Annotated in this window: 833 protein-coding genes, 4 tRNA genes, 1 rRNA gene, 1 other RNA gene, 10 pseudogenes and 3 other annotated features (1 of these 852 only partly in view); of the genes and pseudogenes, 433 read left to right on the top strand and 416 right to left on the bottom strand. The window is 67.5% G+C overall.

What is annotated here, in order from left to right:
- Window positions 1–40 precede the first annotated feature (40 nt).
- From BOX37_RS27950 to BOX37_RS27940, 3 genes are read left to right on the top strand one after another with little or no spacing between them, the layout of a single operon-like run.
- Window positions 41–310: a metal-sensitive transcriptional regulator gene (locus BOX37_RS27950; protein WP_019050215.1), complete on the top strand. Its 270-nt coding sequence runs from the start codon at window positions 41–43 to the stop codon at window positions 308–310.
- Between the two features lie 48 nt (window positions 311–358).
- Window positions 359–598 (top strand): YgaP-like transmembrane domain, encoded by a 240-nt coding sequence (locus tag BOX37_RS27945; RefSeq protein WP_071930228.1) that lies wholly within the window; start codon window positions 359–361, stop codon window positions 596–598.
- 27 nt (window positions 599–625) lie between these two features.
- On the top strand, window positions 626–1,048 hold the full coding sequence (locus tag BOX37_RS27940; RefSeq protein WP_071930227.1) for a DUF302 domain-containing protein: 423 nt from the start codon (window positions 626–628) through the stop codon (window positions 1,046–1,048).
- Window positions 1,049–1,659: 611 nt separating this feature from the next.
- On the opposite strand, the gene BOX37_RS27935 is transcribed toward BOX37_RS27940, so the two are convergent.
- From BOX37_RS27935 to BOX37_RS27915, 5 genes are all read right to left on the bottom strand, one after another.
- The gene (locus BOX37_RS27935; protein WP_206045725.1) at window positions 1,660–2,394 is read right to left on the bottom strand and encodes a TetR/AcrR family transcriptional regulator; all 735 of its coding nucleotides are present in this window, start codon (window positions 2,392–2,394) and stop codon (window positions 1,660–1,662) included.
- 117 nt (window positions 2,395–2,511) lie between these two features.
- On the bottom strand, window positions 2,512–3,555 hold the full coding sequence (locus BOX37_RS27930) for a ferredoxin--NADP reductase (RefSeq protein WP_067645190.1): 1,044 nt from the start codon (window positions 3,553–3,555) through the stop codon (window positions 2,512–2,514).
- 61 nt (window positions 3,556–3,616) lie between these two features.
- Window positions 3,617–4,474, bottom strand: a complete 858-nt coding sequence (locus BOX37_RS27925; protein WP_071930225.1) for an SDR family NAD(P)-dependent oxidoreductase — start codon at window positions 4,472–4,474, stop codon at window positions 3,617–3,619.
- Complete coding sequence (locus BOX37_RS27920) at window positions 4,471–6,069, bottom strand: flavin-containing monooxygenase (RefSeq protein WP_071930224.1); 1,599 nt, start codon at window positions 6,067–6,069, stop codon at window positions 4,471–4,473. Before BOX37_RS27920 ends, BOX37_RS27925 begins: the two co-directional genes overlap by 4 nt.
- Window positions 6,070–6,177: 108 nt before the next feature.
- On the bottom strand, window positions 6,178–7,164 hold the full coding sequence (locus BOX37_RS27915; RefSeq protein WP_067645181.1) for an AurF N-oxygenase family protein: 987 nt from the start codon (window positions 7,162–7,164) through the stop codon (window positions 6,178–6,180).
- A gap of 205 nt (window positions 7,165–7,369) precedes the next feature.
- On the opposite strand from BOX37_RS27915, the gene BOX37_RS27910 reads away from it, so the two are divergent.
- Window positions 7,370–7,765 carry a DUF4873 domain-containing protein gene (locus BOX37_RS27910; protein ID WP_338039761.1) on the top strand — a complete coding sequence of 132 codons (396 nt, stop codon included), beginning with the start codon at window positions 7,370–7,372 and terminating at the stop codon, window positions 7,763–7,765.
- 61 nt (window positions 7,766–7,826) lie between these two features.
- Window positions 7,827–9,482: an MFS transporter gene (locus BOX37_RS27905; protein ID WP_071930223.1), complete on the top strand. Its 1,656-nt coding sequence runs from the start codon at window positions 7,827–7,829 to the stop codon at window positions 9,480–9,482.
- On the opposite strand, the gene BOX37_RS27900 is transcribed toward BOX37_RS27905, so the two are convergent.
- Both BOX37_RS27900 and BOX37_RS27895 read right to left on the bottom strand, forming a co-directional pair.
- Window positions 9,449–10,366: an IS3 family transposase gene (locus BOX37_RS27900; RefSeq protein ID WP_071928054.1), complete on the bottom strand. Its 918-nt coding sequence runs from the start codon at window positions 10,364–10,366 to the stop codon at window positions 9,449–9,451. The genes BOX37_RS27905 and BOX37_RS27900 overlap by 34 nt on opposite strands.
- Entirely contained in the window at window positions 10,366–10,689 is a 324-nt protein-coding gene (locus BOX37_RS27895) for a transposase (protein ID WP_071928053.1), read from the bottom strand. Before BOX37_RS27895 ends, BOX37_RS27900 begins: the two co-directional genes overlap by 1 nt.
- Window positions 10,690–11,521: 832 nt before the next feature.
- Between BOX37_RS27895 and BOX37_RS27890 the strand changes: the two genes are divergently transcribed.
- From BOX37_RS27890 to BOX37_RS35600, 3 genes and pseudogenes are all read left to right on the top strand, one after another.
- Window positions 11,522–11,818 (top strand): hypothetical protein, encoded by a 297-nt coding sequence (locus tag BOX37_RS27890; RefSeq protein ID WP_071930222.1) that lies wholly within the window; start codon window positions 11,522–11,524, stop codon window positions 11,816–11,818.
- 87 nt (window positions 11,819–11,905) lie between these two features.
- A pseudogene (locus BOX37_RS36315) lies at window positions 11,906–12,211 on the top strand (transposase); the annotation flags it as partial.
- A gap of 95 nt (window positions 12,212–12,306) precedes the next feature.
- Window positions 12,307–12,711: a hypothetical protein gene (locus tag BOX37_RS35600; RefSeq protein WP_240505078.1), complete on the top strand. Its 405-nt coding sequence runs from the start codon at window positions 12,307–12,309 to the stop codon at window positions 12,709–12,711.
- Window positions 12,712–12,724: 13 nt separating this feature from the next.
- Here the strand turns inward: BOX37_RS35600 and BOX37_RS27880 are convergent, their stop codons facing one another.
- The 13 genes from BOX37_RS27880 to BOX37_RS27820 form a co-directional block, all read right to left on the bottom strand.
- Entirely contained in the window at window positions 12,725–12,922 is a 198-nt protein-coding gene (locus BOX37_RS27880; RefSeq protein ID WP_067645175.1) for a hypothetical protein, read from the bottom strand.
- A 90-nt stretch (window positions 12,923–13,012) separates the two neighbouring features.
- The gene (locus BOX37_RS27875) at window positions 13,013–13,312 is read right to left on the bottom strand and encodes a hypothetical protein (protein ID WP_156910580.1); all 300 of its coding nucleotides are present in this window, start codon (window positions 13,310–13,312) and stop codon (window positions 13,013–13,015) included.
- 306 nt (window positions 13,313–13,618) lie between these two features.
- Window positions 13,619–14,833: a cytochrome P450 gene (locus BOX37_RS27870; RefSeq protein ID WP_071930219.1), complete on the bottom strand. Its 1,215-nt coding sequence runs from the start codon at window positions 14,831–14,833 to the stop codon at window positions 13,619–13,621.
- A complete protein-coding gene (locus BOX37_RS27865) occupies window positions 14,830–15,360 on the bottom strand; it encodes a PaaI family thioesterase (protein ID WP_071930218.1) in 531 nt (176 codons plus the stop codon). The genes BOX37_RS27870 and BOX37_RS27865 overlap by 4 nt, the downstream gene beginning before the upstream one ends.
- Before the next feature lie 282 nt (window positions 15,361–15,642).
- Window positions 15,643–17,274, bottom strand: coding sequence for a long-chain fatty acid--CoA ligase (locus BOX37_RS27860; protein ID WP_071930217.1), 1,632 nt, complete (start codon window positions 17,272–17,274; stop codon window positions 15,643–15,645).
- Between the two features lie 81 nt (window positions 17,275–17,355).
- A complete protein-coding gene (locus tag BOX37_RS27855; RefSeq protein WP_062984879.1) occupies window positions 17,356–18,423 on the bottom strand; it encodes a BtrH N-terminal domain-containing protein in 1,068 nt (355 codons plus the stop codon).
- 48 nt (window positions 18,424–18,471) lie between these two features.
- Window positions 18,472–19,308: an SDR family oxidoreductase gene (locus BOX37_RS27850; RefSeq protein ID WP_062984877.1), complete on the bottom strand. Its 837-nt coding sequence runs from the start codon at window positions 19,306–19,308 to the stop codon at window positions 18,472–18,474.
- Window positions 19,305–20,831 (bottom strand): aldehyde dehydrogenase family protein, encoded by a 1,527-nt coding sequence (locus BOX37_RS27845; RefSeq protein ID WP_071930216.1) that lies wholly within the window; start codon window positions 20,829–20,831, stop codon window positions 19,305–19,307. Before BOX37_RS27845 ends, BOX37_RS27850 begins: the two co-directional genes overlap by 4 nt.
- Window positions 20,828–21,553: a transglutaminase domain-containing protein gene (locus BOX37_RS27840; RefSeq protein WP_067488028.1), complete on the bottom strand. Its 726-nt coding sequence runs from the start codon at window positions 21,551–21,553 to the stop codon at window positions 20,828–20,830. Before BOX37_RS27840 ends, BOX37_RS27845 begins: the two co-directional genes overlap by 4 nt.
- Entirely contained in the window at window positions 21,550–23,010 is a 1,461-nt protein-coding gene (locus BOX37_RS27835) for a cytochrome P450 (protein ID WP_084761049.1), read from the bottom strand. The genes BOX37_RS27840 and BOX37_RS27835 overlap by 4 nt, the downstream gene beginning before the upstream one ends.
- Before the next feature lie 64 nt (window positions 23,011–23,074).
- Entirely contained in the window at window positions 23,075–24,277 is a 1,203-nt protein-coding gene (locus tag BOX37_RS27830) for an NAD(P)/FAD-dependent oxidoreductase (RefSeq protein ID WP_071930214.1), read from the bottom strand.
- Complete coding sequence (locus BOX37_RS27825; protein ID WP_071930213.1) at window positions 24,274–25,662, bottom strand: cytochrome P450; 1,389 nt, start codon at window positions 25,660–25,662, stop codon at window positions 24,274–24,276. The genes BOX37_RS27830 and BOX37_RS27825 overlap by 4 nt, the downstream gene beginning before the upstream one ends.
- Window positions 25,663–25,685: 23 nt before the next feature.
- Entirely contained in the window at window positions 25,686–26,006 is a 321-nt protein-coding gene (locus tag BOX37_RS27820) for a 2Fe-2S iron-sulfur cluster-binding protein (protein WP_019050196.1), read from the bottom strand.
- Between the two features lie 118 nt (window positions 26,007–26,124).
- Here BOX37_RS27820 and BOX37_RS27815 point away from each other — a divergent pair, with 118 nt between their 5' ends.
- Entirely contained in the window at window positions 26,125–27,126 is a 1,002-nt protein-coding gene (locus BOX37_RS27815) for a helix-turn-helix domain-containing protein (protein ID WP_067488327.1), read from the top strand.
- Between the two features lie 501 nt (window positions 27,127–27,627).
- Here BOX37_RS27815 and BOX37_RS27810 read toward each other — a convergent pair.
- Window positions 27,628–28,326, bottom strand: coding sequence for a TetR/AcrR family transcriptional regulator (locus tag BOX37_RS27810; protein WP_067645158.1), 699 nt, complete (start codon window positions 28,324–28,326; stop codon window positions 27,628–27,630).
- A gap of 128 nt (window positions 28,327–28,454) precedes the next feature.
- Between BOX37_RS27810 and BOX37_RS27805 the strand changes: the two genes are divergently transcribed.
- From BOX37_RS27805 to BOX37_RS27790, 4 genes are all read left to right on the top strand, one after another.
- The gene (locus BOX37_RS27805; RefSeq protein ID WP_071930212.1) at window positions 28,455–30,053 is read left to right on the top strand and encodes an MFS transporter; all 1,599 of its coding nucleotides are present in this window, start codon (window positions 28,455–28,457) and stop codon (window positions 30,051–30,053) included.
- Complete coding sequence (locus BOX37_RS27800; RefSeq protein ID WP_022565929.1) at window positions 30,050–30,499, top strand: universal stress protein; 450 nt, start codon at window positions 30,050–30,052, stop codon at window positions 30,497–30,499. The genes BOX37_RS27805 and BOX37_RS27800 overlap by 4 nt, the downstream gene beginning before the upstream one ends.
- A 22-nt stretch (window positions 30,500–30,521) precedes the next feature.
- Complete coding sequence (locus tag BOX37_RS27795) at window positions 30,522–31,064, top strand: PaaI family thioesterase (protein ID WP_071930211.1); 543 nt, start codon at window positions 30,522–30,524, stop codon at window positions 31,062–31,064.
- A 191-nt stretch (window positions 31,065–31,255) separates the two neighbouring features.
- Window positions 31,256–32,215: a protoglobin domain-containing protein gene (locus tag BOX37_RS27790; RefSeq protein ID WP_167660001.1), complete on the top strand. Its 960-nt coding sequence runs from the start codon at window positions 31,256–31,258 to the stop codon at window positions 32,213–32,215.
- A gap of 1,004 nt (window positions 32,216–33,219) precedes the next feature.
- Here the strand turns inward: BOX37_RS27790 and BOX37_RS27785 are convergent.
- Together BOX37_RS27785 and BOX37_RS27780 are read right to left on the bottom strand one after the other, a co-directional pair.
- Window positions 33,220–34,725, bottom strand: coding sequence for a flavin-containing monooxygenase (locus tag BOX37_RS27785; RefSeq protein WP_084760222.1), 1,506 nt, complete (start codon window positions 34,723–34,725; stop codon window positions 33,220–33,222).
- The gene (locus tag BOX37_RS27780) at window positions 34,722–35,651 is read right to left on the bottom strand and encodes a ferritin family protein (RefSeq protein ID WP_067488049.1); all 930 of its coding nucleotides are present in this window, start codon (window positions 35,649–35,651) and stop codon (window positions 34,722–34,724) included. Before BOX37_RS27780 ends, BOX37_RS27785 begins: the two co-directional genes overlap by 4 nt.
- A gap of 1,003 nt (window positions 35,652–36,654) precedes the next feature.
- Between BOX37_RS27780 and BOX37_RS27775 the strand changes: the two genes are divergently transcribed.
- From BOX37_RS27775 to BOX37_RS27755, 5 genes are all read left to right on the top strand, one after another.
- Window positions 36,655–37,299, top strand: a complete 645-nt coding sequence (locus BOX37_RS27775; protein WP_022565909.1) for a TetR/AcrR family transcriptional regulator — start codon at window positions 36,655–36,657, stop codon at window positions 37,297–37,299.
- A 97-nt stretch (window positions 37,300–37,396) separates the two neighbouring features.
- Entirely contained in the window at window positions 37,397–38,080 is a 684-nt protein-coding gene (locus BOX37_RS27770) for a TetR/AcrR family transcriptional regulator (RefSeq protein ID WP_084761047.1), read from the top strand.
- A 43-nt stretch (window positions 38,081–38,123) separates the two neighbouring features.
- The gene (locus BOX37_RS27765) at window positions 38,124–38,564 is read left to right on the top strand and encodes a PaaI family thioesterase (protein ID WP_030204326.1); all 441 of its coding nucleotides are present in this window, start codon (window positions 38,124–38,126) and stop codon (window positions 38,562–38,564) included.
- An 8-nt stretch (window positions 38,565–38,572) separates the two neighbouring features.
- Window positions 38,573–39,451 carry an alpha/beta fold hydrolase gene (locus tag BOX37_RS27760; protein WP_067488051.1) on the top strand — a complete coding sequence of 293 codons (879 nt, stop codon included), beginning with the start codon at window positions 38,573–38,575 and terminating at the stop codon, window positions 39,449–39,451.
- Between the two features lie 868 nt (window positions 39,452–40,319).
- Window positions 40,320–40,562 (top strand): helix-turn-helix domain-containing protein, encoded by a 243-nt coding sequence (locus BOX37_RS27755; protein WP_071930208.1) that lies wholly within the window; start codon window positions 40,320–40,322, stop codon window positions 40,560–40,562.
- Window positions 40,563–40,645: 83 nt separating this feature from the next.
- On the opposite strand, the gene BOX37_RS27750 is transcribed toward BOX37_RS27755, so the two are convergent.
- The 3 genes from BOX37_RS27750 to BOX37_RS33540 all read right to left on the bottom strand — a co-directional run bounded on the left by BOX37_RS27750 (window position 40,646) and on the right by BOX37_RS33540 (window position 41,749).
- A complete protein-coding gene (locus BOX37_RS27750; protein WP_167660000.1) occupies window positions 40,646–40,963 on the bottom strand; it encodes an IS30 family transposase in 318 nt (105 codons plus the stop codon).
- Window positions 40,964–41,177: 214 nt separating this feature from the next.
- Complete coding sequence (locus BOX37_RS34395; RefSeq protein WP_156910579.1) at window positions 41,178–41,348, bottom strand: hypothetical protein; 171 nt, start codon at window positions 41,346–41,348, stop codon at window positions 41,178–41,180.
- A gap of 140 nt (window positions 41,349–41,488) precedes the next feature.
- Window positions 41,489–41,749 (bottom strand): hypothetical protein, encoded by a 261-nt coding sequence (locus BOX37_RS33540; protein WP_084760220.1) that lies wholly within the window; start codon window positions 41,747–41,749, stop codon window positions 41,489–41,491.
- Between the two features lie 1,131 nt (window positions 41,750–42,880).
- Here BOX37_RS33540 and BOX37_RS27740 point away from each other — a divergent pair.
- From BOX37_RS27740 to BOX37_RS27695, 10 genes are all read left to right on the top strand, one after another.
- Window positions 42,881–43,615, top strand: coding sequence for an ABC transporter permease (locus tag BOX37_RS27740; protein WP_084760219.1), 735 nt, complete (start codon window positions 42,881–42,883; stop codon window positions 43,613–43,615).
- Entirely contained in the window at window positions 43,616–44,482 is an 867-nt protein-coding gene (locus BOX37_RS27735) for an ABC transporter permease (RefSeq protein WP_071930205.1), read from the top strand. It abuts the gene before it with no gap.
- Window positions 44,483–44,548: 66 nt separating this feature from the next.
- On the top strand, window positions 44,549–45,541 hold the full coding sequence (locus BOX37_RS27730) for an MlaD family protein (RefSeq protein WP_167659999.1): 993 nt from the start codon (window positions 44,549–44,551) through the stop codon (window positions 45,539–45,541).
- The gene (locus BOX37_RS27725) at window positions 45,538–46,554 is read left to right on the top strand and encodes an MCE family protein (protein WP_071930203.1); all 1,017 of its coding nucleotides are present in this window, start codon (window positions 45,538–45,540) and stop codon (window positions 46,552–46,554) included. Before BOX37_RS27730 ends, BOX37_RS27725 begins: the two co-directional genes overlap by 4 nt.
- Before the next feature lie 107 nt (window positions 46,555–46,661).
- Window positions 46,662–47,582 (top strand): MlaD family protein, encoded by a 921-nt coding sequence (locus BOX37_RS27720; RefSeq protein ID WP_167659998.1) that lies wholly within the window; start codon window positions 46,662–46,664, stop codon window positions 47,580–47,582.
- Between the two features lie 2 nt (window positions 47,583–47,584).
- Window positions 47,585–48,688 (top strand): MlaD family protein, encoded by a 1,104-nt coding sequence (locus BOX37_RS27715; RefSeq protein ID WP_084760217.1) that lies wholly within the window; start codon window positions 47,585–47,587, stop codon window positions 48,686–48,688.
- Entirely contained in the window at window positions 48,685–49,776 is a 1,092-nt protein-coding gene (locus BOX37_RS27710; protein WP_338039752.1) for an MlaD family protein, read from the top strand. Before BOX37_RS27715 ends, BOX37_RS27710 begins: the two co-directional genes overlap by 4 nt.
- Complete coding sequence (locus tag BOX37_RS27705) at window positions 49,773–50,729, top strand: MlaD family protein (RefSeq protein WP_071930200.1); 957 nt, start codon at window positions 49,773–49,775, stop codon at window positions 50,727–50,729. The genes BOX37_RS27710 and BOX37_RS27705 overlap by 4 nt, the downstream gene beginning before the upstream one ends.
- Window positions 50,730–50,759: 30 nt before the next feature.
- A complete protein-coding gene (locus BOX37_RS27700) occupies window positions 50,760–51,392 on the top strand; it encodes a hypothetical protein (RefSeq protein WP_084760215.1) in 633 nt (210 codons plus the stop codon).
- 139 nt (window positions 51,393–51,531) lie between these two features.
- The gene (locus BOX37_RS27695; RefSeq protein WP_167353358.1) at window positions 51,532–52,329 is read left to right on the top strand and encodes an alpha/beta fold hydrolase; all 798 of its coding nucleotides are present in this window, start codon (window positions 51,532–51,534) and stop codon (window positions 52,327–52,329) included.
- 54 nt (window positions 52,330–52,383) lie between these two features.
- Here BOX37_RS27695 and BOX37_RS27690 read toward each other — a convergent pair whose 3' ends face one another.
- The 3 genes from BOX37_RS27690 to BOX37_RS36305 form a co-directional block, all read right to left on the bottom strand.
- Window positions 52,384–52,587: a Rossmann-fold NAD(P)-binding domain-containing protein gene (locus BOX37_RS27690; protein WP_156910578.1), complete on the bottom strand. Its 204-nt coding sequence runs from the start codon at window positions 52,585–52,587 to the stop codon at window positions 52,384–52,386.
- A 152-nt stretch (window positions 52,588–52,739) separates the two neighbouring features.
- Complete coding sequence (locus tag BOX37_RS36310; protein ID WP_358108361.1) at window positions 52,740–52,865, bottom strand: hypothetical protein; 126 nt, start codon at window positions 52,863–52,865, stop codon at window positions 52,740–52,742.
- Window positions 52,862–53,338 (bottom strand): Rossmann-fold NAD(P)-binding domain-containing protein, encoded by a 477-nt coding sequence (locus BOX37_RS36305; RefSeq protein ID WP_071930197.1) that lies wholly within the window; start codon window positions 53,336–53,338, stop codon window positions 52,862–52,864. Before BOX37_RS36305 ends, BOX37_RS36310 begins: the two co-directional genes overlap by 4 nt.
- Here BOX37_RS36305 and BOX37_RS34390 point away from each other — a divergent pair.
- Both BOX37_RS34390 and BOX37_RS27670 read left to right on the top strand, forming a co-directional pair.
- Window positions 53,303–53,950: an ImmA/IrrE family metallo-endopeptidase gene (locus BOX37_RS34390; protein ID WP_240505075.1), complete on the top strand. Its 648-nt coding sequence runs from the start codon at window positions 53,303–53,305 to the stop codon at window positions 53,948–53,950. The two genes, BOX37_RS36305 and BOX37_RS34390, sit on opposite strands and share 36 nt — an antisense overlap.
- Before the next feature lie 1,350 nt (window positions 53,951–55,300).
- Window positions 55,301–56,878, top strand: coding sequence for an SLC13 family permease (locus BOX37_RS27670; protein WP_071930195.1), 1,578 nt, complete (start codon window positions 55,301–55,303; stop codon window positions 56,876–56,878).
- 64 nt (window positions 56,879–56,942) lie between these two features.
- On the opposite strand, the gene BOX37_RS27665 is transcribed toward BOX37_RS27670, so the two are convergent.
- Both BOX37_RS27665 and BOX37_RS27660 read right to left on the bottom strand, forming a co-directional pair.
- Entirely contained in the window at window positions 56,943–57,404 is a 462-nt protein-coding gene (locus BOX37_RS27665) for a hypothetical protein (protein WP_071930194.1), read from the bottom strand.
- Window positions 57,405–57,593: 189 nt separating this feature from the next.
- Window positions 57,594–59,006: a serine hydrolase domain-containing protein gene (locus BOX37_RS27660; RefSeq protein ID WP_167659997.1), complete on the bottom strand. Its 1,413-nt coding sequence runs from the start codon at window positions 59,004–59,006 to the stop codon at window positions 57,594–57,596.
- A gap of 62 nt (window positions 59,007–59,068) precedes the next feature.
- On the opposite strand from BOX37_RS27660, the gene BOX37_RS27655 reads away from it, so the two are divergent.
- Together BOX37_RS27655 and BOX37_RS27650 are read left to right on the top strand one after the other, a co-directional pair.
- Window positions 59,069–59,701: a TetR/AcrR family transcriptional regulator gene (locus tag BOX37_RS27655; protein WP_071930192.1), complete on the top strand. Its 633-nt coding sequence runs from the start codon at window positions 59,069–59,071 to the stop codon at window positions 59,699–59,701.
- Between the two features lie 109 nt (window positions 59,702–59,810).
- Complete coding sequence (locus BOX37_RS27650; RefSeq protein ID WP_071930191.1) at window positions 59,811–62,102, top strand: hypothetical protein; 2,292 nt, start codon at window positions 59,811–59,813, stop codon at window positions 62,100–62,102.
- Between the two features lie 42 nt (window positions 62,103–62,144).
- Here BOX37_RS27650 and BOX37_RS27645 read toward each other — a convergent pair whose 3' ends face one another.
- On the bottom strand, window positions 62,145–63,617 hold the full coding sequence (locus tag BOX37_RS27645) for an MDR family MFS transporter (RefSeq protein ID WP_071930190.1): 1,473 nt from the start codon (window positions 63,615–63,617) through the stop codon (window positions 62,145–62,147).
- Between the two features lie 326 nt (window positions 63,618–63,943).
- Here BOX37_RS27645 and BOX37_RS27640 point away from each other — a divergent pair, with 326 nt between their 5' ends.
- The 8 genes from BOX37_RS27640 (at window position 63,944) to BOX37_RS27605 (ending at window position 73,042) form a co-directional block, all read left to right on the top strand.
- A complete protein-coding gene (locus tag BOX37_RS27640; RefSeq protein ID WP_071930189.1) occupies window positions 63,944–64,873 on the top strand; it encodes an alpha/beta hydrolase in 930 nt (309 codons plus the stop codon).
- Between the two features lie 128 nt (window positions 64,874–65,001).
- Window positions 65,002–65,445 (top strand): GyrI-like domain-containing protein, encoded by a 444-nt coding sequence (locus BOX37_RS27635; RefSeq protein WP_071930188.1) that lies wholly within the window; start codon window positions 65,002–65,004, stop codon window positions 65,443–65,445.
- Complete coding sequence (locus BOX37_RS27630; protein ID WP_071930187.1) at window positions 65,442–65,876, top strand: AraC family transcriptional regulator; 435 nt, start codon at window positions 65,442–65,444, stop codon at window positions 65,874–65,876. Before BOX37_RS27635 ends, BOX37_RS27630 begins: the two co-directional genes overlap by 4 nt.
- A 217-nt stretch (window positions 65,877–66,093) precedes the next feature.
- The gene (locus tag BOX37_RS27625) at window positions 66,094–66,828 is read left to right on the top strand and encodes a hypothetical protein (RefSeq protein WP_156910576.1); all 735 of its coding nucleotides are present in this window, start codon (window positions 66,094–66,096) and stop codon (window positions 66,826–66,828) included.
- Entirely contained in the window at window positions 66,825–68,948 is a 2,124-nt protein-coding gene (locus BOX37_RS27620) for an Rv1355c family protein (RefSeq protein WP_071930185.1), read from the top strand. Before BOX37_RS27625 ends, BOX37_RS27620 begins: the two co-directional genes overlap by 4 nt.
- A 67-nt stretch (window positions 68,949–69,015) precedes the next feature.
- Window positions 69,016–70,833, top strand: coding sequence for a putative bifunctional diguanylate cyclase/phosphodiesterase (locus BOX37_RS27615; RefSeq protein ID WP_071931937.1), 1,818 nt, complete (start codon window positions 69,016–69,018; stop codon window positions 70,831–70,833).
- A gap of 4 nt (window positions 70,834–70,837) precedes the next feature.
- Window positions 70,838–71,836 (top strand): GAF domain-containing protein, encoded by a 999-nt coding sequence (locus tag BOX37_RS27610; protein ID WP_156910575.1) that lies wholly within the window; start codon window positions 70,838–70,840, stop codon window positions 71,834–71,836.
- A gap of 78 nt (window positions 71,837–71,914) precedes the next feature.
- Window positions 71,915–73,042 carry a glycosyltransferase gene (locus BOX37_RS27605; RefSeq protein ID WP_071930183.1) on the top strand — a complete coding sequence of 376 codons (1,128 nt, stop codon included), beginning with the start codon at window positions 71,915–71,917 and terminating at the stop codon, window positions 73,040–73,042.
- A 49-nt stretch (window positions 73,043–73,091) separates the two neighbouring features.
- Here BOX37_RS27605 and rsmI read toward each other — a convergent pair whose 3' ends face one another.
- Window positions 73,092–73,919 carry a 16S rRNA (cytidine(1402)-2'-O)-methyltransferase gene (gene rsmI, locus BOX37_RS27600; RefSeq protein WP_071930182.1) on the bottom strand — a complete coding sequence of 276 codons (828 nt, stop codon included), beginning with the start codon at window positions 73,917–73,919 and terminating at the stop codon, window positions 73,092–73,094.
- Between the two features lie 201 nt (window positions 73,920–74,120).
- Here rsmI and BOX37_RS27595 point away from each other — a divergent pair, with 201 nt between their 5' ends.
- Window positions 74,121–75,725, top strand: a complete 1,605-nt coding sequence (locus BOX37_RS27595) for a dolichyl-phosphate-mannose--protein mannosyltransferase (protein ID WP_206045724.1) — start codon at window positions 74,121–74,123, stop codon at window positions 75,723–75,725.
- A gap of 4 nt (window positions 75,726–75,729) precedes the next feature.
- Here the strand turns inward: BOX37_RS27595 and BOX37_RS27590 are convergent, their stop codons facing one another.
- Together BOX37_RS27590 and arcA are read right to left on the bottom strand one after the other, a co-directional pair.
- Window positions 75,730–76,086: a GntR family transcriptional regulator gene (locus tag BOX37_RS27590; RefSeq protein ID WP_071930181.1), complete on the bottom strand. Its 357-nt coding sequence runs from the start codon at window positions 76,084–76,086 to the stop codon at window positions 75,730–75,732.
- A 4-nt stretch (window positions 76,087–76,090) separates the two neighbouring features.
- Window positions 76,091–77,332 carry an arginine deiminase gene (arcA, locus tag BOX37_RS27585; RefSeq protein ID WP_071930180.1) on the bottom strand — a complete coding sequence of 414 codons (1,242 nt, stop codon included), beginning with the start codon at window positions 77,330–77,332 and terminating at the stop codon, window positions 76,091–76,093.
- A 114-nt stretch (window positions 77,333–77,446) separates the two neighbouring features.
- Between arcA and soxR the strand changes: the two genes are divergently transcribed.
- Window positions 77,447–77,932, top strand: a complete 486-nt coding sequence (gene soxR / locus BOX37_RS27580; protein WP_071930179.1) for a redox-sensitive transcriptional activator SoxR — start codon at window positions 77,447–77,449, stop codon at window positions 77,930–77,932.
- A 13-nt stretch (window positions 77,933–77,945) separates the two neighbouring features.
- Window positions 77,946–78,698, top strand: coding sequence for an isocitrate lyase/PEP mutase family protein (locus BOX37_RS27575; RefSeq protein ID WP_071930178.1), 753 nt, complete (start codon window positions 77,946–77,948; stop codon window positions 78,696–78,698).
- A gap of 48 nt (window positions 78,699–78,746) precedes the next feature.
- Here BOX37_RS27575 and metG read toward each other — a convergent pair whose 3' ends face one another.
- Window positions 78,747–80,336: a methionine--tRNA ligase gene (metG, locus tag BOX37_RS27570; protein ID WP_071930177.1), complete on the bottom strand. Its 1,590-nt coding sequence runs from the start codon at window positions 80,334–80,336 to the stop codon at window positions 78,747–78,749.
- 1 nt (window position 80,337) lies between these two features.
- Here metG and BOX37_RS27565 point away from each other — a divergent pair, with 1 nt between their 5' ends.
- The 4 genes from BOX37_RS27565 (at window position 80,338) to rsmA (ending at window position 85,234) form a co-directional block, all read left to right on the top strand.
- Window positions 80,338–81,192, top strand: coding sequence for a TatD family hydrolase (locus BOX37_RS27565; RefSeq protein ID WP_071930176.1), 855 nt, complete (start codon window positions 80,338–80,340; stop codon window positions 81,190–81,192).
- Window positions 81,193–81,366: 174 nt separating this feature from the next.
- Window positions 81,367–82,494, top strand: coding sequence for a resuscitation-promoting factor (locus BOX37_RS27560; protein ID WP_071930175.1), 1,128 nt, complete (start codon window positions 81,367–81,369; stop codon window positions 82,492–82,494).
- 669 nt (window positions 82,495–83,163) lie between these two features.
- On the top strand, window positions 83,164–84,318 hold the full coding sequence (locus tag BOX37_RS27555; RefSeq protein ID WP_084760207.1) for a lipase family protein: 1,155 nt from the start codon (window positions 83,164–83,166) through the stop codon (window positions 84,316–84,318).
- A gap of 34 nt (window positions 84,319–84,352) precedes the next feature.
- On the top strand, window positions 84,353–85,234 hold the full coding sequence (rsmA, locus tag BOX37_RS27550) for a 16S rRNA (adenine(1518)-N(6)/adenine(1519)-N(6))-dimethyltransferase RsmA (protein ID WP_071930174.1): 882 nt from the start codon (window positions 84,353–84,355) through the stop codon (window positions 85,232–85,234).
- Window positions 85,235–85,600: 366 nt separating this feature from the next.
- On the opposite strand, the gene BOX37_RS27545 is transcribed toward rsmA, so the two are convergent.
- A complete protein-coding gene (locus BOX37_RS27545; protein ID WP_071930173.1) occupies window positions 85,601–85,807 on the bottom strand; it encodes a cation transporter in 207 nt (68 codons plus the stop codon).
- A gap of 164 nt (window positions 85,808–85,971) precedes the next feature.
- Between BOX37_RS27545 and BOX37_RS27540 the strand changes: the two genes are divergently transcribed.
- Window positions 85,972–86,907: a 4-(cytidine 5'-diphospho)-2-C-methyl-D-erythritol kinase gene (locus tag BOX37_RS27540; protein ID WP_071931934.1), complete on the top strand. Its 936-nt coding sequence runs from the start codon at window positions 85,972–85,974 to the stop codon at window positions 86,905–86,907.
- Between the two features lie 219 nt (window positions 86,908–87,126).
- A complete protein-coding gene (locus BOX37_RS27535) occupies window positions 87,127–88,911 on the top strand; it encodes an ABC-F family ATP-binding cassette domain-containing protein (protein WP_071930172.1) in 1,785 nt (594 codons plus the stop codon).
- 54 nt (window positions 88,912–88,965) lie between these two features.
- Here BOX37_RS27535 and BOX37_RS27530 read toward each other — a convergent pair whose 3' ends face one another.
- Window positions 88,966–89,862 (bottom strand): Abi-alpha family protein, encoded by an 897-nt coding sequence (locus tag BOX37_RS27530; RefSeq protein ID WP_084760205.1) that lies wholly within the window; start codon window positions 89,860–89,862, stop codon window positions 88,966–88,968.
- Window positions 89,853–91,127: a DUF445 domain-containing protein gene (locus BOX37_RS27525; RefSeq protein WP_240505073.1), complete on the bottom strand. Its 1,275-nt coding sequence runs from the start codon at window positions 91,125–91,127 to the stop codon at window positions 89,853–89,855. Before BOX37_RS27525 ends, BOX37_RS27530 begins: the two co-directional genes overlap by 10 nt.
- Before the next feature lie 377 nt (window positions 91,128–91,504).
- Here BOX37_RS27525 and BOX37_RS35590 point away from each other — a divergent pair, with 377 nt between their 5' ends.
- Window positions 91,505–92,380: an Abi-alpha family protein gene (locus BOX37_RS35590; RefSeq protein WP_084760201.1), complete on the top strand. Its 876-nt coding sequence runs from the start codon at window positions 91,505–91,507 to the stop codon at window positions 92,378–92,380.
- A gap of 290 nt (window positions 92,381–92,670) precedes the next feature.
- A complete protein-coding gene (locus BOX37_RS27515; RefSeq protein ID WP_071931931.1) occupies window positions 92,671–93,195 on the top strand; it encodes a nuclear transport factor 2 family protein in 525 nt (174 codons plus the stop codon).
- A 33-nt stretch (window positions 93,196–93,228) separates the two neighbouring features.
- Here the strand turns inward: BOX37_RS27515 and BOX37_RS27510 are convergent, their stop codons facing one another.
- Complete coding sequence (locus BOX37_RS27510) at window positions 93,229–94,869, bottom strand: peptide chain release factor 3 (protein WP_071930171.1); 1,641 nt, start codon at window positions 94,867–94,869, stop codon at window positions 93,229–93,231.
- 281 nt (window positions 94,870–95,150) lie between these two features.
- Between BOX37_RS27510 and BOX37_RS27505 the strand changes: the two genes are divergently transcribed.
- Entirely contained in the window at window positions 95,151–95,774 is a 624-nt protein-coding gene (locus BOX37_RS27505) for a 50S ribosomal protein L25/general stress protein Ctc (RefSeq protein WP_071930170.1), read from the top strand.
- A gap of 22 nt (window positions 95,775–95,796) precedes the next feature.
- Window positions 95,797–96,375, top strand: coding sequence for an aminoacyl-tRNA hydrolase (gene pth / locus BOX37_RS27500; RefSeq protein WP_071930169.1), 579 nt, complete (start codon window positions 95,797–95,799; stop codon window positions 96,373–96,375).
- A 333-nt stretch (window positions 96,376–96,708) separates the two neighbouring features.
- On the opposite strand, the gene BOX37_RS27495 is transcribed toward pth, so the two are convergent.
- Window positions 96,709–98,352 (bottom strand): fatty acyl-AMP ligase, encoded by a 1,644-nt coding sequence (locus tag BOX37_RS27495; protein WP_071930168.1) that lies wholly within the window; start codon window positions 98,350–98,352, stop codon window positions 96,709–96,711.
- Between the two features lie 364 nt (window positions 98,353–98,716).
- Window positions 98,717–99,901: an aminotransferase class V-fold PLP-dependent enzyme gene (locus BOX37_RS27490; RefSeq protein ID WP_071930167.1), complete on the bottom strand. Its 1,185-nt coding sequence runs from the start codon at window positions 99,899–99,901 to the stop codon at window positions 98,717–98,719.
- A 155-nt stretch (window positions 99,902–100,056) separates the two neighbouring features.
- On the opposite strand from BOX37_RS27490, the gene egtA reads away from it, so the two are divergent.
- From egtA to egtD, 4 genes are all read left to right on the top strand, one after another.
- Window positions 100,057–101,343, top strand: a complete 1,287-nt coding sequence (egtA, locus tag BOX37_RS27485) for an ergothioneine biosynthesis glutamate--cysteine ligase EgtA (protein ID WP_084760198.1) — start codon at window positions 100,057–100,059, stop codon at window positions 101,341–101,343.
- Between the two features lie 106 nt (window positions 101,344–101,449).
- Window positions 101,450–102,742: an ergothioneine biosynthesis protein EgtB gene (gene egtB / locus BOX37_RS27480; protein ID WP_084760195.1), complete on the top strand. Its 1,293-nt coding sequence runs from the start codon at window positions 101,450–101,452 to the stop codon at window positions 102,740–102,742.
- Window positions 102,742–103,743: a class II glutamine amidotransferase gene (locus tag BOX37_RS35585; protein WP_240505072.1), complete on the top strand. Its 1,002-nt coding sequence runs from the start codon at window positions 102,742–102,744 to the stop codon at window positions 103,741–103,743. Before egtB ends, BOX37_RS35585 begins: the two co-directional genes overlap by 1 nt.
- Window positions 103,740–104,711 carry an L-histidine N(alpha)-methyltransferase gene (gene egtD / locus BOX37_RS27465; RefSeq protein ID WP_071930165.1) on the top strand — a complete coding sequence of 324 codons (972 nt, stop codon included), beginning with the start codon at window positions 103,740–103,742 and terminating at the stop codon, window positions 104,709–104,711. The genes BOX37_RS35585 and egtD overlap by 4 nt, the downstream gene beginning before the upstream one ends.
- A 7-nt stretch (window positions 104,712–104,718) precedes the next feature.
- On the opposite strand, the gene BOX37_RS33520 is transcribed toward egtD, so the two are convergent.
- The 6 genes from BOX37_RS33520 to BOX37_RS27435 form a co-directional block, all read right to left on the bottom strand.
- Window positions 104,719–105,090, bottom strand: a complete 372-nt coding sequence (locus tag BOX37_RS33520) for a hypothetical protein (protein ID WP_156910574.1) — start codon at window positions 105,088–105,090, stop codon at window positions 104,719–104,721.
- Window positions 105,091–105,146: 56 nt separating this feature from the next.
- Complete coding sequence (locus tag BOX37_RS27455; RefSeq protein ID WP_071930163.1) at window positions 105,147–105,800, bottom strand: DUF2461 domain-containing protein; 654 nt, start codon at window positions 105,798–105,800, stop codon at window positions 105,147–105,149.
- A complete protein-coding gene (locus tag BOX37_RS27450) occupies window positions 105,800–106,372 on the bottom strand; it encodes a hypothetical protein (protein ID WP_156910573.1) in 573 nt (190 codons plus the stop codon). Before BOX37_RS27450 ends, BOX37_RS27455 begins: the two co-directional genes overlap by 1 nt.
- 221 nt (window positions 106,373–106,593) lie before the next feature.
- Window positions 106,594–107,574 (bottom strand): ribose-phosphate diphosphokinase, encoded by a 981-nt coding sequence (locus BOX37_RS27445; protein ID WP_071930161.1) that lies wholly within the window; start codon window positions 107,572–107,574, stop codon window positions 106,594–106,596.
- Window positions 107,571–109,061, bottom strand: a complete 1,491-nt coding sequence (gene glmU / locus BOX37_RS27440; protein ID WP_071930160.1) for a bifunctional UDP-N-acetylglucosamine diphosphorylase/glucosamine-1-phosphate N-acetyltransferase GlmU — start codon at window positions 109,059–109,061, stop codon at window positions 107,571–107,573. The genes BOX37_RS27445 and glmU overlap by 4 nt, the downstream gene beginning before the upstream one ends.
- Before the next feature lie 96 nt (window positions 109,062–109,157).
- Window positions 109,158–109,228 (bottom strand) — tRNA-Gln (locus BOX37_RS27435).
- 367 nt (window positions 109,229–109,595) lie between these two features.
- Here BOX37_RS27435 and BOX37_RS27430 point away from each other — a divergent pair.
- Together BOX37_RS27430 and BOX37_RS27425 are read left to right on the top strand one after the other, a co-directional pair.
- Window positions 109,596–110,234: a TetR/AcrR family transcriptional regulator gene (locus BOX37_RS27430; RefSeq protein ID WP_071930159.1), complete on the top strand. Its 639-nt coding sequence runs from the start codon at window positions 109,596–109,598 to the stop codon at window positions 110,232–110,234.
- A 158-nt stretch (window positions 110,235–110,392) separates the two neighbouring features.
- Window positions 110,393–111,040: a TetR/AcrR family transcriptional regulator gene (locus tag BOX37_RS27425; protein ID WP_071930158.1), complete on the top strand. Its 648-nt coding sequence runs from the start codon at window positions 110,393–110,395 to the stop codon at window positions 111,038–111,040.
- Window position 111,041: 1 nt separating this feature from the next.
- Here BOX37_RS27425 and BOX37_RS27420 read toward each other — a convergent pair whose 3' ends face one another.
- On the bottom strand, window positions 111,042–111,665 hold the full coding sequence (locus BOX37_RS27420) for a TIGR03085 family metal-binding protein (protein ID WP_071930157.1): 624 nt from the start codon (window positions 111,663–111,665) through the stop codon (window positions 111,042–111,044).
- Window positions 111,666–111,828: 163 nt separating this feature from the next.
- Between BOX37_RS27420 and mfd the strand changes: the two genes are divergently transcribed.
- From mfd to BOX37_RS27400, 4 genes are all read left to right on the top strand, one after another.
- Window positions 111,829–115,443: a transcription-repair coupling factor gene (gene mfd / locus BOX37_RS27415; protein ID WP_071930156.1), complete on the top strand. Its 3,615-nt coding sequence runs from the start codon at window positions 111,829–111,831 to the stop codon at window positions 115,441–115,443.
- Window positions 115,440–116,147: a nucleoside triphosphate pyrophosphohydrolase gene (locus tag BOX37_RS27410; protein WP_071930155.1), complete on the top strand. Its 708-nt coding sequence runs from the start codon at window positions 115,440–115,442 to the stop codon at window positions 116,145–116,147. Before mfd ends, BOX37_RS27410 begins: the two co-directional genes overlap by 4 nt.
- Before the next feature lie 278 nt (window positions 116,148–116,425).
- Window positions 116,426–116,905, top strand: a complete 480-nt coding sequence (locus BOX37_RS27405; RefSeq protein ID WP_071931929.1) for a pyridoxamine 5'-phosphate oxidase family protein — start codon at window positions 116,426–116,428, stop codon at window positions 116,903–116,905.
- A 56-nt stretch (window positions 116,906–116,961) separates the two neighbouring features.
- Window positions 116,962–117,537, top strand: coding sequence for a TerD family protein (locus BOX37_RS27400; protein ID WP_071930154.1), 576 nt, complete (start codon window positions 116,962–116,964; stop codon window positions 117,535–117,537).
- A 40-nt stretch (window positions 117,538–117,577) separates the two neighbouring features.
- Here BOX37_RS27400 and BOX37_RS27395 read toward each other — a convergent pair whose 3' ends face one another.
- The 5 genes from BOX37_RS27395 to BOX37_RS27375 all read right to left on the bottom strand — a co-directional run bounded on the left by BOX37_RS27395 (window position 117,578) and on the right by BOX37_RS27375 (window position 123,791).
- Window positions 117,578–118,969, bottom strand: coding sequence for an MATE family efflux transporter (locus BOX37_RS27395; protein ID WP_071931928.1), 1,392 nt, complete (start codon window positions 118,967–118,969; stop codon window positions 117,578–117,580).
- 37 nt (window positions 118,970–119,006) lie between these two features.
- Window positions 119,007–120,041, bottom strand: a complete 1,035-nt coding sequence (locus tag BOX37_RS27390) for a PLP-dependent cysteine synthase family protein (RefSeq protein WP_071931927.1) — start codon at window positions 120,039–120,041, stop codon at window positions 119,007–119,009.
- A gap of 37 nt (window positions 120,042–120,078) precedes the next feature.
- Window positions 120,079–121,620: an alanine racemase gene (locus BOX37_RS27385; protein WP_338039749.1), complete on the bottom strand. Its 1,542-nt coding sequence runs from the start codon at window positions 121,618–121,620 to the stop codon at window positions 120,079–120,081.
- Window positions 121,621–121,729: 109 nt separating this feature from the next.
- A complete protein-coding gene (locus tag BOX37_RS27380; protein ID WP_206045722.1) occupies window positions 121,730–122,740 on the bottom strand; it encodes an ornithine cyclodeaminase family protein in 1,011 nt (336 codons plus the stop codon).
- Window positions 122,712–123,791: a TauD/TfdA family dioxygenase gene (locus BOX37_RS27375; RefSeq protein WP_084760192.1), complete on the bottom strand. Its 1,080-nt coding sequence runs from the start codon at window positions 123,789–123,791 to the stop codon at window positions 122,712–122,714. The genes BOX37_RS27380 and BOX37_RS27375 overlap by 29 nt, the downstream gene beginning before the upstream one ends.
- Window positions 123,792–124,123: 332 nt before the next feature.
- On the opposite strand from BOX37_RS27375, the gene BOX37_RS27370 reads away from it, so the two are divergent.
- The 12 genes from BOX37_RS27370 (at window position 124,124) to BOX37_RS27320 (ending at window position 136,282) form a co-directional block, all read left to right on the top strand.
- Window positions 124,124–125,632: an ABC transporter substrate-binding protein gene (locus BOX37_RS27370; protein ID WP_071930152.1), complete on the top strand. Its 1,509-nt coding sequence runs from the start codon at window positions 124,124–124,126 to the stop codon at window positions 125,630–125,632.
- Complete coding sequence (locus tag BOX37_RS27365) at window positions 125,629–126,567, top strand: ABC transporter permease (RefSeq protein WP_084760190.1); 939 nt, start codon at window positions 125,629–125,631, stop codon at window positions 126,565–126,567. Before BOX37_RS27370 ends, BOX37_RS27365 begins: the two co-directional genes overlap by 4 nt.
- Window positions 126,564–129,134 carry an ABC transporter ATP-binding protein/permease gene (locus BOX37_RS27360; protein WP_084760187.1) on the top strand — a complete coding sequence of 857 codons (2,571 nt, stop codon included), beginning with the start codon at window positions 126,564–126,566 and terminating at the stop codon, window positions 129,132–129,134. Before BOX37_RS27365 ends, BOX37_RS27360 begins: the two co-directional genes overlap by 4 nt.
- A 62-nt stretch (window positions 129,135–129,196) precedes the next feature.
- The gene (locus tag BOX37_RS27355; RefSeq protein ID WP_071930150.1) at window positions 129,197–129,925 is read left to right on the top strand and encodes a lytic transglycosylase domain-containing protein; all 729 of its coding nucleotides are present in this window, start codon (window positions 129,197–129,199) and stop codon (window positions 129,923–129,925) included.
- Window positions 129,926–130,039: 114 nt separating this feature from the next.
- Window positions 130,040–131,326, top strand: coding sequence for a phosphopyruvate hydratase (eno, locus tag BOX37_RS27350; RefSeq protein WP_071930149.1), 1,287 nt, complete (start codon window positions 130,040–130,042; stop codon window positions 131,324–131,326).
- Between the two features lie 23 nt (window positions 131,327–131,349).
- Window positions 131,350–131,952 (top strand): FtsB family cell division protein, encoded by a 603-nt coding sequence (locus tag BOX37_RS27345; RefSeq protein ID WP_071930148.1) that lies wholly within the window; start codon window positions 131,350–131,352, stop codon window positions 131,950–131,952.
- Complete coding sequence (locus tag BOX37_RS27340; protein WP_071930147.1) at window positions 131,949–132,470, top strand: DUF501 domain-containing protein; 522 nt, start codon at window positions 131,949–131,951, stop codon at window positions 132,468–132,470. Before BOX37_RS27345 ends, BOX37_RS27340 begins: the two co-directional genes overlap by 4 nt.
- Window positions 132,471–132,570: 100 nt before the next feature.
- Complete coding sequence (locus BOX37_RS27335) at window positions 132,571–133,527, top strand: Ppx/GppA phosphatase family protein (RefSeq protein ID WP_071930146.1); 957 nt, start codon at window positions 132,571–132,573, stop codon at window positions 133,525–133,527.
- 218 nt (window positions 133,528–133,745) lie between these two features.
- A complete protein-coding gene (locus tag BOX37_RS27330; RefSeq protein WP_071930145.1) occupies window positions 133,746–134,156 on the top strand; it encodes a hypothetical protein in 411 nt (136 codons plus the stop codon).
- A 21-nt stretch (window positions 134,157–134,177) separates the two neighbouring features.
- A complete protein-coding gene (locus BOX37_RS34385; RefSeq protein WP_156910572.1) occupies window positions 134,178–134,348 on the top strand; it encodes a hypothetical protein in 171 nt (56 codons plus the stop codon).
- A gap of 123 nt (window positions 134,349–134,471) precedes the next feature.
- Window positions 134,472–135,701: a cytochrome P450 gene (locus BOX37_RS27325; protein ID WP_071930144.1), complete on the top strand. Its 1,230-nt coding sequence runs from the start codon at window positions 134,472–134,474 to the stop codon at window positions 135,699–135,701.
- A complete protein-coding gene (locus tag BOX37_RS27320; protein WP_071930143.1) occupies window positions 135,698–136,282 on the top strand; it encodes a TetR/AcrR family transcriptional regulator in 585 nt (194 codons plus the stop codon). Before BOX37_RS27325 ends, BOX37_RS27320 begins: the two co-directional genes overlap by 4 nt.
- A gap of 17 nt (window positions 136,283–136,299) precedes the next feature.
- Here the strand turns inward: BOX37_RS27320 and BOX37_RS27315 are convergent, their stop codons facing one another.
- The 4 genes from BOX37_RS27315 to BOX37_RS27300 form a co-directional block, all read right to left on the bottom strand.
- A complete protein-coding gene (locus tag BOX37_RS27315) occupies window positions 136,300–136,509 on the bottom strand; it encodes an antitoxin (protein ID WP_071930142.1) in 210 nt (69 codons plus the stop codon).
- Window positions 136,510–136,551: 42 nt separating this feature from the next.
- Window positions 136,552–136,818 (bottom strand): YdeI/OmpD-associated family protein, encoded by a 267-nt coding sequence (locus tag BOX37_RS27310; protein ID WP_071930141.1) that lies wholly within the window; start codon window positions 136,816–136,818, stop codon window positions 136,552–136,554.
- 144 nt (window positions 136,819–136,962) lie between these two features.
- Complete coding sequence (locus tag BOX37_RS27305; RefSeq protein ID WP_084760185.1) at window positions 136,963–137,799, bottom strand: ABC transporter permease subunit; 837 nt, start codon at window positions 137,797–137,799, stop codon at window positions 136,963–136,965.
- Window positions 137,800–137,808: 9 nt separating this feature from the next.
- Window positions 137,809–138,726: an ABC transporter ATP-binding protein gene (locus BOX37_RS27300; RefSeq protein ID WP_071930140.1), complete on the bottom strand. Its 918-nt coding sequence runs from the start codon at window positions 138,724–138,726 to the stop codon at window positions 137,809–137,811.
- 73 nt (window positions 138,727–138,799) lie between these two features.
- Between BOX37_RS27300 and BOX37_RS27295 the strand changes: the two genes are divergently transcribed.
- Entirely contained in the window at window positions 138,800–139,267 is a 468-nt protein-coding gene (locus BOX37_RS27295) for a GbsR/MarR family transcriptional regulator (RefSeq protein WP_071930139.1), read from the top strand.
- A gap of 23 nt (window positions 139,268–139,290) precedes the next feature.
- Here BOX37_RS27295 and BOX37_RS27290 read toward each other — a convergent pair whose 3' ends face one another.
- From BOX37_RS27290 to BOX37_RS35575, 6 genes and pseudogenes are all read right to left on the bottom strand, one after another.
- Window positions 139,291–140,049, bottom strand: a complete 759-nt coding sequence (locus BOX37_RS27290; RefSeq protein ID WP_240505071.1) for an alpha/beta fold hydrolase — start codon at window positions 140,047–140,049, stop codon at window positions 139,291–139,293.
- A gap of 208 nt (window positions 140,050–140,257) precedes the next feature.
- Window positions 140,258–140,446, bottom strand: a pseudogene (locus BOX37_RS36295) (MerR family transcriptional regulator); the annotation flags it as partial.
- Between the two features lie 159 nt (window positions 140,447–140,605).
- The gene (locus BOX37_RS27285; RefSeq protein WP_071930138.1) at window positions 140,606–140,971 is read right to left on the bottom strand and encodes a DUF1048 domain-containing protein; all 366 of its coding nucleotides are present in this window, start codon (window positions 140,969–140,971) and stop codon (window positions 140,606–140,608) included.
- 2 nt (window positions 140,972–140,973) lie between these two features.
- Window positions 140,974–141,303, bottom strand: a complete 330-nt coding sequence (locus tag BOX37_RS27280; RefSeq protein WP_071930137.1) for a PadR family transcriptional regulator — start codon at window positions 141,301–141,303, stop codon at window positions 140,974–140,976.
- Between the two features lie 181 nt (window positions 141,304–141,484).
- On the bottom strand, window positions 141,485–141,766 hold the full coding sequence (locus tag BOX37_RS35580) for a TrkA C-terminal domain-containing protein (protein WP_240505070.1): 282 nt from the start codon (window positions 141,764–141,766) through the stop codon (window positions 141,485–141,487).
- On the bottom strand, window positions 141,759–142,745 hold the full coding sequence (locus BOX37_RS35575) for a potassium transporter TrkG (protein WP_071930135.1): 987 nt from the start codon (window positions 142,743–142,745) through the stop codon (window positions 141,759–141,761). Before BOX37_RS35575 ends, BOX37_RS35580 begins: the two co-directional genes overlap by 8 nt.
- Window positions 142,746–143,112: 367 nt before the next feature.
- Here BOX37_RS35575 and BOX37_RS27265 point away from each other — a divergent pair, with 367 nt between their 5' ends.
- Both BOX37_RS27265 and BOX37_RS27260 read left to right on the top strand, forming a co-directional pair.
- The gene (locus BOX37_RS27265; protein WP_071930134.1) at window positions 143,113–143,349 is read left to right on the top strand and encodes a hypothetical protein; all 237 of its coding nucleotides are present in this window, start codon (window positions 143,113–143,115) and stop codon (window positions 143,347–143,349) included.
- Complete coding sequence (locus BOX37_RS27260) at window positions 143,340–144,500, top strand: phage tail tip lysozyme (RefSeq protein WP_071930133.1); 1,161 nt, start codon at window positions 143,340–143,342, stop codon at window positions 144,498–144,500. The genes BOX37_RS27265 and BOX37_RS27260 overlap by 10 nt, the downstream gene beginning before the upstream one ends.
- A gap of 155 nt (window positions 144,501–144,655) precedes the next feature.
- Here the strand turns inward: BOX37_RS27260 and BOX37_RS27255 are convergent, their stop codons facing one another.
- The gene (locus BOX37_RS27255) at window positions 144,656–145,366 is read right to left on the bottom strand and encodes a MerR family transcriptional regulator (protein ID WP_071930132.1); all 711 of its coding nucleotides are present in this window, start codon (window positions 145,364–145,366) and stop codon (window positions 144,656–144,658) included.
- Between the two features lie 226 nt (window positions 145,367–145,592).
- Between BOX37_RS27255 and BOX37_RS34370 the strand changes: the two genes are divergently transcribed.
- The gene (locus BOX37_RS34370; RefSeq protein WP_156910571.1) at window positions 145,593–146,063 is read left to right on the top strand and encodes a hypothetical protein; all 471 of its coding nucleotides are present in this window, start codon (window positions 145,593–145,595) and stop codon (window positions 146,061–146,063) included.
- Between the two features lie 58 nt (window positions 146,064–146,121).
- On the opposite strand, the gene BOX37_RS27245 is transcribed toward BOX37_RS34370, so the two are convergent.
- Window positions 146,122–151,068, bottom strand: coding sequence for an NAD-glutamate dehydrogenase (locus BOX37_RS27245; RefSeq protein WP_084760180.1), 4,947 nt, complete (start codon window positions 151,066–151,068; stop codon window positions 146,122–146,124).
- A gap of 564 nt (window positions 151,069–151,632) precedes the next feature.
- Here BOX37_RS27245 and BOX37_RS27240 point away from each other — a divergent pair.
- From BOX37_RS27240 to BOX37_RS27200, 9 genes are all read left to right on the top strand, one after another.
- Window positions 151,633–152,775 (top strand): GAF domain-containing protein, encoded by a 1,143-nt coding sequence (locus tag BOX37_RS27240; RefSeq protein ID WP_071930130.1) that lies wholly within the window; start codon window positions 151,633–151,635, stop codon window positions 152,773–152,775.
- Between the two features lie 65 nt (window positions 152,776–152,840).
- Window positions 152,841–153,866 (top strand): conjugal transfer protein, encoded by a 1,026-nt coding sequence (locus BOX37_RS27235; RefSeq protein WP_240505068.1) that lies wholly within the window; start codon window positions 152,841–152,843, stop codon window positions 153,864–153,866.
- 11 nt (window positions 153,867–153,877) lie between these two features.
- The gene (locus BOX37_RS27230; protein WP_071930129.1) at window positions 153,878–154,138 is read left to right on the top strand and encodes a hypothetical protein; all 261 of its coding nucleotides are present in this window, start codon (window positions 153,878–153,880) and stop codon (window positions 154,136–154,138) included.
- Complete coding sequence (locus BOX37_RS27225) at window positions 154,138–154,635, top strand: hypothetical protein (RefSeq protein WP_071930128.1); 498 nt, start codon at window positions 154,138–154,140, stop codon at window positions 154,633–154,635. The genes BOX37_RS27230 and BOX37_RS27225 overlap by 1 nt, the downstream gene beginning before the upstream one ends.
- Entirely contained in the window at window positions 154,632–157,154 is a 2,523-nt protein-coding gene (locus BOX37_RS27220; RefSeq protein ID WP_071930127.1) for an ATP-binding protein, read from the top strand. The genes BOX37_RS27225 and BOX37_RS27220 overlap by 4 nt, the downstream gene beginning before the upstream one ends.
- A complete protein-coding gene (locus BOX37_RS27215) occupies window positions 157,151–159,487 on the top strand; it encodes a hypothetical protein (protein ID WP_071930126.1) in 2,337 nt (778 codons plus the stop codon). The genes BOX37_RS27220 and BOX37_RS27215 overlap by 4 nt, the downstream gene beginning before the upstream one ends.
- 367 nt (window positions 159,488–159,854) lie before the next feature.
- Window positions 159,855–160,346: an NlpC/P60 family protein gene (locus BOX37_RS34365; protein ID WP_156910570.1), complete on the top strand. Its 492-nt coding sequence runs from the start codon at window positions 159,855–159,857 to the stop codon at window positions 160,344–160,346.
- Between the two features lie 230 nt (window positions 160,347–160,576).
- Window positions 160,577–162,736: a hypothetical protein gene (locus BOX37_RS27205; RefSeq protein ID WP_071930124.1), complete on the top strand. Its 2,160-nt coding sequence runs from the start codon at window positions 160,577–160,579 to the stop codon at window positions 162,734–162,736.
- Between the two features lie 440 nt (window positions 162,737–163,176).
- Entirely contained in the window at window positions 163,177–164,577 is a 1,401-nt protein-coding gene (locus BOX37_RS27200; protein ID WP_240505067.1) for a sodium/glutamate symporter, read from the top strand.
- 70 nt (window positions 164,578–164,647) lie between these two features.
- On the opposite strand, the gene BOX37_RS27195 is transcribed toward BOX37_RS27200, so the two are convergent.
- The 4 genes from BOX37_RS27195 to BOX37_RS27175 all read right to left on the bottom strand — a co-directional run bounded on the left by BOX37_RS27195 (window position 164,648) and on the right by BOX37_RS27175 (window position 169,475).
- Window positions 164,648–165,967 (bottom strand): PucR family transcriptional regulator, encoded by a 1,320-nt coding sequence (locus BOX37_RS27195; RefSeq protein ID WP_084760176.1) that lies wholly within the window; start codon window positions 165,965–165,967, stop codon window positions 164,648–164,650.
- Between the two features lie 13 nt (window positions 165,968–165,980).
- Window positions 165,981–166,727 (bottom strand): AMP-binding protein, encoded by a 747-nt coding sequence (locus tag BOX37_RS36290; protein ID WP_071930121.1) that lies wholly within the window; start codon window positions 166,725–166,727, stop codon window positions 165,981–165,983.
- A gap of 159 nt (window positions 166,728–166,886) precedes the next feature.
- Window positions 166,887–168,140 carry a peptidoglycan DD-metalloendopeptidase family protein gene (locus tag BOX37_RS33515; protein WP_167659996.1) on the bottom strand — a complete coding sequence of 418 codons (1,254 nt, stop codon included), beginning with the start codon at window positions 168,138–168,140 and terminating at the stop codon, window positions 166,887–166,889.
- A 957-nt stretch (window positions 168,141–169,097) separates the two neighbouring features.
- Entirely contained in the window at window positions 169,098–169,475 is a 378-nt protein-coding gene (locus BOX37_RS27175; RefSeq protein ID WP_071930120.1) for a hypothetical protein, read from the bottom strand.
- A gap of 854 nt (window positions 169,476–170,329) precedes the next feature.
- Here BOX37_RS27175 and BOX37_RS27170 point away from each other — a divergent pair.
- Complete coding sequence (locus BOX37_RS27170; protein WP_084760171.1) at window positions 170,330–171,388, top strand: fatty acid desaturase family protein; 1,059 nt, start codon at window positions 170,330–170,332, stop codon at window positions 171,386–171,388.
- Between the two features lie 601 nt (window positions 171,389–171,989).
- Window positions 171,990–173,345, top strand: a complete 1,356-nt coding sequence (locus BOX37_RS27165; protein WP_240505066.1) for a PucR family transcriptional regulator — start codon at window positions 171,990–171,992, stop codon at window positions 173,343–173,345.
- An 874-nt stretch (window positions 173,346–174,219) separates the two neighbouring features.
- On the opposite strand, the gene BOX37_RS27160 is transcribed toward BOX37_RS27165, so the two are convergent.
- Complete coding sequence (locus BOX37_RS27160; protein ID WP_071930119.1) at window positions 174,220–175,230, bottom strand: hypothetical protein; 1,011 nt, start codon at window positions 175,228–175,230, stop codon at window positions 174,220–174,222.
- A 639-nt stretch (window positions 175,231–175,869) separates the two neighbouring features.
- Here BOX37_RS27160 and BOX37_RS27155 point away from each other — a divergent pair.
- The 3 genes from BOX37_RS27155 to BOX37_RS27145 all read left to right on the top strand — a co-directional run bounded on the left by BOX37_RS27155 (window position 175,870) and on the right by BOX37_RS27145 (window position 179,494).
- Window positions 175,870–177,312, top strand: a complete 1,443-nt coding sequence (locus BOX37_RS27155) for an NAD(P)/FAD-dependent oxidoreductase (RefSeq protein WP_084760169.1) — start codon at window positions 175,870–175,872, stop codon at window positions 177,310–177,312.
- Window positions 177,309–178,361, top strand: coding sequence for a polyprenyl synthetase family protein (locus BOX37_RS27150; protein ID WP_071930117.1), 1,053 nt, complete (start codon window positions 177,309–177,311; stop codon window positions 178,359–178,361). The genes BOX37_RS27155 and BOX37_RS27150 overlap by 4 nt, the downstream gene beginning before the upstream one ends.
- 197 nt (window positions 178,362–178,558) lie before the next feature.
- Window positions 178,559–179,494 carry a terpene synthase family protein gene (locus tag BOX37_RS27145; RefSeq protein WP_156910567.1) on the top strand — a complete coding sequence of 312 codons (936 nt, stop codon included), beginning with the start codon at window positions 178,559–178,561 and terminating at the stop codon, window positions 179,492–179,494.
- A 90-nt stretch (window positions 179,495–179,584) separates the two neighbouring features.
- Here BOX37_RS27145 and BOX37_RS27140 read toward each other — a convergent pair whose 3' ends face one another.
- Entirely contained in the window at window positions 179,585–180,487 is a 903-nt protein-coding gene (locus BOX37_RS27140) for an alpha/beta fold hydrolase (RefSeq protein WP_071930115.1), read from the bottom strand.
- A gap of 261 nt (window positions 180,488–180,748) precedes the next feature.
- Complete coding sequence (locus BOX37_RS27135) at window positions 180,749–181,729, bottom strand: YdcF family protein (protein WP_071930114.1); 981 nt, start codon at window positions 181,727–181,729, stop codon at window positions 180,749–180,751.
- Window positions 181,730–182,108: 379 nt separating this feature from the next.
- Here BOX37_RS27135 and BOX37_RS27130 point away from each other — a divergent pair, with 379 nt between their 5' ends.
- A complete protein-coding gene (locus tag BOX37_RS27130) occupies window positions 182,109–184,391 on the top strand; it encodes a hypothetical protein (RefSeq protein ID WP_071930113.1) in 2,283 nt (760 codons plus the stop codon).
- 9 nt (window positions 184,392–184,400) lie between these two features.
- On the top strand, window positions 184,401–186,863 hold the full coding sequence (locus BOX37_RS27125; RefSeq protein ID WP_156910566.1) for an HMG-box domain-containing protein: 2,463 nt from the start codon (window positions 184,401–184,403) through the stop codon (window positions 186,861–186,863).
- Between the two features lie 24 nt (window positions 186,864–186,887).
- Here BOX37_RS27125 and BOX37_RS27120 read toward each other — a convergent pair whose 3' ends face one another.
- Window positions 186,888–187,463 (bottom strand): DUF8176 domain-containing protein, encoded by a 576-nt coding sequence (locus BOX37_RS27120; protein WP_071930111.1) that lies wholly within the window; start codon window positions 187,461–187,463, stop codon window positions 186,888–186,890.
- Between the two features lie 448 nt (window positions 187,464–187,911).
- Here BOX37_RS27120 and BOX37_RS27115 point away from each other — a divergent pair, with 448 nt between their 5' ends.
- The 12 genes from BOX37_RS27115 (at window position 187,912) to BOX37_RS27055 (ending at window position 203,352) form a co-directional block, all read left to right on the top strand.
- Window positions 187,912–188,628: a hypothetical protein gene (locus tag BOX37_RS27115; RefSeq protein ID WP_156910565.1), complete on the top strand. Its 717-nt coding sequence runs from the start codon at window positions 187,912–187,914 to the stop codon at window positions 188,626–188,628.
- A 444-nt stretch (window positions 188,629–189,072) separates the two neighbouring features.
- Window positions 189,073–189,975, top strand: coding sequence for a hypothetical protein (locus tag BOX37_RS27110; RefSeq protein WP_156910564.1), 903 nt, complete (start codon window positions 189,073–189,075; stop codon window positions 189,973–189,975).
- Window positions 189,976–190,608: 633 nt separating this feature from the next.
- The gene (locus BOX37_RS27105; protein WP_071930108.1) at window positions 190,609–192,060 is read left to right on the top strand and encodes a PE family protein; all 1,452 of its coding nucleotides are present in this window, start codon (window positions 190,609–190,611) and stop codon (window positions 192,058–192,060) included.
- Window positions 192,057–192,416 carry a YbaB/EbfC family nucleoid-associated protein gene (locus tag BOX37_RS27100; protein ID WP_156910563.1) on the top strand — a complete coding sequence of 120 codons (360 nt, stop codon included), beginning with the start codon at window positions 192,057–192,059 and terminating at the stop codon, window positions 192,414–192,416. The genes BOX37_RS27105 and BOX37_RS27100 overlap by 4 nt, the downstream gene beginning before the upstream one ends.
- A gap of 58 nt (window positions 192,417–192,474) precedes the next feature.
- Window positions 192,475–193,155 carry a hypothetical protein gene (locus BOX37_RS27095; RefSeq protein WP_240505065.1) on the top strand — a complete coding sequence of 227 codons (681 nt, stop codon included), beginning with the start codon at window positions 192,475–192,477 and terminating at the stop codon, window positions 193,153–193,155.
- Window positions 193,155–193,505: a hypothetical protein gene (locus tag BOX37_RS27090; RefSeq protein ID WP_071930107.1), complete on the top strand. Its 351-nt coding sequence runs from the start codon at window positions 193,155–193,157 to the stop codon at window positions 193,503–193,505. The genes BOX37_RS27095 and BOX37_RS27090 overlap by 1 nt, the downstream gene beginning before the upstream one ends.
- 37 nt (window positions 193,506–193,542) lie before the next feature.
- Entirely contained in the window at window positions 193,543–193,869 is a 327-nt protein-coding gene (locus BOX37_RS27085; RefSeq protein ID WP_071930106.1) for a hypothetical protein, read from the top strand.
- Window positions 193,870–193,882: 13 nt separating this feature from the next.
- Window positions 193,883–196,426 (top strand): hypothetical protein, encoded by a 2,544-nt coding sequence (locus BOX37_RS27080; protein WP_071930105.1) that lies wholly within the window; start codon window positions 193,883–193,885, stop codon window positions 196,424–196,426.
- An 82-nt stretch (window positions 196,427–196,508) separates the two neighbouring features.
- Window positions 196,509–198,551, top strand: coding sequence for an ESX-1 secretion-associated protein (locus tag BOX37_RS27075; protein WP_071930104.1), 2,043 nt, complete (start codon window positions 196,509–196,511; stop codon window positions 198,549–198,551).
- Window positions 198,548–198,949 carry a YbaB/EbfC family nucleoid-associated protein gene (locus tag BOX37_RS34980; RefSeq protein WP_206045720.1) on the top strand — a complete coding sequence of 134 codons (402 nt, stop codon included), beginning with the start codon at window positions 198,548–198,550 and terminating at the stop codon, window positions 198,947–198,949. The genes BOX37_RS27075 and BOX37_RS34980 overlap by 4 nt, the downstream gene beginning before the upstream one ends.
- Before the next feature lie 33 nt (window positions 198,950–198,982).
- The gene (locus BOX37_RS27065) at window positions 198,983–200,875 is read left to right on the top strand and encodes an ESX-1 secretion-associated protein (protein WP_071930103.1); all 1,893 of its coding nucleotides are present in this window, start codon (window positions 198,983–198,985) and stop codon (window positions 200,873–200,875) included.
- A gap of 119 nt (window positions 200,876–200,994) precedes the next feature.
- Window positions 200,995–203,352, top strand: coding sequence for a hypothetical protein (locus tag BOX37_RS27055; RefSeq protein WP_156910562.1), 2,358 nt, complete (start codon window positions 200,995–200,997; stop codon window positions 203,350–203,352).
- A gap of 106 nt (window positions 203,353–203,458) precedes the next feature.
- On the opposite strand, the gene BOX37_RS27050 is transcribed toward BOX37_RS27055, so the two are convergent.
- The 3 genes from BOX37_RS27050 to BOX37_RS27040 form a co-directional block, all read right to left on the bottom strand.
- Window positions 203,459–204,616 (bottom strand): C40 family peptidase, encoded by a 1,158-nt coding sequence (locus BOX37_RS27050; protein WP_156910561.1) that lies wholly within the window; start codon window positions 204,614–204,616, stop codon window positions 203,459–203,461.
- Between the two features lie 176 nt (window positions 204,617–204,792).
- On the bottom strand, window positions 204,793–206,601 hold the full coding sequence (locus tag BOX37_RS27045; protein ID WP_071930099.1) for a WXG100-like domain-containing protein: 1,809 nt from the start codon (window positions 206,599–206,601) through the stop codon (window positions 204,793–204,795).
- Between the two features lie 24 nt (window positions 206,602–206,625).
- Entirely contained in the window at window positions 206,626–207,585 is a 960-nt protein-coding gene (locus tag BOX37_RS27040; RefSeq protein WP_240505064.1) for a C40 family peptidase, read from the bottom strand.
- A 130-nt stretch (window positions 207,586–207,715) separates the two neighbouring features.
- On the opposite strand from BOX37_RS27040, the gene BOX37_RS27035 reads away from it, so the two are divergent.
- The 9 genes from BOX37_RS27035 to BOX37_RS26990 all read left to right on the top strand — a co-directional run bounded on the left by BOX37_RS27035 (window position 207,716) and on the right by BOX37_RS26990 (window position 220,076).
- Window positions 207,716–208,852, top strand: a complete 1,137-nt coding sequence (locus BOX37_RS27035; protein WP_071930097.1) for a hypothetical protein — start codon at window positions 207,716–207,718, stop codon at window positions 208,850–208,852.
- A 396-nt stretch (window positions 208,853–209,248) separates the two neighbouring features.
- Window positions 209,249–211,009 (top strand): type VII secretion AAA-ATPase EccA, encoded by a 1,761-nt coding sequence (gene eccA, locus BOX37_RS27025; protein ID WP_071930095.1) that lies wholly within the window; start codon window positions 209,249–209,251, stop codon window positions 211,007–211,009.
- A gap of 4 nt (window positions 211,010–211,013) precedes the next feature.
- Window positions 211,014–212,573, top strand: a complete 1,560-nt coding sequence (eccB, locus tag BOX37_RS27020) for a type VII secretion protein EccB (protein ID WP_071930094.1) — start codon at window positions 211,014–211,016, stop codon at window positions 212,571–212,573.
- Complete coding sequence (gene eccCa / locus BOX37_RS27015; RefSeq protein ID WP_071930093.1) at window positions 212,570–216,589, top strand: type VII secretion protein EccCa; 4,020 nt, start codon at window positions 212,570–212,572, stop codon at window positions 216,587–216,589. Before eccB ends, eccCa begins: the two co-directional genes overlap by 4 nt.
- Window positions 216,590–216,700: 111 nt before the next feature.
- A complete protein-coding gene (locus BOX37_RS27010; protein ID WP_071930092.1) occupies window positions 216,701–217,021 on the top strand; it encodes a PE domain-containing protein in 321 nt (106 codons plus the stop codon).
- A gap of 9 nt (window positions 217,022–217,030) precedes the next feature.
- Window positions 217,031–218,419 (top strand): PPE family protein, encoded by a 1,389-nt coding sequence (locus tag BOX37_RS27005; RefSeq protein WP_071930091.1) that lies wholly within the window; start codon window positions 217,031–217,033, stop codon window positions 218,417–218,419.
- A 14-nt stretch (window positions 218,420–218,433) separates the two neighbouring features.
- Window positions 218,434–218,793, top strand: a complete 360-nt coding sequence (locus tag BOX37_RS27000; protein ID WP_156910559.1) for a hypothetical protein — start codon at window positions 218,434–218,436, stop codon at window positions 218,791–218,793.
- Window positions 218,794–218,858: 65 nt separating this feature from the next.
- Entirely contained in the window at window positions 218,859–219,161 is a 303-nt protein-coding gene (locus tag BOX37_RS26995) for a hypothetical protein (RefSeq protein WP_156910558.1), read from the top strand.
- A gap of 30 nt (window positions 219,162–219,191) precedes the next feature.
- Window positions 219,192–220,076 carry an ESX secretion-associated protein EspG gene (locus BOX37_RS26990; RefSeq protein WP_071930088.1) on the top strand — a complete coding sequence of 295 codons (885 nt, stop codon included), beginning with the start codon at window positions 219,192–219,194 and terminating at the stop codon, window positions 220,074–220,076.
- 345 nt (window positions 220,077–220,421) lie between these two features.
- Here the strand turns inward: BOX37_RS26990 and BOX37_RS35570 are convergent, their stop codons facing one another.
- Window positions 220,422–220,805, bottom strand: coding sequence for a hypothetical protein (locus BOX37_RS35570; protein ID WP_240505063.1), 384 nt, complete (start codon window positions 220,803–220,805; stop codon window positions 220,422–220,424).
- Window positions 220,806–220,980: 175 nt separating this feature from the next.
- Between BOX37_RS35570 and BOX37_RS26980 the strand changes: the two genes are divergently transcribed.
- From BOX37_RS26980 to BOX37_RS26950, 7 genes are all read left to right on the top strand, one after another.
- Window positions 220,981–221,922, top strand: a complete 942-nt coding sequence (locus tag BOX37_RS26980) for a MinD/ParA family ATP-binding protein (RefSeq protein WP_240505062.1) — start codon at window positions 220,981–220,983, stop codon at window positions 221,920–221,922.
- Window positions 221,919–223,427 (top strand): type VII secretion integral membrane protein EccD, encoded by a 1,509-nt coding sequence (gene eccD / locus BOX37_RS26975; protein WP_071930086.1) that lies wholly within the window; start codon window positions 221,919–221,921, stop codon window positions 223,425–223,427. Before BOX37_RS26980 ends, eccD begins: the two co-directional genes overlap by 4 nt.
- Window positions 223,427–224,809, top strand: a complete 1,383-nt coding sequence (gene mycP, locus BOX37_RS26970; protein ID WP_071930085.1) for a type VII secretion-associated serine protease mycosin — start codon at window positions 223,427–223,429, stop codon at window positions 224,807–224,809. The genes eccD and mycP overlap by 1 nt, the downstream gene beginning before the upstream one ends.
- The gene (eccE, locus tag BOX37_RS26965; RefSeq protein WP_071930084.1) at window positions 224,806–226,635 is read left to right on the top strand and encodes a type VII secretion protein EccE; all 1,830 of its coding nucleotides are present in this window, start codon (window positions 224,806–224,808) and stop codon (window positions 226,633–226,635) included. The genes mycP and eccE overlap by 4 nt, the downstream gene beginning before the upstream one ends.
- A 17-nt stretch (window positions 226,636–226,652) precedes the next feature.
- Window positions 226,653–226,979, top strand: coding sequence for a helix-turn-helix domain-containing protein (locus tag BOX37_RS26960; protein WP_240505061.1), 327 nt, complete (start codon window positions 226,653–226,655; stop codon window positions 226,977–226,979).
- Window positions 226,980–227,039: 60 nt separating this feature from the next.
- Entirely contained in the window at window positions 227,040–228,122 is a 1,083-nt protein-coding gene (locus BOX37_RS26955) for a discoidin domain-containing protein (protein ID WP_156910557.1), read from the top strand.
- Window positions 228,123–228,206: 84 nt separating this feature from the next.
- On the top strand, window positions 228,207–228,920 hold the full coding sequence (locus BOX37_RS26950; RefSeq protein ID WP_167659995.1) for a hypothetical protein: 714 nt from the start codon (window positions 228,207–228,209) through the stop codon (window positions 228,918–228,920).
- Here the strand turns inward: BOX37_RS26950 and BOX37_RS26945 are convergent.
- A complete protein-coding gene (locus BOX37_RS26945) occupies window positions 228,905–229,675 on the bottom strand; it encodes a MerR family transcriptional regulator (RefSeq protein WP_071930080.1) in 771 nt (256 codons plus the stop codon). The two genes, BOX37_RS26950 and BOX37_RS26945, sit on opposite strands and share 16 nt — an antisense overlap.
- A 97-nt stretch (window positions 229,676–229,772) precedes the next feature.
- Window positions 229,773–230,834, bottom strand: coding sequence for an SPFH domain-containing protein (locus tag BOX37_RS26940; protein WP_071930079.1), 1,062 nt, complete (start codon window positions 230,832–230,834; stop codon window positions 229,773–229,775).
- A 138-nt stretch (window positions 230,835–230,972) separates the two neighbouring features.
- Here BOX37_RS26940 and BOX37_RS26935 point away from each other — a divergent pair, with 138 nt between their 5' ends.
- The 8 genes from BOX37_RS26935 (at window position 230,973) to BOX37_RS34750 (ending at window position 239,526) form a co-directional block, all read left to right on the top strand.
- Window positions 230,973–233,213, top strand: a complete 2,241-nt coding sequence (locus tag BOX37_RS26935; protein WP_071930078.1) for a serine/threonine-protein kinase — start codon at window positions 230,973–230,975, stop codon at window positions 233,211–233,213.
- 156 nt (window positions 233,214–233,369) lie between these two features.
- Window positions 233,370–234,323 carry a hypothetical protein gene (locus BOX37_RS26930; protein ID WP_156910556.1) on the top strand — a complete coding sequence of 318 codons (954 nt, stop codon included), beginning with the start codon at window positions 233,370–233,372 and terminating at the stop codon, window positions 234,321–234,323.
- Window positions 234,324–234,356: 33 nt separating this feature from the next.
- Window positions 234,357–235,250, top strand: a complete 894-nt coding sequence (locus tag BOX37_RS26925; RefSeq protein WP_071930076.1) for an ROK family protein — start codon at window positions 234,357–234,359, stop codon at window positions 235,248–235,250.
- A 208-nt stretch (window positions 235,251–235,458) separates the two neighbouring features.
- On the top strand, window positions 235,459–236,481 hold the full coding sequence (locus tag BOX37_RS26920; RefSeq protein WP_206045719.1) for a hypothetical protein: 1,023 nt from the start codon (window positions 235,459–235,461) through the stop codon (window positions 236,479–236,481).
- Window positions 236,482–236,988: 507 nt separating this feature from the next.
- Window positions 236,989–237,714, top strand: coding sequence for a chymotrypsin family serine protease (locus BOX37_RS26910; protein WP_071930073.1), 726 nt, complete (start codon window positions 236,989–236,991; stop codon window positions 237,712–237,714).
- A 621-nt stretch (window positions 237,715–238,335) separates the two neighbouring features.
- Window positions 238,336–238,680: a DUF4254 domain-containing protein gene (locus BOX37_RS26905; protein ID WP_167659994.1), complete on the top strand. Its 345-nt coding sequence runs from the start codon at window positions 238,336–238,338 to the stop codon at window positions 238,678–238,680.
- Window positions 238,681–238,906: 226 nt separating this feature from the next.
- A complete protein-coding gene (locus BOX37_RS35885) occupies window positions 238,907–239,029 on the top strand; it encodes a hypothetical protein (RefSeq protein ID WP_276207221.1) in 123 nt (40 codons plus the stop codon).
- A gap of 131 nt (window positions 239,030–239,160) precedes the next feature.
- Complete coding sequence (locus BOX37_RS34750) at window positions 239,161–239,526, top strand: hypothetical protein (RefSeq protein WP_167659878.1); 366 nt, start codon at window positions 239,161–239,163, stop codon at window positions 239,524–239,526.
- A 986-nt stretch (window positions 239,527–240,512) separates the two neighbouring features.
- Here BOX37_RS34750 and BOX37_RS26890 read toward each other — a convergent pair.
- From BOX37_RS26890 to BOX37_RS26865, 6 genes are all read right to left on the bottom strand, one after another.
- Complete coding sequence (locus BOX37_RS26890; protein WP_276207271.1) at window positions 240,513–241,670, bottom strand: glycosyltransferase 87 family protein; 1,158 nt, start codon at window positions 241,668–241,670, stop codon at window positions 240,513–240,515.
- A gap of 568 nt (window positions 241,671–242,238) precedes the next feature.
- Window positions 242,239–243,555, bottom strand: a complete 1,317-nt coding sequence (locus BOX37_RS26885) for a glycosyltransferase family 87 protein (RefSeq protein WP_167659993.1) — start codon at window positions 243,553–243,555, stop codon at window positions 242,239–242,241.
- 96 nt (window positions 243,556–243,651) lie between these two features.
- On the bottom strand, window positions 243,652–245,811 hold the full coding sequence (locus BOX37_RS26880) for a HelD family protein (protein ID WP_071931915.1): 2,160 nt from the start codon (window positions 245,809–245,811) through the stop codon (window positions 243,652–243,654).
- A gap of 29 nt (window positions 245,812–245,840) precedes the next feature.
- Window positions 245,841–246,029 (bottom strand): DUF2795 domain-containing protein, encoded by a 189-nt coding sequence (locus BOX37_RS26875; RefSeq protein WP_071930068.1) that lies wholly within the window; start codon window positions 246,027–246,029, stop codon window positions 245,841–245,843.
- A 32-nt stretch (window positions 246,030–246,061) separates the two neighbouring features.
- Window positions 246,062–247,393 (bottom strand): glycosyltransferase 87 family protein, encoded by a 1,332-nt coding sequence (locus BOX37_RS26870; RefSeq protein WP_084760163.1) that lies wholly within the window; start codon window positions 247,391–247,393, stop codon window positions 246,062–246,064.
- Window positions 247,390–248,280 (bottom strand): FkbM family methyltransferase, encoded by an 891-nt coding sequence (locus tag BOX37_RS26865; protein WP_167659992.1) that lies wholly within the window; start codon window positions 248,278–248,280, stop codon window positions 247,390–247,392. Before BOX37_RS26865 ends, BOX37_RS26870 begins: the two co-directional genes overlap by 4 nt.
- A gap of 319 nt (window positions 248,281–248,599) precedes the next feature.
- Between BOX37_RS26865 and BOX37_RS26860 the strand changes: the two genes are divergently transcribed.
- A complete protein-coding gene (locus tag BOX37_RS26860; RefSeq protein WP_071930066.1) occupies window positions 248,600–249,496 on the top strand; it encodes a decaprenyl-phosphate phosphoribosyltransferase in 897 nt (298 codons plus the stop codon).
- Window positions 249,497–249,677: 181 nt separating this feature from the next.
- The gene (locus tag BOX37_RS26855) at window positions 249,678–250,268 is read left to right on the top strand and encodes a polyamine aminopropyltransferase (protein WP_240505463.1); all 591 of its coding nucleotides are present in this window, start codon (window positions 249,678–249,680) and stop codon (window positions 250,266–250,268) included.
- Between the two features lie 287 nt (window positions 250,269–250,555).
- On the opposite strand, the gene BOX37_RS26850 is transcribed toward BOX37_RS26855, so the two are convergent.
- On the bottom strand, window positions 250,556–252,076 hold the full coding sequence (locus BOX37_RS26850) for a SulP family inorganic anion transporter (protein WP_071931913.1): 1,521 nt from the start codon (window positions 252,074–252,076) through the stop codon (window positions 250,556–250,558).
- 525 nt (window positions 252,077–252,601) lie between these two features.
- On the opposite strand from BOX37_RS26850, the gene BOX37_RS26845 reads away from it, so the two are divergent.
- Both BOX37_RS26845 and BOX37_RS26840 read left to right on the top strand, forming a co-directional pair.
- A complete protein-coding gene (locus tag BOX37_RS26845) occupies window positions 252,602–254,122 on the top strand; it encodes a SulP family inorganic anion transporter (protein ID WP_071930064.1) in 1,521 nt (506 codons plus the stop codon).
- A 1-nt stretch (window position 254,123) separates the two neighbouring features.
- On the top strand, window positions 254,124–254,537 hold the full coding sequence (locus BOX37_RS26840) for a MerR family transcriptional regulator (protein WP_071930063.1): 414 nt from the start codon (window positions 254,124–254,126) through the stop codon (window positions 254,535–254,537).
- Here BOX37_RS26840 and BOX37_RS26835 read toward each other — a convergent pair.
- The gene (locus tag BOX37_RS26835) at window positions 254,477–254,941 is read right to left on the bottom strand and encodes a pyridoxamine 5'-phosphate oxidase family protein (RefSeq protein ID WP_084760158.1); all 465 of its coding nucleotides are present in this window, start codon (window positions 254,939–254,941) and stop codon (window positions 254,477–254,479) included. The genes BOX37_RS26840 and BOX37_RS26835 overlap by 61 nt on opposite strands.
- A 141-nt stretch (window positions 254,942–255,082) precedes the next feature.
- On the opposite strand from BOX37_RS26835, the gene BOX37_RS26830 reads away from it, so the two are divergent.
- The 3 genes from BOX37_RS26830 (at window position 255,083) to BOX37_RS26820 (ending at window position 257,707) form a co-directional block, all read left to right on the top strand.
- The gene (locus tag BOX37_RS26830) at window positions 255,083–256,711 is read left to right on the top strand and encodes a peptide chain release factor 3 (RefSeq protein WP_071930061.1); all 1,629 of its coding nucleotides are present in this window, start codon (window positions 255,083–255,085) and stop codon (window positions 256,709–256,711) included.
- Between the two features lie 27 nt (window positions 256,712–256,738).
- A complete protein-coding gene (locus tag BOX37_RS26825; RefSeq protein WP_206045718.1) occupies window positions 256,739–257,143 on the top strand; it encodes a hypothetical protein in 405 nt (134 codons plus the stop codon).
- Window positions 257,144–257,287: 144 nt separating this feature from the next.
- Window positions 257,288–257,707 carry a MerR family transcriptional regulator gene (locus BOX37_RS26820; protein ID WP_071930059.1) on the top strand — a complete coding sequence of 140 codons (420 nt, stop codon included), beginning with the start codon at window positions 257,288–257,290 and terminating at the stop codon, window positions 257,705–257,707.
- A 7-nt stretch (window positions 257,708–257,714) separates the two neighbouring features.
- Here BOX37_RS26820 and BOX37_RS26815 read toward each other — a convergent pair whose 3' ends face one another.
- Window positions 257,715–258,107 carry a hypothetical protein gene (locus BOX37_RS26815; RefSeq protein WP_071930058.1) on the bottom strand — a complete coding sequence of 131 codons (393 nt, stop codon included), beginning with the start codon at window positions 258,105–258,107 and terminating at the stop codon, window positions 257,715–257,717.
- Window positions 258,108–258,182: 75 nt separating this feature from the next.
- Complete coding sequence (locus BOX37_RS35565; RefSeq protein WP_240505059.1) at window positions 258,183–258,419, bottom strand: hypothetical protein; 237 nt, start codon at window positions 258,417–258,419, stop codon at window positions 258,183–258,185.
- On the opposite strand from BOX37_RS35565, the gene BOX37_RS36285 reads away from it, so the two are divergent.
- The gene (locus BOX37_RS36285; RefSeq protein WP_420811640.1) at window positions 258,321–258,614 is read left to right on the top strand and encodes a pyridoxamine 5'-phosphate oxidase family protein; all 294 of its coding nucleotides are present in this window, start codon (window positions 258,321–258,323) and stop codon (window positions 258,612–258,614) included. The two genes, BOX37_RS35565 and BOX37_RS36285, sit on opposite strands and share 99 nt — an antisense overlap.
- Here BOX37_RS36285 and BOX37_RS26805 read toward each other — a convergent pair.
- Entirely contained in the window at window positions 258,573–259,235 is a 663-nt protein-coding gene (locus tag BOX37_RS26805) for a TetR/AcrR family transcriptional regulator (RefSeq protein WP_276207220.1), read from the bottom strand. The two genes, BOX37_RS36285 and BOX37_RS26805, sit on opposite strands and share 42 nt — an antisense overlap.
- A gap of 66 nt (window positions 259,236–259,301) precedes the next feature.
- Here BOX37_RS26805 and BOX37_RS26800 point away from each other — a divergent pair, with 66 nt between their 5' ends.
- Window positions 259,302–260,693 (top strand): MFS transporter, encoded by a 1,392-nt coding sequence (locus BOX37_RS26800; protein WP_240505057.1) that lies wholly within the window; start codon window positions 259,302–259,304, stop codon window positions 260,691–260,693.
- Window positions 260,694–260,728: 35 nt separating this feature from the next.
- On the opposite strand, the gene BOX37_RS26795 is transcribed toward BOX37_RS26800, so the two are convergent.
- On the bottom strand, window positions 260,729–261,442 hold the full coding sequence (locus BOX37_RS26795) for a TetR family transcriptional regulator (RefSeq protein WP_071930056.1): 714 nt from the start codon (window positions 261,440–261,442) through the stop codon (window positions 260,729–260,731).
- Between the two features lie 95 nt (window positions 261,443–261,537).
- Here BOX37_RS26795 and BOX37_RS26790 point away from each other — a divergent pair, with 95 nt between their 5' ends.
- Window positions 261,538–262,752, top strand: a complete 1,215-nt coding sequence (locus BOX37_RS26790) for an MFS transporter (protein ID WP_084761034.1) — start codon at window positions 261,538–261,540, stop codon at window positions 262,750–262,752.
- 1,034 nt (window positions 262,753–263,786) lie between these two features.
- On the opposite strand, the gene BOX37_RS26785 is transcribed toward BOX37_RS26790, so the two are convergent.
- Complete coding sequence (locus tag BOX37_RS26785) at window positions 263,787–266,144, bottom strand: AAA family ATPase (protein ID WP_071930054.1); 2,358 nt, start codon at window positions 266,142–266,144, stop codon at window positions 263,787–263,789.
- A 376-nt stretch (window positions 266,145–266,520) separates the two neighbouring features.
- Here BOX37_RS26785 and BOX37_RS26780 point away from each other — a divergent pair, with 376 nt between their 5' ends.
- Window positions 266,521–267,510 (top strand): DUF3558 family protein, encoded by a 990-nt coding sequence (locus BOX37_RS26780; RefSeq protein ID WP_167659990.1) that lies wholly within the window; start codon window positions 266,521–266,523, stop codon window positions 267,508–267,510.
- A 170-nt stretch (window positions 267,511–267,680) separates the two neighbouring features.
- Here the strand turns inward: BOX37_RS26780 and BOX37_RS26775 are convergent, their stop codons facing one another.
- The 5 genes from BOX37_RS26775 to BOX37_RS26755 all read right to left on the bottom strand — a co-directional run bounded on the left by BOX37_RS26775 (window position 267,681) and on the right by BOX37_RS26755 (window position 276,724).
- The gene (locus tag BOX37_RS26775) at window positions 267,681–268,586 is read right to left on the bottom strand and encodes a hypothetical protein (RefSeq protein ID WP_071930052.1); all 906 of its coding nucleotides are present in this window, start codon (window positions 268,584–268,586) and stop codon (window positions 267,681–267,683) included.
- 90 nt (window positions 268,587–268,676) lie between these two features.
- Complete coding sequence (locus tag BOX37_RS26770) at window positions 268,677–271,886, bottom strand: type I restriction endonuclease subunit R (protein WP_071930051.1); 3,210 nt, start codon at window positions 271,884–271,886, stop codon at window positions 268,677–268,679.
- Window positions 271,886–273,127 (bottom strand): restriction endonuclease subunit S, encoded by a 1,242-nt coding sequence (locus BOX37_RS26765; RefSeq protein ID WP_071930050.1) that lies wholly within the window; start codon window positions 273,125–273,127, stop codon window positions 271,886–271,888. Before BOX37_RS26765 ends, BOX37_RS26770 begins: the two co-directional genes overlap by 1 nt.
- On the bottom strand, window positions 273,120–274,757 hold the full coding sequence (locus tag BOX37_RS26760) for a class I SAM-dependent DNA methyltransferase (RefSeq protein WP_071930049.1): 1,638 nt from the start codon (window positions 274,755–274,757) through the stop codon (window positions 273,120–273,122). Before BOX37_RS26760 ends, BOX37_RS26765 begins: the two co-directional genes overlap by 8 nt.
- A gap of 35 nt (window positions 274,758–274,792) precedes the next feature.
- The gene (locus tag BOX37_RS26755; RefSeq protein ID WP_071930048.1) at window positions 274,793–276,724 is read right to left on the bottom strand and encodes a hypothetical protein; all 1,932 of its coding nucleotides are present in this window, start codon (window positions 276,722–276,724) and stop codon (window positions 274,793–274,795) included.
- A 165-nt stretch (window positions 276,725–276,889) separates the two neighbouring features.
- Here BOX37_RS26755 and BOX37_RS26750 point away from each other — a divergent pair, with 165 nt between their 5' ends.
- The 6 genes from BOX37_RS26750 (at window position 276,890) to BOX37_RS26725 (ending at window position 281,620) form a co-directional block, all read left to right on the top strand.
- Entirely contained in the window at window positions 276,890–277,201 is a 312-nt protein-coding gene (locus tag BOX37_RS26750; RefSeq protein WP_156910553.1) for a hypothetical protein, read from the top strand.
- A gap of 107 nt (window positions 277,202–277,308) precedes the next feature.
- On the top strand, window positions 277,309–278,715 hold the full coding sequence (locus BOX37_RS26745; protein WP_071930046.1) for a hypothetical protein: 1,407 nt from the start codon (window positions 277,309–277,311) through the stop codon (window positions 278,713–278,715).
- Between the two features lie 43 nt (window positions 278,716–278,758).
- Window positions 278,759–279,157: a DUF4234 domain-containing protein gene (locus BOX37_RS35560; RefSeq protein WP_071930045.1), complete on the top strand. Its 399-nt coding sequence runs from the start codon at window positions 278,759–278,761 to the stop codon at window positions 279,155–279,157.
- 295 nt (window positions 279,158–279,452) lie between these two features.
- The gene (locus BOX37_RS26735) at window positions 279,453–280,169 is read left to right on the top strand and encodes a HalD/BesD family halogenase (RefSeq protein WP_071930044.1); all 717 of its coding nucleotides are present in this window, start codon (window positions 279,453–279,455) and stop codon (window positions 280,167–280,169) included.
- 12 nt (window positions 280,170–280,181) lie between these two features.
- Entirely contained in the window at window positions 280,182–280,973 is a 792-nt protein-coding gene (locus BOX37_RS26730; RefSeq protein WP_071930043.1) for an alpha/beta hydrolase, read from the top strand.
- A gap of 11 nt (window positions 280,974–280,984) precedes the next feature.
- Complete coding sequence (locus BOX37_RS26725) at window positions 280,985–281,620, top strand: DapH/DapD/GlmU-related protein (protein WP_156910796.1); 636 nt, start codon at window positions 280,985–280,987, stop codon at window positions 281,618–281,620.
- A 16-nt stretch (window positions 281,621–281,636) separates the two neighbouring features.
- Here the strand turns inward: BOX37_RS26725 and BOX37_RS26720 are convergent, their stop codons facing one another.
- Window positions 281,637–282,371: a glycosyltransferase family 25 protein gene (locus BOX37_RS26720; protein WP_071930041.1), complete on the bottom strand. Its 735-nt coding sequence runs from the start codon at window positions 282,369–282,371 to the stop codon at window positions 281,637–281,639.
- Window positions 282,368–283,576, bottom strand: a complete 1,209-nt coding sequence (locus tag BOX37_RS26715) for a hypothetical protein (protein WP_084760152.1) — start codon at window positions 283,574–283,576, stop codon at window positions 282,368–282,370. Before BOX37_RS26715 ends, BOX37_RS26720 begins: the two co-directional genes overlap by 4 nt.
- Window positions 283,577–283,897: 321 nt before the next feature.
- Between BOX37_RS26715 and BOX37_RS26710 the strand changes: the two genes are divergently transcribed.
- From BOX37_RS26710 to alaS, 6 genes are all read left to right on the top strand, one after another.
- The gene (locus BOX37_RS26710) at window positions 283,898–284,734 is read left to right on the top strand and encodes an aspartyl/asparaginyl beta-hydroxylase domain-containing protein (protein WP_071930040.1); all 837 of its coding nucleotides are present in this window, start codon (window positions 283,898–283,900) and stop codon (window positions 284,732–284,734) included.
- Entirely contained in the window at window positions 284,731–285,600 is an 870-nt protein-coding gene (locus BOX37_RS26705) for a nucleotidyltransferase domain-containing protein (RefSeq protein ID WP_071930039.1), read from the top strand. The genes BOX37_RS26710 and BOX37_RS26705 overlap by 4 nt, the downstream gene beginning before the upstream one ends.
- Window positions 285,597–286,196 (top strand): SLOG cluster 4 domain-containing protein, encoded by a 600-nt coding sequence (locus BOX37_RS26700; protein ID WP_071930038.1) that lies wholly within the window; start codon window positions 285,597–285,599, stop codon window positions 286,194–286,196. The genes BOX37_RS26705 and BOX37_RS26700 overlap by 4 nt, the downstream gene beginning before the upstream one ends.
- Entirely contained in the window at window positions 286,196–286,738 is a 543-nt protein-coding gene (pyrE, locus tag BOX37_RS26695; protein ID WP_071930037.1) for an orotate phosphoribosyltransferase, read from the top strand. Before BOX37_RS26700 ends, pyrE begins: the two co-directional genes overlap by 1 nt.
- Before the next feature lie 32 nt (window positions 286,739–286,770).
- A complete protein-coding gene (locus tag BOX37_RS26690; RefSeq protein ID WP_167659989.1) occupies window positions 286,771–287,415 on the top strand; it encodes an HAD family hydrolase in 645 nt (214 codons plus the stop codon).
- A 163-nt stretch (window positions 287,416–287,578) separates the two neighbouring features.
- A complete protein-coding gene (gene alaS / locus BOX37_RS26685; RefSeq protein ID WP_071930035.1) occupies window positions 287,579–290,251 on the top strand; it encodes an alanine--tRNA ligase in 2,673 nt (890 codons plus the stop codon).
- A gap of 193 nt (window positions 290,252–290,444) precedes the next feature.
- Here the strand turns inward: alaS and BOX37_RS26680 are convergent, their stop codons facing one another.
- The 10 genes from BOX37_RS26680 to BOX37_RS26635 form a co-directional block, all read right to left on the bottom strand.
- Window positions 290,445–291,242, bottom strand: a complete 798-nt coding sequence (locus BOX37_RS26680) for an SAM-dependent methyltransferase (RefSeq protein WP_071930034.1) — start codon at window positions 291,240–291,242, stop codon at window positions 290,445–290,447.
- A gap of 111 nt (window positions 291,243–291,353) precedes the next feature.
- On the bottom strand, window positions 291,354–291,737 hold the full coding sequence (locus BOX37_RS26675) for a Scr1 family TA system antitoxin-like transcriptional regulator (RefSeq protein WP_240505461.1): 384 nt from the start codon (window positions 291,735–291,737) through the stop codon (window positions 291,354–291,356).
- Between the two features lie 43 nt (window positions 291,738–291,780).
- The gene (locus BOX37_RS26670; RefSeq protein ID WP_240505056.1) at window positions 291,781–292,728 is read right to left on the bottom strand and encodes an integrase core domain-containing protein; all 948 of its coding nucleotides are present in this window, start codon (window positions 292,726–292,728) and stop codon (window positions 291,781–291,783) included.
- Window positions 292,725–293,042, bottom strand: coding sequence for a helix-turn-helix domain-containing protein (locus BOX37_RS26660; protein WP_071930032.1), 318 nt, complete (start codon window positions 293,040–293,042; stop codon window positions 292,725–292,727). Before BOX37_RS26660 ends, BOX37_RS26670 begins: the two co-directional genes overlap by 4 nt.
- Before the next feature lie 13 nt (window positions 293,043–293,055).
- A complete protein-coding gene (locus tag BOX37_RS26655) occupies window positions 293,056–293,298 on the bottom strand; it encodes a Scr1 family TA system antitoxin-like transcriptional regulator (RefSeq protein ID WP_071930031.1) in 243 nt (80 codons plus the stop codon).
- A 177-nt stretch (window positions 293,299–293,475) separates the two neighbouring features.
- Window positions 293,476–294,009 (bottom strand): DUF8176 domain-containing protein, encoded by a 534-nt coding sequence (locus tag BOX37_RS26650; protein WP_071930030.1) that lies wholly within the window; start codon window positions 294,007–294,009, stop codon window positions 293,476–293,478.
- A gap of 387 nt (window positions 294,010–294,396) precedes the next feature.
- Window positions 294,397–294,753: a hypothetical protein gene (locus tag BOX37_RS26645; RefSeq protein ID WP_084760148.1), complete on the bottom strand. Its 357-nt coding sequence runs from the start codon at window positions 294,751–294,753 to the stop codon at window positions 294,397–294,399.
- Window positions 294,754–294,869: 116 nt separating this feature from the next.
- The gene (locus tag BOX37_RS34350) at window positions 294,870–295,043 is read right to left on the bottom strand and encodes a hypothetical protein (RefSeq protein WP_156910551.1); all 174 of its coding nucleotides are present in this window, start codon (window positions 295,041–295,043) and stop codon (window positions 294,870–294,872) included.
- Window positions 295,044–295,476: 433 nt separating this feature from the next.
- On the bottom strand, window positions 295,477–295,734 hold the full coding sequence (locus BOX37_RS34345; protein WP_156910550.1) for a hypothetical protein: 258 nt from the start codon (window positions 295,732–295,734) through the stop codon (window positions 295,477–295,479).
- Window positions 295,735–296,179: 445 nt separating this feature from the next.
- A complete protein-coding gene (locus BOX37_RS26635) occupies window positions 296,180–296,518 on the bottom strand; it encodes a hypothetical protein (RefSeq protein WP_071930027.1) in 339 nt (112 codons plus the stop codon).
- A gap of 217 nt (window positions 296,519–296,735) precedes the next feature.
- On the opposite strand from BOX37_RS26635, the gene BOX37_RS26630 reads away from it, so the two are divergent.
- Window positions 296,736–297,572 carry a DUF1932 domain-containing protein gene (locus BOX37_RS26630; protein WP_071930026.1) on the top strand — a complete coding sequence of 279 codons (837 nt, stop codon included), beginning with the start codon at window positions 296,736–296,738 and terminating at the stop codon, window positions 297,570–297,572.
- 224 nt (window positions 297,573–297,796) lie between these two features.
- On the opposite strand, the gene BOX37_RS26625 is transcribed toward BOX37_RS26630, so the two are convergent.
- A complete protein-coding gene (locus BOX37_RS26625) occupies window positions 297,797–298,570 on the bottom strand; it encodes an MmyB family transcriptional regulator (protein ID WP_071930025.1) in 774 nt (257 codons plus the stop codon).
- Window positions 298,571–299,007: 437 nt separating this feature from the next.
- Here BOX37_RS26625 and BOX37_RS26620 point away from each other — a divergent pair, with 437 nt between their 5' ends.
- The 3 genes from BOX37_RS26620 to BOX37_RS26610 all read left to right on the top strand — a co-directional run bounded on the left by BOX37_RS26620 (window position 299,008) and on the right by BOX37_RS26610 (window position 303,424).
- Window positions 299,008–301,413, top strand: coding sequence for a VirB4 family type IV secretion system protein (locus tag BOX37_RS26620; RefSeq protein ID WP_071930024.1), 2,406 nt, complete (start codon window positions 299,008–299,010; stop codon window positions 301,411–301,413).
- Window positions 301,414–301,770: 357 nt separating this feature from the next.
- A complete protein-coding gene (locus BOX37_RS33505; RefSeq protein WP_084760146.1) occupies window positions 301,771–302,097 on the top strand; it encodes a helix-turn-helix transcriptional regulator in 327 nt (108 codons plus the stop codon).
- 31 nt (window positions 302,098–302,128) lie between these two features.
- On the top strand, window positions 302,129–303,424 hold the full coding sequence (locus BOX37_RS26610; protein WP_167659988.1) for a site-specific integrase: 1,296 nt from the start codon (window positions 302,129–302,131) through the stop codon (window positions 303,422–303,424).
- A gap of 160 nt (window positions 303,425–303,584) precedes the next feature.
- Here BOX37_RS26610 and BOX37_RS34745 read toward each other — a convergent pair whose 3' ends face one another.
- From BOX37_RS34745 to BOX37_RS26595, 3 genes are all read right to left on the bottom strand, one after another.
- Complete coding sequence (locus BOX37_RS34745; protein WP_276207218.1) at window positions 303,585–304,133, bottom strand: glycosyltransferase; 549 nt, start codon at window positions 304,131–304,133, stop codon at window positions 303,585–303,587.
- A gap of 524 nt (window positions 304,134–304,657) precedes the next feature.
- On the bottom strand, window positions 304,658–305,662 hold the full coding sequence (locus BOX37_RS26600; protein ID WP_084760139.1) for a glycosyltransferase: 1,005 nt from the start codon (window positions 305,660–305,662) through the stop codon (window positions 304,658–304,660).
- On the bottom strand, window positions 305,659–306,477 hold the full coding sequence (locus BOX37_RS26595; protein ID WP_156910549.1) for a hypothetical protein: 819 nt from the start codon (window positions 306,475–306,477) through the stop codon (window positions 305,659–305,661). Before BOX37_RS26595 ends, BOX37_RS26600 begins: the two co-directional genes overlap by 4 nt.
- A gap of 989 nt (window positions 306,478–307,466) precedes the next feature.
- On the opposite strand from BOX37_RS26595, the pseudogene BOX37_RS33495 reads away from it, so the two are divergent.
- A pseudogene (locus tag BOX37_RS33495) lies at window positions 307,467–308,265 on the top strand (IS5 family transposase).
- Window positions 308,266–308,587: 322 nt separating this feature from the next.
- Here BOX37_RS33495 and BOX37_RS26580 read toward each other — a convergent pair.
- The 7 genes from BOX37_RS26580 to BOX37_RS26550 all read right to left on the bottom strand — a co-directional run bounded on the left by BOX37_RS26580 (window position 308,588) and on the right by BOX37_RS26550 (window position 315,621).
- A tRNA-Leu gene (locus BOX37_RS26580) sits at window positions 308,588–308,661 on the bottom strand.
- A gap of 103 nt (window positions 308,662–308,764) precedes the next feature.
- Window positions 308,765–310,291, bottom strand: a complete 1,527-nt coding sequence (locus BOX37_RS26575; protein ID WP_071930020.1) for a molybdopterin-dependent oxidoreductase — start codon at window positions 310,289–310,291, stop codon at window positions 308,765–308,767.
- A 47-nt stretch (window positions 310,292–310,338) separates the two neighbouring features.
- Window positions 310,339–311,058, bottom strand: coding sequence for an anti-sigma factor (locus BOX37_RS26570; protein WP_071930019.1), 720 nt, complete (start codon window positions 311,056–311,058; stop codon window positions 310,339–310,341).
- Entirely contained in the window at window positions 311,055–311,696 is a 642-nt protein-coding gene (sigK, locus tag BOX37_RS26565) for an ECF RNA polymerase sigma factor SigK (RefSeq protein ID WP_071931907.1), read from the bottom strand. Before sigK ends, BOX37_RS26570 begins: the two co-directional genes overlap by 4 nt.
- 119 nt (window positions 311,697–311,815) lie before the next feature.
- Complete coding sequence (locus BOX37_RS26560) at window positions 311,816–312,472, bottom strand: fasciclin domain-containing protein (protein WP_071931906.1); 657 nt, start codon at window positions 312,470–312,472, stop codon at window positions 311,816–311,818.
- A gap of 112 nt (window positions 312,473–312,584) precedes the next feature.
- Window positions 312,585–314,090 carry an amino acid permease gene (locus BOX37_RS26555; RefSeq protein WP_071931905.1) on the bottom strand — a complete coding sequence of 502 codons (1,506 nt, stop codon included), beginning with the start codon at window positions 314,088–314,090 and terminating at the stop codon, window positions 312,585–312,587.
- A 49-nt stretch (window positions 314,091–314,139) separates the two neighbouring features.
- Window positions 314,140–315,621, bottom strand: coding sequence for a peptide MFS transporter (locus BOX37_RS26550; protein WP_071931904.1), 1,482 nt, complete (start codon window positions 315,619–315,621; stop codon window positions 314,140–314,142).
- Between the two features lie 168 nt (window positions 315,622–315,789).
- Between BOX37_RS26550 and BOX37_RS26545 the strand changes: the two genes are divergently transcribed.
- Entirely contained in the window at window positions 315,790–316,233 is a 444-nt protein-coding gene (locus BOX37_RS26545) for an SRPBCC family protein (RefSeq protein WP_071930018.1), read from the top strand.
- Window positions 316,234–316,235: 2 nt separating this feature from the next.
- Here BOX37_RS26545 and BOX37_RS26540 read toward each other — a convergent pair whose 3' ends face one another.
- The 3 genes from BOX37_RS26540 to BOX37_RS26535 all read right to left on the bottom strand — a co-directional run bounded on the left by BOX37_RS26540 (window position 316,236) and on the right by BOX37_RS26535 (window position 317,364).
- Complete coding sequence (locus BOX37_RS26540; RefSeq protein WP_071930017.1) at window positions 316,236–316,451, bottom strand: hypothetical protein; 216 nt, start codon at window positions 316,449–316,451, stop codon at window positions 316,236–316,238.
- A gap of 35 nt (window positions 316,452–316,486) precedes the next feature.
- A complete protein-coding gene (locus BOX37_RS34740) occupies window positions 316,487–316,642 on the bottom strand; it encodes a DUF6131 family protein (RefSeq protein WP_167659987.1) in 156 nt (51 codons plus the stop codon).
- 128 nt (window positions 316,643–316,770) lie between these two features.
- Entirely contained in the window at window positions 316,771–317,364 is a 594-nt protein-coding gene (locus tag BOX37_RS26535; RefSeq protein ID WP_084760135.1) for a TetR/AcrR family transcriptional regulator, read from the bottom strand.
- Window positions 317,365–317,459: 95 nt separating this feature from the next.
- Between BOX37_RS26535 and BOX37_RS26530 the strand changes: the two genes are divergently transcribed.
- From BOX37_RS26530 to BOX37_RS26515, 4 genes and pseudogenes are all read left to right on the top strand, one after another.
- On the top strand, window positions 317,460–319,052 hold the full coding sequence (locus BOX37_RS26530; RefSeq protein WP_071930016.1) for a GMC oxidoreductase: 1,593 nt from the start codon (window positions 317,460–317,462) through the stop codon (window positions 319,050–319,052).
- A 118-nt stretch (window positions 319,053–319,170) separates the two neighbouring features.
- Complete coding sequence (locus BOX37_RS26525; protein ID WP_071931902.1) at window positions 319,171–319,704, top strand: NUDIX hydrolase; 534 nt, start codon at window positions 319,171–319,173, stop codon at window positions 319,702–319,704.
- A 60-nt stretch (window positions 319,705–319,764) separates the two neighbouring features.
- Window positions 319,765–320,004 (top strand): annotated as a pseudogene (locus BOX37_RS26520) (transposase); the annotation flags it as partial.
- A gap of 158 nt (window positions 320,005–320,162) precedes the next feature.
- Window positions 320,163–320,369, top strand: coding sequence for a hypothetical protein (locus BOX37_RS26515; RefSeq protein WP_156910548.1), 207 nt, complete (start codon window positions 320,163–320,165; stop codon window positions 320,367–320,369).
- A gap of 735 nt (window positions 320,370–321,104) precedes the next feature.
- Here the strand turns inward: BOX37_RS26515 and BOX37_RS26510 are convergent.
- From BOX37_RS26510 to BOX37_RS26500, 3 genes are read right to left on the bottom strand one after another with little or no spacing between them, the layout of a single operon-like run.
- Window positions 321,105–322,325 carry an RNA polymerase sigma factor gene (locus BOX37_RS26510; protein WP_071930013.1) on the bottom strand — a complete coding sequence of 407 codons (1,221 nt, stop codon included), beginning with the start codon at window positions 322,323–322,325 and terminating at the stop codon, window positions 321,105–321,107.
- Window positions 322,322–322,693: a YciI family protein gene (locus BOX37_RS26505; protein WP_071930012.1), complete on the bottom strand. Its 372-nt coding sequence runs from the start codon at window positions 322,691–322,693 to the stop codon at window positions 322,322–322,324. Before BOX37_RS26505 ends, BOX37_RS26510 begins: the two co-directional genes overlap by 4 nt.
- A 50-nt stretch (window positions 322,694–322,743) precedes the next feature.
- Complete coding sequence (locus BOX37_RS26500) at window positions 322,744–323,394, bottom strand: DUF998 domain-containing protein (protein ID WP_071930011.1); 651 nt, start codon at window positions 323,392–323,394, stop codon at window positions 322,744–322,746.
- A 163-nt stretch (window positions 323,395–323,557) separates the two neighbouring features.
- On the opposite strand from BOX37_RS26500, the gene BOX37_RS26495 reads away from it, so the two are divergent.
- Window positions 323,558–323,986 carry a hypothetical protein gene (locus BOX37_RS26495; protein WP_071930010.1) on the top strand — a complete coding sequence of 143 codons (429 nt, stop codon included), beginning with the start codon at window positions 323,558–323,560 and terminating at the stop codon, window positions 323,984–323,986.
- 1,422 nt (window positions 323,987–325,408) lie between these two features.
- Here BOX37_RS26495 and BOX37_RS26485 read toward each other — a convergent pair.
- The 7 genes from BOX37_RS26485 to BOX37_RS26455 all read right to left on the bottom strand — a co-directional run bounded on the left by BOX37_RS26485 (window position 325,409) and on the right by BOX37_RS26455 (window position 330,601).
- A complete protein-coding gene (locus BOX37_RS26485) occupies window positions 325,409–325,699 on the bottom strand; it encodes a hypothetical protein (protein WP_071930008.1) in 291 nt (96 codons plus the stop codon).
- Window positions 325,700–325,782: 83 nt separating this feature from the next.
- Complete coding sequence (locus BOX37_RS26480) at window positions 325,783–326,520, bottom strand: GntR family transcriptional regulator (RefSeq protein WP_071930007.1); 738 nt, start codon at window positions 326,518–326,520, stop codon at window positions 325,783–325,785.
- A 102-nt stretch (window positions 326,521–326,622) separates the two neighbouring features.
- The gene (locus BOX37_RS26475; RefSeq protein WP_071930006.1) at window positions 326,623–327,930 is read right to left on the bottom strand and encodes a serine hydrolase domain-containing protein; all 1,308 of its coding nucleotides are present in this window, start codon (window positions 327,928–327,930) and stop codon (window positions 326,623–326,625) included.
- Window positions 327,931–328,014: 84 nt separating this feature from the next.
- The gene (locus BOX37_RS26470; RefSeq protein ID WP_071930005.1) at window positions 328,015–328,530 is read right to left on the bottom strand and encodes a hypothetical protein; all 516 of its coding nucleotides are present in this window, start codon (window positions 328,528–328,530) and stop codon (window positions 328,015–328,017) included.
- A 161-nt stretch (window positions 328,531–328,691) separates the two neighbouring features.
- The gene (locus tag BOX37_RS26465; protein WP_084760130.1) at window positions 328,692–329,309 is read right to left on the bottom strand and encodes a DUF305 domain-containing protein; all 618 of its coding nucleotides are present in this window, start codon (window positions 329,307–329,309) and stop codon (window positions 328,692–328,694) included.
- 61 nt (window positions 329,310–329,370) lie between these two features.
- The gene (locus tag BOX37_RS26460) at window positions 329,371–329,958 is read right to left on the bottom strand and encodes a hypothetical protein (RefSeq protein ID WP_071930004.1); all 588 of its coding nucleotides are present in this window, start codon (window positions 329,956–329,958) and stop codon (window positions 329,371–329,373) included.
- 61 nt (window positions 329,959–330,019) lie between these two features.
- Window positions 330,020–330,601, bottom strand: a complete 582-nt coding sequence (locus BOX37_RS26455) for an AMIN-like domain-containing (lipo)protein (protein WP_071930003.1) — start codon at window positions 330,599–330,601, stop codon at window positions 330,020–330,022.
- 402 nt (window positions 330,602–331,003) lie between these two features.
- Here BOX37_RS26455 and BOX37_RS26450 point away from each other — a divergent pair, with 402 nt between their 5' ends.
- Complete coding sequence (locus tag BOX37_RS26450) at window positions 331,004–332,152, top strand: class I SAM-dependent methyltransferase (protein WP_071930002.1); 1,149 nt, start codon at window positions 331,004–331,006, stop codon at window positions 332,150–332,152.
- A gap of 164 nt (window positions 332,153–332,316) precedes the next feature.
- The gene (locus BOX37_RS26445) at window positions 332,317–333,177 is read left to right on the top strand and encodes a Bax inhibitor-1/YccA family protein (RefSeq protein WP_071931900.1); all 861 of its coding nucleotides are present in this window, start codon (window positions 332,317–332,319) and stop codon (window positions 333,175–333,177) included.
- A 57-nt stretch (window positions 333,178–333,234) separates the two neighbouring features.
- On the opposite strand, the gene BOX37_RS26440 is transcribed toward BOX37_RS26445, so the two are convergent.
- Together BOX37_RS26440 and BOX37_RS26435 are read right to left on the bottom strand one after the other, a co-directional pair.
- Entirely contained in the window at window positions 333,235–334,452 is a 1,218-nt protein-coding gene (locus BOX37_RS26440; RefSeq protein ID WP_071930001.1) for an acetyl-CoA C-acetyltransferase, read from the bottom strand.
- A gap of 60 nt (window positions 334,453–334,512) precedes the next feature.
- Window positions 334,513–335,382 (bottom strand): SGNH/GDSL hydrolase family protein, encoded by an 870-nt coding sequence (locus tag BOX37_RS26435; protein ID WP_071930000.1) that lies wholly within the window; start codon window positions 335,380–335,382, stop codon window positions 334,513–334,515.
- 101 nt (window positions 335,383–335,483) lie between these two features.
- On the opposite strand from BOX37_RS26435, the gene BOX37_RS26430 reads away from it, so the two are divergent.
- The 3 genes from BOX37_RS26430 (at window position 335,484) to BOX37_RS26420 (ending at window position 338,857) form a co-directional block, all read left to right on the top strand.
- A complete protein-coding gene (locus BOX37_RS26430) occupies window positions 335,484–336,866 on the top strand; it encodes a cystathionine beta-synthase (protein WP_071929999.1) in 1,383 nt (460 codons plus the stop codon).
- 545 nt (window positions 336,867–337,411) lie between these two features.
- Complete coding sequence (locus BOX37_RS35555) at window positions 337,412–338,032, top strand: hypothetical protein (protein ID WP_240505054.1); 621 nt, start codon at window positions 337,412–337,414, stop codon at window positions 338,030–338,032.
- Window positions 338,033–338,359: 327 nt separating this feature from the next.
- The gene (locus BOX37_RS26420) at window positions 338,360–338,857 is read left to right on the top strand and encodes a MarR family winged helix-turn-helix transcriptional regulator (RefSeq protein ID WP_071929998.1); all 498 of its coding nucleotides are present in this window, start codon (window positions 338,360–338,362) and stop codon (window positions 338,855–338,857) included.
- 31 nt (window positions 338,858–338,888) lie between these two features.
- Here the strand turns inward: BOX37_RS26420 and BOX37_RS26415 are convergent, their stop codons facing one another.
- The 4 genes and pseudogenes from BOX37_RS26415 to BOX37_RS26400 all read right to left on the bottom strand — a co-directional run bounded on the left by BOX37_RS26415 (window position 338,889) and on the right by BOX37_RS26400 (window position 341,504).
- Entirely contained in the window at window positions 338,889–339,326 is a 438-nt protein-coding gene (locus BOX37_RS26415; RefSeq protein ID WP_071929997.1) for a type II toxin-antitoxin system VapC family toxin, read from the bottom strand.
- Window positions 339,314–339,592, bottom strand: a complete 279-nt coding sequence (locus tag BOX37_RS26410) for a hypothetical protein (protein ID WP_071929996.1) — start codon at window positions 339,590–339,592, stop codon at window positions 339,314–339,316. Before BOX37_RS26410 ends, BOX37_RS26415 begins: the two co-directional genes overlap by 13 nt.
- Before the next feature lie 115 nt (window positions 339,593–339,707).
- Window positions 339,708–340,475, bottom strand: a pseudogene (gene erm, locus BOX37_RS26405) (23S ribosomal RNA methyltransferase Erm); the annotation flags it as partial.
- 345 nt (window positions 340,476–340,820) lie between these two features.
- Window positions 340,821–341,504: a TetR/AcrR family transcriptional regulator gene (locus tag BOX37_RS26400; RefSeq protein WP_071929995.1), complete on the bottom strand. Its 684-nt coding sequence runs from the start codon at window positions 341,502–341,504 to the stop codon at window positions 340,821–340,823.
- Window positions 341,505–341,697: 193 nt separating this feature from the next.
- Here BOX37_RS26400 and BOX37_RS26395 point away from each other — a divergent pair, with 193 nt between their 5' ends.
- Window positions 341,698–342,513 carry a mechanosensitive ion channel family protein gene (locus BOX37_RS26395; protein ID WP_071929994.1) on the top strand — a complete coding sequence of 272 codons (816 nt, stop codon included), beginning with the start codon at window positions 341,698–341,700 and terminating at the stop codon, window positions 342,511–342,513.
- A 54-nt stretch (window positions 342,514–342,567) separates the two neighbouring features.
- Here BOX37_RS26395 and BOX37_RS26390 read toward each other — a convergent pair whose 3' ends face one another.
- Entirely contained in the window at window positions 342,568–342,915 is a 348-nt protein-coding gene (locus tag BOX37_RS26390; protein WP_071929993.1) for a DUF6401 family natural product biosynthesis protein, read from the bottom strand.
- 270 nt (window positions 342,916–343,185) lie between these two features.
- On the opposite strand from BOX37_RS26390, the gene BOX37_RS26385 reads away from it, so the two are divergent.
- Window positions 343,186–343,506 (top strand): hypothetical protein, encoded by a 321-nt coding sequence (locus BOX37_RS26385; RefSeq protein WP_071929992.1) that lies wholly within the window; start codon window positions 343,186–343,188, stop codon window positions 343,504–343,506.
- Window position 343,507: 1 nt separating this feature from the next.
- Here BOX37_RS26385 and BOX37_RS26380 read toward each other — a convergent pair whose 3' ends face one another.
- Window positions 343,508–344,689, bottom strand: a complete 1,182-nt coding sequence (locus BOX37_RS26380) for an acyl-CoA dehydrogenase family protein (RefSeq protein ID WP_071929991.1) — start codon at window positions 344,687–344,689, stop codon at window positions 343,508–343,510.
- A 99-nt stretch (window positions 344,690–344,788) separates the two neighbouring features.
- On the opposite strand from BOX37_RS26380, the gene BOX37_RS26375 reads away from it, so the two are divergent.
- Window positions 344,789–345,931, top strand: a complete 1,143-nt coding sequence (locus BOX37_RS26375) for a cystathionine gamma-synthase (protein WP_071929990.1) — start codon at window positions 344,789–344,791, stop codon at window positions 345,929–345,931.
- Between the two features lie 96 nt (window positions 345,932–346,027).
- Here the strand turns inward: BOX37_RS26375 and greA are convergent, their stop codons facing one another.
- Together greA and BOX37_RS26365 are read right to left on the bottom strand one after the other, a co-directional pair.
- A complete protein-coding gene (gene greA / locus BOX37_RS26370) occupies window positions 346,028–346,519 on the bottom strand; it encodes a transcription elongation factor GreA (protein ID WP_071929989.1) in 492 nt (163 codons plus the stop codon).
- A 239-nt stretch (window positions 346,520–346,758) separates the two neighbouring features.
- On the bottom strand, window positions 346,759–347,217 hold the full coding sequence (locus BOX37_RS26365) for a DUF4307 domain-containing protein (protein WP_071929988.1): 459 nt from the start codon (window positions 347,215–347,217) through the stop codon (window positions 346,759–346,761).
- Between the two features lie 120 nt (window positions 347,218–347,337).
- On the opposite strand from BOX37_RS26365, the gene mca reads away from it, so the two are divergent.
- Complete coding sequence (gene mca, locus BOX37_RS26360) at window positions 347,338–348,198, top strand: mycothiol conjugate amidase Mca (protein WP_156910794.1); 861 nt, start codon at window positions 347,338–347,340, stop codon at window positions 348,196–348,198.
- Window positions 348,198–348,449: a hypothetical protein gene (locus BOX37_RS26355; protein ID WP_071929987.1), complete on the top strand. Its 252-nt coding sequence runs from the start codon at window positions 348,198–348,200 to the stop codon at window positions 348,447–348,449. Before mca ends, BOX37_RS26355 begins: the two co-directional genes overlap by 1 nt.
- Here the strand turns inward: BOX37_RS26355 and BOX37_RS26350 are convergent.
- Entirely contained in the window at window positions 348,446–348,652 is a 207-nt protein-coding gene (locus BOX37_RS26350) for a hypothetical protein (RefSeq protein ID WP_071929986.1), read from the bottom strand. The two genes, BOX37_RS26355 and BOX37_RS26350, sit on opposite strands and share 4 nt — an antisense overlap.
- Window positions 348,653–349,031: 379 nt before the next feature.
- Between BOX37_RS26350 and BOX37_RS26345 the strand changes: the two genes are divergently transcribed.
- Entirely contained in the window at window positions 349,032–350,432 is a 1,401-nt protein-coding gene (locus tag BOX37_RS26345) for an AAA family ATPase (protein WP_071931897.1), read from the top strand.
- Complete coding sequence (locus BOX37_RS33490) at window positions 350,429–351,055, top strand: RloB family protein (protein ID WP_167659986.1); 627 nt, start codon at window positions 350,429–350,431, stop codon at window positions 351,053–351,055. Before BOX37_RS26345 ends, BOX37_RS33490 begins: the two co-directional genes overlap by 4 nt.
- Window positions 351,056–351,062: 7 nt before the next feature.
- On the opposite strand, the gene BOX37_RS26335 is transcribed toward BOX37_RS33490, so the two are convergent.
- From BOX37_RS26335 to adh, 6 genes are all read right to left on the bottom strand, one after another.
- Window positions 351,063–351,461, bottom strand: coding sequence for an NUDIX hydrolase (locus BOX37_RS26335; RefSeq protein ID WP_071929984.1), 399 nt, complete (start codon window positions 351,459–351,461; stop codon window positions 351,063–351,065).
- Window positions 351,462–351,575: 114 nt separating this feature from the next.
- Window positions 351,576–352,379 (bottom strand): ethanolamine ammonia-lyase subunit EutC, encoded by an 804-nt coding sequence (gene eutC, locus BOX37_RS26330; protein ID WP_071929983.1) that lies wholly within the window; start codon window positions 352,377–352,379, stop codon window positions 351,576–351,578.
- Complete coding sequence (locus BOX37_RS26325) at window positions 352,376–353,788, bottom strand: ethanolamine ammonia-lyase subunit EutB (RefSeq protein ID WP_071929982.1); 1,413 nt, start codon at window positions 353,786–353,788, stop codon at window positions 352,376–352,378. The genes eutC and BOX37_RS26325 overlap by 4 nt, the downstream gene beginning before the upstream one ends.
- Before the next feature lie 67 nt (window positions 353,789–353,855).
- A complete protein-coding gene (gene eat, locus BOX37_RS26320; protein ID WP_071929981.1) occupies window positions 353,856–355,298 on the bottom strand; it encodes an ethanolamine permease in 1,443 nt (480 codons plus the stop codon).
- 147 nt (window positions 355,299–355,445) lie between these two features.
- Window positions 355,446–355,841 (bottom strand): DUF779 domain-containing protein, encoded by a 396-nt coding sequence (locus BOX37_RS26315; protein WP_071929980.1) that lies wholly within the window; start codon window positions 355,839–355,841, stop codon window positions 355,446–355,448.
- Window positions 355,841–357,358 (bottom strand): aldehyde dehydrogenase, encoded by a 1,518-nt coding sequence (adh, locus tag BOX37_RS26310; protein ID WP_071929979.1) that lies wholly within the window; start codon window positions 357,356–357,358, stop codon window positions 355,841–355,843. The genes BOX37_RS26315 and adh overlap by 1 nt, the downstream gene beginning before the upstream one ends.
- Before the next feature lie 150 nt (window positions 357,359–357,508).
- Here adh and BOX37_RS26305 point away from each other — a divergent pair, with 150 nt between their 5' ends.
- Together BOX37_RS26305 and BOX37_RS26300 are read left to right on the top strand one after the other, a co-directional pair.
- Window positions 357,509–357,781 carry a type II toxin-antitoxin system Phd/YefM family antitoxin gene (locus BOX37_RS26305; protein ID WP_071929978.1) on the top strand — a complete coding sequence of 91 codons (273 nt, stop codon included), beginning with the start codon at window positions 357,509–357,511 and terminating at the stop codon, window positions 357,779–357,781.
- Window positions 357,778–358,182, top strand: a complete 405-nt coding sequence (locus BOX37_RS26300) for a type II toxin-antitoxin system VapC family toxin (RefSeq protein WP_071931896.1) — start codon at window positions 357,778–357,780, stop codon at window positions 358,180–358,182. The genes BOX37_RS26305 and BOX37_RS26300 overlap by 4 nt, the downstream gene beginning before the upstream one ends.
- Window positions 358,183–358,245: 63 nt before the next feature.
- Here the strand turns inward: BOX37_RS26300 and BOX37_RS26295 are convergent, their stop codons facing one another.
- Entirely contained in the window at window positions 358,246–359,466 is a 1,221-nt protein-coding gene (locus tag BOX37_RS26295) for a GAF domain-containing protein (RefSeq protein ID WP_071929977.1), read from the bottom strand.
- 141 nt (window positions 359,467–359,607) lie between these two features.
- On the opposite strand from BOX37_RS26295, the gene BOX37_RS26290 reads away from it, so the two are divergent.
- Window positions 359,608–361,659: a thioredoxin domain-containing protein gene (locus tag BOX37_RS26290; RefSeq protein ID WP_071929976.1), complete on the top strand. Its 2,052-nt coding sequence runs from the start codon at window positions 359,608–359,610 to the stop codon at window positions 361,657–361,659.
- A gap of 155 nt (window positions 361,660–361,814) precedes the next feature.
- Here the strand turns inward: BOX37_RS26290 and BOX37_RS26285 are convergent, their stop codons facing one another.
- A complete protein-coding gene (locus BOX37_RS26285) occupies window positions 361,815–363,296 on the bottom strand; it encodes an adenylate/guanylate cyclase domain-containing protein (RefSeq protein WP_071929975.1) in 1,482 nt (493 codons plus the stop codon).
- Between the two features lie 115 nt (window positions 363,297–363,411).
- Complete coding sequence (trhA, locus tag BOX37_RS26280) at window positions 363,412–364,083, bottom strand: PAQR family membrane homeostasis protein TrhA (protein WP_071929974.1); 672 nt, start codon at window positions 364,081–364,083, stop codon at window positions 363,412–363,414.
- A gap of 248 nt (window positions 364,084–364,331) precedes the next feature.
- Here trhA and BOX37_RS26275 point away from each other — a divergent pair, with 248 nt between their 5' ends.
- From BOX37_RS26275 to BOX37_RS26265, 3 genes are all read left to right on the top strand, one after another.
- The gene (locus BOX37_RS26275) at window positions 364,332–365,111 is read left to right on the top strand and encodes an isoprenyl transferase (RefSeq protein WP_071929973.1); all 780 of its coding nucleotides are present in this window, start codon (window positions 364,332–364,334) and stop codon (window positions 365,109–365,111) included.
- Between the two features lie 28 nt (window positions 365,112–365,139).
- Window positions 365,140–365,706 (top strand): hypothetical protein, encoded by a 567-nt coding sequence (locus BOX37_RS26270; protein WP_071929972.1) that lies wholly within the window; start codon window positions 365,140–365,142, stop codon window positions 365,704–365,706.
- A gap of 81 nt (window positions 365,707–365,787) precedes the next feature.
- Window positions 365,788–366,888, top strand: coding sequence for a hypothetical protein (locus BOX37_RS26265; protein ID WP_156910546.1), 1,101 nt, complete (start codon window positions 365,788–365,790; stop codon window positions 366,886–366,888).
- A gap of 73 nt (window positions 366,889–366,961) precedes the next feature.
- Here the strand turns inward: BOX37_RS26265 and coaA are convergent, their stop codons facing one another.
- Window positions 366,962–367,894: a type I pantothenate kinase gene (coaA, locus tag BOX37_RS26260; protein WP_071929970.1), complete on the bottom strand. Its 933-nt coding sequence runs from the start codon at window positions 367,892–367,894 to the stop codon at window positions 366,962–366,964.
- Between the two features lie 207 nt (window positions 367,895–368,101).
- Between coaA and BOX37_RS26255 the strand changes: the two genes are divergently transcribed.
- Complete coding sequence (locus BOX37_RS26255; RefSeq protein ID WP_071929969.1) at window positions 368,102–369,322, top strand: DUF885 domain-containing protein; 1,221 nt, start codon at window positions 368,102–368,104, stop codon at window positions 369,320–369,322.
- A 203-nt stretch (window positions 369,323–369,525) separates the two neighbouring features.
- The gene (gene glyA / locus BOX37_RS26250; protein WP_071929968.1) at window positions 369,526–370,821 is read left to right on the top strand and encodes a serine hydroxymethyltransferase; all 1,296 of its coding nucleotides are present in this window, start codon (window positions 369,526–369,528) and stop codon (window positions 370,819–370,821) included.
- 53 nt (window positions 370,822–370,874) lie between these two features.
- Here the strand turns inward: glyA and BOX37_RS26245 are convergent, their stop codons facing one another.
- A complete protein-coding gene (locus BOX37_RS26245; RefSeq protein WP_071929967.1) occupies window positions 370,875–371,249 on the bottom strand; it encodes a hypothetical protein in 375 nt (124 codons plus the stop codon).
- Window positions 371,250–371,371: 122 nt separating this feature from the next.
- On the opposite strand from BOX37_RS26245, the gene BOX37_RS26240 reads away from it, so the two are divergent.
- A complete protein-coding gene (locus BOX37_RS26240) occupies window positions 371,372–371,614 on the top strand; it encodes a cold-shock protein (RefSeq protein WP_071931895.1) in 243 nt (80 codons plus the stop codon).
- A gap of 148 nt (window positions 371,615–371,762) precedes the next feature.
- Window positions 371,763–372,722, top strand: a complete 960-nt coding sequence (locus BOX37_RS26235) for an alpha/beta hydrolase (protein WP_071929966.1) — start codon at window positions 371,763–371,765, stop codon at window positions 372,720–372,722.
- Window positions 372,723–372,748: 26 nt separating this feature from the next.
- Here the strand turns inward: BOX37_RS26235 and BOX37_RS26230 are convergent, their stop codons facing one another.
- Both BOX37_RS26230 and BOX37_RS26225 read right to left on the bottom strand, forming a co-directional pair.
- Window positions 372,749–372,973: a hypothetical protein gene (locus BOX37_RS26230; RefSeq protein ID WP_071929965.1), complete on the bottom strand. Its 225-nt coding sequence runs from the start codon at window positions 372,971–372,973 to the stop codon at window positions 372,749–372,751.
- A 55-nt stretch (window positions 372,974–373,028) separates the two neighbouring features.
- Window positions 373,029–374,024: an LLM class F420-dependent oxidoreductase gene (locus BOX37_RS26225; protein ID WP_071929964.1), complete on the bottom strand. Its 996-nt coding sequence runs from the start codon at window positions 374,022–374,024 to the stop codon at window positions 373,029–373,031.
- A gap of 152 nt (window positions 374,025–374,176) precedes the next feature.
- On the opposite strand from BOX37_RS26225, the gene BOX37_RS26220 reads away from it, so the two are divergent.
- Window positions 374,177–374,596 carry a limonene-1,2-epoxide hydrolase family protein gene (locus tag BOX37_RS26220; RefSeq protein ID WP_071929963.1) on the top strand — a complete coding sequence of 140 codons (420 nt, stop codon included), beginning with the start codon at window positions 374,177–374,179 and terminating at the stop codon, window positions 374,594–374,596.
- A gap of 1 nt (window position 374,597) precedes the next feature.
- Here the strand turns inward: BOX37_RS26220 and BOX37_RS26215 are convergent, their stop codons facing one another.
- Complete coding sequence (locus BOX37_RS26215) at window positions 374,598–374,870, bottom strand: hypothetical protein (RefSeq protein WP_071929962.1); 273 nt, start codon at window positions 374,868–374,870, stop codon at window positions 374,598–374,600.
- A 298-nt stretch (window positions 374,871–375,168) separates the two neighbouring features.
- Here BOX37_RS26215 and BOX37_RS26210 point away from each other — a divergent pair, with 298 nt between their 5' ends.
- The 3 genes from BOX37_RS26210 (at window position 375,169) to BOX37_RS26200 (ending at window position 378,274) form a co-directional block, all read left to right on the top strand.
- Complete coding sequence (locus BOX37_RS26210; protein WP_071929961.1) at window positions 375,169–376,554, top strand: PhoH family protein; 1,386 nt, start codon at window positions 375,169–375,171, stop codon at window positions 376,552–376,554.
- A gap of 181 nt (window positions 376,555–376,735) precedes the next feature.
- Window positions 376,736–377,341, top strand: a complete 606-nt coding sequence (locus BOX37_RS26205; protein ID WP_071931894.1) for an LGFP repeat-containing protein — start codon at window positions 376,736–376,738, stop codon at window positions 377,339–377,341.
- A gap of 78 nt (window positions 377,342–377,419) precedes the next feature.
- Entirely contained in the window at window positions 377,420–378,274 is an 855-nt protein-coding gene (locus BOX37_RS26200; protein ID WP_071929960.1) for an acyl-ACP desaturase, read from the top strand.
- A gap of 36 nt (window positions 378,275–378,310) precedes the next feature.
- Here the strand turns inward: BOX37_RS26200 and BOX37_RS26195 are convergent, their stop codons facing one another.
- Entirely contained in the window at window positions 378,311–379,717 is a 1,407-nt protein-coding gene (locus BOX37_RS26195) for a class II fumarate hydratase (protein WP_071929959.1), read from the bottom strand.
- A 250-nt stretch (window positions 379,718–379,967) separates the two neighbouring features.
- A complete protein-coding gene (gene glpX, locus BOX37_RS26190; RefSeq protein ID WP_071929958.1) occupies window positions 379,968–381,011 on the bottom strand; it encodes a class II fructose-bisphosphatase in 1,044 nt (347 codons plus the stop codon).
- A 128-nt stretch (window positions 381,012–381,139) separates the two neighbouring features.
- Here glpX and BOX37_RS26185 point away from each other — a divergent pair, with 128 nt between their 5' ends.
- Entirely contained in the window at window positions 381,140–381,709 is a 570-nt protein-coding gene (locus tag BOX37_RS26185; RefSeq protein WP_071929957.1) for a DUF4245 domain-containing protein, read from the top strand.
- Window positions 381,710–381,750: 41 nt separating this feature from the next.
- Here BOX37_RS26185 and BOX37_RS26180 read toward each other — a convergent pair whose 3' ends face one another.
- The 10 genes from BOX37_RS26180 to BOX37_RS26135 form a co-directional block, all read right to left on the bottom strand.
- Window positions 381,751–382,770: a LacI family DNA-binding transcriptional regulator gene (locus BOX37_RS26180; protein ID WP_071929956.1), complete on the bottom strand. Its 1,020-nt coding sequence runs from the start codon at window positions 382,768–382,770 to the stop codon at window positions 381,751–381,753.
- Window positions 382,770–383,549 carry an ABC transporter permease gene (locus tag BOX37_RS26175; protein WP_071929955.1) on the bottom strand — a complete coding sequence of 260 codons (780 nt, stop codon included), beginning with the start codon at window positions 383,547–383,549 and terminating at the stop codon, window positions 382,770–382,772. The genes BOX37_RS26180 and BOX37_RS26175 overlap by 1 nt, the downstream gene beginning before the upstream one ends.
- Complete coding sequence (locus tag BOX37_RS26170) at window positions 383,546–384,304, bottom strand: ABC transporter permease (RefSeq protein WP_240505051.1); 759 nt, start codon at window positions 384,302–384,304, stop codon at window positions 383,546–383,548. Before BOX37_RS26170 ends, BOX37_RS26175 begins: the two co-directional genes overlap by 4 nt.
- Window positions 384,301–385,068, bottom strand: a complete 768-nt coding sequence (locus BOX37_RS26165) for an ABC transporter ATP-binding protein (protein ID WP_071929954.1) — start codon at window positions 385,066–385,068, stop codon at window positions 384,301–384,303. Before BOX37_RS26165 ends, BOX37_RS26170 begins: the two co-directional genes overlap by 4 nt.
- Window positions 385,065–386,090, bottom strand: coding sequence for an ABC transporter substrate-binding protein (locus BOX37_RS26160; protein ID WP_071929953.1), 1,026 nt, complete (start codon window positions 386,088–386,090; stop codon window positions 385,065–385,067). The genes BOX37_RS26165 and BOX37_RS26160 overlap by 4 nt, the downstream gene beginning before the upstream one ends.
- A 15-nt stretch (window positions 386,091–386,105) precedes the next feature.
- Window positions 386,106–387,530 (bottom strand): FAD-binding oxidoreductase, encoded by a 1,425-nt coding sequence (locus BOX37_RS26155; protein ID WP_071929952.1) that lies wholly within the window; start codon window positions 387,528–387,530, stop codon window positions 386,106–386,108.
- Window positions 387,531–387,582: 52 nt separating this feature from the next.
- Window positions 387,583–388,857, bottom strand: coding sequence for an amidohydrolase family protein (locus BOX37_RS26150; protein WP_071929951.1), 1,275 nt, complete (start codon window positions 388,855–388,857; stop codon window positions 387,583–387,585).
- A 98-nt stretch (window positions 388,858–388,955) separates the two neighbouring features.
- Entirely contained in the window at window positions 388,956–389,171 is a 216-nt protein-coding gene (locus BOX37_RS26145; protein ID WP_071931892.1) for an exodeoxyribonuclease VII small subunit, read from the bottom strand.
- Between the two features lie 35 nt (window positions 389,172–389,206).
- Window positions 389,207–390,499, bottom strand: a complete 1,293-nt coding sequence (gene xseA / locus BOX37_RS26140) for an exodeoxyribonuclease VII large subunit (RefSeq protein WP_071929950.1) — start codon at window positions 390,497–390,499, stop codon at window positions 389,207–389,209.
- 178 nt (window positions 390,500–390,677) lie between these two features.
- Entirely contained in the window at window positions 390,678–391,292 is a 615-nt protein-coding gene (locus BOX37_RS26135) for a lipid droplet-associated protein (RefSeq protein ID WP_071929949.1), read from the bottom strand.
- A 114-nt stretch (window positions 391,293–391,406) separates the two neighbouring features.
- Here BOX37_RS26135 and BOX37_RS26130 point away from each other — a divergent pair, with 114 nt between their 5' ends.
- The gene (locus BOX37_RS26130) at window positions 391,407–392,426 is read left to right on the top strand and encodes a 4-hydroxy-3-methylbut-2-enyl diphosphate reductase (protein WP_071929948.1); all 1,020 of its coding nucleotides are present in this window, start codon (window positions 391,407–391,409) and stop codon (window positions 392,424–392,426) included.
- Between the two features lie 70 nt (window positions 392,427–392,496).
- Here the strand turns inward: BOX37_RS26130 and BOX37_RS26125 are convergent, their stop codons facing one another.
- Together BOX37_RS26125 and BOX37_RS26120 are read right to left on the bottom strand one after the other, a co-directional pair.
- Complete coding sequence (locus BOX37_RS26125) at window positions 392,497–393,345, bottom strand: DUF6542 domain-containing protein (protein WP_206045717.1); 849 nt, start codon at window positions 393,343–393,345, stop codon at window positions 392,497–392,499.
- A 51-nt stretch (window positions 393,346–393,396) separates the two neighbouring features.
- Entirely contained in the window at window positions 393,397–394,545 is a 1,149-nt protein-coding gene (locus BOX37_RS26120) for a DNA recombination protein RmuC (protein ID WP_071929946.1), read from the bottom strand.
- 225 nt (window positions 394,546–394,770) lie between these two features.
- Between BOX37_RS26120 and BOX37_RS26115 the strand changes: the two genes are divergently transcribed.
- Together BOX37_RS26115 and BOX37_RS35880 are read left to right on the top strand one after the other, a co-directional pair.
- Window positions 394,771–395,955 (top strand): exonuclease SbcCD subunit D, encoded by a 1,185-nt coding sequence (locus BOX37_RS26115; protein WP_071929945.1) that lies wholly within the window; start codon window positions 394,771–394,773, stop codon window positions 395,953–395,955.
- Window positions 395,956–395,986: 31 nt separating this feature from the next.
- A complete protein-coding gene (locus BOX37_RS35880; protein ID WP_071929944.1) occupies window positions 395,987–399,547 on the top strand; it encodes an AAA family ATPase in 3,561 nt (1,186 codons plus the stop codon).
- A gap of 61 nt (window positions 399,548–399,608) precedes the next feature.
- On the opposite strand, the gene yczE is transcribed toward BOX37_RS35880, so the two are convergent.
- The 7 genes from yczE to BOX37_RS26075 all read right to left on the bottom strand — a co-directional run bounded on the left by yczE (window position 399,609) and on the right by BOX37_RS26075 (window position 406,490).
- Complete coding sequence (gene yczE, locus BOX37_RS33485; protein ID WP_084760114.1) at window positions 399,609–400,229, bottom strand: membrane protein YczE; 621 nt, start codon at window positions 400,227–400,229, stop codon at window positions 399,609–399,611.
- Window positions 400,230–400,356: 127 nt separating this feature from the next.
- Window positions 400,357–400,869: a methylated-DNA--[protein]-cysteine S-methyltransferase gene (locus BOX37_RS26100; protein WP_071929943.1), complete on the bottom strand. Its 513-nt coding sequence runs from the start codon at window positions 400,867–400,869 to the stop codon at window positions 400,357–400,359.
- 24 nt (window positions 400,870–400,893) lie between these two features.
- Complete coding sequence (locus BOX37_RS26095; protein WP_071929942.1) at window positions 400,894–402,375, bottom strand: AlkA N-terminal domain-containing protein; 1,482 nt, start codon at window positions 402,373–402,375, stop codon at window positions 400,894–400,896.
- Window positions 402,376–402,498: 123 nt separating this feature from the next.
- Window positions 402,499–402,669, bottom strand: a complete 171-nt coding sequence (locus BOX37_RS35540; protein ID WP_240505050.1) for a YbdD/YjiX family protein — start codon at window positions 402,667–402,669, stop codon at window positions 402,499–402,501.
- Between the two features lie 177 nt (window positions 402,670–402,846).
- Entirely contained in the window at window positions 402,847–405,099 is a 2,253-nt protein-coding gene (locus BOX37_RS26085) for a carbon starvation CstA family protein (protein WP_071929940.1), read from the bottom strand.
- Between the two features lie 124 nt (window positions 405,100–405,223).
- The gene (locus BOX37_RS26080) at window positions 405,224–405,643 is read right to left on the bottom strand and encodes a VOC family protein (RefSeq protein WP_071929939.1); all 420 of its coding nucleotides are present in this window, start codon (window positions 405,641–405,643) and stop codon (window positions 405,224–405,226) included.
- 4 nt (window positions 405,644–405,647) lie between these two features.
- The gene (locus BOX37_RS26075; RefSeq protein WP_071929938.1) at window positions 405,648–406,490 is read right to left on the bottom strand and encodes a helix-turn-helix domain-containing protein; all 843 of its coding nucleotides are present in this window, start codon (window positions 406,488–406,490) and stop codon (window positions 405,648–405,650) included.
- A 318-nt stretch (window positions 406,491–406,808) separates the two neighbouring features.
- Between BOX37_RS26075 and BOX37_RS26070 the strand changes: the two genes are divergently transcribed.
- Both BOX37_RS26070 and ychF read left to right on the top strand, forming a co-directional pair.
- On the top strand, window positions 406,809–407,729 hold the full coding sequence (locus tag BOX37_RS26070; protein WP_071929937.1) for a quinone oxidoreductase family protein: 921 nt from the start codon (window positions 406,809–406,811) through the stop codon (window positions 407,727–407,729).
- Window positions 407,730–407,822: 93 nt separating this feature from the next.
- Window positions 407,823–408,902: a redox-regulated ATPase YchF gene (ychF, locus tag BOX37_RS26065; RefSeq protein ID WP_071931891.1), complete on the top strand. Its 1,080-nt coding sequence runs from the start codon at window positions 407,823–407,825 to the stop codon at window positions 408,900–408,902.
- A gap of 56 nt (window positions 408,903–408,958) precedes the next feature.
- Here ychF and BOX37_RS26060 read toward each other — a convergent pair whose 3' ends face one another.
- Entirely contained in the window at window positions 408,959–409,573 is a 615-nt protein-coding gene (locus BOX37_RS26060; protein WP_167659985.1) for a DNA alkylation repair protein, read from the bottom strand.
- A gap of 215 nt (window positions 409,574–409,788) precedes the next feature.
- On the opposite strand from BOX37_RS26060, the gene BOX37_RS26055 reads away from it, so the two are divergent.
- Window positions 409,789–410,745, top strand: a complete 957-nt coding sequence (locus BOX37_RS26055; protein WP_071929935.1) for an alpha/beta fold hydrolase — start codon at window positions 409,789–409,791, stop codon at window positions 410,743–410,745.
- Window positions 410,746–410,787: 42 nt separating this feature from the next.
- Here BOX37_RS26055 and BOX37_RS26050 read toward each other — a convergent pair whose 3' ends face one another.
- A complete protein-coding gene (locus tag BOX37_RS26050; RefSeq protein WP_071929934.1) occupies window positions 410,788–411,450 on the bottom strand; it encodes a class I SAM-dependent methyltransferase in 663 nt (220 codons plus the stop codon).
- A 132-nt stretch (window positions 411,451–411,582) separates the two neighbouring features.
- Here BOX37_RS26050 and BOX37_RS26045 point away from each other — a divergent pair, with 132 nt between their 5' ends.
- Together BOX37_RS26045 and BOX37_RS26040 are read left to right on the top strand one after the other, a co-directional pair.
- On the top strand, window positions 411,583–412,575 hold the full coding sequence (locus tag BOX37_RS26045; RefSeq protein WP_071929933.1) for a DoxX family protein: 993 nt from the start codon (window positions 411,583–411,585) through the stop codon (window positions 412,573–412,575).
- A gap of 525 nt (window positions 412,576–413,100) precedes the next feature.
- Window positions 413,101–413,382: a hypothetical protein gene (locus BOX37_RS26040; protein WP_156910545.1), complete on the top strand. Its 282-nt coding sequence runs from the start codon at window positions 413,101–413,103 to the stop codon at window positions 413,380–413,382.
- Window positions 413,383–413,385: 3 nt separating this feature from the next.
- Here BOX37_RS26040 and BOX37_RS26035 read toward each other — a convergent pair whose 3' ends face one another.
- Together BOX37_RS26035 and BOX37_RS26030 are read right to left on the bottom strand one after the other, a co-directional pair.
- Window positions 413,386–413,709: a hypothetical protein gene (locus tag BOX37_RS26035; RefSeq protein WP_071929931.1), complete on the bottom strand. Its 324-nt coding sequence runs from the start codon at window positions 413,707–413,709 to the stop codon at window positions 413,386–413,388.
- A 19-nt stretch (window positions 413,710–413,728) separates the two neighbouring features.
- Window positions 413,729–414,214: a MarR family winged helix-turn-helix transcriptional regulator gene (locus tag BOX37_RS26030; RefSeq protein WP_071929930.1), complete on the bottom strand. Its 486-nt coding sequence runs from the start codon at window positions 414,212–414,214 to the stop codon at window positions 413,729–413,731.
- A gap of 68 nt (window positions 414,215–414,282) precedes the next feature.
- On the opposite strand from BOX37_RS26030, the gene BOX37_RS26025 reads away from it, so the two are divergent.
- Window positions 414,283–415,710, top strand: a complete 1,428-nt coding sequence (locus BOX37_RS26025; protein ID WP_071931890.1) for an MFS transporter — start codon at window positions 414,283–414,285, stop codon at window positions 415,708–415,710.
- A gap of 1 nt (window position 415,711) precedes the next feature.
- Here BOX37_RS26025 and BOX37_RS26020 read toward each other — a convergent pair whose 3' ends face one another.
- Window positions 415,712–416,440: a helix-turn-helix domain-containing protein gene (locus BOX37_RS26020; protein ID WP_071929929.1), complete on the bottom strand. Its 729-nt coding sequence runs from the start codon at window positions 416,438–416,440 to the stop codon at window positions 415,712–415,714.
- A 396-nt stretch (window positions 416,441–416,836) separates the two neighbouring features.
- Here BOX37_RS26020 and BOX37_RS26015 point away from each other — a divergent pair, with 396 nt between their 5' ends.
- From BOX37_RS26015 to BOX37_RS26000, 4 genes are all read left to right on the top strand, one after another.
- Window positions 416,837–417,421 (top strand): CHAP domain-containing protein, encoded by a 585-nt coding sequence (locus tag BOX37_RS26015; protein WP_071929928.1) that lies wholly within the window; start codon window positions 416,837–416,839, stop codon window positions 417,419–417,421.
- A 188-nt stretch (window positions 417,422–417,609) separates the two neighbouring features.
- A complete protein-coding gene (locus tag BOX37_RS26010) occupies window positions 417,610–418,761 on the top strand; it encodes a hypothetical protein (RefSeq protein ID WP_240505049.1) in 1,152 nt (383 codons plus the stop codon).
- 203 nt (window positions 418,762–418,964) lie between these two features.
- On the top strand, window positions 418,965–419,675 hold the full coding sequence (locus BOX37_RS26005; protein WP_071929927.1) for a DUF1906 domain-containing protein: 711 nt from the start codon (window positions 418,965–418,967) through the stop codon (window positions 419,673–419,675).
- A 123-nt stretch (window positions 419,676–419,798) separates the two neighbouring features.
- Entirely contained in the window at window positions 419,799–420,800 is a 1,002-nt protein-coding gene (locus BOX37_RS26000; protein WP_071929607.1) for an IS481 family transposase, read from the top strand.
- Here the strand turns inward: BOX37_RS26000 and BOX37_RS25995 are convergent.
- Complete coding sequence (locus BOX37_RS25995; protein ID WP_071929926.1) at window positions 420,797–421,165, bottom strand: hypothetical protein; 369 nt, start codon at window positions 421,163–421,165, stop codon at window positions 420,797–420,799. The two genes, BOX37_RS26000 and BOX37_RS25995, sit on opposite strands and share 4 nt — an antisense overlap.
- Before the next feature lie 141 nt (window positions 421,166–421,306).
- Window positions 421,307–422,086, bottom strand: coding sequence for an Rv1157c family protein (locus tag BOX37_RS25990; RefSeq protein ID WP_071929925.1), 780 nt, complete (start codon window positions 422,084–422,086; stop codon window positions 421,307–421,309).
- A 305-nt stretch (window positions 422,087–422,391) separates the two neighbouring features.
- Here BOX37_RS25990 and BOX37_RS25985 point away from each other — a divergent pair, with 305 nt between their 5' ends.
- Window positions 422,392–423,618, top strand: coding sequence for a mannosyltransferase (locus tag BOX37_RS25985; protein ID WP_071929924.1), 1,227 nt, complete (start codon window positions 422,392–422,394; stop codon window positions 423,616–423,618).
- Window positions 423,619–423,622: 4 nt separating this feature from the next.
- Here the strand turns inward: BOX37_RS25985 and BOX37_RS25980 are convergent, their stop codons facing one another.
- Both BOX37_RS25980 and BOX37_RS34735 read right to left on the bottom strand, forming a co-directional pair.
- A complete protein-coding gene (locus BOX37_RS25980; RefSeq protein WP_071929923.1) occupies window positions 423,623–423,910 on the bottom strand; it encodes a 4a-hydroxytetrahydrobiopterin dehydratase in 288 nt (95 codons plus the stop codon).
- Window positions 423,911–423,963: 53 nt separating this feature from the next.
- Window positions 423,964–424,140, bottom strand: coding sequence for a hypothetical protein (locus BOX37_RS34735; protein WP_167659984.1), 177 nt, complete (start codon window positions 424,138–424,140; stop codon window positions 423,964–423,966).
- A 124-nt stretch (window positions 424,141–424,264) separates the two neighbouring features.
- Between BOX37_RS34735 and typA the strand changes: the two genes are divergently transcribed.
- The 4 genes from typA (at window position 424,265) to BOX37_RS25960 (ending at window position 429,476) form a co-directional block, all read left to right on the top strand.
- Complete coding sequence (gene typA / locus BOX37_RS25975) at window positions 424,265–426,169, top strand: translational GTPase TypA (RefSeq protein ID WP_071929922.1); 1,905 nt, start codon at window positions 424,265–424,267, stop codon at window positions 426,167–426,169.
- 142 nt (window positions 426,170–426,311) lie between these two features.
- Window positions 426,312–428,042, top strand: coding sequence for an ABC transporter family substrate-binding protein (locus tag BOX37_RS25970; RefSeq protein WP_071929921.1), 1,731 nt, complete (start codon window positions 426,312–426,314; stop codon window positions 428,040–428,042).
- Window positions 428,039–428,920, top strand: coding sequence for an N-acetyl-1-D-myo-inositol-2-amino-2-deoxy-alpha-D-glucopyranoside deacetylase (gene mshB / locus BOX37_RS25965; RefSeq protein ID WP_071929920.1), 882 nt, complete (start codon window positions 428,039–428,041; stop codon window positions 428,918–428,920). The genes BOX37_RS25970 and mshB overlap by 4 nt, the downstream gene beginning before the upstream one ends.
- A 142-nt stretch (window positions 428,921–429,062) precedes the next feature.
- The gene (locus tag BOX37_RS25960; protein WP_071929919.1) at window positions 429,063–429,476 is read left to right on the top strand and encodes a hypothetical protein; all 414 of its coding nucleotides are present in this window, start codon (window positions 429,063–429,065) and stop codon (window positions 429,474–429,476) included.
- Here BOX37_RS25960 and BOX37_RS25955 read toward each other — a convergent pair.
- The 4 genes from BOX37_RS25955 to BOX37_RS25935 form a co-directional block, all read right to left on the bottom strand.
- Entirely contained in the window at window positions 429,473–429,826 is a 354-nt protein-coding gene (locus BOX37_RS25955; RefSeq protein WP_071929918.1) for a DUF1622 domain-containing protein, read from the bottom strand. The genes BOX37_RS25960 and BOX37_RS25955 overlap by 4 nt on opposite strands.
- A 32-nt stretch (window positions 429,827–429,858) precedes the next feature.
- Window positions 429,859–430,575 (bottom strand): TetR/AcrR family transcriptional regulator, encoded by a 717-nt coding sequence (locus tag BOX37_RS25950; protein WP_071929917.1) that lies wholly within the window; start codon window positions 430,573–430,575, stop codon window positions 429,859–429,861.
- Between the two features lie 61 nt (window positions 430,576–430,636).
- On the bottom strand, window positions 430,637–432,499 hold the full coding sequence (locus tag BOX37_RS35535; protein ID WP_420811567.1) for a PH domain-containing protein: 1,863 nt from the start codon (window positions 432,497–432,499) through the stop codon (window positions 430,637–430,639).
- The gene (locus tag BOX37_RS25935) at window positions 432,496–432,996 is read right to left on the bottom strand and encodes a PH domain-containing protein (RefSeq protein ID WP_071929916.1); all 501 of its coding nucleotides are present in this window, start codon (window positions 432,994–432,996) and stop codon (window positions 432,496–432,498) included. Before BOX37_RS25935 ends, BOX37_RS35535 begins: the two co-directional genes overlap by 4 nt.
- A gap of 148 nt (window positions 432,997–433,144) precedes the next feature.
- Between BOX37_RS25935 and BOX37_RS25930 the strand changes: the two genes are divergently transcribed.
- The 6 genes from BOX37_RS25930 (at window position 433,145) to pruA (ending at window position 442,785) form a co-directional block, all read left to right on the top strand.
- Window positions 433,145–435,745 (top strand): bifunctional FO biosynthesis protein CofGH, encoded by a 2,601-nt coding sequence (locus tag BOX37_RS25930; RefSeq protein WP_071929915.1) that lies wholly within the window; start codon window positions 433,145–433,147, stop codon window positions 435,743–435,745.
- 108 nt (window positions 435,746–435,853) lie between these two features.
- A complete protein-coding gene (fdxA, locus tag BOX37_RS25925) occupies window positions 435,854–436,177 on the top strand; it encodes a ferredoxin (protein WP_071929914.1) in 324 nt (107 codons plus the stop codon).
- Complete coding sequence (gene dapC, locus BOX37_RS25920; RefSeq protein ID WP_071929913.1) at window positions 436,174–437,265, top strand: succinyldiaminopimelate transaminase; 1,092 nt, start codon at window positions 436,174–436,176, stop codon at window positions 437,263–437,265. Before fdxA ends, dapC begins: the two co-directional genes overlap by 4 nt.
- 215 nt (window positions 437,266–437,480) lie before the next feature.
- On the top strand, window positions 437,481–439,028 hold the full coding sequence (locus BOX37_RS25915) for a GMC oxidoreductase (protein ID WP_206045716.1): 1,548 nt from the start codon (window positions 437,481–437,483) through the stop codon (window positions 439,026–439,028).
- Window positions 439,029–439,220: 192 nt separating this feature from the next.
- Window positions 439,221–441,011, top strand: coding sequence for a serine/threonine-protein kinase (locus BOX37_RS35530; protein WP_276207217.1), 1,791 nt, complete (start codon window positions 439,221–439,223; stop codon window positions 441,009–441,011).
- A gap of 142 nt (window positions 441,012–441,153) precedes the next feature.
- On the top strand, window positions 441,154–442,785 hold the full coding sequence (gene pruA / locus BOX37_RS25905) for an L-glutamate gamma-semialdehyde dehydrogenase (RefSeq protein WP_071929910.1): 1,632 nt from the start codon (window positions 441,154–441,156) through the stop codon (window positions 442,783–442,785).
- Here the strand turns inward: pruA and BOX37_RS25900 are convergent.
- Window positions 442,782–443,633: an oxygenase MpaB family protein gene (locus tag BOX37_RS25900; RefSeq protein ID WP_071929909.1), complete on the bottom strand. Its 852-nt coding sequence runs from the start codon at window positions 443,631–443,633 to the stop codon at window positions 442,782–442,784. The two genes, pruA and BOX37_RS25900, sit on opposite strands and share 4 nt — an antisense overlap.
- A 115-nt stretch (window positions 443,634–443,748) precedes the next feature.
- Between BOX37_RS25900 and BOX37_RS25895 the strand changes: the two genes are divergently transcribed.
- The 4 genes from BOX37_RS25895 to BOX37_RS25880 all read left to right on the top strand — a co-directional run bounded on the left by BOX37_RS25895 (window position 443,749) and on the right by BOX37_RS25880 (window position 447,700).
- Window positions 443,749–445,182: an acyl-CoA synthetase gene (locus BOX37_RS25895; RefSeq protein ID WP_071929908.1), complete on the top strand. Its 1,434-nt coding sequence runs from the start codon at window positions 443,749–443,751 to the stop codon at window positions 445,180–445,182.
- A gap of 69 nt (window positions 445,183–445,251) precedes the next feature.
- Window positions 445,252–446,613 carry a sensor histidine kinase gene (locus tag BOX37_RS25890; protein ID WP_156910544.1) on the top strand — a complete coding sequence of 454 codons (1,362 nt, stop codon included), beginning with the start codon at window positions 445,252–445,254 and terminating at the stop codon, window positions 446,611–446,613.
- The gene (locus BOX37_RS25885) at window positions 446,610–447,269 is read left to right on the top strand and encodes a LuxR C-terminal-related transcriptional regulator (protein ID WP_167659983.1); all 660 of its coding nucleotides are present in this window, start codon (window positions 446,610–446,612) and stop codon (window positions 447,267–447,269) included. Before BOX37_RS25890 ends, BOX37_RS25885 begins: the two co-directional genes overlap by 4 nt.
- Before the next feature lie 41 nt (window positions 447,270–447,310).
- The gene (locus tag BOX37_RS25880) at window positions 447,311–447,700 is read left to right on the top strand and encodes a PPOX class F420-dependent oxidoreductase (RefSeq protein ID WP_071929905.1); all 390 of its coding nucleotides are present in this window, start codon (window positions 447,311–447,313) and stop codon (window positions 447,698–447,700) included.
- 65 nt (window positions 447,701–447,765) lie between these two features.
- Here the strand turns inward: BOX37_RS25880 and dapD are convergent, their stop codons facing one another.
- Window positions 447,766–448,716: a 2,3,4,5-tetrahydropyridine-2,6-dicarboxylate N-succinyltransferase gene (gene dapD, locus BOX37_RS25875; protein WP_071931888.1), complete on the bottom strand. Its 951-nt coding sequence runs from the start codon at window positions 448,714–448,716 to the stop codon at window positions 447,766–447,768.
- A gap of 79 nt (window positions 448,717–448,795) precedes the next feature.
- A pseudogene (locus BOX37_RS36380) lies at window positions 448,796–448,897 on the bottom strand (DUF8020 domain-containing protein); the annotation flags it as partial.
- 61 nt (window positions 448,898–448,958) lie between these two features.
- On the opposite strand from BOX37_RS36380, the gene dapE reads away from it, so the two are divergent.
- From dapE to BOX37_RS25845, 6 genes are read left to right on the top strand one after another with little or no spacing between them, the layout of a single operon-like run.
- Entirely contained in the window at window positions 448,959–450,053 is a 1,095-nt protein-coding gene (gene dapE / locus BOX37_RS25870) for a succinyl-diaminopimelate desuccinylase (RefSeq protein WP_071931887.1), read from the top strand.
- Window positions 450,054–450,073: 20 nt separating this feature from the next.
- Window positions 450,074–450,880 carry an LOG family protein gene (locus tag BOX37_RS25865; protein WP_071929904.1) on the top strand — a complete coding sequence of 269 codons (807 nt, stop codon included), beginning with the start codon at window positions 450,074–450,076 and terminating at the stop codon, window positions 450,878–450,880.
- The gene (locus BOX37_RS25860) at window positions 450,877–451,455 is read left to right on the top strand and encodes an LOG family protein (RefSeq protein WP_071931886.1); all 579 of its coding nucleotides are present in this window, start codon (window positions 450,877–450,879) and stop codon (window positions 451,453–451,455) included. The genes BOX37_RS25865 and BOX37_RS25860 overlap by 4 nt, the downstream gene beginning before the upstream one ends.
- Window positions 451,445–453,211 carry a long-chain-acyl-CoA synthetase gene (locus tag BOX37_RS25855; protein WP_071929903.1) on the top strand — a complete coding sequence of 589 codons (1,767 nt, stop codon included), beginning with the start codon at window positions 451,445–451,447 and terminating at the stop codon, window positions 453,209–453,211. The genes BOX37_RS25860 and BOX37_RS25855 overlap by 11 nt, the downstream gene beginning before the upstream one ends.
- Window positions 453,208–454,074, top strand: coding sequence for a dihydropteroate synthase (folP, locus tag BOX37_RS25850; RefSeq protein WP_071929902.1), 867 nt, complete (start codon window positions 453,208–453,210; stop codon window positions 454,072–454,074). Before BOX37_RS25855 ends, folP begins: the two co-directional genes overlap by 4 nt.
- On the top strand, window positions 454,071–455,009 hold the full coding sequence (locus tag BOX37_RS25845; RefSeq protein WP_071929901.1) for a glucosyl-3-phosphoglycerate synthase: 939 nt from the start codon (window positions 454,071–454,073) through the stop codon (window positions 455,007–455,009). Before folP ends, BOX37_RS25845 begins: the two co-directional genes overlap by 4 nt.
- 114 nt (window positions 455,010–455,123) lie before the next feature.
- Here BOX37_RS25845 and BOX37_RS25840 read toward each other — a convergent pair whose 3' ends face one another.
- The 7 genes from BOX37_RS25840 to sigE form a co-directional block, all read right to left on the bottom strand.
- The gene (locus BOX37_RS25840) at window positions 455,124–456,197 is read right to left on the bottom strand and encodes an XdhC family protein (RefSeq protein ID WP_071929900.1); all 1,074 of its coding nucleotides are present in this window, start codon (window positions 456,195–456,197) and stop codon (window positions 455,124–455,126) included.
- A gap of 93 nt (window positions 456,198–456,290) precedes the next feature.
- Window positions 456,291–456,863, bottom strand: coding sequence for a hypothetical protein (locus tag BOX37_RS25835; RefSeq protein ID WP_071929899.1), 573 nt, complete (start codon window positions 456,861–456,863; stop codon window positions 456,291–456,293).
- Between the two features lie 116 nt (window positions 456,864–456,979).
- Window positions 456,980–457,837, bottom strand: a complete 858-nt coding sequence (locus BOX37_RS25830; RefSeq protein WP_071929898.1) for a hypothetical protein — start codon at window positions 457,835–457,837, stop codon at window positions 456,980–456,982.
- 179 nt (window positions 457,838–458,016) lie between these two features.
- A complete protein-coding gene (gene tatB / locus BOX37_RS25825) occupies window positions 458,017–458,436 on the bottom strand; it encodes a Sec-independent protein translocase protein TatB (protein ID WP_071929897.1) in 420 nt (139 codons plus the stop codon).
- A 32-nt stretch (window positions 458,437–458,468) separates the two neighbouring features.
- Window positions 458,469–460,001: a S1C family serine protease gene (locus tag BOX37_RS25820; protein WP_071929896.1), complete on the bottom strand. Its 1,533-nt coding sequence runs from the start codon at window positions 459,999–460,001 to the stop codon at window positions 458,469–458,471.
- 10 nt (window positions 460,002–460,011) lie between these two features.
- Window positions 460,012–460,374, bottom strand: coding sequence for a hypothetical protein (locus BOX37_RS25815; RefSeq protein ID WP_071929895.1), 363 nt, complete (start codon window positions 460,372–460,374; stop codon window positions 460,012–460,014).
- A 137-nt stretch (window positions 460,375–460,511) separates the two neighbouring features.
- Window positions 460,512–461,168: an RNA polymerase sigma factor SigE gene (gene sigE, locus BOX37_RS25810; RefSeq protein WP_071929894.1), complete on the bottom strand. Its 657-nt coding sequence runs from the start codon at window positions 461,166–461,168 to the stop codon at window positions 460,512–460,514.
- Window positions 461,169–461,540: 372 nt separating this feature from the next.
- Between sigE and BOX37_RS25805 the strand changes: the two genes are divergently transcribed.
- A complete protein-coding gene (locus BOX37_RS25805; protein ID WP_420811566.1) occupies window positions 461,541–462,173 on the top strand; it encodes an O-methyltransferase in 633 nt (210 codons plus the stop codon).
- 23 nt (window positions 462,174–462,196) lie between these two features.
- Here the strand turns inward: BOX37_RS25805 and glgC are convergent, their stop codons facing one another.
- The gene (gene glgC, locus BOX37_RS25800; protein ID WP_071929892.1) at window positions 462,197–463,414 is read right to left on the bottom strand and encodes a glucose-1-phosphate adenylyltransferase; all 1,218 of its coding nucleotides are present in this window, start codon (window positions 463,412–463,414) and stop codon (window positions 462,197–462,199) included.
- A gap of 109 nt (window positions 463,415–463,523) precedes the next feature.
- Here glgC and glgA point away from each other — a divergent pair, with 109 nt between their 5' ends.
- On the top strand, window positions 463,524–464,690 hold the full coding sequence (gene glgA, locus BOX37_RS25795) for a glycogen synthase (protein ID WP_071931885.1): 1,167 nt from the start codon (window positions 463,524–463,526) through the stop codon (window positions 464,688–464,690).
- On the opposite strand, the gene glgB is transcribed toward glgA, so the two are convergent.
- From glgB to BOX37_RS25780, 3 genes are all read right to left on the bottom strand, one after another.
- A complete protein-coding gene (gene glgB / locus BOX37_RS25790; protein ID WP_071929891.1) occupies window positions 464,687–466,846 on the bottom strand; it encodes a 1,4-alpha-glucan branching protein GlgB in 2,160 nt (719 codons plus the stop codon). The two genes, glgA and glgB, sit on opposite strands and share 4 nt — an antisense overlap.
- Window positions 466,843–468,846 carry a maltotransferase domain-containing protein gene (locus BOX37_RS25785; RefSeq protein ID WP_071929890.1) on the bottom strand — a complete coding sequence of 668 codons (2,004 nt, stop codon included), beginning with the start codon at window positions 468,844–468,846 and terminating at the stop codon, window positions 466,843–466,845. Before BOX37_RS25785 ends, glgB begins: the two co-directional genes overlap by 4 nt.
- Before the next feature lie 110 nt (window positions 468,847–468,956).
- Complete coding sequence (locus BOX37_RS25780) at window positions 468,957–469,547, bottom strand: TetR/AcrR family transcriptional regulator (RefSeq protein WP_071929889.1); 591 nt, start codon at window positions 469,545–469,547, stop codon at window positions 468,957–468,959.
- An 80-nt stretch (window positions 469,548–469,627) separates the two neighbouring features.
- Here BOX37_RS25780 and BOX37_RS25775 point away from each other — a divergent pair, with 80 nt between their 5' ends.
- The 5 genes from BOX37_RS25775 to BOX37_RS25755 all read left to right on the top strand — a co-directional run bounded on the left by BOX37_RS25775 (window position 469,628) and on the right by BOX37_RS25755 (window position 476,195).
- Window positions 469,628–470,068 (top strand): VOC family protein, encoded by a 441-nt coding sequence (locus BOX37_RS25775; protein ID WP_071929888.1) that lies wholly within the window; start codon window positions 469,628–469,630, stop codon window positions 470,066–470,068.
- 133 nt (window positions 470,069–470,201) lie between these two features.
- The gene (glgP, locus tag BOX37_RS25770; RefSeq protein ID WP_071929887.1) at window positions 470,202–472,772 is read left to right on the top strand and encodes an alpha-glucan family phosphorylase; all 2,571 of its coding nucleotides are present in this window, start codon (window positions 470,202–470,204) and stop codon (window positions 472,770–472,772) included.
- 100 nt (window positions 472,773–472,872) lie between these two features.
- On the top strand, window positions 472,873–474,234 hold the full coding sequence (locus BOX37_RS25765; RefSeq protein WP_071929886.1) for an NCS2 family permease: 1,362 nt from the start codon (window positions 472,873–472,875) through the stop codon (window positions 474,232–474,234).
- A gap of 182 nt (window positions 474,235–474,416) precedes the next feature.
- The gene (locus BOX37_RS25760) at window positions 474,417–474,965 is read left to right on the top strand and encodes a DoxX family protein (protein ID WP_071929885.1); all 549 of its coding nucleotides are present in this window, start codon (window positions 474,417–474,419) and stop codon (window positions 474,963–474,965) included.
- Between the two features lie 417 nt (window positions 474,966–475,382).
- A complete protein-coding gene (locus BOX37_RS25755; RefSeq protein WP_071929884.1) occupies window positions 475,383–476,195 on the top strand; it encodes a hypothetical protein in 813 nt (270 codons plus the stop codon).
- On the opposite strand, the gene BOX37_RS25750 is transcribed toward BOX37_RS25755, so the two are convergent.
- The 6 genes from BOX37_RS25750 to BOX37_RS25725 form a co-directional block, all read right to left on the bottom strand.
- Complete coding sequence (locus BOX37_RS25750) at window positions 476,192–477,553, bottom strand: glycosyltransferase 87 family protein (RefSeq protein ID WP_240505048.1); 1,362 nt, start codon at window positions 477,551–477,553, stop codon at window positions 476,192–476,194. The two genes, BOX37_RS25755 and BOX37_RS25750, sit on opposite strands and share 4 nt — an antisense overlap.
- 161 nt (window positions 477,554–477,714) lie before the next feature.
- Window positions 477,715–478,419: a hypothetical protein gene (locus BOX37_RS25745; protein ID WP_071929883.1), complete on the bottom strand. Its 705-nt coding sequence runs from the start codon at window positions 478,417–478,419 to the stop codon at window positions 477,715–477,717.
- 93 nt (window positions 478,420–478,512) lie between these two features.
- On the bottom strand, window positions 478,513–480,555 hold the full coding sequence (locus BOX37_RS25740) for an ATP-dependent DNA helicase (protein ID WP_071929882.1): 2,043 nt from the start codon (window positions 480,553–480,555) through the stop codon (window positions 478,513–478,515).
- 55 nt (window positions 480,556–480,610) lie between these two features.
- Window positions 480,611–481,147 carry a DMP19 family protein gene (locus BOX37_RS25735; RefSeq protein WP_071929881.1) on the bottom strand — a complete coding sequence of 179 codons (537 nt, stop codon included), beginning with the start codon at window positions 481,145–481,147 and terminating at the stop codon, window positions 480,611–480,613.
- A gap of 112 nt (window positions 481,148–481,259) precedes the next feature.
- Window positions 481,260–481,811, bottom strand: coding sequence for an isochorismatase family protein (locus BOX37_RS25730; RefSeq protein WP_071929880.1), 552 nt, complete (start codon window positions 481,809–481,811; stop codon window positions 481,260–481,262).
- A gap of 61 nt (window positions 481,812–481,872) precedes the next feature.
- Complete coding sequence (locus tag BOX37_RS25725; RefSeq protein ID WP_156910542.1) at window positions 481,873–483,186, bottom strand: nicotinate phosphoribosyltransferase; 1,314 nt, start codon at window positions 483,184–483,186, stop codon at window positions 481,873–481,875.
- A gap of 61 nt (window positions 483,187–483,247) precedes the next feature.
- On the opposite strand from BOX37_RS25725, the gene clpS reads away from it, so the two are divergent.
- The 10 genes from clpS to rdgB all read left to right on the top strand — a co-directional run bounded on the left by clpS (window position 483,248) and on the right by rdgB (window position 490,428).
- Entirely contained in the window at window positions 483,248–483,598 is a 351-nt protein-coding gene (clpS, locus tag BOX37_RS25720; protein WP_071929878.1) for an ATP-dependent Clp protease adapter ClpS, read from the top strand.
- Window positions 483,599–483,619: 21 nt separating this feature from the next.
- Window positions 483,620–484,189 (top strand): oxidative stress transcriptional regulator AosR, encoded by a 570-nt coding sequence (gene aosR / locus BOX37_RS25715; protein ID WP_071929877.1) that lies wholly within the window; start codon window positions 483,620–483,622, stop codon window positions 484,187–484,189.
- A 33-nt stretch (window positions 484,190–484,222) separates the two neighbouring features.
- A complete protein-coding gene (locus BOX37_RS25710) occupies window positions 484,223–485,281 on the top strand; it encodes a P1 family peptidase (protein ID WP_071929876.1) in 1,059 nt (352 codons plus the stop codon).
- Between the two features lie 248 nt (window positions 485,282–485,529).
- Window positions 485,530–485,949: a M67 family metallopeptidase gene (locus BOX37_RS25705; protein ID WP_071929875.1), complete on the top strand. Its 420-nt coding sequence runs from the start codon at window positions 485,530–485,532 to the stop codon at window positions 485,947–485,949.
- Window positions 485,950–485,985: 36 nt separating this feature from the next.
- The gene (locus BOX37_RS25700; RefSeq protein ID WP_071929874.1) at window positions 485,986–486,261 is read left to right on the top strand and encodes a MoaD/ThiS family protein; all 276 of its coding nucleotides are present in this window, start codon (window positions 485,986–485,988) and stop codon (window positions 486,259–486,261) included.
- A gap of 4 nt (window positions 486,262–486,265) precedes the next feature.
- A complete protein-coding gene (locus BOX37_RS25695) occupies window positions 486,266–487,228 on the top strand; it encodes a PLP-dependent cysteine synthase family protein (protein WP_071929873.1) in 963 nt (320 codons plus the stop codon).
- Between the two features lie 68 nt (window positions 487,229–487,296).
- A complete protein-coding gene (locus tag BOX37_RS25690) occupies window positions 487,297–488,004 on the top strand; it encodes a rhomboid family intramembrane serine protease (RefSeq protein ID WP_084760109.1) in 708 nt (235 codons plus the stop codon).
- 69 nt (window positions 488,005–488,073) lie between these two features.
- Complete coding sequence (locus BOX37_RS25685; RefSeq protein ID WP_071929872.1) at window positions 488,074–488,838, top strand: cyclic nucleotide-degrading phosphodiesterase; 765 nt, start codon at window positions 488,074–488,076, stop codon at window positions 488,836–488,838.
- A 213-nt stretch (window positions 488,839–489,051) separates the two neighbouring features.
- On the top strand, window positions 489,052–489,816 hold the full coding sequence (gene rph / locus BOX37_RS25680; protein ID WP_071929871.1) for a ribonuclease PH: 765 nt from the start codon (window positions 489,052–489,054) through the stop codon (window positions 489,814–489,816).
- Window positions 489,817–489,819: 3 nt separating this feature from the next.
- The gene (rdgB, locus tag BOX37_RS25675; protein ID WP_071929870.1) at window positions 489,820–490,428 is read left to right on the top strand and encodes an RdgB/HAM1 family non-canonical purine NTP pyrophosphatase; all 609 of its coding nucleotides are present in this window, start codon (window positions 489,820–489,822) and stop codon (window positions 490,426–490,428) included.
- Between the two features lie 26 nt (window positions 490,429–490,454).
- On the opposite strand, the gene BOX37_RS25670 is transcribed toward rdgB, so the two are convergent.
- From BOX37_RS25670 to BOX37_RS25660, 3 genes are read right to left on the bottom strand one after another with little or no spacing between them, the layout of a single operon-like run.
- Window positions 490,455–490,823 (bottom strand): DUF3817 domain-containing protein, encoded by a 369-nt coding sequence (locus tag BOX37_RS25670; protein WP_071929869.1) that lies wholly within the window; start codon window positions 490,821–490,823, stop codon window positions 490,455–490,457.
- Entirely contained in the window at window positions 490,820–491,248 is a 429-nt protein-coding gene (locus BOX37_RS25665) for a transcriptional regulator (protein ID WP_071929868.1), read from the bottom strand. The genes BOX37_RS25670 and BOX37_RS25665 overlap by 4 nt, the downstream gene beginning before the upstream one ends.
- Window positions 491,249–491,299: 51 nt before the next feature.
- Window positions 491,300–492,175 carry an oxidoreductase gene (locus BOX37_RS25660; RefSeq protein WP_071929867.1) on the bottom strand — a complete coding sequence of 292 codons (876 nt, stop codon included), beginning with the start codon at window positions 492,173–492,175 and terminating at the stop codon, window positions 491,300–491,302.
- A gap of 68 nt (window positions 492,176–492,243) precedes the next feature.
- Window positions 492,244–492,711, top strand: a sequence feature (23S ribosomal RNA rRNA prediction is too short).
- Window positions 492,712–492,722: 11 nt separating this feature from the next.
- Window positions 492,723–493,578: a sequence feature (23S ribosomal RNA rRNA prediction is too short), on the top strand.
- 2 nt (window positions 493,579–493,580) lie between these two features.
- Window positions 493,581–494,448 (top strand) — a sequence feature (23S ribosomal RNA rRNA prediction is too short).
- 108 nt (window positions 494,449–494,556) lie between these two features.
- Between BOX37_RS25660 and rrf the strand changes: the two genes are divergently transcribed.
- The 3 genes from rrf to BOX37_RS25640 all read left to right on the top strand — a co-directional run bounded on the left by rrf (window position 494,557) and on the right by BOX37_RS25640 (window position 496,072).
- Window positions 494,557–494,673 (top strand): 5S ribosomal RNA (gene rrf, locus BOX37_RS25650).
- A gap of 351 nt (window positions 494,674–495,024) precedes the next feature.
- Window positions 495,025–495,768: an endonuclease NucS gene (nucS, locus tag BOX37_RS25645; RefSeq protein WP_071931882.1), complete on the top strand. Its 744-nt coding sequence runs from the start codon at window positions 495,025–495,027 to the stop codon at window positions 495,766–495,768.
- Between the two features lie 10 nt (window positions 495,769–495,778).
- Window positions 495,779–496,072 carry an ATP/GTP-binding protein gene (locus BOX37_RS25640; protein WP_071929866.1) on the top strand — a complete coding sequence of 98 codons (294 nt, stop codon included), beginning with the start codon at window positions 495,779–495,781 and terminating at the stop codon, window positions 496,070–496,072.
- A gap of 86 nt (window positions 496,073–496,158) precedes the next feature.
- Here BOX37_RS25640 and BOX37_RS25635 read toward each other — a convergent pair whose 3' ends face one another.
- Both BOX37_RS25635 and mce read right to left on the bottom strand, forming a co-directional pair.
- Window positions 496,159–497,166 carry a coiled-coil domain-containing protein gene (locus BOX37_RS25635; RefSeq protein ID WP_071929865.1) on the bottom strand — a complete coding sequence of 336 codons (1,008 nt, stop codon included), beginning with the start codon at window positions 497,164–497,166 and terminating at the stop codon, window positions 496,159–496,161.
- Window positions 497,167–497,252: 86 nt separating this feature from the next.
- Window positions 497,253–497,714 (bottom strand): methylmalonyl-CoA epimerase, encoded by a 462-nt coding sequence (gene mce, locus BOX37_RS25630; protein WP_071929864.1) that lies wholly within the window; start codon window positions 497,712–497,714, stop codon window positions 497,253–497,255.
- Window positions 497,715–497,845: 131 nt separating this feature from the next.
- Between mce and BOX37_RS25625 the strand changes: the two genes are divergently transcribed.
- The 4 genes from BOX37_RS25625 (at window position 497,846) to BOX37_RS25610 (ending at window position 501,639) form a co-directional block, all read left to right on the top strand.
- Window positions 497,846–499,027, top strand: coding sequence for an acetyl-CoA C-acetyltransferase (locus BOX37_RS25625; protein ID WP_071929863.1), 1,182 nt, complete (start codon window positions 497,846–497,848; stop codon window positions 499,025–499,027).
- Window positions 499,028–499,156: 129 nt separating this feature from the next.
- Window positions 499,157–499,525 (top strand): DUF3817 domain-containing protein, encoded by a 369-nt coding sequence (locus BOX37_RS25620; RefSeq protein WP_420811565.1) that lies wholly within the window; start codon window positions 499,157–499,159, stop codon window positions 499,523–499,525.
- 61 nt (window positions 499,526–499,586) lie between these two features.
- Window positions 499,587–500,447 (top strand): tetratricopeptide repeat protein, encoded by an 861-nt coding sequence (locus BOX37_RS25615; RefSeq protein WP_071929861.1) that lies wholly within the window; start codon window positions 499,587–499,589, stop codon window positions 500,445–500,447.
- 106 nt (window positions 500,448–500,553) lie between these two features.
- Window positions 500,554–501,639 (top strand): class I SAM-dependent methyltransferase, encoded by a 1,086-nt coding sequence (locus tag BOX37_RS25610; RefSeq protein ID WP_071931881.1) that lies wholly within the window; start codon window positions 500,554–500,556, stop codon window positions 501,637–501,639.
- A 21-nt stretch (window positions 501,640–501,660) separates the two neighbouring features.
- On the opposite strand, the gene BOX37_RS25605 is transcribed toward BOX37_RS25610, so the two are convergent.
- The 9 genes from BOX37_RS25605 to BOX37_RS25565 form a co-directional block, all read right to left on the bottom strand.
- Window positions 501,661–502,488 carry a putative RNA methyltransferase gene (locus tag BOX37_RS25605; RefSeq protein ID WP_084760107.1) on the bottom strand — a complete coding sequence of 276 codons (828 nt, stop codon included), beginning with the start codon at window positions 502,486–502,488 and terminating at the stop codon, window positions 501,661–501,663.
- A gap of 14 nt (window positions 502,489–502,502) precedes the next feature.
- Window positions 502,503–502,670 (bottom strand): DUF3117 domain-containing protein, encoded by a 168-nt coding sequence (locus tag BOX37_RS25600; RefSeq protein ID WP_011211259.1) that lies wholly within the window; start codon window positions 502,668–502,670, stop codon window positions 502,503–502,505.
- A gap of 80 nt (window positions 502,671–502,750) precedes the next feature.
- Entirely contained in the window at window positions 502,751–503,383 is a 633-nt protein-coding gene (locus BOX37_RS25595) for a DNA-3-methyladenine glycosylase I (protein ID WP_071931880.1), read from the bottom strand.
- Window positions 503,380–503,700 (bottom strand): DivIVA domain-containing protein, encoded by a 321-nt coding sequence (locus BOX37_RS25590; protein ID WP_071929859.1) that lies wholly within the window; start codon window positions 503,698–503,700, stop codon window positions 503,380–503,382. Before BOX37_RS25590 ends, BOX37_RS25595 begins: the two co-directional genes overlap by 4 nt.
- A gap of 37 nt (window positions 503,701–503,737) precedes the next feature.
- Window positions 503,738–504,874, bottom strand: a complete 1,137-nt coding sequence (locus BOX37_RS25585) for an Mrp/NBP35 family ATP-binding protein (RefSeq protein WP_071929858.1) — start codon at window positions 504,872–504,874, stop codon at window positions 503,738–503,740.
- Window positions 504,875–504,947: 73 nt separating this feature from the next.
- On the bottom strand, window positions 504,948–505,811 hold the full coding sequence (locus BOX37_RS25580; RefSeq protein ID WP_071929857.1) for a lytic transglycosylase domain-containing protein: 864 nt from the start codon (window positions 505,809–505,811) through the stop codon (window positions 504,948–504,950).
- A gap of 96 nt (window positions 505,812–505,907) precedes the next feature.
- Window positions 505,908–507,308, bottom strand: coding sequence for a lytic murein transglycosylase (locus tag BOX37_RS25575; RefSeq protein ID WP_071929856.1), 1,401 nt, complete (start codon window positions 507,306–507,308; stop codon window positions 505,908–505,910).
- Window positions 507,309–507,422: 114 nt separating this feature from the next.
- A complete protein-coding gene (locus BOX37_RS25570; protein ID WP_071929855.1) occupies window positions 507,423–508,013 on the bottom strand; it encodes a DUF1003 domain-containing protein in 591 nt (196 codons plus the stop codon).
- Window positions 508,010–509,320, bottom strand: coding sequence for a magnesium transporter MgtE N-terminal domain-containing protein (locus BOX37_RS25565; RefSeq protein WP_071929854.1), 1,311 nt, complete (start codon window positions 509,318–509,320; stop codon window positions 508,010–508,012). Before BOX37_RS25565 ends, BOX37_RS25570 begins: the two co-directional genes overlap by 4 nt.
- Window positions 509,321–509,398: 78 nt before the next feature.
- On the opposite strand from BOX37_RS25565, the gene BOX37_RS25560 reads away from it, so the two are divergent.
- From BOX37_RS25560 to BOX37_RS25550, 3 genes are read left to right on the top strand one after another with little or no spacing between them, the layout of a single operon-like run.
- The gene (locus BOX37_RS25560; RefSeq protein WP_071929853.1) at window positions 509,399–510,355 is read left to right on the top strand and encodes an HpcH/HpaI aldolase/citrate lyase family protein; all 957 of its coding nucleotides are present in this window, start codon (window positions 509,399–509,401) and stop codon (window positions 510,353–510,355) included.
- A 12-nt stretch (window positions 510,356–510,367) separates the two neighbouring features.
- Window positions 510,368–510,862 carry a YflT domain-containing protein gene (locus BOX37_RS25555; RefSeq protein WP_071929852.1) on the top strand — a complete coding sequence of 165 codons (495 nt, stop codon included), beginning with the start codon at window positions 510,368–510,370 and terminating at the stop codon, window positions 510,860–510,862.
- A gap of 4 nt (window positions 510,863–510,866) precedes the next feature.
- Entirely contained in the window at window positions 510,867–511,448 is a 582-nt protein-coding gene (locus BOX37_RS25550; RefSeq protein ID WP_084760105.1) for a suppressor of fused domain protein, read from the top strand.
- On the opposite strand, the gene BOX37_RS25545 is transcribed toward BOX37_RS25550, so the two are convergent.
- On the bottom strand, window positions 511,445–512,533 hold the full coding sequence (locus BOX37_RS25545; protein WP_071929851.1) for a magnesium and cobalt transport protein CorA: 1,089 nt from the start codon (window positions 512,531–512,533) through the stop codon (window positions 511,445–511,447). The genes BOX37_RS25550 and BOX37_RS25545 overlap by 4 nt on opposite strands.
- A gap of 76 nt (window positions 512,534–512,609) precedes the next feature.
- On the opposite strand from BOX37_RS25545, the gene BOX37_RS25540 reads away from it, so the two are divergent.
- The 4 genes from BOX37_RS25540 to BOX37_RS25525 all read left to right on the top strand — a co-directional run bounded on the left by BOX37_RS25540 (window position 512,610) and on the right by BOX37_RS25525 (window position 516,966).
- Complete coding sequence (locus BOX37_RS25540; RefSeq protein ID WP_071929850.1) at window positions 512,610–513,464, top strand: PHP domain-containing protein; 855 nt, start codon at window positions 512,610–512,612, stop codon at window positions 513,462–513,464.
- Window positions 513,461–513,727 (top strand): hypothetical protein, encoded by a 267-nt coding sequence (locus tag BOX37_RS25535; RefSeq protein WP_084760103.1) that lies wholly within the window; start codon window positions 513,461–513,463, stop codon window positions 513,725–513,727. The genes BOX37_RS25540 and BOX37_RS25535 overlap by 4 nt, the downstream gene beginning before the upstream one ends.
- Window positions 513,728–513,778: 51 nt before the next feature.
- Window positions 513,779–515,329: an FAD-dependent oxidoreductase gene (locus BOX37_RS25530; protein WP_071929849.1), complete on the top strand. Its 1,551-nt coding sequence runs from the start codon at window positions 513,779–513,781 to the stop codon at window positions 515,327–515,329.
- Between the two features lie 413 nt (window positions 515,330–515,742).
- Window positions 515,743–516,966, top strand: a complete 1,224-nt coding sequence (locus BOX37_RS25525; protein ID WP_071929848.1) for an NAD(P)-dependent malic enzyme — start codon at window positions 515,743–515,745, stop codon at window positions 516,964–516,966.
- An 86-nt stretch (window positions 516,967–517,052) separates the two neighbouring features.
- On the opposite strand, the gene BOX37_RS25520 is transcribed toward BOX37_RS25525, so the two are convergent.
- From BOX37_RS25520 to BOX37_RS25505, 4 genes are read right to left on the bottom strand one after another with little or no spacing between them, the layout of a single operon-like run.
- Window positions 517,053–517,763, bottom strand: coding sequence for an ABC transporter permease (locus BOX37_RS25520; protein ID WP_071929847.1), 711 nt, complete (start codon window positions 517,761–517,763; stop codon window positions 517,053–517,055).
- Window positions 517,760–518,467 (bottom strand): ABC transporter permease, encoded by a 708-nt coding sequence (locus BOX37_RS25515; protein WP_071929846.1) that lies wholly within the window; start codon window positions 518,465–518,467, stop codon window positions 517,760–517,762. The genes BOX37_RS25520 and BOX37_RS25515 overlap by 4 nt, the downstream gene beginning before the upstream one ends.
- A complete protein-coding gene (locus tag BOX37_RS25510; RefSeq protein WP_071929845.1) occupies window positions 518,464–519,612 on the bottom strand; it encodes an ABC transporter ATP-binding protein in 1,149 nt (382 codons plus the stop codon). The genes BOX37_RS25515 and BOX37_RS25510 overlap by 4 nt, the downstream gene beginning before the upstream one ends.
- Window positions 519,613–519,620: 8 nt before the next feature.
- Window positions 519,621–520,505 carry an ABC transporter substrate-binding protein gene (locus BOX37_RS25505; protein WP_156910789.1) on the bottom strand — a complete coding sequence of 295 codons (885 nt, stop codon included), beginning with the start codon at window positions 520,503–520,505 and terminating at the stop codon, window positions 519,621–519,623.
- 245 nt (window positions 520,506–520,750) lie between these two features.
- Between BOX37_RS25505 and BOX37_RS25500 the strand changes: the two genes are divergently transcribed.
- From BOX37_RS25500 to BOX37_RS25470, 7 genes are all read left to right on the top strand, one after another.
- The gene (locus BOX37_RS25500) at window positions 520,751–521,626 is read left to right on the top strand and encodes a glycine betaine ABC transporter substrate-binding protein (RefSeq protein ID WP_071929843.1); all 876 of its coding nucleotides are present in this window, start codon (window positions 520,751–520,753) and stop codon (window positions 521,624–521,626) included.
- A gap of 274 nt (window positions 521,627–521,900) precedes the next feature.
- A complete protein-coding gene (locus BOX37_RS25495) occupies window positions 521,901–522,995 on the top strand; it encodes an NAD(P)/FAD-dependent oxidoreductase (protein WP_071929842.1) in 1,095 nt (364 codons plus the stop codon).
- The gene (gene sigJ, locus BOX37_RS25490) at window positions 522,992–523,888 is read left to right on the top strand and encodes an RNA polymerase sigma factor SigJ (protein ID WP_071929841.1); all 897 of its coding nucleotides are present in this window, start codon (window positions 522,992–522,994) and stop codon (window positions 523,886–523,888) included. The genes BOX37_RS25495 and sigJ overlap by 4 nt, the downstream gene beginning before the upstream one ends.
- Before the next feature lie 146 nt (window positions 523,889–524,034).
- Entirely contained in the window at window positions 524,035–524,571 is a 537-nt protein-coding gene (locus BOX37_RS25485) for a hypothetical protein (protein WP_156910540.1), read from the top strand.
- Window positions 524,572–524,722: 151 nt separating this feature from the next.
- Window positions 524,723–526,198, top strand: coding sequence for a DHA2 family efflux MFS transporter permease subunit (locus BOX37_RS25480; protein ID WP_071929839.1), 1,476 nt, complete (start codon window positions 524,723–524,725; stop codon window positions 526,196–526,198).
- Between the two features lie 131 nt (window positions 526,199–526,329).
- Entirely contained in the window at window positions 526,330–527,040 is a 711-nt protein-coding gene (locus BOX37_RS25475) for a cutinase family protein (RefSeq protein WP_071929838.1), read from the top strand.
- Window positions 527,041–527,113: 73 nt separating this feature from the next.
- Window positions 527,114–527,497: a DoxX family protein gene (locus tag BOX37_RS25470; protein ID WP_071929837.1), complete on the top strand. Its 384-nt coding sequence runs from the start codon at window positions 527,114–527,116 to the stop codon at window positions 527,495–527,497.
- 6 nt (window positions 527,498–527,503) lie between these two features.
- On the opposite strand, the gene BOX37_RS25465 is transcribed toward BOX37_RS25470, so the two are convergent.
- On the bottom strand, window positions 527,504–529,198 hold the full coding sequence (locus tag BOX37_RS25465; RefSeq protein ID WP_071929836.1) for a molybdopterin-dependent oxidoreductase: 1,695 nt from the start codon (window positions 529,196–529,198) through the stop codon (window positions 527,504–527,506).
- A gap of 161 nt (window positions 529,199–529,359) precedes the next feature.
- On the opposite strand from BOX37_RS25465, the gene BOX37_RS25460 reads away from it, so the two are divergent.
- Complete coding sequence (locus BOX37_RS25460) at window positions 529,360–529,785, top strand: hypothetical protein (protein WP_071929835.1); 426 nt, start codon at window positions 529,360–529,362, stop codon at window positions 529,783–529,785.
- Window positions 529,786–530,038: 253 nt separating this feature from the next.
- Here BOX37_RS25460 and BOX37_RS25455 read toward each other — a convergent pair whose 3' ends face one another.
- The 4 genes from BOX37_RS25455 to BOX37_RS25440 all read right to left on the bottom strand — a co-directional run bounded on the left by BOX37_RS25455 (window position 530,039) and on the right by BOX37_RS25440 (window position 535,270).
- On the bottom strand, window positions 530,039–531,832 hold the full coding sequence (locus BOX37_RS25455) for an AMP-dependent synthetase/ligase (protein ID WP_071929834.1): 1,794 nt from the start codon (window positions 531,830–531,832) through the stop codon (window positions 530,039–530,041).
- A 92-nt stretch (window positions 531,833–531,924) separates the two neighbouring features.
- Window positions 531,925–532,878 (bottom strand): alpha/beta hydrolase, encoded by a 954-nt coding sequence (locus BOX37_RS25450; RefSeq protein ID WP_071929833.1) that lies wholly within the window; start codon window positions 532,876–532,878, stop codon window positions 531,925–531,927.
- A gap of 29 nt (window positions 532,879–532,907) precedes the next feature.
- Complete coding sequence (locus tag BOX37_RS25445; protein ID WP_071929832.1) at window positions 532,908–533,741, bottom strand: SDR family NAD(P)-dependent oxidoreductase; 834 nt, start codon at window positions 533,739–533,741, stop codon at window positions 532,908–532,910.
- Window positions 533,738–535,270 carry a flavin-containing monooxygenase gene (locus BOX37_RS25440; protein ID WP_071929831.1) on the bottom strand — a complete coding sequence of 511 codons (1,533 nt, stop codon included), beginning with the start codon at window positions 535,268–535,270 and terminating at the stop codon, window positions 533,738–533,740. Before BOX37_RS25440 ends, BOX37_RS25445 begins: the two co-directional genes overlap by 4 nt.
- A gap of 68 nt (window positions 535,271–535,338) precedes the next feature.
- On the opposite strand from BOX37_RS25440, the gene BOX37_RS25435 reads away from it, so the two are divergent.
- Window positions 535,339–535,974 carry a TetR/AcrR family transcriptional regulator gene (locus BOX37_RS25435; RefSeq protein WP_084760099.1) on the top strand — a complete coding sequence of 212 codons (636 nt, stop codon included), beginning with the start codon at window positions 535,339–535,341 and terminating at the stop codon, window positions 535,972–535,974.
- 1 nt (window position 535,975) lies between these two features.
- Here BOX37_RS25435 and BOX37_RS25430 read toward each other — a convergent pair whose 3' ends face one another.
- Window positions 535,976–537,187, bottom strand: a complete 1,212-nt coding sequence (locus tag BOX37_RS25430; RefSeq protein ID WP_156910539.1) for a hypothetical protein — start codon at window positions 537,185–537,187, stop codon at window positions 535,976–535,978.
- 237 nt (window positions 537,188–537,424) lie between these two features.
- On the opposite strand from BOX37_RS25430, the gene BOX37_RS25425 reads away from it, so the two are divergent.
- Window positions 537,425–537,913 (top strand): hypothetical protein, encoded by a 489-nt coding sequence (locus tag BOX37_RS25425; protein ID WP_240505047.1) that lies wholly within the window; start codon window positions 537,425–537,427, stop codon window positions 537,911–537,913.
- 137 nt (window positions 537,914–538,050) lie between these two features.
- Here the strand turns inward: BOX37_RS25425 and BOX37_RS25420 are convergent, their stop codons facing one another.
- The 7 genes from BOX37_RS25420 to BOX37_RS25390 form a co-directional block, all read right to left on the bottom strand.
- Window positions 538,051–538,860, bottom strand: coding sequence for a winged helix-turn-helix domain-containing protein (locus BOX37_RS25420; RefSeq protein WP_084760097.1), 810 nt, complete (start codon window positions 538,858–538,860; stop codon window positions 538,051–538,053).
- A gap of 7 nt (window positions 538,861–538,867) precedes the next feature.
- The gene (gene pstB, locus BOX37_RS25415; protein ID WP_071929828.1) at window positions 538,868–539,659 is read right to left on the bottom strand and encodes a phosphate ABC transporter ATP-binding protein PstB; all 792 of its coding nucleotides are present in this window, start codon (window positions 539,657–539,659) and stop codon (window positions 538,868–538,870) included.
- Window positions 539,660–539,671: 12 nt separating this feature from the next.
- Window positions 539,672–540,595, bottom strand: coding sequence for a phosphate ABC transporter ATP-binding protein PstB (pstB, locus tag BOX37_RS25410; protein WP_084760095.1), 924 nt, complete (start codon window positions 540,593–540,595; stop codon window positions 539,672–539,674).
- Window positions 540,596–540,604: 9 nt separating this feature from the next.
- A complete protein-coding gene (gene pstA / locus BOX37_RS25405; protein ID WP_071929827.1) occupies window positions 540,605–541,576 on the bottom strand; it encodes a phosphate ABC transporter permease PstA in 972 nt (323 codons plus the stop codon).
- Window positions 541,576–542,538: a phosphate ABC transporter permease subunit PstC gene (gene pstC, locus BOX37_RS25400; protein ID WP_071929826.1), complete on the bottom strand. Its 963-nt coding sequence runs from the start codon at window positions 542,536–542,538 to the stop codon at window positions 541,576–541,578. Before pstC ends, pstA begins: the two co-directional genes overlap by 1 nt.
- A gap of 33 nt (window positions 542,539–542,571) precedes the next feature.
- The gene (locus tag BOX37_RS25395) at window positions 542,572–543,525 is read right to left on the bottom strand and encodes a PstS family phosphate ABC transporter substrate-binding protein (RefSeq protein ID WP_071929825.1); all 954 of its coding nucleotides are present in this window, start codon (window positions 543,523–543,525) and stop codon (window positions 542,572–542,574) included.
- A 346-nt stretch (window positions 543,526–543,871) separates the two neighbouring features.
- Window positions 543,872–544,453 (bottom strand): helix-turn-helix domain-containing protein, encoded by a 582-nt coding sequence (locus tag BOX37_RS25390; protein WP_071931874.1) that lies wholly within the window; start codon window positions 544,451–544,453, stop codon window positions 543,872–543,874.
- A gap of 82 nt (window positions 544,454–544,535) precedes the next feature.
- Here BOX37_RS25390 and BOX37_RS25385 point away from each other — a divergent pair, with 82 nt between their 5' ends.
- Window positions 544,536–545,702: an NAD(P)/FAD-dependent oxidoreductase gene (locus BOX37_RS25385; protein WP_071929824.1), complete on the top strand. Its 1,167-nt coding sequence runs from the start codon at window positions 544,536–544,538 to the stop codon at window positions 545,700–545,702.
- Window positions 545,703–545,819: 117 nt separating this feature from the next.
- Complete coding sequence (locus BOX37_RS25380; RefSeq protein WP_156910538.1) at window positions 545,820–546,434, top strand: Uma2 family endonuclease; 615 nt, start codon at window positions 545,820–545,822, stop codon at window positions 546,432–546,434.
- Window positions 546,435–546,462: 28 nt separating this feature from the next.
- Here BOX37_RS25380 and BOX37_RS34725 read toward each other — a convergent pair whose 3' ends face one another.
- Complete coding sequence (locus BOX37_RS34725) at window positions 546,463–546,942, bottom strand: TetR family transcriptional regulator C-terminal domain-containing protein (RefSeq protein ID WP_167659982.1); 480 nt, start codon at window positions 546,940–546,942, stop codon at window positions 546,463–546,465.
- On the opposite strand from BOX37_RS34725, the gene BOX37_RS34720 reads away from it, so the two are divergent.
- Entirely contained in the window at window positions 546,929–547,546 is a 618-nt protein-coding gene (locus BOX37_RS34720) for a hypothetical protein (protein ID WP_167659981.1), read from the top strand. The genes BOX37_RS34725 and BOX37_RS34720 overlap by 14 nt on opposite strands.
- Window positions 547,547–547,694: 148 nt before the next feature.
- Here the strand turns inward: BOX37_RS34720 and BOX37_RS25365 are convergent, their stop codons facing one another.
- The 4 genes from BOX37_RS25365 to BOX37_RS25350 form a co-directional block, all read right to left on the bottom strand.
- Window positions 547,695–547,913, bottom strand: a complete 219-nt coding sequence (locus tag BOX37_RS25365; RefSeq protein ID WP_156910536.1) for a hypothetical protein — start codon at window positions 547,911–547,913, stop codon at window positions 547,695–547,697.
- Window positions 547,914–547,927: 14 nt separating this feature from the next.
- The gene (locus tag BOX37_RS25360) at window positions 547,928–548,236 is read right to left on the bottom strand and encodes a hypothetical protein (RefSeq protein WP_071929820.1); all 309 of its coding nucleotides are present in this window, start codon (window positions 548,234–548,236) and stop codon (window positions 547,928–547,930) included.
- 95 nt (window positions 548,237–548,331) lie between these two features.
- A complete protein-coding gene (locus BOX37_RS25355) occupies window positions 548,332–549,576 on the bottom strand; it encodes an oxygenase MpaB family protein (protein ID WP_071929819.1) in 1,245 nt (414 codons plus the stop codon).
- A 256-nt stretch (window positions 549,577–549,832) separates the two neighbouring features.
- The gene (locus tag BOX37_RS25350) at window positions 549,833–550,294 is read right to left on the bottom strand and encodes an RsbRD N-terminal domain-containing protein (RefSeq protein WP_156910535.1); all 462 of its coding nucleotides are present in this window, start codon (window positions 550,292–550,294) and stop codon (window positions 549,833–549,835) included.
- Window positions 550,295–550,708: 414 nt separating this feature from the next.
- Here BOX37_RS25350 and BOX37_RS25345 point away from each other — a divergent pair, with 414 nt between their 5' ends.
- Window positions 550,709–551,149 carry a DUF4189 domain-containing protein gene (locus BOX37_RS25345; RefSeq protein WP_071929817.1) on the top strand — a complete coding sequence of 147 codons (441 nt, stop codon included), beginning with the start codon at window positions 550,709–550,711 and terminating at the stop codon, window positions 551,147–551,149.
- Window positions 551,150–551,222: 73 nt separating this feature from the next.
- On the opposite strand, the gene BOX37_RS25340 is transcribed toward BOX37_RS25345, so the two are convergent.
- The 5 genes from BOX37_RS25340 to BOX37_RS25320 form a co-directional block, all read right to left on the bottom strand.
- Window positions 551,223–554,999, bottom strand: coding sequence for a multifunctional oxoglutarate decarboxylase/oxoglutarate dehydrogenase thiamine pyrophosphate-binding subunit/dihydrolipoyllysine-residue succinyltransferase subunit (locus BOX37_RS25340; protein ID WP_206045715.1), 3,777 nt, complete (start codon window positions 554,997–554,999; stop codon window positions 551,223–551,225).
- Between the two features lie 126 nt (window positions 555,000–555,125).
- Complete coding sequence (locus BOX37_RS25335) at window positions 555,126–558,737, bottom strand: ABC transporter ATP-binding protein (RefSeq protein WP_071929815.1); 3,612 nt, start codon at window positions 558,735–558,737, stop codon at window positions 555,126–555,128.
- Window positions 558,737–559,519 carry an ABC transporter permease gene (locus BOX37_RS25330; RefSeq protein WP_071929814.1) on the bottom strand — a complete coding sequence of 261 codons (783 nt, stop codon included), beginning with the start codon at window positions 559,517–559,519 and terminating at the stop codon, window positions 558,737–558,739. Before BOX37_RS25330 ends, BOX37_RS25335 begins: the two co-directional genes overlap by 1 nt.
- Complete coding sequence (locus BOX37_RS25325) at window positions 559,516–560,469, bottom strand: ATP-binding cassette domain-containing protein (protein WP_071929813.1); 954 nt, start codon at window positions 560,467–560,469, stop codon at window positions 559,516–559,518. Before BOX37_RS25325 ends, BOX37_RS25330 begins: the two co-directional genes overlap by 4 nt.
- Window positions 560,466–561,185 (bottom strand): hypothetical protein, encoded by a 720-nt coding sequence (locus BOX37_RS25320; RefSeq protein ID WP_071929812.1) that lies wholly within the window; start codon window positions 561,183–561,185, stop codon window positions 560,466–560,468. Before BOX37_RS25320 ends, BOX37_RS25325 begins: the two co-directional genes overlap by 4 nt.
- A 166-nt stretch (window positions 561,186–561,351) precedes the next feature.
- Between BOX37_RS25320 and BOX37_RS25315 the strand changes: the two genes are divergently transcribed.
- Complete coding sequence (locus tag BOX37_RS25315; protein ID WP_071929811.1) at window positions 561,352–562,146, top strand: enoyl-CoA hydratase/isomerase family protein; 795 nt, start codon at window positions 561,352–561,354, stop codon at window positions 562,144–562,146.
- 82 nt (window positions 562,147–562,228) lie between these two features.
- Window positions 562,229–563,479, top strand: a complete 1,251-nt coding sequence (locus tag BOX37_RS25310; protein ID WP_071931872.1) for a class I adenylate-forming enzyme family protein — start codon at window positions 562,229–562,231, stop codon at window positions 563,477–563,479.
- 3 nt (window positions 563,480–563,482) lie between these two features.
- On the opposite strand, the gene BOX37_RS25305 is transcribed toward BOX37_RS25310, so the two are convergent.
- Window positions 563,483–564,226 (bottom strand): tyrosine-protein phosphatase, encoded by a 744-nt coding sequence (locus tag BOX37_RS25305; protein WP_071929810.1) that lies wholly within the window; start codon window positions 564,224–564,226, stop codon window positions 563,483–563,485.
- A 401-nt stretch (window positions 564,227–564,627) separates the two neighbouring features.
- Here BOX37_RS25305 and BOX37_RS25300 point away from each other — a divergent pair, with 401 nt between their 5' ends.
- Window positions 564,628–565,110 carry a TetR family transcriptional regulator gene (locus tag BOX37_RS25300; RefSeq protein ID WP_071931871.1) on the top strand — a complete coding sequence of 161 codons (483 nt, stop codon included), beginning with the start codon at window positions 564,628–564,630 and terminating at the stop codon, window positions 565,108–565,110.
- Window positions 565,111–565,160: 50 nt separating this feature from the next.
- On the top strand, window positions 565,161–566,339 hold the full coding sequence (locus BOX37_RS25295) for an amino acid deaminase/aldolase (protein WP_084760088.1): 1,179 nt from the start codon (window positions 565,161–565,163) through the stop codon (window positions 566,337–566,339).
- A gap of 7 nt (window positions 566,340–566,346) precedes the next feature.
- Here the strand turns inward: BOX37_RS25295 and BOX37_RS25290 are convergent, their stop codons facing one another.
- Together BOX37_RS25290 and BOX37_RS25285 are read right to left on the bottom strand one after the other, a co-directional pair.
- The gene (locus BOX37_RS25290) at window positions 566,347–566,967 is read right to left on the bottom strand and encodes a phosphoribosyltransferase (protein ID WP_071929809.1); all 621 of its coding nucleotides are present in this window, start codon (window positions 566,965–566,967) and stop codon (window positions 566,347–566,349) included.
- Between the two features lie 55 nt (window positions 566,968–567,022).
- Window positions 567,023–567,868 carry a carbon-nitrogen hydrolase family protein gene (locus tag BOX37_RS25285; RefSeq protein ID WP_071929808.1) on the bottom strand — a complete coding sequence of 282 codons (846 nt, stop codon included), beginning with the start codon at window positions 567,866–567,868 and terminating at the stop codon, window positions 567,023–567,025.
- A 62-nt stretch (window positions 567,869–567,930) separates the two neighbouring features.
- Between BOX37_RS25285 and BOX37_RS25280 the strand changes: the two genes are divergently transcribed.
- Complete coding sequence (locus BOX37_RS25280; RefSeq protein WP_071929807.1) at window positions 567,931–569,733, top strand: DEAD/DEAH box helicase; 1,803 nt, start codon at window positions 567,931–567,933, stop codon at window positions 569,731–569,733.
- A 129-nt stretch (window positions 569,734–569,862) separates the two neighbouring features.
- Window positions 569,863–573,666, top strand: a complete 3,804-nt coding sequence (locus BOX37_RS35525; RefSeq protein ID WP_420811564.1) for a bifunctional RecB family nuclease/DEAD/DEAH box helicase — start codon at window positions 569,863–569,865, stop codon at window positions 573,664–573,666.
- 13 nt (window positions 573,667–573,679) lie between these two features.
- Here the strand turns inward: BOX37_RS35525 and BOX37_RS25270 are convergent, their stop codons facing one another.
- The 5 genes from BOX37_RS25270 to BOX37_RS25250 form a co-directional block, all read right to left on the bottom strand.
- On the bottom strand, window positions 573,680–574,336 hold the full coding sequence (locus tag BOX37_RS25270; protein WP_084760085.1) for a hypothetical protein: 657 nt from the start codon (window positions 574,334–574,336) through the stop codon (window positions 573,680–573,682).
- 98 nt (window positions 574,337–574,434) lie between these two features.
- Window positions 574,435–575,163, bottom strand: coding sequence for an ESX secretion-associated protein EspG (locus BOX37_RS25265; RefSeq protein ID WP_240505046.1), 729 nt, complete (start codon window positions 575,161–575,163; stop codon window positions 574,435–574,437).
- Window positions 575,145–576,485 carry a WXG100 family type VII secretion target gene (locus tag BOX37_RS25260; protein ID WP_167659980.1) on the bottom strand — a complete coding sequence of 447 codons (1,341 nt, stop codon included), beginning with the start codon at window positions 576,483–576,485 and terminating at the stop codon, window positions 575,145–575,147. Before BOX37_RS25260 ends, BOX37_RS25265 begins: the two co-directional genes overlap by 19 nt.
- Window positions 576,478–576,867 carry a hypothetical protein gene (locus BOX37_RS25255; RefSeq protein ID WP_071929803.1) on the bottom strand — a complete coding sequence of 130 codons (390 nt, stop codon included), beginning with the start codon at window positions 576,865–576,867 and terminating at the stop codon, window positions 576,478–576,480. The genes BOX37_RS25260 and BOX37_RS25255 overlap by 8 nt, the downstream gene beginning before the upstream one ends.
- A gap of 24 nt (window positions 576,868–576,891) precedes the next feature.
- Window positions 576,892–577,497 (bottom strand): alpha/beta hydrolase, encoded by a 606-nt coding sequence (locus BOX37_RS25250; RefSeq protein ID WP_071929802.1) that lies wholly within the window; start codon window positions 577,495–577,497, stop codon window positions 576,892–576,894.
- Between the two features lie 143 nt (window positions 577,498–577,640).
- Between BOX37_RS25250 and BOX37_RS25245 the strand changes: the two genes are divergently transcribed.
- Window positions 577,641–578,555: an SMP-30/gluconolactonase/LRE family protein gene (locus BOX37_RS25245; RefSeq protein WP_071929801.1), complete on the top strand. Its 915-nt coding sequence runs from the start codon at window positions 577,641–577,643 to the stop codon at window positions 578,553–578,555.
- Window positions 578,556–578,732: 177 nt separating this feature from the next.
- Here the strand turns inward: BOX37_RS25245 and BOX37_RS25240 are convergent, their stop codons facing one another.
- Entirely contained in the window at window positions 578,733–579,575 is an 843-nt protein-coding gene (locus BOX37_RS25240; protein WP_071929800.1) for a hypothetical protein, read from the bottom strand.
- Between the two features lie 186 nt (window positions 579,576–579,761).
- Here BOX37_RS25240 and BOX37_RS25235 point away from each other — a divergent pair, with 186 nt between their 5' ends.
- Window positions 579,762–580,934: an acyl-CoA dehydrogenase family protein gene (locus BOX37_RS25235; protein ID WP_071929799.1), complete on the top strand. Its 1,173-nt coding sequence runs from the start codon at window positions 579,762–579,764 to the stop codon at window positions 580,932–580,934.
- 9 nt (window positions 580,935–580,943) lie between these two features.
- Window positions 580,944–582,071, top strand: a complete 1,128-nt coding sequence (locus BOX37_RS25230) for an acyl-CoA dehydrogenase family protein (protein ID WP_071929798.1) — start codon at window positions 580,944–580,946, stop codon at window positions 582,069–582,071.
- Between the two features lie 94 nt (window positions 582,072–582,165).
- Here the strand turns inward: BOX37_RS25230 and BOX37_RS25225 are convergent, their stop codons facing one another.
- Entirely contained in the window at window positions 582,166–582,837 is a 672-nt protein-coding gene (locus BOX37_RS25225; RefSeq protein WP_071929797.1) for a hypothetical protein, read from the bottom strand.
- Window positions 582,838–583,089: 252 nt separating this feature from the next.
- Here BOX37_RS25225 and BOX37_RS25220 point away from each other — a divergent pair, with 252 nt between their 5' ends.
- Together BOX37_RS25220 and BOX37_RS25215 are read left to right on the top strand one after the other, a co-directional pair.
- Window positions 583,090–583,377 carry a hypothetical protein gene (locus BOX37_RS25220; protein WP_156910534.1) on the top strand — a complete coding sequence of 96 codons (288 nt, stop codon included), beginning with the start codon at window positions 583,090–583,092 and terminating at the stop codon, window positions 583,375–583,377.
- 52 nt (window positions 583,378–583,429) lie between these two features.
- Window positions 583,430–584,344 (top strand): GNAT family N-acetyltransferase, encoded by a 915-nt coding sequence (locus BOX37_RS25215; protein ID WP_071929795.1) that lies wholly within the window; start codon window positions 583,430–583,432, stop codon window positions 584,342–584,344.
- Window positions 584,345–584,422: 78 nt separating this feature from the next.
- Here BOX37_RS25215 and BOX37_RS25210 read toward each other — a convergent pair whose 3' ends face one another.
- The 3 genes from BOX37_RS25210 to BOX37_RS25200 all read right to left on the bottom strand — a co-directional run bounded on the left by BOX37_RS25210 (window position 584,423) and on the right by BOX37_RS25200 (window position 589,183).
- Window positions 584,423–586,102: a serine/threonine-protein kinase gene (locus BOX37_RS25210; RefSeq protein ID WP_071929794.1), complete on the bottom strand. Its 1,680-nt coding sequence runs from the start codon at window positions 586,100–586,102 to the stop codon at window positions 584,423–584,425.
- A gap of 4 nt (window positions 586,103–586,106) precedes the next feature.
- A complete protein-coding gene (locus BOX37_RS25205) occupies window positions 586,107–587,915 on the bottom strand; it encodes a serine/threonine-protein kinase (RefSeq protein ID WP_071929793.1) in 1,809 nt (602 codons plus the stop codon).
- Between the two features lie 161 nt (window positions 587,916–588,076).
- On the bottom strand, window positions 588,077–589,183 hold the full coding sequence (locus tag BOX37_RS25200) for a protein kinase domain-containing protein (RefSeq protein WP_084760083.1): 1,107 nt from the start codon (window positions 589,181–589,183) through the stop codon (window positions 588,077–588,079).
- Between the two features lie 116 nt (window positions 589,184–589,299).
- Between BOX37_RS25200 and BOX37_RS25195 the strand changes: the two genes are divergently transcribed.
- The 6 genes from BOX37_RS25195 (at window position 589,300) to BOX37_RS25175 (ending at window position 595,880) form a co-directional block, all read left to right on the top strand.
- The gene (locus tag BOX37_RS25195; RefSeq protein ID WP_071929792.1) at window positions 589,300–590,070 is read left to right on the top strand and encodes a deoxyribonuclease IV; all 771 of its coding nucleotides are present in this window, start codon (window positions 589,300–589,302) and stop codon (window positions 590,068–590,070) included.
- 112 nt (window positions 590,071–590,182) lie between these two features.
- Window positions 590,183–591,394, top strand: coding sequence for a CaiB/BaiF CoA transferase family protein (locus BOX37_RS25190; RefSeq protein WP_071929791.1), 1,212 nt, complete (start codon window positions 590,183–590,185; stop codon window positions 591,392–591,394).
- The gene (locus BOX37_RS34335; RefSeq protein WP_156910533.1) at window positions 591,391–591,558 is read left to right on the top strand and encodes a hypothetical protein; all 168 of its coding nucleotides are present in this window, start codon (window positions 591,391–591,393) and stop codon (window positions 591,556–591,558) included. The genes BOX37_RS25190 and BOX37_RS34335 overlap by 4 nt, the downstream gene beginning before the upstream one ends.
- Entirely contained in the window at window positions 591,555–592,466 is a 912-nt protein-coding gene (locus tag BOX37_RS25185; RefSeq protein ID WP_071929790.1) for a beta/alpha barrel domain-containing protein, read from the top strand. The genes BOX37_RS34335 and BOX37_RS25185 overlap by 4 nt, the downstream gene beginning before the upstream one ends.
- Before the next feature lie 55 nt (window positions 592,467–592,521).
- Window positions 592,522–593,298 carry an ABC transporter ATP-binding protein gene (locus tag BOX37_RS25180; protein ID WP_240505045.1) on the top strand — a complete coding sequence of 259 codons (777 nt, stop codon included), beginning with the start codon at window positions 592,522–592,524 and terminating at the stop codon, window positions 593,296–593,298.
- 62 nt (window positions 593,299–593,360) lie between these two features.
- Window positions 593,361–595,880, top strand: a complete 2,520-nt coding sequence (locus tag BOX37_RS25175) for an ABC transporter permease (protein ID WP_071931867.1) — start codon at window positions 593,361–593,363, stop codon at window positions 595,878–595,880.
- A 43-nt stretch (window positions 595,881–595,923) separates the two neighbouring features.
- On the opposite strand, the gene BOX37_RS25170 is transcribed toward BOX37_RS25175, so the two are convergent.
- The 4 genes from BOX37_RS25170 to BOX37_RS25150 all read right to left on the bottom strand — a co-directional run bounded on the left by BOX37_RS25170 (window position 595,924) and on the right by BOX37_RS25150 (window position 604,204).
- Window positions 595,924–597,087, bottom strand: a complete 1,164-nt coding sequence (locus tag BOX37_RS25170) for a VWA domain-containing protein (RefSeq protein ID WP_071929789.1) — start codon at window positions 597,085–597,087, stop codon at window positions 595,924–595,926.
- A 307-nt stretch (window positions 597,088–597,394) separates the two neighbouring features.
- Window positions 597,395–599,890, bottom strand: a complete 2,496-nt coding sequence (locus BOX37_RS25160; RefSeq protein WP_240505044.1) for a DUF5682 family protein — start codon at window positions 599,888–599,890, stop codon at window positions 597,395–597,397.
- A 235-nt stretch (window positions 599,891–600,125) separates the two neighbouring features.
- On the bottom strand, window positions 600,126–601,226 hold the full coding sequence (locus tag BOX37_RS25155) for an ATP-binding protein (protein WP_071929787.1): 1,101 nt from the start codon (window positions 601,224–601,226) through the stop codon (window positions 600,126–600,128).
- Window positions 601,223–604,204 (bottom strand): SWIM zinc finger family protein, encoded by a 2,982-nt coding sequence (locus tag BOX37_RS25150; RefSeq protein ID WP_071929786.1) that lies wholly within the window; start codon window positions 604,202–604,204, stop codon window positions 601,223–601,225. The genes BOX37_RS25155 and BOX37_RS25150 overlap by 4 nt, the downstream gene beginning before the upstream one ends.
- A 427-nt stretch (window positions 604,205–604,631) precedes the next feature.
- Here BOX37_RS25150 and BOX37_RS25145 point away from each other — a divergent pair, with 427 nt between their 5' ends.
- The 4 genes from BOX37_RS25145 to BOX37_RS25130 all read left to right on the top strand — a co-directional run bounded on the left by BOX37_RS25145 (window position 604,632) and on the right by BOX37_RS25130 (window position 608,688).
- The gene (locus tag BOX37_RS25145) at window positions 604,632–607,181 is read left to right on the top strand and encodes an AAA family ATPase (protein ID WP_071929785.1); all 2,550 of its coding nucleotides are present in this window, start codon (window positions 604,632–604,634) and stop codon (window positions 607,179–607,181) included.
- 163 nt (window positions 607,182–607,344) lie between these two features.
- Window positions 607,345–607,770, top strand: coding sequence for a hypothetical protein (locus BOX37_RS25140; RefSeq protein WP_071929784.1), 426 nt, complete (start codon window positions 607,345–607,347; stop codon window positions 607,768–607,770).
- A gap of 71 nt (window positions 607,771–607,841) precedes the next feature.
- Window positions 607,842–608,378 (top strand): YchJ family protein, encoded by a 537-nt coding sequence (locus BOX37_RS25135; protein WP_338039736.1) that lies wholly within the window; start codon window positions 607,842–607,844, stop codon window positions 608,376–608,378.
- Between the two features lie 19 nt (window positions 608,379–608,397).
- Window positions 608,398–608,688: an Rdx family protein gene (locus BOX37_RS25130; protein WP_084761012.1), complete on the top strand. Its 291-nt coding sequence runs from the start codon at window positions 608,398–608,400 to the stop codon at window positions 608,686–608,688.
- Here the strand turns inward: BOX37_RS25130 and BOX37_RS35520 are convergent.
- Window positions 608,621–608,989, bottom strand: a complete 369-nt coding sequence (locus BOX37_RS35520) for an FmdB family zinc ribbon protein (protein WP_240505043.1) — start codon at window positions 608,987–608,989, stop codon at window positions 608,621–608,623. The two genes, BOX37_RS25130 and BOX37_RS35520, sit on opposite strands and share 68 nt — an antisense overlap.
- 403 nt (window positions 608,990–609,392) lie before the next feature.
- Between BOX37_RS35520 and BOX37_RS25120 the strand changes: the two genes are divergently transcribed.
- Window positions 609,393–610,970, top strand: coding sequence for a carboxylesterase/lipase family protein (locus tag BOX37_RS25120; RefSeq protein ID WP_071929783.1), 1,578 nt, complete (start codon window positions 609,393–609,395; stop codon window positions 610,968–610,970).
- 190 nt (window positions 610,971–611,160) lie between these two features.
- Here the strand turns inward: BOX37_RS25120 and manB are convergent, their stop codons facing one another.
- The 3 genes from manB to rfbD all read right to left on the bottom strand — a co-directional run bounded on the left by manB (window position 611,161) and on the right by rfbD (window position 614,092).
- Window positions 611,161–612,240, bottom strand: coding sequence for a mannose-1-phosphate guanylyltransferase (gene manB, locus BOX37_RS25115; protein ID WP_071929782.1), 1,080 nt, complete (start codon window positions 612,238–612,240; stop codon window positions 611,161–611,163).
- Window positions 612,241–612,353: 113 nt separating this feature from the next.
- The gene (locus BOX37_RS25110; protein WP_071929781.1) at window positions 612,354–613,256 is read right to left on the bottom strand and encodes a glycosyltransferase family 2 protein; all 903 of its coding nucleotides are present in this window, start codon (window positions 613,254–613,256) and stop codon (window positions 612,354–612,356) included.
- A gap of 11 nt (window positions 613,257–613,267) precedes the next feature.
- Window positions 613,268–614,092 (bottom strand): dTDP-4-dehydrorhamnose reductase, encoded by an 825-nt coding sequence (gene rfbD / locus BOX37_RS25105; protein WP_071929780.1) that lies wholly within the window; start codon window positions 614,090–614,092, stop codon window positions 613,268–613,270.
- A gap of 265 nt (window positions 614,093–614,357) precedes the next feature.
- Between rfbD and BOX37_RS25100 the strand changes: the two genes are divergently transcribed.
- The 3 genes from BOX37_RS25100 to BOX37_RS25090 all read left to right on the top strand — a co-directional run bounded on the left by BOX37_RS25100 (window position 614,358) and on the right by BOX37_RS25090 (window position 617,941).
- Window positions 614,358–615,776, top strand: coding sequence for an LCP family protein (locus BOX37_RS25100; protein WP_071931863.1), 1,419 nt, complete (start codon window positions 614,358–614,360; stop codon window positions 615,774–615,776).
- A 3-nt stretch (window positions 615,777–615,779) separates the two neighbouring features.
- Complete coding sequence (locus BOX37_RS25095) at window positions 615,780–616,493, top strand: TIGR03089 family protein (protein WP_071929779.1); 714 nt, start codon at window positions 615,780–615,782, stop codon at window positions 616,491–616,493.
- 119 nt (window positions 616,494–616,612) lie between these two features.
- Window positions 616,613–617,941 carry a cytochrome P450 gene (locus BOX37_RS25090; protein ID WP_071931862.1) on the top strand — a complete coding sequence of 443 codons (1,329 nt, stop codon included), beginning with the start codon at window positions 616,613–616,615 and terminating at the stop codon, window positions 617,939–617,941.
- Window positions 617,942–617,950: 9 nt separating this feature from the next.
- Here the strand turns inward: BOX37_RS25090 and BOX37_RS25085 are convergent, their stop codons facing one another.
- From BOX37_RS25085 to BOX37_RS25070, 3 genes are all read right to left on the bottom strand, one after another.
- Window positions 617,951–618,649 carry a response regulator gene (locus BOX37_RS25085; RefSeq protein ID WP_071929778.1) on the bottom strand — a complete coding sequence of 233 codons (699 nt, stop codon included), beginning with the start codon at window positions 618,647–618,649 and terminating at the stop codon, window positions 617,951–617,953.
- Window positions 618,646–620,199, bottom strand: coding sequence for an ATP-binding protein (locus BOX37_RS25080; protein ID WP_071929777.1), 1,554 nt, complete (start codon window positions 620,197–620,199; stop codon window positions 618,646–618,648). Before BOX37_RS25080 ends, BOX37_RS25085 begins: the two co-directional genes overlap by 4 nt.
- A 261-nt stretch (window positions 620,200–620,460) precedes the next feature.
- Window positions 620,461–620,679: a DUF4287 domain-containing protein gene (locus tag BOX37_RS25070; RefSeq protein ID WP_071929776.1), complete on the bottom strand. Its 219-nt coding sequence runs from the start codon at window positions 620,677–620,679 to the stop codon at window positions 620,461–620,463.
- 265 nt (window positions 620,680–620,944) lie between these two features.
- On the opposite strand from BOX37_RS25070, the gene BOX37_RS25065 reads away from it, so the two are divergent.
- Window positions 620,945–622,423 (top strand): phytoene desaturase family protein, encoded by a 1,479-nt coding sequence (locus BOX37_RS25065; RefSeq protein ID WP_071929775.1) that lies wholly within the window; start codon window positions 620,945–620,947, stop codon window positions 622,421–622,423.
- An 83-nt stretch (window positions 622,424–622,506) separates the two neighbouring features.
- Here the strand turns inward: BOX37_RS25065 and BOX37_RS25060 are convergent, their stop codons facing one another.
- The 7 genes from BOX37_RS25060 to BOX37_RS34330 all read right to left on the bottom strand — a co-directional run bounded on the left by BOX37_RS25060 (window position 622,507) and on the right by BOX37_RS34330 (window position 629,260).
- Complete coding sequence (locus tag BOX37_RS25060; protein WP_071929774.1) at window positions 622,507–623,433, bottom strand: cation diffusion facilitator family transporter; 927 nt, start codon at window positions 623,431–623,433, stop codon at window positions 622,507–622,509.
- 133 nt (window positions 623,434–623,566) lie between these two features.
- Window positions 623,567–624,787 carry a mannose-6-phosphate isomerase, class I gene (manA, locus tag BOX37_RS25055; RefSeq protein ID WP_071929773.1) on the bottom strand — a complete coding sequence of 407 codons (1,221 nt, stop codon included), beginning with the start codon at window positions 624,785–624,787 and terminating at the stop codon, window positions 623,567–623,569.
- Entirely contained in the window at window positions 624,787–626,010 is a 1,224-nt protein-coding gene (locus tag BOX37_RS25050) for a tobH protein (RefSeq protein WP_071931861.1), read from the bottom strand. The genes manA and BOX37_RS25050 overlap by 1 nt, the downstream gene beginning before the upstream one ends.
- Window positions 626,011–626,284: 274 nt before the next feature.
- Window positions 626,285–627,664, bottom strand: coding sequence for a phosphomannomutase/phosphoglucomutase (locus tag BOX37_RS25045; RefSeq protein WP_071929772.1), 1,380 nt, complete (start codon window positions 627,662–627,664; stop codon window positions 626,285–626,287).
- 193 nt (window positions 627,665–627,857) lie between these two features.
- Window positions 627,858–628,232 carry a DUF3499 domain-containing protein gene (locus tag BOX37_RS25040; protein ID WP_071929771.1) on the bottom strand — a complete coding sequence of 125 codons (375 nt, stop codon included), beginning with the start codon at window positions 628,230–628,232 and terminating at the stop codon, window positions 627,858–627,860.
- A gap of 193 nt (window positions 628,233–628,425) precedes the next feature.
- Entirely contained in the window at window positions 628,426–628,908 is a 483-nt protein-coding gene (locus BOX37_RS25035) for a metallopeptidase family protein (protein ID WP_206045713.1), read from the bottom strand.
- A 118-nt stretch (window positions 628,909–629,026) separates the two neighbouring features.
- Window positions 629,027–629,260 carry a WhiB family transcriptional regulator gene (locus BOX37_RS34330; protein WP_133733920.1) on the bottom strand — a complete coding sequence of 78 codons (234 nt, stop codon included), beginning with the start codon at window positions 629,258–629,260 and terminating at the stop codon, window positions 629,027–629,029.
- Between the two features lie 501 nt (window positions 629,261–629,761).
- Here BOX37_RS34330 and cofD point away from each other — a divergent pair.
- From cofD to ahcY, 9 genes are all read left to right on the top strand, one after another.
- On the top strand, window positions 629,762–630,748 hold the full coding sequence (gene cofD / locus BOX37_RS25025) for a 2-phospho-L-lactate transferase (RefSeq protein ID WP_071929769.1): 987 nt from the start codon (window positions 629,762–629,764) through the stop codon (window positions 630,746–630,748).
- Entirely contained in the window at window positions 630,745–632,091 is a 1,347-nt protein-coding gene (locus BOX37_RS25020; protein WP_071929768.1) for a coenzyme F420-0:L-glutamate ligase, read from the top strand. The genes cofD and BOX37_RS25020 overlap by 4 nt, the downstream gene beginning before the upstream one ends.
- Before the next feature lie 58 nt (window positions 632,092–632,149).
- Window positions 632,150–632,671, top strand: a complete 522-nt coding sequence (locus tag BOX37_RS25015) for an NUDIX hydrolase (RefSeq protein WP_071929767.1) — start codon at window positions 632,150–632,152, stop codon at window positions 632,669–632,671.
- A 197-nt stretch (window positions 632,672–632,868) separates the two neighbouring features.
- Window positions 632,869–634,104: an alkane 1-monooxygenase gene (locus BOX37_RS25010; RefSeq protein WP_071929766.1), complete on the top strand. Its 1,236-nt coding sequence runs from the start codon at window positions 632,869–632,871 to the stop codon at window positions 634,102–634,104.
- Window positions 634,101–634,274, top strand: a complete 174-nt coding sequence (locus BOX37_RS25005) for a rubredoxin (RefSeq protein WP_071929765.1) — start codon at window positions 634,101–634,103, stop codon at window positions 634,272–634,274. Before BOX37_RS25010 ends, BOX37_RS25005 begins: the two co-directional genes overlap by 4 nt.
- Window positions 634,271–634,453: a rubredoxin gene (locus BOX37_RS25000; protein WP_071929764.1), complete on the top strand. Its 183-nt coding sequence runs from the start codon at window positions 634,271–634,273 to the stop codon at window positions 634,451–634,453. Before BOX37_RS25005 ends, BOX37_RS25000 begins: the two co-directional genes overlap by 4 nt.
- An 80-nt stretch (window positions 634,454–634,533) precedes the next feature.
- The gene (locus tag BOX37_RS24995; protein ID WP_338039870.1) at window positions 634,534–635,112 is read left to right on the top strand and encodes a TetR/AcrR family transcriptional regulator; all 579 of its coding nucleotides are present in this window, start codon (window positions 634,534–634,536) and stop codon (window positions 635,110–635,112) included.
- A 122-nt stretch (window positions 635,113–635,234) separates the two neighbouring features.
- A complete protein-coding gene (locus BOX37_RS24990) occupies window positions 635,235–636,392 on the top strand; it encodes an alkane 1-monooxygenase (protein WP_071929762.1) in 1,158 nt (385 codons plus the stop codon).
- A 79-nt stretch (window positions 636,393–636,471) separates the two neighbouring features.
- Window positions 636,472–637,971, top strand: a complete 1,500-nt coding sequence (gene ahcY, locus BOX37_RS24985; RefSeq protein ID WP_071929761.1) for an adenosylhomocysteinase — start codon at window positions 636,472–636,474, stop codon at window positions 637,969–637,971.
- A 91-nt stretch (window positions 637,972–638,062) separates the two neighbouring features.
- Here ahcY and BOX37_RS24980 read toward each other — a convergent pair whose 3' ends face one another.
- Window positions 638,063–638,296, bottom strand: coding sequence for a hypothetical protein (locus BOX37_RS24980; protein WP_071929760.1), 234 nt, complete (start codon window positions 638,294–638,296; stop codon window positions 638,063–638,065).
- A 227-nt stretch (window positions 638,297–638,523) separates the two neighbouring features.
- Between BOX37_RS24980 and BOX37_RS24975 the strand changes: the two genes are divergently transcribed.
- The 6 genes from BOX37_RS24975 (at window position 638,524) to hpf (ending at window position 645,157) form a co-directional block, all read left to right on the top strand.
- Window positions 638,524–639,171 (top strand): dTMP kinase, encoded by a 648-nt coding sequence (locus BOX37_RS24975; protein WP_071929759.1) that lies wholly within the window; start codon window positions 638,524–638,526, stop codon window positions 639,169–639,171.
- A 77-nt stretch (window positions 639,172–639,248) separates the two neighbouring features.
- Complete coding sequence (mtrA, locus tag BOX37_RS24970) at window positions 639,249–639,926, top strand: MtrAB system response regulator MtrA (protein WP_067491393.1); 678 nt, start codon at window positions 639,249–639,251, stop codon at window positions 639,924–639,926.
- A 70-nt stretch (window positions 639,927–639,996) separates the two neighbouring features.
- The gene (gene mtrB, locus BOX37_RS24965) at window positions 639,997–641,793 is read left to right on the top strand and encodes an MtrAB system histidine kinase MtrB (protein WP_156910785.1); all 1,797 of its coding nucleotides are present in this window, start codon (window positions 639,997–639,999) and stop codon (window positions 641,791–641,793) included.
- Complete coding sequence (gene lpqB, locus BOX37_RS24960; protein WP_071929757.1) at window positions 641,790–643,604, top strand: MtrAB system accessory lipoprotein LpqB; 1,815 nt, start codon at window positions 641,790–641,792, stop codon at window positions 643,602–643,604. Before mtrB ends, lpqB begins: the two co-directional genes overlap by 4 nt.
- 33 nt (window positions 643,605–643,637) lie before the next feature.
- Window positions 643,638–644,282 (top strand): ComF family protein, encoded by a 645-nt coding sequence (locus BOX37_RS24955; RefSeq protein ID WP_071929756.1) that lies wholly within the window; start codon window positions 643,638–643,640, stop codon window positions 644,280–644,282.
- A gap of 182 nt (window positions 644,283–644,464) precedes the next feature.
- The gene (gene hpf, locus BOX37_RS24950; protein WP_071929755.1) at window positions 644,465–645,157 is read left to right on the top strand and encodes a ribosome hibernation-promoting factor, HPF/YfiA family; all 693 of its coding nucleotides are present in this window, start codon (window positions 644,465–644,467) and stop codon (window positions 645,155–645,157) included.
- A gap of 51 nt (window positions 645,158–645,208) precedes the next feature.
- Here the strand turns inward: hpf and bluB are convergent, their stop codons facing one another.
- The 6 genes from bluB to BOX37_RS24920 all read right to left on the bottom strand — a co-directional run bounded on the left by bluB (window position 645,209) and on the right by BOX37_RS24920 (window position 652,075).
- A complete protein-coding gene (bluB, locus tag BOX37_RS24945) occupies window positions 645,209–645,844 on the bottom strand; it encodes a 5,6-dimethylbenzimidazole synthase (protein ID WP_071929754.1) in 636 nt (211 codons plus the stop codon).
- Window positions 645,845–645,875: 31 nt separating this feature from the next.
- On the bottom strand, window positions 645,876–647,147 hold the full coding sequence (locus BOX37_RS24940; RefSeq protein ID WP_071929753.1) for a fatty acid desaturase family protein: 1,272 nt from the start codon (window positions 647,145–647,147) through the stop codon (window positions 645,876–645,878).
- 94 nt (window positions 647,148–647,241) lie between these two features.
- Window positions 647,242–648,648: a fatty acid desaturase gene (locus tag BOX37_RS24935; protein WP_071929752.1), complete on the bottom strand. Its 1,407-nt coding sequence runs from the start codon at window positions 648,646–648,648 to the stop codon at window positions 647,242–647,244.
- A gap of 119 nt (window positions 648,649–648,767) precedes the next feature.
- On the bottom strand, window positions 648,768–649,898 hold the full coding sequence (locus BOX37_RS24930) for a ferredoxin reductase (RefSeq protein ID WP_071929751.1): 1,131 nt from the start codon (window positions 649,896–649,898) through the stop codon (window positions 648,768–648,770).
- A gap of 211 nt (window positions 649,899–650,109) precedes the next feature.
- The gene (locus tag BOX37_RS24925) at window positions 650,110–650,655 is read right to left on the bottom strand and encodes a DUF6912 family protein (RefSeq protein WP_071931860.1); all 546 of its coding nucleotides are present in this window, start codon (window positions 650,653–650,655) and stop codon (window positions 650,110–650,112) included.
- Between the two features lie 10 nt (window positions 650,656–650,665).
- Window positions 650,666–652,075, bottom strand: coding sequence for a WS/DGAT/MGAT family O-acyltransferase (locus tag BOX37_RS24920; protein ID WP_071929750.1), 1,410 nt, complete (start codon window positions 652,073–652,075; stop codon window positions 650,666–650,668).
- A gap of 255 nt (window positions 652,076–652,330) precedes the next feature.
- Between BOX37_RS24920 and secA the strand changes: the two genes are divergently transcribed.
- Entirely contained in the window at window positions 652,331–655,150 is a 2,820-nt protein-coding gene (secA, locus tag BOX37_RS24915; RefSeq protein WP_071929749.1) for a preprotein translocase subunit SecA, read from the top strand.
- A 164-nt stretch (window positions 655,151–655,314) separates the two neighbouring features.
- Window positions 655,315–655,713: a hypothetical protein gene (locus BOX37_RS34325; protein WP_156910531.1), complete on the top strand. Its 399-nt coding sequence runs from the start codon at window positions 655,315–655,317 to the stop codon at window positions 655,711–655,713.
- Here the strand turns inward: BOX37_RS34325 and BOX37_RS24905 are convergent.
- The 3 genes from BOX37_RS24905 to BOX37_RS24895 form a co-directional block, all read right to left on the bottom strand.
- Window positions 655,696–656,307 (bottom strand): Uma2 family endonuclease, encoded by a 612-nt coding sequence (locus BOX37_RS24905; RefSeq protein WP_071929747.1) that lies wholly within the window; start codon window positions 656,305–656,307, stop codon window positions 655,696–655,698. The genes BOX37_RS34325 and BOX37_RS24905 overlap by 18 nt on opposite strands.
- Before the next feature lie 318 nt (window positions 656,308–656,625).
- The gene (locus tag BOX37_RS24900; RefSeq protein ID WP_084760075.1) at window positions 656,626–656,943 is read right to left on the bottom strand and encodes a hypothetical protein; all 318 of its coding nucleotides are present in this window, start codon (window positions 656,941–656,943) and stop codon (window positions 656,626–656,628) included.
- Entirely contained in the window at window positions 656,940–657,218 is a 279-nt protein-coding gene (locus BOX37_RS24895; RefSeq protein ID WP_071931859.1) for a hypothetical protein, read from the bottom strand. Before BOX37_RS24895 ends, BOX37_RS24900 begins: the two co-directional genes overlap by 4 nt.
- A 139-nt stretch (window positions 657,219–657,357) precedes the next feature.
- Here BOX37_RS24895 and BOX37_RS24890 point away from each other — a divergent pair, with 139 nt between their 5' ends.
- Entirely contained in the window at window positions 657,358–658,671 is a 1,314-nt protein-coding gene (locus tag BOX37_RS24890; RefSeq protein WP_071929746.1) for a phthiocerol/phthiodiolone dimycocerosyl transferase family protein, read from the top strand.
- Window positions 658,672–658,686: 15 nt separating this feature from the next.
- Here BOX37_RS24890 and BOX37_RS24885 read toward each other — a convergent pair whose 3' ends face one another.
- The 8 genes from BOX37_RS24885 to BOX37_RS24855 form a co-directional block, all read right to left on the bottom strand.
- Window positions 658,687–659,100 (bottom strand): type II toxin-antitoxin system VapC family toxin, encoded by a 414-nt coding sequence (locus BOX37_RS24885; protein ID WP_071929745.1) that lies wholly within the window; start codon window positions 659,098–659,100, stop codon window positions 658,687–658,689.
- Entirely contained in the window at window positions 659,093–659,344 is a 252-nt protein-coding gene (locus tag BOX37_RS24880; protein WP_084760073.1) for a type II toxin-antitoxin system Phd/YefM family antitoxin, read from the bottom strand. The genes BOX37_RS24885 and BOX37_RS24880 overlap by 8 nt, the downstream gene beginning before the upstream one ends.
- A gap of 40 nt (window positions 659,345–659,384) precedes the next feature.
- Window positions 659,385–660,908, bottom strand: coding sequence for a class I adenylate-forming enzyme family protein (locus tag BOX37_RS24875; RefSeq protein ID WP_071929743.1), 1,524 nt, complete (start codon window positions 660,906–660,908; stop codon window positions 659,385–659,387).
- Window positions 660,909–661,088: 180 nt separating this feature from the next.
- Complete coding sequence (locus tag BOX37_RS24870) at window positions 661,089–661,844, bottom strand: glycosyltransferase (protein WP_071929742.1); 756 nt, start codon at window positions 661,842–661,844, stop codon at window positions 661,089–661,091.
- Window positions 661,841–662,005 carry a hypothetical protein gene (locus BOX37_RS34320; protein ID WP_156910529.1) on the bottom strand — a complete coding sequence of 55 codons (165 nt, stop codon included), beginning with the start codon at window positions 662,003–662,005 and terminating at the stop codon, window positions 661,841–661,843. Before BOX37_RS34320 ends, BOX37_RS24870 begins: the two co-directional genes overlap by 4 nt.
- 63 nt (window positions 662,006–662,068) lie before the next feature.
- A complete protein-coding gene (locus tag BOX37_RS35510) occupies window positions 662,069–662,467 on the bottom strand; it encodes a hypothetical protein (protein ID WP_240505042.1) in 399 nt (132 codons plus the stop codon).
- On the bottom strand, window positions 662,464–663,330 hold the full coding sequence (locus BOX37_RS24860; protein WP_071929741.1) for a beta-ketoacyl-[acyl-carrier-protein] synthase family protein: 867 nt from the start codon (window positions 663,328–663,330) through the stop codon (window positions 662,464–662,466). Before BOX37_RS24860 ends, BOX37_RS35510 begins: the two co-directional genes overlap by 4 nt.
- 6 nt (window positions 663,331–663,336) lie before the next feature.
- Window positions 663,337–664,362, bottom strand: coding sequence for a 3-oxoacyl-ACP synthase III family protein (locus BOX37_RS24855; RefSeq protein WP_071929740.1), 1,026 nt, complete (start codon window positions 664,360–664,362; stop codon window positions 663,337–663,339).
- A gap of 167 nt (window positions 664,363–664,529) precedes the next feature.
- Here BOX37_RS24855 and BOX37_RS24850 point away from each other — a divergent pair, with 167 nt between their 5' ends.
- Window positions 664,530–665,684, top strand: a complete 1,155-nt coding sequence (locus tag BOX37_RS24850) for a cytochrome P450 (RefSeq protein ID WP_084760071.1) — start codon at window positions 664,530–664,532, stop codon at window positions 665,682–665,684.
- Between the two features lie 73 nt (window positions 665,685–665,757).
- On the opposite strand, the gene BOX37_RS24845 is transcribed toward BOX37_RS24850, so the two are convergent.
- The 5 genes from BOX37_RS24845 to BOX37_RS24825 are packed head-to-tail and all read right to left on the bottom strand — an operon-like array spanning window position 665,758 to window position 670,687.
- Window positions 665,758–666,402 carry an ABC transporter ATP-binding protein gene (locus BOX37_RS24845; protein WP_071929738.1) on the bottom strand — a complete coding sequence of 215 codons (645 nt, stop codon included), beginning with the start codon at window positions 666,400–666,402 and terminating at the stop codon, window positions 665,758–665,760.
- Window positions 666,402–667,283 carry an ATP-binding cassette domain-containing protein gene (locus BOX37_RS24840; RefSeq protein WP_071929737.1) on the bottom strand — a complete coding sequence of 294 codons (882 nt, stop codon included), beginning with the start codon at window positions 667,281–667,283 and terminating at the stop codon, window positions 666,402–666,404. Before BOX37_RS24840 ends, BOX37_RS24845 begins: the two co-directional genes overlap by 1 nt.
- Window positions 667,280–668,101: an ABC transporter permease gene (locus tag BOX37_RS24835; protein WP_071929736.1), complete on the bottom strand. Its 822-nt coding sequence runs from the start codon at window positions 668,099–668,101 to the stop codon at window positions 667,280–667,282. The genes BOX37_RS24840 and BOX37_RS24835 overlap by 4 nt, the downstream gene beginning before the upstream one ends.
- Window positions 668,094–669,116, bottom strand: a complete 1,023-nt coding sequence (locus tag BOX37_RS24830) for an ABC transporter permease (protein WP_420811563.1) — start codon at window positions 669,114–669,116, stop codon at window positions 668,094–668,096. Before BOX37_RS24830 ends, BOX37_RS24835 begins: the two co-directional genes overlap by 8 nt.
- Entirely contained in the window at window positions 669,086–670,687 is a 1,602-nt protein-coding gene (locus tag BOX37_RS24825; RefSeq protein ID WP_071929735.1) for an ABC transporter substrate-binding protein, read from the bottom strand. Before BOX37_RS24825 ends, BOX37_RS24830 begins: the two co-directional genes overlap by 31 nt.
- A gap of 120 nt (window positions 670,688–670,807) precedes the next feature.
- Here BOX37_RS24825 and BOX37_RS24820 point away from each other — a divergent pair, with 120 nt between their 5' ends.
- Together BOX37_RS24820 and BOX37_RS24815 are read left to right on the top strand one after the other, a co-directional pair.
- Window positions 670,808–671,497, top strand: coding sequence for a type 1 glutamine amidotransferase domain-containing protein (locus tag BOX37_RS24820; protein WP_071929734.1), 690 nt, complete (start codon window positions 670,808–670,810; stop codon window positions 671,495–671,497).
- A 99-nt stretch (window positions 671,498–671,596) separates the two neighbouring features.
- Complete coding sequence (locus BOX37_RS24815; protein WP_156910528.1) at window positions 671,597–672,310, top strand: hypothetical protein; 714 nt, start codon at window positions 671,597–671,599, stop codon at window positions 672,308–672,310.
- On the opposite strand, the gene BOX37_RS24810 is transcribed toward BOX37_RS24815, so the two are convergent.
- On the bottom strand, window positions 672,299–672,613 hold the full coding sequence (locus tag BOX37_RS24810) for a hypothetical protein (protein ID WP_071929732.1): 315 nt from the start codon (window positions 672,611–672,613) through the stop codon (window positions 672,299–672,301). The two genes, BOX37_RS24815 and BOX37_RS24810, sit on opposite strands and share 12 nt — an antisense overlap.
- 194 nt (window positions 672,614–672,807) lie before the next feature.
- Here BOX37_RS24810 and BOX37_RS24805 point away from each other — a divergent pair, with 194 nt between their 5' ends.
- Window positions 672,808–673,674: an Ig-like domain-containing protein gene (locus BOX37_RS24805; protein ID WP_084760069.1), complete on the top strand. Its 867-nt coding sequence runs from the start codon at window positions 672,808–672,810 to the stop codon at window positions 673,672–673,674.
- A 28-nt stretch (window positions 673,675–673,702) separates the two neighbouring features.
- Here BOX37_RS24805 and rsgA read toward each other — a convergent pair whose 3' ends face one another.
- Both rsgA and aroA read right to left on the bottom strand, forming a co-directional pair.
- Window positions 673,703–674,707 carry a ribosome small subunit-dependent GTPase A gene (gene rsgA, locus BOX37_RS24800; RefSeq protein ID WP_071931856.1) on the bottom strand — a complete coding sequence of 335 codons (1,005 nt, stop codon included), beginning with the start codon at window positions 674,705–674,707 and terminating at the stop codon, window positions 673,703–673,705.
- Window positions 674,704–676,014 (bottom strand): 3-phosphoshikimate 1-carboxyvinyltransferase, encoded by a 1,311-nt coding sequence (gene aroA / locus BOX37_RS24795; RefSeq protein ID WP_071929730.1) that lies wholly within the window; start codon window positions 676,012–676,014, stop codon window positions 674,704–674,706. Before aroA ends, rsgA begins: the two co-directional genes overlap by 4 nt.
- Window positions 676,015–676,107: 93 nt before the next feature.
- Here aroA and BOX37_RS24790 point away from each other — a divergent pair, with 93 nt between their 5' ends.
- The 12 genes from BOX37_RS24790 to entS all read left to right on the top strand — a co-directional run bounded on the left by BOX37_RS24790 (window position 676,108) and on the right by entS (window position 688,764).
- Entirely contained in the window at window positions 676,108–676,881 is a 774-nt protein-coding gene (locus BOX37_RS24790; protein ID WP_071929729.1) for an SOS response-associated peptidase, read from the top strand.
- 139 nt (window positions 676,882–677,020) lie between these two features.
- A complete protein-coding gene (locus BOX37_RS24785; RefSeq protein ID WP_240505041.1) occupies window positions 677,021–678,298 on the top strand; it encodes a lysine N(6)-hydroxylase/L-ornithine N(5)-oxygenase family protein in 1,278 nt (425 codons plus the stop codon).
- A gap of 204 nt (window positions 678,299–678,502) precedes the next feature.
- On the top strand, window positions 678,503–679,210 hold the full coding sequence (locus tag BOX37_RS24780; protein WP_071929727.1) for a DUF8020 domain-containing protein: 708 nt from the start codon (window positions 678,503–678,505) through the stop codon (window positions 679,208–679,210).
- A 149-nt stretch (window positions 679,211–679,359) separates the two neighbouring features.
- The gene (locus BOX37_RS24775) at window positions 679,360–681,141 is read left to right on the top strand and encodes an ABC transporter ATP-binding protein (RefSeq protein WP_071929726.1); all 1,782 of its coding nucleotides are present in this window, start codon (window positions 679,360–679,362) and stop codon (window positions 681,139–681,141) included.
- Window positions 681,138–682,886 carry an ABC transporter ATP-binding protein gene (locus tag BOX37_RS24770; RefSeq protein WP_071931855.1) on the top strand — a complete coding sequence of 583 codons (1,749 nt, stop codon included), beginning with the start codon at window positions 681,138–681,140 and terminating at the stop codon, window positions 682,884–682,886. Before BOX37_RS24775 ends, BOX37_RS24770 begins: the two co-directional genes overlap by 4 nt.
- The gene (locus BOX37_RS24765) at window positions 682,883–683,953 is read left to right on the top strand and encodes a FecCD family ABC transporter permease (RefSeq protein WP_071929725.1); all 1,071 of its coding nucleotides are present in this window, start codon (window positions 682,883–682,885) and stop codon (window positions 683,951–683,953) included. Before BOX37_RS24770 ends, BOX37_RS24765 begins: the two co-directional genes overlap by 4 nt.
- A gap of 5 nt (window positions 683,954–683,958) precedes the next feature.
- Window positions 683,959–685,014 carry a FecCD family ABC transporter permease gene (locus BOX37_RS24760; RefSeq protein ID WP_071931854.1) on the top strand — a complete coding sequence of 352 codons (1,056 nt, stop codon included), beginning with the start codon at window positions 683,959–683,961 and terminating at the stop codon, window positions 685,012–685,014.
- The gene (locus tag BOX37_RS24755) at window positions 685,011–685,856 is read left to right on the top strand and encodes an ABC transporter ATP-binding protein (protein ID WP_240505040.1); all 846 of its coding nucleotides are present in this window, start codon (window positions 685,011–685,013) and stop codon (window positions 685,854–685,856) included. Before BOX37_RS24760 ends, BOX37_RS24755 begins: the two co-directional genes overlap by 4 nt.
- Complete coding sequence (locus BOX37_RS24750) at window positions 685,853–686,695, top strand: siderophore-interacting protein (RefSeq protein WP_240505039.1); 843 nt, start codon at window positions 685,853–685,855, stop codon at window positions 686,693–686,695. Before BOX37_RS24755 ends, BOX37_RS24750 begins: the two co-directional genes overlap by 4 nt.
- 140 nt (window positions 686,696–686,835) lie before the next feature.
- Window positions 686,836–687,243 (top strand): aspartate 1-decarboxylase, encoded by a 408-nt coding sequence (panD, locus tag BOX37_RS24745; RefSeq protein WP_071929724.1) that lies wholly within the window; start codon window positions 686,836–686,838, stop codon window positions 687,241–687,243.
- A gap of 28 nt (window positions 687,244–687,271) precedes the next feature.
- A complete protein-coding gene (locus tag BOX37_RS24740) occupies window positions 687,272–687,514 on the top strand; it encodes a phosphopantetheine-binding protein (protein ID WP_071929723.1) in 243 nt (80 codons plus the stop codon).
- Window positions 687,511–688,764 (top strand): enterobactin transporter EntS, encoded by a 1,254-nt coding sequence (gene entS / locus BOX37_RS24735; protein ID WP_071929722.1) that lies wholly within the window; start codon window positions 687,511–687,513, stop codon window positions 688,762–688,764. The genes BOX37_RS24740 and entS overlap by 4 nt, the downstream gene beginning before the upstream one ends.
- 61 nt (window positions 688,765–688,825) lie before the next feature.
- Here entS and BOX37_RS24730 read toward each other — a convergent pair whose 3' ends face one another.
- From BOX37_RS24730 to BOX37_RS24710, 7 genes and pseudogenes are all read right to left on the bottom strand, one after another.
- Window positions 688,826–693,553 carry a non-ribosomal peptide synthetase gene (locus tag BOX37_RS24730; protein ID WP_071929721.1) on the bottom strand — a complete coding sequence of 1,576 codons (4,728 nt, stop codon included), beginning with the start codon at window positions 693,551–693,553 and terminating at the stop codon, window positions 688,826–688,828.
- On the bottom strand, window positions 693,550–694,341 hold the full coding sequence (locus tag BOX37_RS36280) for a thioesterase domain-containing protein (protein ID WP_420811639.1): 792 nt from the start codon (window positions 694,339–694,341) through the stop codon (window positions 693,550–693,552). The genes BOX37_RS24730 and BOX37_RS36280 overlap by 4 nt, the downstream gene beginning before the upstream one ends.
- Window positions 694,315–696,150 (bottom strand): annotated as a pseudogene (locus tag BOX37_RS36275) (non-ribosomal peptide synthetase); the annotation flags it as partial. The gene BOX37_RS36280 and the pseudogene BOX37_RS36275, both read right to left, overlap by 27 nt.
- A gap of 96 nt (window positions 696,151–696,246) precedes the next feature.
- Window positions 696,247–700,179: pseudogene (locus tag BOX37_RS36270) on the bottom strand (condensation domain-containing protein); the annotation flags it as partial.
- Window positions 700,180–700,290: 111 nt separating this feature from the next.
- Complete coding sequence (locus tag BOX37_RS24720) at window positions 700,291–701,292, bottom strand: ABC transporter substrate-binding protein (protein ID WP_240505038.1); 1,002 nt, start codon at window positions 701,290–701,292, stop codon at window positions 700,291–700,293.
- Between the two features lie 39 nt (window positions 701,293–701,331).
- Window positions 701,332–709,077 carry a non-ribosomal peptide synthetase gene (locus tag BOX37_RS24715; RefSeq protein WP_071929719.1) on the bottom strand — a complete coding sequence of 2,582 codons (7,746 nt, stop codon included), beginning with the start codon at window positions 709,075–709,077 and terminating at the stop codon, window positions 701,332–701,334.
- Entirely contained in the window at window positions 709,074–710,735 is a 1,662-nt protein-coding gene (locus tag BOX37_RS24710) for a (2,3-dihydroxybenzoyl)adenylate synthase (protein WP_071929718.1), read from the bottom strand. The genes BOX37_RS24715 and BOX37_RS24710 overlap by 4 nt, the downstream gene beginning before the upstream one ends.
- A gap of 55 nt (window positions 710,736–710,790) precedes the next feature.
- Between BOX37_RS24710 and BOX37_RS24705 the strand changes: the two genes are divergently transcribed.
- The 3 genes from BOX37_RS24705 to BOX37_RS24695 all read left to right on the top strand — a co-directional run bounded on the left by BOX37_RS24705 (window position 710,791) and on the right by BOX37_RS24695 (window position 713,415).
- Window positions 710,791–711,588, top strand: coding sequence for an SDR family oxidoreductase (locus BOX37_RS24705; RefSeq protein ID WP_071929717.1), 798 nt, complete (start codon window positions 710,791–710,793; stop codon window positions 711,586–711,588).
- Between the two features lie 60 nt (window positions 711,589–711,648).
- Window positions 711,649–712,296, top strand: a complete 648-nt coding sequence (locus BOX37_RS24700) for an isochorismatase family protein (protein ID WP_084761000.1) — start codon at window positions 711,649–711,651, stop codon at window positions 712,294–712,296.
- Window positions 712,297–712,458: 162 nt separating this feature from the next.
- On the top strand, window positions 712,459–713,415 hold the full coding sequence (locus tag BOX37_RS24695; RefSeq protein ID WP_167659978.1) for an AMP-binding protein: 957 nt from the start codon (window positions 712,459–712,461) through the stop codon (window positions 713,413–713,415).
- 20 nt (window positions 713,416–713,435) lie between these two features.
- Here BOX37_RS24695 and BOX37_RS24690 read toward each other — a convergent pair whose 3' ends face one another.
- From BOX37_RS24690 to ybaK, 3 genes are all read right to left on the bottom strand, one after another.
- Entirely contained in the window at window positions 713,436–715,352 is a 1,917-nt protein-coding gene (locus BOX37_RS24690; RefSeq protein WP_071929715.1) for a hypothetical protein, read from the bottom strand.
- Between the two features lie 150 nt (window positions 715,353–715,502).
- Window positions 715,503–715,796 (bottom strand): hypothetical protein, encoded by a 294-nt coding sequence (locus BOX37_RS24685; protein ID WP_071929714.1) that lies wholly within the window; start codon window positions 715,794–715,796, stop codon window positions 715,503–715,505.
- A 98-nt stretch (window positions 715,797–715,894) separates the two neighbouring features.
- On the bottom strand, window positions 715,895–716,386 hold the full coding sequence (gene ybaK / locus BOX37_RS24680) for a Cys-tRNA(Pro) deacylase (protein ID WP_071929713.1): 492 nt from the start codon (window positions 716,384–716,386) through the stop codon (window positions 715,895–715,897).
- A 197-nt stretch (window positions 716,387–716,583) separates the two neighbouring features.
- Here ybaK and BOX37_RS24675 point away from each other — a divergent pair, with 197 nt between their 5' ends.
- Entirely contained in the window at window positions 716,584–717,273 is a 690-nt protein-coding gene (locus BOX37_RS24675) for a sigma-70 family RNA polymerase sigma factor (RefSeq protein ID WP_476703564.1), read from the top strand.
- Complete coding sequence (rsrA, locus tag BOX37_RS24670; protein WP_071929711.1) at window positions 717,270–717,548, top strand: mycothiol system anti-sigma-R factor; 279 nt, start codon at window positions 717,270–717,272, stop codon at window positions 717,546–717,548. The genes BOX37_RS24675 and rsrA overlap by 4 nt, the downstream gene beginning before the upstream one ends.
- A gap of 63 nt (window positions 717,549–717,611) precedes the next feature.
- On the opposite strand, the gene BOX37_RS36265 is transcribed toward rsrA, so the two are convergent.
- The gene (locus BOX37_RS36265; protein ID WP_022597109.1) at window positions 717,612–717,686 is read right to left on the bottom strand and encodes a 50S ribosomal protein bL37; all 75 of its coding nucleotides are present in this window, start codon (window positions 717,684–717,686) and stop codon (window positions 717,612–717,614) included.
- A gap of 149 nt (window positions 717,687–717,835) precedes the next feature.
- On the opposite strand from BOX37_RS36265, the gene BOX37_RS24665 reads away from it, so the two are divergent.
- Together BOX37_RS24665 and BOX37_RS24660 are read left to right on the top strand one after the other, a co-directional pair.
- Entirely contained in the window at window positions 717,836–718,051 is a 216-nt protein-coding gene (locus BOX37_RS24665) for a biotin/lipoyl-binding carrier protein (RefSeq protein ID WP_071929710.1), read from the top strand.
- Between the two features lie 7 nt (window positions 718,052–718,058).
- Window positions 718,059–719,573: a sensor histidine kinase gene (locus BOX37_RS24660; RefSeq protein ID WP_071929709.1), complete on the top strand. Its 1,515-nt coding sequence runs from the start codon at window positions 718,059–718,061 to the stop codon at window positions 719,571–719,573.
- Window positions 719,574–719,677: 104 nt separating this feature from the next.
- Here the strand turns inward: BOX37_RS24660 and BOX37_RS24655 are convergent, their stop codons facing one another.
- A complete protein-coding gene (locus BOX37_RS24655; RefSeq protein WP_022567051.1) occupies window positions 719,678–719,932 on the bottom strand; it encodes a WhiB family transcriptional regulator in 255 nt (84 codons plus the stop codon).
- A 251-nt stretch (window positions 719,933–720,183) separates the two neighbouring features.
- Window positions 720,184–721,128, bottom strand: coding sequence for a diacylglycerol/lipid kinase family protein (locus BOX37_RS24650; RefSeq protein ID WP_071931850.1), 945 nt, complete (start codon window positions 721,126–721,128; stop codon window positions 720,184–720,186).
- Between the two features lie 289 nt (window positions 721,129–721,417).
- Between BOX37_RS24650 and BOX37_RS24645 the strand changes: the two genes are divergently transcribed.
- Together BOX37_RS24645 and BOX37_RS35875 are read left to right on the top strand one after the other, a co-directional pair.
- Window positions 721,418–721,768 (top strand): hypothetical protein, encoded by a 351-nt coding sequence (locus tag BOX37_RS24645; RefSeq protein ID WP_240505450.1) that lies wholly within the window; start codon window positions 721,418–721,420, stop codon window positions 721,766–721,768.
- A gap of 191 nt (window positions 721,769–721,959) precedes the next feature.
- On the top strand, window positions 721,960–722,088 hold the full coding sequence (locus BOX37_RS35875) for a hypothetical protein (RefSeq protein WP_276207216.1): 129 nt from the start codon (window positions 721,960–721,962) through the stop codon (window positions 722,086–722,088).
- Between the two features lie 17 nt (window positions 722,089–722,105).
- Here the strand turns inward: BOX37_RS35875 and BOX37_RS24635 are convergent, their stop codons facing one another.
- Genes BOX37_RS24635 through BOX37_RS24625 form a run of 3 tightly spaced genes read right to left on the bottom strand, consistent with a single transcriptional unit; the run spans window position 722,106 to window position 724,468 of the window.
- On the bottom strand, window positions 722,106–722,591 hold the full coding sequence (locus BOX37_RS24635) for a GNAT family N-acetyltransferase (protein ID WP_071929707.1): 486 nt from the start codon (window positions 722,589–722,591) through the stop codon (window positions 722,106–722,108).
- Window positions 722,588–723,205: an acid phosphatase gene (locus BOX37_RS24630; RefSeq protein ID WP_071929706.1), complete on the bottom strand. Its 618-nt coding sequence runs from the start codon at window positions 723,203–723,205 to the stop codon at window positions 722,588–722,590. The genes BOX37_RS24635 and BOX37_RS24630 overlap by 4 nt, the downstream gene beginning before the upstream one ends.
- Before the next feature lie 27 nt (window positions 723,206–723,232).
- Window positions 723,233–724,468, bottom strand: coding sequence for an Rv3212 family protein (locus tag BOX37_RS24625; protein WP_071929705.1), 1,236 nt, complete (start codon window positions 724,466–724,468; stop codon window positions 723,233–723,235).
- A 211-nt stretch (window positions 724,469–724,679) separates the two neighbouring features.
- Between BOX37_RS24625 and BOX37_RS24620 the strand changes: the two genes are divergently transcribed.
- Window positions 724,680–725,045 (top strand): hypothetical protein, encoded by a 366-nt coding sequence (locus BOX37_RS24620; protein WP_071929704.1) that lies wholly within the window; start codon window positions 724,680–724,682, stop codon window positions 725,043–725,045.
- 51 nt (window positions 725,046–725,096) lie between these two features.
- On the opposite strand, the gene BOX37_RS24615 is transcribed toward BOX37_RS24620, so the two are convergent.
- Entirely contained in the window at window positions 725,097–725,786 is a 690-nt protein-coding gene (locus BOX37_RS24615) for a ferritin-like fold-containing protein (protein WP_071929703.1), read from the bottom strand.
- A gap of 28 nt (window positions 725,787–725,814) precedes the next feature.
- Window positions 725,815–726,867, bottom strand: a complete 1,053-nt coding sequence (locus tag BOX37_RS24610; RefSeq protein ID WP_206045711.1) for an alpha/beta fold hydrolase — start codon at window positions 726,865–726,867, stop codon at window positions 725,815–725,817.
- 434 nt (window positions 726,868–727,301) lie between these two features.
- Between BOX37_RS24610 and BOX37_RS24605 the strand changes: the two genes are divergently transcribed.
- Together BOX37_RS24605 and BOX37_RS24600 are read left to right on the top strand one after the other, a co-directional pair.
- Window positions 727,302–729,014, top strand: coding sequence for a DEAD/DEAH box helicase (locus BOX37_RS24605; RefSeq protein ID WP_071931848.1), 1,713 nt, complete (start codon window positions 727,302–727,304; stop codon window positions 729,012–729,014).
- 330 nt (window positions 729,015–729,344) lie between these two features.
- Window positions 729,345–729,572: a DUF3107 domain-containing protein gene (locus tag BOX37_RS24600; RefSeq protein WP_071929701.1), complete on the top strand. Its 228-nt coding sequence runs from the start codon at window positions 729,345–729,347 to the stop codon at window positions 729,570–729,572.
- A gap of 69 nt (window positions 729,573–729,641) precedes the next feature.
- Here the strand turns inward: BOX37_RS24600 and BOX37_RS24595 are convergent, their stop codons facing one another.
- Complete coding sequence (locus BOX37_RS24595; RefSeq protein WP_071929700.1) at window positions 729,642–730,328, bottom strand: HTH-type transcriptional activator FasR; 687 nt, start codon at window positions 730,326–730,328, stop codon at window positions 729,642–729,644.
- Window positions 730,329–730,520: 192 nt separating this feature from the next.
- Here BOX37_RS24595 and BOX37_RS24590 point away from each other — a divergent pair, with 192 nt between their 5' ends.
- The 7 genes from BOX37_RS24590 to BOX37_RS24560 all read left to right on the top strand — a co-directional run bounded on the left by BOX37_RS24590 (window position 730,521) and on the right by BOX37_RS24560 (window position 738,844).
- Window positions 730,521–731,609 carry a DUF3152 domain-containing protein gene (locus BOX37_RS24590; protein WP_084760059.1) on the top strand — a complete coding sequence of 363 codons (1,089 nt, stop codon included), beginning with the start codon at window positions 730,521–730,523 and terminating at the stop codon, window positions 731,607–731,609.
- 133 nt (window positions 731,610–731,742) lie between these two features.
- A complete protein-coding gene (gene moeZ / locus BOX37_RS24585) occupies window positions 731,743–732,924 on the top strand; it encodes an adenylyltransferase/sulfurtransferase MoeZ (RefSeq protein ID WP_071931846.1) in 1,182 nt (393 codons plus the stop codon).
- A gap of 111 nt (window positions 732,925–733,035) precedes the next feature.
- Complete coding sequence (locus BOX37_RS24580) at window positions 733,036–733,887, top strand: TIGR02569 family protein (protein ID WP_071929699.1); 852 nt, start codon at window positions 733,036–733,038, stop codon at window positions 733,885–733,887.
- A gap of 171 nt (window positions 733,888–734,058) precedes the next feature.
- Window positions 734,059–735,912, top strand: a complete 1,854-nt coding sequence (locus BOX37_RS24575) for an SCO2524 family protein (protein WP_071929698.1) — start codon at window positions 734,059–734,061, stop codon at window positions 735,910–735,912.
- Between the two features lie 4 nt (window positions 735,913–735,916).
- The gene (locus tag BOX37_RS24570; protein WP_071929697.1) at window positions 735,917–736,837 is read left to right on the top strand and encodes an SCO2523 family variant P-loop protein; all 921 of its coding nucleotides are present in this window, start codon (window positions 735,917–735,919) and stop codon (window positions 736,835–736,837) included.
- Window positions 736,838–736,847: 10 nt separating this feature from the next.
- Complete coding sequence (locus BOX37_RS24565) at window positions 736,848–737,858, top strand: SCO2522 family protein (RefSeq protein ID WP_071931845.1); 1,011 nt, start codon at window positions 736,848–736,850, stop codon at window positions 737,856–737,858.
- Between the two features lie 17 nt (window positions 737,859–737,875).
- Window positions 737,876–738,844, top strand: a complete 969-nt coding sequence (locus tag BOX37_RS24560) for an SCO2521 family protein (RefSeq protein WP_071929696.1) — start codon at window positions 737,876–737,878, stop codon at window positions 738,842–738,844.
- Here the strand turns inward: BOX37_RS24560 and BOX37_RS24555 are convergent, their stop codons facing one another.
- From BOX37_RS24555 to BOX37_RS24540, 4 genes are all read right to left on the bottom strand, one after another.
- Window positions 738,845–739,702 (bottom strand): hypothetical protein, encoded by an 858-nt coding sequence (locus tag BOX37_RS24555; protein WP_071929695.1) that lies wholly within the window; start codon window positions 739,700–739,702, stop codon window positions 738,845–738,847.
- Window positions 739,699–740,223, bottom strand: a complete 525-nt coding sequence (locus tag BOX37_RS24550; RefSeq protein ID WP_071929694.1) for a GNAT family N-acetyltransferase — start codon at window positions 740,221–740,223, stop codon at window positions 739,699–739,701. Before BOX37_RS24550 ends, BOX37_RS24555 begins: the two co-directional genes overlap by 4 nt.
- 160 nt (window positions 740,224–740,383) lie before the next feature.
- A complete protein-coding gene (locus BOX37_RS24545; protein ID WP_071929693.1) occupies window positions 740,384–741,865 on the bottom strand; it encodes an MFS transporter in 1,482 nt (493 codons plus the stop codon).
- A gap of 190 nt (window positions 741,866–742,055) precedes the next feature.
- On the bottom strand, window positions 742,056–742,727 hold the full coding sequence (locus tag BOX37_RS24540) for a FadR/GntR family transcriptional regulator (RefSeq protein ID WP_071931844.1): 672 nt from the start codon (window positions 742,725–742,727) through the stop codon (window positions 742,056–742,058).
- A gap of 188 nt (window positions 742,728–742,915) precedes the next feature.
- Here BOX37_RS24540 and BOX37_RS24535 point away from each other — a divergent pair, with 188 nt between their 5' ends.
- The 13 genes from BOX37_RS24535 (at window position 742,916) to BOX37_RS24475 (ending at window position 761,913) form a co-directional block, all read left to right on the top strand.
- Window positions 742,916–744,169, top strand: coding sequence for an MFS transporter (locus BOX37_RS24535; RefSeq protein ID WP_420811562.1), 1,254 nt, complete (start codon window positions 742,916–742,918; stop codon window positions 744,167–744,169).
- Between the two features lie 336 nt (window positions 744,170–744,505).
- Entirely contained in the window at window positions 744,506–745,954 is a 1,449-nt protein-coding gene (locus tag BOX37_RS24530; RefSeq protein WP_084760053.1) for a nitrate/nitrite transporter, read from the top strand.
- A 29-nt stretch (window positions 745,955–745,983) separates the two neighbouring features.
- Entirely contained in the window at window positions 745,984–748,527 is a 2,544-nt protein-coding gene (nirB, locus tag BOX37_RS24525) for a nitrite reductase large subunit NirB (RefSeq protein ID WP_071929691.1), read from the top strand.
- 155 nt (window positions 748,528–748,682) lie between these two features.
- Complete coding sequence (gene nirD / locus BOX37_RS24520) at window positions 748,683–749,063, top strand: nitrite reductase small subunit NirD (protein ID WP_071929690.1); 381 nt, start codon at window positions 748,683–748,685, stop codon at window positions 749,061–749,063.
- Complete coding sequence (locus BOX37_RS24515) at window positions 749,060–750,301, top strand: uroporphyrinogen-III synthase (RefSeq protein WP_071929689.1); 1,242 nt, start codon at window positions 749,060–749,062, stop codon at window positions 750,299–750,301. The genes nirD and BOX37_RS24515 overlap by 4 nt, the downstream gene beginning before the upstream one ends.
- A 71-nt stretch (window positions 750,302–750,372) precedes the next feature.
- Window positions 750,373–751,065, top strand: a complete 693-nt coding sequence (locus tag BOX37_RS24510) for a sirohydrochlorin chelatase (protein ID WP_071931842.1) — start codon at window positions 750,373–750,375, stop codon at window positions 751,063–751,065.
- Between the two features lie 133 nt (window positions 751,066–751,198).
- The gene (locus BOX37_RS24505) at window positions 751,199–752,116 is read left to right on the top strand and encodes a Bax inhibitor 1 family protein (protein WP_071929688.1); all 918 of its coding nucleotides are present in this window, start codon (window positions 751,199–751,201) and stop codon (window positions 752,114–752,116) included.
- Between the two features lie 152 nt (window positions 752,117–752,268).
- On the top strand, window positions 752,269–756,612 hold the full coding sequence (locus tag BOX37_RS24500; RefSeq protein WP_071929687.1) for an AMP-binding protein: 4,344 nt from the start codon (window positions 752,269–752,271) through the stop codon (window positions 756,610–756,612).
- Between the two features lie 2 nt (window positions 756,613–756,614).
- Complete coding sequence (locus BOX37_RS24495; RefSeq protein ID WP_071929686.1) at window positions 756,615–757,331, top strand: DUF6875 domain-containing protein; 717 nt, start codon at window positions 756,615–756,617, stop codon at window positions 757,329–757,331.
- 26 nt (window positions 757,332–757,357) lie between these two features.
- Window positions 757,358–758,323, top strand: coding sequence for an alpha/beta hydrolase (locus BOX37_RS24490; protein WP_071929685.1), 966 nt, complete (start codon window positions 757,358–757,360; stop codon window positions 758,321–758,323).
- 34 nt (window positions 758,324–758,357) lie between these two features.
- On the top strand, window positions 758,358–758,693 hold the full coding sequence (locus tag BOX37_RS24485; protein ID WP_071929684.1) for a TfoX/Sxy family protein: 336 nt from the start codon (window positions 758,358–758,360) through the stop codon (window positions 758,691–758,693).
- A gap of 224 nt (window positions 758,694–758,917) precedes the next feature.
- Entirely contained in the window at window positions 758,918–759,139 is a 222-nt protein-coding gene (locus BOX37_RS24480; protein WP_071929683.1) for a hypothetical protein, read from the top strand.
- Between the two features lie 143 nt (window positions 759,140–759,282).
- Window positions 759,283–761,913 carry a winged helix-turn-helix domain-containing protein gene (locus BOX37_RS24475; protein WP_156910526.1) on the top strand — a complete coding sequence of 877 codons (2,631 nt, stop codon included), beginning with the start codon at window positions 759,283–759,285 and terminating at the stop codon, window positions 761,911–761,913.
- A 2-nt stretch (window positions 761,914–761,915) separates the two neighbouring features.
- Here the strand turns inward: BOX37_RS24475 and BOX37_RS24470 are convergent, their stop codons facing one another.
- Window positions 761,916–762,539: a TetR/AcrR family transcriptional regulator gene (locus tag BOX37_RS24470; RefSeq protein WP_071929681.1), complete on the bottom strand. Its 624-nt coding sequence runs from the start codon at window positions 762,537–762,539 to the stop codon at window positions 761,916–761,918.
- Between the two features lie 115 nt (window positions 762,540–762,654).
- Here BOX37_RS24470 and BOX37_RS24465 point away from each other — a divergent pair, with 115 nt between their 5' ends.
- From BOX37_RS24465 to BOX37_RS24445, 5 genes are all read left to right on the top strand, one after another.
- Entirely contained in the window at window positions 762,655–764,028 is a 1,374-nt protein-coding gene (locus BOX37_RS24465; RefSeq protein WP_071929680.1) for a flavin-containing monooxygenase, read from the top strand.
- Window positions 764,025–765,164 (top strand): serine hydrolase domain-containing protein, encoded by a 1,140-nt coding sequence (locus BOX37_RS24460; protein ID WP_071929679.1) that lies wholly within the window; start codon window positions 764,025–764,027, stop codon window positions 765,162–765,164. Before BOX37_RS24465 ends, BOX37_RS24460 begins: the two co-directional genes overlap by 4 nt.
- A gap of 2 nt (window positions 765,165–765,166) precedes the next feature.
- Complete coding sequence (locus BOX37_RS24455) at window positions 765,167–766,210, top strand: NAD(P)-dependent alcohol dehydrogenase (protein ID WP_071931840.1); 1,044 nt, start codon at window positions 765,167–765,169, stop codon at window positions 766,208–766,210.
- An 11-nt stretch (window positions 766,211–766,221) separates the two neighbouring features.
- Window positions 766,222–767,883, top strand: coding sequence for a steroid-24-oyl-CoA synthetase (gene casG / locus BOX37_RS24450; RefSeq protein WP_071931841.1), 1,662 nt, complete (start codon window positions 766,222–766,224; stop codon window positions 767,881–767,883).
- Between the two features lie 209 nt (window positions 767,884–768,092).
- Window positions 768,093–768,425 (top strand): hypothetical protein, encoded by a 333-nt coding sequence (locus BOX37_RS24445; protein WP_071929678.1) that lies wholly within the window; start codon window positions 768,093–768,095, stop codon window positions 768,423–768,425.
- 93 nt (window positions 768,426–768,518) lie between these two features.
- On the opposite strand, the gene BOX37_RS24440 is transcribed toward BOX37_RS24445, so the two are convergent.
- The 5 genes from BOX37_RS24440 to BOX37_RS24420 form a co-directional block, all read right to left on the bottom strand.
- Window positions 768,519–769,691, bottom strand: a complete 1,173-nt coding sequence (locus BOX37_RS24440) for an NADH:flavin oxidoreductase (protein ID WP_071929677.1) — start codon at window positions 769,689–769,691, stop codon at window positions 768,519–768,521.
- 56 nt (window positions 769,692–769,747) lie between these two features.
- The gene (gene narI / locus BOX37_RS24435; RefSeq protein ID WP_071929676.1) at window positions 769,748–770,503 is read right to left on the bottom strand and encodes a respiratory nitrate reductase subunit gamma; all 756 of its coding nucleotides are present in this window, start codon (window positions 770,501–770,503) and stop codon (window positions 769,748–769,750) included.
- Complete coding sequence (gene narJ / locus BOX37_RS24430) at window positions 770,500–771,180, bottom strand: nitrate reductase molybdenum cofactor assembly chaperone (protein ID WP_071929675.1); 681 nt, start codon at window positions 771,178–771,180, stop codon at window positions 770,500–770,502. The genes narI and narJ overlap by 4 nt, the downstream gene beginning before the upstream one ends.
- Window positions 771,177–772,868: a nitrate reductase subunit beta gene (gene narH, locus BOX37_RS24425; protein ID WP_071929674.1), complete on the bottom strand. Its 1,692-nt coding sequence runs from the start codon at window positions 772,866–772,868 to the stop codon at window positions 771,177–771,179. Before narH ends, narJ begins: the two co-directional genes overlap by 4 nt.
- 174 nt (window positions 772,869–773,042) lie before the next feature.
- Window positions 773,043–776,771, bottom strand: a complete 3,729-nt coding sequence (locus tag BOX37_RS24420; RefSeq protein ID WP_240505037.1) for a nitrate reductase subunit alpha — start codon at window positions 776,769–776,771, stop codon at window positions 773,043–773,045.
- Window positions 776,772–777,184: 413 nt separating this feature from the next.
- Here BOX37_RS24420 and BOX37_RS24415 point away from each other — a divergent pair, with 413 nt between their 5' ends.
- Complete coding sequence (locus BOX37_RS24415) at window positions 777,185–777,970, top strand: helix-turn-helix transcriptional regulator (RefSeq protein ID WP_240505036.1); 786 nt, start codon at window positions 777,185–777,187, stop codon at window positions 777,968–777,970.
- A 123-nt stretch (window positions 777,971–778,093) separates the two neighbouring features.
- The gene (locus BOX37_RS24410) at window positions 778,094–779,638 is read left to right on the top strand and encodes an alanine/glycine:cation symporter family protein (RefSeq protein ID WP_071929672.1); all 1,545 of its coding nucleotides are present in this window, start codon (window positions 778,094–778,096) and stop codon (window positions 779,636–779,638) included.
- A gap of 30 nt (window positions 779,639–779,668) precedes the next feature.
- Here the strand turns inward: BOX37_RS24410 and mtnC are convergent, their stop codons facing one another.
- The 7 genes from mtnC to BOX37_RS24375 all read right to left on the bottom strand — a co-directional run bounded on the left by mtnC (window position 779,669) and on the right by BOX37_RS24375 (window position 786,270).
- Window positions 779,669–780,355 (bottom strand): acireductone synthase, encoded by a 687-nt coding sequence (gene mtnC / locus BOX37_RS24405; protein ID WP_071929671.1) that lies wholly within the window; start codon window positions 780,353–780,355, stop codon window positions 779,669–779,671.
- A complete protein-coding gene (locus BOX37_RS24400) occupies window positions 780,352–780,924 on the bottom strand; it encodes a 1,2-dihydroxy-3-keto-5-methylthiopentene dioxygenase (protein ID WP_071929670.1) in 573 nt (190 codons plus the stop codon). Before BOX37_RS24400 ends, mtnC begins: the two co-directional genes overlap by 4 nt.
- On the bottom strand, window positions 780,921–782,633 hold the full coding sequence (locus BOX37_RS24395; RefSeq protein ID WP_071929669.1) for a bifunctional S-methyl-5-thioribose-1-phosphate isomerase/methylthioribulose 1-phosphate dehydratase: 1,713 nt from the start codon (window positions 782,631–782,633) through the stop codon (window positions 780,921–780,923). Before BOX37_RS24395 ends, BOX37_RS24400 begins: the two co-directional genes overlap by 4 nt.
- 284 nt (window positions 782,634–782,917) lie before the next feature.
- A complete protein-coding gene (locus BOX37_RS34310; RefSeq protein WP_156910525.1) occupies window positions 782,918–783,073 on the bottom strand; it encodes a hypothetical protein in 156 nt (51 codons plus the stop codon).
- 188 nt (window positions 783,074–783,261) lie between these two features.
- Window positions 783,262–785,007, bottom strand: coding sequence for an NTP transferase domain-containing protein (locus BOX37_RS24385; RefSeq protein ID WP_071929667.1), 1,746 nt, complete (start codon window positions 785,005–785,007; stop codon window positions 783,262–783,264).
- Window positions 785,008–785,183: 176 nt separating this feature from the next.
- A complete protein-coding gene (locus tag BOX37_RS24380; protein ID WP_071929666.1) occupies window positions 785,184–785,474 on the bottom strand; it encodes an MGMT family protein in 291 nt (96 codons plus the stop codon).
- 4 nt (window positions 785,475–785,478) lie between these two features.
- Entirely contained in the window at window positions 785,479–786,270 is a 792-nt protein-coding gene (locus BOX37_RS24375) for an alpha/beta fold hydrolase (protein ID WP_071929665.1), read from the bottom strand.
- Between the two features lie 114 nt (window positions 786,271–786,384).
- Between BOX37_RS24375 and BOX37_RS33455 the strand changes: the two genes are divergently transcribed.
- The 4 genes from BOX37_RS33455 (at window position 786,385) to nudC (ending at window position 796,060) form a co-directional block, all read left to right on the top strand.
- Window positions 786,385–790,167 (top strand): ATP-dependent helicase, encoded by a 3,783-nt coding sequence (locus tag BOX37_RS33455; RefSeq protein ID WP_084760998.1) that lies wholly within the window; start codon window positions 786,385–786,387, stop codon window positions 790,165–790,167.
- A complete protein-coding gene (locus BOX37_RS24360) occupies window positions 790,164–793,871 on the top strand; it encodes an ATP-dependent helicase (protein ID WP_071929664.1) in 3,708 nt (1,235 codons plus the stop codon). Before BOX37_RS33455 ends, BOX37_RS24360 begins: the two co-directional genes overlap by 4 nt.
- 198 nt (window positions 793,872–794,069) lie before the next feature.
- Window positions 794,070–795,125: a potassium channel family protein gene (locus BOX37_RS24355; RefSeq protein ID WP_071929663.1), complete on the top strand. Its 1,056-nt coding sequence runs from the start codon at window positions 794,070–794,072 to the stop codon at window positions 795,123–795,125.
- Between the two features lie 41 nt (window positions 795,126–795,166).
- Window positions 795,167–796,060: an NAD(+) diphosphatase gene (gene nudC / locus BOX37_RS24350; RefSeq protein WP_071929662.1), complete on the top strand. Its 894-nt coding sequence runs from the start codon at window positions 795,167–795,169 to the stop codon at window positions 796,058–796,060.
- Window positions 796,061–796,080: 20 nt separating this feature from the next.
- Here nudC and BOX37_RS24345 read toward each other — a convergent pair whose 3' ends face one another.
- On the bottom strand, window positions 796,081–796,311 hold the full coding sequence (locus BOX37_RS24345; RefSeq protein ID WP_071929661.1) for a mycoredoxin: 231 nt from the start codon (window positions 796,309–796,311) through the stop codon (window positions 796,081–796,083).
- A gap of 134 nt (window positions 796,312–796,445) precedes the next feature.
- Between BOX37_RS24345 and BOX37_RS24340 the strand changes: the two genes are divergently transcribed.
- Both BOX37_RS24340 and BOX37_RS24335 read left to right on the top strand, forming a co-directional pair.
- Complete coding sequence (locus BOX37_RS24340; RefSeq protein ID WP_071929660.1) at window positions 796,446–798,602, top strand: ATP-dependent DNA helicase UvrD2; 2,157 nt, start codon at window positions 796,446–796,448, stop codon at window positions 798,600–798,602.
- A 571-nt stretch (window positions 798,603–799,173) separates the two neighbouring features.
- A complete protein-coding gene (locus BOX37_RS24335) occupies window positions 799,174–799,497 on the top strand; it encodes a WhiB family transcriptional regulator (RefSeq protein ID WP_420811561.1) in 324 nt (107 codons plus the stop codon).
- A 215-nt stretch (window positions 799,498–799,712) separates the two neighbouring features.
- Here the strand turns inward: BOX37_RS24335 and BOX37_RS24330 are convergent, their stop codons facing one another.
- The 3 genes from BOX37_RS24330 to BOX37_RS24320 all read right to left on the bottom strand — a co-directional run bounded on the left by BOX37_RS24330 (window position 799,713) and on the right by BOX37_RS24320 (window position 803,622).
- Window positions 799,713–801,062, bottom strand: a complete 1,350-nt coding sequence (locus BOX37_RS24330; RefSeq protein ID WP_420811638.1) for an ABC1 kinase family protein — start codon at window positions 801,060–801,062, stop codon at window positions 799,713–799,715.
- 50 nt (window positions 801,063–801,112) lie between these two features.
- The gene (locus tag BOX37_RS24325; RefSeq protein WP_071929658.1) at window positions 801,113–801,997 is read right to left on the bottom strand and encodes a TOMM precursor leader peptide-binding protein; all 885 of its coding nucleotides are present in this window, start codon (window positions 801,995–801,997) and stop codon (window positions 801,113–801,115) included.
- A 209-nt stretch (window positions 801,998–802,206) separates the two neighbouring features.
- Window positions 802,207–803,622, bottom strand: coding sequence for a zinc-dependent metalloprotease (locus tag BOX37_RS24320; protein WP_071929657.1), 1,416 nt, complete (start codon window positions 803,620–803,622; stop codon window positions 802,207–802,209).
- A 127-nt stretch (window positions 803,623–803,749) separates the two neighbouring features.
- Here BOX37_RS24320 and BOX37_RS24315 point away from each other — a divergent pair, with 127 nt between their 5' ends.
- Window positions 803,750–804,775, top strand: coding sequence for a YlbL family protein (locus BOX37_RS24315; RefSeq protein WP_084760050.1), 1,026 nt, complete (start codon window positions 803,750–803,752; stop codon window positions 804,773–804,775).
- 9 nt (window positions 804,776–804,784) lie between these two features.
- On the opposite strand, the gene BOX37_RS24310 is transcribed toward BOX37_RS24315, so the two are convergent.
- Entirely contained in the window at window positions 804,785–805,363 is a 579-nt protein-coding gene (locus BOX37_RS24310) for a PPA1309 family protein (protein ID WP_071929656.1), read from the bottom strand.
- Between the two features lie 158 nt (window positions 805,364–805,521).
- Between BOX37_RS24310 and BOX37_RS24305 the strand changes: the two genes are divergently transcribed.
- The gene (locus BOX37_RS24305; protein ID WP_071931836.1) at window positions 805,522–808,518 is read left to right on the top strand and encodes a UPF0182 family protein; all 2,997 of its coding nucleotides are present in this window, start codon (window positions 805,522–805,524) and stop codon (window positions 808,516–808,518) included.
- 73 nt (window positions 808,519–808,591) lie between these two features.
- Here BOX37_RS24305 and BOX37_RS24300 read toward each other — a convergent pair whose 3' ends face one another.
- Window positions 808,592–809,140, bottom strand: coding sequence for a transglycosylase family protein (locus BOX37_RS24300; RefSeq protein WP_071929655.1), 549 nt, complete (start codon window positions 809,138–809,140; stop codon window positions 808,592–808,594).
- Between the two features lie 343 nt (window positions 809,141–809,483).
- On the opposite strand from BOX37_RS24300, the gene BOX37_RS24295 reads away from it, so the two are divergent.
- Window positions 809,484–809,557 (top strand) — tRNA-Met (locus BOX37_RS24295).
- Window positions 809,558–809,611: 54 nt separating this feature from the next.
- Here the strand turns inward: BOX37_RS24295 and BOX37_RS24290 are convergent.
- The 3 genes from BOX37_RS24290 to BOX37_RS24280 form a co-directional block, all read right to left on the bottom strand.
- Entirely contained in the window at window positions 809,612–810,178 is a 567-nt protein-coding gene (locus BOX37_RS24290; RefSeq protein ID WP_071929654.1) for a TetR/AcrR family transcriptional regulator, read from the bottom strand.
- A gap of 14 nt (window positions 810,179–810,192) precedes the next feature.
- Entirely contained in the window at window positions 810,193–811,695 is a 1,503-nt protein-coding gene (locus BOX37_RS24285; protein WP_071929653.1) for an MFS transporter, read from the bottom strand.
- 75 nt (window positions 811,696–811,770) lie between these two features.
- On the bottom strand, window positions 811,771–812,709 hold the full coding sequence (locus BOX37_RS24280; RefSeq protein ID WP_071931835.1) for an SDR family oxidoreductase: 939 nt from the start codon (window positions 812,707–812,709) through the stop codon (window positions 811,771–811,773).
- 134 nt (window positions 812,710–812,843) lie between these two features.
- On the opposite strand from BOX37_RS24280, the gene BOX37_RS24275 reads away from it, so the two are divergent.
- The gene (locus BOX37_RS24275; protein WP_071931834.1) at window positions 812,844–813,686 is read left to right on the top strand and encodes a helix-turn-helix transcriptional regulator; all 843 of its coding nucleotides are present in this window, start codon (window positions 812,844–812,846) and stop codon (window positions 813,684–813,686) included.
- 68 nt (window positions 813,687–813,754) lie between these two features.
- On the opposite strand, the gene BOX37_RS24270 is transcribed toward BOX37_RS24275, so the two are convergent.
- The 4 genes from BOX37_RS24270 to BOX37_RS24255 form a co-directional block, all read right to left on the bottom strand.
- The gene (locus tag BOX37_RS24270; RefSeq protein WP_071929652.1) at window positions 813,755–814,012 is read right to left on the bottom strand and encodes an HPr family phosphocarrier protein; all 258 of its coding nucleotides are present in this window, start codon (window positions 814,010–814,012) and stop codon (window positions 813,755–813,757) included.
- 25 nt (window positions 814,013–814,037) lie between these two features.
- A complete protein-coding gene (locus tag BOX37_RS24265) occupies window positions 814,038–816,260 on the bottom strand; it encodes a PTS fructose transporter subunit IIABC (RefSeq protein WP_071929651.1) in 2,223 nt (740 codons plus the stop codon).
- A gap of 104 nt (window positions 816,261–816,364) precedes the next feature.
- Complete coding sequence (locus BOX37_RS24260) at window positions 816,365–817,384, bottom strand: 1-phosphofructokinase family hexose kinase (protein WP_071929650.1); 1,020 nt, start codon at window positions 817,382–817,384, stop codon at window positions 816,365–816,367.
- Window positions 817,381–818,148, bottom strand: a complete 768-nt coding sequence (locus tag BOX37_RS24255; protein WP_071929649.1) for a DeoR/GlpR family DNA-binding transcription regulator — start codon at window positions 818,146–818,148, stop codon at window positions 817,381–817,383. The genes BOX37_RS24260 and BOX37_RS24255 overlap by 4 nt, the downstream gene beginning before the upstream one ends.
- A 260-nt stretch (window positions 818,149–818,408) precedes the next feature.
- Here BOX37_RS24255 and BOX37_RS24250 point away from each other — a divergent pair, with 260 nt between their 5' ends.
- Window positions 818,409–819,227, top strand: a complete 819-nt coding sequence (locus BOX37_RS24250; RefSeq protein ID WP_071929648.1) for an ACT domain-containing protein — start codon at window positions 818,409–818,411, stop codon at window positions 819,225–819,227.
- A 3-nt stretch (window positions 819,228–819,230) separates the two neighbouring features.
- On the opposite strand, the gene BOX37_RS24245 is transcribed toward BOX37_RS24250, so the two are convergent.
- Window positions 819,231–819,440: a hypothetical protein gene (locus BOX37_RS24245; RefSeq protein WP_071929647.1), complete on the bottom strand. Its 210-nt coding sequence runs from the start codon at window positions 819,438–819,440 to the stop codon at window positions 819,231–819,233.
- 122 nt (window positions 819,441–819,562) lie between these two features.
- Here BOX37_RS24245 and BOX37_RS24240 point away from each other — a divergent pair, with 122 nt between their 5' ends.
- Both BOX37_RS24240 and BOX37_RS24235 read left to right on the top strand, forming a co-directional pair.
- Window positions 819,563–820,738 (top strand): alpha-hydroxy-acid oxidizing protein, encoded by a 1,176-nt coding sequence (locus tag BOX37_RS24240; protein WP_071929646.1) that lies wholly within the window; start codon window positions 819,563–819,565, stop codon window positions 820,736–820,738.
- Window positions 820,739–820,882: 144 nt separating this feature from the next.
- Window positions 820,883–821,647 carry a DUF6319 family protein gene (locus tag BOX37_RS24235; RefSeq protein WP_071929645.1) on the top strand — a complete coding sequence of 255 codons (765 nt, stop codon included), beginning with the start codon at window positions 820,883–820,885 and terminating at the stop codon, window positions 821,645–821,647.
- Between the two features lie 41 nt (window positions 821,648–821,688).
- On the opposite strand, the gene BOX37_RS24230 is transcribed toward BOX37_RS24235, so the two are convergent.
- On the bottom strand, window positions 821,689–823,188 hold the full coding sequence (locus BOX37_RS24230; RefSeq protein WP_071929644.1) for a GGDEF domain-containing protein: 1,500 nt from the start codon (window positions 823,186–823,188) through the stop codon (window positions 821,689–821,691).
- Window positions 823,189–823,502: 314 nt separating this feature from the next.
- On the opposite strand from BOX37_RS24230, the gene galK reads away from it, so the two are divergent.
- Together galK and BOX37_RS24220 are read left to right on the top strand one after the other, a co-directional pair.
- Window positions 823,503–824,624: a galactokinase gene (galK, locus tag BOX37_RS24225; RefSeq protein WP_071929643.1), complete on the top strand. Its 1,122-nt coding sequence runs from the start codon at window positions 823,503–823,505 to the stop codon at window positions 824,622–824,624.
- A gap of 141 nt (window positions 824,625–824,765) precedes the next feature.
- On the top strand, window positions 824,766–825,029 hold the full coding sequence (locus BOX37_RS24220; protein ID WP_156910524.1) for a hypothetical protein: 264 nt from the start codon (window positions 824,766–824,768) through the stop codon (window positions 825,027–825,029).
- Here BOX37_RS24220 and BOX37_RS24215 read toward each other — a convergent pair.
- From BOX37_RS24215 to BOX37_RS24170, 10 genes are all read right to left on the bottom strand, one after another.
- Complete coding sequence (locus tag BOX37_RS24215) at window positions 825,026–826,606, bottom strand: alkaline phosphatase D family protein (protein WP_206045710.1); 1,581 nt, start codon at window positions 826,604–826,606, stop codon at window positions 825,026–825,028. The two genes, BOX37_RS24220 and BOX37_RS24215, sit on opposite strands and share 4 nt — an antisense overlap.
- A gap of 246 nt (window positions 826,607–826,852) precedes the next feature.
- On the bottom strand, window positions 826,853–828,328 hold the full coding sequence (locus BOX37_RS24210; protein WP_071929640.1) for a PepSY-associated TM helix domain-containing protein: 1,476 nt from the start codon (window positions 828,326–828,328) through the stop codon (window positions 826,853–826,855).
- A gap of 485 nt (window positions 828,329–828,813) precedes the next feature.
- Window positions 828,814–829,374, bottom strand: a complete 561-nt coding sequence (locus BOX37_RS24205) for a hypothetical protein (RefSeq protein WP_084760048.1) — start codon at window positions 829,372–829,374, stop codon at window positions 828,814–828,816.
- Between the two features lie 50 nt (window positions 829,375–829,424).
- A complete protein-coding gene (locus BOX37_RS24200; RefSeq protein ID WP_071929639.1) occupies window positions 829,425–831,083 on the bottom strand; it encodes an acyl-CoA synthetase in 1,659 nt (552 codons plus the stop codon).
- Window positions 831,084–831,213: 130 nt separating this feature from the next.
- Window positions 831,214–832,833, bottom strand: a complete 1,620-nt coding sequence (locus BOX37_RS24195; RefSeq protein ID WP_071929638.1) for an acyl-CoA synthetase — start codon at window positions 832,831–832,833, stop codon at window positions 831,214–831,216.
- 106 nt (window positions 832,834–832,939) lie between these two features.
- Complete coding sequence (locus BOX37_RS24190; RefSeq protein WP_071929637.1) at window positions 832,940–833,437, bottom strand: ArsR/SmtB family transcription factor; 498 nt, start codon at window positions 833,435–833,437, stop codon at window positions 832,940–832,942.
- A gap of 120 nt (window positions 833,438–833,557) precedes the next feature.
- Complete coding sequence (locus tag BOX37_RS24185; RefSeq protein WP_071929636.1) at window positions 833,558–834,196, bottom strand: hypothetical protein; 639 nt, start codon at window positions 834,194–834,196, stop codon at window positions 833,558–833,560.
- A gap of 187 nt (window positions 834,197–834,383) precedes the next feature.
- The gene (locus BOX37_RS24180; protein ID WP_071929635.1) at window positions 834,384–834,761 is read right to left on the bottom strand and encodes a PIN domain-containing protein; all 378 of its coding nucleotides are present in this window, start codon (window positions 834,759–834,761) and stop codon (window positions 834,384–834,386) included.
- Window positions 834,758–835,072: a type II toxin-antitoxin system Phd/YefM family antitoxin gene (locus tag BOX37_RS24175; RefSeq protein WP_071929634.1), complete on the bottom strand. Its 315-nt coding sequence runs from the start codon at window positions 835,070–835,072 to the stop codon at window positions 834,758–834,760. The genes BOX37_RS24180 and BOX37_RS24175 overlap by 4 nt, the downstream gene beginning before the upstream one ends.
- 39 nt (window positions 835,073–835,111) lie before the next feature.
- The gene (locus BOX37_RS24170) at window positions 835,112–836,098 is read right to left on the bottom strand and encodes an AurF N-oxygenase family protein (RefSeq protein ID WP_071929633.1); all 987 of its coding nucleotides are present in this window, start codon (window positions 836,096–836,098) and stop codon (window positions 835,112–835,114) included.
- A 199-nt stretch (window positions 836,099–836,297) separates the two neighbouring features.
- Between BOX37_RS24170 and BOX37_RS24165 the strand changes: the two genes are divergently transcribed.
- From BOX37_RS24165 to BOX37_RS24155, 3 genes are read left to right on the top strand one after another with little or no spacing between them, the layout of a single operon-like run.
- The gene (locus BOX37_RS24165) at window positions 836,298–837,398 is read left to right on the top strand and encodes an LLM class flavin-dependent oxidoreductase (protein WP_071931832.1); all 1,101 of its coding nucleotides are present in this window, start codon (window positions 836,298–836,300) and stop codon (window positions 837,396–837,398) included.
- Complete coding sequence (locus tag BOX37_RS24160) at window positions 837,395–838,024, top strand: FMN reductase (protein WP_071929632.1); 630 nt, start codon at window positions 837,395–837,397, stop codon at window positions 838,022–838,024. Before BOX37_RS24165 ends, BOX37_RS24160 begins: the two co-directional genes overlap by 4 nt.
- Before the next feature lie 8 nt (window positions 838,025–838,032).
- On the top strand, window positions 838,033–838,995 hold the full coding sequence (locus BOX37_RS24155) for a DUF5996 family protein (RefSeq protein WP_071929631.1): 963 nt from the start codon (window positions 838,033–838,035) through the stop codon (window positions 838,993–838,995).
- A gap of 181 nt (window positions 838,996–839,176) precedes the next feature.
- Here the strand turns inward: BOX37_RS24155 and BOX37_RS24150 are convergent, their stop codons facing one another.
- Window positions 839,177–839,533: a nuclear transport factor 2 family protein gene (locus BOX37_RS24150; RefSeq protein WP_071929630.1), complete on the bottom strand. Its 357-nt coding sequence runs from the start codon at window positions 839,531–839,533 to the stop codon at window positions 839,177–839,179.
- 176 nt (window positions 839,534–839,709) lie between these two features.
- Window positions 839,710–839,853, bottom strand: a pseudogene (locus BOX37_RS36260) (acyl-CoA dehydrogenase family protein); the annotation flags it as partial.
- On the opposite strand from BOX37_RS36260, the gene BOX37_RS34305 reads away from it, so the two are divergent.
- A complete protein-coding gene (locus BOX37_RS34305; protein WP_156910522.1) occupies window positions 839,834–840,673 on the top strand; it encodes a hypothetical protein in 840 nt (279 codons plus the stop codon). The pseudogene BOX37_RS36260 and the gene BOX37_RS34305 sit on opposite strands and share 20 nt — an antisense overlap.
- A gap of 229 nt (window positions 840,674–840,902) precedes the next feature.
- Here the strand turns inward: BOX37_RS34305 and BOX37_RS34300 are convergent, their stop codons facing one another.
- A complete protein-coding gene (locus tag BOX37_RS34300) occupies window positions 840,903–841,469 on the bottom strand; it encodes a TRADD-N-associated membrane domain-containing protein (RefSeq protein WP_156910521.1) in 567 nt (188 codons plus the stop codon).
- 331 nt (window positions 841,470–841,800) lie between these two features.
- Between BOX37_RS34300 and BOX37_RS24140 the strand changes: the two genes are divergently transcribed.
- Both BOX37_RS24140 and BOX37_RS33450 read left to right on the top strand, forming a co-directional pair.
- Window positions 841,801–842,865, top strand: a complete 1,065-nt coding sequence (locus tag BOX37_RS24140) for an IS630 family transposase (RefSeq protein WP_240504908.1) — start codon at window positions 841,801–841,803, stop codon at window positions 842,863–842,865.
- A 1,945-nt stretch (window positions 842,866–844,810) separates the two neighbouring features.
- The gene (locus tag BOX37_RS33450; protein ID WP_240505035.1) at window positions 844,811–845,275 is read left to right on the top strand and encodes a tyrosine-type recombinase/integrase; all 465 of its coding nucleotides are present in this window, start codon (window positions 844,811–844,813) and stop codon (window positions 845,273–845,275) included.
- Between the two features lie 92 nt (window positions 845,276–845,367).
- Here BOX37_RS33450 and BOX37_RS24130 read toward each other — a convergent pair whose 3' ends face one another.
- The 8 genes from BOX37_RS24130 to BOX37_RS24100 all read right to left on the bottom strand — a co-directional run bounded on the left by BOX37_RS24130 (window position 845,368) and on the right by BOX37_RS24100 (window position 853,303).
- Window positions 845,368–846,582: an acyl-CoA dehydrogenase family protein gene (locus tag BOX37_RS24130; RefSeq protein WP_071929628.1), complete on the bottom strand. Its 1,215-nt coding sequence runs from the start codon at window positions 846,580–846,582 to the stop codon at window positions 845,368–845,370.
- A gap of 143 nt (window positions 846,583–846,725) precedes the next feature.
- Window positions 846,726–848,120, bottom strand: a complete 1,395-nt coding sequence (locus BOX37_RS24125; RefSeq protein ID WP_071929627.1) for an acyl-CoA dehydrogenase family protein — start codon at window positions 848,118–848,120, stop codon at window positions 846,726–846,728.
- Between the two features lie 469 nt (window positions 848,121–848,589).
- A complete protein-coding gene (gene ftsX, locus BOX37_RS24120) occupies window positions 848,590–849,492 on the bottom strand; it encodes a permease-like cell division protein FtsX (protein WP_071929626.1) in 903 nt (300 codons plus the stop codon).
- The gene (ftsE, locus tag BOX37_RS24115) at window positions 849,492–850,181 is read right to left on the bottom strand and encodes a cell division ATP-binding protein FtsE (RefSeq protein ID WP_071929625.1); all 690 of its coding nucleotides are present in this window, start codon (window positions 850,179–850,181) and stop codon (window positions 849,492–849,494) included. Before ftsE ends, ftsX begins: the two co-directional genes overlap by 1 nt.
- Before the next feature lie 71 nt (window positions 850,182–850,252).
- Window positions 850,253–850,402 (bottom strand): Rv3103c transmembrane domain-containing protein, encoded by a 150-nt coding sequence (locus tag BOX37_RS34295; RefSeq protein ID WP_156910520.1) that lies wholly within the window; start codon window positions 850,400–850,402, stop codon window positions 850,253–850,255.
- On the bottom strand, window positions 850,389–851,246 hold the full coding sequence (locus BOX37_RS24110; RefSeq protein WP_071931831.1) for a mechanosensitive ion channel family protein: 858 nt from the start codon (window positions 851,244–851,246) through the stop codon (window positions 850,389–850,391). The genes BOX37_RS34295 and BOX37_RS24110 overlap by 14 nt, the downstream gene beginning before the upstream one ends.
- Before the next feature lie 140 nt (window positions 851,247–851,386).
- The gene (prfB, locus tag BOX37_RS24105; RefSeq protein WP_071929624.1) at window positions 851,387–852,505 is read right to left on the bottom strand and encodes a peptide chain release factor 2; all 1,119 of its coding nucleotides are present in this window, start codon (window positions 852,503–852,505) and stop codon (window positions 851,387–851,389) included.
- Between the two features lie 54 nt (window positions 852,506–852,559).
- Complete coding sequence (locus BOX37_RS24100; protein ID WP_240505034.1) at window positions 852,560–853,303, bottom strand: helix-turn-helix transcriptional regulator; 744 nt, start codon at window positions 853,301–853,303, stop codon at window positions 852,560–852,562.
- Window positions 853,304–853,324: 21 nt separating this feature from the next.
- Between BOX37_RS24100 and BOX37_RS24095 the strand changes: the two genes are divergently transcribed.
- Window positions 853,325–855,064 carry a recombinase family protein gene (locus tag BOX37_RS24095; RefSeq protein ID WP_084760040.1) on the top strand — a complete coding sequence of 580 codons (1,740 nt, stop codon included), beginning with the start codon at window positions 853,325–853,327 and terminating at the stop codon, window positions 855,062–855,064.
- A 6-nt stretch (window positions 855,065–855,070) separates the two neighbouring features.
- On the opposite strand, the gene BOX37_RS24090 is transcribed toward BOX37_RS24095, so the two are convergent.
- Window positions 855,071–855,502: a hypothetical protein gene (locus BOX37_RS24090; protein WP_071929621.1), complete on the bottom strand. Its 432-nt coding sequence runs from the start codon at window positions 855,500–855,502 to the stop codon at window positions 855,071–855,073.
- A 285-nt stretch (window positions 855,503–855,787) separates the two neighbouring features.
- Here BOX37_RS24090 and BOX37_RS24085 point away from each other — a divergent pair.
- From BOX37_RS24085 to BOX37_RS24075, 3 genes and pseudogenes are all read left to right on the top strand, one after another.
- Window positions 855,788–856,301, top strand: a pseudogene (locus BOX37_RS24085) (chlorite dismutase family protein).
- A gap of 410 nt (window positions 856,302–856,711) precedes the next feature.
- Window positions 856,712–860,872 carry a MobF family relaxase gene (gene mobF / locus BOX37_RS24080; protein WP_071929620.1) on the top strand — a complete coding sequence of 1,387 codons (4,161 nt, stop codon included), beginning with the start codon at window positions 856,712–856,714 and terminating at the stop codon, window positions 860,870–860,872.
- A gap of 138 nt (window positions 860,873–861,010) precedes the next feature.
- Window positions 861,011–861,658, top strand: coding sequence for an HAD family hydrolase (locus BOX37_RS24075; protein WP_071931830.1), 648 nt, complete (start codon window positions 861,011–861,013; stop codon window positions 861,656–861,658).
- On the opposite strand, the gene BOX37_RS24070 is transcribed toward BOX37_RS24075, so the two are convergent.
- Entirely contained in the window at window positions 861,655–862,929 is a 1,275-nt protein-coding gene (locus BOX37_RS24070) for an NsdA family TPR-like regulatory protein (RefSeq protein WP_071929619.1), read from the bottom strand. The two genes, BOX37_RS24075 and BOX37_RS24070, sit on opposite strands and share 4 nt — an antisense overlap.
- A gap of 270 nt (window positions 862,930–863,199) precedes the next feature.
- On the opposite strand from BOX37_RS24070, the gene BOX37_RS24065 reads away from it, so the two are divergent.
- The 6 genes from BOX37_RS24065 to BOX37_RS24040 all read left to right on the top strand — a co-directional run bounded on the left by BOX37_RS24065 (window position 863,200) and on the right by BOX37_RS24040 (window position 867,993).
- On the top strand, window positions 863,200–863,415 hold the full coding sequence (locus BOX37_RS24065; protein WP_071929618.1) for a helix-turn-helix domain-containing protein: 216 nt from the start codon (window positions 863,200–863,202) through the stop codon (window positions 863,413–863,415).
- Window positions 863,412–863,579, top strand: coding sequence for a hypothetical protein (locus BOX37_RS34290; protein ID WP_156910519.1), 168 nt, complete (start codon window positions 863,412–863,414; stop codon window positions 863,577–863,579). The genes BOX37_RS24065 and BOX37_RS34290 overlap by 4 nt, the downstream gene beginning before the upstream one ends.
- Complete coding sequence (locus BOX37_RS34975) at window positions 863,576–864,103, top strand: DNA-directed RNA polymerase subunit beta (protein ID WP_206045708.1); 528 nt, start codon at window positions 863,576–863,578, stop codon at window positions 864,101–864,103. The genes BOX37_RS34290 and BOX37_RS34975 overlap by 4 nt, the downstream gene beginning before the upstream one ends.
- Window positions 864,104–864,649: 546 nt before the next feature.
- Window positions 864,650–865,510, top strand: a complete 861-nt coding sequence (locus tag BOX37_RS24050; protein ID WP_071929615.1) for an SAM-dependent methyltransferase — start codon at window positions 864,650–864,652, stop codon at window positions 865,508–865,510.
- A 124-nt stretch (window positions 865,511–865,634) separates the two neighbouring features.
- Window positions 865,635–867,014: a UDP-N-acetylmuramoyl-tripeptide--D-alanyl-D-alanine ligase gene (locus BOX37_RS24045; RefSeq protein WP_071929614.1), complete on the top strand. Its 1,380-nt coding sequence runs from the start codon at window positions 865,635–865,637 to the stop codon at window positions 867,012–867,014.
- Between the two features lie 19 nt (window positions 867,015–867,033).
- The gene (locus BOX37_RS24040) at window positions 867,034–867,993 is read left to right on the top strand and encodes a phosphotransferase enzyme family protein (protein ID WP_071929613.1); all 960 of its coding nucleotides are present in this window, start codon (window positions 867,034–867,036) and stop codon (window positions 867,991–867,993) included.
- Window positions 867,994–868,004: 11 nt separating this feature from the next.
- Here the strand turns inward: BOX37_RS24040 and BOX37_RS24035 are convergent, their stop codons facing one another.
- Window positions 868,005–869,243 carry a GTP pyrophosphokinase gene (locus BOX37_RS24035; RefSeq protein WP_071929612.1) on the bottom strand — a complete coding sequence of 413 codons (1,239 nt, stop codon included), beginning with the start codon at window positions 869,241–869,243 and terminating at the stop codon, window positions 868,005–868,007.
- Between the two features lie 478 nt (window positions 869,244–869,721).
- On the opposite strand from BOX37_RS24035, the gene BOX37_RS24030 reads away from it, so the two are divergent.
- Both BOX37_RS24030 and BOX37_RS24025 read left to right on the top strand, forming a co-directional pair.
- Window positions 869,722–870,252 carry an HNH endonuclease signature motif containing protein gene (locus tag BOX37_RS24030; RefSeq protein WP_084760035.1) on the top strand — a complete coding sequence of 177 codons (531 nt, stop codon included), beginning with the start codon at window positions 869,722–869,724 and terminating at the stop codon, window positions 870,250–870,252.
- A gap of 406 nt (window positions 870,253–870,658) precedes the next feature.
- Window positions 870,659–873,133, top strand: coding sequence for a CHAT domain-containing protein (locus tag BOX37_RS24025; protein ID WP_071929610.1), 2,475 nt, complete (start codon window positions 870,659–870,661; stop codon window positions 873,131–873,133).
- Between the two features lie 539 nt (window positions 873,134–873,672).
- Here BOX37_RS24025 and BOX37_RS34715 read toward each other — a convergent pair.
- The 5 genes from BOX37_RS34715 to BOX37_RS34265 form a co-directional block, all read right to left on the bottom strand.
- Window positions 873,673–875,136, bottom strand: a complete 1,464-nt coding sequence (locus BOX37_RS34715) for a PIN-like domain-containing protein (protein ID WP_071929609.1) — start codon at window positions 875,134–875,136, stop codon at window positions 873,673–873,675.
- A 316-nt stretch (window positions 875,137–875,452) separates the two neighbouring features.
- On the bottom strand, window positions 875,453–876,310 hold the full coding sequence (locus tag BOX37_RS24015; protein ID WP_071929608.1) for a helix-turn-helix domain-containing protein: 858 nt from the start codon (window positions 876,308–876,310) through the stop codon (window positions 875,453–875,455).
- A 394-nt stretch (window positions 876,311–876,704) separates the two neighbouring features.
- On the bottom strand, window positions 876,705–876,845 hold the full coding sequence (locus BOX37_RS34275) for a DUF1214 domain-containing protein (protein WP_156910518.1): 141 nt from the start codon (window positions 876,843–876,845) through the stop codon (window positions 876,705–876,707).
- 30 nt (window positions 876,846–876,875) lie between these two features.
- A complete protein-coding gene (locus BOX37_RS34270) occupies window positions 876,876–877,937 on the bottom strand; it encodes an LPO_1073/Vpar_1526 family protein (protein ID WP_156910517.1) in 1,062 nt (353 codons plus the stop codon).
- Window positions 877,934–878,224 (bottom strand): hypothetical protein, encoded by a 291-nt coding sequence (locus BOX37_RS34265; RefSeq protein ID WP_156910516.1) that lies wholly within the window; start codon window positions 878,222–878,224, stop codon window positions 877,934–877,936. Before BOX37_RS34265 ends, BOX37_RS34270 begins: the two co-directional genes overlap by 4 nt.
- Window positions 878,225–878,505: 281 nt before the next feature.
- Between BOX37_RS34265 and BOX37_RS24010 the strand changes: the two genes are divergently transcribed.
- Window positions 878,506–879,507, top strand: coding sequence for an IS481 family transposase (locus tag BOX37_RS24010; RefSeq protein ID WP_071929607.1), 1,002 nt, complete (start codon window positions 878,506–878,508; stop codon window positions 879,505–879,507).
- A 249-nt stretch (window positions 879,508–879,756) separates the two neighbouring features.
- Here BOX37_RS24010 and BOX37_RS24005 read toward each other — a convergent pair whose 3' ends face one another.
- Genes BOX37_RS24005 through BOX37_RS34255 form a run of 3 tightly spaced genes read right to left on the bottom strand, consistent with a single transcriptional unit; the run spans window position 879,757 to window position 881,200 of the window.
- On the bottom strand, window positions 879,757–880,266 hold the full coding sequence (locus tag BOX37_RS24005) for a TIGR02391 family protein (RefSeq protein WP_206045707.1): 510 nt from the start codon (window positions 880,264–880,266) through the stop codon (window positions 879,757–879,759).
- Complete coding sequence (locus BOX37_RS34260) at window positions 880,263–880,958, bottom strand: DUF5343 domain-containing protein (RefSeq protein WP_071929606.1); 696 nt, start codon at window positions 880,956–880,958, stop codon at window positions 880,263–880,265. The genes BOX37_RS24005 and BOX37_RS34260 overlap by 4 nt, the downstream gene beginning before the upstream one ends.
- 32 nt (window positions 880,959–880,990) lie before the next feature.
- On the bottom strand, window positions 880,991–881,200 hold the full coding sequence (locus tag BOX37_RS34255; RefSeq protein WP_420811560.1) for a hypothetical protein: 210 nt from the start codon (window positions 881,198–881,200) through the stop codon (window positions 880,991–880,993).
- Window positions 881,201–881,335: 135 nt separating this feature from the next.
- Between BOX37_RS34255 and BOX37_RS23990 the strand changes: the two genes are divergently transcribed.
- From BOX37_RS23990 to BOX37_RS23965, 6 genes are all read left to right on the top strand, one after another.
- Window positions 881,336–881,929, top strand: coding sequence for an NADPH-dependent FMN reductase (locus BOX37_RS23990; protein WP_071929604.1), 594 nt, complete (start codon window positions 881,336–881,338; stop codon window positions 881,927–881,929).
- A 254-nt stretch (window positions 881,930–882,183) separates the two neighbouring features.
- A complete protein-coding gene (hisN, locus tag BOX37_RS23985; protein WP_071929603.1) occupies window positions 882,184–882,969 on the top strand; it encodes a histidinol-phosphatase in 786 nt (261 codons plus the stop codon).
- A 96-nt stretch (window positions 882,970–883,065) separates the two neighbouring features.
- Window positions 883,066–885,042: a DNA helicase RecQ gene (recQ, locus tag BOX37_RS23980; RefSeq protein WP_084760028.1), complete on the top strand. Its 1,977-nt coding sequence runs from the start codon at window positions 883,066–883,068 to the stop codon at window positions 885,040–885,042.
- A 37-nt stretch (window positions 885,043–885,079) separates the two neighbouring features.
- Window positions 885,080–885,313, top strand: a complete 234-nt coding sequence (locus BOX37_RS23975; protein WP_071929602.1) for a WLR motif membrane protein — start codon at window positions 885,080–885,082, stop codon at window positions 885,311–885,313.
- 48 nt (window positions 885,314–885,361) lie between these two features.
- On the top strand, window positions 885,362–885,835 hold the full coding sequence (gene smpB, locus BOX37_RS23970) for an SsrA-binding protein SmpB (RefSeq protein WP_071929601.1): 474 nt from the start codon (window positions 885,362–885,364) through the stop codon (window positions 885,833–885,835).
- On the top strand, window positions 885,832–886,695 hold the full coding sequence (locus tag BOX37_RS23965) for a DMT family transporter (RefSeq protein WP_071929600.1): 864 nt from the start codon (window positions 885,832–885,834) through the stop codon (window positions 886,693–886,695). The genes smpB and BOX37_RS23965 overlap by 4 nt, the downstream gene beginning before the upstream one ends.
- A 2-nt stretch (window positions 886,696–886,697) precedes the next feature.
- Here the strand turns inward: BOX37_RS23965 and BOX37_RS23960 are convergent, their stop codons facing one another.
- Entirely contained in the window at window positions 886,698–887,996 is a 1,299-nt protein-coding gene (locus BOX37_RS23960) for an ABC transporter substrate-binding protein (RefSeq protein ID WP_071929599.1), read from the bottom strand.
- Window positions 887,997–888,221: 225 nt separating this feature from the next.
- Here BOX37_RS23960 and ssrA point away from each other — a divergent pair.
- Window positions 888,222–888,593: a transfer-messenger RNA gene (gene ssrA, locus BOX37_RS23955) on the top strand.
- Window positions 888,594–889,062: 469 nt separating this feature from the next.
- On the opposite strand, the gene BOX37_RS23950 is transcribed toward ssrA, so the two are convergent.
- The 6 genes from BOX37_RS23950 to BOX37_RS23920 form a co-directional block, all read right to left on the bottom strand.
- Complete coding sequence (locus tag BOX37_RS23950) at window positions 889,063–889,575, bottom strand: hypothetical protein (protein ID WP_071929598.1); 513 nt, start codon at window positions 889,573–889,575, stop codon at window positions 889,063–889,065.
- Window positions 889,576–889,782: 207 nt separating this feature from the next.
- Complete coding sequence (locus tag BOX37_RS23945; RefSeq protein WP_156910515.1) at window positions 889,783–890,238, bottom strand: hypothetical protein; 456 nt, start codon at window positions 890,236–890,238, stop codon at window positions 889,783–889,785.
- 244 nt (window positions 890,239–890,482) lie between these two features.
- A complete protein-coding gene (locus BOX37_RS23935) occupies window positions 890,483–890,758 on the bottom strand; it encodes a hypothetical protein (RefSeq protein WP_156910514.1) in 276 nt (91 codons plus the stop codon).
- A 26-nt stretch (window positions 890,759–890,784) separates the two neighbouring features.
- Entirely contained in the window at window positions 890,785–891,165 is a 381-nt protein-coding gene (locus tag BOX37_RS23930) for a hypothetical protein (protein WP_071929594.1), read from the bottom strand.
- Window positions 891,162–891,404 carry a hypothetical protein gene (locus BOX37_RS23925; RefSeq protein WP_071929593.1) on the bottom strand — a complete coding sequence of 81 codons (243 nt, stop codon included), beginning with the start codon at window positions 891,402–891,404 and terminating at the stop codon, window positions 891,162–891,164. Before BOX37_RS23925 ends, BOX37_RS23930 begins: the two co-directional genes overlap by 4 nt.
- On the bottom strand, window positions 891,401–891,652 hold the full coding sequence (locus tag BOX37_RS23920) for a hypothetical protein (RefSeq protein ID WP_071929592.1): 252 nt from the start codon (window positions 891,650–891,652) through the stop codon (window positions 891,401–891,403). The genes BOX37_RS23925 and BOX37_RS23920 overlap by 4 nt, the downstream gene beginning before the upstream one ends.
- A 178-nt stretch (window positions 891,653–891,830) precedes the next feature.
- Between BOX37_RS23920 and BOX37_RS23915 the strand changes: the two genes are divergently transcribed.
- Both BOX37_RS23915 and BOX37_RS23910 read left to right on the top strand, forming a co-directional pair.
- On the top strand, window positions 891,831–892,565 hold the full coding sequence (locus tag BOX37_RS23915; RefSeq protein ID WP_071929591.1) for a helix-turn-helix domain-containing protein: 735 nt from the start codon (window positions 891,831–891,833) through the stop codon (window positions 892,563–892,565).
- A gap of 348 nt (window positions 892,566–892,913) precedes the next feature.
- Window positions 892,914–893,537 carry a hypothetical protein gene (locus BOX37_RS23910; RefSeq protein WP_071929590.1) on the top strand — a complete coding sequence of 208 codons (624 nt, stop codon included), beginning with the start codon at window positions 892,914–892,916 and terminating at the stop codon, window positions 893,535–893,537.
- A 64-nt stretch (window positions 893,538–893,601) separates the two neighbouring features.
- Here the strand turns inward: BOX37_RS23910 and BOX37_RS23905 are convergent, their stop codons facing one another.
- The gene (locus BOX37_RS23905; protein WP_071929589.1) at window positions 893,602–893,814 is read right to left on the bottom strand and encodes a DUF5302 domain-containing protein; all 213 of its coding nucleotides are present in this window, start codon (window positions 893,812–893,814) and stop codon (window positions 893,602–893,604) included.
- Window positions 893,815–894,135: 321 nt separating this feature from the next.
- Here BOX37_RS23905 and BOX37_RS23900 point away from each other — a divergent pair, with 321 nt between their 5' ends.
- Together BOX37_RS23900 and BOX37_RS23895 are read left to right on the top strand one after the other, a co-directional pair.
- Window positions 894,136–895,443: a reverse transcriptase family protein gene (locus tag BOX37_RS23900; protein WP_240505033.1), complete on the top strand. Its 1,308-nt coding sequence runs from the start codon at window positions 894,136–894,138 to the stop codon at window positions 895,441–895,443.
- Window positions 895,444–895,700: 257 nt separating this feature from the next.
- On the top strand, window positions 895,701–896,588 hold the full coding sequence (locus BOX37_RS23895; protein ID WP_071929588.1) for a hypothetical protein: 888 nt from the start codon (window positions 895,701–895,703) through the stop codon (window positions 896,586–896,588).
- Here BOX37_RS23895 and BOX37_RS23890 read toward each other — a convergent pair.
- Both BOX37_RS23890 and BOX37_RS23885 read right to left on the bottom strand, forming a co-directional pair.
- Window positions 896,566–897,411 (bottom strand): DUF1266 domain-containing protein, encoded by an 846-nt coding sequence (locus BOX37_RS23890; protein WP_084760026.1) that lies wholly within the window; start codon window positions 897,409–897,411, stop codon window positions 896,566–896,568. The genes BOX37_RS23895 and BOX37_RS23890 overlap by 23 nt on opposite strands.
- Before the next feature lie 223 nt (window positions 897,412–897,634).
- The gene (locus BOX37_RS23885) at window positions 897,635–898,093 is read right to left on the bottom strand and encodes a DUF4442 domain-containing protein (RefSeq protein ID WP_071929586.1); all 459 of its coding nucleotides are present in this window, start codon (window positions 898,091–898,093) and stop codon (window positions 897,635–897,637) included.
- Between the two features lie 127 nt (window positions 898,094–898,220).
- Between BOX37_RS23885 and BOX37_RS23880 the strand changes: the two genes are divergently transcribed.
- Both BOX37_RS23880 and BOX37_RS23875 read left to right on the top strand, forming a co-directional pair.
- The gene (locus BOX37_RS23880) at window positions 898,221–898,910 is read left to right on the top strand and encodes a helix-turn-helix domain-containing protein (protein ID WP_071929585.1); all 690 of its coding nucleotides are present in this window, start codon (window positions 898,221–898,223) and stop codon (window positions 898,908–898,910) included.
- 124 nt (window positions 898,911–899,034) lie between these two features.
- Entirely contained in the window at window positions 899,035–899,523 is a 489-nt protein-coding gene (locus tag BOX37_RS23875) for an NUDIX hydrolase (protein ID WP_071929584.1), read from the top strand.
- Here BOX37_RS23875 and BOX37_RS23870 read toward each other — a convergent pair.
- From BOX37_RS23870 to BOX37_RS23855, 4 genes are all read right to left on the bottom strand, one after another.
- Entirely contained in the window at window positions 899,499–899,897 is a 399-nt protein-coding gene (locus tag BOX37_RS23870) for a VOC family protein (protein ID WP_071929583.1), read from the bottom strand. The genes BOX37_RS23875 and BOX37_RS23870 overlap by 25 nt on opposite strands.
- 50 nt (window positions 899,898–899,947) lie before the next feature.
- A complete protein-coding gene (locus BOX37_RS23865; protein ID WP_071929582.1) occupies window positions 899,948–900,361 on the bottom strand; it encodes an arsenate reductase ArsC in 414 nt (137 codons plus the stop codon).
- 131 nt (window positions 900,362–900,492) lie between these two features.
- Complete coding sequence (locus BOX37_RS23860; RefSeq protein WP_071929581.1) at window positions 900,493–901,794, bottom strand: D-arabinono-1,4-lactone oxidase; 1,302 nt, start codon at window positions 901,792–901,794, stop codon at window positions 900,493–900,495.
- A gap of 58 nt (window positions 901,795–901,852) precedes the next feature.
- Window positions 901,853–902,530 (bottom strand): TetR/AcrR family transcriptional regulator, encoded by a 678-nt coding sequence (locus BOX37_RS23855; protein WP_071929580.1) that lies wholly within the window; start codon window positions 902,528–902,530, stop codon window positions 901,853–901,855.
- A gap of 131 nt (window positions 902,531–902,661) precedes the next feature.
- On the opposite strand from BOX37_RS23855, the gene BOX37_RS23850 reads away from it, so the two are divergent.
- The 7 genes from BOX37_RS23850 to BOX37_RS23820 all read left to right on the top strand — a co-directional run bounded on the left by BOX37_RS23850 (window position 902,662) and on the right by BOX37_RS23820 (window position 909,757).
- Window positions 902,662–904,164, top strand: a complete 1,503-nt coding sequence (locus tag BOX37_RS23850) for an MFS transporter (RefSeq protein ID WP_071929579.1) — start codon at window positions 902,662–902,664, stop codon at window positions 904,162–904,164.
- Window positions 904,165–904,569: 405 nt separating this feature from the next.
- A complete protein-coding gene (gene pgm, locus BOX37_RS23845) occupies window positions 904,570–906,207 on the top strand; it encodes a phosphoglucomutase (alpha-D-glucose-1,6-bisphosphate-dependent) (protein ID WP_071931826.1) in 1,638 nt (545 codons plus the stop codon).
- Complete coding sequence (locus tag BOX37_RS23840) at window positions 906,204–907,532, top strand: MFS transporter (protein WP_071929578.1); 1,329 nt, start codon at window positions 906,204–906,206, stop codon at window positions 907,530–907,532. Before pgm ends, BOX37_RS23840 begins: the two co-directional genes overlap by 4 nt.
- A gap of 74 nt (window positions 907,533–907,606) precedes the next feature.
- On the top strand, window positions 907,607–908,344 hold the full coding sequence (locus BOX37_RS23835; RefSeq protein ID WP_071929577.1) for a DsbA family protein: 738 nt from the start codon (window positions 907,607–907,609) through the stop codon (window positions 908,342–908,344).
- Between the two features lie 166 nt (window positions 908,345–908,510).
- Window positions 908,511–908,583, top strand: a tRNA-Ala gene (locus tag BOX37_RS23830).
- A gap of 92 nt (window positions 908,584–908,675) precedes the next feature.
- Window positions 908,676–909,194: a helix-turn-helix domain-containing protein gene (locus tag BOX37_RS23825; RefSeq protein WP_240505032.1), complete on the top strand. Its 519-nt coding sequence runs from the start codon at window positions 908,676–908,678 to the stop codon at window positions 909,192–909,194.
- Window positions 909,194–909,757: a DUF6036 family nucleotidyltransferase gene (locus BOX37_RS23820; RefSeq protein ID WP_071929576.1), complete on the top strand. Its 564-nt coding sequence runs from the start codon at window positions 909,194–909,196 to the stop codon at window positions 909,755–909,757. The genes BOX37_RS23825 and BOX37_RS23820 overlap by 1 nt, the downstream gene beginning before the upstream one ends.
- Window positions 909,758–910,366: 609 nt before the next feature.
- Here the strand turns inward: BOX37_RS23820 and BOX37_RS23815 are convergent.
- From BOX37_RS23815 to BOX37_RS34245, 3 genes are read right to left on the bottom strand one after another with little or no spacing between them, the layout of a single operon-like run.
- Window positions 910,367–910,681, bottom strand: coding sequence for a hypothetical protein (locus tag BOX37_RS23815; RefSeq protein ID WP_071929575.1), 315 nt, complete (start codon window positions 910,679–910,681; stop codon window positions 910,367–910,369).
- A gap of 4 nt (window positions 910,682–910,685) precedes the next feature.
- Window positions 910,686–910,868, bottom strand: coding sequence for a hypothetical protein (locus tag BOX37_RS34250; protein ID WP_156910513.1), 183 nt, complete (start codon window positions 910,866–910,868; stop codon window positions 910,686–910,688).
- The gene (locus BOX37_RS34245) at window positions 910,865–911,305 is read right to left on the bottom strand and encodes a hypothetical protein (RefSeq protein ID WP_156910512.1); all 441 of its coding nucleotides are present in this window, start codon (window positions 911,303–911,305) and stop codon (window positions 910,865–910,867) included. Before BOX37_RS34245 ends, BOX37_RS34250 begins: the two co-directional genes overlap by 4 nt.
- Window positions 911,306–911,472: 167 nt before the next feature.
- Between BOX37_RS34245 and BOX37_RS23810 the strand changes: the two genes are divergently transcribed.
- Window positions 911,473–912,690, top strand: coding sequence for a helix-turn-helix domain-containing protein (locus tag BOX37_RS23810; protein WP_071929574.1), 1,218 nt, complete (start codon window positions 911,473–911,475; stop codon window positions 912,688–912,690).
- A gap of 183 nt (window positions 912,691–912,873) precedes the next feature.
- Here BOX37_RS23810 and BOX37_RS23805 read toward each other — a convergent pair whose 3' ends face one another.
- Complete coding sequence (locus BOX37_RS23805) at window positions 912,874–914,079, bottom strand: PucR family transcriptional regulator (RefSeq protein WP_071931824.1); 1,206 nt, start codon at window positions 914,077–914,079, stop codon at window positions 912,874–912,876.
- Between the two features lie 230 nt (window positions 914,080–914,309).
- Between BOX37_RS23805 and BOX37_RS23800 the strand changes: the two genes are divergently transcribed.
- Genes BOX37_RS23800 through BOX37_RS23790 form a run of 3 tightly spaced genes read left to right on the top strand, consistent with a single transcriptional unit; the run spans window position 914,310 to window position 916,394 of the window.
- Window positions 914,310–915,428, top strand: coding sequence for a baeRF2 domain-containing protein (locus BOX37_RS23800; protein WP_071929573.1), 1,119 nt, complete (start codon window positions 914,310–914,312; stop codon window positions 915,426–915,428).
- A gap of 32 nt (window positions 915,429–915,460) precedes the next feature.
- Entirely contained in the window at window positions 915,461–916,030 is a 570-nt protein-coding gene (locus tag BOX37_RS33445; RefSeq protein ID WP_084760022.1) for a hypothetical protein, read from the top strand.
- Window positions 915,960–916,394: an SPFH domain-containing protein gene (locus BOX37_RS23790; RefSeq protein WP_156910511.1), complete on the top strand. Its 435-nt coding sequence runs from the start codon at window positions 915,960–915,962 to the stop codon at window positions 916,392–916,394. The genes BOX37_RS33445 and BOX37_RS23790 overlap by 71 nt, the downstream gene beginning before the upstream one ends.
- An 8-nt stretch (window positions 916,395–916,402) precedes the next feature.
- Here BOX37_RS23790 and BOX37_RS23785 read toward each other — a convergent pair whose 3' ends face one another.
- Both BOX37_RS23785 and BOX37_RS23780 read right to left on the bottom strand, forming a co-directional pair.
- On the bottom strand, window positions 916,403–917,044 hold the full coding sequence (locus BOX37_RS23785) for a response regulator transcription factor (RefSeq protein WP_071929572.1): 642 nt from the start codon (window positions 917,042–917,044) through the stop codon (window positions 916,403–916,405).
- 4 nt (window positions 917,045–917,048) lie between these two features.
- The gene (locus BOX37_RS23780; protein WP_071929571.1) at window positions 917,049–918,239 is read right to left on the bottom strand and encodes a sensor histidine kinase; all 1,191 of its coding nucleotides are present in this window, start codon (window positions 918,237–918,239) and stop codon (window positions 917,049–917,051) included.
- 104 nt (window positions 918,240–918,343) lie between these two features.
- Between BOX37_RS23780 and BOX37_RS23775 the strand changes: the two genes are divergently transcribed.
- Entirely contained in the window at window positions 918,344–919,270 is a 927-nt protein-coding gene (locus BOX37_RS23775) for an ABC transporter ATP-binding protein (protein WP_071929570.1), read from the top strand.
- Window positions 919,267–920,016, top strand: coding sequence for a hypothetical protein (locus BOX37_RS23770; protein ID WP_206045706.1), 750 nt, complete (start codon window positions 919,267–919,269; stop codon window positions 920,014–920,016). The genes BOX37_RS23775 and BOX37_RS23770 overlap by 4 nt, the downstream gene beginning before the upstream one ends.
- Here BOX37_RS23770 and BOX37_RS34240 read toward each other — a convergent pair.
- The gene (locus tag BOX37_RS34240) at window positions 920,013–920,180 is read right to left on the bottom strand and encodes a hypothetical protein (RefSeq protein ID WP_156910510.1); all 168 of its coding nucleotides are present in this window, start codon (window positions 920,178–920,180) and stop codon (window positions 920,013–920,015) included. The genes BOX37_RS23770 and BOX37_RS34240 overlap by 4 nt on opposite strands.
- A gap of 94 nt (window positions 920,181–920,274) precedes the next feature.
- On the opposite strand from BOX37_RS34240, the gene BOX37_RS23765 reads away from it, so the two are divergent.
- The 3 genes from BOX37_RS23765 to BOX37_RS23755 all read left to right on the top strand — a co-directional run.
- Window positions 920,275–921,585, top strand: coding sequence for a DUF1254 domain-containing protein (locus BOX37_RS23765; RefSeq protein ID WP_071931822.1), 1,311 nt, complete (start codon window positions 920,275–920,277; stop codon window positions 921,583–921,585).
- A 144-nt stretch (window positions 921,586–921,729) separates the two neighbouring features.
- Window positions 921,730–922,677 (top strand): SPFH domain-containing protein, encoded by a 948-nt coding sequence (locus BOX37_RS23760; protein WP_071929568.1) that lies wholly within the window; start codon window positions 921,730–921,732, stop codon window positions 922,675–922,677.
- On the top strand, window positions 922,674–922,746 hold the beginning of the coding sequence (locus tag BOX37_RS23755) for a hypothetical protein (protein ID WP_071929567.1). Its footprint extends 779 nt past the window's final position; the window shows 73 of its 852 coding nt (coding positions 1–73); its start codon is at window positions 922,674–922,676; its stop codon lies beyond the right edge, outside the window. Before BOX37_RS23760 ends, BOX37_RS23755 begins: the two co-directional genes overlap by 4 nt.

Here is a 922,746-nt window from a genome sequence, read left to right as displayed (position 1 = left end):
CGGGGTATATTGGGGGGAAGATCCGAGAAGGGAAACATCGATGAACGCCAACGACGAGGCGATGACGCAAGTCCTCAACAGACTGCGCCGCGCGCAAGGCCAACTCACCGGGGTGATCGCCATGATCGAGGACGGGCGCGACTGCAAGGACGTGGTCACCCAACTCGCCGCGGTCTCCAAAGCGCTCGACCGCGCCGGATTCAAGATCGTCGCCACCGGCCTGCGCGAATGCCTCACCGAAACCCCCGACGGTGAGGCCGCGCCCATGAGCATCGACGAACTGGAAAAGCTCTTTCTCGCCCTGGCCTGACCCCGCACAGCGCGGGGTCGGGTACGCACACTGGAAGGACTCCCGCCGATGGCATTGCCACCGCGACCGCACGAATGGACCATCACCCGCCTCGTCCCGGCACTGGCCGGGACCCTGGTCCTGCTCAGCGTATTGCTGAGTGTGACCCTGTCCTCGTGGTGGCTGATCCTGGCCGCCCTGGTCGGGGCGAACCTGCTGCTCTACAGCGCGGCGGGCTGGTGCCCGGCCACCCTGGTGATGCGCCGACTCGGTCTGACCGACACGACCTGCCCAACCCCCACCGCCTGACCACTTTCCTCGGATCGGAGCACACGAATGGACCTGGCCCTGTCGACCACGCTGCACACCACCTTCGACGACGCGCTCGAACGCACCCGAGAAGCGTTGGCCGAGCAAGGATTCGGCATCCTCACCGAGATCGACATGCAAGCCACCCTCAAAGCTAAACTCGGCCACGACATGGAGGACTACCGCATCCTCGGCGCCTGCAACCCACCCCTGGCCCACCAAGCGGTCGAGATCAACCGCCAGATCGGGCTGCTGCTGCCCTGCAATGTCGTGGTCCGTCGCGACCGGACCGACACCGACACCGACACCGACACCGACACCGACACCATCATCGTCGAAGCGATGAACCCCCAGCTCATGGTCGCAGTCACCGATCCGGTCGCCGAGGATGCCACCACCCGCCTGCGCGCAGCCCTGGCTGCGCTGGGGGGCCACGGGGATTTGACATGACGCCCACCGTCCCGGTCACTGCGCCAGACTGCCGCGCCTTCCCAACGAGCCGATCGTCCCTACGGCCCTGAGCCGATTATCGACGACCCGAATAACCTTGGCACGCCGCTCGGTCAGACCCACCCACCACATCTCACTCCGGCCTTCGCCGCGCCTAGGCTGTCCGATCGACCCGCCGAGCAAGCGCGCCGGTTCGAGACGTCGGACTCCGAGTGCACCGGTGGTGACCGGTTACAGAGCGGGACCGATGGCGTCCTTGCCGGTGCCCGGCCGGGGGATGCGTATCGCACTCACATGTAGCACCGGTGCATCAGCCACTGGCACTGAAGCAATTGAATATCAAGGAAATGATAGAATGATTGCCAACGCGAGGTGGTATGACGTGAGCAATGGGGCTGGATACATTGCAGCGCAGTACTTCCAAAACCCGCATCAGCAACTACAGTAGCTATAGCCCGAAATCCTTTCTAATCTGCAGCATACCCGCACCCCAGCGCGGTCCTGAACCTGCTCCTCGGCCGTGCTGGGCTGGCAAGCCACAGCAAAGCGACCGAGATGGTACGCCTGGAATGTAGGCCTTTGATCAGACTTCGTTGTCTTGCGAAATCCGCCTAGAGCAGTCCAATATTCTCGGTGTGCAGCGTCGCAGTCGGATCGATTCGGATTCCCCGGGCTCGTGACGACGCATCGATAATTCCCCAAATGATAGCGCTGAGATGATCCCGGAAGGCCGAGCGGGACATCGCGGATGGGTCGGCTTGCGAGTTAATCCACCAATCGGTTGCGGAGAGGCTGGCCCCTATGATTGACTGCACGACCAAATCTATGCCGGTGCTGTCCGCGCCAACGTTCTCCAACACGGCGGCGAAATGGCCAGCAATGAAACCGGCGAGCTCGCGTGCATCCTCCAGGGCCTGATCGGATTCTGATGAGCTCTCGCTAAAATGACTCCGCACGAGATATTTGAAAACGTTGCGGTGCTCGTCGACCAATTGCGTATATTGCTCGACGAGCTGATTCATCACTTTACCGATCGGCTCGGATCCGAAGTCGACCGCATCGAGAATGTTGGTCCACATAAGGTCCTTCGCCCGCTCCACCACAGCGGCACGGAGGCCCTGTTTGTCGTTGAAGTGGCGATACAGCTTAGGTTTTGTTGCGCCTGCTTCCCGGGCGATATCGTCCATGCTGGCCTCGGGGCCATATTTAGCGAAGGCTTGGTACGCGGCATCAACCAGCTCCGCGCGCACTACGACCCGATGCTCTTCCCAACGGCTTGATCGTGCGTCAACTCGCCGAACCACCGAGCTACCGACCTCCAACACCTTCCGTCGCGCGCCTGCCACGATGCCGATCCTACGCTACGGGCTACACGGATGGACAAGTACACGAGGTCGGCAGCCCGTTTAACGCCAGGATTCTGGCGATGTCACCGCCGGACGGCCACTGCCGGTTGTGTACGGTTAGCCGAATGTCACCATGACAGTATCGGTGATCGGTAGAGACTGGCAAGCCAGGCGGTCGCCCTCCTCGATGTCGTCCTCGTCGAGTACGTCGTTCACTCTCATCTGTATGTCACCATCCATAACCTTGCATACGCACGCGCCGCATCCGCCTTCGCGGCACGAGTACGGCGGCGAAAAGCCCTCATTCAGCAGGACTTCGACGAGCGTAAGATCCTTGGGCCATTGAAGCTCGGCACGGTCACCATCCAGGTAGACCACGAGACGTGCCTGCTCCGTGGTCATCGACTGCTTGACGCCAATTTCGATGTCGAACGGATCGGAACGAAGAGATTGGAAAATTTCTCGATGGAGATTGCCATGCTGGATACCGACATGATGCGCTACGTCGCCCACTAGATCCATGAAAGCCGCTGGACCGCACACGAAGTACATTCGATTCTTATATGCGCTGCAGAGTTCTGAGAGAGTTTTTCGGTCCGGGAGTCCTCGCTCGCTCTCCAGCCACTCTATGAGAATGAGCCGTTCCGGAAACTGTTTCGCCATATAGCGAAGGTCTTCGCCAAAAATTACGCTCTCTGCGTCCTGGTTCGCATAGAAAAGCACAAGATGGCCATCACCCTCGAGCAGGGCTGACTTGATAATTGAGATGATCGGCGTGATGCCACTGCCAGCTGCTAGCAGTACCATATCCGAATTCAAATCCTGCGGCGTGAAGTGTCCGCTAGGCGGTAGCACGGACACGATAGTGCCAGTGGCGATATTGTCGCACAGCCAGTTGGATCCATACCCACCCGCTGTGCGTTTTACTGTTACGGCCAGCTCGTCCTCGGTGTGCGGAGAACTCGACAGCGAGTAGCAACGGGCTGCAGGTTCCCTCTCGCCACTCCCAGGAATGCGCAACGTCAGGAACTGTCCCGGAGTGTACGAGAATGTTGCCCATTGATGCTCCGGGACTTCAAACCATATCGAGACCGCATCCTGCGTCTCCTGCACCACGCGGGACACAGTGAGCTCACATGGCATATTTTTCTTCGAGAACATTCCATCTCCCTCGATGCTGGACAGTCACTCTCGGACGTCCGTATGGCCCGGCGGTCCGGCATCAAATGTTGTAATTCACCAGACCGTATCGGCGACCTATCGCGAATCCGAGGCGGGCCAGAGGCGCGTTGAGGTCCTGGTACCTAGGCCCTACCGCCCGCGTAATAAAATCGAAGCCGAGGGCATCGGGCCCGATGAGAACGCGCGGCTTATTGCGACGCACGCCCTTAATGATTGAATCCGCAGCGCCTTCGGGTGTCGTGAGAGCAATCCGATCGAATCCGGCAACAATCTTCTTTTGATCGCCTATTGTGCCGACACCCCGAGCATCCCGCACGATATTGGTCCGGACACCACCGGGATGAACGCAGGTTACACCTACGGGCAAGCGGTTAATTCGCATCTCCTGACGCAACGCTTCGGTGAAACCTCGGACAGCGAATTTGGACGCGTTGTACGCGCTCTGGCTGGGTATGGCCATCAGCCCGAAAACGCTCGAAACATTGACAACGTGGCCGTCACCTGAATCAATCAGATCCGGAAGAAATAGTTTTGTTCCGTTAACCACCCCCCAGAAATTGATGCCCATCAACCATTCGAAGTCGATCCATTCCATGTCCACTACATCGGCGCCTAGCGCAACGCCCGCGTTATTGACGACCATGCTGATCGATCCGAAGTCCGCCAGGACGCGGTTCCGGTAATCCTGGAATGCGTGACGATTGGCTACATCGAGCTCATAGGGTCGGCATTCTGCACCAAGCGAATTGCAAACAGCGGCGGTCTCGTGTGCGCGTTCCGCGTCGATATCAGCGATCGCGAGCCGTGCGCCGTCGCCAGCCAGCCGAATTGCGACGGCGCGGCCGATGCCCGAACCGCCCCCCGTTACCGAGATCACCCGGTCTCTGAAGTATTTCATTTCGGAAGGTTCCCCTTTTCGAGCGCCTTCGAGAGGTCGGCGGTGTATTGTGTACCGGCCAACTCGCCGACAAATCCGAAATCCGCCGGCGCCAGTTTGCGAGTGCGCCGCCAGTATTGCCATGTGAAGCCCGGCCAAACAGTTCGGTTGACGCCCTGTGCGTCGAGGTACCAACTTGTACACCCGCCGCTACTCCAGACTCCCTTGACCAGCTTGGTCTGAATTTCGGAGTTGAATTTCTGCTGGACCGGCTCGCGTACTTCTAGCGCAGCTGCGCCACGTTTGTTGGCAAGATCGATCGCCGAGATAATGTATCTGATCTGGCATTCAATCATAAACACTACGGAGTTATGGCCCAGCCCCGTGTTGGGGCCGAGTAGGAAGAAAAGATTGGGGAATCCGGCGGTAGTGATGCCGAGGTGCGTCTGGATCCCCTCGTCCGACCAAACCGTTGCGAGTTCCCTGCCGGACGAGCCTTTGAGGCGAAGGCTTTCAAACCCGTCGGTCACATGGAATCCGGTCGCGTAGATGATCACATCCGCTGGACGCTTCTCACCGTTCCGTGACACGATCGCGTCCTCGGTTATCTCAGAGATACCTTCAGTGATGACGGTTGTGGTTGGTCTATTCAGTGCTGGATAGTAATCACTCGAGCCGAGAATCCGCTTACATCCGATGCGATAGCTAGGCGTGAGTTTACCGCGCAACACGGGATCATCGATTCCCTGTGCGATGTTCCACTTGGCGATGCTCTCAAGTGGTCGCATGAGGTTGAGGTGACCATTAAGGCCCATTGACAACGATTCTGCTGACCAGTAGATAGCCGCCCGCACTGCCTTCGCAAGAATCGGCATCCTGGTGAATGCCGCCCGGATAGATTCCGGAATCTTGACATTCTTCCTTGGTAGTACCCATGCTGGCGTCCGCTGGTATACGTGCAGTTCAGCGGCTTCCTTGGCAATTTCGGGAATGAACTGAATCGCACTGGCTCCGGTGCCGATCACGGCGACCTTTTTGCCCGCCAATGAGCAATCATGATCCCACTTCGCCGAATGAAAGACTGTGCCGTTGAAGTTCCTCTGCCCCTCAATTGTAGGGATGCTCGGTATGTGTAGCGCTCCGACTCCTGAGACTAGGAACTGGGCGATGTATTCGTGGCCGTCGGATGTGACCAGATGCCAGGCGGAATCATCGGGATCCCAATGTCCGGATTGCAGTACCCGACCAAAATGAGTGTACCGATACAGATCGTACTTGCGTGCTAGCCCGGTGAGATAGTTCTGGATCTCGTCCTGCCCTGCCCAGAGCCGACTCCAATCCGGTTTGGGCTCGAAGGAGTACGAGTACATATGCGAAGGAACGTCACATGCGCAGCCCGGATACGTGTTGTCGCGCCATGTTCCGCCGATCTCGGTCTCTTTCTCGATAATTAGGAAATCATCTATTCCCGCTCTCAGCAATTGTATTGCCATCCCCATTCCCGAAAATCCGCTTCCGATGATGAGGACTTGCGTCCGGTGGACTGTGGCTCGCGCTCCGTCACCTCCCGAGCCATTGGACTTTTGTGCATACTTGGCAGATCGACTTTTGCTCATCGGTTTCCTCTGGCCGGTGCGGCTCGCCCAGTGCTAGCCGCGAATACATGTATCGTGCGAAATTCCTGGCCACGTCCGTGCGCTTGTGTTTTCGCCGGACTGGGCTGCTCACCGCTGGGCGATATCCTCGGGGAGGCTCCTGGACAGACGCCACAGGAACATTGTGATGCGCCCTTCGATCATGCCGGCCTCGTCAAAGAACCGGATCATCGGCTCGGACATGAACTGCAAATTCTCCCGGTAGTGTGGACCGGACTGGCACGCCAAGAACCCACGTAGTGGATGCACGCCGACGACGCGGTACAGCTTCGGGTTGATCAAGATCGGATAAGCCAAGTTTGCGACGACCGCGAGCACGCCGCGGTGCCATGCTCTCGAGACTCGCCCCCGTACGCGCATGCCATCGACAAGCTCGGTTCGCGCGAACGTGATGTGGCGTGCCTCCTCGAGAACATGGATTTTCATCAACTGCCGGACCTGTGGCTGTAGACGCTCGTCATTCATTGCCTCGCGCTGGGCTCTATCGAGGATCTCCTCGATCAACAGCGTCGCACCCTGAATGGACGGCCCCAGCGGGATGAAGTGCAGGATCTTCGCCATTGAAAGGAACCCGCGCGGGAGCTTGTAGGGCGGGATCCCCGTTTTGGCAATCAAGCGGGCGAACATCATGGAGTGGCGGCTCTCGTCACCAACTTCGGCGAGTGCGTACAGCGACTTGTTGTCGACGAGGTCTCCTGTGGTGTTCTGCCGTAGCAATGCCATGCTCAGCAGATTTTCAGCGTAGATTCCGAAGCTGAGAATGCTCACGAGTTCATGCTTGCCCAGCTCAACTTTCTCTGCGTCCGAGAGCCGGTCCCAGATCTCGGTGCCGAAGAGCGACACCCGGTGTTCGGGCAGCCATGCCTTATCCGGCCACCATGGACTATCCCAGTCGATGTCAACCTCGGCGTCATAGGACTTCTCGGCAGAGGTCTTGAGCAGTCGCCCGGCCGATCGTTGAAGATCGGTGCGTCGGCGTCCGCTCACGCGGGCCATGCCGTCAGTGGTAACGGCTATCGGCCCGGCGCTGTGGCTTCGTACTTCGCTTGATGTCATTTGTCCATCTTTCGACTCGGCCGATGGCACGGCATCGGCGTATCCGGCACGGTGTGCCACCCCGTCGGAATGCTTGGACTCCCGCCCAAAGTTACCCGAACGATGGGTAGCGGATACTCGGGGTATGGGGTAACTTTGACTGCGGCAGACCGGATTGTCAAGCGGTCAACGCCCTCGGATCCCGACGTCGGCCCGCCCACCAGCAGTGCTGGTGTGGTGGATCCCGTTGCAGGCGTCGGCTGGCGATCACGCGAAGGAAGCCACAGTGAATTCTCATAGTCCGCACGATGACTCCGACTACATCGGGTCCGCGACAGTGATCATGGCAAGCACGGAAGTCGAGGTACAGGTCGAGCTGCGCGGCTTCTTCCAACCCATCGATGGCCGCTTCTGCTGGTACGGGCGGGTTGGACAGAGTGACATTCTCGACGAGTTTCTGCAGGGTCGTCGACGTTCGGTAGTGGTCCGGACTTCTGCCGGCGAGGCTGCCGGAACCATCGGTGATCGAGACTTCTGGGGTCGCTATCGGATTCAAGGCCGCGGTCGCCCGCCATACTCCACGCCGTCATCACTAGACGAAGTCGAGGCGACGCCGAGTTGAACTACAGACCGCGAAGACGGACGGCGATAACCAGCCGCTTGCGAATGGAACCGGAACCGACATGATCCGCTTTGGACACCTGCTCGACGCCCGAAGATCCGCAGCCTGGACCATGATTGTCACCTGCGGCGCAGTGGCTCTCGTTGTCGCGGCTATGGCAGCGCTCTATACCGCGCTCCCCGCTATAGCCTTGGACACGGGCGCGGATCAAAACGCGCTTACCTGGATAGTCGACGGCTATACGCTGGTGCTTGCTTGCCTCGTGTTGCCAGGGGGAGCGATCGGCGATAGATATGGCCGTCGACGTGTTCTGACGGCAGGCTTGGCCGTATTCGCGGTCGCTTCTCTGGTGCCCGTGCTGGTCGATGCCCCGATATGGCTCATGCTCTCCAGGGCTGTGGCGGGAGCCGGAGCCGCTTTTGTCATGCCTGCGACTCTCTCGCTTCTGACCGCAAACTTACCGGTGGACAAGCGGGAGTACGCGGTCGGGGTGTGGGCAGGTGTCGCCGGTTCCGGCGGAGTGATCGGTATGGTCGGATCCGGTCTGCTCCTCACACGTTGGTCATGGCACTCGATTTTCGTCGGCCTGACCGTCGTCGCACTGCTGCTGTTGGTGCTTGGTCTCACCGTCCCTGATTCACAGGACACCGATTGCCCGCGGCTGGAGGTTCGCGGCATGTTCTTGGTGGTACTGGCGATCGGGACGACGGTGTTCGCGGTCATGGAGGCTCCGTCGCGTGGTTGGACCGATGGCTGGGTCTTCGCCATGGGAGCGACTGGCGCAATGAGCGTCGTGGCCTTCATCGTCACTGAACTCCGTGTCGAGCACCCCTTGCTTGATGTACGGCTGTTCCGCCGCCGAGGCTTCTCGAGCGGTGCGTTGTCGATAACTATTCAATTCCTCGTGACTTTCGGTGTGATGTTCCTGCTGGTGCAGCATTTCCAGCTCATCTTGGGGTTCACGCCCCTGCACTCGGCCTTGGCGCTTGCCCCGATGGTTGCTCCCCTCATCGTGATGTCGCTCGTCTCACCGATGATCGCCGCGCGGCTGGGGCTCCGGGTGACGACCACGACCGGGCTACTTACCATCGCTGTCGGCTTGTTGGCCCTCCAGCGACTCGACACCGGTTCGTCTTACCTCGATGTGCTCTGGCCGCTGCTGATCATGAGCGCTGGCCTGGGCATGTCGGCCGCTCCCGCCACCAACGCGATCATGCTCGACACGCCCTTGGAGAAACATGGGGTATCAGCTGCGGTCAACGACGCAACTCGAGAGATCGGCGCCGCAGTCGGTGTCGCCGTCGCCGGCAGCATCCTGTCGGCGAACTACACGTCGAGAATCGCGGAGGTGTTACCCCGCCTTCCTGAGCCTGCTCGTGCCCCGGTGCGGAGTTCGCTGGCTGGTGCACTCGAAGTCGCTGAGCGCGCGGGGGCTGCGGGAGAGCCCCTCGCCGAGTATGCGAAAGCCGCCTTCTGGGATGGAGTTGAACACTCCGCGTTCGCCCTGGCCGTGATCAGCCTCGCAGGCGCGCTGATACTCATCCCGCTCTCTCCTGGACGCACAGTCGACGAAGGCCACAAATTCAGTTGCGTTCGCCGGGGCCGTCGAAATCGTCTGCGACGCCTCCGGCTTACGCGTGGTGTGAGGTTCCCCCCGAATGGTGGACAGGGAGGCTATGCGGCTCAGGCTACTGCCGCTGAGAGCGACCGCTCGTAGCTGTCAGGACTTTGATTCCCAATCGCGGAGTGCCGCCGAGTAGTGTTATAGAAACTCATCCACATGTCAACTGAAGCAACAAGTTCGGCCTTCGTAGCGAACGCGTGCCGGTAATAGTGCTCATGCTTGAAACTCGACCACAGCGATTCGGCGGGGCTGTTGTCCCAACAAATCCCTGTCGCACCCATCGATCGCAGCAGACCGTGCCGGAAACAGGCGCGCGCGGTCAGATGCGCGGTGAACTCCCCACCACGGTCCGAATGCAAGATCGTGCCCCGGCAGTGCCCACCACGTGCGGCGACGGCGGCGTCGATGGCCTCGGTGACCATGTCGGCACCGATATGGTCGGCCAGGCTGTAAGCGAGCACTTTGCGGGTGTGTCCGTCGCGGATCGCGCACAGGAACATGTCGCCTTCACCGCAGGTCAAGTACGTGATGTCGGTGGTCCATACAGCGTCGGGGCGGCCTTGGTCGAACCGGCGTGCCACCCGGTCGGGCGGGAACGACGCGTCCGGGTCCTGCACCGTGGTTTTCACTTTGAAGGTGCGGGGACTGATGCCCTCGACCCCGATTTCAGCCATGATCTTGGCGACGGTATTCGCTGAGACTCGCATCCCTTGATCGCGCAGTTCGCCGGTGATTCGTGGTGATCCGTAGGTGCCGTGGGAATCGCGGTGAACGGTCAAGATCTTCGTTTCCAGGTCCGCGCGCCGCTGCTGGCGATCGGTGAGAACGGTCCTCGCCCTGCGTTTCACGTAGGCGTAGTAGCCGGCCTTGGATACTTTCAGCAGACGAGCCATTCGCGGGATCGAGAATCGTTGCCCTTCGGGTAGGGCGGTGCCTGCGGTTTCGGTGATGTTCTCGGGGCAGGCGTACTTGACCATCAGCTCGAACCGGGCCGGTTCTGACCCATCGCGGCAAAGTACGCCGAGGCTTTTTTCAGGAACGCAATGTCCTTGTCCTGCTCGGCAACTCGCTTCCGCAAGGCGAGGAGCTCGGCTCTCTCGGCGGCTTGCAGGGGTGTTTCGCCAGCGGCTTGCGCGGCGTCGAGACGTCGTCGTTCGTCTTTGACCCAGTTGCTGAGTAGTCCGTCGTTGATGCCGAGTTCGCGGGCGACTTCGGCGATGGTGCGACCGGTATCGATTACCCGGTGGGCGGCCTCGACCTTGTACTCGGCCGTGAACGACCGGCGTTTACGAGGAGGCATGCGGACATCCTTTCAAACAGACCAGATGGTCTGTCAAGTCGGTGTCCACTACTCAGGGGGAACCTCAGTGCCCGGAGGAAGCGGTTGGAGTCAATGCCTACCATTGAACCGGCGCAACGGTAAGCCGAACGCACTTTCCGGATCCGTCCACACTTGCGGACCGCTTCAGGGCGTCAGCAGAACAGCCAGTCGGGAGCGAACTTTGGTGATGAACTCTCGTCGCCGACGTGCTCTCGGGTGGTCGGCTAATGGCACATGCCCGATCTGAGTGACTGCCCGGCTGTCGTGGTGTCCGGCCCCGAGAGTGGGCCCCCTTCCTGGTCTAGTCGTCGGAGCCTGAGCCGTTCGGGGCTCCTGCAGGTTTGGGTGACAGCGCCCTAGTCTGCAGCAGCGCCGCTTGGATCAACGGATCGAGCTGGGAGGCACGCTTCCGATCCTCCTTGCGCGTTGCTAGCAAGATTGACCCGGTGGCGGCCTGCACGGTGCGCCAACCCACCCGTACTTGGCCTTGTAGTGCCCTGCTGTAGTGCCCTGCTCGGGGCGTCACGCCGGATCACGGCATGCGGGCTCGACCTTCGACTGACGGGCAATAGCCAACCTCTTACGCGCAAGGTCCGAGATGAAGCACACGCGTCCTTCCACCGCAACCAACGTCGTGACGTCAATTTGCCGAACGCTCCAGCCACTTCCTCGCCCAGGCGTCGCTTCCGCCTGAAGACCGGACCTGACGCACTTTGTTGATTGAGCCCGTCTCGGATGCGCTGGCGCGCTCGATAGTTGATTATGTGGCCAGTGTCTCTGATCTTGGAGTGACGGGGTCCCGTTCCCGCACATGGACGGACTGTTGGTCGATGCGGTTCGTGGGGTCGGGTCCGTGGTGCGTATCGACGCCGCAACTTTGCGATGCGGTGGCGCTCTGCCCGAGTGGCTCAGCACCGTCTCGGTGGATTCACGGCCGTATCGGCGGCAACTGGCCGATACCTCGGTCACTGCCAGCGAAGCGGTGATCATGTCGCTCGTCAGCAGATTGTTCTGCGACAACATCGACTTCGGAAAGGCTTTCGCCGAGCAAGTACCTTGGCTCGCCGCACGCTGCGGGCGATGGACGTTGTTCTGCAGCGGGTGTTGAAAGCGGTGGCGTTAGTCCCGGGTGGCCGCCCGAGAGCGCCGTTGGACTGGACATCTCGCGGCACGGACCGGATAACCCTGCTCCGCAATGTTCGTGCAATCCCTGACCCGCCGCAGCCCAACTATGCGCGGACGGCTCCGCGCTATGCCATGGACACCGCTACGCCACGATCCTGATCGCATGGAATCTCGCCGCCCGATCGACGTGCTCACAGATCGCAGCGCCAAGACTCTGAGAATATGGTTACAGACCCTTCTTGACATCGAGATCATGTGCCGCGACCGGGCCGGCCCCTACTCCGGAGGTGTGGCCAGCGGGGCGCCAGTAGGATTCCAGGTCGCTGATCGGTGGCACATCTGGGAGAACCTCGGTGACGCCCTCGAACGCGCTATCGCACCGCGCCGACACTGCCTGACCGCCGCGGCGGGCTGCCTCGATGACGCCCCCGCAACTAGCCGATATCGCCGAGGTCTCCGCAGGCTTGCATCGTGGTCCGGTCGAGCCAGGTCTGCGCCAAGACAGGGTCGCGATCCGATGCCAGCAGCGTTTCGCCCGAGGTCCAGGAATCAATCATCTACGAGTTCAAGCCCTATCTCCTCAGCGGTGGAATAAGGGATGCACCCGACGCCGCCCTGCTGTTTGACGCGATCACCGCCTGCGGCTATCGAAGTCAGCCGAACCTCGTCCGCGCCTATCAGACCTTCCGCGATGCCGCTCACATCACCGGGTCCCCAATTATGACCGAACCTGCTCGCATAGACCCAAATGACCAGTGGCGCTTCGACATGACTCTACCGCCAGCCCGGATTCAACGCACCGCTGGTCACGTTCGTTCGCCACGATCATCAAGGAGCTGTGTGAGAGGCGACGCCACCTTCGGCGAATCCTTCTGAGCGGCTGAGTAATTCACACAGTCGAATTACGAAATAGTGCCAGATCCCTGATTCGGCCGGAATTGAACCTGGCACCGATGGAAGTGAGCGGCCCGCGGAAGTAGTCCGCGACTGCCCACGCGATCGCCAGTTTGCGGTACGCGGCAAAGAGTGGTTTACCCAGGGATTTCTCGTAAACCTTGCGGTGGAACTTGTTGTGGGCCTGCTCCATTTCGGCAGTCCGACACCGGGCGCCTGGCGGTGCGGGATGAAGAGGCCGTTCCCTATGAAGAGGCCGTTCCCTGGTAGCCGCCGTCGGCGATCACCATCGCGGTGCGGCAGGCGTCGGCGCCGGATTCCGTCCAGGCTTGCGGTGCAACGGACGTCCGATCCCGACGACGACTTCGTTATCGGCGTCGATGACGACCAGATGGTGGGTCGAGTACCAGTGGTTCCTACTCGGTGCGGCAATGTGCGGTCGCAGGTCGAACCAGATGCTGACCACCGTAAGCGCCACACCATGCGGGATCGGACCGGGGTCGCAGCGCCAACGTAGTACCAGGTCGTCGATCACCGGGCTTTGGCCGGCTTCCATTCCGAATACCGCCGCGGGTTGACGCATCGTCAGATGCGTCCGCAGTACCTGGCCACCAGCAACACCCGGCCTTCGAAACACAACTCCCGATGTCGGCCCCGCAACGACCGGTCGGCGCCCTCGTGCGGAAGCCGTGTGGTCGGGCGAGCGAACATGCGTGGCCACAGCCCGGAGATCAACTCCATCAACGAATAAGCCGCCGAGTTGCCACCCCCAGAACAATACTCACTGCTAGTCGAACGAATCATGGACAGCCGTTAGGAGGAGCTCATCGGCAAAGCCGCCAGGGGCCTTGTTGTTTGCCGGATCAACTCTGTCCGATGAACCAACGACTTATGCGGTGACCACCTTCAAGGTCGAAAGTCCGCGAAAAGACAGCCCGGTGCGCCAGCGGGGCTGCTCGACCAGCCGAAGATTCGGAAATCGGGACGCCAGGAACGGGAACAATATTGACCCTTCGAGCCGTGCAAGCGGTGCGCCGAGGCAGAAATGGATGCCGGCCCCGAACGACAACGGCGGGACCCCGGTTCGGGTGATGTCGAGACTGTCGGGGTCGTCGAACCGATCCGGGTCTCTGTTGGCTGCCCCAAGCAGGATCAGTACGACCTGACCGGGATGTAAATCAACTCCCGCCAGTCGCGTCGGCTGGAGCACCGTACGCCCGTTGGTCTGGACGGGGGACTCATAGCGCAATAGTTCTTCGACTGCGTTGCTCGCCAACTCTGGCCTGGCACGAAGTTCGCGCATTTGGTCAGGGTGGGCGAGTAGCGCGGCGACGCCGTTGCCGATCAGGTTCGTGGTGGTCTCGAACCCTGCCGCAAACAAAAGAATCGCGGTGCCGACGCATTCGTCGTCGTCTAGGATGTCGTCGCCATTCGCGACGGCGAGTCGGCTCAGTAGGTCATCGGTAGGGCGGGCGCGTTTGACCGCCAACAGGTCAGCGAAATATACGGCAAGTTGGTCTTCGGCGTCGCAGGCTGCTGTCAAGGCTGCGATATCGGCACCGGGTTCGAGCGAGGCCAGCAGGGCCCGCACCAGTGGGGCTGCTACCGCTCTATCAGTAAAGGGCACCCCGAGTAGATCTCCAATCACATTCACGGGCAGCGGGAGCGCCAGATCGTTGATGATGTCGACGGAGACCCGTGCTTCCATGACATTGAGCAAGTGATTGACCTGTGTGACGATGCGGCCGCGCAACTCGTCGATGTGCCTCGGGGTGAACACGTCGGCGACCAACCGACGCAGCCGGTGGTGGTCAGGAGGGTTGCGGAACAGCATGGTGCGTCGGAACCGGTGCATGGCCTGATGTTGCAGCTCTTCAGGAATGTCGGACAAGCCGAAGCCCAGCGACTCGTCGGCCTTGCCGAGGCTGCGGTCGCGGAGCGCCGCCGCGCAATCGTCGTAGCGGCTCAATACCAGCACCCCCGATCGTGTAACCAACACTGGTTGCGTCTGGCGCAGCCGCCGGAACGCCTCATAAGGTCCGGCCGAGCCGTGATCGGTTAGCAAGGCGTCCAGGAGCAGTGCTCGCTCGCTCGGTACAGTCATGCCTGTCTCCTTGCACTCACCGGCGACTGCAAGAAATGTTTGACATCGACCACAATGAACAGTGCTGTGGCCGTGACAACCAAATGTCCCCCTGCATCCTCGATTCTGGCCCCGAGATGTAATTTCCGGCCATCTCGAGACCGTAGTTCGGCGTGCAGGGCGTAGGGAGTGTCGAGCTGGACCGGAGCAAGATAGTCGAGGTCGAGATGGCGCGTCACGGCGAGTTCGCCGACGGTGTATAGCAGGAAACCGAACAGGTCGTCGACTACTGTCGCCACAGCGCCCCCGTGCGCTATTCCGGGCGCTCCTACATGACGTCGATCGAATCGGTGGTGAGCGACCACGCCGCCTGCGCAGCGCTGGGCCGTCAGAAAATGCCCATGCGGGTTGGCCGGTCCACAACCGAGACAGTTGGGATGGTGGGGAGGCAACTCAGCCGATCGAGGTTCCAAAAGTCGGAACGAACGCACCCATTCCTCCAAGTCGGGATCGGACGACCTGCCGCCCGTGTCCGATAGATTGCTCATGGTCAGCCTTCCTGTCGATGAAGCCGCACCCAACATCGATCTCGAGCGTGACCACTATGCAAATACATATCGCGCACGCCAGAGGTGGTGCGCAGCCGGTGGCCCCATTCCACCACCACCGGCGCGAAACGTGCCGTGCACTGGGAGGTGACTCCCATCTTCGTTTGCAGCCTTTCGCCGATGTCGACGTGCACGGTAATGTCGCCGGTGTCGCGAAAGCTTCGCACTATGGGTATCAATGTCCTGCTCCGTCCTACTCAGGACCAGGCATGGAGATAATTCCTAAATCTCGACGATGGTCAGCTCGCCGTTCGCATGCAGGGTGCGCAACCGCTTCTTATCGAACTTGCCGACCGAGGTCTTGGGCACCTCTGCGGTGAAGCTCCAGCGCTCAGGCAGCCACCACGTGGCGACCTTGCCGTCGAGGAAGTCACGCAGTTGGGCAGGTGTTACTTGCCGCCCGTCGCGTACGACGATCACAGCGAGGGGGCGTTCCTGCCACTTCTCATCCGGGACCCCGATTACTGATGCCTCGAGCACGTCGGGGTGACCGGCGAGCAGAAGTTCGAGCTCGACCGAGGAGATCCACTCCCCGCCGGACTTGATCACGTCCTTGGTGCGGTCGGTCAGCGTGACAAAGCTGCGTTCGTCGATCCGGCCGACATCGCCGGTGCGCAACCAGCCGTCCTGGAACTTGTCCCCGCCATCCTCTTCGCCGATGTACGAGCCGGTAATCCAAGGTCCGCGCACTTGCAACTCACCGACGGCTTCGCCGTCATGCGGGAGCTCATTGCCTCCGTCGTCGACGATCCTCAGCTCGACTCCTGCAACCGGACGACCTTGGGTCGCTCGCAGACGCCACCGCTCCTGCGTGTCGAGCGACGCCGGTGGACGCGCGACAGCCGCTAGTGGCGAGGTCTCGGTCATTCCCCACGCCTGTACAACTTGTACGTTGTACCTCTCCTCGAAGGCCTTCATTAGATGAACGGGTACAGCTGAGCCACCGCAAGCGACCAGGCCTAGAGACGAGATGTCGTAGCTGGGGTTGGAATCCAGGAAGTCCAAGACGTCGTTCCAGATGGTCGGGACTGCCCCGGCGATGGTTGCCTTGTGGACGTCGATCAGCCGCACGAGCGGCTCGGCCTGTAGGAACCGGTCAGGCATGAGCAAGTCGGCACCCGCCATGAGTGCGGCGTAGACCAGCCCCCAGGCGTTCGCGTGGAACATCGGGACGATGGGGAGGATTCGGTCATCGCTGCTCACGCTCAGTCCGTCGGCGGCGCAGGCCGCCATCGAGTGGAGGTAAGTCGACCGGTGGCTATAGGCGACACCTTTGGGGTCGCCGGTGGTGCCAGAGGTGTAACAGGCCGCGGCCGCAGACTGCTCGTCGAGGTCTGGCCAGTCGAACGTCTCGGGCTGGGCGGAGATGAACTCCTCGTAATCAACGACTGTCAGTCCCTCACGGTGCAGCGGGGTAAGGTCCACCTCTCCGGTGACAACGATGGTATGCACGCTAGTGAGCTGCAGCAACACTGAGGCCATCATGGGTACCAGGCTTCCATCGACAATCACGACTTGGTCCTGAGCGTGGTTACCGATGTAAACAAGCTGATCGGAGGCGAGCCGTAGATTCAGGGTATGCAGCACCGCTCCCATCGAGGGCACTGCGCAGTAGGCCTCCACGTGCTCCTGGTTGTTCCACATGAGGGTCGCGACGCGCTCATCGCCTGTGATCCCGCAAGCCCGCAATGCGTTGGCCAACTGAGCGGACCTCCGTCCGATTTCGGAGAACGTAGCAACCTTCACGCTTCCGTCAAGTTGCAAAGTCCGCACGGTCGCCGAGCCGTGCACACTCGAGCCGTGGCGCAGAATCGCCGCGGTCGTCAACGGGACGTTCATCATCGTGCTCTGCATAGCATTCCTCATTCAAGAGTGTCTTCGAACGTAGGCGATCTGGGGGTTGATTCGCCGCTGGCCGGCGACATGGGGCTGCTGTCAGCGATCCACAGCCGTCAGCGAACTGGAAGCAGCCTCCAGGGACGCGACCAGGTCCAACTCCAGCTCTGGCAGTTGGCTAGCGGCCGAGGCCACCCCGGCCAGGCGAACTCGTATATCAACGTCGCGGCGGATACCGGCACGCGCAGTGGCGGTCCACGCCTGCGCACAACGGCTGGCCGCTACGGCGAGTTGAGCGGTGGCGGAGTCCCCGGTCAAACGAGCGACATCTGCGCAGCCATCGGCTAGCAAGCGGCGGAACAGCCCGCCGCCAGTACCTGCCTTCTCAATGAAAGCGCTCAGGCTGAACAGGAGAGTCTCGAGGTCGTCCACCGGAAGATCGGCCCAGGTCTGAATGTCGGCCGCCAGCTGCACCGCCGCGGCCAAGCCCTCCGCACCGGATGCCGCTGTCCTGAGATCGACGATCCCGGGTTGCGATGGGCGGCGCATTCCGGCTGCGGACTGTCGAAATGCCTCCGCCGCTACTTCCGCCACGTCCGGCAGCGCACTCGGCCAGCTGATGCGGTATGTACAGTGGCGCGTCGGTTGCGGGAAAGACTTCGATGACCGCGCCCGAGCCAGTGCATCGAGCGGGACTTTCTGCACCTCGGCGCGGTCATTGTCTACGACAAAGGCGATCCCCTCGGCCTCGTCGTGACCGATCACGACGATGTCGTGGCGACTCATCTGGAATTGGACGCGGAGGTACGGCAACTCACCGATATCTCCCCATACCAGGCTGGGTCTGCCTGCTTCGAGCTCGTCGAGAACCCATGACCACCCCTCTCGGGGATCATCGGTCGTGAGAACCTGGACTTGCGCGCCGAGTCGGCGGGGCAGATCAATTTCGAAGTCGGCGCCTCGTCCTACCAGGTACAGCGGTGGAACGAGGTCGCTTGACCGGAGGTATGATAACCCCAGTGCGCCGCCGAGAGCGAACACCAGACCTTCGTCGGGCGGCCCATCCCACCCCAGTCCATGCCAATGCAGAAGATCCCGCATAGCGCCAGAACCGCAGTGTCCCCCCATCTTGTGCGGGTAGTCATCGACCAGGGTCCTGCGGGGCATGTGAATCCTTTCGGGTGAATGAGGGGCCAACGGGGATCGAAGACCGGGTCAGTGGGTCCGGATTCTGTCCAGGTAGGCCTGGCGGGCCGCTGTGTCGACGCCGTCGAGAAATACCGAGTCCGTGCCCAGCGCGGATCCGAGCCTGGCGGTCAGCCAGCCAGGGACGAACTTCATCGCCGCGACCAATACGCCGGCCAGGCGAGTGACGCGTACGAATGGACGCGGGCGCTCGATAAGATCGGCTGTCGCACGCGCGATCTCCTCGGGCTCGGCATTGCGCAGTCCCTTGGCACCAGCGGTTCCCGCGACGAGCTCGGTGTTGGTGAATGTGGGCCTAACGGTGGACAGCTCGACGCCTGACGTGCGGTACTCGTGCCGTGCCGCCTCGGTGAATCCGATGACCGCGAATTTGGTACCGCAATACGTCGCCAGTCCAGGCACAGCGAGCTCGCCGGCCAGCGACGCGGTGTTGATGATGTGCCCAGCGCGCCGCGGCAGCATTCGCTGAAGGGCTAGTTTGGTCCCAAAGACGACTCCCAGGACGTTGATCTCGACCTGCCTCCGGGTCACCGTGTCGTCTTCCTCGTGTACGTGACCAGTGGGCATGATGCCCGCATTGTTGATCAGCACGTCGAGGGGGCCGAGCTCTTCCTCGACCAGCTCGAGAAATTGCCGAAACGAAGTGGGGTCGGTTACGTCGAGGTGGGTAACGATCTTCACGCCGAGTTCGGTGGCGGCCTCCTGAGCGCGCTTCTCATCGACATCGCCGATGGCGACGCGGTGGCCTCGTCGAATCAGCTCCTTCGCGGTCTGGTAGCCGATGCCGCGGGCCCCGCCGGTGATAGCTACGGTCTTTGCGGCGGTGCGGGCACGGTGTGTCGTCACTTGCTGTTCTCCTTGTTGAGGCCGAGGCGCTGCCATAGGCCGCGACCGGCCGCCGCGCGCAACACTCTTCCGGCCATGGCCGCGCGCCGCGGGGTGTACGGGTACCAGGTGAGTTCTCGCGACAGGACAGGGATCCGTGGCTCTGTCACTGCCTGTACCCGGCAGTACTTGCGTAGCCCGTGAGCTCCGCCGAGCCGAGCACCGATGCCCGAGGCCTTCCATCCACTGTGCGGCAGTGTGGTGGCGAACAGGTTGCTGAAGACATCATTTATGTTGACAGCTCCCGCGTTTAGCTGTAATGCGATGCGCTGAGCACGAGCATGGTCTCGGGTCCACACCGTCGCAGACAAGCCGTACGCCGAGTCGTTGGCCAGGCGGATGGCCTCGTTCTCATCCGCGACCTGCATCACCGGAATCGTGGGACCGAAGGTCTCCTCGGTCATGCAGGCCATCGTGTGGTCGACACCGACCAGGACCGTCGGAGCGTAGTAGTTTCCGACCGCACTCCGAGTTCCGCCAGCCAGAACCCGCGCACCTGCCACCACTGCCTCGCTGACGTGGCGATCGGCAATGTCGACCTGCCTCGCGGTGACCATTGCGCCCACGTCGCGACCGGCCGCACCATGGGCGAGGGACCGCACACGTTGGGTCAGCCGCGCCACGAACTCGTCGTAAACCTCAGATACCACATACACCCGCTCGACAGAGATGCATACCTGTCCCGCGTTGAACAGAGCGCCCCACGCGATTCCCTCCACCGCACGAGCAAGGTCGGCGTCCTCCAGCACGATCGCCGGATCTTTGCCGCCAAGCTCCAGACTCATCGGCTTCAAATGCTCGGCGCAGCGGATCGCGACCGCACGCCCGGTGGCGGTCGAGCCGGTGAACTGTACAAAGTCAGAGGCATCGACCACGGCTGCGCCCGAATCGCCATCACCTACAACGTGCGCCAGAACCGCGGGGGCGCCGATCTCGTGCCAGCCCTCGATGATCCGCGCGCATGTCAGCGGCGTCTCCTCCGAGGACTTCGCCAGGACCGCGCAGCCTGCTGCCAGCGCGGGCGCTGCGTCCATGAGGAAGAGGGTGATCGGGAAGTTCCACGGCATGATCATGCCGACGACCGGGAAGGGGTGATAGGTCGTAGTGAGTCGTTTCGACAAGGTCAGCAGGCTCGAGGACCTGACCTGCTCGCCGGCGAGAAACTTCGCGGCATGGTCGGCGTAGTAGCTGATGAACTCGCACGATGCTGTCGTCTCCACCAGGGCGTCGGGACGCACCTTGCCTGTCTCGGCTTGCAACAAGTTGGTGAGCTCGTCGGTGTGATCAAGGATCCAGTCCCGCCAGCGATGCAGCCATTTGGCGCGTTGCCGTGGGCTGGCTTCGGCCCACCCGACCTGAGCGTCTCGAAGATCAGCAGCGACGAGACTTACTGTCTCGCGGTCGTCGACAGCGACGGTTGCGATGAGCCGACCGTCGGCGGGGTTGCGCACGTCCATGACGCCCGCTGGGATCGTCGCGCTCATCGGACCTCCGTAGGTGAATGGGGATCGCGGGCGATCCCGTCGGGATGGGTGCGGTGGGCGGGTGTATCGGTGAAAGCGTCAGCGATCACGTGGGGCCGCTTGAAGATAAGAGGCCCATAGGTGCGGCGAAGTTCGGCCAGGATCGCGTTCAACGGCAAGTCGTCGTAGACGCCCCGCTCGCGGACGTACTCCATATGCTCGGCTCCGTCGGCAGAAAAGGCGTGCAGTAGTGCATCGCGATCGCCGTCGAAATCCACCGGCGGCACACCGAAACGCGCACACAACTCGGTGTTGAACGCGGGCGTCGCCTTCAACCACCGGCCGTCGATATTGAGGAGGCTGTAACCGTGATAGACGAACAGGTCTGTGCCACCCATGAGCGCTCGCAACGCGTCTGTCTGCAAGTGATTGCGGACGTCAGCGAAGCCAAGCACCGCAGGGATCCCCGCCGCACGGCACACCGCGGTCAAGAGCACCGCCTTCGGGACGCAATAGGCGCGCCCGGACTCGAGGACGAAGCTCGCGCGATAGTGGGCAGGGTCGTCAGACACCGTGTAGGGGTCATACCAGACCCGGTCGCGAACGGCGGCGAAGAGACGGTTCGCCTTCTCTCGGCCGGTGCTCGCGTCGCCGATCACAGTGGCGGTGAACTCCCGGACTAACTCGTGCTCGATGTCGAGGAAGTCGGTCGCTGCCAAGAATGTCATCCGGTCCGTTTTCATCTGTGCTCCAGGTCTATCGGCAATCCGTCGACGGGAATTGGGAGCGAGGTGTTGTCCCACCTGGCTTCATACTGGTCAGGGACCGTCCAGGTGTAGGTTCGCAGCATGTGATGCAGGATCGCCTTCACCTCGAGAGTGCCGAAATGCAGGCCGATGCACTTGTGCACGCCTCCTCCGAAGGGGATCCACCCGAGGCGATGATTCCGGTCCTCATGCCGCGGCTCGGTGAAGCGGTCAGGGTCAAAAGTGTCGGGATCGGTCCAGTACGACTCATCGAAGTGGTTCACCGCCGGAGCCACGGCTACCAGTGTGTTTGCGGGGATTTGGTGTCCGGCGATTTCGACATCCTCGATGGTCTTACGCATCATGATCGGCACGGGCGCCACCAGCCGCAGCGTCTCCTTGATCACCAGGTCGAGAGTCTTCAGCGCGTCCAGGTCGTCGATAGTTGGGCGACGTCCGCCCAGTTGGTCGGACTCGGCCCGAGCCCGTTCCTGCCAAGCTGGATGCTTGGCGAGGAAGTAGACGGCAGCGGTGCTGGTGATGGTCGAGGTGTCGTGTGCCGCCATCATCAAGAAGATCATGTGGTTGACGACGTCCTCATCGGTGAAAGCTTGACCGTCGGCCGTGCGGGCATGGCACAGCGCCGCAAAAAGGTCCTCTCCCTGGGCGCTCCGCGCCGCCGGCAGGTGGAAGGTGAAGTAGTCCTCCAGGAGCGCACGCCCACGGACTCCGGCCCGCCACCGAGTCCCCGGCAGCGGGAAACGGATGATCGAGCTGGCCGCACGCACGGCCGCCACGAAGGCGTCGTTGATGGCGTCAGTGTCCTCACTGCCACCCCGATCCGCCATGAAGACCTTCGTTGCTACGTCAAGGGTCAGGCTCTTCAGCAGTGGATAGATGCGTGTGGACTGGCCCGCTGGCCACGCGGGAATACCGGTCTCGAGCGGCGGCCCGAGCTGGTCCACATAGGCGGTCAGGCGGTCGCGGGTGAACGCCTCCTGCATGATTCGTCGATGCATCCTGTGCTCGTCGAAGCTCATCAGCATCAGACCCCGGTGAAAAAAGGCGTCGATGAGATACGCCCACCCGTCCTGTGAGAACGATTTCGCCTTGACGGTCAGCGCCTCCTGCATGGCATCTGGACCGGCCACCATCACAATCTTCGTGCCGAAGGCGCCCATCCATGAGACGGGCCCGAATCGCTGGTACCTGGCCCGGGTGAAGCTGGATCCGAAACGGATGTAGTCCAGGGTGTGACCGAGCACAGGCAGACCAGCGGTCCCTCGGATCGGCTTGAGGCCCGACCCTGCGGGGGGCATTGCCAGCTCACGGACAGGCCACTGATCACTGGCCCGCAGGAGGGCCACATCGACCCGGCTCGGCAGTGGCGCCAGGAGGACTGACGAGAGTCGCTCCCGACTCTTCGCCAGCGGCAGATGGATGGCGTACGTCACTGACATTCCTTTCTGAATGCTGTTCGCACGCAGTCGTCGTGCGAGTCGCCCGAGAGTCGGTCACTCAGGGCGAGCCAGCGAGCACCAGTTCTGCCCGGCTTATGCGAAGCTGCTGGGTGATGGCCCGCTTGCTGAAGATGAAGTCACGGGGGCGATTGATGCAGTCGGCGGCAATCAGCTCGCCAGCACGGAGGTAGAAGCATGTGAATTCGCGGCCCCGGGTAGGATCTCCGCTGAGTACGACTTCGTCGTAGCCGGTGTTTAGACCGGCGATCTGGAGCTTGAGATCGTATTGATCCGACCAGAACCATGGAAGCGCAGCTATGTTCTTTGACTTCCCGCAGATGGTCGCGGCAGCGACCTTGGCCTGCTCGCCCGCGCTGGGTACAGATTCCAGGCGTATGCGACGGCCGTAACGGGCCATGTCGTGACTGGCGCAGTCCCCAGCGGCCATGATGTTGCGGTCGCTGGTCCGACTCTGGCCGTCGATCACGACCCCGTTGTCGACCAGCAGACCCGCGTCGGCGGCGAGTTCGGTATTCGGCTCCACGCCGATGCCGACAATGACGAGGTCGGCAGGAATTGATTCGCCGCTGGACAGGAATACCTCTCGGATCCTGACGTCTCCGGATAGGGCCTCGACTAGCGCGCCTGTTCGGATGTTCACGCCCTCCTGTCGGTGAATTCGGTCGAAGAACGCGGATACCTCGGGGGCTGTGACCCGTTCGAGGACGCGTTCGGTAGCCTCGAGCACAGTGACCTGCAGACCCAGCGCACGCAACGAGGCGGCCGTCTCCAGTCCGATATATCCGCCGCCGATGATCACGACCCGGCGCCCCGGGCTGCTTTCCTCTCGGATCATCTCGACGTCCGCCGCGGAGCGTAGGTAATAGACACCGGCCAGGTCGACACCGGGCACGGGAAGTCGACGGGGGCGAGCGCCCGTGCACAGTGCGAGCTTGTCGTAGGGCACTTCCTCGCCGGTGCTCAGTGAGAGCAGGCCAGCCGAGCGGTCGATCGCCTCCACCGTTGCATCCACGAGGTGGATATCCTGCTTGTTATAGAACTCGGCGCTGCGAATCGCGAGCTCGTCGAGGGTGTGCTTCCCTGCCAGGTATGCCTTCGACAGCGGAGGGCGGTGGTATGGTAATACCGCTTCTTCTCCAATGATGGTGATCTCGTCGGTCCATCCTTCTTGGCGCAGACTGCCGGCGAGTTGGACCCCGGCGTGGCTGCCCCCGACGATGACGGCCCGCCGCGTGGTCATATGCTGGTTTTCGGGGTGAGACGGACCATCATCTTGCTGATGCCCCGCACAAAGTTGGACTGCACGTACTCGGGCTCCTCGACAACCTCGATATTTTCGAAGCGAGGAAGTAGCTCCTCCCAGAGGATCCGCAGCTGCAGCTCGGCGAGCCGGTTGCCCATACAGCGGTGAACACCGAAGCCGAAGGCTATGTGGTTGCGGGCGTTGGACCGGTCGATGATGAACTCGTCGGGGCGTTCGAATACTCGCTCGTCGCGGTTGCCCGAGGCGTACCACATCACTACCTTGTCACCCTTGCGGATGAACTGCCCGTTAAGAACGGTGTCAGCTCTGGCGACACGGCGCATGTAGGCAAGCGGAGTTTGCCATCGGATGATCTCCGAGCACATGTTGGGGATCAGGTCGGGGTTCGCTTTCAGCTTCCCGAACTGTTCAGGGAAGCGGTTGAGCGCAAGAACGCCACCGCTCATCGAGTTCCGGGTCGTGTCGTTCCCTCCGACGATCAGCAATACGAGGTTGCCCAAGAACTCCATCGGGCGGTCGATCAGGTCCTTGGTATTTTCATTGCTTTGCAACATCGTGATCAGATCGAATCCGGGCTGCTCCCCAGCGGCTGTCCGGGCCGCTTTGTCGTGCCAGAGAGCGCTGAGACCTCTCGCCATGTCGCGCATGCCGGGGAATACCTCATCGTTGTCCGATGGCCCACCGTTGGCCTGCTCCAGCGAGGTTGCGAGGTCCGACCAGTAGACGAGCTTGTGACGTTGCTCGTACGGGAAATCCAGCAGGGTCGCAAGCATCCGCGCGGTCAGTTCGATCGAGACGTTCTGCACCCAGTCGAACGGCTTATCTACGGGTAGATCGTCGAGCACCTCTTGGACGCGCGATCGAATCAGGCCCTCCATCTCGCGCAGGTTCTTCGGCGCGACCACGCCTTGAACAGCGGCCCGCTGTGCGTCGTGTCGTGGCGGGTCCATCGCGATGAACATCTCGATATCGAGGAAACGGGGCGGAGCCCCGATAACGATGAACGGCTCAGCGGAGAAGAGTTCGTGGTTCTTGTCGACGGCCACGATGTCAGCATGCCGTGTGACGGACCAGAACGGACCGAACTGACTGTTGGGCTGATAGTGGACCGGAGCCTCGTTTCGCAGGCGCGCGAAGTAGGACTGCCAGCGGCCCTGGCGGTACAGGAAAGGGTTGCTGAGGTCGATGTCGGCGAGCGCGACTTCTTCGACTGGCGGGATGGGCCTCTCGACGAAGAGCTTCTCCCCGTTCGTTCCGGTCATCCATCGGCGAGTCTTGTCATATAGGTGTGCACCCTGGATCTGTAGATCCATCGGGATGGTCGACTGAACCTTGGCGGTGATTGCTCCGGGAATCTTCATCGCGTCGTATCCGTTTCTCGCCGTTACATCTGGAACTCGGGTAGGTGGACGATCAAGCCGTCCCAGGCCGTCGACGCCATCATCTGGCACGACAGCCGGGAGGTCGGCTGGCGCTCGGGGTTCATCGCGAGCATCTCCTCCTCATCGGCGCCGGAACGTCCGACCTGCTCGATCCACTGCGGATCGACAACCACATGGCAGGTGCCGCAGGCAGCTTCGCCTCCGCAGTCCCCGTCGACGCCGGGCACAGCGTTGTTGGTCGCGACCTGCATCAGCGACTGGTCTTCCTCGATCGGCGCCTCGTGCTTCTCGCCGTCGTGGGAGACAAAGGTGACAACTGCCATAGCCAACTCCTCGATGCGTTGTCCTCAATGTGACTTGGTCCAAGTGTTGTCGAACACGGGTTCGGAGGCTATGTTCGGCAGAGTCAGAAATTTGTGAATTCGGCTCAGAGAGACCATGGTGAACCTCAACGACGAGGGCGTGCCTCCGCTCATGTTCGTGCAACTGCTCGAGAGCCAAGCGCTCGACCCGGACGCCGCCGCTCGGCTTCGCGACATCATGGCTCGCGAAGGAATTGACGAGACGACGTTGATCCAACGCAATATCCAGGCCCCGATACGGTGGTTTCGCGAGGTCTACCCTGCACTCGATGTCGACCAGGCAACTTCGCTCGGCTTCGCGTTCGCCGAACAAGCTCAGTTGACGTCCTTCGGCCCATTGAGTTTTCCGCTGGTCAGCGCAGGCTCGGTAGCTGAGATCGTGGAGCTGCTCACCTATCTGCCTTTGATATCGACGGCTCTCAGTCCGCAGTTCCACCCAAGTGACGAGGGACTCACCGTCGGGCTCGCCGCGCACACAGGCGATTCGGCGCTGAACTGCCTGGTCGTCGCGTATAGCGGGTCGGCACTCCTGCGCCTGCTCGACATGCTGGCCGGCGATATGCCGACCGTGACACTCCATCTGAGCTGGTCAGCGCCGACCTTTCTAGCCGATAATGAGGATGCCCTAGCTGGGCGTTTGTTCTTCGACGCTCCGACGTCATTCCTTGGTGTCCCGGCGGACACTCTCAACGAGGTATGCAGGTTCTCCGATCCGGTCGCCTATCGACTTGCCATCGTGGATCTGAAACGAACCCTCGATCAGCGAAGTAGAACCATGTCTTTCTCGGAGAAGGTACGACGGCTGCTGGAGGAAGATCCTGGAAAGCGGAGTAAAGACTGGGTCGCACACGAGCTGTCGATATCGACTAGCACACTCAAGCGGCGCCTATCCGAGGAGGGGACCACCTTTCGCGAGTTGCGCGAATCATTTCTGCGTGACCGTGCGATGCTGCGGCTACTCGACCGATCGATGTCGGTGAGTGAGATAGCTGCCGATCTCGGATATAGCGACCTCGCGAACTTCTCGCACGCCTTCAAGCGATGGACCGGTCGCTCTCCCAGCGAATTTCGACACGAATAGCACCACCCGTCCCGTCGCTGGTGGATGGAGTCTGCGCGATCTGGTGCAGATCGGTTGGGGCTGGCGCCAGGCAGGAACCCGCTGCGGCATATGACAAAAAACTGGCGACTTTGCCGAAACCGTGCAGAACTTTGCCGAACTCGTTGCTGCAGCCAACGGCTATCAGCGGCGTAGCCAACACCTAACACGGCGAGTAGTGAGTCGGCACCGGTCTGAATGATCTCAGCGCGTTGCCACCAGGATCCTGCCGGTGACGGCTGGGCATGAGATGGACGGAGTCGAGTCTCTCAATCGTGAAGCGCATCGACTCGGTTAGCCAGCCCTAACTGAGCCAGTTACATTGCGATGCAGGACTGCAGCACGAATCGATCGTGCCCCGCATCCAGGGCCGGTGTTGACGAGAAGGCGACGATCGGTGCCGAACCGACGGTCTTACCCGCTAGGTGGAGGGGATCGCCGGTGAGCTGGGTACTTGATCTTGTCGGCCTGCTTCGAAGCGGCTCACCCGTTATCCACGGGCGGGTATTCGGTCACTGGCACTGATCGACGGTCGGTCCCGTTTCCGACCGCGACCCTTGGGCGGGTAGCGAGAAAGTTGTCGACCAGTTGGGCGCAGTCGTCATGATCGATGGTGCGTAGTCCGGTGAGGCGCGCGAACACGATCGGGCCGAGGAGTTCGATGATGGCGAAGGTGGTGTCGAACTCGCCGAGCATCGCCCGCGCGTCGGGGCCGGTGAGGATCCGGTCGAACGGTTGGCGATATTGCTCGATGACGCGGGCACGCAGCGAGGTGACCGCTGCCGGGTCGGTGTGGTCGTCACCGATCGTTCCCATAGCCAGCCAGGCCAGCGTGGTCATCTGCACTGGGGCTTGTTCTACGAGGTCCGCCTGAGTAGTGAGTAGCGCGATGAGTTGATCGCGCACGGGCCCGTCGCCGGTCGGTGTGTCGACATGGGGAAGCAACCGTTCGAAAGTTGCCGCGAGCAGTTGGGTGGTGCTGCCGAAGTGTCGATAGAGAGTGGCGCGCGCGACCTTCGACACGCGGGTGACGGCATCGACTGTGACCGCTTCGACCCCGCCGGTGGACAGCAGATGACTGGCCGCGTCGAGCAACCGGTTGCGGGACCGCGCCAGCCGAGGATCGGCCTGCTCGTCGGCTACGGTGCGCGGATCGGCCGCGGCAGAGTCCGGCTCTGTCATGGCCGCCCTTTCCTCGATTCGTATCGCTCAATTTGATCGTGCGTGGACGTCATCTCGCTCGCCGACCCACTATGATACTAATAGTCTCACACAGAGACTATCGATCTACAACGGCGGGAGGTGCACCGGTGAACACTTCCCGGACGGGCGCTGTCGAGATCGCCCGGTGGACCAGGGCCCAATACTGGGTGCTGGCAGTATCGTGCCTGGGGGTGGCGCTGGTCGTCGCGGCCATGGCGGCGTTGTACTCGGCGTTGCCTCAGATTGCAGTCGCGACCGGGGCGACCCAAGCCCAGCTCACCTGGATCGTTGACGGCTACACACTGGTGCTGGCGTGTCTGGTGTTGCCCGCCGGAGCCATCGGTGACCGCTATGGGCGCCGCACGGTGCTGGTGGCGGGACTGGCGGTGTTCGCGGCCGCCTCGGCGTTGCCGCTGGTGCTGACCGACCCGGTGTGGCTCATCGCGGCACGCGCACTCGCCGGTGCTGGCGCAGCGTTAGTGATGCCATCGACCCTGTCGATTCTGACCGCAGGCTTCGCCCTAGCTCATCGCGGCCGAGCGGTGGGGGTATGGGCGGGCGTCGCCGGATCCGGAGCTGTTCTGGGGATTCTCGGTGCCGGGATGTTGCTTGAGCGGTGGTCGTGGCAATCGGTATTTGTCGGGCTGACCGTGGCGGGGATTGTGCTGGCCGGATTGGCTTGCACGATCGCGGAGTCTCGCCAGCCCGAGCATCCGCCGGTGGACGGAATTGGCGCGGCGACGGTGGCTGTCGCGATCGCGGCGATCGTGTTCGCCGCGGTCGAGGTTCCCGCACGCGGCTGGGCCGACCCGCTCGTCGCTGTCACCGCCGGTGTCGGAGTCGTGGCGGCGGTGGCGTTCGTGGCCGTGGAGCTACGGATCTCGGCACCACTGTTAGACGTGCGGTTGTTCGGACGCCGAGGCTTCGGTGCTGGCTCCCTGTCCGTGACCATTCAGTTCCTGGTCACCTTTGGGGTGTTCCTACTGTTGGTCCAGTACCTACAGCTGATTCTCGGATACGGGCCGCTGGCGTCGGCCCTGGCACTGGCGCCGATGGTGGCGCCGCTGGCCATGATTTCCGTAATCGCGCCTTGGCTCTCGAGCATGGTGGGATTGCGGGTGATGACCGTGACTGGCCTCCTCACCATCGCTGCCGGGCTGGTGCTGGTGAGCCGGTTGGACCTCGCCGCGAACTACCTCGACCTACTGTGGCCGCTGCTGATCATGAGCGCGGGCCTGGGATTGTGTACCGCCCCGGCGACTTACGCCATCGTCGCCGACACCCCCGAGGCCAAACACGGGGTCGCCGCGGCGGTGAATGATGCCGCCCGCGAGATCGGCGCCGCGATCGGGATCGCCGTGGCCGGCAGCGTGCTGGCCGCTGGCTATACTCAGCGTATCCAGCCCGCCCTACCCCGCCTGCCCGAGTCCGCTCGCGAACCCGTTGCCGATTCCCTGGCCGCCGCCCTGCAGGTCGCCGAAAAGGGCGGACCAGCGGCCCAGCCGCTAGCCGAGTACGCCAAGGCAGCGTTCGTGCACGGCAGCGGCGAGGCCGCGCTGGTGTTGGCTGCTATTACCGCCGCAGGCGCGATCGTGCTGGCTGTGCTTGCACCCGGGCCCACCACTCGCCGATGCCGCGCACAACCCTCGTGCACGATGGCTCCTGCCTCTCGCACGTCCCCTACCCGCGAAGGACGCCCGGCATGACGGCCTATCGCACGATCCTTGTGGATACCGATGGATCCGATCGCTCCTACCGCGTGGTCGACCGCGCCGCCGAATTGGCCCACGCCACCCACGCCCGACTGGTTATCGTCGGCGTCCGCCACCACATCGACGAACGCACACTCGGAGTTGACCTCGACCGGCTGGGACCCGAGGCCTACCGGCTGCGCGGCACCAACCCGGTCGAAGCGATATTGCGCACGGCCTGCCAGCACGCCCTAGCGCACGGCGCCATCGACATCGACACCCGCATCTTGTCCGAACCCACTTTGCGTGCCCTATTGCGCCTTGCCGCCACTGCGGCGCCGGACCTCATCATCACCGCCGACTTGTGCCGGTCGACTCCGCTGGCCCGGCTGCTGTCCGATACACCGACCGAGCTCGCACGCAGAGCCCACTGCGACATCCTTATCGCCACCACCCAGTGACACACATATGCAGAAAGCACCCATGAGCCGCACATCCGATACCACAAGATCCGTATCGTCCGAGGCCGAGGAGAGTACGCCCCTCTTCCCTGTGGTTCCGCCGGAATGCCAAGACTTGCCGCCCCATCATGATCATTGCCTCGGTTGCGGGCCAGCCAATCCGCACGGCCACCAGTTGAGCGTCCGACGTGACGCGGAAGGTGTCTACGCCCGTCACACGTTTGACTCCCGCCACGTTGGCGCCCCAGCGATCGCCCATGGCGGCGCAGTCGCAACCGTCCTCGACGACCTGTTCGGGTTCCTCCTCTACACCGTGGGAGAACCAGCCGTCACCCGCCACCTCTCCATCGACTACCTCTCCCCGGTTCTACTCGACACCCCGTATATCGCCCGCGCCCATCTTCATTCCCGCCAGGGTCGCAAACTAAACCTTCGGGCCACCATCGAAGACGACCATGGCCACATGGTTACAACCGCTACCGCCCTCTTTCTCGTCGTTAACATCGACCACTTCTTCCGGGCCTCACAGCGTGCCACCTCTTCACACGTGCCACCAACGGCCTAAGCGGCGATCATGTACTGTGGCCGGCGCGATCAGGCGATGAGGACGACTTGGGTCGGGACCGCTATGCCGCCAGCGCAGTCTGGGGTGCAGGCTGCTGTGGGTCGGTGACCTACGGGCTTCGCTCACGAGTATGCGCTGTTTGACACGATCCGCCAAAACACTACGCACAGGATGCGGCTGTTATGACTCTAATGGGCACGCACGGTCCGGAAATCCCGGAAACGCCAAGCTTCGGTGGCCTCGTGACCGCCGATGACATGGTCGCTGCTCGGAAACGATTAATGGAATTCACCGATGAAGACGAGGCATTGCTGCGGCAGTTTAGCGGAGTCGCGACACCCGGTATGGCTGAGATCGTCGACGAACTCCGCGCCTACCTACACGAACACCGGGACACTGCCGCACTTCTTTCTGGGCGCGACACTGAGGAACAGGTCGAACATCTTCGAAGCGATCACCTTTCCGGTTTGACGGCGGGAACCGTCGATGCTGACTATCTCATCGAGCGTATGCGTATGGGCGCGCGTCACGAGCGACTCGGCGTGAATCCGACATGGCTTCTCGGCGCGTACAATCGGTTTCTTTGCTCTGCTGCGAGCCGGATCTGTGAATCCAGCTCATCTTCCGATCCCGAGCGTGCGTTGGCGACGTTGCTGGCGCTACAAAGGCTGGTGTTCCTCGATATCGGCCTCGCCGCCGACATCTACCTCGCCAAACGCGAGCACCCGAATCGCGAGCAGCAGAGGGCGGTGAGCGAACTCCCGACTCCGGTACTGCAGTTGATCCCAGGGCTTCTGGTAGTCCCGATCGTAGGAGAATTGGACGATCGCCGGGCTCTTAATTTGACCAATCAGCTGATGGTGCATATCCGCAATTCGAGGGCGCAGGCCGCCGTCGTCGATATCACCGGACTGCCGTCGATCGATCTCGACGTTGCTGCCCATCTGATCACAGCAGTAAAAGCATGTGCGCTTTTGGGTGCGGAGGTTATTTTCACTGGGCTTTCCGCCGAAGTCGCCCGGACGCTTGTCGACATCAGTCCACAGAAAACTACGCTCATTACATTTGTCGACTTGCAGAGTGGGGTCGAGCATGCCACACAGACGCTTGGGTACGAGATGGTGATGACGAGGCCATTACGCAATACCTGATTTGGCGAAGTGCTTGGCCAGTTGCGCAGTCCCGGCTGCGGTGGGCGATCCGGCTCACCAGCCTGTGTACGTGCCGACGCGGTGCTGATTGCGAAGTAAGTCCGCCGTCGGTGAAGATGCTCCAACAGCGGCGTTCGCGCGCACCGCCAAACATGCCGCGCGCAGTATTTGCGGTGGGCCACCGCTGGTATCGTATGGAGCTTCGGCGGCATTCGAGTTCGGGTACCGGTCCTCATAGCTCCTAGCGGGAATCTGCATGTGTCACCGAGACACGTTGCGATGCAGGATGTTTCGCAGCGGACCTATGTGACGGATGATTGTTGGTGGTTAGCGAACCGCAACTCCCGGTGAAGCCGCCGGGAATAGCCAGCCCTCACCACACGGCCCGAGGTTGGTGTTCAAGGGGAGTGGGGGAGGGCTGTACGTGCTGTCGGGGGCCGCTCATTCTCGGGTTCGTGTCCGGATGACCTTCTGGCGCAGGCTAATAGCTGCTGTCGGTGCGGTTGCTGTGCCGTCGCCATCAGATCAGTGCGGCATCGAGATTCAGGAATCCATAATGGATGTCGATGCGGCGTGCCCACCGGATGGCCAGGCGCCGGTACCGGGGGAGCGGGCGCAAGTCTGCTCCACGATCCACCGGCCGCAGTGACTTTGTCCCGGGTTCCGCGGCGGGATGTAATTCGACGCAGTAAATCCCCTTGCCTGGACGGCCGAGGCCACTGGGACGGCGGATCGATAAAACTATCACCGACACGGGTTGCGAGCATGTAGTCTGTACGCCGACCTGCGACAGCGCCGGGATCGACGGCCCATTCCCATCGCGGAACCCGAGACAAAGGTCACCGCCAGTCGGCTAGTCGTGGAACAAACCATGGCCCGGCCCCACCGATATCGGCGACCGGTGATCGATGGGAACGCCGCATCGACATCCACTGTCGATTCCTGAATGTCGGTGCCGCAGTATCAGACCGCGACGACTCAGCAACTGAACCTGATAGGAGCTCCTAGGGCACAGCGTGGTAGTCGGATAGGGCGAACTGAGTCATTTGGCTACGGAATTGTCGAGCCAGGCCCGGGAAAGCCGCGGGATTAAAACCATCTTCCCCGACAGGCCAAGTAACGCATCCAGAGTTCCAAGTCGTGCGAGCCAAGTGCCGTTGAACAACCGCGTTGAATCGGTCCTGCGCTGACTTTCGTACATCAATATATCGGAGCCCCCATCGCTCCAGCGTCCGCACCGACTCTACGATGTAATCTATCTGCGCCTCCAGATAGGCTAGGGCTGTGTGGAAATACGGACCGGAGTTCGGTCCGAAAGTGAAATGTAGGTTGGGATACCCAGAAACATGTATGCTCTTGTACGCGTAAACTCCTTCGACCCATTCTTCCTGGAGGAGACGTGCGCCACAACCACGAACCGGGAATGGTACTCCAGCCTCGCCGGGTGCATCGAAAACGATCGTATCGAAGCGGCGCTCGACGCCATCAACCGTGAGGATTCCGTGCTCCGTAAGCCGAATGATCGGGAAGGTGAGGAGTCTGCAGTTGTCCCGATCTAGAGCCGGTAAGAAGTCATTTGAGATGAGCAATCGCGGACGGCACGCCCGGTTGTCCGGTGTGAGCTGCCGTCGCGCCCATCTATCTTTGACCTGAAGCCTCAACTGGATTTTAGATACCTGTTCCAGCGCGGTGGTGAGACCTGTAGTTCGGACCAAACCGTATCCGATAGACTCGTACGCCCAGAAGTGGGCACTCCGGGCTAGATCCTCGGCCAGCGGTAGTTTCTCGAATAGCGAACGTCTCCACCCTGCCGTCGCGTACTGCGGGTGGGGAAGAACCCATCGCGGTGCACTCTGAAATACGGTGACGTGGCGGGCTCGGTCCACCAACTCCGGGATCATCTGGACTGCATTGGTGCCGGTACCGACGACTGCCACCGTCAGTCCGGTGACATCGATACCGGCGTCCCATCGGGTGCCGTCTATCTTGTGGCCACGAAAGTCGTCGGCGCCCACGATCTCGCGCCTGCTTGCGTTCGAGAACGGCACAGTCGCCACCACGACCGAGCGGGCAGTGATGCTCTCCTCCTCGCCACTGCTGGTCGAGACACGCACATGCCAGGTCCCTCGGGCCTCGTCGAAGTCGAGTCCGTTTACGTTGTACCCGTAGCGAATCCGTCCATCGAGACCATGCCGGGTGATCACGTCGCGCATGTAGGCGAGGACGTCTACGCCCGGCGTATACCTATGGCTCCAGGCGGGATCCCGCGTGAACCAGAACGACCGCAGTGCTGACGGACGACCGCAGGATGCGTCCGGATGAACGCTCTCGCGCCACTCACCGCCGGGCTCAGGTGCGCGTTCGAGAACCACGACGTCCTCGATCCCCGCGCACCGTAATCGGATCGCGGTGCCGATTCCCGAGAACCCGGCACCTATGATCACGACTCGTGTGGGACCGGGAATTGTTTGCCCGGGGTCATCGTCTGTCGGCCGCCCCTCGTCGATCATGCTGCGGCCACCGGTTGGTAAGTGAGCTCGTTGATCCAGGAAGGAGTCGAACCGAGCCATTGTTTAGGATAGTGCTCAGTGATCGTCAACAGGGCATTGCCGAGTAGTCGATGATAGGGGTGTGACTGGTCCATGACCATTTCACCGTAGTACTTGACGAGTTGGTAGATCGGATTGCGGCGGGTGGCGACGCTCCGGTCTCCGATAATGCCGAACTTCCGAATCGCGTCGAAGAGCTTCTGTTCGTCGAGTCCCATCGCGATGATGCTGTCGTGCATACGGGTCAGCAGGGGCAACCCGGTGAGGATGCCGATGAGTAGGGATGGGCGCAGCGCGGCGCCGGCGGCTTCGATCAGCAGTCGGTGTATCGGCCCCGCTCCAATCATGTCCAGCACATGGAAATCCACAGCTAGGTGACGGGACTCATCGGCATTGATTCGCTGAAAGACCTTGTGGCACAGGGGATCCTGGATCTCCTCAAGTAGGAACTTCAACAGTGCTCCGTCGAGTGCCACCTCGAGCATCGGAATCGCTGAGCCTAGTACGGACAGCGGCAGATCGTCTGCGTAGCTGTCCAGCCATTCGATGGCTAGTCGGATGTTGATATTCGGTTCTGGGATCTCGTCGTCATCGAGCATTCCCCAACGGCGCATGAGGGCCAGCTCGGCGTTTGCGTGCTTTTGTTCCTCGGCCTGGAAGTAGCGGTAGATCTCAGCTAGCGTATTGTCCTTGGTTTGACGGCCGAGCGCGACGAAGGCACGCGAGCCGACCTGCTCGATCCAGACCAGATCGGACATGAATTGCTTGACCTGCGGGAGCTGCTCGGCCGTTATCGTATCCGCGCCGGGCTCCGCCCAGTCGAAGTCGCCGAGTGCCCATTGGCGTTGTTTTATGATTTCCAAGGTGTGCGGCAAATCGATTGACATCGCTCTACTCCTTCGCGAATATGGACACAAAATCTTGGCCTGGTGTCCGGAGGCCGGGTATTTCGCAGCGGTAGCCGCTCACGTGTGGCATGGTCGGACAAAACTCTTGGAACTCGTTCCAGTAAACGAAAACGCTCGTCGCTGGCGCATGGTGGCTGTGAGTGATCCGGCGCCGGGCGAAGGCCGCGGCGCAGCGGAGTCTCCTGGCATCGCGGGCCCGTGCGCGCCATTTTCGTCCGTTAGCGAGGTCGAGGCCGGCGAGGCGGGAAGGTGTCAGGCGATCGCACCTGTGATTAGGCGTACGTCCTGGCCATGAATCGACGGGCAGAGGCCCCGCCTCGGGTACTCCGCGATGGCGATTTGAAAGCCGTCTAATCGCGTGGCCGACCACCGACAGGCACGCCATCCATGGTCGTGCGCACCAGGAGAGCGACACCGCCGGGGCGTTCGGCGCACGACCGAGGGCACCGGGAAACGCAGATCGTGCGGAGAGCTCAGACGTCAGTCTGCTGTGGGCGGGCAGTGAACAAGCCGCGAGCGTAGCGGCGTGAACGCAGGGGAGTGTAGGTCCGCAATGCTTGACACCGGGAGCGTGAACTGCGCCACCAAGTGAGGAAGCAGCCCCGAAACACGTGCGCACAAGCGAGACCGCCGCCGCCCACACCGCACTTCGGACACCGCTTCCAATGATCACTGTTGCAAGGCCAGAGCACTCCCTCTCCGATAGCGCCAGTCTCGAGGCGACGACATCCGACGATGAGGACCCGCGCGTGTTGGTCCTCATCCATTCGTTCGTCATCAGCCCGGACTTGCACCGGGGCGCCCCGTTGCGAACCACAGGAACGATGGTACTCACCTAGTATGATCGTTTCAATGCCCACGTCAGCGGTTTGAAAGTATGGCGTACGGAGGTTCATTGGGTGCATACTCAACGGTCGACCAACGACCCCTGCCCACATGACACCCGGCGACGTTGCCCGGCTCGAAGGATCCGATCACGACGATGAACTACACCAGGTTGCTTCTGAAGGCCATCGCGGTGATCCGGACGCCGTCGCCGTCTGGGACCTCGGAACGTATCCTCGACGCCGGGCTAAGGCAATTCGAGGTTGTCGGGATCAGCCGCACACGGATCGAAGACATCGCTCGTCGCGCACGGCTGGCACGTGTGACGCTGTACCGACACTTCCCGAGCAAGGGGCGCATTGTCGAGGCGGTGATTCTGCGAGAACTCGCCAGGTTCCTCGTTGAGTTGGAAGCAGAGGTGTCAAATCATCAGGATCTCGAGGAGAAGATCGTCGAAGGATTCGTTTTCACGCTGAAGGCAGTACGGGGGCACGCCCTGCTCAACAGGCTGTTGGAGACCGAGCCCGAGTCACTACTGCCGTTTCTCACGATTGAGGCAGGGGGTCTTGTCGCGACCGCGTCGAACTTTCTGGCCGACCAACTCGCGCAAGAAGTTGATGCTGCCCGCACGGATGTCGAACTTCACGTGGTTTCCGAGCTGACTGTCCGCGTGATCCTGTCGTTCGTGCTGACCCCATCGACCCGCATATCCCTCGATACCCCTGAGGGTGCGCGCCGATTCGCGCGCCGCCACCTCCTGCCTCAGCTGCGTGACGACTCAGTCGGCGGTAGCGCGACATAATGTCAGATCTGTATCGCTGCCCGGCCGCAGAGATGCGCACCGGTAGAGGACAGAGGGGGGATGCGCTCCTCGACGAAGTAGCGGCATACTCGTTGTGGTGACGACGAAATCTGCACGTCGCGGCGCGCGATTCTCGGCCCGGGGTAGCACCCGGGATGCCCTACTTGATGCCGCAGAGTTCTGCTTCGAGGAGGTCGGATTCTCGGCGACGACGATGGAGGACATCGCTCGGCAGGCCGGCGTCTCTCGGGCCACCGTGTACCGGCACTTCGCGAACCGTGAATCGGTGGTCTCGGGCGTCGTCCTGCGGACGGCTGGCCGCTACCTCGACGGGATTGGCGGGCCACTCGCCGGACAGCCTGATCTCGCATCTGCCGTGCTGGTCTTCGTAGAGACCACTGTTCACGCCGCCAGCCGAGAGAAGTCGATTTCCGCTCTGTTCGTCAGCGATGATCGCCTCGCTGGAATCGGTCTGACAGAGTCCACATCGGTCGCCCTCTTCGAACTCGTCACCGAGTTCCTGCGACCGGTATTCACCCGTCACCGCGATGACCTGCAGCCGGGGATCTCAGTGGACGACGCCGCGGAGTGGATCCTGCGGACGATCCTCAGCCTGCTCACCGTGCGCGGTCCGAGACGACGCAGCCCTGCTGGCCTCCGCGCGTACCTTTGCCGCTGCCTCCTGCCTGCCATCGTCGTACCAGCGTCTACCGAATTGGATCGGCACCGCGGTCACGACGACGTGCAGATCGGCAATGCAGGTGACACAAATCTGCAGTAGTGTCACCTTGGGGCAGGTCAACGCAGAGACGGAGGAGGCTCCGATGGAATTCCCGCAGTTCGACCCCCGAGTTGCTGGGCAGGTGCTCGGCGCAGCAACGGATGTGGGCGGCATCTCGGCATATCTCGGATTTCGTCATGCCGAACTGAGCGCCGGTCGGTTGATCGCCGAGATGGAGGTGCGAGACGAGCTCCTTACCCCCTTCCGTACATTGCACGGTGGCTGCCTGTCAGCCATGGTCGACCATTGCCTGGGTGTTGTCTTTTATCCGGTGATCCCGACCGGCTGCTGGGTCGCGACAACCGAGTTCAAGATCAATCTTCTACGGCCGGTCACGGCTGGCGTATGCATCGCCACGGCAGATGTCATTGCCCTGACCAGGCGATCGGGCGTCGCACGCATCGACATCACCAACGACGGCAGGCCAGTGTGCGCCGCTCAGGGAACGGTTACGATCGTCAGCGACGGGGGCGGCAGCTCGTGACGGATGGCATGATCGAGATGCAGGTACTGGCTCGTGACGGAATCACGCTGGCGGCCGACTACTATCCCCATGGTTCCAACCAGCAGGTTGTGATCCTGCTGCATGGAGGTGGGCAGAGTCGTCACGCCTGGACCACCTCAGCGCTCCGCCTGCGCGATCGCGGCTACACAGTAGTTGCATACGATGCACGTGGGCACGGCGACAGTGACTGGGCCCCCGACGGACGATACGACGTCGAGCACCTTGTCGATGACCTGCTCATAATGCGAGAACGATTCTGCACCGAGGACGCGCCCGCGGTCGTCGGAGCATCATTGGGCGGGATGACCGTTCTTGCCGCGCACCTGCTTGCGCCCCCCGAGCTGTGGGGAGCGGTGGTGCTGGTCGACGTGACCCCACGGATGGAGTTCGATGGCGCTCGACGCATCGTCTCGTTTATGTCTGCGCATCCTGACGGATTCGCGAACCTCGAAAACGCTGCCGACGTCATCGCGGCATACAACCCGCACCGCGAACGACCGGTGCGGCTTGAAGGCCTTTACAAGGTACTGCGGCAACGAGCCGACGGTCGATGGGTGTGGCGATGGGATCCCGCCTTCATCACGAGTCGTTTTCAGGCGTTGCAACAGGACGCGTCCGCCGGTGCCGAGCAATTCGACACACTTGTAGAATTGCTCGTCGCGGGTGCGGGTAGAGTCGTCGCGCCAACCCTACTCGTGCGCGGTGCCCTGTCCGATCTGGTATCGCAGGAGACCGTTGCAGAATTCCTGGAAATTGTGCCGCACGCGGAGACGACCGATGTCTCCGGAACTGGCCATATGGTGGCAGGAGATGACAATGACGCATTCACGCAGGTTGTCACCGACTTCCTCGGACGCACCCTATAGGCCCGATCGCTTCCGGCGGTTGGATGCTGGCTATGGCGTCTTTGCACGAAACCATTGCCAAGGGAACGACTGCTGACGGGCTGTTCTCTGATTGCAAGAAGGCACATCGCGACTTGCAAGGCCAGGCGGCTAAAGGGTGAGAGGCCCATCAGCCGCATATGACGCTGGCCAGAGATAACGGGAGAGGCGCGGACTCCAGGTCGCTAGCGATGGCCAACTGGCGATAGTGCGCGGCCTGGGCAGCATTGTATGTGCTCTCCGTTCGTCCTACTTGTGCTGGCACCAGCCTTGCCCGTTTGAGCCAGTTCGGGCAGTTTGGAGACCAATCTCAACCGTGTCACAGAATGACGCCGGGCCGGCGGCGAACCGTCACGGGTTGAGGACCGCATTGGGCTGTCTCGGAATTCTGTCCGCTGAGTTGTGAGATTCCAACCGTTCGATGGACGGATCTCCGCTCGTGCCGATGATGTACTCACCGCAGTTCCGTGAAAGCGCTGTCGCTCCGGTCGTCGATGAAGGACGCAGGGTCCACCGACGTCGCCCGTGATCTACAGTCACCGAAGCCACGCTGTAGCGGTGGAAACATCAGGCCCGCGGTGAGGCCCCCGGGACATCCACGGTCGAATCGGCGCAACTGAGGGATACGCTGAACAGGATCGAGCAACTCGAACAGGAGCTGCGAGCGACCCAGCTGACCGCGAAGGCTTTCGACGACACCACGCTCGCCTTAAAAGGCGGTTCCCGGCTGTCCCGACCTTGACCGGGCAAGGAATGAGCATCCGCACCGCCTGCCGTGTGCTCGGCGTGTTCGAGCGCGGCTACCGCCATCACCGCAACCGATTACCAGCCACGCCGACTGCGCCACGAGATGCTCGCCGAAACGATCCGGGCTATCCATGTGGGCTCGAGCGGCTGCTACGGCGTGCACCGCATGCACGCCGAGCTCACCATCGGCATGGCTATCGAGGTCGGCTCTGGAAAGGTGCGCTCGATCATGAAACATCTTGGAGTCCAGCAGTCGTCGCAACGGCCGGACTACGAAGCGTCCATCAAGGCAGCCAAACGCTCGGCTGGTGTGTCGCAGTCGAGAAATTTTGTGGAGGGCCGGTGAGTTTCTGAGCGACTTCGCAGTGCGCATTTGGATTGTAGATGCGCAAGTCTGTTCGTCGCGGAAGATATTGCAGCAGAGTGCCATTAGCGCCTTCCGCGCTTCCGCGGTGCGTCGGGATCGGCGAAGTAGACGCGCATGTCGGTGGTCATGGGAAAGGAGCAGTGCTCGGCTATCTCGGCATCCTGATCCCGAGTCACGGTGCGGTGGAGGGTCGCGGGTAGTTCGGTGACGGCGGCGATGAGGCTGTAGCGGACGACTTCGGCGGTCCGTTCGGCGCCGAGGTGTCCGAGGACGAGATAGCGGCTGGAGCGCTCCACGAGCATCGCGATCGCCGATTGGCCGCCGGCGCCGACGATGAGATCACCTTGCCAATGACCGGGGAATGTCGACGATGCGAGCACGCCCGATTCATCGGTGTGTGAGGCGATAGCGCGAGAATCGGTCTCCGCGGGGCGCTCGGCGATCGGTATCATCGGATCGATAAACCGACGGCTCCATGCATGCGGGTCACGACGGGCTTGCGGGCAGCCCGGCCGCTGTGCGGCCCGCGGACGAGTTCACGCTTGAGCTCGCCGCGTAGGTGAATGTAGCTCGCTTGATAGGTCGTTTCGGTACTCACACGCACTTCGCCGAGTCCGGGAAGTCCTTGACCGGCCGGTGGCTGATCTGCTCCGGGGGCCACTTCTTGTTCAGTCGCGTCTGCACATATTCCAGCAGATTGGTGTCGGCCACTAGCTTCGCGGTCTCCGGCGCATCCGCCGCTGGACCGATGCCGGTGGGCAGCATGAGGCATGTAGACGCGCGCGGGGAAGGCGCTTCGGCGCTCGCATGCTACCGCGGACACGTAGGGAGTCTTCACCAGCCGCCGGTAGAGCTCGGCCTTGGTGGCCAGCTCGATCCGGGCGTTCCAGCGGCGGTTCAGGAGCTCAACCTGCATCCGGCACCAGAACGACTCCGTCACCGCGTTGTCGTAGCAATCCGCCCACGCTGCCCATCGACGACACGAGCCCGGAGTCCTTCTCGCACTGAGTGAATGCCCAGGAACCGAACTGCACTCCCTGGTCTGAATGGATGACCGCGCCCTTGCCGGGGCGGCGGCCATCGATGGCCATGCCCAGCGCGTTGCGGCCAACGCCGCGATCTGCGAGGAGTCGATCGACCAGCCACCACGCGACGGGCGTAGACATCGAGCACGACCGTGCAATAGTCCTTGCCTTCGCGGACCTGGATTCCGGCGATCGTCGCAACACGATCTGACGGTGGTGGTATTGGGGGGCAGCGCAAAAGTGCGCACCCGAGCAGCAGGAGGATTGCTTCAGAATTCTGGATCGAGGAGCCATGAACCGGGCCGCTGCCGAGGCCGCGGCAGCGGGAGTTTCGCCTGACGCTGGCTATCGGTGAGTTCGCCGCGCCCGACGCCACGGCTGTATCGGAGCAAGACGCGATGTTCGATAACCACGAGATAATCCGCAACGTGGCAGCAGCGTCACAGCGGCATCGGAATGCTGACCTCGATGGAGTACGAGAACGCAACCACGTGGCGTGAGGTCCACAACTCCGTGAAACCACACGGTAAGACCGGACCTAGGAGACTTGGCCGAGCCAGTTTCCAGCATGGCTGGCAGAAGCGCTCACGTCAGCCATGCTGTTAACTGAAGCATTGCTACCACTACGTCGGTCACCCTGCGCGAGCGATGATGGGCCAGGTCTCCCCCGGATCCGATCTCGCAGCGGATTCTGCTGTGCATGCATAGAGACGACCTGAAAATGAACTACGGGAAGGCTTCGAGACGGTCAGGACGCGACTACGTGGCACATCACGGTCGGTCAGACCGCGCTGGTGGGTCTGGAGTGTCGGCGAGCTTACATCCGGTGCAGGTCGCGAGCGACTCCCGATCCATCGCGAAGCGGCGATTGTCGGATCAAATCAATAGTTTGCGGATTGATTGCTGTCACGTATCGCGCTGAGTCTGGTGATCTATTGACAGGGTGTGACCCAGGACGCATACTCGTACCTCGAGTATCTAGTACTTGCCGTAGCACACATGGAGGTGTCGTGGTCGTGATGGCGCACTTGGTCACAACTCAGCAAGACGAAGCTTTCCGGCCAGCACCAGCCGAGCACGTCGCGTGCAAGATCAGCCGAATCGATGCGTTCTTTGCGCTCGCCGCGATGTCGGGCAACGATGCGAGAGACGAGATGGGAATCTGCCGTGGTGCCTGCGCGTAGTGAGATGTCGGCGTCGGCCCGAGTAGTTCGCGAGAATTTATCCGGCACAATGGTATCTGGCCTCCGAACGTTTGGTCGGACCACGCGGATGGCTTATTCAGCCGTGCTGGGTGCCGCGAGTGACATTGCCGGATCGAAGTTTCAGTGGCGTGAGGCGCTGTATCAATCCTGGTACTTGATTACGGTTACCGCAATTCCGGCGATCCTAATGGCCGTGCCATTCGGGGTTATCGTATCGGTTCAGGTCGGGAATCTGATCCATCAAATCGGCGCAGATTCACTGCTCGGTGCAGCTGGTGGTTTGGGGGTGATAAAACAGGGCGCCCCCATGGCGACAGGATTGTTGCTGGGCGCGGCTGGCGCGGCCGCGATCGCGGCCGACTTGGGCGCCCGCAACATCCGTGAAGAGATCGACGCCATGCGGACGATGGGCATAAGCCCTATGCATCGCCTCGTGATTCCTCGGATGGCGGCGATGATTCTCGTTGCACCGATGCTCAATGTTTTGATCATCTTCGTAGGGGTCGTCGCGGGATATGCAGTCGCGGTCGGTCCTCAGGGGGTAACGCCCGGCAGCTATTGGGGGACCTTCGGATCCTTCACCGTAATGGCGGATATCGGCGTGTCGATAGTCAAGTCTGTGCTGTTCGGCTTCATCGTCGTGATGATCGCGTGCCAACGGGGTCTTGAGGCCAAAGGTGGTCCACGTGGAGTAGCGGATGGCGTGAACGCGGCGGTTGTTCTCTCCGTCGTCTCTGTCGCTGTCGTGAATCTATTGGTCACTCAGTTGGTCTCAATGTTCCTTCCAACAAGGCTGGCATAGATGTCGGAGATGAAGTACACCCCCCCGCGGCTAGTGAAGGCCCGGCGAACAGCGACGTCACTCGGGCACCGTGTCGTTCCGGTAGAGCCTCTAGGTTTCGTCCTCAATTTCATCTGGCAGGCATTGTCGGCGATACCGTTCACGCTCAAACGATATCGAGCGGAGACAATGCGCGCGATCACGGATATGACGTGGGGGCAAGGCTCGATCATCGTGGGCGGTGGAACGGTCCCGATGTTGGTGGTGCTGGGGCTGGTCATCGGCGGCTCGGTCGGCGTCGAGTCCTTCGCGACTCTAGACCTCATCAGTATGGGGCCGGTGTCAGGTATTGTCTCAGCCTTCGCCAATACCCGAGAGCTGGCGCCGATCGCGGCAGGAGTCGGATTCGCGGCACAAGCTGGGTGTCGTATAACCGCGCAGATTGGATCGATGCGGATCTCAGAGGAGATCGACGCCATCGAATCGCTTGGATTGCGATCGATACCTTTCGTTGTAACGACCAGGATTATTGCCGGCGCGGTGGCAATCGTTCCGACTTTTCTTATCGCGCTAATCCTCAGCTACGCGGCGTGCCGGACTGTGATCGTCCAGCTGCACGGCCAGGCCGCAGGTGTCTACGATCACTACTTCTATCAATTCATCAGCGGGTGGGATATCACCGCTGCGGTGATCAAAGTTCTTATATTCGGAACGGCTGTAATTTTGATTCACAGTTATCAAGGGTTCTTCGCGACAGGCGGGCCGGAAGGCGTCGGAATTGCGTCCGGCCGCGCCGTCCGGGCAAGTTTTGTGGCGATCATCGGTCTGGACATGGTATTGACCATCCTCTTGTGGGGTGTCAACTCCGCGATCGAATTCACGGGGTGAGCGCCGATGTCTCGATATGAAATGCCGGGAGTATCGGCAACAAAGCGGTCGTCGATTATTGTCGGTATGGTCGCAGTGCTGACGGCACTGTCAGTAGCGGCCGCTTGGACAGCTGGTAACGCCGCCCGCGGGGACAACCGAATGCTTGTGGTGTTGCGCACCGAGAAAATCGGAGACGGCGTCGGTGTGGGAACGCCGGTGCAGTTCGACGGTGTCGGCATCGGTGCCGTCACTGCCATCGGCTCAGGTGATGGGGCGAAACAGGTGACTTTGATGCTTGATCGAGCAAACTCGAGCGGGCTCACCGACAACCTTCTCGTAGACTACTCGCCGTCAAATCTTTTCGGTATCAGCGAGGTTGCGCTGAAACCGGGCGTTGGGGGCGCGCCCCTGCGAGACGGCGCAGTTATAGACCTGACGGGTCCTCGATCTGACAGGCAGCGAGATGCGACCATGGGTGTACTGATTCGGACAGTCGCCGAGACCACGGGAAGCCTTCTTACCCCGGAACTCACCGATGTGCTGGTGCGGGTTGCTACAGCGGCCCGCCAATTCACGCCACTCATGGAGGCGATTGTGGTATCCGGCCGGAACGTTGCTGAGACACGCTCTGTGCCGGTATCGGAGTTGCTGGAACAGTATGGCTCGATGCTCGTCGGCAGCGCATCGATGATCGACGGCACGGTAGGCCTGATATATCGGCTCACCACCATCGAGATTCTGAATAACCAACGCGAGCTATTCGACGCCACAGTCAGCGTAGTAGGCCAACGCTTCTTCCCCGCCCTCGCGGGAACACTATTCACGGCGCAGGCGCATCTGTCGGAGTACGCGGTAATGCTCACGCCGGTTCTTGCAAGTGGCAGCCGAATGGTTTCGACGCCTGCTGTTTCGAGCATGCAGCTCTCCGAGATACTGTCGCGGCTGGACCGGTCGTTCACGTCGACGCCTAGTGGCCCGGAACTGAGTATAAAATTGATCCTCGATCTAGTGCCCGCGATTGCGGCGTCCTCGCCGGGTGCATTCGTTCCGTCACCGTATTTCGGAGGTGGTCGATGAACAGGCATGGCAGCCTATTGGTGGTAGTCGCGAAGCTCGCGATTTCTGTAGTCGTGATCGCAGTGCTGCTCGCAGCAATCGCGCAGACTGTGCAACGCCCGGTCTCAGGAGGGACTAAGCAGTTCTCATCGGAATTCGTCGACGCGAACGGTCTCAAGTCCGGAGACGATGTTCGGATGAACGGTGTCCGCATAGGCAAAGTGCTTTCGATCTCACTTGAGGATGGTCGCGCAATCGTTACGTTCATGGTCGAACGCGATCGGGATTTGTACGAGAACACCGTTCTGGCGATACGATATCAGAGTCTGGTCGGCCAGCGTTACGTCGATGTTCAACAATCATCGCCAGTCACTGCGGAGTTGGCAGCAGACAGTAGGATCGGGGCTTCCAGAACTATCCCGTCATTCGACATCACAGCTCTATTCAACGGGCTGGAACCGGTTCTGAGCGAGTTGTCGCCAGCAGCAGTAAATAAATTCGCTACTAATATGATCGCCGCTATAGAAGGAGACGGCTCGGGTATCGGTTCGGTTCTCGACTCTATCCAGACGTTGTCCAGCTATACGATGGACCGACAGGCAGTAATTACCGCGTTGGTGGCCAATCTGAAAAAGATATCTGACCATCTCGGCGGTCGGTCCACACATCTGGTGCAGCTTGTTTCGGAGCTGTCGGTGGTTGTCTCAACGCTACGTAGCAAGGTGGATGGAATCGTCGAATTCGCTCTTATGGCTCCAGACGTGATCGCGCCGCTGAACAGCCTTCTCGACGCGATTGGGTTGACTCCTGGAAGCAACCCGGACGCCGATACGCTGCTGCGGACAATATTTCCAGATCCTCAACAGGCAGTCGAAGTACTCCGAAAACTGCCAGCGATGCTCCAGACCCTGAATAGTTGGATTCCGTCCGATAGTCCTGTCGTCAACCGAAACTGTTCGAACGGGAACGTCGACAGCCCGGATCCTTTCCAGGTGATGATCACGGGACAAAGGATATCGATATGCAAAGGATGAAAGACAAACTAGTCAGCATTGTCGGGAGATTCGCTGGCTGGGCGCCAACGGCCGCCTCATCACGTGATTTGCGGGAATTGCGATGGGGCGTCCTCGGAGCGTTCCTGATGGGTGTCGCGTTGCTAGCGAGCGTTTTGGTGTACGTGGTGCCATTCGGCAAGTCGACGTACTGGGCCGAGATGTCGGAACTCGGGTCCATTAAGGTCGGCGATGACGTCCGTATCGCCGGTGTTCCGGTCGGTGCCGTGAAATCGATTGAGCTGCGTCGAAAGGACGTCCGCGTGAGCTTTACGATTGACGATGATATTTTCATAGGCGATCAGACAAGTCTCGACGTCCGAATGTTGACTCTGATCGGGGGGCACTATCTCGCCGTGACATCAGCAGGGACTTCATCCCTTCGCGCCCCGATACCTTCTGATAGAGTGCGTCTCCCATACAGCCTCGGTCGGACCTTTCAGGACGCAGCACAGCCGATCGCGGATATTGAGGGCGATACCTTACGGCAGAACTTGACTAACATGAACCGCGCGATCGCTTCCGGGCCGGCAGGGATCCAGCGAGCAGTCGATGCGTTCACATCGCTCGTCGAAATTCTCGACCGTCAGAGTCGAGACGTGTCGGAAACGCTTGCGATGGCCGACGAGTACATCAGTGCGATCAATAACTCGAAGGCGATCCTCGGGGAACTAATCGCAAGTGTCAACCTTATGGAGACGGTGGGGCTCGGCAAAAGGGCTGAGATTTTCGAGGCAGTCCGGTTGATGGAACAGCTTCTGTCTCGGATCGCAGCACTCGAGCCGGTGTACCGGTCAAGGCTGGATTCCATCGCCCGAGGTCTAGCCGAGATCATACCCGAACTGAACCGTCTAGGCGAAGGTATGGGGCAGATCATCACAAGCACTCGGGACTTGATGTCGAGACTGCAGCCGATCGCTTCCTCAGAAGATGGAATCGTTATTGACCAGTCTGCATCAGTTGTCGTTGCGCAGTCGGTTTGTATTCCCGTCCCTGGAAAGGATTGCTAAGGATGAATAGGATTCTGGCCTCCCGCGGCCTCATATCCCTCCTCGGCGTCGGGGCTATGTGCACGATATTGGTTGCTGGGTATTTCGCGGTACTCAACCCTCCGAAGGCGATGCGGCACTACTGCGCAACCATGCCGGACGCAATTGGACTGTACACCGGAAACCACGTCACCATTCGTGGCGTCAGAGTTGGCACGGTGACGCACATCGAACCTCGTGGCGAAGCGGTGCAGGTTGATTTCGAGGTGGACGCCAACCATTCGCCGCGTGGTGAGGTATCGGCCACTACCCTTTCAGACACCATCGTTGCTGATCGCTCCCTTGCTATTCTCGACAACAGCGAATCCGATGCTGAATGGGATCCCCGAAAGTGCATTTCCCGTACTTTGACTCCGAAGAGCATGACACAGACACTCGATGCGTTGGGTGCCCTCGCAGCAGAAATCGACAATGGGAGTGATCCGGCACAGCGCGGGCAGCTATCCGAGGAAATCGCCGCACTCGACAGCTCGTTGTCCGGCACCGGTCCGAAAATGAATGAAATAATCCGTACACTCGACCGGGCGCTCGGCTCGTCCAACGCTGCCGCCGGACACCTCGGAGCACTCATAGATTCGCTGCACAGCTTGATGAATAGTGTCGCGCATGGATGGGGAGATATCGAATCCATGATCACCCGTCTGGCACCGGGGCTGGCGGTGATCGACCACGGAATCTTCGCGCGAACGGTCTCGATCATCGACTCATTGCGAATTATCGTTCCATGGCTGAACGAAATCACCACGATGTTTGGTGACCAAATCCTCCAAGGTCTCGATGCGACAGTTCCCCTCGCGCGCCTCGCCAGCGCGAATATCGGTACGATGAGGGACATTGTCGACATGGCGCCCCCGCTGCTGCAAGCCTTCGGGGACGTAACCGACGCGCACAGCGGTCGACCCGTTCTGACGTATGCAGCCCCTAGGGTGGCCATGCCCCAAGCTGATGCTGACCGAATATGTGCCGCGATCGGCCTGGTCGCACAGGGCCGTTGCGATACTGCTGAGGACGGTTTGACGAATGTGTCTCTGATTCCCTTGGTGCTCGGAATGGCGGGTGCGCGATGATGAATCTGCGAGTAGACGCGGTGGTCGTTTCTTCCCGGACCCGCCTAACGCAATTCGTGACCGCGGCCGCTGTGGCACTTGTATGCCTTGTCCCCGGCTGCGGATTCGATCCAGCTGCGATTCCTGTCCCTGGGACTGGGATATCGGGGGACCGCTATAGTATCCGAATCGAGTTCGCCAATACGCTAAACCTGCCGTCACAAGCACGAGTGACGGTCGACGGTCTGCGTGCCGGAATTGTCCGTGATGTTGCGGTGATCGATGCCGGGAAAGATAACGACGGATATGTCGTGGTCGACGTGGAAATAATCGAATCGGTGCGGTTGCCTGTTGGAACTACGGCTGAGCTCCGCCAGCCGACCATTCTGGGTGACGTCTCCATAGCGTTGATCACCCCGGAGGCCGGCGGAGGTGGCCTCATCGCGCCGGGCTCCACAATCGATCGAGGACAAACTAAGCCGTTGCTTCAGGTTGAGGACACCATGAACGTCTTGGCGACCTTTGTCCAAGGGGGTGGAATACAGCAGGCTCAGGAGATCATCAACCGCGTGAACTCGGTGCTTCCGGCGGATACACGGGAGACTGCCTCGATCTCGGAAGTGCTGGGTGCCGATATCGAAGACTTGGCACAGCACCTGGATGCTATCGACGGCTTACTGGGTGGACTGCGGGCCAGTACCGATGCTGTCCTGAGCCGAACACCCGAATTGGAGTATCTGCTGACAGATTCTGGAGTGGATCAGGCGGCTGCGTCGATGACGTCCATGATCGGTTTGATCACACTGTACGATGGATTCACGCTACTGACAGATTCCCTCCGATGGATCGGTCCGCTGGCGCAGTCAGGCGACGCGGCTGCCCGTGCTTTTATACCACTCCTTTTCACGTCCCGTCCGTTGGACCTCTCAGCCCCGTCGAACTTGAACAAGATCATTGCGCTGTTGCGCGAAAAGGTCATTCCATTCGTGGAGCACGGACCGAAGGTTAATGTTACCGGCCTTGAGACTGCCGAAGGCTCTCCCGAATCCGAAGCCGACCGGATCGCTGGAATTCTATCGGCATTGCGGATGATCGGAGCAGTGCGATGAAACTGAGTTCGGCACTATCCCTTGTTGCGATCATGTCGGTTTTGATTCTGGGCGTCGGTTATCTCACATTCGGTGTATTGCGAATAGATGTCTTCAGTGACTCGATCAACGTGACGTTGCGTGTTCCCCAGGCGGGAAGTCTGCTAGTGGGTTCGCCGATACTCCTACGTGGTGTGAAGGTGGGAGAGATCGCGTCGATAGAGAAAGCTGAACGCGGTGTCGAAATGCAACTAGTCCTCGAGTCGAGATACCGAATTCCGGCAACAGGGACCGCGACAGTCGAAGACCTATCAGGTCTCGGTGAGCCTTATATCGAGTTCGTGCCGAAGAACGGCGCCGGTCCCTACCTAACCGATGGCCAGCGCCTCGACGCGGTGCAAGTAGTACTGCCCCGTTCGATTCCAGACGTGGCGCAGACTGTTACGGGTCTGCTTGAACAACTGAATCCGCAGGCGATCAGCAACATCGTCAAGACGTTGGATCAAGCGCTGACGGGAACAGACACCGTTATGCCGAGGCTGGCAGCCTCGACGACACTGTTGTCGGAGACGATTCTGAGTAGGTCGCCCGCCATCCGCAGCATCCTCGTCGATCTACAGACGATGGGCGCGGACATGGCTTGGGCCGGGCCCGGGATGGCAGCCGCTGGTCCCTTGTGGGACGAGGCAGGAATGTGGGGTGCTCTCATCGCCGATTCCATCGCCCGGCTGGCCCGTATCGGCACCATGCCGGACGACTACTTGCAAGGCAACGGCGTCGTGCCTTTCCTCGGCGAGGTCACGGAATATCTCAGCCGCATTGGACCCGACTTGCAAGAATTGGCACCAGCCGTTCAGCCGCTGGCGGACAGCGCGGCGATGTCCATGCCACAGATAGACATAAGTGATTTGATAGCACGTGCTCTCAGCGCGACTGGAGACAGTGCATTGAATGTGCGTATCGGCATCAAATAGGACCGAAGCACGCTACCCGAGGAGATATTCATGCCCGTAGAAACCGCTGACAACATCGACGGCCGAGCGGAGACCGTATCCAGTAAGTTGGATATGCCGGCAGAGTCGGTCGTAGCGAACAGGAACCGGTTTGGTCCGGGAAGAACGCTTTCGGTGGACTTGCGCTCGATCATTGTCGGAGCGATAGTGGTAACACTTGTCGTTGGGATGTCTGTTAGCTTTCTGTTGTGGCTCTCTGCGAGGAATGAGCTGCGAGAAGCTGACTCCATTGCGTCTGCGGAAAAGAGGGCTGAAGAAATAGCCTCCGAGTACGCTGTTGGCGCGTCCAATATTGATTATCAGAACTTCGATGGATGGGTACGTAATCTGAAATCGAATACTTCCCCCGCCCTAACGAACAAGTTCGACCTCACTGCCCCGCAACTCAAAGAGATTGTACTTCCGCTCAAGTGGAGTTCGAACGCGACCCCCATTGCTGCGAAAGTGAAGTCGGAAGACGCTGGTGTTTATGTTGTGAACGTCTTCTTGAGTGTGACATCGACCAGCGCACAGACCCCGGAGGGCGCGCAAACAACTGTCACCTACACGGTGACGCTAGACAAGAACGCGGATTGGAAGATCACGGATGTCGGCGGTGTTGACATGGCCCTTCCGATCAAGTAGCCGACGACACTGTCAGTAGCAGGGAACTGAAATTATGACCTCGAAATCTACGATCTTTGTGGCTCCCCGAAAATGCACGCTTGAGCGGGACTCTGGGCCTGCTTTACATATCGCCGAGTGGGGATCGACGAGCCCGAGAGTGACAATCATCCTGGCACACGGGCTGGCGCTTTCTCATGGGAGCTGGGAAGACGTCGCACAACTCGTCGTCACGGCGGATCCCACCGTGCGTGTACTCGCCTATGACCATCGAGGACACGGGCAGTCGCAATCTGCTCCAGCGAGCCTGGAGCTTCTCGCCGACGATCTCGCTGCAGTCATCTCCGCATATGCACCCGTCGGCCCGATCGTGCTCGGCGGTCATTCCATGGGCGGAATGACATTGATGGCGTTGGCCGAACGCGACAACATGGTGCTCGAAGCGCGAGTCGTCGGCGTCGCGTTCGTGGCGACTGGAGCCGGAGATATCCTCGGACGACTGATGCGCCGCGGGTTCTGGTCATGGTTGGTATCGCTGGCGTTGACTGTGGCACCGCTTCTCGTGATCCCTTCCCGGCCGCTGCTCATCGTGCGACAGCTGACACGAGCCGTCTTGTTCGGGTACCGCCCATTCCGCCACGACCTGAACCGAGCGGTAGGGCAGCTGGCGAGCAGCAATCCTCGCAGTGTCGCACAGCTGACTCGTTCGATCCTGTCCCATGATCGCTACTCGGCACTGGATCGATTCGACTGCCGTGTCGTCGTATTCGCAGGTTCGCGCGATCTGTTGACTCCCGTTTATCACGCTCGTGCGATACACCGTCGCGTACCAAAGAGCGGCCTGGTCATCTTCCCGAACTCCGGGCACTTTCTACCCTATGAACGCCGCGGTGAGATTGCGGCCCACCTACTGGGATTGACAATGCCAATGGCGTACTCGGACAGCGACGTTGCATAGCGGCATCGGAGGCTCGAGTTCGTCGTAGGCCCAGGCGATGTCGCCGGACAGCTCTTAGGTCTTGTCCTCATGCCCCTCGGTGGTGACCACAACGGCGATGGCTTCGGTCAGATCCCGGCGCGACGCCGAGGCGACCACACCGTCGCCGGTGCTCGACAGCGGCACACCGGTCTCGCGAACGGTGGGGATGTCGCGGCCGTAGTTCTCGCTGTACCAGCCGTTGCGCAGGATCGTGAACGACACCCCGCTGGCACGCACGCGTCTTCGGTGGGCAGGTGCATGGCCGCGGTCGACAGCGCGGTGTCGTCGGCTTTGAGGCCGCTGGTGTAGATGATCCGCGCGGCACCGGCTTTCGCGACGGCAGCGATCTCCTCGGTGTGCTGGCGGTCGCGGTTGGCCAGGTCGGTGCCCTAGACCAGCACGAACATATTCACCGGCGTAATGGTGGTGGGGTCATCGTAGTCGATGACCGCGGTGTGCACCCCTCGGGCGGCGTGGTCAATGATCTTGGCCAGGTCGCGGGCACCGGCGATCACCTCGGCGGGGTCGGTGCTGCGGTCGAGGACGGCTTCGACGGCTGCTCGGCCGAGGTGACCGGAGGTAACGGTGATGACGATGGACACAGGTCTCCGTTCAGGTTTCGACGGTGGTCAGTTGCTGATGGCGGCTGCGCGATGCAGGTAGCGGCTCTCGCCGATCTGATCGGCGGTGAAGGCGGCGATGCCGGCGCGGGTGATCGCGAAGCCGAGCTTGTCGGTGCCGAAGAACCTGACCGGATATGGCCCTTCGGTGCACAGTCCTTGGGGGGGGCGATGAACCGCACGATCGTCCAATCCAGCCCCGAGGACATGATCTGGTTCGACATGCCGGTGATCTCCTCGTAGGCGCGGGGCATGAACGTGCGCGGCATGAACTCGATCAACCGGGTGATCAAGGTCGGGGACCCCTGCGGGTCCAGTACCGCAGGAGTGGCGTGGCCGACGAAGCGGCCCACACCGTGACGCTTCATCGCCGCCAGGATGGCAGGGCCAGGTTGAACACGATCGCGGCGGGCTCCTTCCAGCGCGCGTGGGCCACCATTGCCAGCGTCATGATCACCGCGAGGCCGACCGCGGCGCAGAGACGTCGATGCCTTCAGCTTCTACCGTCGCAATGCTCCGTTCGTTTTCCCCTCGACACCACCGCCGAGCGGCTACGGTTCGATGCACCTCACGAGCTCGGGCACCTGAGTATTCACTGCACTCATGCTGTGCCGCACGGGCGCGAGGCAGAAGCTGCGGCGAATCAGTTCGCTAGCGCGTTGCTCAAGCATCGCGATGATGTTCTATCGGTGGGACTGCGAAACCCTAGCGTGGCGCAGATCATCCGTGCGCAGGCTCGATGGAACGTGTCCGCGACAGCGCTGGCGAACCGGCTGCATGCGCTGGGTTTGATAACTGACTGGACGTATCGCGCAGCGTTGGTGGAATTGGGCAAGCGCGGATTCCGCTCCGCGCGGCCAGGCTCGGCGCTTGTCCACGAATCGTCACAGGTGCTGGGTGAAGTGCTCGCCGGGCTGCGTGGGCAAGGGATGACGGTGCGCGACATTGCCAAGAGTTCGGTCTCACTCCCCAAGGGGTGACCGAGTACCTGTTCGGACTGACGATGACCCAGCACGAACGTAACGGGTCCGGACGGTCGCGGATGGATCGCTTCGCCCGTGCCTCCCTGTCGTGCGAGATTACGTATCTGCTGGGTGCAGCGCCGAGAACATTGCGCTGCAGGGTGTGCGCACGGCAGAATTTCTCGGACTTCTCGGCGTGCGCACCGGTCGAGTGCGGGTGCACACGGTCAATTGCACTGTGCGCACGGCTGAACGAGCGTGCGCACAGTGTCGATCTTGGGGGTTAGCGTGCGTATGCACCCTGATCGGGGGAGCACAGGATCAGCTGTGGTGGGGCGGGTGAATCCAATCGCGCGAGAATTGGCTGTTGTCCCAGCTCTCGATGTCGTCGGGCGGGCGTCGCCACCTCGCGTTGCGTGCTCTGAAGGCGCCTGCCGCGCAGGCGTGGCCTGGCGGGATCGTGGGGGTCGGCGCCACGGCATTAGCGTCGATCGGTCTGCGATCGTGGCTCACGTGATCTTGGCCCCGCTCGCCGGAGCAAGAGCTTTCGTCTCTCGATCTGCTCCCCCTACAGAGGACGATCGTCGAGAGCCGTTGATGCCGTGTAGACGGCTCCTGCATGTGAGCCATTCGGGAACTCAGCTCGACTTCTCTGCTTGTCCGCACGGCGTCTTTCGAGAAGGTCGTGAGTGCGATGCTCGGGTGTGTGACGCGCGATCGCTGGGTGCTAGTGGCTGTCGGCGATGCGGCGTTGCGGCGAGATACACGGCTCGGCCAGAAGGTGATGTGTTGATCATCACGTGTAGATCGGGTCGGGCGGGGCCGTGCCGATCGCTCGTATGGCTTGGCACACTCTCAGGCGGCCCGATCTGGGGTGCGCGATCGTCGATCACGGCGCAGGGCGAGTGGCTCTCCAACGCGGTGGCAGGGGGCCGGGGATCCCGCTATGTCACCACTAATTCGGCTGGGCACGCCGTTGGCGAGCGTTGTCCAGCGTTGTCGATAGTTGTCGTGGCGGAGCGCATTTCCCCAGGTAGGCGTGCTGATTTGATAGTCGATAGTTGTCCAGAGTGGGCCACGGTTGTCTGTGCCGCGCGCTCCGAGAAGGTCAGGGGTTCGATTCCCCTTAGCTCCACTTCTACTCGTTCAGGTCGGGTATCGGAAGCATTCCGATACCCGACCTGACTCGTTTGCCGCCTGGGTGCGACGCGGGGTTCGCGAGCGCCCGCGCATCGGCTCGCAAAGGTCAAGGCGCACATCGGTAACCGGTGATTTCTGAACACGGTTCTGCTGCGGCGCCGTCATTTCGCCCATCCGAGGATTCCCTGGCCGGTACCGTCACGCGGGTAGTGCGCGGAAAGGTGTCGGATGTCACAGCCAGCGGATTCCTCATCCCCGGTCGGCGAAGCGGAGATCCCGCCGGATTCGGCTCACACCGCGAGGCGGCGCTGGGTCGGGCTCGGGCTCGGCGTCTTGTTCGCCGCGCTCATGTATTGGGTGCTCCCGGACAGCCTCGACACCCCGGCCCGATCGACCGCGGCGGTCGCCACCCTGATGGCGATCTGGTGGATGACCGAGGCGATTCCGCTACCGGTCACCGCGTTGGTGCCGCTGGTGGCCTTCCCGGTCCTGAATGTCGCGCCGATCGGCACCCGCACCCTCGACCCCGACGATGAGGGCGTCACCACGGGGCATCTGCTCGGCGCGGCGGCACCCTACGCCGACAAGATCATCTTCCTGTTCCTCGGCGGCTTCCTGCTCGCCGCGGCGATGGTCCGCTGGGGCCTGCATCGCCGGATCGCGCTACGGACCATCACGATGGTCGGGACCCAGCCGGTGCGGCTGATCGCCGGTTTCATGCTGGCCACCGCCTTCATCTCGATGTGGGTGAGCAACACCGCCACCGCGGTGATGATGCTGCCGATCGGAGTGTCGGTGGTGATGCTGACGACTCGGCTCGGTGGCGGTGAAGGTGACCCGAACTTCGCGACCGCGCTGATGCTCGGTATCGCGTATGCCGCATCCATCGGCTCACTGGGCACCATCATCGGGACGCCACCCAACGGTCTGCTCATCTCCAACCTCGCCGAGGAGGGCATCACGATCTCCTTCGGTCAGTGGATGATGTTCGGGGTTCCGATCGCCGCGGTCTTCCTGGTGCTGGCCTGGTTCGCGCTCACCCGTGTGGTCTTTCCCCCTGGGCTGCGCGAGATTCCCGGCGGACGGGCGGCGATCGAGGCCCAGTATCGCGAACTCGGGCCGATGTCGCGGGGTGAGGTCACCGTCGCGGTCGTGTTCGTGACGACCGCCCTGGCCTGGATCCTGGTGCCCACGCTGTTCGGACCCGACGGGGTGGACGCCCTGCGGTCAGCGATTCCCCTGTTGACCAGGGTGGGCGATGAGGTGATCGCGATGACCATGGCCATCGCCCTGTTCATCATCCCGGTCGGGAACGGAAAACGGGTGATGGACTGGGAGACCGCCAAAGGCATCCCCTGGGGCATCCTGCTGCTGTTCGGCGGTGGGCTGGCGCTGGCCAACCAGATCCGGGTGACCGGGCTGGGTGCCTGGATCGGAGATGGCGTGGCCGAGCTCGGTTCGGTACCGACGGTGCTGTTGGTCGCCGCGGTGGCCGGCCTGGTTCTGCTGCTCACCGAACTGACCAGCAACACCGCCACCACCGCGACCTTCCTGCCGATCATCATCGCCGTAGCCGGCGGCATCGGGGTGGATCCGATGCTGTTGGCGGTCCCCGTCGCCTTGGCCGCCACCTCGGCGTTCATGCTGCCGGTCGCGACGCCGCCGAACGCGGTGGTCTTCGGCTCCGGCCATGTGCGAATCGGTCAGATGATCCGGGCTGGTGCGGTTTTGAACGTCATCGGGATGATCCTGATCACCATCGCCATGTTCACCCTGGCCGGGCCGATTCTGGGGGTCGAGTACTGACCCGCGGCCCAGCCGTGCCACCGCAGCATGGCGCGATGTGCCGCGATGGAGCCGGCGTCATCGATCAGTCGCGGTGGGCGTCCCCGCGCTGGCGGTTCGGTTCGGTGGTGCGAGGGCCGGCGATGTCGGCGGCCCTCGATCGGGTGCCGCCGACTCGGCGCAGGACCTCGCCGACAGCACCGACCGCGACCAGCGCCACACCGGCCGCCGCTCCACCGGCGTTTCCCTCGGCCAGCGAACCGGCCACCGTGAACACCGCGGAACCGAGGAGGGTCCAGCACAGCACCGCGACCAATCCCGGCCCGGCCGAACGCGGTGCGGTCCGCGTGGCCGCCGGGACCGCGCCGGGCGGCGGGTTCGGTGCCCTGGTTTCCATGCCTGCGAGCTGCCCGGGCAGCTGCACCACCTGCTGGCCGAGCTGCGAGTATGTCGCCACGGTCGCGACCTGCTGAATCATTCCGTTGCGGGCGGGTGTCGCCGCGCCCCGGGGACGCGCCGATCTGACGGCCCGGCCGAGAAACGTCATATACATCGAATCCTTCGCCAGCGCAGAACTATTCGCATGACCATCATGCGGTAGGCAGGGCCGGTGTGCCCAGTCCCAGCTGTGCGCCGCCACCGCAACCGCCGCCGAGACCGGACACCGCCTGTGGACGACTGCCAGAACCTGACCGGCGTGTGATTCGCCGACGGTGGTAGATCGCAGCGCTCGGCGTCAGGTGGGCTGGTCGGTGCGGCTGCTCGTCAGCGCGCGGACACCGAGGGCGCTTCGCAGGAGCAGCAGCACGGTCGCGACCGCGAGGATGGTGAACACCAATCCCGCGACATCGGGTGCCCACAGGGTGAGCTGGGTGAGCTCGACGCCGAGGCTTCTCGGCAGGGCGATGCCGAATCCGATGAGGACGGTGCCGAGTGCGAACAGCCAGGCGAGCAGGTTCACGAGGGCGCGTCGGCGGGATTCGGTGATCGGGTGGATGAGCAGGCGGATACTGCGGATCAGTGCGGCGATGCCGAGTACGGTCAGTGCCAGCAGTGCGGCCAGTATCGCCGGATAGGTGTACTCGGTGGGGGGAATGGGTGTTTCGAGATCCAACGAGCGGGCGGCGAGCTGGAATCCGATGTCCAGTAGGGCGTGCTCGGTGAAGGCTCCGTAGGTGTTCGCGGTGAAGACGATGGCGTGCTCGGGAAGCAGGATGACCTGGGCGAAGTAGCCCGGCGCCGCCCCGCCGTGCCACACCATCGGGATGTCGGTGCCCTCGACGGTCCACTGTCGCCAGCCGAGGCCGTAGGTCTTGCCGCTGCCGGTCGGTACGGCGTCGTCAACCTGCGGTGTCTCGGTGAGGCTCGCCCTGGCGAACGCCGCGAGATCGTCGAGTGCGCCGCCGAGATACCCGTATGCCACGCCTACCGGGTCGAAAGGGGTGGTGAAGGGGAACGGGTGGCCGAAAATGTAGCGGTGGCCCGGGGGGAGCGATGCGGCTCGGGCGGTGGTGGTGATGGTGTTGCGCATGCCGAGTGGACCGAGGACGCGTTCGGTCAGCACATCGGTGAACGATTGGCCGGTGACCGCCTCGACGACGGCCGCGAGTAGCAGGTAGTTGGTACTCGAATAGTGGTGTGCGGTACCGGGTTCGGTGATCAGTGCTGCTTCGGCGAGTTCGGGTACGACGTCACCCGGTCGGCGGTTCGCGTTGTCGCGATCGGTGTGGCGCAGCGAGGTGGCCAGTCCGCTGGTGTGATCGAGCAACTGGCGCACCGTGATTCGCGCCGCATGGTGATCACCCCCGGCATCTGCCGTTCGGAGCGATGGCAGATAAGTGGTGACGGGCGCGTCGAGTTGCAGCTCGTCGGCTGAGGCCATGTCCAGCACCAGCCGCGCCGTGACGGGTTTGGCCACTGAGCCCCAGAGGAACGGCGTCGCCGAGGTGACGCGTTCGCCCGAGCCGTCGGTGCCGAAAGTGCCGGCGTGCCGGACTCCGGCGTGGTCGAGGACGGCATAGGCCGCGCCGGGGATCCGCACCTCGTCCATCCGTTCGCGCACGAACTCGTCCAGGGCCGAGCTCGAACTGTCCGCCGTCGCGTGCGGTGTGGCTGCGCACCCGACAAGCACCAGTCCGGACAGCAACACGACCAACCATCGTTTTAATATGACCATATTGGAACGGTAGCCATATGAGTATATTGTTGTCCATGCCCAGAGTTGCCGACCACGACCAGCGCCGCGCGGTGATGACGCATGCCTTCCAGCGCCTGCTCGCCGCCGAGGGGCTGAACCGGGTGTCGTTCACCCGGGTCGCCGCCGAGGCGGGTGTCTCGGTCGGGCTGATCCAGCACTACTTCGCGAACAAGGATGAGCTGCTGCGGTTTTCGTACGAGGACTGCCTGCGCCGCAGCGCCGACCGGGTCGCCACCCACATCCGCGCCGGCGAAGCCGCCGGACGCCCGATCTCGGCGATGCTGCTCGCGGGCCTGACCGAACTGCTTCCGCTCGATGGGGATCGAACCGTCGAGTTCCGCGTCGAGCGCAGCCTGTGGACGCTCTCGCTGAACAGTCCCGACCTGGCCGAGGTCGCCCGCCGAGCCGACCTCGAACTGCGCGAACGGATCGCCACCGCCATCGAGAACGGCAAGGAATGCGGTGAGGTGCGCCCCGCCACCGACAGCGCCACCGCGGCATCGATGATCAGCGCGACCACCCGCGGCCTGGCCGACTCCCTGTCGGTCGAGAAGGACCTCGCGGGCAGCTCCGACCTCGTCGACGCCGTACTGCGTCCAGTGATCGCGATCGTCTTCACCGGACGGTGTCGTCACTTCGATCGCTGAACGCATCGTGACAGAGCTCCGTGCGAATCGGGCACGCTGCTCGAAGGCACCTGGGGTCGGCCCGGGTGCGAGGTGAGCCATGCTGGGCCCCAGGTAATGTCCCGGAGCTATGGAGGACGAGGGTTCGCGGGACACACGGCGGACGACGGCGGTGTGGGCCGCGGTCACCGTGCTCGGGGTGATCGCGGGGTATGTGGGAGTGCTGCTGGCGAATGCCAGGCATTTCTATACCGATGACACCGAGGCACAGTATGTTCCGCTGTGGCTGACGGTGGGGCGGCACCTCAGGGACGGCGCTTTTCCTGGCCTCGAACCCGAGCGTTGGATGGCGGGCAACTACCTGGTCGAAGGTCAGGCGAGTCTGTTCAACCCGCCGCAGCTGTTGGTCGCGGCTATCGCACCTTCGTTCGACAACATGGTCGTGCTGGCCACCGTGGTCAAGCTGGCCTACTCGATCATTCTCGCGCTCGGCGTCTTCCGGATCTGCCTGGCCTATCGGGCGCAACCGCCGTGGGCGGCGGTGGCCGGGGTGGCGTTCTGCTTCTCCGGGTGGCTGCTGTTCCTGGACCAGGCCTCGTGGGCGCTGGGTCTGGTCGGCACCGCCTGGCTGGCGCACGCGTGGGCGTCGGGAGTCCGTTATGCCAGGGGCCAGAGCGGACCGATCCCGGTCTTCGTGTTCCTGTACTTCACCATCACCATCGGCTACGTGTGGCCGGGAGTCGAAGCCGCGGTGATGATCGTGGCCGTGGCGGCGGGGGAATGGGTGTATCAGCGCACGCCGTGGCCGTCGCTGCGGCTGCTGCTCGCCGCCGGTTGCGCCGGGCTGGCGGGGGCGATCACCTATCTGCCGAGTCTGCTGTCCTCGGACGCGACCTGGCGGGTCGCCGACGGCGCGATCCGCAACGACGGCTTCATGACGGTGCCCTGGTCGGAGTCGTTGAATGCGAGCCTGCCGACGACCTTGCCGTCGTTCAATTCTTGGTTCGGCCTGATCCAGCCGTTCCCGGTCGTCTATATCGCCTGGTTCCTCATCCCGGGTCTGGCCTTCATCGACTGGAAGGCGGCCGCGAAGTCCGCGCGCGAGATCAGTGGCATCGCCTTCTTCGCCTTGATCACCCTGGTCTGGACGGCGGGGCCCGCGACACTCGGACCGCTGCGCTGGCCCGCGCGGGTCCTGCCGATGCTCGCGCTCGCCCTGCTGGTGCTCGGGTGTGTGCTGCTGAGTCGGCACGGTAGCTTCGCCAACTGGCGGACCCGGGTCGCGGTGGCGGTGGGGCTGGTGGCGCTGCTGTGGGTGCGTTCGGTGGCTTCGGCGCCCTACGACCGGATTCGGGTGCACCTCGTCGCGGCGCTGGTCGTGATCGTGCTCGGCGCGGTCGTGGCGCTGCTGTACGCGAAATGGGGACGGACAGCGGCGTGTGCGGCGCTACTGGTGACCATAGCGCCGATCGCGTACTACCAGGTGAACGAGTCCTTCCCGCACCCGATGTCCTGGAATCTGCCGGAGAGCCGTTCCGAAGCCAAGGCCCGATTCCCCGACTTCGACGGCACCACACTGCAGTTGGGCAACAGCCAGATCTTCCCTGGTGACGCCAAGAACAGCGACGGCGTCTACACCTCACTGGTCGTGGGCTTCTCCGCCGAGGTCCCCGGCGTGACCTACGTCAACGGCTACACGCCGATCGGCAACCGGGCGTTCTCGGAACGCACCTGCATGTTCTGGGAGGGCAGCACCTGCGCTGAATCCTTCGGCAAGATCTTCGAGATCGAACCGGCGACCGGAAAGCCGATCGTCGACCTGATGAAGGTCGATCGGATCACCCTGATGCGCCTGGTCTACCCCGACGCGCGGTGGCAGCCACCGCCGCCCGGATGGCACTGGGTGGACTACCCACCCAACGACAAATGGATCTGGGTACTCGAGCGCGACGGTGGGCCGATCTCCACCGACAACGGCCGGATCGCCGATGTCGGCACCGGCGTGGACGCCGTCTCGACCGCCGAATCCGGCTATACGAGCACGGCCCGGGTCTCGTCCGAAACCGGCGGCCGAGTGACCTTCGCCCGCCTGGCCTGGCCCGGCTACCGCGCCACCCTGGACGGCCGCGACCTCGACGTCGAAGCTCTCGACGACATCTTCGTCTCCGTCACCATCCCCCCGGGCACCGAGAACGCCCACCTCGAGGTCACCTGGCGCCCGCCCGGCATGTACCTGGGCGCCACCATCCTCGCGCTCGGCCTGACCGGGATCGGCCTGCTGCACTGGTGGTTCGTCCGCAACCGCCGACGTCCGGAGTCCGCCGACACCCACCCGGCCGACGAACCGCCGGTGCCTACCGATGCGGCGGACACCGACACCGGCCGAGCGGGTGGCGAGAGCGGAAAGGTACTGGCCCGGTAGCGATTCGCGCACCTGGCCGTGCTCCGCACGACGAGTTCGGGGTCAGTTCTTGACGAGCGCTGGGGTTTCGGGCTCGTCGGAGGGTTCCGCGGTGGTGTGGGGGTTGGCGGCCGCTCGGTTGGGGAGCAGGACGGCCATGACGATGACGATCAGGGACAGGGCGGCCGAGATCAGGAAGGCCAGGCGCATACCGTCGAGGGTGGCGGTGGTGGGGTCGGTGCCGTCGGCGATGAGACTGGTGCTGCGCGTGGACATCACGGTGACCACCAGGGCGGTGCCGAAGGCGGCCGCGACCTGCTGCAGGGTGCCCAGCATGGAGCTGCCGTGCGAGTACAGGTTCATCGGCAACGCGCCGAGGCCGAGGGTGAACACCGGGGTGAAGGCCGCCGCGAGGGAGACCATCAGCAGGATGTGCAGGGCCAGCAGCTGCCAGTACGGCATGGTCAGCGAGATCTGGGTGAAGCCGGCCAGCGAGACGGCGATGCCGATCGAACCGGGGATCACCAGCAGGCGGCCACCGAACTGGTCGAAGAGGCGTCCGACAGTGGGGCCGAGCAGACCCATCGCCAGCCCACCCGGCATCACCAGCATGCCGGTCTCCAGCGGACTCAGATCCCGCAGGTTCTGCAGGTACAGCGGCAGCAGGATCATCGAGCCCATCATCGCCAGGAACGCGATGGCCATCAGCACGACCGCCTTGGTGTAGGTACCCGACAGCAGGACCCGCAGATCCAGCAGGGGGGTGCCGGTGCGCTGCAGGCGCGTCTGCCGCCACGCGAAGAGCAGCACGAGCGCCAGGCCGGCGCCGACGATCAGCAGGGGTTCGGCGTAGCTGCCGCTCTCGAACCGGCTCAGACCGAAGACCAGACCACCGAAACCGAGCGCGGCCAGCGCGACACTGAGCAGGTCGATGGCACCGGCCTGCGGTTCACCGACGTTCTCCAGCTGCCGCAGACCCAGCCACGTGACGGCACCGGCGATCGGCAACATCAGCGCGAAAAGCCAACGCCACGAGCCGATCTGCAGTACCAGCCCGGAGATGACCGGCCCCATCGCGGGTGCCACCGAGATCGCGAGGGTGACATTGCCCATCACCCGGCCGCGATCCCGCTCGGCCACGACGGTCATCAGTGTGGTCATCAGCAGCGGCATCATCACCGCGGTGCCACCGGCCTGGATGATCCGGCCGATCAGCAGCACCTCGAAGGTCGGCGCGATCATCGACAACGCGGTTCCTGCGATGAACACGCCCATCGCGAGTCCATAGGCGCGGCGGGTGGTGACCCGCTGCAGGAACCACCCCGTGGTCGGAATGATCGCGGCCATCGTGAGCATGAACGCGGTCGACACCCACTGCGCGGCCCGCTCGGTGATCTCGAGATCCGCCATCAACCGCGGGATGGCGTTGATCATGATCGTCTCGTTGAGGATCACGACGAAGGTCGCCAGCACCAGTACCTGGATGACGATCGGCGTCCGCCCCTTCTTGGTGGGTGCGGATGGATCGACGGACATCGGGGTACCTCCGGATGCAGGGGAGCGGCAGGGCGATCGGTGGCCTCGAGAGAGAAGACTGATTCCGTGGGTCCAACTCATCGGGCGCGGGTCAGTATTCCGCTCACCACTGACACAAATCACGTGGTTTTCCCGTTCCGAGTCCGGCGAAACAGGGGCGGAATCGCTGATCAAGGCGGTATCTGGACCGCCGTGATCGCGAATGGTGAGCCCGGTCACCCTCGTCGGCGCAACCCTCTTCCACTGGCGGGCGAGTGGACCCCGATTCCAGCAGGCCCGGCATCTGCCACGGGTGTGCTGTCGGGACCTCGGGGTATACCGGAAAGATGACTACATCGAGGGTGTGGCTTGCTGTGGTGTGCGCGATCGTCGCCGCGCTGGTGCCGGCGACGGCGACGGCCGATCCGGGGGCACAGGTGGCGGGCGAGGTGGGGCTCGGTGGCCGTGCCGCCCAGATCGATGTCTATTCGCCCGCGATGGGCCGGGTGATCGAGAACAAGGTGATCAAGGCCGCCGGGGCGGGAGCTCCGACGCTGTATCTGCTGACCGGCGCGGGCGGCGGTTCCGATGGCATCTCCTGGTGGGACAACACCGGCGTTCGCCACTTCTTCGCCGACAAGTTCGTCAACGTGGTGATGCCCGTCGGCGGTGCGTTCACTCTGTACACCGACTGGATTTCCGACGATCCGGGCGTCGGACGGGTGCGCTGGGAGACCTACCTGACCCAGGAACTACCCGGAGTGATCGACCGGACGCTGAGCACCAGCGGCCGCAATGCCATCGCCGGTGTCTCGATGAGCGCGGCCTCGGCGCTGGACCTGGCCATCCAGAGCGGGCCGCGATTCAGCGCGGTCGCGGCGATGAGCGGCTGTCCCTGGGCCGCGGACCCACTCGGCATCGCCATGGCCAGCGCGCAGGCCGTGCGCGGCGGCGGCAACCCCGGCAACATGTGGGGGCTGCCGGGCGGCCCGGTGTGGCAGCAACACGATGTGTTCGCCAATGCCGGCCGACTCGCGGGCAAGACGCTCTTCCTGTCCGCCGCCACCGGTGTCCCCGGCCCCGCCGATCGTGGCCTGCCGATGCCCCCGGTGGAGGCCATCGCGGGCACCTGCACCGCCGCCTTCGCGGGCAGGCTCGGTCAGCTCGGCATTCCCGCCACCTACCTCCACCGCCCGACGGGCTCACACACCTGGGGACAGTTCGAAACCGATCTGTACGAAGCCTGGCCGCACCTGGCGGCCGCCATCGGCGCCTGAGCGGCTGGTGGACATTTGTCCAGCTCAGATGGGTTAGGTTGGGGGAGCCACAACTCGGTGATCCACCGCGTCAGCGATCGATGTTGATAGCATGACGCGACCGAGCCGACCCTTCGAGAGAGTCATCAATGCAGTTCGAAATCGTCGAGCGGGACGAGACATGGGTGGCCGGTCTACCGGTCCGCAGTCCCAAACGCGCACTCGGTGAGCTGCGCGACCGGGATCTCGAAGCCGCGTGGTCGGCGGTCCTGCACCAGGATCTCGCCGGCCCGCTGGCCAGTGCCTACACCGACTACACCGGTGAGCTGAGCACCTACAACACCCAGATCGTCGGCTATCAGTGCGAATCCCTCGACCAGGTGACCCGAGGGCATCTGGCGGCCAGGCTGCCGCGTGGCACCTACGCGCGCTTTTCCTCGGTCGGCAACTTTCCGCAGGTGATGACGGATCTGTGGACCCAGATCGCCTTCGCCGAGGAGCACAACCAGATCAAGCGCACCTTCACCGGCGATTTCGAGTGCTACCCGCACGCGTACAAGATCGACCTCTATCTGGCGGTAGACCCGCGATGAGCTATTCGATCGTGGTGCGCGGCGCCGCGCTGTACGGCGGACTGGCGGTGCCCAAGGTGCACCCGAACTTCAAGGTGAGCAACAGCGATCTGATCGAGTTCCTCAAGGACCGGCTGCGCGACCGCCCCGAGGGCGGCGAACCGCTGCACACCGTGTATGTCCCCGATCCGGCAGGCAACTGGAATGCCTTGGTGGCCAGGGAATACGACGCGCCCGGCGAGGTTCCCGTCGGCGATCTGATGGTGTGCGTGCCCAAGGGCGTCTACGCGCGCTTCGCGCCGAACGGCGACTATCACGACCCGGTCGAGGACGTCTGGGCCCAGGTCGACGACGCCACCGCCTCGGCGGAGATCTCGCGTGCCTATCGCGAGGAGATCGAGGTCTGGCACGGTCCGGACACCGTCGAGCTGTTCATCTCGATCACCGTGTGATAACCATGAGTTAACTCAATGAGTACCGCTCGGTCGGTATTGATCGTCACATGTTGGTAACACCCCCTCTGACCTGGGGATACTTCAAATTACTCAGGCGGTTGTCGGGAGATTTGCCGCTGGTCTGGTGGATTCGTTCCGGATGACGGATACTGCTAGAAAATCTTTGACCGGTCGGGCAATGCCGACGAGCGTGTAGGTACGGAGTTGTATGAGGGTGTCGGTTCACACCGACTCGACTGACGCGGTCGGTGGTACGGATGCGGGTGGGTTGCGGTACTTCGAAGAACGGTCGGGATGCGACGTTCTCTTCGGCACCCCGTCGGAACTTCCCGAGCTGTGGCGACAATACGTCGATGGTGCGCTGAATGTTTACCAGCACTACGGAGTTGAAGTCGTCCTGGATTTCGAGTCCATCGCGGACGGGCAATCAACGGCGGGATTCTTCGCCGTGATCGATTCCGAGGCAACGATGGTGGCCGGGATGCGCGCGCACGGGCCGCACCTGACCGCCGACGAGATCGCCGGGTTCCAACCCTGGATCGGCACGCCGGACGAAGCCGCGTTGCGGTCGGAGCTCGTCGAGCGAATTCCCTTGGGAGTCATCGAGACCAAAGGCGCGTGGTCGTCGCGAGCGTTGCCGCGCAGGCCCGGAATCGGAGCCCTGCTGGCTCGCGCCATCCCGCACGCGGCCTGGCTGCTCGACGCGCGCTATGTCTTCGGCGCGAGCCCACTGCACTGCCTGGACCTCTATGACGCCACCGGCGCGCGCCAGCCACCGGGGGTCTCGCCGGTCGCCTACCCCGACGAACGGTACGTCACCGTACCGGTGTGGTGGGACCTCGACGACCTCTCGACGGCGAGCCCGGACCAGCACGAACTGATCAGCAGTGAACGCGAACAGCTGGTAGCGGCGCGTGCCCGAACGTCGGAACGGTCCCGCCGCAAGTGAGTCGAGATCTCGCACCACATGACGTCTTTCGCCCGCAGGTCCTGAACGAGAACGACCCCGGTGACGCCGCCGAACTGACGCGGCTGCGGGCTGACGCGCGGATCGAAGTCGTCGATCTGCGTGCCGGTCTGCGAGCCGAACTCCGTCGGATCCACCGCGCGCCGGACGCCGATCCGGCCGATGATCGCTGGGTGTACTACCCGTGGCGATCGGCGCTGCTCGCGGTGGTCGGGGCCCAGGGGTTCAACGCCATCCGGCTCGACCGCAACCGCAACAAGCTGACCGTCGCCGAGCAACGACGACTGCGTGGCCGCACGATCGGCGTCATCGGGCAGAGCTCGGGCCACGAGATCGCCTATGTCGCCGCGCTCGAAGGCATTTGCGGGCGGCTGCGGCTCGCGGACGCCGACATCGTCGAGCTGTCGAATCTGAATCGCATCCCCGGCGGACTGTTCGACATCGGCCTGAACAAGTGTGTCGTCACCGCCCGCCGGATCGCCGAACTCGACCCATATCTGCCGGTCGAGGTCTTTCGGGCCGGAGTCGACGACGATTCGATCGATGAGTTCCTGCAAGGGCTTTCGGTACTCGTCGAAGCCTGTGACTCGCTCGATGTGAAGATCGCGGCGCGGGAGGCTGCTCGCCGACACCGCGTTCCAGTGCTGATGGAAACCAACGATCGCGGCCTGTTGGATGTGGAGCGGTTCGATCTGGAGCCCGATCGCCGACCGTTCCACGGGCTGCTCGGTGATGTCGACGTTGCTGCTCTGCGTGGTTTGGCGACCAGGGACAAGGCACCACACGTCATGCGGATTCTCGACGCGACCCAATTGTCGCCGCGGTTCGCCGCGAGCCTGGCCGAGATCGACGAGTCGGTGACCACCTGGCCCCAATTGGCCGGTGAGGTCGCGCTCGGTGCGGCGACGATCGCTACTGCCTTGCGGCGGATCGGGCTGGACCAGCCGTTGCCGTCCGGGCGCGTTCGCGTCGACCTCGAGCGGGCGCTCGATGAACTCGCCGAGCCGCTGGTCGCGGACCCGCTCTCCGGGGTGCCGCCGGTGCTCGCGGTCGAGCCATCGACATCGGTGGAGCGGATTCTGCACAGTATCGAGCGGGCGCCGTCCGGCGGAAACGCCCAGCCATGGGCGGTGCGCGTCGACGGTGAAGTTGTTCACATATCGCTCGACCCGGACCGTAGCTCTGCCATGGACATCGGCTTTCGCGGCAGTGCGGTCGCGCTCGGCGCGGCCATGCACAACGCCCGCGTAGCCGCTGCCGCTGTCGGTTTGCTGGGGTCGTCGGAGATCGTGCTGGGCGGGGAGAGCCCGGTCTCGGTGACTCTGCGCTTGGGCAGCGGCACCGACCCCGACCTGGCGGCCGACTATCCGCACATGCTCGGGCGAGAGACCAACCGAAGTCTCGGTACCGGGGCGCCGCTGGCCCCGGATGTGCTCGACACCCTCGCACGTGCCGCCGCGGCGGACGGCGCGAGGGTGTATGCCGTCGCCGACGAAACCGGGATCGCGGAGGTGGCCGACCTGCTCGCCGAAGCCGACCGTGTCCGATACCTGACCGACCATTTGCACACTGAGATGTTCGGTGAACTGCGCCAACCCGATGAGGACCTGCGTACCGGGCTCGACGTGCGGAGCCTGGAACTCACCGCCGACGAGCAGGCGAAGATGCGCATCGGCGCGCGTGCCGATGTGATGGCCTATTTGCGGGATTGGTCCGGTGGGCGGGCGCTGGGCGAATACCTCCGTGACCGGGTGCTGTCCAGTGCCGCGGTGATCGCGATCGGGTTCCCGGCGAACGAGGGTCTCGCCGGTTATGTGAAGGGCGGCTCCGCCGTCGAGAGAGTGTGGATTGCTGCGCAGAAGCTGGGGCTGGCGGTGCAGCCGGTGTCACCGGTATTTCTCTACGCACGGAATGCCGATGATTTGCGCGACGTATCCGCCGCATTCACAGATACACTTGCCTCGGTCCACAAACGGTTCTCCGCACTGATGAGAATCCCCGGGCACGAGCAGGTCGCTCTGGTACTGCGACTGAGCTACGCGCCCGCTCCCACAGTGCGGAGTGCCAGGCTCCCTGTACTCGGTTCAGGGAACGACAGATAGCACGATCGGAGAAGCGGTGCCTCGGCGAAACCTCGACTCGTTGGTGACGCAGGTCGCCTCGGAGTTGATGGGTGTCGACGCCACGACGATGGTCCCGGCCAGTGAGCAGGTGCTCGCGGATCTGGTGGCCTACTTCGATGTCGATTTCGCCTACCTGCGCCACACCGACCACGAGCATCGCCGGACCGTCCTTGTCGCGGAGTGGCCGCGACGGCCCGAGCCACCCGAACCCGACCCGCTGCGCGTGATCGAGTTCGATCGGGCCGATTCGCTGTTTCGGGCCAGCGAACATGCCATCGAGCCGATCGTGGTGAGTCGCGGTGACGAGTACCCCGACTATCAGGAGACCATCCGCCGGGCTACCGGCGTTGCCTCGGTGGTCACCGCGTTCGTGCCGCTGGTCTCCCGTGGTAAAGCCACCGGTGTGCTCGGCTTCGTCCGGCGCGGCGACCGCGCCTGGACCACCCGAGAACTGAACGTCCTCAAGGCCATCGCGGCCCTGTTCGCCCAGTTACAGGCCAGGGTCGAGGCCGAGGACCGGCTGCGCTACATCGCCTCGCACGACGATCTCACCGGCCTGGCCAACCGGCGGGCCTTACTGGAATACATGGAGCAGCGCCTGGCTCCGGGCAATCCCGGTCCGGTCGCCACCTTCTTCCTCGACCTCGACCGGCTCAAGGCCCTCAACGACTTCCTCGGGCACAACGCGGGCGACAACTTCATCCGCGCCCTTTCGGCCAGGCTACGCGAGAACTTCGAACCCGATGACATGATCGCCCGGCTCGGTGGCGACGAGTTCGTCATCGTGCTCGCCAAGACCATCGACCCGGTGGCCGCCGAACTGGAGGCCAACCGGATCCAGGAGCTGGTGGGGCGGCGGGTCTCGGTGGGGCAGGAGTCGGTGAGTCGCGGGGTGAGCGTTGGCGTCGCGCTCGGCGTACCCGGCGAGACCACCGTCTCGGACGTGCTGCGCCGCGCCGACCACGCACTGCTCTCGGCGAAGTCCGGCGGCGGCAACGGGGTCGCGGTGTTCACCGACGCCATGCGGTTGCAGTTCGAACTCCAGGATGACGTCGAGGTCAATTTGCGCAGCGCGGTCTCGGACGGCTCGATGGTGCTGCACTACCAGCCCGAGGTGGACCTGCGCACCGGGCGGATCGTGGCGTTGGAAGCGCTGGTGCGCTGGCAGCATCCGACCAGGGGCCTGCTGCCGCCGGGTGCTTTCGTCTCGGTCGCCGAGGCCACCAATCTGGCCGGTGAGCTCGGCCGCTGGGTGATCCGATCGGCCTGCTCGCAGTTCGCCGACTGGCGCAGGCGCGGGCTGGCCGCCAATGTGGTGATCCGGATCAATGTCTCGCCAGTGCAGCTGGTCAGCGCCGATTTCGTCGAGCGCATCGAGGACATCCTGCGCCTGTTCGGCATCGACGGCAGTTCGGTCTGCCTCGAGATCACCGAGCACGTGGTGGTGCAGGATCTCGTGCGGACCCGGCTCACCCTGCGCGGGCTCAAGCGGATGGGTGTACAGATCGCCATCGACGACTTCGGCACCGGCTACTCCTCGCTGTCGCACCTCAAGGCGCTGCCGGTAGACGCGGTGAAGATCGACCGCGGCTTCGTGCAGCGGCTCGGCGACAGCAACGACGACCTGGCCATCGTGAAGTCGATCATCGGGCTGGCCGGTTCGTTCGGCCTCGGCGTGGTCGGCGAGGGCGTCGAGACACCGATGGCGGCCCGCACGCTGGTCGGCCTCGGCTGCTACCGCGCGCAGGGCTTCCTCATCGCGCGGCCGATGCCCGCCGAGGAAGTCGAGGCGCAGCTGCGCGAAGGCCGCATCCCCCTCGATCTCGATCTGCCCCGCGCGGGACGCGGCGTGGCGCCGAGCTGAGCGGGTGACGACTCCAGTCGGTGGCTGGTGGCTGGTGGAGACCCTCGACGAGGATCTCGCGCCCACCCTTGTCGCGGTGGACGCGCAAGCCCGGCCGTGGGCGGGCACCGCGCGGCTGCGCAGGCAGGTCGGCCAGTCGCGGGCGCGGGTGGTCCTCGAGGCCGTGCGGCGCTGTGGGATCGAGGGCGCGCCGGTGCGGGTGAGTGAGGGCGATCTGCTGGTGGTGGCCGAACCGGTGTTCTGCGCGTTCGGTGATGTGCACGGTATCCAGCTGTGGGTGGGACCGCTGGACGCGCCGGTGCCGCCGAAGCGGCGGGTGGCCGCGTGGGACTGGGAAGCCGATACCGAACTGGCCCATCATGGTCCCGGGCTCGAGGAACTCGTCTTCGCCCGCGAACCCGAGCAGGTACGCGTGGTGCGAACGCCGCCGGACGCGTTCGGGCGGATGGTCCGCTTCGACGGCAGGCTCGACTACTTCGCGATGGTCGCTCAGGTCGGAGCGGGCGGGTGCTGGCAGGGCGAGGTCGACATGCTCGGCGACGACGAGCGTGTCCGCCGGTTCCAGATGATCACCAGGGCGCTTCCGAAGCAGCGCAGGATCAGCGCGCTCATGCACGCGATTCCCGAGCACGGGCCCGCGGCTCCGGTCGCCGATCCCGACGTGACCATGCTGCGCGCGGTGTCGCAGAACAGTGGCGTCGGCGTGGGGATCATCGCGCTGACCAGCGCGCTGATCTACGAATGGGCCGCCGAGCCGCTGCCCCCGCTGGACCGATGGGCGGTGGAACGGCCGACGATCGATCCGCGGGATCTGGCCGCGTTGCGCGCCGCGTGTAGCGATCTCGCGCGGCAGCCGGGGACATCGCGACGGCTGACCCTGCGGGTCCGCTTCACCGCGGGCGGGTGGGTCACCGCGCAGGCCGAACTGGTCGCGATCAGCACCACGGACTCGCGCCACGGGCTGCTGCGCGTCTGGTCCGAAGACCCGGCGTCGACCGGTTAGTCGCCTCTTTCGCGGCTGTTCACACGCTGTTCCACGGGCCGGTTCCACAGGTAACCCGCGCGGGGCGACGATCGGCGGGTGCGCATCGTGCAGCTCGCCAACTTCTACGGCCCCCGATCGGGTGGGTTGCGCACGGCTCTGCACCACCTCGGAGAGGGGTACGTCGCGGCCGGGCACGAAGTGGTGCTCATCGTGCCGGGCGCGCGCAGGGCCGAGGAGATACTGCCGACTGGTGCGTTGCGAATCACGCTGCCCGCCTTGGCGATTCCCTGGACCGGTGGGTATCGGGCAGCCGACCCGCGACGAGTGGCCGATGTGCTGGCCGGGCTCGGGCCCGATGTGCTCGAGGTGTCGGACCGGCTGACCCTGCGCGGGTTCGGCCGGTGGGCCGGTCGGCGTGGGGTGGCGAGCGTGATGATCTCGCACGAACGGCTCGACCGCCTGCTCGGCCAGTTCCTGCCGGGGCCGATCGCCCGTCGCGGCGCCGACGTCGCCAATCGGCGCACCGCCGCCGACTACGACATGGTCGTGTGCACCACCGAATTCGCGCGCGAGGAGTTCCAGCGGATCGGCGCGCCGAATGTGGAGCTGGTGCCGCTGGGCGTCGACCTCGATCTTTTCAGTCCGCGTCGCCGTGATCGCAGGCTGCGGGCCGATCTGGGGGTCGCCGGGCATCCGCTGCTGGTGCATTGCGGCAGGCTGTCGGTGGAGAAACGGGTCGACCGGAGTATCGAGGCGGTCGGGGCGTTGCATCGGGCCGGGGTGCCCGCGCGGCTGGTCGTCGCCGGTGACGGGCCGCGTCGGGACTCACTCGAACGCCGCGCCCGCATCCTGCCGACGCTGCCCGGCGGCGAGCCGGCGGTCCACTTCACCGGCTTCATCTCCGACCGGGCCGAGGTCGCGAAACTCCTTGCCACCGCTGATGTCTCGCTGGCGCCTGGTCCACACGAGACCTTCGGACTGGCCGCCCTGGAGGCGCTCGCCGCGGGCACTCCTGTCGTCGCCAGCCGGTCCTCGGCGCTGGCCGACATCGTCACCGCCGAATGCGGCGCCATCGCCGCCGACCGCCCCCGCGCCTTCGCCCAGGCGGTCACCGATGTGCTGGCGATGCCGACCACCGGCCGCCGCCAGGCCGCCCGAACACGGGCCGAACAGTTCACCTGGCCGCGCGCGGTCGCCGGAATGCTCGCCGTCCTCGGCCGCTGATTCCCCCGCCGGGCCGGTCCGGCGGGATGGCCTGGCTTCGATACGCGAACTATTCGCTGCTGCGGGCGGCCAGGACGGCGTCGTAGAGCTCGCGGCGTGAGGCGCCTCGGCCCGCGGAGACCTCCGCGCAGGCGTCCTTGAGGCGCATTCCGCTCGCGACGAGTGTCTCGACTTCGTCGACCAGCTGGGCGGGCTCGGCCGAAACCGGTTGTGCTCCTTCGAGAACCACCGTGATCTCGCCGCGAGCGCCCTCGACGGACCAGGCGGCGAGTTCGGCGAGGGTGCCGCGGACGACTTCCTCGTAGGTCTTGGTGAGTTCGCGGCAGACCGCGGCGCGGCGGTCGGGGCCGAGGACGGTGACGGCGTCGGCCAGGCAGTCGGCCAGGCGGTGCGGTGCTTCGAAGAAGACGCACGCGCGCTGTTCGGAGGCCAAGGTGCGCAACCACTCCCGGCGCTGACCGCCCTTGCGGGGGGCGAAGCCGTCGAAGCAGAACCGTTCCACCGGCAGTCCGGACAGGGCGAGCGCGGTGGTGACCGCGGACGGGCCGGGCAGACAGGTGACCGGGAGATCGCGCTCGACGGCGGCGGCGACCAGGCGATAGCCGGGGTCGCTCACCGAGGGCATGCCCGCGTCGGTCACCAGCAGCACCGTGCGCCCGGCCGCGATGTCGTCGAGCAAGGCGGGGATGCGGGCGGTCTCGACGTGGTCGTAGAAACTGACCACCCGGCCGGTGATCTCCACCCCGAGCGCCTTGGCCAGTGACCTCGTGCGACGGGTGTCCTCCGCGGCGACGACATCGGCCGAGCCGAGCGCGTCACGCAGGCGCTGGGACGCATCGCCGATCTCTCCCATGGGAGTGGCCGCCAAGACCAACACGGTGTTCCCGCCTCTCCGGTTGTCATGGCCGTCCCGATCGCGTGCGGCGGGTACGTGCGGATTCGCTGTCGGCTGCCCGGTACCGGGTGCCCGACCATTCTGTCAGGTGGGCACAGTGCCCCGGTCCGGGGCATGTGATGGGAACCGAGGGGGACGGTGTCGGCTCGGACTTCGTCGGCGCCACCGCCTACGATCGCAGGCGTGATCCCGGTGACCGAAACGCGTGTGGTGCCCCCGTCGCGCCCCGCGTCGGCGTTGGTCAGCCCGGCGCCGTTGCGTCCGGCGCCGGATTTCGGCCCGCTCGACACCGCGCGCGGCTGGGCGGTCACCGCGGTGCTCACCGTGATCGCTGCGCTCACCCGATTCGTCAACCTGAATTACCCGACCGACGCGCGTACCCCCGTCTTCGACGAGAAGCACTACGCGCCGCAGGCCTGGCAGATGGTCACCGGCGGCGGCGTCGAGGACAACCCCGCCTACGGCCTGGTGGTCCATCCGCCGGTCGGCAAGCAGTTCATCGCGATCAGCGAAGCCCTGTTCGGCTACAACGCCTGGGGCTGGCGCGGTACCGCGGCGCTGGCGGGCACGTTGCTCGTGCTGCTGGTGATCCGAATCGTGCGGCGGATGTCGCGCTCGACGCTGATCGGCGCGTTCGCGGGCATCTTGCTCATCGTCGACGGACTGACCTTCGTCTCCTCCCGCATCGGCATGCTCGACATCTTCATGGCGCTGCTGGTCACCGCCGCCTTCGGCTGTCTGATCGTGGACCGCGACGAGGTCCGAGAACGGATGGCCCGCGCCGATCTGACCGGGCGGATCGGGTTGACCGACTGGGGACCGCGACTCGGGGTGCGCTGGTGGCGTTTCGGCGCGGGCGTGCTGCTCGGGCTGGCGTGCGGCACCAAGTGGTCGGGCATCTACTACATCATGTTCTTCGGCTTGCTCAGCGTGGCCTTCGATGTGAGCGCCCGGCGCGCGTACGGGGTGCGCAGACCGTGGGTGGGCACGTTGGTGCGCGATGTGGGGCCCGCGTTGTACGCGCTCACGCTCATCCCGCTGATGGTGTATCTGTCCTCGTACTGGGCGTGGTTCGCCAGCGAGGACGGGGCCTTCCGGTACGCGGTGGGTAATCAGATCGGCAGCGGAGGCGCCTTCTCGTTCCTGCCCGACGCGCTGCGCTCGCTCTGGTTCTACCACGGCGAGACCCTGGCATTTCATTCCAGCCTCACCAATTCGGCGGGCAACCACCACCCGTGGGAATCCAAGCCGTGGACCTGGCCGATGGGTTTGCGCCCGATGCTCTACTACTACGCCGACGGCACGGTCACCGGCTGTGGCGAGACGCAGTGTGTGAAAGCCGTGATGGCGGTGGGCACTCCGGCGCTGTGGTGGCTGGCGCTGCCGGTGCTCGGCTGGGCGGTCTGGCGGTCGGTGGTGCGCCGCGACTGGCGCTACGCGACGGTGCTGGTCGGTTACGGCGCCGGTCTGCTGCCCTGGTTCCTCACCTTGGACCGGCAGATGTACTACTTCTACGCGGTGGTGCTCGCCCCGTTCCTGGTGATGGCGGTGGCGCTGGTGCTCGGCGACATCCTCGGCTCGGCCAGACCCGCGGGCATCCCGCGCAGTCCCACGGGCACCTATCTGCCCGCTCCGGTGAACGAGCGCTACGCCCTCGGTCTGCTGATCGCGAGCATCTACCTCGGCCTGGTGATCGCGAACTTCGTCTGGCTGTGGCCGGTCCTCACCGCCCAACCGATCAGCCCCGCCAGCTGGCAGGACCATCTCTGGTTACCCAGCTGGCGGTGAGGACTCAGTCCAGCGCGCGGCGCACGAATTCGAGTGCGTCGGTGTCGGCCACGCCGAGCCGGCGGACCGTGGCGACGTAGTCGACTGCCGCGCGGGAGGCGATATCGCGGGTGGGGTCGCCGGAGGAGGCGATGAAAGAGCCTTGGCGGCCGCGGGTTTCGAGGACGCCGTCGGCCTCGAGCTCGCGGTAGGCGCGGGCGACGGTGTTGGGGGCGATACCGAGATCGGCGGCCAGCGCGCGGACCGTGGGGATCTTGGTGCCCGCGGGCAGACTGCCCGCGCGCACCTGTTCGATCACCGCCATGCGCAGCTGCTCGTAGGGCGGCTGGGGGGAATCGGTGGACAGCTCGACGTGGAACACGTGCTCACACCTCGTCTCGGGCCAGCGGACAGGACATGCAGCGGGGACCGCCCCGGCCGGAGCCCAGCTCCGAACCCTGGATGGTGAGCACCTCGACCCCGGCGTCGGCCAGGCGCGAGTTGGTCATCTCGTTGCGCTCGTAGGCCACCACCACGCCCGGGGCGAGGGCGAGGGTGTTGTTGCCGTCGTCCCACTGCTCGCGCTCGGCGGTGACCCCGTCGCGACCGGTGTCGATCACCCGCAGCCGCGAGATGCCCATGGCGGTCGCGGCGGCGGGCAGGAACGGTTCGGGGCCGGTGATGCTGATCCGCTCCAGCTCGCTGCGCGCCGAGAATCCGTCTTCGCGGCGGATCGTGAACGCCCGCAAGGACTCCCGCACGCCCGGGTACATGACCACCGCGTCGGTGTCGACCATGGTGCACACCGTGTCCAGGTGCATGGTCGCGCGGTTCTGCGCGATCGGCACCACCAGCACGGTGTGCGCGAGGTCGTCGTCGAAGAGGCTGCGCGCCAGCGCTTCCGCGCCCGCGGGGGAGGTGCGTTCACCCACCCCCACCGCGACGACGCCCGGCGCGAGCAGCAGCACGTCACCGCCCTCGATCGGCGCGGTGTGCGATTCGTAGGCCCGGCGCACGCCGAGGAAACGCGGGTGGAACGCGTAGACCAGATCGGTGATCGAGGTCTCGCGGATGCGGGCGGGCAGGGCGAGCGAGGTGATCGCGACCTTGGGGCCGACCCAGAACGAGGAATCGCGGGTGAACAGCAGGTTCGGTAGTGGATCGATGACGAAGTCGGCCCCGTGGTGCATGCGCCGCACCAGCGAGGTGGTGTCGGGGCCGAAGGGCAGTTCGTCGAAGGTCATGCCCGCCATCAGGATGTCGGCGAGTTCGCGCGCCTCCACTTTGCGCAGTTCGGCGGCGAGCTGATCGGCCAGGCCGTGGCCGAGCCGGCGGGCGTCGACGGCGGCGGAGATACCCTGGATTCTGGCTGCCCCGCTGACCTCGAGCGTCTCGGCGAGCAGGTCGGCCAGCAGCAGCACCTCGACGCCGCGATCACGCAGCACGGCGGCGAAGGCATCGTGCTCGGCCTGCGCGCGCTCCACCCAGGGGATGCCGTCGAAGAGCAGTTGATCGTTGTTGCTCGGGGTGAGACGGCGCAGTTCGTCGCCGGGCCGGTGCAGCAGCACCGTGCGCAGCGTGCCGACCTCGGAAGTGACGGCCAGGCGGGTGTCGGGGGCGGTTCCCATGCGCAAACCGTAATCCGAGCGGCGCCCTTCGGCACCTGCCACGCCGAGTCCAGCCGTTTTCGTACACGCGACGAATACCTAAAGTATTGTTTAGGTGAAGTGGGAGGAGCGCACATGACGACGGCCGATTGGCACACGAAGGAGCTGACCCCCGGGCAGCTCTCCGATCGTAGTGGAGTTGCAGTGTCCGCGTTGCACTTCTACGAACGCGAAGGTCTCATATCGAGTCGTCGAACCAGTGGCAATCAACGGCGATACGCTCGCGAAACGCTGCGGCGGGTCGCCTTCATCCGGATCTCGCAGCGGGTGGGGATCCCGCTCAGCGAGATCCGCTCGGCGCTGGACCGGCTGCCGGAGGGGCGCACGCCCACCCGTCGCGACTGGGAAACCCTGTCGACCACCTGGCGCGAGGACCTCGACGACCGCATCATCCAGCTCACCCGGCTGCGCGACAACCTCACCGGCTGCATCGGCTGCGGATGCCTGTCGCTGGGCTCGTGCAAGCTCGTCAACGAGCACGACCGCCTCGGTGCGGAGGGTCCGGGCGCCCGGGTATTGGACGTCCACCTGAACTGCCCTCCCAAGTCGGGCTGCGTTTAGGCATCATCGAGGGATGACCTCTTTGGAAGGTAAGGCGAAAGCACTCCTCGAACTGCACCGCCCGGGGGATCCGGTGGTGTTACCCACGGTCTGGGACGCGTGGTCGGCGAATACCGCGGTGGCCGCGGGTTTTTCGGGACTCACGCTCGGTAGTCATCCGGTCGCCGACTCGATCGGGCGCCCCGATGGCGAGGGGATGACCTTCGCCGAACTGCTGAGTCAGGTCGGCAAGGTCACCGGCGCGGTCGACGTGCCGGTGTCGGTCGACATCGAATCCGGCTACGGCCTCGAACCCATCCAGCTCATCGACGGCCTGGTCGGCGCGGGCGCGGTCGGACTCAACATCGAGGACACCGTGCACAGCGAGGGCAAGCGGCTGCGCGCGGCGTCCGAACACGCCGATTTCGTGCGTGGCCTGCGCGAAGCCGCCGACGCGGCCGGCGTCCACGTCGTCGTCAACGCCCGCACCGACCTGTTCCTGCGCGCCGACGGTGACGACGCCGACCGCGTCGACCGCGCGATCGCCCGGCTCACTCTGGCCGCCGAAGCGGGAGCCGACGTCCTCTACCCGGTCGGCCGACACTCCGACGCCGATATGCGCCGCCTCACCGAAGAACTGCCCCTCCCGGTGAACGCCATCGGCCAGCCCGGCACCCCCGCCAAGGACCATTTCGCCGAACTGGGCGTCGCCCGGATCAGCTTCGGCCCGTTCCTGCAGGCGGCCTTGGGCGCCGAAGCGGGCGACCTCCTCGCGGCCTGGCGGTAGACACGTCTATGGCGCACGGTGAATCACCGTGCGCCACAGTGTGTTCGACTATTCCTTGGGCTCGACGTAGCGGGGGAACACCGGTTCCGGGGCAGGCAGGTCGATGCCGGGGACCAGGGGGGTAGCGATGTCGGCGAAGGTGCGGCCGTCCTGGGCGAGCAGGTCCAGGATCTTGGCGGCGGAACCGGGCATCACCGGCTGGACCAGGATGGCGACGATGCGCACCACCTCGAGGGTGACGTAGAGGACCGTGGCCATGCGGGCCAGGTCCTCCTCGGTGCCCGACTTGCGCAGGGCCCAGGGCGCATTGGCGGAGAAGTAGCGGTTCGTCTCGCCGAGGGTCAGCCAGATCGTCTCCAGGGCGAGGTGCATCTGCTGGGCGTCGAACTCGGCGCGGCAGCGGTCGAGCAGGGCAGCGGCGCGGTCGAGCAGGGCGCGGTCCTCCTCGGTGAACTCGCCCGGCGCGGGCGCCTTGGCGTCACAGTTCTTGTTGACCATGGTCAGGCTGCGCTGGACCAGGTTGCCGAACTCGTTGGCCAGATCGCTGTTGATCCGGCCCGCGATGGCGTCGTTGCTGTAGCTGCCGTCCTGGCCATAGGAGATCTCGCGCAGCAGGAAGAAGCGCACCTGGTCCAGACCGTAGGTGGACACCAAGGCCAGCGGGTCGACGACGTTGCCCGTCGACTTCGACATCTTCTCGCCCTTGTTGTACAGGAACCCGTGCACGAACACGCGGTCCGGCAGCGCGATCCCGGCCGACATCAGGAACGCGGGCCAGTACACCGTGTGGAAGCGGGTGATGTCCTTGCCGATGATGTGCACGTTCGCGGGCCAGAACTTCTGGAAGGCCGCGGACTCGGTGTTCGGGAAGCCGACACCGGTCAGGTAGTTGGTGAGCGCGTCGACCCACACGTACATCACGTGATCGGGGTGGCCGGGCACCGGAACGCCCCAGTCGAAGGTGGTGCGCGAGATCGACAGATCCTTCAGCCCCGCCTTGACGTAGCTGACGATCTCGTTGCGCCGGGTCGCGGGCGCGATGAACTCCGGATGCTCCTCGTAGAGGGCGAGCAGCTTGTCCTGGTACTCGGAGAGCTTGAAGAAGTAGTTCGACTCCTCGGTCCAGGTGAGCGGGGTCTTCGTCTCGGTGGACACACGGGTGCCGTCGTCGAGGAGGGTGGTCTCCTCCTCGGTGTAGAACGCCTCGTCGCGCACCGAGTACCAGCCGGAGTAGTTGCCCAGGTAGATGTCGCCGCCCGCGAGCATGCGCTCCCAGATGGCGACGCTGGCGGCCTTGTGATCCTCGTCGGTGGTGCGGATGAAGCGGTCGAAGGAGATGTCGAGCGCCTTGTCCATCGCCTCGAAGACATCGGAGTTGCGCGCCGCGAGCTCCTGCACGCCGATGCCCTCGGCGGCCGCGGTCTGCTGCATCTTCTGACCGTGCTCGTCGGTGCCGGTCATGAAGAACACGTCGTAGCCGTCGAGTCGCTTGAACCGGGCCAGCGCGTCGGTCGAGATGTACTCGTACGCGTGCCCGATGTGCGGCGCACCGTTCGGGTACGCGATGGCCGTCGTGATGTAGAAGGCGGGCGCCTCAGATGCGGCCGTGCCCTTCGATCGCTCGCTTCGCTCGCTCATGATGCGAACTACTGTAATCCGCGTGGCAAACCAAAATCGTCCGGCTCCACCTCTTCCGCCGCCGCTCGCACCCCTGATCGACGCGCACACCCACCTCGATGCCTGTGGCGCGATCGATGCCGCCTCGACCACGGCGATCGTGGACCGGGCCGCCTCGGTGGGCGTCGGCCACGTGGTGACCGTGGCCGACGATCTGGCCGCGGCGCAGTGGGCCGTGCGGGCCGCGCAGTGGGATCCGCGGGTGTACGCGGCTGTCGCGCTGCACCCGACCAGGGCGAACGCGCTCGACGACAAAGCCAAGGACGAACTGGAACGACTCGCCACCGACCCGCGCGTGGTCGCCGTCGGCGAGACCGGTCTGGATTACTACTGGCCCGGCAAGCTCGACGGCTGCGCCGATGTCGAGACCCAGATCGAGGGCTTCCGCTGGCACATCGACCTGGCCAAGCGGGTCCGCAAGCCGCTGATGATCCACAACCGCGAGGCCGACCACGATCTGCTCACCGTGCTGCTCGACGAGGGCGCGCCCGACACGGTGATCTTCCACTGCTTCTCCTCCGACGCCACGATGGCCGAGGCCTGCGTGGCCGAGGGGTACGTGCTCAGCTTCTCCGGGACGGTCAGTTTCAAGAACGCGCACGAACTGCGCGAGGCGGCCCAGTTGGTGCCCGACGATCAGATCCTGGTGGAAACCGACGCGCCATACCTGACCCCGCATCCGTATCGCGGGGCGCCGAACGAGTCGTACTGCCTGCCCTACACCGTGCGCGCGCTGGCCGAGGTTCGCGAGCAGGATCCGGCCGAGCTCGCCGAGATCACCACCGCGAACGCTCGTCGCCTCTATCGCATCAGGTAGCGGTCCTCTGCTCGGGGCGGGAAGGGGGCTGGACACTAAACGTGATGCGCGTCACATTTTATGGTTGTTTTGTTACTTCACGGCGGCGTCTAGGCCGAATTGTGATCTGCGGTCCCGCCGATAGGGCGGCTCGGTGTTGTCGAGAGAGCGCCTTGTCGTTATCGTTCTGTAACCATGTCGGCTTTTGCGCGGATCAACTCGTCTCGCTCGCCGCTGCTGTACGCGGCGGTGGCGGCCATGCTGCTGATTCTTCTCGTCGGCGCCTCGCTGGCCGTCGTGAACCACAAGACGGTCGCCCTGGTCATCGACGGCGAGCGCACCGAGCTCACCACCATGTCCCGTGACGTGCGCGCCATCCTGGCCCAGGCCGGCTACCAGCTCTCCGAGCACGACGCGGTGAGCCCGGCGGCCGGGGCCACGGTGTCCGACGGCGCGACCATCACGCTCAACCGGGGCCGCGAGATCACGATCTCCGTCGACGGCACCGAGCGCAAGGTGTGGACCACCGGCGCCACCGCGGGCGAGGCGCTCGCCCAGATGCAGATCCCGGCCGACACCCACGTGGTGCCGACCCGCACCGAGAAGCTGCCGCTGGCCGGTGCCGCGCTCAGTGTCTACACCCCGCGCACCATCACCCTCGTCGACGGCGCCACGGCTCCGGTCGACGTGCGCCTCGCCGCCCCGACCGTCGGCGAATTCCTCGCCGCCGCCGGGGTCGCGCTGAAGGACGAGGACTTCGCCGAGCCCGCCGCCGAGACGCCGCTCGCCGAGGGTATGCGGGTCACCGTCACCCGGCAGCGCACCGAGCAGCGCACCGAGACGCTGCCGCTCGATCCCGATGAAGTGGTGATCGAGGACGAGACCCTGAACATGAGCCGCACCGTCGTCGAGAACCCGGGCCAGCCCGGCCTGCACGAGGCGACCTTCGCGGTGACGCTGGTCAACGGCGTCGAATCCGGGCGCGTGCAGGTGAACTCCACCGTGATCACGCCGGCCCAGCCCAAGACCATCCGCAAGGGCGCCAAGCCGGGGACCGAGGTGCCCGAGGTCCGCGACGGCGCGATCTGGGACGCGCTGGCCCGCTGCGAGTCGACCGGCAACTGGGCCATCAACACCGGCAACGGCTACTACGGCGGCATCCAGTTCGACCAGAGCACCTGGGAACGCCAGGGTGGGTTGAAGTACGCCCCTCGTGCCGATCTGGCCACCCGCGAAGAGCAGATCGCCATCGCCGAGGTGACCCGCGCGCGGCAGGGCTGGGGCGCGTGGCCTTCGTGCACCAGCCGGCTCGGCCTGAGCTGAGCGGGATCCGACCCGGTAGTCGACGGGACGTGTGCCTGTCGGTGGGTGACCGCGCCTTGGCCGCGCGGTAGCGTGCTCTCGTTTCGCCGAGTCTGCTGTGCTCGTGCGGTGGGTTCGGCTCGTTGGCGAGTCGACGGGTGGTTGTCATCCGTGAGGTTTCGGCTTGGCGGTGTGCGGCTGTCGCGGTGATGGTGTCTGCGGGGCTTGTGGCCTCCGGGCCTGCGGTTGGTGCGCAGACGGCCGAACCGGGTGGGGTGATCGCGGTGATTCCGCAGGCCGAGGGGTCCCATGGGATGTCGGGGGCGCAGGTCATCGACTACTGGACCCGTGGGGTTGGGGGGAGTGACGCAACCGGCGAGTGGGGCGCTGTATCTGCCGACCGGGAAGGCGCCGCCTGGTGGGTGGCCGGTGGTGGCCTACGACCACGGAACCACGGGGCTCGGTGCCGGATGCGGTGGGCAGTCGGACCCGGCGGGGCGCCGTGGCCGGAGTCGCAGGCGCCGCAGGACGAGTTCCTGCGCCATCTGGTCTCGAAGGGGTTCGCGGTCGTCGCGCCGGAAGATCTGGGGCTGGGTCGGTTCGACACCGGGCCGCATCCTTACCTGGGGAGCGCCCGCGGTGATCTGTACACTCGTCCAGGAACTTGTTGCCTGGTGGAGAGATGAATCCGTGCTGAAGAATCCGATTCGCGCGACGGTCGTCGCCGCCATGGCCACCGGTGCGCTGCTGGCCGCGGGCTTGGCCCCCGCCACCGCCGAAGCTCCCGGCTCGATCATCTCGGTGCAGGCCGAACCCGCGGGATGGCGTGGCATGGCCAACGGCTCGGTCATCGAATACTGGATGACGGACTCGGCCGGCGTCTCGCGGCCCGCCAGCGGCGCGGTGTTCATTCCTGAGGGTGACGCGCCCGCCACCGGCTGGCCGATCATCGCCTACGACCACGGCACCTCGGGCTCCGGCCCGGGCTGTGGCGGCCAGTCCGATCCCGAATCCGCGATGACGCGCTACCGCGGCGCCGAGGACGCGCTGATCAAGGGCATGGTCGACCAGGGCTTCGCGGTCGTCGCGCCCGACTATCTGGGCCTCGGCCGGTTCGACACCGGCCCGCACCCGTATCTCGAGGTGCGCAGCCAGGCCACCGCCACGATCGACCTGGTCCGCGCGGCGCGCGCCGCCGACCCCGACCTGTCCAGGACGTGGAGCGTCTTCGGCGTCTCGCAGGGCGGGCACGCCGCGCTCAGCTCAGCGCACGTCCAGTCCTGGTACGCGCCCGAACTCGACTTCCGCGGCACGGTCGCCGTCGATCCGGCCTCCGATGTGGAGAAGGTCCTGCCGTTCGGGGGACCGGGCCTGCCGGAGATCCCGCTGCTGTCCGGCGCCACTTCGTCGTTCATCGTCAGCATCCTGGCCGGTCTGCGCGCCACCCATCCCGAGGCCGAGGTCGACTCCTACCTGTCGCCGCTGGGCAAGTCGCTGGTCGACGCCGCGGGCAGCCAGTGTCTCGACAAGATCTTCGCGGCCACCCAGGGTGTGAACCCCTCGAGCCTGCTGGCCAAGCCGCTCGCTCCGCTGCGCGATGTGCTCGCCGAGTACATGGCCCTGCCGACCAGCGGCTACGACGCCCCGATCCTGATGACGATGAACGTCACCGACGTGGTCGTGCCCTCCCCGCTGCACGGCGCGCTGGTCGCGCAGTTCGCGGCCAATGGCGTCGACCAGCAGGTGGTCACCGGTTTCGGCGAGCACGGCACCACCTCCCCGGAGATGCGGGTGGCGATCGACGAGTTCCAGGCCCGCATCCACGCCGCCCCGCCGCAGCGCTGAGCTGCTCGATCGGCGAGGTTGGTAGGTTCTAGCGGTGCCCGAACCCGATAATTCCGCTCGCGGCAGCGCCGCGCTGCTCGGTCCCGCCGAGGTGCGCACGCTGGCCGAACGTTTCGGCGTGCGGCCGACCAAGCAACTCGGGCAGAACTTCGTGCACGACGGCAACACGGTGCGCCGCATCGTCGCCGCCGCCGGGGTCGGCGCCACGGACACCGTGCTCGAGGTCGGACCCGGCCTCGGCTCGCTGACCCTGGCCCTGCTCGACGTGGTCGACCAGGTCGTCGCCGTCGAGATCGACCCGGTGCTGGCCAACTATCTGCCCGAGACCGTCGCCGACCGGGCTCCCGGTCTGGTGGACCGCCTGCGCGTGGTCGAGGCCGACGCGCTGCGGGTGCGTGCCGATCAGCTGCCCGCCGCGCCGACGGCGCTGGTCGCGAACCTGCCCTACAACGTGGCGGTCCCGGTGCTGCTGCATCTGCTGGCCCAACTGCCGAGCATCATGGTGTCGCTGGTGATGGTGCAGGCCGAGGTGGCCGACCGCCTCGCCGCCGAACCCGGCAATCGGGTGTACGGCGTGCCGAGTGTCAAGGCCGGGTTCTTCGGCCGGGTCCGGCGGGCCGGGCACGTCGGCACCCAGGTGTTCTGGCCGGTGCCCCGGGTCGAATCGGGTCTGGTGCGCATCGATCGCTACCCCGAACCGCCGTGGCCGATCGACGAGACGCATCGCAAGCGGGTCTTCGAGGTGATCGACGCCGCGTTCGCGCAGCGGCGAAAGACCTTGCGCGCGGCCCTGTCCGGCTGGGCCGGGTCGCCCGCCGAGGCCGAGCGCAGGCTGGTCGCCGCCGGGATCGATCCCACCGCCCGCGGCGAGACGCTCGACACCGCCGCGTTCGTCCGATTGGCTGCCCAGGGCTGACCGGCCGATCGCCGGCTCCCGCAGGCGAACCCGCAGTACATCGGCCGTTCACCAGGGCGGTCTGTGAATACAATTGTGGACAACTGGTTTTCGCGGTCCGGCGAGTTGATCATGGTCGCCGCCCGATGTCCCCGGTTGTTCCCGCTTTACTCGGTAGATCGCCGTACGGTTCACGGATGTGGATGACGCTGTGGATGATTCACCCTGGTCCGATGGCGAATGAACCCGTGGTGAACACCTGCTCAGCGCGACCATCATGGGCTTCGGCCGCCTCGCATCCGAGGAGCGAGATGTAACGCTGATGGCGAAGTATCGCCCCCGGATGCGAGGCCGCAGGACCGAAAACCCCGCGGCGCCAGCCGCGAATTACACCGCGAGTGCGTAGCCGGCGTCGTCCACGGCGGCGGCTACGGCGGTGTCGGCGAGGTCGCTCGTGCTGTCGACGCGGACCAGCCCGCTGGCGAGGTCGACATCGACGCTGGTCACGCCGTCGATCTTGCCGATCTCCTGTTTGACCGAGCTCACGCAGTGTCCGCAGGTCATCCCCGTGACGGTATAGGTGGTGGTGGCCATGGCCGACTCCTTCGCTGTTCGATCATACGGTCCGGGGGTATCGCCCCAGCAGAGATGAACATACCCCCCGAGGGTACCTTGTGCAACCCCTTGCCCCGGCGGCTTGCGGTGACGCGGGATTCAGCGCGCGTACTCGTCGGTGTAACCCGTTACGCTTGGTGATCGTGCTGTCAGTTGTGCCCAGCCCGGTCGTCGTGCGCGCGCCTTCGAAGGTGAATCTGCATCTCGGAGTCGGTGATCTGCGCCCGGACGGCTATCACGATCTGACCACCGTCTTCCAGGCACTTTCCCTCGCCGACGACCTCGAACTCGCCCCGTCCGCCTCGCTGACGGTGCGGGTCACCGGCGAGGGCGCCGCGCAGGTGCCCACCGATCGCGCCAACCTGGTCTGGAAGGCCGCGGTGCGCTTGGCGCACCTGGCCGGGCGCGCGCCGCTGGTGGAGATCGCCATCGCCAAGGGTATTCCGGTGGCCGGCGGCATGGCGGGCGGCAGCGCCGACGCGGCCGCGGCGCTGGTCGGCCTCAACGAACTGTGGGACCTCGGCATGGGCCGCGACGAGCTGTCGGAGGTGGCCGCCGAACTCGGCAGCGACGTCCCCTTCGCCCTGCACGGGGGCACCGCCCTGGGCACCGGCCGCGGCGAACGGCTGCTGCCGGTGCTCTCGCGCAACACCTTCCACTGGGTGCTCGCGCTGGCCAAGGACGGCCTGTCCACGCCGTCGGTTTTCCGTGAACTCGACCGGCTGCGCGCCGAGGGCGAGCCGCCGCGCCTGGGCGACCCGCAGAAACTCATGCAGGCGCTGGCCGCAGGCGATCCGCGCACGCTGGCGCCGCTGCTCGGCAACGACCTGCAGGCCGCGGCCCTGTCCCTGAAACCGGAACTGCGCCGCACCCTGCGCGCGGGTGTCGGTGCGGGCGCCCTGGCCGGCCTGGTCTCCGGCTCCGGCCCCACCTGCGCCTTCCTGTGCGAGACCGAGGAAGCCGCCATCACCGTCGCCGCCGAACTCGCCGGCGCCGGGGTGTGCCGCAGCGTGCGCACCGCGAGTGGCCCGGTCCCGGGCGCCCGGGTGCTCGACGCCGAGACCCACGGCAAGCGCTGAGCTCAGCCGACGGACCTGGGCGGCGCTGCGGCCGTAGCGGTAGAGCAGGGCGGGCGGACCGGAAAGGGGCAGTCCGCTGCCGGCGTGCACGGAGTCTTCCGGGGAACGTTGAACGAACGCCGTTCGTCGCGCAAGACCGGCGCGGCCGGGGTGATGTCGGCCGGGGTGGGTAGGCTCGCCAGGCCGGATAGTCACGCGGAAGGCGGGCGAGCAACACCTATGTCCAACCTGATCAACCTCGAACAGGTCTCCAAGAGTTTCGGCGTCAAGCCGCTGTTGGACGACGTCTCGCTCGGTGTGCACGCGGGGGAGCGGATCGGGGTGGTCGGTCTCAACGGTGGCGGTAAGACCACCTTGCTCGAAGTGCTGACCGGTCTGGAGGCGCCCGACAGTGGCCGGGTCAGCCGGGTCGGTGGGTTGCGGATGGCCGTGGTCACCCAGCGCGGTGTGCTGCCCGACGGTGCCACCATCGGCTCGATCGTGCTCGCCGGCCTCTCCGACGACCTGTCCACCGTCGACATCGCCGAACACGAGTGGGCTGCCGACGCGCGCATCCGCACGGTGCTCGACGGCATCGGCATCGCCGACCTCGGCCTGGACACCCCCGTCACCAACCTCTCCGGCGGTGAGCGGCGCCGGGTCGCGCTGGCCGCCGCGCTGGTGCGCGACCTCGATCTGCTCGTGCTCGACGAGCCGACCAACCACCTCGACATCGAAGGTGTGCAGTGGCTGGCCGAGCATTTGGTGGCCCGCCGCACCGCGCTGATCGTGGTCACCCACGATCGCTGGTTCCTCGACACCGTCGCCACCCGCACCTGGGAGGTCGTCGGCGGCAAGGTGGAGACCTACGAGGGTGGCTACGGCGACTGGATCTACGCCCGCGCCGAACGCGCCCGCCAGGCCGACGCCACCGAATCGCGCCGCGCCAACCTCGCCCGCAAAGAACTGGCCTGGCTGCGCCGCGGCGCCAAGGCCCGCACCTCCAAGCCGCGTTACCGCGTGGAGGCCGCCGAGGCGCTGATCGCCGACGTGCCGCCGCCGCGTGATTCGGTCTCGCTGGCCGCGTTCGCGCGCAAGCGGCTCGGGCGCGTGGTGATCGAACTCGAGGACGCCACTCTCACGACGCCGGATGGCCGGGTCCTGGTCGAGGACCTCACCTGGCGACTCGCCCCGGGCGAGCGGGTGGGTCTGGTCGGCGTCAACGGCTCGGGCAAGACCACCCTGCTGCGCGCGCTGGCCGGTGACGCCGAACCCGCCGCGGGCAAGCGCATCCAGGGCCAGACCGTGCAGATCGGCTGGCTGCGCCAGGAACTCGACGACCTGCCCACCGACATGCGCGTGCTCGAGGCCGTCCAGCAGATCGCGCAGCGAATCATGCTCGGCGACAAGGAGATCTCGGCCGGTCAGCTCGCCGAACGGCTCGGCTTCACCCCGGCCCGCCAGCGCACCCCGGTCGGCGACCTCTCCGGTGGCGAGCGTCGTCGACTGCAGCTGACCCGCATCCTTATGGCGGAGCCGAACGTCCTGCTGCTCGACGAGCCGACCAACGATCTCGACATCGACACCCTGCAGCAGCTCGAGGACCTGCTCGACAACTGGGCCGGCACGCTGGTGGTCATCAGCCACGACCGCTACCTGGTCGAACGCATCTGTGACTCCACCTGGGCCCTGTTCGGCGACGGCAAGCTCACCAACCTGCCCGGCGGCATCGACCAGTACCTGACCAAGCGCGCCGCTCAGACCGCCGGGACCAAGCCCGGCGCCGTGAAAGCGCCTGCCTCGACGACGGATTCGGCCGACCGCCGCGCCGCCCGCAAGGAACTGTCCCGCCTGGAGCGCAGCATCGCCAAGCTCGACGACCGCGAACAGAAGCTGCACGCGGCCCTCGCCGACGCCGCGACCGACCCGGACAAGCTGGTGAAACTCGGCGGCGAACTCAAAGCGGTTGTCGCCGAGAAGGAAGCGGCCGAGGAACGGTGGCTGGAGCTCGCCGAAGACCACTGATCTCGGGCGTACGAGCTCGCCGGGGACTGGTTGACCGGACCCGGTGAGTACCTGTCAGCCGCCGACGCTGCGCGCCCCCGTGCCCGAGTCCGGCTTGAATCCGCGGGGAGTCGGGACAGTCTCTCGTCCCTCGTTGATCACGGTGGGCAGGCAGGTCTGCACGAAATCGGCGCCGAACTCGGTGAGCAGGATGCTGCGGTAGTTCACCTTGGTGCCGAAACCGCGCTTCATCGCGTCGCGCACCGGTTCCTGTGCCTCGATGAGCTGGTAGCGGTGCGGATTGCCGACGGGCTCGCGGGTGAACTCGATGAGTCCGAGCCTGCGCAGGTTGGGCAGGTACTTCGGCACACGGTTGGGAAAGCGCAGGCCCGCGTGCTCGCCGAGCATGGTCAGCCCGCTGATCAGGCGTTCGCCGCCGAAGGCACGCTGGCGACCGGTGCGTACGTCGATCGAGGGCTGTGGCCCGTCGACGTGCAGGAAGCGCAGGATCCGGGCCTCGTCGGGAGTGATCTCGGCGAGGATGCCCGGATAGGCGGGGTGGGTGTCGGGCTGGGCGGCGTGGGTGCTGGCGGACAGGCGCAGCAGCTCGGCGCCCTGTTCGCGCAGGGTCGGCATGCCGGGCTCGCGGTGGTGGTCGGCGGTGGGCGGCAGGCCGAGCGCGTGCCGGAGCCGGTCGCGCACTTCGGTTTCCGCTTCGGCGAGTACTTCGTTGGGTGGGGTGCCCGCCATACTGCCCCGCAGGACGGTGACGGTGACCCCGAGGGCGGTGTCGAGGGTCCACAACGTCATTCCCGAGGCCGCGGTGAAGGCCACCCGCGCGACACCGGTCGCGGCGCGCACCGTGCGTGCCGGTGACATGGGCAGTACGCCGCGCTTGTCGCTGGCGACCTCGAGCGGCGGTACCGACCGTCGCACCACCTCGGTGGACGGGGTCCCGTCGTCTACATCCATGTCGTCGCCACTCCTGTTCCGAAGACCAGAATGTGAGCGTATCCGGCGAGCAGCCCCAGCGCGCCGCCATGGACGAAAAGCAACCATTCGTCCTGTTTGATCGCCGAACGCAACATGTCCACGAAGTCGTGTGGGGAAAGTGCGGACATTTGCCGGGCGATGTATTCGTTGACCTGTTTGCCCTGCTGGACGTTGAACGCCGGGTCGGCGAAGGCCATCGGCGCGATCGTCATGGCCTCGGTGGTCAGCGTGGTCTGCAGCGAGTCGTATTCGCGGCTGCCGAGCATGAATTTCACCGCGGGCCTGGCCGGGCCGAGCGCGCGGTCGGCGGCCGGGCGCAAGGTGTCTTCCAGCATCTGCAGGGTGCGGTCCGAGCGCGGGCCGTTGAGCAGTTCGTCGCCGATGTTGGCGACGGTGACGACCTCGGTGGACACCAGCGCCGCGTAGCCCGCGGTGATCTCGGGCTGGCGCTTGATCAGCAGACCCTGCCGCCAGGGGCACCACCACTTGGGCTCGGCCGGAGCGAAGATCATGTTGAGACCGACCCAGTTGACCACCCAGCCGATGATGATCCCGCCGATCGGCAACACCACCAGCGGCGAGAGCCCGGTGGTGTGCAGCGTCAGCACCAGCAGCAGGCCGCAGGGCGCGCCGAAGTAGAAGCCGAAATTCTGCATGAAGCGCAGTTCCTTGGCGCCGAGCACCTGGAACAGCTGATTGAGCAGCTGCGGGCGGGCCTGGAAATAGCGGATCACCATCTGCTTCACATCGAGCAGCTGATCGATGTTGGCGCCGAGTTCGGCGGTGAGCTCGCGCAGGATCTCGGGCAGCTGCTGGCGTACGCGCTGATGGATCATTTCCCGGACCTGAACGGGCAGGTTGTACCAGAGCTGCGGATGCTCGCGGCGCAGGATCACTTCGACGATGTCGTGGATCTGCGCGTCGGCGACTTCGGCCAGATGTTCGGCCAGCTTCTCCGGATCGAGCTCGCGATAGAAATCGGAGACGCTGCCCAGTTTGGACAGCCCCTTGTCCACGGCGATGCTGGCCATCTTGTCCGCGCGGGACGGCACGATGCCCTGCCAGCCGATCCGGCCGTCATAGCTGAGCAGCGGCAACACCTGAATGCGCTTGGGCAGGAACGGGAACACCGCACGCAGGCCGGGCAGCCGGACCCCGTGGAATTTGATCGGCTGGAACAGCATCAAAATGCCGGTCCAGTTGGTGATGTATCCGATGATTCCTGTGAAAAGCGGAATTGTCACAATTTCAAGCAGGAGCGTCGGGTGTAACCCGAACACACTCTCCAACACGACACCCTCCTGCCGATAACCCGGTGACCACCGCCTTCACCGGAACCCAAAATTAGCACCCCCGCAGCGAGGTGACCCTACTGTGAGGTGAGGAACTGGGTCCATTCGTCGTGTGCCAGGCCACAGGGTAGTGTCTGAGACATCAGTCACAGAACCCGTCCCGAATGCCGTACTCGCCCTGGCGAGTCGGAACAATGACCATCACCACAATTCGTGACAGGACACAATCGACGCGAGCAGGGGCGCGCGTAATCCGCACTGTGCCTGGAGCGTGGTCGGGCAATAATCTGTGGGCGATCCGTTCACATGGCGAGACTTCGGAGTAGGACGTGACAGACGACAGGACCGGACAGGACCTGGCCCGTGCCGGTACCCGCGCCGTCGAGCGCAGCTCGGATGTCGAGCAGCGACAGATCAGTAATGAAGCACGGCTGATCCGGGGCGTGTTCCGCGCCGCCGGGCTGGCCGCCGGAACCGCGGTGCGCGGCAGCCAATGGGCTGTCGGCACCACCTATGAGGTGACCAAGGAACTGGCCCAGGCAGCCCTGGACGGGGAGTCCTCGGCCGATATCGCCGAGCGCACCGGCAATGCCCTGCGCTCCATCGCGCGCAGCGCGCTCGGCGTCACCGAGGGGTCGGTCCGCGAGATCGTCAGCTACGTGCCGACGCCCAACGGGTCGACCCAGCAGGCCGTCGCTGTTGGCCCGTACCTGCGTTCGGCCAATACCGACGACCTGCGCCGCCGCGGCGACGCGTTGCTCGCCCGCTCGGCCGATGTGTACTTCACCGAGGACGTGCACCCGGCGTATGACCGCATCCTCGACGAGATCGCACCCGACGAGGCCCGCATCCTGCGGTTCATGGCACTCAACGGGCCGCAGCCCTCGGTCGACGTGCGGACCAACCGTCCGCTCGGCATCGGCTCGGAGCTGGTCCAGGGCGACCTGACCTCGGTGCCCGAACAGGCCGGCGTGCGCTACCCGGACCGGTCGCGGTCCTACCTGATCAACCTCAACCGTCTCGGCTTGACGCTCACCTCCGACGACCCGGTGGTGTTGAGCCGCTACATGGTCCTGGAAGTGCAGCCCGTGGTGGAGACGGCCCTCAAGAAGGCGGGTCGCGCGCCGAAGATCGTGCGCAAGAGCCTGCGCCTGTCGGAGTTCGGCGAGGACTTCTGCCGGACCTGCTTCACGATCGGTAGCTGAGACAGCACGCGCTGACCGCACCGGAGGTCACGCTCCGGTGTCGGCAGTGATAGCGATCTGATACAGATCGGTCATAGCGCGTGTTCTGGTGGGATCGTGGAGGGATGGAGCAGGAAACCGGATCCTCGAACGTGCGCGTCGACGAAGCTGTCGCGCCCACCGTGGGCCCGCCTGCGCCGTTGTTGCCCGGGGCCGACGAACCGTTGGTCGCCGGGCCTGGGCCTGGGGAGGAACGGATGGCCGAGGCACCGCCCGGCGACGCGCACGCCGACGAGCCGCAGCCCCTGCCGGTGGCACGCCCGCCGGATCACCCCGACGACATCGTCGCGATCAGCAGACTCAAGTTCCGCTACCTGCGCAGCCTCGACACCAAGTCCTGGGACGAGTTCGCCGACACCTTGATCCCCGAGGCCACCGCCACCTACAGCGAGTACCTGCAGTTCGAGTCGCGCGAGGCTTTCCTCGCCTTCCTGCGCAACACCCTCGGTCCGCACGTCATCACCGAGCACCGCTGTGATCACCCCGAGATCGATGTCGACGGTGACACCGCCACCGGCACCTGGTACCTGGCCGACACCGTGATCATCCCCGAGCACAACATGTGCCTGCGGGGCGCGGCCTTCTACACCGACAACTACGTCCGCTGCGACGACGGGCACTGGCGCATCGCGCACACCGGCTACGAGCGCACCTACGAGGTGGTGCTCTCGCTCAGCGACCTGCCGAGCCTGCGCCTGACCGCCAGCCGCTGGGGAATGATCGCCCAGGAGAACCACATCTCCTCGGTCGAGCGCAACCCCGGCCCGGCGGCCTAGCCCGATCTCGGGCCGACCCAGACAGCCCCGGCGTCAGTCCGCGGTCGCGACCAGCGGCTCCAGCGTGAGCTTCGGGTGCTCCTTCTCGATGTACTGCAGCCGCCACTTGTCGCTGAACAGCGCCAGGATCGCGCCGTCGGTGCGGGTGAACACCTCAACGCCGCGCTGACGATCCAGCTCGGGCGCGGACTCGGCATCGGTGCGCCGGGCCAGAGTGAAGGGCAGGAAGTCCAGCTGGGTCTCCACGGTGAACTCCGCCTGCATGCGGGCGGTGACCACCTCGAACTGCATCGGGCCGACCGCGGCCAGCACCGGCGAGGCGTCGCCGCGAGCATCGTTGCGCAGTACCTGCACCACGCCCTCGGAATCGAGCTGGTCGATGGCCTTGCGGAACTGCTTGTACTTGCCCGCGCTCTGCGCGCGCAGCGTCGCGAAGTGCTCGGGGGCGAAGCTCGGGATCGGCGGGAACTCCACCTTCTTGTCCACGAACAAGGTGTGGCCGGGCGCCAGCGCGGTCGCGTTCACCAGGCCGACCACATCGCCGGGGTAGGCGGTGTCGACGGTGGTGCGTTCGCGGCCGAACACGGTCAGTGCGTACTTGGTGGCGAAGGGTCGACCGGTCTGCGCGTGGGTCACCACCATGCCGCGCTCGAACTCGCCGGACACGATCCGCATGAACGCCAGCCGGTCGCGGTGGGCGGTGTCCATGCCCGCCTGCACCTTGAACACCACCGCGCTGAACGGGTCACCGGTCACGCGGTCCTTCCCGGCCACATCGGCGCGCGGGCCAGGCGCGGGCGCCAAGGACACCAGGGTCTCGAGCAGTTGGCGCACGCCGAAGTTCAGCATCGCCGAGGCGTAGATGACCGGCGAGGTCTGCCCGGCCAGGAACATTTCCTGATCGTGGTCCTGTCCGGCCGCCGAGAGCAGTTCGCTCTCCTCGGCCGCGGTGGTCCACGGCTCGCCCTCGCGCGCCTCGGCCTGGGCCGGGGTCAGCGATTCCTCCGGGGCGATGGTCGCGCCACCGGCGGTGCGGGTGAAGTGGATGTACTCGCTGGCCTCGCCGTCGGGGCCGCGGCGCAACAGGCCGCGGAAATCGCCCGCGATGCCGACCGGCAGGAACAGCGGGGTCGGGGTGAGGCCGATGCGCTCGCTGATCTCGTCGAGCAGCTCCAGCGGCTCCTGGCCGGGGCGGTCCCACTTGTTGATCACGGTGATGACCGGGATGCCGCGGTGGCGGCACACCTGGAACAGCTTCAGCGTCTGCGGTTCCAGGCCCTTGGCGGCGTCGATCAACATCACCGCGGCGTCGACCGCGGTGAGCACGCGGTAGGTGTCCTCGGAGAAATCGGAGTGGCCTGGGGTGTCGACCAGGTTGATCACATTGTCGACATCGGAACCGGCCGCGCGGTAGTTGAACTGCAGCGCGGTCGAACTCACCGAGATGCCGCGCGCCTTCTCCATCTCCATCCAGTCCGACACCGTCGACTTGCGACCGGCCTTGCCGTGGATCGCGCCCGCCTCGGAGATCATCCTGGCGTGCAGCGCCAGCGCCTCGGTGAGCGTCGACTTACCCGCGTCGGGGTGCGAGATCACGGCGAACGTGCGGCGACGGGCCACCTCGGCGGGTAATCCGCGGGGGGTGGGGGCGGCGTTCTCTCCGGACTCGGTCAACGCGGAACCTTTCGCAGGGGATGAGCCTTTTCAGGGTACGAGGGCAGGTCGGCGGTGTTCGCGCCGGGAGTGCGTCATGGCGGTTTCGAGACGAGAACAGGGGTGCGGTATGGTGGTCAGGTTGTCTCGGCGAGGGTGAGCCCACGTGGTGCTCACCGTGATCGACGCGGCTCGGCTGTCTGGCCGTCCTCGTTCGTTCTTCGTCCGACGAGTAGACCCAGACCCCGGTGGATGGGTCGCCACATTGACCAGCCCGGAAGAGCCGTAGGAGCGCATTCAGTATGTCCGACGTCAACCTGATCGAAGCCGCCGTTCGCACCGAATTCGGTAAGGGCGCTGCTCGCCGTACCCGTCGCGACGGCAACGTGCCCGCCGTGCTGTACGGCCACCACGCCGAGCCGCAGCACCTGGCGCTCAACGCCCGCGCCTTCGCCGCCATCCTGCGCGAGAACGGCACCAACGCCATCCTCAACCTCATGGTCGACGGCAAGCAGCAGCTGGCGATGACCAAGTCGGTCGTGGTCCACCCGATCCGTCGCTACATCGAGCACGCCGACCTGCTGATCGTGCAGAGCGGCGAGCGTGTCGTCACCGACGTCAACGTCATCATCACCGGCGATGCCGCCTCCGGCACCCTGATCACCCAGGAGACCAGCGTCCTGTCGATCGAGGCCGACGCGCTGAAGCTGCCCGAGACCATCGAGATCTCGGTCGAGGGCATCGAGCCGGGCACCCAGATCCTGGCAGGCACCATCGATCTGCCCGAGGGCGTCACCCTCGCCGGTGACCCGGAGGCCCTGATCGTCAACGTGATCGCCGCGCCGTCCGCCTCGCAGATGGACGAAGACGGCGAAGGCACCGCTGCCGACGCCGCGACCGCGGAGTCCGCTGCCGAGTCCGAGTAATTCCTAGCGCTACGGTTCGGTGATGACCGAATCCTCCGGGCCCGCGCTCGTGGTGGGGCTGGGTAACCCCGGCCCCGACTACGAGCGCACCCGCCACAATGTGGGCTTCCTGGTCGCCGATGTGCTCGCCGAGCGCGTCGGCGGCCGTTTTGCCGTGCACAAGAAGTCCGGTGCCGATCTGCTGCAGGCACGCCTGGACGGCCGTCAGATCCTGATCGCCAAGCCGCGCACCTACATGAACCTGTCCGGTCGGCCGGTGGCCGCGCTGGCGAAGTTCTTCTCGGTGCCGCTCGACCAGGTGATCGTCGTGCACGACGAGCTGGACCTGCCGTTCGGCACGATCAAACTCAAGCAGGGCGGCGGCGAAGGTGGGCACAATGGCCTGCGTTCGATCTCTCAGGCGCTGACCACCAAGGACTACCTGCGCACCAGGATCGGTATCGGCCGCCCGCCCGGCCGCCAGGACCCGGCCGACTATGTGCTCAAGCCGTTCGCGGCGCCGGAGCGCAAGGAGGTCCCGGTGATCGTGGAGCAGGCCGCTGACGCGGTCGAACTGTTGCTGAAGGTCGGGTTGGAAGCGGCGCAGAACTCGCTGCACTAGTCGCCGAGGGCCGTGCCGGACTCGGGGTTTGGTGACACGGGCTGTGTTTGTTGGAGCGCTGGCGCGCTCGAGTTCGCGCCCCCGGCGGTCCCGACGATCAGGCACCGTGGCTTGCTCCTTCGTCGCGTACGCCACGGCGCCTGATCGTCGGGACGGGCGCGAACCGCCGACTGCGTCGGCGATCCCTCCTCGGGGTCGGGATGTGCGGGGTTGGGAGTGCGGTCATGGCGGACTCGAGTGTTAGTGAGGGGCTGGGAGTGCGGCAGGGTGGCCGACTTCGGCCCCGGCGTGCCGACACTGCGGTGGGTGGGGTGGTTCGGGGCTTCGGAGGGATTACCGCAGGTGTACGGCTGTTGCCGCGCGGCGGAGTTTTCCTGACGAGGTCTTCGGGAGGGCGCCGGGGCCGAGGATGGCTACGGTGCGGGGGCGGGCGCCTACTTCGGTGAAGACCTCGTGGACGATCTCGCGTTCGATGCGTTTCACCTCGTCGGGCTCCTGGAAGTCGTTGGATTCCACGACCACCGCGAAGCTTTCGCGCTTCTCGCCCGCGTCGAGGCGGACCGCGACCGCGTTGCCGGGGCGTACCCCGGTGACCCGCAGGGCCGCTCGCTCGATGTCGGTGGGGTAGATGTTGCGGCCGCCCATGATGATGACGTCCTTCATTCGGCCACACACCACGATCAGGCCCGCGTCGGTGAAGTAGCCGATGTCGCCGGTGTCGAGCCAGCCGTCGGCGTCCTGGGCCGGGCGGAAGCCGTCGACGGTGACGTAGCCGGAAGTCACGGCGGGTCCGCGCAATTCGATGACGCCGACCGAGCGCACCGGCAGCGGCTGGCGTTCGGCGTCGACGACGCGGCCCTCCAGATCGTCGACCAGGTGGCCCAGGGTCGGCAGCTTGCGTGGCGTGCCGTGGTGATCGTCCTCGGCGACCGGCACGGCCTTGCCGACCGCTTCGAGCAGGTCGGCATCGATCACGTCGAGCACCTGGCCCTGCCCGGGGTCGGGGATGGACACGGCCAGCGTGGTCTCGGCCATGCCGTAGACGGGGGTGAGCGCGCTCGGGTTGAGCCCGAAGTGTTTTCCCGCCTCCGCGAGCGCGGCCATGGTGTCGGGGTCCACCGGTTCGGCGCCGTTCCACATGTAGCGCACGCTGGACAGATCCATGGTGCCCGGCTCGGCCTGGCGCAGCCGTCGGGCCAGCAACGAATAGGCGAAATTCGGTGCGGCGGTGACGGTGCCGCGGTACTTGTCGATGAGCTCGGCCCACAGCAGTGGCCTGGCCAGGAAGTCGAGTGGTGTCACGCACACCACTTCGGCGCCGAATTGCATGGGCACGCTGAGGAATCCGACCATGCCCATGTCGTGGAACAGCGGCAGCCAGCTGATCATCACGTCGTCGTCGGTCTGGAACTTGACCCGATTGAACATGGCGTAGGCGTTGACGTAGAAGTTGCCGTGCGTGATCCGTACGGCCTTCGGCGATCCGGTCGATCCGGAGGTCAACTGCTGCAACGCGATATCGGACTCGGTGGTCGGCACCGGATCGGTATCGATGCCCTGGTGCAGGTCCTCGATGCGGACCACGGCGATACCGCGTTCGCGCAGCACCGGCTCGGCCGCGTCGAAGGGTGCGCCGAGCACGACCGCCTTCGCCTCGATCATGGTCAGCACGGTCTCGGTGTCGCGCACCCAGACCGCGAGATCGGTGCGCGGGGTCGGCTGATGCAGCATGGTGATCGAGGCGCCGCGCATCCAGATCGCCTGGCAGGCAGGGGCGATGTCGACCGGCAGTCCGGCGAGCACGCCCACCGCGTCGCCGTGCCCGATCCCGGCGGCCGTGAGACCGCCCGCCATCCGCCGTGCGCTGCGATGGATCTCCCCCCAGGTCTGCCGCAAGGGCACTCCCGGTTCCCCGGTGACCAGCCCCCTCGAGCTGGACAACGCTGTGGCAAACATTTCGTCGGTGAACCTGCTCAACGTCGGACTCCCTTTGCGCCAACGATCAGTTACGGCCGTGCTCCCAACAATCCCGCCCCGCCCACCCGGTGTTAACCCCGACTGACACCCCAGCACCCCAGCCGGTCAGCCCTCGACGGCAGAGATGGCAGTGGAACGGTCCCCTATGGTCTACCCGATAACCTGGCAATTTCCCGCATCAGCAGATCAGTTGCCACTCTGACCTGGGCCCGGTGTCCGGCGGCCGGATGGTGCCGTCCCGTCCGGCACCGTCCGGTACCCCGTCGCCATGGCAACGCACAGCGCCCCGGTTCGACCACGATAGACCCTGCCATCGACAGTCCGTGTCCCCTCCGGGTGAATTGCCCCCGGCGCGTGACGTGGGTCAGCCTCGTCCGACGAGCTCGCCGAGGGCGGCGACGAAACGGTCGAGTTCGTCCGGGCTGATGAAGTAGTGCGGTGAGGCGCGGACGACAGCGGCCACGCCGCGGGCGGTCATGTCGAGCAGGGTGGAGCTCGCGTGGCTCACGGTGACGGTCACGTCGTGCTCGGCGAGGTGATCGCGCAACTGGACCGGGTCGTGGCCCTCGATGGTGAACGAGACTATGCCGCTGTGTTCGGTGCCGAGATCGCGGACGGTGAGGCCGGGCAGCTCGGGCAGCGTCGCGCGCAGGTAGCGCGCGCGCTCGGCCACGGCGGCGTAGGCCTGGTCGGGGCCGAGCGCGAGCAGGTAGTCGACCGCGGCGCCGAGGCCGAGACGGGCCGCGACATCGCACTCCCAGAACTCGAAGCGGCTCGCGTCCTCGGCGAGGCGATACTCCCGGGGGCCCACCCACTGCGCGCTGTGCAGGTCGAGCCGGGCCGGTTCCATGCTGCGCGCCAACTCGCCACGGAGGTAGAGGAATCCGGTACCGCGTGGCCCGCGTAGCCATTTACGCCCGGTGGCCGAGAGCGCGTCGACGCCGAGCGCGCTGACATCGATGGGCAGCTGGCCGATCGACTGGCAGGCGTCGAGCAGCACCAGCGCGCCCACCTCGTGAGCGAGCCGGGTGATCTCGGCGACCGGATTCACCAGGCCGCCGTTGGTCGGCGCGTGCTGCAGCGAGACCAGGCGGACACGCTCGTCCAGCATCGCCGCGAACGCGTCGGTGTCGATGCGGCCGGTGGCATCGCTGGGGATGTGCTCGACCACCGCGCCGGTGTGCGCGGCCCGCTGCATCGCCGCGATCGCGTTGCTGGCGTAGTCGGCCTCGGAGATCAGGATCCGGTCACCGGGGCGAAGTGGTACGGAGTAGGCGAAATCGGTCCACGACCGGGTCGCACTGTCGCTCAGCGCGATGGTGTCGGGGGTGGCGCCGATCAGGGTGGCGATCGAGGTCTTCACCGCGGCCAGATCGTCGAAACGCTCGTTTGCCGCCCGGTAGCCACCGATCTCGGCTTCGCGTCGCAGGTGGTCGATGACGGTGTCGGTGACCACGCGGGGCGGCAGCGAGGAGCCCGCGCTGTCGAGGAAGACCCGTCCGGTCGACAATCCTGCGGTGGCGGCCCTGATCGCGGTGAGATCCATCATGGCGACGACCCTAGCGCCAAGGATCGTTCCCCAATTCGTCACTTTTCCTGTCGGTGGGCGTCGCTACTCTGGATTGAACCGCGGATTCAGCACCACCCGCGAGAGAACGACGAGCACGCGGATTCCACGGCAGCACTCAGCACGCGGAGGTTGGCATGGCGGTCACATTGGAACGTTCGCAGTGGCCGGATTCGGCCACTGATCAGGGGGAACTGCAATCAAGGGCGGCTGCGGAGGCCTATGTCGGCGGAGTGTGTTTCAAGCTCGGGCCACCGACGCTGATCGGCGCCGAGCTGGAGTGGCTCACGGCCGGGCCCACCGGTTCGCGCCCCACGCTCGCCGATCTCGCCGCGGCCCTCGGGCCCTACGCACCCACCACCCTCGCCTCGGCGTCGCCCGCGGCACCCCTGCCCGGCGGCAGCAGGGTGACCATCGAACCCGGTGGTCAGATAGAACTCTCCAGCGCTCCGTTCGCCGACCCCGCGGCGCTGACCCAGCGATTGCGCGCTGATGCGGCCCGTTTGCGGGACCTGCTCGCCGCCCGGGGGATCTCGATCATCTCCGCGGCCGCCGACGCGACCCGACCCGCGGAACGCCTGCTCCGGCTACCTCGGTACACGGCCATGGAACGCCATTTCGCCGGCGTCGGCCCCTTCGGCGCCCTGATGATGTGCAATACCGCGGCCACCCAGGTCAGCGTCGACGCGGGCGCCGATCCGGCCGAGGTCCAAGCCCGCTGGACCGCCCTCTACGTCCTCGGACCCACGCTGATCGCCGCCTTCGCCTGCTCCCCACGGCTCTACGGCGCCCCGCGGGGGCAGTGGGCCTCCCAGCGCATGCGCACCTGGTTACGGCTCGATCCCGCGCGCACCAGGCCACCGGTGGCCGACTGGGCCGACCCGATCGGCGCCTACGCGCACTGGGCGCTCGACGTGCCGCTGCTGTGCCTGCGCTGCACCGAGTCCGACGCCGACTGGTCGCCCCCGCCGGGCGCCACGTTCGCCGACTGGCTCTCCGGCGCCCTCGACGACGAGGTGGGCCGCAGGCCGGGCCGCGCCGACCTCGACTACCACCTGACCACCCTGTTCCCACCGGTGCGGGCCTCGGGCCACCTCGAGGTGCGCTACCTCGACGCCCAGCCCGGTGACAGCTGGACCACCCCCGTCCACCTGTTCGACGCGCTGCTGTCGACCCCGGCGGTGGTCGCCGAGGCGACCGCGCTGGCCACGCCCGTCGCCGGGGAGTGGCACACGGCCGGGCGGTTCGGCCTGCGTGATCGCCAGCTGCGCCGCACCGCCGTCGACCTGTTCGACCTGGCGGCCGCCCATGCGCGATCCGGTCCCGCCGCACGGGAATTGGCCGCCGCGGCCCGTCGATGTCGCGCGGGCCGCAGTCCACTCACCGAATCGGGGCCGGTGCGCAACGGCACGGGAGGATCGTGATGATCCGCTCCGCCGCCGTTGTCCGCCGGCCCGATGTCGTTGTCGCCCCCTCACTCGCGGAGTTCGTCTCGTGACTGTTTCTGCCACCCACATCGACCGTGACCGGATGCGCGCCAGGATCGCCGCGGTGCTCGAGCGTGCCCGCCTGCGCACCATGGCGCTCACCGACGCCGTCGACGAAGCCGATCTGCTCGCCCAGCATTCGCCGCTGATGAGTCCGCTGGTCTGGGACCTGGCCCATATCGGCAATCAGGAGGAGCTGTGGCTGGTCCGCGATGTCGGCGGGCGCGAGGCGGTGCGCGCCGACATCGACGAGCTCTACGACGCGTTCAAACACGCCCGCGTCAACCGTCCGGCCCTGCCGCTGCTCGATCCCGGACAGGCGCGTGGCTATGTCGGCACGGTGCGCGAGAAGGCCCTCGACGTGCTCGGCACCAGCGAGCTGTCCGGTAGTCCCTTGGTCGACAACGGTTTCGCCTTCGGGATGATCGCCCAGCACGAACAGCAGCACGACGAGACGATGCTCGCCACCCACCAGCTGCGCGTCGGAGCGCCGGTGCTGTCCGCGCCCCCCGCGCCGGGCACTCAGGCCCCCGTGGACGGTGAGGTGATCGTCCCCGCAGGAGAGTTCCTGATGGGCACCTCCGCCGACCCGTGGGCGCTGGACAACGAACGCCCCGCCCATCCGGTGCACGTGCCCGCGTTCGCCATCGATATCGCGCCGGTCACCAACGAGCAGTACCTCGCCTTCCTCACCGACGGCGGCTACGACCGGCCCGAATTGTGGTCGCCACGCGGCTGGGCGCATCGGCAGGAGGCGGGGCTGGTCGCGCCACAGTTCTGGGAACGCGAGGGTGACCGGTGGACGCGCACCGCCTTCGGCGTCCGCGCCCCGCTGCGACCCCGTCAGCCCGTGGTGCACGTGTGCTGGTTCGAGGCCGAGGCGTACGCCCGCTGGGCGGGCAAACGGCTGCCGACCGAGGCCGAATGGGAGAAGGCCGCCCGGTTCGACCCGGCCACCGGCGCCACCCGTCGCTATCCGTGGGGTGCGGACGAGCCCGACCAGCACACCGCCAATCTCGGTCAGCGGCACCTGGAACCGGCCGAGGTCGGCGCGTATCCGGCGGGCGCCTCGGCGACCGGCGTGCACCAGCTGATCGGTGATGTGTGGGAGTGGTGCTCCTCGGGTTTCGAGGCGTACCCGGGCTTTCGCGCGTTCCCGTACCGCGAGTACTCGGAGGTGTTCTTCGGCGGCGACTACCGGATCCTGCGCGGCGGGTCCTTCGGCACCGACGAGGTCGCCTGCCGCGGCACCTTCCGCAACTGGGACCACCCGATCCGCAGGCAGATCTTCGCCGGCTTCCGGCTGGCCAGGGATCTGCGCGAGGACGAACGCTGATGTGTCGACATCTCGGCTACGTCGGCCCGCCCGTGAGCGTCGGCGAACTCGTGCTGCGCGGCCCGCATTCGCTGTTCGTCCAGTCCTGGGCGCCGCGCGAGATGCGCGCAGGCGGCACGATCAATGCCGACGGCTTCGGCGTCGCCTGGTGGCGGTGGGCCGAGGTGGGCCCGGGCGGCGCCCGCTCGGCTGTGACCCGCTACCGCAACTCAGCACCCATCTGGACCGACCCCGCGGTCGCCGAGGTCCTCGGCCAGCTGGAATCACGATCGGTACTGGCCGCGGTCCGATCGGCAACGGTCGGTATGCCCGTCGAACGCGCCGCCTGCGCGCCCTTCATCGACGAACACTGGGCGTTCAGCCACAACGGTGTCGTCCCCGACTGGCGCCGCACCCTGCTCGCGGTTCTCGCCGAGGTGACCTCCCTGCTCGGTGCCGAGGCGTCGAACGTCGTTGGCGCCGGGCCGACCTCGCGCTCGGGTATCGACGGTGCCCCGACCCACGGTGCCCCGACCCACGGTGCCCCGACCCACGGTGCCCCGACCGGCGGTGCCCCGAGCCATGGTGTCCTGACCGACGGAGCACCGGGCCACGGTGCGCCGGGTGCATTGAGTGGTTCGGTGCTGCTGGAGGCCGAGGCACTCACCGATTCCGCCGTGCTCTGGGTTCTTCTGCGCGCCCTGCTGGCCGCGATCGGGCCGGACGGCCCCGTCACCTCCCCGGCCGACGCGCTGCGCCTGCTCGTCACGACGGTGTTGCGGCATCAGCCTGCCGCGCGGCTGAACCTGCTGCTGAGCGACGGTGACCAGTTGTGGGCGACCACCTGTCGGCACGCGCTGTCGGTGCTCGTCGCCGACGACTACACCGTGCTGTCCTCCGAACCGTACGACGACGACCCGCGATGGCAGCCGATCGCCGATCACCAGCTGGTGACCGCCACGCCGGGCCACTGCGACATCACCGCCCTCGAGCTTCCCGCCACCGAAAGGGTCCGTTCATGACCGCGCCGCTGCTGGACATCCACCTGACCGACGACGATCTCACCACGGCCTTGCGCACCGACGCCCGCACCGGCCTGACCGCCGAACCGAAGTCGTTGCCGCCCAAATGGTTCTACGACGCGCGCGGCAGTGAGCTGTTCGAACGCATCACCGAACTGCCCGAGTACTACCCCACCCGCACCGAGCGGGCCCTGCTGGCCGGTGTCGTCGGCGAGATCGCCGCCGCCGCGCACCCCGAGGTGCTGGTGGAGCTGGGTTCGGGCTCGGCCGCCAAGACCCGCCTGCTGCTGGACGCGCTCACGGCCGAGGGTTCACTGAAAACATATGTCCCCCAGGATGTCTCGGCAACCGCACTGCGCGGTGCGGCCGCGGAGATCGCCATCGAGTACCCGAACCTGGCCGTGCACGGTGTCGTCAGCGACTTCACCGACACCCTGCACAACCTGCCCCGCGGCGGCCGCCGCATGATCGCCTTCCTCGGGGGCACCATCGGCAATCTCGTGCCCGCCGAGCGCGCCGAGTTCCTGGCCGACATCAACGAGGTCCTCGAACCCGGCGAACTGCTCCTGCTCGGCGCGGGCCTGGTCATCGACCCCGCGATCCTCGTCCCCGCTTATGACGACGCCGCCGGCGTCACCGCCGAGTTCAACCGCAACGTCCTGCGCGTGCTCAACCACCGCCTCGGCGCCGACTTCGCCCCCGAGAAGTTCGAACACATCGCCGTCTGGGACCCCGACAACGAGTGGATCGAGATGCGCCTGCGCGCCACCGAACCCATGACCGCCACCATCACCGACCTCGACCTCACCGTCGATTTCGCCGCGGGCGAGCAGATGCGCACCGAGATCTCCGCCAAGTTCCGCCCCGAAGCCCTCCGCACCGAACTCACCACCGCGGGCTTCACCCCCACCCACACCTGGACCGACCCCGACGCCCGCTTCGCCCTCTTCCTCGCCGAACGCCGGTGAGGGCGGTCTAGAGGTCGAGTTCGTCGGCGAGGTCGTCGCCGTCGATGCGGTCCTCGTCGCCCTCGAGGTCGCGTTCGGCGCGCTGGGTGCCGGTGACCGTCTCTTCGTAGAGATCGCCGTCGAGGTGGTCCTCGCCGACCACGCGGACGGCGCTCACCTCGGCGGGGCGCTCGTCTTCGGCGACGGCCTCGCGGGCGGCGCCGCGCGCGGTCCACTCCTCGGCGATCTCCTCGTCGATGCCGAGGAAGCCGTCGTCGTCGGCCTCGTGGTTGCGGATCACGTGGTCCGCGGGCGGGTCCTCGACGTAGCGCTCGTACTCGATGATGTCGTCGGCCTGATCGTCATCGCCCATGTCCATGTCCAACGGTTCACGGCTCATGAACCCAGTATCTGCCTGTCGCGGACGTGCGTCACGGGAGCCACGCCCGCCGCCGGTCAGCGGGTCGGTTCGGTGAGACCTTCGAACACCGCGGTGAACCACTCGACCAGCGGGCGCAGGTCGGTCCACGCGCGGCGCACCTCGTCGACGGTGGCGGGGGTATCGAGCCAATCCGGTGCGCCGAAGTCTCGGTGCGCGGTGAGCGTCTTGTGCCGCAGCAGCTCGATGCGGGGATGATCGACTGAATAGCCCTTTGGCTTGGTCTTGAGCTTGTCGCCGCCAATGGTGAAGCCCGCCGCGACGGTCGAGGCCAAGATCTGCTCGAGTTCGGCCCCGCGCACCTCGTCGTCGATGGTGGCGCGCAGAGTCGCCAAGGCCGTCGGCGACATCAGGTAGCAGCCGCCGGCGACGAACAGCCCGCCCGCCCCGATCTGCACGTACCAGCCGACGCCGGGCGCGGTGCCTGAGACAGCGCCCTGATGCGTCTTGTACGGCGTCTTGTCCGCGGAGAACCGCACGTCACGATATGGCCGGAAGATCTTGGCCTGCCCGAACTCCTCGGCGAGCTCGGCGGTGAGCGCGGCCATCGGCGCGCGCACCGCCTCGTCGTAGGTCTGTTTGCGCGCGGCCCAGAACGTCTTCGAGTTGTCCGCCTCGAGATCTTCGTAGAAGTCGAGTCCGGCAATCGGGAACCCGGTGAACCCGGCCATCAGGCACTGCCGATCAGGACGAACAGCAGCACGACGACGAACGCCGCCAGCGCCGCGACCACACCGTTCGCGATCGCGGCCCACTTACCCATCTGCTCACCCTTGCTGTGCCCGACAACCCCGAGCACGATCCCGGTCGGCGCGGTGATCAGCACCGGCAGCCCGCACAGCATCGCGCCACCGAGCACCGACGCGGCGACACAGCAGAAACTGAGGATCGACCAGATCGGCGTGCTGTCGACATAGCCGTACCGGGGCGGCAACGCCTGCGGGGGCGGCGGCACGGGATACCGGGGTACCCCGTAGGGCGCCGGCCCCGGCACCGCGTAGCCCGGCGCGGGAAACACCGGCCCCGGCGGCGGTGGTGGTGGATACGGCGGCAACTCCGCGGGCGGCATCGCATGCTCGATCCCGGCCCACGGCAACTCGGGCGACGCGGCGGGCACAGGTGGCGCCGCGGACGGCCACGCCGCGGGTGGGGCCGACGGCGCGATCATCGTCGGCTCCGCCGCGTCCTGCACCCGAGGCGTGTCCTTACCCAGCTCGACCCGCCGCTCCGGTTCGGTCCCCATGCTGTCCCCCTCGAATCGCCTGGCCTCCATGACTACCACGCGCCAGATCCACGCACCAGAACGACCCAGCGCGCCAAATCAAGAGGGCGAATCGCAACAACTGATTTCGCCAGAACATGGGTAACTCACCGGGCACGCCCAGAACTCAGCCCGCGCTCAACAGCCAGCCCGGCATCGAACTCCCGAACCACCCACGACCGGCAAAAGTCGCGGGGAGGCGGTTAGGCGTTGCCGTTGAACAGGCCGGTGACGGAACCGTTCTCGAAGACCTCGCGGATCGTGCGGGCCAGCAGCGGCGCGATCGACAGCACGGTCAGCGTCGGGAACTTCTTCTCCTCGCTGATCGGCAGGGTGTTGGTGATGACGACTTCCTTGGCACCACAGTTGGCGAGGCGCTCGGCGGCCGGATCGCTGAGGACGCCGTGGGTCGCCGCGATGATGACATCGCCCGCACCGGCTTCCTTCAGCACCTTCACCGCACCGGCGATCGTGCCACCGGTGTCGATCATGTCGTCGATCAGCACACAGGTGCGACCCTCGACGTCACCGACGACGCGGTTGGACTTCACCTGGTTGGGGACCAGCGGATCGCGGGTCTTGTGGATGAACGACAGCGGCGTGCCGCCCAGCGCGTCGGCCCACTTCTCGGCGACCTTGACGCGACCGGCGTCGGGGGAGACCACGGCCAGGTTGTCGGACGGGTAGTTGGTGCGGATGTAGTCCGAGAGCTGCACCAGCGCGTGCATGTGATCGACGGGGCCGTCGAAGAAGCCCTGGATCTGGTCGGTGTGTAGGTCGACGCTGATGATGCGGTCGGCACCAGCGGTCTTGAGCAGGTCGGCGACGAGCCGGGCCGAGATCGGCTCGCGGCCGCGGTGCTTCTTGTCCTGGCGGGCATAGGGGTAGAACGGCAGCACCGCGGTGATCCGCTTGGCCGAACCGCGCTTGAGGGCGTCGATCATGATGAGCTGTTCCATCAGCCACTGGTTCAGCGGCGCGGGGAAGCTCTGCAGCACGAAGGCGTCGGATCCGCGCACCGACTCCTCGAACCGGACGAAGATCTCGCCGTTGGCGAAGTCCTGCGCGGTCTGCGGGGTGATGTCGACGTCCAGTTCCTTGGCGACCTGCTCGGCAAGCTCAGGATGTGACCGGCCTGCGAAGAGCATCAAGTTCTTCTGGTTGTCGATCGAGAACGCGGTCACTGCTGGTTGCCATCCTTTTGCTCGATTGTCTTGTTCGACGTCTCGTCTGCCGCGATGGCTTCCGCCGCCGCGCGAGCCGCAGCGGTTCCTGGACGGTAGCGCTGCACCCAGTTCTCAATAGTGCGCTGAGGCCCACCCGACACGGCCAGTGCCCCCGGTGGAACGCTTCTGCGCAGTACAGTACCCGCTCCCGTATACGCGCCGTCACCCACCGTTACCGGAGCGATGAACATGGTGTCGCTTCCTGTTCGCACATGCGAACCGACCACCGTGTGATGCTTGTTCACCCCGTCATAGTTGACGAAAACGCTGGAAGCGCCGATGTTGCTGTACTCGCCGATCGTCGCGTCACCGACATAGGTCAGATGCGGCACCTTCGAGTGCGCGCCGATCGAGGCGTTCTTGGTCTCGACGAAGGCGCCGAGCTTGCCCTCCTCGCCGACGACGGTGCCGGGCCGCAGGTAGCTGAACGGCCCGATGCTCGCCCCGTCACCGATCTCGGCGCGCTCGCCGTGGGTGCGGATCACGCTGGCGCCGACCCCGACGACCACATCGGTGAGCGTGGTGTCCGGTCCGATCTCGGCGTCCTCGCCGATGTGGGTCTCGCCGAAGAGCTGGGTGCCGGGGCGCAGCACGACGTCGCGTCCGATGCGCACGCTCGCGTCGACCCAGGTCGTGGCCGGATCGATCACGGTCACCCCGGCGCGCATGTGCCGTTCGAGGATGTAGCGGTTCAGCGTCGCGCCCGCCTGCGACAGCTGCACCCGGTCGTTGACGCCGGTGACCTTGTTCTGATCGACCAGCCGCGCGCCGTGCACGGGATGCCCGGCCTCGCGGGCCAGCCGCAGCACATCGGTGAGATAGAGCTCGTGCTGGGCGTTGGCGGTGGAGAGCCGTCCGATCATCGTGCGCAGCACGGAGGCGTCGAACGCGTAGACGCCGGAGTTGACCTCTTTGATCTTGGCCTGGGCCGGGGTGGCGTCGGCGTGCTCGACGATCTCGGCGACCTGGCCGTCGGCGTCGCGCACGATCCGGCCGTAGCCGTTGGCGTCGTCGGGGACGAAGGTCAGCACCGTGACCGCGGGACGTTCGGCGTAGCTGCGGTGCTCGTCGAGCAGCGCGGAGAGGGTGTGCCCGTCGAGCAACGGCACGTCGGCGGTGGTGACGAGCAGATCGCCGGTGAAGTCCGCCGCTATCGTGTCGAGCGCGCACTGCACGGCGTGGCCGGTGCCGAGCTGCTCTTCCTGGACCGCGGAGACGATCTCGCGCCCGAGTTCCTTGCCGACCTCGGCGACCGCGGCGCCGACCTTCTCGCGATCATGGCCGACCACCGTGATCAGGTAGGTCGGATCGATTTCCGCGCCGGCGTGCAAGGCGTGCGAGAGCATCGAACGCCCGGCCACCGGATGCAGCACCTTCGGGGTCTTCGACCGCATTCGCGTCCCAGCCCCTGCTGCGAGAACGACGACGGCGGTCTGCGGTGGCATGGATCTCCCTCGGCTGCCTGTCAGCGAGTGTGCTGTGGCGGGTTCGGTCGGTCGGTGATGGTGCGGGCCGACGATACGTCACTGTGTGTCCGTGTGCTCCGCCGCCAGGACTCGAACCTGAACTATCTGAACCAAAATCAGAGGTGCTGCCATTACACTACGGCGGATCGCCACACCAGTGGGCCATCAGAGCCCACCACTGTGCTACGGCACGGCCATGATCCTCGCACAGTTCCGCCTCTCCGGAAAATTTGGCCAGACCGAGGTGCGGGGTGTGTTGGGGACGCGGCAAGCTTCGGGAGTGTGGTGAGTTGGCCCGTGCCCGGTGAGTTGCCCATGTTCTCGTGAGATCAGTTGTCGCAGTGGGTCCGCTGCGCGGGTGTCACCGTAGGTCCGCTGCGCGGGGTGGGTCCGCCGTGGCGTGGTGCGGTCTGAGACAGTTGTGGCAGTGTCGGTCGGGGTCGGTCGGGGTCGGTCGGGCGGTAGGAGAGGCGGAATCTGGTGAGTGAACCGGGTCGGGTCGCTAGGCCGAGGATGACGGGTACGCAGCGGCGGCAGCAGTTGATCGAGATCGGTCGCGCGTTGTTCGCCGAGCGGGGGTATGACGCGACATCGATCGAGGAGATCGCGCAGCGGGCGCAGGTGTCCAAGCCGGTGGTCTACGAGCACTTCGGCGGCAAGGAGGGGCTCTACGCGGTGGTCGTCGACCGCGAGATGTCGATGCTGCTGGACATGATCACCTCCTCGCTCACTCAGAACCGCTCGCGCGTGCGGCTCGAGCAGGTCGCGCTCGCCCTGCTCACCTACATCGAGGAACGCACCGACGGCTTCCGCATCCTGGTCCGCGACCAGCCGCCCCCCAATGCCGACGGCCGCTACTCGAGCCTGCTCAACGAGGCGGTCAACCAGGTGGCCCACATCCTGGCGGGCGATTTCGGTCGCCGCGATCTCGACACCAGCCTCGCCCCGCTCTACGCGCAGGCGCTCGTCGGGATGGTCTCGACCGCCGCGACCTGGTGGCTCGACGAGCGCACGCCACCGAAAGAAGTGGTCGCGGCCCATTTGGTCAACCTGTGCTGGAATGGATTGAGCCACTTGGAAGCCGAACCCGGGCTCAGCTCCGAATGGAATGCGGAGACCACGCCGAACAGTGGTGGGGTAACCGGACGATAGCGCCCGCTGGTGACGAATCCAGGATTCGGCTGCCGGACAGCAGCCTGGTGGTACGGTTCACCCATCCTTTTGGGTGCTGCCGGGCGGTATGTCGATCAAACTTCTTCGATGTCGGTCTACTTCAGGATGGCTGGATTATTGGATGACAGGCGGATCTGATGGCTAGGCAAGCGCGCGCGGAGATCACCCGCGACTCCGTCCTTGCTGGCGCTGCCGATGTCTTTCTCCGTTTGGGCTACGCCAACGCGAGCCTCAGCGAAATCATCGCGCAGTCCAATGTGACCAAGGGCGCCTTGTACTTTCACTTCGGCTCCAAGGAGGAGCTGGCCCGGGCGGTGGTCGATCAGGGCAACGAGCGCCTGATCGGTTCCTGTCAGGGTTTCTTCGATTCCCGGGTGCCGGCGCTGGAAGCCTGCATCGGCATCACCTACGTGGTGGCCGACCTGTCGATGAACGATCCGATGGTCGGCGCGATGCTCAAGCTCACCCACCAGATCGGTGACTACCGCGGCGCGCAGGGCGACAACATCGCCAAGACCTGGGCCGAGACCTACCGGGTGCTGGCCGAGCGCGCGATCGCCCAGGGTGATCTCGTCGCCGACCTCGACGCCGATGTGGTCGGCCTGCTGCTGCACGAGGTGACCGCGGGCGTGCACATCGTCGCTGTCGGCACCGAGTCGATCGAGGAGATGGCGGGCCGGATGGAACGCGCCTGGTACTTCCTGCTGCCCTCGCTGGTGCCCGCGGAGAAGCTGTCCTACTTCCGTGAGTTCGCCGCTCGCCGTCTGCGCCGCTACGTGGTCTGACTCAGACGCTGCGGTTGGTGGCGAGCACGGCCCGCACGTCCTCGTCGGCACCCGCGGTTTCGATCCTGACCTCGTCGCGGCCGAAGGCGTGCAGCAGCAGCTCCGACGGCGGCCCGGTGAGCACGACCTCGGCGCCCTCGGCCTTGTGCGCGGTGAGCCGGTCCCCGGTCGGCGTCGCCAGCACGACCGCGACCGGCGACTTGCGATAGGCCGCACGAGCCACCGTGCGCAGCGCGGTCCACAGCCTGGCCTCGTCCCGCTCGGCCAATTGCCTTGGCTCCCAGCCGGGTTCGGCGCGGCGCACGTCCTCGTGGTGGATGTACATCTCGGAGAGGTTGGCCATCGCGTCGACCGGGCGCAGCGGTGACCACCACGGTGGGCCGGTGCGGATCTGCTCGGTGAGCTCGGCGAACGAACGCCGCGCGATCTGGGCCTGCTTGGCGTCGAGGTATCCCGACAGCGGGCCGATGAGGATGCCGAGCGCCGCGTCGGGCCTGCGTTCGCGCACCACCAGGTGGGCGGCGAGGTCGTGCACCGTCCACGTGCCGCACAGCGTCGGCGCGTCCGGGCCCGCCTCGATCATCGTTTCCACCAGGGCGCGGCGTTCGCGTTGAGCCAGACTCACGATTCGACCCTACGCGCCCATCACGCTGGTGCCCACCGTGTCCACGGCCCCCGGTGTGCGGATCGAGGGGCGGGTCGAACGGGCTGTTCGGGCGCTGTCGGTGCCGGTGATTAGACTTCGATACGGCTCATCGACCTTTCCGTCCGCGAATTCAGGAGCGAACATGTCCTCCCTTCGTCCTCCGCTCGCCGGTCTGGCCGAGGCGGCCGGGGGTGATGCCGCGCTGCGCACGGTCACCGACCTGATCGGCAAGTCCGGGGTGGAGCTGGTCGCGCCGTCGGCGGTGCGTCCGTTCGTCGCCGCGACCATCACCGCGCAGCAGCCGCTGGTCGTGGTCACCGCGACCGGCCGCGAGGCCGACGATCTGACCGTGGCGCTGGCCGAGATGCTCGGCCCGTCGGTGGCGATGTTCCCGTCCTGGGAGACGCTGCCGCACGAGCGGCTCTCGCCCGGCCCCGACACCGTCGGGCGCAGGCTCGAGGTGTTGCGCAGGCTGGCCCACCCCGAGGACACGATCTTCCCCGAGCCGCTGCGCGTGGTGGTCACCACGGTGCGCTCGCTGATGCAGCCGATGACGGCCGGACTCGGCGACATCGAGCCGATCGTGCTGCGCGTCGACGGCGAGTCCGATTTCGACGAATTGCTCGCTCGCCTGGTGGAATTCGCCTATACGCGGGTCGACATGGTCGGCAGGCGCGGCGAGTTCGCGGTGCGCGGCGGGATCCTCGACCTGTTCCCGCCCACCGCGGATCATCCGGTGCGCGTGGAGTTCTGGGGTGACGAGGTCACCGAGATCCGGCCGTTCTCGGTGGCCGATCAGCGCTCGCTGGGCGAGCTCACCCTCGACACCGTCGTCGCGCCGCCGTGTCGCGAGCTGCTGCTCACCGCGCCGGTGCGCGAACGGGCCGCCGCCGTCGCGGTCGACAACGCCGCCGACGCCGCGCTGGTCGAGATGCTGGACAAGATCGCCGAGGGCATCCCGGTCGACGGCATGGAAGCCCTGCTGCCGGTGCTGGCCCCCGGCAAGCTGAGCCTGCTCACCGAGGCGCTGCCCGCGGGCACCCACCTGCTGCTGTGCGATCCGGAGAAGATCCGCACCCGCGCCGCCGACCTGGTCCGCACCGGCGAGGAGTTCCTCGAAGCCTCCTGGACCGCCGCCTCGTTCGGCAGCGATGCCCCGCTCGGCGCGCACGGCCTCGACCTGGCCGCCTCCGGCTACCGTGGTCTGCCCGAATTGCATTCCAGCGCCGATGAACTCGGCCTGCCGTGGTGGACGCTGAGCCCGCTGAGCTCCGGCGACCCGGTCGAGGTGAACCTCCCGGTGCTGGCCGGACCCACCGCGCGCGGGTCCGAGGAACTGGTCGCCACGATCTTCGCCTCGCTGCGAGCCCACGTGGCCACCGGCGGGCGCGCGGTCGTCGTGGTGACCGGCCACGGCACGGCCCAGCGTGTGCTGGAACGACTCGGCGAGGCCGAGGTCCCCGCGGCGCTGCTGGCCGCGGGAGCGGTGCCCGAACCGGGCGTGGTCGGGGTGCTGTGCGGATCGCTGCACGACGGCCTGGTCTTCGATGACGCCGGACTGGTCGTCGTCGCCGAATCCGATCTCACCGGCAATCGGGTCACCGCCCCCACCGAGGGCAAGCGGTTGCCCGCCAAACGCCGCAACCAGGTCGACCCGCTGGCCCTGTCCGCGGGCGACATGGTGGTGCACGATCAGCACGGCATCGGCCGGTTCGTCGAGATGATCGAGCGCACCGTCGGCGGCGCGCGCCGCGAGTACCTGGTCATCGAGTACGCGCCCGGCAAGCGCGGCCAGCCCGGTGACCGGCTGTTCGTGCCGATGGAATCGCTCGACCAGCTCTCCCGCTACGTCGGCGGCGAACTGCCCAGCCTGTCCAAGCTCGGCGGCTCGGACTGGGCGAACACGAAGCGCAAGGCGCGCAAGGCGGTTCGCGAGATCGCGGGCGAGCTGGTGCAGCTCTACGCCGCGCGCCAAGCCGCGCCGGGACACGCCTTCGCCCCGGACACCCCGTGGCAGCAGGAGATGGAGGACGCCTTCGCGTTCACCGAGACCGTCGACCAGATGACCGCCATCACCGACGTGAAATCCGACATGGAGAAGGCCGTCCCGATGGACCGCGTGGTCTGCGGCGACGTCGGTTACGGCAAGACCGAGATCGCCGTGCGCGCGGCCTTCAAGGCTGTCCAGGACGGCAAGCAGGTCGTGGTGCTCGTCCCGACGACACTGCTGGCCCAACAGCACCTGCAGACCTTCACCGAACGCGTCGCCGGCTTCCCGGTCACGGTGAGGGGACTCTCGCGCTTCACCGACGCGGCCGACTCCAAGGAGATTCTGGCCGGCATGGCCGACGGCGCGGTCGACATCGTGGTCGGCACGCACCGCCTGCTGCAGACCGGGGTGCGCTGGAAGGACCTCGGCCTGGTCGTGGTCGACGAGGAGCAGCGCTTCGGTGTCGAGCACAAGGAACACATCAAGGCGCTGCGCACCCATGTCGACGTGCTCACCATGTCGGCCACCCCGATCCCGCGCACCCTGGAGATGAGCCTGGCCGGCATCCGCGAGATGTCGACCATCCTCACCCCGCCCGAGGAGCGCCACCCGGTGCTCACCTATGTGGGCGCCTACAACGACAAACAGGTCACCGCCGCCATCCGCCGCGAGTTGATGCGCGACGGTCAGGTGTTCTACGTGCACAACCGGGTCTCCTCGATCGACAAGGCCGCCAAGAAGATTCGCGATCTGGTCCCCGAGGCCAGGGTGGTCGTCGCGCACGGCCAGATGAACGAGGACCAGCTCGAACGCACCGTGCAGGGCTTCTGGGAACGCGAATACGACGTGCTGGTCTGCACCACGATCATCGAGACCGGCCTCGACATCTCCAATGCCAACACCCTGATCGTGGAGCGCGCCGACTCCCTCGGCCTGTCCCAGTTGCACCAGCTGCGCGGCCGCGTCGGTCGTTCCCGCGAGCGTGGCTACGCCTACTTCCTCTACCCGCCGGAGAAGCCGCTCACCGAGACCGCCTACGACCGGCTGGCCACCATCGCCCAGAACTCCGATCTCGGCGCGGGGATGGCCGTGGCGATGAAGGACCTGGAGATCCGCGGCGCGGGCAATGTGCTCGGTGCCGAGCAGTCCGGTCACGTCGCCGGGGTCGGCTTCGACCTGTACGTTCGCCTGGTCGGTGAGGCTGTCGAGGCCTATCGCGCGGCCGCCGACGGCAAGCCGATCGTCACCGAGGAGAACAAGGAGGTGCGCATCGACCTGCCGGTGGACGCGCACATTCCGCCCGACTACATCGCCAGCGACCGGTTGCGCCTCGAGGCCTACCGCAAACTCGCCTCCGCTCAGGACGACGCGGCGCTGGCCGCCGTCGTGGAGGAGTTGGTCGACCGGTACGGCCCGCTGCCGGTGGAGGTCAACAGGCTGGTGTCGGTGGCCAAGCTGCGCCTGCTCGCGCGGTCCTACAGCGTGTCCGAGATCGTGGTCACCGGAACCACCCTCAAGCTCGCGCCGCTGACCCTGCCCGACTCCAAACAGCTCCGGCTCAAGCGCATCTATCCCAGCGCCACCTATCGTCCGGCCAGCGGCCTGGTGACGCTGCCGCTGCCGCGGGTCACCGACAGTGTCGGCGCCGACCGGGTGCGCGATATCGCCGTGCTGCAGTTCGTCGCGGACCTGCTGCTCGCGCTGGACGGCAAACCCCAAGGGATGGTGGATCTTTCGGTTCCGACCGAAGCCGCGGCGGCCCGATGAGCGGCGAACTCTCGCAGGAGGCGGCCGATACCGCCATCGTGGCGGCGAGCCTGGCCGATGCCGTCGAGGTGATGGACCGGCTCTGGCATTTCGGCGGGTGGGAGACCACCCAGACCCACGACTCGCTGCGCCCCTATCTGCTCGAGGAGACCTACGAACTCCTCGACGCGATCGGCGCCGGTGATGCCGAGAGCATCAAGGAGGAACTCGGCGACCTGCTGCTGCAGGTGCTGTTCCACTCCCGGATCGCCGAGGCGGCAGGCGAATTCACCGTCGACGAGGTGGCCGCCGCGCTGGTCGCCAAACTCGTGCATCGCAGCCCCCACCTGATCGCCGCCGATCTGCCCGCCGACACCTCGGTGGCCGACAAGATCGCCGCCCAGGAAAAGGCATGGGAAGAGCGCAAATTCGCGGAAAAGGCCCGCCGCTCCTGCCTCGACGGCATCGCCATGGCCCAGCCCGCGCTGGCGCTGGCCGAGAAGGTCCGCGCCCGCAGCAGCCGGGCCGGACTCCCCGACGAACTGGTCCCCACTGCGCTGCGCGTGGTCGAACTGGGCGGCTCCGACAGCGCCGAGGAACGCCTGCGCAAGGCCACCCTCGCCTTCGCCGACGCCATTCGCCGCGCCGAGGATGCCGCGGAATCGGCACGCGGGCAACGTCTTCGGCTCGACGCGGCGGACTGGCGCGAGTTCTGGCCGCGCTGAACCGACCCGGGAACGACGAACTCGATGCCGATCGGGTTGCCGGCAGTGCGCCACCAGATCGAGACGAGTCGCGAAGCGGCGAAGTGCGCGGCAACTGCCCACACTTCAGCTACCGATCGGCTAATCGGGCGTATTCCTCACCGAGGCTGAGGCCGTGCTGAGATGTCGTCGTCAATCCTCGCTGTGCCAGCGAGCAAGCGACTCAGCGAATTAGACTCGTGGTGCGCACGCCGTTCGCGGCGGGCGCGTCGTGTCCGACGATCGTCGAGGTGAGGCAGATGGCAACTGGAATCGAACCCGCACAGCAGCAGATCGCGATCGATCACCCAGAACTGGACGTGTTGCCGGTCTGGCCGCAGGAGACCATCGCGGTCCTGGTGACCACCGATGCCGGACCGCACGCGATCCCCGTGTCGTGGCCGGTGCGCGCCGGTGACCGCCGGATCCTGCTCAGCCTGAAGTCCGATCGCGGCTCACTGGCCCGGTTGCGGGCGCAGCCGCAGGTGGCGCTGCTGATCCTGGGCGGCGGCAACGTCGCGCTGTGTGCGCGCGGACGGGCCACCGTGCTCGCCGAACAGATGCCGTCGGCGGCCGACTACACCGCTGTGCAGCTCGACGTCGAGGTGATCGACGACCATCGGCAGTCGGCCTTCGCGGTCGATCGTGGCATCCAGCGCACCGTGCTCGACGACACCGAGCTGCGCGCGCTGGAGGGTCGGGTCGAGACCCTGCGGTCCTGGGTGGACGACCAGCACTGATCCGACCGCACGGCGTAATTTCCTCCACAGCAGACCATCTGGACAGAAGGGTTTTCATGAGCGTCACACTGGCCAAGGGCGGCAACGTTTCGCTGTCGAAGCAGACCGACAATCTCACCAAGATCGCGGTGGGTCTCGGCTGGGACGTCCGCACCACGACCGGCGCCGACCACGACCTCGACGCCAGCGCGCTGGCGACCGGAGCCAACCTGAAGGTGCTCTCCGACCAGCACTTCGTCTTCTACAACAACCTGCGCTCGCCGGAAGGCACGATCGAGCACACCGGTGACAACCTGACCGGTGAGGGCGACGGCGACGACGAGATCATCAATGTCGACCTGGCCGCCACCCCGCCCTCGATCACCAACATCTTCTTCCCGGTGTCGATCCACGACGCCCAGGCCCGCGGACAGTCCTTCGGCCAGATCCGCAACGCCTACATCCGCGTCACCGACGCCAACACCGGTGTCGAGCTGGCTCGCTACGACCTGTCCGAGGACGCGTCGACCGAGACCGCCATGGTGTTCGGTGAGCTGTACCGGTACAACAACGAGTGGAAGTTCCGGGCCATCGGGCAGGGGTACGCGTCGGGGTTGGCGGGCATCGCCCGGGATTACGGTGTGAACATCTAGGACCCGAGACGGCGGCGGTCGGGGATCGACCGCCGCCGTCTCAGCCCGCCTGGGTCGCCGGGATACGCCGCGGCCGGGGCGTACTGGCCTGGTCGAGTAGGGCGAAGTACTTGCGGAGCATGAGGGCGGCGGTGGTCGCCAGGCCGGCGGTGAGGCCCCACCAGACGCCTGCGGCGCCGAGGTGGAGGGGGAAGGCCAGGAGGAGGGCGGCGGGCAGACCCACGCCCCAGTAGCCGATCAGGGACAGGCGGAAGCCGATGGAGGTTTCCTTGAGGCCGCGCAGGAGGCCGGTGCCGATGTTCTGGGCGGCGTCGAAGTACTGCAGCACGATGCCGATGAGCAGCAGGGTGTGGGCGATCGCGATGGTGTCGGTGTCGGTGGCCTCGAGGAACGGGGCAAGGACGAGACCGGGGGCCAGGACGTAGACCGCGCCGGTGACGACCGCCAGGACCGCGGCGTGGCGCAGTGCCAGCCAGGCCAGCGCCTTGGCGCGGCTGTACTCGTCGCGGGCCACGGCCTCGCTGACCAGGATCGATGCGCCGTGCGAGAGCCCGATCGCGACCTGGAACACGATGTAGATGATCTGGTAGACCACATTGTGCGCGGCCAGCGCGGCGGGGCCGAAGCTGCCCATCACCAGGGCGAGCACCGAGAACATCCCGGCTTCGGAACCGTAGGTGAGCGCGATGGGGGTGCCGAGGCGCAGTTCCTCGCGGACCATCGACCAGCGCACCGGCCACGGTGTGCTCGGCAGTGTCGTGCTGAGGTGCTCGTCGTGGCGGACCATCGCCCAGAACACCGCGAAGGTGATCAGGAAGACCAGCGAGGTCGCGATGCCGACCCCGGTCAGCCCGAAGGCGGGCAGGCCGGCCCAGCCGTGGATGAACGCCAGCGCGAGCACCAGGTTCAACGCGACCGAACCCAGCGTCACCAGCAGCAGCGCCTGCGGCCGCTGCATGCCGACGGTGTATTGCCGCAGCACCTGGAACCACAGACACGGCAGCAGGCCCGGTGCCAGCGCGATCATCATCGGCCGCGCCGCCGCCAGCACGCCTTCGTCCTGTCCGAGCCAGGGCAGCGCCCAGCCGAGCCCGATCAGCAGTGCACCGCCGAGTAGACCGGCCAGGGTGGCGATGACGAACGCGGCCCGGACGATCGCGCGTACCTCGGCATCGGCCGAGCGCCCGCGCCGGCCCGCGGCGCTCACCGTACCCGCGATCTGGTTCCCGCTGCCGGTGATCAACCCGACGCACATGGTGCGGATCTGGTTGAACAGCACGAGCGCGAGGCCACCGGCGGCGACCTCGCGCACGCCCAGCGTGCCCATCAGGGCGAGATTGGTCGTCGAGATCGCGACCTGCGCGAGCTGAGTGAGCGCGATCGGCGTCGCGAGCCTGGCCAGCGCGCCGCTGTCGGTGATCCTGCCGCTCACCACCGCACCCGGGTGTTCTCGCGGCGCGTGATCGCGCTCACCTGACCTCCATCAATTCGTCGTGGCGGCGCAGCGGGGAGTAGCGGCGCAGCAGGGTGGTCACCGCGCATTCGGCGGCGGGGTCGAGCAGCTCACGCGCGCTCATCCAGTCGTCGTCGAACACGGTGTCGAGATACTTCTCGCCGCCGTCGCAGACGATGGTCACCACGGTCGATCCGGCCGGGAACTCCTCGAGGCGCGCCAGGGCATTGTGCACCGAACCGCCCGCCGATCCGCCGATCAGCAGCCCGTGTGTCCTGGCGACGGCACGCGCGGTGGCGAAAGCGTCGACATCGCTGACCTTCACGCCCTCGTCGAGCAGGGCGTAGTCGACGGCGGTGCCGATGGTCGCACCGGGCGGGGTTCCGGTGCCGGACTGCCAGTACGGGCCGCCCTCGCCGCCGAAGGCGATCGAACCCACCGGCTCCACGCCGATGACCCTGGCGGGCTTGCCGAGGTCGCGCAACCGCTGGGCGGTGCCGAACAGCGAGCCGCCGGTGCCGACCGCCGAGAGCAGGATGTCGACCCGATCCACCTCGGCCAGCAACTCCTCGGCCACCGCGTGGTAGCCCACGGCATTGGCGTCGTTGTTGTGCTGTTCGGTGAAGTAGGCGTCGTCACGGGCGGCCGCCATCGCCTCGGCGAGGTCCTCTCGTGCCGAGGTGGCCAGCTCGTCGTCACCGTCGTCGGCGACGAACACCAGGTCGGTGCCCATGGCTCGCATCGCGCGCAGTTTGTCCTTACAGGCGTGGTTGTCGACCACCGCGGTGAATCGGTAGCCACGTTCGGCCGCGACCACTGCCAGGCCCAGTCCGGTGTTGCCGGACGTCGACTCGATGATATGCCCGCCATCACGCAGCAAACCCCGCTGCTCCGCGTCGAGCACCATCGAACGGGCCATTCTGATCTTGGCGGCGCCGGTCGGATTGAACTGTTCGAGCTTGAGTAACAGTCGGGTACCGGTATCGGTGACGGCGAGTTCGAACAGGGGAGTGCGGCCGATCAGATCCGTCACGCGCGTGACGAGAGCCATGGGGTGTTCCTCCATCGGGATCGGGAGCTCGGGTGGATCAGCGGGCTGGGGCGTCCAGCCGCCAGCGCAGCCGATCGGGGCCTGCGGACAGGACCACTTTCGGCGGGAGCGGCAGCTCGTGGAACGGGGACTCGTTGGAGTCCATCTGATACCCGGCGGTGTTCGGGTAGACGAGCAGATCGCCGACGCGGGCACGCCGGGGCAGCGGGATGCGCCGCCTGCTCAACAGGTCGGATTCCAGGCAGGTGCTGGCGCCGACACTGGTCGGGGTGCGATGGCCGGGGTGTACGGGCCACAGCACCGGATCGGGCAGGTATTCGCTGTCGAACCACTGCTCGGACAGGCTCAGGCTGGTGCCGTCGACGGTGAGGATGTCATACGGTTCGGCCCCGACGGTACGCGACTTCACACCTTGCACGCGGAAGACCGAGCTGCCCGCCCGGTCCAGCAGGGCGCGACCGGGTTCCACGGCTAGGCGAATGTCGTTGTCGCGCAGTCGGTCGGCGAGGTCGCGGTGGGCCAGGATCGCGGTGAGCATGGCCGCGCCCGGCACCGGGAAGTGGTAAGGGTAGTAGCCACTCTTCGGCGGGTTCGCGTGGAACCAGTTGTCGCTGACTGTGTCTCGGAACCGTGCCCAGGAGGCCGCGTCGAGATAGTCGACCCCGAATCCACCGCCGATCGAGATCGTGTCCGCCGGGTGGCCTTGTGCGCGGGTACGCAGGCAGAGATCGATCAGCGCCGCGGCCTGCTCGGATCGTGCGATGGCGTCGTAGCCGGTCAGGTGGAAACTGAAGCCCGACAGCAGGATCGGGCCGCCGGGATCGATCCGCTCGACGGCCTGGCTCAATTCGCCGGGGGCCAACCCGAATCGGCTGGTAGAGCCATCGGGCAACGCCCGCAACACGATGCGCGCCGCAAGGTTCAGCGCGACAAGCCGTTCCAGCTCGTCGAGCGCATCGATGGCGATCAGCGCCCGATGCCGCGCCGCCAGCCACAAGAGCTCGTCGGATTTCGCGGGCCCGGTGATCATCAGATCCTCGCCCCGCACCCCCTGCGCCAACGCCGCGACCAACTCGCCGGCGCTCGCGACATCGATTCCCGCGCCGCTGTCGGCGCACGCCCGAGCCACACACGCGGCCTTGTTCGCCTTCTTCCCGAAGTAGACGAACCCGTCCACACCGGCGGCACCGAACGCCGCCTGGAAAGTGCCGATGTTCCGGGCGACCCGCTCGGGATACATGACATGGAACGGCCCACCGACCACGTCGGCGATGTCCCCGAGCACCTGCGGATCATCGAGTAGTCGCCGCTCCACGTGATCGACATACGAGGGCATTGCCGGAGCGCAGTGTGCCCCCGGCTCCCCACCGGGCACACGCTGCCGCCCGCCCCCGGTCACGACCGGCCCTTCCTCGACCGGCACGGCCTTGACGGGCCCCGCCTCGACCGCCGCCGAACCGGAAGACCTGATACCGCCGGGTGTGGTGCCGACGTGTCCGGTCTCGACTGGCGCGATGCTGCCGGGCGCCGCGGCAGTGGGGGGTGCTTCGGCGCGCGGGGCGTCGGGCGGGGTGCTCATCGAAGCGCCTCGCTCGTCGGGCGAGCAGCGGGGAGTTCCGAGTGCGTGTGCCGACTCGGTGGTTCGGGAAGGGGGGTCGGCGGCGAGTGCGCACCGACCCCGGCGCCCGCTAGTCCCACAGCGGCACCTCGGTACCTCGTCCCTCGGCGATGGCGCGGGTGGCGAGCGCGTGCGCGACCGCGATATCGGTGAGTACGAGCCCGCTGTTGTAGACGAAGATCTTCTCGTCCTCGCGCCGACGGGCGGGGCGGCTGCGGGTGAGGATCTGCGGCAGTTCGGCGTCGACCGAGCGCAGGGTGCCGTCGGGTCCGACCATGTCGGTGCCGGTCAGCGCCATCTGGGCGGCGCTGGTGGCGATCACCCGGTCGGCCTCGACCAGTGTCGACGGGGCAAGCCCGTAACCGACGAGCACCGCCACCGAACCCGGTGCCAGATGCTCGGATTCCAGCGCCACCTCGGTGCCTGGTCCCGCGGTCGCCAGCACCACGTCGGCGGTCCCGGCCGCAGTGTACGGGTCGTCGACCACCTTGAGCAGCGCGTGCGGCGCCGCCTCGGTCAGGTGGGTGTGCACCGCGGCCAGTCCGTCGGGGTGCGTGCCGAAGACCATCAGCTTGCGCAGCTGCGGGTTCACCGCCAGCAGATGCGGCAGCGCGTTGCGGCCCTGGGTGCCGGTGCCGATGAGCAGCGCGCTCTCCGCGCCCCGGCGCACTGTCTCGCGAACCAGCAGCGCCGAGACGGCCGGGGTCCGCAGCGCGCCGACCCTGGCGCAGTCCATCATCGCGATCGGCGCGCCGGTGGTGTCGTCGTAGAGGGTGATGGTGGTGTAGTACCGCTTGGTGCTGCGGTCGTGGCCGGGATCGAACTTGTAGGAGGTCTTCATGGCGACGACCCGGCGCCGACCGTCGCGGCCCAGCATCGCGTAGGACACCGACGAGCCGCCGGGATCGGCGACGCTCAGCTTGCGCGGGTTGTCGGATTCGCCCGCCGCGAAGGCCAGATAGGCTTCCTCGACGGCGCGTACCACCTCGGCGGGCGTGATCGGCACGTCGGCCAGGTCGCTACGGGAGAGCACCCGCAGCGGGGTGCTCCGGTCACGGTTGTTCAACGGATCCTCGTTCATCTGTACTGCCCCGCTCTGCTGTCCGATCGGTGCTCGCCCGGAACGGCGCGACCACTCGCTGGCCGTACCCATTCTCGGACGACTCCTGCGCGCGCCGACGGCGTTCGGGCAGCCGGATGTTCACTCGCTTGAGCCAGCGATCGGTGCCGTCGTAGCGGGCACGGAAGGGCACCCGCCCGTGGACGGCGACGTCGTTGTCCACCAGCAGGATCTCGCCGGGGGCGAGCGCGGGGGCGTGGCAGACCCTGGCCAGTTCGGCGGTGAGCCGGGCGTAGGCGGAGCGGAACATCGGGTCGGCGTCGTCGAGCGGGGTGTAGGCGGGATCGTAACGCAGTGTGGCACTGCCTGTTTCATCGAGCCACACGGTCGGCAGGGCGGGGGCGGGGTGATCGAAATCGGTACCGTAGGACACGTCCGGCAGGATCGGCACCGTCGGGGTGGTGAGTGCGGCCAGGTCCTCGTCGGACAGCTCGACCCGGCGCACCGACGACACCGTCGTGGCGACCCGGTCCGGATTGCGCAGGCAGACCAGCATCAGCAGGTTCGCGCGCTGGGCGTGGAAAGCGTCCTCGGTGTGCGGGCTGAGCAGGGTGGAGCTGCTCGCGCCGGACTGCTCGTCCTCGTGCCCGACCGCGGGCACGATGTTGTTGACCAGCCTGCCGTTCTGCTGCCCCTGCCAGCCGAACGGATCACCCGCGCAGCGCGCCAGCAACAGCATGGCGATGTCGAGTTCCAGCGACCCCGAATGCGCCGACTCGGCGGCGGCTCGCCAATCCCGGGGCGTCGGACCGAATTCGGGGTCCTCGACCCGCAGGCCGCGCACCACGGTCGCGCCCGCCGCGGTCGCGGGCGGCCGGACGGCGTCGCGCACCGAATCGGGCAATTCGCCGACGCATTGCTCGATTTCGGCGAGCAATGCCGGATCGTGCAATGTCGTGGTGTGTGTTTCATCACCTAATCGGTGACGAAGGTCGTGAGCGAGCGAGCGCACGGCAGCAGCGGCACCGGGCTCCAGCTCGCGATGTTCGATATCGTGCAGGTGAAGTGTCATACGTTCGGACAGAACGCTTTTCACCGGCCTTCCCTTCTTCGCATCGGTCGAACGCGGGTGATGTGGAGACTCGATGTGCGAAGGTAGTGCTTGGCGTCTAATTAGGCAAGACTTACCTAAAGTGTCGACTCGAAAATAGCCAATTCGTATAACGAAGCTTTCTACCTCAAAGCCTGCGGTGATGGAAATTCGGGGGTGTGTTCGGCGCGCTGCGGTTCGGCATCGGTCGTGATGATCACCACCACTGGCACACATTTCAGGTTAGCCTCGCCTGGTTTGCTTTGCCGGAAAGGGAGTTTCGGCGCACGCGGTTCGAGGGAAGGCACACCACGATGGGGATCACGCGCAGACAACTGCTGCAGTCCGGAATCGGCGTCACCGCGCTGCTGCTCGCGGCCGCGTGCGCGAGCGAAGACGATGCCGGCACCACCCAGCGGGGCGGCACACTGCGGGTCGGCGCGCTCGGCACCGCCGCCAGGATCGAACGCGATCCGCACGGCAATCTCAGCAATGACAGCGATTTCCTGATCGCCTCGCTGGTCTACGACGCGCTCACCGTCCCCGGCGCCGATCCGACCGTCGCCCCACGGCTGGCCACGCACTGGGAAGCCGACGCCGACAACCGTCGCTGGACCTTCACCATCGCCGAGGGCGCGAGGTTCCACAACGGTGCGCCGGTGACCGCCGAGGACGTGGTGTGGTCGATGCGCAGGCTGCGCTCGGTCGGCGGCGCGTCGAAGATGCCGGTCGCCGCCGACGACATCACCGCCGACGGACCGAACCGCGTCGTGTTCACCGTGCCGGAGTCCAATACCCAACTGCCGCTGCTACTTCGGCTGATGACCTTCACCGTGCCGCAGGGCACCACCGACTTCACCGCCGCGATCGGGACCGGCCCGTTCCGGCTCGAATCCTTCCAGGGCGGCACCGCGCGGCTGGTCCGCAACGAGCACTGGCACGGCGCGCCGCCGCTGCTCGACGCCATCGAGGTGACCATGTTCGACAGCGTCACCGCGTTGGGCAACGCGGCCATCGGCGGCCAGATCGACCTGGCCTCCAATGTCGGGGCCATCGCAGGTCGCACCGCCGCCGGACGTGCTGACCTGCAGGTGGTCCGGCGACCGAACGACACCATGGTCGGTGTCGCCATGCGCACCGCCGACGGTCCGTTCGCCGATGCCAGGGTGCGCACGGCGTTGCGCCTCGGTGTCGACCGGACCGCGCTGGTCAACCAGGTGCACTCCGGCTTCGGCACCGTCGCCGCCGACATCCTCGGCACCGCCGATCCCGCCTACGACACCGCGCTCGCCCGCCGCGACCGCGATGTCGAGCGCGCGAAGACCTTGCTGCGCGAGGCGGGTTTCGACACCGGCCGCAGCTATCCCTTCGTCACCAAGGCCGAGGTGGCCGGTGAGGTCGAATCCGCGAAGGTGGTCGCCACCCAGCTCGCCGAGATCGGTGTGCGCCTCGACGTGCAAGTGGTCGAGCCAGCCGCCTTCTACGACCAGACCTGGCTCACCGCGCCGCTGTACACGGTCTCGTGGGGCACCAACGACTCGGTGGTGTTCTTCGCCGAGAAGCTGATGTCCTCGGGCACCAACCGCAACGAAACCGCCTTCCACGACGCCGAATTCGACGCCGCCATCGCCCGGGCGCTGGCGGCCTCCGGTGCCGAGTACCTCCAGGCGTGCGAGGAGATCCAGCGCATCCAGTTCGAGCGCGGTGGCTATCTCGTGTGGGGCATGGCCGATGGAGTCGACATCGCCGCGGCCTCGGTGCGTGGTCTCCCGACCCTCGGCGGGTTCGCCCGGGTCCAGCTGGAACGCGCCTGGCTGGCGTGAGCGCGGTGCGGGCCTTCGTCGTTCCGGTGCTGCGCCGGCTCACGTTGCTGGTGGCACTGCTCGCGATCGTGCTCGTCGCGGTGGATCTGCTGCCCGGCAACGCGGCCCGTTCGGCGCTGGGCCGCGACGCCGATCAGGCCGAGCTGCTGGCCAAGGAGCGCGAGCTCGGCCTCGATCGCGCGGTGCCGATCCAGTTCTGGCACTGGTTCTGCGGGGTGCTCACCGGGGATTTCGGGCAGACCGCGCGCGGAACTTCGATCGGCGCCCTGCTGGCCGACAAGTTCCCGCAGACGCTGCTGCTCGGTGGCATCGCCCTCGTGCTGACGGTGGTGCTGTCGCTGGCCCTCGGGTGCTGGTGGGCCATGCGCCCCGACGCCGTCGGCGCGCGCGCCCTGCAACCCGCCACCACCGTGTCCGTCGCGGTCCCCGAATTCGTCTGCGGCACACTGCTGATCCTGGTGTTCTCGTTGGCGACCGGGTTGCTCCCCGCGGTCACCCTCACCGGCCCGTCCGGTTTCCCGGCCGGCCCGGAGATGCTGATCCTGCCCGTCCTCGCGTTGGCGATCCCGCAGATCGGCTGGAACACCCGCATCGTGCGCTCGGCCCTCCTCGATGTCGCCACGGCGCCGCACGTGGAAAGCGCGGTGCTGGAAGGACTTCCGCCTCGTAGCGTCCTGCTGCGGCACCTGCTGCCCTTCGCCGTCCCGACCATCGTCGCCGGATACGCCACCTCGGTCGGCATGCTCTTCGGCGGTGCCCTCGTCGTCGAGACGCTGTTCAACTACCCCGGTGTCGGCGCCGTCCTCGCCGGTTCTGTCGCCGACCGCGACACCGCGACCGTCGCCGCCGTGGTCGCGCTCACCGCCATCGTCATCATGGTCCTCCTCGCCGCCGCCGACTTCGCCCGCACCTGGGCCACTCGAGGTGCGCGATGAGTGCTCAGCCAGATCGGCAGGTGCTGGTGGCGGCGGGCGCTCGGGCGCTACCGACACCAGCACAGGGTGATCGACCGGCCAGCCGGTGGCGGTGGTCGGTGGCGGCGGGAGTGGGCCTGGTGGTGCTGCTCGCGGTGGTCGGGCCGTTGCTGGCGCCGTATCCGGTGGAGCAGGCGGTGGGGATGCCGTTCGCGCCGCCGAGCGGTGGCGCGATGCTCGGGACCGATCGGTTGGGGCGTGATGTGCTCAGCCACCTGCTCAGCGGGGGTGCGCGCCTGCTGGTGGTCTCGGCCGTGATCGCGGTGGCGGTGACGGTGCTGTCGGCGACTCTCGGGACGGTCGCCGCGGTCCGACCGCGCGCCGGGGCGGTCATCGAACTCGCCGGTGACCTGGTCATCCTGCTCCCCGCGGTCCTCGGCATCCTGCTCGTGCTCACCGCGTGGCCGCACGGTGGCGAGGCCGCGTTGATCACCGTCGCCCTGGTGTTCGGTGTGCCCTACTGCGCCAGGCTCTTCGCGGCCTCGGCGGCGAGCATCGCGAGCACCGGCTACCTCGAAGCCGCGATCGTCAGCGGAGAATCCCTCCCGCACCTGGTCTTTCGTGAGGTCCTGCCCAACCTCCGCGCCGTCTTCGTCACCCAGCTCGGCCTCCGCTTCGTCGTCGCCGTCTACCTCGTGAGCACCGTCGCCTTCCTCGGGCTCCCCGGCATCGGCGCCGACAACTGGGCGATCATGGTCCGCGACAACGCCCCCGGCCTGCTCCTCAATCCCTGGTCCGTCCTCACCCCCAGCGCCGCCATCGCCCTCGTCGCGGTGGGTGTCAACCTGGTCGTCACCGGCGGCACTGCGCCAGTGGGTGCTCCGGCTGGGTCCGGCGAAGCCGACATCGACGAAAGCTCGGCCGATGCGGGCGGTGCCGGTGTCGCGGTCGAGTGTGCAGAGGCTGTGGCGGGGGACGGTGCTGAGGTGGTGGTCGATGGTTTGAGTGTGGTCGCCGAGAACGGGGTGGTATTGCTGGCGCCGCTGTCGTTTCGATTGGTGGCGGGCACGGTCACCGCGTTGACCGGGGCGTCGGGGGCGGGGAAGTCGACGGCGATGCGGGCGTTGCTCGGGCATCTTCCCTCCGGGGCACGGCGCGCGGGGGTGGCGTGGGTTGGTGGACAGGACGTCTTCGCGCTCGATGCCGGTGCGCTACGGGCATTTCGGCGCGAGCGGATCGCCTATGTCGGCCAGGATCCGGGCTCCGAACTGAATCCGCTGATGCGCGTGCGCGCCCTGTTCGCCGAGGCCGCACCCACGTCCGGCACGGACGACCATCGCGCCGTCCTCGAACTCGTCGGCCTCGACCCCACCTTCCTGCGTCGCCGCTGCGGCCGTCTCTCCGGTGGCCAACAACGCCGCATCGCCCTCGCCCGCGCCGTGCTCCGCCGCCCCGACGTCCTGCTCCTCGACGAACCGCTGGCGGGCCTGCACGGTGCCCTCCGCGCCGAAATAGCCCGGCTCATCGCCGATCTCGCCACCCGCGAGTCGACCACGATCCTGCTCTCCGGTCATGACACTGCCACCGTCCACGCTCTCGCCGATGCCGTGATCGAAGTTCGCCCACCTCGTGGGTTGCCAACGGGCGGTGACGTGGGCCCGGAGAACGGCCTGGTCGCTGAGCGAGGTGGTACGACAGGGCCGGCTGGTTCGGTACTCGATCGCCAACTCGGGGCGCCCGAGACGGCCAGTAGTCCCGGGAGTGCAGGGAACGAGCCGACCAGTGGTGCCGCCAGGGTGGGCGATCAGCTCCGGTGGCGCGTGTCCGTTCCGGCGGCGGACCCACACGGACCGGGAGTAGCGTTGCGGGCCAAGGGGATCAGTGCGTGGGCGGAGGGGCACGAGTTGCTCACCGAGGTAGAGCTCAGTGTGCGCGCGGGGGAGGCGCTGGCGGTGGTCGGGCCGTCCGGGGCGGGGAAGACGACCCTGGCTCGGGCGATCGCCGGATCGCACACCGCGGCGACCGGGACCGTCGAATTGCGGGGTGTGCGGACCGCGATCGGACGACGCAGGCGAATCAAGGCCGCGGTCAACGGGATTCAACTGGTCACCCAGAACCCTCTGGCCGCACTGAACCCGCGCCGCACCGTCGAGCAAACCCTCGCCCGCCCACTGCGCCGCATCGCCCGGGTGCCGCGCCACGAGATCCGCGCACACGTCGAAGCCCTGCTCGCCGACGTCGAACTCCCCAGCGACCTGGCCGCCCGCCACGCCCACGAACTCTCCGGCGGCCAACGCCAACGCGTCGCACTGGCCCGCGCTCTCGCGGCGAAACCAGCTGTCCTGATCTGCGACGAGATCACCACCGCCCTCGACACCGCCACGGTCGCCGCCATCATGACCCTGCTCGATCGCCTGCGTGCCGAGCACGGCACCGCCGTCCTCCTGATCAGCCACGACATGACCCTGGTCGCCAGGCACTGCACCCGACTGCTCACTCTCGACCACGGTCGAGTCGTCGAATCCGGTGCCCCGGCAACCGTGCTGGCCCACCCCGCGCACCAGGCGACAGCGAACCTGATCGGATGATCGGAAGGCCTGCCGACTCTGAGAACTCGCTGTGAGAGGTGCGTCGAGGCCCGTGGATCTGGATGATTGATCGAGTGTCTGTGCAGAAAGTCGGCGTCTTCGCCGCCGTGGCGATGACCGCGCTCCTCACCGGGTGCAGTTCGCTCGCGTCCATCCCCGGTGACATGCCGCCGGGGCCGGGTGCCGCGCTGCCCGTCATCGATGTGGAAGCGCCCGGCCGCGCCGCCGAGCAACTTCGTGGCTGGGCCGACGAGCAATCCCGCGCGGTCGGCATCGACACCGTCGCGCTCGAGGCCTACGGGTACGCGGCGGCGGTGCTGGCCAAGTCGAGGCCCGAATGCGGGATCGCCTGGACCACGCTGGCCGGCATCGCCAGCGTGGAGAGCGCGCACGGCACCCACCGCGGTGCCAGGATCGATGCCGACGGCATCGTGCGCCCGCCGATCATCGGCGTCGCCCTCGACGGAACCAACGGCAATGCCGAGATCCGCGACACCGACGGCGGCGCCCTCGACGGTGACACCACCTATGACCGCGCGGTCGGCCCGCTGCAGTTCATCCCGGAGACCTGGCAGCGCTGGGCGGTCGACGCCAACGGCGACGGTGTGCTCGACCCGCAGAACATCGACGACGCCGCGCTGACCGCCGCCCGCTACCTGTGCACCCGCGGCGGCGACCTGACCTCCGCCGACGGCTGGCAGCGCGCCCTGTTCGCCTACAACCAGTCCAACAAATACATGCACGTGGTGCGGGACCGAGCCGCCGCGTACAGCATCGGGCGCCGGGCCTAGTTCCGGCCGCCCGGAGTGCCGGTTACCCCACGTCACGCCGAGACGATAGGCTCGGCACCGCACGGCCAATCCCGTGATACCTACCGTGCCTTTCCGTCGTAAGGAGTCGTTTTCGTGGCCATCATCGAACAGGTCGGAGCTCGCGAGATTCTGGATTCGCGCGGCAATCCCACTGTCGAGGTCGAGATCGCCCTCGACGACGGCACCCTGACCAGGGCAGACGTGCCGTCCGGTGCGTCCACCGGTGAGCACGAGGCCGTCGAGCTGCGCGACGGCGGCGACCGCTACGGCGGCAAGGGCGTCACCAAGGCCGTCGAGGGTGTCCTCGACGAGATCGCGCCCGCCATCATCGGCCTCGACGCCGTCGAGCAGCGCACCGTCGACCAGGTCCTGCTGGATCTGGACGGCACCCCCGACAAGTCCCGCCTCGGCGCGAACGCCCTGCTCGGCGTCTCGCTGGCCGTGGCCCGCGGCGCGGCCGAGTCCTCGGGGCTCGAGCTGTTCCGCTACCTGGGCGGCCCGAACGCCCACGTGCTGCCCGTGCCCATGATGAACATCCTCAACGGTGGCGCGCACGCCGACACCGGTGTGGACGTGCAGGAATTCATGGTCGCCCCGATCGGCGCCCCCACCTTCCGCGAGGCACTGCGCTGGGGCACCGAGGTGTACCACTCGCTCAAGGCCGTGCTCAAGGAGAAGGGCCTGTCCACCGGTCTCGGTGACGAGGGTGGCTTCGCCCCCGACGTCGCGGGCACCGTGGAGGCGCTCGACCTGATCAGCGTCGCCATCGAGCGCGCGGGCTACAAGCTCGGCACCGATGTGGCGCTGGCGCTCGACGTGGCCGCCACCGAGTTCCACACCGAAGGCGAGGGCTACAAGTTCGAGGGCAAGGTCCGCACCGCCGCCGAGATGGGCGAGTTCTACGCCGACCTGCTCACCCGGTACCCGCTGGTCTCCATCGAGGACCCGCTGTCGGAGGACGACTGGGACGGCTGGGTCGCGCTGACCGACGCCATCGGCGACAAGGTGCAGCTCGTCGGTGACGACCTGTTCGTCACCAACCCGGAGCGCCTCGAAGAGGGCATCGCCAAGGGCGCGGCCAACGCGCTGCTGGTGAAGGTCAACCAGATCGGCACCCTGACCGAGACCCTCGACGCGGTCGAGCTCGCGCACCGCAACGGCTACAAGACCATGATGTCGCACCGTTCGGGCGAGACCGAGGACACCACCATCGCCGACCTCGCGGTCGCCGTCGGCTCGGGCCAGATCAAGACCGGCGCCCCGGCTCGCTCGGAGCGCGTCGCCAAGTACAACCAGCTGCTGCGCATCGAGGACGCTCTCGGTGATTCGGCACGCTACGCCGGTGACGTGGCCTTCCCGCGTTTCACCGGCGATTTCTGATCGGATGACGGGGTAGGGAGCGAATGACCGAGCGACGTGCGCGTGGGACCAGTCCGGGTGGACGAGGCGACCGCCGCACGTCGCGGGCCGCACGCTCCCGCCCCAGCCATCTGGACGCGCCCGGCCGCCCCGCGGCGGCTAAACGCACCACGCGCCGTCGCCCCGAATCCGCGACGGGCGCCACAGCCAAGACCAGCGGCAAGCGCAAGACCGGCGGCAAACTCGACCGCAACGAGCACACCATCCTCGGTCTCTCGACCGGTAAGGCAGTGGTCCTCGCGGCCGTGCTGTGTGGCCTCGCGCTGACCCTGGCGGTGCCCACCCGCACCTACTTCAGCCAGCGCGCCGAAGCCACCGCGCTGGCCGAGCAGCGCGCCGAACTCGACGCCGACCTCGCCGCCCTGCGCGATCGCCGGGCCCAGCAGGAGGACCCGGCCTACATCCGCTCCGAGGCGCGCGACCGGTTGCGCCTGGTGATGCCCGGCGAAACCCCCTACATCGTGCAGGTTCCCGGCATCGAGGCGCCGGCGCCGCCCCCGATGAGCACCCGCACCGCGGCGCCCGACCCCTGGTACACCGACCTGTGGCGCAGCATCTCCGAACCAGCCCCGGAAGGACCACGGTGACCGCACCGAACGAACGCGACCTCGAGATCATCGCCGGGCAACTGGGCCGCGAGCCGCGCGGTGTCCTCGCCATCGCCTACCGCACCCCCGACGGCCGGCCCGCCGTGGTGAAGACCGCACCGCGCCTGCCCGACGGCACCCCGTTCCCCACCCTCTACTACCTGACCGACCCACGCCTGACCGCCGAGGCGAGCAGGCAGGAATCGGCCGGGGTGATGCGTGAGATGACCGAACGCCTCGCCACCGACCCCGAACTGGCCGCGGCCTACCGCGCCGCACACGAGTCCTACCTGGCCGAACGCAATGAGATCGAGTCGCTCGGCACCGATTTCACCGGCGGCGGGATGCCGGATCGGGTGAAGTGCCTGCACGTGCTGATCGCGCACTCGCTGGCCAAGGGGCCCGGTGTGAATCCCTTCGGCGACGAGTCGGTCGCCCTGGCCGCCGAGGCCGGACTGCGCGGCACCGCAGTGCCCGCCGACTGGCCCGCGGTCCGCACCTCCGACGACACCGCGTAGTCGCGCTGCAGGCCTGCTTTGTGCCGGGCCCTGGACCGAACCGGCATAATCGCGGGCAGCGCCTGGTGCATGGCGTGGCGTCCAGATCTGGAGGAACACCATGGGTGAGCGCATCGCCGCAGTCGACTGCGGAACCAACTCGATCCGTCTGCTGGTCGCCGAGGTCGGTGCCGACGGTGCCCTGACCGATGTGCACCGCGAGATGCGCATCGTCCGGCTCGGCCAGGGTGTCGACGCCTCCGGCCGACTAGCCCCCGAGGCGATCGAACGTACGCGGGCTGCGCTGGCCGACTACGTCGATGTGATGACGGCGACCGGCGTGACGCGCGTGCGGATGGTCGCCACCTCCGCCACCCGCGACGCCGCCAATCGCGACGACTTCTTCGAGATGACCCGCGTCGAGCTGGGCCAGGTCGTGCCGGGTGCGGTCGCCGAGGTGATCACCGGTGACGAGGAGGCCCGGCTGTCGTTCGCCGGTGCGGTCGGCGAACTGTCCGCCGACGCGGGACCTTTCGTCGTGGTCGATCTCGGCGGCGGGTCGACCGAGTTGGTCGTGGGTGACGAGAACGGCGTCCAGGCAGCGTATTCCGCCGACATCGGCTGTGTGCGCGTCACCGAACGCTGTCTCCCCGGCAATCCGCCCACCGCCGAACAGATCAGCGCTGCAAGAGAATTCGCCCAGCAGGTGCTCGACGAAGCCTTCGCGAAGGTCCCGGTCGACCAGGTGCGCACCTGGGTCGGCGTGGCGGGCACCATGACCACGATCACCGCCGTCGCCCTGGACCTCCCCGAATACGACGCCTCCCGCGTCCATCTGACCCGGCTCAGCCTGGCCGAGGTCCACCAGGTCTGCGATCGCCTGGTCGCCATGGACCACGACCAGCGCGCCGCCCTCGGCCCGATGCACCCCGGCCGCGTCGACGTGATCGGCGGCGGCGCGGTCATCACCGAGGTCCTGGCCGACGAACTGGCCCGTCGCGCCGGCGTTTCCGAGCTCGTCGTCAGCGAACACGACATCCTCGACGGCATCGCCATGTCGATCGTGAACGCCGCCTGATCCCAGGGCGGCGCCCACTCTTGTCGCGGTGAGCCGAACTCGCGGTCTGTGACGACCGCACCGGCCACAGGCTCTTCTCGCGGTCATGAAGTTACCTTTGTTAACGTCTTCGGTGCCGGCATCGATAAGCGGATATCGGATTCACTGGTGCGCACCGGTTTTCGAGCGGATGGACAATCGCCATCCGGCCCAGCACGCAACAAGGAGTTTCATCGACCATGGCACGAACCCTCAGTGCTCTGCGGGTCGCGGCGGGCGCGGCCGCCTTCGGTATCGCCGCGAGCGTGACCGCACTGGCCGCGCCTGCTTCGGCGGCCGTGACCAGCATCGGGATCCAGCCTTCGTTCACCCTCGGCGCCCACCGCTACGGCACGACCTGCTCGTACACCGTCGATGTCACGGTGAACGACATCAGCAAGCCCGTGTTCTTCTTCGAAGAAGGTCAGGGCCCCAGCGGCTTCGCCGAGGTGATGCCGGGGCCGAACGGCGTCGCCAAGGCGACCTGGATCCCGTCCAAGCCGGGCATCGGCTACATCTACGCCTACCAGCTGGACGGCTCGCCGCAGGCCAGGCAGGTGACCGGCACGGGAACCGGCGTCAATGTCGGCTCCGCCTGTATTGCTCTCTGAACTGAACGTAAGGACAACGAAATGCGTACTGTACGAACCCTTGTCGTCGCCGCACTGGTCGGCACCGCGGCCGTGATCGGCACCGGAACCGCCCTGGCCGCGCCGGCCCAGCCGATCGGCCCGCCGATGGGCTCGCTGTGTGAAGGCCACCCCCTCGTCGAACTGTGGTGCTTGATCAGTAGCGGGTCGTAGCACCTTACGAAGCCTCGGTGCGGTCGGTGATCGCACCGGCCGTACCGAGGCTCATCCTTTCGGCTCGGAAGCGATCCCGGACGATGCTGAGACATATGCAGCTATATGTCTTACCCTGGAGGCATGAGTACAAAGGCGTCTCAGTCCGTCCGTTTCGAGCTCCGGTCCGGTGAGACCTGGCGTGATCCCTGGTCCATGTACGCCGCGCTGCGCGAGCACGACCCGGTCCACCGGGTGGGCTCGGACGCACACGACTTCTACGTGCTGTCCCGGCACGCCGACGTGTGGGCGGCCGCTCGGGATCCCGAGACCTTCTCCTCGGCGTCGGGCCTGACCGTCGACTACGTCGACCTGGCGGCCGCCGGATTCGGCGGGGTCAAGCCGTTCGTGTTCATGGACCCGCCCGAGCACACCGATTTCCGTCGCCGGGTGTCGCCGGGATTCACGCCACGCCAGGTGAATTCGGTGGAGCCCGCGGTGCGCCGGTTCGTCGTCGACCGCATCGAGCGGCTGCGCGCGGCAGGGGAGGGTGACATCGTCAAGGACCTCTTCAAGCCCCTGCCGACGATGGTGGTCGCCCACTATCTCGGTGTGCCCGAACACGATCACGGCAAGTTCGACGAGTGGACCGAGAACATCGTCGGGGGAGCGGTCGCGGGCGCCGGACTGGCCGCGGGCGACCAGCACGCCTTCACCGCGGTCGGCGAACTGGTCGGCTACTTCACCGAACTGATCGCCCGCCGCCGGGTCGAACCCGGCGACGACACTATTTCGCACCTGCTGGCGTCGGGCCTCGGCGCCGACGGCGACAACGACGGCCTGATCGCGATCCTCGGCTTCGCCTTCACCATGATCACCGGCGGCAACGACACCACCACCGGCAATCTCGGTGGCGCTGTCCAACTGCTCACCGCCCACCGTGACCAGCGCCAGCTGCTCATCGACGACCCCGCGCTCATCCCGGACTCGATCGAGGAGTTCCTCCGGATGACCTCACCGGTGCAGGGCCTGGCCCGCACGACCACCCGTGATGTCGCACTGCACGACACCACCATCCCCGCGGGCCGCCGCGTGCTCCTGCTCTACGGCTCCGCCAACCGCGACGACCGCGAGTTCGGCCACACCGCAGCCGAACTCGACATCCGCCGCAACCCCAAGCGCATTCTCACCTTCAGCCACGGCCACCACCACTGCCTCGGCGCGGCCGCCGCCCGCATGCAGGCTCGTGTCGCGCTCGAAGAACTCCTCGCCCGCTGCCCCGACTTCACCGTCGACCTCGACGCGGTGCGATGGTCCCAGGGCAACTACGTCCGCTGGCCCGTCGCGGTGCCGATCCGTACGGTGGGCGCATGAGCGGCGACTGGCTGGCCACCGACCGCGCCGACCTGGCCGCCGAACGCATCCTCGACGCGGCCGCCGAACTCTTCGCCGAACACGGCGTCACCGCGGTCGGCATGGCCGACATCGCCAAGGCGGCCGGCTGCTCCCGCGCCACCCTCTACCGCTACTTCGACAACCGCCACGCGGTCCGCATCGCGTTCGTGCACCGCGAAACCCGCCGCATCGTCGCCCGCCTCGACGATCAGGTCCGTGACATCCCCGACCCGGCCGAGCGCATCATCGCCGCGATGCTCGGTGCGATCGGCGAAGTCCGCGCCAACCCCCTTCTCATCGCCTGGTTCCGCCCTGGGGACTCCGGCACGGCCGGGCGCATCAGTCAGGATTCCGACGTCATCGAGTCGCTGGCAGCGGCGATCTTCGCCGACACCGAATCGAGTGCTCCCGAGCGCACCCGCCTGGCGCGCTGGCTCACTCGCATCATCGTCTCGCTGCTGGCCGCCCCCGGCCGCGACGAAGCCGACGAACGCGCCATGCTCGAGGATTTCGTCGCCCCGATCATCACCCGCACCACCCCGGCCCGAGCCGTCGACTGATCCCAGGTACTGGGCAGTCAGAAGTCGTCGCGGCCGACATCGATCGCCGACCGCACACCGTCATGCCGAACTTCGTGGCGGTCGGTGATCCCGGCCAGCCACGTGGCGGTCGCGTTCTCTTCGAGCACGGCGACGATGGCCCGCTGAGTCAGCGCCGAAACATCAAGGCCCGCAGTCCCGGCACGTTCGGCCATCTCATTGGGCACATACACGGTGAGTCTCGCCATCCCTCGAGTGTGCACACAGCACCAGATCGGCGTACATGCGACTCACCGCCCGGTGCGGTCGCGATGCTTGCACCCCGGCCAGCAGCAGGGCCGACGCTGACCCTCTTCCAGTTCCTCCTGCGTCCGGCGAATGCGCCGCTCCCGGGTAGCCGCCTGCTTGGCGTCCTCGACCCAGCAGATGAACTCGTTGCGAGCCAGCGGGGTGATGTCGCGCCATGCCTCGAGTGCGACGGAGTTGCCGATCAGGGCGTCGCGCAGGTCGGTGGGAAGCTCGTGAACCACGCCGCCGGGCACTCGCTGACCAGTCACGAATCCACGGTAGCGCGCTGGCGGCCGCTCGTGTCGGCAGCTCGGGCGCCATTTGTCCCCGCCGACTCGCCGCGAGTACGTCGACAGTGGAGCCATGAGTGATGGCCCGCCGCTCGGAGTGCGGCGGGCCATCGGTGGCGGTGTTCAGGCGAGGTCGCGGTGGTTGAACCGGTAGGTGCCCGCGGCGACCAGCACGGCCGAGGCGACGAGGAGGACGGCGGCGCCGCCGACATCGATGCCGTGCCGGAGGGGCTCGCTGTCGATGTAGTAGTGGAACGGCGAGAGGTAGGCGGCCCAGCCGAGTCCGATACTGTCGGCGAAGGTGTGCGCGGCCCAGGCCACGGCGCCGACTACCGCGGTGAGCGCGAAGACGGTGCCGCGGTGGCCGGTGACGGCGCCGATCGCGGTGGCCAGCGCGCCGAAGCACCCGGTGAGCAGGACCAGGTGCGCGCACTGCGCGGCGAACTGGCCGACGCTGACCGCGGTGAGTTCGGCGGAGCCGCGGATGGCGAGCATGGCCAGCCACACGATGAACCCGATCCCGGTCGCGGCGGCGACCAGCGCGGCGAAGCGCTGCACGATGAGCGAGGTGCGAGTGATCGGGTGGGCGAGCAAGAGGTCGAGGGTGCCCGATTCCTCGTCGGCGGCCGAGACCCTGGCGCCGACCGCGGCGCCGAAGAACATCGCGAGCAGGGGCACGATCAGCCCGAACACGGTGGACCCGAGGTACCCGGCGGCGGAGCTGATGTCGTTCATGTTCAAGGCGTCGCGCAGCCCTTCGGGCAGGCTCTCGGCCTGGGCGGCGCCGTTGGCGGCCAGCTGTGGATAGAAGCTGGCGTAGGCCGCGGCGGCGACAGTGATGCCGGCGGTCCAGCCGAGCAGGCCGCGGTGGGAGTCACGCAGGGTTTTGGTGAAGACGACGGTGCGGGCGGTGGCGACGGCGGGCTCGATCATCGGGCCGATCGCGGCGGTGACGGACATGTGTTCCTCTCAGGCTGTGGGCTGGGGCGCGGCTTCGGCAGCGGCGTAGTGACTGTGGAAGATCTCGTCGAGGTGCGGTGTGGTGGTGGTCAAGGCGAGGACGGTGTGGCGGGCGGCGGCCTTGACCACGGCATCGGGTGATCCCGACAGTCCGGCCCGCAGGACCGAGCCCGTGGCATCCAGGTACGGGTCGATCAGGCCGGGTACCGTGCGGAACTCCTCGATGGTGACCGGATGGGCGAAGCCGATCTCGATGTGTCGGATCGCGGCGGCGCGCAGGTCGGCGACGGTGTCGAGAGCGACAAGCGCGCCATCGCGCAGGATGCCGATGCGATCGGCGACGGCTTCGACCTCGTCCATGATGTGGCTGGACATGAAGACCGTCTGCCCGTTGTCGGCGGCCTCGGCGACCAGGTCGAGGAAGGTCTGCTGGACCAGGGGATCCAGGCCCGAGGTCGGTTCGTCCAGGATCAGCAGTTCCGGGGTGTGCATGAAGGCCTGGACCAGGCCGACCTTCTGCCGGTTGCCCTTGGACAGGCTTTTGATCGTGGCGGAGGGGTCGAGTCCGAGCCGGTCGGTGAGCTCGTCGATGCGCGGTTGGGGCACCCCGCCGCGCAGGTCGGCCAGGAATCGCAGGCAAGCTCGAACGCTCTGCCGCCCGTCGACGACGAAATCTCCCGCCAGGTAGCCGATGCGGCGTCGCATGGCCACGCCGTCCGCCCTGGGGTCGAGTCCGAGGACTGACGCTGTTCCGGTGGTGGGACGGATCAGGTCGAGGAGGAGTCGGATGGTGGTCGACTTACCTGCTCCGTTGGGTCCGAGGTAGCCGAACACCTCACCGGATCGGACGTCGAGGGTCAGGCCGGTGAGTCCTCGCCGCGTGCCGTACGCCTTGGTGAGTTCCCGGATTTCGATGGCGTTGCTCATGCCTCAGACAGTATCAAGGTTTCAGAGATTTGTGAAGATTCAGAACGCTCGAAGTTGTCTGTACTATGTGGGCATGGATTCTGATCAGCGACTTCGCGATGCCGCAGAGCGGCTGGCCTTGACCATGTCCCAGGGCGGCATGCAGAAGACCACGGCTCGGGTGATGACCGCGCTGCTCTATACCGAGCAGGAAACGATGACGGCCGCCGACCTGTGTGAGCGGTTGTCGATCAGCACCGGCGCGGTGTCGACCGCGATCAAGCAGCTGGCGCAGTCGGGGATGGTCGAGCGGGTGCCGGCCCCGGGTAGTCGCCGTGAGCACTACCGATTTCCGGAAGGCGTCTGGGCGCGACTGTTCTCGCAGCAGAACGTCATGCTCGAGATCATGAAAGACGCTGCCCAGGAGGGGCTCGACGCGCTGCACGGCGAATCCGCCACCGCCGCACGCCTCCGTGAGATGCAGGACTTCTACGGCTACATGGAGCAGGAGATGCCCGCCCTCATCGAACGATGGCGGGAGCGGGCCGGCAGTCGAGCTTGAGTCGGCTCGACTGCCGGTGCGTCTCACTGTTGCTGGCGGTCGAGCTCGCTGACCACGCGAACCGCTGCGGCGATGGCGCGAAAATCCTTGCGCAGGATGTTGCCGTGGTTGCTGGTGACCTTCGCGTGGATCTCAATGCTCGGGTTGCGTTCGACCACCGTGTGCACGCTCGCGCGGATGCGTTCCTGCTCATCGCCTTTGCTGCCGAGTGACGACCCGGAGGCGTTGACGTAACGGGTCGCAACCGTGATGTTGTCCAGCACTGGACCCAGCTCGCGCTCGCGCGCGATCTCACCGACCTCGATGTTGCTCTCGGCCATCTGCTCTGCCGTCATGCGCGGGGCCATGCCGATCGGGCGCAGAAGTGGCATCACCCAGCTCAATCGCCGCCACAGCTTGCGCATGCCGTCGACATCGATCTCGTCGATCCAATCATGCGGTTGCGCGCCGTCGACCAGGACCGCGCCCATGGCTCGATCGGGGTTGCGGCTGGCCCAGTGCGCCGCGGCGAACGCTCCGTAGGACCAGCCCACCACCAGTGCCCGGCTCGCGCCCCGCGCGGCGAGGACGGCGTCGATGTCGTCGACGTTGGTCGCGAACGAATAGTCCGCCGAGGTCCGGGATTTGCCACGGGCGCGCATGTCGTAGGTGATGTGGCGCCACTGTGGCCCGAGTTCGGCGATCACGCGCCGCCAGTGATGTTGGGTGGCCACGTGGCCGTTGATGTAGAGCACCGGGATGCCGGGGGCCGCCGGTGTCGGTGACTGCCAAGGCGGTGTCACCGACCGGCACCATGCCGGTCCAGGAGGTGCTCGCTTCGACGCTGATTCTTCGTAGCTTGCGCATGGCGTCCTTCTTGCTGATCGTGAATATGTATGCGTGTAAATATGCGTATAACTGTGGGTGGAGTTCGGTCGCTGTGTCGTTGGGTGGTGGGGGATAGCGAGAGTCGGGCATCCGACGGGGATCCGACAGTGGAAGAGGTGCGACTCAGCGCTGAGGCGCGCCGGGGGTGGTGAGGAGATCCTCCACGTGGTCGAGGTGCTCCAGGAGCGGGCGGACCTCGGTCGATGGCACGCCCGCGCCGAGCAATGCCCGGACTCGGACCAGTTGCAGCGTCTCGGCGCAGCTGTACCGGCGCCGACCGGTACTACCGGGTTGTGGCTCGTCGACCAGTCCGTCCTGGTGGTAGCGCTACACCATCGCTACCGTGACACCGGCGAACGCCGCTGCCCGGTCGATCGTGAATCCTGCCCCGCGGGATCCGACATCTCCGGTGAACCCTCGAGGATGTGTGCGCGAGGTGGCGGCAGAGTGTGCGCTGGCATCGGAGCGGCCCTAGCTTCCTGTTGCCTGGTCTTCAGCGGCGCGGCCGATGGTATCGGCGAGCCGTTTCCGCTCGCGGTTCTTCCATGAGTCCTCTTCGTAGTTCCGCGCGAAAGCCTCGATGAACTCCACCGGGTCCTCGCCGACGACGGCGCGGATCGGGGTCGAATCCGCGGCGCTCTGCTCGAACAGGTCGATGAGATCCTCGAAGATCGCGGGACCCCCGCCCGGGCCCAGGTGCATCAGGTACCGCTCGAAAGCTTCGACCGCCGTGCGATAGCTGTCGGGCAGTCGCTTCGTGCGTGCCTTGTAATCGCGCCAGCGGCGCTTGTTGCCCATGTCGCCGATCACCTTCGACGTGAGTTCGGTGATGTCCATGGCTATTCGGCTCCTTCATGAAGTTGTGCGAGGCGGTCGGCAAGGAAGCTCCACGTCGTCCAGAACTCATCGAGGTACTCCCGGCCCTGGATGTTGACGGAATACACCTTGCGCGGCGGGCCCTTCTCCGACGGGATCTTCTCCACGTCGACGAGGCCCTTCTTCTCGATCCGGACGAGCAGGGCGTAGATGGTGCCCTCGGCGATGTCGGTGAATCCCTGCTCGCGTAGCCGTGCGGTGATCTCGTAGCCGTACGCGGGTCGCGTCAGCAGGATCGCCAGGACGATCCCCTCCAGGGTGCCCTTCAGTATCTCAGTGATCTGCTTGCCCACGGAATGCCTCCCTTCCTAGTCGGTGTTGCTATCTACTGGTACAAAGTAACACTGACTACCGGTAGATAGCAACACTTAATAGTGGTGTCCGGGGGTGTCGCGGTCTGGATCGAGAACGTCGAACGCTCACCGCTGACGATGCGTGCCGACTGGCCGTTCCTCGTCGGCCAGTAGCCTCGCGTCACACGAGGTCGGCGAAGGACTCGACGCAGTCGATGCTGCCGGAGGCGATGAGCTGGTCACTGTTGACCACAACGGTTTCCGGTGTGGCGTAGCTGAACTCGCCGCCGCGTCGTTTGATGGCGACGACGGTGACATCGAAATTCTCTCGCAGCCCACTGCCGGTGAGGGTCATGCCGATCACCGCACGCGGCGCGGTGGTGCGGACCATCGCGTAATTGTCGTCGAATTCGATGTAGTCGAGCATGCGCCCGGTCACCAGGTGTGCGATGCGCTCACCCATGTCGAATTCCGGCAGCACCACGTGATGTGCGCCGATTCGTTCGAGAATGCGGCCGTGCTGGCGGCTGATGGCCTTTGCCCAGATTCCGGGGGATCTCGAAGTCGACGAGCAGGGAGGTGGTGAGAATGCTCGCCTCCAGGTCGGCGGTGATTCCGGTGGACAAGCCTACGGTGCCGAAGGTCGAGGTCACCTCGAACAGCACGTCATCGAGTGGTAGATGCGACACCCGCAGCAGGATCGTGGTCGAGACGAGAACCACCCCGACGCTCAGCAGCGCGACCGTGATCGCCTGTCGCTGCACGGTGGCCGCGAGTCGCCGACCCATCACATGGACAGTCGGCTGGCCACGCACCTCGGCGTAGACCACGAACGCCAGCAACGCGAAGGTCGTCACCTTGATTCCACCGGCCGTACCCGCGCTACCGCCACCGATGAACATCAGCGCGTCGGTGACCAGCAGGGTGGTCGGATGCAGCGCGCCCACGTCCGCGGCGTTGAATCCGGCTGTGCGCGGTGTCGCACCCTGGAAGAACCCGGCCAGGAGTTTTCCGGGCAATCCCAGTGGACCCAGCGTCTGCGGGTTGGTCCATTCCAGCGCCGTCACCAGCACGACACCGACCGTGAGCAGGCCGGCATAGGTCGTGACGGTGATCTTGGTGTGCAGTGACCATCCGGGAATCCGGGCACGGCGCATGCGTGAACGGATTGCTCGCGACACCTCGAACACCACGGGGAAGCCGATGCCGCCGAGGGTGAACGCGATCATGATCGGCACGATGATCCAGGCGTCGGTGGCGTAGCTGACCAGACTGTCGGAATGAAGTCCCAATCCGGCGTTGTTGTAGGCCGAGATGGCGTGGAAGACCCCCCAGTACAGGGCGGAGCCGAAGGAATCGGTGGTGGACACCAATCGCCGTGCGGTCAGCACCGCGGCCACGATCGCCTCGATCACCAGGCTCATCGTGATGACGCCGATCACGCTCGCTTGGTCTCACCCAGCCGCAGGGTCTTGGTCTCGGCCTGTGCGATGAGTTGCATGCGCAATCCCATCCGGCGGGCGACGAGCACGCCGGATCACCGGTAATGCCGTACGCCCCATCGGGTCAGCGTGTCGAGGGCATCGTTGGATCCAATCTCGGGTTCACGCGGCCTCCTCGGTTGTACCTGGCCAGCCAGGTGCGGTCAGCCCGCGACGCAGCCTATCTGTGGTTCCCGCACCTACTGCGACGGGTGGACTCTGCCGCCGAGAGGCGGCGGCAGCTGAAACCTACGGTGTCGGCGTTCTTGTCGGTCACGGGCCGGCTCCGGCCGTTCGCGTGCGCTGTTGCTGGTCCCGGTGTCGGCGGATGGCCGGCGATCTCGGTGGCGAGGGCTTCGGGTGCTACCCGCGCGATCTGCGGATCCGCACTGCCGCGGCACTTCCCATCATCGGGGAGGCGCGATACTCGAACGGCAGGAGCGGTGCCGGGAACGGTATCGACGAAGCCTACGAGTCGATCGAGGAGCTGAACATGCTGTTGATCGCGCGTGGGCCGGCCAAGGGCACGTCCGAATCCGGGAGTCGGGTGCCGGTATGGTGGTGACCCTCACCGGCCAGGACGGGCCGGTGGCGCATTTCCGGGGCTGGACTGTCGATCTGCCCCATCCGGCCGGTTCGTCCGCCGGCTTGGATTCGGTGATCGACGCCGCTGAGCAGGCCATCCAGACCTCGGTCGACCTCTTCGGATCCGGCGCGGGGGGCCAGGCGCTGGATCTGGTGGAAGAGTTCGAGGAGCGAGGGCTGATCGAGGATTCCGACAATCAGTCGGCCATGGTGGACGATTATGCGTCGCGCCAGGACGAGATCGACGAGATCGTGGCGCAATTGCGCAGGCAGAACAAGGATGTGGACACCTCGGCCTACGCGACGTCCACCACGACCAGCGCGGCGATGTCGGACATCGATCGCGAGGTCGACGGACTCGAATCGACGCTCGCCGTCGCTGGGCCCGCCGCGGGGGAGAACCGGTTGTCGGCGGTGGTCGAATCCCGACTCCTGGCTGCCATTCTGCAGACCGTGAGTGCCGTCTACGACACCATCACGGCGGCCTCGAGCGGGGTCGTTGCGGAGGCCGGGCGTATCAACGATTCGGCACCGTCTTACGGGTCCCCCTCGCCGGTGATGAACACCGGCGGGTACCTACCTCCGGCAGGTGGTCACAGTGGATATCCCCCCGCTGCAGGTGATTTCGGCGGTGGCGACTACCTGCAGACGGCGAACGCCGAGGAAATTTCCGAAGGGCAACGTGCCAGGGTCGATGAAATGTATCAGCGTCTGCTCGACAACGGATTCACTCCGGCGCAAGCGGCGGGCATCTTGGGTAATCTCCAGCAGGAATCGACCTTTGACACTGGTGCCTGGTATGCGGCTGAAGGATCTCTGGGTTTGGCGCAGTGGCGAGGCGATCGACTGGACGGCAGCGGGGACGACGGGGAGCGTCTAGGGCTCCGGCGGTTCGCCGCCGAGCGCGGCGGGTCGGAGTACGACTGGCGCATCCAGATCGATTTCATCTCGTATGAGCTCCAGCACTACGAAAAGACCGCAAACGCACATCTACAGAATGCGCGGACACCGGGTGAGGCCGCCGCGGTATTCGACCAATACTATGAGCGCAGTGATGGACTGGCGCGTGGGAAGCGCATCGCGAATGCGAACAATATCGCGAGTTCCATGACGAGCACTATTTCCGTGTGATCCGCCGGTAGGTGATCGTATGGGCTCGGCCTGAGCTGGTTGGCGCTGGTCGGCTCCTCGGCGGTCAGCTCCTGAGCCACCGATATCCAATTCGCCCGTTTCTACTGCCGGCCCTGCCTGCACCCCACCTGCGGGCTCGGGCCGGCGTCAGCGACTCAGCGACCGTCCATGTCGAGTGTGCCGCGATCGGGGCGTTCTTCGCCGGGCGGGAGCTCCCGCAGCGATCGGGTGATCAGTTCTTCGATGGCCGCGGACGTCAGTTGCTCGGCGCTGTTGGGCGCCTGTTCCGAACGGTCCTTCTCGGTGCCGTCGGACTGTGTGGGCTGAGGCTCGGTGAGCCGGTGGATGATCTCGGCTTGCCGGGTGGCGACCCGGCTGCAGTCGGCATGCAGGCGAATGAGCGGTCTGAGGACCTCGTCTGCGGGTAGTCCGGTGCCGATCAGCCGAGCGGCCAGTGCGTACAGCTTGGGGTGGGTGACCCGTAGTGGGGTGGTGCCCGGTTCGGGTCCGCTGGGCGACAGCAGTTGTTGCAGGGCGTCGGTCAGCTGGGCGCCGCTGTCGGTGGACCGGCGGTCGGTGACGCCGTTCGTGGCCGCTGTGCCTCGTACTTGCAGGACCTCATCGAGTCCCTCGCCGCGATCCCAGGCGTCGAGGAGCTCTTTGATACCGGTCATTTTCATGCCCTTACGCAGCAGCTGACTGATGGTCTGCAATCGGACCAGATGTTCGGGTCGGTAGTAGCCGATCCGGCCGCGGATCTGTGGGGCCGGCAGCAGGCCGCGCTCATGGTAGACGCGCACGCTTCGCACGGTGGTGTGTGCGGCGCGTGCCAGTGCATCGATCGTGAATTCGGACTCCGTCGTCATAAGACAAGGAAACCACATTGCATAGAGGTACACTAGATAACGTGCCGCTAAATAGCGGGACGCTAGGGGTTGCTTGATGGTCCAGCGCGGGGCTACCCTCCAGGGACAGCTCATCTGCAGCTGGTTTCCGGGGACTGTGGAGCAGCCCTGATGGACAACCCTGCGCTTACCCGCGCGCTACGGGGCAGCATCGCCCGATGCTGCCCGGCGTACCCGGAGACTTGCTATGACTGTTACGCAGAACCGTTCACTGGACCGAGCCGGCCGCGCGGCGGGCAAATCGATGCCGCGGCCACCGTGCGCAGAGCGTCCCGACGACTGGGATCTGGACACCGGAACACCGGATGCCTGGCGGCAGGCGGTCGCGGCTTGTCGGGAGTGTCCGCTGTTCGTCGAGTGTCAGCGGACGGCATCCACGTTGGCCGAATCCGGTGAGGGGCCACGGGCCATGATCTGGGCCGGCGTCGGCTACGACAACTCCGGCAAGGTCGTCCAGAATCTGGACCGGCACCGCACCACGCCGGTCGATCGGCAACGACCCACCAGAATCGTTCGTACCCGTGCAGTCTGCGCCGGGGGTTCCTCGGAGGCGCCGTCACGGGCGGCGTCGGGAACGACTCGACGGGAACCCGCGGCTGCGATCCAACGCCAGATCATTCTGGGCCGCAACATGATTCGCAGTTCGGATCCCGAGTAGCCAGGATCCGGTGCGCCGGTGCCGCATCCCCGACCAGGGTGCAGCACCGGCGCGCGGGTCAGGTCCGGCGCTCGAACTCGGCCGGCCCGCTGGCCATGCTCCTGATCTGCCGGGCGGCCACCGACAGCGTCGCCAGATCGTGGCCACGTCCGGTGTGGATCTCGTCCAGCATGGACCGCGCCCTGGCGATCCTGGAGCGGTGCGTCGATTCCCAGTAGGTGATCTTCTCCGCTGCCGACTCGTCCGGGCCCGTGATGTCGAGCACGCTGATGGTCAGCGACCGCAACGCCGCGTAGGTGTCGTCGGAGACAGCGAGCCGGGCCAGCGAGGACCAGCGTCCGCCCCGCTCCAGACGTCGCACCGCATTGAGGAGCTGCTCGATCCCCAGGTGATCATCGAGAACGTAATGGATTTCGGCCACTTCGGCACCGTCTCGATGGGTGATCTCCGCGATGTCGACGACGTCGAGAAGCGGGAAGAGATAGATCAGTCGGCAGACCTCGTCGGCCAGCGCCGCGGGCGCACCGAGATCGATCGCGATGCGGGAGCGCGTGGCGAGATCGGCACGGTGGTCGTCGCCGAGTCGATCAGGCACCGTTGGCGCGAGTGCGCGCACGCCCGACGCGTACCGGTCGACCTCCGCGGTGATGTCGAGTGGTTGCGGCCGATTGCCCAGCAGCCATCGGGAGGCGCGGTCCAACGTCCGCTTGGTTTCCAGCTCCAGCGCATCACGGGCGGCGGTCGGCATCTCGGCTGACCGGATGCGGTCCCACAGCTCGTGCAGATCGAAGATCTGTACCGTGGCACCGAAGGCCCGCACCGCGTCGGCGGTGTCGGCGCCCCCCTCCTCGGACTGCCGGAACGCGTAGGTGATTCCGCCGAAGTCGACGACCTCGTTGGCCAGGACGGTGGCCACGATCTGCCTGCGCAGCGGATGCCCATCGATGGCCGCGCCGAAGCGTTTCCGTAGCGGTGTGGGGAAGTAGGCGTGCAGGCGTTCGGCGAAGACGGGATCGTCCGGGAGCGTTCCGGCCAGTAGGTCGGCCTTGATGGCGAGCTTCACCTGGGCCATCAGCGTCGCCAGTTCGGGCGAGGTCAGGCCGCGCCCCTCGCTGCCGCGCCGGGTCAGTTCGGTGTCCGCGGGCAGGGCTTCGAGGTCGCGGTCGAGGCCGTGGCCGGTCTCGAGTGCCTGGATCGTGCGCTGGTGCAGGTCCAGCGTCTGTGCGGCGTCCGAGCGCGACAGTCCCATCAGGAAGTTCTGCGCGATGTTGTCGCCCAGGACGAGATCGGAGACCTCCTCGGTCATCGAGGCGAGCAGCCGATCACGTTCGCCTGCGTCGAGTTCGCCGGTGGCGACCACTCGGTCCAGCAGGATCTTGATGTTGACTTCGTGATCGGAGCAGTCGACGCCGGCGGAATTGTCGAGGGCATCGGTGTTGATCTTGCCGCCGGACCGGCTGAACTCGATTCGGCCCAGCGCGGTGGCGCCCAGGTTGCCCCCTTCGCCGATCACCTTCGCCCGCAACTGGTTTCCGTTCACCCGCACGAGGTCGTTGGACTTGTCGCCGACTTCGGCGTCGGTCTCGTCGCTGGACTTGATGTACGTGCCGATGCCGCCGTTCCACAGCAGGTCGACCGGGGCGAGCAGGATCGCGCGCACCACCTCCGGTGGCGACAGCTCGGTGACGGCATCGTCCAGGCCGAGTGCGGTACGCGCCTGTGGGCTGATCGGGATTCGCTTGGCGGTGCGATCCCATACCCCGCCACCCGGGCTGATCAGTTCGGCATCGTAGTCGGCCCAGGACGAGCGGGGCAGCGCGAACATGCGCTTGCGCTCGGCGAACGAGCGTGCCGCGTCGGGGTCGGGGTCGAGGAAGATGTGCCGGTGATCGAAGGCGGCGACCAGCCGGATGTGCTCGGAGAGCAGCATGCCGTTGCCGAACACGTCACCGCTCATGTCGCCGATGCCCGCGACGGTGAACGGTTCGGTCCCGACATCGATGTCGAACTCCCGGAAGTGGCGCTTCACGCTCTCCCAGGCGCCCTTCGCGGTGATGCCCATGGCCTTGTGGTCGTAGCCGACCGATCCGCCGGAGGCGAAGGCGTCGCCGAGCCAGAAGTCGTATCGGCGCGCGACGTCGTTGGCGATGTCGGAGAACGTCGCGGTCCCCTTGTCGGCGGCCACCACGAGATAGGTGTCGTCGCTGTCGCGGCGAATCACCCGACCGGGCGCGAGGACCGCGCCGGTGCGGTTGTCGATATTGTCGGTGAGGTCGAGTAGACCGGAGATGAAGGTGCGGTAGCAGGCCACTCCTTCGTCGCGTAGTGCCTGCCGATCCGCGGCCGGATCACCGGTCGTGGCGGGCGGATTCTTCACGACGAAGCCGCCTTTCGCCCCCACCGGGACGATGACCGCGTTCTTGACCGCCTGTGCTTTGGCGAGACCGAGTATTTCGGTGCGGAAGTCCTCCCGACGATCCGACCAGCGCAGGCCGCCGCGGGCGACCGCACCGAACCGCAGGTGCACCCCCTCGACCCGGGGCGAGTACACGTAGATCTCATACTGCGGCTTCGGTTTCGGCAGTTCATCGATCTGTTGCGGGGCGAACTTGATGGCGAGATACTCCCGCGACACCGGCGTCCGCGACTGTTCGATGGCCGGTGATCCGGTCATGTAGTAGTTCGTTCGCAGCGTGGCGCCGATCAGGCCGAGGAACGCACGCAGGACGCGATCGGCGTCCAGGCTGGTGACAGCGTCGATCAGAGCCCGTAACTCGGACTCGATCGAACCCACCCTGGCCGGGTCGCTGCGATCGGGATCGAAGTACGCACCGAAGAGCTCAACGAAGGCCCGCGCCGCGCCGGGCTGCTGCAACAGGACCCGCGTGATGTTGCTCTGGCTGTAGGCGAACCCCGCCTGGCGCAGGTATGCCGCGTAGGCGCGTAGCACGGTCACTTCGTACCAGTGCAGCCCGGAGCGAAGCACCAGTTCGTTCAGTCCATCGGTGTCGGCGCGCCCGTACCACATGGCCGCGAAAGCCTCGGAGAACCGTCGCTGGACATCGGAGACCACCGCGGGAGGGGCCTCGGCCGTGGTGAGTGCGGCGTCGATCGCGCCGTCGAGGGCGGTGTCGAGGAGGTCTCGTGGTGCGCGCAGGTTGAACCGGTATATCCAGCGAGGTCGGGCATCCGGCAGCTCGATCGGGTAGGGCTGTTCGTCGTGCACCTCGACGCCGAGACTGCGCAGGATCGGCAGCACTCGGCTCAGGGAGACGCTCGCCCCGCTGACGTAGAGCGTGAACTGCCAGTCGCCGACCGCGGCATCGGCGGCTCGGGACAGGTGCATGTCGATCGCGTCGTCGCCGAGCTGCTCGAGGCGCTGTACATCGGCCAGCGCGTGACTCGGGGTGAAGCTCTCCTTGTAACCGTCGGGGAAGCTGTCGGCGTAGCGTTTCGCCGTCGTGGAGTTCACCGCCGCTGTGGTCGCGGCCTCGGCCACCAGTCGGTCGGCCCAGGTGTGGGTGGTGGCGTAGAGCAGGTCCTGCAGGTGCTGGCGCCGTGCCTCGGAGAGGTCGGCCGGCCCGGCGGGCTTCCTGCGGTGGACGGTGAAATAGATGTTGGCGAGCTCGGATTCGGTGGCGCGCGCGGAGTAGGCGATGTGTTCACCGTCGAAAGCGGCCAGCAGGATGTGCTGCATCCGCAGCCGCACAGCGGTGTTGTATCGGTCCGTCGGTAGATAGACCAGGCACGAGACCGTCTTGTTCCGCGGATCATGTCGCAGGAACAGGCGCACCTGACGCCGCTGACCGAGAGTGAGCACCGCGGACGTGGTGTCGAACAGTCGCCGGGTGTCCGAGGAGAACAGTTCGACCCGTGGGAAGGATTGCATCACCTCCAGCATCGAGCGACCGGAGAACGAGTTCAGTTCGAACCCGGCCCATTCGAGGACCTGACGGACCCGGTGTTCGATCACGGGAATGTCCAGGATGTTCTCGTGCAGGGCGGTGACGGTGAAGGTGCCGACGAACAGCTGCTCGCCCACTACCTGGCCGTCGGAGTCGTACTCGGCGATTCCGACGAGATAGGGATCGATCCAGCCCGGGGCCGCGGATTCGGCGGAACCGCGTGCCAGACGTAGCAGGCCGCGATCCGCCGCGGGTTCCGGGATGCCGATGGCGGTCGCGGATCCCGCCCGCAGTAGCCCGAGCCCGGTGTCCGGCACCGGGCGCATGGCGGTGGGATCGGCAGGGTCCGCCTCCGCGGCGATCGTGTACCGGGCGTATCCCAGCAGGACGAATCGGTCGTCGGCGAGCCAGCGCAACAGCCGCGCGCATTCGCTCGCCTCCGCCGGGTCGGCCCTGCTGTACGGCGGGGCGGCCGAATAGACCTGATCGGCGAGATGGGACTGCCTGCGTTGCATGGCTACAGCGCTGTCCGCGATGTGGCGCAGGTCGATGAGCAGGGGCGGGAGGGCTGCCCCGATCGTCGCGAGGACAGTGTTCTCGGTCGCGGCGCCCAACTGGATGTGTATCCACGACTCCCGGATCGTTCCGCTGTCGGGGTACGCGGCGGCGCTGTCGCCGTCGTGCAGCGCCAGCGAGACCAGCCGCCCGTCCGGGTCGCGGACCACGTCGAAGATCGGATGGATGACGTGGGTGACGGTGGCGCCGAGCCGGCGCAGGGTAGAGACCAGCGACTCGACCAGCAGCGGCATATCCGTATTGACGACCTGAACGGCCGGACCGATGCCGTTCGGTTCGGCCGGGTGATACACGCGGGTGGTAGCGGTTCCGTCGGCTCGGGTGGTGGCAAGGGCAACGTGTCGGCGGAAGATGTGTTCGGACTCGTCGGAACTCAATAACGCGGCGCCGGAACGCACTTGGCGGAAGTACGCCATCTGCAATGATGTCGGATCATCCCGGAGGACGTCGGCGATCTCGGTGCGCGCGCGTGGATCGGTATTGGAGGTCGGAGTAGTGGTTGATCGGTGTTGCGTGGGCCGCATGGTCAACGCACGCCTTCCCGATGGCTCGACACGGTGTGAGCTCCTGACTAGTTGTCGATAGGATGCTACTTGAGTGATGTACCGCTATGTAACGGTACAATAAGATAAGCTACACCCGTGTCTCTGCTGACGGCAAGGAGTCCCATGTCTCGCGTCCTGGATGTTGTGTGCGGCATCGTTGATGATGCGGAGGCCTTCTGCATGATTGCTCGGTGCCAATGCCTCCTCTCCGCTCCCGGAACCGTCAGGGTGGTCCACGTTCGGACCATGACGTCTCATTTGCCGTGGTAGCCGCAAGAACTCGGCGAAGCCGGGAACATGTTGGCTCGCTGAGCTGTTGCTCCCGGAACCACGGGCTCGACACCTGGCGACCCGTGGTGGCAGCGGGCGCCGAGCGTCGGCGACGGCGCGGCACGTTTCGGCTGGGTAACTGTCCCTTATGACGCGCCGCTGGACATCGGGCCATCAGGTAAGTTCGTTTCCTGTGCTACCGAACGGCTTGCGCATCCGCTGGTGGCATGCGGTGCGGTACTGATGTCAGGCAAGAAGGCAGCTAAGGAACCGATGAGGGAATCAGGTCGGGCAATCCCGTGGGTCACGGTGGAGACATTGGCGCCCCGCACCATGTCGGTCGCGACCGTGGGTGGCGAACCGCGGGCGTTCGCGAGTCTGCGCCGGGTGTTGCAGCGCGTGCTCACCAGGACTCCGGCCGTGTACGACAGCATCACCACCCGCGGAGTCGTCGATATCGTCGAGGCTGTCCGGCAGCAGGGGACGGGGATGGATCGGGAGTTGCCGACTTCGGCCGGCTTGCATCTGGTCCGGGCGCGACCGGTACTCGGCCCCACCGGTGGAGTGCACGCTGTCCAATTGTGGATTGGTCCCGCGGGTGCGGTTACCCCGCCGCCCTCGGCGGTGGGTGCGGTGTGGGATCTCGACGACCAGACCGTCCACCAGCCCATGGCGATGAGCGCCCTGCGTGGCGTTTCCGCCGACGAGCACGTGCCGACCATGTCCATTGCCGAACTCTTTCACCGGGCCGCCGTGTTCGACCGTCACGGCGAGGTGCTCGACCTCCTGTACGACCCGGGCCCTGGCGACAAGCTCCAATTCGACGTGGCCGTGGCACCACGGGCGGGCCGGGCGGCCGGACCCTTGGGCCGGTGGCGGGTCGCGGCTCGTTCCCGGGAGCGAGGTGCGTGGCTGTTGATCGAGGACATCAGCGAGCAGCCGGCGCCCCCGGCCTGGCCCACACTGGAACAGGTCGGTCTGCGGGAGGCGCACCGGCGTGCCGGAACCCATCTCGCCGTCATCCAACTCGAGCACACCTCGATCTCGCACTGGCTGACCGATCCTGCCTCCTGGGTGCGGTGGGAGTATCTGTATCGCCCCGTTGATGTTTTCCATCCCGATGATCGCGATCGACTGGTCACCGTGTGCGACAGCATCCGGGCGGGGGAAACCGCAGACGTGACCGTGCGAATGCTTGGCTATTCCGGTTGTTATCTTCCGACGTGGTTGCGGCTCTATCCCTACCCCGGCTTTTCGCGCAGCCAGCTCGTGATCGGTGAGCTACGCCTGGCCGATGATTGCGGTGAAGCGGAATCGAACCGGCCGGGCCCCTGCCGGCTGCCCGAACCGCTCGGGTACGACGAACAATTGCGTCGCCATATCTCCGGGCGGGGCCGCCTCGACCGCGCGTCGTAGCGGTTCCCCATTCCTGGGAACAGCGTCGCGGGGAGGGACCCGGTGTCCTCACTACGCTTTGACAGGTGAGGAAAGCGGTGAACGCGCGGGTGGATTCGGGGGATGCGCTGTTGCGGCGCATGGTTGCCCGACGCCGTCGCGACAATCTGATCTTCACTGTGCTGGCCGGGCTCGCGATACTCGGCGGCGGGCATGCTGTCCTGAGCTGGTTTTCCGAAGCGCCGCCCGGCCCGTCGGACGATACGACGGTGTCGATCGTGGGGAATGCTGCGCTGGCCGGTTCGTTCGCGCAGGAATTCGTGGTCGCCTATCTTGGCGCCACCGCTGGGGATCAGGATCGAATCGCCGATTTCCTCGGTGGTGGTAACTCGATCGGGCTGCCGCCAACCGCTCGGCAGGTCGCCGATCCCGCCGTAGTGTCGGTCCGGCGGACCAGGGCGGGCACGCCCATCGAAATCTGGTCGGTGACGGTGTCGGTCCGCCCCGGGAACACACCGAACGCCACCGGCGCGAAGCAGGCATCCGCACGGTCGATGCCGCAGTACTACCGGGTGGGCGTCGCCGTGAATCACGGTCGTCTGCGGGCGCTTTCGCGTCCCTGGCTGGTTGCGCCACCCGCCAAGGGACAGGATCTGCTCTCGACCTACTCCGCGCCCTGCGGTGCCGAATCGCCGGTGGCCGATGTCGCTGTCGGCTTCCTCGACGCCTTTCTCACCGGCTCAGGCGACGTGACCCGATACACCAGCCACGATTCCGGTATCGCCGCTCTGCGGCCCGCGCCGTTCACCGGGTTCGAGTCGGTCTCGGTGTCGGCCGAGGACTCCAGCTGTGGAGCCGGTGGATCGCGTGCGCAGGTGCTGGCGACCGTGACCCCGGTGGTCGGCGCAGACACGCTGGCGCCGCTGGACTATCCGCTGACGATGGTGCGCGTCGAGGAACAGTGGCAGGTGCAGACCATCGATTCCATACCGGCACTGCCGGATCCGATCGCCGTCGTCTCCGGCGACGCGACCGCGGTTCGGGAACAGAGCGCGGCACCGACGACATCGTCCTCGCCCTCGGTGACAGTGCCGCCGGCGACGCAGAACTAACGGGAGCGAGCATGGGTAGCAGTCTCACGAATATGCTCTACGGCATACTGCTTTTCGTTCGCTGGGCAGGTCTGATCCTGATCGCGATCGTGGGTATCGGTGTGCTGATCAGTGAGGCCGTCAAGGAACGGCTGTCGCCCGGGAAGATGCTGGCCGTCGCCGGCTCGGCGATTCTGGCCGGCGTTCTGATCTGGGTCCTGCCCACACTCATCAACTACTCGCGTGCCGAGGTCGGTACCGTCATTCCCGATCGGCCCGTCGGGGGGTACTGATGGCCGAGGTCATCCGCGTCTTCACGCAGATCAAGCGTGTTCCCACCATGATCGGCAAGGCGCAGAACGGGCAGAAGATCCCCTTCGGGCCGTACACGTTGCCGCAGGTTGCCGCCGGAGTCGGACTCATGGTGGTCACTTCGGTTGCCGCCATGTCGATTCCAGGTAATCCGGCAGTGACCTTCATCATCGGCCTGGTGCTCACGGTGATCGTGGTGTTCGCGCTCGGGCTCGTCCCGTACACCGGGGTCCGTTTGCTCTCCCGGATGATCTGGTTCGGCAGGCTGATCCTGATCCGGAAGCCGGTGTCCGCCTCCGGAATGCCGGTCAGCCCCGATTCTGCCCGCTACTCCGTCTACATCGAGGACTCGGTGGTCGTCATCCTGCCCGACGCCGATGGTGTGTCTCGACCGGAGCCGCGCGGCCGCGCGCTGGCGAGCGGAATGCTCGAATTGGCCGCCGGACGAACGGGCGATCCGACGCGGGACGCACGATGATGGCATCCGGGCGCGATATCCAGCCGACCGCGGCGATCCGTGGGAACCTGCAGTTCACCCACACGGGCTTGGTGACGGCGACCTACTTCATCGACCCGCTCGGGTACGGGCTGCGCTCGCCACGCGACAAGTACGACGTGAAGCTGGCGCATCACGCCCTGATCACCAATGTGCCCAATGGATCACTGCTGCTCGGTATCCAGGCCCGCCTCGAGACCCTCGACGTGCTCCGGAAGATGGTCGAGGGCGTCGACCTCGACGACTGCGAGGACTACGCCGCCGAGGTCGTCGCCTCCTACGAGCGCATTCAGGCGATCGTGCCCCAGACGCGGATCTACCTGCTGTCCATTCCGGTGGGTTCCATCGGCACGGGGATCTCGTCCCTGGCGGGCCTGTGGCGTGGCAACAGTACCGTCGATGTCACGGCGATCTCGCGGACCGACTTGGCTTCCTACGACGAAGAGGCGAGCAAGATCCTGTCCAGGATAGGCGGCGATTTCCAGCCGACCCCGGTTCCGGCCGCGCTGTTCCAGTGGCTGTGGGAGCACTATCTGTCCCGTGGCGCGATCGGGGACCCGGCCGCACCCACCAGGGTCGGAATGCTCGAGGACGCCACCGCGGCCGTATTTCGTTCTGCCGCATTGGACGAGGGTGCGCAGGCCGACAATGCGCACCGGCTCCGGCCGTCGTTCACTCCGGTGATCAAGGTGGTACAGCCCGACCGGGCCGATCGCCCGTCCTATCAGTCGGTGCTCACGCCACGTTCCTTTCCGTACGGTGGCATGACCTTCCCCGGCGGCAGCGAATTCCTCGATATGCTCGATGGTCTCGGGGATGTGACCGTCGACTGGGGGATGCGGGTATCCACCAGATCCGCCGACGAGGTATTGCAGAACAACGAACTCGGCCTCCGCCGTCTCGGTGAACAGATGGAGCAGCGCGATACCGAGGTTTCCTTCGCGCACAACACGTTGATGTCGAAGGCGCAGCTGCTCAGCGAATACAACAACCACTTCGAGGTGAACGGCGGCGAGTCGGAGGTGTCGTTCACCACCGTCATCGCGGTCGGCGGGCCCTCGCGAGAGGCGACACTCGACGCGGTCAACGCACTCAAGCGCCGCTACAAGCGGTTTCAGGTCGAACTGACCGCACCGGTGGGCGCGCAGGTCGACCTGTGGTCGATGCTGATTCCCGGCAGTCCCGGCCGGCGAGCGTTCGAGGATTTCGCCCACATCGTCCCCTCCGACATGTGGGCGGGCTTTGTTCCGTTCACCTCCAGTGAGATCGGCGACGACAGCGGCCCGGTGATCGGGATCAATCTGCTGTCCGGTCAGTACGAGCCCATCCACTTCGGGATCATGGAGGCGGCGCTGCACGACCTGTCCGCATCGTTCGCGGTGACCGGGGAACTCGGTTCGGGAAAGTCGTTCTTCCTCAAACTGATGGCGGTGCTCGTCCATGACATGGGCGGCCAGTTCCTGGCGATCGATCGCAGCCAGGTCGGCGAATGGGCGCATTTCGCCGCCGCCATCGACGACGCGGTGGTGATCGACCTGACCACCCCGACGGTTTCGCTCGACCCGTTGCGGCTGTTCGACGCCAAGGTGGCGGGCGAACGAGCACTCGACTCACTGCTGCCGATGCTCGATCTGTCCCCGACGGCGAGCGCCGGTGCGGTCGTCAGCAACATGCTCACGGAGAAGGGGCGCGCCGAGCACGGCATCCACTCCATGCTGGATCTGGTGCGGGCCGCGCATCGGTTGCGGGACGAGCCGGGTTCGGGCCCGGAGTACGCGGACCTGGCGGCCCGGCTCGGTGCGGTGGCCGACCGCGTTCCGGTGCTGTTCGACCCGACGCTGAAACCACTGCGGCTGACCGAGGCGGCGACCGTCGTGCGTAGCCACGGCCTGTCGTTGCCGACCGCCGAGGAGCTCACCACACCCCACCTGTACAACCGGTTGCCGCTGACCAAGCGGCTCGGCACGGCACTCTACGAACTCGTCGGGGTCACTGCGCGGGAGGCCTTCCTGACCGACAACGGCAGATTCGGTCTGCTGGTCGGGGACGAAGCCCACCACTTCACTCAAACCCAGGTGGGTGCCGCGGTCACCTCGGACTTCAGCCGGGACGGCCGAAAGCATCTGGCGGCTATCGGGTTGGCCTCGCACGATCCGGCCACCGACTTCCAGGGTGCGGCACACAATTTGATCCCGAACCGGTTCGTGTTCCGGCAGCGTGACGAGACGCTGGCCCGCAACAGCCTGGAATGGCTCGGAGTCGACCTCGACGAGGCGCCGTTCCTGCTGCAGATCCTGCGGGAGGAAACCTCCCCACCGGTCGGGCCCGGGCGCCAGGTTCCGCCGGAACGGCGCGGTGAGATGTTCATGCGCGACGCGCTGAGCCGGATCGGCCGGGGCAAGGTGCTCGGACCCGCTCGCGGCGATCGTGCCGAGACCATCAACAGCACCCCGACGGCGTCCGGTCAGCCCGCGTCGCTGGAGCGCCTGGACCCGCGATGAACACCGGCCCGCGGCGGGACCTGTCCGAGGAGTTGTACTGCTGGGACGTCGAGCGATGGCGTCCTCGTGCGGTCGCCCGACGGTTGCGCGACTGGCTCGACTGCTCGCGGTGGCGACGCTGGACGGCGTGGTCGCTGCTCGTGGTCTCGATAGCGCTCGTGTTGCCCGCCGTGCTGGGTGCGGTGGCTCTCGCCCAGTCGGGAACCCTGGCCCAGGGGTCCGCCAACAGCGGCCTGAGCTGGATGCAGGTGCGTGACTCGGACGGGGTGCTGCTCTCGGACTACCGCTTCGTCACCGACCACGGCAGCGTGCTCGAACCGGGTAAGACGGCCCTGGCGCTGGTTCTGGAACTGGAGTTCGCGGGATACATGGTGCTCGTCACCACCGCCGTCTGGCTGATCGGGTACGCACTGAGCTTCAGCTGGCTCGATATGTTCGCGCAGGCGTTGACCGGTGTGGCCGACGCCCTGGCCGGCCAGCTCGCCACGCCCATCCTGCTGGTCACCGCGGCGACCATCGGTGCGTTCTTCGTCGGTTGGTTCATCGTCCGCGGGAACCATGCCAAAGCGACGACGCAGGTGGTGACGATGCTGGCGGTCGCCGTGTTCGGACCACTGTTTCTGGCCGAGCCGCTGGCGGATGTGCTGTCGTCGGACGGCTTGCTCGCCAAAGGCCGCGACATCGGCATCTCGGTGGCGGCGGGCCTGAACGGCCACCTCAACCCGAATCCGAGCCTGCTGGTCGAAACGATGCAGGGTGACCTCGCTGACGGTTTCGCTCGGCAGCCACTGCAGGTGTGGAACTTCGGGCACGTGCTCGACGAACGGGTGTCGTGCGGCGCGCAGTGGAGTTCCGGGATGCGGGCCGGTGACTCCGGCCAGGTGAAGAAGGGGCTGGAGGCATGCAACGACACCTATGCGCTCGAGTCAGCGGGCAACCCGAGTGCCGGTCAGATCGGTACCGGACTGCTGCTCCTGATCTGCGCGACCATCCTGCTGGTGTTCGCCCTGTACCTGAGTGTCAAGGTGATCAAGTCGGCGCTCGATGCCATCTACCACGGCTTCATGGCCATTTTCGGGTTTGCCGCGGGCGGGTTCGTGTACGGCCCGACGCAGACCTTCCTGATCCGGAATCTCGTCGACTCCGTGATGGCGGCAGCCCAGATGGCCGTGTTCACCATCTTTCTCGGTGTGTATGTGCTGTTCCTGACGAACGTGTTCGCTCAGGCGAGGGGACAGGTGATGGCGGTCTTCGTGATCGGGGCCATCGTCGAACTCGTGGCATTCAGCCAGCTGCGCAGGCTGAGCAAAAGCCTGCGCCGGGGCAACGAATGGATGGCGAACCGTTTCGCGCTCGCGACCCAGGGCCAGGGCGGCGCGAACGGCGGCGGGGGAGGTGGAGGTGGCGGCGAGAGCCGGGCGCTGGGCATGGGTGATGTCGCCGTCGCGGGTGCGCTGGGCGGTGGTTTGGGGGGCCTCGCCGGTTTCGCGGCGTTGTCGACGATCAGTGGCTCGCCGGCCACCGAGTGGCTTTTGGGCAGAACCCGGAATCCGCTGGCGCCGTATGCCAGGCGGCGTCAGCGCACCGAGCTTGCCCAGATGTCGTATACACCATTGCTGCTGCACCGGCACGAATGGCTGAAGCACAACCGCGAATCGTGGATGCGCGCGGCGCAGCGACGTGCGGAGAAAGCCGGCGGCGTCGACGATCCCTTGAAGGTGGCCAATATCATCGACGGTCTCTACGACTCGGGCATCCCCAAAGCCGAACTGAACGGCGCGCTGGCCGATCTGACCTACCACGGGAAAACCGTCGATCCGATGGATGTCCTGCACGTCGACCGGGCCATCGCGGTCCAGAACGCCTCGAAGTCGCAGAACCCGTATGGCTTCGCACCGCTGCAGAAGGCGTTGGCCGCCTGGGAATCGGTCAACAATCACCCGGTCGAGCCGGGGCGGAGTCTGCGCGAACACCGGGCTTTCGCCGCGCAGGCACACATCGCCGCAACCAACTTCGCCCGACATTCGCGGATTCCGCACTACGTCAACGGCAATGCCGATATCGACTGGGCGTTTGTGAACGACGTACGGCAGAACTGGGATTCGTCCGCGGCCCTGCACGCGGCGATCTCACCGGATCGATGGAACCGCGTCGGCGCGAACACGCGCCACTACATCGGGTCCGAGCTGGCGAACGAGCATCGGGATGCCGTCATGCGCTACTACAACAATCCGGTCACGGCGAACCGGATGGCGGTTGACCGGATCGCCCGGCGCATTTCCAACCTCGACCACTTGGATCCTGAGGCCGGTCTCGATCCATGGGATTCGTGACGTGGACGAGCACCGGACGGATGCCTCGGAACGCGAGCGCAATCGGCGTCGATTGTCTGCGGTCACCCTGATCCCTCTTCCGATCTTGGTGATCATTGCAGTGTGCTCGGTTCTTGCCGGCTGTCTTATTCTGCTGAGTCTCGTACTCGGGACCGCCGGCAATTCCGTCTCGGCGGATCTGCACTATCAGTGCGATACCGCGGTGGGGCCGGATCCGTCGTCCACCGAAACCCCGGCGACATCCGCCGTGTCGACGACTGCCCGAGCGGCAACTGTCACGCCCCCTTCGACCAACCCGTACGCCGGAATCACCACGCGCGCCGACGATACCGGGCTCTCCCAGTGGCAACGCGACTGTATCGCCGCCATGCGATCGGCCCCCTATCAACTCCCCGCCTTGCGGGTGCCCAACACCGGCCCCGCGGTGGAATGCGCCGGGCACCTGGCGATGCAACAAGCCGGAACGCGGTGGGATACGGGAACTGACGGTGCTTCCGAGCCCGCGGATCTGGTCCGGTCCGTTGTCTATTCGGCCGAGCTGACCGTAGCCACGGGCTCCTGCGAACTGGTGGCAGCCCCCGTTCCGGCCGCAGGCTCGTCCGGTTGCCGCCCGGTGCTACCGGCCACGATCGCAGGGCAGGGTGTGTGCGGGCAACGCGTCGATCCGTCCGCGGCGTCGATGGGTGATCTGGTGTTCTGGGAGTTTCGTGGCAACGTGCCGACCCGGGTCGGGGTCGTCGTCGCCGACGGCCGGATCGTCACCGGCGATCCGGCGGCCGGTGATTTCCGGTGGCAGGCCCTTCCCCACGGCGACGACGTCCGGGTGAAGCGGGTACTCGGCGCGGGTGACGGGTCATGATGCGGGTGGCATCGGTGCGTCGCGGCAGGAAAGCGGCAACGACAGCACATTGACGGTTCGTGAATTTCCGCTGAACAACTCGCGATCAATTCGCTGATTGTTCGTCTGGCAGACAGCCAGCCATTCTCTATTTGGCCGCTATCCATCGGTACGTTATCTGCGTGTACGTGCTGCGGGAAGTTCGGCGATGGATTCGAGAAAAGCCGTCGCGACGCCGCGCAGCATGGGTCGTGTCCGGCGTCGTCCTGCTGACGTTTGTCCCCGGTGCGATAGGTGCCGCCGCCACCGCGCAACCGGGCGCGATGCGGGCGAGTGCTTCGGTCAACAGCGGACTCGGCTGGATGGATATCCGGGACACCTCGGGTGTGCCATTGGCGGAATACCTCTTCGCCACCGACCACGGGTCGCTCCTGAATCCCGGCAATGGCATGTGGGCTCTACTGATCACGCTGGAATTCGCCGGCTATATGGTGATCGTCACCACCGCGATCTGGCTTATCGGGTATGTCTTGAGTTTCCGCTGGCTCGACCTCTTCGCCGGGGCGCTGACCGGTGTGGCGGATGGTGTGGCCGCACAGCTGGCGACACCGACAGCGCTGCTCGCGGCCGCCACGATCGGAGCGGTCGTGGTGGCCTGGTTGCTCGTGCGTGGGTTTCCCGCCAAGGCCGCGGCCCAGACGGTCGCCCTGTTCATCGTCGCGGTGCTCGGACCGCTCTTTCTCGCCGAACCGCTCGCGGCGGTGCTGTCGTCCGACGGAATATTGGTCCATGGGCGCGACGTGGGTCTCTCGGTGGCCGCGGGTCTCAACGGTGACCGCAATCCGGAGCCGGGTGGACTGATTGCCACCGTGCAAGGTGATCTGGCGGACAATTTCGCGCGGCGGCCACTACAGGTATGGAACTTCGGTCACGTGGTGGACGGCCGGAACAGCTGCCGGGTGGCGTGGTCGTCGGGAATTCGGTCGGGTGAAGTGTCCGCGGTTGCCGATGGCATCCGGGACTGTGGTGATACGGCCGCGCACGCGGCGATCGCGAATCCCGGAGCGGGCCAGCTGGGCACCGGGCTGTCGCTGCTCGCCTTCGGCACGGTGTTGCTGGCATTCGCGGCCTATCTGGGGGTACAGATCATCCGCTCCGCGCTGGATGCGGTATATCAAGGATTTCTGGCGATCTTCGGGTTCGCGGCGGGGGGATTCGTCTATGGGCCGACGCAGACGTTCCTGATCCGCAATATCGTCGACATCGGTGTGGCCGCCGCACGAATGGTCGCCTACACCGTTTTCCTCGGCGTCTATGTGCTGTTTATCGGCAACCTGTTCCGGCTGGCCGGGGATCAGGTCATGGCGGTCCTCATCATCGGTGGTGTGGTCGAGGTCGTCGCGATCTGGCAGCTGCGGAGACTGAGACGGGGACTGGATCGCGGTGCCACATGGATCGCGAATCGGGTCGCGTTGGCAGCGCAGGGCGGTTCCCCGGCTGGTCCGGGTTCGTCCGATCGGACGGCGCTGGGCATGGGCACCGTAGGCGCGCGGAATTCGCTGCCCGCCGGAGCCGGGGGGCTTGCCGCGCTGACCGTGATCAGCATGTCGCCGGCTACCGCATGGCTCGCCGGCAAGACCCGGAATCCGTTGTCACCGTATGCGTGGAAACGCAAACGCGCCGAACTCGCGCGCATGGAGTACGTTCCGATGTCGCTGCACCGGCAGCAATGGTTGCAGGCGAACCGCGACTCCTGGACTCGCGCGGCGCGCGAACGCGCCGAAAAGCACGGTGGTGTGGGGACACCGTTGGCGGTTGCCGAGGTCATCGACGCACTCATGGACGCGGGCATCCCCAAATCGGAACTCAACGGCGTGCTCACCAACATCGGAGCGCTTCCCGGCGATGTGCTGCACGCCGATCGCGCGCTCGCCGTGCAGAACGCGTCGATGTCGCAGAACGGCTATGTGCCCCAGCGCCTACGGCAGGCGCTGGCCGCCTGGGAATCGGTGAACAACCACCCGGTCGAGCCGCAGCGTGAAGTGCGTGAGCACTTGGCCTTCGCCGCCCGTGCCCGGATCGCGGCCCGCAAGCTTGCCAGGGACGCACCGGGGCCCGGGGCCGGCGCGGGGACGGAAGTCGACGCGGCGTTCGTTGATACCGTCCGCAGGCACTGGGATTCTCCCGCGACGCTGCGCACCGCCGTTCCGGCGGATCGGTGGCGGTCGGTCGGTGCCGCGACGCGCCACGTCATCGGGACCGAAGCGGCCGCCGCCCACAGTGCCGCGGTCGCACGGTATTACGACGCGCCCACCGCGGCGAATCGTGTACTGGCCGACATCACCGCGCATCGAATCGCCACGCTCGGCCGTGCCCACCCCGACGCGGGGCCCGGCCCGTGGGATCACTGAGCCCACCGCGGACCGTCGGCTTCGCCCGCGCATGGCCTGGAGCCGACGTAGGCCGCACACTCGCCTCGGCGCCGATCGTGACCAATACTGTTCGCGTGCGGGGGTACTCGATCGTGACCGACGACGACTTCCGTTGCTGCCGCCCAGCTACCGCGCCACTCGCTGGACCTGGCCTCTGGCCGAACCGCGTCCCTCTTCCCTCGGATGGGAAGGGCCCTGTGATACCTGTGTCACATTAAATAACGTACCGTTAGACAGCGGCACAGTAAATAGAGGGAAATAGTTCGGGTTGTCGCGCCGATGGCGACCCGAGTACACGTAGTGCCGCCGCCGTGACGAACATGCGCCGCTGGGCTCCTGCCTCGGGTTCCCGGAGCCGCGCTGAAAGGGTCTTGATGTCTGCGAACACTGTAGGTTTCGCACTACTCCTCATCGGAGTGATGATGTTGATCTCCAAGATCATCCGAGTGAAGTGGCGATTGGCGCAGAAGCTGTTCATCCCGAGCTCGATCATCGGAGGTGTCATCGCGCTGCTGATCGGCCCCGACATACTCGGCCGGATCGGCTCGGCACTGGGGGCCGACGGGCTTGCCGAGGGCGGCCTGTTCACCCCGGAAATCCTCGATGTCTGGAAGACCCTGCCTGGCCTGCTCATTTCGCTGGTGTTCGCCGGGCTTTTCATGGGGCACCGCCTGCCGTCGCCGAAGGAAGCTCTGCGCGTCGCCGGACCACAGATCTCCTTCGGCATGACCATTGCCAGTGGTCAGTACGTCGTCGGCCTGTTGCTGGCGATTCTCGTGCTGGTTCCGCTCTTCAATGTGCCCGTCTGGACTGGCACGCTGATCGAGATCGGTTTCGAGGGCGGACACGGCACTGCGGCCGGGATGGCGGACACCTTCGCCGATTTCGGGTTCGCGGAGGCACAGGACCTCGCGCTCGGATTGGCCACCGTCGGAATCCTGTCCGGCGTCATCGTCGGCATCGCCCTGATCAACTGGGGTGTGCGCCGAGGCAAGACCGAGATTCTGCGCAATGATGCCAAACCCACGGTGGCCGAGCAGGCCGGAATCGTGGAGAAGGACCGCCGCCGTGCGGCGGGGACCTTGACGGTGCAGCCGTCGTCCATCGAAACGCTGACCTTGCACTTCGGCCTGCTGGCGCTGGGTGTTCTGATCGGCTGGCTGATGCTGACCGGCCTGCAGTGGATCGAATCGAAGCTGTGGGCCGACAGCTTCGAGTTGTTCACCTACGTCCCGCTGTTCCCGATCGCCATGGTCGGCGGCATCATCGTGCAGGTGGCCATCCAGTCCTTCGACCGCGATGAGATCGTCGATCAACAGTTGATCGAACGGTTGCAGGGCTTTTCGCTCGATGTGCTGGTGATCGCGGCGCTCGGAACACTGTCACTGTCGGCCATCGCCTCGAACATCGGGCCGTTCCTGTTGCTGGCCGGCGCGGGTCTGGCCTGGACCGTTGGCGCGTTCATCTTCCTGGCGCCGCGGATGCTGCCGAATTTCTGGTTCGAACGCGGCATCGCGGACACCGGCCAGGCGCTGGGTGTGACCTCTACCGGCCTGATTCTGCTCCGCGTGGTCGATCCCAACCTGGAAACACCGGCCTATTCCGCCTTCGGCTACAAGCAGCTTCTGCTCGAGCCGTTCTTCGGCGGCGGCCTGATCACGGCCGGGGTGATTCCGATCATCGCGAACTTCGGCGTCGGATGGGTGCTCGGCCCGATGCTGGTCCTGTTTGTCGCATCGTTGTCGATCGGCATTCTGTACTTCGGCCGACAACGAACGACTGGGCAGACGTTGCCACGGGCCGAGGTCCCGGCCGGCTGATTCGGCGGGCGATACGCGCTGGGGACGGGGCCTCCCGTCCCCAGCGCGTATCCCCGACTCTGTCGGGCGGCTATCGGCGAGGTGCGCGCAGGACCTTGCGACCGAGCAGGCGACATACCTCGAGAGCCACGGCGATATCCAGTTTGCTGTGTGGCGTTCCGCCATCCCGGATCAATTCCAGTGCCCTGGTGATTCGGTACTTGACCGTATTGCGGTGCAGGATCATCTGCTGCGCGGTGTGTACATGACTTTCGCCGGTCGAATAGTAGGTGCGCAACGTGTCCCGGAGCGGCGCGGTCTGTTCGGCGTCATAGGCGAGTTCCCCGAGCACCTCACGCACCCATTCCCGGGTGGCATCCAAATTGTGGGTCAGTAGCGACACTATCGCCACGCCCGGGTCGCCGAACCCCATGGTCCGACGGCTGTATGGGGTGTCAGGCAAAGTCGCGACGAGATAGGTCGATTCGGCCTGCTGGTGGGAGCGGCGGAACCCGGCGAGTCCCCGCAGGGGCAACCCCGCGGCCAGCCGAACACCGGCCGGTATCCCTTCTCCGACCCACGACTCGGGGACCTTGGCAACGGGTTGGTGGTCCCCGAACGGGAGCCATGCCCACGCCGTACGCCGGTCGACTGCGGTCACCAACGGTGGTCCGTCTGTCTGCAGGTCGCGAGCAAGCACGCGTGCCGCCGAGCCGAGCATGCTCAGTACCGTCGACTCGTCACCGCCGGTGTACCACAGGACAACCGCTAGGTGAGTCCGGTCGAGTCGATAGCCGGTTGCCTCCTCGAATGCCGCCGGCGCCGGAGTGGCCGCGGACAGCAGAGCCTGGACCGTCGAGGAATTCACACTGCCACGGGCGTTGATCCACCGGACACGCTCGGCCTCGTAGGTCTCGAAAACGAACGAGGTGATCCAGTCGGCGTACGCGTAGATCCTGTCGTTGAGCTGTTTGACGACGGCCAGTCCCAGGTCGACCGGCAGATCCCTGCGCTCCACTTCTTCATGAAGTGTGCGCATGATCGAGTTCTGCCCCATGTGGTACGAGCGGACCAGCAGATTGGACGGGATCTCGCGCTGCGCCGCCCGCCGTGCGGACTCGACCGCGGCCATCGGTGGTTGCATGTTCTCGAGCGGAATGTTGTTCGCCAGGATCTCGATCATGGTGACGACATTCGAGTGGATGGCAGCGATCCGCATCTTCTCCATTCGGGGATCCGCGCGCGTGAAATCGTTTTCGTGGAGTATTCGGTAGGTCATCTCCTTGATCACCTCCGACTCCCGCGCGCGCAACCCCGTCCCGATCTCCTCGATCAGGGCGGCCACCTCGGCAGGCGTCGGTTCGGACAAGGAAGTGGCTCGATGCGTGGGCGGGGGCGCGGGATCGGTCATCCAGCTGGACCTTTCAGCAGAGGGGCGGGCTCGGCCACAGGGGCGCCCGACTCCGCCGAGCCGGGGTCGTACGTCGACCCACTGCCATCGGCTGCGACCGGTTGGGAACCAGGCTGAGCCGCGCTCCCAGCGCAATCGCCGCAATGAAGTTCATGCCGATGACATCGGCCCGGGCCAACGGCAGCGAGATCCTGCAATGAGCGGACTCGGTGAGACCCAGACAAAGGACTGTATCCATGGCAACCTCCTGCAGCCAACCATGGGAATACTCGCCACTGTCCGGCCCATCATCTGCCCCGAAGCACACCAGGGCGGGATCATCGGCCGTCGGGTCAGGTGGCGCGACCCATCCGGTGGGCGCTGGTTGCCCGAGAACCTCGACCGCCAAGCACGGCACCCCGGCGACCCTGCGCGGGGAGTCGATCGGGCGGTTGTCGAGCACCACGACAGCTCCGGTGGCCTCGATCTGTTGTCGGACAAGCACATAGCCGCCTGCCGGGTCCAGCGGTGCCGCGACCGCGCCCAGCCGCCACACAGCCATGAGCGCGACCAAGAGCTCCAAACGATTGGGCAAAACGATCGCTACCGTCGCGCCACGTCGTACACCCGCCGCGGCCAGGTGGGCAGCCGCGGTATCGACGCGCTCGGCGAACTCGCGATATCGCCACCTGCGATGGTGGTCCTCGAGACAGGGTGTGCCCGCGGCGACGTCGGTGTAATGCCATACAAAATGATCGATAGCTACAGACACGACCCTCATCCGTTCCGTACTCGATATGCCCAAAGACTATCGACCGAACTCGGGTCGGGGAACGTGCTCGAACGCCACAGTCGGCGTGACGTTTAGTGCAGATTGCACAGTCGGCTCGGCGGCGGCGCGCTGTCCGGCTTCGTCGAGACTCGGTAGCGGCGGCGTCGACTACGTCAATCGAATGCCACGCTGGGCAAGCCACGGCTGTGGATCCACGGCCGCGCCGTTCTGTCGCACCTCGAAATGCAGGTGCGGACCGGTCGACCTGCCCTCGTTGCCCATCCGAGCTATTTGCTGCCCGGCACCGACCTGCTGCCCGGGCTGCACGGAGTAGCTGTCGACATGCCCATAGATCGTCTCGGTGCCATCCGCGTGCCGAATCTTCACCCATTGACCGAACCCACTCGCCGGCCCGGCCGCTACGACCACTCCGTCGGCCGCGGCGAGGATCGGGGTGCCGATCGCGTTGGCGATATCGACACCGCCGTGGTGTTTGCCCCATCTGGGACCGAATTTGGAGGTGAAGGTGCCGGTGGCGGGGAGCGCGAAGCGCCCGCTTCCCATCCCACCTGCTGTTGGGCTGCTGGTGCTGGTGCTGGTGTGGGTGGTGGGTGCGGTGCTTCCGGTGAGGTTGTGGAGGTAGTGGTTGGTGAGTTGGTTGATGTGGTTGGTGGTGTGGGTGGAGTCGGCGTGGCCGGTGCCGACGAGGTGGTGGGCGTAGCGGAGGGCGCGGGTGAGGATGTTGTGGGCTTTGCGTTGGCCGGTGGGGGTGTAGGTGTCGGGGCCGAGGGCGGCGAGGGCGATGTTGGTTTCGCGGATGAGGGCCAGGATTTGGGTGCGGTGGACGGTGTTGGCGCCGGCGAGGTTGGTGATGTAGTTGGCGAGCCGGTTGTCGAGGTTGGTGAATGCGGTGGCGGCGTGTTGCTGGAAGAGGGTGGTTCTGGTGTGGGCGGCGGTGGTGGTGCTGGTGCCGTCGGTGGTGGCGGTGACGGGGTTGAGGGGGGTGGTGGGGGTGGGGGTTTTCTCGCGTGCGCCGTAGAGGGCGGCGAGGACTTTCAGGATTTTCAGGGCGTGGTCGGCTGGGGGGGTCAGGCCGATGGTGACGGGTGTGTCGGTGGTGTCGGTGACGGTGGTGGTGGACAGGCCGGTCTCGGTGGTGGTCGGGTTGGTGTGGGTTGGTGTGGTGGCGGGGCTGGTGTTGGTGGGGGTGGTGAGTCCGGACAGGGCTTGGGACAGGGTGGGCAGCATGTGTGCCAGGACGTTCTCGACACCGGCGCCATTGTCGGTGTCGGCGGTGGTGGTGTCGGGATCGGGTTGCGGGGTCGTTCGCTGGTGGTGGGACCCGAGATTGTCGGGGATCGGGGTCCCGATCACCGGCATCTGGTCTTGGCCGGGTGAGGTGGTTGTCGCGGCGACGGGCACGATCGCACCGGGCGGGGTGGCACTCGCAGGTGGTAGCGAATTGGTTACCGGTGCTGCGGGCGGGGTCGTGGTGGCTGCTGGTGTCGTGATCGGCGGAGTCGCGGCCGGTCCTGCTGTTGGTGTGGGTGGCCCGGGTGGGGTGGGTGTGGTGGTGGTGCTGGGCTGACGCCGTGATGTCCATGGCGTCGCCACCATCTGCCCGGCACCACCGTCCTCCGCCAAGCCCACCGCCACCGAAAGCCCAGGCTCCCCGCCATTCGCACCGACGGTCTCGACACCAGCACTCGCCTCAGCACCCGCCACCGTCCGACACCTCCTCCACCCGGGAACCGGCCACCCACCATCCTGACCGCCTCGACATCAACCACCACCACTGAGAACACCAAGCCCGGAGCGCCCGGCCCATCGGGATACGAGGTACATGGCGGATGGTCGTGGCTTCGAAGTCGGGTGGTGGGCTCAGGTCTGCGAACCTGGAGGCGTTCTTCACCACCGGAACGAGATGATTCGTGCCTCGATGCGAACGACTTGTGAACCGCGGTCGGGTCGAGAAACGGCGACCGGGATCGGGCTTTCCTGAAAGTGCTCGGACGGATCGGTGCCGATCCGTCCGAGCATGCTGGGAGTATTATTCTTCTGATCGTCCCTTCATGCTGTGGGCGGTCACCCACTGAACGGAACACTAATCAGGTGTGTGTAACGTGGGGTCGGATCATGTAATCACATGAATAGTTTGTCGGAATGGAACATGGATTTCGAGTAGATTTCTTCCGGCGGCACAACGGCATGATGTTGCGTCGCCCAGTGGTCGGCGAACGCGTATCTGGTTTCGAGGCCAGGAAATTCAATATGATCACGGACGAGTTCGGTGGACCGTGCGACGGCTATCCGATGTCGGCGGGCCGCCATGCGATTCATGATTGCTGTGGAGATGCATAAGAGGCTTGACGGTGGGATTCATTCGAAAATATCGTCCAGCCCCTCGGCGGCGGGCAGTGCTCCTGGTATGCGGGTGGCGGCGGCGAGTGCGTCGGCCACGGGCAGATCGGACAGACCGAGCTTCGGCAGGTCGCGGGGGAGCAGTAGGTTGCCGTGTTTCGCCGAGTAGACGGGGATGAATAGCGAGGAGTCGATAAGGTGCGGATGCAGGCTGGTTGTCTTCGGGCCGATGGCGAAATCGGCGAACGTGCGGTCACCGACGATGGCGTGGGCGAGTTCGCGAATCCGGGCCTGCGGGTAGACCCTGGCGGACGAGCATGGCGCGGAAGCTTCTCGGGCCGAGAACATGCTGTTCGGGATGATCGGAGGCGAGTTGCCGCGCCCGCTCGCGACCAATCCCCAACGCTACGGTTGCGGCGGCCAGCGCACCACCGCTGACACCCGCGATCACCGGTTGCAGTGCGGGAACGGGATGTGCGCTGCTCCGGGCCAGTCGAGCGGAAGTCGCATTCACCGAGCCGACAGCTATTCCCACCATCATGGCCAGACTGCGGCCTGCCACACCGGCGAGGATTCGAATCACGGGCCGCTGCTGTGCCAACGACTGTCCTTTCGCTGTCATGAATGTGCTCACCGGCGCCCGGCGTGTCGCACGAACGCGCTCGCGACCGACTTCACGTTCCGTCGACGGGATCCGCAAATCTAGGTGGCACTGCGCCATTCGCCAGCAGCGGGCGCAGTGCGTGACGCGTTGCCCCGTCGTCCGGAGCCGACAACGTGTCCGTCGGGGACCCGCCGGGCATGGGGATCACTGACAGCGGAGCGCTTCGGGGCGCGGATCGCTCCGCCGCAAAGTGGGCGGATGGCGCACCGTATCTGACGACACGGTCTACCGAGAAGAGTTTCCGGGCCTTGTCCGCACGTGTCTCGGCGAAGGCCCCCGAACTCGTCGCCGAGGGCTTGTAGCGCCGGTCCCGGGTGGGGCGCGGCCGCGCGCAGGTCCTACCGGTGGCCTGATCGCCGGTATAGGGCGTGAAGTGGCCGACAACATGGCGACGGCGTTTGCCTGGCTCCGGGCCCGGTCGGCTGGATCGCGGTAGCCGAGCCCCACTCGTCCCGCTATCGGGATCAGCGCCTGGTACACCGGGGTACGCCCGCGACGGTAGGGTATGGGTCTACCCGGGCGGGTTCCCCGCGGTCGACAGAAGATCCGCTGACGATCCCGTCCCCGTGCAGAAATCGGATTCCTCATGACGGCACAGGCCGCCGAACCCGCTTCCATCCGTTCTATCGAGGCACCGCAGCACCCCCACACCGATTATTCGGTCCTGTTGCGGCAGGTGCGTGCGGCCGGTCTGCTGAACCGCCGCCCTCGGTACTACCTGTGGCACAGTGCCATTGTTCTGCTGGCTCTGATCGGTGGTTGGGCTGCCGTGGTGGTGATCGGCGACTCGTGGTGGCAGCTGGCGACCGCCGCGTTCCTGGCTGTTGTCTTCGGGCAGCTGGGTTTTCTCGGCCACGATGCCGGCCACCGGCAGATCACCGGCCTCCGCCGTACCGACCACCTGCTCGGTCTGCTGTTCGGCAATTTCGCCATCGGGATCGGTACTGGGTGGTGGACCGACAAACACAACCGTCACCATGCGCATCCCAATACCGAGGACGCGGATCCCGACGCCATGGGTGTCCTGGCGTTGTCGAGTGAGCGTGCCCGTTCCGGTCGCGGCCTGCGCCGGGTGATCTTCCGGTACCAGGGTATCTTGTTCTTCCCGATGCTGCTGTTGGAGGGCTGGAACCTGCATGTCGCGAGTGTCCGGGCGATCGCCCGCGGCACCATCCGGCGGCGAGGGTTCGAAGCGGTGATGATGTTCGCGCATGCGGCGGTGTATTTCGGCACAGTCTTTCTGGTGCTGCCGCCGGTGAAGGCGATCGTGTTCGTCTTCGTGCACCAAGGTCTGTTCGGGCTGTATCTGGGAATGGCCTTCGCCCCCAACCACAAAGGCATGCCCGTGCTCTCTGCCGCCGACAAGACCGACTATCTGCGCCGCCAGGTTCTCACCGCCCGCAATATCCGCGGCGGTCTGGTCACCGATATCGCCTTCGGCGGGCTCAATTACCAGATCGAACACCATTTGTTCCCCTCCATGCCCCGGCCGAACTTGCGCCGCGCCCAGCCGATGGTCGCCGCGTACTGCGCGGGGATCGAGGTGCCCTATCTCGAGACGGGTGTGCTGGCCTCCTACGCCCAGTCGGTCGGCCACCTGCACGCGGTCGGGCAGAGTGTCCGTCGTACGGAGCCCGGCCGATAGCGCACGTGTGGTCGGCAGCCGCTGCCGCGCTTGAACGCGCCCGTCACGCTGAGCGCCGCGGACGCGAGTACCTTTTCACAGGCCCGCAGCGATGACTTCGTGGCGCATCCTCCGTTGGGGCATCAGTTGTGCGCATCCGCTGGTGAAGCGGTGAGTGTATCGGCCAAGGACCTCACCCACGGGCTGTGATTCGGTGGGGCCCCGGAATGTGGTTCCAGGGAACATTCTTGATGAATCCGATGCGGATCTCGCACAAACCGAGGTCGTCGATGGCGGCCCCATGGTGCCCGCAAAGGGTTCAACGATGTCACCGTGCCGGAGCGTGATCGACTGAGGACGGAACCCGCCTCCACGCGTGTGTCCCCGAGTACCTGCGTGACCACATGGGTCTCGTCCGGGGCCGCATCCGAGAGGCTGGATCAGCAGCGGGACACCCCGCGCCGGCTCCAGGTCCTTGTCGACGCGTAGGGTCGGCGGATTCGGCAACGACCGGTCGGGTTCGCGCCGGGCGATGTTTGTGCATTGCGCACAAACTTCTCCGTCAAGTGTGGCTCGCACATACGTTCCGCTTTCATCGACCGATGGTTAGCGTGGGAAACCGGTGCTGACCAAAGTTGATGACAGGGTTGGAACGGAGCTGTGGATGAGCAATTCCGAGGCGTCCCGGCGGCGTCTTTCGGAGACGTTGTCGGCGCCGACCCCGGATCGGGTTTCCGGGGTGGTGGTGGAGATCGGGGCAGGGCTGCGTGCGCGGGCGGCGGAAGTGGCCGACGGAATGGCCCGGCGGCTGATCCGCGAGGTCGCCTATTCCCCAAACGACCCGTTGCTGGAGCAACTGCGGATTGCCAGTGTGCACGCCAATGTCGCGACACTGATCGATATTCTGGTCGATGGAATGCCGGTCGGCCGGATGCAACCGCCGAGGGCGGCGGTCGAGTATGCCCGTCGGGCGGCGCAACGGGAGATTCCGCCCAATTTGCTGGTGCGCTCCTACCGGATGGGGGAGAACGCCATGATGCGCTTCTGCCACGACGAGGTGGGGCGACGGGATCTTCCGGTGGCGCTCGGCCTGGCGGTGATCGACCGTATCACGGAGATTGTGTATTCGTACGCCGACTGGGTCACCCTCTACGTCTTCGAAACCTATGAAGCCGAACGCGAGCGGTGGCTGGACATCCTGGGCAATGTGCACCAATCGATCGTGCACGGGCTGTTGTCGGCCACGACACCGGATCCGGCGAAATTCGAAGCGGCGACCGACTATCGGCTCGACCGCGTTCATCTCGGGGTGATCCTGTGGTGCACCGGTAACAAGGAAGTGGATATCCTGAACGTGGCGGAATCACGGGTGGCGTCCCTGGGGCGACAGCTGGAATTCGACGGACCGCCACTGGTCACTGCCATCGACAGCCGCACTTTGTGGGTGTGGTTTCCGTTCGCCGGACTGCCTGCTGCCGACCCCGGTGCGTTGCGGTCGGCTGCCGACCTTCCCGCGGGTGTGCGATTGGCAACCGGCTCGCCGGGCCACGGACTGGATGGATTTCGCCGCTCCCATCGGCAGGCGGCGGCCGCGCATTTGGTCGCCACCTTGCCGGGGACGCCGTCGGACAGGTCGGCGATCGGATTCGGGGACCCTGGAGTCGCCGTGGTATCGCTGCTGGCCGAGGATATGGAAGCGACCCGCACCTGGGTGCGCGAGGTTCTGGGCGAGCTGGCCGACGACACCGAGTCGGCGGCTGCCCTGCGTGAGACGCTGAGCACATACTACGAGACGGGGCAGAGCCACGTGCGCACCGCACAGCGCATGGCCCTGCACCGCAATACCGTCAAACACCGGGTCGCCAAGGCGCTGCGGAGCATTCGGATGCACGGTGGCACACACGAAAGGCTGGATATCGCGGTCGCCCTGCAGGTCTGCCGCGTCTTGGGTGGGAACGTGCTCCGGACTCCCGACTGAGGAAATTCGATCACTGCCCACCGTACTGGCGCCGGCCGTGCCCGGACGAGTGCGCCGGATCTCGTGACAAGAATTCTGGAAGAGCAGCCATAGGCAGGCGGGTGAATGCTCGATCCGGCCATGGCCGCAAGGCGTCCATGCTCTCGACGATCTTGTGCAGGAAGAGCCGGGTGTCGGTCTCGTTGTTGGCATTCGGGATGTCCGAGGGCCCAGACTACGAAGATGCTCCACTGCCTGCATGGTGTAGGGTTTCCCAGGTTTGTAGTGTCCGCTGTCGTCGGTCAGTCCGCGTAAGGTGCCATTCTCTACAAGAATCGTTCCCGCAGCCGCAACGGGTTTCCCTGCCAGGAAGCTGGAATTCGCCGAATTTAGTGAATTTAGATGAATAGATGAGCCCGGATTCGTCCATGACAAATATGGCGTGGCCATCAGCATGGGGGCCGCCATCGGTGGTGTCATACGGCCGACCGTCCGAATCGTATAGCCTGCCATCGTTCACCGACGATCGGAATCGCCGCCTTTCTCGTTTACTGTAGTATTTCACGGGGTGGGGACTCCAGGGGCCCATTCCTTTGGTGTCCTCTCCGCGGTACTGCTCCTGCATCGGTGTGGTGGCGAAGGGTGGGGAGTGTGTCTTCCGCGTGTTCGAGGTTTCAGTGGTTGGCTTGGCCGTGGTCTCCTGATCTCGACATGTTGCCAAACCTTCACGGTCCTGCGTGACGAATGCATTTGTGGCTTGACGTACTTTACCGGAGCTGGACGATATTTCTCCGGCGATGGCACGTGTGCCGGCGGTGTTTGCGGTTCATATTCTGGCGAGCGCTACTGAAAGCAGTTTCGTCAAGCTGTTCATTGTCGTTGCCGGCGCGATGGCTCACCCGGGCGAATTGGCATCGCTGAGCAGGATGGTCAGTCGAGCCAGTGCCGCTTCCGGGTCGATGTGCCGGAGCGAGTCACTGTCGATCGCGACACGCAACCCGCCACTGCAAATATCACCGTAGAATGTGTAGTCCCCCAGGCTGAGACGCGTGCCGAGTTCGTGCCTCACATCGATGTAGCCTTGTTCCGGCGGACAGCCGTTCGTCGAGGACAGCCTCCATAGTCGGCCCTCTGCGGTCAGGATCGTGGCCGACCGTACCCAGGGCCCGACCGACCTGCATTCCAGGACATGCCCGGGCGGTGACCGCAACTCGATATGCCGCATCGATTCGTGCGTGAATTTCGTTTGGCAGGGCGCTCGGTGCCGACCGACTCGCGTGGCCAGGTCTGCCAGCAGCGCCTCCAGTTGCCGGGCCGCTCGGTCAACCGCTTCCTCCTGGATACTTCGGCGGTGCCGCTCTTCGCGAGTACGGGGCTCGTCGGGCGCCGACGCTCGCGGCGTGTCGAATGAACCGGCGCTGGCGGTACTGGTCGATGACACCGACACTTCAGGGCTCGAGACTGCGTCGTGTTTCACCGCCGTCTCCTGCAAGTCCGCAGGTCCGGGGTGGTCCAGGTATGCGCCGACTACGTAGCCCAGAACTGCGAGGATCGGGGTCGACCACCAGTCCAAGAGGCTGAACATCTCACCACCGTGGCGATCGAGCCTGGACCAGGGCAGCCGAATGAAGAACACCAAGACCCCCAGGGCGAAACCGAGGATGAACCCCAGGGTCGCGCCGGCTGAGGACTTTCGGCCGAAGGCGTAGTCGACAAGGATGGTCGCCGCGACCGCTGCCGCCAAACTGAGGACAGTCACCAGGATCAGATCGTCCGGGACATGGGTTTGGTACGGCTCGTGATCACTGGCCGTCGGGGTCTCGCCGACATCGATCAGTATCCAAAGGATCGAACACGTCACCGCGGCAGTCACGGCTGCCGCGATGATCCGCTGGCGAATCGACATCGAGCGCCTTTCATATCAGTCGGGATTCGCCAGAGGACGGAACGGGCCCAGACGTCGGCTAATGCTCTCAGTATCAGAGTAACTCGCAAGGACTACAATGATTTCCCACCGATGGGAACATTCGTCCATGCCCTTCTCGACTTGCATCAGCTCCGCGATCAATCCCACCGGTTGGTGCCGACCCGAGGTCACCACCACGATCGCGCGCCGCACCCACACCGGCTGCTTGCTACGCCCCTGATCTGGGCGAGTTCGCGGCCCTCTGTCGAGGTGAGGGGCCGATTATCGTCGACCAGGAAATTGTTCCGACTGCACATCCAAAAGCTCGATGATGGTACTTTCGGCACAAATCTTGGTGTGTCCTACCGGTAGCGGTCGCGGTGGTGTGATCCGGTCGGTAACCTGACGGCGATCGCGGGATGGCTGCGGAAAGTAGTCGATGAATTGTCCCGCTGAATCGAAATATGGCGGCTGAATACTCCGATAGATCGGACCGACGGTGTCGTCGGTCGCGCTCGAGTAATCGTGTGGCCCGGTAGGGACTGATTCGTGGCACAGCGGCCCGAACGAAATATCGAGAGGTTCGAAACGATGACTGGTTCGGGGCATGCGATTGTCATCGGGGGAAGTGTCGCCGGAATGTGCGCCGCACAGGCGCTGCGTGGGCGGTTCGACCGGGTGACGATACTCGAACAGGACCGGCTTCCCCAGGGCGCTGAGGGTCGCCGTGGCACGCCACAAGCCTGGCACAACCATTTTCTGCTCGACGTCGGCCGGGAGGCAGCCGAAACGCTGTTTCCCGGCTTCACCGATCTTCTGCTCGCTCGGGGCGGTGCGCGTCTGGATCCAGGATATGACGCCGCGGCCTGCTTTGCGACCGGGTGGATGCCGCGGGCCCGTACGTCGACGTCGACGCTCTTCGCGTCCCGGCCGATGCTCGAAGCGACCATGCGGCAACTGCTGCTGCGTGAACCGGGAGTGACCTTCCGGGAAGGTGTGCGGGTCGTCGGGCTACTGTCCGACGGAGCGGGGGCGCAGACGAGCGTCACCGGTGTGTCCTACCTCGAATCCGGTTCTCCGGCCGGCGGTGAACTCCGGGCCGATCTCGTCGTCGATGCGGCAGGACGCGGTAGCCAGGGCGGCAACTGGATGCGGCAACTGGGCTACGAGGTCGATGAACTGACACTCGATGCGAAGGTCAGCTACTCCTCACGCTGGTATCAGCTACCGGACGAACCGATCTCCTGGTGGAAATGGATGATGGTGCTGCCGGATTCCGATCCGCGAGCGGCGCAATCGCACCAGTATCTGTGCATCGTCTTCCCGATCGAGGGCAACCGGATCATTGCGATGATGGCGTCGTGGGGGCTGCCGATGCCTTCGGATGCCGAGTCGTTCGAACGGTTGGCTCGGCAGACCAGGTCGAAGGAGTTCGGCCGGGTTCTCGACGCGGCGCAGCCGCTGTCCGGCGTGCACCAGACCCGGTCGACGCGCAATATATGGCGCCGATTCGATCGGTTGCCTTCGCCGCCAAGGGGTTTCGTCGCGGTAGGTGACGCGGTCGGCGCGTTCAATCCGATCTACGGCCAGGGGATGTCGTCCGCGGCCGTATCGGGTCTGATCCTGCACCGGCTCGCTGAGCGTATCGACCCGGTCGCCGCGGAGTTCCCGGCAGAGTTCTTCGCGGAGCAGGCTCGCTTCCTGAAACGTCCATGGACGCTGGCGATTACGCGTGACCGAGGCTACGCGCACGCTCGTGGCACCGCGGCGATCATCGACGGACCGCACAAGACACTGCTGCGTCGGATCAACTGGCCGGCCTTCCAGTTCTTCGCGGAGGCGGTGTGGCAGGACAGTGCGGTCGACCTCCACTTCAACCGGCTCATCAATGTGCGGGAGTCCTTGCCGGGATTCCTCACCAATCCGCGGGTGCTCGGCGGGCTGGGTCTCTACGGCGCGAAGAAGCTGCTGCGGCTCACGCGCGTACCGCCAACGGTCCCTGCCGAACTGCCACCGCCGGAGACTGACTTCTCGGCGATGCGCGGCCTGGTCGTGAGCAGCCGAACAGGAGTTCTCCGATGACTACGCACACGGTCTCCGTGCCACCCGAAGGGCGCGTCGGCGATCTGCTCGACCAGGCCCGGATGACCGTCGGCCCGGCTCTGCGCGCCGCGGTCGGTGAACTGCCCGAGGCTGTTCGGGAGGTTGCCACCTACCATTTCGGTTGGTCGGATCTCGACGGTGACGGTGCATCCGGTGCGGAACGTAGCTGGGGTAAGGGTGTGCGTGCGGCACTTGTGCTGGCGTGTGCCCGAGCGGTCGGCGGTACAGCCGCTGCGGCAGTGCCCGCGGCGACGGCGGTCGAGCTGGTGCACAATGCCTCATTGATCCAGGACGATCTGATCGATGACGATGCTCTGCGCCGGCACCGGCCCGCGGTGTGGGCGGCCTACGACGCCCCCACGGCAATGCTTGTCGGTGACGCGCTGTTGGCGGCGTCGGTGCGGGCCCTGTTGGAGGGATCGCACCGGCACGTCGCCGATGCGACGGCCGGGTTTCTCGATGCCATTCAGCGGCTTATCGCAGGAGAGATGGCCGATACCGCGTTCGAGTCGAGTCGCGACGTGTCGTTGGACCAGTGCACGGCGATGATCGCGGACAAGACCGGAGCCCTGATCGAAGCCGCGTGCGCACTCGGTGCTCGATACGGTGACGGGTCGCCCGAACAGATCAGCGCCATGGGGTGTTTCGGCCGGCATCTGGGGATCGCCTTCCAGGTAGTCGACGATTGTCTCGGGATCTGGGGTGTCTCCGACATCACCGGGAAGCCCGTTCTTGCGGATCTGCGGCGGCGGAAGAAGAGCCTGCCCGTCGTGTACGCGTTGACCGCGGGCACACCGGAGTCGACCGAGCTGGCCGAGCTCTACCGCTTGGATCATCCGCTGGCCGATGAACTCGTCGAGCGTGCCGCCGAGCTGGTCGAGCTGACCGGTGCGCGGCACTGGGCGACCGATTACGGCCGACGACAGGTCGAGCTCTCTCTCGGCCATCTCGCCGCGGCACATCCGACCACCGACGGACGCGCGCAGCTCATCGCTTTGGCCGACCTTGTGCGCGATCGCGAAGCATGACCACCCGAGAGGAAGCCATGAGCAGTTCTCCGGCTGCTGGTATAGACGTCGCTCGCGCCGCCGAACTGGTGCCGCGAGAGTTGACGGTGTACTGCCCGATTGCCCTTCCGGACAATCCATTCGACGTCGACGATATCGAACGGCAGGCCGTCGAATGGTGTCGGGAACAGGGTCTGTGGCGGCCGGCCGGGGCTTCGATGAGAATGGACGCAGCCGTCGGCATGACGTCCGCGCTGCCCACCGCATCCGAGGACTTGGTGGTAGCCGCCACCAGATACTTCTACTGGGGTGCGCTCCTGGACGACTACTGGGACACCCTCGCCGATGATCTGCCGCGGATCGCCGCGCATGCCGGTGAACTCGACCGCGCCCTGTTCGCGGCCCCCACCGCGCCGCTACCACGCGGTGACCTGTGGGCGGCCGCGCTACGCGATCTGCGGGCACAGTTCGTGGCAGTTCTCGGCACACCGTGCTTCGCAGCCCTCCAGCATGAGAACGCCGTCTGGCTGAACGGCCAGCTGTGGTATTCCGCCGTACGCCGGCGCGAGACCCGGCCCGGGGTCGGCGAGTACCTTCGCATGCGGTGGGTCAATTCCGGTGTCGGTACGCTGATTCCGTTCACCGCGGCCGCCGCGGGGTGCCGCGGCCTCGACGCGTGGCAGCTCGGTGACCCGGCGGTGCGGGCATTCGCGGAGGCCGTCATGTTCTCGTGCGCGCTACTCAACGACCTGTTCAGCATCGCCAAAGAACTTGCCACCGGCACCGCCGCGACGAACTTGTACTCCGTCCTGGCGCACGCCGAGGGCCTCGATACGGCCGAGTGCCTGGTCACAGGGTGGCAACTCTACGAACGGCTGGTCGCCCTGGTAGTGCGCCTGCGAGAACAACTTCTGACCGACCCTCGCCCAGATGTCGTACTGCTGGCCGGTGACCTCCCGAACTGGATACCCGCCGCGGTCGGCTGGGCAAGTACAACCGCCCGCTACCACCAGGTCGATCGTGGAGATCGTGCCACGGGCTTCACCCCTCCCGAATTGGTGGTTTCGGATGCCCCGTCCCTGTGGGATCCCGAAAACCTCACGCCACCTCCCTATCCGGAGATCGCATGGTGGTGGGCGACGATTGAGCGCTGAGTGGGTCCGGAACCCCACCGCCGCCGGCGATTTCGGCGAGTCGGCGCGCGCCCACGTCGGTACCGGACCCATGCTGTGCCCGGTGTGATCTCACGCCCGGAGGTGCTCCGACAACAGGCGGCTGACCAGGGCCGGGTGCTCCTCGTGTACCCAATGTGAGGAGTCGGGGACGTATTCGATGCGGAATGGTCCGGAAAAGCGGACGGGTAGATCGCGCGTCAACTCGTTCCCGAGGGCGATGTCGTTCTCGGCCCAGACGACCATCGTGGGCACGGTGACCGGATCGGTGCGGTGCAGAGTGCGGAAGTACCGGAAGGCCGCCCGGTAGTAGTTGATCATGGCGGACGCGGCGCCGGGAGCGAGGATGTTGCGCCGGTACTCGGTGAGGTCGGCTTCGGTGAACGTTCCCGGACACACTGCCATGTCGCGAAACATCGCTGAGACCAGGGGGATACCTTCTCGCCGGCGCATGGTCAGTTCGGGCAACCACGGCAATTGGAAGAAGAACATGTACCAGCTGCGCATCAGCTGGCGCGGGTTGCTCCGCAGCGCCTTCGCGAACAGCACCGGATCGGGGTAGTTGAGTAGTCCGAGCCGGTCGACCATCTCCGGATAGCGCACCGCGAATGCCCAGGCCACGATCCCGCCCCAATCGTGGCCGACGACATGCGCTGTCTGCTCCCCGAGCGCGTGGATCAGCGCCGCGACATCCGCAGTGAGCGCCGTGATGCGATAGTCCGCGACAGCAGCGGGCCGGTCGGTCCCACCGTAGCCACGCATGTCCACGGCCACCACCCGAAAGTGTTGTGCCAAGGCCGGAATCTGATGCCGCCAGGAATACCAGGATTGCGGAAACCCATGGAGCAGCACGACCAGTGGACCGGAGCCGGCCTCCACCAGATGGAAACGTATGCCGTTCGCCAGCACAGAGCGGTGTTGCCACACCACGGCCGGTGTGTCCTGCGGCGGGTAGCGGTCGTTGTCGGCGGGCATGCTCGGGCTCCTGATGGTCGGCGGTCCCGCCCGGTCGTCGGTGTGACTCGAACCGCCGGTTCGGCTACACCGGGCGAGGTTCTCCTGCGCTTGTCAGCGAACCGCTGTGGTTCGAGGCTACGGCGGTGATTCGAACCGGTCCCAGAACGGCCTTCCCACGAGTGGGACCACCCGTGGGGTCCCTGACGCGGTGGACGGCTGTCCGTAGCTGTTCGACATCGCGCGGTGAACCGGATCGGCCTCGGCCGTGGCGCGGCCGCGTCAGAACCTGCGCTCGGAGGGGCGGAATACCTCGCCCAGCCTGTCGTAGGCGGCACGCACATCATTCGGCACCTCCTGCGCCACGATGTGGCCTTCGGCCGGATAGTCGTCCAAGCGTTTGATCTCGCCCAGGATCGCCGAGGTGATGTCATCCGGTGGCGTCATCTGCGAACGATCGTCGCGCAGCCCGTAGTGCAGGTAGTTGTCCACGGAGACATCGGCAGAGACTATGGCCGCATGCTCCACGTCGGGGCCCTGCTTCATGATCGTGCCCCATACCCGGCGAGCGTGCTGGGGTGTGCACACGCCGACGATCGATCGGACATCCTGCCCCTGCTCGCGCAGCAACGCCAGGGAGTTGGCGACGTTCTCACCGGTATTGCGAGCCGCATGGTCCTCGAGGACCCGACGCGAACCCAGCCCCACTTGCTCGGCCTCTCTCCTGAACCGGACAGCCTCGGGAATTCGCGCGCCCTTACCCGGGTCCGCGTAACCGGAGAACACGACCGGAGTGTCCTCTAGACCGCGGGTACGGATGAAGTTGGCCAGGACCGCCGAACCTCCGCTGTCCGGGCTGCCGAACATCACCACGCCGCCGTACGGCCGTCGGGTATCGAAGGCCCACTTGGGGTCACGCCGCAGGAAGTCCCAGACGGTTCCCAGATCGGATATCGCCCGGTCGGAATCCACACCCCGGGCTTTCAGGTTCCGTAGCCAGTCGGCGTATACGGCCTGGCTACGCCCCCCGATCAGCTGATCGTCGCGGATCAAGGCCTGCCCAGCGGAATCAATCGGAATCGCGGTGCTGCGGTCGGTATGGACCAACACACCGGCGGCTTCCCGAGGCATCCTCGCCACGCCGTGCCAGCTTCTGCCGATGCCGGATCCGCCCGCGGTGAGCGCTCGCGAGGCCCGCTCGGCGATCTGGCGTCCCGCGGCGGCCGCGGCATCGCCGGCACCTGGCCTCAACGACACGGTCATCCGTCCTTCCGCGAGTCGACCTACGGCCCACGATAGGTGAGACGGCAAGCAGTGGAGAGGGTTCGAGCTGGTACGGATCGCGGAAAGGAATACACCGGGTTCCGCTGTCCGAGCTGCTCGGCAGCAGGTCCGGCGCGCTCGCGCCCGCCGCCGTTCGGGGGCCCATGACCGGCGTTCCCAGAACTGGGGATGTTCGACAATGGGGTGGTCCGGAAAGGAAGTCAGTGGTGTAGCCGGGATCGGTCGCGTGAGTTTCGTGCCGACCCTGACTATGCGGTCGAAAGTGTCCTCCACGGGACGGATCAGGAACTGTCGATGGCTCGAGCTACCGCGCTGCCGTTGCCGCCCGGCGGCCGGTCACTACGGGGCGGGTGAGCAGATGGGCAATTGGTTTGTCGACGCTCTCGACGGTGTCGGCGGGGATATCGCCGTCGGCGTCGCGGGCGCGGCCGGGTTCGCCATCGGCGGGCCTGCCGGTGCCGCGCTGCTGGGTGGTGCCGTCGGTCTCGGGGTGTCCGCCGCACGCGGGAACACCGGAACCGACCTGTGGGCCGACGCCGGGATTGCCGCGGGGTCGGGCTTGCTCGGCGGCAGCCTTGGCAGCCTGGGCATGAAGGTGTTCACGGGGGGCGGATGGAAGGCGATCGGGAACAGTCTTGTGCGGGAAGGAACCTCCACGGCGGGTAAGGGGATAGCTCAGATACCTGGGGTCATGGTCCGAGGTGCTATGCGTCCACTCGCCAAGGAATCTGGGCGTCGCGGGAGGCAGGTGCTTCTCCGGGGCGGGGCGGGATCCTTTCTCGGAGCGGGATTGTCGGGGCTCGACCTGGAACGCTTGTTGAACCTCGCGCCGCAGGAATCCGGCCCTGTTCCTGTCATCGACTACACGTCGAAGCTCATCGAAACCGGTCGGCTCACTGTGGACAGCAGCTACACCGCCCATGTCTACGGGCCGGATCGCTCCAGCGCGAACTGGCCGGACGGGCTGGAGTTGCTGTCCGAAGGTGGGGAGAAGAAGTACGAAGACTTCACCGAAAGTGTTTACACCAGTTGGGAAGTATTCGGTCGCGGTGCCAGGGACGACGTTCCTGCGAGCTCCTCGGTCCAGCAGGTTTCCGGGGCGACGAGCGCCGCGATCATCAGCTACGTGGCGAGCGCACAGGAACTCGAGTCGAAGTACGACGATCTCATCGCCGCGGATGAGGCGCTCGGGCTCACCAAGGAGCAGCAGTCGGTCCTGCTCGAGGAGGTGGCTCGAATCTCGGACGCCTCGCGTGCTCAGCTCGAAGGCGCCGTCGCCGGGTTACGGGACTTCGCCACCGCGAATCCGATGGATGTCCAACAGCTGTCGCTGCTGCTGTCGCAGGGGGTGATCGAGAGTGCGACAGGCCCGATGGAGGAGGACGAGTTCGTGACGCAGCTGATCGACAACCACCTTGTCGCCATCACGGGAATCATGGACGCCGCGACCGTGGAACTGCAGACGCTCGCGACTCAGGTCGAGGAACTCACCGCGGACGATCCGGGGACCGACGATACGGATTCCGGGGATGCCGGCGACGCCGGCAACACCGATGCCGACGAAAGGGGTGGCCCCCATGGCACCCCCTACCCCTACCCCTACCCCTACCCGAACCAGAACCAGAATCAGAACCAGAACCAGAATGGTGCCGGTACACAGGGGGGCACCTTCCAGCCGATCGATTTCGGTCTCGACGGCACACAGGACACGGTCGGCACGAGTGGTCTCACCGGCAATCCGCGCGCAACCCAAGAGGATATCGGCGACGAGCGCACTGTCTCGCCTGCTTCGCCCACGACGTCTACCAGGCCGCCGACACCGAGTTCGACACCGACACCAGCACCGACACCGGTAGCAGCACCGACACCGATCTCGTCAACGCCGTCGACCAACGCTGGAATGGGTGACATCTCCCCGCTGGTGTCGAGTCTGCTGAACCAGAACCGGAACAATCCCATGGCGGGCATCGAACAGGAACCGGCGTACGCCGATCGCCGTCCGGATGTTCCGGGAGCCGTGCAAACCGGCCCGGCGGCACCGCCACCGTCGGCGCAGCCGGCCGCGAGCCAGCAGCAGACTGCCGCCTCGGGAGCGAACACCTCGGCGACGAACACCTCGGCGACGAACACACCGGCGGGGACCACATCGTCGGCGCCGCGCACATCGGTCTCCAGCACCCAGCCGATGCTCCGGCCGAATACCGACAAACCGCCGGTCTACATCTTCCCGGACGGTCGTCCCCAGGAGGTGTCGCCGGTGGTCTACGCCGCACTGGATGCCGCCTTCGACAATGCCGCGGGTACGGATGCGCTTGCGGCCTACGAGAACACGGCGGTAGCGCTGACAGAGCGGAATCTCGGTGACCCACGGGATCCGTATCAGCTGGTTACCGGCGATATCGCGAAGTTCGATCAGCGGACCGCCCTCGTTGTCGCCTTCGGCACCGAGAGCAGCGAGACTCCGGAGGTGATCGTGGACGGCCAATTGCAGCCCTTCTCCGCTGAAATACGCGACAAGCAAGGTGATTTCGGCCCGTTCGCGGGCTTCTTCCATCCGCCCGGGATCGACATCGTCGGTACGGCACCCGAGACGGCGGCGACCGACTCCGCCGCACCGGCCGAGACAGCCGTTCCGGCGTAGGGAGATGTCATGAGCTGGGGTACGGCTATTGAACTGGTCGGCGCCGCGGGCGGCGCTGTGGTTCCTGGCTATTGGGGAGCGGTCATCGGGGCAGGAGCCGGGGTACTCGGCGCGGCTGTGGACGGCGGCGGCGCTGGTGACATTCTCTTGGGCGGAGTTGTCGGAGGCCTGAGTAGTTTCGGTGGCAGGGCAGTCGGCACTGCGGCATCGAAAAAGCTGCTCGCCGGCGTGGACAAGCATTCAGTTCTGCTGACGCGGGAGATTCGGCGCGATGCTCGCGACGACCTGCGGAGAGCTCTGCCCGGTGTGCACAAGGGCGCGATGAGGAAATCGTACGATAATTCGAGACACCTGAAGCCGGACGAGCTCGGTGAGAAGTGGAAGGCTCTCACGGATGCCGAGAAGACGAAGTTCGGCATGCTCGACCAGAACAAGGCTACGAGGCAGAAGGTCAGAGATGCCTTGGCTTATCGAGATGCGAAGCATGCCAGAAAGAACTATCAAGACCGGCTGCGGGAACGGCGACAGAGAAAAATAGACGGGAGTCTTGCAAAGTACAAGAAGCCTTTCACGCCAGGCGAAGCCGGCAGCTGGGGGACTCGGGGATTGCGCGCGCTCGGTGGCGCGGGCTTGATGGGGGCGCTCACTGCGGGCTGGGGGGCGATGACGGGGTCCCCCGGATCGAATGGCGACGGCGCTGATCCGGCGACCGATCGCATCGCGGCGCCGGGGACCTGGGTCGGTGGGCACGTGCAGTCCATGGGGGAGGGACCATTTCGGCAGGGGGCCGGTGAGGGGATCGGCTTCCTGTTCCAGCCCGACGGTATCGCAGCCGATTTGCAGGGCTGGTATGCCGCTCCAGGCGGTATGGACGGCAACGGTTCGCTGGCCGACGGACTCAGCGACAACTGGCAGTTGTTCGGCGACGAAGGCGCTTTCGATACCGACAACGCGGTGGTGCCGTCGCTGCCGACGGTACCGATGCAGCTCGACGCGCAAACTCCCGCCGCCTACCAAGAGGCTGCGAGCAGGCTCGTGCAGGCGGCGCAGCGGTTCGACGCCATTCAGCAGGAGGTGGCGGAGCAGATCGTCGAGACTGCCGAGAACACCGAGCTCGGGCGGGAACAGATCTCCGCCTTGATCCGCGGCATCAATCTGAAGGCACAGACATCCGACGGAACCGATGCGAGTTTCGTCGATTTGCTCGGGCAGGCGTTCACCGAGAGTCTGTCGACCGTGGAGGAGCGCGCAGGCACCAATTCCGAGATCGAGAAGGTGGTCTCGGAGATGGAAGACCAGATGAACAAGGCGCTGGAGGAGCAGCAGAAGTCGATGGAGGAGGCGCTGAAGCAGCTGCCGAAGCCCAATGACCCGAGCTATCCCTATAACCCCGGTCAGCTCCCAGGGGTCAATCCCGGTCAGCTCCCCGGAAACCCGCTGCCACAGGATCCGGGTCACCGCCTTCCTGAAGTGCCGACGCCAACCATCCCCGCGCCCTCGGACCCGGCCGATCCCGCTGGCACTCCCACACCGCCGCCCACTCCCGACATACCGGACCGGCCGGATCCGGTCATTCCGGGAGACCGAGGCACACCGAACGACCCGAGCACGCCTCCGGTCGCGCCACCCGTGGTACCACCGCCCGGTGATATCGGATCGAGCCCGATCGGGATGGGCGGGATGGGGTCGAACCTCCTGAATTCGCTGTGGCCATTGTTGGCGGCCCAGCAGGGCGGGATGTTCGGCCAGCGCCCCATGGGGATGGGTGACGACCCGCGCCGCTTGGACCGGGAGCGACTTGCGCCGGTCCGCCCGGCCGAGGTGGAGCCGGCTCGGGTGCCGCCGCCTCCCGCACCCGCTCAGCCGGCGGGCGCGAGCGCAGGACAGTCCGGCGCTGTCGCCACACCGTCGGTCCCGCCGTCGGGCGCGACCGCCCCGCCCGATTCCGGTACACCACCGACCCGAGGCGCCGCCCGTGCGGATGGCAAGGTGCCGTACACCTTCACGGGTGGCCAGACGGTCTGGGTATCGCCGAAGGTGTACGACGCGTTGGTGGCGGCCGTCGCCGACACCACGGGTACCGACGCCAGGGCCGCCTACGGCATGGCGCCGGCGACATCGGCGAAAACGGGGGATCCGAAGGACAAGTATCCGGGCAGCCGGGTCGATCCGCACCAGCTGATGACCGGCGACATCGCGATGTGGGAGGACGGCCGCACGGCGCTGCTGGTGGTGTTCGAGCCCGCCGAGGAGGGTGGGTCCGCCCAGGACGGCGTGCTGAAGGTGATCGTCAGCGGTGCGCTGAAACAGTTCGCACCCGAGATGAGCGATGCCGAAGAGGATTTCGGTGCGTTCGCCGGCTTCTTCCATCCGCCGGGGATCGAGGGGAGCGGGTCCGGCTCGGAGGCGATCCCGGCGACCGACCCGACCTTGCAGCCGGTGCCCGCGATGCCGGTCCCGGCGGGTGGGTGATCGGCTCGACCGGTGGCCGGGCGGCTACCTGCCGAAGATCGAGTGGATCAGGGCTTGCCCGCCGCGATCGACGGTTCGGACGTGCTGGCGGTACACCGTCTCGGTGCCGTCGGGGCGGCGCTCGGTGATGTCGACGTCGTAGCCACCCGGATCTCGCGCGATGACACGCAGACAGTGGGTGGTGCCCACGGGGATCTCCTGATCGATGGCTTGCTGAATATCCTCGGCCGTAGACACATTCACCGTGTCCAGGGCCACGAAGTTGCGTGCCAGCTCGCCGTCGCGCTGGACGTAGTAGGCGTATTGGAACCCGAGGATCGCGCCCACCCCGCTGTCGGTGTCACCTGCTCCGTTGCCGACGACCGTGCTGTCGTCGTCTCCGGCCGGGCATGCTGCGTGCGCTGCGATGGTGGTAGTGGGCGGCAGGGTCCGATCGGTGTTCGGTTCGGGCAGCGCGGCGATCACCGCAGTACCCGCCAAGAGCATGATCAGCGCGCCCACGGTGCCCAGCACCAGCCGCACCGGTGAGCGGGGGCGGCGAGGTGCCGCGGCCGGGAGGCTGAGCGCGCGCCGAATCGCCACCGGATCGTAGGCGGGCACCGATTCTCCGGACTCGGGCTGGGAACTCGATGGCACGGGTTGCCACCCGAAATCGGGCCGTGGCCCTGAGGTATCGCGAGGCGGCGACTGCGTGGCGCCGACCGGTGGGCCGAAGCCCGATACCGGCGAGCTCCCCGCACCGGAATCAGAGGTCACCTCGGATCTATTGTCGTCCGTGGTCACCGTGACTGCCGTGACCAGTGGGCAAGATCGGTGCACTGTTTCATGTGCACACCTTCCTCTCCGATTCGAGGTGTCGCACGGTGCTCACAATGACACCGAAGAATGACCACCGCAACGAGACGCATTCCCATTGTTGGGAGCATATATAATTGCGCGCCGAACAGTATGTAGCCGACGATGTGAATTACCGCTGGGGCTGTACGGGTGGCCGCGATGCCGGACTTCTGTGAAGTTCCCAGTGCTGGGCAGGTTCTAGAATCTCACTATGGTGCAGCCGACGCCCTGGGGAGCAAATCCGGTTCAGCACTCCCCGGAACCGCCATCCGGCCGGCGAATGCGCGCCGTCGAACTGGTGCGGGTGGGCCACCCCGTCCTTCGCGTGCTGCGTGCCGCGCTGGCCGGGAATTGGGGCTACGTGCTCGCTGTGGCTGGGAGCATCGTCACATTCTTCCTGCTTTTCCAGCCCTGGATCACCGCGACCGGCCCCGGTGGAAGAGTGCGTGCGAACGCCTTCGGCCGGCTCGATGGATCCACCAACTACCTCACCGCATGGTCGCAGATCAAGTCGCCCACCGCGCACATCACCGGACTCTGGGCGCTGTTCGCCAGTGCCGCCCTCGTCGTGTCGATCGCGGCGGTGCTGATCCACCTTCGCATTCGGTCCGACCTGCTGGATCGGATGGCGACCGTCGCCACCGTCGCCGCCGCGGTGTTCGTGCTGGCGACGATGGTCTACCTCAACAGCAAGGGAACCGACCTCAAGGACATGACGACCCGCAGGTGGGACCTCGGCGGCCAGGTCGGCACGCTGATGGCGTGGGCGTTCGGCAACGGTCAGCTCGTCATGCCGGGTATGCGCGAGGTCGGGTACTCGAGCGCGAGTCTCACGCCCGCCGCGATATTCGCCAGCATCACCTCGATCGGCTCGGCCCTGGCGTGTGTCAGCCAGCGGATTCTCGGCCGTAGGTCGCGAAAGAATTGACCTGCGCCCAGTGCGGGAAAAGGCCAGAGCGATTCCTTGAAATATCAACTCACGCTGTCCGTGAGTTACCGACAGGTAGAAATTTCCGGCGGTGTGACCGGGCTCGCATTGTTTCCTGTTAATCGAGTCACAGGCGGGTATACTGGGCGTGGCCGGCTACCGGTGAGTAATTCTTTGTGGCGGCCCCGCAACCAGCGCGTTTTCGCGAAGTCGTGGCCCAGGTGGCCGGGCCAGGTCGTGTGTTTCCGCGTAAATGCGCAGCGGAGCTGCGGTGCGGCACCTTGCCGTCGGGTTCGAGAGAGCATAACGTAATGTGTTGTTAATGGCCGATGGTGCCCATTGCGTACAGTTCATTCGCATTCGAGCCGGTATCTGTGAATGGTGTCGAAGTACTCGACAACTTCGGAACCCCATATCGGCCCGGGTATTGCAAAGCCTGGAGAAATGTCCACTCACACGCCTTGGCAAGTACAGGAAGAACCGGCCCGTCGATACGAGGGTGACGACGAACTCGTTCGAGCGGTGACCGTGCGCCGCTTCGACCTCCAATCCGGCTGGGGATACCTCTGTGCCGCGGCGCTGAGTCTGGTCACCTTGCTCCTGCTGTTCCAGCCCTGGCTGTCCGCGGCGGGAGCGAACGGCACCATCACCATCGACGCCTTCGGGAACATCCTCGCCTGGCCGAAGGAGTACGGCCGCCCGGACAGCGACGTCAGCGGCATCTGGGCCGCTCTGGCCGCCGCCGCGGCGGTGGTGACCATCGGTGCGGTCCTGTTGCGCCTGTGGATTCCGGTTCGATCGTTGTCGCGCGTGGTGCTCGCGTCAGCCGCGGCCACGGCCCTTCTCGTGGTGGCCGGCCGGTACCATCTCGACCGCAGGGCAGCTGACCTGCGCGCACTGACCGAACGGTCCGATGTCCTCGACGGCAGTCTCGGCGACCTGCTCGACACCCTGCTGACCGGCGACCGGAATCGGGTGGCTGATCCGGGTACGACCGGCGCCGCCGGTTCCGGCTTCGAACTCGCGGCGACGCTGAGTTGCGGCACCGCGGCCGCCGCCGTGTTCGTCGCGCTCCTGGCCCTGCTCTGGTATCCGGGAAAAGCGGTCGCCACGGTCCAGCCGGTCGCCGCGCCGCGAGAAGTCGCCTATGGCGCGCCCGGTGGATCCGGAAATCGTAGGTCGGGAAATCGTAAGTCGGGCAACCGTATCGAGGCACCGATAATTGTCTCGGCGAGCATGGATCCGTCCGAATACTGGATGCCGCGGACGAAGACCATGGTGCCTGGAGTCACATCCGAGACCTTGGTCCCGGCGAGGACGAAGACGCTGGTGTCGGCGTTCGTGTGAACCGGGGTCGAATCACCACTGACGCCGCGGACTTGCAGCAGTGCGCCATCGGCCGACACCACCGCGCCGATGGTGCCACCACGACCGACCTGAACCGGTGTGTTGTCCTGGCCGCCGGATCCATCGGTGGCCAAGCAGCCCACCGCGACAAGGAGCAACGCGAGACCGATCCCGACGATCAAACCCCCGGTGCTCAATGCCTTCTTCAGCAGCATGCTCAGCGACGGCTTGTCTTCCGGACCCGGCGGCACGGGCTCCGGCGCCCCGGTAGCTGCTGACTCCTCTCGTCCCTCGCGCTGGCGCGACCACGGAGTCGGGCTGGGGTGACTCATGGAAATCGACGGTAGCGCTCGTCGTCCACACACCTGTCGCCATCGACGGGAGCACCGGCTCGCCACGTTTCCACGCGTCGGCAGGCGCTGCGAGGTCAGCCGAACAGGCCGCGATCGGCGTTCCCACAGTTGGGGATATTCGACAATGGGGTGCGTCGGACAAGGAGACCAGGCAGTGGCTGATGGCGGCTGTGGTCGATTCAGCCGTCCACCGGACGGATCAGGAACCGCTGATGGCACAAGGCCGTGCCGAAGGCCTGTGACGCGGACAGCCAGGCGGCCGTAGCGCGAGGAGGAGGCCGTGGTGCTCAACGTCGACCCGGAGCAACTCGTCGGTGCGGCAGCCGAACTCGCCGACATGGTGCGGGTGACCGGTGCGGCCGTCCCGGCCGAGTGGGTGACACCGGCCGGCTCCGATCCGATCTCCGCCGGGATGGTCCCGGCGCTCAACGACGAAGCGGCGCAACTGATCAACGGAATGCGCGGTCTGCTGAGTGTGCTGCAGCGGACCGCTCACGCGGTGGGTGCCGCTGCTGTGGACTATACGGAGACCGACTCGACCAACGCTGCGCTCATCGACAGAACATCCGGTGACATCGTCGGTAATCCGGTGGAACTGCCCGGCAACGTACCCATGGTGGTTTCGCCTTCCCTCGAGTTTCCCGACCCCGGTCTCGCCGCTGACCCGCTGTCCTTCGCGCAGATGCTGCACGCCGGTCCCGGTCCGGCGGCACCGGCCCGGTTCGCCGGGGTATTGCGCGCATTCAACTCGGGGGCCGCCACCGACGCGGGCCGCCGTGTCGGTGGCGCCGCCGAGGTACTGCGGAGCTGGACGCCGGTCGGCGCGAAGGCATCGGCCGAGCTGACCCAGCACAACGACTGGCTGGATCGGATCCGGCGGCAGATGGACCGGCTCGCCGACCGCGTCGACGCCTACAGCGCCGCATTCCGGGTCGCCAAGGACAAACATCCCACGCCGTCGGAGATCGTCGCCGCGCGTAAGGAACTGCTGCGTGCCATGCGCTCGAAGAACGAGGCCGCCACCTCGGCCGCGCTGGCCAAACACGAGGAGCTGAATCTGCGCTCCGCGGAGACGATCGGCGGATACGAGGGCAGCATGGCCGCGGACGCCGCCGCTGCCGGGTCCGAGAACAGCGATTCCAGCATGCTGCAATCGCTGTTGCCCGCGCTGTTGTCGGCGATGAGCCAGGGCGGGATGCTGGCCGAGCAGACACTCACCGAAGGTGCCTACGACGAGTATTACGGCGACGACTATTACGGCGACTACGGCGACTACGGCGGCTCCGGATACGGCACGCCCTCGCCGATCGGCGGCACACCGGGGTCGTCCCCGGGCTCGGGTATCGGTGCGAACCCGGCGTACACGATCGGACCGATGCCGATGAGTGCCGCACCCGCCGCCGCGTCCGGCGGCTCCGGTAGCGGCGCCCCCCGCACCGCCGGATTCGAACCCATGCGGTCCGGGTCGGCGTCGTCGGGGTCGGCGATGGGGCGCGGTGGGTACATGCCGATGATGCCGATGATGCCGGGCGCGGGCGGCGCCGGAGCGGGAGCCGGCGGCGGGGACCGCGGCCGGGTCGTCGCCTGGCATCCGGATCGGCTCATGTACGTCGACGACACTCCGCACACCGAGTCGGTGATCGGTGAACGGCCGGTGATCGCACCCACCGTGACCCCGCCGACTCCGGCGCCTGCTTCCCAGACCCGTAACAACGCTGGAGGTTCCGCATGAGTGACATCCATCCCGATGTGCAAGCAGCGCTGGATATGGCCCGCAACCTGCGCCACCGGATCGCCGACATGCGGGAACGGATCGACGGGATCCGTGCCCGCAGGCCATCGCCCGGTGGCGACGTGATCCCGGAAGTCGACGCCATGGGCAGGCTCACCGACCTGTACATCGCGCCCGGCACGACGATGCGATACACCAGTGACGAACTGGTACAGGAGATCATGGCGGCGGTCACCGAGAGCACGGCCGATGCCGCTCGGCAACACCGCGCGATCATGGACTCGGCCGTGACCGACGAGGATGGCGAAGGCACGCACGCAGAGGCGGTGGCCCCGGCCGCGGGGCAGCGCGCGTGAGTGAGTGGAGCGCCGTCAGCACGGCACCGGCGGACCCGGGAATCGGCGAGGGGGAGTCGTGACCGAGACGGATCCGGGTGTGACAGTGACCGACACCCTGCGGTGGCTCTACGAGCAAGGGCTGCAGAGGTTGGCGGGTGTTGGTGCGCGGCAAGCGAATCCGATCTCCGCCTACACCGTGTCGGTGGCCACCGGCACGGTGACGGTGCACCCCGCCACCGGCGCGGGGACCGGCTCCGACACCGTGACCCTCTCGGCCGAGGATCTGCCCCATCCGGCCGACAGCGCGCGGCGCCTGGTGGTCGTCGGGATCACCTCGGCGGAGGCGGCGCTGGTCGTAGACCTCGAGACCACGCTCGGCATGGCGATCAACGCCGACCGCCCCGAGTGCGTGGCCCGCTCCTGGGCGATGCAACTGATGCTCAATCCGGAGATCACGCTGACCACCAACAGTGCTGCCACCGCCATCGGTGGCAGCGACCGGTACCGGCACACCTTCATTCCCGGTGGCGGGGCCACCCTCATCAATATCGACGACGCGCGGCCCCCGATCACCACAATCACGCTCAACCCGTCGACCGAAAGCCCTGATCACCTCGATGTCGAGGCCGACCGTAGCGGGGAGTGCTATCTGGGCACCCGGTTCTGGCGGTTGCGCAAGGTGATGACCATCGACGACACCACCTGGTCGGCGTTGTCGGCGACCCTCGACCCACGAATGGCGGAGGACAACAGCTGATGAACGGCACGCACTTCGACGAATCCGACGACACGACCGGCACGGCTCCGGACTGGGTCAAACGCACCTACGAGGTATTCAATCCGGACAACACGGTGGGTGTCGCCTGCAACCGCGACGGTGAGATCGTCGGTCTGCACCTGACCGACGAGGTTCGCGAGTACGGCGATACCTGGCTGACGGCCGAACTGCTCAAACTCGCGCGGCTGGCCCATCAGAAATCGCGGGTGGGACTGCGGGCCGAGATGGAACACAAGGGGGCGCGGCCCTACACCATCGACGCGTTCGATCTGCCGACCGAAGCGGCCTACCGCGCCATGGAGGACGCAGAGTTCGGCACCAGGTCCTGACCTTCGCCCAGCAGGACACCGACGAACGGAGTAGCCGATGCCGGACCGCAGTGGGCCGATACTCGATATCGACGATCCACAGGAAATCACCTCTGCCGCAAGTGTGTTCACGACGGCGGTACACACCGCCACCGGTTCCGCGGCCGGTTCCGCGGACACGCTGCGCCCGCAGACCAAGCCGGCATCCGACCTCGACCGCATGATGTGCGATCAGCTGAGCTGGGTCCGGTCGACATTCGAGGCCGCGGCGCGGTCCAGCGCGGGCCGGGCCGACGATGTGGTCGTCGACGCGCTGTTCGGCACGTCCGCGCTCGAAAACACAGACGTGGACAACGGATCCCGGACTCGGTACGAGTCGATCTGATGTACGTGCGGTAATGGCGCCGGAACAGCGGAGTGCGCACTGGGACGAGATCGTCGGCGGGAACTGGCCCGCGATCGGTCCCGCGGAGTGGAGTGCGCTGGAAACCGTGGCCCGGCAGGCATCTCGGGTGATGAACGTCGGCGACGCGACGCAGGCGCGCCTCGGCTTCGACGAGCGGGTGCGTTCCAGCGGTCGGCTGCAATCGGTCAGGGAACGGATGCTGGCCCAGCAGCACGATCCACAGGCGTACTCCGATGCCCTCGCGGCCACCGCTGCTGTCCTGCGCAGCTATTCGGATGTGGCGTATCGGACCAGGAATCAGATCCTCGACATCGTCGAGCGCGCGGACCGTGACATCCGCGCCGAGCATCGCGCCGCCGCGGCGGAGGCCGACGACGAAGCCACCGCCGATGAGGACCGCGAATCGGCGGCGGATCGCGAGGCCGCGCGTGCTCACCGGATCGCCGCCGTCATCACGCGGGCTCGTGCGGATGTCGATGACGTCGCCGGTGCGGCGCTGAATTCGATCAGCCCGGTCTCGCTGCCGGAACTGACCGCTGTCGCCGATCATCTGGGGCAGCCGGGTCCGCTGGCCCCGAACCGTCCCGCGGCCCCGAACCGTTCGGCGGTGCCGCAACCGCCCGTGGATGTGCCGGGGCCGGAGTCGGCTGCCGACGCCACGCCCGCACTGGACGCGGCGGGATCGCCGGACGAGCAGCGGAATCCGTATGCTCGAGCGCCCCGTGCGGCGTTTCCGCTGCAACTGGCTGGTGGCACACCGGATTCGGCGGAGCCTGTGGATGACGATGCGCACGCCGAGCGCGTTGTGCCGGAGCGGCGTGGCTCCTCGGGGCCAGCTGAGGAGGCAGCGGTCGGCCCGCCGCCTGCCCTTTCGCCACCGGGCGAGCCGCCCGTTGGCCGGTGGCACGAACCCTTCGCGGAGGCGGGCACCGGTGGTGCGTCCGGAACCGGGATCGGCCGGGGTGCACCGGTCGCGGCCGGAAGCGAACCCGATGACGACGAAACCTCCTCGGATACCGAGGCATCGACCGTGGACGGGCTCGATCCGAGCATCTCGGACGGCGATGACCGCGTCGAGAGCCACAGCGATGGCGGTGACGAGGACCGAGTGGGGGCCGGAGCTGCCGACAGCAGCGCCGTGGGTGACGAATCGGCGGTCGACTCGGACCTGATGCCCGGCTCCGGGAGCCAGCCGACCGGCGCGCCTGCGGTGCCGGGGCAGGTGCTGGCGCCGGTGGTTGCCGCGCCGCCACCGATACCGATGGTCGCTCCGCCGCTGGCGGCCGGCGCGGGGGCCGCCGCGCCCTCGGCGGGACCGGCGCACCAGGGCGGTACCGCAGCGCGGTCGGGGTCCGGCGTGTTCGCCCCGAACTCCAGCGGCCCGCCGGGTACCCCGGCAGGTGGGCCACCGAACCGGACCGATGCGCGGCCGGACCGGTCGGCGACCCCTCCCGCCCGCAACGACGCCCCCACCGATCCTGCCGAACCGAGGCGCGCCGAAGAAGTGGTCGGTGCCGCGATGGTGGCCGCGGCCGCACCGTCATTCCTGCTGGGCGAACGCGTCGACGGTGACCTGATCCTGGCCAGGACGTTGCTGGCGGGGGTCCTCGCCGCCATCGGCCCCACCGTCCTCGGCTTGGATGTGGCGGTCGCGACACTGCGTGGGCCGGGTGGCCTCAGCGCGTTCCTCACCTCGAACGAGGGGCGTGGCTGGTTGCCCAGCGGGCTGTACCTGCCGGAAGCGGTATCGATGCCCTGGCTCTGGGCGGAAGCCGAACACGCCGGTGCCGCCTGGGAAGGGCTCGCGGACCCGGCCCGGGTGCTCGTCGAGTTCGGGCTGGCGTGGGGGCGACGCTCCGGGGCGCGGCTCACCGCGCTGGCCTCCTCACGGACGATCGGGCTCGATCTGCGGGCGCGGTGGCGCGAGCTGCCGATGGCGGACTCGGTCCAGGCCTCGGCGCAGTGGGACCTGCGGTCGCGGGCCTCGGGCTCGGTGGATCGGCTCGGGCTGGCCGGTGCGCGGGAACTGTCCGCGCGTGCCGACAGGATCCCCCGAAACGAGGTGCCGACGCGGTGCGCCGGGCTGGCGTGGGATGCGCACACGAAGGTCGCCGGGACCACCGCACCGGGGCCGGAAGCGGTGCTGGCGCGCGCGGTCCGGGAGCGAATCCTGGCCGCGGTGCGCCAGGCGGAGTCCGTGTCACCGGACCTGTGGGACGAGCTGCGCGACGCCGACGACCTGCTCACCGCGGCGATGCTGCCGCGGCGGGCCGACGCGTCACGGGTAGACCTGGGCGAGCTGAAGCCCGATCCCGAACGTGCCGTGCTCCGCGCAATGGTTTTCGAGCGCCGCTGCGACGAGCTGGTGCTCCTGCTGGCGCAGCCAGGGGATCCGGCCGCCACAGCCCAGCTGATGCGGGACGTCGTCTACGCCCACGCCCAGGTCATCGGGCATCCCCAGTTCATCCTGCCAGCACCCGCGGGCTCCGATGATCCGGGCGGCCGGCCACCGACCATCACGGCACCGCGCGGCTGACCAGCGGGTCCGTGGCGCACCTCCCACGATTGGGAAGGCCGGACAATGTTGACGACAGGGCGCGGGAAAGGACACAGCGAGCATGCCGGACCGGATGGATATCGACCCGGAAGTGCTGCGTCAGCTCGCGAATCAGCACGACCGGGTCGCCCGTGACACCTGGGACTGGGCGCAGCCGCCGTCGGCTTGGCTCGACAACTTTCTGCCCACCTACGGCAAGATCGCCTTTCCGGTATACAACGCCCTGGTGCGGTACTACGACGCCAGGCGGCGCGCCGGGGAGCGTTTGGCCGGTCAGCACGATCAGACCGCGGCGTCGCTGCGGGCCGCCGCGGACAGCTACGAACGCACCGATGAGGACATCGCCACCGGCTTTCGCCGCAACGGTGAGGAGTTCGGTGCGCCCGCACCGGCGCCGATGGACCCGGGGACAAACCGGGTGGCGCCGATCAATGGTGTCCCCGCCGTCGATGTTCCGGCCGCGACCACGCCGGGCGCCACGAACGCCGGCACCGGTGTGAACGGCACCCAGATCGGGGAGGGGGCCGGTACCGGGATCGCCGGGACTGCTCCGGCCGCGGAGGCCGCGGCACCCGCGGCGGCCGCGACCACCCCACCGGCCTCCGTTCTCCCACCGGCCACCGGTGCCCCGGTGACACCCGGTGACACCGCACAGCCGGGCAGCACGGGCGCGAGTGCGCAGCCCTCGGTTGCCCCATCCGGCGCGTCGGCCATGTCGGGGGGCGTGGTGCCGCCGGCTGTGGTGGCACCACCCGTCGGTGTCGCCGGTGGCGCGGACCAGTCCGCCTCCGGCGCACCCGCCGACGCGGGCCGCGGTGCCGCGGGCCTGCCGATGATGCCGATCGCGCCGTTCGCCGCCGCACTGGCCAATGCCAGGGACAAGGCCGCCGGACCGGACTTCGTGGTGGGTGAGCGCCCCGACGACGATCTGGTCCTCGCCCGCACCCTGCTCGGCGGAATCCTCTCCGCTGTCCGGACTTCCGCACTCGGCTTGCAGTGGGCGGTGGCGGTGCTGCGCGGGCCAGGCGGCGCCATGGTGCTGGTGACATCGAACGAGGGCAGGGGCTGGCTCCCGGCCGGCGTCTACGTGCCACAGGGCACCGCCCTGCCGTGGACCGTGGACGGTGCCGAGGCGGCCTGGGAGGGGATCTCGGATCCGGCGCGAATGCTGGCCGAGTTCAGCCTCATGGCGGGTACCCGATCCGGTGCCAGGCTGACGGCGCTGGTCTCCTCGGGGGAGATCGACCCCGGTGTGCGGGTTCGGTTCGGCGATGTATCGATGCAGTCGGCGGTCGCGCCCTCCGACGACGTGGATCTCGGTGTGCCGACACCGGATACCGTCGACCGGCTGGTCCTGGGCGGCATGTCGCACCTGCAGGACAAGGTCGCCGCGGTGCCCGACGACCAACTCCGCGATCGTTGCCTCGGATTGGCGATCGATGCCGACTCCCGGATAGCGCGGACGAGCGCCCCGGCGTCGGTGTCCGCTGTGGTGCGCCAGTTGCGCACGAAGATCCTCGATCAGCTGCGAAACGGCGGCGACGTACCCCGCGAGTGGTGGGACGACCTTCGCGACGCCGATGACCTGCTTGCCGCTGCCATGCTCTCCCGTCGCGTCGATGTGCGTCGCGTCGAACTCGGCGAGCTCCGCATCGACGATCAGGCCGAGATCCTGCGCACGCTGGTATTCGAACGTCGCTGTAACGAAGTCCTGATGCTGTTGAGCGAGAACGTGACTCGGCAGGAGCTGCGCGATGCGGTGTACGCGCATGTGCAGATCATCGGCCACCCGCTGTATGCCGCCGCGCCGGAGACGGTGGCCGCGCCGGAGACGGTGGTGGCGCCGCAGGTCGAGGTGCTGGTGTCCGAGGCGGATCTCGCCGATGGCGAGATCGGTCGGCCTACCGTCAGCGCCGGACCACCCGAGACCGCCGCAGCGGCGGCACCCGCTACCGAGGCGGCACCATCCACCACGACTACGCCTCCCACCGGGGCCGCGCCACCGGCCGGCACTGTTCTGCCACCCACGATTTCCGCGCCGGGTGCCATCGCACCGGACTTTCGCCGCGACGGCGAGAGTCCAGGAAGGAGTGACGCGAGGTGACCGCGGGCAGGCGTGAGATTCATCCCGACGTGCGCGCCGCCCAGGCGATGGCCAGGGAACTGCGCCATCGTGCCCTCGCGCTGCGGGAGAAGATCGATCGCATCGTTGCGCGACGTCCGTCCCCGACAGGCATGGTGATTCCCGAGGTGAACGCCAAGGGACAGCTGACCGGCCTGTACCTGGCACCCGGCACGTGCGCGCGCTTCGACAGCCAGGAACTGGCCACCGAGATCATGACCGCGATCCAGGAGAGCACCGAGGACGCGCGCAGGCAGTACCGGATCGCGATGAACGATCCGGCCGATCGGCCACCGCCGCTGGGCGAGATCATGCGGGAGTGGCGCGCCGCGCCCGGCCCGAAGGAGCAGATCCCCAATTTTGGGAAGCACGGAGAATGAACCGCAGGTACGTCAGCGGAGGGAGTCACCAGAATGGCGAACCGTCTGCATCTGGATCCGGATAACCTGCGCGCACTGGCGGACCGGCACGACCTGGCAGCCGCCAGAATCCGGGAAGCGGGCCGGATTCCAGAGGGCTGGCTCGGCCGGTTCCGATCCCAGTACGGGACCATCGCCGAACCGGTCCGCGCCGCGCTGATCGACTATTTCGACCGGCGACACCGGCGTTCGGAACAGCAGGCAGCCAAGCACGAGCGGACTCGCGACATCTTGCGGGCGGCGGCACAGAACTTCGAGAGCCGGGACCGCGAGTCGGGACAGGACATCGGTAGTCGCGGACGGGGATTCGATGGTGTGCCCGCATCCGGTGGGCCGGTGCCCGGATCGCTGCCTCCCACGGCCGTGAATCCGGTCATCGTCAACCCGGCGACGGCCGCGTCCAACACCGCCCCCATGCCCGTTCATGGCCGGCCTGCCGCGTCATCCGACATCCGCGAGGATGTCGGGCCCGCGCCGGTACCAGCAGTTGGACCGGTGGCAGCGAGTACCCCGAACCGCTCGGATGTGCGCACGCCCGGATTGTCGGTGCGGCCTTCGGTGTTCGGCGACATTGCCCGAACACAGGAGGGTGCGGCTCGGGTCGGCGACAGTGCGCGGGCACCGGCCCCGCCGTCAGCGGGTGGTCCTGCCGGAATCGCTTCCGCTGTCCCGTCGGCGGTGGCCGCGCCTGGTCCGGTGGCGGTCCCTGACCAGGGTGCCGGGCCAACTCCGGTGAGTGGCCTGCCTGCCGCCCCTCTGGGCCCTGCCGTCCAGCCCGTCGGTGGCGTGGCAGCATCGCCGTTGGGGACCAGCGCAACGGGTGGCGCACGGCAGCGCCCACGGGCGGCGAACGCCGACATCGACAGTGGTGACTTGAAAGCCGCCCGGACCTTGCTCTCCGCGGTACTGCATGCTGCCGGGGCAACGGCCCCCACTGTTGAATGGTCGGTCGCGGCGCTGCGCAGTCCGGTCGGCATGGCGCTGTTCCTCACCACGAACGAAGGCAGGGGCTGGTTGCCGCCCGGCCTGTACCTGCCGCGGAATGTGTCCATGCCGTGGCGGCGTGACGATGCGGTGGGGGTTCGGGATTCGGATCGGGCCACCTGGGAGCACCACCCGGACCCCGCGCGAATTCTGGTGGAGTTCGCCCGGATCTGGGGTCCGACAGCGAACGCCCGGCTCACCGCCCTGGCGAGCTCGATTCGGATCGATCCGGCGCTGCGAGAAGATATCTCGGGTGCGGCGAGCGCGGAGCGGGTCGAACCGGAAGGCGTACTGGACTTGCGGTGGCCCGGCCCGCACACCATCGACCGACTGGGCTTCGCGGGTTCTGCGGATGCGCTGGCCGAGGCGGCCGGGGTGCCGCGCGCCAGTCGTGCGGCCAAGGGTATCCAGCTGGGCGTCGACGCCCATCACCGTGTGCGCCGAGCCGGTGCCACACCGGTGGCCGCGGTGCCGGTCGAGCAACTGCGGGAGCGGATTCTGGCCCTGCTGGAAGCCGCGGAGCCCGTACCGGAACAGTGGTGGGCCGAGCTGCGCCATGCCGACAGCGTGCTCGGCGAGGCGATTCGATCCCACTGGTCCGGTGACCGGGATGCGGTACGGGCGCTGGTCTTCCAACGCCGATGCACCGAACTCGTGCTGTTGCTGGACGGCGAGCCGGGTTATCGACGGCTGCGGGACCAGCTCTATGCCTATGAGCAGATCGTGAAACACCCGGCGTTCGCCGATTCCCCGGTGGTGTCTGCCGGTCCCATGGGCGGTGTCGTACCACCACCCGTAGCTGTCCCTGAACGCTCTGCTGGATCGGATGGGGCGCGGGTCCGCGGAGCGATCGTCGTGCCGGTAGGACAACCCAGGGTGGGGTCCGATGCACGCCCGGGATGAGTCGTCGGGCCGGTGTTCGATGCCGACGGATCGTGGGTGCGCGAAGACCGCGGCACCCTTGACAGCTGGATGCGATCGGACACCTACAGCTGCTGTGCACCGAGTATCGAGGAGAGATCATGGCCGGTTTGGATGGTGGCGGGACGGGACTGGACCTGGAATCCCGCAGTCAGGAAACAGGCTCCAGCGAGGGTGACACCAACTATGCCGTGTACGGCAGCGATGGTGAACGCAAAGACGATACGAGTACCCGACCCGAAGAGGGCTTCTACTACGCCCAGGACGACCCCCAAGGCGAGCTCACCCTCTACCAGGTAGTCGGCGGACACCATGTTCCGATCGAATCATGGCCCTCGTCGGGTGATGTGGACTATCGAGTGGCAGATGACGGCACTGCCTATTCTGCCAAGGAAACGGACATCAGCGGCGAGGATTTCGGATCCTTCCAGGCTGATGGGGACAGTCCGGCCAGTGAGCATGACATCCAGTCGAGCGACAATCTGGGTGATCTGGACCTCTGGGGTGATTTCGGGCCGCAGCAAGGGCTGACGCCGGAGAACGCTGACAACATCTTGGAGTTGGTGAGTCTGCCCATTCCAAGAGGTGCGAGCGAGGGCCTGATCTGGTTGATCACTGATACCCAGGACACCATGCAGGAGCAATTCGATTCGATCGGTGTGGGTGATCCGAAGTCGGCGCCCGCGTTTACCAAAGTTCTCGAAGATGTCGGTACCTTGGAAGGCTGGAACAGGGTCATCGATCTCGCCAATGAATCGGAAACAAACGTACGGCACGAGACGCTTGCCCAGCGAATGGAAGCGCGGCAGGAGCTGTACGACGACAAGAACGACGAGGTAAGCATCGATGTTGATGACCTGACACCCAAGCAGGAGAAAGTGCTTGCGGACCTGAGGGGAATCAAGGACGACCTCGTTGAAAAGCTCGAAGTAGATCTCCTCGCGCACTACGAGGATCGCGACGGATATTCGATGTCCGTGCATGATGACGGCGACATCATGCTCACAATTTCCGCTCCTATCGGCAGTGAATCGAACACGAGCGTTCTCTTCGAGATGAAAGAAGATGCACAATCGGGAAGCCGGTATTACGAACTGGCTCCGAGTTGGCTGCATAGCCATTACATCGACAAGATCATCGATGCTTCAGAAGAGTTCAGCGGAACGTATGATCGCGCGGTCGAAGAATTTCAAGAAGTATCCGCCCGAGTCGATGACGACAGCGTCGGCGATGACGATGGCAATGGCGTCGTCGATGGCAACGACAACAGTGAAGAGGGCGACAACGGGAATAGTGGTGAGCGTGCGGGAGAAAACGGAAATAACGGTAACCTCCCCGGCATGGACGGTGGTACCAACCCGACCCCCGGCGACCCATTCGCCGGCGATGGGCTGGAAAATCCCGAGGACCTGTTCGGGGATTTGATCGATAACCCGGAGGAGGACGGTGCAGGCGGCGAGGGAGATGGCGAAGGCCAGGCCGACGGGGCTGACGAGGGCGGAAGTGGCGTCACCGCCGACATGCTGGAGGAGATCATTCGCGATCTCGAGGAGTCGTCGAGCGTCGACGACGCCGGTTCCGGCGGGTCCGGAGATGCGGACAGCGGCCCCGTCGACGCCGCTGCCGGAGCCGACCCCGGCAGCCCGGGTCCAGTCCAGTCCCTGCCCCAGAACAACTCAGGCATGGGTGGGTTGGGGGACATGATTCCGGCGTCCGCACTCATGTCCGGCTTGGCAGGCAACAACAATCCGTGGTCGCGGCAGGAGCCCGATCCCAGGCCTCCCGACCTTCGCGACCGAGACCTCGGCGCGGAGCCGTACGCACCCGACCTGGAACCGGTACCGATCCCGGGAAGCGACATGCCGCCGGCGGTGACCGCATCCACGAATATCGGAGCTCCGCCGCAGACGTTCACCCCGAGTGGCGAGATGGTGGACGTCGACCTCCGCAACGGTATGTCACAGTCGGTGCCCGCGGCTGTTGCCGAGGCGCTGAACAAGGAACTCCACAACCCCAATGGCAGCGATGGGCGTGCCGCCTACGAGGGAACGTCCGCACAGGCGGGCCCGGGCAGTTCGTGGGAAAGGGTGGGCCCGACTCCCGGGAGCGATGACGGCGGTTCGCGTCCCGGCGTGCAGACCGGTGACGTGGCCCAGTGGGAGTACCGGCCCACACCCGATTCGGCGCCGATCGTCCGTACCGCCCTGTTGGTCGTGACCGACGAGGGACTGAACGTCATCGTGAACGGCGAGGTGGTTCCGCTGGATCCGAACAATCCCCCCGACGACGGCAGCGGGCGACCGTACGGTGACTTCGTCGGCTACTTCCACCCGACCGGAATCGACCCGGCCACACCGGGTTCCGATAACACCGGCGCCGCCGCCGAACCGCCGCCGGTCGCCGCCGCGGCCCCGGCCGCGCCGGAACCCCCGGCGGTGGAGGCCCCGACGCTGCGATAGGGAGCCGGTGGCGGCTGGGTGGCGTAGTTCGACGCCGTCCGGCCATTCGATACCGGTCCGGGTGGGGCGCCACCGGTTCCGTGGTGCCCCACCCGGCGACTCGTGCTCAGACCAGCAACTCTCCTGGACGCGGTTGATCCACGGATGCTACGGAGGGTGGTTGCTTGACAACGCCGACAATATTTCCGGAACTGATCGTGCGTGCCTTTTCGTAGACCCCGTCGACCCCGTCCGGTCCGCCGGTGTTTCCCTCGATGGTGTAGATCGTGTCGCCGTCCACGCGCACCACGATGCCGATGTGGTCGGGCTCGCCGCCGTCCCAATCGAAGACGATCATGTCGCCGGGTTCGGCGTTGTGCGGTGATGCCGCCAGGCCCATGCCCTGCGCATCGTTCCAGATCGCGGGCACATAGTTCTTGTTGGTCCAGGTGACCTCATGGCCCGCCTGGTCCCAGACCCAGTCGGCGAACGAGGCACACCACGCGTCGTTGATGTTGTATGGCGCGTTGACGGAGTTGTTGCCGAACTCGCGCACACCGAGCTGGCTGCGGGCAGCGGCGAGGGCCCGGTCCGTGGGATCGGTCATGTCGGAGGGGATGTAACTCGCACTGGTCGGTGTCCAGGTAGGGGCTGGGTTGTAGCCCGAGGCGGCCGGTCCAGCACCGGAATAGATCACTGGCGCGGGGTGCGAGCCATCGATGACGTCCGCGTGATTCCGGCTCACCGTCGACGCGTTGTCGACCTCGCGGTGGACATCACCGACCGCATTCATGACGAGGCGGAGTGCCCGCATGTCCTCGGTGGCTGTCAGCGGCAGATACTCCGTGGTGTTTCCGTCCGAGTCCAGATCGTGGGTGTCGACGCGTTCGTGGATGCTCCGCAGCTCGGTGTCGAGCCGTCCGACGCGTTCCTTGATCGATATGTAGGTCGAATTCGAGAGGTCGAAGGTCGCGAACGTGGAGTCATGGACCGCATCGCCCTGCTCCTCGATCCGTTGCTCCTCCTCCTCGACCTCGCGCTGCTGTGAGCTGTAGTCCTCGGCCAGCAGGCCCGACGGTGCCGACAACCCGGTGTCGTCGAGCAGCTGCCGGTCCTTCATCCAGCTCACCAGGTCGGGCTGGCGGGCCCCGTCGCCGGAGGCGAACAGCAGGATCGCGGTTTCGAAGTACTCCTCCGCGGCGTGGATGGTCGATTCCACGAAGCCGCCGGCAATCCTTGGCACGTAGAGTTCGATGAACCCGACCAGCTCCGCACGACTGGTCATGGCCGCACCGGGTCCGCATTCGATCCGGTGTGCCTCGGATTCGGCTGGTGTGCGAACACCATCGGTCACCTCGCTCACCCATGGGTATTGGACGGTCTATTGCCGAGTATCGGGCATTCCCGATCTTGGGAACTCGGCACATGGCGGTGCGGGACCCACCTTCCTGGTGGGTGGATTCAGGTGGATTTCGGTGTGGAATGTTCGGGCGCGGTGACTGTGGGTGGTCCGGCTGGGGCGTCGTCACGATTCGGTGCCGCAGCCTGCTGATCGGCCGCGACCGGGGGCGCGGGTGCGGCGGAGCTCGGTGTCGGTGTGCCCGGCCCGGTCTTCTCGGCTCCGGGGACATTCGGTGGGAGCGCAACGTTCGGCGCCGGTCGGGTGGATTCGGGTGCGGAGATCCGCGCGGGGGTGACGGTGGTAGGCCGGGTTTTCGACCAGGGCGTCGTGATAGGGGGGCGCTCGGAGGGCGATCGTGGCGACTGGGCTGCCGTGGCGTCCACGGACCCTGGCTTCGGTGGTGTCGTACTCGATCCGGCCGGTTTCGCGGCGCGTGTCCACGGTGTTCCCCTCGGGGAAGGCTGTGTACTTCCACCGGCGGCCGGCGCGGGGTTGCCGATAGCGCTGCTGGTCGTCTGGTTGTCGGCGGAAGCCGATGTCGACAGGGGCGACCCGGTGGATATTGTTGTGCCGGAGGAGGAACCGAGGCCGCGCGGAGCGGCCGGATCGGATGCCGGGGCAGTCGGCATCGAGGCAGTGGTGCGGACATCCTGCTCTCGGTCCGACCGGACTTCGGCGCCGACGGGGTCGGACAAAGCGGGTACCGCTCGTGCCGGTCCCGCAGTGTTGCCGCCACCGTCCGCCGAAATTCGATGGTCCGGGGTGTCGAGGTGCTGTCCGCCCGGCGCACCGGTGTGTCGCTGGTCCGGAGTGCCGGTAGGTTGCTGCGAGGCTTCGGTCGGCTGCTGGGTTCGGCCTGTGCTGTCCGGCGTGGACTCCGACGGGTTCTGTGCCGGGGACTCCGACGCCGAGGCGGGTGCTGCGGATACCGGTGGCGGCGTACCGGCCAATTCTGTCTTGCCGTTCACCGCCTGCTGCGTGGTCGGTGAACCCATGGTGGTCGGGGGAGCGGTGATGGCTGGGCCGTCGTCGTATCGCGGTTCTGTGCCCGGATTCGGGGGCAGCGAACCCGTCGGTTGGTCCAGGCTGGGTGTCGCCCAGCTGCGCGGTACGCCCGCGCCGTCGTTCGACCCGCTGTCGGTGGTCGTGAAGTCCAGATCGGCGATACTGTTCGCGAAATCCTCCGCGTGCTGGGTGATGTCGGATGCGTGATCGTCGAGCACCCGGGTGTAACGCAGGACCTCGTCGGGATCGATGTGGAGCGTCGGCGCGTGCTCGGGCGCCAGGGGCACACCGAGGGCGCGGCGCGTCGACTCGTAGGCGAACCCGTTGACCACTCTGGCGACGGTGTCCTCGAGTGGTTCGACCGCGCGGACGATCACCTCGGCGAGGAGGTAGCTCAACAGGGTCTGCTCCATGGCCACGAGTAGTCGCCGGGCGGCGGCGGTGATCGCCGGACCCATGGCGGCCGACAGCCCGGAGGTGGCTACGGCGGCGGACATGGCCGTGGCATACGCGACCGCGAGGGCCGCGAGTTCGGTCAGGACCGCGACCTTGACCGAGACGATCACGATGGCCGCGGCGTCCAGCGCGGTGGCGACCACGGTGCAGGCCTGGTCGAGGTCGGCCATGTTCGTCGCGCTCATGTGCGCCCAGACAGTGACGAGTTGTTCGTAGGAGTATCCCGAGTACACCGACCCCATGTCATTGATCACGCCGGTCGCCTCGGTGTGCGTGTTCTGCACCTTCTCGGCGAACACACGCACTTGGTCGGCCAATTCCCGGACATGGTCCTCGTTGATGTCCGGGTAGGGAAAACCCAGGAAGTTCAGGAAGAGTGCGACTTCGCTCGGTATCTGGATCGCCACGGGTGAAGCCTGCTTCCCGGCCCGTTACAGCACGCGCACGACGACGGAATTGGTGTCCATCTCCGACCAGCGGACCGTCGCGCCGGAATACGGCGCCTCGATCACCCGGCCACCGCCCGCGGCGAGCTGGACGTGTTCGGGGCCGTTGGCACTGAACGAATCCCCGGGAAACACGAGATCGCCCGGCCGAGCATCCTGTGGATGCACCCGAACGCCGCTGTGGATCTGCTCGTAGGTGGTGCGTGGCAGCACCACCTCGCCCCCGGACGCGTGCGCCACGGCATACTGCGTCAAGCCGGAGCAGTCGAAGCCGCCGCCGGTGGGGCCGCCCGCACCGCCACCACCCCAGACATATGGCGCGCCGAGCCAACCGCTCGCCGCGGAGACCGCGTCACCGCCGCGCGTTCCGTCCGACAACTGCCGGATGCTTCGTTGCGAGTTCGGATGGGCGCCCACCGCCGCGGCCACCGGGCGGATCCGCCGCCTGCGGCGTCGGCGTACCGGTTGGTCCGGGGAGAGGGTGCGCCCGCGGGCCGGTGGGACCACCGGCGGCACGATCTGCGCGGCCATGCGGCGCGCGGCATCCATATCGATACTGACCTGCCTGGTCGCCTGCGAGATGCTCCGCTGTGCGGTATCCAGCAGGGCGGTCCCGGTGAATCGGGCGTCTCCCACCGAGACGAGAGCCTGTACCCTGGTGCGGAATTCGGCGATCTGGTTCGCGATCTGCTGCCTGCCGACTACGGTGCCGTCGCCGGATCGGGCCACTGTGGTGTGCACGGTTCCGTCCCGCCGGGATTGATTGTCGGCGGTGGCGGTGTGTGTACCGAGGGCTTCGGTGTATCCGGCCAGCCCCGACGCGCTCTGCGCACGCATCCCGGCGGCGATATCGCGCATCATGACCGCCGAATGACCGGCCGCGGGCTGTCCCTGCCCATACAGCGCGCTCAGCGCACGCAACACCACATCCACTTCAACAGTCATGTCCGACCCCATTCGACCAATTCACCACCGCCCGCTCTCAGATCGCGCACCCCTGGATCATTGTCGGACCTTCCCACGGCAGGGGACAGCCGACAATGAACCGAGACGGGCGGAGAGGAGGTGGCGCCGGATGGCGGCCGAGCTGACCGACGAACAGGTGACAGATCTCGAGGAGCGGCTGTTTGCGCTGTTGGCGGAGAAGTCCGAGGAGAAGTCCGAGGAGACGGGGGACAAGAACTTCTGGACCGTCGAACTCGTCCGGCCGCCCGGCGGGTCGACCGGCCTGCTGGCGTATATCGCCATGGCCGAGGCCGCCATTCAGTCGTCGGTCAACCTCCTCGGCATCGGCACCACCAGCCCCCCGCCGAACGTCGACGAGTTGATCCGGCCGGTGGTCTACGAGAATCTCGGCAAGAGCGAATCCACCGAGGAATACAAGGAGACGTTGACGAAGGTCGAAGCACGGCAGGGCGCGCTCCTGCGGGCGGACCGCAATGTCGTCGAGGTGGCGAAATATGTCTCCAGCGAAGAGGACCAGACGCTTCGAGCGATCAAGGACATCGTCGGTGAGCTCAACAACAACCTCGAGGCGGTCGGCAAGGGCGAGCTGAAAGCCGCCCAGGAGATGAACCTGTTGCGCCACCTCGCGGAGGCCGTTGGCGCGGTGCTGCACAAAGTCACCATGGTCGCGGAACTGAACAGCGAGCTGGCCGGTTCCCCGGGCGACGAAGACGACGGTTCCGGCAGCGGCGGAAGCGGATCCGGTGGCGGTGGCGGCGGCGGCGGTGACGGCAGTCTCGCCTCCCTGCTCCCGATGCTGGCCATGCTGCCGATGGCGGCCATGCCACTGATGACCATGCTGCCCGACCTCGTGGAGAACCTCAGCGGCGAAGACAGCGACGATCGGCGTGAGCCGGAAAGCGCGCCCGCGCCGGACGAAGGACCCGCCCCGGCCGACCCCCGGACCCCCGAGGCGGAGAGCCGAGATGAAGGCCCGGCCGAGGCCGAGACCAAGGCCGAGACCAAGGCTGAGCCCGAAGCCGAACCAGCCTCCGCCGGTTCGCCGCTGGCGGACGAACAGGCCTGGGACCAGGCCGCTGACCAGCTCGGGCCACTCGGGCCGATGGTCTCCGCCCTCGGCCGGTCCGTCCGATCCGCGCTGGAACCGGCGGCGAGGACGTCGTCGAGTTCGGAAGCGGCGGCCGAGGACGCGGGCAGTGATCAACCCGATCCCGAGCCGATCGCCAGCGGGCTCACCGAGGTCTAGTGGCCGACCCGGTTCGGCCGGCGGCGGCGACGGTCGCGCGATGGTTCGCCCGCCGGTCCTGCGCTCGGCAGGGTTCTGGTCCGTTGGTCTTCGCTGCCCAGGTGCCGCGCTCATGGCTCATCAGGAACGGTTGCAGCAGAGCGCGCATGAACGCGGGTCCGTCGTCCGGGGTGACTGACCGCGATGCGGTAACCAGATCAATGCGTTCGGCGAACCACCGCTGGGCGAGTGGGCACCCTTCCTCGTCGGTGCAGGTGAGCTCAATGGTTCCCTGCGATGTCAGCCGGAACTCCGCCACCCGCTCGATGTTCCCACCTGTGGGAACGAGCTCCGTGAGCTGGATGACGTGGTGACTTATGGTGCGGGGGCACGAGATCGGCGGAAGAGGTGTGGCGATTGTCAGGTCCGGAGGACGCGTTCTACACCGGTGTGCAGGCATTGGGCCTGATCGCCGGTGGCATGCGCAATGAGGAGCACGCGGCAGCCGCCTTCAGGGCGGCGACAGATCTGGACCCGGACATGTGCGATGCCTGGCTCGGGCGGGCGATGGCCGGCGACGTCACCCCGGAGGTCATCTATGGAGCCTACCGGTCGGTGCACAATCTGTATCGGGACCAGCAGCGGGCCGGACTGGTCGATCGGGCGCTGTGGTGTCAGGTCGAGATCGGGATGTACGGGCTGAGGGTGGTGATGGCCGACCGCGACCAGATCGCCATCGGGCAGGCCGCCGCGTACGCCGAGGCGGGGGAGTGGCGGGAGGCTGCCGCCATCCTGGACGAGGTGCCCGGTGACGAGGTCGCCGATTTCGTCCGGATGTCGCTGCACTACCGCACCGAACGCTGGCCCGACGTGGTGGAATTGCGAACCCGCCGGCCGCTGCTCGACGACGGCCTGCTCGATATCGCCGCGGAGCTGATGGCCGCTCAGGCGATGGCGCATCTGGGCCGCTTCGGCGAGGCCCTGCCCCGAGCTCGGCGGCTGGTGGAGGACAGTTCATCCGGCAACCAGTCGTATATCTGGGCGGACGCGCACTACCTGTACGGGATGCTGTTGCGGCACACCGGAGATCATGAAGCCGGCGACAAGGTGCTCAACGGGCTCCAGGGTTCCGGACTCTGGTCGGAGCGCCCCGAATGGCAGCGGGCGGTGCAGGACAAGTCCGTTCGGCTGGCGGTGACCACGCCGGCCGTGATCGCTTCGCGCACCGACGAATGGGATCCGAAGTCGGGTGACGACCCGATCGAGGTCGCCGCGGCGGCGGCCCGCGAAGGGCGGGCGGAGCTGCTGGCCGAGGCTTCCGCGTTGTTGCAGGCGCAGATCGGCATGGAATCGGTCAAAGAGCAGGTCAACCGGTTGAAATCCGGTGTGCAGATGGATCAGGTCCGGGCCAAGCGCGGTCTGGCGGTGGACTCCAAGTCGCAGCACCTGATCTTCTCCGGTCCGCCCGGCACGGGCAAGACCACGATCGCGCGGGTGGTGGCCAAGATCTTCGCCGGGCTCGGCGTGGTCGAGAACGCTGATGTGGTCGAGGTGTCGCGCAACGATATGGTCGGCACCCATCTCGGGCACACCGCGCCGAAGACCAATGCCCTCGTCGATTCCGCACTGGGCGGTGTGCTGTTCATCGACGAGGCGTACACGCTGATCCAGGAGGGCCTTTCGGGTGGCGACGCGTTCGGCAAGGAGGCCGTCGATACGCTGCTGGCCCGGATGGAGAACGACCGCGACAAGCTGGTGGTGATCATCGCCGGCTACGAGGACGAGATCGATCGGTTCCTCGGCTCCAACGAGGGATTGTCCTCCCGGTTCACCAAGCGGGTTCGTTTCCCCAGTTACGACCCGGACGAGCTGGTGCAGATCGCCGACCACATCGCCAAGAAGAAGGATTCGGTGATGTCCGATGACGCCAGGGAGATTCTGCGCGAACGTTGCGCGGAGATGTCCCGGCGCGACGCCGGGGGCAGGCGGATGATCGATCTGGCCGGCAACGGCCGTTTCGTGCGCAATGTGATCGAGGCCGCCGAGGCCGAGCGGGACTACCGGTTCACCAGAGACAATGTGGACATCTCGGCGATGACCGATGAAGAGCTGATGACCGTCGACGCCTTCGACATCACCGCGGCATTGGCGGGGTTGGCACCCACCGCCCACAGGTGACCCGGTGGCCCGCTTCCGGGTGGTGTCCAAACACCAGGTGTCCGGATGGCGCTTTCTGCTGCGCCGGATCGAGCACGCGCTGGTGCGCCGCGACGCCTCGATGCTGGACGATCCACAGCGCGGCCGGTCGACGGCGCTGATGATCGGCTTCGCACTCGCCTGTGTCGGTGTCGCCGGGGCAGCCGTGCTGGCCTTCTTCTCACCGGCGAAGAAGGTGGGCGATGCGCCGATCGTGGCCGACAAGGACTCCGGGGCGCTGTTTGTGCACATGGGTGGCCGGATGTATCCGGCACTGAACCTCACCTCGGCGCGGCTGATCACCGGCCAGGCGGCCGACCCGGTGCGGGTCGGATCGGCCGAGCTTGCCAAGTACCCGCGCGGGCCGTGGGTCGGCATTCCCGGTGCGCCGGGCCACATGGTGGGTACTTCGGATCGCGATTCGTTCTGGGCGGTGTGTGACCGTGCGCGGGGTGGAGCCGCGGCCCCGGTGGACCCGCAGGCGGGTGTGCCGATGGCGTCGACAGCGCCGGTGCACACCACCGCGATCGGTGGCCGCCTCACCGTGGACGGCAGCGCGGCAAGGGAATTGGGCGCGGACGAGGCCCGGCTGATGCGCAACGGCCGCACGATCTGGCTGGTGTACCGCGACGGCGAGAACGGCGCGGTGCGCGCGATGATCGATCTCGCCGATTCCGCGGTGACCCTGGCACTCGGGCTCGACGCGACCGCACCGGTCATGCCCGCCTCCGCCGGGCTGATCGAAGCGATTCCCGAGGTGCCAGCCCTTCGGGTTCCCGAGGTCCCCGAATTCGGCACCCCCATGACGTTCTCGACCGGGCTGACGGTTGCGGTGGGGTCCGTATTGACGGTCTCGCAACCGGATCGTGGCGCGCAGTACTATCTGGTCTCGCAGTCGGGTGCGGTCCGGGTGAGCCCGGTGCTCGCGGCGATGGTCCGCAATGCCGATGTGCAGGGCAGTATTTCGTCCCAGACCGTGAGCCCGAGTGTGATCGCCGCGAATCTGCGGCCGGGGAACTGGCCGGGAACGGCGCACTACCCCGACCGGCCGGTCCGCCTGGTCGACACCTCGACGCACGCCGTGACGTGCCTGTCCTGGGAACGGCTAGACACCGAGCCGCGCGCCATCGTCGGCCTTCTGGTGGGGCGGCAATTGCCCCTTGCCGCCGATGAACAGCGGCTTCCGGTCACCCTGGTCACCGCGGCGGGCTCGGCGGGAAGGACAGCCGACGCCGCCTACCTACCCCGCACGACCGGGCGTTTCATCCAGGTGACCGGAGACGATCCGGGATCGGGCCTACGGGAATCACTGTGGTGGGTCTCCGACAGCGGAGTCCGCTACGGCCTCGCCCTCGAGGCCGGGCGTGACCCATCGGCGGATCCGACCCTGCGGTCACTGAACCTCGGTTCCCCGGTGCCCGCACCGTGGTCGATCGTCTCGCTGTTCGCGGTGGGCCCCACCCTGTCCCAGGTGGATGCCCGAATTCAGCATGATGGCATTTCCGCCAACGACACCGGTGCCGGATTCGGCGGGGACGGGCGATGACAACGACGCGACGGTTCGTACGGCCGGCCAAGATGGTGGCGGGACCGAAGGCCCCCGCGGTGGCCGAGCTGAAACTGCAGCCACCGACCGAGCTGCCCCGGCCGGTACCGGCATCCAAACTGAAGATGATCCTGCCCGTCATCATGGTGGCCGCGATGATCGGCATGGTCGCGATGATGTTCAGCAGCGGGCGGACCATGTCGCCGATGATGCTGTTCTTTCCCATGATGATGTTGGTGTCGATGGTCGGCATGATGGGCGGTGGGTTGGCCGGCGGCGGTGGCAAGGGCACCGCCGCCGAGGTCAACGAGGATCGCAAGGATTATCTGCGCAGCATCACCGACCATCGGAAGACCGTGCACGATGCCGAAGCCGAATTGCATCGGTTCCTGCGGTATGCGCACCCGGGGCCGGCCGAGGTGGGAAATCTGGTCGGTGGCAAGCGGATGTGGGAGATCCAGGCGCCGCACCCGCAGTTTCTGCGGGTGCGGATCGGGTTGGGACGGATCGCCAATCAGGTCCGGGTGATCGTGCCGGAGGCGGCGCCCACCTCCGATCTGGATCCGGTGGGGGTCGTCGAGATCACCCGGTTCGCCAAGGCGTACTCCACGGTCGGCGGAATGCCGGTGGCGATGAACCTGCTGTCCACTCCCCAGGTGGTCTTCGATGGCGATCCGGATGCGGTGACGGCGCTGGTTCGCTCGATGATCGCCGAGATCGTCGTCCTGCACGGCCCGGACCAGGTGGCGGTGGCCGCCGCTCTGCAGGAGCCGGACGCGCCGGAATGGAGCTGGCTGAAATGGTTGCCGCACAGCCAGCATCGCGATGCCACCGACGGTATCGGTTCGGGCCGGATGGTGTATCGCACCGTCGGTGACATCCGGGCCAAGGTGCTGGCCCAGTTCAACCGTGGACCGTTCTCCACCACCGCCGAACCCGCGGTGGACAAGAAGCATCTCGTGCTGATCGTCGATGTCGACGGCCCGGCGAACGAGCGCGACATCTCCGGCATCGAAGGATGCACCTGGATCCGGATCGGCGGCACCGAACAACCGCTGCCCCGCTCGTTGCGGTTCACCGTGGGGGCCGACCGGACGATCAGTGAGGTGACCGCGCGGTCCACCCGCCAGGTCGGGGTCGCCGACCGGATGTCGGTGTCCGCGATGGCCGCACTGGCCCGCAGCGTCTCCCCGTACCGGCTGGCCTCGGTGGTGGAGGCCGTCGCGGCCGAGCAGGCCAGCGGCGGCACCTCATGGCAGGAGATGGTCGGTATCGTCGACCCCGGGGCGATTCGCATCGACCGGCAGTGGCCGCCGCGCCGGGACAGCGACCGCGCCCGGCTGAGCATTCCGTTCGGCTACGACCCGGCTGGTGCGGCGGTGTTCCTCGACATCAAGGAATCGGCCGAGGAAGGCATGGGCCCGCACGGCATGTGCGTCGGTGCCACCGGTTCCGGCAAATCCGAGTTCCTGCGCACGCTGGTGCTGTCCGCCGTCGCCACCCATTCGCCCGACACCCTCAACCTGCTCCTTGTCGACTTCAAGGGCGGCGCGACCTTCCTCGGATTCGACCGGCTCTCGCACGTGACGGCCGTGGTCACCAATATGGAGGAAGAATCCGACCTGGTCACCCGCATGGAGGACGTGATCAACGGCGAAATGGCCCGCAGGCAGCGGATTTTGCGCGATGCGGGCAATTTCGCGAATGTGGCCGACTACGAGAAGGCCCGCGAACAGGGCGCCGACCTGGCGCCGTTGCCGACCCTGTTCATCATTCTGGACGAGTTCGCCGAATTGCTGGAGCAGTACCCGGACTTCGCCAAGCTGTTCGTGGCGATCGGCCGACTGGGGCGGTCGCTGCGCATCCACCTGCTGCTCTCCTCACAGAAGGTGCCCTCCAACCGGATGGGTGAACTGGAAGCACACCTTTCGTACCGGGTGGCGCTGCGCACGAACCAGACCAGCGACTCACGCGATGCGATCGGCACCGCCGACGCCTATCATCTGCCGAAGAAGCCGGGGTCGGGATATCTCCGCGTTGGCGCCGGTGACCTGCAACGGTTCCAGGCCGCCTACGTCGGCGAGTCCTGGACAGCGCCATCCGTGGCATCGCCCGGCGCGGCCGCCCCCCACCGGGCCCGCAGGCCCGGCGGGGGATACCGGCCACCGCAGCTGTTCACCGCGACACCGGTCGCCGACGTCCGGCCGCCGGTCGTCGAGCCGGAGCAGCCCGCAGCCCCGGATCCGGAGCCCGAGGACGACCCGATCACCGTGATGGAGACGGTGCTGCAACAGCTGGCCGGGCACGGCAGGCCGGCGCACAAGATGTGGTTGCCGCCCTTGACTGTGCCCCCCACCCTGGATCGGCTGACGGCGGCCGTCGAGCCGGGCGGGTTGCGGGTACCGATGGCGATCGTGGACAAGCCGCGCCAGCAGCGCCAGGACGTGTGGTCGGTGGATCTGTCGGGGGCGGGCGGGCACGCTGCCATCGTCGGCGGTCCGCAGTCGGGCAAATCCACTGCCCTGCAGACCCTCATCCTGTCCGCGGCCTTGACACACACCCCAGAACAAGTGCAGTTCTACTGCCTGGACTTCTCCGGTGGCCTGGCGGCCCTGCGCAATCTCCCGCACGTGGGTTCGGTGGCGCTGCCCCGCGACGCGGACCGGATCCGGCGCACTATCGCGCTGATCAACAATCTGCTCGCCAGCAGGCAGGCCCTGTTCGCCGAACTCGGCATCGACAGCATGCGCGAATTCCGGCGTCGGATGGCAGCGCCGGAGACATCGGCCGAGCTGGCTGCCCACGATCGGCACGGCGACGTCTTCCTGGTCGTCGACGGCTGGGACATCGGATTCACCGTCACCGGGCCGTATTACGACGAATACATGCCGACGCTGGAGGCCCTCGCCCTGCAGGGCCTGAACTACGGCATCCACCTGGTGATCAGTAGCTCACGCTGGGCCGCGATCCGGCCCGCGATGAAGGACATGCTGCAGACCCGCGTGGAACTGCGGCTCGGCGATCTCACCGATACCGCGTTCAATTCCCACCGCAACCTGGTCGCCGCGATCCCGCCGAACCGGCCGGGACGCTGCATCTCTGTCGACGCACTGCACATGCTGACCGCGCTGCCCCGCATCGACGGTGTCGGCGATGCCGAATCCGCCGCCGAGGGACTGACCGGCGCGATCGAGCACCTGTCCCGGGTCTACCCCGGCCGGAAGGCGCCCGCGGTGAAGTTGCTGCCGTCGCAGATCGGGTGGTCGGAGATCCACGCCGGGCGCCCGGCACCGCAGACCCTCGCGCAGCGGCTCGTGGTGCCGTTCGGGGTCCGCGAATCCGATCTGAGCGTCGCATCCGTCGACTTCGGGGTATCGACGCACATGATCGTGCTCGGCTCCTCGGGGAGCGGGAAATCGACGGTGATCGCGGCGTTCCTGGAATCTATTCGGCGGCAGTTCACCCCGGATCAGGCGCGGGTACTGCTGGTCGACTATCGGCGCAGGCACATGGACGCCATCGACGACGAGCAGCGGATCGGATACCTGACCACCGAACGCGATCTCGCCGACGGGTTGCCTGCCTTCGCGGCGAAGATGCGCAGCCGCCGTGCGCCTGATGGGGTGACGTCGCAACAGCTCAAGGACCGGTCCTGGTGGAGCGGCCCCGAGATCTTCCTGGTGATCGATGACTACCACATGGTCGCGCAGCGCGGCATGATGAATCCCCTCGACCCGATCAAGGACATCATCGTGGACGGCCGCGACACCGGCCTGCATGTCATCGCGGCGCGCAATATCGCGCAGGCCGACTCCGCGCTGTACGACAACATTCTCGGCCAGATGAAGAACCTGAATTCATCGGGCCTGGTCATGGATGGCTCCAAGCTCGACGGCATTCTGATCGGCGATGTGAAACCGGCGAAACAGCCGCCCGGCCGCGGGATTTTCGTCGAGCCGTTACACGCGCGTAAGGATCTGGTGCAGGCGGCCTGGGAGCCGGAACAGGAAGGGTGAGAGTCGATTTCGTGAGAGATTTGCGGAACTCTCCCCACTGCTGGGGATGCCTTAACGTTCTGATTGTGCCCACTCCGAATGGGGTGGCATTGGTCGAGTAGGAGTTCAGTGATGGCTCTGTATGTAGTTCCAGAACATCTCCCCGTCATCGGTGCCGAGCTGGCTGTGGCGCAAGCAGCCCTCAATGCGACGTTGTCTGCCGCCGCGGCGGTAGCCGCACCTGCTCCGGCTGTCGGCGACCCGGTGACCATTGCGGCGTCGGCGGCCTTCACCGCCTATATGGGCAAGTTCTTCCCGGTGACCAGCACCGGCACGGGGCATCTCCTGGCCGGAGCCCAGGCACTGGCGCCGGTGGGTGTCAGTTATCAAGCCACGGATGTCGACGGCGGCGCGGTGGTAGCACCGCACGGCGCTGTGTTCACCGGCCGATAGGGCAGTCCCGTGTTCCGTCTGCCGCCGCTGGGCCCGCTGGGGTCACTGATCTTTGCCGCGCTTCCGCCGGAGATCAATTCGTCGATGCTGTATTCCGGACCAGGGCCGGGGCCGATGATGGCGACGGCCACCGGATACGGACAGGCTGCCGCCGCGCTCTCGGCTGCCGCCGCCACTTCCCAATCGGCGATGAACGCCATGTCGATCTCGTGGACCGGACCATCGGCGGATGCCGCGTCGAAAGCGTTTCGTTCGCACGCGGTCTGGTTGCAGGAACAGGCTTGGGTGGCCACCGAAGTGTCGGCGCGTGCAGCCGGGGTCGCCGCCTCGTATTCGGCGGCACTGGGGACGATGCCGCCCCCACCGCCCATTTTCGCGCTCAGAGCGTTGATCGAGAGTTTGAAGGCGGCCAGTCTCTTGGGGGCGGCCACGCTGCCGACAGCCGGCACCGCGGCGGCTTTGGAGACCTTCTATCTCTTCGTACTGTGGCCACACGCCGCCAACGTCATGACCACCTATGCGAACAGCGCTCAGGCGCTGACGAGTTCGCTGCCGCCGCCGAAAGTGGCGCCACCGATTGTCGGTGGCCCCGGTCTGGTTGGTTCATCTCCGATAGCTGTCGTCCCGGCGCCGACCACCGGGCTGAACGTCGCCCCGATGACCACGGCCTTCGGTTCCGGTAGTGACCCGGCCAACTGGGGCGGAGGTTCCCCAACGGGAGGTGGTGATGGCCGCACCGGTGGTGATGCCGCTCGTGGACCGGGTGGTGACACCGGCACCACGGGAGGCCAATCGACCGAGTCTTCGCCGAGTTCCGGTGAGTCGCCGCAAGAACCCACGCGGCCGATCTCGGAGGTCGAGCCGGGTACCCCCAACACCGAACAGGCGATGTCGTCGATGCCGGACCAGCTGGCCGACCCGGGAGTCTCGGAGTTCGGTGGCGGCTCGGCGGAGCAGTTCGGCTTCCCCGGAACCTCGATGGAATCGACCACGTTGGCCGGGCTGAACGGCGGCGCGGGCAGCATGGTGGCGATGGGATTCGTTCGGGGCGGCCTCGGTGCCATCTCGGGGGCGGCGACCGGGTTTCGGATGCCACCGAATTGGCCGGCCGGAGTCGGCACCGCCTTCGGCGCAACACCGGCCGGTGCATCGAGCGGCGCCCCGGCTTCCCGTAGTGCGCCACGCCGTGGGGTGAGCGCGCCCACCGCCCGAATGCGTCGTCGTCGTGACGACGAGAAGAAATCGAGCAAGGTATTCGTCCCGGGAGAACCCCAGGAGGTGCCAGTCCTCGAAAAGCCACCCGTGATCGGCGTCATCGAGTTCGTCGACGACGAGGCCAACTCGTCACACGAGGGCGTTCCCGGTGACGTACACCGTGGCCTAGTGGGAAGTAACTGAGGAAGGAAAACAAAATGGCACTTAATGCTGACCCCGATGTATTGATTCCCGCCGCCAGGAGTGCAATGGCCTTGCAGGGAAATCACGAAGGCTATCTGAAGGCGTTGCTCGGTGTGCAGGATGAGTTGGCGGCGGCGATCGTCAGTCCTGGAGCTGGTGCGGCCGTGCGGGAAGCCATGACGAACGCCCACTCCAAAGGCGCGGATCTGGCGGTGAAACTGCAGGAGATCATTACCACACTGCAGGATACCGGCATCAAGATCGACGTGAGCGACATGGAGGGGGCCGCCCAGGTTCGGAATGCGGCTTCGCTCGGCACGAACGGCGTGGTGGATGTCGCGCCTCCCGCCGGTCCGGTAAATACCAACTTCTGACAACGAATTCCACCTGAAATCAATACCTTCCGAATGAGAGATATGAGAGGTCGATTGTCATGGCGATGACATACAACTATCATGCCGTCGACACGAGTACGTTGACGTTTCAGCAAATCGTGGGCGCGATCGAGGAGAACAATCAGAGCCTGGTCAGTCTCGAAAACGGCCTCAAGGGTTCCTTCACCGGTGAGGCGGCGGAGAACGGTTGGCATCCGCAGATCGATCTTCTCCTCCGAAAGATCGGGGCGTACAACGCGGCTCTGCAGTCGTTGAAGACGGCGATTTTGACGACATCGGGCGCGCAGGGCCTGATGAACACCACCGACAAAGATGCTGGGTCGAGGTTCCTTGCCATCGGCATCTAGTCGCGATGGCTTCGACCACCGGGTGGCGGTGTGGACTCGGACCCGGTAGCCGTCGACCTGAATGTCGATGCCGCCCTGCTGCTTCAGCAGCTGGTCGGCATCGACTCCTATCCCGTCGTCCTGGCGCTGATGCCCAACATCTATCGCGTGGAGGATCGGGATCGGGTGCACGCGGTTGTGCGTGAGCAGCTCGTCGAGGCGGGTGTGCTCGTGGACGGCCTCGTGCACCCGCGGGTCGCGCACTGGCTGGAGTGCCTGTACCGGCCGGATGTCGAACTCGCCGCTCGGATTTCCGATACCGGCGCCGACGATGTGCCGGTGGGCACGCTGCGGATGTCGTTGGTTCGCCGGGGCGAGACGCATGTGCTGGCCGTTCGGTACGACGACCATGTCGTCATCCAGTCGGTCTTCGTGGAGGAAGCAGACCTGCGTGCGGTGACCGGGGCGGTGATCGCGGCATTGGGGCCTTGTCCCGCGCTGCGATTCGAACCGGTGACCGCCGCGCCGGAGGAGTTCGCCGGCGAGCCGGACGACGGACCGGACGAACGCAAACAGCTCCTGCTGGATCTCGGCGCTGCTGCGCAGACCGCGAGTGTGTTGAGCCGGATGTTCGACGAGGTACTGCGCCGGGCGGAGATCGTGGTCTACGAACACCATGACGGTGAGCGGGCGGTGCACGAGGTGGCTGTGGAGTCGGCGGTACGTGAGCTGAGTGTGCAGCCGGCGGTGCGCGAAGTGTGTGTGAACGTGTTCGACACGGAGGCCGGTCGCGTAGTCGCGATGCCGGGTGTCGGTTACGACGGGCAGCGATGGGCGACCTTCGCACCCGGCGACGATGCGACGGTGGCAGCAGGCGTCGCCGCGCTGATCGAGATGCTGCCGGGCCGGAGCTGGTTCACCACGAGCCGGGTCTGAGGGGTGGCCGCATCTCGGGAGAACGAATGATCGTGCGAGGAAGAGGCACATGGTGAATCGACCACCGACGGTGAATGGACGTGGGCCCGATACCGGAGGGCAACTGGGTGGCTACGGCGCGTACCTGTTGCCCGATGCCGTCGGCCCCGACGGTTCCGCGTCGGCGCCCGGGGCGCACGCCGCACCGGGCGCCTCTCGGCCCGTGGGCAGTGTCTCCGGCAGCGCGGAGCAGTCGACGGAACCGGGCACGGCGCCGACCGCCTCGCCACAGGCGAGCGTCCCCGGGGCCGGTACGCCTGTGGCATCGCCTGCCACGTCGAGTGCGGGAGGCCCAGCAGCGCCGCCTCAGGCATCGCCCACTCCGGTGACCGCGAGTGCACCCGCCGCGCAGCCTGGGTCGTCGAACTCGCTCGATGCGGTCGGTGAGGCCGCACCAGCGGCCCAGTCCACGGCACCATCGAACCCTTCGAGACCGGCCCCGCTGAATATGGCGGGAGTCTTCCCGTCACCATCGGCGCAGGCGGCCGGGTCGCCTACCGCGCCCGATTCAGGCGCTGCTGCGCCGCGGGTACCCGCCGGGACCGCGGCCCCGCAGCAGACCGCCGCCCCGGCATCGAGACCGGCTCCGGCGTCCTCGTCGGCTGCCACCACCGGTGACGCGGGGCGCGCACCTGTGCCGAGTACGGCCCCACCCGCGACCGCGAGTCCGGAACGTCGAGCCGAAGGCACCACAGCAGCCCGGCCGGCCGCCGATACCGGTGCCGGGGCCACGTGGAGTGCTGCCCCCGAGGCTTCCACAGGTCGCGACGTTGCTCGGTGGTCCGCCGGGCAGTACCTGGAACCCGAAGTCACCATGGGCGGGGAGCCGATCACACACGCGGAGCCGGCGGGCCGAGTGGAGCTGATGTCCTCGGCGCAGGCGGCCTCCCATCTGCTCGCTGAGATCACAGCCACCAACCGTGCGACGCTGCGGGCTTCGACCGGCGTGCGCGGAGCGTTGAACAAGGTGGGATTCCGCTTCGGGCTGTCACCGGCCGAGCAGCGCGCCGAGGACCGGCGCAATCGGATCCGGCGACAGATTCCCGCCACCTATCAGATCGCGGTGATCAGCGTGAAAGGTGGCGTCGGCCGGACCACCACCACAGCAACTCTCGGGTCGACCTTCGCGTCGATCCGCTACGACCGAGTGGTAGCGGTCGACGCCAATCCGGACTTCAGTGATCTGGGCACGCGGACCGTGCGGCATCCGTACGGGATCACCCTCCGTGACCTGGCGCACGCCCAGGATCTGCGGGCATTCTCGGCGGTGCAGGCCTACACCACCACCAACACCGCCAATCTGGTTGTGGTCGCGTCACCCTGGGCGACCGACGCCAGCCAGGCACTGACCGGAGACGAGTACACGGCCGCCGTGCAAACCCTCAGGGTGCACTACAACCTGGTCCTGGTCGACTGCGGTACCGGTGTCTTCGATTCGGCCACCAGCGGCGTGCTGAACAGCAGCGATGCGGTGCTGGTCGTCACGCCCGCCACGGTGGGCGGCGTGACCGGTGCGGTGGCGACACTGAATTGGCTCGGCGCACACGGACTCCAGCGCCTGGTCAACCGATCGAATGTGGCCATCGTGCACCAGCATCCGGTGAAGCCGAATGTCGACGTGGCGGCGATCGAGCAACTGTTCGCCACCGCGGGCCGGCCCACCTTCACGCTGCCCTACGACGCGCACCTGGCCGAGGGCGGCGAAATTGATCTGCGACTGCTGGACAACGACTCCGTGCTGGCCTTCGAGGAGCTGGCCGCGGCGCTGGCCGACGGGTTCCCCAACTCCCGAGGGGCGGCACGATGACCGCTGTTGCCGCACCGGCCGCGGAAGCGGCGACCTCCGCGGAAGTGGACCGGGCCCGGGTGGCGATCATGGTGGCCACCTACCAGGTGGACGCCGTGGTGCCCACCAAGTTCGCGGTGGAGACATTCATCGACGATCTGCTCGAGGTATTGGCCGCGGCGATCGAGGACGACACCGTCGACTTCACCGCGCCGGTCGGCCAGTGGAGCCTGGCCAGGCCAGGACAGCCACCGATTCCGCGCTGGCGCAGCCTCGCCGACCACGACGTCGCCGACGGTGCGGTGCTGGTACTGACGCCGGTCGAGTCCGCGGAGGTGTTCCGGCCGATCGTCGAGGACATCACCGATGCGCTGGCCCTGATCAACGAGCGCGAGTTCGCCGAGTACGACGCGGGGACGTCGGCGGTGGTCGGCTTCGGTGTCCTGGTGGCCGGTGCGGCGGCGACCGCGGGCATGCTGGCCTGGTCGTGGTTGCAGAGCGGTTCCATCCTGTGGTGTGCGGTACCCGCGCTGGTGCTCGGCGCGGTGTTCTGGGGGGCCGCGGTCGTCGCCGGCCAGCGGTTCGCCGCGCCGAGAGCCTGTCTGGGGTCGGCGCTGGCCGCGCTGGTGTTGCTGTTCGCCGGCGGTGCCATGCTGGTGCCGGGGGAATACGACGAGGTCGGCCGATTCACCGCGGCCAATCTCGCGGCGGGCGCCGTGGTGTCGGCGGTCGCCGCCGCGACCATGATGCGCGTGACGCGGGTGGGCATCGCGACGCTGATGTCGGCGGCCGCGCTCGGGATCGTCGTCGCGGTCGCGGCACTGCCCGCGACCTATCTGGCGCTGTCACCGAGTCAGGTGGCGGCCGGAGTGGTGCTCGGCATCGTGATCCTGCTGGCGTCGGCGCCGCGGATAGCGGTGGTGATCGCTCGGATTCGGCCACCCGACCTGCCCGACCCCGGCAACGAGGTGGCGCCGGCGTCACTCACCGACATCTTCGACGCCGAATCCGGCACCGAGGGCGCGCCGGACGACCCACAACGCCGGAGCACCGAGGCCACCTTCGAATCACGGGCCCGGCTCGCGGTGACGAGTTTGCGCGGGCTGGTCGTCGCGCTGTCGCTCGCGCTGTCGGTCGCCACGGTGCTGACAGCGGCCATGCACCCCGGCAAGATCCGCGAGATCGTCCTCGCGGTGGCGGTGACGGGCATCCTGATCCTGCGGGCCCGCTGGTATCCGGATCGGGTGCAGGCCCTCGCCCTGGTGACCGGATCGGTGGTGACGGCCACCGGCCTGGCAATCGTGCTGGTCGGGGTGCATCAGACCCCTGGCGTTCGGTTGCTGATCGTGGCGCTGCTGCTTCTCGCGGCGGTGCTGGGGTGTTTCGCGGCGGTTCGGCTGCCGAATGTCCGGCTGTCCCCGGTCACCCGGCGGATCACCGACCTGTTCGAATACCTGCTCTTGCTGATCGTGCCGGTTCTCGCGTTCTGGATCATGGGCATTTACGCGGCGATGAGGGCGATCTGATGCGGAGGACCGGATGCGCGGTCACCCTGGCCGTGGCCGCCCTGCTCACCGGTGCGGCACCAGCGGTGGCCGTGGAGCCACCACAGGTCGTCGTCGGACCGCCACCGGCGGAGGATCCACCGAGACCGGAGTTTCCGATGAAGCAGGACAAGGGCTGCGTCGCGGCCGGTCTCGTATCCGGAACCGATCCGGCGCGGCAGCCCCCGGTCGATACCGCACTGAATCTGTCCCGAGCCAGGGAATTGAGCCGGGGCGCGGGGGTGACCGTGGCCGTCATCGACACCGGGGTGAACCCGAGCCCACGGCTGCGTGATCTCGTCAGCGGCGGGGACTATGTCGCCGAAGGTGGCCAGGGGTTGTCCGACTGCGACGCGCACGGCACCCTGGTGGCCGGCATCATCGCCGGAACCACCGACCCCACCGACGGTTTCACCGGTGTGGCACCGGATGCCCGGATTCTGTCGATCCGGTACCGGTCCGCCGCTTTCACCGCCGAGGACCCGCGGAACTTCCGGCCGGGTGAGGAGGCCGCCGTCCTGGTCCGCACGCTCGCCCGCGCCATCGTGCACGCGGCCCGGCAAGGTGCGGGCGTGATCACCGTGGCGCTGCCGGTGTGTGTGCCGGCGGGCGCCGCGGTCGGTCAGGCCGCGTTGTCGGAAGCAGTCGGCTACGCCGTTCGGGTGCGTGGTGCGCTGGTCGTCGCCAGTGCGGGTGATACCGGCAGCCCAGGATGCAACAAGCAGAATCCGGGGATCGATCCCACCGATGCGGTGGATCCGCGCGGTTGGCGGCGCGTACAGACCGTCTCCACCCCCGGATGGTTCACACCCGACGTACTCACCGTCGGTGTCACCACCGCGTCCGGCACCGCGCTGGACACCTCACTCGCCGGGCCCTGGGTGTCGGTGGCCGCACCAGGTACCGGCATCGTGTCCCTCGGTCCAGGGGGCGGCATCGTCAGCGGGGTCGGGGATCCGGCCGCGCTGTCCGAGGTTGGCGGTGCCTCGTTCGCCACCGCGTACGTCAGCGGTGTGGCCGCTCTGCTGCGGTCGCGGTTCCCGGATGAGACGCCGGCGGAGATCGCGGCGCGCCTGCAGGCCAGTGCCCATTCGCCGGCCCGCGGCGTCGACAACACGGTCGGTGCCGGCCTGATCGACCCGATGGTGGCACTGAGCTACCGGTCGCCGCCCGGTCGGCCGGCAGGTCTTTTCCAGTCCGCCCCACTGGCCGTGGCGCCTCCCGCACGACCACGGGACCTGCGCCCGGCGATCACCGCGACCGCGGTGATCGCCGGCGCGGTCCTGCTGGGCTTGGCGGCAAGTTTCGGCCCAGGCTTCGCCGGGATCCGCCGGTCCGGCGAACAGCCGTCGAGGCCGCGGTGACCGTGTCGTTCCGCGGGGCGGGTCCGAGCGGCAGCCCGACCCCGCGGTTGCCGTTCGGTGCGGAACCGGGTCCGGTCGCCGGTGCGGTGGTCATCGCCGGCCTGATGCTGGCCGTGCTGTCGCTGACCCACCCCTGGTGGGTCAGCGCTTTGTCCCTCGTCTTGTGGTCAGCGGTCATCGTGGTGCCCGTAGGACAGCGCACTGCCTACCGCTGGCTGCGCGACTGGATCGCCTACCGTGCCGGCCGTAAGGCCCTGGCACGCGAACTCGCACGGCCGCAGTCGCCGGTCGATGTGCCGGTGGCCACTGGTGTCTGCGGTATTCGAACCGGGGACACCACCTTGGTGGCCATGATCCAGCTGGCGCCGAACCTCGACCTGCCGACCGTCATCGGCGCGGGAACCACCTACACCGAAGACACCGTACCGGTGGCGCTGCTCGCTGGAATGCTCCACCAATTCGAGGTTGTGATCGATATCGATATCGTCACAACCGGCCAGCGGGTGCGGTCTGTGGGAAGCTACGGGATGCTGTACGACCAGCTGATCGGCACCGATCCCGCGGTAGGGGACCGGTTGACCTGGCTGGTGCTGCGCCTGGACATCGAGCGAAATCTCGAGCCGCTGGCGCGGCGCGGTTCGGCGGCGGCCGCGGCACCGAAGGCACTGGCCTCCGCGGCGCACCGGATCGCGGCCCGGCTGCGCGAGATCGAGATCGCCGCGCATGCGCTGCCCGCCGAGGCCATGCGGGCGGCGACCCGGCTGCTGCACAAAGGATTCGAGTTGAGCGACCTCCAGGAAAACTGGACAATGCTGGCCGGCCCGGTGCCGACTCGCCACGTCACCAGTTTCGAGATCGATCTCGCGCGTATCGACGATGCCCTCGATTCCTGCTGGACGTGGCACACCGGTCGGACCACCCTCACCATCGCCTTGACCAGCAGGCTCGTCGGCCGCGCCGAGACGGGCGCCACCGACGACCACGAGGTCGCGGTGCGCGCCTTCGCGCGCTATGTCGGCCCGGGGCCGGACGTGGGCAGGCCGGGGTATCTGCACCCGCTGACCGGCCGCCAGGGTGCCGCGTTGCTGGCCTCACTACCGGTCGGCGGTCGCGAACGCCTTGACCGCATCGGCCGTCCGCGGCTCGTGGATCAGCTGGTGTGGCAGCCCGGTTCGGAGCTCACGGAGGCGGTGGCGCTCCAGCGAATGCCCATCGGGCCCAGCGGGCAGATTCTCGGTGTGATCAGCGGTCGGGCCGAACACAATCTCGCCCTGCCGCTCTACGATCCGGTGCGGTACAACCCACGGCGGCGCACCATCGATCTGCACGCGCAGCTACCGGTCGCGCAGCAAATCGTGCTCCGTACCGTGGCCGTCGGCGCCGATGTCGAGATCCATACCAGCCGCCCCGGACAGTGGCAGCACCTGGTCGACGCGGTGGGCGATCCCCGGTCGCTGCGGCTGGCCGGTGGGCACGGACCGATCGGGGCCCCGGACCGGGTGGAAGCCGGGCGCGTCGGGGCCACCGTGGCAGTCTTCGACCACCTCGTGCCCGATACCACCGCCGCTCCCACCACGATCGTCATCAGCGCACCGGGCGGCCCGCGGCAGCGGTCCGCCGACCTGGCCATCGATCAGACCGGCGAGACCACCGTCGACGTCAGTATCCCGATGCACACCGTGCGGATCGACCTGATCGAGCCGATCGGCGAGGAACGGTTCCTGGCCGGCACCGATGAATCCGCCGGAATCCTGTCCCACGACCGGCCGGTTCCCGTACCCGTACCCGAACTCGCGGGAGCCCGGCCCGCGACCGGCTCGAATTGAAAGTAGGTTCGAATATCGTGCCATTGGAGTCGCAAACTTCGAACGGTGCCGGTGGTGAGGAACTGTCACCCCGGCAAATGGCAGCGGCGGTGTTCTCGAAGCGGCTGGCCGAACTCGTCTCGGAATCGGTCGTGTCCACCGAGGCCGAAGGTCCGGTGCGGTCGCTGACGTTGTATTCGCTGGCACAGCATCTGGAACTCGCGTACCCGGATGTTCCGATATCACAATCCGGCTTGTATCGCCTCATACACGGTGAGGCGATACCACGTTTGGATCTCATCGTCGCACTGGCTCGTGTCTTCGATGTCGCACCGGAGTATTTCATCACCGACAACAATCAATAGCCGGTGCCGTTCTCACGCGTGGGAACGGCCGTGGACCAGGAAGCCGATACGATTCTCGATATGCCCGACGAGGCCCAGGGAGATGTTTTCCTCCGCCATCGGAGCGTGGTCCTTGCCGCGCTGGTGCCTGGCTCGTCCGGGCCGAACCCGGAGCCGGAGCTGCCCGAACCGGTTCCGGTGGGCTCCACCGCGATCCCGCTGGACGCCGCGGAGCGTCTGTTGGCGGAGGCGGACACCGTTCCCGAACCTCGCCGGCCCGCCGGGGCGGGGAGTCCCGATCCGGTGCGGCCGCGTTCTTCGCGTAGATCCTCGGCCAGCGAGCAGATCAATGCGCTGCTGAACGGGTCTGGGCCGCTCGAGCGCAGAGCGCCGGACTTCGCGGACTCGCCCCGGATGTCACCGGATGGACCCGACCCCGAGACACCGCAGGAACAGCGCCCGGAACCCGGCGGCAAGGACCGGTTCGATGACCTCCTGCGGCGGAGGCCGGGCGGTCGGCTCGGCGAGTGGGCGCAGCGGATCGCTCCACGGCTGCGCGAGCCCAAGGTGCTGCTGTCCGCCGGGGCGGTGCTTGCCGTCCTCCTGCTGGTGGTTCTCCTCACCACCGGAGGCGAATCGGAACGGACGGAACAACCTCTTGTCCTGACATCGGTGGTGCCGACACCCGCCGAGCCGACCGAAGAAGCGAGCAGGGCGCGGCCGATCGAGGTGGCGTCGGCGACGAGCCACTGTCCACCGGGCAGCACCGACGGTATGGACGCGTTGTCAGGGGAGGCGGGCAAAGCGTGGTCGTGTGTGCGGGCCTATCGCGTCGACGGCCAAGTGCTGACCATCGACCTGGGCGGGACCTATACCGTCGAGTCCATCTCGATCGTTCCAGGTTGGGATCACATCCGCGCCGACGGCGTGGACGAATGGACCAGGCACCGGACCGCCAGCAGGGTGTCCTATCAGTTCGACAACGAGAACTACACCACCTACACCCAGGAGACCCTCGATCAGCGCGGCGTGGTGACCACCGAGATCAACCCACCGGTGTCGGCATCGAAGATCATTCTCACGATTCTCGAATCGCGCGGCGATCGATCGCTGAACGACACCGCCGTGTCCTCGATCGTGATCACCGGGATGAAAGACGGGTAGGTCCGGATGTCCTCGGTCGTTTGCCACTACTGCTCGCATCGCAATGCCGGCGACGTGGCGCGCTGTACGCACTGTGGCGCGCCGGTGGCTGCGCCCACCTCGCCACCCGGACCGGCAGCGGATCTGGAGCTCGGCTCGGCACCGCCGATGCCGGACCACGGGCACGGCGTGGGGGGTGCCACCGTCGCCCATCTCCGGCGTGGCGCGGAGTCCATGGTCCGGCAGGGCGAAGCCGCCCTCCATCACGGTGAATCCGCCATGCACACGGTGGGTACCGTCGAACGCGGGCTGCGGACGCTGACCGAGCGGAAGCGGTATTCACCGCGGCACTGGCTGATGGTCCTCGGGGGTTTGGTCATCCTGCTGGTGTGCGGTGTAGTCGTCGCGGGGCGATTCTCCCCACCGGTCTCGCCGTTCACCGCGACGAGCGCGTCGGGCCGGTTGCCCGACCCGCTGCACGCCGCGACCTGCCGGCCCTACCAGGCCGAGGCCGGCGAACAATGCGTGCTCCCAGCCGGCGACCCGCTGCTGCGGGGCTTGTCGGCGGGGCGGGATCTGACTTTCCACGTGCGAACGCTGCCACCGGGCACGGTCGAAGCCACTGTCGAGCGATGGCGCGCTGCCGCGCGGGCGATCGTCGCCGACGGCGACGTGTTCGCGGCGGTCGGGCCGTCGGCCACCGTGCTGTACGCCGACACCGGGACCGGCCTCGCCTTGGAGACCGGGGCTTTCGACGGGGAACACAGCGCCAGGAGCTTTCTGGAGCGGTCCGGCCTGCTCGGTCAGGACGACTCGTGACGTAGCGCCGCCGCCAGATCAGCCGGATCGTCGTAGAGCTCGGCCAATTCCGCCGTGTCGTCCTCCAGATGGCGCAGTACCAGCTGGCTCACCAGCGCCACCGTGGCACGACCTGGAATGACGCGGGTCGCGGCCAGCTGCTCGGTGACCGTGGCCAGGTCGTCGGGTGAGCGATCGGACTGTTGGAAACGGGCCCAGCCCATCCGGTGGAAGAGGCCGACATGCCGGCGGGCGATGCGGTCGCAGTCGGCGTACAGGTTCTCCAGCTCGTCGACGACCTCGCTCAACGGGAGCCCGGTCTCGGTGAGCCGACTACCGATGGTGATCAGCCGGGGGTTGGCGATGCGGTAGGACGTGGCATCGACGGGCTGATAGAGCCCGATCGCGACGATTCGGGCGAGCCCGTCGGGTACGTCGTGGTACCGCTGCTCCAATTCGGTCGCGGAGATGGTCTCGCTGGGGAATTTTCCGGACCGGGCGGTCGTCTCGTCGATGACGCCGAGGACGTCGGAGAGCCCGTCTCCCCGGTCCCATGCCTTCAGCAGTTCCTTGATCCCGCTGAGCTTGATCCCTCGGTTGAGCAGGCGGCTGATCGTGCGTACACGGCTCAGATGCTCCGGGCTGTAGTAGCCGGTGCGGCCCTTGACCATCGGCGGGGGGAGGATGCCCCGCTCGTGATAGACGCGAAGGCTGCGGACGGTGGTGCCGGCTTCCCGCGCCAACTCGTCGATCGTGTACTTCCCCTCAACTGCCATACCACAAGGAAACCACAGGGACATTCTTATGCAAATAGAATGACACGATATTCAGCGGTACGTCAGGAAGTGTCACACTAATAGTCACATTGAGTGGTCAACCGCCGGTCGATCGGGTGCCGCACGTGCCGCAGAACCGGACGTCGGCCGGTAGATCGGCACCGCAACCGGTGCACCGCCGCTCGGCGCTGAGCCGTTCGCCGCAGCTGGTGCAGAATGATGTCGCCGCCGGGTGTACGGCCCGGCACCGTGCGCACGCTACCGTGTGTTGCCGGCCCATCGCGTCCCCGGCGGGACTGTGCCGGGGCTGTGCCGCGAGTTGCTGGTGGACGGCGCCCAGACCGAGCCCGGCGCCGAGGAACGCTCCGCCGAGGGCCGAATCACCGCCGTGCGCCATCCCCTGACCAGCGCCAAGGGCCAGCTCGCCGGCCGCGTACTGCCCGAAGCCCCCCGCGAGCTCGATGTATCGGGTGTCCTTGGCCAGTCGTTTGAGCCGGTCGGCGTCCTCGGGTGCCAGGTTGATGTCGAAATTGCCCATCCTGGTGATCAACAGCCCATACCTGCGCAGCTGCTGGTTGGTCACCGACAGCACTTCGGTGTCGATCTCCGGCATGTGCGCCGACAGGCCGAGAACCGGCCACCTGCCCTTGGTGATTCCGGAGGTCACCGCGATCCGCATCGAGCGCAACAGCAGCTCCGAGCACCACGCGGTGACCTGGTCGGGGTCGGCCAGGTCGACCGTCCCGATCAGTCCGGTGACCAAAGCGGCTGGATCCCGCACCGTCAGGGCGTATTCGCCGAAGACGCGCAAGGTGACGATCTGCTCGCTCCGTGGATCCACGATGTCGTCCAGCCTGCCGCCGAACTTGTTTCCCGGGTACTCCCTGGTTCCCACGAAGTACAGCTCGGCACGGTAGGCGTTGCCGCCGCTCAATACGTCGAGCAGGGCCCCGAGCCCGGGCAACTCGGTGGCGTCGACCCGGTGCTTACCGGGGGTCATCAGGCCCGCCACCTGCCCGGTGTGCACGAACAGTGCGACCTCACCGGAATTCACGATCACGCGGGAGAAGCGCCGGATATTGGCATCCGGCCACTTGTACACCAACTGGTTCTTGCGGTTGTCGGGTACCGCGATGAATTCCCGCTCCAACCAGGCCATGTCGTCGAGAATACGGTTGTCGCGCGCGTGCCCGTCCGCCGTCTTCCCAGCACCGGGAAGCGGACGCGTGGCGCACGGGAAGCCCGGACGCGCAAGATTCCTGGCACATGCCGCCGAGGCAGACCGGGAGAGGGTCGAATGCTTGACCACGACACCGCATCCACGCCCGAGCTGTCCACGACCGGGCTGGTTGCCGCGCTCGACGACGCGGGCCTCGGTTCCGGTCGTGGTCCACGTTCGCGGCCCAGCGTGCGCCGGCTGGGGGGCGGTTGGGTCGAGCTGCCGCCTGCCGAGCCCATCGATCCGCGGAGCGCGGTCCTTGCCGACCCGGAGGTCAGGGAAGACAAGCGGTTCTGCTGGCGTTGCGATGAGCCGGTCGGACGTTCCACCCCGGCCGTGCCCGCCGCCGCGTCGGGGGAGTGCGAAGTCTGTGACGCGCCGTTCGACTTCCGGCCCGCACTGGCCGAAGGAGACTTGGTCGCGGATCAGTACGAGGTGCAGGGCTGTCTCGCCCACGGCGGCATGGGCTGGGTGTATCTGGCGGTCGACCGAAATGTCAGTGATCGCTGGGTGGTACTGAAGGGACTGATGACCTACGGCGATTTCGAGGCCCACGCGGTCGCGGTCGCCGAGCGGCAGTTCCTGGCCGAGGTTTCGCACCCCAATATCGTGAAGATCTTCAACTTCGTGCAACACCAGCCACCGGGTGGGGCGCCGTGCGGCTATATCGTGATGGAGTACGCCGATGGCCGGTCGTTGGACGATATCCTGCACACTGCGGCCCCGCATCGGCTCTCCGTTGCCGAGGCCATCGCCTTTGTCCTGGAAGTCGTTCCGGCACTGGATTATCTGCACGCGTCCGGTCTGGCCTACAACGATCTCAAGCCCGGCAACATCATGGTCGGGGACCGGGTCAAGCTGATCGACCTCGGTGCGGTGGCCGCCATGGATTCCGCCGGATACCTCTACGGCACACCGGGTTTTCAGGCACCCGAACTCACCAGCACGGGGCCGACGATCGCCTCCGACATCTATACCGTCGGCCGGACCCTCGCCGCGCTGACGCTCGATCCGAAGAACCGCCGTGTACAAGGCGGCAGCACCAATGACTTGCCCACGCCGGTGGAGCACCCGGTGCTGCGGCGCTATGAGGCGTTCTACCGCCTGTTGCTGCGGGCGACCGATCCCGATCCGGCACTGCGGTTTCCGACCATGCACGCCCTGCAGATCCAGCTGACCGGTGTCCTCGCCATCGTGCTGGCCATCGACACCGGTGAGGAGTATCCGCAGGCGTCGACCCTGTTCAGCGCGCAGCGCACCAGCTTCGGGACCACGGCGCTGATCGCGACGACCGACAGCCTCGCGGACGGGGTACACCGTCAGTCGGCGCTGGACGCGCAGAGTGTGGTATCGGCGTTGCCGGTGCCGCTGACCGATGTCGACGATCCGAGCGTGAATCTGTCGTCACGGTCCTTGCCCAGCGATCCGCAGCAGGTGCTCGACACACTCCAGATGGTTGCGGAGTGGTCGCGCGTCGGCAAGATCGAGACCCCTGGGTCGTACGAGCTCGAGGGTGCGCTGGCCGCGGTGCGCGCGCATCTGGACATGGGTGACCCGGTCGCCGCACGGCTGCGGCTGGACCGGATCGAGTCCGGGAGTGGTGCCGACTGGCGCATATCCTGGTACCGGGGTGTCGCCGCGCTCCTGGAGGATGCGTTCGAGGAAGCCTTCATCCGATTCGACACGGTGCACACCAGGGTGCCGGGGGAACTCGCCCCCACCCTGGCTCTGGCCGCCACCGCCGAACTCTTGTTGCAGGACTGGATGGCACGCGCCTGCGCCGAATCCGGTGACGATCGTGCACGGCGATGGCACGAGCTGGCGCTTCGGTACTACACGATCGTCTGGCGGACCAACCGGAGCGTGATCAGTGCCGCGTTCGGGATGGCCCGCCGCCTGGCGGCCGACCGTGATCCACTCGGCGCGGTGGCGGTGCTGGACGAGGTGGCACGCACCTCCAGTTTGCACGCCGTGGCACGGATGTCGGGCTGCGTCCTGCTGGTATCGCGGCCCTCGGCCGAGCTGAACGAATCCGACCTCTACGCCGCGGCGGACCGGGTCCGGGAACTGCCCGCGGACGAACCGCGCGCGCTGCAGATGCGCGTGCTGGTGCTGAATGCCGCGCTGCGGTGGCTGACCGCGCAGCGTCGTCCGGAGCGGCCGGACACGACGCTGTTCGATGTGCCGTTCACCGAGAACGGTGTGCGCCACGGAGTCTCGGACACGCTGCGGCTGCTCGCCCGCAGGTGCGACGACCGGATGCACCGCTACCACCTTGTCGATCTGGCCAATGAGGTGCGCCCGCGCACGTGGTGGTGATGTGGCGCGTATCCGGCTCCGACCATGGCATTCCCGATGATGGGAAGGCGACAGAATGCAGCTGTGGCGGTATGGACCGGCAGTCCGGCTCGAGGAGGGATGCGATGGACCGGTGGAAGCGGCGATGCCGGATCACCGGTTCGGGCCGGTGATTCGATGACTCGCCTGATCGACTACACCTTCGACGGGCCCTGGCTGACCTATGTCGACGAGCGACAGCTGTCGGCACCGCTGCGGCAGAAGCTGGACCGCGGTCGCAGGGCCGGGAATCCGCCGGTCCATCGAGGAACAGACCGGAGCGGCGGCTCCGGCGTGCTGCTGGGCGCTGCCGGTGCGCTGGGGTCGATCGTGCTGATCGCGCTGATCCTCACCGGAACGGGACCGCTGGTCGTTCGGGGCGTCGTGCTGGCCACGGTGGTCACCGCTGTCGGCGCGGCGGTGTGGTGGTCTGCCCGGTCCACCACGTCGCTGACGGCGAGCGACCGGCGCGATGTCGCGGCCGCGACCAAGCGCCTGTATGTGCCCGATTCGAGCGCTGCCCCTGCGTTGCAGGTCGATTCGTTCGACGAGTTCCCGGTGCCCGAACTCATCGCGCGAGCCGTGGAACTGCGCGACAGCATCGCCGATTCGCCCGCTTGGCAGAGCGGTTACCTGGCGTCGCATCGCCTGCGGCTGGATCTCGATGCCGAACTCGACCAGATCATCCAGCACGCGCTGCGGATGGAGTGTGTGGCCGGGCCGCTCGCCGAGCCCGTCGGTGATTCCGCGACCGCGACGACGACGCGGCAGGCCACCGAGTACGTGCGCACGTCACTGGAGTGGGTATGGGCCGGTCTGGTCTCGCGCGTGAGTGCGTTGACGGCCTACCACGCGCATCTGGGCGAGCTCGAGACGGAACTGATCAATGCCGGGATCGCCGAGCGCACGGCCGGTGCGGGCGTCGATATCGCCGAACTGATCGCCGCGGCGGCGGGTGCGGAGCTGGCGGCTGATCACCTGGCGGGGCTGGGGGAGGAGGTCCGGGCGATGGCGCTGGCGATCAACGAGATCGTCGAGACCCTCAACGGTGACCTGGGCACCCTGGCCGCCCTCTCGGTGCCGCAGTTGTAACCGAGGACCAACAGCTGGATTGGAGCACAAGCAATGACGGTTCTGGCATTGGAGATCAGCCCGGACAGGTTCGCGGCCGGCCGGGTGGCACCGGACGGGAGCGTGCAGGATGTCCAGGCGGTACCGGTGACCTCGCGTGCGCCGTGGAACAGTTGCCGGGACCTGCTGGCCGAGGTGGCTGCGGGCAGCGAGGTGATCAGCGTGGGCATCGGAACCACCGGCCCCATAGATATGGCTGCCGGGGTGGCGGCTCCGCCCGATATCGCCGAATGGCAGGTCGGCTTCGGCTTGGTCGAGGCCACGCACAAGCAATTCCCCGCGGCCACCGTGGGAATGGCGCTCGACGGCGTGTGCGCGGCGCTGGCCGAGCAACGCCACGGCGTGCTGCGGGGGGTTCCCGACGCGCTGGTCGTGTCGGTTTCCTCGCGGATCAGCGGGGGCATCATCGTCGGTGGCTTCGTCGCGGTCGGACGCACCGGAAACGCCGGGAACATCGGCCACATGGTGATGTCCGGCTACAACGATCTCTGCGATTGCGGCGCGCGCGGGTGCGTGCAGGCGATCGCCAGTACGTCCGCGGCCGTGCGGTGGGCCGAGGAACGAGGCTGGAAAGGGGAGGGTTTCGCGGCGTTGCTCGCTGCGGCCGGAGCGGGCGATTCGATCGCCGGTGCGGCGGTGGAGCGCATGGGAACCGTGCTGGGGCAGGCGTTGTCTTCGGTGGCGTCGCTGTTCGATGTCGACCGCGTCGTGGTCGGTGGCAGCGCCGCGTCGGCCGGGCCCGCATTGTGGAAACCCCTGGGTGCGGCGGTTGCCGCGCATGCGCGGATCGGATTCCTGTCCGGTCTTCGGGTGGTGCCCTCACAGCTGGGCGATACCGCGGTGCTGACCGGTGCCGGGTTGCTCGCGCTGCCTCCCGAGCGGCAGTAGCGCCGAGATTCCCGGACGGCATCCTGCCGAATGACTGCACAGCTGCCGTGGTCTGCGGAAGGCGGCAGCTGCGCAGTCGGGCCGGTGGTGATGAGGGGACCAACGACCCTGCGCCAATGGTACCGCTATCTGTCGGATCATTCAACAGCGTACACTTAATTGACGGTAAGAAATGCCGTGCTTCGGGTCGGGAGGTGGAGGTATCGCCATGTCGTCGCAGGTTCGGTCCTATAACGAGTGGGATCCGCTGGAAGAGATCATCATCGGAGTCGCGGTCGGCGCCGTGTTCCCCGCGGAGGCGCGGCGGATGGTCGAGGCCACCATGCCGCGCCGGTACTGGAGTCTGTTCGAGACGACCCGCCCCTTCCCCGCCCAGATCATTGCCGCGGCACAGGCCGAGCTGGACAACCTCGATCGGGTACTCACCGAGGCCGGGGTCGTCGTGCAGCGACCCACCTGGGTCGATCCCGCCAGTCTCGGCGGCTACACCTCGGCGCTGCCACGTGACTCGCTCCTGGTGGTCGGCTCGAACGTCGTCGAGGCGCCGATGGCCTGGCGGTCCCGGCGCAGTGAGGCGTTGGCGTATCGACCCATCCTGCGGCACTACCAGGAAACGGGCGCGCACTGGGTATCGGCGCCGCAGGTGCTCGATCACGACCGTCTGGTCGACGAAATGCCCGGTGCACGGTGGGCTGTCAACGAAACCCAGCCCGCTTTCGCCGCCGCGGATTTTCTGCGGTTCGGCCGCGATATCGTCGCGCAGCGTAGCCATGTCACGAACCGGGCGGGCATCGAATGGTTGCGCAGGCATCTCGGTGACACCTACCGGATCCATGTGCTCGATGTCGACAATCCACACGCCATGCGGCTGGACTGCACGATCATGCCGCTGCGCCCCGGTACGCTGCTGTTCAATCCCGACTGGGTCGATGCGGACACCCTGCGGAATTCCTTGTTCGCCGAATGGGATCTCGTTCCGGCGCCGCGCCCAGTGCCGCGGGAGCAGCCGCCGCTCTATATGGCCAGCGATTGGGTGCACATGAACGTCCTGGTCATCGATCAGGAGCGGATTGTGGTGGAGGCGCAGGACGACGATATCGCCGACCTGCTGGCCGGCCTTGGTTTCGATCCGGTTCGCTGCCCGTTCCGCAATGTCCAGAGTATCGGTGGCTCATTTCACTGCGCCACCACCGATATTCGGCGGCGTGGTGTCCTCGACTCTCATCTCTGATTTGCCCGGTGAACCGGCGCGGGTTCCCTGCGTTGGGAATCCGGGAGAATCCAGCTGTGTCGGGCAGGAATTGGTGTCCGCAAATGGTGCGAGGAAGGACAGACACGACGTGCGCACCCGCGTGATCGGTGAAACCCGGCGATGTCGTGTCCGCACATCACATCGGGCCGCAAACCTTTCTGTCTCCTGCGCATTCGTCGCTGTCGTGCTGGTCCCGGTGTTCATCGCCGAATTCGATCCGGTCTGGTACGTGGCATCAACGCTGCTGTCGGTGACTGCGGCTGGCGCCGCCGTCACCGTCTGGGCGGCGGTACGGGCCGTCTCGCGGTCCGGTCCGGTGCCCGCCCCGGTTGCTCACCGAAGCACCGGAAGCGCTGGGCCCCACCATGGCTCGGTCGCCCAGCGGCGACGGGAGGCGGCGTGATCGAGTCCACCTCTTCCCTCGGTCGTGCGCGAGCGACAACGGCGCCACGTCGAGCGGTCCGACACCACTCGGGAAGGAGCACGATGTTCGGTTGGTCGCCACCGGTTGTTCTTCGCACCCTCCTGGCCATCGCGGCGACGGCGACGCTAGGTGCCGCGGCGATCGTGCACCAGGCTCCGATCGCAGATGCCACCAACCGCGCGGTTGTGGTGCATCCCGGACTGCCGATTCGGACCACGACCGAGGAGGACGGCAACCTCATCGGCTTCCAATGCACGGTCGGGTTGACCGGATTCGTCGGGGCGGCGCGCTACGCCGTCACGGCCGGGCACTGCAGGCGGCCGGGCGTTGTCACCGATGACAAGGGAAACCCGATCGGCTGGTACGAGTCCTACCAGCCGGACCAGGGACTCACCCTGGGGTTCGCGCTGATCCGCCTGTACGAGGGTGTAGGTGTCTCGGCGTCCATGGGTTCCTTCGGGCTCAGTTCGGTCGAGATGAACCCGCGCCGCGGCCAGCGGGTCTGCAAGATCGGCGCGACCACCGGCTGGAACTGCGGCACGGTCACGAAGGTCGAAGAGGGCGTCATCTACACCACCCGGGATCTGTGGTTCGAGCACGGTGATTCGGGCGGTGTCGTATACCGGCACACGGCCGACGGTCACGCGGCGTTCGTCGGGATCGCGATGGCCTACGTCAACGATCGTGATCGCGAGGCGATCGTCGAGCCCGCCGACTGGCTCTTCGATCAGATTCAACGCTACGGTCCCGCGGCGAACGAACCGTTCAAGTGGTACCGAGTCCGGTGAGAACGGCATCCGTTTTCCGACGATGATGGAAACCTGTTGGCGTGCACAGGTACCGCTCAGATCCGGCGGCCTCGGTCCGCGGCGGCGTAGAGGTGAGCCTTTACCGCCACGCGGGTGCAGATCGAAGTCGGCGCCTCGAAAAACAGCCGACCGCCCTTGGTAGAACTGAAATGTGCGCAAGGCACAACTCGCCGTCCGAACTGTGGCTATTGAGGACGTTTCCCGGATCACACACCCTGATTAGCCTCGAAACTGCTCGGCAAATGGAGCGACGACACGCCATCGCCCGGTTCGGCTCGAAAGTGTGCATGCATGTATCGGAACCCATTCGAAGACCTGGATTCGGCCACACGCGAAGCCGCCCGGCTGTCGAGAAGCCGCGCCGAGGCGACGAATCACACCGCCCGGCTCACTCTCCACATCTGATCATTTTCCAGACGGAGGTATGTAGCGATGTACATCGGTCGTCGGGCCTGCAACCCCCACGGATCTCGTCGGCGTTGGTCGGGGAGCACACCATATCCGTCGGTCGAGCGTGCCGCCACGTGTCCCACATTGCCCAGCGGCAGTGAACTGCTGTGCGCGCTGGGCGGACAGCCGACCCGAGGTCAGATCTGCCGAATGGCTCGCGAACTCGTCCAACTCCACCAGAACGCCCGTGATCGGTCGCAATGGACGCAGGAAACCTCCCAGTGCCGCAGCGAGATTGTCGCCGATATCAACGCGTGGGCGCGAGAGAACTTGCCGTGCCCCAGCCGCACCGCTCACCGGCACGACGAAACTCTCGGCGAGGTCGTCGACCGCTTGGCCATCGCCGCCGCGGCGGCCTTTCAGCTGCTGATGACCGGCGATGTCTCCGGTGAACACATGCACGCGGCATGGACACGCCTGGCCGAACTCGAGCTCGAATACAGCGATCTGGTGTGCCAGGTGTACGACGGCCGACAGTACCTGCCCGGAATGTGAACTGACACTCCCACATCGTGTTCCGGCCGGATCCACCGGCTTCCTTCAGGCTTACCGCGGCAAGTGATCGAATCGTCGGGTTCCCGCCCGGCCGCAGCGTCTCCACCGCGCGGCGCACGCGGTTCCTCGCGTCGGCTGCCGGCGTTCAGTGGTCCGTGACTTCGCCGCCGGGTGTGTCTGCGCCGTTGCCTCGATCGGCAAGCGCAGCACTGAAACCTATGGTGCGGTGACCAGCCCGACCCTCACCTACGCGACCGCGCAGCACCACCACCCCCTGGGCCGAGACCCACCAGACCTGCTTGCCCGCCTCGGCGCCCAGCGGATCATCGAACTCGCCGCAGTGGTCTGACCAGCGCCGTGTCACTGGCCATCCAGCACTGGGAATACCCGCACGAGGTGTGCCTCGATACGTGGCACACTGTTCTTTGTGCCGCTGAATAACGGCGCATCACACAAGGGTAGCTTTGCTGGAGGTAGCTGATGATTACTGTCGCATTCGGTGGCGCTGTGAGCCGGTACTGGCGCGCGGGCGTTCTGCCTGTCCTGGTGGCCGGTGCCGCGCTCCTGATCGGTTCGGGAACCGCTGCCGCGAACCCTGACACCGCAGGATGGCGCCACATCGACCCGAAAGGTCACCACAACGGCAGCCTGTACAACGATTCCAATCCGACTACCCTGGCCGACCAGGCCGAGGCCAGGCGGCAAGCCCGGGAGGACGCCAGGGGGCGTATGCAGTCGAACCAGCCGAATGGGAGCGGCTCGGGCACTTCTGCGGGCTGGACGGTGTCGCCCCGGCCGGACGGCGAGGGCTGGGTGGTCTGTAAACCGCTGGCCCGATTCTGCTGATACTCGAGTATCTCGCAGTGGTGTGTGAGTCGCTGCCGACAGCAACAGACCCTCATCACGCAGGCGCCGTAACACTGTCGCCTGGGATACCTGGTGCCCGTCACAGCGGCACATCGCCCACGCCTTGCGGTGTCCCCAGGCCCGATGCGCCAGCGCGTGCCTGTTTGCGCCGCCAAGTCCGTTCGGGCACACCGACCACCGCACCGCCGAGCGCGAAGGCTGCGACCCGGTCCGCGACGGCCACGCTGACTCTCGACCTGTACGGCAATCTGTTCGACGAGGATCTCGATCCGGTGGCCGCGGCGATGGACAAGGGGCTCGCGCTGCTGCGGCCTCACGGCGGACTGAGCAGGCCAGTTGAGCCGGGGTGCAGCTCCGACCGGCCATCTACCAGCGGCGCAAGAGTGCCCCCACTGGGACTCGAACCCAGACTTGGCGGTTGTTGGTTCGGGGTCTGGTCGGTATTCACAGCCGGTCATTGGGGATCACGATGGGTGCTCTACCTGCGACGATGCCGACGCCGGATGCACGGCTGTGCACAGATGATCACGGGCATTCACGTTGAATTCTTGGTGTTACTTTGGTACGGGTCGAATCCGCCAAACCCTGCCCGTGGTCACCTATCGCGCCAATAGGAACGGCCGATCAATCCACCTGTCGTGATAGGGGCGCTGCGCGGCAGGTGCGAATCGCCTGTGCTGGTGGGTGGATGCTTGGACCGGCAAGCGAAACATCGAGCCACGCCAGTACCCGTTGGCGTGAGTGCTCTTCTGTCGAAACCCTGCTGGGCCGGGCCCCGATGCTGGGCAGTTCGACAGCCGCCTGATCCAGCTCGGCACCATTGCCGAGTAGCAACGTCACGTCGTTGTCGTTCGAGGACTGAGGCAGTCAGAGCTGGGGAGCGATTCGGGCGAGCACGGAGACAAGGCTCGTCGTGGCGTTGCCGATATTCCCGACGGTTCACCGTTGGAACCACTAGCCGGTGATCATGCAGGTCGACCGGCTGCACTAGCGGTCGCGCCGACTGATTCCTGGTGCACGCGCGGCGCATCGGGTAGAGGCGGGGTGCGTGCGGCGGCGTAGGCGGCGACCAGTAGCGCTGCGGCGCTGAATAGCTGGGCGTTTCCGATGGCGGATCTGACGACCATCTCCACGAAACCGTCGCCCCGCTGAGGCAACTGATCGTAAGGCGCTGCGATAAATGCGATAGTCGCTACGGCCAGCATGCGACGCCATCTCCGGTACTGTGGTACCACCAGCAATGGCACGAGGATGATCGCATACACCCAGTGGTGGGTCACCGCGATCGGGGCTGCCAGCAATGTCGCCAGCGCGATCACCGCTACCGCGGGCACGTGGTCGCCGGACAGTGTGAATCGGTGTGCGCTCCAGGCCGCGATGCTGACGACCGCCGCCGCCAAGACCATCCACACCACATCTTTGACTATCCCGTCCACGCCCGCGCGCGCCAGAAGCCCGGTGATCGCTTGATTTCGCTCATAGGCGTGGTTGCCCGCTCGGTCGGTATTGAAGAACTCGCTGGTCCAGAAGTACAGCGAATCCCGGGGGAAGAACAAGAATCCGACTCCGACGGTGACGAGGAACGCCCCGGCGGCGCGACCAAGCGCGGAGTGGTCACGTCGCATCAGCAGCACCAATCCGAATGCCGCCGGAGTGATCTTGATCGCTGCCGCGAGTCCGATACCGACGCCGCGCAATTTCCGGGGTGTGCGATCAAGACAGTCTGCGAGCACCAGTGCCATCAGAACGAGATTGATCTGACCGTACCCGAAATTCGACCGAACCGGCTCGAGTAACAACGCCGGTGCGAGGAGGGCGACGGTGAGCAAACCAGGCTTCGGCGCCGATAGGCGCGCCAGAACCGTCTGGAGAATCCACGCCAGCAACGACAGATTGATCGCTATCCATACCAGTTGCAGCGCTGTCACGTCGAGTGCCGCCATCGGAGCGAACAACAGCGCTGCGAACGGAGGGTAGATGAACCGCAGTCCAGTCGTTGTGGGGAAATCCTCAGAGTAGAGAGTGGCTCCGGTGAGGGACGCGAGTCCAGCGTCGCGATATACCGACAGATCTATCTGGAAGCCGTCCCGGCCCTGTCTTGCGAGCTCTAAGCACAGTGCCACCGTGGCGAGCGCCCCCAGTGTCCATACCGTCCTGAGGAACCAGCGTCGCCGCGCAGTAGTGCGCAGCGCGCTTATATTGACCTGTCTCAGAACACGCAAGGGTTAAGCCTCCTAGTAACCGCAATACCTACTATTACGTTATAGTAGAGTCGGCCACCTCTGTCACCTCGCGCGGCTTCCTGATTCGATCCCCTGTCGCTCGAGGTGGTTGCCGTGGATGTACCTGCGGTGACTCAGTTTCGGTGGATGCGCTGGGAAGAGCTTGTGTCCATAGCTCGCGGATGTGGGCGTAGCCTTCGCGAAGATGCAGGACCACGGCCTGTGGTCGGCCGTGCACTGTTCGATCTGGTATGGCCGCAGGTCGACGCATCCGCTGCCGAGCCGGTTGAACGACCAACTCGGACCGAAATGGTATGCGGCAGCTGTTGGTTCGTTGTCTCAACCGACCGGCGTCCTCGCGGGGCACCTTCGCGGGAGCGGGGCACCGTGACATCATTGTGGCCGCGATATTGACGGCACTCGTTCCGGCCAGGAGTTCCGCGGTGCACCAGGCAACCTCCAGGTAGTTCTAATCACAACTCCGATCAGCCCACCTGGACGGCTGATTGGGCTCGACGTCGCGCCGAACGGTTGTACCTGCGAGCGGACGGTCTCGGTGTGCGGCTGAGGCTGCGGCGTAGCCGGAAATCAGCAGGATCGTGAACCAGGTGTAGGAGTTGCCGAGGAACTGTTGGGGCACCGTCCATGCGAGTTCGCGATCAGCACTGCCGGGGACCAGAGCAAACGGCGCCAGGTAGAACAGCGCTGCTGTAAAGGTCGCCGCGCACAGCCACGAGATCGCGGCTGTGCGGTTTCGCTCCCAGCGATCGACCGCGTATCCGCCCATCAGCACGATCGCGGGGGCCACCCATACCCAGTGGTGCGACCATGAGGTCGGGGACGCCAGCAGCGCGAACGCGGCAATGAGTAGCATGCTGAGCGCGGCGCCCGAGCGGCGAATCACGAACCAGACCGTGCCGAGCAGCGTGAGCGTCAGTCCGGCCCAAGCTATCGTCTGCGTCGGCTCGCCGAGATCGTATCTGGCGATGCTGGCCTCGAGTGTCTGATTGGTCAGGTATGGCGTTCCGCTCATCCAGGACATCAGCTCGAAACCATTGAACCAGTAGGTCATTGACGCTTCCCAGTCGATAAGAAAGCCGACCGCGCCCGCCGTGAGGCCCGTCGCTGCGGCAACTGCCGCCGATCGGTAGTCCCTACGGGCCAGGAAGAAGAGAATGAACGCTACGGGGGTTAGCTTGATTGCGGCGGCTATACCCAGGGCCATTCCGCGCGGCCATGGCGTTCGGCGAGCCAAGCAGTCGACCGCGACCAGGCCCATGAGCAAGAGATTAACCTGTCCGAAATGGAATGTCTGGCGCAGTGGTTCGAGCAGTAGCGCAGGGGCAGACGCGGCCCCTGCGATGGTCAGTGCGACCGGGACGGACAGCTGTGGCGCGATGGCGCGCAGCACAACGTAGAGCGTGGCCACCAGGCAGGCGAGATTGAGTAAGAAGAGAGTCAGCACCGCCGCTGACCACGGCAGCACTGCCAGCGGGCTCAGTATGAGCACGGCGAACGGCGGATACAGGAACGGAAGGTGGACTCCGGCGCTGGTCGGCGGCAACGTGCCGTAAATGTCTTGGCCAGACCACCACGCCTCGACACCGAACCGGTACACCTCGAGGTCTTCATGTTGGACCCCGAGCAGATCTGACGACCAGCCGAGCAGAATCACCGACACCAGTGCACCGAACACGGCAACGGTCTGGGCGACGTCATGACGCGGGCGAGTCACCACACAGCGAAACCCATTCCGGACCCGACGCGGAGTGAAATCGATAGCCATCCGCACGAGTTGTGATGAGTGGGCTCGAGCGTCAACCGTACGAGGCTCCGGTCGAACCCTGCCGGATGCCCTGGGGTGGTGGGTGAACGGCATCTATTACCTGACGATCTGGCGAACATCGACAGCGGCCTGGGTATTGTGTTGCTCAGCAGTCGAGGTGGCGAGTTGCGCGCTCGGATTTCGGGCGAACTCTAGGAAGCGCGAGGGCTGGCCGACGTAAGTCAGGTGGAGTTCGTGCATTGCTCTCGTACACGCGATATAGAGCATGCTTCTGTCCATCTCGTTGGCGTAGTTCGAGTCATCAGCCCTCGGGACAATGACCATGTCGAACTCCAAGCCCTTGGCGATGTGCGCCGAGGTGATGACGATGCCGGCCGCGAAAGTGGTGCTGTCGTAGCCGAGCAGACTCAACTCGACCCTGGCCGCGGTCAGCGTTTGGTGCAGCCGTTGCGCCTGGTCGATGGTCTTACAGACGATGCCGAGGGATCGGTGATCGCTGTGATGGTATTGCTCGATCAGAGTCAACAGTTGTGACTGATGGTCCTGCGGAGTCTCGCACGAGATGATCTGCGGCGGGCGGCCGTGGCGCTCGATCGGGACGAGTTTGTCGTTGCGGGAGATATGTTGGGCGAAGTCGGTGATTTCGGTGGTGGAGCGGTAGCTCTTGCACAGCTCGAGGCAGTCGGCGTCGGGGAATATGGCCTGAATCGTCGACAGTGACGAGGAGCTGAACGGGTTCACCGATTGGTTGGCATCGCCCAGGATCGTCATCTTGCAGGAGAACAGTGCACGCAGTACGGCGTACTGGATGGGGGTATAGTCCTGCATCTCGTCGACCAGCAGATGGCGGATGTGACCGTAGTGTTCCCGGCGCTCGGTGGTGACGATGGTGTAGACCAGCGGAAAGACATCGGCGTGCTCGACCTTCTTGCGGCCCAATGGTTTGTACAGGGCGCGACGGTCAGGATCGGCGTAATACGCCTTGTACAGGGCGAAGGCGTCGCGATAGGGGAACATGGCGCGGACCTGCTTGCGAACACCGGTCGTGTCGGCACTGGTCCACTTGCCGCCGCGGTCGACCACTTCGTTCTTCAGTCGGGCGACTGCGATGTCGGCCAGCCGGTCGAGGCGGGCGAAGATCGGTAGGTTCGGCAGTTCGTCGAAGGACTCGGCGACCCATTCGGCGGGCACGCGGGTGTGCTTCTGTGCGATCTCGGCGGGGGCGAACTCCTCTGCGCGAGAACGGATCCAGGCGTCGAGTTCGACCACGAATTCAGGTGTGGCCTTGTAGCGCATGCGGGTCGTTGTGGCCTCGTCGACGCCGTCGAGCAGGGCGATGACCTGTTCGCTGAAGCTTTCGTATCCGGTGATCGTGGCGAGGAACTTGTCGGCGATCTTGTCGAAGCCGATCTCGGCGACCTGCTCCTCGCCGAGTTCGGGTAGCACGTTGGCGATGTAGTCGCCGAAGACCTTGTTGGGGGACAGGATCATGACGTTGTCCGAGGTCAGGGTGTCCCGGAAACGGTAGAGCAGGAACGCGACCCGGTGCAGCGCGATCGAGGTCTTCCCTGATCCCGCCACACCCTGAAGGATCAGAACGTGGGCAGTTTCGTTGCGAATCACCGCGTTCTGTTCGCGCTGGATGGTCGCGACGATGTTCTGCATCTTCTTGTCGGCGGATCGGCTCAGCTCGCGCTGCAGAACATCGTCATCGATGTTCAGCGCACTGTCGAGCATGTACTCCAAGCGTCCATCGGTGATCTTGTACTGGCGTTTGCCGACGATCTGTCCGCGCACGATGCCACCAGGGGACTCGAAAGATGCTGCTCCCGACTCGAAATCGTAGAACAGACTCGAGACCGGGGCCCGCCAGTCATGGATCCTGATTTCCTGGGTCCCAGGATCGAAGAAGGTGTGCACGCCGATGTAGTAGAGCTGGGGACTCGCTTCGCCGCTGGTCTGAAAGTCGACGCGACCGAAGTACGGAGTCTTCAGCAGTCGCTTGACTCGTTCCCTGGTCAGCACGGCGCGCTCGCCGAGTTTGACCGACAGATCCACCGCGGTGCGGAAGTCGGCCTTCTCTGCGAAGTCCATGTTCCGGCGGTTTTCCCACAGGAACTCCTTGCGTTCCTGAATGTCCTTGGCGGACTTGTCGATCGAGCCGCCGAGTTGCTCGAGCTCCTTGGTCAGCAGTTGGATCGTCTCGGCAAGATGCAGGTGTTCTTGCTGTTCATCGGTCACTTGCACAGTGGTCATCGTCATCTCCGAGTCCGAAAAGGGGCAGATCAGTCACCGATAGGGAGATCGGGAAGATGGCTCCACAGGTCGCGCACATGGCTGAACGTGTGGGCGGGTAAGGCCTCCAGTACGTCGAGGATTTCGCCGGGTACGTCCTCCTGGATAGCGGCGGTGAGGATCTGCTGTCGGGTCCGTGGCTCCGCGAAGAGGTGGCCGATCGCGTCGATGATCGTCATTCGCGTGATGGTGTTCGCGTGGTATGCATTAGTCACCCCGCAACTCTACCCTCACGTGAGGGTATGTTTGTAGTGGTATCGGCTACTTCCAGGAGCTGCACGGTCATCCTGTGCGGTTTGCCCGACTTCAGCGGGGGCTCGTCCTCCGCCGCCGGGCGCGGTTGTGGTTTGGCCAGCGCCGTGACGAGAACGAGGGCGATGGCGAGCAACACGTAGATGTTGCCGACCACGTGTTGCCATGGCGTCCAGTTCATCTCCTGGTCGCTGCCACCCGGAACTAGGTTGTGCGGTCCGATCGCGAACACGATCGTCGCCACGACGGCGGCGGCGAGCCACCACTGCCCGGCGCGAGTCCGTAAAGTCGCGAGACCGGCGATGGTCAGTAGTGCGACCGGAAACCACACCCAGTGATGCGACCACGAGATCGGCGAGATGAGCAGCGCGAGAATCGCATTGCACGACAGTGCCAACGTGGGAATCGTCGCGCTCGCCCGCATGGCGACCACGGTCAGCACCAGCAACGCCGCGGCGGCGCCCACCCACACGAGCGTGAACACGGGCTCCGGGACCGAGAACCGGGCCAGTATCGCCTGGATCGACTGATTGGTGTGGTACGGCGAGCCGCTGAGCCCTGAGACATCGCCGAGCCCGCCGAACCAGTACGTCATCGACTCACGCGGCAGGACCGCGAAGCCGATGGCGGTGGCGACAGCGCCGGTCACCGCGGCGGTCGCGGCTGCGCGGTAGTCCTTGCGGATCAGGAAGTACAGCACGAATGCCGCGGGAGTCAGTTTGATGGCCGCGGCAAGGCCTACCAGCATTCCGCGCCGCCATTTCGGCTTGGTTGTCAGGCAATCCGCGGCGACAAGGCCCATCAGGATGAGGTTGATCTGACCGAAATCCAAAGTCGCGGCGACAGGTTCGAGGAGTAGCAGCAGGGGAGTCACGGTGGCGGCGATCCACATTGCCTTGTCGCGCTGGTGCGCCCACATGCGGCGGGCGGCGAGATACACGGCGGCGGCCAGTGCTCCGGTGGAGATGGCGAACAGCACGAACGCGGCCACGCTCCATGGCAGAAGTGCCAAGGGTGCGAGCACGATCGCCGCGAACGGTGGGTAGATGAACGGCAGGCTTATCCCGGCAGAGGTGGCCGGAAGCGAGGTGTACAGCCCCGAACCCTCACGCAGCGACTCGATTCCGATGCGGTAGACCTCGAGGTCCAGGAAGCCGCCGTTGATACCGGCGAAGGACCAGTTGGGCACCAGCAGACATGTCGCGACTGCGATCGAAAGGATCGGGGCAATCCAGAGCGTGCGGGAGATATCTGCGGTGTCGGGACGGCGCTCGGTGTCATGTCGGCTCATGGAATGCGGAACAGATAGTTGCGTGCGGTGGGGCTCACGTGTGAGCACCGTTGCCACTGGTCACCGCGCCATCGGTACATCGCGTACCCGTGAGAAGCCATCAGGTCGACCACATCGGCGGCGCGGTGACCATATTTGGCAAGGTGGCGTTCTTCGATCTCGAGCATCCATAGAGGTCGGTGTCGTGTGAGGACGGCGTGCGCTCCGCACAACATCGCGTACTCGGCGCCTTCGATATCGACCTTGATGACATCGATCCGATTCACACCGAATTCCTCGGTCAGCTCATCGAGGGTTGTTGTCGTCAAGTCGATGAGGCGATCTCGGTCGAACTCGCTGTTCGGGCCGTGGTGTGCTGCTCCATGCAGCATGAACGCACGACCGAAGACGGGCATGCTGTTTCGGTACGGCACCGAGAGTTGCGTATCGACGCCCGAGGCACTGGATACGGCTGCCCCGATCGGCTGCAGTGACGGGGCCCGCAGGACGGTCGCCAGACGATGTAGTCGTTTCGTCAACCTCGGGTTCGCTTCGATGGCCAATGTTCGACCGTCTGGCCCGGCGGCTGCTGCGAAAAGTGTCGAGTACAGGCCGTAGCCTGCCCCGATGTCGATGCACACCGATCCGGGGGCGACGAGCCTGGCCAGTTGCGCGGCTTCTGTTTCGATGCACCAGGCGCGTGGGGACAGCCACGACAGCAGGCCCGCCGCCGCTGAAAGTCGCGTCGAACCCCGACGGGAGGGGTGGAATTGATCACTGGCCTCGGCGAGAGTGGTTGCGCTGGACTGTGCCCCCTGCGAACAGCTTGCGGTTGCACTGACCGAGTCCGGGCTCGCCTGTTCGGCCCGATCAACCGGCCCACCGCCACCCTGATAGTTGCCCACCATGCCTCCTCTTCGCTCCACCCTACTCATACGTAAGAGGAGAGTGATGTAAAGTGAAAGTAATGGAGTCCTATAGTGGGGTCAAATTTTGGGTGCGTTCGTGCGCAGGTCGGTCCCGGCGCGATGCCGGTCGGAGGCTCTGGTCGGATTCTACAGTGGCGTAAGGGTAGAGTTCTGAGCCAGAGCGTTTCAGGCTGTCCTGGCTGACTGCCTTCATACACAGAACCAGTGCCTGTCGAGTGGATTGGTTGTCATGGATCATCCTGTGAGCGCGGGCGCTACACAGCCTGCCGACTCTGCCGCGGCGAACAAATCGGCGGCGATGGATGTCGCAATCGTGTCGAGAGCGGTCTCCCGAACAGCGTTCGTACGCGGCGTGGTCAAGGCTGTTCGCCCGCGTCAGTGGATCAAGAATCTTCTCGTACTCGCCGCACCACTGGCCGCGGGATCAGCCACCGATGTCGACGTCCTCGCACACGTGGGTGTGGCCTTCATCGTCTTCTGCATGGCCGCCTCGGGCGTCTACCTGGTCAACGACGCCCTGGATGTGGAAGCCGACCGGGCGCATCCCGCCAAGCGGTTTCGTCCTATCGCGGCTGGCATCGTTCCGGCGAGCGTGGCGTACGGGCTCTCAGCACTTCTGTTCGCCGGTTCGATCATCGGCTCGCTGATCGCGAACGGGCAGCTGGCGGCAGTGATGGCGGTCTACATCGGTGTCCAGCTGGCCTACTGCTTGGGCCTCAAGCATCAGCCGGTACTCGATATCTGTGTGGTGTCCTCGGGCTTTCTGCTGCGCGCCGTGGCGGGTGGCGCGGCTGCCTCCATCCCGATGTCGAAATGGTTCCTGCTGATCATGGCCTTCGGGTCGCTGTTCATGGCAGCGGGTAAACGCTATGCCGAGTTGCAGATTGCGCTCGAAACAGGCGCCATGATTCGCAAGTCCCTCGATTACTACACTCCCACCTACCTGCGGTTCGTGTGGACCGTCGCGGCCGCGGCCGTCGTGGTCTTCTACGGGTTGTGGGCGTTCGAACAAGATCAGGCTCGCGACTCGGTGTGGTTCGGGATCTCGATGATTCCGTTCACCTTGGCAATTCTGCGCTACGCGATCGACGCCGACGGTGGTGCGGCGGGGGAGCCAGAGGAGCTCGCGTTGGGGGACAGGGTGCTTCAGGTTCTCGCCCTCGCATGGATCGCAACGGTGGGAACAGCTGTCTAACTGGTCTGATGGCGATGCATGACTTTTGTCCCTTCATAGTGAACTGGGAGTTGCGATGAGCGCTCGATTCGAAGAACTGGGATGGCGGCAGACTTCGATGGGAGAGATCAGTCTGCGTCGCCGGTTCGATCCGACCGTGCGAGCCGATGTGTTCGAGGTCAAGCTCGACGACGAGTTCCTCATGTCGAGTTTGTTCACCGTCGCCGAGCGCGAGTTGGCGCGCCGGGGTCTTTCGCGAACGCCGGGCAGCGACCTGGACGTGGTCGTCGGCGGGCTCGGGTTGGGCTACACCGCGCGAGAGGTGTTGGAAGACAGTCGTATTCGGACATTGACCGTGATCGAATTCTCTGATGCCGTGATCGATTGGCATCGACGCGAACTCCTGCCCGACACCGCCGGGTTGGCTATCGAGCCCAAGGTGTCCCTGCGGTGCGCCGACTTCTTCGTCGCAGCCGCTGGTGCGGAGGGTTTCGATCCGCGCAGCCCTGGCCGGACCTTCGATGCGGTCCTACTCGATATCGACCACTCGCCGCGCCATGTGTTGCATCACCCACATGCCGCCTTCTATACCCGGAAAGGGTTGCAGCAGCTATCTGTTCATCTGAGGGCCGGTGGCACATTCGCGATGTGGTCGGACGAGGCGCCCGACCCGGATTTCGTCGCGATCCTGGCGGACGTCTTCACCGATGTGGCTGCTGAGCGGGTGTTTTTCGACAATCCACTGACTCGTGGCCAGGCATCGGCCACGATCTATCTCGCAACCAGAGCATGATATCACCCTCGCATTCTGCAATAGGACGTCGACGGTGTCGCAGTAAGCCGCTCCGTTGCACATCTGCCTGACCGTAGCGAGACCAATTCAGGCTCAATCGGATTCCGTTCGCTGATGCCGAGCGGTGGAGCGCGTGCGGCTGGGGTCGATAACATCGGCCAGCGGTGGCGCCCAGCGTCGGGCGAGCACGGCGATCGATAGGCCGATCACGGTGCCGCCCGCCGAAGCTCGGACACCGACACCCCGGCCCTGAGGCTGAGGCGTCGGTGGATGTAGACGCGGGTTTGTCAGTGCGATCCGGCCAGGTGCCCACTCAGTCGCCCGTGGCGTTCCTCGGAGGCTTCGTTGAGGCCGATGATTTCGACGTTCTTGCCCTTGGATTCGTACTTGGTGGTGATCGCGTCCAGGGTCGCGACGGTGGAGGCATCCCAGATGTGGGCGTCGGACATGTCGATGATGACGTTGTGCGGGTCGTCGACGTAGTCGAACTGGTAGATCAGGTCGTTGCTCGAGGCGAAGAACAGCTCGCCGCGGACCTTGTAGACCCTTGTGTCGATGTTGCCGTCGTGGTCGATGTCGGCTTCGTGCACCTTGATCACTTCGGTGAAGTGGGCGACGCGGTGTGCGAAGGCGATCATGGCGGTGAGGACGCCGGCGATCACGCCGTAGGCGAGGTTGTGGCTGGCCACGGTTATCACGACGGTGACGAGCATGACGATCGTTTCGCTCTTGGGCATGCGTCGCAACGTCTTCGGGGTGATCGAATGCCAGTCCATGGTGCTGACCGAGACCATGATCATCACCGCGACCAGTGCGGCCATCGGGATCAGCGCGACGACATCGCCGAGGCCGACCACGAGGACCAGCAAGAACACGCCCGCCATGAACGTCGAGATCCGGGTGCGTGCACCGGAGCTCTTCACGTTGATCATGGTCTGGCCGATCATCGCGCAACCACCCATGCCACCGAAGAAGCCGGTCACCACGTTCGCCACACCCTGACCCCAGCCCTCACGGGTCTTGTCGGAATGGCTGTCGGTGATGTCATCGACCAACTTGGCGGTCATCAGCGACTCCATCAGTCCGACCAGGGCCATAGCCAGCGCGTAGGGCGCGATGATGCCCAGGGTCGTGAGGTTCAGCGGCACATCAGGGAGGAACAGCGACGGCAGGCTCGATGGCAGTTCGCCCTCGTCGCCTACGTCGGGCACGTTGAGCGAGAAGACAATCGCGGCACCGGTCAGGAACACGATCGCTACCAGCGGCGCGGGCACGACCGACGTCAGCTTCGGCAGCAGCACCATGATGAGCAGACCGAGTGCGACCATCGGGTACACCAGCCACGGCACCCCGAGCAGGTGCGGGATCTGCGCGGTGAAGATCAAGATGGCCAGCGCGTTGACGAACCCGACCATCACGCTGCGCGGGATGAACCGCATCAGCTTCGCCACCCCAACGACGCTGAGGGTGACCTGGATCAGGCCTGCCAGAATCACCGTCGCGATGAAATAGTCCAGCCCGTAGTCTCTCGCGACCGGTGCGATGACCAGAGCGATCGCGCCCGTCGAGGCCGAGATCATGGCTCGGCGTCCGCCGGTGAACGCGATCGTCACCGCCATCACGAACGAGGCGAACAACCCCACTCGAGGATCCACTCCGGCGATGATGGAGAACGAGATCGCCTCCGGGATCAACGCCAGCGCCACCACCAAACCGGCCACGACTTCGATCCGCAACCGTTTGGGGCTGCGTAGCGCTGCGAGCACCGAGCCCGGGGCATCATCTGGTCGATGTGTCATCGACACCATCGGCACTCCATTCCATATATGCGGCGCGCGGGCGCCACCGAGCGAGCGCAGTGCTCACCGGTAAGAGAGTTCATGAGAGGCCGAGCGGGACTCTCGAGACGGATCGAGACCGAAGTCGCTCCGGCGACATTGCCGGTAGGCGTCGAGATCAGCAATCACTCGGCGATCGCAACCCTACCCTCCGGTGAGGGGAGGGTTGCAAGGCGTGGAGGTGAACCGTGTTCCATCTCTCATTCGCGCGATGTTGTGTATTACCGGTCTCGACGGCGCGGCCAGGTGTGTTATTGCGGAGGCTCGGAAGTGAGACCTCCGACACGAACCCCACGAGGGGATTGTGAAGCTACTCGTACGGGAGGGTATATTCATCCCGCTGAGTGTTAGCTGAAGTTCGTCACACGGCAGCGTGGCCGGTGATGTCCAGCATCGTCGCGCTTGCGTCGTCGCCGACCGCTCGCATCACCGATTCCACCGCGCCGGTCCGTGACCGCATGGCCACCTGCGCGACCGACCGAATGGAGCTCGCCGATGGGGACAGCTGTGTCCACCGCCAAGGAAACCGACGGGTCGGTGATGGCCGCGCTGCGGAGTCCGAAGCGGTTGCGCATCGAGATTCTGGCCGGCCTGGTGGTCGCGCTCGCGTTGATCCCGGAGGCGATCTCGTTCTCGATCATCGCCGGTGTCGACCCGAGAGTTGGCTTGTTCGCGTCGTTCACGATGGCGGTGACGATCTCGATCGTCGGTGGTCGCCGCGCGATGATCTCCGCGGCGACCGGTGCGATCGCGCTGGTCATCGCCCCGGTCGCCAAGCAGTACGGGCTCGACTATCTGATCGCCACGGTGATCCTGGCGGGCGTGCTGCAGATCGTGCTCAGCGTGATCGGCGTGGCGCGGCTCATGCGATTCATCCCGCGCAGTGTGATGGTCGGGTTCGTCAACGCGTTGGCGATCTTGATCTTCGCCGCGCAGATCCCGCATCTGCTCGGGGTGCCGTGGCTGGTCTATCCGATGGTCGCGCTCGGTATCGCGATCATGGTGTTGCTGCCCAAGCTGTCCAATGTGGTGCCCGCTCCGCTGGTCGCCATCGTGCTACTGACCGCCGCGACCATCGTGTTCTCGCTCAATGTTCCCAACGTCGGCGACGAGGGTGACCTTCCGTCGAGCCTGCCGAGTTGGCTGATCCCGGATGTTCCGTTCACTTTCGAGACGTTGGGCATCATCGCCCCCTACGCGCTGGCGATGGCACTGGTCGGCCTGCTCGAATCCTTGATGACCGCCAAGCTCGTCGATGACATCACCGATACTCATTCCGACAAGACCCGCGAGGGCTGGGGTCAGGGTGTGGCGAACGTGGTGACCGGGTTCTTCGGCGGTATGGGTGGTTGCGCGATGATCGGCCAGACCATGATCAACGTGAAGGAATCCGGTGCACGCACCCGCATCTCGACGTTCCTGGCCGGTGTGTTCTTGCTGATCCTGGTCGTGGGTCTCGGTGACATCGTCGCGCTGATCCCGATGGCGGCGCTGGTCGCGGTGATGATCATGGTCTCAGTGGGCACGATGGATTGGCACTCGCTTGCGCCGAAGACGTTGCGCCGTATGCCGATCGCTGAGACCACCGTCATGCTGGTCACCGTCGTCATCACCGTTGTCAGCCACAACCTCGCTTATGGCGTGATCGCGGGTGTCCTCACTGCGATGGTCGCTTTCGCGCACCGCGTCGCTCACTTCACCGAAGTCGAGAAGATCGGCGACGCCGACACCGACCACGATGGAGATTTCGACACCCGGGTGTACAAGGTGCACGGCGAGCTGTTCTTCGCCTCCAGCAACGACCTGATCTACCAGTTCGACTACGTCGACGACCCGCGCAATGTCGTCATCGACATGTCCGACGCCCACATCTGGGATGCCTCCACCGTCGCGACGTTGGACGCGATCACCACCAAGTACGAGTCCAAGGGCAAGAACGTTGAGATCGTCGGCCTCAACGAAGCCTCCGAACAGCGCCACGGACGGCTCAGCGGGCACCTGGCGGGCGGGCACTGACATGGCCGACGCCCTTGACCGCGCGCATCTGCAAATCGGCCAGGTTGCCGAACGAACCGAGCTGTCGATCAAGACGATTCGGCACTATGACGAGGTTGGTTTGGTGACTCCGTCGGCGCGCAGCGCGGGCGGGTTCCGCCTCTACACCGAAGCCGACGTCGAGCGTCTGCTGGTGATTCGCCGGATGAAGCCGCTCGGTTTCACCTTGGAGCAGATGCGTGAGTTGCTCGAAGCGCTGGATATCCTCGATGATTCGGCCAGTAGCGCCGAGCTCCGCGCGCACGCGAGTTCGGTAGTGCGCGAATGCAACACGGCCGCGACCATGAGCTGTGCGAAGCTGCGTCGCCAAGTTGACTACGCCGAGGAGTTCACCGCGTTTCTCATCGCACGAGACCCGGCGGAAACCCAGGCTTGATCGTCTGAATTCGAGGCCGGTGCCGGAACCTTCCAGCACCGGCCTTCGAACACGATCACCTCGATACCCACCGCGCTGCTCGGCCCGCCCGGTATCCACCGATCGAGCCCGTGATGCCAATACCGAGCAATCCGATAAGGGTCGCGGATGACGCCGGCCAGACCGGCAATCGACACCGACAGCTCTGCCGATGTATAGGTGACGCTCACACGAGCCCGGACGGTGATATCGGAGACCACGGGGGCGCCGATCGGTGCGAACAATCGCACCAGCCCATCGAATTCAGCGAACTCCACCGCCATCGGACGACTCACCAGCCGGTGGTCGCGGTCGATGGTCGTCAACATCATGGTGTCCAGCGGCGCGAGCGCTGCGTGCAGCTTCGCCACGTCGGACCTCACCATTGCGCCGCCTCCTCAATCATCTCCTTCACTCTACCCTTGCGTAAGGGTAGTGTAAGGTGTGGATCGCGTTCCGCCCCGCGGCACCGGCCACGTGCCGCGGGGCCGACCGCCACCAAGCACCTTCCGATACGAGGAGTGCCGATGGCCAGGACGGCCCCCAGTCAGACCGTTGGTTTCGACGAGCCATCAGTGCTCGCAGAAGCGCAACGCCGCCGAACGTTCGCGGTGATCAGTCACCCCGACGCCGGAAAGTCGACGCTGACCGAAGCGCTGGCCCTCCATGCCCGGGTGATTTCCGAAGCGGGTGCGATCCACGGTAAGGCAGGCCGACGGTCCACGGTGTCGGACTGGATGACGATGGAGAAGGAACGCGGCATCTCGATCACCTCCACCGCCCTGCAATTCGGATACCGCGCACCCGACGGCACCGACTGCGTGATCAACCTGCTCGACACCCCCGGCCACGCCGACTTCTCCGAGGACACCTACCGGGTGCTGTCCGCGGTGGACTGTGCAGTGATGCTGATCGACGCCGCCAAGGGTCTGGAACCGCAGACGCTCAAGCTTTTCCAAGTATGTCGGCACCGGCGCATTCCGATCATCACGGTCATCAACAAATGGGACCGGCCCGGGCGCGACGCGCTGGAACTGCTCGACGAGATCGAGCAGCGGATCGGTCTGCGCCCCACGCCGCTGACCTGGCCGGTCGGTTATGCGGGTGCCTTTCACGGTGTATTAGACCGTCGCACAGGCGAGTTCATTCATTTCGTGCGGACCGCGGGCGGCGCCACCATCGCCCCGGAACGAGTCCTATCGGCCGGGGACGCCTTGACGATCGCCGATGCGCAGTGGACCACCGCCGTCGAGGAATGCGAGCTACTGGCCGCCGACGGTGCGGACTACGACCGCGACACCTTCCTCGGCTGCACCACCACGCCGGTGCTGTTCACCGCGGCCGTTCTCAATTTCGGAGTGAGCCAATTGCTGGACGTGCTCGTGCATTATGCCCCCGCCCCCGCCGCGCAACTCGATATCGACGGCGAGCCTCGGCGACTCGATGATCCGTTCAGCGCGTTCGTCTTCAAGGTGCAAGCGGGGATGGATACCTCCCATCGCGATCGACTCGCCTATGCCCGTGTCTGCTCGGGGGCGTTCGAGCGTGGCGACGTCGTCGTGCACGCCGCGACCGGCAAGCCATTCACCACCAAATACGCGCAGTCAGTGTTCGGTCAGCAACGAACCACCATGGACGTCGCCTACCCCGGTGATGTCATCGGCCTGGTCAACGCGACCGCGCTACGCGTCGGTGACACTCTGTATCGCGAAGTTCCGGTGCATTATCCGCCGATCCCGAGTTTTGCCCCTGAACACTTCGCGGTGGCTCGTGCCGCGGACGCGGGCAAGCACAAGCAGTTCCGGCGCGGCATCACCCAGCTCGAACAAGAAGGCGTGATCCAGGTGCTGCGCTCGGACCTGCGCGGCGAACAGGCTCCCGTCCTCGCCGCAGTCGGGCCGATGCAATTCGAAGTCTTCGCCCACCGCATGGCCACGGAACTGAACACCCCGGTCGAACTCGAGCCCCTCAAATACACCATCGCCCGGCGCACCAGGCCACAGGACGTCGCTGAGCTGCAGGCGCAGCGGTCGGTGGAAGTGCTCACGCGGACCGATGGGGCCCTACTGGCCCTGTTTGCCGACCGATGGCGCCTGGCCGCCATCGAAAAAGAACATCCCGACCTCGTCCTGGAACCCCTGGTCGCGGCCGCCTGACCCTACTGTCGCGAAGGAGACATCTCTGTGCCCGAAGTAGATCCCGCCATGCCCGTGGCCGAACGGTTCCCATCCCTGCACGCCTACAACCTGGCCTATCCCCACGCGCCGCTTCCGGAGAATCGGCGAGCCCGCGAGCAGATGCGTGGCTTCGACGCCGCTGGTCTCGGTCTAGAAGACGATCTCCTGTCCTCCGGTGCCTTGCTGACAGTCGAGTTCCTGCCCGGCGGAGCCCCCGGGACAGGGGACCTCGATCGAATCGGCACCGTTGTCGCTACTCGGTGGGGGCAGGGACCGGTCTATGTGCTGGCGGAGAGTGTCTCGCTGCGCTCAGCCTGGAAAGCCAGTGTCGAGCAGTGGCCGACGACGCTGTCTGCCGCGCTGAGCGTGATGGCCGGGTTGCGCCGCTACACCAGCACGTTGCCATCCTGATCACACCGGGGGAGGCGACAGATGATCTTTGCCGGGCGGGGCAACCCCCAGAGGCTACAGTGAAAGCCTTGCCGACAGTGAAAACTGTGTACGGCCCCGCCAGGGGCCGTTGCGGGCGAACGGCCCGAAGTATGGAGGTCGAACATGCATGACGAGCAGAGCGGGCACCTGCAGATCGGTGAGGTCGCCACACGCACCGATCTATCTATTCGTACTGTGCGCCATTACCACGACGTAGGCCTGGTGACTCCGTCGGAGCGATCGGCGGGCGGCTTCCGGCTCTATACCGAGGCCGATGTACAACGCCTGCTGGTGATTCGCCGGATGAAGCCGCTGGGCTTCACGCTCGCGGAGATGAAGGAACTCCTGGAAGCTCTCGACGTGCTGGAGGATCCGACCTCCAGTGCGAAGACACGCCGAGAGGCCGGCGCGACCCTCGATGTGCTGCGGGGCAAGGCGGAGTCGAGCTGCGAGAATCTCCGCCGCCAGCTCGGCTACGCCGAGGAACTCACCGACCTGTTGACCACCCGCCTCGACGCCGAAGCACCCTCGGCGACTCGCTGAGGCGCTTTCAGGGGCGGCCGCTGTACCAGCGGCTGTCCGCCAACGCCGAGCACACGCCAGACAACGTCGTAGGCCACTGCGCCCTGATCGTCTGCCAGGCGGCGCGCAACGAAATGTCTTTCGCGAGAACGTAGACCGCGCCCTGTCCGGGCAATGTCGCGACGACGACACCGGTCCGGTCGGTCTCGTCCACTCCGGGAGCGCCGCCGGGCAGGAAGTCGATCCGCACCATCGAACCGGAATCGACCAGGTCGTCGCGCACACCCGTACCGCCCGCGTCGAATCGGCGTTGCAGCACCAGCTGGGCGGGATCGGGCAACACGGCCGCCCGGTAGACGCGGTTGTACGCCGCCGGTGATCCGAAGTGCTGCAGGACTGAGCGATCGGTGAAGTGGGTCATGGGTTTCCGTTCAGCAGGTACGTCGATGACGGCAGTTCCTAGTGCTGCGATCCGCAGCCGATCATCACTCTACCGTTACGAAAGAGTAGAGTCATCTTTATAGGTGCGCTCTCCCTCGGAGGGTGGCGAAATGGTCGGCAGGATGGAGATAAGGCATTGGCAAAGGAAAATGTGCAGACGGTGCACGAAGTTCTGCGTGAACTCGACATCGTCATGATCACCACCATCGACGAACGCTTTCAGCTGGTGAGTCGCCCCATGGTCCTGCACGTCGGCGAGGACTTCGATGGCACCATCTTCCTTTTCGCACACCAGGATTCACGGGTCGTCGCCAACATCACGGCGCGGGCGTCGTCCTGGTCGAGGTCACCGTCTTCGAAGGCCGTTGCTGGAAGGTCACCGCTGATGCGGCCCAGAAGCAGCACCCGTCCGTCCCTGCCTGAGCTCGATGGCACCGCCGGTCGGTCAGTTCGGGTCGACAGGCTCGTGACGGCCCGAGGTCGGTGACTCCGGCGACGTTGCCGCGGTGAAGAGTTGATCGAGGTGGTAACACACCACCTCCTCGGCGCTGCTCGCGCTGTGCTGGCCGATGAGCACGCTCGTGCCGAGTCCGTGGGTGAGCATGACCAGCCGGGTCGCTTCGGCGGCCACCTCGATGCCCTCACCGAGTTCGCCTATGCGTTGCGCCTGGCCGAGTGCCTGAGCGATCCGCCCTTCGAGGCGGTCGATGTTCGCGACGAAAGGGTGTTGCGCGAGTTCGGGATCGGTCATGGCCAGGACCGCGTACGAGGTGCCGATCAGATGGAAGGCACGGCTGGGTGCGTCGGTGGGTAGGGCTTCGGCGCAGAATGCCTCGACGAGCGCGCGGGCCGGTGGGGGATCGGGCAGGCCCGCGAGTCGCTGTTGCCATCGGGTGTGGCTGAGTTGTTCGAGGTGGTTCAACGTACCGGTGAGCAGCTCGGCCTTGGTGGCGAAGTAGTACTGCACGAACCGTATCGAGGAACCGGATTCGGCTGCCACGGCGCGAATCGTCACCGCGTGTAGCCCGTCTCGGGCAGCGGCCCGGACGACTGCATCCGCGATTTCGGCCCGCCGTTGGGCGTGGTCCACGGTTCTTGGCACGGACATTCCCTCTCGACGGCACCACCATCTCGGTGATACACATGTATCGGATACAACTGTATCAATTTGGAGGTGGTTGTGCAGCGACCCGAGACAGGCGGGAGAACGACGGCCGTTCCGGCACGCGCGGTCGCGCTGCTATTTGTGGTGTGCGCGGCGCAATTCATGGTGGTGCTCGACGTCTCGGTGGTGAATGTGGCGTTGCCGTCGATGCGAACGTCACTGGGCTTCACCGACACCGGGCTCGGCTGGGTGGTCAACGCCTACGCGCTAGTATTCGCGGGCCTGCTGCTGGTCGGTGGTCGCCTGGCCGACCTCTATGGGCGCAAGCGCGTTTTCCTCGCCGGCCTGTTGCTGTTCACCCTCGCGAGCCTGGTCGGCGGGTTGGCCTCGACGCCGGGGTGGCTGATCGGTGCCCGCGCTGCCCAAGGGGTAGGCGCGGCGGTGCTGGCTCCGGCAACGCTGACGATTCTCACCACGAGCTTTGCCGAAGGTCCACGACGAACGAAGGCCCTCGCGGTCTGGACCGCAATCGGCCTGGCCGGCGGGACGGCAGGCAATCTCCTCGGTGGTGTGCTGACCGAGTTCTGGTCGTGGCGGGCCACCTTGCTGATCAACGTGCCCATCGGGGCGCTCGCGCTGGTGGCCGCGGTCTGCGTCATCGCCCCAGACTCGCCGATTCGGTTCCGGGTTCGCCTTGGTGTCCCCGGCGCTGTGTTGGTGACGTGCGGGCTCGCTGCGATCGCGTACGGCTTCGGGGAGGCCGCGGCACAGGGCTGGTCGGCACCGATGACCCTATCGGCACTCGCGGCAGGGGCGGCGCTATTGACACTGTTTGTGATCGTCGAGGCGCGATGGGCGCGGCTACCATTGATTCCGTTGTCGTTGCTGCGGATTCGATCGGTGGCGGTCGGCAATCTCGCGATGCTGTTGGCTGGGGCGTGCCTGAATCCGATGTGGTTCTTTCTGACGTTGTCGATGCAGAACGTCCTGGGCTATACCGCGATGCAGACCGGGCTCGCGTTCCTGCCGCACACGCTCGTCGCCATCGCCGTTGGCACCCAGGTGACCCCGTGGTTGATGGGCCGGGTCGAGGCCCGGGTGCTCATCACCGGCGGTGCGCTACTGGCCGCGGCAGGATTTGTGTGGCAAGCCCAGCTCGACGGCGACAGCACCTACGTGACCGGAATCCTTGGCCCCGCGATCGTTTTCAGCGTCGGCGCGGGACTGCTGAACACTCCGCTCACCGCCGCCGCTAACGCGGGAGTACCTGTCGCGGACGCCGGTGCGGCGTCTGGGCTGATGAACATGACCAAACAAATCGGGGCAGCCCTCGGCCTGGCGGCGCTGCTCACCACAGCCATGGGTGCCGACCACGGATACGGTCAAGCCTTTTGTCTGATCGCAGTCGCCATGGTCGCGGTCGCGGCGATCGTGGCGGCGCTGCCCGCTCAGCGCGACTAGGAGTGAACGGTGCCGCGCCCGCCGCAGTCGGACGATCACGAGGTCGACCGGGGCGTGAGAGCATCGGCGTCGGCGACCGTGATGTGCGCGGTGGTCAGGGTGAGAGCGCCGGGCAGAGCAGCGAAGGCTTCTTCGACGCGGGCGATGAGCGAAGCGCGGGCACCGGCGCCGCGGCGGGCGGAGTGCCGTTCGGCACGGACCCAGTTCTTGGCCGCGCAGCGCCAGGCGGCAAGTGCTAATTCCGGCAGCAGCCGGATGGTGACGTCGGCGCGTCCGTCGGCGCCGGTGCGGGATTCGAGGGCATCGACCAAGCGTTCGTGAGCGGCGAGAGAGAGCGCGTTGCTGTGGTGGCGCAGCGCGGTGTGGTGGGCGATCAGTCGGCGGGTGGCCAGGAACCGGCGTTCCCAGTCGGCATCGCGGCCCTCGATCGCGGCGATCATCGTCGACTGCAACGTCGCCAGAATCGTGGTGTCGGCCTCGTTGGTGTGGGTGGTGAAGGTGTCGAGGTAGGCGTCCCACAGCTCGGCTTCCGCAGCGAGTGCCACGTCTTCTTTGGAAGCGTAGTAGCGGAAGAACGTGCGCTTGGAGATCTCGGCCTTGGCCACGATCCGATCGAGGGTGACCAGGTCGAACCCGTCGTCGGTGAACAAGCGCAGCGCGATCTCGCCCAGCTGCTGGTGGGTGCGTTGCTTCTTGCGTTCGCGCAGCGAAATCACCTGCACGACATCATCGCCGGTTCGTTCGCTCACGGATTCACCTTAACCAATCGCTGGCCTGCCCTTCCCGTCAAAAGGCCCCTGGATGTAATTTTACACTCAGTGACATTTTCTGAGTGGGTGGTGTGATGCGGCGGCGAGCGGAACTGATAGTCATGCTGGGGGCCTCGACGCTGGGGGTGATGGCCGGTGCGATCGTGATGCCGGTCCTCGAAGTCATGCGTGGCGATCTCGGTGTCAGTGGAACGTCGTCGGGATTCATCATCACCGCGCACGGGTTCGCGATCGCGGTGGTCAGTCCGCTGGTCGGGCGCGCGATCGATCGGTGGGGAGTGCGGGTGCCGCTGGCCGCAGGGCTGATTCTCTACGGGCTGGCTGGTGGTGCGGGCTTGGTGATCACCTCGTTTCCGCTGCTGATCGCCAGCCGATTGCTGCTGGGAGTCGGTGCGGCCACAGTTTTCAGTGGCACGACCGTCGCGATGCTCTCGATGGCCACCGGCACTCGCCGCGACCAGCTCATGGGCTGGCGCACCACCGCGACGACCGCCGGGGGGCTGATCTGGCCGCTGCTGGCCGGAATCCTGGGCGGGATCAGTTGGCATGCGACCTTCGCGATCTACCTCGTCGGAATTCCGCTGGGGATCGCGAGCATGCTGGTCATTCCGAAACAACCTGCCGCACAAGAAGATCGAGTGGCCGCGACAACTGGTTCGGCGTTGGATCTGGTGCGCCGATACCCGGGGCTCCTGGCCTGGTACGGGCTGATGATCACCACCGGGTTGATGATGTACAGCCTGGCGGTATTCCTACCGCAACGCTTGGCGCAGCTAGGAATCGCGGCACCGGTCTTCGTGTCCCTGTTCATGGTCGTGCAGGCGATCGCCGCGATCGCGGTAGGTCTCGGATACGCCCGCATCCGCGCACGCTTCGGACTCGTGTCGCTGCTGCGCGTCACCGCCTGCTGCTGGATCGCGGCGTTCACCGTGCTCGGCCTAGTGGCGCATCCGGTGCCGGTGTTCGTCGCGTCGGCACTGTTCGGGCTCGGCAACGGGTTGATGCTGCCGGTGATCACCGTGCTCATCGGCGATACCCCACCCGAGTCTCGGCGTGGGCAGGCCACCTCACTGTCGGGCACCGCCATGTTCGCCGGGCAGTTCGGGTCGCCGCTGGTGTTCGGACCGCTCATGGCCGCCACCTCGATCACCACGGGGTATCTGCTCGCGGCAGCGATCGCGGGAGTGATTCTCGTCGGCTTGCTCGCGCTTCGAGTCGACGACCCTAGAGGGTCGGTCCTCTCGCCGTCAGTGGCCGAGGATGATGGCGAGGTACGCGCGATGACCTAGTTGTCTCGGGGCGTGAGCACGCATTTTAGATGGATGGCTGGGTGGGTTGCGGATATGTGCCCGCCCCCTTCTCGGTTCACGACTGGCCCACCCCGGCACATCGCCTGGCACTCCTGGCTGAGCAACCGACTGCCCTTGCGGTTTTGGCGCGAAGCCTCGTTGGGTAGTTCCTGGGCTCGACCGGCAAGCGCCGGATGCCGACTCTGGCGCGGGTGCGCCGCACCAATCGCGAACACCATATTTGACAGGCCCGCGCTGGCGGGGCATCTCCGACGAGTTCACGTCTGGCGAGTGGGAGACGCCGCTCTCCCAGCGGACCGTATTGAGATTTCGCTGACCAGGGAAAACTCCGGTCGCAGGTTCGTGACCCAGGAATCGAACCTGCAATACCTCACCTGGTCTTTTGCGTCCAGCAGTTGCCTCGCGCGGGAGCGTGCTGACCTGGAAAACGTGTTGACCTGCTGAAATATGGTGTCGCAGGTTGGTGCCCTCGGCAGGACACGCAAAACATGGGCAACCGAAAAACGCCTGGTCATTGCAGGTTCATATTCGATCTGATACTGACGCACCGCCGGTGTGGATCGGTCCCGTACCCGTCTTCGATGTACCCACGGCGGGGCACATCGAAGACGGTACGCGCAACCTCGGGATCTGCTCTGGGCGACTGGCGATTTGAAGGAAGCGGAACTCAGCCGGACACGCAGTGCACAGCCGTGCGCGTTGACGGTGTCGCCATGTCCGCTTGCGCGACGGTAGGCGATACCGTCAGAGGGCTCAGGTCAGGACATTGGGGATCGGGCTCGGCTCTTGGGGTGGGTCGGGGTCGCGCCCGTAGCGGCCTGGCCCTCCGGCTAGGGCCAGCCCACGCGACACATCATCAGCGATGTCGGGTCATATGGTCCGTCGTGGCGGCCGACAGGTGAGCCTGCGCGTGTGTTTGACGCAAGGCGCGTGGAGTGCCCGTACTCCTGGCCGATTCCACTCGCTGCCCACGGCTGTCAGCGTATGCCCGTGCGACCAGAACGCCTTTGCGATCAAGCTGGGTCATCTTGCACCTGTCGAACCGGTTCGTAGACGAGCGCTTCGAGACGGGTAAGCAGTCCGTCGTAGTCGTCGACGAGAGTGTGGGGCTCCTCGTGGAGTTCGAAGTCAGCGCGGACGCGTCGCACGGCATCGCGGACCGTTTCGGCCTCGGGGCTGGTGTCGATGAGTTGGGCGAGAATGGTGTCGAGGAACTCCTCGACGGCGCGGCGCGTGACCGCCTTTGGGTTGTCCTTTATGAAGTTCTTCCGAAGCCGGTTGAGGATCTTGCTGGTCCGATCGCGGTTGTTCTTGCGCATAGCGTCGCGCTGGGCCTTGTCGAGACGGCGGAACAGAACCGCGAAGTTGTCGAGCGTGCGGGTTCGCAGTTCGTCAGAGGCGTCATGTTCGACGACGTCGAGGATGGCCCGCGCGAATCCGACCTTGTCGAGCCGAAGCGGCCGTTCAGCGTGCGGACTGGCGGCTTTGGCGGCAGCCTCTGCGGCCCTGAAGAGTTTCTGTCCCGGATCGGGCTCGATACTGGTCAGGCTCACCGCCAGCGCTGCGGCGTCGTGTGCGGAGAGGACTTCCGCAGCGAACCGCTTGATAGCTAGTACGGCCACTTCGGCGGGGATGAGGTCTTCGGTCTCCTGCAAGGTGTCTGTGGACAGGGTGAGTGTGGCCGCGTTCAGGTCACCAACGCCAATCACGAACTCGTCATCGATGAGGCGGCGATCGCGGTAACCCTTCTTGAGTTCGGCTGCGATGTCCTGGCCCTCCTTGTCACTGTCAAGGAGGACGACGATGGCTGGGGTATCTACGTCCCGGCCACGGGCCAGGTAGACCATGTACGGGATGTGCTCGGCGGACCCGGCTGGGACGAGGCTAAGGGTGTTGAGGTCTAGGGTGTCGTCCTTGCTGCCGAGGCGGCGTGCGAGCGAGCTTAGACCGGCAAGGAGCACCTGGTCGGCCTGTCCTTCGAGCATGAGGTTGCAGTTGCCGATGAAGGTCGTCTCGGCGACGAAAGCGCCAAATGCGGACCGGAGCGGCTCGTAGTGGTTGCGTGCAGCGTTGCTGACGATCCGGGTGCCCTCGTCAGCGTCGCCCTTCTCCAGCACCCTGATCCGCTCGCCGTGGTTCTTGTCGATCAGGAAGGGAGAGTGGGTCACGTAGACGACCTGCACGGGTGCCTTGTCGGGGTCGGCGGGGGCGGCGAGGTCGCTGAAGATGGCGAGGAGGTCCTGCTGTCCGAGCATCGACAGGTAGGCGTCCGGTTCGTCCATTAGCAGGATCTCCTGGCCCCCGGTGGGCTTGTGCGAGAGGTACTGCACGAAATAGGAGAGGAAGTAGCTCATACCGCCGCTGCGCTCGCTGAACGAGTAGTCGCTGCCGGTGCGGTCACGCACTGTGAACACTAGGTCGAAGTCGCGCAGGGTCAGGTAGAGCGAGAAGTCGCTGTCCTGTGACCACCATTTGGGGAAGTTCAGGGCGTTGGCGAGCCGCTCATTCATCTTGTCGACCAGCCCGTTCGCGTACCCCTCGGATGTCTTGACGGCTTCGCGGAGTTCTTCGAAGGCGGACTTGTCGATGCCTGCCACCCCGAGGAGCAGCTTCTCGGCCAGATCGAGGCGTGAGAGGAGGAACACGTCGTCGCGGCCCGACTCGTAAGTGGGGTAAACGCCGGTGAGGGAGTCCGCGGCCTTAGTGACGGTTTCCTTGGAGGTGAACCAGTCGGGATTGTCTATGAGCGACTCGACGAACCCCAGGAGGCGGGAGCGAGGCCGCAGCGTCTTGGAGGACTTGGGGGCGATCAGATAGTCGATGGGCACGCTGTCCGGGAGGGGGACCTTGGCGTCAATCTCGAAGAACGTGGGCAGGGTGATTTTTTCCAGAGCCTTGGCGTTGACGGACTTCTCGACCCAGTCGCCGTCCGCGCCGGTCACGTAGATGATCGTGCGCTTGTTGAAACGAAAGAGCCAGAACGCTTTGACCTCGGCGTCGGCGTCCAAGCCGGTCAGTGCTCGGATCGTTTGGGCGTCGTCGTCGCCGAGGTCGCCGAACTCGGCACCGAACTCGGGGACGGCCATCTCCTTGCCGACGGAGAAGAATGCGGAGTAGCGGCAGAAGTCACGGCGCTCGATGGCACTGCCGGTGAGTAGGCACTTGATCGCAGCGAGCAATTGGCTCTTGCCGGACTCGTTCGCTCCGACCACCGTCGTGATCTGCTTCTCCATCGGGATGCGAACGAACGGGTAGAACAGGCCACCTTCGAGGACATCCCACGGATCCGGAACCGCATTGGTAGCGCTCTTTCGCAGGTAGTCATAGTTGAACGACTTGTAGAACCTCACGTAGAGGGTCTTCAGCAGCATGGGGCCCCGTTCGTTGTGTGCATGCACAGATTCGCGGTGCGCACGGTCAGCACCGAGGTTAGGGTGTGCCTCCGACATTCCGAAGCAAGTTGTGGCGATGAAGCGGGTCAGAGCGGAGTCCGCGCCTTGACTGACGGCTGCACCGACGCCCACCATCCGGTGGGCTGCGGGATCGACTAATAACCGACGAAACAACCCGGGCACTACTCCCGGGCGGTCGCGTTATCGGGAACCGGTCATCCTGGCTCCGATGGTTCGGTCTCGGTGCCACCACGGTCGCGGCGGTGGCCTGCAGTAAGGTTCGGGCACGCAATGTGTCCGTGGGGCGAAGCAGGGGGATACCGGCATGCATAAGCGTCTTGTTCCTATGTTGCTGGTGGCGGTGTTGCTGGCGCTCGCGGGATGTTCGTCAACTACTCAGGGTCGGCCAGTCCCGGTACCGGCGCCGGACTATCCGGGGTACCTACCCGACAAAGCCCGCCAGACCCTGGCCTATCTCGACACCCTGCGTCCGCTGGACATCTGCGGGTACCTCGACCGCGCGGCGGTAGAGACGCTGGGGCCTGTCTCCTACATCGGCGCCGACGGCGAATATGAATCCTGCACTGCGCGGTACCCGAAGAACACGGCTCGCCATGGGATCTCGAAGGTGGAGGTATCGATCGGGACAACTCCCTCACCGGGGTGGGGAACCAAGATCGACGTCGCTGGTACCACCGTTGCCTACAACAATGCTGGTGGCGAATTCTGCACGGCCTCCACGCATTTCGATGAACGACAGCTGATCAGCTGGGTCGTCTTCTCCGCCGTTTTGTCCAAGCCGGTCGACTTGTGCGCCGAGGCTGTCGACGTTGCCACCGCGTCGATCCCGCTGTTGAAGACCCGACCGCTGCGCATCGGGTCGACCGCCGGCAACGTCGACACGAAACTGGCTCGGCTCGACAGCTGCGCGGCGATCCCGGCTTTCGTCGCGCCCGACCAGGCCCACAAGGCTGCGGTCCTTACCTACGTCCCGTGGGGTTGTGGGTGGATGGCCGACTATTACAAATCCGGTTCCCGTATCGCCATCGGGTACCTGCACGCCGAGGACACCCTCATCGCCCCGAATTCCAGCGGTGAAATCACCACGGAGATAGGGGGATTCCCGGCCAGGGTCATCCCCAGCTCCATGAGACGGTACCCCGGCCACTGTCAGCTCTGGATAGGTGTCGATGCCGTCCGCCCCGACACCGAGAAAAGGCGCCGCGAATACGACTCCACGGCTCGCATGATCGAGTTGATCCGGATCAGCCTCGAGCAGGGCGGGTGCGAGCTCGCGACGCAGATTGGCACCGAGTTGGTGCGGCTTTACAAACTCCTGCCCTGACCAGACCGCCGGACAGGGTGAGTCCCTTCTTGGCTCTCACTCGCACCGTCAGAGACGAAATCGGGCCTGTCGGGGCCGCCCGGGTGGCGATGCGCGCGATTTGCTCCTCGCCGCGCAGGCGCATGTGGGTCAGCTTCCAGGTTCTTGACGCCGCACAGCGGCACTCATGCTCACTGCGTCATCGACCGAGCTCGCCAAGTGCCGATGACAATCTGCGCGGGATCTAGCTCACTGTACTGGAATACCTCTACGGAATCGCGCTCGACCTCATGGTGCTGTTCCTCGCCCGCATGATCGAAAGCGACCTCGAATCGGGTCATCTCGGCGGTGAAGTTCCAAGTGGCGGGTACCTCGACGAACCAGTCGGGCTGGATGCAGTCGTCGCACTCCCCGACCACGGACTCATCGGCTTCGTCCCTGTCGTCCAGCTCGGCATGTGGCTCGCAGGGTTCGAAGGTGGTGCGGTAGGCATAACCTTCGCTCCACAGGCTGGCCCGCGGTGGCCACTCCAGCTCTATCCATTGGCCCGGCTCCAGCCGATGTTGTGTGGCAACCTTCTCGAGGGCCGCCGCGTGGTCGGTCGCCGACCAGATGACGCGCGGCGGTAGCGCGACATCTTCGATGGGGTCTACTTCGTGGTAGAAGGGTTCCTCGCCCCGCAAATGGACTTCCGGCTCAATCTGCCGTGCAGCCAGCTGTTCTCGCCAGTACTGCGCGCTTTTGTAGCCGCCGTACACACACTCCGGCATGACGGGGATCTCGCCGTCCAGAAGCAGGCCCGCCTGTCGTGCGAAGTGGTCGTGCACTGCTCGATCGGGCAACTGGCCGATGATCTCGGTCATGATGATCTCGTCCTCCGCCCTGACCAGTTCAACCTGCACGGCTGCCACAGCCTCGGTGCCGGACTGCACGCTTCCCGGAACTCGTGCTGCTTCCCACGCTTCGGCCGCCATTCGGTCCCGAAGCTGGGTCAGCGTTCGAACCCGGTCGCGTCGCGCAGCCTCGGACTCGAGCGACGGGTCGTTGTGATAGTCGCGTTGGATGGTATCGATGACGGCCGCCAGGCGCCGGGACATACCTTCTCCTCAGAGTCGATTGAGTGAATCCTACTGCGCAACACTGACATTCGATGGTCACGTTTTCGATGCTGAGGCTGGCAGACGACTTCACGACATGTCGGGCCGCTTGTCCTCCACGTACTTCGGTGCCAGTACCTCCATTTGGTCGATGACCTGGCGAATGGCCGCGATCTGCTTGTCCGGTGGGTAGCCGTACTTGCGGAGTAGGCGTTTGATGGTGGAGCGCAGTTTGGCGCGGACGTCGTCGCGGACGGTCCAGTCGGTTTTCACGTCCCGCTTCATCACGGCGACCAGCTCGCGGGCGATGTCGCCGAGCATGTCGTCGCCCAATTCGATGACGGCGGATTCGTTTTCATGGACGGCGTCGTAGAAGGCGAGTTCGTCTTCGTCCAGTCGCGGGTTGAAGGTCGCGCCGCGGTCGCGTTCCTTAGCCGCTTCGCGGGCGAGTTTGATCAGTTCGGAGATGACCTGGGCTGAGGTGAGTTGTTGGTTGGTGTACTTGTTCATCAGTTCGCGCAGGCGTTCGGAGAAGGCCTTCTGACGGACGAGGTTGTTGCGGGTGGTGTGGCGGACCTCGGCGGTCAGGGCGTCGCGGAGGGCTTCGATGGCCAGGTGGGGGTGTTCGGCTTCGCGTGCTTGCTGCGCGAAGTCGTCGGTGAGGTCGGTCAGGGACGGTTTGGGCATGCCCGCTGCGGCGTAGATGTCGATGATCTGGCCAGAGGCGGTGGAGTCGGCGAGGAGTTTGTCGAGGGCGCGTTTGATGTCGGCGGGTAGTGGTCGGCCTTCGGCTTTGCGTTGTTCGGCATCGTATTTGGCCATCCAGACCCGGACTTGTTCGTAGAACTGGATTTTGGGTCGCAGGTCGGTCAGGTTTTCCGATCCTCGGCTCACTGCCCAGGCGCGGCTGAGTTGGTTGGCGAGGTCGCGGAACCGGTCGGCGAGGGTCGGCTCACCGGTGGGGACCTGGTTGCCGGGCGTGGTGGGATCGCGCAGGTACTCGAGGGTGCCCGTGACGGCGCGCATGAACTGCCCCGGCTTTTCGGTGAGCTTCGTCCACCACGGATATCCGGCGCACAGGGCGTCCAGCTGGGCGACCAATTGCTGGGTGAGCTCGATGACTTGGTCAGGTGTCGATTGGACGGGCTGTTCGCGACCTGCGGTGCGGGTGTATTCCTTGAGCGCGGCTTCCAGGTTGTCGGCGATCGGCGCGTACGCGACGACAAGGCCGTCCTGTTTTCCGGCGAAGGTTCGGTTCACTCGGGCCAGGGTCTGCATAAGCAGCGCGCCTTGGATCGGCCGGTCGAGGTAGAGGGTGTGCAGTGGCGGGGCGTCGAATCCGGTGAGCAGCATGTTCTGCACGATCACCAGCTCGAGCGGGTCCTTCTCGTCTTTGAGCCGGTTGGTGATCGTCTTGATCTGCGACTCGCGGCGCACGTGCTTCTGGATCGGTTGAGGGTCCTTGGCGCTGCCGGAGTACACGACCTTGACCACGCCTTGTTCCAGTGCGTCCGATTCCCAGTCGGGTTCGAGCGCGATGATCTGCTCGTAGAGGTTGGCCGCGATCTCGCGGGTGGCGCACACGATCAATGCTTTGCCGTGGCCGCCGATGTACTCGTCCATGACCGCGCGGCGGTTTTTCCAGTGCTCGACGAGGTCCTTGGCGACCTTCTTCAACCGCTCGGGAGCCCCGTAGAGGGCGTTGAGCACGGTCACCGACTGTTCGATGCTGCGGCGTTCGATGTCGTCCAAGCCGACCACCGCGGCGTCGGCGGCACCGTCGATCTCGGCATCGGTGACCTCTGCGGCGACCTTCACCTCGGGTAGCCGCGGTTCGAAGACGACCCGCACGGTCGCGCCGTCATCGACAGCGCGGGCGAGGTCGTAGATGTCGATGTACTCGCCGAAGACATGGCGAGTGTTGCGGTCCTCGAACGAGATCGGGGTGCCGGTGAACGCGATCAGTGTCGCGTTGGGCAGCGCGGACTTCAGGTGCGCGGCGTATCCGTCGAGGTCGTCGTAATGGCTGCGATGGGCCTCGTCGACGATCACGATCACGTTGCGCCGGTCCGACACCAGCGGGTGCTTTAGCCCGGACTCCTTCTTCTCCTGCTTGGACAACCCGAACTTCTGCAGCGTCGTGAACAGGATCCCGCCGGTCTGCCGGTCCGCGAGCGCGGTCCGCAGTTCTGCGCGGCTGCCGATCTGCTTCGGGTCTTCTTGTAGCAGTGTCGATTTCGAGAAAGCGGCGAACAGCTGACCATCGAGTTCGGTGCGGTCGGTGACAAGCACGATGGTCGGGTTCTTCAACTGCGGCTTGGTCCCGACGAGATGGGTATAGAGCTCCATCTCCATCGACTTACCCGACCCCTGCGTGTGCCAGACGACACCGGCCTTGCCGTTGCTGCGCATCGCCTCGATGGTGCAGCCGACGGCCTTGGAGACCGCGAAGTACTGGTGCGGCTTGGCAATTCGCTTCTGCAGACCTTGCGGGGACTTGTCGAAGGCGACGTAGTCGCGCTGCAATTGCAGGAATCGTTCGGTCTGGAGCACCCCGTCGACCAGGTACTCCAACTGGATGCCGGCGTCCTCGTCCTCGATGCGGGTACCGAACGCCAGCGGTTCCCCGCTGTCGTCGACATTCCACGGCGAATAGTGGTTCAGCGGGGTGAACGGGGTGCCGTAGCGGGCGGTGACACCGTCGCTGATCACGGTGAGAACGGTGAACCGGAACGCCATCGGGAACTCATCGAGATAGGTCGCCAACTGGGCGTGCGCGGACGTCAGGTCGGCAGACTGTGAACCAGGGTTCTTCAACTCGACGATCACCACCGGCAGACCGTTGAGGTAGAGCACCACATCGAATCGCCGCCGGTGCTCGCGCGAGCGGACATCGACCTGACGAACCGCGAGAAACTCGTTGTCCTCGACCTGTCCACCGATGAAGTGGATGGTCGGATTCTGTTCCACCCCAAGATGATCGATGTAACTGATCCCGGTGTACCCGTTGATCAGGATCTGGTGCAGCCGAAAGTTTTCCTCGATCGCCTCCTGCGACTTCGGCGCCAACACCTCCGCCCGCGCCTGATCCAAAAACTCCACCGGCACGCCGGGATTCAGTTGGCGCATCCGCTCCAACAGTCGCCCCTGCAACACCAGATCCTGCCAGGACTCCCGGCCCAGATCCCGACCAGGGGCAATGTCGGTGCCAGTCAACGGCTGCCACCCGTGCAAATCCCCCAACCGCTCGACCATCATCTGCTCGAGCTGGTTCTCGCTAACACCGACATTCTCGTTCATCAGGCTATCGCTTCCACTTTCTTTTCCGCATCTTTGACGCGGAGCTTTCCGGACATGAGCAGGGGAAGGAGTTCATCGCGAGTGCGCGCAAGAACCTCATTTTCTCGTGCGGTCCCATGAACCAGTCGGTGCAGCGAGCCAAGCTGTTCGATTACCGGCCCGTGCGAATCGGCCGTAGGTACGGGAACCTGAAGGGAACCAATATCCTGGAGGTTAACGTAGGGTGCCATATCGCTCTTGTGCATGGCGATATCAGTCTGGCGAATCCTGTCAGCGCTGCGAAACCACTCCGCAAACCACGGCTGCAGCGACATCTGGTCATCGCTCACTCGGAAGTAGCAGAGTTGCGGGCTATACACGCTGGGCGTGATGCCATTCTGGACGGTGGCGACCCGTCCAACTGTGCCTTTGGTCGTGAGGACGATGTCGCCAGCCTGGCAGGATTTGGCGCCAACACTGCGCGAATACTCGCTGCTGACGAAGTCGTCGCCACTCAGTACCAAACGGCCATCCCGAATGTCGCCAGCACGCACAATCCGCATCCCCGGCTCACCATGCTCGGATCGTTTCGTACGGTAGCCGTCGCCGTATGTCAGCACCCGCTCAGCTGAGAGCGTGCGGATGCTGGACAGACTGGTCGTAGCGGGACGTCCAAGTGCTGATTGGAACAGTGTCGCAGCGAGATCTGAGGAAATTGCAGAGGTGCGGTTGTTGGCGGCGATCTTGTCATCGAGCGCCCCCAACACCTCCGCAATCGCCCGCTGCTCTGCCAACTCGGGAATGTCCGCCATAAATTCGCAGATTCGCGAAGGACTGGTGTGGCGAACGGTGCTTCCGGTCGCGGTACCCAGTATGTGCGCTCGATAGGCCGACGTTCTCATATAATAGTTGAGAAAGCTCAAGTCTAGCTTTGATGTGTCGGAAACGCGAACTAGGCCAATGCGCTGATTATGGAGATATCGGCCAGTTCTGGGCACCACTGCGGGATATCCAAGTGTGTCGCCGCTGCGACTCAAATCCGTCATAGTGACAATCAGGTCACCCGCTGATAATTCATACTCGGCAGGGTAATTTTCTGCGAATGTCTTTGCTTTTGTTTCCCTGAATCCGCCGCCAATGGAAAAATTTCCAGGGGTGACCAAGGTTGGCAGGCTGGGATCTTCGCTAAACCCTTGTCCGGGAAATGCGAACCCGTGCTTTACTTCGATAAGGTCGCCAAGGCGATAGCGTGACCTAGGCATAAACCCTCCCGATCTGTTCTCGAACCTTGGCTGACAAGCGTTCAGATTCGTCGAGAGCGCTTTTGAGATCGCTTTCCAGTCTCTCTACCTTCTCATGAAGCGGCTCCTGATCGGAGGTTGATTCTGCGGCGCCGACAAACCTTCCGGGCGTCAGCGAGTACTCCGCATCCTTGATCTCATCTAAGGTTGCCGACTTGCAGAATCCTGGGACATCTTCATACTTCAAACCCTTGGCTGCCGCTGAGCGCGTCCCTCGCCATGCGTGATAGGTGTCCGCGATCTTCGTGATGTCCCCGTTGGGCCCGTCAGACAATGCCCGCTCGGCCCGGTCCACCATGTACCCGAGCTCGCGGGCGTCGATGAACAACACCTCCCCGGTCCGGTCCATAGCTCCACCGCGCCCGGCCTTCTTGTCCTTGGCGAAGAACCACACACACACCGGAATTCCGGTCGACCGGAACAGCTGGGTGGGCATGGCGACCATGCACGACACCAGATCCGCCTCCACGATCCGTGCGCGAATGTCACCTTCTCCGTTGGAGTTCGATGACATCGACCCGTTCGCCATCACCACGCCGGCCGACCCGTTCGGCGCCAACTTGTAGAGCACATGCTGGATCCAGGCGTAGTTGGCGTTGTTGGCCGGGGGGACGCCGAAGACCCAGCGGGGGTCTTCAATATTGCGGGTCCAGTCCTTGATGTTGAACGGAGGGTTGGTCATGACGTAGTCCATGGCTACGTTGGGGTGTTGGTCGCGGGCGAAGGTATCGCCCCAGCGGGCTCCGAGGCCCTTGTTGTCCATGCCGTGGATGGCTAGGTTCATCTTCGCCAGCCGCCAGGTTTCCTCGATGGCTTCCTGGCCGTAGACGGCGAGGTCCTGGGCATCGCCGTGGCGGTACTCGACGAATTTCTCCGACTGTACGAACATGCCGCCCGATCCGCAGCAAGGGTCGTAGATGCGGCCTCGACTCGGTTCGAGCACCTCGACGATCGTGCGGACCACGCTGGGCGGGGTGAAGAACTCGCCGCCGCGTTTGCCTTCGGCGCGGGCGAAGTTTCCGAGGAAGTACTCGTAGACCTCGCCCATCAGGTCGCGGGCCTTCTGGTTGCCGTGGCGGCTGAACTTGGCGCTGTTGAACAGGTCGACCAGCTCACCCAGGCGGCGTTGGTCGATGTTGTCGCGGTTGTAGATGCGGGGGAGGGTACCGAGCAGCGACTCGTTGGCGGCCATGATCGCGTCCATCGCCTCGTCGATGAGCAAGCCGACCGACTTCGGCGACGCACCAGCCTCGTTGCGGCCCTTCGCGAACTTCGACAGGTAGTCCCAGTGCGCGGTCTCGGGGACCAGGAACACCCCGTACCCCTGGTATTCGTCGGGATCGTCGAGGTCCATCTCCAGTTGCACGGGATCCACGTCGTCGCCACCGAGTTCGGTACGCAGGACTTCACGGCGTTCGTCGTAGGCGTCTGAGACGTACTTGAGGAACACCAGACCGAGGATCACGTCCTTGTACTGGGCTGCCGACAGCGAGCCACGGAGTTTGTCGGCCGCTTTCCACAGCGTGTCCTTGAGCTCCTTCATGGTCGACGGTGCTTGCGCCACATCGGCTTTCCTCGTCCTCGGGGGCACCCGGGACTCCTCTCCTCGTTGTCCGACAATGTCTTTCATGCCAGTACTCCGACCGTTGTGGCCGGGATGTTCAGGCTCACCGTGCCGGCGCCGATCCCGCTGATCAGGGCGCGGCACAGATCGTTCATCGCATCCTCCCGCGCCCGCAGGCGTCTGGTGTAATCGGCGGCCTCGGCGAGCACCGACTCCAGGCGCTCTGACTCGTCGGCGGGCAGACGCGGCACGGCCCAGGTTCGCCAGTCTGTGTTGTCGGCGGGTTGGTCGTTGATCAGCGCGGCCAAGGCGTACGGGCCGATCCCGGCCCCGTTCGCCAGGCGCAGTATCCGCGACGGTGACAGCACCCTGCTGCCGCCGACCGAGTCGACGATCGCACGGGGCGGGTGGTCGTTGAACACCACATCGCCGGGTTCGGTGCGATTCGCGCGGGGATAGTGGCGTTGCGCGTCCAACGGATCGAGCCGGAACGCTGCTGCCCCGTTATGGGCTGACAATACCGTCACGGTGCCGTTCGGGTCGCTGTGCGACGGGCTGATCCGGTTGCCCGTGCGAAGGTGGAGCAGTTTCAGTCTGGACAGCTCGCCGAGGGGACGTTGCACGATCTCGCGTGAGGCCGCCGATGCCCCGGCCTGCACGTCGAATCCCGGATCGGGTTCGGCGGTCACCAGGGTGGCGGTGTAGACACGGTTCAGGTCATCGACCGCCTCTGGTGCGCGCAGGCGTGCCGCCAAAGTGCCCGGCGCCACCACAGCGTGTCCTGCGCGGATGTCGCTGAGCGGCACCTCTTTGCCGTATCGGTATGCGCGCGCGTCGCGGTCGGTGCGATCGCCGAACGCGGCGGCGATATCGGCGGCGAGGGCGTTGTGGTCGAGATCAGTCGGCCGGATGGTGCTGAGGTCGGCCACTGTCGGCAGGCTGGTCTTGGCGCTTCCGTGAAACACCCAGACGCCGAGTGCTTGCCGGTGGGCTTGCTTCCACAGGCCACGCGGCAGCTTGAATGCGGCTGTCAAACCACCGGAACCCAGAGTTTCCGCCCGCTTGCCCTCCAAGGTGTCCTGGCGTTTCCCGGCGCGTGGGATCGCGTCGCACAAAGCCGCGGCCGAGCCGATGATCACCGCGATCTCATCGCGTTCGAGGCCCAGGAGCGCGTAGTCGACGTCGTCGAGGGCCTGAGCCGACTCGGTGCCGACCACTGACAGCAGCCGAACTCGGGGACCTATCTCGATGGTGTGCTCCTGCTCGCGGATCAACATGCGGCGTCGCAACGCTCGGGCCGCGGGGCCGTCGCCGAGCGCGTGCACCTCGAGTTCGGGGTCCGCGTCGGAGAGGGCGAGTACCACCGTCGGCGCGTCGCCAGCGGAGACCAAGTGCGCACCGTCGGCACCGAGTTCGGTTCGACACGCGCCGACGATGGTGTCGAGCAGTTCGATCGCGTGTGAGGTCAGATCCCGAAGTGCGAGTTCGCGGCCGGCGCGGGAGGATTCGAGTTTGGCGAGGGCGTCCGCACCACCGAAGCTCGCCGCCATCAAGCCGTCGATGAACGCGCGGGCGGCGCCGGTGTCGGTGAGGGCCGCGATTTCGGTGGCGAACGACTCGTCGGCGGGGTCGAGCTCCCAGGCGAGGTCGGCGCATTCCTCGTCGGTTAGGTAGGTCAGGTCGCCGACCAGGTGTCGTAGGCACAGCAACGTCACCAAGTCTTCCAAAGCCCAACCGTCGGGAGCGCCGACGGTCGCGGCGTCCAGCCTGGCTTCGGCGTTGTTGCCTCGGCCGGTGCGCTCGAGATAGTCGACCACCTCGGAACGGTCGAAGTGAGCGATGCCGCCGACCTCGGCGACGGGGCGCGGAAATGGGATGACCTGCCCGCGAATCGACTCCCGGTTGCGCCACATCGACACCACCGCCCGCTCGACTTTCGCCAGGTCGGCGATGTCTTGCAGCGTGAGCGTCGGTTCTGTCGTCGGCTGGTCCATGGGTACCCCTCATCCTCCTGATGGATCGGCACCGACGCTACGTCTCGACATTGAACACTAGCGAGATTGAACACTGATAAAGGGGCTTATCGGTGAATTGCATCGACATTGGTCGTCGGCGAGCTCAAGGTGATCTCACACCGCACACCGAGCGAGGAGGTCACCATGAGCGGACATCGCACACACCGTCGCTGCAGGCAGTACCCGCCCCGGTTGGCGGCGATGCGCCGAAAGCTCGACCTGCACACAGGTGCGGATCTGGCGCAGCTGCCGCCGCTGGTCCGAATCGCTCGGTGCGGGTCGGGGAAGCTGAAGTACTTCACCTTCGCCGACGCCGACCTCGCGCTCGCCGGGATTGACACAACGAACCAGGACAGGCGCGAACAGCGGGTCTATCCCTGCCCGCTGTGTCTGGGCTGGCACCTCACCAGCCAGGACCGTCGTGACCGCGCTGCGGCAACGGAATATCCAGTCTAAGAACACGCTTCACTCTCGTCCGGTCCGGGATCGAGAAGCCCACTTATCACTCAGCGGTGCGACAACCGGTCGCACCGTTCCCTAACGTGCCCTTTTCGAGGAGAACCATGAACCCCAACGTGCACTTCACCGACAACAACACTGCAGTGACCGTCGAACAGTTGATCCTGCGCGATCGCGACGTCCTGCGCGAGGCTCAGCGCTGGACGAGCGGGCTTCGCGGTCCGATCGTCGACGACGCCGACAGCCTCGCCGCCGCCGACCTTTCCGCGTTCATCACCGAGGTGGTCAAATGCGGAGCCGTCGCGCTCGCCGCCACCGGCCAGGCCAGCGATGCCAAGGAATTGGAAAGGATGGTCGCCGAGGTCGGGGAGAAGGCCGCCGCGTCAGCGGCGAGGGCGGCGGAGTTGACCGGTCAGGCCGCGAAGGATGCCTCAGCGGTGATGACCAAGACGGTCGACTCGGCGAAGAAGGCATTGGCCGAGGCCGATGCGAACTACCGCAAGGAGATGGCGGCCACCGTCAACACGGCCACCGTAAACATCACCGATCAGGTCAATCGGCTCTTCGGTGGCTCGGACCCGGAGTTGGTCGCTCGCTTGAAGCCGGTGCTCGAGCAGTTCAGCGCCGAACTGTCGATCAAGGCCACCGCAGGCACTCAGGATCTGATCGCGACCGCGACCAAGCAGTTCGACCTGAACGACCCGACCTCGCCGATCGCCAAGCACACCGCCGCGCTCGACGCCCGCCAGCTGGCGATGAGCGACCTGCTCATGGCCAACCACGCCGACCTGGCCAAGCGGTTCGAGGAGATGACGGCCGCGCTGAAGGTGCGGGAGGCCAAAGCGGCCCTCATCTCGGTGACTCCGCGTAAGGGCGAGCCGTTCGCCGCAGGAATCCACCAGTTCATGGAACCCATCGCGGCCGGCCTCGGCGACGAGTACTACGACACCGGCGCGATGGTCGGAGCGCTCCCTCGGTGCAAGAAGGGCGATGGGCTGCTGACCACCGCCGAGGGCGCGCGGGTGGTGATCGAGATGACCGACTCCCCCCGGTCGGGCTGGCTGGACTACCTCGTCGAAGCCGAACGCAACCGCCAGGCCGCCGCATCGCTGGGCATCGTGCGGTCGCCCGAACAGAACGGCGGCGAGGTACTGCGCGTGCTCGGCCCGCGCCGGGTGGTGCTCGCCTTCGATCCCGACACCGACGAGCCGGACCTGCTGCGCGCGTGCGTGTTGCTGATGCGCGCGGCGAGCGCGATGGTGGTCGCGCGCGGTGGCGGCGAGCAGTTGGTGACGGCTGCGGAGAAGGTGCAGAGCGCGCTGTCCAAGCTCGAAAAGCTCGCTACCGCAAAGAAGTCCGCCGACGTGATCCGCCGCGAGGCGACCAAGATCGACAAGACCGTGACCGACTTCGCGACCGAGGTCGAATTGGTGCTCGCCGAAGCGGTCACCGCCCTCACGATCAGTGCCGGGCCGACGCCGTTGACCGTGGTCAACACCGACGTCGCCTGAGCACCTGCCCTCCCCGATTCCACCCCATCTTCAGGAGTTAGCCATGACTGAACCGTATGAGTCCGAAAAACTGCCCGCCCCCCGCGAAACGCCGCATCACCCCGAGCCGATGCCCCAGGCGCCCCCGCCGAGCACGACTGGCTTCGATGCGCTCAACCAGCACCCGACCCAGCCCTACGGCGACCCGCGGTACGTTCAGCCGCACCCGCCTGCGAACCCGGGGTACGCGCACCTCGGGTTCGCGCCGCAGCCGATCTATCAGCCTGTGCCCCAGGCTGTTCCGGTAGTGAACGTGACGCAGAACAACGTGGGAGGCGGGTACCTCGCGGTGCGCCGTGGACCCAACCACGGACTGCACCTGGTGCTTACCCTGATCACCTGCGGTTTGTGGGCACCGGTGTGGATCCTGGTTGTCATCCTCGACGTGATGAACCGGAAATAGACGATGCCCCGGGGGGTTCTGGGGTCAGGTCAGAAACACATGGTGTACAGCACGATTCGGAACAGTTGGCTCGTTCGGGCCCATGCGTTGCTTCTCGGAACTCTCGCAGCAGGGCCGGTCGAGCCAGGTTTGGCACGAGTGCATACGCGGTGTGCCGTAACGAGTTGCGCGTTAGAGTTCATCGCTGATGCGTCGGTACGAGGCATGACGGCCTCGTGCCCCGGGGTAGTGGTGAGGCAGGAGCTGATCATTGGACGTGACATCGCGTAGCGGAGTCGCAGCTGACGATCTAACCATGGATCTCGTGCAGCCGATGTCCCCGTATCAAGCTGGACTGGCGCGGCGTGAGGTAGATCGGCAGGGCTGCGTGGTGGTGTCCGAATTGTTTGGTGCGCCGTTGCGGGATGCTGTTGCATCCGAGGCAGTTCGGTTGGCCGGTGCACTGGGAGTTCGACGGGACCTGGAGTTCGCGGAAACCGGGTTCAGCCCGCGTCGGATGTGCAACGTCACGCAGGGGCAGATCATCGAACGGGGCGTTGTGATTCCGAGGATGTACGAATCGGCAGCACTGCTTGATGCAGTGTCATCGGTTGTGGGGGAACCCGTCTTTCCCTGTCCGTATCAGCCCGAGCGGTTCGTGATCACTCGACTGGAACAACCCGGCGACACGCACGGGTGGCATTGGGATGACTACGGTTACGCGTTGGTCTGGGTCGCTGAGTGTCCCGATCCAGCTGATGGTGGTTTCGTCGAGAGCATCCCGGGCACGGCCTGGGACAAGCAGCGGCCGGGTATCGAGCAGATCCTTCGGGACAGCCATGTGCATCGGCTCAACCTCAGCGTTGGAGATGTGTACCTCATGAGGACGGACACGACTTTGCATCGAGTGCATCCGATCGAGCGCGGCCGACGGACGATCGTGAACATGGCGTTCGCGCGACACGACGAGTTGTGTCGGTCAGTAACCCACGAGACGATGGACGCGTTGTGGTCGACGCCTGGCATTGGATGAACGGAGCGTCTGGTGGATCGTTTCACCCTGAAGTCAGTTGACGATGTCGAGCTCGAGGCCGCCGCGCATTCCTCAAACGCGGGCAGTCCCAGAGGATCCGTACTACTCGTGCACGGAATCACAGTCGATCTAGACGAGGGCGGCGGCATGTTCGTCCGGCTAGCCGATCAGCTGGTCGCCGCCGGGTTCGACGTACTGCGGTTCTCCTTCCGTGGTCATGGCAACAGCGCTGGCACACCGCGCGGAGTCACTGTGTCTGGCGAGTGCCTGGACCTGCAGGCCGCCGTGGAGGAGATCCGCGCGCGGTTTCCGGGCCCACTGTCCATCGTCGCGGCCAGCTTCGGAGCCGTAGCCACTGCTCTGTCCCTTCCGTGGCTGGCTGACCGCCTTCATCGGCTGGTGTTGTGGAATCCGGTGCTCGACCTCAATCACACCTTCCTGGCGCCGGAATTAGATTGGGGCAGAGAGAACTTCGGTCCAGAGCAGCAGAAGGTGTTGGAGGCTAGCGGCTACCTCGTCGTCGACGGAACGTTCGAGCTCGGTCGTGTGCTCTTCTGCGAGTTCGCCAGCTACCGACCACTCGATCGCTTCGCGGGCAGCGAAGTGCGATCGTTGATCGTGCACGGAGACCAGGACTCAGCGGTGTCGTACGAGATCGCCGCTGATGCCGCGAGATCGCGCCCCGGCACCGAGCTGCATACAGTCGTCGGTTCCGACCACGGATTCGATTCGCGCGAGCGCGAAGACGAAGCGATCCGTACGACTGTCGCCTGGCTAGTCGCCGAATCTGACTGCATCGCGTGAATCCAACAGATATGTATGGGCAGGTCCATTTCGGAGACGCGGTGATCGTTGGCGAACACTGCGTCCTGGGCTACCCAAAGGAAGCCCGCTTACGAGAAGCCCAAGTCGGACGGCCATCGACAGGCGACGATGTCGTGCTCGGCGATCGCACGATCCTGTTTAACCAGGTACTGATCCACGAAGGGACCACACTCGGGGATGGATGCGTTGTCGAGGACCGTGCCCGCATCGGGTACGGGTGTGAGATCGGCGTACGAACACGCCTTGTGCACGGCGCATACATTTGCGACCGGGTTCGGATTGGAGTCGACTCCTGTGTAGCCGGATTCGTCTGCGACGCAACAGTTATCGGAGATCGGTCGACGGTCATGGGCGACTTGGTGCACGAGTACACCCGCCCCGACCTCGGATGGTGGGGCGTCGACGAGGCACCACCGGTAGTCGAGTCCGATTCGGTAGTCGGATTCGGCGCTCGTGTGGTCGGCGGCGTGCGCATCGGTCCTCGTAGCTACGTCGCGGCGGGAGCTGTCGTCACCCGCGATGTACCAGCCGAGCATGTCGTGACCGGCATCAATACCCATACGCCTATCGATCGCTGGCAGGGAAAGCGGCTAGCGGCCCTGATCCAGCACTGGACCAAGCCGTAGCCCGCCATGATCCCGATCATGACACAACGAACGCGGATTCCTCGGTGTCGCTGCCAGCGTCGGCCTTCGCCCGTTGGGTGGCCAGGGGCGGATCGAACGCCAACGCGGCTAGCCGGGGAGGGAAGCGCCGACGCAGGTCGGCGCGTGGGTGCGGCATGTAGAGGGCAGGTAGGAACTCGTCGATCGGAATGATCGCCCGCTCGAGGCCGGTTGACAATGCGGCGCGCACGCCTTCGCGACTGAACAGGTATGCGAAGCTGCAGTGGCTGTACCCGGGCCGGACGATCCCCCGGACCGGTGTCGGAGTGTCCGGATCGAGGAGATATCGGCCGAGGTAGAGCAAGTCGAACACTTCGCCGACCGCGCTCAGTCGGCTCAAGCCTTCCCGAAGCCGACTGCTCACGTCTGGAACGAGGATCGCGTCGTCTTCCAGGACAAGCACGTACGGGCTGATGCTGTTCTCTATCGCATGCCGCCAGCATGCGAGATGGGCGAGGGTGCAACCGATTTCACCGAACTTGAGAGGGCGACTCCACCAGGGATTCTCGGATTCGATCTGCCAATCGAACAGTGTGATGTCGAGATCGGCGATGTCAGCCCGTGCAAGCTCGCGCCCGTCGATCGGAACGCCGAGATCTGACGTGAAGACGGCCGGTGCACCGACCGGCAACCTGCGCTCGATCCACGCCCGCCGATCGGCTCGGCGAGGCAGGTTGACGACGTAGGTGGAAACGAGGTCCGAGTCGATCATGATGTAGGCCTTGGCGAATGCTTCCGTTGGCGGGTAAAACGTTCGGTGTTGTCGACAACGACCTTCCAATGATCGCCGTACGGACGTGCCATCAGTAGAAGTGGCTCCACAACGGCGAGGTCCGCCACGTCAGTCAGACCGCCGACGCGCCTCGTCTCGGTGACCACGACGAAGTCGTCGTCGCCAGCGCGCTCGGTGATGTAGCCCGCGTTTGTCGAACCTCGGCCGGCATCGAGGAGGCAACGTGCGGCACCGAGAACGCCCAGAGTCAGGCAGCCGCCAAGCAGGAACACCGTTGTGCCCTGCACGGTGATTCGGGTGAGGACCGCGAGGTCTTCGATCAACTCACCGCCAGGAGTCCATCGTGGTGCCAGGGTGAGGTTGTCGAGATCGGGAACTATCAGTGGATCGTCTTCGCCGAGCGGGCGCGAGTCGAAGTGGAAAGGCAGCTGGGGCAGAAACTCTCGGTACTTGGCATTCCACGGAGGCCCGCCGATGACGACCAGCACGTCCGCGTGGGTGCCGAAGTATTCCGATGGAGCGAAGTCGCGTACGACCACGTCGGGTGCCAGCTGCGCGAGACGCGTTCGGACGAAAATCAATGTGTCGAGATCAGCGAATTTCGCGTACCGCAGGTAGTTACGATCGTGGGGCGAAGCGTATTCGGGCCGCTCGTCGGGCGGAATCTCCGAGCACACGATATCCACTCCGCCACCGCGATTCAGGCCCCAGAAGCGATCCATCGACTCTTCTGCGTTCGGTTCGCTCGCTGCCCTGACCGCGGGCGCGGGGCGCTGTGGCAGATCGGTCAGCGCGGACGAGCCCGTCAACAGTAGGTAGGTCAAGGTCTCCAACGCGTGATCGGAGCGACGGCGCACAGTCTTCACCGCGCACTTCAACTGCTGAGCCAACGATTCTTGCCGGTCTGTCAGGGTCGAGAACCTATGTTCAGGCCGAAGATTGAAGTCGACCTCGACATAGACGCGCTCACTGTCGGAAAGCTGCTCGATCGTCCGACGTAGAACCCTCGTGAGACATTCGACGTGCCCTGCGGACCGGGGCTCGAACTCATAGCCGCGGGCTAGATACGCCTGCACTGATTCGTCGATCGTGGTGAGCAAGGTCGTAGGCCGCGCCAATCCATGCCCTCGACGCAGCCGTTTGAGGCTGTCCTTCACCTGGTCGGCCGAGGGCGGTACGGGCATCTGTCCACCTTATGTCCACCAAAGATGTTCTCAACACCGAGTAGTCGGCAGAAGCAGGGTCGAAGGTGTCCAGAAAATGTCCTCTGGAGGTGACGGGTCCACAAACACGGCACACGACCGGGATGGTGGGGTCGACCATCCGAGCGGAGACTCAAGCGTGACGATCGAAGACCGCGCAGCCCTCCGAGTGGCCTGAAGACAACGCAAAGCGATTGCGGTACAGCAGAAATCGGCCTTCGATGCTTGACCTGCCCCGGGACTCCTCGGGGCCGAACGAGGAGGTGGATCGACATCCTGTCAACAGCAGACGCAGGAAGCCGCGTGTTGCTCGAACAGCTCGCGTGTGTCCAAGCGATCGACGCGGCAACCCTGGGCAGAATGCGACATGAGGCCTTGACCGTTCCGGCCGCGCGGCACTGGGTCACTGAGTACTCGCAGTACCAGTCGGGCGGATGGTCGACGCTGTCCTTGATGAACGAATCCGGGTCACCCACCGACGTGCGGATCGCGGACTGCGCCCCGGTCGAGACCTCCTTGTTGCGCCAGATGCCATCGACGCAAAAGTTCCTGACGTCACTGGGGCTGCGGTATATGTGGGTGCGGCTCGCTCGGCTCAGTCCGAACTCGTTCCTGTGGGAACACCGCGACTACGCAGAGTTCAACAAGGTCGAGCGGCGTCGGCTCCATGTTCCCCTGATGAGCAACAGCTCCGCGACGCTCGTGACGGGTGGCGTGCGTGTTTGTCTTCGGCCCGGACGGATCTGGCAGTTGGCCCCCACGCATGTGCATGGGGCATGCAACCTGCTCGGCCCAGATCGCTATCACCTCCTCATCGACTGCTACGTCGATGACCGTTTGTCCGAGCTCACCGAATCCGCATGGCTCGACGATGCCGACGTCATCCAGCTGCCCGTAGGGACCGACGATGAGATGCGGGGGCACCTGCAGAAGGCGTTGACGCTGGCACGTCTGGGCTACCGGCAGTCGGCGGAGAACTACCTCCTGCGGTTGTTCTACCAGCGGGCGCTGCCCGAGGGACGAATCTATGACCTGATCGCATCGCTACACGATGAACTCGGCGACGACATCGCCGCTCGTGTGTGGCGGGCGAACAAGATGGAGCGGCTCGGCACCGACGGATCGAAGGGGGCGGCGTGACGCTATCCGTGCTTACTGAACTGGCCGAGGCGAATCGTCCAGAGCAGTTCGCGCTGCTCGAGCATGCCGCGGAGAGACTAGCCAGCAGTGATGCCGTAACCACATTGCTGGTGCGAGGTTCACTCGCACGCGGTACAGCGGATCGGCTGTCTGATATCGACTTCGTTGTCGGAGTTCGTGATTCGCAATTCGAAGAGTACGTGTCGGTGCTCGACGCTCTGGCCACAACCGAACTCGGCAGCATTCTGCCGGGCTGGCGGGACTCCATCGTCGGCGACATGGGTGGGCTCGGCTTCGTCTACCTCATAGGATGGGCCGGTCAGCTGCAGCAATTGGACCTGTACCTCGTTCCGGCGAGCCACATCGGGCAGGTGCGCGAGCAAGCGGACTGCCAGACGATCTTCACCCGCGATCGGTCAGCGGAGTTCGAACCGGATTCAACCACCGCGCGCTTCGTCTCCGGCGAGGTGAGTCGACCACGGACATGCACAGACCTCTTGGTCGAAGCCATGGTCGTCGGCTACTTGATCCGCAAACGAATTTCGCGTGGGCAGCGGCTTATCGCCTACTCCGAGGTATTCCTGTTCAACACAGCGGCAAAGAATCTGATCAAGGCGGCTCTGGCGCCTCGGTCGACGTACTACGGTTGGTATCAGCTCGAGGCGGAGGTTGGAGCGACCCCTATTGGGCGGGAGTGCCTCGCCCACCTGACGGCGTTGATCTCCGCACCTGGCATCCCGACCCTCGCTTCGTTGACGGACGGGCTGAACCGGGTGTTCGCAGTCGCGGAACTGGCAGCGCCTGATGCGATCGACACGATCAGAGACGCGATTGATGCCTACCGTCACTACCTGGAGCTGCCATGAGTCATCGATTCGAAAGGCCGCGAACGGCGAGCTTCTTCGGTGGCGTCGTTCCCGCTTCCGAGGAGGAGGAAACTCTCGCGAACGACGTCGGGCGCGAGCTGGCAGCAGCAGGGTTCGTCCTACAGCATGGCGGCTACAACGGCTTGATGGAGGCCGCCGCGGGCGGGGCGTCAGCCGCGGGCGGTGAGGTAGTCGCCGTCACGCTGGCCGACGTCGACTGGGGGGAGTTCAACCCCTATGTCTCACGGGTGATCCGTGTTCAGAAGATGGGGGATCGACTCCATCAATTCCTCGACGACGCCGATGTCGTGGTCGCGATGGGCGGCGGTGTCGGCACACTGCACGAAATCACCGCAGCCTTCTGGTACTCGGGCAATGTGCGTCCGGTGCCGGTCTGGTTGGTCGGTCAGACCGCGATGCGGCTGGCCGCATTCCTGAGATCAGAGCGATGGCTATTCGAGTCGCCGACGCGTTCCCTCGGCTTCCTCAGCGAAGTGTCCGACTCCACCGAGCTCCGCCAAGCGCTGTCAGACCTGACGAGCGATCTTGACACCAACACTCCGGTCACGATGACCCGCCAGATGGAAGGCGACTGATGCTTCCGTCTGGATTGGCTGACCGCGTACGATCAGCTGCTATCCAGCAGGGCGAGTTCACCTTGCGTAGCGGCGGCACACTCGACGAATATTTCGACGAATTCCGGCTCGCGGCAGATCCTGTCCTGCTGCGTGACGTCGCGCATGCGCTCGCGCGAAAGCTTCCACGCGAGATTGACAGCGTGGTTGCCATGGCTCTTGGCGGTGTACCGTTCGCCGTCGTGGTATCGGCGATCTCCGGTGTTCGCACCAACTTCTTCCGCCACGCGCCGAAAGCCTATGGAACACGTCGGCAGATCGAGGGTCGCTCAGTCGAGGGCGCGCGAGTCGTGTTGGTCGACGACGTCGTCCGAAGTGGCAATCAGGTCCTTCGAGCTAGCGATCGGCTGCGGGATGCCGGGGCCACAGTTGTCGCGGCGTTGTGTGTGCTGGATCGGGACATGGGAGGACGAGAGCGGTTGGCGCAGTGCGGAATAGAGCTGCACGCGCTGCTGACACCGGAAACTCTGTTCGCCCTCGACTCGGAGAGGACAGCGAGTTGAGCCGACACGACAAGCAGCCTCGGTACTGCGCGTTGTTCGACCTGGACGGCGTGATCGTCGATACCCGAGCGGCCATCAGGGAGGCGCTTCGTGCGCTGGCATGCGAAGCCGGAGTGGCGATCGACCCGGACGTGCTCGACGCCACCGTTCTGCTGTCGCCAGTCGACGCACTCCGCGTTCTCGGGGTGTCGGACGCCCACCGGGTTTACAACTGCGACTACGACGAAGCCCTTTCACTCGCCATCGGAGAGGTCCGGGTCTTCGATGAGGTCGTATCGGGCATGGCGACGTTGGCGAAGTCCGGTATCGGTTTGGGGATAGTTACCGCCCAGGCCCGCAGCCGACTCCGCTACCTGGTTCCACCCGAGGTGATGGACCTGGTCGCCGTCGTCATCGCTCACGAGGACGCGCCAGCAAAGCCCGCCCCGGACGGAATCCTGGCTGCCTGTGCGCATCTAAGAGTCCCGCCCGAGCGGACCTTCTTCATCGGAGATCGAACCACTGACGTGATGGCGGGCAGGGCGGCCGGAGTGATCACGGTTGGGGCCAGCTGGGGCATGGCGGGCGCAGCCGCTCTGCGACGCGAAGGTGTCGACGTGCTGATCGCCGCACCTGACCAGGTCGGGCCTGTCGTCCTTGCTCAGATCGATAGTCGAGGTGGGCTCGCTGACAGGTAGCAGAACCTCGTCGAAGCCCTGACGGACAAGAAACTGCTGGTCGGGGCGGATGAAAACCATTGGACCTACCAGCCCTGCCGCTGACAGCATTGCCCAACATCCGAGGTCCCGCCGCAGCCGGCAGAGGCCGCGGCTACCTCACATCCACCCTAGGAAGGCGTTTATGCATTCGGCCGACATCAGTAGCCGTGCCCTTCGATTCTTCGAGAATCGCGGTCACACCGTGGTGCCTTCTGCACCACTGATCGCTGACGACCCGACCCTGCTGCTGATCAACGCCGGCATGGCACCGTTCAAGCCGTACTTCCTCGGCGACGTGCCACCGCCGTATCCGCGGGCCACCAGTCTGCAGAAGTGCGTCCGAACCGTCGACATCGAAGAAGTCGGCAAGACCAGTCGTCATGGCTCGTTCTTCCAGATGTTCGGCAACTTCTCCTTCGGCGACTATTTCAAGGAGAAAGCGATCCCCTTCGCCTGGGAGTTCATGACAACATCGGCGGTCGATGGCGGCCTCGGGTTGCCCGAGGACAAGCTGTGGGTGACGGTGTACCTCGACGACGACGAGGCCGAACGCATCTGGCGCGACGAAATCGGCGTGCCCGCCGAGCGAATCCAACGCCTCGGAATGTCGGAAAACTTCTGGTCGATGGGAGTGCCTGGGCCATGCGGACCGTGCTCGGAGATCTGCTTCGACCGCGGTCCCGCGTTCGGCCGCGACGGCGGCCCCGTCGCGAACGACGAACGCTACCTGGAAATCTGGAACCTGGTGTTCATGCAGAGCATCCGGGGGGAAGGACCAGTCAAAGAGGGATACCCGATCCTCGGTGATCTGCCCTCGAAGAACATAGACACCGGGTTCGGGCTCGAGCGGATGGCCGCGTTGCTCCAGGACGTCCCCACGATCTTCGACATCGACACGACCCGTCAAATCCTAGACCTGGCTGCGACACTCAGCGGCGCCAAATACGGTGCCAGCGTCAAGAACGACGTCTCACTGCGCGTGGTGGCTGATCACATCCTGACCAGCGTGATGCTGATCGGCGACGGCGTCACGCCGTCGAACGATGGCCGTGGCTACGTGCTGCGTCGCATTCTCCGGCGCGCGGTGCGCATGATGCGTCTGCTCGGATCCAACGACCCCGTAGTCCACGAGCTCGTCGCGAAAACAATTCAGGTCATGGGCACTGCCTACCCTGAACTCGTTAGCGAGCACGAGCGAATCGACCGGATCGCGGTGGCCGAGGAAGCGGCGTTCGTCCAGACTTTGAAGGCGGGGACCACCATCTTCGATCTGGCGGCGTCCGAAGTACGCGCCAGCGATGAACTTATCCTGCCGGGCGACAAGGCATTTCAACTCCACGACACCTATGGCTTCCCGATCGACCTAACCTTGGAGATGGCGTCCGAGGCGGGCTTGTCGGTCGACGAGACCGGCTTCCGGGAGCTGATGGAAGAACAGCGCGCGCGAGCTAAGGCCGACGCGGTGAGACGAAAGACCGGCGGTCACGGCGACAGCGGTGTCTACCGCGACCTGCTCGCCCTCGGCCCCACCGAGTTCACCGGCTACACCGCTCTCGAATCCGAGGCGGTCATCCGCGGCCTGATCCGTGATGGCGAGCGCGTTCCCGCCGCGACCGAAGGGGACCTTGTCGAGATCGTTCTCGACCGCTCACCGCTCTACGCCGAATCTGGCGGTCAAGTCAGCGACGCTGGCTTCATCATTGCCAGCGGCGCCGACCTGGAGGTCCTCGACGTTCAGAAGGTCGCCCGCAAACTGTGGATCCACCAAGTACGCGTCAGAAGCGGCGAAGTGACCGAGGCGCAGAATGTCCTCGCCAAGGTTGACCCTGAGTGGCGCATCGGTGCCCGCCAAGCCCATTCAGGGACGCACATCGTTCACGCTGCGCTTCGCCAGGTCCTCGGCCCGACCGCACTACAGAGCGGCTCCTATAACAAGCCCGGCTTCCTTCGACTGGACTTCTCCTGGACCGGAGCGCTGTCACAGGAAACCCGCAGCCAGATCGAGGAGGTCTCCAACCTGGCGGTTCGCCGAGACCTGCCGGTGGCGGTCGAGTACATGCCTCTGCGCAAAGCTCGCGAGATGGGAGCTCTCGCGCTGTTTGGCGAGACCTACGACGAAGCGGTCCGGGTGGTGGAAATCGGTGGGCAGTGGTCTCGGGAACTCTGCGGCGGAACGCATGTGTCACATTCATCGCAGGTCGGTCCGCTGTCGCTGATCAGTGAGTCGTCGGTCGGATCGGGGCTTCGTCGCATCGAAGCTCATGTCGGCATGGATGCGCTCCAATTCCTTTCCGCCGAGCGGGCTCTCGCTGTTTCGGTCTCTGACCTGCTTCGAGTGCCCACGAACGAGATCGCTGATCGAGTGTCGACGCTACTTAGTCAGCTCCGAGATGCGGAGAAGGAGATTGAGCGGTTCCGGGCAGTTCACCGTCGGCAGCAGGCGCTCCAGTTCGTGAATGATTGCGAGGCCATAGGCGGCGTCAGCGTTGTCGCGGAGGACCTGCAGGATCCAGCGACCGGCGATGACCTCCGAAGTCTTGCGCTCGAGATTCGCGATCACATGAAGGATAGGCCTGCCGCAGTGGTCCTAACGGCACTTGCCGACGGCAAACCGATCGTTGTGGCTGCCGTGAACGAACAAGGTCGTCAGCTCGGGCTGAAAGCCGGAGATCTCGTCCGGACGGCGGCCACGGTCTTGAAGGGCGGTGGCGGTGGCAAGGCCGACATTGCGCAAGGCGGTGGTACCGATCCGCTCGCTACAGCACCGGCGATTCAAGAGGTTCGCCGTGTGATTGGCAGTGCGCTCGCGCCGTAGCGAAGCGGAACATCGCGGTCGGACGTGCCGCCACAATAGCGAAGCCGCGCGGTCCTGCGCGGAGGCGGCCCACCAGCGAGAAGCTCGTCGGTCTCTGCGGTCATACAGGCGCGGAGCAGGAATAGGACGCCTGCTGCCCGGTGCTGTCCTCGTCTCGTAGCGGCCCCAACCCATTGTTTGGTGTCTTTGCGCGCTAGTGGGGCAGTTGGCCGATGGCGGCGTAGGCGGCCAGGCCCCAGGTGTCGGGGTGCCGAGGCCGCAGGGCGTCGTGCTCGGTATCGGTGGGCCGCCACCGGTGCGGTGCGATCAATCCGGGATCGGCGAGCCTGTAGGGGGCCAGCATCGTAGTGATCGCGTCGCGGTTGCGCGGGTGAAAGGCGATGCCCGCGTTGTCCAGAGCTGCGACGGCGCTGCTGATGTCGTTACCGGCGATGTCGTCGGTGATGTGGCTGAACACGATCCAGGTTCCGGGACGGAGCTGGCGAGTCAGGGCGTCGATAACGGCGGGGGCGTCGGCGAGGAGTTCAGCGGTCCCGGACAGGCAGACCGCCAAAGGCTCGGGGGTGTCCATGACCGCGGTGATCTCGGCGAGGACGGCGGTGACGTCGGTGAGGTCGACCTTGGCGACGGCGTTGTTCGGTTCGGTCAGCAGTGCCTGGGCGTGGTTGACGGCGAGGAGGTCGTTGTCGACGTAGAGGATGCGAGCGGTGTCACTTGCGTGGTTGGCGATCTCCCCGATGTCGGGGTACAGCGGGATGCCGCAGCCGAGTTCGACCACCTGGGTCACCTGAAGGTTGTGGCTGAGGTATTCGACCGCGCGCCGCGCGAAGCGGCGCGCTTCTGCCATGGCGATCGCGAGCTGGCTGTCCAAAAGGGGCTTGGCGATCACATGATCGATCTCGTAGTGGTCTTTGCCGCCCAGCAGGGCGTTGCACACGCGGGCGGTGTTGGGTCGGCTGGGGTCCAGCACTGTCGGATTGGGGGCGGTCATGTCCTGTCCTCGCCGGGGGGTGCCGCGAAGCACCGAACAAACCTTCTGGACGCCGTGACAAGGGATTACGACGTCGGGGTTGTGCGGGGGCTTCGCGGTCGGTCGGTTGGATCAGATGCCGGACTCGGTGTGGCTGGCCAACGCCCGGGCCAGGATGGCGTGGGCCTCCTCGCCGTAGACGGCCGTGGTGGCGAGCAGGTCGAAGGTTCGTTCGACCAGCTCGACGACGTCGGCGTCCTCGAACGGATCGATGATTCGCTTGTTGTCGGAGTCGGTGGCGTAGCTGAATTCGAAACTGTCTGCTGGGGCCAGGAATTCGGCGTTGAGCGGAATGATGCCGATGCGGACGTGTGCGCGGGCGGTCAAGATGTTCATGAGGTGTCGGATTTGGGTGGTCATCACCTCGGAGCTGCCGACGGTGACTCGTAGCGCGGCCTCGTCGATGAGCATGTGAAAGTCGTACCCGGGCTCGTCGAGCGCGGTCTGGCGTTGCAGACGCGCGAGCGCGAGGGCCTCGCTGTCGTCGTCCTGTCCCGCGTCAAGTAGTTGGCAGGTTTTCGGTCTCTGGAAAGTTGGGGATTATCGGGTCGACCAGGCCGCGATGGACTTCGGCCGGCCGGTTCCAGGCGATGGCCTCGTGCGGACGGACGGTGTTGTACTCGACGCGGTAGGCGTCGGCGTGTTTCACCAGGTCCAGCACGTCGTCGATCTCTTCGAGGAACAGTCGCTCGTACTTCAGTGATCCGAAGCCGCGTTCGCGTGAGCCGTTCTGGCCCGGCGTCCTGACACGAGTGCGGACGTGCCGCAGCTCGGGGTGGGCGGTGATGAACGCCTCGAACCGGAACGACCGGAACGGGCCGCCGTTGTCGGTCACGATCGTCACCACCGGAACGATGTTGCCGTCGCCGTCACGGGCCGCAGTCGCGGCCAGCGGGCGGCCGAACGCCTGCTGATAGTCGGCCAGGGCGAGCTCGATCGCGGTGATCGCATCATGCTGGTTCGCCGTCGGTGACACGTGCCACGGGTGTTCGTATTTGGACCAGTAGTCCCGGCATCCAGCGATCCGCCACGTGCCGCCGGTGGTGGTCTCGAACTCGCTGAAGTCCAGCTGCCACACCTGGTTCGGGCCGGTCGGCTCGACCGCGAACGCGGCCTTGCGTCGCGCAGCGAGCTGGCGGCGCTCCCGCTGATACGCCGCCGGCAGCAGCAGGCCTTCATCACGCAGGCATCGCAGCACCGTGGCCTGTGACACCCGATGCCCGTCGTAGCGGCACATCGCCCACACCTTGCGGTGTCCCCAGGCCGGATGCGCCAACGCGTGCCGACGCACCGCGGCGCGGACGTTCTCGCGGGCCGGCCGGGGCCACGGCCCGACCGGCGGGGCACCGGTGCGGGCGCGGGCCTGCCGACGGCGCCAGGTCCGTTCGGGCACACCGACCACAGCACAGAACCTCGTGGTCGGCATGCCCGCTTCGACGCGGATCACCTCGAGGTCCTCGAAGGGCCCAGCCGGCCCTCCGCGGACTTCTTCCACACCCGCGCGGCCAGGTGCGCTTCACCCAAAGCCTGTGTCAGATCAGCGATTTCGGCCTCTAGTTGCTGTTCACGTGTCGACCGGCCCGACTTGCCGGCCGTCAAACCCGCCCGGCCCGCTTCCAGGAACTGGCGCTTCCAGTTCCCTACCGACTGCTCGGACACCTTCGCTCGCCGGGCCGCTTCGGCCACGGTGAGCTCACCGGCCAGGACCGACAACACGATCCTCGCCTTCTCCTCGGCCGGAACAGCCGATGGTTTCGCCATGATTCAGACTCTCTCACTGGTCAGGCCCGCAAACAACGGGCCCTGCCACAAAGTCTGACGCGCGACAGTCCATGCCCATCACGGCCGAGCATCTGTCGAAGAACGCACGGGCGTAGTCGTGGGTCTGCAACAGTTCGGGGAGGAGCTTGGTGCTGTAGGAGCGCTGATTGATGGTGTCGGACTCGCTAGCGATCAGAAAGCGCTGCAACGTTTCCGGCCCGCCATCGGCGGTGTCGTACCGGCTCGTGTTGACCATAGTTCTAACCTCTCCAAGTCATTTAGTTGGTTGAGATTCAGTGGAGGGTTCCACCGGGTGTGGTCGGGTTGGCGTCCCCGGAGACCGGGAGGTTGGTCGGCCTCCGGGGACGTTCCCTACCCTCGGACCCGACCGGCTCGGGGGGTCGCCGGATGTCGCCCGAGGTATTCGGTTGGTCTATGCAGGGGTGGCGGTGATCTCGCTGATCAGGGTCGCCCCTTCGAGGGTGCGGGTAGTGATCGTCTGTTCGGCGATCCAAGGTTCGATACCGGGCCGGAACTCGCCTACGGTGACCTTCCACCGCGCCGCATCGCCGAACGAGCCCAGCAACGAGATACTGACGCAGTGGCGGGTTTCGGAGGGAACGGCATCGATGCCGGTTTGCAAACGGTCACCGGCCGCGATGACCGAGTCGGGGGTGAGGAATCGGCGTGCTTGCTCGGCGGAACGATCCACGTAGTAGGCATGGTTGAACCCAAAGATCGCGGCCGGACCGTTCGTGGTGTCGCCGGGACCGGACCCCGTGAACAGGTCTGGGTCGGTGGGTGGCTCGCACCCGGAACCGGTCGGCTGCGTGCTCCCGTCCGGGGCGGTCACGACCGCGATCACGGCTAGCGCGGCGAGCGTGCCCAGCACAGCCGCCGCTACCCAGCGGTGGCGGTGTGAGCGCGCAGTGGAGGAGACGTTTGTCGTGTCGAACTGTGCATACATGGCGTTCTCGGTTCCTTCGGTGGATCTCGGAGGTCGGGTGGCCCCGGTAGTCGCCGGGAATCGACTCCGGGGCTGCCTCGGCGCGGGGCAAAACCTGGGTGAGCTGCGTCTGGTCTCACCAGGCCGTCGCGCCAAGGTCATTCGGGTGGTCGGAAGGTGCGCTGTGCGGGGGTCAGGGCTGTAGGAAGAGGCGCTCGCTAGGGAGGCGGGGCAACCCGGCACAGTGGCCGGGGTACACGGCGACGGTTCCGGGGCGGCGGGCGGCTATGTCGCAGACGAACACAAGGGCGGCGGTCAGACACGCGGCGAAATAGACCCGCACACCCGACAATTCGACGGAGAGTCGAATGTCGGGTTCATCAGGACATGGTGACCGGCCGCCGTTGTTCATCGTCGGGTCTGCCTCAAAAAAGATAGGGCGCGTGCGATCACCACGGCCCCAGAGGGACGGAACGTACTGATCGCCGGAGATACCCACGTGCGCACCATCAAAGGGTCAGGTGCCGGAGAGGGCAACGCGATATCGCCTTCGCGGATCACTACCACCCTCGCTTCCCATAATCGGGCCACGTCGCCGGGATCGCCGATCGGCCGGATATCCGACCTCACGAGGAAGGTCCACATCTGGGCGCGCGGGTGCCCGATGATCGACAACGGTGTGACCCCGCTCCCTTCGAGAGCGGTTTTGACCTGCTGGGCGAGCTGGGTCGGCATCATCACCGCACCGATCAGCCCGGCGCGCATCGTGATTCGCCCTGTTGTCGCGTCGACTACGGTCGGTAGTGAGCACTCGTGCCGGTAGAACTCACATCGCGATCGGGGTGTCTCGGTGAATGCGGAGACAGGCGGACTGATCTGTGTCATCGCGGCTCCCTGGAAGATTCGATCTCGGCGGGGCCGTTGCTCTCAGACGGCGGTGTCGTGGATGAGGTCGTGAGCCAGCCGGCTACCTTCATCGCTTCGAGCGCGTTGGCAAGATCGGTGAGGGACCGGGTGAAAGTGTGGGTGGCCTCGATATGCGCGACAACCTTCACCGAGGATTCCTCGATCTCTCGGCCTCGTTCGTCTGGTAGCGAAGGCTCAGCCTTCAAACCCGATGTGAGCTCGCACTCCTCGGTCCGCGTCCCGTCCTCCTGCAAACCCAAACCCATCGCTTGCGCCCCTGCCCTCGTGGCGGTGTGAAACCGCCACCTCTTCGGTACCGGTGATGGTTGAAATTCTGATTCAGCAGGGATGGTCTTGGGTTGATCGCCTGGTAATCGCCCGGTGATCATCTAGTACGCGCACACCGGCCGCCGGGCAGCCAGCATCCCCATTCGGGCCGTAGCCTGAAATCGTGGATGAAACTTCGCCGCGTACACGCCTCGAGCAATTGGTGATCCGAAAGAGGCTCACCACTGCCGAGTTCATGCGCGCCTTCAATCGAACTGCTACCGCACTGGCGGACGAAACGCAGGACGAGACGACTCAGATTTCCTGGCCCCAGGCCCGCCGATGGATTCGGGGTGAACTGGCGGGCTTGCCGTACCCGATTGCTTGCCGAGTCCTCGAGAGAATGTTCGCCGACGACGCCACCAGCGTCGAGGAGTTGTTCGGGCCGCCGATCGCAGAGGAGACACGACCAGATGTCACGAAACCGACTGTTCCACAAACGGTATCGGCGCGCGACAACTCGCCGCGCGAGACTTCCTCATCGAGTGTTGGAATCGAGGAGATGACGAACATGGCGGCTGCTGAGTCTGCGGCATTCGGTGCGTTCTCAGAGCAGTCGAACGTAGGCCCGCATACTCTTGAGCAGTTTCAAGAGGACCTCAAACGCATCGTCTCCGTCTACCCCAACAGGCCGGTGTATCCGTTGTTCATCGAGTTGCGTACCCTTCGGGATCGCGCGTTCCGACTGCTCGAAGGGCGCCAACCACCTGGTATGACTCGCGATCTGTATCTCGTCGCTGGAACCTTGTGCTCAGTGCTCGCAAATGCCAGCTTCGACCTCGGCAACATTCGTGCGGCAGAAACACAGGCGCGCACAGCCTATCTGTGTGGTGAACTCGCTCAGCATAACGGGCTGAGGGCATGGGTCCGCGGTCTGCAAGCGCTCATCGCCTATTGGGACGACCGATGTGTCGAGGCAGTAGATCTTGCTGTTCAGGGCTGGGGCTTCGCACCCGAATCAGGGACCGCGCGCGTCCGTTTGGCTGCCACAGAAGCCCGCGCCCGCGCCCGCATGCGTGACACGCACGGGACCGAGGACGCCCTCGCGCGCGCTGAGCGCGCCCGCGAGGCGGTGCTCGGCCCGGACGCTCCCGGCGGAATGATGGCCTTTCCGGAGGCGAAACAGGCGTACAACGCTGCCGAAGCACATCTGTGGCTCGGAGGCGATGCTAATTACGCGGCGGCTGAACGACTCGCAGAGCAGTCTTTGCAGCTTTACCTTGCCGATCCGCCCGAACTTCGCCGCCTCGGCGAGATGTCTTTGGCGAGACTCGATCTCGCAGTTGCGCGATTGCATCGCCGGGATCTAGATGGCGCTGCTGAGCAGATTGAGCAGGTCCTCGAGACGGGTGGGCAGCGACGTATCGAGACGTCGGCCGACGTCTGCTTCAGATCAGCACCGCACTGGAGAGACCGCACCTTCAGACCTCGGCTCTCGCCGGGAGTGTGCGTGAGCGCATCAAAGATTCCCCGTTCAATAGCGGCCGTGCGCTCGGTCCGGGACGATCACAGTCATGATCATCGGCCTACTTCATCCCGGCAACATGGGGTCTGCTGTCGGTGCGCGCCTGGTTGCCGCTGGCCACACTGTCCTGTGGCATACGGTCCATCGCGGGAGCGACACTCACCGACGTGCCGCTGCCGCTGGTCTCATGCCATGCGAAGATCTGGCCGCTCTACTCCATCGCGCGGAAACGGTACTTTCCATTTGCCCTTCCTCCGCCGCGATCGAGGTCGCAGAAGCGGTCTCCGAGCACAATTATCACGGTGTATATGTCGATGCCAACGCGATCAGTCCACAACAGATGGAGCACATCGCTGCGCTGCTCAGCGGCGCTGGTGTGGTTGTGGTCGATGCTGCAATTGCCGGGCCACCGCCACGTGATGGGCGGTCGGCGAAGTTCTTCCTGTCAGGCCCCGATGAGGCCCGGGGCCGCTTCCGAGACCTACTTGTAGACGATGCGGACCTCATGGCCGAAGAACTCGGCGAAACCCCCGGCACCGCAAGCGCTCTCAAAATGGCTCTGATCTCCTACCAGCGGCCCGCCCGGCTGATCGCCGCCCTCTCCTACGGTCTTGCCGACCACTATGGAGTTACTGAAGCGCTCATCGCCGAGGCCGAGCGCACCGACATTGCGATCCTGTCCGACCGCAGTGCCCTATCTGGTGTCGCTGCCAGAGCGTGGCGTTGGCTCCCGGAACTGCACGAAGTCGCGATCAGTCAGGACAGTGCCGGACTACCCACCGGCTTCACCGATACCGCCACGCAGCTCTACGAACTTCTCGCCGAATACAAGGATCAATGGGACATCGCGCCCGAGCTCGTCATCGAACGCATGATCCAGCGTTGAAATCGTTCCATCAGCGCGGTTGCTGACCACCGACTGAAGGGCAAACCATCCGTGGACGGAGATCGTTCCGCTCCATCGACGGGTACCAGCAAGGACTCAACGCCTCGTGCAGTTTGTCTCCACATCGACGATGCGGAGACAAACTGCACGAGGCGTTGAATACCCGCCACCGGCTGCACGAGGCTTCCTGCCTGTCCTCGCGCGCTTCGTGTTGCGTGGCAGCCTCAGCAGGCGATCGCGGCTGTGCTGTAGAGGCCGTGGACGATCAGGACGGTGGAACATGTTCCGTACTCGTTGATTTCGAGGTTGAGCGCGAGCGGTTGTCTGATGCCGGGTATCCGCAGGCGCATCGGTGTTGTGCGGGGCCAGTTGTAGCGGACTTGCATCGGGGTGCCGTCCCAAGCGTTGCGGAAGGCGATGTCTTTGCGCAGTGTGTAAAACAGTTCTTGGGCCCGGGGATCGTCGCGGTAGCGGGCGAGCACAGTGCGCAGGTTACGGACGAGGTAGAGCAGTTCGCCGTGCCAGCCGTAGACGCGGTCGCGGGCGGCAGGGGTGAGCATCCAGCGAATGACGTTGTGGTCGGCCTTGTCCAGGCCGGGCATTATCCGGTGCAGGACCTCGTTGCCCTGCAGGACTGTCTGGAGCGGGTCGAGGTAGCCGCCGAGGATCTCGTGCTGGTCGAGGTAGTCGAGGTGGGCTTGGACTCCCTGATCGGTGAGGCGGCGGCGCAGTTCATCGGTGGACAGCAGAAGGCCGGAGGGCTGCATCAGCTCTTCCATATGCCGCCGTTGTGCGGGTGTCAGGCCGAAGAACCAGACGAGTTTGTCGAACACGGTGGAGCCGGGCATCTTGCGTTGCCAGATGAGCTCGTTGAGGTGAGTGCTGCTGATTCCAGCCTTTTGGGCGGTGGATTCGCGGGATAGGTTGCGGTTGTGGCGCAGGTATTCCACCGAGTCGTGGAAGTCGGGCATCCCGGGTAGCAGAGGCGGGTTGAACATGTCATTGGCCTCGCGTGTGCGGTGGGATGAGCACGATGTCCACCACGCGCTGGGCGCGAGGTCCGGGTTTGGCGTCGTGATGGCTGGTGCGGGTGGGGACAGCGGTCATTGTCTGCTCCTGTGTCGGTGTTTGGTTGTCTCGCCGTGTATTCGGTGAGATGGGTCGTTGTTGAGCGGGGTGGGTCAGTGTTGGGTCGGTGGGTCGCAGGGGTCGCGGTAGCCCATGCAGAATCGGAGATCCGGGGTGTCGTTGGTGCCGAGGTGTGTATAGCCCTTGGCGCCGAGGTGGATCCGGACGCAGTACAACTCTCCGGTGTCGGGTTCGCGGAGTCGGAGAGGTTCCTCGGTCTGGTAGCCGTAGGCGACCCCGATCCTGGTGTTCCACAGCTCAGTGAAAATGACTGAACCGCACAGCTTCTCGAACAGGGCCTGTGCCTGTGGGGTCTGGCGGTAGACGCCGAACCGTCCAGATCCTCATCCGCTCGGCCCGCCTCGACCTGACCGAACACATCACCGGCCTGCACACCGCCGCCGCCCAGATGTCACCCGACCTCGCCGCGGCAGCACTCGACCACGCCGACCACCTCACCGAACTGGCCGCCCGCGAGGACCCGGTGCACCGGCAAGTGCTGCTCGTGTGGCGTGAACGCACCGAGGTCCCGCCCACCAGCGGGCTGCGTGCCCGGCTACTCGGACAGCGCCGGTCCCGGCGCACGCTGTCAGGTGGTGTGCGCCGGGCGGCTGAGTCCCGGCTGCTGCGCCGGATGAACGAGGCCGCCGATGTCCTATCCCCGCTGGGGATCTCGGTGACCGGCCTCGACCACGACGCCGCCACTGCCGTGCTGGCCAGCTGCACCAACCCCGAGAGCCTGGTCTCGGCCGCCGCCGACATCACCCCCGCCGACACCGTGATCACCACCGACCCCGATACCCGAACCCCGGACCCGTTCGCCGGAGACGGTCTCGACCGGTTCGCCCCGGAATCGGTCACCATCGGCACCCGGCACCTCGAGGTCGGCTCCGATTGGTGCGCGACCCTCGCGGTCACCGGATACCCGCGCGAGGTGACGGCCGGCTGGCTCGCGCCGCTGCTGTCACACCCCGGCAGAGTCGAGGTCGCCGTACACGTCGAGCCCGTTGACCCGGCCACCGCCGCTACCCGGTTGCGGCGCCAGCAGGCACGCCTCGAATCCTCCCGCAGGCAGGACCTCGGGCGGGGCCGGTTGACCGACCCGCAGATTGACGTCGCCGTCGAGGACGCCGCCGACCTGTCGGCCCGGGTTGCCCGCGCCGAGGCACGCCTGTTCCGGGTCGGGGTATATCTCACCGTCCACGCCGACTCGGAAACCGAACTGGCCGACGAAGTCGCCGCCGTGCGGGCGCTCGCGGCGAGTCTGCTCGTGGACACCTGCACGCTGTCCTACCGGGCGGCGCAGGCGTGGGTGACCACCCTGCCGCTCGGGCTCGATCTGATCGGGGTGCAGCGGACCTTCGACACCACCGCCCTCGCCGCGGCATTCCCCTTCGACTCACCCCAACTCCCTGCCGCCGATCCCGCCCAGGCCGACCGGCCCCAGGGCATCCTCTACGGCCGCGACGCCGCTTCGGGCCTGCTGTTCGTGGACCGGTTCGGCCCCGAGGCCCACAACCACAACCTCGTCGTGCTGGGCCGCTCCGGCGCGGGCAAGTCGTATCTGGTCAAAACCGAGATCTTGCGGGCGCTGTATCGCGGGATCGAGCAGGTCGTCATCGATCCCGAGGACGAATACCGTCGCCTGTGCGAGGCCGTAGGCGGTGCCAACATCCGTCTCGGCGCACCGGACGTGCGGCTCAACCCGTTCGACCTGGAAGTCCACACCCGATCCGACGGTCACCGCAGCGCCCCGGCCGACGCCGTCCTGCGCCGCAAGCTGTTCCTACACACCCTGATCCAGATGCTGCTGGGGGACCAGACCGCCGCCCAACGGTCGGCCCTGGACGCCGCGCTGGCCGCCACCTACACCGCCGCCGGGATCACCGACGACCCCACCACCTGGACCCAGCCAGCGCCCACCCTGAGTGACCTGCGTGACCAGCTCGACCAGCTCGGATCGGCGGCCGGGACCGAGCTGGCCGCCGGGCTGCACCCCTACGTCGGTGAGGGGGCCTACGCCGGGCTGATCGACGGGCCCACGACCACCGAACCCGAGGGCGGGCTGATCGTGTTCTCGCTGCGGGAGCTACCCGACGAGCTGAAAACCATCGGCACCCTGCTCGTGCTCGACGCCACGTGGCGGCAGGTCTCGAACCCCAGCCTGCGACGGCCCCGCATGATCACCGTGGACGAAGCATGGCTGCTGCTGCGCCAGCCCGCCGGGGCGGCGTTCCTGTTCCGGGCGGCCAAGAGCTTCCGCAAGCACTGGGCCGGGCTCACCGTCGCGACACAGGACTGCGCGGATGTGTGCTCGACCGAGCTGGGGCGAGCGATCATCTCCAACGCCGCGACCCAGATCCTGCTGCGTCAAGCACCTCAGGCTATCGACGAGGTCGCTACCGCGTTCCACCTCTCCGATGGTGAGCAGCAGTTCCTGCTCTCGGCCGCACGCGGTTCGGGGCTGCTCGCGGTCGGCGGCACCGACCGTGCGGTGTTCGGGTCTCTGGCCTCGCACACCGAGAACGCGCTCATCACCACCGACCCGAGCGAACTTGCCATCAGGAACGACGAATCCGACACCGACATCGAGATCGATGCTACGGCGCCGTTTCCCGCGCTCGCAGAACCCGACGAGCCCGCGACCAGCAGCGAAGGCGACATCGGTGCCGACGAGCAGGAAGAGGTGATGCGCGGCGGCCGCTTGGCCTGAGACCGAATCCGACTCGTTCGTGCCATCGAACACCGTCGCATCCGTCGTCACTGGACCGGCAGCGCCGATCCGCTGCGCCCGGCAACCCGACCGTTCGTAGGGCGGTGGATTTCACCGCTGCAATGGCCGCTGGGCGCGAAAACTACACGGGTTCGGCCCCGGGTTTCAAATCGGGAAACGCGGCGGCAGAAATGTTGCAGGAGAGGGTAGTTGACGACTCGACGCCTACGGAGCGTTCATGGACCCGTTACACGGAAATCCGTCCGTCTAAACCCCATACCCGCCAGAACGCAAACACCTTTACCTCGGCCGCTTAAACCGGTCGCCGGACGTCTTTATGGAAGGAAAGCGATATTTATGGATGACGAATTCTCAGCCAGGGCAATAGTCACACCGTTACACCAGCCGAAACCCTCGCAGCGATCGGTGACGGGCGGCGGCAGGCATGGGCCAACGGAGATTGATCTGACTGCGGGCATGGGCTCCAAACGCTGGCTTACCCGTAAAGAAGCTGCCGATTACTTGGGCATCCACCCCCGAACACTGGCGAACTGGGCCGCAACAGGGCACGGCCCGCGCTACTCGAAGCCGTCCGGCAACTCGTGCATGTACCGACTCGATGACCTGGATGCATACCTCCAGGCGCGCATGGTGCACACCGAGGACCAGCCCGAAGCTGCCTGAGCAACAACACGGAGATGAATGGAGAACACCTGTGCCACGACCAGTTATCGAACTCGGAAGCTACGGCGACATCGGTACCAAGAAGAAACCCGACGGCACGTGGCGGGCATGGGCCACTTTCCGCGGATACGACGGCAAAAGTCGACTTGTGGACGCCCATGGGCAGACGGAAAGTAAAGCCAAGGCGGAGTTGCGGAAGAAGCTGACGGCCCGTCAGAAGCAGTACAAGGGCCGTGCGCGCAGCAAGATCACCCGCGACACCCGCCTATCGATCCTGATGGATATGTGGCTCGCCGAGGTTCAGCAGGACGAGGGCGTGGATCAGCAATCCTACGATCGGTACCAGGCGGAGATAGATGCCAGCACGGACAAGCGTGCGAAGAGCGACACAATCAAGCTCCGGCCTTCACTGGGCAATCTTCGTGTGTGGGAGGCGGATGCAGGCCGACTTGACGAACATATACAGGCCGTCGCGGCGGCAGGACTGATGTCGAAGGCCCGCCGCCACAAGGCAATTCTTACCGGAATCATGGGTCTGGCAGTTCGATACGGTGCTCTGCTCGAGAACCCCGTGCGTGATACCGCCCGCCTGCGTCAACGTAAGGCCAAGCCGCAGATAATCGAACGCGAACGCCTGGTCGGCCTGCGCGAGCAACTTCGAGAGTGGTTGGCAGGTAACGAAATTCCAGGAACTCCCGCTTACACGCACGGCCCGAAACGTGATCCACTGATCGTAGATATCGCCGATCTGATTCTCGGCTCGGGCGTGCGTCCCGGAGAAGCCCTCGCGGCGTCCTGGGATCAGTTCGACCTTGAGTCGGAACCTCCGACATTCACTCTCGCAGCGACTGTGGTGAGGCTCAAGGGTAGCGGACTGTTCCGGCAGGAGTGGACGAAAACCGCTGCGGGACACCGGAGTGTCGCCTTGCCGGGGTTCGTCGCCGACATGCTGAAGCGGTTGCGAGATGATCCGATGCACGGGCGGATGTGTGCGGTGAAGGCACTGCGTGAGGTGGGCGGCAGGGTGGTGGAGGTGGACGACAAGGTGCCTCTCGTGTTCCCCGGACGCGGGGGAGTGCTACGCGATCCACACAACTTCAACCGCACCTGGCGAGACGCTCGTGGCACCGTGTACAAGGATGTCACCCAGTACACATTTCGGAGGACAGTCGCCACACTGATCGCTGAGAGGGCGGACGCAAAGACGGCGGCGAAGCAGCTGGGGCAGTCCCGGGAGGCTGTCACAGAGCGGCACTACATCGCGTCGGCGGAACTGGCACCTGATTCGTCGGCTGTCCTGCAGGAGGGGCTGGGCAGGGACAGCTGATCGTGCGGACCGCAAGGATAAGACCAGCAAGGCTTTGCCTGGTACGCAAGTGTCCAGGCAAAGCGTTGCGCCTTCTCGGGTGCGATCCGAACTGACCCCGGGCTATTGAGGTTGGCGCCGTTGGACATTGCTCGTCGCGATGTCGCTTCGGCACCTCGGCCTATCTGGCGCCCTGTGTTATGAGCCGAACGAGAGAATTTCGAAAATATGTTGGACCATGCTTGATTAGTTGGCGGCAGATCTCATCCCAGTCCGGGCGCAGTTTACCCACCTGTGCAATTGCGTTGCGAATGTCGGTTGGGTCGTCATCCGAAACGATAAATCCACACCGAAATTCGGCGACAAGAGATGATACATGGCTATCGGCCGACACTATCACCGGCACATGATTGAGCAGGGCCTCGTGTACCTGAATCCCAAACTCTTCTTCGCCGAGACTCACGAATATGTCAGCTTCGCGCAGCGCCCGTCGAACCGATGTTGTCGACAGTGAACCTACTGCCCGAATGTTGGAATATCTCGAAATCTCATCGCGGAGCGACGGCAGGCCGCGCCCGTCACCGATTACCAGCCAATCTGCGCATCCGTTCGAGAGGGCGGAGACAACAACAGACATGCGCTTTCCTTCGACAATTCTCGACACAGAGATAGCCAAAGGTCTAGCGCGACGAGGGATCACTCGTCCATCACCACGGCTTGACGCAGGCATCCGTAGAGGGGGCGTTATTACCACAGCATCGTGCCTACCATAGTACTTCTCAACCTTGTTTAGCGTGAGTTCACTGTTGCACACGACCGATGATGCTCTCCAGACTGACTCGAAGTCTCTCTCGCGACCCCTTACCCATTCATCCCTAGGGAAAAGACCGCGTTCCCAGGGGACTTTCTCAGGTTCCCACCAAAGTCGTGGCACCGCGTGCACGTAGACAACCTCTTGCTTGGTATCCACGGCGAAATACCCGCTGAAATGATGATGGCTTCGCACTACGATCGAGGAATATGGGACTACCGTATTGCGCGCAGCATCGACTATTCCTCCTATGGGTTCCGTAAACAATCCAAAGTAGTCTCTATCCGTGTCCGTTTGGCGAGTTGCTTGAATCCTACCCGGAAATAGCCGATGCCACCTGGGATGAGCCGCTGCGGTCCACAGCTCACGAGCGTCTACTGCCCACATTATTTGGCGAACAAGATTTTCGGCGCCCCCTCGTGGATGCAGCCATTCATGAGCAATCAAAACCATTGCGCGACCAGCCTCCAGAACATAGTTGATACGTTCTCCGATGAATGATTGTCAATCGCATATCGATAATTGGCTTCGCGCATTCGAATCAAACCTTCTGATGATGAGCGCAGGGCTCGAATCTTTTCGTGAATCTCCGCTGATTTCTGATAAAGGATCACTCCTTCCGATTTTCCTTTCAGATCCTTATGTCCCGGGCTATCTGAAAGGAGTAATGCGCAGCCCGACGCCATCGCCTCGATGGCAGCGATAGGTCCGGTTTCGAACCTGCTGGCGCTGATATACGCATGATACCGGCGATAGATTTCAAGACGCGATGGCGAGAGATTGGCGGGCAGAGAGTGTAGAGAAACGCCATCAACGTTCTCAACGCTTCTAACAAGAGTGGGACTACAACTTCCCGGTACGTATATATCGAGAGATGCCATCGTGTCGAGATGCATTTCTTTCCAGGCTCCAACAAGCAGAGGAATGCCCTTGTACGGTGCGTCGCGGCCTAGGTACGCAAATCGCAGACGACCTCCATTTTCGATCGATAGCGCGGACGGGGCGCAGAACGTGCGTTGATCAATCGGGGTCGGTATAGGGGAACCAGTCCATCCTTCGCCGTGATCGACCACCGTCTTTCCCACAGCAGCATTATTGGGAACGATGAAGAGCAGTTTGAAGCGTCGGACGGGGCTTAAGAGCTCTATGAGCTCCTCCGTGCTGTGTGTCTCCCACTCGGGAAGCACAACCTGGGGAATCGAGTGCGGCAGCGCTGCCATCACCTCGATCGACCGTAAACTGACCTGGCGGTCACGGCCGTACCCGATCCACACGGCGATGTCACCCTGCTGGGACATCTCGAAGGCCGAATCCGGTTCAGAGCTATGGCTAACCAAGACATTCTTGTCACGCGACAGCGCGACGCCTAGCGCCTGCGCGTATGCGAAAAGACCAGAATATTCTAGGTTCATTGGCGATATGCAATGCACTCTGCGGACTGCAGTCATTTATACAATCTATCTTCGACTCGTTTTATCCTGTTGTGTTGCGCGCCATGGATGTTGGCCAAGCTACGCATTTCGTTCAACACCGCGTCCGCCTCGGAGATCGAAGTCGATGATCCCGACGCGATAAGGACGTTGATCGTTACTTCAAGCAATTGCAGGCGCTGAACTATCCTTGGTCCTTCGTTGATAGCCGAGGAAACTATGTCCGAAGCGCGCTGGATGTCGAGTTCGGACCTAGGTATATCTGTCGCTCGCAACGAATCGGCTCGCTTAATCAACGCAGCAGCACCAAGGGTCGCGCTGTGACTGCTGACGATGTCGTCCACGACCTTCTCCGATATCAAGGAGAGAACGTGATCGTGATCGTTGCGCGAGGCGGCGATCGATGAATGCACCAATGCTACGCGTGCGCGTTGCGCGTCAGTGACCGCCAGGTCCCACGCTGAGGAAATCAGCGATTCGGCCATCAGCCCCATCGAGAGGTTGTTGGCGGCATTGGCCATAATATCCAGTGTGCGCCGTCTCGTCTGAAAGCTATCGACCGAGTCGCAGTCAGCAGTGATCTCGATCACTTTGAATCCAGATGTCAATGATCGGCCGAGTTCGCCGATATCGCGCTCGAAATGAGCCCTGGCTCGCCAGTAGTGCGCCAATACTTCAAGGATCGCCGGACTCGGGTCGGACCTGACGATTTTTTCAGTTAGATATCCTAACCGCATCAACGATTGATATCCGGAATCGACCGATACCCCGTCACGTAGCACAAACTGCGCTACTTCGACAGCGGAGTGAAGCGATTCCGTTCCCAGCCTCACTTCTGCCGAAGATAGCGAGTGTCCATCGTTTTCGTCATAGCGCGATGGATCGGTAAGGAAATTTGAGCTGTTGGTGTCTGCGTAGCTGACATAGTTCAGAACATAGATGCCGCCCCCGGCCTTGTTTCGGGTAACCGTTACCGATGGTAGATCTGTGACATCTTCTACTTCCTCTTTTTTTTTGGGTTATCTTTTTCTCGAACTACCTTCGCTACAAGATCCTTCTTCACGGCTGTGCGAGATATCTCGGCCCCATCGTATCCTTCCGCACGCGCTCCACCGGTCCGTGAACTAGAACGTCGGATAAGAGCCCATCCCCGGCCGTCTTTCGCGGCGCGTGACCCCTCCGCCGAAATATCGAATCCAGGAAGCTTGACACGGCCTCGAAGCTTCCCGCGCAGTGCAATCGTCAGTACGAGTGCAACCACGACCAAGACCACAACCACCAGGATCACAATGAGATCAGTGCTCATCATGGCATTATGCTCGTCTCGGTGAGACTTGCCAAGACTCGAAGGCGTTTTGAGGCTGCGGCACAACATGTTTGACGCCGGTGCGACTGTCCCGCGTGGTACGCACAGCCAGGTGGGTGGGTATGCCCGTTCGAGCGAGACGAGTCAGAGGGGGTAACGGACTGATGCCGCGTCAAGCAACGTTGGGTAGGTAGTCCGCCGCCGGAGCTTGGAGCCGACGGCGGCGTCTCGAATGAAGTCCGGTGTGCAGGTTCTACCAGCGGATGAAGTCACCGATCGCCGCGTCCTGCTCGGTATGGCGCGGTGATCGGTGCCGTTGAGGGTGGGTAGTAGTTGCAGCGCGCGGCAACTCGCACTTGACGGAACTCGCACTTGACGCGCTCAGCCACGACGCGTAGATAGGTACGAACTCGACCGCGTTGACCGTGAGCCGTTAATGCGCTTCAGTGCGCTTAGAGCTCCTAACAGGTTCTGCCGGGTATCGACGAGTCCTGTTGTAGTGCACGACATTTCGTTGTGGCAGCGCCGTGGATCGTTGACGACCAGCTGTGGGCAGTGATCGAACCGCTACTGCCGGTCAAGGCTCCGGGAACGCCGGGACCAGTACGGATGGACGATCGGCTTGTCCTGCAAGGGATTTTGTTCGTGCTGATCACCGGCATCGGATGGGAAGACCTGCCACAAGAACTGGGGTTCGGGTCCGGTATGACCTGCTGGCGGCGGCTACGCGACTGGCAGGCCGCCGGGGTATTCGAGGCCATGCACACCACGATGCTCGCCCACTGCCACCGCGCGGGATTGATCGATTTCGACCGCGTCATACCCGACGGCTCGCACGTACGGGCCAAAAAAGGGTGCCGATACCGGTCCCAGCCCGGTCGACCGCCGCAAAACCGGAGCGAAACACCACATCCTGACCTGCGGCAACGGCCTCCCACTCGCAATCGTTCAGTCAGCGGCCAACATCAACGACCACCTCGTGCTACCCGAGCTACTCGACCGAGTACGTCCGCTAGGCGGACGCCCCGGCTGACCACGCGAGAAGATCACGACCCTGATCGCGGACAAAGGCTACGATTACCCCCGCGTCTACGACGAACTCGAACAACGACGGATCACCGGCTATATCCCACGTCGCGGCACCCGCGACAAGGTGACCGCCGGCCGCTGGATCGTCGAGCAAACACTGGCGTTGCTGCACCAATACCGGCGCTTGGCCGTCCGTTGGGAACGCCGCACCGACATCCATCAGGGATTCCTCGACCTCGCTGCTGCGCTCATCTGCTGGCGACGACTCAGCAATCGAACGTGTTAGGAGCTCTTATGGACCGTGCAGCGTTCAGGATCTGCAGGCGCTCACTCAGCCAACTTGCACGGAGCGATCTCACGAACGCCAAGAGCTAGATCGCGCGGTCGCGGTCTGGATGTGGTAGTGCTACTACCGGTTTGTAGGTATCGAGGGCGTCGAACATGTGCCGCACACCGTACAACCGGTGGTGGGCCGCACGCGGCCGTCTCGATCGCCCGGCCAGCCGTGCGGCGACTGGTTGCCCCGGAGTTCTTGGTTTATTTTTGGTCACAGTCCCCAGTTTTCGAGACAGTAGTGCCCGGTTGCCAGGTCTGACCTGGCAATTTTGTGCCCCCACTGGGACTCGAACCCAGACTTGGCGGATTTTAAGTCCGCTGCCTCTGCCAATTGGGCTATAGGGGCGTCCGGGACAGCCTAGCGACTCGTACGGTTGTACCGGAATTTCCCTGTCCTTGATTGTTGTCGGCGTGTCGAGGTGGGGTGGGTTGGTGCAGGTCGAGAGGTTTCAGCGGATGGTGACGACCTGGGAGTGCCAACCGGTCGCTCCGTTCGGGATCGGGGTGGTGCGGGCTTCGGGCTGGGTTCGGCCGGTCTGGTCGGTGGCGCGGACGCGGAGGGTGTGGGTGCCGGGGGTGGCGTCCCACTGCCAGGTCCATTGGCGCCAGGTGCTGGTGGAGTATTCGGCGGCGAGGGTGGCCGGTTGCCACGGCTGGTCGTCGACCTGGACCTCGACGGCGGCGATGCCGCGGTTCTGGGCCCAGGCCACTCCGGCGACGACGACGGGGCCCTGCGCAAGGCGAGCGAAGCCCGAGGGGACGTCGATGCGGGCGGCGGTCTTCACCGGTGCCTCGGCTGACCAGCCGCGACGGGTCCAGTAGGCCTCGGCGCGGTCGAATCGGGTGACCTCCAGATCCACCACCCATTTCGTCGCGGAGACGTATCCGTAGAGGCCGGGCACGATCAGCCGGGCCGGATAGCCGTGCTGCTGGGGGAGCGGTTCGCCGTTCATCCCCACCGCTAGCAGACCCCCGCCGAGCGCTGACAGTGGAGTGCCCGCGGTGAATCCGTCGATGCTGCGGGAGAGCAGCATGTCGGCGTCCGGGTCGACACCGGCCTCGTCGAGGAGGTCGGTGAGCCGGTAGCCCGTCCAGGTGGCTGTCCCAGCCAGTGGTCCGCCGACTTCGTTCGACACACACGTGAGGGTGAGTACCGACTCGACGGCTTCGCGGCTGCGCAGATCGTCGAAGTCCAGACGCCGCTCGCGCTCGACCATGCCGTGGATACGCAACTGCCAGTCGGTGCTCAGCAGCACCGGAACCTGCAGGGCGGTGTCGATCCGATAGAACTCGGTGTTGGGGGTGAGGAAGCGAGTGATGCCGGGGACAGGTAGGTCGACGGCATCGGTGACGGCGGGCGCGGCGGCACGTGGAGTCGGCAGGAGGAAGGCCGCACGGTCGGCGACGATGTCGCGCAGATGGGTCCCGATCCAGCGGGCCGCGGGCACAGTCGCCGCGGCCAGCACACCGGCGGCCGATGCGGCGAGGAGGAATCCACGACGCGACAGTCCCTGCCCCGCAGTGGCTTCCCGTTCGCTGCGGGCGGGAATTCGAGCGAGCAACCCGTAGATGAAAGCACCCGAAACCACACCCCCGATCAATCCGGGCAACGCGAAAAGCGCTGTAGCGCCAGGGCGTTGCATCGCCAACCAGGCAAGCAGCGCCCCGAATCCCACCAGCACCACCGCCCCGCGCACCCCCCGCCCGGCGAACATCCCGATCACCACCGCCCCGGCGACCATCACCACGGCCATCGAAACGAACAGCGCGAGCTTGTCATTCGTCCCGAAACGGCGAATCGCCTCTTCCTTCAACCACTCCGGCGTGTTGTCGACCATCGTGGCGCCGAGCACGAGGAACGGTGAGGACCGCGGGCCGACGAATGCCGCGACGAGATGGCCGACGCCGAGAAAGACCGCGGCGGCGGTGATTCCGGCGATGGCGCGCCGCCATCGGGAGAGGTGGTCGATGGTCATGGGAGGCTCCTCGGTCGGGTTCGGCCGAGGAGCGGCTCCCGCCGCGCTCAGCCGAGCGTCATGCTCGTGATGGGTGTGGTGGTCGGCCCGGGTGAGCCGCCCGCCGGTTCGACGGTGACGGCGAGGGTGTCGACCGCGCCGACTCGCGCCACCACCGTGCCGTCGCCGGTCATCACCTGCACCGACCGCGGATCACCGTCCGGTGGAATCACCCACATCTGGTAGGCCAGATCAGTGGACAGCGTGGGCATCCCGTGCAGCGACACCACGGCCGCCCCGAGATCGGCCGAGGAGTGCACGGTCATCTCGCCGCCACCATCGACCGCCGCGGTGCCTTGGCGAGTGCCGGGCGCCTCGATCACCTCCTGGGCGGTGATCGCGCCCGGTTCCTGCCCGCCCCGATCGATCCCGATCCCGATGCCGACCCCGACGGCGATCGCCGCGGCAGCCGCGGCGGCGGCGACCCAGCGGTAGCGGCGGGACCGTCGGGCGGCGAGTTCGTTCGGCACGGGGAAGCGTTGGTCGAGTGCCCGCAGCAGCGCGGCTTCGAGCCGACTCGGCGGCGCGGTCGCGTCGATCAGAGTCATCGCGGCGAGGGTGTCGTGTACCCGGCCGACCGCGAGCTGGAATTCCTCGGCCATCACCGGATCGGCCGAGGCCAGCCGGTTCTCGATCTCCCGGCGGCGCGTCTCGTCCACGGCATCGAGGGCGTACGGATACACCTCGTCGTGCAGCGACCAGGAAGTGGGCCGATAGGAATCGCTCATCGGTTGTCACCTCCTGTCAGGCAGTTCTCCAGGCGTTTGAGCCCGTCTCGAATACGGCTCTTCACCGTGGGCAGCGGAATTCGCAGGGACTCGGCGACCTCGACATAGGTACGTCCGCCGTAGTAGGCCAGCGCGACCGCTTCCCGCTGCAGCACGGTCATGGTGTCGAGACAGTCGAGGACCGATTCTTCATCGAGGCGCTGGTCGACCGCCTCGGCGACCGAGTCGTGGTCGCGGCCGAGATGGGCGTGCCCGAAGACGATGTCGCGCTCACCGGCGGACTGTTCGGCGCGCACCCGGTCGACCGAGCGACGGTGGGTGAGCATCATCAGCCACCCGACCGGGCTCGCCCGGCCCCGGTCGTAGTCGGCTGCCAGCGTCCACACCTGGAGGTAGACCTCTTGAGCCACCTCCTCGGCGACGCTGGGGTTGCGCAGCACCCGCAGCGCCAGCCCGAACACCCGGCGCGACGTGGCGCGATAGAACTCGGTGAACGCCGAACGATCGCCAGCGGCGACCGCGCCGAGTAGTTCGACGAGCCTGTCCTGCATGGCCGATTCGGCTCCGGCGTCCGCCGGACAGGCGGCGCCGACCTCATGGCGCATGCGAATCTGCGACAGGCCCGGTTCGTTCGTCATCGTGTGACCCCTGCGTGCATGAGAGGGACTTCGGCCAGCACCCGTGTCCGGATTGGTGCTGCCGAAATCTTCCTCCGCCGCGGCGCGCATCTGTGGGACCCGCGCCGCGAGCGTCACGGTCACGCCGCAGGTGGCAGGAGCACGCCGTCGATCATGTAGACGGTCGCGTTCGAGGTCTGTACGCCACCGCAGATCACCGATGCCTCGCCCACGGTGATCGCGTCACCGGAACCCGTGACGGTCACATCGGAGCCCTCGACGGTGGTGTGGGTGCCGCTGATCTGAGCGGGCTCGATCCGTCCCGGAACCACGTGGTAGGTCAGGATCTCGGTGAGCATCGCCGAATCGGTCTTCAGCGTCTCGACCGTGGCGGGGTCGAGTTCGGCGAAGGCGGAGTCGACGGGGGCGAACACGGTGAACTCGCCGCCGTTGAGCGTGTCGACGAGGTTCACCTCCGGATTGAGCTGGCCCGAGACCGCCGAGACCAGGGTGGTGAGCAGGGGATTGTTGGACGCCGCGACCGCGACCGGTTCCTGGGCCATCCCGCTCACCGAGCCGGGACCGTCGGGAACCTGCGCGGCGTAGTCGGCGCAGCCGGGGCCGACCGGGCCCGCGGCGGGCATGTCGGCGGAGGTGGTGGTCGCCATCGCCGCCGACGGGCTTGTCGTCGTGGTGGCGTCGGCGGTGTCGGAGTCGGAGTCCGAACAGGCCGAGGTGCCCAGGACGGCCGCGGTCAGTACAGCTGTCGCCAGCATGGTGGTGTGCTTGATTCGCATCTGCGTCACTTCCGTCCGTGCGGCGCGAGCGCCGCGGATCTTGTCGATGCAGGGACTTCGGACTGCCCGCCCGTGCGGATGGGCGAGTTCGCGAATCAACACCACCGTGGCGTCATTTCGCGCGTTCGGCCTTGCCCAGGATCGAATGGCTGCGTCCGTAGGCGAAGTACACCGCGACGCCGAGGGCCATCCAGATCAGGAAGCGCAGCCAGGTGTCGACCGAGAGGTTGACCATCAGCCACAGGCAGGACGCGACGGCCAGGATCGGGATCAGCGGAACCAGCGGAACGCGGAACCCGCGCGGCAGATCGGGACGGGTGCGACGCAGGACGAGCACGCCCACCGACACCAGGACGAAGGCGAACAGGGTGCCGATGTTCACCATCTCCTCCAGCGTGCCGAAGTCGACGAACCCGGCCAGTACGCAGCAGAGGATGCCGACGACGACGGTCAGCCGCACCGGTGTGCCCCGCGAGCCGGTGTGCGCCAGCCAGCGCGGTAGCAGCCCGTCGCGCGCCATCGCGAACAGCACGCGGGTCTGGCCGAGGAACAGCACCATCACCACGGTGGTCAGACCGGCCAGGGCGCCGATGGAGATGACATTCTTCGCCCAGTGGACCCCTTGCAGCTCGAAAGCCGTTGCCAGGGTGGCATTCTCACCGGCGAGCTCGGTGTAGGGCACCATGCCGGTGAGGACCAGCGATACCGCCACGTAGAGCACGGTGACGATCGCGAGCGAACCGAGGATGCCGCGCGGCACCGCCTTCTGCGGGTTCTTGGTCTCCTCGGCGGCGGTGGCCACCACGTCGAACCCGAGGAAGGCGAAGAACACCAGGCTGGCCGCAGCGAGCAGGCCGTACCAGCCGAAGTTGCTGCCCTCGGCACCGGTCAGGAACGAGAACAACGACTGGTGCAGACCGCTCGCGGTGTCGTCGGCGGGTTCGGCGGGCGGGATGTAGGGGCTCAGATTCGAGGCCTTGAAGTAGGTCAGCCCGAGGACGACGACCAGCGCGATGACCGCGAGCTTGATCGCGACCGCGATCGCCGAGACCCGCGAGGACACTTTCGTACCGATGGCGAGCAGCACGCCCAGCACGGTGATCAACGCCATCGCGCCCCAGTCGACGGTGAGCGAGCCCAGCCGCACGGTCGCGGACTCGAAGCCGAACACCGTGCCCAGATATTGCGACCAGCCCTTGGCGACCACCGACGCGGCGAGCGCGAATTCCAGGATCAGATCCCAGCCGATGATCCAGGCGACCAGTTCGCCGAAGGTGGCATAGGAATAGGTGTAGGCGCTGCCCGCGACGGGCACGGTCGAGGCGAACTCGGCATAACAGAGCGCGGTCAGGCCGCAGGCGATGGCGGCGAAGACGAACGCCAGCGAGACCGACGGCCCGGCGACATTGCCCGCGGTGCGCGCGGTGAGGGTGAAGATGCCCGCGCCGACGACGACAGCGACACCGAAGATCGTCAGGTCCCAGGCGGTCAGGTCTCTGCGCAGCCGGGAACCGGGCTCGTCGGTGTCGAGGATCGATTGCTCGACGGATTTGGTGCGGAACAACCCACGCCGGTCGGGCGGTGGACCTGCCGCTGGGGTGGCTTCCGGTGTCGGCACGGTCTTCCTCTCCTTCTGTACGAACGTCGCCGGGGTCACCCGGAGCGAGTCAGTGCACGCCCTGCATGCGGCGTTTGATCCAGGGGGCGCACGCGATGACGACCAGACCTGCGGCGATGGCGGCCGCCCCGCTGAAACCGAAGTAGGACGTCTCGCTGTCGGGGCTGTAGTAGCGGGCCAGCGTGCCGGCCATCGAGGTGCCGATACCGACCGAGAAGAAGTACAGCGCCATCATCTGCGAGCGGAACGCGGCGGGGGCCAGCTGGGTGGTCACCGCGAGGCCGATCGGTGAGAGCAGCAGTTCCGAGACCGCGAACCCGCCGAGAATGACGAACACCGCCAGCACGGGCACGGTCTTGCCCTCGAAGCCCGACAGCAGCGCGAACAGCCAGAACGCGATACCCATGCCGATCACACCGAGGCCGAACTTGATCGGCGTGCTCGGCGCCCGGTTGCCCAGCTTGGTCCACATCAGCGCGAACAGCGGCGAGAGCGCGATGATCCAGACCGGCTCGACCGAGCCGATCCAGCTCGCCGGCGCCTCCCACCCGAAGATCCGCCAGTCGACGCGCTCGTCGGAGTACACCGCGAGCATGGTGAACATCTGCTGGAACAGCGACCAGAACACCGCGTTGGCGATGAACAGCGGGATGAACGCGACCACCCTGGTCCGCTCGACCGGGGCCACCTTCGCGCTGGTGAGCATGACCGCGAAGTAGGCGATCGCGGCGACGACGATGACGCCGGTGGTGACATCGGAGAGGTTGTCCAGGGTGATCAGCGTCGTCAGCACCGCCGCCAGGACCACGATGGCGCCCACGGCGAGGGCGGCCAGGATCGGGGTCAGCTCGCGCCGGGTGATCGGGTTGGGCACCTCGCGCCCGTGCGTGCCGAGATTGCGCCGGAAGGCGACGTACTGGGCCAGACCGAGGGTCATGCCGACCGCGGCGGCGCCGAAACCGGCGTGGAAGCCCCACTCGCGCTGCAGCAGACCGGTGAGCAGCGGGCCGGTGAACGCGCCGATGTTGATGCCGAGATAGAAGAGCGTGAACCCGCCGTCGACGCGCGCGTCCGTGGGCGAGTACAGGGTGCCGAGCAGGGAAGAGGCGTTGGCCTTGAGCGCGCCGCTGCCGAGCGCGACGAGCACGAGGCCGACGCCGACCCCGGTCAGTCCCGGCAACACCGCCAGCGCCAGGTGACCGATCACCACGACGACGCCGCCGTAGAGCACCGTGCGCTCCATGCCCAGCACCCGGTCGGCAATCCAGCCGCCGAGCACGGTGGACAGATACACCAGGCCGCCATAGGCGCCGACGATGCCGAGCGCGGTGCCCTGGTCGAGGCCGAGCCCGCCGTCGGTGGTGGAGTAGTAGAGGTAGTAGCCCAGGATCGTGAGCATGCCGTAGAAGGAGAAACGCTCCCACAGCTCGACTCCGAAGAGATTCGTGAGACCGATCGGATGCCCGAACAGGGTGCGTTCGGCAGCCGCGTCGGAAGGGCTGGGCTGGTCGCCGAGCCGCTGGTGTTCCATGGACATACGGGAACAATCGCACGTCCAAACGGCGGACAGCGATTTTCCGGCATCTCGCCGGTTCGGCGTGCCGCGCGCCCGCGACCACGGCGAACCCATCGCGCGATCCGCCTTCGCACGAATTACGCTGAAGAGGCTCGACTCCCGCGACGGACGAGGAAATCAGACATGCTGACTGCCGAGGTGACCGTCCCGGTGGACCGTGGCGCCGCGTTCGCCACCCTCGCCGACGGCTGGCTCTACGCGAGCTGGGTGGTGGGCGCCTCGCACATCAGCGGGGTCGACCAGGACTGGCCCGCGGTCGGCAGCGCCATCCGGTACCGGTTCGGGCTGTGGCCGGTGTTGATCAGCGACTCGACCGTCGTGCGCGCGGTCGACCCGCCGCACCGCCTCGAGTTGGAGGCGCGGCTGTGGTCGATCGGCTCGGCCTGGATCCGGCTCACCCTCGCCGAGGACGAGCCGGGGCGCACCACCATCCGGATGGTCGAACGCGCCGCCCGTGGCCCGGCGCAGTTGATCCCCGGCCCGGCGCAGGATCTGCTCTTCGCGGTCCGCAACCAGGAGTCGCTGGACCGGCTGGCCGATCTGATCCGCGCCAGGGCCGGGGCTTGAACTCACTCACTCGGTGCGGGCAGCTCACAGTTGTCGACCTTGGGATTGACGCCGAGGTAGTTGAGCGGGCCCGCCAGCATCGTCACCGCGATGGTGCCGAGAGTGGCGCAGTTCTGCTCGCGTTCCGTGTAGTAGCCACGCTGACCAGCGGCGATGATGCCGATGAGCAGCCAGACCAGGACCACGAGCGACAAGATGCGGGGCGTGTTCGTCGCCATGGCATTACTCCTTTTCCTGATGCGTGGACGCGGCATCAGTAGTAGTGTCGTCGGCCGCCGACGGGACGGCCGACGCTGCCGGCGATCGCGAGGACAACGCCGATCACCAGGAGGATGATGCCCGCGGTGTTCAGCAGGGGAATGCCGAACACCAGTCCGGCGATGAGGAGTACTGCACCGAGAAGAATCATGGAACTCAACCTGTTCGATCGGAAAACACTGTTCGCGGCGGGCCTGGTGGCTCGCTGCAAGGGGCGTATGCCCGGAATTCCGGATCGGAAACAGCTTTGGTTGCGCGGGAACGGATTTGCGGGGCCGTTCAGCGCGGTGCGGGGGCGTCGCGTCGTGCGGCCGCGGCGTTGTCGGCGGTCATCCGGTAGGCGGTGCGCTCGAGCGTCGACAGGATCTCGGTGATCGGCAGGCTGCCGGTGGCGAACCGGCCGATCAGGGCCAGTGCCATGTTGCCCATGATCAGGCCGAGGTCTTCCAGATAGCGCGGATCGAGATCGCGCAGGGCGACCTCGGCGACCGGCAGGACCGCGATCAGGCCCTGGTTGTCGAGGCGTTCGCCGCCGGGGCCGGTGCGGGCGTGGTGGTAGGCGACGAGCATCTCGGGATTGCGCTCCCAGGGTTCGAAGACCGTGCGCAGAATGCGAAGCAGGCTCTCGCGCAACGTTTCCCCGGGCTGGATCGGGGCGATGTCGGCGTAGGCGTTGTCCTCCATCCACTGGTGCAGCGCCGCGATGATCAGCTGGTCCCTGGTGCGGAAGAGACGATAGATCTTGGCCAGCGACACGTGGGCGCGCGCGGCCACCACGCGCAGCTGGACAGCTTCGTAGCCGTCGGAGTGCAGCAGGTCCAGCACGACCGCGATGATCTTCGCCGATGCGTCCGATTCTGTTCCGCTGCTCACCCTTGAATGGTAACGTCGCCGCCGGTAACACAGTTACCGCAGGATGAGGCCAGTCTCTGCCTCGTCTATCGCGCCACTGCTGATGAAGGTCGACCATGCCCGAGTTCACCCGACGTTCCCTGCTGACCGGCGCCGCGGCCGCCGGACTCGCCCTGGCCGTACCCGGCGTCGCCCGAGCCGGCGGGATTGCCGCGCGTACCGGTGGCATCCCGCTCACCCGGGAAGACCGCCGCGCGGTGGTGATCGGCTCCGGTTTCGGCGGCGGCGTCGCCGCGCTGCGGCTGGCCCAGGCCGGCGTTCCGGTCCTGCTGCTGGAACGGGGACGGCGCTGGGTCACCGGGCCCAACGCGCAGACCTTCCCCCGTGCCTCCGCGCCCGACAAGCGTCTGCTGTGGCATCGGTCCCATCCGGCGCTGTTCGGGCAGCCGCTGATCTTCGACCCGTATGTGGGCCTGGTGGAAGCGATTCCGGGGGCGGGCATGACCGCGCTGTGCGCGGCGGGACTCGGCGGTGGTTCGCTGATCTACCAGGGCATGTCGCTCCAACCCTCCCGCGAGGTGTTCGAGGCGCACTTTCCGGCCGCGCTCGACTGGGCCGAGTTGGACCGCGTCCACTACCCGCGCGTGGCCCGCATGCTCGGCCTCGCCACCGCACCGGACGAACTGATCGCGCACGAGAACTACGCCGCCGCGCGGATCTTCGCGGATCGAGTACGCGACGCCGGACTGCCGCTGTCGAAGATTCCGATGCCCATCGACTGGGACTACGCGCTGGCCGAACTGCGTGGGGAGATGGCCCCGTCCTACAGCAATGGCGACGGTGCGATGGGAGTGAACAACGGCGGCAAGCACTCGGTCGATGTCACCTACCTGGCCGCGGCCGAGGCCACCGGTCTGGTGGAGGTGCAGACCCAGCACGAGGTGACCGATATCGAGCGGGCCCCCGATGGTCGCTGGGTGGTGCGCGTCGACCGGATCGACACCTCGGGGGCCGTGCTGGAGAACAAGATCATCACCGCCGGTGCGCTCATCCTGGCCGCGGGCAGTCTGAACACCACGAAGCTGCTGGTGCGGGCGGGTGCCAAAGGTCAGATCCCCGACCTACCCGACGAGCTCGGTCGCGGGTGGGGAACCAATGCGGATCGCATCTACGTATGGCGCGACCCGGCCGCCGGATTCGGCACCGCCCAGGGCGGACCGGTGGTGTACGGCAGCAAGAACTGGGACGACCCCCAGCACGCCTTCACCGTCATCCAGGCCTCGATCCCGCCGCTGCCGGTCGACCCCGGCGCCACCATGATCGTCGGCTTCGGCGTCAGTGCGAGCCGCGGCGAATTCGTCTACGAATCCGGCAGCGACAACGCCACCCTCCGCTGGCCCGGCGACGGCGACCGCGTCATCCAGGACAACCACATCGGCCCCACCGTGCACCGCGTCGTCGGCCCGCACAGCACCCTCCTCGACACCAACGCCGTCTTCCCCTCCACCTGGCACCCGCTCGGCGGCGCCAACATGGGCGCCGTCTGCGATCTCGACGGCCGCGTCCTCGGCCAGCGCGGTCTCTACGTCGTCGACGGTGCCCTCATGCCAGGCAACACCGCCGCCTGCAATCCCTCGATGACGATCGCCGCCCTCGCCGAACGCGCCCTGGACAACCTCGTCCGCACCGACATCGGGTCACTGATCTGAGTCTCGCTTGTGCCTTCTAGACGCCCCGTCTGATAGCGCCTGGCGAGGGCCGAGGGCTGACGCAGCCGCCGAACTCGGTAATTCCGTCCCGCCAATGCATTCCACTACCGTCAACGGTATGAGCGATACCCAGTGGACAGTCCTCGGTGAACGCGTGCTTGACGAGAACCGGCACATCCGGTTGTCAACCGCCGACATCCGTCTGCCCGATGGGGTGGAGTTCACCCAGTACGTCGCAAGAATGCCACGGTGCGCGATGACCCTGGTGCTCAATGATTCCCGCGAGGTTCTGCTGATGTACCGGCACCGGTGGATCATCGACCAGTGGGTTTGGGAGCTGCCTGGCGGGTATGTCGACCACGCCGAAGACGTGGCTTCGGCGGCGTCCCGCGAAGTCGAGGAAGAAACCGGGTGGCGTCCGCGCACCATGCAACATCTGGTGACCTACCAACCCGCGATCGGCACTCTTGACCAGCCGCAGGAGGTGTATCTCGCTCGCGGCGCCGACCTCACGGACACACGCCCGGACATCAACGAAGCGGAGGCGATTCGGTGGGTGCCCCTTGATGAGGCTGTGCAGATGATCGATCGTGGCGAAATCATCGGAGCGGCAACTGTAGTCGGTGTTTATCGAGCGCTCACACTGCCTTAGACCTCCTAACGGGTTCGGTCAGGTAGCGGCGAGACCCACTGTCGTGCAGGATATTTCGCCGTGGCAGCACCGTGGATCGTGGACGATGAGTTGTGGGCGGTTATCGAACCGCTACTGCCGGTGAAACCAGCGGGAACCCCGGGCTCTGCCCAGCACGACCCGAGGCTGGTGTTCCAGGGAATCTTGTTCGTGCTGTTCACCGGGATCGGGTGGGAAGACCTGCCCCAGGAACTCGGGTTCGGGTCTGGGATGACGTGTTGGCGCAGGTTACGGGACTGGCAAGCCGCTGGGGTGTTCGAAGCGAATCCCGTCGCGGTCGCGCTGGGACTGGGCGTCATGGCGTAAGCCGCTGTGCCACCCTGCTTTCGGGGGCAAGCCTTTCGGGGTCTGCCGGACAGAGCGGTCATCTCGGTAGCTTCGCTGCGATGGCCGACTCCGGCCGCCCGAAAGGAACTGTCATGCGCAACAAGCTTCGTGTCGGCCTGCTCGCCGGTGTACTCCTGATGGCGCCCTTGGCGACCGCGATCCCGGCCTCCGCCGCCGGCCTGCCGCTGCAGTCCACCGAACCGACCGAACAGGTGGCCTCCCCGGGCTGCCCCGGTGGCGCGCCGCACTTGAGCTGCCTGCTGGAATCGCTGTCCGCCGGCGGCTCCAGCGGCAAGTAGCACCCGCCACGCGAAAACGCCGCCGCGCGAACCGACCCGGTTCACGCGGCGCCGCCGTGTGCGAGCCGATTCAGGCGCCGAAGCGTACCCCCAATAGATCTGCCAGAATCCGTCGTCCCCCTCGTGGATGCCTTTGAAGAAGACGTGATGCACATCGACGCCGCCGAACCACTGCGACTGCTGGCGAGTGCTCCGTTCCGTCTCGGTGACGGCGGCGGCGAGGTCGCGCAAACGTGAACCACTTGCCGTTGGGCGTTCGGTGTTCAACGGGATCACCGAACCCGCGCAACTTCAGCACGGGTACTTCCAGGACGATGCGGCCGAGCTCGTCGGAGGTCGAGTCACGAAAGTCTCCATCGTCGAACACCTTCGACGCAAACGAGACATCGGTTGTCGCCGCGGATGGTGTCGCGCGCTGATCAGACAGGTTCGCCGTGACATTCTCGGTCGGTTCTGTCGGGCTCGATCGCCAACGTCCCGGACAACCGATTGAAGAACTCCAGTGACATATGACGGTGGTGGCATGGAGTACCGACAGTTCGCGCACTCCGACCGACCATCAATCTCGTACACATCGGCTACTTGACACTGGTGCGAGGACTTGATCCCGGCCAGACGCGGACGCCCGTGACCGCGCGCCCAGCGGCATGAGAGTGCATGCGCGATAAGCATCGCCGGATGCGTTCGAATCGCGTGCGGCGTCCGTCTGGTGGTTTCACCGTGAGCACACGGCAGTCAGTCGAGGTGATCGGCTTTAGCGCGTAGGTACCGTTGTTCGACCTGGTTGCTGGTGAGGTCGGCGGCTTGGCGGAAAATCCGGGCCGCGGAGGCGCGGTCGCCGGTTTGCTGGAGAAGATGAGCGCGAACAGCGTGTTCACGCTGCCGGGTGAGTGGATTGCGATCCAGGTTGTGGTGTCGGTTGAGGTCGTCGAGCAGTGCCAGTCCGCGCGCGGGGCCGTATGCGCGGGCGACGGCCACGACCCGCGCGAGTTGAACGGACGGGGTCGGGGTGAGTCGTTCGAGCCACAGATAGAGCAGTGCGATCTGAGGCCAATCGGTCCCGCCCGGCTCGCCTGCGGCGTGCAGCGCGGCGATGGCGGCCTGGATTTGGTAGGGGCCTGCCGGTCCGCGATTCCAGACGCTGTCGATGAGTGCGGTGCCCTCCACGATCAAATCGCGGTTCCAGCGAGCGGGATCCTGCTCGTCCAGGGGTACCAGTTCTCCGGCGTGCGTGCGTGCCGCGCGGCGGGATTCGGTGAGTAGCATCAGCGCGAGCAAGCCAGTCATCTCGGCGTCGCCGGGGCAGGCGTCGAGCAGCATTCTGGTCAGCCGGACGGCTTCGGCGGTGAGGTCTACCCGGGTCAGTTCGCCGCCGGTGGTGGCGGTGTAGCCCTCGTTGAAGATGAGGTAGAGGACACGCAGGACCGCGGCCAAACGCCTGTCGCGGTCGGCGTCGATCGGTGGGGTGAAGCGCGCCCCGGCTTTGGCGAGTTGTTGTTTGGCGCGGCTGATCCGGGTGCTCATGGTGGCTTCGGTCGTGCCGTAGGCGTGCGCGATTTCGGCCGTGGTGAGTCCACCGACTGCACGCAGCGTCAAGGCTACTTGGGCGGTGTGGCTGAGCGCGGGATGACAACACAGCAACAGCAGGGTCAAACTGTCGTCGACGTTCGAGGGGTGCGCGGTCTGCAGCGGCTCGGCCTTGACCGCCGCGTCGATTTCCCGGCGGCGGCGGGCCTGCTCCGCACGCAGCATATCGATCATCCGCCGGTAAGCGATCCGGATGAGGCGGCTGCGTGGGTTGTCCGGGATACCGTCCACCGGCCACGACCGCGTCGCACTCAGCAGTGCCTCTTGCACCGCCTCTTCGGCGATGTCGAAGTGCCCGAATCGGCGCACCACCGCCCCGAGAACCTGCGGTGCTTCGGCTCGCAGCAGGTCCTCGATCGCGGGGTTCACGCGATGAAATCCGCACCCATGATTGGGCGGATCTCGATCGGTTCGCCGAGAGTCTGGACGATTCGGGAGGTGATCTCGACCGCGCGCTCGTGGCCTGCGACATCGATGACAGCGAAGCTGGCCAGAACCTCCTTCAATTCGGCGAAGGGGCCGTCGGTGGCGATCACGCCGTCGGCGGTCTTGCGAATAGTGGTGCTCACCACCGGATGGCCTAGACCCTCGGTCGTGACCAATTCCCCGGAGGCGATCAGTTCTTGCTCGAGCTGCTGATAGGTGGCGAAAGCGGCCAAGGCTTCCGCCGAGGGGCTGTCGGCGTTTTCGGCGTCCCAGTCGGTTGCGGGGGTGTAACCGAGCAGTAGATATTTCATGTTCTGTCCTTCCGATGGGTGGTTGTTGTGACGGTATCGCGGGGGGTCGGTCAGGCGACGCGGCGCCGGGAGATCGCTAGCGCGGTGGTCCAGGTGAACGCGACCAGGCCGTTGACCGCGATCTGGATGCTCATGTACTCGGGCGAGATCGGTACCAGCAGAACGAGCCCGGCCAACGCGCTCGCTACCGCGGGCAACGCCGCCCGGCGGCGGGCGTACCGCACGCTCAACACGAGAGCTGCGATAGCCAGCGCGGTGAAAGCCACTGCGGCAGCTGCTGAATGGGCGATACTGTGCCAAGACATCTGTGCTGCCGGCTCATCCGGAGTTCCAGCCGGGAAGCCCTTTTCGGGGTCCATGGTGAACATCCCGGCTGCGATCAGCCCCGTTCCGAACACTCCCACCAGAACCGGCAATGCCCGCCGACCGGTCCCTGCTGACATGGTGCGACCCAGGCCTACGGCCAGCGCCAACGCGCCCGCACCGGCGATCACGAAGGTCGCGATCTGGATCCAGGCGAGGTCTCCGGTGGCGAGCTGGCTGATCGGATGCCGGGTGATGTCGAAGCCGTCACGAGTGAGCATCTGAGTGACCGCCGAAGCCAAGAACAGCGGTCCGGCGGCCACGCCGGCGAGCAGCAGCCGGTCGGACACGCGCCCCGGGATGTGTCGGGTAGTGGAAGCGCCAGCAGTGAGAGTCATCGTTGTGATCCTTCCTCGATCGGGGTTTTCGCTGCTACCTCGGAGCCGACCGCGGGATCTCGACACCACTCGACAGTGATTCAGGTCACATGCGCTGAGTGTCGGGAACCGCTCTGCGGCTCCGAGGTAGCAGCGAACGAACACCACTACCGAGGAGAACGAGATGATCGAGACCCAGCCGCAGCCCACTCCCGAGTTGCGCGCGTTGGACCGCTTGGTTGGCACCTGGCGAGTGAACGGTGGCGCGCAAGGAACGGTCCGGTACGAATGGATGGCAGGCCGGTTCTTTCTGCTCCAGCACATCGATCTGGCCCAGGACGGCCAGCCTGTTACCGGCATGGAGGTCATCGGCAATTTGCGCCCGTTCGGTGAACCGACCGGGCCAGATGTGGTCTCGCGGTATTACGACTCCGTCGGACGCAGCTTCGACTACGTCTACGACTTGACCGGGGACACCCTCACCATCTGGGCTGGTGCCAAAGATAGTCCCGCCTACTACCGGGGCACCTTCGATCCGGCGGGGGTAACCGTGACAGGCGAATGGGTTTATCCCGGCGGCGGCGGCTACTCCTCCACGATGACCCGCGTCTGATCCGGCGGTCCGAGCCGGTCACCGCCGACTCGGAGACTCCTGGCGCTACACGCAAATCGGCAGTTGAGTGCGTTCGGCGGCCGACGCGGCGTCGGCTTGTCTGCGATGGGTTGTCATGTGCCCGAGGCGATCGATCGGGCGCATCCGCAATCTACTACCGTATGGCCGCGCATCGTGTTCACGCCGATCCGGAGACCAAGCGGATCGCGAGAATCGGCGCTGCCCGTGGAGTCGAATCGGATGCTTACTGGAGAGTCGAGAGCACGCAGGTCGCGTCACATCGACTCCGGGTGGTGGTGACATTGGGGTTCCCACCCGGATCGGTGGTCCAGTGGGGCCGCCGGCGGGCTGAAGGAGGTGGAGGCGCCGCGCACGCGGACTTCAACGCTCAACAGGTTTGTGCAGAGATTCGGTCCGTAGATCCAGCGGACATGGTCAGAGCTAGGGGATCGTGACGACGGCCGATCCAGCGCATGCGGGTCGATTCAACTCAGGGTCATAGGTCCACTGTTCGGAAGGGACAAACTTGTTGTGGACGATGATCGAGCGGGTTCCCGAAGGGTAGTAGTACCCGATTCTGGTCTTCAGAGTGGTGAATTCCTGACCGCCCGGAAGGTACCATCTCGGTTGCTTGTGGTCGACGCTCTGGATCGTCACCGCCCGGAGCGAGGGGGTGTGAACAACGAGGCACGCATACTGCGGCCACCGAGTGTCGGCAGCCGCATGTGGGGCGACAAGAGTGGTCAGCGCGGCCAACGCAAGAGGTACGACTGCCACCGCCGCAGACCTTTTCGAATCCCAGAACATCGGAACAACTTACCGAGCGGCCGAATGTATTGCAATGCAATCGATTTCAGAAACCTGTTGATGGAAACCGTGATTCGGTCCAGCCGGACCGAATCACGGGTTCAGGTCAGCAGGTTAGAGGCTGCTGTTCAGCGGATGTGTGTGCACAACTCTGAAATCGCGTCCGCCGCCATCCGCGGCCAGCCGGGGTCGTAGTCGATGATGCGAAGGTGATCTCCTGGCACGCTCCAATCATGCTCGGCCGACTCGTTGTTCGAAACCCGTTTTCGGTGTTTCGTCCAGTCGGCTCCGTCGCATAGTCGGCCTTTCCAGGATGCTTGCAGACTTGGTGGTAGCGATGTGGTCGAAGACCGACCTGGGCGTGGTCGTTCGAGTTCCGCGACACTGATGAGGGGATCAGACGCTCGGTGCCGATGTCAACGGCTACGCCGCGATCAAGGCCGCGGTCGCGCGTCTCACCAGGAACCTGCGCGCGGAGGACCTCGCCGATGCGATGGCCTAGTCGGGTACGCCGGGCGAATTCCGACGAACTCATCGTCATCCCGACGCCGCGGGGCTGAGTTCGTGGGCGAGGGACGCCGCGCGGCGCGTGGGGGACGCGCCGCGCGGGATCGATCAGCCTGCCGATCCGGGGTTTCCCGAGCCTGACGACGAACCGAGCAAGGGTGGCGCGGTCCAGCGGCTGGAGCCGAGGTCCCAGTCGGCGGAACCGGTGCTGGAACCGAGGTCCCAGTCGGCGGAGCCGGCGCCGCTGCCGGTGGGCGGGCCGACCTCGACCGAGCCGGACGGGAGGATGTCCCAGTCGATGCCGGGGATCGCGGCGGCGGTGCCGCTGGTGGTGAGCAAGGCGGCCGCGGCGAGTGCGGTCAGCGCGCCTGCGCGGGTGATGGATGTGGGTACGGACACGGGTGATACCTCCGAGTGCTTGTGATAGCACCCAGACGGTAACTGAAATATGTGGGTTTCACACCAGATCGGTGGCGTCCGGCTCAGGCCGTGACCTGCGCTCGCTGGCCCACTTCCATCTGCACCTGGTATCGATCGGCCCGATACCAGCTGTGTGTGTGCTCGATCGGCACCTCGGAGCTGAACGACACCCGGTCGAAATGCAGTACCGGGGCACCCTTCTTGACGCCGAGCAGCGCCGCGACACCTGCCTCGGCGCCCCTGGCGTCCACCGTCTGCACGGCCCGCTCGATCGGCCTGCCGTAGCGGTCGGCGGTGGTCCGGTAGATCGAGCCGGTGAGGTCGTGGGAGATCAGGCCGGGCAGCAGTTCGGGATTCAGCCAGGCGTCGTCCACGCTGACCGGCTCGTCGTCGGCCAGGCGCAGCCTGCGCACGTGATAGGCGCGCGCGCCCTGGGGCAGGCGCAGCGCTCGGGCGGTGGCCTCGGGTGCCTCGCCCTCCTCGGCGACCAGTACCAGGGTGGTCGGCTGATGGCCCAGCGCGCGCATCTCCTCGGTGAACGAGGCCAGATGCAGTCGCGACTGCACGGGTCGATGTGCCACGAAGGTGCCTTTTCCGCGGACCCGGACCAGGTACCCCTCGTTGACCAGCTGACCGATCGCCTCGCGCACGGTGATCCGGCTGACGCCGTAGTCCTGCATGAGATTGCGTTCGCTGGTCATCAGATCGCCCGGCTGCAGCTCGCGCGTGCATTTCTGCATCAGGATCGCGCGCAGCTGTTCGTGTTTGGGCACTGCGCTGTCGCGCAGCGGTGCGGGCATGGGGGCGGCTCCTTCCCCTGTTCGGCAACCGGTCCCTACTGGTCATGTCCGGTTGGTTCGAGGATACGCGACCGGAGCCCGCGCGCCCAGAGGCGAATTCGCCTAGCGGATGCCCGGCGTCCGCGGATCGTTGCCCAGGCAGCCCAGGATGACGCAGCCGGGCGGCGAATCGGCGAACGGCGCCTTCGGAGTCTCGCCGAGGCAGTCCAGGAAATTGCAGCCGGGGTAAGAGTACGGGCCGACACCCAGGGTGCCGAAGAAGGCGTCAGGACGCGAGATCATCGGATCGGTGACGCTGACGTCGGGCCGTTCCCGGTACGGGCCGGGGTCGGGAATGCTCTGGTCACGGAAGGCCGAGACCAGTGTGCGCATCACATTGTGGGTGTAGTCCGAGGAAGCGCCGGGCATTGCGACACCGGTCCAGCTCAGGACGAGACCGAGGCTGGGCACGATGTAGCTGTCGTTGCGCAGCATCCCCGACATCTTCACCGCGTCGTCGGGCAGGCCGGGGAACTCGAGTCGGCACGGCTCGCCGTTGATCACGAAGAGAAATCCGTAGCATGGCATGCTCGCCGAGGGGGACAGCGCCGCACGCATGTAGTCGTCGGAGATCACCTGGTGCTCGTTCCAGCGACCGCGATTGCCCACGAGCAGGCCGAGTTTCGCGAAATCGTCCGGCGGCAGGATCAGATGCGCGTGGCCGTAGGTGTTTCCAGCGCGGTCGCGGGCCCAGTAGTAGTCGGTGCGGGCGATCCCCAACGGGTCGAACAGTTTTCGCTGCGCGAAGGCCTGGAAATCCTCGCCGATCGCTTGCTGCACCACATAGACCAGCAGGTCGACGGCGCGCTGGCTGTAGCGGAACATGGTGCCCTGCGGGCGTTCGATCGGCATGGCCAGCGCCTGGGCGACGACATTGGGATCGAGCTGCGCCAGCCCGGTCGCGCCCTCGGCGACCACGGCCACCTCCATGCCGGATGATTCGGTGAGCAGATTGCGCACGGTGATCTCGCGATGCGCGGCGTCGCCGAGACCCTCGGGCAAGTAGTCGCCGATCGGCGCGTCGATCGCGAGGAGGCCTTCGTCGACGGCCGTCCCGGCGACGAGCGCGACGACGCTCTTGGTCCCGCTCCACAGATTCCACGCGACGCCACCGGATTGCTCGTTGCGCGGGCCCGTCGCGATCAGGCAGTTGTTGCGGTAGAGCTGGATGTTGAACCGGGTGTCATCGGTGGCCAGATCCATCGCCGCGGCGACCAACGCCGGATCGAGGGCGACCTCGGCCGGGCTCGCGGTCCGTGGCGTGCGGCCGGAACTGGGCGCACACTGCGCCGCAGTGATCGGTTCGGCCTGTGCCGAGGCGGGGAGCAGGGCTCCCGAGGTGAGTGCCAGCACGGTAACTGCCGCTGCCACAACATGTTTCAGATACCCGCGCACACAACCCTCCCAAGTGATGACTCCGGGGGGAATCGCGAGCGGTCACGTTCTTGTTACCGCTCATTCGTAGGAGCGGCAGATCTCGATCGCCTCGTCCTTGGCGCCGTTGAACACATCGATCACGCCGTTGAGCTCGTCGGTGGGCGCGCGGCGGTCAAGGGTGTCGGCCAGGGTGTTGGTGTTGTCGCGGTAGGCGCGCAGGGGTGCGGCGACCTCGACGACCACGTCCTCGGTGATCTTGCGGTCGAGGTCCTTGGCGTTGTTGCGCAGCGTGGTGACGGCCTCGTTCGCCTTGTCATCGGTGTCGGGGGCGCGGTTGTTGCTGGCCTCGATGTAGGCATTGAAGGAGGTCACCGAGCTCTTGTTGGCCGCGCGCAGCCCGTCGCAGGCGGCGACATTGGCCCGCTCGATCTTCGCGGCCCGCGCCGCGGCGACCTCGGAGGTGTAGGCGGCGAGATCGGTCTGATTGGCCTCGGCGGTTCCCTGCACATTGTTGGTGCAGCCGCTGAGCAGGATCGCCCCCGTCGCGGTGACCGCGAGCGCGGTGCCGAGCCTCACTCGTTCCAGGACTCGCATGTTCCCTCTCCTCCCTCAAGGACCGCCGGTCACCGAGATGCGCCGATGCCGAACATATCGACCGTACTGGCTCGGTGCGGGTGGCGTCAGCTCGCGATGACGATTTCGATGACCAACCGAGACGTGCGCCGGGGTCGCCCAGACCCCGGCGCACCCCCTGATCAGCCTTGGTCGAGCATGCCGCGCATCGTGGTGATCTCGGCCTCCTGATCGGCGATGATCGTCGTCGCCAGCTGGCGCGATTCAGGGTTGGTGCCCTCCGCCAGCTCGGTTTCGGCCATGTCGACCGCGCCCTCGTGATGGTCGATCATCATCTCCAGCCACTGCCGGTCGAAGTCGGCGCCGGTGGCCGATTCCAGCGCGCTCATCTGCTCGTCGGTCATCATCCCCGGCATCGCGTGGCCCTCGTGGCCCTCGCTCGCGGTCGGCGCCGGCTTGCCGAAGCTGGTCAACAGCTCGGTGATCTGGGCCATCTCCGGGGCCTGGGCCTGCTCCACCTGCGCGGCCAGCTCGATGAGCTGCGCGTTGTCCGTGCGGCTCGGTACCAGTTGCGCCATCTCGACCGCCTGCGCGTGATGCGGGTACATCATCTGCAGGAAGGTGACGTCGGCGTCGTTGAAATCGGTGCGGGCGGCGGCCGTCGCGCTGGTCGAGGTGGCTGTCGTGACGTGCTCACCGGTGTGCGTGGACTCGGAGCTGTCGTCGCTACACCCCGCGGCGAACAGGGCGGCGGCTGCGGCGAAGGCGACGGTGGTGCTGCGGGTACGGCTGATGGACATGGTGATCCTCCTGGGGATTCGGTGTGGGTTGCTGGCAGAGGGGGCCGTGATGGCCGGTCTGTCAGATCCGCAGGATCGCCAGTTGGGAGAGCGTGAGAACGGTCCACGGGGGTGGTCGTCGGCGTCGGCCGCGCGAGATCGTCGACACCGATCGCGCCTCGGCGGAACCATCACCGAGGCGGTAGAGCCGGACCAGACTCAACGCGATGGCGAGTGCGGCGAGGATGAAGACGCAGGCGTGTACAGCGGTGTGCTCGGAGCAGCTGGGGGCGCCACAGCCGGTGCCCGCGGCGTGGGCGTCGCCCGACTCGCGCGTGACGACGACTTCCTCGGCACCGAGCGAGTGCCCCCCGGCAGTGTGGGTAACCGGTTGTTCGTTGGAAGGTCGCGCGGCTGTCTGGATCTCGGCGACGTGCGCGGCCGGTCGCGGTTCGGCACTGTGCGCGGCCAGTTGCCCCTCGGGCACGCGGGTGATCGGCGGTTCCGGGAGTGGGTGTGCGGTCGATCCGGTCTCGGAGGCGTGGGCGGCGTGCGCGGAGACCGGGGCGAAGACCGCCGAGTGCATGGCGACGATTCCGGCCAGCAGTGTCAGCACGGCGAGGGCCCTGGCGATGCCGAGGGCCCGCGGATGCGGAGGCTGGTCGATCACGGCGGCCAGTCTAACCAGCGCGATCGTTCGGCGCTAATACCCGGACACGGTAGGGGTAGAGCTACTGGGTGGCGATGTCGACGACCAGGCGCGGCGGGTCGGCCAGCGCGCTGACGGCGAACGGAGGCCGGTCGGCCTCGACGCCGATGAACGACTGGGTGACGCCCTCGTAGATCAGCGACTCGTACACCCCGGTGATGCCGGGCGCGCCGGGATCGGTCACCGGATCGGGTCCGGCATACGGCGGGACGGTCGAGTCGAACGGGTAGGCCGAGCCGAGGATGCGCACTTCGAGGATCGACCGGCCCGCCACCTCAACGGCGCGGCCACTGCCGTCCTGCGCGGCACTGTCGGTGTAGGCGACCTGCCACCCGGGTGACCCGGTACCGCCGAGCTCGAAGACCACCCGGTCGACGCCGGGCTGGCTGCCGATCCTGATGTCGGTGACCGTGAGCGCGGCGCCCGCGTCGGCCGGACCGGACTTCGGGCCCGCATCGGTGGGCGCGTCACCGGGGGCTTCGACGAACGTGCTGGTGGTGCTCGTCGCCGTCGACTGCGACGCGGTCGGCACATCGTCGGTCCCGCAGCCGGGCAGTAGCAGCGCCGCGGCGGCGATCAACACGAACAATGGGGCGTTGCGCATGGGGCCGATGGTACGCAGGGGGAGGGGGCTGATCGGTGGAGGAAGGCCGGGCGTGTTCGGCTACGGCAAGTTTGCTGGAAACTGATTCGGGGTGGGCTCGGTGTATACGGCGGGCTGATCGGTGGCCTGTGGCGGTCGGTGGGGCTCCGGTCGGGTGGACGACGTGCCTGCCGCCGGTCGACGGCGGGATACCTGGCCGGGGCGTAGCTGCCCCGAAACACTGGGGAACAAGGGGATTCGTGAGGTCGCGCCGCCCGGCTCCATCTGCAAGGGTGTCGCAAATCGATGGAAGCTGTTCGTGCTCACCGAAATACATGGTATGACACCGCACTGTGAGCAAGACCACCGACGGATATCAGGGTCGGATGTGACGGTGGGGCAACGATCTAGCACACTTGTCGGGTGGACAGTGTCGAGGACGTATTGACCCGGCTGCGCCGGTATCCGGATGTGGAGGCGCCGAACCTCTATGCCGTCGACGCGGCCGATCGATTGATCCTCGACACCGCCGCCGACGCGCTGGCGGCGGTGGGTAGCGGCGAAGTTGCGGTGATCGGTGATGCCTACGGTGCGCTCACCATCGGCGCGGCCACTCGTCACGACCTCACCGGCCTGCGGGTGCACCAGGACCTGATCACCGGCGAACTCGCGCTCGCGGGCAATGCCAAGAACCTCGGGCTCAGCGACCGCTACAGCAGCCACGCCCTCGACGCCGATCTGCTCACCGGCGCGCGCCTGGTCCTGATGCGCCTGCCCAAGATGCTGTCGGGCCTGGCCGAGACGGCCGAGGCCATCGCCCGCCACGCCGCCGAGGATGTGGTGGTGTTCGCGGGTGGGCGCGACAAGTACCTCACTCAGGCCATGAACGGCGTGCTCGCCGAATCGTTCGCCCGGGTGCGAGCGGGGCGGGGCAGGCAGAAGTCGCGGGTACTCGTCGTCGACGGGCCGCTGCCGGTCGGCGAGTCCCACTTCCCGGTGCGCGAGCACCTCATCGAGATCAACGGCGACGTCGTCGCTTACGGCGCCACGTTCTCCGGTCCGCGCCTCGACATCGGTACCCGTTTCCTGCTCGAACACCTGGACCGGATGAAGCCCGACGCCCGCGAGGCCATCGATCTGGGCTGCGGCACCGGCATCCTCGCGGTGGCGCTGGCCAAATCACGCCCGCACATCCGGGTGGTCGGCACCGATCAGTCCGCGGCGGCAGTCGCCTCGGCCAGGGCCACCGCGGCGGCCAACGACGTCGCCGACCGGGTGACGGTGGTGCGCGACGACGCGATGTCCTCGGCCGCGGACAACAGCGCCGACCTGGTGCTGTGCAATCCGCCGTTCCATGTCGGCGCAGCCGTGCACACCGGTTCGGCGATCAAGATGTTCGCCGAGACCGGCCGCGTGCTGCGGCCCGGCGGTGAGCTGTGGACGGTCTACAACTCGCACCTGAACTATCGCGGGGTGGTCGAACGGATGGTGGGGCACACCGACGTCATCGGAAGGAACCAGAAGTTCACGGTGACGCGGTCCGTTCGTGGTCTGCGCGACGTACAACGATAGAGACGTACATCGAGGGAGCGGCTCGAACACGGTAGAGTCCGATTTGTCCGAACGGGCGGTGATGCGGTCAGTGACCGGGTCGCCGGGAACTATGTCCGATCGCGGCGCGTTGGACAGGGCAGTTGGAGCTGTACAGCGACAAACCACTCCAAGAAAGGCGCACGGTGCGTACCTCATCGAATCCGGTGTTCAAGAACTTGCCTCGCCAAGAGGGAGTCGGCGGTTACGCGAACTTCGGTTCGGGCACCGCCGGCGCGGTCCAGTTGGGCAAGCAGCAGCAGTACGGCGAATACGGGCAGCAGTACGGCCAGCCGTACCAGCAGGGCCCCGCCACCCGCACGATGACCATCGACGACGTGGTCACCAAGACCGGCATCACCCTCGCGGTGCTGACCGTCGCGGCGATCGCCTCCTACGCGCTGTCCACGGCGAACCCCTCGCTGGCACCGCTGTTCGTCATCGGCGGCGGCATCATCGGCTTGGTGCTGGTCCTCGTCGCGACCTTCGGCAACAAGATGGACAACCCGGCCATCGTCCTGTCCTACGCGGCGTTCGAGGGCCTGTTCCTCGGCGCGCTGTCGCTGATGTTCACCGATGTCACCTTCGGCGGAGTGGGCGGAAGCGCCCTGATCGGCCAGGCGGTGCTCGGCACCTTCGGCGTGTTCTTCGGCATGCTCGTGGTCTACAAGACCGGTGCCATCCGCGTGACCCCGCGCTTCACCCGAATGTTGATCGGCGCCATGGTCGGTGTGCTGGTGCTGATGGTCGGCAACCTGGTGGCGAGCTTCTTCACCGACGGCGGCTTCGGCCTGCGTGACGGTGGCCCGCTGGCGATCGTGTTCAGCCTGGTCTGTATCGCCATCGCCGCGTTCAGCTTCCTGCTGGACTTCGACGCCGCCGATCAGCTGATCCGCGCCCAGGCTCCCGAGAAGGCCGCCTGGGGCGTGGCCCTCGGCCTGACCATCACCCTGGTCTGGCTCTACATCGAGATCCTGCGCCTGCTGACCTACTTCCAGCGCGATTGACAGGTAAGTAGCAACACGAAAGCGGCTCCCCACCTGAGGTGGGGAGCCGCTTCGCTATTACAGCCGCTCGATGACGAGGGCCATGCCCTGGCCGCCGCCGACGCACATGGTCTCCACGCCGAACTGCTTATCGTAGGTGGTGAGGTTGTTCAGCAGCGTGGCGGTGATGCGGGCACCGGTCATACCGAACGGGTGGCCCAGCGCGATCGCGCCACCGGAGACGTTGAGCTTGTCCTCGTCGATCTTCAGCTCACGCGCCGAACCGAGCACCTGCACCGCGAAGGCCTCGTTGATCTCGAACAGGTCGATGTCGGAGACCGACTTGCCCGCCAGGGCGAGGGCCTTCTTGACCGCTTCGATCGGGCCCAGGCCCATGATCTCGGGCGACAGGCCCGAGACACCGGTGGACACGATGCGGGCCAGCGGGGTCAGGCCCAGTTCCTTGGCCTTGGTGTCGCTCATGATGACCAGCGCGGCCGCGCCGTCGTTGAGCGCGCAGCAGTTGCCCGCGGTGACGGTGCCATCGGGACGGAAGACCGGCTTGAGCTGGCTGACCGCCTCGTAGGTGACGCCGGCGCGCGGGCCGTCGTCCTTGCTGATCACGGTGCCGTCGGGCAGGGTGACCGGCGAGATCTCCCGTTCGAAGAAGCCGGCCTTGATGGCCTCCTCCGCGCGGTTCTGCGAGCGCACGCCCCAGTGGTCCTGGTCCTCGCGGCTGATGCCGGTCAGCGAGGCGACGTTCTCGGCGGTCTGGCCCATCGCGATGTAGGCGTCGGGCAGCAGGCCGTCCTGACGCGGGTCGTGCCAGACGCCCGCGCCGCCCTCGGCGGCCTTGGCGGTGCGGGCGACGGCCTCGTCGAACAGGGTGTTCCTGGTGTCGGGCGAGCTGTCGGCCGAACCACGGGCGTAGCGCGAGACGGTCTCCACGCCGGCGGAGATGAACACATCGCCCTCGCCTGCCTTGATGGCGTGGAAGGCCATCCGGGTGGTCTGCAGCGAGGACGCACAGTAGCGCTGGACGGTGGTGCCGGGGACGACGTCGAGGCCCAGCTCGATGGCGACGATGCGGCCCATCCCGAAGCCACCCTCACCGGCGGGGGAGCCGGTGCCGAGGATGATGTCGTCGATCTGCGTCGGGTCGAGCGCGGGCACCTTGGCCAGCGCGGCCCGCACCATCTGCGCGGTCAGGTCGTCCGGACGCATTCCCGCGAGTGAACCCTTGACGGCACGACCGATGGGGGAACGGGCGGTGGAGACGATGACGGCCTCTGGCATGAGGACTCCTTTTCAGATGGCTGGCGTGAACGGCTGTTTACAAGCCGGTCTTTCGTGAATCTACGTCTCGCTGTGCGCGATCGGAAGGGCAGGGCGGGTGCGCACCGCATCGACCAGGACGGGGAGCAGCTGTGCCGCGGCCAGTTCGTACCCCGCGGCGGAGGGGTGGAAGCCGTCGGTGGCGAACAGGATCTCCGGTGCGGCCTTGAACTCGGAGGCGACCAGTGGTGAACCCATCGGGACCGCGATCCCACCGGCCATCCTGATGGCCACCGTCTGTGCCTTGGCCAGGCGCACACTCCAGTTCGCCACCACCGTGCGCAGCGGCTGCGGGATCGCGATGACGGTGCCCAGGTTCGGGCAGGTGCCGACCACCACCAGCGCGTCGGCCTCGCGCAACCGCGCCACGGCCATGGCCAGCCTGTGGGCCGAGGCCCGGATCGAGTGCTTCTTGGTGATGTCGTTGGCGCCGACCAGGATGACCGCCGCGTCGGGCGCGGGGCCCGCCACGAACATCGCGTCGACCTGCCCGGCCAAGCCCTTGGAGGTGGCGCCCGAGATCGCCTTGGTGCTGAGCCGGATGCGCTGCCCGGTGGCCTCGGCGAGCCCGCGGGCCAGCCGTACTCCCGGCACATCGGCCGCGCTGAGGCAGCCGAGCCCGGCCGCGGTGGAATCGCCGAAGACCATCAGATGCAGATCGACGGGCGTGCCCTTGCGCCACGGCTCGGGCAGCGTCGCGCCGGGCGCGTACACCCCGTCGGCCTCCGGCGGCTTGGACGTGTCGCGGCCGATGACCGCGCGGGCGGCCCCGGCCTGGGTCATCAGCAGGCGATAGGTGGCCCAGGAAACGGTGCCCGCGCCGGACCCGGCGAGCACGGTGGTGGCTCCCGTGACGACCGCGGTCCGCCAGCTGATTCGAGGTGCGCTCACAGTGGAAAATTCTACGACGTGGCCCGCCGGGGACGGTGCCACTGCTCACAGGATCCGACCAGGTCGAGCCCCCGAGCTATGGTTCTGCAACGATGGGGAGTATGCGCATTGCGGATCACGTTGTCGACCTCATCGGTAACACCCCCCTGGTTCGGCTGAACTCGGTGGTCGGCCCGGGAGCGGGTCTGGTGGCCGCCAAGATCGAATACCTCAATCCGGGCGGCAGCTCCAAGGACCGGATCGCGGTCAAGATGATCGAGGCGGCCGAGGAGGACGGGCTGCTGAAGCCTGGCGGCACCATCGTGGAGCCCACGTCCGGCAATACCGGTGTCGGTCTGGCACTGGTCGCCCAGCAGCGCGGGTACAAGTGCGTGTTCGTCTGCCCGGACAAGGTCAGCGAGGACAAGCGCAACGTGCTGCGTGCCTACGGCGCCGAGGTCGTGGTCTGCCCGACCGCCGTGCCGCCGGAGCACCCCGACAGCTATTACAACGTCTCCGATCGCCTGGTCCGCGAGATCGAAGGTGCCTGGAAGCCCAACCAGTACTCGAACCCGGGCGGCCCGGAGAGTCACTACGAGACCACCGGCCCCGAGATCTGGCGCGACACCGAAGGCAAGATCACCCACTTCGTCGCGGGCGTCGGCACCGGCGGCACCATCAGCGGCACCGGCCGCTACCTCAAGGAGGTCTCCGGCGGCAAGGTCAAGATCGTCGGCGCCGATCCCGAGGGCTCGGTCTACTCCGGCGGTACCGGCCGCCCCTATCTGGTCGAGGGCGTCGGCGAGGACTTCTGGCCCACCGCCTACGACCCGTCCATCCCCGATGAGATCATCGCCGTCTCCGATGCCGACTCCTTCGAGATGACCCGGCGCCTGGCCCGCGAGGAGGGCCTGCTGGTCGGCGGTTCCTGCGGCATGGCCGTGGTCGCCGCGATCGAGGTGGCCCGTCGCGATCCCGACGCCGTCGTGGTCGTGCTGCTGCCCGACGGTGGCCGCGGCTACCTGTCGAAGATCTTCAACGACAAGTGGATGAGCTCCTACGGCTTCCTCACCACGCCGCTCGAGGCGGGCCCCGAACCCCTGGTCGGCGATGTCCTGCGCGGCAAGTCCGGCGCCCTGCCCGACCTGGTCCACACCCACCCCTCGGAAACCCTGCGCGACGCCATCGAGATCCTGCGTGAATACGGCGTCTCCCAGATGCCCGTCGTCGGCGCCGAACCCCCCGTCATGGCGGGCGAGGTCGCGGGCAGCGTCACCGAACGCGACCTGCTCTCGGCCGTCTTCGAAGGCCGAGCCCAGCTCACCGACTCCGTCGCCCAGCACATGAGCCCGTCGTTCCCCCTGATCGGTTCGGGCGAACCCCTCTCCAGCGCCACCAAGGCCCTCTCCGACTCCGACGCCCTCATGGTCGTCGAAGACGGCAAGCCCGTCGGCGTCATCACCCGCCACGACCTCCTGGGCTTCTTGAGCACCGGCTCCATCTGACACGTCCGACCATCGGCGCGACGGCTGGGACGACGAGTTCGGCCCCGTGTCCGAAGAGGACATAAGGTATGCCGCAGCGGCATTCGACGAGCTCGACGGAGCGGCGGGCGAACGGCGCGAGATCGCATGACGCTGCCGATCGTGCTCGATTCGGACGGGCTGTCGGCATTGTGTGAGCCCAAGCCTGCCGCACGGTTGCGGGCGCTGCTCGCCGAGGTATTGGTCCCGGCTGTGGTGTGGGCGCGAGCGACGAAGGCGGGACAGCCGACTTCTGTAGGTCGAGGCGCGCGAAGGCCGGACCTCGGTGGGGCCTGGCTTGAATTGAATCGAGTCGGCAATGAACGATAGGTGGAGATGGCCCGCCGAACATCTTTCCAAAAATAACTATTCGGAGTGAATATCTAATAGTAGATAATCATTCTTTCGAGCTCTTGAATTGATGATTTCGACACGAAACAATGGCAGGCGGGCTATATTTTTCGAACACCATTAATTGCGGTTCGACAACCCATCGTACCGTTGCTCGACATTTCCTGGAGACACCCATGAGATCGAACTCGTCCCTCCTTCGCGCCGGCCTTCTCGCGCCGGCGGCCGTTGCCACCGTCTTCTGTCTGGCCGCACCGGCGGCGCACGCCAACCCCATCAGCGTGAACTGGAACTGCCGGGGCACCATCCTCGGCATCGGTCAAACCTCCAACATGACCACCTCGGTCACCGGTACCGCGCCGGGCTCGGCGGCGTCGGGTTCCGCGGTGGCCATCACCGTCACGCCGGGTGCCTCGTCGGTTCCCGGTTCGGCGTCCGGCTTCACCGTGAACAACATCAGCAACCTGAAGATGACCATTCCGACTCCGGCGAATTCGACCTTGGTCTCGGCGACCGTCTCCGGAGGCACCGTGGCGGGCACTGTCGCCACGTCGGGCGGGAATGTCGTCCTGACCGTGCCGGGTCCCATCGCAGGCGGCACCAGCTTCACCCCACCGGCGGTGACCATCAACGTCACCGCCGGCGCCGCCGGGACGCCGATCACCAGTAAGTACGCGGGGACCAGCTACGCCAGTCCCGGCATGACGATGACGACCAACGTGGCGTTCATCGGCAATGTCGCGACCGCGTGCTACCCGAACCCCTCGCCCACCCTCACCACCACCTCGGTCACCTGAGCCGGCGGACCGGCACCCCGGGGTGATCCCGGGGTTCACTCCGGCAGCCTGCGGTGGCCCTGCCTGGACCGGGTTGTGCAAGCAACCCGGTCCAGGCCCTGCCCGGGCCTTTCGACCCCGATAACCATTGGCCCACTTACGGTTTGGCGAAGTGGGCACTTCGACCGAATTGCGCGATGCACGGCGTCGCGTCGGCCGTGGTGTCGTACAGTGCATGTCCGACACCACCGCGCCAGGAGCGGTGTCGGCTTCCGTGATGTTCGCCAGCGACCGTTCGGGCCGGCGATCCGAGCGGTTGTCCGTTTCCAGTGATCGAGGGGAACGCCTGTGCGCCCTAGACCAACCGAACCCGCCCGGATCTCGGTCGAGCTCAAAAGGGCCCTGGAGTTCTATCACGAAACCGTCGAGGATCTGACCCGTGAACTGATCAGAGTGCTCGGTGTGAACGAGACCGATCGGCGTGCGCTGGAGATCGTCCTGCTCGAGGACGAGAAGGGTACGACGCCGGGCCTACTGGCCGAACGGCTCGGCCTCACCTCCGCCGGCGTCACGATCATGCTCAACCGGCTGGAGAAGCAGGGCTACATCGCGCGCTCGCTGCACCCGACCGACCGTCGTCGCGTGATTGTGATGGCCACCGAACTCGCGGCTCGCCGAGTACAGGAACTCGTCGTACCCATGATCGTCGACAGCTACAAGATGTTGCTGAAATATTACGACCCCGCCGAACTCGAGACAATCGCAGACTTTCTGACCCGCGCGGGCGAACTGCAGCGAATTCACCGACAACGGCTGCGCGATGTGGACCCCTTCTCGAGGACCTGAAAATGATGTGGAGTGCGGCCGTCGGAGCGGATCAGGTGAACCGCACTTCACGCACGTCCAGTCCCGGTATTCGATCGAAGTGGCGGGTATTGGCGGTGGCTATTCGCCAGCCGATACTCATCGCGGTCGCGGCGATGAGAACATCGTGTGCGCCGATCTCCTGGCCTCGATTGGTTAGGTCGGCCCATACCCCTGCGTGAATTCGCGCCGCGAGGAGATCGAAGGGCTGCGGCGGAAACGCGGCAATCGCCATCTCGACGAAAGCTTCACGTCGGGAGCGTAATTCGGGCTTCGCGCGGTGGACGCCGTGCAGGAGCTCTGATGCTGTCACCGCTGACATCGCTACGTCTTCGTCGAAACCGACTTGAGCTCCGAGCTCGTTGGCGATCTTGTCCAAGGTCGACGCACCGCCTCGTGTGTACGCGCGTTCGAGGTCGATGAAGACAGATGTGTCGATCAGTGTGCCCACGGGTCCTCCGGCATCGGGCCTACTGTGTCACGCACAGCTTCCAGATCGTCGCCGAATTCGGGGTCAGGTGTCGCCGCGGAGGTGAGCAGCCGCAGCGCTTCGTTCATCGAGCGGCCCCGTCGGCGACCCGTCTCCGGGTATTCGTCGGGGTGGACGATGACAAAAGCGGGCCGGTCATGGTTCACCACGACGACCCGCTCATGCCGATCCACCGCTTCCTTCGCCCGGCGTGGAAGCCGCGTCTCTTCTGCCCTGATCGTGGTCATAGCAGAAGGCTACCTTAAACTGTACAGAACCGTACAGTTTCTACTCAATCTTCAGTACTGCGGCTGAGCTGCCGTTGCGATGGGCAGACGGCAGCTCAGCCGGGGATCTGTGAATGAGCATCGGGTGTAGTGCCACCCACTGGTCCGGGTGGACGTGGGCGACGACCGTGTCGTTGGCGATGCCCACCGACATCAGGGCCTTGTCCACGCCTTGGTAGCGAGTGTGGAGGGAGGCGCGGACGGTGCCGCCGATTCCGGAGAAGCCGGTGCGAACCAGGTCGACGTACGAGTCACGGTGTTGCACCAAGGGTTTTGGGCGACGGGTGATGCGGAGGATCGCGGAGTCGACCGAGGGGATCGGGCGGAAGCTGGTGCGGGGGACCGATCCCCGGAGTTCCCAGGTGAACCAGGGCCAGGTTGTCGCGGTGAGCAGGCTCCAGCGGCCGTAGTCGCCGGTGCGTTTGCGGGCGTACTCGCGTTGGGTGAGCAGGGTTGCGGAGGTCAGGTTCGGGGCGGTCAGGCACCAGTCGACGATCCCGGCCGTGACGGAGTAGGGGATGTTGCCCACCACGGCGAAAGGCGTTCGCGGTGCCTTGGCCTTGGTGAAATCGCCCCGGACCACTCGGATTCGGTTGTCGGCGCGGGTTCGCGCCGTGAGCCGGGTGGCCAGGAGCGGGTCGATCTCGTAGGCGGTGACCTGGGTTCCGTGCTCGGCCAGTGCGCAGGTCAGGACGCCCTCGCCCGCACCGGGTTCCAGAATTGTTCCAGTGGGTTCGGCGACCGCCAGCATGGCGTCGACGACGGCAGGGTCCACCAGGAAGTTCTGTGAGAGTGTCCGTCTGGTTCGGTCGCGTGGGGTGCGTCCACCGGTTTTGCCGGTGATCTTGCGTTGGGTGTGTGCATGGTTTCGGTAGGCGAAATCTCGCGCCACAGCAATAGCCCTCTCGGGTCCTCGAGTCGAATGAGTCTCGAAGGGCCCTGGGCGCGCCGGTGGACGCCGGGGGAAGTGTCCGCGTCCGCTAGCGGGCCAGAGCCCGGGCGTGGCGGAGACGAACGAACACGTGGCACGACATGCGGACCACCGTAGGAACCGGGTGCTCCGGCCGCAACCGAATTACGGCCGGGGTATCGGGTCAGCGAGTCGAGCGCTGGCCGGCTCCCTGGACCGCAGCGACGGCTGAGGCCGCCGCGGCGAGCCCGCCGCCGACGACGGTGATGGGTGTCGTTGTCATGGTGAAACGTCCGCGGAGACTGCCCCCGCCGTTGATCGCGGGGCGGGTTCGGTGGAAGCCCGGTCGAGCCGGGCGGCGACCAGCTCCGCGGTGGCCCGCAGATATCGATCGGTGTCGATGCCGGCCGGATGACCGCCGTCGAAGATGTCGCGCATCATCCAGAAATGGGCCAGCGCGCCGACCAGCACCGCGGCGGCGGCGTCCCAATCCTCTTCTCGCGCTCGGTCACCGGCGAGCTCGACCAGCCCGCGGGTGACTGTCGACAGCACCACCGCGTACTCCCGCTGCCGGAACACCTCCAGCATCGGCGCGGGGATCGAATTGTCGCGCAACAGGATCCGGGTGACATCGCGATCATGGTCCAGCCGGGCCAGGCCGATCCGGCCCAGCGTGAGGAGCTTGTCGACAGTGCTGCCGGTGGGGGAGAGCGTCGCCAGCATGTCGACGATGGAGAAGCCGGGCGTGAGGAACCGCTCCCAGTCACCGCGATCCTCCAGCCTGGCCGCGACCGCCTGGACGAGCAACTCGTCTTTGGACTTGAAGTGCCGATACAGCGCGCCCGAACCGCCCGAGAGCCCGGCGGCCTGCTCGATCTGGGCGACGGAGGTCTTGGCGAAGCCCCGCTCGCCGAACAGGCGCAACGCCTCGGTCATGATCCGGTCCCGCGATGTGGTCGCCATGGCACCTCCGAGGTAAGTAACTGCTTACTGACGATGACTCGAGTGCTCCGCGAGCGCAAGATCCCCTCGCTGACCGGACACAAAGCAACGTTCTAGCTACACAGTGATTCAGTTCCGATATCTCGGGTAGATACTCGGAGCAGGCGCTTCGGCAAATCGGCCGCGGCGGCCGGGAAGAGCGAAAGGAAGTGCTGTGGATACCTCCGTCGTTGCGATCGATTTCCAGCAGGGCTTGACTGACGCGTGGAGTTCGGTTGCGCAATTCATTCCCAAGGCGGCTGCCTTCGTCGCCATTCTGATCGTCGGCTGGATCATCGCGAAAATCGTCGCGAAGATCGTCAACGCGGTGCTCGAGCGCGTCGGCTTCGATCGGCTCGTCGAACGTGGGCAGATCCGGAAAATGATGTCCCGCAGTAAGTATGACGCCTCGGATCTGCTGGCCAAGATCGCCTACTACGCGATTCTGCTGATCGCGTTGCAGATCGGTTTCGGGGTGTTCGGGCCCAACCCGGTCAGCGACCTGCTCACCGGCATCGTGGCCTGGCTGCCCAAGGCGGCGGTGGCGATCGTGATCGTGGTGATCGCGGGGGCCATCGCCCACGCGGTGAGCGAGATGATCAGCAATGTGCTCGGCGGGCTGTCCTACGGGACGATGCTCGGCCGGATCGCCGCGGTGTTCATCTGGGGCATCGGCATCATCGCCGCGCTGAACCAGATCGGTGTCGCGACCGCAGTGACCACGCCGATCCTGATCGCGGTGCTGGCCACCATCGGCGGCATCCTGGTGGTCGGTGTCGGCGGCGGTCTGGTGCGGCCGATGGAGCAGCGCTGGAACACCTGGCTGGGCAACCTGGAAGCGGAGATGCCCGCGATGAAGGGGCACGCCGATGCCTATCAGCGCGGGCGTGAGGACGCCGCGCGGTCCGGGGAGAGCGTCACCCCCGGCGCCTACACCGAGCAGGCGCAGCAGTGGGCGACTCCGGGATCGAGTGGCGAAACCGGTCGCTGACCCACCGGGTATCGGCGTCTCGTCACCGTGGGTGGCGGGGCGCCGATGGTGCGTTCAGGCGGGATCGGCGTACTGGCAGACCGCAGCGAGGCGGAGTTGCAGCCAGTCGGCCTCGTGCCAGATCTGCGGCGCACCGGCCAGGAATCCGTCGGCGCCTTCGGCGAAGTGATCGAGTAATCCGCGCACGTATCCGGCGAGCAGAATGCTGAGCGGAATGCGCGCGGAATCTTCGACCCCGAATTCGAGAATGTCGCGCACCGCGGCGGCATGCTGATCCAGCTGGGCCGACAGGGCGGGCAGTATGGCGGCGGCCGTTGCGGCCGGTTCGCCGAATTCGGTGTTCAGTTGCTGGAGTTGTCGACGTGCCGATGACTCGAGCAACGCGGGGCCGGGCGCAAACATCACAAGATGGTAGCAATTTCATGGCGAACCGGGAAAGATAGTGGGTTCTCTCACAGTGGCCTGGTGGTCGGGTGACCACCATGCTCTGGTCGTGGTCGCACTCGGCCGATTCTCGCCTGACAACGTGGTGATCAATCGTCCAGTGGCGCGGGGTGCGGCAGGGCGGGATCGTGAAGTTGTGCGAAGTGGTGTGCCGATGGATTCTGAGCGGGTATAACTCAACTCGAGAGAACTTTCGGCAAACCAGCTCGGCGAGCGAAAGGATCCGCTGTGCACGTCACCGACCCGGCCGTCCAGCTGCTCGGCATGAACCCGATCTTCGCAGCTGTCGTGGGGTACGCGGCACAAGCGGGAGTTGTGTCCGCGCTGCGCCGGTCGGCCTACGCGCCCCTGCTCGGTCGCCTTACCGCCGCCCTCATCTGGGGTTGCGGGGGAGTGGCCAGCCTGACGGTCGTCGGCATCTCGACAGCGATCACCGTGCCGCTCGCGCTGACGGTGCTCACCGTGGTCGTCGCCATGCTGGCCCTGGCCTTCGTGAGCGGCCTGATCCGGCCGGCGCCGGTGACCGCCCCGCTACCGGCCGGAACCTGACCTACCGGAACGCGTTGGCGTCGGTGAGCGCCTTGCCGAGCACCAGTTGGTGCACCTCGGCCGTGCCCTCGTAGGTGAGCACCGACTCCAGATTGTTGGCGTGCCGCAGCACCGGATAGTCCAGCGAGATCCCGTTGGCGCCCAGGATGGTTCGGCACTCGCGCGCGATCGCGATGGCCTCGCGGGTGCTGTTGAGCTTGCCCGCGCTGATCTGCTCGCCGGTGATCTCGTGCCGATCCTTCAACCGGCCGAGGTGCAGGGCCAGCAGCTGGCCCTTGCCCAGCTCCAACGCCATGTCGGCGAGCTTGGCCTGGGTGAGCTGGTAGCCCGCGAGCGGCCTGTCGAACACCTCGCGGGTGCGGGCGTAGTCGATGGCCGCGGTCAGGCAGTCCCGTGCCGCGCCGAGGGCGCCGAAGACGATGCCGAAGCGCGCCTCGCTCAGGCAGGCCAGCGGTGAGCTCAGGCCGCGGGATTCGGGCAGCACCGCGTCGGCGGGTAGACGGACATCGTCGAAATCGAGTGCGGCGGTGAGTGACGCGCGCAGCGAGAGCTTGCGGTGGATCTCGCGGGTGGTGAAACCGGGCGTGTCCGCCGGGACCAGGAACCCGCGCACCCGCGGCTTCTCGTCGCCGAACTCCTCGGCGTAGGCCCACACCACGGCGACATCGGCTACCGAACCGCTGGTGATCCACATCTTGGACCCGTTGAGGATCCAGTCCTCGCCGTCGCGGCGCGCACGGGTGCGCATGCCGCCGGGGTTGGAGCCGAAGTCGGGTTCGGTGAGGCCGAAGCAGCCGATCAGCTCACCGGCCGCCATCGCGGGCAGATACCGCTGCTTCTGTTCCTCGGAGCCGAAGAAATGGATGGCCGTCATGGCCAGCGAGCCCTGCACCGACACCATGCTGCGGACGCCGGAATCGACCGCCTCGAGCTCCTGGCAGGCCAAGCCGTAGGCGGTCGCCGACGCGCCCGCGCAGCCGTAGCCCTCGAGATGCATTCCCAGCAGGCCGAGCTTGCCCAGCTCCGGCGCGATCTCGCGCGCCGGGAACGTGCCCTCTTCGAACCAGTCGGCGATGTGCGGTCGCAGCCTGCGCTCGCCGAAGCGGGCCACCGTGTCGCGGATTTCGCGCTCCTCGGACGACAGCAACGGATCGATCGCGAACAACTCTTCGACTGTCACCATGGCGCCAGCCTAACCGCAGCCCCGCGCCCGAATCCGACACTTCGCACATGCCCAATACCCCTGCGCGACGGGTCGAAACCGGCCAACTAGTCTGGGCCCATGAGTGAGCTGGGATTCTCGACCAGGGCCGTGCATGCCGGATACGAACCCGATCCTCAGACCGGTGCGGTCAACGTGCCCATCTACGCGAGCTCCACCTTCGCCCAAGATGGCGTCGGCGGGATGCGCGGCGGCTACGAGTACGCGCGCACCGGCAATCCGACCCGTACGGCGCTGGAAGCCAACCTGGCGGCCCTCGAATCGGGCAGCTACGGGCGCGCGTTCGCCTCGGGCATGGCGGCCACCGATTGCGCGCTGCGCGCCTGCCTGCGTCCCGGTGACCACATCGTCATCCCCGACGACGCCTACGGCGGTACCTTCCGCCTCATCGACAAGGTCTTCAGCCAGTGGGGCATCGAGCACTCGCCCGCCCACATCGCCGACCTCGACGCGGTGCGCGCGGCCATCCGTCCCGACACCAAGCTGGTGTGGGTCGAGACCCCGACCAACCCGCTGCTGAGCATCGGTGACATTCCGGCGCTGGCCGACATCGCGCACGCCGCGGGCGCCAAGCTGGTCGTCGACAACACCTTCGCCACCCCGTATCTGCAGCAGCCGCTGCTGCTCGGCGCCGACATCGTGCTGCACTCGACCACCAAGTACCTCGGCGGCCACTCCGATGTCGTCGGCGGCGCGCTGATCACCAACGACGCCGACCTCGACAAGGACTTCGCCTTCCTGCAGAACGGCGCGGGCGCGGTACCCGGCCCGTTCGACGCCTTCCTCACGATGCGCGGCATCAAGACCCTGGCGGTACGGATGGACAAGCACTGCGACAACGCCGAGGTGATCGCGGGCTTCCTGAGCAACCACCCCGCCATCTCCCAGGTCATCTACCCCGGCCTGCCCACCCATCCCGGCTACGAGGTCGCGCAGAAGCAGATGCGCCGTAGCGGCGGGATGATCTCGGTGCGGCTGGCCGGCGGCCGGGATGCGGCGCTGAAGTTCTGCTCGCGCACCGAGATCTTCACCCTCGCCGAATCGCTGGGCGGCATCGAGTCGCTGATCGAGCACCCGGGTGCGATGACCCACGCGAGCACCGAGGGTTCGGCCCTGGAAGTACCCGCCGACCTGGTCCGCCTCTCGGTGGGTATCGAGGACATCAGCGATCTGCTCGCCGATGTCGAGCAGGCGCTGAGCTGAGTCGGGGCCCCGCACATGACGAAGCGGCCGCATCCGGATTCCGGATGCGGCCGCTTGCGTTCGGGTTCGTTACGGTCGGGCTCGACGAGCCCGTGTTCAGCTGTGGTACGGCTCCGCGCTGACCAGGGTCACCTTCATGGTGTTGCCGTTGGGCAGCGTGTACTCGCGGGTCTCGCCCACCTTGGCGTCGATCAGCGCGCCGCCCAGCGGGGAGTTCGGCGAGTAGGTCTCCAGGTCGGCGGCGCCGAGGCCCTCTTCGCGGGTCGCGATCAGGAAGGTCTCGGTATCACCCTCGTCGCCGTCGTAGTAGACCGTGACGACCGAACCGGGAAGGGCGACACCGGATTTGGTGGGGGCGACGCCGACCTTGGCGTTGTTCAGCAGTTCCTGCAGCTGGCGGATGCGCGCCTCCTGCTGGCCCTGCTCCTCACGCGCGGCGTGGTAGCCGCCGTTCTCCTTGAGGTCGCCCTCTTCGCGACGCTCGTTGATCTCGGCGGCAATGACCGGACGATTGGCAATGAGCGAGTCCAGCTCGCCCTTGAGCCTGTCGTGCGACTCCTGGGTAAGCCAGGTCACATTCTCGGTCATCTCGATCACTCCCTAGTAGTTGTTCCCGGCGCACCGGGATTCCCTGAAACCAGCGCGGTACCCTCCGAAGGGAGGGCATGCACCAGCCCGACGGCTGGAGCGATCCTGGGGGTGAACCCGTAACCCGGAAACAGCATCGCTGGCCGCCAATGCAGCAAACACGGCTCCGAGCCCCGGAACCGTGTATCAGGCCATTTTAGCATGTCTCACAAAGATGCAGGTCAGGCTAGGCGGAGCGGCTACGGGAGACGGAGGTAGCCCGGGACTTCCTCGGTGCAGCCGTAGATGTCGCCGGCCGAGGGGCGCGCCGAGGACTTGATGGTGGTGCTCACCTGGACGCTGCCGTGCGCGGAGCCGGGGATCAGGACTTCGCGCCTGCCGACCTCGGCGCCGTCACGGTCCATCGCCCGCACGAAGCAGACCACATCGCGCTCGGGTTCGGCACGGGTGACCTTGATCCGCACGTCGATCGTGGCGTCGTCGACGACCACATAGCCGAGCTGCTCGGTCTCGATCGCCTTTGGCCCGTATTTCTGCCAGCCGAGAAAGGCCACTCCGAATCCGGCGATCACCACGCCCACGCCGAGCAGAACGGCGATCCACACGCGGCGCGCGGGAGGTTTCGTGCCGTAGCGTTCGGCGTGTCGGGCAGCGGCGGCGGCCGAGGTCGCCGCGGAGTCCGGTGCGGGCTCGGTCATGGGTTCTCGCTCCCGGGGGTGGTCGGAACAAACAGGGGGTCGGATGGAACTATAGGGAACGAAGATCTGACACCCGCGAGCGAGAGCGATGGTGAACGAGACGTGAGTGGCCTTCGCCTCATGGCGGTGCACGCCCACCCCGACGACGAATCGAGCAAGGGCGCCGCGACCACGGCCAGGTACGCGGCCGAGGGCGTGGATGTCCTTGTCGTGACGTTGACCGGTGGTGAACGCGGCAGCATCCTGAATCCGGCCATGGACACCCCTGGGGTCCTGGACCGGATCGAGGAGGTCCGGCGTGAGGAGATGGCCGCGGCCGCCCACGCGCTGGGTGTGCGCCAGCACTGGCTCGGCTACGTCGACTCGGGCCTGCCCGAGGGCGACCCGCTGCCGCCGCTGCCCGAGGGCTGCTTCGCCCTGGTTCCGCTCGAGGAGTCCACCGAAGCGCTGGTGCGCGTGGTGCGCGAGTTCCGGCCGCACGTGATCACCACCTACGACGAGAACGGCGGCTACCCGCATCCGGATCACATCCGGTGCCACGAGGTGTCGATGGCCGCCTACGAGACCGCGGGCGATCCGGCGAAGTTCCCCGACGCGGGCGAACCGTGGACGCCGCTCAAGCTGTACTACGACCACGGCTTCAGCATGAAGCGCCTGGAGACCTTCGCCGACGAGTACGAGCGACTCGGCGAACCGTTCCCGCTGCAGGAGTGGCTGGACCGGATGCGGCAGTTCAAGCGCGGTGACGCGATGAACCGGATCACCACCCAGATCGAATGCTCGAAATACTTCCCCCAGCGTGACGACGCCCTGCGCGCGCACGCGACCCAGATCGATCCGAACGGGGCGTTCTTCGCGATCCCGTTGGAATTGCAGCAGCGGCTTTGGCCGACTGAGGAGTTCGAATTGGCCAAGACGAGAGTGTCGACCGCAATCCCGGAGACCGACCTGTTCGCCGGTATCGAGGACGCCGACCGGTGATGGTGGATTTCCTCGCTCAGAGCACGCCCACCGGACCCGAATTCGGCAAGGCCTCCCCGCTCGGGCTGCTGATCGTGCTGGTCCTGCTGGCGGGCACGGTGCTGCTGGTGCGTTCGATGAACAAGCATCTCAAGGGGTTGCCCGAGACCTTCGAGCCCGAGCATCCCGAACCGGACCAGCAGGCCGACGACGGCACCGAACCCGGTGCGATCGCGGTCGAGACCGACGATCGCAAGCCGAAAACCGGCTAGCTGGCGCGCGGCTGGGCCATGTCGGTCACCAGCTCACCGACCAGATCGCGGGCGGTGGCCGCGTGTTCGGCGAGCTGACGCGGCGCGTCGGCGGCGCTGAGTTCGATCATCTTGTTCATCAGTCCGAAGAGGACGACGAGCCGACGCAGCGCTGCCCTGCGCTCGGCTGCGGTCAGTTCAGCACTGTGTTCTGCTGCTGTCACAGCTATGTGATCGTCACGTCGGCCCCAGGCGTTTCGCCACCGGCACCAGTCGATGGGGTCGAGTCGGCCAGGTGCTCGAAGACCAGAGCGCATCGTGTTCCGCGGCCCCGTAGGTCCCGGCACGCCACCCGGTCTTGGCCGGGTAGGGCAAGTCGGCCGCACTGGCTTTGAGAGCACTGCCCAGCTGGAGGCTTCACCCGGAGGGCAGCGGCTCGCCGATCCAGCGTCGGACCGAGGTCCAAGACTGCGGCTGCCCGTGTCTGTGTGGTGGATGTACTGCGAGAATTGACACTCTCGTCTAGGCTGGTCAGTGGCATTCCTGCAAGTTTTCTGCAGGAAGTGGTGTGAATAAGGGGTCTAGTGAGTGGGGTGAGTGTCCATGCTGTTGAGCTTCCGTTTCGCGAATCATCGTTCGTTCTGCTCTGAGCAGCAGCTGAACCTGATGCCCGCGTATCCGGGCGACCATGCGCAGCCATCTGGTCATGGAGGCGCGGACGCCGTCGACGCGACGCGGCCGGTCCCGATCGTTGGAATTTTCGGTGCCAATGCGTCTGGAAAGTCGAACGTGATAGATGCACTTAAATTTATGCGATTCTTCGTGACGCAGTCAGATCGGGAGGTTGAGCCTGATTCTGGAATTGCCCGCAACCCGTTTCGGTTGACTGCGGAGGAATTTGTAAGCCCTTCGCGCTACGTGGTCGACTTCATGATCGACGGCAGCAGATATACATATGGCTTCACCATAGACAGCACCGCTGTTCTCGAAGAATGGCTTTACTACTATCGCCGTACCGAACGATACGGTAGGAGCGGGCGAAAAACAGTCGCATTCGAACGCACCGGTGACGAGTTCGAATGGGGGCCTGAATTTCGTGACAGACCAGATCTCGGCGAAATCTCCTCTTTTACTGCTGAATCGGCATTGTATCTTTCAACACTGGCGCGGTTCAAGATTAAATCCACCAGTAAGCGCCCACCTTCGCTGCCCGCGGGGGAGCTGGCATCAGATACGTTGCACAATGTCTACCTATGGTTTCGGAGAATGCAATTCACGGTAGACGAATTGTATCCGGATATTTCCTTGTCGACGCGGATGCGTCGCATCGCTGGTAGCGGATCAGAAACCGAGGCTTTGGAGCGGATTGCCTCGATTCTGCGGCAGGCGGACACCGGGATCGACGGCGTCGAGCTGGTTCGTGGTGATCCGGAAGCAAAAAGGGCGATTGCCGATTACTCGAGCGTTACGACGACTCGTGACCGACAAGCTTTTCGCCAGTTGCAACTCGCGGCTCGCGATCGCTTCGTCTTCCGGCACCTCGGTGCGGAAGACGGGGTGCTTCTTGAGTTGCGAGAGGAGTCGCGCGGAACCAGGCAGATGCTCTCGCTGGCGTTCGATGCGCTGCCGATACTGGACCACGGTGGTGTTCTGCTCGTCGATGAGATCGATGTCAGCCTGCATCCGGTCCTGTCCGCCGCTATCCTGGCACTGTTCCGATCTGCGCGGACGAATCCGCATAATGCTCAAGTGGTATTTACCACACATGACGTTTCGCTGCTCGGTTCGATGGACGGTCAGGAAGTGTTGAAGCGGGATGAAATATGGTTCACCGAAAAGGATTCGGATGGTTGTTCCAGTTTGTACTCGCTAGCCGAATTCAAGCCACGAAACCAGGGTGTAAATCGCGAGCGTCAGTACTTGAATGGCAATTACGGAGCGATACCCGATATCTCGTTCGATCAGCTCGCGGCGGCTCTGACGGTCCGTCTCGAGGATCAATGACGAAGCGGCGGCGTCAAGAGGCGCGTCGTCGTGTTGAGGTCGGATGCGGTCGTGCCACCGATGTCGGTAGGGCAATCGGTCGGTTTGAGGAGCGCCTGTCCGTCCTCATGGTCACGAATGGTGAGAATACCGAGATCGAATATTTGAAGGGACTCGCAGGTTCTGGACTGTTGAACCGGCTGGTCCGCGCCCCGAAGGTCGCTTTTGCTAACTGCGCGCCGGGCGCGCTCGTCGATTGGGCGATTCGGGAGCGTGAAAGAAATGGTTACGACTTGGTGTTCGCTGTTACCGACAAGGATGCCTTTGAGACTGACTCAGCGCTGCGGAAGGCTGCTAGGCATCAGGTTCGGTTGATAGTTTCTAACCCGTGTTTTGAATCATGGTTGGTATTCCACTTCGAGAACTGTCGAAGTTTCCTGTCTTGTGCGGACGAGGCGAAACGGCGGTTGCGTCGATATGTCCCCGAATATGATAAGACCGCGCTGCGGTTTACCGACTTCGAGGCTGGCGTCCTCGAAGCCGTGCAACGGACTCGCGGACACGGGGGCGACCTGTCTGTCAACCCGACCAGCACGATGTGGCAGCTTATCGACGAACTTCGCGAGCCTGAGTGCGCTCGTTGACGGTCCCCTACCAGTCGACGAGACCGAGCGTGGCCAGGTGCTTGAAGACCATCATCGAGCCGGGGGCGACGTGGTCCATGGCGGCGTATTCGGCGACGGTGAAGTAGCGGAATTCGGCGATCTCGCCGGTGGCGTGGGGTTCGCCGGTGAGATCGGCCAGGAAACAGGTCATGTGCAGACCGGTGTTGGTGGCGTGGCCGTACGCCTCGGCCTCGAAGATGCCCAGTTCGGCGACCCCGGCCAGACCGACGCCGAGTTCTTCCTCGATCTCGCGGTGCAGCGCTTCCAGCGGGGTCTCGCCGGGGTCGATCTTGCCGCCCGCCATGTAGAAGACCTCCTTGCCCTCCGGGCGCGTCTGGATCAGCCTGCGGTCGCGGACGTGGGCGAGGGCGGCGGTGCGGATCATGGGGAACACTCTATGGAGCGATCGGCGCGGGCTCATGTCGAGCCGGAGCCGAGTCGCGTGCGGCCCCACGGAGCTGCCGCGATGGGTGCAAGGCCGCTGACTCGGCGGGCCTGGTCACGGCGTGATGGTGCGAGTCTCCGTCGTGGCGAGTGCGTCGGCGCGGGAGGTGTCCTTGAGGTCGACGCCGGAACGGCCCAGGCTGCGCGCGCCCGCCACCAGCCCGGCCACGACGCGCGCGGCGTCGGCGTAGGTGAGGCCGTCGGGTGGGTGGATGTTGGAGATGCAGTTGCGTTCGGCATCGGCACGGCCGGGGCGGGGAAGATGGGTCAGATAGATACCGAGGCTGTCGGCGACCGAGAGGCCGGGGCGTTCGCCGATCAGGACCAGGACGGTCCGCACGCCCATCGCCTCGGCGATGTGATCACCGAGGGCGACCCGTGCCTGGGTGGCGATCACCGGCGGAGCCAGGGTGTAGCGGCCCGCGAACTCCGCGGCCAGGGCCGCGAGGAGCCCGGGGCCGTGGTGGCTCAGCGCCAGCGGTGAGAGGCCGTCGGCGAGGACGAAGCCGAGGTCGGCGCGGCTGGGCGCGAGGAGGGAGAGGTCGGCGGGCAGCCGTCCGAGGTCGGGGCGGCGCAGGTACTCGGCGCGGTCGCTCGCCCGGCTGGCGATGGCGACCGGTGTGCCGAGACCGAGTGCGTTCACCTGCTCGGTGAGAGCGGGTACATCGAGGGGCAGGTGCACGGCGTCGCGGGCGGCGGCGTGGGCGGCACGCAAGGCGAGGACATCGGTGGTCGGCAGCGCGTCACCGGTGCGGCCGAGCCCGATCCGGGCCTGGGTGCTGCGGCGCAGGTCACGCCAGAAGTCGTGGTCGGTGGTTTCCGGTGGTTGGCCACGAACGGGGCCAGGTCGCGCGCTCATCGGGTGCCCGCCAGGGCGCGCAGCGGCGAGGACAGCGGTGGCACTTGTCGCACACGGCCGTTCGCGTCGAGCATGCCCAGCCCCGACAGCCAGGCTTCGAATTCCGGTGCGGGGCGCAGGTTCAGGACTTTGCGGGCGTAGAGGGCGTCGTGGAAGCTCAGGCTCTGGTAGCCGAGCATGACATCGTCGGCGCCGGGGACCGCGATGACGAAGGCGCAGCCCGCCGCGCCGAGGAGGGTGAGCAGGGTGTCCATGTCGTCTTGGTCGGCTTCGGCGTGGTTGGTGTAGCAGACGTCGACGCCCATCGGGAGGCCGAGCAGCTTGCCGCAGAAGTGGTCCTCCAGTCCGGCCCGGATGATCTGTTTGCCGTCGTAGAGGTACTCGGGGCCGATGAAGCCGACGACCGTGTTCACCAGCAGCGGTCGCAGGTCTCGGGCGACGGCGTAGGCGCGGGTTTCGAGGGTCTGCTGGTCGACCGGCCGATCGCCCACGCCCAGATGCGCGTTCGCGCTCAATGCCGAACCCTGCCCGGTCTCCAGATACATCACGTTCTCGCCCACGGTGCCGCGCGCGAGTGAGCGGCCCGCCTCGTTGCCCTCGCGCAGCAGCGAGATGTTCACGCCGAAACCGGCATTGGCGCCCTCGGTACCGGCCACCGACTGGAACACCAGGTCCACCGGCGCACCCGCTTCGATCAGCCCGATGGTGGTGGTGACGTGGGACAGCACGCAGGACTGGGTCGGGATGTCGAAGCGCAGGCGCACCTCGTCGAGCAGGTGGAGCAGGTCGGCGGTGGCCTGCGGGGAGTCGGTGGCCGGGTTGATGCCGATCACCGCGTCGCCGCAGCCCAGCAGCAGTCCGTCGAGGGTGGCCGCGGCGATGCCGCGCGGGTCGTCGGTGGGGTGGTTGGGTTGCAGGCGGGTGCTCAACCGGCCGGGCAGCCCGATGGTGGTGCGGAATCCGGCGGTCACCTCGGTGGCCTTGGCGACCGCGATCAGGTCCTGATTGCGCATGATCTTGGAGACCGCGGCCACCATCTCCGGGGTGAGTCCTGGCGAAACGGCGGCCAACCGCACCGCCGCGGTGGCTGTCGCGGCGACGGCGAGCAACCAGTCCCGCAGCCCGCCGACGGTCAGGTGCGCGATCGGCGCGAACGCGACCCGATCGTGGCTGTCGATGATCAGCCGGGTGACCTCGTCGGTCTCGTACGGCACGAGCACCTCGGACAGGAACGTCGTGAGCGGCACCTCCGCCAGCGCCCATTGCGCGGCGGCCCGCTCGGCATCGGTCTCGGCGGCGCACCCGGCGAGCTGATCGCCGCTACGTAGCGGGGTGGCCTTGGCGAGCAGGTCGATCAGGCCGTCGAAGGTGTAGGTGGTGGCACCGACAGAGCTGCGGTACACGGTCATCGTGTGCCGCCTCCTTTCGCGGGTTCGCGCCCGGCGACGGTGGGGTCGCCGGGCGCCTCGGCTGCGGCTACTCGAGTTCGTGTTCGGCCTTGGCCAGCACCGCGAACTCTTCGTCGGGGGACTTGGCGACCAGGTGCTTTCGACTGTAGAGGGCGAAGTAGGCCATGAAGGCGCAGAAGACACCGAGGGTGAACAGCGCCGCCTTCGGGTCGACCAGGAAGGTGGCCGCCACCGAGATCGCCGCGATGACCAGCGCGAACGAGGTGGTCGCGATGCCGCCGGGGGTGCGGTACGGACGCGGCATGTTCGGTTCGCGCACCCGCAGCACGATGTGGCTGACCATCATCAGGACATAGCTCAGCGCGGCGCCGAACACGGCCATGTTGAGCAGCATCGCGCCCTCGCCGGTGAGGGAGAGGCCGAAACCGATGACGCCGGGCACGATCAGCGCCAGCATGGGCGCCTTGCGGGAGTTGGTCACCGAGAGGCTGGTCGGTAGGTAGCCCGCCCGTGAGAGCGCGAAGGTCTGCCGGGAGTAGGCGTAGACGATGGAGAAGAAGCTGGCGACCAGACCGGCGAGGCCGATGTAGTTGACCGCCTTGGCCGCGGCACTGTCGCCCAGTGCCTGTACCAGCGGATTGCCCGAGGACGAGGCGTCCTCGGCGCCGAGCGCGCCGGTCACCAGGAACAGCACCACCGCACCGGTGACCACCAGCAGCAGCATGGCGACGATGATGCCCTTCGGCACGTTCTTGGCCGGATCGCTGGCCTCCTCGGCCGCCAGTGGCACGCCCTCGATGGCGAGGAAGAACCAGATCGCGAACGGGATCGCCGCCCAGATGCCCAGGTAGCCGAACGGCAGGAACGCCGAGGCGCCGGTCGCGTCGGGATCGGGGGTGATGTTGGTCAGGTTGGCCGAGTCGAACTTGCTGATCGCCGCGATCGCGAAGACCACCAGGCCGACCAGCGCGATGCCGGTGATCACGAACATCGCCTTGAGCGCCTCACCCGCGCCACCGAGATGGATGCCGATGAACAGTGCGTACACCGCCAGATACACCCACCACCCGTCGGTGATCCCGAACAGGTTCAGCGATTCCACATAGGCGCCGATGAAGGTGGCGATGGCGGCGGGCGCGATCGCGTATTCGATGAGAATCGCTGTGCCGGTGGCGAATCCGCCCCACGGGCCCATCGCGCGCCGGGCGAAGGTGTAACCGCCGCCCGCCGCGGGCAGCGCGGAGGACAACTCGGCCATCCCGAGCACCATGGCCAGATACATCGCGGCGATCACGATCGCGGCGATCAGCAGGCCACCGAAACCGCCCTCGGCCAGGCCGAAGTTCCAGCCGGAGTAATCACCGGAGATCACGTAGCTCACGCCGAGCCCGGCCAGCAGTACCCAGCCGGCCGTGCCGGAGCGCAGGGTTCGTTTGGCGAGATATTCGTCGGTGGCGGTGTCCGCGCCCGTGGCGGGAATCGCGTCAGTACTCAAGGGGTAGCTCCTCATCAACAAGCAATGCGCACTCGGCGGCAACTGTGAAGCTCGAGGGTTGAAGAATGGTTGACGACTGTTACGGGCGTGGATCACCGAGGTCAGCGACGCGTATCAAGCGTCGCCGACCTGCGGAAACAGTGTGACTACTGGTGTTTCACATCACTGCGGAACAGAGTCGCCGGTGGGTGGCGGTGGCTGGGATTCCAGCGCGGCCACCTCCTCGTCGGTGAGCAGGCGGGAGCGGATCAGGAACCGCACGCCTTCGGGCGCCTCGAGGGAGAAGCCGCCACCGCGGCCCGGCACCACGTCGACGGTGAGATGGGTGTGCTTCCAGTACGCGTACTGGTCGGCGCTCATCCAGAACGGGGTCTCGCCGGGCAGGTAGCCGAGCAGCACGTCCGAGGCACCCACGCGGAACTCACCGCGGGGGTAGCACATCGGGGAGCTGCCGTCGCAGCAGCCGCCGGATTGGTGGAACATGACCGGGCCGTGCTGCCCGGTCAGTTCCCGCAGCAGCGCCGCCGCCTTCTCGGTGAGGTCGACGCGCTGCCCCATCAGAAGAAGCCGAGCTTGGTGGGTGAGTAGCTGACCAGGATGTTCTTGGTCTGCTGGTAGTGATCGAGCATCATCTTGTGGTTCTCGCGGCCGATGCCGGACTTCTTGTATCCGCCGAAGGCCGCGTGCGCGGGGTAGGCGTGGTAGCAGTTGGTCCACACCCGCCCCGCCTTGATGCCGCGACCGAGCCGGTAGGCGGTGTTCATGTCGCGGGTCCACACGCCCGCGCCGAGGCCGTAGAGGGTGTCGTTGGCGATCTTCAACGCCTCGTCGGTGGAGTCGAAGGTGGTCACCGCGACGACGGGACCGAAGATCTCCTCCTGGAACACGCGCATGTCATTGCTGCCCTTGAAGATCGTCGGCTCGATGTAGAAGCCGTCGCCCAGGCCGTCGACGCCGCGGACCGCGCCGCCGGTGAGCACCTCGGCGCCTTCCTTCTTGCCGATGTCGATGTAGGACAGGATCTTCTCGAACTGATCGTTGCTGGCCTGGGCGCCGATCATGGTGGCCTCGTCGAGCGGGTTGCCGCTGACGATGGCTTCGGTGCGCTCGATGCAGCGGGCCATGAACTCGTCGTAGATCGAGGAGGCGATCAGCGCCCGCGACGGACAGGTGCACACCTCACCCTGGTTGAGCGCGAACATCACGAAGCCCTCGATGGCCTTGTCGAGGTAGTCGTCGTCGGCGGCCATCACATCGGGCAGGAAGATGTTGGGGCTCTTGCCGCCGAGCTCGAGGGTGACCGGGATGATGTTCTCACTGGCGTACTGCATGATCAGTCGCCCGGTGGTGGTCTCGCCGGTGAAGGCGACTTTGGCCACGCGCGGGCTCGACGCGAGCGGCTTGCCCGCCTCCACGCCGAAACCGTTGACCACGTTGAGGACGCCCGGCGGCAGCAGATCCGCGACCAGTTCGACGACCTTCATGATCGAGGCCGGGGTCTGCTCGGCGGGCTTGAGCACCACCGCGTTGCCGGCGGCCAGCGCGGGCGCCAGCTTCCAGGTGGCCATCAGGATCGGGAAGTTCCACGGGATGATCTGGGCGACCACGCCGAGCGGCTCGTGGAAGTGGTAGGCGATGGTGTCGCCGTCGACCTCGCTGATCCCGCCTTCCTGGGCGCGGAGTACCCCGGCGAAGTACCGGAAGTGGTCGACGGCCAGCGGCAGGTCGGCGGCCAGGGTCTCGCGGACCGGCTTGCCGTTGTCCCAGGTCTCGGCGACGGCCAGGGCCTCGAGATTGTTCTCGATCCGATCGGCGATCTTGTTCAGGATGTTGGCGCGCTCGGCGGCCGAGGTGGCACCCCAGGCGTCAGCGGCACGGTGGGCGGCATCGAGCGCCAGCTCCACATCGGCCGCGGACGACCGCGCGATCTCACAGAACGGCTGCCCGTCCACCGGGGAGGTGTTCTCGAAGTACCGCCCCTCGACCGGCGGCACCCACTTGCCGTCGATGAAGTTGTCGTATCGCGGCGCGTAACTGACGACGCTGCCCTCGGTGCCCGGCTTGGCGTAGATCATGGGTGGTGGCTCCTCGCTGATTCCGGTGAATCGTGACACCCATCACTATGCGCCGCGAGGGTTGATGAAACGTTGAAGCCGACCGATCAGGCGCGATCCGTGGCCTCCCGAATGTAGCGCGGTGTAGCACCACGGGCTACGCTGGCTGTCATGAGGCAGATCAGTCAGCGCGAGTTCCGCAACAACTCGGCGGCCATCATGGATGCCGTCGAGGCCGGCGAGACCATTCGGGTCACTCGCAACGGGGTCGAAGTCGCTGAAGTGCGGCCGGTCGGGCGCAGGCGTCGGCGCAGTGCGGAAGAGCTGGTCGCGCGGCACCGAACGCTGCCGCGCGTTGACTACGCGACGCTGCGACGGGACGCCGACGAATTCTTCGGTTCCGAGGACCGGATCGGCGACGACGATCTGTGGAGTGGCCGGTGAGCACTCGCCATGCGTCCGGGGTTCTCGATACCTGTACCTATCTCGATCTCGCCGAACTCGATCCAGCGGCACTGCCCGAAGTTCCCGAGATCACCGCGATCACCTTGGCCGAGCTGAACCAGGGCGTGGCGATGGCGAAGTATCCGGTCTCGCGCGCGGCGCGTTCGGAGCAGTTCGGTGCGGCGATCGTCGAGTTCGATCCGTTGCCGTTCGACGAGGCGGCGGCGACGCGGTACGGCACCTTGGTCGCTTTGACGATCGCTGCGAACCGTAATCCGCGCCCACGTCGAATGGATCTGCTGATTGCCGCGATCGCCTCCGCCAACTCACTTCCGCTCTATACCCGCAATGCGGCCGACTTCAAGGGGTTGGAAAGCATGCTCGACATCGTCGCGCTCTGAGTGTCTCGAACTTCGGCTCGGCCCCGGCGGAACTGCGGTGTCGACCGCGACCGCGGTGTGCGGTCAGGCGCGGAGGGCGGTGTGGAGGCGGGCTGCGGCCATGGCGCGGCGAGGGTCGCGGGTGGGGAGGAGGGTGAGGGCGTGTTCGTGGACGGCGATGTCGTCGGGGGCGCATTCGCCGTAGGTGAGGGCGTGGTGGGGATCGGGGCTGGACAGGACGGCGTTGCGCATGGCTACTTCGAGGTAGTCGCGCCATTCGCTGATGCCGGGTGTGTCGGAATCGGGGAGTAGGGGGCCGTGGTAGCGGCGGACGGCGGTGTCGAGGTCGCCGGCTTCCAGGGCGCGCAGGACGTCGACGGCGTCGCAGGACAGCGGGGTGGTGAAGCGGTAGACGCGGCTGGTGATCTCGCCGCCGGTGGCGCGGCGCAGGTAGGACATCTCCGATTTGAGGGTGCTCGCGCCGACCGCGCGGTCGCCGTAGACGGCGTAGTGCAGGCGTTCGTGGTTGTAGCCGTCGTCGTCGAGTGCGAGCAGGGTGAGGATCTCGAGGTGGCGTGGTCGCAGCCGGATCGGTACGCCGTCGCGCGTCAACCGGCCGGTGCCCAGGCAGGTGAGCCGCATTCCGGCCGGGGCCGGGGTCGCCGTGCGCAACTTCGATTCGATGGCGGTGGTCATGGTCTGCACGGTGGCCATGGCCAGCGGATGCGAGCGCTTCCACGTGGTCGACAGGTCGAGCACGCCGAGCAGAGTGCCGTCGGCGGCGCGGATCGGCGCGCAGTAGCAGACCCAGCCGTGCAGGGCGGCGACGAGGTGTTCGGCGGAGAACACGGTGTGCGGTTGATCGGTGCGCAGGGCCAGCGACAACGCGTTGGTGCCCATGTGCGCCTCGTCCCACCGCCCGCCGGGCGCGAAGTTCACCTGCTCGGCGCGCCGGCGCATGACCGGGCCGCCGTAGGTCCACAGAATGGTCCCCGAGGCGTCGGTGACCGCGGCGACATAGCCCGCGTCGTCGGCGACGCTGTGCAATTGGTCCTTCAACTCCGTCACCGGCGCGCGCAGCGGCGAGTCCTGCCACCGCGGGCCGATGTCGTCGGTCTCGCTCTCGGGCGCGTGATCGCGTCCCGGGTCGACCGTCCGCAGCGACCGCAACCACGACTGCGCCACCTCGGTCCGCACCGCCGAATTCCGTCCGAGCGAAGACATTCCGGCCCGATCCGGTACCCACAGCGCCCATTCCCGTGCCAGCGCCGCGCGCTGCTCGGAGAGCGTCAGCCGCTGTGCCATCGGGGGGTACGTGTCTTCCTGCTCGATTCCATGCCGAATACCGCACTCTCATCATGCCCTAGTCCAGGCCGCTGAGCAGCTGTTTCCGGCCGGGCATCGACTCTCACTCCACCAGGATTTCGCGTATGGCAGGGTGGAAGCGTGAACCGATTGGCCGGTGCGACCTCGCCTTATCTGCGTCAACACGCCGACAACCCCGTGCATTGGCGGGAGTGGGGTGCCGATGCGCTGGCCGAGGCGGCCCGGCGGGACGTGCCGATCCTGCTCTCGATCGGCTACGCCTCATGTCATTGGTGCCATGTGATGGCGCACGAGTCGTTCGAGGACGCGGCCACCGCCGAGCAGATGAACGCCGAGTTCGTGTGCGTGAAGGTCGACCGCGAGGAGCGGCCCGACCTGGACGCGGTCTACATGAACGCCACGGTCGCGATGACCGGGCAGGGTGGCTGGCCGATGACCTGCTTCCTCACCCCCGACGGCGCGCCCTTCTACTGCGGCACCTACTACCCCAAGCAGCCGCGCGGCGGCATGCCCTCGTTCACCCAGTTGCTCAGTGCGATCACCGACACCTGGCACAAGCGTCGCGAGGACGTGAACTCCGCCGCGCAGCAGGTCGCCGACGCGCTGCGGGCCCAGGCCACCGGTTTGCCCGACGCCGAATTCGCCATCACCGCAGCACTACTCGACCAGGCGGTCGCCGCCATCGCCGCCGACGAAGACCTCGAACACGGCGGTTTCGGTGGGGCACCGAAGTTTCCGCCCTCGGCCCTGCTGGAAGGGTTGCTGCGGCACTGGGAGCGCACCGGCGACAAGACGATCTACGACCTGGTCGAACGCACGGCCGAGGCGATGGCCCGCGGTGGCATCTACGACCAGCTGCGCGGCGGCTTCGCCCGCTACGCCGTCGATACCGGTTGGCTGGTACCGCATTTCGAGAAGATGCTCTACGACAACGCGCTGCTGTTGCGCGCCTACGGCCATCTCGCCCGTCGTGCCCCCGCGACGCCGCTGGAATCGTTGCCGCACCGGGTCGCGCGCGAGACCGCCGAGTTCCTGGTGGGCGATCTGAGCACCACCGACGGCGGTTTCGCCTCCGGTCTCGACGCCGACACCCACCTCGAACCGGGCGGTCCCGGCGTCGAGGGCGCCACCTATGTGTGGACGCCCGCGGAGATGGTCGGTGAGCTCGGCCCGCTCGAAGGCATGTGGGCCGCCGACGCGTTCGGTGTGAGCACCGCGGGCAATTTCGAACAGGGCACCTCGGTGCTCACCCGGCGCAGCGATCCCGTCGACATCGAGCAGGCGGCCCGTTTCGACCGATTGCGCGCCCAGCTCTTCGAAGTCCGCGCCCAGCGTCCACAGCCCGCGCGCGACGACAAGGTGGTCACCGCCTGGAACGGCATGGTGATCACCGCGCTCGCCGAATCCGGTGCGGCACTGGAGGAACCGTCCTGGATCGCGGCCGCGGTCCGCTGCGCGCGATTCCTGCTCGATGTGCACCTGGTCGACGGCAGGCTGCGGCGCGCGTCCCTCGACGGCGTCGCGGGCACCCCGCCCGGCGTGCTCGAGGACTACGCCTGGCTCACCACCGGCCTGCTCGCGCTCTACCAGGCCACCGGCGAACCGGACTGGCTCGCGGCCGCCCACTCGCTGCTCGACACCGCGATCGACCGCTTCGCCGATCCGGACCAGACCGGCAGCTGGTTCGACACCGCCGACGACGCCGAAGCCCTCGTCGCCCGCCCACGCGACCCGGTCGACGGCGCGACCCCGTCCGGCGCGTCCACCCTCGCCGAAGCTCTGCTCACCGCCTCCGCCGTCGCCGATGTCGATCGGGCGTCGCACTACCGCGAACTCGCCGACCAGACCCTGGCTCGCGGCGCGATCCTGCTCGCCAGAGCGCCGCGCACCGCGGGGCACTGGCTCGCCGTCGCCGAGGCGTCGGTGCGCGGTCCGATCCAGGTGGCCATCGCCGCCACCGAGAAGTCTTCGGCCGCAACCGAACTCCTCGCCGCCGCCCGCGACGCCGTGCCCGGCGGCTCGATCGTCCTCGCCGCCCCGCCCGACGCCGCACCCCTGCTGGCCGACCGCCCCCTCGTGGACGGCGCCCCCGCGGCCTACGTCTGCCGCGGCTCGGTCTGCGACCTCCCCGTCACCGACCCCGCCGCCCTCACCACCGCCCTCCAGCGCTGACCGAACCGGGCGCCGGTGGTGCCCCGTACCGCAGATCGGACCGACCAGCGCACCCACGATCGTGAGGCCTTCGGCGAACTCCAGACCTGTGCGCGCTGGTCGGGTGGTTTCCCTCGGCCGGTGCTCGTATAGCGCCGCGTGATCGCGGGTCCAGGTCAGCGGACGGGTGGTAGGTCCGTCCAGGTTCGGGTGCGGCCGGAGATCCCGCGCAGCCGGATGTCCTTGTAGCGTTTCCATTTGGCGCGTTCATGGGGGGTGGCGGCCTCCAGGATGGGGGTGCTGACCAGGATGCGGCGTGGGGCGTCCTTGGCTTCGGCGGTGAGGCGGGCGGCTTCGTTGACCGCGTCGCCGATCACGGTGAATTCGAGCCGGGTGTCGGCGCCGACGTCACCGGCGAAGACGCGACCACGGGCGACGCCGATACCGATGTCGAGTTCGCCGGTGGCGACGACCTCGTCGCGGATGCGGCGGGCCGCGCGCAGGGCGGGGGTGGCGTTGTCGTGCAAGGCCGAGGGGGCGCCGAAGATGCAGAGGGCGGCGTCCCCGGCGAACTTGTTGACCAGGCCGCCGTTGTCCTCGGTGGCGGCGACCACGGTGGCGAGCAGCCGGTTGAGCTTGTGCACGAACTCCTCCGGCGCCATCTCGGCGGACAGCTGCACCGAGCCGGTGACGTCGACGAACAGCGCCGAGACGATCCGCACGTCCCCGGTGAGGTCGGCGTTGCCGGACAGGGCGCGTTCGGCCACGGTGGAGCCGACGTGGCGGCCGAACACGTCCTCGGTGTGCAGCCGGTCGCGCAGGGTGGTGGCCAGCTCGTTGACCGAGTGCTCGAGTCGGCCGATCTCGCTGGCGCTGCCGACGGGCACGCGCACATCCAGTTCGCCGCGGGTGATCCGTTCCAGCGCCCGGTACAGCGTGCGCATCGGGGTCGCGACCGAGCGCGCGAGCAGCCAGGTGGCCAGCGCGCCGACGGCGAGGGCGACGATCGAGAACAGCAGGGCGGCGCGCACCCGATCCTCGGACGGGGTGGTGCTGTCGCTGAGCACGACGATGATGATCAGCCCGGGCAGCGCGGCCGAGACCGCCCAGGTGACGAGCACCCGCACCAGCACGGTCGCGCTGGGATGCACGGTGGGGCCGAGGACCGCGGCGATGATCGGCACGGCGGGTCGGACCAGCTGGTCGAGGACCAGATAGATCACCCCCGCCGACTCCAGCGCGCCGAGGGTGAAGCCCGCGACCAGCACGGCGACATTGTGATAGTCGGTGTAGCGGTCGACCTGCCACACCGCCAGCGCGACGCCGGGTGTCCACAGCGCGATCGCGCGCAGGGTGATCGCGGCGGGGAGCCGGATCAGGCGTTCGGCTTCCTCGCGGGTGGGCCTACGGCCGTTGTCGAGCCAGCGCAGGTGTCTGCGCCGGTCGTAGAGGGCCAGACAGATCCCGGCGGTGAACGCGAGCGTCGGGTAGATCGCGATCAGCCCTGCCGAGTCGCGCCAGTCCGAGCCGATCCGGCTGAAGACCCCACCCGCCCAGGCGACGAGGAAGATGGCCGCGACACCGACCATGTTGGCGGAGATGACCACCAGGGCCAGTCCCCAGTAGGACCGCAGGGCCCACCGGATCAGCCGATTCATCGCGCACGCTCGTGCCCCGAGGCGCACGACGCCCTGGCATCACGATCTGCGTTGACGGGTGACACAAACATCGAGCATAGAAGGCGCGGCGACACCGGTAGCGCGCACGCGCCGGTCAGCCGAGCACGACCAGCCAGATCGCGATGTAATGACACAGCGCCGCGACCACGGTCGCGGCATGGAAGAACTCGTGATGACCGAAGTCGGCCCACGGATTGGGCCACTTGGTGGCATACAGCACCGCCCCCACGCTGTAGATCACCCCGCCCACCGCCAGCAACGCCATCGGCAAAACCCCCACGTTGTGCAGCAGTTCCCCCGCTACCGGCACGATCGCCCACCCCAGCAGCAGATACAGCGGAACCCCCACCCACTTCGGCGCCGTCGGCCACAGCAGTTTCAACGCCACCCCCGCGAAGGCGCCGGCCCACACCACGATCAACAATGTCCGCCCGGTAGCCCCCGGCAACCCGAGCAGCGCGAACGGCGTATAGCTCCCCGCGATGAACAGGAAGATCATCGAGTGATCCGCCCGCTTCATCCGCACCCGGGCCCGCACACTGCGCCAGGTCACCCGGTGATACACCGCGCTGATCCCGAACAGCGCACACACCGAAACCCCGTACAGCAACGTCGACCACCCGGCGGTAGCCGACTCCCGGAACCCGAAGACAACGAGCACCGCGACACCAACAGCCGCCACCCCGACGGCCCACGTATGGATCCACCCCCGCAACCGGGGCTTCACGAGCGCGACGGGCACTTCAACAGCCTGTACAGCCTCCACGAAACCTCCAATGACAAAACCTACGGTACCGTAAGTTAGTCCCAACCGTACGCCAAAACCCAACCCCACCACTACAAACGTGCCCCCAAACACACAAAAGCAGACCCCCTGATCTCGCAAGAACATGGGTAACTCCCCAACCATCCCAAAACCCAACCCCGCACCCACCCGCAGGCCCGGCACGAATCTCACCCCCCACCCACGACCGGCAAAATTCGCGGAGAGGCGGGGGAGCGTAGGGTGCGGGCGTGGAGTTTCTTGGTCGGGTGCGTGGTCTGCCGTACCGCATCTACGAAGCCAGGCTGTCCAAGCACCTGGCAGACAAGCAGCACCCCCGTCATGTCGCGGTGATGTGCGACGGCAATCGCCGGTGGGCGCGCGAGAACGGTTTCACCGATGTCAGCCACGGTCATCGGGTGGGTGCGCTGAAGATCGCCGAACTGGTCGGCTGGTGTGCCGACGAGGGCATCGAGATGGTGACCGTCTATCTGTTGTCGACGGAGAATCTGCGCCGTGACCCGGACGAGCTGGAGACCCTGTTCGAGGTCATCACCGACGTGGTCGAGGAGTTGTCGGCGCCGGAGCAGAACTGGAGCGTGCGGATCGTCGGTTCGCTGGCCGGGTTCCCCGAGCTGATCGCCAAGCGGCTGCGCACGGCGGCCGAGCGGACCAGTGGCCGCGACGGTGTGCACGTCAATGTGGCTGTCGGTTACGGCGGTCGACAGGAGATCACCGATGCGGTGCGCTCGCTGATGCGCCAGGAGATCGCCTCGGGCGAGTCGGGTGAGGATCTGGTGCAGTCGATCACGGTCGACGCGATCGGTCAGCATCTCTACACCTCCGGCCAGCCGGACCCGGATCTGGTCATCAGAACCTCTGGTGAGCAGCGTCTTTCGGGTTTCCTGTTGTGGCAGAGCGCCTATTCGGAGATCTGGTTCACCGAGGCGTACTGGCCGGAGTTCCGGCGGGTCGACTTCCTGCGCGCCCTCCGCGATTACGCCGCGCGGCACCGTCGTTTCGGCATTTGAGTCGGGCTCCTCGCGTACTCTGCGGCCAGTGGAACCCGATCAGTCTTCCTACATAAGTTATGCGGAATTCGGCAGGCGCTTCCTGGAATACGCCGTTTCCGAGCAGCGGATCGCCGACGCGTTCGGCGAACTCGCCGGGGCGGCTTTCGATTTCGGGCCGATCGGGGTCGGTCCCGGCCGGTTGGCGAAGGTGACCGCGCAGGTCGAGCTGGCCCGGCCGCACATCCTGCGCTACATCGACGCCCATATCAGCTTCGAGCTCACCATCCCGCTGCACGTGGATCTGGTCGTCGATCTGGCGGTGGACCGGTCGCGTTTCCGCGTCGACGGCACCGTGCACCTGCACCTGACCGCGCGCACCGCCGACCCGTTGCGGGTGGTCATCGACATCGCCGAGCCGCGGCCCAGCGATGTGCGGGTCAATGTCGCCAGCGCCACCAAGCGCGGTGAGCTGTTGCGGGTGCTGGCCAGCGTCGATCACGAGATCCGCCGGTTCGTCGCCCGCTATGTGGCCGCCGAGATCCGCAAGCCCGAGATCGCGGCGGTCCGCAACATCGACGTGGCGAGCAGGCTCGACGCGGCCTGGAAGTTGTAGGCAAGTCCGCGCCGATCCGGGGCGCGTGCGGGCTAGGCTGCTGCCCGAGACCTGGCCCGACGACACGTGCAGGGGTGAGCGGTGGCAGTTGCGAGGATGGTGAGCTCGGGGTGGGGCGCGGCGATCGGCGTGCTGGGGTGCGTGATCGCGCTGACCGCGGGCTGCGGGACCGAGCAGCCACCGGCGCCGCGACTCACCCCGGAGCAGGAGCGGGCGAACGCGGGTCCGGTGTTCGCCTACCGCACCGTGTCCGAGCTGGCGGTGGTGCGCGGCGCCGAGACCATCCGCGCACCGGGCAGTTTCGGCTATTCCTCGGCCGCGGTGAGCTTCACCGAGGACGGTCGGTACGCGTTCTCGATGGAGACGAGTTCGAAGTCCCTGGTGGCGTTGAGTGTGCGCGACGGTGCGGTCTCGCGGATCGAATGCGACTGTACCGACGCGGTGGCCCTGCGCGATTCGGTGGTCGGCTGGTGGCGTGAACCCGGCCAGATCATGAGCATGGATCTGGCCGGCACCGAGCCTCCCGCTCCCGAACGTGACGTCGTGCTGCCGGATTCGCCGAATTCGCTGTCGGGCGGGAGCTGGGACGGCGCGCGGCTGGTCGCGGCCAGCGAGGAGTTCCTGCTGGTGGCCAGGGTGGAGTCGCGCGGACTGTGGTGGGAGAAGAGCCACCTGTACGCGATCGGCGCCGAGACGATCCTGCCGCTGGGCCGGGTGCCCGGCATCGACGGCCAGCTCGCGGCCGCCGCGGGCCCCGACGCGCGCAGCTTCGTCCTGACCGGCGTCACCGCGCGCAGCGCGTCCTGCGGGATCGGGCACGTGGCGACGATCGATGTCACCACCAATGTCGTGCAGGAGCTGCCCATCCTGCCGGGCGAGTGCTCGGCGGCCTACAGCCCGCGCTGGAGCGCGGACACGATCACCGTCGCCACCCGCAAGTGGGCCGATGTGCCCGGTGCGCCCTCAGCGGTCGACCGCTTGCGATCGGCCGCGCAGGGCTGGGCCCCGGTGGGGGAGCACCCGGTGGTCGACATGCTGCCGCGCGCGCAGGAATCCGTCGTCGAGGTGGTCGCCGGTGATCCGACCGACGCGCGCGAGACCCCGCGCGGGGTGCTGATCGTCGAACGGGATGGTGCACGAACGGAATTGGCCACTCAGGTCGTCTCGCTGGGCGCACCCTGACCGGAACGGGCCGATCGTGCGCCCGAACTCGTTGCGGGGCAGGGTGATCAGTGTGCGCACCCTGTCCCGCTGATCAGAGTTTGCGCAGGCGCAGCCGGTTGATGGTGTGGTCGGAGTCCTTGCGCAGCACCAGCGTCGCGCGCGGGCGGGTCGGCAGGATGTTCTCCACCAGATTCGGCCGGTTGGTGGAGTTCCAGATGTCGCGCGCGGCCGCGGTGGCCTGCTGGTCGTCGAAGGACGAGTAGTGGTGGAAGTGCGCGTCGGGGTCGGCGAAGCCGGTCTTGCGCAGGGCGAGAAAGCGCTGCACGTACCAGTTCTCGATGTCCTCGATCCTGGCGTCGACATAGATGGAGAAGTCGAACAGGTCCGAGACCATCAGGCGCGGGCCGGTCTGCAAGACATTGAGGCCCTCGACGATGAGGATGTCGGGTTGGCGCACACAGTGTTTCTCGTCGGGCACGATGTCGTAGGAGATGTGCGAATACACCGGCGCGCACACCTCTTCGGCGCCCGACTTCACCTCGGTGACGAACCGCAGCAGCTTGCGCCGGTCGTAGCTCTCCGGGAAGCCTTTGCGGTGCATGATGCCGCGGCGGGTGAGTTCGGCGGTGGGATAGAGGAATCCGTCGGTGGTCACCAGGTCGACGCGCGGATGGTGATCCCAGCGCGACAGCAGTGCCTGCAGCACGCGCGCGGTGGTCGACTTGCCGACCGCCACACTGCCGGCGACGCCGATCACGAACGGCACCTGCTTGTCCGGATGCTTCTCGCCGAGGAAGGTCGCGGTGGCCGCGAACAGCCGCTGGCGCGCGGCGACCTGCAGGTGGATCAGTCGAGCGAGCGGCAGGTAGACCTCGGCGACTTCCTCGAGATCGATCTGTTCCCCGAGGCCACGTAACCCGGTCAGTTCCTCCTCGGTCAGGACCAGGGGAGTCGACTTGCGCAGGGTCCGCCACTGCTTCCGATCGAACTCCACATACGGACTCGGCTCGCTCATCCGTGCCACTTACCCGACGCTCCGTCCGGGCAAACACGCACAGCTGGGCTGCCCGTCGGGTGAGATCCGGGATGACCGGGATAACGCTGACCGCATAGCGAGATTGTGCTCCGTCTCGGTCGCCTGCGCGCAACGGGGGGTTTGGCTACCGGTCGGTAACGGGCAACAATCCCGAGGTAGAGCGCACTTTTGTGATCAACGCCGTAAAGTCGTCGTATGGGGTCACATCCACTTGTCACTGAATATCTGCGGCTCGGACTGGCTTTCGATCGGCTCGAGGAGGGCTTCGTCGACGCCTACACCGGCGATCCGCAGCTGCGCCGCGATGCCGAGAACGCGCCGGTTCCCGAGCCTGCCGCGCTGGCCCGGCGGGCCGCCGAGCTGCGGGTCGAACTGACCGAGGCCGGTTTGTCGGTGCGGCGCACCGAGTTCCTCGACGCCCACTTGGTGGCGATGGAGTGCTCGGCGCGCAAGTTCGCGGGTGCGGAGATCGGTTTCGTCGACGAGGTCCGCGCGTATTTCGACGTCGACATCGCCCCCGGCGACCCCGAGGAATACCGCGAGGCGCACCGGCTGATGGACGAGGTACTCGGCGGCGACGGGCCGCTCGCCGAGCGCGCCGCCGCCTACCGCCGCGGGGATGAGATCCCGCCGGAAAAGCTCGCCACCTGCGTCGAAGCGTTCTCCAGCGCGCTGCGCGAACGGGTGCGCGACCGCTATCCGCTGCCCGACACCGAGCACGTCACCTACGAGGTCGTCGGCGACAAACCGTGGTCGGGATTCAACTACTACCTCGGCGGCTTCCACTCCAAGGTCGCGATCAACGCCGACCTCAAACAGCACATGGCGCACCTGCCGGCGCTGATCGCGCACGAGTCCTATCCGGGCCATCACACCGAGCACTGCCGCAAGGAGGCCGGGCTGGTCGCGGCGGGTGAGGACGAGCAGACGCTGTTCCTGGTCAACACCCCGCAATGCCTGATGGCCGAGGGTTTGGCCGATCTGGCGCTGCGGTCGATCGTCGGACCCGGCTGGGGTGTGTGGGCCCAGGAGATCTACGCCGATCTGGGACTTCGCTTCGACGGCGAGCGGGCCGAACGGTTCGCGACCGCCTCGGCGAAGCTGCTCAGCGTGCGCCAGGACGCGGCCCTGCTGCTGCACGATCAGCATCGCGACGCCGACGAGGTGGCGCTGTTTCTGCAGCGGTGGAGTCTGGCGACGCCCGAGCGGGCACGGCAATCGCTGCGCTTCCTGTCCTCGCCGCTGTGGCGGGCCTACATCAGCACCTATGTGGAGGGTTACCGGCTGCTCGGCGGCTGGCTCGACGGCGCGGTCGACGCCGCCGATCGCGCCGAACGGTTCGGTCGGCTGCTGGACGAGCCGCTCACCCCGGGCGCGATCCGCCGCATGGGTGAGGCGAACGCGCTCACAGGATGACCGCGTAGTTCCCGCCGTTGAGCAGCTGACAGACCAGGTGCGAGAGCTGCGGCAGCAGTGTGTCGATCGGGTGGGGCGGGGCGATGGCAGACGAACTCGCCTGCGCCGCGGCCTTGTGAGCTGCGTCTCCCGGGTGGCGGGCTGGTCGGTGTTGCGCTATCCCCGTGCTCGGGTGTCCGCGCGCGGCCCATAGACTGAGGTCCGTGACGCAGACGACCGCTTCGGTGAATACCCAGTCTCTCGGTGAGCTCGATCCCGAGTTGGCCGCCGCGATGGCAGGCGAACTCGCCCGCGAACGCGACACCCTCGAAATGATCGCCTCGGAGAACTTCGTGCCCCGTGCGGTCCTGCAAGCCCAAGGCTCGGTGCTGACCAACAAGTACGCCGAGGGTTACCCCGGGCGCCGCTACTACGGCGGTTGTGAAGCCGTCGACGTCGTGGAGACCCTGGCCCGCGACCGCGCCAAGGAGCTCTTCGGCGCCGAGTTCGCCAACGTCCAGCCCCACTCCGGCGCGCAAGCCAACGCCGCCGTGCTCATGGCGTTGATGAACCCCGGCGAAACCCTGCTCGGTCTCGACCTCGCCCACGGCGGGCATCTGACCCACGGCATGCGCCTGAACTTCTCCGGCAAGCTCTACGACGTGCACTCCTACGGGGTGTCGAAGGAAGACCATCGCATCGACATGGACGAAGTCCGTGACATCGCGATCAAGGCCAAGCCCAAGGTCATCGTCGCAGGCTGGTCGGCCTACCCCCGCCACCAGGACTTCGCCCGGTTCCGCGAGATCGCCGACGAGGTCGGCGCCTACCTGTGGGTCGACATGGCCCACTTCGCCGGCCTGGTCGCCGCCGGACTGCACCCGTCCCCGGTTCCCTACGCCGATGTCGTGTCCTCGACCGTCCACAAGACCCTCGGCGGACCGCGTTCGGGTCTGATCCTGGCCAAGCAGGAATTCGCCAAGAAGCTCAACAGCGCGGTGTTCCCCGGTCAGCAGGGCGGCCCGCTCATGCACGTGATCGCCGCCAAGGCCGCCGCGTTCAAGATCGCCGCGACCGAGGAATTCGCCGACCGCCAGCAACGCACCCTCTCCGGCGCCCGGATTCTGGCCGAACGCCTGACCGGTGCCGATGTCAAGGACAAGGGCGTGTCGGTGTTGACCGGTGGCACCGATGTCCACCTGGTCCTGGTCGACCTGCGCAATTCCGAACTCGATGGTCAGCAGGCCGAGGACGTGCTGCACGAGGTCGGGATCACGGTCAACCGCAACGCGGTCCCGTTCGACCCCCGGCCCCCGATGGTCACCTCCGGCCTGCGGATCGGCACCGCCGCCCTGGCCACTCGCGGTTTCGGGGACAGCGAGTTCACCGAGGTCGCCGACATCATTGCCGCCGCCCTCGCCGGTACTTCCGATACCGAAACCCTGCGGGGCCGGGTCTCGAAGCTGGCTCAGAGCGTCCCGCTGTACCAGGGCCTCGAGGACTGGCGCCTGCTCGGCTGAGCCGAAACCGTTCGCCGACAGCCCCGCCGATCCTCGAATCGGCGGGGCTGTCGTCATCCGTTGGGGAGTTCGGTGGACCCGCCCACCGCCTGTCGCAGCACGGCGACGATCTCGTCCACCTTGTTGACGACGAACAGTTCGGTGCTGCCGTCACGCAGGTCGATCCGCAGTCGAGTGCGCAGGCCACCGCTGAACATCCCGCCGGTGGGAGCCTGGGTGCTGATGGTGGTGATCGCCGAGAGCTGAGCTTGCCATGCTCGGCCCCCGGTGAGTGCGTCGATGTGCGTCGGCTCGAAGATCAGGCGTTCACCGGTCAGATACAGCCGTCCTCCGACCGCGCGGTTGGCGGATTGCGTCCGATTGGCGAGGTGCTGCCACGTAACTGATTCCGGCGCAGTCAATTTCGGCGCCCGTGTCCACAATCCCATGAGCGAAGGGTGCCGTCGTCGGCCCGCTGATTCACTCCATCGGGACGCAGGGGATGACCGCGACACCGATCCGAGCGACCAAGCGTGACGAAGTCCTTCGCATTCGAGTGAAGGGTGAACGCATGGCGACGCAGTCGGGCACGGTGAAGTGGTTCAACGCTGAGCGGGGGTTCGGGTTCGTTGTGCCCGACGATGATGGCGCGGACCTGCTGGTCGAGCGCGTCGATCTGCTCGAGCAACGCGACGATCGGCTGCTCAGGCAAGGTCGGCGGGTGGATTTCGAGGTCGTGGTCGGAGCGAAGGGGCCGCAGGCTCGCCGGGTGCGCCGCCCGGTCGATTCCCTCGATGGCGAATGTTTCGGCTGATCGGACCAAACCGGACGCGGGGGCTGGCCGAAGTCCTCGGCGTACCTGGTCGGCATCTGCCGACGACGACCACCCGAGGGGCACTCACTTGCGAACACCTAGGACAACACTGCGCTGGGCGGCGGTCGGCCTGCTCGCCGCCGCGACCATGACCGGAATGGCAGGCACCGGCACCGCGCAACCGGGATCGGCGGGCATCGCGTCGGTGACCGAGGAGAACGACCGGCAGCAAACGGTCATGGTGTATTCGCCCGCCATGGACCGCGAGATCCCGATCCAGGTCATCCGCGCCGCCGACACCACCACCCCACGCCCGACGATGTATCTGCTCAACGGTTCCGGCGGCGGACCGAACGAGAGCGGCTGGGACGTGCAGACCGACGCGGTGAGCTTCCTGCGCGACAAGGACGTCAACGTGGTGACGCCCTATGGCGGCAGCAACTCCTACTACACCGACTGGGTGCGCGACGACGCCGTTCTCGGCCGGAACAAGTGGCAGACCTTCCTCAACACGGAACTGCCACCGGTCATCGAGGGATTCCTCGGGGCCAACGACGATCGCGCCCTGGTCGGCGTCTCGATGAGTGGCACCTCGGTCCTGAACCTGGCCATCGCCCGGCCCGGATTCTGGAAGAGCGTGGCCTCCTACAGCGGCTGCGCGCAGACCTCCGACCCGATCGGCCAGGAGTTCGTCCGGATCACCGTGGAGAACTGGGGTGGCGGACAGAGCGTCGAGAACATGTGGGGCCCGCGCAACGGTCCGCTGTGGCGCGCCAACGACCCGCTGGTCAACGCGGAGGGCCTGCGCGGCACCGCCGTGTATCTCAGTGCGGGAACCGGCATTCCGGCCGCACCGCACGACACGCCCACCGATCGCCGGGTGCAGGAAGGCCGGATTCCCCTGCCCGTGCAGATCCTGTTCGGCGGCCCGATCGAGGCCGCGATCCATTCGTGCACAGTGAATCTGGCGAACCGCCTCCGCGAACTCGACATCCCGGTCACCTTCGACGACCGCCCTGTCGGCACGCATTCCTGGGGCTACTGGGAGGACGACCTGCGCACCTCGTGGCCGTTCCTCTCACAGACGATCGGCAGCCGGACCGGATAGGCCCTGGTCCCGATCTCCGTCTGCCGCTACTCGCCGCTGCCCGAGCCGAGCAGTGCGGGCAGAGTGATCAGCAGGAACTCCGCCATCGGGGAAGAGCAGCCGAAGGCGGTGCAGCCCTCGTCGGCGGACCCCAGCATCGGTCCGTCGACCGGGGCGGGCACGACGGGCGCTGCCGAAGCGGGTCCCGCCGTGACGAACTGGGCCGGTGCGAGCACGGCGGCGAAGGCCGCTGCGGCGATGGTGCGTTTCATGGGCGCGAACCTAACACCGTCCGGAACCCGGCGTGAGCCCCCGATCATCGGGGCCCTAGGACTGGGGCGTCGAGACCAGCGGGCGCAGGGCCTGGCCCACCGCGCTGACGACGCCGGGCTCGTGGCCGTTGGCGACCATGTTGACGATGACGCCGTCGATGCCGAGATCGAGGACGCGGGCCTGGATCTGTTCGGCGACTTCGTCCGGGGTGCCGGCGAATTGGCGGTCGGCGATGGTCTCCCGGCGCTCGGCCTCGGTGAGGGTCGACAGGTCGACACCGAGGCGGGCCATGATGTCTACCTGCTGTTTGCGGGCGCGGTCGCCGTCGGAATCGACGATGGCGAGGGCGAGGAAGCTGGTCTCCAGGGTGGCGGGATCGCGGCCCGCCTCGTCGCACCGCTGGTGCAGGGCGTCGAGTTTGCGGGGGAGTTCGGAGGCATTGCAGATGATGTTGAGGTGATCGGCGAAGCGCGCGGCCAGGCCGAAGGTCTTCTTCTCGCCACCACCGCCGAGCAGGATCGGCAGGTCGTCGCGGATACGCGGTTCGTTCCTCGCGTTCTCCGCGCGGTACCACTTGCCGTCGAAGCTCGGGTGCTGGCCGCGCAGCATCGGCTCGATGATCTGCAGCGCCTCGTCGAGGCGCTCGAAGCGCTCGGTGAATGTCCCGAACTCGAACCCGTACTGCTGATGCTCGAGCTCGAACCACCCGGCCCCGATGCCCAGCACCGCGCGCCCATCACTGACCACATCCAGTGTGGTGACGGTTTTGGCCAGCAGCGCCGGATTCCGGTAGGTGTTGCCGGTCACCAAGGCCGACAACTGAATTCGCTCGGTCGCCGTGGCCAGCCCGGACAGCGCCGAGTACGCCTCCAGCATCGGCTCCTCCGGCGCCCCGATCAGTGGCAGCTGGTAGAAGTGATCCATCACGAACGCGGCATCGAACCCCGCCGCCTCCGCCTCCCTGGCCTGCGCGATCACCGCGGGGAACAGCTCGCGCACCGAGGACGTATTGCTGAAATTGGGCATCTGGTAACCGAGGCGAATGCTCATGTCATCGACCATATGACTTGGAGTGCACTTCAAGTCAAGGACTGCTCAGGTCCGGCCGCAGATCGAGAGAGCCGCTCTGGACATGTGATCGCCCGCCGGGCGGGTCGGTAGCGACCCTGGTCTCCGGCGCGCGGAGGTTCTACGCTCGCAGCATGACCGACAAGCCGGAACTGCCGGAGACCGCTGTCACCGTCGTGCGCGAGTTCTTTGCCGCGCTCGAACTGAGCGCCGTCGACGAGGCACTGGAGTTGCTCGACCCGGCGATTGTCTGGAAGAACACCTCACTGCCGACCGTGCGCGGCAAGGACCGGGTGGCCACTGTGCTGCGCAGTCTCGGCAGGCCGTCGCTGGGCTTCTCCGCCGAGATCCATCACATCGCCGCCGACGGCGACATCGTGCTCACCGATCGCACCGACTACCTGCACGTGGGCCCGGTGCGCATCGGCTTCTGGGTGAGCGGCACCTTCGCGCTGCGTGAGGGCCGGATCGTGCTGTGGGACGACCACTTCAGCAAGGGAAACGTGCTGCGCGGCACCGTGGTCGGCGTCGCGCGGGCGATCGCGCGGCGCTGACTCAGCCCTGCTTGCGCAGGTAATCCAGGTACCTCGGGCGCAGAACTTCAGCGAGTTTGCCGTCACCGGCGTGGAAATAGTCGTCGATCATCGGCAGCACGTACTTGATGTCGGCCGCGCTCTCGCCGAGTTCGCCCGCCTCGGCCTGCGCGGCCGGAATCGACTTCAGCAACTCCCAGAGGAACTTCACGTCCCCGTGCCGGACCGCGCTGCGCACCGCCCGGTCGTGGAGTTCCTTCGACGACAGCTGCTCCAGATCCTGGTCATCGGCCATGCCTTCGACTGTAGTCGCCGACGCGCGGTGCCGGGCCGTTCGCGCCGGTTAACGACAAATTCACGGACACGTGGGTCGGTCCGCCAGCGCCGCCACCGGTTCGGCGGTAGCGTCAAAGATGCGGGCCGCGTCGGTGTGGCTCGTACGGGAGGTCCTGACCGTGACTGAGCTACTCAGTGCGAGAGGGCCGGCACCCGGTCCTCGTGGTGGTTGACCAGCGCGTCACCCACCTACCAGGACGGACCGGTCCAGCGAGATCGTTCGTGCGGGTGCCGTGCGAACACATAAGGAGCCCACCGTGACTGCTGCACGCTCCGTTTCCGCTTCCGCGAAGCACACGGCCTCTAACTCCAAGCAAGCCTCGAAGAAGGGGGCCAGCCCCTCGCGTACCGGTCGAAAGACTTTCGTCGTCGACACCTCCGTTCTCCTCTCCGATCCCTGGGCCGTGACTCGGTTCGGTGAACATCGGGTGGTCCTACCCCTGGTCGTGATCAGTGAACTGGAGGCCAAGCGACACCACCACGAACTCGGCTGGTTCGCCCGCGAAGCGCTGCGCATGCTCGATGACCTGCGTGTGCAGCACGGCAGGCTCGATCAGGCACTGCCCATCGGCACCGACGGCGGCACCATGCAGGTGGAGCTCAATCACACCGACCCCTCGGTACTGCCCGCCGGCTTCCGCTCCGACACCAACGATTCCCGCATTCTCGCCTGCGCGCTGAACTTCTCGGCCGAGGGCGAGGACGTGGTCCTGGTGTCCAAGGACATCCCGCTGCGCGTCAAGGCGAGCGCGGTCGGGCTGGCCGCGGATGAGTACCACGCACAGGACGTGGTGACCTCCGGCTGGAGCGGGATGGTCGAACTCGACGTCGCCAGTGCCCAGATCGACCAGCTCTACGCGGACTCGGTGATCGACCTGGACGATGCGCGAGAACTGCCCTGCCACACCGGAATCCGGTTGCTCGGCAGCAGCTCGAGCGCGCTGGGCCGGGTCACCGCGGACAAGCGGGTGCAGTTGGTGCGCGAACGGGAGGCCTTCGGGCTGCACGGGCGTTCGGCCGAGCAGCGGATCGCGCTGGACCTGTTGCTCGACGAGAGCATCGGCATCGTGTCGATGGGCGGGCGCGCCGGTACCGGCAAGTCCGCGCTCGCGCTGACCGCCGGACTGGAGGCGGTGCTCGAGCGACGGACCCAGCGCAAGGTGGTCGTGTTCCGGCCGCTGTACGCGGTGGGCGGGCAGGAACTGGGCTACCTGCCCGGTTCCGAGAGCGAGAAGATGGGTCCGTGGGCACAGGCCGTCTTCGACACCCTCGACGGGCTGGCCAGCCGGGAGGTGATGGAGGAGGTGCTCAGCCGTGACATGCTCGAAGTGCTGCCGCTGACCCACATCCGCGGCCGGTCACTGCACGATTCCTTCGTGATCGTCGACGAGGCGCAGTCGCTCGAGCGCAATGTGCTGCTGACCGTGTTGAGCCGCCTCGGCACCGGTTCGCGGGTGGTGCTCACCCACGATGTCGCCCAGCGCGACAATCTGCGGGTCGGCAGGCACGACGGCGTGGCCGCCGTGATCGAAAAACTGAAGGGCCACCCGCTTTTCGCGCACATCACGCTCACCCGGAGCGAACGCTCACCGATCGCGGCCCTGGTGACCGAAATGCTCGAGGAGTACGGCCCCAGCGCATAGCCCGGCAACCGGCCGCCTCACCGGCCGAAATGCGTTTGATATCGGCGAACTGTGGGTATTATCCGCGGCGACACCAATCCAGCAACGGCTCGGCGAACACTGTTCCGCCGGGCCGTTGCGGATGTCGGCCAGGCTCCATCCGGGGGCGTGCCCCCGGGGGGCCACTCGCGAGAGGATGGATATGAACCACTTCGCTCGACGTACTGCAACCGGAGGCGCCGCCGCTCTCGCCGCGGCCGGTCTGCTGCTCGCCGCAGGCTGCACCGACGACAACAACGACGCGGTCGATTCGGCCATCTCCAGCGTGGTCACCACGATGCCGGGCGGCGCGGGCTCGACGACGTCGCCCGAAGAAGGCATGGGTTCGGAGATGACCACCTCCCCTGGTGCCGAAGCCATGGCCACCACCACGGCTGCCGCGGGCGAGTCGACCACCATCTCCACGCCCAACGGCGAGATCACCATCTCGGGTGAGGTGTACAACAAGTACGTCGCCGTGGGTGGGGCGACCAGCCCGCTCGGTGCGCCGGAAGAGGCCCAGGAATCGGGCCCCAACGGCGGCGAATACCAGGACTTCGAGGGCGGCACCATCTACTGGAGCAGCGACTCGGGCGCCCACATCGTCTGGGGTGAGATCCGGGAGGCCTGGGAGGCCAACGGCGGCGCCAACGGGACCCTCGGCTACCCGGTCAGCGACGAAGAGGATGTCGCGGGCGGCAAGCAGAGCGAATTCACCGGCGGCACCATCACCTGGGTCGACGGCGAAATCACCGTGACCCCCAAATGAGTTTGTGACCTGCGCCGGCGCGGGGGCCGGTTGACCCATTGGTCCCCGCGCTCGCGGCACAGGTACTAGGTTGGCTGAGTGCAGAAAACTTTGACCGATCGAGAGCTCCTGGATTCCCTCGAGGACGCGGTGGAAACGAACCTGCGTCGGCACATCGAGGTGGCCGACGGCTGGCAGCCGCACGAGCAAGTGCCGTGGTCGGACGGCCGCAACTTCGCCTTCCTCGGCGGCACCGACTGGACCCCCGAACAGTCCGAGCTCAGCGATACCGCGCGGCTCGCGCTGACGGTGAGTGTCCTCGTCGCCGACAACCTGCCCTCCTACCATCGCGAACTCGGCAAATATCTGCGCACCGGCGCGTGGTGGCGCTGGGTCGGCCGGTGGACGGCGGAGGAGAACCGTCACGAGATCATGATCCGCAACTACCTCATGCTCACCCGCGCGGTGGACCCGGTGGCCCTGGAGCGGGCGCGCATGGCGCACATGACCGAGGGCTTCAACCGTGCCCCGATGCATCTGATCGACGTGCTGGCCACCTGCGCGTTCGAAGAGGCCGCCGCCGCGATCCGTCATCGCAACACCGCCGCGCTGGGCGAGAACCCGATCGTCACCTCGATGGCCGAGAAGCTGGCCGCCGACGACGAGCTGCAGGCCGAGTTCTTCGCCGAACTGGTCTCCGCCGCGCTCGACCTGACCCCCGATCAGGCGGTGCGCGCCATCGCCGACCGGGTCGCCGATTTCCGGGTGCCCTTTGTGGAGCTGCCCGGCGGCGGGTCCAGCGACGAGGCGCTGGCCGCCGCGGGCATCTACGACCGCGCGAACGAGGGCGAGCTGGTGTTCAAGCCGCTGCTGCGGCGCTGGAACATCTTCACCCGCACCGATCTCACCGAGGAAGGCGACAAGGCTCGCGCGGAACTCGCGCTGTATCAATAGCGGCTGGCGCCGCGTGTGCGCGGCCGGGTCGCCGGTTCAAGGCTTGCGGTCGACGTTCGCCATCGCGAGGACGTCGAGCTTGTCGTCGAGCTCTTCCTCGGTCAGCTTGCCCGGAACCAGGCCGCGGTCGAGGACGGTCTGGCGGATCGTCTTCTTCTCCCGCAGCGCCTGCTTGGCGACCGCGGCCGCCTCCTCGTAGCCGATGGCCGAATTGAGCGGGGTGACGATCGAGGGTGAGGACTCGGCGAGGGTGCGCAGATGCTCCTCGTTGGCGACCAGCCCCACGATGCACTTGTCGGCGAACAGCCGAGACACCGTGGCCAGCAGGCGAATCGACTCGAGCAGATTGCGCGCCATCACCGGGATGTAGACATTGAGCTCGAACGCACCGCTGGCACCGCCGAAGGCGATCGCGGCGTCGTTGCCGACCACCTGCACCGCCACCTGCGTGACCGCTTCGGGCAGAACCGGATTCACCTTGCCGGGCATGATCGAGCTGCCGGGCTGCAGGTCGGGCAGCTGCAGTTCGCCCAGGCCGGTCAGCGGCCCCGAACCCATCCAGCGGATGTCGTTGGCGATCTTGGTGAGGCTCACGGCGATGGTGCGCAGCGCGCCGGAGGCCTCGACCAGGCCGTCGCGGGCGGCCTGGGCCTCAAAATGGTCGCGGGCTTCGCGCAGGGCGTCGATTCCGGTGCTGCGCACCAGTTCGGCGACGACCTTCGCGCCGAATCCGGCGGGCGCGTTGAGTCCGGTGCCGACCGCGGTGCCGCCGATCGGCAGTTCACCCAGGCGGGGCAGGGTGGCCAGCACGCGCTCGACGCTCGCCGCGATCTGCCGGGTGTAGCCGCCGAATTCCTGGCCGAGTGTCACCGGCACCGCGTCCATCAGGTGGGTGCGGCCCGACTTGACCACTGTGTGCCACTGCTCGGCCTTGTCGTTCAGGGCCAGGCGCAGATGGTCCAGTGCGGGAACGAGTTCGGTGATCACCGCTTCGGTGGCGGCCAGATGGGTCGCGGTGGGGAAGGTGTCGTTGGACGACTGCGACATGTTCACGTCGTCGTTGGGGTGCACGGTGACGCCCTCGCGCGCCGCGATCGAGGCGATCACCTCGTTGGCGTTCATGTTGGAGCTGGTGCCCGAGCCGGTCTGGAACACATCGATCGGGAACTGGTCGTCGTGTTTGCCCTCGGCGATCTCGGTGGCCGCCGCGATGATGGCATCGGCCTTGCCCGGATCGAGCAGCCCCAAATCTTTGTTGACCTGGGCGCACGCCGCCTTGAGCAGCCCGAGCGCCCGGATCTGGGCGCGCTCGAGCCCCCGTCCGCTGATCGGGAAGTTCTCCACGGCTCGCTGCGTCTGCGCCCGCCACAGGGCGTCGACGGGAACGCGAACCTCTCCCATCGTGTCGTGCTCGATCCGGTACTGCGCGTCGTCGTCAGCCATACCATCGACCCTAGGACGAGAACCCGACGAATGGTGTTCCCACGTCCGCGGAAAATCCCACACCGTGTCGCGGAATACACGGCAGACGGGCAGACCACGCCCAGAATGAACGCGACCCCCACAGGCGAGTCTTGCGAGCCCGTTCGCGGCCGGCTCGCGTTCGCGGGTCGAGACGGAACGCCGAAGGCGCAGTATCGACCCGCGAGCGCGAGCCTTCGGGGCCGCGAACACCGCGCGCCAGCGCGCAAATTTACGGCAGGGGCGGGTTGGCGCCTTCGTCGCCGTCGAAGTCGACCGAGGAGTATTCGCGCAGCTTGGTGAGGCGGTGGTAGGCATCGATCATGCGGACGGTGCCCGACTTGGAGCGCATGACGATCGACTGGGTGGAGGCACCGCCGCCGAAGTAGCGCACACCGCGCAGCAGGTCGCCGTCGGTGACGCCGGTGGCGCAGAAGAAGACGTTGTCGCCGGAGACCAGGTCGGTGGTCGAGAGCACGCGGTCCAGGTCGTGGCCCGCGTCGATCGCCTGCTGGCGCTCCTCGTCGTCCTTGGGGGCGAGCTTGCCCTGCAGTTCGCCGCCGAGGCAGCGCAGCGCGGCGGCGGCGATGATGCCCTCGGGGGTGCCGCCGATGCCGACGAGGATGTCGACGCCGGACTCGGGGCGAGCCGTGGCGATGGCTCCCGCGACGTCACCGTCGGAGATCAGCCGGATGCGCGCGCCCGCGTCGCGGGTCTGCTGGATGATCTCGGTGTGGCGGGGGCGGTCGAGGATACAGACCGTCAGGTCGGAGACCGACAGCCGCTTGGCCTTGGCGACGCGGCGGATGTTCTCGCCGATCGGGGCGTTGATGTCGATCGAGCCGGCGGCGTCGGGGCCGACGGCGATCTTGTGCATGTAGAACACCGCGGACGGGTCGAACATGGCGCCGCGCTCGGCGACCGCGAGCACCGAGATGGCACCGGGGGAGCCCTTGGACATCAGCGTGGTGCCATCGACCGGGTCGACGGCGAAGTCGACCTCGGGACCGGTGCCGTCGCCGACGAGTTCGCCGTTGTACAGCATCGGCGCTTCGTCCTTCTCGCCTTCGCCGATGACGACGATGCCCTTCATCGAGACCGAGCTGACGAGCTGCCGCATGGCGTCGACCGCCGCGCCGTCACCGCCTTCTTTGTCGCCACGGCCGACCCAACGGCCACTCGCCATCGCTCCTGCCTCGGTGACACGTACCAGCTCGAGTGCGAGGTTGCGGTCGGGTGCCTCACGGCGGCTGGGGGCGGGCGATGATGCCGTCATTGCGGAGTGCCTCCTTGGCGTTGGTGTTACGGGGGCAATTGTCGCATTACGGACCGGCACGCCCGTGCAGTACCTCCTGCGACGACCCCTTGGCGTCCTGGTCAGGGGCCGAGTGGATACTGGTAGCCGTGTCCCCGCAGAAGAAGCACCGGATCTTCAACGACTACCGTGATCTGTTCTGGTCGCTGATCCCGTTGGTGCTGATCGCGGTGGTCCTGGCCGGTGCGGCCAGCCAATGCACGGTGGCGACGAACGGTCCGACCCAGGGGCAGATCCCGTTCTTCGACGCCGATGCCGCGCTGAGATCCGATGCCGAGACCCTGTCGTTCCCCATCCGCAACCCCGAACTGCCCGAGGACTGGCAGTCGAACTCGGGCAGTCGCGACACCATCACCGCTGCCGATGGCGGCCCGGTGAGCACGGTCGGCTACATCACCCCGCAGGCCACTTACATGCGGTACACGCAGAGCAGCGCCTCGGAAGAGGCCCTCTCGCGGCATGTCCTCGGCTCGCGGTACCCCACCGGCACGGTCGATGTCGGCGGTCAGCGGTGGGTCGTCTACACCGAGCCGACCGAGGAGACCGCCTGGATCGCCGACCTCGGCGAGGTGCGGATCCTGATCACCGGCGCGGGCGACGAGGCGGCCTTCACCACGCTGGCCGAGGCGATCACCACCGCCCAGCCGCTGGCAGGCTGATCGGCGGCCGTCGAGCCACCAGAATTGGCGGGTGCCTCGGCTCAACGCACGATCAGGCTGGGCCGGAACAGCTGGTTCGGCGGACGCTCGCCGGTGGTCAGGGCGTTCACCAACATGCGCACGGCTGCCGCGGCCTGTTCCTCGCGGTGCGTGTCGATCGCGGTCAGCGGCGGATCGTTGTCGCGGGCGATGCTGCCTTCCGAGGTGATCAGGCGCAGCCCGGCGCCGAGGGGGCGGTCGAGTTCGCGAGCGGCGGTGACGCAGCCCGCGGCGATCGAGTCGAGTGGGGCGTAAACGGCGTCGACCGCGGGATGTTCGGTGAGCAGTCGCACGCACGCCTGGTGGGCGAGCCGGGTACGGCCACCGCCCGCGGCGAAATCGACCGTGCCGACGATCGGGGTGCGACCCTGAGCCGCGCACCAGCGTTCGTAGGCGACCCGGGTCGCCGCCGCGTTCTGCCTGCCGCTCTCGTCGACCAGCAGCGCGAGCTGTCGTGCGCCGTCGGCGAGGAACTGGGTCATGGCCAGTTCGACGGCCGCCTCGCGGTCGAGGGCCACCGAGCTGGCCGGTGCCGGTGAGTGGCCGCCGATCGTCACCACCGCGAGCCCGCGCGCGGCCGCTGCCTCGACGATGCCCTCGGCCGGGTCGGGGTCGATGAGCAGGACGCCGTCGGCGGCCAGCTCGTGCACCTGGTTCCGATCACCGAGCGGCGGGACCAGCACCAGCGCGTAGCCGTGCCGGAAGGACTCGTTCGCCGCCGCCAGCGCGGTGCGGGTGTACCAGTCCAGGCGCGATTCCTGATCGTCGACCTGATCGGCGACCAGCGAGGTGACCAGGCCGAGCATCATGGTCCGGCCGGTGCGCAGCGCCCTGGCCTCCCGGTTGATCCGGTAGCCGAGCTCCTCGGCGGTGGCGGTGATCCTGGCGCGGGTGCTGTCCTCCATCCGGCCCTTGCCGCTGAGCGCCAGCGAGACCGCCGATGGCGAGACACCGGCGGCACGCGCGATATCGCGCATGGTCGGCCTCGGTGGCACGCGCACCTCCTGCGAATTCGTCGCCATCAGGGTACCGAGGGGTCGGCGAAGCGCAGCGCGACGACGCGTTCGACCGCGCCGACGAGCGTGTAGGCCACGATCGAGGCCGCCGCCACCACCGCGATCGACGCCCACAGCTGCGGATAGTCGTAGCGCGGAATGGCCTTGAGCATCGTCGACCCCAAACCCTCACCGGTACCCAGCCATTCGGCGATGAGTGCGCCGATCAAGGCTCCGGGTACCGAGATCCGCAGCGCCGCGAACAGTGACGGCAACGCCGCGGGCAGCGCCACCATGCGCAATGCCGTCGTCTCACTGCCGCCGTAGGCGCGGACCAGGTCCATGGTCTCTCGTGGCGCCCCGCGCAGCCCGGACATGATGGTGACGAAGGCCGGGAAGAACACCACCAGCGCGCCGGTGATCGCGACCATGGTCAGACCGCGCCCGAAGGTGGCGACCAGGATCGGTGCGAGCGTCACCAGCGGAATCGAGCGCAACAGCGTGGCCACCGGCACCGCGCTGCGCTCGAACTCGCGCGACAACAGCGCCAGCGCGGCGCCGCCGAGTGCCGCGCTCATGCCGACGGCGAATCCGATCCCCGCATCGCGCAGGGTGATGACGAGCCCGTCGAACAGTTGCGCGCGCTGCGCCGGTTTCCCGTCGACCAGGTAGCCCCACACATCCATCGGCGTCTGCCCGATTCGCGGTCCGATCTGGGGGAACGCGGCGAGGAACCCGATCCACACGGCCAGCACCAGGACCGTGGCGAGTGCGACCGAGCCGAGAAATGCCAGCACGCTCTTCATGATCGACTCCCCACGAGGGCACCCGGTCCGAACATCCGGGCGTGCACGAGCCTCCCCGACATCGAGGCGACGAGATACCCCGCGCCCGCGAGCACACCGGCCGCCAGCGCCATGCCCCAGGTCCGTGGCAGTTCGTAGGCCGATTGCGCGGCGGTGAGGGCCACGCCGATCCCGCTGTCGACCCCGCCCAGGTACTCACCGAGGATCGCGCCGAGCACCGCGGCGGGCGCGGCGATCTGCAAGGCGGCGGTGGCGGCGGGCAGTGCGCCGGGAACCTGCACCCGGATCAGCCGGTGCCAGCGATTGCCGCCGTAGGCGTCGACCAGGTCGATGCTGGTGCGATTGGCTGATTTCAGGCCGGTCAGTGTGCCGATCATCGAGGTGAAGAACACCGAGACCGCCGCGAGGAACACCGTCGGCGTGCGTCCGCCGAACACCACGAGCACGATCGGTCCGAGTGCGAGCAGCGGCACGCAGTAGCTGATCACCGCCAGTTGGGCGGCCAGTGGTTCGGTGCGCGGGAACACGGCCACGACCAGTGCGACGGTGATGGCGGCGAGATTGCCGACGGCGAAGCCTTGCAGCGCGCCCCAAGCGGTGATCGACAGATTCGGCCCGTAGAGGGCGAATCCGTCGTCGACGACCGAGGCCACCACGTCCCATGGTGTCGGCACCGCGGGGGTGCTCAGCCCGGCGATCGCCCACAGGACAAGCAGTGCGCCGGGTCCGCGCAGGCTGGTCAGCGTGCCGCTCACGCCGATCTCCGTTCGCCGAACAGCAATCCCGACAGGTGATCGTGCAGCGCATGGAATTCCGGTGTGCGCTGCATGTCGGGGGTGCGCGGGCGGGGGAGGTCGATGTCGACGAGTTCGACGACCCGTCCCGGTCGCGCCGACATCACCGCGACCGTGTCGGACAGGAACACCGCCTCGCCGATGCCATGGGTCACCATCAGCGTGGTGGCGGGTTTCTCGGTCCAGATGCGCAACAGTTCCAGGTTCAGGCGCTGACGGGTCATGTCGTCGAGTGCGCCGAAGGGTTCGTCGAGCAGCAGGACCGACGGTTTCACCACCAGCGCGCGTGCGATCGACACCCGTTGCCGCATACCGCCGGACAGCTGCGCGGGTTTCGCCGCCTCGAATCCGGTGAGTCCGACCAACTCGATCAATCCATCGATCACCGCGTGGTCGACCGGCAGCCCGGCAACCTGCAGCGGCAGCGCGATATTGGCGCGCACACTGCGCCACGGCAGCAGCGCCGAGTCCTGGAACGCGATACCGAGTTCGTGTTCGGTGCGCAGTTGCGCCGGGGTGCGGCCGTTGACCAGCGCCGAACCCGATGTGGGCGTGTCGAGCCCGGCCAGGATGCGCAGGATGGTCGACTTGCCGCAGCCCGACGGTCCGAGCAGCGACAGGAATTCGCCCTGCTCGCTGCGCAGATCGACCTCCACGAGCGCCTCGACCGTGCGCTTGCCCGCGGTGAATGTCTTGGTGAGTGTGCTGATCTCGATCCCGCTCATCGCAGCGCCGGGTTCTCGGCATAGACCTCGCTGAGCACCGAGGTGTCGAACAGCTCGGCCGCGGTGACGCCGGAGCCGGTGCGGCCCAGCGAGGTCACGGTGTCGGCGATCAGGCTCGGCGAGAGCGTGAACAGCCCGTCACGCAGGGTGTCCGGGGTCTGGATCAGCGGCAGGGTGGCGTCGAGCAGCGCGCGTTGATGGGCGGTGTCGAGCTTCTGATCGGCGCCGTACTTCGACACCGTCAGCGCCACCCCGCGATCGGGATCGGCGAGCGCGTCCTTCCACCCCTTGATCTCGGCGGTCAGAAACGCCTTGCACCGGCCGCGATCCGCGCTGAGCGTTTGCTCCGACACCACGAACACCTGTGCGCACATGCGCAGTCCGAAGTCGCCGTAGAGGAAGGAGTAGGTGGGAAAGCCCTTGGCGCGCAGCGATACCGGCTCGTTGGTGGTGAATCCTGACCAGGCGTCGACCTCGCCGTTGACCAACGGCGACGGATCGAACTGCACCGGAATGACTTTCACCGCCGATGGATCGACCCCATTGGCCACCAGCAGCGCCTCGAAGGTCGGCAGATTGTGATCGGCCACGCCGACGCGCTTGCCCACCAGGTCCTTCGGCGTTCGCAGCGGCGCCGACTCCGGCGAGGTGATGCAGGCCGGACTGGTCGCCAGGGTCGCGCCGATCACGCGCACCGGCACCCCCTGTTCGATCGCGGCCGCCACCTTCTGTGGCGTGGAGGTGCCGACCCACACCTTGCCGGTATCGATCCCGGCCTCGGTACTCGTTCCCGCCGCGCCACCGGCGAGCAGGTCCACGGTCAGTCCGGCGGCGGCGTAGTGACCGTTCTCGATGGCGAGGTACTCACCGGCGAATTGGACGTTCTTGATCCACCCCAGTTGCATGGCCACCGAATCACCGGTGGACGCCGTGCGGGAGGGGGCGGGGGAACAGGCGGCCAGGCCGGCCGCGACACCGGCACAGCCGGTCAGCCGCAGGGCGTGTCGACGGGTCAGTTGCATGATGGGGCGCCTTTCTCAGTTGCTCAGTCGGTAGGACCAGCCGCTGTTGGGCAGCGCGGTCGAGGTGGAGACGGTGTCTTCGACGACCACGTCGTCGGCCTTGCCCTGCGCGAGCAGGCCGTAGGGATCGAATTCGCGCTTGAAGGCAGCTTCTTTCGGCCCCCAGGGCTTCATGCCGCTCGCGCCCAGTACCGGGGTGTGGGTGTTGGCGATGAACAATCCGGCCCGCTGCAGCTGCTCGGTGATGGCGGCCAGCTGCTCCTGGCTCTCGAACTCGAACACCGGGGAGCCCTGGCAGGACAGACCACCGTCGATCCGCTTCATCTCCAGGTGCAGCGGGCCGAGTTCACCGAACTCGCGGTGGACGCGCAGGATCGATGCGTACAGGTCCTCCTGCGGGTACAGCGCGAGCAGACCGATGAGCTTCTTGTTGCGCCGCTGGTAGTGCATCATCGAATGCCCCCAGGTGAACTCGTAGAGCGGGGCGCCGTAGCTGCCCTTGCCCTCGAGGCAGCGGTAGCGGATCTGCCCGCCGTTGGCGTGCACCAGGTCCTCCACGTTCGGCACCGACTGCACCGCCGCCATCAGCAGCACCATGGCCTGGCCGTCGGGGATCAGGCCCGCCAGATCGGGGAAGTACTGCGGCAGCGGGTGCGCGTGCGGGGAGACAACCTTCTTGAGCACACCGTCGCTGTGGCAGATGTCGACCGAGAAGCGCGCGGCCTGCTCGAACTCCGGGAACGAGATCACCAGTTCGTGCCATTCCCAGGCCGGCGAGACCGGCAGTTCGACCTCGGTGATGATGCCGTTGGCGCCGTAGGCGTGGTGCACGGTGTTCACATCGCGGCCGCGCAGTTCGATCAGACGCGGATGCTCCTCCACGGTCATCACTTCCAGTGCGGTGATGTTGCCGGTGTCGCGCAGAATGCCCCACTGGCAGCTGCCGATCCCCGCGTGCCCGCCCGCGATGTAGCCACCGATGGTGGCCTGCTGGGCGGTCGAGGGATGCATGCGCAGTTCCCAGCCCGACGGGCGGATCGCGGCGTCGATGTCGGCGACCACGGTGCCGGTCAGTGCCCGCACAGTGCGCGGGAGCTGCCTGCCGCGGTCGCCGTGCCAGCCGACGACGCCCGCGAGGGCGGTCACGTCGATCACCGCGCCGCCGCTGAGCGGCACACCCTGCCCGAACTGCCCGGACCCCGCGCCGCGCACGGTGATCGGGATGCGATGACGCGCGCAGGCCGCGACCGCGGTGCGCAGCTCCTGTTTGCTGCGTGGGGCGATGAAGATCTCGGCATTGCGCCCGCGCAGCAGGTCGCGCAGGACCGGGCTCTGGGCGAACCGGTCCCGGCTTTTGCTGCGCAGCTTTCGCGTGTCGGTGGAATGGTCGATCGGGCCCAGGTCGGTGCGCAGTCGCGCCAGGGCTTCGGTTGGGGACATCTGTTGTACTCCACTGTGATTCGAGGTGGTGCCGGGGTTGTCCGGCGGGTGGTCAGAGCAGGGCGCGCAGGGCGGCGACGCGTTCGGTCACCGCGCCGGCGTCCGCTCGTTCGAAGAGCCCGGTCGAGACGCTGCGGGCGCCGACACGGACATCGGTGATATTGGCCGCGGACAGGGCGAGCACGGTGTGCGCGTAGAGGTCCGGCGCGAGCGGCCCGGTACTGGGGTGCTCGGGATCGATGACGACGAAGTCGGCGAACTTGCCCGGCTCCAGGCTGCCGACGCGATCGGCGACGCCGAGAGCTTCGGCGCTGCCGAGCGTGTGCATCCGCAGGATCTCGCGGCTGCTCAGCACCGCCGCGTTCTGGGCGGCGGCGCGCAGCAGGTACAGCCCCGTGCGCATGTTCTGGAACGGGTCGGCCACGTCGGCGCTGGCCTGCCCGTCCACGCCGAGCCCCACCCGAATGCCCGCGGCCCGGTAGCCGAGGATGTCGGGGATGCCGGAACCGAGTCGGCCGTTGGAGAGCGGATTCCACACCATGGCCGCGCCGCGGGCGCCCGCTCGAGCCACGATCTCGGGTGTCGTGTGGATGAAGTGCGCGAAAACCGTGTCGGGGCCGACGCTTCCGGTCGCCAGCAGCCTGTCGAACTCCGCGCGCTGTCGTTCGGTCGCGGACGGGTCTTCCAGAAAATGCAGGTGCTGACCGATGCCGTACTCGGTCAGCAGCGCTGCTTCGGTGCGCATGTCGGCCTCCGGGAGCGGCCAGGTGGTGTTGTACGAGCGGGCGAGAACGCGCGGATCGTCCACGTCGGCGGTGGTCTGCTGGAACCGCTCGATGCTCGCCAGCCGTTCGGTCGCGGAATCGAGTCGAGAAGAACTGTGCGAGTAGATGGTTCGCTGCGGCAGGTCCAGCGCGGCCCGCCACTGACCGGACGCGCCGTCACCGAAGCTGTGCGTGTGGTTGCAGACGGTGGTGATGCCGTGGCGGAGCAGGTCGGTGCCGCCGTGCACGGTGAAGGCGTACATGTCCGCCTCGGTGAGCAGCGGCCCGTACTTCATGTGCAGCTGCTCGATCCACCCGTAGGTGGAGCAGCCGTCGGCCAGCCCACGCAACACCGACTGCCACAGGTGGCTGTGCGCCGAGACGAATCCCGGTAGAACGAGCTTGCCCGCCAGATCCAGCACCGTCGCACCGGCGGGAATCTCCGGTGAACCGGGGCCGGTCGCGGTGACGACACCGTTCTCGGTGGTGAGAAAGCCCCGATAGGGCTCGGCCCCGTCGTGCACCGGCACGAACAGTCCGTCGACGAAAATCTGCACGGTCACGCTCTCCGTTGATCAATCGATTTACCAACGGTGACAAGCCTGCCGGGGGTGTGTTTCGTCGCCGTAAAGCGTGAATTGCGTTCTGGGAACCCTGAGTACTACTCGGCGGTGTCGAGATCGGCGCGCGAGAGCGCGTCCTCCACCCGGCGCCGGGCACCGGCGAGGTGCTGTTCGCAGCGGGCGGCCAAGGCCTCGCCGCGCTCCCACAGGGCGAGAGAGTCGTCGAGGTCGAGGCCGCCCTGTTCGAGCATCTTGACCACATTGATCAGCTCGTCGCGGGCACGTTCGTAGCCGAAGGCCGCGATCTCGGCCATGGTGTCGGTGTTCTCGGAACCGGCGTCGGCCACGGTCACTTCCTCTTCTCGTCGGTGGTCTTCGGCGTCAGGCGCTGGGTGCCCAGTGCCGCCGCGGAGATCGCGCCGTCGGCGACCCTGATCCGCAACTGGCTGCCCGCGGGCGCGTCCTCGATCGACCGGACGACATGGCGCTGCGGCCCGGCGACACGCTGCACGACAGCGTAACCACGGGCCAGCGTGGCGGCCGGACCCACGGCGGTGAGTTTCTCGCGCAGGTGCTGGGTGGCCGTCGACTCGGTGCGCAGGAAGCGCTCGACATCGCGCTGCGCCGTCGCGCGCAACCGCTCCACCTCGTCGTGGCGATGAGTGAGTTCGCGCAGCGGGTCGGCCAGGACCGGCCGGGAACGCAACTGCGTCAGGGTGTGCGACTCGCGCTCGACCCAGCCACGCAATGCCGCCGCCGAGCGCGCGCGCATCTCGCGGACCCCGGCCAGCTCGGCGGCCGCATCGGGCACGACGCGCTTGGCGGCATCGGTCGGGGTGGCCGCGCGCAAGTCGGCGACCAGATCGAGCAGCGGGTTGTCCGGTTCGTGCCCGATCGCGCTGACCACCGGCGTCCGCGCCGCCGCGACGGCCCGGCACAGTGCCTCATCGGAGAACGGCAGCAGATCCTCGGTGCTGCCGCCGCCGCGGGCGAGCACGATCACCTCCACCTCGTCGTCCCGGTCGAGCTCGGCCAGCGCGGTCAGCATCTGCGGCACTGCCGTCGGCCCCTGCACCGCGGTGTTTCGGATGACGAAACGGACAGCGGGCCAACGATTCTGGGCCACGCTGAGGACATCGCGTTCAGCCGCGCTCGCGCGCCCGGTGATCAACCCGATCGTCGCGGGCAGAAACGGCAACGGTCGCTTGAGCCGCGCGTCGAACAGCCCCTCCGCCGTGAGCAGCTGCTTCAACCGCTCGATCCGCGCCAGCAGCTCACCGACCCCGACCGCGCGGATCTCGGTGACCCGCAACGAGATCGTGCCCCGGCCGGTGAAGAACTGCAGTTTGCCGTAGACGACCACCCGGCTGCCCTCGGTCAACGGGACCGGCAGCCGGCGCAACAGATCGGGATCGCAGGTCAGCGACAGCGACATGTCGGCCGAGGTGTCGCGCAGCACCAGGAACGCCGTGCGGGTACCGGGGCGCAGATTGATCTGGGTGACCTGGCCCTCGACCCAGATGCTGCCGAGGCGTTCGATCCACTGGGCGACCTTCACGGCCACCGAACGCACCGGATACGGCTGCTCCGCAGAATTCGTCGGTGCGCCTGCCTGCGCGGGCGCGGCGCCGTCCTGAGTCATGCCTCAGGTATACGCGGAGGTACCGACACAACCAAAAAGCGGCCGCATCCGGCGCCGTAGGCGCGGATTGCGGCCGCCTCGATACTGGACTGACGGAGAGAAGGAGCGAAGCGACTGAACGGAGGAGGGAAGAATTGAGGCCCCCTGGCCGCAATCCCCGCGGCGCCAGCCGCCAAGATCACTGCGCCTGGACGGTGGCGATGCGGTTGGTCAGCATGGTGACGAAGGGCGCGCGGGCGCGGGTCTGCTGCTCGAAGTCCAGCAGCTGGCCGAGCTCCTCGACGGTCAACATGCGCAGTCGGGCGCGCAGCTGGGCCAGCGTCATCGTCGGGTAGTCGTAGCGGATCGCGACTTCGGGCGCCTCGACTTCCGCCGGTTCCTCGACAGCGGGTTCCTCGACCGGCACCGGTTCGATGACCTCGGACTCGGTCTCGAGCACCAGCAGCGACGCGGGCACGGCCTGGCCGTTGGCCGACTCGGTCGGTGCCGGTTCGGCGAACAGATCGAAGCGACTGGTGTGGCCGTTGGTCGCGGTGGGCGCGTCCTCGACATCCTCGTCGAAGGTGGCCCACTCGGGCTGTTCCGGCGGCGCCGAGCCGAGCCGCTCGAACACCACGTCGCCCTTGAGCGCGAGACTGGTGACGAACTGCTGCAGATGCATGGTCGTCTGCAGCACGCGACTGAGCGCGGTGATCGGGAGATTGACAGCCGCGACAGGTAACCGCCGCGTCTCTTCTAAGGCGTATACGGCAGCACCGGCGGCGACCCGGGCCACGAACGGAGGTCGAAACATGCCTCCAGCCTGCCGTAAACCGCGTGTGATGCAAAGGACCAGCATGCCCGGATGTGACTTTCGCCCCTCGATCCCACCGGATGCGGGCCGCCGCGCGCACGTAAGCTGTGGAACATGACCTCGGCAATTCCCTTGAACGTCGGTATCGCGCGCTCGGCCGGCGCGACTGCTGCCGGTGGCAAGCGCGTGCTGCTGGCCGAGCCGCGCGGCTACTGCGCAGGCGTCGATCGCGCCGTCGAGACCGTGGAGAAGGCGCTGGAGAAGCACGGTGCGCCCATCTACGTGCGCAAAGAGATTGTGCACAACCGCCACGTCGTGGAGACGCTGCGCGAGCGCGGCGTGATCTTCGTCGACGAGACCGACGAGGTGCCAGAGGGCGCGCTCGTCGTGTTCTCCGCGCACGGTGTCGCCCCGACCGTGCACGAGACCGCCGCCGAACGCAATCTGCGCACCATCGACGCCACCTGTCCGCTGGTCACCAAGGTGCACCAGGAGGCCAAGCGCTTCGCCCGTGACGACTACGACATCCTGCTGATCGGCCACGAGGGCCACGAGGAAGTCGAGGGCACCGCCGGTGAGGCGCCCGAGCACGTGCAGCTCGTCGACGGGCCCGACGCGGTGGACAAGGTCTCGGTGCGCGATCCGGCCAAGGTGATCTGGCTGTCGCAGACCACGCTGTCGGTCGACGAGACCATGCAGACGGTCGAGCGGCTGCGCGAGCGCTTCCCGACGCTGCAGGATCCGCCCAGCGACGACATCTGCTACGCCACCTCCAACCGCCAGACCGCGGTCAAGGCGATGGCGCCCGAATGCGATCTGGTGATCGTGGTCGGTTCGCGCAACTCGTCGAACTCGGTGCGCTTGGTCGAGGTGGCGCTCGGCGCCGGTGCGCGGGCGGCATACCTGGTCGACTACGCCCGCGAGGTCGATCTGGCCTGGCTCGACGGTGTCGAGACCATCGGCATCACCTCCGGTGCGTCGGTGCCGGAGATCCTGGTGACCGGTGTGCTCGAGCTGCTGGCCGAGCACGGATTCGGCGAGGTGCAGCCGGTGACGACGGCCAACGAGACACTGGTGTTCTCGTTGCCTCGTGAGCTGCGTGCCGCGCGCCGGGACGCCGCCGCACCGCGCTGACGCCTGGCACGAACCGATCGACAGACGAAGAAGCCCCGTCGCAGCTCGCGGCGGGGATTTTTTCGGTGGCTCAGATGTTGTCGGGTCGGCGCCGTTCGGTGCGGCCGGTATCCCGGTCGCGATAACGCACGTTGGGCTGCGGATGCGGCGGCGCGTCACCGCGACGGCGTGGTGTGCGGGCTGGTTCGGCCTCACGAGCAGCGCCGCCGCGGGCGCGGGGGTCCCTGGTCCGTGCGGCGGGCGCGCGCTTGGGTTCGGCGGGCGCACGCTTGGGCTCTTGGGGCCGGGCGGGGCGGCGGGCCGGGCTGGCCATGTCGACGGCGGTATCGGGATCGTCGAGGACGGCGGTGGCGCGGCGGGGTCGCTTGCGGCCTGCATCGGCGAGATCGCCCGCGGGCGCCGGTCGGCGACGGCTGGTCGGCTTGCGCTCGGTGCGGCGTTCGGTCCTGCGCTCGGCGGTGGGGGGCTTGGCGGTGGCGGGGGCGCGCTTGGCGATCGCGATCCTGGCGCCGCCGATCGCCAGCACCAGCGCGGTCGCCAGCATCATCGTGGGGAAGCGTTCCACCAGCGGGATGATCAGGTTCATCAGCACGTCTTTGATGGACGTGGTCGCACGCCCGCCGAGCATATGGCAGGCCACCGGCACGGCGACGAACAGCAGCAGCGGCGGCAGCACCATGGTGGAGAACAGACCGCGCATCCGCACCGCGCACACGGCGAGCACGCAGCCGAGCACGTACAGTGCCGAAAACGTGCCGGTCGGATAGGTCTCGCCACCGAGCCCGTCGATCAGGAACCCGAGCATCGTCGCGCCGACGGCGAGCAGAACCGCCGCCAGAGCGGGGATGCCGGGGACCGAAGGCACGATCGAGCGTTGCGGCGCGGGCACCCGGGGTCGCGCACGTTGGGAAGCAGCCACACTATGACACTAACCGCACAACTGCCCGTCAGGCGTCGCGGCACGAGGAACTCAGCGGCGATCCTCGGCCTCGGCGAAGGCTACGACGCGCGGTCTGGTGTCGGTCAGCCGGATTGCCGGGAGCTCCTGATCGGCGATGCCGAGATCGTGCATCCGGCGCGCGGTGACCATCACCCGGGACTCCACCGAGCCGACCGTGGCGTTGAAAGCCGCTACGGCCTTACCGAGATTCACGCCCAGGTTGTCCAGGTGCTCGGCCACCTTGCCCACCCTGGTGTAGAGCTCCTTGCCCAATTGCTGCACCGTTGCCATGTCGCGGGACAGCGCTTCCTGGCGCCAGCTGAACGCGACCGTGCGCAGCAGCGCGATCAATGTCGTCGGCGTTGCGAGGATCACGTTCCGGCCGAACGCGTACTCGAGCAGCCCCGCGTCGGTGGTCAAGGCGGCATCGAGGAACGGATCGCCCGGTACGAACAGCACCACGAATTCCGGCGCCGGATCGAAGGCCGCCCAGTACGCCTTGTCCGACAGTTGGTCGACGTGGGCGCGCAACTGCTTGGCGTGGCGGGCCAGCAGCTGACTGCGATGGGCCGGGTCGTCGGTGGTCGCCGCGTCGAGATAGGCCGAGAACGGCACCTTCGCGTCGACCACGATGTGCCTGCCACCGGCGAGTCGCACCACCATGTCGGGCCGCACCGCACCGCGGTCGTCACCGCCCGCCCGGTTCACCTGGGTGTCGAAATCGCAGTGCCGGGTCATCCCGGCCAGCTCGACGACCCGCTCCAGCTGGATCTCCCCCCACCGGCCGCGCACCTGCGGCGCCCGCAAGGCGGCGACCAGCTGCCCGGTCTGATCGGAGAGCCGGTGTGAGGTGCGCTGCATCCCGGCGACCTGTTCGCGCAGCCCCGAGTAGGCATCGATGCGGTGATGCTCGACCTGCCGGATCTGTTGTTCCAACGCGCCGACCGCGTCGCGCAGCGGATCGACCATCGCGCCGATCGCGGCCGAATGCCGACGCGCCGCATCCTCGTTCGCCGCGTGCAACGACTGCTGCAGCAACCGTTGATTGTCCTCGGCCGCGGCCAGTCTGGCCTCGGCCGCGGCGGTGCGTTGCCCGCCGCGGGCGGCATGGCTCAACCAGCCGAGACCGAACCCGGCACCGAAAACCAAGACGAGCGCGACGAGCATCGAAGCGGTCATAGCGGTGATGGTGCCCGAGGGCACCGACAAACTCGCAATCCTCCGGCAACCGGGCGTGGTGCCCGGGCATGTCGCCGCTGTGTTCGATGGCGCCGCGACCGAGGCCCCCTGTGGTCACACTCCGATACCGCCTCCGGGCCCCGCCCGGACGCGGCGCGCCGGAGAATTACACCGATGTAGTGCGTCGATTGAATTCTGTCGGTGCGGTGCCCTACGGTTCGCGGCATGCGGATCCTGCACACCTCCGATTGGCACATCGGGCGCACCTTTCACGGTGTCGACCTGCTGGCGGATCAGGCGCGGGCGCTCGCGGCCATCGCCGAACTCGTCGCCGCCGAATCGGTCGACGTGGTGGTGGTGCCGGGCGACGTCTACGACCGCTCCATTCCCAGCGCCGATGCCATCGCGGTCTGCAATCGTGGTTTCGAGGCGATCCGGGCCGCCGGTGCCACGATCATCGCCACCTCCGGCAATCACGATTCGCCGGCTCGGCTCGGCGCGGGAGCCAGCTTCGCCGCCGCGGGCGGACTGCACCTGTGCACCCGGGTCGCCGACGTGGACCGGCCGGTACTGCTGGCCGATGCCGACGGTGAGGTCGCCTTCTACGGCATCCCCTACCTGGAGCCGGAGATCACCCGTGCCGAACTCGGTGTGCCGCAGGCCCGCTCGCACGCGGAGATCCTCGACGCGGCGATGGTCCGTATCAATGCCGATCGCGGCGCCCGGCCCGGCGGGCGTTCGGTGGTGCTCGCGCATGCCTTCGTCGTCGGGGGCGAGGCCACCGGGTCCGAGCGGTCCATCTCGGTCGGCGGGGTGGAGACGGTGCCCATGTCGGCTTTCGACGGTGTCGACTATGTGGCGCTGGGGCACCTGCATTCGCCGCAGACGCTCGCGGAGTCGGTGCGCTACAGCGGTTCTCCGCTGCCGTACTCCTTCGGCGAGAGCTCGCACCGCAAGGCGGTCTGGATCGTCGACCTCGACGCCACCGGTCTCGCCGCTGTCGAGCGTCGCGACCTACCGCTGGTCCGCGGCTTGAGCAGGCTCACCGGCACGCTCGACGAGCTGCTCACCGGTGCCGAATTCGACGCCGCCGAAGGGCATTACGTGTCGGCCACGCTGACCGACAGCACCCGCCCGGTCGACCCGATGCGTAAGCTGCGCGATCGGTTCCAGCACGCGGTGCACGTGGAATGGGCTCGCCCGGAGGGCAATCCGGAACTGCGCTATCGGGAACGAGTGCACGGCCGCCGTGATGCCGAGGTGGCGGCGAGTTTTCTGAGTGATGTGCGTGGTACGCCGAGCGAGGGGGAGATGGCATGGATGGAGCGAGCACTGGCGGCCGCGGTCAGCGAACCCGATCGACCGGCGACCCCGGAAGCGGCGCCCGAGGCCGCCGAGCTGACGGCATGAATCCCGACGCCGGGTCCGCTGGCGCCGCCGCATGAGGCTGCATCGGCTGGAGATGACCGCGTTCGGTCCGTTCGCCGAGACCACCGTCGTCGACTTCGACGCGCTCGGCTCCGACGGGCTGTTCCTGCTGCACGGGCACACCGGTGCGGGCAAGACGACGGTGCTCGACGCCATCGCGTTCGCCCTCTACGGCAAGGTGCCCGGCGCGCGCGGGGAGAGCAAGCGCCTGCACTCCGACCACGCCGACCCGCAGACGCCGCCCCAAGTGAGCTTGGAGGCCACGCTCGGCGGTCGCAAGCTGCGGTTGACTCGCGTGCCCGAGTTCGAGCGGCCCAAGCGAGACGGGTCGGGCACCCGCACGCTCCAACCCAAAGCGAACCTCACCTGGCTCGACGGCAGCGGCGAGAACCTGTCCAGGATCACCGATATCGGCGACGAGGTGTTGCGCCTGCTCGGCATGAGCGCCGATCAGTTCTTCCAGGTGGTGCTGCTGCCGCAGGGCGATTTCGCCCGTTTCCTGCGCGCCGAGAACGAGGAACGCGAGAAGCTGCTCGAAAAGCTCTTCGACACCCAGCGTTTCGGCACCGCCGAACAGTGGCTGGCCGATCGCCGCCGTGCCGCCGGCACCGCACTCGATACCCACCGGCAGGGCATCGACCGCCTGATCACCAAGGTCGGGATGGCCGCGGGATTCAGCGGCGCGGAATCGGTCGAGGCCAATGACGCCCTCGCCTGGTCACAGGAACTCCTGGCACAGGCCCGCACCGAGCTCGCCGAGGCGAACATCGATGCCGACCTGCGCCAAAAGGAGTCGGCCGAAGCCCGCACCGAGGCCGAGGAACAGCGCCGCATCGCCGACCTGCACACCCGCATGGCCGCCGCCCGAGCCGACCTCGCCGCCCACACCGCCTCGGCTCCCCGCCGCGCCGAGCTGACACACGAACTCGAACAGGCCCGCCGCGCCGAACCCGTCGTCCAAGCCATCGACGAAGCCCGATCCGCGGCCCGCGCCCTCCGCCGCGCCGAGTCGTGCACCCGCAGTGCCGCAAGCCAACTTGCCACCCAACTGAGTGCCCCGGCCGCCGCCGACATCGCCGGTGTCGACCTGCTGACCGTCGTGACCGATGACGAGGAGCCAGATCGCCCATCCCGTCATGAGGCCGACGGACGACTCGGTCATCCGGCTGATCTCGATGCCGCGATCAGTCAGTGGAATGCGCTGCTCGGGGTGCTCGGTGAGGTGCGTGCTGATGCGGCGACCGCTGAGCAGTTGAGCGCGGACCTGGCTGCACACGAGGCCGTGGCGGCGCAGCTGGCCCGGCGAGCCACCGAGTTGGGTCAGCGGCGGACCGAGTTGCCGACCGTGATCGCCGGTGCCCAGGAACAGCTGCGCGAGGCCACCGATGCCGCTGCCGCGCTGCCCGGGCTGCGCAGCGAACTGGCGAAGTGGCAGGACTCGGCGGCAGCAGCGGTCGAATTGTCGAGGCAGCGAACGGCGTTGGACCGGGCGCGGGGCGAATTCGATGCCGCGCGCAGGACGCACCTCGATGCCAGGGAGCGTGTGCTCGATCTGCGCACCCGCCGCTTGGCCGGGATGGCGGCCGAACTCGCGGGTGCGCTGGAAGCGGGCGCGCCGTGCACGGTCTGCGGTTCCGCCGAGCACCCCGACCCCGCGCAACCCACCGACGACGCGGTGTCCAAGGACGCCGAGGACGCCGCCACCGTCGCCGAGCAGGCCGCCGAGTCCGCCCGCGACCGGATCGGCGAGCGCATCGCCGCCATCGACCGTGAGATCGAGTCGCTGACCGCCCGCGGTGGCGACGCCGACCCCGTCACCCTCGCCGACGCCGTCCGCACCGCCACGCACCGCTTCGACGACGCCGCCGACACCGCCGACCGCGCCGCCGCGCTCACCACCCATCTCGACACCCTGCGCGCCGAGGAATCCCAGCTCTACGAGCAGTCCCGCGACCTGGATTCCCGCCGGGGCACCGTCACCGCGAACATCGCCGCCACCCGCGCCCGCCTCGACGAACTCACCCTCCGCCTGCGCACCGCCGCCGGGGCCGACGACACCGTCGAGGCCCGCACCGCCCGCCTCGAATCCCTCATCACCGCCGCCACCACCCTGCGCACCGCCCGCACCGAGGAATCCACCGCCCGCGACGCCGTCCGCCGCATCGCCACCCGCGTGGAAACCCTCGCCCGCACAGCCGGTTTCGTCGCCGAAGGCGTCGAGGTTCCCGCCTCGGCGGCGACAGGCCCGGCGTCCACCGCCGTGCATGCTCTCACCCCCGGCGACACCTCGGACTCGTCGGAAACGGAACCACGCTCCGGTGTGGGCATCGATGCCGAGCCCGCATCAGACGCCACCAGGTACTCCCACCCCGATGCGGCTGCCGCCGAGTCCGTGTCCGACCTGCCTGGGCAGGCCAACGGCTTGCCCGTCGACGAGAACTCGTCGCGGTTCGGCACGGGGTTGGACGTCGCGTCCGGGGCCGCCATGGATCCCGCACCCGGTGTGGCCGTTGGGTCCGGGACCGACGCGGGCAGCGCGCCCACCGAATCCGCGCAGTCCGCTGCCGGTCGACGGGTCGATCGGTCACGGGCGATCCCGGCCGCGCCCGAGATGCCCAGTCTGTTCGACCTTTTCGAGGAAGAGTCCAGCGACGAGGTCTCAGCGGAAGAGGTCGAGCCCGCCGCGCCTCGCGACGACATCGCTGTCCTCACGGCCTATGCCAAAGTTGTCACTGCCGTCGCGCGCAGCGTGCAGCAGCAGGCCGCGATCGACGCCGAACTCACCGCCGCCGATCGGGCGCGCGCGCATGCGGAGACCGTGCTCGCCGAGCCGCAGATCCGGGCGGCGGCCGAGTTGGTGCCCGGGGATCTGGACGAACTGGAACAGCGATTCGCACGGGCGCAGCGTGCGTTGACCGCGGCGGTGGCCGCCCAGTCGGCGGCGGCGGAGCGCGTCGCTCAGCTGGAGCGGTTGGGCGCCCAGCTGTGGGGTGAGGTCGAGCGGATAGCGCCCGAGCAGCGGGCCTTCGACGAACTGGCCGGGCTGGCCGAAGTGGTCGCGGGCCGCGGCGAGAACAATCGCCGGATGTCGCTGCGATCGTATGTGCTGGCCGCGCGGCTCGAGGAGGTCGCGGTGGCGGGTTCGCTGCGGCTGCGTCGGATGTCGGGTGGCCGTTATGAGTTCGTCCACTCGGACAAGGCCGGTCCGCGCGGTCGCCGCGGTGGGCTCGGGCTCGATGTCCGCGACGACTACACCGGCGCCATTCGCTCCGCGAAGACTCTCTCGGGTGGCGAAACCTTCATGGCCTCCCTGGCTTTGGCGCTCGGCTTGGCCGATGTGGTCGCCGCGGAATCCGGCGGCGTCGTGCTGGACACCCTGTTCATCGATGAGGGCTTCGGCAGTCTCGACGCCGACACCCTCGACGCCGTGATGGGCGTACTCGACGAACTCCGCGCGGGCGGCCGTGTCGTCGGCGTGGTCAGCCACGTCGACGAGATGCGCCAGCGCATCCCCAGCCGCCTGCACGTGCTCCGCGGCCGCACCGGCTCCCGGCTCCAGGCCACGGTCGCCTAGAAGGCCCTGCGGGCATCCCGTCCGGCAGAAGGCCCAGGTCCACCATGCGGTCGATCGGTAGCTAGGCCGCTACCGGTTCCGGGTGTGGTGCCGGCGTGAAGCCGGGCAACCACCCGTCGATGTACGGGATCATCAGCTGGATGAGTGGGCCGATGCCGAAGGCGTAGACCAAGGTGCCGATGCCGACGGTGCCGCCGAGGGCCCACCCGGTGGCCAGCACCGAGGCCTCGATCCCGGTGCGGACCGACCAGACGGGCCACCCGGTCCGCGCGACCAGTCCAGTCATCAGTCCATCCCGGGGTCCTGGACCCATCCCCGCACCGATGTAGAGCACGGTCGCGGCCGCGTTGACGACCACCGCCACCACCATGGCGAGCACCTGTATCCACAGCTGCTCCGCGGCCGGGATCAACCACAGTCCGGCATCGACCGCCACCGCGATCACCACCACGTTGCTGATCGTCCCGAGCCCCGGCCGCTGCCGCAGCGGGATCCACGCGAGCAGGACAACGAGCCCGGTCAGCGCGGTCACCATGCCGAAACTCAAGGGCAGGTGTGCCGCGACGCCCTGATGGAAGACGTCCCACGGATCGAGCCCGAGCCCGGCCCGGATCATCACCGCCATCGACATCCCGTACAACCAGAGACCGATGTACAGCGCGAGGAGGCGACGAGTGAGCATGGGTATCAGCATCCGGTCAGCTGGACCGCAGCGGTAGAGCCACTTCTCCAATACTGGACTGATCTTCGGCCTGCTGTCGAGCGGGCGGTGAGCTGTGTCCGGCCTCCCACGCGCAGGCCGTCGCCGGTCAGCCCTCGTGGTCGAGCAACCAGCGCTTGGCGTCCAACCCCCAGCGGAACCCGCCCAGCGCGCCCCCGATCCGCAACACCCGATGGCACGGCACGAACAGCGCTGCCGCATTGCGGGCACACGCACTCGCCGCCGCGCGGGTGGCGGCGGGGCGTCCGGCCAGGCCGGCGAACTCGGTGTAGGTGATGGGCTCGCCCGCGGGCACTTTGCGCAGGACGTCCCACGCGTGCAGAAGGAACTCGCCGGAGTGCTGCCGCACGGGTATCCCGTCGATCGCGGTCAGATCACCCGCGTGGTAGTCGATGATCGCCGTCGTCACCGCGCCGAGCGAATCCCGTTGCCGCAGTTCGCCAGGACGCAGGGTCGGGTGGATGACGCTGGTCAAGGTGGTGACGTCACCGGTCCAGCCCGAGGCGAGCACGGCACCGTCGACATCGACGACCGCGGTGAACGGGCCGATCGGCGTGGTGGCGGTCGCGGTATCGGCGAGGCTGATGGTGGTGTTGGGCATGATGTTTCGCTTCCGGTAGCAGGTTCAGGAAGTGGATACGGGAAAGACGCCGCGGTGTTCGAGCGCGGTCTTCCACAGGTGCATGGACAGATAGGAGCGCCACGGCGCCCACCGTTCGGTGCGGGCCAGGTCGATCCCCGCGTGCGCCGCGCCCTGGCGAACCACCAGGTCGGTGCCGAGCAGAATGTCGGGATCGGCGAGTGACCGCATGGTGACGTAGTCCGCCGTCCACGGCCCGACCCCGTCCAGCGCGAGCAGATCCCGCCGCAGGTCAGCGGCGGTGCGACCCGAGTGCAACACCAGCTCCCCCTCGGCGATCGCCCGTGCCGCGGCCACGATGGCCGCGACCCGACGCGCGGGCCCGGTGAGCACATCGGCCCCGTGCTCGGCGACCGCCGCGGGAGTCGGAAACAATCGCGGCACCGGCCCCTCGATCCGCTCGCCGAGCGCATTCACCAGCCGCGCGGTATGCGTCGCCGCCGCCTGCACCGAAATCTGCTGACCGATCATGGTGCGCAACAACAACTCCGGCCCATCCAGACACCCCGGCACCCGAATCCCGGGCGTGAACCCGGTACCGCCCGACGCCTGTCCGATCCCCAACGCCTCATCGATCCCGTGCGGATCGGCGTCCAGGTCGAGCAGGTGCCGCACCCGCGCCACCGTCGGCGCCAGATCGCGCATGTCCCGCAGCGCCAGCTCGGCCCGGACATGGCCGGGTTGAGAGGACAACCGGATCGTCGCGTGTCCGTGTGGCGTGCGCAGACTGCGTGTGTAGCTGCCGTCCGCCCAGGTCTCCATGCCGGGCACGGTGTGCGCGGACAGGAACCAGGCCAGCCAACCGGTGTCGAGTGGTTCGCGGTAGGGCAGGCGCAAGGTCAGCAGGCCCGAGGTGGCGGGGGAGACGACATCGGCGCGGGGGGAGCGGTGGGATTCGCTGCGCATGGTCGACGGGCTCACCGCGAATACCTCGCGGACGGTGTCGTTGAACTGGCGAATGCTGGCGAAGCCCGCCGCGAACGCGATGTCCGACATCGGCATCTCGGTGGTCTGGATGAGCAGCCGCGCGGTGTGCGCGCGATGGGCCCTGGCCAGTGCGAGCGGGCCCGCGCCGAGTTCGGTGGTGAGCACCCTGGTCAGCTGGCGCTGTGAATACCCGAGCGTCGAGGCCAGCGCGGGCACCCCGCCGCGTTCGATCACCCCGTCGCCGATCAGTCGCATGGCGCGGGCGGCGAGGTCGGCCCGCACATTCCACAGCGGTGAGCCGGGCGCCGCATCGGGCAGGCACCGTCGGCAGGCCCGATACCCGGCCTGCTGCGCCGCCGCGGCAGTCGGCAGGAACGACACATTCGCCCGCTTGGGCGTGATCGCCGGGCACGACGGCCGGCAGTAGATACCGGTGGTGCGCACCGCGGTGAAGAACTGCCCGTCGAAGCGGGAGTCCCTGGTGGAGACCGCGCGGTAGCAGCGCTCGAAGTCCAAAGCCGTGATGGTCACGTCCTCCACACTGGCAGCCCACCGAACCCGGCGCTAGCGGAAATCGGCCACTGCCGTCAGGCGTCGTGGTTGCGGAGGTCCCCCGCCGACGGTCCACTTTCCGGCACATGCGCGGCGTGCGCGCGGTCTTGATCAGCAGCAGCGAGTCGACGGGTTGCGTTCGGCCTCGGCATACCGCTCACGCCAATAGTCACGCTCGCTCGGCACGGGACAGCCAGGGTGATTGCGCCGCAGGTGATCGACGTATCGCTGGTAGTCCTGCCCGCCGTTGATCGCGCTGTACCACCGCGCGACCCCGCGCACACCCGCCCACACCCGACTGGGCAGCGCCCCCCCAACGCCGCCCAGCGGCAGCGCTCGGATCGCGTGGCGCCGCGGACACAGCGGGGGTGCGGCTCCGATCGGAGGTCGCGGCCCGCTCCAGCACCCGGGCGCGGACGGCCGATCCACTGAACCGGCCGTCCCCATCCCGCTGCGGACTCATGACACGTGCGCCGATCCCGGTGCGCTCACCCTGCCCTCGGCGATCAGCACGTCCCACTCCTTCTGCACGTCCTTCTCCGCCTCGGTAGCGAGGAAACCACTGGGGGAGAAGATCTTCGACGGCCGCTCCTCGGACTCGGTACTCGACACCGTGCCCGTACGGATCGCCCGCACACAGACGAGCGCGGCGACCACGGTCACGATCAGCACCAGCACCGCGAACACGATCGACAGGGTGCCCTGGATGAAGGTGTTGCGGATGGCGATGTCGACCTGCTCGGGCGTCTTCGCGGTCAGACAGCTCGTCCCGGCCTCCTTGGCGGCCCGGCACAGGCTGTTCTGGGTCCAGTAGCCGAGCTTGGGATCGTCGGAGAAGATCTTCTGCCAGGAGGCGGTCATCGTGACGACGAGGTCCCAGGCCAGCGGGATGCCTGGAATCCAGGCCCACTTCACCTGCCCGCGTTTGACGAGGATCGTCAGCACCACTGTCAGCGCGAGGGCGGCGAGCAACTGGTTGGCGATGCCGAACAGCGGATAGAGCGCGTTGATGCCGCCGAACGGATCGTTGACGCCCATCAGCAGCACGCCACCCCAGCCCGCGACGACCAGCAGCGAGCACAGCCACGCGCCCACCCGCCACGACGGATCCTTGAACTTGGTGAACCCGCCACCGAGGTTGCTGAGCGCGTCGGAGAACAGGAACCGCGCGACGCGGGTGCCCGCGTCGATGGTGGTGAGGATGAACAGCGCCTCGAACATGATCGCGAAGTGGTACCAGAACGCCTTCATCGAGGCACCGCCGAGGAACTGGCTGAACACCTCCGAGATGCCGACGGCCAGCGTCGGCGCGCCACCGGTGCGCGAGATGATCGAGGTCTCGCCGACATCGGCGGCGGCGTCGGCGAACAGCTCAGGGGTCGCGGGCGGGCCGGCCAGGCCGAGCGAATTCGTGTACGCGGCGGCGCTTTCCGGCGTGCCACCGGTGAGCCCGGCGGCGGCGTTCATGCCGAAGTACAGGTGCTGATCGATGATCGAGGCGGTGATGATCGCCATCACCGCGACGAACGACTCCATCAGCATGCCGCCATAGCCGATCATCCTGGCATTGGATTCCTTGGCCAGCAGCTTGGGCGTCGTGCCCGAGGAGACCAGCGCGTGGAAGCCGGAGAGCGCACCGCAGGCGATGGTGATGAACAAGAACGGGAACAGGCTGCCGGCGAACGCGGGACCGGTGCCACTGTGCGCGAATTCGGAGACCGCGGGCGCCTGCAGCACCGGCATCGTGATCAGGATGCCCGCCGCCAGCAGCACGATCGTGCCGACCTTCATGAATGTCGAGAGGTAATCGCGGGGGGCGAGCAGCAGCCACACCGGCAGCACCGAGGCGAAGAAGCCGTAGGCGATCAGGCACCACGCGATGGTGGTGCGCGAGAGGGTGAACCAGTCCGCGCCCCACTCGGTCTCCGACACCATGCCGCCGCCGATGATCGCGGCCAGCAACAGCACGATGCCGATCGCGGAGACCTCACCGACCTGGCCCGGCCGCAGGAACCGCAGGTACACGCCCATGAACAGGGCGATCGGGATGGTCATCGCGATGGAGAACACGCCCCACGGGCTTTCGCCGAGGGCGTTGACCACCACCAGCGCCAGCACCGCGAGCAGGATGGTCATGATCGCCAGAATCGCCACGATCGCGGCGGCGCCACCGACCGTACCGAGCTCGTCGCGAGCCATCTGGCCGAGGCTGCGCCCGCGCCGACGGGTCGAGGCCCACAGCACCAGGTAGTCCTGCACCGCACCGGCGAACACCACGCCGACCACGATCCAGATGGTGCCCGGCAGATAACCCATCTGCGCGGCGAGCACCGGACCCACCAGCGGCCCGGCCCCCGCGATGGCGGCGAAGTGGTGCCCGTAGAGCACCCGCCGGTCCATCGGCATGAAGTCTTTGCCGTTGTCGTAGATCTCGGCGGGTGTGGCCACGTCATCGCGTGGCTTGGTGATCTTCCATTCGATGTATCGCGCGTAGAAGCGGTAGGCGATGATGTAGGTACAGACCGCCGCGATGACGATCCACACCGCGTTCACCGACTCGCCGCGGACGAACGCGATGATCGTCCAGGCGACGGCGCCGAGCACGGCGATCCCCGCGAACACTGCCTTCTTGGCCGGGGTGAGCGGCGTGCGATCGACGACACCGACCGGAGGGAGATCCGGGTCGGTCCGTAGATATTCGATGGTCGCCATTGACTGAACTCTCCTGAACAACGCGCAGGACCTCGGGAAAACATCGACAAGGTAGCCGATGGGAGATCCGCGCCGGAGAGGTTCGCGCACCCTCAGGACAAAGATGAAATTTTGTTCAGAGGGCTCATTCGCCGGAATATGTCCCGAAGCTCCAGAGGTTGCCCTCGGGGTCGGCGACGCTGAAGCCGCGGGAGCCGTAGTCCTCGTCGCGCAGGTCGCGGATGATTCGCGCGCCCGCCGCGATGGCGCGCGCGTGCAGGGCGTCGGGGTCGTCGGTCACCAGGTACAGGGAGGCGACACCGGGAGGCCGGGTGCCGAAGGGGGAGTCGTCGCGGCCGGTGGAGCCGAACATGATGCCGCCGCCCGCGGGCCAGCGCAGTTCGCCGTGTTCGACCACGGTCGGGTCGTTGTCTCTGGCGTAGACCGCGGTCGCGTCGAACCCGAAAGCGGTGGTGAGGAATTCGATCATGGCGCGAGCGTCGTGGAAGGCCAGACACGGCCAGACCGTGGCTGCGGTGCTGGTGGAGTTGGTGGGAGTAGTCATGTGTTCAGCCTCGCGCTTCGGGGGCGGCCGGGTCTTGGACGGATGGAATCTCCTCGGCCAGCCACGTCGTCGGCGCGCACCCGGCGAGCTCGACGAAGTCGCGGTTGAGGTGGGCTTGGTCGTAGTAGCCGCAGGCGGCCGCGACCTGGGCGATGGAGACATAGGAGGGCACGTCGGCCAGCATCCGCCGCGCTCGCTCGAACCGGATGATCCGGGCCGCCAGTTTCGGGCTCGCGCCGAACTCGGCGGTGAACTTGCGGGTCAGGTGCTGCCTGCTCCAGCCGATCCGCTCGGCCAGCGGGGTGATCTCGCAGGTCCCGCCGGTGCCGACGAGAGCGCGCCAGGCCCAGGTGAGTTCGGGTGCGGTGACGGATTCGGTGCGGACCGCCGCGAGCAGCGCCCGATCGCAGGCGGCGAAGCGGCTCGGCCAATCTGATTGGGACTGCACCGCGTTCGCGAGTTGGTCGCCCAGTGTGGCTTGCGCGGCAGAACATTCGATCGACAGATCCCACAGCTCGCTGGCGGGCATGCCGAACAGGACACGGCTGCCCAGCGGGGTCAGCTCGATCGCCACACCTTCTTGGAAACCGTTGTGCGAGATCAATGCCGGTGTCGCCTGCAGTCCGCTCAGTACACAGCGGAAGCTGTCGGGGGACTGGCGTGGATCGGTGTGTTCGACGACGTCGACCGTCGGGCCGATGGCGACGATGAAGGTCATGTGCCGAGAGGGCAGGCCCCGGTGCAGGCCTGGCTCGTAGCCCACCATCCGGTACCCGAGGTAGCGGTCGATGAATGCCGCGAGGGCCGGCGCGGGAGCCGCGGTCACCACCTCCGTGGTCGCATCCATACCGCAACGCTACGCCCGCGGTGGGGCTGGTGACCAGTGCGTTCCGTACCCGACGGTCGTTGTCGTCGACGCGAGTGCCGTGTGTGGCCGCCGTTGTCGCGGGTGCGGTCCATCGATCGTTGCCGCTCGGCCGACGGCGCGTCCGGTGTGGCGTGCCGCACGCGTCCGCCCGGCCTGGCCTGGGTAATCACCCATTCGTGAAGGTGCTCTCCACGTCGTCGCGTCGCCGGTGAGATTTCGCACTCGCGGCCCGATGAGCTGTGGCAACGCGTACCCACCCGGTTACCGTTGCGCCTTCGCTCGATTTCAGGAGGTGTCATGCGGCGGGTTCAGTACGAGCGCAGCGGTGGTCCGGAGGTGCTCGAGGTCGTCGCAGCGGAGGTGCCGACGCCCGGCGCCGGTGAGCTGCTGGTTCGCGTCGAGGCCATCGGGGTCACCCTGTCGGCGATCCGGCGGATCAACCAGCCCGTTCCGCAGCAGTTGCGTGCCGAGGTGGCCGGTGAGGTCGTCGCCGTCGGTGACGGTGTCGACGGGTACAGCGAGGGTTATCGCGTTGTCGGGCTGTGTACCGCCGACGCCTACGCCGAGTACGTCGTGCTCGCCGTCGACCAGGCCTCCGCGATCCCCGACGGCGCGTCCGCGGTCGACGCGGTCGCGCTGATGCGCAGCGGGCTCGTCGCCCTCGGCGCGCTCGACACCGCCGCCCCGCGCGAGGGCGAGACCGCCCTGATCACCGCCGCGGCGGGTGGCGTCGGACATCTCGCCGTCCAGCTGGCCCGCGTGCGCGGCGCGAGCTGGGTCACCGCCGCGGTCTCGGCCGAGGCCAAAGCCGACTTCGTGCGCGAACTCGGCGCCGACGAGGTGTTCACCTACGGCCAGCTGCACTGCGGCAAACAGGCCGACTACGCCCTCGACGGTGTCGGCGGCAGCGGACTGGCCGAGACTCTCGGCGGACTGGCCGAGGGCGGTCGTGCCGTCACCTACGGCACCGGCGCGGGCCTCATCGATCCCGAGGACCTGCTCGCGGGCGGCAAGACCCTCACCGGATTCCGCATCGGCCGCCTCGCCCAGCGCGACGCGGCCCGGTATGAGGATCTGCGCCAAGAGGTCTGGCAGTACTACGCCTCGGGTCTGCTGCACCCGGTCGTGCACGCGGAGTTCGCGCTCGACGACGCGGCCGCCGCGCATGCCGTCATCGAGCAGCGTGAGAACCGGGGCAAGGTCGTCCTCGTTCCCTGAGCCACGTAGTCCGACCCTGGGGAGGGCCGTTCGCGGCCCCGCCCCGAGGGGGCCGCGAACCCGCCGCGCCGCAGGTGCGGCAAAATGAACACAGTGAGCCTCACCCTCGGAATTGTCGGACTGCCCAACGTCGGAAAGTCGACGCTGTTCAACGCGCTGACCAAGAACGACGTGCTGGCCGCGAACTACCCGTTCGCGACCATCGAACCCAACGTCGGCGTGGTCCCGCTGCCCGACCAGCGGCTGAACGTGCTCGCCGAGATCTTCGGTTCCGAGCGGATCGTGCCCGCCGTGGTGTCGTTCGTCGACATCGCCGGCATCGTGAAGGGCGCTTCCGAGGGCGCGGGCCTGGGCAACAAGTTCCTGGCCAACATCCGTGAGGCCGACGCCATCTGCCAGGTGGTGCGCGTGTTCGCCGACGACGACGTGATCCATGTCGACGGTCGCGTCGATCCCACCGCCGACATCGAGGTCATCGAGACCGAGCTCATTCTCGCCGATCTGCAGACCCTCGAGAAGGCCATCCCGCGCCTCGAGAAGGAAGCCAGGGTCAAGAAGGACCGCAAGCCCCTGCTCGACGCCGCCAACGTGGCCCAGGACTTCCTGAACCAGGGCACCACCCTGTTCGCCGCGGGCAACAAGATCGACGCCGAACTGCTGCGCGAACTCTCGCTGCTCACCATCAAGCCGTTCCTCTACGTCTTCAACGCCGACGAGTCGGTCCTCACCGACGAGGCCAAGGTCGCCGAACTGAAGGCCGCCGTCGCCCCCGCCGACGCCGTCTTCCTCGACGCCAAGGTCGAAGCCGAACTCCTCGAACTCGACGACGAGTCCGCCCTCGAACTCCTCGAGTCCATCGGCCAGACCGAGCCCGGCCTGCACGGCCTGGCCCGCGCCGGTTTCCACACCCTCGGCCTGCAGACCTACCTCACCGCAGGCCCCAAGGAAGCCCGGGCCTGGACCATCCACCAGGGCGACACCGCCCCCAAGGCCGCGGGCGTCATCCACACCGACTTCGAACGCGGCTTCATCAAGGCCGAAATCGTCGCCTTCGCCGACCTCGTCGACGCCGGCTCCATGTCCGCCGCCAAGGCCGCGGGCAAGGTCCGTATGGAAGGCAAGGACTACGTCATGACCGACGGCGACGTCGTCGAGTTCCGATTCAACGTGTAGTCGCGTTTCGCTCCAACCTCGCTGAGGTCGGAGGGGCACGGAAGGCGGGCCTCTGGCTAGACACCGCCTTGGCTCCGCAACCGCTGAAACGCGTGCTTTCGATAGATCTCGACCGCGGATCGGACACGCGGGTGTTCGTCACCGTCGAGAGCTGAGGCGATCGCGAGGCCGTGTTCGATGTCGGCGGAAGACCCCTGCTTGATGAACCAGAGCGGTGCCGTGATCGCTGATCTGCGTCGGAGCGGATCGGCGGCGCCCGCGAGTTCGTCGAGCACGCCGCCGTCGATGGCTTCGATGAGGATCGGCCAGCCGAGAACGCGCGGGGCGGCCCGATCGACCATGTCCCACGTGCTGATGGCGTCATGCCGATCGAGGTAGAGGTGTGCGAGCGTCGCACGCTCCTCGTCTGCGAGCTTGCGGCGGGCACGGAAGTCGAGGACACAGAACGCTGTCAGGCGCGTCTCGTACGCCTGATGCTCGAACAGGGCGTCGAGCTCCGTTCCTGACAGATCGACAGCAGACTTCGCGATGCCGAACAGCGTTCCCATCCGCACACCGATCACGGGTTCGTCGTCGGCGACGCGGTTGCGGATCTTCGCCTCTTCGACCGGGTCGGCGGCGTCGTGCAGGGCCTCGACGACCTGGGCCGCAGTCGAAAGGGACACGGTCATGGTCACGATCATATGGTCTGTGGTCAGGCGCGGGACCCTTGATTGTGTTTGCGGACGCCTGATGACGGGGAAGTGATGAACCTGATCGTCGGCCGCCCACCAAGGTGGGGTTCTGGTCACCCTCGGGGGCGTGGGCTCAGCACTCGGGGACCTGATGGCGACGGGCGGTTCGGTGGAGAGTTGACCTTGTCAACTTCAGCGGACCGGAGGCTTCGATGTCGAACATCAGCACAATCGCCACTGCGGTGGAGCGTCGTGCCACGGTCTCGACCGGTGACGGGGTTGAACTGACGGTTCGGGAGTACGGGCGTCGGGACGCGGAGCTGACCGTGGTCCTGGTGCACGGGCACTGCTTGCGGAGCGAGTCGTGGACCGATGTCCGCGATGAGCTGGTGGGTGAGTATCCCGGTGCCCGGGTCGTCTGTTACGACCATCGCGGGCACGGCGACTCCGCGATGGCCTCCCGGCAGACCTACCACCTCGAACAGCTCGGCCACGATCTGCGTGATGTGCTCGACGCCGTTGCGCCTACCGGACCGGTCGTGCTGGTCGGCCATTCGATGGGCGGGATGACCGTGCTGACCTATGTCGGCCAGAACCGGCACGAGATCGGTACCCGGATCGTCGGCGTCGGCCTGATCGCGACCGCCGCGAGTGGTCTCGCCGACGCGGGCTTCGGGCGGCTGCTGCGCAACCCGTTCATCTCCGGTTTCCAAGCGGCCGTGCGGCGGGCGCCGCGGCTGATGCAGCAGGTGAAGCTGCTGGCCTGCAAGGTCTTCGCCCCGGTCGTGCGCGCCGCCGAATTCGGTGACGGCAAGGTCAGCCCGCGCGTGCTCACCCTGGCCGCGGCCATGCACAACGGAACGTCGATCGTGACGATGGCGAGCTTCCTGAGCTCCTTCATGACCTACGACCGCACCGACGTGCTGGCCGAGCTGTCGAAGATCCCCACGATGATCCTGTGCGGCTCCGCCGACCTCATGACCCCGCCGTCACACTCGGTCACCATGGCCGCCGCGATCGACTACGCGGACCTGGTGCTGATCGACGGCGCAGGCCACTCGGTGATCCTCGAGCAGCCGCGACAGGTCGCCGAGGTCATCGCCCGCCTCCTCACCCGCGCGAGCGACACCGGCACTGTCAACCGCATCGACCTGGCCCTCGCCGCCTGATTCGACAGCGGACTCGAAGGAGCCCCAAGCGCATGAATTGCTTCAGCGGCGGCACTGGGGCGTTCCTGGACGGGATAGCCGTTCGAGATCCGTTCGCCGCACCTCCTGGCTGCGGAGCAGTGCGAGGGCGGCATGGCGGCGGGTATCGGCTGATGCGGGGTGCTGGAAGCGCTCCAGTTCGGTGAATCCGGCGATGGACAGGAGGTAGGCCAGTTCGTCGACCGGCCAGCGATAGGCGGGGATGACCTTGTGGGGGAATTCTTCCACCTCATCTTCGGTGTCGAAGAACCCGAGGACGAGGTGGCCGCCGGGGCGGAGTACTCGGTGGAACTCGGTGAGGACGGCGGGGAGTTCGGGGGGTGGGATGTGGATGAGCGAGAACCAGGCGAGGATGCCCGCGACGGATTCGGGCGGGGTGTTCAGGGTGCGGAGGGAACCGAGTTCGAAGTCGAGGGTGGGGTAGGTGGTTCGGGCGTGGGTGATGAATTCGGGGACCAGGTCGATGCCGGTGGTGGTGGTTCCGGCGTCGGTGAGCACCTTGGTGAAGCGGCCGGGTCCGCAGCCCAGGTCGAGGACGGGGCCCTCGGTGAGGTGTCGGAGGGCGAAGGCGGTGTGGGCGGGATCGAGGTCGGTGGGCGAGCCGAACAGGTCGATGTAGAGCTGGTTGACCGCGGTGTAGGCGGCGCGGACGGTGTTGTCGGGCACTCGGTCGACGGTAGTGGGACCGACACGGGGTAGGGCATGCCCGGTGTCGTCGGTCGTTTGTGATGAGAAGACCCGGGTAGTCGAATGGGGGAGGACCCGCTTTTCCCAGTCGTAGAACGAAGGGACTAGACGATGCCGATCAGGCCTGTCCGACGCATTGCCCGCACACTGTTGGCCACCACATTCGTTGCCGGTGGGGTGAACGCGCTGATGAATCCGAAACCGCGTGCCGAGGCCGCGACCGCGCTCGCCGACCGGGGGCGCAGTGAGCTGCCCGATGCGCTGGCCGCCAAGGTGCCCGACGATCCGAGCCGGTTCGTGCAGATCAACGCGGTGGCGCAGATCGCGGGCGGGTTGTTGCTGGCCAGCGGACGGGTGCCGCGTCCGGCGGCCTTCGTGCTGGCGGCGACTGTTGTGCCCGGCACCGTCACCGAGCAGGATTTCTGGGCCGAGAACGACCCGGACCGCAAGGCCGCCAAGCGCGCCGGGTTCCTCAAGGACCTCGGCCTGCTGGGCGGATTGCTGATCACGGCGGCCGATACCGAGGGCAAGCCGTCGCTGGGCTGGCGGGCACGGCGGGCGCTGTCCCGGCAGGAGCCGAAGGTGGCAGCCGAGGGAGCGGCACTGGTCGGCGCGGCGAAGGTGCGCAGCGCGCACCTGGCTGAAGCCGCCCACGACCGCGGGGCCCAACTGGCCGATCTCGCTCGCGAGCGTGGGCCGCAGCTGGCCGAGGCCGCACAGGAGCGAGGAAGCCATCTGGCGGATGTCGCCCGCGAGCGCGGACCTCAGTTGGCGGAGGCCGCGCAGGAGCGTGGCAGTCACCTGGCGGATATCGCTCGCGAGCGCGGGCCGCAGCTCGCCGAGGCGGCCCGGGCGCGCGGGACGCAGCTGGCCGAGATCGTGAAGGGACGCGGTCCCGAGGTGGTCGATGCTGCCCGCGAGCGGGGGTCACACTTGGCCGGGCTGGCCAAGGATCGCCGGCCGGAGGTGGCCGAGGTTGCGCGTCAACGGAGTTCGCGCCTACTCGGCGCCGCCAAGGAGCGTGGCACGTACGCGGCGGAGGTCGCCCGCGAACGCGGCGAACAGCTCGCCGACGCGGCGCGCGAGCGTCGAGCGGCGGGCTGACCCCACTCCAGACCACGACGTAAAACACAGACGGCGGCTGCGCCCATCATGGTGCAGTCGCCGAGCTGCCAGGCGCTCATCCGGTGTGGCTGTGCGCGATCTGGACCGTTGATCACCAGGCACTGGTGGCCTTCGCTTCTCGGCCGATACTTGCGTGGGAGCCTGGTGATCAACGGTCCAACACGGGGTGGATCTGCGCGCTGGGGCTCATGGCGTGGGAGCGCCCGCTGGATCCTTGTGCCATGGCGAAGCCCGGGGTGGGAAGCCGTGCGGGCCATCGGAGAATTGGACTGTGCCTGAGCGCACACCCACGGAAACTGGACGGATTGTTCGTGACTGCCCCGATATTCGTGGTCTGGCGGGTGTGGTCCATACCCGTGCACCATCGATACAGGGTCGGGCGCGCCGAAGAATTCATCGTGCGAACCGTACATCGGGGGCAATCCCGGCGAATCGGGATTTGTGGTGAGTGTCGGCGTGAATACTGGACATTCGCAATGTTTTTCGGAGAGTGGGATTCAACTGATGTTGTCCGGTCGTGAAATGTCGAAGTCGTGCGCTGTGCGCGTCGCCCTCGCGGGGGTGGCCGTGACGATCGGACTGCTCGGGTCGGCCGCACCGGCTGCGGCACTGCCGGGTTCGGGATCGGCGAGCGGCTCGGCCACCGGCTCGGCGCAACTGGCCACCGGATCGTCGAGTGCGTCGGCCGATACCGCAGCGGCGCGCGCCTACCTGACGTGGCAGTCGGCGCAGTTCATCCACAACACGCTGCGCCTGCTGCTGTCGGTGCCGATGCGCCTGGGGTAGGGCCTATTTCCACATCTGCTGCCAGCGTTCCGCCGCCCAGTCCCGCACATACGGGCTGACCAGGATCGCTGGCAGCAGCAGTGCGAAGCCGACCAGCACGACCGCCAGGCGCACCCACACGCTCAGCTCGACCACCGCGCGCAGCAGCGCGGGCAGGAGGCAGAGCCCGGCGAGTACCACCAGGACGATTGCCGCGAGATTGCGGCCGGGGCCGGCGATCAGCGCGGCGCAAGTGCCGAAGCACAGCCCGAGGACGAGTCCGCCGACGCCGACGAAGTAGTTGTCCCAGGCGAGCCAGCTCGGACGGGCAGACCGGTGAGTGACCACGCGCCGCAGCTTAGCGCGATCAGCTGTCGGTGTGCTGGGGTCTGGGCCACGGATTGTCCTCGATCTGTTCGACGGACCGGTTGAACTTGCGCATCAGCCTGCCCAGCTCGGCGATGTCGTCGTCGGCCCAGTCGGCGACCACGCTGCCGATCCCCTTGGCGCGGTACTGCTGTTCCGCGGCCAGTGCGGTCCTGCCCTCGTCGGTCGCGCGGATCTTGCGGGCCACGCCACCGTCGGGATCAGGGACCCGTTCCACCAGTTGCTGTTTGAGCATCGCGCCGACTTGCCGGTTGATCGTGGAGATGTCGAGCCGGAACGCTTCCGACAGCTCACGCAGGCTCATGGGGTCGCCCAGCTCGAGGCGGGTGAGGATGAGGAACGCGGAGCGGTCGAGCGCGAAGCCCGGCACACGGCGCGCGGTTGCCGGGTAGTGCCGGGCGATCAGGTTCAGCTCGAACACCAGGCGGGTGAACGGGGTGTCGTCGACGGAGCCGGAATCGGACATGCGCTCACTATGTCGTGTGCCTCGCCCCGGTGACAAATTGTGTAGCATGCACACGCTGTGTACCGTGCATATTCGTGTCCGTAACTGCCGCCGACCTCCCGCCGGCTTCCTCTGAAATCCGGCGTGTCGCCCCGGGCGTGCTCATCGCGGTGCTCAGCACGATCGGCGTCGTCGTCTCACTCATGCAGACGCTGGTCATCCCGCTCATCCCGTCGCTGCCCACCCTGCTGAACACCTCGGCGTCCAATGCCTCCTGGGTGATCACCGCGGCCCTGCTCGCCGGCGCGGTCGCCACACCCATCTCCGGGCGGCTCGGCGACATGTTCGGCAAGCGTCTGGTGCTGGTGGTCAACCTGGGTCTCCTGATCGTGGGCTCGGTGGTGTGCGCGAGCTTCTCGACACTGGTACCCGAGATCATCGGCCGCTCCTTGCAGGGCGCCGCGGTGGGCGCGATCCCGCTGGGGATCAGCATCATGCGTGACGAACTGCCCGCCGAGAAGGTCGGCGCCGCGATGGCGGTGATGAGCGCGACCCTCGGTGTCGGCGGCGCCATCGGCCTGCCCTTCGCCGCGGTGATCGCGCAGCACGCGGACTGGCACGTGCTGTTCTGGACCGCCGGCGGACTCGGCGTCGTGTGCGCGGTGCTGGTGTTCGTCTTCGTGCCGGAATCGCCGGTGCGCACCCCGTCACGCTTCGATTTCGGCGGCGCGGTGGGCCTCTCGATCGCGCTGCTGGCCCTGCTGGTCGGCATCACCAAGGGCGGCGACTGGGGCTGGGCCAGCGCCTCGATCATCACCCTGTTCGTGGTCTCGCTGGTCAGCTTCCTGGCTTGGGGTGCCTATGAACTGCGTCAGTCCGCGCCGCTGGTCGACCTGCGGGTCTCGGCACGTCCGCGGGTGCTGTTCACCAACATCGCCTCGATCGCGGTCGGGTTCTCGCTCTATGGCATGTCGCTGACTTTCCCGCAGCTCCTGATGGCCCCGAAGGAGACCGGCTACGGGTTCGGGCTGTCGATGGTGGTCGCCGGCCTGGCGATCGCACCGACCGGTCTGGTCATGATGCTGCTCTCGCCGGTCTCGGCCCGGCTGTCGGCGAAGAAGGGCCCCAAGCTGACGCTGGGCCTCGGCTCGGCGGTGATCAGCGTCGGTTACCTGTGCGCGGTGGTGATGATGGACAGCGTCTGGCAGATCATGCTGTCCGCGGTGATCGTCGCCGGTGGTGTCGGCCTCGCCTACGCCGCCATGCCCGCGCTGATCATGGGCGCGGTGCCGATCACCGAGACCGGTGCCGCCAACGGCTTGAACTCGCTGATGCGCTCGATCGGCACCTCCACGTCGGCCGCGGTGATGAGCGTGGTGCTCGCGCACATGACGATGCAGGTCGGAGCGCACGTGCTGCCCTCGCGCGCGGGCTTCCACACCGCGTTCTTCATCGCGATGGCGGGTGCGGTGGTCGCGATCGTCTTCACCTGCTGCATCCCGGTCCGCAAGAAGTAGGTCAGTTCAGGGTCGGGCTGAACACGATCAGCGCCCAGTCCCGGCGCGGGTTGGTCGAGCCGAGGTTGTGCATGGTCAGCCGGGCCGACGCGCCGGTGTCGGGATCGCGGATCCGCAGCACCGGTGCGTCGAGGTCGCTCGGCGCGGCGGGCTCGGTGGTCCAGAACTCGGTCCACTCCGGCGCCCGCGCGCAGCTGGCGACGAGTTCGTCGATGCGCCGCTGCGGCACCACTCCACGGCTCATCACCCGAAAACCGTAGACACACAGGTGAACCTGCTCGTACCAGTCGACGAGGGAGGTGCGTGAGCGCGGATCGAGCAGCATCCATTCGAGCAGCGTGGTACCCGTGGCCAAGCCGGGGAAGAGCCGGTCCCAGGCCGCGTTCGTGGCGAGCACGTCGTAGGAGGCGTACACCTGGAAGCTGGCCGGGAACGGAATCGCGTTCAGCAGCAACAGATCCGAGGCGGGCACCGCACCGGAGGGAGCCGGGGTGTCGTAGCGGTGCGAGATCGACAGCATCAGGATGTGACTGCGGAACAGGTCGGGCACCTCCAGCGCGTCGAACAGTCCGGTGAGCGCCTCCAAGGTCGGTGTGCGCGTGCCCTGTTCGATCTTCTGGATCAGGGCAGGGGAGATCCCGGCCATTCCGCTCAGCGCCGCCCTGGTCAGTCCCGCGGATTCGCGGCGCTCGCGCAGATAGCGCGCAATCGGCGTGTGCGGGTCCTCCACGTGGTGTTCCTCTTTCCGGTCGATGGGACAAACTGGGACAGTCGTCTAGCTTGACCGACCGTAAAGGGTTCGCAAAACTCATCACAGCCGGGCGGGTCGCCGCGTGGCTGCCTGGTCGGCGCTTCACGGCCGCCGCGTCGATGTTCTCGCTGGTCAGGTGCAGTGTGTTCCGGAGCGGAAGTGTTCGACAGCGTGTCTGCGCTGACGGGGTCGCCGGAGGGGACGGCACGGGTCTCGCGGCGCGTGCCGAGAGCACGGGAGCGGGCCGATGCCCGGGTGGCGCAGAGGTCCACCCGGTGGTCGCCGCCCCCGGCCGCTTCGGGACCCACGGCGCGGGAACCAGACGCGCTCGCGATTCGTCTTACAGAGGAGAAGGCCGAACGAGAGCGGGGGGCGATGACGCAGGTCGAGGTCGAACGGACCGGACGAAAAGGCAGATGGATCGCCGGGATCTCCGGCGCGCTCGCGGTGGCCGCGCTGGTGGTGGTCGGTGCCGTCTGGTGGCAGCACGACTGGGGAGAGCCGTTCCCCGTGCTGGACAGCGAACATCTCGACGAACAGCAGGTCGCCCTGGTGGAGGTGCTCCGCCGCGAATACGAGAACCCGGGCGACGGCCCGAAGTACGCCGAGGGTGTGCGGGAGGCCTGGTGTGCGGACTTCGTCAGCTGGACGATGCGCGAGGCGGGCAGACCGCTGGCCAACCCGCACTCGGGTTCCTGGCGCATTCCCGGGGTCTACACGCTGACCGAGTACTACCAGGGCGTCGGCCGGTTCACTCCCGGTGACGTCGACTACCGGCCGCGCACCGGCGACGTGGTGCTCTACGGCCCGAACAGTCCGCTCGGTCAGCACACCAACATCGTGTTGAAGACCGAGGGCGCGACGATCACCACCATCGGCGGCAACGAGATGGGCGGGATCCGGGTCAGGACCATCACCCCGGCCGAAACAGCCGATCTGGTCGGTTACGGCCGCTTCTGAAATCGATTGTCGCTCAATACAACTGCGGGCAACCTGGACGGCGGTACCACGCCGGTGCCCGTACGATGGGAGGCGGCGGCGCCCGGCAGCGCCCCGGCCGACCCCTCCGTCCTGCTTCCCCCTCATCGGCAGGACGGGGGGTTGTGCCACCACCTGGGGGTTTCCCGGCATCCCGTACCGTGTTCGATGTGCGTGTGAAGGTGACCGACGAAGCACGTCGAGACAGTCCGAGGTGGATCGAGTACGCCGATTTCGGTGAGCGCTTCGTCACCTACGCGGTGACCGAGGAGCGGATCACGGCGGCGGTGTCGGGGATGACCGGGCGCGGTGTGCAGATCGGGCCGTTCTCCCTCGGTCCCGCCGGATTGGCCGGTTTCGTCGCCGAGGGCACGCTGGGCACGCCGGTGGTGACCCGCACGCCCGGTGACGCGTTGAGTTTCGGCGTGCGGATCCCGCTGACCCTGGCATTGAAAGTGGTGCTCGGCGGCCGCAAGCTGAGTCTGGCCGCCGTCGTGGAGATCGGGCTGCGACTGCACGCCCGCACCGCCGCGCCCCTGCTGGTGGCGATCGACGTGGCCCCGGTGACCGCGAAGGACGTGAGCTTCACGCTGCGGGCCGAGGCCATCGATACCGCGTGGGAGATGCTGCTCGACCCGATCGCCGGGCTGGTGCAGCGCGAGGTCGCCAATCGGGTCAACGCCATCGTCGGCGATCCGAAGGTCCGCTCCGAACGCGTCTTCGACATCGAGGCGATCCTCGACGGCTACCGCTCCCCGCATCGTCACGACACCGTCTTCGAGTGGATCGACTACCGCGAGTTCGGCCTGCGCTTCTTCACCACCATCGTCACCAGGGACCGGGTGCACAGCGTGGTGGCGCAGATGGCGGGCAGTGAGATCGAGGTCGGCCCGCTGTCGGAGGGGCCGCGCGGCGCGGCGACGGTGACGGTGCGCGGCGCCATCGAGCAGCCGCGCGTGATCGATCGAGGACTCGGTGAGCCCGGCGCGCCACGGGTCTTCGACATGATGCTGCCGGTGGGCCTCGACATCACCGTCGACGTGCTCAAGGCCAACCACTACCGCGCCGACCTGCAGATTCCGCTGGTCCTCACGGCCAGGGCCGCCGAACCGCTGCAGATCGTGATCGATGTGCCGCCGCCCGCGCTCGAGGACATCTCGATGGAGTTCACCGCCAAGGGCCTGCGCGCGGCCACCTTGGCCCGGCTGGCCGGGATCAAGAAGCAGGTGGTCGCGCAGGTGGTCGCGGTGGTCAGCACCGAGCTGGCCGATCCCACCGGCCGCACCATCGACGTGGGCGCGGCGATCGACGGCGCCACCTGATCCTCGGCGGCGAATCCGCCCGTGGCACCGCGCGGTCGGCTGTGTGACCAATGGTGTGAATGTGGTGTTTGGTTCTGGCGGTTCTGGTGGGGTTGTGGTGAAATGAGTCGCACGTTCTGAGGCTCCCGGCGCGCGGGATTCGGGGAAGGCGCGTCGGGCTTGCCGCCTGGTCGAGAAGTCGGGTTGCGCGAAGGAGTCCTGCGATGCGTTCTGTTTCGGTGACCCGGCGAGAGTTCTTCGGATTCGCCGTCGCGGCAGCCACTGTCGGCGTCGGCCTGTCCGCCGCACCGGCCGCGGCCCAATCGTTCGGCACCATGGTCGACTACTCCGCGGGCGTGCCGTCGGCCGCGGCGATCAAGGCCGCCGGGCACATCGGCGTGATTCGCTACGTCTCCGATCGCAGGCCCGGCGCCGAGTGGATGGCGGGCAAGCCGCTGCGCGCCGCCGAGGTCGAGGACCTGCGGGCGCACGGTCTGTCGATCGTGTCGAACTATCAGTTCGGCAAGGCCGACACCGCCGACTGGCGTGGTGGCCGGGAAGCGGGCAAACGTCACGCCGACCGCGGCTGGGCGCTGCACTCCGCCGCGGGTGGCCCCGACACCGCGCCGATCTACGCCTCCATCGACGACAACCCGTCCCAGCGCGAGTTCGACGAGATGATCGCGCCCTATATCGAGGGCTGGGAATCGGTGCTCGGCGCCGACCTCGTCGGCATCTACGCCAACACCCCGACGATCGATCGCGCCATCGACGCGGGCCTGGCTTCCTGGTTCTGGCAGCACAATTGGGGCACCCCCAAGGGTCATGTGCACGGCAACGCGCACCTGCACCAGTTCGAGATCGACAAGCGTGCGATCGACGGCATCGGCGTCGACCTGAATCGTGTGCTGGCGCAGGACTACGGCCAGTGGTGACCTAGGTGTTGCGGGTCATGAGGTTGTTGACGCCCGGGCAGGGGTGAGCTGAGGGGACGGACCTCCCGGCGGCAGGATGGAAAACACCACATCCCCCATCTGCCCCAGCCGAGAGATCCGTCCGTGACCCACCGTAATGCCCCGCTGTCGGTCGAAGGCCGTCGCCGCCTCGTCGCCCGCTGCCAGCACCGTTCGATCGCCCACGTCGCCGCCGAGATGGGTATCTCACGCCAGTGCGCGTCGAAGTGGGTGAACCGGTGGCGCCGCCACGGCGAACTCGGCCTGCTCGACCGATCCTCGACACCACACCACCAACCCAGGGCGACCCCCGCCGGGGTCGTCTCCCGGATCGAGCGGCTACGCAGGGACAACAAATGGTCGGCACGGCGGATCGCTTTCGAACTCGACGGTGACGGCACCGCGATCGCAGTTCGCACCGTCACCCGCCAGCTCGCCCATCTGGGACTGCATCGGCGCCGGTTCCTCGACCCCACCGGCGAGAACAACCGGACACCTCGACCGATCGTGGCCCGCTGGCCAGGACACATGGTCCATGTCGATGTGAAGAAGGTCGGCCGGATCCCCGATGGCGGCGGCTGGCGGGTTCACGGCGCAGGTTCCGAACAGGCCAAGCTCGCCGCACGAGCCAAGAAGCGCGGGGCCAGAGCCGGCTATGTCTACCTGCACTCGGTGGTCGACGGCTACTCACGGCTCGCCTACACCGAAGCCCTCGACGACGAGAAAGCCGAGACCGCGATCCGGTTCATGCACCGAGCCAGGGCCTTCCTCGCCGCCCACGGCATCACCCACATCCACCGGATCGTGACCGACAACGGCTCCTGCTACCGCGCCCACGACTTCGCGAAGGTGCTCCGCGGGGCCCGTCACCAGCGAATCCGCCCCTACACACCCCGCCACAACGGCAAAGTCGAACGCTACCAACGGATCCTGGCCGAAGAGTTCCTCTACGCCCGAGCATGGACCTCAGACCTTCAGCGCAGTCAAGCCCTGCAGGTCTGGAACATCCACTACAACTACCATCGTCCGCACACCGCCGCTGGGAACCGACCACCAGTCATCCGTCTCCACGCCGGTGTCACCAACGTCATGGCCTCATACACCTAGGTCTGGCAGTGGCAGGTCGGCGCGACCCGCAGTTCCGGCTCGTCGTCGGGCACGACGCGCAGCGCGGTCCGGCTCTCGGGCGCGGCGTGATCGCCGAGCCAGGACAGCAGCGACCAGCGCGAAAGGCCCGACAGTGCCGAACCGAGGCTCAGGAACGAGCCGGAGGAGATGGCGGAGCCGAACGAGCCGACCGACCCGATGGACAACACCGACCCGACGCTGCCGATCGACAGCACCGAATAGGCCGACCCGATCGACAGAATCGAGCCTTCGGAGCGCCAGGACAGGATGGAGCGCCGCGAGCGCCTGCTCCGAATCGAGCTCCCCCGCCTCCCCGCGACTCTTGCCGGTCGCAGGGAGGTCATTGGCTCACGACCGGGCCGCCGGTCGGTATGGCTGCCGCAGTCGGAGTTTCCCGGGGAGTTACCCATGTACTCGCGAAATCTGTTCGCTCGGATCACGAGATACCTCATTCCTGACGAAGGTTGGTATCTCTCGGTTTACACCTACACGGTGAAGAAGCCCAGGGTGGGCATGAACGAGCAGGTGCGCGGGGCCTCGCCCTCGACCTCGGTGGTCAGCGAACCGGAGACCACGGCGACGACGCGGCCGTGGCCGGTGTTCGCGATGGCCGACAGCGTGGCCGGACCGCCGGGGTTGATCTTGGCCTCGTCGGTCAGCGTCTGCACCGCGGACTGGCGGGTGTCGAGGTTGAGCCACTGCACTGTCATCGGCGGGTTCTGCTCGACGGTCGGCGCCTTGGTACCGAGGGCGGTGAACACGAAACCGGCCTGACCGGCGGCGGGTCCGGGCGGGGGCAGCTGGGCCGGGCCGGGCACGGCGAGCGCGGTGCCGACCGAGTCGGCGCCGTCACCGATGCAGCCCTGACCGATCGTCGGGTACAGGAACTGCGCGATCACCGGGCCGTCTTCGGGGATCTCCGGTCCGCCGCCGCCGCTGCCGTCGAGGAAGGTGATGATCCGCTCCAGCGTCGACTTGATGGCGGGCGGCAGGTTCAGCGTGGCCAGCAGGACCCGGGCCTGGTCGATCAGGGCCTGCTGGGGGCTGGCGATGTCGGCGGGTCCGGCGATCAGTCCGGCCACCGCGGGCGCGAAGGCGGCGAGCGCGTCGACCGGGACGCCCTCTGGCACCATCGGAACGCTGATCGGTGCAGCCTGGGGGGCAGGCGCGGGAGCGGCACTGGTGGATGCCGGCGCGGCGAGCATGGCGCTGGCCGCGATGGCGAGAGCGGTCGTTGCGATCCGCGATCCTCGGCTACGAAGCACTTGTCTAGCCGTCCTTACCTCGGTGTTGCGATGGGACGAGGGTGTCGAGCCCTACATGTCGGGGTCACTCTAAGGACAACGCTGCCGTGTTGTACAGCCGCCGGGCCCGTGGCGGCGCACCGGCCGAATCATGTTCATCGACGCTAGCCCCCGACGCTGTTACAGGTGGGGATGTTGATTCAACTGTTACCCGTGGTGTCGCTCCGGTTTTCGGCCCGTCAGGGCCGAAAACCCGCGGCGCCAGCCGCACGAAGACACAGCTAAGGTGATCGGGCACCGCGAAATGCGCCCATACGACGGAAAGCCTGGCATTGAACCGACATCTCCGATGGGCTCTCGCGCTGCTCGGATTGTCCGTGCTCGCCCGGTTGAGCTGGATGCTGTTCGCCGAGAACGGCCTCAACGTGGTCGATCTGCACGTCTATGTCGACGGCTCGGCCTCGCTGCTCACCGACCGGCTCTACGACTTCACCTACGCGGAGGAGACGCCGGACTTCCCACTGCCGTTCACCTATCCGCCCTTCGCCGCGCTGGTGTTCTTCCCCCTGCACTACCTGCCGTTCACGCTGGTGGCGGTCGGCTGGATGCTGGCGACGGTCGCGGCGCTCTACGGCGTCATCCGGATCAGCCTGGAGCTGCTCCTCGGCGCGGAGGAGGCGAAGCGGACGCGCTGGATCACCGCGGCCGTCGCCTGGACCGCGCTCGGGGTCTGGCTCGAGCCGGTGCGCACCACCATCGACTACGGCCAGGTCAACGTCTTCCTGGTGTACGGGGCGATGCTCGCCGTGCGCAGCGCGCGCTGGTGGATCTCGGGCACGCTGGTCGGTTTCATCGCGGGCATCAAGCTGACGCCGGCGATCACCGGCCTCTATTTCGTGGCCCGACGGCGCTGGGCGACGGTGCTGTGGTCGGCGGCGGCGTTCGGGCTCACCGTGGCTGTGAGCTTTCTCATCAACGCGAGCGAGGCCCGCCGCTACTTCGGCACGCTGCTCGGCGACGCCGACCGGATCGGCCCGGTCGGCTCGGTCTGGAATCAGTCGCTGCGCGGGGCGTTGAGCCGTATTCTCGGCCGTGACGTGGAGTCGGGGGCGTGGTGGCTCGCGGCGGTGGTGCTCACCGCGGTGCTGGCCTTCCTCGCCTGGCGCACGCTCGGCCCCGACGACCGTCTCGGCACCCTGGTCCTGGTGCAGCTGTTCGGGCTGATGATCTCGCCGATCTCCTGGTCGCACCACTGGGTGTGGCTGATCCCGGCCGTCCTGTGGCTGCTCTACGGACCGCTGCGCGATGAGCGCGTCGCGCGGATCATCGCCGGGTTCTGGTTGCTGACGATGCTGGTCGGCGTCCCGTGGGTCCTCTCGTTCGCCCAGCCGACGATCTGGACCATCCCGCGCCCGTGGCCGCTGGCCTGGCTGGGCGCGGTCGACGTGATCGGCGTGTTCGTCCTGCTCGGCTGGCTGATCTGGCACGGCCGCGACACCCTGCGCGCACAGCTGGGCGGGCGACGTCGCGCCGCCGAGGTGCCCGCGAGCTGACGGCTCAGCCGACGATCGTGTCGATGGTGTGGGCCAGCGCGGTGTCGGCCGCGGTGATCCCACCCGCCGAATGCGTGCTGAGGGTGAATGTCAGTGTGCGCCATCGGATATCGATGTCTGGATGGTGGTCGGCCGCTTCGGCCGCCGCGGCGACCTTGCGGACCAGTTCGATCCCTTCCGGGAAACTCGGCGCCTGTACCGTGCGGATGATCGCGGCACCCTCGCGTGACCACTCGGGCAGGGTGGCCAGGGCGATGGTGATCTCGGGGTCGGAGAGCAACGGAGTACCCATGACTCGGTTGTACTCCTGCTCGGGGCAGCACGCATCGCCCGACGTCACAGCGGTCAGGCGGCGCGCGCCTTCTTCAGAGCCTTCTTCAGGTCCTTACCGCACACACCGGCGGCCTCGGCCCTTTTCATCCGCATGATGACGACGGGACATTTGAAGCACCGGGTCTTCTTCCGGCAGCACTTCTTCTTAGGCTTGAGGCTCGATACCTTCTTCGCCTTCACCTTGCCCACGCGAGTCACCCTATCGTCAGTACAAAGCCTGACACGTGCGTGCCACTCCGATACCGGTAGGGTGTAACAGGCCGCGATGCCAGATGAATGCGCGCCAATACATCAACAGCAGGAGGATTGAGGCGTGTCGTCTACACGCGATTTTCGCAACGTCGCCATCGTGGCCCACGTCGACCACGGCAAGACGACGCTGGTCGACGCCATGCTTCGTCAGTCGGGCGCGTTCGCAGAGCGAGCCGAGCTGGTCGACCGAGTCATGGACTCCGGTGACCTCGAGCGCGAGAAGGGCATCACCATTCTCGCGAAGAACACCGCAGTACATCGTCACCACCCCGACGGTTCCGTCACCGTCATCAATGTCATCGATACCCCCGGCCACGCCGACTTCGGTGGTGAGGTCGAACGTGGCCTCTCCATGGTCGACGGTGTCGTGCTGCTCGTCGACGCGTCCGAGGGCCCGCTGCCCCAGACCCGCTTCGTGCTGCGCAAGGCGCTGGCCGCCAAGCTGCCGGTGATCCTGGTCGTCAACAAGACCGACCGCCCCGACGCCCGGATCGCCGAGGTCGTCGAGGAATCGCACGACCTGCTGCTCGACCTGGCATCCGACCTCGACGACGAGGCCGCCGAAGCCGCCGAGCTGGCGCTGGACCTGCCGGTCCTCTACGCCTCGGGCCGCGAGGGCAAAGCCTCCAAGGAGCAGCCGGAGAACGGTTCGGCTCCCGCCGCCGAGAACCTCGACGCCCTGTTCGACGTGCTGCTCAACAACATCCCGGCGCCCAAGGGCAACGTGGACGCGCCGCTGCAGGCCCACGTCACCAACCTCGACGCCTCGGCCTTCCTCGGCCGTCTCGCCCTGGTTCGCGTGCACAACGGCGAGCTGCGCAAGGGCCAGAACGTCACCTGGATCAACGCCGAGGGTGCCAAGCAGGTCAAGATCACCGAGCTGCTGCAGACGATCGGTGTGGAGCGTCAGCCGGGCGAGGTCGCCGTCGCCGGTGACATCGTCGCCATCGCCGGTATCCCGGACATCATGATCGGCGACACCCTCGCCGACGTGGAGAACCCGGTCGCGCTGCCGCGCATCTCCGTCGACGAGCCCGCCATCTCGGTGGTCATCGGCACCAACACCTCGCCGCTGGTCGGCCGGGTGCAGGGGCACAAGCTGACCGCCCGCATGGTGAAGTCGCGGCTGGATCAGGAACTGATCGGCAACGTCTCGCTGCGCGTGCTCGACATCGGTCGTCCCGATGCCTGGGAGGTGCAGGGCCGTGGAGAGCTGGCGCTGGCCATCCTGGTCGAGCAGATGCGTCGTGAGGGCTTCGAACTGACCGTGGGCAAGCCGCAGGTGGTCACCAAGACCGTCGACGGCAAGGTGCACGAGCCGTTCGAAGAGCTGACCATCGACTGCCCCGACGAGTACCTGGGTGCCATCACCCAGCTGCTGGCCGCCCGCAAGGGCAAGATGGTGCAGATGAGCAACCACGCCGCCGGGTGGGTGCGCATGGAGTTCATCGTGCCCTCGCGTGGCCTGATCGGCTTCCGCACAGTGTTCCTCACCGAGACCCGCGGCACCGGCATCGCCAACGCCGTCTCCCATGGCTACGCGCCGTGGGCCGGTGAGATCCGCGCTCGCCACACCGGTTCGCTGGTGTCGGACCGCGCGGGCACCGTCACCCCGTTCGCGATGATCCAGCTGGCCGATCGTGGTCAGTTCTTCGTCGAGCCGGGTGCCGATACCTACGAGGGCATGGTGGTCGGCATCAACCCCCGCGCCGAGGATCTCGACATCAACGTGACCCGCGAGAAGAAGCTGACCAACATGCGCAGCGCGACCGCGGACACCTTCGAGACCATGGCCAAGCCGCTGCAGCTCGACCTGGAACTGGCGATGGAGTTCTGCGCCGGTGACGAGTGCGTCGAGGTCACCCCGGAGGTGGTCCGCGTGCGCAAGGTGGTGCTCGGCGCCAACGAGCGTGCCCGCGACCTGTCGCGTCGCAAGGCGCGTGACCGCGCGGTGAGCAACTCCTAGAAAATGCTCGACACGATGGGACGGCGCTTCGGTGCCGTCCCATCGTCCGTTTCGCCGGGTTCGCACGTGTGTGGCCAGAACAGAGAGGCACGGTAGAGTGCCGAACGTGAGTTCGGGGGTTCGGCGCGCGAAGTGGCGCGCGATGTTGGTGGCGATGACCGCGTCGATGGTCCTCGCCGGTTGCACCGCGAATCCACCACCGCCCATCGAGAGTACCGATTCGCCCAAGACCACCCAGGCCAAGCCGGGGAAGAACACCGTCGTCGTCGCGATCGACGACATCGGCATCGGTTTCAATCCGCATCTGCGCTCGGATCAGTCACCCGCCACCAACGCGGTGAGTTCGATGGTGCTGCCGAGTCCGTTCCGCCCGGTGCCGAATCCGGCGCTGCCCGGGGTGGTCGATCGGGTGCCCGACGCGGCCCTCATCGAGTCGGCGGAGGTGACCTCGGAAGAGCCGTTCACCCTCACCTACACGCTGCGTAACCAGGCGAACTGGTCCGACGGCGCGCCGATAGCCGCCGAGGACTTCCGGTTCCTGTGGCAGCAGATGGTCACCCAGCCCGGCGTGGTGGATCCGGCGGGCTACCGGTTGATCTCGGATGTGGGCTCCTCCGGCGGCGGCAAGACCGTCACCGTGACGCTGGCCCAGCCCTACCCCGCCTGGCGTGAGCTGTTCGCGAATCTGTTGCCCTCGCATCTGGTGAAGGATTCGCCGGGTGGGTTCGCCAGCGGGCTGGTCGACCGGATTCCGGTCTCGGGTGGCAATTTCACCATCAAGTCGGTCGACCGGGGGCGCGACGAGATCCTGCTCGAACGCAACGACCGGTTCTGGGGCACTCCGGCCGCGCCGGATCAGATCCTGTTGCGCCGCGGCGGAACTCCCTCGCAGCTGGCGGAGTCCCTGCGCACCGGGGACGCGCAGATGGCGCTGGTGCACGGCGGCGTGGCGACCCAGGCCCAGCTGGCCGCGATTCCGGCGGTGCGGACCACGATCATGCCGCAGGCCCGCGAACTGCAGCTCACGCTCAACGGCCGCTCCGGCGATCTCGCCGATGTGCGGGTGCGCAAGGCGGTGCTCGGGCTGCTCGATCCGGCACTGCTGGCCACGGTCGGCGCGCAGACCGGCGGGTGGGTGGAACCCGCACGCGCCCAGGTGCTTCCGCCGTCGAGCCCCGGTTACCTGCCGACCGCACCCCCTCGACCGACCCTCGACGAGGCCTTCGCGCTACTGGCCGACGCCGGATTCGGTCGGGCACCGGAGACGCCGCAGACCGTTTCGCCCACTTCGCCCGCGCCGCAGCCACGTTCGGTCGCTCGCGACGGCAAGGTGCTGTCGGTGCGGATCGGGGCGGTTGTCGAGGACGCGACGGCACTGGCGGTCGCCAATACCGCCGCCGACCAATTGCGCAGTGCTGGAATCGATGCCACCGTGCGCGGCCTGCCCGCCGACGAGCTGTACGGCACGAACCTCACCGAGTCCGTGATCGACGCGATCGTCGGCTGGGAGTTGGCGGGCGACGATCCGGCCACGGTGCTGGCCTCGCGCTACGGCTGCGAGCCGGTGGCGCCGCCCGACGCCGAGGACGAAGTGCGCACCGCGGTGGAGGCGTACCGCAAGGCGCCGAGCAATATCGGTGGCGTGTGCGATCCGACCCTGCAGGTCTCGATCGACGAGGCGCTGCGCGGGATCGAGGTGCCCCGGATCCTGGCCGAGGCCGAACCGCGGCTGTGGGAGCTGTCGACGGTGCTGCCGATCGTGCAGGACAATGTCGTCGCGGCGGCCGGTCCGCGGGTGGACGGCGCGTCGTTGTCGGGCGCCATCCAGGTCGGGATCTTCGGTGACACGGCGCAGTGGCGGAGGATTCCATGACGGGTGCGACCGGGGGCCTGCTGCTCGTGCACGCCCATCCCGACGACGAAACCCTCACCACCGGTGGGACGATCGCGCACTATCGCCGCCGTGGCGTCCCGGTGACCGTGGTGACCTGCACCCTGGGTGAAGAAGGGGAGGTCATCGGCGAGCGGTGGTCACGACTGATCGCGGCCGAGGCCGATCAGCTCGGCGGCTACCGCATCGGCGAACTCACCGCGGCCCTGGCCGCTCTGGACGCGGGCGAGCCACGGTTCCTCGGCGGGCCCGGTCGCTGGCGCGATTCCGGGATGGCGGGCACGCCATCGGCGCGGAATCCGCGCGCTTTCGTGAACTCCGGTGACGCGGCGGTCGAGGCACTCGTCGAGGTGCTGGTGGAACTGCGGCCCCGCGTGGTGGTGACCTACGATCCGCGTGGCGGCTACGGCCATCCCGACCACATTCGCGCGCACGAGATCACCACCGAGGCTGTGTCCGTGGCCGCCGAACGAGGCTGGGACGTGCCGAAGTTCTACTGGACCGTCACCGACGCGAGCCTGCTGCGCGAGCACACCGCCGCGCTGGCGCGCCGCACCGTCGACGAACTGCCCGGCGCGCTGCCCAAGGGCTGGCGATTGCCGGTCGAGCCCGAACTGGCCGCGATGTCGACGGGCGGGGTGACCACCGAGGTCGACGTCTCCGACGTCCTCGCGGCCAAGCGGGCCGCCATGCGCGCGCACGCCACCCAGGTCACCGTCGCCCCCAGTGGTCGAGAGTTCGCCCTGTCGAACAACATCGCCCTGCCGGTGCTGCCGGTGGAGCATTTCCGGCTGGTCAGGGGCACGCTCGGAGAGCGCGGTGCCGATGGCCTCGAGCACGACCTGTTCTCGGGCATCTGACGCCTCCGCGCACCGGAAAGCTGACGGTGGGGCCCACACCTGGTCCCGGGTGAGCCTCGTGCCACGCGTTCGCCCAGCGGCACGGCTGGCCGGTGCCTGCGGACGGTACGACCACCGGGTCCGGCCGAATAGACTCGCCCGCATGGTGACCGACCACGATCAGCCCACCGCCGTGCTGCGGCGCCTGCCCGGCCTGCCCGACCCGTTGCTCTCGGGGCTCATCGTCGCGCTGCTGTTGGTCGCCGCGCTGATCACCCTGTTCCTCGAGGTGATGTTCCTGCCGTTGTACCTCGGCTCGGTGGCGTTTCCGGTGGCGGCGCTGCTGGCCGCGCCGATCAATGTCGCGCTGGTCTATGGCATGGAGTCGGTGACCTCGCGCCTGGGCTTCCTCTTCGCGCCGATCGTGGTGTGGGTCTTCGGGTTCCTGGTCTTCGCCTCGCGCGGACCCGGGGGCGACATCATGCTCGGCAGCAACGGGAGCACCCTGCTGTTGCTGGCGTGCGGTGTCCTCGCGCCCTCGGCCTACCTGTACTACCGGTCCAACGCGGGACGCTAGGTGCTCGCGGTCGAACTCTGCCACGGCCACCTGCCGGTCAGCTCGAGTTCGAGAGAGTAGCTGAGGAAGGTCCTGACCAGGACGATCAGGGCGAGGACGCCCACGTTGGCGAAGGTCGGTGCGATGGCGACGGTCCGGATGATGTCGGCGGCGACCAGGAATTCCAGCCCGAGCAGAATGGCGCGACCGAGGCCGCGCCGGTAGGTGCGATACGACAGCTCGAAGTCCCGCCGCCGGGCCATTTCCGCTGCGAAGCGGACCGTGCCCACCAGCGCGCCGATGACGATCGCCGCGACACCGGCGCCGTCGAGGACCTTGCCCGTCGTTTCGATCACCTCGGTGAACTCCACATCGGAAGGCTACGCCGCGAGTGCGCTGAGAGTCAGCCGCGCCGCGCGCCGATGCCGTCCAGGATGAGGTCGAGTTCGAGGGTGAACTTCTCCAGCATCTGCGCGGTCGTCGCCGTGCCGGACTGCGCCAACCGCGTGGCGTAGCGCTGGTGCAGTCGGGGGTAGGGGCGTGCGGCGGCCTCACTGGCCGTGAGGACCTGGGTGACCCACTGCTCGGCGGACAGCCCGCTGCGCGCGATCGTCATCAGCATCGCGGCCTCGTTGGCGCACGAGCCGACGATGAACTGGAAGATCGCGTCGGCCGCGATGTCGACCACCTCGGCACTGAAGTCGGCGACTTCGAGGATCGCGATCATCGAATCGGTCAGCCGCATCATGTTGGGCCCGAGGTAGACCAGGGCCGCGTTGCTGAGCACCACCGTGATCCACGGATGCGCCAGCATCGTCGCGCGCACCCCCGCCGCCTGCTCGTGCATCACCGCCCGCCAGCGCCGCGCATCGGGTTCGGGAACCGGTATCTCGCCGATGACCTGGTCGACGACGAGCTCGAGCAGTTCGTCCTTGTTCGCGACGTGGGTGTAGAGCGAGGTCGCGCCCGCCCCGAGCCGGGCCCCGAGCTTGCGCATGCTCAGCGCGTCGAAGCCCTCCTCGTCGAGCAGCCGGACAGCCTCGGCCACGATCTGCTCGCGACTGAGCGGGGGCTGGTCACCGCGTTGGTGCGGTGCCCTGGTCGTGCCGCCCGCTGCCATCGTCTGCCTCCTTGCGTGCGTGCTGTCCCGGTACGTCGGTTTCGGTGTCGGGCCCGCGGGCTCAGCGATGGCCGAGGCGGCCCGGTGTCACCGCCTCGATGAGGGCGAGGGCTTGGTCGTGGGGGATGTCGTCGACGAGGTAGGCCTTCTTGCCCGCGGCGGTGGCCGCGACGACGCTGGCCAGGCCGGAGCGGCGCTGCCAGAAGGTCTGGCGGACGGTCCAGCCGATGATGCCGGGGGCCTCGAGGCAGTCGCGATTGCGGTCGAGGCTGCCGCGGCGGGTGATCAGCCAGGTGGGGCCGGTGGTGCCGGGCAGGACGCGGTGGCCCAGGCCCCGGTAGCGGTCCTCGGCGAGGATCGCCATGACGACGGCGAGGGTCACCGGGGAGGTCCACGTCCAGCCCGGCAGGTCGACACCCGCCCACATCAGCACCAGCATGGCGGCGACGAGGATCCCGACCGGCCACGCGGCCTTGGTGTAGCGCCGGCGACGGGCGGCGGGTCCGTGACGGTGCAGCTCGATCGTGCCCAGCGTCGCTCCGGAGACCGGTTGTGGGGCAGGGGTTCGCGTGGGTGCCTTGGTGAGCGACGGTGGTGTGCCGACAGGCGCGTCAGGGGTCGCCGGACCAGTGATCGGTGGTGGCGCGGAAGGCCCCGTCGGCGCCGATCCCGCGGTGGGTCGGCGCCAGGTCGAATGCGGGTCGTCCATGGCGGTCGTGTCCGGGGCGGTCGTCGCGGGCGGACCCCACGCAGTGGCGGGGGTGTGGGGGGTTGCGTACGAGCCGGGGAAGGTGACCGCGAGTGTGTTCGGGCCGGGGTCAGGCTGGTTGTGCGGGTCGGTGGCCGGTGCTTGTGTGGTGGACCCCGGGCGGCGGCGGGTGCGCAGGAGTTCGTCGAGGGTGCGTTCGACGGCGGTGCGGGGGGCCTGGGGGAGGATCTTCTGGCGGGGGTTCTCGCCGGTCATGATCATTTCCAGCTGGGCGGCGCGGGCGGCGCGCAGGAGGAGGGGTTCGCTGAGGGTGGCACCGCGGAAGCGGGCCAGGTCGAGGGTGATCTGGCGGGTGGTGAACAGGCCGTGGCGCAGGTGCAAGGTGGTGCCGTTGTCGAGTACCCGCAGGCCGAACCAGGTGGCCAGGTACTGCCCGCAAGCGGCCAGGCTGACCAGGGCCAGCGACAGCAGGGTCAGCCCGGCGATGACGATCACCACCACGGGGGTGCTGTCCTCGTCGATGTGCTCCACGGGAGCCGAAGACGAGAGCACGTCGATGAGCCCGTACTGGGCGCCGATGCCCGCGATCGGCGCGATGATGGCGAGCCCGGTCAGCGACAGCGGGGCGTAGCGCACCCACGCGGCCCGCCAGTGCCCGATCTCCACGCCCGATTCGGCGGTGGCATCGAACGGTGGAACATGATGCGCCACACCGGGCTCGGCCGACACCGGCGCGTGATTGCCGGTGTGCGCGAGCAATTCGGCCCGCAGCGCGGGAATCCGGCTGGTGTCGAGGGCGTCGAGCTTGAACTCCTCGCCCTTGGTGGCCTGGTTGCCGGTCCCGATGGCGAGCACCGCCAGCCCCAGGATCCGGTGCAGCAGATCGGCTTCCACATCCACCGACCTGATCCGCGGCCGCGGTACCGACAGGGTGCGCCGCTGCACGATCCCCGTGCGCAACTGCACGTGATCGGCGTCGATGCGGTAGGAGGTGGTGAAGAAGCGCGCCGCACCGAACCCGGCGATCAGCACGACCGGGATCAGGCTCCACAGGGGATTGCCACTGGTGGTACCGACGATCAGCGTGCCGAGCAGCACCGGGATGTATTTCACGATCTCGGTGATCGGATACACCACCAGCATGCGCGGATCGAGCCGCTGCCAGTCGTCGAGCGCCTGCGGTGCGCTCGTCTGCTGCGGTCCGGGCTCGCTCACGTCGCGTCCCCGCGGTGCTGGGCGGCGATACCGGCCAACCGGGTGACGGTCTGCTCGGCGACCGGCAGATCCAGCGCGCCGATCTTCACCGCCCCCGCCGAGGACGCCGTGGTCACCGTGACGGTGGCGAGTCCGAGGATTCGTTCCAGCGGCCCGCGCTCGGTGTCCACGGTCTGCACCCGCGAGATCGGCGCGACGCGTGATTCCTGATCCAGCCAGCCGACCCGGGTGTAGACGGCTTCGTCGGTCACTTCCCAGCGATGCACCGCGAACCGCCACAGCGGGACTATGACCACCCCGAGCACGGCCAGGACCAGCACCGCCAGCCCCGCGAGCGCCTGCCAGCCGCGATGCTGGGCGTCGAGCACGGCCCACACCACCAGGCCCGCGCACAGCACGAGCACCCCGATCGCGTTCTCCAACGCCCACAGGAGTTTGGCCTTGGAACTGGGACGCCAGGCCGGTTCGGCCAGGATGGTGGAGCGCGGCAACGACATGAGGCCATCGTGGCATGCCGGGACCGCGAGTTCACCCCCTCGGGAATACGCGCGGTCCCGGGCGGGGTTGTCGACCTACTAGACGACTCACCCGTTCCCGTCCGGGCCGGGTGACCAGCCAATCGCACGTTCCGGAGGGAAGTAGCGCATGATCGACGGGGTGAGCGACCTTCCGAAGCCGAGCGTTCCGCTACCGCCGCCGAATCCCGCCGCCATGCGCCGGGCGCTGCGCCGGGCCCGCGACGGCGTCACGCTGAACGTCGACGAAGCCACCGTCCTGCTGCACGCCACCGGCGCCGACCTCACCGATCTGTGTGCCAGCGCGGCCAGGGTCCGCGACGCGGGCCTGGAATCGTCGGGCCGTCCCCGCACGATCAGCTATTCGCGCAATGTCTTCATTCCACTGACCAAGCTGTGCCGGGACAAGTGTCACTACTGCACCTTCGTCACCGTGCCCGGCAAGTTGCGGGCCGAGGGTAAGGGCATGTTCCTCGAACCCGACGAGGTGCTCGAGATCGCCCGCCAAGGCGCGGCGCTGGGCTGCAAGGAAGCCCTGTTCACCCTGGGCGACCGGCCCGAGGACCGCTGGCCCGAGGCCGCGCAGTGGCTCGACGAACGCGGCTACGACTCCACCCTCGACTACCTGCGCGCCGTCTCGATCCTGGTGCTCGAGGAAACCGGCCTGCTGCCGCACCTGAATCCCGGCGTGCTGAGCTGGGCCGAGATCGCCCGCCTCAAGCCGGTCGCCCAGTCGATGGGCATGATGCTCGAGACCACCGCCACCCGGCTGTTCACCGAGAAGGGGCAGTGCCACTACGGCAGCCCCGACAAGGACCCCGCGGTGCGGCTGCGTGCGATCACCGACGCGGGCAGGCTCTCGGTGCCCTACACCACCGGCATCCTGGTCGGCATCGGCGAGACGCTCACCGAGCGCGCCGAGTCGATCATGGCGATTCGCAAGCAGCACCGCGAGTTCGGGCACATCCAGGAAGTGATCGTGCAGAACTTCCGGGCCAAGACCGACACCGCCATGCGCGATGCCCCCGACGCCGATGTCGACGAGTTCCTGGCGACCGTCGCGGTCACGAGATTGCTACTGGGACCCGATGTTCCGGTGCAGGCCCCGCCGAACCTGGTCTCGCACAGCGATTGCCGTGCCCTCATCGACGCCGGAATCGACGACTGGGGCGGGGTCTCGCCGGTGACGGTCGACCACGTGAACCCCGAGCGCCCGTGGCCGAACCTGGACACCCTGCGCGAGATCACCGAGTCGGCCGGATTCACCCTGGTCGAACGCACCTCCGCGCACCCGAAGTACGTGCGGGCCGGACACCCGTGGATCGACCCGCGCATCGGCGCGCACGTCGACGCGCTCTCCGACCCGGCCACCGGTCTGGCACGGCCGGACGCGATGCCGGTCGGGTTGCCCTGGCAGGAACCCGACGAGTCGTGGGACTCGGTCGGTCGCGTCGACCTCAACACCGCCATCGACACCGAGGGCCGCAACACCGAGAGCCGCAGCGATTCCGGCCTCGGCCAGGAGGCGCTCGGCGCGTTCGGCGACTGGGAGACGGTCCGGGAGAACGCCCGCGACCTCGCCGTCACCGCTCCCGTCCGCCTGGACTCCGAGGTGGCCGAGGCCCTGCGCGCGGCCGAGAAGGACCCGGCCGGACTCACCGACGACCAGTACCTCGCCCTGGCCACCGCCGACGGCGCCGGGCTGGAAGCCGTTGCCGCACTGGCCGATCAGCTGCGTCGCGAGGTCAACGGCGACGAGGTCACCTATGTGGTGAACCGCAACATCAACTTCACCAACATCTGCTACACCGGCTGCCGCTTCTGCGCGTTCGCCCAGCGCAAGGGCGATGCCGACGCGTTCACCCTGAGTACCGACGAGGTCGCCGACCGGGCTTGGGAAGCGCACGTCGACGGTGCCACCGAGATCTGTATGCAGGGCGGCATCGACCCCGAGCTGCCGGTCACCGGCTATGCCGACCTGGTCCGCGCCATCAGGGCCAAGGTGCCCTCGATGCACGTGCACGCGTTCTCGCCGATGGAGATCGTCAATGGGGCATCGCGTGGTGGGCAGAGCATTCGCGACTGGCTCGCGGCGTTGAAAGAGGCTGGGCTGGGCAGCATTCCGGGTACGGCGGCGGAGATCCTCGACGACGAGGTGCGCTGGGTGCTCACCAAGGGCAAGCTGCCCACCTCGGCCTGGATCGAGGTGATCACCACCGCGCACCAACTGGGCATCCCGTCGAGTTCGACGATGATGTACGGCCACGTCGACAACCCCAAGCACTGGGTCGGTCACCTGCGGGTGCTGCGCGGTATCCAGGACGAGACCGGCGGCTTCACCGAGTTCGTCCCGCTGCCGTTCGTGCACCAGAGTGCCCCGCTCTACCTGGCCGGCGCCGCGCGGCCGGGGCCGACCAATCGCGACAACCGCGCGGTGCACGCCCTGGCCCGTATCATGCTGCACGGGCGCATCGACAACATCCAGACCAGCTGGGTCAAGCTCGGCACCATCGGAACCCAGGCCATGCTCACCGGCGGCGCCAATGATCTGGGCGGCACATTGATGGAGGAGACCATCTCCCGGATGGCCGGTTCCCAGCACGGCTCGGCCAAGACTGTGGCCGAGCTCACCGAGATCGCGAACGGTATCGGTCGCCCGGTCCGCGAGCGCACGACGGTCTACGGTCGGGTGGAGGCGAAACCGGTTCCGCTACCCCTGTCGATCGGGTGATCTCCGCGTAGAGTTAGGGCAGGCTGACCTGGGGGTAACGTGGGGACTCGGGATATCGTTGCCCTGGCGGAGTAACCCCGCAGGTGAGGACAGACTAGGAGAACGGCAGTGCCGTACATCATCGCTGAACCGTGCGTTGACGTGAAGGACAAGGCGTGCATCGAGGAATGCCCCGTGGATTGCATCTACGAGGGTGGCCGCATGCTCTACATCCAACCGGACGAGTGCGTTGACTGTGGTGCGTGTGAGCCGGTCTGCCCCGTGGAGGCAATCTTCTACGAGGACGACACTCCGGACCAGTGGAGCGGTTACATCAACGCCAATGTCGACTTCTTCGACGAGTTGGGTTCGCCCGGAGGCGCCGCCAAGGTGGGCAAGGTCGACTTCGACCCGGCCTTCATCAAGGCGCTGCCTCCCATGGCCGAAGAATGAGGGTCAGCAGCCTGCTGCCCGACTTTCCCTGGGACACCATCGCCGCGGTCAGGCAGAAGGCCGCCGCGCACCCGGGGGGACTGGTCGATCTGTCGGTCGGCACGCCGGTCGACCCGGTCGATCCGCTGATCCAGGCGGCATTGACCTCGGTCGCCGCCGTGCCCGGCTACCCGACCACGCACGGCACCCCTGAGCTGCGCGCCGCCGCTGTCGCGGCCATGACGCGCCGGTTCGGGATCGCCGGTGTCGACCAGGCGGCGGTGCTGCCGGTGATCGGCACCAAGGAACTGATCGCAGGGCTGCCGCGCCTGCTCGGGCTCGGCTCCGAGGATCTGGTGGTGATCCCCGAGATCGCCTACCCCACCTATGAGGTCGGTGCGCTGCTGGTGGGCGCGAAGCCTTGGCGCGCAGACGGTCTCACCCAGATCGGCCCGCAGAACCCGGCGCTGATCTATGTGAACTCCCCGTCGAACCCGACCGGCAAGGTGCTCGGCGTCGACCACCTGCGCAAGGTGGTGGCCTTCGCCCGCGAGCGCGGCGCGATCGTCGCCTCCGACGAGTGCTACCTGGGGCTGACCTGGGAGGGCGAGGCCGTCTCCATCCTCGACCCGCGCGTGAGCGACGGCGACCACACCGGCCTGCTGGCCATCCACTCGCTGTCGAAGACCTCGAACCTGGCCAGTTATCGCGCCGGCTTCGTCGCCGGTGATCCCGCGCTGGTCGCCGAACTCCTGGAAGTGCGCAAGCACTCGGGCATGATGCTCCCGTTCCCGATCCAGGCTGCCATGACCGCCGCCCTCAGCGACGACACCCACGAGGTCCAGCAGCGCGAACGTTACCGCGCCCGTCGCGAGACGCTCCGAAAAGCCTTGCACCAGGCCGGTTTCCGTATCGACTTCTCCGACGCGGGCCTCTATCTGTGGGCCACCCGCGGTGAACCCTGCCGCGTCACCCTCGACTGGCTCGCCGACCGCGGAATCCTCGCCGCCCCAGGCGATTTCTACGGCCCCCGCTCCCCGGAGCACGTCCGTATCGCCCTCACCGCCACCGACGAACGCATCGCCGAAGCCGCGACCCGACTGGCCTGAACGCTACTTCCGCGCAACCCCGAGTGTTCGGATACTCGGGGTTTTCACATGTCTGAAATGCAGCCATTTCAATGAATGGCTCGGTATAACAGGTTCTCATTGCCGTCTCGATGAGGAGCTGCACGGTGCGTGAATTTCTGTACGAAAAGCCAGGTCGATCCCAGTATGTTCAGGGGCTGTCTCGTCGCCGATTCCTAGCTGCAACAGGTTTCACCGTGGGGGCGGTCGCGTTGGGGAGCCGGGCGTCGGCCGGCGCGGCTCCGATCGCCGACGGTGACCAGGTGCCCGCCCTGGTGATCGGCAGCGGCTACGGCGGCTCGGTCGCCGCCCTGCGTCTGGCCCAGGCCGGAGTCGACGTCCTGGTCGCCGAGATGGGCATGTCATGGACGCAACCGGGGTCCGATGGCGACATCTTCTGTTCGGTGCTGAAACCGGACGGTCGCTCCTATTGGCTGCGCGAGAAGACCGACCAGCCTGTGGGCTACTTCCTCGGCGGTTCCTACAACAAGGACATCGACCGCTACACCGGTGTGCTCGACTCGGAGAAGTTCAGCGGCATCCGGGTGTATCAGGGCCGCGGCGTCGGCGGCGGGTCGCTGGTCAACGGTGGCATGGCCGTCACGCCGAAGCAGGAGAACTTCGCCGCGATCCTGCCCTCGGTGGACGCGGGCGAAATGTATGCCACCTACTACCCGAGGGCCAACAGCGCGCTCGGGGTCAACACCATCGACCAGGCGTGGTTCGAGTCGGCGGAGTGCTACAAGTTCGCGCGGGTGGGCCGTAAGCATGCCGAAAGATCGGGTTTCGGCTGGACTTTCGTGCCCAACGTCTACGACTTCGAGTACATGAAGAAGGAACAGGCGAACACGGTGCGCCGGTCCGCGCTGGCCGGTGAGGTGATCTACGGCAACAACGCGGGCAAGCGTTCGCTGGACAAGACCTACCTGGCGGCGGCCACCGGAACCGGCAAGGTCACCATCGCCGCGCAGCATCTGGTCACCGCGGTCACGCCCAGCGGCGGCGGCTACGAGGTGACCATCGCGCAGATCGACACCAAGGGCAACACCACTGCCACCAAAAAGGTTGTCGCGCAGCGGGTCTTCTTCGCCGCGGGCAGCGTGGGCACCAGCAAGCTGCTCGTCGCCATGAAAGCCCAAGGGCACCTGCGGGATCTGTCCGACGCGGTCGGCCAGAAGTGGGGCAACAACGGCAATGTGATGGTCGGCCGGGCCAACCACATGTGGGACGGCACCGGCATCCTGCAGTCGTCGATGCCCTGCCTCGGTATCGACAACTGGGCCGACGCGGGCGGGCCCGCCTTCGCCGAGGTGGCGCCGTTCCCGGCCGGTCTCGAAACCTATGTCAGCCTGTACCTGGCGATTACGAAGAACCCGAACCGGGCGAGGTTCACCTTCGATTCCGGCACCGGCAAGGTGGACCTCAACTGGCAGACGTCCTGGAACCAGTCCTCGATCGACGCGGCCAAACGCATCTTCGACAAGATCAACAAGAAGGAGGGCACGATCTACCGCACCGACTTGTTCGGCGTGTACAAGACCTGGGGTGACGACTTCACCTACCACCCGCTCGGCGGCTGCGTGCTCAACGAAGCCACCGACAACTACGGCCGCCTGCACGGCTACCAGGGCCTCTACGTCATCGACGGCTCCCTGATTCCCGGTAACACCAGCGTCAATCCGTTCGTCACCATCACCGCTCTGGCCGAACGCAATATCGAACGGATCATCGCCGAGGACCTGTAGCGACGCGGGCCCCGGCTGCCGGATCGGCCACGGTCCGGCAGCCGGGCGAACGGAATCCACGGCGCGCGACGCGCGAATCGTGCGGTTGTTCGGTCGCCGCCACCCGCCTGGCCCGAGGTCTTGCCTTGCTGTCTGGACTAGGGTCATGGTCGATGCGGTAAAGGATCGAAAGGCTCGACACGGATGCACGGGGTGAAGTTCGGCGCTGGCACAGTGTTCGCCGGATATCGGATCGAGCGGATGCTCGGTCGGGGTGGGATGGGGACCGTGTACCTGGCGGCGCATCCGCGGCTGCCCCGGCAGGTGGCGCTGAAACTGCTGAATCGCGAACTGTATTCCGATGACGAGGTGCGCGGGCGGTTCGAGCGGGAGGCCGACGTCTCGGCCCATCTGGACCATCCCGGCGTCGTCACGGTGCTCGACCGCGGCGTCGAGAACGGGCTGATGTGGATCTCCATGCAGTACGTGGACGGCACCGACGCCTCGGTGTTCCGCGGTGCGCCGATGGATCCGGCGCGCGCGGTGAACATCATCGCCCAGACCGCCGAAGCGCTCGACTACGCCCACGAACGGGGCGTACTGCACCGAGACATCAAGCCCGCCAACATCTTGCTCGCTCCGGCACGGGATGGCGACCGGGTGGTGCTCACCGACTTCGGGATCGCGCGCCTGCGTGGCGATTCGCGCGAACTCACCCGCACCGGCGCCTTCCTCGCCACGCTGGCCTATGCGGCGCCGGAACAGTTGTCGGGTGAGACCGTCGATCACCGCTGCGACCAGTACTCGCTCGGCTGTACCCTGTTCACCCTGCTCACCGGTGAAAGTCCGTTCCCCGCAGACAATCCCGGTGCTGTGGTGGCCGCCCACCTGACCAAACCCGTGCCCCGCGCCTCCGTCGACGTACCAGACCTGCCCCCGGCCATCGACGCCGTGCTGGCGCGCGTGATGGCGAAGGATCGGGGCGAAAGATTCAGCAGCTGCACAGAATTCGCCTATGCGGCGGCCGCGGCGCTGTCCGTTTCCGGCTTCGATCACCTGGTTCTCACCACCGACCCCGTGTCACCATCCCGGCTCGCCTCCGCTGATCCTGGTGCGCCGACACCGACGCTGATCGGTCCGCCGATCGAGGTGGTCCCCGCCGACGATGCGCACGCGGCCACCTCTGTCACCGTGACGGACGGCACCGACCCGCGCCTCGGTGGATTCGCCCCCGTCTCGACCCCGTCCGCCACCTCGGCGCCGCACCTGATGGCCCGACCGCACATCGACGGTTCGCCACACGCCGCCGCACCGCACCCGGCCGCCTCGCCGCCCGCCGCCTCGGCACCCCTACCGCACGCCGCTGCTTCGCCGCACGTCTTCGGCCCACCGCACGCCGCCCCCCACATCGCTGCCTCGCGTCACTTCGTGTCCGCTCCGCATCTCGTCGGCCCGCCACACAACGCGGTGTCGGCGCGTTGGCGGGTGCTGGCCGTGAGCCTGCTCGTGCTCGCCGGGATCGGGTTCGTCGGTGCGGGTGCCGTCTACTGGAAGTTCGTCCGGCCACCCGCCCCGACCTGGGGCGCGCACGAGTCGGTCGCCGCGGGGTTCACCGACCTGATTCCCGCGGGCCCGAGCGGTCGCGGCTGGCGTGACGCCGCCTGCTTCGCCACCCCCGCGCTGGTGGTCCTGCCCGGCGATCCGGTGCCGACCCGGCAGATCACCTGCAACGACGCCACCGGCATCCAACTCTGGTACACCGAGTTCCGCACCCCCGCCGACGCCGGGGCCTACCTCGCCCGTCACACCACCGAGGACACCACCCGTCAGCTGCTCGACAGTTCCCTCACCGCCTATCGGCCCCGCGACCCCGCCGCCCCCTTCACTCTGGCGGCCAGGCAGTTCGGCGATGTCCGCAACGAGAACTCGGTCGTCGAGGTCTCCTGGCCCGACCACACCTTCGAACAGACCCGCGACGACTGGTGGCGACAGGCCCCCTTCTGAGCATGACCCGCGCTCGACCGGCTCGGGCGCTTTCCCGTCGGCGGTAAGGGGCCGGTGACGACCGCGCTGACCGGTCGCGCGGCACGCGCCGAGGGGCACACTGATCCGGGCGATCTTGGCGCAACGGCGATAGCCTCGGGGTATGGACGCTGTCACGGTCGTTCCGGAGCCGGTGAATGAACCCCCGCAGTCCTACGCGCCGGGTACGGCGGGGCGGGAGCGGCTGGTCGCGCGGTTGGCCGAGATCGCGGGGGAGTGTGTCGATGTGCCGCTGGTGATCGGCGGGCGGGAGTGGAGCGGGGCGGGAGAGCGGCACGGGATCGTGGCGCCGCATCGGCGGGCGCTGGTGCTGGGGACCTACACCGACACCACGCACGAGGAAGCGAGCGGGGCGATCGAGGCGGCCGTGGCGGCGGCGCCGGGCTGGCGGGAGCTGTCGTTCGACGCGCGGGCGGCGATCTTCCTGCGCGCCGCGGATCTGATGGCGGGGCCGTGGCGGGAGCGGGTGGCCGCGGCGACGATGCTCGGGCAGTCGAAGTCGGCGGTGCAGGCCGAGATCGACGCGCCCTGCGAACTGGTCGACTTCTGGCGATTCAATGTCTGCTACGCACGTCAGATCTTCGAGGGTCAACCACGGTCGAGTGCCGGGGTGTGGAATCGGATGGACTACCGCCCGCTGGAGGGCTTCGTCTACGCGATCACCCCGTTCAACTTCACTGCCATCGCGGGCAACCTGCCCACCGCGCCTGCCCTGATGGGCAACACCGTCGTCTGGAAACCCGCACCGACACAGACACTCTCGGCGCTGGTGATCATGCGCGTCCTGCTGGCGGCGGGCCTGCCGCCCGGGGTGATCAATCTTCTCACCGGCGACGGCGCGAACCTCTCGGAGGTGGCACTGGCCGACCCGCGTCTGGCCGGCATCCACTTCACCGGCTCGACCAGGACCTTCCAGCACCTGTGGCAGCAGGTCGGCGCGAATATCGGTGACTACCATGCCTATCCGCGCCTGGTCGGCGAGACCGGCGGCAAGGATTTCATTCTCGCGCATCCATCGGCGGATCCAGAGGCATTGTCCACAGCCATGATTCGCGGGGCCTTCGAGTATCAGGGGCAGAAGTGCTCGGCGGCTTCACGCGCCTATGTGCCGCGCTCGCTGTGGCGGGTGATGGGTGAACAGTTCCTGGACACGGTGCGCGGGATCAGCTATGGCGACATCGCCGATCTGACGAATTTCGGTGGCGCGCTGATCGATCAGCGCGCCTACGACAAGGCGGTCGCCGCCATCGAACGCGCCAGGAACGCCGGTCTCACCGTCGCCGCGGGCGGCGGCTACGACGACAGCGTCGGCTGGTTCGTCCGTCCGACCGTGCTCATCGCCGAGGACCCGCGCGACGAGATGTTCCGCACCGAGTACTTCGCACCGATCCTGTCGGTCTACGTCTACGACGACGACGCCCCCGACGCCTTCGACGTGCTGCTGACCGAGGTGGACTCCGCCGCCCCCTACGCCCTCACCGGCGCGGTCTTCGCCCAGGACCGCGACATCATCGAGAAGGCGAGCAGCGCACTGCGATTCGCCGCGGGCAATTTCTACATCAACGACAAGCCGACGGGCGCGGTAGTCGGTCAACAACCGTTCGGTGGCGCCAGGGCCTCCGGCACCGACGACAAAGCGGGCTCGCCCCTGAACCTCCTGCGCTGGGTGGCACCCCGCGCGATCAAGGAAACCTTCGTCCCGCCGACCGACTACCGCTACCCCCACATGGACTAGATGAGCGGCTTGCCCGTGCGCTGGCGACGACGCATGTCGACGAGGGTGGCGTTGAAGGGGAAGTTGCGGATGACGCGGGGCATCCGGCTCGAGACCATGCCGGTGGTTCGCATCAGGCGGTTGAGGCGGGCTTCGTCGCGGTCGGTCCAGGTGAGGCCGAGTTCGTCGCGCAGGTGCTGGGGGAGCAGGCCGGTGGTGAACCAGCGGTGGAATCGGGCGAGGGGAACGCGCAGCGGTGCGCTGAGCATCCGCAGGTCGAGCAGTTTGTCGAAGTAGGCCTTGATCGTGGGGTCGACGCTGGTGCGCGCCAGGTTCTCGGCCCAGTACGCGTCGAAGGCGGCGCGGTCGGCCGGCCACATCTCGCGCGGGACCTGCAGGGTGGTGCCCAGGTGGTGGGCGTACTCGTAGAAGGCGTCGGTGAGCGCCTCGTCGACGGGGCCGTGGAGGCGCCGCATCACGTCGTCGGAGCCCCAGTACAGGCAGGCCGCCACCCACATCTGCAGGTGCTTGTCGAAGGCGTTGTACTTGACCGGACTGTCGGCGGTGGAGTAGACGTGGCGATGCGCGCCGTTGACAGCGGTGCGATAGGCCGCCCGGTCCTCGTCGGTACCCATCAGTGCCACCGACAGGTAGGTGAGAGTCGTGCGGGTCCGTTTCACCGGGTGCAGCATGATGCTGCCGCTGTGCACGCGCGATTCCGCGACGCCGTAGCCGACGGGGGCCAGGCTGAGTTGCATGATCACATTGGCGGTCGCGCCGTAGAAGGCGGCGGCACCGTCGACGTGGTCGCGAATGTCGAAGTCCGCTGGTTCGGCGCGCTGTGCGCGCGACCGGGCGAGGATGGTCATCGTTGACCCCGTTCTCGTCATTGAGAGAGTTGTTCACTAAATGTCTCATCATGTCGCCACGGTGTCAACGGACGGCGGCGTCCGACGCCCGACCTCGTCGCGTTAGCGTGGACGGATGCCTTACGGTCCGCCGCTGCTGCTCGCCTCGTTGAATCCGGTCGCCGTCGCCGCCGGGGCCGACATCCCCGACGCCGTCACCATCGATGATGCCACTTTGTCACGCAGTGATCTGCTGGGTGCGGCAACTTCGGTGGCCGAGCGGATCGCGCGCGCCCAGCGGGTCGCGGTGCTGGCCGAACCCACCGTGCGCACGGTGCTCGCGGTGGTCGGCTGCCTGATCGCGGGGGTCACAGTGGTGCCGGTGCCGCCGGACGCCGGCGTCGCCGAACGCGCACACATCCTGCGCGATTCCGGTGCGCAGGCCTGGCTGGGTGCCGCGCCCGAGGACGCCGATCTGCCGGTGATCCCGGTGCGGCTGCACGCACGGTCCTGGCACACCTACCCCGAACCCGACCCCACGGCCATCGCGTTCATCCTCTACACCTCCGGGACCACGGGCGCGCCGAAGGGCGTGATGCTCAGCCGCGGCGCCATCGCGGCCGGGCTCGACGCGCTGGCCGAGGCCTGGGCGTGGACCTGGAAAGACACACTGGTGCACGGACTTCCGCTGTTCCATGTGCATGGGCTGATTCTGGGACTGCTCGGTCCGCTGCGGGTCGGCAGTCCGGTGATCCACACCGGCAAGCCGACGCCGGAGGCGTACGCGGCCGCGGGTGGCTCCCTGTATTTCGGGGTACCGACGGTGTGGTCGCGGATCGTCGAACAGCCCGAGCTGGCACGACAGTTGGGCAAGGCGCGGCTGCTGGTGTCGGGAAGTGCGCCGCTGCCGGTGCCGGTGTTCGAGCAGCTGGCCGAGCTCACCGGGCAGGCGCCGGTCGAGCGGTACGGGATGAGCGAAACCATGATCACGTTGTCCACCCGCGCCGACGGCGAGCGCAGGCCCGGCTGGGTCGGGACGCCGGTGCGCGGGGTGCAGACCCGCCTGCGTGACGAATCCGGCGCGCCCGTCCCGCACGACGGCGCGAGTATCGGTGGCCTGCAGGTGCGTGGGCCGATGCTGTTCGACGGGTACCTCAACCGGCCCGAGGCGACCGCGCGGGACTGGACCGAGGACGGCTGGTTCCGCACCGGCGATGTCGCCGTCATCGACACCGAGGGGTTCCACCGCATCGTCGGCCGGGAGTCCATCGACCTCATCAAGTCCGGTGGTTACCGGATCGGCGCGGGCGAGATCGAGACAGCGCTGCTCGGCCATCCCGCCGTCGGTGAGGTCGCGGTGGTCGGGCTGCCCGACGACGATCTCGGTCAGCGGATCGTGGCCTTCGTGATCGCCCGTGAGGCGGGGTCGGATGAGCTGGCGACCGCGCTGATCGCGCACGTGAGCACCCAGTTGTCGGCGCACAAGCGTCCGCGCGAGGTGCGCTTCGTCGACGCGCTGCCGCGCAACGCGATGGGCAAAGTGCAGAAGAAGCTGCTGGGCATGGTGTAGCCGGCTACACCATGGATGCGGTGGCCTGCTCCCTCGAAAGGCCGCTTCCCCTCGACGAACATGGACGGCATGACCGAATCGTCAACTGAAGTGCTCGACGTGGCGCCGCGCTCCGCGCCGGTCGCCGTCGGACCCGGGCTGCGCGCCGTCGCGCTCGCCCCGTTCCAGGCCAGGACCTGGAAGGAACTCGGATACCTGATCGCGGCGTCGGTTCTGGGCAGCTTCGGGATCGGCTACCTGTATCTGGGCCTCGGCGGTGGGCTGTTCTTCGCGGTGTTGGTCGTCGGCGTTCCGGTGCTGGCGCTGGTGATCCTGGGTGGCAGGGTCTGGGCAGCGGTGTACCGCGCGCTGGTGCGGACTCTGCTCGACACCGAGCTGGATCCGCCGCCGCCGTTTCGTCCGAAGCGCGGCCTGATCGGGTTCCTGACCGGGGCGTTCACCGATCTGGCCGCCTGGCGGGCGCTGGCTTTCCTCTTCGTGCAGTCACTGCTCGGTGTGGTCATCGGGTACTTCGTCCTGGTAGCGGTCGCGATGGCCGTGTTCACCGCGATCTCGCCGATCTTCTGGGCGATCGTGCGGCCGGTCAACGTCGACGCCGACGGTGTCGAACACCAGTCGATGGTGCAGTTCGACGATTTCTACTTCGACACCTGGCCGCGGGTGCTCGGACTGGGTGCGGTCGGTGTGCTCGGCTGTTTCGTGCTGCCGTGGCTGATCCGGGTGGTCTGCCTGGTGCACCGGCAGGTGGCGATCTGGTTGCTGACCCCCACCAACCGTGAGCGGATGTCGCAGCTGCGGGAGAGCAGGCGGGTCGCGGTCGAGGATTCCGCCGCCACCCTGCGCCGGGTGGAACGCGATCTGCACGACGGCGCCCAGGCGCGGCTGGTGACCATCGCGATGGCGCTCGGCCGGGCCGAGGAGCGGGTCGCGCGGGGCGGCGACGCGAGCGACCTGATCGCCGACGCGCACAGCAGTTCCAAGGAGGCGCTGGTCGAATTGCGCGAGCTGGTGCGCGGAATCCACCCGCCCGCACTGGAACTGGGCCTCGAGCCGGCCCTGGAGACGTTGGCCGCACGCTGCGCGGTGCTGGTCGAACTGCGGTTCGAACTGATCGCGCGGCCGAGTCCGGCGATCGAGGCCATCGCCTACTTCTCGGTGGCCGAGCTGCTCACCAACGTGGTGCGCCACGCCGACGCGAATCACGTTCTGGTGTCGGTGGTTCCGACCGGTGCCAGACTTCTCACGGTGACAGTGCGTGACAACGGGATCGGCGGTGCGCCGCGCCCGGATGCTGCAATGCCCGGTGCCGGAACCGGTCTGGCAGGGCTGGCCGCGCGGGCCGGTACGGTCGACGGCACCATGACCGTGGACAGCCCACCCGGCGGACCGACCGCCATCGCCCTGACCCTGCCGCTCGTGGAGCCTCGATGAGCGCGCCTGACTCGTTGCGCATCGTGATCGCCGAGGACAATGCCATCCTGCGTGACGGGCTGGCCGGGCTGCTCGCCGAGCGTGGGCACGAGGTGGTCGCCATGGTGGGGGACGCCACCGACCTGTCGACGGTGGTCGGTACCCACGCACCGGATGTCGCGGTGGTCGATGTGCGGATGCCGCCGTCGTTCACCGACGAGGGCCTGCTCGCCGCCATCGAACTGCGCCGCAAGTACCCCCGGACCGGGGTGCTCGTCTTCTCCCAGTGGGTCGAGACCCGCTATGCCACCGAACTGCTCAGCGACGGTGCCAGCGGGGTGGGGTATCTGCTCAAGGATCGGGTGGCCGATGTCGGGGACTTCATGGACGCGCTCGGCCGGGTCGCCACCGGTGGTACGGCACTGGACCCGGAGGTGGTGAGTCAGCTGATGGGTGCCGCCCGCCAGCAGTCCGGTCTGGCCCGGCTCACCCCGCGCGAGCGGGAGGTGCTCGAGCTCATGGCTCAGGGCCTGACCAATGCCGCCATCGCTCGCGCCCTCACGGTCACCGAACGTGCCGTGGAAAAGCACATCGGCAACATATTCACCAAGCTCGACCTGCCGCCCTCCGACACCCACCATCGCCGCGTACTGGCCGTGCTACGACTGAAGGGGTGATTCTTGACCTCGAGCGTGCTCGAGGTTCTACCGTCGAAGCCATGAGCGCAGCACTGACCGCCGAGCAGATCGCCTACCTGTCGACCCAGAAGCTGGGCCGCCTGGCCACCATTCGCCCCGACGGCGCACCCCAGAACAACCCGGTCGGTTTCCGCTACAACGCTGACCTCGGCACCATCGACATCGCGGGCTGGAACCTGGCCGCCTCCAAGAAGTTCCGCAACCTCGCCACCAGTCCCCATGTCGCCTTCGTCGTCGACGACATCGCCTCGGTGCAACCCTGGCGCGTCCGCTGCGTCGAAATCCGCGGCACCGCGGAAGCTTTGACCGAGGCCGAGTCCTACATCTCCGAGAAACCCGATGCCCTCATCCGCATCCACCCCAGCAAAGTCATCGCCTTCGGCCTCACCCCGGAACCGCCCCAGCCCTGATCAGCGATGATGCGCGGACGAAAAGGCCCCGCGCTCGCGGAGTGCGGGGCCTCGGTCGAAGCAGCTCAGTCGTTGGCGTGCAGGTCGGCGTTGAGTTCGACGCCGGTGCCCTTGCGTCCGACGACCTCGACGGCGCCGGTGGTGGAGTTGCGGCGGAACAGCAGGTTGTTCTGACCGGACAGGGTCGATGCCTTGACGACGGTGCCGTCGGGGGTGCTGACCTTGGTGCCCGCGGTGACGTAGAGGCCGGCTTCGATGACGCAGTCGTCGCCGAGGGAGATGCCGAGGCCGGAGTTGGCGCCGAGCAGCGAACGCTCGCCGACCGAGATGACCTGGGTGCCGCCGCCGGACAGGGTGCCCATGATGGAGGCGCCGCCGCCGACGTCGGAGCCGTCGCCGACCACCACACCCGCCGAGATCCGGCCCTCGACCATCGAGTTGCCGAGGGTGCCCGCGTTGAAGTTGACGAAGCCCTCGTGCATGACGGTGGTACCCGAGGCGAGGTGGGCGCCGAGGCGGACGCGGTCGGCGTCGCCGATGCGCACGCCGGAGGGCACCACGTAGTCGACCAGGCGGGGGAACTTGTCGACGCTGAGCACGGTCACCGGGCCGCGGGCGCGCAGCTTCAGGCGGGTCTGCTCGAAGCCCTCGACCGCGCACGGGCCGTGATTGGTCCACACGACATTGCTGAGCAGTCCGAACTGGCCGTCCAGGCTCAGGCCGTGCGGCCGCACGAGACGGCGCGAGAGCAGGTGCAGGCGCAGGTAGACGTCGTGCGCGTCGACGGGGGCGGCCGAGAGGTCCGCGATGGTGGTGCGCACCGCGATCACCTCCACCCCGCGCGCGGCATCGACGCCGAGCAGCTCGGCGAACTCGGCGACCTCGCCCGCCTCGAGCCGCTTGGAGCCGGTCTCGGTGAACGCACCCAGCTCCGGGCTCGGGTACCAGGTATCGAGGACGGTCCCGTCCGCGGTCACGTTGGCGATACCGACTGCGCTTGCTCCCTGAATACTCACGGTTCTCATTTTGCCCGTTCCGCGCGCACTGGTGTTCGCCACCCCCTCGGGCACCCAACGCGCGAAGGCGCGCGGCCAATCGCCCGCGCAGCGGCGTGGAGTCGACGACCGTGCCGTCCTCGGTCTCGAGCGCCACGGCGGTGCCGTCCGCGGTGACCTCGAACCGGCCGCTGTCGACAGCCCAGGTAGTGGCCTGTCAGTTCGCGAACGCTCGCCGCCGGCCCCCGTACTACCCTCGAGATGTGACTCTCGATTTGCGCGCCGACCCCATTCAGCTGACCGCCGCCCTGGTCGATGTGCCCAGCGTCTCGCGGGACGAGGCCAAGATCGCGGACCTGGTCGAGGCGGCGCTGCGGGAGCAGACCACCGGCTTCGAGGTGCTCCGGCACGGCAATGTGGTGCTGGCCCGCACCCATCGCGGCCTGCCGACCAGGGTGATCCTGGCCGGACACCTCGACACGGTGCCGATCGCCGACAACGTGCCGAGCAGGCCCGACCGGGTCGAGGGACAGGCGGTGCTGTTCGGCTGCGGCACCGTCGACATGAAGTCCGGCGACGCGGTGTTCCTGCATCTGGCCGCCACCATCACCGACCCCGCGCACGATCTGACGCTGATCTTCTACGACGGCGAGGAGATCGCCGCCGCGTTCAACGGCTTGGCCCATATCGAGCGCGACCTCCCGGAATGGCTGGAGGGCGATCTGGCCATCCTCGGCGAACCGTCGGCGGGCTGGATCGAGGCCGGCTGTCAGGGCACTCTGCGGGTCCGGCTGACCACCGAGGGCGTGCGGGCTCACTCGGCCCGCGCCTGGCTGGGTGACAACGCCATCCACGCGCTGGCACCGGTGCTGGCCCGGCTGACCGCCTACCAGGCGCGCAAGGTCGACATCGATGGCTGTGTCTACCGCGAGGGCCTCTCGGCCGTGCGCGTCTCCGGCGGCGTCGCGGGCAATGTGGTGCCCGATGTGGGCGAGGTGGATGTGAACTTCCGTTTCGCTCCCGACCGCACGGTCGAGCAGGCGATCGAGCACGTCCGCGAGGTCTTCGCCGGCCTCGACCTGACCTTCGAGGTGACCGACTCCTCACCCGGCGCCCTGCCCGGCCTGACCGCGCCCGCCGCGCGCACGCTCATCGACTCGGTCAACGTCCATGGGGGCGGCGGCGTACGCGCCAAGTACGGCTGGACCGACGTCTCCCGCTTCGCCGCCCGCGGCATTCCCGCCGTCAACTTCGGCCCCGGCGATCCCAACCTCGCGCACAAGCGCGACGAGCATGTACCCCTCGCGCAGATCAGCGCCGTGACGGCGATGCTGCGCACCTATCTGACGCGGGGATGAGACCCAGTAGCGTGGGGGCCATGTCTACCGAATCCGCGGATGAACTGGTTGGGAAGGTCAAATCGACGCCGAAGTTCCGGGGTCCGGTGATGTTCCGTCGCAAGCGCAACCCCGGCGTGGGAACCGCGGACAAGCACCTGCTCGACACGCGGCAGGACAGCGAGTGGGTACACACCGATCCGTGGCGGGTGCTGCGGATCCAGGCCGAGTTCGTCGAGGGCTTCGGCGCGCTGGCCGAGGTGCCGCCCGCGGTGACGGTGTTCGGCTCGGCGCGCACGCCAACCGACCATCCCGAGTACGCGGCGGGGCAGGCGATCGGCGCCGCGCTCAGCGAGGCGGGCTTCGCGGTGATCACCGGCGGCGGGCCCGGTGCGATGGAGGCCGCCAACCGGGGAGCCTCGCAGGCCGGCGGCTATTCGATCGGCCTCGGGATCGAGTTGCCGTTCGAGCAGGGTCTCAACGAGTGGGTCGACCTCGGCATCAACTTCCGGTACTTCTTCGTCCGCAAGACGATGTTCGTGAAGTACTCGCGCGCCTTCGTCTGCCTGCCCGGTGGCTTCGGCACCCTCGACGAACTGTTCGAGGCGCTGACCCTGGTGCAGACCCGCAAGATCACCCGCTTCCCGATCATCCTGTTCGGCACCGAGTACTGGTCGGGCCTGGTCACCTGGCTGCGCGAATCGATGGCGACCGCGGGCAAGATCTCGCCCGACGATCTCGACCTGATCCAGGTCACCGACAGCGTCGAGGAGGTCGTGCGGATCATCCAGGGTCAGTCGGGCGACAAGGGCGACATCGAGCGCCTCGGCACCGAGGACAAGTGGTGAGTGCGCCCTACTCCGTCTGCGTCTACTGCTCGGCAAGCACCGACGAACCCGCCCTGATCAGCCTGGCCGCCCGGGTCGGCACCGAGATCGCCCGGCGCGGTTGGCAACTGGTCTCCGGCGGCGGTCACGTGTCGATGATGGGCGCGGTCGCCACCGCGGCCCGTGCCGGTGGCGCGCACACCATCGGCGTGATCCCCAAGCATCTGGTGCACCGCGAGGTCGCCGATGTCGACGCCGACGAACTGCTCGTCACCGACACCATGCGCCAGCGCAAACAGCTGATGGAGGCGCGCGCCGACGCCTTCCTCACCCTGCCCGGCGGGATCGGCACGCTCGAGGAATTCTTCGAGACGTGGACCGGCGGCTACCTCGGCGAACACACCAAACCCGTGGTCGTCCTCGATGCCGACGGGTTCTATGAAGGATTGTTTCGCTGGATCGACGGTTTGTCCGAGCGCAGAATCGTGGCGCGGGAGGCGCGCGACCGCATCACCGTGGTCGCCGACCTGCCCGCTGCGTTCGCCGCGCTGCGACCGGCCGCGGCCACAGGGGTAGGAGATCGACGTGAGCACTGACGCCCGCGACACCGTGAGCGTGACCGACCTGGCACGCGCGCTGCCGAGCATGGCCAAGGACGTCCCCGGCATGCTGCGCAACGCGCGCGGAATGCTGGTGGGCCCCAAGGACAAAGCCTCCATCGGCCGCTACTTCCAACAGGTCGCCCACCGCAGGCCCGATCGGGTGTTCCTGCGATTCGAGGGCCGCTCCTACACCTATCGCGCCGCCAACAGCGAGGTGAACCGGTACGCGGCAGTGCTTTCCGTGCGCGGGGTCGGTCGCGGTGACGTGGTCGGCGTGCTGATGACCAACCGGCCGGAGACCCTGTTCACCGTGCTCGCGGTGCTCAAGCTGGGCGCCACCGTCGGCCTGCTCAACTACAACCAGCGCGATCAGGTGCTCGCCCACAGCATCGGTCTGCTGAACGCCGTGCTGACCGTGGTCGGCGAGGAATGCGCCGAGGCGCTGGACTCGCTGCCCGAGCCCGCCGGGAACGTGCTCGCCGCCGAGGAACTCGCCGAAGCCGCCCGTACCGCACCGGATGCCGATCCGGCGGTGTGCGACCAGGTCACCGCGGGCGAGCGGGCCTTCCTGATCTTCACCTCCGGCACCACCGGCCTGCCCAAGGCCAGCGTGATGACCCACCATCGCTGGACCAAGAGCATGGCGGGTCTCGGTGGTCTCGGCGTGCGGCTGCACGGTGGGGACGGCATGTACTGCTGTCTGCCGCTCTATCACAACAACGCGCTCACGGTCGCGCTGTCGTCGGTGCTCGCCGGTGAGGCCACCTACGTCCTCTCGCGCAAGTTCTCGGCGTCGGGCTTCTGGGACGAGATCGCCCGCGAGCGCGCGACCGCGTTCATCTACATCGGCGAGCTGTGCCGGTACCTGCTCAACCAGCCGGTGCGGCCCGCCGAGAAGGGCAACCGGATCCGGCTCGTCGTCGGCAACGGCCTGCGGCCCGAACTGTGGGACGAGTTCCGGCGCCGGTTCCGGATCGGACGGGTCGTGGAGTTCTACGGGTCGAGCGAGGCGCCGCTGGCCTTCGTCAACGCCTTCGGCCTCGACCGCACCGCCGGGCTGTGCCCGCTGCCGTACGCCGTCGTCGAGTACGACGACGAGACCGGCAAGGCCACACGCGGATCCGATGGCAAGCTGCGCCGGGTGTCGCGCGGCGGGGTCGGCCTGCTGCTGGCGAAGGTGAACAACCGCCAGCCCTTCGACGGCTACACCGACGAGCGCGCCTCGGAATCGAAGCTCGTCCGCGATGGCTTCAAGAAGGGCGACTGCTGGTTCGACACCGGCGATCTCGTGCGCGATCAGCATTTCTGGCACATCGCGTTCGTCGACCGGCTCGGTGACACCTTCCGCTGGAAGGGCGAGAACGTGGCGACGACCGAGGTCGAGGGCGCGCTCGGACACCACCCGAGCATCGAACAGGCCGTCGTCTACGGCGTCGACATCCCCGGTGCCGACGGCAAGGCGGGCATGGCCGCGATCACCCTGCACCCCGACGCCGAGTTCGACGGCAAGGCGCTGGCGGCGACGGTGCACGAGCGGCTGCCGCTGTACGCGATCCCGCTGTTCGTGCGGGTGGTCGCCGAGCTGGAACAGACCTCGACGTTCAAGAGCCGGAAGGTGGAACTGCGCAAGCAGGGCTACGCACCCGACAGCGAGTCCGCGCTCTACGTGCTGGCCGGACCGTCGAAGGGCTATGTGCCCGCCTACGACGACTACGCCGCCGACGTCGCCAACGGTAAGGCGCCGAGATAGTGCTGCCCACCTTCTGCGGGCGGCCGGTGGCCACCGATCGCGCGCTGGTGATGGCCATCGTGAACCGCACGCCCGACTCCTTCTACGACCGCGGCGCCACCTTCAGCGACGCCGCGGCCATGGAGCGGGTCGCGCGTGCGGTCGACGAGGGCGCGGATCTGGTCGACATCGGTGGGGTGAAGGCCGGGCCGGGCACCACCGTGGACGCGGCCGAGGAAACGCAGCGGGTGGTGCCGTTCGTCGCGGCGATCCGGGCGAAGTATCCCGACCTGTTGATCAGTGTGGACACCTGGCGCGGCCAGGTCGCCGCCGCGGCCGTCGCGGCCGGCGCGGACCTGATCAACGACACCTGGTCCGGCGCCGATCCCGAGCTGGTGCGGGTGGCCGCGCGAACCGGTGCCGGGATCGTCTGCAGTCACACCGGGGGCGCTGTTCCGCGCACCCGGCCGCACCGGGTTCGCTACGCCGATGTGGTGGCCGAGGTGACCGCGACGGTGGTCGCCGCGGCCGAAAACGCTGCGGCTGCCGGGGTGCGTCAGGACGGAATAGTGATAGATCCCACGCATGATTTCGGAAAAAACACCTATCACGGGCTCGAGTTGTTGCGCGGAATCGACGGTCTTGTAAAAACCGGATGGCCAGTACTGATGGCACTGAGTAACAAGGATTTTATCGGGGAGACTCTAGGTGTAGGTCTTACCGAGAGGGTCGAGGGCACACTGGCGGCAACCGCATGGGCGGCCGCCGCGGGCGCTCGGCTCTTCCGGGTTCACGAAGTCGCCGAAACCCGTCGGGTCGTGGACATGATCGCCGCGATCCAGGGCATCCGGCCCCCCGCACGAACTCTGCGAGGTCTGGCATGAAAATCCAACACCGCGAGCCCGCCTGGGCCACTACCCACACCTGGGACACCCCTGACTGGGCGGTGCGCGAACTCGTCGCCGCCAAGGCGGGCCGCACCGTCTCGGTGGTGCTGCCCGCACTGAACGAGGAAGACACCGTCGCCGCCGTGGTGGCCAGTATTCAACCGCTGCTCGGCACGCTCGTCGACGAACTGATCGTGCTCGACTCCGGCTCCACCGACGCCACCGCCGAGCGCGCTCGCGCCGCCGGTGCCGAGGTGATCACCCGCGAGGAAGCCGTCCCCGAGCTCGAGCCGCTCCCCGGCAAGGGCGAGGTGCTGTGGCGCTCGCTGGCCTGCACGACCGGCGATCTCATCGCCTTCGTGGACTCCGACCTGATCGACCCCGATCCGGCGTTCGTGCCCAAGCTGCTCGGCCCGCTGCTGACCACGCCGGGCACGCACCTGTCGAAGGCCTACTACCGGCGCCCGTTGCGCCAGGGCGAGTCCGTGGACGCCAACGGCGGCGGCCGGGTGACCGAGCTCGTCGCCCGGCCCCTGCTGGCCGCGCTGCGCCCCGAACTGGCCCAGGTCCTGCAGCCGCTCGGTGGCGAGTACGCGGGCAGCCGCGAACTGCTCACCGCCGTCCCCTTCGCGCCCGGCTACGGCGTGGAGATCGGCCTGCTGCTCGACACCTACGACCAGCTGGGCATGGACGCCATCACCCAGGTCAACCTGGGCGTGCGCACCCACCGCAACCGTCCGCTGTCCGACCTCGGCGTGATGAGCCGTCAGATCCTCGGCACGGCCCTGCGCCGCAGTGGCGTCGCCGACTCCGGCGCGGCCCTGACCCAGTTCCCGATGATCGGCGGCGAGTTCATCGCCCACTCCACCGAGGTCTCCCTCGAAGACCGTCCCCCGATGAAGACCCTTCGCCCCGAACAGGTCGCGGCGTAGCAGTCGACGAAGGCGCCGCGCGGGTATCCCCACGCGGCGCCTTCGTCGTGTCCCCGGTCAGCGCAAGCTGTTCGGACTCGTGCGCACCATGGGCTCGCCCCACGCCCGGCGGATTCAGCGGGCGTGGATGGGTCCGGTCAGCTCTGAAAGCGCCAGTGCCGAGGCGTTTGCGCGCTCGGCGAGTACCTGGGCCAGGATGGAGATCGCGGTTTCCTCGGGAGTGTGCGCACCCAGGTCCAGGCCGAGGGGGCTGCGGACACGGGCGATCTCGCCCGCGGGCAGGCCCGCTTCGCGCAGCCGTCGGGCGCGGTCGGTGTGGGCTCGGCGCGAACCCAGCGCGCCGAGGAAGCCGATCGCGGGTAGGCGCAGGGCGGAAACCAGCATCGGGACATCGAACTTCGGGTCATGGGTGAGAACGCAGACCACGGTGCGCTCGTCGATGCGGCCCGCGCGATGTTCGGCCTTCAGATAGCGGTGTGGCCAGTCGACCACGACCTCGTCGGCGGCGGGGAATCGGGCCGGGGTGGTGAAGGTTTCGCGGGCGTCGACGACGGTGACGCGGTAGCCGAGCTGGGCCGCGGCAACAGTGAGGGCCCGGGCGTAGTCGTTGGCGCCCGCCAGGATCATCCGGGCGGGGGAGCCGAAGACCTGGACGAAGGTGCGCGGACGGGTCGCGGCCTCCGGCGTACAGTCCTGGGCCCCGATGAGTCCGCTGTGGCCCGCGGCGAGCAGGGCGGCGGCATCCTGGTCCAGATCGCGCCACGGCGCCCGCTGGCCGGGGTACAGGAGTAACCGGTCGGGAGCGGATTCGAGGGTGGTGGCGTAGGCGGCCGGGCGGTGCGCGGCCAGCGCGGCGTCCAGTGCGCGCAGGCGGGGCAGATCGGTGTGGTCGAGGCGCTCGACGAAGACTTCGATCTCGCCGCCGCACGGCAGGCCGACCGCGAGTTCGTCGGCCGCGGCGAAACGCTCCAGGCTCGCCTGGCCGTCCAGCAGTACCTGGGCGGCGGCGGTGAGGACCGCCGATTCGACGCACCCGCCCGACAGCGATCCGATGACCCGGCCGTCTCCGGTCACCGCCATCGCGGCCCCGGTATCGCGCGGGCTCGCACCGGTCCGGTCGACGATCCTGGCCAGGGCCACCGGCTGATCGGCGAGCAGATCGAGCAGCTGCCCGAGGACATCGCGCATCGAACACCGGCCTCTCCACAGTCACCGTCGAGGCGTTGTGACTGTCCTGACCAGCCTAGCTATCGCCGAGCACGGGCGCGCGCCGAGCGCGGATCAGTCGAGGATCTCGCGCCGCAGCAGCCCTTCGGAGACTGTGCTGTCGCGGAAGAAGCCGCGGAAGATCTCGGCCGCGTGCTCGGCGGTGAACACCTCTTCGGCGTAGACGTAGGTGTCGCCGTCGCCATGGGGCAGGTACACCGTCGGCAGGCCGAGGCGGTGACCCGGGAACCCGAGGGTGTAGCGCCGGGTGACATGGTCGATCGTCGTGCGTAGCTGCAGGGTCATCGCTTCGGCGGAACCGGCGCACTGCAGGGCCAGATCGCCGCGGGCCGTGCTCACCGCCGTGGTGACCTCCGTGGCGGGCATCGGCTCGGGCAGCACGGTCAGATCGAGCGAGTATCGCTGATGACCGTCCATCCGGCGCAGCGGGCGCAGGAAGCTGTCGACGTCCTCGTGCGGGCCGATGAATACCTTCAACCGGTCGCTGTAGGTCACGCGATGGGTGGCGACGATGACCTCGCCTGCGGTCGGTTCGGCATCGAACGAGGGAACAGGCCGTGGATCCGGTGTACCTGCCGCGCGGACGGGCAGGACCCGGCACGCGCTGGCCTCGGGAGACGAGGACATCTGAAGCTCACCTACTCACACTCGGTTACTCGCTAGCAATCTAACCATCGCGGGCGACTTGTGATCCATAACAATACAGTGATGGAGATCACAAAGTGTGGTTAGTTTAGATCAGACTATGGACGAACACGGGTCGTAGCCAACCGTGAGTCGGTTTCGTGCCGATAGACCGGGGTGAGCAAATCCGCGTCGATCGGTTCGCCGGTGGTCCGGTCGTAGCGCACGGCGATGAGAACCGAGAATAGATGCGTGCTCGCCCGCTCGTGCAGGGTGGCGAGCCGGGTGGCCAGCAATCGGATCGCACCCAGCGAGCCCGGCGGGTGCAGGCCGTCGATCACCATGATGCTGCCGCGCCGGTCCGGCCGGGGCAGGCGGGCCAGGTAGGCGATGTCGTGTGGTTCGGTGCCGCCGGGCCGGTAGACCCGGCGCGCGGCGCGGTCCTCGATGCCGCGACGGGTGTCCCCGGCCCGGGTGACGGTCCGGCGCAGGCGCGGATCGGCCACCACGAGTTGGCGCAGGCTCGGTGAGAGCTCGGGGCCGCCCAGGATCACCAAGCCGTCGCGGTTGAGGTCTACCGGCCGGCCGGGCAGGAAGGTCTCCACGGTGGCGGCGAAGCCCAGTTGCCGCAACAGCTCGGCGAGGCGCTCGGCCGCCGCGGGGTCGGGTGCGCCCAGCAGCCTGCCCGCGCGGACCTCAGGGGCGAGGACTGTCAGCGAACCATGCCCGAAGAACAGTCCCTCGGGCACGGGCCCCTGGGTGCTCACCTGGTGGATGCGCGCGCGGGAGAGTCCCGCCGCGGCGCCGATCCGGGCGAACGTCCAGCCGTCGGCGTGGAGTTCGCGGATCACGGCGCGCCTGATCCGGGTGAGTTCGTTGATGGTCTGCTGAGCAGCCGCCACCCCTTCGGTGGCCGCCTTGAGCCTCTCGACCTTGTCTTCGATCGCGAATACTCGTGCCACGTCATCGGCCGACATGTGCGAAGTCTAGACAGCTCGACAGCATTCCGTGTCTATAACGCTTGACATCCAACTGTCTTGCGCCACAAGGGCTGTCGCGCCGGATTGTCGGCAATCCCAATAGGGCGAGGTCGTCGAGATCATCACGCGGACGCGCGATCATGTGGCAAATGACGACCGTGCGGTGTGTTCCGCGGTCAGGTCGCGTCGAAGTCGATCGGTGGGCGCTCGTTGCGGTCCAGCGGCTTCTGCAGCGACGGCTTCGCGAGCATCTCCGGCATACCGCTGCTGGTGCCGAACAACTGCTGCTTGTCCGGCACGGCGCTCTCCAGGTCGCGCAGCACCGAATCGTCACCGCCGAGCAGGTGTTTGGTCACCGCCGCGCGCGGGCTCATCGCGCGCAGCTCGTTCAGCTGGGCCAGCGGCTTGCGCAGATCGTCGAACTCCGGGCCGAGTTCCTGCTTGAGCTGCGTGGTCGCGCCGCTGGCGTAGTCGCGGACCTGGCGCAGAGAATCGACAGTCCAGCGGACAGCGCCGGGCAGGCGCTCCGGGCCGAGGATCACGAGGGCGGCGACGAGCAGAATCATCATCTCGCCCCAGCCGATGTTGCTGAACACGGATCAAGGCTACCGGAACGCGTCGCCGCAGCTCAGTCGGATTCGAGGGTGACCGGCACGTCTACCTGCCTGCCATCACGGATCAACCGCACGTTCACCGTCTCACCGATCTCCTGCAGCTGCTCGGCCACGGTGAACTCGTCGGCGCTGGTCACCTCGCGGTCGCCGACCCGGACGATCACGTCGCCCTCGCCGATGCCGGCGCGGGCGGCCGGACCGCCGGGGGTGAGATCGGCCACCTCGGCGCCGCTCATCACGTCGTTGGCCACCGTTGTGGTGCGGACGGACAGGCGCATGGTGGCGTGGTGCATCTGGCCGTCGCGGATCAGCGTCTGGGCGACGTTCTGCATCACGTCGACCGGGATGGCGAAGCCGAGGCCGATCGAGCCGCCGCCATCGGTGCGAATGGCGGTGTTGATGCCGATCACCCGGCCTTCCATATCCACCAGGGCGCCACCGGAATTGCCGGGATTGATCGCGGCATCGGTCTGCACGGCATCGATGACGGCCTTGGTGTCGGTGCCCTCCCCACCCAGCTTGACAGGGCGGTGTAGTGCGCTGACGATTCCGGAGGTGACGGTCTTGCTCAGCTCGAGCGGCGAACCGATCGCCAGCACCTCGTCGCCGACCTGCACGTCGTCGGAGCGGCCCAGATCGGCCACGGTGAGGTTCTTGGCCTCGACCTTGAGCACCGCGAGGTCGGTCTTGGGATCACGGCCGACGATCTGGGCGGGCACCCGGGTGCCGTCGGAGAACTGCACCTGGATGGCGGACCGGCCGGACTTGTCGGTCGCGGCTATCGAGATCACGTGGTTGTTGGTGACGATGTAACCTGCGCCGTCGACCACTACGCCGGAACCGGTCGCTCCGTTGTCGCCCGCGGTGGCCCGGATCGACACGACCGAGGGCAGCACCGCGTCGGCGACGGCGGCGATCGGGCTGTGCGGGGTCTCGATGCCCGAGCTCTGGTCCAGGGTCACCTTGCGCGAGGTGAGCGTGGAGGCGGTCTCGGCGGTGATCCGCCCGACCAGTCCGCCGACGAGAGCGATCGCGAGCGCGAGCACGGCCAGCAGGGCGAGCGCCTTGGGCGCGACCCGGGAACCGAACAGCACCTCGCGCGCGGTCAGCTGGGGAGCGACGGGCAGGCGCTCGTCGGGCGTGGTCTTCACCGCGGGGGCACCGAGCCGGGCTGCGGCGTCCGGATCGCGCCACGGGTCGACCGGACCCGCGACGGCGGTACGCGACTGGTCGGCGTCGGGTTCGCGCTGCAGCAGCTCGTCGGAGCCGTCGGGCCGGGCGAAGGCCTCGGCCAGCACGCCGTCGGGCGGGCGCTGGGTGCTCGCCTGGTCGGCGGGCGTGGCGCCCGGCCGCTGTGGGTCGTGCGGACCGAACGAACCGGACTGGCCGTTCGGGCGACGGAACGCGCGCGCGGTATGGCTGTCGATGTGGGGCCGGTACACCGGGCGCGGGCCGAGGGTCGGCGCGTCGGAGGGCCGCAGATTGCCTCGGTTGTCCCCCGAATCCGAGTGCTCGGCCGATCCGGAATTCGTCGATTCGCCTGTCACGTCCGTGACTCTACTTGCGCCGCCAGGTTGTCCACCGGGTCGCGGTGAAGGAATCGGTGAGGAAACCGAGAAATGCCTCGTTCCGGCGCGGCGGTTCGGCGCCGGGGAGCTCGGCCAGCGGAATGCGGGTGAGGCTGTCGTGCAGGCTGCGCGGCACGTCGATCTCGGTGGCCCGGCGCAGCGCGATGCGCGCCTGCTGCTGGGCGTCGACCTCGGCCGCGCACTCGGGGCAGGCCGAGATGTGCTGGGCGGCACGCAGATACGCGTTCATGCGCAGCTCACCGTCGACATAGGCTGCGATCGCCTCGCTGGCCAGGTGCTCGGTGGGCTGAAAGCGGGGGGTACGACCCGAGGCGCTGTGGTCCACACTCATGCCCGCACCTCGACGCTCGGTTCCGGCACGACCGTGGGCACGGCCGTGTTCGTCTGCCGCTCGCTGCGCTCGCTCATGCGGAGTTCTTCCTTCCGACCGACATCAACCGAGAAGCCTGATGATGCCGGAACCCGGCGTCACCCTGCGTAGGCGTCAGCGGAGTACCGCTGCTCACTTCCATTATGCGCAAGGTACTCGCGCAGTGCCTGGCGCCCGCGATGGATCCGGCTGCGCACGGTGCCGAGCTTCACGCCCAGCGTCGCGCCGATCTCCTCGTAGGACAGGCCCTCGATGTCGCACAGGACCACCGCGGCGCGGAACTCCGGCGCCAGCGCGTCGAGTGCTTTCTGCAGGTCGGGGTCGAGGCGCGCGTCGTGGTAGGCGTCCTCGGGTGTGGGCCCCTCGGCGGGAACACGGTCGTAGTCCTCGGGCAGCGCTTCCATCCGGATGCGGTTGCGGCGGCGGACCATGTCGAGGAACAGATTGGTGGTGATGCGGTGCAGCCAGCCCTCGAAGGTGCCGGGTTGGTAGTTCTGCAGCGAGCGGAACACCCGGATGAAGGTGTCCTGGGTCAGGTCCTCGGCGTCCTGCGCGTCGCCGGAGAGGCGATAGGCCAGCCGGTACACCCGGTCGGCGTGTTCACGGACCAGTTCGTCCCAGGAGGGCATGACCGCGCGGTCGCCGGTGGCGTCGAAGGCCGCGGTGCCGGAGAGTTCGTCGAGCTGGTCGGCGTCGAGATCGGCGGGGAGAGTGTGATCGGGCAGTGGAGCGTTGGGACGCGCCGTGTCTACCATCGGAATGGGACACCTCCTACTCGGGACCGCTGGCACGAAACCTGCCGGTCCGGGTCAGCGAACCTTGCTGTCGGAATCAACCAGCAACTGTGTGCGGTTGTTCCCGTGCCTCGTGCCCGCCGCGATCGGCTGGCCTTGATAGGGCAACTATTTCCTGCCCTGGTATGGGTCAGGTGTGGAGACCCTGAGGGGGACCTGAGAATCCTGGCCGTCCTCGAGCCTAAACCCGCCAACTGGGGAAAAGCAGCAGTTCGGGATGGGTTGTGACCGATCCGCAAACTTCGGGCAATTTTTCGGACGGAGTACGACACTTGCCCCGATCAGCGCCTTCGCTGAATACACGGGAGGGGTCGGTGGCTTAGCCTCATAGCTGTGGCATCGAACGTGGAGCGGAACCTGGCCTATGTGGAGGAGTCCGTCGTCGAGGACGAAGTCCTCCTCGACGCGCGCGAGCGGGCCACCGAGTTGGGCGCCGCGCCCGTCCCGGCCTCGGTCGGCGCGCTGCTGAGCATGTACGCGCAGATGCTCGGCGCCCGCGCGGTCGTCGAAGTGGGCACCGGAGCGGGCATCAGCGGGTTGTGGCTGCTCGACGGCATGCGCGAGGACGGCACGCTCACCACGATCGATTCCGAACCCGAGCATCAGCGCGCGGCCAGGGAGGCCTTCCGCACCGCCGAGATCGCTCCCGCGCGGACCCGGTTGATCAACGGTCGCGCCCTGGACGTCCTACCCCGCCTGGCCGACGGCGCCTACGACCTGGTCTTCATCGACGCCGCCCCGATGGAACACCCGCACTACGTCGAGCAGGGCGTGCGGCTGCTGCGCGAGGGCGGTGCGTTCATCCTCAACAACGCGCTGCTCGGCGGGCGCGTGCCGGACCAGGCCCAACGTGATCCGGCCACCCAGGCGGTCCGCGCCGCCACCCGCGCGATCGCGGAGAACCCCGAACTCACCAGCGTGCTGATCCCGATCGGTGACGGCCTGCTCTGCGCCTCGCGCGGTTGACGGTTTCGCCGGCCGCCAACACCTCAGCTCACCCAGATGCCCTTGCCCACGGTGACCACGCCGCCGTTGCTGACCGCGAAACGCTCGCGGTCGCGTTCCAGGTCGACGCCGATGATCTCGCGTTCGCCGACCACCACGTTCTTGTCCAGGATGGCGTGACGCACCACCGCGCCGCGCCCGATGCGAACACCCGGCATGAGCACACTGCCCTCGACGGTGGCGCCGTCGTCGATCACCACGTTCGAGCTGAGCACCGAGTTGCGCACGGTGGCCGCGGACAGGATCGAGCCCGCGCCGACGATGGATTCCTGCGCGAGCCCGCCCTGGGCGAACTTGGCGGGCGGCAGGTTCTCGGCCGCGCCACGGATCGGCCAGTGCTTGTTGTAGAGGTTGAACACCGGGTGTACCGAGACCAGGTCCATGTGCGCCTCGTAGAAGGCGTCGATGGTGCCGACATCGCGCCAGTAGCCGCGGTCGCGTTCGGTGGCGCCGGGCACCTCGTTGTCGGCGAAGTCGTAGACCGCGGCCTGGCCCGACGCGACCAGCGCCGGGATGATGTCGCCACCCATGTCGTGATCGGAGTCGGAGTTCTCGGCGTCGGCCCGGATCGCGTCGACGAGCACGCGGGTGGTGAACACGTAGTTGCCCATCGACGCGAACGTCACGTTCGGATCGTCGGGGGTTCCGGGGGGATGGGCGGGCTTCTCCAGGAACTGGGTGATCCGGCCGGACTCGTCGGAGTCGATGCAGCCGAAGGCCCTGGCCTCGCTGCGCGGCACCCGGATCCCGGCCACGGTGACGCCCGCACCGGAGGCGATGTGGCTGGCGACCATCTGCTCCGGGTCCATCCGGTACACGTGGTCGGCGCCGAAGACCACGATGTAGTCCGGGTCCTCGTCATAGATCAGGTTGAGCGACTGCATGATCGCGTCGGCGCTGCCGGTGTACCAGCGCGGCCCGAGCCGCTGCTGGGCGGGCACCGGGGTGATGTACTCCCCGGTGAATCCGGACAGCCGCCAGGTCTGCGAGATGTGGCGATCCAGCGAGTGCGATTTGTACTGGGTGAGCACGCACAGCCGGAGATAGCCCGCGTTCACGAGGTTGCTGAGTACGAAATCGATCAGTCGGTAGGCGCCACCGAACGGGACCGCCGGCTTGGCGCGGTCTGCCGTGAGCGGAAACAGTCGTTTGCCCTCGCCACCGGCGAGCACGATCCCGAGTACGTGCGGCTGGCTCCTCACATGCTCAAAGTACAGGTCCGGCGGGACTACGGTGGCCCATGCCGACCCGAGGGTCTAATTTGGACCAGTGAGTTATGGCACTGATGGCGGCGAGGCGCGGGTGGATCCGCTGCGGGTCGCCATGCTGACCCGGGAGTATCCGCCCGAGGTGTACGGCGGTGCGGGGGTGCATGTCACCGAACTCACGGCTCGGCTGCGGGCGCTGTGCGAGGTGACGGTGCACTGTATGGGGGCACCGCGCAACGGTGCCGTGGTGCATCGGCCCGATCCCGAGCTCTATGCCGCCAATGCCGCGCTGCAGATGATGTCGGCGCAGTTGCGGATGGCGGATGCGGCGGGTGGGGTGGAGGTGGTGCACTCGCACACCTGGTACGCGGGTCTGGCCGGGCATCTCGCGGCGGCGCTGTACGGGATTCCGCATGTGCTCACGGCGCATTCGCTGGAACCGCGGCGGCCGTGGAAGGCCGAGCAGCTCGGTGGCGGGTATCGGCTCTCGTCGTGGTCGGAACGCACGGCGATGGAGCATGCCGATGCCGTCATCGCGGTGAGTGAGGGCATGCGCCACGACGTGCTCGACGCCTACCCGGCGATCGACGCGGATCGGGTCCACGTGGTGCACAACGGTATCGACGCGGCGGTCTGGCACCCCGGCCCGCCCGTCGGGGACGAGCGGCCGGTGCTGGAGCGGCTCGGGGTGCGTGCCGACCGGCCGATCGTCTCGTTCGTCGGGCGGATCACTCGGCAGAAGGGCGTCGGGCACCTGCTCGCCGCCGCAGCCGGTTTCGACCCCGGCATCCAGCTGGTGTTGTGCGCCGGGGCGGCCGACACCAAGGAACTCGAACGCGAGGTGGCCGCCGCCGTCGACGGGCTGCAGCGGCAGCGCGGGAACGTGTTCTGGGTCAAGGAGATGCTGCCCACCGAGCAGGTACGCCAGATCCTGGCCGCCTCGGCGGTTTTCGTGTGCCCCTCGGTCTATGAGCCACTCGGTATCGTCAATCTGGAGGCGATGGCGTGTGCGACCGCGGTCGTCGCCTCCGATGTGGGCGGGATTCCCGAGGTGGTCGATGACGGGGTCACCGGCCGGCTGGTGCACTACGACCCGAGCACGACGGGGGAGTACGAACGCGAGCTGGCCGCCGCGGTGAACGCGGTGGCCAGCGATCCGGCCGTGGCTGTTCGCTACGGCGAGGCCGGGCGGGCGCGCGCGATCGCGGAGTTCGACTGGGCGCGGATCGCCGAGCGCACGGTCGAGGTGTACCGGAGCGTGCTGCGCTAGGTGTAGGGCTGCGTCAGCCACAGGGCGCTGTGGGCGGCGAGGGTGACTGTCGCCGAGGCCGGGTGGCCGTGCCAGGGGGTTTCCTCGGCGGTGACGGCGCCGAGGTTGCCGATGCCGGAGCCGCCGTAGGTGGTCGCGTCGGTGTTGAGGATCTCGCGCCAGGTACCGGGGTGGGGCAGGCCGATGCGGTAGTTCTCGCGGGTCGAACCGGAGAAGTTGAAGACGCAGGCCACGGCCGACCCGTCGGTGGACCAGCGGAGGAAGGCGAAGACGTTGGCGGTGCTGTCGTCGGCCTCGATCCAGGAGTGGCCGCCGGGGGTGGTGTCCTGACTCCACAGGGACGGATGGGCGGCGTAGGTGTGGTTGAGGTCGGCGACCATGGTCGAGATGCCTTGGTGCAGGGGGTTTTCCAGCTCGTGCCAGTCCAGGCCGCGGTCGTTGTCCCACTCACGGAACTGGCCGAACTCCTGGCCCATGAACAGCAGTTGCTTGCCGGGGTGGGACCACATGTAGGCCAGCAGGGCGCGCACGCCGCTCGCCTTGGCGAAGTCGTCGCCGGGCATGCGGGTCCACAGGGTGCCTTTGCCGTGCACCACCTCGTCGTGGCTGATCGGCAGCACGTAGTTCTCGCTCCAGGCGTAGACCAGGGAGAAGGTCATCTCGTTGTGGTGCCAGGAGCGGTGGATCGGGTCGCGGCCCAGGTAGCCGAGGGTGTCGTGCATCCAGCCCATGTTCCACTTCATGGTGAAACCCAGTCCGCCGACATCGGTGCCCCGGGTCACGCCGGGCCAGGTGGTGGACTCCTCGGCGATGGTGACGACACCGGGGTGCGCGCGGTGCACGGTGTCGTTGAGTTCCTGCAGGAAGTCGACGGCTTCCAGATTCTCTCTGCCGCCGTAGATGTTGGGTTCCCAACTGCCGTCGGGGCGCGAATAGTCCAGGTACAGCATGGAAGCCACCGCGTCTACGCGCAGGCCGTCGATGTGGAACTCCTCGATCCAGAACGCCGCGTTGGCGACCAGGAAGTTGCGCACCTCGTTGCGCCCGAAGTCGAAAACGTAGGTGCCCCAGTCGAGTTGCTCGCCGCGGCGCGGGTCGGGGTGCTCGTAGAGCGCAGTGCCGTCGAAGCGGGCCAAGGCCCACTCGTCCCGCGGGAAGTGCGCGGGGACCCAGTCCAGCAGGACCCCGATCCCGGCGCTGTGCAGGTGGTCGACGAAGTGGCGGAAGTCGTCGGGCGAGCCGAATCGGGAGGTCGGCGCGTAATAGGAGGTGACCTGGTAGCCCCAGGAGCCGCCGAATGGATGCTCGGCGACCGGCAGCAACTCCACATGGGTGAAGCCCATCGCGCGCACGTAGTCGGCCAGCTGCTCGGCCATGTCGCGATACCCGAGGCCGGGTCGCCACGACGCGAGGTGCACCTCGTAGATGCTCATGGGGGAGCGGGTGGCATCGGTGCGGGCCCGGCGGTCGAGCCAGTTGCCGTCGGTCCACACGTGATCGGCGCGCGCCACCACCGACGCGGTGGCTGGCGGCACCTCGGCGGTGAAGGCCAGCGGATCGGCATGGTCGACGACACGACCGTCCGCACCGTGGATCCGGTACTTGTAGCGCGTGCCCGGCCCCACTCCCGGCACGAACACCTCCCACACCCCGGAGGTGCCGAGGGCGCGCATCGGGGTGGAGGCGCCGCCCCAGCGATCGAAATCGCCGAAGACGGTGACACCGCGGGCATTCGGGGCCCACACCGCGAACGAGGTGCCGTCGACATCGCCGTCGAGGGTGGTGTAGTGGCGTGGATGGGCGCCGAGCACTTCCCACAGCCGGGTGTGGCGGCCCTCGCCGATGAGGTGCAGGTCGAACTCGCCGACGGTCGGCAGGAAGCGGTAGCCGTCGGCGGCGATCGCGGTGGGGGCGCCGGGGTACGCGGTGCGCACGCGGTAGTCGTCGATCTGTGGATACGGCAGGGTCGCGGCGAAGACGCCGTGGCCCAGCGATTTCAGCGGATGCTCGGCGTCGCCGACCAGCACCGACACCGCGTCGGCGTGCGGGCGTAGTACGCGCACTGCGGTGCCGTCGTTGTGGGGGTGCGCGCCGAGGACGGTGTGCGGGTCGGGGTGGGTGCCCGCCGCCAGCAGCAGCAGGTCGCGCCGCTTCATCGCAGCGTCCTGCGGTAGGCCAGTGGGGCGCGGGCGGCGGCGGGGATCGCGGGCAGCGCGAGGATGTGCGCGACCGCGCGGGCTGGGTCCAGGCGGAGGAAATTGTGCTGCGCCCAGTGGTATTCCTCGCCGCTGACCTCGTCGAACACCACCGGGTGGTCGTGCCATTCCCGGCCGATGGCGGGCAGGTCGAGCGAGATGTGGCCCTGCTCGGCGGCATACGGGTTCAGGTTGATGATCACCAGGACCGCGTCGCCGCTGACCGGGTCGAATTTGGAGTAGGCGATCAGCGCGTCGTTGTCGACGTGGTGGAAGTGGATGCAGCGCAGCTGTTGTAGCGCGGGATGATTGCGCCGGATCTCGTTCAGTCTGGTCAGCCACGGTTCCAGCGATTCGCCGCGGGCCAGTGCGCCCGCGAAATCGCGGGGGCGCAGTTCGTACTTCTCCGAGTCGAGGTACTCCTCGCTGCCCGGGCGGACCGCCTCGTGCTCGAACAGTTCGAAGCCGGAGTACACGCCCCAGGTGGGCGCGAGTGTCGCGGCGAGCGCGGCGCGGATGGCGAACATGCCGGGGCCGCCGTGCTGCAGGCTCTCGTGCAGGATGTCGGGGGTGTTCACGAACAGGTTGGGCCTGGCCTCGTCGGCCTTGGCCGCCAGCTCGTAGCCGAACTCGGTGAGCTCCCACTTGTGCACGCGCCAGGTGAAATACGTGTACGACTGGCTGAAGCCGCGCCGGGCCAGACCGTAGAGCCGGGCGGGGCGGGTGAACGCCTCGGACAGGAAGATCACGTCGGGATCGGTGCGGCGCAGCTGGGTGATCAGCCATTCCCAGAAGTCGGCGGGTTTGGTGTGCGGGTTGTCGACGCGGAAGATGGTGACGCCCAAGGAGATCCAATGCCGGACGACGCGCAGGACCTCGGCGTAGAGGCCGTCGGGGTCGTTGTCGAAGTTGACCGGGTAGATGTCCTGGTACTTCTTCGGCGGGTTCTCCGCGAAGGCGATCGTGCCGTCGGGGAGGGTGGTGAACCATTCCGGGTGGGCGGCGACCCACGGATGGTCCGGGGCGCACTGCAGGGCCAGGTCGAGGGCTACCTCGAGGCCGAGTTCGGTTGCCGTGGCGACGAATTCGGCGAAGTCACGCTCGGTGCCCAGCAGCGGGTGGACGGCGTCGTGGCCGCCCTCGGCCGAGCCGATCGCCCACGGCGAGCCGACATCACCCGGCTCGGTGGTCAGAGTGTTGTTGCGGCCCTTGCGATTGACCTCGCCGACCGGGTGGATCGGCGGCAGATACACCACGTCGAAACCCATGCCCGCGATGCGGGGCAGCTCGCGGGCCGCGGTCGCGAAGGTGCCGTGGACCGGGGCGCCGTCGGCATCACGACCGCCGGTGGAGCGGGGGAAGAACTCGTACCAGGAACCGACCAGCGCGCGGCGGCGTTCCGCCAGCGCCGAGAACTGGGTGCCGCGGGTGACCATCTCGCGCAGCGGGGTCACGCGGAGGATCTCGGCGACCTCCGCGCTGAACGCGGGCGCGACTCTGGCCGGGAGGTGATCGTCGGCGCGCAGCGCGGTGGCGGCGGCGCGGAGTCGTTCGAACTGCTTCTTGGGGACCGCTTGGGCCGCACGCTCGAAGAGGGTGGCGCCGATCTCCAGGTCGTTGGCCAGGTCGGCGGCGGTCTGGCCGACGGACAGCTTCGCCTCCACCGCCGAACGCCACGTCGCGATCGGGTCGCTCCAGCCTTCGATCCGAAAGGTCCAGACGCCCGGGGTGTGCGGGGTGAACACGGCGTTGAAGACGTCGGGTTCGTAGTCGGGGGTCATCCGGATGCGGGTGATCCTGGACGAGCCCGGCGCGCGCACGGCCAGGGTGGCGGCCACCGCGTCGTGGCCCTCGCGCCAGACGACGGCGCGGACGGGGAAGACCTCGCCGACGGCGGCCTTGGCCGGGCGGCCGCCGGGGATGGACGGGGCGATGTCATCGATGGCTATCCGGCCGGTCACCGCACAAACGTACTGCATGGTTGGCGCGCTGGCGCGCGCGAACCGGCCGCGTCGTGGCCGCCGCCGCTCGGGGTAGCGGGTGCGGGGCCGGGAGTGCGGTCATGGCGGTTTCAGGGGGTTCGGAGGCCGGTGAGCAGGCGGTTCAGGGCGGTGATGGTTTCCGGGAGGGCCTTCGGGTCGGGGGTGGTGGCCAGCCAGAGGGCGGCTTCGTTCATGGCGCCGGAGAGGAGCTGGGTGAGGGGGGCCACCGGTTGGGCGGGGAGGGTGCCGGCGTCGATCAGGGCTTGGAGGGCTTCGCCGAGGTGACGGGCGGAGTTGGCCTCGTCCATGGCTCGCCATTCGTGCCAGCCGAGGACCGAGGGGCCGTCGATCAGCATGATCTGCTGGATTCGGGGGTCGGTGCAGGCGCGCAGGAAAGCGGCGCAGCCGGTGGTGAGCTGGGTCCAGGGGTCGGGTTCGGCGTCGGCGGCGGTGGCGACCTGGGTGCCGACCTCCCCTTGGACCTGGGTGAGGACGGCGCGGAACAGCTCGGCCTTGCTCTCGAAGTGGTGGTACAGGGCGCCCTTGGTGACGCCGGCGGCCGTCACGATCTCCGAGAGGCCAACAGCGGCATAGCCTTTCGCGGCGAACAGGCGTCTGCTCTCGCGCAGCAGCGTGCGCCGGGTCTCCTCGCGCTGTTGTGCGCGCGCTGTCGATGCCATCGACTGTCCTCCCATTGACCTACCGTTGGTATGTGAGCTACTCTACGACACATACCAACGGTATGTGAAAGGTGAATGTCATGAGACTGAGCAGCTTCTATCCGGTTCTCGCCACCACCGAGCTCGCGGCGGCACGCGACTTCTACACGGGCTGGTTCGGGTTCGAGATCACGTTCGAGGCCGACTGGTACATCAGCCTGCGACGGCCGGGTACCGACGGCGCGCCCGACTACGAACTCGCCCTCCTCGACCCCACCCACCCGACCGTCCCGGCCGGGTACGGCAAGCCCGTCCAGGGCCTGTTGCTCAACTTCGAGGTCGACGACGTCGACGCGGAATGGGAACGCCTCGTCGTCACCGGTGGCCTGTCCGCCCAACTCGACATCCGCACCGAGGATTTCGGCCAGCGCCACTTCATCGTCGCCGACCCGGCGGGCGTCCTGATCGACGTGATCACCGAAATCGCGCCCGCTCCGGAATTCGCGGCCCAGTTCACTCAGGACCACACCGCAACCCACTGATCGCAGGGACGGGGTAGCTTCCCGGCCACCTCCCGGTCCGCCGTTCGGACCGCGAGATCGACTGTCCACAGTCGAGCCACCGGGCGACCCGCTGAATACCCGGAGACGCGGAACAGTCGGTACTGTTCGGTTGGTGAAGGCACTTCGTCGGTTCACTGTCCGGGCCCATCTGCCTGAGCGGCTCGCCGCGCTGGCCGAGTTGTCGACGAACCTGCGCTGGTCGTGGCACGGCCCGACGCAGGATCTGTTCGCCGAACTCGACCCGCAGCGGTGGCGCACGCTCGGTCAGGATCCCGTGCGGATGCTGGGGGAGGTGCCCGCCGAGCGGCTCGACGAACTCGCCGCCGATCCGGCGTATCTCACCCGCGTGGACGCGGCCGCCGCGGGACTGCGCGACTATCTCGCCCGCCCGCGCTGGTTCCAGGAGCAGACCGGCACACAGGTCGCCGGCATCGCCTACTTCTCCATGGAGTTCGGCGTCACCGAGGTGCTGCCCAACTACTCCGGTGGCCTCGGCATCCTGGCCGGTGACCATCTCAAGGCGGCGTCGGATCTCGGACTGCCGCTGATCGGCGTCGGGCTGCTGTATCGCTCGGGGTACTTCCGGCAGTCGCTGTCGGCCGACGGCTGGCAGATGGAGCACTACCCGGCGCTGGACCCGCAGGGGCTGCCGCTGCGGCTGCTCACCAGTGACGGGTCACCGGTGCTGATCCACGTGGGCATGCCGGAGGGGCGGGTGCTGCGGGCCAGGGTGTGGATCGCGCAGGTCGGTCGGATTCCGTTGCTGCTGCTCGATTCCGACATCGCCGAGAACGATCCGGAACTGCGCGCGGTCACCGACCGGCTCTACGGCGGCGACCAGGATCACCGGATCAAGCAGGAGATCCTGGCCGGGATCGGCGGTGTCCGCGCGGTGCGCGCCTACACCCGCGCCAACGGGCTGCCCGATCCCGACGTGTTCCATATGAACGAGGGTCACGCCGGATTCCTCGGCGTCGAGCGCATTCGCGAATTCGTCGCGGGTGGACTGGATTTCGACACTGCCCTCGCGGCGGTACGGGCCGGGACCGTCTTCACCACGCACACCCCGGTACCTGCCGGGATCGACCGGTTCCCGATGCCGTTGGTGCGCAGGTACTTCGGCGGCGCGCACGGTGAGTCCGAATCCGCGCTGCTGCCGGGGCTCTCGGTCGATCGGATTCTCGCCTTCGGCCGGGAGGCCGACCCCTCGGTGTTCAACATGGCGCACATGGGTTTGCGGATGGCGCAGCGCGCCAACGGCGTGTCCGAACTGCACGGTCAGGTCAGCCGGGAGATGTTCGCCGCGCTGTGGCCCGGCTTCGACGCGGCCGAGGTGCCGATCGGCTCGGTGACCAACGGAGTGCACGCGCCGACCTGGGCCGCGCGCGAATGGATCGACAAGGCCCGCGAACTCGTCGGCCCCGAACTGGTCGAGGAGGCGCGCGGCTGGGAGAAGCTCAGCGATGTCGACCTCGGACAGCTGTGGTCGACGCGAAACACCTTGCGCGGCGTGCTGATCGACGAGGTACGGCGCAGGCTGCGCGACTCGTGGCGCCAGCGCGGCGCCGCCGAGGCCGAACTGAGCTGGATCGATGACGTCTTCGACCCGGACGTGCTCACCGTCGGCTTCGCCCGCCGGGTGCCGACCTACAAGCGCCTCACCCTGATGCTGCGCGACCCCGAACGCCTGCGCGCGCTGCTGCTCGACCCGAAGCGCCCGGTGCAGCTGGTGGTCGCGGGCAAGAGCCACCCCGCCGACGACGGCGGCAAGGCACTCATCCAGCAGGTCGTGCGCTTCGCCGACGACCCCGAGGTACGCCACCGCATCGTCTTCCTGCCCGACTACGACATGTCGATGGCCCGCTACCTGTACTGGGGTTGTGATGTGTGGCTGAACAATCCGCTGCGCCCGCTCGAGGCGTGCGGCACCTCGGGAATGAAGTCCGCACTCAACGGCGGGCTCAATCTGTCCATCCGCGACGGCTGGTGGGACGAGATGTACGACGGGGAGAACGGCTGGGCCATCCCCACCGCCGACGGCGTGCGCGACGAGCAGCGCCGCGACGACCTGGAGGCCTCGGCGCTGTACGAACTGGTCGAACGCACCGTCGCGCCCCGCTTCTACGACCGGGACGCCACCGGTGTGCCGGTCCGCTGGACCGAGATGGTGCGCCACACCTTGCAGACCACCAGCCCCAAGGTGCTGGCCTCGCGCATGGTCCGTGACTACGCCGAGCAGTACTACGGGCCGGCCGCCGCCGCCTTCGAGCAGGTGGCCGGTGACGACTTCGCGGGGGCGCGGCACATCGCCGAGTACCGGCGCCGGGTCGACGCGGCCTGGCCGTCGGTGCGGGTGGCCCAGGTCGACAGCTCGGGGCTGCCCGACACCCCGGTGATCGGCGCCGAGCTGGCCCTGCACGCGCGCATCGAACTGGGCGGGCTCGCACCCTCGGACGTGATCGTGCAGGCGGTGCTCGGCCGGGTCTCGCCGACCGACGACCTGTCCGACACCACCACGATCGCGATGACGCACTCCGGCGGTGACGACGGCGCCGAGCTGTACTCCGTGCGGGCGCCGGTCCCGCTCTCGGGCGCGGTCGGCTACACGGTGCGTGTGCTGCCCCACAACGCGCTGCTGGCCGGTGACGCCGAGCTGGGTGTGGTGTCCGTCGCAGGCGCGTGACCACGACGGCCTGACACGACAGTCGGGTTGTTCGATTCAGTGAACTTTCCGCTACCGTTCCTGGGCATCCTTCTTCTCTGAAACCCTGGACTGGAGAGTCATGGCCAGCGATGTCCTCACCCGCGCCCGAGGGCGCATCGACGGATACTTCGGTGTCACGTCGAGCGGGTCCACGTTCCGGCGCGAGGCGATGGCGGGCACGGTCACGTTCCTGGCCATGTCGTATGTGCTGGCGGTGAACCCGTCGATCCTCGGTGACGAGGGTCCGTTGGGTGACCAGGGCATCCCGATGCAGGCGGTGTTCACCGCGACGGCGGTGGCCGCGGTCTTCGGCACGCTGGTCATGGGCATCTGGGCGCGCTATCCCATCGCGCTCGCTCCCGGCATGGGCTTGAACGCGTTCTTCGCCTTCACCGTGGTGCTCACCATGGGCATCCCCTGGCAGGTGGCGTTGTCGGGCACCTTGCTCTCGGGCGTGATCTTCTTCGTTCTCGCGGTCACGAAGATCCGGGAACGGATTCTCAACGCCATCCCGATCCAGATGAAGTTCGCGGTCGGTGCGGGAATCGGGTTGTTCGTCGCGTTCCTCGGCTTGAAGAACGCGGGCATCGTCGTGAGCAGCGACGCCACCCTGGTCACCCTCGGTGACTTCACCGAGGGAACCACACTGCTCGCGTTGTTCGGCCTCGTGCTGACCGTGGTCTTCTTGGTGATGGGCTGGCACGGTGCGGTGATCTACGGCATCGTCGCGACCACGATCCTCGGAATGGTGACCGGCCTGGTCGGCGTGCCCGATGGGATCGCCGAGATGCCGAAGGGGCTGGATCAGACCTTCGGTCAGGCCATCATCCACCTGCCCGATGCCTTCACCGGGCAGATGATCGTCGTCGTGCTCACGATGTTGTTCGTCGACTTCTTCGACTCCTCCGGCACGCTGATCGGGGTGGCGAACCAGGCTGGTCTGCTCAACAAGGACGGCACGCTGCCGCGCGCGGCCAGCGCGCTGGCCGCGGACTCGGTCGGCACGACGGCGGGGGCGATCATCGGTACCTCGACCACCACCGCGTATGTGGAATCGACGGCGGGCGTCTCGGCGGGTGGCCGGACCGGTATCACCGCGGTGACGACCGCGGGCTGGTTCCTGCTCGCGATGTTCTGTTATCCGATCTTCTCGGTGATCGCCGGGGCGAGCGAGGTGACCGCGCCCGCGCTCATCGTGGTCGGCGTGCTGATGTCTCGGGCCCTCGGTGACATCGACTGGCAGCGGCTCGAGTACTCGGTGCCCGCGTTCATCACCGTGATCATGATGCCGCTGACCTATTCGATCGCCAACGGTCTGGCCATGGGCATGATCTTCTACCCGATCGTGATGGTGGCCAGGGGCCGCGCCAAGGAAGTGCACCCGGTGATGTGGGCGCTGATGGTGCTGTTCCTTGGCTACTTCTTCTTCCTCGTCGAGTAGCGGCGCACGCGGATGCTGTGTCTATACTTAGGCAAGCCTAGCCAAGCTTGAAAGAGTCTTGGGAGACCCTGGTCGGCTAGGCCACGACGGCTTGATCTGAACCACCGGCGAAGAGGCCGCTCCGCGAGGGGGCGGCCTCTTCGCTCGTCATGGGCAAGTTTCGAATCGCAGATGAGGACACGATGACCGACACCGCTACGCGCACCACCGCTTCCAATCCCACCTCCACCGCTGCCGATCAGGTCCTGGGCAGCGACATCGGCCTGCTCGTACTGCGCGTCGTCTTCGGCGGCCTCTTCGCCGCACACGGCGCCCAGAAACTGTTCGGGTGGTTCGGTGGAAACGGCTTGGACGCGACCATCGACGGTTTCACCAAGATGGGCTACAACCCCGGCGAACTGTTCGGCACCCTGGCCGGCCTCACCGAATTCGTCGGCGGACTCGCCCTGCTGCTCGGCTTGTGCACCCCGCTGGCGGCGGCCGTGATCCTCGGCACGATGATCAACGCCATCTACCTCACGTTCGATGACGGCCTGCTCGGCAGCGGCGGGTACGAACTGGCTCTGCTGTACGCGGTGCCCGCGATCACGCTGGCGTTCACCGGGCCTGGACGGTTCTCGCTGGATCACGGGCGCCCGTGGGCGCGCCAGGGTCTGGTGTGGGGCAGCGCCGCTGTCGCGCTCGGCGTTGTCACCGCCATCACCACCCTGATCCTGAAGGCTGTGTTGTAGGAGCGCTGGCGCGCTCGAGTTCGCGCCCCCGGCGGTCCCGCCGATCAGGCACCGTTGCTTGCTCCTTCGTCGCGTACGCCACGGCGCCTGATCGGCGGGACGGGCGCGAACCGCCGACTGCGTCGGCGATCCCTCCTCGAGGTCGGGATGTGCGGGGTTGGGTTGTTGGAGCGGTGGCGGGTTCGGAGTTCGCGGTCTCGTTGGTCGGGGACCGTGGTTTGCCTCTTCGTGCGCGTACGCACCGGTGCCTGATCGGCGGGACGGGCGCGAACCGTCGGTTGCGTCGGCGGACCGTCCTCGAGGTGGGCGTGCGGGGCCGAGTTGTGTCGGTCCGTGTCGGCGACAGCGGATATTCTCTGCGGCGGGTGCGAGCTGTATGGCACGCATCGTCGGTGCGCATCGAAGAGGAGAGCTGCGATGAAGGCTTATGACCTGGGGTTCGGGGATTCGGCGGACAAGCTGGGTGAGACGCCCGGCGGGGAACCGCTGACGCTCGAGGCGCCGGTGCGTTCCGGGTGGATCGGAAGCGAAGGTCCGGCCATCGATCCGGCGAGCTGGCCGCGCGGGCCGGTCACCGGGTTGCCGATGATGCACGCGCTGACCCTGCGGCTGCCGGTGGACTTTCAACGGCGCGGGCCGGAGTTTCCCGCGATCGCGTTCTTTCAGGGTGAGGGGCAGTTCGCCGACGCCGACGAGCCGGTCGTCGCCGATGCCGCGTCGGCGGATCCGGTCGCCCGCGACCTGGTTGCCACCCGGCCGCACGCGCAGCTGCGGCTTCTGCACGACGAGATCGGCGGTGTCTTCGCGCTGATCTGGTTGACCGAGCGGGAGTTCGCGGGCGGGCCGGTGGCACCGCCTGCCGATGTCCGGTTGCCGGGCTCGCCCGCCGCCAGCGACGAGGGCTGCAATGCCTGGGACGACGTGCATCCGACCGTGGGCGTCTGGCTCGCCGAACGGGTCGCCGATCCGAATGTCGGGATCGCGCCGGTCGAATACGAGCCGAACACCCGCTACCAGGACCCGCTCACCGACGATTCCGGCTGGAATCCCTGGGCCGAACCGCTGTTCGGCCGCTCGCACCTCGGTGGCACCGCGTTCCCGGTGCAGGCGTTGCCGGAGGGGCTCACGCCGTACTACCTGGAGATCGAGGAGGTCTCCGGGATGAACTTCGGCGGCGGCAATGCCCAGCTCGATCTGGAGTCGGGTGTGTTCGACTGGTCCTGCGGTTAATCCACCCTCGCTGGGCGGTCGTCGCCCGGATGCGCTCGGTCGGCGACTCCGCCCCGGCGATGGGGGACCACAAGGGGTTCGGTGAACCGCGAATCCGCCTCGGCGGCAGGGGGAACGGCGATGACCGGCTCGGTCGGGGCGGGTTGGCGGCGGGGTGCGCCGGAGCGGATCAGGATCGCGATGCCGACCAGGGTGGCCAGGTAGAGGACCACGTAGATGTTGATCAGCACGTCCGACAGCGGCCACCGCGGTGGCAGCAGGAAGGTGCCGACGCTGATCCAGGTGGGGGCGTAGGTATAAGTCCAGCCGCCGATGGCCAGGTACAGCGCCGCGGCGGCGAACCACCAGCGGTGCTGGAGCTGGGCCCGGTGGATCAGGTAGACCAGCAGCGGAACGAACCAGACCCAGTGGTGGCCCCAGGAATACGGGGACACCGCGCACGCGGTCAGGCCGCCGAGCGTGACCGAGAGCAAGGGTTCGTCGCGGCGCACCAGGACCGCGGCCAGCCACAGCGCGACCAGCGTGAGCGAGATCGCGATCAGCAGCCACAGCCAGAGGGGCGCCGGGCCGTGGGCGAGATGGGCGATGGCGCCGCGCAGTGACTGATTGGCCGGATGGACGTCGGGGGCGATGCGGCCGGACTGGAAGAACGTCGAGGTCCAGTACTGGTAGGAGTCGCGCGGCAGGATCAGGCCGGTCAGGCCGATCGTGGCGACGAAGGTGAGCGCGGCGGTGCAGGCCGCGCGCCACCGCCGCTGGGCCAGATATTGGGCGATGAAGTAGAGCGGGGTGAGCTTGATACCCGCGGCGACGCCGACGCCGAGACCACGCAGGCGACTGTTCTCGGCACGCGAGAAGTCCCACAGCACCACCAGCATCAGTACCAGATTGATCTGGCCGTAGTAGAGGGTGGTGCGCACCGGCTCGGCGAAGGTGCACGCCAGTGTGAGCAGGGCGCTCGCCGCGACCGTCGCCGGGGCCACCCGGTAGCCGAGCATCCGCCAGCTCAGGACGACGCAGCCGAACAGCACGAGGAGATTGATCACCATCCACGTGGTGGTGACGTGCGCCCACGGAATCAGCATCAGCGGCAGGAACGCCAGCGCCGAGAACGGTGTGTAGGTGTAGAGCAGGTCGTAGTGCGTCGGCTCCAGATACAGCGCTCGATCGTGGAGCACCCGCCAGCCGCCGTCGCGGTAGATGTGCACGTCGAGGCCACCGGCGAAGATGCCACCGTCGATCATCCAGGGATCCATGGTGGTGAACAGCAGGGTCACGCCGAAGACGGCGGTACCGAAGAGCAGCAGGAGGGTCACGGTCGGGCGCGGCAGGCTCGCGCGTCGAGATTTCTCCGCCACGGTCGTCCTACCGACCGGCTCGCATCGTGTGCACGCCTAAGAACCTACAACTCGACCGCCACGGCGCCCGGCGCGGCTCGCCTTTGGTAGGCGAACCCTATGAGAGCGGGTCCGCCTGGCCGCGTACCGATCTGGCCGGACCGGTACGCGGTGTGGTGTTCTCAGGCTGCGGCGTGCAGCGTCAGCATGGTGTCGGCACCATGGTGGAACTCATAGCCGGTCCGGCACAGCGAGGTCTCGATGCCCTTGTCGTGCAGTTCGGTGCGCAGATGATCGACCAGGTCGTCCAGGGGTGCGCCGGTGTAGTCGAGCAGCGGGTAGACCCGTGCCTCGACCGTGCTCACTCGCGACAGCTCCACCAGGGCGGCCAGGTGGAAGTCGGCGTCGAGGCGATCGGCGTAGCTGAACAGCAGGTGCGAGCTCAACGCCAGATCGAACGCGTCGTCGGGGCAGGGTAGCGAGGGCAGGGCGCCCGCGAGGTAGCGATGCGGTGTGGTGCGGACGTCGTCGGCGAAACGGGCGGCCGCGCCCCGGCGGATCGCGGCGTGCTCGGCGGTGCCGCCGTACCAATCCCAGCGGTAGCGCTCGGCGTGCTTGTGGGCCCAGGCCACGGCGCGTTCGGTTTCGGGCGTCGCCCTGGCGGCCAGCTCTTCGGGGGCGGCAGCGTAGATCGGGTCGATCGCGGTCACCTCGGCGCCCAGTGCGCTGGCCTCGGCCGCGAAACTCGCTGCGCCGCCAGGGCAGTCGAGAATTTTCCGGCCGGTCAGATCTTCGTCGGACAGATGGAACATCGCGCGGTACTCGGCCAAAGATCTTGCGCTGACCAGATATTCGTCGAGTACCTCGCCATCGGCGTGGTGCGTCATCAACAAACGTTCTCACGAGATGCGTTCGCCCGGTAGTCAATTCACCGGTGTGGTCACCCCGATTGCAGGACTCGGCAGGCGCGGTCGCAGCGTTCAGGCCGAGGCGGTGAGCCTGCGCAACGCCTTGGCGACCACTTCGGGATCGGTGGTCTCCCAGTACGGTGGCAGTGAGGCGCGCAGGTAGCTGCCGTACCTGGCGGTGGCGATCCGGGAATCGAGGATGGCGACCACGCCGCGGTCCTCGACGCTGCGCAACAGCCTGCCGGTGCCCTGTGCCAGCAGCAGCGCGGCGTGATTGGCGGCCACGGTCATGAAGCCGTTGCCGCCGCGCGACTCCACCGCGCGCTGGCGGGCGGTGAGCAGCGGGTCGTCGGGGCGCGGGAACGGAATGCGGTCCAGGATCACCAGACTCAGTGAGGGGCCCGGCACGTCGACGCCTTGCCAGAGGGTGAGCGTGCCGAACAGCGAGGTGGCCGGATCGTCGGCGAACTTGCGCACCAGCGCGCCCATCGAATCGTCGCCCTGGCACAGCACGGGGGTGTCGAGGCGTTCGCGCAGCGCCTCGGTCGCGGCCTTGGCGGCGCGCATGGAGGAGAACAGGCCGAGGGTGCGGCCACCCGCGGCGGTGATCAGCTGTTCGATCTCGTCGAGGTAGGTGGGGGAGAGGCCGTCACGGCCGGGCGCGGGCAGGTGCTTGGCGACGTAGAGGATGCCGGACTTCGCGTGGTCGAACGGGGAACCGACATCGAGCGAACTCCAGCGCACCGATTCCAGGTCGGTGGGGGCGGTGGCGCCGTTGGCCAGCATCGGGTCGACCTTGCCGCCGGACTGCGAGGGCAGACCCCAGGTGATGGCCAGGCCGTCGAAGGATCCGCCGATCTGCAGGGTCGCCGAGGTGAGCACCACCGTCGCGGTGCCGAACAGCCTGCTACGCAACAGCCCACCCACCGACAGCGGCGCCATCCGCAGGGTGCGGCGGGCGACGCCGCGCAGTTCGTCGGCCGAGAGCCAGATGACATCGCGGCGCGCGGCCGGGTCGGCCTCTTCGAAGGCGGTGAGCGCGCGGACCGCGGCGTCGTGCACGTCGTCGAGCGCGGCGACGGCCATCGTGCGGGCGGCGGCGTTGTCGGGATCGTCCTGGGTCTTCACGGTGCCCTGCGGCGCGATCGCGGTACGCGCGTTCCACGCGGCATCGCGGACCAGCGCGAGGACAGGTGCGATGCCGTCGGGCAGGCGGTCCCAGCGGGCGGGCGGCAGATCCTCGAGGGCTTGGTGGAACGCCTCGGCGGCGCCTTCGAGCCGGTCGACCTCGCGTTCGTCGATGAGCTTGGTGCACCGGCGGGCCGCGGCGGTGATAGCCGGTGCGGCCAGTTCGGCGGTGGCGACGCCGGTGACCCGGTCGACCAATTCGTGCGCCTCGTCGATCACCACCACGTCGTGTTCGGGCAGGATCTGGATGCCGCTGATCGCGTCGATGGCCAGCAGCGCGTGATTGGTGACCACCACATCGGCCTGCGCGGACTCCGCGCGCGCCTTCTCGGCGAAGCAGTCCTGGCCGAACTGGCAGCGGCTCTTGCCGAGGCATTCGCGCGAGGACACGCTGACCTGCCGCCAGGCGCGGTCGGTCACGCCCGGCGCGAGCTCGTCGCGGTCGCCGGTCTCGGTGTCGGAGGCCCACTCGTTGAGGCGCTGGACCTCGCGGCCGAGCCGGGAGATGGCGAACGCGTCGAACAGTTCGGCCTCGCCGGTGTCCTCCGGGATGACGCTGTTGATCTTGTTCAGGCACAGATAGTTGTTGCGGCCCTTGAGGATCGCGAACTGCGCGGTGCGGCCCAGTGGCTTGCTCAGCGCCTCGGACAGGCGCGGCAGATCGCGATCGACGAGCTGACGTTGCAGGGCGATCGTCGCGGTGGAGACCACCACCGTGCGCCCGGTGCGCACCGCGTGCCGCAGGCTCGGGACCAGATAGGCCAGCGACTTCCCGGTGCCGGTGCCCGCCTGGACCGCCAGATGCTCCTTGGTGTCGATCGCGTGATCGACGGCGCTCGCCATGGTGGTCTGGCCGGTGCGTTCCGTGCCGCCGAGGGCATGCACGGCGGTGGCGAGCAGGTCGGCGACGGGGGGAAGTTCGGGCACGCAGGCAGCTTATCCGTCAGCTGAGACAAGTTCGGCCGAGCGGCGGCGCGCCCGCTCAGGACTCGCGGACGAAGTCGTCGATGTGGTCGCGGATGTAGGCGAGGACTCTTTCCTCGAAGTCATCCGGTTCGTTGATGTCGTAGATCTCGTCGGGGTCGTCGGCGCGGGCGCCGGTAGGGCGGCGGATCTGGTCGGGGTTGGCGATGACGTGGTGTTCGTCGTCGAAGAATCGGTCGAGGTCGTCGTCGGGGGAACTCGCGGAGGCGTCGCGGGCGGCGAGGACGGCGGCCGCGGCCAGCCGGGGCATGCCCGCGGCGCGCAGACCTCTGGTGGCCCACGGGAGTTCGCTGCGGCGGGTGGCCAGGTAGCTGCTGAATCCGGTGTCCAGCACCGTGCTGTGCAGGCTCGACAGGGCAAGCAGGTGGGTGAAGGCGGGCGGGAGCTGAGTGAAGGCGCCGATGCCCTGGCGCTGGAGGTCGTCGGCGGCGGCGTTGGACCAGAAGACGATGTCGGCGGCGTCGTGGATGTTGTCGACCTCGGCGAGGGCCTTGATCAGGGCGGGTCGGGCCTGTGCCGGGAATCGATAGTCCATGGGGTGAGTATCGACGGGGGTGGAGATTCGGTGTCGAGGGGGCTGGGCGTGCGGGAGGTGGCCGCCCTCCGTGGTGTCAGGTGGCCGGTTGCTCGGTGGGTGGCGAGCTTGGTCAGTGCAAGTGGACGCCTGATTCGCGGAGAGTGGCCAGTGCTGTCCGGGTGGTCTCGGGGGAAACGCCTGCGGTGAGGTCGAGCAGGACGTGAGTGTCGAAGCCGGCGGCGGTGGCGTCGAGGGCGGTGGCGCGGACGCAGTGGTCGGTGGCGATGCCGACGACGTCGACGGTGTCGATGTCGCGGGCGCGCAGCCAGGTGGTGAGGGTGGTGCCGTCGGGGGCGGCGCCTTCGAAACCGGAGTAGGCGGCGGTGTACTCGCCCTTGGCGAAGGTCTCGTGGATGGCGGTGGTGTCGAGGTTGGGGTGGAACTCGGCGCCAGGGGTGCCGACGCGGCAGTGTGGCGGCCAGGTGTCGACGTAGTCGGGGGTGTCGGAGAAGTGGGCGCCGGGGTCGATGTGCCAGTCCCGGGTGGCGACCACCGCGTCGTAGTCCGCGCGAGCGAGGAACTCGCTGATCGCGGTCGCGACCGCGGCGCCGCCCGCGACCGCGAGCGAACCGCCCTCGCAGAAGTCGTTCTGTACATCCACGATCACCAACGCGCGTGCCATCTGGTTCCTCCCGTTGCTCGGTCCTCATTCTCCGCCGCCGACGCCGCGACGGCCACTCGCTTCAGCCGAGGAAGGTCGTCGCGATGGCGGGTTCGCCCGCCGACAGCTTCAAGCCCTCCCACGGCAGGCTGACCAACCCGCGCGCGACCAGTTCCCGGCTCTGCGCCAGCGACGCGACCCCGTCGACCACCGTGCCGCCGCGAACCAGCGGCACCTGCAGTTCGCGCACCTGGAACCCGTCGGTGGCCGGTGTCTGCCCCCCGGCGGGGTAGACGATCTCCTCGACGATCGTGCCCGTGGCCCTGGCCAGCCGGATCGCCTTCTTGGTCCCGCCGCGCGACTCCTTGTGGCTGCTGCGCTTGGCCACCGGGATGCCCTCGACCTCGACCAGTTTGTAGACCATGCCGGCGGTCGGCGCCCCGGATCCGGTGACCACCGAGGTGCCGACGCCGTACACGTCCACCGGTTCGGCGCGCAGGGCCGCGATCGCGTACTCGTCCAGGTCGCCGGAGACGACGATCCTGGTACCGGTGGCGCCGAGGTCGTCGAGCTGATCGCGAACCTGCCTGGCCAACACGCCGAGGTCGCCGGAGTCGATCCGCACGCCGCCCAGTTCGGGCCCGGCCACCTCGATGGCGGTGGCGACGCCCTTGGTGATGTCGAAGGTGTCGACCAGTAGCGTGGTACCGACGCCGAGGGCCTTGACCTGGCTGCGGAACGCGGCCGCCTCGTGCTCACCGTCGGCGCCGCTGTGCAGCAGGGTGAACGCGTGCGCGCTGGTGCCCGCGCCCGGCACGCCGTAGCCGCGCACGGCCTCGAGATTGGAGGTCGCGTCGAAACCGGCCAGATAGGCGGCGCGCGAACTCGACGGCGCGGCCAGTTCGTGGGTGCGCCGCGAACCCATCTCGATCATCCGCCGGCCGGCCGCCGCGCTCACCATGCGCGCGGCCGCCGAGGCGATGGCGCTGTCGTGATTGAGGATCGACAGGATCAGCGTCTCCAGCACCACGCATTCGGCGAAGCTGCCGCGCACGGTCAGGACCGGCGAGCCGGGGAAGTACAGCTCACCCTCGGCATAACCGTCGATCTCGCCGGTGAAGCGATATTCGCGCAACCAGTCGACGGTGGCCGGATCGAGGAATCTCGCCGCCACGTCCAGCTCGGCGGGGCCGAAGCGGAAATGAGCCAGCGCCTCGAGCAGCCTGCCGGTGCCCGCGACGATCCCGTAACGGCGGCCGACCGGCAACCTTCGGGCGAACACCTCGAAGGTGCATCGGCGCGCCGCCGAGCCGTCCGAGAGGGCGGCGGCCAGCATGGTCAGCTCGTACTGGTCGGTCAGCAGCGCGGTGCTGGCGAACTCGTCACGGATCTGCACACCCGAAACTGTAGTCACCGCGGGTGTTGTTTCTGTGTGGCCGCGTCGTACCCTGGGTTTTATGGCCGAGTGCAATACCGTTCGAGCCGTCGCCGACCCCGACGTCGTGAACGCCACACTGTCGGCGCCGCAGGCGACGCCGGAGGCTACCGAATACACCGAGATCCTGGAGGCCGAAGACCGGCCCTGGGTGACTGTCGTCTGGGACGATCCGGTGAACCTCATGCATTACGTCACCTACATCTTCCAGAAGCTCTTCGGCTACAGCAAAGCCAAGGCGACCGAGTTGATGCTGCAGGTGCACAACGAGGGCAAGGCCGTGGTGTCGTCGGGTTCGCGCGACAAGATGGAACAGGACGTGCGCCGACTGCACGCCGCTGGACTCTGGGCAACCATGCAGCGCGACGACTGAGCGGCTGGGTACGCTGGCGCTGTGCGCAAGTGGAGCAGGAAGAACTCACTGAGTGGCCCCAAGCTTCGATCCGAGATGGACGAGCACGAGGCCACCGTCCTGCGTTCCCTGATCGGGGCGGTCTCCGGCCTGCTCAGCGACCGTGCGGCCGAGACGCCCGAGGACGAACTGGCCGCGCTCACCGGCCTGCGCACCGGCAATTCCAGCCCGCCCGACGACCCGCAACTGCTGCGCCTGCTGCCTGATTTCCACCGTGCCGAGCCCGGTTCTCCCGATGCCAAGCGCGCCGACCTCAACAGCGCCCTGCGCAGCCTGCACGAGCCCGAGATCATCGACGCGAAGCTGGCCGCGGGCCGGGTCGTGCTCGACAGCTGCCCCGAGACCGGCGGCAAGATCGTGCTCACCCCCGAGCAGGCCGATGCCTGGCTGGCCGCGCTGACCGATGTCCGCCTGGCGCTGGGCACCCTGCTCGACATCGACGACGAGACCCCCGATCATTTCGATCCGAGCGATCCGCGCGCACCGCATCTCGACGTCTACCACTGGCTGACCTGGATGCAGGATTCGATGCTGCAGGCCCTGGCTCCCTGAGGCCCCCTGAACCGCTGATCGAAAGGCGAGACGATGCACAGCACGCCGGGGGCGGGTAACTCGATCACCGATGTCGCCGGTGTGCTGGTCGGTCATCACCAGACCCTCGATGCCGACGCCACCCTCGGCACCGGCGCCGCGACGGGCTGCACCGTGGTGCGCTTGCCCGGCGGCGCGACCGCCTCGGTCGACGTGCGCGGCGGCGGGCCCGGCACCAGGGAAACCGACCTGCTCGACCCCGCCAACACCGTCCGGCAGATCCATGCCGTGCTGCTCACCGGCGGCAGCGCCTACGGCTTGTCGGCCGCCGACGGGGTGATGCGCTGGCTGGAGGAGCACGGCGAGGGGATCCCGATGGACCCGGCCGACGCGAGCCGGGTGGTGCCGATCGTCCCCGGCGCGGTGATCTTCGATCTACCGGTCGGGGACTGGGGCATCCGGCCGGGCGCCGACTTCGGCTATCGCGCCGCCGCCGCGGCGGACACCGAGTTCGCGCGTGGCACGGCCGGTGCGGGTGTCGGTGCGCAAGCGGGTGCGCTCAAGGGCGGAATCGGCTCGGCGAGCGTGGTTCTCGGTGAAGGACCGGGCGCGGGGATCACCGTGGGCGCGCTGATCGTGGCCAATCCGGTCGGCTCGGTGGTCGATCCCCGAACCGGACTGCCGTGGGGCGTGGGTACCGACGGCCCCGAATTCTTCGGTCTGCGCGCGGCCACCCCCACCGAGCTGGCGGCCTTCACGGCGCTCCCGGGGAAGAGCACGGTGCTCAACACCACGATCGGCGTGATCGCCACCGATGCCGCTCTCGATCCGGTCGCCTGCCGTCGGCTCGCGACCACCGCGCACGACGGTCTCGCTCGCGCGATCCGTCCGGTGCACTCCCCGCTCGACGGCGACACCCTGTTCGCGGTCGCCACCGGCGCGGTCGAGGTCGCGCCGCTGCCGCTGCCCGCCGCCTTCCCGCCGGACCTCCTGCTGCTCGACCAGCTGTGTACCGCCGCCGCCGTCGTGGTCGAACGCGCCGTCGTCGACGCCGTCCGCAGCGCCACCTCGATCGCCGGAATCCCTGCCTACCGCGACCTTTTCCCGCGCTGACCCGCGCATTCGTCGCACCGATCGCCGACTCGGATCCCCGTGTCGACTCGCGCACGGTCGACGCGTCGGCATCGCTGGTGAGCGGGCGGGCGCGCTGGTGTGTCGTCTCGGCTGCCGGGCCCCGCGGCCATCGCGGTGACCGGCTCGCGGGACCGGAGTGCGCGCTCCCCGGAATACCCGAATAGGGTGGGTCGTTGTCGAGGTTGGTGCTCGACAGCGTGCGAGCAGGATGTGGAAAGGGTCGACAAGTGCTGGTGATCAGGGCCGATCTCGTTGACGCGATGGTGGCGCACGCCCGCGCCGACCACCCCGACGAGGCCTGCGGGATCATCGCCGGACCCGAGGGCAGCGACCGGCCGGAACGCTTCGTCGCCATGGTCAACGCCGAACGTTCGCCCACCTTCTACCGGTTCGATTCCGGTGAACAGCTGCGTGTGTGGCGCGCGATGGACGACGCCGACGAGGTACCGGTGGTGGTCTACCACTCGCACACCGCCACCGAGGCCTACCCCAGCCGCACCGACATCTCCTACGCCGCCGAACCGGACGCGCACTACGTGCTGATCTCCACCCGCGACCCGGACGAGCACGAGCTGCGCAGCTATCGCATCGTCGATGGTGCGGTCACCGAGGAACCGGTGCGCATCGTCGATGCCTACGACGCCTGAATTTCCACAGATCACCACCCCGACCGAGGAGTCCCCATGCCGGTAACCGTGTCCATTCCGACCATCATGCGTGGTCTCACCGGAGGCGAGAAGCGAGTCCAGAGCGAAGGCGCCACGCTGTCCGCGCTCATCGACGACCTCGAGGCCAACCATCCGGGGCTGGCCGAGCGGCTGCTCAAAGACGGCAAGCTCAACCGCTACGTCAACATCTACGTCGACGACGAGGACGTGCGCTTCTCCGGTGGTCTCGACGCCGAGGTGCCCGCCGGCGCGTCGGTCACCATCCTGCCCGCCGTGGCAGGCGGCGCGTAACACCGTGGCCCGCTACGAATCGCTGATCGCGACCCTCGGCAACACCCCGCTCGTCGGCCTGCGCACGCTGTCCCCACAGTGGGACGGCGAGGACCACGTGCGACTGTGGGCCAAGCTCGAGGACCGCAACCCGACCGGCTCGATCAAGGACCGGCCCGCGCTGCGGATGATCGAACAGGCCGAGGCCGACGGACTGCTCACCCCCGGCTGCACGATCCTGGAGCCGACCAGCGGCAACACCGGGATCTCGCTGGCCATGGCGGCCAAGCTCAAGGGCTACCGGCTGGTGTGTGTGATGCCGGAGAACACCTCGGTGGAGCGGCGTCAGCTGCTCACCATGTTCGGCGCCGAGATCATCGATTCGCCCGCCGCCGGTGGCTCGAATCAGGCTGTGGCCCTGGCCAAGCAGATCGCGGGCGAGAACCCGGACTGGGTGATGCTGTACCAGTACGGCAACCCGGCCAACGCGCTCGCGCACTACGAGACCACCGGTCCCGAACTGCTGGCCGACCTGCCCGAGATCACCCATTTCGTCGCGGGGCTCGGCACCACCGGCACCCTCATGGGCACCGGCCGGTACCTGCGCGAGAAGGTGCCCGGCATCGAGATCGTCGCGGCGGAACCGCGCTACGGCGAGCTGGTCTACGGCCTGCGCAACATCGACGAGGGCTTCATCCCCGAGCTCTACGACGAGCAGGTGCTCACCACCCGCTTCTCCGTCGGCCCCTATGACGCGGTCAAGCGGACCAGGGAACTGGTCGGCGAAGAAGGGATCTTCGCCGGGATCTCCACCGGCGCGATCCTGCACGCCGCGCTCGGCATCGCGAAGAAGGCGCACCAGGCGGGAAAACGCGCCGACATCGCCTTCGTCGTCGCCGACGGCGGCTGGAAATACCTGTCGACCGGCGCGTACGACGGCACCCTCGACGAGGCCGAGGAGAAGCTGGACGGCCAGCTCTGGGCCTGAGTCCCGGTAGCAGCCCGGCGCGGCAAGTACTCTCGATAGCGCGAGGTTCTCGCGGCTAGGAGGGTGTCATGACCGGCGGTTCGGGGCTGGGACCATCGTTCGATCCGGCACGGATCGGCAGACCAGGCGGACAGGACGTCCCCGTGCGCGGGGCCAAACAGACCTGGTTGCGGGCAGGCGCGGTGATCGTCACGTTCACCGCGCTGCTGTATCTGATCGAGGGCATCGACGCGGTGCTCTCGCGCGACCGCCCGGACTGGGCGCCCGGCGAACTGGACGCGGCGGGTATCGCGCCCAGGTCCGCCGACGGGCTCGACGGCATTCTGTGGGCGCCGTTCCTGCACGGCGGCTGGGACCATCTGTTCGCCAACACCCTGCCGCTGCTGGTGCTGGGCTTCCTGGTGCTGGCCTCGGGGATCGGCCGCGGTCTCGCGGCGACGGCGATCGTCTGGATCGTGGCGGGTGTCGGTACCTGGCTCATCGCCTCGCCGGGCAGCGTGCACATCGGCGCCTCGTCGCTGGTGTTCGGCTGGCTGACGTATCTGATCTGTCGCGGCTGGTTCGCCCGCAACGGCATCGAGATCCTGATCGGGCTGGTGATCTTGATTTTCTACGGCTCGATGCTGTGGGGAGTGCTGCCCAGCGACCCTCGAATTTCTTGGCAGGGACATCTTTTCGGGGCGGTGGGTGGAGTGCTCGCGGGCTGGGTACTCTCTGGTGATGAACGTCGACGCCGCCGTGGAGCATCGGTCGGCCGCGCACCAACAACGCGGTAGCCGGGGATCCGGTCTGGAAAATGGGGGGATCCTGCAGTGAGCACCAGCACGTCGTGGCAGCATGGGGGCATGCGCCTTACCGTCCTCGGGTGCTCGGGCAGCGTGTCCGGCCCGGACTCCCCAGCGTCGGGCTACCTGCTGACGGGCCCGGATATGCGGCCGATCGTCATCGACTTCGGGCCCGGCGTGTTCGGCGCGTTGCAGAAGCACATGAACCCCGCCGAAGTCGACATCTTCCTCACCCACCTGCACGCGGATCACTGCCTCGATCTGCCCGCTCTGCTGGTGTGGCGGCGCTACCACCCCAACCCGCCGACCGGCCACGCGCTCGTGCGCGGCCCGTCCGACGCGCCGCTGCGCATCGGCAACGCCTCCGCCGAGGTCGGCGGTGCGACCGACGACTGGTCCGACGTGATCGATGCCCAGCCGTGGGCCGAGGGCGTCGCCGTGCCGTTCGGCCCCGGCCACACCGTCGAGGCCCGGCGCATGTACCACCCGCCGGAGTCCTACGGCCTGCGGATCACCGCCGCCGACGGTCGCGTCTTCGTCTACACCGGCGACACCGCGATGTGTGATGCCGTCGTCGACCTGGCCCAGGGCGCCGATGTGCTGATGTCGGAAGCCTCGTGGACCCACGACCCCGCGAATCGCCCTCCCGGCATCCATCTTTCGGGCACCGAGGCGGGCGAGATCGCCACCCGAGCGGGCGCGAAAGAGTTGCTGCTCACCCACATCCCGCCGTGGACCTCGCGTGAGGATGTGATCGCGGAGGCGAAGGCCGCGTTCGCCGGGCCCGTGCACGCGGTGTCGCCAGGCGAAACCTTCGACCTGTAGTCGTGTTCGTTGGAGCGCTGGCGCGCTCGAGTCGCGGCCCCGAGGGGCCGCCGGTCAGCGCTCGAGACTCGCGCCTGCGGCGCATGCGCTTCGAGCGCTGACCGGTGGCCCGGCCGCGACCGGCCACTGCGTGGCCGCCGCTCCTCGGGGTCGCGGGTGCGGGGCTGGCGGTGCGGTCAGAGACTGTGGTGGCGGTCCAACTAGACTGCCCCTGTGTCGAGACGAGCCGATGGTAGGGCGGATGACGAACTCCGCGAGGTAAGGATCACCCGGGGCTTCACCGCCCATCCCGCGGGATCGGTGCTGGTCGAGTTCGGGCAGACCAGGGTGATGTGCACGGCCAGTGTCACCGAGGGGGTGCCGCCGTGGCGTCGGGATTCGGGGCTCGGCTGGTTGACCGCCGAGTACGCGATGCTGCCCGCCGCGACGCACACCCGTAGTGGCCGTGAGTCGGTGAAGGGCAAGGTCGGCGGGCGTACCCAGGAGATCAGCAGGCTGATCGGGCGTTCGCTGCGGGCCTGCATCGACCTGGCCGCCCTCGGCGAGAACACCATCGCGCTGGACTGCGATGTGCTGCAGGCCGACGGTGGCACCCGCACCGCCGCGATCACCGGCGCCTATGTCGCGCTCTCCGATGCGGTGACCTACCTGGCCGCCGCGGGCAAACTCGCTGACCCGCAGCCGATCTCGTGCATGATCGCCGCGGTGAGTGTCGGCGTGGTCGACGGCCGGGTCCGGCTGGACCTGCCCTACGAGGAGGACTCGCGCGCCGAGGTCGACATGAACGTGGTCGCCACCGACACCGGCACCCTGGTCGAGATCCAGGGCACCGGCGAGGGTGCCACTTTCCCGCGCTCCACCCTGGACAAGCTGCTGGATTCGGCGCTGGCCGGCTGCGAGCAGCTGTTCGCGGTCCAGAAGGAAGCCCTCGCGCTGCCCTATCCAGGCGTGCTGCCCGAACCGGCGGGCAGGAAGTAGGCGATGACCGCGCGTGTGCTCGTCGCCAGCCGAAATGCCAAGAAGCTGAAGGAACTGCGCCGCATCCTCGACGAGGCCGGGGTCGCCGGCATCGAATTGGTGAGCCTGAACGAGGTGCCGCCCTACGCGGAGGCGCCCGAAACCGGCGCCACCTTCGAGGAGAACGCCGTCGCCAAGGCGCGCGACGGCGCGGTCGCGACCGGATTGCCCTGTGTGGCAGACGATTCCGGGATCGAGGTGGATGCGCTCAATGGCATGCCCGGCGTGCTCTCGGCTCGCTGGGCGGGCGCCCACGGCGATGACGCCGCCAACAACGCGCTGCTGCTGGCCCAACTCGGTGACGTCCCCGACGAGCGCCGCGGCGCTCGCTTCGTCTCCACCTGCGCCCTGGTCCTGCCCGACGGCACCGCCACCGTGGTCCGTGGGGAATGGCCCGGCGTGATCGCCCGCGAACCCGCGGGCGAGGGCGGCTTCGGCTACGACCCGCTGTTCCGTCCCGACGGCGGCACCGGCAGCGCCGCCGAACTCACCCCCGCCGAGAAAGACGCCGCCTCCCACCGCGGCCGCGCCCTCACCCAGCTCATCCCAACCCTGGCCGCCCTGGGCAGCTGAGTCCGCAGCCTGCCGCGTTCTCGGCGTCAGAGGTTGTACTGCTCCTTGACGTCCTTGGCATTGCGATGCTCGACAAAGAACGACAGCAGCGGAATGGTGCCCGCGAGCAGAGTCCCCACCGTCCGGCCGATGGGCCAGCGAACCTTGACCGCGAGGTCGGCGGTGACCAGCAGATACGCGAAGTAGACCCAGCCGTGCACGACCGCGACCCAGCTCGGGGTGTCGACACCGAAGCCGTACTTCGCGATCATCTCGACGGTCAGCAGCAGCAGCCACAGGCCGGTGAACCAGGCCAGGGCACGGTAGCGCAGCAGGGCCGAGGCGATCTTGGCGGTGTCGGGCGCGGGGGCGGAGTTCTCGAGCGACGGTGCGGTGGTGTTCTCGTCGGTGGTCACCCGGCGTTCCTCTCAGGGGTCGGCAGACCGGCCGTGCGGACCTGCGCATCGATGTCGCTGGCGTGCAGGTGCGCCAGGTACTGGTTGTAGGCGGCCGTCTCCGGATCGTCGGCGGGCGCGGCCTTCGGCCGTTCCGGCAGGATGCCCGCGGGAATCTCGCGCGGCGCCTCCGCCTGGCGCTCGCGCGGGGTCGGTGGCTGCTCGGCCTCCCGTTCCAGCCGCACGAACCGCACGTAGGCGAACACCGCGAACGCGGCGAACAGCGGCCACTGCAGGGCGTAGCCGAGATTGCGGCCGGAGCCCGACATCGACTCGAACTGCTCCCACTGCCACCAGGCCAGCGCCAGGCAGCCCAGCGCGACGACGGTGACCAGCAGGATCAAAGCCGGTCGGTTGTGCGCCGGGCGCTGCGGTGATGCGGACACGCGCTCCACGGTACCCGCCTACTACACAGCGCGTAGGAGCAGGTCGCGGGGTCAGAACTGGTAGGTGATCCCGGTCATTCGCTCCGATTCCTCCCACAGCCTGCGCAGCAGTTCGGGATCGCGCGAGATCGCGCTCGACGGGCACGCCTCGACCGGGCCCTGCGACTGCATCCACCGGTTGGGACCCCAGTAGACGGTGGGATCGGCGTCCGGTTCGGTGGCGGCGAACAGGGTGGAGTGCGCGGCCTTGTGCGGCGGATGCCCGATGAGCTTGATGAATGGCTTGCTCACCCGGTCGATCGGGGTCTCGGTGCGGGCGAACAGATCGGTCGCCGAGACACCGGGGTGCACGGCGTAGGACTTCTTCGCCGAGCCCGCCTCGGTGAGCCTGCGCTGCAGTTCGCGGCCGAACATGAGGTTGGCGAGCTTGGCTTGGGCGTAGGCGAGATTGCGCTGGTAGCGGCGGTTCTCGTAGTTGAGGTCGTCGATCCACAGCTTGGGGGTCTGCTTGTGCGCGATGCTGGCCAGCGACACCACCCGGTCGCCGATCCGGTCGAGCAGCAGCGCGGTGAGCGCGAAGTGGCCGAGGTGGTTGACGCCGAACTGGGTCTCGAATCCGTCGGCGGTGCGCGAGAACGGGATGTTCATCAGGCCCGCGTTGTTGATCAGCACGTCGAAGTCGCCCTGTTGTTCGGCGAACGCGCGCACCGAGGCCAGATCGGCGAGGTCGAGCGCGGCGACTCGCACGTCGCCGGGAATGGCGTCGGCGATCGGCTGCGCCTTGGCCGCGTTGCGGCAGGCCATGATCACGGTGGCGCCCTTGCCTGCCAGCACCTTCGTGGTTTCGGCGCCGAGGCCGCCGTTGGCCCCGGTGATCACGAACGTGCGCCCGCTCTGGTCCGCGATGTCAGTTGGTTTCCATGCCATGCACCGACCTTACTCCTGAGTAAGATAGGAGGGAAGTGGGCAGCCGGGCAGTCCTGTCAGCGTACGGGCGCCGCCGGGTCCGGTCGACCACGCCGTGCGCTCACGCGTCGGCGGCGATTGCTGGATGGCCTAGGGGGCCTACAAGCTTACCGAAGTCAGCCAAACTCCGAATGCCGGTGTGTGAGAGCGTGGCAGTGAGACTGCGGGGGATAAGCTTCGTAGTCGAGAGGGAAACAGCCCAGATCGCCGGCTAAGGCCCCTAAGCGTGTACTAAGTGGAAAAGGATGTGGGGTCGCTTAGACAACCAGGAGGTTGGCTTAGAAGCAGCCACCCTTGAAAGAGTGCGTAATAGCTCACTGGTCAAGTGATCCTGCGCCGACAATGTAGCGGGGCTCAAGTACACCGCCGAAGCCGCGGCATTCACGCAATAGCCCGTCCCAGCTGTAGTGGTTGGGGCCAGGTGTGTGGATGGGTAGGGGAGCGTCCTGTGGCCGTGGAAGCAGCAGTGTGAACTAGCTGTGGAGGCCATGGGAGTGAGAATGCAGGCATGAGTAGCGAAAGACGAGTGAGAAACTCGTCCGCCGAATGACCAAGGGTTCCTGGGCCAGGTTAATCCGCCCAGGGTGAGTCGGGACCTAAGGCGAGGCCGACAGGCGTAGTCGATGGACAACGGGTTGATATTCCCGTACCCGTGTATCCGCGCCCAATGCTGAATCAGTTGTGCTAAGTATCCAAATGTTGTCTTACCGAGCCTTCGGGTGAGGGGGATGATGGCTGCATATGACCCTGACTGTAGTAGGTAAGCGATGGGGTGACGCAGGAAGGTAGCTGGGCCAGGTGATGGAATACCTGGTGTAAGCGTGTAGGGAGTGTGATAGGCAAATCCGTCACACATGTGTCCTGAGACGTGATGCGTACCCGTTGAGGGGAATTCAGTGATCCTATGCTGCCGAGAAAAGCCTCTAGCGAGCTGGTACATGGCCCGTACCCCAAACCGACACAGGTGGTCAGGTAGAGAATACTAAGGCGATCGAGAGAACTGTGGTTAAGGAACTCGGCAAAATGCCCCCGTAACTTCGGGAGAAGGGGGACCACATCTGGTGATGATCTTTACGGTCTGAGCTGGGTGGGGTCGCAGAGACCAGAGAGAAGCGACTGTTTACTAAAAACACAGGTCCGTGCGAAGTCGTAAGACGATGTATACGGACTGACGCCTGCCCGGTGCCGGAAGGTTAAGAGGACCGGTTAGCCACTTGTGGCGAAGCTGAGAATTTAAGCCCCGGTAAACGGCGGTGGTAACTATAACCATCCTAAGGTAGCGAAATTCCTTGTCGGGTAAGTTCCGACCTGCACGAATGGCGTAACGACTTCTCTGCTGTCTCAACCACAGACTCGGCGAAATTGCATTACGAGTAAAGATGCTCGTTACGCGCGGCAGGACGAAAAGACCCCGGGACCTTCACTATAGCTTGGTATTGGTGTTCGGTACGGTTTGTGTAGGATAGGTGGGAGACTGTGAAGCGGGCACGCTAGTGTTTGTGGAGTCGTCGTTGAAATACCACTCTGATCGTATTGGACTTCTAACCTCGGACCATGATCTGGTTCAGGGACAGTGCCTGGTGGGTAGTTTAACTGGGGCGGTTGCCTCCTAAAATGTAACGGAGGCGCCCAAAGGTTCCCTCAGCCTGGTTGGCAATCAGGTGTTGAGTGCAAGTGCACAAGGGAGCTTGACTGTGAGACTGACAGGTCGAGCAGGGACGAAAGTCGGGACTAGTGATCCGGCACCGGCAAGTGGAAGCGGTGTCGCTCAACGGATAAAAGGTACCCCGGGGATAACAGGCTGATCTTCCCCAAGAGTCCATATCGACGGGATGGTTTGGCACCTCGATGTCGGCTCGTCGCATCCTGGGGCTGGAGTAGGTCCCAAGGGTTGGGCTGTTCGCCCATTAAAGCGGCACGCGAGCTGGGTTTAGAACGTCGTGAGACAGTTCGGTCTCTATCCGCCGCGCGCGTTAGAAACTTGAGGAAGGCTGTCCCTAGTACGAGAGGACCGGGACGGACGAACCTCTGGTGTGCCAGTTGTTCCGCCAGGAGCACTGCTGGTTGGCTACGTTCGGAAGGGATAACCGCTGAAAGCATCTAAGCGGGAAGCCTGTTCCAAGATGAGGTTTCTCTCCACCTTGAGTGGTTAAGGCCCCCTACAGACCATGGGGTTGATAGGCCGGAACTGGAAGCCAGGTAACTGGTGTAGGTGACTGGTACTAATAGGCCGAGGGCTTATTATCGAAGGTGTTACGCGTCCACTGTGCGGTTTCTGAAACAACACACGACATGGCAGCAAATCCGTTTGGGGAGCGCTGTTGTGGTTGGTTTCATAGTGTTACGGCGGTTATAGCGGTGGGGAAACGCCCGGTCCCATTCCGAACCCGGAAGCTAAGGCCACCTGCGCCGATGGTACTGCACTCGACAGGGTGTGGGAGAGTAGGACACCGCCGGAACATCGTTGCGAAAGGCCCTCCAGCATTGCTGGAGGGCCTTTTTGCGTTTCCGGCTCGGCCTCGTCGGCGTCGGTATTCTCGTTGCCAGTGCGCTCGCCATCTACTTCGCTCGCGTCATCGAGGACAGCAATCCGCTCTCGTTGAACACGCAGGAGCTCGTGCGGCCCGAGATCGGGCAGTGCGCTGCGGCGACGGAGACTGTCGTCGACTGGTCGGCCGTGGTCGCCGACTGTTCGGATCCGGCGGCGACCGGGAAGGGTCTACCTACTGTTTCGCGCCTTTGCCGGGCTGAGGTTCGACGCGGCGGGGCGGGTTTGGTCGTTGCCGGAGGGGGTCGCCTACAGTGTTCGGGTGCGCCTTGTGATTGCTCGTTGCCAGGTTGATTATGTCGGTCGACTGACCGCTCACCTCTCGATGGCTCGTCGGCTGTTGATGATCAAGGCCGATGGATCGGTGCTTGTGCATTCCGATGGGGGCTCCTACAAGCCGCTGAACTGGATGAGTCCGCCGTGCTGGCTGGAGGAACGGGATGTGGCCACGCTGGCGCCCGCGGAGCTGCCCAGGGGCGTGACGGCGCTGCGGGAGGGCAAGACGGGAGTGCCGGCGGCGATCAAGGCGCTGTGGGTGGTCACCAACAAGGCGGGCGAGGAGCTGCGGATCACCATCGAGGACATCGAGCACGATTCCTCGCACGAACTCGGTATCGACCCCGGTCTGGTGAAAGACGGCGTCGAGGCGCATCTCCAGGAGTTGCTGGCCGAGCACGTGACGAAACTCGGCGAGGGATACACGCTGATCCGGCGGGAGTACATGACCGCTATCGGGCCGGTGGACCTGCTGTGCCGGGACGCCGACGGCGCGACGGTGGCGGTGGAGATCAAGCGGCGCGGGGACATCGACGGCGTCGAACAGCTCACCCGGTATCTGGAACTGCTCAACCGTGACCCGCTGCTGGCACCGGTGGCCGGGGTGTTCGCGGCACAGCAGATCAAGCCGCAGGCCAAGTTCCTGGCCGAGGACCGTGGAATCCGCTGCCTCACGCTCGATTACGACGAGCTGCGTGGCACGGAGAGCAACGTTTTCCGCCTGTTCTAGGAACTTCGCCATGCCGCGACGTAAACCGCGCCACAATCGCCGTAGCGGCCCGGCGCCGCTGGGTGACGTCTACGGTCGCACCGAGGCGGGACCGCGCGACGACGAAACCTACATCGTCCGAACGGTGCCCGGCGCGCGGGCCGTGAAGGCCTACCGGTGCCCCGGCTGCGATCACGAGATCGCGCCCGGCGTCGCCCACATCGTCGCCTGGGCGGCCGAGGGCGGCGAGGACGACCGCAGGCACTGGCATCAGGGCTGCTGGAACGGCAGGCGCACCAGGGGTATCACCCGCCGCTGGTCCTGAACACCCGCCGAAAACCGCAGGCCACCTCGATGATTCGAGGCGGCCTGCGGTTTTCCGGTGAAGACGATGTCGTCGTAGGCCCGACGTCAGTTGCTGATGTCGGCGTTCTCACGGTCTTCGTCGACGATGTCTTCGTCGGTGTCGGCGACCTCGGGGATGGCCTTGTTCTGGCGCGAACCCGACACCGACTTGTTGTTGCCGTTGTTGCTGATCGACTTGCGCTCGGGGGCGCCGTCGAGCAGCTCGCTCTCGCGGTTGACCGCGGCGAGCATGGCGGGCACCGAGTCGAGCTGACCACGGATACCGAGCAGCTGGGCCAGCACCCGGCCGCGCAGCACGCGCATCTCCTCGGCCAGCTCCTTCGCGTGCGCGATCTTGCGCTCGGAGGTCTGGGTGGCGGAGCTGATCAGGCGGTTCGACTCGTCGGTCGCGTCCTTGATCCGCTGGGCGGCTTCGGCGCGACTGGTGGCCTCGAGCTCCTCCATGGCACGGGTCAGCTTGGTACGCCGATCGTTCATGGTGGCCTCGAAGTCCTGCTGGGTGGCCTTGCGCTTGGCTTCGGCCTCCTTGCCCAGACGTTCGACATCGGCTTGGGCGGCTTCGATGATCTTGGCCGACTCGGTGCGCGCGTTCGCGAGGGTCTGCTCGAACTCGATCTCGAGCGCCTCGCGCTTCTCCTTGGTCTCCGCGAGCAGCGACTCGTACTTGCCACGCATCTCGGTGGCCTGCTGCTCGGCGATCGACACCATCTCGGCGGCTTCGGCCTGTGCCAGCGCGCGAACCTCGGACGCTTCGTCCGAGGCAAGGCGCAGCATGCGCGAGATTCGGTCGGACATGCCTTCGGCGGTGGTCGGCGGCACGGAAAGCCGGTCGACCTCCTTGCGGAGCTCGTCGATCTCGTCACGCGCGTCTTCCAGCTGGCTGGCGAGATTGCGGGCCTGCGCGGCGGCAGCGTCCCGGTCGGTGGCGGTGACGCGAAGCTCCGCGTCGAAGCGGTCGAAGTAGTTGCGCACCTCGTCTTGCGCATAACCCTTGCGCACAACGGTGAAGGGCAGTGCAACGAAGCGATTGCGATCGGACTCAGGTGACGACATGGCACACAAAATACAGCCTCGAGCGAGGCTATGGAGACTCGACCGTGATTGTGATCTCGCCGAGATTTACCGAGCCTATCCGCCTACTAGTGCGTAACATCCGGGTTCGGCTCGACGAGCTCGACCAGCACACCGCCAGCATCCTTCGGATGAATGAAGTTGATGCGGGAATCGGCGGTGCCGTGGCGGGGTGCTTCGTACAGCAAACGTAGCCCGCGATCACGCAGGAAACCCGAGACCGCCTCGATGTCGGTGACCCGGTAGGCCAGCTGCTGCAGGCCCGGCCCGCTGCGGTCGATGAACTTGGCGATCGTCGATTCGGGGGTCAGCGGCGCCAGCAACTGCAGGGCGGTCGCGCGGTCGGCCGCGGCGGGGCACGAGAGCATCGCCTCGACGACGCCCTGTGCCTCGTTGACCTCTCGGTGTGTCTCGACCATGCCGAGGTTGTCGGTGTACCAGGCCACCGCGGCGTCCAGATCGGGCACGGCGATGCCCACGTGGTCGACGGCGATGACGTAGTCGGCGGGGATGAAGTTCACGTTGCTCACCCCACGAAGCTAGCCCGCACCTGCGTGCCGGGCACGCGCCGATACCGGTTACCGTTGAGTGCAACCCTTGACGCCGACGGTCCCGCCGTTCGCGTCGTGGCGAGGTTCGACTCAATGAATGCGAGGCTTTCGTGACGACTTCTGTCATCGTGTCCGGTGCGCGTACCCCGGTCGGCAGGCTGCTGGGCGGCCTCAAGGGCTTCAAGGCCTCGGATCTGGCCGGTGTGGCTATCAAGGCGGCGCTCGAGAAGAGCGGTGTCGCGCCCGAGCAGGTCGACTACGTGATCCTCGGCCAGGTGCTGCAGGCCGGTGCTGGGCAGCTGCCCGCCCGCCAGGCCGCGATCGCCGGCGGTATTCCGCTGGACGTGCCCTCGGTACTGATCAACAAGGTCTGCCTGTCCGGCATCAACGCGATCGCGCTGGCCGACCAGCTGATCCGCGCCGGTGAGCACGAGATCATCGTGGCCGGGGGCATGGAGTCGATGAGCCAGACCCCGCACCTGCTGCCCAAGAGTCGTGAGGGCTTCAAGTACGGCGACACCACCCTGGTCGACCACATGGCCTACGACGGACTGCACGACGTGATCACCGACCAGGCGATGGGTCTGCTCACCGAGGATCGCAACGATCTGGACAAGGTGAGCCGCGAAGAGCAGGACGCGCTGGCCGCGGCCTCGCACCAGCGTGCCGCCGCCGCGTGGAAGAACGGCGTCTTCGACGACGAGGTCGTGCCGGTCGCGGTGCCGCAGCGCAAGGGTGACCCGATCTACGTCACCGAGGACGAAGGCATCCGCCCTGAGACCACCGTCGAGTCGCTGGGCAAGCTGCGTCCGGCCTTCCGCAAGGACGGCACCGTGACCGCGGGCACCGCTTCGCAGATCTCCGACGGCGCGGCCGCGGTGATCGTGATGAGCAAGGCCAAGGCGCAGGAGCTGGGGCTGGAGTGGATCGCCGAGATCGGCGCGGCCGGTCAGGTCGCCGGTCCGGACTCGACCCTGCAGGACCAGCCGGCCAACGCCATTCTCGCCGCCTGCGCGAAGGAGGGCATCACGCCCGCCGAGCTGGATCTGATCGAGATCAACGAGGCGTTCGCGGCCGTGGGGGTGTCCTCGACCAAGAAGCTGGGCTACGACCCGGAGAAGGTCAACGTCAACGGTGGGGCGATCTCCATCGGGCACCCGCTCGGCATGTCCGGTGCGCGGATCCTGCTGCACCTGGCGCTGGAGCTGAAGCGGCGCGGTGGTGGCGTGGGTGCCGCGGCGCTGTGTGGTGGTGGCGGCCAAGGTGACGCCTTGATCATTCGAGTGCCCTAGGTTCCGGGGTGTTGGGCCGGGTGCGCGTGTTCGCGTACCCGGCCCTTGTTGTTCGGCGGGGTGGGCGTGGCTGGGAGTGTGGCGGGGTCCACTACATGGTGTCGTAGATCATGCTGCACAATGGTGCGCATGGGTTTCTTCGATTTGCGGTCCACTGCCAGTCGTTTCCGGTTCTTCGCGGTGCTCGAGGCGCTGTCCTGGATCGGGTTGCTGGTCGGCATGGCGTTCAAGTACATCCCGGCCGAGGGCAATGAGATCGGCGTGAAGATCTTCGGGCCGGTGCACGGCGCGATCTTCGTGCTGTTCTTGATCACCGCGCTGCTGACCGCGCGCGAGCTGAGCTGGGGCTGGAAGACCACCGTCCTGGCGCTGCTGTCGAGCATTCCGCCGCTGGCCACCGTCGTGTTCGAGGTGTGGGCGGTGCGCACCGGTCAGCTGGGTGAGCTGAGCGCTGACGCGAGCAAGGGCTCCGCGGCAGCCACCCCGGCCGCTTCGTGACAAACTGGGAAGCGTGACTCGACCCGCTGCCCGTCGTCCTTCGCCCGCCGTCGCCGCTGCCATGTCCGGTGCGGTTGACCTGTCCGCGCTGAAGCAGCCGCCCGCCGCGTCCGGTGGGGCGGCTGCGGCCCCGGGGAACCACACGGTGACCGAGGCGGATTTCGAGAGCAAGGTGATCCGCCGCTCGATGCAGGTGCCCGTGGTGGTCGCGCTGTACTCGCAGCGCAGCCCGGGCAGCGTCGAGCTGGTTCGCACGCTGGAACGGCTCAATGCCGGCGACGGTGGCTCCTGGGACCTGGCGACCATCGAAGCCGAACCCAATATGAACATCGTCCAGGCGCTGCGCGTGCAGGGCATTCCGACGGTGATCGCGGTGGCAGGCGGCCAGCCGCTGGCCGATTTCGAAGGCGCGCAGCCGGAACCACAGGTACGCCAGTGGCTCGACGCGGTGATCGACGCGACCGCGGGCAAGCTGGAGGGCGACGCAAGCGCCCAACCGGAGCCCGAGGTCGAGGACCCGCGCTTCGTCGCCGCCGAGGACGCACTGTCCGAAGGCGACATCACGGGCGCCGAGGCGGCCTACGAGGCCATCCTGGCCGAGGAACCGGCCAACGAGGAAGCCAAGGCCGCCCTGCGCCAGCTGCGCTTCCTGACCAGGGCCCAGCAGATCGACCCGGCCGTGGTCGCCACCGCCGACGCCGACCCGGCCAACCTGGACGCCGCCCTCGACGCCGCCGACGTGGAACTGCTCGAACAGCGCCCCGAGGCGGCCTTCGACCGCATCATCGCCATCGTCAAGCGCACCGCGGGCGACGATCGCACCCGGGCCCGCACCCGCCTGCTGGAACTGTTCGAACTGTTCGACCCCGCCGAGCCCTTCGTCATCGCGGCCCGCCGCAAACTCGCGACCGCTCTGTACTGACCAACCCGTCCCGAGGCCGCCCCCACCGAACCGTCGGGGCGGCTTCGCCGTATCTCCTCCTAGACCCGTGGCATCCCGCCGCGAGCTGACGCGAGGAGAGAACACCATGACCTCACTCGACCACTCGGCTGCGGTCGATCCGGCCGCCGTGGAAGCGTTCGCGGGCACCATGATCGAAATGCTCGATCACGCGAGCGCCGCGTTGATGATCAGCATGGGCCACCAGGTCGGCCTGTTCGACGCGATGGCGGCCGCCCCCGGCGCGACCAGTGCGCGGCTCGCCGCCTCGGCTGACCTCGATGAGCGCTATGTGCGTGAATGGCTCGGCGCCGTCACCACCGCGGGCATCGTGGACTACGACCCGGGCACCGCGACCTACACCCTGCCGCCCGCGCACGCGGCCAGCCTGACCAGGGCGGCCGGGCCGGACAATCTGGCGCGAGTCATGCAGTTCATCGCCCAGCTCGGCGAGGTGGAACCGAAGATCGTCGAACGATTCCGCACCGGTGGTGGTCTGTCGTACGAGGACTACGGGCGGTTCCACGCGCTGATGGCCGAGGAGAGCGCCGAGGTCTTCGACGCCGCGCTGCTCGACGTGATCCTGCCGCTGGCACCGGGGCTGCCGGAGCGGCTACGCGCGGGCATCGACGTGGCCGATATCGCTTGTGGCAGCGGGCATGCTCTCAATCTGATGGCGGCGGCCTTCCCGGCGAGCCGGTTCACCGGATACGACTTCTCCGCCGACGCGGTCGAGGTGGGTATGGCCGAGGCGAAGGCCATGGGGCTGACCAACGTCGCGTTCGTCGTGCAGGACGTCGCGGAGCTGCATGCTCCCGAATCCTGCGATCTGATCACGGTCTTCGACGCCGTCCACGATCAGGCTCATCCGGCCCGGGTACTCGCCAACATCGCTGACGCGCTCCGTGCCGGTGGCGTGTTCCTGATGGTCGACATCCATGCCTCCAGCATGCTCGAGGAGAACATCGACCTGCCGCTCGGCCCCTTCCTCTACACCGTGTCGACGATGCACTGCATGTCGGTCTCGCTCGGTCAGGGCGGCGACGGGCTCGGGACGGTCTGGGGTGAACAGCGCGCGCTGTCGATGCTGGCCGACGCGGGTTTCACCGAGGTGGCGACCAGCCACGTCGACGGCGATCCGCTCAACACCTATTACATCGCGCGGAAGAGCTGAGCGCGTCTCCGCTCGGCTCGGTCACGAGTTGAGCAGATAGGTCGACACCGTGACCGAGGCGGTGACCTCGGTGCTGTCCGGCAACGACGCGATGCGCGGGTCGTCGGCGGGGGCGCCATGGAAGGCCGACGGGCCCATCGCGATCACGTGGGTGACATCGGCACGGGAGAGTTTCATCGGAAACTCGACGTGGGTGTGCTCGGCTCGGGTGAAGGTGCCGGCCAGCGAGTCCGCGAGGCGACGGTCCTTGTCGGGGTCGACGCGGACCATGTCGAGCGGGCCGACCAGCTCGCCCAGGTGCCCGGTGGTGGGGGTGACCACGACGAACCGGCCGCCCGGTGCGAGGACGCGGGCGATCTCGGCGGGGTTGCGTGGGGCGAAGACCGAGAGCACCCCGGTGAGGGTGCTGTCGCGAAGCGGGAGGCCGAGCCAGGCGTCAGCGAGGATCGAGGCCATGCGGGGATGTGCGCGGGCGGCTCTACGGGCGGCCGGTTTCGATACATCGAGCGCGATGCCGAGAGCATCGGGTGCGGCGTCGAGGGTCTCGGCCAGGTAGTAGCCGGTGCCCGCACCGACCTCGAGGACCGCGTTGCCTTCAGTCTGTGCGCCCTCGGTGCAGGCGCGTGCCGCTGCCCCGGCGATGGGCGCGAAGTGCCCGGTGCCCTGGAAGGCCGCGCGGGCGTCGAGCATGTCGGCGGTGTCGCCGGTCATCTTCGTCGACGCACCGGTCAGCAGTCCGACATAACCTTGCCGGGCGATGTCGAAGCTGTGTCCGCGGTCGCAGCGCAACACGTGCTCGTGCGTGTGCAGGTCGTGGCCGCACTCCGGACAGGCCAGGAGTGCGGCCACCTCGGACAGTGCGGTCAGCTGGTGACGCTCTTCAGTTCGTCACCGAGCGCCGCAGCCTCGTCCGGTGTGAGTTCGACGACCAGACGCCCGCCACCCTCGAGTGGAACCCGCATGACGATTCCACGACCTTCCTTGGTTGCCTCGAGGGGACCGTCCCCGGTACGGGGCTTCATGGCCGCCATCCTCTGCTCCCTCCAGATCTGCGCGGTGGAGTGCGCACCTGTTCTCTGGCTCGCCGGGTGTTCGGTGAGCCACACCGGCCCTATTCTTCCCTATCACCGTCGCGGGCGGACACCTGAGTACGAAATGTGACTGGTGAGTCGGTTTCGGTCGGGGCGGCTTGCACCCAGCAAACCTCCAGGTGATCGTCTACCATCCCGGTCGCCTGCATGAGGGCATAGGCCGTCGTCGGGCCGACGAAAGCGAACCCGCGACGCTTCAATTCCTTTGCCAGAGCAATGGATTCGGTTGTGGTGGCCGGTACCTCGGCAATCGTGGCCGGGCGCGGGCGCGGCGCGGGTGCGAACGACCACACCAGCTCGTCGAGGCCGATCGGCAGGTTGCGAGCAACCCGGGCGTTGGTGATCGCGGCGTCGATCTTGGCGCGATTGCGCACGATGCCCGCGTCGGCCAGCAGTCGCGCGCGGTCGTCATCGCCGAATTCGGCGACCTTCGCGATCTCGAAACCGGCGAAGGCGGCGCGGAACGCGGGCCGCTTGCGCAGGATGGTGATCCAGGCCAGCCCGGACTGGAATGCCTCGAGGCACAGCCGTTCGAACAGGGCGTCGTCGCCGTGCAGGGGCCGGCCCCACTCGGTGTCGTGGTACTCGCGGTAGAGCTGGGAACCGGTCGACCAGGGGCAGCGGACGAGCCCGTCGTCGACGAGCTCGGTCACGGGCGGTCCGGTCCGGCGACCACCTGCGCCTGCCACTGGCGCGCCTGGGCGAGTTCGAGCTCGAGTTCATCGATCCGCTCGGCGAGTCGGCCCAGCGCCCAATCCACCTCTTCAGCCTTGTATCCGCGGACCACTTGCTGGAACCGCAATGCCCGCACATCGGCCCCGGTGACGCCGTGGGCGGGCAGCACCGTCGCGGTCGTACCCTCCGGCAACGGCCCGAGCTCCTCGGAGCGGCCGAACACCGCACTCGCGACAAGGAACAGCACCGCCGCGACCAACCCGACGATGAGGACGTATAGCAGCAGCGTCAGCATGTAACCAGACTAAGCAAGGCCACCGACAATGCTCGAATCAGAGATGCCTGGTGGTATCGATGCCAAGGGACATGCCCGCCAGGCCGCGTTTGCGGATGGCGAGCTTGTCGGCGACGCCTTGCAGGGCCTTGGCGGCCGGGTTGTCCGGGTCGCTCAGCACGATCGGGGTGCCCTCGTCGCCGCCTTCGCGCAGGGCCTGTTCGATCGGGATCTGACCGAGCAGCGGAACGTTCGCGCCGACCGCTCGGGTGAGACTGTCGGCGACGACTTGGCCGCCGCCGGTGCCGTAGAGGTCCATTCGGGAACCGTCGGGCAGGTCCAGCCAGGACATGTTCTCGACCACGCCGGCGATGCGCTGGCGGGTCTGCAGGGCGATCGCGCCCGCCCGCTCGGCCACTTCGGCTGCGGCCACCTGCGGGGTGGTGACGACCAGGATCTCGGCATTCGGGATCAGCTGGGCGATGGAGATCGCGACGTCGCCGGTGCCGGGCGGCAGGTCGAGCAGCAGTACGTCCAGGTCGCCCCAGAACACGTCGGCGAGGAACTGCTGCAGCGCGCGGTGCAGCATCGGGCCGCGCCACACCACCGGGGTGTTGCCCTGGGTGAACTGCGCGATCGAGATCATCTTCACGTTGTGCGCGACCGGCGGCATGATCATCCGCTCGACCTGGGTGGGTTTGGCATCCGAGCCGAGCATGCGGGGGATGGAGTGGCCGTAGATGTCGGCATCGAGCACACCGACCGACAGGCCGCGCTCGGCCAGCGCCACCGCGAGGTTGGCGGTGACGCTGGACTTGCCGACCCCGCCCTTCCCGGAAGCGACGGCGTAGACGCGGGTGAGCGAACCGGGCTGGGCGAACGGGATGACCGGCTCGGCGGAGTCACCACGCAGCGACTTGCGCAGTTCGGTGCGCTGCTCGTCGCTCATCACATCGAGATCGACCGACACCGCACCGGCACCGGGCACATCCGCGACGGCTTTGGTGACCCGCTGGATGATCTCGGTGCGCAGCGGGCACCCCGAGGTCGTCAGGTAGATCTCGACGTGCACGTCACCGCTGTCGGCGATGGCGATGCTCTTGACCATGCCCAACTCGGTGATCGGCTTGCGGATCTCCGGATCGTCGACCTTCGCGAGCGCGGCCCGCACATCCGCTTCCGTAATCACTGGCATACATCCGATGTTAGGCGTGCCCCGATCAGTCGGTGACCCGGGGACGACAGTCCCCGGCCGACCGGGTGGATTCCTAGTGGATCCGCGGCAGGTCCTGTGGCTTCGGGGCCAGGCCGCTCGAGTAGGAACCCGACCACGCCATGACATTGGCGACATAGGCCATCGAATTGTTGTAGCGCAGGATCGCCTTGGACTGCTGGGACAGATCACGCATGTTCAGGCCGCCGTCGCACAGGTACCGGCCCGCGGTGAGTGCCGCGTCGAACAGGTTCTGTGGGTCGGAGACGCCGTCGCCGTTGCCGTCGGCGGCGTAGCGGTGCCAGGTCTCGGGCAGGAACTGCATCGGGCCGACGGCACGGTCGTAGCCGCTGATGCCGTCGAGCACGCCGCTGTCGCTGTCGTAGATGACATTGTTCCCGGACAGGCTGCCGTCGAGGACCGGCCCGTAGACCGCCTTGATCGGGTTGCCGTCCGCGTCCGCCTTGCCGAAGGCGTGGGTGGACTCGACGCGACCGATGCCGGCCAGCAGCGACCAGGACATCCCGCAGTGCGGATTCTCCACGGCCAGCTGCTCTTCGGCGTTCTGGTAGGCGGCGACCGCGATGCCGGGAATGCCGAGCGGGCCCGCGGGCAGATCGGCGGCGACGCGATCACCCGGCAGCGCAACGGTTTTCACGACCGGCGTCGCCGACGGCGACTGACGTGCCTCCGCGTGCGCGACCTCGACGATGTCGGCCAGTGGCGAGGCGGCCAGCTCGGGCCCGGCCTCGGGATCGACATCGGGCAGCAGGTCGTGCTCGACCGCCGCGGTGGCTGTGCTGGTCGCGTCGGTCGAGGCGGCGGTAACGCCCACGAGTCCGGCGGGGACCAATCCGGTCAGTGCGATGAGCGAGCTACGGCGAACCGTGGTAGCAGGCTGTTTTCGATGACGACCCACTGTGTGGTGCCCTCCTCAACCGTGTTGGATGAGAAGAGATTACCGCACCCGAGATCTTTTTGTTACCCCTCTGTGATCTGAATTCCGGTTTGATTTCTAGGGCATTGCGGGGGCGGGCGGCAGCGGGATGACGATGTTGAACGGCAACGTGATCGCGGGCGGCGGCGGGGGCGCGACCGGCGCGGGCGGCGCGGGGGCGGGCTCCTCGGTCGGCGCGATGCCGGGCTCCGGCGTCTTCTGGGGCGCGGCGGGCGCCGGGGTGCCGGCCGGCGCGGCCGGTGCCGCCTCGGGCGCCGCAGGGGTGCACACGGTCGCCTCGGTCTGCTCGCCAGGGGCCGGCGGATCCTGTGCCGCCGGGTCTTTCGGCGCCGCGGCGCCGAAGGTCTGCTCGACCGGCTCGCGTGCCGGATCGAGTGGGTTCGGCATCCCGGCGGGCTGCGGGGCGCTCGCGCACGTCTCCGGCTCGGGCGGGGGCGGCGGGCAGAAGATGCCGCAGGGGATCGGCGGCAGGCCGGGCAGGGTGATCATCACCTGCGTCGGCGTGGTGACCTTGGGTGTGTTCGGCGGCAGCTGGGCGGCCGTGGACGGCGGCGCCGCGGTGGTGGGTGCGTCGGTCGAGGCGGCCAACACGTTCGGCGAGACCATCGGGGCGCTGCCCGGCGGCACGATCTCCGGTGAGATGGCGACCTGGCTCGGCGCGCCACCGTTGCGGTACGCGGCCGACCAGCTCAGCACATTGGCCGCGTAGGACATGGAGTTGTTGTAGCGCAGCACGGCTCGCAGTTCCTGGGCCGCCTCGCGCAGATTCATCCCGCCCGAGCACAGGTACTTGCCCGCGGCGAGCGCGGCGTCGAAGACATTGTGCGGATCGGAGACGCCGTCACCGTTGCCGTCGGCGGCGTAGTGCACCCAGGTGGTCGGCAGGAACTGCATGGGCCCGACGGCCCGCATGAAACCGCCGTCGGCTTCCTTGATGATCTCGTTGCCCGGCAGGGTGCCATCGAGTGCCGGACCGAAGATCGGGGTGGTCGTCGTGCCCGCGGCGTCGGTGCGGCCGCTACTGGCGTGCCCGGATTCGATGCGGCCGATCCCGGCCAGCAGGTTCCAGGTGAGTCCGCACCCGGGCTGGGCGGTCTCCAGTGCGAGTTCGGCATTGCGGTAGGCGGCCAGCACGATCTCCGGGATGCCGAGGGCGCCGCTACCGGGCGGTAGCGAAATGCTCTGCAGTGGAACGGTTCCGGCGAACGGCGCCAGACTGTTCGCCGAGGGGGAGAGGGCGCGCAGCTTGCGCGGCGCCTCCTGGGAGACCGGCAGCAGCCCGACGACCTCGGAGGGATCGGTCTCGGCCGGTTCGTCGGTGGTGCTCGCCGAGGCCGCGAGCAGGGCCTCCGGTGCGGTCGGCGCGGTACTCGGCGTCGAAGTGTTCGCCGCCGACCCGGACGCGACAAGTCCTGCGACGACGAGGGCCGACATCGTTATCGGAGCAGAGATTCGCATGCGGGCCACACCCTTTACGTCGAAGCAGCGGCACCGCAGAGTCCCCCCTCCGGCCCGCCCGGAACAACGTGATCCAGGTTACCTACCGGTCAGGTAGTTATAGAGCATTTCCGGTTACTCATCTGGAGTACCTGGCGAAATGGGGGCGGTGGAGGGTGTTTGACCGGAGGTTTTCTTGCGTGCGACCTTGCGCTTCTTCTCCGCCTTCGGCGCGCCGTCGGGTGTGGTGACCGCGTCGATGCGGTCGAGGACCTCTTTGATCTCCTCCAGCTCGCGGCGCAGATAGTCGCGGGTGGCGACCTCGCCGACCGCCAACCGCAGCGAGGCGAGTTCCCTGGCGAGGAACTCGGTGTCGGCCTTGGTCTGCGCCGCGCGGGTCCGGTCCTCCTCGAGGGAGACCTTGTCCCGGTTGTCCTGGCGATTCTGAGCCAGCAGGATCAGCGGCGCCGCGTAGGCGGCCTGCGTGGAGAAGGCGAGATTGAGCAGGATGAACGGGTAGGGGTCCCACCGCAGCGCGATCACGAAGACGTTGAGCAGGATCCACACGATGACGATCACCGTCTGGATCGCCAGGTAGCGCCCGGTGCCGAGGAACCGGGCGACCCGCTCGCTGAACTTCGCGACCGCCTCGGAGTCCCATTCGAAGGTGAATCGCGAGCCCGACGGCGTCTCCAGCCGCTGGCGCGACGGGTTCTTCTCGCTCACGACCGGCCTCCGCTCGGCTGGATCGAATCGGCCTCGACGGGCGCGAGCGGCGGTGCCTCTTCTCGCCAGTCCTCGGGCAGCAGGTGATCGAGGACATCGTCGACGGTCACCGCGCCCAGCAGATGGTTCTCGGCGTCGACGACCGGGCCGCACACCAGGTTGTAGGTGGCGAAATAGCGGGTCACCGCCGAGAGCGGCAGGTCCGGCGACAGCGGCGACAGATCGGCGTCGACGATGCCGCCGACAATGTGGGCGGGCGGCTCGCGCAGCAACTGCTGGATGTGCACGCAGCCGAGGTAGCGGCCGGTGGGAGTGGCGGTCGGCGGCCGGACGACGAAGACCATCGAGGCCAGCGCCGGTGTGAGATCGGGGTCGCGGACCCTGGCCAATGCCTCGGCGACGGTGGTCGATGGACTGAGCACGACCGGTTTCGGCGTCATCAGACCGCCCGCGGTGTCGGGGGAGTGCGTGAGCAACCGGCGCACCGGCTCGGATTCCTCCGGGTCCATCAGCGCCAGCAGGGATTCGGCTTCGCTCTCGGGCAGCTCGCCGAGCAGGTCGGCGGCGTCGTCGGGGTCCATCGCCTCGAGCACGTCGGCGGCGCGGCGCACCTCGAGATGCCCGAGCAGGTCGACTTGGTCGTCGTCGGGCAGTTCCTGGACCACGTCGGCGAGGCGTTCGTCGTCGAGGGCGAGCGCCGCCTCGATGCGGCGCTTCTCGGGCAGTTCGCGCAACCGGTGCGCCACATCGGCGGCGCGCAGCCCCTCGAACTGCGCGAGCAGACTGGTGACGTCCTGCCCCGGCTTGCCCACCTCCGTCGGGGTCAGCCCACTGACCTGCGACCAATCGACCACGTGCACCGTCCGCCGGCGCCCGATCCGCCGATGCCCGCGCACCGCGACCCGGCTGACGACCCAGTCCCTGGTCCTGGTCTGCTCGATCCCGAGGTCGGTGACATGGACGTCGACACCGTCGAGGTCGGGCAGGTCGGGATCGTGCACCCGCACCGCCGTGTCGACGACCTGGTCCAGCGCCAGCAATTCCCCGGCGCGCTGGGCGAATCGGCGCAGGCTGACGGTACCGGTGTTGAGGGTGACCATCCCGGGTTCGATCGCGGTGACTCGCAGCATCGGCACGAAAATCCGCTGCCGGGTGAGCAGTTGGACGACCAGACCGTGCACGCGCGGCTGCTGGCGACCGAAGCGGACGGCCACGACCACATCGCGGACCCGGCCGATAGACTCCCCGTCCGGACCCAGCACCGTGAGCCCGGCGAGTCGGGCGACATACACCCTGGTGGTTGCCATGACCCTCAGGCTAGGCGGTCCGCAATGGCCGGGCACACCACGCCACGGCCGGTGTGACGAACAACAGGAGGAGCGCCGATGAAGCCCCGCCGTTCGGTACTGGCCGTGCCAGGCAGCAATCCGAAGATGATCGCCAAAGCCAAGGGGCTGCCGGTCGACGAGGTGTTCCTCGATCTGGAGGACGCGGTGGCGCCCGGCGCCAAGGCCGCCGCCAGGGCCAACATCGTGGCCGCGCTCAATGAACCGGGCTGGGGTGCTCAGCTGCGGGTGGTGCGGGTCAACGACTGGTCCACCGAATGGACCTACGCCGACGTGATCACCGTCGTCGAGGGCGCGGGCGCGGACATCGATGCGATCCTGCTGCCCAAGGTGGTCGACGCGGGTCAGGTGCGGGCCCTGGATCTGCTGCTGACCCAGTTGGAGAAGGCGAGCGGTCTCGAGGTGGGCCGCATCGGCATCGAACCGCAGCTCGAGAACGCGCGCGGCCTGCGCGCGATCGACGAGATCGCCACCGCCAGCGCGCGGGTGCAGGCGCTGGTGTTCGGTCCGGCCGATTTCATGGCCAGTATCAACATGCGCACGCTGGTGGTCGGTGAGCAGCCCGACGGCTACGACGTCGGTGACGCCTACCACCACATCCTGATGACCATCCTGCTCACCGCCCGCGCGCACGGCCTGCAGGCGATCGACGGTCCGTATCTGCAGATCCGCGATGTCGAGGGGTTCCGCCGGGCCGCCGCCCGCACGGCCGCACTCGGTTTCGACGGCAAATGGGTCCTGCACCCCGGCCAGATCGACGCCGCCAACGAGATCTTCAGCCCTCGCCAGCGCGATTACGACCGGGCCGAGGAGATCCTCGAGGCCTACGCCTTCCACACCTCCGCCGCGGGTGGCGCGCGTGGCGCGGTGATGTTGGGAGATGAGATGATCGATGAAGCCAGCGCGAAAATGGCTCAGGTGATTGCTGACAAGGGTCGCGCTGCCGGAATGACGCGCACAACGCGTTTCACTCCGCCATCACCGGATCAGGAATAGCAGAATGGGACTATGACGAATCCCTTGGGCAACCCGAATCGCGGACGGCAGGCGTTGCCGACGCCGCCGACGGGCTGGCCGGTCGGCTCGTATCCGACCTATGCCGAGGCACAGCGTGCTGTCGACTACCTCGCCGACGGGCAGTTCCCGGTGGGCGATGTGACCATCGTCGGCGTCGACCTGATGCAGGTCGAGCGGGTGCTGTACCGGCTGACCTGGGGCAAGGTCATCGGCGGTGGCGTGGTGTCGGGCGCGTGGCTCGGCCTGTTCCTCGGTCTGCTGCTGAGCCTGTTCACCACCACCGGTGGGGCGCTCGGCCCGCTGGTCGTCGGTCTGCTCGGCGGCATCGTCTTCGGTGTCATCACGACCTCGATCCCGTACGCGGCCACCAAGGGCCAGCGCGACTTCGCCTCCACCTTGCAGCTCGTCGCCGGTCGCTACGACGTGCTGTGCGACCCCAAGTCCGCCGAACGCGCCCGCGACATGTTGGCCCGATTGGCTCTGTGAGCCAATGGATGTGGTGAACACGGTCCGCACCGCGGTGCTGGACCACTACGGTGTCGAGCGCGCGCAGATCGACTCGGCCTCGGTCACCTTCCTCGGTGTGGAGCCGATCGAGATCCTGCGTATCCCCGGTGACGGCGCGGTGCACTACGCGACCCTGGGCGGCTCACGGCATCCGATGGGCGATCCGGCCGACCTGCTCGCCGACCCGGTGCGCGGCCCGCGCGCCGAACTGGTGCTGACCCTGCTGCTGAGCGCGGGACCGCAGGCCGGCGTCGCCCGGTCGCTGGGTGTGCTCGTCGCCACGCCCTTGGTGGAAGGCGTTGTGCTGCAAGCGGACGCACTGCTGGACCTGGGAGAACCACTGTGGCACAACGCGAAGTTCACCGCGGTGCTGCTCGGCGAGAGCGAGGTCCCCGAGGTGGAACTGCCCGATCCCGCCGAGCCGGTGCGCTACCTGAGCGTCACCCCGGTGACCGCGACCGAGGCCGCCTGGGTGCGAGTGCGTGGTGCGCAAGCCCTGCGCGAGGCCTGGACCGAGGCCGGTATCGATGTGCGTGATCCCGCGCGCGGCGCGGTGAATCTCTAGAGCCACTTGTTGCGGCGGAAACTGCGGAACAGCAGCCCACACAGCACCGCCATGAGAGCCAGCACCGCGGGATAACCCCACGGCTGGTGCAGCTCCCACATGACATCGAAGTTCATGCCGTAGACCCCGGCGATCAGCGTGGGCACGGCCGCCATGGCGGCATAAGCCGAGATCTTGCGCATGTCGGTGTTCTGCTGGACGCTGATCTTGGCCAGCGCCGCGTTGACCAGGCCGCTGAGTGATTCGTCGAAATAGGTGATGTGCTCGGAAACACTGGTGTGGTGATCGGCGACATCGCGCATGTAGCGCCGGATCTCAGTGGGCACCGGCAGGCCCTGGTCCTGGGCCAGCCGCTCGAGCGGAATCGCCAAGGGGGAAACCGCCCGGCGCAGTTCGACCACTTCGCGTTTGAGTTGATAGATCGAGCCGATGCCGATCTTCGACGACGGCGTGAACACCGCCTCCTCCATCTCGGCGATGTCCTGCTCGATCGACTCCGCGACCTCGACATAGGAGTCGACCACGTGATCGGCGACGGCGTGCAGCACCGCGCACGGCCCGAAGACGAGCTGTTCGGGACGCTTTTCCAGATCCTGGCGCACCCCGGCGAGTCCGGTGTGCTCGCCGTGGCGCACGGTGATCGCGAAACGCGGTCCGGTGAAGACCATGATGTCGCCGGTCTCGACGATCTCGCTGGTCGAGTCGATCTCATGGTCGACGTAGGAGACCGTGCGCAGCACCAGGAACAGCGTGTCGTCGTAGCGTTCGAGTTTGGGGCGCTGACGGCCCTGCACCGCGTCGACGACGGTGTCCTCCACCGCCAGCGGGTGCAGGCCGAAGATCTCGGCGATGTCGTTCATCTGGGTCTCGTCGGGATCGTGCAGCCCGACCCAGACGAAACCCGAGTCGGTCTCGCCCGACCTGGTGAACGCCTCGCGCGGGGTGAAGTGCCCCGCCAGCCGTTTCCCGTCGACGTAGACCGCGCAGTCGACGATCGCCCGCGCCGTCGGCACGGGGATCCGCGGCCGCGACGGCGCCGGGCGACCTGATCCACGAAACGACGGCATGGACGGGAGCGAGGGCACGGGTGGATGCTACGGGCCCGCACCGTCTCGGTGGACGAGCGCGCGGACGACGAGACCGCACTGTAAGACTGAGGGTGTGCGCATCGACCTGCATACCCATTCCACCGCCTCCGACGGCACCGATACACCGGCCGAGCTGGTGCGCCACGCCGCGGCCGCCGGGCTCGACGTCGTCGCGATCACCGATCACGACACCACCGGCGGCTGGGCCGAGGCCGAGGCGGCGCGGCCGCCCGGCCTGACGCTGGTGCGCGGGATGGAGATGTCGTGCACGGGCATGGGCGAGGACGGCCACCCGGTCCCGGTGCACCTGCTGGCCTACCTGTTCGACCCCGCCGATCCCGGCTTCGCCGAGGAACGCGAGCGGTTGCGCGCCGAGCGGGTGGCCAGGGTGCGGGCGATGGCCGACAAGATGGTGGCCGACGGGCTGCCGATCGATCCCGACGCGGTCCTCGCGGGGGCGGGGCCGGCGGCGGGTCGTCCGCATCTGGCACGGGCGCTGGTCGCGGCCGGGGTGGTCGACAGTGTCGGCGCGGCCTTCGTCGACCTGCTCGCCCCACACGGCCCGTACTACGCGGAGAAGGTCGACACCCCGCTGACCACCGCGGTGCGGCTGATCGCCGCCGCGGGCGGGGTCAGCGTGCTGGCGCATGTGCGCGCGCGCAAGCGCGGCAGGCTGCTGGCGCTCGACGACATCCGAGCGCTGGCCGAACTCGGCCTCGGCGGGCTCGAGATCGATCACCCCGACCACAGCGTGGCCGATCGCGCGGTGCTGACCGACCTGTCCGCCGAACTGGGTCTGTTGCGAACCGGCTCGTCGGACTATCACGGGACCAACAAGATCATCGAGATCGGCGCGTGTGGCACCGATCCCGAGCAATACGAGGCACTGATCGGCAAGGCGAGCGGGGTGCCGGTGATCGCCCCGTGACGCTGGTCCGTGGAATCAGCGGGATCGTGGCGGGTGGGGTCGTCGTCCTGGTGTGTGTGGTGATCGGCGCCGCGGTGATGGGTGCGCGCCGGGACTTTCCTGGGCCCGGCGCCGCATCGCTGACCTGGCATGTCCTCGCGGCGCTCGTGGTGGTGGCGGCGCAGATCATGGCCGACCGCAGGCACGGGTTCGCCGCGCTGTCGGGCTCGGCGATCGTTCTGGTCACGACCGGTGTATTGCTTTGGACACAATGGTGGGGTTGATGGCCTCGTAATGGTTGCGGTCGGGTGAACGGTGGCCGAATATTTGTTCTTGTGAGCAGCATCGAGACCGATGTCCTGATCCTCGGCGGCGGGCCCGCCGGGCTCTGGGCCGCCGTCTCGGCCGCGGCCGCCGGTGCCCGGGTGGTACTGGTCGACAAGAGCCGGTGCGGTTCCGCCGGCCCCACCGTGTACGGCACGACCACCCTGTGGGACATACCGGCCGGACCGGCCAGGGCCGCGGCGGTCGAACACGCACTGGTCCGCGGCGGTGGTCTCGGTGATCCCGCCTGGCTGCACCGGGTGATCGAGGAGACCAACCAGCGGCTGCGGCAGTGGTCGGGCACCAGGGTCACCGAGGCCGGTGGCGACCCGCCGCGCGTGCACCTCGACGGCGCGAGCTATCTGCGCAGACTGCGCCGCGGCGCGCTCGAGGTCGGCGTGCGCATCTTCGATCATCATCCCGCGCTGAACTTGCTCGTCGACCCGGCGGGCACCGTTGTGGGTGCCGCGGGTATCCAGCGCCACAACAGGTTTCGGCCGTGGACCGTCCGCGCGGGAGCGGTGGTGATCGCCACCGGCGGCTGCGCGTTCCTGTCCGGTGCCGCCGGTGCCGAGGGCAGTACCGGCGAGGGCCTGCTGATGGCGGTCGAGGCCGGTGCCGAACTCGCGGGCATGGAATTCTCCAGTGCCTACGGCCTGGCCCCGGTGCTTTCCCGGGTGCGCCCGCACCCCACCGTGGCGCCGGGACTGTCGATGCGCTTCGCCGCCCTCTACGACGAATCGGGCGCCGAGCTGCCGGACCGCTACCTGGCCGCGCTGTCGGCCATCGCCGACGGCCGACGGGTCTACGCGGCGCTGGACGAGGTCCCCGACACCGTCCGGCACTGGCTGAGCCGACACGGTGCCGTCGACGCCGCGGGGCGGGTGCCGGTGCGGGCGGTGCTGGAGGGCACGGTGCACGGCGCGGGCGGCCTGGCACCGGCCGGTCCCGACTGCGCCACCACGGTGCGCGGACTGTTCGTCGCCGGCGATGCCGCGGGCCGGGAACTCGTCGTCGGGGCCGCGGGTGCGGCCGGTGGCCTCAGCGGTGCGTGGGCGCTGTCCTCGGGGTCGTGGGCCGGGACGGGAGCGGCCGCCTTCGCCGCGACCGCCGAGCGCGTGAGTGTGGCGCGCCCGCTGGCCGGGGCGGGTCTGGGCCCGCACGCCCACATCGATCCGCGCTCGGTGATCGGCCTGGTGCAGGAGCACACCCTGCCGCTGCGGCGCAGTTACCGGCGCAGCGCGGGCAGCCTCGCCGACAGCATCGCCGAGCTGGACACGATGTGGCCGGGCGCGCAGTTCGAACTCGGCGGTCTCGGCGCGGCCCAGGTGCGGGCCCGGCAGGCCGCCGCGCTGCTCGCGGTCGCCCGGTGGGCGGGCTACAGTGCGCTCGAGCGTGCCGAGAGTCGCGGGATCCACCGGCGCATCGACCATCCGGAGCCGGTCGCCGACTGGCGGGTGCGGTTGCGCTGTGGTGGGCTCGACGAGGTGTGGGTACGTCGCGAGGCATCCCGGGAACCGGTGGGCGCCGAGCTCACCGCGACCCGCCCGGCCGCAGTGTGATTGTTCACCGGATGTTCCCCCTCAGCTGCGAGTTTTCTCTTACGCCCCGGCAATTCGGCGCGGCTACGCTCGACAGATGACGCGAGGCCAGGTGACAAAGCCGACCAGTTTGGCAACTGGTCGGCCGGGCTGGCAGAATGTTGCGGATTCCCTTCCCACGCCACCGCCGGGTTCGGGGACCAAGGTTTCCTTCCGCTTCGCGACGCACCGTCGTAGCCGAGGGCCGACCCGCTTACTCGCCCGGACCACCCGTCCGGCTCCGCTCGAGAGATCACTGCCGCGCCACGCGACCCCGAACTTCCGGGGAAACGCGTGCGCCTGCGCACCCGATGAGCGTTCCGAAATTCCGTAATTCCGATATACCCGGCGGTAACCGTCCCCCGGTTGAGCCCGATTCGAGCAGGAGTGAAATCGTGTCACCTGTGACTGACGCACCGAATGCCACCGCGGCGCCCAAGGCCGATGACGCAGCGAGCCTCGCTGCCATCACCAACGACGAGATCTTCGCGGGTCACCTCGGCGGCAAGCTGTCGGTCGAGCTGGCCGCGCCGCTCGAGACCCAGCGCGATCTGTCCATCGCCTATACCCCCGGCGTCGCCCAGGTCAGCCGCGCGATCGCCGAGGACGCGGCGCTCACCAAGCGCTACACCTGGACCGACCGCCTCGTCGTCGTGGTCAGCGACGGCACCGCCGTGCTCGGCCTCGGCGACATCGGCCCGCGCGCCTCGCTGCCGGTGATGGAGGGCAAGGCCGCGTTGTTCAAGAAGTTCGCCGGCTTGAACTCGATCCCGCTGGTGCTCGACACCACCGATCCGGACGAGATCGTCCAGACCCTGATCCACCTGCGTCCGAGCTTCGGTGCGGTGAATCTGGAGGACATCTCCGCCCCGCGCTGCTTCGAGATCGAGCGCCGTGTCATCGAGGCGCTGGACTGCCCCGTCATGCACGACGACCAGCACGGCACCGCCATCGTGGTGCTGGCCGCCCTCAAGGGCGCGGCCGCGCAGCAGGGCCGGGACATGTCCGCGCTGAAGGTCGTCGTGTCCGGTGCCGGTGCGGCGGGTGTGGCCTGCGCCAACATCCTGCTCGCCGCCGGGGTTCCCGATGTGGTCGTGCTCGATTCCAAGGGCATCGTCAGCACGGGTCGCGACAACCTCAACGGCGTGAAGGTCGAGCTGGCCGCCCGCAGCAACCCGCGCGGGCTCACCGGCGGTGCCGCTGAGGCGCTGGCCGGGGCCGATGTGTTCCTCGGCCTGTCCGCGGGCACCATTCCCGAGGAGCTCATCGCCTCGATGGCGCCGGAGTCGATCGTGTTCGCCATGTCGAACCCGGACCCGGAGATCCACCCCGAGGTGGCCGCCAAGTACGCCGCCATCGTGGCGACCGGCCGCAGCGACTTCCCGAACCAGATCAACAATGTGCTGGCCTTCCCCGGCGTGTTCAAGGGCGCGCTGGACGCGGGTGCCCGCCGGATCACCGAGCGCATGAAGGTGGCCGCCGCCGACGCGATCTTCGGCGTGGTCGCCGACGAACTCGCCGTCGACCGGATCATCCCGAGCCCGCTCGATCCACGTGTCGCCCCGGCGGTGGCCGAGGCCGTCGCCGAGACCGCGCGTGCCGAGGGCGTCGCCCAGTAATTCGCAGCACTGCCGACAGCGCCTCGTGCCCCTACCGGGAACGGGGCGCTGTCGCGTTGTCTGGGATCATCGGGCGCTGACGACGATCACCGTGCAGCGACCCGTAGCGCTTCGGTGTCGACGATCGACCCGCGCGCCAGCCGCCCGGTACCGGGCGCACTCGCCCACACCGCCACGGCCAGTACTCCGTCGAGCACCAGCGCGAGTGCCGCCACCAGCAGTGCGCCGACCAAGACCAGGTCATACCGGTACAGCCCGATGCCGTCGAAGATGTAGCGCCCGAGCCCGCCCAGGTTGACGTAGGCGGCGATGGTCGCGGTCGCCACCACCTGTAGCGTGGCGCCGCGCAGGCCGCCCAGCAGTACCGGCATGGCATTGGGCAGTTCGACGCGGAACAGGATCTGCCGCTCGGTCATCCCCATGGCGCGCGAGGCGTCGACCACGTCGGCGGGCACGTTCGCGATACCGGCGTACGCACCGGCCAGCAGCGGTGGAATGCCGACGGTGATCAGCGCGAGCAGCGGCGGGATCAGCCCGAGCCCGAGCAGCAGCACCAGAAACGTGAGCAGACCCAGTGTCGGCAGCGCCCGCATCGCATTGGCGAACCCGACCAGCACCGCACTGCCGCGCCGGGTGTGCCCGATGACCAGACCCAGCGGCACCGCGATCACCGCCGACAGTGCGACGGCCAGGAAGCTGTACCAGAGATGTTGCAGCAGACGGTGTTCGATCCCCGCCGACCCACCCCAGTTCGCGGTGTCGGTCAGGTAGTACCAGGCGTCGGCGAACAGACTCATGTCGAGCCCTTCCGGCCGGACATCGCACGCCGCCGGAACACCGTCCCGCCCGTGCGCGTGCTCGGGCTGGTGTCGGCGCGAGTCCATGGGGTGGCGATCCGGCCGAGCCAGAACACCAGCCGGTCGAAGATCAGCGCCAGCGCCAGCGTCACGATGATGCCCGCGATGATCTGATCAGGGTAGTCACGCTGATAGCCCTGGGTGAACAGCTTGCCCAGCCCGCCCACCCCGATCAAGGCCCCGACCGACACCATGGCGATATTGGTGACCACCACAACCCGCAGTGTCGAGACGAAAATCGGCAGGGCCAACGGCAGGTCGACGGTGAGCGTGCGCCGCAATCGCCCGAAGCCGATCGCGTCGGCGGCATCGGTCACCTCGGCGGGCACGGTGTCCAGCGCGGTCGGCACCGCGATCAGCAGCAGCGCGGCGGAATACACGGTGAGCGCGATGATCACGTTCAGCGGATCGATCGCCGAGATGCCGATCAGCGGCGGGATGATCACGAACAGCGCGATCGAGGGAATCGTGTAGGCCAGACTCGACACCGTCGTGAGCGCCTGCCGGGCCAGCCTCCGCCCGCGCACCAGTGCGCCGACCGGGACGGCGATCGCCATCCCGAGCAGCAGAGGAACCAGCGACAGCATCAGATGAGTCCGGGTGATCGCCATGATCTCGGCGAAGTTGTCGATCAGATATCTCACGAGGCGCCCTGGTCGAAGAACTCCTGATTGCGCCGTGTGTCCTCGGCCGCGCGCTGCTCGGCGAGCCGGGTCAGGACCTCGGTGGCGAGCACACCGCCGCGCACCACGCCGTCCTCGTCGACGGCCACCCCGACACCCGAGGGCGAGGAGATCGCCGCGTCCAGCGCCTGCCGCAGATCACCACCGGCCGCGAACAGCGAGCCTCCTGCGGAGACGCTCTCGCCCAGCGGTTTTCCGCCACGCACCGCCTCCACACCGGTCACGTCCACCCAGCCGCCGGGCTTGCCGTCGCCGTCCACGATCAGCGCCCATTCGCCCTGGTCGAGCCGGAGTTCGGCGATCTGCTCGGCCGTGACCGTCCGGATGTCGTGCAGCGCGACATCATGCGCGCTGCGGAACGACAACCCCCGATAGCCGCGATCCCGCCCGACGAACCCTGCCACGAAATCGGTGGCGGGCTGGGCCAGTACCCGCTCCGGCGCGTCGAACTGCTGCAACATCCCGCCGCGCCCGAACACCGCGATCTTGTCGCCGAGCGTGATCGCCTCATCGATGTCGTGGGTCACGAACACGATCGTCTTGTGCAGCTGCGCCTGCAGTCGCTGCATCTCGACCTGCAATTCGGCGCGCACCACCGGGTCGACCGCGCTGAACGGCTCGTCCATCAGCAGCACCGGCGGATCCGCCGCCAAAGCCCGCGCCACCCCGACGCGCTGTTGCTGACCACCCGAGAGCTGCGCCGGATACCGGTCGGCCAGACCACGATCCAGCCCGACCCGGTCGAGCACCTCCAGCGCGGCCGCGCGGGCGGCCCGGCGGGATCGGCCGAGCAGCATCGGCACGGTCGCCACATTGTCGAGCACCCGACGATTGGGCAGCAGCCCGCCGCTCTGGATCACATAGCCGATGCCCAACCGCAGCCGCACCGGATCGACCGTCGAGATGTCGCGCCCGTCCAGCGTGATGATCCCCGCGGTCGGGTTCACCATCCGGTTGATCATCCGCATCGAGGTGGTCTTGCCGCAGCCGGACGGGCCGACGAACACGGTGAACGACCCCGATTCGATCCGCAGATTCAGTGCACGGACAGCCTCGGTGCCGTCCGGATAGGTCTTGGTGATCCCGTGAAAGGCGATCTCGGACACGGGTTCTCCTAGCCGATGGGGGAGTTGAGCCCCTGCGCGGTGATCCAGGCGAGCGCGGCCGCCTTCGGTTCGATCTTGGCGTCACCGGACACGGCCGTGTTCAGCGAGATCAGTTCGGTGGTGGTGAGCTTGGCCGACACGGCGTCGAGCACGGCGACCGCCTTGTCGGTCTTCTTCTCCGCGTTGAACAGCGGCACCACGTTCTGGGCGGCGAAATTGTGCGCCGGATCGGTGAGCACGACCAGATCGTTTTCCGCGATCGCGTGCGAGGTGGTGAAGATGTTCGCGGCACGGACCTGGCCGTTGACCAGCGCGTCCACCGTCGCCGGTCCGCCGCCGTCGGCGATCGGGACGAAGTTGTCGGCGCCGATGTCGAGCCCGTAGTTCTTCTTCAGGCCGGGCAGCCCGCCGGGCCGCTGGGCGAATTCCGCGGGCGCGCCGAACGTCACCTCGGCCGAACGCGGTGCCAGGTCGGCGATGCTGGTGAGGTTCCATTCCTCGGCCGTCGCCTTGGTCACGACCACGGCGTCGGAATCCTCGCCGGGAGCGGGCGTCGCGATGGCGAACTGCTCGCCGAGGGCGGGCGTGAGCGCCTTGTTCACATCGATGGCGGCGGTGGCGGTGGCCTCGGGGTCCAGATACTGCAGCAGGTTGCCGGTGTATTCGGGGATCAGCGAGATCGCGCATTGGCGCAGCGCGGGAATGTAGGCCTCGCGGCTGCCGATGTTGAACTTGGTGTCGACCTTGAAGCCGTTGATCCGCAGGACCTCGGTGTAGATGTTGGCCACGGTCTCGGATTCGGGGAAGTTGGCCGAGCCGATGATCAGCGCGTCGCTGGCGCAGTCGCCCTTGGCCGCCAGCGGATCGGAGTTTCCGCAAGCGGCCATGACCATGGCGGCGGCGAGCGCGACAGCGGCGGCGAGGACCCGGCCCGCCCGCACAGCGAGGCGGCGTGCCGGTCGGGGTTGTCCGTGCGGAGAAGAGGTGAAGGTGGTTTTCACTGTTGTCCTTCCGGCATGGCGGGCAGTGCGCTGTGCGTGCGACGCGGGGGCCGCAGGTACATTCTGGGTGTTCATATTGCCCGCGTCGCGCCGAATTGCGCGGGTTGACCGCAAATACGGGAAGTTGGTGTCGCTGGATGCTGTCGGGCGCCCTGCGGCGGAACGCGGCCGCGATACTGGTCGCCACCTGCTCGTTCGCCGCCGTCGCCTGCGCGGCCGACGGTGCGCGCGAGGTGGTCGCGGTCGGTGCGGATTCCTCGACCGAATCCATTGTGCTCGCCGAGATCTATTCTCAGGCACTGGCTCGAACCGGGACCGACACCACGGTTCTGACCGGTCTGGACACCCCCACCGCCGATCTCGACGCCGCCCGCATCGCGGTCCTGCCCGCGCGCAACGGCAGTTTGCTCGACCGCTGGAATCCCTCGGCTGCCGCCCGCACCCCCGAGGACGTCCTCGCCGCGGTCAATGCCGCCCTGCCCCAGGGCCTGTCGGTCTCCGACGCCGCCGACGGCACCGACCTGCGCCCGCGCCTGCTGATCACCGAGGACCTCGCCACCCGCGAGGAGCTGCGCACCGTCACCGCCCTCACCCCTCGCTGCCCCGAACTGACCGTCGGCCACACCGAACTCCCCGGCCTGGCCGCCATCCCCATCGGCCCCGACCTGGTCGCCGACTGCGCCTTCGCCGCGACCATCCACTACCCCGACCCCGAAGCACTGCGAAATGCTTTGCGGGACGGGCAGATCCAGGTCGGCATCGTCAACGGCCCGCCCGCCGGCGAGAACCCCGCCGACCTGATCACCCTCGACGACGAGGACTACGCCCTGCGCACCCAGAACATCCTGGCCCTGCACCGCACCGGCATCTTCGACCGCCGCGAAACCAAGAAACTCAACTACGTCGCGGGTGAACTGACCACCGCGGAACTGATCGTCCTGATCGACCAGGTCGAATCCGGTGCCGACCCCGCCGCCGTCGCCCGCACCTGGCTCGACGACCACGGCCTCTGACAACCGAACTCGTTGTGCCACATCGGCCACCGCCGTGTCGGCCTCGTCGCTTCGGCCGAGCGCGGCGCCGATCAGTGGGGTCTGAGTCTTCCAGTTCACCGCGTAGTCGCCGGTGCCCTGTCACCGTGCCGCGCGCCGAGGACTCCCGTGCGTGTTCCGCTCCGGACGCATCGCTCGCCCTTCCCGGCCGTGATGGGTGTCACCGCGCCGCCGCGTCACAGGCGGTCGGTGCCCGGCATCCCATGTTCGATTCGATTTCACCTGGGAGGCAGACATGAAGGTCGTGGTGGTAGGTGCCGGTTACGCGGGAACGATCGCGGCGAATCGGCTTGCGGGGAAGGTACGCGATGCGGAGATCACGGTGATCAACCCGCGGCCGGACTTCGTCGAACGAGTGCGCTTGCACGAGCAGGTCGCCGCGACGGGTGCGGCTTCGACTCCGCTCACCTCGATGCTGTCCGGTGCGATCACCGCGCGGCTGGGTACCGTCGACAAGGTGGGTGACGGCAGTGTCACACTCGGCGACGGTGGGAGTGACACCTTCGACTACCTGTTTCTCGCGGTGGGGAGCACGGCCGTACCACTGCCGGGTGCTGTCGCGGTGGGCACATGGGAGGGCGCGGAGCTGGCGCGGTCCGCCCTGGCCGCCCTTCCCGGCGGGAGCACCGTCACGGTCACCGGCGGCGGATTGACCGGCATCGAAACAGCGTCCGAGATCGCCGAGGCCAGACCTGATCTGCGTGTTCGGCTGGTGGGCGCGTCGGTAGCCGCGAGCCTCACCCCGGGTGCGCGGCAGCGGGTACGCGTCGGCCTCGAGCGTCTGCGGGTGGAGGTCGTCGAGGATGTGGTCGCGCAGGTGTGCGCTGGTCCAGGCCGGTTCGGCGGTGTCGTGCGCCTGCGGTCAGGGGCGGAAATCACCTCTGATCTCACCCTGTGGGCGATCGTGGCAGACGTCCCGGACCTGGCGGCGCGCAGCGGGCTGGAAGTGAACGCCGAAGGTCGCGCGGTCGTGGACGAGTACCTTCGAAGCGTGAACGACCCGCGCATCTTCGTCATCGGTGACTGCGCGGCGGTCCCGGGTGCGCGTTTGAGCTGTGAGACGGCCATTCCGCAAGGCGCGCACGCCGCCGACACGTTGGCGCGGATCGTTGACGGCCGTAACCCTGAGCCGTACTCCATGGGCTACACCGCCCAATTCCTGAGCCTGGGGCGGCGCGACGGGCTGGTGCAACCCAGCCGCAGGGACGACACGGCCAGGCGGCTCTACGTCGCCGGGCGCACTGCGGCCGTGGTCAAAGAGCGAGTGTCGCGCTACGCGAAGTACAGCTCTCGAACCGCCAACTACTCCTGGCTGTCGGGTCCGAAATGACCGAGAAACCGGATACCGATGCCGAGTTCACATCGCACCGACGATTACTGTTCTCGATCGCCTACGAGATCCTGGGTTCGGTTTCCGACGCCGAAGACGTGCTGCAGGACAGCTACCTTCGTTGGCGCGCGGTCGACGCCACGATGGTGGCCAACCCGCGGGCCTACCTCGCGCAGATCGTGACTCGCCAGGCCCTCGGTGTCTTGCGTGCGGCCGCTCGTCGGCGGGAAGAGTACCTGGGACCGTGGCTGCCTGAACCGCTGGCGACCAGCGCGGACGGTGGGCCGGAGGCCGGTGATCACCTACTCACCGGCGAGGCCGTGACCACCGCGATGCTGCTGATTCTGGAGACACTGACACCCCCTCAGCGCGCGGTGTTCGTCCTGCGCGAGGTATTCGGCTTCGGATACCCGGAGATCGCCGTCGCGGTCGACAAGTCCGAGCAAGCCGTGCGCCAACTCAACCAACGCGCACGCAACCTCGTGCGCACGTGTCGTGACCACACGCCCACCGCGATCGCGACTCCCATCGAAGCGCGGTCGGCCGCTCAACGGTTCTCGATCGCCGCCACCACCGGCGATATCCAGGGACTGATGGACGTGCTGGCGCCTGAGGTGGTGTTTCTCGCCGACGGCGGTGGAGTGGTGAACGCGGGGCGCCGCCCTGTTGTCGGCCCGGACAAGGTGGCCCGGCTGATGGTCGGTTGGCTGACCAAAGGCGCCCGATCGGGTGAGATCAGCATGCGGACCTGCACGTACAACGGGATGCCGACAGTGGCGATATCCATCGACGGGGTGCTCGACCAGTTGATCTCTGTCGAGGTCCGCGGTGACCTGGTGACAGCGGTCTATTGCGTGCGAAACCCCGAGAAACTGACAGCCGTCACGGTGTAGCCACCGGCCCTGGCTCGAACGAGCTGAGCTGGCCGGATGGACTTGTCGGCCGCGACCATCCACGTCCGCGGCGATTCGGGACTCCGCCCACGTGGTTCGGCGACCTGGTGAGAACAGCCGCTTCGCGGAGGTGGCGAACCGTGGAAATGAAAGAAAGTGAGACGGCCACCATGGCCTACTTCGATCAGATGTCATTGTCGCGCCGGGCGTGGGAATCAGCAGGGGGAGCGGTCGTCGCCGGCGCGCTGACCGGAATCCTGTTGGGGGTGAATCTGTGGGCCTACATCGTCGCTACTCTCGTATCGGTGGTGGGCGCCCTTCCAGCGGGGAGTCAGCACCGCACAGTGGGTGGTGCGCTCCTGCGGGGCCTTGTCGGCGGAACATTGTGGAGTACGGCGCTGCTGATCGCACACGGCGTCACCGGACTGCCCGCGACATCCGCGCTGCCGGAGCCGCCGGTGGCGTTTCTGCCGTTCTGCTTCCTCCCGACCGCACTGGTGGCGGCCATCGTATGGCTGATCGCGAACCGGCGTCGCGCATCGACGGGCAACGCCCTGGGCGCCGGCGCGCCACGATCCCGAATCCATGGTGGGGCGGTGGGGAGCCCTCGCGGGCGGATACAGCCCGAACGCACCGCTCGGGTCCGGGTCGACGGTGAAACGCGGGGTGAGGTCGGCGTCTGATACCCGCGCGGCCGTACAGCCCGGTCCCCGGAAGGCATGGCCTTGCCACGGGATACGGTTCACGTCGTGGCGGTCAGTGTGGGCAGGTCGGGTGGTGGGCGACGCGCTGGACCACCGGAACCGATTCCCGCTCGCGTTAGGAATGCCATCGATGACCACCCAACGTAATCCGTGGCTGGCGCTGTTCGCGCTGGTCGTCGGCTTCTTCATGATCCTGCTGGACATGACGATCGTCGCGGTCGCCAATCCGGCGATCATGGCCGAACTGCACACCGACATCTCCAGCGTCATCTGGGTCACCAGCGCCTACCTGCTCACCTACGCGGTGCCGCTGCTGGTCACCGGCCGTCTCGGGGACCGATTCGGTCCGAAGAACATCTATCTGATCGGCCTGGCGATCTTCACCGGCGCCTCGCTGTGGTGTGGGCTGTCGGGCAGTATCGGCATGCTGATCGCCGCGCGCGCCGCGCAGGGCATCGGCGCCGCGCTGATGACGCCGCAGACGATGGCCGTGATCACCCGCACCTTCCCACCGAACAGGCGCGGCGCGGCGATGGGCCTGTGGGGTGGTGTCGCCGGGCTGGCGACGTTGGTCGGGCCGATCCTGGGCGGGGTGCTGGTAGACAGCCTCGGCTGGGAGTGGATCTTCATCGTCAACGTGCCGGTCGGCATCATCGCCTTCGGCCTCGCGATGTGGCTGGTGCCCGCGCTGCCGACCGCGGGCCACACGTTCGACATCGTCGGCGTGATCCTCAGCGGGATCGGCCTGCTGGCGCTGGTGTTCGGTATCCAGGAGGGCAATTCGCAGGACTGGTCGTTGCGGATCTGGCTGTTGATCGGCTTCGGCGTGGTCATGCTCGTGGTGTTCGTGATCAATCAGGCCCGCAACACCGGCGAACCGCTGGTACCGCTGAGTCTGTTCCGCGACCGCAACTTCGCGCTGTCGAACCTGGCGATCGCCGCGATGGGCGCCGCGGTCACCTCGATGATGGTGCCCGCGTACTTCTATCTGCAGGCGGTGCGGGAGATGTCGCCGACCACCTCGGCGCTGGTGTTCGCGCCGATGGCGGTGCTGACCGGGCTCACCGCGCCGTTCATCGGCAGGTTCTCCGATCGGCTCCCGCCGCGCCTGGTGCCGACCATCGGATTCGTGCTGTTCGCGGCCTCGGTGTTCGCCTTCGCCGTGCTGATGACCCCGGAATCCTCGATCGGGTTCTTCCTGGTGGCGGCCGGCGTCGCGGGCCTGGCCAATGCCTGCATCTGGGCCCCGCTCGCCTCGACCGCGACCCACAATCTGCCGGTGGACAAGGCCGGTGCGGGCGCCGGTGTCTACAACACCACCCGTCAGGTCGGTTCGGTGCTCGGCAGCGCCGCGATCAGCGCGCTCATCGCCGCCCGGCTCACCGCCAACGGTCTCGGCGGTGGCGCGCCGATCGGCGAGGGCACGGCCACCGGCCCGCTGCCTCCGCAGGTCGTCGACGAGTTCAGTAGCTCACTGGCGCAGTCGATGCTGTTGCCCGCCGCCATTCTGGTCATCGGCATCATCGCCTCGGCGCTGTTCGTCGGCCACGGCAAGTCCGGTGCCGCCAACGCCCCGAAACGAGCGAAAGCCGGCGCGGGCGCCTGACTTCGTCGACCCGACCGCTCCAGCTCCGGTGGAAGGCCGCCGACTCGGGCAAGAGCTATCCGGCGGCTCTCGACGGCGCGTCGGGAGCCGTTCGGGCGGCGTGGTCTGTGGTAGTCGGTAGTCTGCGCGGCATGACAGCACGTTCCCTCTCACGTTTCGTGTCTGCAGTTCTCATGGCAGCCGCGATTCCCTTGGTCTGGCCCACCCACTCCGCCGTCGCGGCGCCCTGTGCCGATATCGAGGTGGTGTTCGCCCGTGGCACCGCCGAGCCCGGTGGCGCCCTCGGGTACACCGGTGTGTCCTTCGTCGAAGCGATCCGCGCGAACGCGCAGGGTCGCTCGGTCGGCGCGTACGGGGTCGCCTATCCGGCGAGCAGCGACTTCGCCGACCGGCTCGCCTTCGCGCACACCGTCCTGCAGGGGATCGGCGACGCCCAGCGTCGAGTGGAGTTCATCGCGGCGAACTGCCCCGGCACCCGGATCGTCCTCGGCGGTTATTCCCAGGGTGCGGCGCTGATCGGATTCGCCACCGGCACCGAGGAACCCGACGGCGTCCCCGCGGAATACCGCTCGTATCTGCCGGTCCCGATGGCGCCGGAGGTCGCCGAGCGTGTCGCGGCGGTCGCGCTGTTCGGCAAGCCGTCGGACCGTTTCATGGCCGACGCCGGTGCGCCGCCGGTGGTGGTCGGCACCCCGTACCGGAACAAGACCATCGACCTGTGCATCGCCGCGGACACGGTCTGCGACGGCTCCCCCCTCGCCCAGCCCAACGGCCTGCACGTGCTCTACGGCGTCAACGGCATGACCCTCACCGCAGCTCAATTCGCCGTCGAGAGGCTGTAGAACGCGAGGGCGTCACAGCGGGAGCTCGGGCGGCGTCTCATGGGTGACACATCCGAAGAGCGAAGGAGCTCCCATGAACACCGCGCTGTGGATCGCCGCCGGATCGCTGGCCGTCATCGCCCTCCTCGGTGGCCTCACGAAGACTTTCGTGCCGAGGGCGACATTGTCGGCCGCACCCGGCGGCGCATGGACCGCCGCGGCGAGCGACGGATTCGTCAAGAGCCTGGGAATCGTGGAGATCCTGGCGGCGGTCGGGCTGATCCTGCCCGCCGTTCTCGATATCGCGCCGGTCATGGTGGCGGTGACCGCGCTGTGCTGGGTGCTGCTGATGATCGGCGCGATGGTGGCGCACGGGCGCCTCGGTGAGTACAAGTTCATGCTGGTCAACGCGGTGTACTTGGCGGTCGCGGCCTTCGTCGCGTGGGGCCGGTTCGTCGTCGAACCCGTCACGAACTGAGGCCGGTCACTGCACCTGGATGGTGAGGGTGGGGTGGCCGGTGGCGCCGTCGGGGATGACGTCGCGTTCGACGGGAGTCTGTGCTTGGCCGGTGGTGTCGGTGGTGCGGGCGCGGATGGTGTGCTGGCCGGGGGTGGCGTTCCAGTCGTAGGCCCATTGGCGCCAGGTGTCGATGGTGACCTCGGTGGACAGGCGGGCGGGGCGCCAGTCGCCGTTGTCGATCTGGACCTCCACCGCGGTGACACCGCGGTGCTGGGCCCAGGCGACACCCGCGATCACGGTGCGGCCCTGCGGGATTCGTCCGCGCCCGCGCGGGGTGTCGATGCGGGTTCCGGTCTTGATCGGGCCCTCGGCCGACCAGCCGCGCCGGGTCCAGTAGGCGGTGGCCTGGTCGAAGCGGGTGACCTCGAGTTCGGTGACCCACTTGGTGGCCGAGACGTAACCGTAGAGGCCGGGAACGACCAGCCGCGCGGGATAGCCGTGTTGTACGGGGAGCGGTTCACCGTTCATGCCGATCGCCAGCAGCGCGTCGCGGCCGTCGGTGAGGGCGGCCAGGGGGCTGCCCGCCGTCCAACCGTCGATGCTGTGCGACAGGACCATGTCGGCGCCGGGCAGCGGGCCCGCCTCGGCGAGCAACTCGTCCAATCGGTAGCCGAGCCAGCGGGCATTGCCGATCAGGTCGCCGTTGATCGGATTGGACACACACGCCAGTGTGACCAGCCGCTCGACCGGTGTGCGGCGCGCGAGATCGTCCCAGGTGAGCAGTATTTCGCGCTCGACCATGCCGTGAATGCGCAGCGACCAGGTGTCGGTGGACACCTGCGGCACGATCAGGGCGGTGTCGATGCGGTAGAAGTCGTCGTTGGGGGTGAGGTAGGGCGTGAGCTCGGGCAACCGCAGGTCGGCATCCGGCGGGAGCGCGGGCAATGGTGTTGCCGGCCGGGGCAACTCGATCGCTGCCCGCTCGGTCGATACCTCACGGCGGGTGCCACCGAGTAGTCGGCCCGCCAGCCCCGCACCGGCCGCGAGAATGCCGGTTGCCGCGATTGCGCCGAGAACGCGTCGTCGACCGGACCTCGTTGAACCAGCTGCGCGTGGGGGACGTCCATCGCCGACCTGGTCGCGTGTGTCGCCGGGGTGCGCAGCCGCTGGGTGTCGCGGCATCGAGCCCGGGTCGTTCTGCCGCACGGGATCTTCCGTGATGGTGCCATCCGTAGCGGCGGTGAGGTCCGTCGTCGATGTGGGCGATGCGGCTTGCGTCGTGTCGCTCGTCGCGGGGCGCACGGCGTCGATCCTCCCGGCGAGTCCACGCAAGGCGAGGATGCCTGCGGCAGTGCCGATCAGAGCGGGGAGCGCTCCGAAAACCCCGCCGACCCGACCTGCCCCGACGACCGCGGCGACCAACCCGAACACCGCGAAGACGACCGACCCGATCGGTCTCGCCGGGCGCTCGAGCACCCCGGCCGTTCCGGCGACGACCACCGCCACCACGCCCATGCACAGGAACAGCACGGCTTTGTCGTTGGTTCCGAAGGTCGAGATCGCCCACTCGCGCAACCCGTCGGGCGTGTGGTCCACCATGGTCGCGCCGAGTGCGTACGCGGGCGCACTGCCCGAGCCGGTGAACACCGCTACCAGTTCGGCCACGCCGAGTACCAGCGCCGCGGCGACGATTCCGCCTGCCGCTCGCAGAGACATCATGTGGTGAGCCTACTGATTCAACCGGATGGCCGGCGGACCGCGACCGGGCGCTCCGGTCGGGGGCCACTATCGGTGACCGATTCGTGACGGCGAAGCGTGGACGTACAGCAGCGTTGAAAACTACACTACGTAGTAGATATCCCGCTCGGTAGGAGGATTCCATGACCGAGACGACCACGCCCGCATCGACACTGCGCGTTGCCACCGCGGTCTTCGCCATCGCCCTGCTCGTCCACGGCTCCGACCACATGCGCCGGGGAATGAGCGTCACCTCGGCACTGGTGAACGCACTGGGCACTCTGCAGATTCTGTTCGCCCTGCTGACCGTGTTCCTGGTGTTCCGCCGCCATCCCGCGGCACCGCGCGCCGCCATGCTGATCGGCTTCGTCAGCGCTGTCGGCTTCACCATTGTGCACCTGTTCCCTGACTGGTTCGGCCCGCTCAGTGACAGTTTCATCAATGCCCCGCCGCAGGCCCGCGTCACCGCGTTCTCCTGGTTCGCGGCCCTGTTCGAGGTCGCCGCCGGCCTGGCCATCGGCATCGCGGGCACTCGCGCCCTCCGCGCGAGACAGCCGAGTCCGGCCTGACGAACGCGCGTGTGTCCGACTAGGTGTCCTTGTGGCGCTGGTAGTAGCGGGCGACGCGGGCGCGGTTGCCGCAGCGAGCCGACCTCCCCGCCGCCGAACTGCACCTGTTCGACACTGGCCACTTCGCGCTCGAGACCCCCTGTCCGAGTTCGCCCCGCTGATCGCGGACTTCCTCGACCGCATCTGACCCGCGCATGACAAAGGGCGGTGCCGACGGGATGAACCCGCCGACACCGCCCTCAGGCGCTACGACTCAGCTGTAGATCTTGTCGACCTCGCCGGCGTACTGCTTCATCACGACGGCGCGCTTGAGCGACATCTTCGGGGTGAGTTCGCCACCCTCCTGGGTCCAGTCGACCGGGAGAATGCGGATCTTCTTGATCGCTTCGGCCTTGGAGACCTTCTTGTTGGTCTCGGCGACCGCGGCGTCGATCTCGGCGACCAGCGCGTCGTTCTCGATCAGCTTCTCGATCGCGGTGTCGGCGGCGACGCCGTTGCGCTCCTTCCAACCCGGCAGAGCCTCCGGGTCCAGGGTGATCAGCGCGCCGATGAACGGCTGGCCGTCACCGACCGCCATCACCTGGCTGATCAGCGGGTGCGCGCGCAGGGAATCCTCGAGCACGGCGGGGGAGACGTTCTTGCCGCCCGCGGTGACCAGGATTTCCTTCTTGCGACCGGTGATGGTGACGAAGCCGTCGGCGTCGATGGCGCCCAGGTCGCCGGTCTTGAACCAGCCGTCCTCGAACGCCTCGTCGGTGGCCTCGGTGTTGCCCCAGTAGCCGTCGAACACGACCGAGCCCTTGAGCAGCAGCTCGCCGTCCTCGGCGATCTTGGCCGCGTGGCCCTGGATCGGGCGACCGACCGAGCCGACCCGGATGAACTGCGGGGTGTTCACCGTGAACGCGGCGGTGGTCTCGGTCAGGCCGTAGCCCTCGTAGATGGTGACGCCCGCGCCACGGAAGAAGTGTCCGAGGCGCGCGCCCAGCGGGCCGCCGCCGGACACCGCGGCCAGGCACTGCCCGCCGAGGGCCGCACGCAGCTTGCTGTAGACCAGCTTGTCGAAGACGAAGTGCTTGACCTTGAGCGCCAGGCCGGCGCCGCCGTTCTCGAGCGCCTCGCTGTAGGCGATGGCGGTATCGGCCGCAGCGTCGAAGATCTTGCCCTTGCCTGCGTCGTGCGCCTTCTGCTTGGCGGAGTTGAACACCTTCTCGAACACCCGCGGCACCGAGAGGATGAAGTCCGGCTTGAAGTCACCGAACTGCTCGACCAGGGTCGTCCAGTCCGAGCTGTGGCGGATGGTCACCTTGGAATCGAAGGCGATCAGCGCGACCGCGCGGGCGAACACATGCGCCAGCGGCAGGAACAGCAGCGTCTTCTGGCCCTCGGAGACGAAGGCGGACAGCTCGATGCCGCCCGAACGCGACTCCGCGTAGAGGTTCGCGTGGGTCAGCTGCACGCCCTTGGGCTTGCCGGTGGTGCCCGAGGTGTAGATCAGGGTCGCGGGCGAGGCCGCGCCGACCTGCTTGCGACGCTCGTGCACGACGGCGTCGTCGAGCTCGGCGCCCCGCTCGAGCAGCTTGTCGACGGCGCCGTTGTCGATCTCCAGGGTCTCGGTGAGCGCGGTCAGCGCGCCCGCCTCGATCTCCTCGATCGTGGCGCGGTGCTTGGCGTTCTCGACGACGAGCACCTTGGTCTCGGAGTCCTGCAGGATCCACTTGGCCTGCTCGGCGGCCGAGCTGTCGTAGATCGCGACGGTCACGCCACCGACGGCCCAGATCGCGAAGTCGAGCAGCGTCCACTCGTATCGGGTGGCGGCCATGATGGCGACGCGGTCACCCAGTTCGATGCCGGAGGCGATGAGGCCCTTGGCAACGCCGGTGACGGCTTTCTCGAACTCTGCCGCCGTGACGTCATTCCAGCCGCCGCTGCCGTTCGGGACGTTGAACAAGACCGTGTTCGGCGTCTCCTCGGCGAAGCGGAAGACGTTGTCGGAATTGTTCGCGTCGTCCGGGATGGTGTAGGAAGCCGGAACTTCGAACTCTCGCATCTGTGCCCTTCCAGTGGGTTCTACTCGCCAGTAATCTACGACACGTTTGGACGCGGTGCGATATCGCCGTCCAAAAAATCTGTCACCAGGACTTATCGTAAGTCGTCGATAGATACGGGCTGGATTGCTTCTCGCAGGAATTCTGCGAGTTCGCTGAGTGCCAGTGCGGCCTCGGTGACCAGCGCGGCCTGTAGTTGCGCCACATGCCACAGTCCGCGGGTCTCGGTGAATCGGACATGGACGCCCGCTCCACGCAGTGCTGTGACGAGCGTCGTGCACTGGTCGTGCAGGAGCTCGCTCACATCGACCTGCACGTAGGTGGGCGGCAGGCCGATCAGTTTTCCGGTGAGAGGCGCGTATCCTGGCTCGTTCGCGTCGCCGTCGCCCAGGTACATGGCGGCGCAGGCGAGCGACCACGGCCGGTTGATCACCAGATCGCGGTCCCGGTCCGGGACGAGCCGCGGATCGACCCAGGGTGCGATCAGGCCCAGGGCGGCCGGGGTGATCTGGTGTCGCTCGATCAGTCGCTGCGCCAGTGCCAGCGACAGGCCGCCGCCCGCCGAGTCCCCGGCGAGGCAGATCTGATCGGGCCGGTAGCCCACGTTGTCCACCAGATCCAGGAACGCGGCCTCGGCATCGTCGAGACCGGCCGGGAACGGGTGTTCGGGGGCGAGCCGGTAGTCCAGCGAGTACACCGCGCAGGAGCTCTCCCGCGCGAGCCGGGCCACCAGCGAACGGTGCGTGGTCAGCGAACCGACCACGTAACCGCCGCCGTGCAGATACAGGATCGCGCCCGCGGCACGCTCGGGCGGAACCGCCCGGGTACGCGAACCCGGGATGGCCGCCTCCGCGATGATCCGCTCGGCCGGGCGGCCGCCCAGCTGCAGGTGCTGCACGACCGAACCGTCGGGCATCAACTGCAGCAGGGAGACCGCGTCGAGCAGGGTGCGCTGCACCGCGACCGGCAGCCGCGAGTTGAGTACCACCCGGAACACCGGGTCGAGTACCGCGCGGGCGATCGGCAGCGGAATCGTGAAGTCGCGCATGGCGTCGTCGTCCTGGTCCTCGCCTCGGGTCAGTTCGGCATGAAGCGGCCGTTGACCACGGCCGAGATCCGGTTGTAGCCCGAGGCGAGGAAGCGCACGCTCACGTCGAGAACCTTGGCCTCCCAGCCGATCAGCACGCGCGAGTGCCCCTTGCGCACACCCTCGGTGATGGTCTGCGCGGCCATCTCCGGGCTGTGGATCGCCAGGTACTTGTCGAACAGCGAGGCGGTGTTGGCGCCGTCGATGCCCTCGGCGTAGGTGGCGTTGCGGGCCACCGCGGTCTTGATGCCGCCGGGGTGCACACAGGTGACCTTGACCGGTGCCTTGGAGATCTTCATCTCCTGGTACAGCGCCTCGGTGAAGCCGCGCACCGCGAACTTGGCCGAGTTGTAGGCGGCCTGACCGGGCACGGTGACCAGGCCGAACAGCGAGGACACGTTGACCACGTGACCGTCCCCGGACTCGATCAGCATCGGCAGGAACGCCTTGGTGCCGTTGACGACGCCCCAGAAGTCGACGTCCATGATGCGTTCGATGTCTTTGAAGTCGGTCTTCACGACGTCACCGTGGTAGGCGATGCCGGCGTTGTTGTACACCTGGTGCACGACGCCGAAGTGCGCCTTCACCGAGTCGGCGTAGACCAGGAAGGCCTCGCGTTCGGCCACGTTGAGCCGATCGGACTTCACCTGCGCGCCCAGCGCCTCGGCCAGCCGCACGGTCTCGGCCAGGCCCTCGGCGTCGATGTCGGAGAGCGCGAGCTTGGCGCCACGACGGGCCAGGTTCTCGGCCAGTGCCCGGCCGATGCCGGAACCGGCTCCGGTGATCACGCACACCTTGTTCGTGAAGTAAGCATCTTTGCTCACTGAGCTGCCACCACTTTCAGATCGGCTTCTGCGGTTGTCGTGTCGTAGGCCGAGACATCGAAATGCTTGGTGAGCCTACGGAATTCGAAGGTGAAATCGGGCCACAACGTGGTGTTGTTGCCGTGCTTGTCCATGTACCAGCTGGCGCAGCCGCCAGTGTTCCAGACCGTCTTGTCCATCTTCTTCTTCAGGTCGATGTTGTAGGCGCGCTGGGCGTCCTCGCGGACCTCGACCGTGCGCAGGCCCAGCTTGTCGACGGTGGCCAGCGCGTCGCTGATGTAGTTGATCTGCGATTCGATCATGAACACCATCGACGTGTGGCCCAGGCCGACGTTCGGGCCGAGCAGGAAGAACATGTTCGGGAAGTTGGCGATCGTGGAGCCCTTGTAGCCCTGCTGGCCGCCCTCGTCGAACACCTCGGCCAGGGTGCGGCCGTCCTTGCCCACCACGACGTTGTAGGTGGGCGAGTCGGTGACGTGGAAGCCGGTGGCCACGATCAGCGCGTCGATCTCGCGCTCGGTGCCGTCCTTCGTGACGATCGAACCGGCCTTGACCTCGGCGATCGGGTCGGTGACCACGTCGACGTTGTCGCGGTCCAGCGCCGGGTAGTACTCGTTGGAGATCAGCATGCGCTTGCAGCCGATCCGGTAGTTCGGGGTGACCTTCTTGCGCAGCTCCGGATCGCGGATCTCGACCTGCAGCTTGGTGCGTGAGATGGCCTCGAACGCCTTCATCAGCGGCGGGAACTTGGCCAGGCCGACGACCTGGGTCTCGCGGATGGCGTAGATGGCCGAGCGCGAGAGCTTCTGCACGATGGGCAGGTGCTTGAAGGCCAGGCGCTCGGGCAGCAGGTAGGGGCGGTCCAGGCGCGGCAGCAGCCAGGGCGCGGTGCGCTGGTAGACGTCGAGCGCGGCGACCTGGTCGGCGATGGCGGGCACGATCTGGATCGAGGAGGCGCCGGTGCCGATCACGGCGACGCGCTTGCCGGTCAGGTCCACCTCGTGGTTCCAGCGGGCGGAGTGGAAGATCTCGCCTTCGAAGTCGTTGATGCCCTTGATGTCGGGTAGTGCGGGCTCGCAGAGCGCGCCGACCGCGGAGACCACGGTGTCGGCGGTGAAATCGCCCTTGCTGGAACCGATCTCCCACCGCGCGTCGTCGTCGTTCCAGCGGATGCTGGTCACATCGCAATCGAAGACGTGGCGGTCGAGCACGTGGTAGCGCTCGGCGACGCCGCGAATGTAGGACTGGATCTCGCCCTGCTTGGAGAACGACCGCGACCAGTTCGGGTTGGGGGCGAACGAGTACGAGTACAGGTGCGAGGGCACATCGCAGGCAGCACCGGGGTAGGTGTTGTCCCGCCAGGTGCCGCCGACATCGCTGCCGCGCTCGAGGACGAGGAAATCGCCACGACCCTGCTCGCTCAACCGGATGGCCAGCCCGAGGCCCGCGAACCCGCTGCCGACGATGATCGTCTTGACGTGGCGGGTGCCGCGGTTGTCGACGACTTTGTCTGTAACCTTGCGACTCATGTACAGCAGAATACGGTCTTATTGAGGCGGAGTCAACAGTTATTGAATCAGGCTCAGTAGTGGCTAGGATGGCTGACGTGAGTATCAGGAGTTCGGCAGGGACCAAGCGCGTCCGGCTCAGTCCCGAGGAGCGGCGACTGCAGCTGATCACCCTCGGCGCGGAGATGCTGGCCGACCGGTCGCTCGAGGAAGTCTCGGTCGACGACATCGCCAAGCAGGCGGGCATCTCGCGCGGCCTGCTGTTTCACTACTTCGCCTCCAAGCAGGAGTTCCACGAGGCGATCGCGCGGCACGTGAGTACCGAGTTCTTCACCGCGATCATGCCCAACCGCGACCTGTCGCTGTTCGACATGCTGCGTGACTCGATCGAACGGTTCGTCGACTACGCCACCGAGCACTCCGCGTCCTACCGCTCCGTGCTGCGCGGGCCCGCCAGCGTCACCCCCGACATGGCCGACTACGTCAACGAAACCCGTGGCGCCATCGCCGATCTCATCGTCAGCGAACTGCCGCTGCCGCCCGAGGATCCCGACCTCGCGCGGCTCACCCTGGCCATTCGCGGCTGGATCGCGTTCGTGGAGGAGACCATTCTCACCTGGATGGTCGAGAAGCCCATCGGCCGTGAGGATCTGGTCGATCTGCTGGTCGAATCCCTGCCCGCGCTCGCGCTGAGCCCGGCGCTGATCGCGGCGCTGCGGGGCTGACTCACCCGTCGCGCGCGGGCCGTCCGAGGACCGATATTCCCAGTATCACCACACCGGCCACCGCCGCCACCGCCGCGACGACCGCCGGGGTCGGCGAGGTCCAGAACACCAGCGCCAGCGCCGCGATCGACACCACGCACCAGCGCAGCGGTCCCATGTTGCGGGCGAGGAAACGCGAGACCGGTCCCGGCGCATCCGGACCTCTGCCGCCGAGCGCGGTCTCGGCGCCCGAACGCACCGCTTCGGCGAACCGCGATGGGCCGGCCAGCACCGCGCCGACCGTGAGCACGACGCCGAGTACGGCGACCGCGCGCAGGCCCACGCGCAGCGGGTCGGTGAGGGTGTCGAAGAGAACCCGCGCGACGGCCGGTTCCAGCGGCACCTCGTGCAGATAGCGCTGGCGGCCGAAAGCGAGGGCCAGGGCGAGTGCGGTCATGGCGCCGATGAGCACGGCGCCCAGTAGCGCGATCGACTGGCGTCGTCTCGTCGCCGGGGCGATGGCGATCGCGGCGATGGCGGTGAGCAGGGCGGCCAACGGCAGCAGCTCGCCGGCGCGGTCGAGCAGGCGGGTCAGGCGCTGGGCCTGGGCTGTCCGCGGGTCCTCGAAGACGACGAAGTCCACCCGCGGCGTGGGAGATTCGTCGACGACGGTGAAGCCGCGATCGTGCAGTCTCGTCCGGACCTCGGCTGCCACCTGGTCGAGCGGGACCCGGACGGTGCCCTCGGCGTCGACCTCGAGCGGGCCCGATCCGGTCAGTGCCCCGGCCACGGTCGTGTGCGCGGCACGGTTGGCCGTGGTCCACAGTCGCGCGAATTGCTCACTGCGCACCACTGATTCGGTGGCTTCGCGGACCAGGTTCTCGGTCTGCGCGGTCAGCAGGGCGGGCAGGCTGCGCAGCGCGGCGCGCACTCGCGGCGGGGCGTCGTCTCCGGTCCGGTCGTCGGCGAGGGTGTCGGCGAGGTCGGTGGCCAGGGCCTCGACATCGAGCTGGGCGAGGATCGCCTCGGTGACCCGGTCGGTGATCGCGTCCTGGATCGTCGGGTCGGTCGCCAGGGGGGCCACGGTCTCGACATAGCGCTCGGTGTCGAGCAGTTCCGAGCGGACGTAGCGGGCGCCGACTGTGCCGAGCACGAGCACGCCGGTGAGGGTCAGGAGCAGGATCGTCACCGCGAATCGGACCCGGCTCGCCCGCGGGGGTTGCTGTGCGACCATCTGCCCTCCTCGGTGGCAGTGCTGGACGGGCTCAGAATACGACCGCGATCGGTGATCGCCGCGACCTCGGCGCGCCGGGCGCGTTGCGCGATCGATACCACGGGTGTGTTAACAGTCGTGAGTGATCTTGCGATCACCGAAAGTTATTGTGCGACTACATATTTGGTATTCCGAATTGAGACCATTGCGGTTGCTAACGACTTCGCGGGGCGGCGCGAATTACCAGGCATGAGTCTGATGAAAAGCACTGTTCGCAAGTCCTCGCTGCGTCGCGCCGGGATCGCCACCATGGCCGCCACGGCCGCCCTGATCGGGTTCAGCGGACCCGCCGCGGCACTGCCCACCGATCCCACCGTCCAGTTCACTCCGACGATCAGCCGGACCCCCGGCGCCAACTGCGCGGCCATCCTGAATGCCTGGACCGTGCCGCAGCCGAAGTCCGGTGAGTTCGGGGTCAAGGTGAAGATCACCCAGACCGGCGACTTCTGCCAGACCTACCGGGTCGCGGTGAACTGGCGCAATCTGGACACCGGCCGCACCAATGGCCAATCGCACCGGGTCGTCAACGGCGAGCTCGAGCACGCGCCGGACGGTGTGATCACCGGGATGGGTATGGGGCCCGGTGCGGGCCGGGTCGAGGCGTGGATCGTGACCACCGACGAAACCCTGCCCGAGCACCAGGAATTGGAGCACATCTCCGGACGCGCGAGCTTCACGCTCGGCTGATTCGGCCGGTGTCGGTCGGTTCGCTTGGGGCGGGCGCGCAGCTGAGCGCGCTCGCCCTGTTGGCCGAAGAGGCTGACGATTTCGACCGACTGTCGGTGACCGGTCACCCGAGCGACCAACGTCTGAGGACAGCACGACTAGGGGAGCTGGATACTCGGCCGATCGGTCGGTTCGGGCACGGTGAACAGGTAGCCGAGTCCGCGCACGGACTTGATCCAGTGCGGATTCTGCTCGTCGTCACCGAGGCGTTTGCGCAAGCGAACGATGTGAACGGTCAGGGTATTGCTGTGCTTCTTGGACCCCTCACCCCAGACCGCGTTCATGAGCTCGGTGCGCGACAGCACGGAGCCGACCCGCCCAGCGAAGTACCGCAGCAGCATGAATTCCATGGGTGGCAGTGACACGAGGGCGCCGTCCAACCAGAACTGAGGAATCGTGCCGTCGATCCGCAGCCGACCCAGATTGATCACCGGCGGCCGCAGGTCGAGCCGATCCGGCCGCGGCGCCAGGGAAACCAGCAACCGGAGCAGCTCACCCGCCCGGTACGGGCGGGGCACAACGGCGGTGGCGGCCAACTCCGTGGCGCGGGAGGTCAATTCGCCGGTGCCCGCTCCCGCGCCGACCACAACGGGCACCGTCGAGTCGATACTGCGTAGCGCGGTGAGGAAGCCCACCGCGTCGATCGGTCCGGACACCGGCCCGAGCACGATCACGTCCGGGCAACTGCGTCCGGCCACGAACAGAGCCTTGGCGGCGTCGGTGTGCCGGTGCAGCTCCACTGGTTGCCCGCTCATCGCGTCCGCGAAATCGTCGGCCTCCCGTGAGGCGTCCTCGACCAGCAGGACGGCGAGCCTGTCCGGGGTGGAACGGGCGGCCGCGAGGCAGGCCCGCCGACGCTGATGGAATGCGGATCCGCCCACATCCCAGCCATTGGCCGGTGTCGACATTGTCCGCTCAGCCGAACTTTCCGCTGATGTAGGCCTCGGTCCGGGGGTCGACCGGATCGCCGAAGATCTTCGCAGTGGTGTCGAACTCGACCATTCGGCCGGTGCGGGCCCCGCGCTCGTCGGGTGCCGCCGTGAAGAACGCGGTGCGTTGCGAGACCCGGGCGGCCTGCTGCATATTGTGCGTCACGATGATGATGGTGAACTCGCGAGCGAGCTCGGTCATCAGGTCTTCGATCTTGAGCGTCGAGATGGGGTCGAGCGCCGAGCACGGTTCGTCCATCAAGATCACCTCTGGCTTGGTGGCGATGGCTCGGGCGATGCACATGCGCTGCTGCTGTCCACCGGAGAGTTCGTTTCCGCCGGTCTTCAGCTTGTGCTTGACGTCATCCCACAGCGCGGCCTTGCGCAAGGATTCCTCGACCAGGTCGTCCATACTGTCGACCTTCATGCCGGTGACCCGAGGTCCGTAGGCGATGTTGTCGTAGATCGAACTGGGGAACGGGTTCGGCTTCTGGAACACCATGCCGATGCGGCGCCGTACCTCGATGACATCCACTTCCGGGCTGTACACATCGATACCGCGGTACGCCACGGTGCCTTCTATCCTGGCGCTGGAGACCAGGTCGTTCATCCGGTTCAGGCTGCGCAGGACGGTGGATTTCCCGCAGCCCGACGGCCCGATCAAGGCGGTGATCTCGTTGGCCGCAAAGGATATGTTGACGTCGGCGACGGCGTGGGTATCGCCGTAGTAGACGTTGAGATCCGTGCAGTCGATGACCGACCGGCTCGCGCTGTTCATTCCCTTGCTCCCTCAGCCGATCCGGCCGGATACGTACTGCTCGGTCCGTGGGTCGGCCGGCTTGATGAAAACCGTTTCGGTGTCGCCGTATTCGACGAGCTCGCCCCAGCGGTTCTGCTCATCGGCGTCGGTGGACACCATGAAGAAGGCGGTCATATCGGCGATCCGCGCGGCCTGCTGCAGATTGTGGGTGACGATGACGATCGAGTAGTCCCGCTTGAGCTCGGTGATGAGATCCTCGATCTTGCCCGTGGAGATCGGATCCAACGCCGAACACGGCTCGTCCATCAGGACCACCTCGGGCTCGGCCGCGATGGCGCGGGCGATGCACAGCCGTTGCTGCTGCCCGCCGGACAACCCGAAAGCGTTGTCGCGCAGCCGATCCTTGACGTCGTCCCAGAGCGCGGCCTTGGTCAGCGCGGTCTCCACGATCTCGTCCATGTCGCCGGACATCCGCAGCCCCCGCGGCCCGAAGGCCACATTGTCAAAGATCGACTTGGGGAACGGGTTCGGCTTCTGGAACACCATGCCGATGCGCTTGCGCACCTGCACCGGATCGATTCCCCGGTCGTACATGTCGGTGCCGTGATGGAGCAGCGATCCCTCCACTCTGGCACCGGGAATCAGATCGTTCATCCGGTTCATGCAGCGCAGCAAGGTGGACTTGCCACATCCAGAAGGGCCGATGAACGCGGTGGCGTTGCCGTGGAAGATATCCATCGTGACGTCGCTGATGGCCTTGGTGCGGCCGTAGAACACCGACAGCTCTCGAAGCTCGAAGACTTTGCCGTGCTCGGTGGTCGCCTTGTGGTGCCCGAGTCGGTCCGGATCGAGCGCGACTGCCGGAGGCGCCGCCCTTTGGGACGCGCGCGACGCGGTCTGTTCTGTCGTCAACTCGGTGACCTCCGTCGACGCTCGCAGTGCCTTATCCGCCATGTCGATCTCCTACCAGCGCTTCTCGTAGCGGTTGCGCAACCAGATCGCGAACGAGTTCATGAGCAGCAGCGTGACCAGCATGACGATCACACCGGCCGCGGCCAGGGTGTGGAACTCCTCTTGCGGACGACCTGCGTAGTTGTAGATCTGTACCGGCAGCACCGAATACCCGCCGTCGAACAACGACGGGTTGAACGTCACGAAGGTGACGGCACCGACCAGCAGCAGCGGAGCCGCCTCGCCGATCGCCCGCGACACCGCGAGAATGACGCCGGTCAGAATACCGGGCAGCGCCGCGGGCAGCACCTGCCTGCTCGTGGTCTGCCACTGGGTCGCCCCCAGCGCCAGCGATCCGTCTCGGATCGACGGGGGGACCGCCCGGATGGCCTCGCGGGAAGCGAGGATGACGGTCGGCAACACCAGTAGCGCGAGGGTGAGCGAGCCGGCCGCGGCGACGAAGCCCAGGCTCAGCGGCCCTCGGGCGATGAAGGCCAGGCCGAGGATGCCGAACACGATCGAGGGCACACCGGCCAGGTTCTGGATATTGAGTTCGATCAACCGGTTGTACCATCGGCTCTTGTCCGCGTACTCCTCCAAGTACACCGCCGCACCGACACCGAGCGGGACGATCAGCAGGATCACACCCGCGATGACGTAGATGGTGCCCAGTAGTGCGGTCCGGTAGCCCGCGGTCTCGGGCCGTAGCCGCGACGGGTTGTTGAGGATCAGATCGAGATCGAGCCGCGGCGCGCCCTGCACCAGCGACCACGCCAGCAGTGCGCACAGTCCGCCGAGCGCGAAAGCCAGCGCCAACAGCAGCAGCGCGGGAAAGATCACGTTGCCGAGCTTGGTGCCACGATCGGGTTCGCCGAAGATGTTGCCGCTCGCGGCGCGCGCTCCCGCCACCGCGAGCCGGGCGCGCTCGGTGCGTGGCCCCTTCGTTCCCACGGTGCCTGGCACCGGATCCTGGTCAGTGCGCATTACTCGTATACCTCGCGGAAGCGGCGGACCAAACGGATAGCGATCATGTTCATGGCCAGCGTCATGACGAACAGCACCAAGCCGACCGCGAAGATTCCGTTGTAGGTGATGGTGCCGGTGGCGATATCACCGGTGGCTGTGCTGCCGATATAGGCGGTCATGGTCTGGATGGACTCGGTGACTTCCCATGGCGCGATGAGCTGCGGGGTGGCACCCGCGGCGATCAGCACCACCATGGTCTCGCCGATGGCCCGCGACGAGCCGAGCACGATCGCGGCGACAATGCCGGAAATCGCGGCGGGGAACACCACCCGGGCCGAGACCCGCAGTTTGCTCGAACCCAGCGCGTAGGCGCCCTCGCGCAGACTGCGCGGCACCGCACGCATGGCGTCTTCGGCGACCGAGGCCACCAGCGGCACGATCATCAGGCCCACCGCCACGCCGGCGATGCCGACCGCGAACGGGGTGCGCCACGGGAGGAACGGGAACAGCGACTCGGCGACCGGGCGCAGGAACAGCAGCGCGAACAGGCCGATGGCCACGGTAGGGATGCCCTCGAGCACTTCGAGCATGGGCTTGACGACCCGCCGCACCCGCGCCGGGGCGTACTCGGCCAGGTAGATCGCGGAGAGTAGCCCGACCGGGATCGCTACCAGCAGTGAGATGAGTACCACGGTCAGCGTGCCGACCACGATGGGCACCACGCCGAAACTGGCATTGGAGGCGAAGTCCGGGAACCAGGCGGTGCCGAACAGGAAATCGGTCAGCGGGATCGCGCGGAAGAAGGTGATCGAGGGGACCACCAGCGAGATCACGATCGCCGTGGTGACGGCGACCGAGAGTCCCGCGCACAGTGTGAGCAGGCCCTTGATGACCTTCTCGCCGTATCGGGGGCTGGATGCCGCCAGCGACGGGACCGATTCCGGTCCTTGGCCGGCGGCATCCTTCGTTTCAGTCAACATGACATGTCTCAGTCGCTCGTCACCACGCGTCGGTCAGTTGCCGGCGAGCTTCTGGACCTTGGCCGCCGACTCGGCGGCCTGCGCGTCGGTCATCCCGATGAAGCCGGCCGCCTCGGCGATCGCCTCCTGGTTCTCCATGAAGAACTCGAAGAACTGCACGACCTCGGGCTTGGTCAGGGCCTTGTCCGACGGGTACATGAACAGTCCACGGCCCAGCGGGGTGTAGGTGCCGTCCTTGACCGTCTCCATGGTCGGTTCGACGCAGCCGCTGCCGCTGTCGATCTGCAGCGCCTTGACCTTGTCCTTGTTCTCCTCGAAGTAGGAGAAGCCGGCGTAGAACATGCCGCCGGCTGTTCCACTGACACCGACGATGCCGGTGTTGTCGTCCTCGCCGATGTTGTTGTAGTCGGTGCGCTGCTCACCGGACTCGCCGTTGATGGCTTCGGTGAAGAAGTCGAAGGTGCCCGAGTCCGTGCCGGGACCGTACAGGTCCAGCGGTGCGTCGTGGTCGATGCCGTCGATCTCGTTCCAGTTCGTGATGGTCGCGCCCGGCGCCCAGATCTGCTGGAGCTGCGGCACGGTCAGGCAGTCGATCGGATTGTCCGGGTTGACCATGATGGTCAGCGCGTCGTTGGCGACGGTGAGCTGGTCGTAGCCGATCCCCTTGGCCTCGCACGCCGTGATCTCGGATTCCTTGATCGGACGCGAGGCCTCGGAGACGTCGGTCTCACCCTCGCAGAACTTCGTGAAACCACCACCGGTGCCCGACGTTCCGACGGTGACCCGCACGCCCGGGTACGACTCCATGAACAGCTCAGCCGCGGCCTCGCCGAGCGGGGCGACTGTGCTCGACCCATCGATCAAGATGGTGCCCGACAGCGCATCGGCACCGTCAGAGGTAGATTCTTCATCGCTGCCACATGCCGCGAGCGCCAGGCCTGTCGTCAGCAGCGCAGCTGAAACGCGCGCCGTACGGCTAATCCTCATCAAAAGTCCTCCTGGGACGAATCCCAGTTCACCACCGGGAGATCGAACATGAACCGCATCTGCGGCCTTTCCATGAGACGTCCTGGCTCTGAACGCTGGGTGTATCCACTGTGAATCGACAGAACTGACTTGCGAAACGCTGAGAACTGGGCCTGCCATCAGGCGCACTCGAGGCGTAGACCATCGCCGGGGTTGGCACGAGTGTTCGGTCCGGCAGCCGCCGACAGCGGTAGTCGAGTTGTCGGCGGAGTCGCCTGCCCGAGCACGCCGCGTTCGGCTCGCCGTCGACCGTGCTCGCGCATTCAGCGAGCGAGCCGGTGTCGATCGGCCACGTCGGAAGTATCTGTCAGCGGCTTGCTTTGGGGCGGGCGCGCAGATGAGCGCGCTCGCCCTGCTTGCCGAAGAGGCTGAGGAATTCGACGGATTGTTCGTCGGCGGCGCCGAACCAGTGCGGGACGTGGGTGTCGAATTCGGCGGCCTCGCCGGGAGTGAGGATCACGTCGTTGTCGCCGAGGATCAACCGCAGGCGCCCGTTGAGGACGTAGAGCCATTCGTAGCCCTCGTGCACCTGCGGGTCGGGGTGGTTGCGGGCGCCGGGGGCGATGACCATCTTGAACGCCTGGATGCCGCCCGCGCGTTTGGTGAGCGGGAGCATGGTGAGACCGTTGCGGGTGATCGGGCGCAGGTGGATGCGGGGATCGCCGGTGGGTGGGGCGTCGACGAGTTCATCGAGGGTGACACCGTGCGCCTTGGCCAGGGGGAGTAGTAGTTCGAGGGTGGGTTTGCGGTCACCCGACTCCAGACGCGAGAGCGTGCTGACCGAGATGCCTGTTTCCGTCGACAGGTCGGCCAGCGTGGTCTGTCGCTGTCGGCGCAGAGCGCGCAGGCGCGGTCCGACCGAGTCCAGGGTGGCGCCGAGGTCGTCCATGCCTGCCAGTTTGCCATAGCGGCAATTTCTCTTGCCGGTTTGCTGGGTACGGGTGCACCGTGGTCTCTCGAAGGAGGTCGAGATGACTGAGTTGAACGACAGGTACGACGTGGTGGTGCTCGGCGGCGGGGCGGCCGGGTTGAACGCGGCGCTCATGCTGGTCAGGTCCCGGCGAACGGTCGCCGTGATCGATGCGGGGTCACCGCGCAACGCACCCGCCGAAGGGGTGCACGGGCTGCTGGCGCGCGATGGGACGCCGCCGGCGGAACTGGTCGAGCAGGGGCGCGCGGAGGTGCGTGGGTACGGCGGGCACGTGGTGTCCGGGGAGGTGGTCGCGGTCGATCGGCTCGGCGATGGTGGCGCGGCGGTGTCCGGTGGTTCGGTCGGGGCGGAACCCGTTGCTCCGATCGGCCCGGTCGGGGCGGTCCTCGATGATTCGAACGGCGCGAGCGCAGCGGGTGTGGGTGATTCGGCCGGATCGGGCGCGGCGATTGTCAATGGCTCGGCCGCCGGCGATCCGGGCGGGGCCGGTGCGGCGCGTCGCTACGGCTTCCGGGTGCGGCTCGCTGACGGGCGCACTGTGCTGGCCCGGCGCATCCTCGTGACCACCGGCATCACCGATGTGCTCCCCGAGATCCCCGGGCTGCGCGAGCGCTGGGGACACGATGTGCTGCACTGCCCCTACTGCCATGGTTGGGAGGTGCGGGACCGGCGCATCGCGGTGCTGGCGAGCGGACCGATGTCGGTGCACCAGGCGCTGCTGTTCACCCAGCTCAGCGATGACGTGGTGTTCCTGACCCACACGGCGCCCGCGTTGGGGGCCGAGGACACCGAAAAGCTTGTCGCACGTGGGGTTCGGATCATCGAGGGCGAGGTCGTCGAGGTGACCTCCGCCGCCGACCGGCTCGCCGGCATCCGGCTGGCCGACGGCACGGTCGTCGACCGTGACGCGCTGGTGGTGGCGCCCCGCTCGAGCATCCGCGCGACGTTCCTCACCGGCCTCGGCCTCCCGCCCCAACCGCACCCGGCGGGGATCGGCGACCACATCCCCGCCGACCCGGTCGGCCGCACCTCCGTCCCCGGCGTGTGGGTCGCGGGCAATGTCACCGAGCCGGCCGCCCAGGTCGGCGCGGCCGCGGCGGCGGGCGCGATGGCGGGCGCCCAGATCAACGCCGAACTGGTGATGGCGGAAACCGCGCAGTCGGTGGAAGAACTGCGGGCTACCGAAGGTGCGATCGTCGCCGGTTGACCCCGGACGCCCAGCGCGAGGCGGGTTGCCTCGCGCTGGGCGCGGGCCATCGCCGAGGGTGCTCCACATGCCATACTGGCCTGGTCAGACGATCGCCGTGCGACGAGCGAGGAACCGATGACCGCGGAATCGATGCCCTCAGGGGACAGCGCCCCGTTGAGCTGGCCCGTGCCGCCACCGGGGGGATACTTCGCCGAGGACCTGGATCATCTGAGAGATCTGCCGCCGCACACTCAGCTGATCGACGGGAGCTTGGTTTTCGTGAGTCCGCAGATGATGTTTCACCTGCTTCTCATCCGATTCTTCGAGTGGCAGCTACTCGGCCAGATCCCGAAGGAATTCGCCGTCATCCGGGAGATGACAGTGACCCTGGGAACCCGGCAGCGTCCGGAGCCCGACGTGATGGTCGTGCGTGCGGCGGCCTGCACCGGACTGGATCAGACCACATTCCGGCCGAACGATGTCGTCCTCGCGATCGAGGTCGTCTCCCCGGACTCGGTCGAACGCGACCGTCACCGCAAACCCCAGCTCTACGCCGAGGCGGGCATCCCGCACTTCTGGCGGGTCGAGAACGTCGACGGTCGCGCCGTCGTCTACACCTACCAACTCGATCCGGCGACCGGAAAATACTCGACCGCTGGGATTCACCACGGCCGTATGAAGGTCGATCTCCCGTTCATCCTCGACCTCGACCTGGCTCGCGCCACCGACCCGAAGGGCTCGGCGGACTGACACCGGCGGATCGATCGGCCGTGATCGGTCACCCGGGTTCGTCAGGTTCTGCCGCCCGTTCGTCCTCGGTGAGAAACGGCTCGTGGTCCCGCTGTCCGAGGTGGGCCAGCGCCTCCCGCTGTCGATGACGTTGCGCGGCTTCCGCTTCGGCCAGGACGCCGTCGATCGCGGTGGTCAACAGGGTTCGGGCTCGGTCGGCGGGGAGTTGGCCGACGGTGACGTGCAGGGCCAGACCGTCGAGTAAGGCCAGCAGGGTGTCGGCGGCGGTGACGGGGTCGGGGTGGGGGGTGATCATGGTGGCGATGTGGTCGCGGAAGGCGCGGCCGTTGGTGGCCAGGGTGTCGGCGATCTGGGGGCGGACCGAGGCGAAGGCGAGGTAGCCGATCAGGCTACGGGCGTCGGCGGCCGAGTCGGTGTCGGTGGGCAGGAGCGCGATCAGGATCTGGCGCAGACCGGGGTCGGGACCCACGGTGGCGACGCGGGCGGCGAGTTCGATGCGCCCCATCATGCGGCTCGGACGGCGATTCGTCCGGCTCGAAATCGACATCTGGGTGAGCCTCGCGCGGGCGATCACCCGAAGACCCGACACCGACGGTGGCACGCCGATCCGGTACGCGGGCGCGGAATCCGCTGTCCTGTGGGCGTTCCTGGTGGTCAGCGCCATCGAGATCCCGGCGGTGCACCTGCTCATCCCGTGGCCGCCGGTGCGCATCGTCGCGCTGGTCCTCGGCGTCTGGGGAGTGTTCCTGATGCTCGGCATGATCGCCGCGCACCACATGTATCCCCATGTTCTCGGCCGAGACGACCTGCGGGTGCGTCACCTGCGACGCACCCATCTCGACATCGCGCTTCCCGACATTCGGGCCGTACGCCCTGATCTGCGCGCCTACGACGGCGCGAAATCGGTGGAGCTCAGCGGTGTCGACGGCAAGACACTCGCCGTGATCGTCGGCAGTTCGACGAATGTCCGAGTCGAGCTCGTCGAACCGCGGACCTTCCCGACCACGCACGGCGAGTACACGGTGTCGGCCGTCGCGTTCTGGGCCGACGATCCCGCCGCCGCGGTGTCGGCGATCCGGGCGGCGATCGAGGTGGTTCGAAAGGCGGCCTGAACTACTGCACTCGTCGCCGGAAATGGTTGTGCGGTAAAAGGGTTCGAGTCGGTGTCGCGGGGTGCTGTGCAACGCCGATCCACGCCTCGGGGCCGACAGCGTTGGCGGCAACCGTGGGCCGGTTGCCGCCAACGCGAGCGCGCGGTCGCTACATCCGGGCGGTCATCGTCGTGATCGCTACTGGACCTGACCAGCCGCACGGCAACTCGCAGGTGCCCGTCGCCGTCGCGCTGACCGACCCGTCGCTGTGGATCATGATCAGCTCCGCGGCGCGCGCGGGATAGCCGCAGGACGGGCACTTCCCGAAATAGTCGAGGATCTCGCGCAGGTGCGACACCGTGACAGGCTTCGGCGCCCAGTCGATCATCGCGACGGCACCGTTCAGTACCGGCCGGTGCCCGCGCACGGGCTCGCCAGCCCCGAGCCGGTGGCGAGATCGCAAATGCCACCGGTCACCATCTGAATGGGAGTGATGCCGAGCAGCACGATCACCCCGATGATGTCGCCGCGCTGGACGAGTGACCCGACCGAGTTCGCGGCTGCCGATCCGGTGTCCGCGGCTGCCGATCCGGTGCCGGCCTCGGCCACGACCGACGGGGCGGGGCGGGGGTCGGCCGTCGCTCCGGCCGCGGTCGCGACGAGCGCCGCGGTCGCGATCGCGGCGGTGGCCAGACGAAGAGTGATGTTCATGGGCGGGGTCCTTTGCTTGGCAACGTTGATACGCCGAAGAATCGACGAGCGAGTCGGAATGGTTGGTTCGATGGGCGGTCGAGGATGGGTTGCGCTCAGCGTGGCGGCTGGCTCATATCGCGATTCATCGTCGGGAGTTCGATGCTGATCGGCAGCCGCAGCTCGGCCAGGTACGTCAGGGCCGCTTTGCGGAGGAATTCGTCGAGGAGCCAGTAGGGATCCGACATCGGCGGTACCGCGGAGAGCAGACCCTCGCGCACCGCGATGAAGGGGCCCCAGGCAACCTGCAACAACGGGTCCCAGACCGGTTCCCGGGGAATGGCCAGACCGTCGGCGATCTTGTCGCCGAGCAGGAACCGGGTGAACGCGCCGAGTACCGGCTTGCTCAGAATCGCGAAGTCGATGTTCGCGCCGAGTCCCAAGAGGCGATCGGCCAGCTTGGCGCCCTCGGGTGTCGCGGCGAGGATGGGGTCGAGGACCTGCGCGGATTGGGAATTGGCGTCCGGCCAGCTCTTGGGGATGTACTCGTCCCGGACGCCCAGCAGGTGCGCGGCCACTTGCCAGGAGTGCAGGAACGCTTCTGATTCGTGGTGCGGGATCGGCACTTTCCAGTTGGTCAGGTGCTTCATGACGGTGGTGGGCAGGCTGTGCCAGGTGACCATGATGTCGTTCTGGCTGATCGGAATGCTCTCGTCGGCCGATTGCACCCAGTGCGGGGACTGGGGCAGGAGGTGGCGGACCGCCGCGTGGACGAGCCGGGTCTTGACGCAGGTGACGACCATTTCCCCGTCGGCGGCGTAGGCGTTGTTGCTACCGATGTCGTAGCCGAGCTTGGCCGTCTTGGAGATGCGGTCCTTGAGGTCGTGGCCGCCTTTGGAGTAATAGACCGACCGTGCTTCCCGGGGGATGACGGTGCTCATCATGCCGCTGGCGAAACCGTAGAGGACACCGAGGTACAGCCCGCGCTTCTTGTTGAACTCGATCGCGGTGGTCAGTGCGGCCTGGTCGGCCCACTGGGGGAGCCGCCGGGCGTACTCCATGAAATCGCGCAGGTCCGAGGGCAGACCGGCAGGCAGCGCTTGGCCATTGGTCGTCCAGGTTCGCAGCAATTCGTTGACCCGGGGAACTTCGCCCCTGTCGATCAGGCCGGCGACCAACTGGTCGGCCTCCGGGTCCCACACCGTCATCGGGTCGACGCCGGAACCTGATCCGGCCACCGAGCCTTGTGGTGACCATGTCCATGGTTGGGCTCGCACGGTGGGTGCCACCAGCGTAAAAGCGCCGGCGGCGCCTAGGATCCCACCGGCCTTCAGTGCACCGCGCCTGTTCAGTCCGTCCATGATTACTCCTCGTCGAGTACAACCACACTGATCGCGCGACGTGATGTCATCTATGCGCTATCAGCAGAATCATGAGTAACTTAACAGGGCGGTGGCATGGTCGTGGTCCGTTTTGCGTAGTTGAACAAGCGGGCTATACAAGGTGATCGCGTCCAGCTGGTTGTCGCCGACTGGCCGGAATGGGTCATAACTTATATGCTCCGGGACTTCGTCGTTTCGGAGGTCGGGCGCGTTGACGACGTCGAGGTGCCGAGGGTCACCTCCGTCGGATCGAGTCCTGTGAGCTGGTCGATGCGTCGCAGGGCGCGGCGGAGTAGGACTGGGTCACTGTCGCGCACAGGAGATCCGCGATGGTCATGGCGACCCGGAAACCGTCGATCAGGGTTTCGCGATCCCTGGAAGGGGTGTGGGCGAACGTCAGGCCCACGACGAGGCGCACACCCTCGTGCACTTCGCGCAGGACGGCATCGAGGGGTGTGCCGGCTCGGGCCCACTGTGCTGCCGCTACCGAGAGGTCGCGCAGAACGCTCGTCACATTCCGTCCGTCGAGCATTCCGTCGGCGATCGCGATGCAGGTCGTGACGGCCGCGCCCACGGTCTCGGCGTGCGGTGGAGGGAGGGCTTCGGTGCTGTCGATGAGGGTGGCGACGAGCTGTCCGGGCATGGCCTCGTCGCGAAGTGTGTGCCGCAGTGCTGCGCTTCCGGAGGAGAGTGCCATCCTTGCTCTCCTCTGGATGCGCTGAACAACTCATCACTTATTGTGCCAATTCTTGCGAGGCCGTGCTGCATATTCACTAGTTGAAGGGTATTTTTGCGCTCATTCTTTTGCCTTGCCATGCCGGAACTGACGGTAACTTATGCGGCGTTGAGGTGGGGTGCGTCGCCGCACGCGAATCCGCCTCGCGCGCAGCCGGATCCGATCTCACCCTCCGGTCGATGCGGCGGAAGCCGCACTGCGGGAGTGCCTGGTGAGCACGACCTTCGGGGTGGCCGCTGGGATCCAGCCGAAGCTGAGTACGACCGATCTCCGAATCAGCTGGGAACAGTCGAATTGATTGGCCCTCGGTGGCGGATTCGTGGTTTGCTTGCCGGTTCCGATCTTCGGAACTGCTTGCAAGAGGAGATCTTTCGAATGAGTTTCATGAGTAGGGCCGGGCTCGCCGTGGCAGCGTTGGGCCTTGCGGCCGGGTCGGTGGTCGGTGCCGGTTCGGCCAACGCGGCGGGCGACCTGTTCGGCGCGATCGGGTTCAGTTCGCAACTGTGGGAGAGCTGGTCCACCGTGGACTGGGACACCGCCGAGGGCGCCCGCGCATCCGTCCTCGACGGCTGTACCGCCGCGGGCGCGGACGACTGCGGGGTCATGACGACCTGGGCCAACGGCTGCGGCGCCCTGGTGTACAACAACGAGGGCTGGGTCGCCGCCGCCTCGGGGCCCGACCAGGGCGAAGCCATCCGCAAGGCCATCGATCGGCTCGCCGAAGGAGTCCCGATCGCCCGCCTGGCCAACTTCGGATCCTCCGACCTCAGCGGCACCAAGGTCATCACCGTGGTCTGCACCGCGAACGTGCGCTGACGACAACCGAAAACGGCGAACGCCGGGTGGATCACCGAGATCCACCCGGCGTTCGCCGTTGTGCGGGAACCGACTATGTGGTCGGTTCGAAGGCCTCGGCGATGATCTCGGCCTGTTCGACGGCGTGCACCTTCGAGGAGCCCGAGGACGGGGCCGACATGGCGCGCCGCGAGATGCGGCGGAGCTTGCCCAGGCGATCGGGGAGGACCTCGGGGAGGTTGAGGCCGAAGAACGGCCAGGCGCCCTGGTTGGCCGGTTCCTCCTGGACCCAGGCGATGTCGGTCGCGTTGGGGTACTTGGCCAGTGCCTCGTTGAGGCGGTAGGTCGGGATCGGGTAGAGCTGTTCGATCCGGACGATGGCCACGTCCTCGCGCTTGTGCTTGGCCTTCTCCGCGGCGAGCTCGTAGTAGAGCTTGCCCGAGGTCAGCAGGATGCGCTTGACCTTGGCGGTGTCGCCGACACCCTGTTCGTAGGTGGGCTCGTCGAACACCGAGCGGAACTTCGACTCGGTGAAGTCCTTGATGTCGGACACCACGGCCTTGTTGCGCAGCATCGACTTCGGAGTGAAGACGATCAACGGACGGCGGATGCCGTCGAGGGCGTGGCGGCGCAGCAGATGGAAGTAGTTCGCCGGCGTCGACGGCACCGCCACGGTCATCGAGCCCTCGGCGCACAGCTGCAGGAAGCGCTCGATGCGACCGGAGGTGTGGTCGGGACCCTGACCCTCGTGGCCGTGCGGCAGCAGCAGCACCACGTCGGAGAGCTGGCCCCACTTGGCCTCACCGGAGGAGATGAACTCGTCGATGATCGACTGCGCGCCGTTGACGAAGTCACCGAATTGGGCTTCCCACAGCACCAGGGCGTTCGGATTGCCCAGCGAGTAGCCGTACTCGAAGCCGACCGCCGCGTACTCGCTCAGCGCCGAATCGTGCACCGCGAACCAGCCCGGCTTCTCCGAGCCGATGTTGTGCAGCGGGGTGTACTCCTGGGCGTTGATCCGGTCGATGATGACCGAGTGGCGCTGGGTGAAGGTGCCGCGGCGCGAGTCCTGACCGGTCAGGCGCACGTCGTGGCCCTGGTCGATCAGCGTGCCGAAGGCCAGCAGCTCGGCGAAGGCCCAGTCGACCTTGCCCTCGTAGGCCATCTCGCGTCGCTTCTCCAGCACCGGCTTGACGCGCGGGTGCACGTTGAAGCCATCTGGCGGGGTGTTGAACGCGTCGCCGATGCGTTGCAGCACCGACTTGTCGACCGCGGTCTGCACGGTCGCGGGCACCTTCTGGTCGTCCTCGACGGACTCCGAGGGCTCCGGAACGTATTTCTCCAGCTCACGGACCTCGTTGAACACGCGCTCGAGCTGACCCTGGTAGTCGCGCAGCGCGTCCTCGGCCTCCTTCATGGAGATGTCGCCACGGCCGATCAGCGATTCGGTGTAGGCCTTGCGGACCGAACGCTTGGTGTCGATGACGTCGTACATCTCCGGCTGGGTCATCGAGGGGTCGTCGCCCTCGTTGTGCCCGCGGCGGCGGTAGCAGACGAGGTCGATGACGACGTCCTTGCGGAACTTCTGCCGGAAGTCGACCGCCAGGCGCGCGACCCAGTCGCAGGCCTCCGGATCGTCACCGTTGACGTGGAAGATCGGCGCGCCGATGAACTTCGCGATGTCGGTGGAGTACTCGGTGGAGCGGCTGTTCTCCGGCGCGGTGGTGAAGCCGATCTGGTTGTTCACCACGATGTGGATGGTGCCGCCCACGCGGTAACCACGCAGACCCGACAGGTTCAGCGTCTCGGCGACCACGCCCTGGCCGGCGAACGCGGCGTCACCGTGCAGCATCAGCGGCATGACCGAGAAGCCCTCGGGGCCGTCGCCCTTGTCGAGCAGGTCCTGCTTGGCGCGGACCAGGCCCTCGAGGACCGGGTCGACCGCTTCCAGGTGCGAGGGGTTGGCGGTGAGCGAGACCTCGATCTCGTTCTCGCCGAACATCTGCAGGTACTGGCCGTGCGCGCCGAGGTGGTACTTCACGTCACCGGAGCCGTGGGTGGCCGCCGGGTTCATGTTGCCCTCGAACTCGGTGAAGATCTTCGAGTACGGCTTGCCGACGATATTGGCCAGCACGTTGAGCCGACCGCGGTGCGGCATGCCGATGACGACCTCGTCGAGCGCGTGCTCGGCGCACTGGTCGATGGTGGCGTCCATCATCGGGATCACGGCCTCGGCGCCCTCGAGCGAGAAGCGCTTCTGGCCGACGTACTTGGTCTGCAGGAAGGTCTCGAACGCCTCGGCGGCGTTGAGCCGGTTCAGGATGTACTTCTGCTGCGCGACAGTCGGCTTGACGTGCTTCTGCTCGACCCGGTCCTGGATCCACTGCAACTGGTCGGTCTCGAGGATGTGGGTGTACTCCACACCGACGTGGCGGCAGTACGCGTCGCGCAGGATCGACAGCACATCGCGCAGCTTCATCCGCTCCTGGCCGTGGAAGCCCGCCACGTTGAAGGTGCGGTCGAGGTCCCACAGGGTGAGCCCGTGCTGGGTGACATCGAGGTCGGGGTGGCTGCGGAACTTGTCCTTGACCAGGCGCAGCGGATCGGTGTCGGCCATCAGGTGACCGCGGTTGCGGTAGGCCGCGATCAGCTCGAGCACGCGGGCGCTCTTGTCGACACCGCGCTCGCTCATGTCCTTGCGCCAGCGGACCGGCTCGTACGGCACGCCCAGACCGTGGAAGATCTCGTCGTAGAACTCGTCGGAGATCAGCAGGTTGTGGATCGTGCGCAGGAAGTCGCCGGACTCGGCGCCCTGGATGATCCGGTGGTCGTAGGTGGAGGTGAGCGTCATCAGCTTGCCGACGCCGATGTCGGCGAGGCGCTCGTCGCTCATGCCCTGGAACTCGGCCGGGTACTCCATGGCGCCCGCGCCGATGATCGCGCCCTGGCCCGGCATCAGCCGCGGCACCGAGTGCACGGTGCCGATGGTGCCGGGGTTGGTCAGCGAGATGGTGACACCGGCGAAGTCGTCGGCGCCGAGCTTGCCCTCACGGGCGCGGCGGACGACGTCCTCGTAGGCGGCGTGGAACTGGCCGAAGCTCATGTCCTCGGTGCCCTTGATGGCGGCGACCACCAGCGAGCGGTTGCCGTCCTTGCCCGCGAGGTCGATCGCCAGGCCGAGATTGGTATGAGCTGGTGTGACGGCATTCGGCTTGCCGTCGATCTCGGCGAAGTGGCGGTTCAGGTTCGGGAAGGCCTTGACCGCCTGCACGATCGCGTAACCGAGCAGGTGGGTGAAGGAGATCTTGCCGCCGCGGGTGCGCGCCAGGTGGTTGTTGATCACCAGGCGGTTGTCGATCATCAGCTTGGCCGGGATCGCGCGCACCGAGGTGGCGGTGGGGATGGTCAGCGAGGCCGACATGTTCTTGGCGATGGCCGCGGCGGGACCGCGCAGCACCTTGGACTCGTCGGCGGCGGCGACAGCCTTGGGGGCGGAGGTGGCCGGTGCGTTCGACACCGGTGCAGGTGTGGTCTGCGGCGCGCGTACGGTCGCGGCGGGCTTGGCAGCCGGTGCCGGAGCGGGTGCGGGCTTGGGGGCCGGTGCGGGAGCGGGAGCCGGAGCGGGCTTCGGTGCGGCCGCCACGGCGGGCTTGGGTGCTGCGGGGGGTGCGGGCGGGGCCGCGGCGGGGACCGGATTCTGGTTGTTACCGGATTCGGTGCTCGCGTCGGGGGTGTAATCCGCGAGGAACTCGTGCCAACTCGCGTCGACCGAGGAAGGGTCCTGTTTGAACTTCTGATACATCTCGTCGACTAGCCACTGGTTCTGTCCGAACTGGGAAGTTGAGCTGCTCACAGCTGGTGTTCGCCTCATTTCGTTCTTCGCGCTGCGACGTTTGTGACGTGCCCGGCAGGGGTATCAGCCGATAGCTGCCGATGCGCCCTCACCGAGCATATGCCCAGCGGCATACCCGCGTTGCTACTGACCCGATCTCCTCAACTACGACCCGTCGCCTGCCGAGACTATTCCCTGTGCCTCGATGCCCGCCGCCCAGAGTCGCGCGTAACGTCCGTCGGCCGCGAGCAGTTCCCCCGGCGGACCGAATTCCACGATCCGCCCGTGCTCGACCACGCCGACCAGATCCGCGCGGGCGGCGGTGGCCAGTCGGTGCGCGACCACGACGGTGGTCCGGCCCCGCGCCAGCGATCGGTTCGCTACCAGCACCGACGCCTCGGTGTCCGGATCGAGGGTGGAGGTGGCCTCGTCGAGCAGGAGCAGGTCGGGGTCGACCAGTTCGGCACGGGCCAGCGCGACCAGCTGACGCTGGCCGGCCGAGAGCCCGCGCCCTCGCTCACCGACCGGTTGGTTCATTTTTCGGGGCAATCCGGCGATCATCTCCGCCGCGCCGACGTTTTCGGCCGCGGTGCTGATTTCCACCGGAGTGGCGTGTGGTTGCCCGAATGCGATGTTGCTCGCCACGTCGCCGGTGAACAAGTGAGCTTCCTGGGGCACAATTCCCAGCCGCGTCCGGTACTCGGTGAGCACAAATTTACGTAGATCGACCCCGTCGACCCGGATCGAACCCGCCGCGGGGTCCTCGGGGAGGTCGTAGAGGCGGGCGAGCAGCTTGACGATCGTCGACTTGCCCGCGCCGGTCGGACCGACCAGCGCCAGCGTGGCCCCCGCCGGGACGGTGAACGACACCCCGTCGAGCGCCGGGGTGTTCGCGCCGGGATAGCGGAAGGCGACGTCGTCGAAGACGATCTGACCGCCCAGCCGGTCGACGTGCGCGGCATCGGGCGGATCGGCGGCGATCGAGGACTCGGTGCGCAGCAGTTCGCCGATCCGCCGCAATCCCACCTTGGCCTGCTGATAACCGTCGAAGACCTGCGACAGCTCCTGGATCGGGCTGAACAGCAGACCGAGATAGAGGACGAAGGCGACGAGCGTTCCGGTGGTCGTCGTGCCCTCGGCCACCGCGTTCGCGCCGAGATAGACCACCACCGCCAGCGACAGGTCGGCCCAGGCCAGCCCGAAGGAGAAGTAGGCCGCGATCGCGCGCTGGGCGCGGATGCGGGCATCGCGATACCGGTGCGAGTACTCGGCGAAACGACGGGCCGCGATCGGCTCGTTGCGCGCGGCCTGCACGGCCCGCAGACCCGCGATGTTCTCCTGGAAATCGGCGTTGACCGCGGAGACCCGCTCGCGGGAGAGGGTGTAGGCCACCGAGGACACCCGGCGGAAGGCGAGGGTGGCCAGCAGCATCGGCGGCACCGTCGCCAGCACGACCAGCGCCAGCGAGGCGTCGATGTAGACCAGGCCGATGGCCACACCGACCAGGGTGATCACCGCGACCAGCCCCGTCGCGACGCCGGTCTGCAGGAAGGTCGAGAGCGCGTCGACGTCGGTGGTCATCCTGGTCATGATCCGGCCGGACAGTTCCCGTTCGTAGTAGTCGAGGCCGAGGCGTTGCAACTGGGTGTAGCTGCGCACCCGCAGGCCGAACAGCACCCGCTCGCCGGTGCGCGCGGTGAGCACGGTGACCGCGGCGCCGACCACCAATCCGGCGAGCACCAGACCGATCCCGATCACCGCGGCCCGCACGAGGGCATTGCTGTCGCCGCCGGTGACACCGGTGTCGATGGCGTAGCGCACCAGGGGTGGGAAGGCGATGCCGAGCACGGCGTCGATGACCAGCAGCGCGACGACCACGCACACCAGGCCGCGCACCGGGCGCAGCAGGGCGCGCAGGCCGAAGTCGGGTTGGGGTGCGCGCGGGTCACCGGGCAGGCCGGGCGGCTCGGTGGCGGCGGGCAGGGCGTCGACGGCGGCCCGCAGTTCGGGCGTCTCGCTGAGGTCGTTCGCCGCCGACATCGCGCGGGATCGGCCCCCGGCCTCGGGCTCGACGGTCGTGGGTGCGGCCGTCACCGTCGGCACCACCGAACCGGTGGGCGCAGGCAGCCGGATGACGCGGTCGGCCTGGGCCAGGGTCGATTCGCGGTGGGCCAGGATCAGCGTGGTGCGCCCGCCCGGATCGGGCAGCCTGGCGAAGATCTCCGCCTCGGTGACGGCGTCGACGGCCGAGGTGGCGTCGTCGAGCACCAGGACGCGGGGCCGGGTGAGCAGCACCCTGGCCAGGGCGATGCGCTGACGCTGGCCGCCGGAGAGGGTGAGCCCGCGTTCGCCGATCACCGTGTCGTAGCCCTCGGGCAGCGTGGTGATGAACTCGTCCGCCGCCGCGGCGGTCGCGGCGGCTCGGATCTCGGCGTCGGTGGCTTCGGGGCGGCCGAGCGCGATATTGGCGGCGATGGTGTCGGAGAACAGGAAGGGATCGTCGAAGACCACCCCGAGCGCGCCGCGCAGCTCCTCGGCCCGGAGATCGGCCAGGTCGACGCGGGTGCCGTCGGCGCCGACCAGGCTGATTCGTCCCGCGTCGGGGGCGTAGAAGCGCGGCAGCAACAGCGACAGCGTCGACTTGCCCGACCCGGCCGGGCCGATCACGGCGACGGTCTCGCCGGGCCGCACGGTGAGGTCGAGGTCCTGCAGGACCGGTTGATCAGGCGCGAAACCGAAGCTCACGGCGTCGAACTCGATGCCGAGCGGTCCGGGCGGCAGTTCGACGGGCCGGTCGGGATCGACCAGCACGGGCGCGGCATCGATGACACCGAAGACGCGATCGACCGCGGCCTTGGTGAGCTGGGCCATGATCACCACCGAGGTGATGGTGCGCGCCGAGGCGGTCATCGTGGCCAGGTAGGCGGTGAACGCGAGGAAGGTGCCGATGCCGATCGTGCCGCGCGAAGCCAGAACGCCGCCGACGACGATCACCGCGACCAGTCCGGCCTGCGGCAGCGCGGCGACGACCGGCGCGAATCGGGCGTTGATCTTCGCCGCGCGCATCCGTTCGGCGAACAGGGTGCGGCCGTGGTCTTCCAGCAGGTCGACCATCCTGGCTTCCTGCCCGAAGCCCTTCACCACCCGGACGCCGGTGACGGTCTGCTCGACGTGTTCGGCCAGGTCGGCGGCGCGCTGCTGCGCCGACCAGGTGGCCGCGTAGAGGCGCGGACGCAACCGCCAGACCACCGCCGCCATCAGGGGCGCGACCAGCAGCGCGGCCAGGGCCAGCGGCGGGCTCAGCCACACCATGACCGCCGCCGAGAGCACGAACTGCAGGACCGCGAGACCCGACCACGGCACCATCGCCAGCAGGCCCTGTACCAGCTGCAGATCGGTGATCGAGCGCGACACCACCTGCCCGGTGCGGATCGCGTCCTGCCCGGCGCCGTCGAGGCGTTGCAGCGCGGCCAGCAGCGAGATCCGCAGGTCGTGCTGCACTTCCAGCGACAGCTTGCCCGCCCAGAGCCGACGCGCGAAGGTGGCGACGAACCGGGCCAGCGCGAGCACGGCGAGCAGCGCGGCCGCACCGCCGATCACCGAGGTGTCGCCCGCTTCGGCGGCGTCGACGGCACGTTTGGTGGCCAGCGGTGCGGCGATCGCGACGGCCGCGCCGGCCACGATCGAGATCGCGATGCCGGTCAGCAGCCGCGGATGGCGCAGGCACAGTCGCCAGAGTCTGCGAATCCAGCCCGGTCGGGCGGCGCCGACCGGCACTACAGGTCTCGGTTGCGCAGGTCCCACCACCCGGCGACGCCGACGGCACCGGCCCACAGCATCAGCACCACCAGGGCGGCCGGTGTCGGCGCGAACACCTCGGCCTCCTGGAACGAGCCCGCGCTCACCCCGGCCACGGTGGCCGACACGGGCAGCACGGTGACCAACCCGCCCGCGCCGAAGCCCTTGGCGACCAGCCAGATCAGCGGTTCGAGCGCGAAGGCCCAGCCCAAGACGAGCCAGACCGCGCCGCTGAAGGTGCGTAGCAGCAGCCCGATGCCGGCGCCGAGCACCGCCCAGCACGCGGCCACCAGCAGCCCGGCGGCGAGCACCTCGCTCAGCCGCAGACCGAATTCGACCTTGCCGCGTCCCGCGGCCAACAGCACCAGCACGCTCACCAGTTCGGCGGCCAGCGCGACGGCCAGCGCGATGGCCGCGGTCGCGGCGTATTTCGCGGTGACCAACCGGTCGCGGTCGGGCGCGAACAGCACGGTCAGCGCCATGGTCTTGCGGCGGTACTCGCCGCCGGTCGCGCCGATGCCGAGCAGTGCGGCCACCACGAACACCGCGCCCATCCCGAGATAGAGCCCGATGGTGGCGGCGCCGGTGGCGGGCTGTCCCAACGGATCGAACGGACCTGCCATGAGCGCGGTGATCAGTGTCGCGACCAGAGCCAGTGCCACGGGCGCGGCGAACAGCAGCCGGTTCGAGCGCACGGCGACGACCTTGCGCGCCTCGGCATCGATACCGGGCACGAGATCGGCGGGCAGCACAGAGGTCATCGAGGCATCCCATACGAAGTCGGCGCGGGGGCGTACGCGGCGGGCGCGGGCGGGGAGTGCCGGTGCCTGCGTGGTTTGGTCAGCGAGGCCAGCACCCGGTCAGGGTGGATGGGGTCGGCGGCGATGTCGGCGATGCGCACCTTGGCGGCCTCGGCGATCGACCGGATGGTCGGCTCGTCGACCTCGGCCACGGCCAAGCGCCCGTCGGGGCGCATCACCGCGTCGGTGAAGCCCTGCGCGGCGAGTGCGGTCGCCAGCGCGATCGACGGGGCGGCGGCGACCACGAGCCGGTCGGGATGGCCGCGCCGTAGCTTGGCCGGGGTGCCCTGCCAGACGATGCTGCCCTCGCTCAGCACGACGAGCTGATCGGCCGCCGACACCACATCGGCGAGGGTGTCGGCACTGACCAGCACGGTGCCGCCCCGGTCGACGTGGCGGCGCAGCAGGGCCTGCAGCCAGCCGCGTTCGACGCCGTCGGCACCGGCGAACAGGTCGTCGAGCACCAGCAGCGGGGGATCGGCCAGCAGCGCCGTCGCCAGCGCGAGCCTGGTCTGCTGACTCGGATGCAGTTGGGCGACAACGATATCGGCGAGCGGGCTCATCCCGGTCTCGTCCAGTACCACGTTCACCCGGCGCCGCGAGACCCCGGCGACCGGCGCGTGACACCACAGGTGATCGCGCACGGTCCGCGCCGGGTGCAGGCCGCGCGGGTTCAGCACAGCGCCGATCGCGGCGGGATCCCGTCCGGTGACCTCGACGCTGCCGGTGTCGGCCCGCCGCAGTCCGAGCACGATCCGCAGCACCGTCGACTTGCCCGCTCCGGTCGGGCCGACGAGCGCGGTGACCGCACCGGTCGGCACCGCGAAGTCGACTCCTTCGACCGCGCTGACCAGTTCGAACCGTTTGCCGAGACCACGCACTCGCACGGCGTCAGCGCGGTCGCCGCTCACTGCTTGGTCACCGGCGCGGCGTCGAGGGCGGGGAGCGGGTCGGCGTCGATCACGTTGTGCAGTGGCGTCGCCCACAGGGCCGGGGCGGGTCCGAAGGCCTTGCGCGCGTTCTCGATCGTCACCTTGCCCAGTGCCCGGTTGCCCGCACCGCCGATCGCGGCGCCGATACCCGCGGGCAGGATCTTGCCCGCCATCAGGGCGGCCCGCTTGGTGATGAAGCGTTTGATGAACTGTTGCAGCAGTGAGCTGTTGATCGCGCCGAGACCGGGGACCTTGCCCGCCAGCGCGCCCGCCCAGTTCTTCGACGAGGTGCGCAGGCCCTTCTGCACGATCGCCATGCCGGTGTCGCCGAGCACGACCGCGAGCACCATCGCGCGCCGGGCTTCCTTGTCTTCGGGCTCGATGCCGTGGACGTAGGCCCGGGCGAGAGTGAACAGGGCGGAGGCTTCCATGAAGAAGGCGGTCTCCGCGCCGACGGCGCCGAGCGCGGCGACGGTGCCGATGCCGGGGACCGCCGCGGTCGCGCCGACCGCCGCGCCGCTGCCGGTGACCGCGAGCAGGTATTGCTTCTCCAACCGCGCGACGATCTGCGCCGGATTCTCGCCGGGATGACGCTCGCGTAGATACGCGACGTAGCGGCGCACGGCCGGCGCCTGCAGCTTGGAACCGGTGTCGAGAACATCGACCACGGCCTTCTCGATCGCACTCTTGAACACGGCGTCGTCCTCCTCTTCGCCCGACGAGTCGAACTGTAGGGCACCGCGGTGCCCGACGACTCATCATGCCAACGAGCACCGACACCCCTGCGGTTCCGCGATGTGGGCGCGATCTCGCACGCTGTCACGCTGGTCTCGGCGCGGCGCCGGGTTCTACGCTGGCCGGATGAGTGCAACGCAGCCCACCCGGTTGATCCGGGACTTCACCGAAGCCGGTGCCGAGATCGCGACGATCACCCTGGCCCATCCGCCGCTGAATCTGTTCGATCGCCAGCTCATCGCCTCGCTGATCGCCGATATCGCCGCGGTGGGCAAGCAGCCGCCGCGGGCGCTGCTGATCAACGCCGAGGGCAAGGTTGTTTCCGGCGGGGTGGATGTCAACATCTTCGACGGGCGCAGTGTCGAGGAGGGCGCGCAGCTGTGGCGCGACCTGTTCGCGCAGGTCATTCACCCGGTCGAGGCTTTGCCGTGCCCGGTGGTGTTCGCCGCGCACGGACTCACCCTGACCGCCGCCTTCGAGCTCTCGCTGGCCTGCGACATCATCCTGGCCGCGCCGAAGGCGAAGTTCGGGCTGGTCGAGACCGTCGTCGGGCTGACTCCCTCGATGGGCGGCCCGCAGCGGCTGGCCGAGCGGGCCGGTTCGGGCCGGGCGCGGGAATTCGTGATGACCGGTGACCTCTACGACGCGCAGACCATGGCCGACTGGGGCGTGGTCAACGCGATCCACGACGACCTGCCCACCGCGGCCGCCCAGCTCGTCACCCGGCTGGCCGAGGGCCCGACGCGCGCGCACGCGGCCACCAAACAGATCATCGAGGCGTGGCGTTCCGGCGGTGTGGCACACGCGGATTCGGTGACCCCCGAGGTCTCGGGCGAGCTGTTCGACACCGCCGACCTGCGCGGCGCGGTAGGCAGTTTCCTCGCGGTCGGACCAGGGAAGGCGACCTATCGCGGCGAGTGAACGCGCCGAGCGCCTGACAGCACTGTGATCCACGTCATATAGTCGGTGGTGCGGTGCCGCATCGACGTACGTGGAGGTCCTGATGGCTCATATCGAGCGTGAACCGGACGCGACCATCATCGAGTTCCCCACGAACGGCGTGGCCGGGCCGCTGCGCCGCGGCGCCGACGGCGTCCTGCGCTACGGCGATCTCCATCCGGCGCTCACCGAACTGCTCGATCTGCGGGTGCACGCGTTCACGAATCGGGAGGCGGTCGTCGAGGTCGGCGGCCCGCGCCTGACCTATCGCGAACTGTGGCACAGCGCTTCCCGGATCGCCGGTGGCCTGCAGGATCGCGGCATCGGCTACGGCGACCGCGTCGCGGTGCACATGCCGACCGGGGCGCGCTGGGTGCAGGCGTTCCTCGGCGCGCTGCTCTCGGGCGCGGTGCCGGTGCTGGTGCCCGACGCGCTGCCCGGCGCCGTCGCCGACCGCGTGATCGCCGACAGCAGAGCCGATTTCGTGCTCGGCCCCGACGGTCCACTGCCCGACAGCACCGCCTACATCGATGACGGTGCGGCGCTGGCCGATCCGGCGCTGCTCTGCTACACCGGCACCGCCGTGCGCCAGCCCGTGCCCGCCGGGGTCGAGCTGACCAACGAGAACCTGCTCTCGGCAGTGTCCTCGGTGGTCGGCGCGCTGGGCCTGCCCGTCGACGGGATCCGCAATCTGGTGCTGCTGCCGCTGGCTCATGCCAGCGGGTGCGTCGACCAACTGCTGCCGACCTTCGCCGTCGGCGGCACGGTGGTGCTCGCGCCGGGCGCGCGCAGCCTCGCCGAGGTGCTGCTGGCCGAGCGCGTCGACACCGTCTCGGCGACGCCACGGATCTTCGCCGGACTGGTCCCGGAACTGCGCGCCAGTCAGGTCGGTGCCGGGGTCCGGCGGATCAGCAAGGCGTGTCATCGGTCCGAACGCGCCGCCGCCGCGGCCCCCGCCACGCTCACCGCGGCCTTGCGCGGCCTGTTTCCCGGTGCGCGGCAGTGGTCGGTCTGGGGGGCCACCGAGACCAGCGGGATCGGTTTGATGGTCGACGACACCGAACTCGCCGATGCCGAATCCACGCTGGGATTCGCGTTCGGTGGCACGGAATTGGCACTGGCCGGTCCGCAGGCCGGTGTGGGCCGCGGCGAATTGTTGTGCCGCGGCCCGAATGTGAGCCGTCGCTATTGGAACGATCCGGATGCCTCGGCGGCCCGATTCAGCGGCAGCTGGTTTCACACCGGTGATCTGGTGAGTATCGATGCCGATGGTTTGGTCCGCGCGGAACCGGGCCGTCGGGTCAGCGGTTGGTGAGGATCACAGCAGTCGGGTGCGCAGGGCCTCACGCAGATCGCCGGTGAGGCCGATCGCGGCCAGGTAGCCCTCGGCGTCGCCGTAGTGCTCGCGCACGGTGGCGTCGGCGGTGTGCAGGTATTCGGGGTGCACGCCGAGCAGGTCATCCGACAGCGCTTCGCCGCGGCCGATCTTCGGCTCGAGCAGCATGCGCAGTGGTGCGACGGCGGCATTGCTGGCCAGGAAGTCGGCGTACACGTCGTCCTCGGTGACGCCGACCGCGCGCAGCAGGGTCGCCACCGCCCAGCCGGTGCGGTCCTTGCCCGCCGCGCAATGCACCAGCACCGCGCCCTGACCACGGGCGATCGAGCCGGCCAGCCCGGTGATCGCGGTGTGCGCCTCGGGGAGCGTGGGGAACTGCCGGTAGACCTCGATCATGTGGGCGCGCGCCGAGGTGGTCTGCGCCTCGTGCGGCGGCGCCTCCTCCATCCTCGAGTCGAACGGCGTGATGTGCAGGCGCACGTCTTCGGGCAGGGTGTCATGGCCGATGTGGTCGATCTCGGTACGGCCCCGCAGATCGTGCACGTCGGTCACTCGCAGCTGACGCAGCATGTCGTGGCCCTGCGCGTCGAGGCCGCTCAACTGGGCCGAGCGCAGCAGCACTCCGGGGCGGGTCGCGGCGCCGTCGGCGCGGCGAAGGCCGCCCACATCGCGGAAATTGAAGGTGCCGCTGAGGGCGAACTGATCGGCAGGAGGCGAGAGAGTCACTTGACCAGGTTATCGGCGACCGGGCGATCGTCGCGGCCGAGTTGGCGCAACGGCCATCCATTGTGCGATGTCCGTTTCGTCGGGTGCCACTGTGCCGTCGCCCACACGCGAGGAGTGCCCCCGAAGCCGACTTGTACTATTGATCAGTACGTGCATTCCGGCAGGGGGTTGCTGGATGTATTGGAATGCGGACATATTCAGGCCGTATGGTCGGTTTTACACAAGGTCGCATTCGGATAACAAAACAATCTTTCAGTCTGAAAAGGATGGCTGAAGCAGTTCGTGAATCCAGAAAACCTTCTAAGATCGAGCTCGCTGGATAGGTTGAACCATCTATGGCCGACCGATCCGCAGGGCTCGCATCGCCGCGGGCAGCGAAATTTGTTGCCGAGGAGTTGTCGTTGAGCGTCAGTCGTGAACTTACCGAAACCTCGTTGCGACCGGCCGTGTGCCGGGCCATCGAGCAAGCCGCCGCCAACTCCGATGCCACCGGAGTGCGGGCGCTGCGGGTGCTGCTGCACGCCGGGATGAGCGCCTACTGGCCGCTGGTGAAGGCCGCGCCCGCTCGACGGGTCGACGACTACGAGTCCGCGGTGCAGACCCTGCGTCAACGATGGTCCTCGCCCTCGGGTGAGTGTGTCGGCGATCCGAACGCTGCCGCGGTGTTCCGTCAGATGGACGAGGAGGCCGTGGCCTTCCTCGAGCTGTGCGCCCGGCTGTCCGGTACCGAGTGGCTCGAGCCGCTCGACTCGATCGCCGCCTACATTGTCTCGGTGCTCTACGGCACGGTCCTGCGCTGGCTGGCCGACGGCAACGACGAGACCACCCTCGTGGTGATCGACGACCTGGTCGGCTGCCTGACCCTCAAAGCCGTCGAGGTCTGACACTCACCCAAATACTGGACGACTGACCAAATAGGTGGTTCAGTAGGGGAGTGACCCAGACGACATCGCTGCACGATCTGCACGCGGCGACCGCCGACCTCGACCCGCCGCTGGCCGCGCTCGACCTGGCCACCCTCGACGCCAATGCCGCCGACCTGACCCGGCGCGCGAACGGCGTCGCGGTGCGGGTGGCCAGCAAGTCGGTGCGCTGCCGCGCGGTGCTCGAGCGCGTCCTCGGCGCCGAACTCACCGCGGCCGGCGGATTCGCCGGGATCATGGCCTACTCGCTGCGCGAGGCCATCTGGCTGACCCGCCTCGGCGCCCGCGACGTCCTGCTCGGCTATCCCACGCTGGACCGGGCCGCCCTGGCCGAACTCGCCGCCGATCCGATCCTGCAGCGCTCGATCACCCTGATGGTCGACGACGTGGACCAACTCGAACTCACCCGCGCCGCCCTCGGCACCGATCTGGTGCGCCCCCGCGTCTGCCTCGACGTCGACGCCGCACTGCGCGTCGGCCCGGTGCATCTCGGTGCCCGCCGCTCGCCCGTGCGCAGCCCCGAGCAGGCCGCCGCGCTCGCCTCCGAGGCCGCCCGCCGCGGCTTCGACGTGGTCGGCGTGATGACCTACGAGGCCCAGATCGCCGGGCTGCCCGACAGCAACCTCGCGGTGCGCGTGGTGAAGCGGCTCTCGGCCATCGAGATCGGACGCAGGCGCACGCGGGTGCTCGACGCGGTGCGCGCGGTGACCGGTCCGCTCGAGATCGTCAACAGCGGCGGCACCGGCTCGATCGAGGTCTCGATCACCGATCCCGATGTCACCGAGGTCACCGCCGGGTCGGGCCTGTACGTGCCGACGCTGTTCGACCACTACCGCTCGTTCACCCCGCGTCCCGCGCTGTTCTTCGCCACCCCGGTCCTGCGCAAGCCGACGCCGAGCATCGCCACCGTGTTCGCGGGCGGCTACATCGCCTCCGGTCCCACCGGCCCGAGTCGTGTCCCGATCCCGGTCTGGCCGGCCGGTCTGAAACTGCTCGGCTCCGAGGGCGCGGGCGAGGTCCAGACCCCGCTGAGCGGCGGCACCGAACTCGAGATCGGTGACCGCGTCTGGTTCCGCCACGCCAAGGCGGGCGAGCTGTGTGAACGCTTCACCGAGATCCACCTGGTCGACGAATCCGGCACGCGCACCACGGTGCCCACCTACCGCGGCGAAGGACAGTGCTTCGGCTGAGTCCCGCTCAGCGCAACAGCGAGACCACCTCGTCGTCGGCCAACTGGTGGAAGTCGTTGTAGGCCATGCCGACTCCACCGAGGTCCTCGGGCGCCCACGCACACACGAGTTCGTCGCATTCGGGGTCGACCCGGCGTACCGCCTCCGGCGAGGACACCGGCATCGCGACCACGAGGCGGTCCGGATCCTGGGCGCGCGCCACCCGGCAGGCCGCCACCACGGTCGCGCCGGTCGCCATGCCGTCGTCGACGATCACCACGGTGCGCCGCGCCATCGGTACCGGGTCGCCGTCGCGCAGGACCGCTTGTCGCCGAGCCAGTTCGGCGCGCTCGGCCCGTTCGACCTCGGCGAAGGCCGCCTGGCTCACCCCGGCCCGCTCGATGACCTCCCGATTGAGCACCAGCACCCCGCCCTCGCCGAGCGCACCCATCGCCAGCTCCGGCTGCCAGGGCAGGCCCAACTTGCGCACCAGCAGCACATCGAGTTCCCCGCCGATCGCGGCGCTCACCGCCGCCGCCACCGGCACGCCGCCGCGCGGTAGCCCGAGCACCAGCGGACGGCTCGCCCGCAGATGCCCGAGAGCCGCGCCGAGGACGCGGCCCGCCGCTGCGCGATCGGGATAGACCATTGCCTCGAACGCTACTCCGCCGACCGCCGTCGGCGATACGACCGCACCTCGACGTTCAGCGTTCCGTGATCGCGAAGCGGCGCAGCGAGAGGCTGGGATTGGCGGTGCGCACCCGAGCCAGGTGCGCCGGGTCGATCGCGGCGGTGAGCACACCCGGCTCGTCACCGAGCTGGGCCAGCACGGCGCCCGCCGGGTCGACGATCATCGAGGCGCCCGCCCCGCGCGGCGCGCACTGATCGGCCGCCGCCACGTAGACGGTGTTCTCGATGGCGCGGGCCCGCAACAGGGTGGTCCACTGGTCGACCTTGGCCGGGCCGGGAATCCACTGCGCGGGCAGCAGCAGCACGTGCGCGCCGGCCGCCGCAACACGCCGACAACCCTCCGGGAATCGCAGATCGAAGCAGGTCTGCATGCCGAACATCACACCGTCGACGGCGAACGTCGCAGGCTCGACCAGCGGACCGGCCTGCACCACCTCCGACTCCACATGGCCGAATGCGTCGTAGAGGTGCACCTTCCGATATACCGCGACCAGGGTGCCGTCGGGCCCGTGCGCGACGAGGGTGTTGCTGATCCGGGCGGTGTCTTGCTCCGGTCGTTCGACCACACCGGCCACCAGGAACACCCCGAATTCGGCCGCCAGCGCGCCGAGTCCGGTGGTGAACGGGCCGTCGAGCGGTTCGGCGATCGCGACCACACGCTCATCGAGCCGGGTCACCGCAAACATCGAGTATTCGGGGGCGAGGACCAGTCGCGCACCGGCCTCGGCGGCCGTGCGCACGTGCTCGCGCAGGGTGTCCAGATTCGCAAGGGGGTCGGTCTCCGGGGCGAATTGGATGACGGCGATGGGCACCACCGTCGCTGCCTGTTCCTGATGCGCTGACCCGTTCTGCAGTTGCATAGGTCTCACCGTATTCACCCGGTGGCAAGGACAGCTACCGTGAGGCAGTAAACTGCTGGTCAATGAGTACCAATGAGGTCGACAGCGTTCCTGCCGACGACGACAGGCACGACGACGGCCCGACCTTCGCCGATCTCGGGATCGATGACCGCGTACTGGCGGCCATCGCCGACGTGGGCTACGAGTCGCCGTCCCCGATTCAGGCGGCGACGATTCCCCCGCTGCTGTCCGGCGCCGATGTGGTCGGCCTCGCCCAGACCGGCACCGGCAAAACCGCGGCATTCGCGATCCCGATCCTGATGAATCTGGACACCGCGCAGAAGAAGCCGAGCGCGCTGGTGCTCGCGCCGACTCGTGAACTCGCGATCCAGGTGGCCGAGGCGTTCGGCAAGTACTCCTCGCACATCCCCGGTCTGCACGTGCTGCCCATCTACGGCGGGCAGAGCTACGGCGTGCAGCTGTCCGGCCTGCGCCGCGGCGCGCACGTGGTCGTCGGCACGCCCGGTCGCGTGATCGATCACCTGGAGAAGGGCACGCTCGATCTGACCGAGCTGCGCTACCTGGTGCTCGACGAGGCCGACGAGATGCTCAAGATGGGCTTCCAGGAAGACGTCGAACGCATCCTGCGCGATACGCCCAAGGACAAACAGGTCGCGCTGTTCTCGGCGACCATGCCGGGTGCGATCCGCAAGATCTCCAAGCAGTACCTCAACGAGCCGGTCGAGATCACGGTCAAGTCCAAGACCACGACCAACACCAACATCACCCAGCGCTACGTGCAGGTGTCGCATCAGCGCAAGCTCGATGCCCTCACGCGCGTCCTCGAGGTCGAGGACTTCGAGGCGATGATCATCTTCGTGCGCACCAAGCAGGCCACCGAGGAACTGGCCGAGAAATTACGCTCGCGTGGTTTCTCGGCGGCCGCGATCAACGGTGACATCGCGCAGAACCAGCGTGAGCGCACCATCGGTCAGCTCAAGTCGGGCGCACTCGACATCCTGGTCGCCACCGATGTCGCCGCTCGTGGCCTGGACGTGGACCGCATTTCCCATGTCGTGAACTACGACATCCCGCACGACACCGAGTCCTACGTGCACCGCATCGGCCGCACCGGTCGCGCGGGCCGTTCGGGTCAGGCGCTGCTGTTCGTCGCCCCGCGCGAGCGCCACCTGCTCAAGGCGATCGAGCGCGCCACCCGGCATCCGCTCACCGAGATGCAGCTGCCCAGCGTGGACGATGTGAACGCCACGCGCGCGGCCAAGTTCGGCGACTCGATCACCGAGAACCTGGCCTCGGACAACATCGCGCTGTTCCGCAAGCTGATCGAGGACTACGAGGCCGAGCACAACACCCCGCTGGTCGACATCGCCGCGGCCCTGGCCGTCGGTGGGTTCGATGGGGACAACTTCTTCATGGCGCCCGAGCCGGAGCCCGCGCCCCGTCGCGAGCGCGACCGGGATCGTGATCGCGAGCGGGCACCGCGTCGCTTCGACGACGAGGAGCGCGGTCCGCGTCCGCCGTCGTTCTCCCGCGAGAACGGCGAGGAGCTGGCCACCTACCGGATCAGCGTCGGCAAGCGCCACCGTGTGGTGCCCGGTGCGATCGTCGGCGCCATCGCCAACGAGGGCGGCCTGCGCCGCAGCGACTTCGGGCACATCAGCATCCGTCCCGACTACAGCCTCGTCGAGCTGCCCGCCAACCTGCCGAACGAGACGCTGGAAGCGTTGCGGCGCACCAGGATCAGCGGTGTGCTGATCCAGCTGCAGCTCGATCAGGGTCCGCCCGCGCAGCGGCTGAACTCGCGTGGCCCGCGTCGCGATCGCGAGGCGCGTCCGCGGACGGAGCGGCGCAAGCCGCGTTCCTAGCGGGTCGCGTTCGCCGGGCGGGGAAGTCTGCCCGGCGCGAATGTGCCTGGGTAGCGCGCTGGGCGCTCGCGGCGCTGGCTAAGGTGTTGCCGTCGGGTGTGCGTGAACACAGGAGGACCGCGTTTGTTCGTGTCCGGTGATCGGGTGGTCGGTGCCGTCGGCGATCTCGCGCGCGCGGCGGACTGTGAGTTCGCGCTGCTGCGGGCGATCGACGCCGCCCTCGGCAATCTCCCCGGCTCCCCCGACACCACGCCCCTGCTCCACACGCCCGAGCCGACGGCGGATCTGCTGCGCCAGCTCGGTGAGTCCCTGACCCGTATCCCGTCGCCCGAGGTGGTCGGCACCGATCCTGCCGCACGGATCGCCGCCCTCACCTCCGCCGCCGAGGCAACGACCGCTGCCCTGCGCACGGCCGCCCCCGCGATCTACGGCGCGGTCTTCTTCGATGGCCGATTCGCCTGCGGGATCGACCTCCTCCTGCGGTCCGCCGACGATACGCGCTACACCGTGCACACCGGAGTCGCTGCGACACCGGTCCGGCCCCCTGCCGCTGGAGTAGCGGTCTGCACTGGGCTGCCCGGGCCGTCGGGATGGCTCGTCGAGCCGGTGCGTACTGCCTCGACGGGCGAGACGGTCGTCGCGTCTCGTCGCGGCGACATCGAGGATGCTTCGGCCTTGCCAGACGACATTCGGGTGTTGCGGCGTGAGTTGGCCGCGGGGCGTACGCCGTTCGAGCGGGTCGCGGCGTCGGTGAACGCGGTCAAAGTCGACGCGGTGCGGGAATCGCTGTGTGCTCGGCTCGAATTCGCCGCTGCCGCGCACGCGTTGGCGGCGGTGGGCGTGGCGGTCGATCCGTCGGCGTATCTGTCGGTGATCGGCGGGGTGCGGCGGGAACCGGCCGCGGAGCTCGCGCCGCTGTACCTGGCGCGTCGGGCACGGGTGGAGCACATCATCGAGGAGAAGCTGACCGAGCTGCTGCCGGTGCAGTGGGGTGATCCGCGCTACCTGGCGTGCGGTCGCTGCCCGAGTTGTCGTGCCGCGGCGGCGAACGCACGGGACCTGCTGCTGGTGGCGGGTATTCGACCCACCCAGCGCGCTCGCCTGCGGGAATCCGGCGTCCTGACCATTGATCGGCTCGCCACCACGAGCACCCCGGTCCCCGGCCTCGCGCCGCGCACTGTCACCACCCTGCGCCGCCAGGCCCAGATCCAACTCGACCGCGAGCGCACCGGTAACCCCACCTTCGCCCTGCGCGACGCCACCGCCCTGGGCTCCCTCCCCGCCTCGACCCCCGGCGACCTCGCCCTGATCGTCGACCTCGACCACCACGCCGCGATCACCGCCGTCGAACTGTCGACCACCGACACCATCGTCTTCCGAACCGCCGGGGTCACCGTCGAACCAGCCAGCGGCCACGATGCCCGCACACCGGCAACCACTGCCATGAGCAATCGACCCGGCGGTCCGAGTTCAGCGGACAGGAACGCCGTCGTCTTCGGATCGTCCACGCTCGGCAGCGATCCGATGGACCCGGCCCACCGGCGCGGCAATGTCCCGGCCGCCCAAGAGGCGGTGCAACACCGGCCGACGGGCAACGGACACGCGGACACGACGGTCAGCCGCGATCGGTTCGCTGACGACCTCGAAGGGCCGGCGGAGACGACGTCGTTGGGTAATCGGCCGACGGACGACGCCGTGCCACACCGCTCGATGCACGACGGGGGTGTACTCGACGAACTGCTCGATATCATCGGCGAGCATCGGGCGGCGGATCCGAATGTGCGCGTGTATCACTACGGTTCGGGGGTGCGGACCGCACTGCTCGACTGGGCGGGGCGGCTCGGGACCGGGGCGGATCTGCTCGACGAGTTGCTCGCCGAGGGGGCCCTGGTCGATCTCGCGCCGGTGGTGCGTACCGCCCTGCTGATCGGCGAACAGTCCTATGACGTAGCGGGATTGGCGGCGCTCGTGCCCGGCGCGGCCGGGCGCGCGGCGACGGTGCTCGGGATTCGTGACTGGCTGCTCGATCTGGCCGTGGAGGCCGGGGTCGAGGTACCGGGCACCCGGTTCGCGGTCGCCGAATCCGAGGCACCACCGTCGCTTCGTCCCGGTTCGCTCGAGGCCGCGCTGGCCGAGTTCGCCGTCGATGCCGAGGGTGACGCCGCCTGCGCCGCCTCGCTCACGGCGGCGATCCTCGGCTACCACCGCCGGGAACGTCAGCCGCGCTGGTGGGCGCACATCGACCGCCTCGGTCATCCCGTCGGTGAATGGGCCGACGCGCCAGGGGTTCTCGTCGGCGAGTGGGGCACCGTCGACACCAAGTGGCATCGCACGCCGCAACTGCCGACGATGCGCCGCTACCTCACTCTCACCGGTCGGCTCGGCACCGGCGCCACCCTCACCCCGGGCACCCAGATGGTCACCATCTACGACGGTGCCGCCGCCGCGGGCATGACCCAGACCCTCGGTCGCCGCGCCACCGCCACCGCCACCGTGCTCGGCTGCGCCGTCGACGCGAACTTCGACGACACCGTCCGCTTGGAGGAGCTGCTCCCCGCGGGCTGCCCGCCCTACGACGACCTGCCCGCCGCCATCGCCCCCGGCCCGCCCGACGGCGAGGCCGAAATCGAGGCGGCCCTGGAATTCACCGCCCAGGACCTGCTGATGACGCTGCCCCTGGTCCCCGAGAATGCCGTCTACGACTTGCTGCTGCGCCGCGCACCCCGCCTGCGCGACGGCCGGGAACTCCCCCCGGCCCACGGCGACATCGCGACCACCCTGGCCGCCGCCGTCGGCGCCCTCGACGCCTCGTATCTGGCTGTGCACGGCCCGCCAGGCACCGGGAAGACCGGCACCACCGGGCGCGCCATCGAACGCCTGGTCACCCGACATCGGTGGCGGATCGGTGTGGTGGCGCAATCGCACGCGGTGATCGAGCGGATCTTCGACGCGGTCGTGGAGGCCGGGCTGCTGCCCGAACTCGTGGCGAAGAAGGATGTCGCCTCGGTCGGGCCGGACTGGTCGGGCATCGAGGCCTCCCGGTACCCGCGCTTCCTCGACAACGCGGTGAATGGGTGCGTGATCGGTGGTACCGCAGCCGATTTCGTCGACGGTTCCCTCATCCCACCGGGAGCGCTCGACCTGCTCGTGATCGCCGACGCGGGCGATTTCTCGCTGGCCGACACCGTCGCGGTCGCCGTCAGCGCACGCAATCTCCTGCTGATCGGTGACCCCGTCCCGGCTCGCGCGCTGGCCGCGCATCCGCAGCCGGTGCAGGTCTCGGCGCTGGAATGGCTGTGCGAGGGTGCGCCCACCCTGCCCGCCGAGCGTGGCTATTTCCTCGACACCACCTGGCGCATGCACCCCGCGCTGTGCGAGCCGGTGTCGGCGAGTTGCTACGGCGGCCGACTGCGTGCCGGGGAAACCGGTACGCGCGCAAGCGATCTCGCCGGGATCTCGCCCGGCGTGAGCACCGTGCTGGTCGAACATCGGGGCAGCGCCACCGAATCCGATGCCGAAGCGCGCGAAGTCGTTCGCCGGGTCCGTGCGCTGCTCGGCCAGACCTGGACCGCCGACGGCCGCGCCCACAAATTGCACCCGCACGACATCTTCGTCGTCGCCCCCTACGCCGCGCAGGTCGCCCGCATCCGAACCCTGTTGGCGCGCGCCAAGATCGAAGACGTCCTCGTCGGTACCCCCGATCGCTTCCGCGGCCGCGAAGCCGCCGTCGTCCTGCTGTCGATGACCACCTCGACCCCCGCCGACGCCCCCTTCGGGATGCGCCCGCTGCTCTCGCGCACCGTCATCCACGCCACGCTGTGCCGAGCCATGTGGAAGGCGATCGTGATCCGTTCACCGCTGCTCACCGAATACCTGCCGGACACACCGGAGGAACTGGCCGCACTCGTGGGCTTCCTCCGCCTCGACACCTAGCCGGTCTCGACACCTAGCCGGTGGCGGTGCGATCCGACGGGGCGCCCGCTGCGGAATTGATCACCCATGCGGTGCCTGCCGCGGCGAGCAGAACCAGGACGCCGTGCCCGATCCGTCCGGCCGGTGGCAGAAAGAACACCGGAAGGTAGAGCCATACCAGCGCCGCGAACACGGCGGGCACCCAACCCGCTCGAAGGGCCATTGCCCACAGGGTGACCGCCACGCCCAGCGCGAGCCAGCCGAGTCCGAACAACGTCAGCGCGAGGGGGTTGTCCCGGATCTGGTCGGCCAGCGCCAGACCCTCGGCCGAGTTCGCCGCCAGCGCCACCCGGCCGATCTCGTGGAGCGCGAAGCATTCGAAGCCGTAGTACAGGCTCAGCAGCGTGACGGCGACCGTCCCCGACAGTGTCGAAGCCACGCGCAATCCACCCCGCTCGGTCGGGCGCGCGGCGACATCGAACAGCATCGCCGCCGCGATCAGCAGGAAGCCGAGGATGGCCAGCAGGTGCGAGACCACCCACGCCGTCGACGCGTAGGCCTGCGCGCCGGCGAGGGTCTCCTCGTCCGAATACGGCCGCAGCAGCGGATACGCAGCCAAGGCGAAGCCCGCGATGACGAGGCAGGCCGCACGCGCCGTGCGATAGGTGTTCAGGATGCCCTGGGAGCTCATGTCCGCAAGATATACCGGCCGCCTGAACGCCGGCCATACCTTGTCGACGAGCTGGGCGAACGGCGCCTGGACAATGTGAAACACCGCGAACCGCGGGGCTAGCCGCCACTCGCGTTGCGCAGCAGCCTGCGCAACCAGTCGGTCGCGGACTGGGGGGTGGCGGGGGTGATGTCGACGTGGCGTGCCGCGTGCACCAGGTAGCGCCCGTCGTCGGTGACATCGATCCATGACAGCACCCCGGTCGGCGCCTCGTCGGCACCCGCGCCGACCAGGATCTGCCCGATGCCACAGCGCGGACGCTGCAGCAGTTTTCGGACGCGGGCGGCCTCGGAAGGTCCGGCGACCGGCGCGGTCACCAGATCGCGACTGTCCTCGCGCACCCTGGCCGCCGGCGCGGACAGCGCGGGGCCGATGCCGATCGGGTGCGCGGGCATCCGCGTGAACACCTGGGCGGCAAACCGTTTCGTGCTGCCGACCTGGACGTGGACCGGGCCGCCCCGGTCCTCGGCGGTACCGGGTGCCTGCACGGCGAGGACGGCCACGTCACCGGTGACGGCGCCGAGCATCCGGACCTGACCGCCGGCCTGTCCGCGGACCTCGACCCGGATCTCGGGTTTGGCCAGCACCCGCAGTGCCGCCGACAGATCGGCGTCGAGGGTGGTGGCACACCACGCGTCCAGCGCGGGTTGCTGGGCGGCGCGTTCGAGGGTGTCGCGTGCGGACGCACGGACGGCGAGCGGATACGGGATCCGGTCGCCGTCGGTGCGGGCCCAGGCCAGCGCGAACTGGTCCGGGCTGACGTGCCAGTTCACTCCCGTTCGGTCCATTCACCGAGCACCGGGGGACTGGTCGGCTCCAACTTGCCGATCAGCGCGTTCACCTCGTCGGCGGGCTCCAGATAGGTCGGCTCCTCGTCGAGGAATCGCAGGAACTCGTCGTCCTCGTCCTCGTCCTCGGGCTCCGGCGCGGGTTTGCGCGGACCACCCGGCTGGCGGGTCTGATCGCTCGCGGCCAGCGCCCCGCCCATGAGCCCACCCATCGCGCCGGCACCCATGCCCGCGGCGACCTCGCCACCGGCGGCACCGCGCCCGTCGGCCACCGCGTCCGTGGCACTCGCCACGGTCTCGGTGCCCGATGTGGTGTCGGTCGTGCTCGCCGCAGCGGTCGAGCCCGCGCCGGAGAGCGAACCAGCACCGGGCCCGGTGCGGTCACGGCGATTGCGTGGGTCGGTGGTCGAGGGCTTGACATGGCCGACCGGGGTTGCCGCGGCGGAGGTGCCCGCGGCGCTGGTCACCGGAGTGCCCGGCGCGGGACGGCTCGGATCTCCGGTACGGGCCGCCGCCCCGGCCGTCGGGGCTGTCGCCGTCGATGCCGTCGAAGTGGCTGTCCCCGTGGTGTTTCCACTACCTGGTTGGCCGCTGCCCGTTGTTGTCGACGCGGTGTCGGGGCCGACGGTACTGGGCACGAACCCGGCCGCGACAGTGGCGCCGGAGTCGTCCGCGGATGGCGTAGCCGACTGAATCGGACTGCCGGGTGTCGCGTCAGACGGCGTTCCACTCACCGCACCGGACACCGCCGATGCGGTGACAGTGCCTGTTGCCGTGGCGATCTCGGGAAACGATGGCACCCCCGAACCGGTCGGCAGGAACGCGCCCGCGTAGATCGACTCCATCGCCTGGACCGCGTCGAGACGGGCGTTCTCGGCCTCTCGCACGATCGTGGCATTGTCGGCGGCCTGCCCGCTGTCGAGCAGTGCGGCAACCGGATCCGGTTGGGTGCCGTCGGGTTCGGCGATCGCGGTGCGCAGCGATTCGGCGGCGTCGCCGGCCTGGCAGAGTCGAACACCCACCGCGGTGAGCACATCCGCGATCTTGCGGCCGGCCTGTTCGAAGTCGCGCACCGCGTCGGCGGCCCGCTGAGCCGCCGTACCGCGCCAGCCGTCGGCGATGGCGGCGCGGATCTCGCTGTGCGCGCTGTCCACGCTGTCGCCGAGTCCGGTGGAGGTGGTGAGGAACAGTTCGCCCGCGCTCGCCAGAGCGGCCGGATCGAGTTGGCCGACAGCCCGGTGGATCTCGGCATGCGAGAGATTGTCGAAGACCTCGACGACAGACACGTAATCGGGGTCGGTGCGGCCGGAAATGCTACGCATCGCCATCACCTGTCGCCCTGATCGCACCGGCCAGCGCCTGATCGCTGTCCTGATAGGCCGTGCCCGCCGCGCGGAACAACGCCGCGAGATCGCGCGCGGCGCTCGCGTACGCACGCAGCCGATCGAGCGCGTCACCCGTCTTGGTTTCGAATCCGGTGCGCAGGGCCGCGCCCGACGGGAGCCCGCCGAACCCGGGGAGCACCGCCGCCTGGCTCAGCACTCGCAGCTGGGCCTCGGCCTCGTCGGCCAGCCGTTCATAGCGCTGGGCGCACCGCTCGGGTGCGCCGTCGGCGACCAGCACCCCCTCGATCCACAGTCCGCCCTCCTCGACCGCCTGGTCGAGTGCCGCCGTGTTCGGCAGCCCCGTTCGATTCGGTTGCACCGTTTCCCCCTTCGTTGCTGGTGTTCATCGCATCGCGGCCAGTACCCACTGCGCGATATCGGCCGCCACCTGATGCTGCACCGGTTCGTGCAACAGGTCGTGTCCGGCGTCGGCGTACTCGCGCAAATCTACCGATCGGTGGCGCGCTGTCCATAGCCGGATCGCATCGATGGGCGCCCGCCGGTCATCGATTCCGTGCACCGCCAGGACCGAAAGATCGAGGTCTGGCGTGCTGTCGAGCGCTCGGCAGGGGGTGCCGCAGACGACGAGACCGCCTAGTTCATCGGGGTTCTCCACCGCGACAGTCAGCGCCGTCACCGCGCCGAGGGAATGACCCATCAACACCGGCGCCGCGATGGCCTCGGCCCGGACCAGCGCGAGCAGAGCCCGCGCGTCGGCAACGAGCTCGCGCACCGTCCCCGGCGCGTCGGGATCTCCTTCACTCAAGCCTTGCCCCGAGGTATCCAACGCCCACAGCTCGATCGCCGCCGACCGCAGCGCTCCCGCGAACCGGTGGTAGTGCCCACTGTGCTGCCCGGTCCCCGGCAACAACACCAACACCGCCGTCGCCCCTTCGACCACCCACCGGCGGCAGTGCAGTCGCCCACGCGGACTGTCGAAGTAAGGCACCGTCCGATTATCCCCACCCACCCGCCGAATCCGTTGGCTCCGGCAACATCGCTGTCCCACATGACAATGTGCGCATTCCGTCGTCGGGTGTCAGCCGCTAGACTTCGCGCGTCGAACTGGTCGAGCAGAGCCGAGGTTTGTGCATGTTGTCGTTCCGTCGTTGCGTCGCCCACGTCGTCGTCGGCGCGGCCGTCGCGACCACCACCTCGATCGGCGCCGCCGCCGTGGCCGGCGCCGAACCCGTGGCGGCCTGTGCGCAGGCCAGTCAGAATGTCGCGATTCGGTCGACGGTGCCGCTGCTGGACTGGTCGGAGAACTTCGGCATCGATGAGCAAGGGGACCTGTGGGTTTCGCGCGTCATGCGCGGTGAGGTGCAGCGCTATGACCGGGCAGGCCGGTTGACCGCCACCGTCGCCGTGCCCGCCCCCGGCGCGGTTCGGCTCGGACCCGACGGGCTGCTGTACGTGGTCACCGGGAACTCGCCGCTGGCTGGTTCCGGTGGCATCGTCCGCTTCGATCCGACCGAGGCCGACCCCGTTCCCGAGCCCTTCGCCACCGGCTTCCCTCAGCCCAACGGCGCCGCGTTCGATGACGAGGGCAATCTCTACGTCGCCACCGGCAACGGCCTGCACCGCCTGCACCGTGACGGCAGCGAGGACATGGACTGGTGGGCCGCAGTGAGCGTCGAGGGTCCCAATGGTGTTGTCATCGCCGGTGATTCGGTCTACGTCACCGCGAACTTCGTCGCCGACAGCGGGCCGGTCGGCCGGGTGCTGCGCCTCTCGCGCACGAATCCGGCCGTGGCGACCACGATCGCCGACCTGACCTCCTTCGGCAGCCTCCCCGACTTCGTCGACGACCTGGTCGTCCGCGACGGCGCCCTCTACGTGACCACCCTCGCGGGACACCTCGTCCGCGTCGACCCCAGCACGGGCGCCACCTGCACGATCCTGTCCACCCAACCCCTCACGGCCGTGGTCGCCGACCCCGCCGACCCCGCGGCGTTGCTCGCCGGGTCCGAGGAAGGCACCGTCCTGCGCATCCGACCGGCAGACTGACCGCGCCACGCTCGGGGGAGACCGACCGCGCCGTGCTCGCGGGACAACCGGCCCTGTCGGGCTCCCGGGTGCGCGGAGCGGCATGGCTGGACGTCCGCGGCCATCGGTGCGTCCAGGCCGCTTCGAGTACCTGGGTCGGCCTCGGTCGATCCGAAGCCGACGCCGTGAGCCGGTGGATCAGCCGCCGACGGTGACCGCGGCCGGCGGGGTCGGCGGAGCCGGGGCGGGGGCAGGCGGCGGAGTCTCGGCGGGCGCGGGCGCGGGCGCGGGGGCCGGTGCGGGCGCCGCGCTCTGGGGTGCGGGGGCCTGTGACCTCGGCGCGCCCGAGGAGGATTCGCCCGACCCCGGGCTGGTGCCCTCGGGCTCGGTCGGCGCGGCGGGTGCCTCGGGCACCGCGACCGGCAGGTCGGGAATGACGAATGTGCCCACGGTGGGCGTCATCACGCAGCGGGCGCCGGGGTAGTCGATGGTGCCCCACATCGAGGCGACCACGGTGCCCGTTCCCGTGTGCACGGTCTTCGACAGCGAGGGCATGTGGTACTCGGTCTGGTCGTCGAGCGCGATGACGCCGCTGTGCCCGGTGTTGATGTTCACCCAGGCCACGCTCAGGCCCGAGGACAGCGGCACGCCGCTGTGGCGGGGGCTGGCACTGAAACGGATGTCGCCGGGCTCGAGGCTGTTCTCGGTGCGCGGACCGGGGCCTTCGAAGGTGGCGGCGGCGATGATCGTGGTGATCGGGCCGTTGCTGCCACAGCCGAAGGTCGGCGCGGCGTAGGTGAACGGGGTGAACTCCGTGGCGATGTCGCGCAGCGTGTCGGGCCCGACGAGCGCGGTGAAGCGGTCGATCGCGCCGACACCGGCCTTGGTCGCGGCGTCGTCGCCGGCGATCTCGGTGAGGTTGGCGATGCCCTCTTCCACAGGCGTCGGCGCGGCGCCCGCGGTTGCCGCCAGGATTGCCAGTGCGCCGATGCTCGCCGCGGTGACCGTCGCCGCTTTACCTGCGATGGATCTGCCGTTCACCCGAAAACTCCTCGATGGCTCCTCGCCGGTCACCCGGCTCGCTTTTGGCAACGTACCAGGTCGTCGACCGGGTCGCCGAGCTGGCGCCGGTCCCACCCGGCCCGGCGAGTGTGATGTAGTCGACACTGCGGTTTACCGAGGGGTAGGTTGCTGACGACGGCTACTAGACATCGCTGGGAGACCCGTATGAAGTTAGCCCTGTCCCCTGAAGAGCTCTCCTTCCGCGACGAGCTCCGGCACTTCTATCGCACCGAGATCCCGGTCGAGATCCGTGACCGCGTGAAATACGGCCACGAACTGTCCCGCGACGACATCGTCACCGCGAACAAGATCCTCAACGACAACGGCCTCGCCGTGCCGAACTGGCCGCCTGCCTGGGGCGGCAAGGACTGGACGCCGATGCAGCGTCACCTCTGGCTCGACGAGATGCAGCTGGCCTCGGTCCCCGAACCGCTCACCTTCAACGCCTCCATGGTCGGCCCGGTGATCGCGCAATTCGGTTCCGAGGAACTCAAGCAGCGGTTCCTCCCGCCCACCGCCGCGCTCGACATCTGGTGGTGTCAGGGCTTTTCCGAGCCCGACGCGGGGTCGGATCTGGCCTCGCTGCGCACCACCGCCGTGCGCGACGGCGACTCCTACATCGTCAACGGCCAGAAGATCTGGACCACCCTCGGCCAGTACGCCGACTGGATCTTCTGTCTGGTGCGCACCGACCCGAACGCGCCGAAGAAGCAGGCGGGCATCTCCTTCCTGCTCTTCGACGTGAAGACCCCCGGTGTCACCATGCGCCCGATCAAGCTGATCGACGGCAGCTACGAGGTGAACGAGGTCTTCTTCGAGAACGTCCGGGTGCCCGCCGACCAGCTCGTCGGCGAGGAGAACCAGGGCTGGACCTACGCGAAGTTCCTGCTCGGCAACGAACGCACCTCCATCACCGGCATCGGCAAGACCAAGGTCAAGATCGGCCTGGCCAAGGACTACGCGCGCGGAACCAGGACCGGGCACGGCACCCTGCTCGAGGACCCGGTGTTCGCCGCGCGGGTGGCCGAACTGGAGAACGAATTGCTCGCCCTGGAGCTGACCCAGCTGCGCGTGGTCTCCAATTCCGTGGACGGCAAGCCGAATCCGGCCTCCTCGGTGCTCAAGCTGCGCGGCTCGGAGCTGCAGCAGGCGGCCACCGAACTGCTGCTCGAGATCGCGGGCCCCGACGCGCTGCCGGTCGACGCCGACGGCATCGCCTCGCCCGGCTGGGCCCAGCACACCGGCCCCGGCTACCTGAACTACCGCAAGGTGACCATCTACGGAGGCTCGAGCGAGGTCCAGCGCTCGATCATTTCCTCCACGATCCTCGGATTGTGAGGCGTTGACATGGATCTGGCACTGACCGACGAACAGACGATGCTGCGCGACACCGTGCGCGAGCTGCTGCACCGCTTCTACGACGGCGAGGCATTGGCCAAGGCGGGCGAGACCGACCCGGGCTGGAACCGCACGGTCTGGAAGCAGCTCGCCGATCTGGGCGTGCTCGGCCTGACCATTCCCGAGGACGACGGCGGCGTCGGCGCGGGCCCGGTCGAGGTGATGCTGGTCCAAGAGGAACTGGGCCGCGCCCTCGCCCCGGAACCGGTGCTCGACGCGGTGGTGATCCCGGCCGAGCTGCTGAAGCTGACCGGCAGCGCGGAGCAGAAGCAACGTCTGCTGCCCGCCCTGGCGGCGGGCACGACCCTGCTCGCCTTCGCGCACAACGAGCCGGGCCAGCGCTGGCCCTCGACCGAGCTGACCACCACGGCGACGGCCGACGGCGACGGCTACACGCTGACGGGCGTGAAGAATCCGGTGCTGCACGGCGATGTGGCCGACGAGCTGATCGTCAGCGCGGTGCTGCCCGGCGGCGGTGTGGGACTGTTGCTGGTCGATCCGGACCAGGCCGGTGTGCACCGGCGTACCTACCGCACCTTCGACGGTCGCCGGGGCGCGCAGTTCGATTTCGACGGCGCCACCGCCGCGTTGCTCGGCGACACCGTCGACGCCGCCGAGCCGATCGCGCTCGTCCAGGGGTACGCGCAGGCGGCGCTGTGCGCGGAATCGGTGGGGGCGATGGAGGTGGCGCTCACGCTGACCACGGAATACCTGAAGACCCGCAAGCAGTTCGGCGTGACGCTGTCGAAGTTCCAGACGCTGACCCAGCGCGCGGCCGACTGCTACGTCTCGCTGGAACTGGCCCGCAGCATGAGCCTGTTCGCCACCGCGGCGCTGGCCGATGGCGGCAACGATCCGGTGGTGGCCTCACGGGCGCGACTGCAGGTCGGCAAGTCGGCCGAGCACATCGGGCAGGAGGCGATCCAGATGCACGGCGGCATCGGCGTCACCGCGGAGTATCCGGTGAGCCACTACGTCGCCCGGCTGACCGCGATCGGACAGACCCTCGGCGGGGCCCTCGAGCACCGTCGGGTACTGGCCGATCGGGTGGGCGGCTACGACCTGCCGGAGCTGTAGGACGGTGTCGGCGATGGCGCGTGCCCCTCGGGGTGCGCGCCATCATCGTGTCCGTGGGTCGTCTGTGTCGATCGACCCGTGCGGCGATGCCGGATCAGCGGGTCGGCTCGGTGGCGGTCGGTGCCGTGGTCGTCGGGGTCTGGACGGTGGAGGGGCGGTCGGCGGTCGGCGTGGTCGCGGTGGGCTGCGCGGTGGTGCTCAGCCGGTCGTAGGCGTGGGTGGGTGGATAGCTCGGGTCCTCGGTCGCCTCGAACTCGTCGACCTCCTCGACCGGCGGACCAATGCGCGGGGGAGTGACGGTGCGGGTCGGGCCGGGGCGCGTGGTGGTACGGGCGGGCGACGTCGTGGTCGGCGGCTCGGCGGCGGCGGGTTCCGGTTCCGGCTCCGGGTCAGTCGTCGAGTCGTCGGTGGTCTCGGGTGTCCGCGGTTCGGCCGCGGCCTCGGGCGGCCTCGACTCGGTGCTGTCGTCGTCCTCGGCCGGTGGCTTCGGGGTGGTCTCGGTGGAGCTGAGGCTGAACGGTTTCCGCGGCGGCATGTACGGCGCGACCCGCCAGGTCGGTGAGGGCGGGATCTCGATGCGGTAGGTGGTCGCGGTGGGCTCTTCGGGGAGCCGGCTCGGCGCCACGGCCAGATCGGCGCTCAGTGGCGGCGGCGGTACGTACACCTCCTGCTGGCCGACACCGCACGCACCGATGACGATCAGTCCGAGCGACACCGCGCCGGCAGCGACTGCCGGACCTATGATCTTGGCCCTGCCTTCATCCATCGCCTGCTACTCCTCGTCGGCTTCGAGTCGCCTCACAGTAGTGCAGGACCGGCGAAAGAGCGCATTTTAAATGCTCATGGGTCAGATATCGGATTGATCTCTTCAGCGTGTCATGGGGACGTGTCGCGCGCACTGAGCGTCGCCGAGTCGTAGCGTGTGTGAGCAAAGTTACGCATGAGACGCCCGGAACGAACCCTGACGCGCGAGGTGTGCGCGATACAAGAATCTGATCGGCGTCATGAGGAGAATCTGATGGGAGCTTATTCGACACCCCGGCTGGAAACCGTGACGGCGAACCTCGATTCGGCCACCGCGGCACAATTCCAGCACGCACTGTCGACCCCGCCGGACAATCGCGCTTTCGCGGTGGTCGCGCGGGTGATGGGCTGGTTGTTCTTCGTCGGCGGACTCGTCGGCGCCGGGCTCGGGATCGCGGGCCTGCACGTGGAGATCACGGTCGCCGGGCTGATCCTGGCCTGCACGGCGGGTCTGATCCTGCTGAAGCTGCGCACCGATCGGGAAGCGCGCGAAACGACCTGAGGCACCGGAAAACCCGCTGCGTCCCTGGCTGTGAGCGCTTACCGTCGATGCCGTGCGCATCGACATCACCAGTGACGCCGCCCGGTTCCTCGCCGAGGCCCGAGCGCTGCTGCGCGGGGACCCCCTGCGTCATACGGTGATCGCCACGACCGCCGTGAACCAGGCCGAGGGGCGTTCCGGCGCGATGGCGACGCGCTTGCTGACGGTCCGCGACGGCGAGACCGTCGGCATGGCGATGTGCACCCAGGGCTCGGTGTACCTGGGCGAGCTTCCCGCGGACAGCGTGTCGGCCGTCGCCGACGCGTTCGTGGCCGATGGTGTGGCCTTGCGCAGCGTGGAAGGCGCTGTCGCGGACGCCGATGCCTTCGCCGCGCACTGGTCGAAGGTCGGTGGCGGCAGCTATCGCCGGAGATACTCGACGCGCCTGTTCCGGCTCGGCGAACTGCGCGTGCCAGCAGCCAGGACTGCGCCACAAAGGCCAGGGGCCGAGGGCTCGCTGGGGGTACCCACGGCTGCGGGGGAGCTGCACGTGCCCGCGGTCGCGGGGGCGGCTCGCCGGGCCACCGGGGACGATGTCGTTGTCTGTCTCGAGCTGGTCCGGGCGTTCGCGGCGGAGAGCGGAGCGCCGCTGCGTCTGGACGAGACGGCGGTGCGCAGGCGGGTCGAGAGCGGGTGGTGGTGGCTGTGGGAACACGCCGGTACGCCGGTCACCCTCGTCGCCCGGCAGGCCGCGGTCCTCGGCTGGGCCAGGATCGGCCCGGTCTACACGCCGCCGGGCCTGCGCGGCAACGGTTTCGCGAGCGCGCTCACCGCCACCGTCGCGGCCGAGATCCGCGCGGAGGGCGCCGATGCCTGCCTGTTCACCGACCTCGCCAACCCCACCTCGAACAAGATCTACCAGGCGATCGGCTTCGAGCCGGTGCGCGACTTCGTCCACCACACCCTGTCCCCTGACCTGGATCATTGATCACCAGGCTCTGATGCGTTCGCTGCTCGGCCGTTGGTGACACGGGGCCTGTTCGTTGTCCGAATCCGCCTGGTGTGCCTAGTCGAGGGGCGCGGCGTGCCACCAGTCGAACAGCTGGTCTTCGGTGGCGATGAAGCCGCGGCTGTGCATGAGCATGGCGGCGCGGGCGGGGTCGGCATCGAAGCGGGTGACCATGCGGGGGGACCTGGTCTGGCTGTTGTGCAGGACGAAATTCGTGTAGTCGCGGCCGTTGTGCACGGCCGGGCGCTCGTCGTTGGCGGGCAGGCCCGAGATCGCCAGCGTCGCCGCATCGGCCGACGGGTAGAGGAAGAACTCGTAGGTGGCCCTGTTGCCGCCGCCGAAACAGCGCCACATGACCAGCCAGTCGCCCATGCCGGCGTCCTCGGGATCACGGTTGGCGGTGGCGCGGTCATAGGCGAAGCAGCCCGCACCGCCCAGCCCCGACCCCGCGTGCACCAGGGTGTCGGCCGTGGTGTGCGGCAGCATGCGCGGGAACTGATCGCTGAGCTTCGCGGCACGGGCGCCGATGGTCTGCCGGTCGGTCGTCGGCACGGTGGTGGTGGTCGACGGTGGCTGCGCGGCGGATGTTGTAGGTACCGCACTGGATTCCTGGCCGCCCTGCGCCGACGAACCCTCCGCGGGGCCGGTGAACTGGTTGACGATCAGCCAGCCGACGAGTCCGAGCAGCAGGATGAACGCGGCCCACGCCACCGGTGAGGCCTGCCAGCGGGAGGTGCGTTCGGGCGGCGTGGCTGCCGAGGCATTGCGCAGGGGCCACGATGGGTTTCCCGCCGGCTCGGGGCCGAACGGCGCCATGCCTGCCATCGGGTAGCCGGGCGCGGGCGTGTAGGGCGAGTTCGGTGGGTAGGTCATGGTCGCCGGTGTGCCCGGAAATGAATGCGGTGGAGCGGAATCGGTGAGGGCATGGGCTGCTGCGGCGGCGAACTCGGCGCAGGAGCCGAAGCGGTCTTGTGGGTGTTTTGCCATGGCTCTGGCCAGGACCGCGTCCAGCGCGGCCGGGAGTCCGGGGCGAGCGGTGCTGGCGCGGGGTGGTGCCTGTTGTAGGTGGCCCTGGATCACCGCGACCGGGTTGGGCGCCTCGAACGGTGTTGTGCCGGTGAGCAATCGGTAGAGGGTACAAGCCAGGGAGTACTGGTCGGCACGGCCGTCGAGGGCAACGCCCGAGAGCTGTTCGGGGGAGGCGAAAGCCAGGGTGGCGGTGAAGGTTCCGGTCTGGGTGAGCTTGGCGGACCTGTCGTCGTGCAGGCGGGCGATGCCGAAGTCGGTGAGGTAGACCCGCTCGCCGCCCTCGACCGGCTCGATCAGGATGTTGGCCGGTTTCACGTCGCGGTGCAGCACACCCCGGCTGTGCGCGAAGTCCAGTGCCGCGCCGGTTTCGGCGACGATACGCACCGCCCGCGCGGGCTCGACCGGGGCGGGCAGCGAGGACGCGTCGGAACCATCGATGTAGCGCATCGAGATCCACAGCTGATCGTTGTCGACCCCGCGGTCGTAGACGGTGACGATGTTCGGATGCTCGAGCCGCGCCACCAGATCGGCCTCGCGCTCGAACCTGGCCCGGATCTCGGTGTCGAAGAACAACTCCCGGTTCAGCAGCTTCATCGCGGTGCGCCGGGGCAGCCGGGGGTGACGCGCCAGATACACCGAGCCCATGCCGCCACGGCCGAGCAGCCGCTCGATGGTGTACCCGGCGAAGACACCGCCCTCGTCGATCATCGGGTCAGTTCAGCGGTGCCGAGCGCCACCAGCGCAGCACGTCGTCGGCGTCACCGTAGCCATCGGTGAACATCAGGAACTGGGCGCGGTCGGGCTCACCGGTGAACACGGTGATGATCTTGTTCCCGTTGTCGGTGTACTTGTAGTTGGTGTACTGCTTACCGCCGTTGGTGTCGACGGACTTGATATTGGTGGGCAGCCCGTCGATCACCGCCTGCACGTCGGCGGCGGAGTTGTAGACATAGAACCGGTAGAACGGGTCGTCGCCGGAGCCACCGCCGCCGTCGTAGCACCGCCACTGCCAGACCCAGGCACCGAAATCGGGGTCGCCGCGGTTGGCCGAGGGGGTGTAGCCGGTGTCGGTCTCCCAGCACTTGGCGCTGTTGTAGCCGGTCTCGCCGTCGGTGTCGGCGGGCACCATCCGGCCGAACGCCGCGCTGATCGCGTCGGCGTCGGGGGTGACCTGGACGGCCGCCGCGCTCGTCGACGGTGTCGTGGTGGTGGTGTCACCGCCGGAATTGTCACCGCTGGTCGCGATGCCGATGGCGATCAGCAGGACGATCACCAGGACCACGGCGCCGACGATGCCGAGGATCATCCCGGTATTGGACTTCGACGGCGGGCGCGGCCCCTGCGCGTACTGGCCATACGGTGCGGGCACGGGCGGCCGCGGCGGGGTGGGCGGTGCGGGGTACTGCGGCCGGGACTGCTGGGTGTACGGGTTCTGCGTCGGCGCGCCACCGGTCGACGGGGAGGGTGTCTGGTTGGCGGTCATCGGACCACCGGTCATCGGGCCCGAGCGCCCCATCGGCCCGGCGGTGCCCATCGGACCACCGGTCATCGGACCCTGTGCCGCAAGGGGATACGGCGAACCGGTCTGCGGGATCGCGCCACCGGTGGTCGGTCGCGGACCGCCCGTGATCGGCATCGCACCGCCGGTGCCGGGCCGGGGTCCGGCCAGCGGCAGGCCCGGCGTGCTCGGATTGTTCAGCGCGGCGATCGCGGCGCTCGCGAAATCCGAACAGGTGTCGAAGCGGTCGTCGGGACGCTTGGCCATCGCCTTGGCCAGCACGGCGTCGAGGGCATACGGCAAGCCCGGCCGCACACTGCTCAGCGCCGGCGGCGGTTGCTGCAGGTGGCCTTGGATGACGGCGGCCGGATTGGTCGCGGTGAACGGACCCGCCCCGGTGAACAGCCAGAACAGCGTGCAGGCCAGCGAATACTGATCGGAACGGTGATCGAGTGAGGCGCCGGTGAGCTGTTCGGGCGAGGCATAGGCCAGGGTCGCGGTGAAGGTGCCGGTCTGGGTGAGATGGCCGGTGTCATCGCGCAGTCGGGCGATGCCGAAGTCGGTGAGGTAGACCCGTTCGCCGCGACCGGCGCCCGAGCGGGCGAGCAGGATGTTGGCCGGTTTCACGTCGCGGTGCAGCACACCCATGCCGTGCGCGTAGTCCAGCGCGTCGGCGGTTTCCTTGACGATCTGCAGCGCGCGGGCGGGCGGTAGCGTCTGTGGGTCCACCGAGGCGGCGTCGATCCCATCGATGAACTGCATGGAGATCCACAGTTGTTCGTCGTCGAGGCCGCGGTCGTAGACGGTGACGATGTTCGGGTGATCCAGGCGCGAGACCAGATCCGCCTCCCGTTCGAACCGTGCCCGCACCTCCTGATCGAAGAACATCTCGCGATTGAGCAGCTTCAGCGCGGTCATCCGCGGTAGGCGAGGATGCTTGGCGAGATAGACCGAACCCATGCCACCACGGCCGAGTTGGCGTTCGATGACGTAGCCTGCGAAGACATCTCCGTTGGCCAGCATGTCTGCTCCACTTCCCGCGGAGCGCCGGGACCCACCAGCGCACGCGCGTACAGCATGAAAAGCCGCGGCCGGGTGGCCCGCCACGGGAAAATCTACGAAACCTTAGCAGTCGTCGGGGCTACGGACGGCTGCCTGCTGGACGGGCGAACAGCCCACCGCGATCACGGTGGTCGTCGCTGTTGGGGCGGCACGATATAGCCGGGATGGTTGCGGCCACCGGGGAAATCGATGATCCCCGGACGTGGTGTGCCGCGCCGCGAAGGGATCGGCGTTCCGCCGGTGGTGGGGCGCGGTGGGTGTGGGTGCGGCTGCGCGGGGGTGGCCGGCGGGGTGCGCGGATAACCCTGCGGCGGCGTCGACGGCCGGGCGTAGGGCTCGCGAGCGCGCAACACGACACCGGACGCCGTCGGCTGCTCGTGGTGCCACGGGCCCGGAACCGCGAGCAGCGCGGCCTTGGCGGCCGCGGCGAACTCCGCGCAACTGGCAAATCGCCCGTCGGGGTGCTTGGCGGTGGCCCTGGCCAGCACCGCGTCCAGCGTCGGGGGCAGGTCGGGGCGCAGGCTGCGCAGCGGCGGCACCGGCTTGCTCAGGTGTGCCTGGATGACGGTGGCCGGGCTGGGTCCGGGGAAGGGCACCGAGCCGGTCAGCATCCAGAACAGCGTGCAGGCCAGGGAGTACTGGTCGGCGCGATGGTCCAGCGGGGCACCGGTGAGGTGCTCGGGCGCGGCGTAGGCGAGGGTGGCGGTGATCGAACCCGCCGAGGCCAGCGTGGTCTCGCTGTCGCGGACGGCCGCGATCCCGAAGTCGGTGAGCACCACCCGTTCCGGGCGCCCGATCGGCGGCTTCGCGAGCAGGATGTTGGCCGGCTTCACGTCACGGTGCAGGACACCGCTGGCATGCGCGAAATCCAGCCCGGTGGCGGTCTCGGCGAGGATCTGCACCGCCCGGCCCGGCGTCAGCACGTTCACATCCGCGGTCGCGACATCGGTACCCGCCACGAACTGCATGGAGATCCACAGCTGGCCCTCGTCGGTGCCGCGGTCGTAGACATTGACGATGTTGGGGTGCTCGAGCTGGGCGACCAGATCGGCCTCGCGCTCGAAACGACGGCAGCTCTCCTGATCGGCGGTCAGCTCGCGGCTGAGCAGTTTCAACGCGGTCAACCGGGGCAATCGCGGGTGCCTGGCCAGGTAGACCACGCCCATGCCGCCCCGACCGAGCACACGCCGGATCGTGTACCCGGCGAACACGTCGCCTTTGCGCAACACGCGAAGTCACCCCCTCCAGGGCAGAGCACCCGTCGAAATCCTACCGATGTATCTCCCGGAGCTCCCTGGGTGCAACATTCGTCGATCCTGTCGGTGCGGCGGATTATGGTGACGGTATGCGCATTGGAGCACACGTTCGCGACGAGGGCGATCCGATCGGGTTCGCCGAGCAGCTCGGCGCCGAGGTCATCCAGATGTTCGTGGTCGATCCGCAGAGCTGGGACAAACCCCAGCCGCACCCCAGGGCGGCCGAGATCCTGGCCAGTCCGATCGACGTGGTCGTGCACTCCTCCTACCAGATCAACGTGGCCAGCCTGAACAACCGGCTGCGGATGCCCTCGCGCAATGCGGTCGCCCAGCAGGCCGAGGCCGCCGCCGAACTCGGCGCGTTCGGTCTGGTCGTGCACGGCGGGCACGTGCGCTCCGACGCCGAGCTCGACACCGGAGTCGACAACTGGCGCAAGCTGTTCGAACGCCAGCAGGACAAGGGTGGGTTCGCCGTGCCGATCCTGATCGAGAACACCGCGGGCGGCAATCACGCGATGGCGCGGCACTTCGATGCCATCGCCCGGCTCTGGGACGCGGTCGGCGGGTACGGGGCCGGGTTCTGTCTGGACACCTGCCACGCGTGGGCGGGCGGGGAGGAACTCGTCGGAGTGGTCGAGCGGATCAAGGCCATCACCGGCCGTATCGACCTGGTGCACCTGAACTCCTCGCGCGACGAGTTCGATTCCGGCGCCGACCGGCACGCCAACTTCGCCGACGGCACCATCGACCCACAGCTGCTGGCCGAGGTCTGCCGCACCGCCGATGCCCCGGTGATCTTGGAGACCCCCGTCGGTGGTGTCGCCGACGACCTCGCCTACCTGCGCGAGAACCTCGGCTGAGTCGCGGGGATGGCCGGAGCGGCGCTCGTTCGTGGAGGAAGTGGAGTTGCTCGGCGGACGAGCGCCCGAGGGGCGACACCGGGTCCACGGGGTCGGCCGCCATACTGAGCTCATGAGTATTCGGCCGCTGGACGGAGTGCGCGTCCTGGAACTCGGCAACTATGTTGCCGCTCCCACTGCCGGACGTATTCTGGGCGACTTCGGCGCCGAGGTGATCAAGGTGGAACGCCCCGGAACGGGCGACGAGTTACGGAATTGGCGGTTGTACGGGGGCGATACCTCGATGCTGTATCGCACCGTCAACCGCAACAAGAAATCGATCGTGCTGGATCTGCGGACCGAGGCGGGTCGGGCGATCGTGCTGGATCTGGTGGCGCGCTGTGACGTGCTGCTGGAGAATTTCCGGCCGGGCATGCTGGAGAAGTGGGGCCTCGGGCCGGAGGCGCTCGAGCAGGTGAATCCGGATCTGGTGATCACCCGCATCTCCGCCTACGGCCAGACCGGGCCGATGTCGGCGCGACCGGGGTTCGCCGCGGTCGCCGAGGCGGTGGGCGGCCTGCGTGAGCTGGTCGGCGACCCGGATCGGCCGCCGGTGCGGGTGGGGGTGTCGATCGGTGATTCGATCGCGGGGATCTACGCCGCGTTCGGCACCGTCATGGCGCTGTTCCAGCGGGAACGGGTCAGCGGGCCGGTGCCGCAGGTGGAGCGGATCATCGATGTGGCGCTCAACGAATCGATCCTGTCGGTGATGGAATCGCTGGTGCCGGACCACCTCGCCTACGGCATCAACCGCGAGCGGGTCGGCGGGCGGATGGAGGGCATCGCGCCCAGCAACGCCTACCCGACCAGCGACGGCTACAGCATCATCATCGGCGGCAACGGTGACGCGATCTTCGGGCGATACATGCAGGTCATCGCCCGTCCCGACCTGGCCGCCGACCCGGAGCTGGCCGACAACGCCGGACGCTGGCGCCACCGCGAGCGTCTCGACGCCGCCATCGCGGAATGGTCGATTCAGCACACCCGCGACGAGGCACTGAAATTACTCGACGACGCCGCCATCCCGTGCGGCCCGATCTACACCGCCGCCGACATCGTGGCCGACGAGCAGTACCGCGCACGCAATATGATCCAGTCGTTCCCCGTCGACGTGGGCGAGGCCGAACCCAAACAGGTGGGTTTTCCCGGCATCGTCCCGGTGATCGGGGGCGAGTCGCTGCCGATCCGCAATGTCGGCCCCGACCTCGGCGAGCACACCCGAGAGGTGCTCGGCGGGCTGCTCGGGATGAGTGACGACGAGATCGACGCGCTGGAGGCATCATGACGAGGCGAGTACACGGCAGGCGACGCCCGCCGGTCCGCAGCAAGTGGGAACCACGCGGGCCGGGCCATGTGCGTCCCACCGTGCACCCGACCCCGGCGAGCGTGGGCGACAAGCTGTGCGGCGGGGTGATGTGCGTGCTCGCCCAGGAGCCGGAGCGGCGATGACCGCCCTGCTGCGCGATGTGACCCTGCGCGACGGTTTGCAGCTCACCGGCAAGGTGCTGCCGACCGAACAGAAGGTCGACGTGGTCCGGCGGCTGCTGGCCGCCGGGGTTCCGGCGCTGGAGATCGGTTCGATGGCGCGCCCGGATCTGGTGCCGCCGATGGCCAACTCACTCGAGCTCATCGCGGCACTGACCCCCGACGAGCTGGCGAAATGCTGGGTCTGGGTGGCCATGCCACGTCATGTCGAGAAGGCCGCAGCGGCTGGCGCGCGGAATTTCCAGTACTGCTTCTCGGTGTCCGACGCCCACAACAAGGCCAATATCGGCCGCGACACCGACACCTCGGTGGCCGCGATGCCCGACGCGATCCGGCTGGCGCAGGAGGTGGGCGGCGCGATCCAGCTGTGTCTGGCCACCAGCTTCACCTGCCCGTTCGACGGTCCGGTCGACCCACAGCGCGTGCTCGCCATCGCCCGCGACCCGCGCACCGAGGGCGCCACCGACATCGTCCTGGCCGACACCCTCGGCCAGGCCCATCCCGGTCAGGTGAGCGCCCTGGTCACCGCCGTGCGCGAGAGCACCCCGGCACGCCGCATCGTCTTCCACGGCCACGACACCTGGGGGATGGGCGTGGCCAACACCCTGGCCGCCGTCGCCGCAGGCGCGGGCATGGTCGACGGCGCCCTCGGCGGCCTCGGCGGCTGCCCGTTCGCACCCGGCGCCAGCGGCAACACCGCCTCCGAGGACATCGCCTTCGCCACCCGCCCCGACTGGTTCACCCCGGCCGCGCTGGCCAGCCTGGTCGGCCTGACCGAGGAACTGCTCACCGACCTGAGCGAACCGAATCGCTCCCGGACCGCCGAGGGCGCACGCTCCAAGGCCGGGGCCTTCGACTGGGTCATCAGGTAGGTATCGGGGGAATCCCGGATGGCGCGGGTCGGCACGGCCCGCCAGACTGGACACCATGACTTCGCACGCCATGGGCACCGAGGACGTCGACGCGGCGACCGCCACCGAGATCGCGGCCGCCGCACAAGACCTGGTCAAGCTGTACGGATCGGGAGACACGCAGGTCAAAGCCCTCGACGGGGTGTCGGCCGACTTCGCCAAGGGCGAGTTCACCGCCATCATGGGCCCCTCCGGATCGGGCAAGTCGACGCTCATGCACTGCCTGGCCGGACTCGACAGTGCCAGCGCGGGCGAGGTCCGCATCGGTGACACCGCGCTGACCGGGCTGTCGGACAAACAGATGACCGCGCTGCGCCGCGACCGGATCGGGTTCGTCTTCCAGGCGTTCAACCTGGTCCCGACGCTCACCGCGCTGGAGAACATCACCCTCCCGCTCGACATCGCGGGCCGCAAGGCCGACCAGGAGTGGCTCGACACGGTGGTCAAGCGCCTCGGCCTCGGTGATCGTCTCGACCACCGGCCCAGCGAGTTGTCGGGTGGTCAGCAGCAGCGCGTCGCCTGTGCCCGCGCGCTGGTGGGCAAGCCGGAGATCATCTTCGGCGACGAACCCACCGGCAACCTTGACTCGCACTCCTCGGGCGAGGTGCTGTCGATCCTGCGCGCCTCGGTCGACGAGTTCGGCCAGACCGTGGTCATCGTCACCCACGACCCGCGCGCGGCCGCCTACTCCGACCGCGTCGTGTTCCTCGCCGACGGCCGCATCGTCGACGAGTTGCGCGATCCGACCCAGGATTCGATTCTCGACCGGATGAAGGCACTGGAAAACAAGTGAACACAGCATCGCGAAGCGGTTCGATGAGGGGCGGCGGTCGGGTGACGGGCGGGCGTAATCCGATGCGCAAGGTGGCCCTGCGCAATCTCGCCGCGCACAAGGTGCGTCTTGCCCTGACCCTGCTCTCGGTGGTGCTCGGCACCGCCTTCATCTCCGGGTCGTTCGTCTTCACCGACACCCTGCAGCGCACCTTCGACGGGATCTTCGAAGGCCAGGCCCAGGGCGTCGACGTGCGGGTCGGTCCGAAGGACCAGCGTTCGCTCGGCGTGCCCAACAACATCGTCGACGCGCTCGCCAAGGCCGAGGGCGTCGACCGGGTCGCGCCTGCCGTGAACGGTCCGGTGGTGCTGCTCGATCCCGAGGGCAAGAAGGCCGTGCAGACCGGCGGTGCGCCGAGTTTCGGTGTGTCCTATCTGCCGCCGGAGAAATCGGTCGAGGACCCGGAGACCTTCGTCGCGGGCCAGGCGCCGACCGAGTCGGGCCAGATCGCGCTCAACACCGGTGGCGCCGAACGCGCCGGACTGCAGGTGGGCGACACGACGAAGGTCTTGATCCCGTCCAAGGGCGAACCGTTCGACGTGACCCTGACCGGCATCTACGAGATGCCCGGCACCGACGGTGGTGGCGTGCTGGCGGTGATGTTCACCGAACCGCAGGGCCGCGAGTTGTTCACCGACGGCTCGCATGTCGCCTACGCCGACATCGCCGCCGCGCCCGGCGTCGCCGCCGACGACCTGCGCGACCAACTCGCCGCCGGACTGCCCAACTACAAGGTGCAGAACGCCGACGAGGTCCGCGAGGACATGAAGCGCGAGGTCTCCGAGGCGCTCACCTTCATCAACTACTTCCTGCTCGCCTTCGGCGCCATCGCGCTGATCGTCGGCACGTTCATCATCTACAACACCTTCTCGATGATCGTGGCCCAGCGGCTGCGTGAACTGGCGCTGCTGCGCGCGATCGGCGCCAGTCGCCGGCAGGTCGGTCGCTCGGTGGTCGGCGAGGCGATCGTGATCGGCGTGATCGGCAGTGCGCTGGGCCTGGCCGCGGGCATCGGCTTGGCATTCGGGTTGTCGGCGGCGCTCAACGCCTTCGACCTTGGCCTGCCCACCGGTTCGCTGACGGTGCTGCCGCGCACCGCGATCGTCGCGCTGCTCGTGGGGCTGATCGTCACCGTGGCCAGCGCCTACGCGCCGGCTCGTCGGGCGGCGAAGGTGCCGCCGGTGGAGGCCATGCGGTCCGAATTCGCCAGTGCCGGTGACTCGTTGCGAGTGCGGACGATCGCCGGCGCGGTGCTCGCCGTCGCCGGTGGCGTGCTGGTGTACCTCGGCGCGCAGGGCACGGGCAAGGGCTCGGCGGTGACCGTCGGTCTCGGTGCGCTCGGGTTGATCCTGGCCGTGCTGCTGGCCGCGCCCGCGCTGTCGCGGCCGATGGTGATCGTGCTCGGGGTGCTCACCAAGCCCTTCGGTGCGATCGGGCAGATGGCTCGCAACAACGCGGTGCGCAATCCGCGCCGCACCGCCGCCACCGCCTTCGCGCTCACCTTGGGGCTGATGCTGGTCTCGGCGATCGGCATCCTCGGCGCCTCGGCGAAAACCAGTGTGGGCGTGCTCATCGACAAGGGGGTGAAGGCCGAATACGTGCTCGCGGGTCCGCAGATGATCGGCGCGCCGATCGGCGCGGTCGACGCGGTGCGCACGCAGGTGCCGGGCGTCAGCGAGGTCACCGGGGTCCGGTTCGTCGGCTTCAAGGTCGGCGACGACCAGATCGGGGCCACCTCCCCGGACGGCCCGATCGACCCGGTCATGGACATCACCATGCTCGAGGGCTCCAGCACGCTGGGCGAACGCGGTGTGCTCGTCGGCGAGACCGAGGCGGCCGATCGCGGCTGGACGATGGGCGACGCGGTCGCCATCACCAGTCTCGACGGCAAGGAACTCGAGCTGACGGTCGGTGGCATCTACGCCGATTCACCGTTGTTGGGCCCGATGGTCGTTGATCCGAGCGTCTATGAGCAGTTGATGCCACAGAGTTTGCGCACCAATATCTTCGTGCTGGTCAAGGCCGCACCGGGAGCCGATCTCACGGCGATGCGGGCGGATCTGGAGAAGGCCACCGAACCGTTCGTGGTGGTGCAGGTGCAGGACCACGAGGAGTTCAAGGGCGCGCAGGGCCAGCAGATCAACACCCTGCTCGCCATCCTCTACGGCCTGCTCGCCCTGGCCGTGGTGATCGCGGTGCTCGGCATCATCAACACCCTCGCCCTGTCGGTGGTCGAACGCCGCCGCGAGATCGGCATGCTGCGCGCCGTCGGCACCCAGCGCTCCCAGGTACGCCGCACCATCTACCTGGAATCGATGCTGATCGCCATCTTCGGCGCCATCGTCGGCCTGATTCTCGGCATCGCCCTCGGCGTCGGCTTCCTGCGCACCCTGCGCGACATGGGCATCGACCAGATCACCATCCCGTGGACCCAGTTGGTGTCGGTGCTGATCGCCTCGGGTGTGGTGGGTGTGCTTGCGGCGGTGTGGCCAGGTGTGCGTGCCGCGCGAACACCACCGTTGGCGGCCATCGCGGATCTGTAGGCCCGTGGTGCCCCGGCCCACCAGCCGGGGTCTGGGTGGCGCCTTACACCGCAGGGGCGTTCGTGTCGGCCCAGCGGGTGATGTCACCGCGGTCGAGCGCGGTGGCCAGCAGGTCCGGGAATTTGTCCGGAGTGCAGGCGAAGGCGGGGATGCCGAGGGCTGCCAGCGCGGCGGCGTTGTCGTGGTCGTAGGCGGGTGCGCCCTCGTCGGACAGGGCGAGCAGCACCACCACCTGCACGCCCGCCTCCTTCATCGCATGGCATCGCCGCAGCATCTCGGTGCGCACGCCGCCCTCGTACAGATCGGAGATGAGTACGAACAGGCTGTCGGTGGGCCGGGTGATCAGCGACTGTGCGTAGGCGATGGCGCGATTGATGTCGGTGCCGCCGCCGAGCTGGGTGCCGAACAACACCTCCACCGGGTCGCTGAGCTGATCGGTGAGGTCGACGATCTCGGTGTCGAACACGACCAGCGAGGTCTTCAGCGAGCGCATCGACGCCAGCACCGCGCCGAACACCGAGGCGTAGACGACGCTGGCCGCCATCGAGCCGGATTGGTCGATGGCCAGCACCACATCGCGCTGGATCGACTGCGCCTTGCGTCCATAGCCGACGAGCCGCTCGGGCACCACGGTGCGGTGTTCGGGCAGATAGTTGGCCAGGTTCTTGCGGATGGTGCGGTTGAAATCGACGTCGCGCAGTTTCGGTCGGTGCGTGCGCGCAGCGCGGTTGATCGCCCCCGAGACGGCGGCGACGGTCTTGGCGGCGATGCGCTGCTCGATCTCGCGTACCACCTTCTCGACCACCATCCGCGCGGTGGCCTTGGTGGTCTCCGGCATCACCCGGTTCAGGCCGAGCAGGGTGCCCACCAGGTGCACATCGGGTTCCACCGATTCCAGTAGCTCCGGTTCCAGCAGCAGTTGGGTCAGGTTGAGCCGCTGGACGGCGTCGCGCTGCATCACCTCCACCACGGTCGTGGGGAAGTAGGTGCGGATGTCGCCGAGCCAACGCGCGACCCGTGGCGCCGAACCACCCAGCCCGCCCGACCTTTTCGTCGATCCGTCGGCCTCCCCGGTGTTGTACAGCGCCGCGAGCGCCTGGTCCATCGCCTGATCGGCGCCCGAGGACAGTCCGCCGAGTTGCTCCTCGGCGGCGGTCCCGAGCACCAGCCGCCAACGGCGCGAACGGGTCTCGTCGATCTCGGTCATGACGTGTGCTCCTGGTCATCGCGCTGGCGGGGCCGGGTGAACGAGCTCGGCGGCCGGGTCTGCTGGGCCGGACATGGCCCGGCCGGTGCGGGCGCCGCTGCCAGAACTCGGTGAACCGTTGGTCTCGGTGGCGTCGCCCGGCGAGGTGGTGTCGCGCGGGTGGTCGGTTGCCGTGTCTCGGGTGATCCGGCACCGCCGCGATGGTCGGCCGGTGCGGCGTTTGGCGAATCGGTGGTCGCAGCGCGGATGTCTCCCGATCGCGACGACGGGAACGCCATCGATGACCTGCGCAGAGTAGGTGGCGAGGTCATCCGGCGGCACCCAGGATGGCGGTGGCTGCGCGCAGAGCGAGGTGGCCACGGGTGGGATCGACGGCGGTCGGTGCGGGCGGGGTGGCCGGTGCTGATCCGGTGTCGCGCAGGGCCTGGCCGATGGCGCGGCGCTCGCCGGATTCGAAGGAGCCGAAGGTTCGGCGTAGCAGGGGGAGGGTGGCGACGAATTGGTCCTCGGCGAGGTCACGCAGCCAGGCGTCGATGCGGCGCAACAGTTCTCGGTCGTGGACGAGGAGCAGGCCACGGCCGCCGAGGAACCCGTCGATCCAGGCGGCCTTGGCGGCGGGAGTGTTGCCGATGGACAGGGCAGCGGCGAGGCGACGGGCGGAGTCGGCGTCGTCGATGCGTTCGGCGTCGCAGAGCAGGCGTACCGCGCGGCCGCCGATCGCACCGTGTACGTCGTCGCGGTCGGCGATGCGCTGCAAGGTCGCCAACCATTCGGTGCTCGTGTGTTCGTCGTCGCGGGTGCTGATCGCGGTGTGCGCGGCGTCGATCTGGGCGCGAAGTGCCTCGGCGGCATCGGCGTCGAGGCCGGTGACTGCGCCGGGCAGGCCCGCGCAGATCCGCACGAGCAGTCCGTCGGCCACGTGGGCGAGCGCCTTGGTGTCGGTACCGCGGACATCGCCGTAGCGCAGGGTGCGGGTCAGGCCGGGGAGCGCGCCGAGCAGGTGGGTGACGTCGTGATCGAGAGCGGCGGCGGCCTCGAGCCGGGTGATCAGGCCGTTGGTGGCGCCGCCGAGATCGGCGAGCAGGGCCAGTTCGAGGGCATCGGCGAGCGCGGCGACCGAGATGTCCTCGCGGCTCGCGGTATCGAGGATCTTCGCCTCGGCGGCGGTGCGCAGCGTTGTCCCCCACACGGCGGCCTCGACGATGCGGACCTCGAATTCCGGTTCCCAGCGCAGGGCCCATGTCTCGCGGAAGGTGCCGGTGTTGCGGACCTCCCCGGTGGCCGGCGTGCCCCAGCCGATCCCGAGTAGTCGAAGGCGGTGCAGCAGATGCGAGCGTTCGACGTCGCGCTCCTTGCGCAGGTCGAGGTCGATGGTGCGGGCGAGGGCCTCTTGCTTGAGCCGCAGTGTCTTGCTCCGGGCCCGTAGGTCGGCGGCCAGCGGCACGGTCGGGGTGTCCGCGGGGACCGCGCCGAGCGTCTCGCCGACGACCAGTTCGTCGATGACCAGCCGCAGCATGGTCTCGTCCCCGCCGCACATCACCGACCGCACGGCCTCGGTGACCTCCGACAATCCCGCCAGCGGCCTGCCCCGCAGCGCGGCCAGGGTGTCGGACAGCCGCACGGCCTCGATGATGTGCGCGCTCGACACCGGCAGATCGTGAGCCCGCAAGACCCCGGCGACCTTGGTGAGCCACCGCGCCACCGGCCGATCGGTCTCGGTGAACAGGTGGTGATACCAGCCCGGCGAGGTGACGCCTGCCCCGTATCCCGACCCCGCCGCCAGCCGCGAATGCGTCCACGGCACCCAGGTCAGCGCCGCCTTCGTCTTCGGCAACCCCTTGAGCAGTCGTGCGTCCGGTGCGGCCGGTCCCAGCGGCCCGACCAGCGCGGGGGCATGCCACGCCCCGCACACCACGGCGAGCCGCTTGGCACCGCCTTTGAGCACCTGCCGCATCACCTGCCGCATGTGGGCCTCACGCCGCAAGGTGTGCTCATCGACGACGAGGGCCGTGCCGGTGTCGTCACGAGGTGCACTCGAGGCATCGGATTCTGTTGCTGCCCGGACGGTTTCGCTTGCTTCGTGCGGGTCCGAGGTGGTGGCAGTGCTCGGTCGCGTGTCAGCGGGATGCGCGCTCCACACCGGCTGCGTGTCTGGTTCGCGCCGTGCCGTGTGGTCGATCGATGTCGTGTCATTCGGGCGCGACGAGGGGTCTGCCGAGGTCTTCTTCGGTTTGCCGACGGCGTCCGGTTGCGCCATCGACGGGTGGGGAGCGTCCTCGCGCAGGGCGGTCATCGCCTCGGTGATGGCGTCGAAAGCGGTGCTGTCGGGGACGGATTCGACGACGGCGTCCCACCAGCGTTCGGCGTCGTCATAGCCCGCGGCCGCGGCGAGGGTGCCGAGGGGGTCGGTGCGGTCGCCGCGGGATTCGTCGTCGACGGCGAGGACGGTGGCGGCGGGGAGGTCGCAGAAGCGGACCGGTACCGCGTGTTCGGCGCCGTAGCGCATGGCCTGCCACTCGGGGGAGAACGTGGCGAACGGCCAGAAGGCCGCGCGCGCCGGGGAATCCGGGACATAGGCCAGAAGTGCCACCGGCGGGACCATGGTGTCGGCGGCGACGAAACCGACGAGCGGGTCGGCATCGGCAGGCCCTTCGATGAGGATGGCATCAGGTCGGAATTCCTCGAGTGCGTGGCGCAGTGAGCGGGCCGAGCCGGGCCCGTGGTGACGAATGCCGAAGACCCTCGTCGCGGCGGCACCTTCACCTGCGCCGACCACTGAATCAGCCGAGCCGATGGCGGCCACTCCCGAATCAGACCGTCCGGCTGCGTCGACAGCAGTCCCGGTCGCGCCGGCGGTACCCGCGGCGGGGCGTGCTGCCGCGCTGGCACCTGAACCGGCCGTCGCACCTGAATCGGCTGCCGTGCCTGTGTCGGCTGCCGCGCGAACACAGGCTGCCGTGTCGGCTTTGTCCGGCGTTGATTCGTTCATCGAAAACTCCATGTGCGCTGTGTGTTCCGTCCTCCCCGCCGGCTGTGGCTCAGCCCGCGATCTCGCGGCAGGCGCGGTAGAAGTCGGCCCAGTCGGGGCGTTCGCGGACCACGGCTTCCAGGTACTCGGTCCAGATCACCGAGTCGGCGACCGGGTCCTTGATCACCGAACCGAGGACGGCACCAGCGATGTCGGAGGCGCGCAGCACACCGTCACCGAAGTGCGCCGAGAGGGCGAGGCCATTGGTGATCACCGAGATCGCCTCGGCAGTGGACAGGGTGCCGGAGGGCGACTTGAGCTTGGTGCGGCCGTCGGCGGTGATCCCGGACCGTAGTTCGCGGAACACCCGCACCACCCGGCGCACCTCTTCGGCGGCCGCGGGCACGCTCGGCAGTTCCAGTGCGGCGCCGAGCTGTTCGACCCGCCTGCTGACGATCGCGACCTCGGAGTCCTCGTCGGCGGGCAGCGGCAGCACCACGGTGTTGAAGCGGCGGCGCAGCGCCGAGGACAGGTCGTTCACGCCGCGGTCGCGATCGTTGGCGGTGGCGATCACGTTGAATCCCTTGGCCGCCTGTACTTCCGCGCCGAGTTCGGGCACGGGCAGGGTCTTCTCGGACAGGATGGTGATCAGCGCGTCCTGCACATCGGAGGGTATGCGGGTGAGTTCCTCGATCCGGGCGATCGCGCCGGTCCGCATGGCGGTCATCACCGGGGAAGCGACCAGCGCCGCGTCGCTCGGTCCTTCGGCGAGCAGCCGCGCGTAGTTCCAGCCGTAGCGAATGGCTTCTTCCGCGGTGCCGGAGGTGCCCTGCACCAGCAGCGTCGACTCACCGCTGACAGCTGCCGAAAGATGTTCCGAAACCCATGTTTTCGCGGTGCCGGGCACGCCGAGCAGCAGCAGCGCGCGATCGGTGGCCAGCGTGGCGACGGCGACCTCCATGAGCCTGCGCGGCCCCACGTACTTGGGCGTGATCACGGTGCCGTCGTCGAGCGTGCCGCCCAGGACATAGGTGACCACCGCCCACGGCGACAGCTTCCAGGACGGCGGACGCGGCCGGTCGTCGACGCGAGCCAGCGCGGCCAGCTCCTCGGCGAAGGCCTGTTCGGCATGGGGACGCAGCAGGGTGGTTGCCGGTTCGGTGGTGGTCATCGCAGCTCCTCGAGCATGGTGGCGCGGTCGGTGAGATCGTGGGCGAGTCGGTGGAAGGCCTGGTGCCAGGCGGGGTCGTCGGTGGTGTCGGCCAGCGCGGTGATGCGTGGTGCGAGGGCGGAAGGCAGGTGGACGCTCGCGGCGGTGAGCAGGGCACGGTCGGCGTAGGCGCCGGCGCCGGCGTGGGGCAGTCGTGCGGTGGTCCGGGCGCGCTCGCTCAGCAGCCGGACCAGGTGGTCGGCCACCGGGTCGGGCCAGGGGTGGTCGAGGCCGGGCAGGATCGCCTGCAGTTCGGTGAGCTGGTGGGCGTCGAGATCGAGGACGTGGTCGATCCGGTCGGCGGTATCGAGCAGGGTGAACAGTTCGCGGCGGCGCAGGATCGCCTGCTCGGTGGGCGTCGCGTGCGCGAAGAGTTCCCGGGCCCAGCTGGTGTCGCGCTCGGCGAGGGTGGCATCGACCCAGCCGTCCACGATCGCCTTGGCGTAGCGCGCGGGCGGCGTCAGCGACAGCGCCGTCGCCGCCGTGGCGCTCGGTGATGTACCCACGATCGTGGTCCACGTCGACAGCGGCGCCGCGGTGATCACCTGGTACAGGGTCTGCACGGTCGAATCGGTGGTGTTCCAGCGCATCTTCGGCGCGTCGGTGCCATCGGTGATGCCGTCTCGGCGAGCCGCCGCCGAGACGTCGACCGGCACGGCGACGTCCAGAGTGCCGTCCGCGCCGACTCGAACCCACGCTGTCAGCAGCGCCGCCATGCGCTGTCCGAACGCCGATCCGGGCAGCCTGGCCAACAATCCCGCCGCCGTGCGTCGTACATCACCGCGCCGATCGTCGAGTGCCCGTTCCAACAGTGCCTCGTCGGCCGAGTTCAGCCCGTCGGCGAGCAGCGCCAGCAGTTCGGCCTTGATCGGCCCGGATTCCTTCGGCCACGCCGAACTGAGCGCGGCGAGTGCGGCGGCCGGGTCGGTATGGCGCACCTCGGCGAACCAGTCCTTGCGTTCTCCGGCGGTACCGAACAACCAGATCTCCTGCGCGAGGACGGCACCCGACGGGCGGTCGCCACGATCGACGTCGCCGGAGGTCGCCGGCACCTCGAGCAGGTCGCTCGCACCGTGTGTGTGCCCACTCGGTTGATCTGGCTGACCGGCTGTGTTCGGTTGTCCGAGGCGGTCGGCGGGGAACTCGTCGATCAGCCTGGCCCACGCGGGGTTGCGGGCCGCGAGCCAGCGGCCGCGTCGTCCCGCCAATCGGAGCAGGTGCGGGCGCAGGTTGGTGTCCGAGGCGGCGACCGACAGGGCTTGCACACACGACACATCGGGTAGGCGAAAGTTGAAAGGTGCTGCAGCAGAGAACCATTCGGAAAGGAAGGGTGACTTGTCCGACAAGAGCCGGCTGAGTCGGTCGGCTGCGGGGCGGGGCAGTGGACGGCGGGGGTCGTCCACGGCGGGTTCAGGTTTGGGCGCGGCGCCAGGGAGACGTCCACCGCGCAGGTACAGGTCCTGCAGGGCGGCGGTCTCGAGCAGGCGGACAGCCGGCTCACCGGACCGCTGTGGCACCGCGGTCTCGACTGCTGCGGGGAGGTGCACATTGTCGATGCCGCGCCTCGCCGTGCCGAGCAGGGCGACCGAAACCAGTTCGGCCAGTTCGGGAGTCGCCACGGTCACGGTCGGGAACTCGGTCTCCAGGTCGCTCACCTCACCGGCGCTGAACACCGAGACGGGGTCGAAACCGTCGGCTCGCCATTCCCCGGCGACCGTCACTGGATGACCGCCGGCGATGGCGATCAACCGCCACGGTCGCACCCCGGCGGGCAGCGGCAGTGCGGTGCCCTCGGCATCGACGAGCTGCCAGCCGCGCTCGTCGAGCACCGGGACCACCTCGGTGAGCAGCGCGGGCCAGGCCCGCAACCAGGGATCGTCGCTCAGTGCGGCGGCGTATTCCCCGAGCGCCGCGTCGATGGTGCCGGTCGTGGGCACGGTCGTGAACGGTTCGGGCGCACCGTGGCGGACACCCCACCGTGCTCGCAGCGGTGCGGGGCCGGGGTAGTAGTGCAACTCCGCGTCGACCTCGCTACCCGGTGCGGGCACTTCGCCGGTGAAATTCGGTGTGCCGAAGGAATGTTCGATCAGCACGGCCCAGCGGCCGGTACCGCGTCCACGCAGCCAGGTGCGTCGGGTGTGCAGCCGCTCCTCCTCGCTCACGCGCATGCCGAGCACCAGCCAGCGGTCGCGCACCGCGGGTTCGGCGAGCACCGCCTCGGCCTGCGTCGGGTAGCCCACCTGGGTTCTGATGCCCGCCTGTAGCGGTTCGGGCAGGGCATCGAGCGTGCGGTGAGCCAGCACCAGCAGATGCAGGCGGGCGTATTCGCGCAGCAGCAGTTCGGGCCAGTGCGCGGTGGTCACCACCGCGGCGGGCAGCCGGCGCAGGGCTTCGGCGATGCGGGGCGCCTGGGCATCGACCATGCGTGCCGCGATCGCCTCGAAGGCGGCGAAGGAACGGTCGGTCTGGGCCAGTCCGGTCCGGATCTGGTCGGTGAGCCAGACCTCCAGCTCGGTGAGACCGGCCGAGACCCTGGCGCGTCGTTGCTCGACGGTCGCGGGCGAGGGCGTGTTCGACGTCTTGGCCTGTGGTGGCGCGGCCGCCTTCGCCGCGCGCCCGGCCAGCCACTCCGCCGCGAAATCAGCCGGTGTCTCCTCCGGCGGCACCGCGCCGCTCGACCAGGCGAGCAGCAGCGACAAGGCGTGTTTGCAGGGAAATTTGCGACTCGGGCACGAGCATTTGTACGCGGGCCCGGCCAGATCGACGACCGTCTGATACGGCTTGGCGCCGCTGCCCTGGCACAGACCCCATACCGCCGTCGCGGCGGCACCGGTCGCGCGCCAGCGACCGGCCAGCTTGCGTGCGGCAGCCAGCGAGCTCGCGTCCGGCGCGAGAGCACGGACCTGGTCCTCGGTCCACGGCGCCTGTCGGTCGGTCATTCGGTTCCCCCGTTCTCTGTCGCCGAAATATCTACCGCAGCCCACCGACAACTGCCGTTCACGGCGCGAAAACGCCTGGAAAACCCTGTCGCCAGGGCGAATTCACGTCCCTCGTCTTGCCGTTGACACCAAAGTCTGGCATTCTGACCTGTTCGGCTCGCCCGGACCACCCGGGCCGCTCAACGCAGCGTAGCCCGGGTGAGAACACCTCATCGAGCTGCCCGCCGGGGTGGGCGAGGGGTGGACATCGAGGGCCCGCCGCGGCACCGCGATGGCCATTCCACTCCCGCGGGCAGATTCGCTGGGGCCCTGCGCATCCCCTGGGCGAACGCTCGGCGATCGGGTAGCGTTTCCGGAAGGATCGACCGGCCGTCGGCCAGACGCGCGGCCGCCGCAGTGCGCGCGGGCGTGAAGGGGGATGTCGCAAGTGTGCTCGGATCGGATCGCCGAGGTGGTCGCGCGCGAGCTCGCCGCCGATCCCGCTGTGGAGGAGCGGGTGGCCGAGTTCGTGTTGTCCGCGCTCACGGAAGTCGACAGTGATTCGGCCGCCGCCGACTCCGGTGATACCGGGGTCTTCCTGCGGTCGATCACTGTGCAGGGTTTTCGTGGCATCGGTGCCGAAGCCACCCTGCGCCTGAACCCTGGACCGGGCTTGACGCTGGTGGTCGGGCGCAATGGCAGCGGCAAGTCGAGCTTCGCCGAGGCCGCCGAATTCGCGCTGACCGGCGGCAACCGGCGTTGGGACGGCCGCTCGACCGCGTGGCGCGAGGGGTGGCGCAATCTGCACGAGCCCGAACTCGCCCGCATCGAGGTCGAGTTGCTCACCACCGGCGCCGACCCCGACCTCACGATCGCCACCCGCTGGGACGCCAACGCCGAGCTGACCGACGCGCGCTGGACCGAACGTCGGGGCGCCACCTCGCCGCTCTCGGTCGACGCGGCAGGCCGACGCCGGCGACTCGACCTCTACCGGCCGTTCCTGTCCTACAGCGAACTCGGCGCCCTCGTCGACGGCAAACCCAGCGACCTGTTCGACGCGCTACACCGCCTGCTCGGTCTCGACGAACTCGCCGGTGTCGCGGAGACGATCCGGCTGCGAAAGCTGGAACTCGAACGTGCCGTGAAGGATTCGCGCCAGGCGCGGCTCGACCTGTTGACCGGACTCGCCGATGTCGACGACGATCGCGCCCGCTGTGTCGCCGAGCTGCTGCACGCACCGGAACCCGATCTGGATGCGGTCGCGGCCGCGGTGGCGGGTTCGGTGGTCGGCGTGGACGGACCCGATGCGTTGCGCGCCGTTGCGCGCCTGACGCTGCCCGATGCCGCCGAAGTGGACGCGGTGGTCCATCGACTCACCGAGGCGACCGCCGACCTCGCCCGCCACGCCACCACCGACGCCGAGGCGGACCTGCGCGTACTCGAATTGCTCACCGGTGCGAGAGAACATGTCACCGTTGGTGGCAGCTGTGCGTGCCCGGTCTGCGGCCGCGGCGACCTCGACACCGACTGGCTCACCACCGCCGACGCCGAAATCGCGCACCGCAGTGGTCGACTCGCGGCCTTGCGGGCCGCCCGCGCGGAGTTCGACGCGGCCCTGGTCGCGGCCCGCTCACTCCCGACTGCCCCGCCTGCCGAACTCGCGAGTCACCGACCAGGCCAGGCGGGAGCTCCGCACGGTTCCGCAGTGGGGCCGGTCGGTGGAGTCGCGGTGCCGATCGGCGCGGCAAGGATGGATGGTCCGGTGCTCGGCGGGCAGGCCGGAACAGGCGAGGGCAGCGCGGATTCCCTGACGGGTCGGCGGGAAAGGGCGTGGCGGCTCTGGGCGGAATGGTTCGCACTGGCTGCCATCGACGACGAAACGCTGCCGGAGCGGCTTCGCGCGGTCCATGCCGGCCTCAGTGCCGAACTCACTGCCCTGCAACGGGATGCACAGATCGAACTCGAGCGGCTCGACGCGGTGTGGTCACCGCTGGTGCCGCGGATCCTCGCCTGGCTGGACCCGGCGCGCGCCGTGGCGGCCGATGCCGACGAGCTGCGCGTGGTGCGCAAGGCGGCGGACTGGCTCAAGTCGGCGACGGCGACGATCCGGGGGGAGCGGATGCGGCCGTTGGAGGAGACCGCGCGGTGGGTGTGGAGCACCCTGCGCCAGCAGAGCAATGTGGAACTCGGGGCGATCCGGTTGCAGGGGAACGCGGGGACGGCACGACGGGTGTTGCTCGATGTCACCGTCGACGAGGTGGACGGTGCCGCGCTGGGAGTGATGAGCCAGGGGGAGCTGCATGCCCTGGGGTTGTCGCTGTTCCTGCCGCGAGCCACCGTGGCGCACAGTCCGTTCCGGTTCGTGATGATCGACGACCCGGTGCAGGCGATGGATCCGGCGAAGGTAGACGGACTGGCCAGGGTGCTCGCCGAGGTGGCTCGCTCCCGGCAGGTGGTGGTGTTCACCCACGACGAGCGGCTCGCCGAGGCGGTGCGCCGGATGCAGCTCGACGCCACGGTGCTGGAGGTCCAGCGCCGCGATCGGTCCGTGGTGGAGGTGCGCGTCACCGGCGACCCGGTCCGCCGCTACCTCGACGACGCCCGCTCCCTGCTGCGCACCCCGCAACTCCCGCCTGCCATCGCCGACGAACTGGTCGCCACCTGCTGTCGCTCGGCGATCGAGGCGGCTGGACTGGCCAAGGCTCGCCGGCACTTGCTCGGCCTCGGCCTCGACCACGCCGAAGTGGAACGTCGCGTCCGCAATGCCCACACCACCCGGGCCATGATCACCCTGGCCATCATGGGTGCCGGTGCCCGCGTCGACGACCTCAACAAGCACCTGAGCACCGTCGGCGGCCGCTGGCTGGTCGGCGTCCTGCGTGACGCCACCGCGGGCGCCCACGTCCCCATCGACCGCCCCATGCGCGAATTGATCAGCGACACCGAACGATTCATCACCTGGCTGCGCGCCCACGACCCCGTGGCAGTGCGCTCATGAGCGAATCCCACAGCCGCCCGATGTCCCCGCGTGTCCGGTCCGATCGTGCTCGGACGCGCCGGTCGGTGGTGTCTGTCTTCGCGGATGCGGCCTCGATGCCGCCGCGTCGTTCGCGCCGAACCGAGCGGCGGGGTGCTCGGATGGCGGGGCTGCGGGGTCGGTCGTGAATCGGCGGGGACGCCCGGCGCGGGCGAAGTTCACGCCGCGGCCCACGGTGGCCGAGCGTTTGGAGGCGGCCGAGCACCTGCTATCCGGAGCGGTGTCGGATGCCGGTGGGGTGTGGTCGCGGGCGGTCGCGTGGATTTTGCGGCTCGCGCTCGAGCAGGCGGTGGACGAGTTGTGGGCGCAGATCGCACCGGAGCTCATGCGGTGCCCCATGCGCGCCCAACTGCTCGCCCTCCGGGTGTACGCCGGACCCGAGACCGCGGGCCGGGTAGGCGCGCTCTGGGCCGCGCTGTCGCGCGCCGCCCACCACCTCGACTACGAGATGGCGCCCAGCGTCACCGACCTCCGCCGCTGGCGCGACCAGACCACCGACCTCGTCCGCGCGCTCGAACTCGCCCCGCTGGCACGCCAGCCCTTCGCCTGATCGGGGACGCGCCGCGGATCGAACACCAGGGGCAGCCCGCCCGTTCCCCGGACCAAGGTCACCACGCTCAGATGGCGCCGGCTCTCGCCCGTGCTTGCACCAGAGCGTGGTCCGTCCAGGTTCAGCGGCGGTGCCGACATGTGGCGGGCGCGCGTGTGCCGGGTGGTGTGGTTCGGCTGCCCGCGCGGGTCGTCGGTGGGACCGGGCAGGATGGTCGGATGGGTGATGTGAAGCTGTGTCCGTGTCGGCGGGGGGAGTCGTTCGACGAGTGCTGTGGGCCGATTCTGGCGGGGGAGCGGGCGGCTCCGACGGCGGAGATGTTGATGCGGTCGCGGTACACCGCGTATGTGGTGGGGGATACGGAGTACCTGTCGCGGTCGTGGCATCCGGATACCCGTCCCGCGGACCTGGCGCTGGAATCGGCACAGCGGTGGTTGTTTCTCGAGATCGTCGCGACCGAGCGGGGTGGGCCGTTCGATGACCGCGGGACCGTCGAGTTCATCGCGCACTACAAGCTCGACGGTGCGCGAGACGCGATGCACGAGGTGAGCACCTTCACGCGGGTCCACGGTGCGTGGGTGTACGTCGACGGCACGTTCCGCGCCTGAGGTGGTGGATCCTGAGGTGGTGGATACTGCTGGAGTGCCCCGGATCGCGATCGAGTACTGCACCCAATGTCGCTGGCTGCTGCGCGCGAGCTGGATGGCGCAGGAGCTGCTGAGCACCTTCACCACCGAACTCGGCGAGGTCGCGCTGGTCCCGGGCCAGGGCGGGATCTTCCGGATCACCCTCGACGGCGAACAACTCTGGGAACGCAAGGCCGACGGCGGCTTCCCGGAGATCACCGTCCTCAAGCAACGCGTTCGCGACCGCATCGCCCCCGACCGCGATCTGGGCCACTCCGACACCCGTGACTGACGGTCGCAGACAAGCGCCGCCACCGGCCCGCCGTCGACCGATGGGGCGAGCATCGGCCACCGACCCAGACCGCGCCGGCGTCAGCAGCAACCGCCGGCACCGCAGCATCCGCCGCCAGCGGGGCGCGGTGCGGGAGCCGGTGCGGAGCAGCGCCACGGCTGACGGTGGCGAAGGTGGTCAGCAGTTTGACGGTGTCGTCGTGACCCGCGGGGCAGGCGGCAGCGTCAGACGACTGGGCCATCGGCCGGTTGACCTCGAAAGTGTCACCACAGGAACGGCACCGGAAGCTGTAGTTCGGCATCGGCACAGTGTAGGCGCCTGCCTCGCGATCCCGGCGCGTCGAAGGTTTCGCCGCTCTCACCCGGGCCCACCCGCTCAGCCGATAGGCTACAGCGAATATGCAGCTAATCTATGCGATATCAAGGGCCGCTACGCGAGGGAGATCAGGAGGGCTGTCGGCAGTGGTGACCCCGTCGATGGCTGAGCCATGCGCACGTGGCCGAATCCACATCGTGACCGCCCCACGACGCTCCGAGGAGGACCTTCCCGCCTGTACCTCCGAGTAACCGTTACCTGCGGGTATGGTGCGTTGGACGCGCGCTCGGCTCCGGTCGACGTACTCTCGTAGGGAGTCACCAGGTGCTGCGGCCCGCGGGAGCAAATGCACAGGCACCCGCTGGGTCGCGCAGGCTAGGAGGTGTGCGATGAGCATTCAGCCCGATCTCGACCCCGGCACGTGGGCGCCGAGCGCCGAACCACTGGCGCGCACCGAGTACGGCATGGTCAGCGGCACCTGGGACGGGCCGGTCGCCGTCTGGCGCAGCGTGCCCTACGCCGCCGCCCCCGCCGGGCCGGCCCGCTTCGCCCCGCCCGAACCACCGCAGCGCTGGGACGGTACCCGTGAGTGCGTCGTCTCCGGTGACATCGCTCCACAGGCCATGGGCGTCATGGTGCCGGTCGACTCCGATCTGCGGATGGGCGAGGACTGCCTGTGGGTCAATGTGTGGTCGCCGCGCCCCGAACCCGGCGACGACGAACCCCGTCCGGTGATGGTGTGGCTGCACGGCGGGGCCTACTGCCTCGGCACCGCGGCGCAGACCATCTACGACGGGCGCAAGCTGGCCGAGGCAGGCGATGTGGTCGTCGTCTCGGTGAACTATCGGCTCGGGGTGCTCGGCTTTCTCGACCTGTCCTCCCTCGGCGAGGGATTCGCGACCAATCTCGGCCTGCGTGATCAACTCGCGGCCCTGGCCTGGGTGCGCGACAACATCGCCGCGTTCGGCGGTGATCCGGGCAATGTCACGCTGTTCGGTGAGTCCTCCGGCGCCGGGTGTGTCACCGCGCTGCTCACCTCGCCCGCGGCGGACGGGCTGTTCCACAAGGCCATCACCCAGAGTCCGCCCGCTACCACGGTTTTCGGGCAGGAACGGGCCGCGGTCGTCGCCCAGCGCTATCTGGAACTGCTCGAACTCGGACCGGGCGACACCCGGCAACTGCTCGAACTGCCAATCGAGCGGCTGGTCGAGATCGGCGCGATGCTGCTCGACGAGGTGCCGACCAAGGAACCGGGCAGGCTGGCCGCGGCGCCGGTCGTCGACGGTGATCTGTTGCCCGGCTACCCGATCGACCGATTCCAGCGCGGCCGCTCACACCGGGTGCCGCTGCTCATCGGCACCAATCGCGACGAGGCCTCGCTGTTCCGGGTGCTGCGCTCACCGATCATGCCGGTGACTCCCGACGCGGTGAACGCGATGCTCAACGATGTCGCGGCCTCGCATCCGGAGATGTCACCCGAACGGATCGCCGAGATCACCTCCGCCTACCCGGATCTGACGAAAACCCGTGGCGCGCTGGCCATGTCGACCGATGCCGCGTTCCGGATGCCCGCCGCCTGGGTAGCCGAAGGTCACGCCCAGCACTCGCCGACCTGGATGTACCGGTTCGACTACGCCACCCCGATGCTGAAGGCGGCCCGCGTCGGCGCCGGCCACGCCACCGAATTGCCCTATGTCTTCGGCAATTTCGGCACCCTCAACCACGACCCCACCTTCTGGCTGGGCGGCCGCAAGGCCTCGGTCGCGGTCTCGGGCCGGATGCAACGTCGCTGGCTCGCCTTCGCCGAACACGGCGTCCCCGCGGCCCTCGACGGCTCCAAACACTGGCCGCACTACCGCCCCTCGGCCCGCACCACCCTGCTCATCGACACCATCGACCGCGTCGTCGACAACCCCGACGCCGACCTGCACACCGCCTGGGGCGATCAGGCGGTCGGCTTCGGCTAGGTCGAGGTAGATCGACACCGTAGCCGGAGAACACGTCGAGGTCGCCTGGATCGCGACGCGGTTCGCGGTCCGTCCGCATTCCGCCGCTCCGCCGTCGACTACCCGATCACCCGCCGAACAGGCGGCGTGATGCGGCCGGAGACGACGAGGGGCCGCCACCGAAGATCAGGCGGCGACCCTGTCGAGCGGCTCAGACGTCGGTGGAGAAGCGGATGCCGCCGTCGGGGATGACCACGCCTGGCCATACGCGGGCGCCGCGCAGCAGTTCGCAGCGGGCGCCGACGTTGGCGCCGTCGCCGATGACGCCGTCGCGGACCAGAGCGCGGGGGCCGATGCGGGCGCCGAAGCCGATGATCGAGCGTTCCACGGTCGCGCCCGCCTCGACGACGGCGCCGTCGAAGATCACCGCGCCGTCCAGGCGCGCGCCCGCGCCGATCTCCGCGCCGCGGCCGACCACCGTGCCGCCGATGAGCAGCGCGCCCGGCGCGACACCGGCGCCGGGGTGGACCAGCGACTCGCCGCGCTGGCCCGGCAGAGCGGGGGAGGGGGCGATGCCGCGGACCAGGTCGGCCGAGCCGCGGACGAAGTCCTCGGGGGTACCCATGTCACGCCAGTAGGAGGCGTCGACGTGGCCCTGCACGCGGGCGCCCTCGGCCAGCAGCGCGGGGAAGACCTCGCGCTCGACCGAGACGGGACGACCGGATGGGATCTTCTCGATGTACTCGCGGCGGAACACATAGCAGCCCGCGTTGATCTGGTCGGTCGGCGGATCCTGGGTCTTCTCCAGGAACGCGGTGACCCGGCCGTCGGCGTCGGTGGGGACACAGCCGAAGGCGCGCGGGTCGCCGACCCGGACCAGGTGCAGGGTGACATCGGCGTTGGTCGACTCGTGGGTGTCGAGGATCGCACCGAGATCGGTGCCGCCGAGCACGTCACCGTTGAACACCATCACAGTGTCGGCCCGCAGCTTGGGCAGCACGTTGCGGATACCGCCACCGGTGCCCAGCGGCTCGGTCTCGGTGACGTACTCGAGCTCGAGCCCCAGGTCGGCGCCGTCGCCGAAGTGCTCTTCGAAGACCTCGGCCTTGAACGAGGTACCGAGCACCACGTGGGTGATCCCGGCCTCGGCGATGCGGGCCAACAGGTGGGTCAGGAACGGCAGCCCTGCCGTCGGCAGCATCGGCTTGGGCGCCGAGAGGGTGAGCGGACGCAGCCGCGTGCCCTGTCCGCCGACGAGGATGACCGCGTCGGTGCCTGAGTTGCCTGCCATGGAGTTTTTCCCCTGTTCACAAGTGACCCGGAGCGCTCAGGCCCCGGTGTGTTCTTTGCCTGCCTCGGCGCCCTACGTGGTTACGCAGGCTGCCGCCTCCGGGCGCTGACGAGTCAGGCAGCGCGCGCTTTCTCGCGCAGCGCCGATCGAACCGCAATCCTGGAGCGAACCGCAAGTCCGGCGCGCAGCGCGACCCGCAACGGCGCCTGCCACCAGTGCGGATGCCGGTCGGCTTGGAACCGGTAGGCGCTCGCGTGGTGGGCGGGCAGCATGATCTCCGGGTGCTTGCCCGCGGCGTGGCCCTTGGCGTGGGTGACCTCGGCGTCCGGGACGAACACATTGTGCCAGCCCGCCTTGCCCATGCGGTCGCCGAAGTCCACGTCCTCCATGTACATGAAGTAGCGCGAGTCGAAGCCGTCGATGGTGTCGAACGCGGCCCGGCGCACCAGCAGACACGAACCCGACAGCCAGCCGACCACTCGCTCGGAGATCTCCTCGTTCTCCTGGCGGTAGCGCACCGACCAGGGGTTCTTCGGCCAGATCGTGCCAAGGATGGCGTGCCCCGCACCGTCGGCGAGGCCGGGGACGCGTCGCGCGGACGGGTAGACGCTGCCGTCGGGCTCACGGACCATCGGCCCGATCGCGCCCGCGCGCGGCCAGCGCTTGGCGGCTTCGAGCATCTTGTCGATGGAGTCGACGCCCCAGCGGATGTCCGGGTTGGCCAAAATGACGAACTCGATCGAGGGATCGATCTCGGCGACGGCCCGGTTGATCGCGCCGCCGTAGCCGATGTTGCCGCCGGTGTGCAGCAGTGTCACGTGCGAGTTCGCCTCGGCCACCAGCTCGGGCACACCGTCGGTCGACCCGTTGTCGGCCAGAATCACCTGCGGCTTCTCGCTGGTGGCGTCGGCCAGGGTGGTGATGAAGTGCTCGAGGTGCTCGCCCGGCGAATAGGTCACCGTGACGACGGCGAGGCCGGTGGGGACAAGAGAATCGGCTGCATCGGCTGCGTTCACGACTGCGGAGCCTAGTCGGCCAAGCGGCGCAGTGTGTCGGTGAGTGCGCAACGCCATGGCCGCAGCGGGGTGAGACCGGCCGCGTTCCAGGCCGCCGGGGACAGCACCGAATACGCAGGGCGCGGTGCGGGTCTGGGAAACGCGCTGGAATCGCACGGCAGCACCCGGGCCGGATCGGCACCGAGTTCGGTGAAAACCGCTGTGGCCAAGTCGAACCAGGTCGCGGTGCCGGAGTTGGCGGCGTGCAGGACGCGGGGGGTAGCGGGGCGGGTGCTCAACTCGAGCAGCGCGGCGGCCAGGTCGGCGGCGCTGGTGGGGGAGCCGACCTGGTCGTCGACGACGGTGACGGTGTCGCGCTCGCGTTCCAGCCGGCGCATGGTGGCGACGAAATCCCCCTGGACACCCGCGTACACCCAGGCGGTGCGCACCACGGTGGCCGAGGGGCAGAGCTCGAGCACAGCGCGCTCACCGGCCAGCTTGGTCTGTCCGTAGACCGTGGCGGGGCCGGTGGGATCCTCGGGTTCGTACGGTCGGGTGCCGGTACCGGGAAAGACGTAATCGGTGGAGACCTGGATCAAACGGGCCCCCACCGCGGCACAGGCGGCCGCGAGCACGGCCGGACCGGTGGCGTTGGCGGCGAAAGCGGCGTCGGCGTCGGTCTCGGCGGCGTCGACAGCGGTGTAGGCCGCGCAGTTGATCACCACCGCACCCGGTTCGACGGCGGCCGCGACGGCGGCCGGGTCGGTGATGTCGAGCTCGGCCCGGCCGAAGCCGCGCGCCTCGGGTGCCCATCGCAGGATCTCTCGCCCGAGCAGCCCGTGCGCGCCGGTTACCATCGGGCGAGCGGGGGCGGGGAAGTCGACGTTCACGCGGCCAGTCTGGCACGCCGGAACACCTGCGGTTCGGCCCGACTGCGGTAACTGTTGGTTAGCCTGTGATGGCCGGTATCGGCGGACGAGCCCGGGCGTTGGAGATGGTGGGGTTGCCGGGGGAAAGTGCGGAGCCGGGCGCGGAGTTCGTCGAGAGGATGCGTGAGTGCGACAGTCGACAAGACCACCAGCGGTCAGCACGCCCGTGGGTGCCATCGGCCCGGCGAAGGTGATGCTCGCGGTCTCGGCGGTCCTCGTCTTGGCCCTCACCGGATTCGCTTGGCGCAGTGTGGACAACCTGATCGCCAACATCGACCGTATCGCTGGTCTCGGCCTGGGTGGCGCCCGAGACGGCGCCGTCGACATTCTGCTCGTTGGCATCGACAGCCGCACCGACGCCCACGGAAATCCACTGACCATGGCCGAACGCGCGATGCTGCACGCCGGTGACGAGGTGGGCACCAACACCGACACCATCGTGCTGATCCGCGTGCCCAACGACGGCCGCTCCGCCACCGCGATCTCCATCCCCCGCGACTCCTATGTCGACATCGCGGGCCAGGGCAAGGCCAAGATCAACTCCGCCTACGGCTCCACCAAGGAGACCGAGCGCTCGAAACTGCTGGCCAAGGGCACTTCCGCCGCCGACGCCGAACGCGAGTCGACCAAGGCGGGCAGGCAGGCGCTGATCAAATCGGTGGCCTCGCTCACCGGCATCACCGTCGACCATTACGCCGAGGTGAGCCTGCTCGGCTTCGTCCTGCTCACCGATGCCGTGGGCGGGGTCGAGGTGTGCCTGAACAACGCGGTGGACGAATGGATGTCGGGCGCGGATTTCACGGCCGGACAGCAGCGCCTCGACGGGCGGCAGGCACTGAGCTTCGTGCGCCAGCGCCACGGTCTGCAACGTGGTGACATCGACCGGATCGTGCGCCAGCAGGTGTTCATGGCCCAGTTGGTGAGCCAATTGCTCAATGCCAAGATCCTGGCCAACCCGGGCAAGCTCAGCGAGATCAGCGAGGCCGTCGGACGCACGGTCGTGCTCGACGAGGACTGGGACGTGCTGGCCTTCCTCCAGCAGCTGCAGGACCTGTCCGGCGGTGAAGTGGAATTCGAGACGATTCCGGTCGCCGATCTGAACGCGATGACCTCGGCGGGGGAATCGGTGGTCAAGGTCGACCCGAAGACGGTTCAGGACTACGTCGCCGGGCTGGTCGGCGAGAAGAGGGAACCGGCAGGCGAGGAGCCGAAGGTCGACCCGTCGACACTCACCGTGAGCGTGTTCAACGCGGGCGGCACCGCGGGCCTGGCCGCCGCGGTCTCCGGGGCGTTGACCAGCAAGGGTTTCACCGAGGGGCTCGTCGGGAACTACTCCGGAGGCAGCGTGAGTTCGAGCCGTGTGCTCGCCGCCGACCCCGACGACCCGAAGGCCGCCGCGGTGGCGAAGGTACTCGGCGGTCTCACCGTGATCGCGGATTCGTCGCTGTCGGCGGATTCGGTGAGCGTGGTGCTGGCCGGCGACTATTCTGGTCCCGGCTCTGCCGCGGGAGGCCTGTTCGACTTCGGTCAAACCTCTTCGCCGACCGCGACGCCAATACCGCCCGCCCCACCGATCGACGCAGGCCAGAACGGACCGAAATGTGTGAATTGATCCATGCGTGAGCCGAATTCGACGCTGACCGACGCCCTCCTCGACCCGATCCTCGAACGCGAACCCGCCGGACCACGGGTCACCTGGTACGACGACGCCACCGGCGCCAGGATCGAACTGTCCGGGCTGACGCTGGCCAACTGGGCGGCCAAGACCGCCAATCTGCTCCGCGACGAGTTCGCGCTCAGCCCGGGCGCCAGGGTGGCGGTGCTGCTGCCCGCGCACTGGCAGACCGCCGCGGTGCTGCTGGGCTGCTGGTGGGCGGGCACCGAGGTGGTGCTCACCCCCGATCCGGACGCCGACCTCGCGCTGGTCACCCCCGACCGGCTCGACGACGCCGACGGCGTGGACGAGGTGGCCGTGCTGTCGCTGGACGCCATGGGCTCGCCGGTACGCGATCTGCCGGTCGGCGTCACCGATTTCGCGAGCGCGGTGCGCGTGCACGGCGATCAGTTCCTGCCCGGCGGCTTCCGCGCCGCCATCGATGGGCTGTCGGTCGGCGAGGTGCTGGCCGCGGCCCGCAAGTCGGCGGCCGAGCAGGGGATCTCCGCGGGCGATCGGGTGCTGTCGACTACGCCATGGGAGACGGTGACCGAGCTGATCGACGGGTATGTGGCGGTGCTGTACGCGGGGGCGTCGCTGGTGCAGGTCGTCAACCCCGACCCGAGTGCTGTCGACCATCGCGTCACCACCGAACGGGTGACGATGCGGCGCTGAGTTTTCGGCGCCCTCCTACCCAGGTATAGGTGCCGATCCACCTCGGGCATGTGTCGGAGGTCACCGCCTGTCCGTACGGTGAAGGCATCTGTCCTGCACGGCGGCACAAAGAGGTGGCGATGATTCCGCGGTACTGGTGGCGATGGTCGGCCGAGCACGGTGCGCCGCGGGCGATCCTGCGGTGGCGGTTGCGTCGCGGTGATCCGTTCGCCGCCCTGCTCAGCGGCACCCGAGGGCTGCACGATCCCTACCCGCTCATCGCTGAGCTGCGCGGGGCGGGTGGTGTGCACCGGACGTCCCTGTCGTGGGTCACCTTCGACCACGCCCAGGTGCGGGCCATCCTGCGCGACAACCGGTTCGGCGTGCGGCCCGCGATCACCCAGGACATACCCGCGTCATGGCGCAGGCTCGCCGACCGAGCCGGCGTGCCGCCCAATCCGGTCGAACCGCCCTCGATGCTGGTCATCGATCCGCCCGAGCACACCAGGATGCGCAAGCCGGTGGCCTCGGCGTTCACCCCGCGCGCCATCGCCCGATTGCGGGACCGGGTCGAGGTGGTCACCGCCGAGTTGCTCGACGCGATGCCCGCGCACGGCTCGGTCGACCTGATCACCGATTACGCGGCCCGGGTTCCGATCGCGATCATCGCCGAGATGCTCGGTTTCCCCGACGCCGACCGCGAGCTGTTCCTGCGCTGGGGCGACCGGGTGACCCCGTTGCTCGACATCGGGACCTCCTGGCGCACCTACCGCGCCGCGCTGGCCGCCATCGAGTCCATGGACGACTACCTGGACGCGCACATCGCGAAACTGCGCGAAGAACCGGGCGAGGACATCCTGTCCGCCCTGGTCGTCTCCGGTGAACTGGACCTGCCCGAACTGCAGGCCAGCGCGAGCCTGCTGATGGGCGCCGGTTTCGAGACCACGGTCAATCTGATCGGCAACGCGATCGCGGCCCTGTCGGCCCATCCCGACCAACTCGCGCTGGCCCAGGACGATCCGGACCTGTGGCCCGCCGTGGTGGAGGAGACGATGCGCTTCGACGCGCCTGTGCAGACCACGGCCCGCCAGACGCTCGAAGACGTCGAGATCGACGGGGTCAGGATCTCGGCCGACAGCACGATCATCCTGTCGCTGGCCGGCGCCAACCGCGACCCCGCGGTCTTCGCCGACCCGCATCGTTTCGACATCACCCGCCACAACGCCAAGGACCACGTGGGGTTCAGCAGCGGCATCCACGCCTGTCTCGGTGCCAGCCTGGCGCGGATGGAAGCAGTCCACGCCCTGCGTGCTCTCTACACTCGCTACCCGAACCTGCGCCTGCGCGGCGAACCCACCCGGCGAAACCTGTTCACCCTGCACGGTTTCGAGCACATGCCCGTCGACCTCGGCCCGGTCGCACGCACCGACGCACCCGACGACCTGGCCGGGGCCACCCGTCGGGGGTAGGTCCGAACGCTATGCTCCTGCGCGCCAGCGGTATCGAGTCTTCGGACGTCCCGCCCGGCCGTAATCCGCACGGCGCTCGGCCAATCCGTCGTCGGCGAGTTTCTCCAGGTAGCGCCAGGCGGTGATCCGGGAGACACCGACAACCGCGGCGGCGTCGGTGGCGGTGATCCCGGTCTCGGCGGAACGCACCGCGCGCGAGACCTCCTCGAGGGTGTGCTGCACCACGCCTTTCGGCGCACCGGCGCGCTGATCGGCGGTGCGCAGGGCGCCGAGCGCGCGATCGATGTCGTACTGCGACAGCGCGGCCTCGCCCGCGGGCAGAGCGGTGTCGAAATCGCGGTAGCGCTCGAGCTTCTCGCGGAACGCGGCGAAGGTGAACGGCTTGAGCAGATAGAGCACCACGCCGTGCGCGACCGCGCTCCGCACCATGTTCAGTTCTCGGGCGGAGGTGATCGCGATGACATCGGGACGTGGTTCGAGCCCGACGAGCGTGGCGGCGACCTCGAGTCCGCTGATGTCGGGCAGCCCGATGTCCATCAGCACCAGGTGGAACGGATTCCCCTCGGCGATCGCTTCCGCGGCCTTGGCGAGCGCGTCGCGCCCGCTGTGCGCGATCCCGCCGGTGACGAAGCCGTCGAGCCGTTCGAGGTAGGCCCGGTGTGCCTGGGCGATCAACGGTTCGTCCTCGACGATCAGGACGCGGATCATGGAGTCTCCCTCAACGGAATGGTGACGATGACCGCGCTGTGTGGTGCGGCCGTGGTGGTGATGGCACCGCCGTGCCGGTCGACGAGGCGGTGGACGAGAGCCAAGCCGAGTCCGGCGTGGTCGGATTTGGTGGTGTAGCCGCGTTCGGCGGCGCGCACGAACATCTGGGCGGACATGCCGGGACCGCTGTCGGCCACGCGAACCAGTAGGTCGCCGTCGCGGTGGTGCACCGCGACCTCCACCCGTTTCTCGACCGTCCCGGCGGCCGCGTCGATCGCGTTGTCGACCAGGTTGCCCACCAGGGTGACCGCCTCGTGCGCCGAGAGCGGGTCCGCGGAGTCCAGCGCGGTGTCCTCGCTGATGGCCAGCGTCACCCCGCGCTCGGCAGCCTGGTCGACTTTGCCCAGCAGCAGCGCGGCCAGCGCGGCATCGCCCACGTCGGCCAGCAACCGGTCGATCAGCACCTGGGACAGCTGTAGCTCGGCGGTCGCGAAAGCCACGGCCTCCTCCGGTCGGCCCAATTCGACCATCGTGACGACGGTGTGCAGCCGGTTGGCGGCCTCGTGCGCCTGCGAGCGCAGCGACTCGGCGAAGCTGCGCACCGAATCGAGCTCGCCGAGCACCGCGCGCAGTTCGGTCTGGTCGCGGATGGTGAGCACGGTGCCGATGGCCTTGCCCTCCCAGCTGACCACGTCCTGATTGACCAGCAGGATCCGGTCGGTGGTCACGTGGGTCTCGTCGCGCACCACGCCCCAGCTCATCTGCTGCATCGAGACGGGCAGGTCGGTGCGGCGCACCGGGCCTTCGGGCAGATCCAGCAGGGTGCGCGCCTGATCGTTGACCACTTCCGCCGGCCCGGGTCCGGCGCCGAACACCACCAGCCCCTCGTGCACCGAGTGCAGCACCGCGTCGTGATGTTCGTAGAGCGCGCGCAGTTCGTCGGGAGCGAGGCCGTGGGTCTGCCGGCGCAGTCTGCGGCTGATCAGGAACGACGACAGCGCGGCGAGGGCGAGACCACCCGCCGAGACGCCGAGGATCACCGGGATCTGGGAGGCGACCTGGGCGCCGATCTTGTCGCGGGTGACGCCTGCCGAGACCAGCGCGACCACCTCACCGCTGTCGAAGACCGGGCTGACCGCGCGGATCGAGGGGCCGAGCGTGCCGGTGAAGGTCTCGGTGAAGGTGCGTCCCGCGAGCGCCTCGTCGATGCTGCCGATGAACGGCTGGCCGATCAGGTCGGGGTTGGTGTGGGTGTAGCGGGTGCGGTCGGTGGCCATCACGACGATGAAGTCCATGCCGGTGTCGGCGCGGATGCGTTCGGTCGTGGGTTGCAGCAAGCCGCTGGGGTACGGGGAGTTCACCGCGGCCAGCGTCGACGGTGCCCGCGCCACGGTGAGCGCCACGTCACGGACCTGCAGCTCGGTCGCCGCATCGTGGTCGCGGCGGGTGTCGAGCACCGCGAGCACGGTCCCGGTGCCGATCATCAGCGCCAGCACCACCAGTTGCCAGACGAAGGCCTGTCCGGCGAGCGACAGTCGTCCTCGTCGCATGATGCCCTCCGACCCGAAATCTGAACCTTGTTCCCGCGAACCGCGACCATACCCACTGGCTGCGCCTCGCGGTGTTCTTCACCGTCCTCGCGGGCATCGTGGTCGGCGAGCTCGCACCCGTGCTCGGTCGATCCCTGGCGCCGCTGGGCACGTTGTTCGTGGGTCTGATCACGATCATGATCGCACCCGTGATCTGCCGCACCATCGTGCTGGGGATCGGCTCGGTGTGTGCGGCGACCCCGCCGGCCAGGTCGGCGGTGCTCAGTCCCTGGCCCACTTCTCCGGATGGAGGTGGTACTGCACCAGCGCGTTGGCATGGCCGTGCCCGAGGCCGTGTTCGGCCTTCAGCCAGGCGACCAGGGCGGTGTGTCCGGTCGGCTCGGCGACGTCGAGCAGCGTCAGCCACTCGTCGACGCCGCGGCCGTACTTGGCCTCGATGGCAGGGAAGTAGGACGCGGGGCCGTGCGGGGCATTCGCCATGATGATCTCCTCGTATAGCTGGTCATGGAGAGACGGCGCGGGCGCTCGGAATTCATCGGTGCGGTTCAGGCGGGTGACGGCGGCCCACTCGGTGGTGGCGGTGCGGCGTTCGCGCGGCAGGAGCGCGCCGGTCAGGGCGACGGGGCGTCAGCGCTGGGGGACCCGGCGCGGTGACCGACGACTCGTCGGCGGTGGTCCCCGTGCCGCGTAGGTTGGAGAGGACGACGCAGGTCGCCCGCGGCGGCCGAGGGCGAAGGGACGGCGGATGACTGAGGTCGTGGTAGTCGGGTCCGGGCCGAACGGCTTGGCCGCGGCGGTGATCGCGGCGCGTGCCGGACTGTCGGTGCGGGTGCTCGAAGCGCAGGCGCAGCCGGGTGGTGGGTCGCGCACGGCCGAGCTCACCCTGCCGGGCTTCCACCACGATGTGTGCGCGGGCGCACATCCGATGGCGTTGGCGTCGCCGTTCTTTCGGGCCTTCGATCTCGCGGCGCACGGCGTCGACCTGCTCACGCCCACCGTCTCCTACGCCCATCCGCTCGATGGCGGGATCGCCGGACTGGCCTGGCGCAATCTCGAATCGACGGTGGCCGATCTCGGCCGCGACGGGGCGACCTGGCGCGAGTTGTTCGGGCCGCTGGTGGCGCACTGGCCCGATGTGGTCGACCTGGCCATGTCGGACCTGCGGCGTCCGCCGATTCGAGTACCTACTCTGCCCACCGCCGTGCGGTTCGGCCTACGCCTGCTCGAACAGGGATCACCCCTGTGGAACAACCGTTTTCGCGAGCACGTCGCACCCGCGATGCTGACCGGCGTCGCCGCGCACGCGATCACCCAGCCGCGCGCCCTGCCCGCTGTCGGCGCCGGCCTGCTGCTCGGCACCCTCGCGCACGCGGGCGGCTGGGTGATCCCGCGCGGCGGCAGCCAGGCGATCCCGAACGCGCTCATCGCCGAGATCGAACGCCTCGGTGGCGAAGTGGTCACCGGGCATCGCGTCGACGATTTCGCCGAACTCGCCACCGCCCGCGCCGTTCTGTTCGACACCTCACCCGCCGAACTCCTGCGCATCGCCGGTGACCGGCTGCCCTCGCGATACCGCGACAGCCTCGGCCGGTTCCGCTACGGCGGCGCCGCCTGCAAGGTCGATTTCGCGCTGTCGGGCCCGGTGCCGTGGACCGCGCCGGGCAGCGATCTCGCGGGTACCCTGCACCTGATCGGCACCCGCGACGAGGCGATGGCCGCCGAGCGCCGCGTCGCCGCAGGCGAATTCGCCGAGCGCCCGTATGTGCTCGCCATTCAGCCCGGCGTGGTCGACTCCACCCGGGCCCCCGAGGGCAAGCACACCTTCTACACCTACGCCCACGTGCCCAACGGCTCCGATCGCGACATCAGCGAGGCGGTGATCGCCCAGATCGAACGCTTCGCCCCCGGTTTCCGCGACCTGATCCTCGCCGAGCACGTGACGCCAGCGGCCTTCATGCCCGACCACAATGCCAACTATGTCGGCGGCGACATCTCCGCCGGCGCGATGACTCTGCGCCAGACCGCCTTCCGCCCGCTGGCTCGCTGGAACCCCTACGCCACTCCGATTCCCGGTACCTACCTGTGCTCGTCGTCGACCCCACCCGGCCCCGGCGTCCACGGCATGTCCGGTCTCCACGCCGCCCACCACGTCCTGCGCACCCGCTTCGGCATCGTCACCGACCCCCTCGACCTCCTCCGCGGCGCCGCACCGGCCTACCACTGACGGGTTCCCCTGTCGGACAGTTGATCCCCAGGCACTCCGGTACGTATCGGCCCCGAGAGGCGAACGCCACCGCAGCCTGGTGATCAGCTGTCCAGATCCTGGAATACGTCTGGTTCGAGGTAGACCGTGCAGGCGTTGGGGGCAGCGGCGCGGATGCGGGAGTCGGCAGCGTCGATGGCCTCGCCGACCTCGGCGATGTCCAGACCGGGGCGCATGGCGATCTTGGCGTTGACCAGCAGGTCCTCGGGGCCGAGGTACTGGGTCTGGACGCGGATGACGCGCAGGATGCGCGGGTCGGCGAGCAGCGCGGCGTGAATCGCGGTGCCCTCCTTGGCTGTTGCGCCCTCGCCGATCAGCAGGCTCTTGGTCTCGATGATCAGCACGATGGCGTTCACCCCGAGCAACAGGCCGATGAGCAGGGTGCCGATGCCGTCCCAGACCGCGTTGCCGGTGAGCACCGTCAGACTCACTCCGCCGAGTGCGAACACCAGGCCGGTCAGCGCGCCCGCGTCCTCGAGCAACACCACCGGCAGTTCGGGATTACGGGTGTTGCGGATGAAATGCCACCAGGAATGCTTGCCCTTCAACGGCGCCGACTGCTTGCGCGCGGTGCGGAAACTGGCCGCCTCCAACACCATCGACACGCCGAGGATGACGAAGGCGACCGCGGGGGAGGAGATCTCCTCCGGGAAGCGGATCTTGTGGATCGCCTCGTTCACGGCGAACAGGCAGCCCATCGTGAACAGCACCAGCGCCACGACGAAGGAGTAGAAGTAGCGGTTGCGCGAGTACCCGAACGGATGCAGCGTGTCCGGCCGCTGCTCGGCGCCCTTGCGCCCGACCAACAGCAGCGCCTCGTTGCCGGTGTCGGCCACCGAGTGCACCGCCTCGGCCAGCATCGACGACGAGCCCGTGATGAACGCGCCGAGGAACTTCGCGACCATGATCCCCGCGTTCGCCCCGAGCGCGGCGAGGATCGCGATCCTGCTGTCTCCACCTTCGGCGGCCATACCCGGGCACGCTACCGCCAGTCCCCGGACGCACCGCCGACCCACTCATCGTGTCGCCCGAACCGCGGCGGCACCAGCCGCTGTCTCGTCCGCGGCGGCGGATACGCTCGTGCGGCAACAGCCTGGTCCGGGTTCAGTGGTGATTACCGACGCACGCGCTGAACAACTGCGCGGCCCCACGGATCGCGCGAGCGCGGATATCGGTGTCGGCCGCGGAGATCCAGGCCGCACCACCCCGCTCGACGGTGAGCACGCGCCCGTTCTGGAACAGCTCGACCGTGCCCTCGGTGCACAACACGATCCCGGGCCCGGCATCGGCCAGTACCACCGGTTCGGCGCCGGCGGGCAGATCGAACCGGCACAGCGCGAACTCCGGTGCGGGCGTGCGGTACCGGACGCCACCGTCCCCGCCCGGCTCGGGTTCGATGATCGGCAGGTCGATGGGTTCGAAGTCGAGCACCCGCAGCAGTTCCGGCACGTCGACGTGCTTGGGGGTGAGCCCACCACGCAGCACGTTGTCGGAGTTGGCCATGATCTCCACGCCGACCCCGCGCAGGTAGGCGTGCAGATTTCCGGCTGCCAGGAACAGCGCCTGCCCGGGTTCGAGGGTCAGCCGGTTGAGCAGCAGCGCGGCCAGCACGCCCGCGTCGCCGGGATAGACCTCGGCCAGCTCGAGTGCGGTGCGAACCTCGGCGGTGAACTCGCGTGCGCCCTTCCCGGACAGGTAGCGCACACACCCTTCGAGCACGGTGGGCAGCAGCGCCGACAGCGCGGCGGGCGGCAGCGTGATCCAGGTGGTGAACAGCGTCCGCAGACCCGCCGAATCGGGCTGAGCGGCAAGCAGTTCGGCGTAGACATTGAGCCCGGGGACGTTCAGCGCGCGCAGCAGGTCGACGGTGCGGTGCGGATCGCGGAACCCGGCCAGCGCCTCGAACCGTTCGAGCGCGACGACCAGCTCCGGCTTGTGGCTGTCGTCGCGGTAGTTGCGCAGCGGCGAGTCCAACGGCACCCCGGTGCGGTTCTCCCGCTCGAAACCGGCCCGTGCCTGCGCCGAACTGGGATGGGCCTGCAGCGACAGCGGTTCCTCGGCGGCCAGGATCTTGAGCAGGAACGGCAGCCGGTCACCGAAGGCCTCGGCGACCGGCCCGAGTTCGTGGACCGGATCGGCATCGAGCACCGCGAGCAACGAGCGGGTGTTGCCGTTGGTCTTGATGTGCGCGGGATCGGCCGGGTGCGCTCCGAACCAGAGTTCGGCCTCGGGATGGGCCGAGGGCACCGGCCTGCCGCACAGCTGAGCGAGCGCGGTGCGCGATCCCCATGCGTAAGAACGCAGCGCACCAACGAGTTCCTGCACTAGTAGCGTCCCCCGTCGTGGTATCGATCCGGCTCGGGCGCGGCCGTACCGCGCGCACCGGTCAGTCGGAGATAGGCCGCGGCCATGTCGAGGCGCACGGCCAGTACGGCCAGCTGCTCGAGCTCGCTGCCATGGCCGCCCCCCGCCGCCGAGCCGGCGGTCGCGCTCTCGGTGCTCGGTGCGGAGCCCGGCTCGTCGAGCTGGGACCGCAGCACATCGACATCGGCGTGCACCAGATCGGCATCGACCAGTCCGGCGCCCGTGCCCTCGAACACCGCCAGCTTGCGCCGGGCGGCGGCCTGATCGGGGTGCACGCTCAGCGCCAGGACCCGCACCCGGTCGACCGGCGCGGGGCCGTCGAGTTCCTCGTCGTGGAACAGCGGATCGAAACCCGGCGCGCTGCCGCCCGCGGCCGCGGTCAGGCGACCGACCGCGGCGACCACGTCGGCCAGATCGGCGGCCGAGGCCAGCCTGCCCGCCGACTGCAACAGCACCTCGGTGCCGTGCCCGGCCAGTTCGACCGCGGCCGGGGAGTCACCGGCCAGCACGACGCCGACCCCGTGCATCCGCGCGGCCAGGGTCTTGGCCGGGTTGTGGAAGACCTCGTTGTGCGGGCCGTCGCGCAGCGCCTCGGCGTCGAGCATGTCGGCCAGCGCGGTGAGGTCGGGGGTAGCGGGTCCGCTGCGCTGGGCGTCGATGCCGCGCAGCACCGCGATGCCCACGGCGAGGAATCGCAGCAGCCGGTTGTGGTCGAGGACCGGCACCCTCGGTTCGAGCACGATCGCCCGACCGGCCGCGACCGCACGCAGTGGGCCTTCGTTCGGCGCCGCGATCACCACTTCGGCACTGCGGCGCAGCGCACGATCGACGGCATCGATCAGGCGGGGATCGCCCGCGTCGTCCCCGGCGACCAGGACCACGTCCAGCGGGCCGACCCAGGGCGGCAGCGAGCTGACCGGCACGATCGGCAGCCCGGCCCGATCGCCCAGGGTGGCGACGAGGAGTCCGGCCGCGCGTGTCGCCCGGCCCGAGCCGGTGACCAGCACGAGACTGCGCGGGCGCAGCTCGGCGAGTCGTTCGGTGAGCGAGGTCTCCGCGACCGCGGCCGCCGTCGCCCGCACCTGGGCCCCGCCGGATGCGGCCGAGCGTAAGGCGCCGCCGGTGTCGGCGGCCTCCAGCGACGCGGCATCGTCGAGGTCGAATACCGGTGTTCCAGCGATCATCGCCGATTCCACCTCCCCTCATCGCGCTGTGTCGTGCGCCGAGCCGTCGGCGAATACAAGGTCTGTGATTCCACTATTCCAGCCAGACGCGGCCGATGCCCACGATCTCGAAATCGAACAGAGCCGTCTGCTTGGTCTGGGACATGTGGTCGCACCTGTACTGGTTTCATTTTCCCAGTCAGGCGCGGACGATGCTCAGGATCTCGGTATCGGACAGAGCCGTTTGGTTGGTCTGGGACATGTGGTCGCACCTGTACTGGTTTCATTTTCCCAGTCAGGCGCGGACGATGCTCAGGATCTCGGTCACGAGTGCGTTTACGTCGGCCTGCGATCCGGCTTCGACGTTGAGCCGAAGCAGTGGTTCGGTATTGGAGGCACGCAGGTTGAACCAGGCGTGGTCGCCGAGATCGACGGTCACGCCGTCGAGACGGTCCACCGACTCCGTGCGGTCGGCGAAGGCGGCGAGCACGGCCGCGGTGCGCTCGGCGGCGTCGGCGACGGTGGAGTTGATCTCGCCGGAGGCCGCGTAGACGTCGTAGGCGGCCATCAGCTCCGAGACCGGCCGCTGACCCTCACCGAGGGCGGCCAGCACGTGCAGCGCGGCCAGCATGCCCGAGTCGGCACCCCAGAAGGCGCGGAAGTAGTAGTGCGCGGAGTGCTCGCCACCGAACACCGCGCCGGTCGAGGCCATCTCCTGCTTGATGAACGAGTGCCCGACTCGGGTGCGTACCGGCTTGCCGCCCAGCTCCTCGACCAGTTCGGGCACCGCTCGCGAGGTGATCAGGTTGTGGATGACGGTCGCGCCCGGCTCCTTGGCCAGCTCGCGCTGGGCCACCAGCGCGGTGATCGCGGAGGGCGAGACCGGCTCGCCGCGCTCGTCGACGACGAAGCAGCGGTCGGCGTCGCCGTCGAAGGCCAGGCCGATGTCGGCCCCGCTGGAACGGACCAGCGCCTGCAGGTCGACCAGGTTCTTCGGGTCCAGCGGGTTGGCCTCGTGGTTGGGGAACGAGCCGTCGAGTTCGAAGTACAGCGGCACGATGGTGATCGGGCCGAGCGCGCCGAGCACGGCGGGCACCGTGTGCCCGCCCATGCCGTTGCCCGCGTCGACCGCGATGGTCAGCGGCCGGATCTGGTCGAGGGGCACCAGCTCGCGCAGGAAGCTCGCGTAGTCGTCGAGCAGATCGGTGGTGGTCGTGGTGCCCGGTGCGCCGTCGTAGGCGGGCACGCCGTCGACGACCTCGGCGGCGATGGTGGCCAGTCCGGTGTCCTGCCCGACCGGCAGCGCGTTGGCCCGGCACAGCTTGATGCCGTTGTAGCGGGCCGGGTTGTGGCTGGCGGTGAACATGGCGCCGGGGCAGCCGAGCCGGCCGGAGGCGAAGTAGAGCTGATCGGTGGAAGCCAGCCCGATGTGCACCACATCGAGGCCCTGCCCCTGCACTCCTTCGGCGAAGGCCCGCGACAGGGCGGGGGAGGACTCGCGCATGTCGTGCCCGATCACGACCTGGGTCGCGCCTTCGGCGCGCATCAACCGGGCGAAGGAGGCGCCGACGTCTTCGACGAACCCCGCGTCGATCTGTTCGCCCACCACTCCGCGGACGTCATAGGCCTTGATCACGGCGTTCACGAGTTCGCTGGAGCGCGCGACAGTCGTCATGGCTCTACCCTAAACGGCGCGGTCGCTCGGTGGTGACGAGGCACCCGCCAGGTAGTCGACGTTACCCACTGATTTCGGGAGTACATGGGTAACTCAGCGGCCGCCTCCCAGCTGTGCGCTCGACAGGTAGGACCTGTACGTACTGTCGAGGTCCCGACTGGTCTGGCCTGAAGTCGCGGAGAGGCGGGATTGCTTACGGGTCGGGGAGGACTCGTAGGTGGCCGCGGCGGCCGGTGCGAGTGGTGCGTGGGGCCGCGGGGGCGGTGTCGCGGTAGCCGGGCTGGTCCGGGTCGCCGGGGCGGCGGCGCAGGCCGGCCTCACGGACGGCTTCGGCCAGGGCGGTCAGATCGTCGTCGTCGGGTGTGCTGGAGGAGAAGCCGCCTTCGTGGCGCACCAGTTCCCAGCCTTTGGGGGCGGTGATGCGGCAGGCGTGGGTTTCGCACAGATCCCAGGAATGTGGTTCGGCGACGGTGGCCAGTGGTCCGACGACGGCGGTCGAATCGGAGTACACATACGTCAGCGTCGCTACAGCCGGGTTCTTGCAGCCGGGTCGGCAGCAACGACGCATGGGGATCACGACGTCGAGATTAACCCTCCAGCCGGTAAAAGTGGATACGGACACGCCCCAAAGTGGACACAGTCGCGAAAGCGTTCCCTAAACCGCGCATGGCCGGAGCGGATGCGGAGGTTTCGCCCAAGTGGCGCAGTCGCGGCAGCGTTCCCTAAACCGCGCATGGCCGGAGCGGATGCGGAGGTTTCGCCTATTCGGGTTCTGGATCGATCAGGTCCGGGTCGACGCCGAGATAGGTCGCGATCTGTTGCACGAGCACTTCGCGCAACAGTTCCACCAGATCGTCGGGATCGGCGGCGCGCAATTCGAGTGGCTTGCGGAACAGCACCACCCTGGCCCGGGTGGCCGCGCCACGGGAGTCGACACCGGCGGGAATCAGTCGCGACAGCGGCACCGGTCCGTCGGCGACCACCTCGTCCGGCCAGGTGACCGAATCGGGATGCAGTGGACGGATTTTCGGCACGTCGTCGACGGCGATGTCGAGCTTGGTGAGCCGGTCGTGCCAGCGGGTGTCCAGCGGTGCGAAGGCCTCGAGCACCAGCCGGTCGAATTTCTGCCCCCTGGTGCGCCACGCGGGCACCGTCGGCGGGAGCATGGGGCCACGAACACCTCGGCCTCGGCGGGTCACCGAGCGTGCGGTGGGTGCCGGGGGATGACGCCGGGATCGGGCCATGGGACTTCTCCGCTCTCTCGCCTGCACCGTCTGAAAAGGGCGTTCGCCCGGAGACACCGACGTACTGCGCCTGCGTGGCTCCGGGCCAGGCCTGGAGAGTCTACTTTCGAACAGTCACTTAACCGATTCCGCGCTTCAGCCTGCGACGCTCTCGTTCCGAGAGACCGCCCCAGATACCGAAACGTTCATCATGCGCCAGTGCGTATTCCAGGCACTGATCGCGTACTTCACAGCCCAAGCAGATTCGCTTCGCCTCACGAGTCGAGCCGCCCTTCTCGGGGAAGAACGCCTCGGGGTCTGTCTGAGCGCACAGTGCGCGCTCTTGCCACTGTTCCTCGATGGACTCGAACATCTCGTCGAAGCCCGTCACGACCAGACTCAGCCGGGGGGCCGCGACTTCGCTTACCACGTCCGGTTCCGGCCAGCTCGTTTCAGCGCAGACAGCGTGAGCTGCGCCTGCTGTGGAATCGGTCGGCGAGACCATGTCATCGGTCATCGTTCCGCCTCCTCACTCATGTGTTAGCGCAGAATGATTCTTTCCGTCGGACCAACTCGAACCCCGACGGCCCAACACCGCGACGTAGTCTCGCGGGCTTCCCCGAGCCTGCCTTCCGGCGAGCCAACACCCGCTCGCAAACGCCCCCGCGTCATGCCTTTTCGCGGTGACCGGAATGACATGTCTGTGATTAGACACGCCGCACTTGCCGGTGGTCAACCCGCCGTCACCCTTCCGTTACACTCCACACCCGCCTTTCGTGTTGATCTTGTTATCCGTTGTGGCAAATGACCAGCTACTTTGCTGAACTTCGCCGGGGCACCGAGTGGTAGCGGCCACCGCATAGGCTGTGACCCTGTGACTGCACAACACGCGGCGCGCGAGCCCGAGATCGCCGTTCTGGTCGGCGGCGTGGGCGGTGCCCGCTTCCTCCAGGGCGTCCGGCAGCTGCTGCCCGACGCCGACATCTCCGCGATCGTCAACGTCGGTGACGACGTCTGGATGCACGGCCTCCGGATCTGTCCCGACCTCGACACCTGCATGTACACCCTCGGTGGCGGCATCGACACCGAGCGCGGCTGGGGTCACCGCAACGAGACCTGGCACGCGAAAGAGGAGCTGGCGAAATACAACGCCCAGCCCGATTGGTTCGGCCTGGGCGATCGCGACATCGCCACCCACCTCATTCGCACCGAGATGCTCAACGCCGGATACCCGCTCTCGGCGGTCACCGAAGCGCTGTGCAATCGGTGGCAGCCGGGCGTGCGGCTGATCCCGGCGACCGACGATCGCTGCGAAACCCACGTCGTGGTCAGCGATCCCGACAATGCTGGCGAACGTCGCGCGATCCACTTCCAGGAGTGGTGGGTGCGGTACCGCGCGGCGCTCCCGACCCACGGATTCGCCTCGATCGGCGCCGAACAAGCCTCTCCCGCCCCGAATGTGACCGATATCATAGCGTCCGCTGACGCGGTGTTGCTCGCCCCGTCGAACCCCGTTGTGAGCATCGGCGCGATCCTCTCCGTCCCCGGGATCAGGGGCGCGCTGCGCACCACCGACGCCAAGGTGATCGGGCTGTCCCCGGTGATCGACGGAAAGCCGTTGCGCGGCATGGCCGATGAGTGCCTGTCGGTGATCGGCGTCGAGTCCACCGCCGAGGCGATCGGCCGCCACTACGGTGCCCGCTCGGCCACCGGCATCCTCGACGGCTGGCTGGTGCATTCCACCGACACCGCCGACGTGCCCGGCGTCGAGGTGCGCAGTGTTCCGCTGCTCATGACCGACCCTGAAGCCACAGCCGAAATGGCCCGTGCCGCACTGGAACTGGCGGGAGTCAAGGTATGAGTGTGCTGCCCGACCACGCCGCCACCGAACTGCGGATCCTGCCGGTCACCGGTCTGCCGGAGTTCCGTCCCGGCGACGATCTCGCCGAACATCTTGCCGCGCGGGCGCCTTGGCTCGCCGACGGCGATGTCGTCGTAATCACCAGCAAGATCGTGTCCAAGGCAGAGGGACGCATCGTCGCCGCGCCGACCGATCCCGACGAGCGCGACGCCGCCCGGCGCAAGCTGGTCGATGAGGAGGCGGTACGGGTGCTGGCGCGCAAGGGGCGCACCCTGATCACCGAGAACCGGCTCGGCATCGTGCAGGCCGCTTCCGGCGTCGACGGCTCCAATGTGGCCGAGGGTGAATTGGTGCTGCTGCCCACCGATCCCGACGGCAGTGCCAAAGCCCTGCGGACCGCGCTGGCCCAACGGCTCGGGGTCGAGGTGGCTGTGGTCATCACCGACACCATGGGCCGGGCCTGGCGCAACGGCCAGATCGACGCGGCCATCGGCTCGGCCGGGCTGCGCGTGCTGCACGACTACGCGGGCGCGGTCGATGGACAGGGCAACGAACTACACGTCACCCAGGTGGCCGTCGCCGACGAACTCGCCGCTGCCGCCGATCTGGTGAAGGGCAAGCTCGGCGGCGTCCCGGTGGCCGTGGTCCGCGGGCTGGCGACCGAGGACGACGGGTCCACCGCGGCGGCGTTGCTGCGCGGCGGGGTCGACGACCTGTTCTGGCTGGGCACCGCCGAGGCGATCGAACGGGGACGCAAAGAGGCTGTGCCGCTGCGCCGTTCGGTCCGTGCCTTCTCCGCCGAGCCGGTCGATCCGGAGCGGATCAGAGCCGCCGTCGCCGCCGGCCTCACCGCACCCGCGCCGCATCACACCCGGCCGGTGCGCTTCGTCTGGGTGCGCGAGCCGGCGTTGCGCGCCGGGTTGCTCACCGCCATGGCCGAGCAGTGGCGCGCCGATCTGACCGCCGACGGGCTCGACCCCGAGCGGGTGGAGCGCCGAATCGCGCGCGGGCGCATCCTGTTCGACGCGCCGGAGATGATCATCCCGTTCTGTGTCCCCGACGGCGCGCACGACTATCCCGACGCGCGCCGCCAGGGTGCCGAGCAGACGATGTTCACCGTGGCGGTCGGCGCGGCGGTGCAGGGGCTGCTGGTGGCGCTGGCCGCCGACGGTCTCGGCAGCTGCTGGATCGGCTCGACGATCTTCGCTCCGGAGGTGACCCGCGAGGTACTCGACCTCGACGACGACTGGATGCCCCTGGGCGCCATTGCGATCGGCCACCCGCTCGACGAGCCCGCCCCGCGCACCCTCGGCGAGCCGGGGGCCGGACTGGTCGAGCTGTGAACTCGGTGCTCGTCGCGGCCGGCCGCGTCACGTGGCGGCCGGTAGGGGAGGCCGTCCGATGAGCGCGGAATCCCTGCACGCCTCGGCGACGGAACTGCTCACCGATTGGCGGCCCGAGGAGCGCGCGGATCGCTCACTGCGCGAGGCGATGCTGGCGTTCCTCGGTTCGGCGCCGCGCGGCTGTCTGCGTGAACACGCGCCCGGGCACATCACGGCCTCGGCGATCGTGTTCTCCCACGACCGCAGCGAAGTGCTGCTGACCCTGCATCCGCGGGTGGGTCGCTGGATCCAGCTCGGCGGCCACTGCGAGCCCGGCGACGAGACGGTGGCCGGTGCCGCCCTGCGCGAGGCGACCGAGGAATCGGGGATCGCGGACCTGCGCCTGACGCCCGGTCTCTACGGCGCCCAGGCGCATCCGATCACCTGCTCGCTCGGACTGCCGACACGGCACCTCGACCTGCTGTTCGAGCTGGTCGCGCCGCCCGAGGCGGTGCCGGTGCGCAGTGCCGAGTCGACCGATCTGCGGTGGTGGCCGGTGGCCGGGCTACCACCTGGCGCCGATGTCGCGCTGCGCGCGTAACTTCTGCTGAACAGGTCTTTGACCTGCAACTACGGCGGTCGTGCCCCGATGGGCACGACCGCCGTTTCGTTATCTGACCGTTGCGTCTTTACAAATTTCCTAATTTGTCTAGACGCCGGACAAATCGGGCTCTATCGTCTGTGACAGAGAGTTACGCACATCACAGATGTGAGATGTGCCTCAGGATGGAGACGACGATGTCGACCGATGCCAACGCGTCCGAGCAGCGGGTGGCGCCGCCGCAGTGGCGTGATGCCAAGCGTTATCTGTGGCTGTGGGGCCTGTTCGCCCCGACCGGCCTGTTCACGATCGCGATCCCGCTGATCTGGGGTCTGAACCAACTCGGCTGGCACGGCCTGGCCCACGTGCCGTTCTGGCTGGGGCCGGTCCTGGTCTACCTGGTGATCCCGATGGCCGACCTGTTCTTCGGCCCGGACGGCGACAATCCGCCGGACGAAGTGATGGAGTACCTGGAGAACGACAAGTACTACCGCTACCTCACCTACCTGTACTTGCCGTTCCAGTACGCGTCGCTGATCTTCGCCTGCTACATCATCACCGCGCCGAACCTGCACTGGCTCGGCTTCTCCGGCGGGGCGAGCCTGGTCGACAAGATCGGCATCGCGATCAGCGTCGGCATGATCGGCGGCATCGGCATCAACACCGCGCACGAGCTCGGCCACAAGAAGGTCGAGATGGAGCGCTGGCTCGCCCGCATCGCGCTGGCCCAGTCGTTCTACGGGCACTTCTACATCGAGCACAACCGCGGCCACCACGTCCGCGTCGCCACCCCGGAGGACCCGGCCAGCGCCCGCATCGGTGAGACCTTCTGGGCGTTCTGGCCGCGCACCGTGTGGGGCAGCTTCCGCTCGGCGTGGCATCTGGAGAAAGAACGCCTCGGCCGACTGGACAAGAGTCCGTGGACGCTGCGCAATGATGTGCTCAACGCCTGGGCGATGTCGGTGGTGCTGTGGCTCGGCCTGATCGCGGTCTTCGGCATCGAGGTGCTGCCGTATCTGATCCTGCAGGCCATCATCGGCTTCAGCCTGCTCGAGTCGGTGAACTACCTCGAGCACTACGGCCTGGTGCGGCAGAAGACCAAGAGTGGACGCTATGAGCGGCCCGCGCCCCAGCACAGCTGGAACAGCGACCACATCGTCACCAACATCTTCCTGTACCACCTGCAGCGACACAGCGACCACCACGCGTACCCGACGCGGCGCTATCAGACCCTGCGCAGTTGGGACGGTGCGCCGAATCTGCCGAGCGGCTACGCCAGCATGATCCTGATCGCCTACTTCCCGCCGATCTGGCGCAAGGTGATGGACAAGCGCGTGCTCGCCCACTACGACGGCGACGTCACCCGCGCCAACATCGAACCCAAGCGTCGGGAGAAGGTGCTGGCGCGGTACGGGACGGAGGTCCGGCCATGAGTTCCTACAAGTGCCCGGTCTGTGATTATGTCTACGACGAAACGCGAGGAGCCCCGCGCGAGGGATTTCCGGCAGGCACACGGTGGGCGGCGGTGCCCGACGACTGGTGTTGTCCGGACTGCGGTGTGCGGGAAAAGATCGACTTCGAGGCGGTAGGAGTTTCCCAGTGACCGAATACAAGCTCTACCAGTGTATTCAGTGCGGTTTCGAATACGACGAGGCCGAGGGCTGGCCCGATGACGGCATCGCCCCCGGTACCCGCTGGGACGACATTCCCGACGACTGGAGCTGCCCGGACTGCGGCGCCGCCAAGGCCGACTTCTTCATGGTCGAGATCGAACGTTCGTGAGTATCGCGCCGCGCACGGGTGCGCGCATCCCGTATCAGGAGGCCGTGCGCGAGTTGTTGCGCACCTCGGTCCTGGACGGGATGCGCGAACTGCTCACCGAGCGGGATTGGTCCAAGATCACCCTCGGTGACGTCGCGGCGCGGGCCGGAGTGAGCAGGCAGACCCTCTACAACGAGTTCGGTTCTCGCTCCGGCCTTTCCCAGGCCTACGCGCTGCGCCTGGCCGACGAACTCGTCGACCATGTGCGCGAGGCGCTCGACGCCAATGTCGGCGACGCTCGCGCCGCCATCCGGGTCGGCATGTCCGGCTTCTTCCTCGCCGCCGCGGCCGACCCGCTGGTGCGCTCGCTGCTGGCGGGGGAGATGAAGCCGGACCTGCTGCGCCTGATCACCCTCGACGCGGGACCATTGCTCGAACACGCCACCGCGCGGCTGGCACATGTGGTTCAGCACAGTTGGGTCGACGCGAGCGACGAGGAGGCCGACGTGTTCGCGCACGCCCTGGTGCGGATCGCGCTGAGCTACATCCCGAATCCGCCGGTGCCCGAACGTGATGCTCCCGCCGAGATGAGCGCCCTGCTCAGTCCCTATGTGGAGGCGATCGTGCAGGTGCGAGGTGTCCGCACCCCAGTCGGTGACAATAGTCACGATTCGCGCTGATGTGCTCTGATTCGCCAGGGTGTAACCATCGCCACGTTTGCGGATCTGCCGCTGTGTAACGCGTCTGCGGTCTGTCAGTATTCACATCGGTCGACGATTGGTCTTTTTACAGCGGAGCGGGTGTGCAAACGGTTGGCAAACCGGGGGGTTTTCGTGATCCCAAACGGTATCTCTGGGCTCTAGGGTTGATCGCTCCGGCGTGTGCGCTGTTGCCTTCCCAGCTCGTGTACCGCACCGGTGCCGAAGTCTTCTGGTGGATCGGCCCGGTCATCGTGTTGATCGCCATTCCCGTTCTGGACTGGATCGTCGGTGAGGACGGCAACAATCCCCGCGACGAGGACTACGAGGCACTCTCGGCCGACAAGTACTACCGCTGGTGCACCTATCTGTTCCTGCCGATCCAGCTGATCGGCCTCACCATCGCCTGCTTCATGTGGGCGGGCAGCGATCTGGACCTCGTCGACAAGCTCGGTCTGGCCGCCACGGTCGGCTTCGTCAGCGGCATCGGCATCAACGCCGCCCACGAATTGGGCCATCGCGTCGAGCGTGCTGAAAAATTGCTGTCGAAGATCGCGCTCGCCCAGTCGGCCTACGGTCACTTCTTCGTCGAGCACAATCGCGGCCACCACGCCCGCGTCGCCACGCCCGAGGATCCGGCCAGCGCGCGACTGGGCGAATCGCTGTGGGAGTTCTTGCCGCGCAGCGTGTTCGGCGGTTTCCGTTCCGCGCTCGAACTCGAACGTGCTCGCCTGGCCAGACAGGGTCGTGGCTGGTGGAGCCCGCGTAACAACATCCTGCAGGCGTGGGCGATGACGGTGGTGCTGTTCGGTTCGCTGCTGGTCGCCTTCGGCCTGGAGATCCTGCCGTGGCTGATCCTGCAGGCCGCGATCGGCGCCGCGCTGCTCGAGACCGTCAACTACGTCGAGCACTACGGTCTGCTGCGCGCCCGCAAGCCCAACGGCCGCTGGGAACGCTGCTCCCCACGCGACAGCTGGAACTCCGATCGCCTGGTCACCAACATCTTCCTGTTCCATCTGCAGCGTCACAGCGACCACCACGCCAACCCCGGCCGTCGCTACCAGACCCTGCGCAGCACCAGCGAGGCACCACAGCTGCCCGCCGGATACGCCACGATGATCCTGCTGGCAGCCATCCCGCCGCTGTGGCGTGTGGTGATGGACCCCAAAGTCGCCGCGCATTACGGCGGCGACCTGAGTCTGGCCAACGTCGCCCCACGCAAACCGCGACGTTTGCTGGCCCGATACCGCGCCGCGGCCTGACCATGGCCTCCAAGGACCGGGGAACGAGCGCGCCCACAGGCGGTAGCCTTGCCTCGGTACTGACTACCAGGAGAGGCTGATGACGACCTCAGAACTTCCCGCGCACGCTGCGTCGTCCGCTCTTGCGGGCTTCACCGCTGACGTCCGCAACGGCATCGATTACAAGGTGGCAGATCTCTCGCTGGCCGAATTCGGCCGCAAGGAGATCCGCCTCGCCGAGCACGAGATGCCCGGCCTGATGGCACTGCGCCGCGAATACCACGACGTGCAGCCGCTGGCCGGCGCGCGTATTTCCGGTTCACTGCACATGACGGTGCAGACCGCCGTCCTGATCGAAACACTCGTCGCCCTCGGCGCGCAGGTGCGCTGGGCCTCGTGCAACATCTTCTCCACCCAGGACCACGCCGCGGCCGCGATCGTCGTCGGCCCGCACGGCACCGTCGACGAGCCCAAGGGCACCCCCGTCTTCGCCTGGAAGGGCGAGACGCTCGAGGAGTACTGGTGGGCCGCCGAGCAGATGCTCACCTGGCCCGGCGAACCCGCCAACATGATCCTCGACGACGGTGGCGACGCCACCATGCTCGTGCTGCGCGGCGCGCAGTTCGAGAAGGCCGGGGTGATCCCGCCCGACGAGGACGAGCACTCCGCCGAGTACACGGTGTTCTTGAACCTGCTGCGCGAGCGCTTCGAGACCGACAAGACCAAGTGGAGCGCCATCGCCGAGTCGGTCAAGGGCGTCACCGAGGAGACCACCACCGGCGTGTTGCGCCTGTACCAGTTCGCCGCCGCGGGCGAGCTGGTGTTCCCGGCGATCAACGTCAACGACTCGGTCACCAAGTCCAAGTTCGACAACAAGTACGGCACCCGTCACTCGCTCATCGACGGCATCAACCGTGGCACCGATGTGCTCATCGGCGGCAAGAAGGTGCTGATCTGCGGTTACGGTGACGTCGGCAAGGGCTGCGCGGAGTCGCTGGCCGGCCAGGGCGCGCGCGTGCAGGTCACCGAGATCGACCCGATCAACGCGCTGCAGGCGCTGATGGACGGCTACGACGTGGTCACCGTCGAGGAGGCGATCGGCGACGCCGACATCGTCATCACCTCGACCGGCAACAAGGACATCATCACCCTCGACCACATGAAGGCGATGAAGGATCACTCGATCCTGGGCAACATCGGCCACTTCGACAACGAGATCGACATGGCCGCCCTCGAGCGTTGCGGCGCGACCCGGATCAATATCAAGCCGCAGGTCGACGAGTGGACCTTCGAGTCCGGCAAGGCGATCATCGTGCTCTCCGAAGGTCGCCTGCTGAACCTGGGCAACGCCACCGGCCACCCCTCGTTCGTCATGTCGAACAGCTTCTCCAACCAGGTCATCGCGCAGATCGAACTGTGGACCAAGCCGGAGAACTACGACAACGAGGTCTACCGTCTGCCCAAGCACCTCGACGAGAAGGTCGCCAAGATCCACGTCGAGGCCCTCGGTGGCACGTTGACCAAGCTCACCAAGGACCAGGCCGAGTACATCGGCGTGGACGTGGAGGGCCCGTACAAGCCCGAGCACTACCGCTACTGATCCTTGAACGACAGTGGCCCGTCGACATCGGTCGACGGGCCACTGTTCGTCAGTCGCGCGGCGTTCAGCTGTCGCCGCGGGCAGCCGGGAATCAGTAGGCGCAGTTGGACGGGAACTCGGTGTAGTCGCAGGGCTCGATGCTTCCCGTCGCGAGGCCGAGCTCACGAAGCAGGCCGGCGAGCGTCAAGACGATGATGCCGCCGCTCCCGGAGTCGGCAACCGGAGCGGGCGAGTACGGCTCGGCGGCCGCCGTAGCCGCGCCACCCAGGAGGGCGAAGCCGACGGTGAGGGCGGCAACGGCGGTGCGCAGTGACTTGCGATGCATGGTGACTCCTGATTCGACGCGGTCCCCGGGGCGATGATGCCCTCGGAGTGCGTGGTGATCGTGTTGGTTCGCCAATGACCATGTCAGTCGTCTCCGAATCCCGGTAGCCACGAACGTTGGGGGCCCCATGGCCGGTCCGGCCGGCGTGGGCGCTCTACCCGACCGGACCGGTATTGCTTGGGGGGTGGGCCGACACCGCGTGACACGCGCCGGTAGCCTCACGCGATATGGGCGTGTTGATTGCGGTGGAAGGCCTCGACGGTGCCGGTAAACGGACGCTGATCGACGGGGTGATCGCCGAACTGTCGGGCAAAGGGCTGCGGGCCGACAGCCTGGCCTTTCCGCAATACGGGCATTCGATCCACGCCGATCTCGCGGCGGAAGCGCTGCGCGGCGCCCACGGCGACCTGGCCGCTTCGATCAACGCCATGGCGATCATGTTCGCCCTCGACCGGGCCGACGCCGCGGCCGAGCTGTCGAATTCGTTGGACGCCAACGACATCGTGATCCTGGACCGCTGGGTGGCCTCCAATGCCGCGTACTCGGCGGCGCGGGCCGAACAGGATGCCGACGGCGAAATCGTCTCCTGGGTGGGTGATCTGGAATTCGGCAGGCTCGCCCTGCCCGTCCCGGAGCTGACCGTGCTGCTCGACATTCCCGCCGAGGTCGCGGCCGAACGTGCCCGGCGCCGTGGCGAACTCGACGGTACGCGAGCGCTGGATGCCTACGAACGGGACGGCGGTCTGCAGCGGCGCACGGGGGAGGTCTATCGTGAGCTGGCCGACCGCGACTGGTTCGGCCGGTGGTGGACATACCGATCCGATGACGATAGACCAGCGCTACTCACCCTCTGTACGGAAATTCATGCCGGATGAGGTTGGATACGCGACGGGTTCGCACCATTAATGGCGTGGCGGCCCGATCCTGGCCTGGGAGATGACAACATAGGACTATGAAGCCCAAGATTCTGGTCGTCGACGACGATATGGCACTCGCTGAGATGCTGACCATCGTCTTGCGCGGGGAAGGGTTCGACCCGCACGTGGTCGGCGATGGCACGCAGGCCCTGTCGGCGGTGCGGGAGATCCGCCCCGACCTGGTGTTGCTGGACCTGATGCTGCCCGGCATGAACGGCATCGATGTGTGCCGCGTGCTACGGGCCGATTCCGGCGTCCCGATCGTGATGCTCACCGCCAAGACCGACACGGTCGACGTGGTGCTCGGTCTGGAGTCCGGCGCGGACGATTACATCGTCAAGCCGTTCAAGCCCAAGGAACTCGTCGCCCGCGTGCGCGCGCGCCTGCGCCGCACCGAGGACGAGCCCGCCGAGCTGCTCTCCATCGCCGACATCGTCATCGACGTGCCCGCGCACAAGGTGACCCGCGGCGGTACGCAGATCTCGCTGACCCCGCTGGAGTTCGACCTGCTGGTCGCGCTCGCGCGCAAGCCGCGTCAGGTGTTCACCCGCGAGGTGCTGCTCGAACAGGTCTGGGGCTACCGGCACGCCGCCGACACCCGCCTGGTCAACGTGCACGTGCAGCGACTACGCGCCAAGGTCGAGAAGGACCCGGAGAACCCGGAGATCGTGCTGACCGTCCGCGGGGTCGGCTACAAGGCCGGACCGCCGTGATCGGTCGCTGCGAGGCGCCGCGGTGACCGATCGGTTCATCGCGCAGCTGCGGCGATGGGCGGCCCCCGTACTGGCCTGGTTCCAGGCCGTGGGGACCGCACTGGGCCACCTGTGGCGCCGGTCGCTGCAGCTGCGGGTCATCGTGTCCACGCTGACCCTCTCGCTCATCGTGATCACGATCCTCGGGGTCGTGCTGACCGGTCAGATCACCGACCGGCTCCTCGAAGCCAAGATCAACGCGGCGGTCGAGGAGATGGATCGTGCCCGCAGCACGGTCGAGAACCGGCTCGCCGGCGTGCACGACGCGAGCAGTCAGCAGCAGCGGCTCGCCGACGCGCGCAGCGCGCTGTCCAGCCGCGGCGGCACCGGCCAGTCCAGCGGCGCCGCGGGCAGCTTCGACTCGGCGCTGGCGATGGTGGGCGGCACCCCGCCCCAGGAGCTCACCACCGGCCCTATCTCGCAGGTGCCCCAGGAACTGCGCCGCTTCGTCCAGCGCAATCAGGTCTCCTACCAGTTCACCACCGTCGCCGACCCGGATGGCTACCGCGGCCGCGCGCTGATCATCGGCAGCCCGAGCGCCGAGGTCGCGACCCTGGAGATCTACCTGATCTTCCCGCTGGCCAGCGAGGAGTCGAGCCTGTCGCTGATGCGCGGCACGATGCTCATCGGCGGCGTGGTGCTGCTGGTGCTGCTCGCCGCGATCACCGCACTGGTCACCAGGCAGGTGGTGCTGCCGATTCGGTCGGCCGCGCGGATCGCGGGTCGATTCGCCGACGGCCGGCTCAAGGAACGCATGCTCGTGCGCGGCGAGGACGACATGGCCCGCCTGGCGCAGGCGTTCAACGAGATGGCCGAGAGCCTCTCGAACCAGATCACCCAGCTCGAGGAATTCGGCAATCTGCAGCGCCGCTTCACCTCCGATGTCAGCCATGAGCTGCGTACTCCGCTGACGACCGTGCGCATGGCCGCCGATCTCATCCACGGCTCCAGCGACGATCTCGACCCGGCGCTGGCCCGCAGTTCGGAATTGCTGGTCAACGAACTGGACCGGTTCGAGGGTCTGCTGAACGATCTGCTCGAGATCTCGCGCCACGACGCCGGCGTGGCCGAGCTGCAGGTGGAGTCGCTGGACGTGCGGATGTGCGCGCGGGCCGCGATCTCCACCGTGCGCCACCTGGCCAAGGATGCCGGGGTCGAGGTGGTCATCGATCTGCCGGAGGAGCCGGTGGTCGCCGAGGTCGACCCGCGGCGCGTCGAACGGGTGCTGCGCAATCTGCTCGCCAACGCCATCGACCACAGCGAGGGCAAGCCGGTGCTGATCCGGATGCGTGGCGACGCCGAGGCCAACGCGGTCGCCACGGTGGTGCGCGATCAGGGCGTCGGGCTGCGGCCGGGCGAGGAGAAGCTGGTGTTCAACCGGTTCTGGCGCTCGGACCCCTCGCGGGTGCGTCGCTCCGGCGGGACCGGGCTCGGCCTGTCGATCAGCGTCGAGGACGCGAACCTGCACGAGGGCAGGCTCGAGGCCTGGGGTGATCCCGGCATCGGCGCCAGCTTCCGATTGCTGCTGCCGATGGTGCGTGGCCGTAAGCTCGGGCAGAGCCCGCTCGCGCTGGAACCGATGCTGCGCAAGGTACCGGCGTTGCCGGAATCCGAATCGGTCGAGCCGGCCGTCATCGAGCTGCCCGCCGCCGAATCGGCCGACGATCCCGACGCCACGGAGCCCACGGCGCCGGAGCACACACCCCAGGACAGCACACCGGCCGAGCGCACCGGCGACCTGGCCGCGACCAACGGTCGCGGTGACACCGCGAGCGGCGCGGACGACGACCAGCCGATGCCCACCGAGACCGGAGACCGACAGACATGACGATGGCGCGTGGTGATCGCACGGGACGGCACAGCGTGGCACTGCTCGCGGCCATCCTGACCGGTCTGCTCGTCCTCACCGGATGCGCCAGTCTGCCGGAGTCCTCGGCCCCCCAGGCACTGGGCACGATCAACCGGGCGCCCACCTCGGCAGGCCCACCGCCGCCGCTGTCGGGTCGCGATCCCGACCTGCTGGTCAGCGATTTCCTCACCGCCAGCGCCGACCCGACCGACCGGCACGCCGCCGCCCGCCAGTACTTGACGGCCGAGACCGCGGGCAGCTGGAACGACGAGGCGAGCACCACCATCGTCGACCGGCCCGACACCCTGCGCGAGTCGCGCTCGGCGGACAAGGCCAGCTACGTGATCCGCGCCCGCAAGGTCGGTGAGCTCGCCGGCGACGGGGGCTACCGCGCCACCGAGGGCACGCTGGAGAACAAGATCGAGATGAGCAAGATCGACGGTGAATGGCGGATCACTTCGCTGCCCTCGGGCGTCGTCATGGACGCGAACGCCTTCGACAAGTCCTACCGTCGCCACGTCCTGTACTACGTCGACCCGGACAGTTCCCTGCTGGTGCCGGATCCGCGCTGGGTCTCGGTGCCACGCGGCCAGCTCACCGAGCGGCTGATCACCATGCTCGGGCAGGGCCCGCAATCGGCGATCGCGCCGGTGGTCCGCAATCAGTTGGCCCCGCCGGTCACCGTGCGCGAGCCGATCACCAAGGCCAACAACGAACCGGGCGAGGTCGGGATCGGGATCGGCGGGGTGCGCATCGACTTCGCCGGGCTCGGCGGGTTCGGCCAGCGCGAGCGCGAACTGGTCGCCGCGCAGGTGGTGATGACGCTGTCCGGCGCCGACATCCTCGGCCCGTACGTGCTGCTCGCCGACGGCAAACCGCTCGACGAGCGGTACGCGGCCAACGGCTGGTCGGTCGCCGATCTGGACCAGTACAGCGCCTCGGCGCCGGGCCAGAACCGGGTCGGCCTGCACGCGCTGCGCAACGGCACGCTGGTCCAGGTCACCCCGGACGGCATCGTCACCCCGAGCGGGTCCTTCGGCGAGGCGACCAATCTGCAGTCGGTCGGCATCTCCGCCGACGGTCAGTTCGTGGCCGCGGTCGCCGACACCGGCCGGGCCGACCCGGAACCGGCGCGGTCACTGCTGATCGGCAACTACGGCGCCAGGGCGTTCCCGGTCGCCGAGGGCGCCACCATCGCCCGGCCCTCGTGGACACCCGACGGCGGCGCGGCCTGGACCGTGCTCAACGGTGATCAGGTGATCCGGGCGGTCACCGACCGCGCCACCGGCAACGTCTCGGTACAGGACGTCGACACCACCGCGCTGTTCGAGGCCTTCGGTTCCACCGATCCCGAGATCAGCGAGCTGGCGGTCTCGCGCACCGGGGTGCGCGCGGCCCTGATCGCCGACGGCAAGGTCTATGTCGCGGTGATCGAGCGCCGTCCCGACGGCCGGTACGCGCTCACCTCGCCGCTGCCGGTCGCGCTCGGCCTGAGTACCAGTGCGGTGTCGCTGAGCTGGGCGACCGGCGACACCCTCATGGTGGCGCGGGAGGGCAATGTCGACCCGGTCTTCACCGTGTCGATCGACGGTTCGCAGTTCACCCCGGTCACTCCCCAGAATCTCACCCCGCCGGTCCGGGTGGTCACCGCGGCGCCGGCCACCCAGTACGTCGCCGATTCTCGCGCTGTCCTGCAACTGCAGACCGCCGACCCGTCGCGCAACGACCGCTTCTGGCGTGAGGTGCCCGGGTTGACGGGGGAACAGGTCGTCCCGGTCCTGCCGAGCTGAGCCTGTCGGTACCCACTGCCATACTCGCTCGCTATGACGGCACTGCTCGATCTGATGTTGCCCGACCGGTGCGGCGGGTGTGGCCTGGCCGGGCAGCCGTGGTGTGTCGCGTGTGCGGCCGAGCTCGCGCGACCTCCGGTACGGATCCATCCCCGCGCCGACCCCGGCGTGCCGTGCTGGGCGCTCGGTCCCTACGCCGGTCCGGGTCGACGCGCGGTACTGGCCGCCAAGGAACACGGTAGGCGCGACCTGGCCGAACCGCTCGGCCTGGCATCGGCGCTGGCGCTGGCCCGGCTACGGGCCCCAGACCGCCCCCTGGTGCTCGTGCCCGCCCCGACCAGAGCGGCGGCCGCGCGGCGCCGCGGCGGTGACCCGGTGGCCCGCGCCGCCCGGTGCGCGGCCGGGTGGCTGATCGATTGCCGGACCGTCCCGCTGCTGCGGCTCGCGCGTGGCGTGCGCGATTCGGTGGGCCTGACGACGTGGCAGCGTGCACACAATCTGCGCGACAAGGTCATGGTCGACGAGGCGGTGCTGGCGCGGGCCGGAATCGGCGCGAAAGTCGAGGTGGTCCTGGTCGACGATGTGCTCACGACCGGGGCGACCGCATGCGAATCGGTGCGGGTTCTTGGTCGGATCGGTGTACCGGCGAGAGCCGTTTTGGTGACCTGTGCGGCTTGACGGCGCGAAATTTGCGTGAACAGTGGCGGACTTGCCCGTGGCGGACTAGCGTCGCGATCACACACCGAACACGAGTTTGGGAGGTGGCGCCGCGGACATCTGGTGCCGAGCGATTCCCGATCGGCACAGCTCAATCCCGCCGCACTCGCTTCGCAGCGTGCGGCCATATCCGGGAGGTACGCGTGACGACTTCTTCACGGGCATCAGTGCGAGACGCTGACCCTTCGGCCCTGGTGGACAGTGCCGACGACTCGACCGAGACCACACACGCCGAAGTGGTGGTGTCCGGTCGCAATGTCGAAATCCCTGACCACTATCGAATCTACGTGTCGGAGAAGCTCGCTCGACTCGAGCGCTTCGATCCGTCGATCTTTCTCTTCGATGTGGAGCTCTTCCACGAACGCAACCGTCGTCAACGCAAGGCCTGTCAGCGTGTGGAGATCACCGCGCGTGGCCGGGGACCCATCGTGCGTGCCGAGGCGTGCGCCGACAGTTTCTACGCCGCGTTCGAGTCGGCCACCCAGAAGATCGAGAGCAGGCTGCGCCGAGCCAAGGACAAGCGGCGCGTCGTGCACTACGGCGAGAAGACCCCCGTCTCCGTCGCCCAGGCGACCGCCACCCTGGTGGACGACTCACTGTTCGCCCCGCCCAACGGCGCCGCGCATCAGCATGCCGAGGAACCCGACGAGAGCGGTCCCGGCCACATCGTGCGCACCAAGGTGCACACCGCTACCCCGATGTCAGTCGACGATGCCCTCTACCAGATGGAACTCGTCGGCCACGACTTCTTCCTGTTCCACGATCGCGAGACCGACCGTCCCTCGGTGGTCTACCGCAGACACGCCTTCGACTACGGCCTGATCCGATTGGCCTGACCCCGTCGAAACATCCGGGCATCCGCCAGCAGCGGGTGCCCGGATCTCGTTTCAGCCGCCGAAGGTCTCGCGGTGCACAGCCTCGTCGAGGGAGCGCCCGGCCCGCCATCCGAACCGTTCCAGGTCGGGCACCTGCTGGAATTCGCGCACAGGACCCACGCACAGCCAGGCCACCGGCTTGATCCCGGCGGGCAGCCCGACCAGCTCGCTCAGGACCTCGGGCTCGTAGAACGACACCCACCCCACGCCGATACCCTCCGCGGTCGCGGCGAGCCACAGGTTCTGGATCGCCAGCACCGTCGAGTACACCCCGGTCTCGGGCACGCTCGCCCGCCCGAGCACCTGCGGGCCACCACGGCGATCGTCATGGGTGACCACCACGCCGGTGCCGCTCTCGACGATCCCCTCGATCTTGATCGGGGCGAAGGTCGCGGCCCGATCGGTGGGCAGCGCGGCGGCGAACTCGTCGCGCTTGTCCGCGACATGCTCGGCGAATCGGCGCAGCGTGTCCGCGGATCGGATCACCACGAAATCCCACGGCTGCGAATTGCCGACGCTGGGCGCGCGATGGGCCGCCGCCAGGATTCGCCACAGGGTCTGGTCGTCGACGAGTTCGCCGGTGAACTCGGCGCGCACATCACGACGCAGGCGGATCGCGTCGTAAACGCTCAACTGGTCGGTACTCACGCCGACCAGTGAACCAGACCCGCGGGTTTCCTCAGCGGCGGACCAGGGTCCGCCCAGCGGACACTGCGGTGCGCACGCCACGGCGACGTCCCGCTGCCAGCGCGGTCCGCAGGCCCTGACGCCGACCGGTGGCCGGGTCGATGGTGGCGACGGTGTTGCCGCCGAAAAGCCGCTCGGACTTGGTCTCGGGGGCATCGTCGCTGGTGTGGCGCAGGTACTTGTTGGGCAGCGCCAGCTTCAGGATCGTGCGCCAGGACTTGAAATACTGCACCGGCAGCGAGCCGGTGGTGTAGGGCAGGTCGTACTTGTCGGCCAGCTCGCGCACCCGCACCGCGATGTCGGCGTAGTGGTTGCTCGGCAGATCGGGGAACAGGTGGTGCTCGATCTGGTGGCTGAGGTTGCCGGTCATGAAATGCATGACTGGGCCGCCGGTGATGTTGGCGCTGCCCAGCATCTGGCGCAGGTACCACTCGCCCTTGGTCTCGTTCGCGATGTCCTCCTTGGTGAACTTCTCGGCACCGTCGGGGAAGTGTCCGCAGAAGATCACCGCGTTGGTCCACACATTGCGCACCACATTGGCGGCGAAGTTGGCCGTGAGGGTGGTGAAGAACGACGGACCGGTCAGCAGGGGGAAGACCACGTAGTCCTTGGCGGCCTGCTTGCCGATCTTCTGGAGCACCAGCTTGCGGTCGGCGTCGAACTGCTTCCACTCGGGAGAGTCCTTGTCCCACTTCTTCTTCGCGACCTTGCCCAGTTCGAGGTGCTGGATCGCGACGCCGTACTCGAACAGCGCCTGCAGCAGGAAGTTGTAGATCGGGTTGCCCAGGTAGAACGGCATCCAGCGCTGGTCACGGGTGACGCGCAGCAGGCCGTAGCCGATGTCGTCGTCCATGCCGAGCACGTTGGTGTACTTGTGGTGCAGGAAGTTGTGGGTGATCTTCCAGTGCGCCGAGGGGCCCGCGTTGTCCCATTCCCACGAGGTGGAGTGGATTTCCGGATCGTTCATCCAGTCCCACTGCCCGTGCATGACGTTGTGCCCGATCTCCATGTTCTCGATGATCTTGGCGGTGCCGAGCAGGGCAACGCCGGCCAGCCAGGCCGGGGGCAGGAAGCTGGCGAACAGCACGGTGCGGCCGCTGATCTCCAGTGCGCGCTGTAAACGGATGACGTTGCGGATGTAGCGGGCATCCGACTCGCCCCGTGCGGATTCGATTTCCCGGCGGATCGCGTCGAACTCCGCACCGAGAGCTTCGACATCCGCGGCGGTGAGGTGCGCGTATTCCTTGACATCCGAGATCGCCATGGCGGTTACAGTACCGTAAGTTACGAGAGCGTAGGTTGGTGAATTCGAGCCCGGATTGTGTGATAGGTCCTATTGCGAAATCGAGATGGAGATGTTATCTAGCGACGCGTCGGCCCCAGCGGCGGGCGGCTTTGTCTTGCAGGACCTCGCGCTCATGGGTCGCGCGCTCGCCCAGTGCCCGCTTGGCCTCGCGCAGCGCCGCCTTCTCCTGCCGGGCGCGCGCCTTCAGGGCCACCTTGGCCTCGCGCAGCACTTCCTTCTCGTGCCGCGCCTTCTCCTGCAGCGACGCCTTCGCGTCCTGCAGCGCCGAGCGCAGACCGAATCGCTTACCCGTCTCCGGGTCGACCCGCAGCCGCTCGGGCAGCGAGATGTCGCTGAATTTGCGTTCCGAGGACGTCTCGGGCGCGTCGTCGGAGGTCCGCTTGAGGAAGCGGTCCGGCAGTGCCAGCTTGTGGATGGTCCGGAAGGCGAGCAGGTACTGCTTGCCCAGTGAGCCGGTGGTGTAGGGCAGGTCGTACTTGTCGCACAGCTCACGCACGCGCACCGCGACCTCGGAGTACCGGTTGCTCGGCAGATCCGGGAAAAGGTGGTGCTCGATCTGGTAGCAGAGGTTGCCGCTCATGAACGCCATGACCGGACCGGCCTTGAAATTGGCGCTGCCGAGCATCTGGCGCAGGTACCACTCGCCCTGGGTCTCCCCGTCGAGCTGCTCGATGGTGAACTTCTCCGCGCCGTCGGGGAAGTGCCCGCAGAAGATCACCGCGTACGCCCACAGGTTGCGCACCAGGTTGGCGGTCGCGTTGGCCTTGAGCGTCGACTTCCACGCCGGACCGGTCAGCGCCGGGTAGAGCACGAAGTCCTTGGCCACCTGACGGCTGACCTTGCGGGCGAACTCCAGGTCCGGCGGCGAGGTGAGCTTCTTGTCCGGAATCCCGGCGAGCTCCTTCTCGATGCCGAGATCGTGCAGCGCGATACCCCACTCGAAGGTGGCCGCCAGCAGCAGATTCGCCGCGGGCTGTGCCAGATGCACGGGGCGCCATGCCTCGTCGCGCGTCATCCGCAGGATGCCGAAACCCAGGTCCTCGTCTTTGCCGAGGACATTGGTGTAGGTGTGGTGCGAATAGTTGTGCGCGCGCCGCCACTGCGCCGAGGGCCCGGTCATGTCCCACTCCCAACTGGTGGAGTGGATCTCGGGATCGTTCATCCAATCCCACTGCCCGTGGCTCACGTTGTGCCCGAGCTCCATGTTCTCGATGATCTTGGCCACCGAGAGCAGCGCGGTGCCGCCCAGCCAGGCCCAGCGGTTGCGGCTGCCGAACAGCACCGCCCGGCCCGCGACCTCGAGGCAGCGCTGGGCGGCGATGGTGCGCCGGATGTAGCGCGCGTCACGTTCACCGCGCGAGGTCTCGACCGAACGGCGGATCGAATCGAGTTCTTTCCCCAGTGTTTCGATGTCGGCTGCGGTCAGATGGGTGTAGCCCTGGATATCGGTGATCGCCACCGGGGTCCTCTCTGTTTGTTGGCGGCGCGGTTCGGTAGACCTGGACCAGCCACTTGTCAGTCGTTATCCGACCGATGCATTACTCCGAGAGTACCTGCTGGCCGGCACGGGCGGGCCGTTCAGATGTCGAGTGTGCAGTCGCCTGCCGCCGCGGAGATACAGGTCTGCACTTTGTCGCCCGGTTGACGCTCGTCACCGTTGCGCAGGTCGCGGGCGTGTCCCGCCGACAGCGTCACCACGCAGGTCTGGCAGATGCCCATCCGGCAGCCGAAGGGCAGTTGCACGCCCACCGACTCACCGGCCTCGAGCAGGCTGGTGGCGCCGTCGACGGTGAGGGTGCGGCCGGTCGTGCCGAAGGTGACGGTGCCGCCTTCGCCGACCGCCGAGCGTTCGACCTCGAAGCGTTCGATGTGCAGCTTGTCGGCGACACCCGCACTCTTCCAATGCTGTTCGATCGCGTCGAGCATGCCCGCGGGTCCACAGGCCCAGGTCTCGCGTTCGCGCCAGTCCGGGTAGAGCTCGTCGAGGCTGTCGAGGGAGAACAGGCCGTGGGAGTCGGTGAGCTGCAGGTGCGAGACGAAGCTCGGGTGCCGGTCGTGCAGGTCACGCAGTTCGGCGCCGAACATGACATCGGCGTCGGTGGGCGCGGAGTGCACGTGCACCACGTCGGTGACGCCGTCGCGGCGGTCCATGGTGCGCAGCATCGACATCACCGGGGTGATCCCGCTGCCCGCGGTGAGGAAGAGCACCTTCGCCGGTGGCGGCTCGGGGAGCACGAACCCGCCCTGCGGCGCGGCCAGGCGCACGATGGTCCCGGCGGCGACCCCGTTGACGAGATGGCTGGAGAGCTTGCCCTCGGGCATCGCCTTCACCGCGATCGAGATCAGCCGCTTGCCGCCTTCGCCGGTCCAGTCCGGCGGGCAGGTCAGCGAGTAGGAGCGCCAGTTCCAGCGGCCGTCGATCAGGATGCCGATGCCGATGTACTGGCCCGGCCGGTACTTGAAGTCGAAGCCCCAGCCCGGCTTGATCACCAGTGTGGCCGAGTCGGCGGTCTCCTTCTGCACCTCGACGATGCGCCCGCGCAGCTCACGTGCCGACCACAGCGGGTTGGCCAGGTGCAGGTAGTCGTCCGGCAGCAGGGGCGTGGTCACCCGGGCGACCGCGCCACGCAGCACATTGAGCTTGCCGCCGCGATCGCCGACCTCGGCGGCCGGTGCTTCGAGCCATTCCCGGAACTTGTTCAGGACCATCTGTGCCGTTACTCCCTGTTGTGCATCCGTGCCACCGTGGGGTGGCTCGCTCGCACCTCAGGTTACGGCATCGTAGGTTGAGCGCGAGTTGTCATATGCCATGTTCTCGGCCCGCCCGGCTCTGGACTGAGTGGAGGGTGCGACGAAGGAGTGCCCGGAGGGAGGGAAGAGTCGGGGAACAGGGCCGAGAACCGCGGCACCAGCCGCCATATCACAGGAGATCGAGCAGGAAAGACAGCTCCTGGGTGGCGTACCAGGCCAGCTGGTGGTCCTCGGCGTCACCGAGGACGAACTCGGCATCGGGATCGCCGAGGTCGGCGGCGTCGATCACGTCGACCGCCTTGGCGACCTGCGGTTCGGCCTCGGCCAGGTCGACGTGCACCGACGCCACCTGGTCGTAGCCGATCGGCCCGGCGAGCTTCACCACGGCGTCGTCGAGGTCGGGCCGCAGCTTCGCGCCGATGACATCGGCGGCGACCACCGCGCGCCGGTACACCGGGCTGCCCGGGTTCGCGGCAGCGCCCTCGTCGTCGGCGGTGGTGTCGTCGAGTCCGTCGCGTTCGGCGGCGATCAGGCGCATCGAGGCACGGGCCGCCTCCTGCATCGCCACCTCGGCGAGCTCGTCGTCGTCGCCCGCGGCGTAGGCCTCGCGCAGGGCGGGGGTCACGGCGAAGGCGGTCGCGCCGAGCGGGAAGAACTCCCGGTCCTCGACCAACTGACGCAGGATCGGGATCGTCGCCGGGATGTAGACCCGCAACTTGCCGTTCTCAGAGACAGGCACCGAGCAACTCCTCCATCGATTCGTGCACCGACGCCGCGAGGACGTCGATATCGGCCATGGCGTCTCGGTCGGCGTTGAGTCCGTAGAAGACCTGACCGTCGTACGAGGTGAGCCCGAAACTCAAGGTCTGGTTGCGCAGCAGCGGCGAGACCGGATACATCTCCAGCATCCGCGCTCCGCCGATGTACATCGCGGTCTGTGGTCCCGGCGCGTTGGTGATCACCAGATTGAACGTGTTGTCGGCGAAGGTACTCGCCGCCCGCACACTCATGGCGTGCAGGCTGGCCGGGGCGAATCCGGCCAGATGGACCAGCGTGCGCGCCCGCACCCCGCGCCGCTGCCGGGCGGTGGCCTCGGTGGCGTGCGAGATGTGGGACAGGCGCATCGTCGGGTTCGGTTCGCCGACCGGCAGGTCGATCAGGAACGAGGACACCTCGCTGGCCGGGGTCAGCTGGTTGTCGCCGTCGACGTAGACCGACATCGGCACCACCGCGCGCAGATTCGTCGACTCGACCAGCGCCTCGTTGCGCGAGAGCAGCCAGTTGCGCAGCGCGCCGGTGACCACGGCCAGCACCGTGTCGTTGATGGAGCAGTCGAAGTGGCGCCGGATCGTGCGGTAGTCCTCGAGGTCGGTGCGGACCACATCGAAGCGGCGGCTGCGGGAGGTGCGCGCGTTGAGCGGGCTGTCGGGTGCGCCCGAGGTCGCCGCGCGCACGGCGTTGGCCGCGGCTCTGACCGCCATCCGGGTGCCGCGCACCACCCCGAACGCGTTCGATCCCGCGTCGCGCACGACCTCGTAGGCCTCGCCGGGTTGGGCGGCCAGTTGCGAGAGTGCCCCGGCGAGCAACTCCACATCGCTGGGTTCGCGCGGCGCGCGCCACGCGTCGTCGGCCAGTTCCCGCGGCAGCGGGCTGTTGTCGAGGATCACGTGCCCGATCTCGAGCGCGGTGTCACCGTCGACGAGTGCGGAGTGCGACTTGGTGAACACCGCGCTGCGGCCGTCGGCCAGCCCCTCGATCAGATACATCTCCCACAGCGGCCTGCCCTGATCCAGTGGACGCGAGGCGAGCCGGGCGACCAGGTCGTAGAGCTGTTCGTCGCTGCCGGGACCGGGCAGCGCGGAGCGGCGGATGTGATAGCTGATGTCGAATCGGCTGTCCTCGACCCACACCGGCCGGCCCAGCGCCAGCGGGATCTCGCGCACCTTGCGGCGGTAGCGCGGCACCAGCGGCAGCCGGGATTCGACCAGGTCGATGAGGCGTTCGTAATCCAGGACCTGGCCCGTGGCATCGGGGGAGGTGTTCTGGAGGATCGCGAGAGAGCCGATGTGGATCGGGTTGCTGCTCGACTCGAGCCGATAGAACGACGCGTCCTGCGGCGTCAGTCTCGTGATCACGCGCTCCGAAGCTCCTTCCGGTGCCGTATGGCGCAGATCGGGCACGTTGGACATCCTACGTCAACGTAGGTGGATCGCGGTGCCGGGCAAGGGCGCTCATCGGACGCCGTGACCTGGGCCGATACGAGCCCCCGGTACACCGGGCACGGGTACACGCCGCCGGGTACGGTGGTCTGCGGACTACGATGGCCCACAACGCCCACTACACCGTGGCTGACTAGCCGAAAAACTCCGACCAGAGGACTGACGAGACCCGTGCCTGCGCTGACACTGACGAGGTTGCTACGGATTGGTGAAGGCCGCATGGTCAAGCGGCTCTCGAACCTCGCCGACGAGGTCATCGCGGTCGGTGACGAGATCGAGCTGCTCACCGACGAGGAGCTGCGCGCCAAGACCGACGAGTTCCGGCAGCGCCACGCCGAGGGTGAGACCCTCGACGACCTGCTGCTCGAGGCGTTCGCGGTGGCGCGTGAGGCGTCCTGGCGCGTGCTGAACCAGAAGCACTACAAGGTGCAGATCATGGGTGGCGCGTCGCTGCACCTGGGCAACATCTCGGAGATGAAGACCGGTGAGGGCAAGACCCTGACCTGTGTGCTGCCGGCCTACCTCAACGCGATCTCCGGCGACGGCGTGCACGTGGTCACCGTCAACGACTACCTCGCCAAGCGCGACGCCGAGTGGATGGGCCGCGTGCACCGCTTCCTCGGCCTCGAGGTCGGCGTGATCCTCGGCGGTATGACCCCGGCCGAGCGTCGTGTGGCCTACGCCGCCGACATCACCTACGGCACGAACAACGAATTCGGCTTCGACTACCTGCGCGACAACATGACCCACTCGCTGGACGATCTCGTCCAGCGCGGGCACAACTTCGCCGTGGTCGACGAGGTCGACTCCATTCTCATCGACGAGGCCCGCACCCCGCTGATCATCTCGGGCCCGGCCGACGCCTCGTCCAAGTGGTACGCCGAGTTCGCGCGCATCGCGCCGCTGCTGAAGAAGGACCTGCACTACGAGGTCGACATCAAGAAGCGCACCATCGGCGTGCACGAGGCGGGCGTGGAGTTCGTCGAGGACCAGCTCGGCATCGACAATCTCTACGAGGCCGCGAACTCCCCGCTGGTCAGCTACCTGAACAACGCCATCAAGGCCAAGGAGCTCTACCAGCGCGACAAGGACTACATCGTGCGCGACGGCGATGTGATCATCGTCGACGAGTTCACCGGCCGCATCTTGGTCGGGCGCCGCTACAACGAGGGCATGCACCAGGCGATCGAGGCCAAGGAGAAGGTCGAGATCCAGCCGGAGAACCAGACGCTGGCCACGATCACCCTGCAGAACTACTTCCGCCTCTACGACAAGCTCTCCGGCATGACCGGTACCGCCGAGACCGAGGCCGCCGAGCTGCACTCGATCTACAACCTCGGCGTGGTCCCGATCCCGACGAACAAGCCGATGGTCCGCAAGGACCAGGCCGACCTCATCTACAAGTCCGAAGAGGCCAAGTTCAACGCGGTCGTCGACGACGTGGTGGAGCGGCACGAGAAGGGTCAGCCGGTCCTGATCGGTACCACCAGCGTCGAGCGCTCGGAGTACCTGTCCAAGCAGTTCACCAAGCGCGGTGTGGCGCACTCGGTGCTGAACGCGAAGTTCCACGAGCAGGAAGCCCAGATCATCGCCGAGGCCGGTCGGCCCGGCGCGGTCACCGTCGCCACCAACATGGCCGGTCGTGGTACCGATATCGTGCTCGGTGGCAACGCCGACATCATCGCCGACATCCTGCTGCGCAAGCAGGGCCTCGACCCGGTGAACACCCCCGACGAGTACGAGGCCGCCTGGCATTCCGCGCTCGAGCAGGTCAAGAAGCAGACCGAGGACGACGCCGAGAAGGTGCGCGAGGCCGGTGGCCTCTACGTGCTGGGCACCGAGCGCCACGAATCGCGTCGTATCGACAACCAGTTGCGTGGCCGCTCCGGCCGTCAGGGTGACCCGGGCGAGTCCCGCTTCTACCTGTCCCTCGGTGACGAGCTGATGCGCCGCTTCAACGGTGCCGCGCTGGAGTCGATCATGACCCGGCTCAACCTGCCCGACGATGTGCCGATCGAGGCCAAGATGGTCTCCAAGGCCATCAAGAGCGCCCAGACCCAGGTCGAGCAGCAGAACTTCGAGATCCGCAAGAACGTCTTGAAGTACGACGAGGTGATGAACCAGCAGCGCACCGTCATCTACGGCGAGCGCAACCGGATCCTGCGTGGCGAGGACATGGAGGGTCAGGTCCAGAACATGATCACCGACGTGACCACCGCCTATGTCGACGGTGCCACCGTCGAGGGCTACGTCGAGGACTGGGACCTGGACAAGCTGTGGACCGCGCTCAAGACGCTGTACCCGGTGAGCCTGGACCACAAGGAACTCGCCGGCGAAACCGTCACCGGTGACGCGGGCGAACTCACCCGCGACGAACTGCGCCAGGCCCTGCTCGACGACGCGCACACCGCCTACGAGAAGCGCGAGCAGGAGATCGACGGCCTGGCCGGCGAGGGCGCCATGCGCAACCTGGAACGCCAGGTCCTGCTCTCGGTCCTGGACCGCAAGTGGCGCGAGCACCTCTACGAGATGGACTACCTCAAGGAGGGCATCGGCCTGCGCGCGATGGCCCAGCGCGACCCCCTGGTCGAATACCAGCGCGAGGGCTTCGACATGTTCGCCGCCATGCTGGAAGGCCTCAAGGAAGAGTCCGTCGGCTTTCTGTTCAACCTCCAGGTCGAGGTCCAGCAGCCCGCGGCTCCTCAGCCCGAGGGCGTCTCCGTCGACAAGAACCTCCGTTCCCCCGTCGGCACCCGCCCCCAGGACGCCGCCCCACCTGCTCCCCAGGCTCCGCCCGCGCTGCGCGCCAAGGGCATCGACGAGTCCGCCCCCAAGGGCCTGAACTACTCCGGCCCCGCCGAGGACGGCCGCGCCCAATCCCATTCCGACGCCCAGGAATACGGCGGCCAGCAGCCCAACGGCACCCGCCGCTCGCGCCGCGAAGCCGCCCGCTCCGACGCCAAGGGCAAGGGCGGCAAGCGCCGCCGCTGAGTAACTCCACCGAAGGCCCCCGTCATGACGCGGGGGCCTTCGTCGCATCCGGTATGTGCGCCGCGGACACTCCCCGCAGGCCTTCCTGTTCGACCTCATCCGCGACGAGGCCCGCCGTCAGGACACTCAACCCCGATCCCCTCGGCGATCAGTGCCGCACTGCCTTGGAAGCCGACAACCGCTGGATCGCCCCGCAGCACTGGACCATCGATGTCCTCTCGGTGATCCACCACTTCACCCGAACAGGAAACGTCAACCGAGCCGCGCAAGCCGTCGCCGCCCTGAAAAGCTCGATCCAGAAGTCCCTGTCACCCGCGTACCCGTCCCCAGAATCTGGGATCTCCGCGACAACCTGGGGAGCGGATTGGTCCAACCGCTCGTTCCCCGTGCGCGGCTCGCCGGACCTGCGGGCTGACCTGCGCGCCGGGGCCGAGTCCATCGCGACCGCCATGGCCGCGGCACTGCCGCAACGACGGTCCCGCGCCGGAGACCCCGCCTGCCGCCACCCGTTCGCGGTGGGCGGCACCCGCACGGCGCCGAGAGTGTTATGGACGATGCAGTGAGTCGAGGGTGACGGCCAACGTGACCGGAGTGTCCAGAACCAGCGCCGTGCGATGCACTCGGTGCGGCATGTACCGCATCCCGGACCAGTCGAGCCGGTACTCCTCGATTCGGTCGATGAGTTCCCAGCTCTTGTCGAAGTGCACGATCAGGTAGACCGCGATGCCCGCGCGAGCGTAGAGCTGGTATTTCACCCCGGTGTCGCTGTCGACCGTCTCCCGTGAGGCGACTTCGGCGACCAGCGTGATGTGGTCACGAACGGTGTTGACGTCGTACGGTTCACAGTCGCGCACGAAGATGTCGGGGTACCTGACATTGAGTCGGCGGTCGGCAGATCCCTCCTCGGCATCCGCGAATCGCACCGCCACGTCCGACCCGATCCGCAAGCAAGGCCCGGCAGGGTCGCGTGCGTCTTCGAGCGCAGCGGCCAGCCGACGCACCACCCGACTGTGTGCCTCACTCTGTGCCATCGCGCGCACGACGAGCCCGTCAATGACCTCGAAATCGCCGAAGGTGCTACTGAGCGAGTCGGGCTCGGCCGCCAGGAATTCCTCGGCAGTGATGCGATGCGTCTCGTCCGGATGCGCCGCGGTCATGGTCAGCTCCTCGTCGTCACAGGCGAGCCGAGCCTACCGCTTCCCCTGTTTCCGGCAATCCCGCAAGGAACGCGCAGGCACGGTGATCGCCGCCGCGCTCGCCACGAGGAAGACAGGTTCCAGGCAGATCGCAATCTGCCGGGCACTGATCTGGGCTTTTGCTACCTCGGCAGCCATCGCGCAGGCAGCGTGACCACAAACGTCTCCACCGGGCGAGGCGGGCGGCAGATCGTCACCCACCCCTTCGGCAGATCGTCACTCAGGCTGTCCGATCAGTTCGCTGTGGACGGTCGGGACCGATTCGAAATGACGGCCGGTTCAGCTGGCTCGATGAATCGGGTGGACTCGGGACAGGGCGCGCTTGGCCTCGGCCAACGAGATCATCTGGTCTTCGTCGTCGATCTCGGCGACCGCCGCTTCGGCCCATTCGCGCAGGAGCGTGGAGACGCCGACTCGGCGTTCGTCCGCCAGTTCCTTGAGGCGGGAATGCAGGCCGAGGGGGAGGCGGATCGACGTCGTCACCATGATGTCTTCGTTGGCGGGCAGGCGTGGCGGGGCGTCGGCGGGGGTGTCGGAGAAGCTCAGCCGATCCATGAAATCGGCGAGTTCTTCTTTGCTGGACGGAAGATCGCTCATGATCGGGTCTCACTTTCCCACTGCTCGAATCGCGCCAGTTCCTCGGCGCGCATCGCGCGGGCGCCGATGATCACCCACGTCCAGTCGTCGCGCTGTCGTGTGACCACGATCAGCGGGCGGCCCGCCGTGGTGCGCCCCCACACCGTCAGGACGGACACCTGGCCGTCGAAGGCCGGGCGTGGCCACCGTCGTGACGCTGCGAGGACCTGCCGAACCTCGCTGGGTTCGATGCCGATCAGGTGAGCGATCGCCCAATCAGGCCACTCGAAACCCATGAGGTCCATAATACGCACGTAGTAACCGGCACGATAGATGCGGAGGACAGGATTCTGCCCGCGACGGAGTGTGGCGAGCGCGACCGGCGTCTCGGTCACTGGGGCACGCGACGGGGTCGTCAGGCCCTACGCTCGGGCCATGGGCGAAGAGGTCGTGCGACCGCTGTCGGCGGCGCAGCGGTGGTTCTGGCTCATCGACCAGCTCTCGCCCGCCAACTGTGTGGTTCGGTTGCGGGTGCGCGGGCCGATCGGGGCGTATCGGTTGGAGGAGGCCGCGAATGCGGTGGTCGCGGAGTTTCCGCTGCTGCGCGCGGTGGTGACCGACGGTCCGAGCTTCGTGACCTCGGCCGACCCACACCTCCCGGTCCTACACCGCATCGTCACCGACCCCGACGAGTGGCACACCGTCTTCGACGACCAGCTCGCCACCCCGATCGACCTGTCGACAGCGTCGGGCCGGCTCATCGATCTCGCTTGGCGCCCAGGCACTTGCGAGGAACACCACGATCTGATCCTGGTGCTGTCCCACGTGCTGCTCGACGGCCGCTCGATGACGGCGCTCGGCTGGCGAATTCTCGCCTGTGCCTTCGGCGAAGAGCCTCCGGCGACCTCGCGCCCACCGATCCCCGCTCCCGACGATCTGATCCCGGCCGCGCACACCGGGCTGTTGCGCTGCCTGCGCGCCAACCTGGCCGGGCAGCTCACCGCCGTCATCCGACGCGCCACCAAACTCCCCGGCGTCCTGCCACCGCTTGCGATTCGCCGCACCCGCACAGTGATTCGCACCATCGAGGGCGCGCAGCTCGCCGCCCTGCGCGCCCGCTGCCAGCAGGAAGGCGTCACCGTCAACGCCGCCCTCGCCGCCGCACTGGCGGGTGCCCTCGGCGACCTCGCCCGCCCGCGGCGCTCCGGTGTCGCCGGTATCGGCATACCGGTGGACCTACGCTCGCGACTGCACCCCGCTCCGGACGACGACGAACCCGGCATGTTCACCGCCGTTGTCCCCACTTTCGTCCCCTACGGACCCGAAAAGTCACTCTGGGATGCTGCCCGAACCGCGAAAGGGCAACTCTCCCAGCGCTTGACCCGCGGCGCCGATCTCTCCGCTCTGGCCGCGATCCGCTACGGCTGCCCCCGCACCCTCGAATCCGGCAGGCGCACCATCGAACTCATCGACCGCCGCGCCCCCTGGAATGTCACCATGAGCAACCTCGGCCGCCTCACTCAGCCCGAAACCCCAGAGCCCCTCCATATCTCGGCCCTCACAGTCGCAGGGACCAACCCCTGCGCCAGCGCCCTGACAGTCGCCGTGGCCACCCTCGACGCCACCCTGTCGATCACCTTCTGCTACGTCGACACCGTGCTCGAGCACGCCACCATCGAAACCCTGGCCGACCACACCGTCGCACCCCTGGCGCGCGGAATCTCGCATCCCGTGACCACGCGGCACTGACGTGCACGCCCTCGCTTACACGGACACGACGTCGAGTAGCGGACCCAGCCCCTTGAAGTCGTCCGGATTGCGGGTGTAGAGCGGCAGCGCGTGTTGGACGGCGGTCGCCGCGATCTGCAGGTTGGCCACGCGACCGCGCGGCTTTCGACCGACCTGTTCGACCAGCAGGGCCAGCGAGCCATACACGTGCGCTGTCTCGGCATCGAAAGCGAGCGGATCGAACGATCGAACCACCCACTGGAACTGAAGTTGACGCTGCGCCTGCCGTACCGGGTCCTTCGTTGCGTGGATCCCGGCGGCGAGTTCGGCGAGGCTCACGGCGCTGATCGCGGCATCGGCGTCGTCAGGCAGACTCGCGTGTATCTCGGCGTAGTCGATCAGAACCGACGTGTCCAGGAGGATGTACAGCGGCACGGCGGAATCACTCACGGTCGGGCATTTCCTGGTCGATCATGGCATCCAGATCGGCCCGCCACTGGGCGTAATCGACATGCGGGAGCCGTGCGCTGGTCCGCGCGAGTTCGGCCACGGGCACGAAGGTCCGGCGGACGAGCGGCTCCAGTTTGGCCACGGGATTGCCGTTGCGGGTGATGATGAAGCTCTCGCCCGCTTCGACCGCGGCGAGCACTCTTCCGCTGTCGTTGCGAAGGTCGCGTTGCGCGATCTGCTTCATGGTCGACAGTGTACTCGCGCGCTACACCGTGTACAGAATGCTACGAAGCCCGTCGGCGCTGGGCGAGCAGTTCGCGCAAGGCGTTGCGGTCGGGTTTGTTGGTGCGGCCGGTGACCGGGATGTGGTCGAGGACGACGATCTCGTCGGGGAGGGCGGTGGTGTCGATGAGGTGGGGGAGGCTGGTGCGCAGGCGGGCGGCGATGTCGCCGGCGTCGGGAGCGGCTACTACGGCGAGGACGATGGCTTCGTCGCCGATCTCGTCGGGGATGCCGACCATGATCGCCTCGCGGACGCCGTCGATGGCGGTGATCACCGGTTCGTAGAGGCCGGGGTAGATGTTGGTCTTGCCGCGGATCATCATGTCCTTCTTGCGGCCGGTGAGGACCAACTGGCCGTCGTCCCAGCGGGCCAGGTCGCCGGTGGCGACCTCGGTGAGGGGTTCGGCGCCGAGGTAGCCGCGGCACAGGTTCGGGCCGGCCAGGACGAGTTCGCCGTCGTCGGCGACGCGGGCCACGACCCCGCGCACGGGTGCGCCGAGCAGGTCACCGTCGTGGGCGAGCTTGGCGGTGTCGGTCGCGACGGCCACCGGCAGGATCTCGGTCATTCCGTAGATGGCGAGGAACTCGGTGTCGGGCAACGATTGACGGGCTCGGCGCAGGAGGGCGGTGGTGACCGGCGCGCCACCCAGCGCGACCTGGCGCAGATGTGGCGGGGGCGTGATCGCGCCGGATTCGAGCGCGTCGAGGGCGAGGGCCAGATCGGCGGGTGTGTAGAAGGCGTGGGTGGCACTGCGCAGATTGCGGGTGAATCGCACGGGGTCGATGTGGGTGCCGAAGCGCGGATAGCGCGGCATCGCCCAGCGCGCGCCGGTCATCAGCGCTGGTAAGCCCATCATGAGTTGCTCGGTGTGCAGGAAGGCGCCGGGGGCCAGGCTGGTCCGGCCGCCCATCGCGGTGAGGCCGGCGCTCAGCGAAGCACGCGTGTGTACAACGGCTTTCGGCTCGTCGGTGGTCCCGGAGGTGAACACGATCAGCGCCGCGGCATCCGGATCGGCCGGTGCCAGGTCGGTCCTGGAGGCGTCGCCGGTGATCCGGCGCAACGGAGTCGAACCGAACGGTGTGCCCGGCATCCACACGCCACTGTGGATGTGGCGCACATCGAGCGCGCCGAACCGGGGCAGCGCCAACCCGCGCCTGCGACCGAAGGCTGCCAGGGGCCCGCTCACGGTGTAGAGCAAGGATTCTGTTGCCGCCCAAGCCGGTTCGACCAATCCGATCCGCTTGGCGAACAACTCGGGGCCGACTCCGGGATCGACGAAGACGATCGTCGCGCCCGCCGCGATCGCCCCGAAGATCAAGGTCACCGAGGACACACTCGGCCGGATGGAGAACAGCATCCGATCGCCCGGCCGTAATCCGGCCTGGGCGAGGTTGTGCGCGACCCGGCCGATCGTGTCGACCAGTTCGCGATAGGTGAGCGCGCGCTTGCCGACCGTGCCGAGGGCCGAGGCATCCGGGATACGGTCGGCCTGTGCGGCGAGGCGATCCAGGAAATCGGGGCTCATCGGCTGGCTCCTCGGAAGTCGGCGATCCGACCGACTGTGTGGTCACCGCCACGACAGTCACGAATCGCCATCGGCGGGATGGTGGTGATGGTGGCCGCGATCATCCGGGTGGCTCGATGGACACCCTCGGTACTGACCTGGGCAAGGCGGTCGGCGTCAGTGGCAACGGTAGTGGCGAACTCACCGGATATCGACCACCTCGGGTCGGTACCGGTGATCGGCATACCAGGCCAGTGTCTTACGAATGCCCCAGGCGCGGACCCGGCGATTCGACCCGTATACGCGCACATCCCTGCGCAACCCGTAGTCGGTGGTGATCGTGCGCACCGCGTTGACCAGCGCACGGTCCTCGTGCAGATCCTCGATGGCCGTGCGCGGGAAACCCCCTGCGGCGAGATAGAGCTCGGCCGTGATCGCCATATTGCAGCCCGGCGTCATCACATAGGGTCCCAGATACTTCGGGCCCCGATTGCCCGAGCGCACCTTCCCGAAGATCGACGCCACCTCCAATGCGACCCGGATGATGGTGCGGTCGAGCCACGAAACCCCTTCGTCGGTCCGCGGAATCAACTGCCCGCTCACCAGCCGCAGCCCCGAGTCGAAGCCCGCCTTGATCCGCTGCGTCCATTCCGGCGCGGGCAGGCAGTCCGCGTCGGTGCGCGCCACCCACGTGGCGCCCTGGGTGATGGCGTGTCGCATACCGGTGTCGGCGGCGGCCCCGGTGCCCTTCTGCTGCTCGGTGATCACCGCGATCGGCGGCACCGGATGCTCGGCAGCGAAGGTACGGACGACCTCGACGGTGCGGTCCGACGAGTTGTTGTCGACCACGACGACGGCGAAGTCGGTATCCCGTTGTGCGGCAAGGGCAGCCAGTGTCGCACCGATGCCGTGCTCCTCGTCGAAGGCGGGAATCACCACCCACAGTGCATTGGTCATCGCGTCACCACGCCCCGCGAGTGCACCCGGCCGACCGCGCGGAAGGTCGCCGCGTCATGGCGCCGGCCGAGCGCGCCGCGGTCGATGTGCCCGCCGACCTGCTGTTGCCAGTGGGTGCCGTGCTTCGGAGGTGCGGGGTGTGCGTGACCGACGATCGCCACGCGCCGCGGTGTCGGCCCGGCCGCTCCGTGCCGTCCCCGACCCGGCGTCGGGCAGAACCGGATTCACCGCTCGTCCTCACCCAGTGTCTTCCACCAGGTCGCCCCGAACACCATGGTCATCACCGCGGTCCGCCCGGGTGCGATCCCGCGCTTGGCGGCCTCGCGGCGGGCGACCGGAATCTGCGCCGCGTGCACCACGATGCTCAGGAACGCGTCGATCCAGAAGATCGCGCGCAGCGGCTTCGACCGGAACGGACGCACGACACCGAGCAGCAAAAAAGCCCAGCCCAGCACCGGAATCGAGCGCAGGGCCAGGACGGTCGATCGGCCCGGCGCGGGGGGTGTGGTGCCGATCGCGCGGTGTCGCGGCTGCTCGCCGTGCTGAATCCGGGCTGCCCACGCCTCCCGCGCGCTGCCCTCGCGCGCGGGTGTGGCGCGCCTCGGTCGGTGCGCCCCGGTCATGCCACACCCGGCCCGCGATAGGTCACCGCGGCGGCGGTGGGTCCTCCGTCGGCGGCGACGAACAGCAGGGGGCGATCGGCCAGGCCGGCATCGCGGGCCGCGACATAGGCCGCGGTGAGTGCGGAAGTGTGTGCGTCGCCGGTGAATTCGTCGGTGACGAAGACGGCGATGCCGAGTTCGGCGGCCAGTTCGGTGGCGAAGTCCTCGGTCGGCTTGCCACACACCAGTACCGCACGCGTGGCGTCGATGTGGTCGGCCGCCAGGGCCTCCCGGCCCGCGGTGGCGGCGTGCTCGACCAGTTCGGCGGTGCTGGTGGCGAGTTCGACCGTCAGCGCGGACCGACCCTCGGCGCCCATCTCCGACAGGGTGACGTAACCCTGTGGATCGGGCAGTGTGTCACCGGCGCTCACGTGCACGCCACCGAATCCGGCCGCCTCGGCGGAGTTCTCCAGGACCAGCGCCGCGCCGACAGGTTCGAACGCGAACTCCGCATCGGCCCGCATCGACGGATGCGCGTCACCGGAGACCACGACCACGTGCCCGGCGGGCAGATCGGCCAGCAACGAGGCGGCGACGCCGACGGCGTTCACCAGTCCACACGCCCCGTTCATCAGGTCGAACGACAGGCACGGCACATCGCCGGGCCGATAGTCGAGGCCGATCCCGGCGGCCTGCTGGATGAGCGCGGCCACGGCCGGTTCGACCAGGTTCGCGTCGCGGTATACACCGACGTTGATCAGGGCGTCGACCTGCTCGGGCGGACAGCCCGCACCGGTCAGCGCCTCACGCGCGGCATCGGCCGCCTGTCCCACCGAGCTGACTCCGCCGGTGTGCGTGACGGCCGAAGAAATGATGATTCCCATACTGTCCTATACCCGAAGATCGCCGATTGTCACCGACAAGAACCCGGCGACCACCCCGGAGGCCGCCGGAACCAGCAGTACGCGCGACCCCGGCGCGAGCAGTCCGCGCGAGAGCGCGTCGTGCAGCACCACGAAGTGCGAGGTGGAGGCGGTGTTGCCGTACCTGTCCAACACCGCCAGCTTGGGCGGCATCGGAGCGTCGAATTCCCGCTCGGCGATCTTGTCGATCAATTCCACCGCGGGGCCACTGAATTGGTGGTGGATGAGGTAGTCGTAGCCCTCGTCGGCGAAGCGGGAACCGCGGCCGGTGAGGAATTCCTGCTGGCGCGAGGTCCACAGCAGATAGCGCGACTCGTTGTGCATGGCCCGGTTGTCGGTGTAGAGCGCCACGCCCGGTCCCTGGTCGCTCGGCATGCCGAGGCACAGCTTCGCGAAGGCCGCGCTGGTGTTGAGTTCCACATAGTCGAGGCCGGGCCCGTCGGTGCCGTCGAGCACGACCGCGGCGCCCGCGTCACCGACGGTCAGCGAGGCGAACTGCGGGTCGTACTTCTGCGAGATCTCGCGCACCGCGGTGTCGGAGATCGGCGTGATGCACTCGCCCGAGACCACCAGGCCGCGGCGCACCGCGCCGGCACGGATCATCCGATCCAGCAGCAGGACTCCGGTCATCATGCCCGCGCAGGCATTGGAGACGTCGAAGTGGATGGCTCGGGTGGCGCCGAGCGTGGTGCGCAGCATCAGCGCGAACGAGGGCTCCAGACAGAAATCCGCGCCGCGGGTGCGGGTGATCGAGCAGGAGATGATCACATCCAGGTCGGCGGCGGTGTAGCGGGAGTTGGCCAGCGCGCTCCTGGCGGCGGCCAGCGCGAGGGTGAACGAGTCCTCGTCGACGCCGCGTACTCGCCGCGCCCGCACCCCGCTGACCTTCTCCAGATCCAGCGGTGTGTCCACCGCCAGCTGACCCAGCAGGTCGGCCGTGGTCACCTCGCGGCTGGGCAGGTAGGCCCCGACGGCTTCGATAGTCGATCTCATACTTCGTCACTTCCGGATATCGCGGGATGCTCAGTCCGCCATCCGCGCATCCCGTCGATCCTAGTCGCAGACCTTCACTAATCGGGCCAGGTCAACTAGATTGTGCCGGGGTGTGGAGTGCTGCCCGACGCCATGAACTCACCTTACTCGCCGCAGGTCAACCGTGGTTGCCCGGATTACTGCTGCTGGGGCGGGTCGCGCGGCCGATCCGCAAGGTCCCCACACTCGGCTGGTTCGTGGCGGATCCGCTGGTCGCGCGTCAGATCTACAACGACAGCACGCACTTCAGCATCGTCTCCGAGGGCGCGGCCGGGCACTGGTGGGCGCAGGTGATCGGCGACTGGGTCGAAGACCTGTTCGAAGGTCCGGGCCACACCGAATTGCGGACCAAGGTGCGTGACCTGTTCACCCTCGCCCACACCGACGCCCTGGTCGAGCGCGTCATCGGTCCCGACCTGCGTGACCTGCGCGAACGGCTCGCGGCGGGCGAGACCGTCGACATCGCCGCCCGCGCCCAGATCCTGGTCGGGCGCAGCGTGTCCGACCTGGTCGGCATGCGTCCCGAGGACATCGCCGCGGCCATCGGCGGCGACCACACCGACGATCAGGACACGCTGTTCCTGCGGCTGTTCCATCACGTCGAGGAGCTCGTCAACCTCGGATTCGGCACCATGGCGTCAACCACCCTCGACCCGGTGGCGGTGGCGCGCGCCCGCGAGCTGGCCACCCGGCTCGCCGTCAATGTCCCCACCGCTTACGCGCGCGCCGATCCCGACACCACGCTCGGTCGCTGCCGGGAACTCGGTCTCGAGGTCGAGCACGCGGCCGGGCTGGCCATCCTGATGGCGGTGGCGGGCACCGACACTCTCGCCAGCGCCATGACCAGGATGGTCGCGATCATGCACGACACCGGTGAGCACCGCGCCCTGCTCGCCGCGCCGGACCGGCTGCCCGACGCGGTGCGCGAGACCCTGCGGGTGACCAGTCCCGCCTACCTGGTCGGTCGCTCGGTCATCGCCGATGTGCGCGTCGCCGACCGTGATCTGCGCGCGGGCGAACACGTCAAGATCCTCACCTGGACGATCAACAACGCCGTCGGCGACTTCGCCATCCACCGCGACTACGTCCCCGAGACCCGCCAACTCTGGTTCGGCGGTGGCCGCCACCTGTGCCTGGGTGCCCAGCTCGTCCACTCCGAACTCACCGCCCTGCTGGCCGCCCTCACCGCCGACGGTCGCCCCTGGCAGATCGTCGAACGCCGCTACCGCCGCAAGGTTTTCATCCCCACCTACGAAACCCTGCGAATCCGCCTCGCGGGCTGACCACCGGCGAGCAGCCCCAGTCGCCGCGACAGGTCCGAGACAGACCCCCGCGCTGAGGCTGAGCGGTGCGTGCTCATCGCGGAGATACCTCGTGCGGGGTCAGGGTGCCCGCGTGGACGGTGGCGATGCGGGTGCAGGCCACCTCCAGCAGGGGGGTGTCGTGGCTGATGAGCAGGACGCCGGTGTGCTGTGCGGCTCGGGATGCGACGAGGTGGATGATGGTGGCGGTGGTGGCGGCGTCGAGCATGGCGGTGGGTTCGTCGAGGATCAGGTAGCGGGGGTTCTGGGCCAGGGCTCGGGCCAGGCAGGCGCGTTGGAGCTGGCCGTCGCTGAGGGCGTGTGGGCGGCGGGTGAGGAGGTCGGGGGTGAGGCCGACGGTGCCGGCCAGGGCGGTGAGGTCGGGGGTGGGGGTGCGGCGGATGCGGGCGGGTTCGGCGATGATCTGGGCGAGGGTGAACTGGGGATTCGTCGCGGTGCGGGGGGATTGGAAGACCATGGCGATCTCGCCGCGCGCCTGACGCGGTGACTTCCCGTCGACGGTGACCCGGCCGGCGGTCGGGGTGAGCAGTCCGGCGAGCGTGCGGGCGAGAGTTGTCTTCCCCGAACCGGATTCGCCGGTGACGCCGATGATCTCGCCGGGGGCGACCCGCAGATCGACGTCCCGCACGATGGGCCGATCGGGTCGGTGGCCGACGGTGAGTGCCTCGGCGACGAGCATCAGGACCTCACTCGAATCATGCGCTGTTCCTTGCGGATCAGCGTGGTGGGTCCGCCCGCATAGGGGCAGATCTCGGACAGATCGGTCAGGGCGCGCGGTGGGTGGGGGAGTGGGCGCAGACCACGCTCGGGCAGCGCCGAGAGCAGATCGCGGGTGTAGTCGTGCCACGGGTCGGCCAGTACCTCGGTCCCCGGTCCCACTTCCATCAGCCGCGAGGCGTACATGATCGCGACGGTGTCGGCGAGGTCGGCGCGCAGCAGGTGGCCCAGGTCGTGCGTGATCAGCAGCACCGCCGCCCCGGCGTCAGCGCACGTCCGCAGGAGCTTTCCGACCTGGTCGGTGCGGTCGCGGTCGAGCCCGGAGGTCGGTTCGTCGGCGACGATCACCTCGGGATCGCCGGCCAGCGCGGCCGCCACCGCCGCACGCTGGGCCATTCCACCGGAGAGTTCGTGCGGGTACAGCTCGAGCGCGGACACCGAGAGACCGGCACGCGCGACGAGATCGCCGGGAGTGTGTGTGGTGCCGAGCGCGTCGATCGTCTCGGCCAATTGGGAGCCGATGGTGCGGACCGGCGTGAAATGCGTACTCGGCGACTGCGGTACGAGCGCGATGTGGCGGCCCCGGTACGGTTCGACACCGGCCAGCACGTCGATCGTCCGATCACCGAGTGAGAGCCGCACCGACCCGGTGGTGACGGCCTCGCCCGGCAGCACGCCGAGCACCGTGCTCGCCACGATCGACTTGCCGCAACCGGATTCGCCGACGAGCGCGGTCACCGTGCCCGCCGCGAGCTCGAGGGAGACCTCGGTCGCCGCGTGCACTACGGCACCGCCGCGCAGCGGGATCCGGACGGTCAGTGCGTCGATGGTCAGGCCCGTCATCGCGGCATCCTCGAGGGTTTCGGTGGCAGCAGCCGCCGCCGCAGCGACGATCCGGCGACGGCCACCGCCACGGTGGTCACCACCAGGAACCCGGCGGGGAAGACCAGCGTCCACCATCCGCCGAGCAGCAGCGAGGTGCGGGCCTCCGCCAGCAGGGTGCCGAGGCTGGGCTCGTGGGGCGGCAGCCCGAAGCCGAGGAACGACAGTGTCGACTCGTGCCAGATCGCGTGCGGCAGGAGCAGAACCACGGCGATCAACGCCTGCGGGGCGACCGCGGGCAGCAGATGCCGGCTGAACAAGTGCGTGCGGCTCGCTCCGGCCAGCACCGCGGCCGAAACATAGTCGCGCTCACACAGACTCAGACTTTCCGCGCGCACGATCCGGGCGACCTGCACCCAGTGGGTGAGCCCGATCGACAACACCACCGCCAGCACGTTCCCCCGGAACAGCGCCACGATGACGATGCCGAGCAGCAGATGCGGCAGCGCGTTCGCGGTGTCGGCGATCCGCATCAGCACCCGGTCGACCCACCCGCCCGCCAGCGCCGACACCGCGCCCACCAGCACGCCGAGCACCGTCGACAAGGCCGCGGCGCACGCGGCCACCACCAGCGAGGTCCGCAACGCCGCCGCGATCCGCACGAACAGCGAGCGCCCCGCCGAGTCGGTGCCGAACCACCACTGCCCCGACGGCGCCTGGCGTGCGTCGGCGAAATCGGTCAGCCGATCGTCGGCGCCGCCGAACCACGGCACGAGCACCGCGTACGCGAGCACCGCGATCAGCACCGACAGCGCGAGAGACAACCGCCGCTCAGCCATCGGCCCGCACCCGTGGATCCAGCAGTGCCACCGCGACATCGGCGAGCAGCGAACCGAGCATCACCGCGCAGGTCGTACCGACGGTCAGGATGGCCAGCAGGGCCATGTCGAGGTCCTTGGCCGACTGCACGAACGCCCCGGCGATCCCGGGCCAGGAGAAGATCTCCTCCACCAGCACCGCCCCGACCACGATCTCCGGCAACCGGACGCCGAGGATCGTCACGAAGGGGGCCAGCGAGGCCGGCAGGATGTGTCGGCGCGTGATCGTGGGGGCATCGATGCCACGGGTGACCGCGCCGACCACGAAATCCTCACCGCGCTGGGCCGAGACCGATTCCCGCACCGCCAGCAGCAACCACGGCACCTGGGAGACCGCCAGCGCGCCCGCGGGCAGGATGAGGTGGCGCGCCACCTGCCCGAGGCTCGCATCGGCCCCGGCATCGGTGAGGCCGGCGGGTGGCAGCCAGCCGAGCCCGACCGCGAACAGCCCGATCGCCGCGAGCGACACCACGAACGGCGGCAGTCCCTGCAGCGCCACGCAGGTGGCGGCGACGGCCCGGTCCACGAGTCCGCCGCGGTGCATCCCCGCCCACACGCCCACGCTCAGCGCGAGCACGACGGCGATCGTCATCCCGGCCACCACCAGCAGCATCGTCCACGGAATACGCTGGGCGAGCAGCTCACTCACCGGTTGGGCGAAGCTGCGCGAGACACCGAGATCGCCGGTGAACACGTCGGTGATCCATCGGCCATAGAGCTGATACCAGGCGGCGTCGAGATCGAGTTGCTCGGTGAGCAGCGCGCGATCGGCGGCGCTGGTCGTCTCGTAGCGTGCGCCGAGATAGCCGACGAGCGGGTCGAACGGTGAGACCGCCGCGGCGGCGAACAGGCCCGCCGAGACCAGGCCGAGCACCGGAACCAGCGTCACCAGCCGCCAGCCGGCCATCGACCCGATGCCGCGGTCGCGCAGCCGACCGCGCGGCACTACCGGGTCCAGGTCTGCAGTGACCACCACGGCCCCCAGGTGACGCCGTGGCTGTGCGGCTCGAGGATCGGCCCCGACATGGTCCACGACGAGTCCTTCACCACATAGGTGTGATCGAGGTGCACCAGGAACACATGGCTCGGCGCGGTGGCGTAGCGGCTCTGCACCGCCCGATACGCGCTCGCCCGCACGGCGGGATCGACATTGCGCCGTGCCAGTTCGAGCTGGTCGTCGATCGTCGGGTCGCTGTGGCGGCTCGCGTTGTCGTAGGGACTGCTCGCGCTCGGGTCGGCCGACGGTGAATGCAGGGTGTTGTAGGCCTGGGTGTCGGGATCGTAGGGCTCGCTGCCGCCGCCGAGCAGGATGCCCGCCCGGTCGATCCGCGGTTCGATCCGGTCCCACGACAGCGCCTCCAGGTCGACCTCGACGCCCACCCGGCGGGCATCGGAGGCGAACGCCAGGGCGAGATCGCGCCGGAGGGTGTCGGCGGAGTTGTACATGAGGGTGAATCGTGCTCGCACACCGTCTTTCGCGCGGACACCGTCGGCACTCGCGCGCCAGCCTGCCTCGTCGAGTATGTGTTCGGCACGGGTCCGGTCGAAGGCGAAAGTGACTGCCGGATCGTGGGATTCGCCGTAGACCTCGGCGAACGGCGTGTAGGCGGGGCGACCGTAGCCGCCCAGAATGTTGTCGATCATCGACTGACGATCCACCGCGTGATTGAGGGCCAGCCGGATCGCCGGGTCACCGGCCACCGGGTCGCCCGCGGGCATCGAGACACCGCGCCAGTCCGCGGAGGTGTTGGCGTGCAACGACATCGACGCGCGATCGGCGAAGGTTGCGGCCAGCAGTGGCGGCAGCGTCGTGCCGTCGAGCTCGCCGCCGGCCAGCCGCTGCGCGCGGGTGTTGTCGTCGGGGACGTAGAGCAGGGTGAGTCGCTTGACCTCGGGTGCGCCGTTCCAGTATCCCTCGTTCGCCTCGAAGATCGCCCTGGTCGGTTCCAGCGTGGTGAGCCGATAGGGGCCGGTGCCGATCGGCGCGGAGTTGAGCGAGGACTCGGTCGCTGGGCCCGGGGTGGCGACGGCCTCCGAGGGCACGACGCCGATGAGCAGCTTGGTGGGGAACGCGGCATAGGGGTGGCGCAGGGTGAACCGGACCGAGGTCGGGTCCACCGCCTCGATCCGCTCGATCATCGAGAACGAGGAGCGCACCTCCGAGGCCGACGCGGGATCCAGGATGGCCCGGTAGGTGGCGACGACATCCTCGGCGTCGAAGTCGGAGCCATCGCTGAACCGCACGCCCGCGCGCAGCGGCACGGTCCACACGGTGGCATCGGCATCGGCTGTCGGCAGCTCGGTCGCCAGGGCGGGCGCGAAGTCCGGCAGGCCGGTGCCGCCGGTGAGCCGCAGCAGTCCGTCGTAGATCTTGGCCTCACCGGCCGCGCCGTACCCCGCGATCGGGTTGTAGCCGCCCAGCTCGAAAGCGTCGGCGAGGACGAGGGAATCGGTGGGTCCGCTGGCGGGTGCGGAGCACGAGGCCAGCGCGGCGGCCAGCGCGACCGCGGCCCCGAGAGCGAACAGCGGCCGGGTGCGGAGCCTCATCTATCGTCCCTACTCATGTTTATCTGAACAGATGAAAAGATGATAGCGGGGCTGTCCACTCGGCGATTAGGCTTGGCGCCATCAGGCCGATCCGGCGACCGAGTGCTCGGAGGCGATGCAATGGCGAAGATTCTGTTCGTGATGACCGGCGCCGATCGGTGGACCCTGGTCAAAGGCTCGAAATTCCACACCGGCTACTGGGCCCACGAGTTCACCGAGCCCTATCGGGCTTTCACCGAGGCCGGGCACGAGGTTGTCGTGGCGACGCCGGGCGGGGTGGTGCCGCCGGTCGACCGGGGGAGCCTGGCGCCCTACGCCAATGGCGGGGACGAGCAGGCGGCGAAGGTCGCCGAGATCATCGCCGGCGCAACGCCGCTCGAACAACCGCTCGCGCTGGCGGAGGTGCGCTTGGCCGACTACGACGCGGTGTTCTATCCCGGCGGCCACGGCCCGATGGAAGATCTCGCCGTGAACGCTGATTCGGCGGCGCTGCTCGTCGAGGCGCTGCGCTCGGGGAAGCCGCTGGCGCTGGTCTGCCACGGTCCCGCCGCGCTACTGGCCACCGCTGCCGACGGTCCGTCGCCGTTCGCCGGGTACCGCCTCACCGCGTTCAGCGATGCCGAGGAGCGGCACAGCGGCCTCGCCGATCAGGCCCGCTGGCTGCTGGAGGATCGCCTCGTCGAACTCGGCGCCGACTACCATTCGGGCGAACCCTTCGAACCCTTCCTGCAAGCCGACCGCAACCTGCACACCGGCCAGAACCCCGCCTCGGCAGGCCCACTCGCGGCCGCGGTCCTCGCGGCACTCTGAGGTGCCCGGCTCCGGTGGCCGATCCGGGTCGCACGATCCCAGCGGGTGGTTCGACGGCATAATGGTCGCTGTGTGGAAATCTGGCGCCGGCGGGCCGCGATGAAGCCTCGTGGCACCGATCCGGTGCACTTTCTCCGGGCTGTCGCGGGTGGCTGGTTCCTGGTGATGCTGGCGCTGTGTGTGGCTGCCGCGTCCGAGCCGTCGTTTCACGACGGTGGTGTCATCGTGGGCGCCGCCAAACTCGTTCTCGGACTGGTGGTTCTGGGCCTGTTGCCGGCGGGATATGTGCTGGCGCACGAGCGGGCGGTGGCGCGCGGGAAGCGCACGGCCGTGTACGACTCGGTGCCCGTGCCGCCGATCGCACCACCGGCTCTGAGGTATCCGCCACCCCTGCCGCCCCCTCCGCCCCCTCCGTTGCCCGGTCGGTTGCAGATGCCGTGGAACCGGCTCGTCCAGGCATGGAACGTGATCACCGAACTGCAGCGGCAGGGCTGGGTCGACCCGAACAGCGTCCGCGGGCTGCCGTCATCCATGGCGCGGCTGCACCAACTGGCCGTCGCCGACGGGATGACCGATCACCTCGGCGGCCGGCAGTCCGGTGCGGTGGAGCAGCAGATCAACCGGCTGGCGGATCTCTTGGTCGCCCTCGCCGACGAAGCCGTCGAACATCAGGCCGCGATCAGCGCCGGTGACTACACCCCGGCCACCCTGGCCGCGGCCGCCGAGCGGCTCGCCGCCGACCGTGCCGCCTACCGCGAACTGATGGAACTCAGTGGCGCGTGGAAGGCCCTGGACAAGGAGTCACGCGGGTAACGCGGGCAGCGTTCTGGTGTGGGTGATCTCGGGAGTGACGGTGATGACGTCGCAGGCGGCGAGCAGGGCGTCGGGGAGATCGCCGAGATGGTTGAGGCTGGGGGTGACGACCGCGGCGGCCTCGGTGGTGGTGACCACATCGAGGAGGCGGCGCAGCGGCTCGGTGGTGCGGTCGCTGAAGACGACGGTCTTGGTGAACCGGTAGCCGAGGCGTTCGGCTAGGGAACGGATCTGCGTTTCGTCCCAGGACTGGGCGACACCCGAGATGTCGCGGCGCAGATAACCGATCGCCGGTGGTTTCATGGGGATGACGGTACCGGCGCGGGGTGTCGACGTCGTGAACGCGAGCGGACACGAGTCGAATTCGCAATCTGACTGATATCTGTTTCTGATTCTTCTCCGTCGGGGCGTCCGGCCGTGATCTACTGCTCGCCTACCCGGGCGAATCAGCGCCTCGACGAGGTGGTCGAGGGCGTCCGTGGTACCTGGAGCGAACAATGGTGGACAGAAGAGTGCAGCGAGTGGCCGGTTCGATGGCGGCCTTCGCGGTGGCAGCGGGTTTCGCGGTGGCGGCGGTGCCGGGGACGGCCTCGGCCGCGCCGGGCACGATCACCTGGAACGACGGCAACAGCCGATTCACCAGGACGGTGTCGAACACCAATCCAGTCGTCGGCGACACCGTGACCGTCACGACCAAGTTCGAACGCACCGGCATCCCGGTGGAATACATCTACTCGATCAAGGACCTGCACCCGGCGTGCCTGACCCCGGTCCCCGGCTCGGCGAAGATGTCGGGCGACGCGGTGCAGCTCGACACCTCCTCCTCGGACTGGGTGCGAGCCGAGTTCGGCATCACCAAATACCCGGTGTACCCGAACATCTCGCCGAAGTCGCAGACCTTCGAGGTGCAGTACACGGTGGGCGTGAACTGCGCCCGCGACACCCCGTTGCCGACCTCGATGCACTACGGCGGGTCGCTCGGCGACGGCACCTACCAGGGCAAGGGCCCCAATATCACGGTGTCCAGCGACGCGGTGTCGAACACGGTGCTCGCCGATGTCTCGGGCGCCCAGGTCGGCAAGGCCGTCACACTGGAGGCGAGTGTGAGCCCGGCCGCGGCCGGTGGCACGGTCCAGTTCAAGGCGGGCGACAACGTGCTCGGCGACATCCCCGTCGCCGCCAACGGCAAGGCGAGCATCGTCTGGACCCCGGGCGCGCCCGGCGCCTACACGATCGGCGCGACCTTCTCCGGCCGCAGCGGGGTGGCCAGCTCCTCCACCACCAAGGTGGTCACCGTGGCCGAACTCCCGACCGACCCCGACCCCGGTGACGGCGGCACCGGAACCGGTTCGTTCGGGTTCTGACCCGCCCTTCCCGGCACGGAAACGGTTGCTACCAGCTCTCGTTGGAGATCAGGGCCGTCAGCAACTGACGAATCGCGGCGACGCGGCGTTCCGTGCCGGGGAGCTGGTCCAGCGCGCATTCCGGATCGGCCGGCGGGCCGAGATGGGTGCAGCCGCGCGGGCAGTCCTCGATGGCGTCGGCGAGATCGGTGAACGAGGCGATCACATCGTCGGGGGTGATGTGGGCCAGGCCGAAGGAGCGCACGCCGGGGGTGTCGATCACCCAGCCGCCCTCGGGCAGCGCGAGCGCCACCGACTGGGTGGAGGTGTGCTTGCCCTTGCCGACCCCGGAGACCACGCCGACCGCCCGATAGGCATCGGGCACGAGACGATTCACCAAGGTCGACTTGCCGACGCCGGAGTGCCCGATCAGCGCGGTGAGCCGGTCGGTGAGCAGTTCGAGCACCGGCTCGACCGGATCGTCGATCCCCGCGTAGCGGATCTTCAGATCCAAACCCTCGAAGGCGGCGGCGAATTCGGATTCCGCGACCAGATCGCGTTTGGTCAGCACCAGGATCGGTTCCAGCCCACCGGCATACGCGGCCACCATGGCACGCTCGACGAAACCGGTGCGCGGCGGCGGATCGGCCAGGGCCACCACGATGAACAGCTGCTCGGCATTGGCCACCACGATCCGCTCGAACGGATCGGTGTCGTCGGCGGTGCGGCGCAGGACGGTGCTGCGCTCGGAGACCCGCACGATCCTGGCCAGGGTGTCGGGCTTGCCGGTCAGGTCGCCGACCACGTCGACCTGGTCGCCGACCACGATCGGAGTGCGGCCGAGTTCCCTGGCCCGCATGGCCACGATCCGCCGTTCGGCGTCACCACCGAGGACACAGCCCCAGCGGCCGCGGTCCACCGCGACCACCATGGCGGCCTCGGCGTCGTTGTGCTGGGGCCGGGTCTTGGTGCGCGGACGTGAGGACGCCTTGCCCGGGCGGACCCGGACATCGGACTCGTCGTAGCTGGCCGTGGAACGGCCGCCGCGGCTCAGTGCGCCGCCCCCTCGCCGGATGACGCCGGTGCCAGCATCTGCTCCCACAGGGTGACGAAGGTCGGCAGCGTCTTGGCCGTGGTGCCGATGTCCTCGATCTCGACACCGGGCACCCGCAGGCCCAGAATCGCGCCCGCGGTGGCCATCCGGTGGTCGGCGTAGGAGTGCCACCGGCCGCCGCGCAGGGGAGCGGGCACGATCTCGAGCCCGTCCTCGGTCTCGGTGACATCGCCGCCGAGCCGGTTGATCTCAGTGGTCAGCGCCGCCAACCGGTCGGTCTCGTGACCGCGCAGATGCGCGATGCCACGCAGGTGGGACGGCGAATCGGCGAGCGCGGCCAGTGCGGCGACGGTGGGGGTGAGCTCACCGACATCGTGCAGATCGATGTCTATCCCGGCCAGGCGCTCGGGGCCGTGCACGGTGAGCACGCCGTCGAAGACGCGGGCCTCGGCGCCCATCCGCACCAGGATCTCGCGGATCACGTCACCGGGCTGGGTGGTGCCGCGCGGCCACATCGGCACGCTCACCTGGCCGCCGGTGACCGCCGCGGCCGCCAGGAACGGGGTGGCGTTGGACAGGTCGGGCTCGATCTCCCAGTCGACCGCGCGGATCGGCCCCGGCGCGACCGCCCAGGTTTGCGCGCTGCGGGAATCGGCCGGGGTCCGCACGTCCACGTCGGCGCGGCGCAGCATCTCCACCGTCATCTCGATGTGCGGCATCGAGGGTAGTTGCTTGCCGTCGTGGTGGACGGTGATGCCCTCGTCGAAGCGGGCGGCCGAGAGCAGCAGGCCCGAGACGAACTGCGAGGAGCCGGAGGCGTCGATGGTGACGGCGCCGCCGCGCAGGCTGCCGGTCCCGTGCACGACGAACGGCAGCGCATCGCCGTCGACGTCGAGACCGAGTGCGCGCAGGGCGTCGAGGATGGTGGTCAGCGGGCGGTGGCCGGCCTGCTCGTCGCCGAAGAAGGCGACATCGCCGGTGGCCAGGGCTGCCGCGGGCGGCAGGAACCGCATGATGGTGCCCGCCAGGCCGCAGTCCACGGCTGCGCTGTGCAGCGGGGCGGGGGTGATCTCGAGCGTTTCGGCATCGCCGACGATCTTCGTGCCGAGGGCGCGCAGGGCGGCGATCATCAGGTCGGTGTCGCGGCTGCGCAGGGCACCGGTGATGGTCGCGGGCCCATCGGCCAGGGCGGCCAGGATCAGGGCGCGGTTGGTGATGGATTTCGAACCGGGCAGGGTCACGGTCGCGTGGACGGGGACCTCGATGTGGGGCGCTGGCCAGAAACTCACCCGACCATCTTCGCCCATGTGCGGGACTGACACACGGGTTGGGTCCGGTTGGTTTCGCCGGGCGCGCCTCGACTCGCCGCGGGTGTCGGTGGGCGGTGCCACCATGGAGGTATGTGTGGACGCTACGCGACGACGACGAATCCGGCGCGGCTCGCGGCCGATCTGGACGCGGTCGACGAGACCGGTGCATCCGGTGCCGACACGGCGGTGAGCTACAACGTGGCGCCGACCACCCAGGTGCTCACGGTGGTGGAACGCCACGCCCACGGTGACCCCGACGACGATCCGCGCCTGCGGGTGCGCACGATGCGCTGGGGGCTGATCCCGGCCTGGACCAAGGCCGCCGAACCGGGCGTCCCGGCCAAGGGCAAGCCGCTGTTCAACGCCCGGGCCGACCGGGCGGTCAGCGCGCCCTCCTTCCGGGACTCGGCCAAGCGCAAGCGGTGCCTGGTGCCGATGGACGGCTGGTACGAGTGGCTGGTCGAACCCTCGCCGACCGGGCAGGGCAAGGCGGTGAAGCAGCCCTTCTACATGGCCAACGCCGACGGCTCGCGGCTGTACATGGCCGGACTGTGGTCGGTGTGGCGGGACCGGTCCCAGCCCGAGGCGGCGCCGCTGCTGTCGTGCACCATCCTCACCACCGACGCGGTGGGTGCGCTGACCGACATCCACGACCGGATGCCGCTGCCGATGCCGCGCGAGCACTGGGCGGCCTGGCTCGACCCCGACCATCCCGCGCCCGCGGAGCTGCTGGAGCCGCCGTCGGCGGAGCTGGTCGCGGGGATCACGGCGCGTCCGGTGTCGACACTGGTCAACAACGTTCGCAACAACGGTCCCGAGCTGCTGGCCGCCGAGGCGCGTGGCGGGCAACCCGGTCTGTTCTGAGCTGCGTCGAGCAGCGGTTCGACCCCACGTGAAGTACCCCAACGGCCTACATTGAGGCACGCAAAAATGATAGGCTATGTGCTACTGTCGCGCCGCGAATTGTTAACGGGGGCTCCGGGGTCGATCGATGGGATATTCCTTGCGTCACACAACGAATGGAGCGGATGTCGCAGCGCACGTCTACGACCTGATCGGGGTCGGATTCGGGCCGTCGAATCTGGCGCTGGCGACAGTCGTGCACGAGCGCAATCAGATCGCGGGTACCCGGATCGACGCGGTGTTCCTGGAGGCGAAGGCGCAGTTCGGCTGGCATCCTGGCATGTTGTTGCCCGGGTCGTCGATGCAGATCTCGTTCGCCAAAGATCTGGCGACACTGCGCAATCCGCGCAGCGAGTTCACCTTCCTCAACTACCTGCACGAGCACGGGCGCATCGTCGACTTCGTCAACCTGCAGACCTTCTTCCCCAGTAGGCAGGAGTTCGCCGACTATCTGCGGTGGGCCGCCGACCGGGTCGAGGCCGAGGTGCGTTACGGCACCAGGGTCGTCCAGGTCGACTGCGTGGGTGAGCTGGTCGAGGTGACCTGTCACGGTCCCGGCGGCGTGACGACCGTCTACGGCAAGAACGTGGTGGTGGCACCGGGCCTGGTGCCCAAGCTGCCCGAGAGCGTGACGCCGAGTGCGCGGGTGTTCCACAACCATCGGCTGCTCGAGCATCTCGGGCAGGTGCCGAGCCGTCCGCACGGGCGCTTCGCCGTGGTCGGCGCGGGGCAGAGCGCGGGCGAGGTGATCCGGTTCCTGCACTCGCAGTATCCCGAGGCCGAGGTGCACTCGATCATCTCCCGGTTCGGCTTCAGTCCCTCCGATGACAGTCCCTATGCCAACCGGGTTTTCGACCCCGACACCGTCGACCGCTGGTACGGCGCCGCCGAGCCGGTGCGTGAGCGGATGATGTCGTATCACCGCGGCACCAACTACAGCGCGGTCGACGGCGAGCTCATCGCCGAGCTGTTCCGGCGCGAGTACGAGGAGAAGGTCGCCGGGCAGCGCAGGCAGTTCGTGCACAACGCCACCCGGATCGACTCGGTGACCGAGCAGGACGACGGCGTGCGGCTGGAGCTGTTCGACACGATGGATCAGCGGCGCGGCGCGCTGACGGTCGACGCGGTGGTCTACGCGACCGGTTTCCGGTCCTTCGATGTCACCGAGCTCGTCGATGTCGGCGCCGCGGTGGGCAAACCGCCGGTGGAACGCGACTATCGGCTCCGGCTGCCGGCGGGGCAGACATGTGGGGTGTATCTCAACGGTGGTGTCGAGGAAACGCACGGGTTGAGTTCCTCGCTGCTCTCGGTCGTCGCGGTGCGGGCGGCGGAAATCCTCGATTCGATCATCGTCGGTGTCCATGCTCCGGTCAGCTGACATTTGCTTGACGGTTACCAACCGCTTGTGCGTTGAGTCAGGATAGGCTAACTTAACCGTCGTTCGGCTGAACAATGCTGTGACGTGGCCAGACACCAGCGCAACACGGTTGTCGCCGGTCTGCGGCAATCGACCGGCCGAACAACTCCCGACGGATCGAGCGGGCCGTTCTCTGGCACTCGGTCGACGAGCAGAAGGAAAAGCATGAAGATGAGGAAGATGGCGATCGCCTCGATGGTGGCTATCGCCGCGGTCGGGATCGCCGGCACGGCTGGCAACGCTGGTGCGGTCCCCGCTCCGGTCGCGCCCCCCGGCGGCATCGCGACCCAGATCATCCCGGGCATGGTGAACTACACCGCCGATCGTGACGACACCGCGGCGATCATCACCACCGACGCGGGCACCCTGACTGTCGCCAACGGCCAGTTCCAGATCAAGAACGCCGACGGCGTGATCGTGGGCGGCGTGCCGCTCGAGGTCAGCATCGATGACATCGCGTACCCGGTGAAGGCCGAGATCAACGGCAACACCGCGCGCCTGACCCCGACCACCGACGGGGCCTACTACAAGCCTTCGGCCAATGCGCCCAAGGAGATCAACGCGGTCTCTCCGCAGCAGCGCGAGGCCTCGGCCTGGCAGAAGTTCGGTAGCCGCCTGTCGGTCGGTGCCGCGATCGGCGCCCTGATCGGCGCTGTCGGCGCCGCGGGTGTCGGTTGCATCGCTGGTGGCGTGGTGGGCGGCGCGGTGACCGCGCCGATCGCGTTGCTGCTCGGTGGCGGCCCGATCGCCGGCTGCATCGCGGGTGCGGTCATGCTGGCGCCCGTCGGCACCATGGCCGGCGCGCTGTTCGTCGGTGTCCCGGTGGCCATCGCCGCCGCGATCGAGTACTTCCTCACCGTTTCCGCTTCCTGATTCTTCTCGAACAGGTTTCGGTACAGCCCTCGGCGGGTCCGGTTCTCGGGCCCGCCGATCGGCATGTGCGGGATTTTTAGCCTGTACTGTCAGTATGTGCATTTGTAAGTAGTTGTCGCTGGTCGGGCGATGAGTTCAGGAGGACCTCCATGTCGCGGACTGCCGCGGATGGCGGGCCCGGTCATCCGGCCGGCCCATCGCAGCTGGCGCTGCTGCTGCGCCCGGTGCGGACGCGACTGATCGCCGCGGCCCTGCTGCAACTTCTCGTCGCCGTGCTGACGGTGCTAACCTTCATCGCCCTCGGCCAGTTGCTGAGCGCGCTGATCGGCGACGGCGTCACCGACTCGGTGCGTGGCTGGGCCTGGGTCGCCGTGATCGGCCTCTTCGCCGCGCCCGCCGCGCACGGGATCTCGTTCGCGCTGAGCTTCGGGGCGAGTCGCCAGGTGGAGTACGCCGCGCGCCGCGCGGTGGTCGCTCACCTCGAACGCCTGCCGCTTGGCTGGTTCACCCGCAACGGCTCGGCCCAGGTCCGCAAGACGGTCGGCGCCGACATCGGTTCGCTGAGTGTGCTGGTCGGCGAGGGCATTCCGATGCTGCCGCGCTTCGTCGCCACGACAGTGCTGTCCACCGGCTACCTGCTGTGGGTCGACTGGCGACTCGCGCTGGTGGTGATGGCGCCGACCGTGGCCGCCACCGTGATCATCACCCGGCAGGGCCGCAACCCCAGTGCCGAGGAAGCCGAGCACGAGGACGCCGCGCGCCTGCTCGGCGCCCGCACCACCGAACTCGCCCAGGGCATCTCGGTCTTCAAGGTCTTCGGCCAGGCCCAACGCGGTACCCAGCGCTTCGGCACCGCCGCGGACCGGTTCGCCGAGACCTACCTGCGCGCCGAGGCCGTCGAGGCCCGCCGCACCCGGCTCACCTCGATCCTGTCATCGTGGATCGTCACCCTCGTGGTCACCGCGCTCGCCGGAACCGTGTTCACCGCCGCGGGCTGGATCGACGGCATCGTCGTCGTGCCGTTCCTGCTGCTGTCGTGGGTCATCTCGCGCGGGGTGTGGTCGCTGCCGATGGTGCTGATGGCCGGTCGGCGCGCCCGGATGGTCGGGATGTCGCTGGCCCAGATCTTCGGGGAGACCCCGCTCGAGGTCCGCCGAGGCGAGACGCCGCGGGCAGAACCCGCCGTCGAATTCGCCGGGGTGAGCTTCGGCTACCGCGCCGACAAGCCGGTGCTGCGCGAGATCGATCTGCGGCTCGCGCCGGGCACCGTGACCGCCGTGGTCGGTGCGTCCGGCTCGGGCAAATCCACCCTCGCCCGGCTGATTCCACGGTTCTGGGATGTCGACGCGGGCGTGATCCGGGTGTGCGGGCGCGATATTCGCGAGGTCGAACCCGAGCAGCTGTACCGCGACCTGGCTTTCGTCTTCCAGGACCCCCAGCTGTTGCGACGCTCGATCGCCGACAACATCCGCCTGGCCAAGCCCGACGCCGACGAGGCCACCGTGGCCGAAGCGGCGCGGCTGGCCGGCATCGATGACCGCATCGCCGAGCTGCCCCGCGGCTACGACTCGGTGGTCGGAGACGACGCGCGCCTGTCCGGCGGTGAGTCCCAGCGCGTCGCGATCGCGCGCGCGATCCTGGCCGACGCCCCGATCCTGGTCCTCGACGAGCCGACCGCCTCGGCCGATCCGGAATCGGCCGCCCGCATCCAGGACGCGCTGTCGAATCTCCTGGCGGACAAGACCACCCTGGTGATCGCTCACCAGCTCAACACCGTGGTCGACGCCGACACCATTGTCGTGCTCGACGAGGGCCGGATCGCCGAATCCGGCACGCACGCCGAACTACTCGCCGCCGACGGGCACTACGCCCGGATGTGGGCGGCCTCGGCGAAAGGCTCCACCCGGCAGACGGAGGTGACGGCGCGATGATCGCGTTGGCAGGAGGTGTCGTCACCGAACCGGTCCGGCAGCGGATGCGCCGATGCTACTGGCTGGTCGCGGCCTCGGCGCTGGTCGAAGGCGCCTGTTTCGCCGTCCTGGTGCCGCTGCTGGACACCCTGATCGGGGACCGGTTCCCGCAGGCCTGGTGGTGGGCCGCCACGCTGGGCGTGCTGCTCGTGCTCGCCGTCGGCTCCCACCGCGCCGCCACCGCGCGTCAGCGCGCGGTGACCAGCGAGATCGTCGCCTCGCTGCAGCATCGCCTGGCCGAGCACGTGGTCGCGCTGCCGCTGGGCTGGTTCTCCCCGGCCCGCGCCGCCGCGTTGACCAGGCTGACCAACGAGGCGACCCGGATGCTGGCCGCGACGCTGAACGGCGTGGTCGCGGTGAACATTCGCGCCGCCGCGCTGGCCGGTGCGGTCTGGGTGGTGCTGCTGGTGGTCGATCCGGTGACCGGCGCCGTCGCCGCGATCGGGCTGGCGATCCTGGTGGTGCTGTACTTCGCGGCCGCGCGCTTGCTGCGCGGTGCCACCGCGGCGGGCAACAGCACCACCGAGCAGATCAACGCCGAACTCGTCGAGTTCGCCCAGTTGCAGTCGGTGCTGCGCGCCTATGGGCAGACCGCGCAGGCCGATTCGGAGATGACCGGCGCGCTCGAGCGGGTGCGCGCCGCCTCGGCCGCCTACTTCCGTGGCGCGGTGACCGGGTCGGTCGTCTTCCAGACCGGTACCGCGCTGTTCCTGTCCGCGGTGCTGCTGACCGCGCTGTACCGGGCCGAATCCGGTGCGGTGAGCGCGGTGGTCGCGACGATCGCCATCGTGCTGGCCGCGCTGCTGGTCGACTCGATGGCCGCGCTCGGACGCACCGGCAGCGTCATCTGGGCCGCCGAACGGACCCTCGCCGAGATCGGTGACATCGTGGCCACCCCGGTGCTGCCCGAACCCGCAGCCGGTTCCGACACCTCGGCGCCCGCGGACACCTCGATCGTGGTCGAGGACATCACCTTCGGCTACGACGCCGAGCGCACCATCATCGACGGGGTCGGCTTCGCCGTCCCGCAAGGCACGGTCTGCGCGATCGTCGGCCCTTCCGGTTCCGGCAAGACCACCCTGGCCCGGCTCGTCGCCCGGTTCTGGGACGTCGACGCCGGGTCGATCACCCTGGGCGGCAAGGATATCCGTGCGATCGACTCGACCGAGCTGATGGCCGCGGTATCGATGGTGTTCCAGGACGTGTACCTGTTCGACGGCACCATCCGCGAGAACGTGCTCATCGCCCGCCCGGACGCCACCGAGGCGCAGTTGGCCGCCGCGGCCGCGCGGGCCAGGGTCGACGAGATCGTCGACCGGCTGCCCGAGGGCTGGGACACCACCGTCGGTGAGGGCGGCGCGGCACTGTCAGGCGGTGAGCGGCAACGGATTTCGCTGGCACGCGCCCTGCTCAAGGACGCGCCCGTGGTGCTGCTCGACGAGGCCACCTCAGCGCTGGACGCCGAGAACGAGGCCACGATCCGCGCCGCCACCACGGCGCTCACCGAGGGGCGAACGGTCCTGGTCATCGCGCACCGGCTCGACACCGTGCGCGCCGCCGACCGCATCGTCTTTCTCGAGCACGGCCGCGTCGCCGAGACCGGCACCCACGACGAACTGCTCGCCGCCGGTGGCCGCTACGCCGATTTCTGGACCGAACAGGAACGCGCGCAACACTGGAAGATCGGCGCGGGGACCACGGCATGAGTTCCACGACCACCGCCGAGGACGTCGTGGGGACCACCGAGAAGCCGGTCCGCACGAAGGCTACGGTCACCTCGAACCGCGGTCGCGCGCTCGGCCTGCTGGTCGCGGCGCTGATCCTGCTCGTCGCACTGGCCCTGAGCCTCACCGTCGGCACGCGCGACATCGCGCTCGGCACGGTGTGGGACGCGCTGTGGCACTACGACGGTTCGCCCGATCAGTTGGTCGTTCGGTCGCTGCGGGTGCCGCGAACCATGCTCGGCCTGCTGGTCGGCATGGCGCTCGGGGTGGCGGGCGCGCTGATCCAGGCGCTGACCCGCAACCCGCTGGCCGACCCGGGCATCCTCGGCGTGAACGCCGGTGCCGCCTTCTTCGTCGCGCTGGCCGTGGCGATCTTCGGCTTCACCAGTATCTGGTCGTATGTGTGGTTCGCCTTCCTCGGCGCGGTGGTGGTGACGGTCGCGGTGTACGCGCTGGGCTCACTGGGTCGCGGCGGGACGACCCCCATCCGGATCACCCTGTCCGGTGTCGCGATCGGCGCGGTGCTCACCGGCATCACCAACGGGCTGATGCTGATCGATCCCAAGACCTTCGATCACCTGCGGTTCTGGTTCGCGGGTTCGATCGCGGGCGCCGACCTCGACGTGGTCTGGGCGGTCAGCGGATTCGTCGCGCTCGGGCTGCTGCTCGGCCTGTCGGTGGCACGTCCGCTCAACTCGATCGCCCTCGGCGACGACCTGGCCCGCTCGCTGGGTGTCGACATCAAGAACACCCGCACGCTCGGCATCATCGCGGTGACGCTGCTGTGTGGTGCCGCGACGGCAGCGGCCGGTCCGATCGGCTTCGTCGGCCTGATGGTGCCGCACGTCGCCCGCTGGCTGGTCGGCCCGGATCAGCGCTGGATCCTGCCCTACACCGTGTTCGGCGCGGCCACCCTGGTGCTGCTCTCGGATGTGCTCGGCCGGATCGTGCTGCGACCCGCGGAACTGCAGGTCGGCATCGTGACCGCCTTCGTCGGCGCGCCGGTGCTGATCCTGCTGGTCCGCCGCAAGAAGGCGAGTGGACTGTGAGGATCATCCGGGACAGCGCGCGCGTCGACTTCGGCCGTGCCGTCAGCACGGTCCGCGTCGCCGACCAGCTCTCGGCGCGGATCGGCCTTCGGGTCGTCGCGGTCGTCGCCGTGCTGCTCACGCTGACCTGCGTCGTCGCGATCATCGCGCTCGGCACCGGCGACTACACGATCTCCCCGCCGGGCGTGGTGCGCGCCATCGTCGGCGAGGGCTCGCGCACCGACGAACTCGTGGTCGGCAAGTGGCGGATGCCGCGCGTGCTGCTGGCTGTGCTGTTCGGTGCGGCGTTGGGCGCCAGTGGCGCGATCTTCCAGTCGCTGACCCGCAATCCGCTGGGCAGTCCCGACATCATCGGCTTCAATTTCGGCGCCTACACCGGCGCGCTGTTCGTCATGTTGATCATCGGCGGCGGCTACTACCAGACCGCGGCGGGCGCCCTGCTCGGTGGGTTGGCCACGGCCGCGGTGGTCTACGTGCTCGCCTTCAAGAACGGCGTGCAGGGTTTCCGGCTGATCATCGTCGGCATCGCGATCAGCGCGATGCTGCAGTCGATGAACGTCTGGCTGATCCTCAAGGCCGACCTGACCGCGGCCATGGCCGCCGCGGTGTGGGGGCAGGGCTCGTTGGCCGGGCTGGGCTGGGAGCAGGTGCTGCCGGTGACGATCGTGCTCGCCGTGCTGCTGCCGTGCGCGGTGCTGCTCGCCTACCGGATCCCGATTCTGGACCTCGGCGACGATGCCGCCCGCGCGCTCGGCGTCCGGGTGGAACCGACCCGGCTCGCGCTGGTGCTGGTGGGCGTGGCCCTCACCGCCTTGGCCACCGCGGCGGCCGGTCCGATCGTGTTCGTCTCGCTGGCCGCGCCGCAGCTCGCCCGCAGGCTCACCAGGACCGCGTCGGTGGCGGTGCTGCCCGCCGCGGCGATGGGCGCGCTGCTGCTGGTCACCGCGGACTGGATCGCCCAGCGCGCCTTCGCTCCGAACCAGTTGCCGGTCGGGGTGGTCACGGTGTCGATCGGCGGCCTGTATTTCGTCTGGTTGCTGGCACGGGAGGTACGACGTTGAGCACTGGGATTTCGCGGCTGGCCGCGCACGAGATCACCATCGGCTACGACAAACGGGTGATCAGCTCGCAGCTGACTGTGCAGATCCCCGACAACGCGTTCACCGTGATCGTCGGGCCCAACGCCTGCGGCAAGTCCACGCTGTTGCGCGCGCTGTCGCGGCTGCTCACACCGTCGAAGGGCACCGTGCTGCTCGATGGCAAGGCGATCTCGTCGTATCCGGCCAAGGAGGCGGCCCGCAAGCTGGGCCTGCTGCCGCAGACCTCGACCGCGCCGGACGGCATCTCGGTCGCCGATCTGGTCGCGCGCGGCCGGTACCCGCACCAGAAGCTGATTCGGCAGTGGTCGCGCGCCGACGAGGACGCGGTGATCGCGGCAATGGCCGCGACCGGGGTCACCGAACTGTCCCCGCGCCTGGTCGACGAGCTGTCGGGCGGTCAGCGCCAGCGTGTGTGGGTGGCCATGGTGCTGGCCCAGGAGACGCCGCTGATGCTGCTCGACGAGCCGACGACCTTCCTTGACATCGCCCATCAGATCGAACTGCTCGAACTGTTCCGCGATCTCAATCGCGACCGCGCGCACACCATGGTCGCGGTGCTGCACGACCTCAACCACGCCTGCCGCTACGGCGATCACCTGATCGCCATGAAGGACGGCGCCATCGTGGCCGAGGGCCGCCCGGAGGACGTGATCACCGCGAAGCTGGTCGAGCACGTCTTCGGGCTGGCCTGCCGCATCATCGACGACCCGGAATCGGGTACCCCCCTGGTGATTCCGCGCGTCCGCGCCTCCGAACGCGCGCGCGAGCACCAGGCTGCCTCCGCACGAAAGGAACTGCTGTGAACAATGTGGCGACCCCCGGCCAGGACACGATCAACCTGGTCATGCATCCGATCGCGCCCCGGGTGCTCGAGGTGCTGGAGACCATCGCGCTGACCCCGCGCATGCAGCGGATCGTGCTGGGCGGCACCGATATCGAGGACGACTTCCCGTTCGTGCCGATGGCCGCGGACAGTCACTTCAAGCTGTTCTTCCCCGAGCCGGAGACCGGTGAGCTGGTGATGCCGGAGATCGGTCCGTTCGGGCTCGCCCCGCGCGCCGACGGGCGGCGTCCGCAGTTCCGCGACTACACCATTCGCGCCTACGATGCCGAGAAGCGCGCGGTCACCATCGATTTCGTGCTGCACACCCATGGCGTCGGGGGCAGCTGGGCCGCTGCCGCGCAGCCCGGCGACCGGATCGGTGTGATCGGCCCGCGTGGCTCGCACATCTATCCCGTCGGCTACGACTGGTACCTGCTGGCCGCCGACGAGACCGCGTTGCCCGCGCTGAACCGCTGGCTGGAGGAACTGCCCGCCGACAAGCAGGTGCGCGCTGTCGTCGAGGTCACCGATGTCGAGGACGAGATCGCCCTGCCGGTCTCCGACCGCGTTCGGGTGCGGTATCTGCACCGTGGTGCAGCCGCGCCCGGCACCACCACGCTGCTGGTGGAGGCGATTCGCGAACTGGAGCGACCCGAGGGCCGGGTCTTCGCCTGGGCGGCCGGGGAATCGACCTCGCTGCGGCCGGTACGGCGCTTCTTCGTCGACGAGCTGGGCCTGTCCAAGGAGCAGATGAAGGTCGACGGCTACTGGCGTGTCGGCACGGTCAATCTGGACCATCACGCCGAAGACGATGAGTGAGTTAAATAGCCTATACGTGTGAGGTACATCCAAGGTTGCCACTGGGCTGGTCTATTAGTGTAGCCTAACTTTTCGGTCGGCCGTGGCGTGTTCTGCGCTGGCACCGGCGGCCCATCGAACTATGCAGTGGGAGAAAGCGAATGCTTCGGACGCTCGTCAACGGCAAGATCCACCGGGCTACGGTCACACAGGCAGATCTGCACTACGTCGGATCGATCACCATCGACGAGAATCTGCTGCGGGCGGCCGATCTGGTCGAGGGCGAGCAGGTGTCGGTCGTCGACATCACCAACGGCGCCCGGCTGGAGACCTATGTGATCACCGGTCGAGCGGGTTCGGGACAGATCTGCATCAACGGCGCCGCCGCGCACCTGGTGAACCCGGGCGATCTGGTGATCATCATGTCCTACACCCAGCTCGAGCCCGCCGAGGTTCTCGTGCACCAGCCCAAGGTCGTCCACGTGGACGACCAGAACAAGATCGTCGCGCTCGGCAACGATGCGGCCGAGCCGGTGCCGGGCGCCGTCGACCAGCTGTCGTCGCGCTGAGCTGACCACACGAGACCGAGAGGGACCGATGTCCGAGGAAACCGCAACCATTGTCGACCGGGACTCCGTGATCGCCGACATCGCCGCCGCGCTCGGCGTCGAACCCGGTGAGCTCACCGAGGACACCAATCTCCTCGACGCGGGCCTCGACTCGGTCCGGCTCATGCAGCTGGTCGAGAAGTGGCGCTCCGGGGGCGCACCGCAGGCGGACTTCGTCACCCTCGCCGCCGACCCGGTACTCGGGCTCTGGCTCGACGTCGTCGCGCCGTGACCGCGGCCCCGCCGCGCAAGATCGCGATCGACCTGGAACCGCTGCGGACCAGCCGCGAGTTCCGCACCCTGTTCATCGCCCGCACCATCTCGGTGTTCGGCATCGGCTTCCTGGTGGTGGCGCTGCCGATCCAGGTCTATCAGCTGACCGGCTCCACGGCGCAGGTCGCGATGGTTTCGGCCGTCATCGGTCTGTCCGCCTTCGGCGGCACGCTGATCGGTGGCGTCGCGGCCGACCGCTACGACCGGCGCACCGTGATCGCCGGCGCGCGCGGTGCGGCGACCATCGGGTTCGCGCTGCTCGCGCTGAACGCCATGCTGCCCGATCCGCAGATCTGGGCGATCTTCGTCTGCGCTGTCGTCGATGGTCTCGCCGGTGGTATCTCGGCGACCGCCCTGGTAGCGGCGACGCCAGGGCTCATCCCGCGCGACAAGCTGGCCGCGGCGGGCGCGCTGATGGCCTTGACCTCCGACCTCGGCGCGATGGCCGCGCCCGCACTCGGTGGCGTGCTCATCGCCTTTGCCGGGGTCACCGTCAACTACTGGCTGGCCGCCGGAGCCAGCTTGATCACGACGATCCTCATCGCCCGGCTCGGCCCGATGATTCCTGAGAGCACCCATGGCGAGTCACCGATGCGTGCCATCGTTTCCGGGTTCCAGTTCGCCTTCAGCCACAAGGTGGTCGGCGCGACGCTGCTGGCCGGCTTCGTGACGATGCTGCTGTCGGGCTGGAACGTGCTCGTCCCCGCATACGTCGCCGAAGTCCTGCACGGTGGGGAGGCCACCGTCGGCCTGCTGTTCGCCGCCCCCGCGGTGGGCGCGGTGCTCGGTTCGCTCACCTCCGGCTGGACCGGTTCGATCCGGCGCGGCGGTCAGGTGATCTTCGCCGCCACCCTGATCTCGGCGGCCGGATTCGTCGGAGCCGGTCTGGTCGGTGCCACCCTCGCGGTGTTCTTCGGTCTGGTCGCGCACGGCGCGGGCCGCGTGGTCAGCGATATCGCCCGCTTCGCGGTGGTCCAGGCCAACACTCCCGACGCGTTCCGTGGCCGGGTCTCCGGTGTGTGGACCGCCCAGATCACCGTCGCGGTCTCGGTCGGCGCGGTCGTCGCCGGTCTGGTCTCCAGCGTGGTACCGACCAGGGACGTGTTCCTGGTCTACGGCGCCGTGGGCTGTGTCCTGACCATCGCACTGTGGTGCGTGCTCGGGACGCTGCGCAAGCTGGACAGCCACAAGGTCGCCGACGAGAGCTGACCCCACGCTGGTGGCGACCGATAACCGCTCAAAGCCGGGGTTTCTGAACTTCTGAGTCAGTTCACAGGTCCCAGTCGGCTTCGAATTCGTCGATCTCGGCCTGGGTGAGGTTGGCGACGGCGGTGTCGGAGGGTGTCAGGCCGGTGGTGTCGGTGCTGGCCAGGTAGGTGGACAGGGCGGTGAGGGTTTCCAGCCAGCAGTGCTGGAGGCTGGTGATGGTGGCGTCGGGGACGAGGGTGGCCGGCCAGGTCCATTCGGCGCGGACGACGGTGCCGGTGGGGTGCGGGACGGCCATGGCGTTGACGACCAGGGGATGGCTGGCGGGCATGGTGGGGTCGTGACGGACCTGGAGGGGGTGATCGGGGTCGGCGGGGGACCAGGGCCGGCCGGTGGCTCCGGTGCCCATGCGGCCGAGATAGTTGAACAGGATTTCGGGCCGGGGGCGCTGGCCCAGTTCGCCGGCGGTGGGGTCGAGTTCGGCGAGGATCGCGTAGCCGACACCACTGTCCGGGGCGGCGCGCAGGCCCTCCTTGGCCAGTTTCACCACGGTGCCCGCCGCGGCCGTGCCCGCGCGGACCTCGGCCGGATCGATGTCGGTGAGGTCGATGCGGACCGGGTAGAAGCTGGTGAACCAGCCGAGAGTGCGCGAGAGATCGGCCGCCTCGACAGTGCTCTCCTCGCGGCCGTGGCCCTCGACGTCGGCGACGAAACTCGTCTCGCCGAGGACGCTGGCCGTCGCCACGGCGAGCGCGGCGAGCAGCGCGTCCTGGACGCCGGCATTGAAGCGTGCCGGTAGGTCGGTCAGCAGGCGTTCGGTGACGGCGGCGGGCACCTCGACGGTATGGGTGCGGGTTGTCGCGGCGGTGTCGCGGACCGGATCGAGTTCGCGGGCAAAGGAACTCGTCTCGCGGTCGGTCGCGGTGGCCTTCCAGAACGGCAACTGCGCGGCCAGTGCGCCGGTACGGCCCACTTCGCGCAGGGATTCGGCCCAGCGGCGGAACGAGGTCGGGACGGGGTCGAGGCGCACCGGTAGGCCCGTGGTGGCCAGGTCGTAGGCGGCGGCCAGATCGTCGAGCAGGATGCGCCAGGAGACGCCGTCGATCGTGAGATGGTGCACCAGGACGCCGACGCGGGGCGTGGTTCCGTCGCGGTAGCGCAGGAGTGCCACGCGCAGCAGGTCACCGGTAGCCGGGTCGAGCCTGTCGGCCAGCCGATCGAGGACGGTGTGCTCGTCACCGGCGCGGTCGAGCAGATGCTCGGAAACCGCTCCACTGCCGTCGACTTCGTCGTAGGGCGAGACCACGAGGCGAGCCCTCGCCGAGGGGTTCGTGACGAGTCGGACGCGCAGCATGTCGTGCGTACTGCGCAGTGCCGCAACGGCTTCGGTGAGCGCGCCGGGGGAGACGTCGGTGGGTGCGTGCAGGACCATGGCATGGGAGAAGCGGTCGATGTGTCCGCCCTGACCGAGGACGCGCGCGAGGATCGGGGTGAGGGGGATCTCGCCGATGCCGTAGCCGTCGGGCTCGCTGATCCGGGGCGCCGAGGCGGCCTCGGCACGCACGGACAGCGCTGTGGGAGTGCGGCATTCGAACACATCGCGAGGGGTGGTGGCCACGCCGATCCGCTTGAGCTGGGTGGTGAGCCGGATGGAGACGATGCTGTCGCCGCCGAGTGCGAAGAAGTCGTCGTCGGGTCCGGCCCCGGGCAGGTCGAGGATCTCGGCGAAGGCGGCGCAGATCGCGCCGATCCGGTCGTCGCTCACCGCGTGCGCGCCGCCGACCGCGCGTTGCGGGTCGGGGAGGGCGGCCCGGTCGACCTTGCCGTTCGGGCCCAGTGGCAGTTCGGCGATGCCGACGAACGCCGACGGGATCATGTAGTCCGGCAGCTCGTCGCCGAGCCTGCGTCGCAGCGTGTCCAGTTCGGCGTCGGACCACTCGGTGTCGCGGCGCACGAGGTAGGCGATGAGCCGGATGGACCCGTTGGAGCCGCTACGCACCTCGGCGAGCACGCGCTCGGCGTCGACGTGGCGGGCCAGCGCGGTCTCCACTTCGCCGAGTTCGACGCGGTAGCCGCGGATCTTCACCTGGTCATCGGCGCGGCCGATGAACTCGAGCTGGCCGTCGGCGCGCCAGCGCACCAGATCGCCGGTGCGGTAGAGCCGTTGCCCGGGCTCGAACGGGTCGGCCACGAAACGCTGTGCGGTCAAACCGAATCGGTCGTGATAGCCGCGCGCCAACTGCGGACCACCGATGTGGAGCTCACCGGCTCGGCCGACACCGCACGGCAACAGCAGCGGGTCGAGCACGTAGAGCCTGCCGCCGTGCGTGGGCCGACCGATCGTGGGTTCCGGCGCGTCGGCGACCACCGCGAAACCAGAGTCGACACTGGCCTCGGTGGGACCATAGAGGTTGAACGCCAGCAGATCTCGCTGCTCGTGCAGCCGGGTCCAGAACCGGTTCGGCACCGCCTCGCCGCCGACGGCCAGCCGCCCGGGCCGATGCGCGCCGTCGAGCAATCCCAGCTCGACGTACTGCTCCATCAGCACCGGCACCGCGTCGATGTAGTCGATCCGGTGCGCACGCACGTACCCGACCACCCCACTCGCGTCGAGCGCGGCATCGCGCCCCAGCGCGTGCAGTTCGTTCCCGTCGAGCATCCACATCAGCGGCCCGATGGAGGAGTCGAAGGAGAAGCTGTAGGTGTTGAGCACCCGCAGCGGACGGCCCGCGGCCAGATCCATCGTGTAATGCCGGTGCGAACGAAGGAGGTTGAGCGGTCCCCGGTGCGGAACCACTACGCCCTTCGGCTTGCCCGTCGATCCCGACGTGTAGATGACGTAGGCGGCACTGTCGGCAGACAACACGCCCCGCCGCTCAGCGGCAGGCACCGCCGCATCGTCAGTGTCCGACCGGCCTTCGGCCAGGTCACGACCGCTCCCGTCGAGATGTGGCGTGTCCGAACCGTCGGCCTTCTTCCGGTCACCGCGTGCTTGTCCATCGATCGCGCCGTTGATGTCGGCGGCGGTGAGCACGACCGCGGCGGCCGAGTCGTCGAGGAGGTACCGGACCCGGTCCTCGGGGTAGGTCGGGTCGACGGGCACGTACGCCGCCCCGGCCTTCCAGGTGGCGAGAATGGCGATCACCATCTCCACACTGGATGCCAAGTGCAGGGCGACGCGGTCCTCGACCTCGACGCCTTGGCGAATCAGGTGCCGGGCCAGTCGATTCGAGTGCGCGTCGAGTTCGCCGAAGGACAGTGCCCGCCCGTCGACGACGATGGCGGTGGCATCGGGATCCGCCGACGCCGAGGTCTCGAACACCTCCACCAGGGTCGCCTCGGCACCGAAGGAAACAGCCGAGGACGCGGTGGCGGCGACCCCCGCACCACTCCACTCGTCCCGGATCCGGGTGATCTCGTCGGGATCGTCCACAGGCAGTGTGCGAACAGTCACCGGGTTGCCAGCGGCTCGCACCTGCGTGGGGTCCGAGCCGGATTCGGCGCCCGGTGCCGCGAAGGCGCGGACGAAGCGGCGCAGTGCGCGCAGGTGCCGGTCCAGGTCCTCGGCGGAGTAGAGGTCGGCGTCGGCGTCGCATTGGATCTTGAGGTCGCCGCTGGTGGTGGCCGAGATGGTGGCCGAAAGGTCCTGCACGGGGCCGCGATACAGCGAGTGGATGGTGCCGTGCAGTGCGCCGAAACGAAGCTCGTCACCGAAGGGTTTCACGTTGACGACCGGGCCGATGCGGTCGCCGAATCCACCGGCCAGGCGGGTACCGTCGCCGACCGGCGCACCGCGGAAGCGCTGGTGCGGTTGGATTCTGGTGACCGCGGCGTGGGTGCGCGAGACCAGCTCACGCGGGGTGGCCGACGGATCCACCTCGATCGCCAGTGGCAGCAGGTTCACGTTCATCGTCGGAATGCGCGCCGCCGCCGACCCCAGCCGGTTCATCACCGGGTAGCCCAGGGTGATGTCGCGGCGGGCCGTGTGGCGGGCCAGATAGGCGGCGAAAGCGGCGGTGACCACCGTGCCCCAGCTCGAGCCGGTCTCCTCGGCGAGCTGGTTCACCTGCGCGAACGACTCGGCGCCCAGGGTGATCTCACCGAAGCGAACCCGCCGCGCCAGCCGCTCGGCACCGGGCACCAGCACCACGCCGGGACCGATGTCGCGCAGCTGGGCGGCCCAGAACTCCGCGTCGGCGCGATGCTCGGCGGAGTCCAGATAGCGCTGTTCCTCGTCGAGCAGCTCCCCCAGCTCTCCGAAACCGCCGCGCGGCTCGCGGCCCGCGGCCAGTGCCGTGTACACCAGGGCGGCCCGGCGGAACACCAGGTTCACCGCGTAGCCGTCGATCAGCGCGTGATGGGAGCGCAGGAACCACAGGTGCCGGGCGGGGGCGAGGCGGATCAGTTCGTGGCGCAGGGTCGGCCCGGTCGACACGTCGTGTACCTGCGTGACGTCGTCGTGCATGAACCGATGGAACGCGGCCCACGGGTCCGCCGCACCGGACAGATCGATGACCTCGCCCAGCGGCGCGATCGGCGCACCCGGGCGCTGGGTGAACCCGCCCGCGTCGATGTTCATCGCCAGGCAGCTCGCCTCGCCCATGGTGTGCTCGACCGCGCGGTCGAACACCTCCCGGTCGAGTTCGCCGCGGATCTCGCACGCCGTGGCGATGTTGAAGATCGGATTCTGCGGTTGCAGCTGCTGGGCGAACCAGATCGAGCTCTGCGCCGCTGACAGCGGCAGCGCGATGTTCCCGGTGATACTCGGCGGCGTGGCCACGGTGCGCGTCATCGGTTCAGCTCCCGTTCCAATTCCGGTCCGTAGGCGTCGACGACGGTGCGGTCGAGCATCTGCACGTGCACGGCCTGGACCTCGATCACCCGCAGCTCGCCGCCGACGAACGGTTCCCACTGGCGGACCGCCTCGGTGGACAGCACCTGCGCGCCGGCCTCGGCACCCGCGGCACGGACGTACAGCACGTCACCGTCGAACACCGGGTACTTCGCGTGCATCATCACCTCGAGACTCCACGCGCTGCCGTAGATCACGGATTCGATGGTGTCGGCATCGAAGGTGGACATGAACGTCTCGGTCGCGCGGACCCTGGCCGTCGCGTCGGTGATGCTCAGCGAGTCGAACTCGGCGGGAGGCACCGCGATGCCGAGCGAGAGCAGCGCGGCGGCGGCCGGGGTGATCAGCGCGGCGCGTTCGAGGTACTCGCGCGGCACCTCGGCCGCGGAGTCGAGCATGACCACCGCGGGCACCCGGTGGCCCCGCTCGCGCAGTTCGGCCGCCGCCGCGATCGCCACGTTGCCGCCGAACGACCAGCCGACCAGCCGGTAGTCGCGGCCGGGCGCGGTCGCCTCGATGAGATCGGCGTAGCGGCGCACCAGCTCGCCCAGATCGGTGCTCACCTCGCGTTCGCCCGTGATGTAGGGCGACTGGATGGCGTGCACCGGCGCGTCGCCGGGGATGTGGCGGGTCAATTGGGTGTACTGCCAGCCCAACCCGGTACCGGGCGGCAGACAGAACACCGGGTCGCCCTCGCCCCGGCGCAGGGTGAGCACCGGCGCGGTCATCCGGGTGAAGCCGCCACCGTCGTGGCCCTCGATCTTGGCGGCCAACGCCTCGGGGGTGGCGTAGCCGAACAGGTCGGCCATCGGAATGTCGAGATCGAGGCGATCGCGCAGGGCGCGGCGCAGCGTCATGATGAGCAGCGAGTGCCCGCCCAGGTCGAAGAAGCTGTCCTCGACACCGGCGACCCGGCCGAGTACCTCGCTGAACGTCTCGCACAGCACCCGTTCCAGGATGGTGCGCGGCGGTCGTGTCCGCGCACCGTCGGCTCTGCTGATCGGCAGGGCCGACACGTCGAGCTTGCCGTTGACCGTCATCGGGATCGTCGCGATGGCGGTCACGGCGGCGGGCACCATGTAGGCGGGCAGCAGGTCGGCGAGTTCAGCGCGGATCGTGTCGGTGCGCTGCGGCGGGGTGTCCGGCGGCAGGACGACGAAGGCGAGCAGCCGGGCGGTGTCGCCGGACTTGTCGGCGATGACGACCGCGCGCTCGACATCGGCCAATCCGCTGAGCACGGCGGCGATCTCGCTCGGCTCGACCCGGTAGCCACGGATCTTCACCTGGTCGTCGCTGCGGCCGTGGAATTCCAGATTGCCCGCCGCGTCGAGCCGGACCAGGTCACCGGTGCGATACATCCGCTGTCCCGGCGCCGCCGGATCGGCGACGAACCGTTCGGCGGTGAGCGCGGGCTGGTCCAGATAGCCGCGGGCCACACCGATTCCGCTGACGTAGAGTTCGCCGATCATGCCCTCGGGCACGGGCCGCAGCCACGGGTCGAGCAGGTAGGCGTCGGTGTTGAAGATCGGCCTGCCGACCGTGGGGGTGGGGCTGTCGTAGGTGCCGCCGCCGAGGGTGTTGATGGTGTACTCGGTGGGGCCGTACAGGTTGTAGCCGTAGGTGGACTCGGTGTCGCGCAGGCTGTCCCACACTCCGACGCCGACCGCCTCGCCGCCGAGCAGCACCAGCGCGGGCCGGTGCGCACCGGTGGCGGGGTCGTGCTCGAGCAAGCCCTCGGCGATGAGGTGCTCGGCGTAGGTGGGGGTGACGTTGAGGACGTCGATGCGGTGGACGTCGCAGTAGTTCACCAGCGCGGTCGGATCGCGGCGCAGTTCCTCGTCGCACACGTGCACGCTGTGGCCGAAGGCCAGCCACAGCAGTTCTTCCCAGGACATGTCGAACGCGAACGACACGGTGTGCGCGATCCGCAGCTGCCCACCACCCGCGAGTTCGATGGCGGGAGCGAAGATCTCGCGCTCGTGGTTGAGCTGCATGTTGGTGAGTCCGGCGTAGGGAGTCACCACGCCCTTGGGTTCACCGGTGGAGCCGGAGGTGAAGATGACATAGGCCGGGTGGCGCAGCCGGTCGGGATTGGTGCGCGCGAAGGTGCCCAGCTCGTCGTCGGTCAGCGGCGCGGGATCGGTCGCGGCCAGTCGGTCGCGCACCTGCTCGCTGTCGAGGACCAGGGTGGGCGTGTTGACCGCGAAACGGGCGGCGGCGGATTCAGTGGTCAGCAGCACGCCGGGCGCGGCCTTGTCCAGGATGGCGTGCAGCCGTTCGTCGGGATGCTCGAGTTCGAGCGGGACATAGCCCGCGCCGGTGCGCAGTACCGCGAACAGCGCGACGACCATGTCGATGGTGCGCGGAATGGCCAGCGCCACATAGGTTTCCGGTCGAGCGCCCACGCGGTTGAGCAGCCGGGCCATCCGGTTGATCTCGGCGTCGAGTTCGCCGAAGCTCAGCGTACGCTCGCCGAGCACCAGCGCCTCGGCCTCGGGCGTGCGCAGCGCCTGGGCGGCCAGCAGGTCGGCGATGCTCTCGGTGCCCACCGCACAGGGGTGGCCCGCGATCGTGGCACCGGCCAGCGCCCCGGTGCCCACGGTCGCCAGCGGTGCGCTGAGCGAGCCGGGCTCGGTGGCGAAACGTTCGAGCAGACCGGTGAATTCGTCGAGAAAGTGCTGGGCCTGGGTGTCGGAGACCAGATCGGGGCGCGATTCCAGTTTCACGGTGAGCCGCGGTCCTGGCGTCACCACCACGGTCAGCGGGTAGTGGGTGTGGTCGAGACTGCTGCCACCGACGATGCCGTGCTCGGCGCCGAGGCGCGCGTCGTCGATGAAGTTCTGCAGCACGAACAGCACGTCGAAAAGCTGTCGGTGCCCGGTGGACTCGATGATCCGCGACAGCGGCAGATACTCGAATTCCATCCGGTCGAGCCGGTCGGTGTGCACCTGGGCGAACAATTCGGCGGACGTGAGCTCGGGGCGAAGACCCACGCGCACCGGCACCGTGTTGAGGAACATGCCGATGGCGCTGTCGATGTCGGGGATCTCCGGCGGGCGTCCGGCGACGGTGTTGCCGAAGACGATGTCGGCGCGGCCGAGCAGGCGCGAGATCGTCACAGCCAGTGCGGCATTGAGCACGGTGTTCGCCGTCACCGCATGCTGCTCGGCCACCATCTCCAGCGCCGCGGAGCTCTCCACCGACAGCGAGACCGTGCGCACCCGCGGGCTGACCATCACGTCGAGCGAGGCGTCCGGGCGGACCAGGCACGGTTCGGTCAGGTCGGCGAGCGCGCCGCGCCAGAACCGGCGGGCCTGCTCGATGTCGCGTTCCCGCGTCCAGCTCAGATAGTCGGCGAAGGCGGTGTGCGGCTCGACGACGGGAGCGGTCCCGGCGGCATGCGCGGCGTAGCCCGCCAGCAGCTGCCCGATGAACGGCCCGTTGGACCAGCCGTCCCACAGCAGGAACTGCCGGTTCACCGCGAGCAGCGAACCCGTCTGCGCGCGCTGGAACAGCGTCGCCCGCCACACCGGCGGCGCGGTGAGATCGAAGCCGGTGGCCCGATCCTCGGCCAGCGCGGCCTCGACCCGCTGCGCGGAATCGGCGGCATCGAGCGCGGTCAGGTCGACCACCCGCAGTCGGACCTCGGCGTCGCGGGCGATGACCTGCACCGGTTCGGGCAGCCCGGTGTCGACGAATCCGGCCCGCAGCGCGGGGTGCCCGCGCAGCAGATCGGCCAGCGACATCCGCAGCGGCTCCGGTTCGAGGTAGCGGTCGAACTCGAGGGTGAACTGGGCGGTGTAGACGTCGGCGGAACCCGCCGAATCATCGGTGGCGTAGGCGGATTGGAAGTACAGGCCCTGCTGCAGCGGCGAGAGCGGCCAGACGTCGTCGAGCACCGCCGGGGTCGAGGACTCGACAGCGGTCAACTCGCTGACGGTCAGCTCGATCCTGGTCAGGTCGGCGGGCACCAGGTTCACCCGGTTGGCCGGGTCGGCGGCCAGTTCGGCCAGTTCGTCGATGATCTCGGTCCACACCCGTGCGAACTCGTCGAGCAGCTCGGCGTGCACAGTGTCGTCGGCCTCGATCGTCACCTCCAGCGCGCACCTGCCGTCGATCTCGCGGACCACGATGTCGAGGGCCAGTGGTGCCGCCGTGCGTGCCACGGCGGGCAGCTCGACCACGACCGGGCCGAGGGCGCCGAAATCGGTCACCGACACCGCGAAATCCGGGGCGACCGTGGTGTCGAGCGCGAGCTGGGTCTGGGGGTTGAGGTGGCGCAGCAGGGCGTATCCGGTGCCGTTGTCGCGCTGTTCGCGCAGACGCTGCCGGGATTCGGCGAGTGCGGCGGCGGCCTCGGCGCGCAGTCCGAGCGCGACCGGCGCCGTGATGCCGAAGCGACCGACCTGGCCGAGGTGCGCGGCACCGGGCAGCTGCCGGCCGTCGCGGGTGAGGTCGACGACGATGGCGGCGTCGGGGCGGTCGATGCCGCACATCCGCTCGGTGGTCATCGCGATCGAGGCGAGCATCGCGGATTCGAGCCAGACCGCGAGCCCGGCCAGGTTGCGGACGAAGTTGTCGATCGAGATCACCCGGTGCACGGGCTCGGCCGCGCCGGGCGCGCCGAGGGCCGCGGCGCGGGCCGCGAACGGGCGGGTCGAGGCGGTGCGCACACGCTGCCACGTCGGCAGTTCGGCCACGACGCTCGGCTCGGCCGCCGCGGCACCGGCGGCCTCGGCGAACTCGCGCAGGGTGCTCGATGGCAGGGGCAGCTCGACGGGTTCACCGCCCAGCAGCTGCTCGAACGAGGCCGTCAGCTCAGCGATCAGGAGGGGCCAGGAGTACCCGTCGGCAGCGAAGGGGTGCACCGCCAGTGCGAGTTCGCCCGCGCTGTCGAGGTTTCCGGGGGTGAAGGCGGCCGCGAGCAGTGCGCCGTCCTCGGCGCGGATCAGCGTGCGCGGATCGGCGTCGGCGGCCAGCTCGACGACGATCTCACCGACGGGCCGGACCTCGAGATCCCACAGCCCTGGTGCGAGTTCGGTCGCGCGCAGGCGCAAGCTGTCGTGCCGGTCGACCAGGGCCTGGACGGCAGCGCGGACGGCCTGCGCGCGCAGACCGGCGGGAACCTCGAGCCGGGCGAGGGCGTTGTCGCCAGCGCTCGGTGTGGCATCGGCGCTCGCGCGCAACAGATCCTCGACACCGGGCAGCGGCGCCAGCGGACCGGCCGACTGCGCGGGCCGGGTGACCGGCACCGCGAATCCGGGACCGATCTCGGTATCGGCGTCGGCGTCGATGGTGGCCAGGTAGGTGGCGACGCCGTGCCGGTGCTGTGCCAACTCGGCGGCCGCGGCGCGGGGGCCACGCAGGAAGGCGCGGATCAGCCTGGCGCCATGGTCGACGTGGATGAGGATCTCGATGTCGCCCACCGGACCCGCCGACGCGAGCTCGATCGACCACCGCAGATCCTCGCCCGCAGCCAGCACCGGAATCGCGGGCAGGATGTTGACACCCGCGCCCATCAGCCGTTCGGTGCGGCCGCCGGTGCGGGCCAGCCTGCTGATCGCCTCCCCACGGAACAGGCTGTGCTGCTTGATCTCGGCGAGCTCGCCGTGCAGGCGCGCGGTGACCGTGCGCATGGTGTCACCGGGTAGCAGCCGGGCACGGAACGGCACCACATTGGAGGTGGAGCCGAGATTGGCGCGCGTCTGCGCGGTGGTTCGGCCCGACATCGGCACCGCGACGGTCATGTCGGACAGGCCGGTGGCGGTGTACAGGTAGCCGATGGCGGCGGCGAAGACCACCCGCGAGGTGCCGACACCGCACTGCTCGGCCAGGGCGAACAGGCGCTCGGAGACGCCGTCGGCCACCACGACTTCCACCTCGCTCGGCCGCCCGATCGGAATGATCGACGACCCGCACAGCGCACCCGCCGGGGGAGCGTCGGCGACGAAGTTCTGCCAGTAGCGATGGTCTTCGGCGTACTGGGGCGAGGCGCGGTAGGCGCGGTCGGCCGCGCTGAGCGCCTCGGCGTTCCAGCTCGGCTGTGGCGAGGCGACGCCACCGCGGTAGTAGGCGTCGATCACGGCCGAGAGCATGGTCGCGATGGAGAGGCCGTCGGCGACGATGTGGTGCACCGACAGGTAGGCGAACACCCGGTCGGGGGCGAGCACGAGGATGGCGGTGCGGGCCAACGGACCACGGCCGAGGTCGTAGGGGACGGCCATGTCGGTGTCGATCCAGGTGCGGGCGGCGGCATCGGGATCGGGTTCGCCGGACAGGTCGACGGTGATCAGCGGCACCGGTCGGTCGCTGTGTTGCTGGGCGAAGCCGTCGGCGTCGTCCCGGATCGCGATGTGCACCGGATCGGCGGCCGCCAGCACCGCGGCCATCGACGCCCGCAGCCGGTCCAGCTCGACCGCGCCGGTGATCGAGAGCATCGCGCCCGCGGTGAAGCCGCTGGCGTCGGCGATGATCGACGAGCCGATCCAGATCTCCTGTTGTGCCGCGGTGAGTGCGAAAGGTCCTCCGGCGCCACCATTTCCGGTCGTCGTCGCGTTGTCGGTCACTTTCGTCACTTCCCATCGGTCGAAAGATAGAGCTGTGGTGCGGGTACTGCGCGCCGTCAAGCGACGACACCGGCGCGCGCAACGCAACGCCGGTGCCGTCTTCGGGCGGCCTCAGGCCGCGGGCTTGAACTTCTCGATCGCGCCCCTGATGTCCTCGGCCTGCAGCTCAGCGGCTTCGAAGGTGTAGGCGTAGGGGGTGCGCAGCGGGAAGACGTTTCCGGCCACGGCGGCCGGCAGCGCCTTGAACACCGGCGAGTCGAGCAGCGCCTGGGTGCGGGCGGTGGGCTTGCCGTCGATGTCGGCTTCGAAGAAGATCGCGTTCGCCGAGGACAGCCGCGACAGATCCTCTAGCGAGATCTGCTGGTTGTAGCGCGCGGGTTTCGGGTCGGCACCGCTGAAGTAGGTCAGGCCGGACTTGGTCAGTCGTTCGTAGACCAGCGCTGTGTTGGTCGCGATCTGGAAGTTGCCCGCCTGCGCGGACCCCTCGGCGTAGACGACCTCGCCGATCCCGGCGATCTTGTCCTTGTCGCTGATCGCGATGTCGGCCCAGGTCTTGTCCAGGTCCGACAGCTTCATCGTCGCGTCGGCGCCCTTGCCGACCACGTCGGCGACCTTGGCGTAGTTGGCCCAGACATGGCTCGGATCGACGATCTCGATCGCCACCGTCGGCGCGATCTCCTGGAGCGACTCGAGCTCGATGTTCTTCATCCCGGGCCGGAACATGGTGACGATCAGATCGGGCTCGAGCTCGACGATCTTCTCCAGGTTGACCGAGGTCTCGACGCCGCCGACCGAGGGCACGTCCTTGATCTTGTCCAGTGCGGCCGGGCTCGCGTTCTTCTTCAGGTCGTCGAACATGCCGACCGGGGTCACGCCGATGTCCACGAGCAGCGTGCCGACCAGCCAGCCGGCGACCACGCGCTTGGGCTCGCTGGGAATCTCGACGTCTCCGAGCCCCGTTCCGGTGATCACGCGGGTGGCGGGTGCGCCGCTGGTCGAGTCCGCGTTGCCGGAATCGGCGCCACCGCAGCCCGCGACCAGGCCGGCCACCGCGAGTGCGGCGACGACGGCACGGGCACCCGGACGGATGCGCGCGAAGGAGAATCTACTCACTGATGTTCCATTCATTGCACTTAGTTGGGATAGGCTTATCTAACCTGACTGGTCGGTCTTTGTCAGGTCCGTCGCCTCCGGCAGTGCCTGCGCCCACAGTTCGGCGAGCAGCGCGACATCGTTGTGCCGGATCGCACCGGGCAGATAGGTGAACCGGGCACACAGCAGCACTCGGTCGCCGGACGCCTCGGCGCGCACATTGATCTCCAGCGGGTATTCCACCGCCAGCTCGGCGTCGGCCGCCGCGGACACGGTGCGCGCTTCCGGCGCCGGTCGCCAGTCCGCGGCCGCACCGAACTCGACTCGGCCCAGGTAGTTGAACAGCACCTGGGGCCGTGGCAGGGCGGCGAGTACGCGGGCGGTGCGCGGGTTGGCGTAGCGCAACATGCCGAAACCGATCCCACCGTCCGGTGCGGCGGCCATCGCGGCCGCGGTGGTGAGGACCACCGAGTCCGGGTCGTCGCTCGCGGGCAACCGGACCGGGGTGACAGTGGTGAGCCAGCCGACGGTGCGAGTGAGATCGAGATCGCCGAAGCCGTCGCGGCCGTGCCGTTCCACATCGACGACCAGGTCGCCGTCGGGTACCCCGGCGCCGGCGCGCCAGCGGCTGACTGCCAGCCGCAGCGCCGCCACCAGCAGCTCGGTGGTCGGGATCGGCCGGGCGGGTGCGGTGATCGCGGTCGCGATCTCGTCGCCGACCTCGATGTCGAGCTGCGCCAGCTCCGCGACCGTGCCCGGATGAGCGCCTGTGGCAACGAGATCAGCGCCTGGCGTGAGCACCGTTCGCCAGTGCGTGAGCTCACCGAGGCGCTGCGCGGACGCGGCCTGGGCGGTCACCGCGTCGGCGTAGCTGCGCAGCGAGACCGGCACCGGATCGAGCTCGCGATCGTGGGCGGCCTGGTCGAGATCGTCGAGCAGGATGCGCCAGGACGCGCCGTCGACCACCAGGTGGTGGGCGACGATGACGAGGTAGCCGGGCTCGCCCGCGCCGCGATCGACGTGGGTGAACCGGACGAGCACGCCCGCCTCGGGAGCGAGCCGACCGGCCGCGGTGTCGGCGAGTTCGTCGAGCGCCGCCGGAATCGGCGCCTGCGCGGGCAGCGTCACCGTGTCGAGCAGGGCGGTGGCGTCGACGGCGGCCGCCGACCTGGTGTGCAGGGTCCAGACCTGACCGCTGACCCTGGTCGACTGCAGCCGCAGCGCGTCGTGCCGGGCGACCAGGGCGGAGATCACCTGCTCGACCCGCGCGGTCTCGGTACCCGCGGGCAGCCGCACGACCACGGTTTGGTTGAGCCGGGTGCTCGGCCCGCTGCGCTGGACGAGCTTGCTCACGATCGGGGTGAGTGGCACCGGGCCGATGCCGGCGTCATCGGCGAGGGTGCCCGCCTCGGTCGCCGCGGCGGCCAGCGCGCGGACCGTGCGATGTTCGAACACCGCGCGGGCAGACAGCTCGAGACCCCGCTTGCGCAGCTTGCCGACCAGGCTCAGCGCGACGATGCTGTCGCCGCCGAGGGCGAAGAAGTCGCTGTCGGGGCCCAGGGTGTCGACATCGGCGGTGCGGACGACCTCCGCGATGGCCTGGGCCATCAGGGTTTCGCGCTCGCTCAGCGGCTCACTGACCGAATCCTGCTGGGCAGGAACGAGTTTCGCCAGCGCGGCGCGATCGAGCTTGCCGTTGGCCGTCACCGGCAGCTCGTCGACGACGATCACCGCGGCAGGCAGCATGTGCGCGGGCAGCGTGTGCGCCAGCGCGTCGATGACCGCGCGCGAGGCCAGTTCGGTGACCGCGTAGCCGACGAGATTGTGCCTGCCGTCGTCGTAGGTGTGCACCAGGGTGGCCGCGCGGTCGACGCCGTCCACGGCGTGCAGCGCGGCATCGATCTCGCCGAGTTCGATGCGCTGCCCGCGAATCTTGACCTGGAAGTCGGACCGGCCCGCGTACTCGACCTGCCCGGCGGTGTTCCAGCGGCCGATGTCCCCGGTGCGGTACAGCCGGGAACCGTCGGCGGCGAACGGATTCGCGACGAACCGGTCCGCGGTCAGCGCCCGACGACGCAGGTAGCCGCGGGCGAGCTGAACACCGGCGAGATAGATGTCGCCGTATCCACCCACCGGCACCGGCGCGAGATCCCGGTCGAGGACGTGGATCGCGGTGTTCCAGACCGGCGCGCCGATCGCGACGATCGGGCTGTCGCCGGCCGGCACCTCGGTCGCGGTGACGTCGACGGCGGCTTCGGTGGGGCCGTAGAGGTTGTGCAGTTGCACCGCGAGCAGTTCGTGGCAGCGCTCGCGCAGCGCGGGGGTGAGCGCCTCACCACTGCACAGCACGCGTCGCAGCCGGGGCAGCTCGCCCAGCGTCGGCTCGGCCAGGAACGCGCCGAGCATCGAGGGCACGAAGTGCGCGGTGGTGACCTCGGTGCGCCGGATCAGGTCGGCCAGGTAGGCCGGATCGCGGTGCCCCTCGGGTGCGGCGAGCACGATGGTCGCGCCGACGGTCAACGGCCAGAACAACTCCCACACCGAGACGTCGAAGCTGATCGGCGTCTTGTGCAGCACCCGCTCGCCCGGCACCAACCTGTACTCCCGCTGCATCCAGCGCAGCCGGTTGACGATGGCGTCGTGGGCGACGACCACGCCCTTGGGCTTGCCGGTGGAGCCGGAGGTGTAGATGACATAGGCCGCTCGCTTGGCCGGCAGCGGTCGCGGCGCGAACTCGTGGCCCGCGGCCACGGGGACCGCCGGTGCGCCGTTCTCGTCGACGAGCAGCCCCGCGATGGTTTCGAGCGCCGCGTGCGGGCGGTCGTCGATCAGGACCGTGGGCCGGGCGTCGGAGAGCATGTACTCGATGCGGTCGGCCGGGTAGCCGCGGTCCACCGGCAGGTAGGCGGCGCCGACCCGGTGCACGGCCAGCACCGCGACCAGCAGCGCGAACGAACGGTCCAGTGCCACCGCGGCGATGTCGTCGACCCCGACACCGCGGGCGTCGAGTTCGGCCGCCAGCACGGTGACGGCGCGATCGAGCTCGCGGTAGCTCAGTTCCCGGTCGCCGAAGACCAGCGCGGTCTGCTCGGGGTGATCACGGAAGCTGTCCGCGATCAGCGTGGGCAGATCCAGCGCGGGGTCGAACGGTGCGGCGGTGTCGTTCCAGTGCCGCAACTGCTCGCGTTCGGCCTGTTCGAGCACCGGCAGCGCGCGCAGGCCGATTCCCGGATCGGTGGTCACCGCGTCCACGAGCTGGAGCAGGCGCTCGGCGACGGTGGCGACGGTGCTGTGATCGAACAGCGCGGTCGCGTACTCGATGCGGGCCGAGATGCCGTGTCCGGCAGCCTGTTCCAGGAAGTCGAAGGTCAGGTCGAACTTGGCCGAACGGACCCCCGGATGCCGGATCTCGGCGCGCAGGCCCGCGAAATCGGGGGCGGTGATCGGCTTGCGGTACTGCACCATCGTCTGGAACAGCGGGGTCCGGCCGGTCACCCGATCCTGGCCCGCCAGCTCGACCATCACGTCGAAGGGCAGGTCCTGGTGCTCGAACGCGGCCAAGTCCTCGGCGCGAATCCGCCGCACCAGTTCGGTGAAGCTCAGGTCACCGGACAGGTCGGTGCGCAGCGCGACGGTATTGGTGAACAGGCCGACGATCTCCTCGACCCCCGCGCCGGTGCGCCCGGCCACCGGAGTGCCGACGACGATGTCGCGACCACCGGAGAGTTTGGCCAGCAGGGTCGCCACGAGGGCGTGAACCACCATGAACCCGGTCGCACCGACCGAGCGGCCCAGCTCGGCCAGTGCCTGCGCGCGGACGGCATCGATGGTGAAATCGACGACGGCACCGGCGAAGTCGGGCTGCTCGGGCCGCGGCCGGTCGTAGGGGAGTGCCAGCTCCTCCGGTGCGCCGGCCAGGGTGTTGGACCAGAACTCCCGGTGCGGCGCCAGCGCCGCACCGGTCGACCGTTGCCAGGCCGCGTAGTCGGCGTAGGTCAGCGGCAGCGCCGACCAGGCGGGGACGAAGCCGAGCACCCGACTGCGATAGGCAGTGGCCAGGTCGCGGAACAGAATCGGCGTCGACCATTCGTCGCCGGCGACGTGATGCAAGCAGACCAACAGCAGCGCGGTGCCGGTGCCGGTGTGCACGAGAGCGGCGCGGATCGGCAACTCGGTGTCCAGCTGGAACGGCTGCGCGCCAAGGTGTTCGACGGCCGCCATGGCCGCATCCACACCGCCGCGCGACGCCGGTCCGGTGGCCGGCCGATCCACGATGGCGCCGAGGTGTTCGGCATCGGCGGGCGGGGTCTCGGCGACGGTGAGTTCGGTGAACGGGACCTGTTGGCCGCGGCCGAGGACGCGTTGGGCGGGTTCACCGTCGACATCGACGAGCAGGGTACGCAAGGCGGCGTGGCGGTCGACGAGGTCGGTCAAGGCCGCGGTGAGGTTGTCGACCTCGATGCGGCCGTGCAGTTCCAGGACGAACGGCAGGTTGTAGGCGCCTGCCGCGCCCGCGATCTGTTCGACAGCCCACAGGCGATGCTGGGCGTGCGAGAGTGCCACCGTGGCGCCGTGTTCGATGGGCGTGATCGGCGGAAGCGTGACCGTCGTCAGGGTTTCGGTGGCGAGCCCGGCCGCGAGTTCCGCGACTGTCGGGTGCTCGAACAGGTCACGCACCGAGACCGTCTGGCCGAGTTCGGCCTGCACCCGGATGGCCACGCGGGCCGCGAGCAGCGAATGGCCGCCGCGGGCGAAGAAGTCGTCTTCGACGCCGTAGTCGTCCAGGCCGAGGACCTCGCCGAAGATCGCTGTGAGCCGGGTCTCCAGCTCGGTGTTCGCCGCGCGCGATGCCTGGGCTGAACCGGACCGGGCCGACAGTGCGCGCTTGTCGACCTTGCCACCGGGCAGACGAGGGATCTCCGCGATGATCTCCACGGCCGGAACAAGATACGACGGCAGTCGCCGCGCCAGCGCGCGTCGCAGCGCACCGGCATCGAGTTCGGCGCCGACCACGAACGAGCGCAGCAGCATCGCGCCCGCACCATCGGCCACGGCGACCGTCGCCGAACCCTCCACACCGGGCAGTGCGGCCAGCGCCGCGTCGACCTCACCGGGCTCGACCCGGTTGCCGCGAATCTTCACCTGCTGATCGGCGCGACCCAGATGGTCGAGTACGCCGTCGCGGCGCCAGCGCACCAGATCGCCGGTGGCACAACGCCGTTGTCCCTGCGGCGCGGCGACGAACCGGGCGGCGGTCGCGGCCGGGTCGCCGTGATAGCCGCGCGCCACCTGCTCGCCACGCACATACAGTTCACCCACCGCGCCCGGCGCGACCGGGCGCAGGAACCGGTCGAGCACCTCGAGTTCGACGTCGGGCACCGGCCTGCCGATCGCGACGTCCGCGCCGGTCATCTCCTGCCAGGTCACGTCACCGGCGATCTCGGAGGAGCCGTAGGTGTTGATGATTCGGTTGCCGGTGCTATGAAGCTGTTCCAGCAGTGTGTGATTCGTGCGCTCGCCACTGAGGATCCAGGTGCCGACCTGCTCACGCACCGCGGGTGCGTGCGCGATCAGCTCGGCGGCCAGGGTCGGCACCGCGGTGAGGTGGGTGATCCGCTCGGCCTCGATCAGCTCGGCCAGCGCGGGCACATCGCGCAGCTGGGCGTCGGTGGCGATCACCACGAGCGCCCCCGCCGCGAGACCGGCCAGCAGCTCGGTGGTCCCGTCGATGAAGGCGAACGAACTCTTCGACAGCCGGATATCGGGTTCGTCCGCGCTCCAACTGTTCACCGCCCAGTCGATCCGGGCATTGAGCGCCGCTCTCGTCCCGAGCACGCCCTTGGGCCGACCGGTCGAGCCGGAGGTGTACACGAGGTAGGCCGGGTGATTCGGGTCGACACCCCGCGACTGCGCGACCGCCTCGCCGCCGTGGCCTGCCAGCGCGTCACCGCCGCGTGTCGCTGGTGCGATCGTGTCCAACGTGGCCGACTCGCCGCTGTGTGCGGCCGGTGCGGTCGCCGTGCCCGGTGCGACAGGGTCGGCACTGCGCGACAGCGGTGCCTCCGGTGCGCCGAGCGTGGACAATTCGACGCTGTTCAGTTGCGCCACAGTCGTATCGATGTCGCCGATGACCAGGGTCGGGGTGGCGTCGGCGAGGATGTGGTCGATGCGCTCACGGGGGTAGCCCAGGTCGACCGGGACGTAGGTGGCGCCGGTGCGCAGGATCGCGAGCAGCGTGGCGGCGTAGGCGAAGCCGCGGGGGAGAGCCACGACGACTCGGTCCTCGGGGCCGATGCCGCGGTGGCGCAGTTCTGCGGCGATACCGGCGGTGGCCTGAGCCAGTTGCGCGTAGGTCCAGTCGACTCCGTCGCAGCGGATCGCGACCGCGGCGTCGGCGCGAGCGGTGATCACCGCCTCGATGTCGGCGGGGCGGGTGGTGCGCGCGGCGCCGATACCCCAGCCCGACAGCTCGGCGAGCTCGGCCTCGGTGCACAGTGCCAGCTCGGCCAACGGCGTCTTCGGCTGCTCGGCGACCAGGGTGAGCAGGGTGGTGAAATGCCGGGACAGCGTGGCGATCTCGGCGTCGGCGAACACCGTGTCGTGGAAGAACAGGTGCACGGTGAGGGTGGGTTCGAGGATCACCGTGACGGTCAGCGGATAGTGCGTGGAATCGCGCGGCTGCACCGATTCGATGGACAGCCCCGCTGCCCGGGTGACCGCCGCCATGGCCGCGCGCGCGTCCGGATAGGACTCGAACACCAGCAGCGTGTCGAACAGTTCACCGTGCCCGCTCGCCTGTTGGATCGCGGGCAGGCCCAGGTGCTGGTGATCCATGGTCGCGGTCTGCGCCCGGTGCGCTCGCCGGATCACCTCGGCGAGGTCGTCGCTCGCCTCCTGCTGGATACGCACGACCGAGGTGCCCAGGAACATGCCGATCATCGACTCGACGCCCTCGATCTCGGGACTACGCCCCGACACCGTGGAACCGAACAGCACATCGGCGGAATCGACGGCCTGGCCGAGCGTCAGTCCCCACACCGCGGACACGATGGAGTTCACCGTGACCCCGAGCTCACGGGCTCGCTCGCCGAGCCGGACGCCGGTCTCTGCCCGCAACGGCAGCGTATGTCGATGCGGGCGAACGGCATTGCGGGTGGCGCCGGTCGGGGCGAGCAGCGTGGGGCCGGGCACATCGGCCAGTGCCGTGCGCCAGGCCGTGACGGCCGCGTCGTGATCGCGCTCGTCGAGCCAGCGCAGGAAATCCCGGAACGGGCGCACGGCGGGCAGTGCCGTGGGATCCGGATCGGGATACAGCGCGAACAGTTCACGCACGAACAGCGGCGAGGACCAGCCGTCGAGCAGCAGATGATGATTGGTCAGCAGCAGCCGGAACCGGTCGGGGCTCAGCGTGGCCAGGGTGAACCGCAGCAGCGGCGGCTTGGCCGGATCGAACCGTTCGGCACGGTCGGCGTCGAGGATCGCCGACCAGCGCGGTTCCAGCGCTGATTCGTCGAGTCCGGTGAGATCGACGGTGCGCCAAGGAATCTCGACCCGTGACGGCACGATCGCGACCGGTTCACCGGTCTTGCGGGTGCGGAAGCAGGCCCGCAGATTCGGGTGCCGTTCCAGCACCGCGTGCGCTGCCGCGCGCAGTCGGTCGCCGTCGAGTGGTCCGGTGATCTCGATCGTCGCCTGCACGGTGTACACGTCGACCTCGGTGCCGAGGCCGGAGACGAACAGCAGGCCCTGCTGCAGCGGGGTCAGCGGCATGATGTCGCTGATCCGGCTGCGCTCCGGCGTGCTCACGAGGTGCTGCCGACGTGACTGGAGGCGGCCAGCAGGGCAGCGCGCAGTGCGCGCCTGCTGGTCTTGCCCACCCCGGTCTCGGGGAAGCTGTCGACCACCTCGACCAGATCCGGCAGTTTCCACGCCGCGACCCCGCGCTCCCGCACGAACTTGCGGACGGTCGCCAGCGTCGGCGGTGTCGCCGGGTCGGCGGCCAGCACGAACGCGCAGGTCCGCTCACCCAGAACGGTGTCGGGCACCGAGACGATGACCGCGTCGCGCACCGCGGGATGGGCCAGCAGGTGCTCTTCGAGTTCCTCGGCCGAGACCTTCTCGCCACCGCGATTGACCCGGTCGTCCTGACGGCCCTTGACCACCAGATTGCCGTCCGGGCGCAGGCACACCACGTCACCGGTGCGATACCAGCCGTCGCTGGTGAACGCGCGCTCGTCGGCCGCGGCATTGTCGTAGTAGCCGCGAATCGTGTACGGCCCCTTCGTCTGCAGCAGCCCGTCGGTGCCCGGCGGCACCGGCTCACCCGCCTCGTCCACCACCGCGACCTGGTCGTACTCCGACATCGGGCGGCCCTGGGTGGACACGATCACCTCGGCCGGATCGTCGAGCCGGGTGTAGCAGACCAGGCCCTCGGCCATGCCGAACACCTGCTGCAGGGTCACCCCCAGCGCCGGGCCGATCCGGGCGGCCAGCTCGTCGGGGCAGCGCGCGCCGCCGACCAGCAGGACACGCAGGGTCGACAGATCGGGAGTGTCACCGGCTTCGGCGCGCTCGGCCCACAGCCGGGCCAACGGCGGTACCAGGCCGGTGATCGTCACACCGAACGTCTCGATGGCCGCGAAGGCCGTCGCCGGGGTCGGATCGGCCGCCATCGCCACGGTGCCGCCCGCCCACAGCGCGCCGAGAATGCCGGGCGAACTCATCGGGAAGTTGTGTGCGACCGGCAGTGCGGCCAGGTAGACGGTGTCGGTGTCGAGTTCGCAGATCTCGGCGCTGCGCCGCACGCTGAACAGGTAGTCGTCGTGGGTGCGCGGGATCAGCTTCGGCATGCCGGTGGAACCACCCGACAGCTGCAGGAACGCCACGTCTGAAGGGGCGGCGCGCGGGAATTCCTGTGGCGCGGAACGGAGTTCGTCCAGGCTGACGGCGCCTTCGGGCACCGTGGTCCGATCGCGGTCCGGCAGGACGATCACCCGGGTGATCGCGGGAACTTCGGCACTCACCTCGGCGGCCAGCGCGGCATGATCGAAGAGCTGATGGTGATGGCAGGTGATGATCGCGACGGCGCCACTGGCCTGGCCGATCGGGACCAGCTCGCCCCTGCGGTGCGCGGGCAGACAGAACACCGGGAGTGCGCCGAGCCGGAACAGCGCGAAGATCACCTCGACGAACTCGGCGACATTGGGCAGCTGCACCAGGACCCTGTCGCGCGCGGCGACACCCTGTCCGGCGAGTCCGGCGGCCAGGCTCGCGACGCGGGCGTCGAGCTCGGCGTAGGTCCAGCGATTCGCCTGGTCGACCACGGCGATCGCGGTCGGGTTCGCCGCGGTGCGGGCCCGCAGGATGTCGTCGAAGGTCTCGCCGGTCCACAGCCCGAGCTCGCGGTACTGTCGCGCCTCCGGCGCGGGCCACGGGGTGAAGCCGGGCAGGTGGGTGTCCAACATCGTACCTTCCAAGAGACGTTGTATTCAGCAGTTTGGTTAGTTTAGGCTAAACAACATGTCAGTTGTCGCGGAAGCGCACGGGCCGGTTGTGATCACCGGCGCCGCGGGCGGAATCGGGGCCGCGGTCGCCGAAGCGTTCGCGCGTCTGGGCGCACCGATCGCGCTGCTCGATCACGATCCGGCGGTGCACGAGGTGATGGCCGGGCTCGGCGTCGACGGATACGCCGGGGTGGTCGACGTCACCGATCGCGGCGCGGTCGATCGCGCCTTCGACGAAGCGATCGCCGCCGTCGGCGGGCTCGCTGTCGTCGTGCACGCGGCCGGGGTGCTGGCGACCGGACCGGTCGCCGAACTCACCGAGGCGCAATGGGATCGGTGCATCGCGGTGAACGCGACGGGCACCGTCAACGTGACCCGCCGGGCCGCGGCCGAGCTGGTGGCGGCCGGAGGTGGCTCGATCGTCGTTGTCACCTCCAACGCGGGGGCCGCCCCGCGCGCGGGGATGGCGGCCTACGGCGCGTCCAAGGCGGCGGCCGCCTCGTTCACCCGCTCGCTCGGCCTCGAGGTGGCAGGCAGCGGCGTACGGGTGAACCTCGTCTCACCCGGCTCCACCGACACCCCGATGCTGCGCGAGATGTGGTCCGCCGACGGCCCGCCCGACGGACTCGCCGCCGCCGCCCGGGCGCGGATCATCACCGGTGACCCCGACGCCTACAAGCTCGGCATCCCACTGCGGCGGGTCGCCGCCGCCGCCGACGTGGCCGCGGCGGTCGTCTTCCTCGCCTCCGACGCCGCGCGGCACATCACGCTGCACGATCTGCGCGTCGACGGCGGCGCGACGCTCGACATCTGAGGCGCGCCCGCGCTCGCTTCTCGAACATCCCGCTCTGCCGAACTCGACTTGGAGACCACTGTGGCCATTGCGCCGATCGCACCGTATTCGATTCCCGCGCCCGAGGAGGTCGCCGAGAACCGGGTGTCGTGGTCGATCGATCCGGGTCGTGCCGTTTTGCTGATCCATGATATGCAGCGCTACTTCATCAACGCCTACGAGCGCGACCAGGAGCCGATCTCCTCGGCGCTGGCCAATATCGCGCGCATCCGCCGAATGTGCACCGAGGCGGGCATTCCGGTCGTCTACACGATGCAGCCCGGCGATCAGCACCCGTCCCGGCGTGGCATCCTCGCCGACTTCTGGGGCACCGGCCTGACCACGGGCGTCGACACCGAGGTGGTGCCCGAACTGGCGCCGCAGCCCTCCGACATCCAGGTGACCAAATGGCGCTACTCCGCCTTCCAGCGCACCGACCTGCGCGAGCTGCTCAGCCATTACAACCGCGACCAGCTCATCGTCACCGGCGTCTACGCGCACATGGGCGTGCTGCTCAGCGCCGCCGAGGCGTTCATGAACGACATACGCCCGTTCGTCGTGCTCGACGCCACCGCCGACTTCAGCCGCGAGGAACACCTCATGGCGATGGACTACGCGGCTCGCCGGTGTGGCGTGGTGACCACCTCCGACGCGCTCGAGCTGGCATTGCGCGAGGTGCGCGTCGCCTGAGACGATGCACCCGTGCGGTCTTCCCATCGCTGACGAGGCGACAGTGGGTGTGACTTACCACACAGGGTGACTTGAAAGTTAGGTTTGCCTTTCCTTTGTGACAGTATGGCCGAAGGCGGAACTCGTTCCGTGGGCTCGGCGGTTGTCGGAAGGTGTGCGGGCATGTCAGGTGTAGCTCTGTGTGTGGAGTCGACCGCGGTGGCATACGCCGATCGGGCAGCCGTGCTCGACGGCGATTGCCTGCACGATTACACGACGCTGTGGGAAGCGGTCGGGCTCCTCGCGGCCGACCTCGCCGCCGCCGGAGTGCGGCCCGGACAGCGCGCCGCGATCTATATCGGCTCGGGGTACGAATCGCTGCTGGTGATGCTCGCGGTCGAACACCTCGGCGCCGTCGCGGTGCCGCTGGACATCTTCGAACCGGTCGAACACGCCGTGCGCACCGTCTTGGCCACCCGGGTCGATCACCTGATCGGCCACATCGGTGACGGTCACCTCGTCGACGAACTCGCCGATGATCCCGCCACCTCCGGTGCCACCGCGGTGACGGTCGCCGACGACTACACCCTGATCCGCCTGTGGCGTCCCCGCCAGGCCCCGTCGACCGGGCCCGGTGGATTCGCCTTCTGCCTGTCCGGCGCCGCCGCCGCGCTCACCGTCGGCAGCGCGGGACTGGCCGCCGGCGCCGGTGAACTGCGCGCCGAACTCGCGATCACCGCCGAGGACGTTGTCGCGGTGACCGCGCCGCTCACCACTCGCGCCGCCGTCGTCGCCGTGCTCGCGGCCGTCCAGGCGGGCGCCTGCCTGTCGCTGCGCCGCTACCCGGGCAGTGACCCGGCCCAGGTCGCCGAACAACTCGGCGACGACGAAGCCTCGGTGCTGGTGTGCACGGCAGCTGGTCTGGCCGAACTGCGCGCGGCCGGATCGCACGCACTGCACACGGTGCGGGTCCTGGTGCTGCCCTCGGCAGGTGACCCGGCCGCACCGACGATGCCTGCTGTGGTCCTGCCCGAGGCCCCGCACAGCCGCACCCGGCTCGGCGTCACCGCTTTTCGCGGCAGTCGGCCCGCCCGCTCGGCGCGCCGGTCACAGGTGTGCTCGTGCCGGCACCAGGACTGATCGAGCCGCTGCGCGAGCGCTCAGTCGCGCTCGGCGGTGAGCAGCTCGGCGAGCGCGTCCTCCTTGCGGGCGCGCAGTGTCGTGGCGATGGTCGCGATCTCGGCGTCGGCCGGTAGCCACAGCGCCTCGGCCAGCGCGGGCGCCAGCTCGGCGTCGCCGAGTTCGGCGGCGCGGCTGTGGCCGGTCGCGGCCAGCACCCGGCGCAGCGCGCCACCCCGCACGGTCGGGGCGACAGGGACCACGTCGAACTGCGGACGCTCGGTCGCCTCGGGCGCGAACTCGAGGAAGACCTCGTCACCCGGGGTGAGCCCGAGGTGGTCGATGAATCGCTTGATGGTGCCCGAGCGCGCCTGCACCGCCACCCACAGAATCGACTGCGGGCCCAGCCTGCTGCTCAACTCGACCGACCGATTGGGGCCCGCCCCGACGAGTCCGGCCAGCGCCGCGGGCAGGTTGAACGCCGAACCCTTCACGTGCGGGGCCACGATCGTGGTGCGCAACCGCAGCACCGGGCCCTCGCGATAGAGATTGCGGGTCTTGGCCGGCGATTTCCGGGCGCGCTGGGTCTGGTGGCGGCGGGTCACGATCCCGTCGATCGTCATGTACTCGCCCGAGGCCGCGTAGGTGCGGACGCTGAACTCCTTGACGTCGAACGCGCCGGTGAGCCGTGCGACCAGCTCCTCGACCGGGATGCGACCGCCGCTGGCGTCGAGCGCCTCGCCGATCTGCCGATGGATCGGCACATAGCGCGAGGTGCCCCAGCGGGCCAGCGCCCAGTGCGCGCGATCGGTCTTGACGAACCGGTCGTCGGAGACCATCGCGTTGCGCACGCTCGACAGCGAGCGGGCCGGGACCACCGCGGCGTGGATGTCATCGATCGTCATCGGCGAACCAGCGAGGGCGAGCACGGCGGCGATGTTGTCGTGTACCGAGGTCGAGCGGACCAGCACGTGCCCGTCGAGCACGCGGTAGCCCGCGTACTGCAGCCAGGTCGCGGCCTCGGCCTCGGGGATGTCGAGTTCGGCGGCGATCGTGGGGATCGAGACCAGGCCCTCGTCGCTGGCCAGCGCGGTCAGCGTGGCGCGCACGCGGCCGCGGGCCGAGTCCATCGTCTCGGCGACCACCCAGCCGTCGACCACGTCGAAGCGGGTGTCCAGGTGCGCGAGCGCGAACCACAGCGTGATGCCCGTATCGCCCAGCGGCGCACCGAGTTCGGGGACGGCGGCGACCAGCCGATCGAGTACCGCGACCGGCTTCGCCGCGGCGGCCAGCCGATCGGCGGCGGCACGCAGGTACCGCGAGGAATGGAAGGCCGCGTGCACGCGATCGCGCAACCGGTTGTCGAGCTGGTTCACCCGCTCACGCGAGATGCCGAGTGCCGTACCGCATTCGGCCAGGGTGGTCCGGCTGTCGGTGAGAATGCGCGCGGTCAGCAGGAAGCGGTCGCGCTCGCCCAGTTCGCCGTAGAGCCGGTCGAATTCGGCCAATGCGGGCGCGTTCGCCGGCACGGTCTCGATGCTGCGCTGGATCAGCGCCGTGACGATCTCGGTGATCGACGCGGGTCCGACGCCGCGCAGGTCCGCGAGCCGGGCCACGGTGAACTCGGCCAGCTCGGTGACGCCCGCGGCGCGCAGGGCCGCGTCGGTGCGGTCCCCGAGGTCGAGGTCGGTGGTGCGGTCGGGGGCGTATGGGAAGGCCGTGGCCAGCGGGAGCTCGCGATGATCGTGGACGAACACCGTGGCCAACCTGCGGTACACCTCGTCGAGGTGCTCGGGGGGGACCGACTCGCCAGCGGCGGTCGTCATCCACGCGCTGGCGAGCAGGTCACCCTCGCCGAGCAGTGGTGGGCCGGACCGATGTTCGCCGAGCCAGGGCAGGGCATCGAGCCAGGACAGTCGTGTCGAACCGCCGAGGGAATAGCGGGACAGCCCACTCACCAACCTCTCCTGCTGCCAATACTGTGTTGACGTTCACAAAGTATAGGCTTGACTGCGCTCACAGCAGGACCGGCGACCCACGGTTCCTGGCGCGGAACCCGAGGGTACCCGCGCGGCGTCGGTCGCTCCACCCGAATCGGCGGTGTCAGGTCACAGTGGGCAGGTGACCGTCTTGGTCGCGATGCTCAGGCCGCACTTGAGCACATTGCCGCCCAGATCGACGAGCTCGGTGGCCAATCCGCCGCCGAACTTCTCGGCCCGCTCGGCCCGCTCGTCGGTTTTCGGCTCGGTGCCACGGCCGGGGGCGTTCTCGTCGAACGGGAACTCCGATCCGCCCGGCACGGCGGTCGCGACGGCGGTGGAGAGCACGGCCGGACCGGCGGTCACGGCCAGCACCGTGGCCACGGCGGCGACAACGGTACGCAGACGGGGGCGTGCGGACATCTCGCATTACATCCTCGGGTCGAATGGGGTCGTTCCGGGCGCGGAATGCGTCCCACGGCATTCGGAGCGAGGCGAGTGACGGATGGGGCGGGTGGTGCTCAGCTGGTGATCGGCGCGGTGACCGCGCCCGTGGCCCGGACCAGCTCTGCCGGGGCCAACTCGATCTCGAGGCCGCGCTTGCCCGCACTGCACAGCACCCGATCCCAGTCCAGTGCCGAGGCATCGATCACGGTCGGCAAGGTCTTGCGCTGTCCGAGCGGTGACACCCCGCCGAGCACATAGCCGGTCGTGCGTTCGGCCTTGGTCTTGTCGGCCATGTTCGCCTTCGGCGCACCGAGCGCGGCCGCGGCGGCCTTGAGCGACAGCTTCGCCGGAACCGGCAGCACCGCGACCGCCAGTGTCCCCGTGGACAGTTCGATCACCAGCGTCTTGAAGATCTGCTCGGCCCGCACTCCGAGCTCGGCACCGAGCGCGTCGACGGCCTCCTCGCCGAAGGACTGCGCACGCGGGTCGTGGGCGTAGGCGTGCACCCGATGCGCGATTCCCGCACCGGTCAGGACTTTGATCGCGGGAGTGGACGCGGCAACCATGGCGTCACCTTAACGGCGCCCCGGTCCCTGACGGCAACGAGTTTTCGGCGCCAGCCGGGAACACCCGCGCGGGGGTCTCTGTTGCACACGAAGGACAAGCCCGCCCCCTTCGGCGCCCCCGCCGCACAACGTCAGGAGAGACAGTGGCATTGCTGCTCGATGAGCGTCCCGTCGCGGCTCGGGGTGCGCGATTGCCGATCGATTCCGTCGTGCCGGTAGATTCGGCTACGACGGCGATCGAAGGGATTGGTGTGACGAGCGACGATGACGTGGTGCCTACAAAGGCGTCCGGCTCGGAAGTCGACGAAGCCGAGCTGGCGGCACGGTTCGAGCGCGACGCGCTCCCGATGCTCGACCAGCTCTATGGCGCCGCCCTGCGGATGACCAGGAACCCGGCCGATGCCGAGGACTTGGTGCAGGAGACCTATGTCAAGGCGTTCCAGGGGTTCAAGTCCTTCAAAGAGGGCACCAACCTGCGTGCCTGGCTCTACCGGATCCTCACCAACACCTACATCAACTCCTACCGCAAGAAGCAGCGTCAGCCCGCCCAGTACCCGACCGAGGAGATCAGCGACTGGCAGTTGGCCGCCACCGCCGAGCACACCTCGACCGGTCTGCGCTCGGCCGAGGTGGAGGCCCTCGACGCCCTGCCCGACGACGAGATCAAGTCCGCGCTGCAGCAGCTGCCGGAGGAATTCCGGATGGCGGTGTACTACGCCGATGTCGAGGGTTTCCCGTACAAGGAGATCGCCGACATCATGGGCACCCCGATCGGTACCGTGATGTCCCGGCTGCACCGGGGCCGCAAGCAACTCAAAGGTTTGCTCGCCGACGTGGCGCGCGAACGTGGATTCGACCGTGGGGAACGCCAGGAGGTTATCAAGTGAGCGACCCCGATCTGGAGATGGACTGCACCGCTGTACTCGCGGATGTGTGGCTCATGCTCGACGGCGAATGCGATCAGGCCACCCGCGAGCGGCTGCAGCAACACATGGACCACTGCAGTCCCTGCATCGAGGCCTACGGGATCGAGGAGAAGCTCAAGGGCCTGCTCAGCCGCAAATGTGGTGGTGAGCACGCGCCCGAGGGCCTGCGTGAGCGGCTGAAGCTCGAGATCCACCGGACCATCACGGTCACCAGGATCGAGACGACCGAGGGCTGAGGCGCCCGGACAGCAGAGAAGGGGCACCCGAACGGGTGCCCCTTCTCACGTTCCGAGCCTGGCTCAGGCGTTGGGCCGCTTGCCGTGATTGGCTGCGTTGCCCTTGCGGCTGCGCTTCTTACGTCCACGCTTACCCATTCGGTAGCTCCCTTCTCTGGGTCCTCCCCGCCGGAGCGCGGAGCACAATCTGATCGACAGTCATTGTTTCACGTGTGGTTGGCTGTAGCTTCGGCGGATACGGCCACCGCGCCCGCGCGCGTGGCCCAACGACTAACGAACGGGGTGTCATGCCTGAAGAAGTGCGCGCGGAGATGGTTTCGACCGTGCTCGCTGTCGAGGTCGCGGTGGGTCAGCACGTGCGGGTCGACCAGACCCTGGTGCTGCTCGAGTCGATGAAGATGGAGATCCCGGTGCTCACCGAGATCGAAGGCGACATCACCTCGATCGACGTGACGCCGGGTCAGGTTCTGCAGGCGGGCGACCTGATCGCCACCATCGCGTAAGACGCACGTGGCGACACTGAGCGAGTTACTCGCCGAACACACCGACCTTCCCGGCACCGCCGTGGACCACCTGCAACGGGTGGTGGGCGATTGGCAGTTGCTCGCCGACCTCTCCTTCTCGGATCTGCTGCTGTGGGTGGGCGCGGGCCCGGTCGCCAACGGCGCCGACGTGGTCTGCGTCGCCCAGATCCGCCCGACGACCGCACCCACCGTGCACCTCGACGACAAGGTGGGCACGACCGCCTCGCGCACGGACTTCCCGCAGGTCTTCGACGCCCTGCTCACCGGAAACACCGTGCGCACCGACACCGAGGTCGAGGTGAGCGCCGTCTACCACCCGAGCCCGGTGCACGCGGTGCGCGAGGCCATTCCGGTGCGCTGCGGGGACGACGTGATCGCGGTGCTCAGCCGCGACTCCGATCTGGCGCGCTCGCGGGTGCGCAGCACCCTGGAGACGGCCTACGTCGCCTGCGCCGACGACCTGTGCCAGATGATCGCCGACGGCAGTTTCCCCACCCCCGAGGACCGGGCGGCGACCCATTCCAGCCCGCGCGCGGGCGACGGTTTCATCCGGCTCGACACCGAAGGTCTGGTCGTCTACGCGAGTCCGAACGCCCTGTCGGCCTATCACCGGATGGGCATGCAGGCCGATCTGGTCGGCCAGGACCTAGCGGTGACCACTCGCTCACTGATCACCGATCCGTTCGACGCCCAGGAAGTGGTGGCCGACATCCAGGCCGCGCTCGCCGGGCGCACCGGCCGTCGCATGGAGGTCGAGGCGCGCGGGGCGACCGTGCTGCTGCGCACCCTGGTGATGCGGCCGGGCGGCGAACTGGCCGGACCCGCGGTGCTGGTGCGTGACGTCACCGAGGTGAAGCGGCGCGACCGCGCGCTGCTGAGCAAGGACGCGACGATCCGCGAGATCCACCACCGGGTGAAGAACAATCTGCAGACCGTCGCGGCACTGCTGCGCCTGCAGGCGCGGCGCACCGAGAATCCGGAAGCCCAAGTGGCGCTGACCGAATCGGTGCGCCGGGTCACCTCCATCGCCTCGGTGCACGAGATGCTGTCGATGTCGGTGGACGAAGAGGTCGATCTCGACGAGGTCGTCGACCGGTTGCTGCCGATCATGGCCGACGTGGCGACGGTACACACCGCGCGGATCACGGTCCGCCGGGCCGGATCGCTCGGGGTGTTCTCCGCCGAGCGGGCGACTCCGCTGGTGATGGTGCTGACCGAACTGGTGCAGAACGCGATCGAGCACGCCTTCGACGCGGGCCAGAACGGTACCGTGACGATTCGCTCGGAACGCTCGGCCCGCTGGCTCGACGTGATCATCAGCGACGACGGCCGCGGTCTGCCCGCCGGCTTCAGTCTGGAGGGCTCCGACCGGCTGGGCCTGCAGATCGTGCGGACGCTGGTGACCTCCGAACTCGGCGGTTCGATCGGCTTGCATCCCGGCGCCGATGTGGGTACCGACGCGGTGCTGCGGGTACCGCTCGGGCGGCGCGCGAGTCGCTGAATTCCCCCGGAGAAAACAACAAACCCGGCACCGTGAGGTGCCGGGTTTTTACTTCATGCGTTACCGGGCCGGGGCTGATGGCCCGGCAACGCCACTCCGTCGAACTAGACGGAGGTACGCGTGCGGGTGCGCGCGTTACGCCGCTTGAGCGCGCGACGCTCGTCTTCGCTCATTCCACCCCACACACCGGCATCCTGTCCGGACTTCAGGGCCCACGACAGGCAATCGGCAGTGACGGGGCAGCGGGCGCAGACCAGCTTGGCATCGGCAATCTGCGCGAGCGCAGGACCACTGTTACCCACCGGGAAGAACAGTTCGGGGTCCTCATCGCGACAGATGGCCTTGTGGCGCCAGTCCATTCCTCTGCTCCTTTGCGCGGGCACCCCAAAGGGCGCCTCTGGTTAGTGGATCGTTCACTTGTGCGACTCGAATGTTTCCGCACGGTTGCTTGTGAATGCTTTCACGAACACCGTAGATGTCAATAGGTGTCCGGCGCACCGTGGGGAAGCTCACGCTGTAGAGGGCCCCACAGGGGGACCTGCCCGGTCCTTTGTACTCGCGTCTCCTGGTTTTCGCAGCGCAACCGGGAGATTTTCTGCGTGTTCGGCGCTCAGGAAGGCTTGGGGGCTACCACATCGAGGACCCGGGGCACTGATGTGAAATGCACCATCTTGCGTTTTCCGATGAAGTCGCCATCGATTTGCAGGCCGATCTCGGAGTCGGTCTCGATCCGCACCGAAGGCACGTCGTCGGCGCGAAAGAGCGCACCTGACTTGGGGTTTCCATTCTCGGCCAGCAACTGGCGGGCAAGCAGCAGCGTGCGCGTCACGCTCATCGACCGCACCGCGAACACCCCGAGTCCGGTTTCGAAGGTTGTCGTGGGATTGGTGCGAATCGGGCGGTCCTCGAGATAGGTCCACGGACTCGAATTCGTGACGAAGGCGTAATACACCTGCTCGACCGGATCGTGTCCGGCAACCTCGACCGTGGCACTCGGTTCCCGTCGTCTGGCGCGAAAGAACTGGCGCACCGTGGTCCGCAGATAGCGCGCGGGCGTGGCTTTGCGGCCCTTTGCCCGGGCGGCGTCGATCGCCTCGCAGACATCGGCGTCGAGACCGACTCCCGCCGAGAAGGTGAACCATCGATCGTCGGCGAGGCCGAGCCCGATCCGGCGATCGGCGTCGCGGCCGAGCAGATCGATGAGCTGATTGGTCGCGGTCACCGGATCGGGGGAGATGCCGAGCGCGCGGGCGAACACATTGGCCGAGCCACCGGGGATGATCCCCAGCCGCGGCCGCCACACCTGGCCGTCGTCCACCTGCGGCAGCGGCAGGAAACCGTTGATGGTCTCGTTGACCGTCCCATCGCCGCCGTGCACGACGATCAGGTCCATTTCCTGCGTGGACGCCCACTGGGCCAGTTCGGCCGCATGCCCGCGATGCTGGGTGTGCGCAACGGTCAGCTGCGTTCGGCTCTCCAGCGCGTGCGCGAGCAGATCCCGGGTCGCCGGGGTGGTCGAAGTGGCATTGGGATTGACGATGAGCAGCGTCCGCACTGTGCCCATCTTGCCGCGCCTGCGGCACGGCGTGTTCGCGGCCCCTGTGGGGCCCGCCGGTCAGGCACCGCGGCTTGCTCCTTCGTCGCCTACGCCGCGGCACCTGACCGGCGGGCCGGGCCGCGAACGCCCCTCCCTAGGGGTCGGGGGTGCGGGGCCGGGGTCGTAGGCTGGGCGGGTGACTGAGCACGACGTGACCGATGGAGACCAGCAGGGCAGCGGCGACCAGGTGCCGACCGGCATTCCGACGACGGTGCGGGTGGCCGGTGGACTGGTCGCGCTGGAGGGGATGGCCGGGGTGGTCACCGCGATCGTGTTGATCGTGCGGGCGATGAACGGCCACGACCAGTCGATGGCCAGCGGCGTCGGCACGGCGATCTGGTTCGCGGTGCTCTTCGGTGGCGTGCTCGCGGCCGGGATCGCGCTGTTCACCGGCAGGCGGTGGGGCCGTGCCGTCGCGGTCATCGCCCAGGTGCTGTTGCTGCCGGTGGTGTGGTCGCTGCTCACCGACTCCCATCAGCCGCTGTTCGGCAGCCTGCTGGGGATCGTGGTGGTTGGCGCGATCGTCGCGCTGTTCGCGCCCGCGTCGAGCCGGTGGATGGCCCAGGACTACGGCGAGCTGCCCGAGGAACCTCGGTAGTCAGGCCGTCGCCGCGCGCAATGCCGCGCGGCACAGCCGATCGGCCCTGCGGGTGGTCTCGGGCTGCCGGAATCCCGTGGTGAGCACCCCGATATGAATGTCGAAATCCCGTGTGCGACGGCTGTTTCGATGGTTTCCAGGGTGTTCATATCGACAATTACCGCAGCGGTCGCGACTGTGCCGTCCTCGGCATGGGCCGAATCAATTCCGGCGGCGGTGCGGTATTGCGGCGGCGCCGGGTTTTCGGCGCGCACCAGTGGCCGCAGTGCGTCCTGCAACGCGACGGCTTCGGCGGGCGTACCCGGCCACTGGTGCGGTGATGCGATATGCATATGACTCAGCTCCCGGAGCCGGCGAGTGCGGCCAGTTCGGCACCCGAGAGCCGATAACCGATCCACTCGTCCTGCGGTGCGGCACCGAGTGATTCGTAGAAGGCGATCGACGGGGTGTTCCAGGTGAGCACCGACCACGACACCCTGCTGTAGCCGCGCTCGACCGCCTCGGCGGCCAGCGCTGCGATCAGGGCGCGTCCGAGGCCGCTGCCGCGGGTCTCCGGCCGCACATACAGGTCCTCCAGATGGATGCCGTGCACGCCGTCCCAGGTGGAGTAGTTCAGAAACCAGATCGCACAGCCCACCACGACGCCGTCGCGCTCGGCGACGTGTGCGAACAGCGCTGGGGCCGGACCGAACAGCGCCGCGTGCAGTTGCGGGTCGGTGAGGGTGCACTCGGCGGGCGCCTTCTCGTACTCGGCCAGATCGTGGACGAGCCCGACCATCGCGGTCACATCGGCGGGAACGGCGCGGCGCACGACCGCGCTCATCGGGCGGCTCCTTCGGTCGGTTCGGTGCGGACGGTCAGGTTGTGGGCCCAGATGGTGTGCGCGTCGTGGTCGAAGCCGAGCACGCTGACCGCGCCGGTCGACATCGCGAACCGGCGGCCCTCGCGCACCCCGAACTCCGCCCAGCGCGCGATCAGCACCCGCGAGAAGTGCCCGTGGCCGACGAGCACCACATCGCGCTCGGGCAGCACCGGTTCGACCCGGCCCAGCACCCGATCGGCCCGAGCGCCCACCTGCTCGGCCGTCTCGCCGCCGGGCACCGGTGCGGTCCACACCGTCCAGCCGGGGACCGACTCGCGGATCTGGGCGGTGGTGATGCCCTCGTAGTCGCCGTAGTCCCATTCGACCAGGTCCTCGTCGACCTCGGCGTGCGGCAACCCGGCCAGCTCCGCGGTCGTGCGCGCCCGCAATCGCGGGCTGGTGAACACGAGCGGATCGCGCAGCTCGAGCGAGGTCAGGACCAGCCCGGCGGCGGTGGCCTGCGCCTCGCCGAGCTCGGTCAGTGGCAGGTCGGTGTGGCTGGTGTGCCGTCGCTGACTGGACCAGGTGGTTTCCCCGTGGCGCAGCAGGACCAGTCGGGCGTCGGGTGCGGACATGTCTCCATCATGGCAGGCGCCGCGCGCTCAGCCGAGCGCGTACAACTGTCCGCCGCGCCGTTCGAACACCGTGTCGCCGAGGACGGCGGTGGAGATGACCTCGCCCTGATAGCCACTGCGCTGGACCGGGATCCGGGCGACGGTACTGCCGTCGGAGGTGTCGAGCGCGAGCTGTCCTTCGGCGACCGGGACGAGCAGCCGGCCCGCCATCACCGCCGGGGTGCCGAGGACATCGGGCACGGTCCACGCCGGTTGCAAGGTGTTCGGGCTCAAGGCGATCAGGCTGTCGCCGGTGAAGATGTAGGCCGCCGTGCCGATTCGGGTGACGGTGGCGCGCTCGCTCCACGGCGCGTCCAGTGGGTGCGTCGCGATCTCGTTGCCGGTGCCGTCGTGCACGGCGATCCGGGCGGGTAGCCCGGGGCCCGTCGCGGTGGGTTCGGTGGGTGGGTAGTAGACCGCGGTCTTGTTCTCCGACACCGCGACCACGCGCAGCTCCGGGGAATCGGCGCCGGGCGCGGTGAGCACGCGGGAGCCGTGTTCCTCGGGGTGGGTCGCTTCCTTCGGTGCCGGATTCAGCACGGTCAGCCGGTCGGTGGTGTCGCCGGGGCAGCGTTCGAGCACGGACAGGCGCGCGGAGCTCGAGGCGGCCGAGCGCAGCGCGCAGCCCGAGCGCGGCTGGGTGTTCGGGTTCACCGGGGCGTCGACATAGCCGTACTCCAGGGTGCGCACCAGATCCGAGCGCCACATCTCCAGCCGGTCGGGGCCGAGCGCCAGCAGGTACGTGCCATCGCCGGTGAGGCGGATGGCGTCGTCCATGTAGCTGCTGCGCGCGACGCGCCGCTCGCCGGTGTCGGCTTCGAGCATGGTGGTCTGGCTGCACCCGCGCTGATCGCGATAGGTGGCGATGACGGTGCCGAACTGCGATTCCACCCCGCACAGCGGCATGTCGCGGTGATACCACCAGCGCTGCTCACCGGTGGCCGGATCCCGTCCGCTCACGGTCCCGTCGTTCCCGGTCACCGCTACATTGCCGGAGGTGAGGGCCCGCCCGCTCGACCCGTCGGGCGCATGCCACAGTTCCCGCAGCTCGGCGGGCAGCTGGGTGGCCGCGGTGACGGTCGGGGCGGGGGAGTCGGCGGTGACCGACTCGGTCCCGGTCGCGTCGGCGCGCGCCCACACCACGACCGCGGCCACCACGAGGGCGACGGCGATCGTCACCGCGGCGAAGATGTCGGCGCGCGTCCGCCGCTCCGGTGCAAGCACGACTGGCAGTGTAATCGGAGCGTTGAGTGGTGGCCCGGCGCGCTTGACCCCGGCGCTTCATCGAACGTTCACGAATTACTCGATTGTCCCGCGTTACAAAGTCTTTCATGCTGTAATCCGTACAGGTCGGATGACCATTATGTTCGTCCGGCTGTTTCTGCTACAGCAGGTCCGTGCCGCAGGGTGGCGGGCCGATCAAGGGGTTGATCTCATGACCACACGTAGGTTCGGATATGCCGTCGCGCTCACCGCGGGAATCGCCATGACGCTCGCCGTCGGAGCACCGGCCTCCGCCGCGCCAGGGCTGGCCGCGGGCAGCGCCTCCGCCGCGGCGGGCAGCGCCGAGCTGGGCGCGGGCAGCGCCTCGACGGGCGCTCTGCTCGGCGCACTCGGTTCCGGTAGCTCGGCCGCGAGCTACTTCGCGGGCCTGGCCTTTCCTGGCGTCGGGAGCTTGTTGAGCGTGCTCGGCACCGGCAGCAGCATCGCGGGCTCGACGGCCAAGTACTCCGGGAGCGCGGCGGGCTCGGCCGCCGACGCGGCCGGTGACGCCGCCTCGGGCAGCGCCGACGAAAACTGAGTAACCGGGCGCGACCGTGCCGTGTGCGGCGCGGTCGCGCCCGGCCATGGTCTAGAGCCCGAGTTCGGCCATCCGGGCGGCGTGGCGCTCCTGCATCCGGTCGAACAGTGTGGCGATGCCGTTGAGATCGCCGGTCGCGGCCAGCACCAGCTCTGCGAGCTCGTCGCGCTGGGCCATCACGTACTGGGCCTGGGTGATCGCCTCGCCGAGCAGCCTGCGTCCCCACAGAGTGAGGCGGTCGCGCTCGGAGCGGCTGGCCGCCACCGCGCTGCGCACCTCGTCGACCACGAACTGCGAGTGGCCGGTCTCGGCGAGCACCTCGCGCACCACCTCGGCGACCTCGGCGGGCAGCACGCCGACGATCTCGGAGTAGAAGTCGGCGGCCAGGCCGTCACCGACGTAGAACTTCACCATCGACTCGAGCCAGGTCGAGGGGTCGGTGGAGGCGTGGTAGGAGTCGAGCGCGCCCTGATACTGCGCCATCGACGCCTCGGCGTCGGCGCCGCGCGCGGCCAGTGCCGCCTCCAGCGTCTCGAAGTGCGCCAGCTCCGCCGCGGCCATCTTGGCCACCGCCACCCGACCGCGCAGTGAGGGCGCCAGCTTGGCTTCCTCGGCGAGCCGATAGAACGCGGACACCTCGCCATAGGCGATGACCGCGAACAGTTCGGTCACCCCCGGGTGATCGGCGGCGAGTGGCTCGCCCGTGACAACATCCGGCACGGCAGAGGTCTGTGCTCCCATGTTCGCCAACCTTAGTCCTGATCGGCGATCAATCGCGTTCGGCCAGGAACTTGTCGAGGTAGGTCCAGGTGGTGTCGCGGGCGTCGGGGCCGGCGAGGATGCCGAGGTGGCTGCCGGGGGCGATCTCGTAGGTGACCGAGGGGGAGCCGGTCAGGGTGCGCAGACCGGCCTCGACGGCGGACTTCGGGGTGATCACGTCGGCGGTGCCGCCGACCAGCAGGACCGGCACGCGCACGTCGGCGAGTTCGATCGTGCGGTCGCGTAGTTCGATCTTGCCCTTGCCGATGTCGTTGGCGAGCATGAACCGGCCCCAGAGCTGGCCGTAGAAGCGGCCGGGGTAGCCGGGCATGGCGGCCTGGAATCGGTCGATCGATTCCATTTTGGCCAGCGTGTCGGTCTTGGCCAGATTGGTCGCGACGAACAGCGGTCGCGCCAGTTCGCGGTCGATGGCGGCGAGGCGGTAGGCGATCCGGGTCAGCGAGGCGGGGATGCCGCCTGCGGCTCGCACGGCCGTGGTCATCGCCAGACCGCCGGTCAGCCCGGCGACCGCGCGTAACTGCGGGATGCCGATCATCTTGTCGTAGTCCAGCGGCGGGCCGACGCCGGTCACCGAGCGGATCGGTAGTTCGGGATTCGCGGCCGCGGTGAGCAGGGCGAACACCCCACCGATCGACCAGCCGACCAGGTCGACGGGTGCGCCGCCACGATCGGCGCTGGCCCGCAGGATCGCCTCGGGCAGGATGTCGGTGACCCAGTCCTCGAAACCCATGCGACGGTCCGCGAACGACATCTCGCCGTAGTCGACCAGATACGGCGCACGACCCGACCGCACCAGGTGCCGCGCCAGGCTCTGGTCGGGCCGCAGGTCGAAACAGGTGGCGGGCGCGGCCAGCGGCGGTACCAGAAGCACAGCGGAATCCGTTGTGGCAGAGGATATTTCGGTATGGTAGCGACGCAGCAGGCGGTGCGGCTCGTCCCACAGCACGGTCGAGGGCGTCGGGTCGACGGGCTCGATACCGGCGCCGAAGCTCAGCGCCCACGCGTTGCGCGCGGCAGTGGTGACGGTCTCGGTGATGCTCACGTCATGAATGTCTCACACCCGGTACCGCCGGTACCAAGTGAGCTCGATTACATCGGCGGACACGCGCGGAATCCGGCATCCTCGAATTGCGCTGCGACACACCATCGGTGCGGGTGGCGACCCTGATCAGACCTGATTTCGGGCAGCGTGACGCCGCGCGGAAATTCGGTTTGCGCACATTATCACGCTACAATCACCGTGGACAACGCTAGTTTCGTCGCCCCGGTACCCCGGTGGACGCGACAATCCACCGGTGCGCAGCGCGGGCGGACGGCGGCGTTGACCAGGAAAATGTGCGCGCACCGAATCCGCATCACCGATGTGCCGCGCCGATGACGCACTCCGCGATCGGCGAGGGCCCGGTGGGTATCACAGGCGGATATGTGGTCGTCGCGGGCCGACCGGCCCGCCCCACCTCGTGCGTGCGAGATGCAATGACGAGGAAGGCACGAACCCTGAGCAAGATCACTGTCGAACAGGAACCCGGCTTGACCGACAACCTCCTGACGGCCGAACTGGACACCACCCACATCCCGCCGAGTTTCGCCGAATTGGGCGTGCGCCCCGAAATCGTGCGCGCGCTCGGCGAGATCGGGATCGAACGCACCTTCGCGATTCAGGAACTGACCCTGCCGCTGGCCCTGGCCGGTGACGATCTCATCGGCCAGGCCCGCACCGGCATGGGTAAGACCTTCGGTTTCGGCGTCCCGCTGCTGCACCGCATCGCCACCGCCGACACCGGAACCACCCCGCTCGACGGCACCCCGCGCGCCCTGGTCATCGTGCCGACGCGCGAGCTGTGCATCCAGGTCAGCAAGGACCTGGAGAACGCGAGCAAGTACCTGACCAACCACCAGGGTTCGCTGAAGGTCTGCGCCATCTACGGTGGCCGCCCCTACGACACCCAGATCGCCGCCCTGCGCGACGGTGTCGACGTGGTCGTCGGTACCCCGGGCCGACTACTGGATCTGGCCAACCAGAACCACCTCATCCTGGGCAAGATCGGCGTGCTGGTCCTCGACGAGGCCGACGAGATGCTCGACCTGGGCTTCCTGCCCGACATCGAGCGCATCCTGTCGATGGTCCCCGCCGCACGCCAGACCATGCTGTTCTCGGCGACCATGCCCGGCCCGATCATCACCCTGGCCCGCACCTTCCTGACCAAGCCGACGCACATCCGCGCCGAGCTGGCCAACGATTCCGCGGTGCACGACCGCACCGAGCAGTTCGTCTACCGCGCGCACGCGATGGACAAGGCCGAACTGGTCGCGCGGGTGCTGCAGGCCGAGTCGCGGGGCGCGACGATGATCTTCACCCGCACCAAGCGCACCGCGCAGAAGGTGGCCGACGATCTCGCCGAGCGCGGTTTCAATGTCGGTGCCGTGCACGGTGACCTCAACCAGGTCGCTCGTGAGAAGGCGCTGACCAAGTTCCGCAAGGGTGGGATCGACGTGCTCGTCGCCACCGATGTCGCCGCGCGCGGTATCGACATCGACGACGTCACCCACGTCATCAACTACCAGTGCCCCGAGGACGAGAAGACCTACGTGCACCGGATCGGCCGCACCGGCCGCGCAGGCCGCACCGGCGTCGCGATCACCCTCATCGACTGGGACGAGTTGCACCGCTGGGAGTCGATCAACAAGGCGCTCGGCCTGAACATGGCCGACCCCGCCGAGACCTACTCCAGCTCCCCGCACCTGTACGCCGAACTCGGCATCCCCGAGGGCGTCACGGGCGTGATCCGCAAGGCCACGCCCGCCCGTGCGGACGGCGACGTGGTCGAGGAGCGCACCGAGCGACCCAAGTCGACCCGCAGCCGTCGTCGCACCCGCGGCGGCAAGGCCGACCAGCCCGCCGAGAACGGCAGCACGCCTACCGAGGCGATCAGCGACGCCGACCAGGCCGAAGGCACCGAGGGCGACAAGCCCGCCCGCCGCCGTCGTCGCCGCCGCCGCTCCGGCGAGGCGGGCGAGGCGAACACCGAGTCGAACGACTCCGGCACCGAGACCGCCGCCGACCAGGCCCCGGCCGACACCGCTGACGCCGGCGATACTTCGGCCGAAGCCAAGCCCGCCCGGCGCAGGCGCCGTCGTAAGCCCGCCGAGGCCACGGCGAATGACGCAGCGGTCACCGTAGACGCTTAGGCGAGGCTCGAAACTCCAACGCTGAACGTGCACCAACGCCCCAACCGGTCCTGATCAACGACCGCCTTCCGGCGAAAGTGCAGGTTCAGCGTTGTGTGTCTCCGGGGTGTTCTGTATCCGGCACGTGGTCTGAGCGCCGCGTGGCAGAGCTGACTTCGTGTGGCTCGACCGTTCAGGAAGTCATCCGCAGTCGCGCATGTTCGCGCGAGATCAGTCGTCACGGTGGACGGCATTGTTCGCTCAGGGCGCAGCTGGGCGCGGGGACGGTGGCGTTCACGCTGCACTAACCTGAAGGCGACAACACAGGACTCTTACGTTCGGAGGTTGGCCGTGGAGGTCAAGATCGGTATTTCGGATAGCCCGCGCGAGCTCGTCATCAACAGCGCGCAGAGCCCTGACGAGATCGAGGCGCTGGTGTCCGATGCGCTGAGTGGCCAGAGCGGTGTCGTCTCGCTCACCGACGAGAAGGGCCGCAAGTTCCTGATCCAGGCCGCCAAGGTCGCCTACGTGGAGATCGGTTCCCCGGCGACCGGCCGTGTCGGCTTCGCCACGGTGTAGAACCAACAGCGTGGAATAACAGCAACGGCCCGTCATCGCAGGCGATGACGGGCCGTTGTCGTGACGGGGTCAGCGATCCTGCCGACCGAAGGTACCGGGTGCGGCGGACAGCGGCACGTGCTTCAGGCCGCCCCAGGCGAGGGCGACTGTGGTGTCCACGGCCTCGTCCTTCGGGATCGGGCGGTCGGCCTCGAGCCAGTAGCGGGCGGTGAACTGGCTCGCGCCCACCAGTCCGACGGCCAGGATGCGGGCCCGGTAGGGGTCGAGGCCGGAGTCGTGGGCGACCAGATCGAAGACCGCGTCGACACACGCCTCGGTGGCCTGCTCGACCCGGCGCTGCACCTGCGGTTCGCTGGTGAGGTCGGATTCGAAGACCAGGCGAAAGCCTTGCATCTCGTTGTCGACGAAGTCGAAGTAGGCGGCGACGGCGGCGCGCACGCGCTGCTTGTTGTCGGTGGTGGAACGCAGCGCCTGGCGCACGCTCGAGACCAGGATGTCGACGTAGTTCTGCAGCACCGCCAGATACAGTTCCAGCTTGCTCGCGAAGTGTTGGTAGAGCACCGGCTTGCTGACCCCGGCGACCTGCGAGATCTCGTCCATCCCGGCAGCGTGGTACCCGCGCTGCACGAACACCTCGCTGGCGGCCAGCAGCAGCTGCTGACGGCGCTCGTCCCGGGGCAGCCGGGTGCCGCGCTTGGCCGGGACCGTCTCCGGCACCGATCGGCGCGAGGTCATGCGGTCCACGAGGTCAGTCATCTCTGCTCTCTTTGTCGTTTCCCGGTCCGTGGGTGTGCGGTCCGGGTATCACACGAACGATACTCGCACGGTGTTCCGTGGGAGTTTCCCCCTGGAAATGTAGTACCAGTACCCAGAGTTCGCCGGGCCGTAACCGCTGGATCCGCCCCGGCCGCCCGAACCTCCGGCCGCCCACTGTGAGAATCTGGTGGGGTGACCGACCGCCCGGAACCCTCGTCCGGCGGCGGGCGCGATGTCGCTCGCCCCACGCAACTCACCGAGTCCGGTTCCGCGACTCCGGCGCCAGAGGGATCGGGACTACAGGTCTACGACCCCCCGGGGCTGTATCAGCCCGCCGACCGATCCCGCCAGCCGCTGCGGGCCCGCTGGAACCCCACCGACGCCGACAACGGCAGGCCGCGCAGCCCGCAGCGGGATGCCAAGAAGCAGAGTGCGATCGGCCGGTTCGTCTCCACGTATGGCTGGCGGGCGTACGCGTTGCCGGTGTTGCTCGCCGTCACGGTGCTGGTGATCGCCGATGCGGTGCGTACCGGGCCGGTCACCACGCAGCTCGAACCGACCTTCGGCGCGCACAGCCCCGAGGTGGCCAAGACCGGGATCATCGGCGCTCCGCCCGGGGACGGGAAGTTCCCCGCGGATCTGCCGTTGGGCGCGCTGCCGGAGGGCGGTGAGTTCGTCGAGCGGGCGGCGGGCACCTGGCATGTCGTGCCGGGCACGACCCCGCAGGTCGGGCAGGGCGCCGAACGGGTCTTCCGCTACACCGTCGAGGTGGAGGACGGTATCGACACCTCGCCGTTCGGCGGTGACGTCGCGGTGGCCACGATGGTGGACACCACGCTGGCCAACCCGAAGAGCTGGACTCACGACGCCAAGTTCGCCTTCCAGCGCGTCGATGCCGGCGTCCCCGACTTCCGGATCTCGCTCACCTCACGCGACAGCACTCGCGCGTCGTGCGGATTCGAGATCCCGATCGATTCCTCGTGCTACAACGCCAGCCTCGGCCGGGTGGTGCTCTCGGAGGTGCGGTGGGTGCGCGGCGCACTCGCCTTCGACGGTGATATCGGCTCCTACCGGCAGTACCTGATCAATCACGAGGTCGGCCACGCGATCGGCTATCACGGCCACCAGCCGTGTGAGACCGATGGTGGCCTCGCGCCGATCATGATGCAGCAGACCTTCGGTACCAAGAACAACGACATCGCCGTGCTCGACCCGCACGGCGTGGTGCCCGCCGACGGCAAGACCTGCCGCTTCAACCCCTGGCCCTACCCCCGCGGATAGTGGCCTCGCCCATGCGGGACCATGGGAGGGAAGAACAGCGCGGCGGGCTCTGTTGCACTTGCAGTACGGCTACCGGTGTGCTTCCAGGCCGCAAACCCGCGGCGCCAGCCGCCAGAACACAGGAGTTGTGGACGTGTCTTTCAACGGGTCCTTGCCGCCGCTGGTCGAACCGGCCGCGGAACTGACCAAGGACGAGGTCGCCCGCTACAGCAGGCACCTGATCATCCCCGATCTGGGCGTCGACGGTCAGAAACGGTTGAAGAACGCCAAGGTGCTCGTGATCGGCGCCGGTGGCCTCGGCTCGCCCGCGCTGGTGTACCTGGCCGCCGCCGGGGTGGGCACGCTCGGCATCGTCGAGTTCGACGAGGTCGACGCCTCGAACCTGCAGCGCCAGATCATCCACGGCGAATCCGACATCGGCCGTCCCAAGGCCGACAGCGCTCGTGATTCCATCCTGGAGATCAACTCCGGGATCACTGTCAACCTGCACAAGATCCGGCTCGAACCCGACAACGCGGTCGAGTTGTTCGCCGACTACGACCTGATCGTCGACGGCACCGACAACTTCGCCACCCGCTACCTGGTCAACGATGCCGCCGTCCTCGCGGGCAAGCCCTATGTGTGGGGCTCGATCTACCGCTTCGAGGGCCAGGTGTCGGTGTTCTGGGAGGACGCTCCCGACGGGCGCGGCATCAACTACCGCGACCTGTACCCGGAGGCCCCGCCGCCGGGCATGGTTCCCTCCTGCGCCGAGGGTGGCGTGCTGGGCGTGCTGTGCGCCTCGATCGGTTCGGTGATGGTGACCGAGGCGATCAAGCTGATCACTGGCATCGGCGAGACGCTGCTGGGCCGCCTGATGGTCTACGACGCACTGGACATGAACTACCGCACCATCAAACTGCGCCGTGATCCGGAACGGCAGCCGATCACCGAACTGATCGACTACGAGGCGTTCTGCGGCGTGGTCTCCGAGGAAGGTGCCGCGGCCGCGGCCGGATCGACGATCACCGCCGCCGAGCTCAAGGACCTGCTCGACGCGGACAAGATCGAGCTGATCGACGTGCGCGAGCCGGTCGAGTGGGACATCGTGCACATCGAGGGCGCGACCCTGATCCCCAAGGACCGCATTCTCTCCGGTGAGGCGCTCTCGGAGCTGTCGCAGCACAAGCCGATCGTGCTGCACTGCAAGACCGGTATCCGTTCGGCCGAGGCGCTGGCCGCGCTCAAGCGGGCCGGCTTCGCCGACGCGACCCATCTGCAGGGTGGTGTGGTGGCCTGGGCCAAGCAGGTCGATCCCTCGCTGCCGGTCTACTGATCCGGTAGCCACACGGTAGCGACCACGCCGCTGATTGCGGTGTGGTCGCAAAGTGCGATGTGCCAGCGTGCCTTCGGTCGACCGTCGCCGGTCCGGGGTTACGGTACGGCCGTGACCTCAGTCGAACCTCCCGAGCATGTGCGAGCCACATTCGGACTTCGCGAAGTGACACCGGTTTCCCTCGGTGACTGGGACGGGGGCTGGCGGCTGGGTGACGTGGTGCTGAGCCCGGTCGCCGACCACGCGCGGGCCGCCTGGTCGGCGAAGGTACGCGAGACCCTCGCGGTGGACGGGTTGCGGGTGGCCCGGCCGGTCAGGGCCACCGATGGCCGGTATGTGGTCTCCGGCTGGCGCGCCGACACCTACGTCGACGGCGCGCCGGAGCCGCGCCACGACGAGGTGGTCTCGGTCTCGCTGCGATTACACCAGGCGACAGCGCAATTGGAGCGTCCCCGGTTCCTGGTCCAGCCGCCGGTCGCGCCGTGGGTGGATGTGGACGTGTTCGTCGCCGCCGATCGCGCGGCCTGGGAGTCGGTGCCGCTGCGTAGTCTGCGCGCTGGTGGCGTGCCGATCGCCGCCACGCCCGACGGGCAGCGCAGCCTCGAGCTGATCGGGCAGCTCTCGACCTTGCGCAAGCCGATCCGCAGCCCCGACCAGCTCGTGCACGGCGACCTGTTCGGCACCGTGCTGTTCGCCGGTGCGCACACTCCCGGCCTCACCGACATCACGCCCTACTGGCGTCCGGCCGTGTGGGCCGCGGGCGTGGTCGTGGTCGACGCGCTGGCCTGGGGCGGGGGCGATGACGGCCTGCTCGACCGCTGGTCCACCCTGCCCGAATGGCCGCAGATGCTGCTGCGCGCCTTGATGTTCCGCCTGGCCGTGCACGCGCTGCACCCGCGCTCGACGCCGGAGGCCTTCCCCGGCCTGGCGCGCACCGCCGACATGGTCCGTTTGGCGCTGTAAGCGGCAATTGCGCCGATCGTGACCGTTGGGTCGGATGTGGTTTCAAATCCATTGAGACTCAACCTTTCTCGAGGTCTGTCGTGCTATCTTCAGCAGGCATCGCCGCCATGTGTCCTGCGCTGGACCGGGGGACCCAGCGCGGCTCGTCACGAGCGGTGAGGACGGCTGCGGGTGAGAATCCAGCCCAGACAACAGATCCTGGACATTTGGAGCGCCATGCTCTCGGCCTGCTACCGGGACGAGAAGTGGCACTGGGACGGTGTGCTCGCCGCCAACTCGATCAGCGACTCCGAACAGCTGCTGTGCCTGCTGTACCCGGCGACCGAGATCGAGAGCTTCGCGCTGGATCGCCCCGAGTCGATGTCGGACGACGTCTGGGCCGTGCTGGAGGCCTTTGGCGGTCAGGCCAAGATCGGGATCACCGTGCTGGGTCTGCTCGAGGAATACCTCGAGCGCAATACCGACCCCGACGGTCTGCCCCGCTTCGACGCCGGGAGTTACCTGCGCGCCAGCGGTGATCGGGAACCGTCCCCGGCCCAGCACCACCTGGAGGTGGTCGACGGCTACTCGATGTCGGTGACGCTGTGCATCGCCGCGCTGGGCTTCGCCCGCGTGTTCGACCGCTGGGCGCGCACCGAGCGACGCAAGGACATCAGCACCCGTATCACCACGCTGAACGAGCGGATGAGCGCCCGGCTGACCGCCGCGATGACCGGCCTGGTGCGCAGTTTCGTGGTCAACACCATGTCGCCGCGCTCGCCCTCGGGGGAGGTTCTGGTCGGCATGCTCAACCAGTCCGGCCAGCCCGACAAAGTGGTCGCCGAATCGGTGGCCCGCAGCCTCGAACGGGTCCGCGCGCGCCTGCGCAACGACGTGACACTGGGCCGGACCACCGAGGCCGAACTCGATGACGAGGACCTGCTGTTCGAGTGTGGCTGGAGCTGGGGCGTGGTCGCGGGCTCCGACGCGGTCGACTTCGTGCCGCCCGAGATCGGCGCCGGCGTCGGCTACGCCGATCCACGCCCGTACCTGTACTTCACCATCATCGCCCTCGACGGCATCAACGACGTGCTCTCCCAGCGCACCAGGGAACTCGACCTGCTCGACGACACCCAGTACCGGCTGGCCGAAGCACTGCGCATCCGCTGGGACATCACCCAGCGCTACTGGGCCACGGTCGCGCGCTTCGGCACCGAGACCTGGCCGCTGGAGGACATTCCCTGGCGCACCTCCGACGGCGAGGAGTCGGACTACTTCAGTCTGCTGGTCTCCGCGGTGCTCATCCAGGAACTGGTGGCGCGCACCGCCTCCGACGACGACCTGACCCGCGCGATCGGCATCTTCGACGAACTGGCCCGGCGCGGCCGCATCGTGCGCAGACCGACCCGGGACGATCCGGCCGTCGCGCTGCACCACCCGGGCGTCCGGATGAGCCTGCGCGGCAGCGAGAACGTCGACGGCGGCGGCCCGCGCCTGGACTGGATCGCCTCCGACTTCGCCACGGTGCTGCTCAAGCGCAGTCTGCAGGCCGCGCGGCTGTCCGGCAACATCACCGCGCGCGACCGGCTGATGGAGCTGGCCAAGGAGGTGATGGACCATCTGGACCGACGGGTCATCACCGAGGGCGACGCGGCGGGCCTGTGGGATGTGCCGGGCGCGGTGTTCGGCGGTTCGACCACCGACGAGCAGCGACCGTCGTGGTACATGACCGAACGTGTCATCGAGTGTCTGGTGACCGCCGACCGCACCTACCGCGAGGTGCCGCTGCGCTCACCGGCCATGGTCGTGCGCGCGGTGGAGCTGCTCAACGAGGCCGAGCACCTGCTCAATCAGGAGATGCTCAATGTCAGCATCTCCGACACCTCGGCCAATCGGATCGCCCTCGACGGCGTCGAACAGCAGCTGGCCAGGGCGCGGCAGGTGGTGAATGTCCAGCCGGGCACCGCGTTCACCCTCGCCTCGGCCGCGCTGATCGAATTGGATCGGCTCGCCTACGCCCGTCTCGACGCGACAAGGAGCACCTGAGCAGATGATCGTGTTCGCCACCTCCGACAAGGGCGGAACGGGCCGGTCGGTGACCAGCTGCAATCTCGCCTACCGGTTGGGACTGCGCGGAATCAGCACGGCCTACCTCGATTTCGACTTCGGCTCGCCCACCGCGGGCGCGCTGTTCGAGATCGGCTCGGTGGAACGCGGCACCCAGCCCGGCAACGGACTGCACTCGTATCTGCGCGGGCACAACAGCCTGCCCCAACGTATCGACGTGCGGGCGAGCACCAACCGCGATGGCCTGCGCCGCCAGCGCTCCCGGGGCGGCAAGCTGGTCCTGCTCCCCGGTGACGAGGGCGGCGGCGAGGCCATGTCGGCCAACGATCCCCAGGTGGTCCGCCGCTGCCGGGAACTGCTGCTGGACCTGGACGCCACGTTCAAAGTCGTGATCGTCGACCTCAGCGCGGGCCGGTCGGTGGCCATGCAGATCGCGCTGGAAGCGACTCGGCCGCAGGACATGCCGGGCAAGCAGGTGGCCTGGCTGGTGTATCACCGCTGGACCCGTCAGCACCTGATGGCCGCCCAGGGGCTTGTGCACGGGCCCAAGGGTCTGCTCAAGACCGGCGTGGAGCTCGGGTACGCCCCGGACGAGATGCTGTCGCGAATCCGCTTCGTACGCACCGCGGTTCCGCGCGTCACCGACGAGCACGCGGCCAGCGGCGGACCGCAGGCGGCCTGGCTGATCAAGCAGAACGACGCGCTGCGCTCGCTCGCCGCCGAATATCGCCTCGGTGCCGGCGCGCTGCTGGGCGAGACGCCGGTCGAACCGGTGTTGCAGTGGCGTGAGCAGATCGTGCTCGACGCCGATGTCAACGCCGGCATCGCCCATCGCGCGACGGTCGAGGCGTTCGAGGAACTGGCGCGGCGGCTGTGGGATCGTTCGACCTGGGTCCGGGTGTAGTGTGCCCGAGGTGAGCAGTGCCGCCTACGCCGAGGCGACGGCGTCGACACGGGTCGAGGACGTTGCGCTGGCGCACGTGTCCATCGAAGCCGGGCACTTCTACATGTCCGATCTGATCAACGGGGAACAGGCGATCGCCGCCCAGTTCCGCCGGGTCGCACCGCTGCTCGACGCCTTCACCGAGCTGGCCCGCCAGGAGTTCGCCGAGGCCGCGGGCGGTCCGTCGCGAGTGCGGGTGAGTACCTGCTTCCTGCTCGACGACTACTTCCAGAACGACGCCGACCCCCGCCAGGTGGTGCCCAAACTGCTCCGGATCGCCGCCGACTGCGGGGTGCGGATCGACTACCTCGGCAGTGAGGCGGGCTGCGACAAGCATCTGCGCAGGCTGCACGACGAACCGCGGGTTCCATTGGCGCAGATGGTGGCCGATTCGGTCGTCGCCGAGCCCGCGCCGGGCAGCACCGGGCGTCGCCCGCCCACCGCGGAGTCGGGCTGGCTGTGCAACGGCAGTCGCTCCAGCGACGACGAGCCTGGTCAGGCCATGGAGGTCAACTACCGGCACCCGGTGGAGTTCTCGGCGCACAATCACTCGATCTTCCTCGATGTGGAGATGTGGCGTGATCGCGGTGCGGGTCGCGAGCCGCGCGATGTGCTGTGGTCGTGCCCGTTCCTGGCTTCGGTCTGGCAGCTGCTGCGCCTTGGCATGCTCCGTGAGGAGGGCAAAGCCATTGTGCGGGCCGACTATTGGGATCCCGACCAAGAGTGGCCAGCGCGCTGGGACCAGTTCCCGAGCGTGATCCGGCTCCAGGAGCACGCCGCCCCGTTCGCCGCGTTCCGTTCGCTGTCGCTGCTGCCGCAGCGCTATCTGGGCATCGAGCACGCGGTGCGCACGATTCTCGAGCACGTCGCGCTCGACGAGGTCGTCGTCGGGATGATCGCCCAGCGGGCCCAGCAGCAGGGTGTGCCGATGACCGAGTTCGTCACCGATCGGCTCTCGCATCACTTCCTCAGCGGCGTCTGACCCGATACGCTGCAGTGATGCAACTCAGCGGTGGTCCGCTGGCACTTCTGGGCGAAGTGCGCACCGGCCTGCTTCCCGAGTCCGCGGCCCTGAGCAGGGGGTCGGCGGCGGAACTGCTGACCCTGGTTCGTGGCCGCGGCGTGCAATCGCGGGAGCGTCCGGTCAGCTGGGCGCAGTCGCCGGTGATCCCCGAGGGGGTGGATTGCCGGCTGGCGACGCCGAGCCGGGCCAGGGTGCGCGGGGTGGGGACCGTCGCCACGCACGCGGTGGTCCTCGGTGGACGGATCCTGCAGAGCTCGGCCCAGACCACCGTGGTCGCCGGGGAAGGCGGTCACCGGCGCAGTTGGGGGCACTACCTCGGACGGGTCGGCATCGTGGAAGTGCTCACGCGGACACCGGCCAACCTGGGCAGCCACCTCGTCGAGGGATTCCTCGGGCCGCCCGATCCGGCCGTCGCCACGCTCGACCCCGGTGCCGTGGCGGCCCGGCTGCACATGCGGGTGCGCACCGATCCGATGCTGAATCAGCGGCCCCCGATCCAGACCGGCGCCTCGATGCTGCGCTGGGCCGCGCGGGTCCGGCCAGGGGAGCCGCCGAGCATGTCGTTCGTCCTGGTCGACGACGAGACCCGGCTGGCCTCGGTGGTGGTGGGTGACGCGACCGAACTGCTTGCGGTGCAACGCTTCTGCGAAGACCTCGCGATGCACGACTGGCTGCTCACGGTGCTCACCGACGTGATCGACGAGGCCGAGATGGCCGAGCTCTCGCACAGTTCGCCCGCCCAGGTGCTCACCCCGATGCTCGAACATCTCGTCCACCTGTGGTTGCCCGGCGCGTTCACCCCGTCGGTGCTGCGTGGACTGTGGACCGGGCTGGAGGCCGATCCGGGGTTCAGCGTGCAGTGGAACGCGCGGATCGGGCAGCTGCGCGACCGGATCGCGGTGGCCACCCTGGGCGCGCTGACCCGCAGCCAGTCGCACTGGTGATCACAGCCGGAACAACTGTCGCACCAGCAGCGCGAAGAACACCGAGGTCGACACGATCCCGGCGTAGGACTCCACGATCAGGGTGTAGTGCCCCACCGCGGTCATCGCTTCCGTGTCGTCGGGCGTCGTCGGGTCGAGGAAGTTGACCAGACACACCCGCAACGCCGTGTCGAAATCGATCTCGCCACCGGTCAGGTAGAACACCAGCACGAACACCGCGATCTCCACCGCGATCCAGGCCAGCAGCAGGAACGGCCGATACCCATAGCCGCACAACAGATCCGAGGCGACCCCGGGGATCCGCCGCCAGCGGGGCGTGCGTGCCCTGGTGCGGGCGCGTGCCATGCGCAATCCGCACCGGTCCTGGCCGCGCGGATTCTCGGTGATGGTGTGCAGCCGGTAGGCCTGTCGGTAGGCGAGCGCGGCGTGGGCGGGCAGCCGGTGCGCCGAGAGCAGTTCGCCGAGTTCCTCGTAGACATCGGCCAGCAGGGTGGACTGGGTCCGGCTCAGGCTCAGCGGGCCACGGAACTCCACCTCGGCGGCGAACAGCGCGGTCAGCACGGTCTCACTGGAGAATTCGCGCCCCGCGTTGTCGAGCACGTCGGGGTCGGCGTCGCGGTAGAGGGGCGTGAAGACCAGGCTGTCGCCGATCCGGCGAGTCGAGGGCGGGACGTAGTCGGCGAGGAACTGCTCGACCCGGTGATTGAGGTCGTCGAGCAGTTGGTACTCGTCGGCGCTGCCGTGGCCGCGCAGGAATTCGTCGATCGTCTCGGCGTAGGCGTCGGCGTGGCGGCGGATGAGGATGGTCTTGGAAGCGACGAAATCGCCCGGTCGCTCGTGTGCGGGGTAGTTGTTCATCCGTTGTCGACCGGCCCACGGCCCTTGTGCCAGCGCCGGTCGGTGGCTGTCCAGTCGTAGGCGATGCGGTGCACCAGCAGATCGCGTGGCTCGCCGATGCCGAAATACTGGGCCTCGTGGCCCGCCCAGGTGAACCCGGAGTTCTCGTACAGCTTGGCGGCGGGTGCGTTGGACGGGCGCACGGTGATGAAGATCGCGTCGACCGCCGACGAACGGCACTGTGCCACCGCGCGATCGAGCAGCGAGCTGCCGAGTCCGCGTCCCTGGTGGCCCGCGGACACCGCGAGACCCAACAGCCAGGCGGTGTGTCGGCCGACCGCGACCAGTGCGTACCCGCACAGCGCGCCGTCCAGCTCCGCGACCACCCAGTCGGACCCGTGGATGTCGTAGAGCTGGCGCAGGGCGAAATAGGGGTAGGCGAGCGGGGTGAACGTCCTCGATTCGAGCTCGGCGATCGCGGCCAGATCGTCGACGGAGGCATCGCGCAACCGTGGCTGTACCACCCCGTTCGAGATGTTCACTCGCGCTCACCTCTGCCCGCCCCGGTGCAAGTCCGAACTCCAGAATACGGGGTGCGCGGGTGCGTTGACCAACATCGACGCGAAAGGCGTTGGTACACAGCGGAAGGCCGCGCCCGGAAAGCGAATTCCGGACGCGGCCTTTCGATCTGGAGTGTGAAGGTCAGACGTTGGCGTAGGCCAGCGACGGTACCTTCTCGACGGCGAACGAGGAGCGCAGGTAGAACCACCAGGTGACCCCGGCCATCACGAGGAACGCGGCCGCGTAGCCCCAGAAGGCGGGTGCCATGGTGCCGAAGTTGATGTTGGACAGGCGAAGTGCCTGCTGCAGGATGAATCCACCGAAGGCGCCGACCGCGCCGATCACGCCGATCGCGGCACCGGCCTGACGCCGTGCCGAAGCCTGTGCCTCGGTGAGCTCGAGACCGTGCTCGGCAGCGTACTCCTTGGCGGTGGCGCCGAAGATCGAGGGGATCATCCGGTAGGTGGAGCCGTTGCCGATGCCGGTGAGCACGAACAGCAGCAGGAACGCGGCCAGGTACAGCGGGAAGCTCTTCATCGACAGTGCCGCCATGATCAGCGCCACCGCGATCGCCATACCGCTGAACACGTACACGGTGATTCGGGCGCCACCGACCTTGTCGGAGATCCACCCGCCCACCGGACGGCTGAACGAGCCGACGAAGGCGCCGAGGAAGGCCAGGTTACCGACCATGGTGATCCAGCCGATCCCGGCCAGGTGCGGGAAGTTGGCCTTGATCAGGGTCGGGAAGGCGAACGAGAAGCCGATGAACGAACCGAAGGTGCCGATGTAGAGGAACGACATGATCCAGGTGTGCGAATTGGTCAGCGCCAGCTTGTAGGACTTGCCGTCGGCCTTGGCCGAGACGATCGAGTCCATGTACCGGAGCGCGCCGATCGCGGCGGCCACGATGAACGGCACCCACACCAGGATGGCGAGCGTGATGCCGAATCGGTAGCCCGCCGCGTCCTTGGCCAGCAGATGCGTGCCGAGGGTGATCAGCAGCGGCGCGGCGAGCTGAGTCTGCGCGACACCGAGATTGCCGCCCGCGGCGTTGATGCCGAGCGCGGCGCCCTTCTTGCCCTCGGGGAAGAAGAACGAGATGTTCGCCATCGAGGACGAGAAGTTGCCGCCACCGACGCCGGCGAGGGCGGCCAGCACCACGAAGACCCACATCGGGGTGCTCGGCTGGTTGATGAAGAACGCCATGCCCAGCGTGGGGATCAGCAGCATCGCCGCGCTGAACGCGGTGAACGCGCGGCCACCGAAGCGGGGAACGGCGAAGGTGTAGGGAATGCGCAGGGTCGCGCCGACCAGCGTGGGAATCGAGGTCAGCAGCAGCGCGTTGGCCACCGCGGTCGGGTTCCCGGTGCCCAGGCCCTCCAGGAAGCTGAAACCCGCGGCGCCCATGCTGGTGACAATGGCGCCCCACAGCACCCAGACGCTGAAGCCGAGGTTCTCGGCGAACACCGAGAACCAGAGGTTCTTCTTGGCGGTGCGTTCTCCACCGGATTCCCAGAATTTCGGGCTGTCGGGCTCCCACTGGGTCAGCCAGCGGCCCTTTTTCTCATATTCGAAGGACGGAGCTTCCGTCTCTTGGCCGGTGGCGGCGATTGCGGTCATCGGCTTCCTCTCGATCGGGCTCGATAGAAGCGCGTCGTCTGCGGTATCGACGGGCTTCGTGTGGGGTCCTGACAAAGGTAGAAACCGGTTGTTGCGTGAGAATGGCCTCAGGTGACGTTCCCGCCAACTTGGGCTCACCGGGGCCCATCCAGCGCGGTGACAGGTCGGTTACCTGGATGTAGGACGCCGCTCAGCGGTCCGGATACTCGGCGATCAGCGAGCCGAGGAAGCAGCTGGTGGCCTGGACCGCCTTCTCGGCGTCACCGTCGATCACCGCCTGCACGAGTTCGGCGTGCTCGGTGTCGTAGGAATCGTCGGATTTGGCGGTTCTGGCGTGGATCACGTGCTCGATGATCGGCAGCAGGGAATCGTAGAACTCCAGGTATACCGCGTTGTGGCTGGCGACCACGATCGCGCGGTGCAATTCCACGTCGGCGGCGATGGTGGCCGGGTCGGGTTCGGTCCAGCTGCGGTTGCTGCGTTCGGCGAGCAGCCTGCGCAGGTTGGTGATGTCGGCGTCGTCGCGGCGGCGTGCGGCCAGGCCCGCCGCGGTGGTGTCGAGCGCCTGGCGCAGCTCGAGGATGTCGCGTTCCTCGGCGTCGGCGAAGTACTTGGCCAGGGTTCCGCCGACCTCGGAGGTGGCGATCACATAGGTGCCCGAGCCCTGGCGGCGTTCGAGCATGCCCGCGTGCACGAGGGCCTGGACGGCCTCGCGCACGGTGTTGCGGCCGGTCCCGGTGAGCTCGGTGAGCTCCGGTTCGGTGGGGATACGTCGACCGACCGGCCAACGGCCGGAACGGATCTCGGCTCGAAGCTGCTCGGTGACCTGGGCGATGAGGCTGGTTCGCCGGACGGGTTGCACGTAGTCAGAGTACTCATCCGCCTCCCCGCGTATCTTGGCCTGATTCAGGCGCGGGGAGATGTGGGGACGCGGCAAGCCTTGGTTGCGGGGCGGGTGAGCCCGTCCCCGGTGAGTTACCCATGTTCTCGCGTGTGGAGCTGGCTCACAAATACTTGGCGTTAGTCATCGGGTCATCCTATGATTCCCGAGTGACCGCGACCCTTCCTGACCGCCGAACTCTGCCCGAAACCAACAAGCGCGCTCGTGCCCGCGCGATCATCCAGGGTCGCCTACTTGTTCTCTCCGCGATCGTCATGTCGGCACTCACCCTGCGGGCGGCGGTGACGGCGTTCAGTCCGCTGGCCGAGCGGATCGGCGCGGATATCGGGTACGGGACGGCCGTGGTCGGGATCTTCGGGATGCTGCCGACCGCGATGTTCGGTGTGGCCGGGCTGTGCACGCCGATGCTGGTGCGCCGATTCGGGCTCGAGCGCACGGTGCTGATCGCGATGCTGCTGGCCGGTGCCGGGTCGCTGGTGCGCGTGTTCATGGCCAACACCGCCGAGCTGCTGGTGTTCTCCGGGGTCGCGCTGCTGGGGATGGGTGTGGGCAATGTGGTGATACCGCCGCTGGTGAAGCGGTATTTCGCCGATCAGCTCGCCGCGATCAGCTCGCTCTACATCGTGATGGTGCAGTTGAGTACCGTGATTCCCGCGTTCGTCGCGGTGCCGCTGGCCGACGGTCACGGCTGGCGGATCTCGATGGGCGTGTGGGCGCTTGTCGGCTTCGCCGCCGCTGTGCCGTGGCTGGTCGTGCTGCGTGCTCGGCGCGGTCGCGACCTGGTCGACACCACCGCGCTGCCCGCCGAACCCGCGGCCGCCGCGGGCAAGGTGTGGCGTTCGCCGGTGGCCTGGGGGATGGCGGGCATGTTCGGCATGACCTCGCTGACCACCTACGCGATGTTCGCCTGGCTGCCCATGATCCTGTCCGACGCGGGCGCGAGCGCGGGTTTCGGCGGCAGCATGGTCGGGCTGTTCGCGCTGATGGGCCTGATCCCGGCGCTGGGCGCGCCGACCGTCGTCTCGCGGATGCGCAATCCGTTCCCGGTCGTCGTCGGCTGCATGGTGCTGTTCGCCACCGCCTTCGTCGGCCTGCTGGTCGCTCCCATGTCCGTACCGCTGCTGTGGGTGGTGCTGCTCGGCCTCGGCCCGAGCACCTTCCCGATGGCGCTGACCTTGATCAACCTGCGCACCCGCACCCCGCGGGGATCGGCGGCGCTGTCCGGGTTCACCCAGGGCGTCGGCTACGCGATCGCCTGCACCGGCCCGCTGATGTTCGGCATGCTGCACGACTGGACCGGCGGCTGGACGGCCCCTTTCGCCCTGTTGTTCGTCGCCCTCGGTGTCCTGCTCGCCGGCGCGTGGCAGGCCTGCAAGCCAAGAATGCTCGAAGATTCGTGGTAGCCGACGGGTCTCGTGAGTTCGTCGGTAACTCTCCGGGTACGGGCTGACGTAGCGAACTCCTCACCGTCGGCCGCCCGCCGAAGTGCGGCGCGCACGAGTCTGGCTTAAAGTCGCGGGGAAGAAGTACAGATCACTGTCTCACTGGTGAGTTCGGTGAATTCTCGCCGCTTGCTTACCTGCGGAAATCGTTGTGTCACATGCCCGAAACAAAAGGGCTGATCTCACCCGCCTGTGGCATGGATGGTGAGAAACCGTTGATTCGCGCGACATTTCCCGCAGCATTCCGGCAATACCCATTTCCTACCGTTGGGCCATCGCACTTTTGGGAGGCCCAACTTGAGCACGCTGAAGCGTAACCACGACATCGCGCACTGGGATGCCGAAGATGTCGCGGCCTGGGAGGCCGGTGGCAAGGACGTCGCCAAGCGCAATCTGATCTGGTCGGTGTTCGCCGAGCACATCGGGTTCTCGGTGTGGTCGATCTGGTCGGTCATGGTGCTGTTCATGCCCGCCGACCAGTTCCACATCGACGCGGCGGGCAAGTTCTTCCTCGTCGCGGTGCCGACCCTGGTCGGCGCGGTCATGCGAGTGCCCTACACCGTGGCCACCGCGCGCTTCGGCGGGCGCAACTGGACCATCTTCAGCGCGTTCATGCTGCTGATCCCGCTGCTGCTGACGCTGTACTTCATCAACCAGCCCGGCACCTCCTACACGACCTTCCTGATCGTGGCGGCTTTCGCCGGGTTCGGTGGCGGCAATTTCTCCTCGTCGATGACCAATATCAACGCCTTCTACCCGCAGCGCCTGAAGGGCTGGGCACTGGGGCTGAACGCGGGTGGCGGCAATATCGGCGTCCCGGTCATCCAGTTGCTCGGTCTGCTGGTGCTGGCCACCCTCGGCGGCGACTACGCCTCGGTCATCTGCGCGATCTACCTGGTCCTGGTCGCTGTGACGGCCGTGGGCGCGGCGCTGTACATGGACAACCTGACCAACCAGAAGGCCGACCTGTCCTCGATGGTCACCGCGCTGCGAGTGCCGCAGTCGTGGGCCATCGCTTTCCTCTACATCGGCACCTTCGGATCGTTCATCGGCTACAGCTTCGCGTTCGGCCAGATCTTGCAGATCAACTTCGTGGCCGGTGGCGACACGGCGGCCCAGGCCGCCGTGCACGCCGCCTCGATCGCCTTCATCGGCCCGCTGCTCGGTTCGCTGGCCCGTCCCTACGGCGGCAAGATGGCCGACCGGATCGGTGGCAGCCTCGTCACCATCGCCAGCTTCTTCGTCATGATGGTCGCCACGCTGGTCGTGGTGTTCGCCAGCTCGCGGGCCGACGGCAACGCCGGTGTCGCCACGGGCGCGACCATGGCACTGCTGGTTGCCGGGTTCATCGCGCTGTTCATCGTGTCGGGCTTCGCCAACGGCTCGGTCACCAAGATCATCCCTTCGGTGTTCGAGGCCAAGTCCCGCTCGATCGCGGGCACCGCGGCCGAGCGGTCGTCCTGGGCGCAGAACACCTCCGGCGCGCTGATCGGGTTCGTCGGTGCCATCGGCGCGCTCGGCGGGGTCGGGATCAACCTGGTGCTGCGCACCTCCTACGCCAGCACCAACTCCGCCACCGCGGCCTTCGTCGTGTTCCTCGGGTTCTACGTGGTCTGCGCCACGGTCACCTACCTGGTGTTCCTGCGGCGCCCCCGCTCGGCGGTGCTCGACTCCGATGTGGTGGTCGAGGCCGAGAACCTGGTGCTCGAAGCCGAGCAGTCAACCACTTCGTCGGCTCGCGGCTGACGCCCGACCATCATCAAGGAGGTCATCTCATGAACCCCATCGCTCCCACCCAGCGCAAGACCGTGGTCGTGGTCGGCCACGGCATGGTCGGACACCGTTTCGTCGAGGCCCTGCGTTCGCGCGACGAGGCAGGCCAGTGGCAGGTCGTCGTGCTCAGCGAGGAGAAGCTGGCCGCCTACGACCGCGTCGGGCTCTCGTCCTACGTCGGCACCTGGGTCGCCGACGCGCTCGCCCTGCCGGGCAACCAGTACGCCGGTGACGAACTCGTCGACCTGCGCCTGGGCCAGCGCGGCGAGGCCATCGACCGCGACGCCAAGACCGTCACCACCTCCACCGGTGACGTGATCGCCTACGACGCGCTCGTCATGGCGACCGGCTCCTACGCCTTCGTGCCGCCGGTGCCCGGCCACGACCTGCCCGAGTGCTTCGTCTACCGGACCATCGACGACCTCGACGGCATTCGCGCCGCGGCCGAGGCGGCCGGGCCCGGCGCGCACGGTGTGGTCATCGGCGGCGGTCTGCTCGGTCTGGAGGCCGCCAACGCGCTGCGCCTGCTCGGGATGACCCCGCACGTCATCGAGTACAACGACCGGCTGATGCCGGCCCAGGTCGACGCGGGCGGCGGCGCGATCCTCGAGAAGCTGGTCTCCGAGATCGGCCTGACGGTGCACACCGGGGTGGGCACGGCGAAGATCGTCTCGCTCGAGGAAGACGGGGCGAACAAGGTCACCCTGCACCTGTCCGACGAGTCCGAGATCAAGGCCTCGCTGGTGGTGTTCTCGGCCGGCATCCGCCCGCACGACCAGTTGGCCAAGGACGCGGGCATCGAGACCGGCACGCGCGGCGGCATCCTCACCGACCTCGGGCTGCAGACCTCGGACCCGAACATCTACGCGATCGGCGAGTGCGCGGCGGTCGAAGGGGTCTGTTACGGGCTCGTCGCTCCCGGTTACACCACCGCCGAGATCGTCGCCGACCGCCTGCTGGGCGGCGCGGGTGAATTCCCCGGCGCGGACATGTCGACCAAGCTCAAGCTGATGGGCGTCGACGTCGCCTCCTTCGGCGACGCGCACGCCACCACCGAGGGCGCGCTGTCGGTGGTCCTGCACGACGCGGCCAAGGGCACCTACGCCAAGCTGGTCGTCTCCGACGACGCCGAGACCCTGCTCGGCGGCATCCTGGTCGGTGACGCCTCGGCCTACTCGGCGCTGCGCCCGCTGGTCGGTCGCCCGCTGCCCGCCGACCCGGCCACGCTCATCTCCCCGGCCGGTGCCGAACTGGGCGCCGACGCGCTGCCCGACGACGCGCAGATCTGCTCGTGCAACAACGTCAGCAAGGGCGCGATCTGCGGGGCGATCGCCGAGGGCGCCTGCGACATTCCCGCCGTCAAGAGCTGCACCAACGCGGGCACCTCCTGTGGCGGCTGTGTGCCGATGGTCAAGAAGCTGCTCGAGCAGTCCGGCGTGACCATGTCGAAGGCGCTGTGCGAGCACTTCGGTCAGTCGCGCGCCGAACTGTTCGACATCGTCAACGTCACCGGCATCCGCACCTTCTCCGAGCTGATCGCCAAGCACGGCAAGGGCACCGGCTGCGACATCTGCAAGCCGACGGTGGCCTCGATCCTGGCCTCGACCTCGAGCGACCACATTCTCGAGGGCGAGCAGGCCGCGCTGCAGGACACCAACGACCACTTCCTGGCCAACCTGCAGAAGAACGGCACCTACTCGGTGGTGCCGCGGATGCCCGGCGGCGAGGTCACCGCCGAGCAGCTGATCGTGATCGGTGAGGTGGCCAAGGAGTTCGGCCTCTACGTCAAGGTCACCGGTGGTCAGCGCATCGACCTGTTCGGCGCGCGCGTCGAGCAGTTGCCGCTGATCTGGAAGCGCCTGGTCGACGCGGGCATGGAGTCCGGGCACGCGTACGGCAAGTCGCTGCGCACGGTCAAGAGCTGCGTCGGGTCCACCTGGTGCCGTTACGGCCAGCAGGACTCGGTCGGCATGGCGGTGCTGCTGGAGAAGCGCTACCGTGGCCTGCGCTCGCCGCACAAGATCAAGCTGGCCGTGTCGGGCTGCGCGCGGGAGTGCGCCGAAGCCCGAGGCAAGGACGTCGGCGTGATCGCCACCGAGAACGGCTGGAACCTCTACGTCGGCGGCAACGGCGGCCTGACCCCCAAGCACGCGGTGCTGCTGGCCGGTGAACTCGACGACGAGACCCTGATCCGCTACATCGACCGCTACCTCATGTTCTACATCCGCACGGCCGACCGCCTGCAGCGCACCGCACCCTGGCAGGAGGCGCTGGAAGGCGGCATGGACTACCTCAAGGCCGTCGTCTGCGAGGACAGCCTCGGCATCGCCGGGGACCTGGAGGCGGCCATGGACTCCCATGTCGAGGGCTACAAGGACGAGTGGGCCGCCGTGCTCGAGGACGAGAACAAGCTGTCGCGCTTCGTCTCCTTCGTCAATGCCCCTGACGAGGCCGATCCCACGATCTCGTTCGACGACAGCGGTGAACGCAAGGTGCCGGTGCTTCTCGGACTTCCCGGCATCCCCGCAGGCGGCAGTGATGCGTAGCCACGGAGGGGATGACGGGAAGTCCGTGTCGATACAGCTGCCGCAGGTCGGCGCCGGTGTTGGCTCGGACACAGCGGCAGCCCGGGAAATAGGCGCTTAACCCTGCGGAAACAGGGCGCCTGTACCAATAGGTAGGGCGCTCGGAGGAGGAACCGATGACCGTTATCGACACACCCACCATCACCACGGAGACGACGACCGGCTGGACCCAGGCCTGTCGGCTCGACTTCCTGATCCCGGGCCGCGGCGTTGCTGTCCTGCTGAAAGGCGGCCGGCAGGCCGCCTTGTTCCTACTCGCGGACGGCACACTCGCCGCCGTCGGCAACATCGACCCGATCGGTCGGGCCGCGGTGATGTCGCGCGGCATCATCGGTGATCGCGGTGGCGTTCCCGTCGTCGCGTCGCCGCTGCTCAAGCAGGCGTTCTCGCTCGTCGACGGGCGTTGTCTCGACGACGAGTCCCAGTCGTTGCCGGTTCATGCCGTGCAGCTCGACGGTGGCGTCGTCTCGGTGTCCAACGAACCGGTGACTTCATGACCTCACCGACCGAAGCCGCTCCTGGTCTGGCCGGGTTCACCATCGGCATCACCGCCGCCCGCCGTGCCGAGGAATTCGGCACGCTGCTCACCCGCAAGGGCGCGACCGTGGTCTCGGCCCCCGCCATCCGCATCATCCCGCTGGCCGATGACACCGAGCTCGAACGGGTCACCGAGCAGCTGATCGCCGACCCACCGCAGATCACCGTCGCCACCACCGGCATCGGTTTCCGCGGCTGGATGGAGGCCGCCGAGGGCTGGGGCCTGGCCGAGGTGCTGCGAGACACCCTCGGCTCGACCCGGATGCTGGCTCGCGGCCCCAAGGCCAAGGGCGCGATCCGCGCCGCCGAACTGCGCGAGGAGTGGTCGCCCGCGTCCGAGTCCTCGGCCGAGGTGCTCGACCACCTGCTCGCCGAAGGCGTGGAAGGTGTGCGGATCGCGGTGCAGCTGCACGGCGCGACCACCGAGTGGGAGCCGGTTCCCGACTTCTGCGAGGTGCTGCGCTGCGCGGGCGCCGACGTCGTTCCGGTGCCGGTCTACCGCTGGGAACCGCCCGCCGATCGTGGCCCGATGGACGCCATGATCGACTCGATCGTCTCCGGCAGCCTCGACTGCGTCACCTTCACCAGCGCGCCCGCCGTGGCTTCGATGCTGATGCGCGCCAAGGAGACCGGCTCGCTCGAATCGGTGCTGCACGCGCTGCGCGGCCGGGTGCTGGCCGCCTGTGTCGGCCCGATCACCGCGGCACCGCTGGAGGAACTCGGCGTGCCGACCACCATGCCCGGTCGTGCCCGCCTCGGCGCGCTGGCCCGGCACGTGGCCGAGGAACTGCCGCGCCGGGCCAGCCGCATCTACGCGGCCGGTCATCTGATCAGCGTGCGCGGCGGCTGCGTGGTCGTCGACGGTTCGGTACGCCAGCTGGCGCCCGCGCCGATGGCACTGATGCGTTCGCTGGCCCGCCAGCCCGGCCGAGTGGTCTCGCGCGAGGATCTGCTCGCCGCGCTGCCCGGCGGCGGTGACGACACCCACGCGGTGGAGACCGCCATCGCCCGTCTGCGGGCCGGACTCGGCACACCCAAGGCCATCCAGACCGTGGTCAAGCGCGGCTACCGGCTGGCCCTCGACGCGGCCGACTGCTCCGACACCCCGGTGCGTGCACCCGTGCAGCCGCCGCACCCCGCCGGCATCGGCACCCCGGCCAGGTCGCCGCGGCCGACGCAACCGATCGGGGCGTGGTGAGTACCGCGCGGCCGGGTGATCCGGCCCTGGTGCTCGTCGCGCACGGTACCCGCAGCGCGCGCGGCGTGGAGATGATCGCCGCGCTCGCCGACGCGGTGGCCACCGAACTCGGCGCCGCGGTTTCGGGGCGCGGCGCCGAGCCGGCGGAGGGCGCGGCGCCCAACGCGGCGCTGCGCACGGCCTTCGTCGACGTCCTCGGCCCCTCGCCCTCGGAGGTCCTGCGCGACCTCGACGGTCCCGCCGTACTGGTCCCGGCGTTCCTCGCCTCGGGATATCACGTCTACCAGGACGTTCCGCGTGAGGTTGTCGAGAGCGGCCACATCGCGGTCGCGGTGACCGCGGCCATGGGCCCTGACCCGGCACTGACCAGGGTGATGGCGATGCGGTTGCGGGCCGCGGGCTGGCGCCCCGGCGACGCGGTGGTCTTCGCCGCCGCCGGTTCCTCGGATTCGCGTGCGCGCCAAGATGTTCGACGCGCGGCTGGCATGCTCGCCGAACAGCTCGGCGCACCGGTGCGCATCGCCTACGTGGCAACTGGTGCTCCCCGCGTTCCCGAGACCGTCGCGGGCCTGCGTGCCGCGGGCGCCGAGCGGGTGTTCATCGCCTCCTATCTGCTGGCGCACGGCCTGTTCCATCAACGCCTGCACGATGCCGGTGCCGACGGGGTGGCCGAACCGATCGGCGTGCACCCCGCGGTGGTGCGCTTGATCGCCGATCGTTACCGCAGCGCGGCCCGGGAGCTGGTTCGCGCGCGCGTGCGCTGAGCTGCTCGCGGGGTCAGGTCGTCACTGGGCTCGGGGTCACTGGGGCGGTTGCAGCCGGACGCTTGCCCAGGAATCATCGATGCCGGCCGCTGCGGATAAGGTTGACCTGATTCCGTTCGAAGGGGGAGCAGCCATGACAGACCCGTCCGCAGGTCAGGGAAAGTCGTCACAGGACGAGCCGACGTCGTATCCCGACGAGACCGTGGTGAGCCCGTGGTCGGCGCCCGCGCCGCCGCAGGGCGGGCCGATCCCGCAGCCACCGACCCCGCAGGGCACCGCCTACCCGGGCGCGCAGGCACCGGAGGCGGCTCAGCCGCAGTACCCGGGCGCGCAGCCCGCGTACCCTGCCGCGCAGCCGCAGTTCCCCGGTGCGCAGCCGCAGAACCCGGGTGCGCAGCAGCCGCAATACCCAGGTGCGCAGTACTCCGCCGCGCAGCCGCAGTACCCCGGTGCGCAGCCCGGCTCGGCGCAGACGCCGTATCCCGCACCCCCGTATCCGGGCGGCCCGCCGGGGGCGTATCCCGGCGCCCCGCAGGCGGGCCCGGCCGGTCCGCGCGTGGTGCCGCAGAACATCCAGACCGCGTTCTACGTGATGCTGGCGGGCGCGATCGTCACCGTGCTCAGCGCGCTGTACTCGCTCACCACCATCTCCGACATCAGGGCGGAGGCGGAACGGTCGTCCGAGGGCGAGCTCAGTGAGTCCGGGATCGACATGATCGTCTACGGCGCCCTCGGCGGCGCCGTCATCGGCGCGCTGATCACGGCCGGTCTGTGGGTGTGGATGGCCTTCGCCAACCGGTCGGGTAAGAACTGGGCCAGGATCACCAGCACCGTGTTCTTCGGCATCAATGTGCTGTTCTATCTCTTCGGCCTGGTGAGCTTGTTCACCGGAGTCGAAGGCCAGCTCATCCCGGTGCTGTTCAGCACCGTCATCCTGGCGATCGGCATCGCCGCGCTGGTCCTGCTGTGGAATCGCAAGTCCGCGTGGTATTTCGCCCCGCCGCCGCCGATCGGCTACCTGCCCTACCCAGGCTACCCGCCCAACGCGTAGTGGTGGAGTTCGCTCGATAGGCACTCGATACCGTGCTCGCCGCTGTCCTCGATGCCGACGCGGCCGCGCGGGTGTCGGTGACCGCCGCGGGTCCGATGCCGTAGGTTTGCCGCAGGACCAGTCAACGGTTGCTCCGAATCTCGGGAGGCCCGGTGCGGCGAGGCGAGGGTGGTGTCGGTACGGCGGTGGCCGCCGAGCAGGACATGGCGGCGCCGATCCCGTTGTCGCCCGGGCAATTGCGCTGGTGGGTGGCGGCTCAGCTCGCACCCGAGGTCCCCGCGACCATCGCCATGTATCTGGATCTGCGTGGACCGCTCGACCCCGTGAAACTCGCCGCCGCCACCGTCTCGGCGGCGGTGGCCCTGCAGTCGCCACAGGTGCGCCTGTGCGTGCGCGACGGGCAACCCGGGCAATACCTCGACCCCGAGGTGTTCACCGCGCCACGCGAAATCGACCTCACCGGCCGCGCCGATCCCGTCGACGAGGCGCTGCGGCGGATGGAAGCAGACCGGCTCGCCCCGCTGGACCTGTGCGCCGATCCCATCACCGTCGCGTCGCTGTACCGGGTGGCGGCCGGGCGATGGTTGCTGTACCTGCGCAGCCATCACCTGGTTCTCGACGGTGTCGGCGCGGCGGCGCTGCTGCGACGGACGGCCGACATCTATTCGCGAGGAACGGACATCGGCCGGGGACCACGGTCGGGCCGGGCGCGGGCAGGCGGCGACCGGGCGCCACTGTCGATCCGAGAACTGGTCGAACAAGAGCAGCGGTACCGCCGTTCGTCGCGTGCCGAGATCGATCGATCGTACTGGGCGAACGAGGTCGCGGGACCGGTCGATCCGGTCGGTTTGGCGGGTGTGCCCGCCCCCGCGTCGGCCCGTCCGCACCGGGTGTCGGCCTGCCTCGACGAGCGCACCGCCGCACTGCTCGCCCGCGCCATGACCAGACACGACGCCACCTTTCCCGAACTGAGCGCAGCCGCTTTCACCGCCTTCCTCGCCCGGATGGCCGACACCGATGCCATCACGGTCTCGCTGCCGGTCGCCGCCCGTCCCACAGCGGCGCTGCGCCGTTCGGCGGGGTCGGTGTCCAACGTCGTGCCGCTGCGGGTGCGCGGCCTCGCCACCGCCACCGTCGGCGACCTGATCACCCAGGTGCGCCTGCGCGTGATCGGGGCACTCCGCCACCAACGCTGTGGCTACGAGGACATCCAACGCGCGCGCGGCGAAACCCACGTCCTCCGAGGCGGATTCGGCCCGGTGCTCAATCTCCTCGGCGCGACCACTGCGCTCACCCTCGGCCCGGTCACCGGGCACGCCCACCTCCTGAGCCTCGGCCCGGTGGAAGACCTCCTGGTCAACGCCTACCAACTGGGCCCCGACACCACCATCGACTTCCAAGCCAACCCCGCCCGCTACGACCCCGCCACCCTCGCCTGGTACCACCGTCTCTTCCTGACCTGGCTCGATACTTTCCTCGCCGCCGACTCCAGCACCCGACTCCGCGACCTGTCACCGAGCACACCGCCGCTCTCCGTGCGGACCCGTCGGCTCAGTGCCGGCGGCGCGACCGCCCCCTGCGTCAGTCCACCTGCGGGCTCGAACACCGATGGTGCGGAGCGTGGCCCAGCGAACGAGTGCCCGCGTGGTACCCCCTTCTCCGGTGATCACGGTGCCTTTCGGCTCGGCGGCACCGGTGATGGCACGCATCGTGTGCTTGGTGAATTGTTCAGTGCCTTCGATGATTCCGACGCTGTCGCCGTGGTCGACGACGCACGGTCGATGACCTATCGGGAGCTGGCCGAGTCAGCGGCTCAGTGGGCGAGAATTCTGCTGGCCCACGGCGCGGCCCCTGGTGAACCGGTGGTGATGGCGATTCCGCGATCGCTGGAGTCGGTGCTCGCGGTGCGGGCGATCGCCGCCGCGGGTGCCTGCCTGGCACCGGTGGACACGACCGACCCTGGTGAACGACTGCATCGGATCATCACCAGTTCCGGTGCGGTGCTGGGCCTGACGACCATGGCGGTCGCCCACCGCCTCGGCGTGCGGGCGATCGTCGACGGGGATCACGCGGGTGAACAGCGGACCTCGACCAACCAGGCAACGCCGTCGCAGGCCGCACCGGCGTTGCGGCGAAAAGGTCAGCCGGGAGCGCGGTCGGTCCAGGGGGCGAAGCCGCCACCGCAGGCACCGTGGGAACCACAGGCGCGGCTGCGCGGGAACGGGATCACCTGGCTCGTGGTCGACGACCCCGACACCGCGGCGCGGCTCGGTGACTTCTCGGTGGAGCCGATCTCGGAGGTGGACCGCGACCGTCGGCTGTCGCCGGACCACCCCGCCTACCTGATCCACACCTCCGGCACCACCGGTGCGCCCAAAGGCGTCGAGGTCACCCACCGTGGGCTCGGACCGCTCACCGACCATCTGCTCGACCGCTATCGCACGACACCCAATTCGACAGTGCTGCACGCGCATTCACCCGCATTCGACGCACATCTGCTCGAACTCCTCGCCGCGTTCGCCGCCGGGGCCCGCCTGGTGGTCGAGCCGCCCGAGGTGGTCGCCGGTGTCGAGCTGGCGCGGCTGATCGACGCGCACACGGTGACTCACCTGCTCACGACGCCCGCCGTGCTGGCGACCCTGGCGCCCGAGGCGGTACCGAGCCTCGAGACCGTGGTGGTCGGCGGTGAGACCTGCCCCGCCGAACTGGTCGCGCTGTGGGCACCGCGGGTCCGTCTGCACAACGGCTACGGACCGACCGAGGCCACGGTGATGGCGACCCAGTCGGCGGCCCTAGTGGCGGGGGAGCCGGTGACGATCGGTGCTTCGCTGCCGGGAACGCGCGCACTGCTGCTGGATTCGCGTCTTCGCCCGGCCCCAGCGGGTGCGCGGGCGGAACTGTATCTCGCAGGTCCCGGCGTCGCGGCAGGCTATGTGGGCGATCCGGCAGGCACCGCCGCGAGATTCGTGGCCGACCCGAGTGGAACCGGGCAGCGGATCTACCGCACGGGCGACCTGGTCGGCCCACGTGCGGACGGCGGCTTCGAATTCCTCGGCCGGATCGACGCCCAGGTCTGCCTGCGTGGCCGCCGCGTGGAACCGGCCGAAGTCGAAGCCGCTCTTCTCGCCGACCCCGCCATCACCCACGCCGCCGTCGACTTCGCGAACCCGGGGACCCCGACCGCCCGCCTCATCGGCTATGTCGTCGCCGCACCGGGTATCCCGTTCGACGGCTCGGCCGCCCTGGCTCGCCTGCGCACCACCCTTCCCGCCGCCCTGGTCCCGGCCGCCCTTGTCGTCCTGGACCAGCTCCCCTTGACCGGCAACGGAAAACTCGACCGAGACGCGCTCCCGACACCGCCCGCCACCCACTACCGGGCACCGGAAACCCCACTCCAACAGCTGATCGCCACACGCTTCGCCACCGCGTGTGCCACCGACCAGGTCGGCGCCGACGACGACTTCTTCGCCCTCGGTGGCAATTCCCTGCTCGGCGTCCAAGTCGCCGCCGAACTCGCCGGGTCGACAGGGCTCCCGATCACTGTTCGCTGGCTCTACACCGCCCCTACCCCGTCCGCCCTGGCGGCCCGAATCACCGGTTACGGCGCCGACTCCGATCCCGGCACCGATGCCCTCGCCACGGTCCTGCCGCTGCGCCGAGGCGGTGCTCGCCCGCCTCTGTTCTGCATCCACTCCGCCGTCCCGCTGGCCTGGTGCTACGCGGGCCTGTCTCACCAGATCACCGACCGCCCCGTCTACGGCCTGCAAGCCCCCGTCCTTTCCGGCCTGCCCATGCTCGACCCGGATGACATCCGCACGACAGGCCGCCCCGCCCTCTCCGCCCCGGCGAGCACAGACGCCCTCACCATCGCCGGTCTCGCCGAGACGTACGCCGCCGAGATCGGTCGCGTGCATCCCGACGGCCCGATCCACCTGCTCGGCTGGTCACTGGGCGGGCAGCTGGCCCACGCTGTCGCCATTCGGTTGCACGAGCAGGGACGCGCCGTCGCCAGCCTCACCATGCTCGACAGCGTGGTGATCCCCGACGGTGCCGAACCGCCGCCTCGGCCCAGGATGCGTGACCTGCTCACCCACCTGCTCGGCGATGAGCCCGCCGACGCCGACACCCTCGCGGATCTGTCCGCGGAACAGGCGGCGAGCGAATTGGCCACCACCGGAGCCAGTCTCGGATCGGGCTTGTCCGCGGCACAGCTGACAACGCTGCACGCCGCCTATGCCGACGGTGTCCGCCTCTCCCACGGATACCGCCCCGGTGTCTTCGACGGCGACCTGCTCTATTTCTGCGCGACCGAGGGCATGACCGGCTTCCTCGATGCGCGGATGTGGCGTCCCCATGTCACCGGTCGGCTGATCGAGCATCCGGTCGCGACGACCCACGCCCAGCTCACCAACGCCGACGTGGTCGCCCGGATCGGCCCGATCATCGACCAGCACCTGCGCACCGTGGACAACGCGGCCGCGCGGGAGGTGCGGTGACGATGCGCTCGGTCACCGGTCCGCGCACCGGCGCCACCTGGTGGTGCGTCCACGACGACCCCGCGCGCTGGCGCGCCGAACACCCCGGCACCGCCACCCTCCTCGACTGGTTCGCCGATCTGACCCGCCCCGACCCCGCGCAGGGCAGGCCGGGCCCGGTCTGCCCCTTCGTCAAACCCGCTGCCGCCCATCACGCCCTGTGGATCGCCGAACACCCCGGCGGCGACACCCTCACCGCCGCCGACATCGCGACCGCCGCCGACGACGCGTTCACCCTCTACCGCGCATTGCCCACCGACGGCCCCTGCGCGGTCCTCACCGTCTTCCCCGGCCTCACCCACACCGCCCGCATCGATGACGCCCATGCCGCCCGCAAGACCGAGATCGTCGGCACGGGTGCGATGCTGGGCCAGTTCTACCCGGGATGCCCGGTCGCCGGGCTGTGGAATCGCGACTACCGCCCACTCGACGCGCCACTGCCGATGCTGGTGATCCGCCCGATGATGAACACCGACTTCCCGTTCCTGGTCGGCGAACCGGAATGGCTCTCGGCCTACCTGGCCGTGCACGCCCCGGGCCTGCCGCGCAAGCTGCGCGCCGCGATTGCTCAGCGGATGCACGTCCCCGACTCCGGCGCGGGATCGATCACCGAACTGCGGGCGCATTTTCCGGACGAACACGCACAACCCGGACACGAACGGGGCAATGCCGGACATTAGCCGGTCGGTGCGGCACACTCGACGCCATGCGTCGGCTCCTGTGCTGCCTGCTCGTCCTGTTCGGCTGCGGTGTCGTGGCCTCGCCCGTGGCCTCGGCCGCTCCGGGAATCCTGGAAGTCCGCCCGCTCGGCGGCAGACAGCTCGAAGTGGTCGTGTACTCGGCGGCGATGAATCGTTCGGTGACGGTGTGGATGTCGCATCCCGGCGCCGGCGCGCCCGCGCTGTATCTGCTCAACGCCGTCGACGGTGGCGAGAGCGGCGGGCCGTGGATGCGGCGTACCGATGTCGTGGACTTCTTCGCCGACAAGCCGGTCAATGTGATCGTCCCGATCGGTGGCCGCGCCAGTATGTACACCGACTGGCAGCGTGACGACGCGGCGCTGGGCCGCAACAAGTGGGCCACCTTCCTCACCGCCGAACTGCCGCCGCTGCTCAACGAGCGCTTCGGCATGAGTGGCGCCAACGGCATCGCGGGACTCTCGATGTCGGCCACCTCCGCGCTGAACCTCGCCATCGCCGCACCGGGTCTCTACCGTGCCGTCGGCGCGTTCAGTGGCTGCACCCAGACGGCCAGCGCGCTGGCCCAGACCTTGATTCGCGCCCAGTTGGCCACCTTCGGCGCCGACGCCTCCAATATGTGGGGCGGCCCCGGTGACCCGGCCTGGGTGGCGAACGATCCGGTCGTGCACGCGGAGCGGCTGCGCGGCACCGCCATCTACCTGTCCTCGGGCAATGGCCTGCCGGGCCCGCACGAGGCGATCAACGCCCCGAGCATCGCGGGCAATGTCGGCGTCCTGCTCGATCGTCTGCTGGTCGGCGGCACCATGGAAGCCGTCGTCGGCAGCTGCTCGAGCCCGCTGGCCGGGCGCCTGGCCGAACTCGGCATCCCCGCCGACGTCCGCTTCCGGGCCGCGGGCACCCACGCCTGGCCCTACTGGCAGGACGACATCCACGACTCCTGGCCGATGTTCGCGGCTGCCCTCGGCGCCTGAGAAACCTGTCGGTGCCCGGGCGCACACTGGGCCGATGGCATACGACGAGGAACTCGCCGAGCGGATCCGGGAGTGCCTGGACCCGGCGCCGGATTTCGTCGAGAAGAAGATGTTCGGCGGACTGGCCTTCCTGATCGGCGGCAACATGGCCGTCGCCGTCACCGGCGAGGACGGGCTGATGGTGCGGGTCGAGCGCGCCGAGTTCGATGCGCTGCTGGACGCGCCCACCGCGACGCCGATGATGATGGGCGCACGGGAGATGACCGGCTGGATCCTGGTCACGACCGCGGCCCTCGACGACGCCGCGGTCCTGCGGGAATGGGTCGGGCGCGGGGTGTCCTACGCCAGAACCCTGCCGCGAAAACGCTAGATCGCGCCGACCCCGGTACGGCAACGGTCGCCGAGCGCGGCATCGCGGCGGCCGCCGGGACGAACCAGCCCGCCGAGGCGCCAGCAGACCGCCCAGACCGGCCGAACCTGTGCCGCCAACCATCGAGCGGGGTGGTGGCCTGTCGACGCTGCGTCGCCGGTGACCCCCGAAAATCACCCGCAGGGGATGAGGTGGTCGCGACGACCGGCCGTGACACTTGTCCCATGTCGACGTCCGGGCCCCGCCGCTATCAGTTCGTCATCGAGGGCGAGCTGACCGAGCGCGTCCTCGCGGCATTTCCGGAGCTGCGCCCCAGCGCGCATTCGCCGACCGGGACCACCACCCTCTACGGCGTCATCGCCGACAACACGGCCATGCGTGGCGTCCTCGCCCGCATCGACACCCTCGGTCTCACCCTGCTGGGCATGTCCCAGCTTCCCGACTGATCGCCACACCTTCGCGATGACGTCGATCTGATAACGAGCGGCCTGTCTGCCCGCCACCGGCAAACGCGCAGCCGCCGATTCACCTACCGTCGAGCTCTGCGGATCTCACCGCCGCGCGGTGAAACTGCGAGTTCAGGAGGGTGATGATGGCTTCGTCGTCGAGTTCGCTGGACTTCCATGGTGACAGCCCGGTGGTTGCTGTCGCCGGCCATGGTGTGGACAGCCCGATCCCGGATCTGTCCTTCGCGCCAGTGCGCTGCGGTGCGGCGTTCGCCCGGTTCGACCGGGCACTGGCGGCCGACGGGCACACGGTCCTGCTGTGCGGCCCGGCGGGCAGCGGCAAGACCGTGGTGCTGGTCGACTGGGTGACCCGGCTGCACCGCAAGCGCGGACCGCGCGTGGTCTGGTCGACCGTCACCGAACAGCTCGCCGAGGGCGGTGACCTGCTCGGCATGCTGACCCGGACGCTCGATCCCGCCCCCGATCTGGGCTCCGACGGACTGCTGCGCACGCCGGTGGATCGCGCCGCCGACCTGATCGCGGTGCTGGCCGAGCACGAGCCGACGGTCCTGGTGATCGATGACGCCCACCTGCTCACCGATCCGCTGCAACTGGCCGGTCTGGAATTCCTGCTGACCCACCTGCCGACCCAGTTCACCGTGCTGATCGCGGGCCGCTTCGATCCACCACTACGCTGGCACACCCTCGACCTGGCCGCTCGGCTCACCCGGGTCGGCGCCACCGAGCTGGCGCTCTCGCCGGACCGCGTCGCCCAGTTGCTGGCCCAGCACGGCTGCCGCCTCGACGACGCCGAACTCACCGTGGTGCAGAACCTCACCCGTGGCTGGGCCGCGCTGGTCCGGATCGCGGCCATCTACCTGTCCACCAACGCGGCCGACCGTGACACCGCGCTCACCGCGCTGGCGCGGCCCTCGCACGCGGTCGCCGACTTCCTGGTGGCCGAGCTCCTCGACTCGCTGCCCGCGCCGACCCTCGACTTCCTGCTCGCCACTGCGGTCCCCGCGCAGTTCTGCCTGCCGCTGGCCGAGGAACTGGCCGGCGAGGACGCCGCCCGGATCATCGACGAACTCCTGCGTGCCAACTTCCCCCTGCACACCGTCGCGCACGCGGGCGAACTCTGGCACACCTACCATCCGCTGCTGCGCGCCTACCTGCTCGCCGAGGCCGTGCACACCAGGCCGGAACGGCTGTCCGCCGGTCATCGCCGGGTCGCCGAGTGGTTCACCGCCGCTGCCATGCCCGCTCCCGCGCTGGAGCACGTGCTGGCCGAGCCGGGCACGCCCGGCCTGGCGGCTTTCCTGCGGGACTGGGGCCCACGGATGGTGCTCGATGGCACGGGGCACACCCTGCTCGCGGCCGTCGAGCACGTGCCCGAGCTGGCCGAGGACACCTTCGTGCGCCTGCTGCGCGCGGCCGTCGCCGTGGAGGAAGGCGATATCGCCGCCGCCGAGGTCTACCTGGAAGCCGCCCATGTCGGCGCTGCCGGACTCTCGCGGCTGGCGCCCGCCGACTGGGTGCACGCGCTCGATCAGGCGGTCAGCGCGGGAGTTGCTGTGCTGGTAGGTGATTCGGCCTCGACGCGGTGGCCACTGCCCACGCTGACCGGTCAACACGACCTCGACTGCTATGCGGCGCTGCAGTGCGGTGCCGCCGAGGTCTTCGGTGGTGACGCCGAGACCGGGGCGACGGCGCTGCGCCACGCCATCGTGCACGCCGAGGAAGCCGGCCTCGGGCGCGTGGCGGTCCGCGCGCGCACCGCCTCGGCCATGGCGGCGGGCGTCGCGGGCCGGGTGGGGGAGTTGCGTACCCTGGCCGCGCAGGCCGTCGACTGCGCGCAACGCTTCGAGCTCGCCGGGTCCACCGAGGCGGCGCTGGCCCGGTTGATCGCGGCCGATGGCGCCTATCGGCAGGGGAGGGAGTTCGAACGTCCGCTGCCGAGTCTGCCGGGGACGACCGCGCACGAGTCGATGGTGCCCGCGCCGCTGCGCCAGGCCGCGATCGCGCTCGGTCTGCTGAGTTTCGCCGAGGCCGCCGACCGCGCGGCCGCGGCGACCACGATGAGCAAGCAGGTGCACCGGCTGCTCGACGAGTCGCCGATGCTGCTCGGGCTGGGCGCGCAGGTCATCGACGTGCTGTGGCTGCTGCTGCGGCTGCAGGCGCGCACCGATGCCCAGCAGCTGGTCGATCACGCGGCGCGCACGCTCGGCCCGGCGCCGGAACTGGCGGTCGCCGAGGCGGGCTTGGCCATCTACACCCATCGTCCCGCCGCCGCCGTGACCCTGCTCGAGCCGCTGCTGACCGGTGCCCCGAGGCTCGGGCCCGCCGCGGTGGTGACGGCCTGGCTGCTGGTCGCGGTGGCCGCCGACCGGCTCGATCGCCCCCGCAAGGTCGACGACGCGATCGAACAGGCGCTCGCCCACGCCGACGACGAGCAGCTGATCCGCCCGTTCCTCGACGTGCCGGGCGCGGCCGAACTGCTCGACCGGCTGGGTGGCCGCTTCGGCCGCTTCGACACCTTCGTCGACCGGATCCGCGCCCACCGCGGCGCGGCGGTGGGCGCGCCACAGCTCACCGACACCGAACTCGTTGTGCTGCGCCAACTTCCGTCGGGGATGACGGCGATCAGTATCGCCGGCGACCTCGGTATCTCGGTGAACACCGTGAAGACCCACCTGCGCGGCATCTATCAGAAGCTCGGCGTGAACGCCCGCGCCGAGGCCATCGCGCAGGCCCGCGGTCTCGGCCTGCTCTGAGCTCAGTCGGCCGGTGCCTGCAGGGCGGGGAACCAGACGTCGGTGAGCACGGCGGCGGCCTGTTCGGCGGTGACCTCGATGGTGCCGTGCATGGCCCAGCGGGTGAAGAACCGTTCGAGCTGGGCGACGAGCAGTTCGATCCGCAGCCGGGCCTCATCGCGGCGTCTCTCGGGCCAGCGTTCGAGATAGGCGGGCATGCTGTCGGCCAGCGTCATGATGCCTTCGCGCGCCACCGCGCGGAATCCGGGTTCCACCGCGGTGGCCTCGTCCCAGGCCGGGAGCATGTCCTTGTTGACCAGGAACCAGTCGATCGCCCGGGCCATCCAGCCGGCGAACGCCTCGCGTGAACCGGTCGTGAGCACTCGGTCCAGGTCGGCGTAGAACAGCCGGACGCTGGTGAGCGTGCCCTCGTTCGCGATGGCGCGCAGCACCTCGGGTTTGCCGGTGAAGTGCAGATAGAAGGTGGCTCTGCTGCAGCCGACCGCCGCGGCGATGTCGTCGACCCGGACATCGGAATAGCCCTGGGTCTCGAACAGCTGGCGGGCGGTCTCGACGATCCGGGCCCTGGTCAGGCGTTTCTGTTCCTCGCGCAGGGAGCCGCGGCGGGCGGGCGGTTCGGACGACATGCCCCCATCCTAGACGATCCGCTCATTCACTGGACATGATGTCCAGTGAGCCGCTATCGTGTGGTTCACGTCACTTCGGCCGGGTCATCGTCGACCCGCCGCTCAGGAGTTGTGCATGAATACACGTGAATTGCCCACGGTGTGCGTCATCGGCGCCGGGCCGTCGGGCATCACTGCCGCCAAACGTCTTGCCGAACACGGTATTCCGTTCGTCTGCTACGAAGCCTCCGACGAGGTGGGCGGCAACTGGTACTTCAAGAATCCCAACGGCATGTCGGCCTGCTATCAGAGCCTGCACATCGATACCTCCAAGTACCGCCTGCAGTTCGAGGACTTTCCCGCGCCCGATGACTGGCCGGATTTCCCGCATCACTCCCAATTGCTGCAGTACTTCAAGGATTACGTCGACCATTTCGACCTGCGGTCCCGCATCCGCTTCGACACCTTGGTCACCGCCGCCGAACGCGATGACGAGGGCCTGTGGCGGGTCACGACCAGTACGGGCGACACCGAGATCTTCGACGCCCTCATCGTCTGCAACGGCCACCACTGGAACCCGCGATTCCCCGACTACCCGGGCGAATTCGACGGTGTGCTCATGCACAGTCACGCCTACAACGACCCCTTCGATCCGATCGACATGCGCGGCAAGCGGATCGTGGTCGTCGGGATGGGCAATTCCGGCCTCGACATCGCCTCGGAGCTGTCCCAGCGATTTCTCGCCGAGAAACTGTTCGTCTCGGCCCGCCGTGGTGTCTGGGTGCTGCCGAAATACGTCAACGGTCAAGTGGGGGACCGGCGTTCGATGCCCTCGTGGATTCCGCCGAGGGTCGCCCTCAAGCTGAAGCAGCGGTTCGTCCGCAAGAACCGTGGCGAGATGCCGAACTACGGCCTGCCCGCGCCCGATCACGAACCGTTCGAGGCGCACCCGTCGGCGAGCGAGGAATTCCTGCACCGGGCCGGCTGTGGTGATGTGGAGTGCAAGCCCGCGATCACCCGATTGGATGGCGACACCGTCCATTTCGCCGACGGCAGCAGCGAACAGGTCGATGTGGTGCTGTGTGCCACCGGCTATCACATCAGCTTCCCGTTCTTCACCGACCCGGCACTGGTCCCCGATGCCGCCAACCGGCTCCCGCTGTTCGCGATGATGATGAAGCCCGGCGTGGACAATCTGTTCCATCTCGGCCTGGCCCAGCCCCTGCCCACCCTGGTCAACTTCGCCGAGCAGCAGAGCAAGCTGGTGGCCGCCTATCTGACCGGCCGCTACCACCTGCCGCCACGCGATCAGATCGATGCCGCCGTGCGCGAACAGGAAACCGCGCGCACCGGCCGCTACTATGATTCGCCACGCCACACGATCCAGCTCGAATTCGAGCCCTATGTGCGCCGATTGCGCAAGGAAATGGCGCGCGGCGCCAAGCGCGCTGCCGCGGCGGGCAACACGTTGCCGGTGCCGGCTCGCGCGACGGCCGGGGTGCGGCGATGAGCGGCGGCTTCTGTAGCGACGAATTCGCCGGTGTCCGTCAGGTGTTCGACGAACAACTCGTCTCCGGCGCCGAACTCGGTGCCGCGCTGTGTGTCACCGTGGACGGCGAGCCGGTCCTCGACCTGTGGGGCGGTCACGCCGACCCGGAACGCGCCACCGCCTGGGGCGCCGACACCCTGGTCAACGTCTTCTCGGTCACCAAGACGATGACCGCGCTGTGCGCCCTGTTGCTCGTCGAGGCGGGCGAACTCGAGGTCGACGAACGCGTGGCGCACTACTGGCCCGAATTCGCGGCCGCGGGCAAGGGCGGGATCGAGGTCAGGCAGCTGCTCGCGCACACCTCGGGCGTCTCGGGCTGGGACCGCCCGATCGAACTGACCGACATCTACGACACCGAGTCCGCCGCCGCCCGCCTGGCAGCCCAGGCTCCGTGGTGGGAACCCGGCGCGGCCTCGGGTTATCACGCGCTCAACTACGGCCACCTCATCGGCGAACTGGTCCGCCGGATCACCGGCCGCACGCTCGGCCGGTTCTTCGCCGACGAACTCGCGGGCCCCCTGGGCGCGGACTTTCACATCGGCACCGGTCCCGAGCACGCCGACCGGATCGCCACCCTGATCCCGCCGGAGATGCCCGAATTCGACTTGTCGACCCTGGACCAGGACAGCGTGCTCGTCAAGACGCTCACCAGCCCGCTGCTCGACATCGCCGAAACCGCCTCCGCGGGGTGGCGCGAGGCCGAGAACGGTGCGGTCAACGGCCACGGCAATGCCCGCTCGGTGGCCCGCGTGCAATCGCTGATCGCCTGCGGCGGTGAGCTGAGCGGCAGGCGATTCCTCTCGCCCGCCACCATCGACCTGATCTTCCGGGAGCAAGCCGACGGCATCGATTTGGCCCTGCTGACCCCGTTGCGCTTCGGCATCGGCTACGGTCTGCCCCGCCCACAGACCTTCCCACACATCCCCGACGGCCGGGTCTGCTGGTGGGCGGGGTACGGCGGCTCGATGGTCGTCAACGATGTGGATCGTCGAGTCACCTTCGCCTACACCATGAATCGGATGGCCACCGGCCTGATCGGGTCCGATCGCTGCGACCTGTACCTGAAGGCGGTCTTCGACGCGGTGGGGCAGCGATGACCATGCGCGCGATGCAGTTGACCGCACCGGGAACCCTCGAACTGCGGACCATCCCCGTGCCCGAGATCGGCCCCGGCGACCTGCTGGTGCGGGTCGGGGCCGCCGGGATCTGCCATTCGGACTCCTTCGTCCTCGGACTGCCGTTCCCGCTGCGCGAAGATCCGCTCACCCTCGGCCACGAGATCGCGGGAACCATCGAGGCGATCGGCGCCGAGGTGGTCGGGCGCGCGGTGGGGGAGCGCGGGATCGTCTACCTGTGCTGGTCCTGCGGGGACTGTCGAGAATGCTTGCGCGGCAACGAGAATGTCTGTCTGGCCGCCGGGCGCGGCGCGATGCCGCCGTGTCCCGGCCTCGGCCCCGACGGTGGAATGGCCGAGTACGTGCGCATCCCGGCGAGCGCGTTCGTCCCGATCGGCGCCGAGTTGAGCTTCGCCCAGGCCGCCCCGCTCGCCGATGCCGCGCTCACCCCGATGCACGCCATCCGTGGCGCCACCGACCAGCTCTGGCCGGGCGCCACCGCGGTCGCCATCGGCATCGGGGGCCTCGGCCACGTCGCGATCCAATTGCTGAAGTCCACCACCGAGACCAGGGTGATCGCGGTCGACGTGAGCGCCGAGAAACTGGACCTGGCCACCGCCTGCGGCGCCGACATCACCCTGCTGGCCGGTCCCGACACGGCCGCCACGATCCTCGAACTCACCGATGGCCGTGGCGCGGAGGCGGTGTTCGACTTCGTCGGCTCCGACGTCACCGCGAAGCTGGCCGTCGAGACCGTGGCCCCCAACGGCGCCTACCGCATGGTGGGACTCGCGGGCGGTGTCCCCGGCATCGACTCCGGCCCGGCGGGTGGGCCCGGCCTGCCCTGGGGCGCCACGGTGCGCAAGTCTTACGGCGGCACCAGAAACGACCTGACGGCGGTGGTCGCGCTGGCGGCCGAGGGCGCGCTGCGCGTGGAGGTCGAATGCTTCGACCTCGCCGCCGCCCGCACCGCCTTCGACCGACTCGACGCAGGCGCGATCCGCGGACGCGCCGTGCTCATTCCCTGATGGAGGAAGACATGACCGAAGCAGTATCCCCCCAAACAGACCCCCAGACCTTCGTGGCGCAGGTCGCCGCGGGCCTCACCGCGCCCGGCGCCCCCTTCGAGATGACCGTCGAGTCGGTGCTCGGCGCCGAGATTCCGGTGCTGGCACACCGCCGCCGCAACCTGCGCGAACTCCTCGAGCACTCGCTGACCTGGGGTGAGCGCGACTATCTCGTCACCGACGACCGCCGAATCTCCTTCGCCGAGCACGCTGCCGCTGCCGGTGCGCTGGCCACGGCACTGGCCACCCGCCACGGCGTCGGTAAGGGCGACAGGGTCGGCATCCTGGCCGCCAACGGCCCCGACTGGGTGATCGCGTTCTGGGCGGCGCAGTGTCTCGGCGCGATCCCGGTCGGCTACAACGCCTGGTGGGCGCCACCGGAGATCGCCTACGGTCTCGGCCACACCAGCCCGACCGTGGTGCTCGCCGACGCGAAAAGAGCTGCGCGCCTAGCAGAATCGGGTAGCGACGTGCCGGTTCTCACTTTCGAGGACGATCTGCCCGCGCTGATCGCCGAATTCGGCGGCGAGATCCCGAATACCCCGGTGGGCGAGGACGATCCGGCCGTGATTCTCTACACCAGTGGCACCAGCGGCCGCCCCAAGGGCGTGGTGCACTCGCAACGAAACCTGGTGGCCGTCAGTGACTATCACCGCTTCACCGACGCGATGATGGCCGCCTTCACCGGGCAGCCGCTGGGCGACGGACCGAGCGAGCGGCGCTACCTGGTCACCGCGCCGCTGTTCCACATCGCCAGCCTGCACAACCTGGTCATACCGCGCCTGGCCACCGGCGCCTCGGTGGTGTTCCCGGACGGCGCGTTCGCGGTGGACCGGGTGCTGCGCCTGGTCGAACGCGAACGTGTCACCAACTGGGCGGCCGTGCCGACCATGGCGAGCAGACTGCTCGACCATGATGTGTCGCGCTACGACCTGTCCTCGCTGAGCGCCCTGTCCCTGAACTCCGCGCCGTCCTCACCTGCGCTGCTCGACCGATTGCGCACCCACCTCGCCGGTGCCCAACTCGCGCTGACCACCAGCTACGGTCTCACCGAGAGCGGCACCGCGGCGACGGTGGCGACGCCGCTCGACCTCGCGGTCGACCCGGAATCGGTGGGCAGGCCCATCATCGGCGTCGCCGTCGAGATCCGCGATCCCGAGGGCGCGGTGGTCCCCGACGGCGCGGAAGGCGAGATCTGTATCCGCAGCCCGTACGTCATGCTCGGCTACTGGAACGACGAGGATGCCACGGCCGCCGCCATCGATGGCGAACGTTGGTTGCGCTCCGGCGATTTCGGAGCGCTCACCGACGGCAGGCTCACGGTCGCGGGCAGGCGCACCGACCTGATCCTGCGCGGCGGGGAGAACGTGTACCCCACCGAGATCGAGAATGTGCTCGCCGAACACCCGGCGGTCAGTGAGTGCGCGGTGTTCGGCGTCGACCATCCCGATCTCGGCCAGGAGGTGGCGGCCGTGGTCGTCGCCGAGCCGGGCGCGGTCGACCCGGAGGAACTGCGCGCCTACCTGGCCGCGCGGCTGGCCTATTTCAAGGTGCCCGTCCGCTGGCGGATCACCTCGGAAGAGTTGCCGCGCAACGCGACCGGCAAGGTCACCCGGCGTCGGCTCGCGTTGTAGGAAGGGTCGGCAACGTTCGACTGCATCATCAAGGGCGGCCGGTGGTTCGACGGCACCGGCGCCCCGTCCGCGGTCCGCCACCTCGGCCTGCGGATGAGCGCGTGTTCCGGGGCTGGCGCGCGCGGGCCCGGTGTCGATCTGGGACAGTCACCTCATGGCCGCGCGGACCTCGCCCGGTCCACCGCCCCACGTCAGCGAGAGGATTCGAGATGTCGGATGCGAAACGGATCAGCTGGGGTAAGCCGCGCCGTCCCAGCGACGCCGACCGCGACGCGCTCCGGGACGACCTGCTCACCCGTGCTCGCGCGGTCCGCGCCGCCGGGTGGGCGCCCTATCGCGCCGAATGGTCCCCCGGCCAGCTCGCCGTCGTCGCCTACCTGCTCGGCGACGCCGAGGTCCTCGCCGACCTCGAGGAGACCGAAGGCACGGTCCTCACTCGCTACGCCGCTGACCTCTTCGGCTTCCTCGACGGCCGCAAAGACGTCGAAAAGGGCCTCACCGCGACCCAAACCTGGTTCGACACCGTCCGCGCATCCCTCTGATCACCTGGACGACCGATCATCAGGATCTGGTGGCGTCGGCTTCTCGGGCCATACTCGCCTGAGAGCCTGGTGATCAACTGTCCGACTCGGGGCTCAGGTGGTGGCTCGAGTGCGGAGGATGCAGTGGGTGGTCGTGTAGATGCTCGGCATGCATTCGTTGCAGTGGGTGCAGAGTGAGCGGGTGGTCGCGTCGGTGTGCCAGCGGTTGATCAGGTCCGGTTCGCGGAGCAGGGCGCGGCCCATGGCGACGAAGTCGAAGCCCTCGGCCCTCGCCTGCTCGGCGGTGGCCAGATCGGTGATGCCGCCGAGCAGGACCAGCGGCATCGACAATTCCTGCCGGAACCGGCGTGCTTTGTCGAGCAGATAGGCCGGGCGATAAGGGTATTCGCGCAGGAACTGCTTGCCGACGAGCTGGAAGCCCCAGCGCACGGGGATCGGCAGCACCTTCGCGAAGTTCTTGCGCGGCGCGTCACCGCGGAAGATCGCCATCGGATTGAGCAGTGAGCTGCCCGCGGTCAATTCGAGGGCGTCGAGGGCGCCGTCGTCCTGCAGCCAGCTCGCCACCTGGAGCGATTCCTCGACCGAGAATCCGCCGCGCACACCGTCTTCCATGGTGAGCTTGGCGGTCACCGCCATCGTGTCACCGACCGCGTCGCGTACCGCCCGCGCCAGTTCCCTGGCCACGCGCGCGCGATTGACCAGCGCCCCGCCGTAGTCGTCCTTGCGCCGATTCAGGATCGGACTCAGGAACGCGCTGGCCAGATAGTTGTGCCCGAGATGGATCTCCACCGCGTCGAACCCGGCCTCTCGCGCGAGTCGCGCCGCCCTGGCGTGCGCGGCGACCACCTCGGCGATCCCGAGCGCGTCGGGCACCTTCGTGAACCGCATCCCCAGCGGATTGAACATCCGGCTCGGGGCCAGCGCGGGCGCCCGATTGGATTTCGCGTTGGCCACCGGTCCGGCGTGCCCGAGCTGCGCGCTGATCGCCGCCCCCTCGGCGTGCACGGCGTCGGTGAGCCGCCGCAACCCCGGCACCGCCTCGGGCCGCATCCAGATCTGATGCCGATCCGTGCGCCCACCCGGCGCCACCGCGCAATAGGCCACCGTCGTCATTCCCACCCCGCCCGCGGCGACCTCCCGGTGGAATTCCACCAGCTCATCGGTCGCCAGCGCCTCGGGTGTTCGCCCCTCGAACGTGGCCGCCTTGATCACCCGATTACGCAGGGTGAGTGGTCCGAGGCGGGCTGGTGCGAGGACATCGCTCATGCCAGAAGTGAAACACGTTACAGTTTTTGTGGCAATGGGAGCGTCCCACTCAGTGGCTACCAGCGGTCGGGGGTCACCGGGGCGTCCCAGGCCTTGGCGAAGCGGGTCTTGTCCCTGGCCTTGACCTCCTTGCGGCGATAGACGATGTAGGGGCGGGTGAGATAGCCGATGGGGGCGCTGAACATGTGGACGAGGCGGGTGTAGGGCCAGGCGGCGACCAGGACCAGGACGACGAGGCCGTGCAGCTGGAAGGTCCACGGGACCCCGACCATCAGGCCGGGCTCGGGGTGGATGGTGAACAGGCCGCGGAACCAGGGCGAGACGGTGTCGCGATAGTTGTAGGTGCCCCACGCCAGGTTGGAACCCCAGGTGTTGAGCAGACCGGTGACCAGCGCCAGGGTCAGCAGGGTGTACATGAGCACGTCGTTGCGGCTGGTCGCCTTGCGCACAGCCGGGACCACGATGCGGCGGTAGCACAGGATCGCGACACCGGCGACAACCATCAGCCCCGCGACCGAGCCCGCGCCGACCGCGATCAGGTGGTAGGTGTGCTGGGAGATGCCGACGGCCGCGGTCCACGACTGCGGGATCAGCAGGCCCATCACATGCCCGCCGAACACGCCGAGCATGCCGAAGTGGAACAGCGGACTGCCCAGTTGCAGCAGCTTGGACTCGTAGATCTGCGAGGAGCGGGTGGTCCAGCCGAACTGGTCGAACCGGTAGCGCCAGACATGGCCGAGCACAAAGGAAGTCGCCGCGATGTAGGGCAGGATCAGCCACACACCTTCGGGAACGGGGATGGTGGCGTTCATCGGCGGCCTTCCTCGGCGTCTAACAGGGCGGGGTCCATGGCGAAGGGTTCCAGACCGACCTCTTCCTCGGGCGGGCCCTGGGCGGCGAGTTCGGCGATGCGGCGACGATCGGCGGTGGTCACCGGCGGCAGGGTCGACAGCACCGCGCCGAGCGCACCGGCGTAGGGAGAGTTGTTGTCGCCCAGTGACAGTCGCAGCAGTTCGAGCACCGGCACATGTTCGCCGAGCAGGCGTTCGCCGCCGATCGGGTCGATGGTGGCGGCGAATTCGAGCAGCACCGGCAGGTGGTCGGGCAGTTCCTCGTCGCCGAGTTCCACCCCGGCCTGACGGTAGGCGTGCTTGAACCGCAGCAGCGCCATGCCCCGTTTGCGGGTGTCGCCGTAGGCGTAGAAGGTCAGGTGCAGGCTGGCACGGCGGCGCATGTCGAAGGTCTCGACATAGCTCTGCGCGGACTCGATGGCCGGGGTGTCCCGCAGGTAGCCGAGCAGGCCGGTGAAATGCGCGCGCACCTGCGCCGGCAATTCCGCCGCGGCACCGGTCATCTCGTCGAGTAGCGCCAGGGTCTTCTCGCCCGGGTAGTCGAGCAGCAGCGCGGCCAGCCGCCACACCAACCGGCGGTCGTGCTCACTCATGACGGTGACCGGCTGCGGTCGCCGACGGATCGAGAGCAGACTCATCGCGTCACTCCGCTCACGGGTGGGTCGACCACGGCAGCGCCGTTGCTTCCGTGGCCGTTGCTCCCCACGGCGCCATTGCCGTTCGTGGCGGGGGCAAGCGTGTCGCTGCTCGGCACCAGACCGCTGGTGTCGCGGCCGTCCCAGTTGAGCAGGTTGATCCGGCCCGACTTCTCTTCCGGCGCGGCCTGATTCGTGTCGGTCAGCGAGAACTTCTCGACCATCTGGTCGAACGCGGTCATGCCGGGGCCGCCGTCGGTGTCGAGACTGCAGCCGGTGGCCAGCGAATCCAGTTCGTGCGCGCGGGAGGTCGCGCCGGAGGGGATCACGTACCGGTGCTCGTACTTGGCGATGGCCAGCAGCCGGTACATGGCCTCGATCTCCTCGGGCTCGAGCCGGATCGACGGCGCGATCCCGGGATCGGGCTCCTCGCCGAGGTTCACCGAGCGCATGAACGCGCGCATTCCGGCCAGGCGTTGCAGCGACGCGCGCACCGGCCCGACCTCACCCGCGGTGAACAGCTCGGCCAGGTACTCCACCGGAATCCGCAGCGCGTCGATGGCACCGAACAGGTTGTCGGCGTTCTCGCCATCGTGACCGGTCTCGGTGAGCACGTCCACCACCGGCGAGAGCGGCGGCACGTACCAGACCATCGGCATGGTGCGGTATTCCGGATGCAGCGGCAGGGCCAGCTGGTAGTCCACGATCAACTTGTAGACCGGTGAATCCTGCGCGGCGGTGATCCATTCCGTGGAGATGCCCGCCGCCTCGGCCTCGGCGATCACGCGCGGGTCGTGCGGATTGAGGAAGACACCGAGCTGGGACGGGTACAGATCCTTGTCCTCGGTCACCGACGCCGCCTCGAGCACCGCGTCGGCGTCGTAGAGCATCACGCCGATGTAGCGCAGCCGCCCGACGCAGGTCTCCGAGCACACGGTCGGGATGCCGACCTCCACGCGCGGGTAGCAGAAGGTGCACTTCTCCGCCTTGCCCGTCTTGTGGTTGAAGTAGATCTTCTTGTACGGGCAGCCGGTGATGCACTGGCGCCAGCCACGGCACTTGTCCTGGTCGACGAGCACGATGCCGTCTTCCTCGCGCTTGTAGATCGCGCCCGAGGGGCACGAGGCGGCGCAGGAGGGGTTGAGGCAGTGCTCGCAGATGCGCGGCAGGTAGAACATGAAGGTCTCTTCGAACTCCAGTTTCACCTTGTCCTCGAGCTTGCCGAGCAAAGGGTCCTTGCCGACTGCCTCGGGACCCGAGCCCAGGTCGTCGTCCCAGTTCGCGCCCCAGGTGACCGTGGTGTCCTCGCCGGTGATCAGCGATTTCGGCCGGGCCACCGGGGTGGTGTCCATCGGCGGCGAGGAGAGCAGGTTGTCGTAGTCGTAGCTCCACGGTTCGTAGTAGTCCTCGACCGTGGGCAGATCCGGGTTGGCGAAGATGTTCATCAGCCGCTTGAACCGCGAACCCGACTTGAGCGAGAGCTTGCCGCGCTTGTTGAGCGTCCAGCCGCCCTTCCACTTCTCCTGATCCTGGTACTGACGCGGATACCCCTGTCCCGGACGGGTTTCCACATTGTTGAACCAGACGTACTCGGTGCCACCCCGATTGGTCCACGCCTGCTTGCAAGTGACGCTGCAGGTATGGCAGCCGATGCACTTGTCGAGGTTCATGACCATGGCGAGCTGAGCCATGACGCGCATGGTTATTCCGCCTCTCCGCGATTCTTGCGCACGGCTCGGGAGCCGCCGAGCGTCCTGCCCGCGGCCGTGCGGTCGGGTGTCGATCCGGTTCCGGGCGTGCCCGACGAGGTACCCGGACGGTTCGAGATCAGTCGTCGCCTCGGCGGTCGAACAGAGTGGTCCATGTCAGTACTCGACTTCCTGGCTCCGGCGGCGGATCGTGGTCACTTCGTCCCTCTGGTTTCCGGTGGGCCCGTGGTAGTTCAGGGCGAAGGACTGCTGGGCGTAGCCGCCGATCAGGTGTGATGGCTTGATCAACACCCTGGTCAGCGCGTTGTGGATGCCGCCGCGCTTGCCCTTGCCGACCTTGGTGTCCTCGGTGCCCTCGATGCGCGGCACATCCACCGCGCGGTCCTGCGCGTGATACATGAACACGGTGCCCTCGGGCATGCGGTGCGAGACGATGGCGCGCGCGACGACGATGCCGTTGCGGTTGATCGCCTCGATCCAGTCGTTGTCGGCCACCCCGATCTTGGCCGCGTCACGGTCCGACATCCAGATCGTCTGCCCGCCGCGCGAGAGGGTGAGCATGTGCAGGTTGTCCTGGTAGGCCGAGTGGATCGACCACTTGGAGTGCGGTGTCAGGTAGCGCACGGTGACCCCGCCCCCGCTCACCTTGCCGATGGACGGCTCGGCGAACAGCGCCGTCATGTCCAGCGGTGGCCGGAAGATCGGCAGCTGCTCACCGAGTTCGATCATCCAGTCGTGGTCGAGATAGAAGTGCTGGCGGCCGGTGAGGGTGTGCCAGGGCTTGAGCCGCTCGACATTGATGGTGAATGGCGAATACCGGCGACCGCCGCTCTCGCTACCCGACCACTCCGGGGAGGTGATCACCGGGACCGGCCTGGCCTGGGTGTCGGCGAACGAGATGCGTTTACCCTCGGCCTCTTTGGCGAGGTCGGCGAGTTCGGTGCCGGTGCGGCGTTCCAGCGTCTCGAAGCCCTCGACCGCGAGGCGGCCGTTGGTGGTGCCCGACAGCGCCAGGATGGTCTCGGCGGCGTGGGTGTCCTTGGCCAGTGAGGGCCGGCCCTCGGCGATCCCGGAGACGATGGTGCCGTTCTGACCCGCGAGGTATTCGACCTCGGCATCGGGGTAGGTGGTGATGCCCTTGGTGGTCACGCCGAGGGTGTCCACCAGCGGGCCCAGCGCCGCGAGCTTCTCGGCGATCTTGGTGTAGTCGCGCTCGATCTCGACGATCTTGGGCATGGTCTTGCCCGGAATCGGTTCGCACTCACCGGCTTTCCAGTCCAGAACCTTGCCGCCGACCTGGGCGAGCGCGTCGGGGGAGTCGTGCTGGAGCGGTACCGCGACGATGTCCTTGCGGGTGCCCAGGTGCTTCTCGGCCAGCCAGGAGAACCCGCGCGCGATCCGGTGGAACGCCTCGAAGTCGGTCTTGGCCTCCCATGGCGGGGAGATGGCGGGGGAGAAGGCGTGCACGAAGGGGTGCATGTCGGTGGAGGACAGGTCGTGCTTCTCGTACCAGGTCGCGGCGGGCAGCACGATGTCGGCGAACAGGGTGGTGCTCGTCATCCGGAAGTCCAGTGCCAGCAGCAGATCCAGCTTGCCCTCGGCGCCTTCCTCGCGCCATTCCAGTTCCTGTGGGCGCACGCCGGTGGCGTCGGTGGTCTGCAGGTTGGAGCCGCAGCCGAGCAGATGCTTCTGGAAGTACTCGTTGCCCTTGCCGGAGGAGCCGAGCAGGTTGGCCCGCCACACGGTGAGTACACGCGGGAAGTTCTCCGGCGCGTCGGGATCTTCACAGGCGAACCGCAGGTCACCGGACTTCAGCCCGTCGACCACATGCTCGGCCGGCGTCTTTCCGGCTTCGGCGGCCTCGTCGGCGAGGTCGAGGGGGTTGCGGTTGAACGTCGGGTAGCTCGGCATCCAGCCGAGTCGGCTGGCCAGGGCGATGTTGTCGGCGGCGGTGCGACCGGCGAACGTGCCTTTGCCCAAGGGTGAGGCGAACGAGTCCGAGGTGAAGGGGTCGTAGCGCCACTGGTCGTTGGTGAGGTACCAGAACACGGTGCCCTGCATCTGGCGCGGCGGGCGCTGCCAGTCCGTGGCCGAAGCCAGGGTGGCCCAGCCGGTGACCGGGCGGCACTTCTCCTGGCCGACGTAGTGGGCCCAGCCGCCGCCGTTCTTGCCCTGGCAGCCGGTGAGCAGCGTCAGGGTGAAGAAGGCGCGATAGATCTGATCGGAGTGGAACCAGTGATTGGTGCCCGCTCCCATCAGGATCATCGAGCGACCACCGGACCGTTCGGCGTTGTCGGCGAACTCGCGGCCGATCCGGGCGGCCTGCACGGCGGGCACGCCGGTGATGGTCTCCTGCCAGGCGGGGGTGTACGGCGACTCGGCGTCGTCATAGCCCGTGGCCCACTCGCCCGGCAGCCCGTCGCGGCCGACGCCGTACTGCGCGAGCAGCAGGTCGAAGACTGTCGTCACCCGCTTGCCCGCGATGATCGTGGTCGGCACGCCACGGATGATCGACCCGGCGACATCGGTGTCGAAACGCGGCAGGGCGATGGTGGCCGGTGCGTCGGCGGAGTGCCCGAGCAGGGTGAGCAGCGGGTCGACGCCCTCGAGATCGAGGTTCCACCTACCCGCGTCGCCCGCACCGAAGCGGTGGCCCAGTGAGCCGTTGGGCACGACCGGGTTGCCCGCCTGATCCAGCAGCACCGGCTTGTGTTCGACGCCTTCGCCGGTGTGACCCAGATCGGCGGCGGTGAGGAACTTGCCGGGCAGGGCGCCGTCGTGATCGGCCGCTTCGTCGAGGCAGATCAGGTACGGCAAGTCGGTGTAGGACTTGATGTAATCGGTGAACATCGGAGTCTGCTTCTCGAGGAAGAACTCCTTGAGCACGACATGGCCCATGGACATCGCCAGCGCGGCATCGGTACCGGGACGCGCGGCCACCCACTCGTCGGCGAATTTGGTGTTGTCGGCGTAGTCGGGCGAGACCACGACGACCTTCTGGCCGCGATAGCGCGCCTCGGTCATGTAGTGCGCGTCCGGCGTGCGGGTCACCGGGACATTGGAGCCCCACATGATCAGATAGCCCGCGTCGAACCAGTCGGCCGATTCCGGCACGTCGGTCTGGTCGCCGAACACCTGCGGCGAGGCCACCGGCAGATCGGCGTACCAGTCGTAGAACGAGAGCATGTAGCCGCCGATCAGCGACACGAACCGCGCACCGGTCGCATGGCTGACCATCGACATCGCGGGAATCGGCGAGAAGCCGGCCACACGGTCCGGTCCGTACCGCTTGATCGTGTAGACGTGCGCGGCCGCGGCGATCTCGGCGGCCTCCCACCACTCGGCCCGGACGAAACCGCCCTTGCCGCGCGCGGTCTTGTAGGCCTTGGCCTCGACCGGGTCCTCGACGACCGACTCCCAGGCCAGCACCGGGTCCTTGAGCTCGGCTTTGGCCTTGCGGTACAGGTCGAGCAGGGTGCCGCGCACGTACGGGTAGCGCACCCGGGCCGGGGAGTAGGTGTACCAGGAGAACGAGGCACCACGCGGACAGCCGCGCGGCTCGTACTCGGGCTTGTCCGAGCCCACCGAGGGGTAGTCGGTCTGCTGGGACTCCCAGGTGATCACGCCGTCCTTGACGTAGATCTTCCACGAGCACGAGCCGGTGCAGTTCACGCCGTGCGTGGAGCGCACCACCTTGTCGTGCGACCAGCGGTCGCGATAGAACTCGTCGGCGTCGCGGCCACCGACCTTGTACACCGACCGGTGGTCCGGCGAGACCTCGGCGCGCTGGAAATACTTACCGAGGTTCAGCAGCGAATTGACCACGACGCCCCCTTCGAGCTGTGAAATCGGGCTGTTGGCGCAACTGTAAGGAGGCGGACGCATCCCGCAAAACGAACTTTTCACATCCCTATTCGGGTCGCTGTGAGCTGTGAGCCGGTCGAAATCTGGTAGTCACCGGATCGGCCGAGGGCGCGGGACCGAGCTGGAGCGCGACCAGCGACGATGGGTTCGCGAACTGGCCGGACGCCATCGGTCCACACCGCGGAAGCGGGCCGCGGTGATCCTTCGGAAATGGGGGGTTCTCGGGCGGTTTACATTTGTTAACAGGCCCGGCGCACCCTTTCGGTGACATTGTGGCGGTTCGCGCAGTCTCCGACGATCCATTGTTTGCCTGTCGTTAACCGATGCGCATGTCGTGGTGTCAAGATAAAGAAACCGCATCTTTTCCGGTCGGCGTCGCGTTCGATACGGAAATGTCACCGAAGATGGTGCCCTGCAGACAGGGAGGGGTTGGGTTGCCACCGAAGTCATCGCCGGACGGGGCCGACGGGCCACCGCGACCGCCGACGCTCGGCGGGTTGCTGCGGCGGCTGCGTGACGACCGGCGGATCTCGCGCGAGAAGCTGGCCTTCGCGGCCGGGGTCAGCACGAGCTACATCACCCACCTGGAAAGCGGAGACCGGGACCGCCCGACCCTGGCCGTCGTCGAGGCGCTCGTGCGCTATCTCGACCGGATCGGCCCGGTGACCGAGATCGAGCGCCGACACCTGTTCGATCTGGCCGGGCTCGCCCCCGCCGACAACCCGACCGTCGAGGACCTGCGGGCCGAGATCACCGACGAGATGCGGCGCACCCTCACCCTGCAGGAACCCGATCTGGCCGCCTATGTCGACATCCGCTGGAACGTGCTCGCGGGCAACGAGTCGTATCACCTCGCTTTTCCCGGCCTGATCGACGACGTCAACATCCTGCGCTGGTTCTTCGGCAATCCGCTCTCGCGCAAGGTGATGGTGGAATGGGAGCGCGAATCCGCGCTCACCGTGCACTGGCTGCGCGGGCTGATCGGCCAGCAGGGCGGCGGTACCTGGGCCACCGAGCTCTTGGCCGAACTCGCCGAGTACCCCGATTTCCGCCGCATCTGGGACGACGGCGACACCGTCTATGGCCGTGACCACACCGCCATGCGCCTGTGTGACCTGCGCACCGGCGAGCACTACACCGTCGATGTCCAGCTCTTCCGGCTCGACTCCGTCATCCACCCGGGGCACATCCAGTACTACCTGGGGGTCCGTGAGGACTAGCTCGTCGGCGCGCCGCGATCTGTTACCGCAGCTAACAAGAACGTTACGCAATCAGTTATCCGACGGTTATCGAGCGTGAGAGCATGGCTGCCGACATCGACCTGGAATGAGGGAGCACGAGCGGTGGCTGACTTCTTGACCACGATCAACGGTTACATCTGGAGTAACTCGTTGATCTATCTGTGTTTGGCCGCGGGGCTCTACTTCTCGATCCGGTCGAGGTTCGTCCAGATCCGACAGGTCCCGGAGATGGTCCGGCTGCTGCTGCGCGGTCAGAAGTCAGCGGCGGGTGTCTCGTCGTTCCAGGCCCTGGCCATGTCGCTGTCGGGCCGCGTCGGCACCGGCAATATCGCCGGCGTCGCCACCGCGATCGCGTTCGGCGGGCCGGGCGCGCTGTTCTGGATGTGGGTCGTCGCCTTCCTCGGTGCGTCGACCTCCTTTGTCGAATGCACGCTCGGCCAGGTCTACAAGACTCGCGATCGCCTCACCGGTGAGTATCGAGGCGGCCCCGCCTACTACTTCAGCACGGCGATGGCGCACACCAAGGCCGCGCCGCTGTTCAAGGTCTATGGCGTCCTCTTCGCCGCGGTCACCGTGCTGGCCTGCGGCCTGCTGATGCCCAGTGTCCAGGCCAACTCGATGGCCGCGGCGATGCACCAGGCCTGGGGAGTCCAGGAATGGGCGGTGGCTCTCGGCGCGGTGATCGTGCTCGCGTTCGTGATCATCGGCGGGGTCAAGCGCATCGCGGCGTTCGCGTCGGTCGTCGTCCCCTTCATGGCGGTCGTCTACATTCTGCTCGCCCTGGTCATCGTTTTCGCGAACGCGTCCCAGCTGCCCGACACGTTCGCGCTGATCATGCGCAGCGCGGTCGGCGCCGACGCCGCTTTCGGCGCCATCATCGGCGCGGCCGTCATGTGGGGCGTCAAACGCGGCGTCTACTCCAATGAGGCCGGACAGGGCACCGGCCCGCACGCGGCCGCCGCGGCCGAGGTCTCCCACCCGGCCAAGCAGGGCCTCGTCCAGGCCTTCGCGGTGTACATCGACACGCTGTTCATCTGCACCGCGACCGGTTTCCTGATCCTGTCGACCGGCGCCTACCGCGTCTTCGAGGGCGAGTCGGCCTCCGGTGCTGTCCTGTCCGACGGCGGCATGCTGCCCTCGGACGTCGTGGTCGGCCCCGCGTACGCGCAGCACGCGGTCGACACCCTCTGGGGTGGATTCGGTTCGTCGTTCGTCGCGGTCTCGCTGGGCTTCTTCTGCTTGACCACGATCATCGCCTACTACTACATGGCGGACACGAACCTGCGTTTCCTGATCGGCAAGTACGCGCCCGTGCAGGTGCCGGTGATTCGCGGCACGGTCGGTAGCAACACCACCCTGGTCCTGCAGGCACTCATCCTGGTCTCGGTCGCGATGGGCGCGGTCTCGACCGCGAGCGATGCGTGGACGCTGGGCGATATCGGGGTCGGTCTGATGGCCTGGCTCAACATCCTCGGCATCCTGATCATCCAGCAGCCCGCCTTCAAGGCGCTGCGCGACTACGAGCGGCAGAAGAAGGCGGGCAAGGACCCGGTCTTCGATCCGAAGGAGCTCGGGATCGTCAACGCCACGTTCTGGGAGACCTACGAGCCACAGTCCGAGCGCGAAAAGGCTTCGGTCAGCTCCTGACCCGAGCCGACGCGGCACCGCATCGGCGGATCAGCGCTCGAGCTCTAGCTGCGCGAACGAGCTGATCCATCGGTGCGGTGGCCGTGGCGACTGCGGTTCCCCCGGGCGGTGCACACCGACTGCCCGCCAGCCCGCCGCCCCGGCCGCATCGAGTTCGTCCGGGTGGTCGGACAGGAACAGGATCTGCGCGGCGGGCAGGCCGATACGGTCGGCGATGAGGTCGTAGGAGGCGGCCTCGCGCTTGGGGCCCGCGGTGACCAGGTCGAAGTGTTCGGTGATCAGCCCGGAGAGGTCGCCGTGCTCGGCGAAGGTGAACCAATCGCGTTGGTTGCGTTCGGATCCCGAGGAATAGACGTAGAGCCCGAACCCGGCCTTGTGCCAGGTCGTCAGGGCCGGCGCCACATCGTCGAAGAAGCGGCCGTGCAGGGCGCCCGCGCGGAAACCCTGGGCGCAGATCGCGCCCTGGGCGGCCTTGAGGGGTTCGGCCTTCACGTCGGATTCCAGCCAGCCGCGCAGGATCTCGGCGACACGGTCGGGGCCCGCGTCGGGCTCCCCGGCGAGTTCGCGGGTGGCCGCGAGGACGGAATCGGCCGCGCCGCCGGTGTTCTCGGCGAGCCAGGCGGGCAGGTGCGCCGAGGTGTAGCCGTACAGATCGGTGCGCACCGCGTCGGTGGGGCTGGTGGTGCCCTCGATGTCGAGGACGATCGCGCGGGTCACGAGGCGGTGAGCAGTTCGTCCAGGGTGGGGAAGCCCGCGCTGATCTTGTCGCCGGTGAAGTCGCCGATCCAGCCGTCGGCCTCCTCGAAGAAGCGGATGGCGATGAAATCGGGGCGGGTGCCCATGTCGAACCAGTGCAGGGTGCCCGCGGGCACCGAGAGCAGATCGCCCGCCTCGCAGACCGTGGCCAGCACGGCATCGTCGAGGTGCAGATAGAAGCAGCCGCGCCCGGCGGCGAAGAAGCGTACCTCGTCCTCGGCGTGGCGGTGCTCGTCGAGGAACTTGGCCCGCGCGCCCGCGGCGGTGGCGGGCCAGTCCGGGTTGTCGTCGTCGGGGTGGATGCGGGCGACGTCGATGTGTTCGTAGCGGCCCGAGGCGTTGAGCTCGGCGATCTGCGGGCCGTAGTGGGCCAGCAGGGTCGCCGAATCCGTGGCGGCGTCGGTGCGGACGTCCCAGCGGGAGAACTCGATGCCGTGTCTGGCCAGCTCGGCGCCGATCTCGGCGGGGTCGGTGGTCCGTACCCGGACCTCGGCGGCATTGTCGGCGGCCATCACTTGCAGCAGGGTCATGTCGGTCCGATCTCGAGGGGCGTGGCATCGGTGCGTCCGGTACGGGTGATCAACTCGCACAGGGCTTCCAGGCATTCGGCGCGATCCCGCGCCTGGGACAGCGTGTCGCCCCAGGTGGTGATGCCGTGTCCGGTGATGAACAGAATCGGTGGGGCGGTGGGGTTCTCGCGCAGGTGGGTCTCGATGTCGGTGCCGATGCGCGCGACGTCGGGCCAGTTCGGGAAGCGGGGGACCTGGACCGACGACGGGTCGGCCAGGCCGAAGCCTTTGAGCAGTTCGTAACCGCTGATCCGCAGCGTGGTCACGGTCTCGCCGGGCTGGTCGGCGGTGGTGGCGAGGGCCGTCGCGAACGGTGAGTGGACGTGCACCACCGCGCCCGCACCGGTGGTGCGGTAGACGGCGGTGTGAATGCTGGCCTCCGCGGAGGGCTTACGGCTCTGGCCAGGATGAGTCACCGTGCCGGCTACGGTGACGAGCACCGTATCGTGCCCGCTCAGTTCACCTTTGGAGAGCCCGCTGGCGGTGATCAGCGCATCCGCGCCCCTTCGCATCGAGATGTTGCCCGCGGTCCCCGGCATCCACCCCCGCCCGTAGAGCTGGCGGGCCACCGCGGCGATCGCCCGCCCCTGCTCGGGCGGCCCCGTCGAGCCCCTGGGGTCGGTGGCCTCGGCCGGGTCCGCCCGAGCGAAGCGGCCGTGCTCGGTGAATTCGTCCGAATTCCGGTAGGCCACACCGTTTTCCGTGACCACCGCAGTGACCAGGTCGGCGGGTGTCACGTCGAAGGCGGGGTTGAACACCGGAGTGCCCGCGGGTGCGGTCGAGACGGTGCCGAATCCGGTGACCTCGGCGGCGGGCCGCTGTTCCACCACGATCTGCGCGCCGGTCGCCATCGCGGCGTCGCGGGTGGATTCCGGGGCCACCACGATGAACGGGATGCCATGGTGGCGGGCGGCCAGGGCCAGGGGGAAAGTGCCGATCTTGTTGGCGACATCGCCGTTGGCGGTGATGCGGTCGGCGCCGACCAGGACGGCGTCGACCTGGCCGGTGGCCATCGCCCAGGCGGCGGCGGAATCGATGGTCAGGCGGTGCGGGATACCCGCCTCGGCCAGCTCCCACGCCGTCAACCGGGCACCCTGCAGCAGCGGACGGGTCTCGCCGACGAGCGCATCGGTGACCACACCACGCTCGTGCAGCACCCGCAGCGTCCCGATCGCCGTCCCGAACGCGCTGGTGGCCAGGCGGCCGGTGTTGCAGTGCGTGAGCAGGCGCAGCGGCCGGTCGCCGCACAGTCGCTGCACCAGGTCGGCGGCGTGGGTGGCGGCGGCGCGGTTGACCCGGCCGTCCTCGGCGAGCATGTCCAGGGTCTCGGCCAGTACCGCGTCCGCACCGTCGGCGATGCGCCCGCGCACCCGCTGCACCGCCCAGGCCAGGTTGACCGCGGTCGGCCGGGCTGCCGCGATCCGGTCCGCCTCGGCCCCCACGGCGGCTTCGTCGACCACACCGTCAACCGTGTGCGCCCTGGTCGCGATGACCACACCGAAGGCCCCCGCGATCCCGATCGCCGGCGCACCACGGATGGCCAGGGTCGCGATGGCGTCGATGATCTCGTCGACAGTGTGCAGCCGCAGCTCACGCACCTCGTGCGGCAGCTCGCGCTGGTCGATGGTGACCAGCGCACCGTCGTCCCAGATCAGGGAGCTGTCGTCCATGAGCGTGTCCTTCTTGCGGGGGTTTGTGGCTGGTAAACGGTATCGGACCCGCACAAGGAGTGTCGCGCTGGTGCGTCAGGGTGTGAGCGCGTCGGCCGATCCACGGCGCGATGTCGCCGCCGCGATCGGGGAGCAGCTGGCCTGCTCGACGCGGTATCCGCTCCCGATCCGACGACGGCTCGCCGGGGACGGGCCGAAACCGTGGCGAACGCGCTGCGGACAGTCGGGGCACAACGTGGACGAGCCGCCGGTAGGGGTACCGGCGGCTCGTCGACACGCGTGGATCAGTGATGGCCGGGTCGGCGTGGTTCGCGCCGATCGTCCTGGCCCGCTCGCGGCATTCCTGGCGATTCCTCGCCCTGCTGCTGCCGCTGTTCCTGTTGCTGGCGCGGCATCTGCTTGGGCATTTTCTTAGGCGTCTTCTTCGACTTGTCAGCCATCTCCACACGGTCCTTTCCGAGGGATAGTGATTCGCCTAACGCGCCAACGATAACCAGCGCGAATGCGCTCGGGAAGAGGGTCGGCGAAAATAATGTGCCGACCGGCCGCGCAACGGCGTGTCCACAATGATTCGATGAATTCGCGGGCAGGTTTTTCCCGAGCGTGAATTGTCGGAGAAATTGGCAATTCAGGCCGGTAGCGGCAGGAATTCGACGATGGTCGCGTCGGTGGCGTCGGCCGGGACGATCACCAGGCCGTCACGGTCGATGAGACCGGCCAGGTGGGCGGTGCGCACCACGGCGTCGCCGAGCCAGCCGCCCTCGGGGGCGTAGCGAGCCGGGGTGATCCGCTGGACCGGCCCCGCGATCTCGGCCGCGTTGTGCAGGGGGCCGAGGACGCGACGCGGTGCGGGCGCCGCGGTGCGTCCGGCGACGATGGCGGGGGTGAGGGCCAGGAGTACCGCGATCGCGGCGAAAGGGTTCCCCGGTAGTCCGAGAACTGTTGGGCTGGTGGGGAGTTCGGCGACGATTGTCGAACCTCCCGGACGCAGTGCGAGTCTGGGGACCAGGACGCGGGCTTCGGTGCGGGCCAGGGCGGTGCGCAACTGGTCGGCCGCCCCGCCACCGGTCGCGCCGACGACGACCAGCAGGTCGAAACCATCGGTGGCGGTGAGCATGTCGTCGAACCCGTGGGCGGAGTCGCGCAGGTGGACGGTGTCGAGGATCTGCACGCCGAGGCGGGTGAGCAGATCGGGCAGGACGGGGCCGATCGAGTCGCGGGTCTGGCCGGCCTGCAGGGGGCCGGTGCTGCGGATCTCGTCGCCGGTCATCACGATGCGGGCTCGCACCGGACCGCGGACCAGTCCCGCGGTGACCTCCACCGAGGCGGCGGCCGAGCGCAGCGCCGCGGTGACCGGCGTGCCCGCGGGGGCGATGAGGTCACCGACGCGGCGGTCCTCGCCGCTGCGGCGGACATCGCCGCGAATCGGAGTGTCGGGGCGGCGGGAGAGTTCGTCGCCGGTGATGGCGGCGAACTCGTCACGCAGGACCGAGGTGGTGCCGTCGGGGACGTGCGCGCCGGTGGCGATCCGCACCGCCTCGCCGGAGAGTAGGCCGGCCGGGCGCGCCCCGCCCGCGAAGCCGATGTCGCGCCGCAGCCGCCACGGGCCGTCACCGCGGACGGCGTAACCGTCCATGGCCGAGACGTCGAAGCGGGGCAGCGCGCCCGCGGCGTGGATCGGCGCGGCCAAGGCGGCACCGGTGACCTCGCCGAACTCGGCGTCGTGGGCTGCCAGCGGGGTGAGGCCGGAAACGATGAGTTCTCTTGCCTCGGTGAGGTTCAGGCGCGCGGCGGTGCGGTCGGCGGCCATCGTGACGCGGGCCGAGTGGACCTGTTCCTCGGTGTCGCAGTCGCTGGTGCCCGGTAGTTCGAGCACGGCGGTCTCGGTGGGCATGATCGCCTTCATCGGCTGATTGACCAGCGAATCCAATTGTCCCAGTGCGCTTTCGAGTGCGGCGCGACGCCAGATGCCGACCAGGTATTGTGGGCGTCCCGACGCGTCGATCGCGAACACCGCGTCCGCCGTGGATTCGGTGGCGTGCCGGGACAATTCGCCGACGGTGTCCTCGGTGAGGAACGGCAGGTCGGCGGCGAGCACCACGATCCACGGCGCCGCGTTCGGGCCGAGCGCGCGCAGACCGCTGCCGATCGCGGCTACCGGGCCAGACCCCGGCGGCACCTCGCGGACCTGCTCGATCCGGGCGTCCAGCTCTGGCCGACGCGGTCCGACGACCACGATTCGCGCGCAGTCACCCACCGCGGCCAGCGCCGCGTCGAGCATCGACCGACCCCCGACCATGATCGCGGGCTTGTCCACCCCGCCCATCCGGCTCGCTCGACCCCCCGCGAGCACGATCGCGTCGACGGTGGTCATCGGCTGATTCGGCGCACGGTAGCTGACACGAAAGTCATGCTAGTGGGACGTGACGCGGATGCTCGGGCACCCGGTCGGTACAGAGCCGGCGTTGCTCCTGGTGGCAGGGTTGATCACCAGACCCTCCGGAAAGCAGGGGCGGAGTCGAGACGTGTTTGCCGGTGCGATGTGGCAGGTCAGAGGCGGGCGGTGCGGAGGTCTACGCGGCCGTCGATGATCGGGACGCCTTCCTCGGTGAGGAGCCGGAGTTGGCGGGTGGCGAGGTGGGCGGCGGGGCGGCCCGAGGCGCCGAGGACGCGGTGCCAGGGGAGATCGGCGGAGTCGGTACGCATGATCCAGCCGACGGTGCGCGGGGAGGACAGCCCCGCGGCGGCGGCGATGTCGCCGTAGGTGGCGACGCGACCGGGCGGAATGGCGGCCACCAGCGCGCGGACCCGCTCGACCTGTTCCTCCGTGGTCGCCGCCATCGGCCTACAGCACCGCCGCGATCAGGGCGGCGGTCTCGGCCGGGCGGGCCTGGGCGACCATGTGGTCGCAGTCCCAGTCGTGGGCTGTGAACCGGTCGCCGAGGTGTTCGGCGAGCGCGGCGCGGAACTCGGCGGTCACGTACGGCGGCTGTACCTTGGCGGCCCGCACGAGCACGGTCGGCAGGTCGGCGGGCGGCAGGACGAACGGGCGCGCCAGCTGACCCCAGTAGGAGGTGATCGCGGGCTGGAAGATCCGCCAGCCGACCCGGCCGCCTTCGGTGGGTACGAGGTGCTCGGCGAGTTCGCGTTCCAGGATCGCGGGGTCCACCTCGCCAGGGCCCCACGCGCTGGCCTGCTTGTCGGACCTGGCTTCGGCGAGATCGGTGTAGTCGGGGGAGGCGAGATTGGCGATGGCGATCTGCTCGATCAGCTTCGCGTCGATGCCGATCGCGGGATCGAGCAGCACCAGTGCCCGCACCAGCTCCGGATTCCGCCGGGCGAGGTGGATGCCCGCGGCGCCGCCGAAGGAGTGTCCGGCCACCACGACCGGGCCCGCGGTCTCGGTGCGCAACAGCTCGGCCAGATCCTCGGCGATCGTCTCGAGATCCCACGGCGGCAGTGCGGGGGAACGGCCGTGTCCGCGCAGGTCGGGGGCGAGCACGTGGGCCTGCGGCAGGTGCTCGGTGGCGAGGTTCTCCCACCGGTTGCCGTGGCCGGTCAGACCGTGCAGGGCGAGGACGACGGGACCGTCGGCGGGGCCGAACCGGTGCACATGAAGCGACGACACACCTGTCATTGTGGCCGGTCGCGCGGGGTCGCGCAGCGCGCGGCCCGGTAGGGGAGCGCCGGGGTGTCGTACTGGTCTGTTGCAATAGCCGATGTGGTGCGATCGGATAGCTCGGTGCGACTCGTGCGCCGGACGACGCGGGCGCCCCGGCCGCGGGCCTGGGGCGCTGCTGTTCGCGCCCTGTTCGCCGAGCAGGCCCAGCCCGCGCCGCCTCGGCCCGGCTGGCTGCCCTGGCAGGTGCTCGGCGGGCCCGGCACCGGTAAGACCGCGCTGCTCGTCGACCTGGTCTGCGCGCGGGTGGCCGGCGGTGCCGACCCCGCCTCGGTCCTGGTCCTCACCCACACCAAGCACGCCGCCGCCGCGCTGCGCGACGCGATCACCCACCAGCTCGGTCCGCGCTCCGGTGGTATCCCCGGCGCGAGTCGCGAACCCATGGTGCGCACCCTGCACTCCTACGCGTTCTCGGTGCTGCGCCGTCATGCCGAGCTGCACGGCAACCCGCCTCCACGCCTGCTCACCGGCGCCGAACAGGACGCGGTGCTGCGCGAGATGCTGCGCGGCGACCTCGCCGACATCGAGGCGGGCGCGCGCGGCCTGTGGCCACCTCGACTACAGCCCGCGCTGGCGCTGGGCGGGTTCGCCGAACAACTGCGCGACCTGATGCTGCGCGCCACCGAACGCGGTCTCGGGCCCGAGGATCTGATGGCGCTCGGGCGCGAACACGACAACGACGCCTGGGTGGCGGCGGGCCGGTTCTTCCAGCGCTATGAAGAGGCATCGATGCTGCGCTGGTCGGTCGGTGTCACCGCGCCCGAGGCCACCGCGCCCGCGCTCGACGCCGCCGAACTCGTCGGTGCCGCCCTGGACGCGCTCGCCGGTGACCGCAACCTGCTCGCCGCCGAGCGCGACCGCATTCGCTACCTGCTGGTCGACGACGCCCAACACCTGGACCCGCAGGCCGCCATCCTGGTCCGCGCCATCGGCAGCGGCAGCGCGAGCGCCGTGATCACCGGCGACCCCGACCAGGCGGTGTTCACCTTCCGTGGCGCCGACACCCACTTCCTCACCGATCTCGACACGGTGCCGCAACGCCGGATCATCCTGCGCCACAACCACCGCGGTGGTGCGCCGATCCGCCTCACCACCGCTCGCATCGCCGCTCGGCTGCCCGGTAGTGCGCGTCATCGGGTGCTGCCAGGCCAGCAGAATCGTTCGCCGGAACCCGCCGAGGTGGTGGACTTCGCAGGTTCCCGCGGGGTGGGCGCGGTGCCGGCAATCTCTCCCGACGACGAGCATTCCCTGTTCGGCTCGGGCTCCGCGGCCTCCGATCGCGCAGCCGAGGGGCCCGGCGAACTCCGGTCGCCGTCCTCCGATCGCTCCGGCGACGAGTTGTCCACTGACGCAACCACTGCCGAGTCGAGTGATCGCGGTGACGAAGCGAGTGTGCGGGTTCGGGTGCTGTCGACACCGGCCAAAGAGGCGGCGCTGATCGCTGATCATCTGCGGCGGGCGCATCTCACCGACGGGGTGCCGTGGGCGGCGATGGCGGTGATCGTGCGGTCGGTGCCGTTGTCGTTGGCGCCGTTGCGGCGGGCGTTGCTGGCGGCCGGGGTGCCGGTGCGCAGGCCCGCGGTGGCCGAACCGCTGGCGCGGCGGCGGGGGGCGGCGTGGATGGTGCTCGCGCTGCGGGTGTTGCTGGCGGGGGATCCGTCGCGGCCGGGGTCGCGGCGGGCGATCGACGCGGTGTTCTCGCCGGATGATGCGATGGATCTGCTGGCCGGGCCGCTCGGTGGTGCCGATCAGATCGCCTTGCGCCGCCTGCGTCGCGGCGTGCGCCGCAGCGTGCTGGATCTGGAACGCACTGGTGCGCTGGCCGCCGCCGATCCGTCTGCCGACGGCACCGACCAGTTCCTGCTGTGGGGGGAGTCGCCGCCGGAAACGCTGGAGCTGGAACCGGAACCGATCCAGGACGAGTGGCTGCCTCCGGACCCGCTGCGCCCGGAGCCCGAACCCGATTGGGATGTCGCCGAACGCATCCCGGACGATGTCGAGCTCCTCGACACCGAGATACCCGCCGCGGCGGCGCTTGTCGCCGAACCGATGCGTTTCGAGCCGGAACCACCCGCGGTGCCGCTGATCGACCAGTCCTCGGCCGAGGTCCTGCGCGATCTGATCGTCGGCATCGGTGAGGACCGGCTGCTCGACGGGCTCACCGAGATCGAGGCCGCGCCACTGCGACGCGTGCTGCGCGCGGTGGAGAAGGCGCGTCAGACCCAGTCCAGAGGGCAGGGGCTCGAGGACGTGCTGTGGACGTTGTGGACGAGTTCCCGGCTGGAACGGCGCTGGTTCCGGCAGTCGCGGCGCGGGGGTGCGGCGGGAATGCAGGCCGATCGCGATCTCGACGCGGCGGTCGAATTGTTCGACGCCGCAGCGGGATATGTCGACCGGTTGCCGAAGGCGAGTATCGAGGGTTTCGTCGAGTACCTGCTGCACCAGCAGATTCCGCAGCAGGGCAGGCCGCTGACCGCCGAGGGCGAGGCGGTGTCGCTGCTCAGCGCGCACGCGGCGGCGGGCCGGGAATGGGATGTGGTGGCGGTGGCCGCCGTCCAGGAGGGCATCTGGCCCAACCCGCGCGCCAGGGGAACCCTGCTGCACACCGAGGAGCTCGTCGACCTGGTCGCCGGGGTCGATCCGGGAGCGACGACGAGCCGGGCCGCGCCGATCCTGGCCGAGGAACGCAGGCTGCTGCTCGTCGCCTGCAGCCGGGCGCGGCGCTCGCTGCTGGTCACCGCCGTGGAATCGGCCGCGGGTGACCAGGATCTGGTGCCCTCGCGATTCCTCACCGAACTGCTGGGCGACGACGACACCGGTGAACCGGGGGCACTGCCGGTCGCCGATCCCGGTCGCGCGCTGGTGATGCACGCGCTGGTCGCCGAATTGCGCGGTGTGGTCTGCGATCCCGGCACCGATCCGCGGCGGCGCGACCGGGCGGCGCGTCAGCTGGCCCGGCTCGCCGAGGCGGGCGTGCCCGGTACCGACCCCGGCGACTGGTACGGCACCGCCGCGCTCAGCTCGGAGCGGGAACTGTGGGACGACGACGATTCCCCGATCGGGCTGTCCCCGTCGACGGTCGAGCTGCTGCGCACCTGTCCGCTGCGCTGGGCGCTGGAACGGCACGGTGGCACCGACGGCGACAATCCGCATGCGGTGAAGGGCAATCTCGTGCACACGCTGGTGCAGGCGCTCGCGGGTGATGTGCCCGAGGCGCAGGTGCGCGCCGCGCTCGATCAAGCCTGGAAGACCGTCGATCCGGCCACCGGCTGGCATTCGCGCCAGGAACTGCGGCGCACCGAGACCATGCTGGAGACCTTTCTCGCGTGGGTGCGCACGACCCGCGGTGAACTCACCCAGGCCGGCGTCGAGGTGCCGGTGGACTGTGTGTTGCCGCCGCGATCCGAGGGTGCGCGCGGCGTGCGCATCCGAGGGCGGATCGACCGGCTCGAGCGGGATGCGCGGGGGCGGTTCGTGATCGTCGACGTGAAGACCGGCAAGACGCCGGTCGCCGCGAAGGCCGTCGACGACCACGCCCAGCTGGCGACCTACCAGGTGGCGGCCGCCCACGGCGCCCTCGACGAGGAAGCCGACGACGCGACGCCGGTGGCCGATCCCGGTGGGGCGCGACTGGTGTATGTCGCCAAGCCGCACAACAAGACCGGCGCCACCGAACGTGCCCAGACCCCGCTCGACGACGAAGGGCTCGAGCAGTGGCGCGAGACGATCCACGATGCCGCCGACGCGACCAAGGGGCCCGGCTATCTGGCCGTGCGTAACGACGGGTGCAGGCACTGTCCGGTCGCGGGCAGTTGCCCGGTGCGCGACACCGGACGGCAGGTGACCGACGAGTGAGCGGCGTGCGCGTCACCCCGCAACGGTTGGCCGACGCGCTCGGTCTGCCCCCACCGACCGATGAGCAGGCGGCCGTCATCGCGGCGCCGCCCGGACCGACCCTGGTGGTCGCGGGTGCGGGCGCGGGAAAGACCGAGACCATGGCCGCGCGTGTGGTGTGGATGGTGGCCAATCAGCTCGTCGCCCCCGACGAGGTCCTCGGCCTCACCTTCACGCGCAAGGCCGCCCAGCAGCTGACCGCCCGCATCCGCACCCGCCTCGCCCGGCTGGCCGGTGCGCCGCTGCTGCGCGAGGTCGACCCGAGCGGCGCGCTGCGGACGCTGATCGTGGGTGCCGAACCCGAGATCAGCACCTATCACTCCTACGCGGGCCGACTGCTCACCGCGCACGGGCTGCTACTGCCGGTCGAACCCTCGGCGGCGCTGCTCACCCAGACCCAGCTGTGGCAGCTCGCGCACGAGGTGGTGCGCTCCTGGGACGGCGACCTCGACACCGACCGCACCCCCGTCTCGGTGACCGAAGCGGTGCTCGCCCTGGCCGGACAGCTCGCCGAACACCTGGTGGAGCCCGAACAGCTGGCCGAGGCGCACGCCGAGCTGGAGAAACTGGTGTACACGCTGCCCGCCGGGCCACGTCAGCGTGGTGGGCCCAGCCAGGCCCTGCAGAACGTAGTGGCCGCGCAGCGCGAGCGTGTGGCGCTGCTACCCCTGGTCCACCAACTCGCCGAAGCCCTGAACCGCCGTGGCGCGCTGGATTTCGGCTCCCAGATGTCGCTGGCCGCCCGCCTGGCCGTCGACCACCCCGAAGTCGCCGCCGCCGAACGCGCCCGCTTCACGCTGGTCCTCCTCGACGAATACCAGGACACCGGCCACGCCCAACGCGTCCTGCTGTCGGCCTTGTTCGGCGACGCCGACGCGGTCCATCAGGCCGGCCCCCGCCCCCCGGTCCGGGTTCGAGTCACCGCGCCGACCACTCCGGCGTCTCAGGCGGACGCGCTCTGGGCGCTGGAGGAAGAACGACAATCGGGTTCTGCCGCGGAGTCGGAGCTCGTGCTGGGACATGGTGTTGCCGACCGTCGGGAGCGCACCGTCGGACATCGCGCCGGAGGTGGTGCGGTCGCGGGACGGTCCGACGATGCGGCGGCCGCCCGCGACGGTAGCCGGGGCGAGGAGCATGGTGGCGGCGACATGGGCGGCGGTGAACGCGCTGAAGCAGGCGGTGGTGCCACCGCGTTGGCAGTGACCGCGGTCGGCGATCCGATGCAGTCCATCTACGGATGGCGGGGGGCATCCGCGGCGAATCTGCCGCGCTTCGCCACCGATTTCCCGACCGCCCCAGGCGTTCCCGCGCCGATCTTGCCGCTGCTGACCAGCTGGCGGAATCCGCCGGAAGCGTTGGCACTGGCGAATCTGGTGGCCGATCCTCTGCGTCTGCGTGCACGGGCCGCGGGTGGTGCGACCGTGGACGCCTTGCGGGCGAAACCCGAGGCGCATGCCGGAGTCGTGGAGTTCGCGCTCACCGAGACCGTTGCGCAGGAGCGGGACTGGATCGCGGAGCGGATCGCGCGGGAGTGGGCGCTCGCGCGGGAAGAGGAGAATCCGCCGCCCACCTCCGCGGTGCTGATCCGGCGCAATGCCGATGCCGCGCCCCTGGCCGAGGCGCTGCGTGAGCAGGGGCTGCCGGTGGAGATCGTCGGGCTCGGTGGGCTGTTGGCGACGCCGGAGGTGGCCGATGTCGTCGCCACGTTGCGGCTGATCGCCGAACCGGGGACCGGTAGCGCCGCGGTGCGGATTCTCACCGGGGCGCGGTGGCGGATCGGGGTGGCGGATCTGGCGGCGCTGGCCAAGCGGGCGCGAATGCTGTCGATCGGGAGTGTGTCCGGGGACGCCTCGGCCGCGATCACCGACGCCGCGGGCCTGGCGAGTGCGCTACGGGAGGTCGCGCCCGAACCCACCGAGCGGGCGGGGCTGGCCGACGCCATCGCCGATCCCGGTGCGCCGGAACAGTATTCGGAGGCCGGATACGCGCGCATCGTCGCGCTGAGCGCGGAGCTGGCCGCACTGCGGGAACGCAGTGGTCAGCCGTTGGTCGAACTCGTCGCCGATGTCGAGCGCACCATCGGGGTCGGCGTGGAAACCCAGACTCGTCGGGCCATCGCGGGCGGCGGCGCCGGGCGCGAACACCTCGACGCCTTCGCCGAGGTGGTGGCCGGCTACGCGGCCGATTCCCGTGCTTCGCTGAGCGGTCTGCTCGCCTTCTTCACCGCCGCCGAATCCGTGGAGAACGGTTTGGAGCCAGGCGAAGTCGAGGTCGCGCGCGACCGCGTGCAGGTGCTCACCGTGCATGCCGCCAAGGGGCTGGAATGGGAGGTCGTCGCGGTCCCGCACGTGAGCGCGACGGTGTTCCCCTCGACCACCGCGCTGAGCACCTGGCTCGGCGCGCTCGCCGAACTGCCGACCACTCTGCGCGGCGACCGTGCCCAACCCGACGCCGCCGAGGGTGTTCCGGTGCTCGACCTCACCCACGTCGGCGATCGCGCCGAACTCGAACACGCGCTCGCCGAGCACAAGAACGCGCTCAAGAGCCGCAGGCTCGACGAGGAACGACGGCTGTTCTACGTGGCGCTCACCAGAACCGAACGGGTACTGCTGGTGTCGGCCTACCACTGGCCCGAGACCGGGACCTCGCCGAAGGGTCCGTCGGAATTCCTGCTCGAACTGAAGCAGGCGAACGAGGACCCCGGCAGCGACGCCTACGGCGTCGCCACCATCGCCCGCTGGGACGACACGCCGCCACCGGACGCCGTGAACCCCTTCGCCGACAATCCGCCGACCGCCCAGTGGCCTCGGGACCCGCTCGGTGGCCGTCGCGATCCCATCGAACAGGGTGCCGCGCTGGTTCGCGAGGCGCTCGAACAATTGCGCGGTGGCCCAGCCGATCCGGCTGCGGACGACGAGGACGAAGACCCCGAGGGCTGGGCGAACGACGTCGACGCCCTGCTCGCCGAGTTCACCGCCGCCGAACTCGCCGAACAGCAGGTGGAACTGCCCGGCCAGCTCCCCGCCACCGCCCTGGTCGAGCTGCGCGCCGATCCCACCCGCCTGGCCGCGCGTCTGCGCCGCCCGCTGCCGTACCCACCGAATCCGATGGCCCGGCGCGGCACCGCCTTCCACGCCTGGGTGCAGTCCTGGTTCGGCACCGACCGGCTGCTCGGCCTCGACGAACTGCCCGGCGCCGCCGACAGCACCGCCGAGCTGGGCCGCGCCGATCAGGAACTGGCCGCCATGCAGACGGCGTTCCGGCGCTCGCCGTGGGCACATCGCAACCCCATCGATGTCGAGGTCCCGTTCGAGACCACCATCGCCGGCACCGTGATTCGCGGCCGCATGGACGCCGTGTTCGCCGAACCCGGTGGCCGCTGGATCGTGGTCGACTGGAAGACCGGCGCCGAACCCGGCCCCGCCGACGAACCCGCCGTCGCCGTCCAGCTCGCCGTCTACCGCCTCGCCTGGGCCCGCCTGATGGCGGCCCACACCGGCGAACCCGAGGACCGGGTGCTGCGCAGAGTGGGCGCCGCCTTCCACTACATCCGCTCCGGTCGCACCATCGCCCCCACCGACCTGGCAGGTCCCGACGAGCTGGCCGACCTCATCCGTGACGCCGCCCCGGAAAACGAGGAAACGACACCACCGGATGTTCGATGAGCCGACACCACCCCAACCCGAAACGGCCGGTAACCTCAATGCGCCGACGGCACGAAGTCGACGGTCCCCACGGTTCTCGGCCGCCTCGATCCGAACTGACCTTCCGGGTGCGGCGAAGGAGTGCCCGCCGGGAGGGAGATCGAGGGAACAGGCCGAGAACCCGCGGCGCCAGCCGCCAGAACAACACAGGAGAGGGCGATGTTCGGTGACCCGCGTAGCCCGGTCGGGCTGAACACCAGGCCCGACTACTCGCTGGTCGGGCTGCTGCGGATCCCCGTGGTGCAAACCAGTCCGTGGATCTCACTCGCTCGCCGCGTCCTGTTCGCGACGGCGCTGTTGTTCACCGCGGCGACCGTGGTCTACATCGGCCGCGACGGATACAGCAACTCCACCGATGCCGAGTTGACCTACCTCGACGCGCTCTACTACGCCACGGTCTCGCTCTCGACCACCGGCTACGGCGACATCGCCCCGCTGACGCCGTCCGCGCGGCTGGCGAACACCATCATCATCACTCCCCTGCGCATTCTGTTCCTGATCGTGCTCGTCGGCACCACTCTCAGCGTGCTCACCGAACGGTCCCGGCAGGCGTTCAAGATTCAGCGATGGAGGCACACCGTGCGCAATCACACCGTCGTCGTCGGCTACGGCACCAAGGGACGCACCGCGATCGACGCCATGATCGGCGACGGAGTGAAGCAGTCCGACATCGTCGTCGTCGACACCGACCAACTCGCCCTGGAGGCCGCCGAGGCCGCCGGGCTGGTCACCGTGCACGGCTCGGCGACCAAGTCCGATGTGCTGCGACTGACCGGCGTGCAGCGCGCGGCCTCGGTGGTCGTGGCCACCAATCGCGACGATACCGCGGTGCTGGTGACCCTCACCGCGCGCGAACTCAACAAGTCGGCCAAGATCGTCGTCGCCATCCGGGAGTCGGAGAACACCCACCTGGTCCGGCAGTCCGGCGCCGATTCGGTGGTCGTTTCCTCGGAGACCGCGGGCAGACTGCTGGGCATCGCCACCACCACGCCGACAGTCGTGGAGATGATGGAGGACCTGCTCACCCCTGAGCAGGGCTTCGCCGTCGCCGAACGCGAGGTCGAGCCGGGCGAGATCGGCGGTTCGCCGCGGCATCTCCGGGAAATCGTCTTGGGAGTGGTGCGCGCCGGTGAACTGATCCGAGTCGGTGAACCCTCGGTCGACGCGCTCGAATCCGGCGACAAACTGCTCTACATCCGGCGCACCGGCAAGTGATCGGCGGTTCGCGCGCACAGTGGACCGGTTAGGCTCGGGAGGTGTCCTTCCGGCTGAAAGACGTACCGCTGCTGTCACGTTCCATCATCGATCGCGCCGAGCACGTCCGGCTCGATCCCGACGCCCTGCGCGAAGGGTGGAGCAAGGCGAAGATCCTGCGCGTCGACGCGCGCGGACGGGTCCGGGTCACCGAGAGCGGCGTCGTTCTCGATGCGGCGGTCACCATCGCCGAACAGCCTGGTGAGGGCGCGGTTTTCGTCGGTGTCGCCGAGGAGAGTCACCTGTGGGCGGTGCGAACTCCAGAGCTGGACGGCACGCTGAAGGACCTGCGCACGCTCGGCGGCGTCGACGATTTCACCGCCGATCTGCTCGCCACCGCGTACGCGCTGCTCAACTGGCACGACCGCGCCGGCTATCACGGCGGCGACGGCACCACGACCACCACCGCGCGCGGCGGTTGGTCGCGGCGGACAGCGACCGGTGACGAGGAGTTCCCGCGGATCGACCCCGCCGTGATCTGCCTGGTCCACGACGGCGCCGACCGGGTGCTGCTGGCCCGTCAGCAGGCGTGGCCCGCGACGATGTTCTCGCTGTTGGCCGGTTTCGTGGAGGCGGGCGAATCGCTCGAGCACTGCGTGGAGCGCGAGGTCCGCGAAGAGGTCGGCGTCGACCTGCGCGACATCCACTACCTCGGCAGCCAGCCCTGGCCGTTTCCGCGCTCGCTCATGCTCGGCTTCGCCGCTGTCGGCGACCCCTCCCAGGAACTGGTGTTCTCCGACGGCGAGATCGCCGAAGCGCACTGGTTCACCCGCGACGAGGTCCGCGCGGCCCTGCGACTAGGCGACTGGACTGCCCGGGAAACCGGCGCCCGACTCCTGGTCCCAGGATCCATTTCGATCGCGCGAACGATCATCGAATCCTGGGCTGAGTTGTAGGGGCAAGTCGTCGGCCCGGATCAGGCTTGGGCTGCCAGCGCCTTCTTGACCGCGGCCAGGGACGGGTTGGTGGCGGTGGAGCCGTCGCGGAACTTGATGGTCGGGACGACGTGGTTGCCGTTGTTGACACTGCCGACGAACTCGGCCGAAGCGGGGTCGTCCTCGATGTCGATCACCGTGTAGGTGATGCCCGCCTCGTCGAGCTGGGTCCTGAGACGGCGGCAGTAGCCGCACCAGGTGGTCGAGTACATCGTCAGATCAGGGGTTGCTTCAGTCACGCGTTGTGCAACGTCGCGAGGGCCCGTGGTGTTCCGCGCCCCGCCCGGTCACCGCGTGGGGCGGGTCCGGTGCGCGGGCGTGGGCGCGATTGTCGGGGGTCGCTGTCATGATGGTGCGCGTGCCAGCACTCGATCTCACCGCCCTCGACCCGGAACAGGCCGCCGCGGTGCGGGCACCACGGGGGCCGGTGTGTGTGCTCGCCGGTGCCGGGACCGGCAAGACCAGGACGATCACGCATCGGATCGCGCATCTGATCGCGGGCGGACACGTCAAGGCCGATCAGGTGCTCGCGGTGACGTTCACCGCGCGTGCGGCGGGGGAGATGCGCAATCGCCTGCGCTCGATGGGCCTCGGCGGCGAGGCCGGTCAGGTGCAGGCGCGCACCTTCCACGCCGCGGCCCTGCGGCAGCTGCGCTATTTCTGGCCGCAGGTCGTCGGTGACGTGCCGTGGCGATTGCTCGACAGCAAGTTCCCGGTGGTCGCCCAGGCGGCGAACCGCGCGGGCCTGGGCAACTCCACCGAACTGGTGCGCGACCTGCTCAGCGAGATCGAATGGTCCAAGGCCTCGCTGATCGCACCGGAGGACTATCCGGCCGCCGCCGCCAGGCATCACCGCGACGCGCCGGTCGATGTGGCCAGGGTCGCCCAGGTCTACGCGGGCTACGAATCGTTGAAGACCTCCGCCGACGGTCTACTGCTCGACTTCGACGACCTGCTGCTGCACACCGCCGCGGCGCTCGAGGACTATCCGGCCGTCGCCGACGAGTTCCGCGGTCGTTATCGCAGCTTCGTCGTCGACGAATATCAGGACGTCACACCCCTGCAGCAACGGGTGCTCGACGCGTGGCTGGGCGAGCGCGACGACCTCACTGTCGTCGGCGACGCCAACCAGACGATCTACTCCTTCACCGGCGCCACCCCCAACTACCTGCTCGACTTCTCCCGGCGCTTCCCCGACGCCACGGTGATCCGGCTCGAGCGCGACTACCGCTCGACCCCGCAGGTGGTCTCGCTGGCCAACCGGGTGATCGGCGCCGCGCGCGGCCGCATCGCGGGCACCCGGCTGGCACTGATCGGCCAGCGCGCGGACGGTCCGGAACCGGAGTTCGCCGAGTATCCCGATGTGCCCGCCGAGGCCGCCGCCGTCGCGGGCCGGATCAAGAAGCTGATCGCCGCGGGCACACCGGCCGCCGAGATCGCGGTGCTCTACCGGATCAACGCCCAATCCGAGCCGTTCGAGCAGGCGCTCAACGACCGCGACATCCCTTTCCAGGTGCGCGGCGGCGAGGGGTTCTTCCAGCGGCAGGAGGTCCGCCAGGCGGTACAGGCCCTGCGCCAAGCCGACGCGCGTGACGATCTACCCGACGAGTCGCGCAGCGGCGCCGAACTGATCACCCTGGTCAGGGCCGTGTTGGCGCCGGTCGGGCTCACCGCGGAGGAACCGGCGGGTGCGCAGGCCAAGGAGCGGTGGTCCTCGCTGCTCGCGCTGGTCCAGCTCACCGAGGAACTGGTCGGCCACGATGCCGAGATCGATCTCACCGGGCTGCTGCGCGAGCTCGCCATCCGGGCCGAGGCCAAGCATCCGCCGACCGTCGACGGCGTCACCCTGGCCTCGCTGCACGCGGCCAAAGGGCTGGAATGGGACGCGGTGTTCCTGGTCGGCGTCAGCGACGGCACCCTGCCCATTCAGCACGTGCTCGGCGATGACGGCAGTCCATCGGACCAGGCGGGGCTGGAAGAGGAGCGCCGGTTGCTCTACGTCGGCGTCACCAGGGCGCGCGAACACCTCGCGGTGTCCTGGTCGCTGGCCAGGACCGAGGGCGGTCGACGCGTGCGCAGACGTTCGCGCTTCCTCAACGGCCTGGTTCCCGACGACTCGCCCGCCTCCCGGATCGCCGCCACCGCGACCGGCCCCAAGGACGCCGACGGCAAGCGCCCGCTGTGCCGGGTGTGCGCGAAACCGCTGATCGGCACCTATGCGACCATGCTCGGCCGCTGTCGCCGCTGTCCCGGTGAGCACGACCCGGCTCTGCTCGAGGCACTGCAGGAATGGCGGGCCGAGAAGGCCGAGGTGCTGCGGGTGCGCGACTTCGTCGTCTTCACCGACACCACCCTCACCGCCATCGCCGAGCAGTTGCCCGCCGACGACACGGCGCTGGCGGCCATCGCGGGCGTCGGTCCGAAGAAGATCGAACAGTACGGCGCCGACGTGCTCGCCATCGTCGCGTCTCGGATGCGGGCCACGACACAAAACCGCAGGTAGAAAATAGGTTGTTCGGTTCTCGATCATTGCCTATGGTGGAGAACACGCACCGAGAGTGATCTCGGTGCGCGGTAATTGTCAGCACACGAGTTCAGGAGGGAGGCAGTCAGATGAACAGCAACACCACGTTCGACGCGGGCAATCGCGTCCTGGTGAACGAATTCATGGTGTCCGCCTCCCGGGGGGTCCTCGCTCTGCAGGGGACCGGTCTGTCCGGCGTCGATACCACCGCTGTGCCGATGACTGTCATGCATCAGCACACCCCGATTCGTCTCCAGGACAAGCCCAGCGTGGGTTGGCAGCCGGCCGCCGTTTCGGCACCGGCAGCACCCGCCGAGGAAGCCGGATACGCACCGGCTTTCGTCGGCGCAACCCGCCTCCGCGTCCACCCAGCGACCGTGAACAGGTCTCGACACAGATGTCGAACTAGGTAGGGAACACTCCCCGACCTCCTGGCCACGGATCGCGAGAAGCGAATTCCGTGGCCATTGTTATTTCGGCTCCTCAGCCGTTGGCACCGGGTTCGCACACGAACACCACGACCGCTGCAAACGAGCTGAAGGAGAACGACGTGTTCACCGCCCAGGACTGGCCGTCGGCCACTACTGACGTGACATGCCGAACCGTGGCGCAGAGCCCTCGCGTCCGTGAGGTCACCAGGACCCTGCCCTGCCGGGCCGGAAACCCCGATCTGTGGTTCGCCGAGAGCCCCACCGATCTCGAGCAGGCCAAGCAGTTGTGCGCTGCCTGCCCGATCCGCAAGGGCTGCCTGACCGCGGCCATCGACCGCGCCGAGCCGTGGGGTGTGTGGGGCGGTGAGATCTTCGACCAGGGTGTCGTGATCGCCCGCAAGCGCCCCCGTGGTCGTCCGCGCAAGGTCGCGATCTCGGCATGAACCCGGGAAAAGGGTTGTACCGCAAGCGAACCGCTCACCGCGTTCTGGTGGGCGGTTCGCTTGTCGTTTCCGCGCGTCGCGTGTGACGGTGTGGTCGTCGGCGACGGCCAGGTGGTGGTGTCCGGGGTGTACGCCCACCATCGGTGTTGCGGCCGTCTGGCAGGAGTAGGTGCCGTCGGTGGCCTGGACGAGTGGAGCCGGTGCGGTCGGTCCGCCTAGGAGGCGCGTTCGGTGCGGAAGCCGGGGACCCAGGTGCGGACCAAGCTCATGAAGCCCAGTTCGGCGTCGAGTTGGGCCAGGATGCCGACCGAGCCGCCGAGGACGCGGAAGATCATCAGGTATTCGGCCGGAAGTTGCAGGGCGCGGGCGGTTTTCATCTCCGGGCTGGAGAACTCCGAGGCGGTGCCCGCGACCCGCTGCATCCAGGTGCGGGTGAAGTGGAAGGTGTCGGTGCGGATGGGGTCGCTGAAGGGGAGGAGGTAGGCCTCGATCTCCTCGTGGGTGACCGTGCGGCCCGGGATGACCCAGTTGTGTTCGTAGAGCAACTCGGTGAGCGCGGCGTGGTCCTCGGCGACGGCGAGAGCGAGCATCCGGCCGAGGACCTCGGGGAAACCGTCGGGCATCGGCGCGCAGGCGCCGAAGTCGAGCACGGCCAGTTTGCCGTCGGCCTGCACCAGGAAATTGCCGGGGTGCGGGTCGCTGTGCAGCAGGCCGACCAGCTCGGGAGAGCAGAAGTGGAAGGTGCCCATCAGCTCGGCGATCCGATTGCGCTGGGCTCGGGTGCCCTCGGGGTCCTCGGCGCCCGCCTTGATCAGCGCCGAGACCGGGGTGCCCTCGAGCCATTCGGTGACGATCACCTTCGGTGCACCGGCCACCACCTTCGGCACGGTGATCTGCGGATGCCCGTCGAACGCCGCGGCGAAACGGCGCTGATTGGCGGCCTCGATGCGGTAGTCGAGCTCCTCCTCGGTGCGTTCGGTGATCTCGGCCAGCAGCGGCTTCACATCGGCGCCGGGAATCACCGACGACAGCAGTCCGGTCATCCGCGACAGCGTCTTCAAGTCGGCCCGCAGGGCCTCGTCGGCACCCGGGTACTGGACCTTCACCGCCACCGCGCGCCCGTCCGACCACACCGCCCGGTGCACCTGGCCGATACTGGCCGAGGCGGCGGGGGTGTCGTCGAAGGACTCGAAGCGCTCGCGCCACTTGGTGCCGAGCTGCTGGTCGAGCACCCGGTGCACGGTCTCGGCGGGCATCGGCGGTGCGGCGGCCTGCAGCTTGGTCAGCGCCTCGCGGTAGTGCTCGCCGAACTCCTCCGGGACGGCGGCCTCCATCACACTCAGGGCCTGGCCGAACTTCATCGCCCCGCCCTTGAGCTCGCCGAGCACGGTGAACAACTGCTCGGCGGCCTTCTGGTTCAGCGTCGCGTTGATCTCCTGCTTGTCACCACCGACGAGCTTCTTGCCGAACCCGACGGCGGCTCGACCCGCGATGCCGAGTGGAATTTTGGCCAACTTGGCATTGCGGCTGGAACTGCGGCGCACGATCTCGGACACGTTACCCATCATGGCCGAATCAGGGGCCTGTGTGCCATGGGAATGCTCACACCGGGCGCTCATCCGGCCGCCTCCGAGGTCTGCGAGGCCCGCGGAGTCAGCGTGCGGCACCCGCACTCCGGGTGTGGCGGCCAGGGTCGCCGCTGCACCTGATGGGTGTCGAGGTCCAATTCCACGGTGGCGTCGAGCGTGCCGGGGCGCCGGCGCGGGGAGCACGCGACGATCGCCTCCAACTCGCCCATGGCCAGCGCCGCCGTGGCCGCGACACCCGCCGGGGACGCGTGCCCGGTGCGTCCGAGCAGCTGTGCCGCCAGGTGTGGCCAGTCGGCGTCGAATCCGGCGCGGGTCAGGTCGGCACAGCGCAGACAGCTGGTCTCGCCCGGCAGGACGAGGGGCCCGACCACCCCCACACCGTCACGCACCCGGACGGGTAGATGCGGAATCCGGCGCAACACCAGGTCCACCGAGAGTCGTGGATCGATCATCAGCGCGTCGGCGAGCACGATCAGATCGCACTTCGTGGCGGCCACCAGCGCATCCCGGCGATGCGGACGGGAACGCGCGGGCCGAAGGCCCATGCGTCGCAGGCCGATCGACACCGCGTCCGAGAGCGGGCCGAGGCCGTGCACCGTGATCGCCCGGATCCGGCCGTGCCCGCGTTCGGGTTCGAGCAGCAGGCCCGCCGCCTCGATCGCGGCGAGCAGGGTGCCGGTGCGCTCGGGAGTGATCCCGAATTCGCCCGCCCGCCAGATGATCTGCGGTCGCGACTGTAGTCCGTCGAGCAGCCGCAGGAACGCGAGCACCGTGCGCGTGTCGAGTTCGTGGGTTTCGAGCAGGAGCGCGCGTTCGGGGTCCCAGCCCAGCTGGACCGTGCCCGACGGGCGAACCAAGGTGATCACCCGCGGATGGAGCATCGGGCCGCGGAGCGGCGTCGTGGTCGTCATGCCTGAAGTATCGGCAGTGAGTGCTACCGGGACGTCCGCCGAAAGGCTGGTTGTCCACAGGCTTTCGGCGTGTCGGCGAGGTGAGGTCGAACTGTGAACAGCCGGTGTACCGCCCGTCGTCGCCACATTCCTTGCCGGGATTCGAGCCGTGTCGGCGTGTCGCGCACCACGAACCGCGATTTCTCGCGGACCGGGGTGGACAGGCTGGATCAGGGGCGGTCGGTGCCGCTGTCCGGGTCGGTATCGGAGTCGGAATCCGACGTGCCGCGCTCGTCGCGTTCGCGGGCCTCGGTCTCGGCGAGTTGGGCCATCGGATCGTCGAAAGCGCCGGTGCCACCGCCGATCACGGAGTCGATGAACCCGGCGGGGGAGTCGAGGTCGCTGGAATCGGGCAGCAGGTCCGGGTGCGCCCAGATGCCGTCGCGCCGGTCCATCCCCGCGTCGGTGCTCAGTCGCCGCCACAGTGCCGAGGCTTCGCGGACCTTGCGCGGCCGCAGTTCCAGACCGACCAGGGTCGCGAAGGTCTGCTCGGCCGGTCCGCCGGTCGCGCGGCGGCGGCGCAGCGTCTCCGACAGCGCGCTGGCGCCGGGCAGCCGCTCGCCGACAGCATCGCTGACCACGACGTCGACCCAGCCCTCGATCAGCGCGAGCAGGGTCTCGAGCCGCTCGAGCGCGGCCTTCTGCTCGGGCGTGGTCTGCGGTTCGAAGGTGCCCTGCGAGAGCAGTTCCTCCAGCTTGGACGGATCGCTCAGCGACATCGGGTCGATGTTCTGCGCGGCTTCCTCCAGCGCGGAGAAGTCCATCTTGATCCCGCGAGCGTAATCCTCGACCGCGCCGAGCACCTGCTGCCGCAGCCACGGGACGTGCGCGAACAGGCGCTGGTGGGCGGCCTCACGGGCCGCGAGGAACACCATGATCTCGCTCTCGGGCTGCTCGAGTCCCTCGCTGAAGGCCGAGATGGCGGTCGGCAGCAGCGCGGCGGTACCGGCCGGGCCCAGTGGCAGACCGATATCGGTGGAGGTCAGGACCTCTTTGGCCAGCTGTCCGAGCGCCTGGCCGAGCTGGGAACCGAAGGCGAGTCCGCCCATCTGCCCGAGCATGCCGACCATCGGCCCGGCGAACTGCTTGGCCTCCTCGGGCAACTGCGCGGTCCACATGCCCGAGATCTGCTCGGCCACCGGATCACAGAGCCGCTTCCAGGTGGGCAGGGTCTCTTCGATCCAGTCGTTGGGAGTCCAGGCGACCGTCCTGGTGGCGCCGGCGGGCAGCACGGTGGCGCCATCGAGCCACAGTTCGGCCAGGTGCGCGGCATCGGTCACCGCGGTGGTCGTACGCGCCGTGATCGGGGCGACCGTCGCGCCGAGCTGCTGGCGGGCCAGCCGCTTGGCCACGTCATAGTTGACCGGGCCCGCCTGCGCGCCGCCCGGACCCATGCCCTGACCCATCCCACTGATCATCTGCCCGAGCTGAGTCAGCATCTGACCGAGCTGCGAGGGATCGAAACCGCCCGCGCCGCCCGTTCCGAAACCGAACGGATCGGTTCCGCCGGGTCCGTTCGCCTCGTCGCGACGCTTGCCGGACTCGTCGTCGTCGCGGTTCGAGAAGCCGAAGGGGAGATCGCTCATACCTCTTACGTTACGCGGGACCGCCGGGTCGACGGTGTTCGCGCATCGCGAAATCGCCGACAGCACGCGCGGCGCAAATGCGTGCCACTGCGGTCGGTCACGGCACCTGATCACTACTGTGGTCCGAGTGAATCGTCGGATCCTCACCCTGATCGTCGCCCTGGTTCCCGTGCTCGTGCTCGGCGTGGTCGGCAGCGTGGTCACTGTGCCGTTCGTCGCGCTCGGGCCCGGCCCGACCTTCGACACCCTCGGTCAGGTCGATGGCAAGGAGGTGGTCGATGTCACCGGAGCGCCGGTGGATCCGACGACCGGACAGCTCAACATGACCACCGTGTCGGTGCGCGACGGGCTGAATCTGTTCGAGGCTTTCGGGTTCTGGGTCAGCGGCGAGCACGGCCTCGTGCCGCGCGCCGAGGTGTACCCGCCCGGCGTGTCGCGCGAGGAGGTCGACAAGTCCAATCAGCAGGAATTCAAGGACTCCGAGAGCGACGCCGAGGTCGCCGCGCTGCACTTCCTGAAGCTGCCGACCGTGGTGCTGGTCCGCGGCCTCGGGGACGAGGGCCCGGCCAAGGACGTCCTGGCCGAGGGCGACGAGCTGATCAGCATCGATGGCACGCCGATCACCACGCCCAAGGACGTCGTCGACCTCGTGGCCACCAAGAGCCCCGGTACCACCATCTCGGTCGGCTACCGCCGCGGGGACGCCGAGCAGACCGCCCCGATCACCCTCGCCGCCCGCCCGGACGACCCGGCCAAGGGCTACCTCGGCCTCACCCCGGGCGAGGGCGGCCGACCGCCGCTGCAGGTCGAGTTCAACCTCGCCGACATCGGCGGACCGTCGGCCGGGCTGATGTTCAGCCTCGCGCTGATCGACAAGCTCTCGCCCGGCGAACTCAACGGCGGCCGGTTCGTCGCCGGTACCGGCACCATCGACCAGGAGGGCAAGGTCGGCCCGATCGGCGGCATCCAGTACAAGATGATCGCCGCGCGCGAGGCGGGCGCGGAGACCTTCCTGGTCCCCGCGGACAACTGCAACGAGGCCCGTCAGCGCGCGCCGGAGGGCCTGCGGTTGGTGAAGGTCGACACCCTCGACAGCGCCATCACCGCGCTGGCCGACATCGACGCCGGCCGCGAGGCTGTCAGCTGCGGCTGATCACTCCAGTCACTCCAGCGTGTGGTGCAGGGCCTCGACCAGGCCGGGCGCCAGGTTGGGGTAGGTGCGCAGGTCCAGCTCACCGAAACCGTCGTCGTCCTCGGGCCGGATCTGCAGCAGGCACAGCGACGTGCCGTGGCGCAGCACGCCCGCGATGAGCCGGGCGTCGCGGCGGCCGGGGTGGGCATGGGCCGCCGCGCGCCCGGCCGCGTCGGCGGCATCGTCGTCGGCGAGCAACGGAACCAGGGCCTCGTCCAGATCGCTCTCGGCGTCGGGCGGCAGCACCACGATCTCCTGGACCAGTACGCACCCCTGCACCGCGGGCGGCCAGGTGGTGGTGGCGAGGAACTCGTCCATCGCCATCGAACCCCCCGCGATGTCGTCGGGGAAGGCGTCCTGGGCGATGGGGGTGAGTTCGCTGCCGTCGTCGAGTTGATCGAGCAGACCGGGTTCGGCCGCGACCAGGTCGGCGGTCGGAACCAACGCGAACATCTGTGGCGGATTGCCCCACCCGTCGGCGTCGGCGAACTCGACGACCTCGCGCACACAGCGGGCGAGGACGACTTCGGCGTGCTGGTCATCGGTCACCCCTCCATCCAATCATTTTCGGCCCCGCCGCTTGCGCAGTGTCCGATTTCCGTAGAGTGGGCGCCAACGGTCCGATTCCGGACCTACCGCAACATTCGACTGCGGTCGTTGCGCCGATCACCGGCGTGGTTGCCGCTGGACTCTGGGAGAGTGGCACCGTGGGCATGCGGCCCCCCACCGGCTTACCTTCGTTGTCCCGACGCAGCCGTGTGCTGCTGGTGGCATCAGTCGTCCTCGCGGCGCTGTTGCTGCTCGGGCCCCGATTCACCGACGCGTACACGAACTGGTTGTGGTTCGGCGAGGTCGGTTACCGCAGTGTGTATCTGGGAGTGTTGCGCACGCGGCTGATCCTGTTCGTCGTCGTGGCGCTGTTCATCGGCCTGGTCGTGTGGGCGGCGCTGCTGCTGGCCTACCGGTCGCGGCCGGTGTTCGTGCCCGTCGCCGGGCCCAACGATCCGATCGCGCGCTATCGCACCACCGTGATGAGCAAGCTGCGCGTGTTCGGCATCGGTATCCCGGTGCTGCTGGGCCTGCTGTCCGGGCTCGTCGCGCAGTCGAATTGGGCGACTCTGCAGATGTTCCTGCACGGCGGTGAGTTCGGCGAGAGGGACCCGCAGTTCAACCTCGACGTCGGCTTCTACGCCTTCGACCTGCCGTTCTACCGGATGGTGCTGACCTGGCTGTTCGTCGCCGTGGTGATCGCGTTCTTCGCGAACATGGTGACCCACTACGTATTCGGCGGCCTGCGCCTCGCCGGGCGCGAGGGCACACTGACCCGGGCCGCCCGTGTTCAGCTCGCGATCTTGGCCGGTGTCTTCGTGCTGCTCAAGGCGGTGGCCTACTGGTTCGACCGGTACGACCTGCTGTCGAGCACCCGCAAGGAGCCCACCTTCGGCGGTCCGTCGTTCACCGACATCAACGCGGTGCTGCCGGCCAAGCTGATCCTGCTCGCGATCGCGGTGATCTGCGCTGTCGCGTTCTTCGCCGGGATCGTGTTGCGCGATCTGCGGGTGCCCGCGATGGCGGCGGCGCTGCTGGTGCTGTCGTCGATCCTGGTCGGCGCGGTGTGGCCGATGGTGGTCGAGCAGTTCTCGGTGCGTCCCAACGCCGCCGAGAAGGAGAGTCCATACATCGAACGCAACATCCTGGCGACCCGACAGGCGTTCGGGATAACCGACGACAAGGTCGAATACGAGCCCTACAAGGGCGAGAGCAGCAAGAGCCCGCTCGACGTGCCCGCGGACGCGGCCACCATCGGCAATGCCCGACTGCTCGACCCGAACATCCTCTCGGCCACGTTCACCCAGCTCCAGCAGCGCAAGAACTTCTACGGCTTCCCCGAGGCCCTCGACATCGACCGCTACAACCTCAACGGCGATGTCCAGGACTACATCGTCGCCGCGCGTGAGCTGCAGCCGGCCGCGCTCTCGGGCAACCAGCGGGACTGGATCAACCAGCACACCGTCTACACCCACGGCAACGGCTTCGTCGCCGCGCCCGCCAACCGGGTGAACAAGCCGCAGTCCGACGCGCAGAGCGCCGCGGGCGGCAGTGACTCGGGTTATCCGCTGTTCATGGTGAGCGATCTGTTCACCGACATCGACGACCAGCAGATCAAGGTCGAGCAGCCGCGCATCTACTTCGGTGAGCTGATCGCGCAGACCGATCCCGACTACGCGATCGTCGGCACCGCCGAGGGCCAGGCGCCGCGCGAATACGACTCCGACACCGCGCAGTACACCTACAGCGGCAGCGGCGGTGTGCCGATCGGCAACTGGTTCAACCGGTTGGCCTTCGCGGCCAAGTACGCCGAGCGCAACATCCTGTTCTCCTCGGCGATCAGCGCGGACTCCAAGATCCTGTTCAACCGTGGCCCGCGCGACCGGGTGCAGAAGGTCGCGCCCTGGCTGACCGCCGATGGCAACGCCTACCCGGCGGTCGTCGACCAGCGGATCGTCTGGATCGTCGATGCCTACACCACGCTGGAGAAGTACCCCTACGCGCAGCGGACCTCGCTCGACGGCGCGGTCGAGGACAGCATCGATCAGCGGACCGGCCGGGTGATCCCCCGCAAGGAGGTCAGCTACATCCGTAACTCGGTGAAGGCCACCGTCGACGCCTACGACGGCACCGTCACCCTGTACGAGACCGACACCACCGACCCGGTGCTCAAGGCCTGGCGCGGGGTTTTCCCGGACGCGGTGAAGGACGAGAGCGAGATCTCCGACGAGCTGCGGTCGCACTTCCGCTACCCGGAGGACCTGTTCAAGGTGCAGCGCGACATGCTCACCAAGTACCACGTGGACAACCCGCGTGAGTTCTTCACCAACAACGCGTTCTGGTCGGTGCCCAGCGATCCGACGATCGAGGGCGGCACGTTCAATCAGCCGCCGTACTACGTGCTGCTGGGTGATCCGGAGACGAACGAGCCGGTGTTCAACCTGACCTCGGCGATGGTCGGCTACAACAGGCAGTTCCTCTCCGCCTACATCTCGGTGCGCTCCGACCCGGACGGGTACGGCAAGTTCACCGTGAAGCAGCTGCCGGTCGAGACGCAGACACAGGGTCCGCAGCAGACCCAGAACTCGATGACCACCGCCGACGCGGTGTCCCGCGAGAAAACCCTGCTCTCGAACTCGAACAAGATCCGCTACGGCAATCTGCTCACCCTGCCGGTGGCCGATGGCGGCATCCTCTACGTCGAGCCGTTCTACAACGAGCGCAACACGGGTTCCTCGACGTTCCCGCAGCTGCTGCGTGTGCTGGTGAGTTACCGCGACGCCGCGGGCAGTGTGAAGGTCGGCTACGCGCCGACCCTGGCCGAAGCGCTCAACCAGGTGATTCCGGGTGCGGGTGCGCTGGCGACGCCGTCCGGTGGGAATCCGGCGGTGAAACCGGAGCCAGGCGGCGGACCTACTCCGCCGGTGGATCAGGGCGCTGCCACGACCACTCCGCCGGACGACGGGACCGGTCGGCCGGGAGTGACGCCGCCACCGACCGGTGGGACCGGCCAGGATGCGGCGGCCGCTGAGCTCGACCGCAAGATCGAGGCGGTGCGCACGGCGATGCAGTCGGGCAACTTCACCGAATTCGGTAGGGCGCTCGACGAACTGGACGCCGCGGTGAAGGCGTACCAGGACGCGGGCGGCCGGTAACCCGGACACCCGAGGACAACACGAAAGGCCCCGCCGGTCGGCGGGGCCTTTCGTGTGCAGGGGGAGGGGTGGTTCAGCCGCCGATCGAGGCGATCAGTGGGGCGGAGGCGTCGAGCAGCTGCTGGTACTGTCCGGCGACGCCGTACTGCTCGGCGAGGTCACGGCCGGCTGCCTTGGCCTGCTCGACGGCGGACTGCACGGTGTCGGCTGCCTCGGCGGGCAGCTCGACCGGCAGCTCGGCGGCGGGCTCCTCGACCGGCGCCGGGGCGGGCTCGGACGTGCCTGCCTGCAGGTACTGGCCGCAGTGCGGCCACGCGCCGATGCCCTGGGTGGTGAGCACGTTCTCCGCGACGCGGATCTGTTCTTCCTTGCTGGCGTTGTGCGCCGAACCCTGGCCACCGTTGGCGGCCCAGGTGCTCTGCGAGAACTGCAGGCCACCGTAGTAGCCGTTGCCGGTGTTGATGCCCCAGTTGCCGCCGCTCTCGCACTGGGCGACGCCGTCCCAGTTGTAGTTCGCGGCGGACGCGGTGCCGGCGGCCAGGCTGAACGGAACGGCAACCAGGGCGCCGGTGATGGCGGCGACGCCAAGGGCACGGGTGCGGAATTTCCGGGTCTCAGTCATGGGGGAGACGCTAACCAAGAAATCGATGACGATCACATCTTGATAACGGGTCGATTCTATGAACGGAACAGGTGTCTTTTCGATGTTTGTGCTGGATACCCTGTGGGAATTACTAGATCCCGTTCGGTCTGTTATCTGGTCGTTATGTGCGTGAGATCACGCAGAAATAGTGACGCCGCTCACGGGAATTCGCACCCATAGCTCCCTGTTCACCATAAGTGTGTCTCACCTCACGTTTGGTCGGCCCTGCTGCGCGGAAGATCGTCGATCCGTTGCTGAAAACCGGTGTTGACCTGGCGATTTGGCATCCACGCTAACCCGTGTGTAATGTTGTATTCACCGACGCGGGGTGGAGCAGCTCGGTAGCTCGCTGGGCTCATAACCCAGAGGTCGCAGGTTCAAATCCTGTCCCCGCTACAAACGAAGGCCCGGAACCATCAGGTTCCGGGCCTTTCGCGTTGTCTGGTCCGATCAGCTCGCGATGGCCCGGTGCAGAACCGCGCGCAGATGGTCGATACCGGCGGGACCGTTGTCGAGCAGGATCGCGGTGCACAGGCCATCGGAGGCGGCGACCAGCGCCGCGACCGCCTGCGGGTCGTCGGTGAGGGTGGCCCCCAGCTCGGCGATGTTGTCGCGCCAGCGCCGCGCGACCGGGCGCAGGGCGGGTCGGCGGGCCGCCATGGTCGCCAGTTCACGTTCGGCGAGGGCGCGATCCCGGCCGGGCCCACCGCTCTCGGCGATCAGTTCGGCCAGGCCGGTCAGCTTGTCGCCGTCGCCGTCGATGAGGCCCCGGATTCGGGCGGTGTACCCATCGGCGACGCTGGTCAGGGCGGCGATCAGCAGATCGTCGAGCGTGGTGAAGTAGTAGGTGCTCAGCGACGTGGTGATGCCCGCCTGCTTCGCGACGGTGCGATGGGTGACGCCCGCCGCGCCATCGCGCGTGACCACGGCGAGGGTCGCGTCGATGATCTCCGCCCGCCGCTTCTCACCGCGTACCCGGCGTCCGTCGACGTGCTCATCGAGGTCGTCGTCGACCATGCGCCCCTCCTTGCTCAAACGTTGACCTTGTCGCCCTGATCCTGGCCGAGCCGGGGGACGCTGCGAAGCATGCGCAAGCACAGCACGGTAGCGGCGGCGATGGCGAGACCCGCGACCAGGGCGGCCGCGTTCAGGCCGGTGGTGAAGGCCACCCGCGCCGACTCCACGGTTCCGGCAGGTAGATCACCGGCCAGCGCCGCGCCGAGGCTGTCCTCGAGCGCGGCCGCCGATTCCGGCGAGAGCCCCTCGGGCACGCTGACCTGGTTGCGATAGATCGCGGTGGTGAGGCTGCCGAGCAACGCGACGCCGACGGCGATGCCCAGTTCCTGAACGGTCTCCGACATCGACGCCGCCGAACCCGACTTCGACGCAGGCGCCGCACCGACGACGATGTCGGTACCCAGCGCCGCGATCGCCCCCAGGCCCAGGTAGATGAAGGCGAAGCCGATCGCCACCGCCGTCTCGTCGTCGAGTCCGGCTGTCGCGAGCAGTCCGTAGCCGACCAGCGAGAGCCCGAGCGTGGCGCCCATGAGGTAGCCGGGGCGGATGCGCCGGGCCAGCACCGGCGCGCCGACCGCGGCGGCGAACATCGCCAACGCCGGTGGGCCCATCCACAGACCTGCTGTGAAGGGAGTGAGGCCTTCGACGAGCTGGAGGTACTGGGTGACCAGGTACATCGAACCGCCGACGCCGACCAGCCCGATCAGTAGTACGAGAAGAGCGACGGTGAAAGCCCTGCTTCCGAACAGTGACATGTCCAGCAGTGGGTCGATCAGGTGACGCTGACGGCGCACGAACGCCGCTCCGGCCACGATGCCCACTACGACGAACAGGACCGATTGCGCGCTGACCCCATCGACGGCGAGATGCTTGACCGCGTAGATCACCGGCAGGATCGACGCCAGCGACAAGCCCACGCTGACCAGGTCGAGCCGGCCCGCCGTGCGGTCGGCGTACTCCGGCAGCAGGGCGCGAGCGCCGACGAGAACGACGACCGCGATGGGCACTGCCAGCAGGAACGCGGCGCCCCACCAGAAGGCGTCGACCAGCAGTCCGCCCACGATCGGCCCGGCCGCCATGCCGAGGGCGAACATCGTCGCCCACACCCCGATCGCCACCGCGCGCTCGCGGGCATCGGGGAACATGTTCGAGATCAGCGACAGCGTGGACGGCATCAGCGTCGCACCGGCGACGCCGAGCAGGGCGCGCGCGAGGATCAGCAACTCGGCCGTGGGCGCGAACGCGGCGAGAACCGAGGCGGCCGCGAAGGCGACCATGCCGATCATCAGTAGACGGCGTCTACCGATCCGGTCGCCGAGGGTGCCCATGGTGATCAGCAGGCCGGCGATGAAGAAGCCGTAGGCGTCCATGATCCACAGCAGCTGGGTTCCCGAGGGGTCGAGGTCGCGCGCCATGCTCGGTGCCACGAGATAGAGCACCGTCACGTCGAGCCCCAGCAGCACCGTCGGCAATGCCAACAGTCCCAGTCCCGCCCACTGTCTCGCTCCTGCACGCATCGACAACTCCCGCCTCGCCAGAACAATCTATTTGTACGATAGTACAAGTAGAACTATCGTACAAATAGATTCGGCTCAGGGGTGTGCGAAGGTGACGCCGGTCAGCTCCTCGGACACCGTCCACAGCCGTGCCGCGTCCTCGGTGCGGCGCAACGGTGCCCACAGCTTCTGCTCGCCGGGCGGACCACCCAGGTTCCCGATCCATCGCGGACCGTAGAAGCCGCCGTCCTCGGCCTCGGTCGCGGCCATCAGCGCGGGGAGTTGTGCGCTGTCGACGGTGCCCACGACGAGTCCCCGTGCCGAGAGCCACCGGATCATCCGCACGTCTCGGGTGTCCTCGGCGCGTCCCACCTCGGGGCGTGCCGCGAGGAGGCTGGTCGGCGCGACACCGGGATGAGCGATGGTGCTCGTGATCCCCCATCCCGCCGCGCCACTGCGGCGACCGAGTTCGAGCCCGAACAGCCCACACGCGATCTTCGACTGCCGATAGGACGCCATGCCGTCGTATCGGCGCTCCCAGTTCAGGTCGTCCCAGTTGATCGTGCCGCTGCGTGCCGCGATGCTGGTCTGCGAGGTCACCCGCGCCTGCCCGGCCACGAGCAGCGGGAGCAGGTGGCCGGTGAGCGCGAAATGGCCGAGGTGGTTGGTACCGAATTGCAGCTCGAACCCGTCGGTGGTGGTCTGTCGTTCGGGCGGGGTCATCACGCCCGCGTTGTTGACGAGAAGGTGGATCGGGGCGTTGTCGGCGCGCAGCTTCTCGCCCAGGGCGGCGACCGATGCCAGCGAGGACAGATCGAGCTCTTCGAGCGAGAGTTTCGCCGCCGGATGCTGTGCGCGAATCGTCGCGACGGCGGCTTCCCCTTTGCGCGGGTTGCGGACCGGCATGATCACTTCGGCGCCCGCGCCGGCGAGCCGCGTCGCGATCCCCAGTCCGATGCCGTCACTGGCGCCGGTGACCACCGCGCGTTTCCCGGTGAGGTCGGGGATCGTGATGTCGTACTGTCTGCGAGGCATGCGGTTCACTCCTGACGTCGACCTGTCGACGCACCCGGCCGGGTGCCTTGAACCGAGCCTTCCTGGTGGTGCGGGAGTTATCCACGCCTCGACGATCCGTGTCTGTGCGATCAGTCCCGGTAGATAATGTGGGCATGATCGATCGAGCGGGATTGGCCGAGTTCCTCCGCCGTCGTCGAGAGGCATTGCAGCCGGAGGACGTGGGGCTTCCGCGGGGACAGCGCCGTCGCACCAGCGGGTTGCGCCGGGAAGAGGTCGCGGCGCTGTGTCACATGTCGACCGATTACTACTCGCGCTTGGAGCGAGAACGCGGGCCGCGGCCTTCGGAACAGATGATCGCCGCGATGGCGCAGGGCCTGCACCTGTCCAGGGACGAGCGCGACCACCTGTTCCGGCTCGCCGGCCACCAACCGCCGACACGGGCGGCGGACAGCGACTATGTCAGCCCGGGCATGCTGCGCATCTTCGACCGGCTCACCGACGACACTCCTGCCGAGATCGTCACCGAACTCGGCGAGACCTTGCGCCAGACCCCGCTCGGTGTCGCGCTCGTCGGTGATCTGAGCCGCTTCACCGGACCATCGCGCAGTATCGGTTACCGGTGGTTCACCGATCCGGCGGCCCGCGCGCTACACCCACCGGAGGATCACCAGTTCTATTCGCGCATGTACGTTTCCGGCCTCCGGAGTGTGCTCACCCGGCGCGGTCCGGAGTCCAAGGCCGCTCGTCTGGCGGAACTGCTGAACGCCGAGAGCGCGCAGTTCCGCGTGCTGTGGAACGAGCACGAGGTCGGCATCGTGCCCCACGAAGTCAAGCGATACCTCCATCCCGCCGTCGGCCTGCTGGAACTGAACTGCCAGATCCTGCAGGACTCCGCGCAGTCGAACTCGCTGCTCGTCTACACCGCGGTACCGGGGAGCGAGAGCTACGAGAAGCTGCAACTGCTGTCCGCGGTCGGCGTGGCGTCCTCGGTCTGAGCGGGACGGTATCGGCCACCGAAGACGACGAAGCCCCCGCGGCGACGGGGGGCTTCGTCGGGTGTCGGTCAGGCGTCGAGGTCGCTGGCGACGAGTTCGGCGATCTTGTCGAGGGTGGGTTGGTCGTCGCTGGTGATGACGACTTCGGCGCCCTGGGCGGCGCCGAGGGTCATGATCATCAGGGCCGAGCCCGCGTCTACGGGGTCGCCGCCGACGACGGCGATGGTGACCGGGACGCCGGCCGCGCCGACGGCCTCGGCGATCAGGGCGGCGGGGCGGGCGTGCAGGCCGACCGAGGAGCCGACGGTGACGGTGGTGCTTGCCATGGATATCTCCTTGTGTGCGAGTGGATTACGCGGTGGTGAGGACGGGGGCCGGCGTCGGCTTGCGGGTGAGTTCCTTGGCAACGGTGACGCAGAGGGCGGCCACGGCGGTGCCCGCGAACAGGGACACGAGGAACCAGCCGAGGTGTCCGATCGCGAAGAAGACGAAGATGCCGCCGTGCGGTGCGCTCAGGGTGACGTCGGTGGCCATCACCAACCCGCCCGTGACCGCGCCGCCGATCATCATCGACGGGAGTACGCGCAGCGGGTCGGCCGCGGCGAACGGGATCGCGCCCTCGGAGATGAACGAGGCGCCCAGCAGCCAGGCGGCCTTGCCGTTCTCGCGCTCGGCCTCGGTGTAGAGGCGTGGCCGCACGAGGGTCGACACGGCCATCGCCAGCGGCGGCACCATGCCCGCCGCCATCACCGCGGCCATGATCCGCAGGGTCGCCGGGTCGGTCACCGACAGCCCCGCCACGGCGAAGGCGTAGGCGGCCTTGTTGACGGGCCCGCCCAGGTCGAAGCACATCATCACGCCCAGGATGACACCGAGAGCGATCGCGGAGGTGCCGGACAGGCCGTTGAGCCAGTCGGTCAGTCCATTGGTGACCGCCGCGAGCGGCTTGCCGAGCAGTACGAACATCACGACGCCGACGATCAGCGACCCCAGCAGCGGGATCACCACCACCGGCATGAGTCCGCGCGCCCAGACCGGCACCGGCAGCTTGCTGACCCACAGGGCCGCGAATCCGGCGATCAGGCCGCCGACGAGGCCGCCGAGGAAGCCGGCGCCGACGAACACCGCGATGGCGCCCGCGGTGAAACCCGGTGCCAGACCGGGGCGGTCGGCGATCGCGAAGGCGATGTATCCGGCCAGGGCGGGGACCAGGAAGCTGAAGGCGAGTGCGCCGATCTGGAAGAGCACCGCGCCGAGATAGATTTTGAGGCCGCCGCTGGGCAGATCGGTGATCGAGTTGTCGAGCACGATCGAAGCGGCGTTGTCGGAGATCGTGTAGCCGCCGAGCAGGAAGCTCAGGGCGATCAGCAGACCACCCGCGGCGACGAACGGGATCATGTAGCTGACGCCGGTGAGCAGGATCTGGCGCAGCCGGGTGCCCCAGCCGATTCCCTTGGCCGCTGCCTGTCCGGGCGCCGGTGCCGTGCCGCCGACCGTGGCGGCGCCAGGTGTGGTGCTCGCCGTCAGCGCCTCCGCGATCATCGTGTCGGGCTCGTTGATGGCCCGCTTGACGCCGGATTCGACGACTGGCTTGCCCGCGAATCTCTCGCGGTCCTTCACCCCGACGTCCGTGGCGAAGATGACGGCGTCGGCCGCGGCGATGGTGGCCGGATCGAGCTTGTCACCGCCGCTGGAACCCTGCGTCTCCACCGCCACGTCGATCCCGGCCCGTTCGCCTGCGGCGGTGAGGGAATCGGCGGCCATGTAGGTGTGGGCGATGCCGGTCGGACAGGCGGTGACCGCGACGATCGTGCGTCGCGGGCCGGTGCTGGAACCTGGCGGTGTCGTGGAGGTTCCGGAGGCCGCTGCGCCGCCCGCGGCTGCGTCACCGATGACCGCCGCATCCCCGGCGTCGGTACCGACACCGGAGGCTGAACCAGCGCCGGCCGCCGCGTCGCCTGCCGTCGTACCGGCCGCCGCAGCTGCGGAGGTTCTGGCATCCGCGGACGTATCGGCACCGGTTGGCGCGTTGCCCGCTGTACCACTGGAAGCCGCTCCAGCGGCGGTGCTGGGTGGTGTGCCCCCGGAAGCTGACGATGTCGGACCGGCTGCCTGCGCCGGAGGATTGATGACGCCCTCGACCAGGGCGACAACGTCCGCCGGGGTCGCGGCGGCGCGGAGGTCGGCGACGAAAGCCGGGCGGACCAGGGCGCGGGCCAACGACGAGAGCAGCTTCATGTGCTCGGCGCCCGCGCCTTCGGGCGCCGCGATGAGGAAGACCAGGTCGGCCGGGCCGTCCGGGGCGCCGAAGTCGACGGCAGGGGTCAGGCGGGCGAACCCCAGCGACGCGGTGGTGACGGCCGCCGATCGGCAGTGCGGGATGGCGATACCGCCAGGCAGACCGGTCGCCGATTGCGACTCCCTGGTCAGGGCGGCCTCGGCCACCGCGGCGGCGTCGCTCGCGCGCCCCGCGGCGGCGAGCTTGTGCGCGAGCGTGGTGATCACCGAGTCCTTGTCGGTGCCGAGATCGGCATCGAGAGCGATCAGGTCGGGGGTGATGATCGAATCGGCCATCGTCGTGTCTTTCCGGAGTGGGTGTGGAGCAGGGTGTTGGTCGGGTGGAAGCGGTTCGAACGGTGCGGGCGACTGGGGTCGGGCGATGGACGGGTGGTGGGTGATCAGAGCGGGGTGGGTGGTCGGATCGCGGTGATCGGTAGCGGATGGGCGGTGACCGCGTCGAGGGAGATGTCGGCAGGTCCGGGTAGTCCGGTGCCGGGAAGTGCGGTGGCGGCGCTGCCGTAGGCGACGGCGTAACCCAGCCGCTCGGCCGGACCGGCCCCGGCGAGGTCGGCGAGCAGGTAACCCGCCAGGGCCGAGTCGCCCGCGCCGACGGTGCTGCGCGGCACGATCGCCGGGGCCGCGGCGAACCAGGCGTTCTCGGCGGTGACGAGGACCGCGCCTGCCGCACCGAGGGTGGCCAGCACCGCGCCGACCCCGCGCTCGACGAGGGTGGTCGCGGCTTCGGCCGCGGCAGTGGGGTCTTCGAGGGCACGGGGGTCGCGGCCGGTGAGCTGGGCGAGTTCCTCGGCATTGGGCTTGATGAGATCTGGGGTGGCGCCCCGGGATTCGGCGAACAGCGCCAGCAGCGGCGCATCGGAGGTGTCGACGGCGACGCGGGTGCGCACGCGGGCGCCGATGGCACCGTTGGGCGGCGCGGACGCGGCACCGCCCAGGGCCGAGAGCGTACCGACGAGCTGGGCGTACCAGGTGACGGGCACCCCCGGTGGCAGCGAACCCGACAGCACGATCCAGTCGGCTTCGGCGGCCAGCTCGACCAGCTGGGCGGTGAGCTCGTCCAGGTGTCGGCCGGTGAGCGGCCGGCCCGGTTCGTTGATCTTGGTTGTCGTGCCGTCGGTTTCGGCGATGGTCAGGTTGGTCCGCGGTTCGCCCGGTACCGGCACCGTGCGGTAGCCGATGCCCGCACCGCGCAGTCCGCTCACCACGGGATCGTCGTCGGCGCCCGGCAGCACAGCCAGCACCGGCGCACCCCCGGCGGCGACGACCCGCGCCACATTGACGCCTTTGCCGCCCGGATGGGAGGTGACGCTGTCGGCGCGGTGCACCTGCCCGCGCCGTAGCGGCTCGGTGAGCGTGACCGTGCGGTCGACGCTCGGATTGGCGGTCAGTGTCACTATCATGCGAGCACCACCTCGATTCCCTCGGCGACCAGATCCGCGTGCGCGGTGGCCGGGATGTCGGTATCGGTGACCAGGACGTCGATGTCGGCGGGGTCGCCGAAGCGGACGAAGTCCTCGCGGCCGATCTTGCGCGCGTCGGCGACCACGACGACCCGGTCGGCCGCGGCGATCATCGCGCGCTTGACAGCGGCCTCCTCCGGATCGGGCGTGGACAGGCCGTGGCGCACGGTGAGCGCGTTGGTGCCCAGGAAGGCGACATCGACGCGCAGTTCGCCGAGCAGGCGCAGGGTCTCGGCGCCCACAGCGGCCTGGGTGACCCCGCGTACCCGCCCGCCCAGCAGGTGCACTCGCACCCCGGTGTATCCGGTGAGCCGGGTGGCGATCGGCAGGGAGTTGGTGACGGCGACCAGATCCAGGTCGGTCGGCATCGCGGCGGTCACCCGCGCGGTGGTCGTCCCGGCGTCGAACAGCACGCTGCCACCGGACTCGGGCAGGTACCGCTGGGCGAGCTCGGCGATGCGGTCCTTCTCGGCGGCGCGGGTGCTGTCGCGTTCGACGGTGCCCAGTTCGATCGTGGTGAGCGCGCCGGAGCCGACCGCGCCGCCGTGCACCCGGCGGATCAGGCCGAGGCGATCCAGCACGGCGAGGTCGCGACGCACGGTCTCGGTGGTGACCCCGTACTGGTCGGCCAGCTCGGCCACCGAGACGCGCCCGCGCTGCCCGATGAGGGTGGCGATGGCCTGCTGCCGTTCCTCGGCGTACATGGTTCCTCCGGTTCGCAAATCTTTACTCATGTTGTTTTATGCCCATTTGTGTGGCTTTGTCAATGGCTTTTGGTGAGCCGAGTCACAATCGTTGCCTTCGCCTATCGGGCCCGAAAGGTGCCTGTGGTCACACAACACCCGCCCAGGTGGTGGGTATCACCAGGGAACGCGCTGCAGGTCAACGACTTTCGCGGCAACCGTCACGTCGCTGTTACGCGCCTCTTCGGTGATCGACACGCACACTGGTGAGGCTGACCCGCATGTGGCGATTCGCAGTGCGACCCCGTGTCACGACGCTGGCCTGCGAGGTGTGCGGGCGGCTGCCGCACCCCCGGCGGACCCGACTGGCGCTGGCCAAACTGGCGGCGGTGTTCCCGGTGGAGCTGGCGCTGCACGCGCTGGTGATCCACCTGCACCCGCCCTACCTGGTGACCGTCGTGGTTCTGACGGTCACCACCACGATCCTGGTGATCTGGGTGGTCGAACCGTCGGCGATGCGGATGCTCGGCGGCTGGCTGCACGGCCCGGAACTGCGCCACCGCGACCGCATCGACGCCGCGCCCACGCTGTGGCGGATCCGGGTACGCCTGGCCGACCGGCCTGGCGCGCTCGAGACGCTCGCCGCCCAGCTGGCGCACCGGGAGGCCAACATCCTCACCGTGCACGTGCACCAGCTCGAGGACGCGGTGCTCGACGAACTGGTGGTGTCCGCGCCCGCCGAGATCACCGCGCACGGCATCACCGCGGCGGTGGTGCAGGCGGGTGGTTCCGGGGTGCGGGTGTGGCCCGCCACCGTGCTCTCACTGATCGATGGGCAGACCAAAGCGCTGGCCATCGCCGCGCGTATCGTCGGCGATCCGGACGAACTGCCCTTGGCCGTGGCCGAACTGCTCGGCGCCCGCTACCTGGCGCCCGGCACTCCCGCGGCGATCGATCCGGGGGAGGGGACGGTGCTCGAACTCGATCGCGACGAACGGCACTGGGGTTTCGTGCGACCGGACGAACCGTTCACCCCGGCCGAGATCGCCCGCGCGCATCGGCTCGCCGACCTGGCGGCGATGACGGCGCGACGGCGGTGAGGCTCAGTCGAAGCCGAGATCGGCGGTGAGCGGATCGCGCAGGGCGCCCTCGGCGGCGCGCAGCCGATCGGTGACGGAGGTGAGCAGATCCATCGAGTCCTGCGACAGGCCGAGGGCAAGGCGAGTGAGCCGACGGATGGCGTCGCACTTGATGCGCTGGGCGAGGAGGACGTCCGGGTCGGCGGGTGCGGCCGAGTGTTCGACGACGGTCACGACAGGGGCACTCACAATCTCGGAACGCGCTGCTGGGTACGCTGCTGCCTATTTTCGAGTATGACGCACCTTACATCCCCCCTGCGGTCCGTGGACCAGGGCTGGCATGGGAAAGTTCAGCGATGAGTCAGTTCGCCGACTATCAGAACGAGATCTACCTGGCCGCGCTCGGTGGGATCCAGCCCGATTTTCCGATGGATTACGCCACGCTGGAGCGCAAAGCGACCGCCGCGCTGCCGGATCCACTGCTGAATTACATCGCCGGTGGCGCGGGCGACGAACTCACCCAGCGGCGCAATGCCGAGGCCTTCGCCGACTGGGGCCTGGTGCCGCGCATGCTGGTCGGCGCGACCGAACGCGATCTGTCGGTCACCGCGTTCGGCCACACCTTCGCCAGTCCGCTGTTCCTCGCCCCGGTCGGGGTGATCGGTCTGGTCGGCGAGAACGGCCACGGTGACATCGCGGTGGCCAAGGCCTCGGCGGAAACCGGTGTGCCCGCGATGTACTCGACGCTGATGGAGGACCCGCTCGAGGACGTGCGCCCGCACGCGGGTGACACGCCGTCGTTCTTCCAGCTCTACACCCCGAAGAACCGCGAACTCGCCGAGAGCTTGGTGCGCCGCGCCGAGGCAGCGGGCTACGCGGGCATCACCGTCACCCTCGACACCTGGGTACCGGGCTGGCGTCCACGCGATCTGGCCAGCGGCAATTTCCCCCAGCTGCGGGGTCACGTGCTGAAGAACTACACCAGCGATCCGGTGTTCCAGGCGATGGTCGGCTCCGATGATCCCAAGCTGATTGTCCTGCACTGGATCTCCACCTTCGGCAATGCGCTGACCTGGGACGATCTGGGCTGGCTCCGCTCGCTCACCGATCTGCCGCTGATCCTCAAGGGCATCGCGCACCCCGAGGACGCGCGCCGGGCCATCGATCTGGGCGCCGACGGCATCTACTGCTCCAATCACGGTGGGCGCCAGGCCAACGGCGGTCTGAGCGCGCTCGAGACGCTGCCCGCCGTCGTCGCCGCCTGTGCCGACCGGGTGCCGGTGCTGTTCGACTCCGGTGTGCGCTCGGGTTCCGACGTGGTCAAGGCCCTCGGGCTGGGGGCGAGCATGGTCGGGCTCGGCAGGCCGTATGTGTACGGCCTGGCGCTGGGCGGGGTGCGCGGTCTGGTGCACGTGCTGCGCAGCTACGCCGCCGAAGCCGATCTGCTGATGGCGGTCAACGGCTATCCCGATGTGGCCGCGGTCCGCGAGAACATCCGGCCGAGCACGCGCGGCAACGCCTCGCGCGGCTGAGCGCGGGACGGCCCGGAAACCTGGAACGGGTGGGGTTTTCGGGCCGGGTCGGCGGCCTCGGGCGGAACCTGTCGGTGACTCGAGGCATCATCGTGGGCACACCACGCTGAAAGCACGCCACGCACCAACCTCCCGGAGTCCACGATGTCCTCGCCGAGCACCAAGTCCGCATCCCGTCGAACCGCCCCACCGGTCCTGTCCGAGGACGAACTCGCGCGCATCGCCGGTGAGCTCGCCGAGGGCAAACCGCCGATGGTGTGGTTCACCGCCGCCGCCGTCGGTGTCGCCGAGGGTAAATCGGGCAAGGTCGTCGCGCTCGGGAATCCGGCCGACGGCGACTTCCTGCAGGTGCGGCCCACCGGTTCCAAGGATGTGCTCTCGTTCGGCCCGAGCGAGGTGACGCTGACCAAACCGGCCCGCGGGACCACTGTCGCGGCGGGCGGGTCCGCTCGGACCCGCCCCGCGAGTGTCCCCGAGCCGAGCAACCGAAAGGACACCACTGTGACCCAGCCGTCGACCCTGCCGAGCGCCGCACCGACGTCGCCCGCGCCACGGTCGCTCGCCCCCGTGCCCGAGGAGACCGCGGCCAAGCCGGCACCGGCTGCCTCGCGTCCGGCGAAAACCACTGCCGCGCGCAAGACCAAGGCGCCCGAGGTGACCGTCACCCTCACCGGCACCGCCGACGGGGAGTGGACCGTCGATGTGGTCAACGGCAAGAAGCGCAGTGTGAAGGGGATGGCCGTGAGCAGTGCCGCGGTCGCTCAGGCCGCGAAGATCCTGCACCCGGAGGTGGCCGAGGTGGTCGACGGTGTGCTCGAGGCCGTCCGCGGTGCCCAGCAGGCCAAGGTCGCCCAGTTGCAGGCCGAACTGGAGGCAGCAAAAAAACTCTTGGCCGAACTCGGTGACTGAGTGATCGGGGCGGGGCGGCGAACGCCACGGCGCCTGCCCCGCTATACGGCCTTGCTCGTGTGTGTGGTGGTGTGAACGATGGTGCGGCGCCGGGCCTTCCGAAGGTCGTCGTGGAAGGTCAGGCCGAGCCGGTATTCCTTGGCGTGGTACATGGCGGCATCGGCGGCGCGGAGCAGGTCGTAGATCGTCGTTTCGGTGGGGCGGCTGCTCACACAGGCGACGCCGATACTGGCGGTGATCGGGATCTCCCCGCAGCTGAGGTCGAAGGGACGGACGAAGGCGCCGAGTAGATGCTGGGCGAGGACGGCCGCCTCGGCGCGGGTGCGTGCGCCGAGGACGACGAACTCGTCACCGCCGTAGCGGGCGGTGACGTCGGTGTTGCCGGTGGTGCGGCGAATGCGGGCGGCGGCGTTGGCGATGAGTTCGTCACCGACGGCGTGGCCGTAGCTGTCGTTGACCATCTTGAAACCGTCGAGGTCGATGAACAACAGGCACAGTGGTTTTCCGGCCCACTGGCCGCGACAGCGGTGCGGGGCGCGCAGCAGGGCGGCCCGATTGAGCAGGCCGGTGAGCAGGTCGTGGTCGGCCTGGTACTGGGCGCGGCGTTCGCTGCGGACGCTGCGGGCGATGGCGCGCTCACTGCGTACGAGCACCCCGACCAGCAGCAGCGTCAGCAGCAGGCAGATCACCACGCGGTCGCCGGAGCCGAGGTCAGCGCCGACCACGCTGACCAGCGAGGCCGCCACCAGCGCGACCGCGATCACCCCCGCCCGCCGACGCGAGCGATGCGGATGGACATCGCCGGTCTCGGGCAGCGTGCTCATGGTCGGGTGCAGCGCGGCGAGCCCGGCCAGCAGATACGCCCACTGATGCGGAACCAGCGCGAACTCGCTGCCGTTGACGAGCGTGCCCGCCGCCGTGAGACTTTCGAGCAGACCGCCGAGGAGAACGGCGATCAAGGCCGCCTGCACCAGGCGCAGCGAGGTCCGCGAACCGGCCGTGGTCGCCAGCGAGTGTGCGAGCACGGTGAGCAGCAGCGCGTGGATCACCGGATGGCTCGCCGCCAGCACGGTGTCGAAACCACTGCCGTGCCGCAGGATCGGTGAGATCAGGAAGGTCCAGGAGGCCAGCAGGGCACTGAGCCCGATCAGCGTGGAGTCCAGCCACAGATCACGGGCGCCGACGACGCGGCGCGGTTGCAGCCAGCCCACCGCGGCCGAGCCCAGGCAGAGGTAGGCGGCGAGCGTGCTCAGATCATCGACCGGATGCCAGCTCTGGTGCAGCCCGGTCTCCCGTAGTGCGGCGCCGACGGCGAACAGCGGCACCGAGGCGGCGAGCAGGTGCCACGGCAGTCGGTGGGCGGGCCGATGACGACGCAGACCGATCCCGATCATCGCCAGGCTGCCCGCGACGATCACCACGAGCAGCAGCAGCGACAGTGTGCGGGCGCCCAGTAGCGCCGAGACCAGTACGGCCCCCGCCGCACCGCCCACCACCGCCCACCATCGTGAACTGCCGTGGCGTGTCCCCCTGATGATCATCAGCCCCCTCGATCCTGCTGCGCACGCGACGAGCGCCGATCGAACGCGAGGCCGATGAGTTCGCTCGTGGATTTTGTTCGGCCGAGGAGCACCGAGTGTTGTTGTCCGAGCAGAATTCCCAGCCGACGGGTGCCGACGCTCAAAACCTTTACAACTCAGTCGATCATGACACGATCGCCACCGTGCTGTCGACGCGTTGTGGCGCATTCGGTCGATACCGATTTCGCACCCGGTGTCCGGCGTGGTCTTGACGCGGTGTTCGGTAGGTGTCGCGGGGGTGGAGCGCCGCCGCCGGACGAGCGCAAGGAGTGCGGGTGGACAGGTGGATCGCGCCGGGACGGGTCAATCTCATCGGTGAGCACACTGACTACAACGACGGGTTCGTCTTGCCCATCGCGCTGTCGCTCGGTGTCGTCTGCGCCGTCGAGCCGCGCGCGGACCGGTCGGTGCGGGTGACCTCGGCGCAGCGGCCGGGAGAGGTCGTCGAGGTGGCCGTCGACGACCTCGCGGTACAGCGTGATCGGGTGCCCGGCTGGGCTCGGTACCCGCTCGGGGTCGTGCACGAGTTCGTCCGCGGTGGGCATCCGGTCACCGGGGTGACGCTGGCCGTCGACGGCGCCGTGCCGATCGGTGCCGGGCTGTCCTCCTCCGCGGCGCTGTGCTGCGCGGTGACCGTGGCGCTGCGCGATCTGTTCGCGCCCGCCCTCTCCCAGCGCGCGCTGGTCGAGATCGCCAGGGCGGCGGAGAACGGTTTCGCCGGCGTACCCACCGGCGTGCTCGATCAGTCGGCGTCGATCCTGTGCACCGCGGGCCACGCGTTGTTCCTCGACGTCCGCGCCTTCCTCGCCGTCGATGGTTCCGAACCCGTTGCTGCCGAACAGATTCCGTTCGACCTGCGCGCCGCGGGATTGACGCTGCTCGTCGCCGACACCGGTCACCCCCACGACCTCGCCGATGGCGCCTACGCCGAACGCAGAGCGCAGTGCGAAGCCGCCGCGGTCGCGCTGGGTGTCGGTGCCCTCCGCGATGCCACCAGGACCGACCTGGCGCGCCTGGCCGACCCACTGCTGCGCCGCCGCGCCACCCACGTCGTCACCGAGAATGCCAGGGTCCTCGCGATGGTCGAGCAGTTGCGCGTCGGCACGGACCCGAAGATCGTCGGTGGGCTGCTCACCGCGTCCCACCGTTCACTCCGGGAGGATTTCGAGGTGTCGACGCCCGCACTGGAGCTCGCGGTCGCCGCGGCCATGGACGGTGGGGCGCACGGAGCGCGGATGGTCGGTGGGGGATTCGGTGGCAGCGTCCTCGCATTGGTCGCCGATGACGTCACCGAGCGCGTCACCACGCGGATCCTGGAGCGATTCGCGGCAGCGTCCCTACCCACCCCACGGGTGTTCGCCGTCGAGCCCGCCGACGGAGCACGCAGACTCGGCTGACCGGTCGCCGTTCGTGTCGCGCGCAGTCGTCGGAGCAGCAGTGCGCCATCACGCGGCAGGACGACCAGAAGCGGTTCATACCCTGCGCGGTTTGCCAGACCAGGAGGGACACCCGGGCGCTTGTCCTCTCGCCCAGCACCCTTGACGTGTCCGAGATGCAGTGGCTGGACGGCGGGCCCGCTCGACGGCGCGCTGGTCGCCCGGCGTTTCGGCTTCGTGCTCAGCAAAGTCGTGGTTGTGCTCGTCAGGTGGGTGTTGCACCTCCTGTGCGGAGACCAGGGCCGGGTGATCGCCGGGGACAACCTCGTCAACTGGTGTTGTGCGTACCCGGTTCACGCCGCGGCCGCGCGAGAACGGCTGCGTGGCGGTGCGGCGCAGGGCAAGGTCGTGCTGACCCTGACCTAGGCTTCCAGCGCGCCCGGAATGCCGTCCTGGACGACGAAACTCGCGCGGGTGGTGATCGGGGCGCCCTCGCGGCTGACATAGGGGACGACGCGGAAGTCGTTGCGCCACTGCTGATGATCCAGGTCGACGCGGACATAGCCACGCTGGCGGTTGTAGAACTTCAGATCCGGATTGGCGGCGAGCAGCACGCGACCGGTGTCGGACATGTCGGTGCCGTCGCCGCCGGTGGTGATCGAGGTACCGGTGAATTCGGTGGCGACGACGGGGGATTCGGGGTCGCGGTAGTCGCGGCGCAGGTCGGCGACGTAGTTCTCGTGCCGGTCGCCGGTGATCACCACCAGGTTGGCGACGTCGTGATCGGTGGCCGCGCCCAGCACTGTGTTGCGGTCGGCGATGTAGCCATCCCAGGCGTCGGTGCCCAGCAGCAGGTCGGGGCCGGGGTCGTAGTCGGACTGGGCCATGGCGACCTGGTTGCCGAGTACCTGCCAGCGCGCGGTCGAGGCTGCGAAGCCATCGATGAGCCAGTCCCGTTGTGCCGCACCGAGAATGGTGCGATCTGGGTCGAAACGATCGTCGCAGCCGACCACCGCGGAACCGTCGCCGCAGGCCTGCGCGGTGCGGTACTGCCGGGTGTCGATCATGGTGAACTCGGCCAGATCGCCGAAGCCGTAGCGGCGATGCATCCGCACCGAGGGGCCCACCGGTAGCTGGGCCAACCGCATCGGCTGGTTCTCGTACATGGCCTGGAAGGCGGCGGCCTTGCGGCGCCGGTACAGCGGCGGCAGCAGATACACGTCGATGCCGAGCCCGGGATTGGTGCCCGCCCAGTTGTTGTCGAGCTCGTGGTCGTCGAAGGTGACCAGCCAGGGGAACGCCGCGTGCGCGGCCCGCAGCGGCGCTTCGGCCTTGGCCTGGGCGTAGCGGAGCCGGTAGCCGGTCAGGTTGACCGCCTCGTCGGTGAGGTGCGGCGGCATGGTCGCGCCCCGGCGGCCCAGCGTCCAGGACGATTCGTAGATGTAGTCGCCCAGGTGCACCACCAGGTCGAGATCCTCGGCGGCGAGGTGGTCGTAGGCGGTGTAGTAGCCCGAGGCCCACGCCTGACACGAGGCGAAGGCGAACCGCATCCGGTCGGTCGGCGCCCCCGGTACCGGCGCGGTGCGAGTGCGCCCGACCGGGGAGATCGCCGAGCCCGCGCGGAATCGGTAGTAGTACCACCGATCCGGCGCGAGCCCGCCGACCTCCGGATGCACGCTGTGCCCGAGCGCGCGGGTGGCCACGGCCGACCCGCGTGCCACCACCCGCGCGAAGCGTTCGTCCTCGGCGACCTCGTAGTCCACGGTCACCGGGTCGATCGCCATGCCGCCGTAGCCATCCGGTGCGAGCGGATCGGGTGCGAGCCGCGTCCACAACACGACGCCGTCAGAGGTCGGTTCGCCGGAGGCGACTCCGAGGGAGAACGGATCGCCGAGCCGTCGCGGTGCGGCGAACCGGGCGCTGCTCACCGCCGACACCCCCACTGCCGCCGCGACCGACCCAGCCACGCCGTAGCGCAGGAGTTCGCGACGCGAGAGCGTCATCCTCGTCATCCTTTCGCCGCGACCGACCGGGGGTTCTCCCTCGATTCTGTCCGATTGCGCGCGGCGGCCACACCGGACACGAGCTACGGTCTCGTTTCCGAGGGCCGGATCGGCGAGGGCGGTGCGGCAGCGCGGTCACCTGCCCGGCCCCGAGCGAGCTCTCGTCGGTGTGCGGGCCGAATCGGCGTGGCCGCATCCGACCAGGCTCGACGTTCGCGAGAGCTTGGCCGAACGCGGCGCACCCGGTCAACGGGTCGAGGGCTGGGCGCGCGCGGCCAGGCCGAGCGCCACGTCGATGATCAGGAATCCCAGCAGGCTCAGGCCGACCAGCGGGATGAACCAGCCCACCGCGATCGCGGCGAGGACCAGCGCGACGGTGAGCCACGGCGAGGTCCGCCGCAGTACTCCGCGCCGTGGTGGAGCGGCCAGTGCGAGCCGGGTGGCCTTGCGGGTCGGGCGGCGCTGCCACCACATCAGGTAGCCGAGTACCAGCACGGTGATCAGGCCGACCATGATCGCCAGCAGCAGCAGCTGATTCGGCAGGCCGAACAGCAGGCCCATGTGGAAGGCGATGCCCCAGTTGGTGAGTTTGGCCATCAGCGGCCAGTCGGCGTAGGAAAGCCGGTCGGTGATCGCGCCGGTCTCACCGTCGACCGCGACGGCGTCGATGGTGTAGGTGCCGGGCAGCCGGATCTCCTTGACCACGAACGCCTGTTCCGGCGTGGCCGGGATGGCGATCTCGGCACCGTGGGTGACACCCTGGACCCTGGCCGCCGCGTACACGCGATCGAGCTGGGCGATCCGGGCCGCCGGATCGACCGGGGCCGGCGTGCTGTGCCCGGCGGCGTGGTGGTCACCGCCCGCGGGCTGGGCGGGTGCCGCCGCACCGGGCAGGGTGGCGCTCACCGCGGGGGTGGTCCAGCTCAGTTCCTGGCGCAGCATCGTGACGTTCTCGCCCGCGTAAGTCGACCAGGTCATGCCCGTCGCCGAGAGCAGAAGCACCACCGGCAGGATCCAGATCCCGATCGCGCCGTGCCAGTTCATCTTCCGACGCCGCGGCTGGGACAGATCGGGTGCGAGCAACCACGGCGCGGCCGAACGCGCGCGCCGTTTGCGTACCCGGTGCACCCACAGGACCAGGCCGAACAGTGCGATCACCCACAGCCACGACGCGGCCAGCTCGCTGTAGAGGCGGCCGGGCTCGCCCAGATGCAGGTTGCGATGGAATTCGCTGAGCCAGGCCCGCAGCGGCAGGGCGCCGCCACTGCCGTAGACCACCGACTCACCCACCGGCTGGGCCGTGTGCGGGTCGACGAACACCGACAGGCGCTCGGATGCGCCGAGGGTCGGGTCGTTGAACAGCACCCGGGTGGTGTCGCCGTCGGCGGGCGCGGGGGCGACCGCGGCCAGCGCCAGGTCGGGACGCGTCGCGACGGCAGCGTCGACCTGGGCTGCCAGGGACTGATCGGGTCCGGTGGTCTCGACGCGCAGCAGGTCGCGGGAGACGAAACCCTCGATGGTCGGCGCGATCGCGTAGAGCGCGCCGGTGAGCGCCGCGATCAGGATGAACGGGGCAACGAAGAAACCCGCGTAGAAGTGCAGGCGCAGGGCGAGCGGATGGAGGGGCAGACCCCGGCGCGCGCCGGGGCGGGGACGTCCACCGGAGACCGGTGGTGCCGAGGTGGGCTGATCCTCGGCCGGGCGGGTGTCCGTGATGCTCATCGTGCTTCTTTTCTGGAGTACTGGATACCCGGTGCGCGCGGACAGGGTCGCACGCGGTCGACCGTGCGCCCTTCGGCCCGGCTGTAGCGGTCGAAGGAAGCGGGCGGTGAGCCGGTGTGGACGGGCCGCCCTGGAGTTCGGGCGCCGTCCGCGGGCTCGGCCATGGCGCGACCATCCGGCCGCAGCGTGACGATCCGGCCGCAGCGTGACGATCCGGCCGCAGCGTGACGATCCGGCCGCAGCGTGACGATCCGGCCGCAGCGTGACGATCCGGCCGCAGCGTGACGATCCGGCCGCAGCGCGATGTCGTCGATGGCGTGACGGGCTTGCTACGGCGCGATGGCCGGCCGCGGCGTGACAGTGCGGTAGCCACGTGGCCGAGTCGATCAGCGCGAGTGCGCCGAGCGGTTCGAACCGACGAGCTCACTTGTCGCGACGGAAGGACAGCGCACGACGAAGTCCGTGCACCGGGCGAGGGAAAGGTTTCAGAAAGGAATCGCGAGCGGCGGAGCACGCGTTCGCAGCGATTGCGCGGCGAAGATCCGAAGGATGACGCGGTCACGATGGATCAGGCGCAGCGGCGCCGGATCGGGGATGCGGGGCGCGCGACAGCGCCGCGGCAGGATGCGCGCCAGGGCGGCGGCACCGATCCGATAGGCCGCCTCGACGCCGATGATCACCACCGCCGCGAGCAGCGCGGCGACGATGTGCGCGGTGAGCATCCCGAGCCCGAGGGTGTCGGCACCGTGGTGGCCGTGCCCGGACCAGCTCATCGTGGTGTGCCCGAGCAGCTGACCGCCCAGCAGCACAGTGGCCAATCCCAGAGCGCCGCTACGCAGCGCGGGCAGCCCGGCCACGACAGCGCCGACGATCGCCGAGGCGGCTGCCAGCAGAACGACGGTGGTGCTGCCCGGGAGCACGCCACCGGAAGCGAGTCCGTGCGCGGCCAGCGAGAGCGCGCCCGACATCGAGCCCGCGCAGGCGCCACGCAGCCGCGCGCCGATGGCACGTGACGGCGCGGGAACCCGCGCGAACTCGATGATCACCCGCTGATGATAGACGACCGGTTTCGGCCGCCCGGCGCGAACAATCGCACTCAGTCGGCGTCGAACGCCAGCTCGACCAGCGGCTTGCGCAGCAGCTTGCCGGTGGCATTGCGCGGCAGCTCGTCGATGAAGATCACCTCGCGCGGCACCTTGTAGCGGGCCAGGTTGTCGCGCACGAAGTCCTTGATCTCCTTGGCGTCGCGCGCCGAATCGGGGCCGGGGACGACGATCGCGCGCAGCCGCTTGCCGTAGTCCTTGTCGTCGACGCCGACCACGGCGGCCTCGAACACATCGGGACGGCCCGCGATGAGATTCTCCACTTCCAGTGGGAAGACGTTCTCACCGCCGGAGACGATCATGTCGTCGTCACGGCCGTCGATGTAGAGCAGCCCGTCTTCGTCGAAGTGGCCGACATCGCCGGACGACATCATCCCGTCGACGATCTCCTTGGTGCGACCGTCGGTGTAGCCGGTGAAGGCGAAACCGTTGTCGACGAAGATGGTCCCGGTGACGTTCGGTGCCGTGATCGGCTTGCGGTTCTCGTCGAGCAGCACGATCCGGATGCCGACCGGCGCTTTGCCCGCGGTGGTCGGCGCCTTGCGCAGATCGGCCGGGGTCGCCACCGTCATCACCGCGCACTCGGTGGAGCCGTAGAGGTTGTAGAGGCTGTCGCCGAAGTAGTCCAGCGCGCGGGTCACCACGTCGGGGGCGATGGCCGAGCCCGCGGCGAAGATCACGTCGATGGTGCGCGGGTCGTATTTCGCCAGCACCTGCTCGTCCAGGTCGAGGATGCGCTGCAGCATCGTCGGTACCACGACCAGCGAATTCGCCCGGTACTTCACGATATTGGCGAGTGTCCTCTCCGGATCGAAGCGCCGCTGCTGGAAGATCACCCGGTTGCCCAGCGCCAGCCCGAGGGTGAACTGTGACAGACCGGTGCCGTGGAAGATCGGCGCCGCCATGATCATGGTGCCGTTGTTGGGCAGCGGCACCCGGTCGACGAACTGGGCCGAGGCGAACGGGCTCACCTTGTCGCGCGGGGCGCCCTTCGGCGTGCCGGTGGTGCCGCTGGTCAGGATGACCATGCCGCCCGGCTTGCTCGGCGGGCTGAGCGGGGTGACCGAACGGCCCGACGCCAGCGAGGTCACGGTCGGGATCGACGGATCCACCTCGTGCGCCTCGTCGACCCAGGTGAGCACGCGCGGGATCTCGGCCGGGATGGCGCTCATCAGGTCGAGGAACTCGCTGTCGTGCAGCACCGCCTTGACCTTCTCGCGCGCGGCCACATCGGCGAATTGCGGCTTGGCGAAACCGGTGTTCATCAACACCGCGCGGGCGCCGAGCTTGCCCGCCGCGAGCATGCTCAGCACCATGCCGCGGTGATCGCGGGCGAGGATGGCGATCACGTCGCCCTCACCGATCCCGTTCGCGCGCAGGCCGCGGGCGAAGGCGTTGGACTGCTCGTCGAGCACGCCGAAGGTGAGCTCGCCGAGTTCGTCGACGATCGCGCCCGCGTCCGGCCTGGTCTGGGCGGCGTGCATGACGACGCCGGCGAACGGGCCGAACCTCGAGACATTGCGGAACGAGCGGGCGGCATGGTCGAGACGCAGCGGATTGAACAGCTTGCGGTCGACCATGACCTTGACGCCGAGCGCGAAATCACCTGCGCGCCGAGCGGTCCCACCGAGCGCGGGCAGAGACAGAGACATCGAACAGCCTTTCGGCAGACCGATCCCGGTGGTAGACGCGGGGCCGGACCGCGTCATCGAGATCCAGTGCTGGTGCTAACAATAGCAAGCGATCCGGCCGCGCTGTGGGGTCCGTCTCAGAAGGTGGCGATCACTGGGAGATCTCATAGTCGACCAGCACGCGCCGCAGGATCTTGCCGGTGGCGTTGCGGGGCAGCTCGTCGACGAAGATCACTTCGCGGGGCACCTTGAACCGGGCCAGATTGGCTTTGACGTGGGCCTGGAGTTCGGCCGGGTCGGGGCTGTGGCCCTCCTCGAGCACCACGAACGCGCGCAGCCGCTTGCCGAACTCCACGTCGTCGACGCCGATGACCGCCACGTCGAAGACGTCGGGCCGCTCGACGAGCAGGTTCTCCACCTCCTGCGGGAAGACGTTCTCGCCGCCGGAGACGATCATGTCGTCGTCGCGGCCTTCGACCATGAGCAGCCCGCTCTCGGTGAACCGGCCGAGATCGCCGCTGGACATGTAGCCGTCGATGATCTGCTTGTTCCGGCCGTCGGTGTAGCCCTCGAAGGGCGCGCCGCTGCGCACGAAGATCCGGCCCGTGGTATCGGGCGTCTCGATCCGCTGGTCGTTGTCGTCATAGAGGCGGACCTCGCAGGTGATCGGCGAGCGCCCGACCGTGCCCGGCGCCTCGGCCAGCTCGGCGGGGGTGGCGATCGTCGCGATGGCCACCTCGGTCGAGCCGTAGAGGTTGTAGAGCACCGGGCCGAAGGTCTCGGTGGCCCGGATGCACAGCTCGGGGGTGAGCGCGGACCCGGCGAACAGGATCACCTTCAGCGAGGACAGGTCGTACTTCGCGCGGACCTCGGCGGGCAATTCGGTGAGCCGGTGCAGCATGGTCGGCACGCAGACCAGCATCTCGACCTTGTGCTCGGAAATCGCGGCCAGGGTGGCCTCGGCGTCGAACCGGCGGCGCATGACGATCTTGTTCGACAAGATCGTGCCGACCAGCCAGGTGCCCAGACCGGTGCTGTGGAAGATCGGCGAGACGATCATCATCGTGCCGTTCTTGGGGAACGGCACCCGGTCGACGAACTGCGCGGTCGCCAGCGGGGTCACCTTGGTGCGCGGCGCGCCCTTGGGCAGACCGGTGGTACCGCTGGTGAGGATGATGAACCCGCCCGGCTTACTGGGCGCGGGCAGCGGCTCGACGGAGTTGCCCGCGATCAGGTCGTCGAAGGTGACCGCGCCCTCGGGCAGGGTGGTGCCCTCGTCGACCCAGGTGAGGTAGCGCGGCAGCTCGGGCGGCAGGGCGTCGAGCAGGTCGAGGAACTCGCTGTCGTGCAGCACGGCGCGCACGTTCTCGCGCTGGCACACCTCGGCGAACTGCGGCTTGGCGAAGCCGGTGTTCATCAGCGCGATCCGCGCGCCCAGCTTGCCCGCCGCGATCATCGACATGATCAGGCCGCGATGATCGCGGGCGAGCACGGCGACGACGGTGCCCTGGGTGATGCCCGCGTCGTGCAGGCCGCGGGCGATGGCGGTGGACTGCTCGTCGAGTTCCCGATAGGTCAGCTCGCCGCGCTCATCCGCGAGGGCGACCTGGTCGGGGGCCACGCGCGCGGAGTGCCGGACCAGAGTGGCCTGCGGGCCGTAGATCTTGGATTCCTTCATGGTCCGCAGGGTCTCGAGCGGCTTGGTGGGATCGGAGACACCGCGCTTGCGCAGGACACCGAGGCCTTTCACAGTTTCGAGAAGATGGGCCATGCTCACTCGTCTACCTCCACAGCATCGATGTATCGATGCTTACGGTAGCAGGATATGTGCCCTGCATCACAGCGATCTAAACGGGCATTTGGGACATATTCCCAAATCAGCGCTGTGCGCTGGCCAGTGCCGCGAGTAGCGGCACCAATCTGCCCTCGGGAACCTCGAAACGGCCCAGACCTGCGGTTTGCAGCCAGCCGACAGCGGCGAGCTGGCGCAGGTGCTGGTAGATGTCGGCGGAGGTGCCCAGTTCTTCGATGGCGGCGAGGTCGGCCGCGGTGCGACGGCCGTAGACGATCTCGCGCAGCAGCCGCAGCCGCACCGGGTTGGCCAGCACGGCCAGGCAGTTGGCGGCCTCGATGGTCCAGATGTCGCCGACGATGGCATCGGTGGCGTATTGGGCCTGCCAGTCGACCCGCTCACCGGTCGGCAGTTGCAGCGCGCCGGCCAGCAGGACGCCGCCGTTGCGTTCGCCCGCCTCGTCGAATTCGTGCCGCAGCCGGGTCACCGCCCAGGGTAGCCGCGCGTCCTCGTGCTCGGGGCGCGCGCTCTCCAGTGCCGCCACCCGCCGTTCCAACTCTTCGATTCGGTCGACCAGTTCCACGCGGTCAACCTACGCCACCCACTCGGTCGTGAGCGGGTCGAACGGTCCGGATCGGCCTGTGCCGCACCCGCGCGCACCCCCGCGCGAACATCCGCGTCGGGGGTGCGTGTGTATCGGAGATCAGCCCTGGACAGCGCCGAACGACGGCTGCTGGATGGTGGCGAGCTGGTAGGCGTAGCCGTCCGGGTGCTGCTCGCTGACCGGCACCGACCAGCGGTGCCACAGCTGGCCGTACACCGCGGCCACGATCAGGCCGCCGCCGGGACTGAGCACCCCGGTGCGGATGGTGGTGTCGACCGGAATGTCCTGGTGTTCGGTCAGGACCGCGGTGCCGCTCTGTCCGTTCGACAGGTTCAGCCACATGACCTCGAGCTTGGCCTCGCCCTGATTCGGCGAGATGGTGCCCGGTCCGCCGAAGAAGCCGAAGCGGAAGCCGTCGACGTCGAGGGCGATGCCCGAGCCGTACACGCCGGGACCACCGCCGCTCTGGCCGATGTCGGAGGTCGCGGGGATCTGGAACGGCTGTGCGGGCAGCGCGACCTCGACCGTGCCCTCGGTGGCGAGCTTGTCCAGCGCGGCCAGCGCGCCGGGGTTGTCGGCCACGGAGGTGCGCAGCTGGGTGACGGCCTCGGCCACGTCCACGGTGGTGGGCGCGGTCGCCGGATCGGCGACCGCGGGACCGGCGAAGACGATGGCGACCGCGGCCGAGGCGGCGGCGACGACGGTGGTGAAGCGACGCGTGAAACTCAGATGATGCATAACCAGCTCTCCTCGAGTGTTCCTGGTACAGCTTTCCCTGGGTGAATCGTTCGCTGAGCATGTCGGACGCGGGCCGCCGCGGATCATCCCCCGGCGGGCTCCCCGGCCACCAACGCACCGTAACGGACATCACATTCGCCGTACTTACTGCCCTGGAAAAGCCGAGGTCGGCCTCCTCGCTGCGGGCTCACGGCATGGGGGCGATCTGCACCTTGTAGCCGCGATAGAGCTCGGGTTTGGCGGTGAGCACCGGCATGTCGAGGTGCAGCGCGGTGAACACGACGGGCGCGATGAGCGGCCAGTCGGTGTGGTCGTCGACCATCGCCACCGTGGTGCCGACGCGGATCGCGGTGGCCGCGTCCAGCTCGGCCCAGCGCACGGCGACGCGATTGTCGAGCAGGCGGCCGAGTTCGTCGATGTTGTCGACCGCGCGCATGGCGGCCATCAGGCTCACCGAGGGCACCACCAGGATCCGGCGCTGCTGGGTGAACTGGCGCATGATCACCTGCCCGAACAGTGGCGAGCGGGCCAGTGAGGTGAGGGCGGTGTGGTCGGCGACGCTCACCGTGGGCTCACGCCGGTGCCGTTCAACGCTGCCATCAGGGCACTCAGTTTCGCTTCCGCGTCGGCGATCTCGGCCGCGGAATGCTGTTTGATCCGGTCGTCGAGACCGCCGAGGATCTGCTCACGCAGATCGTCGTTGAAGTAGGCGGGGGGCAATGCCCCGTGCCGTAGGACCTCGGCGGGTACCACCGCGACCAGCTCCTTCCCCTCCCGCGTCACGATCACCGGTCGTCCGCTCGCGGACACGCCGTCGAAAACGCTGCCGAGCTGCCCCCGCAACTCGGTCAACGGCACAGTCTCATAATCGGCCATAGCCCACTGTACACCGCTGTGTACAGTGGGCTCGCTGGATCAGGCGGCCTTGCGAGCCGGTTCGCTGCGGTACCGGGTGACCGGACCATCGATGCCGAGCAGGCGCCAGGTGAGCTTGGCGACCGGGTTAATCATCCCGCTGGTGGTGGCCAGCGCGCGCACGTCACCGAAGATGTTGCGCATGGTGAGCTGCGATTGCGGGCTGCGCCAGTAGGCGTCGCGCATGACCTCGGCGGGGATGTCGAACTTCGCCACGAATTCCTTGGGCGGGGTCATGATCATGTCGAGCATGATCCGCATCGCGATCGGGAACAGCACCGACAGCGCGGTTTTGGTGACCACGTTCATCCCCGGCACGTTGCGCCGCAGGTACTCGTGCGCGAAGGAGATGTGGCGGGCCTCCTCGGCCACGTGGATCTGCATCACGCGCTGCACCATCGGATGCAGGTCGACCCCGCCGCGCAGCAGCGACTTCTGCAGGTGGTCGATCGGCTCCTCACCGCCCAGGATCATCGTGAAGAACAACTCGGGGAAATACTTCACCGCCGGCCAGATGATCATCGTCAGCTTGCGATCGATGGTGCCCATGCCCACGACATCGTGGTAGCCGATGCGGTTGATCATCTCCTGGAACATCATCGTGTGGTTGCACTCTTCGGCAGCCTCGTGGGTGATGTAGCGGAATTCCGGATCGCCGTTGGGCACCGAGATCAGGTACTGCATGAGACCGCGGATGAGCAGCTGTTCGAAGTCCAGGCCCACCTTGGCGATGCCGGCCTGGCGCCACATGCCGATCGCGATCTGGCGGTCGATCGACTGGGCCTTGTACCAAGGGTGCCGGCCCAGTGGGTCCTCGTCGGGCATGATCCAGCGCGGATCGTCGGAGTGCACGGCGAATTCGGGGGCGTCCCAGTCGATGTCGACGTAGGGATCGAAGTGGCGGTTCACCGAGCCTTCGGACAGGCTGCGCAGGATCTCGTGGTACTCGGGATCGGTGGCGGTGTTCTTGGGGGCTGTCGACAGCATCGGCGATGTCTCCTTCGTGTGGCGCGCGTCGCACATTATATGAGACTCGCGGTCCCAGACAACTGTACAGTGGTCCCGACTCGCGTGCTGCGGGAGTGAGCTGCCCCGACGTACGATGGGTCGTCGCGGGACACTCCGAACGATCGACCAGTCAGCCGGGTCCACTGGCTCTGAGTGAGCGGGGCAACGCATGAGCGGGATGCAGTTCGGAATATTCACCGTCGGTGATGTCACGTCGGATCCCACCACCGGTCGCGATCCCACCGAACACGAGCGGATCATCGCGACCGTCGCGATCGCGCAGAAGGCCGAAGAGGTCGGCTTGGACGTCTTCGCCACCGGCGAGCACCACAATCCGCCGTTCGTGCCGTCCTCACCGACCACGCTGCTCGGCTTCCTCGCGGGCCGCACCGAGCGGCTGATCCTGTCGACCTCGACCACGCTGATCACCACCAACGACCCGGTCAAGATCGCCGAGGACTTCAGCGTGCTGCAGCATCTGGCCGAGGGCCGGGTCGACATCATGCTCGGCCGCGGCAACACCGGCCCGGTCTACCCGTGGTTCGGCAAGGACATCCGCGCGGCCATTTCGCTGACGGTGGAGAACTACGAATTGCTGCGCGCGCTGTGGGATTCGGAGGTCGTGGACTGGAGCGGCAAGTACCGCACGCCCCTGCAGGGCTTCACCCTGGCGCCGCGACCGCTCGACGAGGTCGCGCCGTTCGTCTGGCACGCCGCCATCCGCACCCCCGAGGTTGCCGAGCTGGCCGCCTTCTACGGCGACGGCTTCTTCGCCAATCACATCTTCTGGCCGTCCTCGCACACCGAGCGCATGGTCGCGCTGTTCCGGGAGCGCTTCACCCACTACGGGCACGGCACCCCGGAGCAGGCCATCGTCGGCCTCGGTGGACAGGTGTTCGTGCGGCCCAACAGTCAGGACGCGGTCCGCGAGTTCCGGCCCTACTTCGACAACGCGCCGGTCTACGGGCACGGGCCCTCGCTCGAGGAGTTCACCGCGCAGACGCCGCTGACAGTCGGTTCGCCCCAAGAGGTGATCGACAAGACGCTGAGCTTCCGTGACTACGTGGGCGACTATCAGCGTCAACTGTTCCTCGTCGACCATGCTGGGTTGCCGCTGAAAACCGTGCTCGAACAGCTCGACCTGCTCGGCGAGCACGTGATTCCGGTGCTGCGCAAGGAGTTCGCGGTCGGCAGACCCGTCGATGTGCCCGACGCGCCCACCCACGCCACCCAGGTCGCCGCGGCGCGGCGGGCCGAGACCGAGGAGGCACAGTCGTGACGAGACTCGCCGTGGTCAGCGGTGGCCTGCGTGAACCATCCTCGACCCGGCTGCTCGCCGACCGGCTCACCGCGGGCGTCGAGGCCGCGCTGAGGGAGCGGCCGGTCGAGGTGACGATGGTCGACCTGCGCCGCCACGGCCGCGCGATCATGGACGCGATGCTCACCGGATTCCCGAGCACCGACCTCGAGGCGGCCTTCGACGCGGTCGCCGGCGCCGACGGGCTGATCGCGGTGACCCCCGCCTTCAACGCCTCCTACAGCGGACTGTTCAAATCCTTCTTCGACGTGCTGCCCGAGGAATCGCTGACCGACATGCCCGTGCTCATCGCGGCCACCGGCGGCACCGACCGGCACTCGCTGGTGCTCGAACACGCGATGCGCCCGATGTTCTCGTACCTGCACGCGATCATCTCGCCCACCGGTGTCTACGCCGCCACCGACGACTTCGGCGCCTGGGAATCGGGTGGCCTGGCCGCGCGCATCGACAAGGCCGCCGCCGACTACGTCCGGCTGCTCACCTCCTGCGGGCAGCGAGATCGCCGCGACGTGTTCACCGAGGGCATCGATGCCATGTCCCGGTTGCTCAACGGACCCGACCGAACCGGCCCCGCGCCGAGAGAGTGAGCGTTGCGATGACCCGACTGACCCCCGCCAAGGCGATCTGGCCCGCACTGACCGTCGATTCCTGGACCGATACCCGCGACACCCTGCACATGTGGACCCAGATCGTCGGCAAGCTGAAGATGGCGGGGACGCCGCTGGTCAACCACTGGTGGAACGTGACATTCGCGGTGAGCGCACGCGGGCTGAGCACCGGCGCCATCCCCGTCGACGGGCGCCTGCTCGACATCGAATTCGACTTCGTCGACCACGAACTCGTCCTGCGCACCAGCGACGGCCGTCGCGCCACAGTGGCGTTGCGACCGCGCACGGTCGCCGATTTCTACGCCGCGGTCGGCGAGACGCTCGGCCGGCTCGACATCGTCCTCGACATCGAGGCCACGCCCAACGAGGTCGAAACGGCGATCCCGTTCGCCCGCGACACCACTCATCACTCCTATGACGCGCAGGCCGCCGCGCAGTTCTGGCAGCAGCTCGTGCAGATCAATCGGGTCTTCCAGCTCTGGCGCGCGGGCTTCGCCGGGAAATCCAGTCCGGTGCACGTGTTCTGGGGCGCGTTCGACCTCGCCTGCACCCGCTTCTCCGGCCGCACCGCGCCACCGCACCCCGGCGGCGCACCGAACTGCGCGAATTGGGTGATGGAGGAAGGGTATTCGCGCGAATGCGCCAGCGCGGGCTTCTGGCCTGGCGGGGCCGAAGGAACCTTCTACGCCTACAGCTACCCCGCCCCCGAAGGGTATTCCGAGCACCCGGTCACCCCCGAGAGCGCCCACTGGGACGCTGATCTGGGCGAATTCGTGCTGCCCTACGAGGTGGTCCGTGCCGCCGACGACCCCGACGCGACGTTGCTCGAGTTCCTGCAGTCCACCTACGCCGCGGCCGCCGACCTCGCCCACTGGGACCGCAAGCTGCTCGATGTCGACCCGCACCGACTCGACCGCCGGCTCGACGCCGACGACCACACCCGCCTCTGACCTACTGCTCGGCCGCCGACAGCGAGGCCACGACGGCCTCCCACGCGTCGTGCAGGTGATGACAGACCGGACCGGTCTGGGTGAGCACCGTGACGCACCGAACACCACCGCCACATGACTGCTGGCCTGTTCGACCCCCGGAACGGACCGTCGGGACCGTGACCGGCGTGGACGGCCCGCGTCAGGCGACGCCCGCGTGCGCGGCGATGATCCGCCAGCCATGGACCTCATCGTGCAGCCAGGTCCGGGTGTAGCGCATCCTGGCAGCGAACGGCGTGCCCTGCGCGCTGCCCTCGACGGTGCCGAGGAACCAGGTCACCCCGGTGGATCCGTCGGCGAGCACGGTCAGGTCCTCCTCGACCAGCTTCGTCAACACCTGTGCCCCTGAGCGATGGAGCGCCAAGTCGTCGGCCTTGGTGTAGACATCACCGCCGAGGGTGAAGAGCAGGCGATCGTCCAACAGCTGATCCAACGCATCGACATCGCCGGCGAGCTGTGCGGCCTGTAGCCGATGCTCGGCATCCCGTAGATCTTCCATGCGCCTCAGCTTGTCAGCCGCGATGGTGCCACGGGCGATTTTTCACGCTCGGCTGAACGCGTCGCCGCGAAGCGAAAGGTCGTGTCCCTCCCCGAGAGCGGAGGCAACGACCCCGGACACACAACCGCCCCGATCGCTGTACGGCGATCGGGGCGGCGCGTTCTGCCGCAGAGCGGTCACTTCAGTTCAGCGCTGGACTTTCCGAGCACGCGGCGAGCCACGATCAGCTGCTGGATCTGCTGGGTGCCCTCGAAGATGTCGAGGATCTTGCGGCGAGGTGCCGGCAACCTGGAGAAACGGTTGAACAACGGCCTTGGGCTGCCCGTATCCATCTCGATGCTTCTCGGCGTTTCTGGTGGATTTTTGACCTCTGACGGCCTGTGGGCGGCCTGGCAAGGCGGGAGTCCGGACCAGGACGTCCGGGTCAAGCGTCCCGCCGATAGTGTGCCTGCCGTGCTGATTCCACCCGAAGTTCAGGTCATAGAGGGCAGTGGAGCAATCCGGTGGGCAGTGGGCAGCCCTGATGGCCTGCGCTCGCGGTCGTGGACTGTAGTAGGCGAAAAGTCAGGTGACGTCTACATCGCGCCACGAATGGGAATGAAAGATCTGAAGCTAAGCCTGCATCCAGCGAAGTGGCGGATGGCGTTGACGAAAGAAGCAGCCGCGACGCGCCTTCCGGCTGGTGAGGACCGCGTCATCTCAAGGTGGGATCACACTGATGAGTGCGCTCTCGGGTGGCGACTAGGGGCGACGATCACCGTTCCGCATTGCTCGCTAGTTGCATCGTTTGGCGAACGACGCCTGAACTTGGTTCGGTGGTTTCCGACTCCGGGAGCAGGAAGGTCCCTCCGGTTTGTTGTCTTGATCGGTGCGCCGGATCGGGAAACACTCACGGTGAAAGAACACATCGGCGACGTCGGGCGCATCTCGTTGGCAACAGGCGGCGCCGTATGGGTCATTGCGTACGAGGACAAGTTCGATGAGGCCCGCGAAGCTGAGTTTCGGCTGATTCAGCGGAGGGCGATGGAGGCTAGCGCTGAGGAGATCCACGGGTTCGCTTGGGGCTGCAACGATGACGATGGAAGTCCGGCGATGATCGAACTGGGCAATGTAGGTCCAACCGCGAGCAATGTCACCTGACCCCCAGTTCAGCCGGTGGCCGAAACCCCAAGCCACGAGTGATTTTCGGTTGTGCGTCGATCGACGGTGACATGGGGTTGTTCGGCATCGTTCGTAGCGGGTGGTCCCGTTCTGGTCTCGCTGCGGTCCTGCGGTCGAAGGTCCTTCAGGCGTCCTTTCCCTTGACACGGCCGAGTGAGATCAGATAATCGGGCCACGAGGATGCTGGGGTGCTATACGTCGTGAGGATTCACGTCGGATCGGTATCGCGCTGCGTTTCGGCGGTATCTCCAGGGGCGTTTCCCTCGTTCAGGATACGCAACGCTAGTGAAATGCGGGCCTGGTCGCCTAGCTCCGGATTTTTTATACCGGCAACTAGGCCTGCGGCCTCGGCCAATCGCCGTTCCATTCGAATCTCTTCGTGAACCTTTTCGCCCTGTGCCGCTAAATGCTTGCGGGCCTGGTCTGCCCGGTACGCCAATGCGGCACCGCAGGTTCCCACAAGGATACCCCCGAGGCCGGAGACTAAGGAAATTGATTGCACGGTATTAGTTCTATCGACGAGCGCCAACGCTGCAGCCGCAAGTACAGCCACACCACCAAATACGGCGAAAATGGTATAGATGACATAGTTCAAATTGGCCTGTTGAAGGGCTTGTCGGTGCATCTTCTCAATGAAAATACTGCGGTCGCGAAGCGCATCAACGAATATTCGCTTAATTTCGGCAGCTTCGCCGTCCGGGCCATTGATTATGTTCAGGGTGCCCGAGTTGTCGTTGATTATTGTCAGGCTGCCGCCGATGCTGGTGCCATCCACACTTTGTGTCATGGTGCCCGCCCGTTGCCTTCTGCTGAGGATTTGTCGAGACCTTCGGGATCTCCAAAGCGCTGGACGGTTACGGCGACCGCCTTCAGACTGCTCGACCGAGGTGCGCGGTCCATCGCTTCGAGCGATCTCTGACGTTGGCGGTCTTAGCTCATCGTTTGCCTCGGTAGCATCTTCAGTTGGCGGGATCTCTTGGTCTGGCATCTAGTGCCTCGTCCAGGAAGGTTGCCCTGGTAACCGGGTGTCGAGTTGATCGCGCGCCTGTGACCGGTGATGCTCCCCGGTGGAGGTGGTGCCGGTGGCCAGGAAACCGGAAGTGTTTGTGCGAGAAGTGACCCCGGACGAGGGCCGCCGACTGCAGAAGATCACGAAGACGAGCAAACAACCGATCAGGATGCGGCGTGCGATCGTGGTGATGGCCTCGGCGCACCGCCAGCCGGTCCCCGCGATCGCGAGGTTGATGCAGGTCAGCGAAGCCTATGTGCGGCAAGTGATCCACGACTTCAACGAGCGGGGGTTCGACGCGTTGGACCCAAAATGGAGCGCGGGCAGACCGAGCAAGGTGGACCGGGCAACGCGTGAACGCATTGCCTGTATCGCCCGGTGCTGCCCGCGAGACCTCGGCTGGCCGTTCTCGGCCTGGAGCTTGTCGAAACTCCGAGAAGTGTTGGCCACCAACAACATCGCTGAGATCAGTCGTGAGACTCTGCGCAAGCTCTTGAAGGCCGAGGGTGTGTCGTGGCAGGCGGTCAAGACCTGGAAAGCCGGCACCGATCCCGAGTTCGCCACCAAGATGGACCGCATCCTCGACCTCTACGACCACCGGCCTGCTGACGGGCGGGTGGTCTGTGTCGATGAGTTCGGGCCGTTGAACCTGCAACCTCGTGCTGGTCGAGGCTGGTTTCCGCGGCGTAAGCCGAGACGGTTGCGGGCGACATATCACCGCACTCAGGGTGTTCGGCACCTGCTCGGTGCCCTGGATCTGGCGACGGGGAAGATCCATTACCGGATCCGGGACCGGAAGCGGTGGCAGGAGTTTCTCGGGTTGCTGAAGTCGCTGCGAGCCCGGTGGCCAGGTGAGAGGCTCTACGTCATCGCCGACAACTTCTCCCCGCACAAGCGGGCCGAGGTCCGGGACTGGGCCGCCGATCATGATGTGGAGTTGGTGTTCTTGCCGACGTATTCATCGTGGTTGAACTGGATCGAGTCCGAGTTCGCGGCGCTGCGCTACTTCGCGCTCAACGGCACCGATCACCGCAGCCATGGTGAACAGGACGCCGCGATCGGTGCCTACATCCGCTGGTACAACCAGCACGCCCGACCCAAGCGGGACTTCGCCGTCAACTCCAAGATCCGGCGACCGGATTACCTACCGAAGGTTGCTTGACGAGGCACTAGGCCCCCGGGTGGTCGTATAGTTTCGAAGGTTGACGAACTATGTGATGGTGGCTATGCAACGGATGAAGTCGTCCTGCCCTGCTGTCGATGCAAGTCAGTGAGTCGGCGTATGTCGCCATGAATCTATCTCGGTTAGGTTGTCTTGCAGCACATTAGCGGCTGGCCAACCAACTGGTCCGGCTGAACGCCGAAAGAGCGGGGGTGTTCCCTCCTCTGGTCGGCTGCTGAGTGTCAGCGTGTTGGACCGGACCACAGCGATCTAGCTCGGCCGTTAGCCGACGGCTCGATCGCGACCGCGGAGAGAATTTTCGTTCAGCAACCTGCCTGGCCTTGATGCTCGCCGCAGTGGTACTTGCCCTGGATCCATCAGGCCGCCCCAGCAGGAGAGTGTCTGGGCGACGTCGTGACACTGTGCCCGCTAGATTACGAGTCGAAAAGCTCGTGTCCGCTGACGATCTGCTGACGTCCGCACCCCTATGCGAAGTGGCGAAATACTTCCGCCGGGGGTCTCGTCGCGTCCGGGGTCGTCCGCACCACTTGTGACAACGGCGTGACAACCTTTGTCCACCTAACAGCCCTCCGGCGATGCGCTGACGGCACCGCGTCGATCAACCAGAAACCGACCGCTAATACCACGTATTTCGTGAATATACAACTACCAGTTTCAACGTCTCGATCTAGCTAACAGTCCGCAAATACTCGACCTTAGCCCGCAGCGGGGTAACGATGCCCATATGGGCTTCTGGTGGATTATTTTGACTCGAGCGGGAATCGGGGGCCAGTTTTAAAAATGGTCCGCCAGAGGTCAAGACAGCAACTCGTACCCGAATCCCCCCAGGTCAGAAGATGTGACTAAGATCATATCTGTGATACACCGGCAAACGATCTAGCTGGGACTTTGTCGGAAATCTTTCCGATATGAAGTACACCGAGTGATTACCACGGGTTGTGGTCAGCCGAAGTGTCCGCCACTAGGAGTAGTGTCTGTGACGAAGCCAGGCATGGTCGCACAAAAACGACCAGCCTCACATGGATGAGTATCCGACGTAAGGCTGGTCTCGCTGCATACTTTGACAGGGCATGCAAGCGAGACCATACACCTTGAGGGCTGTTTCGTCATATGCGACGCCGCCTGTCGGATGGTCTGGCCTGCAAGAAGGGAGCCGATCATGCCTTTGCGCAAGACGGTTCGTACCACCCGCACTACCCGCACTGTTCGCGTTCCCGTTCGGATCACACGAGTGGTCCGCACGGTTACCGTGAAGCCCGCGCGGTAGGGGCAGGCAATGAGCAAGCCACCTCAGGTCCCCAAGCAGGGCGGCGGCGAGAAAGAACGCGACCGCAACAACGACGGCCGGTGGCGTGAAAAGCGCAATGACGCCGGTAAGAAGCGCAAGTAGCGCAAGTAGCGCATTCACAAACCAGGACCCCCGGACGCAATCGCGCTGGGGGTCCTGGCCTTTCTGGCCCTGCTCTGGGTTGGGGTGCACACCTCGGGGCTGGCTCACCGCCTGCCCGATACGGCCTGCCGTTCACGCGCAGAGGCTCACAGGTCAAGGGTTGCTCAGCAATCAGCGAAGCTGACGCCATCGGCGCCCTTGAGGTGTGAGGGGCGCGGGATCACAATGCAGGCCAACCCAGAACAGGGCCACGCGGCCACCGGTCGCGATACCACCGACCTCACCGCGGATTCCGTTCAGCAATTCACTCGCACCCGGTGACCGGCCAAGGCGATCGGGAACTATGCCGGCCTTTTCGGCTGGGACCGGTGACGGCACGATAACCACCTGCACGGGTTCGGCAGGCTGGTCCTACGAGGCAAGCGACGAAGTCGTGCGGCAGTACGTATGCGACTCGGTGCGCTGGTGGCCGTCGACCGGGCAGGGTGTTTGCCGATTCGGGCTCGGGAATTCCGTTCAGCAATTCTGACGGGGATGCTCCTGGCCCTCGTCAACGCGCTCGGGTCGATGCTGTCCGAGCTGTCAGGAGCTCCGACGTCTGCCGATAGCGCGTGCTCGTCGCCGACGTGCCGACGCGCCCAGGCGGCGCCTTACCAGCGTGGGGTGCGCGTCGTAGCGCGGCGGCGGCGCGCACGCGCCGCCGCAGGCGCCCTTGACAAGATCGTGTGGAGGCCAGCGTTCAGCAAAGCGGATCTTGTGTACGTCAATCGGGCAGACGGCATGCACACGGGCCTCCGTCATCTCTATGCCTCGAAACTGCTCGCGCGCGGTGTCTCGGTGAAGGAGCTCGCCGACTACCTCGGTCACGAAGACCCCGGCTTCACCCTGCGGGTGTATACGCACCTGCTGTCGTCGAGCCACGAGCGCGCCCGCCAGGCCGTCGACGATTCGGCCCACCTCTGGGAGCTTCCCTCCGAAGACGGCCTGGAAGCGGCCTGAGTGACCGCGAATCCGAATCGGAAGGTTCTCGGAAACAAGAAATCCGGTGCGAGTCAGAAGGTCGACTCGCACCGGATTCGTTGTCTACCAGCTCACTTCAGTTCAGCGCTGGACTTTCCGAGCACACGGCGAGCCACGATCAGCTGCTGGATCTGCTGGGTGCCCTCGAAGATGTCGAGGATCTTGGAGTCGCGGCCCCACTTCTCCAGGAGCAGGCGCTGGGAATAGCCCACGGTGCCGGCGAGTTCGACGGCCTTGAGGGTGACGTCGGTGCCGGTGCGGCCCGCCTTGGCCTTGGACATGGAAGCCTCGAGCGAGTTGGGCTTCTTGTTGTCGGCCATCCACGCGGCGCGCAGCGACAGCAGGTAGGCCGACTCGTAATCGGCTTCCAGGCGCAGGAATTCCGCGGCCGCGGCGTGCTGGTTGATCGCGGGGGTGTCGTAGGAGATCTCGACACCGGCGTCGGTGAGGATGGTGCGCAGTTCCTCGAGCGCCGCACGAGCGACACCGACGGCCATGGCCGCGACGAGGGGACGGGTGTTGTCGAAGGTCTGCATGACCCCGGCAAAGCCCTTCTCCACGTTGACTTCCGGCGAACCGAGAATGTTGTCGGCGGGAATCCGGCAGTCCTGCAGCAGCAGCACCGCGGTGTCGGAGGCCTTGATGCCGAGCTTGTGCTCGAGCCGCGCCACCGACAGACCCGGAGCGTCGCGCGGAACGACGAAGGACTTGATCGCCGCGCGACCGAGCTTCTTGTCGACCGAGGCCCACACCACGATGTGGGTGGCGCGCTCACCACAGGTGACGAAGATCTTCTCGCCGTTGAGGACCCACTCGTCGCCGTCGAGCACGGCGGTGGTGGTGACGGCGGCGGAGTCCGAACCGAAGGACGGCTCGGTGATGGCCATCGCGGCCCACACCTTGCCGAAGCGCTCGAGCTGCTCGTCGGTGGCGACCGCGGCGATCGCCGCATTGCCCAGACCCTGGTAGGGGATGGTCAGCATCAGGCCGACATCGCCCCAGGAGGTCTCCAGTGCGTTGAGCAGCGCGGACATGTTGCCGCCGTTGGCATTGGCGAGCAGGTCGGTGCCCGCCTCGTCATTGCGGCCACCCGCGGCGCCGCCGATCTTCTGCGTGCCGGAATCGGCCAGGCCCTCCACCATGGCGGCCATGGTGTCGAGCTCGACCGGGTAGGCGTGTTCGGCGAGGTCGTACTTGCGGGAGATGGGACGGAAGATCTGGGCGGCGACCTGGTGGGCCTGGTTGGCGCTCGCCTTCAGCTTCTTGGGGAGTTCGAGATTGATCATGTAAGGGTTCTCCTAGGAGAGATAGCCGATTCGCGGCCCGCCTTGATTCTGGACTGACGGAGCGATGGAGCGAAGCGACTGAGCGGAGGAGGGAAGAATCAAGGCCCGTCAGGGCCGCGAATCCGCGCGCGCCAGCGCGCCAATTACACGAGCACGATGCCCTCGGCGACGCCGATGGCACGAAGGTCGCGGTACCAGCGCTCGACCGGGTGTTCCTTGGTGAAGCCGTGGCCGCCGAGCAGCTGCACGCCGTCCAGGCCGATCTGCATGCCCTTGTCGGTGGCCAGCTTGCGCGCCAGTGCCGCCTCGCGGGCGAACGACAGACCCTGCTCCGCGCGTGAGGCGCCCCGCAGGGTCACGAGGCGGAGACCGTCGAGCTCGATGGCGATGTTGGCGACCATGAACGCCACCGCCTGGCGGTGCGAGATGGGCTCGCCGAACGCCTCGCGCTCGTTGACGTAGGGGATCACGTAGTCGAGCACCGACTGGCCGGTGCCGATCGCCAGCGAGGCCCAGCCGAGGCGGGCCAGCTGCACGGCGTCGGCGTACTCGGCGGCGCGCGCCTTGGCGTCACCGTCGCCGAGCACGGCGTCGGTGCCGACGGCCACGTTGTCCAGAATCAGCCGGCCCAGGCCCGCGGCACGCAGGCCCATGCTCGGATCGGCTTCCACCGACAGCCCGGCGGTATCGGATTCGACCAGGAACAGCGCCGGACGACCGTCGAGTTCGGCGGCCACGACGAACAGCTCGGCGTCGGCGGCGGCCGGGACCAGGCTCTTCACGCCGCTGAGGCGGTAGCCACTGGGGGAGCGGGTGGCCTTGGTCTGCAGGGCGAACGGGTCGAACAGGGCGCGCGGTTCGTTGATCACCACGGACGCCTGCGGCACGTTCTCGCCGGTGAAGGCGGGCAGATAGGTCTTCTGCTGGGCGTCGGTGCCCCACTGCGAGAGCGCGACGGCCACGCCGCTGGGCGCCAGGATCGGCAGCGCCAGACCCATGTCACCGTAGGAAAGAGCCTCGGCCACCAGGGCGTTGGTGACGGCGCCACGCTCGGACGCCGCGCCTTCGAGCTCCTCGGGCACATTGATCAACGTGATGCCGAGCTCGGCGGCACGTTCGAGCAGATCGCGCGGAGCCTTGGCGGCATTGTCGGCGTCGTAGGCGGCCGGACGCAGGATCTCACCCGCGAAGTCCTTCACCGTCTCGACGATCATCTGCTGCTCGTCCGACGGGGTGAGGTCGAAGAAGTCCTTGGTCTTGGCCTCGTTGTCGGGCAGCCGCTTGGGCTGACCGCCGCCGGTCACCTTGGCGAAGGTCCGGGTGGCCGCGCCCAGCGTGCGGAACCCGGTCTTGGTGCCCTCGTAGGTGACTCGCTCGATCGGCTTGCGCAAGTTGTACTTCTCGGCGAGCTCCGACCCGGTAATGGTCGTCAAAGCGCGCATGGCGGCGCCCATCCAGTCCCGCTTGGGCTGGCTGAGGCCGACCGCGGACGTGTCGTTCGGACGTCGCTTCGTCGCGCTGTCTCGAGTGCTCATCATCACCTGATTTCCTCGGCTGTCGGGGCGGTTGCGTCCCCAGCTATCTTACTCCTCGGTAAGACTATCTTACTCTGGAGTAAGAAGTGCAATGATCGCCAGCATAATCGTCGAAACCGTGTCGCGCTGGACAAGCGACCATCTTCGCACCGGTCGCCGCCCCTCATTCTGCTGGTGACCTCGGCCCGGTACGGCTGTCACCGCGATGAGCTGTACTTCCTCACAGCTGGTCGTCGACTGGACTGGGGTTGGCCCGATCAGCCATCGCGCTCGCCCGATCGACGGGCGGCGATCGATCCCGATTCGTTATGGCTGCCAGGACTCGAGGGTGCCCCGGAACCCACCGGATCGCCGAATGGACCGTTGATCACCACGCACCAGCGGCGGCATCGCCCGAGAAGCGAACGCCGCCAGAGCGTGGTGGTCAACGGTCCAAGTCGAGGCGTGGGATGACGACCCGGCCAGAAGCCCGTCACTCCCGCACGTAGAACCGCAACGTGAGATAGGCGGTGACCGCCGCGAAGACGACGCCGATGGGCGCGATCGTCAATGCCACCACCGCGATGTCGTCACCGGTGATTCGCGGGAACACGTTGCTGTCGAACAGCGGGCCCAGCGCCCGGTCGATCACCAGCGGACGCGCGATCACCAGGCCGAGCACCGCCAGCACCGATCCGACGAACGCCGCCGCCACCGCCTCGAGCAGGAACGGCAGCTGGGTATACCAGCGCGTCGCGCCGACCAGGCGCATGATCCCGACTTCCGTGCGCCGGGTGAAGGCGGCGATCTGCACCATGTTCAACACCAGCAGCATCGCCGCGAGCGCCATCACCAACGCCAGGCCGAACGCGGCATTGCGCAACCCGTCGAACAGGCTCACCAACCGATCCACGAACTCCTTGTCGTTGGCGACGATCCGCACCCCGTCGCGCGTCGCGAAACTGTCGTAGATGTGCTGGTACTGATCGGCATCGGTCATCTTCACCCGCAGCGAGGCGGGCAGCGGCGAATCGGCGATGTACTGCACCATCTCCGGCTGGTCGGCGAACAGTTCCTTGGCTTCTTCCAGCGCGTCGGCGCGGTTGAGGAACTGCACGCTCTCCACGCCCGAGGTCTGCTTGAGGTCGGCCAGCAGACCCGCGCACGGCTCGGCGGCGCAGTCGGGATCGGTGGTGGAGACGGACTCGTCGAGGTAGAAACGCACCTCGAGGCGACCGATGAAGAAGTTCTCGGTCTTGTCGGCCATCCGCACCGACAGCATGCCGCCGCCGAGCATCATCAGCGAGACCGCGGTGGTCAGGATCATCGCGATGGTCATCGTGAGATTGCGGCGCAGGCCGTCGACGACCTCGGTGAACAGGAAACTCAGTCGCATTATCGCCCCACCCCGTAGACCCCGGTCGCCTCGTCGCGCACGAGTCTGCCGTGGTCGAGTTCCACCACCCGCCTGCGCATCGAGTCGACGATGTGGTTGTCGTGGGTGGCCATCAGCACCGTGGTGCCGACACGGTTGATGCGTTCGAGCAGCGCCATGATGTCGGCGCTGGTCTCGGGATCGAGGTTGCCGGTCGGTTCGTCGGCCAGCAGCACCAGCGGCCGGTTGACGAACGCGCGCGCGATCGCCACCCGCTGCTGCTCACCACCGGACAGCTCCGAGGGCAACCGATTGCCTTTGCCGCCGAGCCCGACCATGTCGAGTACCTCGGGCACCGTGCGCTCGATGAACTGGCGTCGCTTGCCGATCACCTCCAGCGCGAACGCCACGTTCTGCTCCACGGTCTTCTGCTGCAGCAACCGGAAGTCCTGGAACACGCAGCCGATCCGCTGCCGCAACTTCGGCACCTTGCGCCCCGGCAACCGGTCGACCCGGAAATCGGCCACCCGGATCTCCCCGGAGGTCGGCGCCTCCTCCTTGAGCAGCAGTCGCATGAACGTCGACTTGCCCGAGCCGGACGGACCGATGATGAAGACGAACTCGCCCTTGTCCACCTCGACGGAAACATTGTCCAGCGCCGGCCTCGTCGACGTCTTGTACGACTTGGTGACGTTGCGCATGGTGATCACGGGGAGCCAGTCTAGCCAGCGACCAGGCCGCTCAGCGGGCCCCGAGCACACCGGCGAGGCGCGGACCGGACCTACGGTTGGGGATCGACCCAGGTGGGCACGGCATTGAGTAGCGTCGAGGGCCCGGTGGCCGCCGGATCGGCGGGCTTGACGAACACGTAGACGACGAACGTGGACACCCAGGCAGCCATCAGGATCGCTGTGGACTTACGTGGTTTCACTGATTCCTTCCTTCCGCAGGGCCGCGGCCACCCGGACTCGCAGCTCACGGCCCACCTCGAATTGCTTGCCCGGCAATGTGCGGGCAACCATCCGGATGTTCATCTCGGCAAGCGAGAGACCTTCCACACCCATCACCGAAGGCTCGTCGAGCAGCAGCGGTTCGAGCCGGGGGTCCTGATATGCCTCGGTGCACACCTGGTGCAGGACCTCGTTGATCCTGGTGATGTCGGCCTGCGCCGAGACCGGTACGTCGATCGCGGCGCGCGCCCAGTCCTTGGACAGGTTGATGACCTTCACGATCTGCCCGTTGGGGACGGTGATCACCTCACCGTCGGAATTGCGCAGCGTGGTGATGCGCAGGGTCACATCCTCGACGGTGCCCTCGGCCGGGTCGCCGCCGCCGACGACCGCGATCTGCACCACGTCACCGAAGCCGTACTGCCGCTCGGTGATCAGGAAGAACCCGGCCAGGATGTCCTGGACGATGCGCTGCGCGCCGAAACCGAGGGCGGCGCCGAGCACCGCCGCGGGCGCCACCAGCCCCGTTACCGCGAAGCCGAGCCGCTGCAGCACCTCCATGCCGACCAGCACGTAGACGATGGTCAACACCACCCAGGTGACCACCTGCGCCAGCGCGTGCCGATGCTTGGCCGCCTCGGTGCGGACCAGGGCGTCGCTGGACTGGAAACCCGAGTCGATCTTGCTGGTCACCCGGTCGCGGATGAACGCGGCCAACCGGCCGAACAGCATCGCGCCGATCACCAGCAGGACGATTTCCAGGCCGCTCGAGCGAAGCCAGGCGGTGACCTCGGACCCGGCGCTGATCGCGAGGACGTCGTTCACCGCGCCGACCCGGCAGAGCGGGGTCGGGGCTGGCGGTGGCACTGTTCCGGTTCGTTCGAACACACACCAGAAAGGTTACAGCGCGGTCACAGTGCCAGGTCAAACGTGCCCGGAACGCTCCGGGAGGAGCGAACAGGTGGCTACGCCTCGGCCTGATCCCGCATGCGCCAACGGATTCCGGATTCGATGAAGCCGTCGATGTCGCCGTCGAGCACCGCCGAGGGGTTGTTGACCTCATGGTTGGTGCGCAGATCCTTGACCATCTGGTACGGATGCAGCACGTAGGAACGCATCTGATTGCCCCACGACGCGCCCTCGTTGGTCTTGAGCGCGTCCATCTGAGCGCGCTCCTCCTGGCGCTTGCGCTCGAGCAGCTTGGCCTGCAGCACGCGCATGGCCGAGATCTTGTTCTGCAGCTGCGACTTCTCGTTCTGGCAGGTCACCACGATGCCGGTGGGGATGTGGGTCAGGCGCACCGCCGAGTCGGTGGTGTTGACCGACTGGCCACCGGGGCCCGAGGAGCGGTACACGTCGACGCGGACATCGCCGTCGGGGATCTCGATGTGGTCGGTGGTCTCCACCACCGGCAGCACCTCCACCTCGGCGAAGGAGGTCTGGCGGCGGCCCTGGTTGTCGAACGGGCTGATCCGCACCAGGCGATGGGTGCCCATCTCGACCGAGAGGGTGCCGTAGGCATAGGGCGACTTCACCGCGAAGGTGGCGCTCTTGATGCCCGCCTCCTCGGCGTAGGAGGTGTCGTAGACCTCCACGGAGTACTTGTGCCGCTCGGCCCAGCGGATGTACATGCGCATCAGCATCATCGCCCAGTCGGCGGCGTCGACGCCACCGGCGCCGGAACGAATGTTGACCAGCGCGTCACGCTTGTCGTACTCACCGGAGAGCAGGGTGCGCACTTCCATCGCCTCGATGTCGATGCGCAGCGCGGCCCGCTCGGCATCGGCGTCGGCGGTGGCCTCCGCCTCGGCGGCGCCCTCTTCGGCCTCGGCCAGTTCGTAGAGCACCGGCAGGTCCTCGAGCCGCTGGCGCAGTTCCTCCACCCGGCGCAGTTCGCTCTGTGCGTGCGAGAGCTCGCTGGTCACCTGCTGGGCGTGGTCCTGGTTGTTCCAGAGCTCGGGGTCGGCGGCCTGATGCTCGAGCTCGTCGATGCGTCGGCGTAACTCCTCGACATCGAGGACCGACTCGACCGTCTTGAGCGTGGTGTCGAGTTCGGCGAGGTCGGCGATAACGTCAGGATGCACGATGTCCTAGGTTACCGGTCGGGCTCGGCGGCGGTGAAACCGCGCGACGCGAACTCAGCCGGTGATCGACCGGAGCCCGCCGCGACGACGACCGGCCAGGCCGTCCAGCGCGGCCGCGGTGGCGTCGTCGGCGGGCAGGTAGACGATGAGCTGCTGGTCGTCGTCGGCGGGCAGGTCGAGTGTTTCGAACGCCAGCCGCAACGGACCGGCGCTGGGATGGGCCAGCCGGACGATGCCGGTCGCGGCGGGCAGGCTCGGCACCCGCTCGACCCGCTCGGTGAACTCGGCCCCGGCCACCACGGTCAGCTCGTCGGCGCGGTGGGCGATGTAGGGATCGGCGCGAAAAGGGCCCTGCTTGAATGCCGCGACCAGTTCGTCGGCGACGTGCGACCAGTCGGGGAACACGGTGCGTGCCCGCGGATCGGTGAGCAGATAGGTGGCCAGGTCGGGTTCCGGTTCGTCGAAGAGCCCCGAATCCGCCATCAACCGGTGGTAGCCGTCGGTGTAGGCCAGCACCTCGCGGATGTTGTTGACCACCAGCGCGGCGCCGGGCTCGAACCGATCGAGCATGGCCCGCACGGTGGGCCGCACGGTGCGGTTGGGCTGCGCGCCACCCATACAGCTGAACCCGCTGTCGGCGGACTTGGTCAACCGGTGCAGGTGGATTCGTTCGCTCGAGGCCAGCCGCAGGGCCTCGGCCAGCGCGGACAGCACCGGCGGTGAGGGCCTGCGATCGCGGCCTTGTTCGAGCCGGGTGAGGTACTCGACGCTGACCCCCGAAAGGTAGTGCTTATGCACTCCTCTTGGGAGAATTGAGTCATGACGCGATCGAAGACAAAGACCCAGGTAGAGCCCGTTTGGCTTACCGAGATCAATGCGGCTCTAGCCGTCGCTGTTGCCGACATCGACCCTGCTCAATGGGTGTATGGCTACGTGCGTATCTCCCGTGACGAGAAGGACCGCGCCGAAGGCGTGCACCTACAGGCCAAAAATCAGGTCAAGCACGCCAAGCGCAAGAAGCTGCCGTTGGCGCGGATCTTCTGTGACAACGACATGTCCGGTGCCGACGCGGACCGGCCTGCCTTGCGGGAAGTGCTGGGGTTGGTGGCCGGTGGACCGGCCAAAGTTGTTCTTGCTCGTGATGTGTCCCGGTTGACCCGTGACTACGACCTGGGCAACGAGTTGATGAAGCTCGGACGTGATGAGGGTGTGCGGTACTGCTTCGTCAACGCCACCGACTATGACCTGACCACTGGTGCGGGCCGCAAGAATTTCATGGTCGCCGTCGCCGAGGCGGTCGAGTACCGCGAAGTCAACACCGAAAATTTGTTGGAGCGGATGAGCGAGGAAGCCGCCAAAGGTGTCATGCAGGGCGGCTCGCGCCGTTTCGGCTACGGGAAAGTCGCGGGCACGCACCCGATCACCGGGGACGAGATCCTGGACCGGTGCGCATTGCGTGACGAGGAAGTCGCGGTGTTGCGCGAAGGCCGTGACCGGCTGATCAACGGTGAGACGCAGACCGCGATCATTACCGACTGGAACGCGCGCGGGGTGACAACGTCGGAGGGTGATCGGTGGCGGGTGGGCAAGTTGTCTCACTTGCTGCTGTTGGAAGCGTATGTGGCTTACGACCTGGGCGAGCACACCGACGCCAACGGTGATCGTTGCGAGTGCCTGAACAACCCCGAAGGCAACGGCATTCGCTTCCACGAGCGCAGCGGTACCCGTCATCGTGGGCAGTGGCCCGCGATCTTCACTCGCGCCGAGCATGACGCGATGCGCGCGGCAGTGACCGCGCACCGCCGGTCCAAGAACCCCGAGCGGCCACGCCAACGCAACGGTGAGTATTGGATGACCGGGTTGGCCGAATGCGGCGGCACGTGGAAAGAAGGCACTGACCGGCCGGGGCAGTACTGCGGGGGATGGTTGGTCGGCTCAGCATTGGAACGCAAGCGTAAGACCGGGCCCCCGGCGGTTCAGCGCCGCTACGGGTGCCGTTCCAAGGACGGGTTCAACGTCGCGTGCGCGTGCGGGCGGGTGTTCCGCGACGCGGACGCGTTGGAAACGTTCGTCGGGCAAGCGGTGATCGCTGAATACGAGAACCCCGACATCCTCGCCCGGTTGGATCGCGGCAACGACAACGCCGAACAGATCGCCGCACTACAGAAACGGATCGAAACTACCGCAGGAAACTTGGACGCCGAGGCCGACCGCCGCACCGAGGTATTGACCGGTGCCGGTGACGAGTTCGACTTGCGCGTCATCGACCGCACGATCACCGGACTCAAAGCCAGCTTGAAGACCTTGCGGGCCGAGCAGGATTCGTTGCGCTCGAGTCAGGCGCTGGCGGTGTTGGCCGACATCGGTTCCACACCGGGCGAGCTGCGCAAGGCATGGACCACCAAAGGGTCGCGCTGGCGGCACGAAGCCGCCGCCCGCGTGATCGAGAAAGTGATCGTGCGGCCCGCGAACATCTACGCCGCGAAGTGGGAAGACCAGAACGGACGCGTGTGGCGGTTCGACAAGTCCTCAGTCGAAATCGTGTGGCGTCCGTTGTGACCGGCCTCAGGTGTCGTCGCGGCGTCGCCGGTCGCGGTCGAGGGAGTCGATCGCGTTGCGCAGGAACAGCGCCAGTGAATCGAGCACGACGGGATCTGTGATGCGAGGCGATAGCCCTTGCCGCATTCGGCTTTCGGCGACCCAGCGGCGGGTGGCTTCGCTGGTCGGTCCGATCAGCGCGGGTCCGCGCCTATCGGTGTTGTTGTGCGCTGCGGTACCGGAGTCGGTGCCATCGGTGGCCGCACTGTCGGCCGGTGCCGGGGGTGCCGGATTGTCGGCGGGCGATGATGTTTGTTCGCGTGGGCTGTTGCCGTTGCCCCGCGCTGTGGATGTGACGGGGTCGGAGTCGGAGACCGGCGTGGCCTGCTCGTCAGATCGGCCGGACTGAGAGACACCGGACCGGCCGGTGTGTGGACGAACTTTTCTGTTGTGGGACATCGCGTTCCTTTTCGGTTGTCGGTGTGTCCCCTGATCTTGTGGCTCTTCCACCTTCCAGTGTGCCTGGTGGTCGGAGGGCGGCAAGTATGCAAATCGCGGTACCGGTGGTTCACCCGGTCGGTGCCGCCGCTCGCGCGCGGGTCCGCCCGGTGCCGGATTCATCACCTCAGGCTGAAGGTGTCGCTTTGTCGTAGCGCACGCTGTCGCTGTGGTCTGTGCCCGTCCGGGATCGAATCCGCCTACCCCAGTGGATAGTCCACCATCCGTGCCACCAGAATAGGAACGATGAGTGACGACGCCGCTACCCCCGGCAGGATTCCCAACAAGGGCAAGGTCGCAAAGAACCTCAACGAGGTGATCCGATACGCCCTGTGGTCTGTGTTCAAGCTACGAGATGTACTCCCCGAGCACCGCGCAGGTTACGCCGAAGAAGTCCAAACGCTGTTCGACGAGCTCGCCTCCAAGGACGTGACCATTCGCGGCACCTACGACGTGTCCGGTCTACGTGCCGACGCTGACCTCATGATCTGGTGGCACGCTGCAAACAGCGACCAACTCCAGGATGCCTACAACCTGTTCCGCCGCACCAAGCTCGGCCGCGCACTGGTCCCGGTCTGGTCCAACATGGCGATACACCGCCCCGCAGAGTTCAACCGCTCCCACATCCCGGCGTTCCTCGCCCGTCGACCTCATGCGCGATCTGCGTGGCTCGGAAACCCGCATGCACGTTCGTGAGGAAACGCCCTTCTTCACAGGTCGCCGAAAGTCCATCACCGAACTGGTCGCAGACCTCGCCTAGGCGACCGGGAAATTTGCGTGTGGATCGTCGGCGGCCCGCCACATTGAGTGCCTGTTGATCAACGGTGTCCCGGCCGACGCGTTCACGGTCGCCCGGCGCGCTGGTCCCAGCGGCGCGCCGGATTCATCACCTCACCCCTACCGACCCCATCCCATCGGTACTCAACGCATCTCACTCACACCCATACCCCCGCAACACATCCCACCCCCACCCCATCAATGCCGCACCCACACAACTAAACTCACCCTCACCCACATATACCCCCTACCCCTATTTTCCCCTCCTTCACATTCAGACATCTTTCATCTCAGGGTAACGAGTTAATAACGTCCTGCGGAAACGCTATCTGCGGCAAGGATTCACAGACCAGATCGCCTTGAATTCGCTCGTTTTGGGTGTCTCATGGAGGCATGGTCGCGACCATGCACAAGGTCGCCGCAGGCAACGGCTACGAGTACTACCTGCGCAACACCGCCGCCAACGACACCACAGCGCGCGGGCGAGCATCGCTGTCCGACTATTACAACGAACACGGCGAAGCCCCCGGAACCTGGCACGGCAGCGGACTTTCCGCCCTCGAGATCACCCCCGGTGCGGAAGTCGCCGAAGATCAGATGAAGTTTCTGTTCGGTGCCGGGATGCACCCGAACGCCGACCAGGTCCGCGAACGTGTGAAAGCGCACCACCTTGCGGCAGGGGTGCGTCCCGCCTATGCCGCCCGGTTGGCAGAGAAGGCAACCAAACTCGGCAACAAGTTCGCCGTCTATTCGACTACTTCGGAGTTCCCCGCTGCCACCGCGCAGGCATACCGCGACTACAACACCAGCGTGGACGAGTGCGTCACCGCCCATATTCCCGACCAGATTCGCGCGCAGATCCGCACCGATATCGCAACCGAAATGTTCACCACCGAGTACGGACGTGCCCCGTTGGACCCGCGCGAACTGTCGGGATGGGTCGCGAAGAATTCGCGCCCCGACCGCACAGCGGTCGCCGGTTTCGACTTCACGTTCAGTCCCGTCAAGAGTGTGTCGGGGTTGTGGGCAGTCGTGACCCCCGAGTTGGCGCGTACGATCGAGACCGCCCACCGTGCCGCGATTGCCGACGCGTTGTCGTGGTTGGAGAACAATGCGCTGTTCACCCGGTTGGGTCGCAACGGGGTTCGACACGTCGACGTGCAGGGCGCGATCGCCGCGACGTTCGACCACCGTGATTCCCGCGCCGGTGACCCGGACCTGCACACCCATGTTCTGGTCGCTAATCGGGTCCGCACACCGGATGGCAAATGGCGCACAGTCAACGGCACCGTGATCCATGAAGCGGTGGTCACGGTGTCAGAAATCTATGACACCCGACTCGAACACCACCTAGAAACCGCGCTGAACGTGCAGTTCGAAACCCGCACCGACCGAACCCCCGACCAAGTCCGGGTCCGCGAAATCGTCGGTTTCCCACTGCCGTTGATCCACCATTGGTCCCGGCGTACTGCCGTGATCGCTGACCGACTCGACACTCTCACCGCCGCGTTTCAAACCACGTTCGGGCGCGAACCCACCCCCAGCGAAGTCCACGACCTCGGCCAACGCGCGACCCTGGAAACCCGTCCCCGCAAGCACGCTCCGGGTTCACGCACCGAACAACGGGCGAGCTGGCGTGCCGATGCCGCCGCAGCGCTCGGCGGGATCGACGTGGTGGACAACATCGAAGCCCGTGTCGTCGGTGTCCCGCGCGTGCCGCGTCCGGCACCAGATCGCGCGTTCGTCACCCACCTCGCCGACCAAGCGTTAGCGGCAGTCTCGGACAAGCGCGCGACCTGGCGTGAGTTCAACCTCCGGGCCGAAGTGGAACGCCAGATCCGCGGGAACATCGCCCCCACCGAATGGGCCGACGCCACCGAAAAAGTACTGACACAAGCATTATCGCCGTCATCATCGGTCGCACGCGGTGACCCCGACGTCACCGAGCAACCCGACCTACGCGCGGTCCCGGCGTGGTTACGTCGCCGCGACGGCACCCCGATCCACACCCGCGCGAACTCCCAGATCTACACCACCGAATCCACCTTGGCCGCCGAAGCCGAACTGATCGCGCTGTCGGTCGAGCCCGGCGGAGTCATCCTGAACCCCGGATTCGTCTCGCGCGCGGTCTACGAATACAACACCGCCCACCCCGACCGACCCTTGAACCCCGGCCAGATTCGGGTGATCGAATCGTTCGCCAGCGCCGGAATGCGTGTCCACACCGCCAACGCCCCCGCCGGAACCGGCAAAACCACCGCCATGCAAGTCCTGGCCACCGCGTGGGAATCCGGTGGTGGAACCGTACTCGGAATGGCACCCACAGCCGCCGCCGCGTCCGTGCTGGGCGACTCGATCGGCACCCGCGCCGAAACCGTGGACAAACTGTTGCACGTCATCGACGCCCACCGCCCCGACAACGCCAGCGAGAACCTGCCGTTTCTGCCGCAATGGGTCCTCGACATCGACGCGACAACGCTGGTCATCGTCGATGAACACGTCACCCTGCCGACCACCAAACGCCTGCAATTGCTGCGGTATCTGAGCGGACGCGGTGCGACCGTGCGGTGCATCGGTGACGATCGGCAGCTCTCGGCGATCGATGCCGGTGGCATCCATGCTGACATGGCCCATGCCGCACCCGAGCAAGCACCGACCTTGACCGAGGTTGTGCGGTTCGCTCATCGCGGCGAAGCGTTGGCGTCAACAGGGCTACGCCAGGGCGACCCGCTCGCATTGGCCTGGTATCTGGACAACGGCCGCATCCACGCCGGACACCTCGGCACTATCTACGCCGACGCCTACCGAGCGTGGGCCGCCGACATCGCCCACGGATGGGATGCGGTGATGTTGGCCCCGACTCACGACATCGTGTCCGCGTTGAACGTGCGCGCGCGTGCGGACAGGATCGCGCGCACCGCTCCCGCGATCACCGCTGCCGGTGTACCCGACCCGCATGTGTTCCTTGCTGACAGGTTGGTGGCCTCAGCCGGTGACATCGTGCGTACCCGCCGCAACGACCCCCGGTTACGCGTCGGTGCCCGTGATTGGGTGCGCAACGGCTACTCCTGGACCATCCGGCAAGTGCATTCCGACGGCGCGGTCACCGTCGCACGGCGCGTGCAGGGTCGCGATACCGACGCGGTGGTGCGGTTGCCGGGGGACTACGTGCACGAACATTTGCACCTGGGCTATGCCGCGACCATCGATTCCGCGCAAGGTATCACCGCGGATTCCTGCCACGTCGCGCTGTCCGGGCGCGAGTCGCGCCAACAGTTCTATGTCGCGATGACACGCGGACGCCAGGCCAACCACGCCTACATCGCGACCGCGCTCGACGGCGACGAGGGCGATATCTACACCGTGCCCGCGCACTACCCGCGTACCGCCGTCGAACACCTGCACCACGTGTTGGACCGCGACGGGGTGCGTACCTCCGCCCACACCGAACTCCGTGACGCGCTCGACCCCGCACGCCGGATCGGACGCGCGGTAGACATCTACCTCGACACACTCGGCATGACCGCCGAAAATGCCATCGGAACACCACGACTCGACACCATCGACCGCATCGCCGAACAACTCCTACCAGGATTGACCGACAGCCCCGCCTACTCGGTCCTACGCCAACACCTCGCCATGCTCGCCCTGTCCGGGGCAGACCCCGTCACCGAACTGCGCACCGCCATCGCCGCGCATGAACTCGACACCGTGACAGATCCCGCCGCCGTGCTGGACTGGCGACTGGACCCCACCGGCAACCATTCGGCCGGATCCGGACCGTTGGCATGGACACCAGGACTACCTACCGAGGCCCCCACCGCCGACACAGAGACCGCCCCCGTGCAGGCGCGCGAACGGATCGTGGCCGAACTCGCTAGGCAGATCAGCGATACCGCCCGCGCCTGGACCACTGCTACAGCCCCGAAATGGGCGCGCCCCTTGCTCGGTACCGATCCCGAACTCGTTGCCGACCTAGCCATTTGGCGTGCGGGATTGCACGTCGCGGAGTCCGACCCCCGCCCGACCGGACCCGCACGATACATCGCGATCGAACGCGCGCACCAACAACAGTTGCACCGCCGCATCCTTGAGGTAGACGGCAACACCCGCCTACCGCAGCACCGGTGGGCCGCGACCGTCGACCGCATCGACCCCCGCATCAGCGCCGATCCCACATGGCCGATCATCGCCACCAACATCGACGCCGCCGCAGCAGCCGGCCTCGACATAGAAGACCAGCTCACCGATGCCGCCGGCGCCCGCCCGCTCCCCGATGAAATGCCCGCTGCCGCGCTCTGGGCACGCCTGGAAATCACCGACACTGACCTCAGCGCTCCCGAGCCTGACCGGTACAGCGCGACCGAACCCCTACCCTCCGATGCAGTCGAACCGGGCGACGAACCGGACCCGGTCGGATCGGTCATCGCCAGCGCGATCGATGCCGCTACACCTGGCGGCTACACCGAATACGCCGGTGATAACGACGGCATTGAAAAGTTCGACTCCTACAGCCACCGGGAACGCGACGCTGGTCACGGATTCGGCTGGTAGGCCATCGTCGGTCTCGACCGTCGGCACATCCGGCGACAGCGAGCGTAGCTAGGAACAGCCTGTTCGCATTGCGCTCCCTAGACTGTCCCCGGCAAGGTTGGCACCGCTCCGTAGGGCGGTCGAAGTAGGAGTTGTGTGGTGATCCGGGCTGTTGTGTTCGATGTCGGCGAGACCCTTGTGGACGAGACTCGGGAGTACGGCACCTGGGCAGACTGGTTGGGCGTACCTCGCCATACCTTCGTCTCGGTGTTCGGCGCTGTGATCGCCCAAGGTCTGGACTACCGAGAGACGTTCCAGGTGTTCAAGCCAGGGTTTGACTTGGACCAGCAGCGCCAAGCTCGCGCGGATGCAGGCAAGCCGGAGTGGTTCGGCGAGGAAGACCTCTACCCGGATGTCCGTCCAGCTTTGTCGGCCCTGCGCGAGTTGGGTGTCTGGGTGGGCATCGTCGGGAACCAGACCGTACGCGCGGGTGGCCTGCTGCGTGGGCTCGATTTGCCGACCGACTTCATCGCGACCTCCGATGATTGGGGGGTGGCAAAGCCTGACGTCGCGTTCTTCGACAAGGTTGTCGAGGTCGCCGGATGCCCGGCAGAACAGATCATCTACGTCGGTGACCGCATCGACAACGACATCACCCCGGCCAAAAAGGTCGGGATGCGAACCGCCTACATCCAGCGCGGACCATGGGGGTGGATTCACAAAGACCGGCAGGACGTGAAGGAGCTGTCGGATTGGCGAATCCTCAACCTGTCGGAACTCCCCGACATCGTGAAGGCTGAGCGCTAGCCAGAAAGCGAATTGACGGTTGTATGCCAGTCGTACAACCGCTCGTCCAACGCGCGCACCTCGGGGATCGAGTCCCATTTACGCAGGTCCTGCCGAACCACTTTGATCCGATCCAAAGTCGTTGCGTACCAGTGCTCGCTGATCCCGTCCAATGCATCCTCGAGGAAACCGCACGCTTGCTCGGGTAGCTTCTCCAGCACGCATGCAGCCGCAGCGTCGGCAAGGTATACCGATCGTTGTTTCACCGATTCCGCGGGGAGTTCGTCGAGGACGTGGCGCAGGGTCGTCAGGGCCTCACGGCCGTCTCCTGCGGAGATCAGAGTGTTGGCCTTGAAACCCGCGAGCCGTGTCGGGGAGAACCAGTCCAGCCACTGCGGCGACGGTTGCTCCTGCGGATCGTGCAGCGCGTAGGACTGTTCGGCGTGCCGGATGAGGCTCAGTGCCTGTCGCGTATTGCCGAACCGCGTCTCGACTTCGGCCTCGACGGCATCGAGCCAGGCCGTCAGTTCGTGGTTTCCGTTGCCTCGTCGCGCGAATGCCCGAGCCGCCCGTACCCTCTCTCTCGCTTCCTCAGCCCTTTTCGCTTCGCCGGAGAATGCAGGGATGAAGGCCATGTGCGCGAGGACTGCACAGCCGAGTAGGGCGTCTGCTGCTTCGTGTGCCGCCTGTAGCGCGAGGACGAAACTTGTCTGGGCATCGTCGGGCTGCTGAAGATCGAAGAACTCGAGACGGCCCGCCAGCAGCGCCGATTCCGAGACTGCCCTTGCCAAGGGCACTGTGGCCCGAACGTCGATCTGCGAGATGAGGTCGGACCCCAGCCGGGCGTGATAAGAGACGGATCGGTGGAGTTGCTTTGCTGGCAGTGACCAGTACATCCCGCGATGAGCGACCGTGATCGCCACAAAGTTCTTCGCGACCGTCGCGGGCAGTTCCGCTCCACCCATGACGCGCCGATACCGACCTGTCTTCTGAATCCCGCTGGTGCCCAATACTTCTCTGGAACCTCGCCCTTCTGGGCCGTTCGGCCAGGGAGGTGTAAACCCGAGTTCGGCAATGGGGCGTTTGAACAGCGCTTCCAGGGCAGCGGCATGTTCTGGATGCGGCCAAGGCGGATCGGTCGACTCCCAGCGCCGTACGGTGCGGGCGGCTACTTCGATACGGAGTCCGATCGCGCGCGCGGCGTCAGTCAACGCGTCGGCCAAAGCCGCTTGGGATCGATATCCCAGCGCCTGGCGGGCCGCGCGAAGAGCCGCATTCCCGGTGTTTGCCATGCGGGCGAGCGTAGTCCGCTATCGGGACATTTGACGAGGAAGCATGTTGCAGGTGGCCGCCTTATGTCCTCTTATTTGTCCTTCTTTCGACCTTTGTATTGAGTCACTGTTGATCTCGTAGGGCTACTCGACTTGTGGTGGTTACCCGTCTCGCCACACGAAACGGACATCCTGCGATGGATGACACGGAGGAACGATGAACGAGCCCGACCCGTCAAGAGGTCAGACAAGAGTGGTCATGGTTGGGCGGCCTACTTCATCGGTGGCCCGATGACATCCATCCTGGAAGCCGATGTTCTCGCCGTCCTCACACCCGGCGGGAAGCTCACTACCGACACCATCGCCCGCAACTTGAACGCACCGAAATGGCGTGTGGTGCGCGCCTTGCACTCGCTGCGCCGCAACGGCGACGCCTTCCGGAACCAGCAGGCGGAATGGCAAATCACGGCCGGACAGCGCCGCCCGCCAAGGCAGGCCGCGCGATGACACACCTCGTCCCCGTCACCCTCGAACACACACTTGCCGACCTCACCCGAGCACTCGACGCCATGCGCGAAGCCGGTTTCATCACCACGACGCCCGCGACACCCACGTTCGACGCGCCCGAGTCGTCCGACCCCGCTACCGGGTCGCTCGAGGAGTTCTCATGACCCAGGCAAGCCCACCCGCCACCGCCTACACCGAAACCCCCCGATCGCGGTGCGAGTTCTACCGCCGCACATGCTCGCTACCCACGGTGATCGACCCGGCAACCGGGCGGATCACGATGAAGGCCGGGATGGTCGGGGCAGTGATGATGCCCACCGACCTCGCCCGACGCGTGAAAACCGATCTCGACGTTCGAGGGGTCACGCCGTTGCCGATCATCGGCCACCCCCGATCCAACATGTGGACCTTCTTGGTTCGCTGCGATATCAAGCCGATCGGTGAGCCCGAAAACGTGGCCCGGTTGTGGGAAGCGCGAGTGGTGGTGATCCGTGAAGGCGATATCGCGTTGCCGTCCCCGGTCCCGGTCCCGGTCCCGGTCCCGGTCCCGGTCCCGGTCCCGGACCCGGACCCGGACCCGCTGATGGTCCGCACATGGGTATCTCCGGCGATCAGCGCGTTCCGACCAGCAGGGTCGGTAGTCGTTCATTGCGCCCTCGGGCACTTGCCGGGGCGGAACCTGCGATGAACCACGGCAGTCGCTCACCCTGTCCCGACGAACCCGACGTCCACCTCACAATCCAATTCACCAGTGTCCGAATGGATTTCGTCGCCTGCTTGACGGCCGCACTCGTATTCGTTTGCGAGGTGACCGCCCGCCGACCCGGCACCGTCACCGTCGATCCCAGCTACTGCGCGGGACTGTCGAGGCTCCCCAACGAACGGCTTTACCTCCAACCCTGACCGTGTGAACAACCCTCGATGCCGGATACGAACTCCTGGACCACTAATCCCGTTGCGCCACAATGCGTTACGCCATCCGTTACGAGCGCGGTCGCGACGCCACAAGACCACCTGAATACCTCGAACCACACCGGCGACCCCGAGCCGCGCCGGTTCGAGGGTGGGGAACGCTCCCGGAGGCCGCCCAACCCGGCCTCCGGGGGCACCCACACCACCCACATGACTGGTAACACTGGAAGGCCCCGACCAACGCCCACACCGTGCGCCCCTCGCCACGGGCCCTTAAGTTGGTCGGGGGCTTTCCGTCGCAGATGCGGCAGGAGCCCCGACTATGACCACCCGCTCACGAAACCTGATCGACCCTTACCAGCCCACCCCCGCACGCCTGCACAGCGCGTTCCTCGGCGGGAAAGACCACTACGAACCCGACGAGGCGCTAGCCGAGGAATTGTCGAGCAGCACGATCAGGTCCGCGATCACCGAATCCCGTCGTTTCACCCGGCGCGCGGTCGAATACCTGTCCGACCATCACGGGGTGTCCCAGTTCGTCGAACTCGGGTGCGGCCTGCCTCACGTCCCGAACATCCACGACATCGCCGAACAACGCAGCGACACCGCGCGGACGTTGTATGTCGACTCCGACATCGTCGCGGCTACTTATGGTCGCGCGATGTTGAACGACCCGCCTACCCGGTTCTTCACCGATACCGACTTCACCGACGCCGACGCGATTTTGGCCGATATCACCACGGTGATGGACATGGCCGCGCCGTTCGCGGTGTGTGTGTCGGGCACCGCGGAATGGATCAGCGACGCCCCAGTCGTACTCGCGGCGTTGACCGACCGACTCCCGGTCGGGACATGGCTGGTGCTCACCCACGTCACCGACAACGCATACCCCCAGCACATCCACGCCGCCGCCGAGACCCTGCGTCGAGCGGGCATCCCCTATCACCCACGCGGCCGAGACGAGATAACGACCATGCTCGCCGGGTACAAGCTCCTCGCACCCGGTCTGATCGCCCCGCACCGATGGGCACCCACCCCCAACCACGACGACAACGACAACGACCATGGCGACGACGGCGGTGACGGGTATGGAGTTCGGCGGGTGTCGGTTACCGCGCCCCGCCATCGCGCGGCGTGGGATCTGAGCGCCTACGCAGCGATCGGCCAACGGTGCCGGACCTGAGCCGATCCGGGCTATCAGGCCGGACCGGCGGCGAGCATGATCGTGGCGCACAAACGATCTCGACGCCCGCACAAGGTCAGTCCCAAACACCCAGCACCACAGTGAAATCGAAAGGTTGGAACACATGATCCCCATGACCCTCGCCGAGATCGCACACGCGGTCAGCGGTCGGCTCGACACCGTCAGCGACGACCAAGCCACCGTCACCGCGCCGACCGCGTTCGACTCCCGCCAGGTAGAAGCCGGTGGACTGTTCGCCGCGCTGGGCGGCAACCGTGTCGACGGCCACGACTTCGCAAGCGCTGCAATAGAAAAGGGTGCGGTCGCGGTTCTAGGCTCCCGACCGACTGGCACCCCGGCGGTCATCGTTGATGACGTGGTGGCCGCGATGAGCGATCTGGCCCACGCCGTTGCCACCCGCTACACCGGCCGGGTACTGGCGATCACCGGTTCGGCGGGAAAGACCTCCACCAAGGATCTACTCACCCAGATCTTGGCCCGCCACGGCAGTGTCGTGGCCACCGAGCGTTCGTTCAACAACGAGATCGGGTTTCCGCACACAGTGCTGCGGGTCGAGTCCGACACCGATTTCCTCGTCTTGGAGATGGGTGCGCGCGGGCGCGGGCATATCAGCCACCTCGCAGCAATTGCCCGACCGCAGATCGGCGCGGTTCTGGGCATCGGTTCCGCCCACATCGGCGAGTTCGGCAGCCGCGAAGCGATCGCGGTCGCCAAACGCGAACTCGTCGAAGCCCTCGACGCCACAGGTATCGCGATCCTCAACGCCGACGACCCACTGGTAAACGCCATGGCCGAGCACACCCGCGCCCAAGTCCTGCGATTCGGCACCAACCCGGATGGCGACGTGCGCGCCACCGACATCGACCTCGACACCAACGCCCGCGCCCAGTTCACCCTGCGCCACGGTAACAACGCCGCGCCGGTCACCCTCGGCGTGGTCGGCGAGCACCATCTGACCAACGCACTCGCCGCAGCTGCACTGGCGTTGAGCTCCGGTGTCGAATTCGCCACTGTCGCTGAAGGTCTCAATGGCGCGGAGTTGGTGTCGGGCAGCCGAATGGAGGTCACCGAACGCCCCGACGGGGTCACCGTGATCAACGACGCGTTCAACGCTTCGCCGGAAAGTGTCGAAGCCGCTTTGCGGTCGCTGGCCACGATCGCGGCCACCGTCCGGCCCACCGTCGCGGTGCTCGGAGAGATGCGCGAACTCGGCGACACCGCACCGGCCCTGCACGCAACGATCGGACGTCAGGTCGCCGATCTGGGCATCGGCACCCTGATCACCGTCGGCGGCCACCACGCCGAACTCATGGCCACCGCCGCCCGCGACGCGGGCTCCGTACAGGTCACCCACGTCGAAACCAAAGGCCAGGTACTGGACCTGCTCAATGAAGGTTTGCGCGGTCGCGATGTCGTCCTGATCAAGGGTGCCAACTCCGCTGGCCTGTTCGAGACCGCCGCAACACTCGCCACCGGTCATTGACCAGAAGAGACGAAACATCATGAGAAGCAAAGACATCGTGGCATTGGCCCGAGCTGCCTGCACCCAGGCCCAGGTCCCCGCTGCCCGGATCGACCCGATCCGACTGCGCGACAACGCCATGCTGCGCACCGACACCGCGACCATCATCCGCGTCCATCAGCGCGGGGAACTCGCGACGGCGGTCCGGGAGCTACGCGCGGCGGACTGGTTGCGTTCCCACCACGTTCGCGCACCCGAACCCCTGGTGCCCGACCCGGTCGTGGTGGCTGAACGTCCTGTCACCTTCTGGGAAGACCTCGGATCGGGCGGCCCGGCCGAGGCCCCCGAAACCGGGGCGATGCTCGCACGGCTGCACACCCTGCGCGTGCCCAGCCACCTTGGACTGCCGCTCTTCACCTTGCCCGACTTCACCGACCGTATCGACCAATGCCTCACCGACGAAACGGAAAAGGTGTGGCTGCGTGACTACGCCGACAACCTCGCGGCACGGTGGGACGCGCTGGAGTGGCCGAGCCCGTGGTGTGTCATCCACGGCGACCCGTCCCCGGCCAACACGATGGCCGCACCTACCGGGGGGCACGTCGTGGACCTGGAACGCTGCTGCATCGGACCCCCACAGTGGGACCAAGCCACTGTCGCCTTCCAGTCCGATACCCTCTCGGACCCACCAGCCCGATGGAAACAGTTCGCCGACGCCTACGGCTCCGATGTCACCGGGTGGGACGGCTACCCGGCAATTCGTGACGTCCGATCCTTCGAGCTGTGTCTGTTCGCGCTACGTCACGCCGCTGTCTCCGAGCACGCCCGCCAGCAGGCGGACTACCGGTTGGCCTGCCTACGTGGGCACCGGGGCTTGCGCCCTGGCGATGGGTTGCGCCTTGAAACAAGCCGCCGAAGCTTGCACGCCGCAGTGATCGCCTACATCCGTGCACCCACAACGACATCGGGACCAGTGGGGGCGATGATGGCATCCCGATAAGCGCTTAGCCGTCAACCGAGCTTCGAAATCGTCTCTGCCACATTCTCTATCCGATGCAGTTGGCTAGCTAGAACCTGCGGGTCAGGATCTGACGAAGCGTGCACGATGCTATTTCGCATATGCCTAAGATGTCGGATTTCGGCGGCCAATTCGGGGCTGATTTTCCCACCACTGTCAAGTGCTTTGATTGCCGAAATTGGATTTCTCGACCCTGGTGCTACATCCAGAAGTAGCTGTTCAAGCTTCGTCCATTCCCTTACGAATTTACCCAAAAGGTGCAAACGCTCGGTACTGATGAAGTTATCATGCACGCTTTGTGGGAGCGTAGATGCCTTTCTTAGTATTTCGATCCGGCGTTCCGGGTCTTCGTTTAGGATTTGACTAATGACCTGCTCAGCGAGGGCTCCTTCGTCAAATCGTTCGTGGACTTTGTTCAAGTAGGGTTTCAGTTCGTTCGGGGTCGCGAGGTTCAGTCGCTTTGCAAATCGGTAAAGGACATCAACAGGGCCAAGTTCCGTCTCGCTTACCTCTCCCTTTCCTAGCTCTCGTGCATGGTTGAGAAGGAAACTCGCGAGTTCATAGTGTATTGCAAACTCTCTGACACCCTCATCAATTCTCTTCCGCTCAGCTTTTTGCAACTGTTCCAGCGCTATTTCTCCGGCATGCACTAAGCCGTTCAACTGGTCGAGTAGGGCAATCTCCTCATCGGATAGGTCCCCATTGAGGGGTTTGTATACAAGGTCGTGTTCTACTTCCGACCATCCATGCATGAGAACGGATGCGACTTGTACCTCCACGCGAGCCAGCGAGAGCCTGACATCGGCTCCGATTAGATCGTCCGATTTAATCTGGACACGATAGTGGATTGCGGAATAACCAGAGAAACGATTCCCCTTGCGGCTGATTGTTTCCTCGGGAAACTCTTTGCGCGCACCGACCTGGTCGAATAGCCGGGCGATGATTCGGTCAACCTCGTCCCTCTCTCCCGGAAAGTATAGAGCGACTCGAACGCCGGCTAGGTCGGCAATATCGGCCCGCAAAATATCGACCGAAGCATAGTCGCGCTTCTTGCTTCTTTGGAAGCATTTGTCACGGAGGCGGTCAATGCTTTTAGCCCTGCTGGTAACAATGCACCTAATGCCAGCAGAATGTAGAGCGCTTTTGAGGCGGCCTTCAACTATCCTGGCAACCTCTGAATAGTAGTCGAACTCTCGCTCGTACTGTTTGATAAACTCATCTATTACGTCCATGTTCTTATTTCGGAGTCGGGATAGAGTAGCCAATCGTGTTGGCGACACGAATGCAACGAATACAGGCGCAACCCAGCATTGACGCAGGATACACCTTGCATCTCGATTCGCCTGCGCCAGCAACGGATTGGCCTCGGGGTCTTTCGGCTCGCAGCGGCGGTGCATCGTTCGACCGGTAGCGCAGTGCTGCGCCACGTTGCGGCCGGTGCGGATGCGCATGGCGGTGAACCGCCCGCAGTGACTTGGATGCTGCACGAGGGTTCGCCTCTTGGCGCAGTGCAGTAGGAGGCGTATGTCTGCCTGGGTCGATAGACATCATCGCCGTCACCGATCTCGACTCAGCTCGACTTCCGAGCGCGCCGTCCTGTCCGGGTACGAACCTATCCTCCCGGAGACATGCACTCGCGACACGCCTGACCGAGCATACGGTTGGGCGGTGAGGACAATATGATAACGGTTCAACGCAGCGAGGTGGAGCATGACCGATCGAGAACCCGTACCCGCCGAGCTCCAACGTGATCTGATGATCGAGGCTGGATACCGCTGCGCTGTCACAACCTGCCGGACGGCGGAACCACTTGAAATCGAACACATAGAAGAATACGCCGCAGTCAAGAAACACGAATTTTCCAATATGATCGTGTTGTGTGCAAACTGTCATCGCAGGAAAGGTATTGGACCTCGAAATCTCGACAAAAAGGCGCTGAGAATCATAAAACGAAACCTTGCTCTCGTGAATCGTCGATACAATGACGTCGAACGTCGAATAATTGAACATTTCGTCGAAAATGATACTGCTCCGTACGTCCTCCTTCCGGAAACATCAGTACTCTTCGGATATCTATTGAAAGATGGCCTGATCGAAGGTCTCCCAGGTGCGGAAGTTGAAGAAGCGATGCACGGGGAATTGGCAGACGGCCGAACCTTTCACATCACTCGCGGATATGCGCTAACCGAGGATGGAAAGATCTTAGTCAATAAATTGCGTAAGAATACTGAGATCCTTTGATGCGACGTAAAAACCATTCCCAAATTTTCCGGGCCCTAGTCTCGTTTGGATCAAATCCTCGCGGTGTTTCCACTCCCTATCTGGATGGTTTAAACGCGCGGTAGGCGGGTTCGCGACACGGTGGCCAATGCGTCCTCGCGATCCTCGCCGCTAACCCAAGGCGATAGGCTGGCTCCCGAACCAGTCGCCAGGATACGCGCCTTTGCCCACCGCATGCCCTGGCCAGTTTGCGAACCACGATCATAAGCGTTGCGCACCAATAGGATTGAGGATGCGTGGCACCCTGCACTGCCTGATAGGCTGACCAGCCCTTGCCGATGCCCCGACCGTTCGTTGTGGCAACGACTCGGAGGGTACAAGGCCGCGGACTTATTCGTCGATGTTGGAGAGAGGTATTGCAATCAACGTGACCGAGGTCGAGCAAGAGTTCGAGCGGGGGACGAGAAAGTCAACAGGCCGCAACCCGCGGTCCAGGCACGGCTACGAGACGATGGCCAGGTACTGCAATGAGGCCCGTAGCTTGTTACTGCCTAGTGCGCGAGGTAACCAAGACCTCCTGAAAGCAGCCTTCAAACTCGGTGCGGCACAACGAATCGCTCTGGCACGTCACGACCAAGCTACGGTCGCTTCGATCCTTGCCAGCCTCGGAAAGGCGATCAGCGATTACGTCACTGAGGACACGGACCTCGCGAAGGCCCGCGCGGCCAGTCTCCTCGAAGAGGCTGCGGGACAATACCGAGAACTCGATAACATGAGGACCGCAGCTATCGTATACACCAACGCAGCGAGCGTGATCCTCGACCAAAGTCGCATCCGTGACTCCGACCTCCAGAACGCAGCGACCTTCCTGGATTTTAGTTTCGAGCACAAGGAAGAGAACTCACTCGACTGGGGATATTCCCAGTTCACGGCAGGCCGATTGGGTTGCCAGATGGCCTATCGTCAGCATGGCGCAGACCGAGTCCGAATGTTGGCCGAGGCAGTCACGAACATCCTGGACGGACTGAGACTCCTTCGCGCACACCAGGGCGATACTCCGGTGGGCGGCATCGCCGAACTGGGTCGAGTTGTGCTGGAGCTGATCGATGCCGACCGGCACGCACAGACAGGCGCCCTCATCCTGGCGCATATCGATGACCTGCCGGCTTCGCTGTACAACAGGGCTTCGAACGCTCCCGAATCGATCGCAGGCCTGCTCCAAAGCAACCCGGTGGCGATCGGTGTCGACCAGACTCCTGTCTGGCTGGACTTGGATGCGAGCATATCGTTGAGCCCACAGCACGTCACCATGCTCGAAGAGGTCGCACGGGAATTGGAACGCCTGCTCGACGTGTCGTCCGAGCGGCATCAACTCGCCCACGGGAGGTGGTATCGGGCGCGAATCGAATTCTTGCTGCACCGATCCCGCACGACCCTCCAAGGATTGATCAGCGCACTCCACGACTTCGACACCGACCCTGAGCGATATTTCGGCTGCGCCTACTTCATCATCAAGAACGGGCAGGATCTCTTCGAACCTGAGACGGAGGTCCCGGTGCTGCGAGCCGCGGTATCCGCATTCAATAGAGTGTCCACGGCACGTTCCAGCGAACGCCTGGAACCGTTCCTTCGATCGCAGCCGGTGCAGATGCGATTCATCGCCGGCCAATTGTCCGAGTACGGTTTGTGGGACGAAGCCATTGAGACCCTTGAGGCCAGTCGAGCTCTGATCCATGAGCTGACCGACACCCCTGACTTACCGTCACACGACGCCACCGCACACCGGGGTCCATCGTGGGTCTATCTGAATCATTCTCCCGTCGCCACCTACATTGCCGTGGCCCGCGAGGAATGGGATCGTGCACGAGGAATTCGGCTAAATGCGCTTGCCGGGCGAAATCTGGTGCAACTGACGAATTCCTTCGCCGACAGCGCACCTGGGCTGGTGACAGTGCAGACCACGGGCATGTCCGCGCACCTCGAAACGGCCGTGGTGGCTACGCTTGAAAGCCTGCGTGCGGTCGCGGAACAAATCTGCCGCCTCGCCCCCGCAGCTTCCGGAATCTGTCTCGTCGCATGTGGTCTGTTCTCTCAGCTACCAGTCTCCGCTGCGGTGCTCGACCATCCCGATTATCGGCATCCATTCATCAGCGTGGTTTCTAGTCGCCACGCGACATCATCGAGCACCAGCCGTCTCATTCTCGATGACAGATTCTCCTACCACGGCGTGAGCGCCATGAACCCTCCCCACGCATCCCAGCTGCGATACCCCGACGCTGAGGTATCGGCGGTGCAGGAAATCCTCCGCACGGCAGGGCTCCATGCGGACACGAAACACGAAGCGTGCGTCCAGGACCTGACTACGGCCGCCCGCACATCTTCGGTTGTGCACTTTTCGGGTCACTCCAGTGTTGATCATCTGGACCCGAGACGGTCGGCGCTTATTTTGACTGACGCCGACGTCACGGTTCAGTCGATGAGCGGTTGGAAGCGGACCGACCCCGGCGCCTTTCTAGCCGCCTTCAGCTCGTGCAGCTCCGGAGTGCCCTCTACGCTGGTTCTCGGCGATGAAGCGATCAGCGTCAATGCCGCCGCACTGAAAGCAGGATTCGCGTTCTCCGTCGGCTCCCTTTGGCAGGTCAACGACCTCGCAGGCATGGCGTTCATGGTGCGCTTCTTCCAGGAAGTCGCGGTCCTGGAAGCGCTTGGCGCCGAGGAGTTGTCCTCGCGACTGCGCACAGTACAACTGTGGATGAGGAGCGTGACCGTGCAGGAACTGGAGCGCTTCCTACACGAACACGGGGTGCGATGGGCACCACCGGCCACCGCGCCTCTCGATGCGCGTCCACTGCAGTCAGCTCGATATTGGGCTGCGTTTTACCTCAGTTCGCGCACGATGTGAGGGGGATACCGTCGGCTCAGATCGTAGGCCCGACCGGCAAAAATGCTTACCCGCCGCCGATCTCCGCAACCCGGGCTGTGGATCACACGCCATCGCACTGTTCGAACTAACCCGAACGCTGCGCCAGTTAGCATGTGGGGTGTTCTCAAGGTCGACTCGGAGCATCTCCATCACCGATTTCAGAGCGTAGAGAAAACGTTCGCGGAGAACCTAAACGGTTGAGGGCTATGGTAATTCAGCAGCATCTGGTGTAGGTGCCAAAGTGCTCATGCGCAGCGGGAACCGGACATGCCTGGGGTGGACCACCCTCGGAACCGCTTTCTTGGTCGTCGTGCTGCCCGCGCACTTGAATCATCCCTCCATCTCGGAGATTTTGGCGTGGATAAACTCTCGACTATGAAAGTTGCAGGGCCTCCAAATTTTATGCAGCGCAATATTCGTGCGAGCCGTCGCTATTCACTGAGCGTCCTAGTCGCTGGTGTTACGGCGAGCTAGTCGGCGGTCCGAGCTTCAAGTGTTCACTCATGCGGGTGTGCGGGTTACAATTGCCTAAGGCGAGCTTGTCGGCGGGCTTCGCGCATCTTGAGTAGTTCCTGCTCCAACGACTCCGCGATTCTGAATTTATCAGTGTCAAGTAGATTTTTCGGATCGATTGCTTCGTAGCCGAAATTGGATTCAGCTAAAGCCTTCTCGACTCGTGCCTCGATATCGGAGATAGGGGACTTTCGGGGTTCTTTTGGCCCTAATCTCGTCGCCTTATCGGTATTGACTGCGAGTAAGGTGACCACTTCCGCGGGGATGGCGAAATGCGAGGACTTCGCCCCCGCGTCATATTTGGCGTCGAGCAGGGGCTCAACGCCATAGGGTATTAATCCTGCTGTCTGGAGCTCGGTAGTGAGCCTTGTAACGGGACGGGTGAATCCGCGGAGCGTCTGATCTTCGGCGCGCCCGTCAAGTTCATAGACACGGCGTCGAGAGATGACGCCGCCGTTGGCTGCCGCCTCTCTGATGACCTCGGCTTGTGTGTATTTGTTCTGGTCCAAATGGGTGAGCACTACGTTGACAGTGTCGAAGTCCCAGGGAGTCCATTCCGGTTCGTCCCGGACGCGCTGGATTTCTTGTACCGATTCCGCGCGGGTGCCAACGCCAATCGATGCTGAGTGCTCCAATAGGTCGGATGGCTCTAGGAGGTAGATGCGACAGCCGGTCCTGCGGTGATACTCATCGATTAGCTCTCTCCGGGGCCCGATCAGCTGACCGCGTTCAGTTCGGTCCCACCAGTCTTCCTTAGTGTCTGCTGTGACCAGTACAAGGTCTTTGCCCGCGGACTCGCCTTTAGTGAGGAGCTGAAGCCACACAATGTAGTCACCCGATGCGCGTTCGGGCAGGTCAGACTCAAGTTTGGCCGCGTCCATGTATCCCGGTGGCTCAAGGCCTTTCACCCGACGCTCGCCTTCGGCAACCGCTGCGTCCCATGCGTCCGAGCTCAATTCGTCGCCTACCGCGCCATCCAGCAAAGTGGCCAGTTCGGCTAACAGGCGATCCTCGGACGTTGGAAGATGTGCGCTCACACGAGCCGGTTCATCACCCAGGTCCCCGCTGATCGATTCAAAGAAGGCGTCCGTCCGTTCGAGGAGCTGGTTGAGCTGGTCTTCTGGCAACGCGACGCTCTTGGCCCACCGCTTGATCGCGTCCTTCGTCGAGGTACAGTTCTTGGCTAGGGCGGACTGCGCATCCTTCTTTGACGCACCGAGTCCGCCGATCACACTCTGTCGATTGCGCCAGAACTCTCGTACAACCTGATGGGGTACGAACAGCCGCTCGCGCACGGCACGCAGGACCGAGAGGAAGTCTGCTCTGGTGGATTCGTTATAGCGATACAGATTCAACAGGACATTGGTGTCTACGGCCAGGATCCCAGTCTGCAACGCCGCGCTTGTATCAGACGGTCCTGGCACAATGAACGCTTCGAATCCCTTGAAGAGGTCGCCTCTGGTCTCCATTGACACTCGCTGGCCCTCCGGATCTCCTGCAGCTCATCCAGATGCGCTGCGGCTCTTAGACGTTCACCCCCGTGGCGACGGACGATGCTGTGACGACTGAGGTTACGCCTATCGGGAAGGTGTAGGCAATGAGCAGAGATGCAACGTCGAGTTGGGGCTGTGCGCGGCCAGTTCAACAACCATTCTTCCTCGGGCATCTGTTGGATCTACTTGCGATGGAGTGGCAATAGCCGCGGGACTGACCGCCGAGCTCGTCCTATGTCCGGCACCGAGTCGTTCCCCTAGACTGCTGCGATCGGTATGCGTCTAACCTGATTCAGATCGAGATCACACGGAGCGCGCCGGGGTGGCGGCCCGCGATCTTGTCTAATGCGGTCGCAGTGGCTTCATCGGCCGGGAGGTAGACGAACAACTGCTGGTCGTCATCGGCCGGGAGATCGAGGGTTTCGTATACGAGGCGCAGAGGACCGGCCTCGGGGTGTTCGACGCGGGTGGTGCCGGTCGCGGCGGGGAGGCTGGGGACGGTAGCGACACGGCGCGTGAATTGCTCACCTGCCACGATCTCGAGTTGATCAGCCAGGGCGGCAGTGGCCGGATCATTGCGGAAGGGGCCTTGTTTGAGTGCGGCGACCTGGAGGTCGGCGATGTGTTCCCAATCGGGGTAGAAGTCGTGAGCCCGGGAGTCGCCGAAGATGAAGAGAGCGAGGTTGGCTGTGGACGGATCGTCGAGCACACCGGTTGGTGCCATCAGACGGTGGTAGCCCTCGGTATAGGCCAGGACATCGCTGAGGCGGTTTACGACCACCGCGACCGCTGGTTCCAGATGTTCGAGGATGGCGCGGACAGTGGGACGAACGGACCGGGCAGGGTCTGCGTTGCCCATGCAGCTGAAGCCCGCGTCAGCCGATTTGGTTAGTCGGTACAGGTGAATGCGTTCGCTCGGCGCGAGATGTAGTGCGTTGGCGATGGCTGAGAGCACTGGCGGGGACGGGTGACGGTCGCGGCCTTGTTCGAGGCGAATGAGGTATTCGACGCTAACTCCAGCCAGGGTGGCGAGTTCGGAACGACGCAAACCGGGCGTGCGGCGTCGCGGCCCGGCAGGCAAACCAACATGGGCAGGTGAGACCGCCTCGCGTCGGCTACGCAGGAACAGGCCCAACTCGTTGTCGGTCACTTTCGTGCTCCTTCGTTCCCGCAAGGCTCATTTGCACATGCAATGAACCTGACCAGGTCGGTGCCCCACCTGCGCAGCAGCACTCAACCAACTGCTCGATTACTTGACTAGAGAGTGTGTAACCAACATCTCACCCCCGCCAGATGTGCGCACTATGTACTTCAGGTCGCCTGAGCTGCGCAAAGACACTTCCGAATTCCTCGCTCAGTTCCACCACCGACCCCGTCAGCTGATCAAGACCTGCGCGCAGGCGGCATTGCAAGTGTCGGAGAGGCCGGCCAGTCGCGAGGTAGGTGGCACTGTCGCGGGTTGAGCTGTTGGCCGAGCTGCTGTGCTAGGGGACTGGCCAGCGGTGGCGTGAGAGCAGTTGAGGTCCGTCGTCTTGGGGGAAGGGCTACTGGATCGGTTGCAGATCACTGGGCTTCCACGTCTGGTCGAAGAACTCTTGGCCAGGTCCGTACAGGCGCAGGATCGCGAAGTATCCCTTGCCGGGCACTGTGGGTAGCCAGTTGCTGTCCTCGGCTGCCGCGGTCAACCCGAGACGGGGTCGTGCCTTTCGTCAAATCTACTCAGCGAATGAAAGGATCCACGGGCCGCAATCTATCTTGCCGAGTCTTCGCATATTGGCGTAGGCAATGGCTTCACCCAGAGGTGTAACTGAAATTCCTCCCAGTATCCCCTCTTCCATTTCGAGCAGATCAATCAAGGTACTTGCCCTTCTTGATGCTAGAAATTGGCTAAATCTCTCAGGTTCCATCCTGTTATCCGACAGCAGCTTCTCGAATACGGCCAGCGAAGCTGGAGACCATGGAGATGGCAATGCATTTCTCAAATGATCTTCAGAAGGCGCGGAAATCTGAAACCGATGTGGCGCATGGATGCATTGAACCACCGGCGAGTACGCCGTACCTAGAACGCCCTCGAACATGGGATCCAGGTCCTCCCGACCAAATCCGGAAGATAGAAGTCCAGGGTATTTCTTGGGGAGCGCCTTGGAAATCTTCGGAAATCCAGTTGCAACTACCAGCCACACGCATCCCCTGGCGTTTAGGCTGAGATAACTTGACTCATTCACGGGTAGTAGCTTTACGAGGTCCGCCAGCACGGTGTCATATTGTTCAACGAGCTCGTAGGCGTTGTTACCGAGGTACCATCTTGGGCCCAGATACCACTTAACGCTCAGGATGGCGAGTTCAGCCTCAGTAAGCTTGGGGATAAGCACCACTGCGTCATTGAGAATGCTAGCCAACAGTGAGCCAGATTCGCTAGCACATCTTGCCACTAGCGTTTCAATCAGCACCTCTGCCGTCGCGTCATTTCCCGAACGCGCGAAACCTGTTCCAGAGTCGATTATCGCATGCATCCTATCTGGGTCCGATGCCGCATCCGTAAGCGACTCGCTCGCCAGTCGTACAGCCAATTGCTGCACGAAGCGTTCGATCCGCCTAATAGCTTCAGCCTGCGCTAGGACCCCATACTTAACTAACTCGGCGATCACGGCATCTGAAACTATTTGCCTCACCTCGCCAAACGATGGCCCATTGTTGTTTACAACAATGTCGTTTGCTGCACTCAGGTTGGGCGAATTGTCTCCCGAGGTACTCTGCGAACGCGACACTATGCTCATGAGTTATTGATGTCCCCACCGGAAATTTGATTCGGAGAGTTCGTTCCCGATGATTGTTGACGTATATTGCTGATTCCGGGAGAACCGCCTTGCTTCCCTGCAACAAGCCCCCATATGACGATCAACCCAAAGGCTACAAGCGCCGCGATTGCAACCCACGTCGGCCACGCCCATAGTTGGACATCAGAGCTCGATGCGGCCACCGTTGCGTAGGCACCCCACAACGCAGCCGTGACGCTAGCCCCGCCGACGCCGATTGCAACCAGGTTGGTGCTGTTGTTACTCACGGTCTCCAGTATGCCGTGGTTGCCAACCCGCGACACTCACTATTCGCGCGACGAACTACCCAGTGCATTGTGCCAGGAAGGGCACAGTCCAGTCGGCGGCGAGCCGTCAGTGTCCCAGCTGCCCTCGAAGCCCTCCGACGCCGGTCTTGCCATTCATCCCTAGCTGTTGCGGGTCATGAGGTTGTTGACGCCCGGGCAGGGGTGAGCTGAGGGGACGGACCTCCCGGCGGCAGGATGGAAAACACCACATCCCCCATCTGCCCCAGCCGAGAGATCCGTCCGTGACCCACCGTAATGCCCCGCTGTCGGTCGAAGGCCGTCGCCGCCTCGTCGCCCGCTGCCAGCACCGTTCGATCGCCCACGTCGCCGCCGAGATGGGTATCTCACGCCAGTGCGCGTCGAAGTGGGTGAACCGGTGGCGCCGCCACGGCGAACTCGGCCTGCTCGACCGATCCTCGACACCACACCACCAACCCAGGGCGACCCCCGCCGGGGTCGTCTCCCGGATCGAGCGGCTACGCAGGGACAACAAATGGTCGGCACGGCGGATCGCTTTCGAACTCGACGGTGACGGCACCGCGATCGCAGTTCGCACCGTCACCCGCCAGCTCGCCCATCTGGGACTGCATCGGCGCCGGTTCCTCGACCCCACCGGCGAGAACAACCGGACACCTCGACCGATCGTGGCCCGCTGGCCAGGACACATGGTCCATGTCGATGTGAAGAAGGTCGGCCGGATCCCCGATGGCGGCGGCTGGCGGGTTCACGGCGCAGGTTCCGAACAGGCCAAGCTCGCCGCACGAGCCAAGAAGCGCGGGGCCAGAGCCGGCTATGTCTACCTGCACTCGGTGGTCGACGGCTACTCACGGCTCGCCTACACCGAAGCCCTCGACGACGAGAAAGCCGAGACCGCGATCCGGTTCATGCACCGAGCCAGGGCCTTCCTCGCCGCCCACGGCATCACCCACATCCACCGGATCGTGACCGACAACGGCTCCTGCTACCGCGCCCACGACTTCGCGAAGGTGCTCCGCGGGGCCCGTCACCAGCGAATCCGCCCCTACACACCCCGCCACAACGGCAAAGTCGAACGCTACCAACGGATCCTGGCCGAAGAGTTCCTCTACGCCCGAGCATGGACCTCAGACCTTCAGCGCAGTCAAGCCCTGCAGGTCTGGAACATCCACTACAACTACCATCGTCCGCACACCGCCGCTGGGAACCGACCACCAGTCATCCGTCTCCACGCCGGTGTCACCAACGTCATGGCCTCATACACCTAGCGGGAAGATGCGACGCTGATCCATACGGAGCATCTATCAGGAGACCTTGGCGACCCAACGCTTCCGCACCCCAAGCGGAGTGCACGGTAGGCGAAAGCTGGACGTCGCGCCCGAGCGAGTCAGGCTCTTCGCAGGACGAGAAGTCGGCGATGATTGCATCCGGACTGCCGCACCCCTCCGGGGCTTGCCATCTATCTAACGAGAGGTCACCCAACTGCCGGTCCATCAGATGTCGCCCGCCGCATATCACTATCGAACATGAGCTGCATCAAGTCTGCGTAACAAGAGTGAAGAAAAAGCTAGATAGTCCAGAGCTTCGTCGGGTGTGTCACCTATATCTATCTCGTGCCCACGCGGGTTGCGGATACCGGCCGCAGCACCCGCAAACATCGATCTAAAGCCACGCTGTTCATCCAGTTCCGACTCGGAAACTAGAGCATTAAGCTTAACCTTTGCATTATTCTCATTAAAGGCATCCATCATCAGGGCGTAGCCAGTCTTGCCGTTAAGCCCAGAAATTCTCTTAACCTCTATTTCAATGAATTTGAACGCTTCGAATACGGCCTGTTCAAAATGACCGTCGTCGAATAGGGTTCGAACTTTATTCGGTAGGTCAGGATGAATATTCCGCGTCTCAAAGGGGTGTAGTTCATTCTCACCCTCAGGGGCGATGGCAACAGTGGACACGGCCACATCAGGTAACCATTCCGTGCCGACGGATCGGGCGACGCGCTCGAAACGGTCCAGCAACCCACTCACGACATCAAGTGCTTCCGAATACTTGCGAAAATCGCATCATAAGTTTCAGCATCCCCGCCGGCTGGCAAGTTGACCTCGATGCGTACCGTCAGCCCAACGTCCTGGCCGCTCGTAGGCCCGGCAACAGGGCTTGTACCGTTTTTGCTATCGCTTGGTAGCAGTTGCGCACCATCGCCCTGCTTGGATTTATCCACCTTGGTCGTTAGCTTCTTGCGGGAACGACCGGGAGTTGTACCCGATTTATTATTAGTGGCGGAACGAGCGGCGGGAAGTTCCCCATGGCCCGCGAGTGCGGCAAGCGTCTGAAATGTCGTTGCTTGACGCTGCCCTACCACGGCCGAAGTTTTGTCAGAAGCTCGAAACCAATGAATCAAATCGTCCCGCTCGGCTTCAAGTGCATCACCCATCTCGTCGAACAGCTCCGAGTAGGCGACGCGAAGAATGTTGCCGAAGCCAGTTTGAAACGAGTCCTCATTCCCGTAGAGAAATTCACTCTTAGTGTCGACTCGATTTCCGTCCTCGTCAATTATGCCAAGAAACCGAAGTGTCGCAATTATGTACGACTCGTTGGCAGGGGCTATATTGAAGCGCTGCAGGTAACCTGAGTCGACTTTTGTTGGGACACTTTTGCGTAGCTGCGCAAAGGTCTGGACCAGCGCGCTCTGGCCTGATATGTAGGGATAGCTCGGCACTAGAACCCTCTCGGAACGCGGTTGTCGGAGACCTAGCAAGCGATATGGGAGCCATCATACCCGGGGTCGATCGGCATCGGCGAAGGAGTGTGTAACGAACATCTCACCCCGGCCAGGGTGGCGAGTTCGGAACGGCGCAGGCCCGGCGTCCGTCGTCGCGCACCGGTCGGCAGCCCGACCTGGGCGGGGGTCACGGATTCGCGGCGGGAGCGCAGGAACAGGCCCAATTCGTTGTCGCTCACGAATCCCACGCTACCGGCGGGGTCGGCGCCGAGGGTGTCCCTGTCACTACCACTCTCACGGCGGTCTCCCCGGGGGCGCACCGCTGGACGACTCTGGGTGTCGAACAGCCGATTCGAAGCATCGAAGGAGTCCCCATGACCGAGCGCCTGAGACTCGCCGTCATCACCACCAGCGTCCGCGACGGGCGGTTCGGCCCGGTGGTCACCGAGTGGTTCACCGACCAGGCCGCCAGCCACGGCGGGTTCGACGTGACCACCATCGACCTGGCCGAGGTCGACCTGCCGCACGAACTGCCCGCCGCCCCACCGCTGTTCGAACCGCATCCGGTGCGCCCCGCCGGGATGGCCGAGTTCACCCGGGTGATCGGCGAGGCCGACGCGATCGTGCTGGTCGTGCCCGAGTACAACCGCAGCTACCCGTCCTCGATCAAGGCCGCCATCGACTGGCACTTCACCGAATGGGCCGGGAAGGCGATCGGATTCGTCGGCTACAGCGGTGGTTCCGGCGGTCTGCTGGCGATCGAAGGCCTGCGGCAGGTGTTCAACGAACTCGACGCCCACACCGTGCGTGAGTACGTGTCGTTCCCGCGCTACTACCTGCTCTTCGACGAGAACGGGAAGCTGCACGCTCCCGAAGAGCCCGCGGCCGCGGCAGCCACGATGCTCGACCGGGTGCACTGGTGGGCCAGCGCCCTGACCGCCGCGCGATCGGTGCCGATCGCGGTCTGAGCGGTGTCGCGCTCAGCCTGGTGATCTCGCCCTCGTCCCGTGGCGGTCGTGCTGACAACGGCACCCCGGTGCGCGCTGCTGCTCGACCGGTGCGGGTCGCGATCCGCACCGTGCGAATGACGGCATGACGAGCCGGTGGCCGCAGTGGATCGCCACCATGCTCGAGGCGGGCGCGTAGGTCGGGAGTGGCGGCAGGTCAGGACCTGGGACGCCGTGCCTCGGTGCCGATCCGTCGGGGCGCTAGAGTTCGGCGCGTGGCTGCATACTCCGCTGACCTGGACCTTGCCCTGCGACTGGCCGACGAAGCCGACGCGATCTCACGGGCGCGTTTCGGCGCCGTCGATCTGAAGGTCGATTCGAAGCCGGACCTGACGCCGGTCTCGGACGCCGACCTGGCGGTGGAGCAGGTCATCCGCCGGGTGCTCGGCGCCGAACGCCCCGACGACGCGGTGCTCGGTGAGGAGTTCGGCGGCGATGCCGAGTTCACCGGCAGGCAGTGGGTGGTCGACCCGATCGACGGCACCAAGAACTTCGTGCGCGGCGTGCCGGTGTGGGCGAGTCTGATCGCGTTGCTGGACAACGGCGTTCCCGTGGTCGGCGTGGTGAGCGCGCCCGCCCTGGGCCGCCGCTGGTGGGCCGCCGCCGGGTCAGGGGCTTGGGCACAGGTGCACCCGGGGGCGCCGAAGCCGATCTCGGTGTCGGCGGTGGGGGAGCTGGACTCGGCCAGCCTGGCCTTCTCCAGTCTGTCGGGCTGGCACGCGCGTGGCCTGCGGGAGAAGCTCATCGACCTCACCGATGAGGTGTGGCGGGTCCGCGGCTTCGGCGACTTCTTCAACTATTGCCTGGTCGCCGAGGGCGCGGTCGACATCGCGGCCGAGCCGGAGGTGTCGCTGTGGGACCTGGCCGCTCTCGACATCCTGGTGCGCGAGGCCGGTGGCGCGTTCACCGCCCTGGACGGGCGCCCCGGCCCGCACGGCGGCGATGCCGTGGCGACCAACGGGCCGCTTCATGACGAGGTCCTGGCCCGTTTGCGCGGCTGAATCGCAGTTGTCCACATGTGAGCAGATTCCGGTGAACGCCGTCGTCGGCTCCGGTGGACGGGCTGCGCGATCGCGGTGCGCTCGTAGGATGGCCCGGTGAGCAATTCCGGCGCCACAGCCCCCGATGTCGACGACTTTCCCCCCGACGACGCCTACCCCCACGAGGGCGGTTACGTCGCCGAGCACGACTTCGACGACACCGGCGGCCTCCACTTCGACGACCTCGCCCCTGCCACCCCGGGCCGCGCGGCCGCCCCCGCGCGCGGCGAGACCGCCGAGGAGGTGCTGGGCCGCGTCTTCGGCTACGACAGCTTCCGCGGTGACCAGGCCGCCATCGTCGAGCAGGTCGTCAGCGGCGGTGACGCCCTGGTCCTGATGCCGACCGGCGGCGGAAAATCCCTGTGCTATCAGGTGCCTTCGCTCGTGCGCTCCGGTGTCGGCGTCGTCGTCTCACCCCTGATCGCGCTCATGCAGGACCAGGTCGACGCACTCAGCGCCCTCGGTGTGCGCGCGGGCTTCCTCAACTCCACCCAGTCGCCGGACCAGCGGCGCACCGTGGAAGCGCAGTTCGTCGCCGGCGACCTCGACCTGCTGTATCTCGCGCCGGAACGGCTGCGCCTCGAGGCCACCCAGCGGCTGCTCGAACGCGGCACGGTGGCGCTGTTCGCCATCGACGAGGCGCACTGCGTCGCGCAGTGGGGCCACGACTTCCGGCCCGACTATCTGGCGCTGTCGCTGCTGCACGAGCGCTGGCCCGATGTCCCGCGCATCGCGCTCACCGCCACCGCCACCGCCAAGACCCGCGCCGAGATCGTCGAACGCCTCGATCTGGGTGGTGCGAAGCAGTTCGTCTCCAGCTTCGACCGGCCCAACATCCAGTACCGGATCGAGTCCAAGAACCGCGCCGACCGCCAGCTGCTCGAGTTCATCCGCGCCGAGCACCCCGGCGACGCGGGCATCGTCTACTGCCTCTCGCGCAACTCGGTGGAGAAGACCGCGGCGCTGCTCAACGAGAACGGGGTGCGCGCGGTGCCCTATCACGCGGGCCTGGACAACCGCACCCGCGCCGAGAACCAGGCCAGGTTCCTGCGCGAGGACGGCCTGGTCGTGGTCGCCACCATCGCCTTCGGCATGGGCATCGACAAGCCCGACGTGCGCTTCGTCGCCCACCTCGACCTGCCCAAGTCGGTCGAGGGCTATTACCAGGAGACCGGCCGCGCCGGGCGCGACGGACTGCCGTCGACGGCATGGATGGTCTACGGCCTCAACGATGTCGTGCAGCAGCGCAAGATGATCGACTCCAGCGAAGGTGACGCCGCCCACCGCAGACAGCTGCAACTGCACCTGGACGCCATGCTCGCCCTGTGCGAGACGGTCGGCTGTCGTCGTGTGCAGCTGCTGAACTACTTCGGCCAGCCCGGCGCCGCCTGCGGCAACTGCGATGTGTGCCTGAACCCGCCGCAGACCTGGGACGGCACCGTGCCCGCGCAGAAGCTGCTCTCCACGGTGCTACGGCTCAAACGCGAACGGGGACAAGCCTTCGGCGCGGGCCACCTCGTCGACATCCTGCTCGGCAAGGCCAATCCCAAAGTCACCCAGCACCGGCACAACGAACTGTCGGTGTTCGGCATCGGCACCGACTTGCGCGACACCGAGTGGCGCGGGGTGGTGCGCCAGCTGCTGGCGGGCGGACTGCTCGCCGTGCAGGGCGAGTACGGCGTGCTCGCGCTCACCGACGCCAGCAACGAGGTGCTGTTCGAGGGCAAGAAGGTGCCGATGCGCCGCGAGCCCGAACGGGCCGCCCGCCCCGCGCGCACCCCCAAATCCGCGAAGGCGACCGTCGACCTGCCCGCCGGCGACGTGCCCCTGTTCGAACGCTTGCGCGCCTGGCGCGCGGCCACCGCCAAGGAGCAGGGCGTACCCGCCTACGTGGTGTTCCACGACGCCACGCTGCGCGAGATCGCCGCCCGCAAGCCCGCCGATCTCGCCGCGCTGGGCACCGTCGCGGGCGTCGGCGAGAACAAGCTGGCCCGCTACGGGGAAGGGGTGCTGACCACGCTGGCCGAGGAATAGGCCCCACATCGTGGCCACCGCGAGTTACTGTCGATTCATGGCGAACGGCGATGACTCCGAAGGAGATACGGCCGAAGGCGGCGGTGGCGCGGGCGGGGCGGACGCCCCGGCGCGCCCCCGCAAGCACGTCGACCCGGTCGTCGCGCCCGCCCTGCTCGGCACCCGCCACCAGGTGGTCCACCGCGGCCGCCCCCGCTGGACGACGGTGGGTCTGGTCCTGCTGTTCATCGCCGCGCTGGCTCTCTACTTGGCACTGCGTCCCGGCGGCTGATCAGACCACGGAATAAACCGGTGGCGTCGTCACTTAGAGTTGACCGTTATGAAGGAAAAGGGCAGGAAGGTCATCGCGACCAACCGCCGCGCGCGGCACAACTACACGATCCTCGACACCTATGAGGCGGGGATCGCGCTGGTAGGCACCGAGGTGAAGAGCCTGCGTGAGGGCAAGGCCTCGCTGGTGGACGCCTTCGCGACCGTCGACCACGGCGAGGTCTGGCTGCGCGGCCTGCACATTCCGGAGTTCAGCCACGGCACCTGGACCAACCACTCGCCGCGACGCACCCGCAAACTGCTGCTGCACAAGCGCGAGATCGAGCACCTGGTCGGCAAGTCGCGCGAGGGCAACCAGACGCTGGTGCCGCTGTCGATGTACTTCTCCGACGGCAAGGTCAAGGTGGAGCTCGCGCTCGCCAAGGGCAAGCAGGATTACGACAAGCGCCAGGACCTCGCTCGCCGTCAGGCCGAGCGTGAGGTCACCCGCGAGATCGGTCGGCGGGTCAAAGGCATGCGTTGATCTCTGTCGCGCTCGCCCTGATCGCGGCGGCGGGCTACGGAGTCAGCGATTTCTTCGGAGGTGTGGCCGCGCGCCGGGTCACCGCTCTGCGCGTGGTGGTGGTGTCGTACCCGTTCTCGGTGCTGCTGGTCTTGCTCATCGCGCCGCTGGTCGGCGGCCACGCCGACACGGCGTCGATGATGTGGGGTCTGGCCGCGGGGGTGGCCAGCGGTCTGGCCGTGTGGTGGTTCTACGCCGCGCTCGCCGACGGTCCGATGTCGGTGGTCTCCCCGGTCACCGCGGTGCTGGTCGCCGGCATTCCGGTCATCGCCGGATTGTTCCTCGGCGAACGACCGGGCCCGCTGGCCGTCGCCGGGATCGCGCTCGCCCTGATCGCGGTGGTGCTGGTCAGCCGTGAGGCGCCCGACAAGACCACCGAGGAGATCATCGGCGGGCGCGAACTGCGGTTCACTCGCCGGGTCGCGCTGCTCACCGTCGGCTCGGGCGCCGCGTTCGGCTTCGCCTTCTACTTCCTGCACGCGACCAGCCCGAGCGCCGGGCTGTGGCCGCTACTCGGCCAACGCGCCGCCGCGACGGCCGTCGTATGGACTTCCGCGCTGGCCGCCGGCCAGTTCCGCGGCCTGCACGGCGAGCCGCTCCGGCTGGCACTGGCCATCGGCGTGCTCGACGTGATCGCCAACGCCGCCCTGCTGTACGCCTTCCACGGCGGCCTGCTGTCGGTGGTCAGCGTGATCGGTTCGCTGTATCCGGCCGCCACGGTGCTGCTGGCGATGGTGCTGCTCGGCGAGCGAATCGGCGGGATGCAGAAGGTGGGCATGGCGCTCGTCCTCACGGCGGTCGCCATGATCGCCGCGAACTGAGGTCAGAGCCGGGTGCAGGGTTCGTGGATGCCGAGACGCGCCAGCGTCGTGCCCTGATAGCCGGTACTGATCGCCCGCGCGCCCATCGGTGCCTGCTGGTCCGGCTCGAACACCACCGACCACTCCGCGCTCAGATCGGGTCTCTCGGCGCCGGTGGGATGGACCACCACCATGCCCTCGCCGTCCGGCTTCAGATTCATGACAGAGCGACGCAAGCCGGACCGGGTGAGTTCCTTGTTCTCGGCGGCCGCGATGAGCAGTGCCTCGAGCGGGTAGGAGATCGCCCAGCCCAGCGAGTAGCCGAAGTTGGCCGGTTCGCTGTCCACCGCGGCGCGGGCGCGCTGCGCGCCGACGCTGTCGCCGGCCCAGCTGTCGACCGGTGTCGTGTAGTTGTAGAGCGCGGTGAGCGCGGACGCGGCGGGCGTCTGCAGCAACGCCGCGTTCCAGGTGGGCAGCGAGCCGAGGAACCGGCCGGTGAAGCCCGACTTCACCAGCTTGCCGACGATCTCCGCGGTCTCGGCGGGCCCGGTGGCCAGCATGACCAGATCCGGTGCCGCGGCGAGGATCTCCTCGACCGGACCGTCCTGATCGCCGACCTCGCCGTTGGGGCCGGTGTCGATGCGGTCCGCGATCGTCGCCCCATTGGCCAGGGCCCACTTCAGCGCGCCGCTGGCGTAGTCTCCACCCCAGTTGCCGCGATAGGCGACCACGGCGATATTGCTCGGCGCGTAGTGGGTCTCGGCGAACCAGTCCAGCCCCATCACCGCTTCGGTGCAGTACGAGTAGCCCGCGCTGAGCACCAGATTGCGGTCGGCGCTGCGATAGTTCCAGCCCGACCACTGGGTGGCCGCCACGCTGACCATGTCGTCGGCGTCCATCTGATTGAGCATCGCGATCGACTGCCCCGTACCCAGGCTCTGCGCCAGCGCGAGCACGTGCGGTTCGATCTCGTGATAGGCCATGCGATGCACGCGCGGATCGAAGGAGGTGTCGCGGCTGTAAGTGGTGATGTCGATGTCGTAGCCGCCGATGCCGCCCGACTCGTTCACCTGGTTCCAGAACGCCAGCTGACCCTCGTTCATCGAGATGCCCAGCGGCGCGAACGGCCCGCCGCCCAGGTCGGAGAGCACCCCCAGATAGATGCAGCCCCGGTCCTTGTTCGCCGAGCCGGGACAGGGCGCACTGGTCACCCCGGGCCCGTAGTCCTGCTCGCCCGACGAGCAGGCCGCGGCCAGGACGAGACCGGCCACGATGGAGATGGCCGCGGCGCGGCGCAGCGCACGCGGTCTGGTGAATGCCATCAAGTAACTCCTCGCTCCAGCCGCCCAGCGGATCTCGTGGTTCCGGTGCGACCGAACGAGAACAGTACTCGCCCCGACCGGCCCGGAGACCCGGATTCGCCGAGGCCGATGTGACGGGTTCGCTACCCGGTCACCCCGGCGACACCGCCCACTGGCAGAAATAATGGGAAGATCCCCGCCGCCGCGAGTGTTAATATGACTAGTCCGCACGGTGCGGGCACGTACGGGGCTGAACGGTTTCGACTGCGTACGTTGATTCAGGGGAAGCGTGTCGGTGCAGGCAAGAGACCACCGTAAGCGTCGCTGCAACCAATTAAGCGCCGATTCCAATCAGCGCGAGTACGCCCTCGCTGCCTAAGTAGCAGGTCGTCTCTGTCAGACCGGGTTCGTCTCTCGACCCGGACCCTGGCATCAGCTAGAGAGACTTACTGTCCGGCCCGGTCGCGGGGTCGGATGGAACATCGAACAGCGACTGGGACCGTCATCCGAGCTTGTTCGCGAGACCCGGAGGTCCAAGTAGAGACCTAGCGAACTGCACACGGAGAAGCCCTGAAGACGCGGCGGAGGACCCGGGTTCGATTCCCGGCAGCTCCACCAAGGCCCCCTACCTGTTAGCGCAGGTGGGGGGCTTTTTTCATGCCCCGACGGCCCGTAGATCTGGCCGTGTGCCCACATTTTGCCCACACCTGGCCGCGGCGTTAGCCGCCGCTGTCCGGAATCCGACGCCCATCCGATCGGCCACGCCGTCGAGGTCGTCGTCGGACAGATGCCCGTAGTCGTTCACCGGCTCGAGCTTCGTCTCTCACGCCATCCGCCTCGTCGACCAATCCAACAACGTCATCGCCACCGGCAGCACGGTCACCTCCTCGGCTGGTACATGCACGGTCACGGTGGACGATGTCGACCTGACCGCGATCACTGCCGTCAAGGTGCAGATGCAGGGCGGATTCTCGGCGGGCACGATGTCGTCCGGAGCAGGGACGTTCTGCACGATCACCTGAGTGGCATCGAAACGCAATCGGCCCCACTGAAATCCTCGGTGGGGCCGCATTCGTGTGTCCGGGGGTCAGCGGCCGGTCACGCAGCTCTGCACGGCGAGCCCGATGTCGTCGCCCGCGTTGAGCCCCAGCGGGTCTCGGCCGTCGACGAGCATCGAGTTCCGGCGGGCGCCGCCGGACAGGGCGAAGACTGCGGGCCCGTCGGTGACCCACACATCCGCCGAGGACACCCGGCGCTCGCCTTCCATGATGTGCCCGCCGATCCACCACCGGTCACCGTCGCGAATCGCCCACGGTTCACCCAGTGAGTGCCCGCTGTCGTTGAACGCGGCATCGATCACGGCGACGTACTGGTCGGGCGCCTCGACGCAGCGGGAGCTGCGGCCCTGACTCGGCGCGGTGGTGGGCGCGGTCGCGGTTGCTGTCGACCGCGCGGCGGTGGGTGACGCCGGTGCCGGTGCCGCGTACGTGGTGGTGGCCCGGGTCGTCGTGGTCGTGTCCGATGCCTGGTCGTTGCCGCCGAAGGTCATCAGGCCGCACCCGCCGCACAACAGGATCGGTAGGCCGATCACGGCGAGCACGACCCACAGGCCAGTGTTGCTCTTTCGGGGCGGCTGCGGCCGCCCGGGGTAGGGCGGTCCTGGGCGAGGAGGGTAGGGCGGCGGCATGGGCGGCTGGGTCAACGTTTCCCCTGGTGGTTGGGATGATGCCGGATGATCGCCTCGGCGATAGGTGACCTTACGGTGATGGCGCGCCCGCCGGAATACCTTCCGGCGGGCGCGATCTCGTCAAGGCCGCATGACGAAGCTGACGGCGAACTTCACCTCGCCGGGCCCCTCGGCCGTGCCGAACGCACAGTGCGCGCGCCACGTGTACGGGGTGTCGAGGGCGAGATCCTTGATCGTCGAGTGCCACTTGTAGTCAGCGGGCACGGCCGGGTGCCGATCGTGGTAGCCCGGTATCCCGTCAGCCGAGGCCACGCAGCTCATCGTGTTGTTAGTGATGATCGCCTGTACGGACGGGTCGAGGACCAACGTCCAGAACATGCGGTTACTGAATCCACTGTCGGAGGCATAGACGACATCGCCGGTCCAGGTGCCGTGCTTCTTGTAGGTCGCGGACTGATTCCCGGGGGTGAAGGTGACGACGGGTGGCACCTGCGCGGTCGCCGGGGCGGCGAGTAGGAGAACGGCGGCTAAGGCGCCGAGAGCGGTGAGGGTGGACGTACGTGTTCTGCTCGACATTCGAATTTGTCCTGTGGTGTCCAGTCGATCACGACCTCGACTGGCAGGCCCTCGTGCACGTCCGCGTAGCGGAGGCCGTCGAGATCGGAGACGTGGAACCACACGTAGGTGCCGTCGTCTGTCCTGATGACGCCGGTGCCGTTGGTCGGCTTCCATCGGTAGACGGTCGCGGGTACCACGGTGTCCCCTCTCGGTGGGCTGTGCGGTCGACTCCATGATCGCGCGGGCGGATCTGGAATTGCTACTACGGGTGACGGCCGGGCGATTCACCCCCTCGCCGGACAGTCTCGCGAGGTGTGATCACGTCGCACACCAGCGCGACGGCGCGCTCTGTGCCGCCGAGGTGTGCCAGCGCGGGTGCGAGCACCGCATCGGCGCGGTGCTCGAGGACGGTCTGTACGGTGAGCACGGTCGGCAAGTACTCGCCCGGCTGTATCAAGAGGATGCGGCACAAGTCGTACCGGCGCGCCTCGGCGAGACCCCGCACGAGACGCCCGTCGACGCGCGGGTCGGCCGACACCGCCGTGCGTATGACGCCGATCGCCCTCACCGCAGCCAACCCGGTCGGTCGTCTACCCAGACCACCGGCGCGGCGATAGTGCCGTCGTAGATGCAGCGCCACGGCGCTTCTCGCGTCACCCGATGGCGGCGCGTCATCTCAGCTGTGTCGGCGAACGAGACGAGCGGCGGACGGAGGTACGGCGCGCCGTCCGGCGACCACGCGCGGATACACGCCAGCGACCAGCCGGACCACCGGCCGACCTCGATATCGGGCGACGGCACCCACACGCGCTCGCTCCAACGCCACTCCCGCACTTGCTGATACGGGTGACCGGAAAGCATCGCGAGCGTGCCGAGCCCGAAGTACCGGCGTATCCCGGCGTCTCGCGGGTCGGGCTGTAGCAGCGCGACCGACGCGGCCGTCACCGGTCGGCCTCGGTGTCGGCGACCGACAGCGGCGTCACGTCGACCGGGTCGCCGAGCGCGCCGAGGGCGCCCTGTACGTCGGCGTAGAGCTCGGCGAGGGTGAACGCTGCCACCGGCCACAGCACCCCGTACTCGTCGAGCACCCACAGACTGCCGTCGTCGCGCTGCACCCACCCGGCGGGCCGGTCGTGTTCGCCGCCGTCGTGCTTGTCGATCCGGGCTACCTCGCTGCCGATCATTCGAGGCCCCGCGAGTTCCGCGGGTCGGGCACCATGTGACCGGCGTCGACGAGGGTCTTTCGCGCTGCCCGTTTTCGGGCGCATGTGTCGAGCGGGCACGAGGCGTGCCGCTGCATGGCGCGGTGCGCGCCCTCGACTGTGAAAGCCCTGTCGAGAGCCTCGTGCGGCCACCCGATGACCAGCATGTCTCGGTCTAGTAGGGCGTCATCGGCGGCGATATGCGCCGCCATCTCTGGTGTCGCAGCCATGGGCTACCCCCTTGGGTGAAGTGATTCGCCCCGGCGCCAGCGAATCTGAGTTCGGAGCTGGCGCCGCGGCGTAGGTGAATCGTGCGCGCCGTCGATGTGTGTGCGCGACGACAGGGCGGGCGTCAATCGCCCCCTATTCGAGGCGACATTTAGGCGTCATCAGCGTTATCGTGAGCACATGCGGACCACTCCGAACACGGCACTCCGCGCCGCACGCACGGCCCGGATCATGAGCCAAGACGACCTCGCCCGTGCCCTGCGTGAGGCCGGGTGTGCCAGCGCGACCAAGCGCCTCGTCCAGCGATGGGAATCCGGCACCACCACACAGCCCCGCCCGAGCCATGCCCGCGCGTTGGAGCGGGTGATGGGCCTGCCGATCGAGACGCTCGGGTTCGGCACGGTGCGCGCTGGTCGCGAGGTCGGGGGAGCGATCGACCGCAGTCACGAAGTCGAGTCGGAGATCAGCGCGGTGGCCCCGAGCCCGGCCGCGCCGACGCGCACGGTCGGCGACTACTCCGGCGTCTGGCTGTCACGGTACGAGTACTACTCCAGCGGGCGCGACTCCTCGTTCACCGTCGCGCACTACGCGGTGATCCTGCAGCACGGCACACAGGTCACCGTGCGTAGCCTGCCCGGCTCGTCGCCGTCGACGATCGAGCTCGACCTCACCCTCGACGGGTCGGTGGCCACCGGCACCTGGGCCGAGCGCACCGCGGTCGAGGGCTACTACCGCGGTGCTCGCTACCACGGTGCGTTGCAGCTGCTCGCCGACCCGACCGGCAACCGGCTGGCCGGGAAGTGGCTCGGGTTCGGCAAGGACTTCGAGATCAACAGCGGGCCGTGGGAACTGGTGCTGCAGAGCCCAAGCACGAGCAAAGCGACCCTCGACACCTACCAGCGTCCCCCCGTGTGAGCGGGCACATTTTGGGCACCATCCGCCGGGAGTACCCGTGATTCACTGTGATCTGCAGTGATGAATTGCCGCAGGTAGATCCACAATTGAGTCCCCTGCCAGGGCCCTGATCCGGGTTCGATTCCCAGCAACTCCACTCGAGGACCTCGCTCGACACCCGAATGAGGGCTTTTCGTACGCCGGCTATGAGCTGCCGATCGGAATCATCAGGATGTCTTGCCGTGGCCGGTCTGGTTTGGAAGTGTTGCAAGGTTGCGCGTCGTGCGCGTCTGACGTATCGGAGGGTGTCGTGACCTTCCGGCAGTTCTCTGGAGGGGAGATCACCTGGTGGCCAATGATTTTCGGAGTATGGCGGGGAAGGCGGCCAAGGCCGTCACGGAGGAGGCGAGGCAGCGAGGCGGGTCTCTCGCACTGAACGACGAGGACATCACCGCGTTCCTTGCCGGTGTTGTGGAGCCCGGTGAGCAGGGGGTGGCATTCGGCAGGTTCACTCCAGACCTCGACTGCCCGAAGGTACCGCGCGGACGAAAGGTCGAAGACGGCTTCGGGGGCAGGTCGACGACACGCAAGATCGCCGGGGCGGCCATTGGGGTCGCCGCCGTCGCTTCGGGCGAGTGGTTCGGCGACCCCCGGCGGTCGGCCCTCCACGGCGGCCTCGACAGCATGGCAGGCCGGCTCCGCATCCAATTCGACCCGGTGACCAACGGCTGCGAACACATCCTCGCCCTGACGAACACACGCCTGATCCTCCTGCGCATCCGCGGCGGCGTCGGCCGGAAATTCGGCCCCGCCCTGATCGCCTGGTGGGCTCACCGCTCGCATGTCGTCGCCTCCCGCCCCCGCGGGAACGGCGGATTCTCCCTCGCCTTCGCCGATTCCTCGTGGATCACCCTCCACGGCGACCCTGACACCGTCCTCCGCACTGCTTTCCCCGACGCTCCCTCCCCGTGGCCCGGTGAATCGCCCAGATGAGGCGAAGAGCCCCTCACCGGAATCCCGGTGAGGGGCTCTTTCCGTGCGGCGGTTCCGGTGAAACTCAGCCACCCGCCCTGCGCCGGAAGGTGCGCTTGCCGCCCGCCGCGGCCTGCGTCCCACGTACCTTGGCGGCGTTCTGTGCCGCCCCGCCCACCGCGGCGTTCCCGTTCTTGCGCTCGAGCGCCTCGCGGAACTTCCGTTTCGTCGCTTCTTCCGGCGACTCGTTCGCTTCGCCACCGGACTGCGCGGAGGTGACATCCTGTTCATCGGCCATACCCACAGCCTGCCACCTCCGCGCCCCCTTCGAATCCACTGCCGAACGAGGGTTTCAGAACTCGCGGTGTCCACTGTCTTCCGCGCAGTTTCAGGCGGCGGCGTGGTTGCCGAGCTCGGTGAGCAAGGGGAGAGTGCCGTGGAGAGGCGGATCGCGCGCCTGGCCTCGGTGACATCCTCGGGTTGGGGGAGTGTGGCAAGGTGTTCCGGTGCGGCAGTGGTGGAGCGAGAGTGGGGTTGAAAGGCGACCCATCTCAGGGGTAACCCCTGGGGGCTTCTTGTCGGTTGGGTACAGCGTCCGGAGCAAGGGCGCACGCTTCGCGTGCAGCGCAGCACCGTGGACGAAGGATTCTGGTCGCTCCATCACCGTCGCATCTTCATGAGCCGGATGATCTCGGTCGAGTTGGCCGCGGAGCTGGCTCGGGCGTTCGAGTTGCTCGATGACGAGTGGGCGCAGGCGAGGTTGGCCGAGGCGTTCGGTGCGGTGATCGAGCCGGGGTTGGCGGAGGAGATCGCGCGTCGGGTCGTGGATCTGATGCCCGTGGTGCCGGTCGATCCCGTGGCGACCCTGTGCCGACTGCTGGCCGAACTGCCGAAGTTGCCGACGATCGTCGTCCCGCTCGATCCGCCGGAAGTGCGGATGCGGTTCGGGGCGGTGGAGATTCCGGATCTGGCCACGCTGGCCATGCTGCTCAACGTCACCCCGAGTGAGCTGGAGTGGTTCGCGGATAGGGGCGGGTGGTTGCGCCGCTCGACACAACCGTTGTCGCACTACCGGTATCGACGGCTGCCGAAGGCCAACGGCACCAGATTGGTCGAGGCGCCGAAGGTGCGGTTGCGCGAGATCCAGCGCCGCATCCTGCACAAGGTGCTCACCGGCATTCCCGCCGATCCCGCCTGCCACGGCTTCGAGAAGGGACGCAGCGCGGCGACATTCGGCGCCCCACACGCGGGCGCCCCGGTCGTGGTCCGGATGGATCTGCGCGACTTCTTCCCGACGATCGGACTGGCGCGGGTTCGCACGGTGTTCACCGCCTGCGGCTACTCCCCGGCGGTGGCCCGCGTACTCGCCGAACTGTGCACCACCGCGTCCCCGGTCGCCGAACTGCGCGGCCTCGACCACGCCCAGCGCACCCTCCTCGCCGTCCCGCACCTACCGCAGGGCGCTCCGACCTCCCCGCGCCTGGCCAACCTCGTCGCGCGCGGCCTCGACCGCCGGCTGACCGGCTACGCGAACCGCCACGGCCTCACCTACACCCGCTACGCCGACGATCTCGCCCTGTCCGGCAACGCGAACACCGCCCACCTGGTCTGGACGGTGACCCGCATCGCCGAGGACGAGGGCTTCACGGTGCATCCGGCCAAGACCCGCATCCGCCGCGCCCACCAGCGTCAGATCCTGGCCGGTCTCGTCGTCAACGCGCACCCGACCGCGCCCCGCGACCGTTACGACGCGGTCCGCGCCCTGCTGCACAACTGCCTACGCACCGGCGCCACCGCGCAGAACCTGCACGGGCACAACGACTTCCGTGCCCACGTCTACGGTCTGATCTCCTGGATCGGCGAGACCAGCCCCCACCGCCGCGACAAACTGCTCACCATGGCCGACCGCGTCGACTGGACTCGGTGACGGCACGATCCCGCACCCCGGGCGACAGACCCCAGCGATGACGTCGCGCCGATCGTGTCCTCGCTGACCCTGGCCGACCACGTCGTCTGGGCCCGGCCGGCCAGGATTTCGCGCGTCTCGGGGGCGTCGCAGTCCGTGCCATCAGTGAACGCGTGAATCGGCCCCCGCTGAGTCCCGCCCCGCCGAAACGACGCCGCGTCGTGGACCGTGCCGGAGGTCTCGGTAGGATCTCGCAGGTGGGGCTGGCCAGGAGGGACGTGGCTGTGATCGAAGTGTGGGGTGCGCGGGTGGCCGTGCGGTACTGCGACGGCCGGTTGGTGACGACACCGCTGCGCGCCGACAACGAGGCGGCACTGGACATCTCGGTGGCCGAGCTGGCCAGGATCGCGCTCGCCACCACCGACGAGGACCAACTGGCGATGCTGTTGTTCTTCCGCTCGGCGCAGTTCGCGGTGAACGGCGTGCCCACCGACCGTCACCCGGTGCCGGTGTTCCTCGAAACCGGGCTGCGCGAGCAGGCGCAGGTGCTGGTCAGAGCGGTCGAACGCGACCTGATCGGTTTGCGTCGGGTGTTTCCGCCGCGCCCGAATCTCGTTCCGCCGCGTCCGGTTCCCGGTCCGAACGGCCTGCGGCGTCCCGATGTGTCGGCCGCGGCGGGCCGAATGCGATACGCGGGCAACTCCCTTCGCGAGATCGACATCCTGCACGGCTGCGCCCGCCCGGACGAATACGTGCTCGAGCTGGCCCAGGCCGGACACGAGGGCGCGCCGGGGCTGGTCGCCATCACCACGTTGCGCCTGCTGTTCGTCTCGGCGTGGGCGGTCTACGAGTTCCCGGTCGCGGTCCTGACCGGTGCCGAGGTGCGCACCGCGCCGGGTGAGGTGGTGACGCTGCGGATCTCGGGCGCGGGCACCGAGCTGGACTTCCTGGACTGGGAGCCGGCCGACTTCGCCCGCGTCGTCGAGGCCATCGGCCTGGCCTGCGAGGTCGAGCACGCCGACGGGTCGATCGCGCAGTCGCTGCCGTCCTCGGCCGACCTGTTCGGCGAATGGCAGCTGCTGGTCGAGCGCCGCAAGCTGGGGATGGTCGCCGACGACCCGTTCCGGCGTCAGGCGGTCGGCATCATGCTGGCGATGCCGGGCTGAACACCGGCGCGCCCGAATGCAGCGCCACCCGGCGCCACGGGCTCGACGGACGCAGATGCAAGCCCGCGATCATCCGTCTGCGCTGGGCGATCTGCTCCTTGGCGGCCGAGAGATCCTGGGTGGCCGCCCAGAAAATGGCGCCGGTGAGGAATCCGTCGCCGAACTGGCGCCAGTTGCGGTAGTGCTGGCGCGCCCGATCCAAGCCGGTCAACATGTGCTCCCACGCCTCGTCCTCGGTGAGGTATTCGGCCGTGCGCGCCGCCCTGGCGATGAAGACCAGCCGCGCCAGATCCCAGGCGGTGGCGTCGGTCTGCAGCGGGGTCGGCAGGCTGTCGGCGATGCCGAGTTTGATGGCCTGCAGCCAGGCGTCGTAGTCGCGGTCGATGCCGGCGGGACCGCGGTAGCCGCGGAAACCCGAGAGGGTGTGCAGGAATTCGCGATGTTCGTCGGCCACGCCGGTCCGGTCGACCCGTCCGGTGTCGGTCGCGGCCGCGACGGCGAGCGGGTGGACGAGTTCGAACAGCGGTGCGTGCATGCCGGCGAGCAGCCTGCGGATGGTGTCGCGGGCGTCCTCGGCATTGTCGACGCCCCACGACTCGTGCAGGCCCTCGATCGCGGTCTCGCGCCGGGTCGAGGTGCTGTCGTCCTCCTCGGGCAGGAACGCGACGCCGTCGCAGTGCGCGCCCCAGCTGCGGCCGTAGTAGGCGCCGACGGCCAGCGCTCTGATCCGGTCGTCGGCGATCGGCGCGCCGCACCACAGATCGGGTTCGGTGTCGATGTCGGGGCCGGGGAACCCCGCGACGCGCGGTCGTCCGCCGCGCACTGATCCTGCCGGTTGCATCGAGCCCCACCCCTCCCGCCGAGCCGAATTGTCGTGCCGCCAGATCTTACGGAATCGGCTCCCGCCGTGCGGCGTCAGCCCTGGCCAGTGACGCGTGGGACATCGATGATGATCCCGACTCCGCCCCAGGCACACCACCGTAGGCGGCCAGAGCGAACAGCAACACCGAACGCGCCACGGTCATGAGCAGACCTCAGGGCGGAATTCAGCGTCCGATCGCGCGCAACTGATAGACCCCGCGCGAGGTGGCCACGACCGTACCGGCTGCATCGGTGACCACCGCTTCCAGCACGAAATCTGACTTCCCGCGCTCGGCGGCCTCGGCGCCGATCCGCGCGATCTCGGCCTCGTCGAGGGTGGCCTCGGCCCGCAGGTCGCTGCGCGCCATCGCCTTGAACGAGATGTCGAACGACTTCACCAGCGGGTAGAACGCGCTGGTGTCGAAACTGGCCGCCGCGATGGCCCCGCCGAGCACCTCGGCGACGGTGAACTGCACACCCGCGTAGATCGCGCCGAAGTGGTTGCCGTTGCCCTCGTTCGGCACCGCGGTCACCGCGAATCCGCGCCGCGCCTCGACCGCGCGCACCCCCATCTTCGCGGCGGCCGGAACGGTGAGTTCGATGGCGCTGTTGATGGTTTCGACCAGGGAATCCGCTGTCGACATGGCCCGTCCTTTCGCGAACAGGACAGTCCCGGCTGGACGCCGCTGTCCCGGTGCGCCCAGGGTAGCGGGACAGCGGTGTGCGCGGACGGGATCGAAATCTGTCGGTGGCCGGGTCTACCGTCGTGGCATGGCCGACTACCGGGAGCGCGCAGCACGGGTCGACCGTGCCGTGGTGTGGAGCGTGTCCGGGCGGTCCGGTTCGGTCCCGGTGTATCCCGACGGCTGTATGGACCTGATCTGGACCGAGGGCGCGCTGATGGTGGCCGGTCCGGATTCGCGGACCTTCCACACCACGGCCGGCCCAGCGGGCGACTACGTCGGCATCCGGTTCGCGCCGGGCACCGCACCGGCGCTGCTGGGGATTCCCGCGGTCGAGCTGCGCGACCAGCGGGTCGGGTTGTCGGAGGTGTTCACCGATCGCAGGGCCCGTGCACTCCTCGACCGCCTCGACAACGCGCCCGACCGCGTTGCGGCATTGGACACGATCGCGGCGGAGCTCGCGGCCGAGGCGAAACCACCCGATCCCGCGCTCACCGCGGTCGTGGGCATGCTCGCCGCGGGCGGATCGGTCGCCGACATCGCAGTCGGAACGGGGCTGTCGGCACGGACGTTGCACCGGCGCTCACTGCCGGCCTTCGGCTACGGACCCAAGATGTTGGCTCGTGTTCTGCGGTTCCAACGGGCCCTGGCGCGAATTCGGGCGGGGAGATCGGCGGCCGAGACGGCGGCGGCCACCGGCTTCGCCGACCAGGCGCACCTGTCCAGGGAGGTGCGTGACCTGGCCGGATGCACGGTCGGCGCGCTGTGCTCCCGGTGATCGTCGGAGCTCGGCGCCCGGAAAGTCCCGTTCGGAAACGTCACCGGGGAAAGTTATGCTCAGTGGGCACGCCCCGTCGCTTGTACAAGGCCAGTCCGGAACACCGACGAGAGGATGTGACCCGATGATCGACGAATCCGTGTATTCAAACCTTCGTATCGAAGCCGAACGAGATGAAGTCCGTCGACTTGTCGTCGGCGCCGTCGTCGTCCGCCATCACCGGGTGCTCATCCTCCGCCGCCGACGATCGGATTTCCTGGGTGGCCGGTGGGAATTGCCGAGCGGGGTCGTCGAGCCGGGCGAGGCCCTCGACGACGCGCTGACCCGCGAGATCGCCGAGGAAACCGGCCTGCGGGTCACCGAGGTCAGCGACTACCTGGGCGAATTCGACTACCTGTCCAGCAGCGGCGCCCGCACCAGGCAGTTCACCTTCGTCGCCGAGGTCGCCACGACCGGCCCGGTGACGCTGACCGAGCACGACGCCCATCTCTGGACGCGGCTGACCGGAGAACTCCCGGTCAGCGACGAGGTCCGCGAGATCCTCGGCCGCTACCAGCAGCGGCTACGCGAACCACACTCCTGGTCGGCCTATTCGCTGGGCAACGGCGCGTAGAGGTCGATCCCGTGCCCGTCGGGGTCGGTGAGCGAGGCGTAACGCTGACCCCAGAAGGCGTCCCACGGCGCCAGTTCGCCGTGGTGGCCCGCCTCGACCAGTTCGGCGTAGACCTTGTCGACCTCGGCCGGATCGGCGCAGCGGAACGCGATGCTGCTTCGGCCGGGGCCGGTCGGGGGTCGCCAGTCCGGGGTGAACGAGGCGATGGTCTGCTCGGTGTCCAGCGCCAGGCGCAGGCCACCACCGAGCGGCGCCTCGGCGTGTCCTTCGGATTCCGCGCCGTCCGGGAACACCAGTCCCAGCCTGCGGTAGAAGGCGAGTGAGGTCGCCATATCGGAGACGATGATCGAGATCACGTCGAGCTGTGGAGTCATACCCGCAGCCTAGGGACACTCGCGCGAGGTCGTCTTGAACGAATCGGACATCACCGGGCCGGCACGGGTACCAGTTCCGCGATCAGATTGCCGACCAGGATCCGCAGGTGATCGCGAATGTTGCGCACCACCTCGATCGGCTGACCGGCCGGGTCGGCGAGCACCCAGTCGCGATAGCTGATCCCGGGGAAATAGGGACACACTTCGCCGCAGCCCATGGTCACCACCACATCGGAGAGCCCGACGGCATCGTGGGCGAGCGGGGTCGGCCGTGCGCCGGAGATGTCGATATCGATCTCGGCCATCACCGCGACCGCGGCGGGATTGAGTTCGTTCGCCGGTTCGCTGCCGCCGGTGCGCACCTCGATGCGGTCACCGGCCAGCGCCCGGAGGAATCCCGCCGCCATCTGTGATCGGCCCGCATCGTGGACACAGACGAACAGCACGCTGGGGGTGTGGGCCATGGTCGCCCTTTCGGTGCAGGGGCGAAGTGCTTGTGGCGCTTCGGTTATCACCGACCATCATTCCATCAGTGCGGGCGCGCGGCGCACCGGTGGGCGAGAACCGGCGCACCGGTTGTCCGGCGGTGTCCGCGTCAGTCGAGCGGGCCGAGTACCCGGCGCACGTAGTCGTTGGCGAACACGCCGGTGGGGTCGAACCGTCGCCGGACCTCGGTGAACCGGTCCCACTCAGGGTAGCGGGGGCTCAGCGTCGCGGCGGTCTGGAAGTGGTGCTTGCCCCAGTGCGGCCTGCCGTCGTAGCGGTCGAAAACCGCTTCGCAGGCCCGCAGATACGGTTCCCACACCATGCCCTCGTACTGGTGCACGGCGATGTAGCAGGTCTCGCGGCCGCCGGCCGGGGAGAGGAAGGCGTCGTCGGGCGCGACCCAGCGCACTTCGATCGGCATCAGGGTGTCGAATCGCTTGCTCAGCTCCAGGATCTCGCGGATCGCGGTGGCGGCGTGTGCGCGCGGGATGGCGTATTCCATCTCGTTGAACTTGACCAGGCGCGGGGTGGCGAAGACCCGGTAGGAGCGATCGACCTGGCGATTGTTGCTGCCCGCGCGGGAGGCGACGCGGTGAATGTAGGGAATGGTGGCGGGAATTCGCTTGCCCAGCTTGCACATTCCGTCATAGAGGTGGTTCGAGAGCAGGATGTCGTTGAGCCACTCGCGCACCGCGCCGCGCGGTTGTTCCGGCGCGTCGGTCCGGTTGAGCGCCTTGGTCATCGCGAGCGTGCTGTGCGCGAAGGCGAAGAACTCGAAATGGTCGTTGCCGTCGATGTATTCGTCGAGGTCGGCGAGGACTTCCTCGATCGGCACCGGCCGCTCGACGTTCTCCAGCACGAATGAGGGCTGCAGCTGCAGGGTCGCCGCGGTGACGATGCCGAGCGCGCCGATACTCACCCGCGCGGCCCGCCATCCGTCCGGATCGGTCCGCGCGTCGAGTTCGACGGTCGTGCCGTCGGCCCGCATGAGCTCCACCGCGTGCAGGGCGGCGGAAATGTTGGGCAACTTCGCGCCGGTGCCGTGGGTCGCGGTGGCGGTGGCGCCCGCGAGGGACTGGGTGTCGATGTCGCCCAGGTTGGGGAAGGCGAGGCCGTGCTGATGCAGCAGCGGGTTGGCCGCGTTGAGGGTGAGACCGGCTTCCACGCGGACGCGCCCGGTGCTCGCGTCGACGTCGAGCACCTTGTTCAGCCGACGCAGGTCGACCAGCGTGCCATCGGTGAGCACCGCGTCGGTGAAGGAGTGGCCCGACCCCGCGACGCGCACGGTCCGGCCCGCCTCGGCGGCGGAGGTGACGGTCTCGGCCAGTTCCTCGACGTCACGCGGCGCGGCGACGACGGCGGGTGTGCAGCGCTGCTCGCCTGCCCAGTTCACCCAGGTGCTCTTGGTCATGTGTCCAACAGTAGAGGATGGACTGTGACGCGCGCTACTGCTACGGCTGAGCTACCGCTCAGCGGCGACGTCCGAGGCAGCCGGCGGCCTTGGCCTGCTCGACCTCCTGGTCGGTGAGTGGATCGACCAGCAGTGGCCTGCGCGGCACGGCATCGGTGCGGACGCCGTTGAGGGTGATGGCCATATAGCGTTGCCAGACTTCGGAATTCACCGGTCCGGCGAATTCGGCGAAGGCGTTGACCATGTGGATCAGCGCGAAGAAGTCGGTGGTGGTGACGTCGGGATGGACCGCGCCGGCCTCGCGCGCGCGATCGATGATCGCGGTGACCGAGGGGCGGATCCGGTCGCGCAGCTCGGCGAAGCGGGCCGGATCCTCCTCCAGTTCGAGCATCACCTCGCCGAAGCCGCGGTTGGTCGCCAGATGCCGGCAGGCGTCTTCGAAGAACTCGACCAGGCCCAGCCAGGCGTCGGGATTGCGCATGGCCTCGTCGGCCGCGTCGGCGAAGTCGACCATGTGCTGATCGAAGACCTCGGCGATGAGTTCCTTCTTGTTGGCGAAGCGACGGTAGACCGTGCCGACGCCGACCCCGGCGCGCTCGGCGACGTCGTCGAGGGTGATCTCGAGGCCGTGATCGGCGAAGAGTTCGCGAGCGGCCGCGACGATGCGCTGCTGGTTGCGCACGGCATCGGCGCGCAGGCGGCGAGGTGGAACGGCAGTCGTCGTGGCGTGATTCACAACTACATCCTATCAATTCACGGATTAAGTGGAGGTGGTTTCTCCGTTACTCTGGTAGCTTCATTTGAAGCGGAGGAAGTATCTCCAATTATGCCACCGGGGCAGCCCACCGAAGACTGACAAGGGGAGTTATGACCACCACACTCGAAAAGGGGACACCGGGCCCCGCGAACGGCCCCGAGGCCGGCCGCCGCGGCTCGCATGCCCTGCGCTGGTGGGTGCTGGCCGTGCTCGGCATCGCCCAACTGATGGTCGTGCTCGACGCGACGATCGTGAACATCGCGCTGCCCGCCGCCCAAGCCGACCTGGGCTTCCCCGACGCCGATCGGCAATGGGTCATCACCGGATACGCGCTGGCCTTCGGCAGCCTGCTCCTGCTCGGTGGCAGGCTCAGTGACCTGTTCGGTCGCCGCAACACCTTCATCGTCGGCCTGGTCGGCTTCGCGGTCGCCTCCGCGGTCGGCGGCGCGGCCACCAGTTTCGAGATGCTCGTCGCGGCCCGGGTCGGCCAAGGTGTGTTCGGCGCGCTGCTCGCGCCCGCCGCGCTGTCGCTGCTGACGGTCACCTTCACCGAACCCAAGGAACGCGCCAAGGCCTTCGGCATCTTCGGCGCCGTGGCCGGTACCGGTGGCGCGATCGGCCTGCTGCTCGGTGGCGTGCTCACGGAATGGGCCTCGTGGCGCTGGGCGATGTATGTCAACCTGATCTTCGCCGCCGTCGCGCTCGTCGGCGCCGTGCTGTTGCTGGCCAAGCACACCGCAAGCTCGCGGCCCAAGCTGGACTGGCCCGGCACCATCGCCGTCACCGCCGCGCTGTTCGGCATCGTCTACGGCTTCTCCCACGCCGAGTCGCACGGCTGGAGCGATCCGACCACACTGGCCTTCCTGATCGGCGGCACCGTGCTGCTCGCCGCGTTCGTCTGGCTCGAGACCCGGGTCGCGCATCCGCTGCTGCCGCTGCGCATCGTTGCCGACCGCACCCGCGGTGGCGCCTATCTGACGGTGTTCGTCATGGGCATCGGGATGTTCGCGATCTTCCTGTTCCTCACCTACTACATGCAGCTGACGCTGGGCTACTCACCGATCATGACCGGTGTGGCGTTCCTGCCGATGGTCGCGGGCATGATCGCGTCCTCGACGACCGTGCCTTCGCTGGTGCTGCCGAGGGTGGGTCCGAAGGTGGTCATCAGTGGCGGCTTCCTGGTCGCCGCGGCGGGCATGGTGTGGCTGACCCGGATCGGCCTCGACACCGCCTACGCCACCCACATCCTGCCCGCGCTGATCCTGCTCGGCCTCGGTCTCGGTGGCGCGATGGCCACCGCGTTCCAGGGTTCGACGGCCGGAGTGCAGCACGAGGACGCCGGCGTGGCCTCGGCGATGGTCAACACCAGCCAGCAGGTCGGCGGTTCCATCGGCACCGCGCTGCTGAGCACGATCGCCGCCACCGCGATGGCCGACTACGTGTCCGCGCACGAGGCGGGCCCACTCACCATGGCGCAGGGCGCGATCGAGAGCTACGTCACCAGCTTCTGGTGGGCGAGTGCGGCCTTCGTGCTCGGTGCGATCGTGATCGGCGTGCTCATGCCGAACACGGTGCCCGCGCCGGCCGAGGGGGAACCGGTGCTCGCGCACTGATCCGCTGACACGACAACGGCCCGGACCTGGCGATGATCGGTCCGGGCCGTTGTCGTGTCGGTGCGGCTCGATACCATGAGCAACGACCACCATCGGATCGGCGCCGTGAGCTCCCTGGACTGACCGGCACCGGTGCGACGGGTACGGCGGTGGCCTTTCCGGTCCGTTGGTGCGCGGCGGGCGGGGCGAGTACGTGAATCCGACGAGGGAAGGGGGCCATCCGATGGTCGAGATGCGAGCTCCCACATCAGGAGGCGGCGTGGCCCCGGTTCGGGACCGGCTGCCGTGCGAGTCGCCAACCGTTAGCATTGTCGGTTCGGCGTTGCTCGGTCCCCTGACCCAGTGGTTGTGCGCATGATCCTCATGACCAGCCGCGCGCAGCCGACACGGAAGGGAACCCCCACCATGGCCCACGATCGCGCCGGACGGCCCGCCCGCCCGACCGACCTGGTGGACATCGCCCACCTGGTCACCGCGTACTACAGCCGCGTCCCCGATCCGGCCGAGCCGAGCCAGCAGGTGGTTTTCGGTACCTCCGGTCATCGCGGGTCCAGCGAGGACGGCGCGTTCAACGAGGCCCACATCATGGCGATCACCCAGGCGATCGTCGAATACCGTGCCACCCGCGGGATCACCGGTCCGGTCTATTTGGCGCGCGACACCCACGCGCTGTCCGAACCGGCCTGGACCACCGCGCTCGAGGTGCTCGCCGGCAACGACATCACCGCGGTGGTCGACGCCCGTGGTCGCTACACCCCCACACCCGCGCTGAGTCACGCTGTGCTGCGCCACAATCGGGGCGGCACCAAGCATCAGGCCGACGGCATCGTGGTCACCCCCTCGCACAATCCGCCGCGCGACGGCGGCTTCAAATACAACCCCCCGCACGGTGGCCCGGCCGACTCCAAGGCCACCGACACCATCGCCGCGCGCGCCAACGACCTGCTGCGCGGCGGTCTGGCCGAGGTCAAGCGGGTTTCGCTCGCCCAGGCGATGGCCACCCACGTCGAGCGCTACGACTACCTCGACCAGTACGTCGCCGATCTGCCGAACGCGTTGAACCTGGACGCGATTCGCGGCGCCGGGATCAGGATGGGCGCCGACCCGATGGGCGGGGCGAGCGTCGACTACTGGGAGGAGATCGGGCAGCGCTTCGACCTCGAGCTCGAGGTGGTCAATCCCTCCGTCGATCCGACCTGGCGTTTCATGACCCTCGACAGCGACGGCCAGATCCGGATGGACCCGTCGTCGCGGCACGCCATGGCCGCGCTGGTCGGCATCAAGGACGACTACGACATCTCCACCGGCAACGACGCCGACGCCGACCGGCACGGCATCGTCACCCCCGACGGTGGCCTGATGAACCCCAACCACTTCCTGGCCGTGGCGATCGAATACCTGGTCGCCAACCGGATGTGGTGGGACGCGCTCACCAAGATCGGCAAGACCGTGGTCACCTCCTCGATGGTGGACCGGGTGGTCGGCGTGCTCGGGCGCGATGTGCACGAGGTGCCGGTCGGCTTCAAATGGTTCGTGCCCGGCTTGTTCAGCGGCAGCCTGGCTTTCGGCGGTGAGGAGAGTGCCGGCGCGTCCTTCCTGCGGATGGACGGCACCGTCTGGACCACCGACAAGGACGGCATCCTGCTGTCGCTGCTCGCCGCCGAGATCGCCGCCGTCACCGGACAGACACCCTCGGCCAGGTACGGCGAGCTCGAACGCCAGCACGGCAGCCCCGCTTACGCGCGGATCGACGCGATCGCGACCAGCGACCAGAAGGCCAAACTCGCCCGGTTGAGTCCGGATGCCGTCACCGGCACCGAGATCGCGGGCGAGGAGATCACCGGCATCATCACCACCGCGCGCGGCAACGGCGCCCCACTGGGCGGATTGAAGGTGACCACCGAGAACGCCTGGTTCGCCGCGCGCCCGTCGGGCACCGAGGACAAGTACAAGATCTACGCCGAATCGTTCCTCGGCCCCGAGCACCTGACCCAGGTGCAGGCCGCCGCCGAGGAGATGGTGAACCAGGCGCTGGGCGAGTGAGCTCCGGCACCAAAGTCCGGCTACCCGGTGAGATCTGGGTACTGATCGCGGCGGCGTTCGTGATCGCGCTCGGCTTCGGCCTGGTCGCTCCGGTCCTGCCGCAGTACGCGCGCGAGTTCGGCGTGGGCATCGCGGCGGCCTCGGCGATCGTCAGCGCGTTCGCGTTGATGCGCCTGCTGTTCGCGCCCGCCAGCGGGCGGCTGGTGCAGATGCTGGGGGAGCGGCGGGTCTATCTGGCGGGCATCGTGATCGTCGCGCTGTCGACGGGTGCGTGCGCGCTGGCCCAGACGTATTGGCAACTGCTGGTGCTGCGTTCGCTCGGTGGCATCGGGTCGACCATGTTCACGGTGTCGTCGATGGCGCTGATCATCCGGGTGTCGCCGCCCGCCGCGCGCGGTCGCGTCTCGGGGGTCTATTCGACGAGTTTCCTGCTCGGGTCACTGCTGGGCCCGCTGGTCGGTGGCGCGTTGGCCGGGCTCGGTCTGCGCGCGCCGTTCATCATCTACATGGTCGCGCTGCTGCTGGTGTGCGTGATCGTGTTCCTCGGCCTGCGCGATTCGCCGATCCTGTCGGCCGAGGAAAAGGCGGGCGCGCCCGCGTTCACCTTCCGGCAAGGCTGGTCCGAACCCGCCTACCGGGCGATTCTGCTGTCGAGTTTCGCGGGTGGTGTCGCGGTGTTCGGCGTCCGGATGGCGTTCGTGCCGCTGCTGGTGGTGGAGATTCTCGAGCAGGATTCGGGCATGGCCGGCGTCGCGTTGACGGTGTTCGCGGCGGGCAACGCGGTGGTGCTGTTCGCCTCGGGCCGCCTCTCGGACCGGTTCGGTCGTAAACCGTTCCTCATCCTCGGCTCGGCCATCTGCGCGGTCGGGACCGGCGTGCTCGGCTTCGCGCCCTCGCTGCCCTGGTTCCTGCTCGCCTCGTTCGTCGCCGGCCTCGGCTCGGGCATGTTCAGTCCCGCGCAGCAGGCGGCGCTGGCCGATGTGATCGGGACGCGGGCGCGCGGCGGTCCCGTACTCGCCGCCTTCCAGATGGCCGCCGATCTGGGTACCGTGCTCGGTCCGATCGCGATCGGCTGGATCGCCGAGTACACCTCCTTCGGCGTCGGCATGGCCATCACCGGTGGGCTGCTCGCGGTCACTGCCGTGGCCTGGCTGTTCACCCCGGAACCGTCGCGGATCGTGCACCCCGAGGACCCGGCGCATCCCGATCACGCGGGCGACGGCATCGACCCGCAGTGCACCTGTGATGGCAGCGACGGCGTCCCGGTGGTGCGCACCGGGCTGGTCCCGTCGCAACGACCCACCGACAGCGACCCGTCGCGCTGAACGAATCCGCTGGTCAACATCGTCGCGGGCGGGTCCGTCGGCGGCCCGATCCCGGCTCGAGGCAGAGTGGACGGGTGAGTAGCGCCGGTTCCCCGCACCAACCACGTCCCGTCTCCAGCAACACCACCTACGCGCTGGCGGCGGTGGCGGTCGTCCTGATCGGGCTGATCGTGTTCGCCGCCTTCCGCTGGAGCGAGGAGCCGCCCGGCGTGCGCAACGACGGCTATGGGCCCGTGCGCGAGGCCGCCGTCGAGGTCACCGTCTCGCCCGAGGGCGTCATCCGGCTCGGCCGTCCCGACGCCGCGAAGAGCATCGACATCTTCGAGGACCCGCTGTGCCCCGCGTGCGGCACCATGGAGACCAGCTACGGCCAGGAACTCGCCCAGAAGATCGACGAGGGCAAGCTCGCGGTGAACTACCACTTCGTCGCGTTCCTCGACCCCCAGTCCAAGAGCAAGGACTACTCCACCCGTGCGATCGCCGCGAACCTCTGCGTCGCCCAGACCGGCTCCGGCCCGACCTACGGCAAGTTCCACGAGGCCCTGTTCACCACCCGCCAGCCCGACGAGGGCCGCGACGACCTGAGCAACCCCGCCCTGGCCACCCTCGCCACCGAATCCGGCGCCCCCGAGTCCGTCGCCCTCTGCATCGGCGACAGCGCTCAACTCGACCCCGCCCGCGCCGCCGCCGCGACCGCCCTGGCCGAACTCGACGCCCGCACCGACAACAAGGCCGCCACCCCCGCCATCTACGACGGCACCACCAAGATCGACTGGACCAACGAGAACTGGGTCATCGACCTCGCCCCCTGAGACCAGTGAGGTTGCGCACACGCACCCTCTCGACCCCCACGAGCCTCCCTGTCCCACACCCGCCCCAACGCCACCTTTTCGCCGCCTACCAGCCGATTTGTTGTCTCCGAGAAGCATGGTGTAACTTCATTCAGGCAGCAGCGAGAGCCGCTGAACAACTGAACACGGGGCTATGGCGCAGCTGGTAGCGCACCACACTGGCAGTGTGGGGGTCAGGGGTTCGAGTCCCCTTAGCTCCACCCGATACAAAGGTCCGGCTTTCGAGCCGGACCTTTTGTCATTTCGGAGCCGGTGTCAATCCGAGATATAGTGCTGAATGCTATAGTTTGGTATGTCCAGTCGACGCGACGTGCTCCATGAGGTGATGCTCGAAACGGGCACGACTCAGTCGGATCTGGCGCGGCTGAGCGGTGTTCGCCAGTCCAGCATCAGCCAGTTCCTGTCCGGCAAAGCCAACATGAGTGACGAACAACTTTCCCGGCTGCTCGCGTGCATGGGCTTCTGCCTCGAGGTTGTGCGGCGTCCGGTTGCTCCGGAGCTCACGCGTTCCGAGGCTCGCTCCTGGCGGTTGCATCGGCAGCTGTCCACCCATCTGACCCAGGCGAGTCTCCAGCTGTGGCTTCCTCGGATCGAACGCAACCTCGCGAGGCTTCGCGGTGGGGTATCCGGTCAGCCCCATCTGCGCAATCTCGACCGCTGGGAGTCGCTGATCGAGCGCTCTGATGTGCCGTGTCTGCATCGCGTTCTCACCGGACTGGATCGGGAGTCGATCGAAATGCGTGAGGTCTCGCCGATGGGTGGATTGCTCGCGCAGGACGAGCGCGCTGATGTTCTCCGCGCGGCGAGCTGATGCGCCGCGACCAGTTGGAGCACGCGATCCGCACCGCGTGCCAGATCATCGGGCAGCCCGAGGTGATCGTGGTCGGTTCGCAGTCCATTCTCGGTTCCTTCCGTGAAGCCGAGCTCCCCGCCGACGCGACGATGTCGATGGAGGTCGACATCCTCCCGATCGCCGACGACAACGAGGAGACGGCCCGCCTCGCGGATCTGATCGAAGGTGTGGCGGGCGAGTTCTCTCCCTTCGAGGAGATGCACGGATTCAGCATCGACGGAGTCGACCTGAAGACTTCGGCGTTGCCAGACGGCTGGCGAAAGCGGTTGGTCAAGGTGCGAAACTCCAACACCGCCGCGCCATCAGGCGAACCTCGGTTCACCGGTTGGTGTCTCGACAAGGAAGACCTGTGCGTCGCGAAACTCTGTGCCCTTCGCGAGAAAGACCAGAACTTCGTCAATGCTCTGCTTCAAGCCGGACTTGTCGACCCACGGGTAGTCGTCGAACGGCTGCCAACTGTCCCCGAAGAGTTCCGTCCCGGTGCCGAGCGTGCGCTCGGCTGGATCGCCTCCTGGTTGTAACCCTGCGGTGTGGGGGTCAGGGGTTCGAGTCCCCCCTTAGCTCCACAGAAATAGCAGGTCAGGCCCGGTCTAAGACCGGGCCTGACCTGCTATTCGGTCCAGGCCCCCGCAAACCCCCGTTTGGTTGTGTGTTCGATGGATGCAGCCTGCGGACCGCCTCTGTCGCGGTTCTGATCCACCGCGACGGACGCTGTGCAGAAGTCGGCAGCGAGATCGCCGCGTAGCCCGGTTGTGCAGGTGTCATTCGAACAGTCGGTGGACCAAGTTTTCGTGGTGGCGTAGAGACGGCTGTGGCGCCTGTGCAGTGGGTGGCAGGGCGCGGTTGAGCAGCGGATACCCGATCCGAGAGCGCGAAACTGGGGCGAAGGTCGGAGTAGTAGCGCTGCATCTCGCGGTGCGCTTCGGACTTGGCGGCCACGTGGCAGCTGGCACGGCAGGGGTTGCCCCGAGTGCGGTTCGTGCTTCGATCATCGTATCCACCGAGTGTCTCTGGGGGTAAAGCTGCTTGCGACCTCCGAAACCCGCTGTAGGCAGGGTTCTGGGGGTCACGAACACCCCGGTCGACTTGTGACGGAAGGACCGGGGGAGTTCAGAGGGAGACGGTTCAGGTCACCGTGCGCCGTCCCATTCGGGTTGACGCCGCACCGTGTCAGCTCCGATTTCGAGCGTGACCGCGTGCGTCAACGCTTCCGCGTGCTCACCGAGATGCACCACACCTGGGGCAACGACCGCGACAGCTCCGCTGATGACGGCTTCGTGCACGATGTAGGTGATCGGCATGTAGGTGTCGGCGTTGATCGTCAGTAGCTGTGCCAGCTCATAACCGCGGTCCCGGGCGATCGCAGCGATCACCTCGATGTCACGCCGCCGATGCTGTGGGGACAGGTCGGTATTCAGGACACCGATCGCTCTGCGCTGGTTCACGGAATCACTTCTCCGGGTCGGTGCGGGTGAGCCACGCCTCGATGTCTTCGAGCGTGCCGCTGGCGAGCACGGTGAATGCGTTCTCCAGTTCCCACCCATGTGGCGGTTCGATGGAGGGCCGCAACCCCATATTGCGAAGTGCAGCCCGCGCTTTCAGCTTCTCCAACCGAGCCTGCGTCGGCGTCACCTCGGCACGCTCCCGCCGAGGGGTTGCCCTGTGCTCGACCATTGTTCGAGCGCATCGAGCAACCGCTGCAGGACCTCGCGGCGCCGATCGACGCGCGGCGTGTGACGCATCGGAAAACACGCCGCGGCAATGGCTTGCAGTGACGGCGATGTTCGGGCGGGCACCACCCCACCGATGTCCGACCACGACAGTGCGGGCACATTGTCGACGTAGAACACCACTGCAGGGGAATACGGATTGTGTCCCCCGACTTCGGCTCGAACCATCTGCGCGCGAAGCGTTTTCCTCGTGCGCTGCGGCAACACCGCACGCGGGGCGGCTCGGGTCTGGTCGTTGACCACACCTAGCGCGGCGCGCACATCAGCGTCCAGTTCAAGCATCCGGGCGGCATCGCCCCCCACCCCGAACGCTTGTCGCGCTTCCGACTGTTCAAGCATCGTGTTCCCCTTCACGGCGGGAATCCTTAGGCGATGTGGCTCATCGCCCGGCGTCGTTGATGACCTGACGTTAAGGTCGGCTGCAGCAGCGAAGGGGGAGGATATCTCCCCCCATCCCGATAGACTGGGCAGACGCATTCCACGCCCGCCGTGAAGGGGTTGGAACCATGGAAGATCAGGCACCCATTGGGCTGCGCATCAAACGCCACCGCGAGCGTGCTGGTATCTCCCAGCGCGTACTTGCAGACCGGGTCAACCGGTCCACGGACTGGGTGAAGCAGGTCGAGAATGGTCGTATGCAGCCACCGAAGCTACCGATGCTGCTCGCCATCGCCGATGCTCTCGGCCTGGCCGACCTCGCCGAGCTGACCGGCAACGGGCACGCTGTCTCTGTGAATCTGTACGCAGGGGAGAAGCATGCCGCGCTTGGCGACGTCCAAGCCGCACTCACCGACTTTCGTCGTCCGCCAGCTGGCCGATCCCACAACGTCGCCCATATCGCGGAGCGGTTACGTGCAGCGTGGGAGGTGCGGCATTCCAGCCCCGACCATCGCACACAGCTCGGCACCATCCTGCCCAGCCTGATTCGCGACGCGCAGGCGGCTGCTCGCACCCCTGGCCCTCATCGACGGGAGGCGCGGCGGGTGCTGGCGGGGGTCTACCAGTTGGCCGACTTCTACGTCGCCTATCAACGCGATGCGGCGCTGGTGTGGATGGTGGCCGACCGCGCCCTGAACGAGGCATACGAGGCTGACGACCCGTACCTGATCGCGTGCTCGACGTGGGCGATGGTGCAGGCACTGCGCGACTCCGGCCGCTGGGAGGAGGCGCTGGACCAGATCGACGCCAGCACCGAGCTGCTCACCCCGTACCTCGACCGCGACGAAACTCCCGACGACTGGCGGGGGATCGTCGGCGCGCTCGAGGCGGAAGCTGCCCTCGTACACGGTCGCCGCGGTCGTCACGGTGATGCTTGGGCTGCATGGGATCGGGCGGACCGGTGGGCGCAGGCCCTCGGCCCGGACTACCGGCACGTGCAGACCAGCTTCAGCCAGGCAATTCAGACTGCAAACGCTGTGACGCTTGGCGTGGATCTGCGCCGGTCCGGGGAAGCGCTACGCGCGGCTCGCGATCTCGACGCCGCGGCGATCCCCTCGGTGCCACGACGGAGCCGCCACCTGATCGAGGTGGCCCGCGCCTACGACCAGCGCGACGAACACGCCGCAGTGCTTGCCCTGCTGGACAGCTCTCAGCGCACCGCACCCGAAACAATCAGCTACAACGGGTTTGCCCGCCAACTGCTGCTCGGCCTGCTGAAAAAACCCCCGGCGGGGATGAGCAAGGATGTGCGGCAGCTGTGTCAGCGCGTTGGCGTGGCGGCATGATCGCGCTTCCCTGATCTTCGTGGTCCCGCAGGCGCCTTCACGGGGCGCTGCGGGCCATTCGGTTGAATCCATGCTGTCCGACTGTGATCACACTCGTCTGTGATGGGTGGCCAGTAGAGATTCGCAACGAATTGGCCTGCGGCTCAAACTTTTCCGGCGAAATGTCGCCGCTCCGTGGGACGGTCAGTCGGGCTCTGGGAGCGTGTCGGCGGGCCAGTCGAGAAGCCGAGCCCCGAGCACGGCGACGTGCAACGGCAGCCGGACGGCGGCGTCGGTGGGATCCAGCCCGATAGCGTCGCGGATACGGGCAAGTCGGTACGTGACGGCACGCACCGACAGATGCAGCCGGCGCGCGGTCTGCGCGGTGTTGCCGCCCGTGTCGAGGTACGCATCCAGGGTCTCCAGGAGAATCGCCGTGCCCCTGACGTCGTCGAGGGGGCCCAGTGTGGTGAGGATGAGGTCGGCGATGGCGGCCCGGTCGCGCAACAAGACCCGGTAGACGAGCAGATCGACCGCGGCGACGACGCGGGTCTCGATGCGAAGCAAGGCGGCGAGGCTCAGCGCGTCGCGGGCCTCGTCATATCCGCGCAGCACGCCCCCTGGGCCGGGGCGTACCCGTCCGACACCGACCTGCCAGTCACCATCGGCGAGGCCGGCCGATGTCGCCAATATGTCGACGAGTGCCGAGGTGACCGAGCTGAAGGCGTCGGGCTGGACGACGGTGACGACGACGACGAGCACCCCGTCCTTGCTGGCGACCAGTGTCGGGGGTGAGTTCCGTCCACTCAGTGATCGTTCGATGTCATCGAGGAGCTCACTGTCTTCGGTGAACGGCCGATGGGCGCGGACCACCGCGACGCCATGAGGCCCGGACAGGTCCAGACCGAATCCAGCGGCGCGAGAAAGCAGACCCGCGACATCCGAGCTACCGGTGAGCAGATCGTCGATGAATTCCCGTCGGGCCGCCTCCTGTCGGCGGATCACCGACTGGCGGGCGACCTGGTAGCCATCGTTGACCGCGGCGACAGCGTCACCGGCGGCGCGCATCACGGTCTCGCCGACGGCGTGGATGCTCCTGAGATCCGACGCCGCGGCTGTCACGGCCGGAAGATGAGACCACAATCGCCAGGTCGCCGAGAGGTACAGATCGACCAGCGCCGCCAACGGCACGCCGGCGGCGGCGGCTTGTCCACCGCAGCCGCGGTAGTCCTCCAGCTCGTCGCGGCTGAGTGCGGTCCGCGACGCGCTGACCCGTGTCAGTGCCGACACGTAGTTCCCCAACAGCGCCGGATCGAGTCCGCCCGAGTCGGCGAGCGCTGCATCGGTCGGCCCGCCCGTCTCGAGCGCTGTGGCGGCGTCCTTGCCCGCATCCTCTGGATCAGTCGGCACGGAGTCCACCTCTCGATCTGGCGCCCCTACCACGAATATTGCCGGAGTACGGAAACAGAATAGGCGCAAATACAGCCTGGTCGCGCCGTGACTGCGCAGAGAGCGAAGCCCATCCTTGAAACAAGACTCGCAGACACCGACTCCAGCGGCGGCGGCCAACTGCATCCTCACGACCTCGGCGGCTCACACCGAGCACCACATGCTCACTCGTTTCCCAGGAGGACTCACCGATGACACACGACACCACGTTTCCGCGCCCCACACCGGTCCTGGCCATTCCCGATGCCGTGTTCGCCGCCACCGGCACGGTGGTCTCGGTGTATCTGACCACCGAGTCGTCGCTACCCCAGGCCGCTGACCGGGTCGCGTTGCGATGGAAGAACCTGCGCACCCAGCTCGCCGAGAACGGTGCCCCACCCGAGGCGCTGGCCGCGATCGACCCCCTCATCGAGGGATCCTTCACCGCCGGAGAGGCGCTCGTCGCGTTCGCCGACCGGACCGGACTGCTGTACACCGCGCACCTGCCCGAACCGCCCGAGGCCGACAGTGCGTCCCTTGGGTCGCTGCCCGATCTGGCGCCCCTGCTCGCCGCGACCCAGGTGCTTCTGCCGCACCTCGTGGTGGTCATCGACCGGGTCGGCGCCGATCTGATCTGCGTGGTGCCCGATGGAACCGACGTGCAGTCCTCGATCGAGGGAGAAGCGCTCCATGTCACCCGTTCAGCGCCCGGCGGCTGGTCACAGCGCCGATTCCAGCAACGCGCCGAGAACCGCTGGGAAGCCAATTCCCGCGAGGTGGCCGACGAGATCACCCGCATCGTCGACACCACTCCGACCCGCCTCGTCATCGTCAGCGGCGACGTACGCGCCGTGCAGTTCTTGCGTGAGCACCTGCCACCCCGGGTCACCGACCTGCTCACCGAGGTCCAGGGCGACTACAGCACCCTCGACGAAGCGCTGCACCGAAGCACTCAGGTCGTCGCCGACCTGGCCGCCGACGAGACGGCCGCCCTGCTCTCCGGCTACCGCCAAGAGCGGCATTCGCGGGGTCTGGCGGTGGCCGGCGCCAAGGACACCCTGACCGCACTGCGTGCCGGTCAGGTCGACACGCTGATCCTGGATCCCACGCTCAGCACCGGACAGACCGCCTGGTTCGGCCCCGAACGGGGCCAGGTCGGCGCCACCCCCCAGCCGCTGCTCACCGCCGGGGTGAGCACCCCGCAGCGCGCATCGCTCACCGACGTCGCGATCCGCGGTGCCGCCGCGACCGGCGCCGCGATGCGGATCGTGCCCGCCGGGACCCCTGAACTCGGCCCCGACGGCATCGCCGCGCTCCTGCGTTACCGCTGACCCCACACAGCCACCCGGAAGGAATCGGTCCCATGGCCCGACCCCGCTCCAACGAACTGGCCCGCAGCGGACACACCCCGCTCGGCGAACACTTTGCCGCCAAGAACGCTGACACCGGCATGCCCCTCGACGACGGACACGCCGGCCCGGTGCCGCCGCAGAATCAGCCCGGGCACCGACCCGAGGTCGACCAGGACAAGCCCATCGAGGCATTCGCCGAGCTGTCTGCGGCTGTGCCCCGCGAGATGCTGCGCTCAGCACCAGAACAGCACGCCGCGACCGTGGCCGGACAGCTACGCCTGGGCAGCGGGTTCGCCACCGCCGAGCGCCCCGACATCATCGAACGGTTGTCGTCACTGGACAACGCGTTGGCGGCATTCCTCAGCGATGCCGTCGAACTGGAACTGTCGATGAAGGACCGCGACCGCCCAGGGCAGGCGACGACGCTGCAGTGCTGGCTCACCGGATGGCCCCGGCTGGTGTCCACCAGTTCACATCAGGCCCTGACCGCGTCATTGGTCGAGGTCCGTGATGATCTGCGCCGCCAACTCGACGACGTCAAATCCCGCAACGCCCCGCAACGCAACAGGCAGACGCTGTGACACCGACCCGGTCAAAGCCGTGATCAACGTTGAGCGCTACCCGATGGCGGTCTCCCAGGTCGCCCAGACCTCCCTGCGGGCGGTCATCGGGCGCGCCGACCCGGACACCTCGCTGTCGGACCGCGATCGGATCAACGCCGAACTCGAATCGGTCATCGATGGCCCCACCGAAGAACCGTGGGGCCCGCACATCGAACGAGTCGAGGTCAAGGACGTCGCCTCGCCCGAAACGATGATGCGATCGATATCGCGCCAAGCCGAGGCCGAGCGCGGCCGTCGGGCCCGGGGCATCGCCGCCGACGGCGAATTCCAGGCCTCGGCCGAACTCGCCGAAGCAGCCCCCAGGACATTGCGCTCGGTGTAGCGGATCCGCTACACGAATCCGGATTCGTAGGCCACGATGACCGCCTGGGTGCGGTCTCGGGCGCCGAATTTCGCCAGGATCGAGCTGACATGGGTCTTCACCGTTTCCGACCCGACGTACAGGTCGGCCGCGATCTCCGCGTTCGACAGCCCTTTCGTCATCAGTCGCAGGACCGCCACTTCTCGTTGCGTGAGGTCGGCGCGCTCCACTATCGCGCGTGCGCTGTCGTTTCTGCGGCCCGCCGCCAGCGACCGGACCGCGGCCGGGTAGAGCACCGAATCGCCTTGTGCGACGGTGCGTACCGCGTTCGCGATCTCGGCGGGGCGAGCGCGTTTGAGCAGGAACCCGTCGGCGCCGGCGCGCAAGGCCTCGTAGACGTAGTCGTCGTTTTCGAAGGTGGTGATGATCAGGATCTTCGGTGGGTCCGGGATGGCTCGAAGTACCGTCCGGGTGGCTTCGATCCCGTCGAGCAGCGGCATTCGCACGTCCATGGCGACGACATCCGGGCGCAGTCGTTTGACCTCGCCGACCACCGACACGCCGTCGGCCGCTTCGCCGACCACCGTAATTCCCTCCTGCGCATCGAGAATCGCCCGCAGTCCCGCCCGCGCCAACGGTTCGTCGTCCACCAGCAGCACCGAGATGGTCACCGAATCACCTTAGGCTGTGGGTCGGTAGCCGCACCCATGTCCGCCACTGCCCGTCCGCCAGACCCATGCGAGCATCGCCGCCGAGTAGTTCGGCACGTTCCCGAATCCCGCGCAGCCCGCTGCCGTGACCGGCCGGGACAGCTCGATCGGACGCAGATGCGGGGACCGGATTCGACACCTCCAGCTCGAGCCAGTGCGCGTCCGCGCGCACCCGAACCCGCACGGCGACACCGCCCGCATGGCGCAGGGCGTTGGTGAGTGATTCCTGCAGAATTCGATAGCCCTCGCGCGAGATCGGACCGGAAACCCGTTCGATGGGGCCGGTGATGTCGGCATCGATGGTGGCTCCCGCCGAACGGGCCGAGTCGAACAGTCGAGATGCCGCGGTCAGCATCGGACGCTGGCCCACGGGTGTGCTCGGCTCACGCAGCACTGCGAGCACGCGCTCCAGATCCTCCAACGCGGCGCGGCCCGTGTCTTCGATCGCGGCGAGCGCGGTGCCGGTGAACTCCGGCTCACCGGTCGTGCGGGCGGCGCCGGCCTGCAACACCATCGCGGTGAGCGAGTGGCCGATCGAGTCGTGCAATTCCCGGGCGATACGGTTGTTCTCCAGCAGCCGCTCGGTGCGTTCTTCCAGCGCGTGCAGCCGTGCCGAGGCCGACGGGCCGAGCAACCACCGCGCACAGGCGGTGACCAACTCGCCGAGGCCGACGAGCAGGACGAGCAGGACGAGGATCGGTAGCGGCGCGACAAGCGCGTACCACCACTGCGGACCGGCGAGATGTAGCAGCGTGTCCCGCGTGGGCTCGGCGCCCAGCGCCGCTCTCACGAGATCCGAGCACAGCAGGATCGCCGGTATGCCGGCACCGAACAGTGTCACGCTCAACAACAACCGGATCTCGAGCCACAGCACGGTACGCCAGCGATCCGCCCAGTCGGCGGCGGGCGCCACGGCGATCGAGGCATCGGTGGCCCCGCGTTCGTGTGGGGTGAGAAACAGTTGAGCCTGGATCGCCTCGGCCAGCCGCATTCCTGGGATCAAGCCGATCGGCACGGCCAGCAGGAGCGGTACCCAGGGACTGTGCTTGTCGATGAACATCCACAGTGCCACCGCGATCATCGGCAGGGCCAGATGCAGTCCGCGGGAATAGGTCACCGAACGCGCCAGTGGCCGCAACAGTGTTGTGAACACCATGCCATCGTGCCAGCGCACGGCGGCCGAAAATTCCCCCGTGCGGGGGAGGCGACACCCACTCGGTGGGGGAAGTGTTGTCATCGCAATCCGGCGATGGTGTGACTATGACCAGTATCGAAGTCCGCGAACTCAGCAAAGTCTATCGAGGCACCAGGGCTGTCGACGGGATCGACTTCTCGGTACGTCCCGGGCGCGTCACCGGATTCCTCGGCCCCAACGGCGCGGGCAAGTCGACCACGATGCGGCTGATCCTCGGCCTGGATCGGCCGAGTTCGGGGACAGCGACAATCGGCGGTCGCCGATTTCGCGACATCGACTGGCCGCTGCACACGGTCGGCGCCCTGCTCGATGCCGCCGCCGCGCATCCGGCCCGCACCGCGCATGCCCATCTCCTCGCGCTCGCCGTCGGCAACCGCATCCCGGCCAGCCGGGTCACCGCGGTCCTCGAGGAGGTCGGGCTGGGGGGCGTGGCCGGGCGCCGGGTTCGCACCTATTCGCTCGGTATGCGCCAGCGTCTCGGTATCGCCGCCGCGCTACTCGGTGATCCACCGGTGATCATGCTCGACGAACCGTCCAACGGGCTCGACCCGGAGGGGATCATCTGGATTCGGGAAACGCTGCGCCGCTTGGCGGGGGAGGGCCGTACCGTGCTCGTCTCCAGTCACCTGATGGGCGAGACCGCGGCGTTCGCCGACCATCTGCTCGTGCTGGGTCGCGGTCGGGTACTTGCCGATACCGCTCTGCAGACCTTCATCAGCGATCACGTGCAGCCGCGAGTCCGCGTGCGTACGACCGACGAGGCGCGGTTGCGCGAGGTAGTGGCCGGGGCCGGACTCGATGCGATCGAGGACTCCGGGCGCTGGTTCGTCCAAGGCCGGCGCCTCGACCAGATCGGCCCGCTGCTCGTGGACGCGGGCGTCCCGATCCTCGAACTCGCCGAGGAGCAGGCGTCGCTGGAACAGGCATACCTCCAATTGACCTCGGCCGACAGCGAATACGCGGCCGCGACCCCCACACTCGAGAAGGCATGACAATGACGTTCACCCCGGTACTGCGCTCGGAATGGATCAAGGCTCGGTCACTGCCCTCACTGAACGGCATTCTGGTGCTGTTGTTCGTGGTGACGGTCGGACTCTCGCTGCTCGGCAGCGCCACGCTCGCCCACGAGGAAAAGGGCACAGCGGATTTCGATCCGGTGCTGCTGTCGTTCTTCGGCATCAATTTCGGGCAGGTCATCGCCATCGCGTTCGGTGCGGCCTGCGCTGCGGGACCGTACCGCGACAACGGCATGCGGGTATGGCTGACAGCCGTTTCCCGGCGCGGCCGGCTGTACTCGGCCAACCTGGCCGTGATCGGGGCACTGACCTTCGCGGCCGGACTCGCCACCGGCGTGATCTGCTTGCTCGCCGGCCGACCACTCATCGGTGACGGCGCGATCGGACTCGACGATCCGGTCGGCTGGCGCGCCGTGCTCGGCTGCGCGGTGTACCTGACGCTGATGGCGCTGATGGCCGCAGGGGTCGCCACCCTGCTGCGCAGTTCGGCCGCCACCATGGGTGTGCTGATCCCCCTCGTCCTGATGCTGTCGTTCGCGCTCGGCGATGTCACTCGAGGTGGGAGCGTCGCGGAGTTCCTGCCGGACCGTGCGGGCCGCCAGGTCCTGGTGTACGACCCCACCGGCGTCCTCGGTCCGTGGACAGGTCTCGCGGTCACCGCATGCTGGGCGGCGGCGGCCATCGGCGTGGGCTGGATGGCGCTGCGCCGCCGCGACTCCTAGCTGGAACCGCCGGGCAGCGGTCCCGCCGAGCTGCTGCCCAGCTGGGAGTCACCGGTGACCTCGATGACGACGGTCTTGGTGGGAATGCCCTGGGTGGCCACGATCGTGTAGGCCCCCTTGGCCGGTGGGCGCCAGAAGCTGTCGACGGCGCGGACTTTTCGCACAGTTCATCCCCCGTGGGTGATGTTTCGCCCTCCGCCGGCACCGACGATGGATGCGGCCGGCCCCACCGGGATCATGATTGGCAATGGAGGCGTGATGAGCGTGTTGTCCAGCGATCTGCGAACCGTCAGCTACGAGGCGTATGTCTACTTGTACTCGTTGGTCACGATGGATGTCACTCGCCGGCAGCAGACGAACTCCCCGGCCGGTGCAACCCCGGGGTTCGGACCGCCGAACCAGTTCCATCACCTGCGCGAATTGCCTGATGTCGGTTTCCGCGCGGTCGTACGCCCGAACTTCGACACGCTGTACTCGTCGGCGTGGCTGGACCTTGCCGCCGGCCCGGTCCAGATTCATCTTCCCGACAGTCACGACCGGTACTACATGATGCCGATGCTCGACGCCTGGACGGACGCATTCGCCACCCCTGGTAAACGAACAACCGGCACCGAGGCCCAGGATTATGTCGTCGTCGGGCCGAGCTGTCGCGGCCAGTTGCCCGCTGGCATCCCGGTGATTCAGGCGCCGACGCCGATCGTGTGGGTGATCGGGCGAACTCAGGTGAACGGCCCCGATGACTACGCGGCGGTCAACGAGTTCCAGGCCGGACTGCGGATCACCGAACTCGGTGACCGCCCGCCATTCGTCCCCGATCCGGGCCTGGTCAGCCAGATCGAACCGCTCCGCGAGGTCAACGAGATGCCCGCGACGGAGTTCTTCAGCCACGCTGCCACGGTATTGAAGACGATCCCCGCCCACTCGACCGACTTCTCCATCCTCGCCCGCATCTCGTTGCTCGGTATCGTTGTCGGCCAGGACTTCGACGCGAAGCGGTTCTCCGCGGCAGACCTCGCCGAGATCGACGCGGGCGTCGGTGCAGCGCGCGCCGACCTCCTCGCCGCGCGAACCACGATGATCCCGCCCATCGACGGCTGGATGAGCATCCTGCACAACATCGGCGTCTACGGCAACGACTACTTCCGCAGGTCTGCGATCACCTTGGTCGGCCTCGGTGCCAATCCCGCCGAGGACGCGATCTACCCCTTGCTGGTTCGTGACGCCGCGGGCAACCCGCTCGTCGGTGACGACGACTATGTGCTCCACTTCGACGCCGGGAAGCTGCCGCCGGTCGCGGCGTTCTGGTCGGTCACGATGTATGACCTCGAGGGCTTCCAGATCGCCAACGAACTCGACCGCTACGCCCTCGGCGACCGCGATCCGCTGAACTACAACGCCGACGGATCGCTCGACATCTACATCTCGCACCAGAACCCGGGCCCCGACCGCGAACCGAACTGGTTGCCCGCACCAACCGGTCCCATGGGCATCACCCTGCGCCTCTACGCGCCCGCCGCCGAGGCCCTCGACGGAACCTGGACCCCGCCGCCGGTCCACAAAGCGTCATGACCGGAAACGTCTGCAGCGCATCGTGGCGGGCGCGCCCGGTAGCGAGGTCGGCACCGACCTGTCGTAGCCGTAGCGGTTCGCCGGCGGGCCCATGTCGCCTTCTCCTTTGTTATAGTCAGTATGACAATAACAAAGGAGAAGGCGATGGCAGACATCAGTGGCTACCCAGGACTGCGGCATCTCAGGGGAGCCCCGACCGTCCATGTCAGGCATGTTCGCAGGGGTGAGGTCCTGCACGACGGCACCGGTCTGAGCTTCTGGTTCCGTCCGAGCACCGCGGTCCTCAGCGAGGTGCCGGTGGACGACCGCGAGCTGCCGATGCTCTTCCACGCCCGCACCCGCGACTCCCAGGACGTCACCGTCCAGCTCACGGTCACCTACCGCTGCGCCGATCCCGAGACGGCGACGAGCAGGATCGACTTCTCGATCGACCCCGACACGGGAATCTGGCGCCAGGATCCGCTGAGCCAGATCGCGAACACTCTCACCGAGAACGCCCAGCAACACGCCCTCGAGGTTCTCGCCACGCTCGACCTGGAGACCGCCATCCGCACCGGCGTCGACAAGGTCGAGGAAGCCACCACGCGCAAGCTGACCGCGGGCCATATCGGACTGGAGATCATCGACATCCGCGTCGTCGCGATCCGCCCCGACGCGGAGATGGAGAAGGCGCTTCAGACCACGATCCGGGAAAAGGTTCAGCAGGAAGCGGACAGAGCGACCTTCGAGCGGCGCGCGCTCGCCGTCGAACGCGAGCGCGCGATCAGCGAGAACGAACTGCAGAATCAGATCGAGCTGGCGAAGCGAGAGGAACTCCTGGTCGTCCAGCGCGGCGCGAACGCGCTCGAGAAGGCCGAGTACCAGGCCAGGGCGAGCAGGATCGCCGACAATGCCAAAGCCGAAGGCATCCGCAAGCTCGCCGAGGCCGAAGCCGCCGGTGAGAAGGCCCGTCTGGACGTGTACCGGGAGATCCCGCAGAAGATGCTCTACGCGCTGGCCGCCAAGGAGCTCGCGGGCAACCTGCCGGAAATCGGCAGCATCACCCTGACCCCGGACATGATCGCGCCGATCCTGCAACGGCTCACCCGATGAGCCTGGCTCCGCGCATCGTGCTGGTGCACCGGCGCACCGAGTTGTCCGAGCTGCTGGCACGGCACGGAA

The organism is Nocardia mangyaensis (assembly GCF_001886715.1).
In the GTDB taxonomy this organism is placed as follows: Bacteria; Actinomycetota; Actinomycetes; order Mycobacteriales; family Mycobacteriaceae; genus Nocardia; species Nocardia mangyaensis.
This window is presented reverse-complemented; position numbering and strand designations above follow the sequence as displayed.

Excerpts from the sequence above, each read along its gene's own strand:
- BOX37_RS25310 (WP_071931872.1), top strand. The coding sequence starts at position 562,229 with ATGGCTCATATCGAGCGTGAACCGGACGCGACCATCATCGAGTTCCCC.
- BOX37_RS24420 (WP_240505037.1), bottom strand. The coding sequence starts at position 776,771 with ATGCGTCCGCCTCCTTACAGTTGCGCCAACAGCCCGATTTCACAGCTC.
- BOX37_RS26055 (WP_071929935.1), top strand. The coding sequence starts at position 409,789 with ATGTCGAACATCAGCACAATCGCCACTGCGGTGGAGCGTCGTGCCACG.
- BOX37_RS24790 (WP_071929729.1), top strand. The coding sequence starts at position 676,108 with ATGTGTGGACGCTACGCGACGACGACGAATCCGGCGCGGCTCGCGGCC.
- BOX37_RS26165 (WP_071929954.1), bottom strand. The coding sequence starts at position 385,068 with ATGAGCGGGATCGAGATCAGCACACTCACCAAGACATTCACCGCGGGC.
- BOX37_RS27375 (WP_084760192.1), bottom strand. The coding sequence starts at position 123,791 with ATGACACTTCACCTGCACGATATCGAACATCGCGAGCTGGAGCCCGGT.
- BOX37_RS25880 (WP_071929905.1), top strand. The coding sequence starts at position 447,311 with ATGAGCGCAGCACTGACCGCCGAGCAGATCGCCTACCTGTCGACCCAG.
- BOX37_RS26885 (WP_167659993.1), bottom strand. The coding sequence starts at position 243,555 with ATGGCTATCGATTTCACTCCGCGTCGGGTCCGGAATGGGTTTCGCTGT.
- BOX37_RS25735 (WP_071929881.1), bottom strand. The coding sequence starts at position 481,147 with ATGGACTATCGATTCCCGGCACAGGCCCGACCCGCCCTGATCAAGGCC.
- BOX37_RS24740 (WP_071929723.1), top strand. The coding sequence starts at position 687,272 with ATGTCCGAGGAAACCGCAACCATTGTCGACCGGGACTCCGTGATCGCC.
- BOX37_RS24455 (WP_071931840.1), top strand. The coding sequence starts at position 765,167 with ATGCGCGCGATGCAGTTGACCGCACCGGGAACCCTCGAACTGCGGACC.
- BOX37_RS27245 (WP_084760180.1), bottom strand. The coding sequence starts at position 151,068 with ATGCGGCCCACGCAACACCGATCAACCACTACTCCGACCTCCAATACC.
- BOX37_RS23920 (WP_071929592.1), bottom strand. The coding sequence starts at position 891,652 with ATGGCTGCGACACCAGAGATGGCGGCGCATATCGCCGCCGATGACGCC.
- BOX37_RS27215 (WP_071930126.1), top strand. The coding sequence starts at position 157,151 with ATGAACACCGGCCCGCGGCGGGACCTGTCCGAGGAGTTGTACTGCTGG.
- BOX37_RS24465 (WP_071929680.1), top strand. The coding sequence starts at position 762,655 with ATGAATACACGTGAATTGCCCACGGTGTGCGTCATCGGCGCCGGGCCG.
- BOX37_RS27050 (WP_156910561.1), bottom strand. The coding sequence starts at position 204,616 with ATGACCAGTCGTGCGGAGCTGGTCGGGTTCATCGAACTCTACGTGCCA.
- BOX37_RS27140 (WP_071930115.1), bottom strand. The coding sequence starts at position 180,487 with ATGCCCGCCGACAACGACCGCTACCCGCCGCAGGACACACCGGCCGTG.
- BOX37_RS25560 (WP_071929853.1), top strand. The coding sequence starts at position 509,399 with ATGAAGCCCCGCCGTTCGGTACTGGCCGTGCCAGGCAGCAATCCGAAG.
- BOX37_RS23765 (WP_071931822.1), top strand. The coding sequence starts at position 920,275 with ATGAGCGTGTTGTCCAGCGATCTGCGAACCGTCAGCTACGAGGCGTAT.
- BOX37_RS25385 (WP_071929824.1), top strand. The coding sequence starts at position 544,536 with ATGACTGAGTTGAACGACAGGTACGACGTGGTGGTGCTCGGCGGCGGG.
- BOX37_RS25290 (WP_071929809.1), bottom strand. The coding sequence starts at position 566,967 with ATGGTCTATCCCGATCGCGCAGCGGCGGGCCGCGTCCTCGGCGCGGCT.
- BOX37_RS27320 (WP_071930143.1), top strand. The coding sequence starts at position 135,698 with ATGAGCGGCGACTGGCTGGCCACCGACCGCGCCGACCTGGCCGCCGAA.
- BOX37_RS24980 (WP_071929760.1), bottom strand. The coding sequence starts at position 638,296 with ATGCATCGCAAGTCACTGCGCACCGCCGTTGCCGCCCTCACCGTCGGC.
- BOX37_RS23820 (WP_071929576.1), top strand. The coding sequence starts at position 909,194 with ATGCGCCGCGACCAGTTGGAGCACGCGATCCGCACCGCGTGCCAGATC.
- mshB (WP_071929920.1), top strand. The coding sequence starts at position 428,039 with ATGACGGGTGCGACCGGGGGCCTGCTGCTCGTGCACGCCCATCCCGAC.
- BOX37_RS24570 (WP_071929697.1), top strand. The coding sequence starts at position 735,917 with ATGATCGTGTTCGCCACCTCCGACAAGGGCGGAACGGGCCGGTCGGTG.
- BOX37_RS26750 (WP_156910553.1), top strand. The coding sequence starts at position 276,890 with ATGAGCGGACATCGCACACACCGTCGCTGCAGGCAGTACCCGCCCCGG.
- BOX37_RS26295 (WP_071929977.1), bottom strand. The coding sequence starts at position 359,466 with ATGGCACAGCGGCTGACGCTCTCCGAGCAGCGCGCGGCGCTGGCACGG.
- BOX37_RS26345 (WP_071931897.1), top strand. The coding sequence starts at position 349,032 with ATGCTGTTGAGCTTCCGTTTCGCGAATCATCGTTCGTTCTGCTCTGAG.
- BOX37_RS25475 (WP_071929838.1), top strand. The coding sequence starts at position 526,330 with ATGACAGCACGTTCCCTCTCACGTTTCGTGTCTGCAGTTCTCATGGCA.
- xseA (WP_071929950.1), bottom strand. The coding sequence starts at position 390,499 with ATGACTCAGGACGGCGCCGCGCCCGCGCAGGCAGGCGCACCGACGAAT.
- BOX37_RS26305 (WP_071929978.1), top strand. The coding sequence starts at position 357,509 with ATGAGGCAGATCAGTCAGCGCGAGTTCCGCAACAACTCGGCGGCCATC.
- BOX37_RS34725 (WP_167659982.1), bottom strand. The coding sequence starts at position 546,942 with ATGATGGGGCGCATCGAACTCGCCGCCCGCGTCGCCACCGTGGGTCCC.
- BOX37_RS27650 (WP_071930191.1), top strand. The coding sequence starts at position 59,811 with ATGGAGGACGAGGGTTCGCGGGACACACGGCGGACGACGGCGGTGTGG.
- BOX37_RS27830 (WP_071930214.1), bottom strand. The coding sequence starts at position 24,277 with ATGACCACGCGGCGGGCCGTCATCGTCGGGGGCAGCCACGCCGGGGTC.
- BOX37_RS27670 (WP_071930195.1), top strand. The coding sequence starts at position 55,301 with ATGTCACAGCCAGCGGATTCCTCATCCCCGGTCGGCGAAGCGGAGATC.
- BOX37_RS25960 (WP_071929919.1), top strand. The coding sequence starts at position 429,063 with ATGGTGACCGACCACGATCAGCCCACCGCCGTGCTGCGGCGCCTGCCC.
- BOX37_RS27335 (WP_071930146.1), top strand. The coding sequence starts at position 132,571 with ATGGGTGAGCGCATCGCCGCAGTCGACTGCGGAACCAACTCGATCCGT.
- BOX37_RS35580 (WP_240505070.1), bottom strand. The coding sequence starts at position 141,766 with ATGGGTGAGCGCATCGCACACCTGGTGACCGGGCGCATGCTCGACTAC.
- BOX37_RS24905 (WP_071929747.1), bottom strand. The coding sequence starts at position 656,307 with ATGACCGCGGCGCATCCGGACGAGACGCATCGCATCACTGCCGAGGAA.
- BOX37_RS23915 (WP_071929591.1), top strand. The coding sequence starts at position 891,831 with ATGCGGACCACTCCGAACACGGCACTCCGCGCCGCACGCACGGCCCGG.
- BOX37_RS25745 (WP_071929883.1), bottom strand. The coding sequence starts at position 478,419 with ATGACGCACCACGCCGATGGCGAGGTACTCGACGAATATCTGGTCAGC.
- BOX37_RS27775 (WP_022565909.1), top strand. The coding sequence starts at position 36,655 with ATGAACTACACCAGGTTGCTTCTGAAGGCCATCGCGGTGATCCGGACG.
- aroA (WP_071929730.1), bottom strand. The coding sequence starts at position 676,014 with ATGGGCGAAGATGGTCGGGTGAGTTTCTGGCCAGCGCCCCACATCGAG.
- BOX37_RS25590 (WP_071929859.1), bottom strand. The coding sequence starts at position 503,700 with ATGCTGACGCTGCTGCTATACGTCCTCATCGTCGGGTTGGTCGCGGCG.
- BOX37_RS26980 (WP_240505062.1), top strand. The coding sequence starts at position 220,981 with ATGTCCTCGGCGCAGGCGGCCTCCCATCTGCTCGCTGAGATCACAGCC.
- BOX37_RS27255 (WP_071930132.1), bottom strand. The coding sequence starts at position 145,366 with ATGACGACGGAGTCCGAATTCACGATCGATGCACTGGCACGCGCCGCA.
- BOX37_RS25690 (WP_084760109.1), top strand. The coding sequence starts at position 487,297 with ATGACCGGCGGTTCGGGGCTGGGACCATCGTTCGATCCGGCACGGATC.
- BOX37_RS25360 (WP_071929820.1), bottom strand. The coding sequence starts at position 548,236 with ATGAACATCACTCTTCGTCTGGCCACCGCCGCGATCGCGACCGCGGCG.
- BOX37_RS25330 (WP_071929814.1), bottom strand. The coding sequence starts at position 559,519 with ATGACCTCTGTGCTGCCCGCCGATCTCGTGCCCGGTATCGATGCCGAG.
- BOX37_RS27860 (WP_071930217.1), bottom strand. The coding sequence starts at position 17,274 with ATGCAGAGCACGATGATGAACGTCCCGTTGACGACCGCGGCGATTCTG.
- BOX37_RS26940 (WP_071930079.1), bottom strand. The coding sequence starts at position 230,834 with ATGGCCTGGTTGGAGCGGGAATTCATCGCGGTACCCGACAACCGCAAG.
- BOX37_RS24260 (WP_071929650.1), bottom strand. The coding sequence starts at position 817,384 with ATGATAGTGACACTGACCGCCAATCCGAGCGTCGACCGCACGGTCACG.
- BOX37_RS26805 (WP_276207220.1), bottom strand. The coding sequence starts at position 259,235 with ATGTCCGTGCCAAGAACCGTGGACCACGCCCAACGGCGGGCCGAAATC.
- BOX37_RS26115 (WP_071929945.1), top strand. The coding sequence starts at position 394,771 with ATGCGGATCCTGCACACCTCCGATTGGCACATCGGGCGCACCTTTCAC.
- BOX37_RS35510 (WP_240505042.1), bottom strand. The coding sequence starts at position 662,467 with ATGACCGGGGCGCACCGACCGAGGCGCGCCACACCCGCGCGCGAGGGC.
- mca (WP_156910794.1), top strand. The coding sequence starts at position 347,338 with ATGGCGGTGCACGCCCACCCCGACGACGAATCGAGCAAGGGCGCCGCG.
- BOX37_RS23960 (WP_071929599.1), bottom strand. The coding sequence starts at position 887,996 with ATGGCATTCACCAGACCGCGTGCGCTGCGCCGCGCCGCGGCCATCTCC.
- BOX37_RS27855 (WP_062984879.1), bottom strand. The coding sequence starts at position 18,423 with ATGCCCCGCAGGACCCTGGTCGATGACTACCCGCACAAGATGGGGGGA.
- BOX37_RS24275 (WP_071931834.1), top strand. The coding sequence starts at position 812,844 with ATGATCGATCGAGCGGGATTGGCCGAGTTCCTCCGCCGTCGTCGAGAG.
- BOX37_RS24555 (WP_071929695.1), bottom strand. The coding sequence starts at position 739,702 with ATGAACAACTACCCCGCACACGAGCGACCGGGCGATTTCGTCGCTTCC.
- BOX37_RS26830 (WP_071930061.1), top strand. The coding sequence starts at position 255,083 with ATGGCCAGGACGGCCCCCAGTCAGACCGTTGGTTTCGACGAGCCATCA.
- BOX37_RS35555 (WP_240505054.1), top strand. The coding sequence starts at position 337,412 with ATGAGATCGAACTCGTCCCTCCTTCGCGCCGGCCTTCTCGCGCCGGCG.
- BOX37_RS24815 (WP_156910528.1), top strand. The coding sequence starts at position 671,597 with ATGAAGCCTCGTGGCACCGATCCGGTGCACTTTCTCCGGGCTGTCGCG.
- BOX37_RS24490 (WP_071929685.1), top strand. The coding sequence starts at position 757,358 with ATGCGTCGGCTCCTGTGCTGCCTGCTCGTCCTGTTCGGCTGCGGTGTC.
- BOX37_RS34740 (WP_167659987.1), bottom strand. The coding sequence starts at position 316,642 with ATGATTCTTCTCGGTGCAGTACTCCTCATCGCCGGACTGGTGTTCGGC.
- BOX37_RS24065 (WP_071929618.1), top strand. The coding sequence starts at position 863,200 with ATGACATCCATCCTGGAAGCCGATGTTCTCGCCGTCCTCACACCCGGC.
- BOX37_RS26400 (WP_071929995.1), bottom strand. The coding sequence starts at position 341,504 with ATGGCGACCACATCGCGGGACCGGATCATGACCGAGGCGTTGCGCCTG.
- BOX37_RS24155 (WP_071929631.1), top strand. The coding sequence starts at position 838,033 with ATGACCCGACTGACCCCCGCCAAGGCGATCTGGCCCGCACTGACCGTC.
- BOX37_RS27785 (WP_084760222.1), bottom strand. The coding sequence starts at position 34,725 with ATGATCGACGAGGGGCGGCCGACAGACGATGACCCCGGGCAAACAATT.
- BOX37_RS36290 (WP_071930121.1), bottom strand. The coding sequence starts at position 166,727 with ATGAGGGTCGTGTCTGTAGCTATCGATCATTTTGTATGGCATTACACC.
- BOX37_RS24510 (WP_071931842.1), top strand. The coding sequence starts at position 750,373 with ATGATCGCCGCGCTCGCCGACGCGGTGGCCACCGAACTCGGCGCCGCG.
- BOX37_RS24655 (WP_022567051.1), bottom strand. The coding sequence starts at position 719,932 with ATGGACTGGCGCCACAAGGCCATCTGTCGCGATGAGGACCCCGAACTG.
- BOX37_RS26365 (WP_071929988.1), bottom strand. The coding sequence starts at position 347,217 with ATGACCGAGCCCGCACCGGACTCCGCGGCGACCTCGGCCGCCGCCGCT.
- BOX37_RS26155 (WP_071929952.1), bottom strand. The coding sequence starts at position 387,530 with ATGTCCCCAACCGAAGCCCTGGCGCGACTGCGCACCGACCTGGGCCCG.
- BOX37_RS27155 (WP_084760169.1), top strand. The coding sequence starts at position 175,870 with ATGTGCGCCGCACAGGCGCTGCGTGGGCGGTTCGACCGGGTGACGATA.
- BOX37_RS27150 (WP_071930117.1), top strand. The coding sequence starts at position 177,309 with ATGACTACGCACACGGTCTCCGTGCCACCCGAAGGGCGCGTCGGCGAT.
- BOX37_RS23825 (WP_240505032.1), top strand. The coding sequence starts at position 908,676 with ATGTCCAGTCGACGCGACGTGCTCCATGAGGTGATGCTCGAAACGGGC.
- BOX37_RS26945 (WP_071930080.1), bottom strand. The coding sequence starts at position 229,675 with ATGGCAGTTGAGGGGAAGTACACGATCGACGAGTTGGCGCGGGAAGCC.
- BOX37_RS23880 (WP_071929585.1), top strand. The coding sequence starts at position 898,221 with ATGGCCGACTACCGGGAGCGCGCAGCACGGGTCGACCGTGCCGTGGTG.
- BOX37_RS24240 (WP_071929646.1), top strand. The coding sequence starts at position 819,563 with ATGAGTCAGTTCGCCGACTATCAGAACGAGATCTACCTGGCCGCGCTC.
- BOX37_RS27220 (WP_071930127.1), top strand. The coding sequence starts at position 154,632 with ATGATGGCATCCGGGCGCGATATCCAGCCGACCGCGGCGATCCGTGGG.
- egtA (WP_084760198.1), top strand. The coding sequence starts at position 100,057 with ATGGCGGTCACATTGGAACGTTCGCAGTGGCCGGATTCGGCCACTGAT.
- BOX37_RS24280 (WP_071931835.1), bottom strand. The coding sequence starts at position 812,709 with ATGCCTCGCAGACAGTACGACATCACGATCCCCGACCTCACCGGGAAA.
- BOX37_RS27840 (WP_067488028.1), bottom strand. The coding sequence starts at position 21,553 with ATGAAAACGGACCGGATGACATTCTTGGCAGCGACCGACTTCCTCGAC.
- BOX37_RS25315 (WP_071929811.1), top strand. The coding sequence starts at position 561,352 with ATGAGTGCAACGCAGCCCACCCGGTTGATCCGGGACTTCACCGAAGCC.
- BOX37_RS26625 (WP_071930025.1), bottom strand. The coding sequence starts at position 298,570 with ATGTTCAACCCGCCTCTGCTACCCGGGATGCCCGACTTCCACGACTCG.
- BOX37_RS24805 (WP_084760069.1), top strand. The coding sequence starts at position 672,808 with ATGGTGGACAGAAGAGTGCAGCGAGTGGCCGGTTCGATGGCGGCCTTC.
- BOX37_RS25080 (WP_071929777.1), bottom strand. The coding sequence starts at position 620,199 with ATGCGACGAGGACGACTGTCGCTCGCCGGACAGGCCTTCGTCTGGCAA.
- mtrA (WP_067491393.1), top strand. The coding sequence starts at position 639,249 with ATGAAGCCCAAGATTCTGGTCGTCGACGACGATATGGCACTCGCTGAG.
- BOX37_RS24895 (WP_071931859.1), bottom strand. The coding sequence starts at position 657,218 with ATGGGTTTCGAGTGGCCTGATTGGGCGATCGCTCACCTGATCGGCATC.
- BOX37_RS27655 (WP_071930192.1), top strand. The coding sequence starts at position 59,069 with ATGCCCAGAGTTGCCGACCACGACCAGCGCCGCGCGGTGATGACGCAT.
- BOX37_RS23770 (WP_206045706.1), top strand. The coding sequence starts at position 919,267 with ATGACAATGACGTTCACCCCGGTACTGCGCTCGGAATGGATCAAGGCT.
- BOX37_RS24325 (WP_071929658.1), bottom strand. The coding sequence starts at position 801,997 with ATGACGACCACGACGCCGCTCCGCGGCCCGATGCTCCATCCGCGGGTG.
- BOX37_RS24070 (WP_071929619.1), bottom strand. The coding sequence starts at position 862,929 with ATGGCAAACACCGGGAATGCGGCTCTTCGCGCGGCCCGCCAGGCGCTG.
- BOX37_RS27870 (WP_071930219.1), bottom strand. The coding sequence starts at position 14,833 with ATGACTGTACCGAGCGAGCGAGCACTGCTCCTGGACGCCTTGCTAACC.
- BOX37_RS25365 (WP_156910536.1), bottom strand. The coding sequence starts at position 547,913 with ATGATCGACTGGGCGCCGAAGCCTGTCACGGTGTCGCACCTGCGCGAG.
- BOX37_RS24485 (WP_071929684.1), top strand. The coding sequence starts at position 758,358 with ATGGCATACGACGAGGAACTCGCCGAGCGGATCCGGGAGTGCCTGGAC.
- BOX37_RS24665 (WP_071929710.1), top strand. The coding sequence starts at position 717,836 with ATGCCTGAAGAAGTGCGCGCGGAGATGGTTTCGACCGTGCTCGCTGTC.
- BOX37_RS26875 (WP_071930068.1), bottom strand. The coding sequence starts at position 246,029 with ATGACGATCATCGACGCGATCGGCCACCTCTTCGCGGAGCCACGGACC.
- BOX37_RS26215 (WP_071929962.1), bottom strand. The coding sequence starts at position 374,870 with ATGGCCGATGACCAGGATCTGGAGCAGCTGTCGTCGAAGGAACTCCAC.
- BOX37_RS24845 (WP_071929738.1), bottom strand. The coding sequence starts at position 666,402 with ATGCTCGTCGCCGAGGCACTCACCGTCGGCCACCGACCCGATCGGCCC.
- nirB (WP_071929691.1), top strand. The coding sequence starts at position 745,984 with ATGAACCCCATCGCTCCCACCCAGCGCAAGACCGTGGTCGTGGTCGGC.
- BOX37_RS26410 (WP_071929996.1), bottom strand. The coding sequence starts at position 339,592 with ATGACCACGATCAGGGCAGAAGAGACGCGGCTTCCACGCCGGGCGAAG.
- BOX37_RS27065 (WP_071930103.1), top strand. The coding sequence starts at position 198,983 with ATGGCGAACCGTCTGCATCTGGATCCGGATAACCTGCGCGCACTGGCG.
- BOX37_RS25935 (WP_071929916.1), bottom strand. The coding sequence starts at position 432,996 with ATGTCGTTGCCGCGCTCCACCATCCTGGCCGAACCGGCCTGGCGTCCC.
- BOX37_RS25010 (WP_071929766.1), top strand. The coding sequence starts at position 632,869 with ATGTCGACCGATGCCAACGCGTCCGAGCAGCGGGTGGCGCCGCCGCAG.
- BOX37_RS24265 (WP_071929651.1), bottom strand. The coding sequence starts at position 816,260 with ATGGCCGATTCGATCATCACCCCCGACCTGATCGCTCTCGATGCCGAT.
- BOX37_RS26910 (WP_071930073.1), top strand. The coding sequence starts at position 236,989 with ATGTTCGGTTGGTCGCCACCGGTTGTTCTTCGCACCCTCCTGGCCATC.
- BOX37_RS27450 (WP_156910573.1), bottom strand. The coding sequence starts at position 106,372 with ATGGGGACCGAACCGGAGCGGCGGGTCGAGCTGGGTAAGGACACGCCT.
- BOX37_RS26820 (WP_071930059.1), top strand. The coding sequence starts at position 257,288 with ATGCATGACGAGCAGAGCGGGCACCTGCAGATCGGTGAGGTCGCCACA.
- BOX37_RS27085 (WP_071930106.1), top strand. The coding sequence starts at position 193,543 with ATGCCGGACCGCAGTGGGCCGATACTCGATATCGACGATCCACAGGAA.
- BOX37_RS25730 (WP_071929880.1), bottom strand. The coding sequence starts at position 481,811 with ATGGCACGCGCGTTGGTGATCGTGGATGTACAGAACGACTTCTGCGAG.
- BOX37_RS27400 (WP_071930154.1), top strand. The coding sequence starts at position 116,962 with ATGAGCGTCACACTGGCCAAGGGCGGCAACGTTTCGCTGTCGAAGCAG.
- BOX37_RS27950 (WP_019050215.1), top strand. The coding sequence starts at position 41 with ATGAACGCCAACGACGAGGCGATGACGCAAGTCCTCAACAGACTGCGC.
- BOX37_RS24505 (WP_071929688.1), top strand. The coding sequence starts at position 751,199 with ATGACAGACCCGTCCGCAGGTCAGGGAAAGTCGTCACAGGACGAGCCG.
- BOX37_RS27300 (WP_071930140.1), bottom strand. The coding sequence starts at position 138,726 with ATGAGCAACGCCATCGAAATCCGGGAACTCACCAAGGCGTACGGCACG.
- BOX37_RS26455 (WP_071930003.1), bottom strand. The coding sequence starts at position 330,601 with ATGCGCAACGCCCCATTGTTCGTGTTGATCGCCGCCGCGGCGCTGCTA.
- BOX37_RS24545 (WP_071929693.1), bottom strand. The coding sequence starts at position 741,865 with ATGACCGCAATCGCCGCCACCGGCCAAGAGACGGAAGCTCCGTCCTTC.
- BOX37_RS25760 (WP_071929885.1), top strand. The coding sequence starts at position 474,417 with ATGACCGACACCGCTACGCGCACCACCGCTTCCAATCCCACCTCCACC.
- BOX37_RS34370 (WP_156910571.1), top strand. The coding sequence starts at position 145,593 with ATGACTGTTACGCAGAACCGTTCACTGGACCGAGCCGGCCGCGCGGCG.
- BOX37_RS27055 (WP_156910562.1), top strand. The coding sequence starts at position 200,995 with ATGGCCGGTTTGGATGGTGGCGGGACGGGACTGGACCTGGAATCCCGC.
- BOX37_RS25245 (WP_071929801.1), top strand. The coding sequence starts at position 577,641 with ATGTTGTCGTTCCGTCGTTGCGTCGCCCACGTCGTCGTCGGCGCGGCC.
- BOX37_RS26550 (WP_071931904.1), bottom strand. The coding sequence starts at position 315,621 with ATGGAACACCAGCGGCTCGGCGACCAGCCCAGCCCTTCCGACGCGGCT.
- BOX37_RS35875 (WP_276207216.1), top strand. The coding sequence starts at position 721,960 with ATGGGCCGAATCAATTCCGGCGGCGGTGCGGTATTGCGGCGGCGCCGG.
- BOX37_RS33490 (WP_167659986.1), top strand. The coding sequence starts at position 350,429 with ATGACGAAGCGGCGGCGTCAAGAGGCGCGTCGTCGTGTTGAGGTCGGA.
- lpqB (WP_071929757.1), top strand. The coding sequence starts at position 641,790 with ATGACGATGGCGCGTGGTGATCGCACGGGACGGCACAGCGTGGCACTG.
- BOX37_RS26955 (WP_156910557.1), top strand. The coding sequence starts at position 227,040 with ATGCCCGACGAGGCCCAGGGAGATGTTTTCCTCCGCCATCGGAGCGTG.
- BOX37_RS25440 (WP_071929831.1), bottom strand. The coding sequence starts at position 535,270 with ATGAGTCGCAAGGTTACAGACAAAGTCGTCGACAACCGCGGCACCCGC.
- BOX37_RS25270 (WP_084760085.1), bottom strand. The coding sequence starts at position 574,336 with ATGAGCTCCCAGGGCATCCTGAACACCTATCGCACGGCGCGTGCGGCC.
- BOX37_RS27845 (WP_071930216.1), bottom strand. The coding sequence starts at position 20,831 with ATGAGCGCGACGATCCCAGCGGGCGTCATGGACGTGCGCAACCCCGCC.
- BOX37_RS26570 (WP_071930019.1), bottom strand. The coding sequence starts at position 311,058 with ATGAGCGATTCCTATCGGCCCACTTCCTGGTCGCTGCACGACGAGGTG.
- BOX37_RS27920 (WP_071930224.1), bottom strand. The coding sequence starts at position 6,069 with ATGAGCAAAAGTCGATCTGCCAAGTATGCACAAAAGTCCAATGGCTCG.
- BOX37_RS24825 (WP_071929735.1), bottom strand. The coding sequence starts at position 670,687 with ATGAGGCTCCGCACCCGGCCGCTGTTCGCTCTCGGGGCCGCGGTCGCG.
- BOX37_RS25460 (WP_071929835.1), top strand. The coding sequence starts at position 529,360 with ATGACCGAGACGACCACGCCCGCATCGACACTGCGCGTTGCCACCGCG.
- BOX37_RS26430 (WP_071929999.1), top strand. The coding sequence starts at position 335,484 with ATGCGCATTGCGGATCACGTTGTCGACCTCATCGGTAACACCCCCCTG.
- BOX37_RS27940 (WP_071930227.1), top strand. The coding sequence starts at position 626 with ATGGACCTGGCCCTGTCGACCACGCTGCACACCACCTTCGACGACGCG.
- rfbD (WP_071929780.1), bottom strand. The coding sequence starts at position 614,092 with ATGGTAACCGGCGCGCACGGGCTGCTCGGGCGAGAGATCCTGCGATGG.
- BOX37_RS33450 (WP_240505035.1), top strand. The coding sequence starts at position 844,811 with ATGCTCCTGGCCCTCGTCAACGCGCTCGGGTCGATGCTGTCCGAGCTG.
- pgm (WP_071931826.1), top strand. The coding sequence starts at position 904,570 with ATGGCCCACGATCGCGCCGGACGGCCCGCCCGCCCGACCGACCTGGTG.
- BOX37_RS26325 (WP_071929982.1), bottom strand. The coding sequence starts at position 353,788 with ATGACCGTGTACCGCAGCTCTGTCGGTGCCACCACCTACACCTTCGAC.
- glmU (WP_071930160.1), bottom strand. The coding sequence starts at position 109,061 with ATGCCACCGCAGACCGCCGTCGTCGTTCTCGCAGCAGGGGCTGGGACG.
- BOX37_RS25095 (WP_071929779.1), top strand. The coding sequence starts at position 615,780 with ATGCGTGAGCCGAATTCGACGCTGACCGACGCCCTCCTCGACCCGATC.
- adh (WP_071929979.1), bottom strand. The coding sequence starts at position 357,358 with ATGATCTACGCCAAGCCGGGCACCGAGGGCAGCGTCGTCAGTTACGCG.
- BOX37_RS27195 (WP_084760176.1), bottom strand. The coding sequence starts at position 165,967 with ATGACCGATCCCGCGCCCCCGCCCACGCATCGAGCCACTTCCTTGTCC.
- BOX37_RS24875 (WP_071929743.1), bottom strand. The coding sequence starts at position 660,908 with ATGAGCCCCGATTTCCTGGATCGCCTCGCCGCACAGGCCGACCGTATC.
- BOX37_RS24765 (WP_071929725.1), top strand. The coding sequence starts at position 682,883 with ATGAGTTCCACGACCACCGCCGAGGACGTCGTGGGGACCACCGAGAAG.
- BOX37_RS26645 (WP_084760148.1), bottom strand. The coding sequence starts at position 294,753 with ATGCGCGCCGGGCTGATCGGTGCGGTGATGATGCCGACCCAGCTCGCC.
- mobF (WP_071929620.1), top strand. The coding sequence starts at position 856,712 with ATGGTCGCGACCATGCACAAGGTCGCCGCAGGCAACGGCTACGAGTAC.
- BOX37_RS24045 (WP_071929614.1), top strand. The coding sequence starts at position 865,635 with ATGATCCCCATGACCCTCGCCGAGATCGCACACGCGGTCAGCGGTCGG.
- mycP (WP_071930085.1), top strand. The coding sequence starts at position 223,427 with ATGCGGAGGACCGGATGCGCGGTCACCCTGGCCGTGGCCGCCCTGCTC.
- BOX37_RS24210 (WP_071929640.1), bottom strand. The coding sequence starts at position 828,328 with ATGAGCATCACGGACACCCGCCCGGCCGAGGATCAGCCCACCTCGGCA.
- BOX37_RS25380 (WP_156910538.1), top strand. The coding sequence starts at position 545,820 with ATGACCGCGGAATCGATGCCCTCAGGGGACAGCGCCCCGTTGAGCTGG.
- BOX37_RS26775 (WP_071930052.1), bottom strand. The coding sequence starts at position 268,586 with ATGTCCCGGCGCCTGGCGGCCGTCATCGATACCATCCAACGCGACTAT.
- egtD (WP_071930165.1), top strand. The coding sequence starts at position 103,740 with ATGACCGCGCCGCTGCTGGACATCCACCTGACCGACGACGATCTCACC.
- greA (WP_071929989.1), bottom strand. The coding sequence starts at position 346,519 with ATGACCGAGAATGTGACCTGGCTTACCCAGGAGTCGCACGACAGGCTC.
- BOX37_RS26905 (WP_167659994.1), top strand. The coding sequence starts at position 238,336 with ATGGCTCGCGAACTCGTCCAACTCCACCAGAACGCCCGTGATCGGTCG.
- BOX37_RS26860 (WP_071930066.1), top strand. The coding sequence starts at position 248,600 with ATGGATGTCGCAATCGTGTCGAGAGCGGTCTCCCGAACAGCGTTCGTA.
- BOX37_RS27615 (WP_071931937.1), top strand. The coding sequence starts at position 69,016 with ATGGGTGTCGACGCCACGACGATGGTCCCGGCCAGTGAGCAGGTGCTC.
- BOX37_RS24605 (WP_071931848.1), top strand. The coding sequence starts at position 727,302 with ATGACGAGGAAGGCACGAACCCTGAGCAAGATCACTGTCGAACAGGAA.
- BOX37_RS23905 (WP_071929589.1), bottom strand. The coding sequence starts at position 893,814 with ATGGCCGATGAACAGGATGTCACCTCCGCGCAGTCCGGTGGCGAAGCG.
- BOX37_RS25900 (WP_071929909.1), bottom strand. The coding sequence starts at position 443,633 with ATGACCATCCTCGCCCGGTCGCGCGCACAGCGCGCCGAACCAGCGGAC.
- BOX37_RS25895 (WP_071929908.1), top strand. The coding sequence starts at position 443,749 with ATGCCTTACGGTCCGCCGCTGCTGCTCGCCTCGTTGAATCCGGTCGCC.
- BOX37_RS26720 (WP_071930041.1), bottom strand. The coding sequence starts at position 282,371 with ATGATCGACTCGGACCTCGTTTCCACCTACGTCGTCAACCTGCCTCGC.
- BOX37_RS24235 (WP_071929645.1), top strand. The coding sequence starts at position 820,883 with ATGTCCTCGCCGAGCACCAAGTCCGCATCCCGTCGAACCGCCCCACCG.
- pstA (WP_071929827.1), bottom strand. The coding sequence starts at position 541,576 with ATGCGCACTGACCAGGATCCGGTGCCAGGCACCGTGGGAACGAAGGGG.
- BOX37_RS27740 (WP_084760219.1), top strand. The coding sequence starts at position 42,881 with ATGGCTTATTCAGCCGTGCTGGGTGCCGCGAGTGACATTGCCGGATCG.
- BOX37_RS27640 (WP_071930189.1), top strand. The coding sequence starts at position 63,944 with ATGACTACATCGAGGGTGTGGCTTGCTGTGGTGTGCGCGATCGTCGCC.
- BOX37_RS23925 (WP_071929593.1), bottom strand. The coding sequence starts at position 891,404 with ATGATCGGCAGCGAGGTAGCCCGGATCGACAAGCACGACGGCGGCGAA.
- BOX37_RS27145 (WP_156910567.1), top strand. The coding sequence starts at position 178,559 with ATGAGAATGGACGCAGCCGTCGGCATGACGTCCGCGCTGCCCACCGCA.
- BOX37_RS26850 (WP_071931913.1), bottom strand. The coding sequence starts at position 252,076 with ATGGTGTCGATGACACATCGACCAGATGATGCCCCGGGCTCGGTGCTC.
- BOX37_RS24340 (WP_071929660.1), top strand. The coding sequence starts at position 796,446 with ATGATGGTGCGCGTGCCAGCACTCGATCTCACCGCCCTCGACCCGGAA.
- BOX37_RS24685 (WP_071929714.1), bottom strand. The coding sequence starts at position 715,796 with ATGTCCGCACGCCCCCGTCTGCGTACCGTTGTCGCCGCCGTGGCCACG.
- BOX37_RS26205 (WP_071931894.1), top strand. The coding sequence starts at position 376,736 with ATGAACCACTTCGCTCGACGTACTGCAACCGGAGGCGCCGCCGCTCTC.
- BOX37_RS26085 (WP_071929940.1), bottom strand. The coding sequence starts at position 405,099 with ATGGCGACCATCGAATATCTACGGACCGACCCGGATCTCCCTCCGGTC.
- BOX37_RS25495 (WP_071929842.1), top strand. The coding sequence starts at position 521,901 with ATGAAGGTCGTGGTGGTAGGTGCCGGTTACGCGGGAACGATCGCGGCG.
- BOX37_RS25845 (WP_071929901.1), top strand. The coding sequence starts at position 454,071 with ATGAAAATCCAACACCGCGAGCCCGCCTGGGCCACTACCCACACCTGG.
- BOX37_RS35560 (WP_071930045.1), top strand. The coding sequence starts at position 278,759 with ATGACTGAACCGTATGAGTCCGAAAAACTGCCCGCCCCCCGCGAAACG.
- BOX37_RS26135 (WP_071929949.1), bottom strand. The coding sequence starts at position 391,292 with ATGTTTCGACCTCCGTTCGTGGCCCGGGTCGCCGCCGGTGCTGCCGTA.
- BOX37_RS25635 (WP_071929865.1), bottom strand. The coding sequence starts at position 497,166 with ATGTCGTCACCTGAGTCCGATCGCAATCGCTTCGTTGCACTGCCCTTC.
- BOX37_RS27035 (WP_071930097.1), top strand. The coding sequence starts at position 207,716 with ATGGCGGCCGAGCTGACCGACGAACAGGTGACAGATCTCGAGGAGCGG.
- BOX37_RS26815 (WP_071930058.1), bottom strand. The coding sequence starts at position 258,107 with ATGACCCACTTCACCGATCGCTCAGTCCTGCAGCACTTCGGATCACCG.
- BOX37_RS27900 (WP_071928054.1), bottom strand. The coding sequence starts at position 10,366 with ATGGTCAAGTACGCCTGCCCCGAGAACATCACCGAAACCGCAGGCACC.
- BOX37_RS25700 (WP_071929874.1), top strand. The coding sequence starts at position 485,986 with ATGCCGGTAACCGTGTCCATTCCGACCATCATGCGTGGTCTCACCGGA.
- BOX37_RS27360 (WP_084760187.1), top strand. The coding sequence starts at position 126,564 with ATGAGTGCTCAGCCAGATCGGCAGGTGCTGGTGGCGGCGGGCGCTCGG.
- glpX (WP_071929958.1), bottom strand. The coding sequence starts at position 381,011 with ATGACGGCATCATCGCCCGCCCCCAGCCGCCGTGAGGCACCCGACCGC.
- BOX37_RS26630 (WP_071930026.1), top strand. The coding sequence starts at position 296,736 with ATGATCATCGGCCTACTTCATCCCGGCAACATGGGGTCTGCTGTCGGT.
- BOX37_RS27875 (WP_156910580.1), bottom strand. The coding sequence starts at position 13,312 with ATGCGTCAACCCGCGGCGGTATTCGGAATGGAAGCCGGCCAAAGCCCG.
- BOX37_RS27825 (WP_071930213.1), bottom strand. The coding sequence starts at position 25,662 with ATGAAGATTCCCGGAGCAATCACCGCCAAGGTTCAGTCGACCATCCCG.
- BOX37_RS27240 (WP_071930130.1), top strand. The coding sequence starts at position 151,633 with ATGAGGGAATCAGGTCGGGCAATCCCGTGGGTCACGGTGGAGACATTG.
- BOX37_RS25205 (WP_071929793.1), bottom strand. The coding sequence starts at position 587,915 with ATGCTGGCCAACGGAGATGTCTTCGCAGGCTACGTCATCGAACGCCAA.
- BOX37_RS27260 (WP_071930133.1), top strand. The coding sequence starts at position 143,340 with ATGGTGGTGACCCTCACCGGCCAGGACGGGCCGGTGGCGCATTTCCGG.
- BOX37_RS24630 (WP_071929706.1), bottom strand. The coding sequence starts at position 723,205 with ATGTCCGCACCCGACGCCCGACTGGTCCTGCTGCGCCACGGGGAAACC.
- BOX37_RS24870 (WP_071929742.1), bottom strand. The coding sequence starts at position 661,844 with ATGACCAATGCACTGTGGGTGGTGATTCCCGCCTTCGACGAGGAGCAC.
- BOX37_RS25090 (WP_071931862.1), top strand. The coding sequence starts at position 616,613 with ATGATTCCGCGGTACTGGTGGCGATGGTCGGCCGAGCACGGTGCGCCG.
- BOX37_RS26390 (WP_071929993.1), bottom strand. The coding sequence starts at position 342,915 with ATGTTTGCGCCCGGCCCCGCGTTGCTCGAGTCATCGGCACGTCGACAA.
- BOX37_RS27765 (WP_030204326.1), top strand. The coding sequence starts at position 38,124 with ATGGAATTCCCGCAGTTCGACCCCCGAGTTGCTGGGCAGGTGCTCGGC.
- pth (WP_071930169.1), top strand. The coding sequence starts at position 95,797 with ATGACCGAATCCTCCGGGCCCGCGCTCGTGGTGGGGCTGGGTAACCCC.
- BOX37_RS24440 (WP_071929677.1), bottom strand. The coding sequence starts at position 769,691 with ATGAGCGATGTCCTCGCACCAGCCCGCCTCGGACCACTCACCCTGCGT.
- BOX37_RS26865 (WP_167659992.1), bottom strand. The coding sequence starts at position 248,280 with ATGGTGGGCAACTATCAGGGTGGCGGTGGGCCGGTTGATCGGGCCGAA.
- BOX37_RS24705 (WP_071929717.1), top strand. The coding sequence starts at position 710,791 with ATGTCAGTTGTCGCGGAAGCGCACGGGCCGGTTGTGATCACCGGCGCC.
- BOX37_RS27755 (WP_071930208.1), top strand. The coding sequence starts at position 40,320 with ATGCTCGCCGAAACGATCCGGGCTATCCATGTGGGCTCGAGCGGCTGC.
- BOX37_RS25755 (WP_071929884.1), top strand. The coding sequence starts at position 475,383 with ATGAAGGCTTATGACCTGGGGTTCGGGGATTCGGCGGACAAGCTGGGT.
- BOX37_RS26525 (WP_071931902.1), top strand. The coding sequence starts at position 319,171 with ATGAGCGATACCCAGTGGACAGTCCTCGGTGAACGCGTGCTTGACGAG.
- BOX37_RS24290 (WP_071929654.1), bottom strand. The coding sequence starts at position 810,178 with ATGGTCGACGACGACCTCGATGAGCACGTCGACGGACGCCGGGTACGC.
- BOX37_RS25685 (WP_071929872.1), top strand. The coding sequence starts at position 488,074 with ATGCGCCTTACCGTCCTCGGGTGCTCGGGCAGCGTGTCCGGCCCGGAC.
- BOX37_RS26375 (WP_071929990.1), top strand. The coding sequence starts at position 344,789 with ATGAGTGAGCTGGGATTCTCGACCAGGGCCGTGCATGCCGGATACGAA.
- BOX37_RS24255 (WP_071929649.1), bottom strand. The coding sequence starts at position 818,148 with ATGTACGCCGAGGAACGGCAGCAGGCCATCGCCACCCTCATCGGGCAG.
- BOX37_RS27455 (WP_071930163.1), bottom strand. The coding sequence starts at position 105,800 with ATGGCCGGGTTCACCGGGTTCCCGATTGCCGGACTCGACTTCTACGAA.
- BOX37_RS23975 (WP_071929602.1), top strand. The coding sequence starts at position 885,080 with ATGGCGAACGGCGATGACTCCGAAGGAGATACGGCCGAAGGCGGCGGT.
- BOX37_RS26545 (WP_071930018.1), top strand. The coding sequence starts at position 315,790 with ATGCTGACTGCCGAGGTGACCGTCCCGGTGGACCGTGGCGCCGCGTTC.
- BOX37_RS34345 (WP_156910550.1), bottom strand. The coding sequence starts at position 295,734 with ATGTTCGTCATCTCCTCGATTCCAACACTCGATGAGGAAGTCTCGCGC.
- BOX37_RS27315 (WP_071930142.1), bottom strand. The coding sequence starts at position 136,509 with ATGGCGAGACTCACCGTGTATGTGCCCAATGAGATGGCCGAACGTGCC.
- BOX37_RS26315 (WP_071929980.1), bottom strand. The coding sequence starts at position 355,841 with ATGGGGCAGCGCGTCGACCTCACCGAGAAGGCGGCGGCGCTGCTGCGG.
- BOX37_RS26495 (WP_071930010.1), top strand. The coding sequence starts at position 323,558 with ATGATCGAGACCCAGCCGCAGCCCACTCCCGAGTTGCGCGCGTTGGAC.
- BOX37_RS24695 (WP_167659978.1), top strand. The coding sequence starts at position 712,459 with ATGTCAGGTGTAGCTCTGTGTGTGGAGTCGACCGCGGTGGCATACGCC.
- BOX37_RS27930 (WP_067645190.1), bottom strand. The coding sequence starts at position 3,555 with ATGTTCTCGAAGAAAAATATGCCATGTGAGCTCACTGTGTCCCGCGTG.
- BOX37_RS25640 (WP_071929866.1), top strand. The coding sequence starts at position 495,779 with ATGCCGCGACGTAAACCGCGCCACAATCGCCGTAGCGGCCCGGCGCCG.
- BOX37_RS26480 (WP_071930007.1), bottom strand. The coding sequence starts at position 326,520 with ATGCCCGCACCGCTGCGCGACAGCGCAGTGCCCAAACACGAACAGCTG.
- BOX37_RS24445 (WP_071929678.1), top strand. The coding sequence starts at position 768,093 with ATGTCGGATGCGAAACGGATCAGCTGGGGTAAGCCGCGCCGTCCCAGC.
- rdgB (WP_071929870.1), top strand. The coding sequence starts at position 489,820 with ATGACCGCGCGTGTGCTCGTCGCCAGCCGAAATGCCAAGAAGCTGAAG.
- BOX37_RS25150 (WP_071929786.1), bottom strand. The coding sequence starts at position 604,204 with ATGACCGACCGACAGGCGCCGTGGACCGAGGACCAGGTCCGTGCTCTC.
- BOX37_RS26770 (WP_071930051.1), bottom strand. The coding sequence starts at position 271,886 with ATGAACGAGAATGTCGGTGTTAGCGAGAACCAGCTCGAGCAGATGATG.
- BOX37_RS27795 (WP_071930211.1), top strand. The coding sequence starts at position 30,522 with ATGAGCCGCACATCCGATACCACAAGATCCGTATCGTCCGAGGCCGAG.
- BOX37_RS23760 (WP_071929568.1), top strand. The coding sequence starts at position 921,730 with ATGGCAGACATCAGTGGCTACCCAGGACTGCGGCATCTCAGGGGAGCC.
- BOX37_RS25220 (WP_156910534.1), top strand. The coding sequence starts at position 583,090 with ATGGGAGCTTATTCGACACCCCGGCTGGAAACCGTGACGGCGAACCTC.
- BOX37_RS26680 (WP_071930034.1), bottom strand. The coding sequence starts at position 291,242 with ATGACCGCCCCCAATCCGACAGTGCTGGACCCCAGCCGACCCAACACC.
- BOX37_RS25065 (WP_071929775.1), top strand. The coding sequence starts at position 620,945 with ATGACTGAGGTCGTGGTAGTCGGGTCCGGGCCGAACGGCTTGGCCGCG.
- BOX37_RS27010 (WP_071930092.1), top strand. The coding sequence starts at position 216,701 with ATGGCTCTGTATGTAGTTCCAGAACATCTCCCCGTCATCGGTGCCGAG.
- BOX37_RS25280 (WP_071929807.1), top strand. The coding sequence starts at position 567,931 with ATGAGTACCAATGAGGTCGACAGCGTTCCTGCCGACGACGACAGGCAC.
- BOX37_RS27125 (WP_156910566.1), top strand. The coding sequence starts at position 184,401 with ATGAGCTGGGGTACGGCTATTGAACTGGTCGGCGCCGCGGGCGGCGCT.
- BOX37_RS23780 (WP_071929571.1), bottom strand. The coding sequence starts at position 918,239 with ATGGTGTTCACAACACTGTTGCGGCCACTGGCGCGTTCGGTGACCTAT.
- BOX37_RS26005 (WP_071929927.1), top strand. The coding sequence starts at position 418,965 with ATGCGTTCTGTTTCGGTGACCCGGCGAGAGTTCTTCGGATTCGCCGTC.
- BOX37_RS26040 (WP_156910545.1), top strand. The coding sequence starts at position 413,101 with ATGTTGTCCGGTCGTGAAATGTCGAAGTCGTGCGCTGTGCGCGTCGCC.
- BOX37_RS24300 (WP_071929655.1), bottom strand. The coding sequence starts at position 809,140 with ATGACTGAGACCCGGAAATTCCGCACCCGTGCCCTTGGCGTCGCCGCC.
- BOX37_RS27780 (WP_067488049.1), bottom strand. The coding sequence starts at position 35,651 with ATGTCAATCGATTTGCCGCACACCTTGGAAATCATAAAACAACGCCAA.
- BOX37_RS26160 (WP_071929953.1), bottom strand. The coding sequence starts at position 386,090 with ATGCAACTGACCCGTCGACACGCCCTGCGGCTGACCGGCTGTGCCGGT.
- BOX37_RS24200 (WP_071929639.1), bottom strand. The coding sequence starts at position 831,083 with ATGTCTCTGTCTCTGCCCGCGCTCGGTGGGACCGCTCGGCGCGCAGGT.
- BOX37_RS25070 (WP_071929776.1), bottom strand. The coding sequence starts at position 620,679 with ATGGCGAATGCCCCGCACGGCCCCGCGTCCTACTTCCCTGCCATCGAG.
- BOX37_RS26790 (WP_084761034.1), top strand. The coding sequence starts at position 261,538 with ATGCGGCGGCGAGCGGAACTGATAGTCATGCTGGGGGCCTCGACGCTG.
- soxR (WP_071930179.1), top strand. The coding sequence starts at position 77,447 with ATGACGACGGCCGATTGGCACACGAAGGAGCTGACCCCCGGGCAGCTC.
- mfd (WP_071930156.1), top strand. The coding sequence starts at position 111,829 with ATGTCCTCCCTTCGTCCTCCGCTCGCCGGTCTGGCCGAGGCGGCCGGG.
- BOX37_RS33520 (WP_156910574.1), bottom strand. The coding sequence starts at position 105,090 with ATGAGCCGTGAACCGTTGGACATGGACATGGGCGATGACGATCAGGCC.
- BOX37_RS24380 (WP_071929666.1), bottom strand. The coding sequence starts at position 785,474 with ATGGCGGCGACCACGGAGGAACAGGTCGAGCGGGTCCGCGCGCTGGTG.
- BOX37_RS25425 (WP_240505047.1), top strand. The coding sequence starts at position 537,425 with ATGAAAAGCACTGTTCGCAAGTCCTCGCTGCGTCGCGCCGGGATCGCC.
- BOX37_RS26715 (WP_084760152.1), bottom strand. The coding sequence starts at position 283,576 with ATGCCCGTACCGCCCTCGGCCGACCAGGTGAAGGACAGCCTCAAACGG.
- BOX37_RS25970 (WP_071929921.1), top strand. The coding sequence starts at position 426,312 with ATGTTGGTGGCGATGACCGCGTCGATGGTCCTCGCCGGTTGCACCGCG.
- BOX37_RS26655 (WP_071930031.1), bottom strand. The coding sequence starts at position 293,298 with ATGGTCAACACGAGCCGGTACGACACCGCCGATGGCGGGCCGGAAACG.
- BOX37_RS26845 (WP_071930064.1), top strand. The coding sequence starts at position 252,602 with ATGGGGACAGCTGTGTCCACCGCCAAGGAAACCGACGGGTCGGTGATG.
- BOX37_RS24130 (WP_071929628.1), bottom strand. The coding sequence starts at position 846,582 with ATGATCAATCTCGAACTCCCCAAGAAGCTGAAGGCGAGCGCCAACCAG.
- BOX37_RS25555 (WP_071929852.1), top strand. The coding sequence starts at position 510,368 with ATGACGAATCCCTTGGGCAACCCGAATCGCGGACGGCAGGCGTTGCCG.
- BOX37_RS27545 (WP_071930173.1), bottom strand. The coding sequence starts at position 85,807 with ATGGCCACCACCACCTATACCGTCACGGGGATGACCTGCGGACACTGC.
- BOX37_RS26855 (WP_240505463.1), top strand. The coding sequence starts at position 249,678 with ATGTCGAGTTTGTTCACCGTCGCCGAGCGCGAGTTGGCGCGCCGGGGT.
- BOX37_RS25120 (WP_071929783.1), top strand. The coding sequence starts at position 609,393 with ATGAGCATTCAGCCCGATCTCGACCCCGGCACGTGGGCGCCGAGCGCC.
- BOX37_RS27345 (WP_071930148.1), top strand. The coding sequence starts at position 131,350 with ATGACCGAGCGACGTGCGCGTGGGACCAGTCCGGGTGGACGAGGCGAC.
- BOX37_RS24840 (WP_071929737.1), bottom strand. The coding sequence starts at position 667,283 with ATGACGGGCCTGACCATCGACGCACTGACCGTCCGGATCCCGCTGCGC.
- BOX37_RS24495 (WP_071929686.1), top strand. The coding sequence starts at position 756,615 with ATGCGCTCGGTCACCGGTCCGCGCACCGGCGCCACCTGGTGGTGCGTC.
- casG (WP_071931841.1), top strand. The coding sequence starts at position 766,222 with ATGACCGAAGCAGTATCCCCCCAAACAGACCCCCAGACCTTCGTGGCG.
- BOX37_RS34290 (WP_156910519.1), top strand. The coding sequence starts at position 863,412 with ATGACACACCTCGTCCCCGTCACCCTCGAACACACACTTGCCGACCTC.
- BOX37_RS24470 (WP_071929681.1), bottom strand. The coding sequence starts at position 762,539 with ATGTCGTCCGAACCGCCCGCCCGCCGCGGCTCCCTGCGCGAGGAACAG.
- BOX37_RS24730 (WP_071929721.1), bottom strand. The coding sequence starts at position 693,553 with ATGACGCGCACCGTGGCCACGCCGCCGAGTATCACCGGGAACATCGCG.
- BOX37_RS24250 (WP_071929648.1), top strand. The coding sequence starts at position 818,409 with ATGTGGCGATTCGCAGTGCGACCCCGTGTCACGACGCTGGCCTGCGAG.
- BOX37_RS24345 (WP_071929661.1), bottom strand. The coding sequence starts at position 796,311 with ATGTACTCGACCACCTGGTGCGGCTACTGCCGCCGTCTCAGGACCCAG.
- BOX37_RS25355 (WP_071929819.1), bottom strand. The coding sequence starts at position 549,576 with ATGGACGGACTGAACAGGCGCGGTGCACTGAAGGCCGGTGGGATCCTA.
- BOX37_RS26735 (WP_071930044.1), top strand. The coding sequence starts at position 279,453 with ATGGATCTCGTGCAGCCGATGTCCCCGTATCAAGCTGGACTGGCGCGG.
- BOX37_RS25040 (WP_071929771.1), bottom strand. The coding sequence starts at position 628,232 with ATGCGTCGTTGCTGCCGACCCGGCTGCAAGAACCCGGCTGTAGCGACG.
- BOX37_RS33505 (WP_084760146.1), top strand. The coding sequence starts at position 301,771 with ATGGATGACGAATTCTCAGCCAGGGCAATAGTCACACCGTTACACCAG.
- BOX37_RS26880 (WP_071931915.1), bottom strand. The coding sequence starts at position 245,811 with ATGACCACTGTGCAAGTGACCGATGAACAGCAAGAACACCTGCATCTT.
- BOX37_RS27490 (WP_071930167.1), bottom strand. The coding sequence starts at position 99,901 with ATGATGGATCTCACCGCGATCAGGGCCGCCACCGCAGGATTGTCGACC.
- BOX37_RS25815 (WP_071929895.1), bottom strand. The coding sequence starts at position 460,374 with ATGAGTGTGGACCACAGCGCCTCGGGTCGTACCCCCCGCTTTCAGCCC.
- BOX37_RS24900 (WP_084760075.1), bottom strand. The coding sequence starts at position 656,943 with ATGAGCGATCTTCCGTCCAGCAAAGAAGAACTCGCCGATTTCATGGAT.
- BOX37_RS27130 (WP_071930113.1), top strand. The coding sequence starts at position 182,109 with ATGGGCAATTGGTTTGTCGACGCTCTCGACGGTGTCGGCGGGGATATC.
- BOX37_RS24860 (WP_071929741.1), bottom strand. The coding sequence starts at position 663,330 with ATGGGAATCATCATTTCTTCGGCCGTCACGCACACCGGCGGAGTCAGC.
- BOX37_RS27760 (WP_067488051.1), top strand. The coding sequence starts at position 38,573 with ATGATCGAGATGCAGGTACTGGCTCGTGACGGAATCACGCTGGCGGCC.
- BOX37_RS27330 (WP_071930145.1), top strand. The coding sequence starts at position 133,746 with ATGGCACGAACCCTCAGTGCTCTGCGGGTCGCGGCGGGCGCGGCCGCC.
- BOX37_RS24050 (WP_071929615.1), top strand. The coding sequence starts at position 864,650 with ATGACCACCCGCTCACGAAACCTGATCGACCCTTACCAGCCCACCCCC.
- BOX37_RS27725 (WP_071930203.1), top strand. The coding sequence starts at position 45,538 with ATGAACAGGCATGGCAGCCTATTGGTGGTAGTCGCGAAGCTCGCGATT.
- BOX37_RS24170 (WP_071929633.1), bottom strand. The coding sequence starts at position 836,098 with ATGCTGTCGACAGCCCCCAAGAACACCGCCACCGATCCCGAGTACCAC.
- sigJ (WP_071929841.1), top strand. The coding sequence starts at position 522,992 with ATGACCGAGAAACCGGATACCGATGCCGAGTTCACATCGCACCGACGA.
- BOX37_RS24330 (WP_420811638.1), bottom strand. The coding sequence starts at position 801,062 with ATGGGTAACGTGTCCGAGATCGTGCGCCGCAGTTCCAGCCGCAATGCC.
- BOX37_RS26080 (WP_071929939.1), bottom strand. The coding sequence starts at position 405,643 with ATGACTACTCCCACCAACTCCACCAGCACCGCAGCCACGGTCTGGCCG.
- BOX37_RS27080 (WP_071930105.1), top strand. The coding sequence starts at position 193,883 with ATGGCGCCGGAACAGCGGAGTGCGCACTGGGACGAGATCGTCGGCGGG.
- BOX37_RS25185 (WP_071929790.1), top strand. The coding sequence starts at position 591,555 with ATGACCGCCCTGCTGCGCGATGTGACCCTGCGCGACGGTTTGCAGCTC.
- BOX37_RS25180 (WP_240505045.1), top strand. The coding sequence starts at position 592,522 with ATGACTTCGCACGCCATGGGCACCGAGGACGTCGACGCGGCGACCGCC.
- BOX37_RS27390 (WP_071931927.1), bottom strand. The coding sequence starts at position 120,041 with ATGGCTCTCGTCACGCGCGTGACGGATCTGATCGGCCGCACTCCCCTG.
- BOX37_RS25500 (WP_071929843.1), top strand. The coding sequence starts at position 520,751 with ATGCTGTCGGGCGCCCTGCGGCGGAACGCGGCCGCGATACTGGTCGCC.
- BOX37_RS24595 (WP_071929700.1), bottom strand. The coding sequence starts at position 730,328 with ATGACTGACCTCGTGGACCGCATGACCTCGCGCCGATCGGTGCCGGAG.
- BOX37_RS25285 (WP_071929808.1), bottom strand. The coding sequence starts at position 567,868 with ATGCAACTGCAGAACGGGTCAGCGCATCAGGAACAGGCAGCGACGGTG.
- pstB (WP_084760095.1), bottom strand. The coding sequence starts at position 540,595 with ATGGCGGATAAGGCACTGCGAGCGTCGACGGAGGTCACCGAGTTGACG.
- BOX37_RS27790 (WP_167660001.1), top strand. The coding sequence starts at position 31,256 with ATGGGCACGCACGGTCCGGAAATCCCGGAAACGCCAAGCTTCGGTGGC.
- BOX37_RS26505 (WP_071930012.1), bottom strand. The coding sequence starts at position 322,693 with ATGAAATATCTACTGCTCGGTTACACCCCCGCAACCGACTGGGACGCC.
- BOX37_RS27865 (WP_071930218.1), bottom strand. The coding sequence starts at position 15,360 with ATGAGCAATCTATCGGACACGGGCGGCAGGTCGTCCGATCCCGACTTG.
- BOX37_RS26335 (WP_071929984.1), bottom strand. The coding sequence starts at position 351,461 with ATGATCCGCACCGCCGCCCTCGCCCACGTCCGCGACCGCAGGCTGATC.
- BOX37_RS26220 (WP_071929963.1), top strand. The coding sequence starts at position 374,177 with ATGACCGACAAGCCGGAACTGCCGGAGACCGCTGTCACCGTCGTGCGC.
- BOX37_RS24930 (WP_071929751.1), bottom strand. The coding sequence starts at position 649,898 with ATGGTCCTGAACAAGTTCCGGGAATGGCTCGAAGCACCGGCCGCCGAG.
- BOX37_RS26070 (WP_071929937.1), top strand. The coding sequence starts at position 406,809 with ATGCGGCGGGTTCAGTACGAGCGCAGCGGTGGTCCGGAGGTGCTCGAG.
- egtB (WP_084760195.1), top strand. The coding sequence starts at position 101,450 with ATGCGCGCCAGGATCGCCGCGGTGCTCGAGCGTGCCCGCCTGCGCACC.
- BOX37_RS24230 (WP_071929644.1), bottom strand. The coding sequence starts at position 823,188 with ATGATCATCAGGGGGACACGCCACGGCAGTTCACGATGGTGGGCGGTG.
- BOX37_RS24400 (WP_071929670.1), bottom strand. The coding sequence starts at position 780,924 with ATGACCCTGCTGCAAGTGATGGCCGCCGACAATGCCGCCGAGGTCCGG.
- BOX37_RS25840 (WP_071929900.1), bottom strand. The coding sequence starts at position 456,197 with ATGCGCGATGTCCTCGGGCAGCTGCTCGATCTGCTCGCCGATCAGCCG.
- BOX37_RS27880 (WP_067645175.1), bottom strand. The coding sequence starts at position 12,922 with ATGGAGCAGGCCCACAACAAGTTCCACCGCAAGGTTTACGAGAAATCC.
- BOX37_RS24150 (WP_071929630.1), bottom strand. The coding sequence starts at position 839,533 with ATGGAAGATCTACGGGATGCCGAGCATCGGCTACAGGCCGCACAGCTC.
- BOX37_RS25175 (WP_071931867.1), top strand. The coding sequence starts at position 593,361 with ATGCGCAAGGTGGCCCTGCGCAATCTCGCCGCGCACAAGGTGCGTCTT.
- BOX37_RS25835 (WP_071929899.1), bottom strand. The coding sequence starts at position 456,863 with ATGTCCTCGTCTCCCGAGGCCAGCGCGTGCCGGGTCCTGCCCGTCCGC.
- BOX37_RS27565 (WP_071930176.1), top strand. The coding sequence starts at position 80,338 with ATGCGAACTACTGTAATCCGCGTGGCAAACCAAAATCGTCCGGCTCCA.
- BOX37_RS34245 (WP_156910512.1), bottom strand. The coding sequence starts at position 911,305 with ATGCTTGAACAGTCGGAAGCGCGACAAGCGTTCGGGGTGGGGGGCGAT.
- BOX37_RS24620 (WP_071929704.1), top strand. The coding sequence starts at position 724,680 with ATGACCACACGTAGGTTCGGATATGCCGTCGCGCTCACCGCGGGAATC.
- BOX37_RS27700 (WP_084760215.1), top strand. The coding sequence starts at position 50,760 with ATGCCCGTAGAAACCGCTGACAACATCGACGGCCGAGCGGAGACCGTA.
- BOX37_RS26380 (WP_071929991.1), bottom strand. The coding sequence starts at position 344,689 with ATGGTGACAGTCGAAGAGTTGTTCGCGATCGATCCGTTGCTGTCGTCC.
- BOX37_RS25005 (WP_071929765.1), top strand. The coding sequence starts at position 634,101 with ATGAGTTCCTACAAGTGCCCGGTCTGTGATTATGTCTACGACGAAACG.
- BOX37_RS24955 (WP_071929756.1), top strand. The coding sequence starts at position 643,638 with ATGACGGCACTGCTCGATCTGATGTTGCCCGACCGGTGCGGCGGGTGT.
- BOX37_RS27040 (WP_240505064.1), bottom strand. The coding sequence starts at position 207,585 with ATGACTGTTGAAGTGGATGTGGTGTTGCGTGCGCTGAGCGCGCTGTAT.
- BOX37_RS34385 (WP_156910572.1), top strand. The coding sequence starts at position 134,178 with ATGCGTACTGTACGAACCCTTGTCGTCGCCGCACTGGTCGGCACCGCG.
- BOX37_RS25485 (WP_156910540.1), top strand. The coding sequence starts at position 524,035 with ATGAAAGAAAGTGAGACGGCCACCATGGCCTACTTCGATCAGATGTCA.
- BOX37_RS25455 (WP_071929834.1), bottom strand. The coding sequence starts at position 531,832 with ATGCGAGAGTTCGAAGTTCCGGCTTCCTACACCATCCCGGACGACGCG.
- BOX37_RS25575 (WP_071929856.1), bottom strand. The coding sequence starts at position 507,308 with ATGCGAATCTCTGCTCCGATAACGATGTCGGCCCTCGTCGTCGCAGGA.
- BOX37_RS26935 (WP_071930078.1), top strand. The coding sequence starts at position 230,973 with ATGCTTGACCACGACACCGCATCCACGCCCGAGCTGTCCACGACCGGG.
- BOX37_RS26230 (WP_071929965.1), bottom strand. The coding sequence starts at position 372,973 with ATGAAACGCACCATCGCCGCAGCGGCCTTCGCCGCCGTGCTCGCACCG.
- smpB (WP_071929601.1), top strand. The coding sequence starts at position 885,362 with ATGAAGGAAAAGGGCAGGAAGGTCATCGCGACCAACCGCCGCGCGCGG.
- ftsX (WP_071929626.1), bottom strand. The coding sequence starts at position 849,492 with ATGCGACTGAGTTTCCTGTTCACCGAGGTCGTCGACGGCCTGCGCCGC.
- BOX37_RS25550 (WP_084760105.1), top strand. The coding sequence starts at position 510,867 with ATGGATGTGGTGAACACGGTCCGCACCGCGGTGCTGGACCACTACGGT.
- BOX37_RS25100 (WP_071931863.1), top strand. The coding sequence starts at position 614,358 with ATGCTCGCGGTCTCGGCGGTCCTCGTCTTGGCCCTCACCGGATTCGCT.
- BOX37_RS36280 (WP_420811639.1), bottom strand. The coding sequence starts at position 694,341 with ATGACCGCGCCGGTGCTCACCCTGCGCCGGGGCGAGGGCGACCCGGTG.
- BOX37_RS36305 (WP_071930197.1), bottom strand. The coding sequence starts at position 53,338 with ATGAAGCGTCACGGTGTGGGCCGCTTCGTCGGCCACGCCACTCCTGCG.
- pstB (WP_071929828.1), bottom strand. The coding sequence starts at position 539,659 with ATGAACAGCGCGAGCCGGTCGGTCATCGACTGCACGGATCTCAACGTC.
- BOX37_RS26575 (WP_071930020.1), bottom strand. The coding sequence starts at position 310,291 with ATGACCATCGACCACCTCTCCCGATGGCGGCGCGCCATCGCCGGAATC.
- BOX37_RS24185 (WP_071929636.1), bottom strand. The coding sequence starts at position 834,196 with ATGCATCATCTGAGTTTCACGCGTCGCTTCACCACCGTCGTCGCCGCC.
- BOX37_RS24355 (WP_071929663.1), top strand. The coding sequence starts at position 794,070 with ATGTTCGGTGACCCGCGTAGCCCGGTCGGGCTGAACACCAGGCCCGAC.
- BOX37_RS24395 (WP_071929669.1), bottom strand. The coding sequence starts at position 782,633 with ATGGACGACAGCTCCCTGATCTGGGACGACGGTGCGCTGGTCACCATC.
- BOX37_RS24775 (WP_071929726.1), top strand. The coding sequence starts at position 679,360 with ATGTCGCGGACTGCCGCGGATGGCGGGCCCGGTCATCCGGCCGGCCCA.
- BOX37_RS25195 (WP_071929792.1), top strand. The coding sequence starts at position 589,300 with ATGCGCATTGGAGCACACGTTCGCGACGAGGGCGATCCGATCGGGTTC.
- BOX37_RS26060 (WP_167659985.1), bottom strand. The coding sequence starts at position 409,573 with ATGACCGTGTCCCTTTCGACTGCGGCCCAGGTCGTCGAGGCCCTGCAC.
- BOX37_RS34745 (WP_276207218.1), bottom strand. The coding sequence starts at position 304,133 with ATGCCTGCGTCAAGCCGTGGTGATGGACGAGTGATCCCTCGTCGCGCT.
- BOX37_RS27905 (WP_071930223.1), top strand. The coding sequence starts at position 7,827 with ATGATCCGCTTTGGACACCTGCTCGACGCCCGAAGATCCGCAGCCTGG.
- BOX37_RS24035 (WP_071929612.1), bottom strand. The coding sequence starts at position 869,243 with ATGGACGTAATAGATGAGTTTATCAAACAGTACGAGCGAGAGTTCGAC.
- pyrE (WP_071930037.1), top strand. The coding sequence starts at position 286,196 with ATGCTTCCGTCTGGATTGGCTGACCGCGTACGATCAGCTGCTATCCAG.
- BOX37_RS27735 (WP_071930205.1), top strand. The coding sequence starts at position 43,616 with ATGTCGGAGATGAAGTACACCCCCCCGCGGCTAGTGAAGGCCCGGCGA.
- BOX37_RS33445 (WP_084760022.1), top strand. The coding sequence starts at position 915,461 with ATGGCCCGACCCCGCTCCAACGAACTGGCCCGCAGCGGACACACCCCG.
- BOX37_RS26145 (WP_071931892.1), bottom strand. The coding sequence starts at position 389,171 with ATGGCCGAGATCGCGGCCTTCGGCTACGAACGTGCCCGCGACGAGCTG.
- BOX37_RS24780 (WP_071929727.1), top strand. The coding sequence starts at position 678,503 with ATGAAGATGAGGAAGATGGCGATCGCCTCGATGGTGGCTATCGCCGCG.
- eccD (WP_071930086.1), top strand. The coding sequence starts at position 221,919 with ATGACCGCTGTTGCCGCACCGGCCGCGGAAGCGGCGACCTCCGCGGAA.
- BOX37_RS27560 (WP_071930175.1), top strand. The coding sequence starts at position 81,367 with ATGTCGGCTTTTGCGCGGATCAACTCGTCTCGCTCGCCGCTGCTGTAC.
- BOX37_RS25450 (WP_071929833.1), bottom strand. The coding sequence starts at position 532,878 with ATGCGCGACTTCACGATTCCGCTGCCGATCGCCCGCGCGGTACTCGAC.
- BOX37_RS24890 (WP_071929746.1), top strand. The coding sequence starts at position 657,358 with ATGGGCGAAGAGGTCGTGCGACCGCTGTCGGCGGCGCAGCGGTGGTTC.
- BOX37_RS27225 (WP_071930128.1), top strand. The coding sequence starts at position 154,138 with ATGGCCGAGGTCATCCGCGTCTTCACGCAGATCAAGCGTGTTCCCACC.
- BOX37_RS25620 (WP_420811565.1), top strand. The coding sequence starts at position 499,157 with ATGGGTTTCTTCGATTTGCGGTCCACTGCCAGTCGTTTCCGGTTCTTC.
- BOX37_RS27715 (WP_084760217.1), top strand. The coding sequence starts at position 47,585 with ATGAATAGGATTCTGGCCTCCCGCGGCCTCATATCCCTCCTCGGCGTC.
- BOX37_RS34720 (WP_167659981.1), top strand. The coding sequence starts at position 546,929 with ATGCGCCCCATCATGCGGCTCGGACGGCGATTCGTCCGGCTCGAAATC.
- BOX37_RS25585 (WP_071929858.1), bottom strand. The coding sequence starts at position 504,874 with ATGCCAGTGATTACGGAAGCGGATGTGCGGGCCGCGCTCGCGAAGGTC.
- BOX37_RS27425 (WP_071930158.1), top strand. The coding sequence starts at position 110,393 with ATGGCTAGGCAAGCGCGCGCGGAGATCACCCGCGACTCCGTCCTTGCT.
- BOX37_RS23990 (WP_071929604.1), top strand. The coding sequence starts at position 881,336 with ATGACCGAGCGCCTGAGACTCGCCGTCATCACCACCAGCGTCCGCGAC.
- glgB (WP_071929891.1), bottom strand. The coding sequence starts at position 466,846 with ATGAAGCGGCGCGACCTGCTGCTGCTGGCGGCGGGCACCCACCCCGAC.
- BOX37_RS34330 (WP_133733920.1), bottom strand. The coding sequence starts at position 629,260 with ATGTTCGAGTCCATCGAGGAACAGTGGCAAGAGCGCGCACTGTGCGCT.
- narH (WP_071929674.1), bottom strand. The coding sequence starts at position 772,868 with ATGGCTCAGCTCGCCATGGTCATGAACCTCGACAAGTGCATCGGCTGC.
- BOX37_RS26870 (WP_084760163.1), bottom strand. The coding sequence starts at position 247,393 with ATGAGCCGACATGACACCGAGCGCCGTCCCGACACCGCAGATATCTCC.
- BOX37_RS26835 (WP_084760158.1), bottom strand. The coding sequence starts at position 254,941 with ATGGTGAGGTCCGACGTGGCGAAGCTGCACGCAGCGCTCGCGCCGCTG.
- narJ (WP_071929675.1), bottom strand. The coding sequence starts at position 771,180 with ATGAGTCTGCTCTCGATCCGTCGGCGACCGCAGCCGGTCACCGTCATG.
- pruA (WP_071929910.1), top strand. The coding sequence starts at position 441,154 with ATGGACGCTGTCACGGTCGTTCCGGAGCCGGTGAATGAACCCCCGCAG.
- BOX37_RS27505 (WP_071930170.1), top strand. The coding sequence starts at position 95,151 with ATGTCCGACGTCAACCTGATCGAAGCCGCCGTTCGCACCGAATTCGGT.
- nirD (WP_071929690.1), top strand. The coding sequence starts at position 748,683 with ATGACCGTTATCGACACACCCACCATCACCACGGAGACGACGACCGGC.
- BOX37_RS25230 (WP_071929798.1), top strand. The coding sequence starts at position 580,944 with ATGGATCTGGCACTGACCGACGAACAGACGATGCTGCGCGACACCGTG.
- BOX37_RS34395 (WP_156910579.1), bottom strand. The coding sequence starts at position 41,348 with ATGCTGCCCACCGGCATCGGTCCAGCGGCGGATGCGCCGGAGACCGCG.
- BOX37_RS27720 (WP_167659998.1), top strand. The coding sequence starts at position 46,662 with ATGGGTGTCGCGTTGCTAGCGAGCGTTTTGGTGTACGTGGTGCCATTC.
- BOX37_RS25345 (WP_071929817.1), top strand. The coding sequence starts at position 550,709 with ATGAGTTTCATGAGTAGGGCCGGGCTCGCCGTGGCAGCGTTGGGCCTT.
- BOX37_RS25085 (WP_071929778.1), bottom strand. The coding sequence starts at position 618,649 with ATGATCCGCGTCCTGATCGTCGAGGACGAACCGTTGATCGCCCAGGCA.
- BOX37_RS25435 (WP_084760099.1), top strand. The coding sequence starts at position 535,339 with ATGGCTGACGTGAGTATCAGGAGTTCGGCAGGGACCAAGCGCGTCCGG.
- BOX37_RS26765 (WP_071930050.1), bottom strand. The coding sequence starts at position 273,127 with ATGCCTAGGTCACGCTATCGCCTTGGCGACCTTATCGAAGTAAAGCAC.
- BOX37_RS27535 (WP_071930172.1), top strand. The coding sequence starts at position 87,127 with ATGTCCAACCTGATCAACCTCGAACAGGTCTCCAAGAGTTTCGGCGTC.
- BOX37_RS26245 (WP_071929967.1), bottom strand. The coding sequence starts at position 371,249 with ATGGGATTGTGGACACGGGCGCCGAAATTGACTGCGCCGGAATCAGTT.
- BOX37_RS27305 (WP_084760185.1), bottom strand. The coding sequence starts at position 137,799 with ATGTCCGTCACCGCCGCGATCGGCCCGATGATCGAGCCCGCCGTCGCC.
- BOX37_RS26235 (WP_071929966.1), top strand. The coding sequence starts at position 371,763 with ATGACCGGAATGGCAGGCACCGGCACCGCGCAACCGGGATCGGCGGGC.
- narI (WP_071929676.1), bottom strand. The coding sequence starts at position 770,503 with ATGAACGCCACCATCCCCGTTCCCGAAGGTGTGTGGCTGATCCTGCCC.
- BOX37_RS24215 (WP_206045710.1), bottom strand. The coding sequence starts at position 826,606 with ATGACGCTCTCGCGTCGCGAACTCCTGCGCTACGGCGTGGCTGGGTCG.
- BOX37_RS27810 (WP_067645158.1), bottom strand. The coding sequence starts at position 28,326 with ATGACAGAGCCGGACTCTGCCGCGGCCGATCCGCGCACCGTAGCCGAC.
- BOX37_RS25890 (WP_156910544.1), top strand. The coding sequence starts at position 445,252 with ATGACCGAATCGTCAACTGAAGTGCTCGACGTGGCGCCGCGCTCCGCG.
- BOX37_RS27295 (WP_071930139.1), top strand. The coding sequence starts at position 138,800 with ATGGATTCTGATCAGCGACTTCGCGATGCCGCAGAGCGGCTGGCCTTG.
- BOX37_RS27090 (WP_071930107.1), top strand. The coding sequence starts at position 193,155 with ATGAACGGCACGCACTTCGACGAATCCGACGACACGACCGGCACGGCT.
- BOX37_RS27000 (WP_156910559.1), top strand. The coding sequence starts at position 218,434 with ATGGCACTTAATGCTGACCCCGATGTATTGATTCCCGCCGCCAGGAGT.
- BOX37_RS27405 (WP_071931929.1), top strand. The coding sequence starts at position 116,426 with ATGGCAACTGGAATCGAACCCGCACAGCAGCAGATCGCGATCGATCAC.
- BOX37_RS25980 (WP_071929923.1), bottom strand. The coding sequence starts at position 423,910 with ATGGGTACTCCGTTGCTCTCCGACCCCGAGATCACCATCGCCCTGGCC.
- BOX37_RS26920 (WP_206045719.1), top strand. The coding sequence starts at position 235,459 with ATGTCGTCGCAGGTTCGGTCCTATAACGAGTGGGATCCGCTGGAAGAG.
- BOX37_RS27710 (WP_338039752.1), top strand. The coding sequence starts at position 48,685 with ATGATGAATCTGCGAGTAGACGCGGTGGTCGTTTCTTCCCGGACCCGC.
- BOX37_RS27665 (WP_071930194.1), bottom strand. The coding sequence starts at position 57,404 with ATGACGTTTCTCGGCCGGGCCGTCAGATCGGCGCGTCCCCGGGGCGCG.
- BOX37_RS27265 (WP_071930134.1), top strand. The coding sequence starts at position 143,113 with ATGGCCGGCGATCTCGGTGGCGAGGGCTTCGGGTGCTACCCGCGCGAT.
- BOX37_RS26540 (WP_071930017.1), bottom strand. The coding sequence starts at position 316,451 with ATGGCGACGAACACGCCCCGCATCTTGTCGCTCGTGGTCCTGGTCTGG.
- BOX37_RS26075 (WP_071929938.1), bottom strand. The coding sequence starts at position 406,490 with ATGGATGCGACCACGGAGGTGGTGACCGCGGCTCCCGCGCCGGCCCTC.
- BOX37_RS25135 (WP_338039736.1), top strand. The coding sequence starts at position 607,842 with ATGGCGCCGGCTCTCGCCCGTGCTTGCACCAGAGCGTGGTCCGTCCAG.
- BOX37_RS26745 (WP_071930046.1), top strand. The coding sequence starts at position 277,309 with ATGAACCCCAACGTGCACTTCACCGACAACAACACTGCAGTGACCGTC.
- BOX37_RS25765 (WP_071929886.1), top strand. The coding sequence starts at position 472,873 with ATGGCCAGCGATGTCCTCACCCGCGCCCGAGGGCGCATCGACGGATAC.
- BOX37_RS24835 (WP_071929736.1), bottom strand. The coding sequence starts at position 668,101 with ATGGCTGAGCGGCGGTTGTCTCTCGCGCTGTCGGTGCTGATCGCGGTG.
- BOX37_RS26175 (WP_071929955.1), bottom strand. The coding sequence starts at position 383,549 with ATGAAGAGCGTGCTGGCATTTCTCGGCTCGGTCGCACTCGCCACGGTC.
- BOX37_RS25610 (WP_071931881.1), top strand. The coding sequence starts at position 500,554 with ATGACCTCACTCGACCACTCGGCTGCGGTCGATCCGGCCGCCGTGGAA.
- BOX37_RS25520 (WP_071929847.1), bottom strand. The coding sequence starts at position 517,763 with ATGAGTCTGTTCGCCGACGCCTGGTACTACCTGACCGACACCGCGAAC.
- BOX37_RS25260 (WP_167659980.1), bottom strand. The coding sequence starts at position 576,485 with ATGCGTAGCATTTCCGGCCGCACCGACCCCGATTACGTGTCTGTCGTC.
- BOX37_RS24475 (WP_156910526.1), top strand. The coding sequence starts at position 759,283 with ATGATGGCTTCGTCGTCGAGTTCGCTGGACTTCCATGGTGACAGCCCG.
- manB (WP_071929782.1), bottom strand. The coding sequence starts at position 612,240 with ATGGCAGGCAACTCAGGCACCGACGCGGTCATCCTCGTCGGCGGACAG.
- BOX37_RS24375 (WP_071929665.1), bottom strand. The coding sequence starts at position 786,270 with ATGACAGGTGTGTCGTCGCTTCATGTGCACCGGTTCGGCCCCGCCGAC.
- BOX37_RS24090 (WP_071929621.1), bottom strand. The coding sequence starts at position 855,502 with ATGTCCCACAACAGAAAAGTTCGTCCACACACCGGCCGGTCCGGTGTC.
- BOX37_RS25995 (WP_071929926.1), bottom strand. The coding sequence starts at position 421,165 with ATGACCTCCCTGCGACCGGCAAGAGTCGCGGGGAGGCGGGGGAGCTCG.
- BOX37_RS25865 (WP_071929904.1), top strand. The coding sequence starts at position 450,074 with ATGTCTACCGAATCCGCGGATGAACTGGTTGGGAAGGTCAAATCGACG.
- dapC (WP_071929913.1), top strand. The coding sequence starts at position 436,174 with ATGAGGGTCAGCAGCCTGCTGCCCGACTTTCCCTGGGACACCATCGCC.
- alaS (WP_071930035.1), top strand. The coding sequence starts at position 287,579 with ATGCATTCGGCCGACATCAGTAGCCGTGCCCTTCGATTCTTCGAGAAT.
- BOX37_RS24635 (WP_071929707.1), bottom strand. The coding sequence starts at position 722,591 with ATGAGCGCGGTCGTGCGCCGCGCCGTTCCCGCCGATGTGACCGCGATG.
- BOX37_RS25035 (WP_206045713.1), bottom strand. The coding sequence starts at position 628,908 with ATGGCCCGATCCCGGCGTCATCCCCCGGCACCCACCGCACGCTCGGTG.
- BOX37_RS25780 (WP_071929889.1), bottom strand. The coding sequence starts at position 469,547 with ATGGCATCGACAGCGCGCGCACAACAGCGCGAGGAGACCCGGCGCACG.
- BOX37_RS34335 (WP_156910533.1), top strand. The coding sequence starts at position 591,391 with ATGACGAGGCGAGTACACGGCAGGCGACGCCCGCCGGTCCGCAGCAAG.
- BOX37_RS25190 (WP_071929791.1), top strand. The coding sequence starts at position 590,183 with ATGAGTATTCGGCCGCTGGACGGAGTGCGCGTCCTGGAACTCGGCAAC.
- BOX37_RS24770 (WP_071931855.1), top strand. The coding sequence starts at position 681,138 with ATGATCGCGTTGGCAGGAGGTGTCGTCACCGAACCGGTCCGGCAGCGG.
- BOX37_RS25020 (WP_071929768.1), top strand. The coding sequence starts at position 630,745 with ATGAGTGTGCTGCCCGACCACGCCGCCACCGAACTGCGGATCCTGCCG.
- BOX37_RS25505 (WP_156910789.1), bottom strand. The coding sequence starts at position 520,505 with ATGGTCATGGCCGCTTGCGGAAACTCCGATCCGCTGGCGGCCAAGGGC.
- BOX37_RS24040 (WP_071929613.1), top strand. The coding sequence starts at position 867,034 with ATGAGAAGCAAAGACATCGTGGCATTGGCCCGAGCTGCCTGCACCCAG.
- BOX37_RS23945 (WP_156910515.1), bottom strand. The coding sequence starts at position 890,238 with ATGTCGAGCAGAACACGTACGTCCACCCTCACCGCTCTCGGCGCCTTA.
- BOX37_RS25390 (WP_071931874.1), bottom strand. The coding sequence starts at position 544,453 with ATGGACGACCTCGGCGCCACCCTGGACTCGGTCGGACCGCGCCTGCGC.
- BOX37_RS24320 (WP_071929657.1), bottom strand. The coding sequence starts at position 803,622 with ATGAGCGATCTCCCCTTCGGCTTCTCGAACCGCGACGACGACGAGTCC.
- BOX37_RS27110 (WP_156910564.1), top strand. The coding sequence starts at position 189,073 with ATGTCCACTCACACGCCTTGGCAAGTACAGGAAGAACCGGCCCGTCGA.
- BOX37_RS26500 (WP_071930011.1), bottom strand. The coding sequence starts at position 323,394 with ATGACTCTCACTGCTGGCGCTTCCACTACCCGACACATCCCGGGGCGC.
- BOX37_RS26530 (WP_071930016.1), top strand. The coding sequence starts at position 317,460 with ATGCCCGAGTTCACCCGACGTTCCCTGCTGACCGGCGCCGCGGCCGCC.
- BOX37_RS23865 (WP_071929582.1), bottom strand. The coding sequence starts at position 900,361 with ATGGCCCACACCCCCAGCGTGCTGTTCGTCTGTGTCCACGATGCGGGC.
- BOX37_RS24515 (WP_071929689.1), top strand. The coding sequence starts at position 749,060 with ATGACCTCACCGACCGAAGCCGCTCCTGGTCTGGCCGGGTTCACCATC.
- BOX37_RS27325 (WP_071930144.1), top strand. The coding sequence starts at position 134,472 with ATGAGTACAAAGGCGTCTCAGTCCGTCCGTTTCGAGCTCCGGTCCGGT.
- BOX37_RS26995 (WP_156910558.1), top strand. The coding sequence starts at position 218,859 with ATGACATACAACTATCATGCCGTCGACACGAGTACGTTGACGTTTCAG.
- BOX37_RS24270 (WP_071929652.1), bottom strand. The coding sequence starts at position 814,012 with ATGGCAAGCACCACCGTCACCGTCGGCTCCTCGGTCGGCCTGCACGCC.
- BOX37_RS23800 (WP_071929573.1), top strand. The coding sequence starts at position 914,310 with ATGACACACGACACCACGTTTCCGCGCCCCACACCGGTCCTGGCCATT.
- BOX37_RS26030 (WP_071929930.1), bottom strand. The coding sequence starts at position 414,214 with ATGTCCGATTCCGGCTCCGTCGACGACACCCCGTTCACCCGCCTGGTG.
- BOX37_RS26515 (WP_156910548.1), top strand. The coding sequence starts at position 320,163 with ATGCGCAACAAGCTTCGTGTCGGCCTGCTCGCCGGTGTACTCCTGATG.
- BOX37_RS25930 (WP_071929915.1), top strand. The coding sequence starts at position 433,145 with ATGATCGACGGGGTGAGCGACCTTCCGAAGCCGAGCGTTCCGCTACCG.
- BOX37_RS27075 (WP_071930104.1), top strand. The coding sequence starts at position 196,509 with ATGCCGGACCGGATGGATATCGACCCGGAAGTGCTGCGTCAGCTCGCG.
- BOX37_RS25600 (WP_011211259.1), bottom strand. The coding sequence starts at position 502,670 with ATGGCGGCCATGAAGCCCCGTACCGGGGACGGTCCCCTCGAGGCAACC.
- BOX37_RS25050 (WP_071931861.1), bottom strand. The coding sequence starts at position 626,010 with ATGATCGCTGGAACACCGGTATTCGACCTCGACGATGCCGCGTCGCTG.
- BOX37_RS25470 (WP_071929837.1), top strand. The coding sequence starts at position 527,114 with ATGAACACCGCGCTGTGGATCGCCGCCGGATCGCTGGCCGTCATCGCC.
- BOX37_RS24810 (WP_071929732.1), bottom strand. The coding sequence starts at position 672,613 with ATGAAACCACCGGCGATCGGTTATCTGCGCCGCGACATCTCGGGTGTC.
- sigE (WP_071929894.1), bottom strand. The coding sequence starts at position 461,168 with ATGGTAGACACGGCGCGTCCCAACGCTCCACTGCCCGATCACACTCTC.
- BOX37_RS25710 (WP_071929876.1), top strand. The coding sequence starts at position 484,223 with ATGCACAGCACGCCGGGGGCGGGTAACTCGATCACCGATGTCGCCGGT.
- BOX37_RS25430 (WP_156910539.1), bottom strand. The coding sequence starts at position 537,187 with ATGGTCGCACAGCAACCCCCGCGGGCGAGCCGGGTCCGATTCGCGGTG.
- BOX37_RS25420 (WP_084760097.1), bottom strand. The coding sequence starts at position 538,860 with ATGTCGACACCGGCCAATGGCTGGGATGTGGGCGGATCCGCATTCCAT.
- BOX37_RS24030 (WP_084760035.1), top strand. The coding sequence starts at position 869,722 with ATGACCGATCGAGAACCCGTACCCGCCGAGCTCCAACGTGATCTGATG.
- BOX37_RS25015 (WP_071929767.1), top strand. The coding sequence starts at position 632,150 with ATGAGCGCGGAATCCCTGCACGCCTCGGCGACGGAACTGCTCACCGAT.
- arcA (WP_071930180.1), bottom strand. The coding sequence starts at position 77,332 with ATGGGAACCGCCCCCGACACCCGCCTGGCCGTCACTTCCGAGGTCGGC.
- BOX37_RS27410 (WP_071930155.1), top strand. The coding sequence starts at position 115,440 with ATGAGCGGCGAACTCTCGCAGGAGGCGGCCGATACCGCCATCGTGGCG.
- BOX37_RS34715 (WP_071929609.1), bottom strand. The coding sequence starts at position 875,136 with ATGGAGACCAGAGGCGACCTCTTCAAGGGATTCGAAGCGTTCATTGTG.
- BOX37_RS26785 (WP_071930054.1), bottom strand. The coding sequence starts at position 266,144 with ATGCTGCTGAAGACCCTCTACGTGAGGTTCTACAAGTCGTTCAACTAT.
- BOX37_RS23885 (WP_071929586.1), bottom strand. The coding sequence starts at position 898,093 with ATGTCGACAGCGGATTCCCTGGTCGAAACCATCAACAGCGCCATCGAA.
- BOX37_RS26660 (WP_071930032.1), bottom strand. The coding sequence starts at position 293,042 with ATGGCGAAACCATCGGCTGTTCCGGCCGAGGAGAAGGCGAGGATCGTG.
- BOX37_RS27630 (WP_071930187.1), top strand. The coding sequence starts at position 65,442 with ATGAGCTATTCGATCGTGGTGCGCGGCGCCGCGCTGTACGGCGGACTG.
- BOX37_RS25480 (WP_071929839.1), top strand. The coding sequence starts at position 524,723 with ATGACCACCCAACGTAATCCGTGGCTGGCGCTGTTCGCGCTGGTCGTC.
- BOX37_RS26440 (WP_071930001.1), bottom strand. The coding sequence starts at position 334,452 with ATGCCAGAGGCCGTCATCGTCTCCACCGCCCGTTCCCCCATCGGTCGT.
- BOX37_RS24285 (WP_071929653.1), bottom strand. The coding sequence starts at position 811,695 with ATGCGTGCAGGAGCGAGACAGTGGGCGGGACTGGGACTGTTGGCATTG.
- BOX37_RS25565 (WP_071929854.1), bottom strand. The coding sequence starts at position 509,320 with ATGGCAACCACCAGGGTGTATGTCGCCCGACTCGCCGGGCTCACGGTG.
- BOX37_RS27820 (WP_019050196.1), bottom strand. The coding sequence starts at position 26,006 with ATGGCAGTTGTCACCTTTGTCTCCCACGACGGCGAGAAGCACGAGGCG.
- BOX37_RS26225 (WP_071929964.1), bottom strand. The coding sequence starts at position 374,024 with ATGAGCATTCGCCTCGGTTACCAGATGCCCAATTTCAGCAATACGTCC.
- BOX37_RS27800 (WP_022565929.1), top strand. The coding sequence starts at position 30,050 with ATGACGGCCTATCGCACGATCCTTGTGGATACCGATGGATCCGATCGC.
- BOX37_RS25885 (WP_167659983.1), top strand. The coding sequence starts at position 446,610 with ATGAGCGCGCCTGACTCGTTGCGCATCGTGATCGCCGAGGACAATGCC.
- BOX37_RS26120 (WP_071929946.1), bottom strand. The coding sequence starts at position 394,545 with ATGACCGCTTCGATGCTCGTCGCGCTCGTCTTGGTTTTCGGTGCCGGG.
- BOX37_RS26240 (WP_071931895.1), top strand. The coding sequence starts at position 371,372 with ATGGCGACGCAGTCGGGCACGGTGAAGTGGTTCAACGCTGAGCGGGGG.
- BOX37_RS23910 (WP_071929590.1), top strand. The coding sequence starts at position 892,914 with ATGGCGGGGAAGGCGGCCAAGGCCGTCACGGAGGAGGCGAGGCAGCGA.
- BOX37_RS24460 (WP_071929679.1), top strand. The coding sequence starts at position 764,025 with ATGAGCGGCGGCTTCTGTAGCGACGAATTCGCCGGTGTCCGTCAGGTG.
- BOX37_RS24175 (WP_071929634.1), bottom strand. The coding sequence starts at position 835,072 with ATGGCCGATTATGAGACTGTGCCGTTGACCGAGTTGCGGGGGCAGCTC.
- eutC (WP_071929983.1), bottom strand. The coding sequence starts at position 352,379 with ATGAGCGCGCGACCTGGCCCCGTTCGTGGCCAACCACCGGAAACCACC.
- BOX37_RS25350 (WP_156910535.1), bottom strand. The coding sequence starts at position 550,294 with ATGGCACTCTCCTCCGGAAGCGCAGCACTGCGGCACACACTTCGCGAC.
- BOX37_RS26755 (WP_071930048.1), bottom strand. The coding sequence starts at position 276,724 with ATGGACCAGCCGACGACAGAACCGACGCTCACGCTGCAAGACATCGCC.
- BOX37_RS27705 (WP_071930200.1), top strand. The coding sequence starts at position 49,773 with ATGAAACTGAGTTCGGCACTATCCCTTGTTGCGATCATGTCGGTTTTG.
- eccCa (WP_071930093.1), top strand. The coding sequence starts at position 212,570 with ATGACAACGACGCGACGGTTCGTACGGCCGGCCAAGATGGTGGCGGGA.
- BOX37_RS25170 (WP_071929789.1), bottom strand. The coding sequence starts at position 597,087 with ATGACCGAGATCGACGAGACCCGTTCGCGCCGTTGGCGGCTGGTGCTC.
- BOX37_RS26255 (WP_071929969.1), top strand. The coding sequence starts at position 368,102 with ATGGGGTCACATCCACTTGTCACTGAATATCTGCGGCTCGGACTGGCT.
- BOX37_RS23790 (WP_156910511.1), top strand. The coding sequence starts at position 915,960 with ATGATCTGCGCCGCCAACTCGACGACGTCAAATCCCGCAACGCCCCGC.
- BOX37_RS27385 (WP_338039749.1), bottom strand. The coding sequence starts at position 121,620 with ATGAGCACCCCGCCCGACGCCCCGCGCGCCGAAGCACCCCCCACTGCC.
- BOX37_RS23860 (WP_071929581.1), bottom strand. The coding sequence starts at position 901,794 with ATGACCAAGAGCACCTGGGTGAACTGGGCAGGCGAGCAGCGCTGCACA.
- BOX37_RS24480 (WP_071929683.1), top strand. The coding sequence starts at position 758,918 with ATGTCGACGTCCGGGCCCCGCCGCTATCAGTTCGTCATCGAGGGCGAG.
- BOX37_RS34365 (WP_156910570.1), top strand. The coding sequence starts at position 159,855 with ATGCGATCGGCCCCCTATCAACTCCCCGCCTTGCGGGTGCCCAACACC.
- BOX37_RS27200 (WP_240505067.1), top strand. The coding sequence starts at position 163,177 with ATGATGTTGATCTCCAAGATCATCCGAGTGAAGTGGCGATTGGCGCAG.
- BOX37_RS26100 (WP_071929943.1), bottom strand. The coding sequence starts at position 400,869 with ATGCCCAACACCACCATCAGCCTCGCCGATACCGCGACCGCCACCACG.
- BOX37_RS33540 (WP_084760220.1), bottom strand. The coding sequence starts at position 41,749 with ATGTCTACGCCCGTCGCGTGGTGGCTGGTCGATCGACTCCTCGCAGAT.
- BOX37_RS27915 (WP_067645181.1), bottom strand. The coding sequence starts at position 7,164 with ATGACATCAAGCGAAGTACGAAGCCACAGCGCCGGGCCGATAGCCGTT.
- BOX37_RS26355 (WP_071929987.1), top strand. The coding sequence starts at position 348,198 with ATGGTGGATTTCCTCGCTCAGAGCACGCCCACCGGACCCGAATTCGGC.
- BOX37_RS27895 (WP_071928053.1), bottom strand. The coding sequence starts at position 10,689 with ATGCCTCCTCGTAAACGCCGGTCGTTCACGGCCGAGTACAAGGTCGAG.
- BOX37_RS26560 (WP_071931906.1), bottom strand. The coding sequence starts at position 312,472 with ATGCGAATCAAGCACACCACCATGCTGGCGACAGCTGTACTGACCGCG.
- BOX37_RS25225 (WP_071929797.1), bottom strand. The coding sequence starts at position 582,837 with ATGGATGAAGGCAGGGCCAAGATCATAGGTCCGGCAGTCGCTGCCGGC.
- BOX37_RS34270 (WP_156910517.1), bottom strand. The coding sequence starts at position 877,937 with ATGAGCATAGTGTCGCGTTCGCAGAGTACCTCGGGAGACAATTCGCCC.
- BOX37_RS25950 (WP_071929917.1), bottom strand. The coding sequence starts at position 430,575 with ATGGCAGCGGGCGGCACGACCAGGGCACCGCACCAACGCGGTGACCAG.
- BOX37_RS26840 (WP_071930063.1), top strand. The coding sequence starts at position 254,124 with ATGGCCGACGCCCTTGACCGCGCGCATCTGCAAATCGGCCAGGTTGCC.
- BOX37_RS25395 (WP_071929825.1), bottom strand. The coding sequence starts at position 543,525 with ATGAGGATTAGCCGTACGGCGCGCGTTTCAGCTGCGCTGCTGACGACA.
- BOX37_RS27100 (WP_156910563.1), top strand. The coding sequence starts at position 192,057 with ATGAGTGACATCCATCCCGATGTGCAAGCAGCGCTGGATATGGCCCGC.
- BOX37_RS27355 (WP_071930150.1), top strand. The coding sequence starts at position 129,197 with ATGATTGATCGAGTGTCTGTGCAGAAAGTCGGCGTCTTCGCCGCCGTG.
- BOX37_RS27730 (WP_167659999.1), top strand. The coding sequence starts at position 44,549 with ATGGTCGCAGTGCTGACGGCACTGTCAGTAGCGGCCGCTTGGACAGCT.
- BOX37_RS23775 (WP_071929570.1), top strand. The coding sequence starts at position 918,344 with ATGACCAGTATCGAAGTCCGCGAACTCAGCAAAGTCTATCGAGGCACC.
- BOX37_RS25060 (WP_071929774.1), bottom strand. The coding sequence starts at position 623,433 with ATGGCCGCCGAAGGTGGAGACAGCAGGATCGCGATCCTCGCCGCGCTC.
- BOX37_RS24940 (WP_071929753.1), bottom strand. The coding sequence starts at position 647,147 with ATGGCGATCTCGGATGTCAAGGAATACGCGCACCTCACCGCCGCGGAT.
- BOX37_RS35585 (WP_240505072.1), top strand. The coding sequence starts at position 102,742 with ATGTGTCGACATCTCGGCTACGTCGGCCCGCCCGTGAGCGTCGGCGAA.
- BOX37_RS24855 (WP_071929740.1), bottom strand. The coding sequence starts at position 664,362 with ATGAGATCGACTATCGAAGCCGTCGGGGCCTACCTGCCCAGCCGCGAG.
- pstC (WP_071929826.1), bottom strand. The coding sequence starts at position 542,538 with ATGTTGACTGAAACGAAGGATGCCGCCGGCCAAGGACCGGAATCGGTC.
- BOX37_RS34750 (WP_167659878.1), top strand. The coding sequence starts at position 239,161 with ATGATTACTGTCGCATTCGGTGGCGCTGTGAGCCGGTACTGGCGCGCG.
- BOX37_RS26700 (WP_071930038.1), top strand. The coding sequence starts at position 285,597 with ATGAGTCATCGATTCGAAAGGCCGCGAACGGCGAGCTTCTTCGGTGGC.
- BOX37_RS26180 (WP_071929956.1), bottom strand. The coding sequence starts at position 382,770 with ATGGCGACGAATTCGCAGGAGGTGCGCGTGCCACCGAGGCCGACCATG.
- BOX37_RS26725 (WP_156910796.1), top strand. The coding sequence starts at position 280,985 with ATGTATGGGCAGGTCCATTTCGGAGACGCGGTGATCGTTGGCGAACAC.
- BOX37_RS26600 (WP_084760139.1), bottom strand. The coding sequence starts at position 305,662 with ATGACTGCAGTCCGCAGAGTGCATTGCATATCGCCAATGAACCTAGAA.
- BOX37_RS27575 (WP_071930178.1), top strand. The coding sequence starts at position 77,946 with ATGACCTCTTTGGAAGGTAAGGCGAAAGCACTCCTCGAACTGCACCGC.
- BOX37_RS26285 (WP_071929975.1), bottom strand. The coding sequence starts at position 363,296 with ATGAATCGGCTGATCCGGTGGGCCCTGCGGTCCTACTGGGGACTGGCC.
- BOX37_RS25155 (WP_071929787.1), bottom strand. The coding sequence starts at position 601,226 with ATGACCACCACCGAACCGGCAACCACCCTGCTGCGTCCCCATGCCGAA.
- BOX37_RS24095 (WP_084760040.1), top strand. The coding sequence starts at position 853,325 with ATGACGCGATCGAAGACAAAGACCCAGGTAGAGCCCGTTTGGCTTACC.
- BOX37_RS25340 (WP_206045715.1), bottom strand. The coding sequence starts at position 554,999 with ATGAGGCGAACACCAGCTGTGAGCAGCTCAACTTCCCAGTTCGGACAG.
- BOX37_RS24560 (WP_071929696.1), top strand. The coding sequence starts at position 737,876 with ATGCAACTCAGCGGTGGTCCGCTGGCACTTCTGGGCGAAGTGCGCACC.
- BOX37_RS26925 (WP_071930076.1), top strand. The coding sequence starts at position 234,357 with ATGACGGTTCTGGCATTGGAGATCAGCCCGGACAGGTTCGCGGCCGGC.
- BOX37_RS26195 (WP_071929959.1), bottom strand. The coding sequence starts at position 379,717 with ATGGCTGACGACGACGCGCAGTACCGGATCGAGCACGACACGATGGGA.
- BOX37_RS23850 (WP_071929579.1), top strand. The coding sequence starts at position 902,662 with ATGACCACCACACTCGAAAAGGGGACACCGGGCCCCGCGAACGGCCCC.
- BOX37_RS24820 (WP_071929734.1), top strand. The coding sequence starts at position 670,808 with ATGGCGAAGATTCTGTTCGTGATGACCGGCGCCGATCGGTGGACCCTG.
- BOX37_RS25210 (WP_071929794.1), bottom strand. The coding sequence starts at position 586,102 with ATGATCGACGAGGGCGGTGTCTTCGCCGGGTACACCATCGAGCGGCTG.
- BOX37_RS27160 (WP_071930119.1), bottom strand. The coding sequence starts at position 175,230 with ATGTCGATTCGCCAGCGGATCATCGCGGCAGCCGTGACTGCCGCGGTG.
- BOX37_RS24385 (WP_071929667.1), bottom strand. The coding sequence starts at position 785,007 with ATGACCACCGTCGACGCGATCGTGCTCGCGGGGGGTCGAGCGAGCCGG.
- BOX37_RS25235 (WP_071929799.1), top strand. The coding sequence starts at position 579,762 with ATGAAGTTAGCCCTGTCCCCTGAAGAGCTCTCCTTCCGCGACGAGCTC.
- ahcY (WP_071929761.1), top strand. The coding sequence starts at position 636,472 with ATGACGACCTCAGAACTTCCCGCGCACGCTGCGTCGTCCGCTCTTGCG.
- BOX37_RS27530 (WP_084760205.1), bottom strand. The coding sequence starts at position 89,862 with ATGGATGTAGACGACGGGACCCCGTCCACCGAGGTGGTGCGACGGTCG.
- BOX37_RS27635 (WP_071930188.1), top strand. The coding sequence starts at position 65,002 with ATGCAGTTCGAAATCGTCGAGCGGGACGAGACATGGGTGGCCGGTCTA.
- yczE (WP_084760114.1), bottom strand. The coding sequence starts at position 400,229 with ATGCTCACTCGTCGCCTCCTCGCGCTGTACATCGGTCTCTGGTTGTAC.
- BOX37_RS25265 (WP_240505046.1), bottom strand. The coding sequence starts at position 575,163 with ATGGACCGAACGGGAGTGAACTGGCACGTCAGCCCGGACCAGTTCGCG.
- BOX37_RS24125 (WP_071929627.1), bottom strand. The coding sequence starts at position 848,120 with ATGATGAGCACTCGAGACAGCGCGACGAAGCGACGTCCGAACGACACG.
- BOX37_RS24880 (WP_084760073.1), bottom strand. The coding sequence starts at position 659,344 with ATGAAGCAGATCGCGCAACGCGACCTTCGCAACGACAGCGGAAGAGTG.
- BOX37_RS26635 (WP_071930027.1), bottom strand. The coding sequence starts at position 296,518 with ATGCAATCGCGCAACTGCGAGATCGAGTCTCGCCAAAGACATCTCGCC.
- BOX37_RS25830 (WP_071929898.1), bottom strand. The coding sequence starts at position 457,837 with ATGTCGGCCGATGACGTGGCACGAGTATTCGCGATCGAAGACAAGGTC.
- BOX37_RS27645 (WP_071930190.1), bottom strand. The coding sequence starts at position 63,617 with ATGTCCGTCGATCCATCCGCACCCACCAAGAAGGGGCGGACGCCGATC.
- BOX37_RS24995 (WP_338039870.1), top strand. The coding sequence starts at position 634,534 with ATGCGCGAACTGCTCACCGAGCGGGATTGGTCCAAGATCACCCTCGGT.
- BOX37_RS27430 (WP_071930159.1), top strand. The coding sequence starts at position 109,596 with ATGACGGGTACGCAGCGGCGGCAGCAGTTGATCGAGATCGGTCGCGCG.
- BOX37_RS25775 (WP_071929888.1), top strand. The coding sequence starts at position 469,628 with ATGAGACTGAGCAGCTTCTATCCGGTTCTCGCCACCACCGAGCTCGCG.
- BOX37_RS27380 (WP_206045722.1), bottom strand. The coding sequence starts at position 122,740 with ATGAACGAGGATCCGTTGAACAACCGTGACCGGAGCACCCCGCTGCGG.
- BOX37_RS35520 (WP_240505043.1), bottom strand. The coding sequence starts at position 608,989 with ATGCCGAACTACAGCTTCCGGTGCCGTTCCTGTGGTGACACTTTCGAG.
- BOX37_RS24165 (WP_071931832.1), top strand. The coding sequence starts at position 836,298 with ATGCAGTTCGGAATATTCACCGTCGGTGATGTCACGTCGGATCCCACC.
- BOX37_RS23875 (WP_071929584.1), top strand. The coding sequence starts at position 899,035 with ATGATCGACGAATCCGTGTATTCAAACCTTCGTATCGAAGCCGAACGA.
- BOX37_RS24710 (WP_071929718.1), bottom strand. The coding sequence starts at position 710,735 with ATGTTGGACACCCACCTGCCCGGCTTCACCCCGTGGCCCGCGCCGGAG.
- BOX37_RS23870 (WP_071929583.1), bottom strand. The coding sequence starts at position 899,897 with ATGACTCCACAGCTCGACGTGATCTCGATCATCGTCTCCGATATGGCG.
- BOX37_RS25660 (WP_071929867.1), bottom strand. The coding sequence starts at position 492,175 with ATGGCATGGAAACCAACTGACATCGCGGACCAGAGCGGGCGCACGTTC.
- metG (WP_071930177.1), bottom strand. The coding sequence starts at position 80,336 with ATGAGCGAGCGAAGCGAGCGATCGAAGGGCACGGCCGCATCTGAGGCG.
- BOX37_RS26465 (WP_084760130.1), bottom strand. The coding sequence starts at position 329,309 with ATGTCCATCAGCCGTACCCGCAGCACCACCGTCGCCTTCGCCGCAGCC.
- BOX37_RS24975 (WP_071929759.1), top strand. The coding sequence starts at position 638,524 with ATGGGCGTGTTGATTGCGGTGGAAGGCCTCGACGGTGCCGGTAAACGG.
- BOX37_RS26930 (WP_156910556.1), top strand. The coding sequence starts at position 233,370 with ATGACTCGCCTGATCGACTACACCTTCGACGGGCCCTGGCTGACCTAT.
- ybaK (WP_071929713.1), bottom strand. The coding sequence starts at position 716,386 with ATGGTTGCCGCGTCCACTCCCGCGATCAAAGTCCTGACCGGTGCGGGA.
- panD (WP_071929724.1), top strand. The coding sequence starts at position 686,836 with ATGCTTCGGACGCTCGTCAACGGCAAGATCCACCGGGCTACGGTCACA.
- BOX37_RS23810 (WP_071929574.1), top strand. The coding sequence starts at position 911,473 with ATGGAAGATCAGGCACCCATTGGGCTGCGCATCAAACGCCACCGCGAG.
- BOX37_RS27170 (WP_084760171.1), top strand. The coding sequence starts at position 170,330 with ATGACGGCACAGGCCGCCGAACCCGCTTCCATCCGTTCTATCGAGGCA.
- BOX37_RS26015 (WP_071929928.1), top strand. The coding sequence starts at position 416,837 with ATGACGCAGGTCGAGGTCGAACGGACCGGACGAAAAGGCAGATGGATC.
- BOX37_RS25045 (WP_071929772.1), bottom strand. The coding sequence starts at position 627,664 with ATGACGACTGTCGCGCGCTCCAGCGAACTCGTGAACGCCGTGATCAAG.
- BOX37_RS25465 (WP_071929836.1), bottom strand. The coding sequence starts at position 529,198 with ATGATGTCTCTGCGAGCGGCAGGCGGAATCGTCGCCGCGGCGCTGGTA.
- BOX37_RS27925 (WP_071930225.1), bottom strand. The coding sequence starts at position 4,474 with ATGAAATACTTCAGAGACCGGGTGATCTCGGTAACGGGGGGCGGTTCG.
- BOX37_RS26045 (WP_071929933.1), top strand. The coding sequence starts at position 411,583 with ATGCCGATCAGGCCTGTCCGACGCATTGCCCGCACACTGTTGGCCACC.
- BOX37_RS27945 (WP_071930228.1), top strand. The coding sequence starts at position 359 with ATGGCATTGCCACCGCGACCGCACGAATGGACCATCACCCGCCTCGTC.
- BOX37_RS24645 (WP_240505450.1), top strand. The coding sequence starts at position 721,418 with ATGGCCGGGGTGGTCACCGCGATCGTGTTGATCGTGCGGGCGATGAAC.
- sigK (WP_071931907.1), bottom strand. The coding sequence starts at position 311,696 with ATGACGAACGAACCGGGCCTGTCGCAGATTCGCATGCGCCATGAGGTC.
- BOX37_RS24195 (WP_071929638.1), bottom strand. The coding sequence starts at position 832,833 with ATGGCCCATCTTCTCGAAACTGTGAAAGGCCTCGGTGTCCTGCGCAAG.
- BOX37_RS36285 (WP_420811640.1), top strand. The coding sequence starts at position 258,321 with ATGATCACCACCATCGACGAACGCTTTCAGCTGGTGAGTCGCCCCATG.
- BOX37_RS27370 (WP_071930152.1), top strand. The coding sequence starts at position 124,124 with ATGGGGATCACGCGCAGACAACTGCTGCAGTCCGGAATCGGCGTCACC.
- BOX37_RS27890 (WP_071930222.1), top strand. The coding sequence starts at position 11,522 with ATGGACGGACTGTTGGTCGATGCGGTTCGTGGGGTCGGGTCCGTGGTG.
- clpS (WP_071929878.1), top strand. The coding sequence starts at position 483,248 with ATGGCCGAGTGCAATACCGTTCGAGCCGTCGCCGACCCCGACGTCGTG.
- BOX37_RS26650 (WP_071930030.1), bottom strand. The coding sequence starts at position 294,009 with ATGTATGCACAGTTCGACACGACAAACGTCTCCTCCACTGCGCGCTCA.
- BOX37_RS27230 (WP_071930129.1), top strand. The coding sequence starts at position 153,878 with ATGGGTAGCAGTCTCACGAATATGCTCTACGGCATACTGCTTTTCGTT.
- BOX37_RS27115 (WP_156910565.1), top strand. The coding sequence starts at position 187,912 with ATGGTGCAGCCGACGCCCTGGGGAGCAAATCCGGTTCAGCACTCCCCG.
- BOX37_RS24615 (WP_071929703.1), bottom strand. The coding sequence starts at position 725,786 with ATGGGAGCACAGACCTCTGCCGTGCCGGATGTTGTCACGGGCGAGCCA.
- BOX37_RS34975 (WP_206045708.1), top strand. The coding sequence starts at position 863,576 with ATGACCCAGGCAAGCCCACCCGCCACCGCCTACACCGAAACCCCCCGA.
- BOX37_RS35880 (WP_071929944.1), top strand. The coding sequence starts at position 395,987 with ATGAGGCTGCATCGGCTGGAGATGACCGCGTTCGGTCCGTTCGCCGAG.
- BOX37_RS25615 (WP_071929861.1), top strand. The coding sequence starts at position 499,587 with ATGTCCGGTGCGGTTGACCTGTCCGCGCTGAAGCAGCCGCCCGCCGCG.
- BOX37_RS34310 (WP_156910525.1), bottom strand. The coding sequence starts at position 783,073 with ATGGCTGACAAGTCGAAGAAGACGCCTAAGAAAATGCCCAAGCAGATG.
- BOX37_RS27285 (WP_071930138.1), bottom strand. The coding sequence starts at position 140,971 with ATGGACATCACCGAACTCACGTCGAAGGTGATCGGCGACATGGGCAAC.
- BOX37_RS26130 (WP_071929948.1), top strand. The coding sequence starts at position 391,407 with ATGACCTCGGCAATTCCCTTGAACGTCGGTATCGCGCGCTCGGCCGGC.
- eat (WP_071929981.1), bottom strand. The coding sequence starts at position 355,298 with ATGAGGAGCTACCCCTTGAGTACTGACGCGATTCCCGCCACGGGCGCG.
- BOX37_RS26470 (WP_071930005.1), bottom strand. The coding sequence starts at position 328,530 with ATGCGAGTCCTGGAACGAGTGAGGCTCGGCACCGCGCTCGCGGTCACC.
- BOX37_RS27135 (WP_071930114.1), bottom strand. The coding sequence starts at position 181,729 with ATGACCGTGTCGTTGAGGCCAGGTGCCGGCGATGCCGCGGCCGCCGCG.